This window comes from Acidobacteriota bacterium (genome assembly GCA_026707545.1).
In the GTDB taxonomy this organism is placed as follows: domain Bacteria; phylum Acidobacteriota; class Thermoanaerobaculia; order Multivoradales; family Multivoraceae; genus Multivorans.
Genome location: JAPOWR010000001.1, coordinates 402602 through 1325347 on the forward strand (window position 1 = coordinate 402602; position 922746 = coordinate 1325347).

A 922746-nucleotide genomic window follows, 5' to 3' on the forward strand; every position below is an offset into this window, starting at 1 on the left:
TGAGTCCGGATCGAGCAGGAGGTCCATCTCGACCGCAGAGTTCGGCTCGACGACATCTTCCGCCTCGTCATCGGCCCCGGACCCGTCCTCACGGAGGACGAGTTCGAGCCGGTAGCTCCCCGGGGCCGCGAGCATCGAGAAGCGGCCGCCGTCCGGAAGCGGCCGCCAGCCCTGTTCGGGCATTTCCCAGTCGGGCCGTTCGTCCGGCTTCGTCATCAGCCGGACCTGGGTGGTGGGCTCGTGGCGGAGGTCCCAGTCGGTGCGGTGAAGGCCCGGTTCCGCCGGCAGATCGTCCAGGGCGCGGATCAGGTTGCCACGGGCGTCGCGGATACGGATCGTCGCGCGCCTCTGACTCTCGGCGTCCACGTTGGAAGGCGTTTCGCCGGAGGCGGTTGCCGGAATCCAATAGTGAAGCAGCGCGCCGTACGGCGGATTCGTGCCGGTCGCGGGAACGTCGGGTTGGGCCATCGGCGCGCCGCGGGTGCGGAAGCGGTAGGTGACGCGTGGTGGCAGCAGCTCGGGGCCGTCGTTGGACAGGCCGCGGGTGATCGCGCGTAGCGGGGTCAGGTCGTCGAGGATCCAGATGCCGCGGCCATAGGTGGCGACGACCAGGTCGTCGAAGTGCTCCTGAACCCCGATCCAGTGCACCGGCGCCGGAGGCAGGTTCGCCTCGCCGTCGCCACGGCGGGAGAGACGCTGCCAGCCGGTGCCGTCATCGAAGGAAACCCAGAGGGCGTTCTCAGTGCCCAGGAAGAGCAGCCCCGGTTCCTCCGGGTCCTCGCGGATCGCGTGGACGTTCGCGAGCGGGCCGCGCGGCAGGCCCGCTGCGAGATCGGTCCAGGTTGCGCCGTAGTCGTTTGTCCGGAACACGTAGGGGGTCGTGTCGCCCTCCTGGTGACGGTCGATCGCGACATAAGCCGTGCCGGCGTCGACGTTCGAAGGATCGATGTTCCGAACCGTGCCGAGAGGCGGCAGGCCGGGGAGGTTGGCCGTCACGTTGGTCCAGGATGTGCCGCCGTCCCGGGTCAACTGGACCTGGCCGTCGTTCGTGCCGGCCCAGATCAGGCCGGGCTCGATCGGGCTCTCCGCGATCGCGAACACGACCGGCGCGATCGTCGGGCCGGCGTCGTCGAAGGTCAGACCGCCGGTGCGGCGCATCAGGGCGGGGTCGGCGGTCGTCAGATCCGGCGAGATCCGCTCCCAGCTCTGGCCCCGGTCGCGGCTCCTGTGGACGAACTGGCTGCCCGCGTAGACGGCCTCCGGATCGTGCGGCGAGGTGGCGAAGGGGGCGGTCCACTGGAATCGGTACTCGAGGTCCGACGCGGGCGAACCCTCGATCGCCAGCGGCCAGACGCTGACGTCGCGGGCCTGGCCTGAGCGCAGGTCGTAGAGTTCGAGCTGGCCGTCGTAGCAGCCGGTCCAGACCAGGTCCGGGTCGGCGCGGTGGACCATCGAGAAACCGACCTCGCAGCCGCCGACCGAGTGCCACTCGCCGACCGGAATGCCCGCCGTGCGGCCGCCGTAGAGCACCCGGCTCGGTCCGCGCATCGAGGGCCCGTCCTGGCGGTTGCCGTAGACGTAGTAGGGCACCCGGTCGTCGGTCGACACGTGGTACATCTGGGCGATCGGCAGTTGCGGGCGGTACCAGGAGTGGCCGCGGTCGTTCGTGATGCTGACGCCGCCGTCATGGCCGACGATCCTTCGGTCCGGATCGACCGGATCGATCCAGATGTCGTGATGATCCCAGCCGGGTTGGTCGAAGCCCTCGGTTGCGAGGGTGCGGCCGCCGTCGAGCGAGACCGACTGCCGGGTGGCGACGAACGTGATCTCGTCCGCGCGGTCGGGCGCGGCGGCCATTCGCGTGTAGTAGAGCGGCCGGGTGATCAGGTTGAGGTCGCGGCTGATCAACCGCCACGAGTCGCCCCGGTCGTCGGAGCGCCAGAGGACGCCGGCGAAGGGATCGGAGGGAGCGAAGTCGCGGTTCGAACTCGTCTCGATCAGGGCATAGACGCGGTCCGGATCGTGGGCCGACACGGCGAGTCCGATCTTGCCCAGTGGCGGCTCGGGCAGACCGGGGCTTTCGAGAGGCGCCCACGTGGCGCCGCCGTCCCTGGACCGGTAGAGGCCGCTGCCGGGGCCGCCGCTGGTGCGGCCGGAGGTTCTGATCTCGATCTGCCAGGCGGCGGCGTAGACCTGCCGCGGATTGTCCGGCGTGTACGCGAGATCGATGATGCCGGTGTCGGCGTCGACGAACAGGGCGTGCTCCCAGGTGGCGCCGCCGTCGGTCGTGCGGAAGACGCCGCGACCTGCTTCGTCACGCTCCTGGGGCCCGTAGGCGTGGCCGAGTGCCGCGACCAGTGCGGTGTCGGGGTCTTCGGGATGGACGATGATCCGCCCGATGCGGCCGGTGCGGTCAAGGCCGAGGTGTTCGAAGCTGTCGCCGGCGTCGGTTGATCGATAGACGCCGTTGCCGATCGAGATGTTGCTGCGGATGAAGCTCTCGCCGGTCCCGACCCAGATCACGTTCGGGTCGGAGGGAGCGACCGCGATCGAGCCGATCGAGGCGGCTTCCTGGCGGTCGAAGATCGGCTCCCATCCGACACCGCCATCGTTGCTGCGCCAGAGCCCGCCCGAAGCGGCGCCGGCGTAGTAGGTCCGCGGATCGCCGGGGACGCCGGCGACCGCTGAAACCCGGTTACCGATCGGTCCGATGTGACGGAACGTGAATGCGTCGAGAAGCTGGGGCGGCGTCTCCGCGGCCGGCTGGGCGGCCGCGGCGGCAGCACAGAGCAGTAGGACGAGGAACGCTCTGTGACGCAACCTCCTAGTAGCCGACCTGCTTGTTGACGACGTTGCGGAGCGGTCTGCCGGTCGCGAAGCGCGTGATGTTGTCGCGTAGCAGCTTCGTCCGCCGCTCCTCCAGGCGATCGGAGATCGTCGCCAGGTGGGGCGTGATCGTCACGTTCGACATGGTCCACAGCGGGTGGTCGGACGGCAGCGGTTCGGGATCCGTGACGTCGAGGCCGGCGGCCCGGACCCTGCCGCTCGTGAGGGCGGCGACCAGGGCGTCCGTGTCGACGATCTTGCCGCGCGAGATGTTGATGAAGTAGACGTCCTGCTTCATCAGTTCGAACTGGCGGGCGCCGATCATGCCCTCCGTGGCCGGCGTGTGCGGCACGGAGGAAAAGACGACGTCGGCCCGGGGCAGCAGGTCGTCGAGTCCGTCCGGCTTGCCGACGTAGGCCACGTCGCGGTGGATTGGAATGTCCTTCGGATCGACGGCGAGCACGGTCATGCCGAAGGCCGCGGCCCGCTGCGCGATCTGGGTGCCGATGCCGCCCAGGCCGATCACGACGGCCGTCTTCCCGCGGAGCTCGATCATCGGCAGTTCTCGCTCCGTGTTCCAGCCCTCGGACATCTGGGCGTTGAACGCCTTCAGGTTGCGGGTGAAGTTGAGCAGCAGGGCGAAGGCGTGGTCGGCGATCTCCGGGCCCTGAATGATCTTCGCGTTCGTCAGCACGATGTCGCTGTCGCGCAGGTCGGGGATCTCGAGGAAGCCCTCGACACCGGCGGAGTTGCTCTGGATCCAGCGCAGCTTGCTGTCGGCGACGAGGTAGTTCTCGATTCCGCGGTAGCCCGCGATCAGACCTTCGCACTCGCCGGGATCGACATCGTCGCCGGACAGGAAGCGGAGGCCGGCGTGCTCGTCCTTCAGGTCGGCCAGGGCGTCGGCGAAGAACTGGGGCATGCAGATCGTCTGGGCAAGTGCCGGCGTGGCGACGACCAACGAACAGAGAACGAGGCTGAACAGCACCCGTCCGCGAACCTGAGCGCGAGGATCGAACATCGGCGGTGTCTCCCTGAGCAGTCAGTTCCGTCTCGACGAAACCTGTGTTGCGAAGGGGTGGATCGTAGCACCGGTCCGACGGTCGGAGGGGTGCTACGATCCCGCGCGCTCGAAGGCTTGGTTCAGCTTCAGAATCGCCCACTCGCATCAGACCAGAGGAGCCGGAAGCAAGATGACCACCGACCTACTCAAGGAGCGTGGCGACTCGCTCGAGGATGCCTTCTTTCGCAACATGGACCGCGAACTCATCGAGGGGTTGCGGGCGAAGAAGGAGCGCGAGGAGCAGCTCGACGAGCTGGCCGCGGCGTCGGGAATCGTGCACCGCGAGGTCCTCGGCGGTCTGCTCGACGCCGGAGTGCACGGCGAGGCGCTAGTGGCGGTGGGCCTCGTGCCGCTGATCGAAGTGGCGTGGTCCGACCATGCGATGGATGCGGGCGAGCGGGAGGCCATCCTGCAGGCGGCGCGCGAGGCGGGAGTGACCAGGGGATCGACCGCCGCCGGGCTGCTCTTCGCGTGGCTCGAGCGCCGCCCGGGCGTCGAACTGCTCGAGGCCTGGAAAGGCTACGCCTCGGCGCTGGTCGCCGAACTCGACGAGGCGGATGCCTCCGCGGTTCGCGATGACATCATGGGCCGCGCGCAGAAGGTCGCCGAAGCCGCGGGCGGCTTCCTTGGCCTCGGCAGCGTGTCCCGGGAGGAGCGGCGGATGCTGAACGAGTTGTCCGCGGCCCTCGGAGGCTGAACCCCTACCAGCTCGCCTTGATGACGCCGGGGAGCTCGCCGCGGAGAGCCAGGTCCCGCAGGGCGATGCGCGACAGGCCGAACTTCCGGTAGTAGCCCCGCGGCCGTCCGGTGACGGCGCAGCGGTTGCGCACGCGGACCGGACTGGCGTCGCGCGGGAGCTTGTTCAGCAGAAGCTGTGCCTCGAAGCGCTGCTCGGGGGGAAGGCGCTCATCCCTGACCAGGGCGCGCAACTCTTCCCTCCGTTCCCGGTACCTCTCGACGATCTTCTTGCGGCGCTCGTTCTTGGCGACCGATGCCTTGGTGGCCATATCTCCGTCTTTCCTCGCGTTGCGGATGCTCGCTCTCTTGCGGTGCACGCCCCGCCTGCATGGGCAGCGCGCGCATGAGGCGCGTACCCTAGCAGCTTTGTGCTCTGCGCGTCTCGGCCGGGGCGCGAACGGGAGGTTGACAGCGATGTGCACAGGTTCTCCAAGGTTCGCTAAGGAAAGTCCCTTGACGCCGCGGGAGGCACTCGGACAACGTGTAGCGACCCCAGGACATCGGACGAGGAGGCACTGATCATGGGCAGAGCATCGAAGTCGGGACGTTTCGAGGCAAGGGACGGACGCCGGCCGATCGGAAAAGGAACGGCCACGCTGCTCGCCCTCGGAGCGATGACGTTCGGCTCTGCCGCGCAGGGCTCCGACTGGCCGCAGTGGCGGGGGCCGAATCGCGACGGGCAGGCGGTTGGTGGCCGACTCCCTGCCGAACTTCCCGTGGCCCTCGACCAGCTCTGGAAGGTTCCGGTCGGGGGCGGTCAGTCCTCGCCCATCGTGGTCGGCGACCGCGTCTTCATTCACGCGCGGCAGGGCGAAGACGAAGTCGTGCTCGCCCTTTCGGCTTCGACCGGCGAGGAACTCTGGCGCCACAGCTACGCGGTTTCCTATGCGCCCAGAACCGCGGCAATCCAGTACGGCCCGGGTCCGAAGTCCACGATGCTGGCGGAAGGCGACTCGGTCTACAGCTTCGGCATCAGGGAGCGCCTCTTGGCCCTGGACGCGGACTCAGGCGAAGTACGCTGGCAGAAGACCTTCGACGACCTCTACACCGAGCCCTACCCGATCTGGGGAACCGCGTCGTCGCCGCTGATTGAGGGCAATCTGCTGATCGTGCCGATCGGCACGACGGGCAACGAGCAGCAGGGAGACGAGGGCGCCCTGATCGCCTACGACAAGACGACCGGCAAGGAAGTGTGGCGCGCCGACGGGCCGCCCGCGTACGCCTCGCCCGTGGCGTTCGATCATGGCGGGGTGCGGCAGATCGTGACGCTGGACGACGTGTCCTTCTTCGGCGTCGGGGCGACGGACGGCGATCCGCTGTGGTCGCTCCCCTTCACGACGGCCTTCCAGCAGAACACGCCCACCACGCTCCGCTACGACGGCAACTTCATCCTCTCGGGCTACCAGTGGGGGACCGCCGCGATCAAGGTCGAACCGCCGGCCAAGCCCGGCGGCGCCTGGGCCGTGAGCGAGGTCTGGAAGACGACCGACGCGGAGCTCTACATGGACTCGCCGGTGCTGGTCGGCGACCATCTGTACTTCCGCTCGAACAAGAGGGCCGGCACCTTCGTCTGTCTCGACCCCGCCACCGGGGAACTCGTCTGGCAGGGACCGGGCCGGTGGGCGTCGTACGCGTCGGTGATCGCGGTCGACGACCGCCTGCTCGTGCTCACGGACGAGGCGGAACTCAAGGTGATCGCGGCGGATCCGTCCGGATACAGGGAACTGGCTTCCTGGGAAGTGGCCGACAGCACGACCTGGTCCCATGTGGCGCTCTCCGGGTCCCGGGTCTTCGTGAAGGACGAAGAGCACCTGGCGGCTTTCGATCTGGCTTCTACGCGGGTCACGGAGGCGGGGGACCAGCCGGCCCGGACGACCTCCGCTCCTGCTGACGTGGCCGCCGGGTCCAGGGAGGACACGGAAGCCGTCAAGGTCGCGGTGCGTGCGATGCTGAAGGCCATGGCGGAGGGCGACATGGACCTCATGTGGACCTACCTGGGCGAGGACTTCAGGTCCTACAGCGGCGCCGACAAGGATGTCTTCCGTGACTACCTCGGGTCGACTGCCGGTAGCAAGACGCCGAGCGACGAGATGGTGGTCGAGTGGGAGAATGGCACGGCGAAGGTCACCGGAACAAGGTGGATCACCACCACCGGGCTGGACTTCGGACTCGAGATGCTGGTGAACAGGCGCGACGGCAGGTGGCTCGTCACCTGGATGGACTTCGACTCCAGGCGCATCCATGGCCAGGAGTAGCGGCGCCAGGAGTCTGCGTCGCGGAACGCAGCGAAGCGAGGCCTGCGACGCAGGCTACTGGTGAGGTGGGGGCTGGGGCCAAACGTGGAGTCTGCGACAGGTTTGGCGGCTCTAGAGCCGGCGGCGCACGACCATTGCCACTTCGGCCAGCTCGTCGAGAGTGAACCCCTGATCGCAGAGGTCCCGCAACGCCGCTGCGACACCGTCGCCGTGCTCCCCGGCGAGGACGTTGGGGAGGCGGTCGCGCAGGTCGCGGTCGCACCAGCGCGCGACGGTTTCGAAGCCACTGTCCTCGTAGATCGACGCGGGGTGACCGCCCATGAAGACGCCCAGGGGACGGAAGGGAGGCACCGCCTTTGCGACGGTCGCCTCGACGCCGGCGGCGTCGGCCCAGCTCACGAACTCCTCGAGCAACGCCACGCCGATGCCGCGTCCGTGGTAACGGGAATCGCGGGCGTCGCCGGCTTCCAACTGGCCGACGTGGTAGCAGAACAGGTTGAGTGTGCCCGGCGGCAGGGACGGGACGCTCGCCTGGCCGAAGTCGCCCCAGTACAACGGATCCATGATGCCTGCGGGAGAGCGTAGTGCCGGGTCGTAGCGGCGGAACTGGAGCTGGCCCACGTGCTGCTCACCGTCGAAGGCGAGGATCGCGCTCGCTCCGAGAGCCGCGATCCGGGCCCGGACCTCGTCTTCAGTGCCCTGGCAGTCGATCGGGGCGCGGCCGACATCGGCCATCCTCATCGGTCGGTAGTGGATCACCGCTGCCGAAGCTATCGTGTTCACATCTACGTTGATGACAACCAGGGAAGGGAGCGCAGCGATGGAGATCATGCAGGCAACCGAGGCTCACGCCCAGAAGTGGGCGGACGAAGTCGCGGACCTCGTCTACGAGACCGGGCCGACGACCTACGAGTACCAGTTCGGAGGGCGGGAGTTCTACGACGAGATCGTCAAGGCCTCGTGGCCCTTGGCGGGCACGCTGTTCGGCTACGACTGCACGACGATCGCGGTCGAAGGCGAGGAACTGCTTGCGATCGAAATCGGCTTCCGCGGTCCGGAGTTCGCCACGCGCAAGAAGACGCTGGGCCCCCTCTGGGCGCCGCTGATCGAGTCGGGTCGGGTGACGAGGGAGCAGCTCGGCGAGATCGGACGGGCCGCCTATCTGGCCAGCTACCTGAATGTGGCGATTCCGTCGGCGGTCTACTACGTGCACGCGCTCGCCGTGGTGGAGTCGCGGCGCGGTGAGGGGATCGGCAAGCAGTTGATGCACAGGGCGATCGACGACTCGAAGAAGGAGGGTCTTCGCGGTCTGCACCTCGACGTGCTTTCGGACACGCCCGCGGTCCACTTCTACAACTCGCTGGGCATGGAGTGCCTAACCGAAACGGTGGCGCCCGTCCCCCACCAGCACGGCATCCCGATGGAGATGCGGATGTCGCTCGACTTCTAGCTGAGGAGGCCTCGCTACGGGTCGTTCGGCCTGCTGCCAGGCGGGAAGAAGAGGGTGCCCAGGCCCTTCTCCAGTTCGGCGCAGGCCGCGGCTTCGCCCATGTTGCAGGCGGTGGAGAGGAGGTCTTGGGCCCGGGGGATGTCCTCCGGCACGCCGTGGCCGTGCACGTGGGCGTAGCCGAGCAGGAAGCAGCTCATGCTCTCGCCGTCCTCGCAGCCGGCCGGGAGCTGTTCGATCGCGTCGGACACGCCGGCGGAAGTCATCGACACGTTGCCGTCGAACACGGCCTGGATGACGACGTTCTGGCAGCCTTTGTGGAAGCCGTTGCGACACGCCTGGTCGAAGTAGGAGACACCTTCCAGCGGGTCGAGAGGCACCACCTCTCCGCGATTGAACAGCACCCCCAGCATGTTGCACTCCTCGCCGCCGCCGTTGTTGCAGGTGAGTTCGAGTTTCGTGACCAGGTTCTCGCAGGCGAACCGCTTGCCTTCGTCGCAGGCGGTCTGCCAGTACTTGAAGTCGTCGCCCTCGTGCGCCTGGCCGACGAAGTTCGATGCCAGCATCCAGCCGAAGAGCCCGATCCAGACGGCCATGAAGGCGTAGTTCACGCGGCGCGGCTTCGTCGCCTGAAGCAGAACCGCGAGGCGGAAGCTCTCCACGCGGCGCGGTTTCCCGAGCCGGTCGAGGAGCGGCACGCACAGGTTGAGAACCGGTACGAACAGGAGCTTGTCGTAGAAGAGGGGGACATCGACCTGGCGGAGGAACTCGAACAGGCCGAAGACGCTCAAGCCGTAGAGGGCACCGAACACCGCGCTCCCCAGCCTGCTGCGCGGTGACGTCGACGGATCGGTGACGAGCAGGTGAAGGCCGAGAAAGACCGCGATCGGAATGCTGGCGTCGACGAAGAAGTGGACGCCGGTGACGCTCGAGTAGATGAGGTTGGCGACGACCAGGGCGGCCGCCGCGAACAGCGTCACGATCGTCACCGAGAAGAAGAACTGGACGACCAGTCCGGCCATGAAGATCGCGACGTACATGTGGGGTGCATTGGCCAGGGTCGTCGCGATCTCGGCGCCCCAGGTGAGGTCCGTCGTCCCGGAGAGGATCAGACCGAGCGAGAAGACGGAGAGAGCGAAGCCCGACGGATTGAAGATGTGGCGCTTGCGGCCGTCCCGGTTCCAGCGGAAGAACTCCTTGCCCAGGATGCCGACGGCGATCATCGCGAACTGGAGGTAGAACCACTCCTCCTTGAAGCAGAGGAAGAAATTCGTGCTCAGGATGATCGGAAACTGCCCGAAGCCAAGGTGCCAGGTCTTGCGCCTCGACCAGCCGACGAGCATGTCGAAGGCGTAGGCGAAGACGATCTGCGCGACGATCAGCGCCGCCTGGTGGCGCATCTGCTCCCAGTAGAAGGCCCAGTAGACGTAGATGCAGGTCTGGACGAAGGCCTGCACGTAGTGCGACGGGATGAGGGAGACCTTCAGTTCCAGCTCACGGCCGTCCTGGCCGGAGTTGGCCAGCAGACGACCATGCAGAACCGCGAGCACCGCGCAGGCGGCCCAGAGCGACCAGGTCAACTCCGTGCTCGCGCGAAACTGCGGGAGCAGTGAGAACGCAAGCAGCAGGAGGGTGAAGGACGCCGGCAGCCACCAGGCCGGCGGTAGCCGCTGGACTTCCCTGATGTTGGCCATTCGGGACCTCTTTCCCTTTGACACTATAGGGGAGGACGATGCGAGCAAAGGCGAGAAAGCGTCGGCGTCGCTCATGGGCCCTAAGCGTGGTCCTTGTGCTGGTGGCGCTTGGAGCCGGGGGAGTGTTGGCGAGCCGCGCTATCCGTGACAGCCGCGCCATAGCGGCTCTTGACGACGCCCTGGTGACGAGCCGGATTCAGGGTAGGACCCAGGAAACGAGGCGGCGCTTCGAACGCCTGATGGAGGACTACCGCGGCAGCCGGGCGGCATGGGCCGCGCATGGACACCTGGGCGAGCTGGAGGCGGCGAACGGTGGGTTCAAGGAGGCGCGCGCCCTCTGGCAGCGGTTGGCCGAGGGCGGACCGGCCGACCTGGCGGCGGACGCGGAGATGAGCCTGATCCTCCTGGACCGCGAGCAGGGCCGGTTCGAGGAACTGGCTGAGAGGTTGGAGAGCCTGGTCGAGAGTGGCGGGAGCCACCTGCCGGAGGACGTCCTCCTGTTCGAACTCGCTCAGACCCTCGAGCAGTTGGGGCGGTACGAGGAGGCCGGCAGAATCCTGCGCTTCCAGGAGATCGCGCCGGAGGCGCCTCGCGTGCGGAGGTAGCGGGCGGCCTTACTCCTCGGCCGGCGTGCCCTGGATCTCGGCGATGATCTGACGCCGCACTTCAGTTGGGTTGGTGACCGGTTGGCTACGCAGCCGTCCGACTTCAGCGGCCTCGTAGGGCTTCAGATCCTTCGCGTTCTCGGGATCGAAGCGCCTGACGATCCAGTTCATCAACCTGGCCAGGGCCTCGTCGTCGATCAGAGCCTGGGAGGCGCCGGGCACCTGGATGAGATAGTCCCGCCACTCGGGGCTGGCGATGAACTTGCCCACCTCGCCGGGCAGGGGAGGGACCGTGCCCTCCACGCCGGAGCCGTCGGCCATGTGGCAGCCCTGGCAGTGCAGCATGTAGTCGAGGTGAGCGAGTCGGTAGGTTTCCGCGTCGTCCGCCTCGGCCCCGGCCGCGGCCGCACTCGCGCACACGACGAGGATCGTGAACAGAAGGAGCGGGCGATGCACTTCGTGGAGTCCTACTCGGCGACGGAGAGAATACGGGACATCGTGCAGTGGTAGCCGAACGGAGCGCCGCCGTTACCGCACCAGAGGACGGAGTTCGAACGCTGCGGGTGGTAGCGCATCGTGTCGCCCTCGTTCGTGTTGCAGTAGCAACGCTGGCACGGGAAGGCGCCACAGCAGTCGTGGTAGGCGACGACGTAGCTCTTGCCGTCGGCCGGATTGAGGCATGTGCCGGTCCAGGTGATGGGTGCCGCCTTGGACCCCGGCGGGCAGGAGTTCGTCGAACCGCCGCAGCAGCCGCACAGCCAGCCGTCGACCGAGCAGTATGCCCAGTAGTCGCACTGCATGGGATCCTGCATGGGTTCGGCCGCGTCGTCCGCGGCTTCCTGCGCGAACGTCCGGTCCACCGGCAGCAGCGGCAGCAGAACGCCGCCGGCGATGGCGCTGCCGATGGAACCCAGCACCGATCGCCGGGAGGTCCTGTCGGCCAGACGGGTCGCCGCGCGAATCGAGATGTTGTCGAACCAGTTCATGGCAAACCTCACGATGGTTGTTGTGAACCCCCTGCGATGAGCACCCGGCCTTCTTCCTGGTGCTCGAGAAACTCCTGTATCGAACTGACGCCCAGCCTCTTCGCCTCGAACAGGCTCTCCACGTGCTCCCGGCTGTTCGTGAGCCCCTGCGCCGCGACGAACCCGTTCTCGTCGAGCAGCACGCCGTACGGGAGCTTGCCGATCTCGTAGGTCATGCCGAGTTCCGGCGAGAGCACGTAGGCGAAGTCGTCGAGCCGGCTCCTGTTGCGAAACTCAGCATGCTGCGCCGGATCGCCGTCGCTCGCGAAAACGAGTCGGAGCCAGTTCGACTCGTCCCGCGCGATGGATCGGAGCGCCGGAAGGAGCTGGGCGCACACCGGGCACTTGGGCGTAAGGAACGTGATCAGCGTACTTCTTCCATCCGGATCGGGAGCACCCAGGACGATCGCTTCTCCGTCCAGGGTGTCGAGTTGGAACTCCGGCGACTTCTCGCCGACCCGCACCGTCTTGCTCAGGGCGAGCGCGCCGACCGGGCCGATCCGCTGGTGGATCACGCCGACCTGGCGGGCGAGCGCGAACGTCACCACCGCCAGGCAGAGAATCGCGAAACCCATGATCGCGAGCAGGATGGCGACGGAGGTCGTCAAGACGTTCCCTCCCGGAGCAACCCGTGGTTCGCGATGAGCACGTCCGCCGTAGCGTACATGGCGATGGCGAACAGGCCGAGCGAGAAGGCGCCGACATGGTCGGCGAACTCGAGCGGCCGCGCGGCGGCCTCGGGCGCCAGCAGTAGGCCGACCGCGATTAGCACGAGATTCCTCAGCACCAGCGCCCATCCCGCCGGCTGTCCAACCGTTCCGGCCCACGAGCAGCCGCAGTCCTCGGGCGCGATGCCGCGGAGGACGCTCACAGCCATGCCGAGCGCGTAGAGGCCGAGCAGTCCCGCAACCAGCCCGGCGGCCGCAGGTCCCGAGGGGTAGACGGCGCAGAGCCCGGCGGCGACCAGTTCCGCTCCGATCAGGCCGGCTGTGACGACGGCGGCGAGCGCGGGCGAACGCGGCAGGCCGAAACTCCGCAGATAGCTTGACGCGATCGTCGCGGTCGTCCGCAGGTCGCGCATCTTGTGCACGGCGGTGCCGAGAAACAGCAGCGTGAGCAGAACTCGCGCGGCGATCTGGACGACCGGGTCGATGGCAAGGCTCATGGACGAGTCAGTCCCAGGGTTGCATCAGGACGAGGACGCCTCTGACTTCCACATCGGGGTTCAGTGTGCGCGTCAGCTCGCCTGTGTTCGCGTCGTAGATGTCGACGTGGCTGTAGGTCGAGACATAGAGGAGCGGCGCGTCGTCCTGGCTCACCGCAACCGCGGCGGCGGCCTTGTCCATCTTGTAGCGCGCCAGCCGTTCACGGCTCTCGATGTCGAACACCCAGGTCTCGAAACCGAAGCCGCGGTGGAAGTCGTAACCGCCGGGCTTACGCTCGAGATCGGGCACGGAGGACATCAGCAGGAAGAGACGGCCGGAGGCTTCGTGGATCGCCATGTGCTGGTTCGGCGCGGCGGGCACCCAGACCCCCGCGTCGTCCTCGTCGCGGAACGTCCAGGGCTCCTGGAAGCTGATCTCGCCGCCACTCGTGTCGACGGCGTGCATCACGCCGCGCACCGAGGCGAAGTACCACACGTCCCCCGACCTGGCGCCCGTGGGGTGGAGGGGGTCCCCCTCGGCGTCGAAGAAGCCCGGGTGGGTTTCTCTTCCGCTCTCGGCGCCGTTCTCATCCAGGTCGACGGTCAGCACGGATCCGTCGCCGCATAGCGACAGGAACCGGCGGGATCCGGCCGCCATCGTGTGCGCGCAGCCGCCGGTCTCGATCTCGCCGACGTACTTCCGTTCCTGGAGGTCGACGACGCCGAAGCTCAGGGCGGGCGTGAAGAACGACTGGATCAGGAAACGGTCGTTGTCCGTCAGGGTCGCCAGGTTGCTGCTCGCCAGCCCCCGCATCGCCTTCGGCGGGTCGATCGGGATCTCCCCCTTGATCTCGAGCGTCTTCGCATCGAAGATCTCGACCACCTCGACGAGATCGCCGTGGTAGCCGCGCGTCATGTAGACGGCGTGGTTGTAGATCTCGTCGCCCGAGCTGGGGATCTGGGGCAGGAGGCCCTGGTAGCCGAGTTCGATCGAGCCGAGAAGCGTACCTGAGTCGGCATCGATGAGGTCGGCGTGCGCGTAGTTCGCGAAGGACGCGATCCAGACCCAGTGCGCGCCGTCCGGCTTGTCCGGCAGGGTCGCGGTGAGCAGGGGCTCCGGCAGGGAAGCCGGATCGATCTGTGCCGAAGCGGGAACTCCGGCGAACCCCATCGAGGCGACGAGCGCCAGCGCGAAGAACGTCCTCTTCATACCTATTCCTTTCGGGTCCAGAACAGTTCGTACTCGGTTTCCCAGGTTTCCCCGCCGTCGGTTGAGAGCACGGAGAGTTCGCGCAGCCGGCCGTCGGGAAGCGTGAAGAAGCTGAAACGGCCGATCGTCTCCTCGTCGAGGTCGGCGGTCTCGAAGCGGAACTCGTTCTCCACCATGTTCCCGTTCTCGAATCGCATCCGCTGTCCGCCGGGCTTCCCCGAGCCGGCGAGATAGCTCCAGTTGTCCTGCGTGTCGCTGTAGACGAGCAGACAGAAGAAGTCCCGAATGCCGTCCATGCGGGTCATCCACTCTTCGACCAGGTAGCAGCCTTCGGGCCCCAGCTCCCACACGACCTCGGCCATCAGCGTGCCGTCGCCGGTGTGGACTTCCCATTCGCCGACCAGGTGATGAGCGGCCTTGCAGGCCGGGTTCGCCACCTCGTGGGAGTCGGCGGCCGCTGCCGAGGCGGCAAGGAGCGTGACCGTTGCGGATCCGCAGGCGAGCAGTCGCGCCAAACCCATGTCGTTCTCCTCCGGAAGGCGTGGCCCCGGTCATGCCGGGGCCGCCTTCTCAACCGTGTCCTGATCGAGTCACTGTGTCCGACACCGTAGGGGAAGTCAAGGCAGATCGGGGCATTTTCAGGTTCGCTCAGATTCGCTAAGAAAAGTTCCTTGACTACGGACAGGAACGCCGTAAACCTTACGGTGTTTGAAACTGTGCCCACGGAGGTTCGTAATGACGTCGTCTCCCCGTTTCGCCCCGAAGCTCGTCTTCCCCCTGGTTGTGCTGGCGCTCCTGGCGTCGACGGCGATGTACGCCCAGAACGTCGGCAGCGTGCGCGGCACGGTCCGTTCCGCGGACGGTGAGCCGCTGCCCGGAGTCCTGGTGCAGGCCACGGGCGACATCGTGCGCGGCGAACGCACATCCATGTCGGGTGTCAACGGTGATTGGCTGATCCCCGGGCTTCCGCCCGGCCTGGTGACCTTGACCGCGACGCTCGAGGGACTCGAAACCGAGACGGTCGAGGGTGTCCGCGTCTCGATCTCCGGCGTCGCCGTCGTCGACTTCTCGATGCGGGTCGCAGGTGTCGAGGAGGCGATCACGGTGACTTCGGAGGCACCGATCCTAGACGTGACGAGTTCCTCGGCCAGCAGCAGCTTCCAGGCCGACCTGATCGACGCCAAGCCGACGACCCAGCGCAACTTCCAGGAACTCGCCCTGATGGCTCCCGGCGTGTCGGCGAACGGCAACGTCGGGTCGGTCGGCGTCTACTCGGGGTTCGTTTCCGCCTACGGACGGGACGAGGGGTCGGTGGCCTGGAACGTAGACGGCCTGGACATCAGCTTCCCGGATACCGGCAACATCTGGGGCGCGTGGGCGGACCCGGACACGATCGCCGAGGTGCAGGTGCTCGGCGTCGGAGCGCCCGCCGAGTACGGGAACATGACCGGCGCCGCGGTGAATGTAGTCACCAAGTCCGGCACGAACACCTTCCAGGGACGCATCGCCTACACGGGCGAGTTCGACGGTCTGACCTCGGCGGGTCCGCAAGTGGAGGACGCGGTCGGGGTCGAGCGCGGCTTCGTCAGAGACACATACAACAGTTGGACCCTGTCCGCGGGCGGCCCGATCAAGAGAGACAAGCTGTACTTCTTCGCCGCGGTCGGGCTCAAGGAGGATCTGCTGATCGAGCCGGGAGCGACGCCCGGCATCGACATCCCGGTCAGCACCTTCGATCACTACAACCTGAAGCTCGACTGGTCGCTCAATCCGTCGCACACGCTGACGGGCGCCTTCCAGTTCGAGGACTACGCACGCTCCTACGGCGACAGCGGCCGCGTGATCACGAATCCGGGCGCGATAGGCACGGAGTACGTCGTGGTCCCCTACACCCGGTTGGGTTACCAGGGGATCCTCGGCAGCAACACGATCCTGGAACTGAACTGGAACGACATCCACAACAAGAACCGCAACGTCTCGGCGACCGGCAGCCTGGAGGCGCCCTTCATCGACTACGACACGAGTCCCGCGACGTCGAGCGGCGGCAAGAGGTACCCCTACATGTATCCCGTGTGGTGGAACCGCGGCCACGCCAAGGTGACGCACTTTGCCGAGGACCTCGCCGGAAGCCACGAGTTCAAGTTCGGATTCCAGTACAGCAGCAGCGGCGAGAAGGCGGCGGCCGTCTATCCCGGCTTCGGCGGCAAGTACTACTACAAGTTCTTCGGCACCTACTACGAGTACTCCCGCAAGGAGCACTACTACGGCGCGGAGACGGAGGCGTTCGGGCTGTACGTGGACGACTCGTGGCGGGTCAATGACCGCCTGACGCTGAATCTCGGTGTACGGACCGACTCGGATGGTGGCTACATTCCGCCCTATCCGCTCCTGGAGTCCTACCTCTGCGACGAGCTGAACTGCGGCGTCAAGACCGGTGAGTTCTCGCCGAAGTACCCGGACGTCGTCGACTACTCGAGCGTGGACCCGCGGTTGGGGCTGGCCTACCGGATCGGCGACGGCGACCGCCAGGCCGTGCTCCGGCTGTCCGCCGGCCGCTACCACGAGATGAACGTCGTCTCCAACTGGCAGCAGCCCCATCCCGACCGGCCGGTCGCGCAGTGGCGCACGAGCGCGAACCGGCATGGCCCGTTCACCTTTGCTTGGGAGGTCGGCAACGGCACGTTCCGACTGCCGAGGAAGGACCTGAAACGGCCCCAGACGGATCAGTACGCGGTTGGGTACGAGAAGCAGGTCGGGGAGTACGTCGTCGGTCTCCAGCTCATCACGCACGAAACGACGGACATGATCGGTTGGCAGATCGGGGACGACGGCGAGTACGAGGACAGGCCCTACGTCAACCCGCTGACGGGCGAGACGATCATGTTGAAGAACATGATCGTCCAGCCGACGCTGCAGAAGGGCAACCGCCCCGGGAACGCGGCGAACGCTCCGCCGGGGACGAAGTACCACCAGAAGTACAAGGGCGCCTTCCTCACCTTCGCCAAACGGCACACCGGCCGCTGGTCGCTGAACGCGTCGCTCGGCTGGGCGGAATCGAAGGGGTTCCAGCCCGACGCGCTTCAGGAGAGCCAGAACAACGCCTTCTACATCGGCAACCAGGGTTCCGACCCGAACCATCACCTCTTCGGAGGCGAACTGGGTCAGAGCGACCGGCCGTGGACGTTCCGGACCCAGGCGACCTTCGATCTGCCCTGGGACCTGCGGCTGGTGACGATCCTGAACTACGAGGACGGCCGACCGTACCGCTACATGACGCGCGTGCGTCTGAACCAGGGGAACGTCACGGTTCCGCTGGAGGCGATGACCGGCGACCGCCGGATGCCCGCGCGCAAGCAGATCGACATCGGTCTGTCGCGCCGGTTCACGCTGGGCGACCAGGTTGGCCTGAAGGTTGACCTGCAGGCGCTGAACCTCCTGGACGACGACGGCCACTACTACTGGGGCAGCTACGGTCGCTATCCGGCGGAACTCGTGCCGTCGAGGTACTTCCTGCCGCGGCGGATGGCGATACGCGTGGGCATCGACTTCTAGATTCAGAAAGGTGGTTCCGACATGAAGATGAAGGCTGAGACGCCGTTCCCGTTCGATCGCCGCACCCTGCTGGCCGCGGCTCCGCTCGGAATCCTCGCCTCGGCCTGCGCTCCGGCGGAGGAAGCCGGAGCCGCGGAGGAGGAAGCCGCTGCCGCGGCGGATCAGACCGCTTCAGCGGACGAGGATGCCGGTCTGACGGTGGAGGAAATCTCCCACCGGCAGACCGCGCGCGACTTCGTCAAGGCGCTCGAGACGAGTGACTGGGAGTGGTTCTCCAGCGTCATGGCCGACGACGCCCGGTTCATCACCCACGCGGCCGAAGGGCCGTGGGCGCGGTCGATGACGGAGGGCGGCGATGTAATCCTCGAGAACATGAAGCAGTTGATGGGCGGCCTGAAGGATCCCAACCTGATGATCACCAGGGAGCGGGTGCTCGGGCACCTCGTGATCCACGAGCGCGAGGAGAGCTTCACGACCGAGAACGGCCCGACGACCTCGAACATCACGGCCATGTACCTCGTCCACGACGGCAAGGTGCAGGTTTGGTTCGAGCTGGTGGGTGACCTGCCGGCGTAGTGCCGGCTTAGCCCCGGGCCTGCAGGCGCCGCCCGTTCTCGACCGCTTCCCTGGCCTCGGGCAGGCGTCCCTTCCGGTTGAGGATGTCGGCCAGCACGAAATAGCCGAAGGGCCCGAAGACGCCCTCCGGATCGCGGCGCAACCCCTCGCGGACCAGTAGCTCGGCGCGGTCCAGGTCGTCGCCGCGATCCATGTGCAGCTTGGCCAGGTGGTAGTAGCCGAGTACGAACTCCGGGTTCGAGCGGATCGCCGCGCGCCACATCTCCAGGTGATCCTCGGGCCGGCCGAGCCGGCCGTACAGGTGTCCCAGGTTGAACTGGGCGCGGAAGTGGTAGGGCGCGTGCCGGATCGCCTGCTCGTAAGCCGCCGCTGCCTCCTGGGCGCGGCCGGCCTCCTCGTGAGTCAGCGCCAGGTTGAAGTAGGGCTGGCCGATCTCCGGGTTCTTGGCGATCGCCTTCTCGAAGTGAACTGCCGATTCCCGGCTCCGGCCCAGGAGGGCCAGGAGCTCGCCGTGCTGATTGTGGATCCACGCCGGCGCCACCTCTTCGGCGGCTGCCGCTTCAACGACGCGTAGCGCGTCGGGGAGGCGGTCCAGATCGGCGTAGATGTCGCTCATCGCGATCGCCGCGTTCGATTCGTAGGGCGCGAGTTCCACCAGCCGGTGAAAACCCACCAGCGCCTCCTCGAGGCGGCCGAGCCGCCAGTAGCTCGTGGCGAGTCCGAGCAGGGAGGCCTGGTGTTCCGGGTTCAACGCGAGCGCCTGCTGGTAGAGCGCCAGCGCCTGACCGTGGAGTTCGGCTGATGCTGCTGCGTCTCCGCGCCGCGACGCCTCGTCGGCGCGCCGCCCGATGATCCCACCCAGCATCTGGTTCGCGTCGACGATGCTGGCGTCCAGATCCAGGGCGGCGCGCAGGTACTCCTCGGCTCCCTCTTCATCGCCCTGTCCGATGAAGCTCTGCGCTTCCATGATCGCCCGGTGGACCGCGATCCTCTCCTTCGGATCCGTGCGCTCGACTCCGTCGTCCTCATCGATCCCGCTGTTTGCGCGGCCCGCCAGGTAGCCCAGGGCGCGCAGTTGCGCGAGCGTCTCCGTATCGAGGTCGGGCCGCCCGCCGGGCCGGTCACCCGATGACTTGAGGTAGTCGGAGTAAGCGAGCAGGCGTTCGCGCAGGGACCGCGCCAGGTCCCGTTCCTGAAGCAGGACGTTGTTCGCTTCGCCGGCGTCCTCCCGGAGCAGGTAGAGCTCCGGGTTCGTCGTTTCGATGAACTTCTCTGACTCGGTGCGGATCGAGCGCAGGGGCGCCCAGTTGTAGTGGTAGAGGGAGTAGTACGACTCCGTGTAGACCTCCCGCGGCGATGCCGGTTGCCGGCCCAGGATCAGCGACCGCAGATCGACGCCCTGCACCTCCGGTGGCACGTCCTGGCCGACGATCGAGAGGACGGTCGGCAGGATGTCGACGTGGCTGACCGCTTCGTTGACGACCGGGCCTTCGAAGTCTCCGAAGGGCAGCCGCAGGATGAGCGGAACGTGGACGGTCGAGTCATAGATGAAGTAGCCATGGAATCCCTCGCCGTGCTGCCCCAGTCCCTCGCCGTGGTCGGAGGTGAGAATGAAGACCGAGTCGTCCAGCACGCCGCGGCTCTCCAGCCCTTCGCGCAGCAGGCCGACGAGCGAGTCGGTGTAGGCCACTTCCGCGTCGTAGGGGCGGTCGGGATACTGGGACCTGAAGGGCTCGGGCGGCGTGTAGGGGTCGTGCGGCTCGAACAGATGGACCCACAGGAAGAAGGGAGCGTCCCGGGGCTCGTCGAGCCAGGCCAGCGCGTGCTCTATCGTGTCCGGCCCCTCGTGCTGCACCTGGCCGACGTTGACGGAGGGCTCTCTCGGGTCGAGCTGGAAGTCGTCACGGTAGCGGTCGAAACCGCGGCCGATTCCCCACCGGGAATCGAGGACGAAGGCGCTGATGAACCCCGCCGTGTCCCAACCGGCCACAGAAAGCACCTCGGCGAGAGTGGGAAGCGTTTCGTCCAGGGAGTAGCCGACGTTCTCCCGGACGCCGTGGAACGGCGGGTAGGTGCCGGTCATGATCGAGCAGTGGGCCGGCAGGGTGAACGGCACCGTGGTCGCGGCGTTCGAAAAGCGCACGCCTTCCCGGGCGAGCCTGTCCATGTGGGGCGTGGAGACGAGTTCCGAGCCGTAGCTGGAGAGACGATCGGCACGCAGCGTGTCGATCGTCACCAGAATGACGTTCAGCCGGTCGGCGGCGACCTCTCCGGCCAGTTCCGTCCAGGTCGGCAGCGGTTCCCGTTCGGCTTCCGGGACGGGCTCCGGGGCATCCCCGGGATCGCCGCCGGGGCCGCAGCCGACCGCCAGACCCAAGGTGAGGACGAGGAAGCGCGCGCCGACCGCCCAGGGAAGTGAGCGCAAGTCCGGGAGCCTCCCGTTCGAGATGAACATCTGGGGATACCTGCCGGTCACCATCGTACTAAGCTGCCGTCGCTCAAGCCCGCGAGACGCCCCTTCCGGGGAAGGAGATGAAGCGATGAAGATCGTTCAGGCAACGGAGGAACATCTGGACCGATACGCGGATCAGTTCACCGACCTGGTCTGGGAAACCGGCCCCGCGTCCTACGGGTACCAGTTCGACGGCCGGGAGCTGTTCGACCTGATGATCAAGGCCGCGTGGCGGGTGCCGGGCACGCTGTACTCGTACGACCGCACCACGCTGGCGCTGGACGGCGACGAACTGCTGGGGCTCGAACTCGGCTACGCCGGCCCCGAGTTCTCGCCGCGCAAGAAGGCGCTAGGCGGCCTCTGGGGCCCGATGCTGGAGTCGGGTGAGGTCACGATGGAACGGTTGAACCTGCTCGCCGAGCGGGCCTACCAGTGCAAGTACCTGAACGCGGTGATCCCGTCGAGCGTTTACTACATCTGCGCACTGGCCGTGGAGGAGCCGCTACGGGGGAAGGGCATCGGCAAGAAGCTCGTCGACCATGCGATCGAGCGGAGCAAGCGCGCTGGCCTGCGAGGCCTCCATCTCGACGTCCTGTCGGACGCGGATGCGGTCGGCTTCTACCGATATCTGGGGATGCACTGCCTCGCCCAGGTCGTTGCGCCGATTCCACATGAGAACGGCGTACCGATGGAAATGCGGATGGCGCTGAACTTTAACTAGGCGGCCGCACGGCGGAATCGGCTACGGGCCGAGCAGGTCCTCCAGCTCGCGGACGCCGCTGTCGAAGCGTTCGAACGCGCGCTGGGCCCGCGCCCGGTCGGCGAGGTCGCCGCTACGGTCGAGTTCGGCGGCGCTCTGCATCACCCGGCCGATCGCCTGCCGGGCCTGGCCGCGTTGCCGGGCGCTCAGGCCGGCCAGGCGGTCGAGCAGCACTTCGGCGAGATCGCGGGCGTCGAAGGCGGGCACGTAGAGAGTCAGCCACTCGCCGTTCTCGATCTGGGTGCGGACCCGATCCCGCTTGTTCGCCATCAGCGCCATGATGGCGTTTCGGTCCTCCGGGATCGTCATCGGCGGCCGCTCGTGGCTGTGCGGCCCGGCGCGGATGACACCGCCGCCGCGGGAAGCACCGGCGGGCGGCTCCACCGTCGTCTCCTCGAAGTAGAAGTCGTACCGCTGCTGCTCACCGGCCAGCCAGACGTGGGCGAAGAACTCGCTCGGCAGCTCCTCAGGAATCTCGGAAACGAGGTACTGGCTGCCGATCAGAGGCGCCATCGGGTAGCGGGTCTCGTCCCAGCTCTCCGTCTCCTCGTTCCACGCTTCGAACACGACGTCGCCGCCGAAGTTCCGCGGATCGACCGGCTGCTTGAAGTCGTCGTAGACGTAGAGACGGAACTCGCCGGGCTGGGGCAGGGCGCCCTCCAGGTGGTGGTAGTTGTTCGCCGCCATGAAGAACTGGCCGCCGTGAAGCGGGTTGTGGTCCATGTGGGCGGCGGCGTTCGGGTCGGCCGGGTTGGGCGCGAAACCCGGCGTCGCGCCACCTTCGCCGCCGACCGGCAGGTCGGTGCCGCCGAGGCCGGCGGCCAGCATGCCGCCGCGGGACTGGGGCTCGTTGCGCGGCACGAAGATCTCCGGTAGGACGAGGTGGTCGTCGAGCTCGTAGTCGACGTGGAGCGCGAAGGGCTGGACGATGGGGTTCTTCGCCTTGCCGACGTCGAACGATCCGATCAGCTCGACCCGTGTGCCCGGCGGCGCATGGACCGCCTCCTCGAACAGGTAGGAGGCGGGGAACTCGGGGTCGTACTCGGGCACGTACAGGACCGTTTGCGTCCGGCCGTCGGGAAAGTGGATCTGCACCTCCATCGTGGCGATCAGGTCGCCGACGTGCGGATGCAGGCCGATCAGCCGGGCGCGTTCGGTGATCGTCAGGCTTGCGGTCTGGGGCCGGGCGGCACGCCGGCCCTTCAGGGTGAGTTGACCTCCCGCCTGCTGCCCTTCGACCCACAGTTCCACTTCGTCCTCGGTCTGGGCGAGGAACAGGCCCAGGCCCGAGCGGTCACGGATCTCGGTGCGCGAGTCGTCGTTCGGCCGTCTGCGGTACTCGACCACGAGTTCGATCGTCGAGCGGCGGCGCAGCCGCTTGCCGGCGCCGTCCGGCAGCAGCACCGGGTCGTCGCCGCGCAACCATTGGCCGAGGAAGTGGGGGCCAGGGCGACCGGTGCGCATTCGCGTGGGCTCCGGCTCGTCCTCGTCGCGGAAGGGGTCGTAGGGGACCTGGACCTCGACCTCGAGCAGTTCCGGCGGCGCGTCCTCAGGTTCGTGGACCCAGGCCGCCATTCGGTACACCACGCCGGGGTGCTGGGGCCGGAACTCGTAGCCGGTGACCCAGGTGTCCTCCTCGAGTTCGACGGCGAGCCGCTCTCGACCAAGAGCGGCGTGCTGCCCGGACGCGACGACCGTTTCGGCGGTGGGCTCGATCACCAGGTCGGGAACGCCGAGCACCCATTCTTCCCGGGTGAACTCCGGCGGGGGAGGCAGGTTGCGGCGCGGTCCCTGCGGTCCGCCGCCCTGCACCCAGGCGACCACGATGTCGATCTCCTGCTGGCTCATGCGACGCGAGTTCCGGAAGTGGTCGTAGCGCGCGTCAGCCGTCCACGGCGGCATGCTGCCGGTCAGCAACTCCTCCTCGATCGCCACCGCCCAGGCGCGGGCACCGGGTTTGGCGTCGTTGCCGTAGGTCGTCAGGTCGATGTAGTCCGGCGCCGACCCCTTCGGGTTGTGGCAGGGCATGCAGTAGCGGCGGAGGATCGGGCGGACATCGTCGGCGAAGTTGATGTCGGTCGTGATCCGCACGTGGGCGGGCGCGGGTTCGGTGGCGATCCCGGTCAGAGTCAGGGCGGCCAGCACGACGGTGGCCGCTACGGCGGCAACGCGCCGGCCGTGCCGGTTCGTTCGCTCTCGCCTCATCGTCCGTCTCCGGAGTAGAGCGTCAGGTTGCCCTCGTGGTCGGCGACAAACAGCGGCCGGAAGTCGTAGCCGCGGCTGCGCAGGCGCTCGCCCCCGCCCTCCTGCCGGTCGACGACCGCCGATACCGCGGCGACTTCGCAGCCCTCGGCCTCCACTGCCTCAATGGCGCGCAGGATCGAGCCGGCTGACGTGACGACGTCGTCGACCACTGCCACCCGGCGGCCGGCGACGATCAGTTTGCGTCCGTCCGGGTGGTACGAGGCGTCGATTCGGGCGCTCGTGCCGTGGCCCTTCGCCTTGTTGCGCACCAGGAAACCGAAGAGCGGCGGACCGTCCAGGTCGCTCGCGACGGACGCCGCCGTTGCCAGGTAGGCGCCGCCGACCTCGGGCCCGCCCACTGCGTCGACCTCGAAGGGCCGGAGCTGCTCGCACAGGGCTTCGCCGATCAGCCGCGAGCCTCGCGGCGACAACACGGTCGCCTTCGTGTCGCAGTAGTAGTGCGAGCGCGCGCCGGAGGTCAGGACGAAGTCTCCCTTGGCGATGCTCCGCTCCTGGAGCAGGGCCCGCAGTTCGTGCAATCGCGAGTCGTTCTTCGGGTCCGGCACGGCCGGAGAGGGTATCAACGCGACGCTGGCGACCGGCCCGTTCCCGGTTGTTATCGTGACGCCGTGCGCTCCGCACGCATCGGCATCGTCACGGTTTCGGACCGCGCCTCGCGCGGGGTCTACGAGGACCGTGGCGGGCCCGCGATCCGCGACTACCTGGCGGAGGTCCTGACCTCGGCGTGGGAGCCGTGCGCGCGGGTCGTAGAGGACGAGGTCGAACAGATCGCGGCGGCGTTGCGGGAACTCTGTGACGACGAGGCTTGCTGCCTTGTCGTGACCACGGGCGGCACTGGGCCGGCGCTCCGCGACGTGACGCCTGAGGCGACCCTCTCTGTCTGCGAGAAAGAGATGCCGGGCTTCGGCGAGCTGATGCGCCAGGTTTCGCTTCTGGCCGTACCGACCGCGATCCTGTCGCGGCAAACGGCGGGAATCCGCGGCTCGTCGTTGATCGTCAACCTGCCGGGGCAGCCGAAGGCGATCGGCGAGTGCCTGGACGCCGTGTTTCCGGCGATCCCGTACTGCGTCGACCTGATCGGCGGGCCGTACCTGACGACGAACGAGGAACGGATCAAGGCGTTCCGGCCGAAGTCGGCGAAGAAGCCGGCGGACTGAGGAGGATGGACATGGAGAAGCAAGGCACCTGGCCGGTGCTCTTGACGGCTCTGATGGTGCCGATCTTCGCACTCGTCGCGTCCTGCGCTCCACCTGGAGGAGGCCGCGAGGAGGCGACGGTCTACCGGGACACCTGGGGCGTTCCCCACATCTACGCCGAGTCCGCCGAGGCCGGTCTTTACGCTTCCGGCTGGGCGATGGCGGAGGACCGCCTGTCGCAACTGCTCGAGAACTACCTCTTCGGACTCGGCGAGTACGCCGCCGCCTTCGGCCCCGGCAACAACGACGCCTGGGTGCGGTCCGATCTCGAGTCGCGGATGTGGGACCACTACGGAACGGCCAAACGCCACTACGAGGCGAAGCTGAACCCGGAACTCCGCCGGCACCTGGCGGCGTTCATCGCCGGCATCAACGACTACCTCGACGCGCATCCCGACGAGGTGCCGCCCTGGTGGGGCGACCGCCCGGTCGACATCTACATGCCGGTCGCCTTCAGCCGCCAATTCATCTGGAGCTGGCCGGCGGGGCAGGCACGTTCCGACCTGCGGGCGATCGGCATCGAGCCGAGCTTTGACGTCGACCTGCGGGCGTCCAACGAGATCGCGCTGGCGCCGGATCAGACGACCTTCGGCGCCGCGGCGCTGATCATCGACCCGCACCTCTCCTGGCTGGGCCGTCACCGCTACTGGGAGCTGCGGCTCCACGCCGGCGACATCCACATCAGCGGTTTCGCCACTTCCGGCTTCCCCTACGTCAACCTGGGCCACAACGAGCACGTCGCCTGGGCCCACACGACCGGCGGCCCGGACACCGCCGACGTCTACGAACTGACCCTCGACCCGGAGGACCCGAGCCGCTACCTCTACGACGGCGAGTGGCGGCAGATGGAGAGCCGCACGGTCGAGGTGGCGGTTGCCGGCGAAGAAGCGCCGCGCGAGGCGACGTTCTGGTACGCCCACTACGGGCCGATCGTGGCCCGTCGCGATGACCGCGCGTACGCCGCGGCCCTGGCCTACGAGGACGAGATCGGCTACCTGGAGTCCAAGTACTGGTTCATGGTCGCGGAGGACTACGAGGGCGCGGCCGCGGCACTGGACGTACGCCAGATCATGCCGCAGAACGTGATGATCGCGGACACGGGCGGCAACATCTACTACCAGCGGACCGGTCGTGTGCCGATCCGGCGGGAGGGCTACGACTGGAGCCGTCCCGTCGACGGATCGACCTCCGAGACCGAATGGCTGGGCATCCACCCGGCGTCCGACCTGATGTCCCTGCTGAATCCCGAGCGTGGCTACATGCAGAACAACAACATCGGCCCGGACACGATGCTGGTCGGGTCGCCGCTGGTGCCCGAGCGCTACCCCGCCTACCTCTACAACCAGCCCGCCCTCTACACCCATCAGCGGGGCGCTGCCGCCGTGGCGCTGCTCGAGGCGAAACGGGAAGCCGGCGGCAAGTGGAGCGAGGAGGAGATCGTCGAGCTGGCGCTTGACCGCTCGGTCTACCAGTTCGAGCGCTGGGTCGCGGAGCTGCTGCGCGCGGAGGCGGCGGTTCCCGGCAAGCGCTCGAAGGAGCACGTCGAAGTCGTGCGCCGGATCGGGGAATGGGACGGCGTGGCCGAGCCCGCCTCCCAGGGCGCGCTCGCCTACTTCCGCTGGCGCGAGGCTCTCTGGGAGCTGGTCGGCCGCGACGGGATGAACCAGATGACGGCGCGGGTCAACGACTACCTGGAACTGATCCGCGAGGCGCCCAGGCCGTCAGGTCTCCGCGACGACGAGCTGCGTGCCCTGGTCGGCGCGATCGACGCCGCGGCGGAGTCGCTCCGCTCGGGCCCGGGCGGCTTCGATGCGGCGTTCGGCGACGTCTTCCGGGTCGGCCGCCAGGACTCGAACGACGAAGTGTCCTGGCCGGTCGGCGGCGGCTCGCTCGGCGAAGCCGGGATGGCGACGATGCGTTCGGTCGGCTTCAGCCCGCCGCGCGCCGACGGCCGGCGCTGGGGCAACCGCGGCCAGACCTCGACCGAGGTCGTCATCCTCAGCAACCCGATCCGCAGCTACACCCAGCCCCCGATCGGCCAGAGCGACCGCCCCGACTCGCCGCACTACCGCGACCAGGCCGAGAAGCTGTTCTCGGTCGGTGCGATGAAGCCGAGCTGGTTCGCCCGCGAGGAACTGCTCGCCGACGCCGGCAAGAACGTCGTCTCCGAGTTGCGATTGGTCTACGAGCCGGAGTAGAGGAGTCCCGATGCGTCATCTTCAAAGGACCTGGTGCGCAGCCGCGGTCGCGCTCGCCGCGATGCTGACGCCGGCAGCCTTGTCCGCCCAGTCAGGCCACAACCTGGAGCGTCCCGCGCACTGGAAGGTCCGCTACGACGGCTCCGAAGAATCGGCCGAGAGGAACTTCGTCGTCATGCGTCCCGGCTGGCACGTCTACGCCGGCCCCGGCGGCCTCCTGTGGGACCCGGGCCGCTTCGCTTCAGGCAACTATGCCGTCAAGAGCACGATCTACCTGTTCCCGAAAGGCGACCCCGACCGGTCCGGGTCAACCCGCGTCGACACGCCCTTTGGCCTCTTCCTCGGCGGCCGCGACCTCGAAGGGGACAAGCCAACCTACGTCTCCTTCCAGATCGACAACGCCGGCCGGTTCCGCGTAGCCCGACACACCGGCGACGAGATCCAGGAACTCGCGCCCTGGACAGCTCACGACGGCGTATCCGTCCTCGACGACTCGGCCACCTCGCCCGCGGAGAACGTCCTGGAAGTGGACGTCCGAGGCGAACAGACGATCTTCTACATCGGCGGCGAGGCCGTCGCCGACTTTCCGTCCGACGAACTCGATTTCAACGGCCTGATCGGCCTAAGTGCCGGCAAAGGCCTCAGCCTCCACATCACCGAGATCGCGATCGGCCCGAATCGGCGAGACGAATAGCCCGACCAAGTCCAGCCAGTTCGGACGTCTGCGGGGGAGGCTCCCAGCGGACTCGAAGCGAGCGACGCCCGGCGCCCTTGCATCAAACGACGACCTACCGGAGCGAGCGGAGTGGAGTGAGCCCTTATCGGGCAACATGGCATGAGGTCCAAAGAGCGCGATTGAGAGTCGAGGCATGGCGAGAAACTCCAGTAACTACCGTGCTTTGTGCGGGTTCGCGAAGCGTTATCAAAGGCCATGGGAGCGAGTGACAGCGGACGGCGGTTGAGGCAGGATTGGGGGACACAGTGAGGGAGTACGACACGGGCGTCTCTGCTACGATCCCGCCATGGCCCTTACCCAGCGACAAGTCGACGCCATCAGACCCACCGGAAAGCCCTTCAAGAGGTACGACCGCGACGGCCTGATGGTGAGAGTCACCGCCGCCGGCAAAGGCCGATGGGTCTGGAGAGGCGTCGTCAAGGGGAAGCGGATCGAGGTCGGCATGGGCTCGACAAGGTTCCGATCGCTGAAAGAGGCTCGGGAGGTCGCCTTCGAGCATACGAGAACCGCTCGACTGGGAGGCGATCCCAGGGCGCCCGTCGCCACCGATGCCCCGACCTTCAGGGAGGCCGCGACGCTGTACCTCGAGATCCAGTCTCCCGACTGGGGAGAGGAGCACGCTCGGCACGTCAGACGGCTGCTGGAGCGCCATGCGTTCCCTGCCCTCGGTGACCTGCCGGTCAACGAGATCCAGACCGCCGACCTGATGCGGGTCCTGGTGCCTCTGTGGCGCCGTCAGCGGCCGACCGGACAGAGGCTGAGGCAGAGGATCGCGGGCGTCATGGCGTGGAGCGTGGCGGCCGGCTATCGCTCTGACGATCCCACGAGCACCCTCTCGGCGGTGCTGCCGGCCGGCCGGAGGCAGAGAAAGCACCATCGGTACCTGCCGGCCGAGGAACTGCGGGAGGCGCTGGTCAAGGTACAGGCGTCCGGGGCATGGATCGGCACGCGGCTGGCGCTGCGCTTCCTGGCGCTGACGGCAGCGCGGAGCGGCGAGGTTCGCGGAGCCAGGTGGAGGGAGTTCGATCTGGAGTCGGCTACCTGGACCGTTCCCGCCTCGCGCATGAAGTCCCGCAAGGAGCACCGGGTTCCCCTCTCCAGCGCCGCCCTTGTGGTCCTTGAGCGGGCGGACCGGTTGCGCGGCCGGGGTCGAGGTCTCGTCTTTCCCGGCATCCAGGGGAAGATGGTCGGGGCGGCGGTGTTCGGCCGGCTGCTGAACGACCTCAAGATCGATTGCAGCCCGCACGGCTTCCGCAGTTCGTTCCGGTCGTGGTGCTCGGACGAGGGCATCGACCGAGAGCTGGCGGAACAGGCCCTCGCCCACGCGGTAGGGAGCCAGGTCGAGCAGTGCTACGCCCGCAGCGACGTGCTGGAGCGCCGGCGCGAGGTCATGGAGGCATGGGGAGCGTTCCTGGTCCGGTAGTGGACGGACACGCACGCCATGGGCATCCTCCTCACCTGCATTCAGGCCGACTAGGTCGCGGACTTCTGACAATGGCCCTCAAGCCCCCGGAGGTCCGGCACCTGGCTGGCCGCGACGCCGCCCTCCGCGAGTTCGGCTTTCGTCCTCACGAAGCGGCCTGGCTCACCCTCGTCTGCCTCCACTCCGGCGTCTTCACCCGGACCCAGTTCACCGGACACCACCGGTGTCACCGCAAGAAGACCTCACGCTTCCTCCGCGCTCTGACCGAACGCGGCTTCGCGCGCGAGCACCCCGTCCCCGGCGTCGGCACCAGGCTGCGATACACCCACGTGCACAGCCGTTCTCTCTACAGCGCTCTCGGCGTCGAAGACACCCGGCATCGCCGGAAACCGGAGGAGGACGTGGTCCTCTTCCGCCGCCTCCTCTCTCTCGATCACGTCGTCCGCCACCCTCGCCTCCCCTGGCTCGCCACCGAGGCGGAGAAGGTCGCCCACTTCGAAGCGCGCGGCATCCCCCGCAACCACTACCCCAGCCGCATCTACGGCGGCGCGGCCAAGCGCACCCGGCGCTACTTCCCGCTCAGGCTGCCGATCGCCGCCGACCTTCGGTCGGCTACCTTCGTCTACGCCGATCCCGGCCGCCACACGGACACGGAACTGCGCAGTTGGGCCGGCGGCCATCGCCACCTCTGGCCGTGGCTTCGCGTCTTCGGAACCAAGGTCCACGTCGCCGTCGTGACGCGCACCGTGCCGAAGCAGCACCAGCTCTCCCGCAGGGTCGCCGCCTGGGCCAGCCCTCCGGTCCGGCCGCTGACCCCGGAGGAGTGGCAAACGGTGGTCGCCGTCAGGGCGGCGCTCCTCTCGGCCGACCCCGCCGCGCTCGAGCAGTGGGGCGGCTTCCATGCCGCTCGCCGCGTCCTGATCCGGCTCCGCCAGCGAGGGGCTCCGGAGGCCGCCGGCGGTACGTCCGGCCCTGCGATCGACGGCTACTCGACGCATCATGCTCGCGGCCTCGCGCCGCAGGTTCTCGCGTAACTCCGGGTCGCTCCAGGATCCGCACCAGAACCGTAAAAGGCCTGCACTCCCTTTGTGCCGTTTTCGACTCTTCGAAAGTTACATCGTCCTCTTCTGAGGACGCCTCCCGAATGTCCTTGAAACACAAGACGTTTCTCGATCGCCGCTCCGGGCAAGAGCCCTCGCGGGCGCGGTGACCGGGTCGGTCCAGGCGATTCGGGTTGGGACGTGAGCGACCCCCCCTTTCGGCCGCCTGGAGCGGCACGAAAGGGTCTCCCATGTGCCGGCCTGTTCCGGGCCGCCGGGAGAGTCGCTCACGTCCAGAGTGATCCCTGCGGGAAGGCTGGGAGGCCGGACGACCCGCCGACGGTCCAAAGGGGGCTATAGAATGAGCGGTGACCTCGGCCGCGGCCGAGATGGTGGAGTTTGTCCCCGCTCGGGCGCTGCCAACTACTCTGACGGGATTCGCAGAGTCATCGGCTATTCCCGTCACTTCATCGCCCACTTTTCAGATTCTCTCTGTCAAGCTTCCTTGCGTCAGAAAGCCAGCCTGCGAATGCCACCCGCTCGTGCCCGCATCGGCCCGCGGCGGGCGCCGTTGAGTTCCGGACTCGATGCCCGGTCGAGGAGGCTGCCCACCCCAAAGCGCAACGCAGATTTGAGCGGACTGAGGTCATCTTGATTCAGCAGGCAGACTTCGACGACATCGTCGCCTGTTTCCAGAGGGCGGCGCTAGACGACGATCTGTGGCCTGCGGCGGCAAAGTTGGTCGACGAGTGCTCTGGGGCGATGTCCAGCCATGTGGCCGTGGTGCATGAAGGCGATTGGGTCGTCGATGAGGAATCGCAGTTCGGCCGCGTGTACTACCGGGGCGAGAGTTGGGAGGAGGCAGAACGGGACTTCCTGGAGTACTGGCCGATCGACCCAAGAAAGTCGCGCGCGCTTACCGTGCCCTATGGCCGTCAGATGAGGAATCGGGACTTCTTTGACGCCCAGGAGCGGAAGACGGCGCCCGTCATCAACGAGTTTCTTCCAAACTACGGTATCGGACGACAGCTGCTCACGAGGCTTGAGGCAGGTCCGGGCCTCGACGTCGTGTGGGTCCTTTCGCGCCACCGGACCAGAGGTGAATGGGAGACGGAGTCGCTTCGGTTGATCGAACGGGTCTCTGCGCACTTGATCCACGCGGTGGCGGTGAGGCAGGAGCTTCTCGCCGCCCGCCTGTTGGGCCACACGCTTGAGGAGATGCTCGCGGACGGGTCGCCGGGCGTCGTCTATCTTGACTACCGCGGCGCCATCGCCGGCAGCAACGCCACGGCAGAATGCATGCTGCGCTCCCGCGATGCGCTGGTTGATCGCTGCGGACAACTGCGTGCTCGCCACCCGGACGACGACGCGAGGCTCGGGGAACTCCTGAACTCCGCGCTCCGCCGGCATGTCGGGGGCGCCCCGAAGGGTGGTTCTGTCGCGATACGGCGACAGCCCTGTGAATCACCGTTCGCGGTTCACGTCATGCCCGTGAACCGGGTCCACGCGGCATTCGGAACCCGCCGGGTAGCGGTTCTGGTGTTGATCGTAGACCCCCGGATGAAGCTGCGGATCGACCCGCATCAGACGGCGCAGCTCCTGGGCCTGACGCCAGCCGAAGGCCGCGTGGTCGCCAGACTGGCGGAAGGCATGAGCGTCCGTGAGATCGTCGAGGCGTCCGGGCGGACCGAGAACACGGTCCGTTCGCACCTGAAGTCGGCACTGGCGAAAACCGGCTGCTCGCGCCAAGCCGACCTAGTGCTACTCGCGTTTCGTGCGCGGAGGCCATCGGTGCCCGGCGATGGGGCGCCTGGTTCTCGGTAGGGCGAAAGCCACGCAGAGCCGCCGAGGCGGCTGTCGTCTTCGCCGACCGACGCGGCCGGGGCCTTGATGCTGGCGAGGCCGCTCGACAAGTTGTCGAGCAGGCCACGGTTGCGCGACCACCCATTTGGGTGAAGACACACTCCGGGCGGCCACCTAGCATCAGTAGCCCAACCACTGATGCAGCCCCATTGTCGTTCTCTGAGGAGAACCCTAGTGAAGTCGCCATCCACACTTGTCGGAATCATGGCCGTGCTGCCGAGCCGATCGAAGCTAGCCGTGGCGCCGTTGCACCCTCCGAGATTGGAGGCTCAGATGATCCGAAGAATCCTTCTAGCTGCCTTGCCCCTGCTCGCCTCGCCAACGCAGGCGCAGCCCACGGACCGGGCGGTGCTGGTGGAGTTCTACAACGCGACGGGCGGCGCGAACTGGACGGACAACACCAACTGGACGAGCGACCAGCCGCTCGATTCCTGGTACGGCGTAAACACGAACGCGACAGGCCAGGTTACGGAGCTGTCCCTCCAGGACAACGGGTTGAGCGGTGAGATCCCGGCGGAGCTGGGGAACCTGACCAACCTCACGAGACTTGAGCTCGCTTTCAATGGGTTGACCGGGTCGATCCCTGCGGAGCTGGGGGACTTGGCCAGCCTCACGGAGCTGGCTCTCTACGGCAATGAGTTGAGCGGGGAGATTCCCGCTGAACTGGGGAACCTGACCAACCTCACGAGGTTGTCTCTCAGCATCAACAAGTTGAGCGGTGAGATCCCGGCCGAGCTGGGGGACTTGATGGGCCTCACGGATCTGGTGCTCAACAATAATGAGTTGACGGGCGCGATCCCCGTGGAGTTGGGGAACCTGACCGGCCTCACCAGGCTGACTCTGTCTACCAACCAGTTGACGGGCGCGATCCCGGTGGAGTTGGGGAACCTGACCAGCCTCACGCAGTTGTGGCTCAACACGAACCAGTTGACGGGCGCGATCCCGTTGGAGCTGGGGAACCTGACCAGCCTCACGGTGCTGTATCTCTTTGGCAACCAGTTGAGCGGGTCGATCCCGGTGGAGCTGGGGAAGCTGACCAGCCTCCAGTATCTGTATCTCTCTAACAACCAGTTGACGGGCGCGATCCCGGCGGAACTGGGAAACCTGGCCAGCCTCCAGTCTCTGTGGCTCTCTGCCAACCAGTTGAGCGGGTCGATCCCGGTGGAGCTGGGTAAGCTGACCAGCCTTACGAGGCTGATTCTCAGCCTCAATGAGTTGAGCGGGTCGATCCCGGTGGAGCTGGGGAACCTGACCAGCCTTACGAGGCTGATTCTCAGCCTCAATGAGTTGAGCGGGTCGATCCCGGTGGAGCTGGGGAACCTGACCAGCCTTACGGGGCTGTCTCTCGTTGGCAACCAGTTGAGCGGGTCGATCCCGGTGGAGTTGGGCAAGCTGATCAGCCTTACGGGGCTGTACCTCGGCGGCAACAAGTTGACCGGGGAGATCCCGGTGGAGTTGCGTAACCTGACCAGCCTCGATGGGCTGAATCTCTACGGCAATGAGTTGAGTGGGGAGATCCCGACGGAGTTGGGTGACCTGACCAGCCTCACGTTGCTGTCTCTCGGCAGCAACAAGTTGACCGGCTCGATCCCGGTGGAGCTGGGAAACCTGACTAGCCTCGGGTGGCTGTATCTCCAGGAGAACGAGTTGAGCGGCTCAATCCCGGCGGAGCTGGGGAACCTGACCGGCCTCCGCTGGCTGTGGCTCCACGACAACCAGTTGACCGGCGAGATCCCGGTGGAGCTGGCGAGCTTGACCAACCTCGCGGATCTGGCTCTCGCCACCAACCGACTGACCGGCGAGATCCCGGTGGAGCTGGGAACCCTGGCCAGCCTCAGCTGGCTGTCCGTGTATGGTAACCCGCAACTTTACAACTACCCCGCCAACCTGAACGCCAGGGGCGACCTGCACGTAGTAGCCCCCTCTGACGGTCGGGCGGCGTGTCTGCCGACCACGCAGGGCGGCAACGACTGCACAATCCCGACCCTGGTAGACAACCTGAGCCTGACGGCTGGCCCTGCGCAAATCGTCGTCCGGTGGGAGCCGAACCCTGCCAGCCCCGCCCCTACCGGCTATGAAGTTGAGTACCCGTCGCTAGGCGCCTGGACCGCTGACAACGTGTCGATCAGCGGCACGACCGCCACTATCACCGGACTCACCCCCGGACGGCGGTACAGCGTTCGGGTCAGGACGACCGACAGCCCCGACCCTTCCCAGCCCGACCTCCGCACCCCCTGGCTGTCCGCCGCGGTCACGCTGCCCCTGGAGCCGCCTATGGCGGCGATCACAACGGACGCCGAGTGCAGCGAGCCAGCCGGCGGGTTGCCCATCAGCAACCGTCACCACGACGCGCGGCTCTGCCGCGCCGTCACCGGCCAGGCGGTCCGCTTCGAGGACAGTAGCACCGGCGCGGGCACCTCCCGGCTGTGGGACTTCGGCGACGGCCAGACGAGCGAGCGCCGCACCGTAGAGCAGACCTGGTCCGCTCCGGGGTTCTACGAAGTGACGTTGCGCGTTGGCGACGGCACGGTGTCACACACTGCGTCCCTGACCTTCCTGGTGGAGGCCGCGAACCCTGCCGGCACGTGCGTGGCGGACGAGCAAACCCTCTGCCTGCGTGACTCCCGCTTCGCGGTTGAAATGGACTGGTCCGCCGGCGACGGCCGCAGTGGTCCGGGCCTCGTGGCTCGCGCCGGCACCAACGACTCAGGGTTGTTCTACTTCTTCGAGCCGGGCAACAACTGGGAGGTTCTGGTCAAGGTGCTAGACGGCTGCTCCGTCAACGGCCACGCCTGGGTGTATGCGGCCTCGGCCACGACCCTGGGCTACCGGATCCGCGTGACGGACACGGTGACAGACGCGGTCCGCGAGTACACCAACGAGCACGGAAGCCTGGCGGACGCGATCACCGACGGCCAGGCGTTCCCGGACGCCTGCGGCGTCGCCTCGCCGCCGACGTCGCGGTCCGCTGACGCGGCGCCGCTCCGATTCGGGCGGTTCGAGGTGTCGATGACTTGGGCCACCGACTCGGGCGCGACGGGGCCGGGGCGTCCCGCCGGACCGCGAACGGCGGACTCGGGGTTGTTCTGGTTCTTCGGACCGGACAATTGGGAGGCCCTAGTCAAGGTGCTGGACGGCTGCGAGGTGAACGGCCACGTGTGGGTGTTCATGGCGGCGGCGACGGACCTGGGCTTGGAGCTCACCGTGACGGACACGGAAACCGGCCGGCTCAAGCGGTACGTCAGGGATCCCGGCGCGGCGGCGCCAGCGATTGCGGACGTAGGCGCCTTCCTGGACGCCTGTGAAGCGCCAGCGATGTAGCGGCCACTACTAACGGGCTCGAAACCCGGCTACGCCCCCAACTCGACCTCGAACGGCCGGATGTAGCGCAGGATGCGAGGCGTCGAACCGTCGTCCGTGCCGGCGGCAAACCGGGCGTCCACTGCCAGGTCGCCGAGATGGTGACGAAGCAGTCCGTACTTGGCGAAGTCCCCGATGTCGCCGACGTGGGCATCTTGCATGAGGCGGGATCCCGAGGCGAAGCCCCGGCCGCCATCGTCGCGAGTCACTGTGGAAGATGCAGCGTTGCTTGCAAACCGGGACCTTCTAGGGGGACAGTTCCCGACCTTAGGTTCCCACAAATACCAGCGTTCTCAAGTACTTCTCCCGATTCAGAGCAGGAAGGAGTGAGCGCCGGCCTCTCATTCTCTTTTGAGCGCGCACCCATGTGGCGCGTTTCTGCGCCACATGCGTCGCAGTCCGTGCGTCCGCTGGCGGATGCACGGATGCCACGGCCGCTGGGAGCCTCCCCCGCAGACGTCCGGGCTGGCGGGTGCTCGCCAGCTACCGACGACTACTCGCCGCCGGTGCTGGTGGCCTTGCCGGCGCGCCAGTCGTCCTCGAGAATCCGCGCGCCGCGCAGCGTGTTGCCCATCGAGTAGTTGCCCTCGTGGCAGGCGTACTCGTAGACACGCTCCGGATCGCGCTTCCAGATGTACTCGCCGGACCAGGGGGCTTCCCAGGTGGCCGGATCGTTCATCGTGAAGTGGTAGAGGATGTTGCCGTCCGGTTGGAGGGTCAGCCTTTCCGTGACGTGGAGGTCCTTCGTCGCGCCGCGCAGGAACCCGTCGGACCGGAAGTGCACCGAGTCGATGACCAGGGTGTCGCCTTCCCACCAGCCGACCGAGTCGCCTAGCCAGCGCCGTTCCTCGGGGGTCGGGTGCTCGTCGTTCAGCCTAATGATCCGGGCGTCGTGGACCATCTCGATCAGGATCATGATGTGGTCCTCGGTCTGGACCACGCGCTTGTAGTTGTTGTAGCCGCTCGGGAAGGTCGGCGTGGCGCCGGTGAAACCGAGGATGCAGCGCTCGCTGATCGGCAGCGACTCGGGACCGTCGTAGGGGCCCGGACCGTCGAGTTCGAGCCACCAGGCAGTGCCGCTGTTCGGCCGGCGCAGCTTGGCGCGTTCCGCGAATCTCGCCTTGGCCGCCGCGGTCGTTTCCGGCATCCTGCCATTCGGCGGGTCGATGATGATCGACGTCCTGAACTTGCCGTCCACCGCGAAGGCGTCCGTGCCGCGGTCCAGCCAGAAACTGTTGTAGCCACCGACGTTGCCGGCAGCTCCGGGCGAGCCGTCGCCGCCCTCCGGCGGCGCTTCGCGGTCCGGGTCGCTGATCTGATGTCGATCGGCCCGGCGCTTGGCGGCATCGGCCGCGAGCTTCGCTGCTTCCTCCCGGGTCAGGAGCAGGTTCTCGCCGTACTCCTCGGGCCGCTGCAGCGGAGTCAGCGTGGCGGCGTCGTAGGTGCCGGTCAGGTCGGGCTTGCCGTTGGCCGCCCGCTTGATCTCGCTTTCGGCGCCCAGCACTGGCGCCGCGACTAGCAGCACGAGGATGGCGGCCAGGGCCGCGGGAACTCGGACTCTCATTCTGCGTCCTCCTCTGTTCGACTGATGCCGGGAGTGTAGCGGAGGACGCCCGCTGCGAGGCAGTCTCCTAATCGCTGCCGCCGCCGGTGCTCCCCGCCTTCGCGGCCGCCACGTCGGCCTCGAGAATCCGCGCGCCCCGCAGCGTGTTCCCCATCGCGTAGTTGCCCTCGTGGCAGGCGTACTCGTAGACGAGTTCCGGGCGGTTCCTCCAGACGTACTCGCCGGACCAGGGCGTCTCCCAGGTGGCCGGATCGTCCATCGTGAAGTGGTAGAGGATGTCGCCGTTCGGCTGCAGGGTCAGGCGCTCCGTGACGTGAAGCTCCTGGGTCGATCCGCGCAGGAACGTCCTGGGGTGGAAGTTCACCGAGTCGATGACCAGGGTGTCGCCCTCCCACCAGCCGACCGAGTCGCCGAGCCACTTGCGCTCCTCGGGACTGGGGTGCTCGTCGTTCAGGCGCACGATCCGGGCGTCGTGGTTCATCTCGATCAGGATCATGACGTGGTCTTCGGTCTGCACCACCCGCTTGTAGTTGTTGTAGGCGCTTGGAAGGGTCGGCGTTGCGCCGGTGAAGCCGACGATGCAGCGTTCGGTGATCGGCAGCGACTCGGGGCCGTCGTAGGGGCCGGGGCCGTCGATGTCGAGCCACCAGGCGGAGCCGTCGTTCGGTCTGCGCAGCTGGTTGCGCGCCGTCCTTCTCGCCTTCGCGGCCTCGGTCATCTCGGGCATGCGCCCGTTCGGGGGGTCGACGATGATCGATGTCCGGAACTTGCCGTCGACTGAGAACGCCTCGGTGCCGATGTCCAGCCAGAAGAAGTTGTAGCCACCGACGTTGCCGGCGCCGCCGCCTGAGCCGTCGCCGCCGACCGGCGGGGGCTCGCGGTCCGGGTCGCTGACCTGGTGGCGGTCGGCCCGGCGCTTGGCCGCGTCGGTCTCGATCTTCTCCGCCTCTTCCCTGCTCAGGAACAGGTTGTCGCCGTACTTCTCGGGCCGCTGCAGCGGAGTCAGCGTGGCGGCGTCATAGTTGCCGGCCAGGTCGGGCCGGCCGCTGGGGGTGCGCTTGATCTCGTCCTCGGCCGCCAGGGCAGGCGCGGCGACCAGCAGCAGAACGATGGCGGTCAGGGCCAGCGGGACTCGGGTCTTCATTCAGCGTCCTCCAGGGTTTCGGGCGGAGTCAGACAGGACGGGGGTTGCGCAAGCCGGGCGGCAACTTCGCGTTTCGCCGGCGAGGTCGCCAGATACTCACGAAGTGGCCCCGGAAAATCACGATTGTGTCGCATGAGATGTGTAGCGTCTGTGGGATCACAGGGGTCGCCCGTACTTAACCCGTCCGGGTACGAGAGGTGTTTGGTCGACTGCGGGCGACCCCTCAGTCGCCACTGCCGGCGCCGGTGCTGGCGGTCTTCCCCGACAGCACGTCGGCCTCGAGCACCCGGGCGCCGCGCAGTGTGCCGCCCATCGAGTAGTTGCCCTCGTGGCAGGCGTACTCGTAGACGTCCACGGGGCTGCGCTTCCAGATGTACTCGCCAGACCAGGGGACGTCCCAGGTCGCCGGATCCTCGATCGTGAACTGGTAGAGGATGTTCCCGTCCGGCTGCAGCGTGAGACGCTCCGTGACGTGGGACTCCTGGGTGGCGCCGCGCAGGATCGCCTTCGGATGGAAGTTCCGGGAATCGATCACGAGGGTGTCGCCTTCCCACCAGCCGACCGAGTCGCCGAGCCACTTGCGCTCTTCGGGGCTCACGTGCTCTGAGTTCAGGCGCACGACGCGGGCGTCGTGGTTCATCTCGATCAGGATCATGATGTGATCCTCGGTCTGGACCACGCGCTTGAAGTTGTTGTAGAGGCTCGGGAAGGTCGGCGTGGCGCCGGTGAAGCCGACGAGGCAGCGCTCGGTCACCGGAAGCGTCTCCGGACCGTCGTACGGGCCGTGGCCCTCGATGTCGAGCCACCAGGCGGAACCGTCGTTCGGCCGGCGTAGCCGGCGGCGTTCGGCGGATCTCGCCTTGCCGTCCTCGGTCATCTCCGGCATGCGACCGTTCGGAGGATCGAAGATGATCGAGGTGCGGAACTTGCCGTCGACCGCGAATGCCTCCGTCCCGGTCTCGACCCAGAACCTGTTGTAGCCGCCCACGTTGCCGGCGCCGCCCGTCGTTCCGTCGCCTCCGACCGGCGGCGGCTTGCGGTTTGGATCGGACACCCGGTGGCGGTCGGCGGCGTACTTGGCCGCGTCCGCCTCGATCTTCGCCGCGTCCTCGGGGCTCAGGAAGAGGTTGTCTCCGTACTTCTCGGGCCGCTGAAGCGGCGTCAGGGTCCCGGCGTCAAACGTGCCGGTCAGGTCGGGCTTGCCGTTGGCGGCGCGTTTGACGTCGCCCTGGGCGGTCAGCGCGGGGGCTGCGATCAACAGCGCGAGGACGGCGATCAGCGCCGCGGGGAGTCGGACTCTCATGTTGGGTCCTCCGGATGTCGGTGGGATGGGCGGAGTGTAGCGGAGCAGGAGCCTTCGACTCGTTGCCGCTGACGGTCCATCACAGGATGATGCTCACGGCACCGTGCCAGGAGAGGTCTTCCATATCCAGCACCGCGCGCCGGTAGGCTATTCGGAGATCCTCGCCATCTCTCCTCAGGATGTACTCGACGCTGCCGACGTAAGGCGCTCCCTCGCCGCTCCGGAACCGGTAGACCAGAACGTTTGCGGAGACCGACAGTTGCCTGTCTTCGGTTTCTTCAACCCGTACGTTGGAAACGAACCGGCGGGTCCGCGACCGCGGATTCTCGCGGTGGGAGTGGTGGCTGTTCAGTCGCGCCACCCGAGCGCGTAAACGCTTGATGTCGTCGTCGATGAACACCAGGTCGCGCCCGGGATCCCCTTCCGGCAAATCCGTGGAAGGAACCATGTACCGGGCGTCGTGCGTGAACAGATCGATCCATTCATCCAGCCTCCAGTCATCCAGAAGTGCCGCTTCCCTGAAGAGGAACTCCTCGACCATTCCTCGTAGCGCGGGGATGCTGGTGGCCGTCATTGTTCGCTGGCCCGGCGCCCAAGGTCGTCCGCTTCCGAATCAGCCGCTGCGGCCTGCGATTCCGTGGGCTGCCCGTCCTGTACGTTGGTTGTGTTTCGGCCCAGCATGTTCGCGTGCCACTGTCGCCAGAATCCCCGCATCTGGAGTTCATCCGACGTTCCGGGGCGGGACTTCAGCATGCCCCTTGAGATGTCGGACCACTCGTTCTCGCTAGCGCGGAAACCGGTCTGACACGATTCCAGGGCTTCGACGTCATCGGGTGTGGCAAAGCCGCCCGGTCCCAGAAAGGTCAGGTAACTGTCGAGTCGGGTGGCCAGCGCCGCGCCTGCCTCCTCCCTGGGCACGAGATGCCAGGCTGTGACATCCATTCTGTCCGGTGCGACGGGTTCGATATAGCGGATGCTGATCGCCACGAAGTCCATGATCAGCAGGTTCGGATAGATGAGGAGATTCCGGGAGGTGTCGGCCATCCGGAATGCGCGCTTCTCTCCGTACTCCCGTACCAGCCGGCGCCGGGTTCGCGCGATCCGCTCCTTGGCCTCCTCTCCGAATACCGGGTGCCAGCGGGCGATGGGACGGCCGTTCCGGGAGATGTTCTCGGACACGCAGTGACCGTTACCCAAAGCCCGCCCGGCGCCGGGCGGGCGGGAAGCCAGCGTGTCTCCGCTGTCGTCCGTCCCGAGACCAGCCATGTAGTCCACGTAGGTCCGATGGGTTGGGATCAGGTGGTATCCGTCAAGGCTGTTCTCGGCCAGCAGCTTCCAGTTGGCCTTGATGGCGTACTTGTTGGAACCGGGAACCACCCGCATCCCTTCCTGGGCCTGGTCGACGACCAGGTCCAGATAGTCTCTGGCTCCCGCCAGGTAGGTTCTCAAGTCTTCGGCATCCGGGTTGAAGCTCACAAAGAAAAAGCCCCGGTAGCTGTCGACTCGTGCCGGCTCTTTCAATCCGAGTTCGGCGGGGTCGAAGTTGGGGCCGTAGGCGTCCCTTCCGGGGACACCGATCAACTCGCCCTCGGTGTTGAAAGACCAGGCGTGGTAGAAACACCGCAGGATCTTGGCATTCCCCGCGTCGCGGCGGCAGATCATGGCGCCCCGGTGCGGGCAGGAATTGAGGAACACGCGCACCTGACCGTCCTGGCCACGCACGAAGAAGAGCGGGCGTCCGGCGACCGTGCGGCGACGGTAGTCCCCGGGGCGCTCCACTTCCGATTCGTGTCCCAGGTAGATCCAGCACCGGTCGAAGATCAGTCTCAGCTCCCGCTGGAACAGATCCGTGGAAGCCATGCACGACCGATGAACCCTGAAGACTCCGCGCTTCCGGTCGTCGACGACCAGGTCGCGGATGCTCGGACCGCTCATGTTGGGTCCTCCGGATGACGGTGGGATGGGCGGAGCGTAGCGGAGCCAGGACCTTCGATTCGCCGCCGCGGCAACGGCCGCTCCGGCACGTCCTCCAGCAGGCCGCCGTGGCCTAGCGACGTGATGTCGCGGCGGGTCAGGCGGTCGCCGACGAGCAGCCGCGGCAGCACCAGATCGACGATGTTCCGTTTCGGGCTGCGGGCGCAGCCGGGGGCGCCGAGGACCGGGGTGCCGGCGAGGTCGGCGAGCAGCAGCAGGTTGCCGGGGTCGACAGGGGCGCCGTAGCAGATCACCGAGCCGCCGGCGGTTTCGATGGCCGTCGGAGCGAGGTCGTGGCGGTCCTGGATCGCCGTTTCGCCGGCGAGGATCAGGAGATCGACGTCCGGGGCGAGTTCTGCCGCAGCCGCCGCGAGCTCTTCGGTCTCCTGCTCCCGGTCGATCGGCACGAAGCGAACTCGGGTGAGTTCGGCGCCGAGGGCGTCGAGCCGCTGCCGGAAGGCCTTCTCGAAGCCGGCGACGAGCCGTTCGCGGCCGGCGGAGCGGCCGGCGGGGACGGTCCCGGAGACGATCAATGCCGCCGTGCTCGCCCGCAGTGCGTCGAGCCGGATCAGGGGCCTTGCGGCCACGCCCTCGGCCGCGGCGACCGTCTCTTCCGACAGGGCGTAGGGGAGGATCTTCGTCGTCCCCACCATCTTGCCGGCGCGGGCCACGCTGTGGTTGGGCCGCGTGGCGAGCGTGACGCCGTCACAGTCGTTGATGCGGTCCAGGGCCGCGGCGTCGACGCGCAGCACGCCCAGCGTCTGCGCGTGCAGATTGACCCGCCCGGTCGTCGGCCCCCGCAGGTCGAGACCGGTCCCGGTGACAGCTTCGCTGACGCGGCGGGCAGCCTCGTTCTCGTCGACATCGCCGGGTTCCAGCCGTGCCGCGAAGACCCGGTCGCGACCGAGACCGGCCAGCAGCGTCAGTTCCTCGTCGCCGAGCGCGAGGCCCTTCCGCAGCACGCGACGGCCGTCGCCGTCGTAGACGTTGTGGCCGAGGATGGCGCCGTGAGCCTCGGTAAGCGGCGTCGCTTCGAACTTCATCGCTGGGCGTGAAACTACACCGTGACCACGGGGTGCCCCGGCGCTCCCACGGCGACGATAAACTCCAGCGCCCATGGCCTCCGAAAACTATGGCCGCATCGACGGGTGGCGCGACGAGCTGACCGAGTGGCGGCGCGACTTCCACCGGCATCCTGAGCTCGCCTTCGAGGAGGAACGGACGTCGCAGATCGTGACGGAACGGCTACGGTCGTTCGGCATCGAGGAGGTCCATCACGGCATCGCCAGGACCGGGGTCGTCGCGACGATCCGCGCCGGCAGTTCGGATCGCGCGGTGGCGCTGCGGGCCGACATGGACGCGCTGCCGATCCATGAACGGAACCAGTTCGGGCACTGCTCGACGTCGCCGGGGAAGATGCATGCCTGCGGGCACGACGGCCACACCGCGATGCTGCTGGGCGCTGCCCGCTACCTCGCGCAGACCCGGAACTTCGACGGCACGGTGCAGCTCATCTTCCAGCCGGCGGAGGAGAAGGACGGGGGCGCCGGCGTCATGGTGAGGGAAGGGCTATTCGAGCGCTTCCCGGCGGACAAGGTCTTCGGCCTGCACAACTTTCCGGGCGTGCCGACGGGCGCCTTCGCGACGAACAGCGGACCCTTCATGGCCGCGATCGACCAGTTCGAGATCGAGATCCGCGGCCGGGGAACGCACGGTGCCTGGCCGCACAGCGGCATCGACCCGATCGTCGCCGCGTCGCAGGTCGTGCTGGGACTTCAGACCCTGGTGTCCCGCAACGTGGATCCCCGCCGCCGGGCCGTCGTATCGGTGACGATGAGCCACGCGGGCGAAGCCTTCAATGTGATCCCCGAGACGGCGTATCTCGCCGGCGGCGTGCGCTCCTTCCTGCGCGAAGTGCAGGACACGCTCGAGCTGGGGCTGGAGCGCGTCGTCCACGGCATCTGCGCCGCGCACGGCGCCAGCGCCAAGGTCGACTACCAGCGCTACTACCCGGCGACGGTCAACGCGCTCCGGGAAACGGAGGAGATGGCAGCGGCCGCGCGCAGCATGGGCTGGGAGGTCGACGCGGAGATGGAGCCGCTGATGGGCTCCGACGACTTTGCGTTCCTGGCCGAGGAGCGGCCCGGCTCCTTCATGATGATCGGCAACGGCGACAGCGAGATGCTGCACACGCCGAGGTACGACTTCAACGACGAGTTGCTGACCATCGGCGCCAAGTACTGGGCGCGGCTGGCAGAAAGTCAGCTTTCCTAGCGCCGCTCGGAAACAAACCCGGCGGCTGGGGCGTATTCCCTGATGACGCGGGCGGTGGGCCGGGTGAACAGGCCCCGGTTTCTCAATACTCTCTCCAAGGAGCTGGTCGCCGCCCGCGCTGCCCCCCAAAAAGGACCTGAAAGAAAGCCATGAAACTCGCCCATACCCACAGGATCTCGGCCGCTCAGGCCCTCGCGGCGATGATCCTCCTGTTTCTCCCCATCGTGGCGGGCTGCGCGTTCGACAGCGGTGTGGCCGGTGAGCCGCCGACATCGGAGGCCGCGACCGCGGACGCCGACGACGCGGTGCCCGTCGCCGCGCTGCCGCTGTTCCGCGGCCGGATCGAGTCCGTGCTCCGGTTCTCGACGAATCTCGAGGCCGAGAGCCGGGTCGACGTCCTGGCCGAGGCCGAGCGGCACGTGACGGACCTTCTCGTCGAGGAGGGCGACACGGTCCGCTCCGGCCAGACCCTGCTGCTGCTCGAGGACGAGGCCCAGCGCACGGCCCTCAAACGGGTCGAGAGCCAGCTCGCGCGCTCGCGCCTGGAGTACGAGCGCCAGAATCGTCTCTTCGAGCAGGACCTGATCAGCGAGCAGGCGTACAACCAGGCGCGCTACGACATGGAGCAACTCGAGCTCGCCCTCGAGGACGCCGAGCGGGAGTTGGGCTATGCGACGGTTACAGCGCCGATCTCGGGCGTCGTCACGGAGCGGCTCATCAACGTGGGCGACCACGTCGAGACCCACGCCAAGCTGTTTGAGATCGTGGACTTCGACTCGATCGTTGCCCGGGTGTTCGTGCCGGAGCGGCAGTTGGCGGGTCTGTTCGTCGGCCAGCCGGCTCGCGTGATGGCCCAGTCTCTGGCGGGTTCGCGAGAGGCCGCGATCGAACGCGTCTCGCCCGTAGTCGATCCCCAGAGCGGCACGGTCAAGGTCACGCTCGGCATCCCTGGCAGCCAGGGCCTGCTTCCCGGCATGTACGTCGAGGTCGATCTGGTGGCCGCGGTCGAGGAGGACGCCCTGCTGGCGCCGAAGCGGGCGCTGGTCTACGACCAGGAACAGGTGTTCGTGTTCCGGGTAGTGGAGGGGGCCGACGGCCCGCGCGCCGAACGCCTGCTGGTGAGCATCCTGATCGAGAGCGAGGATGTCGTTCAACTGGCCGGCGACCTCGCCGACGGCGAGCGTCTGATCGTGGCCGGGCAGGCGGGACTGAAGGACGGCGCCCGGGTGCGGTTGCTCGATCCGGCCGAGGCGCTCGGCTCAGCGGCTGAACTGGGCGCGGCTTCGGTGCCGACGTACCAGCCCGTGAGCTGATCGGTCAACCCACAGAACGAGAGGAGCGGCGCATGAAAGGCGGCCGGCCAGCACGGGCTGCGAGGTCCTTCCTCACTCACCGCCCGGTCGCGGTGTCCATGGTCTTCCTGGCGGCGGTCGTGTTCGGCCTGCTGTCGTACCAGCGGCTCCCGGTGACCCTGATGCCGGAGCTCTCGTACCCGACGCTCACCGTGCGCACGGAGTATCCGGGCGCCGCCCCGGAGGAGGTCGAGAACGACATTTCGCGGCGCATCGAGGAGCAGCTCGGCGTGGTAGGCGGTCTGCGTCGCATGAGCAGCATCAGCCGCGCCGGCGTTTCCGACGTGGTGCTCGAGTTCTCCTGGGACACGCCAATGTCCGAAGCGGTCCAGGAGACCCTGGAGAAGCTCGACCTCGTCCTCCTGCCCGATGCCGCGGAACGCCCCCTGATCCTGCGCTTCGACCCCGGTCTCGACCCGGTGCTGGAACTCTCGCTCTCGGGCGAGGGTGAGCGGTTCGAGGGCGAGGAGGGACTGAGGCGGCTGCGCCGGTTGGCGGAACTCCAGGTCAAGCGGGCGCTCGAACCGATCGACGGTGTCGCGGCGGTGCGCGTGCGCGGCGGTCTCGAGGAGGAGATCCACGTCCTGTTGGACGCCCAGGATCTGCAGCGGTCGCGGCTCAGCGTGCAGCAGGTGATCGACCGGCTGGGCCAGGAGAACATCAACGTCGCCGGCGGCACCCTCAAGGAAGGACGCACCGAGTACATGGTGCGCACCGTGAACGAGTACGTGAACCTGGAGCAGATTCGGGACACGGTCGTCGCGTCGATGGACGGCCGGGAGGTCCGGGTCGGCGATCTGGGCGAAGTCCGGCGCTCGAACAAGGACCGCGAGATCCAGACGCGGACCGATGGCGGGGAGAGCGTCCAGCTCGACGTCTACAAGGAGGCGGACGCGAACATGGTCGCCTTGGCGGACCGGGTGCGGTCGCGGGTCGGCGAACTCGACCTGGAGCGGGAACGCGCCGCCGCCCGCGGCGAGACGGTCGAACGGCCGAGGACCCTCCTGCAGCGGCTCACGGGCGGATCGGCGAGTGCCGGCCGCGGCAGGCCGGCGCGGCTGGGCGATCCGGAACTCGCGGTCGAGCTCTACCGGTCCGAGGGCGCCGTGCTGACCGTCGTCTCCGACCGCTCCGAGTTCATCGAGGGGAGCATCTCGGAGGTCCGCAACACGGCGGTTCTGGGCGGGCTGCTCGCCGTGATCGTCCTCTACCTGTTTCTGCGCAACCTGCTGACCACGCTGATCGTCGCGGTCTCCATCCCGATCTCGCTCCTGATCACGTTCGCGCCGCTCTCGGTGGCTTCCGTGTCGCTCAACATCATGTCGCTGGGCGGTCTGGCCCTGGGCATCGGCATGCTGGTCGACTCCTCGATCGTCGTGCTGGAGTCCATCTTCAGGTGCCGCGAGGAGGGCGACGACCTGGTCGCGTCCGCGATCCGCGGCACGGCGGAGGTCCGCTCGGCCGTCGTCGCGTCGATCCTGACCTCGATCGCGGTGTTCCTGCCGATGGTCTTCGTGGAGGGGATCGCCGGACAGGCCTTCGGCGACCTCGGTCTGGCGGTCGTCATCTCGCTCCTGGCTTCGCTGGCGGTGGCCCTGGGGTTCATCCCGATGCTGGCCAGCCGCCGTGGCTGGAAGCTGCCCGAGCGTGGCGGGGTGGCTTCCCGGTTGCTCCGGTACGCGGCGCTGGGGGTGTTCCTGCGGGACGCGGCGTCGCTGCGCGAGTGGTCGCGATCGCGGTCCGCCGTGATCGCGTGGCCTGGCCTGGCGCTGGCGTTCGTGTTCGTCGCCCTCCGGCTGGTGGTGGGGACCGTGCTCGAACTCGTCGCCAAGCTGGTGTTGCTGGTTCTCGGGGGCGTGGTGACCGTTGTCGCCCGCTTCATCGCGCCGGTGCTGGTCGTCGCGTTCGGCTGGCTCAGCCGCGGACCGCTGGTCGTTGTGCGACGTTTCCTCGATTGGCTGAACCGGGTCTACCCGGTGGTTCTTCAGGGCGCGGTGCGCTTCCCGGTCGCGGTGGTGGCGCTGGTCGCGCTCACGCTGTGGAGTTCCTGGTGGTTGCTCGGCCGCCTGGACAGCGAGTTGCTGCCTGAGGTGCGCCAGGGCGAGTTCACGATCGAGGTCTCGCTTCCGGTGGGAACGCCCCTCGCCGAGACCGAGCGCACGCTGGCCGCCGTCGAGAGTGCAATCCTCGAGGAGGAGCGCTACATCCAGCGGCTTCTCGTCACCTACGGCTACGACGTGACGAACACGCAGCGCTCAGACGAGGGTGAGCACACCGTGCGCTTCAAGGTGCTGCTCGGCCCGGTGCCGGCGGCGGTTGAGGACCAGGTGGTGGAGAGGCTGCGACGTCGTTTCGCGGAAGTGCCGGACGCCGCCTCGCGCGTGACCCGGCCGGTCCTCTTCAGCTTCAAGACCCCGATCGAGGTGGAGGTCCACGGCGAGGACCTCGGACGCCTGCAGGAGTACGGCGACCGGGTGCGGGATCTGATGGCGGCGATGCCCGAACTCGCCGACGTCGAGACGACGTTGAAGCGGGGCGCTCCGGAGGTCCAGATCGTCTACGACCGCGCGCTGCTGAACCGCTACGAACTCCAGACCTCGGTGGTCGCGCAGATGGTGCGCAACCAGATCGAGGGCTTCGAGGCCACGCTCTACAACCTGAAGGACCGGCGGATCCCGATCATCGTGCGACTTGCCGAAGAAGACCGCCGCACGACGGACCAGTTGAACGGCCTGGTCGTCAATCCTGGCGGCGAGCGGCCGATCCCGCTCCATGCGGTGGCGTCCGTGGCCGTGGGCGAGGGGCCCTCGGAGGTGCGCCGGATCGACGGCAAGCGGGTGGCCGTGGTCCAGGCGAATCTGGGAGAGGCGTCGCTCGGCCGCGCGGTGGATCGGATCGAGGAAGAGCTTTCGAGCGAGATCGAGTGGCCCGCGGACATGAGCTTCCTGGTCGGCGGCCAGAGTCAGGAGTGGCAGCGGTCGAGCGCGAGCCTGTGGCTGGCGCTGGGGCTGTCGGTATTCCTGGTCTACGTGATCATGGCGGCCCAGTTCGAGTCCCTCTTGCACCCCCTGGTCATCATGTTCTCGATCCCGCTTGCGTTCTTCGGCACCCTGCTCACGCTGTACCTGCTGGACGTCAACCTGTCGATCGTCGTCTTCCTGGGGATGATCATGCTGGCCGGGATCGTGGTGAACAACGCGATCGTCCTCGTCGACTACATCAACCGGCTGCGCGGCCGCGGCTTGCCGCGCCAGCGGGCGATCGTTGGCGCCGGCGTCGTGCGGCTGCGGCCGATCCTGATGACGACCGCGACGACCACCCTGGGTCTCCTGCCGATGGCCCTGGGCCTCGGTCAGGGCGCCGAGATCCGCACGCCGATGGCGCTGGCTGTGATCGGCGGACTGGCCACGTCGACCGTGCTGACGCTGATCGTCGTGCCGACCATCTACGAACTGATCGAACGGCTGCGCGATGCGCTGTCGTTCTCGCGCAGGCGTGCCGGGCACAAGGTGCCGGCCAGCGGGGGAGCGCCGGCTCCGGCCGCGGCGGTTCCGGAGGGGACTGGACGGTGAACGATTCGCGGCACAGGGGCGGTGGAGATCAAGCGCCGGCCCGCGGCCCCACCTCGCTCGGCGTCTCCCTGCCCCGGCTGTCGCTCCGCCGTCCGATCGGCGTCGTCGTCCTGGTCGGGGCGCTCCTCGTCGTGGGCCTGGTTGCCGCCCTGTCCCTGCCGATCGAACTCATCCCCTCCGGCTACAGCTCGCCGTTCCTGCGCGTGACTGTGCCTTGGCGGGACGCGCCGCCGCAGGAGCTCCAGGACAAGATCACGATTCCGCTCGAGGAGGAGCTGGCCACCGTCCGCGGCCTGGAGAACCAGTACTCGTACTGCAGCGTCGGTTTCACCCAGGTCTTCCTGAGCTTCGCGCACGGCACGGACATGGATGTCGCCTACCGCGAGGTCCGCGACCGGATCGAACGCGCCCGGGCCCGGATGCCCGACGATGTCGAGCAGGTCTTCATCCGCAAGGACGACGACGCGATGATGCCGGTTGCCATGGTCGGTGTGATCGCCGAGGAGGACACGGCGGACGTCTACAACCTGATCCAGAACGAGATCATCCTGAAGCTGGAGCGCGTTCCGGGTGTGGCTTCGGTCGACGCCCAGGGACTGCTGGAGCGGGAGGTCCTGATCGAACTCGACCGGCAGCGGGTCGAGGCGGCGGGACTCAACATCTTCGAGATCGCCCAGGACCTGGCAAGCGACTACTTCACCCTGGCCTCGGGCAGTGTCAGGGCCGGCGACCGGAAACTGCTGCTCCGGTCGGTGGCGAGGTATCCGGCGCCGCAGAACGTCCGTGATCTGTGGATCACCGACACGGTACGTCTCGGAGACATCGCGTCGGTGCGGTACGACGTGCCGGACGACGAGTTCCGCGTGCGGGTGAACGGGTTGCCCGCCTACGCGATCCGGGTCCAGAAGGAGGGCGAGGCGAACGCGCTGGAGGTGGCCGCGGAGGTTGAACGCCTGATCGGTGAGTTGGCTCGGAATCCGCGGCTGGCCGCGATCGAAGTGGACGTGATCATGAGTTCGGGCGAGATCATCCGCGATTCGATGGGCGTTCTGCTCTCGAGCGGCCGGATCGGCGCCATGTTCGCGATGATCGTTCTCTTCTTCTTCCTCCGCCGGCTGCGGATGTCGCTGATCATCGCGTTCTCCATCCCGCTTTCGATGGTCGCGGCGGTCGTCGCGATGTACTTCTTCGGCGAGACGTTCAACGTCATCTCCCTCCTCGGCCTGATGATCTCGGTCGGGCTCCTGGTCGACAACTCGGTGGTCGTGGCTGAGAACATCCACCGCCTGCATCAGAACGGCATGGCCCGCCGCCAGGCGGCGCTCCAGGGCGCGGGGGAGATTGCGCTGGCAATCACGACGGCGACCCTGACCACGGTGATCGTCTTCCTTCCGGTATCCCTGGTCGACGGTCAGGGTCAGTTCATGCTCCTGCGGCTGGTCATCCCGATCACGGTCTCCCTGCTGGCGTCCCTGGTCGTGGCGCTGGTCGTCGTGCCGCTCATGGTCTACGTCACGCTGCCCTCACGGGGAGCATCGGCGAACGGCGCCGTGCGCCGAGTGCGCGACGCGTCCAACGCCGTCCTGCGCCGCGGCTACGAGGCGACCTTCGGCCTCCTGAACCGCGCCTACCGCGGCATGCTCGCCTACGGCCTGCGGCGCCGGCTGGACGTCGTGCTGGCGCTGGTGGCGGCGATGGCGCTGACCCAGATCGCTGCCCAGGGCCGCCTGGAGATCGTGCCCATGTCGGAGGACGACCAGGCATTCTTCAACATCGAGGTCCGGTTGCCGCGCAACCTGTCCTTCGACGAGACGATCGAGTACTTCGCGCGCGCCGAGGAGAAGATCGACGGCCTGCGCGACGAGCTCGGCCTCGAGTACCTCGTGTTCTTCCACGAGCGCACCTGGGGCCAGATCCAGGGGATCATGGCCACCGACGCCGACACCGGGCTGAAGCCGCGCGAAGTGACACAGCGGGTGATCGATCTGATGCCCGAGATGCCGGGGGTGCGCTTCCATACGGGCTTCGCCTCGGAGCAGGAGACGACGGACAAGGCGCTCGAAACGCTGACCCTGTTCGGAGAGGACGCCGACGTTCTGGAGGAGGTGGCGAGCGGGATCGAGGACCGCCTGGTGCGCCTTCCAGGCGTGCTCGCGGTGAAGAGAGGGGCCGATGAGGCGCCGAACGAACTCGCCCTGGTGCTCGACCGGGACCTCGCCATGCGCCAGCAGGTGAACCCGCGAACGCTGGCCGTGATGGTCGGCTACGCCCTGCGCGGCCAGGCCCTGCCGCGGATCTACTTCGGCGGCCGGGACATCCCGGTCCGCATCCGCTTCGAGGAACAGGACCGGCAGAGCCTCGCCGAGTTGCGCGACTTCTCGGTTCCGGCCGGGACCGGCGAGACGCTGGCCATCGGCACCCTGGTCGATGTTCGTCAACAGCCGGCGCCGACCCGGATCTCGCGCCGCGACAAGCAGACCGCGCGCCGGATCACGGTGGAACTCGAAGAGGGCCGGGAGAGCGAGGCGCGCCGGGCCGTGCGCGCGGCGGCGGCGCAGACGGAACTGCCTGAGGGTGTGGCCTGGGCGCGGCTGGTGCGCAACGTGGCCGCCGAGGAGATCCGGAACATGATGCTCGCCGCCCTCATGTCGATCGCCTTCGTCTACCTGTTGATGGGCTTCCTGTTCGAGAGCTTCCTCCGGCCGCTGGCGATCCTGGTCACGATCCCGCTGGCGAGCATGGGGGTGACCTGGATCCACCTCCTCGCCGGCCGCGAGCTGGACTTCCTGGGCCTGGTGGGCCTGATCATCCTGATCGGGGTGGTCGTGAACAACGGGATCGTGCTGCTTGACGCGGTGAACCGTCTCCGCGCGGAAGGCATGGAGAGGGCCGAGGCACTGCTCGAAGCAGCCGACCGGCGCTTCCGGCCGATCATGATGACCGCGCTGACCACGATCGGCGGCATGGTGCCGCTGCTGTTCGGGCAGCCGACCCAGATGGGCCTGAGCTACAAGAGCTTCGCCTTGACCCTGATCGGCGGCATGGCCGCCGCGACCCTGCTGACGCTGCTCGCGGTGCCGGTCTTCTACACCCTGATCGAGGACGGTCGTGCCTGGGTGGGCCGGACGCTTGCCGGCGCACTGGCGCCGCGCCGGCGAGCCCATCCGGTCTCGTGAAGATCCATTCGATTGGACGGTTTGACGAGAAATTGGCGAGAATTCCGTGAGGACTTCCGCCTAACTGCAACACTGTTATAGTCCGCGATCCAGTTAAGCGACAGGTAGCTGTCTCCGATCGTGGCGGCCGGGCTCGGATGGTCTGAAGGGTCATTCGCAGCCGTGAGTTCCCTCCGATTCCCCCGTCCTGCCCGACCCGGGGAATCGCATGAACTCTCACTCTTAGTGGCTGGCTAGCCAGAAACCAAAGGAGGATCGGCTCATGAAACGCACCCTGGCTCTCATCGGAACCCTGGTTCTCGTGGGACTCGCGCCGCCCGTTGCGGCAGATAGCCCCGAAACCGGGGTCGTCCTCGGAAGGGCCGTCGACTCGAATGGAGCCCCGATGCCCGGCGTCACCGTGACGATCGCGGGCGATCGCGGCGAGAGGGTCGCGATCACCGGCGAGGAGGGCGGTTACCGGTTCGCTCTGCTCCCTCCGGGACCGTACACGGTCAGGGGATCTCTGGAGAGCTACGCCTCCCCCGAGGCGAACGTGACGGTCGCCGCCGGCGGCCGCGCGCAGATCGAGTTGAGGATGGTGCTCGAAGCGGCCGGCGAGATCACGGTCACCGCCGAAACGCCCGTGATCAACAAGTTCGAGGTCACCTCGGCGGGCTCGGTCTCGTCGGACATCGCGTCGAACGTTATCGGAGTCAACTCGGACTACTTCTCGAATCTCCGGATGATGCCGGGCGTGACATCGGACGGCGATCTCGCCGACCAGTACCCCGGCGTCAACGGATCGCGTTGGCAGGAGGCCGCGGTCTTCGTGGACGGCGTGGACACGACGTACACCCGCCGGGGGGGATCGCGGATGTACCTTCCCAACCTCGCCGTGGCCGAGACCAATCTGCAATCGACGTCGGGCAGCGCCGAGTACGGACGCGCCACTGGCGGGGTGGTCAACGTGATCACGAAGTCGGGGACGAACATCTTCCACGGTCAGGCACTGGGCTTCCACCAGCGGGGAGACTGGGTTACCGAGTACCAGTCGCACCCGGAACTGGAGGAGCGCTGGGGCTGCAGGGCGAGGGAGATCTTCAACCCGCAGAACGTCCCGTTCGCTCCCTCCTGCGACGCGGACTTCTTCAAGCGCGAGGAGCTCGAGAAGCAGAACAAGGTGACGAACTATCAGGCGTTCCTCGGCGGACCGCTGTCTCGGAACAAGCTGTGGTTCGCCGTTTCGCTCGCGGAGACGAACAGCTTTCAGAGCCAGGAACTCTTCAGCGGCGACATCGTCGACAACAGCGCCTACGTCGAAGGACGGCTGGCGAAGCTCGACTACCAGCCCAACCCCTCGAACAGCCTGCAGTTGAACTACAACGCCTCGCCGCTCGACATCACCTTCCTCCTGGGCGATTTCCCCGCGGACAGGTACAGCGCGACGCCGCACGAGTTCGGTGGAGAACTGATCACCGGGAGCTGGAACTGGACGGCCAGCCAGGACCTGTTCATGGAGTTCAAGCTGTCCGCGCATGACTCGAGCGAGCACAAGCGCCTCAACGCCGGCAGCGGTTTCGACCTCGAGTCGGCGCTCCTGGAGAAGCAGCAGGATCCACGCTATCCGCCGAACAACTTCGGGCCTCACAGCCCGGGCAACAACTCCCACGGCTACATCGGCTACCGGGGCGGCGAGTGGCACCTGTTCAACGGTTGGTTGCTCGACAACGGCTTCGGCCTGAACGACTACCCGCGTGATCAGGCGAACGTGCGGGCGACCTGGTTCGCTAGCGAAAGCCACGAGGCCCTCTTCGGGGTCGACTGGCAGGCGGTCGGCTGGGAGCAGGACCTGCAGCGGAACAACGTCTACTTCGGGCAGGAGTTCAACGCATCGAGTCCCACCGGTTTCAACAACTGCGGACTGATCGACTGGCCGACGACGACGTACTACTGCCACTACGAGAACTACACGCCACCCGACCTGGTGGGAACCGAGCGGCTGCGAGGTACCAAGTCCTCCAACCTTGCCGGCTTCGTGCGGGACCGGTTCACGGTCGGCGACAACTGGGCCTTCAACCTCGGCCTGCGCTACGAGGACCAGGTGCACAAGAACGACGTGCGCCGAACGGTGGTCGACTCGCAGAGCGTCTCGCCGCGGCTTCTCGCCTCCTACGATGTGAAGCGGGACGGCTCGATGGTGTTCCACCTGAACCTGGCGCGGGCCTACCAGCATCTGAACCAGGAACTGGTGAACAACTACCTGCTCGAGGGCTGGAACGGTGTCAACGCGTACGACCGCATCGTGTACTGCGCCCCGATCGACGCGTTCTACATCGAGGTCTGCGACGGCCCGGGCTACACCGGTCTGCTCGGCAAGCTCCGGCCTGGCGAGATGTACCGGCAGATCGACGCCGGCACGATCCCGGCGGTGAACATCGAGCCCTACTACAAGGACGAGGTCGACCTCATCTATAGCTGGTCCTTCGGTTCGAGACGGCAGTGGTTCTTCCAGGGCAGTGCCATCTACTGGGAGTACCGGAACTCGATCGGCACCACCGAGCAGCGGCTGCCCAACGGCGACTACTTCAGGTTCACCGAGAACTACAAGGACTACGAGCGAGTGCTCGGCGCCCTCGGCGTGGTGGATCCCCAGGTCATGGCCAACTTCGAGGAGGGCAAGCGCACCTACGAATCCGTGCAACTGCAGCTCAACAGGTTGTTCAGGAACGACTGGGCGCTCTACAACAACTTCACGTACGCCGATGCCCAGGGGCACTACTGGGGCGGCCTGTTCGACAACACGAACTCCGACTACGGCCGCAATCTCGATGTCGTCCTGAATCAGGGGCATATCAACGGCTGCACGCGAGAACAGGTGCCGGTGACCGGGCCCGACGGCACCGTACTCGAACGAAAGTACCCGATGGACTGCCAGGCGCTGCTGGAGCCGTTCCTGGGCGTGCCGGTGTCGACGATCAACCGCTACGGCACTGTCCACGAGAACAACAAGTACGTGTGGAACACCTACGGGTTCAAGAACTTCCGGATCGGCAGCCGCGGTCACAGCGTGATCCTGGGAGGCGGCTTCCAGTGGCGGTCGGGCAAGCCCTGGCAGCGGACTGAGGGAGCGTCCCTCGGAGAACCTTGCGACACGCAGTTCTGGGAACCGGGCTTTGCACTCGAGTGCGACCCCAGCCAGTTCCTGGTCGACAGCGGCACGGGTCTCTACCTGGAGCCTCGGGGCACGCGTGACCCCTTCAACTCCCTATGGAGTGCGAACCTGAACGTGATGTACTTCTTCCCGCTCGGGTGGAGGGAGGACTTCAGGGGCTTCGTCCGCGTCGATGCCCAGAACATCACGGACAACCAGAAGCTGCAGCGGATCAACGGCGACGGCGAGGTCAGTGCCTCCCGCTACATCGGCTGGCAGTCGCCACGCCGTTTCAATGTGGTGCTCGGCTTGAGCTTCTAGGCCGGAAGACGGCGTTCGGCTGCGGTGTGTTCACCGCAGCCGGGCCGGCCTTGAGGGGAGCCCGGCTTCGGCCGGGCTCTTCTTCTATCTCGGTCCGACCGTGCCCCGGCGCGACAGGATCTCGCCTGTGACAGGGTCGTAGACTGCGGCCAGGTAGCGATGCTCGCGTTTGAGGATCGGCAGTTCCGTTCCGTAGATGAAGGTCTTTCCCGGAGGCGGCGCCTCCGAGTAGAGGATCGGGATCCTGCTGCCCAGGTTCTTCGAGTGGTCGCCGTACTTGTCGACGACCGAGATCCTGAACTCCACCTCGTTCCGCCACTGCCCGCCGATCGGGAGCAGGGTCAGATCGTCTACCGGAATCGTGACCCACATGGGCACGAGGATCTTCCTGAATCCGGCCCTGCGCGGCGTGCCGAAACGAACTTGCAGGGCGCCCTCGCCCGGCGTGCTGCCGAACATCAGCGAACCTTCGACCAGCATCGTGAACTCGGCGCTCCTCGACATGTCGAGGTAGTGCGTGCGGGTGCGGACGCGTAGGCCCTGGCGGTCGATGAGCCGGACCTCGATGTCGTGTCGCATGTCGTTCTCGTCGCGCGGCGGCTCGAAGCCGAGCCAATAGTACGAGCGCGTGTCGGCCACCGTCTCGGCGAGCGCGACCTTGCGGTAGGCGTTGATCATCGCCTTGCCGCCGGTCTCGTGGGCGAGGAACCACAGAGCCGCCTCCGGAACCTCCACCGAGGTGTTCATCAGGAGCGCGCCTGTGCCGGGGTCGAGACCGAAGGTGGGGCGAAGGCCGGCCATGTCCACCGGGTAGACGGTGTAGCCGACAAGATTGGCGGTGGTCACGAGAGGCTGGTAGACGTTGCCAACGCTTTCCCAACAGGTTCCTTCCTGCCAGAACGACGAGAACGCCCAGGAACGGGTCGGCGTGCAGTAGGTCTCGACCAGCAGGAGCATCACCTTGCGGCCCGGAACGTCGGCCAGGCTGCGGATGCTGGCGGTGGCGGCCATGACGGTCCGCCGGATCTGATCCTCGAGATTGCCCAGACCGAGGATCCGCGTCAGGCCGAGCGCCTTGCGTTCCCTCGCCTGCCCGATCGCCTCCTCCATCTTGTGGCGTGAGTTCGTCCAGTCGGTCAACCGGGTGACGTTGTAGCCGTCGAAGGCGACGATGGCTACCTGGTCGGACGGGTTGAGCAGAGCCAGATCCCTCTCGAGCCGATTCAGGAAACCGTCACGCTGGCGGCGGATGGCGAACAGCTCGTCGATGAAGATGAGGAAGTTCGTGCCCACCTGCTTATCCGGTGTGAGCGTCGGCACGCCTCCGATGCGGTCGTCGCGGGTGGCAACCGCCAGTCCCCCGTCGATCTCGGTGAAGTAGTCGATCGGCGCGGGCTTGCCGTCGACGAGGAGTTCGAAGTCGTTCGCCTCGAGCCCCCGAACCCGGTTTCCCTTCCTGTCGGTGACGACCGCTTCCACGTTCACGACGCGGACGTCCATCACGTCGGAGAACAGGTTCGGCAGGGGGGCTTCCTGGGCCGCGGCCGGGAGCGCGGCCAGGAGCATCGTGACGACGGGCACCATGGCGGCTTTCACGGCGACTTCCTTTCGTACCTTGGCCCTTCTTCTGCTTACCCTACCGGGCGCCCACCGTCCCGCTCGCCGAAAGCAGCTCGCCGGCGAGCGGGTCGTAGACCGCCGCGACGTAGCGGTGCTTGCGCTTCCGGATCCGGAGGTCGGTCTCGAAAACGAAACGGTCGCCCGGCGAGGGCTCGTTCGGAATGGCCACCGTGACCTTCGCCGCCGGCGGCACCGCCTGATCGCCGAACCTGTCCATCAGCCTGATCCTGAACTCGAGCTCGTTGATCCACTGGCCGTCCATCGGCAGCAGCTCCACCTCGTCGAGAGGAATCGTCACCTTCATCGGCACGAAGATCTTCCGGAACCCGGCCTTCCGGGGAGTGCCGAAGTCGACGTTCAGGGACCCGGCGCCTGGAGAACCGCCGAACAGGAGCGCGCCCTCGACCAGCATCGAGACTTCGGTCGCCTTCGACATGTCCACGTAGTTCTCCCGCGACCGGGCACGGAGGCCGCGGTGCCCGGGCAGGCGAACTTCCAGGTCGTGAACCCTGTCGTCCTCGTTCCGGGGGGGCTCGAAACCGAGCCAGTAGTAGGAACGCGTGTCCTCCGTCGCCTCGGCAAGGGCCTTGTTGCTGAAGGAGTTGATCATGGGAAGCCCGCCGGTCTCGTCGGCCAGGAACTGGAGGACGTCATGGAATCGCCGCTCGGGCGACTCCATCAGTGAGTACCCGCCAATAGCACCCGTGAAGGTTGAAGTGAGGCCTGTGGCTCCGAAGCCGCTGATCGGAAAGTTCGGGCCGCGCAGGCCCGGAAGGTCGATCGGGTAAAGGCTGTAGCCGACCAGGTTCGCCGCACTGACCAGAGGCCCATAGAGCCGGTTCAGCCTTGCGCCGGCGAACGCGGCCACGTACGGCGACCCGGAGTCCCAGAAGTCGGACACGGTGGCCCACCCCTCGATCAGCAGCAGCATGACCTTGCGGCCCGGTGCGTTGGCGAAGCTGCGCATGGTGCCGGCGGCGGCCATCACCGAGCGCCGGGTCTTGTCGCCCGGCTCCGAGCCCATGCCGTACCTGTACAGCAGTCCGTAGGGCGTCCGCTTCCTGGCCCGCCGCAGCGCGGCCTCGATCTCATCTCCCGAACTCGTCCAGTCCGTGAACCGCGTCAGGTCGTGCCCGTCGAAGGCGACGACCGCCACGCGGTCGGCCGGTCCCAGGTGGGCCAGGTCCTGCGCGAAGCGTTCCAGCACGCGGTTTCTTCGTTGCTGGATCGCGTGCAGGTCGTCGATGAAGATCAGGTAGTTCGTGCCGACCTGCTCGCCCGCGGCCAGCGTTGGCACTCCGTCGACGCGCTGGTCGGCCGTGGCCAGCGCTCTGCCGTCGTCGATCTCCGTGAAGTAGTCGATCGGTACCGGCTCACCGTCCACGCGGAGTTCGAAGTCGCTTGCCTCGAGACCCCGAATCCGGTTTCCCCTCCTGTCCGTGACGACGACCTCGACGTTGACGACGCGGACGTCGATCACGTCGGAGAACAGGTCCGGCAGGGGGCTCTCCTGGGCGGCGGCGGGGAGCGTGGCGAGGACCAGTGTCGCCACAAGGGGCCTGTGGAATCTCAACGGCGTACTCTCCTCTTGGGCTCTGGCCGTTGGCTGGAGCCGACCTCTCCGCTGCTCGACAGGATCGCGCCCGAAAGAGGGTCGTAGATTGCCGCGACGTAGCGGTGCTCGCGTCTTCGAATCACGATGCCTGTGTCGTAGGTGAAGGTCTGGCCCGGCAGCGGAGCCGCGGGACCGAGAATCGGAATCCTCCTGACCGGGATCTCGGAGCGGTCGCCCCGCTCGTTGATCACGGTGACCCGAAACTCCAACTCGTTCATCCACTGACCGCCGATCGGCAGCAGGGTCAGATCGTCGAGCGGGATCGTGACCTCCATCGGCACGGCGATCTTCCTGAATCCGGCGCGCTCGGGGGTGCCGAACCGCACGTCGAGCGAGTCGGTCCCCGGGGAGCCGCCGAACAGCAACGAACCTTCGACGAGCATGGTGACCTCGGTGCTCTTCGACATGTCCATGTAGCTCTCGCGCGCACGGACCCGGAGGTTACGGCGCCCCACCACGCGCACGTCGATGTCGTGCAGCACGTCGTTCTCGTCGCGTGGCGGCTCGAATCCGAGCCAGTAGTAGGAGCGGGTGTCGTCGGTGGCGATGGCGAGCGCTTCATCTCGCTGCGCATTGATCATGGCCAGACCTCCGGTCTCGCCGGCGAGGTGTCGGAGTGCCGCCTGCCGCGACCACTGGGAGCTTGCGCTGGGGAAGAGGGGGAAGGGGTTGATGAGCCACGAATCCACCAGGTCGTCGCCCACGTAGAACGGATTCCTGTGGGGATAGGAGAGGGGGTGGCTGCGTGGATGGCGGAACGCGGTGATGTCGTCACGGGACAGCCCCAGATCGACTGAGAATCGTAGACCTGGAAGGTTGACCGGATAGAGCGTGTAGCCGACCAGATTCGCCGCATCGACCAGGGGGCGGACAACGTCCCATGTGCTCGTGTAGAGGCTCACCGGCGAAGCGAGCGTCGAGCGACCGAACGAGTCGACCGACCCGCTCCAGCCATCGGCGAGCAGCAGCATCGCCTTGCGGCCCGGAGCGCCGGCGAAACTGCGAACAGTAGCCGTAGCGGCCAGGACGGCTCGTCGCGTCTGCTCCGTCTGGTCGCCGAGACCGGTCATCCTCATCAGGCCGAGACCCTTCCGCTCCCGCGCCTGCTGCAGCGCGTGCTCGATCTCGTCGCGGGAGTTCGTCCAGTCCGTCAGCCGCGCGAGGTTGTACCCGTCGAAGGCGACGACCGCAACGCGGTCGGCAGGGCTGAGCAATGCCAGGTCCTGCTCCAGCCCGTTCAGCACCCGGTCCCGATCGCGCCGGATTGCCGAGAGTTCATCGATGAAGACGAGGTAGTTCGTGCCTACCTGTTTGTCGGGCGTCAGCGAGGGCACGTTGCCGACGCCGTCGTCGAGCGAGGTCCTTGCGCGCCCGTCGTCGATCTCGGTGAAGTACTCGATGGGCACCGGCTCGCCGTCGACCCGGAGTTCGAAGTCGCTCGCCTCGAGCCCCCGGATCCGGTTCCCCTTCCTGTCCGTGACGACGACTTCGACGTTGACGACCCGGACGTCGATCACGTCGGCGAACAGGTCCGGCAGGGGCGTGTCCTGCGGGGCGGCGGGGAGGGCGGCCAGGAGCAGAGCGGCTGCCGCGATCGGATGGAACTTCACGATCTCATCCTTCTTCGCCTGCCTCCCGGCCCGACTTGGGCCCTACCGTTCCCTGGGCCGAGAGGACGGCGCCGGTGAGCGGGTCGTAGACCGAGGCGACGAACCGATGCTCATGGGAGCGAAGCAGGAGCGTCGTCTCGAAGACGAAGACGGCTCCCGGCGGCGGCGCCGACGCTCCGGAGATCTGGACCTTCTGGATCGGCGTGTCGGACCGCTCGCCGCCCTCGTTGATCAAGGTGACCCGGAACTCCAGCTCGTTCATCAAGCGATCGCCCATCGGCAGCAGCGCGATGTCGTCGAGCGGGATCGCGATCTCCATCGGCACGTGGATCTTCCGGCCCCTGGTGGGTTCCGGAACGCCGAATCGCACCCCCAGCGTTTCCTTGCCGGGGGCGCCGCCGAACAGCACCGCGCCCTCCGTCATCATCGTGACTTCGGCGCTCCTGGACAGGTCGAAGAAGCTCCGCCGCGACCTGACGCGGAGGTCGGGATGCCCGATCACGCGCACCTCGATCTCGTGGAGTTCGTCGGTCTGGTTGACACGCGGCTCGAAGCCGAGCCAATAGTAGGAACGCGTGTCGGCCGCGGCCTCGGCGAGGGCCACGTCTCTGAAGGCGTTGATCATCGGCAATCCGCCGGTCTCGTAGGCAAGGTACGCGAGCGCCCCCTCCTGGAACCACTCGGCGTTGATTCCCTCGGGGACACTGAAGGCACCTGCCGTCGTCGTGACCGTCGGGTCGGCAAAGTCGCCTTCGTTGTACCCGGTGGACGCGTCTCCGATACCGAGGGGACTGTTTCGGAAGGCGGGGTTCAAGCCGGGAAGGTCGACCGGATAGAGCGTGTAGCCGACCCGATTCGCGGCGTGCGCCAGCGGCCCGTAGAGGTCCTCCAGGCTTGGAGGAAGCGGTCCAATCGGGTTCACGCTTTCCCAGGACGGCACGCCCCAGCCGTCGGTGAGGATCAGCATCACCTTGCGGCCCGGAGGGTCCCCGAAGCTGCGCAGCGTCGTCGCGGCCGCCAGGACGGATCGGTGGATCTGGCGCTCACGCTTGTTCTGGAGCAGCGATGTCGAGGAGCGCCGCACGTCGAGGAGTCCGGGCTGGTCGCCAACGCCAGCTTGAGCGAGGGCTTCGCCCGCCTGGTCGGTGCCGGCCGAGGGCATCGCCACCGGGTCCAGGTCGGCTCTTCGCATGAGCCCGAGCGCCTTGCGCTTGCGCGCCTCGCGCAGGGCATCCCGGAGCTGGTCGTCCTCGTTCGTCCAGTCGGTCAGGCGTGCGACGTTGCCGCCGTCGAAGGCGACCACGGCGACGTGATCCTCCGGATGGAGTTCCGACAGGTCCTTCTCCAGCCGCTTGAGCACCCGGTCACGGTTCTTCTTGATCGCGAAGAACTCGTCGATGAACACGAGATAGTTCGTGCGCACCCGCTCGTCGGGAGGGACGGTAGGCGCCGCGCGCGGAGTTTTCCGCGGTGCACCGCTCTCGGGGGTCGCGCTGGTCTCCGACGTCGACCGGGCCATTCCGTCGTCGATCTCCGAGAAGTAGTCGATCGGCACCCGCCAGCCGTCCACCCAGAGTTCGAAGTCCGAGACCGGCAGTCCGCGGATCCGGTTTCCGTCCCTGTCGGTGACCACCGCTTCGACGTTCACGACCCGAACGTCGATCACCTCGGAGAACATCTCCGGCGCGGGGGTCTCCTGCCCGGCGGCCGGGAGCGCGGCGAGGACCAGGGCGACCAGGAGTACGGGTGGACATCTCATGGACTCTCCTCAGGCGTACCGTTCAGCGTCCGTTCACTCTATCTTTGGGGACGGTCCCCTCGGGTCGCGAGAAGAGTGCGCTGGTCCCACCTCGCCGCTCGCCGAGAAGATCGCCCCGGACAAGGGGTCGTAGACCGCCGCGACGTAGCGGTGACTGCGCCTGCGGAGGCGAAGGTCCGTTTCGTAGATGAACGTCTCGCCGGGCGCCGGCGCTTCTGGTTTCAGCACCGGGATTCTCCGAACCGGCAGCGGCGACAGGCGGCCGCGTTCGCTGAGAGTGCTGACCCGAAGTTCGACTTCGTTCATCCACCGGCCATCCATCGGCAGCAACTCCAGGTCGTCGAGAGGGATCTCGATCGTCATCGGCACGGCGACTCTCAGGAAGCCGGCCTTGCGCGGCGTACCGAAGCGCACTTCGAGGGTGTCCGCGCCGGGGGATCCGCCGAATAGCAGCGAGCCTTCCAGGAGCATCGAGAGTTCCGTGCCTCTGGACATGTCCAGGTAGTGCTTCCGCGCCCGGACACGGAGGCCGCGGTGGCCGGCGAGACGCACCATGATGCGGTGGAGCTCGTCATCGTCGGCCCGAGGGGGTTCGAACCCGAGCCAGTAGTACGAGCGGGTGTCGGCGGCGGTCTCAGCGAGGGCTCGATCGCGGAAGGAGTTGATCATCGGCTGCCCGCCCGTCTGCGCGGCGAGGAAGCGGAGGACATCGTGCTCTCGCGTTTCCGTGTACCACTGTCCGTAGGCGGTCTCGGTGAACGAACGGTCGAAGCGAGTTTGATCCGACCCGAACCTGGCCAGATAGGAACCAGGGTAGGAGACGATGTTGCTGCCACGCGAATCGCCGGTGGAGAGGTACTCGCCACTTGGTCTGGACCAGCTCGCGGCCGCGCCCATCCCGGACTCCCTGGTCCTGGGCCTTGGTCTGAGCCCGGGAAGGTCGATCGGGTAGAGGCTGTAGCCGACCCTGTTGGCGGCATGAACGAGAGGGCTGTACAGGCTTTGCATGCTCGGCTGGGTGGTCCGAAAGCTGTTCGGCGCACTCCAGTCCTGCGCCAGGAGCAGCATCACCTTGCGGCCCGGAGCATCGGCGAAACTGCGGATCGTTGCCGCCGCGGCCATCACGGTCCTCCGGGTGGGCCCTGACCCGCTGCCCACGTCGAGTTGTCTCGCGCGGCCGTGTGCCTTGCGCTGGCGCGCCTGAACCAGTGCCTGGATGATCCTCGGGCGAGAGTTCGTCCAGTCCGCGAGCAGGGACACGTCGCGGCCGTCGAAGGCGACGATCGCGACGCGATCCGCCGGATTCAGCGATGTCAGATCCCCTTCGAGACGGCTCAGCACCCGGTCGCGGTGGTGTCCCTGGGCGTGCAGATCGTCGATGAAGATGAGGTAGTTCGTGCCCACCGGCTCATCCGCGGACAGGGCCGTCGCGGCCGGGACCTGATCGTCGGTGGAACTTCGCGCGTAGCCGTCGTCCACCTCCGTGAAGTAGGCGATCGGTAGCGGTTTCCGGTCCACCAGGAGTTCGAAGTCGGAGGCCTCGAGACCCTGGATACGGTTGCCCTTCCTGTCGGTGACGACGACCTCGAGGTTGACGACGCGGACGTCCATGACGTCGGAAAACAGGTCGGGTAGAGACTCATCCTGCGCGGCGGCGGGAAGTGCCGTGACCAGCAACAGAGCGGAGATGGTCTGACGGAGACTCACCTGGCGCCCTCCGGCGAGGCGGTTGTTCCGGCGTCAGGTCCAACCTTCCCCGTCGCCGACAGGATTGCGCCGGAAACAGGGTCGTACACCGCCGCGACGTAGCGGTGCGGGCGCTTGCGCATCACGAGATCCGTTTCGTACACGAAGGTGTCTCCAGGCGACGGCGCTCTTGAGCCGTGGATCGGGATCTTGTCAATCGGCGTTTCGGAGCGGTCGCCGTGTTCGTCGATCAGCGTCACCCGGAACTCCAGTTCGTTCATCCAGAAGCCGCCCATCGGCAGAAGTTGAACGTCGTCGAGAGGAATCGACACCTCTACCGGTATCGAGATCTTCCTGAATCCGGCCTTGCGAGGTGTGCCGAAGCGTGCGTCAAGGACGTCCTGGCCCGGCGAGTCGTCGAACACCAGAGCACCTTCGACGAGCATCGTGACTTCGATGCTCCGGGACATGTCCAGGTAGTGCTTTCGGGCGCGAACGCGCAGGCCGCGGCGCCCGGGCAACCGCACCTTGATGTCGTGCAACTCGTCGTTCTTGTCACGAGGCGCTTCGAAACCGAGCCAGTAGTAGGTGCGCGTGTCCTCGGCGGTTTCCCCGAGGGCTCTGTCGCGGGACGCGTCGAGCATTGGCAGTCCGCCGGTCTGCGTGGCCAGGAACCGGAGGACCTCGTGCCCGTTCTCTCTCTTGCACCACCCTTGGAGCGACGGGGTCGGGATTCGGAGTGATCGGCTGGACGCGCCCAGGGTCCAGCCGCGGTCGTCGTTGTAGCGGGGGTCGCCGGTGGAGGAGGTGGTCCAGAGTGCACCCCACCAGGGAGCGCCGGAAGCGCCGAGTTCGTTGAACCTTGAGTCGCCGGTGGAGGAAGTCGTCCAGGGTGGGCCTGGCGAACAGGTGACCATGTCCCGGAATCCGGGGAGATCGATCGGATACAGGCTGAAGCCGACCTGATTGGCGGCGTGGACCAGGGGGTTGTACAGGCTTTCCGTGTCGCCCCAGGGCGGAGTGGACTCCATGATCGTCAGCCCGCGGGCCGGCCTGCTCCAGCCGTCGGCCAGGAGAAGCGCCACCTTGCGGCCGGTGGCGCCGGCAAAGGCGCGCACCGTGGCTGTAGCGGCCATCACGGCTTTCCGCACCTGATTCTCTCGGGCGCCCCGGTCGGGCAGCCTCGCGCCGCCACGGGTTCTGCGCTGCCGCGCCAGCGACAGGGCCTGGCTGATCTTCTGGCGGGAGTTGGTCCAGTCCGTCAGCCGGGAGACGTCCGTACCATCGAAGGCGACGACGGCGACGCGATCCGCCGGGTTCAGCAGAACAAGATCCTGCTCCAGCCGGCTCAGCACCCGATCACGGTGCTGCCGTACCGCGTGCAGGTCGTCGATGAAGATGAGGTAGCTCGTGCCCACCGGCTCGTCGTTGACGACCGACGGCACTCCAGGGATTCCGTCGTCGAATGAGCCTCGGGCGTGACCCTCGTCGACTTCTGTGAAGTGGTCGATCGGTACCGGCTCGCCATCCACCAGGAGTTGGAAGTCCGAGGCGTTCAGACCACGGATCCGGTTGCCCCTCCTGTCGGTGACGACGGCCTCCACATTGACGACGCGGACGTCGATCATGTCGGAGAACAGCTCGGGCAGCGCCTCTTCCTGTCCCCAAAGGGGGACGTTCGCGCTAAGCAGGGTGACGGCCGCGGTCCAACCGAGCCTCAAGACGACTCTCCTACCTTGTGTTCAGGATCAGGACAGCCAGATGACGTGCAACGTCTGTGCCGATTGGTCGACCTTCACGCAGGGGCCTCGACGCGAAGCTCGGCCGCGAACCCGAGCCGGCTCAGCGACCGAGTTGAGCGAGTCGCCGCCGGAGTCGGGCGACCTCGGGGCTCTCCGCTTCCTCGGCTAGGTCTAGCGCCTTTTCGAACTGGACGGCGGCAGCGTCCTGCAGTCCGCTGTTCGCCATCGCCTCGCCGACATTGGTGAGCAGCTGGATCAGGGCGTTTCGGGTCGGGGCGTCCTGGGGACGAGCCTGGTAGGCCCGGTCGAGGACCTCCACGGTGCGGACGACATCGCCCTGCTCGGCGCTGATGATCGCGATGAGCAGCATCATGTTCACGTCGCCGGGGTTCAGGTCGAGAGCCTCTTCAGCCATTGCGAGTGCGCCGCTCAGGTCGCCGCTCTGGAAGAGGGCGCGGGCCAGGAAGGCGGCCACGCCCTCGAGGCCGGGATGCAGCTCGTACGCGCTTCGGGCGGCCGCAAGAGAGCCGGGCTGATCGCCGGACGCCGCGAGCACTTCGGCGAGGGCGAAGTGGAGTTCCGGCCTGGAACCGTCGACGGCGATGCCGGCCCGCAGTTCACGCTGGGCCAGTTCGAGTTTGCCGTGGACGCGGTGGGCGTTCGCTCGCCGCAGGTAGCTGCGAACGTCGAGGGCGAGATCGTGGACGCTGGAGCGGATGGGGTCGTTGCGGTAGTTGATGCGTCCCAGCGAGCGGGCGGCGGCTGCGATCTCGCGGGCGAGCTTCTGCTCGCCGGCGCGGGCGTGGGCCTGGGCCAGAGTGACGGCGAACGATCGATTCTCGGGGGCGAGTTCGCGGGCCCGGGTCAGATGCCGGACGGCGGCGACGGGATCGCCGGCAGCGAGGGTGAGGCGGCCGAGGCCGGCGTGGGCGTGGGCGTTGGCCGGCAGGAGCCGCGCTGCCCGCTCGAACTCCGCAGCGGCTTCGTCGAACTGCCCGGTCCGTTCCAAAGCCTCGGCGTAGCGGACGCGGCCCGGTGCGTAGTCGGGATCGAGGGCGAGGGCGGCGCGGTAGAGCGGCAGGCTCTCGGCGGTGGAGCGCTCGTCGACGAGGGCGGCGAGGAGGTAGGGCCAGCGAAAGGTCTTCGGCGAAAGTGCGTGGGCCTGGCGGTAGACGGCGATCGCTTCGTTGGTGAAGGTGTGCGCCTCGAGCATCATGCCGTAGCGGCCCCAGGCCTCGCCGTTCTCGGGGTCGGCGCGGAGGTCGGCCTGGAGGGAGGCGAGACGTTGGCGGACCGCGGGTTCGGCCCCGTCGAGCGGGGGTTCGGGGATCTGCTGGGCGTGGAGGGTGACGGTTGCGAGGAGGAGAAGTGCTGCGGACCAGAGTCGCGGAGACCGACGCGCGTGCGCGCCGGATGCGGACCAGAAGGTCCGCGCACCCAGAGAACGGGCGTTGCCCTGCCGAAGGTCTCTACGCAACTGTCGGTTCATCGCTGCGCCTGTCCTCGGCCCCGGATGAGTTCCACGACCTGGTTGGCGGCGACGCCCTCGAAGCTCTCGATCAGGCCGTCGGGCCAGACGACGTCGAAGCCGTCAATGGCGTCGGCTGTGCCGAGCCCAAGGTGAACGGTTGCAGGCCCCGCGGAGAGGTAGCTGCCGGATGCCTGCGCGTGGAGGAGGCGCGGGCCGCTCGCGGTATGGACCCTGATCCTGGTGCCGATCGCTTCGCGGCCCTGTCGTGGATCGATGACCTGGATCTGGAGCCAGTTCGCGGCTGCGCGGTTGGCCGGGGGCTCCGGGTCGATCGTCAGGTTCCGCAGTATCTGCGGCGGTCCGTCCAGGTTCGCGATCACCAGGTCGAGGTCGCCGTCCCGGTCGAGGTCGGCGGGAACGAGTGCCCGGCTGAGACCGAGTTCCGCCCACGGCGACGCGGAGGAGGCATCAAGGAACCGGCCGTCCCGGTTGATCAGGAACAGGTTGGGTTCGACGTAGTCGGACCAGAATCCGGGCGGGCCGCCCGGGCTCCCGGGCGTGCAAAGGCCGGTCGCGTTCTCAGCCGGCGCCAGCGCGGACGGCCTTCGTTTGACCGCGCCGTTGGCGACCGCGAGGTCGAGATCGCCGTCGTTGTCGGCGTCGAAGAAGGCGGTGCCGAAGCCGGTCAGGTCGAGGCTCGACGCGCCGAGGTCGGTTTCGATCGTCGCGTCTTCGAAGCCGGGCAGGAGGAGGTTCCGGTAGTAGGTGTTCGTCTCGGTGATCAGGTGGGTGACGAACAGATCGAGGTCCAGGTCGAGGTCCGCGTCGCCTGTGGCGATGCCCATTCCCGCCTCGCTGTTGCCCCAGCGGTTGTAGGCCGAGCCCTGGAGTAAGCCGTCGTCCACGAAGCGGCCGCCGCCCTGGTGGATCCAGAGGTTGTTCGGGTCGGCGTCGTTGGCGACGTAGATATCGACCTCGCCATCGTGGTCGAAGTCGGCAGCGACGACGCCGAGTCCGGCGTCGGTCACGGCGGTGATTCCGGCGGCTGCGCTCACGTCCTCGAACCCCCGCCCGCCCAGGTTGTGCAGCAGCACGTCGCTGACGCCCTCGAACTCGGTCGGCCCGCAGAAGTCGCGGCGGCCGCCGTGCTGGGAGCAGACCCGCTCGGGATCGAAGGCAACGTAACGGGCGACGTAGACGTCGAGGTAGCCGTCTCGGTCGTAGTCCAGCAACGCGGCTGAGGACGACCAGCCCGGCGTGGCGGAGCCCCAGGCAGCGCTCCGGTCGGCGAAGACGCCGCTGCCCTCGTTCAGCAGCACACGATCGGGGCCGACGCGGGTGATGTAGAGGTCGACGTCGCCGTCGTTGTCCAGGTCGCCGGCGGCGGCGCCCATGCCGTCGCCTTCCAGACCGGAGGCCTTCGTGGCGTCAGTGAATCCGCCGTTGTCCTGTTGCAGGTAGAACCTGTTCCCGCCGGGTGCCGGCGCGATGAAGTAGAGATCGAGGTCCCCGTCACCGTCGGCATCGAAGACGGCGGCGCCGCCGCCCATGACGGCGGGCATCGGATACGTCGAGTCCGTGCCGCTCGGCAGGACGAAGTCGAGACCGATCTCGGCCGTTACGTCGACGAAGCGGACGCGCGGTGTGCCGGCCGCGTCCGTTTCGACGCTGGCGGTTGGTGGGCCCGGTTCGGCGTCGGGTGGCGGCGAGCAACCGGTCGCCAGGACGCCGAGAAATCCGAACCGCAGACAGCCGAAAGCGCGCCTGAAGCCGATTCCTACTGCCAGGCTCCCTGGATGGCGCCGACGATGGCGAAGCCGATCGTCAGGTGCGCGGCGTTGATCAGCCAGAGCTTGAGCGACCGCTGCTCGTGCAGGTAGTTGACGCCCATCATCACCGAGGCGATGCCGAGACCGAGGAGCAGTCCGACGTGGATCCCGACCATGTAGCCCCCGCCCATGTCCATCAGGAGCATGCCGACGACGATGGCGGCGATCAACTCGAGCACCAGGGTCCCGCCCATTGTCTGGACCATGTTCACCTCGGGCGGGTTCTCCATGTCGATCCCCTGCTCGGCGGCCCATGCCTTGCCGAAGAGGACGGAGTACCACAGCGCGCCAAAGGCGTAGAAGGCGACGGCGGACACGATCACGGCGAGCCAGTTCAGGTCGGCGAGATGCATGTGCACACTCCTTTCTGCAGTTAGCGGTAGCCAATCAGTGTAGCGCCTGGTTGGGGCGGAGGTGCGGCGTGCATGCCGTCATTCTTCCGGAGCCCCGAAGTGCTCGATCATGTAGGCGTCGTAGGGGCCCGCCAGGAAGTCGAGAAAGACCTCGTTGACCAGCTTGACTGCTCTCGTGGCGGTGTACTCCCAGTCGCCGTCCAGGCAGCGCACCTCGATCGAGACGGCGCCGGCCCGGTTGCGGCATCCGGCGCCGGCCTTCGCGGCGTCGACGCGCCTGTGCTCCGGCAGCTTCTCGCTCGAGCGGCCGGCGACGAATGCGCGAAGGGCCCGGTCCATGGCCGACGGATAGGGAACGCCGGGCAAGAGATCGACGAACACCAGAGTCTTGCGCCGTGGTTCGAACCGCAGTCGGTGGGGGAACGGCGCATGCCACAGGAAGCGGCACTCCAGGCCGCCTCCGCGTGTGGCCGTCGCCCCGAACCCTTTGAAGATCCCGCGGTCCGCGTATCGCTGCAGGCAGGCAAGCAGGGCCTGGCGCGAGGTCATCTGGAGACCCTGCTAATCGAGTTCTAGTGGTAGTACGCCATGCAGCCCGGTTCGACTTTGCGAGGCAGGCCGGGCGGGTACTCGTTGGTCCAGAACTCCTTGATCGCCTGGCAGTTGATCAGCGTCGAAACACCGTCGTTGGCGGCCATCTCGTAGCTTCTCGGCAGGGCCTCCCGGAGTTCCTCGGGGGAGGTGACGTACTCGCCGCGGGCGCCCAGACCTTCGGCGATCTTGTCGTAGCGGAGGTTCTCCTGGAACAGGTACATGTGCATCGAGCGGGTGGCGCGACGGGCCGATCCGTAGACGCCCCAGGCGTTGTTGTTGTAGACGAGCATGACCGCGGGGATCCGGTACTTGGCCAACGTCTCGAACTCCATGCCGGAGTAGGCGATGCCGCCATCGCCCGTGATCCCGAACACGGGTGCGCCACGGTAAGGCTCCTGGGGGCCGACTCCGTTCATCACCGCGGCGCCGGCGCCGACCGTGTAGCCGACGTCGGGTCCGATCGCGCCGTACTGGTAGGCGCCGTTCAGGATCTGGCCGGGCCGATGGGCGCGCAGCCAGCGGCGGGTGTAGCGGGCGATGCCGTAGCCGCCGGAGACCACGGTCGTCTGCTCCTTGGGCAGGTCGCCGGAGTAGAGGAAGGACGAGAGCTCCTGCGCGATGACGGCCGGATGGATCGTGTCGGTGGCGGCGCTGTGTTTCAGTCCGAGCTCGACCCACTCCGAGTTCTGCTTCTCGAACGCGTCGCGGGCGGCGGCGAGCTCGGCCCGCCAGGACGGACGGGACGCGGACGGCAGGGCCTCGGCGAGCGCCTCGAGCCCGCCGCGGGCACTCGCGACCAGGCCGAGGTCGACGGGCAGGTTGCGGCCGATGTCGGCGGCGTCCGGATCGATGCGGATGATCCTGGCGTCCGGGTCGAAGGCGACCTCGCCGACGCCCGGCATCGAGTACTGGCCGGCGAAGATGACGAGATCGGCCGAGAGGAGCGCGTCGGGACCGGTGCTCGCCGACAGCGGATGGCTGTCCGGGAAGTGGCCCCGCATCGGCCCCGACTCGACGACCGCGATGTCGGCGCGTTCTGCGACGGTGCGCAGCACGTCCCAGGCCCGGTCGTAGAAGACACCGGTCGAGGCGACGATCATCGGCCGTTCGGAACGCTGGATCATCTCCACCGCCTTCGCCGTGTCCGCCTTGGACGGGTAGGGGTGGGACTCGGTGCGGTAGGAACTCTTGTCGTGGTAGTAGAGCAGGTCGTCGGGGGCGTCGAACTGGGCTCGGGCGACCTCGCCGGTGAAGTCCAGGTGGACGGGCCGGGGCACGCCGGTCCGCAGGTGCCGGAAGGCGTAGGCGGCGTACTCGTAGACCCGGTTCGGGGTGATCAGCCGCTTGCCGTACTTCTTCATGCCGACCGTCGTCGGCTGCTGGTAGCCGCGCTGGATGCCGCGCTCCGTGTCGTCGCCGCCGACCGTCATGTTGCTGGCGAGAACGAGGAGCGGGGTTCGGGCGGCGTTGGCGGCGCCGATGTTCATGATCATGTTCGTGAAGCCCGGTCCCTCGGTGCCCGAGCAGGCCGCGGCCTCGCCGGTGACGCGGACGAAGCCGTCGGCGGCGGCGCACATGCTCCCCTCGGTGCGCCCGCCGTAGGTGGGGATGCCCTCGGCGGCGATCGCGTTGATCACCTGGTAGTTGCCGGGGGCGCAGAAGAGCGCCTTGAGGCCCTCGTTGGCGCACGCGCGGGCGAAGACCTGGGCGCCGTTCATCGGGAACTCGGCCGGGTCGGGCGCCTCGTTGCGGGTGCGCGGGATCTCGTCGGGGATGTTGATCGGTCGGGCATCGCGGTCGGCCGCGGCCGCCCGGGCCTGGTTCGCGAACAGGGCGGCGGCGCCGACGCCGGCGGCACTGGAGGCGACGAAGCGGCGCCGGGAGACTGACTTGCTCTTGGGCGCCCCGTCTTCGCGTGTCTCTCTGGCCTGAGGCTCGGGCGTTGGGTGCGATTCGCTCATCGTCGGTTCTCCTGAGTGTGCGGTGCGCCTTCGGCGGACGTCTTCGGTCGCAGCGCCTTCGGACCGATGCTCCGCAGGTAGTGGACGAGGTCCCAGATCTCCCCGTCGTCGAGTTCGGCCTCGAACGGCGGCATGTCGAGGCCGGCGCCGAACTTGGTGGAACGGAAGAGGTCGCCATCGGTTGTGCCGAACCGCCAGCGCTCTGGGTCGGTGAGGTCGGTGGCTTCGAAGTCGATGTTCTCGAGCGCGCGACCGTCGAAGCCGTGGCAGATCTGGCAGTGCCGCAGGTAATGGGTGCGGCCCCTCTTCTGGGCGGCGTCGGTGTACGGTGTCGGGTTGACGACGACGACCGCTTGGCCGCCTGCCTGGCTGGCGTCTCCGGGAGCCTCGGACTGGCCGGCCGCCGCGGCGGCCATGCCGAGCGAGAGGAACGTCGCGAAGCGGAGCGCTCTTGTGGCAACTGTCATCGGGATGGCCCAGACAGTGTAACCGCGCCGATTCGGCTAGCGCTGGTCCACCGGAGCGGGAACCAGGTCGATCCGGGCCTCCGCTGCTTCGAGGATCGCGCCTCGGGAGTAGAGAAGCGGAAACGCCTCGTCGTTGGCCCAGGGCTCGAACAGGTCCTTGTAGTGCGGACTCCGGGGATCGCCGGACTGGCCGGGATTGTTCATCGCCACCGAGGCGTCCCAGTTGCCGACGTCGATCACCATCCGGAAGGAGGCGCCGGATCTCTGGTGGAAACTCGAGTTGTAGCTGGTGTTGCCGACCGTGTTTCCCGAACCGCCTCGGGGCGCCGAATCGATTTCGGCCGCGGCGCGCAACTCGTCCGGAAACCGGTCGGACCAGAGGTGGCGGAGCCCGATCCGGTGCAGATCGCCCCAGCGCCAGTCGGCGGGATCGGGGCCGAGGCGTTGCGTCACGTCTGCCAGCGCGCTCTTCAGGCTGGTGCGCAGCACCTCGTCGCGCGCGTGCGCCGGCGATTCGCCGAGGCGCGGATCCGCCTGTTCGATGACCTGGAGCAGGTGCTCATCGGCGAGGGCGCCGATTCCCAGTGTCCTGGCGATCCTCCGCCCGACTTCCATCTCCAGGTGATCCCGCCACCAGACCTCGAAGAGGGCGGCGGCGGCGCTGTCCTTCCCGAGTTCTCCGTTCCAGGGCTTGAGCAGTTCGAGGGCCGGCTCGATCTCCGGTGTGGGTTCGAGGTCCTGGAGCACCGCGACCAGGCGGCGAGCCGGAATCGACACGTAGTCGGCCTGCAGACGCACGGAGTCGGCGACCGTCATCGCGTCGTCTTCGGCGAGCACTTCGCCAATCCGCTGGCGGCGGTAGGGAGGCGCCCACTGCCAGCCCAGCGGGACGTCGTAGCCGGGTGGCAGGTTCATCTCGTTGGCGGTTGCGACCCAGCCGCGCTCCGGGTTGAACTCGACCGGCAGCTCATCCATGTCGCGGAAACCCTGCCACTCGTAGCGGCCGTCGCCGGGAACCGGCAGCAGGCCGTCCCAGTTCGGCCGGATCGGCGCGAGACCTCCGGGTTTCCAGCCGATGTTGCCGTGGATGTCGGCGTAGACCTGGTTCTCGGAGGGGGCGCCCCAGCGGTTCATCGCGGCCAGGAACTGGTCCCAGTTGCGCGCCCGGATGTACTCGATCGAGCCGAGATAGGGCGCCATGCCGGGTTCGAGCCAGGCGGCTCTCAGCCCGATCGCGATGTTGCTGTCGGGATCCTGGTGGAGAACGGGACCGTGGCGCGTGAAGCGGAGTTCGACTGTTCGGGGCTGGTCGCCGAGGACCGGAATCGATTCCTCGATCACGTCCATCGGCAGCCAGTTTCCGCGGTACTCGTAGAAGTCCGGTTCGCCCGGCTTCGTCCGGTAGATGTAGATGTCCTCCTGGTCGATGCTGAAGATCGTCAGGCCAAAGGCGATCGTGCCGTTGTGGCCGATCGAGATGCCGGGCAGGGCGGGCTCGCCGGCGCCGATCACGTCCAGGTCGGGCGAACTGAGGTGGACGATGTAACGGAGCGAAGGTACTGCCTGGGTGCGGTGCGGATCGTTGGCGAGCAGGGGCCGGCCGGTGGCCGTGCGATGCGGCGAGATCGCCCAGTTGTTGCTGCCCTGCGTGGCCGGATCGGGGGTGGTCGCTGCCTCCTCTTCATCGGAGTCCGAGGCTGTCGAGCGGAACGGAAGGGTCTGCGTGCCGATGCTGTGGGTCCGTCTCGCTGGCCACGAGGGGTTCGGCCCGCCTCGAAACGGGCTGAGATCGAGGCCGTCCGGCACCACCAGACGATGAGCCGGCTCGTAGCGGTCGCGAAGCGCTACGGACTCGGGTCCATGCCTTGCGACCAGCGGCACGCGGTCCAGTTCACTACGTGCGTTCCGGATCAGACCGTGGCTGCGGATCCTGGGCACGGCCTCCGGTGTCCAGTGCGAGGGCTGGTAGCCCATCACGCCGAACTCCGGCGGCATCAACTCCGGCCTCTCGAGGACCAGGTCGACGTAGGCGTTCACACCACGCGTCCAGGCGGTGACGATGCGCTTCGTGTCCGAGGCGTAGGCGAGCCACTCCGCGTGCATGTCGCCCCGGTAGAGAAAGAGCCGGGCTGCCCGATCCTGCTCGACGTAGTCGGACCCGAACACTTCGGAAAGGGTGCCCTCGCCGCGCCGCCGCCAGAGGTCGATCTGCCACAGGCGGTCGCGGGCCGCGTTCCAGCCCTGGGCCAGAAACAGATCGTCCTGGCCGGCGGCGAAGATGTGGGCCACGCCCCAGCGGTCGACCAGGATCTCGACCGGCGCATCGAGACCGGCAACCTCGAAGCGGGCCGTCTCGATCTCCTGGGCGGCCGTCGCGGCGGCGACGAGCAGGGCGATCGCCGGGGCCGTCTGGCGGAGCTTGTTCATGCGCGAGAGGGCACGATACCAACGGGTCGCTCGGCTAAGCTCTCGGCCCGTGTCTGTACAGGTCTGTTTGGTTCCCATGTGCCGCGTCACGGCTCTCGCCGCGCTGCTGCTGGCGGCGCCGGCTCTCTTCGCACAGGACAGTGAGCAGGAGGCGGAGTTGGCGGCGAACGAGCAGGAAGCAGCTCCCGAAGCTGTCTTCTACGAGACGGCCACCGTGCGCGCCAGGGCCGTCGACGCGGCAACCGCTTCGGTACAGGTCGTCGAGGGCTCGGATCTCCGGCGCCTGGCGGTCCGCGACGCGGCGGAGGCCCTGCGCCTGGTGCCCGGCGCCTGGGTGCTCGGCAACGACTCGAGCGCCGCACTGGCCGGCGTCTCCCTGCGGGGCGGCGATGCGAACTTCTCTCTCGTCCTGATCGACGGCGTGCCGATGGCCGACAGCACGGACCAGTACGGCGGCGCCTTCCCGCTCGGCAGCGTGGGAGCGGCCGAGATCGAGCGTCTGGAAGTGGTGCGCGGGCCGCTGTCGTCGTTCTACGGATCGAGTTCCCTGGCCGGGGCGGTGCAACTGATCACCGCGGCGCCGCGCGACGCGGCGCCGTTCCTCGGCTGGAGCGCCGACCTGGGCGACCACGATCACCGCGGCAGCCGGCTTTCCTGGGGCCGGGCCGGCGAGTCGTCGCACGGATCGATCAGCGCCGGGTTCCGTGAGGAGCAGGGCCGGGTCGGCGACGATGCGCTCGAACAGCAGACGGTGAGCGGACGCTGGGGCCGGAACCTGGGTGTTGCCTCGGCACTCAGCCTGTCCGCGCGCTACGCCGACTGGCAGACCGACGACTACTCGGACGGCTCGGGCGGTCCGGTCTTCGGCAGCGGCGAGCTAAGGACGTCGGACCACGGCGACCTCGGTCTGGCCGCTACGGCGGAGATCGGCGCGGGCAGCGCTTGGAGTCACACCCTGCGCTCCACGTTCTACGAACACACACTCGACCGGGCCAGTCCGCCGATCGTGCCGCTCGTGCCCCCGATCACGGAGGCCACGGAGTTCAGCGACCTGCGGGTCGCGTGGAGCGCCGCGTTCTCGCCGGCCTCCGGCGCGCCATACGACGTGAGCCTGGGCGTCGAGGGATTGAGCGAGGAGGGCCGGAACCGGAGTCTCCTGTTGTTGCCTCCCTACTTCGGTGGCCCTCTGGCGGGCGACTACCTGATCGAGCGGGAACGCGTGGGCGCGTTCGCCGAGTGGCGCTGGACCAGCGGCGGGCTGGTGGCCGAGATCGGCGCCCGGGCCGACTTCTTCGAGGGCGAGGGGGAGGAGCTGAGCCCACGGGTCGGCGTGCGCTACGCGCCGGCAGGCGGTTCGTGGTCCGTTCGGGCCTCGGCGGGCGAGGCGTTCAAGCTGCCGAGCCTGTACGGATTGGCCACGCCGCGGGCGATCGGCGGCAATCCGGACCTCCAGCCGGAGACGAGCGTCGGCCTCGATCTGGGGTTCGAGGCCCAGTCGGCGACGGGTGCTGCCCGTGGTGGCGTCACCGTGTTCTCGAACCGCTTCGAGAACCTGGTCGACTTCGACTTCGACACGTTCCAGATCGTCAACCGGAGCAAGGTGGACGCCGAGGGCGTGGAGGCGTTTCTGGTCTGGAGCCCCTCCGCGCGGGTCGGCCTCGACGTGCGCGTGACGTCCCAGGACACCGAGGACCTGGCCACCGGTCGAAGCCTGCGGCGCCGGCCGGATCTCTTCGGCGGCGTCGCGCTGCGGGTCGACCTGAGCGCCGCGGTCCGGCTGGGCCTCGAAGCGCGGCACACCGGCTCCTACCTGGACGAACAGATTCCGGCCCCGTTCCGGACTTCCGTCGCCGGCCGCGACGTCGTCGGCTTCTCGCTGGCCTGGCAGGCGGCGGATCGGTGGCGGCTCACGCTGCGCGCGGACAATGCCCTGGACGAGGACTACGAGACGCAGGTCGGATTCCCCGGCCCCGAACGGTCGGTGAGGATCGGGATTCGTTATGGGCCGTAGCGCCACACTCGGGAGGATGAACGGATGAAGAAGATGTTGACAGTTGTCGTTGCCATGGTGCTGGCGATCGGAGCGGTCGCCTGCGTCGAAGTTCGGGTGGGCGCGGCGGACGGTGCCGAGACCGAAGAGGCCGCGATCGGCGCGGCCCCGGCCCGAGCCGAGCTCAGCGCCGAAGAGGCGGAGGCGGGATTCCAGTCGCTCTTCGACGGCGAGTCGCTGGAGCACTGGCGCGGCTTCAGGCTGGACCAGGTGCCGGCCGGCTGGGCGGTGGCGGACGGCGTGATTCACTTCGTGCCACCCACCGGCGACGACGCGGGGCCGCGGGCCGATCTGATGACCCGGGAGCAGTACAGGAACTTCGAGTTCCGCTTCGACTGGGCGGTGACGCCGGGCGGAAATAGCGGCGTGATGTTCCACGTTTCAGAAGACGCCGGCGCGTCCTACTCAACGGGCCCCGAGTTCCAGATCCTGGACGACGGCGGGCACCGGGACGGTCAGCGCATGGAAACCTCGGCAGCCTCCAACTACGCCCTCCACGCCCGGCAGGGCGGCGAACTCGTGCCGGTCGGCGAGTTCAACACGAGCGCGCTGCGCGTCGAGGGCGCCGCGGTCACCCATTGGCTGAACGGCGAGAAGGTCGTGGAGTACACGCTCTGGGACGACGAGTGGAAGGAGCTCGTCGCGGCCAGCAAGTTCGCCTCGATGCCCGGCTACGGGATGATGGAAACCGGCCACATCGCGCTCCAGGACCACGGCAACGAGATCTGGTTCCGCAACCTCCGGATTCTTGTGCTTCCCGACTGATGGACGACCCCCGCGCCGCGTCGGACCTTCGGTGGTTCAAGGTTGCGGAACGGGATGAGCTGCCCGAGAACCGCGTCAAGACGGTGGTCGCGGGTAGCCGCTCGGTCTGCCTGACCCACTACGACGGGCAGTACGGCGCTCTGGACAACCGCTGCCCGCACCAGGGCGGTCCGCTCGGCGAGGGGTCGATCGAGAACGGCTGGCTCCGCTGCCCGTGGCACGGCTGGGACTACTGCCCGCTCACGGGCAAGTCGCCGGAGGGCTACGACGAGCGGGTGACGAGCTACGCGGTCGACGTGCGGACCGACGGCATCTACGTGGGTGTCGAACCCGAGGTCGAACGGGAGCGGACGGTCAGCGACGCGATGGTGGAGACCTTCGTCAACTGGGGCGTGACCCACGTCTTCGGCATGGTCGGCCACTCGAACCTCGGTCTGGCGGACGCGATCCGCGCGCAGTGCGAGACGGGCTCGCTCCAGTACGTGGGCGTTCGCCACGAGGGCGCCGCGGCGTTCGCGGCTTCGGCCTACGGCAAGCTGACCGGGAGGCCGGCGGCCTGTCTGACGATCGCCGGCCCGGGTGCGACGAATCTGCTCACCGGGATGTGGGATGCGCGCATGGACCGGGCGCCGATCCTGGCGCTCACCGGACAGGTCGACACCCAGGTACTCGGGCCGGGTGCCTTTCAGGAGGTGGATCTCTCCGCCGCCTTTGCCGGTGTCGCCGCGATGAGTCACGCCGTCTACCGGGACAGCCGGCACGTGGAGCTCGCGAACCTGGCGTGCAAGAACGCGATCCTCAAGCGGGACGTGGCCCACCTCATCTTCCCGGACGAGGTCCAGACCCTGCCCTCGAGCACCGAGGCCGGTTCGCCCGAGGGCCGGGTCACGCCTTCGGGCATCACGCCGCCGCCCGAGTCGGTCGAGCGCGCCCTGGCGCTGATCCGGGGCGCCCGGCGGCCGGTGATCATCGTCGGTCACGGCGCCCGGTTCGAGATGGAGGACGTCACGGCCCTGGCCGAACGCCTGAACGCGCCGGTGGTGACGACATTCAAGGCGAAGGGGCTGATTCCGGACGATCATCCGCTCGGGTGCGGCGTCCTCGGCCGGAGCGGTACGCCGGTCGCGAGCTGGTTCATGAACGAGAGCGATCTGCTCATCGTGTTCGGCGCGTCGTTCTCGAATCACACCGGGATCACGACTTTCAAGCCGGTCATCCAGGTCGACTTCGAGGCGATGGCGCTCGGCAAGTTCCACGCCGTCGACGTGCCCGTGTGGGGCGAGATCGGGATGACGGCGCGGTTGTTCGCCGAGGCGCTGGACCAGGGTGGCGCCGACACGGTGGATCAGCGCCCCGAGGTCGCCGAGCGGTGGCGGATCTGGCGACTGGAGAAGGAGCGCCGGCTCGCGGACGTGGGCGATGCGGGAGTAAGTTCCGCCGCCGTGTTCGCGGCGCTCAACCGGCGGCTGCCGGAAGACGCGATCATCGCGGTCGACGTCGGCAATAACACGTACTCCTTCGGCCGCTACTTCGAGTGCCGCCGCCAGGCGGTGCTCATGTCGGGCTATCTCGGGTCGATCGGGTTCGGCTATCCGGCGGCCATGGGCGCCTGGGCGGCGACGCAGACGACCGACGAGCGGTTTGCCGGCCGTCCCGTGGTGGCGATCACCGGCGACGGTGGCTTCGGCCAGTACCTGGGGGAAGTGATGACCGCCGTCCACCACCGGATGAACATCACCCACGTGCTGCTCAACAACAGCGAACTCGGCAAGATCTCGAAGGAGCAGCGGGCGATCGAACTGCCGGTGTGGATGACCGACCTGACGAATCCGAACTTCGCCGACTTCGTGACGAGTTGCGGCGGGCTCGGTGTCCGCGTCGAGGACGCGACGGAACTGGACAGCGCGCTCGAGCGGGCGCTGGAGCACGAGGGCCCGGCAACGGTCGAGATCGTTGCCGACCCCCTGCTGGTTTGAGACGGAGACTGCAATGACGATCGGCGGCCGCGAGGATCTGGAGGCCCTTCGCCGGGCGGGCCGGGTGGCGGCCCGCTGCCTGGCCCGGATGGGCAAGGCGGTCGGGCCGGGCATCACGACCGGCGAACTGGACCAGATCGGCCGGGCGTACATGGAAGCCCACGGCGCCCGTTCGGCGCCCGAGTTCTGCTACGACTTTCCGGCCGCCACGTGCATCAGCGTCAACGAGGAAGTGGCGCACGGCATCGCCGGCGAGAGGCACGTCGAGGCCGGCGACCTCGTTCATATCGACGTGTCGCTGGAGCTCGACGGTTACTTCAGCGACACCGGTGCGGCCTACGCCGTACCGCCAGTGACCGAGGAGCGGCGGCGGATGATCTCTGCCACCCGGCGAGCGCTGCGCTCGGCGATGCAGCAGGCCCGCCACGGCCGCCGGCTGCGCAACATCGGCCGCGCGATCGAGGACACGGCGACCAGGGCCGGCTTCGGTCTGATTCGCAACCTGGGCTCGCATGGCATCGGCCGCTCGCTCCACGAGGAGCCGAAGTTCGTGCCCGGCTTCGACGACCCGAACGACGACCGCTTCCTGCACGACGGGATGGTGCTGACGATCGAGCCGTTCCTGACCAACGGCCGCGAGCAGGCGAAGACCGCGAAGGACGGCTGGACGCTGCTGAACAAGCCCGGAACGACGACGGTCCAGTTCGAGCACACGATCGTCGTTACGCGCAAGAAGCCCCTGGTGATGACGTTGCCGTAGGGCGCCTGCCGCGGGGGAACGAGAGTGTGATGACACGGTGTCGCTGGCAGATCGCGGTCCTCGGGCTCGCGAGTGGGCTGCTCGTCCCGTCGGCGTCGCCGGCGCAGGAGCCGTCGTCGGCCGAGTCGGGACCGGCGGAGGGAGTCGCGAAGGTCGTCCTGAAGGCGGTGGTCTACCGCGAGGATCCGGCGAAAGTGACTCTCGTGACCACGAACGCGCACGGCGTCGAGCAGGAAGTGCCCCTCACCAGCGATCAGGTCTACGAGGTGTACCTGTTCGAGCCGGGGCCGTGGCGCGTGCGCCCCGCTTCGGGCAGTGGGTTCTGGGGTCGCGCGACCCTGATCGACCTCGACTCGGTGGCCAGCGAGGGGATCGCGTCCGTCGAGGGCGAGGCGGAGGTCCAGCCGGAGGTTGTGCCCGTGTTCGAGGTGCCGGTCTACGCGGCGGTAGAGGTCAGCGGCCGCGTGGTCGGCGCCTCCCGTCCGGGTGGAGTGCTGCGGATCGGGCTCGGTGACGTCGATCCTGAGAACACGGATCCGCGGTTTCACCTTCGCGGCGAGGTGGTCCGGTGCCCGGTCGGGGGAGACGGGCGCTGGTCGTGCGATTTGCCGGCCGCGCTCGTTCACCTCGTGTTCTGGCGTCCCGGACACTCTCCCGAGTACCGGTGGAACGCCTCCCTGCGCGGTCGGCGGCAGCTCGCCCTGGGAGAGCAGAGGCTCATTCCCGGAGCGAGTCTTGCCGGCTTCGTCGCTCCGGGACCGGGCTTTCAGGGCTTCGTGGACCACTGCGTGGTGCATGTCTCCACTGGCGATCCGGCCCTGTGGAGGACCGGTCCCGAGTCGGTCCTCGCGACGGTCGAGGTGGCCGACGACGGTTTCTTCCAGGCCCGGGGTCTTGCGGCCGGCAGGCGCTGGATTCAGGTGGACTGCGGCGATCGGGTCGCGGCCCGGGCGGGACCGTACGAACTGACCGAAGACGCCGAGACGTTCTCGCGCAGGCGGGTGCGGCTGGCGAGGAGCCACGTCCTGGACGTCTTCGTCCAACCGGGCGATCCCCCCTACGGCAGCCACTGGCTCGCCCTGCTCCGGCAGATCAGGGAGAACGACTCGCCGGGGTTCCGCTCCCGCTTCGTCCGGAGGGAGTACCCGCAACAGACCGCGGTGGTCGAGAACGGCCACGCGCGGTTCCAGGTTCCGGGAGACGGTGCGTTCGCCGTTGAAGTCCAGGATGCGAACGGGGGGTTGTTCGGGGAGCTGGACTATCTCGAAGTCGTGGGCGACCAGTCCGCCGTGGTCGAACTCGAGCTGGTGCCGGTCGTCGGACAGTTGACGCTGGAAGGCATTCCGCTCGAGGGTTACGTGTTCTTCGGCGGCCGCGGCGCGTCGCCGGACCTGACCTTCAGGACCGGTGAGGACGGGTGGTTCCGGGGCGCGTTGCCCGGGCGCGAGGACTGGCGGGTCGACGTGGTTTCGGCGGAGCAACAGGTCTCGCACTCGTTCCACGATGTCGATGTGCCGCCGAACGAACCCCTGACCCTGGAGATCGCCGACACGGTGGTCGAGGGCCGCGTCGTCTTCGCGGAGACCGGCGAGCCGGCCGCCGGCGCGGTCGTTCGCTTCGAGACGGCGGACGAGCGGATCGTGCATCAGACCCGCGCCGGCGACGACGGCAGCTTCTCGGCGCGGGGCGTGCCGGTCGGCTGGATCCGCATCTCGGCCTATCCGCGCGGCATGGGCGGATGGTTGGCGAGGGCCTCGGTGGAGGGGGTCGTGAGTCCGACCGCTTCGCTGACCGTGACCCTGCGGTTGCCGAAGTTCGACCTGGACTCCCTGCGACCGGGTGGGGCACGCGTGCCCCAGGTCGTCGAGCAGTAGCGCGCCGGACAAAGGTCGCCGACCGTTGCCGCGCCCGGTGGTACCCTGCGCCGCCATGGGTCCGCTGGACGGCTTCCGGGTGATCGAACTGGCGACCATGGTGTCGGCTCCGATCGCGACGATGCTCCTCGCCGACCAGGGCGCCGAGGTGATCAAGGTCGAGGCGCCGCCCCATGGCGACATCATGCGCCGCCTGGGGCCGCAGAGAGGCGGCGTCACGGCCGGCTTCGCGACGATCAACCGCGGCAAGCGGTCGCTGGCGCTCGACCTCAAGGAGGAGCGGGGCATCCGTCTGCTCCTGGACCTGGTCCGGACGGCCGACGTCTTCGTCCAGAACTTCCGGCCCGGCGTGATCGATCGTCTCGGGCTCGGTGTCGACCGGCTGCGGAAGATCAACGACCGCCTCGTCTACGTGTCGATCAGCGGCTTCGGCCAGGAGGGGCCCTACGCGCAGAAACGGGTCTACGACCCGATCATCCAGGCGCTGTCCGGCTTCGCGGACATCCAGGCCGATCGGGTCACGGGCGAGCCGAAGATGGTCCGCACGATCATTCCCGACAAGGTCACCGGACTCACCGCCGCGCAGGCCATCACCGCGGCGCTGCTCGCGCGCGAACGCACGGGCGAAGGCCAGCACATCGAACTGGCGATGCTCGATGCCACGATCTCCTTCATCTGGCCGGAGGGCTTCGTGCGCCAGATCCTGGTTGGCGGCGAGGTCGCCCACGGCCGGCCCGGATCCACCAGCGATCTGATCTACCGCACCGCCGACGGCTACATCACGGCCTCCACGATCTCGGACGCGGAGTGGGAGGGCATGGCGCGCGCCACCGGCCACCTGGAATGGCTGGAGGACGAGCGCTACAAGACGGCGGCGGGTCGGATCTCGAACGCCGACCAGCGGCTCGACATGGTCGGCGACGTGCTGCCGACGCGCACCTCGGCCGAGTGGATCGAGGCGCTCGAAGCCGAAGACGTTCCCTGCGCGAAGATCCTGAGCCGCAACGAGGTGCTGACCGACCCCCAGGTGATCCGCAACGAGTTGCTACGGGAGTTGGACCATCCCCAGGTCGGCCGCATGCGGGTGCCGCGGGCGGCGGCGAGGTTCTCGGGCACGCCGCCCGAGCCGGTCCCGCCGTCGCCGGTGCTGGGCGAGGCCGCCGACGACGTGCTGGGCGGCCTCGGCATCAGTTCCGAGGAGATCGACGAACTGCGTCGTCAGAAGATCGTCGGCTGAGGGTTCCCCGGGGGATAGAAGGCGGCGGTCTGCCCGGATAGAGTCCGCCGGTCGTGCGCTGGCTGCACTACTACCTCCGGCTGCTGGCCGCGGCGTCCCTGCTGCTGATCGCGGCGGGTGGTCTGGTGACCAGCACCGACTCGGGACTCGCCGTTCCCGACTGGCCGAACACCTACGGTCACTTCATGTTCGCCTTTCCGTTCTCCAAGATGGTGGGCGGCATCCTCTACGAGCACGGCCACCGCCTGATCGCGAGCGTGGTCGGGTTGATGACCATCGGACTTGCCGTATGGGCCTGGCGCGTCGAGACCCGCGCCTGGGTGCGCCGGCTGGCTTGGATTGCGCTCGCCGCGGTCGTGGCGCAGGGACTGCTCGGCGGCATCACGGTGATCTACCTGCTGCCGAAACCGATCTCCATCAGCCATGCCGGTCTGGCCCAGCTCTTCTTCGCCCTCGTCGTGAGCCTGGGCGTGTTCACGTCGCCGGGCTGGCGAGCGGGCTTCGGGCGCCGGGAACCGCTGGACGACCCAATGCTGGCCCGGTTGGCGCTGGCGGTTCCGGCTCTCGTGTACATCCAGATCCTCGTCGGTGCGACGATGCGCCACAACGACGCCGGGCTTGCCATTCCGGACTTCCCGCTGGCCTTCGGCCGGCTGCTCCCGCCCGAGTGGAGTATGGGCATCTCACTTCACTTCGCACATCGACTGGGCGCCCTCGCTGTGACCGTCGGAGCGGTGGCCCTGATCGTGCGGGTTCTCAGGGTCCATCGTCACCGCCTGGAGCTCGCCCGTCCGGCGCTGCTCCTGGGTACCGTGGTGCTCGCTCAGATCGGCCTCGGCGCCTGGACCGTCTGGAGCGGCCTGCAGCCGCACATCAACACCGCGCACGTGGCGACCGGTGGCCTGCTGTGGGTCGTTTCGGTGGCTCTCGCGCTGCGCGTGCACCGCGCCTGGTTCGGCGACGCATCGGCGATCCGGGCGAGCCGCTTCGTGCCGAGTACCGGCGACGCTCCCGGGCGGGCACCGGCGTGACGCTCCTTACCGCGGAAGCCGCACGGCCGAACCGTGCCGCTCTGTGGCTGGCACTGGCCAAGCCGCGACTCAACGCCCTGGCCGTTGCCACGGTCGGCATCGGCTACTACCTCGGGGCGGACGTGCTCGATCTGTGCGTCCTCGTCTCCGTGCTGGTCGGCTCCGGTCTCGTAGCCGCGGGCGGCGCCGCCTTCAACCAGGTCGCCGAGCGTGACCTCGACGCCCTGATGACCCGCACCCGGTCCCGGCCGCTGCCCCTGGGCGGCATCTCGCCGCCGGCGGGCCAGCTCTTCGCCACCGTTCTGAGCATCGGGGGCCTCACCGTGCTTGCCCTCGGTACGAATCTGATCGCGGCCTGTGTCGCCCTCGTAACGCTGGTCAGCTACGCATGGATCTACACGCCGCTCAAGCGCCGCACGTCCTGGGCCGTCCTCGTCGGCGCGGTGCCCGGCGCCCTGCCGCCGGTCATCGGCTGGGCCGCCGCCACCGGTGCCCTGACGATCGAAGCATGGCATCTCTTCGGCATCGTCTTCGCCTGGCAACTCCCGCACTTCCACTCCCTGGCCTGGCTCCACCGAGACGACTACGCGAGAGCGGGTTTCAAGGTGTTGGCCGCAACCGATCCGGACGGTGGCCGGACGGCAACGCACTCTCTCCTCTGGGCCCTCCTGCTGGCAGCCCTCTGTCTTCTCGCGTCCGCCATTGGCCTCACGCCTGCGGCCTTCGCCGTCGCGGCCGCCGCCTTCAGCGGCGCCTTCGTCCTGCTCGCCGCCCGTTTCGTCCTCGACCGCAGCCCCGCCCGCGCTCGAGCCCTCTTCCTCGGCTCCCTTGTCGTTCTACCGCTGATCTGGATCGCCCTGGTAACTGGCCACGCAACCCTGTAGTGGCTGTCGTCGGCGCGACGGAGGCCTAGCCGGTCCCGAACTCGGCGCGGATCGCGGCGCCGTGCTCGTCGAGTTCGGGAACAGGCGCCAGGCGTCTTCCCGGCTCGTTGGGAGCGGCAGCGGGTGCGACCATCTCGATCTCGGTGCCGTCTGGGAGAGGTTGCCTGGCCCGGCGGAGTTGCGGATGCCGCGACAGGGCGGCCACGTCGTTCAGGAAGCCGTAGGCGATGCGGGCCTGGTTCAGAGCGGCCTGGATCGAGGCCCGGTCGTGTCGCAGGAAGACGGCGCGGATAGCGGCTTCGACGGTGTCGCGGGCATTGGCACGGTCCACGTTCCGCGGGTAGGCCTCGGCCAGCTCCGGCTGGTCGAGAACCTCGTTGCACAGTCGCGCGAACTCGCGGTCGTTCTGGACACCGATCAGGACCGAGTCGCCGTCACCGAGCTGGAACAGGCCGTAGGGCACGATCGTCGGATGGCCGAGGCCGATGCGCGGCCAGTCGAGCCCCTGTTGCTCGAAGCTCAGCAGGGGCACGGCCATCCAGTCCGCCATCGTGTGGAAAAGGGTGGCCTCGACGTTGCGGCCGGCGCCGGTGCTCTCGCGCTCGATCAAGGCTTCGAGGATGGCGGAGTAGGCGTAGATGCCGGTCGCGAAGTCGCAGATCGACACGCCGACCCGACCGGGCTCCGGCGGCGAACCGGTGATCGATGCGACGCCGCTCTCGGCCTGGACCAGGAGGTCGTAGGCGCGCATCGACCGGTACGGACCCTCCTCGCCGTAGCCCGAGATGTCGCAGGTGATCAGCCGCGGATGGCGCTTGCCGAGTTCCTTCGACCCGAAGCCGGCGCGCGCGGCGGCGCCCGGAGCGAGGTTCTGGATGAACACATCCGCGCGTCCGACGATCCGTTCGAGCACAGTCCGGTCCTCGGCGTCCTTGATGTCGAGAACGATGGACTCCTTGCCGCGGTTCAGCCAGGCGAAGTAGGCCGAGACACCAGCGCTGCCGTCGTAGCCGCGGGCGAAGTCGCCGCCTTCGCGCTCGACCTTGATCACCCGGGCTCCGGCGTCGGCGAGCCGGCAGGTCGCCAGCGGCGCGGCCACCGCCTGCTCGATGGCCACGACGAGGACGCCGTCGAGAGGCCCGCCCGCGGTCACCGACCTCAGCGCCAGGCGAAGACGGGTTGTTCGTAGTGGGCCACGCGGACATCGTTGCCGCGGAGCACGACCTCGAGCATCTGGTAGACGATCGCCGCGGTCGGTGAATGGACGAGGCCGCCGCGGATCGGCATCGAGAGCACGGGGTTCTCGCTCTCCGGTATCTCACGCAGCACCGGCACGTCCGGGCGGTCCAGGTCGATCAGCGGGATCCGGTAGGCCCTGTAGACCTCTGCCGGATTCGGCGCCAGTTCGCGGTAGTCGTCGCACCAGAAGACGACCGGCGTGATGACGAAGCCGGAGCGGGTGCCGAAGTCGTCCAGGCGCCCGAGGACGGCGGACGCGTCGAGGTCCAGACCGACCTCTTCGTGGAGTTCGCGGAGAGCCGCCTGCTCGGGTGTCTCCGCCTCGTCGATCCGGCCGCCCGGGAGAGCCCACTGGCCGCGGTGTCGCCGCAGCCGGAGCGACCGCCGCGTGAGCAGAAAGCAACCGCGGCCGCCCTTGTCGGGCAGCAGCGTGACGGCGACCGCGGCGTGCGCGTTGGCCGGCGCCGCTCCGGTGTGGCCGGAAGCCTCCGCGGCCCGCGCGGCCGCGGCTTCCGGGTCGAGCGCGCGCTGCTCGAAACGCCCCAGGTTCCGCTCGGCGTGGGCGAGGAGTTCCGTGCCGTGCCGTGCCGGGAAGCTCATCCCTCGGCGGGAGCCTCCTTGCGAACCAGCTCCAGGAACCGTCCCAGGGTGTCGAGCCGCTCGCGCACCGTGGCTCCGGCCGGGTTGAGGCGCAGCGTGGTGACGCCGGCGTTCCGGTAGGCACGAATGCGCTCCCGCACGCGGCCCTCGTCGCCGATCAGGGTGTTGCCGAGCACCATCTCGTCGGGAACCCGTGCCGCGGCCTCGTCGCGCTTGCCGGAGATCCAAAGGGCCTGCACCTCACGGGCCGCTTCCACGAAGCCTGCCCGCCGGTAGGCGTCGTTGTAGAAGTTCGTCTGCGCCGATCCCATCGCGCCGAGGGTGAAGGCCATGGCGGGCTTGCGGCGGGCGGCCATCCGCTCCAGGTCGTCGCCGAACTCGACGTCGCCGCCGACCTGGATGTCGATGTCGCCGAACGACCTGCCGGTGCGCTCGGCGCCGGCGCGCATCGCAGGAAAGAAGGCGTCGGTGTGCTCCGGGATGAAGGACGTGCCGAGCCAGCCATCGGCAACCTCGCCGGTGTACTCCAGGGATTTCGGACCGAGGGTCGCAAGATAGATCGGCATCTCGGGTCGCGCGGGCTGCGACATGCGGATCGCCTTGCCCTCGCCGCCCGGTCGGGGCAGGGTGTAGTGCCTGCCGTCGTAGGCGATCTTCTCGCCGGAGAGGGCGATCTTCAGGATGTCGACGTACTCGCGGAGGCGGCCCAGCGGCATGGCGAAAGGCACGCCGTGAAGACCCTCGACCACCTGGGGGCCGCTGACGCCGAGACCGAGCACGAAGCGGTCCTTCGAGATCGACGCCAGCGACATCGCGGTCATCGCGGTCATCGACGGCGCGCGCGCCGAGATCTGCATGATGCCGGTACCGAGGCGAACGCGCTCGGTTCGCCCGGCGAGGAAGGCGAGCGGAGTCACCGCGTCGGTGCCCCATGCCTCGGCCGACCAGACATCGTCGATGCCCATGCGGTCCGCCTCGACGACGTACTCCGCCAGGGCGTCCCAGTTCGTTCCGGAGGCGTAGGCGCTCCCTATGCCGATCGCAGTCCGCATCGTTGCTTGCTCCTCTGTTGGGGCGGCGCTATGGATCTTCGGTCGCCCGTACGTGGTAGTACTTGCGCACGTCAGGACGGGGACTGTTGGCCGTGCGGCCGAAGGTCGTCTGGATCAGGTCCTGGCCGTTCTTGGAGATCTCCCAGACCTCCTGCACATCGGCCTCTACCGGGCCGATTTTGACCGTGTAGGCGATGTTGAGCTTCTTCTTGCGCCACCTGGCGCGCACTTCCCGTTGCCCGCCGAAGAAGTCCGGCGCCTGCTGAGGCTTGTTGTCGGTGATGTAGTTCGCCGGGACCTGGACGGACGTGTCCCAGTCCGGCGGGCGCAGCGTGAAGACCATCATGACGTCCTCGCCCACCAGGCTGATGTCGATCTTGGTCTCGGTCCGTTTCGTCGGCGGACTGCCGGGCGGTCGCCAGGGAGCGTCGCTGCGAGTCTCGTCCCTTTCCCAGGATCCGGCGAACCGTTCGTCCTGGGCGGCGGCGGGTGCCGGGTTGAGTGCCGCGATCAGGACGGCGGCGCCCAGAGCGGCGACGATCGGAATCGAACGATGGGAGGCATTCCGGCTAGTGGACGGGCTCATGGACGTCTCCTCGCGGTCGGCGGTGTCCACTTCGGCTGCTTGTCTGATGGAATCCAGTCCATCTTAGCCCGAGCGCTACTCGCCCAGCAGCGCGGCGAAGTAGCGGATCGTCTTGTCCAGCCCGGTCTCCAGGTCGACCTGGGGTCGCCAGTCGAGCAGGGCGGTAGCGCGCGCGATATCCGGTTGGCGCGTCTTCGGATCGTCGACCGGCAAGGGCTGGAACTCGATCTCGCTGCGGCTGTCGGTCAGGCGCTGGATGACCTGCGCGAACTGCAGCACGGTCATCTCGTGAGGATTGCCGAGATTGACCGGGTCGGTCTCGGACGAGTTGAGCAGACGCCAGACACCTTCGACGAGGTCGTCGATGTAGCAGAAGGAACGGGTCTGCTTGCCGTCGCCGTACACGGTCAGGGCCTTGCCCGAGAGCGCCTGGCGGATGAAGTTGGGAACGACCCGCCCGTCCCGGAGCCGCATTCGCGGGCCGTAGGTGTTGAAGATGCGGACGATCCTGGTGTCGAGGCCGTGGATGCGGTGATAGGCCATGACCATGGCTTCGGCGAAGCGCTTCGCCTCGTCGTAGACGCCGCGCGGACCGACCGGGTTCACGTTGCCCCAGTAGGACTCCGGTTGCGGATGGACCAGGGGATCGCCGTAGACCTCGGAGGTCGAGGCGAGCAGGTAGCGGGCGCCGTGGTGCTTGGCCAGGCCCAGCGAGTTGTGCGTGCCGAGCGATCCGACTTTCAGGGTCTGGATCGGCAGCTCCAGGTAGTCGACTGGGCTTGCCGGCGAGGCGAAGTGGAGGACGTTGTCGACGTCGGGACCCACGTAGACCGGCTTGCTCACGTCGTGCTCGATCAGCGTGAAGCGGTCATTGCCCTGTAAGTGCTCGATGTTCGCGGGGCTGCCGGTGATGAAGTTGTCGACGCAGTAGACCCGGTGACCCTCGTCGAGCAGTCGGGAGCAGAGATGGGAGCCGATGAAGCCGGCGCCGCCGGTGACCACGGAGAGCGGCGCGCTCACGAGGCCTTCACCCCCGCGGCCTCGACTGCCGGAGTTGAGACGGTCGGAACGGCTACCGGCTCGCTCTGTGGAACCGCGTCCGCCCGCCCGAGCGAGGAGTACCAGAGGCCTTCGGCGGCAACCCGCTCGGGCTCGTAGAGATTGCGCAGGTCGACGACGCGAGGCTGGCGCAGCAGCTTCTTCAGCCGGCCGAACTCGAGCGCGCGGAACTGGTTCCACTCGGTGAGAATGGCGAGCAGGTCGGCGCCGTCGGCGGCCTCGTACTGGTCGCCGCAGTACACGGCTTCGGGGCGGATCCGGCGAGCCTTGTCCATCGCGGCCGGATCGTAGACGCGAACCTCGGCGCCTCGGGCCAGGAGCTGGTCGAGCACGAACAGGGCTGGCGATTCGCGGATGTCGTCGGTGTGGGGCTTGAAGGACAGCCCGAGCAGGGCGACGGTGCGGCCTCTCGGATCCCCGAGCACGGACTCGATCTTGCCGAGCATCCGCTCCTGGATCCGGCGGTTGACCGCGAGCGTCGCCTCGACGATCTCGGCCCTTGCACCCGCTTCCCGGGCCATCGACACCATGGCCCGGGTGTCCTTGGGAAAGCAGGAGCCGCCGAAGCCGGGCCCGGGACGAAGGAACAGCGGCCCGATGCGCCGGTCAAGCCCCATGCCGTGGGCCACGACCTGGACGTCGGCGCCCGTCCGTTCGCAAAGCTCCGCGACCTCGTTGATAAAGGAGATGCGGGTAGCGAGGAAGCTGTTCGAGGCGTACTTGATCATCTCCGCGGTCTCGACATCGGTGACAACGATCGGTACTCCGCGGGCCCTCAGCGGTGAGTAGATGTCGAGCATGATGTCGGTGGCACGCTGGTCCCGGCTGCCGATGACCAGGCGGTCCGGGCGCATGAAGTCCTCGATCGCCGATCCCTCGCGTAGAAACTCCGGATTGCTGACCACGGAAAAGGTGCGGCCGTGGCCGATGATCTCCTCGATCATGCGGCCGGTGCCCACTGGGACCGTGCTCTTGGTGACGATCGCCTTGTAGCTGTTGAGCCGTCCGCCGATCGCCTGGGCCACTTCGCGCACGTAGCGGAGATCCGAAGAGCCGTCCTCTCGGGGCGGCGTGCCGACGGCGATGAACACGGCGGAAGCCGCTTCAAGGGCCGGTCCCAGTTCGGTCGTGAAGCTCAGGCGCCCGGCTTCCTCGTTCTTGGCGACGAGGGTGCCCAGGCCGGGCTCGTAGATCGGAATCCGGCCCGCCTGCAACTGGGCGATCTTCGACTCGTCCTGGTCGACGCAGACGACGTCCATGCCGAAGTCGGCCAGGCAGGCCCCCGTGACCAGGCCGACGTAACCGGAACCGACGACGCAGATTCTCACGCGATTCTCCTCAGATCCGGCAGCGTCCCCTGCACGGTTGGGCTGTAACATAGCAGCAGGTCGAGTGGGTCGCTTCCCCCGCCACGGGCCGCGGCGCGCACGGAGGACATCTCAGGCAACCAGGACGAGTCGATGAAGGGTGGACGAAGGCTGAGCAACGCGATCGCGACGCGGAAGTCGGTGGTTACCGCGCCGCGCCGGTTCAGCAAGGTGCAGCGCAACGAACCATGCCCGTGCGGCAGCGGCCGGAAGTACAAGGACTGCTGCTACAACAAGGGCGAAGCGTTCCTGCGGAAGCTGGAACGCCAGCGCTTCAAGGAGCAGCAGAAGGCGGACGGTACGCCCTGGTACGTGCGCTGGCTGACCTGATCAGGCTACCGGCGTCGGCTCGGCCTTCGCGTCGACCGCCGCGTCGTGCTCCTGCCTGGCCTTCAGCAGTTGCGGCATGATCAGGTCGATCTCGCGGTTGTTCCACATCCCGTCCTTGCTGAACTTCCGGATGACCTTGGGCTGCTGCATGATGCCGATCCAGCCGCGCATGACGTCGATGATCTGAGCGGTCGTGTCCTGACCGGCTTCCGAGGCCAGCCAGGCGCACACGGGAGCGATCTGGTTGGGGCTCTGTTCGGGGGCGTCCTCATCGATCTGCATTCCGCGCGAGGCCCGCAGTTCGGCCGTCATGCGCGTCGTGGCGCCGGGGGAGATCGTGTTCACGGTGCAGCCGTACTTGGCGAGCTCGAGCGCCAGCACGCGGGAAAGGCCGGCGATACCGGCCTTGGCGGCGGCGTAGTTCGACTGGCCGAAGTTGCCGTAGAGGCCGGATACCGACGAGAAGTTGATGATCCGGCAGCCCGGCCGGTTCGTCTCGCGGATGTACCGCGCGAAGGGCCGGCTGCAGCAGTAGTGGCCCTTGAGGTGGACATCCAGCACTGCATCCCAGTCCTCCTCGACGAGGTTGAAGATCGTCCTGTCGCGAAGGATGCCGGCGTTGTTGACCAGGATGTCCAGGGCCCCGAAGGCGTCGATGGCGGTCTGGAAGATGCTCTGTCCGCCCTCGACCGTGGCCACACTGTCGTAGTTCGGAACCGCCGAGCCGCCGGCGCCCTGAATCTCCTGCACGACCTCGTCGGCGATGCGCGAGCCGCCGGTGCCGTCGGTGGCGCCGCCGAGGTCGTTGACGACGACGTTGGCGCCTTCTTCCGCGAACTTGATTGCGATGCCCTTGCCGATGCCGCGGCCGGCGCCGGTGACGATTGCCGTCCTGCCTTCGAGGATTCCCATCTCGTGCTCTCTCCGTCGTTGTTCCAGTCGGTGTCGGGGCCGCGTACTCTAGCGCCTTCCGCGCCCCTGGCCGAGGCTCAGTCGATCACGGCGACACCCTGGCTCACCGCTTCCGCGCCTTCCTCGTTCAACACCCGGAAGGCGACCTGCCTGCCGCCGCCGTTCGTCGTGCCGGCCGATGCGTGCTCCACGACGATCCGCGTGCCCGGAATGACCATCGCCGTGAACCGGCCGTACAGTCGTCTCAGACGGAGCGGGTCGCCATCGCCGTAGGCGCGCAGCACTTCGCGCCCGGCGAGGGCCCAGGTCGCGGTGCCGTGGAGGATGATGTCGGGCAGGCCGGCCCGGAGAGCCACCTCGCGCTCGGTGTGGATCGGGTTCCAGATTCGGGCGCACTCCGTGTAGACGTGGGGCATCTCACGGGGCACGAAGATCTCGGCGCGGTTCGAGCCGGCGCCGTTCAGACGGAGCCGGGGCACCTCGGGCGCCTGCTCGATCCTGGCGCTGCGGCCTTCCGTTGCCACGCCGCGAAAGATGGAACGCGACCAGGAGGTGACGACGGGCCGGCCGTCGCCGTCCACCGTCTCCAGGCAGGTCGTCAGAAGGGCTCCGGCGCGGGTGGCCCGGACGGCTGCGTAGCGGCCGCGCGTGGTGAGCGAGTCGCCGGGCCGCATCGGCCGGTGGAAGTGGGAGTCCTGGCTGGCGTGGACGCCGCGGACCAGTTCGTCCGCCTCGCCGCCGAGGAGTTGACTGCCCCGGCCGTTGCTGACCACGGGCCACTCGAGAGACACGCAGTAGGAGGGCGGCGCCGCGATGCCTCCACCCCGGGCGTCGTCGAACACGGACTCGCAGGTGTCGCCGATCCCCGCGGCATAGGCGAGCGCGTCGCGCACGGTGATCCTGCGTTCGGAAGGCGGCAGACTCCGGCCGGCAGCGGCGGTGGAGATGGGCATCGAGCAGGGTCCTGCTTCGTCGCGCCGCGTCAGTCGCCGGAGCCGGCTAGGCGACGTTCAAGATCGAAGAGCCGGTTCTTCAGTTCGTCGAGTTCGGCCCGGGCGGCGCCGTCGTCCTCTTGCTGCGTTGCGGCAGACGCTTCCGGGTCGGAAGCGGTCGTCGCAGCTTCCCCGGGCCCCGGGGCGCTGCCGGGGCTTCGGCCGGCGCCGAACAGACCTTCCACTTGGCGGGTCATCTGCGCGTGCATCTGCTCGGCGATGGCGCGCGGATCCCAGAGTCGCATCCAGGACGGGTCGGGCGTGAACGGGCTTTGAGCCATCGTCTCGCGCATGCGCTCGTAGACTTCGCCAGCGCTCCTCAGGTACCACTGGAAGAAGTCCCTGCCGGCCTGGTCCCGAGCCCGCACCAGGTCACGAAGGAACTCCAGCGGCGGGCCCCGCTCCGGGTCCCTGGCTCCGTCGACGATGATCTGGGTCAGCACGTGCCGGGTCACGTCCTCGCCCGTCTTCGAGTCGACGACCTGAATGTCCTCGCCGCTCCGCACCATCTGGGCCACGCCGTCGAGGTTCACGTATCGGCTGTTGCGGGTGTCGTAGAGCCGCCGGTTCTCGTACTTCTTGATGACGATGGTGTCGGTCATGGGGTGGGGGTTGACACGATGCAGCATAGTGTGCAGGATTCATGCTGCACTGCACAAGAAACGTGCGACCACACGGACGTTTCGGACCACGGATCTTACCATTCAGGAGATTCCAGATGACGACAAGCACAGCAGCCAGCACGACGAACAGCCCTCTGCGGGCCTGGCGGGGATCGATGATCGACGCCAACCGCCGTGTGCTCGATTTCCAGAAGCGTGCGTTCGACACCACCTTCGACATGGTGGCGCAGATGCAGGAACGCCGCGAAGAGGCGATCGTGAACTGGGTCGAGAAGTCCGAGCGGATTCCCGCCGAGGCCAAGAGCCTGGTGCAGGAGTGGACCCGGCTGTTCCAGGACGGCCGCAGTTCCTACCGCGCCGCGATGGACTCGAGCTTCGGACTTGCCAACAGCTACCTCGACTCGCTCGCCCCGGAGGCGACCGAGGAGTCTTAAGCGGCTATCGTTCCCCGTCATGGCCGATAGCAAGCCCCCAGCTCCGCCCCCCGATCCCTTCGCCATGTGGCGGGAGTGGGTCACGAAGTCCGAGCATCAGATGAACGCGATGCTCAACGAGATGATGGGGACGGAGGAGTTCGCCCGCGCCTCGGGCAACTGGGTCGAAGCGATGACGATGTTCCAGCAGACGATGAGCGAGGGCGCCCAGCGCTACTTCGAGATGGCGGGCGTGCCCACACGGGCCGATGTCGCCGAACTCTCCGAGCGCCTGACGGCCGTGGAGGAACGGCTGCAACGGATCGAGGCGCTGCTCGCGGCAGCCGTCGGACGCAGGGAACAGCAGAACGAGGCGGTTCGCCCGGCGCGGACCCGGCGCCCGCCGTCCGAACGATGAGCGCCACCGCCGCGGGAGCCCGGACCGGCCAATCGGTGAACCGGCCGGCCCTGGACATGGCCGGCGTCGAGCGGAGCGTGCGGCGCGAGATGGAGCGCGCCTTCCGGCGCAGCGTCAAGGGTCTGGAGTACATCAGGACCGGAGACCCCGGAGTCGGGTTGACGCCGAAGGACACCGTTCACAGCAGGGGCACGCTTCGCCTGTACCACTACCGGCCGCGTGTGGACGAGGTCTACCGGACGCCGATCCTGCTGGTCATGTCGCTGATCAGCAAGCCATACATTCTCGACCTGGCGCCCGGGCAGAGCCTGATCGAGTTCCTGCTGGACCGCGGCTTCGACGTCTACATGATCGACTGGGGCACGCCCAGGCCGGAGGACAAGAGGCTACGGCTCGAGGACTACGTCCTCGACTTCATTCCGGAGTGCGTCGAAACGGTCCATCAGCGAAGCGGCGAGCCCGACGTGTCAGTCGTCGGCTACTGCATGGGTGGCCTGTTGGCTGCGCTGTACGGCGCTCTTCACCCGGACGTCTCGTCGGGCGGCCGGCTTCGCAACCTGGCCTGCTTCACCACGCCGGTGAACTACGACGGCATGGGTCTGTTCAGGACCTGGACCGACCCGGCGCACTTCGATGTCGACCGGATCGTCGACCGGCTGGGGAACGTCCCGCCCCAGATGCTGTATGCCTCGTTCAATGCGTTGCGGCCGGCGTCCCAGGTCGCGGGCCGGGTGCGGCTCTGGGACAACATGTGGAACGATGAGTTCGTCACCTCGTACCGCCGCCTCCAGCGGTGGGCGGCGGATCAGATCCCCTTCCCGGGGGAGTGCTTCCGGCAGACGACGAAGGAGCTGCAGCAACAGAACCTGCTGATGAAGGGCGAGTTCCAGCTCGGTGGCCGGTTGGTCGACCTGTCGAACATCCGCGTTCCGTTCATCCATGTCGTGGCGGAGCATGACCACATCGTGCCCTACGAGGCGGCGCGGGACCTGATCGGTATGGTCGGTTCCGAGGACAAGCAGGAGATCATGCTCAAGGGCGGTCATGTCAGTCTGGTCGCGGGCCGTAACGCGGTTCGGCGGCTGTGGCCGCGGCTCGAGGAGTGGCTCGCCGAGCGATCTGTATGAGCAGCCTGGGACAGGTGGCGAGCCGGCTCGGCGCGATCGACCTGACGGTGCGACCGATGAGCGCGGGAGACCGGACCGCCGTGCTGTCGTTCGCCGACGGCCTGCCGGATCACGATCTCCTGTTCCTGCGGCGCGACATCCGGGACACCGAAGTCGTCGACGAGTGGATCGCTGAGATCGAGTCGGGGCAGATCGTCACCCTGCTGGCGACCGTTGAGGACGAGATGGTCGGCTATGCCTCGATCGACCGCAGCCAGCTGCGCTGGTCCTCCCACGTGGCCGAGATCCGCGTCGTCATCTCCGAGACGGCGCGTGGCAAGGGTCTTGGGAGGCTCCTGGTGGAGCAGGCGTTCCAGGCGGCAGTTGCCGCCGGGATCGAGAAGCTCATGGCCCGGATGACTCCCGATCAGAAGGGGGCGGTCGCCGCGTTCGAGGGGCTCGGTTTCCGCCCGGAGGGGCTGATGAGGAACCATGTGCGCGACCTTGCCGGCGAAAAGCACGATCTGCTGGTCATGGCGCTCGACGTGGTCGACTTCCACGGCACGCTCGAGAGCTATGGTGTCGGCGAGAACACCTGAGGAGATGGGTAGATGCAAGACAACGCCGGACTCATCCTGACCAAGCGCGCCTCCCTGTCGCCGGACATGGAGGGCTTCGTCGACGTCGAGAGCGATCGCCGCTTCACGTTCACCGAGTGGAACCTCCGCTCGAACCGGACCGCGAACGCGCTCAGGGACCTCGGCGTGGGCAAGGGCGACCGCGTCGCGCTGCTGCTGATGAACAGCGTCGAGTACATGGAGACCTTCTTCGCGATCGCCAAGATCGGTGCCGTCTGCGTTCCGCTGAACTGGCGGCTGACGCCCGAGGAACTCTCCTTCATCATCCGCGACGCCGGCGCCGGGACGCTGATCTTCGGCGACGAGTTCCAGGCCCAGGTGCTGGACCTGATCGCGCGCGGCGGCGGCGAGAACGGCACGAACGTCACGAGGTGGGTCCACGTCGGCCCGGACGAGCAGCGGCCCGACGGCTGCCTCTCGTACCTCGACGCGACGACGGCGGCGAGCGACGCGGAGCCCGAGATCGCGGCCGCGGACAGCGACCTGCTCTACATCATGTACACGTCGGGAACGACCGGCCTTCCCAAGGGCGCGGTCCACACCCACGCGTCGGCGCTGTGGGCGTCCCTGACGATCATGGCAACCACCGATTTTCGTTACGGCGACCGCTTCCTGGTCTCCTTGCCGCTCTTCCACGTCGGCGCCCTGACCCCAGCGACCTGCAACGTGCACGCCGGCTGCACCAGCGTCGTGATGCGCTCCTTCGATCCCGTCAGCGTCTGGCAGTTGGTCAGCGACGAGAAGATCGACATCATGCTGAAGGTCCCGGCGATGCTCAACTTCATGCTCCAGGTCTACGACCCGGAGCGCTGCAAGCACGAGCGGCTCCGCTGGTGCATGAGCGGCGCGGCGCCGGTGCCGGTCAGCCTGATCGAGGCCTACGAGAAGCTCGGCATCGAGGTCCACCAGGTCTACGGCCTGACCGAAACCTGCGGCCCGGCCTGCATGATCTCGCCCGAAGACGCGATCCGCAAGGCCGGCTCCACCGGCAAGGCGTTCTTCCACACGTCGGTGCGGCTCGTCGACAACGACGGCGCCGACTGCGCCCCCGGTGAGGCGGGTGAGGTCCTGGTCGCCGGCCGCCACCTGATGAAGGAGTACTGGAACCGGCCGGAGGCCACGGCCGAGAGTCTCGTGGACGGCTGGTTCTACACCGGCGACGGCGCGGTGATGGACGAGGACGGCTTCGTCTACATCCAGGACCGGCTGAAGGACATGATCATCTCCGGCGGCGAGAACGTCTATCCCGCGGAGCTCGAAGAGGTCATCGGCCGCCACCCGAAGGTGCTCGAAGTCGGCGTCATCGGCCGCGAGAGCGAGAAGTGGGGCGAGTCCCCGGTCGCCATCGTCGTCCGCTCCGACGAAAGTCTGGAAGGCGAGGAGATCCTCGACTTCTGCCAGGACAAGCTGGCCCGCTTCAAGCAACCGGTCGCGGTCCACTTCATCGACCAGTTGCCGCGCAACCCGTCGGGGAAGATCCTCAAGCGGTTGCTGCGCGAACAGTTCAACTGAGTCGGCGCCCCCAGCTCCGCGTCGGGCAGGACAACATCACCCCGTTCGGGCTCGACATTCACCACCCGGTGTTCGTCGTCTCGGGTGCCGTGATCGTCCTGTTCGTCCTCGGCACGCTGGTCTTCCAGAGCCAGGCTGCCCAGTTCTTCAGCTGGTTGCTCCCGGCGATCATCGGCGCTTTCGACTGGTTCTTCCTGTCGGCCGGCAACGTGTTCGTTCTCTTCGCCCTGCTGCTCGTGTTCCTGCCGGTCGGCGGGGTGCGGCTGGGTGGCCCGGACGCGAAGCCGGAGTTCTCGTACCTGGGCTGGTTCGGGATGCTGTTCGCCGCCGGCATGGGGATCGGCCTGATGTACTTCGGCGTTTCGGAGCCGCTGTCCCACTTCGGCGCCGCCTTCCACGGGCCGGTGATGGACGGCGACGGGCTGCGCAGCGACGCCGCGCCGTTGGGAGGCGCCGCCGGTCACGCGATGGCCGCGCGCGACCTCGCGATGGCGGCGACGATCTACCACTGGGGCCTGCACCCGTGGGCGATCTACGCTGTGGTCGCCCTGGCGCTGGCGTTCTTCGCCTACAACCACGGCTTGCCGCTGACCCTGCGCTCGGCCTTCTACCCGATTCTGGGCGACCGCGTGCGCGGCTGGTGGGGACACCTGATCGACGTCCTGGCGGTGTTCGCCACCCTGTTTGGCTTGGCGACCTCGCTTGGACTGGGAACCACCCAGGCCCTGGCCGGCTTCAACCTGCTCTACGGCTGGGGTACTGGCGGTGTGGCCGCCGTGGTGCTGATCGGCGGCATCACGGCACTCGCCGTCGTTTCGGTCGTACGCGGTCTTGACCGCGGCATCAAGGTGTTGTCGGGAGTCAACATGACCCTTGCCCTTGCCCTGTTGCTCGCGGTCATCGTGATTGGCCCGACTGGCGAGATCCTGGTTGCCGCTGCCAGGGGTGCGTTGGCCTATGGCGCGAACCTGGTGCCCCTGGCGATGCCGTTCGGCCGTGAGGACCTGAGCTTCTCCCATGACTGGACCTCGTTCTACTGGGCCTGGTGGGTGTCCTGGTCGCCGTTCGTCGGCATGTTCATCGCCCGAGTGTCCCGCGGCCGGACCGTGCGCGAGTTCGTCGTGTGCGTGATTCTCATCCCGACGCTGCTGTCGATCGTCTGGATGGCGGCCTTCGGCGGCACCGCGATCTCCCAAAGGATCGCGGACAGCACGGCGCCGGTGGCGTCCGCGGCGCAGGAGGTCATGCTCTTCCGGATGGTCGAGCAGTTCCCGTTCAGCGCGGTGCTGTCGCTCGCCGGCATCGTCCTGGTGCTCGTGTTCTTCGTCACCTCGTCCGACTCCGGCTCGCTCGTCGTCGACACGATCACCGCGGGCGGCAAGGAAGACGTGCCGACCAGCCAACGGGTCTTCTGGGCCACCCTTGAGGGCGTGGTCGCCGCGGTCCTGCTCCTGGTCGGTGGCACCGGCGCGCTGGACGCCCTGCGGGCGATGACCGTCTCGACCGGCCTGCCGTTCACACTGGTGTTGCTGGCGATGTGCTACAGCATCTGGGTCGGCCTGTGGGCCGCGGTGAGGGAGAAGAGCGGCGCCTGACGGCCGGCGTATCCGGAGCCGGTCGATCGGTCTTTCGCTACGAGCTTCGGTTCACTACCAGAGGACCGGTGCCGGGTAGTTGGCGATCGCCGGATCTGGCGTCACGATGACGAGGTCGTGAAGGATCGCCTGGCACACCAGCCCCCGGTCGAACGGGTCTCGGTGGTGTAGCGGCAACAGGCACTCGCGGGCGGCGCTGGCTTCGTCGAACGCCAGGGGTTCGAGCTCCATCGCCTGGCGCCGGCTGCTCACATAGCGGGACGGGCTCTCCGGCAGCGGCAGACGGCCGAGACGGTGCTTGATGCTGATCTCCCAGGCGGAGAGTGCGCTCAGGTAGACCCGGTTTGTGCGGTCGCGGCATGCGGCCCGTGCTGCCTGTGAGAGCTGCGGATCGTCGGCGGCCAACCAGAGAAACGTGCAGGTGTCGACGAGGAGGTTCACTCGGAGTTCTTGCCGCCTTCGAAGGCTGCAAGAACGTCGTCCGGCAGCGGATCGAAGAACTCGGGGGGCACCGTCAGCCCGCGGTCCATCCCGACTGGCCGCCGTGAGGAAGGGCGCCCGGGAAGGGGGCGTATCTCTGCGATCGGGAGGTTGCGACGGCAGAGGAGGATCGTCTCCCCCCGCTCTACGCGCTCCAGGTACCTTGAAAGGTGCGTCTTCGCGTCGGAGATGTTGAGGCGCATCATGGTCTAGTAGTAGACCAGAAAAGAAACCAGATCTGCAACCTGGGCTGGCGTGATGCCGAGGTCGGTGGGGTTGACGGGTTCAGTCGGCTACAGGAGCCGGGAACTCCTCCAGGAACCAGAACTCTCCCTCTAGCGCACCGGCTTCCTCTCCGACTGCGGCGGCTTCAGGCGTCGCCATGTACGCCTCCGCCTTCGCCCGATCCTCGACGCCGAGGATGAAGAACACCTCGTCCGCGTTGTCGGCTGAGCGCCACACGTGCTTGACCGACAGACCCGCGGCCAGTCCGGCCGCCTCCTGCTCGTCGAAGACCTTCTTCCAGTGGTCGATGTCCTTTACGCGGTTGCGAACGAGCAGCACCATCGTTCCGTTCTCCTCTTCCGAGTCGTCCCATTCGACGCGACGGAGAGTACGCTGCGCCGCCGCGGCGACGAACGGGTCCACGGTCTCCATGGGCGGCCGCTTACTCCTCCTTCTCAACCCACCACGCCCGCGTACCGGGGACGAACGCGGTGACGCCCGCCGGCCCGAGTTCGACGCCGCGCATCCGCTTGCTGAAGCCCCAGGTCGTGCTGTAGTTCCACAGGAACAGGGCCGGCTGGTCGGCCTGGACGTGGGCCTGCAGTTCGCGCAACAGCTCGGCGCGGCGGTCGCGGTCGAGTTCCATGCGGGAGCGGTCGAACAGTTCGTCGACCTTGGGGTTGCTGTAGCTGTCGTAGTTGCGGCCGTTGTCGATCGCTTCGGTGTGGAAGAAGTTCCGCCAGATGTCCGGGTCGGCGAAGACCTGGTAGGTGTCGACGTGGGCGATCATCTCGTGCTGGATGAGCAGCGGCGAGCGGCTCGCGTTCTCCTGGATCTCGGTGTCGAAGGAGACGCCGATGCGCCGCAGGTCGTCTCGGTAGATGTCGACCATACGGCGGGCGTCGACGAAGGACTGGGGCAGGTTCATCATGAAGTGGAAGCGGACCTGCTCGCCGTCGATCTCCTTGTAGCGCCAGCCGTCGTCGGGACTGGTCAGCCAGCCGGCCTCGTCGAGCAGGGCGGCGGCCTTCTCGAGGTCGTACGCCAGCGGCTCGACATCGGGGTTGTGGCTCCAGTGGCTGGGCGGGAACATCCCGTTGGAGCGGGTGTAGACGTTCCAGCTCACCTGCCGCAGCACGCGCTCGGCGTCGTAGGCGTGGGCCATCGCGCGGCGCACCCGGACGTCGCCGAAGAAGTGGTTGTTACCGCCCTGCTGCCAGCCGATGTAGGCCTGCATCCAGCGCGGCCCCCAGGCCTTGACGCCGGCGGCGTGGAACTCCTCGTCGTTGGTCTGGCTGCCGTGCTGCTGGACGGTCAGCCAGATGTCGTCGAGCTGTCCCTTGCGGAACTGGAGCAGGGCGGCGTTGCGATCGCTGTGGGTGGTGATCGCCTGGCGGCGAATGGGCGGCTTGTCGTGGTGGTAGTCCTCCCAGCGTTCGACGACCACGCGGTCGGCGTGGATCCACTCGACGAACCGGAACGGCCCGTTGCCGATGCCGAGTTCCCGCAGGTAGCGGTTGTAGTAGGCGCTCGTGCGCAGGGTCGGATCGGCCGCGCGCTCCTCGGGGTTGTTCAGGATGTGCGCCGGGACGACGGGGAAGTAGAGGTTGTCGATGCGGAGCGCGGAGACCTGCCGGTGGACGACATCGAAGGTGATGTCGTCGATGATGCGGATGTCCTCGATCTCGGCGGCCTTGTACTTGTAGTCGACCGCCGGCACGTTGTCGTCGGCGATCGCCTCCCAGGTGAAGCGGACGTCCTCGGAGGTGACCGGCGCGCCGTCGTGCCAGCGCATGCCGGCATGGAGCCTGATGCGGTGAACGAGGCCGCCCTCCAGTTCCTCGACCTCGTCCACCATCGCCGGGTTCCACTCCGCGGTGAGGTCCGGGGCGCGGTGAGCGATCGGGTCGAACAGCAGGCGATAGAGGAAGCCGTCGGTCCAGGCGCGGATGAAGAGTGGGTTGAGCGACGTCGGCTGGTCGAGCGAGTAGCGGTTGATCGTGGCCTCGGTATCGGCCCGCTCGGAGTCGAACGGCGCGAACAGCGAATCCGGGTTGGAGATCGGATCCGTGCCCGGGTCGTAGTCGAACATCGCGCTCCGGGCCGGTGCGGCGGGATGGCCCAGGCAGCCCGTCAGCAGCAGGGCGGCGAGGCCGGCGACGCTGAGCCGAGCGATCACCGGCACACGGCGCCGCCTGCTCCGTCGATCTGGACGGGTCGCCCGCAGAACTCCTGGGCGCACATGTCGCGCAGCGTGTCGCGATCTTCGACGTTGGCCCAGCTCCTCCGGCCGTCCGGCAGGCGGCAGGCCAGGTGAGCGACGGTGGGTTCGAAGCTCGGCGCCTCGCGCTCGCCGTAGGTCGAACGGTACGAGGTCGACTTCGCGCTGCCGCCGCCGAACATGACGGTGTAGGACTCGATCTCGGCTGGCCCCGTGTAGTCGGCTACGGCTTCGCGCTTGGGGAGCGCGTGGACTTCGGCCGTCAGGTCCTCGTGCCGGTGGGGTCGATCCGGTTCCTCGGCGCTGTAGACACCGAAGGAGTGCTTGGTCAGCATGCCGCCGTTCGCGGTGACGAGCGCGCGGCCTCCGTCCGTTTCGCGCAGGAGTTCGGCCGTGCGGGCGATCGAGTGCATCACGTAGCTGTTGAGCGGTCCGCCGCCGAACGTCAGGCCGCCGGTGACCGTGAGCGGGCGCTTTGGATCGAGACCGAGCTCTCTTGCCGCCACCTGTACGGAACTCGGGAAGCAACTGTAGACATCGACGAAGTCGAGATCGGTCGCTTCGACGCCGGCGAGTTCAAGCGCCCGCTTGCCGGCCAGCCGGATCGCCGGCGACGAGTGGAGATTGTCGCGCTCGGAGACGAAGTAGTGGTCGACGGCGTCGGCGCCGCTGACCGGAAAGACCATCTTCGACCGCGGTACGCCCAGCGCGAGCGCCACGTCGAGCGAGCAGAGCACGAGCGCCGCCGCCATGTCGACGCGCATGTTCGCGTTCATCAGCTTCGTGTAGGGGAAGGTCACGGCGCGGTTGGCCGGCGACACCGTGCCGATCTCGGCAGCGGTCAGAGGCGTCCGGATCCACGCGTTGGGATTGTCCTGCGCCACCCGGTTGAATCCCGCCCAGAGTTCGGCGATGCGGGCGAGGTGGCCCTCGACCGTTTCGCCGCCCTGCTTCCGCAGCGCGATGTCGAACAGGGAGTAGTACTGGACGGCCTGCTGGATGCCGCGGTTCATCTCCATCTCGTGCCGCGTCCAGCGGGTGTCGCCGTAGCTCGCGTCCGGGAGTTTGGGAGGGTCGTCGTCCTGCAGCCAGTCGAGGTCCATCCCCATCTTGCGCGCCCGGCCCATCGTGCGGCCGCACTCGGCCGCGCAGAGCACGATCGCCTCGCGGCGGCCGCTCTGGATGTCCAGGGCGCTCTGGTTGAACACCGTCTGCACCTGGTTGCCGCCCACCACGGAGAGCCCGGTCTCGACCCCCGCGAGGCCGAGGGCCTCGCTCACCATGAGCGCCGGGTTCCGGTATCCCCACACGCCCTTCATCGCACGCACCGAATCGATCCTGTCGCGCAGGCCGGGGGCCTCGGCGTCGTCGAGGCCGGCCTCGACCGCCTCGACCATCAGTTCGATCGGCGAGCGGGCCTCGGCCGGATCGTCGGCACGCTGAAGCACCTGTGCGATGCCGACCAGAACGGGAGTGCGTTTCGTCATCGTGTGCTTGCCCTTCAGGGCTGGTAGAACGCTGTCGAGTGGGGAACCGCGAGCGGCGAGTGTAGCTTGCCCGGTGCTCTCGGGAGGCCGCCGAACGCTGCGCTAACGTAGCCGGGTCTCCTCACCGGCCCGGCGCATGCTTACCAAGCTCACGATCCGTAACTTCAAGCGCTTCGAGGAGGTCGAGATCGAGCTGGGCAACCCGGTCGTCCTGATCGGCCCGAACAACTCGGGCAAGACCTCGGCCATGCAGGCCCTGGCGCTCTGGGACATCGGCCTCAGGCGTTGGCGCGAGCGACGCGGGGGCGGCAGCGCGCCGGAGAAACGGCCTGGTGTGACGGTGAACCGCCGCGACCTGGTGGCGATGCCGGTTCCGAACGCCAACCTGCTGTGGCGCGAACTCCACACCCGGCACGTCCGCCTGGTCGACGGCCGCCAGCGCACCGACAACATCTGCATCGATGTGATCGTCGAGGGGACGACGGGCGGCGAGACGTGGACGTGCGGTCTTGAGTTCGACTACGCGAACCAGGAGTCCTTCTACTGCCGGCCGTTACGGCTCAGCACGGGAGGCACGGCCGCGCGCATGCCGATCCCGGAGCAGGCAAGCAGCGTGGAGGTCGCCTACCTGCCGCCCATGTCGGGCCTGGCGTCGTCCGAAACGCGGCTCGATCCGGGCGCGGTGAACGTCCGGATCGGCGAGGGCCGCACCGCGGAGGTGCTGCGCAACCTGTGCTTCCGGATCCACCAGGACGATGCCGCGTCCTGGGGACAGATGGCGGAGCGCCTCGATCGCCTGTTCGGCGTCGAACTCGATGCGCCGGTGTACGTGGAGGAGCGGGGCGAGATCACGATGCGCTACCGCGAGCGGGGAATCTGGCTCGATCTCTCCTCCAGCGGGCGCGGCCTGCAGCAGACGCTGCTCATCCTCGCGTACATGTACTCGAAGCCCGGTGCCCTTCTCCTGCTCGACGAGCCGGACGCTCACCTGGAGATCCTCCGTCAACGGGAGATCTACTCCCTGATCCGGGAGGTGGCGCAGGAAAGCAACAGCCAGATCGTCGTCGCCAGCCACTCCGAGGTGCTGCTGGGCGAGGCCGCGGGGACGGACACCGTGATCGCCTTCGTCGGCAGGCCCCACCGGATCGACGACGGCGGCGGTCAGGTCGCCAAGGCCCTGACCCGGATCGGCTTCAACCAGTACCTGCAGGCGGAGCTGACCGGCTGGGTGCTCTATCTCGAGGGGTCGACGGACCTCGCGATCCTGCGCGCGTTCGCGCGTCGACTGGGCCATGAGGCCTCGCTCCGGGCGCTCGACCGGCCCTTCGTTCAGTACGTGGGCGACCGGCTCTCTTCCGCCGAGCGGCACTTCCACGGGTTGAGGGAGGCGTCTCCGCAGCTTAAGGGTCTCGCTCTCCTCGACGAGCTGCCGGACAAGGAGCCCGTCGCAGACGGTCTTGCGCGACTTGCCTGGCGCAGGCACGAGATCGAGAACTACCTCTGCTCCCGGCCCGCCCTCGAGGCCTGGGCCGCCGACTGGGCGCGCCAGGAGGCGTCGGGTCCTCTGTTCGAGGAGTCGGAGGCCGACCGCCATGTCGAAGCGATGCGCGAATCCGTGGCGGAGGTGGAGAAATCGCTGGCCGACCTCGGCCGGCCGTCACCGTGGAGCGGAGAGGCGAAGGCGAGCGTCGAGTTCCTGGCGCCGCTGTTCGAGAGCTACGCCGCCAGCCTGGGTCAGCCGAATCTGATGGCGAAGACGAACTTCCACCGTCTCGCGGAGTTCGTCCCCGAAGAGGAGATAGACCCCGAGGTCGTGGAGAAGCTCGACGCGATCGCGCACGTGGCCGCGGCCGCCGAGGCGGCCGGCGAAGAGTCGTGACGGAAGGGTTGCCTGCCTTGGAGCGGGTCATCGCGGCCGTCGCGATCGTTGGCTTGACGCTCCTGTCCTGTGTGGCGCCTGACACCGAAGGGCCCGCAGCCGGGGCCGAGCCCCAGGAAGCCGGACCGAACATCCTGTTCCTGTTTGCCGACGACCAGCGCGCAGACACGATCCGCGCCTGGGGGAACGAGTTGATCGACACGCCGAACCTGGATCGACTGGCGGGCGAGGGATGGAGCTTCCGGCGCAACTACGTGTTCGGCTCGAACAGCGGCGCCGTCTGCGTTCCGAGCCGGGCCATGGTGCTGACGGGCCGTAGCTGGATGCGCTCGCCGAACGACATGGAGGGTGTCCCCACGCTGCCGCGCCTGCTGGAGGCTGCGGGCTACCGAACCTTCATCACCGGTAAGTGGCACAACGGCGAGGACGCGTTGCTCCGCGCCTTCGACCGCGGCACGGCGATCTACCTCGGCGGCATGGCCGACCATACGCAGACGGAGGTCCAGGACATCGAGAACGGCGGCATGGTGCGCCGGCGGGTGGGGGAGACGTTCTCGAGCGAGATGTTCGCCGACGCGGTCATCGAGTTCCTCAACGAGCAGGCCAGGGCGGAGGCGAGCGGTGAGTCGGAGGTGCCGTTCTTCGCCTACGTCCCCTTCACGGCGCCGCACGATCCGCGACAACCGCCGCCCGAGTACCGCGAGCGCTACTACCAGCGCAACCTGCCGCTGCCTGCCAACTACATGCCCCAGCACCCCTTCGACAACGGCGCGCTGATCCTCCGCGACGAGAACCTGGCGGCGTGGCCGCGAACCGAGGAGGTGATTCGCGATCAGGTCGCCGAGTACTACGGCCTGATCACCCACCTCGACGAACAGGTTGGCCGGATCCTCAACACCCTGGACGAGAACGGCCAGGCGGAGGACACGATCGTCGTCTACGCCGCCGACCACGGACTGTCGGTGGGCAGCCACGGCCTGCTGGGCAAGCAGAACCTGTACGAGCACTCGATGCGCTGCCCGCTGATCATCCGCGGCCCGGGCATCCCGCACGGGAGGACCGAGGCCTTCACGTACCTCTACGACCTCTTCCCGACCCTGCTGACCGCCGGTGGCGTCGAGAAGCCGCCTGGCATCGACGGCCGGAACCTGGCGCCCCTCTGGTCCGGCGGCGATCCCACTTGGCGGCAGAGCGTGTTCCTGCCCTACCGAGACGTCATGCGCGCGGTGCGCGATGACCGTTACAAGCTGATCGTGTACCCCAAGGTCAACCACCGCCAGCTCTTCGATCTCGCCGAGGACCCCAACGAACTCAAGAACCTAGTCGCCGATCCCGACCACGCGGAAACAGCATCCCGCCTCGAAGCCTTGCTGGAGGGCTGGAAGACCGCCATGGGTGACACTGTGCCCCTATCCGTTTCCGACCCGGCACCCCTACACCGCGACCTCACGGGCACCGAACGCGAGCCCGACCGTTGGCAGCCGGACTGGATCGTCGAGAAGTACTTCGACTAGCGGGCGTCTTCGGCCTGCGCGCGACCGCGGGCGCGGATGCCGGCGAGTCGTTCGCCGACTTCTTCGGGCCGGGGACCACGGTACATGCGGTTGACTTCGACCTCGTAGTCCATCGCATCGCCGAGGGTCAGGTCGAAGCCGCGGTCGATCATCCGCTTGTACTGGAACATGACGTCGCGCTGGCAGGTCAGCATGTCGGTCGCCAGCTCGCGGCAGGTGGGCAGCAGGTCCTCACGCGGCACGATGCGGTTGACAAGGCCCCACTCGCAGGCGCGCTCGGCGGAGAGGTAGTTGCCGGTCAGCGAGAGTTCCTTGGCCCGGCCGGGGCCGATGGCCCGCGACAGCCGCGCGGAGAGACCCCAGCCGGAGAGCAGGCCGACGCGGGCGTGGGTGTCGGCGAAGCGCGCCTCGGGAGTTGCGATCAGGAGGTCGCAGGAGAGAGCGATCTCGAAGCCGCCTGTGACGGCGATGCCGTTGATCGCGCCGATGACGGGTTGATGGAGCGAGCGGAGCAGCTTCGGCGGATCGGCGATCGCCCTGCGCTTGCGGTCCGGATCGCTCATCTCCTTCAGGTCGAGGCCGGCGCAGAAGGCCCGGCCGGCGCCGGTCAGGATGACCACGCCGACGTCGTCGTCCCCTCGCAGGTCCTCGATCGCTCCGGCGAGGTCGTTGCGTAGCTCTTCCGAGAGGGCGTTCAGCACCCCGGGACGGTTCAGCGTGAGGGTGGCGATGCCTTCGGACTTCTCTACCAGCAGAACCGGCTCCGACATGCTCGAACTCTCCTTGTTTCGTGGAACGGGTGCGGCATCTTACGCGGTAACCTTTTCCCTTACCTGTGCGAGGGGAGGAAGCGATGGGAAGAGGACTCGTTGAGACGACGGACCTGACCCTGAATCGCCGGACCCTGCTGGCCGCGGCGGCCGGAGGCGCGGCCATGGCGATGGGGTGCGGACCGGGATCGGAACCCAGGACTTCCACGCCGGCCGCGGTCAACGGCTGGACGCCCCCGGACGATGAGCGGCGGCGGGATCTCGTGGCGACGGCGCGCTTCGGACCCAAGCAGGCCGTCCGGAGTACTTCCGGCCTCGCCATCTGCACACATCCCCTGGCGTCCGCCGCCGCGGCCGACATGCTCGCCCTGGGCGGCAACGCTTGCGACGGTGTGCTCGCCGCCAGCATTGCCCAGGCCGTCGTCGAGCCCCACATGACGACCCTCTCGGGCTGCCTGTCGATGCTCTACTACGACGCCGCCTCCGGCGAGTACACCTACGTCAACGGCATGATGGCGGCACCGCAGGCGGTGCCGGACGTGCGGAACATGAACGTGGCCGAGTTCGGGGCGCTGATGACGAAGACCGACGGCACACTCTGCTTCGTGCCGGGGTTCTGGGGCGGCTTCGAGGCCGGTCACGAGCGCCACGGGCTGCTGCCGCGGGCCACCGTGATGGCCCCGGCCATCCACTACGCCCGCGATGGCTTCGAGATCCATCCCTTCCTGTGGGGCGAGATGTTCGTCGAGTCGGCGGTGCTGGGCCGGGAGCTCTTCAGTCGGGAGATCTACTTCAACGGCAGCACACTGCGCGACATCGGCGACAAGCTGGTGCAGAGCGCTCTCGCCGACACGCTCGAGCGGCTCGCCGAAGATGGCGGCGATCACTTCTACCGGGGCGAGTTCGGCCGCCGGTACGCCGAGACCGTGCAGGCGAAGGGCGGCCTGATCACCGCCGATGACATGGCGGCCTATGAGGCGTTCTGGGACGAGCCGGTGAAGGGCACCTACCGCGACTACGGCGTCGTCGGTTCGCCGGCGCCGGACTTCGGCGGTCAGGCCCTGGTCGAGATCATGAACATGGTCGAGCGGCTCGACCTCCAGCAGGCGGGCCCCGCGTTCGAGTCCGGCGAGACGACGCTCAAGATGATGCAGATCATCGGTCGGGTGTACGCCGACGCGGTGGGCGGCCGCTTCGACGGCACCCTGCCCGACGTGGAGCGGGCGATCTCGAAGGAGTACGCGGCGGAGCGGTTCACGACGCTCGAGGGCAAACCGGCCAGCCCCAACGACCGGTACGAGGCATTGGGCGTGGTGCCGCCGCCTCCGCCGGGCTCGAACCACGTCACGGTGGTCGACGCCGCGGGGAACGTCGCCACGGTGCTGCACTCGGTTATGTCGATGCCGTTCAGGACCGGCATCTACGTCGACGGCGTCTATGCCTGCGCCTCTGGCGTCCACCTCGGCTCCGGTCCGGTCGAACCGGGCGGCCGGGCGCACGCGCGCATCTGCCCGAACATGTTCACGCGTGACGGCAAGCCCGTGCTCGCATCAGGGTCGCCGAGCGTGTCCCTGACCGAGAACATCGTCCAGAACACGGTCAACCTGCTCGACTTTGGCCTCGACCTCGAGAGCTCGGTCCACAAGCCACGGTTCGGCGGCTCGTCGATGAGCGTGCCCGGCGCCCTGATCGTGGAGGCCGACCTGGCCGGCGACCCGGTCGGGCGACTGGAGGATGCGGGCGCCACCGTCGAAGTGGTCAATCCCTGGAACTGGCTCTGCGGTTCCTTCGAAGGCGTCCTGATCGATGGGGACGGCGCTGTCGCCTGCGGCGATCCGAGGCGGACGGCGCAGGCGGTCGCCGTTTGAGGGCAGTTCTTCGGCTCGCGCCGGTGCTACTCCTGGCGGCAGCGGGGGCCTCTGCCGGAGAGGTCACCGTCGCCGTGGCGGCGAATGCCGCCGAAGCAGTCGAGGCGCTCGCAGCCGACTTCGAGCAGCGGACCGGCCATCGGGTCACGGTCACCGTCGGCTCGACGGGCAAGCTCTACGCCCAGATCCTCCATGGCGCGCCCTTCGACGTGTTCCTTGCCGCTGACCAGGAGCGTCCGCGGCTGCTGGTGGAACAGGGACTGGCTGTCGAGGAGTCTCGCCACACCTACGCGGTCGGGCGGCTGGCGCTTTGGAGTCCGGATCCGACGGTCGAAGCCTCCGTCGGGACGCTGCGCGCGGGCTCGTTCCGCCGACTTGCGATCGCCAACCCCGATCTCGCGCCGTACGGCGCCGCAGCTCGGGAGACTCTGCAAGAACTCGGTCTTTGGAAGAGCCTCCGTGGGAAGATCGCCTTCGGCGAGAATGTCGGGCAGGCCTTCGCCATGATCGCCTCGGGAAACGCGGAACTCGGATTCACTGCACTCTCGTCCGTGCTCAGTGCGCGTAACGTCCGTGCGGGGAGTCTCTGGGAGGTTCCGGCGAACCTGCACGCACCGGTCCGCCAGGACTCAGTCCTGCTGGAGCGCGGCCAAGGCAAGGCGGCTGCACGCGACTTCTACCTCTTTCTCGGCAGCCCGGAGGCCCGAAACGTCGTCGAGTCGTTCGGCTTCATCGTCGACGGAGCAGTTGGGCCGCTGGACGACAGTCAGCCCGGGGAGAGGCCGGGGGCGCCGGCCCAGGGGCCTGTCGGCAAGCGACGCCCGGGACAGTTCATCAACCGATGACTTACCGGAGCGCAGCCGACCGGAGCGAGCGCTTACGTTCCACTCTCCGAGAGAGCGCGAGCGTACCCAGGGCCGGCGCCCCCGGCCTCTCACCGGGCGGGTGCAAGCCACGCCGCCCCATCCACGCGCCCGCCGACTGAGGACGGCGCACCATGGACCTGCCCGAACTCGGCCCGCTGTGGCTCAGCCTGCAACTCGCGGCATCGGCGACAGCGGTACTGCTGGTGCTCGGAACGCCGCTTGCCTGGTGGCTGTCCGGTACCCGATCGCGGCTGAAGCCGGTGGTCGAGGCGGTGACTGCGCTTCCGCTGGTGCTGCCGCCGACCGTGCTTGGCTTCTACCTCCTGCTGTTGATGAGCCCCCGGTCCTGGCTGGGCGGACTCTGGGTCGCGGTCACGGACACGACGCTTACGTTCTCGTTCGCCGGGCTGCTCGTGGCCTCCGTCATCTACTCGCTGCCGTTCATGGTGCAGCCGCTCCAGGCCGCGTTCGAGTCGCTGGGCCGCGGTCCTCTGGAAGCGGCCGCTTCGCTCCGCGCGTCGCCGCTCGATGCCTTCCTGACGGTCGCCGCGCCGCTGTCGCTGCGCGGTTTCCTGACCGCGGCCGTGCTGACCTTCGCCCACACGATCGGCGAGTTCGGCGTCGTGCTGATGGTCGGCGGGAACATCCCGGGCAAGACACGGGTCATCTCGATCGCGATCTACGAGCACGTCGAGACGCTGCGCTACGCGGAGGCGCACACGCTCGCGGCCGGTCTGCTGGTGTTCGCGTTCGTCGTGCTCCTGTTCGTCTACGTCTTCAACCGGAGGCTGCCGGTTCATGTCGCCTGACCGTGAAGGCACGACCCTCGAGGTCGACGTTCAGGTCGCCTTCGACGGCTTCGATCTCCAGGTTGAGCAGGCGATCCCGGCGGCCGGCGTGACCGCTGTGTTCGGGCCTTCGGGGAGCGGCAAGACGACCCTCCTGAGATCGCTGCTCGGGTTCGAGACGGAGAGCCGCGGCCGCATCGCCCTGAACGGCGAGGTGTGGCTCGACAGCCGGGCCGGAGTCGCGGTGTCGCCGCACCGCCGCCCCGTCGGTTGCACGTTCCAGGATGGACGGTTGTTCCCCCACCTGGATGTCGCCGGCAATCTGCGCTACGCCGATCGACGAAGCGCCGAGGCGAGCGCGGTGTCGATCATCCACGACGACGTCGTGGATGCCCTGGATCTGGAGCCGCTTCTCGACCGGCGGCCCCACACGCTTTCCGGCGGTGAGCGCCAGCGGGCGGCCTTGGGCCGGGCGCTGCTCAGCCGGCCGCGCCTGCTGCTGCTCGACGAGCCCCTCTCGGCGCTCGACCGGCGCCGCAAGGCGGAGATCATGCCGTACCTCCTGGCTTTACATCCGCGTTTCGGCATCCCGACCCTCTACGTGAGTCACGCGGTGGATGAAGTGGCGCTCCTGGCGGACCGCATCCTGGTCCTTTCCGAAGGCCGCGTACAGGCCTTCGGCGGCACGGTCGAAGTCCTCGAACAACTAGACTTGGCACCGCTTACCGAGCGCTTCCAGGCCGCGGCCGTGCTGGAGGCGCGGGTCAGCTCCCATGACGACGAGTACCGCCTGACCTGGCTCGACGTGGACGGCCAGCGGATCAGCGTGCCCCGGATCGAGCACCTCGCGGTCGGCGAGTCGGCACGGCTGCTGGTGCGCTCCCGCGATGTCTCGCTCGCCACCGAACGGCCGTCGCCGACCAGCATCCGCAACGTGCTGTCCGGCGTTCTGGTCGCGTTGCACCAGGACGAAGCGACCGCCTTCGCCGAAGCGACGGTCGATCTCGGTTCGCACCGGCTACGGGCGCGCATCACCCGGGCGTCGGCGGCGGAACTCGGCCTCGCGGTCGGTTCGCCGGTTTTCGCGCTGCTCAAGAGCGTCAGCCTGGACACGCGGGCCGGACGCTCCTGAGCGGCGGGCCGGGTCCGCTTCGGACTCGCTTCCGGTTGTACTGTAGGCGGCTTGAGGCCCCTTGGAGGAACATCATGAAGTCGAAACGCGCCCTGACCCTGACCACCTGTCTGTTGCTCTGGTTGGCGGTCGCTCTGCCGGCTGCGGCCCAGGACTTGCCGGACGGCGCCACGAAGGTCGCCTCGGTGGAGGGAATCACCGAGTACCAGTTGGAGAACGGGCTTCGATTCCTCCTGTTCCCGGACCAGAGCAAGCAGCAGATCACGGTGAACATCACCTACCTGGTCGGCTCGCGCCACGAGGGCTACGGCGAGACGGGGATGGCGCACCTGCTGGAGCACCTGGTGTTCAAGGGAACGCCGAACCACCCGGACATTCCCGCCGAGCTGACGGAGCACGGCGCTTTTCCGAATGGGACGACCTGGTTCGACCGGACGAACTACTTCGAGACCTTCCCGGCGACGGACGAGAACCTGGAGTGGGCGCTCGACCTGGAGGCGGACCGGATGGTCAACTCCTTCATCTCGGCCGAGGACCTCGAGTCCGAGATGACGGTCGTGCGCAACGAGTGGGAGCGGGGCGAGAACCAGCCGATGGGCGTGCTCCGCAAGCGCGTCATGTCCGCCGCCTTCGATTGGCACAACTACGGAAACTCGACGATCGGCGCACGGGCGGACCTCGAGAACGTGCCGATCGAGCGGTTACAGGCCTTCTATCGGAAGTACTACCAGCCGGACAACGCGATCCTGGTCGTCGCCGGGCGGTTCGAGGTCGAGCGGGCGCTGGAACTCGTAGCGGAGAAGTTCGGCCGCATTCCGCGGCCGGACCGAACCGGCGCGAACCAGCTCTTCGACACGTACACCGCCGAGCCGGCCCAGGACGGCGAGCGGACGGTGACGCTGCGGCGCGTCGGCGACACACAGCTCGTGATGGCCGTCTACCACGTGCCGCCGGGCGCGCACGAACAGTACGCTGCGATCGAGGTGCTCAGCCACATCCTGGGCGTGGAGCCTGCGGGCCGCCTGTACAGGAACCTGGTCGAGCCGGGACTGGCGGCGGCGGTCTTCGCGTCCGCTCTTCAACTGAACGAGCCGGGCGTGCTGATGGCCAACGTGATGGTCCGGGAGCAGGACTCGCTGGAGGAGGCGGCCGAGGTGCTGTTCGCCACTCTGGACGAGGTCGCGGCCGAGCCGCCCAGCGAGGAAGAGGTCGAGCGCGCCAAGCGGGACTACCTCTCGCGCATCGAACTCGCGTTCAACGATCCCCAGCGGATCGCGCTCGACCTCAGCGAGTGGGCGTCGATGGGGGACTGGCGGCTGTTCTTCCTCCACCGCGACCGGTTGGAGAAGGTCACGGCGGAGGGAGTCCACGAGGTCGCGCAGACCTACCTGCGCGATTCGAACCGAACGGTCGGGTACTTCCATCCGACGGACGAGACGCCGGAGCGGGCCGAGATCCCCGAGCCGCCGGACGTCGCGGCGCTGGTCGCCGACTACGCCGGGCGCGAGGCGGTCGCCGAGGGCGAGGCGTTCGATCCGACGCCGGCGAACATCGACCGCCGCACGCGGCTGGTCGACCTCTCGAACGGCGTCAAGGTCGCCCTGCTCCCGAAGCAGACCCGCGGCGAGTCGGTGAGCGTCTACCTGGGCTTTCGCCACGGAACCGAGGAAGCGCTCATGGGGCGTTCCACGGCCGGCGACCTCGCCGGATCCATGCTGATGCGCGGTACGAGGCAGCGCTCGCGGCAGGAGATCAGCGACGAACTGGATCGTCTCAAGGCGCAGGGCGGCGTGGGCGGCAACGCGTTGATCGTGACCGGTACCTTTACGACCGTCCGGGAGCATCTGGTCGACGTCCTGCGCCTCGCGGGCGAGATCCTGCGTGAACCGGCTTTCGACGCGAAGGAGTTCGACCTCCTGCGCGAGGAGCGTCTGGCGGCGATCGAGAACCAACGGTCCGAGCCGATGGCCCAGGTGCCGATGGCGATGAACAGGCACTTCAACCGCTGGCCCGTCGATCATCCCCGGTACTCGCCGACGTTCGACGAGCAGACTGAGCGCCTGAATGGGGTCACGGTCGAGGAGACGAGGGAGTTCTGGTCTTCCTTCTACGGCGCCGAAGGCGGCACGATCGCCGTGGTCGGCGACTTCGACCCGGACGAGGTCGCGGGCGTGCTCGAGGAGTTGTTCGGAGACTGGCGGGCCGCGGAGCCTTACGAGCGTGTCGCCGATCCGCACCACGAAGTCGAGACGGTGAGCACCGACCTTGAGACTCCGGACAAGACGAACGCGATGATGATGGCGGCGACGAGCTTCTCCATGCGCGACGACGACGAGGACTATCCGGCACTGGTCATGGCGAACTACATGCTGGGCGGCGGCTTCCTGAGTTCGCGTCTTGCCACGAGGATCCGCCAGGAGGAAGGTCTGTCGTACGGCGTCGGGTCGCAGATTGCGGCGCCGCCGCTCGATGACAGCGCGCTGTTCATGACCTACGCCATCTTCGCTCCCGAGAACGCCGACAAGGTGGTCGCCGCTTTCCGCGCCGAAGTGGGGAAGGCGCTCGAAGGCGGCTTTACCGAGGAGGAGTTCGAGGTCGCCCGGCGGGGTTACCTGGACGCGCAGCAGAACGGTCGGTCTCGGGATGCGGCGCTCGCGACGACGCTCCACAACAACCTCTTCACCGGCCGTACGATGGCGTTCGTGGCGGCCCAGGAGCAGGCGATAGCCGAACTGACGCTGGACGAGGTGAACGAGGCGCTGCGGAAGTACATCTCGCTTGAGAAGGTCTCGATCTTCCGCGGCGGGGACTTCGCCAACAAGCTGAGTCAGTAGAGCGACTACAGCGTCGCGACCAGGGCGCCGATCGACTCCGGGTTCTTCAGTGTCCCGATGTTGACGGCGTTCTCCACGGGCTCGCCGGCAAGGATGCGCTTGATCGGCACCTCGAGTTTCTTGCCGGAGAGGGTCGTTGGCACCTCCGGGATCGCCCGGATCTCGTCCGGTCCGTGACGGGGCGAGAGCCGGGTGCGCAGATGCCGGCGGATGCGGCCGGCGAGCGCCGCGTCGAGGGCGATGCCCTCGGCCAGGACAACGAACAGCCACAGCTTGCCCTCGCGATCGAGGCTGCCCGTGTCGACGATCACGCAGTCCTCGACTTCCGGCAGCTCGGCGGCGGCGCGGTAGAACTCGGCCGTGCCCATCCGGACGCCGCCGCGGTTGAGCGTCGAGTCGGAGCGGCCCCAGATGACGGAGCTGCCGTCTTCGTCGAACTCGATCCAGTCGCCGTGGCGCCAGACGCCCGGCCAGTGATCGAAGTAGCTCTCGCGGTACCGCTCGCCGGAGTCATCGTTCCAGAAGAAGAGCGGCATGGACGGCAGCGGCTCGGTGATCACGAGTTCGCCGACCTGGCCGGTCACCGCGTGGCCGCTCTCGTCGAAGGCCTCGACCTTTGCGCCGAGGGAGCGGCACTGGATGCGGCCGCGGCGGACCGGTTGGTGGGGGTTCGGGCCCACGAAGCCGGTGCAGACATCCGTGCCGCCGGACAGCGAGCCGAGCCAGACGTCGGACTTGACGTGTTCGTAGACCCAGTCAAAGCCCTCGGCCGGCAGCGGCGCACCGGTCGAGCCGATGGCGCGCAGAGCGTCGAAGCCGAACTGCTTGCCGGGTTCGAGACCGGCCGCCCGGCAGGCCATCAGGAAGGGCGCGCTGACGCCGAAGCAGGTCACCGCTTCCTCGTCTGCCAGGCGGTAGAGCGTCAGGAGGTCGGGCCAGCCGGGCGACCCGTCGTAGAGCACGACGGTCGTGCCCAGGAGCAGCCCCGAGACGAGGTAGTTCCACATCATCCAACCGGTCGTCGTGTACCAGAAGAACCGGTCGCCGACGCCCAGATCGGTGTGCAGCGCGAGTTGCTTCAGGTGCTCGACGAGGATGCCGCCGTGGCCCTGGACGATCGCCTTCGGCAGCCCGGTAGTTCCGGACGAGTAGAGGATCCAGAGCGGGTGGTCGAAGGGCACGGGCTCGAAGACGAGTTCGTCGCGGTCGGCGGTGAGCTCCTGCCAGGACAGGCGTCGCGGGGAGCCGTTCGTGTCGGCGGATGTGCCGACGGCGGGCTGCACCACGACCGCCGCGCGGAGCGTCGGTAGCGAACCGACGATCCGGTCCAGGTCGGGGCCGCGGTCGTACGCGCGGCCGTTGTACGTGTAGCAATCGACACCGATCAGCACCTTCGGCTCGATCTGCCGGAAGCGGTCGAGCACGCTTTCGACCCCGAACTCGGGCGGACAGCTCGACCAGATCGCGCCCAGACTCGCGGTGGCGAGGAAGGCGATCACCGCTTCCGCGTCGTTCGGAAGGTAGGCGACCACACGGTCGCCGGCGCCGACGCCGAGGCGGCGGAGACCCGCCCTCACGGCACCGACTTCGCGACGCAGGTCGTCGCGGCTGAACTCGCGCCGCTCGCTCGTCTCGCCACGACAGATCAGCGCCGGCGCGCCCCCTTCGTGGGCGAGCGCATACTCGGCGTAGTTCAGTTCGGCGCCGGGAAACCAGCTTGCGCCGGGCATCGCACGATTGGGGATCACACGCTCGGGCGGTACACGAAACCTGACGTCGAAGTAGTCGGCGATCGAGCCCCAGAACGCCTCGAGATCGGTGACGGACCAGCGCCAGAGTTCGTCGTAGCCGGCGAAGCGCAGATTCCACTCGCTCTCCAGCCAGCGCAGATAGCCGGTCAGGTTGCAGGTCTCGACCTGCGCCGCATTCGGCCGCCAGAGCGTGTCGTCGCGGTTCACGTCAATCGGAGGTGTTCGTCTTCATTCGGGGGGGAGGATACGGGCTACCCTTGGCCCCTTGCGATCGACTTGTGCGGCGTCGTTGCTTATCCGCAGGCCGCACCTGCTACAGCTAAGCTGATCTCCCGCCTCATGGGGAAGCTGGGGAGTCATGGGAGGAACGGGATGAAGCATCTTCCGCTCATTGCGCGCATTCTGCTGGGGCTGATGTTCGTGTTCGGCGGCGTGACCGGCCTGCTCGAACTGGCGGAGCCCGAGATGGGAGAGGAGGCGACGGCCTTCATGGGCGCGATCATGGACACCGGCTACCTGTGGCCGGTCCTCAAGGTGACCGAGATCGTCTGCGGCGTCCTGCTGATCCTTGGGGTGTTCGTGCCGCTGGCCCTCGTCGTGCTGGCCCCGGTCGTGCTCAACATCCTGCTCTTCCACGTTTTCCTGGAGCCTTCCGGCGTGGCCATCGGCCTGTTCTTGCTGGTGCTGGGCCTCTACACGGCCCACCAGCATCGGGAGAGCTTCAGCGGCGTCCTGAAGCGCAAGGCCTGACCGAGCTGATCCGGCGCCCGGTGGGCGCTACGGACCCGCGCCGACGGCGACCAGGTGCCGGCGCGCCCTGAAGTAGATAACGCCGTCCGAGATGGCGGGCGTCGCCATCAGGGTTTCACCCAGCTCGTTGACCGCGATCTCGTTGAGTTCAGGACCTGGCTCGATCACGTAGACGTCTCCGACCTCGCTGTTGAAGTAGATGCGTCCACCGGCGGCGACCGCCGAAGCGCTGAAGCCGGAGGCGCCGCGTCCCAGGCGCTTCTGGGTCAGGCGTTCGCCGGTCGTCCAGTCGACGACGGTGACGACGCCGTTGTCGTAGCAGAAGTAGGCGAGATCGCCGACCACGATCGGCGTCTGCATGTAGTTCCCGAGCCGTTCGTGGAACCAGACCATCGCGTCGTGGTCGGGATCGAGCTTGCCCTCGGCATCCGGATCGATCGCATAGATCGGCTTCAGCCGGCCGTGGGCGTTGGTGATCAGGATCGGACCGTCGCCGGCCCGGATCGGCGTGGGTACCGGGATGTCGCCGCCGCCTTCCAGGCGCCACAGTTCTTCACCGGTGTCGACGTCGTAGCCGCCGATGTGGCGATAGCCGTTCAGCACGACCTGGTGTCGGCCGTCTTGGCGCGGGAAGACGGCGGGCGTGCTCCAGGTGGCGACCTCCTCGCGTGTCTTCCGCCAGACGTCCTCTCCGGTTGCCGCATCGAGAACGGCAACGAAGGACTGACTGAGGATGTCGACCTGGATGATCACCCGGTCGTCGTGGAGGATCGGCGAACTGGCGAACCCCCACTCGTAGGTGGGGAAGTCGTAGGGCCCCGAGTCGAGCACGCCGAACTGCCGGTTCCACAACGGCGTTCCGTCGAGGTCGTAGGCGTGAAGTCCTTCCGAGCCGAAGAAGGCCACGAGGACCTTGCCGTCGGTCGCGGGCGTGGAGTTCGTGTGCGACGCCTTCGTGTGCCGCTTGATCGCGGGCGTACCCTGGAATGCCGTGCGTTCCCACAGGAGTTCGCCGGTCTGCTTGTCGAAGGCCAGCACCTGGAAGCGCTGGGGCGGCTCACCTTCGACCGGTGTGCCGTCGCCGTAGAGCCCAACCTTGAGCGAGGCTTCGGCGCCGTCCGGAACCGCCGAGGTCAGGAAGAGGCGGTCCTCCCAGACGACGGGACTCGAGTGTCCGAGGCCGGGCACGGATACTCGAAACAGGATGTTCTCGCCGGTCTCGACGTTCCAGGTCGCGGGCGGCGATCCGGTGCCCGTGCCGTCCGCCCCGTTGCCGCGGAAGGAGGGCCAGTTGTCCGAGGCGGCCACGGCCAGAGTCGTCGCGAAAACTAGCGCGAACGACGCGGCCGTGACCACCCTTCCCTTGCAGTGAGCCACCATCGGGAGTTACGAGCCCGCGCCGACCGCGATCAGGTGGCGGCGGCCCCGGAAGTAGATGACGCCGTCCGAGATCGCCGGCGTCGCCATCAGGGTCTCACCGAGTTCGTTGATCGCGATCTCCTTCAGCTCTTCGCCCGTCTCGATGACGTAGACATCGCCGTCCTCGCTGTTCATGTAGATACGGCCGCCGGCGGCGACGGGCGAGGCGGTGAAGCCGGAGGCACCGCGTCCCAGGCGTTTCTGGCCGACGCGTTCGCCGCTCTTCCAGTCGACGACGGTGACGACGCCGTTGTCGAAACCGAAGTAGGCGAGATCGCCAACGACGATCGGCGTCTGCATGTAGTTCCCAAGCCGTTCGTGGAACCAGAGCATCGCTTCGTGTGTGGGGTCGATGCCGCCCGCGGCGTCGGGGTCGATCGCGTAGATCGGTCGCATGGGCCCGTGGGCGCTGGTGATGAGTATCGGACCGTCGCCCCCGGCCCTGATCGGCGTCGGCACCGGGATGTCGCCGCCGCCCTCGAGACGCCACAGCTCCTCTCCGGTGTCGAAGTCGTAGCCGCCGATGTGCCTGTACCCGTTGACGACGATCTGGCGGCCGCCGTCGCCACGGGGAAAGACCGCCGGGGTGCTCCAGGTCGGAATCTCGTCGCGCCCGGTGCGCCAAGTCTCCTCGCCCGTCCTGGCGTCGAGCGCCGCCAGGAAGGAGTCGCCCTGCACGTCGACCTGGATGATCACGCGGCCATCGTGGACCAGGGGCGAACTCGCGAAGCCCCATTGCGCGGTCTTGACCACGAAGTAGCCCGAGTCGAGCACGCCGAACTGCCGGTTCCACAGCGGCTTGCCGTCCAGGTCGTAGGCGTGGAGCCCCTCCGAACCGAAGAAGACGACCAGCAGCTCGCCGTCGGTCGCCGGCGTCGAGTTCGTGTGCGACGCCTTGGTGTGGCGCTTGATCGCCGGCGTGCCTTCGAAGGCCGTTTGCTGCCAGAGAAGTTCGCCGCTTCGCTTGTCGTACGCCAGCACGACGTAGCGCTGCGGCGGCTCGCCCACGACAGGTGCAATGTCGCCGTAGAGCCCGACCCTGAGCGACGCCTCCTCGCCTTCGGGCACGGATGAGGTCAGGAACAGGCGGTCGCCCCAGATTACGGGACTCGAGTGCCCGAGACCCGGTACGGCGACGCGGAAGAGGACGTTCTCGCCGCTCTCCACGTTCCATGTGGCGGGCGGCGTTCCGGTGCCGTTGCCGTCAGCGCCCTGGCCGCGGAATGACGGCCAGTTGTCCGAGGCGGCGATCGGGACCGCGGTTGCGGCAACGAGCGCGGCCGGGCCCAGCAGGCGTCGGATCCTCAGTGAGGTGGCTTGCGTCTTCATGACTGAAGTATGTGCGATCATCCTCAAGACTACGTCGACACTGGAACAGAGTTTGTGGGGGCAGTGAGATGAGTTCACCGATGAGCGTCTTCTGGGACCCGCGTTGTGACGTGCATACGGTGCCAAGGGGATTCCCGGAGCGGCCGGAGCGTCTGCAGCTTGCCCTGCCCTACCTGAGAGAACGCGGCTGGGACCTGGTGGAGGCAGATCAGGACGCAGGGGCCGGTGGAATGGCAGGGCAGGCCCGCCGGCTCGCGGCGCTCGTCCACGACCCGGCGTACATCGCGCGGATGGAGGAGGCGGTCGCCGCCGTGGCGGCTTCGGCGGAGCAGGGGAACTTCCCGCTGCGACCGACGCGGATGCTCGACACGAACGACAACCCGCTCTCGCCGGGGACGGCCGATGCCGCCTGGGCCGCGGTGGATGCCGCGCTCGCCGCGGGCGACCACGCGATGCTGGGCGCCGGTCACCGGGCGATGAGTGTCACCCGGCCGCCCGGGCACCATTGCGAGCGGGACCGGGCGATGGGCTTCTGCTACCTGAACCAGGTCGCGATCCTGGCGCAGGGTCTGATCGACGTCCATGGCGTCGAGCGCGTCGCGATCCTGGACTTCGACGTCCATCACGGCAACGGCACGCAGCACCTGTTCGACCATCGCGCGGACGTCGCCTACCTGAGCGTCCATCAGTATCCGTTCTATCCGGGCACGGGAGCGGCAAAGGAGCGGGGCATCGGCGAGGGCGAGGGCACGACGGTCAACGCACCGCTGCCGGCCGGCAGCGGCGACGATGTTTACAGTGAGGTCATGGACGACGTGCTGCTGCCGGCGGTGCGGTCGTTCGCTCCGGACGTGCTGCTGGTGTCGGCGGGTTTCGATCCCTGGCGGAACGATCCACTCGCGGGAATGGAGCTGACGGACGCCGCCTTTCTTCGGTTCGGCTCCCTGCTGGCCGAACTGGCCGAGGAGGTCTGCGAGGGCCGGCTCGTCTCGGTGCTCGAGGGCGGCTATGACCTGGCCGCCCTGCCCCGGTTGATCGACGTGTATCTCCGGGGCACCGTCGGCGAGACATTGAACTAAGGGCGGGTTGGCTCGGCCCGGTCGGCCGCCGCGGAGTCTGTCGTCCGCGGGCGCGTTGTACGATGATGAGGACAACCATGGAGGTGCATCCAAGTTGAACAGCAAGTTGAGCTTCCCGGTCCGCATCCGAACCCATGGCGTGCAGTTGAACGACGATCTGAAGCGCACGATCGAGTCCGAGGCGGCGGGTCTGGAACGGTTCAACTCCCGCATCGTGGACTGTGAGGTCGCGGTGACCGGCCCCGGCAAGCGCCGCCGTAGCGGCACCAGCTTCGACGTGGTCGTGAAGGTCGCGCTGCCCGGTCCGGACGTGGTCGTGCACCGCTCCGCCATCGCGTCCATACCGGTCGCCATCAACCAGTCGTTCGCCACCGCGCGCCGCCGGGTGAAGCGCCAGGCGCACCTGCGCCGTCGTCGCGTGCCGCTGCGCCGCACCTCCGGCGTGGGCCGGCGAGGACGGCCGCGGAGCCGGAACGGCAGGCGGCGGGGCGCCTAGTCCGCTTCGGCGTCGCCGAAGACGCCGTCGAGCACCGCCCGAACCCGCGGGAGGATGGGGTACGTGTTCGGATCGGAGTCGGCGGCCGTGTAGCCGACCCACACGGCGACGACGTCCCGGTCGGGGTTGACGAGCAACCCCTGTCCGGCCCAGCCGCCCTTGTAGATGTCGTGGTTCGTGAACACGAGGTCCCACTGGTAAACGTTGTGCTTGACCGTGGGGGAGCGGCCGCCGAACCGGGCGTTCTCGAGCAGTTCCGGCCGGCCCCCGTGGAGGAGCGTGTTGATGTGCTCTTCGGGCACGATGCGTTTCGAGGAGACCTTGCCGTAGCTCGGAGTGAACAGCAGTCCGAACCGGGCCATGTCGCGGGGCCGGGCCAGCAGGCCGCCTGAGGTCAATGGAATGCCGTAGCGCCCGGCGTAGATCGAGGCTCCCGCCTCGGCGCCGATCCGGGTCCAGACTTCGCGGCTCAACGCGTCCTGGAACGGCATGCCGGTGACTTCCTCGACGAGCCAGCCGGCCACGAAGGTGTTCGTGCCCGAGTAGTCGAAGCCCGTGCCCTGCTCGGCCCAGCGGCCGACCTTCAGATTGGCGAGCATCGTGTAGGGATCGTCGGGCGTGCGCTCGCTCCGCACGCCGTCGCCGAGCGACGCCTCGAACTGGTAGTAGCAGGTGCTGCGGTCCGTGTAGTCGCCGTCCGGGCAGTCGACGCCGGAGGCCATGTCGAGCACGTTACGCACCGTGACGCCCTCGAAGTCCGAACCCTTGAGCGCGGGCACGTAGCGGTCGACCGGCTGCGCCGTGTCGACCAGGCCACGGTGTTCGAGGATCGCCACCAGGGTCGCCGGGAAGACCTTGGTCACCGACCACCAGATCGGTTTCTCGTACGGCTGCATCCGGGGGTAGCGCTCGAACACGATGTCGCCCCGATGGAGGATGACGATGCCCATCGTCGTCGAGTGCTCGCCGTGCAGGTAGGCGTCGAACGCCACTTCGCCCGCCGGTGTCGTGACCGGGAATTCGGCGATCTCCGCCATGGGCCGCGCCGCCAGTTCGCTGACCTGTCCGGCCCGGTAGACATTGACGGAAGGCACGATCTGGTGGAGGTTGCGGTTGCGCCAGGCCATTGCCTCGCCGGTTTCGGTCCACCACACTTCGTCGGCCGGATCCGGCAGGCCATGGTGCTGGCGCAGGTTCTCCTCGACCGTCGAGGCCGGCTCGAAGGCCGGCGCGACCTCCTGTGCGGCGGCGCCGGTCGCAAGCGTCAGTGACAAACCGAGAGCTGGGAGAGTGCTTCGTCGCATATCGCCAGTCTAAGCTGCCGTCCGAGGGGTGGCAGACTGGGTGCGCCGGCGTCCCCGCCGGCTGCCGCCGCTGGCGGCCGGCAAACGCGTCGGCCGAGAGGCCGGCATCCGCTTCAGTCGAGCGTGCCCAGGTACTGCCAGATCGCTTCGAACTGACGCCCGGCCTCACCGTCGAACACGTCGTAGAGCGCCGTGTAGCCGTCCTCGTCCACGAACTGGGGCATCTTGCTACCCGGCATGATCCGCTGAGGATCGCGCAGGAAGCGGTCGAAGTAGGCGCGCCTCAGGCGAGGGCGGACGAGCGCGAAGTTGATCGTCTCCTCGGAGCCTTCGCCGCCGAGGGCCGGTTCTGCGCCCAGGCCGTGGCAGGAGTGGCAGCCCAGTCGGTCGCCGCGGATCAGGTCCCGACCGATGGCGGCCAGCTCCGCGTCGACCGGAGGGTTGGGAACCGGCGAGGCCGAGAGGCCGTGCTGGTGATGGAGTCCCGCGGCGAGAGTGTCCGCACCGGAGGGGAAGCCGGGCATCCGGACGCGCAGGTGCGGCCGCGGGCGGTCGCCGAGGCGGCCGGCCAGAAACGGAGCGAGCCAATCGCTGCGCAGCTTCTCGCCGGTCCAGGTCAGGTCGGGCGGCAGGAAGTCCGGGCCGGTTTCGTCCTCGGTTGAGACGGCGAAGTCGTCCGCGGCGGAATCTTCGGAGGCGGCGCTCGCCGTCGCCGAGAGAGAGGGTGACCAGGCGGCCGGCATGCCGTCGCGGGCGTGGCAGGCAAGACAGCCTCCGGATTGGATCCGGCGTTCCGCGTACTCCGCAGGCACGGCGCGGGCGAGGGAAGAGGCGTCTTCGCCGAGAAACCGTTCGATCTCCGCGGCCCGTGCGGGATCGAGTTCGTAGCGCGGGTGGCCGGAGTCCGTGTCGCCGCCGGCCCAGGTCGAGGTGCGGCCTGCCAACTCGCCGATCGGAGACGCGGAGGGCGGCGGTTCTCCATCGGAGAGCGAGTGGCAACTGCGACATCGGAGTTCGTCTGCCAGGCGCCGTCCGCGCTCGGGGTCGCCGGCTCGGCTGAAGGTTGCGGTCGTCGGAGAGGCCGCGATCTGCGCCGCGCCGCCTTCGGCGGCCGGAGCGAGCAGGTACGCGGCGAGCGAAGCGGCCTCGGCCGCTTCGAGTTCGAGCCTCGGCATTCGGCTCCAGGGATCGAACGCCGTCGGGTCGCGGAGATAGCGGATCAGGGCCGACGGTTCCCACTTGTCCCGAAGTCGAAGCGCCCGGTCATCCGTTTCTTCGTTGTCGGCAGGGTCTGGCGCGACCAGCCGGTGAGCGGCGTCGACCGGCGGCGGGGAAGTCGCGTCGCCGTGGCAGGCCGCACAGCCGATCTCGTCGTACAGGCGGCGGCCGTCCGCCAGCTCGCCGGCCGTCGGTGACGTGGCCGGAGGAGAAGCCTGGCCGTCGCCGTCGCGGTGGTCGGCGACCAGGTACGCGGCGAGATCGGCGGCCTGGCGCCGCGCCTCGGTCGGATCAGTCGACAGGAGCCGGGGCATGCGGGCGTACCGGCGAACGGACCGCGGATCGAGTAGCCACTGTTCGATCCAGCCTGGACGCAGGCGTGAGCCGACGCCGTCGAGATCGGGCGCGGCCGCGGCGAGTTCGGGCATCACGTGCGACGGTTCGCCCGGGGCTGCCGCCACGGGATGGCAACGCACGCACATCGCGTCGGCGACGAGGCGGCGAGCGGCCCGGCGCTCCAGAGCCCGGTCCAGTTCCGGGGAAGCGGTCCGGCGCAGGGCCGCTGGCGGCACCGGCTCCTCTGGCACGTAGTCGTTGCTCCAACTGAGCCGAACCGAGGCGTCACCGCCGCGGGGGCTCCGGTAGACGAGTTCGATCGGGTTGTAGCCCTTTCGCAGGCGCACCTCGCCGGCGGTGGAAGCCGGCTCGCCGCCCGCGCGTAGAGTCTCCCGCTCGAGCACGACCTCGCCGCCGATGCGCAGGCGGATGCCGCCGTTGCCGCGGATGGTGAAGTGAAAGGAGTCGTTCAGGTCGATCTCGACCGCGCCCCGGAAGGTCGCTTCGAACGGGCCGGGGTCCAGGAAGGGGCTCACGGGCTCGTTTCGGGGGACATGGAGGGCGGCCAGACGCGCGACGCGCGTGTCGACTGTTCCGGTCTCGAGCGAACGAAGGGAAAGTTCCAGACCCCGGTGCTCGAAGACGTCGTCCGGCGAACCAGGCTGGGCCGCGGCCGCGGCCGCCCAGACCGTCGCGACGAGCACTGCCGCGGCGCATGATGACTGCCCGCGGATGCCCAAGCCGACCCCTGCTCAGTCGGAGCCCGCGAGGATCTCGGCGCCGGCGCGGGTCCTCAGTTCGTGGATCGTGCCGTGGACGAATTCGCGGATCCGGTCTCCATCGGCGCTTCGGAGGTTCATCTCCAGGTGGTACTGCTGCACCGGAAGAATGTCCGGAATCTCGACGAAGACCGAGCGGCCGTCTTCGGAGACAGTCGCGGACGGGATCGCGAGGACGTCTTCACCGACTCCCTCACCCAGCACGCGGTAGTCCTCCGAGCCGTAGCTGGCTTGACGAACGTACTGCCAGATCCGCATCGAGTAGTTGCCCGGGTCGGCGGCAGCATCCCGGTCGAGCGCGGTGGTGAAACGGACGACGATGCCGTCGCGGGCGGTTTCGTAGGCCATGGGGATGCGCAGGGGTTCGTCCGTGCGCCGCACGCGGTAGAAGCCGCCCGGCTGGGTGCGGTCGCCCGCCCATGCGAAGAGGCCGCAGACGTAGAGATGGTCGTCGGCGGGGTTGAAGCGGCCACGGATCAGGCCGGTCGGCGCGGCCGTGACCGGCAATTCGGTGACGGCCGCCTGGCGTGGCGGCCCGTCGCCCGCGGCCAACGCGTGGTCGAAGAGCACGGAGAACATCTTGCCGTTGCCGTAGGAGAGGTAGATCAGGGAGTCGTCGAGTTCGCCCCAGCGCTGGCTCCGCACCCATACGGGTGCCGACGGGGAGCGGTCGACATCGTGGTGAATCCAGGTCACCGGCTGGACGAAGTCGTCGGGGTCGCGGTCGGGCTCGCGCCAGGCCCGCATGTAGCCATGGAACGTCCCCGGTTCGACCCAGTTGACCCGGTTCTCGGGGATCCAGTGGCCCTCCTGGTCGGTCACGATCACGCTGCCGTCCGGGTTGACCACGAGGCCGTTGGGCGCCCGAAAGCCGTTGGCGATGATCTCCGTCCCGGAGCCGTCGGCGGCGACCCTGAGGATCGTGCCGTGCTGCGGCACACGGGCGTCGAAGTCGTGTCCGGCGCCCTTGGCGTAGTAGAAGTTGCCGTCCTTGTCGGCCTCCAGGCCGACGGCGAACTCGTGGAAGTGGGCCGAGGCCTGGGCGTCGTGATTGAACGCCTCGTACCGGTCCGCCCCGCCGTCGCCGTTCAGGTCGTGAAGGCGGGTGATCTGGTCGCGCGACGTGACGAAGATCTCGCCGCCGCGCGTGTTCACGCCGAGCGGCTCGTACATCCCGGTGGCGAAGCGCTTCCAGGTGACGGCTCCGATGTCTTCGCCGCCCAGCCCGTCGACCAGCCAGACATCGCCCATCCAGGTCGCGACGACCGCCCGCATGCCGCCGTCGAGGAAGTCGAATCCGCCCAGGCGCATCCAGGAGCGGTAGGGATTCTCGAGGGGCGTCGTGATCGCCTCGAGTTCGAAGGGACCACCTCGGCGGCCCAGGACGCGGCTCTCGGTCGTGATCGTCTCGGTCCATTGCGCTGGCCCGCCTTGGGTCAGCGGTTCGAGATCGGCGGGCGGCTCGACGCCGGCCGCCCTGGCCAGGAATCCGGCGTTCGACCGGCCGCGCCGCCCGATCACGACCTTGAACCGGACCGGTTCGTCGCCGGCGTGAACTCTCAGGCGCAGGTCGTCGCCGACGTCGTCGACCCATTGGACGGCGTCCGGCGCGCCGACGAGGGCCGCAACGATGGGTCCGCTGTGCTCGCCTCGGTCTGCCGCGTTCGGGCGGGGTTCGCGGAAGCCGGCGGCCTCGCCGTCGCTCCAGGCCCGGCCGCCCTGCTGATGCGCCACTTGGACGACCAGGTCCGCGTCCCGGGGCCCCATGTTCAGTGTCCGACTGAACAGCCCGCCGCCTTCCGAGGCGCCGAGTTCCAGGACCTCCGTGTCGCCGACCCGGTAGTGCAATACCACCTTGGAGCCATGGACGTAGTGGCCTAGCCAGCGGGCGATGTCGGGATCCTGCGGCCCGAAACGGCGGCCTCCGCGGCCGGTGATGCGGGTGTCGCGGAAGTCATCGCCCGCCCGGGACCAGCCCGGTGCGTCCGGGTTCGTGAACAGCAGGTCGCCGACGATCGCCGGCTCCACCACGTGCCTGCCGTTGTAGTTGATGGAGTTCCAGTCCATGAAGCCGGCTCCGGTCCAGCCCGCCGCCCAGCGCAGGGTGTCCGTGTCGAAGAGCAGGAACTCGTTGCCCTTGGCAATGCCACCCGGACCCTCGTCGACCCTGATGGCGATGCCCTTGTTCGCGTTGTTGCCGGGTTCGACGATGTACGAGTGGACCTTGAACGGCCCGTAATCCATGTCGGACCAGGGGTTGCCGGTCAGCTCCTGAGCGCCGACAGCGCCGGCGAACAGAACGGTGGCTGCGACCGTCAGGCCGGCGGCGGTCAGTTGTCGCATCGGGCCGGAGGATTGTAACCGCGCTCCTAACGGTTGACGCGGGACCTGGTGACAGCTACCTTCACGCGCACCATGAAGAAGGCAACACTCTGGATTGTCGCCGTCGTCGCCGGCCTCGTGCTGCTCGGCGTTGGCTACGGCATCGGCTGGCTTACCGGCGTGACCGGTGTGGGGCGTACTGTTCCGCTGGAGGATCTCTCGGAGCGGGAGCGGGCGTTCGCTGAGCGGATGCAGGACGTCGACCTGGTGGGACACTTCACGATCCAGAACATCTCCGGGCTCGAAGAGGTCGATGGCGTCAGCCGCGACAAGAACCCGGAGCGTTACGAGATCGCGAGCGTCTCGAAGCTCGAGGGGGAGGGCGACCGCTGGCGCTTCGACGTCCGGGTCGTCTACATGACGGTCGACGTCACGTTGCCGGTCGTGGTGCCGATCGTGTGGGCCGGCGATACGCCGATGGTCAGCATCACCGACTTCGAGATCCCGGGCCTTGGCGACCAGTTCGGGGCGCGGGTTCTGTTCTACGACGAGCGGTACGCCGGAACCTGGGACCACGGTCCGTACGGCGGCCTGATGTACGGCGTGATCGAACCGGCGGGGGCCGGCGAGTAGGACTGCGTTTCGGGCTCGCCGCTTCGCTGCGAGTCTTCCGCGGGTCAGAACCCGGCTGGCGCGTCCCCGCGCCAGCCGCGTCACAGTCCGAGCGCCCGTCTTCGGGCGGTCGGATGTCAGACCCGCGGCCACAGCCGGCCGGAAGGCCGGCGCACCCAGTGTTCCCTACCAGGTGTCGATGTGACGGCGCTTCTTGCCGTCGCGGACCGGGGGCGGCGGCACGGAGTCGAGGGTGCGGGCGATCCAGCGCCGTGAGTCGGCGGGGTCGATCACGTCGTCGACCGCGAACGAGGCGCCGGCGGTGAGGGCGCTGCCGCGCTCGTAGGCCGCGGCGACCAGCTCCTCGTAGCGGGCGCGGCGCTCTTCGGGGTCCTCGATCGCCGCCAGCTCGTTGCGGAAGCCGAGTTTGACCTGGCCTTCCAGGCCCATGCCGCCAAACTCGGCCGTCGGCCAGGCGACGGTGAAGAACGGCTCTTTCAGGTCGCCGCCGGCCATGGCCTGGGCGCCGAGCCCGTAGGCCTTGCGCAGAACGATCGTCAGCGACGGCACCGTGATGTTGGCGCCGACGACGAACAACCGGCAGCAGTGGCGGACCAGGGCGGTGCGCTCGATCTCCGGGCCGACCATCATGCCGGGGGTGTCGCAGAGCACGAGCACCGGGATGTCGAAGGCGTCGCAGAGCTGCAGGAAGCGCGCGCCCTTGTCGGAGCCGTCGCTGTCGATGGCTCCCGACAGGAACTCGGGGTTGTTCGCGAGCACGCCGACCGGCCGCCCCTCGATGCGGATCAGGGAGGTCACCATGCCGAGGCCGAACGAGGGTCGGAGTTCCAGCACGCTGCCGGTGTCGGCGAGCGTCTCGATGACTTCCCGGACGTTGTAGACGCGGAGACGGTTCTCGGGGATGATCCGGCGCAGGAGTCGCTGATCGGGTGCCTCCCAGTCCCCGGTGCGGCCCTGGAAGTAGGACAGGTACTGCTTCGTTGCGGCGACCGCCTCGGCCTCGTCCTCGACGGCGATGTCGACGACGCCGTTCGGGACCTGGACGTCCATCGGGCCGACCTCCTCGGGCCGGAACACGCCCAGGCCGCCGCCTTCGATCAGGGCCGGACCGCCCATGCCGATGCTCGAGTCGGCGGTGGCGATGATCACGTCGCAGCAGCCGAGCAACGCCGCGTTGCCGGCGAAACAGAAGCGGGACGTGACGCCGACGATCGGGACCAGGCCGGAGAGGCGGGCGAACGAGGTGAAGGTCGGCGTGTCCAGGGGCCGATAGGTGTCGGCGCTGCGGCCCTGGCCGGCCTTGGAGGTCGAGGCGCCGCCCTTGCGCTTGCCCCCGGTGCCGGCGCGGCCGCCTCCGCCCTCCGCGAACAGGACAACGGGGCGCTTCCAGCGATGAGCCAGTTCGACCATGCGGTCCGTCTTCGGATGGTTGAGAGCGCCCTGGGTGCCGGCGAGCACGGTGTAGTCGTAGGCCATGACGACGCAGCGCGAACGCTCGTCCGGGAACAGGTGGCCGTTGATCGAGCCGACGCCGGTGACCATGCCGTCGGTCGGGAACTTGCGGATGACCTCTTCCTTCGGGAGGCCGGTGCCGGGGGTGAGGACGAGTTGGCCGTGTTCCACGAAGCTGCCGTCGTCGCACAGGTCGTCGATGTTCTCGCGCGCGGTGCGCTGGTTCGTGTTGCGGCGCTTCTTCACCGCGTCGGGCCGTGCGTCATCCAGGGTCACCCGGTGGCGCTCGAGGACCTCTCCGAGGTCGGGCCGGATCGCGTCGAGGTCGACCTGGGTTTCCTGTTCCACGCTCGCGACCCCGACATCCCCTTCCTCGACCAGGGCGAGGACATGGCCCTCCCACACCGCGTCGCCGACCGCCGCGCGCAGTTCCCGCAGCACGCCGCCAACTTCGGACCGGATCTCGTGCTCCATCTTCATCGCTTCCATGATGAAGAGGATCTGCCCGGGCGCGATGGCCTCGCCGGGTCCGGCCTCGTGGCTGAGGACGGTGCCCTGCATCGGGGCGCGGACCGCGGTGAGACCTTCTGGCACCGGCGTCTGGTCGACCGGAGCCGGTTCAGCGGCCTGCACGCTCACCGAGGGGGCACCGGACTTGCCATGATCCAGCACCGCCAGCGGGTCGACGGCGTCCACCTTGACGCCGGCAAGGCCCTGTCCGGTGTCGAGAGGCTTGCCGGCCTGGCAGGGGCGGTCGTCGAACCCCTTGGCGGCTTCGACCAGTTCGGACAGCCGCTCGTCGACGAAGCGGGTGTGGACGTTCCAGGCCACGACCTCGGGGTGGCCGAGAAGGGCGCGCAGGAAGGAAGCGTTCGTGTCGATGCCGTCGGTCCTGAAGTCGGCGAGCGCCCGCGCCGTCCGCGTAAGGGCTGCGGCATGGCCCGGTGACGGCGTCCGTCCCACGACCTTGGCGAGCAGCGAGTCGAAGCGGGGATTCGTCTGGTAGCCCGTGTAACCGAAGGTGTCCGTGCGCAAGCCGGGACCCGAGGCCGGCTCGAAAGCGGCCAGGACCCCGCCGCCGGGAAGCACCCGGCCGTCAGCCGCCATCGTCTCCATGTTGACGCGGGCCTGGACCGCGCAGCCGCGCGGCGTCACCTCCCCGCCGAAGCCCGACTCGGCCAACAGCCGTCCGCGGGCTAGTTCGAGCTGGAGCTGGACGAGGTCGACACCGAAGACCTCCTCGGTCACCGTGTGCTCGACCTGGAGGCGGGCGTTCGCCTCGATGAAGTAGAAGCGCGGCTCAGCGCCGGCCTCGACCAGAAACTCCACCGTGCCCAGGCTCCGGTAGCCGGCCGCCGAGGCGAGGGTGATCGCTGCCTCCCGCAGCGCCACCCGCAGGTCTTCCGGCAAAGCCGGAGCGGGCGCGATCTCGATCAGCTTCTGGTGACGTCGCTGGAGACTGCAGTCGCGGTCGCCGAAGTGGCGGACGGCGCCGCTGTCGTCGGCGGCGATCTGCACCTCCACATGGCGAACCGCGGAGAGCAGTTGTTCAACGAAGACGCCGTCGGTGTCGAAGGCGGCCCCGGCCTCGGACGTTGCGCGCCGGTAAGCGTCCTCGATCTCGTCCGCAGCGGCGACCACGCGCATGCCGCGGCCACCGCCGCCCCCGATCGCCTTGATGAGCATCGAGGCGCCAGTGGGCAGCTCGTCGAAGAACGTGTGGGCCTGTTCGATCGTCACCGGCTCGGAGATCCCGGGAACGACCGGCACGCCGTGCTTCTCAGCGAGGGCCCGGGCCCGCGCCTTGTCGCCGAACAACTCCAGCGCTTCCGGCGCCGGTCCGACGAACGTGATCCCGTTGTCCTGGCACGCGCGGGCGAAGCCGGCGTTCTCACTCAGGAAGCCGTAGCCGGGATGGACCGCATCGCATCCATGTTCGGCCGCGGCCCGCAGCAGTTGCTCGCCGTCGAGGTAGGCCGCCGGGCCGGAGCCGCCGAGCGCCGCCGCCTCGTCCGCTCTGCGTACGTGAAGCGACTGGTCGTCGTCCTCCGAGAACACGGCGACCGTGGGAATGTCGAGTTCCGCCGCGGCGCGAGCGATTCGGACCGCGATCTCGCCGCGGTTGGCGATCAGGAGCTTCATGGGACGCATGCCCTCGGTTCGGAAGGGCCGCTATCCTACGCGCCCATGAAGATCCTCCGCACGCCCGACGAGCGTTTCGCCAACCTGCCGGACTTCGACTACGAGCCGCACTACACCGTGGTGCCCAGCGGCGACGACGACGGCGATGGTCTTCGGATCCACCACGTGGAGGCCGGCCCAAGCGACGGTCCGCTGGTGCTCCTGATGCACGGGCAGCCGACCTGGAGCTTTCTCTACCGGCGCATGATCCCGGTGCTGGTCGAGCGCGGAATGCGGGTGATCGCGCCGGATCTCGTCGGCTACGGCCGGTCCGACAAACCGGCCGAGCGCGACGACTACACGTACCAGCGGCAGGTCGACTGGTTGAGCGCCTGGCTGCGAGCCAACGGCGTCGTTCAGGCGACGCTGGTCGGCCAGGACTGGGGAGGCCTCATCGGTCTGCGGATGGCGGCTGCCGACCCGGCGCGCTTCGACCGCATCGTCGCCGCGAACACCGGTCTGCCCCTGCCGATGAACGTGCCGCAAGAAACCGTGGAGAAGATCGCGAGATTCCGCGCCGAGGCGCCGACGCCGACCATCATGGAAATGCAGCAGCAGATCTCGCAGATGGGCGCCGAGACATCCGACCGCCCGAAGACGGGCGTTCGGACTGTGACGCGGCTGGCGCGGGGACGCGCCAGCCGGGTTCCGGCGATGAAGTTCGCGTACTGGCAGAAGTGGACCTGGGAGACCGAGGACATTCCGGTCGGGATGCTCCTCGCGGGCAGCGTCGACGGGGTGACCCTCACGCCCGAAGAGATCGCGGCCTACGACGCGCCCTTTCCCGATCCCTCCTACAAGGCGGGGATTCGCGCCATGCCCAGCCGGGTCCCGATGCTGCCGACCGACCCCTCGGTGCCGGCCCAGATCGAGGCTTGGAAGGTGTTCGCGGAGTGGACCAGGCCGTTCCTCTGCGCCTTCGCCGACAACGATCCGGTGACGGGCGCGGCCCGGCGGCCGTTCGAGGAGCGTGTTCCTGGCGCGAAGGGGCAGTCGCATCGAACGATTGAGGGTGGCGGGCACTTCCTCCAGGAAGGCCGGGGCGTGGAACTGGCCACGATCGTCGCCGACTTCATCGACTCGACGCCGGCCGAGGGGTAGCTGGGAGTGGCCATCAAGCGACGCACGGCGGTGCAAGGTGCGCAAGCAGGTGCCGCCCGGGTAGTGGCCAGGTTCCGCGTGGCGATCAAGCGACGCACGCTGGTACTGGGTGCACTGGTTCTCGTGGTACTGACGGCGTCGACGGCCGCGGGGGCTGGCGCCTACCTCCGGTTTGCGCCACGGCCGCCGGACACGACGGAAGCGAGACTGCTTGCCGGTGGCGGCGGCGAGGTCGACCACTGCGACCTGCCGGTCCTCGACGGCTCGGGCCTGACCGCGGACGAGATACCGGTCGCCTACACGCCCGGTTGTGAGGGCTACACGGAATGGCCGGTCCCGGTGCTGGCCGCCTGCACCGAGCCGCTTCCGGACGGCGCGCCCGACCTGCGCGGCCTGTGGCTGGACCCCAACAGCGGGCACCTTGAACGCGTCGAACAGTGCGGTGATCGCGTCGTCGTGACCGCCGCGGGTCTGCTTCACGACATGCGCGCCGACGGCACGCTGCGGAATGGCGCCAACGACGTAAACCCGAGTTGCTTGCGGATCCGCAACCGCACGCGCTATCGGGACGGCGTCCTCGAAATGGACGGCTACGGCATCTCCTGGATCCGGGTGGAACGGTGGATGGAGGGCGACGAACTGCGCTGGACCCATCCCCAGGCCGGCAGCCACCGGATGCGCCGCATCTGCCAGGTGCCGGCGGACCGCGTGATGCGGGAGCCGTACTGAAGGATCCGCCGGGGAGAAGGAACACGTATCGCCGGGGTACGATGCCGACATGCTCGGCACGACCCTCGATGCCTCGGCCTACATCGACCGGCTGAGAGCCGAGTTGGCGAGGATCGACGCGGCGGCGGTGGAACGCTGGGCCGCCGTTGTCTTCGATGTCTGGAACCGTGGCAGCACTCTCTACCTGATCGGGAACGGCGGTTCGGCGGCGGCGGCGAGCCACCTGAGTGTCGACCTGGGGAAGGGTACGGTCGGGGCGGACCGCCTGCGCGACGAGTCGCGCCGGCGCCTGCGGGTAGTCAGCCTGACCGACAACGTGCCGTGGATCACGGCGGTGGCGAACGACCTGGACTACGAGCAGGTCTTCGTCCAGCAGTTGATGAGCGCTGCCGTCCCGGGCGACGCCTTGATGGCGTTCAGCGGCTCGGGAAACAGCCCGAACGTGCTGGCCGCCGTGGACTGGGCGAACCGCCATGATGTCCGCACGTTCGGGCTCACGGGGTTCGACGGGGGCCGGCTGAAGCAACTCCAGCAGGACGGCGTTCACGTCGACCTGGACGACATGGGCATGGTCGAGAGCGTCCATGTGTGCCTGTTCCACTGGGTCGTCGACGACGTCTACGCCCGCACCCAGAGGACCGGGCGGCACGCCTGAGGACGGAGCCGTGGACACGGCATCGAAGGGGCGCCGGATCGGCCTGCCCGGCCGTGGAGCGACCTGGGCGTACGACATCGCCGGACCGCCCGGCGCCCCCACGCTGGTTCTGTTGCATGGCCTCGCGGCCACCGCGCTTCTGAATTGGTCGACCAGCTTGGCCGCGCTGGCGCGGGGCTTCCGGGTCATCGCGCTCGATCACCGTGGCCACGGCCGCGGGATCCGGCGGATCGGCGCCTTCAAGCTGGAGGACTGCGCGGACGACGCGGCGGCACTTGCCGATCGGCTGGGCGTGGAGCGGGTGATCCCGGTCGGCTACTCGATGGGCGGCGCGGTGGCGCAGTTGTTCTGGCGCCGGCACCGGGACCGCACCGCCGGTCTCGTTCTCTGTGCGACCAGTTCGCGTTTCGGCGGACCGCGGGCCAAGCGGGCCGCTTCGACACTTGCACCGCTGCTGTCGCTCGCGGCTCGCGTGGCGCCCCAGTCGATGTGGGACAGCATGGGTGAGCGGATGCTCGAGAACGTCCAGGATCCCGGCCGGCGTCTGGCTTTGAAGGAGCAACTCGCCCCGACGGAGCCGGCTTCGGTGATCGAGGCCGCCGCCGCGCTCGCGCGCTTCGACTCCAGCGACTGGCTGGGCGACATCGACGTGCCGGCTTCGGTCGTGCTCACGCTGCGTGACGAGCACATCCCGGCGCAGTACCAGGCGGCGATGGCGGAGGCGATTCCGGGCGCGGAGGTGCACCGGGTCGATGCCGATCACTACGCCTGCGTAGCGAAGCCGCACCTGTTCGTGCCAGCCCTCATTGCGGCCTGTCGCTCCGTGGCGCTGCGCGGCGTGCCAGTGCGGGCCGTGGCGCCCTGACGGCGGCTCTAGCGGCGCGGCTCCAGGCCGTGACCTCCTCGACCGACCGGTCCACGAGGTCGTAGACGACGGGGACGACCAGCAGCGTCAGCAGCGTCGAAGTCGCCATGCCGCCCATGATCAGCACCGCGATCGCGGCGCGGCCCTCGGAACCGGCGGCCTGGGAGAACGCGACCGGCAGCAGGCCGAAGATCAACGAGAAAGCGGTCATCAACACGGGTCGCAATCGGGCCGGGCCCGCTTCGAGAATCGCGTCCCTGCGGCTTTGTCCGTCCTGGCGCAGCTTGTTGATGTAGTCGATCAGGAGGATGCCGTTCTTCATCACCAGGCCCATCAGCACCAACAGGCCGATGCCGCTCATCATGTCGAGCGGTTGGCCGGAGAGTTTGAGCGCCAGGAAAGCACCAATGAAGGAAAGCGGCGCCGACATCATGATCGTGATCGGATGGACGAGCGAGTTGAAGAGCGACGCCAGGACCATGTAGATGGCGACGACGGCGAGCACGAACGCGAACATCAGGGATAGGCCGGTCTCCTGCATGATCACCGTCGTGCCGCTTGGCACGAGGGTGTTCGGAGGAGCGAGACCGATCTGGCGGCTGTACTCCTCGATGCGGGCCGCGAGTTCGGATTGGGCGACGCCCTCCGCGCCGTTCGTGGCGATCGTGATCTCGCGTGAACGGTTCTGCCGCCTGATCTGGACCGCGCCCTCGCCGAGCCGGATGTTGGCGACGTTCGTCATGGGCGTCAGTTGCCCGGAAGCCGTGCGGATCTGAATCAGATCGAGCTTCCCGGGTTCGTCCCGGTACTCCGGCAGCACCTGGACGCGCACGTCGTAACGTTCGCCGTCCTCCTCGAAGGCGCCCAGCTTCTCGCCGGCGAGCAGGGTGCGGATCGTGCGCCCGATGACCGTGGCCGGCACCCCGAGGTCGGCGGCGCGATCGCGGTCGACGTCGATCTCGATCTCGGGCTTGCCGGTCTCCCAGGACGTGCCAACGTCGACGAAGGAAGGGTCGGCTCGCATCTGCGCCACCAGCCGCTCGGAGTACAGCTCCAGGTCGGCGATACGGGGACCGCGGAGGCTGTAGGAAACGGAGCGCGTTCCCGTCTGATCCTCGCTGCCGGCGATCCAGCTGATCGGCGACACGACGATTTCCTCAGCTTCGGGGACCTCCCCGAGCAGCCGGTCACGGACCCGGTCCATGATCGCCGCCTGGCTGAGTTCGCGGTCCCGTTTGTTCGTCAACTGGACGTAGATCGAGGCTCGATGAGGCTCCTGGCGGCTGCCGCCGCCGATCGTGGCGAAGCGGTTGCGTACATCCGGGTCCTGTGCGATCAGTTCCTCCGTGCGCCGCGCGGTCAGGGACGTCACGGCCAGCGGAGTTCCGACCGGCATCTTGAGGTTGACGTTGAACTCGCTCCGGTCTTCGGTGCCGAACAGGTCGAAGGGAAGCGTGAACGCGACGAGGACGCCACCGACCATCGCCCCCACGGCGACGACGAGCGTCAGCGCCCTGTGCCCAAGCGCCCGCCGCAGGATGATCTTGTAGGAATGGTCGAGTGCGTCGAGGCCGCGGCCCAGGGTGCGGCTCACCGGATCGCGTCCCTGAGTCGCCTTGAGCACCCTGCTGCCGAGCATCGGTGTCAGCGTCAACGCGAACAGGCTGGAGACGCAGACGGCGATCGTCATCACCATCCCGAACTCGTAGAAGAACTGGCCAACCGTGCCGCTCAGGAAGGCGATCGGCACGAACACGGCGCACAGGGCGAGCGTGGTCGAGACGACCGCCAGCATGACCTGGCTGGCGCCCTCTTCGGCCGCCTCGCGGCGCTCCTGGCCCCGCTCGATTCGCCGATAGATGACCTCCAGCACGACGATCGCGTCGTCGATCACGACGCCGATCGAAAGAGACAGCGCCATCAGCGTCATCACGTTCAGGGTGAACCCGGCCAGATAGAAGAACGTGAACGAAGCGATGACGGAGGACGGAATGGCAAGCGCCGAAATGAGGGTGGAACGCGGGTTGCGCAGGAACAGCAGCACGACCAGGACCACCAGGGCGCCGCCCCAGATCATGTTGGAGAACACCGAGTAGATGGAGTCCTCGATGAACACCGCCATGTCGCGGGTGATCAGGACCTCCATGCCCGGCGGCAGGTCCTGCCCCAGCGCCTCGACCTCGGCGCGTACCGCTTCGGCGACGACGACCGTGTTCGCTCCGCTTCGTCTGCGCACCTCGAGGGAGACGCCGCGCTGGCCGTTGAAGCGCGCGATGGACCGCTCCTCGGCGAGACCGTCCTCGATCTTCGCCACGTCCCGCAGGTAGACCAGCCGGCCGCCGCGCTCGGCGGCGATCAGGGCGCCGAAGTCCTCGACCCGCTTGACCTTGCCGGACGTGGTGACCGTCCATTCCCGTTCACGCCCTTCGACCCGGCCGCCGGCAGTTTCGGCGTTCTCCAGCAGGAGCGTCGAGCGCACGTCGTCGATCGACAGGCCGTAGCCGGCCAGTCGAACCGGGTCGAGCCAGATCCGGACCTCCCGCCGGCGGGAACCGACGATCTCGATGCTGCCGACGCCCGGCAGTCTCTCGAGCCGGTCCTTGACGGTGGTTTCCGCAAGTTCGGACAGTTCACGGACCGAGACCGGGCCGCCAAGCATGACGGAGAGGATCGGAGTCGCGTCCGGATCGAGCTGGGTGACGACCGGGTCCTCGACATCGAGCGGCAGGTCGGCACGAACCGGCGCGATCTTCTCCCGTACGTGCTGCGCCTTCACGTCGACGTCGTAGTCCGTCTCGAACTCGACGAAGATCTGGGAGATGCCCTCGGACGAGACCGAACTCAGGTCGCGAATCCCCTCGATCGTGTTGATCTGCTCTTCGAGGACATCGGTGACCTCGGTCTCGACCGTCTCCGGGGAAGCCCCTTCGAGCACGGTGGTGACCGTGACGAAGGGGAACTCGACGTCCGGGTTCAGATCGACGTTCAGCCGGTTCAGGGACACGAGGCCGAGAACGACGAGCCCCACGTTCAGCATGAGGGCGAAGACGGGCCGCCGGATCGAGGTGAGCGGCAGGTTCAGCATGACGTCGGCGACGCCTATGGCGTCTCGCCGCCCGCTTCGAGCAGCGGCGGTTCGGTGACCTCGATCGGCGCGCCGTGGGCCAGTCGGTCGATGACCGGTCCGATGATCAGGGCGTCGCCGGCCTCGGCGCCGCGCCTGATCTCAACCCATCGCTGACCGGTGGCGCCGACGGAGACCTCGATCTGCTCGGCTCGGCCGCCCACGGCGCTGAACACGTAGGTGCGTCCGTCGCGGTTGAGCACCGCGGCGCGTTCGACGATCACCGCGCCGTCGCGGGTCCGCGGCCGGATCTCGGCGCGGACGAAGGCGCCCGCCTTGGCCTCCGGTGTCTCCCCGGGCACGGGGGCTCGCACGCGGTAGGTCCGCGTATCCGGGTCGATTCGAGCGTTCACCGCCGCGATCGTGGAGGGGAGGGGTTCGGCCGCGCCCTCGACGATCAGGACTGCCGGGTCGCCCACCTGGACCGGCGCCGCCGCCGCGGCCGGCACGTCGAGTTCCGCCGCGAAACCGTTCAGTTCCTGAATCGTGACGACGACCGAACCGGGGCCGACGATCGCTCCCTCGTGAAGCTGGCGTTCGACCACGTGGGCGTCGTAGGGGCTGATCACCGCGGTCCGCGTCAGGTCCTGCTCGGCGCTCTTCACGGCGGCGAGTTCCTGCTCGACCCGGGCCTTGGCGACCGCGAGCTGGGTCCGTTGCCGGTCGAGCTCCTGGGGTGGGGCCACTTCCTGCTCGGCAAGCCGCTCGACCCGCTCGAGTTCCTGCAGCGCCTGTGCGGCCTCGGCCTGGGCCAGGGCCAGACCGGCGCGCGCCCGCTGAAGGTCGATCCGGAAGGGAACGGGATCGAGTTGCAGGACGACGTCGCCCTCCGTGACCTGGTCGCCTACGTTGTAGTAGACGGCCGACAGTCGCCCCGAGACTTCGGGGCCGAGCTCGGTCAGGCGCGGCGCGACGACGGAACCGGAGGCCGTCACCAGGGCGTCTACCTGGCCGTACCGCACGCGGGTGGTCGGTGCGGTTTCGCTGCGGAACGCCGAAACGGCTCCGGACGCTTCCGTCTGGCCGGCGGCCCGCTTGGCGCCGACGCCGTTGCAGCCGAAACTCGCCAGACACAACAGAAACACGGCGCACGCTGCGAGCGTCGCGCCGGCCCTTCCGTTCGTGGTGTTCATGGCAGTTGTACCCCGTCGGACTGGTACGCTGCCGGTTGCCGCTCCAGGAATCATACAAGCGTCGGAGGACTCACATGCGCCCCGATTCTCCAAGAGTCACTGCTCCCGATCTCGTCGTCTCGCTGGCGGTTCTGGGCCTCGCTTTCGGCGCTACGCCGTCTGTGGTCGCCGAAGAGTTCGACCACGTTCACCTGGTGGCTCCGGACACGATGGCGGCGGCGAAGTGGTACCACGAGCTCTTCGGCGGCAGGCTCGGCAAGAGCGGTCCCTTCGACTCCGTGTTCTACGGCAACGACATCCTGAAGGTGCGGGAAGGCGAACCGACCAGCGGCAGCGGCGCCACCTCGCTCGATCACATCAGTTTCTCCGTCGCGGACGTGGCGGCGACCCTGGAAGAGTGCGAGGCCGCGGGCGGCAAGGTCGTCGGCGCCGCGCGATACGTGGAGGCAGCCGGATTCACCTTCGGTTTCTGCGAAGACCCGTGGGGAACGCGAATCGAAGTGATCGACGACATGGACCACGGCGGCGCCCCGGGTCTCCATCACGTTCACGTCTTCTCGAACGACGCGGTCTCGACGGCGGCCTGGTACGCGAAGCAGTTCGGCGGCGAAGTCGTGGCGTTCAAGGGACTTGCGCCGCTGCACTCGATCCTCTACGACAACGGCGGCGACGAGACCTGGCTGATCGTCAACCAGGTGCCGGGGGAGCGGACCGGCACCGACGGCACGGTGGTCGATCACATCGGTTGGCACACCACGGAGTACGACTCCTGGCTCGAACGGTTGCGTGGCGACGGCGTGAAGTTCGTCGTCGAGCCGATGGTGCTGGACGCCGGGCACCGGATCGCCTACGTCGAGGGCCCCGACGGCACGAAGATCGAGCTGGTGGAGAACCTCGCCGGGGGGGTTCCTTGAGTCGGGGGCCTGGTGGCCTGACCTGGCGGCGGTTCCCGGGCCGGGCGCTCGGCCTGGCCGTGGCGGCGGCCGCGTTCATGGTGGCGCCGCTCGCGGCCCAGGAAGCGACGACCGCAGTCGAGCGGGCGCGCTTTCACCACATTCACCTCAACGTCACCGACGTCGACCGTTCGGTCGACTTCTACCGCGCCACCTTCGGCGCCCTGCCGATCGAGTTTCGCGGGGTCGCGGACGCGGTGTTCACCGAGCGGTCCTTCATCCTGTTCAACGAAGTCGAGGAGCCGCCGGACGGCAGCCAGACTAGCGGCATCTGGCACTTCGGCTGGGGTGGTGTCGACCTGCCCAGCCAGTATCGCTGGCTGGTGTCCCGCGGCGTCGACATTCACACGCCGATCTACCGCCTGGGCCGCGGACATGTCATCTACGTCAACGGTCCGGACCGGGAGATGATCGAGGTGAACACGATGGGCCATCACCGTTTCGCTCACGTCCACCTGTTCGCGGCGGACGTGAACGAGACGGCCGCCTGGTACGAGCGGCACTTCGGGCTGCCGGCGCGGCGGTCCGCCAGGGGCAACCCCCGGCCGGTCGGCGAGGGCGCCGCGTTCGCGACCTGGGAGGAGTTTCACCACGAGCACCGTGCCTGGGCGAACGCGTTTCGCGCCGACAACGTGAACTTCATCGTCTACAACCTGCCGGACTACGAGCCGCTGGCACCGTGGTGGCCCGAGGACGCGGCGCCGCTGCTGGAGACCCAGCCGCAGCGGGGTAGGGCGATCGACCACTTCGCCTTCTCCTACCGCGACATCGAACCGGTGTTCGAACGGCTGCGGACGGCGGGCGTCGAGATCGTCGAACCGATCACCTACCGGCCGGAACTCGACATGCGGAGCTTCTTCGTGATGGGGCCGGACAAGGTCGCGGTGGAGATCGTCGAGGCGAAGCCGATCCCCGAGGGCGTCTGGGACTGAGTGAGCCGCCAGCAAGCTGCTAGAGTCCGCCTGCCACTCGGACAACAGGTTGGAAGCTGGAGGCGCGAATGAGCCGTACGACCGCAGCACTTCTCGTACTTGGGCCGCTTGGAGCGGCTTCCGCAGCGGTGGCGGCCGACAGCGGGGAAGCCGTCACCTTCCACGAGGACGTGCTGGCCATCTTCCAGCAGAACTGTCAGACCTGTCACCGCCCGGGCGGCGACAACGTGGCCGGCATGGTTGCGCCGATGTCGCTGATGACCTACGAGGAAGTGCGGCCGTGGGCGCGGTCGATCGCGCGCCTCGTGCAGAGCCGCGAAATGCCCCCCTGGGACGCGACGGACCACACCGCCGGCGTCTTTCTCAACGAGCGGACCCTGACCCAGCAGGAGATCGACACGGTTGTGGCCTGGGTCCAGGGCGGCGCTCCCAAGGGCGACCCGGGCAGGGGCCCGGCGCCGCGCGAGTGGGAGGACACCGGCGGCTTCCTGATCGGCAAGCCGGACCTGCTCGTGTACATGGAGGAGCCCTACTACGTGGGCGACGACGTGGAGGACGAGCAGCCGAGCTTCTACATCACGTTGACCGAGGAGATGCTCCCGGAGCCCCGCTGGCTCCAGGCGATCGAGTACCAGCCGGACGCGGAGTTCGTCCATCACATCACCGGCCGGGCGCTGATACCTAACGAGGACGGCGAGGTCGACGTGCTGAGCGAAAACACGTTCTCGCTCGGGTCGATTGCCGCCGGCGAGGACCCGACGATCTACCCGCCGGGCTTCGGCAACCTGCTACGGGCCGGCATGGTCGTGCGTCTCAACGTCCACTACCACAAGGAACCCGGTCCGGGCTCCGGCGGCTACGACCGTTCGGCGGTCGCCTTCAGGTTCCACCCGGTCGGCGCCGAGGTCAGGCACAAGGTGACCTGGAACACGATCGGCGCCGGCGCCTTCGAGATCCCGCCGGGTCACGGAAGCTGGCGCGTCGGGTCGTCCAAGGTGTTCGAGAAGGACACGGTGCTGCTGTCGCTCCATCCGCACATGCACTTCCGCGGCCAGAGCATGAAGTACACCGCGCACTACCCCGATGGCGGCACCGAGGTGCTGCTCGACGTGCCGGAGTACGACTACAGTTGGCAGACGAACTACATCTACCGGGAGCCCAAGGTGCTGCCGTCCGGTACTCGGGTCGAGATCGAAGCGATCTACGACAACTCGGAGACCAAGCTCGACGAGTACCCGTTCCTCAACATCGGCCGGGCAGTGGACTGGGGCGCCCAGAGCACCGACGAGATGATGGCGCCCTTCCTGGCCTGGACCTACGTCGAGCCGGAAGATGCGGCCGCGATCCTGGCCGGCGGCGCCGCGGGATCGACGGGCGGCGGCGGGTAGCGACGGCGAGCACACCCGCCTGCCGAGGGCACGGTGGGAGGGGGCCAAGGGACGTTCACGAGACGCGTCTGTGCAGTTCTTGCTGCGACTCTTGACCTGTGTGGCGTTTTGCGAAGCCGCGGCAGCTCAGGATGGCCCGGAGCCGGGAATCCATGAGACGGTCGCCGCGTATCTGGAACAGAACGCCTACGAGGTGACCCTGAGTGCTGAGGGAGGGCTCGAAGGGCCTGCGGCGGAGTGGTTTCGCGCCGAGGCGGCCGGATCCCAGTTCGTGTTCATCGGCGAAGAGCACGATGTCCGGGAGGTCCCGATTCTGGTGGGCGCTCTTTGGCGGGAACTCGTTCCCTTAGGCTACGAGCACGTAGCGATCGAAGCTGGTCCCTGGCTGGGTGAAAGGCTCGACCAGTTCGCAAGATTTGCCGATCAACAGGCCCTTTCTCACTTCCAGAGGGCAACCTGGCCTCGTCTGCCGAACAACAGCGTGCCGCCGATCTCGGAGGAGGACGTTGCCTTCTACGCGGAACTTGGCAGCGTCAGCGGCCCACACCGCAAGTCCGCAGCTCCCTTGATCTGGGGACTGGATGCCGAGTATCGAGCTGCTCCATTGCTGAAGAGGCTGGCGGAGCTGTCGCCGCGGCCCGCCAGGCGACAGGCGGTCCAGTCCCTTCTGGAGCGGGTAGGGGCAGCGGAGAGAAGCGGCGACTACAACACTCGTGCCTTCCGAGATGCCATCGAGCAGGTCGTCCAACAGACTCGAGCCAAGCCGGAGACCGAGCTGCGCTACATACTCGATGCGCTGCGTTGGCGAATCTCCGCGCCCCGGGAACACACGAGCGACAACCTCAAGAAGGAGCTCTTCCTGCGCCAGTACCGAGCTGCGAAGGAAGCAGGCGACTCGAGGCCGCGGGTGATGTTCCGGCTCGGCGCTTACCATGCCGCCCGTGGGCTGATGCACGACTTCGGCACCTCTACACTCGCGAACTTCGTAGCGGAATTGGCGGTCGCCGAGCGAACAGGGATGCTGAACCTCGCGATCGTCAACTGCCAGGATACGTCTCCCGGGGTCTTTCCGAGACCTTGCACCTGGGAGCAACAGAGAGCGCTACGGCCGTTTCGCTCCGCTGCCGTAGCAGACTGGACACTGTTCGACCTTCGAGGGCTGCGCGCACCGCTAAGGCAAGCGCGACTGAACGGACTCCAGTTCTATCCGGATGGGTGGGAGTACTGGGATCTCGTCATGTCGTTTGACGCCGTGATCCTCTTGGACCGTTCCGAGCCAAGCCGGCTTCCGGGCGAGTAGAGCGCGGCGGTGGTCCTGCTGACTCCCCGGGAAGCACGGGCCCTTGTTCATGCTGTCCGCCAAGCCGTGACGCCACCCTGAGCGTCGAGCGCGGCAAGCGCGCGTCCATCTGGTCGCCAGTACACCGCGCCGACAATGTCCGCGACAGGCGCTATTCCCACCGGATCGCCTTGTCCGTTGCGCCCAAGTGACCACACGACGACCGCGCCATCCCGAGCTCCGGAGGCGAGGCGCCTTCCCCCGCGAGCGAAGGCGAGCGTTGTAACGGCCCCAAAATGAAGTTCCAGAACGCCGGGCCGCGTGCCTTCGGGGCCTTTCCCCTGGAAGCTCCAGACCGTGATCGCGTCGCCTCCGCCTGTGGCCAGGAGGGTGCCGGTGTCATTGAAGGCCAGGGCCGACGGTTTGCCGGGATAGCCCGACATCATCGAGTCCTGCTCCGTGGAGCGACGCCAGAAGTGCACCGAGTTGTCCTGACTGCCGCACGCCACAATGTCGCCGTCCGGGCTCAGTACCATCGACACCAGGGAGCCCTTCCACTCCAGCTTCTGGCGAACCGTCCCGGTGGACGCGTCGAAGAACGTCACCCGACCGTAACAGGCGGTCGCCAGTTCGCCCGCGCGGGACCACGCGATCGCGCTGACGGTGCTCGGATGAGTGTTGAATCGCCGGATCTCCGTTCCATCGGCGCTGTACGCGTGAACCTCTCGGGAGCAGGATGCGGCCAGGGACTGGCCGTCCGGCGACCACGCGACATTCTCCACCCAGCCGCTCCCGAGGTCGATCGTCTGGATGATCCGGCCGTCGGCGGCACTCCAGACCAGGACTCGGCCATCCTGGCCGGCCGTTGCGAACGCGGCTCGGTTCGGCTGCATTGCCAGCGCGAGCACCCCGCCTTCATGGACTCCGCGCCGCGCCCAGATGATGGCGCCGGTCCTGCCGTCGAACGCGTAGACGCCACCCGCGGCATCTCCGACCACCAGCGCCTCACCGCGCGGGGTCCACCCACCGGCGATGGCGTAGTCGCCGACCACCGCGGACCAACCCGGGCGAAGGACACCCTTCGGACTGCCGCCATTCAGACCAGGCATGCCTCGAATCCCAGCCGCATCGAGCGCTCGTCGAGGTTGCGGCCGATGAAGATGAGCTGATTGCGGCGGGGCGCGTCCCCCCATGGACGATCCGGCTGTCCGTCGAAGAGCATGTGAACCCCCTGGAAGACGAAGCGACGCGACTCACCTGCGAGGCTGATGAACCCCTTCATGCGAAAGATGTCCACGCCGCGTTCACGGAGCAGTTCGCCAAGCCACGCGTTGAGCCTGCCGGGATCGACATCGCCCTCCGTCTCGATTGCGATCGAGCCGACTTCGTCGTCGTGCTCATGCTGTGCGACCCAGGTTCGCTCGACCTCGGCGGGAACCGCTCCGTTGACGTGTGGGACGCCGTTCGTCAGCTGCAGATCGAATTCCTCCGCGGTGTGCTGGGCGTAGAGGCCGATTCTCACCTGCGTCTCGACCTCCAGGAAGAACGACTTGCGCCCCGGGGAGTCAAGCACGAGGTTCACGTGCTTTCCGACAGCAATCTCGCCCCCCGGACGAATGACGTCCGCGGGTTCGGCGTACCGCCGCACACACCACTCCGCACCTTCACGAAGTGCGGAGTCATCGGTGCCCTGGTCCGGTACGACGACAAGAGACATCGCCGGATCAGGTCCCTCGGCCAGGCTGAGTTCGTAGCGGCCGGTGTCGAGCGAGTAGACGCCGGTCCATTCGAACGGGTACTCCGGCTCGAGGAAGGTGGGACGACGCTCGAGCGCCTGGTCCAGGTCGAAGGCGGCGAGGTTGAGTACCGTCTCGACGGAAACCTCCGCCATTTCGCTACGGATGACTCGTGCCATCCGGTTCATTTCCCGGAGCCGAGCCTCGATCCCGTCGAGCGCGTCGTCGTCGACCAGGTCCGTCTTGTTGAGAACGAGGACATCCGCTAACGCGACCTGTTCCGTGCTCTCGTCGCTTCGGCCGAGCTGCTGCTCGATGTGTGCAGCGTCGACGAGCGTGACGATCCCGTCCAGCTCGAACTCCGCGCGAATCTCGTCGTCCATGAAGAAGGTCTGGGCGACGGGACCGGGATCCGCGAGCCCCGTGGTCTCCACCAGCACGTAGTCGAACTTGTCCCTGCGCTTCATGAGGTTGCCAAGCACGCGAATCAGGTCTCCGCGCACCGTGCAGCAGATGCAGCCGTTCGACATCTCGAAGATCTCCTCGTCAGCGTTGATGACGAGCGCCTGGTCGATGCCGACCTCTCCGAACTCATTTTCGATCACGGCGATGCGTTTGCCGTGTTCCTCCCGCAGGATCCGGTTCAGCAGGGTCGTCTTGCCGGAGCCGAGGAAGCCGGTGAGGATCGTGACAGGGATCTTCTGGGGTGCGTTCATCTAGTCCTCCTGAAGCATCGGTGCGAGCACCGGAATCTCTACGTCGAATCCCCACGCCGTGCAGACCTCGATCAGGTCCTTGGCGTCAACGGAGTCCATGGGTTTGTGCAGCTTGTGCTGAAGCTGTGGCGCATCGGGCCGAAGCAGGCCAATTGCGGTTTCGAGGGGGGCGCAATCTTCTTCGAGACAAGCCAGCTCTGTGACCGTGACCGTCACGTCATCGGAGAGGCTCAGCGCTTCGCGCAATGCCTTCTTGATACGTCGAGCCTGTTCGAGGTTCGGGGAGCGTGGTGATGTCCTGATCAACATAGGCTCTGTTCTCCTTCCAGACGGCGAGACCAGCGCGGATGAGCCACGGCTTCGACAGCCCTTCTGCCGTCGACCCATCGAAGAGCACCCGCCGGTCTCGCAGCAGGATGACGCGCGTTGCCTGGGATGGCAGTGAGTGAAGGCAATGGGTTGCCCAGACGCACGTGGCGCTCGTTCGGCGAACAGCCTCGGCAACTAGCGTCCGCAGCTCAAGCGCCGCGACGGGATCGAGCCCGGCCGTGGGCTCGTCGAGGAGCAGCAGCTCGGGCTCGAGCACGAGGAGACCGGCAAGCGCAACGCGACGCTGCTCCCCGAAGCTGAGCTGATGACACGGACGCTGCAGCAGATGGTCTATGCGCAAGGCCTTCGCCACCTCGCGGGATCGACATCGCGCTTCGCCTGGCGGGACGCCACGGCGAAGCAGGCCCCAGGCAATGTCCTCGGCAACGGTGCTTGCGATGAAGTGGTGTTCCGGGTTCTGGCCGAGAAGGGCCACGCGTCCGTGGAGCCGGTCGCGGAGCGTCGTATCGGGCGACACGCGGTTTCCCAGGCGCGTCATCGTCCCCTGCGCGGGTCCGTCGAGCCCCGCGAGCAGACGCAACAGGCTCGACTTTCCGGCTCCACTTGGTCCAAGCACGAGCAGCCACTCCGCTCCTGCCAGGCGAAGTTCGAGCTGCTGGAGCACGAGGTGCCCACCGCGTTCGACGTTGATGGCGTCGAGGTGGACGCCGTCATGAGCCCGAGCGTCTTCGCTGGAGGCACTACGCAGCAGTGCGTTCTCCTCGGAACGTTCGAGGCGCGTGAAGGCGTGGAGGGCGCCTTCGCCAAGCAGCGGTCCCCAGGCGGCGAGAGGCAAACGCGGTGACCCCAGGCGGACACGGGCCGCGTCACGCCGCTGGACCCACTCACGCTGGGCGAGAACACCGTGCATGAGCGCGTGGTCGAGGCTGGCCACGACGCCCTCGGGAATCCGAAGCCGAAGCAGGAGTTGCCGCAGCGACGCCCAGTCGACCTGGGTGCCCAGCCAGAGGATCCAGATGGCGCCGCACAGGACCCTGGCGCCGGTTTGGACGATGACGTCCGTGGCGGCATCCAGGGCGACCCCACCGAGCAGTGCCAGCGCTACGACGGCCAGGGTCCACGCGAGGGCAGGCTTGATCCTGCGGCGTCCATGGGCATGTGCGAACAGCAGAAGCACCGCGCCGATCCCGGAGCCGGTCAGGGAGAGGGCGGTACTGTGCGCGCCTGCGTTGACGATCAGCACGCCGCCGGTCAGCGCCACACCCAAGGGCGCAACCCATGGGGGTTGGGCACGCTCAAAGAACAGGGAGTGCTCAGCGTGGAAGTGCATCTCGCCGCCTTCCGAGAACTCGTTCCCAGCTGCGCCCCGCGACGAATCCCAGCCCGAAGAGGATGAGGACGGACATCGCGAGCCCGACCTCCCCCTGGCTCAGGTCCACGATGCTCCCTGTGGGCGGTCGCCCCGCTCCCTCCGCGGTCGCACCGAACACGGTCCCGTCGATGCCTTCATAGCTGCACCCCGACAGGCCGAGCAGGAGCAGGAGGCCGACGGAAGCAACGGGCGCTGACAGGGTGCGCGAGCCTCTTCTCAGCGGGTTCGGCAGGAGGTCCGGCCGACGTGTGGCCAGCAGCCGTACGATGCCGACGGAGGCGATCGCTTCAAGAACCGCCAGGGGGATCTGGACCGGGGCCAAGCCGATCAGCACCGCGCCGAAGGTCGTTGTAGGCGCCGCCACATCGGACAACGCCGCGGCGAGCACCACGGCGTCCGCCACGTACACGCTCAGGCCACCGACGCCGCATGCGAGACCGAGGCTGAAAGCCCCGTCGACACCGAGCCGGCGGAGCAAGGCCCAGAGCCCAACGGTCGCCAGAGGCCCCAGCAGTCCGAGCGTGAGGAGGTTGACCCCCAGTGTCGTCAGCCCGCCGTGAGCGAAGAAGACCGCCTGCAGCAAGAGCACGAAGAACGTGGGCCACACGATGCGGGGAACGCCGACGATCAGGGCGAGCACCGGCGTCAGGCAGATGTGGCTGGTTACGCCTGCGACGGGAACCGGTAGCGGCAGCAGAGTGCCGGCGAAGAGCAGGCTCGTGGCGCCCGCCATGATGACCGTGGAGGACGGTTTCTCGCGTCGCGTTCGTTGCTCGTCACGAAGGCTCCAGACCACGGCGGGTGCGGCCAGGGCACTCCAGGCCACAGCATGGCTCAGCGGTAGCACGCCCTCCGCCAAGTGCATCAGCGCCCTCCCCGTCGTGGGCGACCGTCATGCCGCATTGCCACACGCGTCGCAGGTTCCGAGCAGTACCACCTCGTGTCTCATCATCTGAAACCCGTCGGGAACCAGGAACTCGAGGCCCTCGACGCAGCCGAAGAGGTCGAACGCGTGGTCGCAGATCGAGCAGAGGAAGAAGTGGTGATGCTCGCGGTCCTTGGGCTCGTACCGAAGGCCGCCGCCCAACACTTCAACCGCCTCTAGCGTGCCTTCGTCGACACCCCGTTGGAGGGCGCGGTACACCGTGGCGAGACCGACACCCGTTCCGCTCAGGCGGCTCCAGAGTTCCCTGGCGGATAGGGGGCCGTCCGCCTCGACAAGGGCTCGCAGGACGGTCAGTTGCTGCTTGGCTCTCTTCATGGAGAGATGATACTCGATTCTCAGTTATCTTCAAGGCTCCTGTCGGTACGGGAGCCGAGCCACGCTGAGCCAGGCCGTGGCAAGCCTCGGGCGGGTGCGGCTGGGCGCTTCGTACTTCTTCCACTAGCCCGGCACGAACCGTGCGGCCGGCTCCGCCGGATCCACCGGCGGCGGCGAGTAGAGGCGGTTAGCGCTCTAAGTCTCTCCCCGATCCTGGAACAGGCTGTCCAGCAATGCCCGTGCGCGAGAGAGCAAGCGCTCCCCAGGGAACACCTGCTCGTAGATCCGGATCGCCTCCTTCGGGCCTTCCAATTCCAGGTGCCTGCAGAGCAGCGCGACGTCCTCCCGGTCTCGCTCCCGCGCGCTTCTCAGCTTCATCGCCAGCAGGTGGCCGGCAGACGCGCCGGTGACCGTCAGGTAGGGACTCTCGTACAGCGTCTGCGCCCGCGCGTCGTCCGAAAGAGGCATCCACGCCGTCGCCTGCTCGTTCAACCATGTGTCGGGCAGCCCGTGCCTCAGCCCGACCGTACGCACCGCCAGCGAGAGCCGATGGTGCCCGGAGGCGATCCGTGCGTCCACGTCCCTTGTCGTTCTCTCCCGGTCGAAGGCCAAGCTCATCGCCGCCCCCCCGACCACGTAGACCTGTGCGCGCGTTCGGCTGAACCGCAGCTCCTCGGACAGCTCGTCGAAGAGCTCTAGGATTCGGTCACGGCCCAGGGGCCCACTCATCCCGTTCTCCGCCGCGGTCATCCAGGTCCCGCGGGTCCGGGATCGCCCCGTGCCGCAGGAACGCGGCTGGCGCGAACATCAGTGCCTCCATCCGGATCACGGGAACCGGTGACAGCACCCACGGACTGTCCAGGAAGCGTTCCGGCTCGTCCACCCAGGCCGGCTGCTCATGCCCGTGAAGTCTCGCCAGGTGCTCCACCATCGCGGCCAGGAGCGCATCCCATTTCGTGTGCGTCAGCGGCACGCGTTCCGCAAGTACCTTGCGCTGGTCGGCTGCGCTCAACGCGAGGAACTCCCGCGGCAGCCCGCACACGATCCACCGTTGGATATCGCCTTCCGGCCAGCCTTCTTCGATCCCGACAACGAAGTCCGCCAACGAGAACCGCCGCGGCCCGGTCGGGGCATCCCTGGTCCGGCCGGCGCGTCCTCCATCCACCCCGACATCCTCCGATTCGATCTGTGCCAATTCGCGCACCGAAATCGTAACACCTGCCCGTGCAGGGGCTAGTCAGGACGGTAGAGCTTGCCGCCGACTTCGAGTTCCCAGTCCAGCATGCGGTCGCCGTCGAAGATGTACCGGCCTTGCGGTTTCAGGCCGCTGAGGGAGTGGGGCAACCAGAGCCGGTCGTCTTCCCACATCTCGTCGTAGGGGATGGAGTCCAGGTCCGTCCACATGGGCGTGGCTTCCTCGGTCTCGCGGAGTTCACCGCGGTACCCGCACGCCGTGAACGCGTAGACATGGATGGAGTAGCCGTCGACGAACTGGAACAGGTTCTCGCCCCTGTACTCGAGGTCGAGTGGCGTGATGCCGACCTCTTCCTCGACTTCGCGGACCGCGCAGACGATCGGTTCTTCGCCCGGTTCGAGGCGGCCGCCGGGGCCGTTCACCTTGCCGGCGCCCAGGCCCCGCTTCTTGCGGATCAGGAGAACGCGTTCCTCGTCGAGGACGAAGGTCAGCGTTGCCTTGTCGACGGCCCGCCACGATCGCCAATCGATGTCGGCGACCTTCCTCTTGCCCGCGGCTTCGCGCACCGCCGGCATCGTAGCGGAGGAGCGGGCTACACTGCGTCGCCTATGAGATTCGGACTCAGGTACTGCAACACGGGTCGCTTCGTCGACCCCGGCCTGGCGGTGGAGTTGGCAGTTGCCGCGGACGAGGCGGGCTTCGAGTCGATCTGGACGGTGGAACACACAGTCGTGCCCGGCGGGTACGAATCGGCCTATCCCTACTCGCCGGATGGCAAGATGGCCGGAGGCCGCGACGACTTTCCGCTGCCCGATCCCTTGATCTGGATGGCCTACGTCAGTTCGCAGACGCGGCGGATCCGGCTCGCGACGGGCATCCTGATCGTGCCCCAGCACAATCCGGTGGTCGCGGCCAAACAGATCGCGACCCTCGATCACCTGACCGGAGGACGGCTCCTGCTGGGGATCGGCGTCGGCTGGCTGAAGGAGGAGTTCGACGCGATCGGCGCCTCCTTCGCCGATCGTGGACGGCGCACGGATGAGTACATCGAGGCGATGCGCGAGCTCTGGGGCGCCGAGCGGCCGACCTACCACGGTGACTTCGTCCACTTCGACGCCGCGTACTGCCGCCCGCAGCCGGTCAGCGGCAGCGTTCCGATCATCGTCGGCGGCCACTCGAAGCCGGCGGCGCGACGCGCGGGCCGGCTGGGAGACGGGTTCTTCCCCGCGCGGGGGGCCTCGGCCGAACTGATCGGCCTCGCCCGGGACGTGGCCGCCGAGCATGGCCGCGACCCGGACGCGCTCGAGATCACCACGGGCATCGGCGAGGACCTGTCGGGTCTGCGTTCGCTGGCCGAGCTGGGTGTCGCTCGCGTTCTCGTGCCGGTGGCGCCGATGCCGGGCATGGGACTGCACCTCGGGCGGCCGGAGAACGCGCAGGCCGTGATGGAGCAACTCCGTGAAGCCGCACCGTAGCTTCTTTCGCGCTAGTGTTCGACGTCTGCGACTCTCAACGCCATCGACCGTCCTTCTCGCGGCGCTCCTCGTTGCGGGATGCTCCGCCCCAGGCGGCGAGCCGCCCTGGCACTCGGTCCACCTGACCTGGCAGGGCGACACGTCGACGACGATGACCGTGAACCTGGTCGTCGAGGCGGACGGCTCGGACCAGAGACTGCCAGGGGCGGCAAGCGTCGAATGGCGTCCGTCGGGGACGGAGGGTCAGTCCTCCTCGGTTGCGGGGACAGCCGTCGAGATCGAAGGCGTCCCGGGCGTTCGCGTGTTCCACTTTGAGCTGCGCGACCTGGAACCCGGCGCCAGCTACGACTTCACGACAACGGCCGAGGGCCGGCCCCTGGGCAACGTGCGCAGCTTCCGTACCGTGCCGCGCGATGGCCCGGTCCGTATGGCGGCGGGCGGCGACGTTGGCACGGAACCGCTTTCGCTGGCGCTTCTGGCTGAGGCGTCGCGGCGGTCGCCGCACATGCTCGTCATCGGCGGTGACCTAGCGTACGCGAACGGGCTCGTTTCGAGGTGGCCGCGCTGGCGGACGTGGCTCGAGTACGTCACCGAAGCACTGATCACGCCGGAAGGCCACACGGTTCCGATGGTGCTGGCGATCGGCAACCACGAGGTCAACGTCGGCCGCGACGGCGGGGTTCCCGTGTCGGCGCCGGCGGAACGGAAGGCGCCGTTCTTCTTCGGGCTGTTCGCGCAAAACCAGGCGCCCGGGAACTCCGCCGACGCCGGCGGCGCGACGTACTTTCGCCGCGGCCTGGGCGCCGCTGGCGCGCTCTACGTCCTGGACACCGGCCACCTCGTGGCCCACGCAGACCAGGCTTCGTGGCTGGAGGCCCACCTGGCGGCCGACGCCGATCTGCCGAACAGGGTCGCGCTCTACCACGTCCCGCTCTATCCGGCCCATCGGTCTTATGAGGCTTCGGCCAAGGCGCGCGAAGCGTGGGAGGGGGTCTTCGATCGGGGCGGGTTGACGGTGGCGCTGGAGAACCACGACCACGTCCTCAAGCGCAGCCATCCGATCCGGCTCGGCGAGGTCGTCGGGCCGGACGAGGGCGTGCTCTACCTGGGCGACGGTACGATGGGCGTGGACGCTCGCACGGTCGATGCCGAGGAACGCTGGTACATCGCGCGCTCGGCGAGCGAGCCCCATTTCTGGATGGCCGACCTGTCCGGCGAGGGATCGGTCTTCCGCGCCTTCGACGAGGAGGGCCGGTTGCTCGACCTCGTGACGACGGGCGAAGTCGAGACGCCGCCCGACGCGGAGAGTGTCGAGCTGGAGCTCGACCGGGTCATCGAGGAATCCGCCGATGCGGCCCTGCTCCCCAGCCCTGATTCACTGCCCCTTACGCAGGTAGCGGTCGCACCAGTTCAGCATTTCGGCTACGACATGTAGCACCGACTCCCGCGCCGCGTAGCCGTGGGACTCGTGGGGCATCGTGACGTAGCGCACTGTGGCGCCGTGGCCCTTCAGGGCCTGGTAGAAGCGCTCGGACTGGATCGGGAAGGTGCCGGAGTTGTTGTCGATTTCGCCGTGGGTGAGCAGGATCGGCTCGTTCACCTTCTCGGCGTGGAAGAACGGCGACATGGCGGCGTAGATGTGCTGGGCTTCCCAGAAGGTGCGGCGTTCGTTCTGGAAGAAGTACTATGCCTATCCGTGGATGTCACATGCTGTCGTGGACTGGAAGAAAAGCCAGTGTTTATGGGGATTTAGTCGGTTCATAGGCCCTCCTGTGCTATCGTCCGCTTAGCTAGCCTGTCAGGGGATAGAAGGGGACAAAAGGGGACAGAAAAGGGGCTCAAAGTGGGGAGAAAGAACCGACGGTTGACGGTAGCCTACGTAAGGGCGGCGCGATCGGGACGGCACTACGACGGCGGTGGACATGGACTGATTCTCCGTGTGACACCGACCGGCGCCAAGCGATGGACGTGGCGGGGCACGGTTCGAGGTCGAGCTGTTGAACTGGGCCTCGGTAGCGTCAGGTATGTGACGCTCCGCGAGGCTAGGGAACGCGCGTTCGAGTATCGCCGCCTTTCTGTGTCGGGGATCGACCCGAGAGTGAAGAATCGGGCAGGGCTGTCGTTCGGGGAAGCCCTCGAGCGCGTGATCGAGATTCAGCGGCGATCCTGGAAGAAAGGGTCATCTACTGAGGCCGGTTGGCGGCAGACCGCCCGCGCCTACATGCCCGCACTCTTAGATCGGCCGGTGGCCGATGTGCAGGCTAGCGATGTGCTGGCGGTCGTCCTGCCAATCTGGCTGGAGAAGCACGCAACGGCTGACCGTGTGCTGCGCCGAGTATCGACGGTTCTGAAGTGGGCGGTGGCGGAGGGCTTGCGTGACGATGATCCCTGTCCTCCCGTTCGAGCGGCGCTCCCACGCAGAACGGGTCTCACGCGGCACCACAGAGCTATTCCGCATGCAGAGCTCGGCGATGCACTTGAACGTGTGCAGAGTTCCCGGGCCGCCGTTGGGACGAAGCTGGCAGTACGCTTCTTGACCTTGACGGCGGCCAGGACGGGAGAGGTACGGCTAGCGAGGTGGGGAGAGATAAGCACGGAGGCTGCCGTCTGGTGCATCCCTGGTCCGCGGACCAAGACGGGTCGGGATCATCGCATTCCGTTGAGCCGACAGGCTATCGAGGTACTAGAGAGGGCGGGCACCCTGACTGGCGGCGAGGGTCTCGTGTTCAACGGTCAGAGAGCAGGTCGCCCAGTGGCGGATAGAACGATCGGGAAGCTGTTTCGAGATCTCGATCTTTCCGGGACTCCCCATGGTCTCCGATCCAGCTTCCGGTCGTGGGCGGCGGAGACGGACGTTCGCCGCGAAGTGGCGGAGCAGGCGCTTGGTCATGTGGTTCGAAACCAGGTGGAGGCTGCGTATCAGCGCTCCGACCTACTCGAACAGCGACGCGAAGTCATGCAGGCTTGGGCGGATGCGGTCGATCCGCAATGAGACTCTACACAGCAGGTGCCTGTTCGCGGTGTTGCTAGAATCTCCCTCCTGACCGACCCGGCGAGGCAGATGCGGTTGACGATCGAAACAGAGTGCGAGGACGATGGCCGCTGGCTTGCGGAGGTCATTGAGCTCCCGGGCGCGATGGCGTACGGCGAGAGCCGCGAAGACGCAACGAGGCGAGTGAAGGCGTTGGCGCTTCGCGTTGTTGCCGAGCGGTTGGAACAAGGTGAACCCTCGCCGAGGCCGAACACCATCCAGTTCGCCGCCGCGTGAGCGCCTGGCCAGCCGTCAAGGCTCGACGCGTGCTGGCGGCCCTGTTGCGCATCGGTTGGCGCGTCGAGCGCTCCTCGGGATCTCACAAGACTCTCTCGCGCCGCGGTTGGGCGAAGTACGTGTTCGCGTTTCGGTCCGGTGAAGAGATCGGGCCGCGCATGTTGTCTCGGATCGCCAAGAGAACAGGTCTGAGCCCGGACGACCTCTGAGACCGGGGGCGTGGAGGCTTGCCGCGCGCCAGATCCAGTCTTCGTAGCTTGGATAGCTCTCGTTCCTCCCTTGTGGTCAGAAGGGCGAGAACCAGCGGCGGAGGACGCCGGGCGGCCCGCTCTTCGTAGTAGCGTAGGATCACTGCCGCCTTGGAACGTGCAGCCTAGCTGGGGCGGTCGGCGCAGCTGGCTGTCCCGGCCTTGCCCGGTGTCCGAGTCAGAAGCTAGCAGACCCCACGTGCTACGCTCGCTGCGCTCACTCCGCCCGAGGGGCTAGCGAGGGAGGGCCTGCGGCCCCCCCGTCGAACCCCCCGCCCAGACATGGCCACGCCCCACCGCACAGCGATCGCGCACTGCCGCGTCACCGCGGCCGAGCTGGCGGAGTGGCGGGCCAAGGCCGAGAGCGCCGGCACGACGCTCTCGGAGTTGATGCGGGCGGCGATGCGCCGGACCCGCACATGGACCGCGGAGGACTCCGCGGCGGTGCGCGAGCGCTCGCGGCAGGTTGCCCGCATCGGGAACAACCTGAACCAGATCGCCCGCTGGGCGAACCGCTACCGCGGCGCCGCCGACGCGGCCCAGGTGATCGCACACCTGGTCGCCCTCGATCGCGAGGTCCGCGAACTGACGCTGACCCGCGATCCCCACGTTCCGCCGCGCGAGGAGGAAGGCCCGTGCTGATCACGTTCGCCAAGCACGGCCAGGGCAGCGCGGCGGCCGCGGCGGACTATCTCCTCGCCGACCGGGATCACGCCGGCAAGGAGCGGGCCGAGGTCACGGTGCTGCGCGGCGATCCGCACCAGGTCGCCCAGGTCGCCGACTCCCTGGACTTCGAGCACCGCTACCGCAGCGCCGTGATCGCCTGGGCGCCCGAGGATGACCCGACGGACCGGGAGATCGAGGAGACGCTCGACCAGTTCGAGTACGTCTCCTGGTCCGGCCTCGAGCCGGACCGCTACGCCTGGTCGGCGGTGCTTCACCGGGACGATGACGGCGGCGCGCACGTGCATGTCCTGGCCGCCCGCGTGGAGCTTGAGACCGGCAAGAGCCACAACATCGCCCCTCCCGGCTGGGAGAGGACCTACGGCCTGCTCGAGCGTGCGCTGAACCACGAACACGGCTGGGCGCGGCCGGACGACCCGGCCCGCGCCCGGTCCACCCGGCCGGGCCGGTTCCCGGCCGACGCCGCCGACCGAGACGCCATCGACGACTACCTCCGCCAGCGGGTCGCCGCGGGTCTCGTCCACGACCGCGCCGGCGTGGTCGCCGCGTTCGAGGAGGCCGGCTACGAGGTGCCGCGCCAGGGCAAGAACTATCTGACCGTGGCCCACCCGGAGACCGGGCAGCGGTTGCGGCTGAAAGGAACCCTCTATGAGCAAGACTTCCAAGCCGCCGAGCTTCGCCGACAGGTTGAAAGAGCAGACGGCGACAGACCAGGAGGCGATCGAGACCTACGGCCGCCAGATGCAGGACGCAGCGAAAGAGCAGCTGCGCGAGCTTGGCGAGACCTTGAGGCGATATGCCGGGCACGAGCTGACGCAAACCACGAGCGCTATCCGCCAGCAGGCCCGCCGGTCGATCGCGGCGCAGTGGATCCGGAGCCTGGTGATCGGCCTCGGAGTCTGCATGGGCATCTGGTCGAGTCTCTGGGCGGTCGGGCAGTGGCAGCACCGCGAGATCAGGGAGAAGATCGAACTCCTCGACTACCTCGACCAGCAGATCGAAGATCGGAACCAGACGCTCGACGAACTGAGCCAGGAGGTGGAGTAGACGATGACCGAACTGGAGCGCTTGCTCGCCGCATCCTTGAAGAGGCTCGACGCCGAGCACGCCGCCTCCGTCAGGCAGCTGAACGCGTCCGTCTCGCAGTTGAACGGTCGGGTCGACGCTTTGCTGAGCGACTATCAGCAGCTCGTGGCCGAGTACGAGAGGCTGGCGAGCGCGTACAGTCGGCTCGAAGCCGACATGAACTCAATCGTCCAGGCGTCGAGAGGACGGTGAACAGGCTCCGCCAGATCGCCAGGGAGGACCGAGACCGCGACGGGTTCGATCGGGACCGGTGAACGCGTTGGCGGTCAGGCCTCGGCCCTCGCTACGCCTCCGGCCCACAAGCCCGTTCGTCGTCGGCTGACAACCGGTTCTGGAGGCGCTAGCTAGCTAGGCGCACTGTGCCGCGCCCACTACTCCTGCCGCGCTGAGTGCGGCAACTCCTTCGCGGCCGCGCCCCACGGCAGGGCATTCCGACTCCGGTGACCCGCTTGGACCGCCGCTTCTTACGGCGGGCCGCGGATCGGGCGTGCGCTCGCGGGTCTTGCTTCGTCGACACTTATCAAGTGCTATGTGTCGATCGGTACGCGGCTGGCCAGCACGGCGCTCGTGGAGCGGGTCGAGGGATTGTGGGGCCGCGTTTTGACCAGCCTGGACGGACATAGGCCCGCGGATGACCTGCATGTGGCCGGCCCTCCGCCAGGGCGAGTTCCACCGTGGGCAGAGGTCCGTCGGCTTGCCTGGATCGGCTGAAGCTATCTAACAAATGCGAGATGCAGGGAGATTCACTTCCTGTCAAGCTTTGCGGGACCGAAGACAACCCCACTTGAGCTTGAGCGCGAGGAGACGAATAGGCATGATTCTTGCCCAGCCAGCCAGCCAGCCAGCCAGCCAGCCAGCGTCTTGGTCGATGGCGCACGCTTCTCAAGGCCGCGCGCCCGTGTCCGCAGAGCGGGCGCATACACGCTCGCAGCCCTCGCCCTGACGCTGTCGCTGCCCGGGGCGGCGCAGGCGCAGACGGTGGTCCAACTGGTGGGCAACCTCGATCAGACGACGAGCGCCACCATTCCGCGCCTGAACGCTGACTATCGCCAGGCGTTCACGACTGGCGACTCCGCGGCCGGCTACAGGCTGACCAGGGTGGACCTGAGGATGCAGAGGGTTGGCGGCACGTTGCCGGCCTACAGCATGACCATCCAGTCGGACTCGTCCGGGAGTCCGGGAACGATCGTGGGCACACTGACGAACCCGGCCCTGCCCACTTCGTTCGGGACCGTCCAGTTCACATCCGCCTCCGGCATCGACCTGGCTGCCGGCACGACGTACCACATCGTGATCGACGTCAGCGGGAACCCGACCACCGACACAGCGTTCAGGACAACGGCGTCCACACTGGAGAACGGCGCGGCGGGCTGGAGCGCTGCGGACGCAGCGCTCGGCCGGAGCTGGAACAGCGTGGGTTCTTGGATCGTTCAGGCTTACGTGATCCAGTTCGCCATCTACGGCTACGAAGCAAGTGCGCCGCCTGAACCCCCCGCGGACCCACCGGCCGTTCCCGAGCGGCTCCAGGTGACACCCCGTCCCTCCGGACTCCACGTCAGTTGGAGGCCGCCGGTCACCGGCGAGCGTTCCCTGCCGGTCACGGGCTACAACCTGAACTGGCGCGAAGCCAGCGCCGAGGACTGGACCGTCGTGCACTTGGCTGCCGGCGACGACTATGCGATCGACAGCAGCGTCATTCGCCACACGATCGACGGGCTCGACAACGGCACGCTCTACGAGGTCCGCGTCCAGGCACTAAGCGACGCCGGCAAAGGCCCCTGGTCGCCCACCGCCAGCGGCACGCCCGTGGTGCCGTGGCTGGCGCCGTACTGGCAGGGCAACGGCGGCTTCGTCGTCCGCCCGTCCGACGGCCGGTCGGCGGTGGTCCGGATCCACTGCGGCGGACGTCGCCGCACGAGCCGGGAGTACGCCGGCGACGACGGCCTGATCGTGCGGGACATTCAACGGTGCCTCGGTAAGGACGGGCGACCGTACCCGGGGGACCTGATCTTCGAGGGGATCGAGGACGGCGGCTGGTACTGGCTCAACGGCGACCGGAACGTGGCGGTCGCCCCGCTGGTCGTCAAAGCGTCGCTCAACGGCGAGCTGAGGCCGCCGGTCCCCGGCGGCGTCACCGCGAGCCCGTCGGGCGACTCCCGCTTCGTCCGGGAGGTCACCGGGAGGCTCTACGGCACCCTGATGGTCCACGAGGGGAACGGGATGATGGGCATCGTTCCGCACCTGGTCGACATGGAAGGCGACGGCGCGCACGTAGCGCCGTACTGGAAGGGCCGCGGCGGGATCGTCGGCCGGCCGCTAGACGGCGAATCGGCGGAGGTCCGCCTGTCGTGCGGAGACGGCGAAGCGGAGACGTTCACGCTGGAACCCGGCGAGGACGGGATCATCGTCACCCTGCTGCCCCGGCGCTGCTTCGACAGCGACGGCGCCGCGATCGCGGGCCACCTGGAGGCGGACGGTTTCGAGGACGGTGTGTGGTACTGGATCAACGCTTCGGTGCCGTTCGCCGCGCCCCTGGTCGCCAGGGATCGGGGGGAGGACGAGTTGACCGTGCCGCTGATCCCGGCAGGCGTGGAAGCGGAGGAAGGACCGCTGGGGACGATGTTCTCCCGTGGCAACCTGACCGGCGTCGTTCCCAGGTTGCGGACGGCCCCGCCGTAACGCGCCGGGCGGAGCGGTCCTCGGAGCCGGCCGCGATCGAGTCCTGCGCGCGTTCGGCGTTTCGGCGTGCGGTGCCGACTCCGTCGAGGCTGTCGACTGGTCAGGCTAAGTTAGCTTGCATGACTTCGCGCCGATGGCCTTCTTGCCTCTCGCCCGCCGGTGCTACGCTCAGACGATGTTCTGGCTACTCCTAGTGATCGGCGTCGTTGCCGCGAGCCTGAGCCTGGAGTCCGACAAGCGCCGTTCGGGTCAACACGGTGAGTGCGGCTGCGTCCTTTGCAGTCTCGGTGAGATCGTTGGTATCAAGCGGGCGGACTGGTAGGGCGCAGAGCCATCACCGGACTTGCAAGAGCCCACCAGCGCGCTCCGCCTCGAAGAAGCTGCCAGAAATCCAGACCCGCGCCGGTTGCCGAGGGAAACTCGCTACAGACAGGTAGCTCTGGGGAAGCGACGAGCACGGGGACTAGGAAGGGGACACAACCGTTAGAGTGTCGCCTAAAGTCCTTTGTTTTCAAGACCTTAGTTGGTCTGTAGCGATGCCGTTCTGGAAGCCGAACGGGGTGAGTGACCGGTTGTAGGCGCCGCTGCGGGCGATGCCGGCCGCGAACAGGTCGGAGTGGGCGAGCAGGTTGGCGGTCATGAAGGCGCCGTAGCTGTGGCCGCCGATGGCGATCCGGTCGGGGTCGGCGACGCCGAGTTCGACGACCCTGTCGATCGCCGCCTTCGCGCTCGAGACGAGCTGCTCGACGTAGGTGTCGTTCGCCGTCTCGCCCTCGCCGACGATCGGCATCGCCGGTCCGTCCAGGATCGCGTAGCCCTGGGTCAGTAGCAGCAGATGCGAGGCGCCGCGCAGGGTGGTGAAACGGTGGGGCGAGCCGGTCACCTGGCTCGCCGCGTTGACGTTCGTGAACTCGCGCGGATAGGCCCAGAGCAGCATCGGCGGGCGGTCGCCCTCCTGGTAGCCGGGCGGCAGGTAGAGGGTCGCCGACAGGCCGACTCCGTCCTCGCGCTCGTAGGTCAGTAGCCGCTTTTCGACCTGCCGGAGGATCGGCGCCGGGTCGCTGAAGTCGGTCAGGGCGCGCCGGTCGCCTGTCGAGAGGTCCGTCGCGAAGTAGTTGGGCGGCTCCGTGGTGCTCTCGCGGCGGGTCAGGAGCGAGCCGCCGTCTGCCGAAAGCACGGCAACAGCCGTTTCATAGGTCCCGGACTCACTGCGGAAAAGGCGCTCCGTGGCCAGGGTGTCGAGATTCAGACGGTCGACGAAGGGCAGGTCGCCTTCGGGCGAGGCGCCGCGGCCGACGAGGTAGATGCTGTCGCCGTCCTGCAGGACCACGGAGCTCGCGGTGCCGCCCCCAGGCCGCTGCCACGGGAACCCCGGATCGCCGTAGCGATCCTCGGCGCTACGGTCGAACAGCGTCCGCGGCTCGTCGCCGCCGACATCGAGCAAGGAGGTACGGAACCAGCGGGTCTCGCGGTCGTACTCGTTGACCAGGGCGGTGCCGTCGGCTGTCCAGCCGATCCCCGTGAAGCGGTACTCCGTGCGGGTCAGCTCCCGCGGTTCGCCGTCGAACGGCGCGTCGACCGCGAACAGATGGTCGCGGTGCGGAACCTCGGCCTTCGGGTCGCCGCCGTCCTGCGCCTCGCTCCAGACGAGCGTGGCCGGCGCCGTGGGATTCCAGCGGTGACCTCGCGGCCCGGTGGGAACGCCGCCGATCGGCACGGCGTCGGCGAGCGGCAGGTTCGCCACGGTTGCGACCTTGCCGCCGTCCCGGGTCCACACTTCAACTGCACGCGGGAAGCGGCTCGCCGGATGTAGCCAGGAGAAGGGACGCTCGAGCCGCTCGACGAGCACCTGGCGGCTGTCCGGAGCGCCGGAGACACGCATGAAGAGGCCGGGCTCGCCGATCTGGGTCCGCTTCCCGGTGGCCAGGTCGACTGTCTCGATCCGGCTCGTGAAGTGGTACTCGAACAGCGCTTCGTCGTGGGCGTTCGCGAGCAGGTCCTGGTAGGTGCGTACCGGCGACAGGCGCCCATCGTGCTCCTGGATGTTCGGTCCGTCGGGCTGGCGCGGCGGCGACGGCGGCGCGCCCCTTCCGGGCACCCGGAAGCGGCAGAGCACGCCGCTCGAATCGAACAGCCATTCGCACGGGTTCCCCCACGTCGCATTGAGCGATGCCGAAGTAAGCGCTCTCGGCTTGCCGCTCCCGATGTCGACGACCCAGAGCTCGATCCCCGTGTCGCGGAGGACGGCGTAGGAGAGGTGAGCGCCGTCGGGTGAGAACCGCGGCCAGCCGAGCGTTGTGCCGCGGGGCGCCTCAATCCGGAGGCCGCCGTCGACCGGCTCGCCGTCGACGCGGCGAATCGTCAGCGCCGCGGTCTCGGGCGCCCGCCAGGGTCCGCTGTTGCGCGGGTCGATCCGGTAGCCCGCCAGACGCTCCAGCGGCCGCGCCTGCCAGGAGATCGGCGGCATGCTTCGTCCCTCCGTCAGCAGAATCACGTCCCGGTTCGGGCTCACGAGCACGCCGGGAGTCGGCGGCGCGTCGAGGATGTCGACGATCTCCTGCGGCGGGGTGAGATAGCCGCCGGCAGAACCGGGGTGCGACTGCGCCGCGGCCGCGTCGAGGAAGGCGAAAGTGAGTAGCGAGCAGGCGATGGCGATAGCTGATCTCATGGCGAACTCCTCCGTCAGGACTTCGTGAACCATACCGGCGATGTCGAAGCTAGCCGGTGCACCGTTCGCTAGCATCTTGCCTCCGCCGCTGCCGGCGGGTCAGCGACGAGGAGGATGCGGCGTGAACTCGCGCCTTGAGCAAGCGATCGAGGCCTTCGCGGCCATGGATGTCGAGGACGCCGAGGATCCGCGCGAGACGCTCGCACTCTCCCAGCGCGACATCCTGCGCGAGTACGCGCCGGCCTACGCCCGGTGGCTCGACGCGCATCAAGAAGCGGACGAGGGGCTCTTTCCCGTCGAGCAGGAGTCGGTGGACGAGCAGCGCGAGCGCATGGCGGCGCTACGGCCGGCGCCGGACGAGGACGTACGCCGCTGGCTCCGCATCCTTCGGTATCGGGAGCTGATCCGGGTCGCGGTAGCCGACTTCAGCGGCCTCGACGACTTCGCGGAGACGACGCAGAAGATCTCCCAGGTGGCGGATGTCTGCGTCCAGCGGGCGCTCGATGCGACCGGCCTGGACAGGGAACCGTTCGCGGTGATCGCAATGGGCAAGTGGGGCGGGTTGGAGGTCAACTACAGCTCGGATATCGACGCCCTGTTCGTGGCCTCGGACGACGTCGACCAGGAGGCCCTGCACCGGCTGCAGCGGCGGGCGCCGCAGTTCATTCGCCTGATCTCCGACAACACGGGCGACGGTTTCGTCTTCCGCGTGGACATGCGGCTGCGGCCCGAGGGGAAGATGGGCCCCCTGGTGCGGACGGTGGGGCAGTACCTCCGCTTCTACGAGCGCTACGGGATGAACTGGACGTTCCAGGCGCTGCTCAAGGCGCGCTTCGCCGGAGGCGACGCGGCGGCGGCCGAGGCGCTGATCGACGGTACGCGGGGGTTCGTCTTCGACCCGGATAGATCGCCGGAGACCCTGCTGCGGGAGGTCTTCGAGATGAAGCGGATGATCGAGAAGTCGCTCCGCTCCAAGGGCACCGAGATCGGCAACGTGAAGCTCGGCGCCGGCAGCATCCGCGACATCGAGTTCATCGTCCAGTTGCTGCAGCTCTACCACGGCGCCTCCAACAAGAGCCTGCGCTCGCCGAACACGCTGCGGGCCATGTCGCGGTTGCGGGCGCACCGCGTGATCACGCAGGACGAGTACGACCGGTTGCGCGAGGCCTACATCTTCCTGCGAGTGGTCGAGCACGTACTGCAGTTGGAGCGGGATCTTCCCGTGCGCCAGCTTCCGCGCGAGCCGAAACAGTGGGCGACGTTCCAGTGGCGGGTGGCGTTCGCACTGCGCCAGCCGCTCGACACCCTCGATCTGGGTGGCCGCTACGAGGAGACGGCGGCCGAAGTGCGCCGGATCTTCGGTGAGTTCTTCGACGAGACGATCGAACTCCTCGAGCACAAGCAGCAGGTACGGGATCGGTGTCCGGACCTGCCCGCGGAGGTCATCGATGAGCACTTCCGCCGGTTGGAGCGAGGCTACTTCCAGGCGCATCCGGTCGAAGACGTGGTGCGCCACCTGGAGATGATCCAGGAGCTCGACGCCGATCGGTTGTGCCGGGTCGATGTGCGCTATGTCGGCTCGACGCGGCGGGTGACGGTCGTGGCGAACGACTACCAGGGCGAGTTCGCCAAAATCTGCGGTCTGCTCGCGGCGTATGGCCAGTCCATCCTGAGCGGCAGCTCCTACACGTACCAGGATGTGGGCGACATCGAGTTCTATCGCCGGCCTCAGCGGGCGCGGCGCCGAGGTCCGGCGCCTCGGCGGGGCAGACGGCGCCGGCGCAGGCCTTCGAGTCCGCCGCGGCCGCAGCAGGGACCGACCCGCATCGTGTACTCGGCGGAGGTCCAGCCGGCTCCGGACCGGCCTGCGCACGTCTTCTCCTGGAACGAGTTCGAGCGGGATCTGAACGGCTTGCTGGCGCTGCTCGAGAAGGGCGAGGCGCGGCGCGCCAACGAGGAGCTCACGCTGCGGGTGATGGAAGCGGCGCGGCAGACGCAACCCGGAGCCGATGAGGACCGGGTTCTGCCGCCGATCTCCATCTCGGTCGACAACCGGTCGGACGAGCACTGCACCGTTCTCGAGATCCGAAGCCCTGACAGCTTCATGTTCCTGTTCGAGTTCGCGAACGTACTTTCGACCCGTGACTACTGGATCGACAAGGTCGTGTTCGACACGGTGGACGGTGAGGTACGTGACCGGCTGTTCGTGACGACCCGGCAGGGCGGGAAGATCGAGAATCGCGTCGACGTCGACAAGCTGCGGCTGACGGTCACGCTGATGAAGCAGTTCGCCCGACGGCTGGCCGTGGCGCCGAATCCACACCTGGCGCTCCGTCAGTTCGGCGCGTTGATCGACGCGGCGTGCGAGCAGGTTTCCGATCCGACCCAGGCGCTCACCTCGTCACTGGACGAACTGGCCCGCGTCCTGGGGGCCGGGACTTACCTGTGGGAGGAGTTCCTGCGCCGGCAGCACGAGAACCTGATGCCGCTGCTCGCCAACATGGCCGACCTGGACCGGGGCGTCGCCGCCGAGGACCTGAGGCGGCGGCTCGATACCGCGCTCGAGGGCCGGAAGACGCCGGACGAGGCCCTCAACCGGTTCAAGGACGACGAGATCGGTCGGATCGACATGCGGCACCTGACCCGCCGGATCGAACACTTCAGCGATTTCGGAGACGAACTCTCGACGCTCTCCGATGTCGTCCTCACGCGCGCGGCCGAGGAGGCGGTCACGGAGGTTCTCCGAGGCGCGGATGATCCCGGAACGTGGTGCCTGTGCGCGCTCGGCAAGTGGGGCGGACGCGACCTCGGCTATGCCTCGGACATCGAACTCATGTTCATCTGGGACGCGCCGCGGGCGGAGCAGGCGTGGGCAGGAGAGGCCTACGAACGCGCGGCGATGCGGCTGGCGCGACTGATCCGGGCCAAGCGCGACGGGATCTTCGAGCTGGACTGGCGCCTTCGCCCGGGCGGCGCCTCATCGCCGCTGGCCGCATCGTTCCAGCGCTTCGCTTCGTACTACAGCTCCGAGGGTGAGGCCGATCCCTACGAGCGCCAGGCCCTGGTACGGCTGCGCACGGTCGCCGGCGACCCGGAGCTGCGGGACCGGATCGAGGCGCACCGGGGGCAGTTCGTGTTCGATCGGCGTCCCCACGATCTGGCGCGGATCCGGCATCTGAGAAACCGCCAGCGCTCGGAACTCACAGCCCGCGGGACGACGAACGCGAAGTTCAGTGCCGGCGGTCTGCTGGACGCCGAGTACTTCGTCCAGGTGCGTCAGATCGCGGCCGGCGCGGACGATCCCGAAGTGCGGCAGACGAACACCCTGGAGGCGGTCACGGCGCTTCATGACCGCGGCTACATCACGCGGGACGTGTTCGACGAAGTGACCGCTGGCTATCGACTGCTGCGCGCGGTGATCAACTGCCTGCGCATCGTCCGCGGCCACAGTAAGGATCTGGTCATTCCTGAGCGGCAGACGAGCGGGTTTCGCTTTCTGGCGCGCCGGCTGCACAGCCTTGGCCAACTGCCGGACGAGGACGGCGCCTGGGACCGGATCGCGGAGCGGATGGCGGCTCTTCAGCGCCTGTTCGACGACCAGGTCGCCTGAGCATCCGCACGCTCTCGGCGCCCCAGAACGGAAACGCGCGCCGGAAGCCGCGAGGCTCCCGGCGCGCGCGTGCCGTGCGATGCGGTGGGCCTAGCCGATCGCGACGTTTCCGGTCTCGCCGGTTCGGATGCGGATCGTCTCTTCGAGCGGCAGGATGAAGATCTTGCCGTCGCCGACCCGGCCGGTCTGAGCGCCTTGGGTGATCGCGTCGACCACGACGTCGACGTAGTCGTCGTTCACCGCGATCTCCAGCTTCAGCTTGCGCAGCAGGGCGCCGGCCTCCTTGTGACCGCGGTAGACCTCGGCTACTCCCCGCTGGCGGCCTCGTCCCATCACGTTGGAGACGGTCAGCAGGTGAATCTCCTTCTCTTCCAGGAGGTCGAGAACCTCCTGCATCCGGTCGGGCTGAACGATTGCCACGATGTACTTCATGTCACTCCTCCTTCTGCCCTAGTCGACCAGGGTGTAGGCGTTTTCGCGGTGGTCGGTGAGGTCGAGCCCGATCCGCTCCTCGTCGTCGCTGACGCGCAGGCCGACGATCAGGTCGACGATCTTGAGCAGGATGAAGGACACGACCGCCGCCCAGACGATGGTGTAGGCGACCGCCTTGAGCTGAATCGCAACCTGTCCGGCGTTGCCGTAGAAGAGGCCGTTCGTGTCGTTGCCGGGCACCACGTCCGTGGCCCAGAGGCCGGCGGCGATCGCGCCCCACATGCCGGCGACGCCGTGGACGCCGAAGACGTCCAGCGAATCGTCGTAGCCGAGCTTCGACTTCAGCCAGGTGACGGCAAGGTAGGCGAACACGGAAGCGCCGGCGCCGACGCCGAGTGCGCCGATGGCGCTGACCGAGCCGCAGGCCGGGGTGATCGCGACGAGCCCGGCGACAGCGCCGGTGATGACACCCAGAAGCGTGGGCTTCGAGTCCTTGAACCAGTCGATCAGGCCCCAGGTGGCGGCCGCCGTTGCGGTAGCGACCTGGGTGACGACGAAGGCGTTGGAGGCCGAAGCGTTGGCGGCCACGGCGCTGCCGGCGTTGAACCCGAACCATCCGAACCAGAGGAGGCCCGTGCCGAGCACCGCGAAGGGCAGGTTGTGCGGCGGGGAAGCATGTTCGGGATAGTCACGTCGCCGGCCAAGCACGATCGCCGCCACCAGGGCCGAAACGCCAGCGTTGATGTGAACGACCGTACCGCCGGCGAAATCGAGCGCACCGTCGCCGCCGAGTCCGAAGAAGCCCTCCGAACCGCCCCAGACCCAGTGACAGATCGGCGCGTAAACAACCAGCAGCCAGGCGCCCATGAACAGGCAGATGGCGCTGAACTTCATCCGCTCCGCGAAGGCGCCGACCATCAGGGCGGGCGTGATGATCGCGAACATGCCCTGGAAGATCATGAAGAGCGGTCCGGGAATGCCCGTCCCGTCCCAGGCGTCGTGGCTCAGGCCGGCCAGCAGGAAGTAGTCGCCGCCGCCGATCACGCCGCCGAGAGCGTCCGAGCCGAAGGCGAGGCTGAAGCCGACGACGACCCAGAGCACCGTCATGAGTCCCATGCAGAGGAAGCACTGCATGAGGATCGAGAGGATGTTCTTGCGACGGACCAGTCCGCCGTAGAAGAACGCCAGTCCCGGCGTCATGAGCAACACCAAGGCACTGGCGGTCAGCATCCATGCCGTATCGCCGCTATCGACTCCTTCCTGCGCCGCGGCCGGGGCGGCTCCGAAGAGTGCAAGCAGCAACGTGAGTCCCAGGGCCGAACCCAGACCCAGGGTCCGGCCACGCGTTCTGAAGCTCATACGAGTCCCTCCAAGTCGTTGATCCGCCCGGCTGGTCGTCTTGCCCGTGCTTCCTCCCGGCGGCACGGGCGAGGTCAGGTCCCTGGAACTGACGCCCTGGCGTGCCCGTTCGCCGTATCGAGAATCGTGCCAACCGTGCGGGGGCCGCTGGCCTGCGGGAGCCGGAGCGGATGCGAGGTCGCGGCGCGGGGCGGAAACCGGTGCGGTTATGCGACTTAACGCCGGATTGGTTCGGCGGGCACGGGCCCCGGCGCTGCTTTGGGAGACGGGCCTGGACGGCCGCACGTCAATCTCAGCCAAACATTCCTGTTCGGCTGAGAGTGGTAGTGCGACAGAACTGTAGGCCGGGTCTTCGCGGCTCAGGGAAGGTCGAGCGCCGGATTGCGGTCGAAGAAGTCGAACGGACGGAGCTCGAAACCGTGCCACAGGACCGGCATTACCGGCCAGTCCTCCGCGCGCGGCAGGTGGTGCATGCCGACGGTGTGCCACAGGACGATGTCCGTGTCCTGGATCGGCCGGTCGGCCTCCGTCCATTCCGGCAGACCCATGCCGGGCTCGCTGAGCGTCGGGTGGTCACCGGCGGCGAACCGCTCCCCGTCGCGCTGCGGCGTCACCCAGAGGTGGTGGTCGATGAAGCCGGCGCGTCTCCGCGGATAGTCATCCGCGGATAGCAGCGTGTTCATGTTCCGTCCGGGCATCACCTGGAAGCTGGTGGGGTAGCCGACCGCGTTCCTGCGACTCGTGCTCTGCACCCGCCACAGCGTGGGCCGGTTCAGGTCGATGTTGAGCCGGGCCTCCTGTTCGCTCGAGGCGACCCGCGGTTCCTGCACCCACAGGCTGCGCCGGGGATGGCCGTCGGGAAGGCTGCGGGCGACCAGGCGGTCGGCGACGAAGCGGTTGTCCGTGCCGTCGACGTCGATGTCGAGTCGGAAGCTGAAGTAGTGATCGTGGTTGATGGCGACGACGTTCTCCTGCACGAAGCGTCCGTAGGCGTCGGCGGAGGCGTTCTCGAGCAGGGCGTCCGCAGCGCCGGCGTTCACCGGTCCGGCGGCAGGCGTGGGCCGGTCGGCGGAGGCCGCGGTGGTCGTCTCGTAGGCGAGAATGCCGGTGGCGCCGACCCGGACCTCGATCGAACCGTCCTGCCGGAAGATCCAGTCGAGCAGGTAGTCGTAGTTGCCGACGACGCCTCCGACCCGCACGACCAGGTCTCGGCTCCTGCGGCTCTCGGGCCGCTCGGAGGACCAGTGCCGCCAGGAAGGATCGCCCGTCTCGCGCTCGTAGACGCAGATCGTGCCGGGCACGGTGCGTGGATGACCGTTGGCGCCGGTCTTCGTCGTGTCGATGTAGACGGCGTGGTCCGGACAGTCGTCTCCGGGCATCAACGGTTTGCCGAGACCGCCCGCCACGAACTCGCCGGCATCGATGAAGTTCATGGTGTACCAGTTGAACCTGGGGTCCATGTAGGGGACGAAGATCTCGGACAGGTAGCCCTGGTAAAGGACGCGCCGCGGCGTGGCTTCGGAACCCTCGCGGTAGTCCACCAGGGAGACGACGAGCCCCGTACGCTGATCCGGACGGAGGTGGAAACTCCAGTTCTGCCAGGCGACCTCGTAGCCATCCATCTCGAAGCCGGGTCCGAGCGGCTGACGCACCTCGATCGGACCGGCCACCTCGCGCTCCTCGCCGAGCATCTCGCCGAAGTCTGTCGGAACCGCGCGAATCGGGCCGGGGCCCTCGTCGACGACGCGGAGCACTTCCTCGGATTCGAGGTCCACGACCGCGACCAGGCCTTCGATCGCATGCTGGCTGACACCGTCGGGCTCGCTGCAGCTCACGTGGGCGATTCGGCGGCCCCGCTCCTCGTCCGTCCCGAAGTAGCCGCGCGGTCCGGCGGCGCAATCGACGAAGGTGAGATCGGTGATGCCGCGCGCCTCGAGCCCGGCGAGGAAGTCGGGGTGCTCCAGCACCTTGTCGGTCAGCGATCCGAACTCGCCGCCGTGCCAGTTCGGCTCGACGCCTTCGAGCGATTGCCAGGAGACGACTTTCTCTTCGATCAGGTCGACGATCGCCTCGAAGGAGTCCTTGTCCCTGCGCACCAGTGCGTAGGCTCTGCGGGGCATCGGATCGCCCTGCTTCCAGGCCAGGACGTTCTGCTTGGCCGGCTCCTGGAGCGTCAACTGGGAGAACTTCGTGTCCCTGTCGAGATGGCCCGCGTCCCGCAGCAACACCAGGGTGCGCCAGATCTCCTTGTCGCTCAGGGGATCGAGCGGGTGCTCCGCTGCCGCGGCGGGAAGGCCGGCAGCGATCGCGACGGTCAACGTGACGAGGAGGGGCGACGTCTTCATGGATGCTCCTTGTTGCACGGATCCGGCGCCGCCGCACCGGCCGCACCGGGAAGTTCCGGCGTTCAGGGAATCACCCTATCGCGGCCTGTAGACTGGCAAACCGGTGAGCCTGAAGATCGTTCCACCGTCGCGGCGTTTGAATGCGGGCGCCGACGCCGCTTCGGTTCAGCCGGCGGGCCGCCGCTGGCCGTCCGCGCCCCAGGGCCGACAGTTGTTCCGCAGGCCCGCGGATCCGAACAGCCCGCGCCAGGTCAAGACGAGCTTCTCGCTCAAGTGCCTGCACCGGATCGTGGGGCTGGAGTACCTGAACTTCGGCATATGGAGCGCCGAAGACCCGCTGGATCTGGCCGGTTTGCGCCGTGCACAGGAGCGCCTGGTGGAGCGGCTGTTCGAACTGCTGCCCCCGGGTGTGTCGTCCGTGCTCGACGTCGGCTGCGGTACAGGTGCGATCACCGAACGCCTGGCCGCCCTCGGCTACGACGTGGAGGGTCTGTCGCCTGATCCCTACCACGGCGAGCTGTTCGCGGCGCGGCTTCCGGATCGACGCTTCCACCTCGGCCGCTTTCAGGAGTTCGAGCCGGACCGACGCTACGACCTCCTGTTCCTTTGCGAGTCGGCTCAGTACGTGTGGCTCGAAGAACTGTTCGAGGCGGTCGAGCGCTCCCTGGCGCCCGGTGGAACCGTGCTGCTGTGCGACTACTTCGTCGTTCGTCCGAACGACGGGGAGCAATCGAGGAGCGGTCACCCGCTGGGTGACTTCCTGGGACGGGCGGCGAAGGCCGGTCTCGTCCTCGAAGTCGACGAGGATGTGACCCCGGCCGTGCTGCCGACCTTGCGGTTGGGCCAAGCCATCCTGGACCGCTTCGGACGCGGAGCGGTGGAGCTCCTGCGGGAGACGACGATGCGCCGGTCGCCGCGGTTCGCCGGCTTCGGCTGGCGACTGGCCCGGCCGCTCACCGGCCGCCTGGATCGGCTCGACCGGCTGATCGATCCGGAGCGCTTCGCCCGCGTGAAGCAGTACCGCGTGATGCGCTTCAGGAGCGCTCGGTGATGCACCGCCGCCGGCTCGGGGCGGCGGTGCTTTCCGCGATCCTGGCTCTCGCGGCTGTGGGCGTGAGCGGGGCCCTGGGCGATGACGGCCCCGACAGGACAAGCGATCCGGCACGGGCGGTCACGCTCGCTGGGCGGCAAATCCTGGCGCCGGCCGACCTGGGCCGGCGGTCCCTGCTCGTTGCCAGCTTTCATCGCGCGGCGAACGGGAGCGCGCGGGCATGGCGAGCCGCTCTGGAAGACGATCCCCGCGCGGCGGAGTGGTCCGCCTACACGGTGATCGTCCTCGACGGGGCACCGGAGATGATCCGTCGTTTCGTCGTACGCGGCGTTCGGGGAGAGGTACCGGAGGATCGGCACGGCTCGTTCTTGATCGTCGAGGAGAACTCGGATGCGTGGCGGGCCCTGGTCGGCTCGAGCGGCGACGGCGAGAACCGCAAGGACGCGGTCTTCGTCGTCCGGCTGGAGAATGGCTCGGTCTGCGCCCGCGTCCGGGGTGTCGTGTCGGCGGAAGCACTCGACGAGCTGTTCAGCGCCGCCTGTAGCTGATCGGCGTCAACACTCCAGGCAGAAGCCGACGCCGGCCGTCACGGCCCGGGACTTGTTGCCGAACCAGGGCGGAATCACCGCCGCGAACCCGCCTGCGGGACCCCCGGCGGCGACGATCAGCAGGTCGTCCGGCGACTGCAGTGCCCGGTACTCGCGGTTCCGGTTCGCATCGCTGACCACGGCTGCCTTGCCGACCCGTTCCCAGTCGCCGCGCCGCACCCGCGCCTGCCGGTGCAGGTAGTCGCGGATGTCCGCCCGCGTCCACTTTGCGGCCGCGAAGCGCTCACGCAACTGCGGCGGCAGGACCAGGCAGTGATTCCCGGCCCAGATGGAGTAGTGGAGCATGTTGGCGCGAATCTCGGCGGCGACCGTATCCAGGATCGCCTCCGGTTCCGTCGTCCACTCGTTCATGAGTTGGCGCGGCGCGCCGGCCGCCAGGACGGTCACGGTCGAACTGCCAGGAGGCGCGCCGCGTTCCGTCGCGAGCGAGAGCCAGGGTGAGTTCTCCTCGTCTTCGGCGAGGCAGTAGCTGAGCTTGCCGGGATGCCCCAGGGTGGAGCGGTCGAGTTCTCCGGGCCGCACGCCGAGCAGGTTGCGGAGGATGAGCCGCACGGCCCGGCCAATGGCCAGCGAGGACCGGTCGGCGCCGCCGAGCGCGTTGAACCTCCCGGTCATGCCCAGTTCCCGGCGAATCGGTCCGTTCACGATGATCATCACGGCGCAACCGCCGGTGCTGGAGGTGGCGCCGTGAAGCAGGAAGGCCGGGTCGCACATCGCTTCCACGGCGGCGGCAACGACCGCGAAGTCGCGGGGGCGACAGCCGGCCATCACGGCGTTGATCGCCGCCTTCTGCGCCGTGATCGCCCGGCCGCGGACGGTCTCCACGCCCAGCACCTGGCCCGGCTCCAGGAACGCGGCCTGGAGAGCGGCCGCCACGCGTTCGGGCGTCGGCGGCGTGATGGGAAGCCCGTCCGTCCAGCCGCGGGCCTCGAACAGTTCGCGCACGCCATCGTCGCCGCCGGCGGAGTGAACCGAAGCGAGCGCGGCGGCCGCTGGTTCGGCGGTGGCTCGTTCGTCGTTCATGGCAATCGGAGGTCAGCCTACCGGCGCCGGCCTTACGAGGGCCAGTGGAGAGTACGATCAGACCTTCCGACCAAGAGGAGGATGAAATGTCTGGAAGGCGGGGAAAGCGGATCGTGAGTAGGCGAGGGTGGGGCGACCGGTGGTTGATCGCCGGAATCGCGATGATGCTGGCGTTCGCCGCCTGCGCCGGACCGGTCGCGGACACCGAGACGGCCGGCGCGGCCGAGCCGGTGAATCCCGATCTGGAGAACCTGGGGCCGCGGGAGGAAGTGCTGTTCTGGACGCCGGAGCAGCAGGTCGCGGGCTACCGGAATGCGGACCTCGTCGGCGACGCCCGCTGGTTCGAGGCCTCCGACGATCCGTACCCGCTGCCGCCGGTGCCGCGGGACCTGTCGGCGGTGACCTACGAGGTCGAGGGCGAGACGTTCACGGTCGAGGACTACGTCCAGGATCGCAGGATCGCCGGTCTCCTGGTCGTCAAGGATGACCACGTCGTGTTCGAGCGCTACGGCCTCGGCAACGACGAGAACAGCCGCTGGATCTCGTTCTCGATCGCCAAGTCCGTCGTCTCGATGCTCTACGGCGCCGCGATCGCCGACGGCTACATCGACAGCGTCGACGATCCGGTCACGAAGTACCTGCCGTTGCTTTCGGGCGGTGGCTACGACGAAGTGTCGATCAGGGACGTACTCCAGATGGCTTCAGGCGTGGGCTGGAACGAGGACTACGCGGATCCCGAGTCCGATGTCGCGACGTTGCCGGGGCCGATCGTTCAGCAGACGAAGTACATGGCGGGGCTTGAGGAACTCCATCCTCCGGGCGAGGTCTTCAACTACAACACCGGCGAGACGAACATGGCCGGCGCCGTGCTGAGGGCGGCGATCGGCAACAACCTCTCGACCTACCTCGAGCACAAGATCTGGGGCCCGTTCGGCATGGAGGCCGACGCGAACTGGCTGCTCCACGAGGAGGGTGGCGGCGAACTGGGCGGCTGCTGCATCAACGCGACGCTCCGCGACTACGGCCGGATCGGGATCTTCGCGATGAACGGCGGCGTCCTGCGCGACGGGACGCGGGTGCTGCCCGAAGGCTGGATGGAGGAGTCCACGACCCCCAGCGACGGCTATGACGGCTACGGCTACCTCTGGTGGCTGGCCGGCGACGGCGTCTTCGCCGGCATCGGCATCTTCGGCCAGTACCTGTGGATGGATCCGTCGTCCAACATCGTGATCGTGACCCACAGCGCCTGGCCATACGCGACGAACGCGGAGTACAGCCGCCACCGCGCGGCCCTGGTCGCGGCGCTCGCCGGCGCCGTGCGGTAGCGGCGCGTCGGCGGCGCCGCACTCGCCTGGGCTGGGTCTGAAGGGGACAATCGCCAGCGGCCGTTCCGCACCTGGCCCGGTGGTCACCACGACTCAGTGGTAGCGTCGCAAAGCAGATTCGATCCATGAACCGACACGCCACCTCCCGCCGCACCTTCCTCAGGACCGGCGCCGCAGCCTTCGCCGGCGCGGCACTCCGCCCGGAAGGGCTTCTCGCCGATCCCTACGCCCCGCTCGGTTCCCAGCCGACACCGACTCGGCCCGGCATGCCAGCCGCGCCGACCACCCGCTCCTCTCCCATCGTCGTTCAGGGCGTGGTGCGCTCCCGCGGCCGCGGCATCCCCCGGGTCCCGGTCTCGGACGGCGTTCAGGTCGTGGACACTGACGCAGATGGCACCTTCGAGATCCTCACCCGGTCCGAGCGCGGGTTCGTGTGGTTCACGCCGCCATCCGGCTACCGCATCCCCCTCAACCGCCCCGGGACCGCCCGCTTCTACCAGGCGCTGTCGGGCCGGCAGCAGCAAACAGCGACCTTCGACCTCGAACCCGACCCGGTGCCCCAGGACGACCACACCCTGCTCCTCCTCGGCGACATTCAGGCGCAGGACGAGCGGGAGACCGGCCTCTTCCTGGGCCAGTCGGTGCCCGATATCAGCGAAACGATCGCCGGGCTCGGCGGCGAGCACGTTTTCGGCATCTCGTGCGGCGACATCATGTACGACAACCTCTACCTCTATCCCGACTACGAGCGCGGGGTGCGCATGATGGAGGTTCCCTTCTTCCAGGTGGTCGGCAATCACGACCTCGATTTCCATAGCTTCACCGACCGCGCGTCGGCCGAGACCTTCAGCGACCACTTCGGGCCCACGTGGTACTCCTTCAACCGGGGCGCCGTCCACTACGTGGTGCTCGATGACGTCTTCTGGTACGGCGAGGGATATCTGGGATACCTCGGAGCCGACGTCCTGGCCTGGCTGGAGCAGGACCTGGCGAGGGTGGAACCAGGCTCGACCGTGATCGTCGCCACCCACATTCCCGTCCTGGGCAGCCGGCACACTCGCATGGGCGACGAGAAGCCGCGCACCAACGTTGCGGTCGTCAACCGCGACGCGCTCTACCGCCTCCTCGAGCCCTTCAACGCGCACATCCTGACGGGCCACACGCACGAGAGCGAGCACGTCTTCGAGCAGGGCACGCACGAGCACGTCACCGCGGCCGTCTGCGGCGCCTGGTGGAGCGGCCCGATCTGCTTCGACGGCACCCCCAACGGCTATTGCGTCTACTCGATCCGCGGCGAGGAGGTGCGTTGGCGTTACAAGGCCACCGGCTACCCCGCCGATCACCAGATGCGTCTCTACCGCACGGGGTCCAATCCGGCCGCCCCCGGCGAGCTGATCGCCAACATCTGGAACTGGGACCCCGAATGGACGGTCCGCTGGTTCGTCGACGGCGAGCCTCGAGGCGAGATGGAGCGCCACCGCGGACTCGATCCCCTGAGTGTGGAGCTGCACACCGGGCCTGACCTGCCGCCGCGGCGCGAGTGGGTCGAGCCGGTCCCCACGGATCATCTCTTCCGTGTCGCGTTGACGGGCCGTGAGCGAGTCGTCCTAGTCGAAGCCACAGATCGGTTCGGACGGGTGTACACCGAGGAATGGCGAAGGTAGACAGGCTCTGGCGACGGGCCGCCGCGAGGAGGCTGATGGGCTCGCCGTCGGACGTCGCGGTCACTGATCGCGGGTAGGCGAGCGGCAACGGGCAGCGCGTTCTCTGCGCCGCTTGGGGAGCGCGTTTCTCCATCGTCGCAGGTTGTTTGGGCAACGATGACCGTTTGAGGGTCGTCGGCGCAGCCACTGGCTTGTGGGAACCGCGGCCGCCGCAATCACCAGAATCCACGGCAGGACGCCCTGAGGCACGGTATCCAGCAGCGGCGCCAGGGGGCGGTATTGCAGGAGATCCGACCCCCGGTCGCCGGTCCAGTGCCAGGCAGTGTGGACGATCAGGGCGGAGATGAGGATGGTTCCGAGCCGCTCGTTGGGGAGGCGGCGGAACACGAAGTCCAGCAGGGGAATCAGGAGCAGCAGGACCAGGAGCTGGCCGAGTTCGACGCCGACGTTGAAGGCGAGCAGGGAGGTCACCAGGTGCGAGCCTGCGAACTGGAGCGATTCGTTGAGGGCGAACGAGAAACCGAAGCCGTGGACGAGGCCGAAGCCGAAGGCGGCGGTCCAGCGGCGCTCCTGGCCGACTCCGAGGATGTTCTCGAAGGCCATGTAGACGATGGAAAGCGCGATCAGGACTTCGACCAGAGTGGGGAACCACAGCGCGCGTGGCGCGAGTCCTGCGGCGGACGCGATCAGGGTAATCGAGTGGGCCACCGTGAACGAGGTCACGACGAGCACGAGCTGGCGCAGGCGGCGAAGCGGTGCCACCAGGCAGACCAGGAAGAGCAGGTGGTCGAGGCCGCTCAGGATGTGTTCGAAACCCATCGCGATGAAGTGGATCGAGGCCTGCGCCCAGTTCGGGTCGAGCCGGACCCGGCCCGGTTCGGCGGCGAGTTGAAGCGCTCGCGCATCGCCGTCGGACGACTCGTAGCGAATGACCGTGAGGACCCGCAGGCCCAGGCGGCCGAAGCGCGGGTCGATCGAGAATCGGGGTCGTTCGTTGGCGCCGTGAGCTCCGAGCGGCGTCTCCAGGTGGACATCGAGCAGTGCCTGCCGCCAGACGAGCTGGGTTGTCGCCGGCAGGGGGGGCTCGCGGATGTGGGCAAGGGCGCGGTCGAAATCGAGGAAGGAGCGGTCGGACGGGATCGACAGCCGGACCGCCTGAACCGTCGTCGTCGGCAGTTGGTCGCGACCGGCGTACAGGTCGAGGTTGGGCGTGATCCAGCGGTTGGCGGCTTCCACGAGCAGGTTGCTCGCTCGTAGCGCCTCCAGGTCCAGGATGCCCCGGTAGTCGACCGGGAACTGCATCTCCTGCATCGCTTCGAGCGGCGTCCGCACGAGCACTTGGAGCCGGTCGTCCTGCTGTTTGACTAGGACCTGGACCGTGACGCTGCCGGGCACCTCGTGGGCCGCGGCGGAATCAGCGGCGAAGAGCAGCGGCGCTGCGGCGAGGACGACGCAGCCGATCTGAAGTCGCGGAAACGCGTTGGAGCGGAGGCGGTACAGGGGGCGAATGCTAGCCGTCGCGCCGTCCAGAATGCCGGCGAGAACCCGGGTGACACGGTCCGCGTCACCCGTGAACCGGTCCGTGCGTCCGTCATCGGACGCACGGATGACACGCCGGCGCACCCAGTCTGGCCCGTTGTACACTGACCGCACCTCCCTGGTGTTGCAGCAACCGCCGGCAGCGCGGCAGACGACGGATTCCAACGACTGGATGGACCGACGATGACATCGAATCGTACGTACTCCGTACTCGGCTGCGTGGCAGCCCTTGCTTTCCTGCTCGCCGCCTGCGGTGGCGGCAGCTACGACGGCGGTGACGAGGCCGCTGGCGACGGGCCGATGGCGCCGCGTTTCGAGGTCGATCCGTTCTGGCCGCAGCCGCTGCCGAACCACTGGATCCTGGGCCCGGCGATCGGTGTCACCGTCGACTCTCGCGACCACGTCTGGATCGTTCATCGGAACACGCCGAACGCGTTCGGCGCGATCAACGAGATCGGCGCGGCGCAGGATCCGCCGCTCTCCGAGTGCTGCATTCCGGCGCCGCCGGTGCTGGAGTTCGACCCGGACGGCAACCTGGTCGGACACTGGGGCGGTCCGAGCGAGACCGGCGAGTTCGAGTGGCCGGCGTCGAACCACGGCATCCTGGTCGATCACATGGACAACGTGTGGATCGGCGGCAACGGCGGCGGCGATTCCCACACGCTGAAGTTCACCCGGGACGGTCAGTTCCTCATGCAGGTGGGGAAGGCCAACGCCCTGGTCAACGAGGGCGCCGGCGAGGACGAGCCGCGCTTCGTGCGCAACAGCCACGACATGGAGAACTTCGGCCGGGTGGCGAAGCTCTCGGTCGATCCGGAAGCGAACGAGATCTACGTCGCCGATGGCTACTTCAACCGCCGGGTCGTCGTGATCGACGCGGACACCGGTGAGTTCAAGCGCTACTGGGGCGCCTACGGCGAGGCCCCCGACGACGAGCTGGACCTCGGCCAGTACGTCCCCGGCGATCCGCCGGCGACCCAGTTCCGCGGTCCGATTCACTGCGCCGACATCTCGGCCGACGGCCTGCTCTACGTCTGTGACCGCGCCGCCGACCGGATCCAGGTGTTCCAGGCCGACGGCACCTTCGTGAACGAGGTCTTCATCGCGCCCGAGACCCTGTCTCAGGGCTCGACGTGGGACGTCGCGTTCTCGCCGGACGAGGAGCAGAAGTTCCTCTACCTCGCCGACGGCCAGAACATGAAGGTCTACGTGATCGAGCGCGCGAGCATGGAGGTGCTCTACGCCTTCGGCGACGGCGGCCGCCAGCCGGGCCAGTTCTTCGCCGTCCACTCCATCGCCACGGACTCGAAGGGCAACATCTACACGACCGAGACCTACGAGGGGAAGCGGCTGCAGAAGTTCGTCAACCTGGGGATGCGCGCGGTGCCGGAGGAGGACCTGGGCACCCCCTGGCCTTCGGACTAGCCCGGCAACCGGTACGCGATCAGCTCGAACGGCTCGCCGCGGCCGCCGATGGAGATCACGACGTACTGCACGCCGCGGTGCAGGTACGTGATCGGGCTGCCGTCGGAGTGGGCCGGCAGTTCGACCTCCGCGAGCAGCTCTCCGGTCGCCTTGTCGAAGGCGCGGAGCGCCGGCACGGTGTAGCGCCAGTCTTCGCGCGCCGCCGACCGCGGATTGGTCCAGGCGAGGCCGCCGGTGACGTCCTCGGGCTGTTCGTTCCACTCCCGCTCCGCCTTCGCCTCCTGGTACCGGAACGAGCGGGAATGGCCGGAACTCACGATGAGCAGCGTCTTGGTCACGAGGGCGTGGCCGCGGACGCCCGAGCCCAGAAGCGGCAGGTCGAGGCCGGCGAGCCGGGGGTGTCGGCGAGGGCCCTCGCCGAGCGGCATCTGCCAGACGATGTCGCCGCGGTTCATGTCGTAGGCGGTCACCCGCGAGTACGGCGGCTTCGAGATCGGCAGGTCGAAGGGGCCGTGGAAGCCCGACACCCTGGCCACGAAGTCGAAGGAGGAGCGGCTCGGGTCGGGCCTCCGCAGCGTGATCAGGATCGGCGCCGTGAAGGAAGGCACGTAGAGCTTGTCCGTCTCCGGATCGAATGCGCCGCCGGGCCAGCTCGCACCGCCCTCGAAGCCGGGCATGGCGACGGTGCCGCGCTCGCTCGGCGGCGTGTACATCGGCCCGTACTGGTGCGAGGTCAGGATGTGCTCCGCCTCGGCGCGGATCTCGGGCGTGAAGTCGATCACGTCGGCGAGCTGCATGCCCTGGCGGTCGAACGCCGGCGGTTTGGTGGGGAAGGGCTGGGTGGCCGAGGTCTGCTCGCCGGGGATGCCCGTCTGGGGAACCTGCCGTTCCTCGATGGGCCAGAGGGGTTCGCCGGTCTCCCGATCGAAGACGTAGAGGAACGCCTGCTTGCTGGGCAACATCGCCGCCTTGACGCTCCGACCGTCGACGACGACGTCGCCCAGCACGGCCGGCGCGGCGAAGTCGTAGTCCCAGAGGCCGTGATGGACGGCCTGGAAGTGCCAGCGGCGTTCGCCCGTCTCGCAGTCGACCGCGACCAGGCTCTCCGCGTAGAGGTTGTCGCCGCGGCGATGACCGCCGTACCAGTCGTTCGTCGGTGTGCTGGTCGGCAGGTAGGCGAGGCCGAGTTCCTCGTCGGCGCTCATCAGGCCCCAAACGTTCGCGCCGCCGGTGATCCGCCAGGATTCGTCCTCCCAGGTGTCCGTGCCGTGCTCACCCTCCTGGGGCACGGTGTGGAAGGTCCAGAGCTGTCGCCCCGTGCGCACGTCGAAGCCGCGTACGTCGCCCGGCGGTCCGTCGCCCGGTCCCAGCGGACCGTCCGAGATGGACGAGCCGACGATCGCGACGTCGCGGCAGATGGTCGCAGGCGAGCTAACGGTGTACTTGCGGCGTTCCACGGCCCGGTGCAGTCCGGTGGTCAGATCGACGCCGCCGTGGTTCCCGAAGGAGCGCACCGGCGTGCCTTCGTCGGCGTAGACGGCGCGCAGGATGGCGTCCGTGCTGGCGTAGATCAGGCGGCCAGGAGCGTCCGGGCGCTCGGGATCGTGCCAGAAGCTGGGACCCTTGTGGGTGAAGCCGTGGTTCGTGGGCCGGCCGTGGCCGTAGCTCTGTGGATCGTGCTGCCAGACCGTCGTGCCCGTTGCCGGATCCACCGCGGCGGCGACGCCGTAGCCCGTGACGACGTACAGCCGATCGCCGATCTTGATCGGCGTCGTGACGTGTGTCCGCTGCTTCATCGACGCGTCTTCGAACCGCGGATCGTTCGCCATCAGGTCGTTGTCCGGCAGCCGCCAGCGCCAGGCCGGTTCGAGGCGGGCGAAGTTCGAGGCATCGATCTGGTCGAGCGCGGCGTACCGGCCTGCGTCGTTGCCGCCGGTGATCGTCGGCCAGTCGGTGTCCTGTGCCTGAATCTGGGCAAGGCCCGGCAGTAGAAGTGCGGCGCCAAGGAGCGCCGCCACGGGTGCCGGCTGAGCCTCGCCGGACATCCGCCTCAGTCGAAGGCGGGAATGATCTCTTCCGCGACCATCTGGTAGTGGTCGAGACGGTGCGTCGGAATGCCGCCGATCATGATCTCGTGGGCGCCGGCGTCGATCATCTCGCCGATCCGGTCGATCACGTAGCTCTTCGAGCCGGCCGCAGTTCCTTCGCCGAGGCCGCGAGCGGCGATGAAGCGCCCGGCGGCGGCCTCGTCGTCCGTCACGAAGGTCGGCATCAGCACCGTGTGCCGGATCTCGCCCGGATCCCGGCCGGCGTCTTCGCAGTGCCTGTTGACGACGGAGACCTTGTGCCTGAAGTACTCGCGAGTCATCGGTCCGCGGGCCCAGCCGTCCAGGTTCATCACGTCACCGTGGCGCGCCAGGGTGCGCAGCGTCCGCTTCTCGCCGGTGCCGCCGATCAGGATGGGAATCGGGTCTCCGTAGCAACCGGGCGAGAGGGGCGCGGAGTCGAGATCGTAGTACTCGCCGCTGAAATCGACCGGCTCGTTCGAACGGAACAGGGCCCGGATCAGTTCGACCGCCTCCTCGAAGCGGTCCTGGCGCTCCTTCATCGAAGGGAATGTCCAGCCGTAGGCCTCGTGCTCGCGCTTGAACCAGGCCGCGCCGATCCCGAGCACGAAGCGGCCGTGGCAGATGTGGTCCAGGGTGCCTGCCATCTTGGCCACCAAGCCGGGATTCCGGTACGTGTTGCCGAGAACCAGGTGGCCGATCTTCAGGTTGTTCGTGATGCTCGCGGTCGCCGCGGCGACGGTGAAGGCCTCCTGTGCCGCGAGGTGCTCCTCTTCCTTGAGTCCCGGGGGCGGCAGGTAGTGGTCGGCGTACCAGATGCTGTCCCAGGGGCCCTGGTCGAGCAGCTCGGCCACGTCCCGGACGCTGTCCCAGGTGTTGCGGTAGACGGTGACCTGCGCGCCGAACTTCATGTTGTGCTCCTCTCCTGCTGCGACGCTAGGCGCCGCGCTGCATGACCATCTTGCCGATGACCTTGCGGTCCATCATGTCGCGAAGCGCCTGCGGCACCTCTTCCAGGGGATAGCGGCGCGAGATGTAGGGCTGGATCTTGCCGGCGGCGGCCAGCGCCTCGGTCTCCACCCTCGTCGCTTCGAAGATCTCGGGCTCGCGCATCCTGGAGGCGCCCCAGAACACGCCGACGATGTCGCAGCCCTTGAGCAGGGTGAGATTGAGCGGCATGCGCGGAATGCCCGCGGTGAACCCGATGACCAGGAACCGGCCGCGCCAGTTCGTGGCGCGGAGCGCCGCCTCGGCGTAGTCGCCGCCGACCGCGTCGTAGACGAGGTCGACGCCCTTACCGTCCGTCAACTCCTTGGCGCGGTTCTTCAGGTCCTCCGCGGCGTAGTTGATCGTCTCGTCGGCGCCGCGTTCGCGGCAGAGCGCCAGCTTCTCCTCGCTCGAAGCGGCTGCGATCACGCGCGCGCCCATCACCTTGCCGAGCTCCAGCGCGGCAAGGCCGACGCCGCCGGCGGCGCCCAGCACGAGGAGCGTCTCGCCCGGCTTGAGGTTGCCGCGGTACTTCAGCGCGTAGTGGCCGGTGCCGTAGGCGTAGCCGTATCCCGTAGCCTCCGCGTGGCCGAGCCCCGGCGGCAGTTTGCGGACCTGGGACGCCTTGAGCAGCACCTGCTCGGCGAAACCGCCGGTGCCGCCGCCGCCGACCACGTCGTCGCCGACTGCCAGGCCGTCCACATCCGGCCCGACGGCCGCGATCCTGCCGCCCACCTCACCGCCGAGCACGAAGGGTGGCTCTCCCCGGAACTGGTAACGGTTCTCGATGATCAGCGTGTCGGGCCAGGTGATTGCCGCCGCGTGGATGTCGACGACGACCTCGCCCGGCCCGGCAACCGGATCGGGGAGTTCCTCGATCGTCAGGTTCTCCGGGGGGCCGAACGCGCTGCATACAACTGCCTTCATGGTTGCCTCGGGATGTAGTTTGGGGAAGCTGTCAGATCTGCCGCTCGCGGCCCTTCCAGTACGGCGCCCGGACCAGGCCGCGCTGGATCTTGCCGGTGGGCATGCGCGGCAGGTCGGTCGCGAAGTCGATCGAGCGCGGGCGCTTGAAGTCGGGCAGGTTCTCGCGGCACCAGGCGAGGAGTTCCTCGGCGAGGTCCTCGCCCGCCTCGAAGCCCTCGTCGACTTCGACCACCGACTTGACGCTCTCGCCCCACTCCTCGTGGGGCACGCCGACGGTGCAGACCTCGTAGACCGCGGGATGCTGCTGGAGCACGTCGTCGATCTCCTGGGGGTAGATGTTGACGCCGCCGGCGATGATCGTCTCCGCCGACCGGCCGGTCAGGAACAGGTACCCGTGCTCGTCGACGTAGCCCATGTCGCCCATCGTGAAGTAATCGTCGCGATAGGCGGAGGCGGTCTTCTCGGGGGCCTTGAAGTAGACGAAGCTGTTCTCAGGGGCCTCGAAGTAGACCGTGCCGGTAGTTCCGCTCGGCACCGGCTCGCCCTCGTCGTCGAGCACCTTGTACTTCGTTCCTTCGACCGTGCGGCCGACGCTACCCGGCTTCTCCAGCCACTCCTTCGAGTCGACCCAGAACGTGCCGCCTTCGGTGGCGGCGTAGTACTCCCAGACCACGGGGCCGAACCAGTCGATGATCTTGTGCTTGACGTGGACCGGCGTCGGCGCCGCGCCGTGGCAGAGCCAGCGCATCGAGGAAACGTCGTAGCGCTCGCGGACCTCCGACGGCAGTGCGAGCATGCGGTGGAACATCGTCGCGACCATGTGGGTGTGGGTGACCCGGTGCCGGTCGATGAGCGCCAGGGTCTCTTCCGCGTCCCACTTGTCCATCAACACCGAACCGACGCCGGCGCCCATGGGCATCGCCAGGTTGAGGCCCAGTGGCGCGGCGTGGTACAGGGGCCCGGTGACGAGCGAGCAATCCGTGTCCGGCTCGAAGTCGCCCGACTCGCGAACCGCCAGCAGGAACGGCGTCGGCGTCGCGTTCGCCTTGCGGTAGACCCCCTTGGGGTGGCCCGTGGTGCCGGACGTGTAGAGCATCGGCGCGCCGAGGATCGGGTTGTCGATGTTCGAGCCGTCCTCCGCTGCGAGCGCTTCGTCATAGGACTCGGCGCCCTCGATCTCGCCGCCGACTGCGAGAGTCAGGCGCAAGTGGCCGGAAGCAGCTTGGGCGGCGGCGACGGCCGGCGCGAAGGCCTCGTCGGCGATCAACACGAGGGCCTCGCAGTTGTCGACGATGTAGGCAACCTCGGGTGGCGAGAGGTGCCAGTTGATCGGCGTCATGCGTCCGCCGGATCGCTGGCAGGCGACAACCGTTTCGATGAACTCGGGCCGGTTCCGGCACAGCAGGGCGACGCCAACGTCAGGACCGACGTCGTGCGCCCGCAGCACGCGGGCCAGGCGATTCGCATTGGCGTTCAGCTCGCCGAGCGACCGGCCGCCGAACTTCGATAGCACCGCCATTCGTTCGGGAGCCAGCTCGGCGTGCACCGCGAAGCCCATGCCGTAGGGCGCTGCCGCCATCAGTCGTTCCTGTAGTTCGAGGTCGATCGCCATGCGGCCCTCTCCGTCGGTGCCGGCTATGCCGGCGCCGCTTGTCGCTGGTTCCTTGAGTCGTCGGTTGCGGAGGTTCGGAGCGGGGAGTGTAGCCCCTAGTTACACTGACCGCCCATGCCCGCCGGAGCGCCGCCCGAAACCGTCGCGCTGACGGTCCGCGACCGTGCGATGCTTGCGGGCGACCATGGTGCAGCAACGGCGGTCGCCATGCGCATCCTGGTCACGATGGCGGGGGTCTACGGCGCCAAACGTCTCCTGGATATCGAGGGCGCCCACATCGACGGTTGCCTCTACCACGGCGATTCCGGAGTCGACTTCGCGGAGTTGCTGGTGGCGGGCGGCGCCCGGGTGTGCGTGCCGACGACGTTGAACGTGGGCGGTCTCGATCTGCTGCACCCTGACGAGTTCGCGGGAACGGCCGAGCGCCGGGCCAAGGCGTTGCGATTGATGGAGTGCTACGACGAAATGGGCTGCCGCACCATCTGGACCTGCGCCCCCTACCAGACGACGCCGCGACCGGCGTTCGGGCAGCAGGTCGCCTGGGCGGAGAGCAACGCGATCGTGTTCGCGAACTCGGTGCTCGGTGCGCGCACCCACCGCTACGGGGACTTCATCGACATCTGCGCGGCGATCACCGGGCGGGCGCCCGCGGTGGGATTGCACCTGGAGGAGAACCGGCGTGGCCAGATCGTCTTCGATCTGCGGTCGTTGCCGCGGGCTCTCCGGTCGGCGTCCTGGCTGCTGCCGGCGATCGGCTACCTGGTGGGCGAACGCTGCGGCAATCGGGTGCCCGTACTGCTCGGCCTGGAGGAGGTGGACGAAGACGGCCTGAAGGCGTTGGGCGCGGCGGCGGCCTCGTCGGGCGCGGTGGCGCTCTTTCACGCGGTCGGCATCACGCCGGAGGCACCGACTCTGGATGCGGCGCTCGGCGGTCACGAAGCCGAGGAGTGGATCGACGTCACGGTGGATGATTTGCAGGCCGGGCTGCGCAGTCTCTCGACGGTCCCCGCGGCTGCGGCTTCGCGTCCCGGGGCCGGCGGAGACCTGGCGATCGACGTCGTGGCCCTGGGCAGCCCTCACTTCTCTCCGCGCGAGTTCGCTGAACTGCTGCCGCTCGTCGAGCGTCATCCGCCCTCGGCCGGGGTCGAGTTCGTCGTCTGCACCAACCGGCTCTCGCTCGACTTCCTGGAACGGGAAGGGGCTCTGGAGCGGCTGCGCGCCTTCGGTGTCCGCGTGGTCGTCGATACCTGCGTCGTCGTGGCGCCGATCCTGCGCACGCCGGCCGGCGGCGTGCTGATGACGAACTCGGGCAAGTTCGCTCACTACGCGCCCGGCAACGTCGGCTTCGATGTCGTCTTTGGCAGCCTGGCCGAGTGCGTTCGTTCAGCCCAGGCCGGCCGGCTCTGGCGCGACCCGGATCTGTGGCCGTGAGCGGCGTGGAGCTGGAAGGGCGGGTCCTGGTGGCCGGGACCGGCGCCGGGCGGGTGCTCCGGCTGGAGGAGCCGCTTTCGTTCTGGGGTGGTGTCGATCCGGTCACCGGGACGATCATCGACCGGCGCCATCCGCGTTGCGGTGAGAGTGTCCGCGGCCGCATCCTGGTCGTGCCGTACGGGCGCGGGTCGAGCAGTTCGAGCTCGGTGCTGCTGGAGGGCGTTCGTCTGGGTACGGGGCCGGCCGCCGTCGTGCTTCGCGAGCTCGACGGTATTCTCGCGCTGGGCGCCGCGGTGGCCCGCGAGCTCTACGAGCGGTCGCCACCCGTGATCCTGCTCGATGCGGCCGACTGGGAGGCTCCGTCGGAAGGAGCCGAGGCCTCGGTCGACGTCAGCGGCCGCCTGCGGATCGCAGGTTGACGGTCCAGGACGTCCAGACCCAGATCTTGAACGTGTCCGTGCTCCACTCGTCCGCGTTGTACTGCGCCAGCTTGATGCCGAAGTCCTGCTTCCAGGGGGTGTTCCACACCGCCATCGCGTCGATTTCGGTGCCGTAGTCCATGCTCCCGACCGCGGAGCGGAACTGGTGCCAGCGGACCGTCCAGTTCCAGGTGTCCAGGTTGTGGTCCAGGCGCAGGTACAGGTCGACCAGGCCGTGGGCGGGAGTGCCGAGGAACTTGTCGGTCCAGCCGTTGAAGCCGTGCAGGGTGGCGAGCGGGGTGCGGAACCCGTAGGCGCCGTCGCCGTCCAGGGCCTCGCGCACGGCGCGCACGCTGACGTCTCCCCGGGTGAAGCCGATCCCGGTCTTCTGGTAGTCGAGGTCAACGCTGCCGGGGTGGTCCGCCCAGTCCGATTGGACCGCGTACTGGAGTTCCCACAGAACGGAGACCGCACCGGCCTCGCGCGAACCGTTGTAGCTGGCGCCCCAGTTGGAGGTCGAGTTCGCTGCGGCTCCGGGTCGGTCGTAGTCCAGCAGGTAGCCGAAGAGGGCCAGGTTGCCGGGACCCGCCGGGCCGGAAACGTAGATCACGTGGGAGCCCATCGGCTCCTCGGCGCCGGTGATCCGGTGGGCCCGGTTCAGGAAGGCGTAGCGCAGCGACCAGTCGGCGCCCATTTGCGCGTCGAGGGCGGCGGCGTCGAAGGCCTGGTGATGCTGGCGCCAGCCGACCGCGCCGACGAAGCGCTGGTCGCCGATCAGAAGCTCGGTCCGGCCGAGGGTGAAGGCCACCGGCCCCCGCTCCAGGCGAGCCGCCGCCTGGTTGATCGCGGTGAGAGCGGGATCGGCGATGATCGGCCGGTCGCGGACGCCGTTGTCGAGTCCGCCGTAGCCGAGGTTCCGGTACGTGCGGTCGTTGCCGACGGGGGTGACATCCTCCGCTTCGAGCAGGAAGGAGAAGCCGCGAAAGGCCTTGGTCTGCAGCTTGAGCGTGGTCCGCAGGGTCGAAGCGAGCGCAGTAGCGTCGAAGGCGTCGTCGTCGGATTGCTCGACCCGGTAGCGGAGACCGAGCGAAACGTCCGCGTCGCGGATGGCCTGTCCGAGCGTCGCCGGCTCCTGAGGAGCGTTCTCCTCGTCGCCTTGTGCAAGACCGGGCGAAGTGCCGACGGTCATGCTCAGCGCGAGCGGAATCAGACACTTGCGCATGATCGGGTACTGGTACTCGGGATGATGAAGCTGGAGTGACCGGCGGCCGGCGGAAGTATATAGGCCGGCTGTTGAGGGGTCCGCCGGCAGTACACGTCCTTTCACTCGGTCGGTGGGCCGCCGACCCAGATCGGCGACGACCAGGCGCGTTCCTGGATCGTCGCCTGGAGCCCCGGCCTCGGATCGACTCCGGCCTTGACAGCGTCCCAGGTCGACCAGCGGCAGGTGGGGTTCTCCAGCGCCCGGAGGTAGTAGAAGGCGTGCTGCCCGGCTTCGAAGGTCGGATCCTGCCAGAGCGTGACGAGCTCCGACGCCCCCCTGTCGGGCGTGAGGCTGCAGTCGCTGAGATTCACTTCGGCGCCGTTGTCGGGGCAGCGATGGGTTTCGGGATCGGGAGTCAGGCCGTCCGAGCAGGCGACGTCGAACACCTGTTCCATCCCGTGTCCGTCGTCACTCCAGCCCTTGATCACCTGAACCCGCTGCAGCGGCGTGCCGAGTGGATCCTGAAGAGCCCAGACGAGGAACCGCGGAGGCTCCGCGCTTTCGGACGCTGCTGGCAGTTCGCCGCCCATCGGCACGCCCTCGGCATAGGCCACTTCGACCGCGTCGTCGCGCTCAGCCAGGTCGTCCGGATAGTCGCCGGCGAAGAAGCGGACGACGATGCGGGGGCCGCTCGTCGCGAAGGTTTCCTTGCGGCGGAAGGCGTCGTAGATCGAGTCGCGGGTGTTCTCCTCGGCCCAGACGCCGGCCAGGCCGGAGGCGCTCCAGGTTTTGTAGTAGGTGTCGTTGTAGGCCGTGACGCCCTCCTCCGACGCGATCGGCACGGAGCCGCGGAGTTCGGCCGTCGCGTCCAGGATGCCGACCTTTGCGACGAAGTTCGATTCGTCGAGCGAGGCGCCGCCGTTGTGGGTGTCGCTGGCGCCCACCAGGCCGAAGCGATAAGGGTTGACGCGCCGCTCGGCCTGGAGCTTGAGTCCGCGCAGGTAGGCGTCGCGGGCGTAGGAGCCGCGCGGCTTCGACTTGTTCCACTGCGCGATCCGGTAGGGCATGATCTCGAAGTCCGCCCACTCGTCGTTCGGCGACAGGAAGGGGTGGGTGTCGGAGGTGCCCTTGACCTGGGTGACCTCGACCAGGGGCTCGTTCCGCATCCGGGTTTCGGCGTAGGCGGCGTCGATCGGCTCGCCGGCGAAGTTGACGAGCTGGAACATGTGGCCGTCGGAGCCGTTCGAGTTGTGGGGGATGGCGAGGGCCTCGATCCCGTGCGACCGGAGATCATCCATCCACGCCCAGAGGTCCTCCGGGTTGATCGAGTCGCTGCGGCCGTATGGGTAGTCCGGCACCGCGTCGCCGCGGAAGATCACGTTGCGGTGCAGGTTGCCGCCTTCTCGGCTCGACGTGTACTCGTAGGCAGGGAAGGTGGTGAAGGCCCCCGGGTCGTTGTGGCGCTCGGCGGCCTCGACTGTCCGCTTCCAGGCCGAGCGGATGACGTCCACGTCGCGGTGCTCCCGGACGTAGGCGCCGCTGCGGAAGGCATTCCGCTTCTCGCTGATCGTCCGTGCCTGCGTGAAGTCCGCGGCGCGGTCGAGCTTCGACAGCGGGTGGTCGGGCTGGGACATCGCTTCCAGCATGCCGAGGTAGTTCGCGTGGTCGGTCACCGCGAGGAAGTCGAGCGGTCGGTCGAGCTGGAGGTCGAAGCCGCCAGGGTGTTCGATCGCCTTGCCCCTGGCGAACTCGTAGGCGTCGTCGGGAGTCGTGCGGGTGCCGAAGATGAAGGCGTCGAACGAATAGCGCGTGTGGACGTGGAGGTCGCCGAACAATGCCCTTCGGTCGGCTTCCTGGGCTGTCGCGGCGAGCGTGCCGCAGAGCATCAGGAAGATCGTGGTACCCAGAGCTCCGGCTGAGTTGGCGAGCGACTTCCGCATAGTGGCCATCTCCGTTTCGCTTGACATCGTCGATTGATCTGCGGTGATCCACAATACGCCACTCCCGTTCGGGTACACTTACTGAGCACCGACCAAGGATCCGGGCCGGCAGGCGTTTCCTGGTCGTCGACAGCGGACGTAGCGGTCCGCGATACCGGGAGTACACGAAGATGAAGACCCAGACCTCTCGTCCGATCCTGCTCATGCTCGTTGCCGCCGTTGCCGTCCCCGGCCTTGGTCTGGCGGCCGAGGCCGACACGCCGACGTTCTACGCCGACGTCCTGCCGGTTCTGCAGGAGAATTGCCAGACCTGCCACCGGCCGGAAGGCGAGGGCGAGAACATCGGCGGCATGATCGCACCGATGCCGCTGATGACCTACCAGCAGACCCGGCCCTGGGCGCGCTCGATCGCTCGGGCGGTCGAGAACCGCTCGATGCCGCCCTGGTTCGCGACCGAGGCGACACGCGGGAAGTTCCACCATGAGCGGGTGATGTCGGACGACGAGATCGAGACGGTTCTGGCCTGGGCCCGTGGCGGTTCGCCGGCGGGCGACGCGGCCGATGCGCCGGCGCCGAAGAAGTTCGTCGAGGAGGGCTCGGGCGGCTGGTCGCTCGGGCGTCCGGACCTTGTCGTTCAGATGCCGGAGAACTACTGGGTGGCCGACGACATCGCCGACATCAACATCAACTTCGAGACCGAGCTCACCGAAGAAATGCTGCCGGAGACTGTCTGGGTGCGCGGCGTCGAGTTCAAGGTCGGCGGCAGCGACGTTCACCACATGTGCGCGAGTGTTCGGCCACCCGGCGGCGCCACCGCGCTTGGCAAGTTCAGCGACAGCTCGATTGGCTGCATCGCCCTCGGCGCCGAGAGCCACTTGATGGAACCCGGCTACGCGATGAAGCTCGAGCCGGGTTCGACGATCGAGTTCTCGATGCACTACAACAAGGAGGCCGGCGAGGGAAGCGGCTTCCATGACCGGTCCGAGATCGGCTTCGTGTTCGCCGACGCTCCGGAGAGCGAGCTGCGCGAGGTCAAGTTCGACTCGATCGGCAATCTGACCTTCGAGATTCCGCCCGGCCACGAGCGCTGGAAGGTCGGTGCCGCGCGGGTTTTCCCGGTCGAGACGGACATCCTGGCCCTGTGGCCCCACGCCCACCTGCGGTCGGTCGCGGTGCGCTACGACGCCTTCTACCCCGACGGCACGACCGAGGTTCTTCTCGACGTGCCGAACTACGACCAGGAGTGGCAGACGACGTACCAGTACAAGAAGCCGAAGACGATCCCTGCCGGCACCCGGGTCGAGGTTTCGATGTGGTTCGAGAACTCGCCCGAGCGCGGCGAGGAGCGCGGCTTCGACCCGGCGGACAACGTCGTCAACGGCACGGCCACGACCGACGAGATGATGCTCGGCTTCGTGGCCTGGGCGCCGGTCGAGCCGGTCGATCCGATCGCGCTGCGGCTTGGAGTCGCCTCGATTCAGAGCACCGGCGGCGGGGAGTAGGTAGGCGGGAATGACCGGTTCGCGCGGGTGGTGGCGGCTGCCTTCGGTCGCTGCCGTCCTGCTGCTCTCGGCAGCGGCGTTTGGGGCGCCTGCGGCGGGTCAGTTCGCCGAGACCGAGAAAGTCATCGAGAAACCCTCGAAGGAGGGAGAGGGTCGCAAGCTCGACGCCTCGGGTCTGACCAACGCATTCGCGGTGCTGGTCAACGCGACGCGTTCGATCGACAGAGCCGAGATCGGCGGCGGCATGGTCGAGGTGAACGCCGGCAGGCTGCCGCTCCTCGGCGTGGACTGGGAGGCGTTGCAGGAACACGAACAGGGCCTGTTCGAGTTCCAGACCGCGGCCGCGATCAAGCTGCGCACGGAGGCCGACATCGTGGTCGGCGACCTCGAGGTGCCGGCCGGCAACGTCTCACCCGGTTTCGCGGGCCTCTACAGCTTGTGGCTCCGCCTCGACGACGACGGGCAGTGGGTGCTGATCGTGAACAACGAGCCCGACGTCTGGGGCACGATGCACGATCCGGCGAAGGACCTGGGCGAGATCCGGCTTGAGCACTCGATCGTGGAGGGCGGGAAGCCGCGCCTGACGATCGAGATCGAGCCGCCCGAAGGCGACACCCCGGGGACGCTAACGCTGTCCTGGGGCGAGCATCGCTGGCAGACGACGGTCGCCGGCCTCAGGTCGTAAGTGCCAGGAAGCTAGCTCGACCGGACCCGCACGGGCCACGCGCAGGTTCTCGTGACGACTACGGATCCAGATGGTAGTCGATGTCCTCGAATCGGTCGCGTGGAAACGTGAAGATGAAGACCAGCGGTTCGGGGCCGATGCAGCGAAGGGCGTGTCTGGCGTTTGGTGGGATGTAGATGGCCGTGCCCGGGCCAATCTCTTCCCGCGTGTTCTCGATCTCGATGAGAGCGCGTCCGCTGAGCACGTAGTACGTCTCCTCCGGCTCGTGGTGGTGTCGCGAAAGCGCGGCACCGGGCTCGATCTTCGCCACGCCGGTGACGAGCCCACCGCTCGGACTGCGCTCGCGGCTGATCAGCAGCTTCCAGCGAATGGCGCTCGGGGAGGTATTGGCCGGATCGGCCCAACTCTCCCAGTCGACGTACGCCTGGTCGGCGATGACGGGCTCCAGTTTGCGCATTCCTAGCCTGTGGCCGGCGGCGTGATCGGCCTGGCTCCAAGGACCGGCGCGCGCAGGCCGAAGGCGACAAGGGATCCGACGAAGCAGAGGCCCGTCAGGATGGTGAGAGTCAGCACGTGGGAGTCTGACCAGTCCGAGAGCATTCCGGCCAGGGTCGGAGCCGCTGGGGAGATCATGCCGGTGATCGCGAAGCGGGTGCCGACCGTCGTGGCGAAGGCGCGGCGGCCGTAGAAGGCCGAGTAGACGACCGGGATACAGACGTAGGCCGCGCCGAAGCCGAGTCCGATCAGGATCATGGACAGGTAAGCGATCAACTCGGTGTTCGCGACGATGAACAGCGCGCAGCCGACACCCTCCAGGATCAGGACGATGCCGAGCAGCCGCTGCGGCGTCATGAAGTCGCCCGCGAAGGCGCTGAGACGGCCGAACAGGCTGACCAGCACCCGGGCGCCCAGGATCGAACCCGCCATCGCGGTGGTGAAGCCGAGAGCATCGAGATGGTGGCGGCCGAAGACGGCGATGATGCCCCAGGGCACGCCGTAGGCGATGGACAGACCGATCAGAACGTAGAACTGGGACGTGCGCAGGGCGAGCGGTGCGGTCCATTCGCCGCGGCCGGTTGGGCCGGATGGAGCGTCGCTCTCGGGTTCCTTGGCCTGGCCGCCTCCATCCGGCTGCTGCCCGATTCGCTCAGGCTCGCCGCGCATGAACACGGCGGCCAGGACGGCTACGAGGGCGGAGATGCCGGAGATGATCAGCCAGCCCGTGCGCCAGTCGGCGATCTCGAGGATCCCCGGGGCAAAGTACTTGAGCGTCACGTAACCGAAGACCGCTCCGCCGGCGAGAATCAGGGCCATGGCCCGTGAGCGAAAGCGGATGAACCAGTTCGAGGCCAGTGCCTGGGCCGCGAGGATCGTGCCGAAGCCGACCGAGATACCGCCGAGCACGGCGTACGCGAACATGGCGTCGGCGAACGACTCGACCCGGCTCATGAGCCAGAAAGCGACGACCCCGACCACGGCGCCGAGGCTCATCATGGACCGGATTCCCCAGCGTCCGATGGCGAAGCCGGCAACCGGGCCGAGCCCGTGGTAGATCCAGCTGAAGACGCTGAAGATGAGGCCGCCCTGCGTGTCGTTCATGCCGAGGTCGGCCTGCATCTCGGGCAGGAAGAAGCCCCAGCAGTAGTACATCGGCGAGATGGCGAGGCCGTAGCAGACGGAGCCGAGCCCGACCATCTTCCAACCGAGGAAGCTGCGAGGCGGGTTGCTCGTCATTCCCGGTCCCGCAGCTTCGTCTAGTTGGTTAGCTTGTCGCCTACTGACCGCGGATCGCTTCCAGCCGGTCGTTGATCTCCCGCTCTAACTCGGCGCCCGTCTTCACCTCGTCACCGAGTTCGAGATACGCCTGCCTGTCGCCATCGAACTCCGGCCAGGCCGGCCGGCCGCCGCCGTTCGGGTCGCCGGTGCGGGCGAACTGGACCCAGTAGTCGATCATGAGCGCCGCGAGCCGGTCATCCGTCTCGTCGTAGGTTTCGCCCTGCAGCGTGTTGAAGACGTAGCCGAGCTCGGCCGCGTGGTGCGCGCCCCAGGCCGGGTTCTCCGGGTTCACGCGGGTGAAGAAGTACTGGAACGCCGGGGAGGAGACCGAGTCCATCCCGAGGAGCATCCGGCGCGTGCCGCGCAGGAACCAGGTGTCGGTCAGGAAGCGGTCCTGCTGCACCTTGAGTTCCTCGGCGCTCTTCGAGGGGTAGAGCTTCGCCACTTCCTCGGCCTGGTCGCCGTAGACGCCCTTCAGCATCTCGAGGAACTCCGCCCGCTCGGTGAGCGGTTGGAAGGCCATGAACATCGTGCCCTCGTTGCGGTTCGTGCCTGCGATCAGGGGAATGTCGTTCTGCTTCCCTGCCGTGTACCGGTCTTCGCTCGACTCGGGCATGAAGTCGGTGCCGAAGGTGACGTGCGGTTCATAGCCGCCGAGCGCGCCGCCCTGGGCGGTCCTGGTGATGATCGTGCCGGCGTCCAGTGCGCGCAGCGCCCCGGCCGTCTGCTTGGTGCCGTCGCCGAGCATCGTCGTCGCCCAGGCGACGCCGACATCCTCGGCGCTCTTGTGCAGTCCGTTCTCTCCCCGGAGCGGGCGGATGTTCGTGTCCGTAACCCAGGGGCTCTCAGCGATCGCCCGGTGGATCAGGCCGGTAGCCAACGGGCTCGCCATCAGCGCGTGAACGCTGGTGCCGCCGGCGGACTCGCCGAAGATCGTCACGTTGTCCGGATCGCCGCCGAAACTGGCGATGTTCCGCTCGACCCACTGGAGCGCCGCGATCTGATCGAGGAAGCCGTAGTTGCCGGATTCACCGCCTGCCTCCCGAGACAAGGCGGGGTGCGCGAGGTAGCCGAGCGGGCCGAGCCGGTAGTTGATCGAGACTAGGACGACCCCCTTGGCGGCGAAGGCGGAGCCGTCATAGCCGACCTGGTTGCTCCAGCCCAGGCTCAGGCCACCCCCGTGGATCCAGACCATCACCGGCCGCGGATCGTCGCCTTCCCCAGCCGCCGTCCAGACGTTCAGGAACAGGCAATCCTCGGAACTCTCCGGCAGGGCCTCGCCGGTCATCATGGCCAGAACGGGGCTTTGCGGGCAGATCGCGCCGAACTCCGTCGCGCCGCGGACGCCGGTCCACTTCGTCATCGGCTGGGGGACCTTCCAGCGCTGGTCGCCGACAGGAGGCGCCGCGAACGGGATGCCGCGGAAGACCGTCAAACCGCTTGCCGCATCGAGGACCTCGCCCCGGAGCGAACCGGTGTCGATGTCGACGACGGCAGCGCTGCCAGCAGCGTTCGCACTTGAAGCGGTGAGGAAGCCGAGGGCGAGGACGCCCGTGGCGGCGAATAGCGCGAAGGCGCCCCGGAAGCGGTGAATGGTCATGATCTCTCCCCTTGGTGCCTGAGCTCGGGCTGTGGTCGAGCCGCGATATGCAATCGCGGCGGACTTGGTGGCGAAGACGGCATCCTAGCGGAGCGATGAACGCGGGTGACGCGCGTTGTCACTGACTGGATCAGCCATTAGGATGCTGGGTGTGAACGTCCCGATCGTTTCGTTCCTGTTGCTCGCGGTGCCGCTGCTGGCTGGCGAGGCGAACGTGCCGGCATCGGATCTCGAAGCCTCGAACAGCTCGCAGAGCGGCGGTTGCGTCGAAAGTGACACGGTGATGTGTCTGCAGGATGGGCGCTATGAAGCGACACTGGAGTGGACGACGCCCGACGGCGAGGCAGGCCAGGCCAGCGTCGCTAGACCCCGGACGAGGGATTCCGGCCTGTTCTACTTCTTCGACTACAACAACTGGGAAGTGCTGCTGAAGGTGCTGGACGGCTGCGGCGTCAACGGACACCACTGGGTCTACGCGGCCTCGGCCAGCGACCTCGGCATGACCTTGATGGTTCGGGATACGACCCTGCCGGACACGAAGGACGATGGCACGATGAACGTCAACTCGAGGACCTACACCTTTGAGCCGCATAACAGGCGGGCTCGGATGCCCGGCGAGTCGGAGGAGGACTATCAGGCGAATGTTCTCGCGAAGGGACACCCGGCGCTAACGGAATCCGGCGCGTTTCCCGACGCCTGCGAGTCCTAGCGACGGGGACGTTCACTCATAGAGCTGCGCCAGCAGCCGGATCGAGTCCTCGATCTCCCGGAGTGTGGCTTCGGGTACTCCGCAACGGGCGATGACATGGGTCATTCCGATCTGCTCCCTGTACCGCTCAAGGCCCGCGCGGACTTCGTCCTGGTTGCCGACGATGGCCCAGGTGTCGATCCGGGCCAGGTCCTCTTCCGGCACCAGGCGGCTGCCTGCGCGTGCCATGCGGATCGCCTGAGCCGTCAGGGCGGAGCTGACACGCGCGATGGTCCGGCGGTCGTCCGAGATGAACACGGTGCGCATGACCGGCACGATCGGGCGGGGGACGCCTTCGGGCAACGCGGCGCGGTGGAGTTCGTGGTTCCGGACGAGCCGCTCGATCGTCTCGAGCGGTGACGACAGGTACGGCAGGCCCAGCTCGCCGGCCTGCTTGAGTGCCAGGGGGCCGAAGGCCGCGACCCAGAGTTCCGGGTGCGGCTTCTGGACCGGTAGGGGCGCCAGCCGGATCGGACGACGTGCCTCTCCCTCGCCGACCTCGATCGCCTCGCCCGCCCAGGCGCGCTGCATCAGGTCAAGGGACCAGGCGAACTGCTGGCGCTTGGTGCGTGGATCGACGCCGAAAGCGGCGAAGAGGGCCGGTCGGAAACCGCGGCCGAGGCCGAGGATGACCCGGCCGTTCGAGAGGCGGTCGAGAACGGCGACCTCCTCGGCGGCCTGGAACGGGTTGCGGACCGGGAGCAGATAGGACGTCGTCCCCAGCCGCAGGTTCGTCGTTCTTGCGGCGGCTGCGGCGAGAACGACGATGGGCGATGGGCAGGCGGCGGCGCCGGTGAAGTGGCTTTCCGGCAGGAAGAGCGAGTGGAAGCCCAGCCGGTCGGCGAACTCCGCCTGGTCGGCGATCGCGGCCACCTGGTCTCCCAGGCGGTCCACCCAGGGCGTCAACCCGATCTCGACGCGCGTCTCCTTCAGCCGGCTCTCCAGTCGCTGAAGCTCTTACCTGCGTCGGCCAGCTCAGCGAGAAGTGCCGAAGGCTGCCAGAACTCGTCTCCGCTCTCGTCCGCGAACTCGCGCATCCGAGCCGCGATCTTCGAAAGACCGACGCTGTCGCCCCAGTGCATCGGGCCGCCGCGGTACACCGGCCAGCCGTAGCCGTTGACCCAGATCACGTCGATGTCGGAGGGCCGGATCGCGATCCCCTCCTCGAGGATCCTCGCGCCTTCGTTCACCATCGGGTAGAGGCAGCGTTCGAGGATCTCGTCCTCGCCGACCTCGCGCTGTTCGATGCCCTGGGCGGAGCCGAAGTCGCTGATGATCTGCTCGACCTCGGGGTCTGGCGCGGAGGCACGTGTCTCCGGGTCGTAGACGTAGTAACCGCGGCCGTTCTTCTGGCCGCGCCGTCCGGATTCGCAGAGGATCTCGCGGATGTCGCGGGATGCCGACTCCTTCTCGTTCCAGCCGATGTCGAGACCGGCCAGGTCACTCATCGCGAAGGGCCCCATCGGGAAGCCGAAGTCGTAGAGGACGCGGTCGACATCGTAGTACTTCGCGCCCTGAAGGATGATCGCCTGCGCCTGCTGCTGGCGCTGGAACAGGATCCGGTTGCCGACGAAGCCGCGGCAGACGCCGACCAGCACCGGCACCTTGCCGATCTGCTTGGAGATCGTCATCGCGGTGTGGATCACGTCCTTCGCCGTCTTCTCGCCGCGTACCACCTCGAGCAGGCGCATGATGTTGGCGGGCGAGAAGAAGTGCATGCCGATCACGTCCTCGGGCCGGCTGGTGGCGGCGGCGATCTCGTTCACGTCGAGCGCCGACGTGTTCGTGGCCAGTACCGCGCCCGGCTTCACGATCCGGTCGAGGCTGGCGAAGATGTCCTTCTTCAGATCCATGTTCTCGAACACGGCTTCGATCACGAGGTCGCAGTCGGCGAGCGCTTCGCGGTCGGTCACGCCGTCGAGCAGGCCCATGCACTGGTCGACCTGTTCCATCGTCATCCGGCCACGGCTCGCCGTGCGCTCGTAGTTCTTGCGGATGACGCCGAAACCGTGGTCGAGCCGGCTCTGCTCGGCCTCGACGATCGTCACGCCGATGCCGCGGTTGGCGAAGTTCATCGAGATGCCGCCGCCCATCGTGCCGCAGCCGAGTACGCCGACCTTCTCGATCTTGCGCATCTGTGTGTCCCGGGGCACGTCGGGCACCTTGGCCGCCTGGCGTTCGGCGAAGAAGTAGTAGCGCTGGGCGATCGACTGCTTGCCCGACATGAGTTCGGCGAACAGTTTCCGCTCGTAGTCGAGCGCTTCGTCGAAGGACATGTCGAGACCGGCCTCGATCGCCCGCACGTTCGCTTCCGGCGCCTCGAAGCCGCGGGTGCGGCGGGCGATCTTGCGCCGGAAACCGTCGAAGATCTCCTTGCGGTTGGCCCGCGCCTCGTTGACCTTCTCGTCCAGGTCGCGGATCTTCTTGAGCGGCCGGTCCTCGGCGATCACCTTCTCGGCGAAGACGACGCCGCCCTCGAACACGTCGTCGACGATCTCGTCGATCAAACCGCCTTCCAGGGCCTCCGCGGCGCCGATCGGGTTGCCCATGACGCACATCTCGAGCGCCTTCGGGTAGCCGACCAGCCGCGGCAGCCGCTGCGTGCCGCCCGCGCCCGGCAGGATCCCCAACTTGACCTCGGGCTGGCCGAACCGGGCCGACGCGACTCCCACCCGGTAGTGGCAGGCCATCGCCGTCTCCAGGCCGCCGCCGAGCGCGGTGCCGTGGATCGCCGCCACGACGGGCTTCGTCGCGTGCTCCATCGCCTCGATCGCCTCGTTGAGTCCGGGCTCCTTCATCGGCTTGCCGAACTCGGTGATGTCGGCGCCCGCGATGAACGTGCGGCCCTTGCAGACCAGGAGCACCGCGGCCACTTCGTCGTCGGCCGCGGCCTTCGCCAGTCCCTCGACCATGCCGGCGCGCACACCGTGGCTGAGCGCGTTGACGGGCGGATTGTCGATCACGATCAGGGCGATCTCGCCGCGGACTTCGTAGTCGACCATGTCGGTGAGTGGGGTCATGCTTCAGTTCTCTCCTGGCGCGGGCGCGCCGTTGTGTTGACCTTGGATCGTTGCGCGGAGGGGAGCGGTATCGTAGCCGCTCAGTGGGCGTGGCCGAGCCGGTCGAGAAAGCGTCGAATGCGATCCGCGTTCTCGCCCAGGTCGCCGCCTCCGACCTGGGACACGGAACGCACGTCGACGGCCGCGCCGGCCTCTTCTGCGCGGACCCGGACCGCGACGAAGTCGATGAAGTGGAACCACGGGGTCGCGTCGGCGAACTCGACCTCGCCGCTCTCGTCGTCGCCTCGGAGCAGTTCCCAGCCCATGTCTTCGGCAGTGTGCCGGACGCGCCAGAGTGCTTCCTGCCGTGAGATGTCCAGGTGCAGCGTGCCCAGGTCGGGATAGCCCTGCCGCTGGAGATCCGGGACCTGCGCGCCGCCGCTCGGGTAGGCGAAGCCCGCGCCGCGACTGTCCTCCGAAGCGGCCGCAAGGAAGGTCGGCGGATCGTCGATGTTCGTCGTGATGTCGTGGATCGGCGGCGCCTGGGTCGTGTCGTAGCCGAGCACGAAGACCCAGCCGATGATCACCATCGAGAGGAGCGTGCCGCCCCAGGCTTGCGAAGCGCCTCCGCGACGCTGCCGGGGCCGCGTCCGGAGCACGCCGATCAGGCCGAGAAGCAGGCCGATCGCGGCGCCCAGGGGCATCAGGAGGGCGAACAGGAGGAAGCCCGCAAGGGGATCGATCAGGTCGATGCGGGCACCGAGCACGCCGACCAGGCCGGTCACGAGCGCTAGGCCGGCCACCAGCGGGGAAGCAAGCGCGGTCGTTGAGTTCATGGCGGGCGGAGGGTAACAGGAGCGGAGTTGCTACGGTTCGGCTGCCTCGTGAGCGACGTTCGTTCCATGTTCCGCCTCCTGTGGGGACCGGCTCTGGCGGCGGCTCTGGCGGCCGTGCTGGCTGCCTGCGGCGGTGGGCTGTCGGACGGGACGGCCGAGCCGCGGCGGCCGAACATTGTCCTCTATGTCGTCGATACCGTCCGCGCGGACCGCCTCGGCGTCTACGGTTACGAGAAGCCGACGTCGCCTCGGCTCGACGACTTCGCGGCGGGCGCCGTTCTGTTCGAGAACGCCTACGCCCAGTCCTCGTGGACGCGGCCGGCCGTGGCCTCCCTGTTCACCGGCCTGCTGCCGCCGGCGCATCGCACCGTCGGCCGCCGCTCCGTGCTGCCCGAGGACGCGATGACCCTGGCCGAGATCCTGACCGCCAACGGCTACGAGGGGATGGGCCTGGTCCGCAATCCGAACGTCAGCCGCGCGTTCGGCTTCGCGCAAGGGTTCGCCCGCTTCCGCAGCGAGGACCGCGACCGGGACGAGACGATGCTGGACCGTGTTCGCCTGTGGCTGGATGAGCGCGAAGGGAGCGAACAGCCCTTCTTCCTCTTCCTGCACGCGATCGACCCCCACGGGCCCTACGATCCCGCGCCCGAGTTCGAGGAGATGTTCGAGGCCGGCGGCGCTCCTGTTCACTACCGTACCGTGCGCTATCTGCTCCAGCTGAACCGCGGCGAGGTCGAGCCGGATGCCGGTACAGCCGAGGCGCTGTCGCGGCTGTACGACGCCGAGGTGGCCCAGAACGACCGCGTCTTCGGCGACTTGCTCGACGTACTGGAGACGCGCGGTCTGGCCGAGGACACCGCCATCGTCTACGCCTCGGACCACGGCGAGGAGTTCCAGGAGCACGGCCGCTGGGAGCACGGGCTGTCGCTGTACGAGGAAGTGCTGCGGATACCCCTCGTCATGAGGCTCCCCGGTGTGTCGGCGCGGCGCGTCGAGGCGCCGGCTCAGCACGTCGACGTGTTGCCGACGCTGCTCGGCTACCTCGGCATCGAGGCGCCGGCCACCGACGGACGGGACCTGTTGGCGGCCCGCCGTCGCGGCGACGATCCGCCGGATGTCTACACCCACCTCGACGTCGACGGCCACCGCGCCGCCTCCGTGATCCGCGGTCGCTACAAGCTCGTGCTGCCGCAGTCGCCGTCCCAGGGAACGGAGCCGATGCTCTTCGACCTGGAGGTGGATCCGGGGGAGCTGGAGGACCTGGCTGCGGAACGGCCGGGGATCGTCGAGCGGATGCTCGACCTTCTGGCTGACCAGAACCTGGCCGGCGAGATCGTCTCCGCCCAGGAGATCGAGGACGACCAGATCGACGAGGACGTGCGCCGGAGGCTCAGGGCGCTCGGCTACGTGGACTGAGGAAAGCGCTCCGGCACGAGTTGACGCAGGCACCCGGCCAGCAACTCGACGCCTTCCTGGATCCCGGCGACGGAAGGGCAGGCGTACGCCAGGCGCAGGAACGGCACGTCTTCGCCGCCGGCGTGGTAGGCGGCGCCGTAGCCGTACTCGAGGCCGCGCTGTTCGCTCAGCGCGAACAGCGCTTCGCGGTCCACTTCTTGGGGCAGGCCGACCCACAGGAACATGGCGCCGGCGGGCTTTCGCCAGGTGCAGACGCCGCCGAGTTCTTGTTCCAGAGCGGCCAGCAGGGTGTCACGCTTCGGTAGCAGGGCGGCGTTGTTGCGCTCGATCTGCGCGGGCAGACGGCCCCGCAGCAGTTCCGCCACGATGCTGGACGACAGGGTGCTCTGTCCGGCGTCGAAGCGTTCGTCGAGGAAGCGCTGCTGGAGCGGCTGCCTGGCGACGAGGTAGCCGATCCGGACGCCGGCGCCGAGGATCTTGGACAGCGAGCCGATGTAGACGACGCCCTCGCCGTTCGCCAGCGTGTAGAGGCTCTGCGGCGGCCGCGGCGCGTCGTCGTAGTGGACGTCGGCGTAGCAGTTGTCCTCGACCAGGAGAACATCGAACTCGCGCGCGGCCTGGATCATCTCGAGTCGGCGCTGGCGGGGCATCACCGCGCCGGTCGGGTTGTGGTACGTGGGCAGCGTGTAGATGAAACGCGGCTTCTCACCGGCCGAGGTCAAGCTTTCCAGTGTCCGGCGGAGCGCGCCGATGTCCATCCCCTGCTCGTCGACCGGCACGCCGACCAGACGGTAGCCGAGGCCCCGATAAGCACCGAGGGTGCCCGAGTACGTCGTCTCCTCCGTGACCACGACGTCGCCCGGCTCTTCCATCAGCACCCTGCCCACGAGCGTCACCGCCTGCATGGAGCCGTTGGTCAGCGCGATCTCGTCGGGGTCGAAGTCGGCGCCTTCGCGGTCCGCTTCGCGCCGGGCCAGCACCTCGCGCAGACCGGGATGACCCAGGTCGCCGGGGTAGAAGGCGAAGTCCTTGCCGATGTCGAGGATGGCGCGGCCCGCCGCCTCGGCCATCTCGGCGGCCGGGAAGGCTTCGGGCGCGGTCATGCCGACCCGCATTGGGATCGGGTTGGCCGGAGTTGTTGTGGGAGTTTCCGGTTCGACCATGGCGGCGGCACTGTAGCAGCGCATGGCGGGCTGGTACCCTCTGCGACCCTCAACCCCCGTACAAGGAGAAGCCAACAATGAAGGACCTCTTCGACCTCACCGGCAAGGTGAGCGTAGTCACCGGCTCGACCAAGGGAATCGGCAAGGCGATCGCCGAAGCGCTCGCTGCCTTCGGGTCGAAGGTCGTCATCTCGAGCCGCAAGGCGGACGCCTGCGACGCGGTCGCGGGGGGAATCAACGAGAACGGCGGCGAGGCGATGGCGCATCCGTGCCACGTCGGTCACAAGGACCAGTTGGAGCGGCTGGTCGCGGCGACCCGGGAGCGCTGGGGGAAAATCGACAACCTGGTCGTCAACGCCGCGGTGAATCCGTACTACGGATCGAGCCTGGGCATTCCGGACTCGGCGTTCGACAAGGTGATGGAGGTCAACATCCGTAGCGTCCACTGGCTGTGCCAGATGGTGATTCCCGAGATGCAGGAACGAAGGGACGGGTCGATCGTCATCGTTTCCTCCGTCGGCGGCTTCCGTGGCAACGCGGTGCTCGGCGCCTACGCGATCTCCAAGGCCGCGGACATGCAACTCGCGCGGAACCTGGCGGCGGAGTTCGGTCCCGACAACATCCGCGTCAACAGCATCTGCCCCGGTCTGGTCAAGACGGATTTCGCCCGCGCCCTTTGGGCGGACCCGGAACGGGAGAAGGCGGTCGCCGCGAGAACTCCGCTCCGGCGCCTCGGCGAACCGGAGGACTGCGCCGGTATCGCGGTCTACCTCGCCTCACGTGCCGGCTCGTGGACCACGGGCCAGAGCTTCACCGTCGACGGCGGAGTAGTCGGCTGCGGTTGATTTCCTTCCCTGCCGCACTGCTGCTCGCCGCGGGTGCGCTGGTCGGGCAGACGGCTGGCGACCATCCGGGTGGCGTGTTCCTCGCCAGCGGCGCTCGGGTCGGAGAGGTAAGCGCGACCTCAGCGATCGTCTGGGCCAGGACGACGGCCGAGCCGCGGCGGCGGGCCGGGCGGGAAGTTTCGGGCCGTCCTGTGGTCACCCTTGCGGCTGGTGTGAACGTCTCGTCGCTCGAGGGCGCCGTTCCTGGTGCGGACGGGGAGATCCGGGTCACCCTGCGGGAGGGCGAGCCTACTGGCGACAACGGCGACAGGCATCCGGTGCGAGTCTCCGGCTGGTTGCCGACCTATTCCGACCGAGACTTCACTCGCCAGGTGGTTTTCGACGAGCTGAGGCCCGATACCGTCTACCTGGTCACTGTCGAAGCGCGCTCGGCCGTTGACGGGGCAACGAGCGCCATCGAGACTGCGAGCTTCCGAACCGCTCCGACACCTGACGAGCGGCGGCCGATTCGCTTCACTGCGATGACCTGCCAGTACTACGGGCGGCGTGACCGGCCCGACGGCTTCCAGATCTATCCGTCGATGGCCGCAGCCCGGCCGGACTTCTACCTGTCGATCGGCGACAACGTCTACTACGACAACGAGTCGCCTCGGGCGACCTCGGTCGAGCTGGCGCGCTATCACTGGCAGCGGATGTTCACCCTGCCGGCGATCGCGTCCTTCCTGCGCTCGGTGCCCGGTTACTGGCTCAAGGACGACCACGACCTGCTGCTGAACGACTCGTGGCCGGAGATCGAACCCGGTATCTCCGCGCCGCTGACCTTCGAGGAGGGTCTGGCGGTGTTCGCGGAGCAGAACCCGGCCCCGGAACGCCCTTACCGGACCGTTCGCTGGGGCAAGGGGCTGCAACTCTGGCTGGTCGAGGGCCGCGACTTCCGGTCGCCGAATGACATGCCGGACGGCCCCGGCAAGACGATCTGGGGAACCGAGCAGTGGCGGTGGCTGCGGGACTCACTGCTCGCGAGCGACGCGGACTGGAAGATCCTCGTCTCACCCACGCCGATCGTCGGTCCGGACCGGAGCAACAAGGCCGACAATCACGCCAACGCCGCGTTCAGCCACGAAGGCGACGCGGTCCGCGAGTGGTTCCGGGCGAACCTGAACGACCGCTTCCTGGTCGTCGTCGGCGACCGCCACTGGCAGTACCACTCGGTCCACCCGGAGACGGGGCTCGACGAGTTCTCAGTCGGTCCGGCCAGCGACGCCCACGCCGGCGGTACGCCGGGTGAAGACCCGGCGTATCACCGATTCCACCGTGTCGGCGGCGGGTTCCTCAGCGTCGACGTCGATTGGATCGACGACCGGCCACGGATCGTGCTCCGGCACCGGGATGTGTCCGGCCGGGTGGTCTACGAGGTCGAGCGCCTGGGTTCGTAGCTCGTCAGATCGTCGCCATCGGCACCGCCAGCCCGGCCACCGGCGAACGCGTCCGGAAGATTGAGCCGCTGCTTCCAGGCTCGTCCGGGTCGCCGGTCGTGACGACGTAGAGATCGCGCCGGTCGCTGCCGCCGAAGCAGACGCTGGTGATGTTCCTGGTCGGAACTTCCAGGTGACTGAGGATCCGGCCCGTGGGATCGAAGCGGGTGACGCAGCCGCCGGCGACGCAGGCGACCCAGAGGCAGCCCTCCTCGTCGACGGCGAGGCCGTCGGGGCGGCCGCGGTCGGGCTCGGCGATGGCGCGCCGGTTCACGCAGCGACCGTCGTCCGTCACGTCGTGGGCGACCACGTGACCGCGAGCGGTGTCGGCGTGGTACAGGGTTCGGCCGTCCGGTGAGAAGCCGATGCCGTTGGTCAGGCTGATCTCGCCGTAGAGTTCGGTCGCTTCGCCTTCCGCCTCGATCCGCCAGCACTCACCAGGTGTCCGTTCCTTCTCTCCGGTGAACGGGCTCGTGCGCATCGTGCCGGTGATCACGCGGCCCTCCGAGTCGACGAACAGGTCGTTGAAGCCGGGAGTCTCGGGCGGGTCGAACAGAATCCGCGTCACGCCGTCCCGGACGTGGCAGATGTTGCGGCCGGAGCACACGATGCCGCCGTCTGCGTGGAGCGCGATGCCGCCGACGCCGCGACGCTTGGGCACGACCGTTGCGATCTCGCCGTCCGGGCTGCGCCGGTAGACGCCGCCGTTCAGAACGTCGCTGAAGTAGAGACGGTCTTCCGCGTCGACGCGAGGTCCTTCGACGAGTGTGTAGCCGGACGCCAGGAGTTCCATGGCGCGGGCACTGTAACAACCTAGCGCCAGCGAACCCCCAACCAGGCGGCGGGGTGCAGGAAGATCAGGACGGTGATGATCTCGAGCCGACCGATCCACATGTTGAGGGCCAGATAGAGCTTGATCGGATCGGAAAAGTGGGCGTAGCTGCCGAATGGACCGACATCGCCCAGGCCGGGACCGATGTTGCCCAGCGTGGCGATGCTGGCGGTCACCGCGGTGGGCATGTCGGTGCCTGCCAGCCCGACGACGCCGACGCTCAGGGCGAACAGCACGAGGTAGAGAAGGAGGAAGGACACGACGGCGCGGACCACGTCACCGGGCACCCTGCGGCCGTCCAGGCGCAGCGGTCGCACGGCTCGCGGGAAGATCGTCTGGAACAGTTCGAGCAGGGTCGACTTGGCGATCAGCCAGACGCGCACGAGCTTGGGACCGCCTGCCGCCGATCCGCCGCAGCCGCCGCAGAACATGAGCAGCAGCAGGATCGTCTGACTCGCCTGAGCCCATAGCGCGAAGTCCTCGGTCGCGAATCCGGTCGTCGTGATGATCGTCAGTGCCTGGAAGCCGGCGCGCCGCAGGGTGTCCTCCGACAGGGCGTCCGTGGCGATCCAGTCCAGCAGGGAGACGTCGTCGCTCTTCAGGGTGCAGGCCAGAAGCAGGGTCGCGGCGGCGACGATCAGAAGGTAGAGCCGGAACTCTTCGCTGCGCAGCAACGTGAGCGGTCGGCCCCGGACGGCCTGGAACTGAAAGGCGTAGTTCGCTCCGGCCAGCAGCATGAACGCCATGACGGTCCACTCGATCAGGCTGCTGCTGTAGCCGCCGATGCTGCTCGGGTTGGGAGAGAAGCCGCCGGCCGACACGGTGGAGAGGGAGTTGCAGACGGCGTCGAAGGGCGGCATGCCGAACCGGATGAGGAGACCGACTTCCAGGGCGGTCAGGCCGACGTAGAGGGAGTACAGATAGAGCGCCGTGTTGCGGATACGAGGCGTCAGGCGCTCCTCGGTGGGCCCGGGCGCTTCGGCGAAGAACATCTGGCGACCCGCGATGCGCAGCGCCGGCAGCACGGCGATGAAGAGGGCGATGATGCCCATGCTGCCGACCCACTCGCTCAGGCTGCGCCACAGGAAGACGCCTTCACTCACGGCCTCGAAGTCGGTGAGGATCGTGGCGCCGGTGCCGGTCAGGCCCGACATCGACTCGAAGAGCGCGTCGGCTGGAGCGAAGCCGTTCACGGAGTAAGGGATGGCGCCGATCAGGACCAGGAACAGCCAGGCCACGGCCACGGTCGCCAGACCTTCCATCCTCCGCATCTCGAGCCCCCGCCCCGGAAGGAGCCTGGAAGCCAGCCCCAGCAGAATGGCGAGCAGGGCGGCGCCGAGAAAGGCGATCGCGCTGCGGCCGTGTCCGTAGGCCGCCTCGACCGCGGACGGCGCCAGAAGAACCGCCCCGAAGCAGCCGACCAGGGCCAGCGTCGTGCGGAGGACCAGGGAAACGCGCACTGGGGATGGCGCTAGCGATCGTCCGGCGTCAGGCCGAAGGCCGGACCGACGGTCTCCGCGCCCTCGGGCGTGGCGACGACCAGCAGGCGGTCGCCGGGCCGCACGTCGTCGTCGCCACCGGGCACGATCGTGTTGTACTGCCGCAGGACGGCGCCGACGATGACGCCGGTCGGCATGTCCATCTCGCGCAGCCGCGTCGTCTCGAAGTCCGGCGGGACGGCGACTTCGACCACCTCCGCCCTCCCGTCCTCAAGCGTGGCCCGGTACTCCAGGCGGGGCGCCTGGATCTGGTGCAGCACCTCGGCGATCGCGGCGGCCCGTGCGTTCAGGGTGACGTCGATGCCGACCCGTTCGAACAGAGCGCTGCTCGTGTCCTGGCTGACGCCGGTCACGACCTTCGGAATCCCGAGTTGCTTGGCGATCAGGGAGCAGAGCAGATTCGTCTGGTCGTCGCCGGCCATGGCGACCAGAGCGTCGCTGCGCGCGACGCCGACTTCCTCGAGGACCTTCAGGTCCGTGCCGTCGCCGCAGAAGACGATCGCGCGGCCCACCTGTCCGGCGATGTCCTCGCAACGGCGTCGCGAGACCTCGATGACCCGCACCTCGGGCCAGAGGCCCCGCGTCAGCTCCTGTGCCAGGAGCCTGCCCGTACGGCCGGCGCCGATGATTGTCACACTGCGCACGACGGTTTCGGGAGCGGCGAAGAACTGCTTCGCAACCTGCCGCAGTGCGGTGCGCCGACCCATGAACAGGACCTTGTCGCCGGCCTCCAGGCGGTCCTGCCCGCGCGGAATGATCAGCTCGCCGTTCCTCACCCGGCTGACGACCAGGGTGTTGCCGGGGAGGGGCGCCGCGGCAAGCGTCGGTCCGCACAGCGGGGAGTCCGCCGGCAAGCGGTACTCCATCAGCCAGATCCTGCCTCGGTGGAAGTTCTCCACATCGAGCGCCCGGGGCTCCAGCACGATCCGCGCGATCTCCCTGGCCAATGACCACTGGGGCCAGATCAGGTGGTCGATGACCTCTTCGAGGGTCGTCTGCTCCGGGTCGTTGAAGCTCTCGTGGTGCTCGTCCTGCGAGATGAAGCAGTAGGTCGTCGCCTTCGACCGGCCGCGGGCTGCCAGGCAAGCGATGATGTTGCGCTCGTCCGAGTCCGCGCAGGCGATGAACGTGTCCCCGTCGGATAGGCCGACATGGTTCAGCGTGGTGCGGCTTGCCGCCGGGCCGACCGTGATCTGCAGGTCCAGGTTCTCGAACCGGCCACGGTCCATCTCGCTGGGCACGACGACGAAGACATCCTCGTCGCGTGCCAGGGAGGACGCGAGCAGGTATGCGATGTCGCCGCCACCGGCGATGACGACCGTCATCCCGTGACGATAGCGGAGCGGTCCTTGCGTCTAGAAGATTCTCGAGAAGCCGCCGCTCTCGCTGCTCAACCTGGAGTTCACCACGTTGTTGTAGATCGAGCCGAAGGTGTAGCGGAGTTGAACGCCGCCTCGGAACGAGAGGTCCGTCTCCAATTGGCGCCTGGCGACTAGGACCTCTGCGTCGGTTGCTCCGCCCTTCGGCAGGTAGATCTGATCCCTGATTCTCGATACGCCGGCGTAGACGTCGAAGCTCAGACCGCGCACGATGTGGTACTCGACGTCCGTGTTGAACTCGATCCGGCTGCGGTCGAAGTCGTCGATGAAGTGGCTGTACTGGAGGTCGAGGTGGGCCTCGCCCCAAGGCCTCTCCATGCCAAAGGCGATGTAGGCGCCCTGGTCCGCAAAGGTCTCCTCCAGCTTGTCGAAGACGGTGATCTCTTCGTAGTCCAGGCGGGTGCCGCCGATGAAGTAGGCGAAGGTGAACTCGCGCTCGGACGACTCGCTGTAGGGAAAGTAGTTGTACTCGATGGCCGCCGCTGCACGGTAGGAGTTGTCGAGATTCAGGAAGGTCGACCTGCGGCTGCTGGCCCCGACGCCTACTCCCCAGTGCGGGGCCAGGGTGCGAATCACCTGGCCGAAGTAGCTCGTGCTGCGGGAGACGTTCTTGTAGGTGCTGCCGTCCTCGAACTCGAAGTTGCTCTCCCGGTAGGAATAGAAGACGCCCATTCCCATGCGCCACAAGTCCGTCGTGCGGCCCGCCGAAGCGCTCGTCTGGTAGGACTGCGAGTCTCTGCGATCCTCGCTTCGGAAGTCCGTGTTCAGGCGAAGGCGGTAGACCCAGTGGTTCCAGGGATCGTCTTCCGGGTCGGCCACCAGTGTGTTCGGCTCGGGATGGAAGTGACCGCGGTGCGGCTCGCCCTCGCCCTCGCCGTTCTCGAACTCGACGATGAGCCCTTCGGCCTGCGGCGTCTCGAGCACGTAGCGCACCAGACCCAACTCCAGCATGCGCTGCACGCCGCGGCGTCGTTCGTCGTCCGTGTCGGTGAACGACGACGTGTAGATCAACCTCTGATCGACACCTTCGAAGCGCTCGAGGCCGATGAAGTTGAACGTGTACTCGCGGGAGTTGCCGCCGGATTGGATCGTCACAAGCACGTGGACTTCCGCGTCCTGGCGATCGCGCATCCAGTTGACGTACGTGATCTGGCTGCGCTGGAAGGTTGTGTCGCAGCCCCAGTCGCAGTCAAGGAACAGGCGAAGCGCCTCGGTGCCTTCGGTCGTCTCGAGCGCCGGTGCCGGTGCTGGCCCGGTCAGGCTGGCGAGAGCGAACAGCGCCAGAGCCGGGAAGATCAGGCGCTTCGCACGGCGTTGTCCATGGCGGGCGGAACCTGCCGTTACGTTGTCCCCGAGCCTGGGAAGATCGCTATGATGCCGGGCCGACTCCCGTGAGTCTCGCGGTGTCATCGTTGGCTGGCCTCGGGCGGCTTGCGGTTGTGTCTTTCGGGCGGCGGGCGGGCGACGACGGAAAATAGCACACGGAAAACAGAGAGCTTCGAGCGTGAACAGTCGCTTGCCAGCCGAGCCCGCCGACCGGCGGAGAAGGTGCCTGTGAGCGTCTTCGACTCCGCCCCGTCAGGTGCAGTTCCGGCACAGGGAACACGTCCTGCAAGCGAACTCTGGCGGCGTGTCAAGGCCCTGATCAAGTGGCCGTTCTACGTCGTCTACCAGCGCCGGCTCGAGTCCAAGGTGCGGACCTGGCGGCTGCCCCAGCACATCGGTCTGATCATGGACGGTAACCGGCGCTTTGCGCGCCAGCAGGGGCTGGGCAACGTCAGTGCGGGACACTTCAGGGGCGCCGAGAAGCTGTGGGAAGTTCTCAACTGGTGCTACGAGGCGGACGTCTCGACGGTCACGGTGTGGAGCATGTCGCTCGATAACTTCAATCGCTCTGCCAAGGAAGTGCAGGCGCTGTTCGACCTGTTCGAGGAGAAGACCCGGGAACTCACGAATCACGACGATGTCCATCAGAAAGGCATCCGCGTGCGCTTTCTGGGACAGATCGGACTCCTGCCGGAGAGCCTCCAGACCGCGATTCGCGAAGCGGAGGCGGCCACCAGCGGCTACGACCGATACCGGCTGAACATCGCGATGGCCTACGGCGGTCGGGAGGAGATCGCGAGCGCCTTCCGCAACTACCTGCTGGACAACTCAGCGGTCGGCAAGTCCCTCGATGAGGTCGTCGACGAGTTCAGTGCCTCGTCGATCGAGCGGTACCTCTACACCTCCGGGCAACCCGAGCCCGACCTGATCCTCCGCACCAGCGGCGAGGTTCGCCTGAGCGGTTTCCTGCTCTGGCAGAGCACCTACTCCGAGTACTACTTCTGCGACACGCACTGGCCCGCGCTGCGTAAGATCGATCTTCTGCGAGCCTTGCGGTCCTATAGCAGCCGCCAGCGTCGCAGAGGACGTTGAAGCCCGAAGACACGAAACAAACAGGACAGCCGCGGTGGTCGCCTGATTGCTACCTGTGGTCGGGCGAAGTAGCGGCTGGGAGCAGCAAGTGAACAAGACAGCACGCAAGTTCTTCGTCGATCTGTTGGCCGCGCCGAGCCCCTCGGGACACGAGGAGCCGGTACAGGAAGTCGTGCGCGCCTACGCGGGCAAGTTCGCCGACGACGTTGCGACCGACATTCACGGCAACGTGATCGCGGCGGTGAACGTCGAGGCCGGCGAGAAGCCGGCGGGTCGGCGTGTGCTGTTCGCGGGTCACTGCGACCAGATCGGCCTGATCGTCAGCTACATCGACGACAAGGGCTTCCTGTGGGTCCAGCCCATCGGCGGCTGGGACCCGCAGCAGCTGATCGGCCAGCGGATGACCGTGTGGGCGAAGGACGGTCCGGTCCCGGCGGTCATCGCCCGCAAGCCGATCCACCTGCTCGACATGGAGGAGCGCAAGCGGGTGGTCAAGATGGAGAACCTCTGGCTCGACATCGGCGCGAAGGACGGCGACGACGCGAAGAGCGCGGTGCGGGTCGGCGATCCGGTGACGCTCGACCTCGGCTTCCAGGAGATGCGCAACGGCCTCGCCAACGCGCCGAAGATGGACAACACGACCGGCCTGTGGGTGGTCATCGAGGCATTGCGGCGCGTCGCCAGGAAGAACCCGAAGGTTGCGGTGTACGCGGTGTCGACTGTGTGCGAGGAGATCGGCCTGCGCGGCGCCCGCACGAGCACCCACGGCGTCGACCCCGACGTCGGCATCGCGGTCGACGTGACCCACGCGACGGATTGCCCGACGATCAGCAAGCGCCAGGAGGGCGATCTGAGCCTGGGCGGCGGGCCGGTCATCGTTCGTGGCCCGAACATGAATCCGAAGGTCAGCGACCGCCTGGAAGCCGTCGCGGAAGAAGAGAAGATCCCCTTCCAGTTGGCGGCCCTCGGACGGGCGGCGCCAAATGACGCGAACTCGATCCAGATCACCCGCGCGGGGGTCGCGACCGGGCTGATCAGCGTTCCGAACCGCTACATGCACAGCGCCGTCGAGACGATCTCCCTGGACGACATCGATCACTCGGCCGATCTGCTGGCCGGCTTCGCGGCGTCCCTTACGCCGGACGAGTCACTGATCCCCTGATCGGTAGTATTCGCCGCCACGAAACGGACACAACGGGCGATACAAGGGAGGCAACGCCATGCCGATGAAGAACCGTCTGCGCGACAAGATTGACAACGGAGAGCCGGTGCTCGGCGCCTGGCTCGCGTTCCCGGACACCCACAGCGCCGAGCTGATGTCGCGCCTCGGTTTCGACTGGGCGACGATCGACATGCAGCATGGCCTGGTCGACTACCAGCGGGCCACCGAGATGCTGCAGGCGATGACCGCATCCGACACGACCCCGATCGTCCGGGTGCCCTGGAACGAGCCAGGGATCATCGGCAAGATGCTGGACGCCGGCGCCCACGGGATCATCATCCCGATGGTGAACAGCCGCGCCGAGGCGGAAGCCGCGGCGGCCGCGTGCCGGTACCCGCCGCGCGGGAAGCGTAGCTTCGGTCCGTTCCGGGCCGGTCTGCTTTATGGCGGGAACTACCTCGAGGAGGCGAACGAGCAGATCTACTGCATCCCGATGATCGAGACCCAGCAGGCCCTCGACAACCTGGACGACATCCTCTCCGTGCCCGGACTCGACGGCGTCTATGTCGGCCCGAGCGATCTCAGCGTGTCGCTGGGGCTACGGCCGGCTGCCGACCAGGAGGACGAGAAGTTCACCGCCGCGATCGACAAGATCCTCGACGGTTGTAAGAGACACGGGCTGTTTGCTGGCGTCGCCGGCACCGTCAAGGAGGCTCCGAAGCGAATCCGGCAGGGGTTCCGGTTCGTGGAGGTGGCTCGCGACGGCGGATCGATGGCCAAGGCGGCGCTGAAGGACCTGCGGACGGTGCGCGCGTCGATGGAGGATTCCTGAACCGGTCGGCTCGCCGGTCTGGAACGAATCAGGCCGGCCGGCGTTATCCCTACAGAGGCGGCCCGGCGTTGTGGTCAGCCGACTAGAATCAGAGGGATCAGGAACTGGAGAAGGAAAGCGACATGTCACGAATCAAGGTCTGGTTGGCGTTCGGTCTGGCGCTGGCGGTGGTGGCGCCGGCCGTTGCCGCCGACGGGGAAGAGAAGAAGGTCCGCAAGATCCAGGTGAAGAAGCTCATCGAGTGCGCGGACGGCGAGGACTGCGACGAGCGTGTAAGCCGGATGCTCTTCGTCAGTGACGATGGCGACGTCCGGGTTCTCCACGAGGGCGACCACGAGTGGGTTACCGAGGAGAACGTCAAGATCCTCGAGACCGACGGCCACGGCGTGATCATGATCGGGGACCACGGGGGCGAGGGCGAAGCCGGCGAGTCGGTCCGGCGCCGTGTGCACCAGGTGCTGAAGGGGCTCGGCGAGCACGGTTCGCGTCTGCACCTGCGGCACGGTGGCGGCGGGTTTCTTGGCGTGCAGCTCTCCGACCTGACCCCGGAACTCCGCACCCACTTCGGCGTGCCGGAAGACGTGGGCGTCATGGTCGGCAAAGTCGTGGACGGCAGCCCGGCACTGCGTGCCGGTCTGGAGGTCGGCGATGTCGTCACCGCCGTCGACGGGGAGCCGGTCGCATCGTCATCGGCGCTGGCGCGGGCCGTTGGCGGCCACGAGGGCGGCGAGACGGTCGTGCTCGAGGTCTGGCGCGATGGCAAGATGGAGAAGATCAGCGCCACGCTGGAGGAGCGGGAGCGGCGGGTCGAGATGTCCAGTGCCGCACCGGAAACTCCGCGGCCACCGCGGCCTCCCGTGCCTGGGGCCGGAGAACATGCCGTTGGGGAAAACGAAACCCGCGTCATCGAGGTCAAGGTCGACTGCGGGGACGGCGAGGACTGCACGGTTGATGTGGCCAACGCGAACTCCTTCGAGTTCGCGGCCTCGGCCTGCGGCGACTCGGGCGAGTGCGAGGTCAACGTCAACTGCACGGATGGCGACTGCGCCTGCACGGTGAACGGCGAATCAGCCGACTGCTCCGAACTCGGTTTCTGATCACAGGCCGCTGCTACGATCCGCGCGATGCGCGCGGGCGTCTATCTCGGCCCCGGTGAAGTAGCGGTAGCCGCGCGGGCGCTGCCGGAACCCGGCCCGGGCGAGGTTCGGCTTCGGATCAGCGCGTGCGGCGTGTGCGGGACCGACCTGCATCTGGTTCACAGCCCGAAACCGATCATCGAACCGGGCTCGGTGATGGGCCACGAGATGGCCGGTATCGTGGATGACCTGGGAGCCGGTGTCTCGGGCTTTGAAGCGGGAGAGCCGGTCGTCGTGGAGCCGCTCGCATCCTGCGGTGACTGCGATCCGTGCCGCGAGGGCCGGGACTCGATCTGCCGGGAACTCGAACTCTACGGCCTGCGGCGGCCGGGCGGCTTCGCGGAGGCCGTTGTCGTGCCGGCCCATCGGTTGTACCGCGTTCCGCGTTCCATGCCGCCGTCTCTTGCCGCCCTCGCCGAACCGTTCGCGGTCGCCGTTCATGGACTTCGGCTAGCGGATGCGGGCCAGAAGGAACCGCCGGCGAAGCTGCTGATCCTGGGCGCGGGTTCCATCGGTCTCGCGACGGTCGCGGTGGCCCGGGCCTGGGACTTCGGCCACGTGGCGATCACGGCCCGCCACCCGCACCAGGCCGCGGCGGCGAAGCGGCTCGGCGCGCACGAGGTGCTGGACGCCGGTTCTCCCGACGACCTGACCGGCTACGACGCCGATCTCGTGGTCGAGACGGTGGGCGGCCTGGCGGATACGATGACGGCAGCGGGCATTGCCCTCGCACCGGGCGGCACGATCTGCGTACTCGGTGTGTTCATGGGGCCCTTGACCCTCGACCCCCTCGTGTTGCTCGGCAAGGAAGCGCGTCTGCAATGGTCGAACTGCTACTCGCGGCGCCCGGGCGAAGTCGACTTCGTCGAGGCGGTGGAACTACTGGTTGCCGGTGCGGACGGCTTCGACAGCCTGCTCACCCACCAGGTGCCGCTGAACGAGATCGAGCGCGCCTTCGAGATCGCGGGCGACAAGCGTTCCGGAGCGGTCAAGGTGACCGTCATCCCCTGAGCCCGCGCTCCGGCCGGGTTCAGACCTCCGGCCAGTTCGGGTGCCAGGGACGGGCACCCTCGAACAGCCGCGCGGCCCGCAGCACGAGGTCGTCCCGGTGTCGCGGCCCGACGATCTGCAGGCCGACCGGTAGACCGGCGTCGGAGAGGCCGGCTCGCACCGTCGCCGCCGGGTGGCCCGACATGTTGAAGGGAATCGTGAACGCCGCGACCCCCGCCGGCACCTGCTCCCGGCCCTCGGTGTGGGTAGGGAAGGGTCCGCGGGCAGGCGGTGGATCGTAGGGCACGGTCGGCGTCAGCAGCAGATCGAAGCGGCTGAAGACCTCGCCGCACCAGAGATTCAGCTGCGCCCGTTCGCGCGCCGCGGCGCCGAAGGTCTCGGGCGTCATCTCCCAGGAGCGCTCCAGCGCCGCCGCGAACGAGTGGGTCATGTCCTGGCGCTGGTTCCGAAGCGGTTCGTGGATCTGGCCGGCGATCAGGAAGTTGCCCAGCGTGCCCCAGGCGGCCGTGAGCATCGGCGGGCCGCCCGGTACGCGCTCCTCGAGCGGTTCGAGCGAGAGGCCAGCCTCATCGAACACGGCCGCCGCGTCCGCGGCCACCCGTGCGACGTCCGATTGCACGCTCGCGTACCCGAGGTCCGGCGACCAGGCGATGCGCATGGAGGAGGGAAGCCCCGATTCGAGTACTTCGCGGTAACTCAGACCCGGGTGGGGCAGCGAGCCGGGGTCGCAGGGCGACGGGCCGGCGACCAGATCGAGGAACAGAGCGCCATCCTCCACCGTGCGTGTGAGGGGACCGTAGACCGCCGTGCTGCCGTAGTCCCAGGCCTTCATCGGCCCGCGCGGTATCCGGCCCTGGCTCGGCTTCAGGCCGAAGGCGCCGGTGAAACTGGCCGGAATCCGGATCGAGCCGCCGCCGTCGGAGGAGGTGACGAGGGGCAGCACGCCCCCCGCCAGCACCGCGGATGAACCGCCGCTCGAGCCGCCGGGCGTGCGCTCCGGGTTCCAGGGCGAGCGGGTGACGCCGAACAGCGGGTTCTTGGTGATCGCGGTGAACCCGAACTCGGGCGTGTTCGTCTTGCCGACGACGATCGCTCCAGCGTCGCGCAGCCGCGCCACCTGGGTGGAGTCCGCATCGGCGACCGAGTCGCGGAACACCCGCGAGCCCATCGACGTCACCATGCCGGCAACGTCCTCAAGGTCCTTGACGCCGAGCGGCACACCCTCGAGCGGCCGGGCGTCGCCGCCGGCGCGGCGCGCGTCTGCCGCTTCGGCGTCGGCCAGCAGTTGTTCGCGCGGTCGCTGGCTGACGACCGCGTTGAGCTTCGGGTGGGTGGCCTCTATGCGCTCCAGGGTCGCGTCCATCAACTCGGTGCAGGAGACCTCTCGGCCCGACAGAAGGTCGAGGAGCTGGATCAGGCTGAGACGGTCGAGGTGCATGCCGAATCTCCGGGCTGGTCGTCTGGAGCGCGGAGAATAACCGGCAGGGCCAGCAGGAACAGCGTCCAGCGCTGAATCTCCGTGTCGCGCCAGTTCGCTTCGAACAGACCGGCCACGTTCAGTGCCAGGAGGGCGAACAGAACCCCCAGGTAGAGATCGGCTCGCGGCCCGGCCCGGCCGCCCTCGCGGCGATAGCCCTCGAACGCCATTGCTGCCGCCGCACCCATCAGCCACAGATAGGCGAGCAGAGACGCTATGCCGCGGCTGGCCGCCATGTGGACGAACGTGTTGTGCAGGTGTTTCACCCGCGCCCGGACGGACGTCGGATGACGGTAGACCGGGTACCACTCGCGGACCATGACCGGGCCGATTCCGGTCAAGGGGCGGTCGACGATCATCTGGCCGCCGGCCCACAGCATGCACAGCCGGTCGTAGTTCGAGGGATTGCGGACATCGACCATCGAGGTCGCTCGCTGCCAGTAGGTCGGCCACAGCGTCGGCGCCACGGCGGCGAACGAGGCGGCGGCCAGGACCAGCGCGGCGGCGAAACTCAGAAAGACGCGGCGGCGCTGAAGGGCCATCGCCGCAACCGCGAGGGCGAAGGCGCCCAGCCAGGCGCTACGGGTCAGCGTCAGGACGAGGGCGCCGCCGACCAGGGCCAGGCCGACCCAGTTCGCCCGCGAACGCCAACCGCCCGCGATGCTCAACCGGCCGGCGATCAGCGCGAGGCCGAGCAGCAGGACCCCGGAGAAGGTCATGTAGTGCGAGAACGGCCCGGGGATCCGCTGATGGAGCGGGCCGTAGTCGGTGAAGGCGAACTGAACGAGGCCGTAGAGGGCGAGTACGGCCGAGATCCCGACCACGGAGAGGATCGCGACCCGCGCCTGGTGCTCGCCACGGACGAGCAGGAGCGCCAGCGGCAGGGTCAGGACGGCGTAGAGGGTGGAGAGCTCCTGGAGGCTGGTCGCCGGATCGTAGGAGAAGATGGCCGAGAGCACGAAGCAGCCCGCGTATGCGGCGAGGGGGAGCAGGATCAGCCGCCGCCGTCGTCGGTCCTCGTCGCCGCCCGCGAAATGGAGCCGCTTGCGCCGAACGGCGGCCCAGATCAGGGTGAAGAAGAGGAGGAAGTTCGACAGCGCGATGCCGAACGTCGTGACGAGGTGGCTCACGAAGAGCCAGAACCCGGTGCTGCCCTCCGCTGTGCGGCAAGGCCGGATCAGGGCGCGCTCGATCGCCCCCGTCGCCGCCCGCCACCACCGCATGGGGGTCAGTCTATGCACGCCAGGGGGCTGCGACAGGTTCGGCGGCTCTACCGCGGCCGACTTCGCACCCCTGTCGCGGTCAGGCCCGGACGCAACACCTCGACCCGGATGTCCCTGAGTCCATCCGCACCGGTCACCGGGCCCACCCGGGGTTCGAAGGCAACGAGGTACTGCGATCGAAGCGCGCGCGCAATCTCGCGGTAGATGCGGTCCAGGTCGTTCACCGAATCCGCGGCATGGTAACGGCCGCCGGTGCGTTCGGCGAGCGTCTGGAGAGCCTCGATCGTCGCGGCATCCTGGACGCGGAGGGCGATCGGGTAGGTCGCGACGCCGGCGAGCTCGACCAGGGCGAGCACCTGCTCGAAGTCGAGATTGCTGTCGGTATCCGCGCCGTCGCTCAGGACGACGAGGGCGCGTCGATCGGGCCGACCGGCGAAGGAACCGACCGCGTAGGCGATGCCGTCATAGAGCCGCGTAGCGCCCCAGGCTCTTAGACCCTCGGCGGCGTAGCGGAGGTGGCGCGTATCGCCCGTGAACGGCGCGAGCCGCTCCAGGTCGTGGTTGAAGACGAGGAGGCTGGCCGCGTCCCGCTGGGTCAGGACGCCTTCGAAGAAGCGCTGCGCACTGGTGGCCGCCACGCGCACGCCGCGCCCCAGGGAACTCGAGATGTCCATGAGCAGAGCGACGTTCATCGGCCGGTCGGCGAGGCCCTGAACATCGCGGACCGCCGCCTCGACGCCCTGGTGAAGGATCCGGAAGTCGGCCGCGGCGAGGTCCGTGGCGCGGCCGCCTTGGGGGCCGTCCACCGAGACGAGGAGTTCGACCAGGCGCACATCGACCTGCTCAGGCGCCCCGGACCCCAGAAAGGCGAGGTCCTCGACCTGATCGCCGGTACGGAGCGTCGCGGTGGCGCGAACGAAGCTCAGCGGCGACCGCAGTCCGGCCGGGACCCGGCAACGGAAGGGCGGCGCCATCATCCGTTCGAGCCGCTCCGCGCCCAGGAAGCAGTCGACGTGCTCGAGTTCGTGTCCGGCCGGCACATCGACGCGGACCCGCAGGTCGAGCGCATCGTCGAGGCGGCTCGCGTCGGGAAGTTCCAGGGCGACCGCGAACGGTCGTTCCTCCCGTTCGACGTCGAGGGAGTGGGCCGCCACGAGCCGTCCTGAGTGATCCTGTCCGCGGACTTCGATCCGGTGAACCTGCTCGGGCAGGTCGACGGCGTGGACAAAGGGCGGTTCGTTGACCGTAGCCACCGTCTCGCCGTCGCGCAGGAAGACGAGCCGGGAGATTGCGGGGCTGACGACTGCGCGGGCGGTGAAGGTGGAGCCCAGCACCCGGCCATCGGGTGGCAGTAGTTCGACGCTGGGCAAGCGGTGGAGGACGATCGTCTCCCGGCGTGTCAGCAGGTGCAGATCGGGTACCTCGGGAGGCGTGGGAAGCGCTGGCACGTCGACCGTCTCGGCACCGCGCAGGAGACCGCGCCCCAGGCGGTCCTCGACGCGGACCTCGAAACGGTAGGCGCCGGGCGGCAGGCGACGGTAGAAGTCGAGGACGATGGCCTGAGTCCCGCCGCCGTTCGCCGGGTCGAGGGGAGCACCGCCGCCGACGTGATGGGTGACGACGAAGGCGTCGGCGAGCCGGTTGCCGAGGAAGACGTCACCCGTGATCGTCACCCGGTCGAGGACCTGCCCGGCGCCGAGTTCGCCGAGGTGTTCGGGAGGCAGGAGCAGCCGGCCTCGCATGGTCGACCGCCGGTTCTCGGTGCCGAGAGCTTCGAACTCGAGTGAAACGCCTTGCAGCGCCATGGCGGCTGGATCGAGGACGGCCTCGACGCGGAGGAAGTCGTCGACCCAGCTCGGGTCGTGCCCCGTCCAGCCCAGTTGGTCGATGAACGTCTGCCATGAAGCGGCGAGCCGGAGCCGGCGCTCCAGCCGCCCGCGCTCGGTCGCGCTCAGGCAGCGGCGTCGTTCCGCCTGGTCGAGTACCCGGAACGCGCTGGCCGGCGGCACGCCGGCGTCTCTGCCGGCGTCGCCTGTGTCCTCCGGTGTTTCACGGTCGAAGCTGATGCCTGTGCCGGAGCCTGCGGACCAGAGGCGCATCGACCGGGGGTCGAAGTTCACCTGCTGGACGAATGCCAGGACGACTTCGTCCTCGCCTGGCTGTGTTGGCCGGCCTAGCTGGTGTTCTAGCCGCCAGCGGTCGTAGGTCCAGATCTCGATCCGCCGCAGCGACGACTCACAGGGCTCGACGGTCTGACGGTGGCCGGGCTTGCCTGCCAGCAGCACGGCGCGTTCCATCGCCGGCGACCGTTCCCTCAACTGGTCTCGGGCTTCGCGATTCTCCTGCCAGCGTTCGAGCAGGCGTGCGGGTCGGGCGGCCCAGAAGGCGCGGAGGAAGCGCTCGCGGGCGCCCGGTCCTTCGAGCTGCTCGAGGGCCTGGTGCTCGCTGTCGTCGAGCAGCGGCCCGACTTCGACGAGCCACTGCTCGTAGAAGTCCGTCAGGCGCGCCTGTGGCCGGCGGCTGGCCTGTGCAGCGGCGGACGTCGCGGCGGAGACGAGCAACGCAGCCGCGACCAGCAACGCCGGTGCAGCCGCACGGTGGCGGCCGCACCGGGGAAAGAGCTGTTTCGACCGGGTCGAGCCCTACTCCAGCAGCGCCTTGATTGCGTCGGAGGGCTCGAGGGCGCTCGGGTCGTCGTCGTCGAAGGTCACGGACTCTACGGTCTGGGTGAACTCCATTCCGAAGGACGGGATGCTCGTGGTCGTGGACGTGGCGAGCAGCACGCCTCCAAACTCCTTGTAGTCGCCCACCGTAATGCTCGTCTCCATGGTGCCCATCTCGGTCGTGATTGTTGACTCCTCGCCGATGAACAGGCCTGTCTCTACAGCAAAATAGCGTGACGACTCGTTTCCGTCGGCGTCGACGAGATCGACTTGGTGGGCAGCCTGACCGTCCCACTCGGTCTCGCCGACCGCGGTCTGCTGGGGATAGAGGTCGTCGTACTCCAGGTCGGCGTAAATTCGGACTTGCCGCTTCAGCAGGCTCAACTCGGCGCCCTCGAGCAAGCGCGCGCCCTGCATCGCATCCTCGGACCAACCGATTTCGCCGTTGTAGGCCTGAACGTTTTCGCCGAGACCGGGGAAACTGACGTGGACGATGCCCTTGTCGGGTGCTTGAAGATAGACCGTCGCGTCGCCAGACATGCCCATCGCCGGTATCTCGAAGGTCCCCTTCATGGTCATCGAAGTGTGCGCGCGGATGGCGTCCTCGCCACCGATCGCTTCGGCGTGGCGGGCGAAGATCTTCTGCTCCTCCGTTAACTCCGGCGGCGGCGGCGGTGGCGGCGCTTCCGGCGTTGGAGGATCCGCCTCGTAGGCAGCGCAGGCGCCGAGAATCAGGCCGCAGCAGGCGAGTACGAGCAGGGTGCGGCGGGGAAGGGAGTGGAGGGACATTCGGTGTCTCCTTGGGAGTTGTGTTGGTTCGTCTTTCCTGACTACGCAGATCGGTCGGCTCGGTTGCGCTGGCTTCCTAGCTGGCCCACTTTCGGGCCGCGGCCAGGGCCTCCTCGGACGGCGGAATCGTGGGTCGCAGCCGCGATGTCGTGTTGAAGGGCTCGGTGTCGATCTCATCGAGCTTCTGTTCGCCGGCGAGGACCGCGCGTTTCCACTCCTGTTGCTGGTCGTCACGGGCCTGGAACTCGGGCATCACCTCGCGCGCGAAGAGTTCCAGGCTCGTCATGATGTCCTCGTGCGTGTTCTTGCCGGCCTGGTTGAGCAGGATGACCTGGTCGACGTGGCCCCTTTCGAGTTCGCGCAGGCGCTCGCGGATCGTCTCCGGCGAGCCGATCAGTTCGCTGTCCGAGCGCCTCCGGCCCTCGGGGGTCTGCTTCCATTCCTGGTAGCGCTCCCAGAAGTTGTTCGTGCCGGGCTCGAAGGGGCCTTCCTTGTTGTAGAGCTGGAGGGCGAACTGGAAGAAAGTCCAGCCGTCGGCCTTCCGCTGCGCTTCCTCGTCGGTCGGCGCGCACATGAAGCCGCTGACCGTGGCCAGGTTCGCGTTCGTCTGGTAGTCGCAGAGCTTGCGCTGGTCGCCCACGAAGGTGTTGTAGTAGGCGTTGACCCAGGCCCGGGCCGAGTCGAGATCGGCGAACTTGAAGCACAGCGCACCCATGCCGCGGTGCGCGGCGTAGCGGATCGTGTCGAGCTGGGAACAGGCAACCCAGAGCGGCGGGTGAGGCCGCTGCAGCGGCTTCGGGATCACGTTGCGGAGCGGAAAGTCGAAGTAGTGGCCGTGGTACTCCCAACCCTCGTTCCAGAACATCGGCAGGCAGGCTTGCACGGCCTCTTCCCAGACGATCCGCTTGTCGCGGAAGCTGCGCCCGAAGGGGTGGAGCTCGGTCACGCTCGAGCCCTCGCCCAGACCGAGTTCGACGCGGCCGTTGGAGACCAGGTCGAGGGTGGAGACGCGCTCGGCCACCCGTGCCGGGTGGTTCGTCGTCAACTGGACGATGCCGTGGCCGAGACGGATGTTCTTCGTTCGTTGCGACGCCGCCGCCAGAAAGACCTCGGGCGCCGAGCTGTGCGAGTACTCCTCCAGGAAGTGGTGTTCCACCTCCCAGGCGTAGTCGTAGCCGAGACGGTCGGCGAGTTCGATCTGTTCCAGCGAGTTCTGGACCAGCCGATGCTCCGAGTCGGGCCCCCAGGGCTTGGGTAGCTGATGCTCGTAGAAGATGCCGAATTTCATAGGCAGCCGACAGTAGCACTGCCGCACGGGCTGCTAGGGTCGCGCGGCGGAGGTACCGGGCAATGGCAGCGATGACAGCGGACGAGATCCGGGCGGCGTGTGGAGAACTGACGGGTTGGGAGGCGGATGTGGAAGCGCCTTCCATCGCGCGGGAGTACCAGTTCCCGACTTTCCCGGCGGCGGTGCGTTTCGTCGACTTCGTGGCTGAGCTGGCCGAAGCGGCGGACCACCATCCGGACATCGATGTTCGCTACAACCGGGTTCGCCTGACCCTCAGTACTCATTCCGCGGGTGGTGTGACGGAGAAGGACTTCGCGCTGGCCCGGGCGATCGACCACTGTTGAGCCCCGCAAGCGGCCGCCGATGACCCAGCCCCTCCAGGCGGCGAAGCCGCTGCCCGCGTCCGAGGCGCCGTACTACCTGCCGGTCGCCAACGAGGTCGAGCTGTTCCTCGCCGCGTACCGGGCGCGCATGCCGGTGCTGCTCAAGGGGCCGACGGGTTGCGGCAAGACGCGGTTTCTGGAGCACATGACGCATCGGCTGTATCGGGGAGGCGATGCGGGTGCGCGGACGGGGATCGAGACGCCTCTCGTCACGGTCGCCTGCCACGAGGATCTGACCGCGACCGACCTGGTCGGCCGCTACCTGCTCGAAGGCGATGACACGGTGTGGATGGACGGTCCGCTGACGCGGGCCGTGCGCGACGGGTCGATCTGCTATCTGGACGAGATCGTCGAAGCGCGCAAGGACACAACGGTGCTGATCCACGCGCTGACCGACCATCGCCGCATCCTTCCGATCGAGAAGCGGGGCGAGATCCTGCCGGCGCACCCGGACTTCCTGCTCGTCCTGTCGTACAACCCGGGCTACCAGAGCGTGGCCAAGGACCTGAAGCCGAGCACCCGCCAGCGCTTCGTGGCGCTCGAGTTCGACTATCCTCCGCCCGAGGTTGAAGCAGAGATCATCGCGCACGAAGCGGGCATCGACCTGACCCTTGGGCGGGACCTCGCCGAACTCGGCAAGCGCATCCGCAACCTCCACCACCGCGGTTTCGACGAAGGGGTTAGCACCCGCCTCCTCATCTACACGGCGCAGTTGATCGCCGGCGGCATCGGCGTTCGCGAGGCCTGCGTCGCCGCGATCTGTCGGGCGATCACCGACGACGACGAGGTCCAGCGCGCGGTGACCGAGGTCGCAACGACGCTGCTGCCTTGAGCCGTTCAGTCGTCGATGGCCCGCGTTGAGCAAGGTGGCGTCGACGCTGCTGCCTTGAGCGCGGTCGAACTCGACGACGTCGGGCGCGTCCTCGAGATCTACGTCGAGGCGATGCTGGCGCGGCCGGCCGACGTCCGGCCGCTGGCCGATCTGCAAGCCGGGGACAGGTCGCGTGCGGGGCATCTCGACCTCGAAGGCGCGGCGGCCGCGGGCCGGCCGACGACCGACGGCGCCGCCTTCTACCTGCCAGAGCGGATCGACCGGTTACCGGACAGCTACGGCAACTTCATGGTCTACCGGATGGCCGTGCTGCACCAGTTGGGCGGTGTGCTGTTCGGCACGTACCGGCGGGGTCCGATCCGGTTCGCCGACTTCTTCGCCGGGTTCGATGAGCCGGGCCTTGCCCGGGCGCTGTTTGCACGGCTCGAGGGTGCGCGCATCGACGCTGCTCTCGCGCGCGTCTTCCGGGGGGTGCGCCGCGATCTGCTGCGGCTGATCGACGACGCGCTCGATTCGTCGCTGAGCCCGGCATCAAGGCCAGCGGCGCGCCGGCAACCGCGGGAAGCGGCCCTGTTCGACCTGGCGCGGGCGCTCCTGCTGGCGCAGCGGTCCCAACTGCCGGTGAGCGCGCCTAGTGCCGATTCGGCAGGCCGGATGCCGGTGCGATTCGAAGAAGCAGCGGCGCTGTTGAACCCCGGCGCCACCGTCGATCACACGCTGCGCGCCATACGAGCGCTCTATCCCGAGTTCGTCGCCCTGCGCTCGGCTCTCAGTTCGAGCGGCTCCGGCCCGGCCACTGACGATGGCCGACGGCAGGATCACGCCGCCGATCCGGATCCCGAAGCCGAAGCCCAATCCCTCGACGTGCCGGCGCCCGCGCACCACGGCGACCCGGCACCGGAGCGAGTCGAGTTGCGCCGGGAGTGGCAGGAACTCGCATCCGAAGTCGAGCTGAGGGACGACGTGGAGCCGGGCCCGATCGCCGCGGGTCTGATGGAGCAGTTGCAGGTCGACGAACTGGGCGTGCTCAGCCTGCAGGACGGCGATCTCTCGGGCACCGCCGGCCTGCCGCTGACCGACCTGGACATCACGGGAGCGATCGAGGCCGAAGGGGCCGACGAGGAGCCGACCCCGATCGAACTGGAACCCGAGGAGCTGGCGGCCCGTCTCGAAGAACTCTCGAAGCGGCTGGAGCGTGAGCTGGCCGAGGCCGGGCTCGACCGGGAACACGTCTTCTACTACGACGAGTGGGATCATGAACTGACCGGCTACCGCCGCCGCTGGTGTCACCTGCGGGAGAAGGCGATCGAACCGCTGGACACGCCCTCGAACGGCTCCGCGGCTCCACCGGAACGGTTTGTCGACGAGACGCGGCGCCACCACGCCGACCTGCTGCGGCGCGTCCGGAAGCAGTTCGAGCTCCTCAAGCCGGAGGAGTTCCGGCGGATGCGGCGCCTGATCGAGGGCGAGGAACTCGACCTCGACCGGGTGGTCGAGACCCACGTCGACCGCCGCGCCGGCCGGCCGCCGGATGGCGCCGTGTACATGAGCCGCCGGCGCCAGCATCGGGACGTGGCGGCCGCCTTCCTGCTCGACATGAGCGCCTCGACCGACGCGGAGGCGCCGGTCGACGAGCCTGAACCGGCAGCGGGCCGCGAGCCGGAGCCGGAGTACGTCGGCGTGTTCGACGACTTCGACTGGCCGGACAACCCGCGGCCGATCCCCCCGGGCCGGCGGGTGATCGACATCGAGAAGGAATCCCTGGTCCTGATGGCCGACGCGCTCGAGACCCTGGGCGACGACTACGCGATCTACGGGTTCTCCGGCTTCGGCCGCAAGGAGGTCGAGTTCTTCGTCGCCAAGGAGTTCGACGACGACTTCGACCGGGAGGCCGAGGACCGAGTCGCAGCGATGGAGCCGAAGCGCAGCACCCGGATGGGGCCTGCCATCCGCCACGCCGCCGCCAGACTCGCCGAGCGCGAAGCGAAGGTCAAGGTTCTGCTCATCCTCTCCGACGGCTACCCCCAGGACTTCGACTACGGCAGCGACCGGGCATCCCGCGTCTACGGCATCCGCGACACGATGGTCGCTCTCCGCGAGACGGAACGCCAGGGCATCTCGACGTTCTGCATCACCGTCGATCCCGCGGGCCACGACTACCTGCGCGAGATGTGCCCTGAGCGCCGCTACCTCGTCATCGACGAGATCGCCGCGCTGCCCAGCCAGTTGCCGAAGGTGTACCGAGGACTGACGGCGTAGATCAGCGGGTCAGAATCCCCAGCGGCGGCGCCCCGTCGGGGCTCTCGAAGTCCACGTCGAGCAGCATCGCGATGAGGTCGGCGATGTCGGTCAGCCCCATGCGGTGAACGGTGCGGCCGGCTTCGAAGCCGGCGCCCCAGCCGACGAAGCCGGTCAGAATCTCTGGGAAGTCGGTAGGGAAGTGGCCGTGGGCGCCGCCGTCGGTGGGTCGGATGGCGTCGCCGGAGGCGTCAGACCCGAAACTGACGCCAAGGTTTCCGGCTAGGGCGAGGCGGGCCTCGGGGGCGGCGCCCGCCTGGTCGAGTGCGTTGCGTTCCACGACGCGGAACAGGCGGCGCACGGTCTCGGGCAGATCGGCCAGGATGCTCCGGACCGCGCTCATGGCTTCGGCGTCGGCCTCGTCGCGCAGGTGCAGGAAGGCCGCGCCGCCCGCCGGGTGGAAGGTGGCCCGCCACTCGCCGCGATCGGCCTCGGTACCGTGCAGGCCGGCTTCGGCGAGCCAGACGTTCGGCATGAGCTGGGTGTGGAGATCGACGAAGCCGTGGTCGCCGGTGACGACGAAGGCCGTGCGTTCGAGGATGCCGGCGCGTTCGGCGGCATCGCGGACGGCGCCGACGGCCCGGTCGGCCGCGGCGACCGCGCGCCGGGCGCGATCCGATTCACGGCCATGGGCGTGCTGGGCGGAATCTGTCGTGATCAGGTGGAGCGCGATGAGAGCCGGCCGGTGGGTTTCCAGGACGTACGCGGCCATGGCGCCCGTCGTGTCGTCACGGGTGATGTAGGCGGCGCCGTAGTTGCGCAGGTTGAGCCGGCCGGTGGCCTCGCGCTCGAGCTCCTGCCACAGGCCTGGAGTCGTGCCCTCGCGCATAGGGGCCAGGCGGTCGCTGTTCGGGTCGAGGGAGTAGGTCTCGGGCACGAAGCGGTCGATCGGAGCACCGACGGTGACCGGCCACGAGATCGCGGCGGTCTGCCTACCGGCAGCGCGCACAGCGTCCCAGAGCGTGTCGACCTGAATCGAGGACTCGAACCAGTACCACTCGCCGGTCTGTCCCTCCGGTTCGAACGGCCGGTTGTAGTAGACGCCGTGGCGTGCCGGCAACGCGCCAGTGACGATCGTCGTGTGCGACGGATAAGTGACCGTCGGGAACACTCCGCGCACGCCCTCGGCGTGCGCGCCGTCGCGTGCCATCTGCTGGATGTTCGGCGCCGGCCAGGGGGAGCCCGGGAGGTAGAAGTCCGGCCGGAAGCCGTCGACGGAGACGAGCACGACGTGATCCGCTCGCGGCTCCGCCTGCGCGGTCAGTGGACCGGAAGCCAGGAGGAGACCGCAGAGGACGGCGCCGGTGACGGCGGGAAGACTCGGCAGCCCGCGCCGGAGACTGCCGTTCGCGGATAGCGGCCTCATCTCAGAGGCCCTACACCGCGGCGGCGAGCCGGCCGTCGTAGATGCTCTGCCGCATCTCTTCGAGCTTGTCGAGGTAGAGCTGCCGGTACTCGTCGTAGTCGAGGTCGAACGGGGCCTGACCGCGCTCGAAGCCGGCGAAGGTCTGGTTCGGACCGTCCTCGGCGAACGGTCGCATCGCCTCGACCTGCGCCTCGAACTGGTCGACGAGGTGCGGATGCTCGGCGAGCAGCCCCTGCAGAACGTACACGCCGAACCCTATGTGGCGGGCCTCGTCGCGCTGGATCAGACGGATGCCGCGGTTGAGCGCGGGCAACTTGCCCGTGCGCTCGAAGATCTTGTAGTAGATCGGGTAGCTGGCTTCCGCGCCCACGCCCTCGACGTAGAAGTGGTACAGCATGATGGCGCGCAGCAGCGCCTCCGGGCTGTCGTCCTCGAACAGCGCACGCATCGTCGCCGGCAGCCGCGTCGAGAACATGTCGCCGTGAAGATCCGGGTAGGGGATGTCGACCCCGAAGCGGCCCGGCAGCGCCTCGATCAGCCAGGTCTCGAAGAACTGGACGTGACGGGCCTCCTCGTACATCTGTGCCGTGACGTACATCTCGTCTTCCAGCCGGCCGTCCTGCCGGAAGCGGAACTGGAGCGGCGCGAGTTCGTGGGTCACGCCGCGCTCGCCGACCCGGAAGCCGGAGATCAGGCGGATCAGCAGCTTCCGCTCGTCGTCCGAGAAGGACATCCAGTCGGACCGCTCCTTCGAGAAGTCGATGTCGACGGGGTTCCAGGAACGCTCGTGGGAAGCGGTGAAGAGTCGTATTGGCAGCGACGAGCTGTCGAACGGCATGGCGAACCTCCTTGAGGAGTCGATTCTAGCCGTACCGACAGCGCCGGAGGCGTCAGTGTCGACGGAACGCCCGGACCAGCAGCAGCATGGCGACCGCCATGAGCAGCGATCCGGCCAGAAGGGGCGCGCCGGGCAACTCGAACGGAGCGGCGTCGGAGGTGAAGTAGCCGAACACGCCGCTGGTGAAGACGAGCGGCGCCGCGATCGCCGACAGGCTCATCAGCGACGTCAGGGCACCCTGGATCTTCCCCTGCTCGGTGGGCTTCACCGTTCCCGCGATGATTGCCTGGACCGCCGGTCCGGCGATGCCCCCCAGCGATCCCGCGAAGATCACGGCGATGAGGACGGGGCCGTTCGGCGCGAGGCCGTAGCCGGCGAAGGCCAGCGTTCCGATGCCGAAGCCGACCAGCACCGCCCGGCGCTCGCCCAGCCAGGTGACCGCTGGCCGCACCAGGAAACCCTGGACCAGCGCCGCTGCGACGCCGACGGCAGCCAGGGCCAGACCGTTCTGGAACTCGTTCCAGCCGTAGCGATAGCTGGTGTAGAGCACCCACGACGTCTCCAGGCCGCGTTGCGCGAGCGCCAGCAGCAGAAAGGCGATCGCCAGGCTGGCGACCAGGGGGTAGGTGCGGAGGTGCACGATGCTCGACACCGGATTCGCCTTGCGGAGTGAGAAGGCGCTCCGGTTCTCCGGCGCCAGCGACTCCGGCAGCACGAGGAAGCCGTAGAGCGAGTTCAGGAGGCAGAGACCGGCCGCGGCGAAGAAGGGCAGCCGCAGGTCGATGCCGCCGAGCAGGCCGCCGAAGATCGGTCCGAGGATGAAACCGACGCCGAAGGCGACGTTGACCAGCCCGTAGTTCCGGGCCCGGGTCTCCGGCGTCGAGATGTCGGCGATGTAGGCGTTCGCCGTCGTGATGCTGGCGCCCATCACCCCGGCGACGATCCGGCCCGCGAACAGCCAGCCGAGCGATGGCGCGAAGCCCATGATCACGTAGTCCACGCCCAGGCCGAACATGGAGAGCAGCAGGATGCGCCGGCGGCCGAAGCGATCGGAAAGCGCGCCGAGGATCGGCGCGCAGACGAACTGCGCCACGGCGTAGCAGGCGGCGATCGCGCCCACGGCTACGGCGGCGGCTGACGTGTCGCCGCCCCTGAACTGCTCGACGAGTTCGGGGAAGACGGGAATGATGAGCCCGACGCCGAGCATGTCGAGCAGGATCACGGCGAAGATGAATCCGACGCCGGCCTGACGGCGGGAAGGCGCTTGAGGATTCGGGGTCGTCATCGTTCGGATGGGTGGCTGGCCGTGAAGCAGTTTCTTACGTCGTCGGAGGCGCTAGAGTTACACCGTGGCTAGCACGTCTGCATCGGACCGGGGGGGCGCCCTCTGCGTGCTCGTCGTGGCCGGCGTGTCTCTTGGGTGCGCCGAGCCGGTTCCCGAACCGAACGAGAAGAGTCTGCGGGCTTCCTTCATTGCGCAGATCGAATCGATCGACCTGGTGAAGGACCTCGAGGTTTACGGCAGCGAGATCCACTTCGCCCGCCCCGACGGCTCGGGTGCCGATGTCGACTGGAGGGTCCGCATCGACTCGCTGGAGGTCGGACCCTGGGCCGGCCCCGAGGCCGAGTTGGCCGGCCACGTCGTGTCGAGGTGGAGCGTCGCCGGACGCCCCGTGTCGGTCGAGATCGGCCCGGATGGCCTGGTCACCGACATGCCGTTCTTCGTGCTCGACGCCGGTCTGGCGCCGGAGTGCTGGGCGTTCTGGGACGAGGAGGCGAAGGCCTGGGGCTGGTGAACCCGGGTGCTGCAGTGCGGCGGCTATGATCGCGGTACGCCAATGACACGCCGGTAGGAGGGCTAGGCCCATGAGAAGGCATGAGCGCTTGAACGTCGGATCGACAGTGGCCGTGGCCGTTGCACTGCTGGCTTTTGCCGGAGCGGGTTCCACGGCCGCAGCGGGCAACAACACCAACAACACGGCCGCGGACGCCGACTGGACGATTCCGCGCACCTCCTACGGCCATCCCGACCTCCAGGGCGTGTGGGCCAACAACAACGGGACTCCGTTGCAGCGGCCGGCCGCCTGGGCGGGCAAGGAGCGCCTGACGGACGAGGAGTTCCAGGAACTGATGGCGGCCGTCGCCGAGGCGACGAACCCGGGCGCGGACGCCCTGTTCGGCGACCAGCTCGTTCTGGCGGCGATCGAACGGACGAAGGCGACGTCCTACGACCCGACGACCGGCAACTACAACCAGTTCTGGATCGCGGACCGGTACTTCACGAAGCGCACTTCGCTCGTCGTCGATCCGCCGGACGGGCTCATCCCGCCGTTCACGGAAGACGCGAAGAAGCGCCTCTGCAAGCGGGTGAAGCACCTGATGGAGCATCCGGCCGATTCCTGGCTCGACCGGCCGATTCCCGAGCGCTGCATCAGCTACGGCGCCCCCTTCATCTTCCCGGGCTACAACGGCTATCACCAGATCTTCCAGAGCCCGGACCACGTCGTCATTCACCAGGAGATGATCCACGACGCGCGCGTCATTCGCCTGGACGACGAGTCCCTTCTCGACGACGACGTGAGGCTCTGGAACGGTGACTCCCGCGGTCACTGGGACGGCGACACGCTGGTCGTCGAGACGACGAACTACTCGAAGAAGAACGACTTCATGGGCTCCTCGGAGCAGCTCACGATCACCGAGCGGTTCACCCTGACGGACGCGGAGACCCTGGAATGGGAGGTCACGGTGAACGACCCGGGGACGTGGACCAAGCCCTGGACGGCGTCGATTCCGCTCAAGCGGACAGAGGACGCGATCTACGAGTACGCATGCCACGAGGGCAACTACGGAATGGAGGGCATGCTCGCCGGCGCCCGCGCCCAGGAGGCCGCGAACAAGCCGAAGCAGCTCGATCCGGGCGTCGTGTTCCGCTATCCCGGTCTGGCCTGCGACTTCTGATCGGTCCTCGCGATTCGCGGTGATTCAACGGATCACCTGAACCTCGATTCCCTCCAGCTCGACTCGCAGCCACGACCAGTCGGTGGTGAGGACCTGCAACTTGAAGTACGCCGCGGTAGCGAGGGAATGGTAGACAGACTGCTGCCTACCAGATCACGCGAGGACTCCGGTCAGGCGCAGAGGTCGATGACGAAGAGGGGCAGAGGCGCCCCGCCGAATAGCGTGCCGAGCGAAACGTACTGCACGGCAGTGCACTCATCGAATAGCACCACGACGGCGCCGAGGCCGGCACTCAGTACCAGAGTAACGAGGGCTGTAGAGAGAGTCCGAGTCACGATCGTTGCTCCTTTCTTCTTGGGATCGGTAGAACCGGCTACACGCAGATGGTCAGGCTGTGCGTGGTAAGGACCATCCCGACGCGGATCAGTGTTGGGTTGCTAGTAGCGCTTCCGGCGGCAGTGAGGATCGCGCCGGCGACCGAGTTGACCCTGCAGCTGTGGCTGCGGGCTCCTCCAAGGGCGCTTGTCAGGTCGGTGACCGTGTGCTGGTTGGGGCGGTCGTGGCCGTTGATGGTCGTAGGGGCCGCCGTCGCCGCGTCGGGCGGTTCGGCGAGGGAAACACCGACGCTCAACACCATGGCGAGCAGTGCAACAGGCAGGGCTTTTCTCATGTCGATGGGGTCCTTTCGGTTGTCGACGATTGGGAAGTCGGGCGGTGCAGGCGGCTGTTGGGCCGTTCTCCGCCCATCTATGGACTAGGACGGAATTCGTGCAGCGGGCTTCGTCGGCTCAGGCGCCGAGCATCCGCTCTCGGCGTTCCGCGCGGGCGAAGGTGAGCGCGACGATGGCCGCGATGACGAGCGCGATGCCGATGCGGTTCTGGACGGCCATCGCGAGAAGCTGATCCTCGTCGGCGCCTTGGACGGTCAGAGGATTCCAGCACGGCAAGCTGCGGCGGCCAGTCGGTGCCATGTACCAGTTCAGAACGAGCAAAGCCATCGTTGCCATGCCACCGGCGGTTTCGCTGCGGAACAAGGTGGCGAAGCCCATCGCTGCAACCAGGTGGAAGGCAGCGCACTGACCCGCGCCGTAGAGGGTCGGGACGATTGGAAAGGGCGTGAAGAAAGTGAACGTAGCCGCCGCCATCAGGCCCAGACTGACCAGCAGCATGAGGCCGGCGGCGGTGAGCTTCCCCAGCCAGACCCGATGGGCGCCTCCAGGTACCGTATAGGCGATCTCGAGCGTGCGCTGGTCCATTTCGCCGGCGATGATCCGACCGCCGAGGAACGCGGCCAGGACTGCCAGGGGCAAGCCGATCAGAGTGTTCTGAGCGGCCGCCGGTTCGAAGCCGGGCCGGCTGCCGGTGATCAACAGCCCGGCCTGGATCGCCAGCCAGGCGAGCGGCGCCAGAGGCAGTAGCCAGTGTCGCGGTCCGGCCATCACGACCGCAGAAAGTCGGATCGGCGTGATCATGCCGGCTTGGTCACCGAGTTGCCGGGAAGGAGGACGATGAGCGGCCACCGCTTGCCGGAGTGGAGTTCACGGCAAGCGGTGGCCTCGTCGACTAGCCGGCGGCGGCTTCGTCTAGAGGGCGCAGACAAAGGGCGCGAGCCCGATCGTCACCTGGCCGGTAGCTATCAGAATGTGGTTCAGGCCTACCAGGCCGACAACCACGATGTCCCTACCAAGCGCCTGAACATGCTCGGTACAGGCCTCTCCTCGCCCGGTCACTGTCGCCATGTCCGTGTCCGTGAGCGGTTCAAGTCGACTGTCGTCGACGCCAGGCGCGTTGGACTCGGTGAACGCCATCGGCGGTTCTGCAAAGGCACCGCCAGCACTCAACGCAAGCGCTGCCACTGCGACGGGACAGATTCTCTTCAGCATGATTGACTCCTTTCGTTCCATAGGTTCACGTCACAGCCGATCCCGTTCCGGGGGGCTGGCGGGATTTGCCGGCGGGAAGGGGCCGCGGAAGAGGAGCGGCTCTCCTCCCGCCTATTGACTGAGACGGAAGAGGCGCGGCTGTTTTCGCCTCGGCCGCCTATAGACCTAGACGGAATTGGGGCTCGGCTTGCGGCGAATCGACCTGAGCGGGGCTAGGTGGAGGTGGCTGCGTGTGAGATCGAAGGTGGACTGCGGTTCAGCCGCTGAGCATCCTCTCCCGGCGCTCGGCGCGGACGAACGTCAGGGCGACGATCGCGGCGATCGCGAGGGCGGTGCCGATGCGGTTCTGCACGCTCAGCGCGAGCATCTGCGCGGCATCGGCTTCTTCCACCATGAGCGGGTTCCAGAACGGTGAGACGCGGAACGAGCTGAGCAGACTGTTGAGACCGAGGAGGCCGATCGTGGCGAGGGAACCGGCCACGTCGCTGCGGAACAGGGTCGCGAAGCCCATCGCGGCGACGAGGTAGAAGACGACTCCCTGCGTTGCGCCGTACAGGCTCTGCAGGACCGGGAAGTCGGTGAAGAAGGCATAGGTGATGGCGGCCAGGAGAACGAGGCTCGAGAGCAGCATCAGGATCGCGGCGGCGAGCTTGCCGAGCCAGACTCGATGGGCGCCGCCGGGCACGGTGTAGGCGATCTCCAGGCTGTGCTGGTCGAGCTCGCCGGTGATCGTGCGTCCACCCAGGAAGATGGCGAGAACCGCTACCGGCACGCCGATGAGGCTGTTCTGCGCCGCCGCTGGCTCCAGGCTGGGCCGCATTCCGGCTACGAGCATGAGTGCCTGTACCGCCAGCCATACCAGGGGCAAGAGCGGCAGCAGCCAGAACCTGCGTCCGGCAAGCAACACCGCGGAGGTGCGAAGCACGGTGATCATGCCGGCGCCTCACCGCGCGCGGCGCGAGCGAGCCACAGGTAGCCGTCCTCGAGGGTCGGCTCGACCGATTCAGCCCGGTCATCCGGGCGGTCGGCGGCGAGCACGCGGAGGCTGCTCGTGCCGTCCGGTTCGGGCTTGCGGTCGGCCAGCACGGCGCCTTCGGGCAACTCGGGCGCCTCTTCTTCGTCCGCCGTCCGCCACGACCACACCCGACCCTCCGCTTCCCGCGACAGCGCGGCCGGATGGCCGTCGAACACCATGCGGCCGCGAGTCAGCACGAGGACCCGGTCGCAGGCCACGGCGACATCCTCGACGACGTGGGTGGAGAAGAGCACGATCCGGTCTTTGGCCAGGCGCGAGAGGAGGTTGCGGAAGCGGACCCTCTCGCGGGGGTCGAGGCCGACGGTCGGCTCATCGACGACGATGATCGGAGGCAACCGGAGCAGCGTGCGCGCCACCGCCACGCGCTGGCGCATGCCGCCCGAGTAGCCGCCGATCTGCTCGTCGGCCCGCTCGTCGAGCCCGACTTCCCGCAACAGGGTCGAGATGCGTTCGGCTCGCTCCGACTTGTCGATCTGGTAGAGCGCGGCGTAGTACTCGAGGTACTGGCGGGCGGTCAGCCGTGGCGGCAGGCCGGCGTCCTGGGGCAGGTAGCCGACGTAGCGTGCCAGGCGCGTTCGGACGCTGAGCAACGGTACGCCGCCGAGCGTGATCCGGCCCCGGGTCGAGTCGAGAATGCCGGTCAGCTGCCGGAGCAGCGTCGTCTTGCCGGCGCCGTTCGGGCCGAGGACTCCGACCATGCCGCGTTCGACCTCGAAGCTCACCGCGGCCAGGGCCTTGACGGTGTCGATGGGCAGATCCAGACCGAACACCTTCGTGGCCGCGGCGCGCCAGAGGCGAAGTATCTGACCGCGCCAGCCGCGGGTCCGCCGGCGGCGCGCCGACCGCTGCTCCCGACGCATTGTTTCCAGCCGCGCCGTGCGGCGTCCGAGCTGAACCAGCAGGATGACCGCGGAGACGATGCCGAGCGCAACGAACCCTCCCACTTCAGGATCGGCGACCATCTCCGGGAAGACCAGCCAGGCGAGAAGCGCCCAGGGCAGCAGGGCCGTCAACACGCCCTCGATACCGCCCGATTCGACGCGACCGAGATCGTCGGCGCGGCCGCGGGCGCGACGCACCTCGCGCAGCAGCCGGGAGCCGATCAACAGGATCGCGATCAGGACACCGAGGACGATCAGGCCGCCGCGCATCCGGGCTGCCAGGGCGATGGCGCCGGCGAAGATGAGCAGGAGAGGGAGCAGCCGATCCCGTGCGTCGGAGGGATGGAAGGCCTGACCGCCACGAGCGGCGACGCGCCGGGCGAAGTCGGTGGAAGTCCGCATCGCCCGGCGCACCGGCCCGGGGAGGCCGTACGTCTTGCGCAGGTGACGGACCACGAGCCTGGGTGGGCCGGCTGCCGTGTCGGGTTCCGGTGACGCCGGTTTCGGGAGCAGCCATACGGTGACGCCGAGAAGCGCTCCTGCGATGAGTACCGTGGTGGTGACCTGCCAGAACATCGACTCGATCACGCCGAACGCGAACAGAGGCGCGGTGATCGCGATCACGGCACCGAGCCATGTCAGCACGACCCAGGGGCCGACGCGGCTGAACAGTTCGTCGAGGCGTCGTAGAAAGACGAAGCCGACCGGGATGACGAGCAACGTCAGCACGGTCGCAGTCAGAAGGCCGCCGATCACGAGCGTGGCGAAGGGTGGCCAGATCTCGTTCTCGCGCCCGGTGGCGATCGACAGAGGTGCGAGGGCGGCGACCGTCGTGGCGGAGGTCATCAGGACCGGGCGCGCGCGCTCGCGGACCGCGGCGAGGGCGGCCGCGCCGGCAGTCCAGCCGGCGCCAAGCGTGTGCTGCTGCATCCGGTCGACGAGCAGGACGGCCGGGTTGATCGCCAACCCCAGCAGGACGAGCGCACCGAGCAGAGCCATCGCCTCGAAGCCGATGCCGGTCAGCACCAGGGCCCACACCGAACCGAGCAGGGCGAGCGGAAGGGCGATCAGGACGAGTAGCGGCAACGTCAGCGACTCGAAGGTCACCGCCAGGACCAGGAAGACGAGTAGAACCACCGGCACCGCGATGCGCCGGAACCAGTTCGTGCTCTCCCCGGAACGGTCGAGCGCGATCGTCGTGCCCGCGGGCCGGTGGATGCTGGCGATCGCTTCGTCCAGGTTCCGGTCGAAGGCGTCGCGCGCCGGGCCTCGCCGCGGCACGTCCGGCGCTATGGTGTAGAAGACCTCCCGCTCGCGGACGCCGTTGTGGTGGGTGATGACCGGCGAAGGCGGCGCCTGCCGCACCTGCGCGAGGGCAACGACCGGTAGGACACCGGCTCCGGTCGAGACGCGGAGCTGCTGCAGCCCACTGAGCGACACGTCGCGGTTGAAGCTGCTGCCGTCTGAGGACTCGGCCTCGTCGCGCTGGTTTTCCAGCCGTTGGACGACGATCGGCAACTCCCGCCCGCTGTCCAGCGGATAGCCGGTGTTGATCCTGGTCCCCTCGCGGCCGGCCAGGTTCAGCATCGGCAGTACTTCGTCCAGGAGCACGCCGAAGGTGTCGAAGGCTCGCCGATTCGGACTCACGTGGAGTTCGTCCGGCCCCGGGCGTACCGCCGGGTAGGCGCTCGCTATGCCCTCGATCTCCCGCAACCGTTCGGTGACCTGGGACGCGAGGTCCGTCAACTGCTCGTTGTCGTTGCCGGAAAGGACGACCCGCGATGGGCCGCCGCCGAGCAGCTCCTGGGCGCCACCGCCTCTGCCGCCTCCGCCGCCTCCACGTCCCCCGGGGCCTTCCCCCTCACCCGGATTCAGCAGCTCTGCGCCGGCCCGTCGCGCTGGCGGCCGCAGCAGCTGGCGGACGCGCCTGGCCGTCAGATCCTCGGGCCGCTCATCTTCATCCACCAGGTGGACGGTGAGCGATCCTCCCTCTTCCCGGATCATGCTCTCCACGCGGTCGACGCCGTCGACCTCCCCGATCGTCTCAAGACGATCAAAGACGCGGACCGCCGACTCGAGACTCCCGCGGCCCTCCGGCAGCCGGACGGAGAGTTGAACCTGATCGGCGATCGGCGCCTGGCCCGTACCGCTCGAAGCAACGAGGAACAGGGCGGCGATGACACTCAGGACGACGGCGGCGACGACGCCGGTGATCCAGCTCGCCGGCCGGCGCAGCGCGGAGGCGAGCACGCCCGCGAACAGAATCCGGGTGGGGTCGGGCGACACCAGGCCGCCGAAGCGTTCGCGACGCTGGCGCAGCCTGGTCAACCGTCGAATCGCGGCCGGCGCGGCGAGGTGCCGTGCCAGAAGGGGCACCAGCCCGATCGCCACCAGGAGGGAACCGAACAGCGGCAACAGGATGGCCAGCGACAGGAGAGCGATCAGGTTCTGGACGAGGGACGACTCCAGGTCGACGATGACGGCGGGCAGGAAGACGATCGCCGTGGTGACGGAGGCCGCGACGATGGCGCGGCCGGTGCGGCGAATGCCCCCGGCAGCGGCGTCGTCGGGACTCCTGCCGCGTTCCAGGCGCCGCTGGACGGACTCGAACACGACCACGCTGTTGTCCACGATGAGTCCGACGCCGACGGCCAGCCCGAAGAGCGTGAACAGGTTGAGCGACAGGCCGGCCACGTAGAGAAAGGAAAGGGCCACGGCCAGACTGACCGGCACGGCGACCGCGACAACGGCCACCGCGCGCCACTGGCGCAGGAAGAGGAAGAGGACCAGTAGAGCGATCCCGAAACCCGAGAGACCGAGGTTCCGCAGCCGGTCGATCTGCGTTTCGACGAGTTCGGCTGCGTCGAAGCTGACGAGCAGGCGGATGCCGAGCGGAGTGAACTCCTCGTTGATCTCGTCAATCCGGCGGCGCAGATCGCGGCCGAGTCGCACCAGGTTGGCGCCTTCCTCCTGGAACACAATGACGCCCACCGACGGCTCGCCGTTGACCCGGTACAGCATCTGGCGCCGGCCGGAGCCGATCTCCACTTCGGCTACGTGGCGGACCAGGACGGGACGGTCGGGGATGATCCGGACTTCGCCCATCGACACCGGGCCGGCAGGCCGGCCGTCGAGCATCACCGCCGTCCGTCCAGCCTCGTCCTCCAGGCTGCCGAGGTAGCGGAGGCGTCCTGCCGCACCGCGCACCGCGGCGGTTACCTGCTCCGTCGTCACGCCGAGCGCGGCGCAGCGGTTCGGGTCGACCCACACGGTCAACTGGCGCGAGGCGCCGCCGCCCAACATCGCCTGGCTGACTCCCGGCACCGCGGCCAGGCGAGGGGTGATCATCTCGTCGACCAGGTCGTACAGCGCGTCCGCGTCGTCGGAACCGGTGACCTGCAGGATCATGGCGAAGCTCGAGAACACGCTCGTGTCGTCGGCCTGCACGTCCAGGAAGGTGTCGCGCGGTTGTGTCCGCGCGAGATCCGCAGCGATGCGGCGCATCTCGAGTTCGCGTACCTTCAGATCGACGCCGCGTTCGAAGCGGACGGTGAAGCTGCCGCTCGAACCGGTCACTTCGCCCCAGGTTTCGGCCACCCGGGGCAGCGTGCGGACCCGGGCTTCGAGCGGCATCAGGATTTCCCGCTCGACCGTCTCCGGCTCGCTGCCGGGGCGGAAGAAGCTGACGTAGAGCGAGTCGCCCGTCAGAGCGGGAAGTAGTTCGACCGGCAGTCGCTGCCAGGCGAACCCGCCGAGCATGACGAGCGCCACGAAGAACATCGACACCGCCACCGGGCGGCGGATGGCGAGCGTGTCGAGACCGGCCTTCACGGCACTTTCAGGTCAGGCGTCCGCGGTCGGCCGCCGGCGCCGGGTCACTCTCAGCGAGTCGAGAATCAGGTACAGGCAGGGCAGCACCAGCAGCGAGCCGACGGTTGAGGTGACGATGCCGCCGATGATCGTGAAGGCCATCGGGCTTCGCAGTTCGGCTGCCTCGCCGGCGCCGACGGCGAGCGGCAGCAGAACGAGCACCGTGGTGAGGGTCGTCATGAGGATCGGCCGCAGCCGGATCGCCGCGGCCCGGGCCAGGGCGGCTCGCCTCTCGATGCCCGCGGCCATCAACCGCCGCGCGGTGGCGATCAGGAGCACGGCGTCGTTCACCGCGACACCGGCGAGCACGATCAATCCGAGCAGCGCCATCACGCCGACCGGCCTGCCCATGGGGCCCAGCGTGCAGGCGACGCCGAGCAGCGCGAGCGGGATCGAGAACAGCACGGTGAGGGGTTGCAGGAGGGACTCGAACGTGCCCGCAAGCACCATGAGGACGAGCACGATCGCCAGGATGCCCGCGAGCCGCAGTTCGGACGTGGCGCGTTGGCGTTCCTCCTCCTCGCCGGCCAGCCGCACGATCAGGCCGGGAGGAAGGTCGGTCGTGGAAATCGCCTCGTTCGCCGCCGCGATGGCTCGCGGATAGTCGCTGCCTTCTGCGATCCGGGCGGTGACCTGCGCCACGCGCCGCTGGTCGCGGCGGAAGACCTCGCGCGCTCCCTCCGTCGGCACGAAGCGCGCGACCTGTCCGAGGACGAGATCGGCTCCGGCGCTGCTGGTGAAGCGGAGTCCGGCGAGTTCCTCGGGCCGCGGTTGGGGCAGGGAGAGGACGACGTGCCGCTCCTCGTCGCCGACCGACAGCAACGTGACCTTGCGGCCGTCGAGCGCCGATTGGAGTACGCGGGCGATCGTCTCGAGATCGACGCCCAGGCCGTCGGCCATCGCCCGGTCGAGTTCGATCCGCAGTTCGGGCGGGCCGCCCTCGAAGGAGGAACGAACGTTCCAGAGTTCCCCATGGGTGGCGAGAGCGTCACGGAGGCTCGTCGAAGCAGAGCGCAGATCGGGGAGCGACTGACCGGCGATCTCGACCACGATGGGGGGGCCGGACGATCCCAGGGCCTCGGCGAGCGCCGATGTTCCGACCTCCCATTCGATCTCGGTATCGGGGATCTCGGTGAAGTTCGGGGACAGGGCTGCCACGAGCTGACCGCCCGTGGGACCCTCGGCCGACAGACGCACGAGGAGCCGGGCGGTGTTCTCTTCGGTCAATTCGGTGGTCACCAGCCGGTCGTCCTCCGGCAGCCGCCCGACCTCGGCCTGGATCGCCTCGAGGTGGTCGCCGGCGGCCTGGCGCACCGCCTGCTCCAGCGTGGCGATGGCGGCCGCGGTTGCCTCGACTCGCTGACCGGGCGGTCCGACCATGCGCACCGAGAACTGCCTTGGATCGGCCGGCGGCAGCAGTTCGCTGCCCAGGCCGAGCAGGACGTTCACCGCGGCCGCGGCCGCCAGCACGGCGGCGCCGACGACGAGCCAGCGCAGACGGAGCAGGAACAGCACGAACCGCTCGACCGCGTCGAACGCCCAACCCAGAGGGCGGGCCTCGCCGCCATCCGGAACGTCTGTCGAGGCGTCCACGGCTGCGACCGCCGCTTCCTCGCTGTCGGACGCCGGTTTGCCGCGCGGAAGGAACCAGCGCGACAGGGCCGGAATCAGCAACATCGCCACCGCGAGCGAAGCGGCCAGCGAGGCGGTAACGGTGAAGGCGATGCCCTCGATCAGCCGCGCGGCCAGCCCCTGCACGAAGAGAACGGGCAGGAAGACGACGCAGGTCGTCAGCGTCGACGCCGCGATCGCTCCGGCGACTTCGCCGGTACCCCGGGCGGAGCTGTCGGCAGCGGAAGCTCCAGGGCGGTGGCGCCGGTGGATGCTCTCGACGACGACGATCGCATTGTCCACGAGCATGCCGGCGCCGAGCGCCAGCCCGGCCCGGGTGATGATGTTGAGCGAATGGTCCCAGAGGCGCATCGCGAACAGGGCGACGAAGAGGGAGACGGGCACGGCGGAAGCGACGACCACCGTCGGACCGAGCGAGCGCAGAAACAGGGCCAGGACGACGACGGCCAGCGCGATGCCGACCAGCGCTGCGTTCTGCAGGTCGGCCATCGCGTCCTCCACCAGGGCGGCGTCGTCGTTGACCATCGACACCTGCACCCGGGGCAGGTCGAGCTCGAGGTTCTCGAGCGCCGCTCGCACGGTGCGCGAGACCTCGACCGTGTTCGCGCCGGCCTCCTTGAACACCTGCAGACCGACACCCTCCTGGCCGTTGACGCGAACGAGGTGGTCGATCTCTCCGTGGGCGACTTCCACGTCGGCCACGTCGGAAACCCGGATCGGTTGCCGGACCTGCTCGCCACCTGTCGCGGCCTGGGTGCGGTAACGGATGACGACCCGCTCCACGTCCCGCGGGTTGCGGAAGCGGGAGATGCCACGGACCAGGAAAACCTGGCCGCGATCCTCCAGGGTGCCGGCGTCGATGTCGACGTTCTCGGCGACCAGGCGCTGCTCCAGTTGGCTCAGCGTGACGCCGAACGCCTGCAGACGGTAGCGGTCGACCCGTACGCGCACTTCCAGCTCGCGACCGCCCAGAACGCGCACCTCGGCGACGTCGGCGAGCTGCTCCATGGCGGGCGCCACCTGGCGTCGCGCCAGACGGCGGAGTTCAGCGAGATCCGGGCCGCCCGGCTCGGAGGCCAGTCCCAGGGTCATGACCGGCGACTGCCTGGGGTCGAGCTGGCGGACCAGGACCTCGTCGACTTCGGGGTCGGCCGCGACCGGGTTGATCGCCTTCTGGACCTCGATCAGCGCCAGGTCCATGTCGGCTTCCCAGTCGAAACGCACCGTGGCGATCAGCCGGCCGGTGCGCGCGACCTGCTGGACCTCGCGGATGCCGCGCACCGTGAACAGGCGCTGCTCGACCTGTTCGCCGTATAGCCGCTCCATCTCCGTCGGAGGCCGGTCACCGGAGCGCACCGCGACGACGATCGTCGGCGAGCGCAGGTCGGGGAGGAGGTCGATCGGCAGTTCGCGCCACGACATCCAGCCGACGAGGGCGAATGCCAGGGCGGTGACGGTGACCGCTACCGGACGGCGGGCGGCGAGGCGGGCCGGGCCGGAACCTCCACCGGGAGCAGCGATCACGGTTGCCCGACCTCCCGGCGGGCGGCGCTAGCCGGACACCCGGACGCGTGTGCCGTCGGTCAGGGTTTCGAGTCCGCGCACAACGATCCGCTCGCCGATCTCGAGCCCCTGGCGGACTTCCGCGATCTCGTCGTCGCCGAGACCGAGCACCACCTCGCGCCGCACGGCACGCTGACCGTCGAGCACGAACACGACCCGCCGGCCGCCGCGCTCGGTGACCGCTTCGCGGGGGATGACGGGCACGGCGTTGCGCTGTTCCACGACCAGGGTGACCTCGACGAACATGCCGGGCCGCAGCAGGCCGCCAGGGTTGTTGATCGCCACTTCAGCGCGGAAGGTATGAGTCGTCGGATCGACTTCGGGAGACAGGCGGACGACCGCGCCTTCGAAAGTGACGTCTTCCCAGGCGAAGTGGCGGAGGCGCCCCTTCTGACCCGGATGCACCCGCGCCAGCTCGGGGCCGACCAGGTCGATGTCGGCGACCAGGGAGTCGACGGGAGCGATCCGCGCGACCTGGAAGCCCTGGTACACGAGCTGCCCGTCCGCGATCGGCATGCCGCTCGTGTCGCGGGCCAATTCCATCAGCACGCCGCCAATGGGCGTGAGCATCCGCGCACGATCTTCCGTCAGCAGGCTCTGTTCCCAGGTTGCCTTGGCGTCCTCGAGCGCGGTCTCGGCCCGCCGCAACTCCTCGGCCGCGATCAGTTCCTGCTGGAACAGCCGGGCGCGCGCGTCGCGTTCGGCGAGCGCGCCCTGGTAGGCCTGGTGCGTCGCCTCCACGCGGGCCGCCAGGCGCGCGTCCTCGCCGGTGACTTCGGCGATCATCTGGTCGGGGACCACGCGATCTCCCTCGGCAAGCCGGCTGCCGTTCTTGTTCCGGCCGATCTGGAGCCGGCCTGGCGTCTCGACCTGGAGCACGATGCTCTCCGCGGCGCGCAGGGTGCCGGTGGCGATGATCAGGTCCTCGACGTTGCCCGTGCGGACCTCGGCTGCGCTCACCGGGACCAGGAAGTCGACGGTACTGGTCGTGCCAGCGGCGTCACAGCCCATGACCAGGACGCAGGCGGCGGCCGCGGCGCCCAGACGCAGCCGCCCGCTCACGGCGCCCCACCGCCGCCGGTCGCGTCGCCGCCGGCGCCGTCGAGGCGCACGAAGCGGAACGCGTCTGCGGCCACCACGTTGCCGCTCGTGTCGTCGCTCAGTTCGATTTCCACCATTCCCTGGGCGAGATCGAAGTCTCCCAGCACGGCCCAGCCGATGCCGGCCCCCTCGGCGTCGAAGTCGATCGGCCGGGAGCTGCCGGCATTGCGCAGTTCGAGATCGTAGCTGCCCAGGTTCAGCCCGAAGCTCACGTTGACCTGGGCGCCTCGGGCATCGTCGCGGGGCGGACCGTCGCCGCCGCCGATCCGAACCTCGCGGCGGATCTCGCCGCCGCCCGGGACGGGCGACAGGGAGGGTACGTGGATCTCGACCCGCCAGCGGCCTGGCGCGGGCAGTTCCGCCGCGTAGGTGACGCGGCGGTTGCCGTCACCCTTGGGGACGAGCGCGGTGGTCCGCCGGTAGCGTCCCCAGCTCAACGGCTGTTCGTACCTTGACCAAGTGCTTGGAATGCCGGAGAAGAGGTTGTAAACGGGCAGCCCCTGGTCGGTCTCTTCGGCTGGCGCGAAGAACCCGGCGATACCGCCCTGGAGCCGGATGCCGGACGCCTCCGTTTCGTCCGTCTCGACCGAGAAACCAGGATCCAGATCGTCGACGACGATCGTGTACGCGCCGTCGTCGAGGAAGGCCGGCAGCCAGTCCGCGGGCCGCGTGCCGCGCAGCGGTTGGGCGTCCGAGATCGTCTCGTTGTCGACGCGTGGCAGCTCGACGGGGAACTCGCGCCGGTTCAGGGACAGGTACGGCGATGCGAGCATCGTCCCGGGCGGCCGGGATGTGACGAGGCCGAATTCGACGCTGGTGTGCCCGGGGATCAGGACCGGCTCGCTCGAGTCCCAGCGCGCGCCGCCCTGTCCGCGCACGGCGTAGCGGAGCCGGAACAGACCGGGCGCTGCCTCGCCGTTCCGGACGAACAGCCGGGTCTGGTACTGGGGAGTTCCCTGGTCATCGTCGGGCAGGCGCTCGAGTTCGGCAGGTGAGACGATGAAACCCGGCAGATCGGTCTGGTGCAGGAAGTCGCCCACCAGGCCGGCCAGGTCCACGCCCGCCTCCTGAGCGGCGCGGTCGAGATCGGCCGCCGTGAAGGTCGCCCCTCGATGGTCGCGGAGGAGGTTGGCGATCATGGCGGCGGCTCGCTCCCGGCCGGCGCCGTCGAGAATCGCGGTCGCCAGGGCGGAGGTCTTCAGATAGAGCGCGTTCACGGCTCGCTTCGGATCCTCCTCGACGTCCATGTCGGTCAGGGAGCTGCCCAGCACCGCGTCCCACACGCCGGGCCGGTCCGTGATGCTCCTGACGATGCCGCTGGCCATCGAGCCGCCGCCGCCCGCGAACTGGCCCGAGAAGCCGTTCGACATCACGCGGGCAATCGTCCAGCCGAACTCGCGGTCGAACAGATGGGCCGAGAAGTACGTCTCGCCGCCGTTTATGAGCCGGTTGACGAGGTTGTGGCAGAGCGCTTCGATCGCCAGGGCCTCCGGACCGCGGGCGCCGGTCTGGTAGAGGAACAGATTGCGGATGCCGCCCGCCTCCACGTTGCCGCCGGAGTAGTCGTTGCGGAAGAACTGCTGCAACCCGTACGCCTTGGCCCGGGCGAGGCCGCCCTCCTGGTCTTCGTACCGTTCCGGGTTGCGGAACCGGAACTCGAAGCGGGAGGTCGGCAGACTCCCCTCGCTGACGAGCAGCATGCCGGGCGGCGCCCGCTCGGTGTCCATGCGCCAGCCGCCGCCGTAGGCGCGCAGCGTCCACGGGACTTCCACCAGGGTTAGTTGCCGGTAGGGATACGGCATGCCCAGTTCGCGGGCCGTGGTGAAGCGCTCGGCGGCTGCCGTTTCGATCTCCTCCCGGGCGTCGGCGAAGAAGTCCAGGTTCCGCAGGTGGGCGGGGTGGAAGAGGACTTCGACCTCGACGCCTTCCACTTCCGTCGTCCGGCGATCGAACCTGCCGGCGACCAGTACGACTTCGGGCACCGGACCTGTCGGCGCGAAGCGCTGCCCGTCGCCGGTCGGCGCCGCCTTTCCCGGCCCCGCGACCGTCCAGCCTGAGGGCGTTCGTACGCTCAGGTCGAGTTCGAAGAAGTCCCGGGGACGCTGACGCGGGTCTTCGGCGCCGACCGATGCCCCGGGGCGGGGAAGCCACGCGATAGAGGAGGGGAGGGCGACGTAGTTGCGCTCGACGAAGCCGTTCAGGTTGCCCAGAATGACGATCTGGGCGTCCTGCCACTCGACGGTGTTGAAGTCGACTGCCGAGTCGAGGTAGGCGAAGCGGAGATCGGGCCGGCCGTGGGCGCGCACCCGAACACCGGTTGCCTGACCCGACGGCGGCGTCGACCCGAGGTCGATGTCGAGGAGACCGTTGTCGTGGCTGAAGGGAAGCGCCGCGCCGGTCGCGTCCCAGACGCCGTCCACGTCGAGGCCCGGATTCAGGCTGAACGTAGCCGTGGAGCCGTCTTCGGCCAGGAAGTGGACTTCGAGGTCGAGGGTTGTACGGCCGCCACGCTCGAGGTCGAGCGAGCCGCGGATCGCCTGCAGATCGACTACCGGATCTCCTCGACGCTGCTCATGGGCGGCACGCCAGGTATCCCGTTCGGCGAGCTGATTCGAGCTCCACGTGATCGTCGCGACGATGAGCGCGGCTCCGGCCAGCAGGCCGGCGCCGCCGGTGAGGCCCCACACCTGCCGCTTCGTGTCGTCGAGACGAGGATGCACCGCGACGGCGACTCCCAGCAGGCCCACGGCCAGCAGGGCGAAGCTGCTCCGGTTCATCAGAGTGAGGCCGGTCCAGATCTGGGGCGCCACGTCCGAGATGCTGCTGACGAAGCCGCCGTTCAGAGCCACCGACGGCAGGATGTGGACCGGCACGCGGAAGCTCAGGTAGGTGCTTCCGGCCGCCAGGCCGATTCCCGCCAGGGCGGCGATCAGACGGTTGTTGCTGACCAGGGACACGACCTGGACGAAGGCGACGTAGACGGCGAGGGCGGGCAACGCCTCGAGCAGGAGATAGGCCCACACGGAACCCCAGACCGCCGGTTCGCCGAAGTACCACCCGAACGTGATCCCGGCGTGTCCGATCGACTGGATGATGACCATGGCGACGATCGCAACGCCCCAGACCATGAACAGGGCGCCGAGGAAGCGCCCCAGGACGAGTTCGGCGTTCGAGTAGGGGCGGCTGTCGAGCACTTCGATCACGCGGTCGCGGCGGTCGCGGGCACGCAGGTCGAAGGCGAGGAAGACGACACCCAGACCGAGAATCATCGTCTGCCACAGGGCCGTCTGACTGAGCAGGAACTTGGGGCTCATTGCGCCCATGGTTGCCGAGAAACCGGAGAACAGTCCGTGGAAGACCCAGAAGTAGCCGTACTGGAACAGGCACAGGACGAGGGCGACGGCGGCGAACAACCAGAAGCGGAACAGCCGGCGGATCGTCCGCATCTCCGCCCGGGCGAGCGACCAGACGTTGGAAAACGAGATCACGGGTGCGCCTCCTCTCCTGAACCCTCCGCGCTCAGGGCCGCTCCAGCGACTTCGGCTTCGTCGTGCTGTCCGAAGTGCTCGTCGCTCACGAGGGCCTCGGCGCGGCCGCGCGCGACCATGAACGCGAGGTAGCCCTCCTCGAGCGTCGGCGAGGCGGCGATCCGGGCGCCTGCCGGTACGCCGCCCGGCGCGGCGACCGCGCGGTAGGTCGTCTCGCTCGCACCGGATGTGCGCGAGACGATCTCGAAGTCGCCTTCCGGCTGCGGTGCGGACATCGGGAGGGTAAGTTCGAAGACCTGGCCCGCGGCGCGCTCCAGAAGTTGCGTCGGCGAACCGCGGAAGACGATCTTGCCGCCGTCGAGCAGCGCCAGGTCGTTGCAGCCGGTGCCCAGGTCGGCGACGATGTGGGTGGAGAGGATGATCGTCCGTTCGCGCCCGAGGGTCGCCATCAACTGGCGGAAGCGGAGCCGCTCTTCCGGATCCAGGCCGACCGTGGGTTCGTCGACGACGAGCAGGCGGGGCTGGTGGATCAGGGCCTGCGCGATGCCGAGGCGGCGCCTCATGCCGCCGGAGAGCTTCTTCACCTTGCGGTGGGCGACGTCGCCAAGGCCGACATTGTCGAGCACCGTGTCGACGCGATCGCGCCGCGCGGCGCGATCCTCGAGACCGGAGAGATCGGCCAGGGTGTCCAGGACCTCCTCGACGCGGTGCAGCCGCCAGGCGCCGAACTCCTGCGGCAGGTAGCCCAGGTGGGCGCGGACGGCACGACGCTCCTTGACCGCGTCATGGCCGAAGACGGTCACGGCGCCGGCGGACGGCTTGAGCAGGGTGCAGACGATCCTCATCAGCGTGCTCTTGCCGGCCCCGTTGGGGCCCAGCAGACCGAACAGTCCCGCGCCGATCGATAGATCGACCCCGTCGAGGGCGACCGTGCCGCCCTTGTAGACATGCCGAAGACCCTGCACGTCGACAGTCGTGCTCACGATGCTCTACCTCCTCGCTGTCTATACGGTTGTCGGCGGGGCTTGGTTTACGCCTGCGTATTGGTTGTCTCGTCGTTTCGTCGCGCCTACGCTACCCGTAGCCAGTTCAGCGAAACCCGATCGGGTTCTCCGGCGTAAACTGAGTAGTCGTATAGTATGTCGCGCAGAGCGGGAGCACTGCGCCCGTCAACCTTGTTGGACACCATCTCACGGAGACCTCGAATGACCCGTCCCCAGATCTCGTCCGTGACCCGGCTGATCGCCCTCGCCGCCCTTGCTTCGCTGGCGCTTTCCGGCGCCGCATCGGCGGCCGCGGTCGACCCAGAGCCGGCCACCTTCTACCGCGACGTAGTGCCCGTGCTGCAGCAGGAATGCCAGGTGTGCCACCGTCCGAACGGCGCCAACCTCGGCGGCATGGTCGCGCCGATGGCGCTGACGACCTACGAAGAGACGCGGCCCTGGGCCCGCTCGATTGCCCGCCAGGTCGCTTCGCGCGCGATGCCTCCGTGGGACGCCGCGCCGGAGCACAACGGCGTCTTCGCGAACGAGCGCACGTTGACCCAGGAACAGATCGACCTGCTGGTGAACTGGGCCGAGTCCGGCGCTCCCGCCGGGAATCCCGCGGACGCGCCGGAACCGGTCGAGTGGCCGAGCAGCGACGGCTGGCTGATCGGCGAGCCGGACCTGGTCCTCCAGTTCGACGAGCCCTACTTCGTCGAGGACGACGTCGAGGATCTCTACATCTACTTCCAGACGACCGTCACCGAGGAGATGATTCCCGAGGATCGGTACGTCAAGGCGATCGAGTTCCGGCCCGGCAGCCCGGCGGTTCACCACATCATCGTTCCCGGCCTGGGCGGCATCGCCCCGGGGAACGACCCGGTGATCCACGAGGACGGCATGGCGGACGTGCTGAAGGCGGGCCGCAACCTGCGGTGGCAGATGCACTACCACAAGGAGCCGGGCCCCGGCACCGGCTCCTGGGACCAGTCCTCGGTCGCGCTCAAGTTCTACGACAAGGACGAGGAAGTGAAGTACGAGGTCTTCAACGCGGACCTTGGCAAGTACGACTTCGTGGTTCCGCCCGGCGACTCGGACTATACGATCCAGACCGAGTGGACCTTCCCCTCGGACTCGGAGATCGTCGGTTACCTGCCGCACATGCACCTTCGCGGCAAGGCGGCGAAGTATGAGGCGTACTACCCGGACGGCAGCCACGAGGTCCTGCTCGACGTGCCGAACTACGACTTCAACTGGCAGACCACCTACAAGTACAAGGACCGCAAGAAGGTTGCCGCCGGCACCCGCGTGGTCCTGACCACGGTGTTCGACAACTCCGAGGACAACCCGGCGAACCCGGACCCGACCGCGGCCGTGCGTTGGGGCGAGCCGACGACGGATGAGATGAGCTTCGGCTTCATGTCCTACATCAACGAGGAGAACAAGGGCCGCGGCGCCTTCCAGGGTGGTGGCCAGGGCATCGATGTGACGGCCATCGTCGCGCTTTCCGATGACAGCCGCGACGGCAAGATGCAGCTCGAAGAGGCTCCCGGCGGGATCAAGCAGTACTTCGAGATGATGGACCAGAACAAGGACGGCGCCGTCGACATGGAGGAGGCGAAGGCCGCCAACGCCTTCCTCGAGCAGATGGCCGAGCAGCGGGAGAAGGCCGCGGCTGCCGGAGCCGCCGGCGGCGAGTAGCCCAAGGCAGTTCGCCTAGTTTGAACCGCCGGCGCGCCGCAAGGCCGCCGGCGGTTCAGCGTGTGGGGGCTCAGAGGTCGTATGCGTGCTCGATCGCGGCCGTTGCCAGCAGCGCCGCCGGATCGAGCAACGGCCTTCCCGCAACCTCCGTCCCCTCAAGCGCCAACGGAATCTCCGTACATCCCGCGATCAGCACATCGGCGCCGCCCTCCTCGACCAACCGCCCGGCCGCCTCCGCCAGAAGCGCCCGCGCTCCCCCCGACCCGCCGTCCGTCTTGATCCCGCCTCCCTGGTGCCGCCCGTCGACGAAGGGCCCGTAGATCGGCTCCATCACGTTTCTCCGCTGCAGCGTCTCACCGCCCTCCAGGTCGAACGGGCTCACGGGCCGCAGTCCCCTTGCCTCCAGCGGGTCGTGATAGAGCCGTGATCGCAACGTCCCGGATGTAGCGAGCAGCCCCACTGAACCGCCCGGCGCGATACGCGCCGCTTCGTCGGCCGTCACCTCGATGAGACTCACGATCGGCAGCGGGCTCTCCTCGCGCAATCGCTCGAGGAACAGGTGCGCCGTGTTGCAGGCGACGACCGCGAAGTCGGCACCGGCGCCCCGCAGCCGCTCCAGACTTTGACTCAGCGACGGCGTCGGGTCCTCCGCCTCACCGAAGAACGCCTCCGTCCGGTCCGGCGTCTGCGGGATGCTCGACAGCACCCACTGCGGAAAGTCCTGGTCGCGTCGAGCGCCGATCAGTTCGCTCGCCGCGTCCAGGAGCTTCCGCTCGAAGTCGACATGCGCGAACGGCCCCAGGCCGCCGACGATCCCGATCAGCCGCTCCTGCCGCATGCGGATTGCCGGCCAGGCCTCTGCTGACTCAGGGCTGATCTGCTGGCGGGGGCCGCAGCGCTCCCGGCCGTTGACGCGGCAGATTCGGGTGGCGCGGCGCTCCGCCGAGGTACGGATACTCGTCGAAGGCGTCGCCGCCGCCCGTGGCCCGTGGATCACCGGTCGCCCGCAGTCGCTCCATCAGCCGGTCGCCCAACTCGTCCCGGATCGCCTCGTAGTCCGGATCGCCGGCCACGTTGACCTGCTGGTCCGGGTCGCTCCGCAGGTCGTAGAGCTCGAGCGCCGGACGCTTGCCGAACGCCAGCTCGTACAGCCGGCGATGCTCGGCGTCGCGGTCCCGCTGCTCGATCATGTACGTCTTCGTGGGCCCGTTGTCCGTGTCGGCGTACCAGGCGCCGGGATAGGCAGCCAAGTCCTGATTTGGCGTGCCGTTGGGCCATCGGTCGGGCCGGAAGTTGCGGATGTAGAGGAAGTCGTGCGTACGGATGGCGCGGCCGGGATAGCCGCCCACGTCGGGCGCTTCCTGTGCCGGTACGTGCCGCTCCTTGCCGGTCAGCACGAAGTCGCGTCCGTCGGCCGCGACCACCGCCTCGACCGCGGCCTCGTCGTGGCCGGCTTCAATCAGTGCAAGCAGGCTGCGCCCGGTCATCGCCTCGGGCCGCGGCAGGCCCGCGGCTTCCAGGAACGTCGGCGCCAGGTCCGTCAGGCTGACGAACGCGTCGATCTCCACTCCAGCCGCGAGTCGTTCGGGCCAGCGGATCGCCAGCGGCACTCGCGACCCGCAGTCGTAGAGGTTGCTCTTGCAGCGCGGGAAGGGCATCCCGTGGTCGCTCGTCATGACGACGATCGTGGTCTCGGCGAGGCCCTGTTCGTCGAGCAGCCTCAGCGCGTCGCCGACCAGGGCGTCGAACCGCTGCACCTCCCAGTGGTAGTCCGCCACGTCGCCGCGGGTGTCCGGGTGATCGGGAAAGGCGGCGGGAAGCTGAATCGCGTCCAGGTCCATGCCGCTCTCTGCGCCTGACCCGGGCCGAAACGGTCGATGCGGATCGGACGTGCCGAGCCAGAACGCGAACGGCTGGGCTTCCCCCAGCCCGGCGAGGAACGACTCGAAGCTCTCGAACCGCCTCCCGGCGAGTTCCCGGCCCTCCGTTTCGGTGCGGCCCGGTCCCCATGCCTTGCCGGTCGAGCCCGTGCGGTAGCCGGCCGCCTTGAGCAGCTCCTGGTACGTCTCGAATCGGTCGGGGAAGACACTCCAGAGATTCGCGGCCCCTTCGAGCCGCCAGTGCCACTGCCCGGTGAGAATCGCTCCGCGCGACGGCGTGCAGGAGGGCGAGGAGACGTAGGCGTGGTGGGCCAGGGCGCCCTCGCTCGCAATGCGATCGAAGGTCGGCGTCTTGACGACGGGGTCGCCGTAGGCGGAAGCGTGCGGGAATCCCCAGTCGTCGGCGATCGCGAACAGGACGTTCGGGGCGTCGTGCTGAGCCGTGGCGGCGGTGCCGGTGGCGAGGAGGCAGGCGGCGAGCAGGTTGAACGGTCGAAGCACCGCCATCGATCCTAGCGGGCGCTACGGCGGGCTAGAGTCGTTCGACGATGCGACTGGCCGTTCGCAATCTGCTTGGACTGCTCTTGCTCCCCGTTCTCTGGCCGGCTCAGGCAACCGCCTTGAGCGACGAGGGAGCCAGGGAGGCTGTCCGCCGCTTCATCGAAGCCTGGAACACCCGCGAGCCGGCCGCCTTCGCCGCGACTCTCCGGTACCCGCACGTGCGGCCTACCGCGGACTTCGACGGTCGGGTCTTCGCCGACTCCGCGGCCTACGCGGCGACGATCGACTTCGACGAGGTACTGGCCACCGGCTGGCGCCGGAGCCGGCTCGACTCGGCGATCGTCGTTCAGGCCGGAGAAGGTCAGGCCCACGTCGCCGGGCGCTACACGCGGCTCAGGGCCGACGGCTCCGCCATCTTCAGCAACCAGGTCCTGTACGTGGTGGTGGAGAACGACGGATCGGCCGGCATCCGGGCACGGTTCGCCGCGGGCTTTGACGATCTTTCGGAGGCGGAGCACAAGGCGAACGCGGCGGCGGCCGTCGCGGCCGTCGAGCGCTACCTCGAGGCCTTCAACGATCGCGACGAGGCGGCAATGACTGCGGCTCTTGTCTTTCCTCATGTCCGGGTTGGGCGCGGCGGAGTCAGGGTGTGGAAGACCGCTGCGGAGTACATGGAGGGATTCGACTTCGACGGGTTCGCCGAGCGGTTGGGCTGGGAGCGCTCCGAGGCCGAATCGATGGAAGCGATTCAGGTCGGCGCTAGAGGCGTGAACGTCGCGGTCAGAATCACGCGCTACGGAGCCGGCGACGCCAGGATCCACAGCTTCGACACGGTCTATCTGGTCACCGAGAAGGACGGCCACTGGGGCATCAGGGCGGGTGCCAGCATCGCTCCATCACCCTGAGGCCACTTCGTCGTGCTGCTGGTTGCCCTCCTCGTTGCCGTCCTAGTCCTCGGCGTGATCTACGACATCTCCCTGGGGGCCTGCCTGCTGCTCAAGATGTTCTCGAAGGCACCGGACGGGCCGGAGTCGCCCCGCTACCGCGGGCGCTGAGGTCAGGGCTCCGTGACTTGGGGCGCCGCTCCGCTGGCACTGCTGATGAAGTCACGGTCGAATGTGAGCATGGTCTCGCAATGCGCTGCCGCGCCAAGGTGCAAGGCATCCGCGAAGTCCACGCCCTTCTCTGCTCGGTCGAGCGCTTCGACGAGCAGGTTCGGACGCTCCACCGTGACCCCCGGTAGTCCCGAGAAGGCACGCAGCGCTGCGGCGGCATCCTTGGCGGCAAGACCGTAGACGCTACGCAGGACCCACTCGCACTCGAGGAGGACGGTCGTGCTCACGAAGACGTTCCCCGTCTCGACCACGATTCTCGCCCTGGCGGCCTGTTCCGGATCGTCGCCGGTCAAGTAGCGAACGACGACGTTGGTGTCAATCGCCCGCATGTCGCCGCCTGGCCTCGGCCAGTACGCCTTCCCGCATCTCCTGAGGCGACTTCGGTGGGCCGTCGTAGGCCACGCTGCTGAACACGTCCTCGGGCCGGGTCTCGGGAAGCACGGGCTCGGGCTTGAGCAGGACGCCGTCGGGCGTGTTCTCCACGACGAGGCGCGTTCCGGCTGCCCAGCGCAGCGCCCGGCGAATCGCCTTGGGCAGGATCACCTGCCCCTTGGTCGATAGTGTCGTCGTCAGTGGTTCGGGCATGACATTGGTGGACTCCTCCATGCGGGTAAGTCGAAAGTAAGATACACCGTTCGGGTGCGTAGAGCCAAGTTCGGAAGTCCGTCGCCGGCGCGGTGCGGGCGCGCGGACGAACGGCTGCGGCGGTAGAGTCAGGTCAATGAGCCCGACGCCTTCTTCGCCCCGGCGTAGTGCTGTTGTCCGGCGCGCCGACGACGCGCCGGCGAACCGCGTCGAACTCGGCACCGCGACGACGACCCAGGTCCTGCTCGGCGCCGCCGACGACGCTCCGCACTTCGCCATGCGGCGGTTCCGCATGGAGGACGGCGGCGGGATGCCGCTGCACACGAACCAGGTGGAGCATGAGCAGTATGTGCTGCGCGGGCGAGCACGGATCGTGCTGGGCGACGAGACGGTCGAGGTGGGCGCCGACGACGTGCTGCTCATCCCCGCGGGCCTGCCGCACTCCTACGAAGTGATCGAGGCGCCGTTCGAGTTCCTGTGCCTGGTGCCGAACCGACCGGACCGGATCGACCTGGTCGGCTGAGAGTGAACCCGCGCCGTCCGCCGGCCGTGCTCCGCGCGGCGGGACTCTTGCTGGCGGTGGCCCTGGCGACGGAGCCCGCGGACCTGGCGGTGGCGGCCGACGGCGAGACGCTGCCGCCCGATCTCCGCACCCGCACCGACGGCATCGACTGGCCGGCCTTCCTCGGCCCCAACCGGGATTCGAAGTCGCCGGAGACAGGCATTCGGACCGACTGGGCCGGTGGTCTGCCTCTCCTGTGGCACCTGGAACTGGGCGAGGGCTACGCGGCGCCGTCGGTGGCCAGGGGCCGGCTCTTCTACTTCACGCGCTACCGCGACCGGGCGCGCCTGGTCGCGGTTCGCGCCGAGGACGGCAAGGAGCTCTGGCGCTCCGAGTACCCCACGGACTACGAGGACTACTACGGCTACGACGGCGGCCCGCGCACGGCGCCCCTGGTCGACGGGCCGCGGGTCTACTCGGTCGGCGCGGACGGCTTCCTGCGCTGCAACCGCGTCGTCGACGGGGCCGTCCTCTGGGAGCGCGACGTGCACGCGGATTACGGCGTCCAGCAGAACTTCTTCGGCGTCGCGAGTTCACCCTGGATCGAGGACGACCTGCTGATCGTGGCGGTCGGCGGCAGTCCGTCGGGCGCGCCGAACATCCACAGCGGCCGGGTGAAGCCGAACGGCACGGCCCTCGTCGCATTCGACAAGCGAACGGGCGAGGAGCGCTACCGCGTTGGCGACGACCTGGCCAGCTACGCGAGTCCGATCGTCCTCGACTTCGGCGGCAGGCGCCTCGGCTTCCACTTTGCCCGATCCGGCCTGATCGTCTTCGACCCGAAGGCGGGCCGGGAGCTGGACCGCTTCGACTGGCGGGCCCGCCGCTTGACCAGCGTGAACGCGGCGAACCCGGTGATCGTCGACAGCCAGATACTGCTCACGGAGTCCTACGAGAAGGGCGCGGTCCTGCTTGAGTACAACGCCGCCTCCAAGGGCGACTTGAGTGCCTTCCGATCGATCTGGCAGGACGGTCCGCGCAACCAGTCGATCGCGGCGCATTGGAACACGCCCGTCTACCACGAGGGGGTCGTCTACGTCTCGAGCGGCGAGAAGTCGCCGAACGCAGAGCTGCGGGCGGTCGACTGGGCGACCGGCGAGATCCACTGGAGCCAGCCCCGTCTCGCGCGCACCCAGTTGCTCTACGTCGATGGCCACTTCGTCGTGCACAGCGAAGTCGGCGATCTGCTCCTCATCCGGGCGACCCCCGAGAGCTACCAGCAGGTGGGCCACATCCGGCTGCGGGCCGAAGTCGACGGCCGGGCGGTCGACCTGCTGCGTTACCCGGCCTGGGCGGCGCCCGTGCTCTCCCACGGCGTGCTCTACGTGCGTGGTCGAAGCCGGCTGGCCGCTCTGGAACTCATCCCGCCGCCGGAGTAACGCCGGTGGCTCGCGCTTCGATCGTCGTTTCGTGCTCGGCATTCCGCCGGCTTGCGGCCGCCGGCGACTGGCTGCGAGACCGTGGCCGTGGTGACGAGGAGACGCTGCTGCTGGCGGCGTCCCGGGGTGCCGCCGACGATCTGGTTCGCGGCCTGTCTGTGAAAGGCCACGGGATCCTCGGGGTCCACCGCGCCTCGCTCGACCAGTGGGCGCTCCAGACCGCGGCGCTCGAACTGGCTGCCCGTGACCTCAATCCGGTCACAACGCTCGGAACCGAGGCAATGGCCGCCCGTGTCGCCCGCATGGCCCGGACGGCAGGAGAGCTGGAGCGACTTTCGCCGGTGGCTGGGATGCCCGGCTTTGCGCGTTCCCTCGCCGCGACGATCGGCGAGCTGCGAGCGGCCGGCGTTCCGCCCGCCGAACTGCGGCTCGACGACCGAACGCGCGACCTCGATCGACTGCTTCGTCGCTTCGAGGAGGAGATGGACCGCTTCGGCCTCGCGGATATGACAGCCGTGCTGCGGCTCGCCGGCATGGCGATCGCGAAGGCGGACATCGGGGTTCCGCCGGCATCGCTGTGGCTCGACCTGCCGCTCCGAAGCGCCAGCGAGGCCGAAGTGCTGCGGACGCTGGCGGGGCGAAGCAGGGAAGTGCTCGCGACCGTGGCCGCGGGAGACGACGAGGCCTTCGCGTGGCTCGACTCGGTGCTCGAGGAGCGGACGGTGATCGACCTCGACCGGGAAGAACTGGCCGGCGGCGGGGCTTCAGCCGGGCGGCGGCTGGATCGAGTGCAGCGTCGTGTCTTCGAGACGGCCGCCGACACGGCTCCGGCAACTGACGCGGACGTGCCGGCCAACGAGTCCGTCGAACTGTTTTCGGCCGCCGGCGAGGGGCAGGAATGCGTCGAGATTGCCCGGCGCATCCACCGTGCGGCCGCCGCGGGTCTCGCGTTCGACCGGATGGCGATTCTGGTGCGTCAGCCGGCCGGGTACCTCCCTCTGGTTGAGGATGCGCTCGGCCGCGCCGGCATTCCGGCCTACATCACCCGGGGAACGCTGCGTCCGAATCCCGCCGGGCGAGCGTTTCTTGCGCTCCTTGCGTGTGCGGGTGAGAGATTGTCCGCGACTCGCTTCGCCGAGTATCTCTCCCTGGGTCAGACTCCCGAGCCGGCTGCCGGCGGCGCGCCGCCGCGGCGCGAGGTGCCGTGGGTGGAGCCGGCCGGCGAGCAACTCGTGCTCAAGTCTCCCGGTGAGGATTCCGGCTCGGAAGATGGCGCGGACTCCGGCGATGGCGATGCACCGCTTGCAGAGGACGGCGTCGGTGCTGGGGAAGACGCCGCTCCGGCCGGTGCGCTCCGTGTTCCGGCCCAGTGGGAGCGTCTCCTGGTTGATGCGGCCGTGGTCGGCGGGGCCGAGCGCTGGCGAGAGCGCCTCGCGGGTCGGCGTGCGGAGTTCCGGTTGCAGTTGCGCGACGTGGGGGACGAGGACGACGGACGCCGGTCCTACCTGGAGCGCCAAATCGACCGCCTGGAGACGCTGCAGGCCTTCGCGCTGCCCCTGATCCAGTTCCTGGACGATCTGCCGGCGCGGGCCGACTGGGCTCTGTGGCTCGAACGTCTGGGCGAACTCGCCACGATGGCGCTACGGCGCCCGGAGAGCGTGCTCGAGGTGCTCGCCGAGCTGAGGCCCTTGGCGCAGGTCGACGAGGTGGGGCTGGCCGAAGTGGAGCGGATCCTCGGCGAGCGGCTGCGCTTCCGCCGCAGCCGACCGCCGAAGCGGCGATTCGGCCGCGTGTTCGTGGGCGGCGTTGAGGAAACGGCGGGGCGGAGCTTCGATCTCGTGTTCGTTCCGGGTCTGGCCGAAGGCGTGTTCCCGCGGCGGACCGGCGAGGACCCGCTGTTACTCGACGAGCGCCGCGAGGCGCTGCGGCAGGCCGGCTATCGCCTGGCCGGAAACGAGCGCCGCACGTGGAGGGAGCAACTGCTGCTCCGTCTCGCCATCGGGGCGGCGAATCGCCGGTTGGTGGTGTCCTACCCCCGGGTCGACCTGGTGCAGGGACGCGCCCGGGTGCCGTCGCTGTACGCCCTCGACGTGCTCCGCGGCGCCGAGGGAAGGCTGCCGGACCTGGAAGAGCTCGGCCGCCGGGCAGAGGCGGGCGGTGCGGCGGTCGTTGGTTGGCCAGCCCCCAAGAAGCCGGAGGACGCGGTCGACGAGTCCGAGTTCGACCTGGCCCTGTTGCGGCCGTACCTCGGCGCCGGAGCCCCGGTCGCCCAGCGTCGCGGCAGGGCACGCTTTCTCCTCGAGTCGAATGAGCACCTCAAGCGGGCGCTCGAGGCGCGCGGCCGTCGTTGGCGGCGCCCCTGGTTCCCGGTCGACGGTCTCGTGAACGCGAGTCCCGAGGCTCTCGAGGCGCTGGTCGCCCAGCGCACGGGCGCGCGGTCCTACTCGCCGACGGCGCTGCAGCACTATGCCGCCTGTCCCTACCGGTTCTTCCTGCAGGCGGTGCTGCGTCTGTACCCGCGAGACGAGTTCGTTCAACTCGAACGGTTGGACCCGATGACGCGCGGCAGCATCTTCCATGAGATCCAGTTCCGTCTGTTCGGCGTTCTGAAGGAGGCGGACCTCCTGCCGGTGACGGCGGACAACCTGGGGGCGGTCTTCGCGCGGCTCGACGACGTGCTCTACCGGAGCGAGCGCGACTTCCACGACGAACTCGCGCCGCCGATCGAACGGGTGTGGAAAGCGGAGTTCGACAGTTTGCGGGCCGACCTTCGCGGCTGGTTGCGACAGGTGGCGGACGAAGGCGGCCGATGGAAGGCGATCCATGCCGAGCTCTCCTTCGGCCTGAGGCGGTCGGGGGACCGGGATCCCCACAGCAGCCCGGAGCCGGCGGAGGTACTCGACATCGCGCGATTGCGCGGGTCGATCGACCTCGTCGAGGAGGACGCGGCCGGCCGGCTGCGGGTGACGGACCACAAGACGGGTCGCCCGGTCCACGCGCGCGAGGACCTCGTGATCGGCGGCGGCAAGGTTCTCCAGCCCGTTCTCTACAGCCTGGCCGCGGAGCGGGTTCTCGAGCGGGAAGTGGTTTCGGGCCGGCTCTCTTACTGCACTCAGCGCGGCGACTACAGCAACGTGTCCGTGCCGCTCGACGAACGGAGCCGCGGTGCCGCACGCCGGCTGCTGAAAAGGGTGGACGAAGCGCTGGAAACCGGCTTTCTGCCCGCGGCTCCGGGGAAGGACGAGTGTCGCTACTGCGACTACCGGCGCGTGTGCGGCCCATACGAGGAGCTGCGGGTGAAGCGCAAGGACCAGACCCGGCTCGAAGAGCTGAACGCGCTGCGGAGCGAACGATGAGTGCCGTGGAACTGGCGCGGACATCGCCGCCGCCCGACGAAGCCTCCCGCCGGCGGATCCGCGAAGCGCTCGACGAGAGCCAGTTGGTCGAGGCGGCTGCCGGTACGGGCAAGACGACCGTGCTGGTCGAGCGCCTGGTGGCGATCCTGGAGGAAGGCCGTGGCACGGTCGAGGGGCTGGCTGCGGTGACGTTTACCCGCAAGGCGGCGGGCGAACTCAAGCTGCGGCTGCGGCAGGCACTCGATGCGCGTTTGCTCCAGTTGCGAGGCATCGGCGCGGAGAGTGAGCGGCAGGAGAGGTTGGAGAAGGCGATCTCGCGGCTGGAACAGGCGGCGATCGGCACGATCCACTCCCTGTGCGCCGACATGCTGCGTGAGCGACCGGTGGAAGCGGGGGTCGATCCAGGGTTCGGCGAACTGGCGGAAGACGAAGCGCCTCGCCTCTTTGCCCGCAGCTTCGGGCGCTGGATCGAGGAGGAGCTGGAGGCGATGCGGCCGGGGCTGCGGCGGGAACTGGCGCGCTTGATGGTCGGACGCTGGTCGCCCAATCAGTCGGCCCTCGAGCGGCTGCGCGATGCCGCCTGGCGCCTCGTCGACTGGCGTGACTTCGGAGCCGGCTGGCAGCGCCCCGAGTTCGATCGGGAAGCCACGCTTCGGGAGCTTTCCGATCGGGTCGAGCGGCTGGCCGCGCTGGTTCTGCACGGCCGGAAGAGTGACCCGCTGCGAAGAGGCCTTTTGCCCGTCGTCGAGTTGTCCAACTGGATCGTCCGCACCGGGCAACTCGGCGCGGCGTCGCCGGGCCTGAATGGCGCGGGGCCGGCCGCTGGCCGCGAGGCGTTCCTGGACCAGTTGGAGGCGCGGCTCGTCGAGTTGCTGCGCGACCTGAGCGGTTTCCGAAGTCCGCGCAAGGGACGAGGCGGCTTCGCGGAGGGCGTGGGCCGCGACCAGGTCTTCGGACTCTGGCGCCGGCTGGCGGAGCGCCTGCGCGAGTTCGAGCGCCACGCGAACGCCGACCTGGCGGCGCTCCTGAAGGACGAACTGTCGGGTGCCGTCGAGCGCTACGAAGAGGCGAAGACACTGCTCGGCAAGCTCGACTTCCACGACCTGCTGATCAAGGCTCGCGACCTTCTGCGGCACGACCGGGGCGTGCGGCGTCACCTGCAGGCGCGCTACACCCACCTCTTCATCGACGAGTTTCAGGATACGGACCCGCTGCAGGCCGAGATACTGCTCCTGCTGGCGGCCGACGACCCTGATCAGGACGATTGGCGGCGGGTGACGCCGGCCCCTGGAAAGCTGTTCCTGGTCGGCGATCCGAAGCAGTCGATCTACCGTTTCCGCCGGGCGGATGTGGTGCTCTACCAGGAGGTCAAGGAGAGGCTCGCGGCGCGTGGCGTCCAAGTCCTCCATTTGACTACCAGCTTCCGTTCGGTGGCGCCCATCCAGCGGCTGGTCAACGCGGCTTTCGCACCGCTGATGACCGGCGACAAGACGGCCGGAAGCGCCGACTACATTCCCCTTGGAGAGCACCGCGAGGCCATCCCGGGCCAACCCCAGGTCGTCGTGCTGCCGCCCCCCAAGCCCTACGGTTACCGCAACGTCACCCAGAAGAACATCGAGGCATGCCAGCCATACGCGACGGTCGAGTTCGTGCGCTGGCTGATCGAGGAGAGCGGCTGGAAGGTGGAGGTCCCCGATCCGGCGAATCCGGGGCGGCTGCGGCGGATACCGGTCGAGGCCCGGCACGTATGCCTCCTGTTCCGGCGCTTCCTGAGTTGGAATCGGGACACGGCCCGCGACTATGTCCGCGGCCTGGAGGCCTTCGGCATTCCGCACCTCCTGATCGGCGCCCGGTCCTTCCACGAACGGGAGGAAGTGGAGGCGCTTCGATCGGCGCTGACGGCCGTCGAGTGGCCGGACGACCGGCTGTCCGTGTACGCGACGCTTCGCGGATCGCTGTTCGCCTTCGACGACGATCTGCTGCTGCGGTTCAAGACGCGCTACGGGAACTGGCATCCCCTCTACTCGCCGCGCAAGGTCCGGGAGGACGGGGAGCCACCACCGGAATTCGCTTCCCTGGTCGATGTGCTCGACTTTCTCGGAACGCTTCACCGCCGGCGGAACTACCGGCCGATCGTGAACACGGTGCAGGAGATTCTCGCCAAACCGCGCGCGCAGGCGGCCATGGCGCTCCGGCCCGCCGGCAACCAGGTGTTGGGCAACGCGCAGCGCGTCTGCGATCTGGCGCGCCGCTACGAGGTGGCGGGAGGCCGCTCGTTCCGCGGCTTCGTGGAGCAACTGGACGACGAGGCCGAACGGATCGGCAGCACGCAGGCGCCAGTGGTCGAGGAGGACGCGGACGGCGTCCGCGTGATGACGGTCCACACGGCGAAGGGCCTTGAGTTCCCGGTTGTCATCCTGGCGGACATGACCGCCAAGCTGTCGCGCGGGGCGGAGCGGACCATGCGGGCCGACGACGGCCTGTGCGCAACGAAGCTCCTTGGATTGGCTCCTCAGGAGCTGCTCGACGCGGCCGACGTCGAGGACAGGCGGGAGGAGGCCGAGGGTGTCCGTGTCGCGTACGTGGCGGCGACCCGGGCCCGCGATCTGCTCGTCGTGCCGGCGGTGGGCGACGAGAAGCGCCCGGGCTGGATCGAGTGCCTGAACGATGCGGTCTATCCGGGGTCGGAGAACTGGCGGCGTTCGAAACCGGCCGAAGGGTGTCCCGAGTTCGGCGAGCGGTCCGTGTCGGTGCGGCCTTCAGACTACGACCGCATGCCGGAGCAGTCGGTAAGGCCGGGTCGTTACCGCTTCCCGGCAGCGGCCGGACCGGCCGGGACCGCGGACGATGCATCGGGCTACGATGTCGTCTGGTGGGACGCGACCCGCGTGGACCAGCCGCCTCCCTCGAAGTACGGCCTGTTGGGGGAGGATCTCCTGGTCGCGGGCGGCGGCGCCGTCGCCGATGGGAGCCGCGAACGGTTCGAGCGCTGGCGCGACCGGACCGAGGAACTGCTCGAACGGGGAAGCCGTCCAACGGTGAGTCCTGAGGCAGTTACCGACCTGGACTCTAAACCGCCCGGTCCGCTAGCTGAGATAGCCGTCGAAGAACTGGAGCGTGTCCGCGATCGCCCAGGAGGCAGGCGCTTCGGCAGTTTGGTGCACACAGTGCTGCGTGATGCGCCTCTCGATGCCGAGTCGGACCGGATCCGGGAATTGGTGCGGCTCCACGGTGCGCTCTTGGCAGCGACCGAATCCGAGATCGAGGCCGCGATTGCCGCGATAGAGACCGCGCTCGCAAGCGATCCCGCGGTGGCCGCCCGCCGTTCGCGGCGCGTACTGCGCGAGACCCCGTTCTCGCTTCCTCTAGGCGAGCAGATCGTGGAGGGGACGGTCGACCTCGCCTTCCTCGACGACGAGGGTAGGTGGATTGTCGTCGACTGGAAGACCGACCTGGGCGATCTCAATGCGATGCTTCGCGATGACGATCCCGACGACGCCGATCGCATCACGCGTGGCGACGCCTACCGCCGGCAGGTCCGCTGGTACTGCTTCGCGCTGGAGCAGTTGACCGGCAGGCCGGCCTCGGGCCGCCTGGTGTTGCTCTAAGCACAGGCGGAACTTGCTACCGACTAGCTCGCTTGTTCCGATGGTACGTGAGCGCCGCTGCGATGCAGAAGCGAAGCGGGTCTTCCGGCAGTTCGTTACTCTCGTCGAACACGATGGCCCGATTGCCCTCGAATCGCAGCTCGTCCGGAAAAAGGGCGCGGAAGGTCTCGATCAGGCTGGTCCGGCAGTGGAGGTACATCGCGTACCGGGACGGTTGCGCTTTCTTCCAACCGATTCGCACGGTGGTTCCGCTCTTGCTCTGCGAAGTGACGTAGGCCGGCTCGCCCCACTTGAGGGTCTCTTCGATCGGCCCTACGCCGTCCGTGTTCTCGGCCGTCTCGAGGATGAGAGAGCGCAGAACCAGGAGCCTGCTGCGGATGGCGGGCGGGTACGCCTCGAACTTCTCGGCGACGTCCTCGTTTTCAAACGCCTTCATGCGCTTGGCTGATCACACGACCTCGCCGATGTACCGCTCCCGCGCCAGCCGCCAGAAGACGACGAGGAACGCGGTCAGCGGAATCGCCAGAATCATGCCGGCGATGCCATTGAGCGCCGAGCCCCAGAAGAAGACGGCGACGATGATCGCCATCGGGTGCAGCCCGGTGCGGTCGCCCATGATCCGCGGCGTGAGCAGGTAGGCCTCGATCAACTGGACGAGCGCGAAAACGACCAGCACCCAGATGACGAGGTTGAGTCCGCCGCCCTCCTGCCAGTAGCCGATCGGCAGGGCCACCGCCAGGCCGACGATGCTGCCGAGGTAAGGAATGATGTTCAGGAAGCCGAGCGCCAGGCCGAGAACGAGTCCGTAGCGCAGGCCGGCGATGGAGAAACCGATGGCGAACAGCGCCCCCTGGAGAAAGGCGACGACGAGTTGCCCGCGGAAGAAGGCGACCAGGATGTCGATGAACTCCTGAATCAGGTAAACCACGTCCTCCCGGGTCCTCGGCTTGAGGAAGGGGAAGAGGTGGTCCAGCTTGCGGAAGCGGTCGGGGTCGATGATCAGGAAGAAGCAGAGGTAGACCGGCAGGACGGCCCAGGCGAACAGGGACGCGAGGCCGGCGCCGATGCCTTGGAGTATCTCCAGTGCCCCGTCGCCGACGATGCCGAAACTCGCCAGCAGGTTCGAGTCGCCTCCCTCGAGCGCCTCCTGTAGTCGGATCGCGACCGGGTTCGTTTCCAGGAACTCGGTCACGACGGGCGAGATCTCCGCCGTCCATTCGACAAGACGATCCCAAGCGTCCGGCAGTGCCTCGTACAGCTCGTCGATTTGCGAGGCAGCCATGGCGCCGAAGAACCAGGCGAAGCCGCCGATCGGCAGGAGCAGCGACAGCAGCACGGCCGCTACCGCCAGGATCTTCGGGAAGCGCAGCCGCTCGTTCAGCAACTCGTAGTAGGGCCGCAGCACGAACGCCAGCACCGCCGCGACCGCCAGCGGCAGGAAGACGTTCGAGAAGGCGGCGAAGAAGGAGCCGATAGCCCAGAACAGTGCCACGACCGCGGCCAGGATGACGGCGGCCGCGGCGATCGTCGCGGCGGCGGCGACGGTGGCGCGTTGGCGTTCGGAGAGTTCGATCTGCACGGGCGGTTCGTCCCTGCCGGGACGCTACCACCGGGAATCGACTCCCGGGTGGATACGATCGCGCCATGACTGCGAAGCGGCGATTCCAGACCGTCAAGGGTATGCACGACCTGGTCGGGGAGGCCCCTGCCTTTGCGTTCGTGGAGGAGAAGGCGCGAGAGGTGTTTTCCCTCTACGGCTACGACGAGGTGCGTACACCGGTCGTGGAGGAAACGGAACTGTTCGTGCGCGGCGTGGGCGAGGGCAGCGAGATCGTCGGCAAGCAGATGTACACCTTCGACGACAAGAAGGGTCGCAGCCTGACGCTCCGCCCGGAAGGCACGGCGCCGATCGCGCGGGCCTACCTGCAGAACGACTGGGCGTCGGGACCGCAGCCGGTCAAGGTCTTCTACATGGGGCCGTACTTTCGCTACGAGCGCCCCCAGGAGGGCCGTTACCGTCAGTTCCACCAGATCGGCGCGGAGCTGATCGGGGATCCCGGGCCCTACAGCGACGTCGAACTGCTGGTCATGCTGCTGCGCTTCCTGGAGGAGCTCGGATTCGAGGACCTTGAGGTGGGCCTCAATTCGGTCGGCGATCCGGAGTGCAGGCAGCGCTACTCCCGGCGTCTGCGGGAGTTCCTCGAACCGTACCGTGACGAACTGGGCGCTGACAGCCGGCGGCGGCTGGAGACGAATCCCCTCCGCATCCTGGACACGAAGGCGCCCAGGGAGCGGGAACTGCTCGAAGGCGCACCACGACTTCGCGATGAGCTGGGCGACCCGGCTCGTGACCACTTCCAGGTCGTCTGCGGCGAACTCGACCGGTTCGGCGTCGACTTCGAGATCGACGATGGCCTGGTGCGCGGCCTCGACTACTACACGCGGACCGTGTTCGAGATCACGTCCACCGCCCTGGGCGCCCAGAACGCGATCCTGGGCGGCGGCCGCTACGACGGTCTGATCGCCGAACTCGGTGGACCGAGCGTGCCCGGCATCGGCTTCGCGATCGGTCAGGACCGGTTGGTCGACCTGGTCCTGAAGATCCCCGGAGCCCGTAAGCGTCTGGAGGTCGAGGACCATCGTCGAAGGCCCGTGTGCGTGATTCCGATCGGCGTTTCGTACCGTCGGCACGGCATGGAGCTGGCGCAGGAGCTGCGCGCTGCCGGTATCCCCGCGATCTGTGAGTTCGATTCTCTCCGGCCTCTCAAGGCTCGACTGAAACAGGCGGCCCGGCACGACTGCCAGTGGGTCGTGCTGTTCGGTGAGGACGAAGAGAAGAACGGACAGGTCGTGTTGAGGGACTTCTACAACCGTAGCCAGGAGACCATCCCGCGGGACGGTTTCGCAGCCGCCGTCGCAGCGAGGATTGCCGCCCACGAGCAGCCCTAGTTGTGCGAGGATCGGGGGCTTCGCGCGGCGGCTCTCCGGCGGAGACGGAGCGGCCGCGCGGCCAAGCACACAGCACATCGGACAAGCACGTGAAGAGAACGCAGGCAGGAACCCTGACCACCGAAGAGGTCGGCCGGCAGACGAAGGTCCAGGGATGGGTCCATCGCCGCCGCGATCACGGCGGCGTGATCTTCCTCGACGTGCGCGACCGGAGCGGCGTCGTGCAGGCGGTGGTACACCCCGAGACCACGCCCGCGGCGGCCGCGGCCCTGCAGCCAGCACGGCTCGAGTGGGTCGTCGAGGTCGAGGGCGAGGTCGTTCGCCGGGATCCGGACAAGGTGAACCCGAAGATGGCCACCGGCGAGATCGAGGTGCAGGTCGAGACCGGCCGCGTCCTGGGCCGTTCGGAGCCGATGCCGTTCGGCGTGGAGGGCGCTCAGGACGCGAGTGAGGAGACGCGCCTCAAGTACCGGTTCCTCGACCTTCGCCGGACCGGCCTGCAGCGCAACCTGAGGATGCGCTCCGACTTCACGATCGAGAGCCTGGCGTACTTCCGCGAGCACGGCTTCGTCAACGTGGAGACGCCGATGCTCACCCGGTCGACGCCGGAGGGAGCCCGCGACTACCTGGTGCCGAGCCGCCTGAATCACGGCAGCTTCTATGCCCTGCCGCAGTCGCCGCAGCTGTTCAAGCAGATCCTGATGGTCAGCGGCCTGGAGCGCTACGTCCAGTTCGCGCGCTGTTTCCGCGACGAGGATCTGCGCGCCGACCGGCAGCCCGAGTTCACCCAGATCGACGTCGAGATGTCGTTCGTCGACGAGGAGGACGTCTTCGCCCTCGTCGAGGGTCTCTTCTCGCGGGTGTTTCCGCTGGCCGGGATCGAGCCGCCGGTCTCCTACCCGCGTCTCTCCTACGACGACGCGATGCGGCGCTACGGCTCGGACCGTCCGGATCTGCGGGTGGATCTCGAGATCACGGACGTGACCGACTGCCTCCGGGAGACGGAGTTTCGGGCCTTCCAGGCGGCGATCGCGGCTGGCGGCGTCGTGCGGGGCGTCCACATTCCCGGCGCCTCCTCGTCCAGCCGCCGCCAGGTGGACGAGTACGCCGACATTGCCCGTCGCCACGGCTCCGCGGGCGTGCTCTGGGTCAAGCGGGAGAACGGCGTCCCCTCGTTCCTGGTGAAGAGCGCCCTGAGCCAGGGGCAGGTCGAAACGCTTGCGGATCGGCTCGGCGTCGAGGAGGGCGGCATGGCGCTCCTGGTGGCGGCGCCGGAACCGACGGCGGCCGCCGCCCTCGGCTCGCTGCGTGAAGAGGTCGGCCGCCGCTTCGGCCACATGCGCGAGAACGCGCACGAGTTCCTGTGGGTGCACGACTTCCCGCTTGTGACCTGGAACGGCGACGAGGGGCGATGGAACGCGACGCATCATCCGTTCACGTCGCCGCACATGTCCGACCTGGATCGCCTGGAGAGCGATCCGGGCTCGGTCCGCTCACGCGCCTACGACGTGGTGCTCAACGGCAACGAGATCGGCGGCGGCTCCATTCGTATTCACGACCGGGACGTGCAGAAGCGGGTGCTCGCCCTGCTGGGGATCGACGCCGAGGAGGCGGAACGTCGTTTCGGCTTCCTGTTCGAGGCGCTCAGCTACGGCGCGCCGCCTCACGGCGGCATCGCGCTCGGCGTCGACCGGATCGTCATGCTGATGGCCGGCGCCGACTCGCTGCGGGACGTGATCGCCTTCCCGAAGACGGCGTCGGCGGTGTGCCTGATGACCGAGGCGCCGTCGACGGTCGACCAGGAGCAGCTGCTCGATCTGGGGCTGCGCATCCGTCCCCAAGGCGGCGGCTGATTCCGCCATGGCGGAGCTCGCCTCGGACGGGCCGCGCCGCCTGACGCTCCGGCATCCGCGCGGGGTGAGCGAGATCCTGGTGGGACATGGACTCCTCGGCGCGGGTGGAGGCGGTGCGCTCGATGACGTCGCCAACTGGTGCCGGGGGCGGGTCGTGTTCCTGGTCACAAGCGAGGTGCCGGAGCGTCACTGCGGCGATGCCGCGCGCGACCTGCTCGAACCGGCCACGCGACTCGAGACGATCGAGGTTCCCGATGGTGAGGCGGCCAAGACCCTCGAGTGCGCCGGTTCCGTGTGGCGGCAGATGCTCGAGCGCGGCGGCAAGCGCGACAGTCGTCTGGTCACCCTCGGCGGCGGCGCGGTGGGCGATCTCGGAGGCTTCGCGGCGGCCGCCTTCCTGCGCGGCATCGACTACGTCCAGCTCCCGACCACGCTGCTGGCTCAGGTCGACGCTTCGGTCGGCGGCAAGACGGCCGTGGACCTGCCGGGCGGCAAGAACACGGTCGGCGCCTTCCACCATCCCCGCTTCGTGCTCGCCGACGTGGATTGCCTGCGCACGTTGCCGCGCGGCGAGCTGCGGGCCGGACTGTTCGAGGTGGTCAAGATGGCCGCGCTGCTCGATCTCGATCTTCTGGCCACGGTCGAGGAGTCGCTGGATCGCCTGCTCGCGGTGGACGCCGACGTCCTGACGCCGGTCGTCGCGGCTTCGATCGCAGCGAAGCTGGGCGTCGTCGAAGCCGACCTGGAAGAGGGGGACCGCCGGCGGCTGCTCAACTTCGGCCACACCCTGGGGCACGCGATCGAGTCCGAGTTCGGCTACCGGGAGCTCCGGCACGGCGACGCCGTGGGGCACGGCATGCGGTTCGCGCTTCGCCTCGCCCTGCGCCGCGGTTTAGACCCGGAGTTCGCGGCGCGCCTGGAGCGGATGATCGACCGGCTGGGACCGCCGCACCTCGGCGCGGTGGAGGAGCGGCGTGGCATTCGCCTCGATGTGGACCGCCTCATCGCGGCGATGGGCCGCGACAAGAAGGCGCGCGAGAGCGGACTCGTGTGGATCCTGCCCGCCGCGCCGGGCCGGGCTGAGATCGTTGCCGATCTCGATCCGGCGCTCGTGCGGCGCGAGCTCCGGGCCTTTCTCGATGACAGCCGCGGTCCGTCCCGCGGGAGCGCACGGTGAGCACCGAAACGGGGAGCCTGTGGAACCGGCTGCGACGGGGCCTGGGCCGCACCCGGAACGGGCTCGTCGGTCGGATCAACATCGCGCTTGGGGGCGCTGCCCGGATCGATGAGGAGGTGCTGGAGCGACTCGAAGAGTCCCTGATCGAGTCCGACCTGGGCGTCGAGACCTCGCTCGAGCTCGTCGAGCGGCTGCGCCAGGCACAGGATGCGGGTCCGATCGCTGCCGGAGACGAGTTCGCGCTGCGGCAGTTGCTGGTCGACGAGGTCGCGGTGCTCCTGCTCGACGCCCCGCCGGTGTCGCTACCGGCGGCACCGCGCATCACGCTGCTGGTGGGTGTCAACGGGTCCGGCAAGACGACATCGGCGGCGAAGCTGGCGCAGGCGTCCCTGGCCCGGGGCGAGAAGGTCCTGTTCGCGGCGGGCGACACGTTTCGGGCCGCGGCCGCGGAGCAGCTCGAGGTGTGGGGAGGGCGGCTGGGGATCGAGGTGATCCGGCGACCCAAGGGCGGAGACCCGGCCGCGCTCGTCTTCGACGCCGTGCAGGCGGCCACCGCGCGCGGGATCGACCACCTGATCGTGGACACGGCAGGACGCCTCCACACCCGCGGCCAACTGATGGAGGAACTCTCGAAGGTTCATCGTGTTGCGCGGCGGGCGGCCGGCGACGCCTGGAGTGTCTTCACCCTCCTCGTGGTCGACGCCGGCAACGGCCACAATGCGCTGGTGCAGGCGCGCGAGTTCGGAGCGGCGGTCCCGATCGACGCCGTCTTTCTGGCCAAGCTCGACGGAACGGCCAAGGGCGGCATGGCGGTCGCGATTGCCCGTGATCTGCGCCTGCCGGTCGCCTACCTGGGCGTGGGCGAAGCGGTCGAGGACATGGTCGAGTACAAGCCGCGGTCCTTTGCGGCCGCCCTGTTCGGATGAGCGCGGCCGCGCCTGGGGCGAACCGCCGTTTCGACGACGCGGACCGGCGGGCAATGGGTCGGGCGCTGACCCTGGCGCGACGCGGCCGCTCGACGACGGCACCGAACCCGATGGTCGGCTCGGTCGTCGTGCGGGCTGGCGAGGTGGTCGGCGAGGGCTGGCACCGGCGCGCGGGCGGCGAGCACGCGGAGGCGATGGCGCTCGGGCAGGCCGGCGGCCGCGCCCGCGGCGGCACGATCTACGTCACCCTCGAGCCCTGCAACCATGACGGCCGGACCCCGCCCTGTGCGGAGCGGATCCTGGAATCCGGGGTCCGGCGCGTCGTCTTCGCCCACCGGGATCCGAACCCGGAGGTGACCGGGGGCGGCGCCGCACGCTTGCGGGAGGCGGGCCTGCGGGTCGAGAGCGGGCTACTCGCCGATCAGGCGGTCGAGCTGAATGTGCCCTTCCTGACACGCGTTCTTCACGGCCGGCCGGCCGTGACCCTGAAGTGGGCGATGAGCCTGGACGGCCGCATCGCGACGGCGACCGGCGACAGCCAGTGGATCTCGTCGGAGCAGGGGCGCCGCTGGGCGCTCGAACTCCGGGAAGAGCACCAGGCGATCGTCGTCGGCAGCGGCACGGCGCTGGCCGACGATCCGCGCCTGGACCGGCGGCTGGGCCGGGCGGAGGGGCCGATCGTGCGCGTGGTGCTCGATCGACGGTTGCGGTTGCCGGCCGGGGCGCGCATGTTCGAGATCGAGGGACCCGTCGTCATCTATACGGAGGCTCCGCGGGAGATCGGCTCCTCGACGTCGGCGGACACTCGCGACTGGGCGACACGGCGCGACCAGTTGCGCAGCGCCGGCGCCGAGGTGGTGGGTCTTCCCGCCGTCGAGCCGGCCGGCGTGCTGGAGGACCTCTTCGACCGTGGAGTTTCCAACGTGCTGGTCGAGGGTGGCGGGCAGGTGCTCGCCGCCTTCTCCGGTTCCGGGCTGTGGGATCGAGCGGCGGTGTGCTGCGCGCCCGTTCTGATCGGCGGCGCGGCGGCGCCCGGTCCTCTGGGCGGCGAGGGACCGCTACGACTGGCCGATGCCTGGCGCCTGGACGAACTACGGGTCGGCAGGCGCGGACCGGACGTGATTCTCTTAGGCTACAGGCAGGGATGTTTACCGGAATTGTCACGGAACGTGGGCGGGTAGTCGAGGTCCCCGGGGCGTCCGACCGGGGCGGTGCGCGCCTGGTCGTCGGACACTCGCCGGTGCTGGCCGCGAAGCTCGATCTAGGTGCCAGCATCGCTGTGGCGGGCGTGTGCCTGACCGTGGTGGAGCAGGACGACGCGGATGGAACAGCACGATCCGCGTTCGACCTCTCTCCGGAGACGCTGAGCCGAACGACGCTCGGCGCGCTGCGGGCCGGCGACGAGGTGAACCTCGAGCCGCCGCTCTCGGCCGGCGACCCGCTGGGCGGCCACTGGGTCCAGGGGCATGTGGACACGACGACCCGGGTAACGCGGGTGGAGGAGCAGGGGGACCACCGTGTCGTCACGTTCAACGTCCCGGTCGGACTGGAGACGGGAGTCGTGCTCAAGGGCAGCATCACGATCGACGGCGTCAGTCTGACAATCGCGGCGCTCGACGATCGGACGTTCGACGTGGCGCTGATACCGCACACGCTCGAGGTGACGACCCTTGGTGGTCTGAAACCCGGCGACCGCGTGAACGTGGAGGGGGACGTTCTCGCCCGCTACGTCCAGAAGGCGGTGGAGGCCGCGGTTGCGGCCGCGCTCGGGTCGAAGTAGTCAAGTGACGTCCCTCACGCTTCGGGAACACGTCGCCGAACCCGCGAACCTCTGGATTCGTCACAGCTTCTCCCGCTGGCCGCTGGTCGGGGACGGCGGACGGCTGTACTGCGATTTCGCCACCTGCGGATTGCGGACCGCGGACGCCGGACCGGCGCCGGCCGCCTCCGATGTTTGGCGACTCGTCCGCAGGGCCGCCGACGTCGTCTACGTTCCCCCGCTCCCGGCCGACTGCGCTCCGCTCCGCGCGGCGATCGTCGAGGCCGCGGCCGCTGCCGGCGCGCCCCTGGTTCTGCACGTCGTGGCGGAAGGCGTTTCGGTCGCGCTGGCCTCCGGTTGGCAATGGCTGCGGCAGGACGCCCCTCATTCGCCGCAGCCCGCGTCCCGCGTCAGCCCCCTCAGCCCCGTTGTCGCCGCGGCCGCCGAGCTTCCCGAAAACGCCATCGTCGCTGTCGACCTGCTCGACTGCCTGATTGCGGAGGCGGCCCTGCTGCAGGAGAAGCTACTCGAGGGTCCCCAGCCCGACCTGCCGTTCGCGCCAGTCCCGGCCCGGCACGCCACTCTCGTCTGGCCCCTCGTCGGTGGCTGGACGGACCAGCCGGGGGTCTTGGAGACGGCCATGCCCCGGCTCGCGGCCGCCGGGGCGCGTCGCGTCGTGCCTCGCGTGATGACGTTCGATGCCCGCGAGCGCCACCTCCTCGCCGAACGTCTGGAACGGACGTGGCCCGAGGCCTTCGACGCCGTGTTTCACGGTGACGATTCGCCCCCGGACGAGTCGGCCTTCCGAACTGCCGCCGAAGCAGCCGGTCTCGAACATCGCCTTCCGCGGCCGCTGCCCGCGCCACCGCTGCCTGCAAGACTCCGCCTCGCCCGCGAACTCGCGGGCCACCTGATCGAGCTCGGCGATGTCGCCGTCACGGGCGGCGACGCCTACTATCGGGCCGCACGCTTCCTCGACCGGGACGAAGTCGACGTCGAAGCCGCCGCCCGCGAAGGCAACCTTGGCGTCCTGCCGTGGCTCGAGGATCCGGCCAGGCGGGCGGTGGAGCAGTGGCTTACCGCACGGCGCGCGGACTGATTGCCGATGCACCTGGTCGTCTTCGACGTGGACGGAACGCTGGTCGAGTCCGAGGACTTCGACGGTGTCCTCTATGCCCGGGCGATCAGGAACGCGCTGAAGATCGATGTCGACGAGGACTGGGCCGGGTATCGGCACCAAACGGACAGCGGCATCCTGAACGAGGTCCTGGATCGCAACGGAGCCGGAGGCGACCGCTCCCAGGCTCACGTTTCCGTCAAGCGGGAGTTCATCGCCCTCGTAGCCGGCTACCTCGCCGCCCGCGGTGACCGGCTGCCGGAAGTCCCCGGCGCCCGCGCCTTTGTCAACCGGCTCGCCGCCCGCCCGGACGTCGCTGTCGCGATCGCCACCGGCGGTTGGAAGGACAGCGCCGCGATGAAGCTCCGGGCCATCGGCCTCGATCCGGACACGCTGAACCTCGCCTCCGGTTCGGACGCCGTAAGCCGCGTCGGGATCATGCGGATCGCGGCCAGGCGCGCGCTCGGCGGCAGATCAGCCGAGCGCAGGACCTACTTCGGCAACCGCCCGTGGGACCGGGAAGCCAGCCGCAGGCTGAGCTGGCACTTCATCGGCATCGGCCCGGACGTGGAGCACAGTACCCGGTTCGACGACCTTCTGGACCAGGAGTCCCTCGACGGTGCCTTGGCTCTGACGGCTCCTACCGCGGTCGCAGCAACGGAAACAGGATCACATCCCGGATCGACTGGGCATCCGTCAACAGCATGACCAGTCGGTCGATGCCGAGGCCCAGGCCGCCGGCGGGGGGCATGCCGTACTGGAGAGCCTCGACGTAGTCGCGGTCGAAACGGTGGGCCTCGTCGTCGCCGCTTTCACGGGCGGCCAGTTGCTGGCGGAAGCGCTCCGCCTGGGCGTCCGGGTCGTTCAGCTCGGTGAAGGCGTTGGCGATCTCCATGCCGCCGATGAAGAGTTCGAACCGCTCGGTGAAGCGGGAGTCGCCGGCGGTCAGCTTGGCGAAGGGCGAGACTTCGATCGGGTAGTCATGGATGAAGGTGGGTTGAATGAGCTTCGGTTCGACCAGCCGGTCGAAGAGGGCCATCAGGAGGTTGCCGTAACCGGGGCTCCTGGGTTCCGCCTCGCCGTGCCTTGCCAGTTCGGCTGCGAGCGCGGACTCATCGTCCACGGTGGTGGCGTCGAGGCCTCCGATCTCGATCAGGGAATCCCGGACGCTGTAGCGGGGCCACGCCGGGGTGAAGTCGATCTCGTCGCGCCGGAAGGTGCAGGTCGCGGTGCCTCCGCCGGCGTCGCCGACGACGGCGGCGAGCAACTGTTCGGTGATATCCATCAGTTGTTCGTAGTCCGAGTAGGCCCAGTAGAACTCGAGCATTGTGAATTCGGGGTTGTGCTGGGTCGAGATGCCCTCGTTGCGGAAGTTGCGGTTGATCTCGAACACCCGGTGCAGACCGCCGACGAGCAATCGCTTGAGGTACAGCTCGGGGGCGATGCGCAGGTAGAGATCGAGGTCGAGGGCGTTGTGATGGGTAACGAACGGTCTCGCGGCGGCGCCGCCCGGTATGGCCTGCATCATCGGCGTCTCGACTTCCAGGAAGTCCAGGTCGAGCAGGAAACGGCGTATGGCGGTGATGGCCCGCGAACGGACGACGAAGCGGTGCCGGGACTCCGGCGAGTTCAGGAGATCGAGATACCGCCGGCGGTAGCGCTCTTCGCGGTCGGCCAGGCCGTGCCACTTCTCGGGCAGGGGCCTGGTGGCCTTGGCGAGAAGTTCCAGACGGTCGGCCATGACGGTCAGCTCGCCGGTGCGGGTGCGGATCAGTTGACCCTTGGCGAGCACGTAGTCGCCGATGTCGAGTTGCGAGAGCAGCCACCAGGCCTCTTCGCCCACCTGGTTGCGGCGGAGCAGAACCTGCACCTTGGCGCCGGCGGCGTCGGAGATGTCGAGAAAGGCCGCCTTGCCGTGGGTCCGGTGGGCGCGGACGCGGCCCGGCACCCGGAGACGGATCGCGGCCTCGTCGAGCTGCTCGGCGGAGAGGTCGCCGTAGCGTTCGGAGATCGCGCTCGGCTCGAGGTCGTAGGCGGCGCGGGTCGGATAGGGATCGACGCCGCGCTCACGGAGGCGGTCGCGCTTCGCGCGCCGGTTTCTGATCTGGGCTTCGAGTTCGGACATGGCTCAGCAGGATTCGGAGTGCCAGAAATCGTGATCGCCGAGGAGATCGGAGGTCAGCCGAGCGATGCCGGCCGCGGCGGCGCCGCCGACCTTGAGCACGTCCTCGTGGTCGACGGGTCCTTCCTCGATGCCGACGCCCATGTTCGTGACCAGGGAGAAGCCGAGCACGCGGAGGCCCATGTGGCGGGCGGCGATCACTTCCAGAACGGTCGACATGCCGACCAGGTCGACGCCGAGGGCCTGGTAGGCGCGGATCTCCGCCGGAGTCTCGTAGGAAGGCCCCAACAGGCCCAGGTAGACGCCTTCGCCTATCGGGATTCCGGCGGCGTCGCCGAGTTCGATGAAGCGGCGGCGCAGCGCCGGGTCATAGGCGTCGGCCAGGTCCGGGAACTGAGGCCCCCAGCTCGCGGGCAGGCGTCCGCGAAGCGGGTTCAGTCCGGTCAGGTTGACGTGATCGGAGAGCGCCGCGATTGAACCTGGCGGCAGCTCGCGCCGCAGGGAGCCGGCGGCGTTCGTGATGACAAGCAAGCGGGCTCCGAGAAGCGCCGCCAGCCGCACCAGGTAGACGACCTGGGCGGCGGTGTACCCCTGGTAGGCGTGGAGCCGGCCGCGGCAGTACAGCACGAACTTTCCGTTCGTCATACGGACCACTTCGGCCGTGGCGGCGTGACCCTCGATCGCTTCGACGTCGAAGGGAAGCAACTCGTCGAACGGCCAGCGTCCGGCAACCCGCTCGCCCAGGTCGAGATTCAGGCCGGAGCCGGTGACCAGGACGGCTTCGGGCCGCGGCCATCCAGCTTCGAGCCATCGTCCGCGGCTCCCCTCGAGTTCGGCGCCAAGACCCGTGTCCGGCCCTGTATCCTTGGCCTGATTCACTCCTCTGATCCCCGTCGTGGAGTGCGGGAGACCATACACGACCTGCCTGTCGCCTCCAGGCGGCGCGGAAGGACATCGATGCCTGTGAACGGAATGCCCCGGGAACTCATTTCCAGGGAGAGGCTGCAGCGTCGCGTCGACGAACTGGCGCTCGAGATCGAGCGCGATTTCGCGGACAGCGAGGACCTCCTCTGTGTCGGCGTGTTGAAGGGCTCCGTCTTCTTCCTGTCGGATCTTCTGCAGCGCCTCTCGCGGCCCCTCGTGGTCGACTTCTTCCAGACCTCGAGTTACCGGGGGGAGACGACCTCGCCGGGCGAGGTGCGGATCCGGCGCGACCTCGACCACTCCCTGGCCGGCCGCGATGTGCTACTGATCGAGGACATCGTGGACACCGGCTACACGATGCGCACGATCATGGCCCTGATGGGTTTCCGCGGCGCGCGTTCGGTTCGCCTCTGTGTGTTGCTGGACAAGGCATGCAAGCGGGAGACGGTGGTCCCCATCCACTATCGCGGTTTCGAGGTGGACGACGTCTTCGTGGTCGGCTACGGGCTCGACTACAACGACCGCTACCGCAACCTGCCCTATGTCGGAGTCCTCGACGAGGGAGACGTGGAAACGGAGTAGCCTCGCGTTGCCGTGGGGTTCGTCTGGCACGTTGCGCTGAGGTACTTCCGCTCGACTCGGGCGGACGCGCACATCCGGGTGCTGTCTTCGCTGACGGCCGGCGGCCTGGCGGTGGGCACGGCGGCGCTGGTCCTGGCGCTGGCGGCGCTCTCGGGCTTTCAGAACCACCTGCTCACCGATCTGGCGCGCCACACGCCGGCCCTGCAACTGGAACTGGCCGGCTCCGGCGCGGGCGTCGCTGGCGAGGCCGCGGAGGACTCGGCGGCGCTGGTCGCGTGGGCGGCGGCGACGAATGGCGTCTCGGCGGTCCAGGAGGTGCTGTATGCACGGGGCTGGCTGGCCGTTGGGGCGAGTGTCGAACAGGTAGAAGTCCTGGGCTTTGAGAAGGCGCCGCCCGTGTGGATCCCGGTCGGGGACCGGGCGGCGCGCGGACTGATTGTTCCGATAGCCGTCGCCCAGAAGCTGGGGCTTGCCGTCGGCGAGACGGTGCGCGTCTTCTCGCCGCGGCCCGGGTTGACGCCGCTTGGCCCCCGTCCGAGGACGCGCACCCTGCCGGTCGCCGGCATCTATCGCTCCGACCGTGCCGACTACGAGGAACTGCCGATCCTGTTGCCGCTCGAGGAGGCGTCCGCCCTCTTCGCCGGCGGGGACCGCCGGCTCGACCTCACTCTGGAGCCGGAGGCCGAGCCGGAACAGGTGGCCGGTTTCCTGCGCGAGACGGTCGACCCGGCCAAAGCGGCCGTCGTCGGTTGGCGCGAGGCGAACCGCGCGCTCCTGTTCGTGCTGCGGCTTGAGAAGAGCCTGGTGTTCTCGGCGGTCGTGCTGATCGTCGCGGTGGCGGCCTTCGCGCTGCTCGCGTCGCTGTCCCTGGTGTTGTCGAGCAAGCGCTCCGAGGTCGGTGCGCTGGCGGCGATGGGGGCGGCTCCGGCCCGGTTGCAGCGGATCTTCCTTGCGCTCGGCGCGTTGCTGTCGGTCGGAGGAGCCGGTCTCGGCGGCGCGTTGGGCGCGGGCGTGGCGGCCTTCCTGGACCGCTTTCGGGTCATCTCGCTGCCGGCCGACGTCTACATCGTCGAGTATGTGCCGTTTCTGGTCCGGGGCAGCGACGTGCTCATCGTGGTGGCCTCAACGGTGGTCTTCACCGGCGCTGCTTCGCTGCTGAGCGCGCGCAGGGCGAGCCGCCTGGATCCGGTCGAGGCGATGCGGAGCGCCCGGACATGATCTCCGTGTCCGGAGTCACCAAGGCCTACCGCGACGGCGAAGTCCGGCGTCAGGTGCTACGCGGCGTCGATCTCGAACTCGCCCCCGGCGGTACGGTCGCCATCGTCGGACCCTCGGGCTCGGGGAAGTCGACCCTGCTGAACATCCTCGGGGCGCTGGATACCGCCGACGCCGGGACGGTCCGTATCGACGGCGTGGACGTCTCCGCCTCCAGGCCGGCGGCGCTGGCCGGGTTCCGGAACCGCTCCCTCGGATTCGTGTTCCAGTTTCACCAGTTACTGCCCGATTTCACGGCGATCGAGAACGTGATCATGCCGGGACGGATCGCGGGCCGTTCCGCGGCGTCGCTTCTGGCCGACGGGCTGGAACTGCTCGATCAGGTCGGGCTCAAGGATCGTGCCGCCGACTTTCCCCAGCAGCTATCCGGCGGTGAGCGGCAGCGTGTGGCGATCTGCCGCGCGCTGGTGCTCGAGCCGCCGGTGCTGCTTGCCGACGAACCGACCGGCAACCTGGATGCGGCTAGCGGCGAGCAGGTACTGGAACTGCTCGCCGGCCTCAGGCGCCGTCGAGGAACGACCATGGTGCTGGTGACGCATAACCCGGAGGTGGCGCGTCGCTGCGGCAGCGTGCTGCGTCTGGATGGGGGAAGGTTGACACCCGCCTAGAGGACTGCGTCGATAGACTGCAGGTAGAGGCTGGCGCGCAGCGCCGGGAGTAATGTCCGTGTTCGAGAAGTACAACGAGAAAGCGCGCCGGGCGCTCTTCTTCGCTCGCTACGAGGCGAGCAAGCTGGGTAGCCGCGTCATCGAGTCGGAGCACATTCTCCTCGGCATTCTCCGGGAGGGCGAGGATTCGATCACCGAGTTGCTCCAGCGGCTCGAGATCAAGCCGGAAGATCTCCGGCGCGAGATCGAGGGAGAGCGCGTGTTCGTCGAGCGCATCTCGTCGACCGCGGAGCTGCCGCTCTCGGAGGAATCGAAGAAGATCCTCGCGTATGCATCGCACGAAGCCGAGAGCATGGTCCACTCTTCGGTCGGTTCCGAGCACCTGCTGATCGGCGTGCTGCGGGTCGAAGGTTGTCTGGCGCAGCGCATCCTGGTTCAGTACGGGTTCGACGTCGCGACGGTGCGCGAGGAGGTGGCGCAGGTGGCGCGGGAGCGCGCCAACCGGCGTGGGAAACAGGAGTTGCCCTTCCTCAGCGAGTTCGGCCGCGACCTGACCGCGTTAGCCCAGCAGGATCAGTTCGACCCCCTCATCGGCCGTGACGAGGAGGTCGGACGGATCGTCCAGATCCTCGCCCGGCGCACGAAGAACAACCCGATCCTCCTCGGCGAGCCGGGAGTGGGCAAGACGGCGATCGTCGAGGGTCTGGCTCAGCGCGTCGTGCTGGGGCGGGTGCCGAGGTTCCTGGCGACCAAGCGCATCGTCGCCCTCGACCTGTCGTTGATCGTGGCCGGCACGAAGTACCGGGGTCAGTTCGAGGAACGTCTGAAGGGCATCCTCAAGGAGCTGGAGGAAGGCGAGGACATCCTCGTCTTCATCGACGAGATTCACGCCCTGGTCGGGGCGGGCTCGGCCGAAGGATCGCTCGACGCGGCGAACATCCTCAAACCGGCGCTGTCCAGGGGCGACATCGCCTGCATCGGCGCCACGACGCAGCGCGAGTACCGCCGCTACATCGAGAAGGACCGCTCCTTGCTGCGACGCTTCCAGGCGATCCAGGTCCAGCCGCCGACGGCCGACGAGACGTACGACATCCTGGTGGGGCTCAAGGAGCGCTACCAGGGTTTCCACAAGGTGGCCTACGACGACGGCGCTCTGCGGGCCGCGGTGGCCGGGTCGAACCGCTACATCCCCGACCGCTACCAGCCGGACAAGTCGATCGATGTGATGGACGAGGCCGGCGCCCGGGTCAAGCTGCGCCGGGTGAGAGATACACGGCAGACGCGCCAGCTCGAAACGGAGATCCGGCAGGTCGTGGCCGAGATGAAGGCGGCGGTTTCCGACAAGGACTTCGACCGCGCGGTCCGCTACCGGGAGCGCGAGATCGAGCTTCGGGAAGATTTGGAGAGCATGCAGCGGTTGCATGACCAGGGCGCCCATGATCTCGTCGTCACAGCGCAGGATGTGGAGGAGGTGATCGCCTCCTGGACCGGCGTGCCGGTGGCGGCTCTGCGCAGCGACGAGGCCGAGCGTCTGATGAACATGGAGGAGGCGCTGCGCAAGCGGATCGTGGGCCAGGAGCGGGCGATCCGCGCGATCAGCCGCGCCATCCGCAGGTCGCGGCTCGGCGTCTCCGATCCCCGGCGTCCGGTCGGTTCCTTCATCTTCCTGGGGCCCAGCGGCGTCGGCAAGACCGAGGTGGCGCGCCGCCTGGCCGAGTTCCTGTTCGGCAGTCAGAACGCGCTGCTCCGATTCGACATGAGCGAGTACATGGAGAAGTACGCGGCGTCCAAGCTGATCGGCTCTCCGCCGGGCTATGTCGGTTACGAGGAGGGCGGCCAGTTGACCGAGCGGGTGCGGCGCCAGCCATACTCCCTGATCCTCTTCGACGAGATCGAGAAGGCGCACCCGGACATCGCGGGCCTGCTGCTGCAGATCCTCGAGGAGGGGACCCTGACGGACGCCTACGGCAACCATGTCGACTTCCGCCACTCGCTCGTGCTCCTGACGTCGAACCTCGGGAGCAAGCTGGTGCTCAAGGGAGGCCGGATGGGCTTCGGCGGCTCCTCGGACGACGACTTCGCCGGGGTGCGAGAGGAGACGCTTGCCGAGCTTCAGCGGTCCTTCAGCCCCGAGTTCATCAATCGAATCGACGAGACGATCGTGTTCAATCCGCTGGGGCGCGACGAGTTGCGTGCCATCGTCGATCTGCTGCTCTCGGACGTCAACGAGACGCTCGCCGAGCGTGGTCTGGCGGTCGATGTGACTCCCGCGGCGTGCGAATGGCTGCTGGAGCAGGCTGGAATCGACCCGTCGACCGGCGCCCGGCCGCTCCGCCGCACGATCCAGCGCCACGTCCAGGATGCCGTTTCCGACCTGCTGATCCAGCGTACGGGCGCCAGGATTCATCGGATCCGGGTCGATCTGGCACCGGACCAGGGTCCCGCCGCCAACGGGGAGGGCTCGCTGGCCGAGAGGGAGCTGGTCCTGGAAGAGGTAACCCCGCAGGTCGTCGGGGACGAAGTTCCCGCCGGCGCGACACATTCAGCAGCCCGCGAGGAGGAACCTGCTCTTGCCGAATCCTGATCGAAGCCGCTGCACCGTTCTTGCGGGGATGGGGACGCTTCTGGCCGTGCTTCTGGCGGTGTCGCCGGCCGCTGCTCAACTCCTCGTCGGTCGCCCGATCGTGTCGGTCGAGTACACCGGTGTCGAGACGCTGAGCGAAGAAAGCCTGAGCTATTACCTGGATCTTGAGCCGGGCAAGCCGTGGGATCCCGGCCGCCTGAATGATCGGATCAAGGAGCTCTGGGAACGGGAGCTGATCGACGACATCTCCGTCGCGGGCGAGGCGGAGGGCGACGGCGTTGGGGTAAGGGTGGCGATCACGGAGCGGCCTCTCCTGACCTCGCTCGACTACGAGGGGCTGAAGAAGCTGAAGCGCAGCGACATCGGCGACATGACGGATCGGGAGCGCATCTCGGTCTACGAGGATCTGCCGCTCGACCTCGGCGAATTGGCGCGCCTCGAGCAGGCGATCAAGAAGCTCTATGAGGAGCGGGGGTTCCGCTTCGCCGGGATCCACGTTGACGTACAGGACGCGGGCCTTGGCGAGAAGCGTGTTCTCATCACGGTTGACGAGGGTGGACGGGTCAAGATCGGCCAGGTCGACTTCGAGGGCAACGAGGTGTTCTCGGCGGGCAAGCTGCGCCGCCAGATGGAGAAGACGAAGAAGTCGAATCTGCTGACCCGGATTCGCAAGCGCGACGTCTTCAACTCCGCCACCGTCGAGGAGGATCTGGACAAGGTCAAGGACCTCTACCGCCGCTTCGGCTACAAGGATGTCGAGGTGGGCGAGCCCGAACTCGACGTAATCGAGCGCAAGCCGAACGCGGAGCGGCTCGAGGACCGCAAGAGGCAGCTCTCCCTGGTCGTGCCGGTCGAGGAGGGGCCGCGCTGGAAGCTCGGACAGGTCACTGTCGAAGGCGCCGACGTGCTGCCGGACGCGCTGCTGCTCAGGGCGTTCAAGGAACCGAAGGGCGGCTGGCTGCGTTCCGACCTGATCGACGAGGGCGTCGAGCAGATCGGAGAGCTCTACCGCAACAGCGGCTACATCTTCGCGGACGTGAAGATGGAGATCATCGAACAGGCCGATCTGGTGGCGGACGTGCTGGTCACGGTCGAGGAGAACGACCAGTTCAGGGTCGGACGGCTCGAGTTCACCGGCAACGACCGGACGCGTGACCGGGTTCTCCGGCGCCAGATGCTGCTGAAGGAAGGTGACGTCTTCAACTCGGGAATGCTCCAGACAAGCCTGCTGCGGCTCAGCCAGCTCGAGTACTACGTGGTCAATGAGGCCGACCCCGTGGAGGTGAGCTACAACAGCGACGACCAGGAGGTCGATCTCATCGTCAAGGGGACGGAAACGGGCCAGACCGAAGTCCAGTTCGGCGGCGGCTATAGCGAACTGGACGGTTTCTTCGTCCAGTCGGCTCTGCGTACCCGCAACTTCCTGGGCCGGGGCGAAACCGTCGGTGTGTCGATTCAGACCGGCCGCTACCGTGACATCTTCGATGTCTCGTACTACATGCCGTGGGTCAAGGACCGGCCGCAGAACTTCGGCATCCAGTTGTTCAACCGCGACACGGACTTCGATCTCCTGATCGACCAGCGTTACCGCAGCAAGGAGGCGGGCGGCGTCATCTCGTTCGGGCGGTCGTTCCGCCGGTGGGAACTCGTCCAGTTGGCGTACAGCAACATGGACATCGAGAGCTACCAGTCCCAGACCTTCTACTTCTTCCAGGATCCGGAGGAGCGGGACGAAACGACGAGCGACACGGTCGAACACCTGTTCGAGTTCAATCGCCGCTCGATCACCGCGACGTACCAGTTCGACAGCCACAACAACCGGCTGGAGCCGATCAGGGGCAAGCGCCTCATCGCGTCGCTTGAGTACGCCGGCGGGCCGCTGGGCGGCGAGTCCTTCTTCATCCGGCCCTCGTTGACGGCCGCGATCACGACACCCGTGACCATGGGGGCGTGGCGCACCGTGGCCAGGGCGAACGTCCAGCTCGGCTACATCCAGCCCTTCGGCAGTGACAACGAGGGCAATCTCCGTCAGTTGTTCTTCCTCGACCGCTACCTGCTCGGCGGGGAGAACAGCCTCAGGGGCTTCGCCTTCCGGTCGATCTGGGTGCGCGATCCGGAAACCGGGCGCACGCTGCTCGATGCGAACGGCTTCCCGCAGGGAGGCAACAAGAGCGTCGTGATCAACCTGGAGCACCACACCCTGGTCAACGGCCCGTTCCGGGTGGTCGCCTTCGTCGATGCGGGTAACGTATACGGCGACGATCAGGATGTGGACTTCAGCCACATGAGGATGTCGGCCGGCATCGAGCTGCGGGTCAATGTGCCTATTCTTGGCGCGCCGCTCCGGTTCATCTACGCTACGAACCTGAATCCTCTCCCCGACCTCGGCGGTTTCGACCGCGAGCGCTTCGACAGCTTCGACTTCAGCATCGGGACCAGCTTCTAGGGTTCCTGGCTGCCAACGGAGAACACCCCATGAAACTCGACACACTCAGAACCCGCGCGGTCCTTGTCGCTGGGGCTGTCGCCCTGATCTCCGGGCCGGCCCTGGCCCAGAGCAAGATCGCAGTGATCGAGGTCGAGCGGCTACTGCAGGAATCGGCTCGCGGCCAGGTCGCGGTGCAGGAACTCACCAGGCTCAGGGACCAGAAGCAGACGGAGCTCCAGGGTCGGCAGGAACAGTTGGCAGCACTGCAGAAGCAGTACAACGACGGCCGCCTGACCCTGGCGGAGGATCGTCTGGCGGAGATGGAAAAGCAGCTCGAGGACATGACGATCGGGCTGCAACGCTCCCAGGACGATGCGAACCGGGAGATGCAGAAGATGCAGGCCGAGAGGTTCGGCGAGATCGAGCAGGCAGTGCTGCCGATCATCGCCCAGGTCGGCCGGGAGTTCGGCTACACGGCGATCTTCAACAAGTTCCAGGGCGGTCTGCTGTACTCGGCAGATGCCGCCGATATCACGAGCCTGATCATCGAGCGCTACAACGCCGCCTATCCGGCGACGCCCGCTGAGCCCGGCGAGTAGCTACTTCCTGATGCTGTAGAGCTTCGACCGGGTGCGGATCAGCAGCCGGTCGCCCACGATCGCGGGCGACGCCATCGCCATCTCGTCGAGGCTGTTCATGTGCAGCACCTCGTACTCGGGTCCCGCTCTCATCACGTAGGTGTCGCCCTGCTCGCTGAGCGCGAACACCAGGTCGTTGTAGGCCCACGGCGATGACGTGAAACTGGCGCCGCCGCGGGGGGCGACGCGCTTGCGGCCGTACACCGGTGCGCCGGTCAGCGCGTCATACGCCTCGAAGAAGCCGCGGTCCAGCAGGCTGTAGTAGATGCCCTTGTAGACCAGGGGGGAGGTGTTGTAGTTGCCGGCCTTCGGCTGGTGCCAGGCGACGAACTCGCTCTCCGTCGCGTCCTCCTCGAGCGTGATGTCGCCGAGTGCCCCGGGGCGGATGGCGAAGACCGGCCGCCGCTGGTCCTGGAAGTAGCCGGAGTTGATGTACATCAGGTTGTCGACGGCGAAGGGCGTCGCGATCGCCGCCCAGGACATGCGGCCGTCCATCTCCCAGAGCAACTCGCCGTCGAGGCCGTAGGAACGGATGCGGTTCTTGCCGTTCGTCACGATCTCGTTGCGGACCTCGTTGGCCCACACGAGGGGCGTGGCCCAGCTCGAGACTTCGGCGCGGTCGGTGCGCCACCGCTGCTCGCCGGTGACCTTGTCGAGGCCGGCGATCCACGACTCCTCTTCGTTGTCGTAGAGGATGATCAGAAGGTCGTCGTGCAGCACGGGCGAAGAGGCGGAGCCGTAGTCCCACATCGTCGGCCGGTGGGGCGTGTCGAAGCTCCATACGGAGGCGCCGTCCATGGTGAACGCGTAGACACCGAGGTCGCCGAATCGCGCGTAGATCCGCTCGCCGTCGGTCGTGGGGGTTTCGGAGGCGTACGTCTGCTTCTGGTGACGGGCGAACTCCGGGATCCCGGTCTTGACGGAGCGGCTCCAGACGACCTCGCCGGTTTCGAGATCCAGACAGTAGACCCGCCAGTCATGGATGGCCTGGGGCGGTTCGCTGCGGCCGCGCGCGGCGTAGAGCCCGGCCTGCGGACGCTCGAAGTCGCCGTCGGCGACCGCGGTGGTGAGAAACACCCGGTCGCCCCAGACGATGGGACTCGACCAGCCGAGACCGGGGATCTCGGTCACCCAATCGACGTTCTCCGTCTGGCTCCAGCGGTCCGGCAGATCCGGATTGTCCTCGACCGCCGGGTTCATCCCGGGGCCGCGGAACTGGGGCCAGTTGTCCGACGCCCAGGCCGGCGGGGTGAGGGCGAAGGCGGCGCAGGTGAGGATTAGAAGCTGGCGACGGAGTCGCGACATCGTCGATGCATCCATCGAAGGAACCTCCAGGAGTCGTCGAAGGGGGTGCCGCATCGTATCGCCGACGCGGCCGGCGTCCACCGGGATAGGCTCGTCCGGTGACCCACCGCCTCGCCGATCTCGCCGCGATGGTCGGCGCCGAACTTGTGGGCGATCCGGATCGGCTCATCGACGGCGTCGCCACGCTGGAGGCCGCCGGCGACCGGGATCTCTCCTTCCTGACCAACCCGAAGTACCGGGAGCGGGCGCGCTCTTCGGGTGCCGGCGCGTTGCTGGTACCTAGGGATCTTTCGCCCGACACTCTTCACGGTCTCCGCGCCGACCTGCTGCTCTGCGAGGACGCCTATCGCGCCCTTGCCGACCTGATGACGGCACTCTTTCCGGCGCCCGAGGTCGAGCGGGGCGTTCACGAGACGGCGTACGTCGATGCGGCGGCCCGCGTGGACGCCGCCGCCCGGGTCGACGCCTTCGCCGTGGTTGGCGCCGGGTCGACCGTGGCCGCGGGCGCCGTTGTCGGTGCTCACAGCGTGGTCGGCCGGGGTTGTCGGATCGGAGAGGGCACGGTGCTTCACCCTCACGTCGTGGTCTACGACGGAAGCCGGATCGGCGATCGGGTGATCGTCCACTCGGGTGTCGTGCTCGGCGCGGACGGATTCGGTTTCGCCGAGGGAGCGGCGGCATCCCAGGTCAAGTTGCCCCAGATCGGCGTCGTCGTGATCGAGGACGACGTGGAGATCGGCGCCAACTCGGCGGTCGACCGCGCGACGTTCGACACAACCCGCGTCGGTAGCGGCACGAAGATCGACAACCTGGTGCAGGTGGGCCACAACGCCCAGATCGGCAGGGGCTGCATCCTCTGCGGCCAGGCGGGGGTTTCGGGCAGCAGCCGCATCGGTGACCGTGTTCTGCTCGCGGGTCAGGCAGGAGTCGCGGGTCACTTCGAGATCGGTGACGGGGTCCAGGTCGCTGCCAAGTCCGCCGTCTTCCAGGAAGTGCCGGCGGGGCAGCGGGTTGCCGGCATTCCCGCGACGCCGATCGCCGCCTGGCGCCGGCGGAACGCGTTACAGTCCCGCCTGCCGGCGATGCGTGCCGCGTTGCGCGGTCTCGAGCGACGCGTCCAGGAGTTGGAAGCGGCGGCGCACTCCGAGGCGGCTCCAGGGGCGGATCGAGACACGGACACGGGAGACGAGAAGTGAGCGGAGAAAAGGCCGGGAGCGGAGGGATCCTGGGCCCCTTCGACTCGAAGTGGATCGAGGGCGTGCTACCGCACCGGTATCCGCTGCTTCTGGTCGACCAGGTGCTGGAGCTGGAGCCGGGCCGGCGGGTCGTTGCGATGAAGAACGTGACGCGCAACGAGCCCTTCTTCGACGGCCACTTCCCGGGCAACCCGATCATGCCGGGAGTCCTGGTGATCGAGGCGATGGCGCAGACCGCCGCACTTCTGTTGCTGCACGAACTCGAGGACCGGGATCGGAAAGTGCTCTTCTTCTCGGGTATCGAGAAGGCTCGCTTCCGCCGACCCGTGGTCCCCGGCGATCAATTGCGGATGGAGGTGGAGTCGTTGCGCCTTCGCACCTTTCATTCACGTTTCCGCGGCCGGGCCACCGTGGACGGCGAGCTGGCGGTGGAGGCCGTCTGCACGTCCGCCATGGTGACGGCCTGAGGCGACCGGCGGTTACCGATGCCGCGGCACGCACGATGACGAAGGGAATCCACCCCACGGCGATCGTCGATCGTGGCGCCGAGTTGGGCCAGGACGTGGTCGTAGGCCCCTACGCCGTGATTGGCGGTGGCGTCCAGGTAGGCGACGGAACGAAGATCGGCGCCCATGCGACGATCTATGGCGATACGGTCCTCGGCCAGGCGAACAGGGTTTTTCCTCATGCGGCGATCGGCTTCGATCCGCAGGACCTCAAGTACAAGGGGGAGAGGAGCCGGCTTACCATTGGCGACCGAAACCAGTTTCGGGAGTTCTGCACGATCAACCGGGGCACCGAGTTCGGCGGCGGCGAGACCCGTATCGGCGATGACAACCTGTTCATGACCCAGACCCACGTCGGTCACGACAGTCAGGTGGGCAGCCGTACGGTGTTCACGAACGGCGGCACTCTTGCCGGGCACGTGGTCGTCGAGGACGACGCCACGATCGGGGCGTTCTCCGGCGTTCACCAGTTCTGCCGCGTCGGCAGGCACGCCTACATCGGCGGCTACTCCGTGATCACGATGGACGCTCTGCCGTTCTGCATCACGGTCGGGATCAAGCCGGCGTGCATGGGCGTCAACCGCATCGGCCTGGAGCGCAAGGGGAAGTCGTCGGAGGACATCCGGGCGGTGGAGCGCGCCGTGCGGGTCGTCACCCGCTCGCGCCGGAACAGGACGCAGGCTCTGGAAGAACTGGAAGCCGGGCACGCCGGACACGCCGACGTGGACGCGTTGATCGCCTTCATTCGCAGTTCCACCAGGGGCTTCATCCGTTCGGCGCGCCGCGGCTCGCGGGGCGCCTGAGGGGAGCTCGCACTGGGCACGGCACCCTCCGGGCGAGCTGGCGGTGACGGCGCCGCGGCGGGGCGCCGGGCCGGCGTGGTCGGCGCCGGCGCGATGGGCCGCCATCACGTCCGCCTCCTGACGGACCTGCTGGAACCCCGATCGGTCACCGTAGTCGACGCGGAGGCGGCCCGGGCCAGGAGCGTCGCGGGCGAACATGGCGCCACGGTGGGGGCCGGGCTCGAGGAACTTGCCGAAGCGGTCGACCTGGCGGTAGTGGCCGTGCCGACGGTCGATCACCTCCATGTGGCGGAGCGGCTGATCGAGGCGGGAGTCCACGTGCTGGTGGAGAAGCCGATCGCGGTCGACCTCGCCCAGGCGGACGCGATGATCGCGACCGCGGCGACGCGCGGCGTGATTCTGGCGGTGGGCCACGTCGAGTTCTACAATCCTGCCGTTCAGGAACTCCTGGTATCGGGTCGCGGGCCGCGCTTCGTCGAAGTGGAACGGATGTCGCCCTTCAGCCCTCGCAGCCTGGATGTGGACGTTGTGCTGGACCTGATGATTCACGACCTGCAGATCCTCCACGCCCTTGATCCGAGTCCGGTTCGCGAGGTGCGCGCGGTCGGGATCGACGTCCTGTCTGACCGTGTCGACATCGCCGACGCCCGGATCGAACTCGAGTCGGGATGTGTCGCGAACCTGACCGCGTCCCGGGTCTCCGCGGAGCGTGTGCGCCAGCTACGTGTCTTCTTCGCGGACCGGTACCACTCGCTCGACTACCAGGAACAGACGGTGAAGGGGTTTCGGCGAGTCCGGAGCGGCGGGGCCGGCGCGCCGGCGCCAGTGGCCGCCGCCGGCGGGCCGGCCGGGCTCATCGTGCCAGCCGACCTGGAGGTGGAGCAAGGCGAGCCGCTTCGCAGGGAACTGGAAGCGTTTCTTGACCGTTGCGCCGGCGGCGGGGCTCCGCTCGTCGATGGCGAAGCCGGCCGGCGCGCCCTGAAGACGGCGCTGCGGGTGAACTCGACGATCGCCGGAAGCGCTCCATGAGCGCCGACGCCAGGAGGGTAGGGATCATTGGGGGCTCCGGCCTCTACTCGATGGCGGAGCTCGAGGTCCACGAGGAACGTGCGATCGAGACACCGTTCGGCAGCCCCTCGGAGGTCTTCGTGCTAGGGGAGCTTCGCGGCCGGCGGGTCGCTTTCCTTGCCCGTCACGGACGTGGCCACCGCATTCTGCCGAGCGAGCTGAACTTCCGCGCCAACATCTACGCCTTCAAGACGCTGGGTGTGGAGCGCCTGGTCTCGCTGTCCGCTGTCGGTTCGCTGCGCCGGCGCTACCGGCCGACCCACATCGTGGTGCCCGACCAGTTCATCGACCGCACGCGACACCGGCCCGACACGTTCTTCGGTAACGGGCTGGCGGCGCACGTCGCCTTCGCCGACCCGATCTGTCCCGTTCTGATGAACGTGTGCGCGGAACAGTCCGCTATCGCCGGGGCCGTCGTTCACCGTGGCGGCACCTACGTGTGCATGGAGGGACCTCAGTTCTCGACCCGTGCCGAGTCCTTCATGCACCGCGGTTGGAACGCCGATGTGATCGGCATGACGAACCTGCAGGAGGCGAAGCTCGCGCGGGAGGCGGAGATCTGCTACGCGACTCTCGCCTTGATCACGGACTACGACTGCTGGCACGAGGAGGAAGAGGACGTCACCGTGGAGGCCGTCCTCGCCGTTCTGCAGCAGAACGCGCGCACCGCGCAGGCAGCGGTGGCCCGAATCGTCGCCGCATTGCCCGCGGAACGGCCGCCCGGATCCTGCCCCTGCGCCAGAGCGCTGGAGCATGCCCTGATCACCGACCCCGCGGTCATTCCGAAGTCCGTGCTGCGCGATCTGGCGCCGATCGTTGGCCGCCTGTTCGGTGGCGGCGGCAACAGTTGAACCGCGACGAGCGAGAACGGATGTGACGCGACTGCTGCTGACGAACGACGATGGCATCGAAGCCCCCGGTCTGCGTCGGCTCGCCGCGGCGCTCGACGGTCTCTCCACGTCGCAAGGGCCGATCGAGTACAAGGTCGTTGCGCCCCTGCACGAGCAGAGCGGTTGTGGCCAGGCGCTGACGCTGTTCCGGCCCCTGCGCGCCAGGGTGGTGCGGGAAGGCTGGTTCGCGGTCGACGGGACGCCGTCCGACTGCGTCAACCTGGGCGTTCACGCGCTACTGGACGAACGGCCCGATCTGCTCGTCTCGGGCATCAACTACGGCGTCAACCTGGGCGACGACGTGACGCACAGCGGTACGGTTGGAGCCGCGCTCGAAGGCCGGCTCCTCGGCGTTCCGGCGGTCGCCTTCTCCCAGGAGTACCGAAAGGCCCAGCCCGCCGACATGGAACGCGCCGCGAAGTTGGCCGTGCGTGCGATCGTCTCCCTGCTGGAGCAGGGGATTCCCGAGCGGATGCTCCTCAACGTGAACTTCCCGCTCGATCCGCCCCGCGGCGTTCGGGTCTCACGGCTCGGGCGCCGGCCCTACCGCAACGCGGTTGTGGAGCAGGCGGATCCGCGAGGCGGCTCGATGTACTGGCTGGTGGGGAAGCCCGAGCCGGAACTCCTGCACGACACGGACGCCGCGGCCGTTCGGGACGGCTACATCTCGATCACACCGCTCTCTGCCGACCTCACAGATCGGAAAGCGATCGCCGGCAACGACGGCGTGCTGCCCGGTCTCGTCGGAGCGCTGGGTTGATGGCGCTCGCGGTCGATCGGGCGGACGGCTACCGCCACGCCCGGCGCCGCATGGTGCGGAAGCTGGTCGATCAGTACGGCCTGAAGGACGAACGCGTCCTCGCGGCCATGGGACGGGTGCCTCGCCACCTCTTCGTGCCGGACCATCTCGTGAACGACGCGTACCGCGACAGCGCCCTGCCGATCGGTTGCGAGCAGACGATCTCCCAGCCGTACATCGTCGGCCGGATGACCGAAGACCTGGCTGTCGGCGACGAGGACTCGGTGCTTGAGATCGGTACGGGTTCGGGCTATCAGACGGCGGTGCTGGCGCTTCTGGCCCGCCGGATCTACAGCATCGAGCGGCTTGGTCCCCTGGCCCGAGAGGCGATGGCGCGGATGCGCGCGCTCGAGCTACCGAACGTCAAGGTGCAGGTGTTCGACGGCACGGTCGGCTGGAAGGACGCGGGACCCTTCAACCGCATCCTGGTCGCGGCCGCGGCGCCCCGCGTTCCTGACGCGCTCATCGAGCAACTGGCGCCGGACGGCCGGTTGGTGATTCCGGAAGGCGACCGGAACAAGCAGAACCTGGTGACCTACCGGAAGTACCCGAACGGCACCGTGACCCGCGACGTCGGCGAATCCGTGCGATTCGTGCCCCTGATCGGTCGCCAGGGTTGGAAGACCAGGGTTGGCTAGTTGGCGGCCTGACGAGGTGGAGAAGCAGCGATGGGATCGAAAGCGGCATTCCGGCTGAAGGACTGGATTCGGGAGGTGCCCGACTTTCCGAAGCCGGGGATCCTGTTCAAGGACATCACGACGTTGCTCAAGGAGCCGGCGGCGCTGCGGGAGGCCGCCGACCGGCTCGCGGAGCGTTTCGCGGACCACCGGATCGATCATGTGGTCGGGATCGAGGCCCGCGGCTTCATCTTCGCGCCGCTGGTGGCGGTTCGATTGAACGCGGGTTTCGTGCCGGTGCGCAAGCCCGGGAAGCTCCCCGCGAGGACCGCCGCGCGCACCTACGAACTCGAGTACGGCACGGACACGCTGGAAATGCATGTCGACGGCCTCGCTTCCGGGGACCGGGTGGCCCTGGTCGACGATCTTCTGGCCACCGGCGGCACCGCGAGGGCCGCCGCCGACCTGGTGGACTCGGTCGGGGCCAGGGTCGAGGCCATCGGATTCGTCGTGGAACTGACGTACCTTGAAGGTCGGCGGCGGCTTGAAGGGTACGACGTGGTTGAATCGCTGGTCCGATACTGAGATCCTTCACCGGCCCGGCATCGCCGGCCGGAAGGCCGCGGCAGACCGAAGCGAGATCGGGCGCCTGTAGCTCAGGTGGATAGAGCGGCGGATTCCTAATCCGCAGGTCGAAGGTTCGAGTCCTTCCAGGCGCACCACCTTTGCGAGCGCGCCACTACTCTTCGATCTTGCCCTTCGGCTTCTCCTCGTTCTCGTCCTCGGCGGGCTCGTTCAGGCCGCGCTTGAAGTTCCGGATACCGGCGCCGAGACCGCCCGCCAGCTTGGGAATCCGGCTGGCGCCGAAGACCAGGACGATGATCGCGAGAACGATCAACAGTTCAGGGAAGCCTAGAGACATCTTGAGAACTGGACTTGGTTCGTGGTGGCCCCGGTGGAGGGAAGGTGATCGACGTGCTCCTAGTCTGCCACAGTGTGCGTGGTGGCCGTTCCGCCAGACCCCGGCGGCATCGAGCAGTGGTAGGGTTTGCGCCGCTCCGGGAGGTCTTGCATGAGTCGTCTGACACGAGAAGAGATGCGGCGCGACGAGGTGCGCGAAGCGGTTTTTTCGGCTTCCACCTGGTTCGCGGAGCACATCCGGCAGATCCTGGTCGGGATCGCGGGCGTGATCGTCGTCGTCGTCGGCGTGGTCCTGTTCCTGAACTACCAGGAAGGCCGCGAAGCGGAGGCGAGCTTTGAACTCAGCAAGGCCCTCGAGGTCTTCCGGGCAGAGGTCAAGGCGCCGGAAGCGGACACCGCCCTGGACTTCCTCGACGCGCCGCCGGACAGTGCCCCGGGCGAAGGCGATGCCGGAGAGGAACCCGCCGCCCAGGAGGACGGCGAAGAGGAAGGCCTGACCTTCGCGTCCGAGGCGGAGCGCCGCGCGGAGGCGCGGTCAGCCCTCGAAGCGGTCCGTGAGAGCTACGGCTCAACCTCCTCGGGTCTTCTGGCTTCTGTGTATCTGGGCCAGATCGCCGCGGCCGAGGGCGATACAGCGACGGCGCGCGCGCTGTGGACGGAGTATCTCGAATCGAACGGCGGCGACAATGCGCTGGCCATCGGTTTGCAGATGAACCTCTACAGTCTCGACCGCGCCGAGGGCCGGGGAGAGCAGCTCGCGGCCGAACTCCGCGGCGCCGTGGCGACCGAGACCTCCGAGTTGCCGAAGGATGTGCTGCTGTTCGAACTAGCCGCCACCCTGGACCAGCTCGGTGACGAGGAGGGCGCCCGGGAGACCTACCAGCGCATCCTCGATGAGCACCCGGACAGCGGCTACGCGATCAGGGCCCGGCAGCAGCTTGGACCCGATCCCGCCGCCGCGAGCCCGTTCAGTTTCGGCGGCTAGGCCGTCTCGCGCAGCCCCCGGTGGTCACGCCCTACGCCATTCTGAACCGGATGCGTCAGGGGCGGACGCTGACCCGGGACGAGGTGTGGTCGGTCGTCGCCGGAGCGGCCGACGGGAGCTGGACGGACGTTCACCTTGCGGCTTTCCTGATGGCCGCCGCGATGCGGGGCTTAAGCGGCGACGAGACGCGGGAGTTGACCCTCGCGATGCTCGAGTCTGGTGACCAGTGGGGTCTGGCGAAGGACTTCGGAACCGTGGTCGACAAGCACTCGACGGGTGGTGTCGGGGACACGGTGAGCCTGATCGCGCTGCCCCTGCTCGCCTCCTGCGGCGTGCCGGCGGCCAAACTCACCGGCCGCTCGCTCGGCCACAGCGGCGGGACCGCGGACAAGCTGGAGAGCATTCCCGGCGTGCGGCTGGAGCTGGATCGGAGCAGGACGCTCGAGCTTCTTAACCGATTCGGCATGGCGATCGGGATCGCGACCGCCGGCATCGCGCCGGCCGACAGGCGCCTGTACGGCCTGAGGGACCGGACCTCGACCGTGGGTTCGATTCCGCTGGTGGTCGGCAGCATCCTGTCGAAGAAGCTCGCCCTGGGAGCGTCGGGAATCGTTTTCGACGTCAAGACCGGCAACGGTGGCTTCTTCCCCGACCCGCAGGACACCCGCACCCTCGCCTCGAGCCTCGCCTCGATCAGCGCCGCCTGCGGCACGCCGGCGGATTGCGTGCTGAGCGACATGAGTCAGCCTCTTGGCCGATGGGTCGGCCACGCGGCGGAAGTCCGGGAAGCCCTGGACTTTCTGGGCGGCGACGGCGACCCGCGACTGTTCGAGGTGGTGACGGCGATTTGCTCCAGGGCGGCCCGCCTGGTTGGCAGGGAGATGCGTTCGCGCGACCTCGAGGCCGTGATCGCCTCGGGCGCCGCCCGCCAGAAGCTGACCGACTGGGCCGATGCCCAGGGCGCCGAGCCCGGCTGGGCTGACGCCCTCGACCTGGCGCCGGTCGAGGCCGTGGTCACCGCCCGCGAGTCCGGGTATCTCGCCGCTGTCGATTGCCGCCGGATCGGCGACGCCTTCGCGGACGCCTGTCGCCCGGATCGAGACCCGACGAGGATCGACCACGCCGTCGCGCTGCGCTACGACGTGCGCCTGGGCCAGAAGGTGGAGCGCGGCCAGGAACTCGCCCGCCTCTACGTCCGCCGCGACCCGGAAACGCTCCGGCGGGAGGTCGCGGCGGCGCTCGTCATCGGGGAGGAGGCCGAACCGCCGCCAGCCGTAGTGGAATAGGGCGATGGAAGGATCGAAGCCTCGCTACACTGCGGCCGGTGAAGGCTTCGATTCTCGCGGTCGGCGATGAGTTGCTTGGAACGGACCGGCTCGACACGAACTCACTGGCGCTGACGGAGGTGCTGCGGCGGCGGGGCGTGGAACTGGTTTCGAAGGCGGTCGTCGGCGACGACGTCGTCCTGATCGCGGAAACCCTCGATGCGCTTCGGGAGCGGGCGGATCTGCTGCTCGTGACCGGCGGTCTGGGCCCGACGCGGGACGACCTGACGCGGGAGGGTCTGGCTCGGCTGCTGGGGCGGTCCGTCACGGTAGACGAAGCGTTGTGGGACCAGATCGAGCGCGGGTTCCGGAAGCTCGGGCGGCGCATTCCGCGGGTCAACCGGAAGCAGGCGGAGCGGGTCGACGGAGCGGAGATGCTGCCGAACCGCGCCGGTGTGGCGCCGGGCCAACGGATCGAGGACGCCGCGCCCTCGCCCCGGGGTACGACCTACTTCCTGTTCCCCGGCGTGCCGCGGGAGCTGCACGCCCTCGTCGAGGACGCACTCGATCCCTGGCTGGCGGCGCGGTCCGAGGACGGTGCGGGGTTCGATCAGGTCGAGGTGCGGGTCGCCTGCCTGCCGGAGTCGGTGGTCGAGGAGAGGATCTCACCGGTCTACGCGCGCTTCGGGGACGGGAACCTGTCGGTCCTGGCACGGCCGGGCGAGATCCGGCTGCGCCTGCGCGCCGGCGGTCCCACGGAGGGCCGGCCACCGCGTCTGGCCGAAATGGAGGAGGCGGTTCGGGACGCCCTGGGTGACGCGGTGTTCTACGTCGGACCGATCGAGGACGGTGTCGAGTTCGAGGCTTCGGTAGGTGGTTTGCTGGCGGCACGCGGCGAGACGGTCGCGGTCGCCGAGTCCTGCACCGGCGGCCTTCTCGGCCAGCGGTTGACGGCCACTGCCGGGAGCAGCGCCTGGTTCGTGGGCGGCTACCTCACCTACTCGAACAGGCTGAAGATGCGGTTGCTCGGCGTGCCCCGGGAGACCCTGGTGGAACACGGCGCGGTGTCGAAACCGACGGCGCTGGCGATGGCCGCGGGATCCCGGGAGCGTTGCGGCAGCGACTACGGCATCGGTATCACGGGCGTCGCGGGCCCGGGCGGCGGCAGCGAGTCGCGGCCGGTGGGCACGGTCCACATTGCCGTGGCCGGACCGGCCAACGCACGCTCGCACTTCGAGGCGCGGTTCCCGGGAGATCGGGCCCGTGTCAGGCAGCTCTCGACGCAGTTCGCGCTCGAGATGTTGCGTCGCATGCTGCTGTCCGGAGAAGGGCCGGCAGACACCCTGCCCTGGGCGGCGCCGTCGCGGATGGGTCCGCCGTGACGACAGCCGGCCCGGTCACGGTCGCCCTGTCGTATCTGCTGGGGTCCTTGCCCTGGAGCTACCTCATCGTGCGACTCCACCGGGGCATCGACGTCCGCACGATCGGCAGCCGCAGCGCCGGCGCGACGAACGTGCTGCGGGCTTCGGGCAAGTCGGCGGCTCTGCTCGCGCTGCTGCTGGACGCCGCCAAGGGCGCCGCGGCGGTGGTCCTCGCACGTTCCCTGGAAGTCGGCTCCTGGTGGCTGGCGGCGGCCGCGGTCGCGGCGGTCGCCGGGCATGTCTTCCCCGTGTTTCTCGGGTTCCGCGGTGGCAAGGGAGTGGCGACGGCTGCGGGCGTCCTGGCGCTGCTGGTGCCCGGGGCGGCGGTCGGAGCGCTGGCTGTGTTCATCGTCGTGGTGGCGTGGAGGCGCTACGTCTCCCTCGGCTCGATCTCGGCGGCGGTGGCACTGCCACTGCTCGTCGGCGTCTATTGGTGGAGCGGCGCCTTTCGGGGTGACCACGGAGTCGATTCGGGGCCGGCTCTGCTTGCGGGTACGGCGGCGATCGCCGTTCTCGTCATCCTCAAGCACCACGCCAACGTCCGGCGATTGCTGGCCGGCACCGAGTCCCGGCTCGGTCGAAAGCCGCCGGTGCACGAGGCGGCCGAATGACGACCACCGCTAAGGCCAGTGGAGTCGCCGTACTTGGCGCCGGCGCCTGGGGTACGGCCCTCGCGGTCCATGCAGCGCGGGCGGGTTCTCCGGTTCTTCTCTGGGCCCGGTCCGCCGACTTCGGCGCCGTTCTGGCGTCGGACCGGATCAACGAGCGATACCTGCCGGGCGTCGAGCTACCGGCAGAGGTGCGGGTCACCTGGGATCTCCGCCAGGCCGCGGCGTGCGACCCGGTGCTGGTCGTCGTGCCGTCCCACGGTTTCCGGGCCGTCGTGCGATCGTTTCTTTCGGCGAGAAACGACCTCGCCGGTGCCGCGCCGCTGCCGGAACGGGTCACCTTCGTTTCCGGCGCCAAGGGCATCGAGTCGGACCACCGGGGTGGTTTCCGGCGCATGAGCGACGTCTGCCGCGAGGAGGCGCTGGCGGCCGGTACCGATGTCGATTTCGCCACGATCAGCGGGCCCTCGTTCGCGGTCGAACTGGCTGCCGAGCTCCCGACCGCCTGCGTCGTCGCGGCGGAGTCGGCGGCGGTCGGGGAGCGGCTGCAGGCGCAGCTTTCGACCGGGTCGCTGCGTCTGTACACGTCGACCGACGTCGTCGGAGTCGAGATCGCCGCCGCGGCGAAGAACGTGATCGCGATCGCGGCCGGCGTCCTGGACGGCCTGGGCTACGGTTCGAACACCCGGGCTGCGCTGATCACGCGCGGTCTTCACGAGATGATGCGACTCGGTCTGGCCTGCGGCGGCCGCCCTGCGACCTTCGCGGGCCTTGGAGGGCTTGGCGACCTCGTGCTGACTTGCACGGGCGGACTGTCGCGCAACCGGAACACCGGCGTCGAACTGGCCCGGGGCCGCACCCTCGAAGAGATCGAAGCCGACCGCGCCGGAGTCGCCGAGGGGGTGCGCAACTCGGACGCGCTGCTGGAGCTCGCGGCGGAGAAGGAGATCGAGTTGCCGATCACGGAGCAGATGGTCGAGATCCTCTATCGGGGCAAGAAGCCGGCTGCCGCGATCCGGGATCTGATGCGGCGGCAACCCAAGGTAGAGTCCGCGCTGTGACGGCTGATCCGGCGAGCGCGGCGCCATCTCCCGTCCGGCCGGCGGCAGGCGAGCACGAGACCGTTCTGGTACTCGATTTCGGAGGCCAGTACACGCAGTTGATCGCCCGGCGAATCCGGGAGTTGCGGGTCTACTGCGAGATTCATCCCTTCGACCTGGATGTCGAGCGGATCAGGGCCCGGCGGCCGATCGGCATCGTGCTCTCCGGGGGGCCGGACAGCGTCTACGAACGGAACGCGCCGCAGGCCGACCCGGAGCTTCTGCGGCTAGGCATCCCGGTGCTGGGCATCTGTTACGGGATGCAGTGGATGGCGCAGGTCCTCGGCGGCCGGGTCGCGGCCTCGGGCCAACGGGAGTACGGTCGCACCCGGATCACGCTGCTGGCTGAGGGCGGTGGTCTGTTCTCGGGCCTCGGAGGGGAGCAGAACGTCTGGATGTCCCACGGTGACCGCGTCGAACAGCTGCCGGCCGGCTTCGAGGCGAGCGCTTCGACGTCGACCGTGCCGGTGGTGGCGGCCGAGGACCGGGAGCGGGCGCTGTTCGGCATCCAGTTCCATCCTGAGGTCACCCACACCGACAGCGGCCGTCAGATGCTCAGGAACTTCCTCTTCGACGCCTGCGGCGCCGCCGGCGAGTGGCGGATGGCGTCCTACGCCGACGAGGCGACGGCCGCGATCAAGGCCCAGGTGGGACCTTCGGATCGGGTGTTATGTGCGCTCTCGGGCGGCGTGGACTCCGCGGTGGCGGCCAGCCTCGTCCGGCGCGCCGTCGGGAAGCGGTTGACGGCGGTGTTCGTCGACAACGGGCTGCTGCGCAAGAACGAGAGGACCGAGGTGGAGCGGAGCCTCCGCCAGGGGCTGGACCTGCGGCTCGTCGTGGTCGACGCTGCCGAGGAGTTTCTCGGCGCGCTCGGCGGCGTGACCGACCCGGAACAGAAACGCCGGACGATAGGGAGGGTCTTCATCGAGGTGTTTCAGCGGGAGGCGCAGAGGCTGGAGGCGGCCGCCCTGGGCGGCGGACCGATCCGCTATCTGGTCCAGGGCACGCTCTACCCGGACGTGATCGAGTCGGTTTCCGCCTTCGGCCCGTCGGCGATGATCAAGAGCCACCACAACGTCGGCGGCCTGCCGGAACAGCTTGGTTTCGATCTGATCGAGCCGCTCCGCTATCTGTTCAAGGACGAGGTCCGCAAGCTGGGCCGGGAACTCGGTCTCGGTTCGGAGTTCGTGGGACGGCACCCCTTCCCGGGTCCCGGGCTCGGCGTCCGCATCCTGGGCGACGTCACCGCCGATCGGGTGGCTGTTCTGCAGGAGGCGGACGCCATCTTCATCGACGAGCTGCGGGCGGCCGGGCTCTACGACCGGGTGAGTCAGGCCTTGGCGGTGCTGCTGCCGGTGCAGAGCGTCGGCGTGATGGGCGACGGTCGCAGCTACGAAAACGTGGTCGCGCTGCGGTCGGTCGAGACCGAGGACTTCATGACGGCGGACTGGAGCCAGTTGCCCCATGAGTTCCTGGGCCGCGTCGCGGGTCGGATCGTGAACGAGGTCGCCGGTGTGAACCGCGTGGTCTACGACCTGACGAGCAAGCCGCCCGGCACGATCGAGTGGGAGTGAAGCCGACCGGCGGCTGAGGGGCCGCTCGGGTGCGGCGCCTGCTTCACTCGTCCACGATCGGCGCGATCCGGCGGGGGTTCTTGCGCAGAATCGTGGCGAGCCGCGCCTCCAGGCGGTCCTGCTGGAGCGAGACGCCCTCGCGGCCGCCCGGTGCGGCGGGAAGCCAGCCGCCCGCGATCATGCCGTGGCCGCCGCCCCGGCCCCGTCGCCCGACCAGCCGTCGCATGACCCGGGAGGCCTCGGCGCGGGGGTTCGTCGTGCGGATCGAACAGTAGATCCTGTCCTCGTAGAGGCCGCTGCACAGCGACCAGGTCCGCCCCTCCATGCGCAGCAGGAGATCGGCGATCTCGGGCACGATGTCGGGTTGGGCGACCGCCCCAAGCCGGCTCATGACCACGGTGTCCACGCCGCGAAGGTTGGCCAGGGCCTCGCGCAGCGTCTCGAAGTAGTTGAGCGGCAGCCTCGGATTCTGGATCCGTCCCAGCAGGCGTGGGAGGGCACGGGCATTGAAGTGATCGTGGATCAGCCGGTCCGCCTCGTCCGCCCCGCGGGAGAAGTCGAGGGTCTCGCTCCGTATCGCGTAGACGATCGCGGTCGCCTCGCGGCGGGTGGCCGGAATCCCGGCCGCCAACAGGTACTCGGCGACGATCGTGGCCGCGGCGGCATAGTTGCTTCTCAGGTCGTGGAACGGCGACGCCGAAGTTCGCTGGCGGCGCGGGTGGTGGTCGATGACCACCTCGGGCGCCAGGTCGTCCGGCAACGGGCTGTTGCCGGTCGCGGGCTGGCAGTCGACGAGAGCCACGTAACGGTAGCTCTCGGGATCGAGCCGCCTTGCCTGGCTGAACTGCATCCCCAGCGAGCGCACCATCTCCTGGTTCTCGGCCCGACCGATGATGCCCCGATAGGCCGCCGTGACGTGGCGCCCGAACCCGGAACGGAGGACTTTCGCGAGGATGGTCGCCGCGGTCAGAGCGTCCGGATCCGGGTTGTCGTGCGTCAGGATGAGCCAGCGCCCGCGTGGATCGGTGCGTTCAACGTGGCTCTGGAACGCGGCGAAGCGGTTGCGGGCCAGCTCGCTCAGCATCCCGTTCATGGTAACGGGCGTAGGATGCCCGTTGATGATCTCGGAACTGTTCCGTATCGGCCCGCTCTCGGTGTCGCCCTTCGGGGTGATGCTCGTCGCCGCGCTGTTCATCGGCAACCTGCAGTTGCGCTGGGGTCTCCGACGGACAGGTGTGGACGCCAGACGGGCGGCCGATGACGCGGCCGCGATTCTGCTTGCGGCCGCCCTCGGCGGCATCGTCGGCGGCAAGGCGTACTACGCGCTGCTCTACGGCGACTGGCATCTGCTCTACAGCCGAGCCGGTCTGGTCTGGTACGGCGGTTTCCTGGTGGGTGCGGCGGCGGTGCTGTTCGTCATTCGTCGTCGCCGGATGCCGGCCTGGCGGACGGCCGACGCCGCGGCGCCGGCGCTGGCCCTGGGCTACGGCATCGGCCGCATCGGCTGCCTTCTGGTCGGCGACGACTTCGGCGAGCCGACGGACCTTCCCTGGGGCATGACCTTTCCCGAGGGGCCGATCCCCACGACGGCAGGCGCCCTCGAACGGGAGTTCGGTGTCGATCTTCCCGCCGGCGTGGCGCCGGACGCCCTGGTCGCGGTGCATCCCACGCAGATCTACGAGACCCTGGCCGCCCTGCTCATCTTCTGGCTCGGTCGGACGCTTCTGGCGCGCGGCGTGCAGCCGGGAGGCGTCGTGCTGCCGGTGATCGGGCTGCTGTCGGTGGAACGCTTTCTGGTCGAGTTCGTGCGCGCCAAGGACGATCGGTTCGTCGGCACGCTGACCCTGGCGCAGTTGATCGCGGCCGCTCTCCTGCTTCTGGTCGCTCTCCTATGGCTACGCCGCCGCCGCGCGTCCTGACGATTGCCGGCTCCGACTCCGGGGGCTGCTCGGGAGTGCCGGCGGACCTGAGGACGTTTGCGGCCTACGGTGTTCATGGGCTGTGCGCTTTGACGGCGGTCACGGCGCAGACGGCGGGCGAGGTGCGGGCTGTCGAACCAGTGGGGGCCCGACTGTTGCTGCGGCAACTGGAAGCGGCTGCCGAGATCGGCCTCGAGGCGATCAAGATCGGCATGCTCGCCGATGCCGGTACGGTCGAGACGGTGGCGGATTGGTTGGAGACGCTGCCGCCGACGCCCGTCGTGTTCGACCCGGTGTTCCGTTCGACATCGGGCGCGGCGCTGCTCAGGGCGGACGCTCTCCCGTTGGTCACGGAGCGACTGTTGCCGCGAACGCTGCTGGTGACACCGAACCTGTTCGAGGCCGAGAGGCTGAGCGGCATGGCGATCGGGGGGCCCAAAGACGCCCGGGCCGCTGCCCGGCGTATCGAACGGATGGGGCCGGGCGTCCTGATCACCGGCGGGCACGGCTACTCGGCGAAGGCAGGGCCGCCCTCATGCGGCAACGGCAGCGACCTGACCGATCTCCTGTTCGACGGGAATCGATTCGAGGCGTTCGTCCACCCCAGGATCCGGACTCCGTGGCGGCGCGGCACGGGCTGCACGCTGTCGGCGGCCATCGCGGCCGGCCTCGGCTGGCACATGCCGCTCGACCGGGCCGTGCGGCGGGCGGTCGCCTTCGTCGAGAGGGCGCTTAGAGGGTCGTATCCCCTTGGGCGGAAGGGTCGCTACGGGACGCTCGACCCGATGGCGGGGCGTCGGGGCCGCGGCTGAAGCTGCGGTGTTCTTGCCGCGGTCCGGGCGGTTGATCGCCTATAATGGGCGGCCGATGGTTCGGTTGTTCCGTCAAGCGCCGGTTTCGCACGCCGCATACCTGATCGCCGGGTTGCTGCTGATCGGTGCGGTCGCGGCAGTTGCCCAGGAGGGGCCCTCCGAGACGCCTCGCGCCGTCTTCGAGGAGTCCGTTCACGTCAAGGTCGTCAACGTCCAGGTCTTCGTCCGGGACAAGGACGGGAATCCCGTGACCGGCCTGACCAGGGACGACTTCATCCTGAGGGAGGACAAGGATCCGGTCACGATCACGAACTTCTACGAGATCGAGGATCGCGTCAAGGTGAGCGACGTGCCGGGCCTGGTGCCGGAAGACCCCGAGATCCGTTTCGTGGATCGGCCGGGACTCGAGAGGCGGCGGCAGATCGTGCCTGAGGACGAACGACTCAATCTCGTGATCTACATCGATCACATGAACATCCGGCCCCAGAACCGGAACCGCGTGTTCCGGTACGTGCGCGAGTTCCTGCGCAAGGACGTGACGCGGGACGACCGGGTCATGCTCCTCAGTTACAACCGCTCGGTGAAGGTCGAGCGGGACTTCACGAGCGATCCGCAGTTGATCGCGAACGCGCTCTACGACCTCGAGAAGCACACCGGCGGCCGGACGCAGTGGGACTCGGACCGGGCGGACATCATTCGGGACATCGGCGAGGAGGACCGCTTCTACGAGTATGTCCAGGGTCGCGTCCGGATCTACTCGCAATCGATCTACAACGACATGCAGTTCACTCTGGACGGGCTGAAGGACACCGTCATCTCGCTGGCCGGGCTGCCCGGCCGCAAGGCCTTCATGTACGTCTCCGACGGTCTGCCGATGAGGGCCGGCGCGGACCTCTGGGAGGCACTCGATCAACGCGGCCGGGCGGTCGACTCCCTCAGCTACAACCAGAACTCGTACCTGGATTCACTCCAGTACGACTCGAGCCGGCGCTTCAGCGACCTGGTCGACACTGCGAACGCGAACGAAGTGTCCTTCTACACGATCGTCGCAGCCGGGCCGATGGGCATCAACTCGCGGGACGCGTCGATGCAGGGCATGGCGTTCACCTCGAATATCGACTCGGTGGCCCGCGACAATGTGCACTCGTCAGTCATGTACATGGCCGATGAGACCGGCGGCCAGTACATCGTGAACACGAACAACTTCCGGGACGGTCTGAACCGGATCGCCCTCGACTTCACGAGCTACTACTCGCTCGGCTTCCAGCCCGGTCACGCGGGTACCGGCCGGAAGTACAAGCTGCACGTGGAGTTGACGCCGGAGGCGAAGCGCCGGCTCGGGTTGAAGCGGGACCGGTACGTGAGGCATCGCCTGAGCTATCGCGACAAGTCGATCGATACCGAGATGACCGAGGGGACGCTGGCGGCGCTCAAGCTGGGTTACGAGAAGAACGACCTGGACATCTCCCTCGTCAAGCGGGAGGAGATCCGGCGCGAGGAGCAGGGGCTCTACACGGTCCACGTCGATGTACGGGTTCCGATCGGCGAGATGACGCTCGTCCCGGTGGGGACGGTTGGGGATCATCTGCTGCGGGCGCGGGTGTGGGTGCAGGCCCTGGCGTCGAACGGCGACATCTCGCCTCCCCAGGTCGAGCCGTTCGAGCTCACGATCCCGCCCGAGGATCTGGAGCGCGCGAAGGAGAGCTACTACACGTACACCCTGCCGTTGATCATGAAGGAGGGCGATCAGCGCCTGACGATCGCGGTGAGGGATGAAGTGGCCGGCCAGACTGCCTTCATCACCCGAACCCTGCGGGTCGGCGCCTGACCACCGCCTGACCGGAGCGTTGCAGGTAGGCTCGCCGAGCCGCCTGGAGGCCGAGTCCCTGGAGGTGGAGGCCCGGGAGGTCGAGTTACTGTGAAGACCACGAAGATCGTCGAGTCGTTGAGCACCCTGAGCGGGTTGGGGGGTGCGCTGGCGCGCTCGGGCGCGGCGCTACTCGAAGCCGAAGTCGACCAGCTGCGCTTCGACCTGGCGCAGAACTGGCGTCGTTTTCTGGTGGTCGTTCTGCTGGCGTCACTGGTGTTCGGCATCGTGTTCTGGTCGCTCGGCGCGCTTCTGTTCGCGGCCGGAGCCGGCCTGGCGAATGTGCTGCCGCTCTGGGCGGCCGCGCTGACGGTCGCGCTGGGCCTGCTGGCGCTGGCGCTGATCCTGTTCTGGCTCGTCCGTGTTCGGGCGCGTCGTCTGGAGTCGCCCATGGGTACGGTGAAGCGCCGCGTCGGCAGTCACCTGGCGTTCTGGCAGAGCGTTCTAAACGAGGCAGCGGAGCGTGCCGAAGCGGATTCGGATCGGACTCCTGACGAGCCGTCGGGAGGCGGATCGTGAGCCGCAGGTCGGAGGCCCGCAGGCGGGCCGCGGTGCTGGCCCGTCGGCGCGACGACACGAGGGAGGCCCTGGAACAGGTCCGCGGCGCCCTGGGCGATGTGGGCGGGACCGACTTGCGCGGAGCCCGCCCGGGGAAGGCCTGGGTGTTGCCCATCGCCGCCGGTGCGGTGGGGATCGCGATCGCGTGGTCGCTAAGGCGCTTCAGAAACAGGTGAGGACCCGGCGGCTGCTGCTTTTCGCGAAGGAGCCTGCGCCCGGTGACGTGAAGACCCGGTTGATCGCTGACGGTGGTCTTAGTGCCGGTCAGGCCGCTTCTCTCCACGCCGCCCTGGTTTCGGACCTGAGCGCGCGGCTCGCGGCAGGCCCCTGGGAGCTCGTCCTCATGTGGTCGCTCTCGCGGGGAGACGAACCGCCGAATGACCTGGCGCCCGACGGCGTACCCTGGCGGCGTCAGCGGGGTGTTGACCTGGGCGAGCGACTCTACCGAGGGCTCAAGTGGGCGGTTTCCGGCGCCGGATACGCGGCGGCGGTCGGCAGCGATCACCCGGACCTCGACAGCCAGCGCGTCGAGACGGCGTTCGATCTCCTTGCCCGCGGGCACGACGCGGTCCTCGGTCCGGCTCGGGACGGGGGCTACTACATGGTCGCTCTGCGGCGGGAGGCTTTGCATCGCCGGCTGTTCGATGGGCTGGCCTGGAGCACGTCGTCGGTGCTTGCCGACACCCTTTCGCGTTGCCGGGAGCTGGAGCTGGATGTGGCGCTCCTGCCGGAAGGACGTGATCTCGACACGGTGGACGATCTGGCCCGATTCCGTGAGGCTTTGAAGCGTCGGCCCGAGTTGCGGTCTCTCTGTCCGCGAACGACCGAGGTGGTCGCGTCCTGGTCCCGAAGGCCGCATGCCGCCGGGAGCGACGGATGAGGGTCGTCACCAACGACGAGATGCGGTCCGTCGAAGCCGCGGCGATCGACGATCTGGGCGTGCCGGCGCTGGTCCTGATGGAGAACGCGGCCCGCGCCACCGCCGACGCCATTGCGGAGTGCTATCCGGACGCGCGCCGTGTCGCCATCGCGTGTGGCCGGGGCAACAACGGCGGCGACGGTCTCGCCCTGCTGCGAGATCTGACGACCCGGGGATACGACGCGACCGCCTTCATCGCAGGCTCGCTCGACCGGCTCAGCCTCGAGGCGACGCAGCAGTTCGTGTCCTGCGAGCAGCTCGGGCTCTCGCCCGCGGCGGTTCCCGAACCCGCCGGTTGCGACGCGCTGGACGCCGAGTTCGACCTCTGGGTCGACGCGCTGCTCGGAACGGGGTTGAACCGTCCGGTTGAAGGACCGGTGGCCCTCTGGGTCGATTGGCTGTGCAACCGCCGGGGCGACGTTCCGCTGGTCTCGGTCGATCTGCCGACCGGGCTCGACGCTTCGACGGCGCTGCCGCCGGGCCCTCATCTGATCGCCGATCTGACCGTGGCTCTCGGCTTTCCCAAGGTGGCGAACGTGCTGGCACCCGCGTCGGACGCCGGCGGCCGCCTTCGGATCGGCGATCTCGGCGTGCCGCTCCCCGAACCACCGCCCGGGCCGGATGCGCTCTATCGGTCCCGGCGTCAGGACCTGGTGGGCCGTCTCAGAGCCCGCCCGAGGGAAGCGCACAAGGGGTCGTTCGGTCACGTCGTCGTTGCCGGGGGATCGAGCGGCTACAGCGGAGCCGTCGTCCTGGCGGCGCGGGCCGCTGTCCGGGGCGGCGCGGGCCTGGTGACGGCGGCCGTGCCCGAGCACCTGGTTGATGTAGTCGATGCCGGTTCGATCGAGTCGATGACCCTGGGCCTGCCCTCGGAAGGCGGAGGCTGGTCTCGAAACGCCGTGGAGCCGCTGCTGCGGGCCGTCATCGGGCGGGCTTCACCCGGCGCGCTGGCGCTGGGTCCGGGCCTCGGCCTGACGGACGATGCGCGGGTGCTCGCCCGCCAGGTGCTGGCCAGGAGTACTTCGCCCGTCGTGCTCGATGCGGACGGCATCTCCGCTTTCGCCGGCGACGCGCGGGCGTTGCGGGCGCGCGACGCCGATCTGGTGATCACGCCACATCCGGGCGAACTGGCGCGCCTGCTGGGCGTCGCGACCGATTCCGTCGTCAGTGATCGCTGGGGGCACGCTCGGCGGGCCGCGCGGGAGACCGGAGCGGTGGTCGTCCTCAAGGGCCGTCAGACGCTGATCTCGGACCCCGCCCTCGGTACGTGGGTGAACCCGACGGGCAATCCGGGGATGGCCTCGGGAGGAAGCGGCGACGTGCTGACCGGCGTGATCGCGGCGCTCCTGGCTCAGGGGCTGGAACCGCCGTCCGCGGCGAGGATGGGCGTCTACGTCCACGGCCTCGCGGGTGATCTGGCGGCCGCGACCTGGGGTGAGACGTCGATGGCCGCTTCCGACCTGGTCGACGAACTGGGTCCGGCGTTCAAGTCGCTGTCCGGCTCGGGATGATCGTTCGCACCGGAAGCGCCGGAGAAACCCGGAGATTCGGGATCGAGCTCGCCGAACGGCTGCGGCCGGACGGCACGGCCCTTCTCTTCGGCGACCTGGGTTCCGGCAAGACGGTTCTGACCCAGGGCATTGCCGAGGGTCTGGGCCTCGATGCGGGGTTCGTCCAGTCGCCGACCTTCACCCTGATTCACGAGTACGACCGCGGCCCGGTGCGGCTGGTCCACGTCGATCTCTACCGACTGCAGCCGGAAGAGGTCGAGGGGATCGGGTTGGACGAGGTCCTGGCCGGGGACGGCGTCAAGGTCGTCGAGTGGGCCGACCGCCTGCCGTACCGTGTAGCGGCGACGGAAGTGTGGCTGGAGGTGGGTCGGAAACCGGGAGAGCGAACCATCGAAGTCGCCTGGGACCGTTGTAGAGTGCCGCACCTGAACGAAGGCGGCTGATTCGGCCGCGCACCACCCACGAGGAGCGAGAAGAGAGTCGATGGAAGTTGAACGCGTTGGCGTCGTCGGCTGCGGTCTGATGGGCCGCGGCATCGCGGAGATCTGTTCCCGTGCCGGGATCCCGGTCACGGTCAGGGAGATCAACCAGGAAGTGCTGGATACGGGGCTCGGCGCGGTCCGCGCGTCGCTGGCCAAGAACCTCGAGCGGCGGCGCATCGACGTCGAGGAGCACGACCGGGCGCTCTCGAACCTGAGCGGCACGGTGGACCTTGGGGATCTCGGAGACTCGGACCTCGTCGTCGAGGCGATCGTCGAGGACCTGGAGACGAAGCGTGAGCTGTTCGTCGCGCTCGACGGCATCGTCGGGGACGACACGATCTTCGCGAGCAACACGTCGTCGTTGACGCTGACGCAACTCGCCGCTTCAACCGCGAGGCCGGACCGGTTCGTGGGGCTCCACTTCTTCAACCCGGTGCCGGTGATGCGGCTGGTCGAGGTCGTCCGGACCCTGATGACCTCGGACGAGGCGTACGACGCCTGCTGGGGTCTGGCCGAGCGGGTCGGCAAGACACCGGTCGCGTGCAAGGACAACTCCGGCTTCATCGTCAACCGGCTGCTCGTGCCTTACCTGCTCGATGCAGTCCGCGCTTACGAGAACGGCATCGGCAGCATGGAGGACATCGACACGGCGATGAAGCTCGGCTGCGGCTATCCCATGGGGCCGTTCACACTGTCCGACTTCATCGGGCTGGACACGATGTACTCCGTCGCAAACATCATGTTCGACGAGTACCGGGAGACGCGGTTCGCGCCGCCGACGCTGCTGAAGCAGTTGGTCCAGGCGGGACATCTGGGACGCAAGACCGGCAAGGGGTTCTTTGACTACCGCTGAACCAGCGGAAGCAAGAGCGCAGCTGGTCCTGCCCGAAGGGTCGGTGCAGGCAATCTGCGGCGCCCACGACGAGAACCTGCGGCGAGTCGAGAAGGCGCTCCAGGTCACGCTCGGCGTTCGGGGGTCGGCGGTTCAGATCCGGGGTCCGGCGAAGGCGGTCGGCAAGGCGGAACGCCTGCTCACTGATCTCGGCACGCTGGCCGCGAGCGGCCGGCGTCTGAGCGGTGGTGACCTGGCGACCGCTCTGCGCGTGGTAGCGGAGGAACCGGCGACGTCGCTGGTCGACTTCTTCAGGACCGGGGCGTTGATCCAGGCTTCGCGGCGCCTGGTCGCTCCGCGCAGCCTGAACCAGAAGCGCTACCTCCGCGCTATGCTGGACCACGATCTGGTCATCTCGACCGGGCCGGCGGGCACGGGCAAGACCTACCTGGCGGTGGCGGTGGCCGCTTCCGCGCTCAAGCAGGAGAAGGTGCGGCGCATCGTGCTGGCCCGGCCGGCGGTCGAAGCGGGCGAGAAGCTCGGATTCCTGCCCGGCGATCTGGCGGAAAAGGTAAACCCCTACCTGCGGCCGCTTTACGATGCTCTCTACGACATCATCGGCTTCGACAAGGTGGCGCGGATGATGGAGCGCGAAGTGATCGAAGTGGCTCCGCTCGCCTTCATGCGGGGTCGCTCACTCAACGACAGCTTCATCATCCTCGACGAGGCGCAGAACACGACGCCGGAGCAGATGAAGATGTTCTTGACACGCATCGGCTTCAACTCGAAGGCGGTGGTCAACGGCGACATCACACAGGTCGACCTGCCACCGGGCCAGCAGTCCGGGCTCAAGCACGCTCTCAAGGTGCTTCGGGGCGAGGAAGGTATGGCGTTCGTGCGCTTTGGGCGATCGGACGTGGTCCGCCATGAACTCGTCCAGCGGATCGTCGGCGCCTATGACCGTTGGGAGGCGCGTTACGGCTCCGGTTCGGACCCGCAGGTGGAGCGGTGAGCGCGTCGGCGAAGACGCCGCGGCGGCGTCGGACCGCACGGCGGCGGGAGGCACGCAGACGGCTGCGGCGCAGCATGATCCGGCGCCACGGCGAACGGCTGACCGTCGCCGGCCTGTGGCACTACGTGCTGGAGCTCGACATCGTGTGGGTCGTGTTCATGGTCCTCGCCGGTGCCTTGATCATGGCCCCGGCCGGCGTCTTCTTCGAGCCGGACCTGAGCGAGGGAGACATCGCGAACCGGGACTACCTCGCGACGCGCGACGTCCTGATTCTCGATGAGGCGACGTCGGAGGAGCTGAAGGAGCGGGCCCGTTCCGATGTCCGGCCGCTCTACGACTTCAACTACGCCCAGGACGAGGAGTTCGAGGGCCGGATCAGGCGGCTGTTCGAGATCGAGCGGGGGTTCGACGAGGTCGCCGACCTGCTGCCGGAGGAGGACATCGCCGCCGAGCGGCTGCTGCGGCTCCGCGAGGGCAGCAACCTGCGGGTCGACGAGAGCCACGCGGACCTCCTCGCCGTCCAGGTAGACGCCTCGGACGAAGGCGCCGAACTGGAGGAACGAATCGTTCGCCTGGTCGGCATCCTGCTTCGCGAGGGGATCGTGGAGAACAAGGAGACCCTGCTCCAGAACCGTCTCGAGGGCGTGACGCTGCGCAGCCTGCAGACCGGGGAGGAATCGGAGCAGTTCGACCTCTTCGGCTACCGCGGGTATCCGGACGAGGTGGAGAGCTACCTGGAAGCGGAAGTCGGCGGTTGGGGAGGCTGGTCCCGGGGCGATCGGGAACGGATCGTCGATTTCCTGATGGTCAACCTGACGCCGAACGTCTACCTCAACCTGAGCGAGACGCAGGAGCGCCGGGACGCTCAGGCGGAGGCGGTCGGACAGGTGTTCAACCAGATCCGCGCGGGCCAGGTCATCGTGCGCAAGGGCGACGAGGTCGACCTCGAGGCGATCAACCTGCTACGCGAGATGACGGGCAGCGAGGGCGCTCTGACCCAGCTCCTATCGCCCCTGGCGTCCGCCCTGCTGCTGGGGCTGGCGGTAGCGTTTCTGTGGGTCGCCTTCCGGCGCAAGCGGCTGGTTACCGTCGAGGCCCGCGCCTTCGGCAGCGTCGTTCTGCTGCTGATCCTGGGTCTCCTGGCGACCCGCTTCGGCTTCGTGGTCGCCGACGCGCTCGCCGCTTCGTTCGAGATCGAGGCGCTCAGTTCCGCGAAGAGCTACGGCTTCGCGATTCCGTTCGCCGCCCTCGCCCTGCTGGTGTCCGTGCTCTTCGGCCGGGGCGCCGGGTTGCTCGTGGGTTTCGTCTTCTCGGTGCTCGTGGGGCGCCTGGGGTGGGCGGAGGCGGCCACCTCGCAGCTCGGGCTGGCTGGCGGCACGATGCTCTATGCGCTGACCGGCAGCCTGGCCGCCGTGTTCGCGCTCGATCAGCTGAAGCAGCGTTCCGCCGTGATCCGCGCGGGACTGCTGGTTGGCCTCGTCAACATGGCTTCGGTGACCGTGTTGACTCTGCTGGATGGGAGCGGCGCGACGCTCACGGGCTGGGGCTTCGAACTGCTCTGCGGACTTCTCGGCGGCCTGCTGGTGGCAGCCGCGGTCGGCTTTGCAATCCCCGTGTTCGAGGCGGTGCTGTTCCTGACCACGGATATGAAGCTGATGGAGCTCTCCGACACGAATCTCCCGCTCCTGCAGCGCCTTGCCTTCGAAGCGCCGGGTACGTTCCAACACTCGCTGATGGTCGCCAATCTGGCCAAGGCCGGTTGCGAGGCCGTCGGCGGAAACCCCACGCTTGCCTACGTCGGGGGCCTCTACCATGACATCGGCAAGGTGCTGCGCCCGCAGTACTTCGTGGAGAACCAGCGCGACGACGACAACCCGCACGACAAGCTTGCGCCCTCGATGTCGGCGCTGATCCTCGTCGATCACGTGAAGGAAGGCGCGCGCATGGCGCGCGAGCATGGCCTGCCGCAGCCGATCGTCGACGCCATCGAACAACACCACGGTACGCGCACGCTTGCCTACTTCCTCGCCCGAGCCAGGAAGAGGGTGGAAACCGGCGAGAAGATCAACGAGCACCAGTACCGGTACACCGGCCCCATGCCCCAGAACAAGACGATGGGGGTGCTGATGGTCGCCGATACGGTGGAGGCGGCGAGCCGCACCCTCGAGGACTACTCCGAGGAGTCGATCAGGGCACTGGTGACACGTCTTCTCGACGACATCGTGGAGGACGGTCAGTTGGATCAGACCGACCTGACCCTGTCCGATCTGCGCCGGATGAGTCACACGCTGCAGAATGTCCTGAAGACGGTGCACCATCACCGGGTGGACTATCCGGGGTTCGAGTGGGGCGGCGAGAGCCGGGGTTCTCTGCGGGTCCTTCCCGGCGGCGCGGGCGGCGGCCAGGGCGCCGAGTAGGGTGGCGAACATCTTGGTGCAGGTGGCGGCCTCGGTAGAGGCCAGGTGCCGGAGCCTGCTTCCCGGTCTCCGCAGAGTCACGCGCGACATCGTCGCGGAACTGGCGCCGCAACCGTCCACGCTGACCCTGCGACTCGTTGACGACGAGGAGATCCGGGAACTGAATCGCCGCTACCGGTCGCTCGATGAGGCGACGGACGTCCTCTCGTTCCCCGGGGAGACGACCCCCGAGGGTCGACACCTGGGCGATGTGGTGATCTCGGTGGAGACGGCCCAGTCGCGCGGCGGCGGGGCCTTGGAGCGGGAACTTCAGATCCTCGCACTGCACGGGATCCTTCATTGCCTGGGCCATGACCACGAGACGGACGACGGTGAGATGGATGCCCTGGAGCAGCGGCTGCGCGCGCGCTTCCTTGGGCCGCACAAGGCCGGAACGGTGGCGTTCGTGGGGCGGCCGAACGCCGGGAAGTCGACGCTGATGAACCGGATGCTGGGGGAGAAACTGGCGATCGTCTCGGATAAGCCGCAGACTACCCGCCACCGGCTGATCGGCATCCTGACGACGGAGCGCGGGCAGATCGTGTTCCACGACACGCCCGGCCTGCACCGACCCTTGCACCGGCTGAACCGGCGCATGGTCCACGCGGCTTCCGCCGCGCTCAAGGAGGCCGATGTCGTGTGCCTGATCCGCGATGTGGCGGTCCCGTTCGGCCGGGGCGATGCCTACGCGCTCGATCTGGTCGGCTCCGCCGCGGCGGCCGAACCCGCGCGCCCCATGCTGTGTCTGCTGAACAAGATCGATCAGGTCTCGAAACCGCGGCTCCTGCCCGAGATCGAGCGCTATGCCGGACGCGGCGTGTTCGAGGAGATCGTGCCGATCTCGGCTCTTACGGGCGACGGCGTGGAGGAGGTCCTGGAGATCCTGTGGCGGCACCTGCCGGCGGGAGAGCCGGAGCACGATCCTAAGTTGCTGACCGTGCACACGGAGCGCTTCCTGGCGGCGGAGCTGATCCGGGAGAAGGTGCTCGAGCAGACCCGCGACGAACTGCCCTTCACGACCGCCGTCGTCATCGAAGCCTGGGAGGACGACGATGAGCGGACCGACCTGCTGGCGAACATCCTGGTCGACCGGAACAGCCACAAGGGCATCGTGATCGGTCGCGGTGGCAAGAGGATCAAGGCGATCGGGACGGCTGCCCGGCGGGATCTGGAGGACTTCCTGGAGCGGCGGGTGTACCTGGAGCTGCAGGTCAGGACCCATCCGGGATGGCGGGAGGACAGCGCCGTGCTCGGCCGCCTGGAGACGGGCTAGAGCCGCGGCGTCGGCGCCGCGGGTTGCCAGTTGATGGACTCGCTGATAAACAGGCCGCCACTGACGCTTTCAGGCACTCGCACGACCGTCGGGTCGGCTCGACCGTACCGGTCTGGCCCGGCTTCACCGCGGTAGGGACAACAAAGGAGAACTTCATGGCAGAGGCTAGCCCCAAGTCGATCGTCGACCGGATCCGGGAGGAGGGGTTCCAGATCGTCGATTTTCGTTTCACGGACTTTCCCGGCTTGTGGCAGCACTTCTCGGTGCCGGCCGGCGAGGTGGACGAGGACACGTTCGAGGACGGGCTCGGATTCGACGGCTCGAGTATCCGCGGCTGGCAGGTGATCAACGAGTCGGACATGCTCGTGGTGCCGGATCCCGGCACGGCGTTCGTCGATCCGTACTTCGAGCACAAGACGCTCGTTTTGACCTGCGACATCGTCGATCCGATCACGCGTGAGAGCTATGGCCGCGACCCGCGCGGCGTCGCCAAGGCTGCGGAGGCCTACGTGCAGTCGACCGGCCTTGCCGATACCGCCTACTTCGGTCCCGAGGCGGAGTTCTTCATCTTCGACGACGTGCGCTTCGACGGCGGTCCGAACTTCGGCTTCTACGAGGTCGACTCGATCGAGGGCCGCTGGAACAGCGGCGCCGACGAGGGGCCCAACCTCGGCTACAAGCCGCGCTACAAGGAGGGCTACTTCCCGGTGCCGCCGACCGACAAGCACCAGGACATGCGGAGCGAGATGATCCTCACGATGGAGGACGTAGGCCTCAACGTCGAGTGCCAGCACCACGAAGTCGGCACCGGCGGTCAGGCCGAGATCGATCTTCGCTTTGCGCCCCTGGTCGAAATGGCGGATGCGATGATGCTCTACAAGTACATCATCAAGAACACAGCCGCCAAGCACGGCAAGACCGTCACCTTCATGCCGAAGCCCCTGTTCGAGGACAACGGCAGCGGCATGCACACGCATCTCTCGCTCTGGAGGGACGGAGTGCCGCTGTTCGCGGGCGACGGCTACGCCGGTTTGTCGGACATGGCGATGCACGCGATCGGCGGTCTGCTCAAGCACGCGCCGGCTCTGCTTGCCTTCACCAACCCGACGACGAACAGCTACAAGCGGCTGGTGCCGGGCTTCGAGGCACCGGTGAACCTGGTCTACTCGCAGCGCAACCGTAGCGCCGCGGTGCGGATCCCGATGTACTCGCCGTCGCCGAAGGCGAAGAGGGTCGAGTTCCGCTGCCCCGACCCGAGCTGCAACCCGTATCTCGCCTTTGCCGCGCTGTTGATGGCCGCCATCGACGGCATTCAGAACGAGATCGATCCGGGCGGTTCGCTGGATGTGGACATCTACGACCTGTCTCCGGAGGAGAGCGAGGGCGTCCCGACCACCCCGGGCACTCTCGACGAGGCGCTCGACGCACTCGAGGACGACCACGACTTCCTCACAGCCGGCGGCGTGTTCGATGAGGATGTGATCGAGAACCACATCGCGTACAAGCGTGAGAACGAGTGCCAGGAGGTCGCGCTGCGGCCGCATCCGCACGAGTTCGCGCTGTACTACGACATCTAGGGCGAAGCGTGGTCGTGCGCGTCGTCGGTGTGGTGCTTGGGCTGACGCTGGCTGCGCCGGCCGCGGGCGACGACTGGCCGCAGTGGCGGGGCGCCGACCGTTCCGGGGTCTGGCACGAGGACGGGATCCTCGAGCGCTTCCCGGAGGATGGCCCGAAGGTCGTCTGGCGCACACCGATCCGCGGGGGCTACTCGGGGCCGGTGGTGGCGGAAGGCCGTGTCTTCGTCATGGACTGGGCGCGCACCGAGGGGTCGCGCGCCATTCTCGGCAAGGAGCGGCTGCTGGCACTCGACGAGGAGACCGGCGAGGTGCTCTGGAGCCACGAGTGGGACGTGAACTACTCGGCGCTGCAGCAGAGCTACGCGATCGGTCCCCGCTCGACGCCGAGCGTTGACAGCGACCGGATCTACGTGATGGGTGCGGTCGGCCATCTGATCGCGCTCGAGGCGGAGACCGGCGAGGTGGTCTGGAGCTACGACTCCGTGGAGGAGGGCGGCGCCAGCATCACGATCTGGGGCTTCTCCAGTTCGCCGCTCGTCCACGGCGACCTGCTGATCCAGATCGTGGGCGCCGAGCCGGACGGCAAGGTGATCGCCTTCAACAAGCACACCGGAGACGAAATCTGGCGGTCGCTTTCCTCCGACTGGGAGATGGGCTACGGCCAGCCGATGATCTTCGAGGCGGGCGGCGTCGAGCAGCTCATCATCTGGGAGCCGAAGGCGGTCAACTCACTCGATCCGGCGACCGGCGAGGTCTACTGGACCGTGCCCTGGGAAGTGGCCTCGGGGATGACGGTGACGACTCCGGTGATCGACGGCGACCGGCTGCTGTTCAGCCAGTTCTACCGCGGTTCCCTGCTGCTGGAACTGGATTCCGAGAAGCCGGAGGTGCGTGAACTCTGGCGCGGCCAGAGCCGCAGCGAGATGCCGGAGGAGACGGAAGGCCTGCACGCGCTGATCACGACGCCGATCCTCGAGGGCGACACGATCTACGGGGTCTGCAGCTACGGCCAGTTGCGGGGTCTCGACGCCGCCGATGGATCCAGGCTCTGGGAGAGCGACAGGATGACCCGACAGGGCCGCTGGGGAGCGGCCTTCATGGTCAAACACGGCGACCGCTGGTTCGTGAACAACGACGTCGGCGACCTGATCATCGCGCGTTTCTCGCGGGACGGCTACGAGGAGATCGATCGCGCCAAGCTGATCGAACCGACCGCCCGTTCCGGCTTCGGCCCCCGGCGGTTCTACGACGCACAGGTGAACTGGTCCCATCCGGCTTACGCCAACCGCCACATTGTCGCGAGAAACGACGAGGAGATCATCCGGGTGTCCCTCGCGGCGGAGTAGCGGAGGAACTGTGAGCGCCGCCGAAACGCCGCCGAGCCGGTCCCCAACGGGGCCCGGCCGCCCGTGCCGCTTCCTGGCGCTGGTCACGGTCCTGACTTCGGTCACGGCCCTCCCCGTTTCCGGCCGGGATCCCATTGGCGAGCTCATCTTCCCGCTTGAGCACTGGCACAACCACGGTTCCTCGGTCGTCGAACTTCCGAACGGCGACCTGCTGACGGCCTGGTTCCATGGATCGGGCGAGCGGCGGTCGGACGACGTGCGGATCCTGGGCGCCCGCCTGCAGGCCGGCGCGGAGGCGTGGAGCGAGCCGTTCCTGCTCGCCGACACTCCGGGCTTTCCCGACACGAACTGCACCCTGCTGCTCGAGCCGGTCAGTGCGGGCGGCCACCGGCTGTGGCTGTTCTGGCCCACGATCCAGGCGAATCTCTGGGAGAGCGCCCTGATGAAGGTCAAGGTCTCGACCGACTTCGACGGGCCGGGGCCGCCGGTGTGGCAGTGGCAGGACGTGCTCCACATGAAGCCCGGGGACGGCTTCCACGACCTGGTGGCGGAGAGGACCGACGAGTACTTCCGGAGCCTTGGCTTCACAGGCGCCTCGGATCCCGCCGCGCCGGAGTCGGCCCGGCAATGGGCGGCGCGCAACCTGGAGCAGGCCGCCGACAAGCTGACCCGCCGCATCGGCTGGTTCACCCGCGCCCATCCGGTCCTTCTGCCGCTGCCCGAGGGCGGTCAGCGGCTGCTCCTGGGGCTCTACTCGGACGGCTTCAGCTTCGCCTCCGCCACCTACAGCGACGACGGCGGCCACACCTGGACGATGAGCGAGCCGATCATCGGCGGCGGCAACATCCAGCCGACGTTCGCGCTCCGCGAAGACGGCACGCTGCTCGCCTTCATGCGCGACAACGGCCCGCCGCCGAAGCGGGCCCATGTCGCCGAGTCGCGTGATCTCGGCGCCACCTGGACGATCGCCCGCGACCATCCCGATCTGGTCGAGACCGGCGCCGGGCTCGAGGTCCTGAAACTGGATAGCGGCCGCTGGATCGTAGTTCACAACGACATCCCCGACGGCCGCTACCAGCTCGCCGTCTCGGTCTCCGAGGACGAGGGCAGGACCTTCAGGCGGCGGCGCTACATCGAGCGGGAGGAGAAGGGCGTCGGCCGTTACCACTACCCGTCCGTCATCCAGGCCCGGGACGGCCGCATCCACGTGACCTACAGCTACCACGTCGCCGGCGCGCTCGACGACGGCGGCCAGGGCAAGAGCATCAAGCACGTGAGCTTCGACGAAACCTGGCTGCTGGGTGACGACTGAGAGAGGAATCCGCCATGCGTCAACGACCCATCTTCACTGTCACCCTCGCCGCTCTACTCGCGGCCGTCCTGTTTGCGGCCTGCGCGCCCCAGGGATCTGGCAGCACGGCCGGTACCGGCGAGACCTTCGCCGGCCTTCCCCGCGTCACGCCGGAGAGCGCCGGCATGTCGAGCGAGCGGCTCGACCGGATCCGGCCGGCGTTCGAGAGCTATGTGACGGACGGCAAGCTGTCCGGCGTCGTCACCGCCGTCGCCCGCGATGGCAAGGTCGTGCACTTCGAGGCCAGCGGTTACCAGGACGTCGAAGCCGGCGAGCCGATGGCCGAGGACACGATCTTCCGCATGTACTCGATGACCAAGCCGATCGCCTCGGCGGCGCTGATGATCCTCTGGGAGGAGGGGCACTTCCTGCTGTCGACGCCGCTGTCCCGGGTTCTTCCCGAGTTCGCCGACACGCAGGTCTACGTCTCCGGCGACGGCGACGACTTGGAGACGGAGCCTGCGCGGCGGCCGATCGTCATCCGCGACCTGATGACCCACACCTCCGGGCTGACCTACACCTTCATCCCCAGTCCGGTCGCGGCCAGCTACGTGGCCGCGGGACTCGAGGGCTCGGCGGACGCCGTACCCCACGACGACCTGGCGCACTACGTCCGGGAGCTGGCGAAACAGCCCCTGCTGGCTCACCCCGGCACCGCCTGGAACTACAGCGTCGGCCTCGAGGTCGCGGGTCGGGTGGTCGAGGTCGTCTCCGGGCAGACCTTCCGCGACTTCCTGAAGGAGCGCATCTTCGACCCGCTGGCCATGGTCGACACGGACTTCTACGTCCCGGACGAGAAGCTCGACCGCCTCGCCGTGAACTACGCGCCGACGCCGGAGGGTGGCATCGTCGTCTTCGACGATCCCGAGAACAGCGCCTACCGCAAGCCGCCCAAGGTCGAGATGGGCGGTTCCGGCCTGGTCGCCACCGCCGGCGACTACCTGCGCTTCGCCCAGATGCTGGCGAACGGCGGCGAACTCGACGGCGTGCGGATCCTCGGGACGCAGACCGTGGCCCTGATGATGGACAACCACCTGGGATCGGCCTACGGGCCGTCTCCCATGTCGAGCCTCAACCTCGACATGGGGATGAGCGAAGGCATGGGTTACGGCCTGGGCGGGTACTCGATCACCGACACAGGGCTCACCGGCCTGCCGGCCTCGCCCGGCACCTACGGCTGGGGCGGCGCCGCCTCGACCGATTTCCTCGTCGATCCCGAGGAGGAAGTCGTCGCCATGGTGCTGACCCAGTTGCTGCCTACCGGCACCTATCCGCTGCGTCCAACGATGGAAGTGCTGACCTACCAGGCGATCGTGGAGTAGGCGTGAGGAGATGAGGATGAGCAAGCTCCGAAGACCGCCCCGGCGTCCACGGTATGTGCCGGTCAGGGCCGTAGCCCTCGGCGCCGCGTCGGTGCTGGTCCTGGCCGGAGCCTCTCTCGCCCAGGAGCGCGGCTTCTACGCCGGCTACACCGCGACGGGGGAACTGTTCGACGCCACCTTCTCGAAGAGCGTCGACAACACGGACCCGGACACTCTGGTGCCCGAGCCGCGCCGCGGCATGGTCTTTAGCGACCGGAACTCCGCCGACACCGTGGATCTCGCCGTCGGCTTCGTCGGCGGCTACCGCGCGCCCCTGGGCGACGGCGGCGCGTACCTCAGTACGGAAGTCGACGTCATGTTCCACAGCGGCGAGCCGGACGGCCGGTTGGTCGGCGTGGGCACGTCGCCCGAACGCAACCAACTGGGCGAGAGCTGGCCGGATGCGTGGTCCCTCGACAAGAAGCGCAGCTACGGCCTGACTCTGCGGCTCGGCTTCGGAGAGTCCCAGGACATGAACATCTACATGCTCGGCGGCGTTCGGCTGTTCAAGGCGCGCTTCAGCACGACCTTCGAAGGGTGCATGACCGCTGAGCCTTGCTCGCCGTCCGAGTTCGTCTCGGGGACAGACGGCCGCGATGTGGATCCGATCGCCACCACCTGGGGCCTCGGCCTGGAGAAGCGGTTCGGCAGCGGTGAGTACGCCCGCAGAATCGCGTTGCGCTTCGAGGCGGCCTACAGCGAGTACGGCAGCGAGTCGTGGGTCGCTGACTTCCCGGACGTCCGGGTCACCGTGCCGTCGGCGGTGGAGGCGGAGGGGATCGGCGTGACGGTCAGCATGGTGCGGCTGTTCGGCGCCGCGGACTGATCCCGGCTCGTCTCAGCCGTACATGACGGCCGCCGCCTGCTCCCGCAACGCCGTCGGGTTGCCCAGCATCTGCCGGTCGTAGCCGGCGCGCTTGTAGAAGATGTGCATGTCGCACTCGTGGGTGAAGCCCATGCCGCCGAAGACCTGGGTGGTCATCGTCACGGCGTTGCTGGCGACGTCCGTGGCGTGGGCCTTGAGCAGCGGGGCCAGATGGTCGATCTCGTCGGATCCCTGGTCCCAGGCGTCGGCGGTGTGCCAGAGCAGGGACTGGACCGGATCGACTTCGGCCAGAACCTCGGCGCAGATGTGCTTCACCGCCTGGAAGGAGCCGATGATGCGCTCGAACTGTTTCCGCTCCTTGGCGTACTCGACCGAGATGTGAAGGCCCTTCTGGGCGGCGCCGAGGGCGTCGGCGGCGAGGGCGATCTGGGCCGCCTGGACGGCGCGGCGGGTGTTCTCGGCGCTGCCGCCGAGGTTCTCGGCCGCTCCCAGGTCGATGCCGGAAAAGGTGATCTCGGCGACTCGACGGGTGTCGTCGACGGTCTCGAGCGGTGTGATGCCGATGCCTGAGACCGACGCGTCGAGCAGGTGGAGGCTGCCCCCCGTCTCGAGCAGGAAGGCGTCGGACCATGCCGCGTCGGGGACGTAGAGGACGGTGCCCTCAATCCGTCCGTCGTCGATCGGCGCATCGAGGATCGGCGTGATCAGCGAGCTGCCCTCGGCGATTCCTTCGAGCAGGGCGCTCTTCCGATCTCCGGCGTCGGCCCCGGCGAGCATCAGCGGCGCAAGCACGTAGGCCGAGTGGAAGTTGACGGGTGCTGCGGCCCGGCCGATCTCCTGCGCAGCGATCGCTGCCTCCTGCATTCCGAGTTCCGAACCGCCGAGGTCCATGTCGATCAGGAGCCCTGTGATCCCCTGGTCGCCGAGCTGGCCGTGGATCGCCTCGTCGCGGCCTGACTCGGAGTCCATCACGCGGCGGACCCGCTCGATCCCCACGTCCTGGGCGAGAAAGCGGGCGATCGAGTCTCGGAGCAGCTCCTGCGGCTGCGTCAGTCCAAAGTCCATGCTGGACTCCTTCTCTCTAAGGGGCCGTGCGGGGTCAGGCCGCTGCCGGCTTCGGCTCCCGCGGAAGGCCGAGGCCCCGCTCGCCGATGATGTTCTTCTGGATCTGGGCGGTGCCGCCGCCGATGATCAGGCCGAGCGCGTACATGTAGTTGCGCTGCCAGTTGCCGTAGTCGCGCACATGCTTGGAGCCGCGCTTCAGGACCCCGCGCTCGGCCATTCCGTCGATGGCGAGCGCGCAGATGTCGTAGTTCAACTGGCAGTTGTTCAGCTTGACGATCAGACCGCCGGCGCCAGAGTCGCGCTTCTGCAGCATGTCGGTCAGCAGGCGCAACTGGTGGTACTTCATCGCCTGCACCCTGCCTTCGAGCTTCAGCAGGCGGTCACGGTAAACGGGGGATTCGATGAGGCCGGTTTCGCGCAGGATGTCCACGCAGCCGTCGAAGTAGTTCTCCGTCGCGTTCGAGCGGCCGAGCATGTTCCGCTCGTAGCGCAGCGTGTAGGTGCCGACCTCCCAGCCCTGGCCGGGGCGACCGACGACGTTCGTCGCCGGCACGCGCACGTCGGTGAAGAAGACCTCGTTGAAGGAGGCGTCGCCGGTCATCGTCATCAGCGGCCGGATGTCGATGCCGGGCGTGTCCATCGACAGGACGATGTAGCTGATGCCTCCGTGCTTCCCGGCGTCGGCCTCGGTGCGGATCAGGGCGAACATCATGTCGGCTTCGCGGGCGCCGCTGGTCCAGATCTTCTGGCCGTTGATCACGTACTCGTCGCCGTCGAGCACCGCGGAAGTGCGCAGCGACGCCAGGTCCGAGCCGGATCCCGGCTCGCTGTACCCCTGGCACCAGATCAGTTCGCCGCGCATCGTGGGCCGGATCAGCTCCTGCTTCTGGTCCTCGCGACCGAAGTGCAGCAGCGTCGGGACGAACATGCCGGTACCCTGGCTTTCCATCCCGAGGGAGATCCCGGCGCTCTGGAACTCCTCCTCGATCACCAGGCTCGCGAGGGCGTCGGGCTCGTGGCCGGCGCCGCCGTAGCGCTTCGGGATCGTGCGGCCCGCGTAGCCGGCATCGAAGAGCCGCTTCTGCCACTCCAGGGTTCTGGCGCGGACTTGCGACGCGTCACCGCCGAAGCCGGGGCCGGCCGGGACGGCAACGTCCTCGTTAGCGGTGAGGAAGGCGCGGACCTCCTCTCGGAGCTCGTTGTACTCGGAACCGATCGATGTATCCATGATGGCGGGACTGTATCGCGCCCGGCGAGGTCGCTTGAAGAGCTTCGGCAGCACCTTGGAGCATTCGGAGTAAGCTGTTCGGCCCGATAGGCAGAGAACAGCGGCAGCGGGGACGGCATGAGCGACGAGACGGTTGGAGGAGAGTTGGCGGTTGAAGCCGACGGTGCCGGCGAAAAGGCGCAGTCCAGCCGGGACGCGGAACGCCTGGAGTTGCTGCGGCAGGCAGCCGCGGGTGCAGGCGTCGATGCGGTTGTCCTGACGCCGGCGGCCACGATGACGTGGCTTCTGGGCCACGACTTCGAGGCGCATGAGCGACTCTTTCTGCTGATCGTGCCAACTGCCGACGAGGCGGTAGCCGTGGTGCCCGCCCTGGAGGAAGCGAACTTCCGCGGAGCGGCGCCCGCGGTCGGGTCGGTCCACCTGTGGGACGACGCGGACGGCCCCGAGAACGCCGCGGCGGCGGCGCTTAAGTGCCTGGGCAAGACGTCGCGGGTGGCGGTGGAGCCGCTGAGCCTGCGCTACATGGAGTTCGAGCACCTGCGACGCGAGCTGCCGAGGGCGAAGATCGAGAGTGCCGAAGAGATCGTGAGCGAGCTCCGGCTCAGGAAGAGCGACGAGGAAGCGGCGCTGATGAAGCGGGCTTCGAAGATCGCCGAGGCGGCGCTCGAGTTCACGCTGCGCGACGTCAAGCCGGGGCGGAAGGAGATCGAGATTGCTTCCAAGCTCTCGAGCGAACTGCTGCGCCGGGGTGGAGGGGGCATCTCGTTCGGGCCGATCGTCCTCAGTGGCCCGAAGTCGGCACTGCCGCACGGCGTCCCGGACGAACGCGAGATGCAGGAAGGCGAGTTCCTGCTGATCGACTTCGGTACGTCGTTCGGCGGCTATCACTGCGACATCACCCGCACCTTCGTCGTCAGCGGTTCCCCGACCGACCGGATGCGGGAGGTCTACGAGTCGGTGCTACAGGCCAACATTCGCGGCGTGGCGGCGTCGCGGCCGGGAGTCACCTACGACTACGTCCACAAGAACTGCCAGGCGAATCTCCACGCAAGGCGCTTCAAGGAGTTCATGACCCACCGGACCGGCCACGGACTGGGCCTCGAGATCCACGAGCCGCCGTCCGTCATGGCGGGCAACGACGACGTCGTGGAGCAGGGCGCCGTATTCACGATCGAACCCGGCCTCTACCTCGACGGCTGGGGCGGCGTGCGGATCGAGGACAACATCCGGGTCACGGAGCAGGGCTGCGAACTCCTCACCTCGTCGCCGCGGGAGCTACGCATTCTCGGCGCGTAGGCGGCTCACTGTCAGGGCGCACGGGCGGTGGGCTCACCCGCCTGTTCGGCGGGGTATGAAGGGTCAGCCTCCAGGTGCCGTGCCATCCGTGCAACCGCTGACGGGCGCACGGACTGGTTCACGGGTCGCGCGGATCGCGCGACCCGGGTCCGCGCTTACTGAGTTCAGGAGGGGTTGGCGCTCACTGCACTCCACTCGCTCCGGTTCGGCGTCGGTCATTGTGATGGCGCGGGGAGTCGCTCGTTCCGAGCCACCTGGAGGCCGACCCTTCAGACCCCTTGCACAGGCTGGAGGTCGTCGGACTGCCGTTCAGGCCTAGAAGTGGAGGTGGAGGCCGATCTGGCCGCGGCGGCTGTCGCCTAGGCCGCTGCGGATGGTGCCGTCGAAGTTGAAGAGGAGGGAGCCCTGCGAGGCGTCGAGGCGGTTGTCGGCGTTCGTCACGTTGAAGATCTCGAGGACCGGCTCAAGGGTGACACCGCGGCCCAGGGTGAAGGGACGTGAGAGGCGGATGTCCCAGGTCAGGAAGTCGTTGTCGCGCCGGAGCGTGTTCCGCTGCAGGATGTTGCCGTCCGCGCAGATGCGGTCGGATGGCTGGGCGGCTCGCTGACCGGGGCTGGCGCAGGATTCCGACACGGGTGACGCCGACAGGTAGCGGAGTACGTTGCTGAACTGGATGTCGCGGGGCAGGGCGAAGAGCAGGTATCCGGCGACCTGGTGCCGGCGGTCGCGGTCGGACCAGCCGTATTCGGGTCCGAGGTTCGCGGGGTCGGCGTAGCGGAAGGTAAAGGGATCCCGTTCGTTGTCGTCGTCGGAGCGATCCTGGCTGAGCGTGTAGTTCAGCTCGAAGGTCAGCAGACCGTCGAAGGCGTCCCGGCCGCGCAGGGTCGCGGTCAGCCCGTGGTAACGCGACCGAACTCTCCGTGTTGTTCAGCGCGTTGATGCCGCCTCCGCCGGGATGGGTGCCGACGCCGAAGGGGGACCCGAAGGCCGGGTGGTTCCGATCGACGAAGCGGAAGAGCTCGTCTGTCCGTGCATGCTGGTAGGCGAGTTCCGCGGTCAGGCCGCGGCCCAGGCGGCGCTCGTAGCCAGCGCCGAAGGACCAGGTCTCGGGCAGTTCGAGATTCCGGTCGACGACGGTGATGTCGGGCAGGAAGGGCAACGTGTCCGAGCCGTCGATCTGCTCGTCGATCGGCGGCACGGGACCGAGCGCGGGCGAGGCAGCGCTGCTGCGGAAGAGGACCTGTTGGAAGGCGCCGTTCGTCGTGCGGGGCCCGGCCAGCACCAGGCTCGGAATGCGGGAGACGTAGGAACCGGCGTTCAGCCGCAGGACATTGGAGCCGTCGCCCGAGGCGTCCCAGACCAGGCCGAGGCGGGGCTGAAGGTTGTCGAGATCGTCGGGAATCCTGCCGTCCGACGGGAAACGGGGATCGTCGAGATAGGGCGCGAAGTACGTTCTCTCCGGTTCGATCAGCGGGTCCGGGTTCCAGGTTCCCTCCCAGCGGAGACCGAGGTTCAGCACCACCCGGTCGGTCGCCTGCCAGGTGTCCTGGAGGAAGAGAGCGACCTCGTCGACATCGAAGGCTTGCTTGCCCAGGTCCTCCGCGGGGACGCCGGGAACGGTGGCGGCCTGCAGGTAGAGGAGGACGGGTCCGGTGATCTCCGTCCCGGGCGGGCAGACGCCGGCGGCGCTGTTCGAGCCGTCGGAGCAAGTCACGTAGCGGTTGCCCTGCTCCATGAAGTTGATGAAGCCGTCCACCGAGTCGAAGATGTAGCGGCTGTTGCCGAAGCCGACGAACTGCTGGCTGACGCCGGTCTGGTTCACCTCGATTCCGGCCTTGACCAGGTGGTCGCCGGCGAGGGTGGAGACGTTGTCGACGAGTTGCTTCCGCTCGGCGGCAGCATCCGCGCCGATGGGCAGGAAGAACGGCAGGCCGATGCGGAAGCCGTCCGCGAAGTCCATGCCGATGTCGGGGAAGGGCCTGCCGCCGAGACGCTGATAGGGCGGCGGAGGAGGGGCCGCCACGCCCGGCTGCAGCGGCCCGCCGTAGGGTCGGGGGCGGTTCTCGCGCGCCCACTGCAGCCGCAGTTCGTTCGAGGTGCGATTGCTGAGCAGGGAACGGAGGCTGAAGTTCACGGCGTGCGAGTAGTCCTGCTCGATGCCGTTCGCGGACAGACCCCAGGAATCGACATCGAACGTGCCGTTCACCTGCTCCGACCACGTGTAGTTGTACTTGACCGAAACCTGGTGCCGTTCGCTCAGGTTGAAGTCCAGCTTGGCGATCAGGGCGCGGTTGTCGTCCGAGCGCTCGATGGGGCCGAACTCGTCGTCGAAGAGGCCGGGCCAGCGGTTCCTCAGGAAGCCGTCGAGCCGCGCGAGGTTGGATGGGCTGACGACTTCCCGGATAGCCTGTTTCGTTTCCGCCCCGTCCTGCTCGTCATAGGCGCCGAAGAAGAACACACGCTCCCGCCTGACCGGACCGCCGAGCGTGAAGCCGTACTGGAGGCGGCTGAAGTCCGGCTTCGCGGCCTCGCCGGAGGGATGCTCGGTGGAGATTCCGTCCCACTGGCTGAAGGTGTGCGCCGTGCCCTCGAACTCGTTCGTGCCGGACTTCGTGATCACGTTGACGAAGCCGCCGGCGGACCGGCCGAACTCGGCTGTCGCGCCCTGGTTGATGACGACCATCTCCTGGATCGCGTCCTGGTTGAAGGTGAAAGCCGGCCGCTGCCCGCCGCGTTGCTCGCCGAAGAACGAGTTGTTGAAGTCGGCGCCGTCGACGATGAAGTTGTTGAAGATGCCGCGCTGGCCGCTGATGTTCAGTTCGTCGCCGTCCGGCCCCTGGGAGATCGACGCGCCGGGCGTGAGCAGGGTCAGGTCGAAGAAGTTGCGGCCGTTCACTGGCAGGCCCTCGATCACTTCGTCGGAAAGCCGCTGGGAAGTCGTCACGTCTTCGGTCGCGGGCGTCCCACAGGCGTCCGTCGACACCGTGATCTCCTCGGCGACGACCTCCTTCAGTTCGATGTCGAGGTTCAGGCTCTCGCCGACTCGCAGCGTGAGGCCGGAGAGCCGCTCCATCTGTCCGCCTTCGTCCTTCGTCACGATCAGTTCGTAAGAACCGAGCGGCAGCAGGGTGCGCGCGAACGTGCCGGTAGCCGTCGTTTCGACGGACGTTGTGAACCCGGTTTCCGCGTGCTGGATCAGCACCTGGGCGCCGCCCACGGCCGCTCCGTCAGGACCGCGGACGGTGCCGCGGATGATCCCGGTCGTCGCCTCGGACTGGGCGGTTGCGGGGACGGCAGATGCGACAGTCGCGGCCGCGAGGCAGACAACAACGGCGAACCCCCTGCAGCGCGCGGGCGGCACTCTACACGCTGCGATAGGAGCTGCGCGGCTCTGCGAGGGCGCGCGTTGTGCCGTGGGACCCGGCTCGTTCTCCGTAGCCAGCCCCCCCTGTTTTGGGGGTGCTAGCGGCTGATTGATCCGTGTAAGCTGACCAAGATCGTTAGATGAAGCGTAGAGGAAAAGAAGTGGGCGCCATGGACGAAGTCGTTGGCCTCCTGCAGGAAGCGGTCTTCGACGAGAGTCGATGGACGAAGCTGGCGCTTTCGATCGACAGTGCGTGCGGACTGATCGGGAGCCAGCTTTGCGTCGTAGCTGCTGACGTGGACGACACTGTCCCGGACTTCCGTTTCAATCGGGGTCTGATTCGCGGCGAGCCGCAAGAGGATCTGGAGTCGGAGTACATCGAGTACTACCACTCCCTGGACGAGCGGATACCCCGCATGAGGGGAATGCGCCCTGGCAGGCTCTACCACAACACGGACCTCCTGACCGAGAGTGAACAGAAGAGCTCGCCCGTGTACGCGGGCTTCATCCCGCGGCATACCAGTAACGATCAGTTCAACATTCGTATGCCGGGACATGGCGGCACCAGTATGTTCTGGGTCGTCGCCCGAGAGATGGACCGCAGCGGTTGGTCATTCGAGAACCTGAAGCGCATCGAATTACTGGTCCCTCATGTGGCGCACTTCGTACGCGTCCGGCAGGCGCTGGCCGCCGCGGACGCGCGCGGTGATGCCTTGGCGGCCCTGCTGGACCGGACGGGCTTGGGTGTGCTCCATCTCGACCGCCATGGCCGGGTGCTGGAAGCGAACGAACGGGCGCGGCGCGTGCTGGCGGAAGGCGACTGCCTTACGCAGCGGAAGAACCAGCTCAGAGCCTGCGCGCGGCACGAGGACGCCCGGTTGGGTCGGCTGCTGACGGCCTGTTTCGACCGGGGTGTCGGCGGTTCGATGGCTCTCTGGCGTCCCGGCGATGCAAGAGCCGACTCCTTGATTCTGCACGTATGCCCGGTGCCCCTGGACTGGACCAGCTTCGACACCCGTGGCGTCGCCGTTCAGATCCTGTTGGTGGAACCGGGAAGGACGCCCGAAATGGACGGCCGTCAACTTGCCGACCTCTACGACTTGACTCCGGCCGAGAGTGGTCTCGCGCTCTTGCTCGCCCGCGGTCGGAGCGTCCGGGAAGTCGCGGTGTCCACGGGTCGCAAGGAGGCCACCGTGAGGTGGCACGTCAAGAACCTGCACTCGAAGCTCGGCGTCCATCGCCAGGCGGACCTGGTGCGCCTCGTGCTGTCAACGGCGGCGCCGGCGGAGTAGCAGGCCGGCCCGCCAACGTCGGACCGGCCTGCGGGTTCCAGCGGAGTCGCCGATCAGAAAGGGCCTGTGTCGATTTCGCCGCAGAGGCTGCCGGCCTCGTTGCGGTAGACCTTCGACTCGCCTGTCATCGTATCGGTCAACGTGAGTTCGTACTCGACATCCGACAGGCCGCCGTAGAGCAACCAGAACTTGCCGTTGATTGCGCGGCCGTCCAGCACCTTGACTGCCAGTTCGATGTTCTCCCGGTTGAAGAACCAGAAGAAACCCGTGTTGGCCGTCGTCAGGGACGGCAGCACGTTCGCGACTTGCATCGTCTCCGCTTCGGGAGCGTTCGGATCGATGAAGCGAACGTCGACCGAGAAGCGGTTCTGCACGAGGCACAGGCGATCGTTCGTTGGCTCGCACTCGCCGGCCTCGCTGGTGAACTCATGCACGCCGGTCAAGTCGGGCGGCATTGCCGCCAGGTGCAACGAATCCAGGTCGGCGAGCCCGGCGGACGCTTCGCTCGCCTGCGACCGTCCGAGGTCAGCCACGAGGTCTCCCGGGAACGCTCTCACGTCGCTCTGACCGCAGATCTCCTTCGGTGGGTTGTGGTACGTACGCTGGAGGCCACCCGCCGCCGTGTCGCGCAGGGTCAGCCAGTACTCCACGTCCGAGAGTGCGCCGAAGTACATCCAGAAGTAGCCGTTGAGCGGACTTCCGTCCAGTACTTTCGCGACCAGTTCGATGTTGTCCGGGTCGAAGAACCAGAACAGCCCCGATTCGTCGGAGACGTCCACCGTCGCCGCCGCGCCCGAACCGAAGTCGCCGGCCAGATCCGGATTACTCCAGTCCGCCCGCAGCTCGAAACGACCGTCGCGGAGGCACAGGTACTGGCCGCCAGGCCGGCATGGCCCCGTGTACGAACCGGTCGTGACGCTGAACTCCTCCGAGTACGATGACGTCGGCTGAGTCGACACGGATCTGCTCGAGGAGGGGGTTGGCGCCTCGAACCTCAAGCGGAACGTGTACGGTGTCTCCGGCTCCAGGCCGCGGACGATGTACTCCCCGCCTGACGGCTCCACCGCACCCATGGTGGTCCAGTCCATGCTTGGACTTCGGGCCTCGATCACTAGCCGGCCGCGGTTCGGGTCGAGCCACGGGCCGCGCCAGGTCACTCTCACAGCGTCGTCGCCCGTCGATACGCCGCTCGCCTCCGTGAGCGGCATGATCACGCTGGCCAGGAAGGTGAGGGTCACGCTCTCCGGGTCCTCAAGGTCGCCGTCGGTGGCCGTGTAGTCAAACGCCGTCAAGCTGGTGGGAGCCAGAGGGGTCCCGGAAACCAGGCGTGCATCAGAGTCGAACGCCATGCCGGGAGGCAACTTCGGCGACAGGCTGTAGGTCAGCTTGCCGGCACCGTCAGCCTCCGGCAGGACCAGACTGACCGGCTCGTTGACGATCCATTCCTGGCCCGCGACCGCGGTGCTGAAGGTCGGCGCCGTGTCGGGCGCGTCGACTAGCCGGCTCGCGTCCGGATTCACCGCCGCATGGGACAGATCCGCCGCGGTGCCGGGAGAGTCAGTCAGCGTGAGTGAGCCTCCGTTCAGGCTCAAGGCGTTTGCCGGGATGCTGATCCCGTCGGCATCCAGCTCGCCGGGCTGGAGAACGTACTCGAACGAGAGGCTGAAGAAGTTGCGCTTTGAGATGTTGGGCTCGGTGGTCGTCTCCTCTGTCGTGCTCCCTGTGTGAGCGGCGTGCCGCGTGTGGGCTCCCACGCTCAGGGCAAGCCGCGGCTCGCCGCTCACCGCCAGCGCCTTGTCGAAGGCGACGCGGACACTGATCACCTCGCCGGCCCGGTAGGTGTCCGCCGTGTCGGGTGCGTTCGCGAACGACACGCTCGTCACCACTGGCGCCAGGACGATGCTCCCGTCCACCTGATAGTCGGCGTCGTCCTCGACCGCTTCGTGGCTCAGCTCGGCCTCGATCCGGTCATCCACTGTGAGGGTGATTGCTCCGCCCTTGAGGTCGAGTGCGTTCGCCGGAATGCTGACGCCATCGCGGTCCAGGTCTTCCTCCTGCACCGTGTAGCGGAAGTAGACACACGTTCCGAGACTCGTGGCGAGGGCTGCATGGAACGGGGCTTGCCTCATGCGGCCGCCGATGTCCAGCGCCATCAGGGGCGTGCCGCTTACTTCGACGGGAAGGGCGAAACAGACCTGAGAGTTGACGGTGTCGCCGAGACCGTAGGCGCCTTCTCTGACGGGTGGCCAGAAGAGGCCAGGCGAATGGGTCATCTGGACGGGCTCACCAGTGCCGTCAACAGCATAGTCGCTCCAGTAGTAGTTGAACCCATCGTGGGCCAGGTCCGCTGCGATGGCGGCGGAGCCGGCGGAGACGATCGAGCCGCCGTTCAGCCGGAACGAGTTCGCGGGGCCGTCGAAACCGTCCGCGTCCAGATCGTCCTTCTGTACGAGGTACTCGAAGACCAGTATGTCTGTTCTCGTGGTGTATTCCGGCAGGTAGGAGGCCCGGCGCGTGTTCGACCCTACGTGCAGAAGCAGTTCCGGTTCGCCCCTGACGACGACATTACGATCCAGGAACACCCAAAGGAAGATCCTCTCACCGAAACCGAAGGTGTCTCCGTCTAACGGAGCCGTACCGACCACGGGTCCGCGATACATCACTCGTGGCGGCGACGCTGTGACGCCGTCGACCTTGTACTCGCTGACCACGGACTCGTGCGTTAGCACGGCTGCGGTGCTCGCGTCACCGAGAATCGTGAGCGTACCGCCGTTCAGGGTCAGAGAGTCCTCAGGAATGGTAACCCCATCGGTGTCCATATCGTCGGCCTGAACCGTGTAGGTGAAGTAGAGGATCGTGCCCCAGTTGCGGTGTGTCCGGGGAAGTCGAGCGGTTCTCAGTCGGTCGCCGATCATCAGCACCACTTCGGGTCTGGCGCCCGTGACATCCACGGGCTTGTCGAACTCGACCCGCGCGACGATCTCCTTGCCGACCAGGTAGGTGTCGCCGGAAACCGGGAAGCCGGTGCCTTCAGCGGCGTAGGAAGGTCGGGAGAGACTGACCGCCTCGATCTTCGGTGCGATCGCAATGCTCCCGTCCACCTTGTGGCGCGGGTTCGTCGCCACTGCAGCGTGGTCGAGGTTCGCAGCGACGGACGCGCCATTCAGAGTGAAGGCGTTGGCCGGGATGCTGATGCCGTCTGCGTCCAGGTCCGTGGGCTGAACGAAGCCCTGGAAGACGAAGGAAGTGCCGGTGCTGAAGCCGGTACGCGAAACCTGCCGGGTTCTCGATCCGACCGTGACCGCCAGCCGAACACGACTGTCCAGCGAGACGGATTCGTCGAACTCCACGGCAACGCGGACCGCTTCGCCGAGTGTGTAGGTGTCGCCGTTGTCGGGACCTTCAACCAGGGAGATGCTGACGATGCTCGCGGCCAGGCTGCCGTCCACCTTGCGCGCCGGGTCGTCGTCAACGCCGCCATGGCTTAGATCGGCGCTGAGGTCGTCGCGACCGCGTAAGGTAATCGAGCCTCCTTCGACGCTCAGCGCGTTGGCCGGGATGCTCACGCCGTCGGAGTCCATGTCGTCGGGTTGCACCGTGTAGCCGAAGGTTAGCTTGGCGCCGTGCGTGTCGTTTTGAATCCAGGATGTACTCACTCTCGTGTGCTCGCCGATCTGGATTCGGACTTGAGGTTCCCCGGTGACCGTCACGCTCGTTTCGAAGTGGAGGCCGATGGCGATGCTGTCGCCGGGTCCGTAGACATCACCGCGGGTCGGTTCGCCCTGGAAGAAGATCCCCTCCACCTGTGGCGCTTGCACGATGCTTCCGTCGACCTTCTGGTTCTGATCATCTGGGACGGCTTCGTGCGTCACGTCGGCGCGAAGGCTCCTGTCGCCCGCGGAGAAGATCGGACCGCCGCTGGCCAGAGCGTTCGCTGGGATGCTGATCCCGTCACTGTCGAGGTCCTCGGCTTCCACGACGTAGGCGAAGCTGATGTGCGTGGGGGAGTTCCACCAGAAGGAAGCATGCCGGGTGGTCGTGCCGACCTTCAGGGAGAGTCGAGGCAGGTCCTGGTAGTCGACGGCGATCGGTGAGTCGAAGTAGACGTCGAAGTCGACTCTCTCCTTGTAGCTGTATGCCTCGCCGTTCGACGGATGGCCGTTGATCTCCATGGAGGCTACGACGGGAGCGGTTTGAGCCGCTCCGGCCTTCCCCAGGTCTGGGTTCACGGCACGGAGGGTTGCGTGAACGTGTTCCTGCCGTTCTCCTTGCCGCGTGCCGAACAGGCCGAGATGCTCCCTCAACTCGTCGAGGAAGACGGGTTCCATCAGGAACGAGTCTCGTGGAGTCTGAAACTCCTGTGCCGCCGCTTCAGGCGCAATGGCAATTCCGCCAGTAGCGAGAACCGCAGTAATCCACATGGCCGCGCCTCGCGCCGCAAGGACCATCGCCATGCGGTGAACGGGATCTCTCGTGGTCTTTCGCACCATCAGCTTCTCCTCTTCTTCTCGCTCTTTGATTCACGAAGCCAGTTGTTGACAACACGCTCCGCGCGGGTTCGAACAGCCGTTTGAAGTTCTGCGGGAACAAGCTACGGGCGGAGCTGGGCCGCTGTCGCCCCCAAGATTGGGGGCGTGGATGCGCGACGTGTCTGTCACACTGTGCCCGCGGAGTAGAGCGACCGGCAGCGAACGCCGGAGCGAATGTCGCGGCGCTCGCGGCGGTGAGGATACGGGGGAGTTCGCGCAATCATCGCTCCGTTGGCTCGCTGCATCGCGATGGGGTCTCGAAGGCTTTGTAACGTGGCTCCAGTACGGATCGAGGCGAGGGCATGTCGTGCGAACCGGGGTGAGTAGAGCGGGCCGAATCGAGAGCATCGTTGCCACTCTGCAAGAAGCGGCGTTCGACGAGGATCGATGGGCGGTCGCGTCGGCGCTGATCGACGATGCGGCGCGCGTCCTGGGCAGTCACCTCAGTGTGCTAAGGCGCGAGTGGCCTTCCGAGTTCCTGTTCAGCCGGATCCTGTTCCACGGCGAGCCGCTCGACGAGGTGGAGCGGATGTACGTCCAGGACTATGGGTCTCGCGATGAGCGCGGGCCCCGCCTGCGTGCCCTGCCGTACGGATGCCTGGTCCATAACACGGCGCTCTTCACCGAACGCGAGATGAAGACGTCACCCTTGTATTGCGGTTTCCTGCCCCGTGTTGGTAGCAACAATCAAGCTCTCGTGCGTCTCGAGGGCGTGCATGACACGGACATCTACTGGTGCTTGACGGCACCGACGGGCAGTGATTGGGGTTCCGAAGAGATAGCCGTCATCGAGCGTCTCTTGCCTCACGTTCGGCATTTCGTTCGGGTTCGCCAGGCGCTGACGTCGGCCGACGCCCGTGAGGCTTCGCTGACCGGGCTGCTCGATCGGTCCGGTCTCGCGGTGCTCCACCTGGACCGGACAGGTCGCGTGTTGGAGGCGAACGCGCTCGCTCGGGAGCTGCTCGTGACCCGCGACCTCATCCTGCAGCGGGATCGTCAATTACGGGCGCGAGCGCCCAACTCGGACACGAGGCTGGGCCGGCTTCTGTCGATCTGCTGCCGCAAGGGCGTCGGCGGTTCGATGACGCTCCATCCTCACAGTGGGACGGCCGATAGCGAACCGCTGTTGCTGTGTGCTTGCCCCGTAGCGCCGGACCACACGACCTTCGATTCTCGCGGCGTTTCCGTGCAGGTCCTTCTGACGAGGCTGGGCAGTACGCGGAGTGTCGATACGCGGCACCTCACCGAGCTGTACGACCTGACCCCGGCCGAAAGCCGAGTGGCCGGCTTGCTGGCCGAGGGCCGGGCGGTCAGCGAGATCGCGGCGTCCACCGGCCGCAAGGAGAGCACGGTCCGGTGGCACGTCCGGAACCTCCACTCGAAGCTGGGCGTTCATCGCCAGATGGACCTGGTGCGCCTCGTGTTGTCGGCGGCGGCCGCTGCGCCGGCCGAGTAGCAGGCGGCAAACGGCGCTTTTCCGGCGCCGTGCCGATCTTTCGGGAGGCCGCTGGATCCTCCCGATATTGGGGGCGACAGCCCACGGAGGCTACAGCTACCGTGCGGCAGTTATGGCCCCTCCCGCCGGCAGAGCCGGAGACGATCCGGCCACGAGGGACAGCGGCTCCCGTGTGGACCCGCGGATCCTGGTGGAGAAGTATGGCCTCACACCTGCCGAGGGTGAGGTGGCCGCGGCGCTGGCGGAGGGCCGTACGGTAAGCGAGATCGCAGCGACCACCGGCCGCGAGGAGAGCACGGTGCGTTGGCACGTGAAGAACCTCCACTCCAAGCTCGGCGTCCATCGCCAGGCGGACGTCGTCCGTCTCGTGCTGCTGTCGGCGACGGCCGCGTCGCAGGCGAGTTGACGGATCCCCTCTCTTTTGGGGGCGACAGAGAGTCTCGCGACGCCCAGAATGACCTGTAAGGCGGCCCCATCCAGATGCGGCCGGCGTCGCGGCAGCCGGGAGGAAGACTCGAACAATGTCAGCAAAGGTCAAGGCAGACCGTGCAGAGAAGAGTTCACGGGCTACGGCGCAGCCGACAGGCGCGGGGTTCACCTCCCAGGCGGAACGACGACCGGTCGCTCCGCGACCTCCACGGAGTTCCCAGCGTCGCCGCGCCCAGTATCGACAGGCGTTGGTGGCTTTGATGGCCCTTTGCGCGCTGCTGTCAACGGCCGTGGACGCTGCCCCGGCACAAGAACTAGTGACGCCCTTTTACCAAGGGAACGAGGGTGGGGTAGTCGGAGTCGGTTCGACCGTCACGATCGAGACGTGCCAGAGCGTGAGGTTCGATCCGTGGCCAGGGGGCATTGCTCTCCAGGACCACGGCTTGGACTGCGGAGACGACCTGAGGGTCACCGGCCTGGAGGCGGGCGCCTTCCTCTACATCCGCATCCCTGGAACGCAGACCTATGCGTCGGCCCCCTTGATGCCAGAGGACCTCTTGCAGGGATCGCGGCTTTCTCTCGGCGGCAACGCTGAATTCACTGACGGTCGAAGAGGAACTCTCGTTCACTCAAGAGCGCTAGAGACGGCCCTCATTGTCCCATGGCTGTCGTTTGACCAGCCCCTAGTCCTGGCCGAGCCTTCTGGCGGCGTACTGGACACGGCGGTCACAAGTTTCACCCCGACGACCGCGGACTTCGACCTCGACCTGTTCGTAGTCGATTCCAATGCCAGTCTCGTCCCCCTCCACGTCTCGGACATGACCGTCGATGACATCAGATGGGAAGGCAGCCAGCTGCAGTTCTCGGTTACCGGCCTCACCACTGAGTTCCAGAGCCCTGCGGGATCCTACTCGGCGACCTTCCTGTTCGACCAGAGCGGGAGCATCGCAGGCAACGATCCGCAGGACCTTCGGATTCAGGCAGCCAAGGCCTTTCTCGGGAACCTGGGTGCGGGCGACGAGGTCGCTCTGCTTGCGTTTGCCACGAGCGGCAACCTCCCCAGCCACCCCGTCACTATCTATCGGGACGCCAACGGAAGCGCCTTTACGCGGGATCCGAACGGCTTCGACGCCCATCTCACCGATCTCGCCAACCTCGAATCCGGCGGGACGCCGCTTTACGACGCGATCATCGAGGCGGTCGACTTCACGGTAGCCAACGCGAACAACTCCAATCAAGCCATCGTCGTGTTCACGGATGGGGAGGACACCGCAAGCAGCTCGTCGATCGACGACGCTGTGGCGAAGGCCGTATCTCACGGCATCTCCCTGCACACGGTCGCGCTCGCCCAAGGAGTCGATAAGGACGTGCTTGCCCGCCTTGCGAGCGAAACCGACGGATCGTTCACTCAAGCACTCGAAGCGGCTCAGTTGATCTCCTACTATGGGGCCTTGGGTCCGTACCTTTCCGGGAGCGCGCGCTACTACCGCACGAATTGGCGAGCGGTTCTGCAAGGAGGATCAGCTACGTTCGACACCGGCGACACGATAAGCGCCAACGTGGTCGTGCGCGTTGCAGGCGGCGCCCCGGTCAACCTCCCCTTTCGCCTTGAACTTAGCACCGCCACAGGTCCATCCTTGACGGACGCCGTCAGTGTCTCGATTACTACCTGCACATCCAGCAGGACGAGCAGTCCGTTCAACGTCACCGTCGCGGGCAGCGTCACGGCCAACGAGGACGTGAGCAACGTCACGGTCACCGCCTTTGTCCAGCCTGGATCACGGCAGGTGGGAAGCAGTCAGGTCTTGGGGACCATCACAACGAACCAGAGCAAGGGCTATAGCATTAGCGGGTCAGTCTCAGGATCGACACCCACGCAGTGCGAGGTGGACGTTCAGGGGAACCGCACCGCTACTTCAGCACCCTTCATTCACTCGTCGTCACGGGAACGAGAGAAGGGCAGCTTGTCTCCGTACTAGTGGACTGTAACTTGGGTTTCGGCACTGAGTCTTCGTGACGGATCAGCGTACCTACACTTCGCGGGCTTGGCTTTCTTTGTTGTACTGGCGGATGTACCTCATGAGTGATCCCGGGGCCCGCTTCACAAGGTCGCTACCCGGTCGAGCCCGACCGGGCAAGGAGGCGCAGTGCGTTTTCGGAGGTAATCAGATCGACGTCATCCTGCTTTTCCAGGAACGGACTCACGTCAGCAATTGCCTGCTCCCAGTCCAACGCCTCCAGCCGTTCCACGACGGGCTCGGTCCACGAACGGGCCGTCAACTCGTCTCCCGTCCAACCGGTCTGGCGCAGCGCCGCGTTGAGCAGTGAGAGGTTGGGTGCGGGCCAGTCCGGATCGCTCAGGTACCAGATCAGGTCGTGCAGGTCCCGGCCCTTCGCGTAGCCGCGCTGGAGGACGGCATGGAGCTTCCCTGCCAGCAGGGAAGCGCGGTCGTGATGGAAGAGCCTGAGCGTCACGTGCCGGCGCACCAGGCTGATCTCGCAGTCCGCCCCATGCGGGGGTTTCGTGTCGACCTCGATCCTGATGGCCAGCGCCTCCGATGGGTGGGGAGAAAGGCCCAACTCGTGGAGCAGGCCGGGAAAGCGCGCCATCGCTCCATGCACGGCGCGGTGCTCGCGGATCCCCAACTCCACGTGGTAGTTCTCGGCGCCGAGGTCGGTGCGGACGGCTTTCAGGTACTTCGGCAGGGCGTAGGCCTCGCGGTTGCCTTCCAGCGCGAAGTCGAGGTCTTCGGAGTAACGGGGAAGCGAGTAGAGGAACCGCAGGCAGGTCCCGCCCTGGAACGCCAGGGCGGTCATGGCGCCGGCGCCCTGCATCGCCAGGAGAACCCGGGCCTGAAGGTACTCCCTGACCACGTTGCGGGCCCGCAACGGATCGTGCGGCCGGATCAGCGCCTCGAGGTGGTCCTTCACAGCACGTTGTACGCGGGCGCCTCGGCGGCGAGTTCGCGGATGCGGCCGGCCGCTCGAGTCGTCTTCGGCGCGCCGAATCGCACCGCCGCCTGATCGAGGGCGTCCAGATCGAGAGCGCCGAAGTCAAGTCGAAGCTCTCGCAGGAACTCCCTGTGGTCGCCGCCGGGTTGCAGGTAGACGGAGTCGAGCAACGCCTTCTCCGGGGTCGCCACGAATGCCCGTTGATCGCCGCCCAGGTCGAGCAGTCTGTAGCCGAAGAACCGGTCCGCCTTGAGGTGGCGGAAGGAGAAGCGGCCTGAACGGAGCCGCCGGATGTGCGGGCGGCCGGGTGTCACGCTGGTGACTTCCGGTGCGTACTCGGGGATTGCATGGGCGAAGGCCAACGCCGCCGGGCCGCTGACGTAGGACCCCGGCGCCAGGCGGTTGGCGAGCATGAACGGATGCGGGACGCGACGCTGCCAGGGCGGCGCCAGCGCATACAGGCCGCGCCGCATCTGCTGGACTCTGCCGCTGCGGACCCAGCGCGACAGTTGCCGCCTGACGTTGCCGGCGTCGCGAGGTCCGGCGAGCAGCAGGCCGGTCTCGAAGACGGGCTCGTCGGCGACCGCGGCCACGAGTTCCTCGAATTTCATGGAAAGAACTTATCAACTCTGGCAATCTAAGACGATGCTGAGAGCCTCGGGCTCCGCGATGTGGTCCAACTCAGCCGGGCAGAACCTCCCGCAACCGCCGCACCACTTCAGGCTGCTTCGCGGCCAGATTCTCCGTCTCCATCGGATCGGCCTCCAGGTCCCAGAGGATGTCCTCGCTGCCGAAGCCGGTCACCAGCTTGTAGCGGCCGTCGTAGGCGAGCCGCCAGTCGTTGAGGCCCGAGAGGACGACCTCCCGGTGGCTGTCGGTTCGGCCTTCCAGGAGTGACCTCAGGGATTGGCTGTCCATGTCGGCTGGAGTGGCGAGGCCGGCGTAGTCGAGGAAGGTGGCGGCAAGGTCGAGGACGGTCGTCGGCAGGCGGCAGTCGTAGCCCTCGCGGATGCCGGGACCGGCCGCCAGGAGGGGCACGCCGGCCGATGCCTGGTAGGGGACCGACTTTCCCCAGCGCGCGTGATCGCCGAGCATCTCGCCGTGGTCGCTCGAGTAGACGATGATCGTGTTGTCGAGCTGGCCGGTTTCTTCCAGCATGTCGATGTAGCGGCCCAGCCAGGCGTCGATGTTCTCGATCATCGCGGCGTAGTTCTGCCGGGTCGCCGTGTGGTCGTCCGGCGTCAGGGCGCCCTGGTAGGCATAGGGCTGGCCGAGGCCATCCCGGCCGCGGACCCACGCTTCCATCTCGGCGGTGATGTCGACCGGCGGATGAGGGCCGACGAAGTTGATCACCAGGTGCCACGGGTGGTCCTTCGGGGCGGCCTCGATCAGGTCCAGGCCGTTCTGGGCGATCCAGTTGTCGCAGTAGGCCTCGGGACCGAGCGGTGAGGTGATCACGTCGCCCCACCAGGTGTCCGGGAAGCCGGAGCGGCGGCGGCGGAAATCGGTGGCGCAGGCGCGGCCCTGTGGCGGCTCGAGCGAGTCGAGGTAGGCGTAGTACGGGTCCTTCGGCCCTTCCGGATCCTCCAGGTAGGACTCCATGCCGTCGCCCTTGCCGCAGTTGTTGATCTGCGCCGAGAAGCCCCAGTCGTCGGCGAAGTTCGTTCCGTCGATGCCCCAGTTGCCGCTGTTCTTCGACATGTCGAGCTTGCCGACCGCCATCGTGTGGTAGCCGGAGTCGCGGAGTCGTCCATAGAAAGTCGTCTGGTCGAGCGGATAATCGAATCGGTTGCTGCTCACGCCGCAGCGGTCGTACTCGCGGCCGGAGGCCAGGCAGGCGCGCGAAGGGGCGCACACGGGCGACGGCACCAGGGCGCGGGTGAAGTTGACGCCGTCGCGGGCAAGGCGGTCGATGTTCGGTGTCCGCAGTGCGGCGAGACCGCCGCTGTCTGGGCCGAGCCAGTCGGGCCGGTGCTGGTCGGGGAAGAAGAAGAGGAGGTTGGGTCGGTCGTCGGCCTCGACTTGCGGCTCGGATCCGCCGCAGCCGGAAAGCCCGGCCAGAGCCCCGCCCGCGATCAGGCGCGAGGACTGTTGGAGGAAGTCGCGGCGGGTAGGGCTGGTCATTGGGCCTCCTTCCCAGGTTCGGATTCAGAAGAGCGAACGAAGTTGCGAACGCCAACGGCGTTGGCTAGTTTAGGCCATTCACCAAGCAAGCGAGCGGCCGGACAGCCTCGAATCCTGTTTCGGGCGGTCGCGCGATCGACTGGAGGCATCAAGGATGAAGCGAAGTTTGATCTCGGGCTGGTGCACGGCCCTTATCGTCCTGGTCTGCGCTGGACCGCTGCTCGCGGACGGTCCGCAGACGGGCACGATCGACGGCCGCGTCCTGGACGCTCAGGGTGCGCCGCTGCCCGGCGTCACCGTCACCCTGGCCGGACCGCAGAACACGCGGACGGTCATCACCGACGCCGACGGCGTCTACCGCTTCGCGCTGCTGCTCGCCGGCCGCTTCACGGTACGCGCGGAGCTGGAAGGGCTCGGTTCGGCCGAACTCGCGACCGACCTCGATCCGGGCCAGCGGCGGGGCGTCGACCTGACGCTCGTGTCGGCGGCCGAGGAGGAGATTACGGTTACCGGTGAAGCACCCCTGATCAGCAAGTACGAAACCGCCCTTGCGGCGACGATCCCGGCTGAGATCACGGACAACGTCGCCTTCGGCACCCGCGCCTACAGCGCGGCCGTGCGGCAGTTGCCGTCCGTCGTCAACCGGAGTGACGCGGACGTCCGGCCGTCGGTGAACGGCGGCATCAGTACCGAGGTCGGCATCTACGTCGAGGGCGTGGACACCTCGATGCACCGCCGCGGCGGCGAGATGCGTCTGCTCATCCCCAGCACCGCGCTGACCGAGACGAAGCTCGAGTCGACCGGTTTCGGCGCCGAGTACGGCCGGGCGACGTCCGGCATCATCAACTCGACCGTCAAGACGGGGACCAACGAGTTTCACGGCGAGGCGCTCTATATCGGCCAGAATCCGAAGTGGCGGGCGCCGGACGCTCTGGAACTGGAGCGTCCGGACGATCAGATCAACAGCTACGAGACCAGCATCGGCGGTCCGCTCGCCCGCAATCGGGCGTGGTTCTTCATCTCATACGGCAGGATCTCGGACAACCGGATCGATCGGCTGTCGGACGGAAGCATCGTCAATCTCAGCCGTCAGGCGGATCCCCTGGTCGCCAAGGTGAACTTCCAGCCCAGGGACAACCAGCAGATCGCGATCACGGCGATCGATGCTCCGTCGGACGCAATCGGCCTGTCCGGCAACCCGGGCGACAAGTACGCGATCATGAACTTCCCGCTGAACGGACGGGTGCAGACGATGAACTGGAGCCTCGGCCTGGGCGCCTCGAACTTCCTCGAGTTCAAGGTCGCCAACCGCGAGGAGTTCGTCGGCCGCAACCCGGCGGAGCAGCACCCGATCGACCCGAACGCATCGCCGGACGACCCGCTGGGGAACAACTTCCGGTATCGGGATCTGGCGACGGGACTGCGCCACAACGGTCCGGCCGTGCGCCTGGCCGAGGGCTTCAACGACTTCCCGCGCGACCAGGCGAGCGTATCCCTGACCAGCTTCAGGGGTCAGCACGAGTGGAAGTTCGGCGTCGACGCCCAGGCGATCGAGTTCGGCAACCTGACCTCGATCATCACCGAGTTCCGGGGGCGGAACTTCGACCCCAACCTGCCCGGTGGTTACGTGACGCCGGTCAACAAGCGGGTGTTCGATCCGTCTGACGTGATCACGCAGTCCAGCGACTTCCTGGCCGTCTTCGCCCAGGACCGCTTCGAGGTCGGCGACAACTGGGTCTGGACCCTGGGCATCCGCGGCGATCAACAGACGATCGACAACGACATCGGCGAGCGGGTCAACGAGTACACCGAGTGGGTACCCCGGGTCAGCGGCGTCTACGACGTGAAGGCCGACGGCAGCATCCTGCTCCGCGGCACGCTCGGCCGCTACTACCACGCGATCGGCATGGGCATCGTGCTCCAGGAGTTCTCCCGCCAGAACAACGGCGAGAACATCTACGAGCAGTTCGCGTGGAACCGGGCCACGCAGCGCTACGACCGCTTCCAGCGGCGCGTCGAGCCGACGTTCGACCAGGCGATCCAGGATGTCGACCCGTACTACAAGGACGAGATCTCCTTCGGCGCGGACTTCCAGGTGTCCGAGAAGTGGGTCGTCAAGTCGCGCCTGGTGGCGAGCGAGGCGGACAACATCTTCCACGCCACGCTCCAGTACGACGATGCCGGCCGGGTGGTCCGTGATCTCCGCAACTGGTCCGACGCCCGCCGCGAGTACCGGGGGCTGCAGATCGAGGCGAACCGCCTGTTCCGCGACAACTGGACACTGCGCACGAACTACACCCTGAGTTCGACCAAGGGGAACATCAACTCGCTCAACGACAACTTCAACCTGAATGAGGCGTTGGGAGGCATCGAGGTGAGCACCGGGCTGACCAACGCGACCTCGAGTCCCTACTGGTTCGGGCGGCTGCTCGAGGACCGGGAGCACCTGGCGAACGTGATCGGGATGAAGCGATTCGTCTTCGGCAGGCACGACGTGGTGCTGGGGGGCTTCCTCCACTACGCATCCGGGGCGCCGTGGGCCAGCCACGTCTCGACCCAGGTGCGACATCCGGTATCGAATCAGCCGATCACGACGTCGACCTTCCGTGAGCCGGCGGGCTCCCACCGGCTCCCGGACACCTGGACCGTTGATCTGTCCCTGATGTACTCGGTCGCTATGGCGGGCAACGTGCGGGCGAAGATCGGCTTCGACCTCGCGAACGCGGCCGATAGCCAGGAGCCGATCGCGATCAACACCCAGACCGGACGGCCGACCCCACGAGTCGCCTCGTATCAGCGGCCGCGGGAGTTCCGGCTGAAGGTGGGCTTCAGCTTCTGATCCGGCTCGGGAGGTACGGCTGGGGCCGGGCGCCGCTCCTCGCGGGCGGCGCCTTGGCTCTTGCCCTTGCCGGCTGCGAGGCGTCCGGTCCGGGGGCCGTCTACGACGGGGATCTCGGCGCCGCGATCGACCAGCTCAAGGCCGACGTCGTGGCGGAGCCGACGGACGAGTCGACCGTCGCGGCGCGGGCGGCCGTGGTCGCCAACTGGGCCGACGCGCTCTCCCTGGCCGGTCATGAGATGGGACTGGAGGGGCCGCGGGTCCGGATCCAGTCGACCCTGCCGCCGACGGGTAACGCCGCGGCCAACGCGGGCGCCATCATCGACCGCCTGGTGCGGGAGTTCACCCTGCGCGAAGAGGCCGGCGCTCTCGGAACGCTCGAGGCCGAGTCGCTCGGTCCGTTCGAAGCACGGCGATACGCGACCGTGAGCCAGACCTGGACCGCCGGGTCGCGCGCGGTCGAAACCGGCGGCGGCTTCTGGGTGGCGCGCCACTTCAACGCGAACTACGGCGCCTTCCAGACCACCGACCCTGCGGGCGCGGGCTACGTCGCGATCGAGACGGACGCGGCGAGTGCGCGGTTCGAGACGGACGTCTACATGGCCTCCGGGCCTCACGGCGGCTTCCGGGCGCCTGAGCCGGCGCTCATGTTCCGGGTCGCCGAGGGCCGTGTCGAGCCGGGGGAGAGCGTCACGATCACCTACGGCAACACCTCCGGGGGCGGCCCGGGGATCATGATGGCGCAGACTTCGAGCGCCCGGCTGCCGTTCCCCCTGTACGTCGATCTCGACGGCTCCGGCGAGTGGCGGCCCCTGCCGATCCTGCCGTTCGCCGTCGTCGGCACGTCCGTCGCCGGCGTGCACGGCTTCGCGCCCAGCGTCGTGCGCCCAGGCGAGACCTTCGAGATGTCCGTGCGCGCCGAGGACCGCTTCTACAACCGGGCGACCGGCGACATTCCTGGCTTCGACGTATCGCTGAACGGCGAGCTGCACGCCTCGACCGAACCGGGAACCGAGGCGATCACGGTCATCGAACTGGCCCTCGACGAGCCCGGTGTCTACTGGACGGCGATCCGGTCGCAAGGCGCCGGGCCGGCGATCACCGGCGACGCGAACCCGATCCTGGTCGCCGAGAACCCGGAGTACGGCATCTACTGGGGCGACACCCACGGCCACTCGGGCTACGCCGAGGGCATCGGCACCCTGGACTTCTTCCTCCAGTTCGCGCGCGACGACGCCCGGCTCGACTTCGTGACCCACTCGGAGCACGACATCTGGCTGGACGCCGGCGAGTGGGAACTGATGCGGACCAAGAGCGCCGAGTACGACGAGCCGGGGCGCTTCATTCCCTACCTCGGTTGGGAATGGACGCGGCACACCCGCCAGGGCGGCGGCCATCACAACGTCCTCTACCGGGGGATTACATCGCAAACTAGCCAAGCGGCCCTAGCGCTTCTTGGCGGTCTTGGTCTGTAGCGCCGGGTTCGGCGGCTTCGCGTTGGCGAAGATGCGCTGCCACACGTCGCGCATCGTCGCTTCGGGGAGCTCCGGCATCACGCGCTTGGGACGACCGCGCTTCTTGGGCTTCTTCATGACCGAGTCTCCCGCAGGAAGAATCGAATCCAGTTCTCTACTTCAATTCCCCGCACCTTCTCCGTGAGCATCTTCTCGACGTACTCGTTCATCACCCCGTATCGGGCGATCCGACCGAAGTTGCCGCCCTGGTCGTGACGGGCTTTGTCCGCTACCTTCTTGCGCTTCTCAGGGTATGGGTGAGCGCCTAGCGGAACGTCGATTCTGACGTTGGACTGTGCGTCGCGCTCATGTTGCCAGTAGTACGTTCGCTGTTGGGCGCAGTACAGCGCCGACTTGACGAAGGGCGGAAAGAGGATCGGGGAACCCGAGAGGACGTTCGACAGTACCCACGGAACAACGACCAACAGGTCCCACGGGTTGATAGCGGCCTCGGTGGTATTGAACCGGAACGTCGGCTCCTTCTCCTTGGCGAGAAGGTACCACCCCTTCAACTCCACGCCCATGAGCGGCCTGGTGCCGTTGTCCACCGCTCGCAGTAGAACGTCTGGGAAGGTCTGAGCCTGCCGAGAGAATGCGAAGTCTTGGTAGCGAGATTCCGGGTCCCAGACAGGACGAAGGGAGTTGAGCGTCTGAACGAACGCCTCCTCGATTGTGGCCGCGAGAGGGGTGTTCAGCGTGAAGATGTCCGACGCCATCAAACCCTCGATGGTCGTCGGAGTTGTGAAGTGGTTTGGCACCGCGTACAACGCACGACGCACGTTTCGCCACAGCTCGAAGTGCTCCCATTCCAGCGGCTCGGTAGATACTGGACGAGGCGGACGCTCAGACTGCATCTAGACGCCTTGTAGCGGCTTCGTAGAACTCTGGCGCGATCTCTGCGCTTCGGGCGCTGCGTTCGAGGTTGAACGCACAGATAGCGGCGGGGCAGAGGCCACCGAACGGCTCCCACACCATGTCTCCCGGTTCGGTGCACAGTTCGATTGAGAGGCCCACGAGGTCGAGAGGCTTCTGGCTGCCGTGCAGGCTCTTGTACTTCCACTGCATCGCCGAGCGAACACCGTTGATCCGTTCCGCGCCACCCACCTGCGGATGACGCCAGACGTTTGTAACCCCCACCGGACACTTGAACTTGGCCCTGTATGCCTCCCATTCGGTAGCAGCTATTTGAACTTCACCGTCCACACTGAAGTACGGCCGGCCTGAGGGTTCGCCGTGCCGGTTCGCATAGTTGGCCAGTTGCTCAAACGCATCTGCCGGCGGAAAGTACCAGAGGTGGTCGGCCGTCAGATACTTCCGCGTTGCCGCGTTCGCAACACCACAAGCGCCGTTCGCTCGGTTGAGCGGCAGTCCAGATCGTACCCACTCGTGCCGTAGCCACTCCTGCATGGTCATGGAACCGAAGCGCGGGGCTTTGACGTACTGGACACAGACTTCTGTTGTGACCGGCAACTTGCGGAGCGTCTTCGTGTTGGCGTTGCCCGCAACGTGGCTCAGGCCCTTGTCCCAGACGTGGCAGCTTCGATACTCCCAACCGAACTCGGCAAGTACCGGATGAACCGTCGCCCATCCGAGCTCGGTGTTCCAGAACCAGAGAGTCGTTTGGGGAGTCGAGTGTTCGGACCATGCCGCAACGTGAGGCTGATACCACGCCGCCAGCCCATCCTCTGAGTGTAGGTCGCCAGGGAATCCGCTCACACCATAGGGGCCGTCAGAGACGATGCAGACGGGGGTAGGCCACTCGCCGTAAGCGTCTTCGGCGCGCCCTAGTTCGATTGTGACGTCGGCGCGCCGATGAACCGCTGTGGGATGAATTCGCACATCCGACTGGTCGAGTACAGTAACCGCGACGGTCACGCGACCAGATCCTTGAGGCGTAGCTGCTTGCCGTCGAAGCCGCGCACGAGTTCGACCATCTGGTCGTAGGTGTCGAGGTCACGCTGGTTCTTCCGGCCCGCAAACTCGTTGACGTAGCGGTGCAGGTGCTTGAACGACATCCGGTGGTAGGTGCCGACGAAGCCCCGCTTGAACATGGACCACAGGGACTCGACGGTGTTCGTGTGGACATCGACGCCCTTCACGTACTGACCGACCGAGTGATTGACGGAGCGATGGCGGAAGCTCCCCATCAGGTCCGTGTACGCGCCGTGTTCGTCGGTGACGACCCGCGAGCCGTGGCGGACGTTCGCTTCGACGAACCGCGTCATCGTGTTCGCGTCCTCGGCATCGACCGGCTGCGCCACGACCTTGCCGCCACGCTGGACGGCCGCTACGACCGGCTTCTTGCCGAAGTGGTCCTCGGCGCTGTAGCGCTTCTTCACCTTCGCGTGACGGTTCTCCTGCTTGCCGCCTACGAACGTCGTATCTACCTCGACCGTACCGGCCAGCTTCGGAGTCGTCGGCATGAAGAACCCCTCGCGGATGCGGTGCATCAGGTGCCACGCGCTCCGGTGGGTCATCTTCAACTCGCGGTGAACCTTCATAGCGGCGGTGCCCTTGAGGCCCGTCACGAGCAGGTAGGTCGCGAGCGCCCACTTGCGGTAGCCGATCTTCGTGGACTGCATGGTCGTTCCGATGCGGACGCTGAAGTGTTTGCGGCACGTCCGGCAGCGATACGGCATCGGCTTCCGGTCCTTGCACTCGCTGGTCTCGACTGAGCCGCAGCGCGGGCAGCACCGTCCGGTCTCGCTCCACCGGATGTCCTCGAACCACCTCTCGGCCGCTCGGTCGTTGGGGAACATGTCGAAGACCTCGATGATGCTCAGGCCCTCGCGGAAGGCTTTGCCGGGGGCTGTTCTTGTCTCGTCCATCATGGCTAGTATTCTTGCAGAAACTGCGCGGTGTGTCAAGTCCTGGGTACACGGATCCAGCCGCCGCAGAAGGGTCTGTGGACGCTGCGGATGCCGCGCCTCAACCGGCGCAACCGGAGTGACTTCGGTGCGCTCAGATGCTGCGGAAGAGCTGCGGACCAGGAGGAGATGCCATACAGCCTATAGCCAGTCAGCTATGGCTGGCTAGTTTCCGATGTAATCCCCCTCTACCGGACGGTCGGCGACCAGGACGTGATCTCGGTGCTCGAGTTCCCGACCCTGTCCGAGCTCTACCGGGAACTCGACACCCGCTACGACCGCCGCGACGTCGTCGTCATCCCGCACGCCCACAACCCGGGGGACTTCCGCCAGTCGCATCCGGGCCTGGAGCCACTGGTCGAGATGATGTCGATGCACGGGACCTTCGAGTGGTTCATGCAGGAGTACCTGTCACGCGGCCACCAGGTGGGCGTCGTCGCCGCCTCGGACGACCATCTCTCGCACCCCGGCTATTCGGCCCCGAACCGGACCTCGCTGGCGCAGCGGGGCGGCCTCGGTGCGGTGCTGGCGCCGGAGAGGTCGCGCGACGCGATCTTCGACGGGATGAAGGCGCGACGCACCTACGCCACGACCGGGGACCGGATCATCCTCGAGTTCGAGGTGAACGGGATCGGCATGGGGGCGCGGGCTCCGTTCTCGGACACCCGCGAGATCACGGGCCGGGTGATCGGCACCGCTCCGATCGGCTCCATCGCGCTGATCAAGAACGAGGAGGAACTCTGGAGCGAGGACTACTCGCTCGACACCGGCGGCGGCGCGCCGGCCGACCTGCTGCTCACGTTCTACTCCGAAGAAACCCCGGTTCATCTGGGCGACGCGCCGCGGGGTTGGCGGCACTGGCGGGGTCAACTGACCGTGGCCGGCGCCACGCTGGTCTCCATCGAGGGCACGGACTTCGCGAACCCGACGACCCAAAACGTCGAGCAGAACGGCAACGGCGCCGTCTTCCGGACGAACACCCGCGGCGAGACGAGTTCACTGAGACTCTCGGTCGCCGACGTGCAGCCGGGAGCGGCGATCGTCGTGGAGCTGGAGGAAGCGGCCGAGACCGGTTCGGCGCCCCCGTTCTATCGGCCGCGAGCCGTGATTCCGGGCGCCAGGGTGCGGCTGCCGCTCTTGGAAATGCAAGGTGGCCGGCTGGACAAGCCGTTGCCGATCGAGAACTACCACCGCGACTCGGTCACCCTGCGGCGCGTCCGCCCGGACGGCCCGCGGGATCTCACGTTCCGCTACACGGACACCGAGACGCCGCGTCAGGGAGACTACTACTTCGTCCGTGTGCGCCAGTTGAACGACGCGATGGCCTGGTCGAGTCCCGTGTGGGTCGGAGGGCATCCGTCCCAGTAGCTGAGTCGCCCCCGGCTGCTACAGGGGCTCCGCGATGAACACCGGGATCGTGCGGGAGGTCTTGTTCCGGTAGTCCTCGTACGGCGGGAACGCCTCGACGGCCAGTGCCCAGACGCGGGTCCGTTCGTCGGCATCCTCGACCTCCCGCACGCGCATCGCCTGAACTTCCGTGGCGTCCCTGATCTCGACATCGGGGTGGGCCCGGAGGTTCGAAACCCACTCGGGATTCGCGGGCGCACCGCCCTTCGAGGCGACCAGCACGTAGCTGTCGCCGTCCTTCACGCGCATCAGCGGCGTCTTGCGGATGGCGCCGGTCCGGTTGCCCGTGTGGGTGACGATGATGCACGGCAGGCCGGTGTCCCGCAGTCCGACGCCCTCGGTGCCGCCACTGCCCTCGTAGAGCTCCACCTGGTCGCGGACCCACTTGATCGGACTCGGGATGTACTCGGCCATGGATGCTCCTCGTGTGCTCGCTTGCGGGCGGAGCGGCGAATCTACACGAGCGGCAGCCGCCGTCCGCCGGGCGCCGGGCACACCCGCCTGGTGCGGTCCGGGGGAGGGGGTCCCAGCGAACGCTCGCCTTCTCTGAGTGGGGTGGAGGGTGGGGCTCGCTGCGTTCCGTTCGCTCCGGTTGGCTTCGGCCGATGATGGGGCTTGGGCAGTCGCTCACTCCAAGCTCGCTGGGACCCCCTCCCCCGGACCGCCCCGGGCTGGCGGTCGTTGCCGAGGGATGGAGCCGGCGACGTTTTATTGTCGGTGGATGGTGCGGTGGGGAAAGGGGCGGAGTAGATTGCGGTAATGGGGAGCCGGCCGATGGCGGTGACGATGGGGGATGCTTCGGGCGTTGGCCCGGAGATCGCGGTCCGGCGGTTTGCGGAGGGGCTGCTGGGCAGTGAGGTCGTGCTGTATGGCGACGCTGCGGTGCTGGCGAGCGCGGGGGCTGTGCTGGGGTTGGATGTGTCGATCCGCCTGGTAAGAGAACCGGACGAGGCTGCGGACGGTGCGCTGAACGTCCGCGACCTGGGGCTGCTGAGTGCTGACCGGGTGACGCCGGGAGTGCTCAATGCAGAGGCGGGCGCGGCAGCGTTGGCCTACGTGGACCGCGCCACGCGTGACGCGCTGGCGGGCAAGGTGGCGGGGGTCGTGACTTTGCCGATGAACAAGGAAGCGACCAGAGCCTCCCGGCCGGACTTCAAGGGGCACACAGAGTTCATCGCCGGACTGTGCGGTGCCCGTGACTTCGCGATGATGTTGACGGTGCCGGAGTTGGCGGTGACCCACGTCAGCGCGCATGTCAGCCTGCGCGAGGCGATCGAGCGGGTGGAACCCGTGCGGATCCGCAAGGTGATCGATCTGACCCACGAGGCGTTGTCGCGGTTCATCGAGAGTCCTCGGATCGCCGTCTGCGGGCTGAACCCGCATGCCGGGGAGCACGGCCTGTTCGGTGCCGAGGACGAGCAGATCATCCGGCCGACGATTGAGGCCGCGGTGGCGGACGGCCTCGACGTGTCGGGCCCGCATCCCGCGGACACGGTCTTCCGCCAGGCGATCCATCTCGACCGTTTCGATGCCGTCGTCTGCATGTACCACGACCAGGGCCATGCGCCGATGAAGCTCTATGGCTTCGAGCGGGGAGTCAACGTGACGGTCGGTCTGCCGATCATCCGCACTTCGGTCGACCACGGCACGGCGTTCGACATCGCCTGGCAGGGCAAGGCGTTCACCGACTCGCTAGGCCACGCGTTGGACTACGCCTGGAAGCTCGCCGGTGCTACACGGAGCGGACCGTGATCAGGTCGTCGAGGCCCTTCACGTCGGCGGCGTTCCGGGTGTAGAGAGGCAGGTCGTTGGCCAGCGCCGTGGCGGCGATCAGCAGATCGGCGAAACGTCGGCGTCCGACCCGGCCCCTTGCCACGAGCGCTGAGTAGATGCGACCGTACGCGCGGGCCGCCAGAGCGTCGAACGGCAGCGGATCCCAGGTCGCCGCTGCCCACTGCAGACGGTCCTGGCGACGAGCGCGTTCTTCTTCGTCCCTGCCGGCAGCCAGCGGGCCGACCGTGAGTTCGGCAAGCGTGATCGCCGAGACGGTGGACTGCTCGGGAAGACTGGCGTCCTCGATCAGGTCGAGGTCGATCACGACCGACGTGTCCAGAAGTCCGTGCCTACACATCGACCCACGGATCGACGACCGCGTCGATGTCGGCCCGGAACCGGCTCGCGTCGATCCTGGGAGCGGTTCGAGCCGCCTCCCTGAGTACGCTGCGGGATACGTAGCGGCGGGCAGCTACGGGTCGCAGTTCGGCCACCGGTGTGCCGTTCCGGGTCACGATCATGGACTGTCCCTCCTGAACTGCCCGGAGGATCTTGGCGGAGTCGTTGCGCAACTGCCTTTGGGTGATGGTGATCATGCGCGGCAGCGTAGCAACTGTAGCGTCTTGTAGCAACGTGGTCCCTTTCTGTACAGTCCAGCTACTGACCTAGACGCAGAAACCGACGGAGATCTCGGATGAGCGAACAAGTTCACGTCCCGATTGCAGTCGTGCTCCTCATGGCGGTGCTGGCGGTTGCCTGCTCCCCGGAAGGGGACGGCGGCGAGCAGGAAGCGTCCGCGGACGCTCCACCGCCGAACATCGTCGTCATCCTGGCCGACGACCTCGGATACGCCGACGTCTCGACCTACGGCGACCGGCTGCAGACCCCGAACATCGACCGGATCGGTCGCGAAGGGGCGATCTTCACTCAGGGCTACGTGACGACGCCGGTGTGTTCACCGTCGCGGGCGGCCTTGCTGACGGGTCGCTACCAGCAGCGTTACGGGTTTGAGTACAACGCGCGCCAGGCGCCGGAAGTGCCGGACGTCGGTCTGATCCCGGGCGAGTTGACGATCGCCGACCACCTGAAGGCGGCCGGATACGTGACCGGGATCGTCGGCAAGTGGCACCTGGGCTTCAAGGACGAGCACTACCCGACGAATCGCGGCTTCGACGAGTTCTACGGTCACCTCTCGGGCGCCACGCGGTTCATCAACCGCAGGACACAAGGCGCCGTATCGATGTCGGTCGACGAGGAGTTCAGGAGGCGGCCGCCGGACGATCCGCGCACCGATCTCGTCGTCCGGGGAACACAGCCGCCTGCGCCGCCGACGCGCCAGGCGGGCAACCTGATCGTCCGGGGGCCGGAGAAGACCGTAGTCGACGAGCCGGCCTACATCACGGACGTCTTCGGCGACGAGTCGGTCGACTTCATCCGACGGCACGCGGAGGGGCCGTTCTTCCTCTACTCGGCGTTCAACGCGCCCCACTCGCCGTTCCAGGTCACGGAGGAGTACTACGACCGGTTCCCAGACGAAGAGCACGAGCTGCGGCGGATCTACTTCGGCATGATCGCCGCCCTCGACGACGCCGTCGGCCGCATCCTGGACGCGCTGGACGAAGCCGGGATCGCCGACAACACGCTGGTTGTCTTCCTGTCCGACAACGGCTGTGCCGGCTACTTCCCCGGGCTGTGCTCCTGCGAGCCGCTCTCCGGCGGCAAGTTGACCTACTACGAGGGCGGTGTCCGCGTGCCCTACCTAGTGCGCTGGCCGGCGGCCGTGTCAGCCGGGACCACGGTCGACGCGCCGGTGTCGACGCTCGACATCCTGCCGACCGCCCTGGCGGCAGCCGGAGCAGAGGCGCCTGCCGATCTCGAACTGGACGGACACGACCTGATGCCGCTGCTCGACGGGTCGGCCGAAGCGACAGGCGACGGCCGCCTCGTGTGGCGGAACTATCCGACGGTCGCCGTCCGCAGCGGCGACATGAAGCTGATCAAGCCGAACCAGGACGCGCCCGGCGGCTTTCTCTACGACCTGTCCACCGATGTCCGGGAACAGACGGACCTCGCCGCAGAGCGGCCGGAAGAGGTCGCAAACCTCGAAGCGGTCATCGAGGACTGGCGTTCCATCACCGTGGAACCGGCCTGGACCCGCCGCCGTCCGGTCGCCTACTCGATCTGCAACATAGAACCCATCGGCTTCGAAAACTGACGGTCACTAGGATAGGGACATCCAGACGCCCCTGTCCCTTGGGAGGTCCCTGTTCTATGAACGCGTCCAATCGCACACTCGCGGCACTTGGCATGGTGCTCTTGCTGTTTCCGGCGGCCTACGGCGGGACGGTCGGCGAAGAGGGCTCGAATTCAGACGAGAAACTCGCTGCGCTGGTCGCTGAAGTCGGTCCCGACTGGGAGGTCGTGACGGACTACATGAGCCGTCAGCGCGAGTGGATGCAGCATCGTCTGAACAGTCTGGGGCCAGACGACGATGCCGAGACTTCAGAGGATGGCGAGGAGGCTTCCGGGCCACCTGATGCAGAACGAGCAGCCGCGGCCGCGATCGCGATTCTCGAGGAGGGCGGCACGCACGAGCGGTCGGTCGACGCGGCGCAGTTTCTGACCAACCAGGCCGCGATGACGGCCAGGGGCGATGAGTACGCCTACCGGGGAGCGAAAGCTCTTCTCGAGTACGTCCCGGACTTCGGGGCGTGGGGAATGACGCTTTCCCGGATGAACATGCTCCGGCGCTTCCGCAACGACGGCGAATCCTCGCGGCCCGCTACGGACAGGTTCTTCGAGGAGCTGGCGAGCGAGGCCGAGGATCGGGTGCTGCGTGCGGCCGGTCGCTACTACCTGGCATTGGGGCGGATGGCGGCCGTCAACGCGGAAGCGCTGTCCGAGGATGAGCGCACGGCCAGAAAGGAGGCCGCTCTCGACGCTGCGGAAGGACTGAGCGCGGGCGTCGAGGACGAGGCGCTCCTGTTCGGGATGAGGATGGGCGCAGGAACCTTCGCGGATGCCGAGGCGGACCTGATTCGCAGCATCCGGCATGCCACGGTCGGGAGTGTCGTGGCCGATCTGACCGGCAGCCGCATGGACGGCGTCGAGGAGGCATTGGCCGACTACCGGGGCCGGGTCGTGCTCCTCGACTTCTGGGCGACCTGGTGCAAGCCCTGCATCGCGGCGTTGCCGACGCTGAGGGAACTGGTCGCCGAGCTGCCCGCGGACCGCTTCGTCCTGCTGGCCGTCAGCGTCGACGCGGAGTTGGAGACGGCGGTCGAGTTCATGGAGAAGGAGCCGATGCCGTGGGTGAACTGGCACGTCGGCATGACGAGCGAGTTGACGAAGGTCCTGGACGTCAGCGCGTTTCCCACCTACCTGCTCCTCGATGAACAGGGTCGGATCCTGGCCAGGACGAGCAGCCTGCCTGACGACTTCCTGGCACTGATCGAAGAGACGGTGGGCTAGCGATGCGCCGGTACCGTTCCTTGCTATCCATAGTGCTTCTGTTGCCGACGCTCCTCGGAGGGCCCGCGGCGGCTGCCGCCGAGGACCTGTCCGACGCCATCGCCGAGGACTACAGGAACGAACTGAAATCGCTCTTCGAGCACTTCCACCGCAACCCTGAGCTCTCCTTCCTGGAGCACGAGACGGCCGCCCGCCTGGCGGATGAACTCCGCAAGTCGGGCGTTGAGGTGACGGAGGGGATCGGCCGCACGGGAATCGTCGGCATGATGGAGAACGGCGACGGCCCGCTGGTCCTCGTGAGGGCCGACATGGACGGCCTGCCGGTGGCGGAGAAGTCCGAGCTGCCCTACGCCTCGACGGTCACCCAGATCGACCTCTCGGGCGAGGAAGTCCCGGTCATGCACGCGTGCGGACACGACATGCACATCACGACCATGGTCGGCGTGGCGAGGCGGCTCGCCGCGATGCGCGACCGGTGGTCGGGCACGGTCATGTTCGTCGGCCAGCCGGCGGAAGAGCGGATCATGGGCGCCCGCGAGATGCTGGAGGACGGCCTGTACGAGCGCTTCGGCGTGCCGGACTACGCGTTGGCGCTCCACGTCTCGGCGGGCAGGCCGGCGGGGAAGATCGAGGTGCCGCCGGGCCTGCTCGCGTCGTCCTCGGACAGCGTCGACATCACGGTGTTCGGAGTCGGCGCGCACGGGGCGTCGCCGCACCGGGGCAAGGACCCGATCTACATCGCGGCGCAGCTCGTCGTCGCGCTCCAGGGCATCGTCAGCCGCGAGCTCAACCCGCTCGACCCCGGTGTCGTGACGGTTGGCGCGATCCACGGCGGCTTCAAGCACAACGTGATCCCGGACCGGGTGGAACTGCAGCTCACGGTGCGGGCGAACAACGAGGAGACGCGGGAGCAGTTGCTGTCGGCGATTGAGAGGATCGCGGAGGGTGTCGGCAGGGCGGCCGGCCTTCCGGCCCCGTTGCTGCCGAAGGTGGTGCGCACGAAGGAATCGACGCCGGTCACCATGAACGACCCGGAGCTTGCGGCGCGGGTGCGGGCCGCGATCGCCGCCGGCATGGGCGATGACGTGTTCTACAGCGCGCCTCCCTCGGGCATGGGCGCCGAGGACTTCGCGTACTTCGTCCGCACGGAGCACAAGGTGCCCGGCACCTACTTCAACGTCGGCGGCACGGACCCTGCCGACCTGGAAGCGGAGGAGGCCGGCGGACCGCCGGTGCCGGGACACCACTCGCCCTTCTTCCGGATCGAACCCGAGCCGTCGATCCGCGCCGGAGTCGAGGCGATGACGCTGGCGGTGCTCGACCTGCTGCGACCGTAGATGGTGGAAGCGGAGGGGGCTTTCGAACGGATCCCGGAGCCGGCGCTCCAGGAGGTGCTCGCCGAACTGGAGCGGCTGTACCCGGACGCGGACTGCGAACTCCGGCACGAGAACGCGCTTCAACTCCTGATCGCGACGATCCTCTCCGCCCAGTCGACCGATGTGAGGGTCAACCTCGTGACGGAAACGCTGTTCAGGCGCTATCGGACCGCCGAGGACTTCGCGAACGCGGACCCGATCGTTTTCGAGCAGGAGATTCGCAGCACCGGCTTCTTCCGCAACAAGACGAAGAGCGTTCTCGGTGCCGCGCGGAAGATCGTGGACGAGTTCGGCGGCGAGGTGCCGGACACGATGGAGGACCTGATCACCCTTCCCGGCGTGGCGCGCAAGACGGCGAACGTGGTGCTTGGCACCTGGTTCAGGAAGCCGGTCGGCGTCGTGGTCGACACGCATATCGGCCGCCTTGCCCGGCGCCTGGGCATCAGCCCCGAAAAGGATGCGGTCAAGGTCGAGCGGGACCTGATGAACCGGCTGCCGCAGGACACGTGGATCTTCATGGGCCACGCGATCATCTGGCATGGGCGTCGCGTCTGCTCAGCGCGACGGCCCGACTGCGCAAACTGCACGCTGGCCGATTGGTGTCCGCGCAACGGCTTGCCGGACTGCTAGGCTCCCGCGGTTCGCCATGGAGTTGATCGCCACGACCGGACGGGCGCTTCGGTTGGCAGCCGCAGGGGTGCTGGTCGCCCTGCCGCTCCTTGCCGGTCCTCCTCCGGAGCCGCCTCCCTTCTACGCCATCGAGGGCGTGCGGGTCGAGGTCGGCGACGGTACGGTCCTTGAAGAGGCAACCGTCGTCATCGAGAACGGCACGATCACAGCCGTTGCCGAGGACGTTGCGATCCCTGCTCACGCCTGGGTCATCGACGGCGAGGGACTCACGGTCTACCCGGGCCTGATCGACGCGATGGGAAGTCTCCCGCAGCCTCGGCGTCCTCCCGGCGGTCCGGGCGCCGGCGCGCCGACGCCCGGCGGCCAGCGGCGCCGGTCGGACCCCGACCGGGCCCTGCCTCGCGGCCCGGAGGATCGCCCGCTGACGACCCCCTGGAAGCGGGCGGCCGACGACCTCACGCTGGACGCGGAGGCGGTCGAGGACTGGCGGAAGGCCGGTGTCACCTCGATCGCGGCAAGGCCGGGCGACGGGCTGTTCCCGGGCCGGCTGTCCCTGGTTCGGCTGGGCGCGCCCGGTCGCGACGCGGAACATCAGGTGGTCGCCCCCGAACTGGCCCAGGTGGCCTCCCTTAGCAGTGGCGGCGGCTTCGGCTCCTATCCCGGCGCTCTGATGGGCCGGGTCGCCTACTTCCGGCAGTTGCTCCTGGACGCGGCCCACTACGCCGCCGCGACTGGCGCCTACGAGGCCGATCCCTCCGGCTGGCGGCGGCCGGAGTTCGATCGAACCCTGGCGCCGCTGGCGGCTGTCGCCTCGGGAGAGGAACGGATCCTCCTGCCGGGCTCGAGCGCGGTCGAGATCAACCGGGCGCTCCGGCTCGGAGAGGAACTCGGTCTCGACTTCGCGTTGTACGGCGGCCAGGAAGGCTATCGCCTCGCCGGCGAGCTCGCGGATGCCGGCGTGGCGGTGCTCGCCTTTGTCGACTGGCCCGAGCCTCTGCCGGAGCGTGACCGGGATCCGGACGCGGACCGGCCGCTTCGCGAGATCCTCCACGAGCGGCTGGCGCCGACGACGCCGGTCGAACTGGCCGAGGCCGGCGTGCAGTTCGCGCTCGGTTCCGGCGGCGCGAACAGCGCGGACGACTTCCTGGCCGGCGTGCGCCGGGCGATCGAGGGCGGCCTCGAACCGGCGCGGGCGCTTCAGGCACTTACCCGGGACGCGGCGGCGGTGCACGGTCTAGATGACCGAATCGGCACGGTGGCCGCCGGAATGGCGGCGGACCTCGTGCTGGCCGACGGCTACCCGTGGCAGGAGTCGAGCCGGGTCGAGGCGGTGTTCATCGACGGCGTCCGGTACGCCGTATCGGACGGTGAAGACGCCGAGGACGAAGGGGACCACGGCGGGAGCGAAGAGACCGCCGCGGAAAGCACATCCGAGGCGGAAACGGCCGAGGAGGCCGAAGAACCGGAGGAACCGCGACGGCGGGGACGCGGTCCTCGCGGTCCGGGTGGTCCACGCGGCGGGTCGAGCGAAGCGCCCGCACCGATGCGGCTGGCCGAAGTGGCGGAGAAGCACGCGGAACTCGCCGGCGACGCGATGGTGCCGATGACCGGTCCCTATCGCGAGGACGACGTGCTGGCGATCACGGGCGCCACCGTCCTGACGATGGCGGGCGAGACGATCGAGAACGGCACGGTGGTCGTTCGGGATGGCCGGATCGCCAGGGTCGGCAGCGGCCTCAGGCCGCCCCGTGGCGCGCACGTGATCGACGCCCGGGGACGCTACGTGATGCCGGGCATCTTCGATGCCCACTCGCACATCGCGACCGCGGGGGGTGTCAACGAGGGCAGCCTGGCGGTGACCGCGATGGTGCGGATCGAGGACGTCGTCGATCCGACCGACGTCGCGATCTACCGGGCGCTCGCAGGCGGCGTCACGACGATCAACGTGCTCCACGGCAGCGCGAATCCGATCGGCGGCCAGAACCAGGTGCTGAAGCTCCGCTGGGGCCAGGACGCCGACGGCATGCGTTTCGAGGGTGCAGCGCCGGGCATCAAGTTCGCGCTCGGCGAGAACCCGAAGCGGTCACGGTCCTTCGGGCCGGGGCCGCGCCGCTACCCGGCGACCCGGATGGGTGTCCTCGATGTCATCCGGGAAGCGTTCACCGAGGCCGCCGAGTACCGGGACGCATGGGCGCGTCATCGCGCGGCGGAAGCCGCCGGCGAACGCAGCCGGCCGCCCGCGCGCGACCTCGAGCTCGAGGCGCTGGTCGAGATCCTGGAGGGTGAACGCCTGGTGCACGCCCACAGCTACCGGGCCGATGAGATCCTCCAGTTGCTGCGGCTGGCCGAAGAACTCGGCTTCCGGATCGCCACGCTCCAGCACGTGCTGGAGGGCTACCGGGTGGCGGACGAGATCGCGGCCCACGGCGCCGGCGCGTCCACCTTCTCCGACTGGTGGGCCTACAAGGTAGAGGCCTACGAGGCGATTCCCCACAACGCGGCCCTGATGGCGGATCGCGGCGTTCTGGTCTCGGTCAACTCGGACGACGCGGAGGAGATGCGCCACCTGAACCACGAGGCGGCCAAGGCCGTCAGGTGGGGCGGTCTCTCCGACGACGCGGCGCTCGCCCTGGTCACGATCAACCCCGCCCGGCAGTTCGGCATCGACGGCCGCGTGGGTTCGATCGAGGTCGGCAAGGACGCCGATCTCGTGATCTACGACCGGCATCCGCTGAGTTCCTACGCCGTCGTGCAGACCACTCTCGTGGACGGCAAGGTCTACTTCGACCGCGAACTGGACCGGTTCCGGCGGGAGCAGTTGGCCGCGCTGGAGCAGTCGTTGACCGAGCCCGCGAGTGAGGACGGCGGAGACGAGCCATGACCCGTGCGTACGGCAGGAGCGCCGTGGCGGCGACGCTGGCGCTGGCCCTGGCGGCCTTCGGCGGGCCGGCGGCCGCCCAGACGCTGGCGATCGAGGGCGGCACGGTGCACCCCGTTTCGGGCGCTTCCTACACCGGCACGGTCGTCGTGCGGGACGGCGTGATCGAGGCGGCCGGTTCGGGTGTCGCGACGCCGAGGGGCGCCGAAGTGATCGACGCTCGCGGCCTGCACGTCTATCCCGGGCTGTTCAATGCCTGGACCGTTCTCGGCCTGGTGGAGATCGACTCGATCTCCGCCACGCTGGACCAGGAGGAGCTGGGCGACACGCCGCATCTGCTCGCGATCGAGGGGGTTCATCCCGCGAGCGAGATCATTCCGGTGACCAGGGAGAACGGCACCACGCACGCGTTGACGGCGCCCAGCGGCGGACCCTGGGCGGGCCAGGCGTCGGTCATCCTCCTCGACGGCTGGACGGTGGAGGAGATGGAAGTCGAGAAGAGTGTCGGCGTGGTGCTCGAGTGGCCGAGCCTCGCGACCCGGGAGTTCGACTTCTCGACCTTCAGCGTCCGGGAGAAGAAGTTCTCCGAGGCGAAGCGGGACTACGACCGGACGGTTGACGAGCTCGGCGACTGGATCGAGGCGGCACGCCAGTACGACCACACGCGCTCGAACGCCGGTTCCGCTGCGGCGGTGGAGCAGGATCACGCCCTCGAGGCCGTAGCAAGGGTGGCGCGTGGCGAACTGCCGCTCCTGGTCGTCGCCGATCGGGCCCGGGCGATTCGTGACGCCGTATCGTTCGCTGAAGAACACGGTCTGCAGCTCGTCGTGGCCTCGGGACGCGACGCGGCGAAGGAGGCGGATCTGCTCGCCGAGAAAAAGGTGCCGGTCATCCTCAACTCGGTGCAGGCGCTGCCGGTAGAGGAGGACGACCCGTACGACGGCCCCTTCGCCGCGCCGGGCGAACTCCATCGCGCCGGCGTTCCGATTGCCTTCGGCACCTTCGACGCGTCGAACGCTAGGGCCCTGCCGTACGAGGCGGCGACCGCAGTCGCTTTCGGCCTCGAAGCCGAGGCGGCGCTTCGGGCTCTGACACTGGGCGCGGCGGAGATCCTGGGCCTTGACGATCGTCTGGGCTCGATCGACCCGGGCAAGTGGGCGAACCTGATCGTCACCGACGGCGACCCGCTGGAGGTCCGGACCGGAGTCCGCCACGTGATCGTCCGCGGCCGCGACGTCGACCTGTCGAACCGGCACAGCCGGTCGTACGAGCTGTACCGCGGGCGCCCGGCGCCTCCGTAGCCGCGACGCGCGGCCGGGCTCTACTCTTCCGGGCTGGATTCGGCCTGCTGCTCCTGCGCCTGGAGCATCTCGATGACACGTGGGGTCAGGTCGACGCGGGCGCTGGCGTGGAGTACGCCACCGATGCTGGCGTTCAGGATCAGGTCGTAGCCGTTCTCGTCGATCAGGCGCTGAATGATCGGACGCAGCCGCTCGTTGATCTGCTGCAGCGTCTGTTCCTCCCTGCTCGACGCGCGACGTTGTGCATCGTCGGCCAGGCGTTGCGACTCGCGTTGCAGATCCTCGATCTGGTGCTGGATGTTGCGCAGTTCATCCGGTCCCTTGCCGGGAGCGCTCTGACGCAGCGTCTCGACCTGTCTGGCGTTCGTTTCGATGGCTGCCCGGGTTTGCGTCTCGACCTGCTGGAGGAATTCCCGAAGCTGCTTGCCCTCGGCGGATTCGGCGACCACGAGCTCGACGTTGACGATCGCGACGCGTACCGCGTCCTGGGCGAAAGCGGACGGAGCGGCCGCGATCAGCAGCAGGGCAGGTAGGAAGCGGGCGAGGTGACGACGGGTCATTGGGACTCTCCACCGGGCGTGTAGATCGGCATCGGAAACGGGGTGACCTTCCGGCTCTCCCGCCGTTCGAGATCGCGGATGCGGGCCGTGCCCTGCTTCGTGACCTGATCGATGCGCAGCACGGAGTGCATGGGCAGGTAGGTGCGGCGGACGCCGCTGAACTCGCGCTGCAGCCGTTCTTCCGAAGGATCGACAACGACCTGGGTCTTCTCGCCGAACACGAGTTCGCCGATCTCGACGAAACCGAGGAGGCCGCCCTGGGAAACCGAGCGGGCGTATACCTCGTAGACCTCGCCCTGGCTCAGGAACGTCACCCGGTAGATCAGGTCGTCGGACACGGGTTCACTTGGACTGCTGGAGTTTGGCGAAGGCTGAGGCCATCACGTTCAGGCCGGCGGGTTTCTTCTGACGCTTGCGGTAGTTCTTGTAGTCCGCCTTGGTGCCGACGAGCTGCGAACCGACCGGCGCCAGGCCCAGGCGGCGGCGCTTGCGGTCGATGCTCTCGATGAGGACCTTGATCTGGCGCCCGGGCGGGTAGGCGCGCTGCGCCTGGCTGCCCTCCGGGAGAGTGACCGCCGACATCGGCAGCAGACCGGTCAGGCCTGGTTCGAGCTGGATGAAGATGCCGAAGCGCGACACCTGCTCGACCCTTCCCTCGACCTCGGCACCCTCCACGTACTGCTTTCCGAGGTTCTTCCAGGGGTCGTCCGCCGGCACCTCGCGGAGGGATAGCGCGATTCGGCGCTTCCTTGGGGTCGCCTCGACCACCCATCCCTCGACCTCTTCGCCGGTCGCGAACTCTGGTGCGCTCATCTGCTTCCCGATCGGCAGTTGGGACGTATGCACGAGGCCGTCGAGGCCCGGGGCCAACTCGACGAAGAGGCCAAACTCGCTGTGACGCACCACCTTGCCCTTGAACTTCTCGCCGGCGGTGAAGTTCTTCGCCGTCTCCTTCCAGGGGTCGGCCTCCAGCGCCTTCATGGACAGCGAGATGCGGGCGCTGCGCTTGCCGTTCTTCTTCTCGACCTTCGTCACGACCGCTTCCACGCGCTGCCCGACCTTCAACAGGTCGCCGGGCTCTCCCGACCGGGTCCGGGAGATCTGGGTCCGGTGGACGAGGCCGCCGAGTCCGCCTCCCAGATCGACGAAGGCGCCGAAGTCGGTCACCGAGGTCACCTTGCCGCTGACCGGTTCGCGCGACTCCTGCTTGGCGCGAATCTCGTCGAGCGCGCGCTTCCGCTCGTTGCGGATGGCCGGTCGGCGGGTCAGCACGATCCGGCGGCCTGCCTCCTTGATCTCGAGGACGTGGAAGACGTACGTGTTGTTCACGTACTGGGCCGGTGGCTTGGGCCGGTTGCCGAGTTCCATCAGCGACCGCGGACAGAAGGTCGTGGCGCCTTCCGAGACGATGTGGAAGCCGCCCTTGTTCCAGCCGATGACCTTGCCCTCGACCGGGTTCTTCGCCTCGAGCGCGGCGGCGAAGGGGATGGCCGCGGCGGCCAGCTCGACCTGCGGCGCCGGCTCCTCGACCTGCGGCGCCGGCTCCTCGACCTGCGGCGCCGGCTCCTCGACCTGCGGTGCCGCCTCCTCGATCTGCGGTGCCGCCTCCTCGATCTGCGGTGCCGCCTCCTCGATCTGCTGCTCAGACTCCTCGACCTGCGCCGCCGGCTCAGGGGGCGCCTCGCCGGCCGCCGGTGCCTGAGCGAGCGGTGGATCGTTCGTCTCAGTCATGGTGTTGGCGGAGGAAACAGGGCCGCGGCTTCGGGGCGCGGGTACGGCGGGCGGGCCGGGCCACGGATTGTAGCAGTCCGCACCGGAACACACGGTGTGGGCAACAAGAAAGGGCTCCGCCGAAGCGGAGCCCTTCTCATCATCGAGACCTCGTTGCAGTCGGATCAGGCGATCTCGATCTTCCTCGCCTTGGCCTCCTCGGCCTTCGGGATGACGACGTTCAGCACGCCGTTCTCGAACTCGGCGGTGACGGCCGCGGCGTCGACATCGGCGGGCAGGTGGAAGCGCCGGGCGAAGCGACCGTGGACGCGCTCGATACGGTCCGCGCTCTTCGTGTCGCGCTGGATGTGACGCTCACCGGACAGGGTGAGGACGTGATCCTCGACCGTCAGTTCGATGTCCTTCCGGGACAGGCCGGGGAGATCGACGGTCAGGGTGTAGGCGTCCTCGGTCTGAGTGAGGTCCGCGGCGGGGGACCAGGTCGGGGCCGCGGCCTCGGCGCCGTCGTGGCCCGTGAAGCGGGTCAGGACGGGCGAGAAGAAGTCGTCGAGCATCGCCTTGTCGAAGAGAGGCTCGAAGGCCCCGATCAGGGGGCGGCGGAAGGGAGTGCGATGAATCAGGCTGCGAGTCATGGGTTCTTGTCCTCCGTTGGTTGATCTCTGAAGTTCGTCGGTTGGCTTGCTGGCCCCGACGACCACGGAGTATGAGTAAAGAACGCGCAGATGTCAAGTACCTGATGGTGAAACCATCAAATCCTAGTGTCGATCTACTAGTTTGGCAGGGTGGCGCCGGTGATCGCGCCCAGAGTCGGACCGATCTCGGCGTGGAGCACCAGGTCGGCGATGCCATCCAGGTCGGTGGCTTCGCGGTTCAGGATGACGAGCCGGGCGCCTACCTGCTTGGCCAGGGCGGGGAAGCCTGCGGCCGGGTAGACGACCAGGGAGCTGCCGATCGCCAGGAAGAGGTCGGCTGCCAGGGTCGCCTCGTGGGCGCGGCGCATGGCGACTTCGGGCATCGCCTGGCCGAACGAGATCGTGGCGGTCTTGATGATGCCGCCGCAGGGGGCGCCCGATGCGACCTGCCGGGTGCAGACCGGCAGTTCCTCGCGCTCGCGGAAGGCGGCGACGATGGGTTCGAGTTCGTAGCGCTGGCGGCAGTCGAGGCAGGCCGCGTAGGTCGCGTTGCCGTGCAGCTCGATCACCTCGTCGTCGGGGATGCCGGATTCCTGGTGCAGGCCGTCGACGTTCTGCGTGATCACGGCGTGGAGCTTGCCCAGGCGGCGGAGTTCGGCGAGGGCCAGGTGACCGCGGTTCGGCTTCGCCTTCGACATCGTCCGGTCGCTGCCGATCTTGCGCCGCCACGACTCGCGGCGCGCCTCCTCGGAGGCGACGAACTCTCCAAAATCGATCGGCTTGTACTTCGTCCAGATGCCCCCCGGACTGCGGAAGTCGGGGATGCCCGATTCGGTGCTGATGCCCGCGCCGGTGAACGCGACGATCCGGGTCGCTTCCTCGATCAGGCGTCCGAGTTCTTCAGTCTGACTCATCGCGATCTCCCATGGTTGGCGACGCTACGGGCTGTTCTCTACCGACCGGTCGGTCTGTTACACTGCTGACCGCCCGTTATTGCAACTGGATCGAACCCGCACAGCCGGAGGATAGGGAGTGAGTATGTCCTTTCACAGCTTCACAGGCACGGATACCTACCTCGCTGCGCCAGAACTCCGGGACTCGGTGAACGTCTCGGCGGCCCTCGAGAAGCCGCTCCTGGTTCGCGGCGAGCCCGGCACCGGCAAGACGGTGCTCGCCGAGGCGATCGCCGAGAACCTGGTGATGGAACTCCTGACCTGGAACATCAAGTCGACGAGCAAGGCGCAGGAGGGTCTCTACGTCTACGACACGGTGCAGCGGCTCAACGACGCCCGCTTCGGCGACAAGGACATCACGGACATTTCCCAGTACATCAAGTACGGCCCGCTCGGGCAGTCCTTCCTCGCCCAGCAGCGGGTCGTGCTGCTGATCGACGAGATCGACAAGGCCGACATGGAGTTTCCCAACGACCTCCTGCACGAGCTGGATCGGATGAGCTTCTTCGTGAACGAGACCGGCAGGCACCATGTCGCGAAGTTCCGGCCGATCGTGGTCATCACCTCGAACAACGAGAAGGAGTTGCCGGACGCGTTCCTGCGCCGGTGCGTGTTCCACTACATCGCGTTCCCGGACAAGGCCGAGATGGAGAACATCATCCGGGTCCACCACCCGGACGTCGAGGCCGAGTTGCTCCAGCAGGTCCTGCTGCGGTTCTACTGGCTGCGCGACCTGCCGGAGATTCGCAAGAAGCCATCCACCAGCGAGTTGATCGACTGGATCGCGGCGCTGCGACGGGGCGGTGTGAGCACGGAGTCGATCGAGAGTGAGCTACCCTTCCTGGGTGTGCTGATGAAGCGGGAGAACGACCTGGAGGCCGTGATGGCGGCTCACCGTCGCGGCCGGGTCAACTGATCTCCCCGTAGGCGCCGACCGGGCCGGACTCGATGTTCGTCGATTTCTTCTACCACTTGAGGGGCTACGGCCTGAAGGTGACGATCACGGAGTGGCTGTCACTGATGAAGGCCCTGGCGATCGGCTACAGCCGCGCGGATCTGCACGTCTTCTACAACCTGGCCCGGTGCCTGATGGTCAAGACGGAGGCGGACTTCGACAACTACGACCGTGCCTTCGCCTCGTTCTTCATGGGGGTCGAGAACCACTTCGACATCAGCGACGAACTGCTGGAGTGGCTGTCCAAGCCGGAGCTGCCACGCGAGCTGACCGAAGAGGAGCGGGCGAAGCTCGAGGCGCTCGACCTGGACGAACTCCGGGAGCGCTTCAAGGAACTGCTCGACGAGCAGAAGGAGCGCCACGACGGCGGCAATCGCTGGATCGGGACGGGCGGCATGTCCCCCTTCGGCCACGGCGGGGAGCACCCCACGGGGATACGGATCGGCGGCTCGGGCGGCGGCCGGTCCGCGGTGCAGGTGGCGACCGACCGCCGCTTTCGCAATCTGCGCTCGGACCGCATCCTCGACACCCGGCAGATCGGGTTGGCGCTTCGCCGGCTGCGCAAGCTGGACAAGGACGAGGGCCCCGAGGAACTGGACATCGACGAGACGATCGACAGCAGCGCCCGCAACGCCGGCGAGATCGATCTGGTGTTCCGTCCGCCGAAGCGCAACCGGATCAAGCTGTTGCTGCTGATCGACGTCGGCGGGTCGATGGATCCCCACACGCTGCTCTGCGAGCGGTTGTTCTCCGCGGCGCACAAGGCGAACCACTTCAAGAAGTTCGAGTTCAAGTTCTTCCACAACTGCGTGTACGAGAACCTGTACACGGACATCAGCCGCTGGAAGGGCGAGCCGACCTCGGAGATCCTGAAGCGTCTGGACCACACGTGGTCCGTCTGTCTGGTCGGCGATGCCTGGATGAGCCCCTACGAGTTGACCCATACCGGTGGCGCGATCGACTACTACCACAGCAACCAGGTCACGGGTCTCGACTGGCTCCGCAAGTTCCGTGACCGTTGCCCCAACTCGATCTGGCTCAATCCGGAACCGCGGCGCATCTGGAATGCTCCGACGATCCACCTGATCCGGCAGGTGTACCCGATGTTCGAGTTGACGATCGACGGCCTCACCGAGGGGATCGACGTTCTGCGGGGAATCCGGCCGAACCGCGCCCTGGCGGCCTGAGTCGGAACGCGGCGGGCGCCGCCGGTTCGAGGCGCCGGGGAATGGCCTGGCGGCCGTCAGGGTTAGACTGTCCAGATGGACGACAAACCGCCAGGAGGGGCGCCGTCGGACGACCTCGACTCGACGGGAAACGAGCCGGATCGCAGCGATCCGGTCTTCGACCTGCCAACGAGGCTGGGCCGGGAGCAGGCTCCCGACGAAACTGAGGGCGCGGACCCGTTCTTCGAAGACTCGCCCGGGGAGCCGCCGGAGCGTTCAGGGACGATCGCCGTCCTCGTCATCGCCGGCGTGATCCTGCTGGGCGGCGGCGCGGTGCTCTGGTGGTGGTTCAGCAGCCGCGCACAAGATCCGGTCGATCCGGACGCGGCGGCTGAGGTCGTCGAGCAACCGGCGGCCGCCGAACAGGATCCCACGCCCGCGCCCGCCGATCCCCCGGCTCCGGAAGCGCCGGCGCCTCCGGCTCTGTCCGAGAGCGACTCTCTGGTGCGGGACATCGTTGGCCGTCTGTCACAGCACGCACAGTGGCTCACATGGCTGGTTCCCGAGGAACTAGCGCTGAACTTCGTGCGTGCGGTCGGCGCGGTCGCCTACGACGAGCCGCCACAGTCGAGCCTGGAACCGCTCCGCCCGGAAGAGGGCTTCAGCGTCGTGCGGCGCGGCCAGCGCTTCTACCCGGCCGAGACGAGCTATCGCCGCTACGACCTGGCGGTCGAGGTCTTCGACTCGATCGACGTTGCCGGCGCCGCCGGCGCGTATGAGCGTCTGCAACCGCTGCTGGATCAGGCGCACAGCGAGCTCGGCCTACCGAACGAGTTCGGTGACACGCTGGAACTGGCGGTGACCAAGCTGCTTGCGACGCCGATTCCGGACGCGCCGCCTGAACTCCGGCTGCGGGTGATCAGCTTCGAGTACGTGGACCCCGGGCTCGAAGGCTTGAACCCGGCCCAGAAGCTCCTGTTGCGGCTTGGGCCGGACAACGGCGACCGCGTGCGGGCGAAGGTCCGGGAACTCTACGGCGCGCTGCCGTAGCTTGCGTTCCCGGAGGTCCTAGCGGCCGAGGGCCCGGCGTTGGGCTTCAGCGTACCGGGGCAGCATCCGGTCGTAGACGGCCACGGCTTCCGGGCGCGGTGATGCGGAGACGCCGGGTTTGCCTGCCGGCGGCAGCGGGTACGGTCTGCGGCCGGTAGCACGCAGGGCAGCGCCCAGGGCGGCGCCGTCGCTCACCTCGTACCCCTCGACGCGGCAGCCCAGGACATCGGCGGCGATCTGGAGGAGTTCCCGGTTCCGGGAGCCGCCGCCGGTCGCCAGGATCCGGCTGGGCCGCGTCGCCATCCACTCCGAGTTGAGCCGCATCGACAGGAACTGCCCCTCGACGACGGCGCGGCAGTTCCGGGCCGCCTGTTCCGGGGCGTCCGTGAGGCCGCCCAGCCGAACCACGCCCGGCGATGCCACGCGGGGGACGATCTCCGGTTCGAACCAGGGCAGCATCATCATGCCGTCGTTGCCGGGCGGCGTGTCGCGCAGCGCGTCTTCGAAGCCCGCCCAGTCGAGGCCGTAGCGGTCCCGTACTGCCTCGCGCGCGAGAGAACCGTTGCGGAAGCAGATCAGGCTCATTGGATGTCCGCTCGGCGCGATGAACACATGGCCATTGGCGTCGGGGTCGACGGCGACGTCGGCCAGCAGACAGAAGTAGGTGTCGCTCGTACCCAGGCTCAGCACGGCCTCGCCGGGTTCGCGGACGCCGACGCCCACCAGGGAGCAGGGGTTGTCGCCGGAGCCGATGATGACCTGGGCGTCCGGGGGCAGACTGTAGCGGGACACGAAGTAGGGAGCGATCGCTCCGACTGCGCTCCAGGGCGGCTGGGAGGGGAGGAGACGGCGCTCAAGTCCGGCTGTCGTGGCGGCCATCGCCTCGGTCGACCACTCCCGCCGCCGGATGTTGAGCAGGTTCATCCCGGAACCGTCCCCGTGGTCGATCGGCGTCAGCCGACCCGCCAGCACCGAAGTGACGAACGAACTGACCAGGCTGATGTGCTCGGTGTCGGCCCATGCCTCGGGCTCGGTGCGAGCAAAGCGCCGGATCTGGGGTCCGGTGAAACGCTCGAAGGCGTCGCTGCCGGTGAGTTCTGCGGTTACGCTTGCACCTCCGAGTGCCTGCCGGATCTCTTCGCACTCCCGGGCTGTGGAGGAATCGGTCCAGATCGGCGCCTCCGCTCGCGAGAGGAGAGGCTCGATCTGCTCGGCGAGGCTCCGGTCAGGTATCAGGGACCCAAGCACGGCGCCCGTTCCCGATCCAAGATAGACGGAGCCATGCTGCTGGCCCGACACCGAGACGCCGCGGATCTCGCGGCAAGCCTCGGGCCCAAGTTTCTCGAAGGCCAGGTCCAAGGCGTCGAGCCACATGCACGGTGGTACCCGTCCGATCGCCGGATCCTCGTTCGGAAGCTGGCCGTTGACGGTGCCGTACGCCGGAAGTTCCGAGTCGTAGTGCACGCCTACGCGAGAGACGATCCTGAGCGCTCGGTCCTCGACTCCACGTTCGGGTTGCGGCGCTTCAACCAGGATCGCGGTCAGGCTCTGGGTGCCGACGTCGATACCAAGGTACAGCGGAACACCGGAAGCACCGGCAGCGTGCGTCATCTCGGACGCCGGTGGAGCGTGGGGCCGTCAGGTGTGGAGCCGGCCGTTGGCCGGCGCGTGCCCTTGGCCGCCTTCGGCGGCAGCGGACCAGAGGGTCCGCGCACCCAGAGATACGGCTCGGCGTGTGGCTGTTCTCTACTGGAGATCACCTCGCGTCGCCGCGGACCTGATGCGTCTAGCCTGACGGGGGAGCGGAGGGGGCTGTCCCCCAGCGGACTCGAAGCGAGCGACGGCCGTGTCCGTGCGGCAACCGACGACTGACCGGAGCGAGCGGAGTGGAGCGAGCGCCGACCTTCCATTCTCCGACTGAGCGTGGACCCGGGTGGCGCGATCCGCGCCACCCGTGAACCAGTCCATGCGCCCGTCATCGGGCGCATGGATGGCGCCGCCGCTGGGGGACAGCCCCCTCCGCTCCCTCGTCAGGCGGGTGTGTCCGCATTCCCGCGGCCGTCACTCGATGCGCGTGCTGTACAGGTAGTCGTTCAGGATGCTCTCCAACTCCTCCTGGCGGCCGCTGATCCTGGGCGGTTCGCCGAGGCTGCCGGCCCAGTCCTCGAGTTCCTCGAGGGTGGTTTCGCCGGCCAGGAGCTTGCGGCCCATGCCGCGGCGGTAGCCGGCGTAGCGCTGCCGGATGCGCTTGCCGGCGAGGCCCAGGACGCCGTCCTTCCGGATGCGCTCGACGATCAGCAGGGCTTTCGCGAACACGTCCATCGACGCGATGTGGGCGTAGAACAGGTCGACCGTGTCGAAGGAGCCGCGCCGCACCTTGGCGTCGAAGTTCAGGCCGCCCCAGCGCAGGCCGCCCTGACCGCGGATGATGAGCAGGGCCAGGACGCACTCGCGGAGACTCATCGCGAAGTTGTCCGTGTCCCAGCCGACGCCCTCGAGGCCCCGGTTGATGTCGACGCTGCCGAGCATGCCGGCGGCGGCCGCGGTCGCGAGCTCGTGCTCGAAGGAGTGGGTGGCGAGCGTCGCGTGGTTCGCCTCGACGTTCAGCATGAAGTCATCCGTCAGGTCGAACTCGCGGAGGAAGTTCAGGCAGTGACCGCAGTCGAAGTCGTACTGGTGGACCGAAGGCTCCTTCGCCTTCGGTTCGAGGAAGAACTTGCCCTTGAATCCCTGCCGCCGGGCGTAGTCGACGGCGAGCCGGAGGAAGGCGGCCATCTGTTCCCGTTCACGGCCCATGTCCGTGTTGATCAGCGATGTGTAGCCTTCGCGGCCGCCCCAGAACACGTAGCCGGAGCCGCCGAGTTCGATCGTCGCGTCGATCGCCCGCCGGACCTGGGCCGCCGCGTGGGCGAAGACCCGGGGATCGGGGTTCGTCGCGGCGCCGTGGGTGTACCGCGGGTGGCCGAACAGGTTCGCCGTGCCCCAGAGCAGCTTGACGCCGGTTTCGCGCTGCCTGATCTTCGCCAGTTGGACGATCTCCCCCAGGTACTCGTTGCTCTGAGCGACGGAGTCGCCTTCGGGCGCGATGTCCCGGTCGTGGAAGCAGTAGTAGGGGACGCCGAGCTTGGTGAAGAACTCGAACGCGGCGTCGAGCGTTTGCCGCGCGACGTCCATGGGCGTCGCCGCGTCGTTCCACGGGCGGTCGTAGACGGGATCCGGGCCGAACGGGTCCTGGCCGCCCCCCTTGAAGGTGTGCCAGTAGGCGACCGCGAACTTGAGATGCCGCTCCATCGTGGACCGGCCGATCTTGCGCGTCCGGTCGTAGTACTTGAAGGCGAGCGGGTCGCGGCTGTCCGGTCCCTCGAAGGGGATGGGCTTGGCGACTTCGGGGAAGAAGGGGGTCATCGAACTGCTGGCGCCTCCCTGCGATGGCCTCAGTTGTCCTCGAAGGCGGCGTCGAACGCGATCTCCGAGGGCGCGAAGTCGAGCGCCTTGACGAACTCGGCGGCCTCGGCGGCGCCGTGCTCGCGGTCCATGCCGGAGTCCTCCCACTCGACCGACAGGGGACCCTGATAGCCGATGTCGTTCAGCGCGCGGATGATCTCCTCGAAGTCGACGGAGCCACGACCCGGCGAACGGAAGTCCCAGAAGCGGCGGTGGTCGCCGAAGTTCGTGTGGCCGCCGAAGACGCCGCACGGCTTTGACTGGTCGGACCACCAGGCGTCCTTGATGTGGACGTGGAAGATCCGGTCGCTGAAACGGCGGATGAAGTCGACGTAGTCGACGCCCTGGTAGCCTAGATGGCTCGGGTCGTAGTTGAAGCCGAACGCCGGATGGCCTCCCAGCGCCTCGATCGCGCGCTCGGCGCTTACCGTGTCGAAGGCGATCTCGGTCGGGTGGACCTCGAGGCCGAAGCGGACGCCGAGTTCCTGGTAGGCGTCGAGGATCGGCGTCCAGCGAGCTGCGAAGTCGGCGAATCCGTCGTCGATCATCGCCGGCGGCACCGGCGGGAAGGAGTAGAGCAGATGCCAGATCGAGCTGCCGGTGAAGCCGTTCACGACCGAGAGGCCCAGTGCCTTCGCGGCTTCGCCGGAGCGGATCATCTCGTCGGCGGCTCGCTTGCGGACGTCCTCCGGATTGCCGTCGCCCCAGACGTGGGGCGGCAGGATCGCCTCGTGGCGGGCGTCGATCCGGTCGCAGACGGCCTGGCCGACCAGGTGGTTGCTGATCGCGTGGAGCTCGAGATCGTTCGAGGCGAGCAACTCGCGTCGGGAGGAGGCGTAGGCTCGATCGCAGCGGTCGACCTCCACGTGGTCGCCCCAGCAGGCGAGCTCCACGCCGTCGTAGCCGAGGTCTCGGGCCAGGGGGCAGAGGTCGGCGACGGGCAGATCGGCCCACTGGCCGGTGAATAGCGTTACGGGTCGGGCCACGGTCTTTCTCCTTCGAGTTACTCGTTCCGCGAGGTTTGGGTCAGCGGCGTTTCCGGCTCAAGCCGGCATGCTGAGCCACTTCTGGTCGCTCTCGCTGCTTGCGACGACGGTCTCGATGAACTGCATACCGCGCAGGCCGTCGTTCACGGTGGGGAAGTCGAGCATCGTCGCGTCGGGCTCGACGCCGCGACGGCGGCAGTCCAGCGTCTGCGCGAAGTTCCGGTACAGGTTGGCGAAGGCTTCGAGGAAGCCTTCGGGGTGTCCGGCCGGTAGCCGCGTATGCGCCGCCGCGTCGTCGGAAAGCCCCTGGCTGGATGTGCGCAGGACCTCGCGCGGCCGGTCGAGCCACTTGAGGACCAGGGTGTTCGGCTCTTCCTGGTGCCACTCCAGGCCGCCTGACTCGCCGTAGACCCGGATCGCCAGGGCGTTTTCCTCGTCGATCGAGATCTGGGAAGCGTAGAGCACGCCGCGCGCTCCGTTGTCGAAGCGGAGCAGGACGTTGCCGTCGTCCTCGAGCGGTCGCCCTTCGACGAAGGTCGTCAGGTCGGCGCAGAGCGACTCGATCCGTAGCCCGGTGATCGCCTCGGCGAGGTTCTCGGCGTGGGTCCCGATGTCGCCGATGCAGCAGGAGATCCCCGCCCGTTCCGGGTCCGTCCGCCAGTCCGCCTGCTTCTGGCCCTCCGACTCGAGCCGGGTAGCGAGCCAGCCCTGCGGGTACTCGACGACGATCTTGCGGATCTTGCCGAGCTGGCCGCTGCGGACGCGGTGACGCGCCTCCTTGACCATCGGGTAGCCGGTGTAGTTGTGGGTCAGGCCGAAGACCAGGCCGGTCCGCTCGACGAGGTCCACCAGGGCCTCGGCCTCGGCCGCCGACTTCGTCATCGGCTTGTCGCTCATCACGTGGAAGCCGGCTTCGAGCGCGGCCCTGGCGACCGGGAAGTGCATGTGGTTGGGCGTGACGATGGAGACGAAGTCCATCCGCTCGGCCGGGTCGAGGGCTGCCTCGCCCGCCATCATCTCCTGGTACGTGCCGTAGCACCGTTCGGGCGGCAGGAACAGGTCAGCGCCGGAGGCCCGGGAGCGTTCGGGATTCGAGCTGAAGGCGCCGCAGACGAGTTCGATCAGGCCGTCGAGGCCGGCCGCCATCCGGTGAACGGCGCCGATGAAGGCGCCCTGGCCGCCGCCGACCATGCCCATGCGGATCTTCCGTTCCATCGCGCGCTCCCTCGTAGTGCGATCCGGGAGCGTACCGCAAAGGAATGAGCGTTTGGCGGCGTTACTCCGCTGACAACTGAGCCCCTTCTTCGATCGCGTAGAGCTCCGAGCGGGTCGCCACGTAGAGCACGCCGTCCTTGGCGAGCGGTGTCGTGTAGACCGCCCCCTCCATGAACACCTCGTTGATCAGGTTCTCTTCACGACCGGTCGCGAGGATCGCGACCTCGCCATCCTCGTCACCGATGTAGATCTTGCCGTCGACGACGAAGGTCGAACCCCAGATCGCGGCGTAGGTGTGGTGCATCCACTGGAGTTCGCCGGTTTCCTCGTCGAAGCAGTAGACGTGGCCCGAGAGATCGGCGATGTAGACCAGGCCGTCGTGGATGGCCGCGGTCGACATCGTGCGCTGGAAGTCCTCGCCGCCGACGTGCCAGATCTGGCCCGTCTCGGTGATGTCGCCGGTTCCGGAGGCGTCGATCTTGTAGAAGTGCCCGGGACCCTCGCCGTGCTCCGGATCCTGGCCGACGCCGATGTAGACCACGTCGTGGTGGAAGACCGGGGTGGAGATGATGTTGTTCCGGGTGCCCTTGCCGCCGAGTACCCACACCGAGTCCTTGGGGTTCGTGTCGAAGGTCCAGATGAGCTCACCTGTGTCCGGCGCGAAGGAGTAGACGACACCCTCGCCGCCCGGGATGACGATCTGCTCGCGGCCGCCGGCGACGCCGGCTGCAGGGTTGGACCAGGTCCCGTGGAGGATGCTCTCGCCCGGGTGGGCGCTCTCCCACACCAGTTCGCCGGTGTGCTTGTTGAGCGCCACGAAGCTCGGACCGAGCGGAGAGGGGATGTTGATGTGCCCCTCGTCGACGCCCTGGCCGGTGGTCGCGACGACGACGTCGCCGACGACCAGGGGCGACCCGGCGGCGAGATTGTGAGGGAAGACGTCGAGTTCGGCGATCGTGTCGTAGATCCAGAGGATGTCGGCGTCCATTTCGTGGCCGTACTGCTCGTCCTGCATCCCATCGTTGCCGTCCGCGAAGCCGTCGACGTCGACCGCCACGAATTCCCCCCGGTTGGACACGTAGTAGGCGACGCCGTCTTCGATGTAGGGGGTCGAGCAGATGCCCTGAAGCGGCCAGTCGTTGACCCGTCCGGCCGGCAGCTTGTCGTGCGTGGCCTGCCAGAGCAGTTCACCGTCGCTCTCGCGGAAGGCGATGAGAATCCCCTTGTCGCCGACGATGCCTGGACGGCGCTCGCCCTCGTTGTTCGTGCCGACGAAGACCTTGCCGTCGTAGATGATCGGCCCGGCGTAGGTTTGGGAGCCGAGCTTCTGCTTCCACTTGATGTTCTTGCCGGACAGGATGTCCCAGTCCGTCGGGACGCCGGTCTCGGTCGACACCATGTTGCGCGAAGGGGTGAGGCCGAACATGGCCGGCGGATCGTCCGCCAGCGCCGCAGCGGCTCCGGTCGAGATCAGGAACGCTGCTACAACGGTCCCCTTTTTCATGCTCTGCTCCTCGGGTTCAGTGGATTCGTCTTGCCCTCTCTGGCTGGCTCATCGGTTGCACTTCGCTCAGTTGCTGGTGATGCGAACGTTGTCGTAGGAAACCACGGACGGCGAGTAACCCAGGAGACCGGGCGAACCGTTCCGGATCGGGTGGGGATCCTCGGCCGTGATCGTCCACTCGGCCGGTTCCTCCTCGTCGCGCGGCCATACCTTGCCGCGGATCGCGGCGGTGTCGCCGGCTGCTTCCACCTGCAGCTTCATCGTGTACCAGCGGTCCATCTCGAACTCGAAGTCGGCCTTCTGCTCGACCCGTAGCTGGGCCGACCAGGAGCGGATCTGGAGGCGCTGGTGGATGCCCATCATGTCGAGGATGTAGCCGGAGTTGATCAGGCCCGAGTCGGAACGGCGCCGGCCCTTCTGCGAGTTGCGGACATCGGCCTGAATCGTGTAGTTCCCCAGGGAGGGCGGCCCGAGCAGGAGCGGCGAGCGCAGCAGGCCGCGCTCGGCGACGGGCTTGACCAGGATCGTCTCGCCGTCTTCCTCGGCGATGTCGTACCGGCCGCCGCCGATCCAGTACCCCTGCTTGCCGCCGGAGAAGTCCTCCGTCCAGGGCAGGGGCGGGAAGACGCGGATGCGCGCTTCTGCTTCGAGCCCGCCGCTGGTCGCGACCAGGGCGCCGGCCTGGAAGCCCGCGTCGTCGGCGAACCGAAGGGTGTTGCCCGCGACATCCGCCTCGATCCCCTTGAGCGACCAGTCGGCTTCTACCGCGCCCAGCGGCCGGCCGAGGGCGTCGAATGCCAACACCTCGAAGTCGTGGCTCTCGCCGGGGTTGGCCCTGACTTCGGCCGGCACCACGAGCAGTGTCGCCGGTGGTCCTTCAGCTTCTCCCTCGTCGCCTCGGCTCGGCAGTGGGGACGCAGTGACTTCGAACGGCGCGTCCCTGTCGCCCAGGCAGTAGACGCCTTCCTCGGTCGTGAAGTAGATGCGCCCGTAGGCGATGGCCGCCGAGCCGTACAGTTCCGCATACCGGCCGTCCGGCACCTTCAGTTGGTGCCGGGCGAGAATCTCGGCGCTCGTGTCTCCGGGCCGAATGATCGCGAAGTGGCCGTTCGTCTCGCCAGCGTAGATCTTGCCGTCGGCCCACACCGGCGATGCCTTGCCGACCGTGCCGATGCTGAGTTCCCAGAACACCTCGCCGGTTTCCGTGTCGACCGCGGCCAGATTGCCGGAGTTGTTCACCACATAGAGGCGGCCGTCGTGGATGGTCGGCGACGGGAACCCGGCCTTGTTCCGGTTCCAGCGCCACAGTTCGCCGGTGTTCGTGATGTCGCCGCTCAGCGTGCCGTCGATCGCGATCACGCGGCCGAGGGTGCCCTCGTCGATGTTCTCCTCGCTGTGGGAGATGAAGACCCTGCCCTGGTCGTCGACCACGGGCGAGGAGTTGATTCCCCGTTTCGAGAGGCTGAACCCCCAGACCTTCTTGCCGGTGCGGGCCTGCAGGGCGTAGATGTGCCCATCGGCGTTACCAGTGATCAGCAGACGCTGGTCGTTGATCACGGTCACGATCGGGATCGATTGCGTGTTCCGGTCGTAGATGGTGCCGCCCGGTGTCGACATCCACTGGACGTCGCCGGTTCGCTTGTCGAAGGCGTAGTAGCGATGCCGGGGGATGCCCTGGTTGCCCCAGCTTCCGTTGTTCATGTTGACGATGATCAGGTCCTCGTCGATCACGGGGGACGCGGTCCTGCCGCCGTAGCCTTCGAAGCGTCCGTGTTCTTCCTTCAGTGACCGGAACCAGACCACATTCCCGTCGCGGTCGTGGCAGATGAAGAGGCCGCTGACGAGCTGGGCGTAGGTGTAGCCGGTCTCGGGGTCGCCAGTGAGTGAGGCCCACCCGACCCGGTTCATCGCGACAGTGGTCAGGTAGAGGTTGTAGCGGTTCTCCCACAGCGGTTCGCCGGTGCCGGCGTCGAACGCGGCGATGACCGCCTGCTCGTGGATTCCGGTACCGGCGCGCCCGTTGACGAAGACGCGCCCTCCCATCACGACCGGCGTCGAGCGGGCGATGAAGTCCTGGCGCCAGATCAGGTTCTCGCCCTCCGGACTCCAGGTGTCGATCAGACCGGTCTGGGGCGAATAGCCGTTCTGGTAGGGGCCTCGCCAGGAGGTCCACTCTTCGGCGTGTAGCGAACCGGCCAGGAGCGCCAGGATCACCACGGCGCTGGCGAAGCGCCGCGCCTTCCTGTCGCCTGTCCCTTCGGGCACAGAGAATCGGGCCGCGGCCCTGTTCGGGTCGTTCATTCTGCAGAGTCTCCTTGCCGTCCGCAGTCCTGTCAGGTTCTCGCGGTTCGGCGGATGATGTCGCTACTCGGCTGCCTCAGCCTCCGCGGCTTCCTGGGCCATCTGCTCCTGCCAGTTGGCGGGATAGATCATCGCCATCAGTGTCGACTGTTCGGACTGATACTGCACCATCACACCCTTCGGCATCCAGATGGCGTCGCCGGGTCCGAGTTCGTGGGCGTCCTCGCCGGAGAGGATCGTCAGGCTTCCCTCGAGGACGTAGAGGTACTCGTCGAACATCATCGGGCGCTGTTCCTGGGTGTCGAAGTTGTCCAGGACCGTGACCGCGCAGTGCAGGATGTCGCTGACCGCGACGACGCCGGGCGCGCTGGCGGGACCGACATCGGACCCGGTGTAGATGCCCGGTCCGTACTCGACGATCTGACGGTCGGCGGCCGCGACGAAGACGACCGGATCCGGTTCGCCCTCCATCGACCAGTTCTCGTCCGCGGGCGCCCAGTCGAACGGGTAGACGGCGACGAGGTTCGGGGCCATCTCGCCAGCCTCGAGCCTCTTCGCCACGGTACCTTTGGGGATCCACAGACCGTCACCCGGACCGACCTCGAACACCTCGTCCTCCGTTTCGAGCGTCAGGACTCCGCCCTCGAGGCCGTAGATGTACTCGTCGTACGTGTAGACCCAGTCCTCGAGGAAGAAGTTCTCGTACTGCGCAATGACAGCAGTCATGGCCGTGGTTCCCGCCACCGTGCCGATCGCGTTGGGGTCTCCGACTTCCGTCGACACCATCAACGTCGGGTTGCCCGGAGTGAGTTCCTGGTACTCCCGGCTGTCGCCCCGGATGACGACGATCTCTCCGACCGGCGCCGGCACTTCCCGCACGGCGGGCGCCTCCTCCGGTGCTTCCGCCGCTTCCTCTTCGGCGGGAGCGCAGGCAAGGAAGCCGGCGCCGAGAGCGAGCGCGCAGAGCGCCACGATCGGGGTCGTCTTGAGAGAGTTACTGGTCATCGGGTTCTCCCTTCTGCGGAACCTCATCCCCCAACTAATTTAGGAATTTCTAAGAGGCCCCGGCGAACGTTCCGGAACCGGGTGGGAGCCTTCCTGTGTCTTGGGGGAGACGTGTCGATCGACCTTTTCTCGGTAACTCAGGAGGCTTCGTGCTGCCGTTAGGATGGCTTTTCATAGTACTGAGCGCCCTATCCGTGGTCAACAAGACACAGAAGCGAACCGTGTTCAGACGCAGGGGGTTGAGTGCCCTGGCCCTGGCGCTTCCGGTCGCTCTGTTCGCGGCCTGCCAGAGGGAAGCGGCCCCGGTTTCGGAGTCCACCGCAGCGTCGGCGCCCGCTGAATCGGCTGTGCGCCCTTCCGTTGCCGCGGCCTGGACCGAAGCGGTCAGCGATCTGTCCCCCGAGACGTGGAACGTCGTCCTGGTCACGATCGACACGCTGCGCGCCGACCGGTTGGGCTCCTACGGCTACGCGGAGATCGAGACGCCGCACCTGGACCGGCTCGCGAGTGAAGGCATCCTGTTCGAGAACGCGCTGACCACGGTTCCCTTCACCCTTCCCGCGCACACTTCGATCATGACCGGGGTCTACCCGCCGGTCCACGGTGTGCGCGAGAACGTCGGCTACGCGCTGGACGAGCGGCTGCCGACGCTGGCCGAGGATCTGTCGGCCGCCGGCAGGCGCACGGGAGGCTTCATCAGCGCCTTCGTTCTGGACGGGAGATGGGGGATCGACCGGGGCTTCGACCGCTACTACGACGAGTTCAAGGTCCAGGATACGGGCATGCTGAACATGGGATCCGTTCAGCGCGAGGGGACGGAGACGATCGGCCAGGCGGAGGCCTGGCTCGACGAGACGGCTGGCTCTCCCTTCTTCCTGTGGCTGCATCTGTTCGAGCCCCACGATCCGTACGAGGCGCCCGAGCCCTTCGCGTCGCGCTATCCGGAGCGGCCGTACGACGCGGAGGTCGCGTACACGGACAGCCTGGTCGGGCGAGTGCGCGAGATGCTGGAGGGAAGGGACCTGCTCGAGCGGACCCTGCTGGTCGTCACGGCCGACCACGGTGAAGGGCTCGGCGACCACGGCGAGTACTTCCACGGCTACTTCGTCTACGACAGCACCGCCCGGGTGCCCCTCATCGTCCGGCTGCCGGAGGCCCGTCTCGGAGGCCGCCGGGTGGATGCCGCGGTGAGCCACGTCGACCTCCGGCCCACGATTCTCGATGCGCTCGGTGTCGAGGCGCCCGCCGTCCCCTCGCACCAGGGCGGCCGCAGCCTGCTTCCTCTCCTGCTCGGGCTGGACGACGGTGCCCGCTCCGCCTACATCGAGTCGTACTACGCGCTCTATCACTACGACTGGGCGCCGCTACGCGCCATTCACACCGGCTCGCTCAAGTTCATCGATGCGCCGGAACCCGAGCTGTACTCCTTGGCCGACGATCCAGGTGAGACGGAGAACGTCGTGCGCGGCACGCGCGTGGAGGCACGCCAGCTTCGCGATCGTCTGCTCGGGATGATCCGCGGCTTCGAAGGGTCCGCGTCGGGCGAGAGCGCGCGGCCCGACCTGGACCAGGAGACGCTGGCGCAGCTCCAGGCGCTCGGCTATCTCGCCGGCAGCGGCAGCCGCGCCGAGGCGCCCGAGGACCTCTCCGGCCTGGCCGACCCGAAGGGCAAGATCGCGGTTCACCGGGCGATCATGCTCGCCCAGAGCGACATCGGAAAGGGCGAGACGGAGGCCGCCCGCGAGCGCCTCCTGGAGGCCATCGAGCTCGATCCCGGGGTAGTCGACGCCCAGCAGATGCTCGGCAACCTGCACCAGCGCGAAGGCGAGTACGAGGCGGCGATCGAGTACTTCCGGAATGCCCTGGCCCGCAACCCGGACCATCAGGCGTCGCTCATGGGCCTGGCCGATTCCTACCTCTGGCTCGACCGGCCGGAGGACGCCCTGGTCGGCTTCGAGCGGCTCCGGGGGTTGGCCCCGCACGACAGCAAGGCGGCGATCGCTTCCACCGACATCCTGGTCGATCTTGGCCGTCAGGCCGAAGCGCTGGAAGTTGCCGAGTCGGCGGCCCGCTACGAGCACGCCCCGGCGCTGGTCCACAACCAGCACGGCGAGTTGCTCGCGCTCGCCGGGCGGGTCGGCGAGGCGGAGAGGGCCTTCGAGCGGGCCATCCAGGCGAACGATCGCCCGGTGCAGCCGCACTTCAACCTGGCAGTGCTCTACGAGGAGCGCGGCGAGACGGCGAGGGCGATCGAGCGCTACAAGGAGGCGCTGGCCCGGATGCCGTGGCACTACAGGACGCTGTTCAACCTCGGCCGGCTGCTGGGCCGGGAGGGCGACGTGGTGGAGCAGGAGGAGCTGTGGCTGGCCTCGGTGAACGCGAATCCGGAGTTCATCGAGGGGCACTACCTGCTGGCGAAGCTGCTAATGGACCAGGGCGGCGATCTGCAGCGGGCGGAGGAACTCGTGCGGGCGGGTCTCGAGCAGGACGAAACGCACCAGGCGGGTGCTCTCGGCTACTTCGTGCTGGCCGACATACTCAGTCGCCTCGGCCGGACGGCGGAGGCGATGGAGGCGGTGCGGTCGGGCCGGGAGATCCAGGCTCGCTAGCGCGCCAGAAGGTCCGGAAGCCGGCGCTGCGCGCCGGATGCCGGCCGGAAGGCCGGCGCACCCAGTTTGTGGCGCGCTAGCGTTGGAAGAGATAGGTCGCCTTGAGGATGAGCTGCCGGCCCTCCGTGCGTCGCTCCCTCAGCGATGGCGCCGTCCAGTTCTCGTTGTAGACGAGGAAGATGTCGGCCCCGGGTCGGTAGATCCAGTGAAAGCGGATGTTGACGCCGAGGTCCTCGGCGGCGTCGTTGTACTGGGCGATCATGTTCAGACGCAGGTTGGGCGTGAACGACAGGTCGAGGCCCGGGCTCCACAGGTTGATCTCGAAGGCGCCCTGCGGCAGCTCGACGTTGTGGTGAGACCAGGTGGTGGAGGCGCGAACGAGGCGTGACAGGCGAAGACTGAGCTGCTGTCGCACGGAAACCCAGTCGCCCTGGTAGAACTCGCCCCAGAAGTTGAAACTCCGCAGGGACACGGATCGCGACGCGTCGGTGAGCAGCAGCAGCTCCCAGCCGTCGAACTCGAACATGCCCGACGGGATGACCACGCCGGGGAAGATCTCGAACGGCGCGAACAGTCGCTCCTTCGTCCGGACCGCGCCCAACTCAAGAAAGTCGTTCGTCTTGAAGACCATGCCGATGGGGTAGAAGACGGTCTCCTCACTCTCCAGGCGTCCGTCGCTCGAGCGCTCGAAACGGCGGTGCGTGCCTTCCGCGTACCAGGAGCGGATGCCGGCCCGTTCGATCCGGGGCTGCCAGATGAAGCGGGGGTTGAAGAGGCGGAAGTTCTCGCGCAGCAGGAACCCCACGCCCGGATCGAAGTTCTGCTGCGACTCGATGAAGTCCAGCGAGGTCGTCAGGGTGGAACCCTGGTAGCCGACGCCTGCGCCGAAGGAAGCATCGTCGCCGTCGACTCCCGGCCGCTCGCTGCGACTCCAGTAGCCGTTGAGCTGGAGGAGTTGGGTCGGCTTGAGCTCCAGGTCGAAGCCGTAGAGGTTCTGCGCTCCCGCGGCGGCGGGATCGCGCTGGGTGAAGATCGCGCCGACGCTGGAGCGCTGGCCGATGTTGCGCTTAACCCGCGCCACGGAGAAGGCGGTCTGCGGCACGCTCCGGCTCCCGACGTCGGCCTCTCCCGTGCCGACCCCGAGGACGCCGAAGTTCCATTCCCCGAGCCGTCCGGTCAGACGAGCCCCCAGATCCATCGGCACCGTCTCGCCGCCGTCGAGCCCGATGCGGCGGGAGAAGAAGGCCTTCATCAGGGCGGGCATCCACGGCACTCTCTGGGGAGGGCCGAACTCGAAGATGCCGGCGTTCTCCAGGAAGAAGTCCCGCTTCTCGGGAAAGAAGAGCGAGAAGCGCGTCAGGTTCACCTGCAGATCGTCGACCTCGACCTCGGCGAAGTCCGTGTTGTAGGTCAGATCGAGCGCCACGGACTTGCTCACTCCCCACTTGATGTCGAGTCCGCCGTCGAGGTCGGTCCCCGAGGTGCGGACCGGCGGCTCTTTGGAAGCGGAACCGATCAGGTAGGGCTTGACGTCGAGACTGCGCGAGCGCCGGAGCCCCGCGAGGCCGGTCAGGCTGCCGGCCAGGGAAACGCGATAGGCCGCGTAGTGGGATACGCCGGACGTGGTGATTGGCAGCGTGGAACGGGGCAGATACGCCCAGTTCACTTCTTCGCTCTTGCGGCGGATGAGCCGCTGCACGTGCAGCCCCCAGCGGTCGAGCGCCGGATCGAAGCGCAGGGTTGCGAAGGGAATCGCGATCTCCGCCGTCCAGCCGTCCGTCGTTCGCCGCGCCCTGACGGTCCACACACCGTCCCACTCCACATTCACGTCGCGCCCCTCGTCGGTGATCAGCGCATCGTGCCGGGCGCCGTTGGGGTTCGTGGCGAAGGCGAAGGCGTTCCGGCCGTCGAGAAACGTGTCGAAGACGAGAACGAAGGAGTCGTCGGAGGCGAGTTCCGCGTCGCGCTCCATCTCCTTGGCGATGATCCTCTCCGGCTCCCGGTCGAAGGCGCGCAGCGCCACGTAGAGCGTCGACTGGGTGTAGGCGATGGAGAACTCGGTCCGCTCCGAGGCCGGCGCTCCCTCGCGGGGTTCGCGCTGGCGGAAGCCGTTGCCGACCTCGGCCTGCCGCCAGGCCGGATCGTCGAGCAGGCCGTCCAAGACGATCGGCTCGTCGATGGCGAGCGCCGCGATCGAGGGACGCTCGCTGAGATCGGCGTCGACCTGACCGGCCGCCGGCGCGCAGACCGTCAGCGCGACGACGACAGGAGCCAGCGCCGGCCTGACGCGGGAACGGGCCGGGAGACGGGCCGAAAGCAATGGAGAACTCGAGGAACGCGGGAGAGTCAGGTCAGAGCCGAGACTATTCGAGCCAGGGAGGTTGCGCTGGCGCTTAGGAATCCTAAGGTTCTTTCAGGTTTTGCTCTAGATCCAACCTCGTTCGATCAGTCAAAGTAGGCTGGCTCCACGACAGAACCGGAGGTGACCATGTCGAAGATGCGTCCGTTGGTTTCAGTCCCGTTACTTCTTCTGTTCATCGCCGCGCCGGCCTTGGCCCAGAACGTCGGCACGGTCCGCGGCGAGGTGCGCGACGCGAACGGCGATCCGCTGCCGGGCGTGATGATCGAAGTCGACGGGCCGTTGGTGCGCGGCGACCGCTCGACGACGACGGGCGTCAACGGCGAGTTCCTCGTCACGGCGCTGCTACCGGGCACGGTTTCCGTCACCGGAACGCTCGACGGCTTCGAGGACGAGACGGTCGAGGACGTCCGCGTCTCGATCTCGCAGACCAGCACCGTGCACATGGTCCTGCAGCTCGCCGCGACCTCGGAGGAGATCACGGTGACCTCGGAGCGGCCGATCCTGGACGTGACGAGCAACGTGATCAGCACCCACCTGACCGAGGAGTTCATCGACGACCTGCCGACCAAGCGGAGCTTCCAGGACTACGCCGCCATGGCCAAGGGGGTGACGCTCCAGGGGCGGGACCAGACCTACGGCGACTGGAGGTACTCGGTCTACGGCAGTGGCGGCGTATCGAACTCGTGGAACCTCGACGGCCTCAACTCCTCGTTGCACGACTACGGCGGCGTGTGGTTCTGGATCAACCCGGACACGATTTCGGAGGTCCAGGTGCTCGGTGTGGGTGCCCCGGCGGAGTACGGCGGCATGTCCGGCGGCGCGATCAACATCGTCACGAAGTCCGGGACGAACGAGTTCGACGGCCGCCTGAACTACTACGGCCAGTTCGACTCGCTGACCGCCGAGGGCCCGAAAGTTGCCGGATTGACCGGCGAGGAGACCGGCTTCTATCGGGACAAGTTCAATAACTTCACCCTGGCGCTCGGCGGCGCGCTGGTCCAGGACGAACTGTGGTACTTCCTGTCGCTCGAGTACAAGGAGGACGCCCTCGGGGAGCCGGGCTCGATTCGGGAGTTCGTCCGGCCGGACCTCTGGGAGCGCTCCGCGCTGAAGCTCGACTGGACCTTCAACCCGTCGAACACCTTGACGCTCAGCGCCCAGTACGAGGACTACGACTGGCAGGCGGCGTCGGATCCGTTCCTCTCCCAGGACGCGCAGGCGCACGAGTTCGGCATCCGGCCATCCTTCCGCCTCGGGTGGCAGTCCGTGTTCTCGAACCGGACGTTCTTCGAGGTGAACGTCGCCGACTTCGACAACTACGACCGGGTGGCCTCGGTCACCGGCAGTGTGGAGCCGCCCTTCGTGGACTACACGCAGCCGGTGCCCACGACCGTCGGCGGACCGAGGTATCCGTACGACTACGGTCCCGGGATGGTCCGCACCAGCGCCAAGCTGACCCACTTCGCGGATGACCTCGCCGGCAGTCACGAGTTCAAGTTCGGCGTCCAGTTCACGGACGCGACCACGAAGACGCCGCAGCTCTACCCAGGCCCGGGCGGTCTCTACTACGCGAAGTTCGCCGAGAGCTTCTACTGGCGCTACACCCGGCAGCAGCACTACTACGGCAGCGACTCGACCTCTCTCGGGCTCTTCGTGGACGACTCGTGGAACCTTGGCGGCAAGACGACCCTGAACCTCGGTGTGCGCTACGACCACGACAACGGAGGCATCCCGCCCTACGAGGTGCTGCTGTCCCACGGGGGCGGCAAGGGGAATGCCGTCTTCAGCGGTGACTTCTACCCCGCCTACGACGATCTCGTCGACTGGAAGAACATCTCGCCGCGCCTCGGGATCGCCCACCAGGTCGGCGAAGGCGAGCGGCAGGGTGTGCTGCGCGTCTCCTACGGCAAGTACTTCGAGGCGAACAATACGGCCATGTGGAACGGTCCTCACCCCGACCGGCCGCCCTCGATGTACGCCTTCAGCTACTACCGGAACGGCCCCTGGTACGTCTACCGGACGGTCGCCGACGAGAATCTCATTCAGCCGGACCCGAACATGCAGGCGCCCGAGTACGACCAGTACGCCCTCGGCTACGAGCAGCAGCTCAGCGAGACGCTGACCCTCGGCGCCGAGCTCGTCGTCAAGCGCGGCACGAACCTGATCGGCTGGCACATCCTCGACGACGGTGTCTACGAGGAAGTGCCGTTCGAGAATCCGGAGACCGGTGAAACGATGACGCTCTTCGGCATCGTCGAGGAGCCGACCCGGCGCAAGGGGAACAGCCCGGGGCCGGGCGCGAACGCGCCCCCCGGTGCGAGGTACCACCAGGACTACGAGGCCATCTTCGTGAGCCTGACCAAGCGGAAGGTCGGCCGGTGGGGGATGAACGCATCGCTCGGCTGGTCGAACTCGGAGGGATTCACGGCACGGAACCTCGACCAGCGCCAGGCGGAACCGTTCTTCTCGTCCCAGTCGGGCGTGGATCCGAACCACCACATCAACGCTGAAGGGCTGTTGCAGGGAGACCGAACCTGGGTGTTCGCGGGCCAGGTCCAGGTCGACCTGCCCTGGAAGCTGCGCGGAGCAGCGGTGCTGAAGGTTCAGGATGGCCGGCCCTACGGACTCTTCCAGAGGGTCCAACTGCCTCAGGGCCAGATCGATGTCGCCCTGACCCCGCGTGAGGACCAGCGGAGAATGCCGGGCAGCGCGACGCTCGACCTGGGCATCGGGCGCAACTTCTCGCTCGGTGGCGACGTCTCGTTCGGCGTCGATCTGCAGGTCCTGAACGCCCTGAACGAAGACGCCTGGGACTGGTGGCAGGCCACTGCGTTCAGGGACGGTAACCTGGTGCCCTCGCTCTATCAGTATCCGCGCCGGCTGATGTTGCGGCTGAGCTTCGATTTCTAGCGGCGCCGTGGCCGTTCGTTCCCGGCTGACTACTGACCTCGACCAGAGGAGATCCTCGTGATGCGGAAAAGCGAAAGTCGTTCGGTCAACGGAGCGCTGAAGCTCCTTCTATGCGTGGCGCTGCTGGGGGCTGCGTGGTCCGCGCCGACCCTTGCCGCCGAAGGTGACTGGTCGCAGTGGCGGGGTCCGGCCAGGGACGGATACGCGCCCGTGGCCGGCAACGAGAGCCTGGCCGCGGCGCTTCACGGTCCGCTGCCGGCGTCGCTGCACCAGGTCTGGAAGCTGGAGGTCGGCCTCGGGCAGTCGGCGCCGATCATCCACCAGGGCAAGCTCTACATCCACGTCCGGCAGGGCGAGGAGGAGGTCGTCCTGGCGCTCGACCCGGAGACGGGTGAGGAGATCTGGCGCTACGCCTACCCGGTCGCGTACGTGCCGGTGAATCACGCCTGGGCCTGGGGCCCCGGCCCGAAGTCGACGCTGACCGCGGTCGGGGACACGCTCTATACCTTCGGCGTCACGGAGCGGCTGCACGCCATCGACGCGGAGCAGGGCGACGTACTCTGGGACAAGAGCTACGACGACATCTACGCGCAGCCGTTTCCCGAGTGCGGCACCAGCGCCTCGCCACTTGTCGAGGGCGATCTGGTCATCGTGCCGATCGGGCAGACCTGGCCGGATCCGTCGATCGAGAGCCTCGGCGAGATCGTGGCCTACAACCGGCACACCGGCGAGGAAGTCTGGCGCACGGAGTACCTGCCGCCGGGCTACGCCTCGCCGAGGGCGTTCACGCTCGACGGGGTCCGGCAGCTCGTCACGTCGACCCAGAACCACGTGGTCGGCATTCGCATCAGCGACGGCAAGACGCTATGGAAGAAGGAACTGCGGATCTTCATGGAGCAGAACATCCCGACGCCGCTCCTGTACGAGGACAACATCCTGATCGGCGGCTACCACTGGGGCAACGCGCTGCTCGATCCGGAGCCCACCGGCGGCGACGGGCTCTGGGACGTCAACAGCGTCTGGGCGACCAAGCGGCACGAGCTGTACATGGACTCGCCCGTGCTGGTCGGGGACCACGCCTACTTCCGTTCCCACAAGAGGCTCGGGACGCTCGTCTGCGTCGACATGCGCACCGGCCAGCAGTGCTGGCAGGGTCCGCCCCAGGTGGCGCGGTACGCGGCGTTCGTCGTCGTCGGCGGGGACCGGCTCCTGGTGCTGACGGACAACGGCGAGATCAAGGTGGTCGCCGCCGATCCCTCCGAGTACCAGGAACTCGCTTCCTGGGACGTCGCCGACACCCCCGTTTTCACGCACCTCACGGTCGCCGGATCGCGGATGTACGTGAAGGACGAGGCGCACCTTGCGGTGTTCGAGATCGCGTCCGACCAGGTGACGGACGCGGCGGCCGGCCCGGCCGGCGACGTGGCCGCTGACTGGACGCCGACCGCGGAAGACGAGGCCGCGGTGCTGGAGGTGGTCAACAAGGTGCTCGACACGCAGAGGGACGCGAGGACGTGGGAGCAGGTCGAGGAGCACCTGAGCTACTGGTCCGAGGACTTCAGCGACTACTCCGGCCAGACGAAGGCCGACTGGGTCGCGATGTACCGGAATATCTTCAACGCGGCCGGCGTGATCGGACCTCCGACGGGCTACGACAAGCAGTCGATGTACCTGGAGGGGTGGGTCGGCGATACGGCGGTCGTCCGCGGCGTCTTCATCGACTTCCGGCCGCGTCGCCAGGCGATCATGGAGCAGTTCTACACCGTCAGGAAGTACGACGACCGCTGGCTGGTCACCGGCACGGACAACCGGCCCATCTGGGAACGATGGGCTGAGGACGGGGAGTACAAGAGCACCGCCTTCGGCGAGGAGACGGAGGACCAGTAGGGATCAGGCTCCGCCTGCGGCGGCTCGCTGCCGGCACCTCCCAGGCTTACGTGGAAGCCCTGTCTCCTGTGCCTTAGCGCGGCGCGGACGCCGCGACTCGACTGGTAGGCTGTGGCGGCTCTGCCGAGGGGCCCGTTCCGCTTGCACCGAGGTCTACCGCCATGTCGATTTCCCCCGAACTTCAGTCCCGCATCCAGGGCATCGTCGATTCAGGTTCGACCGTCCTGTTCATGAAGGGCAACCCCGCCGCGCCCCAGTGCGGTTTCTCGGCCCAGGTCATCCAGGTGCTGAACCGGCTGCTTCCCGAGTACCAGACCTTCGACGTGCTGTCGGACTCCGAGGTCCGCGAAGGGGTCAAGGAGTTCTCCGACTGGCCGACGATCCCCCAGCTCTACATCGGCGGCGAGTTCATGGGCGGCTGCGACATCGTCAAGGAGATGTACGACAGCGGCGAGCTTCACGATGCTCTGGGCATGGAGCGTCCCGACCTCTCGGGCGACGACGTGGCGATCTCGATCAGTCCGGACGCGGAGCAGATCCTGCGGAACGCCCAGCAGCAGCAGCGGGCGGAACTGCACTTCGGCATCGATGCGAAGTTCCAGCCCTTCCTCGGCTTCGGCCCGGCGACGGGAGCGGAGGTCCGGGTGCCGGTGGGGGATCTCTTCTTCCTGCTCGATCGGGACTCGGCCGCTCGCGCCCAGGGCGCCTCCATCACGGTGGTCGACAGCGAGCACGGCCAGCGCCTCGACGTCGACATTCCGGCCGCCCGCGTGGCCGGCTGATCGACCGCGGTTCGGATCGACCAGCGCCGCGTATGGAGATTGCCGGCCAGCCAATGACCCACGAGACGGCCGAGCGCGTGCGGGAGGCGGTGGCCGAGGCGCTGCCAGACGCCCTGATCGAGGTGACGGGCGAAGGCAACCACTTCAGCCTGCGCGTGGAATCCGCCGCCTTCGCCGGCTGCAACCGGCTGGCGCGCCAACGGCTCGTGCTGCGAGCGATCGCCCCTTTGATGAAGGGCGAGAGCGCCCCCGTTCATGCGATCGACCGTTTGGAGACCGTGCTGCCGGCGGAGGGCGCGGGGCAATAGCTGAGTCGTCACTCAGTGTGGTAGGGTCCGACCAGTCATCCGCAACCAGATTCCTGGGAGGAAGCCCGTGATGTCACGCCGTTCCCGCCTCTGCGCTCTCGCCGCCATGCTCCTCGTTGCTGCGGCGCCGATTCTTGCCGCCGGCCCCGACGGGGTCGACAGCCCGGACGAGATCACGTTCCACGAGGACGTCGAGCCGATCCTGCAGCGCTCCTGCCAGGGATGCCACCGCCCCGAGGGCGTGGCCTACGGCGGCATGAAGGCGCCGATGGCCCTGACGACCTACGAGGAGAGCCGACCCTGGGCCCGCAGCATCGCGCGCCAGGTGGAAGCGAAGCGGATGCCGCCCTGGTTTGCCAGCGACGAGACGCACGGGCAGTTCACGAACGAGCGGATTCTGAGCGCGGACGAGATTGACACGATCCTGACCTGGGCGAAGACGGGCGCCCTTCGCGGCGACCCCGCGAACGCCCCCGAGCCCATCGAGTGGCCGACGGGCTGGCTGATCGGTGAGCCGGACCTCGTGCTCGACCTGGCCGAACCGTTCTGGGTCGACGACGACGTGAAGGACGTGAACATCAGCCTGAAGGCCGAACTGATCACCGAGAAGATGCTCCCCGAGCCGCGCTGGATCAAGGCGATCGAGTTCCGGCCCGGCAGCGACGTGGTCCACCACGTGGTCGGTTCGCGGATCGCCGCGGAGACCGAGACGCCTGGCGCCTCCGGCCTGCTCGGCGGCATCGCGCCCGGCACCGAGCCCTTCTACCTGCCCGAGGGCGCCGGCCGCCTGCTGGTGCCTGGCACCCAGCTCTACTTCTCGATGCACTACAACAAGGAGCCGGGCGAGGGCACTGGCGTCTGGGACAACTCCCAGATGGCCTTCAAGTTCCATCCCAAGGACGCGAAGATCGATCGGGTCGCGAAGTGGGAAGGCGTCGGCAACAGCGACTTCGAGATCCCGCCGGGCCACGAGAACTGGATCATCGGCGCCTCCAAGGTCTTCGAGTACCCGACCACGATCTACGGTTATCTGCCGCATTCCCACCTGCGCGGCCTGGACGCCAAGTACACCGCGTACTACCCGGACGGCACCGAGGAGGTCCTTCTCAACGTGCCGGCCTACGACTGGAACTGGCAGACGAACTACATCTACAAGGAGCCGAAGCAGCTTCCGCCCGGCACCCGCATCGACGTGCTGATGACCTACGTCAACACGGAAGAGCGGAACGAGGCCACGGTGCTCGAGCTCGACACGACCCGCGCCGTCCAGTTCGGCGGTCCGACGACCGACGAGATGATGATCGGCTTCATCGACTACTCGGAGGATCGGGGCGAGGACCTCGTGACCGAGGTCGAGGAGGCGACCGCGGCGGTGACGCCCGCGGCTGGCGGCGGTCAGTAACGGCTCTGTTGCAGCAGGCCTCTTCATGTGCGGCGCGTCCACTTCGTTGGGCGCGCCGTTTCTCTTTGTGAGACAGCCTCTCTTTGGGAGAATGCCGCGGTCGGACCATGACGACTGAGGCACTCTACGGCGCCGTCGACCTGGGCGGTTCTCACATCGGGCTCGCTCTGGGCTCTGTCGACATCGAAGCGGGCGAGTACCGCCTGGTCGCTCGTCGGAACCTCGGAGGCGGCGGCTACGACGGATGGGAGCCGATGCTTGACCGGATTGCCGAGGGCCTGCTCGAGCTGGAACGGGAGGTTGGCAGGCGCCCGGCCGCGGTCGGCGTCGGTTGTCCCGGATGGGTCGACCTCGAGGCCGGCGTCACGCGGTTCCTGCCCAACCTGCCGGGCCAGTGGCGGGATGTGCCGGTTGCTCGCCTGCTCGGCGCGCGCTTGGAGACGCCGGTCCGCCTTCTGAATGACGTTCGCGCGGCGACGCTGGGAGAGTTCCTCTTCGGCGCCGGTCGTGGAGTGTCGACGATGGCGCTGTTCGCGCTCGGCACCGGGATCGGCGGCGGCGTGGTGGTCGAGGGCAGACTGCGCTTGGGACCGCTCGGCTCAGCCGGCGAACTTGGCCACCAGATCGTCGATCCGACCGGTCCCCTCTGCGGCTGCGGGAACCGGGGCTGCCTGGAGGCGGTAGCGAGTGGCCCGGCGATCGGTGCGTCCGGCGTTCGGCTCCTGCGCTCGGGTCAGGCGCCCATCCTGCAGAAGATCGCCGGCGGAGACACCGAGAAGGTCAGCGCGGAGACGATGGGGGAGGCGGCGAGGGCCGGTGACGAGTCGGTGGCGCAGGAACTGGAGCGGATCTCGCGTCTCGTCGGCATCGCCGCGGCCAACGTCGTCGTCGCTTTGCACCCTGAGCTCATCGTGCTCGGCGGCGGCGTCGCCGGCCTCGGCGACCTGCTCTTCGACGGCGTCAGGCAGACGATCGCCGAACGTGTCCGCGTCTTCCCGACCGACGACGTTCGCGTTGAACCCGCCGCCCTTGGTACCGACGCCGGGCTGGCTGGCGTGCTGGTCTGGGCGGCGTCGCGGTCGAAGTAGCTCCCGCCGGCCGTTCGCGCTATGCGGCTGGCCGGTTCGCGGCCCGGGTCCCGGCGGCTGTAGCTGTCGCCACGTGCCGCCGCCGGCGCCGGAGCAGGAGTTCGGCCAGGAAGAGCAGGGTGGCCGCGGCGGCGAGGACGGGCCACAGCTCGAAGCGCCGGATCGCGGTGGAGGGGCCGGGCGCGGTGATCGCGGCCACGCCACCGCCAACGGTCTCGTGGAACAGGCCGCTGGTCGCGGCGGCGAGTTCGGCGAGAGCGGCGACGTCGGGGGCGCCGGGGCGCATTTCATCGCGGACGGGGAAGAAGATCGTGCGGCCGGGGCCCGTGCCGGCCTCGGCGTCGGGCGTGCCGGCATGGACCTCCACGCGGTAGGGCTCGAGGCTTGGCACGAGTTGCAGGCCCTCTTCGGGTGACAGCCGGTAGAGGCCGGGACCGGTACGCTGCATCGGTGCATCGAGTCGACGGTCGCCCCGCAGAACGACGAGCCGGGGTTCGAGGTCGCTGGCGAAGCGCCCGGCGTCCTCGATCACGCTGAGTTCCGCTTCGAGGACCTCGTCCCGGCGGTCGAGGCGCAGTTCCCACTCGGCGCTCGCCCGCCGGCCGGCGGCGTCGCGCACGACCTGGCCGACAAGGCGCGGCAACTCAGGCCAGCGTAGCCAATCGCTTGCCCAGCGGGGCTCGAGATCGGAGGTGAACATCCAGGTCTTGCCGAGGCCGACGTAGCGGCTGGCCAGGATCGGATCCGACTCGCCCGCAGCGAGAATGATCTCGGCGCTGTCCTTGGCCACCGCGGCAATGCGGCCATGGAGCTGGGGCGCCGCGGCGACGTCGATACCGGCGAGCGCCTCGGACTGGCCGTGCAGTTCGACCCGGATCTCCTCTTCGCGTGCCGAATCCGGGAGCTGGTTCATCGTCTCGTCGATCAGGATGCTCTGCACGGAGGAGGGATCCTCGATCGTGTAGGCGTTGCCGTCGCCCCAATCCGCGATGTCGGAAAGCAGCTCACGGTCCGACTCGACGCCGATGGCGACGGTGGAGACGGTGATCTCTTCCTGTCTCATGCGGAGCACCAGGCGCTCGTACTCGTCCGGGTAGGTCCGGCCGTCGGATACCAGGATCACGTGCTTGACCTCGGACTCGACTGCGGAGAGTTGATCCAGGCAGGCCTCCAGAGCCGGATAGAAGTTCGTCTGGGCGCTGGCCTCGATCCGATCGACGCGATCCGCGAGCCGTTCCTGCTCGCGCACGAACTGCAGGGGGACGATCTCGTGGGTATGCCAGTCGAAGGCCACCAGGCCGAAACGGTGCTGCTCGTTGAGCATCCCCAGGGCAGCCTTGGTGGCCTCCTTGGCCAGGTCCATCTTCGGACCCTTCATGCTGTAGGACTTGTCGAGCGCGATCATCAGCGCGACCTCGCTGCGTTCTTCCTCGATCTCGAAGTCGAGCGGCAGAACCCGTTCGAGCGCCGAATCCCCGTAGCCCTCCTCGCCGAACGTCGCCTCGCCGGCGACGAACAGCAGGCCGCCGCCCTCGTCCTCGACCCAGTCGGCGAGCGTCTGCTGTGCGGGTTCGGGAAGGCTGTCGGCGGAGACGTTGCTCAGGAGGATCGCGTCGTAGCGACGCAGCGCGACCGGATTGAACGAGGCGCGGTCCGGCGTCGTTCGGGTCACCTGCAGTCCCTGGGCCTGCAGTAGACGCTCGAGGTCGCCCGAATGATCGCCCGGGGCCAGCAGCAGGACGCGGTGCTTGGGCTTTACGCGGAGACTGCCGCGCCAGAGGGCCCCCTGGGTCGCCGCTTCGCCCTCACCGCCGCCGAGGACTGCCTCGAAGGTCTGGAGCCCCGGCTCGGAGAACGTCCACGGCAACTCGATCTCGGTGACTCCGGGGACGAGGGGCACGGTGTGCAGCTCTTCGGCGCCGCTCCCGCGCAGGGTCAGTGGCGCCTCGGGCAGCGACGCGCGGCTGCCGAGGCGGAAGATCCAGTTGTGGGGCTCGCCGGCGTGCAAGGGGCGTTCCCCGTCGTCGAGTTCGACCGATTCGATCCAGATGGGCGGCGCCACCCGGTCGAGCACCGCCGTGTCGATGCGGAGGTCCGGGTACGTTTCGGCGGTGCGGGCCGCGACTCCGTCCAGGTTCTGGCCGTCGGAGAGCAACAGCACGCGACGGACGCGATCGGGACGTAGCGTGGCGACGGCCTGGCGGAGCGCCGCACCGGGGTCTGTATTGCCGCGGTCAAGGGCCGCGGCGCCGGCCGACGCGGTACTGGAATCGGCGACTTGGAGGCGCCGCAAGTCTGCGGCACCGTCGGCGGCCGCGGCGCGGTCGGCGAACGCGAAAAGCCGCACGGGGCTTTCCGGTTCAAAGCCGCGTTCCACTGCCTGAAGCGCGCGATTCAGACTCGCCGGCTCGACGCTGGCGGAGACGTCGACCAGCACGGCGATATCGAGTTCGCGGCTCCTCCACGTCAGGACCGGCTCCACGAGCGCCAGCACGATCAGAGCCAACAGCGACCCGCGCATCCAGAGCAGCCGCCGGCGCTGACGGTCGGGCCAGTCGCTCCGCTGCGACCACAGCAGGACGGCGATCGGAAACGCCGCGAGCAGCCAGAGCGGCTCCTGCAGGGCGATCGGCATCACACCGTGATGCCGCGGAAGAAGGTGATCGCCTCGATGGAAGCGAGGAGGAGGCCGGCGAGGGCGAGGGTGCGCCAGGACCAGGGGCGGCGGGTCTCCCGGGTGAGCTCGGCGAGGCGGCCGTGAGGGACGGGGTCTAGGTCGGAGTTGTTGATCCGGGTGGCTCGTTCGTCCTGGAGGCCCGGGAGGATGGTGTCGTCACCGTCCGTGAGGGTACCGGTGAGCCACTCGGTGGCGTTCTGGAGCAGGGCGGCGAGGTCGGGACGTTGCGCGAGGGGTGAGGTATCGAGATCGAGGGCGATGACGACCAAGCGGGCGCTGAGGTCCGGCCCGGGTGGCTCGGAGCCGGCCGGCGTCGGGGCCGGGTCGGTCGGATCGCAGACAGCGATTGCGGTCAGGTTGCCGGCGGCGGCTACGGCCGTACAGCGAGGGTCGAGTTGGCGGGTGGGGATTCTCGCGGGCAGGCCGAGCAGGGAGACGCCGTCGAGGATCGGGTGCTCGGCAGCGATGCGGTCGATCCGGCGCTGGGCGGGGGGCGCGGCCTCTGCGGGCGAGAGCCCACCGGCTGGGGCGGCGTCCGGTGGGTCGAGGAACAGGCTGGGTAGCGGCGGTCCCGTGGTCTGGATGGTGCGATGGAAGACGGCGATGTCGGCTGCAGCCGTGGCGGCGGACGAGGATTCCGGTGGCTGCGTGCCAGCTTCGCGGAGCGTCCCGTCGGCTGCTGCGCGCACGGCGACGACTACGACCGATGGGTCCGCGGCGAACGCCCGGGCCGCGGCGGAGTCGGCGAACGAGGCTCGGCTGCGGGTATGAACGACCAGTCGCCGTTGACCGCGCAGCCGATTCAAGGGCTGCTCAGCACGCGCCGTGGCGGGAAGTCCGGTAGTCCGTGCGTCGACCAACGTGGCCCGGTCGTCCAGCGAGAAGACGTCGTTTGGCGTCCGAAGGCTTGCGGTCACCGGGCCGGGTGCGAAGCCGGCGATGTCGATCAGGGCGGTGAAGCGGTTGCCGGACGGCAGTTCGAGTTGCCGGCGGATGCGGATCGTCTCGACATCGGCGATCGTCAACTCGACGGGTACCAGGCCGGTGGCGCTGGCCGAATCGGTCGCCAGGACTTCGACCAGGGCTTCCGGCTTTGCTTCGTGGCTGGGCGCGGGACGGGTCACGAAGTGGACGATGCCCGCGTTCCTGGCTGGAGCGAGGACCGAGATCGTCTGGGTCGCGGTCGCCGGGTCGAGGATCGGCCGCCAGTCCGAGACGCCGTCAGTGAAGAGGTACGCCGTGTCGGCGGCGGGAATCGCGGGTTCTGGCTGCTCTTCCGTTTCCTCGGACTCGAACGAACCGGAAAGGGCGAGCAGTGCCTTCGCGGGCGTCAGCCGCGTCGGATCGGCGCCCAGAGTGAATCGGCTGCCGGTGTCTGCCTCGGCGACGATCCGGCGGGCCTCGGCGACGGCCAGGTCCATCCGGGTCCCCGTCCCATCCGGCAGGGCGGCGCTCATCGTCGGCGAGGAGTCGAATGCGAGGGCGATCCGGTCGCCGCCGCCGGGTTGCAGCCAGCTGGCCTGACCCGCGGCCAGGGCCAGACAGCCGGCCACCGTCATCGCGAGTAGCAGCGAGAGCAGCCACCGCAGGCGGTCATGCCGTTTCCGCCGGTGCGCCAGCAACCGCCGCCAGAGCAACGTGGAGGCGACCGACAACGACTGCGCGGTGGGCCGGATCAGATAGATCGCGAGCACCGCCAGGGCGGCAAGCAGAAGCGGTAGCCAGACGGGCATGGCGTCAGCGTCCCCGGCTCAGCAGGCCGCGGCGGAGGGCGCCGAGGGCCAGTTCCTCGAACCTCATCTCGACTGGCGCCTCGATGAAGGACCAGCCGCGGGCGGTGCAGCGGGCCCGGATCTCGTCTCGGTGGGCGTCCGCTTCGTCTTCCAGCTTGTGGAGGAGGGTGGGGGCGCCGTGGACGCGGAGGGTGTCGCCGGTTTCGCTGTCGACCAGGGTCGTGTCGCGGTCGAGCGGCGCCTCGAGGTCCCGGTGGTCGGTGACCTGGAGCACCGCGACGTCGTGCCGCAGGGGCAGGAGCAGGTCGAGACCGCCTTCCGTTGTGTCCGAGAGCAGGTCCGAGATCAGGATGACGAGACCACGCCGGCGGCCGGCGGCGAACACCTGGCGTACCGCGTGGTCGAGCCGCGTGTCGCCGCCGGTGTCGAGATTGGCGAGGAAGTCGAGTGCGCGCCACACCTGCCGCGAACCGTGGAGCGGCCCCAGAACCTGGTGTGCGTGGCTCGAGTAGGGCGCCAGCGTGACCCGGTCGAGGGTGGCCAGAGCGATGTAGGTCAGGGCGGCGGCGATCCGGCGCGCGGCGTCGAACTTGCGTCGCCCGGCGTCGCCCGGCGTCGGCGCCATGGAGCGGCTGCAGTCGAGCAGGATGTAGACGGCCAGGTCGCCGTGTTCCTCGAACATTCGCAGGAGCAGGCGGTCGAAGCGGAGGTAGGCGCGCCAGTCGAGGTGGCGCACGTCGTCGCCCTCGACATAGGGGCGGTAGTCCGCGAACTCGATGCCGGAACCCAGGTGGGTGGCGCGGTGCTCGCCCTTGAAGCCGCCCGCGGGTACGCGGCGCGTCAAGAGCCGCAGTCGCTCCAGCCGGGCGAGGAAGGCCGGCTCGAAGGCGAAGGCGGAGTGGTCGGCCACGGCTCGGAGCTGGAGCCCGCTCAGCCCTCGGGCACGCTGTCCACCACGTCCTGGAGCAGTTCGTCGAGGTCGATTCGTTCCGCCTCGCCCTCGAAGTTCAGCAGGACGCGGTGGCGTAGCGCGGGCAGGGCGACGGCGCGGAGGTCTTCCCGGGCGACATTGGCCCGGCCTCGGATGAGGGCGTGGACCTTGGCGCCGAGAACCATCGCCTGGACGCCGCGCGGGCTGGCCCCGACCCGAACGTAGCGGCGGACCGCCTCGGCGGGACGGTCTCCCTCAGGTCGGGTCGCGATGCCGATCCGGATCGCGTAGTCCTGGACCGGTCGCGCGATCGGAGTCAGCCGCGCCGCGCGCCGCATCGCGATCACGCGTTCGGCGGTCCAGAGCGCGGCCGCCGACGGCGTATGCCCCGAGGTCGTGCGGTCCATGATCGTGTGCAGTTCCTCGGTCGCCGGGTAGGTCATCCGCAGCTTGAAGAGGAACCGGTCGAGTTGTGCCTCCGGCAGCGGGTAGGTCCCTTCCATTTCGAGCGGGTTCTGGGTGGCGAGCACGAAGAAGGGCGGTCCCAGTTGGTTCGTCTCACCGCCGACGGTCACCGTCGTCTCCTGCATCGCCTCGAGCAGGGCCGACTGCGTCTTCGGAGTGGCGCGGTTGATCTCGTCCGCGAGCAGGAGATTGGCGAAGATCGGCCCGGGCTCGAAGACGAGCCGCCGGCCTCCCGCCTCGTCTTCGCGCAGCACGTGGGTGCCGACGATGTCGGCGGGCATCAGGTCCGGCGTGAACTGGATGCGGGAGAACTCGAGATGGAGGGCGTCGGACAGGGTCCGCACGAGCAGCGTCTTGCCGATGCCGGGGATACCCTCGAGCAGGACGTGCCCGTCGGCCAGCAGGCCGATGATCACGCCGTCGACCACGTCCTCCTGGCCGACGATCACCTTGCCGATCTCGGCCCGCAGCTCGCTGCAGCGCTCGGCGAAGTCGGTCAGTTGCAAGGCCAGATCGGCCGCGGTCCGGGGCGCGGCGGTGTCGTTCACTGGCGCTCCTCCCGAGACTCGTCCTCCGGCCGGGGGTGCTCCAGCGACTCGAGGTAGCGCCGCACGGAGGCGCGGTGGCGCCAGGCGATCGGGTGCCGGGGCGGCGGCAGATCGCCGGTCGCGGCCTCGGCGCCGCCGCCGACGTTGGCGCTGGAGCCGCGCATCGCCACCTCGGCGGCCCGGAACTGGGTCGCGCTGGTCGTCGTCAGGGGCCGGCGTTCGATCTCGTCCTGCGACTGGAGCAGGGCGGTCTCGAGCGCCTGTTCGAGGCTGAGGGCGGGGATCAGGAGATCGCCGAAGGGATCGACCATCTCCTCCTGCGGGCCGGTGCCGACTCCGGCGGCGCCGCCGTCGGCCTCGGCACCGGCGGCCCCGGGTTCCTCGCTGACCGCCGCCGCCGTGCCGGTCTCGCCGCCGGCGCCCTCGCCTTCCTCGGTCGGCTGACCGCCGGCGCCCTCGCCGGATGCCGATTCGGCCGCGGCCTCGGCGCCTTCGCCATCGCCCGGCATGCCGGGTGCGCCCGCTTCCTCCTCTCCGGCTCCGTCGCCGGTGTCGAGTTCACGCATGAGGTCGGCGCCGGTTTCGGCGTTCTGTTCGCCGGCAAAGTCGGCCGCGGCGGCTTCGCCGCCCTCCGGATTGCCCTCCATGGCCTCGGCGTCCGCGCCGTCGCCAAGGCTTCCTTCGACTGCGTCGGACGCGTCTCCGGCGTTCCGGCGCGCGTCCTCGGAGTCCGGTTCGCGGATGCGGAGAGTCAGGAAGGGAAGATCGCTGAGCCGCACATCGAACTCCGGAACGCCCGGCCTGCGACCGGGTTCTTCTTCCAGGAGGGCTGCCGCCTCCAGCCCTGGGGCCACGTTGTCCGCGCCGTCGGCGCTGATCGCCGCGGCCAGCGCCTCGCCGACGAAGGAGGTGGGCAGGACGACCGGCATCAGGAGGACCACACTCAGAAGGGCCGAGGCCGCGGCGCCGCGGGGGACGAGGCGGGGCGCCGCCCGCCGCGCGCCGGTCCGGTCCAGACCCGCGACCCCGCGTTCGAGGACGAGTGCGATCCAGGGTAGTGGCCAGACGGCTTCGGCTTCCGGCGTGGGGCGCCCGCTGTCGGTGTCGGCTCGCCCCTGCATCTCGAGGGCCGTGGCGACCGCGTCCCGCAGATCGCCCGCCTTGTCCACCGCTCGCGCGGCGGCTGGAAGATCGCGGCCCAGCGAGGCGGCCTCGCGCAGGACCAGCGCGACCAGGACGATGCCTCCGGCCCACGACGGCCACAGCGCAGCGGCGCTGCTTTCGGCGCCGGCCGCCATGCGCAGCAGCCAGGTCGAGAGCAGCCAGAGGCACGATGCGGGCACGAGCCAGACGAGCGCCGCGAGGGCGCGGCGCAGACGGAGCCGCCGGTCGACGGCGGAAAGACCGCGCAGGAGTTCGCGGCGCAGATCGGTCACGGCCTGGTCGGCCGGCGGGGAAACGGCGCGAGAAGGACTCAATTCGGTTCCCAGAGCGCGATGCCGCCGGCCTGCTTGCCGATGTCGATCTGCGCGACGCGCCGGTACGAGCTGTTGTCGTAGACCTCGACGACTCCCGGTTCGCCGCCGATGCCCTCGACCGTGACCAGGCTGAAGCGCCCGTCCGAAGTGATGGCCACTCCGTGGGGGATGCGGCGGGTGGTGTCCTCGCGGGCGACCTCGGTGCCCGTCTCCAGATCCCAGAAACCGATGGAGTCGCCCTTCTTGTAGGTCACGACCAGCAGGCGTTCGTCCGGTGCCACGGCCGCGTTGTAGGGACCTGCCGCCGGTGTTTCGAGGCGGCGCGAGACGTTCCACGCGGCGGTGTCGACCTCGTAGAGTGCGTTGCCCGAAAGAGCGGTGATGTAGACGAGGCCGCGGGATGTCGGCTGCGTGACCCAGGAGGGCTCGACCGCGGCGCCGGCGTGGGCGCTCTGGTGGCTTGCGTGGTCGCCGTGGGCGGCGTGAATGCCGGTCTGGGTCCCCAGCTTGAGGCGCCGGCCGACCTCGAAGCGGAGCGCGTCGACCTCGACGAGTTCGTCGTCCATCATGTTCACGCTGTAGAGCTTCCGGCCGTCGCGGCTGAGCCGCGCGCCGTGCGGCATGGTGCCGCTCTCGAACTGGGCGATCTCGGTCATCGTCGAGGTCTCGACGACGGAGACCGTGCTCGGCACGTGGTCGCCGTAGAAGTCCGAGTTGACGACGAACAGCAGCCCCGTGGTCGCGGCGATGTCGAGGGTGGCCGGGAACATGCCGACCGTCGTGTCGCCCAGCCATTCGTCGGTGCCGGTGGCGTACTTGTGGATCGAGCCGAAGGGATTGCCGTGGGCGATCGAGACGTACCAGTAGCGACCTCCCGCCGAGACGTTGATGCCGTGGGGACCCTCGATCTCGGCCGGAAAGCTGCCGACGGTGATCGTCTTCGTGACCTCGATTCCCGAGGGTCCGAAGCGGATCAGGGACACCTCGTCCTCCGATTCGGCGCAGACGTAGGCGTAGTAGTTGCGCGACGGTGGGACGGGATCGGACTCGGCGCGGACGGGGCCGGCGCTCACCGCACCGAGGGCCAGAACGAGGGCAGCCGGTGCTGCCCACGGCGGCAGCCAGGAGGTCGACATGCGCATCCGGCCGTTACCGCCGGGCCGCTAGTGCGGCTCTCCGATGATGCGGTTCGGGTCTTCCGGATCCTTCAGCTTGACGGCCCACAGTCCGGAGTGCCAGTCCGAGAAGAAGATGTGATCCTTGTAGGGCTGCGGACCCCAGACGAAGGGGGCGTTGGGCACCAGGGCCTCGGAATCGAAGGGCATGAACATGCCGATCTCCCGGCCCTGCCGGTAGAGATCACCACGCAGTTCGCCCGAAACGTCGACGACGCGCAGGCCGCCGTTGTAGTAGGCGACGTACATGATGTCGTCCTCGATCCAGAGGTTGTGGGTGCCGGCCTCGGGCACCTGGTAGCGGGCGACTTCGCGCGGGTTCTCCCAGTCGTCCCAAGAGATGACGTGGATCCAGCCGGCGGCGCGGGGCGGCGCTGAGCGCGGATCGCGCCCGAGCTCGCCGTAGGGGAAGGCCTCGTCGCCGGCGAAGACGTAGAACTTGCCCGTCGATTCGCTGCGGTAGGGGTAGGCGGCGTGGTTCCAGCCGCTGGGGTAGGCGTAGCTGCCGAGCTGCACCGGGTTGTTCGGCGCTCCGCCCATGCCGGCGCCGCCGACATCGATGGCGACCACGCCGTCCTCCCAGTTGGAGCTGAAGGCGACGCCGTCGACCACCCAGACGTCGTGAATCGAGTGCCCGGGTGTGTCCAGTTCGAAGCGGCCGACACGATAGGGCTGGGTCGGATCCTCGATGCTGATCACGTCGAACCGCCTGCCGTTCGAGAGAGCGTAGACGTGCTCTTCGTGGATGAAGACGTTGTGCACCCCGCCGCGCAACTGGTCGTCGAAGCGGGAGAGGATGCGGACGCCAACCTGGGGTTCGGAGACGTCGAGCACGACGAAGCCGTTCTTGCGGTTCGAGGCGCCCTCACGGCTGATCACCGCGATCCGGCCGTCCTCGGAAACCTTGACGTCGTTGACCGTTCGGGCGTCCACGCGAACCGCGTCGATCAGCACGATGCTCTCGGGGTTCGTGACGTCCCAGATGTAGGCGTGACCCTCGGCACCCCAGGTGCCGGTGATCGCGTAGTCGTTGCCGTCGGTGCCTTCCCACACCCAGAGGTCGGAGGTCCGTCTGTCGCTGACCTTGCCCTGGCCGATGAACTCGATCTCCTTGTTCACGCGACGGGGCTCGACCCGTAGCGGCAGGCTGGCCGAGTGGTTGCCGGAAAGCGCGGTGACCGTGTAGATGCCGGAGCGCTCCGCGACGAAGGCGCCGTCCTGTTCGATCTGCGCCGCGGCGCCGGGCGCGATGATCTGCGCCGCCGGCTGTCCAGCGACCAGGAAGCGGACGGGCAGATCGGCGACCTCGCCGCCGTTTCCGTTGCGGCCGACCGCCTCGAACCAGACGACGTCGCCGGTGCGGGCGTTGTCGGCGGAGGCGGTCAGTTCCAGGCGCTCGGTGGGGTTCGGGACGATGGTGATGTCGAGCGCGGAGGACGCGTCTTCGGCGGTGGCGGTGAGCGTCGCGGTTCCAGGCGCGAGGAGCGTGAGGCCGCCGAAGCCGTCCGGCTCCGCGACCGCCGGATTGGAACTCGAGTACCCGACCTCGACGTTGTCCCGTTCGACCGCCGTGATGTCGACGACGCGGGCCATCAGCGGAAGGTCGGTGCCGGCGTAGAGCGTTGCGGGGAGTCCGACGATCTCGACACTCTCGACGGGAGGATTCGGAATCGTCACTTCAACCTCGACCCGGAGCAGGGCTTCCGCCCGGCGCGGCTCGTCCTCGGCCTCCTTGGGCACAAGGGCGATCACGGTGACTTCCCCGGGACCGTGCGCTTCGACCTCGCCGGCAGGGTTGACCCCCAGTCGCCGCCGGTTGCGGGAGAAGAAGACGACGTCGACGCCTTCGATGGGTTCGCCGTCCTCGCCCACGACGGTGGCCGTAAGCGTCGCCTTGTCGCCGACTTCGAGCGTCAACTCGGTCGGTGACACGACGAGTTCCGCGCCGGGGGGAACCGGAGGCTTCTCCTCGCCTTCGCCGTCGCCTTCCTGGTCGGCGGTCTCTTCGGGCTGCTCCTCGGCAGCGTCAGGGTCGGCGGGTTCCTGGGCGGCCGCCGGCAGCGCGGCCAGCAGAACCACGGCGGCGAGAATCGTCAGCCAGATCGGCGGACTGGTACGGAGGAGGTTCACGGCGCTCGTTCTCCGGGAAGTGGGTCGGCGGGAGCGAAGAATCGGCGCAGTCTATCAGTGCAGCCTGAAGCTCTGGCGTTGCCGGACGTTACATGTGGACCGCCCGCCCGTGCACGGCGAGGGCGGCTTCCTTGATCGCCTCGGCCAGTGTCGGGTGAGCGTGGGAGGTTCGGAACAGATCCTCCGCCGAGGCGCCGAAGCTGATCGCCGCCACGGCTTCCGCGATCAGATCGCCGGCGTGGCTGCCCAGGATGTGGACGCCCAGGACTTCGTCCGTTTCGGCGTGGGCCAGGATCTTGACGAAGCCCTCCAGGCTGCCGGTAGCCCGGGCGCGGCCGATGGCGCGGAAGGGAAACGTGCCCTTGCGGTACGCGGTTCCTGCTTCCTGCAGGTCTTCTTCGGTCTTGCCCACGGAGGCGACTTCGGGCTCGGTGTACACGATGCCGGGAATCGCGTCGTAGTCGATGTGCACGTAGCCGCCGGCGATGCCCTCGACGCAGGCCATGCCCTCCTCCTCGGCCTTGTGGGCGAGTTGCGGACCGCCAATCACGTCACCGATCGCGAAGATGCCGGGCACCGAAGTGGCGAACCGCTCGTCGACCTGGATGGTTCCGCGCTCGTCCACAGCCACGCCGGCCTCCTCCAGCCCCAAACCGTCGCTGATCGGCTGGCGGCCGACCGCGACCAGGACACGGTCGCACTCGATCGGTTCGGTTCCGTCGACCTCGAGGAGGCAGGCCTTCCCGTCGCTCGTGACCTTCGCGCCGAGGACACGGCAGCCGAGTCGGATGTCGAGGCCCTGCCGGCGGAAGATCTTCTCGGCCGTGGCGGCGATCTCCGCATCGGCGCCCGGCAGGATGCGGTCGAGGTACTCGAGGACGATGACCTCCGAGCCGAGACGGTTCCAGACCGCCCCTAGTTCGAGGCCGATGTAGCCGGCTCCGATCACCACCAGACGCTCGGGTACCGCGTCGTAGGCCAGGGCCTCCGTGCTGGTCCCGATCCGGTCGCCGTCGAGTTCGATGCCCGGCAAGGTGGCGGGACGCGAACCCGTAGCGACGATCACGTTGCTCGCCTGGACAGGCTGCTCACCGTCATTGGTCGTCACGACGACCGTGCGCAGTTCGCCGTCGATCCCGCCGACGCGCGCCCGGCCCTGGATGTGCTCGATCCTGTTCTTCTTGAGCAGCGAAGAGACGCCGCGAGTGAGAGTGGTGACGACGCGGTCCTTGCGTTTCATCATCGCCTGAAGATCGAGGCCGATCTCGCCAGCGACGCCGCCGTGCGCGGCGAGTTCGCTGCGGGCGGCAACAAGCCGCTGACTCGACTCGAGCAAGGCCTTGCTCGGGATGCAGCCCACCCGCAGGCAGACGCCCCCGGCGGCCGGATGCTCGTCCACGACGGTGGTGCGGAAGCCGAGCTGGGCCGCGCGGATTGCGGCCACATAGCCGCCGGGACCGGCGCCGATGACGAGAACGTCGTAGCAGGAGCGAGTCATGATTTGATGCTGCGGGCTCGCGGTGTGGCTACGGCGCGGCCGTCCGGAGCCTGGGGACGACGCCCATCAGGTTGCCTTGGGTGAAGAGGGTTCCTAGCGGTCCTTCGTCCGCTTTCACGCCTCCGGGGACCAGCGGCACGGTCAACGTGGCCGGCGCCGAATGTCTGCCGAGCAGCGGCGCGGCGGCCGGGACGATGCCATTGATCCAGTACCAGGCGCCGTCTTCGAGCCCATCCGCTTCCAGTTCGCCCGAGATCGCCGTGCCGTCGCTGTCGAAGCAGCCGCCGGGAAGGAGCGTGACGATGATCCCGTCTTCGCCGGATTCAAAGGTGTACGTCTCCGGTTCGCCGTCTCCACAGGACAGGCGGACCTCGGCCGATTCGCCGTCGAGCGGCCGGCCCACGATCCCGCCGCCGCCCTTCCAGTACGGCGCGACGTGCTCCCCGCCGCCTTCCACGTCCGTCAGGTGCGAAATGATCCCCATGAACCCGTTGCCCTCGTGCATCACCAGGGTGCCGTACAGCCTCCGGGCGATGCTTCGAACGAAGCGCGAGTCGCCCGTGGGACTCGCCGTGACGCCGCCGGGAATCGGGGGCCTCAGTCCGCTGTTCAGGGACGCTTCGACAACCAGGGGAGCAACCGCTACGTTCCGGTCGCCGTTGATCCAGTACCAGCCGCCGTCTTCGATTCCCTCGAAGATCATCTCCCCCTGGAGCGGTCGTCCATCACGGCCGACGCACGTACCTTGTTGAATGGCCCGCACGATCAGGCCATCGGCGTCGGGGTACTCGATGCTCCGGCGTCGATCACCTCCGCACTCGAGGCGGACCACGGCTGACATCCCGTCGGCCGGCCGGACGACGAAACCCCCTGTGCCGTGCCAGTACGGCGCTATCCGCACCGGCGGCGACGGCGGTTCGGGATCGGGTGGCGGTTCGGGATCGGGCGGCGGTTCGGGATCGGGCGGCGGCGGCGGAGGCGGTTGGGCGGTCTGAAGAACGAACGTCAGCGTCGCCATCGGCTCGTTCGAGAACTTCCCTTGTCCCTTCAGACTGGCAATCGTTCCTCGAGGGCTGGTCGCCGGGTTGCTGAGCGAGAACTCCGTCCCGTCCTCTGTACCGGCGTCGTAGGGGAAGAGATCCTGGCTGAATTGGGACCGCCAACCCTGGCCGTCCCGGAGCGACAGACCCGAAACGCCGACGAACCAGTCGGGACTGGGGCCGATCATCGACAGGAGCGTCACCAACGGGTGGGTCTGGGTCGCTTCGATCGTGAAGGTCGACGTGCCGGTCGCGCCCGTCCCACTCTCGTTGATCAGCGCCTTCCGGTTGGCGGCCGCAACGGCGTTGTACTCGCTGATGAACCCCGACGTAGCGCCGAGTTCGGCGACCTGTTCGACGCCCGAGCTTGCCGTGCCGCCGGGTGCCCAGAACGTGACGCTGCTGTTGTGCACGGCACCGATCAGAGTCGTGAAGTGAGCGCCGCCCGCGACGCCGCCTGGCGTGCTCGAGGTGTTCCAGTTGCCCTGGAAAGTCACCTGGTAGGTCGCGGTGTCGGTGCCTTGAGCGTCGGTCGGGGCCGGCAGTCCGAACGCCAGCGGCAGAACCGCGGCGAACAGTGCAAGGCGGCTTGCTGCACACGGGCGCGTGAAAGCGCCCGGGAGGTAGTTCACGGGTTCTACACCTCGACCAGCATCCTCGCAGGATCCTGGACGGCTTCCTTGATCCGGACGAGGAAAGTAACGGCCTCCCGGCCGTCGACGATGCGATGGTCGTAGGTCAGGGCGACGTACATCATCGGGCGAACGACGATCTCGCCGTCAACGACCATCGGCCGCTCCTGGATCGCGTGCAGTCCCAGGACGCCGCTCTGTGGCGGGTTGATGATCGGCGTGGAGAGGAGGGAACCGAAGACGCCGCCGTTCGTGATCGTGAAGGTTCCGCCCTGGAGTTCGTCGATCCGGATGCGGCCGGCGCGGGCTCGCCCGGCGAAGTCGGCGATCTGTGCTTCGATCTCGGCGAAGGACAGGCGCTCCGCGCTGCGCAGGACGGGCACCATCAGGCCGCGGTCGGTGCTGACCGCGATGCCGATGTCGTAGTAGTTGCGGTAGATGATGTCCGGGCCATCGATCTCCGCGTTGAGGCGGGGGCACTGACGCAGGGCGTCCACAACGGCCTTGACGAAGAACGAGAGGAAGCCGAGGCGCACGTCGTGACGTTTCTCGAAGTCGTCGCGGTAGCGCCGCCGGAAGTCGATCACGGCCGACATGTCGATCTCGTTGAACGTGGTCAGGAGGGCCGCCTGCTGCTGCGACTCGACCAGCCGTTCGGCGATGCGCCTGCGGATCGGGGTCATCGTCACCCGTTCCTCGGCTCGGCCGGCTGCCGGTGCGGCTGGTGCCTCGCGAGCCGGCCGCGGTTGAGCGCGCAGGGCGGGCTTCGGTGTAGGCGGCGGCGCTGGCGTCGTCCCAACCGGGGGCGCCGGTGCTGGCTCCGCCGCTGGAGCGGCCGCCGACGCCGCCTCGGCGTCGCGGGCGGCGAGGTAGGCGATCACATCGCTCTTGAGCAGTCGGCCGCCCTTGCCGGTGGCCGGAATGACCGAGGCGTCCAGGCCCTGCTCGGCAATCAGACGCCGGGCGGCCGGCAGGATGCGCCGGGGTTCTTCGGTCGGTGCGCCCGCCGCGGGTGCGGTTGCGGGTGTCGCAGGGGCCGGGACGGGCTGGACGACCGGCACCGGAGCAGGCGGGGGTGCCGGCTCGGCCGTGGAGAGCAGATCCGTCTGCGTGCTGACCGTTGGGGTTGCGGCGGGTCCCGCTGCCGCCGCCGCGCCCTCCTCGATGCGGGCGATCACGGCGCCGATCGGAACGGTCTCGCCTTCCGCGCATACGAGTTCGGACACGACACCGGCTACGGGACACGGCATCTCGACGGTCACCTTGTCCGTCTCGAGTTCCACGAGCGGTTCGTCGCGGCCGATGGCGTCCCCGGGCTGCTTGATCCAGCGGACGATCAGCGCCTCGGTGATCGATTCGCCGATCTCGGGGATCGTGACTTCGTACGTCATCGTTGATGCTCTCAGGCCGACTCGACCGAGTCGGCGAACGCGGATTCGATCAGTTCCTGCTGCTCGAGCTTATGGCTGCTCGGAGAGCCGGTGGCCGGACTCGCCGACTGCGGACGGTAGATGCCCGAGAGGGGCCGGCCGCCCATCAGGAAGCCGAAGTTCAGCCGCAGGTAGGACCACGCGCCCATGTTGCGAGGCTCCTCCTGCACCCAGCGGACCTCGGCGTCGGCCGGGAACGGGGCCAGGACCTCGTCGAGGGCCCGCTTCGGAGCGGGGTAGAACTGCTCCATCCGCAGGATCGCGTGATCCTTGGTGCCTGTCTGCCGGCGGTGGGCGTCGAGGTCGTAGAAGACCTTGCCGGAGCAGATCAGGATGCGCCGGATCCGCGCCCGGTCCTCGTCAGTGGCCAGCGCGGGATCCGGCAGCACCGGCTGATAGCTGCCCCGCGCAAGTTCGGCCAGCTCCGATCCGACTTCCTTGCGGCGCAGCAGGCTCTTCGGCGTGAACACGATCAGCGGCTTGCGCAGGGCCCGCTCGACCTGCCGCCGGAGCAGGTGGAAGTACTGCGCCGGCGTCGAGGGATAGACGATGTGGACGTTCTCCTCGGCGGCGAGCAGCAGCCAGCGCTCGATCCGGGCGCTCGAGTGTTCGGGTCCCTGTCCTTCGAAGCCGTGGGGCAGCAGGATGACGAGACCGCTGAGCCGGTTCCACTTGTCCTCGGCGCTCGTGATGAACTGATCGATGATCACCTGCGCCGCGTTGACGAAGTCGCCGAACTGGGCTTCCCAGATGACCAGGCCGTCCGGGTAGTCCAGGCTGAAGCCGTACTCGAAGCCGAGCACGCCGGCCTCCGACAGCGGGCTGTTGAAGATCTCGATCGGCTCCTGGTTCTCGGCCACGTTCATGAGCGGCCGGAAGTTCTCGTCCGTGACGCGATCGTGCAGCACCGAGTGGCGCTGGCTGAACGTCCCGCGTTCGCAGTCCTGTCCGCTCATCCGCACGCGCTGGCCGGAATCGGCGGTCGCGGCGAAGGCCAGCGCCTCCGCCGCGGCCCAGTCGACGGGCCGCTTGCCTTCCGCCATCTCGGCCCGGGCGGCGAGGAAGCGCCGCAGGTTCCGGTGCAGGTTGAAGTCCTCGGGCAGCTCGACCATCCGTTTCAGGTAGCCGCGCAGCTTCGCTTCCGGTACGCCGGTGGGCGGTTCCGGGATGTCCTCGGCGCGGCCGCCGACGAACGCGTTCCAGACGCCGTCGTAGGCCTGCGGACTCGTCTTCTCGTTCATCCTGCGGGCGGTGGCGAGCGCTCCCTCCAGACGCTTCTCCTCGCGCTGGATGTGGATCTCGGCCTCCTCGGGCTTGATCTCGCCGAGTTCGAGCAGGTGCTCCAGGTAGTGGACGCGGACGGGATCGCGGGCACGGATGCCGTCGTAGAGGATGGGTTGGGTGAAGGCGGGTTCGTCGCCCTCGTTGTGGCCGCGGCGGCGGTAGCAGTAGAGGTCGATGATCACGTCGCGGCGGTAGCGCTGGCGGAAGTCGAGCGCGACGTTGACCACCTGGGCCACCGCCTCCGGGTACTCGCCGTTCACGTGGAAGATCGGCACCTGGAGCATCTTCGCGACATCGGTGCAGTAGGTGTTCGAGCGCGAACTCTCGGGCGGCGTCGTGAACCCGATCTGGTTGTTGACGACGACGTGCAGCGCGCCACCGATCGTGTAGGCGGGAAGCTGGGACAGGTTGAGCGACTCCTGCACGATCCCCTCGCCGGCGAAGGCGGCGTCGCCGTGGATGAGAAAGAGCGCCCCACGGTCGCGGAGTTCGTTACGGATGCGGTCCTGCTTGGCCCGTACCCTGCCCATCGCCACCGGGTTGATGAACTCCAGGTGGCTCGGGTTGAACGACAGCGAGAGATGAACCCGGCGTCCCTGGTCCGTGGTCCAGTCGCTCGAATGGCCCATGTGGTACTTCACGTCGCCGCCGCCGGTGTAGTGCTCGGCGTCGAGATCCTCGAACTCGCGGAAGATGTCCCTGGTCGGCTTGCCGATGATGTTCGCGAGGACGTTGAGACGGCCGCGGTGGGACATGCCGAAGACGATCTCCACCGCGCCCTGGGCGGCGACCTTCTCGATCGCCAGGTCGAGCAGCGGGATCAGGCTTTCGGCGCCTTCGAGCGAGAAGCTCTTCGCTCCCAGGTACTTCTTCTGGATGAACTCCTCGAACACCGTGGCGTCGATCAGTTTCTTGAGGATCCGGACCTGTTCGCTGCGGCTGAGGTGAACCCGGTTGCGGCTGATCTCCATCCGCTCCTGGAGCCAACTACGGACCTCGAGGTCGTCGATGTGCATGAACTCGGCGCTGATGTACTGGCAGTAGGTGTCGCGCATCCGCTCCCAGACTTCGCGCACGGTCGCCGTGTCGGCGCCGGGGATGCCCGCGGTGGATACCGTCCGATCGAGATCGCTCTCGGTGATGCCGAGGCCCTCGAGCTCCAGTTCCTCCGGCAGCGCCGGCGGATTCCGTAGCGGGTTGATATCGGCGAAGAGGTGGCCGCGAATCCGGTAGTTGCGGATCAAGTCGTCGACGCGGCGCTGAAGTTCGATGTCGGCCGTCAGCGGCGGCGCCGCGCTTCGCGAACTGTCGGCGGCAGGTGCCGGTTGGGGTGACGCCGGGGCGCTAGCGGTTGCCGGACGGACCGGGGTGGGCGTCGCCGCCGGCATCGACGCGCCGTTGCCGAACAGTGGCGGCGGCTCGATCGACGGCTCCATCGCGCCGGCGTCGAGTTCGCCGGCTGCCGCCAGGGAGTCGAAGTACCGGCGCCACTCGTCATCGAGCGACGCCGGATCGCGCCGGTACTGGGCCAGAAGAGCCTCGACGTAGTCGAGGGAGAGGCTGTGCAGTTGCGCTGGCTGGCTCATGGCTGCCTACCTCCTCCTGTGACAGCGGCCGTAACCCTATGCCCGCTCCGCCTGAAGCCGCGGGTCGATCACGTCCCTGAGCGTATCGCCTACGAGGTTGAAACTCAGAACCGCCACGAAGATGGCGACGCAGGCGGGCGGAATCATGTGGCCGGCGGTGAACAGGTTCTCGTAGCCGGAGCGCAGGATCGTGCCCCAGGACGGGTCAGGCGGCTGGACACCGAAACCGAGCCAGGAGAGGCCGGCCTCGATCAGGATCGAGACGGCGATGCCGAACGTGACGCTGACGAGAACCGGTGCCAGGGCGTTGGGCAGCAGGTGGCGGAGCACGAGCTGGGCCGGCCGGACGCCAAGGGAGCGCGCCGCGAGTGCGTAGTCGGTCTCCCTGATGCGCAGGATCTCGCCGCGGGCGAAGCGGGCGATGCCGACCCAGCGGGTCAACCCGATGACGATCATCACGTTCTCGATGCTGGGCGGGAACCAGGCCAGTACCGCGAGGATCAGGAAGAAGGGTGGGAAGCACATGACGATCTCGATGAAGCGCGAGATCACGAGGTCGGCGACGCCGCCGGCGTAGCCGGCGATGCAACCCAGGATCAGGCCCAGAATGACCGCGATGCCCATCGACAGGAAGCCGACCTTCATCGACACCACGGTGCCGTGGACCATGCGCGACAGCACGTCGCGCCCGGACTGGTCCGTGCCCAGCCAGTGACGGCTGGAAGGCCCGGCCAGCGGCTCGGCGGCGATCTCCCGCGGGCCGTAGCGCATCGGCGTCCACAGTGCCCAGTCACCCCGCTCGGGGTCGAACTCGCGCTTGAAGTCGAAGGTCGCCAGACGGTAGGGCCGCTTCTTCTGGATGATCAGCTTGCTGCCCGGCACCTGGTGGATCAGGTCGATCACCGCCGGGTAGTAGAAGCTGCCGTCGAAGCGGCAGAGGATCGGCTGTTCGTTGGCGAGCATCGGCGACAGGAACGAGACCAGGAACAGGACCGCGACCACGCACAGGCCGACCATGCCGAGCCGGTGGCTGCGGAAGCGCCGCCACGTGATGTGCCAGTAGGAGCGCGCCACGGGCGCCTGGTCCGTCGCTTCGGCCGCCATCGTCACTTCTCGTAGCTGATCCGGGGGTCGACCAGGCCGTAGGTCAGGTCGGCGATGAAGGTGATGCCGAGGACGAGCAGGGCGGTGATGAAGTTGAGCGCCATGATCGTCGGATAGTCGCGCTGCAGGACGGACTCGAAGTACAGGCGGCCCAGACCCGGCCAGTTGAACATGTACTCGAGGATCACGCTGCCGCTGAGCACGAAGGGGAAGGTGAGGCCGATCAGCGAGATGAGGGGAATCAGACTGTTCGTGAAGGCGTGCTTGAGCACCACGCTGCGCTCTCCGAGGCCCTTGGCGCGGGCGGTGCGGACGTAGTCCTGCCGCACCACCTCAAGCAGGTTCTGGCGGATGAAGCGGGAGTAGTAGGCCAGGTTGCCGAAGGTGAAGCAGAAGGTGATCAGGACGTAGTGCTGCGCCAGATCCCACATTTGTCCGAGTGTCGTCATCTCGTCGTAGCCGTCGGACCGCATGCCGCGGAACGGCAGCAGGTCCCACTTCACGCCGAGGTAGAGGATGAGCAGCATCCCGGCGACGTAGTTCGGCACCGAATAGAGCATGTAGAGCCCGGTGCTGACCGAGCGATCGAAGCCGCCGCCCTGCCGGAGCGCACTGTAGATCCCGATCGGCGTCGAGATGATCAGGGTCAGCATGAAGGAGAGCAGGGCCACCGACAGCGTCGGCCAGAGCGCCTCGCCGATCTTGGCGGACACCCTCCTGCCGTCGTGGAAGGACGAGCCGAGGTCGCCCACGACCAGCTTGCCGACCCAGTTGGCGTACTGCACGGGGATCGGCTTGTCGAGCCCGTAGAGCTCGCGCAACTGCTGGTAGACGCGCTCCGACACCGCGGCGTCGGCGATCTGGGAGGTCTGGATCTGGGCCGGGTCGCCCGGTACGAGCTGGATGATGAAGAACGAGATGACCGAGATGCCGAACAGGGTGACCAGTCCGGTGACGAGCCGGCGGAGGATGTAGCTGAGCAACGGCGATCTCGATATGGGTGAGGCTGCCTACAATACCGCCCCTTGAAGAGTGCGAGAACAGCGAGGGACCCCGGGCCGGTGCGAACGGAGTTGGGCGCCGTGGTGCGCCTGGCGGCGCCGGTGATCGTGGTCCAGGTCGGGATGGTGCTGATGGGGGCCGTCGACACGATGATGCTGGGCCGCGTGTCGGAGACGGACCTTGCGGCCGGGTCGATCGGCAACGCGCTCAGCATCGCCGTGATCTGGTCCTTCATCGGCATCCTGCTGGCGATCGATCCGATGGCGGCGCAGGCCTTCGGCGCCGGGGACCACCGGCAGATCAGCAGGGTGCTTTGCCGGGGTTTGGGAATGGCGGTCCTGCTCTCGGTGCCGGCGACTCTGATCGTGCTCGGACTGGATCGCGTACTTCCGGTCACGGGTCAACCGCAGGCCATCGTCGAGCCGGCCGCCGCGTACCTCCGGGGCATCGGTCCCGGAGTCATCGCGTTCCTCCTCTTCATGTGTCTGCGGCAGACGCTTCAGGCGATGAGCATCGTGCGGCCGGCCCTGATCGCGATCGGCGTCGCCAATGTGTTCAACGCGATCGCGAACTGGGCGCTGATCTTCGGCCATCTCGGATTCCCGGCGCTCGGTGTGCGCGGCTCCGCCTACGCGACATCCGGATCCCGCTGGGTGATGCTGATCGTCGTCGCCGCGTTCGGATGGCGTCACCTGCGCCGCTACGTCGGCGGCTGGCGGTGGTCGTGGTTACGCCCGGCGGCGCTCCGTCCCTTCCTGTTCGTGGGTGTGCCGATCGCGGTTCAGGTGTCGCTGGAGGTCACCGTGTTCAGTTTCGCGGCCGTGCTCATCGGTCGTTTGGGGGAGGCACAACTCAGCGGCCACCAGGTGGCGATCAGCCTCGCCTCGATCTCCTTCATGGTGCCTCTTGGTTTCGCCGGCGCGGCGACGACTCGTGTCGGCAATGCCATCGGGCGCAAGGATCCGGTGGGGGCCCGCCGCTCGGCCCTGGTCTGCCTCAGCCTCGGCGCGGGCGTGATGTTCGCCTTCGGCATCGTCTTCTTCTCGCTGCCGCAGCTTCTGGCGCGCGTCTTCAGCGACGTGCCGGCCGTGATCGCAGCCGCCGCCGCGCTGATTCCGATCGCCGGTCTGTTTCAGGTCGCCGACGGCTTGCAGGTGGCCGCCGCCGGTGTGCTGCGGGGAGCTGCCGACACGCGGTTCCCCGCCGTCGTCGCGCTCGTGGGGTACTGGGTCATCGGCATGCCGGCCGGCGCCTGGTTGACCTTCAAGGGAGGGCTCGGCCCAAGCGGCGTGTGGTGGGGCCTGACCTTCGGGCTGGTCTTCGTGGCGATCTTCCTGGCGTTTCGCGTTCGCTGGCGGCTCTGGTTGAGCGGCGCGGTGGGCCTGCTTCCGGCCGAAACCGCCGAGCACGACTGACGGGAGCTTCACCGCGGCCCGTTGCCCGGATAGTCTCCCGCCGGCCCGGAGCGGTCTCCGGTCCCGAGGGAGGTCCAGTCAGCCATGCCGAGCAAGAAAGCCGTACTCGCCTACAGCGGCGGTCTCGACACCTCCGTCATCCTGCGCACACTGCAGGAACGGGGGTTCGACGTCGTCGCCGTGATCGTCGATGTCGGGCAACGCGAGGACTTCGATCGCCAGGCTCGCCGTGCCGAAACGATCGGCGCTTCCAAGGTGTACGTCGAGGATGTCCGACGCGAGTTCGTGTCGGACTTCATCTACCCGGCAATCGCCGGCAACGCGGTCTACGAGAACCGCTACCTGCTCGGCACGGCATTGGCGCGGCCGCTGATCGCGCGCCGCCAGGCCGAGATCGCGATCCGCGAGGGCGCCGATGTCCTTTCCCACGGCGCCACCGGCAAGGGCAACGACCAGGTCCGGTTCGAGTTCGCCTATGCCGCCCTCGCGCCGCACATCGGGGTCTACGCGCCGTGGAAGGACGCGGAGTTCCTGAAGCGCTTCCAGGGCCGCACCGATCTCCTGAACTACGCCGAGGAACAGGGCATCCCGATCGAGGCGTCGTCCGAGAAGCCGTACAGCATGGACGAGAACCTGATGCACAAGAGCTACGAGGCCGGCCTGCTCGAGGACCCGATGCAGACGCCGACCGAGGACATGTTCTCGCTGACCGTTTCGCCGCTCGACGCCCCGGACGAGCCGACCGACATCGAGATCGAGTTCAGGGACGCGCGTCCGGTGAGGGTCGCCGACCGCACGAACGGCGTCGAGCAGTCGGATCCGCTGGGCCTGTTCGAGTACCTGAACGAACTCGGCGGCCGCAACGGCATCGGCCGCATCGACATCGTCGAGAACCGCTTCGTCGGCATCAAGTCGCGAGGGGTCTACGAGACGCCGGGCGGCACGATCCTCCACCACGCGCTGCGCGATCTCGAGGGCGTGGCGATGGACCGTGAAGTGCAGCGCCTGCGCGACGGCCTGTCGCCCAAGTTCGCCGAACTCATTTACAACGGCTTCTGGTTCTCGCCCGAGATGGAGTTCATCCGTGCCGCCTTCCTCCAGGCCGAGCGGATCATCGACGGCACGGTCCACCTCCGCCTCTACAAGGGCGGAGTGACCGTTCTCGGCCGCGAGTCACCCAGTTCGCTCTACGACCAGAACCTGTCGTCGATGGACGTCGAGGGCGGCTACGACCAGACCGACGCGCGGGGCTTCATCCGGATCAATGCGCTCCGGCTCAAGGCCCACCAGGTCATCGTCGGCGGGCGGTCGTGAGCGGCACGCGGACCTGACCGGCGACGCCGAGCCGGTACTCCGCGAGGTCGCTACTGAGCGCGACTTGCGGACGCTCGGCGGTGACTTCCAGGTTCACCCGGTGGGGAGAACCCTTACGCATCGAGTGGCGGACGCCCAGGCGCAGGTGCTCCCGCCCGGTCGCCGACTCGGCCACGGCCTGGGCGAACGGTGTCACCATGGATGTGCCGATTCCCACTCCCCATGCGACTTCGGCCCGGGTGTGCGACGCTCCAGGATCCCTGCGAGCCGAGGCGGCCGCTAGCGCCTCGGGCGACATGCCGATCCACCGAGGAGAGTCGGAGCGCCACAGGGCGCTCGCGCGCGCAGCCGCGCCGCCAAACTGCTGGGCGACCAGCAACGACAGTCCTTCGCCTTCCTTCGTCGCTGGACGAAGCTCGATCGTGGCGCCGACGCCCTCTTCCTCGTAGCGCGCCTTGCCCTGGGTGACCAGAGTCCTGCCGGTGGCGTGGACGCGAAGCCGGCCATCGGCGGAAACCACTTCCAGGCCGCCCACGAGTTCGGTCCCGGTTCCGCTCATCGAGGAGCCGTCGTCATAGCGCTGGGCCAGTTGGGTGAAGGGGCGAAGGACGAGCGCGCCTACCTTGCGAGTCAGGGAGCCTTCGAGACCGATTCGTCCCCGACCGGCGTCGCCGCCGAGGCTGGAGTTTCCGGCTGATCGGCCGAAGAAGTCGGCTCCCTCGATGACGGCGGTGCCGATATCGGCGCGCAGAGCGAACTCCAGCGATCCGGCCTTCGCCACGCGCTGGCGGAAGCCGGCGAGGCCGAGCCGCATGCGCGCGTCAGACGACGGAGCCGCGCTCGCCGTCGGGTCGGTGCCTCGAACGAGGTCGCCCTGGCCCATGGCGCCCACTGCCCAGAGTTCCGTCCGGCACGCCTTCCGGGAAGGCCCGCGGCAGCCCAACGCGTAGCGGGCGTAAGGGTAGACGCCGCTGAGATCGAGACGCACGGCGCCCCTTCCAGCGCCCGCGAGCCGGTATCGCCCGGTGGCGTCGAGCCAGGACACGGCGGTCCCGAGCACGAGACGACCGGCTGTGTAGTCCACACCGACGAAGGGCAGTTCGGGCTCGACCGCATACGCGCTCTCGCCCGTTCGTCCGCGGAACGACCGGCGCACCCCGGCCCCCCAGAGCGCCAGGGTACCGTTCGGGCGTTCCTCGTCGACCGGCTCTACTCGACGGACGAACTCGAAACTGTCCGTCGAGAAGTCGAAGGCCGTAGCGGCCGATCCGCATACCTCGTGGCTCGCTGCCGGGCTTTTCTCCAGACCGATGCGCTCGACGTCGACGCGGTTCCGGCGTCCGGCTTCGCAACGGTCGAGCGACTTCATCTTCACGCGGTTTCGACCCGGCCCTGTGGCGAACCGTCGGCTCAGCGTGTCCGTCGCGCCAAGCAGCATCCCGCGCGCGAAACCGCCAAGGACCGCTTCTTCCACCTCTCGTGCCGTTGCGCTGTCCTGCGGGAAGTCGCCTGCCCCTGCCGCCCGGGCTGGTCCGAAAGAGAGGGCGACCAGGGCCACGGCGCAGAAGGAGCAGGAGGTTCGATTCACGATCGTCTGATTCTATGCGTCTTTCTGCATATGGTCCGGGAAACCGCCTGGCTACCTGCGGCTCGCCTGCGTGCGCCGGACTACCCGGCCAACGCCTGGAGTTTCTCGGTCAGCAGCGGTACAACCTGCTTGTAGTCCTCGACGATTCCGAAACTGCAGTGCTTGAAGATCGGCGCGTCGGCGTCCGTGTTGATCGCCGCGACGACCTTGCTGTCACCCATGCCGAGCAGGTGCTGGCTGGCGCCGGATATCGCGATCGCGATGTAGAGCTCGGGGGCGACCTTCTTGCCGGTCTGGCCGACCTGCCAGTTGGGGGGCACCCAGCCGGCGTCGCAGGCGGCGCGTGAGGCGCCCTGCTCGGCGCCGATCGTGTTGGCGAGCCTCCTGAGTTCCTGGAAGGGCTCGGGGCCGCCGAGACCACGGCCGCCGGAGACGATGATCTGAGCGTCCTCGAGCCGTACGCCTTCCTGCTCGGCCACTTCGCGGCCGGTGATCCGGATCCGCGGGGCATCGAGAGCGAGGTCGATCGAGGTGACCTCGCCGGCCGACGCCTGTTCGGGCGCCGGCTCGAAGCCACGGGCGCGCAGCCACACGACGGAGGGCTGCTTCTTCAGGCGGTAGATCGAGATCGCCTTGCCGCCGTAAGCGGTGCGCTGGGCGAGCAGGTGGTCGCCGTCCATCCGGATCGCCGCCGCGTCGGCCATCGAGCTGCCGCCGAGACGGTAGGCGAGCCGGGGCGCGATCTCCTGGCTGTACGTGTCGTTGCTGAGCAGCACCGCGACGTAGTCGCCGCCTCCTGCCCCGTGGAGCTGTTCGGCTGCCTGGAGCACCTGCTCGGGCTGGACGTCACGGAGCTCCTCGTTCCCGCCGATGAGCACACGGTCGGCAACTGCCGAGAGCGCCGCGACCGCGCCGTCTTCGGCCGGCCCGACCACCAGGGCATGGAGTTCGCCGCCAAGGCTTTCGGCCAGGGCGCGGCCGGCGCCGGCCACGCCCTGCGCCGCGCGGTCGTAGCCGAAACTGCCCAGAACACAGACTGCAACGTTCGCCATCGTTTCCCTCCTTCTGCTCTTTTGCTGCCTGCGTACTGTCCGCGTCAGCCGATCGAGGCCACGACTTCGTGGATCTTCCGGGCGAGCTGATCGACCCGCTCGTCCAGGGTGTCGCCCTCGGCCAATTCGCACTCGACTTCGTCGGTCGGCACGAAGATCTCCTCGACCTCGAAGTTGGAGGAGCCGCTCCGGATCTCGTCGCTGTCCAGTCCGAGGTCGGCCAGGCTCAGTTTCTGGAGTGGCTTGCGGTAGGACATCATGACGTCCCGCGTCTTCGGGATGCGCGGCACGTTGTCCTCGTTGTTCGTGATCGTGACCACGAACGGCGGTTCGGCCTCCGCGACCTCGATGCCGACATCCGTCTGGCGGCGGAGCGTGACGCTGCCGTTGCCGGGAGCCAGGCTCTCTACGAACCCGAGCACCGGTCGGCCGAGTTCCTCAGCCAGTGCGCCACCGGTCTGACCCGTGCCCCAATCACCCGATTCCCGGCCCACCAGAACCGCGTCGAATGGTCCACCGTCCTGCTCGAGACGCTGGATTGCGGCGGCCAGCACGCGGCCCACGGCCGCGGCGTCGGGATTCGTGTTGCCGTCGCGCTGGACCAGGCATGCCTCGTCGACGGTCATGGCCATCGCCTTGCGGAGGCAGTCCTCGGCCGTGGACTCGCCATAGCAGAGGGCCGTGATCTTCGCGTCGGCGGCCGCCTCCCGGAACTGGAGCGCGGTTTCGATCGCGTTCTCGCAGAAGATGTTCGTGACCAGGTTCGCGCCGCCGCGTTTCGCCGCCTTGGCCGCCGGGTCGATCTCGAAGTCCCGGGCCGGAACGTCCGGGTCGAGAATCTGCTTCAGGCAGACAAGCACTCTCATTCTCGTTTCTCCTTCACGGGCGGTCTGGCTACGTTGCGCGTCGCCGCCTCCCTTACCGTTTGGAATCCTCCGTCTGGCCGGTGCTTTGATTCAGTACCGCGGCGACCGCCATGCGGGTCACTTCCGCGACCACCTCTTCCGCTTCGAGGCGGCCGTCGGCCCGATACCAGCGGGAGATCCAGAGCACCATGCCGACCAGGCTGAATGCCCCCACCGTGGGATCGAGGCCGATGACCTTGCCCTCGTCGCGGAGGGCGGCCAGAGTGTCGGCGATGAAGTCGACGTAGTCGCGCTGGCGACCGATGATGTCGGTGCGGTCGTCGGGCAGCAGCCCTTCGAGTTCGTTGACCAGGATGGTGAGGGCCGACGAGTCCTGGGTGATCAGGCGGGCATGGCAGGCAACGATCGTCTCCAGGCGGACCTGCGGATCCCGGACTCTCCGGGCCGGCTCGATGACCTGCTCGTCGAGCTGGTCCATCGCGAAGCTCATGATCGCGAACAGGAGGTCCTGCTTACCCTTGATGTAGTAGTAGAGGCCTGCCTTGGTCAATCCGACCGCGGCCGCGATGTCGTTGATCGAGGTGGCGTGGTAGCCCTTGCGGTGGAAGATCCGCGCGGCGTTTCGGTAGATCTCGGCGCGGCGATCCTGGTCGCGTTCGGCTGCGGGCTCCCGGGCGGCGTCGCGAAGAGCCGCGGTGTCCAGGGCGGTCATCGGACCGGCGTTCCGGAAGGGGTCACAGGAAGTAGTCTACCGACCGCCCGGTAGGTTGGCAACGGTCGGGTGCTACGGAGTTCCTACCTCGTCCCATAGCAGTTCCGCCACGTCCTTGACCCGGACGTCGCGGTCGCCGCGACGGGCGTTCACGCCGTCGTCGAGCATCGTGGCGCAGAACGGGCAGCCCACGGCGACGACATCGGCTCCGGTGTCGACCGCCTCCTGGGCGCGCTCCTGGTTGACCCGCTGGTCCGGTGGTTCGTCGACGAACGCCATGCCGCCGCCGCCGCCGCAGCAGAAGCTCTGGTTGCGGCTGCGCTGCATCTCGACCTGCCGGGTGCCGCCGAGGTGCGCCAGCAGGTTGCGGGGCGCGTCGTACTCGCCGTTGTGGCGGCCGAGGTAGCAGGGGTCGTGGAACGTGATCGTCCTTCCCCCGTTGACCGTCGCGCTCCGCGCCCCGTTCAGGCGGCCTTCGGCGAGCAGTTGATCCAGGAACTGCGTGTGGTGGTAGACCTCGTAGCTGCCTCCGAAGTGCGGGTACTCGTTCTTGAACGAGTTGAAGCAGTGCGGGCAGGAGGTGACGACCTTGCGCACGCCGTAGCGCGAGAGCGTCTCGACGTTGCCCTTGGCCAGCATCTCGAAGAGGAACTCGTTGCCGACGCGGCGGGCCGGGTCGCCGCTGCAGGATTCCTCGCGGCCGAGAATCGCGAACTTGACGCCCGCCTTCTTCAGGAGCTTCGCGGTGGCGCGGACCGTGTTGCGGTTGTGTTCGACGAGGGCGCCGCCGCAGCCGACCCACATCAGGACTTCGGCCTCGGCCGGATCGTCCATGTCGGCCAGCACGTCGATGTCGAGACCCTCCGTCCAGTCGACGCGGTTGAACTGGGTACCGGCGAACGGATGCTGGCGTGACTCCAGGGAGTTCATCATGTCCATCATCCCTTCCGGGAAGTCCGCCTCTTCCATCACGAGAAAGCGCCGGGCATCGACGATCTTCGGCATCTGCTCGATGTGGACCGGGCAGGCTTCCATGCACGCGGCGCAGGTCGTGCAGGAGAACAGGGCCTCCGGCGCCATGGCCGTCTTCTCGTCGATGACCGGCAGGGTTTCGCCGTTGCCGTCGCCGTTGCTGCCATTGCCGCCTGTCAGGAACTGATCGCCGCGCTCGTGCATCAGGGCCTGGAGGTCGAGGATGATGTCGCGCGGTGACAGCGACTTGCCGACCGTGTTCGCGGGGCAGACGTCGGTGCAGCGGCCGCACTCGGTGCAGGCGTCGAAGTCGAGCAGGTCCTTCCAGGTGAAGTCGCCGAGGTGGTTGATGCCGAAACGCTCCGCGGTCTCGAAGTCGATCGTCTTGAGTGAGCCGCCGTAGCCGTCCAGGTTCGCGGTGAAGATGTTGAGCGGCGCCGTGAAGATGTGGGACATCTTGCTGAACGGCACCCAGGCGATCCAGCCGAAAGCCACCACCAGGTGGAACCACCAGATGACCACGTGGCCCGTCTGCATCGCCGCGTCGCTCATGAAGGGATCGCTGGCGCCTGCGAACAGGTTGCCGATCGGCGACCAGGCGGCCCAGGGATCGTCGGTGACGGCGATTCGCCAGCCCTCGATCATGAAGCCTGTCAAGGCCATCACGAAGATGGTGACCAGAATCCAGCTCGCTTCGTCGGTGTAGACGAGCAGCTTCGGCTTCGAGATCCAGCGTCGTATCGCGGCCAGGGCGACGCCCACGAGGACGAACAGCCCGAAGATGTCGACGATGAGCGACTGGAAGATCAGGTAGAAGTGCCCCTTCATGATGTGCAGTGGCGTGTCGTGGTGGATCGCCACCACGGTGGTCGCCAGAAACAGAACGATGAAGCCGGTGTAGACGAGACTGTGGAAGACCCCGGCGTAGCGCCTCTTGATCGTGCGGCCCTGGCCGACCGCGTTGCGAAGGAAGAGGTTCAGTCGCTCACCCAGCCTGTCGAACCTGACGGCGGGCTGGCCGGCGCGCCAGCGGCGGATCTTGAGCCAGAACCCCCAGCCGAACACGGCCAGCGTGGGGACCATCAGGACGTACACCAACCACGTGTGCTGGATGTTCCAGAAGACCTCGCGGGTGGCCTCGGTTGGGTCCATTGGCGTCACTGTAGCGTCGAGTCGAAGTATCCGGCAATTCCGGTCAGCGCTTTCGTCGTCTTAACCTCTTGCTCCTGAACGACTTACGGCGAAGGTGCCGGGCGCACCGGATCCGGTGCGGACCGGACGTAAACTACTGACAACAAAGAGCTTACAAGGTCTGAGGATGGTGCTTCTCCGCAGGCTTTTCCGCAGATTCTGCGGACTCCGGCGGGCTTTGGGACGGGCGTGACCGGCGCGGGCCGCACTTCCGGGCGCTCCGGCGCTTAGCGTGCGTGCCTCGGGTAGCCGATCTGGCTCAGGGTCCGCTCGATTTCGTCCAGGATCGCCGGGTCGTCGATCGTCGCCGGCACGGTGTAGGGCACTCCGTCCGCGATCCGTCGCATCGTGCCCCGGAGGACCTTGCCGGAGCGGGTCTTCGGCAGGCGGTCGACGACCGCCGCGACCTTGAACGAGGCGACGGGGCCAAGCTGGTCGCGCACGATCTGGACGAGTTCCGGCACGATCTCGGCTTCGCTGCGGGCGGAACCCGCATAGAGGACGACGAGTCCCAGGGGCACCTGGCCCTTGAGGGAGTCGGCAACCCCGATCACGGCGCACTCGGCGACCTCCGGGTGAGACGCGAGGATCTCCTCCATGCCGCCGGTCGACAGACGATGGCCGGCGACGTTGATCAGGTCGTCGGTGCGGCTCATGATGTAGAGGTAGCCGTCCCGGTCGACGAACCCGGCGTCGCCGGTCTGGTAGTAGCCCTCGAACTCCGAGAGATAGGAGTCGACGTAGCCGTCGTCGTTCTTCCACAGGGTCGGCAGGCAGCCGGGCGGCAGGGGCAGACGTAGGGCGATGGCGCCGGTCTCGCCGGGCGGCAGTTCACGGCTGCTTCCGGCGGCGTCGCCTTCGTGTTCCAGGATGCGCACGTCGTAGCCGGGGACGACCTTGGTGGGGGAGCCGTGCTTGACCGGAAGAGCTCCCAGTCCGACGCAGTTGGCGGCGATCGGCCAGCCGGTTTCCGTCTGCCACCAGTGGTCGATCACCGGCACCTCGAGCTTCTCCTCGGCCCAGCCGACCGTGTCCGGATCGGCTCGCTCGCCGGCGAGGAACAGGGTCCGGAGGCTGCTCAGATCGAAGTGGTCGATCAGTCTGCCCTGGGGATCCTCCCGCTTGATCGCGCGGAACGCGGTCGGTGCGGTGAACAGGACGGAGACGCCGTGGTCGGCGATCACGCGCCAGAAGGCGCCGGCGTTCGGGGTACCTACCGGTTTGCCTTCGTAGAGCACCGTGGTGCAGCCATGAATCAGCGGCGCGTAGACGATGTAGGAATGGCCCACGACCCAGCCGATGTCCGACGCCGCCCAGTAGACCTCTCCGGGTGCCATGCCATAGACGTGGCGCATGCTCCAGTCGAGCGCGACGAGGTGCCCTCCGTTGTCGCGCACGACACCCTTGGGCACGCCCGTCGTGCCCGACGTGTACAGGATGTACAGAGGATCGGTCGCTTCGACCGGGACGCAGTCGGCCGGCTGCGCGGCGGCGACCGCGTTCAGCCAGTCGTGGTCGCCGGGGCCGAGCGCGGCGGCCTGTTGTGGCCGCTGAAGCAGCACCGTGGCGCTCGGCTTGTGCGCCGACATGGCGATCGCTTCGTCGAGCAGCGGCTTGTACTCGACGATCCGCGCGATCTCGATGCCGCATGAGGCCGTCAGCACGACGCGGGGTTTCGCGTCGTCGATCCGGGTCGCGAGTTCCTTTGCCGCGAAACCTCCGAACACTACGGAGTGGACGGCGCCGAGCCGGGCGCAGGCCAGCATCGCGACCGCGGCTTCGGGGATCATCGGCATGTAGACCAGCACCCGGTCGCCGCGCCGCACGCCCAGGCTCCTGAGAACGCCGGCCAGCCGCGCCGTCTGCTCCTGGAGATCGGCGTAGGTAAGTGCCGTCACCGTGCCGGTGACCGGACTGTCGTAGATCAGCGCCGGCTGCTCCCCACGTCCGGCCTCGACGTGACGGTCGACCGCGTTGTAGCAGGTGTTGACCCTGGCGCCCTCGAACCAGCGGTAGAACGGAGGGTTCGAGTCGTCCAGCACCCGGTCCCAGCGCCTCGCCCAGGAGATCGCTTCGGCGGCCTCGGCCCAGAAACCTTCGGGGTCGTCGCGGGCCCGCCGGAGCGTCTGGTCGTAGAGCGTGGTCACGGCCGGCGATGATAGCCGCGTCCGGCTGCCCGCAGTTCGGCTACGCGCTACTGCGGAACGCGGGCTTGCGGTTGGTCGGACGAGGGCCGCCGGCTCCGGACCTCGTCCCAGATTCCGACGTCGAATCGCCCGAGCGAATCGGCCGCGCCCCGGAACATGGCGTTCGTGTTGAACTCCATCGCAATCGTGCCGTCCGGGCCGACCGCGATCAGGCCGCCGTCGCCGGGCCTCAGCTTCTCCTGGATCACCTGCCGTGCGGCCTCCTGCAGTGTGAGGCCGCCGTACTCGATTCGCGCCGAGACGTCATAGGCCACCGTGTGGCGGATGAACTCCTCGCCCCGGCCGGTGCACGAGACGGCGGCGGTGGCGTTGTTCGCGTAGGTGCCGGCGCCGATGACCGGCACGTCGCCGATGCGGCCGATCCGCTTGAGCATCGTGCCTCCGGTCGACGTGGCGGCGGCCAGGTTCCCGTAGCGGTCCATCGCCACCGCACCGACGGTGGCCAGGTGAGAGGCCCCGCCGAGACCGGCGGTCGCTCCGGCGTTGCCGGTGTAGTCGCCGGCGGCGCTCGCCACCGCGTCGCCGCTGCCTTCCTGGCTGATGCCCCTCTGAGCCCGGAGTTCGCGGAACCTCTGCAACTGCCGGTCCGTGGTGAAGTACGCCTGCGGCTGCCGCCGCACGCCGGCGATCACGCCGTAGTTGTCGGCGCCGGGGCCTGCCATCAGGACGTGGCGGGTGTCCTCCATGACGCGGCGCGCCAGTCGGACCGGGTTGCGGACGTTCTTCACCCCGGCCACCGCGCCGCAGGCGAGGGTGCGGCCGTCCATGATGGCGGCATCCAGCTCATGGGTTCCGATGGAGGTGAACACGGAACCGCGGCCGGCGTTGAAGCGCTCGTCGTCCTCGAGCGCCGCGACGACGTTCTCGACGACCTGAAGGCTCGCTTCACCGGCGGTCAACTGCTCGGCGCCCAGGGACAGGGCCTCCTGCAGCGCTTCGTAGTAGTCATCGGCGTCGGTCGTGGCTCGATTCGCGCTGCCGGCGCCGCCGTGAATCGCCAGGGCCCAGGTCGGTTCCTCTACCGGCCCGGCGCCCTCGCCGATTGTCTGAGTCAAGTTCTGCTGTTCCTGATCGGTCTGTTCGCCGGTGCCGTCGGGCGCTGTGCATCCCGCGCAGCCGAAGGCCAGAACGGCGAAGGCGAGGGTGCGGAGGGTCGGTCCTGTCTCCTGAAGGACGCTCACGGCGTTCGCGCGCCCCGGTTCCGTGGACTGTCTTGTGCGAGAACCGAACCCGTCAGACACGCTACGAGGCGAGCGCCGGCAGGGTATCACGCGGCCCCGGCCCGCAGGCGGCGACACCGATCCGCCAGCGACCTAGGGGCTCTGGGACATAATCCGCCCTCGGTGCCTGACAACAGACCCTTTTCGGAGTATAGGGACGAGCGGGATCCGGACGTCTTCTGGGCGGCGATCCGTCCGGCTGACGAGCCCCTGCGTCACCGCTGGTTCCTGCCCGCGGTCGTGGCGATCCTCGTCGTCAGCGTGCCCTGGTACCTGCCATCCTCGATCGGCGATCGGCTTGCGCTCGGCCTTCCGGTCTGGACCTGGATCACGATCCTCTGCGGCCTGCTTCTGGCCGTGGTGACGGCGTTCGCGTCGATACGGCTCTGGCGCGACGGCGGCGCCGACGCCGACGGCGAGCAGGGGCAGGACGCGGAGCGGGGTGCCGGCGGGAAGGAAGAGGCGTGAACTCCTCCGTTCCCGAGGTCACGTTCGGACCGGGGGCGCTGGCGGTGCTGGGCGGCTACCTGGTCATCATGCTCGGCCTGGGCTTTCTTGGCCGCCTGCACCAGAAAGAGCGTTCGCTGCGCGACTTCTACCTCGGGGGTTCGACCTTCGGTTTCGCTGTCCTGTTCCTGACCCTGTTCGCGACCCAGTACAGCGGCAACACCCTGCTCGGCTTCGCCGGCCGCTCCTATGTGCAGGGAACGACCTACATCGTGAGCATCACGTTCATGATCCTGGTCATCACGGTGTTCATGATCTACGCGCCGCGCCTGTTCCACCTGGCGCGGCGGTTCGGCTACATCACGCCCACCGACTTCGTGTACCACCGCTTCGGGTCCCATCCGCTACGCGTCCTCTGCGTCGTGCTTCTCTGCTGGGGACTCGCGAACTACGTGCTCGAACAACTGGTAGCGATGGGCCATGGGGTCGAGGCGATCAGCGGCGGGCGGATGACCTTCATGCAAGGGGTGTTGCTCCTGGTCGGAGTGATGCTGATCTACGAGTCGCTCGGCGGCATGCGGGCGGTGGCCTGGACGGACGCGGTGCAGGGGTCCCTGCTGCTGTGTGGCTGCGCCGTGATCCTCTACACGCTGGTCACTGCCGACGGCGGACTGGCTGCCGCAGCCGACGGGATCCGCGCCACGGCTCCGGAGAAGCTGGAGGCGCCGGACGCTCGCGGTCTTCGGACGTGGGTCAGCACGCTCCTCATGCTCGGCCTGGGCGTCGCGCTGTACCCCCACGCGATCCAGCGCATCTTCGCGGCGAAGGGCGAGAAGAGTCTGCGTCGGTCGCTGGCGGCGATGGGTTTCATGCCGCTGGCCACGACCCTGCTCGCCTTCCTCATTGGCTTCATCGCCCTGAGTCGGTTCCCGGGGCTCTCGCAGCTCGAGAGCGACAAGGTCACGATCTACGTCCTGGGCGGTCTGATCGACCGTTCGCCGGTGATGTACTGGCTCATCGTGATGGTGTTCGCGGCCGTTGTCGCGGCGATCATGTCGACCGCCGACTCGGCGCTGCTCTCCATGGGCTCGATGTTCACCAAGGACATCTACAAGAACTACTTCCGCCGGGAGGCGTCGGCCCGTGAGATGCTGATCGTCGGCAAGACGTTCGCGTGGGGCGTGATGGCGATCCTGATCCTGATGGCCTGGGTGTCGCTGGAGACGGAGAGTTCGATCTGGGTGCTGATCGAGCTGAAGCTCGAGTTCATGGTCCAGCTCTCTCCGGTCTTCATGCTCGGCGTCTACTGGCGAAGGATGGCCGCTTCGGCCGTTCTGACCGGCATGGTGCTGGGCACCCTTCTCACCCTGGTCATCTGGTGCGGCGCTGCCTTCGACATTTGGACGACCCGCAGCCCCTGGGGAGTGGGGGCCGGTGTCTGGGGCCTGCTCCTGAACTACGGCGTCTGCGTCGGCTGGACGCTCCTTCGTCCGGCGCCGCGGTCGCCGACGGCCGCGGCATGAACGACACCCGTCGCCGGGTGTTCTCCGGCATCCAGCCCTCCGGGGCGCTGCACCTTGGGAACTACCTGGGCGCCGTCAAGCACTGGGCCGCACGCCAGGACGACCGGGAGAACTTCATCTGCGTCGTCGACCTGCATGCGATCACCGTGCGCCAGGACCCGGAGACCCTGCGCGCCGGCACCCGCGAGTTGACGGCGATGCTGTTCGCCTGCGGCATCGACCCGGAACGCACGACCCTGTTCGTTCAGAGCCACGTGCGTGCCCACGCGGAGGCCGCCTGGATCCTGGGATGCGCCACGCCGATCGGCTGGCTCGAGCGGATGACGCAGTTCAAGGCGAAGTCGGAACGCCGGGGCGGCCGTGAACGGATCGGCGTCGGGCTGTTCACCTACCCGGTGCTCCAGGCGGCCGACATCCTGCTCTACGACGCGGACGAGGTGCCGGTGGGAGAGGATCAGAAGCAGCACGTGGAGTTGGCCCGGGACATCGCGGGCCGCTTCAACCATCTCTACGGCGAGACGTTCGTTTTGCCCGAGGCGGTGATTCCGACCGCCGGAGCCCGCGTCATGGCCCTGGACGATCCGACGGTGAAGATGTCGAAGAGCGAGACCGCCGGGCGAGGGCATGCGGTCCGCCTCACCGATACGGACGACGAGATCAGGCGTTCGCTGAAGCGTGCGGTCACCGACTCGGGGCGCGAGATCGAGTTTAGCGACGACCCGGCCAGGGCGGGCGTCAACAACCTGCTCCTGATCTACCAGGCGGTCACGGATCGCAGCGAGGACCAGGTCCTGGTCGATTTCGCGGCGGCCCGCGGCTACGGCGACCTGAAGATGGGGGTTGCGGAAGCGGTGATCGAGGTGGTGGCGCCGATCCGGCGGCGCTACGAGGAGTTGATGGCCGCGCCGGAAGAGCTCGACCGGCTGCTCGCCATCGGCGCGGAGCGCGCGCGAAAGGTCGCGGAGCCGAAGGCGGCGGAGATTCGCCGGCTGGTTGGCTTCGCCTGAGCGGCGTCAGGAATGGGCGCGGATCAGCTTCTCGATCCGCTCCATGCCGCGCTCCAGGGTCTCCATCGACGGACCGAAGCTGAGCCGGCAGTAGCTGTGGTAGCGGGCGTTGCGGCGCCGCTGGCCGGGGTTCACGTCGAAGAAGACGCCCGGAACCGTGATGACCTGGACCTGGAGCAGCGCCTTGAAGAACTCGATGCCGTCGTTCAGCGGCGCCGGCAGGCCGGCCAGGTTGCCCCAGACGTAGAAGGCGCCGCTGGGCTCGTGTTCGACCTCGATGCCCAGGCCGCGCAGCCGGTCGACGAGGAACCTGCGCTTGCCGGCGAATTCGGTCTGGATCGCCTGCGTCTCCTGCAGCACGAGCTCGGGTTCGAGCAGCGGCACGGCGGCCTCCTGGAAGGGGTGGTTGCCGCCTCCGTCCAGGAAGGAGCCCGCGCTGGTCACGCGGTCGATCACGCTCACCGGCCCGACGATCCAGGACACACGCCAGCCCGGATAGCGCCAGTTCTTCGTCAGTCCGTCGACCAGGATCACGGGATCCCGGTTCACGTCGTCGACGTGCGCGGCCGCCGAGACCATTCGGGCGGTGTCGGCGACCTGCTCGGAGTTTTGGGGGGGCGCCGGCGTGTAGATGTAGTGCGAGTAGAACTCGTCGAGGATGAAGGTGCAGGCGTTGTCGCGGGCGACGCCGACCCACTCGGCCAGGAGATCGCCCTCGACCAGTTGACCCGTCGGATTGCAGGGATTGCTGCACCAGAGCGCGGAGAGGCCGCGGCCGACGATCTCCTTCTCGAGCAGCCGCCGCGAGGCGCGGTAGCCGTGGGCCGCGTCGAGCAGGATGGGGATCGGAATGAAGCCCTTGAAGGCGGTCAGGAGCTCCTCGTAGGCGGTGTAGTCGGGGATGAAGTGCCCGAGGTTCATCTCGCCCATCGCGGCGGCGATGCGGGTCATCGCCGGGCGGCCTCCGGGCGCGATGCTCACGTTCTCGCGCGAGTACTGGGAGCGTTTGTTGCGACGGTAGAGGAAGTTGTAGAGCTCGGCGACCCGGTCCCGCAGTTCGTCGATGCCGTCGACGGGCGCGTAGGTCTGGCGCCGCGGGTCGATGTGGAGTTCGTTGCGGCGGGGGGGCGCGCCAGGCAGATCGTCGACCTCGGGTGAACCCTGGCCCAGGTTGTACCAGGTCCGCCCGTCGCTGCCGTGGCCGGCGGCCGCGGCGCGGTGCATCACGTAGATCACGCCGGTCCTCGGCACACGGCGGAAACCGGGCGTTTCGGGTCCGGGATCGACCCCGGTCACGGTGGGCAGAACTTCCTCTATCATCCTTGGCCGATGGAGCTTATTCCAGTGGGTGACGTGCCGCGAGGGGTCGCTTCGGAGAGCGCTCCATGACTCTCGGACCCGTCCTGAGTCATCTGCTCTCCGCGGCGCCAGAGCCGCTTTCGGCCGGCGACGATCCTTCCGGCTGGTACCGGACGTTCCGGGATGCGGTGCTGGTGCCCCGGGAGGCGCGGGCGCCGGACGGCGCGGAGTCGGCCGGCCAGGCACACTTCGGCCACGGTCTGCTCGGCGGCTTCCTGGCCGATCGGCCCGCCTGGGCGATGGTGGCCGGACACCAGGGAGCCGTTCGCCGGCTGGCCTGGGAGTGCGGCGGGCTGCATCTGATGCCGGAGGGCGGCATCGTCGCCTTCTGCGCCAGCGAGGAGGGCGGGGCGCATCCGCGGGCGGTTCATTCGTCGCTCGTGGCGACGTCGGATGGCGACTACCGCCTCAACGGTCAGAAGCGGTGGGCGACCCTGGCGCCGTCTGCTACCGCGCTCCTTCTGATCGCCTCGGTCGGCCGTGAAGACGGTCGCAACCTGCTGCGGGCGTTGTGCGTACCGAGCGACCGGCCGGGGATCGGGATCTCCCCGATGGACCTCGGGAAGAGAGTGACGGCGAACCCCGAGGTGCGCCACGCCGTGATCGATCTGAACGAAGTGGCGGTGGCACCGGCGGAGTTACTGGGAGGCGACGGCTACGCCGATGCGATCAAGCCCTTCCGGACGATCGAGGATCTCTACATCGGCGCCGCGATGACGGCGTACAACCTGGCGCTTGCCCGCCGGTGGGGCTGGCCGGAGGAGGCGGTGGAGGATCTGCTCCTGCTGCTGGTCACCGCGGAAGCTCTGGCCTTCGGCCCGCTGGATGTCCCGGCCGCCCATCTGGGAGTGGCGGCGCTCGGCCGCGCCACCGCCCGGGTGCGCGACGCGCATGCCGGGTACTGGGACCTGGTGGATGGCGAGGCAGCGGCGGCGTGGCGGCGCGCCACGTCGGGCGGCGGCGTCGCGGCCCGGGCCAAGGAACTCCGCCGGCAGGCGGCGTGGCGGCGGTTGCATGCTTGATCGCATCCGCAGCTTCTTCGGGGAGCGGATCGACCCGGAACGGGCAGGTGATCCGGAGGCTCGCCTGCGGCTGGCCGCGGCGGCGCTGATGGTCGAGGTGATGCGCGCCGACTTCGACGCCGCCGAATCCGAGAAGGAGGAAGTGCTCGCCGCGGTCCGACGCCACCTGGGGCTCACCGAGCGGGAGACGGCGGAGCTCGTGGCGCTGGCCGAGGAGGAGACCGAAGGTTCGGTTTGCCTGTACGAGTTCACCCGTCTCATCCATGAGTCCTTCGACGCGGAGCGCAAGCGCCGGCTGCTCGAGGAGCTGTGGCGGGTGGCCTTTGCCGATCGGGTGCTGGAGGCTCAGGAGGAGTTCCTGATTCGCAAGATCGCCAATCTGCTGCACGTTCCGCACGCGGCCTTTGTCGCCGCCAGGCAGAGGGCGAAGAAGCACGCCCTGGGAGCATCCGGATGACCGAAGCTTCCTCGGCCCCGAAACAAGCGTCTCCGGATCTTCACCCGATCGAAGCTAGCGCGCTGCACGCGCGCCGGGAGCGGGTCTTTCTCATCCTTGCGGGCCTGTTCCTCGGCTCGATGACGATGCTCAACATCCTGGGCGTGACACGTTTCCTGGACCTGAGCTTCACCGTGTTCGGCCTGCGCATCCCGATGCCCCTGGCGGTCGGCGTGCTGCCCTATCCCCTGACCTTCCTGTGCACGGACTTCATCTCCGAGATCTACGGGCGAAGGCGGGCCAACTTCCTGGTCTGGGTCGGCTTCCTCGTCAACATCTGGTTGGCCATCGTGCTGTGGCTGGGCGGAGCACTGCCGGGTTTCGACTCGCCGGTGCCGGGCCCCGATGGCCGGCTGCCGATCTTCTTCGAGATCCGGACGATGACCCTGGGCGTGATCGCGGCGTCGATGATCGCCTACCTGAGCGCTCAGCTTTGCGACGTCTGGGTGTTCCACTTCTGGAAGCGGCTGACGAAGGGCCGGCACCTGTGGTTGCGCAACAACGGCTCGACGGTGGTCAGCCAGTTCGTCGACTCGTTCTCCGTGATCACGATCACCCACTTCGCGGCCGGCGCCATCCCGGTGGACAGCGGTGAGCCGATCTGGCCGCAGTTGTGGGTGTTCATCGGCACGGCATACGTGTTCAAGTTCCTGGCGGCGGCGGTGGACACGCTGCCGTTCTATCTCGGCACTCGCTGGTTGCGGCGCTATCTCCAGATCGAGGACGGCGAGCCGCGCTAGAGTCCGCCGTGAGCGACCCCATGGACAGCTGGAAACCTGACTCCTGGAAGGGCGCCGACGTGCGCCAGCAACCGACTTACGGCGACCCGGCCGCGGTCGACTCCGTCGCGGCCCGGCTCGCCATCCTGCCGCCGCTCGTGACCTCGTGGGAAGTCGAGACGTTGAGGAGCCAGTTGGCTTCCGCGGCGCGCGGCGAGCGCTTCGTCCTCCAGGGCGGCGACTGTGCCGAGAGCTTCGCCGAGTGCACCTCCGACTCGATCACCGCGAAACTCAAGATCCTGCTGCAGATGAGCCTGGTGCTGACGCACAGTCTGAAGAAGCGGGTGATTCGTATCGGCCGGTTTGCCGGCCAGTACGCGAAACCTCGTTCATCGGATACGGAGACCCGGAACGGCGAGACGCTCCCCTCGTACCGGGGCGACCTGGTCAACTCGCTCGAGTTCACCGCCGAGGCGCGGGAACCCGATCCGATCAACCTGCTGCGCGGATACCAGCGATCCGCCCTGACCCTGAACTTCATCCGCGGCCTGATCGACGGCGGATTCGCCGATCTCCACCATCCCGAGTACTGGAACCTCGACTTCGTCGATCATTCCCAGAACGCCGCGGAGTATCAGCGCCGGGTCGAGTCGATTGCCGACTCCCTCCGGTTCATGGAGACGCTGGCCGGTGTCGAGGTGGGACAGATCGACCGGGTCGATTTCTATACGAGTCACGAAGCGCTGCACCTGGTCTACGAGCAGGCGCAGACCCGGACGGTTCCGAGGCGGGAGGGCTGGTACAACCTCGCGACCCACCTCCCATGGATCGGCCTCCGCACGGCGTTCCAGGGCTCGGCGCACATCGAGTACGCGCGGGGCATCCGCAACCCCCTCGGCGTCAAGGTGGGGACCGGGATGAAGCCGGCCGACATCGCCCATCTGGTCGACGTGCTGAACCCGGACGGCGAGGAGGGCCGGCTCGCTCTCATCCACCGCTGCGGCACGGAGAAGGTCGCCGAAGAACTGCCGCCGATCCTGCAGGCGGTGTGCGCGACCGGCAAGCCGGTGCTCTGGATCTGCGATCCGATGCACGGCAACACGAAGAGCACCGGAGAGGGCATGAAGACGCGGGCCTTCAGCGCCATCCTGTCGGAGCTGGAGCAGGCCTTCGACATTCACGCCGCGAACGGCACGGTCCTCGGCGGTGTGCACTTTGAGCTGACGGGCGAAGATGTGACGGAGTGCGTCGGCGGTGCCCGGGGTCTCGACGAGCAGGGGCTGAGGCGGGCCTACCGTTCGCAGGTCGACCCGAGGCTCAACTACGAGCAGGCGCTCGAGATGGCCCTGCTCGTGGCGCGCAAGGGGGCGGCCACTTCCTGAGCGGTTAGTATTGCGGCCTCACGGCCCCGTGAGGTTTCGCGCTATGTCCCCGGCCAGTCAGAGTTTCCGCTTCCGCGAGTCGCGCCGTCTGCTACGTGAGGCGGACGTTCGTCTCGCTGTTCCCGGCGAGGACGGCGAAGTCTCCGCCACGACGCGGGACATCGCTACCGGGGGCATATTCGTGTCGACTCCGGAGCCGATGCCGGTCGGCACCACGGTGCACTTCGTGCTGCAGCTGGGGTCGGAGGACGAGCCGGCCGAGGTGGAGGGGGAGGCGACCGTCGTCTGGGTGCGCTCCGAGGCCGGCGGCGCCGACCAGCCGGCCGGGATGGGAATGCAGTTCAACCGCGTCGAACCGCCGGGAGAGGAGCGGCTGGCGCTGCTCTTCTCGGAGGAGCAGACGGACGGCGATGTGATTCCGGCCGCCCCCGTGCTCGAGGCGGAGGAGGACGAAGACCTGGACGACGAGGCCGAAGCGCCGCCGGAAGCGGTCGAGAGCGAGGTTCCGCCTCGCGACGCCCTGCCGGACATCGACCCGCCGCTGGCAGCGCGAGAGGGGGCCGGCGACGACGAGGTCGACGCCACGCTCTTCGGTGAGCTGACGCAGGACGGCGAAGACGACTGGATGAAGCCGGAGTCGAGGTCTCGCCCCTGGCTCTGGCCTGCTGTCGGTGCGGCCGTGCTCCTGGTTGCCCTGGTCGTCTTCCGCGGGCCATTGATGCGGCTGGTGGGAGTCGGCGGCAACCCCACGGAGGAGGCAACGCCGGCTGAAGCGCCTAGCTTCGAGGTTTCGACCCTTGGCGCGGCAGCGGAGGCCCCGCCGGGAGCTTTGGAGGCCCCACCGGAGGCATTGGAAGCCCCGCCGGAGGCGGAGGAGGCCCCACCGGAGGAAGTCGGGGATCCGTCGACGGCGAGCCGGCTGCTCGTGCCCCTGGAGGAAGAGACGCCGACCGTCACGGCCGAGGCGCGAGCGGAGCCTGTCGCCACTCCGCCGCCGGCGCGAGCTGAGCCTGCCGCGAGTCCGCCGCCGGCGCGAGCGGAGCCTGGCGCGAGTCCATCGCCGGCGCGACCGCCGACGGCTGCCCCGGCGGCGCCACCTGCCAGTGCGACCGCGCTGCGTTCGATCACCGCGAGGACGGCAGGTGAGCGGACGGTGATCGAGATCGTCGGCAACGCTCCCTTCGAACGCCACCACGTCATGCCGCTCGAAGCGCCTCCGAGGCTTCTCGTGCGGTTGATCGGCGTGGGCCAGGCCTATGACGCCACGGCGGTCAGCGCTCCCAGACTGCGCGGAGTGCGCACCGGCGTTCACGGCCGGGGCGCGACGCGGAACCTGCACGTCGTGCTCGATCTGGCCGCGGCCGACATCGCGGCGACCGTCGAGCGCCGGGGCGACCGGGTCGTCGTCAACCTCTCCGATTGACCCGGCCGGGATCCGCCGGAAGAGATGGCCCGCGGCGCGCCGCGGGTGGAGCGGCGCGGGTCGCCGCGGGCATGCTGGCCAGCCGGGTCCTCGGCTTGGTGCGAGAGGCCGTCGTTGCGAGTCTTGCCGGGGTCGGCGCCCTGATGGATGTCGTCTCGGCGGCGTTCAGGGCGCCCAACGTGCTGCAGAACCTGCTCGGGGACCAGGCACTGTCGGCATCCTTCATCCCGGTCTACAGCCGCATGGTCGCCGAGGGGAGGCGGCGAGAGGCCGGGGCCCTGGCTGGCGCGATGTTCGGTCTGCTGTTCGCGGCGATGGGACTGCTCAGTCTGCTCGGTTTCGTTCTGGCGCCGTTGCTCGTGCGGCTCCTCCTCCCTGGCTTCGTCGGCGATGCCGAAGCGGTGGCGGCAGGGATGTCGACCGTCGACCGCCTGGCGCTGACCACGACGGCGGTACGCATCTGCATCCCGATGGCGGCGGCGATCACCCTTTCGGCCTGGTGTCTGGGGATCCTGAACAGCCATCGCCGGTTCCTGCTGCCTTACCTGGCGCCGTGTTTCTGGAACGCGAGCGTGATCGGCGTCGTCTGGTTCGTTGCGGCCGGCGCCATGGGTGGCGAAGCCGAGAGGATCGAGTCGCTGGCGCTCGCCGTCTGCTGGGGCGGCCTGCTCGGCGGACTGCTGCAGTTCGCGGTGCAACTGCCGTCCGTGCTGAGGGTCACCGTCGGCCTGCGTCCTTCACTCAGCCTGCGGGCGCCGGGCGTGCGCAAGACGCTGACCAACCTGTGGCCGGCGATCGCGGGTCGCGGTGTGGGACAACTGGGCGCCTACGTCGACCTCCTGCTTGGCTCCCTCCTGGCGCAGGGCGCACTGGGCGCCCTGACGCTCGGCCAACGCCTGTACCTGCTTCCGATCGGCCTGTTCGGCGTCTCGGTGGCGGCTGCCGAGCTGCCCGAGCTGGCGCGGCTGCGGGGCGACGGCGAGGACCGGTCGCGAACGGCTGCGGCGCGCGCCCGGGCTTCCTTGGCCGCAATGTCCTTCCTGGTGTCGCCGACCCTGGTCGGCTACCTCGCTCTGGGGATCGGAATCGTCGGCGCCGTCTACCGACGTGGCGAGTTCGGAGTCGCCGACCAATGGCTCGTGTTCTTCGTGCTTGCCGCGTACTCGCTGGGCCTGCTCGCGTCCAGCGCTTCGCGCTTGCTGCAGAGCGTGTTCTTCTCGTTCGGAGACACCCGGAGTCCGGCCCGAATCGCGGCCATGCGGCTGGCCGTCGCGGCCGGCCTCGGCGCCGTGCTGATGATCTGGCTCGACCGGATCTCCGTGGTGGAGGTCGCGCCGGCGGGCTGGCTGGGACCCGTCGCACCGGAGGCCGCGCTTCGGCTTGGCGCGGTCGGCCTGGCCCTGGCCTCTGCGGCCGGCAGTTGGCTGGAGCTGGCGCTCCTGTTGCGCCGGCTGCGGCGGCGGGAGGTGCCGGTACGGGCGCCCTGGCGGGCGTGGGGCCGGCACTTGCCCCTCGCGATGCTGTGCCTTGCTCCGTGGGCGGCGACGCAGACCCTCGTGCCGGGTCCGCCCTGGATCGCCGGCGTCGTTCCGGTCGTCGGTTTCGCCGTCACGTATCTGGTCGCTGCGAACGCGCTCAAGGTGCCTGAGGCGCGGACCCTGCGGCGCTGGTTGCTCGAAACCCGGCGCCGGTCCTCGACGTAGTCAGAAGGAGGAAGAGGAGTCGCTAGATGGAGATTCTGCTCAGCGTCGGTCTCGGAGTTGGCCTCGCGGCGGCGTGCGGTTTCCGGGTGTTTCTGCCCTTCCTGGTCATGGGTGTGGCGGCCAGGGCCGGCGCACTCGACCTGTCCCAGGATTTTGAGTGGATGACGGGAACGCCAGCCCTGCTGGCCTTTGGTACGGCGGCGCTACTCGAGATCGGCGCCTATTACATCCCGTGGCTCGACAACCTGCTCGACGTAGCCGCGATGCCGGCGGCCGTCACTGCCGGCATCGCCGTGGCGGCCGCGAACATCGAGACCGCATCGCCCCTGCTCGACTGGGCGCTGGCCGCGGTGGCGGGCGGCGGCGCGGCAGCGGGGGTCCAGACCGGGACGACGCTGCTGCGGGGAGCCTCGACCATGATGACGGCCGGGATCGGCAATCCCGTGGTTTCGACCGGCGAGGCCGGAGCGGCCGCGGGTCTGTCGTTGCTGGCGGTCACGATGCCCGTGCTCGCTCTGGCCGCCGTGTTGCTGCTGGTGGCCGTCGTCAGCGCCCGGCTCCTGCGGCGGCGCGTGCTCAGGGCGCGACAAGCCGACTCCTGAACCGGCGGCGGGGCCTCGGGAACCGGCGTCGTCCGTTTGCGCCGCGGGCCGACGTCGACCTGGGAATCACACGGCGACAGGGCGTGTTGGGGTCGCAGGGGCGCTAAGATGGTCTGGGCGCCGATGGAGGGTGTGACCGCTGTGAGGACGGGAAACATCGAACCGCGGGTCGAGCGCCGCCGCTTGAGTCGTGCGGCTGTGGGGACGATCCTCGCCGGGCTGGCTTTCGGATGTGCTTCGACCGGCGTGCGGGAGGCCGGCGAGAGCGCGCTGCACCGAGAAATGGAGCGCCGCGGCGTCGCTCGGGTCGTCGTGCCGTTCGCCTTGAACGAGGACATGGCCGCGTGGACTCATCGATCCGTCGACGAGACGTCACGAGAGGCGCGCCTCGACGCTCTGGTGGAAGCCGTGATGGACACTTCGCTTCTCGGAGTGCAGTACGAAACCGGCCGTACGGGCTCCGCGATCGACGTGTTCAGGAGCCGGACGGCGAACTGCCTGGCTTTCACGCAGATGTTCGTCGGCATGGCGCGCGAACTGGATCTGGCGGCGTACTTCGTCGAGGTGACCCACGTGGAGAGCTTCGAGCGCTCCGGGGACCTGATCGTCGTGTCCGATCACGTCGCGGTCGGGTTCGGGCCGCGGCATGCGATGCGGGTGATCGACTTCGGTCGTCGCGAGGAGGAGAAGGGCTGGAGGGTGACCCCGATCAGTGACCTGACCGCCACCGCGCTCTTCTACTCGAACCGCGGCGCCGAGGCCCTCCGCGCGGAGCGGCTGGACGAGGCGGTGGCCTGGCTCGAGGACTCGGTGCGGATCGACCCCGAACTCGCCTCCGCCTGGGTCAACCTGGGAGTGGCCCAGCGGCGGAGCGGCGACGCCGGCGCAGCGGAGAAGAGCTACCGGCGGGCGCTCGAGATCGATCCGCGAGCCAGCTCGGCGCTCGCGAACCTGGCGGTGCTGCTGCGACTCGGCGGCCGCACGGCCGAGGCCGAGGAACTGCTCCGGTTGACGGCGACGACACGCAACCGAAACCCGTTCACGTACATCGCTCTGGGCGATCTGAGCCTGCGCTACGGCCGCCTGGACGAGGCGGAGCGCTTCTACACGAGGGCGCGACGGCTTGGGCCGGACGAGGCGGCGCCGGCGGCCGCATTGGGCGAGGTGCTGCTGCGCCGCGGCGAGCGCAGGGCGGCCGAGAAGCTCCTCCGCCGGGCGCAGCGGCTGCAGACCGAGGGCGACCGGCGCGTCGATCGGCTGGCCCGCCTGCTGTCGGGCGCCTGAGCGGCTGTCGCGCCGTTTGCTGCCGGACTCGGGCTCGGACGTGGCTTCTCTCTGGCAGCTCTGGATCGATACGGGCGGTACGTTTACCGACTGCGTGGCGATCGCCCCGGATGGGTCCGTTCAATGCATCAAGGTCCTGAGTTCCGGAGCCGTGCGGGCCAGGGTGGTGTCGGACGGCGGGGACGGCCTGCGGCTGGAGACGCCGTTCGACCTTCCCGGCGGCTTCTTCGACGGGTATGGGCTGGCGCCCCTTGCGGGCGGGACGCCCGTCAGCGTGGAGGCATGGTCGGCGGATGGTTCCTGCCGGCTCGCGGACGGTGCCGGGTACGGGAGGGGTCTTGAGCACGACCTGGTGGTGGAACTCGTCTCGCCCGAAAACGCGCCGATTCTCGCGGCGCGGATCGCCACCGGCAGGGCGCTGGGCGAGCAGTTGCCGGCCTGCGACCTGCGGCTCGCGACGACCCGCGGAACGAATGCGCTGCTCGAGAGGGCTGGGTCGCGGACCGTCCTGTTCGTTACCGAGGGGTTCGCCGATCTGCTGCTGATCGGGGATCAGGCGCGGCCCGACATCTTCGCGCTGAACATCGAACGTCCGGCGCCCCTGTACGAACGGACGGTCGAGGTGGGCGGCCGCCTCGACGCCACCGGGCGCGAACTCGCGCCGCTCGACGAGGACAGACTGCGCGTGGCGGCGAGGGCTCTGGTCGGCGAGGGTTTCGGGGCGGCGGCCGTGGCCCTGCTGCACAGCTACCGGAATCCGGCACACGAACAGCGTGCCGGGGACATCCTGCGGTCCGCCGGCTTCGAGACGGTCTCGTGTTCGGCCGAACTGGCGCCCCTGATCAAGATCGTGCCCCGGGCGCATACGGCGGTCGTGGACGCCTACCTCGGACGGGCCGTCGGCGGCTACCTCGAGACCACGGGAGCGGCGCTTGCCGGCGGCGCGGAGGCGGCCGACAACGGGGTCGCGCCGCGGGTGATGACGAGCGCCGGCGGTCTGGCGAGCTTCTCGAGCTACCGGCCCAAGGACAGCCTGCTGTCGGGACCGGCGGGAGGCGTCGTCGGCGCGGCGGCGGCGGGTCGCACGAGCGGCATGGAGCGGATCATCGGCTTCGACATGGGCGGCACAAGCACCGACGTGTCGCGCTACGACGGCGACTTCGAGTACAACTTCGAGTTCCGCGTCGGCGACGCGACCGTGGTGGCGCCGGCCCTGGCGATCGAGACAGTGGCGGCGGGAGGAGGTTCGATCTGCGGAGTCGATCACGGCCAGCTCAAGGTGGGGCCCGAGAGCGCCGGGGCGCGGCCGGGCCCGGCCTGTTACGGTGCCGGTGGGCCGCTGACGATCACCGACGTGAATCTGTTGCTAGGCCGGATCGATCCGGCGTCCTTCGGCCTTCCCATCGACGTCGGCGCCGCCGAGCGTCGGGCCGCCGAGGTGCTGGCCGGCCTCGCGGGCTCCGAGGAGGGCCTGCTCGGAGGCTTCCTACAGGTCGCCAACGAACGGATGGCGGACGCGATCCGGCGCATCTCGGTTTCGCGGGGCTACGATCCTGCCGACTACGCGCTCGTCAGTTTCGGCGGTGCCGGCGGCCAGCACGCCTGCGCCATCGCATCCGAACTGGCGATGCGTACGGTGGTCGTGCCGGTCGATACGTCCCTGCTGAGCGCGGTCGGTCTGGGTCACGCGGTGGTGGAGCGCTTCGCGCACCGGCAGGTTCTGGAACCGCTTGACGGTGGCCGGATCGGTGCCCTGATCGAGGAGCTCGAGCGGGAGGCGCTGGCGGCCCTCGTGAGCGAACGGGGAGCGAACCTCGAAGGTGCCGCCGTGCGGCGCCGGATCGTCCGCCTGCGGCTCCAGGGACAGGAGACGGCACTGGAAGTCGAACCGGCCTCGGCGACCGAGGCGGGCTCGACCGGGGCGGTCACGGCCCTTTTCGTGGACCGCTACCGGGCGGTCTACGGCTACCCGCCGCCCGAGCACCCGATCGAAGTCGAGTCGATCCGGGTCCTGGCCTCCACCGCGCCGGCGGCCGGTCGGCTGGACCGGGGCCCGCGCGCCCCGCAACGAGCGCGGGCGGAGCGCCGGCGGGCCTGGTTCGGGAACTGGAGGTCCGCCGAGTTGCTGCACCGCGAGAGTCTCCCTCCCGGTTTCGAGCAGGACGGTCCATGCCTGGCGCAGGAGCGCCACAGCATCACGGTCGTGGAGCCCGGCTGGAGCCTGCGGGTCGACGACGCGAAGGCACTGGTTCTGAGGCGGATGGCCGGCGCGTAACTTCGGCCGGCCGGCAACGTATCTGAGGCCGTGCGGCGCCGTTCGCGTCGGTCAGATTGGCTAGGATTGTCCGTTCTCGGCCTTGAGGCTCTATGCGTGGTTCATGCGATTCGCTTCGTAGCAGCCAGGATCCATCTTCCTGGCGCCGCGGACTTTCTGCGGTTCTGGCCTCCGCGGCGGCGGTTCTCGGTTGCGCCCATTCGAGCGTGCTCGAGCGCATTCCGGAGGTGGCGCACCCGCCGGCCGAGTTCGACCGGGGGATGGAGACGGAGGTCCTCGAGGCCCCTGGCGCTTGCGGCGCGCTGGGAGACCAGACTTTGCGGGAGCTCCAGCACCGTCTGGCCGGTCAGAGCTTCGATCTCCAGGCGGCCTGGCGCCGGGTGGAGGCGGCGGAGGCCCGCGCTCGGGAGAGCGGCGCCTACCTGATGCCGCGTCTCGATGCTTCGCTTTCCGGCAACGACCTCACGTTTCCGAGCAGCGGGATCGTGAACCAGTTCCTGCTGCAGGGCGCGGCCTGGGACTCCAGCCTGGCGGCGAGCTTCGAGATCGATCTCTGGGGCCGGTTGCGGAACCGCGAGGTGGCCGCCTTGCTGGATGCGGAGGCGAGCGTCCAGGATCTGCGCGCGCTGGCGATCAGCCTGTCGTCGGTGCTGGCCGAGGTCTGGTTCGGCATCGTCGCGGAGCGTGAATTGATCGACCTGCTGGAGACCCAGCAGCGCACCTCGGAGAGGTTCCTGGAGTTGACCCAGCTTCGCTTCGGCCAGGGTCTTGGACCGGCGCAGGACATCGGTCGCCAGCGGGAACAGTTGCTGAGCCTGCAGGGCCAGATCGAACTGGCTCGGGGCAGGCTGGAGTCGCTGGAGTTCCAGCTCGCCGTGCTCCTGGGCAGCGGGGAGCGGCAGACGCCGGCTGGTTCGGCGGGTCTCGGACCGCTTCTGCAGGCCGCCGACCGGCCTGGTCTGGGAGTGCCGGCCGAGCTACTGGAGCGGCGGCCGGATCTGCTGGCCGCACGCCGACGGGTCGAGGCCGCCGACCGGCGGGCGGCCGCGGCGGTGAAGGAATGGTTGCCTTCCCTGTCTCTGAACGCTCTCCTGACCGGTCGCGCACTGGAGGTGGTCGACGTACTGGACGACCTCGTTCGGCAGATCGGCGGGACGGCGGCGCAGTCGGTCTATGCCAGCGGCGGCCGCCGGGCGCGCATCGACCAGGCAGTTGCGGCGGCCGAGGAGAGCCTGTACGCCTACGCGCAGTCCCTGGTCAACGCGGTCGGGGAAGTGCAGACGGCGCTTGCGGTAGGCCGCAGCAGCCGTGAGCTGGTCGGCAACCTGGAGGAGCGGTTGGGGGAAGCCCGCCGGGTTCTCCTCTTGACCAGCGAGTCGTACCGTGAGGGAGCGACGGACTACCTGAACGTGCTGACCGCGCTGCTTTCGCAGCAGGGGCTCGAGCAGGCGCTGATCGACGCCAGGCGGCAGCAGCTTGCGAGCCGTCTGCAGCTCTGCCGGGCATTGGGTTTCGCACCGGGAACGTCGGTGGAGCGGCTGGCGGCAGGACTCGCCACGGCGCCCGAAACAACGGCTGCAGGCGGAGCGTCCTGACAGGCGGAAGGACATGAAGGGTACGCTGATCCGTGTCGGCATCGTGGTGCTGGTCCTGGCGTTCGGCCTGGTGGTTGCCAGGGCGATCATTCAGGCCAGACCCGAGGCGGTGCAGAGGCCGCCGGACGACTCCGGCGTGCTGGTGGAAGTGGCCGAGGTGAGGCGGCTCCCGCGGCGCATCGACATCGAGGCCCAGGGAACGGTGCTGCCGGCCCGGAGGGTCGTCGTCCAGCCCCAGGTAAGCGGCCGAATCGCGTTCGTCATGCCGCGGCTCGCTCCGGGCACGCTGCTGCGGGAGGGCGACGTCATCTTCGCGATCGAGGATGCCGACTTCAAGCTGGCGGTGGCCCGGGCGACCGCCGCGGTCGCCGAGGCCGCCGCCCAACTGGAACTCGAGCAGGGCCGTGGCCGGGTCGCCGAGCGGGAGTGGGAACTGTTCCAGGATGAGCTGGACGTTGAACAGATGGAGGCCTCCCTGGCGCTCCGCGAACCGCAGTTGCGCTCGCGGCTCTCGGCCGTTCAGACCGCCCGCGCCGCCCTGGCGCGCGCCAGGCTGGACCTCGAACGCACGGTTGTACGGAGTCCGTTCAACTCCGTCGTCCTCGCCGAGTCGATCGAGGTCGGGCAGACGGTGACGCCGCAGAGTCAGACCGTGACCCTCGCCGGAACCGATGCCTTCTGGGTGCGTGCCGCGGTGCGCACGGACGAACTCGAGCAGCTCCGCGTTCCCGCTCTCCACGGTGACGTTGAGGGTTCGCGCGCGCTGGTGCGACTCGATCCCGAGACGGACTACGTCCTGCCGGGCCGCATCGTCCGGTTGCTGGGAGATCTCGACACCGCGGGCCGGATGGCCCGGGTTCTCGTGGAGGTCGACGATCCGCTCGGGCTCGAGCGTGGGACGGGCGGCGCGGCGGGACGCGGCCTCCTGCTTCTGGACAGCTACGTCGACCTGCTGCTCGAAGGCGGCACGGTGCGCGACCTGTTCGAGGTGCCTCGCGACTGGCTTCAGGAGGGCGGACACCTCTGGCTGTACAGCGGCGAGCAGCTCGAGCGTCGGCCGGTCGACGTGGCGTGGCGTTTCGAGGACAGCGTGTGCATCGATAGCGGCCTGGCTGACGGGGAACTCGTTGTGACCAGCCGCATCGCCACGCCGATCGAGGGGATGAGGCTCCGCCTGGGAGCGGATGAACCCCGGTCGATCGCCGCCGAGTTCCTCTCCGCCGCCAGCCGTTGGGACGTGTCGGGCTGGGGCGCCGTGCCGACGGGAGTTGCGCCATGAGCCTGATGTCCCACGACCACGGCCCCGTCGACAGGAAGGGACCGATCGGCTGGATGGCGGCCCATCCGGTCGCGGCGAACCTGCTGATGGGGGTTCTGGTCATCGGCGGCATCCTGTTCGCCTTCGGAACCAAGCGGGAGGTGTTCCCGGAGATCGATATGGACATGGTGACCGTGGTGGTCGCCTATCCGGGGGCGTCGCCCCAGGAGGTCGAGGAGGGAGTCGTCCTCGCGATCGAGGACGAGATCAGTTCGCTCGACGGCATCAAGAAGATCAACTCGATCTCGGTCGAGGGGCTGGGCACGGTGATGGCCGAACTCCTCACCAGTGCGAACCCGGACCGGACGTACAACGACATCAAGAGCACGGTCGACCGGATCACGTCCTTCCCGCAGGACGCCGAACGCCCCGTCATCTCGCTGGTGACGAACCGCAGACAGGTGCTGTCGCTGCTGGTTCACGGCGATGTGGACCTGAAGTCGCTCGACCGGCTCGCCGAGGAGATCAGAAGCGAGCTGCTTTCGGACGAACGGATCACCCTGGTGGAGAAGGCGGGCATCCCGCCGCCCGAGATCAGCGTCGAAGTGCCCGCGGACAACCTGCGGCGCTACGGCCTGACGCTGCCGCAGATCTCGACGGCCGTGCGCGCGGCCTCGATCGACCTTCCTGGCGGTTCGGTCAAGACCGAGGGCGGCGAGGTGCTGGTCCGCACGACGGAGAGGCGGGACTACGGCGAGGAGTTCCGGGACATCACGCTGATCGCCCGGGCCGACGGCACCCGGGTCCGGCTGCGCGACGTGGCCACCGTGGTCGACGGCTTCCGGGAGACGGACGAGGAGCTGTACTACAACGGTCAACCGGCGATCGACCTGCAGGTCTACCGTGTCGGTGAGGAGGTGCCGCTTCAGGTCTCGTCCGCGGTCTACGACCTCGTCGAGCGCCGGCAGGGCACGTTGCCGGACTCGGTGGGACTCTCGATCGTGAACGACGAGTCGGAGGAGTACCGGGCCCGGCTGTCGATTCTCGGAAAGAACGGCCTGATCGGACTGCTGCTGGTGGTCACCGTGCTGGGCATCTTCCTGCGGCCGGCGGTCGCCTTCTGGGTCAGCCTGGGCATCTTCATCTCATTCTGCGGCTCGTTCTTTCTCATCCCGATCCTCGGCGTGTCGCTCAACATGATCTCGCTCTTCGCGTTCATCCTCGTACTGGGGATCGCGGTGGACGACGCGGTCGTCGTCGGCGAGGCGATCTTCTACCACCGCCGGGGGGACAACCGGCTCGAGGCCGCGATCGTCGGCACCCGCGAGGTGCTGACGCCGGTCACGTTCGCGGTGCTCACGACGATCATCGCCTTCATCCCGCTGGCCATCGTCCCCGGCATCACGGGCAAGTTCTTCCGCAACATCCCGTTCATCGTCATTCCGGTTCTGTTGCTGTCCCTGATCGAGTCCGTGTTCATCTTGCCTGCGCACCTGCGGCACGTTGGACGGACGAAGCTGCGCGGCCGGAAGGGCCGCAGGCGGTCGCTCAATCCGTTCAAGAAGCTGGGCGCGGTTCAGCTTCGTTTCTCGGAGTGGGTGGAGCGGGTGATCGCCGGACAGGTCCCGCCCATCATCCGGAGATTGGTCCGAGACCGCTACCTGACGGTGGCCGTCATGTTCTCGGCGCTGGTCGTCGCGGTCAGCTTCGTCGCCGGCGGGCACATCAAGTTCAACTTCTTCCCGCGGATCGAGGGCGAGTTCGCGAACGGCGTGATCGAACTGCCGTTCGGCGCACCGGTCGCGGACACCCGCGACGTTGCGCGACGAATGACCCGGGCCGCGGAGGAGGTCGGTGCCGAACTCCTGGCGGAGGGGCGGATGCGCCGGCGAGCCGACGGCTCGATGCCGGAGACCGTCCTGGAGGGACTCCGAGCGAGGATCGGCAGCGCCGACACGGGCGCTTTCGGCCCCGGCCAGGGTTTCCCCGCGACCGGTGGACACGTCGGCGTCGTCACGGCATACCTCGTTCCCGACGCGGAGCGCGAGTTCGGCTCGGCCGAGTTCACCGCGCGCTGGCGCGAGCGGGTCGGTGAGGTTTCGGGGGTCGACCGGTTGTCGTTCGACTTCAACACCGGTCCGTCAGCCGGCGCCAAGGTCTCGGTCCAGCTCGAGCACACCCAAACGCCGCCGCTCGAAGCGGCGGCGGCGCGCGTCGCCGCCTCGCTGGCGACCTACAACGGCGTGTTCGATGTCGACGACGGCTTCAAGGTCGGCAAGCCGCAGCTCGACCTGGTGCTCAAGCCGGCTGCCAAGGGTCTGGGACTCACCGAGCGGGCTCTGGCGGCCCAGGTCCGTGGCGCCTTCTTCGGCGCCGAGGCCAGCCGCCAGCAGCGGGGCCGCGACGAACTTCGCGTCTACGTCCGCCTGCCGCGGGAGGAGCGCGATTCGGTCCACGCGATCGAGAATCTCCTGATCCGCACCCCAGGCGGCGGCGAGATTCCGCTCCACCAGGCGGCGTACGTGCGGCCTGGGAGATCGTTTACCGAGATCCTCCGGGTCGACGGGCGCCGCACCGTCACGGTAACCGCCGACATCGATCCGACGGCCACCACCGGCAACGACATTCGGGCCGCCCTGGCCCGGACCATCCTGCCCGAAGTGGTGGCCGACACGCCCGGACTGACGTTCAATTTCAGCGGAGAGCAGGAAGCGCAGGCCGAAGCGGTCGGTTCCCTGATGGGGAGTCTGGTGGTCGCCATGCTCGCCATGTACGCTCTGATGGCGGTCGCCTTCCGCAGCTATCTGCAGCCCCTGGTCGTTCTGTCGGCGGTGCCCTTCGGCATGTTCGGGGCGGTCGTTGGCCACCTGATCATGGGCTACGACCTGAGTTTCCTCAGCATCTTCGGACTGGTCGCGCTTTCGGGCGTCGTGGTGAACGACTCGCTGGTCCTGATCGACGCGGTGAACCAGCTACGGAGCGAGGGCACGAACCTGCTCGATTCCGTGGTCGGCGGTGTGACCCGTCGTGTGAGGCCGGTCATCCTGACCTCACTGACCACCTTCTTCGGCCTGATGCCGATCATCCTGGAACGGTCGAACCAGGCCCAGTGGCTCGTCCCCATGGCGCTCAGCCTCGGCTTCGGCGTCCTGTTCGTCACCGGCATCGCCCTGGTTCTGGTGCCCTGTACCTACATGATGGTCGACGACCTGAAGAACGGTCTGCGCTGGCTCGTGGGGATGAGCCCGGAGCCGGGCGAAGCGCAGCCGGCGCCGCAGCCCGGAGGCAGGTAGCCGGCGAGGTCGCCCGCGTCATGGACGACCTGGTTCGGGCCTGCGAACGGCTGTGGCCGCAGGGGATCTCGATCTTCCTCTCGCACCAGGCCCGGTTCCGCAATCCGCTATCGCCGGTGGATCGGGAGGCTCTGGCCGACTCGGAGGCGGCGGAGGATCCGGCCGTCGTGGCGGTCGTTGCGGAGGAACTCCCCGCGCGGCTCGACCGGCTGGAGCGGGGCACCTACTTCCCGGTGCCGCTGGCGAGGGCGGTCGCCGGGGGACGCGCCTTCGACGACGCGCTGATGTCGTTTCACTACCCGCCGATCGTCGTCGATGCGGAGCGGCGCTGGTCGTGGAAGGGGCAGCCGGTGGCTGAGCGCATCCGGCGTTTCTTCGTCCAGCACATCGGGTTCGAACCAGCCCTCCGTGTCTGGTTCGTCGAGTACCGGGTCAACGACGGCTGGTGGGACAAGTGCTATCTCGACTGCGCGACCACACCGCTGGTCGCGGTTCAACTGCGGGAAGGAGCCGGGGACGAAGACGGCCAGGTCTTCACCGATTTGAGCAACGGACGCGACGACAGCCTCGACCCCGATTCACTGCGCCTGGACGAGCGGGAAAGGCTGTTCGCCTCGTCCGCGGACCACGGGCTGGTCGAGATCGCGGACGCGCCCCGCTTCGCGCTGCTGCGCACCGTGTCCGAGGACTGCCGGACGGTGGAGTTCGCCGGAGCCCGGCGCAGCCTGCGCTGGCCGGACGCCGGCTAGCTGAGGCCGCCGCTACGCGTCGGATGCCGGCCAGATGGCCGGCGCACCCAGTGTTTTACCCCTCCACCGGATTCCCGTCCGCGTCGAGGAAGCGCATCTCGCCGAGGTCCAAAGCCCGGATCTTCTCCTCGATTCTGACGCGATCGCCGACGACGATCCAGACCAGGTTGTCCGGCTGGAGCACCCGGTCAGCCTGGGTGCTGACGTCGGAGAGGCCGACTCCCCGTACGGCGTCCGCGAACGTGTCCCAGTAGTCGTCCGGCAGGTTGAAGCGGGTCATCTCGATGAGGCTCGCCATCACCGCGCCGTTCGTTTCCCAGCGCCCCGGCAGGGTCAGCGTGTTCTGGTCCGTCACCTTGGCCAGCTCGTCCGCCGTCGGGGCTCGGCTGCCTCCGCTCCGGATGCCCCGAACCTCCTTGTCGATCTCGGCCATCGACTCGGCTGTCCGGTCGGTCTGGACCGGCGCGAACGCGTAGTACGGTCGCTGGCCCGCGGCGTCGAGGAGGATCGCCCGGGCGCCATACGACCAGCCCTTGTCCTCGCGCAGGTTCAGGTTGATCCGCGAGGTGAAGCCGCCGCCGATGATGTCGTTCATCGCCTCGATCTGGAGGTTCCGGGGATCGCCCTTCGGCGGGGCGAGCTGGCCGGCGAAGATGATCGACTGCGCGGAGTCCGGCCGGTCGATCAGGTAGACGACGGTCTCGGGTTGGGGCGCGACGTCCGCCAGGTTCTTGGCGGGCACGTCGCCCGCTTCCCAGCTCGCAAAGCGGGACTCGATCGCCGGTAGCAGGTCATCCATCGTGATGTCGCCGACGACGATCAGGGTCGCGTTGTTCGGCTTGAACCAGGTGTCGTGGAACGCTTGCAGGGCGTCGACATCGAGCGCGCCTACCGACTCCTCGGTTCCCGAGCCGGTCAGCGGATTGCTGTACGCGTGCCCCTCGCCGTAGAGGATGCGGGGCAGGACGCGTTGGGCCATCGACACCGGCTGCACCTTCTCGCGGCCGATGCCAGCCAATTGCTGTTGTTGCTGGCGTTCGAACTCGTCCTCCGGGAAGGAGGGGTTCAGGATGACGTCGGCGAACAGGTCGAGGGACTCGTCGAGATTCTCGACGAGCGCGCTCATCGTCACGGTCGACACGTCGAGATTCGAACCCGCTGCGAGGTTGGCGCCGAGACCGTCGAGCGTGTCCGAGATCTCGAGCGCGTCGCGGGATGTCGTGCCCTCGTCGAGCATCCCCATCGCCATCCGCGCGGTGCCCGGCAGGGCGTACTGGTCGGAGGCGTAGCCGGCGTCGAACAGCATGTTCAGGTTGACCACCGGCACTGCGTCGCGCTGGGCAAGGATGAGGCTCAGTCCGTTGTCGAGTTCCGCGGTTTCGCGAGCCGGGAACGAAGCCGAGGGGAACTCGGCGACCTCGGGCGGGCCGGACGAGCGGTCGACCGTGCTTTCGCTCGTCGTGTAGGTGGCGAAGGGTCTCACCTCGACGGTCAGAACACCGTCGTCCAGCCACTCGAGGGCGGCGCCGTGGACGTCGGCGACGGTGGCGCTCAGGAGGTTCGCCTGGGTCGTCTTGTGGCCGTCGGGGCTGCCGAGGTAGACCTCGCTGGCCGCCAGCACGTCGGACTTGCCGCCGAAGCCGCCGATCCGTTCGACGCCGCGAATGAAGCTGGCCCGCGTACTGGCCTGTGCGCGCGCCAGTTCGGCCTCCGTCGGCCCCGAGGCGAGGAAGGCCTCGAGTTCCTCGTCGAGGACGGCCTCGACCTCGGCCAGGTCCTGGCCGGGTCTAGCGGTCGCGATGACGAGGAACAGACTGCCGAACTGGCGGGTCATGACGAAGGCGCTGACATCGGTGGCGATCTGATCGTCGTAGACCAGCCGCTTGTAGAGGCGGGAACTCTTGCCGGCGGCCAGGACGTCGCTGGCAAGGGAGAGGTGATCGACGGACTTGTCCCTGACCGTGGCGACGTTCCAGGCCTTGTAGACCCGGGCCTGGGGCACGCGGTCCTGGAGAACGATCCGGCTCGGTTCGCTCCGGCGGGCGAGTGAAACGTCGGGCTTGATCAGCGGCGGCCCGGAGGGGATGTGGCCGAAGTACTTCTCGACCCGGGCTTTCACGTCCTCGGCCTCGACGTCGCCGGCAACGACGAGAACCGCGTTGGCCGCGCCGTACCAGGTGTCGAACCACTCATGGACGTCGGCCAGCGAGGCGGCGTTCAGGTCCTCCATCGAGCCGATCGTCGAGTGGTCGTAGGGGTGGCCGTCGGGGTAGGTGTTCTCGAAGATCGTCAGAAAGACCTTGCCGTAGGGCTGGTTCTCGCCCTGGCGCTTCTCGTTCTGCACCACGCCCCGCTGCTCGTCGAGCCGGGCCTGGTCGACCGCCGCCCGCATGTGGCCCATGCGGTCCGACTCCATCCACAGCGCCATGTCGAGCGCCGTTGTCGGCACGACCTGGAAGTAGTTCGTCCGGTCCTGGTTCGTCGTCCCGTTCATGCCGGTCGCGCCGACCCGGTCGAAGGGCTTGAAGTAGTCGTCGTTGAAGTGCTCGCTGCCGTTGAACATCAGGTGCTCGAACAGGTGGGCGAAGCCGGTCTTGCCGATCTTCTCGTCGCCGGCGCCGACGTCGTACCAGACGTTGACGGCGACGATCGGCGCCTTGTGGTCCTCATGGACGATGAGCCGCAACCCGTTTTCCAGCACGTACTTCGTGTTGGGGATGTCGACGATGTCTGCCGACGGGGTCCCGGTGTCGGTGGACTCGCCGCAGGCCGTGGCGAAGATCAGGAGGCAGAGAGCAGAGGTGGCGCCGAGCAGTCGCTTCACGGGCGGTCTCCTTGAGTCAAGAGGGGCGGTTGATCCGTATCACCAGGCGATGCCGTAATCTTCGCCGAAGTCGCTTGCGCCACCCCACATCGTCCCGTTCTCGCGGTCGAACCAGATCGCGGTGATCGGCCCGGAGGTGCGGTCCAGAGTGCGGACTCGGTAGCCCATGTCCCGGAGCTTCTGCCGCACCCAGGGCGGCACGTCGCTACGGACGTCGAGGTCACCCGGTCGCGACTCGTGGGCGCCGAAGGAACTCTGCATCTGGTGGCTGGTGATGTTCGCCGCTTCCACGGCTTCTTGGACGTTCATCCCGAACTCGACGACGTTCAGGAGGAACTGGAGCAGGTTCTGGTCCTGCGTGTCGCCGCCCTGGACCGCGAACGACAGGTAGGGCGCTCCGTCCTTGAGCGCCATGCCGGGTGTCAGCGTTGCGCGGGGCCGCTTGCCCGGTTCGGGCAGGTTGTACGGGTTGAGCCCCGGGTCGAGCACGAAGCTCTGCATCCGTTGGCTCATGCCGATCCCGGTGCGGCCGGCGATCACGGCGGGGATCCAGGCGCCGCTGGGCGTCACGGACACGACCCAACCTTCGGCGTCGGCGGCCTGGATCGAGGTCGTCCCGGCGGTGAAGGCCTCCTCGTAGGTCATGCGCGGCAGCGGCTGTCGGCCGGCCGACGCCTGCTGGAAGCCCTGTTCGCCTTCGGCGTTCGCCGCCGGCGGGATCGGCGTCCACTGCTCGAGCAGGTCGAGGAAGGGGTTGTCGCCGTCCTGGAAGGCGTACGGATCGCCGGGGCGGGCTCCTTCGTCGTTTCGTTCCCAGTCGATCGACTCGTATCGCGCGCGGGCGTAGCTCTTCGACAGCAGGCCCTCGAGCGGCTCCTCGGGCGGGTAGTAGGGGTCGCCGTAGTAGAAGTCGCGATCGGCGAAGGCGAGGTTCATCGCCTGGTAGAGGGTGTGGATGTAGCGGGCCGAGTTGTAGCCCATCGCCTTCAGCTCGGCGTTCTCGAGGATGTTCAGCGCCTGGAGCATGACCGGCCCCTGGACCCAGGAAGTCAGCTTGTACACGTCGACGCCGCGGTAGTTCGTGTGCACCGGCTCCTCGATATGGACCCGCCACTGATCCAGATCGGCCATCGTGTGCAGACCACCCAGCTCCCCCGAGCCGCGGACGAACTCCTCGGCGATGTCGCCGCGATAGAAGCGGTCGTAGGCCGCCTCCAGAGCCTGCTCGCGGGTCTTGCCCTGCTTGAGCGCCGCGGCCTCGGCTTCGACCAGCTTGCGCAGCGTGTCCAGCAGATCCGGCTGGCGGAAGATCTCGCCGGCGCTCGGGGCCGCGCGTTCCTCGCCCAGGTGGGGCAGGAAGACCCGGGCCGAGTCCGGCCACTGCTGCAGCATCTCCTTACGCCGCTCCATGTTGTCGGCCTGGGCGCGCTCGATCGGGTAGCCGTCCGCCATCTGAATCGACGGTTCGAGCACCTCGGCCAGACTCATCGTTCCGTAGTGCGAGAGCATCACGATCAGACCGCCGGGGGTGCCCGGCGTCACAGCCGCGAGCGGGCCGTACTCTGGGGGATAGACGAAGCCCCGTTCGCGGAAGAAGTCGACCGTGGCGCCGGTAGGGGCCACTCCGAGGGCGTTGATTCCGATAACGTCGCGGGTGCGCGGATCGAAGATCAGCGCCTGCGTCTCGCCGCCCCAGCCCAGCGTGTCCCACATGGTCGAGGTCGCGGCGAGCATGGCGCACGTCGCGTCGACGGCGTTGCCGCCGCGGGCGAAGATCAGAGCACCGGCCGTCGCGGCCAGCGGTTTGCCGGTCACCGCCACCCAGTGACGTCCGTGCAGGACCGGCTTGACGGTGCGCTGGGCGAGAGCCGGAGCGGCGGCGCAGATGGCGGCGACGGCCAGCGCCAGGAAACGAACGCGGAAACCAGGGGCCGGCGTGGGGGTCATCGGGGCAGCTTATCGCCGCCGCATGGCGGCCGGAACGTCGTCGTCTCGCTGATAGCCTGCCCGTCGTTCACTCCGAGACGAACGAGGGCACCGGAACATGAAAGCAGCCGTATTCCACGAGGTCGGACAACCGCTCGAGATCACCGAGGTCGCGATCAGCAAGCCGGGACCGCACGAGATCCTGATCCGCAGCGCCGTGGTCGGGGTCTGTCACAGCGATCTGCACTTCGTGGACGGCCTGTGGCCTATCCGCACGCCGGCGATCCTCGGCCACGAGGCGTCTGGGATCGTCGAGCAGGTCGGTTCCGAGGTGCGCTACGTCCAGCCTGGCGACCACGTGATCACCTGCCTCTCCGTGTTCTGCGGCTACTGCGAGTACTGCATGAGCGGCGAGCCGACGCTCTGCGACAAGCGGGCCACGCGGCGACCGCGAACCGAGGAGCCGCGACTGGCGTTGCCCCCAAGCAACGGCGGAGGTCTCCGGCCCGTCTCACAGTTCGCGGACCTTGCCTCGTTCGCGGAGCAGATGCTCGTTCACGAGAACGCGGTGGTGAAGGTTCGCGAGGACATGCCGCTCGACCGGGCGGCGGTGATCGGCTGCGCGGTGACTACGGGCGTCGGCGCGGCGTTCCGGACGGCCCAGGTGGAACCGGGCTCGACCGTCGTGGTGATCGGCTGTGGCGGCATCGGCCTGTCGACGATCAACGGAGCCGAACTCGCCGGCGCGGGGCGCGTCATCGCGGTCGACCGGGTGGCCTCGAAGCTCGAACTGGCGAAGCAGTTCGGCGCGACGGACACGGTCGACGCTTCGACCGGCGACCCCGTGGAGCAGGTCCTGGAACTGACCGGAGGCGGCGTGCAGTACGCCTTCGAGGCGATCGGCCTCAAGGTGACCGCCGAGCAGGCCTGGGCGATGTTGCGTCCGGGCGGCACGGCGACGGTCATCGGCATGGTTCCCTTTGGCGAGAAGATCGAAATCCCCGGTCACGAAATGATGCAGGCGAAGTGCATCCAGGGCTGCGTCATGGGTTCGAACCGGTTCCGCATCGACATGCCCAGGCTGGTCGACTTCTACCTGGCCGGAAAGCTCAAGCTGGACGAGCTGATTTCGGACCGGGTCGGGTTCTCGCAGATCAACGATGCGCTCCAGAACTTGAAGGGCGGCGAGGTGGCGCGGCAGGTCATCGTGTTCGATGCGTAGGCAGGCTCGCGCCGCCGCTGTTGCCTGCGTACTCGCTCCGCTCTCGCTGGCGCCTGCAGTCGCGGACGGGGTGGCGGAGAAGGGTGACCTGGAGGCGGCCGTAGCCTCCCGGGCTGACCTGCTCTGGGACGCGGCCAGAAAGATCTGGGAGTGGGCCGAGCCCGGTTACCAGGAAACGAGGTCGTCGGCCCTGCTCGCCTCCCTCGTCGAGGAGGCAGGATTCGAGGTCACACGCGGGGTCGCCGGGATTCCGACGAGCTTCGTTGCCTCCTTCGGGGCCGGTCGCCCCGTGATCGCGATTCTCGCGGAGTTCGACGCTCTGCCGGGCTTGTCGCAGGATGCCGTTCCCACCCGTTCACCGCGCGAGGGACCGGACTGGGGCCACGCCTGCGGCCACCACCTGTTCGGCGCCGGCTCGCTCGGTGCCGCGCTGGCGGTTGCCGACGGCATCCGCAGCGGCGCCATCGGGGGTACGGTACGGCTCTACGGCACGCCCGCGGAGGAGGGAGGCGGCGCGAAGGCCTTCATGGCCCGGGCCGGTCTGTTCGACGATGTGGATGCGGTCCTCCACTGGCACCCGGGTGACGTGAACTCCGCCGGCGATCCGACGAACCTGGCCCGGGTAGCGGCGAAGTTCCGCTATCGCGGTCGCAGCGCCCATGCCGCGGCGTCTCCCGAGGCGGGTCGCTCTGCGCTCGACGCGGTGGCAATCCTGAACTACGGCGCCGAGCTGCTGCGCGAGCACACGCCGGACCGCAGCCGCATCCACCACGTGATCACCGCCGGCGGCGACGCGCCGAACGTGGTGCCCGCGTTCGCCGAGGCGTACTACTACGTGCGCCATCCCGACATCGACGTCGCCCGTTCGATCTACGACCGGCTGGTGCTGGTGGCCGAAGGCGCGGCCCACGCCACGGAGACGGAACTCGAGATCGAGTTCCTGGGTGGCATCCACAACCTGTTGCCGAACGACACCCTGTCCAGGGTCTCGCTCGCGAACTTCCAGGGCCTCATCGACATGGAGTACACGGAAGCGGAGAAGGCGTGGGCCCGGAAGCTCCAGGAGTCGTTGCTCAAGCCGCGGCCGCTGGCTTCCGTATCGGAACTCCGCGACGACACCGGCAACACGACCCTCGGCTCGACCGATGTCGGCGACGTCTCCTGGGTGGCCCCGACGACGGGCATCCGGACGGCCTGCTGGGTGCCCGGCACGCCGGCCCACTCCTGGCAGGCGGTCGCCGCAGGCGGCACGACGATTGGCCGCCAGGGCATGCTGATGGCGGCCCGAGTGCTCGCCGCGACGGCCTGGGACCTGCTCGAGGATCCGTCGATCGTCGCGGCGGCGCGGGAGGAGCTCGACCGACGGCTGGCCGACCGCCCCTACCGGGCGGCGCTGGAGGAAGGCCAGCAGCCCCCGCTGGACTACCGCAAGGCGCCCGAACGGTAGCGTCACGGCGCCGGCGGGACGGCGCCCGTCACGCGTTGCGCCGAAACCGGATGCCCGCGTGCAGGCTGATGTCGACGGCTGAGCCGTACTTGACCGTGTTGTTGGTGATGCTGAGGTAGGCGGAGCGGTGGAAGCCGCCGCGGGTTGGCTTGAGTTGGCGGGTCCAGCCAACGTCGATCAGCGTTGCCGTGACGCCGAGGATCGAGAGACTCAACTGGCGAAACGGGCTCTGCTGGTGGCGGAGTTGTAGAACGATCGAGGATCGTGGCCCGAGCGGACGCTCGCCTGCTACGGCGAAGGTGAAGATGTCCTGCGATGCGAGTGTGAGCAGTTCATGCTCCCCGAGGCGGGTGAAGCCGGCGTTGCCGTAGAGGGTCCAGCGGCGCCAGGGCCGGGTTGCCAGATACTGGACCGCTGCATCCACCGAACCGGTGCCGTAGAAGTCGTGCTCGCTGGCGGTGGGCAACTTGATTCGTACCTGGACGCCGTGATGCCAGACCTTCGACCGGCCGCCGAACCCCGATTTGAGCGAGACGATCGTCTCGCCCAGGCCCGGGCCGGGTTCGTCGAGGCGGATGAATCGCAGGCGGTCCCCGTAGCCGCCCGGTCCGTCACGCCGGAAGTACAGCCCGTACCCGTTCTGCAGCGACTGCGGCCGGCCGGACTGGCGGAAGCCGAAGAGGTCGTGGAAGCCTTCGATCACGGGGTCGAGGACGCCGCCGCCGGCGTCGACGATCGAGGTGCTGAGGCCGAGTTCGTGCCTGCTGCCCATGCGGCGCCGCACGTCGATCGTCAGCCGGTGAACTTCGGTGTCGGCGAAGTAGATCCCCTCGAAGCCGGGCCAGGGAGCGATGCCGTCGAGTTCCTCGAACGTCACCGGGCCGCGCTCCGTCCGCGCCTCGATGACTTCGGAGACGGACGGCGAACGCAGCCAGAAGCTGGAGAGTGCCAGGGATGCGGTGACCTGCCAGCGTCCGTTCCCGGGCCGCACTTCGGGTGGCGCCTCGACCGGCAGGCTTAAGAAACCCGAACCGCCGCCCAGCCAGGCCTCCGCCACCGGCAGAGGTCCGAACCGATGGTCATCGGCCCAGGCCGCGGCCGCCAGCGGCAGTGCCGCTGCGGCGAGAACGGTCCCGCGAAGCGACAGGTTACTGCGCCGCTCCGGCCGCCTGGATTGCCTGCCAGACTCGCTCCGGCTTGGCCGGCATGTCGATGTTCGTGATGCCGAGCGGCCGCAGCGCGTCGACGATCGCGTTGACCACGCAGGGCGTCGATCCGATGGTGCCCAGTTCGCCGATGCCCTTGGCGCCAAGCGGGTTCACATCCGTCGGCGTGACCGTGTTGTCCAGCACCATGCGCGGGAAGTGCTTGGCCCGCGGCACGGCGTAGTCCATCAGGGTCCCTGAAAGAAGCTGTCCGCCCTCGTCGTACTGGACCTCTTCCCACATCGCCTGGCCGATGCCCTGGACGACGCCGCCGATCCGCTGGCCGTCGGCCAGCATCGGATTGATCACGACGCCGAAGTCATCGACCGCCACGTAGCGCTGGATCTCGATCTGGCCACTCTCGGGATCGACCTCGACCTGGCACAGGTGGGCGCCGAAGGGGAAGGTCGTTCCCGGCGGTTCGAAGCGGGCGACCGCCTCGAGGCCGGGCTCCTCGCCCGGGACGGCGACGTTCCAGAGATGGGCCATCTCGGCGACCTGGCGGAAAGTCAGCTTCCGGTCGGAGCCTTTGACCGTGAACTCGCCGTCCTCGTAGTCGATCTGGTCGACGGGCGCGTCGAGATGGTGGGCCGCGATGCGTGTCGCCTTGGCGTGGACCTTGGTCAGGGCCATGTGGAGCGCCGCGCCGCCGACGGCGATGCCGCGGCTGCCGAAGGTGCCGACTCCGTGCTGGACCTGATCCGTGTCACCGTGGACCACGACGACGTCGTCGAGACCGACGCCGAAGGCGTCCGAGACCATCTGGGCGAAGGCCGTCTCCTGGCCCTGGCCGTGCGGCGACACGCCGGTGTAGACCGTCACGTTGCCGCTGGGCTCGACCCGAACGGTCGCGCTCTCCCAGGTACCCATCCGCTGGTGCGGCGCGGTGCCGCCCGAAGGACCGATGCCGCAGACCTCCGTGAAGGCGGCGACCCCGATGCCGACCAGTCGGCCGTCGTCGCGCGCCTGCCGTTGCGCTTCGCGCGCGTCGTCGTAGCCCACGAGTTCGATCATCCGGTCCAGCGTCTTGTCGTAGTCGCCGCTGTCGTAGACCGCGCCCGAGGCGGTGGTGTGGGGGAAGGCGTCCTTGTCGACGAAGTTCCGCCGCCGCACGGCGACTGGGTCGAGGCCGGTTGCCGCCGCCACCTCGTCCATCACCCGCTCGATGATGTAGGCGGCTTCGGGGCGCCCGGCGCCGCGGTAAGCCTCGGTCGCCATCGTGTTCGTGTAGACGGCGAAGGTCTCCCAGGCGACCGCCTTGATGTCGTAGCAGCCGCAGGACATCGTGTGCGTCGAGAGCGCGATGAACGGACCGTAGAAGGACCGCCAGGCGCCGAGCTCGGAAATCGTCTGGCCCTTGAGCGCCAGCACGCGGCCATCGTTCTGGAAGGCGACCTCGATCTTCTCGACGTGGCCTCGGCCGTGGGTCATGCCGAGAAGGTTCTCGGTCCGGGTCTCGGACCACTTGACCGGCCGGCGCAGCTCCCGGGACACCCAGCAGAGGAGAGGATCCTCGGGATAGGTCGGTATCTTCGCGCCGAATCCTCCGCCGACCTCCGGTGCGATCGCGCGGATGCGGATCTCGGGGATCCGCAGGCACATCGCGACCTGCTGCTTGACGAAGTGGGGTGCCTGGTTCGAGGTCCAGATCGTCAGCTTGCCGGGGCCCTCCTCCCAGTGCGCGCAGATCGCGCGGCCCTCCATCGGGAAGGGGGCGACACGCTGGTTGAGCAGGCGCATCGAGAGGGTCTGGTCGGCCTGCTCAAAGAGCTTGTCCGCTTCCGGGTTGGGAATCGGAACCTGGATGCAGATGTTGCTGTCGAGCTCCTCGTAGACCTTGGGCGCGTCCGGCGCCATCGCGGCTTCGACGTCGACCACGGCTTCTCGCGGCTCGATGTCGACCTCGACCAGGCTTGCGGCGTCCCGTGCCGCGTACGGCGTTTCGGCGACCACCACGGCGACCGGCTGGCCGACGTGGAGGACCCGGCCGTCCGCCAGCAGCGGGTGATCCGCCTTTCCCATTCCCGGCATCTCGGCTCCGACGGGACTCGGCCCGACCTGTCCGTCCATGTCGGCGTAGGTGTAAACGGCGACCACTCCGGGATGGTCGGCCGCGGCGGTCGTGTCGATGGAGTGGATGGCGCCGGCGGGGAAGTCGCTGCGCACGAAGGCGGCGTACGTCATGCCGGGCAGCTTGACGTCGTCCGTGTAGGTGCCGAGGCCGCGGATCAGGCGTGGGTCCTCGCGGCGCTTGATGGCCTTGCCGACGGAGTTCGGACGGAACGCGACCATCAGACCGCCCCCGCGACTTCGGCCGCGTGCTGAATCGCGTCGACGATCTGCTGATAGCCGGTACAGCGGCAGATGTTGCCGTCGATCGCTTCCCGGATCTCATCCTCGGTCGGATTCGGGTTGTCGTCCAGCAGTTGTTTCGCCGCCATGATCATCCCCGGCGTGCAGTACCCGCACTGAAGGCCGTGTTTCTCCCAGAACCCGAGCTGAAGCGGATGCAGGTTGTTCGCGTCCGCGGCGAGGCCCTCGATCGTCGTCACTTCCTGGCCGTCGGCCTGGACCGCCAGTAGGGTGCAGCTCTTCACGGCGCGGCCGTTCAGATGCACGGTGCAGGCGCCGCAGAGCGTGCTCTCGCAGCCGATGTGGACTCCGGTGAGATCGAGTTCCTCGCGCAGGAAGTGGACCAGCAGCGTGCGCGGCTCGACGGCGCACTCGTGTTTGCTGCCGTTGACGGTGATGGAAACGGGGACGGATCCTGGCATCGATGCTCCTGTCGGTTCGGGTGTTGTGGCGGCGGCATGGTATCGCAGCGTGGCCGGGATATGATGCCGTCACCCTCAGACGAAACGCCTCTTGGATCAGGGAGCCCGACATGAAGAAGTCGCTCATCGCTACCGCCGTGCTGGTTGGGTTCGTCGTCGCCGCATCCACGGTCGTCGCCGCCGAAGACGGCATCAAGCGGACCGCCGACGGCAAGCCGGACTTCACCGGCGTCTACGACATCTCCAGCATCACGCCGTTCGCCAGGCCCAAGCAGTTCGGCGACAAGCTGACCCTCACCGTCGAGGAGGCGCAGGCGAACGCGAAGTCGCGTGCCGACAGGAACGCCGCCCAGGACGCTCCGAGCGCTTCGGCTGGCGAGCGCGCGGCGCCCGAGAAGGGCGGCAACGTGGGCGCCTACAACAACTTCTGGTTCGAGTGGGGCAGCCAGAACTACATGATCGACGGCAAGTACCGGACATCGGTGCTCGTCGATCCCCCGAACGGCCAGATGCCGGCGATGACCGAGGAGGGCAAGGCCCGAGCGGCGGCCGCGCCCAAGTTCGCGTGGCCGAACAAGGGCTACGCCTGGTGGCTCGAGACTGGCGATATCCCGTACGACGGCCCGGAAACGAACATCGTCGGTGTGCGCTGCCTCTACCAGCCGACGGCCTCGGTCGCGATTCGCCCGCTGCCGTACAACAACGTGAAGACGATCGTCCAGACCGAAGACCACTTCATGATCATGATCGAGTGGATGCACTGGACCCGGGTCGTCCGGATCGGCGGCGAGCACATGCCGGCGGAGTACACGTCGCTGAGCGGCGACTCGATCGGCTGGTGGGAAGGCGACACGCTGGTCGTCGAGACGACGAACTTCCGCGACATGCCCGACCTTCGCGGCAAGGGCGTGCGGGTGGTCGAGCGGTTCAGCCCGAACGACGGCGACAGCCTGCTCTACAGCTTCACGGTCGAGAACCCCGAGTACGAGGCCCCGTACAGCGGCGAGTTGCCTTGGGCGAAGACGACGGGGAAGAGCTACGAGTACGCCTGCCACGAGGGCAACTACGCGGCGGGCAACACGCTGCGCGGCGCCCGTCTGCTCGAGGCGGAGTACGAGAAGGGGCAGTCGAGCTCCGGCCAGGAGTAGGTCCGGCTAGACCGCCTGGATCTGCCGGCTTACCCGTCCGATGATCCGGGGAAGCGCCTCGTGCGCCTCCGGCGGCACGCGGAAGGTCGTCATCCAGGACAGGGCGGCGAGATCCGCAAGGTCGACGGAATCCCGGCCTTCCAGCAGCGCCGTACCGCGAAGGATCTTGATCGCCTTGACCAGGAAGGTTCGGTCGGTGAGCAGCGAGTTCGTCTCGTTGCACTCGAACTCCAGAACGAGGGTGCGCAGCACGTCGAGCAGCGCCGCGCGTACCGCCGCTCCGACTTCGACCTCGACCATCCGCTGGTTCAGCGTGTCGAGGGTGGCGCGGTCGGTGACGGGTTCCGGATCGGGCTGTTCGACCACTGAACCGGCGGCGAAGCGGTCGATGAGCGTCTTCGCCTCGTCGACGCCGCTCTGAATGAGGCCGGAGACCCGCAACTGGAGGGCGAACCGGTCGAGGTTCGCAGGGTCGAGCGGTTCGTTGTAGTACTCGTCGTCCATCGGATTGCCGGTCGCGATGGCGGCCATCAGCGGAATCGGCTCGGCGCCGAAGCGGCGCTCGTTCAGAATCCGGAGAAGCACGTTCAGCGCCTCTCCGGGAGCGCGGGAGATGTCGTCGAGCACGGCCACCTCGGCGGTCAGGAGTCCGCCGGGCTCGATCCGCTGGTGGATCCGCTCCGCTTCGCCCCCGGTTCCCGCCGCGCCGCCGTCCGTCTTGACCTTGCGGCGCTCCAGCACGATGTCGCCGACGAGCTCGGCGAGCCGCGTGTCGCGGTGCAACTGGTAGAAGAAGAAGTCGAGTTCGGATCCCTTTGCCGCGACCTCGGCCAGCCGGGTCTTGGCGGTGCCCGGCGGCCCCTCGACGTAGATGTGCTCCCGCGTGATCAGCGCGAGAAGCAGGGCCGTCTTCACCTCGTCGTGGCCGACGACGTGGTGGTCGAGCAGGTCGCGGAGGGGGGTCAGGTCGCTCACGGAACGCGCGACTCTATCGCTCCTCCAGCCGGAGACCGCCGCCGGCCAGCGGACGTCCGCAGAAGCGTAGTCCGCCGGTTTCCAGCGAGATGTCGTCGAGCACCGGCGGACAGTCCCCGTTCCCCAGGAACACGGTGTGAAGGGCGACCCCGAGCCGGCGGGCCAACTGTCGCTCGCGGCGGACGCTCGTGTCTCCGATGATCGGCAGGCCGTCGGTCAGGAGGACGATGTGGCGGTTGCGGCCGGAGCCGCCGCGCAGGCCCTCGAGCGCGGTTCGAAGCGGCGCCTCGTAGTTCGTCTGCCCGACTGCCTTGGCCTGTCCGGCCTGCTCGGCGAGGCGCGAGTACGAGCGGTGCAGCAGACGGCCGCCGACCGGGTGGGGCAGGGCGCGGTGGTGGAACTCCACGTAGCCGACGCGCATCCGCCGCCGCGCCGCGACCCGCAGGATCCCGAGAACGACCTGGCTCGACCATACGGTCAGGCGGCCGGCCATTGAGGCGGAGATGTCGCGCAGCACAGCCACCGCGCCGCCCGCACTCTTGCGCTTGCGGTCGAACGTGCGCGGCGCGCCCGGCAGGCGGCCCTCGGCGAACAGCAGGGCTTCGATCAGATCGGCGTCGATCAGTTCGTCCAGGTCGCGCAGTGGCCGGTACCCGCGCGGCTGGCCGCCCGGATCGGTGTCCGGGTCGATGCGGCCGCGCTCGATGCGGCCGACCAGCGCCCGGAGCAGAGGATCGACCTGTGCCGGGGGCGGCGGTTGTCCGAACAGGGAGGGCGGCGCCGGCAGATCGGCCTGATCGTCGATCCAGGAGTCGGAGGCCGGCGAGGACGCCGCCGCCCCGTCGGAGTCGTCGCCCTGGGATTGCGCTCCGGGCATCTGGGCGCCGGTCTCGGTCATCGTCACATTCGGTGGGTCGCCGAGCAGTTCCTCCAGGATGTGGTCGAAGTCTTCCTGGACCTCCTCCGGCAGCCGGTGAGCCACCATGTAGCGGATGGCGCCGAGGTCTCGCGGCGCCGCGGCCGGGGCGCCGCGCAGGAAGGCGTGGGCGCGAACGAGTCGCAGGGCCGCCGAACTGAAGGAGCGGTCCGACATGAGACGGTCGCCCGAGGCCGATTCGTCGGCGGTGCGCTGGCGCAGCCGGTCGAGCAGCCGGTGGTAGGCATCGAGGGTCCGCGGTTCGACCTGAAGGGCGGCCGCCGCCCGCTGCGCGGCGTTTCGGATCGACGTGCTCATCACCGCCGGTTTCGCTGGGGCGACCGCCGTGGTGAACGTGCCCGACGGGAGTGCGCCCCGTGCCGGTCGGCGAGCCGCCTGCCGTTCCAGCAGGACGGCAGCCTCGTCGAAGAGCCCTCCGGTGAGCAGGCCGGCGAGACGGAGCTGGACGGCGAAACGGTCGAGCTGGCCCGGTTCGAGCGGATCGATGGGGGCTTCGACCTGCTCCAGCGGTCCGGTTGCAACCGCCGATTCGAGCGGCAGCGTCTGCCCCAGGGCGTGCCGTTCGGCGAGGATCCGGAGCAAGGGCCCGAGAGCCTCGCCAGGGGAACGCGGCAGATCCTCGAGCAGGGCGACCTGGGCCTGGAGCAGCGGTCCGGGAATCAGCTCCCGTCGCAAGCGCTCGTGGCCACGGTGACGGTGGCGGCTCAGCAGGACGTCGCCGAGCAGATCGGTTTCCCGAATGTCGCGATGGAACACCAGCGTGTGCGTGCGGGCGCCGGACAACGTAGCCAGCGCCGCCGCCAGCTCCGACTTGCCGCACCCGGGCGGCCCCTCCAGGTAGGCGTGCTGCTCCGCCAGCAGCGCCAGGGTTAATCCCGTCGCGGCGTCGTCCTGTCCTACCAGCACGCGACCGAGCGCCGTCCGCAGTTCGACGAAGGCGGCAGCCAGCTCTGTGTTGCGACGATCCGGGGCGGCTGGAGTCATGGCGGCGGAATGCTACTCGCGAGGACCCTCGGCATCGCCGCCGACTGGCACGGTCTGTGCTTAAACATGCGGGCGAGTCGAGGAGGCATCGTCTTCCGGGCGGGTCGACGACCGGAGTGAAGCCCCGATGACACGACGAAACATCTGCCTGGCTGAAGGAATCACGTGACGACGAGGGTTGGTAGGATGACGGCAGCGTCGATCCCAGGTCGTCGCCGTGGCTCGCGGCCAGGCGGTCAGGAACATAGGAGGTCCGAAGCATGAAGAGAATTGCGACGGTTGGACGACGATTGACGCTCGCTGCTGCGTTGGCGGGGGGTGCCGTCCTGTTGTCGACCGGCTACGGGTTGGCTGTAGCCGCGGAGGTCGCGGTTGGCGCCCCGGCGGCGGTCCAGGACGACGAGAAGAAGAAGCGAAAGGCGGAGAAGAAGGCGGCTGCTCGCGCGGCGAAGGAACAGAAGCGGCTGGAGAAGCAGCGACGGCAGCGAGGCAGGACCGTGCGGGCGGTCGTCGTGCCGTCAGAGCCGGCTGCGGCGTCGGAACCGGCCTCGGAACCGGCAGCAGAGCTTGCGGTGCCGTCCGTGCCGGAACCTGCTCCCGTGCCGAAGGTGGCTCCGGAGCCTGTGGCGAAGCCGAAGGCCGAGCCGGCAAGAGCGGCGACTGTGGAGCCGGTTCGGACCGTTCCGAGTCCGGTGAGGACGACAACACGATCGACCACGGCAGCTCCGGCGCGGGACATCAGCCTGAGCGAGCGCATCCGAGTGGCCGAAGTGTTGCTCGATGTCCTGGTGACGGACAGGAAGGGAAACGTCATCGAGGGCCTGGGGGCCGAGGACTTCATCGTCCTCCACGACGGCGAGGAGCAGGAAGTCACGAGCGCCTCCTTCTACGGCGGTCCGAGCGAGTTGTCGGCGACCGGCGAGGGCGGAACGGCGAGGACCGACCGCTACTTCATCCTCATGTTCCACGACCAGCGGATGCAGGCGCCGCAACTGGCCGCTCCCCAGATGGATAACGCGCGCTGGCTCAAGCGTTGGATCGAGGAGGAGCTTCAGCCGAACGACCAGGTGGCCGTGTTCGCGTACCAGGCGCGGCTCAAGGTCTACCTCGACTTCAGCCGTGACCGCGACGAGATCCTCGCTGCGGTCGATGCCGCCGCCCGTGGCAAGAAGGACGTTGAGCCCTGGCTGACGCGCTCGGAGCCGGAGTTCGACCCGAACTCGCCGTCGCTCGTGGTGAACCTGCCTAAGGGCAAGGAACTGTCGCGCCAGAGCCGCAAGCTCCAGGAGGCGCTGGAGCTGCTCGGAGAGGCGGCCTCGGGAATCGCCGGTCGCAAGAACCTGGTGATGTTCAGCCTCGGCTTTGGCGATATCGGGCAGTTCGGCAGCTACACACCGGACCCGCGCTACTACCCGCAAATGCGCGAGGCGCTGAACGCCGGCAACGTGGCGGTGTACACGATCGACACGATGGGCAGCAGCCGCCGCTCGATCGCCTCGGCGTCGCTCAATGACTCCCTGAGCCTGATCTCGAACGAAACCGGCGGCCACTACTACTCGAACTTCACGAACATCATGACGCCGATGCGCCAGGTCGCCGAGGAGAATCAGGGCTACTACCTGGTCAGCTTCCGTTCCGAGTACGAAGCCGGCACCCAGGGCTACCGCGGCATCAGGGTCAAGGTCCGCGAGGGCAACTACAAGGTCCGGTCCCGCACCGGCTTCCGCTACGGCGAGTCGTCGGGACCGTAGCGAGCGCACCGCCGACACCGGGTCCGGAGGGACGGCTCCCTGGTGCCGCTCGCGCTTGCTGCGGATGATGAGAAGTCGGCGCTCGCTGCACTCCGCTCGCTCCGGTACGGCGTCACTTGCTGAGAGGGTGCCGGGCGTCGCTCGCTCCGAGCCACCTGGGAGCCGTCCCTCCGATCCCGGTGTCGGCTACCGGCTTCGGTCAGCCTTCCTGGGTGATGGGTGGCAGTTGCGCAGGGCCTTTTCGTCTCGGGCGTGTGCCCGTGTAGGCTGCGCCAGCTACACCAGCCACATCACGAACAAGACCTTTGGGGGAGCCGGTAGATGATCTCCGCCGATGTGCGTTACGAGAAGAAGCGGATTGAGGTGCTCGGCCATGAGATGGCCTATGTCGATCATGGCGAGGGGGATCCGATCGTGTTCCTGCATGGGAATCCGACTTCGTCGTATCTGTGGCGCAACGTGATGCCGCATCTGGAGGGAAAGGGGCGTCTGGTGGCGCCTGATCTGATCGGGATGGGCGATTCGGCGAAGCTGCCGGACAGTGGGCCGGACCGGTACCGGTTCGTCGAGCACCGGCGGTACCTCGACGGTCTGCTGGAGGCGATTGGCGTGACGGAGAACGTGGTCTTCGTGATCCACGACTGGGGATCCGCGCTCGGTTTCGACTGGGCAAACCGGCACCGGGACGCGGTCCGCGGCCTCGCATATATGGAGGCGATCGTCAGTCCGATCCCGAACTGGGATACCTGGCCTGAGGCGGCGCGGGGGGTCTTCCAGGGCTTTCGGTCACCCGCGGGCGAGGGGATGGTGCTGGTGAAGAACGTGTTTGTCGAGCGGGTGCTGCCCGGGTCCGTGCTGCGGAAGATGACGGACGGGGAGATGGCCGTCTACCGGCGTCCGTACGAGGACGAGGGCGAGTCGCGGCGGCCGACGCTGACCTGGCCGCGCGAGATCCCGATCGCCGGCGAGCCGGAGGATGTCGTCGGAATCGTGCAGTCCTACGCCGACTGGCTTGCCGGGTCGGACGTGCCCAAGCTGTTCGTCAACGCGAAGCCCGGTGCGATCCTCACCGGCGCCATGAGGCAGCTCTGCCGCGCCTGGCCGAACCAGACGGAAGTGACCGTCAAGGGCTCCCACTTCATTCAGGAGGATTCCCCCGACGAGATCGGTCAGGCGATCTCGGAATGGTTGCCGTCCTAGGTGGCGTTGTCCCCCCTGACACCTTCATCAGACGTCGGAAGCCTGAGACACTCGGGCGAGGGGAGGAGGCTTGGATGTTGCGTCGGCTGTTCCGCGGATGTCGCTTCACGACTACCGTCACGGTGGCGGTCCTGGTTGCCGCGCTGAGCGCTGCGGCGGGATGGGCTTCGGCGCAGGAGGTGGAGAGCGGTCCGCGTCTCGAAGGTCTGAAGAGCCTCGATCTGCCGCCGGAGATCGTCCGGGCGGCCGATGTGCGCTGGAGCGAGGATGGTCAGGTCGTTCTCGGCGTGATCGGGCCGGGCATTCATGCCTGGCGGGTTGGCGAGAGCGGGGCTGAACTCAGGATCGCGCTTGAGGAGCCGGCCGACGAGGTTCGCGAGGAGGCCGGCAGGGTCGTCATCAATCGAAACACGTTCGAACGGGACTACGGCCGCCTGGCCGTTTCGCCTCTGGGAATTGCCTTCGCGGACCAGTTCGCGGGGATCCATGTGGCGAACGAAGACGGAATCAGAGGTCCGGTGGCGATCGAGTTCCTGGGCGACCTCGACCGTCGCGGATCGCTGACCGCTGCCGTGGGTCTCATGCGAGCGGACGAGGATGGCTGGGCGCCGTACGCGGCCTGGTTGGTCGAGGATGGTGGTGGCCTGCCGCGCGGCCTGTTGCCGACGCGGGACGGCGGGCGCGGCCTGGAACTCTGTCGTGACGCCGAGCTTTCGGTGATCCGCTTCATTTCGGAGGACCGCCTACTCGTGATTCCGGGGGCCGAGGCCGGAGTCTTCGTCTACGGCGTGGACGGTGTGATCCACGACAGTCTCGACGCGGCGACTCTCTTTGCGGAGAGTGGCTGCGATGTCGAACCGAACGAGTGGGGCAGGTCGCCTCTGTCTGACGCTTATGTACGGGCCGACTGGTTGGGCCCGCGCCGTCTGATCGACGAGGTCGTGGCCGACGGCGCCGGCAACGTGTACTTCTTCGTCCGCCACGGGGCGGATGGGCCCGCGCCGGAGGCCGCGGCGGGCATCGACTCGCTGCCCGAACTCGGCCGGCGGGCCGTCGCGACCGACATCGCGGCGACGTTGCCCAACACGGACGCTGCCTGCCCTACGCCGCACTGCTACGAGCCCGCTACACCGGGAGGATTCGTGCCCACCACGAGCGGCTACCACTGGCGACCGGCATTCCGGTGGCGCGCCGAGAACTCTCCGCGCTCGCCTTCGATCAACCATGTGGAGCTACGTTCCGGCCTCAAGGCGGAGGGGTTGACCGGTCAGCCGCCCGGAGTGCCGGGCTCGCGGCGGCAGCAGCCGCAGGGACGAGGCAACCAGCTCTCGCGCCAGGATGTTGATCGCATCCGGGCCGGGACGGGCGATCTTGTGGTCGCTTCGGTACCGCCTCCACGAGGCAGGATCTGCTGGGACCTGGTTCACGCCCATGTCGACGATCTTCGGACCGTTGCGAGACAACCGTGCGTTTTCGAGTCGGAGTTCGCCGATACCCGGCTGCGCGCCGACCTTCGCGGCGACCTGGCGGTCATACTCCTTCGCGGCGGGGCGCTGCGGGGAGCAGACGTTCGGGCTGCGGAGGCGTTCGAAGCCCGCCTACTCCCGCCGGCCGGGTCGGGAGACTAGGGCGGTGCGGTCCTCAGCTTTCCTTCTCCTGGTCGCGCTTGGAGCGATTGCAGTCCCGGCAGCGGGACAGGACGAAGCGGCTGCCGGCGACCAGTTCCAGTTCGTATGCCCCAGGCAGAGCGATCCGGCTTTCCTCGACGGGATTCCCGTGCCCGCCGACAGGACATGGGAACGACTGGACGAAATCCCGCCAGGCGGTGCGGCGCCGGCTGGCTGCTGGGCGTGGAGCGACTCCTGTCCACCCCGGCTTCTCGGGGCCGGACAGAGCCCGACCGCCGCTTGCCGCGCCGGTGCTGGTTCAACCAGTCCGCTGAGCGTCCGCATGCTCGTCCCCGAGGCCTCGAACGAGGCTTCCGCGGACGGGACCGCGACCGCGGCCGGGTTCGAGGTGGTGGCGGCGCCGGTGGCGATGTGGCGGCAGGTGCCCTGGAATCTGCTGCCGACGACTAGCGTCGCTTCGGGGTCGTTCTCCCTGCTCCGCGATGACGAAACCTGGCGAGTCCAGGCGCGAGCTGAAGGTCTCGCCTCGCTCTGGCACGATGTCACCCCTGAAGAGGGATCGGTAGAACTCCCTTTGCGGGAGGCGGTAGGCCTCACGGTCCAGGCAACCGCTGGCGGCGCGCCCCTTGCCGGTGCGCGAATGTACCTGGTGCGGTCAGGTTCAACCCGGCCCGCGCTACCCGAGCCTCTGGGCTTTGGGATCTCGGACGCTGGTGGCAAGGTGGACCTGACGGTGTCCGAGCGGGAACGCGCCGCGGTTCTCGTCTCGCACGTCACCCGGACCGCCTCGGCGTTCGAGCGATTCGACGAAGTGCCGCCGGTGGTCGAGCTGGGTCCGGGCCTCGCCGTCACGGGTCGAACCGTCGACGCGGAAGGACAACCCGTAGCCGGAGTGCGGCTGCTGGGTCTGTCGTGGGTGGGGGACGAGCTTGCCGTGATGCAGCGCCACCTGGGCCTTTCCGGCCCCGACGGCCGCTTCTCGCTCACCGGCTTCGCCAGGGGCACCGCGTCCCTGCGAACCGACGCCGAAGGCCTGGAGTACTCCGACGGGTTCGATCTGGAGGGTTCCCTGGATCTCGGGTCGATCGTGCTGAGGATGCCCGAGACCTACTGGATCCAGGTCGTCGATGCGAGCCGCGGAACGCCGATCCCCGGCGCCCGCGCCGTGTTCGGGGGTGGGGAGGGAACGACGACGGATTTGGAGGGAATGGCGCAGGTGTCGCCCCGTTTCAGCCGGGATCTCATGGTGGCCGCGAAGGGTTACCGAACTGCGCGATTCGCGTTTGGCGGTGGCGCTTCAACGCGCGAAGAACCCCCGATACCCGGTCTGGCGGCCCTCCCCGTCGATGTGGCCGGCGACATCGGCGCGACTTCCGAACAACCCCTGGTGCTTCGGCTGGCGCCGGCCTTCACGGTCGAGGGCGTCTTCGTCGCGGCTGACGGCGTGACTCCTGCAGCCGCCGGGCGTCTGGTTGCGACCCGGGAAATGGCGGGCGGGAGCCGGATGAGCCCCGGCACTCTCGCGGCGGACGGGTCCTTCTCCCTGGATCTCGAGCCGGGCGCCTACACCCTGGAACTGACGGCCGCGAATGCCGGACGGAGGGTGCTGGAGGTCTCCGGGTCGGCGGGTGAGACGCGCGACCTGGGGGTCATCGTCGCGCCCGTATCGGCCTGGGTTTCCGGGACCGTGGTGAGTCCCGAGTACGCACCGGTCCCCGAAGCCAGGATCTCCTACGTGCGTCCGTCCAGGTTCGGCGGCTTGATGGCCCGGGCGATAGGACGGGTAGCGGAGGTGACGACGGATGCCGAAGGCTACTTCGAGGTGCACGGTCTGGAACTCGGCTCGTCGAGCCTCCGGGTGGAGGCGGAGGGATTCGCTCCGCTTGAGTTCGAGGTCGAGGCCGTGGCGATCGAGTGGGTTGATGCCGGCTTCGTCGACCTCTCGCGCGGGCGACGGATCACGGTGCGTTCCGACGTCGATGGCGGGACGGTGCACCTCGATCCAGGCAGGGAGCACGATCCGCTGGGCCCGATGACGGGCAAGCTGGTTGGCGGGGAGGCCGTGTTCGAGGCCGTGCCTGAGGAGCCGCTACGGGTTCGGGTGATGGAGGACGGGGTGCCGGTCTGTGAGCGGCGCGAGGACGCCGGGACCGGCGACGAGGTGGTGACGTGCGATCGCAGCACGCTGATGGTGACCGGTGGCGTGACGCTGGCGGGGCAGCCGGGAAACGGGGAGCTGCTCTGGAGCCTGAAGGCGGAGAATCCGCAAGGCGGGGGAGCCATTCGGACCTTGCGCGGGCCGATGAGCCGCACCCAGGTCTTTGGCGGCACGCTGGAGCGAACGGCGCCGATCGACCTCGAGGGCCGGTACCGACTGGAGTCGATGATCCCGGGTGAGTGGGAAGTGCGCTTCTCGACGCTGGAGGGTGGATGGCAACAGGAGCGCGAGGTCATGGTGCCGGACGCCCCCGGTGAGGAAATCGTGCTGGATTTCCACTATGGCGGCGTGTCCATCGACGGGATCGTCGTCGATCCCGAAGGGCAACCCGTCACCCACGCGACAGTCGACATCTTCCCGGGCCGCCGGGCGGTCGTGACGGGCCGGAGCGGCCGTTACGAGATCATAGACTTGGCGCCCGGCGCCTATCAGCTACGGGCGCGGTTCCAGCACTCCCGTTCCGAGCTGGTCGATGTGGAACTCCGGGACTACAACGACCGCCAGTCGGTGCGTCTGGACTTGCGAGACGATCCCTCCGACGACGAGCTTGTCATCCGGCTCGCCGGTGGAGTCGGCGGCTTCTGCTTCGTCGAGATGGAGGGGGCAGGGCAGCGGACCGTCCGGATCGATGGCGGCGTGGCGACCACGAAGCTCACCCCGCCTCTCACCGACCGCGTCCGCGTCGCTTGCCAGGCGGAGGGCCGCTGGATTCTCACCGGCTGGCAGGACCTCGAACGCGCCCTGGAGCGCGGTGTCGACCTCGATCCCTTTGAGTCGGACTCCTCGATCGTCCTGGAAGGCGACCCGTCAACCGCCGCGGTGCAGGTCACCGGCCCAGGTGGCTGGGACCTCGGCAGGCTGCGACTCTGGTTCGGCGGCGCGACGACGTTCGAGGTCGGCGAGACGATCTCCAACCTGCCGGAGGGTGAGTACACCCTGCGTTGGGGGGATCAGGTACGGACCGTCTGGACGGAGCGGCGGCGTGCCGCGGAGGTCGAAATCGAGGACTGAATGGTCTACTTGCCGCCGGTGACCGGCCACTTGGCCGGATCGTGGTGCCGGAGGTAGTCCTTGCGATCGATCCAGCCGAGGATCATCGACCACGTCATCCAGCGCTTCTCGGGAAGGATGGCGAAGTAGACGTGGGCCACGGTCAGGGTGACGAGGACGACGCCGCCGACGCCGTGGAGGACGTAGACCCAGCCCCAGCCCGCGTCGCCGAAGAACTTGTAGTCGTCCTGGGCCCAGAGCGGCTGCTCGATCCGCCACATCATCAGGATGCCGGTGATGATCGCGGCCATGCCGGCCAGGGTCGCGGCGTGGTGGAACATCTTCTGCGCCGCCGGGTACTTGCCGGGCTTGTCGGGCGGCTCGCCGCCGGTGACGGCTTTGCGCATCTCGCGGATCATGTCGCCGAGGTCCTTCACTCCGACCCAGACGTTCTTCAGGCTCTGGAAGAACGTGGCGTGGATGATGTGAAAGACGATCGACGCGGTCAGGATCAGGCCGGTGATCCAGTGGATCTCGAGCCAGGCGAACTGCAGGCCGACCTTGGGCAGGAAACCGGTGATCAGCAGCAGGATCATCGAGATGCCCATCACGCCGTGGAACAGGCGGGACGCCAGGCTGTGACGCTGGATCTTCTGCGGCAGGCCCGGATCGTCAGGGGCGTTGGCCGCCGCCTTCTTCTCCTCGCCGATCCACCGGCGGCGGAGCGCCAGGTGCAGGATCAGGAAGACGCCGCCGGCGATCAGCGCGATCCAGAACAGACTCCAGTCGATCCCGATGAGGACGTCCTGCCCCCAAGGATTCGTGGCCCTCTGAAAGAGATTCATCTGAGCCCTAGACCGGCGCCTGTCCGCGGATGGCCCGGCGGATCAGGTTTCTCATCAGGGGCACCTTGTAGCCGTTGTGGCGGAGCGGCTCGGCGCCGATGACGCCGAGTTCGGCGATCCGCGTGGCGACGTCTTCGCTGATCGTCTGGCCCCGCAGCAGCTCTTCGCAGCGGTCCATGCGCAGCGGCACCGGCGAGACGGCGCCGACGGAAAGCCGGCAGTCCTGCACGACCCCATCCTCGACCCGCATGGCCGAGGCGACGTTGACGAGGGGGAAGTCCCAGGCGTTCCGGTCGCGGACCTTCTCGAAGTAGAAGTCGGCGCCGGCCCAGGTGTCCGGGATGCGAACGGACTGCAGAACCTCGTTCGGTTGCAGCACGGTCATTCGCGTGATGTCGATCGCCGGCCCGACGAAGAAGTCTTCGGCCGCGACCGTGCGCTCGCCCCGGCGCCCTCGGATCACCATCTCGGCGTCGAGGACGATCAGCGCCGGCGCGGTGTCCGACGGCGTCACCGCGACGCAGCGCGAGGCGTCGAAGATGCAGTGCTCGCGGTTCATCGACTCCGGAGTGTCCGCGTAGCAGATGTTCCCGCCCGCCCGGTAGCACGGCCACCCGGCCCGGTAGTACCAGCACCGGGTGTCCTGGACGAGGTTGCCGCCCAGGGTGCCCTGGTTGCGGATCTGTGGCGTGGCGACCGTCTCGGCCGCCTCGGCCAGGATGCTGTAACGCTCCCGGATCAGGTCGTTTTCGACGATCTCGGTGAGCGAGGTCATCGCGCCGATCTCGACGCCTCCGTCGGTCTCCGTGATCCCGGACAGTTCCGGGATGCCACCGAGGTCGACGACGGCGTCCGGACGCTTCACCCGGTCCTTGAACCAGTCGAAGGTGTCCATCCCGCCGGCCAGGACCCAGGCGTTCTCGCGGTGACGGTCGAGGACTTCGAGCGCACCCTGCACGCTGTCGGGCTGGTAGAGCTCGAAGTCGGGGATCATGTCGTGAATGACGGCCATGCTGTGGTTTCCTCCCTCTGAGCAGGTTCGTGCTGATCCGGTCTCTAGCGATCCGAGCCGATCAGGTGTGCGCGGCCAGGAACTCGCTGTCCTGCTCGCGGCCCTCGAGCTGGTTGATGATGTGGTCGGTCATGAGCGGCAGGTAGGCGACCGTGTCCTGCCCCAGCGCGTCCTGGATGGCGCACAGGAGCGAGGCGCAGCCAGCGCCCATCGGCGGCTCGCCGATGCCCTTGGAGCCCACCGGATTGTTGGGGTCCGGCAGGTTGACCGCGTCCCATTCCATTTCGAGCGGTACATCGAGGATCGTCGACGGCCGCGCGGTGTAGAAGCGGTTCGCGAAGGGAATGCCCCACTGCGGGTCGTACACCCACTTCTGACCGACCGCGCAGCCGAAGCCCTGGACGCCGCCGCCGTGGAGCTGGCCGCCCAGACTGCGGGGGTTGAGCACCGTGCCGCAGTCGGTGACTACCTTGTAGTCCTTCATCTCGATGACGCCGGTCTCCTTGTCGAGTTCGACTTCGGTGTAGGCGACGACCCAGGAGTAGACATCGCCTGCGCGGCCGTAGTTGTCCTTGGCCGCGGCGAGCAGGCCCCGGCCCTTGAGGATGGCGGCGCCGCCGAGAGTGATCGGGCTCAGGCCCTCGTTGAGCTCCGTGCCGTCGTAGCGGCCGCCCATCTCGAGCGCCTTGTTCGCGGCCTGGGCCAGGCTCATGCCGGCGGCCCGGTTGCCGCGGCGGTAGACGCGCTCACCGGCGACGACGTACTGGGAAGCCGAGCCGCCGTGAGTTGCCGCGGCGATCTCCTGGAGCTTCGTCTTCATGTCGGTGGCGGTGGCATGAATCGCGCGGCTGATCGCGTGCGTGGTCTGGCTACCGGCCTGGACGCAGGTGTGGGGAATGCCCTCGCCGGTCTGGCCCCAGACCATGTCCACCTTCTCCCACGGCACGTCGAGCAGGTCGGCCGCGACGCGCGCGGTGTCCGAGTAGGAATGGGTGCCGAGGTTGCCGACGCCCGTGTGGATTTCGAGCCGGCCTTCGGGAGTGATCAGCATCAGACCGTCGAAGCCGCTCGAGCCGGCAGTGTAGGCGGAACTGGCGATGCCGACGCCGGTGATCCTGGAACCGTTCATCTGGCCGCTACGCGCCTTGGCGTCCTCCCAGTCGACCATCTCGGCCAGCTTGTCCCAGGCCTCCGTGACATAGGCGGTAGTGACGTTACGGCCTTCCTGGGCCCCGAACTTCGCGCCGTTCCTGGCGATGTTGATCTTCCGGATCTCCAGCCGGTCGATGCCGAGGTGGTCGGCTGCGCGGTCGAGCAACGGCTCGACCATGGCCGACATCTGAACGCCGCCCGGCGCCCGCTGCGGAGCGCGCGGCGGTGTGTTCGTGACGATCGAAAGCCCGCGATGACGGACACTCTCCGGCTGATACATCAGCGACACCAGGTTGCCCGAGGTGCCCATGTCGCTCTGCCGGCCGTAGGGGCCGTTGTCCTGGATCACCGCCCAGTCGAAGGCGGAGATGCGGCCATTCTTCTTGAAGCCGATCCTGGCCCAGCCCTGGAAACCGGGGCGGGCGCGGCCGATGTAGTTCTCCTCGTAGCGGGTGACCCGGTGCAGGACCGGTTTGCCCGTCTTCTTGGCGAGGTAGACCGGCACCGCCATGTTGCTGGTGCCGACGATCTTGCTGCCGAAGCCGCCGCCGGTGTACTCGGCGTGGACGACGAGGTTCTGGGGCGGCACGCCGATCGTCCCCTGGGCCGCGAGCACCGTGAAGGCGACGCTCTGGGTCGAGGGGTAGAGGTGGCAGACGTCGCCGTCCCAGTGGGCCATGCAACTGCGCGGCTCCATCGGATGGTGGGTGACCGACTGGAAGAACAGGGGCTCCTCGATGATGTAGTCGGCGTCGGCGAAGCCCTTCTCCAGGTCGCCGTTCGTCCACTCGTCCTGGAAGACACCTTCGGGCATCTTGCCCTTCTCGTCGTTCGTGCCCTTCCCCGTGGCCAGGTCTTCGGCCGTCCACTCGACCCGCTCAGAGACCGTTTCGACGCCGGTGTCGGTGCGTTTGCGGACGATCGTGTTGCCGTCGGGCAGCGAGTTCGGGCCGCCGGGCGCGATCGAGTGCAGCGGGTCGAGCGCGAACGGTAGCGGCTCGAAGTCGACGTTGATCTTCTCGATCGCGTCGGCGGCGATCTTCTCGTTCACCGCGGCGACGGCGAGCACTGGCTCACCCTCGTACTTGGGGTGGTTGGTCAGCGCGCGCTCGTCCAGCGCCCCGGGCTCGCCCATGAACTCGGCGAGGTCGTCGGCGGTGAGGATCGCCTCCACACCCTCCATCTCGAGAGCCGCCGAGGCGTCGATGTTCCGTACCCGCGCGTGCGGCATCGGCGAGAGCAACTGCTTCGCGAAGAGCATGCCCTCTTCACGCCAGTCCTCGGCGTACTTGGCGCGTCCGGTGATCTTCTCGATCAGATCGGGTGGAGCGTAGTCGGTGCCGACAAGAGTCTTGGCCATGCTGTACTCCTCAGCTCAGGCGGACCGCGCGTTCTCGAGCGCGCGTTCGGCCGTGTTCAGGATCTTGTTGTAGTCGCCGCAGCGGCAGATGTGGCCGGCGAGCCACTTCTGGCAATCCGCGCGCGTGGCGTTCGGATTGGCCTTGACCAGGCCGGCCATGCTCATGATGAAGCCGGGGGCGCAGAAGGCGCACTGGAAGCCCATCTCGTCGAGCACCGCCTGCTGGACCGGGTGGAGCACGCCGTCCTGCTCGAGCCCCTCGACCGTCGTCACCTCACGGTCGCGAACCTGGTGAACCAGGATCGAGCAGCCGTAGTGGGGCACGTCGTCGATCAGCACGGTGCAGGCGCCGCATTCGGCCCGGTCGCAGCCGAGCTTGGTGCCGGTCAGATTCAGCTTGAACCGCAGCACCATGGCCAGCGTGTCCATCGGCTCGACCTCGAGCTCGTGGGCCTCGCCGTTCACGCTCAGGTTGATCGTCCGGGCCACCGGTTCGGTCGCGGCGCGCAGCACATCGGGCTGCAGCAGATTGCCGCCCGCCATCGACACGGCGGCGCCAGTGGCGACGGAACCCTGGATGAAGGTCCGCCTCGTGACGTCGGAGAGGCCCTCGCCCGAGCCTTGTTCGGCTTCCTCCGTTTCGAGTTCGAGGCCCTCTTCTCGCAGATCCTCCAGCAGGTCGTCCTGAAGGAAGACGTCTTCTCTCAGCTCATCCATGGTCTCCAACCTCCGTCAGGCGGGTGGTGGTCAAGGGTGCTGCCCTCTTGTTGTGGCTGGCTCGCGCCAGCGAGCATACAACATGATTCCGGCGGCCATGCGAACCCCGCGAAGCGGCCCCGCCGAGGTGTCCGTGAACCAGTTCGGGAGCTTCGAAACGGCTCAAACACGGCCGCCTATGATGACATCGAGCAGGTAGGGACCGCCGGTGGCGAAGGCCTCCCGGACCGCTCCCTCCACCTCGGCCGCGTCCTCGACCTTTCGTCCCGGGACGCCCATTCCCGCGGCCATCTCGACGAAGTCGAGTTCCGGCTCGGTCAGGTTCATGTGCGGGTAGGGACGCTCCGCCGGGATGCCGAAGCGCTCGCGGTAGATGTCCATGTTGATCTTCAGGATCTTGTACTCGCGGTTGTGCAGGATCAGGAACACGATCGGCATGTCGTAGTGGGCGGCGGTCCAGAGCGCCTGGATCGAGTACATCGCCGAGCCATCGCCGGAGAAGACGATGACTGGTCGCTCGGGGTGGGCCAGCGACGCGCCGATGCCGCCCACCAGCCCCTGGCCGATGCCGCCTCCGCGCGTGCCGCAGTAGCGGGCGGGATCGTCGACGGGCAGGAATCCGAGCAGGTCGCCACCCGCGGTGATCGACTCGTTGACGATCACGGCGTCGTCGGGCACGGCCTTGGCGACCTCGGACATGAGCCGGGCCGGCGACATGGGCGAGTCGTCGAAGTGGGCGGCCAGCCGCTTCTGGCGCGCGGCCCGCGCGCCCTCGCTGGCCGTCCGCAGCTTGTCCATCCGCTCCGCGGCGGCAGTCCGGAAGCCGGAGTCGGCGGACTCTTCGAGCGCTGCCAGCAGGGCCGCGAGCCCGGCACGCGGGTCGGCGAGCATTCCCACCTCGACCGCGAAGTTGAAGGCGAGGCGGCCCGGTGCGTCCTCGATCTGGAGCACCGTGGTTTCGGTGCCGAACGGCGAATCCGGGTCGAACCAGACCTCTTCGAAGAACGAGCCGCCGACCAGCAGGACGACGTCGGCGCCGCCGAGGGCATGCTGGATGCCGGCGTGGTTGAGTGGCATCCGAGGGCGGAAACAGGGGTGGCTCTGCGGAAAGTTCAGACGCTGCATCAGCCCTTCCGGGTAGACACCCGCGCCCACGAACTCGGCCAGGGCCACCAATTCCTGCTGGCCGTCGCTTCGGGCGACACCGTCTCCGACCACGATCGCCGGCTGGCGCGCCCGGCTCAGCACGTCGGCCATGTGGGCGACCGCGGCCGCTTCCGGCTGCGGCGCCCTGTAGAGGTCGCCGAGCGGCCGGACCGGCTCCGAAGTCTCTTCCTCCAGGACGTTCAGCGGCAGGGCGACGAACACCGGTCCGGCCGGCGGGTCGTGGGCGACCTTGAAGGCCCGGTGGAGGATCGGCGCGAACTCGTCGGCACGCTCGACCTGGACGCTCCACTTGACCAGGGGATCGGCCATCGCCACCAGGTCGTGTCCGAGCAGAGGTTCGCGGAGTCGGGAGCGGGTGTCCTGCTGACCGGCGGTGATGACCATCGGGGTGTTCGCTTCCCAGGCGTTGTAGAGCATGCCAATGGCGTTGCCGAGTCCTGGCGCCACGTGCAGGTTGACGACGCCGGTGACCCCGGTCGACTGGGCGTAGTAGTGGGCGGCGCCAAGCGCCACGGACTCGTGCAGGGCGAGGACGTAGCGCAGGTCCGGGTGGTCCCCAAGCCGGTCCATCAGCGGACTCTCGGTGGTGCCGGGATTGCCGAACAGGAACGGTATGCCGTACTCGGTCAGTGTCTCGAGCAGGACGTCTCCGCCGCGTTGGGGACTGTGCTTGGGACGGATCGCTGGCAGGCTCATGGGCGTGGAGGGTAGCAGGAGGAAAGGGTCGTTCCTGAGCGGCCGTGTTGACATCGCCGGAAGCGCCCTTCCGGTGTTACGGTTAGCTCCTTCCGGCCCTTCGGGGGCATCCACAACGAGCCGGATGGAGATGACGGCAATGGCTAGCGGCAAGACAGGCAACGGGACACTTGAACAGCAGACCGTGGCGGCAGCTGCATTCATGGGCGGTGATCGCTTTCACGGCATCAGGCGGCTCCACACCGCGCGCGAAGTGGCGGCGCAGCGAGGCACGATTCCGCAGGACCACACGGTGGCGCGGGAGGCCGCGGTGGCCTTCCACGCGCGGCTGCGGGAGCTGTTCGACCAGAGGAAATCGATCACGAGTTTCGGCCCCTACTCCCCGGGCCAGGCGGTGGCGATGAAGCGGCGGGGGATCGAGGGCATCTACATCGGTGGCTGGGCGACTTCGGCCAAGGGCTCGATCACTGAGGATCCAGGACCGGATCTCGCCAGCTATCCGTTGAGTCAGGTGCCCGACGAGGCCGCGGTGGTCGTGCGCGCCCTGCTCACCGCCGACAAGAACCAGGCCTTCGTCCGCTCGCGGATGAGTGAAAAGGAGCAGCGGGCGACTCCCGCGACCGACTTCCGGCCGTTCATCATCGCCGACGCGGACACGGGTCACGGCGGTGAACAGCACGTGCGCAATCTGATCCGCCGTTTCGTCGAAGTGGGCGTGCCCGGCTACCACATCGAGGACCAGAAGCCCGGAGTCAAGAAGTGCGGCCATCAGGCGGGCAAGGTCCTTGTGGCGCAGGACGAACAGAACAAGCGTCTCAACGCGGCCCGCTTCCAGTTGGATGTGATGGGAGTGCCGGGAATCATCGTTGGACGCACTGACTCCGAGGCCGCGACGTTCATCGACGGCAACGGCGACGAACGAGATCAGGCCTTCATTCTGGGGGCTACGAACTTCGATCTGCCGAGCTGCAAGACGGCGACCCTGGCAATTCTCCGGCGGTTGAACTCCCTGGGCGCGGAGGAGGTTCGCGGTCACAGGCTCTACGACATCTCGGAGGCCGCCTATCACCGCGCCGACGTCTGGCTGGACGGCGCCGGCGTCTATGAGCAGCTCGAGTCCTCCTACCGGAAGACGGGCCAGAGCGGCGGAACGGACATGGAGGCCGTGCTCGAGGAGACGATGGCCCGCTTTCTCGATGCCTGGCAGTTGGAGGCGAGGCTCAAGACCTACCCGCAGGCGGTGGCGGAGGTGATCGCGTTCCGCGAAGAAGAGGGCGCCGTCTTCGAGTTCACGGTGGAGGAGTGGTTGGAGTTCGCCCACTCCGTGTCGGTCGAAGAGGCGGCGGCCAGGGCGCGCAAGATGGGTATCAACCTGGTCTGGGACGCCGAGATGGCGCGGACCCCCGAGGGCTACTACCAGATACGGGGCGGCATCGAGTACGCGATTTCCCGTTCGTTGCACGCGGCACCGTACGCCGACCTGATCTGGATGGAGACGGCGACCGCGAATCTGGCCGATGCCAGGCGGTTCGCCGAGGCGATTCACGCCGTGTATCCGGATCAGTTACTGGCCTACAACCTGTCGCCGTCCTTCAACTGGGACACGACCGGCATGACCGACGAGGAGATGAAGAAGTTCCCCGAGGAACTGGGCAAGCTCGGCTTCGTGTTCAACTTCATCACCTACGGCGGCCATCAGGTCGACGGTCTGGCGGCCGAGGACTTCGCCACCGCCCTGCGCGAGGACGGCATGCTCGCCCTGGCCCGGCTGCAGCGCAAGCTGCGCCTGGTGGGGTCGCCGTATCGGACGCCGCAGGCCCTCGTCGGCGGCGCCCGGCTCGACGGCGGGCTCTCGGCCGCGACCGGCCATACGGCGACGACCAAGGCGATGGGCAAGGGGTCGACCCATGTCCAGCACCTGGCGCAGACCGAGGTGCCGCCGCGGTTGCTCGAGGAGTGGCTGGAACTCTGGCGTGGGAAGTACGACGTCGACGAGCTGCTGCGAGTGGAACTCCGGCCTCACGTCGCCGGCTCCGAGCTCCTGGAACTCAACGTCATGGCGCAGAACGGACGGGAGGAGTCGAAGGCGGCGAACGTCGTGTTCGCGCCTATCCGGGACCGCCGAGAGCGCATGATCCTGTCGGTGCGCGATCAGAACACCTTCGACCTCGACCTGAGGCGGCGGCGGCTCATGGCGCTGATCCACGTGTTCCTGATCCATCGCTACGGCGCGGTCTGGGTGCACTACGTCAGTCCAACCGACGACAACCAGCACCAGACCCGGCGCATGATCGAACTGGGGATCTTCGAAAGCGCGAACACCGAGGTCGGTGAGATCATCGTCGCGGCGGTGAACCGGGAACGGTTGAAGGAACTGGCGGAACCGGACCGCGAAGCGCTCACGGCGTTGATCGAGAAGACCGAGCCGGTACCGGTGCGGGCCGCTTCGTGATCCCGGCCGCCGCCCCCGGCTCGCCCGGTTCCGCGGCCGCGGCCCGGGCCCTGCCGGCGGTCGTGGGCCTGGCGGTCGCGTTCTGGGCTCAGGCGCTGGTGGGGCAGGAGCAGCAGAAGAAGGAGTCGCAGAAACCCCCGTCTGTCGCTGAGGCCACCGAGGGTCATGAGCATCTGGCCGGCTTCCTCGACCTGTTCTGGGACAGCCGGGCCGGCAGGCTCTTCCTGCGGGTCGAAGCGTTCGATGCCGATCTGCTCTACATCCAGTCGCTGTCGGCGGGCCTGGGATCGAACGACATCGGACTCGACCGGGGTCAGCTCGGGCGCACCCACCTGGCCCGTTTCGAACGGGTCGGGCCGAAGGTGCTTCTGGTTCACCAGAACACGCGCTACCGGGCGATCAGCGACAACGAGGACGAGCGCCGCGCGGTGGCGGATGCCTTCGCTCGTTCCGTGCTTTGGGGCTTCGAAGTCGAGGCCGAGGCCGAGGACGGTTCCGTGCTGGTCGATGCGACCGACTTCGTGCTCCGGGATGCGCACGGCGTGGTGGCGCGGCTCCACCAGCGTGGGCAGGGGAGCTACCAGTTGGACGCGTCGCGGTCGGCTATTCATCGCCCCGGCGTGGCCGCCTTTCCGCGCAACTCGGAACTCGAGGGCACGCAAACCTTCGTACTGCGCGGGTCCGACCGCGGTCCGGGAAGTTGGGTGAGCCAGGTCGCACCGTCGCCCGAGGCAGTGACGTTGCGAATCCGCCACTCCTTCGTCGCGCTGCCCGAACCCGGTTACGAACCCCGGCGCGCCGATCCCCGTGCCGGCTTCAATGTGACCAGCTACTTCGACTACGCGACCCCGATCGAACAGCCGCTCGAGGTCAGCTTCATCGACCGGCATCGGCTGGAGAAGCGTGATCCGAGCGCCGAGCGAAGCGAACCGGTCGAACCGATCGTCTACTACCTCGATCGCGGCGCGCCGGAGCCGATCCGCTCCGCGCTGCTCGACGGCGCCCGCTGGTGGAACGAGGCGTTCGAGGCCGCGGGCTACATCGACGCGTTCCGGGTCGAACTCCTGCCGGAGGGCGCCGACCTGCTCGACGTCCGCTACAACGTGATCCAGTGGGTTCACCGGTCGACCCGCGGATGGTCCTACGGCGGCGGGGTCACCGACCCGCGTACCGGCGAGATCCTCAAGGGTCACGTGACGCTCGGTTCCCTGCGGGTGCGGCAGGACTTCCTGATCGCCCAGGGGTTGGTCTCGCCGTACGAGGACGCGGACTCGTCCACCGAGGCGCTCACCGAGATGGCGCTTGCCCGACTGCGTCAGCTTTCGGCCCATGAAGTCGGCCACACGATCGGTCTGATGCACAACTTCGCCTCCAGCGTGGACGGACCGGATGGCCGCGAGTCGGTCATGGATTACCCGCATCCGCTGGCCCGCTTGCGCGAAGACGGGACGATCGACCTGAGCGCCGCCTACGACGTCGGCGTCGGCGAGTGGGACAAGCGGACGGTTCTGTACGGCTACGCCGACTTCCCCGACGGTGCGGACGAGGCAGCCGAGCTCGACGCGATCCTGCAGGGAACGATCGACGCCGGCCTCCACTACATCAGCGATGAGGACGCGCGGCCGGCGGGCGGCGCGCATCCCCTGGCCCACCTCTGGGACAACGGCCGTTCCGCGGCGGAGGAGCTGCGCCGACTCCTGTCGGTGCGGCGGGCCGCGCTCGGGCGTTTCTCCGAGCGCAGTATCCGGGTCGGCGCTCCGCTGTCGGAACTGGAGGACGTGTTGACGCCTCTCTACCTGCTGCACCGGTACCAGATCGAGGCGGCGGCGAAGACCGTCGGTGGCGTCGACTACAGCTACGCGGTGCGGGGCGACGGCAGGGCACCGGCGTCGCTGCTGCCGCCGGCGATTCAGCTCGACGCACTCGACGCGCTGCTACGGACGGTCGATCCAGCCGAACTCACGTTGCCGCAGCGGATACTCGACCTGATTCCGCCGCCCCCTCCGGGCCGCAGCCGGGGCCGGGAGCACCTGCCATCGCGCGCCGGTCTGACGTTCGACCCGGTTGGCGCGGCTGAGATGGCGGCCGATCTGACGTTCGCCATGGTCTTCGATGGCGAACGGGCGGCCCGGCTGGTCGACCACCACGCGCGGGCGGCGGAACAGCCGGCTCTTGGCGCCGTGATCGAGCGGGTGCTGGCCGTGACCTGGCGTGCCGATCCTTCGCCGGGCCTTACCGGAGAAGTCGGCCGGGCGGTCGACTTCGCCGCCCTGCGGCGCCTGATGGCGCTCGCGGCGGGCGTCCCCGTCGCCATGCCGCCGAACTTCGACTGGCCGGTCGTGCCGGCGCGGTCGGGATCGTTCCAGGTGCGCGCCGAGGCGCGGTCCGCTCTGTCAGCTCTAGGGCGATGGCTGGAGGAGAACCCGGGCGAGACGGACGAGCCCGCGGAGCGGGCGCATCGGACCTACGGGGGGTGGCTGATCGAGCGGTTTCTCAAGGATCCGGGCTCGGTGGAACTGCCCGCGCCGCTGCGGTCGCCGGACGGCTCGCCGATCGGCTGCGGTGTGGGTCACGGTGGGGAATCCCTTTCGGCCTTTGTGCTGCCGCAATGAGCGGCGATCCATCCGCAGCGCTGCGGTTGCCCGAGGTCGTGGCGAGGCTCTACACCGCCAGTGCGCAGGCCGAGCTCGTCGACCTCCGGCGCACGCTCCACGCCGACCCTGAACTCTCGCTCCAGGAAGAGCGCACCGCGGCCCGGCTCGAGCAGACGCTGGTGGAACTCGGCATCGACGAGGTCGTTCGGGTCGCCGGCACCGGCGTGGTCGGCCGCATCCGCGGCCGTGACCCCGAGGCGCCACCGGTCGCGGTTCGCGGCGACATCGACGCGCTGCCGATCACCGAGGCCACAGGGCTGCCGTTTACGTCCTGCAACGAGGGCGTGATGCACGCCTGCGGCCACGACGTTCATGCCTCGTGGACGGTGGCGGCGGCGAGACTGCTTCAGGCCGAGCCGGCGGCGGGGGACGTGCTGCTCGTGTTGCAGCCGGCGGAGGAGACGGGCGAGGGCGCCCTGGCGGTGCTGGCGTCCGGCGTCCTGGACGATGTGGAAGCGATCTTCGGCGCGCACGTCGACCTCACCTTCGAGATCGGGCAGGCGATGATCCAGCCGGGGGCGGTGGGCGCGGCCGCCGACCGGTTCGAGGTGGAATTGGTCGGCCGGGGCGCTCACGGAGCCAGGCCGCACCAGGGGTTGGATCCGATCGTCGGCGCGGCACAGGTGATCTCGGCTCTCCAGACCGTCGTGACCCGGCGGGTACCGCCCGACCAGCCGGCGGTGGTCACAGTCGGCGCCGTCGAGGCGGGAACGGCTCACAACGTGATTCCCGATCGGGCGGTACTCAAGGGCACCATGCGCTCGCTCGACCCGGCGATCCGCCAGTTGCTGGCGGACGAAGTGAGGCACGTGGCCGAATCGGTGGCTTCGGCCTGCCGGCTCGAGGCCAGGATCCGGATGCTCCAGGGAACGCCGGCGGTCCTGAACGACGAACGCGCCGCGGCCTGGGCGCATGAGGCCGCCGCTTCGGTGATCGGCGCCGAATCGGTCAAGCCGCTGCCGGCCGCCAACATGGGCGGTGAGGACTTCGCCTTCTACCAGGAGCGCATCCCCGGGTGCTTCATCCGGGTCGGCGCGCGGTTGCCCGACGATCCGGTCGTGGGCGCCCATACGCCCTACTTCGCGCCGGCCGAAGAGGCGATCTTCGTCGGCGGCGCGTTGCTCGCCGCGGCGTCGCGCCGGGCGTCGGCCGAGCTTGCGGGCGGCTAGGGCGCCTCCTGCGCCGCCGGCGGTTGTTCGTCAGAAGGCGAAGATGAGACCCACGCTCGCGACGGCCTGGATCAGGTCGTCTCGTTCTCCTTCGTAGCAGCAGTCGTAGCAGCAAAGGTCCTCGTCGCCCGTGCTCGTCACCAGCAGTCGGCCTTCGAGTCGCAGACCGAAGTGGTCCGTGAAGAAGATCTTCGCTCCACCGCCAAGACCGACGGAGAAGCGGTTCTCGGTCTCCGGCAGGAAGTCGCTATCCGGCGAGAGTCGGGTGATGCCGGCGGTGAGCGATGCGAAGGGGCGAACCAGGCCGAGGGGCGCGCTCCAGGCGACGCCGCCGTGGAGGTAGGTCACGTTCATCGTGCCGAGATCCGCGGCACCCAGGAACGGCCCCTCGTCGAGTCCGAAGCTCGTGTCCTGTTCGTTCCAATGGAGCTCGATGTGGAGGTTCCGCCGGACCGGGAAGCCCACGATCAGACCGTGAGCCTCGGCATCGCCGATCTCCAGGTCGAGGCGCCCGAACTCGAGGTCGTCGATCTCGAAGCCGCCTAGAAAACTGTGGCCGTAGGTTGGCGTGATCTCGAAGCGCGGCTTCTGAGCTTCGGCGGCAGAGGTCGCCGTGGCCAGAAGGGCGGCCAGTGCGGCGGTGACGGACAGTGTCCTGTGCAGGTGACGGCGTGCCTTGGTCATCGTTTCTCCTATGAGGGGCAGGAGAGACGAAACTGCAAGTTTCGGGCCGGCGCTCGCTGTGTGTTCGAGAGGAGTGGAGCGGCGTGCTGCTGTCCACTGGGGAGGTAGTCAGTCGACGGCGCACGAAGAGGAGCATGCCGCTCCACCCCTGCTCCGGTTTACGCACGCGGATCGGCAGAGTTTCCCGCGCCGCTAGTTCGTCTTCCGGTCCGGATGCCGCATCGCGGTGATGTTGAACCCGGCGTCGACGAAGTGGATGCCGCCGGTGGTTCCTGCGCTCAGGTCGGAGAGCAGGTAGGCAGCCGTGGCACCGACGTCGTCGACCGTGATGTTGCGGCCGAGTGGTGCCCGCTCCGGCATTGCCTTCAGCATGCCGCGCATCCCTGAGACGCCGGAAGCGGCGAGCGTCCTCACCGGGCCGGCGGAGATGCCGTGCACGCGGATGTTCTTCGGGCCGAGGTCGACGGCGAGGTAGCGGATCGAGGCCTCGAGGGCCGCCTTGGCGATGCCCATCACGTTGTAGTTGGGGGTCGCCTTGGTGGCCCCGTAGTAGGTCATCGCGATCACGCTTCCGCCGTCGGTCATCAGCGGTTCTGCCGCTCGGGCGAGCGCGATCAGGGAGTAGCAACTGATGTCCAGGGCGGTGGCGAAGCCGGAGCGGGAGGTGTCGACCGTGCGGCCGAGCAGGTCCTCCCGGTTGGCGAACGCCACGGAGTGGACGAGGAAGTCCAGTCGGCCCCAGCGTTCCGCGAGAGTGGCGAAGATGGCTTCGATCTGAGCGTCGTCCGTCACGTCGAGCGGCTCGACGATGGTCGACCCGATGCTCTCGGCCAGCGGCCGGACACGACGTTCGAGGGCGTCTCCCTGGAATGTGAACGCGAGCTCCGCGCCTTCGCGGTGGGCGCGCCCCGCGATGCCCCAGGCCAGCGATCGCTTGTTCGCGACCCCGACGATCAGGCCGCGACGACCGGCCAGCAGCCCACCCGGGGCAGGCGATCCCGGCGAGGAGTCGGCGGGAGGTGATTCGGGCGCGGTCACGGGCGGCGGGATTCTACACGCCGAATAGTCGGGATTGGCCCCGGGGCACGGTCAGGGGCTACAACGGCGTAGACTGAATCCCGCGCATGGTCTCGGTGCTCGGCATCGTCCTCGTCGTCGGCGCGACGCTCTGCTTCTCGTTGTTCGACCTGCTGCGCAAGAAGCTCACGGGAAGGCTGAGCGATGCCTTCCTGGTCATGGTTCTGGCGCTTGGAGCGGTGCCCCTGTACGGCGTCTGGGTAGCGGTCCAGCCGCCGGCGGTGGTGAGCCGCTCGTACCTCCTGCCAGGGCTTCTGTCGGTGGCCTGTAACCTCGGCGCGAACTACGGCTTCCTTCGTTCGGTGCGGTTGGCCGGATTGAGCGCCGTGATTCCGCTGCTGTCCCTGACGCCGGTGTTCACGGCCCTGCTCGGGATTCCGCTGCTCGGTGAGCTGCCGGGGGCGCGCGAGTGGCTCGGCATCGCCATGGTGGTCGGCGCCGCCCTCGCTCTGCAACTCGGTGAGCGCTCCGGCGAACGCGGCCGGCCCTGGACGTTGGGGGCGGGCGCCTGGTGGATGATCCTGGTCGCTTTCCTCTGGGCGTCGGCGCTGCCGCTGGACAAGCTCGCCACCGAGGCCTCGAACGCGGCGTTCCACGGACTGGTCATGCATCTGGGGGTCGGCCTCTCGGTGGTCGTGATCGTCGCTCGGGGTTTCAGGAGTTCGGCCGGACGGCGCGAGCGAGCCGGGACCAGCGTCGGAGCTCGCACCTGGCTCCTGCTGCTGACGGCGGTCGTCATCGGCGCGGCGGCGCAGGGTCTCCAGTTGCTCTCCCTCCAGCACGCCTGGGTCGGCTTCGTCGAGACGGTGAAGCGGGGTATCGGGTCGTCGCTGGCGCTGGTCCTCGGCCGCCTGTTCTTCGCGGAGCGGCTGACGGCCCGAAAGGTGTTGAGCGTGGCCGTGATCGCGGCCGGGGTCGCGGTGATGCTCTGGTAGGTTGACGGACCGTGCTTCGGCCGTTCAACGCCCTCCGCTTGTGCTTTCAGGTTGCGCTGGTGGTTTCGATCGGCGGGGTCGGCGAAGGTGCTGCGCAGGATTCGCGGCTTTCGCAGATCCAGTTGCCGGACGGGTTCTCGATCAGCATCTTTGCCGATGATGTCCCGGGGGCCCGGTCGCTTGCGCAGAGTCCGAACGGCACCGTGTTTGTCGGCAGCCGGCCCCAGGGCGTCGTCTATGCGGTGGTTGACACCGACGATGACGGCGAGGCGGACCGGACTCACCGGTTGGCATCCGGGCTGAACTCGCCGAACGGCGTGGCCTTCCGCAACGGAAGCCTCTACGTCGCCGAGATCAGCCGGATCCTCCGCTACGACGACATCGAGAACCGGCTGGATTCGCCGCCCTCGCCGGCCGTTGTCACCGCGAACCTTCCCAGGGACAGGTCACACGGTTGGAAGTTCATCCGCTTCGGCCCGGACGGGCGGCTCTACGTCCCGGTTGGTGCGCCGTGCAACATCTGCAACGAGGCCGACCCGTACAACTCGATCCTTCGGATGGTCGTCGACAGCGGTACATACGAAATCGTGGCGCGGGGAGTGCGAAACACCGTCGGCTTCGACTGGCATCCCCGGACGCGACGGCTGTGGTTCACGGACAACGGCCGCGACTGGCTGGGCGACGACACGCCGCCGGACGAGTTGAATGTGCTGACGTCGAACGGACAGCACTTCGGCTACCCCTTCTGCCATGGTCGAGATGTTCGCGATCCGGAGTTCGGTTCGCTTCGTTCCTGCGCCGAGTCCCGGCCCCCGGCCCAGGAACTTGGACCGCACGTGGCGGCGCTGGGCATGCGCTTCTACACCGGAACGATGTTCCCGGAGCGCTATCGCGGCCAGATCTTCATCGCCGAACACGGATCGTGGAATCGCAGCCGGAAGATCGGCTATCGCGTCATGCTGGTTCGACTTGGTGCCGGCGGGCAGCCGATCGCGTACGAGGAGTTCGCCACCGGGTGGCTCCAGGGCGAAGCCGAGTGGGGCCGGCCGGTCGATGTCATGGTGCGCGCGGATGGTTCCCTGCTCGTCTCGGACGATGAGCCCGGTACGATCTATCGGATCGTCTACGAGTCCGAAAGCGAGCCGGAGCCGGATCCCGATCCGGATCCCGATCCCGACCCGGATCCAGACCCCGAGCCCGACCCCGACCCGGATCCCGAGCCGCCTCCCCCGGGACCCGACGGTCCCTGCGAGCCGAACGCGGAGACTCTCTGCCTGCATGGCGATCGCTACGAGGTACGGGTCGAGTGGTGGACCGGCGATGGTGAGACGGGTTCGGCCCTGGTGGCTACCGAGGCGACGCAGGACTCCGGCCTGTTCCGGTTCTTCGACGCGGACAACTGGGAGATCCTCATCAAGGTGCTGAACGGTTGCGAAGTGAACGGCCACTACTGGGTGTACGGCGCCTCCACCACGGACCTGGGTTACGTGATTCGCGTTGCGGACACTGCGACGGGCGACGTGAAGGAGTACCGGAACGCGCCGGGGCACCCGGCGGCCGCGATCACGGACGCCAAGGCCTTCCCGGACAGTTGCCGCCGGTAGCGATACTCTCGCGCGGACTCACATCGCTTTCATGCTCCCGGCACCTTGTCCGGGAGGTGCAGCTCACCAGGATCATCAGGAGTTACAGCATGCTCCGTTCCCCGATTTCTACGCGCGGCCCGCTGTCTTCGCGCGACACAGTGCTTCGCTTCGGCGCCTTCCTGCTTGCCGTGGTTTTCGCGGCAGGAACCGTAGCGGCGGCCGACGACGAACTCCGTCTGGACGCGATCGAGTTGCCTGCCGGCTTCCAGGTAGGCGTCTTCGCCGCGGAGATCGACGCCGCCCGGTCGCTGGCCCAGAGCCCCTCCGGGACCGTCTTCGTCGGCACCGGACGCAGGGGCGGTGGAATCGTCCATGCCGTCGTCGATCGGGACGGCGACGGAAGGGCCGACGACCGCTATCCCATCGGCGCCGACCTGAACTGGCCGAACGGTGTCGCCTTCCACGAGGGCGACCTCTACGTTGCGGAGATCAGCCGCGTGCTCCGTTTCGAAGAGATCGAGAGTCGGCTCGACTCACCGCCCGCGCCGGTCGTGGTCACGGCCGACCTCCCGGACGAGACCCATCACGGCTGGAAGTTCATCCGCTTCGGTCCCGACGGGCGGCTCTACGTGCCGGTGGGCGCCCCGTGCAACATCTGCGACGAAGGGGATCCCTTCGCGACGATCCTCAGACTGGACCGGACCGGCGACTACGAAGTCGTCGCCCGTGGTGTGCGCAACACGGTCGGGTTCGACTGGCGCCCGGGCACGAGCGAACTGTGGTTCACCGACAACGGACGCGACATGATGGGCGACGATGTCCCGCCCGACGAGTTGAACGTGCTGACGGAGGACGGCCAGCACTTCGGTTATCCGTACTGCCACGGCCAGGACATCCCGGACCCGGAGTTCGGCGACCAGCGTCCCTGCAACGACCTCGTGCCGCCGGCTATCGACCTCGACCCTCACGTGGCAGCAGTGGGCATGCGCTTCTACCGGGGCACCGCGTTCCCTGAGCGTTACCGCGGGCAGATCTTCATCGCCGAGCACGGTTCCTGGAACCGCAGCAACAAGATCGGCTACCGGGTCATGGTGGTTCACGTCGACCGCGACGGCCGGGCCACGGAGTACGAGGAGTTCGCAACCGGTTGGCTCCAGGGCGAAGACTCGTGGGGGCGGCCGGTCGACGTGATGGAGCGCGCCGACGGGTCGCTCCTCGTTTCGGACGACATGCGCGGCGTGATCTACCGCATCGCCTACGACGCGACGTCCGGCGCGGGAGAGTAGGGGCGTTGGCGACGATCGACTCTGCCGCCCTCGACGCGGCGCGAGTCCGCTACGACGCGGCCCGCGCCGCCGGCCTTAGCCTCGACATGACCCGCGGCAAGCCGTCGCCGGAGCAGCTTGCCCGCTCCCACGGTCTGCTGCGGGCCGTCGACCGGGAGGACGATCCTGCCGCCGACGGCACGGACTGCCGCAACTACGGCGGCGATCCGCGCGGGCTGCCGGAGATGCGGGCCATCTTCGCTGAGATTCTGGGCGTCGATCCGAAGCTCGTCTTCGTCGGAGGCAATGCCAGCCTGCAGTGGATGCACGACCTCATCGTGCAGGCGATGCTGGTCGGCGTGCCGGGCGGCGATCCGTGGGGCGGACCCAGGCGCTCGACGCCGGTGAAGTTCCTTTGCCCCTGTCCGGGCTATGACCGTCACTTCTCCGTGCTCGAGCGCTTCGGCATCGAGATGCTGCTGATCTCGATGGGCGACGACGGTCCCGACGTGGATGAGGTCGCTCGACTCGCCGGTGAGGATCCGAACGTCAAGGGGATGTTCTGCGTGCCGCGTTACAGCAACCCCACGGGCGTCACCTACTCCGACGACGTGGTGGAGGCGATTGCCGCAATGAAGACCGCGGCGCCGGACTTTCGCGTGATCTGGGACGACGCCTACGCGCTGCACGCGTTCGCTGGCGAACCGGACCCTCTGGCCAATCTCTACGACCATTGCGCGGCCCACGGCCACGAGGATCGCGCGTTGCTCGTCACCTCGTTCTCCAAGGTCACGTTCGGCGGCGCCGGTCTGGCCGCGGTCGCCGCGAGCCCCAGGAACGGCGACTGGATCCGGAGCTTCCGCTCGATCCAGACGATCGGCCCGAACAAGCTGAACCAGCTTGCCCACGCGCGCTTCTTCGACGGCTCCCTCTCCGCGCTCCGGGATCACATGAAGGGACATGCGGATCTGATCCGGCCGAAGTTCGAGACCGTGCTGCGCGTACTCGACGAGCGCCTCGGCGGCCTGGACGTCGCGTCCTGGAGCCGTCCTCGTGGCGGCTACTTCGTCAGCCTGGACACTGAGCCCGGCTGCGCGAGGGCCGTCGTCGAGATGGCGGGTGATGCGGGGGTCAAGCTGACACCGGCCGGCGCCACCTTTCCCTACGGCCTCGACCCGCAGGACCGGAACATCCGCATCGCGCCGACGCTGCCGGCTCCTGACGAGATCGAAATCGCGACCGGCCTGCTGGCCGACTGCATCGTCCTGGTCAGCGCCGGCGCCGCACGCTAGTCGATGTAACCGAGGCTTTTGAGCTGCTTGATGTCGTCCTCGCTGAGGACGGTTCCGCTCTTCGCCTCGTACTTCTCCAGGTCCCGATACCAGTTCACCAGGCGGCGGCCGAGGGGCGGCACGAGGTCGACGGGCGGTTTGTCGAGCGGCCGCTCCTCACGGGGATCAGCGGTCAGGTCGAAGTAGGTCGTCCGCCGCTTCGAGAAGTCGTGGAGGACCTTCGCTCCGTTCACTTCCAGGCTGATCTGGAGCGGATCCTCGTAGGGCGCGTTGCGGCGTGACTTCGCGGTCAGCGCGCTGTGCTTGTCGCCGATGACGTAGCGTGGCGTATCGCCGCCATCGCCCCCGGTTCGGAACGGAGCCAGGCTCCTGCCCTCGACCTCTTCCGGCGTTTCGACTCCAAGCAGGTCGAGCAAAGTCGGCAGCACGTCGATCACGCCGACGCGCGCCTGAACTCTCCGGCCCTTGGGAACGCCGGGACCGGCGAGGATCATCGGGATCCGGGCGTTCGGCCAGTGCACGTTCTTGCCGTGTCCCCAGTAGCCGTGCTCGCCCAAGCTCTCGCCGTGGTCGCTGAGGAACAGGGTGAAGCGGGGACCGGGCAGCACCTCCTCGATCGTCCTGGACAACCTGCCCATCCAGTGATCGACGTAGTTCACTTCCGACTGGTAACGCCAGCGCTTCTGCCAGCCGGTGGTTCGCTGCTCCCTGGGCGGCCGGGCGGGTGTGAAGCCGGTTCGTTCCAGGTAGGGGCTGTGGGGGTCGGAGAAGTGGACCCATAGGAACAGGGGTTTCCCATTTCGTTCTTCGTCGCGAGCGCGGCGGCGGAGCCAGCGCTCGGCGGCCCTGGCGATACCGTCCGCGTTCCGTTCCATGACGCCAGCGGCGTTCCGCGACTGGTCGAACTCTTCGTCGTAGTGATCGAAACCGCGGTCGAGGCCGACCAGGTCAGCTCGGAGCGTCCAGTTCGAGATGAAGGCGGCTGCCTCGTAGCCGGCGTCGCCCAGGATCTGGGCCAGGACGGGGACGTCGCTCCGCATCCGCTGCGCGTTGCGGCGGGAACCGTGTGTCGGCGGGTAGAGTGACGTGAAGATCGAGGCGAAGGCGGGTCCGGTCTTGCCGATCGTTGTCTGGGCATCCTCGAACAGCACGCCCGCCGCGGCCAGCGCGTCGATCGTCGGCGTCGTTGCGTCCCCGGCGCCGTAGGCTCCCACCGCGTCGGCGCGCAGCGTGTCGACCGAGAGCAGGACGAGGTCGGGCTCCGCCGCCAGGGGCGCGGAGAGCAGTGTGGCGAGGATCGCCGGACGGATGGCGCGGGTGCCCGCGTTCACGCAGTGACGGCTCCGAAGGCGACTGCCTCTTCCTGGGTGTCGATGTCGCGGGCCAGCGACATCGCATCGACGACCGGCATGCGGACCTTGCGCTCGGGGTGCCTGCGGCGGTGGCGCCGCTTGATGAACATGCGGCGCAGCGCCAACTCGAGTTCGGACTGCTGGATGACTTTCTCCTTCAGGCGCCGGGCGGCCCGGGTGCCCGATAGCAGGGTGTCCCAGGTAAACGTCGGCAGCCGGAGATTGAGTAGGTGGATGAAGTCCTGAACGAGCATGATCCAGAGAAGGCGTCGCGCCATGTAGGCGTTGCGATAGAGGATCGGCCGGTTGCGTGTCCGGTAGCCGAGGTCCATCAACCGGTAGATGAACTTCCACCGGAGCGCCGCGGAGTCGAACATCGCCAGATGGCCCGGCAGGATGGGAACTGGTGAGGATCCCCCCTCCGGTTGGACGTGATACTGCGGCTTCCACTTGGAGGCGCCGAGCCGTTCGGGGTCGCGCGGCGCCTTGATCATGGGGAAGAAGAAGTCCAGCGGACTGTGACTCCAGAAGTCGTCGACCACCATCCGCAGTTCACCCGGTTCGGGGACGATGTCGCAGGTGGTCACCGCCAGTGGCCCGTCGCCGTGCAGTCGCCGCGCGGTTTCGACGCCGACCTGGATGTTGCGTCCGAAGCCGCCGTCCGTGTCGACCGCGACGCCGTCGGAAAGCGAACGATAGGCGTGACCGGGCCCGGCGACGTAGATCGGATCGAAGACGCCGGCCTGACGGATGCGGTCGATGAGGACCTCGATGAGCGGCCTGCCGCCGATCTTCACTTCGACGCCCTTGATGCCTGCCAGCGGGTGCTTGGAGCGGCCTCCGGGCGGCATGTAGGCCGGGCGGCGGTCGCTGCCCCCGAGTACGATCAGAGGTACGGACTTGGAGGTCATGGCGGAATCCGAGTTCTCCCGAGGGCTGACCCGATTCTATGACGAGACTTCCACCGCCGCCGCCTCCAGAGGTGGTCGACCGTGACGATCGCCTGGCCGAGCTCGCTCGGAGCTGGCTGCGTGAACCCGCGGTGGGCCTGGACACCGAGTTCGTGCGCGAACGGACCTTCTTTCCGCGCCTGGGGTTGATCCAGGTCGCCGACTCCGCTGGCTGCTACCTGGTCGACACGGTTGCGATCCGCGACCGCTCCGGACTCGCGGAGGTGATCCGGTCCAGGGCGGTGACCAAGGTCTTTCACTCGCCGAGCGAGGATCTCGAGATCCTTCATCACGTCTTCGGTTTGGCTCCGGAGCGCCTGTTCGACTGCCAGGTCGCGGCCACTCTGTGCGGCCTGGGCGGTTCGCTGGGCTATGTGCATCTCGTCTCCCGGCTATTCGATGTCGAACTGGCGAAGGGAGCGCAGCGGTCCAACTGGTTGCGTCGGCCCCTGAGCGAGGAACAGGTCCGGTACGCCGGTCTCGATGTGGCCTATCTGCTACCCGCGTACGAACTACTGCGGTCGCGGCTAGCGGAACTGGGGCGCGAGGCCTGGGCCGACGAGGAGTTCGACCGCCTGCTGAGGGCGGCTGAAGCACGTCTCGATCCGGAGTGGTCGTTCAAACGGCTGGGGAGACCGGGCATGTCCCGTCGTCAGCTGGCCGCGCTGCGAGTGGTCTGCGAGTGGCGGGAACGTCGGGCACGGAGACGTGATCTCCCGCGGGGCTTCGTGCTCAGGGACGAAACGGTCCTCGATCTGGCGAGACGAATGCCCCGGAGCGGTCAGGGCCTGACCTCGGTGAAGGGACTCGGCCCGAGACAGGCCCGCCGCTACGGTCCGGCTCTCCTGGACCTCGTGCGCGGCGCCGCGGCATTGCCGGAGAGCGACCTTCCCAACCGGTTGGAGCGTTCGGGAGGGCGATCGGCCAGCCGCCTCACGGAGCGGTTGCGCGAGCTGGTTGCGCGCGTTGCGGGCGAGCTCGATCTTCCTGCCGAAACGCTGGTGTCCCGGCGGACACTGGAAGCCTGGGCGGCCCGAAGTCTGGAGCGGGGCGCCTGGGTCTGGCCCGGCGAGATCGAGGGCTGGCGCCGGTTCGTGCTGGAGCCGCAGGTCGATGGTGCGGGCTTGCTGGAATACCGCAGCCGGAAACGGAGCCGGCGCGGCCGCGGCAGAGGGTCTCGCGCAGCCGCTCCGCGCGACCGCCAGGGGGGCAGTCAATGAAGTTGGTTGAAGCGCTACCCCACACGATCGGTGACCTTTACGGTCTGTTCGACAGGGAAGCGCCGCCGGCGACCGTCGTGCCGGCGAGCGCCGTGCCGCAGCCGCAACGGAGCCTTCTGGCTCATGAGAGCCATATGACGGTGACCCTCGAGGCCCACCACCGTGGTCCGGTCGAAGTCGTCGTCCTGGATCGGGTGCTCCACGATGACCACTACGCGCGTAGGATTCTCCTTCGGCGTGCCGTAGACGCCGGCGGGAAGTCCGGTCGGAACGGTTCCGCGGTGGTGCAGTTCGGCATCGTGCTCTTCAACCTGCGCTTCGCGACTGACGAAGCACGACGCGACATCCTGAGCGAGAGCGTGCCGATCGGTCACATCCTGATTCGGCACCGGCAATTACGGCGGATCAGCACGCACAGCCTGCTCGAGATCGAGCCGGACGACGAGATGCGCCGCCACTTCGGCATCGCGGAGTCGGCTGGCGAGGCCAAACGGGTGTATGGGCGTCTAGCGACGATCTTCTGCGACGAGCGGCCGGCGGTCGAACTTCTCGAAGTGCTGCCGCCCGGCCCGGCCGCCGCGGTGTCGGCGTCCCCGTCCCGGACGTAGCGGGCGGACGGTCAGGCCCGCTCGACCGGGAAGGCGATCAGATCGTCGATTCGGCGCGCGCCCAGGTCGAGTCCGAGCAGGCGATCGAAGCCCAGGGCGACGCCGGCGCAGCGGGGAAGGCCGCTCCCAAGCGCGGCGAGAAAGCGGGATGGCATCGGCGGCTCCGGGCGGCCCGATTCGCGCCGCTTGATCAGGTCGTGTTCGAGCCGCCGCCGCTGTTCGCGAGCGTCGGTGAGTTCGCCGTAGCCGTTGGCGAGTTCGATGGGACCGACATAGGCCTCGAAGCGCTCCGCCGTCCTTGGATCGCTGGTTCCGATCCGGGCCATCGCGGCCTGGGAAGCGGGGTAGTCGAAGACGATGGTGACCCGGTCGGGCGGGAACGTCGGCTCGACCGTCTCGACGAACAGGCGTGAAAGAAGGTCGTCGCGGTCGAGATCACCGGCGTCCCGGGCCGAGGAACTGCGCTCCACGGCGCGGCGGAGGTCCACGTTCGGCGTGTCGTGCGGATCGAGACCCGTGTGACGTTTCATCAGTTCGGTGTAACTGGCGTAGACCGCCTCTTCCAGAGGGTGGGAGCCGGCGAGAAGGGTCTCGATCAGGGCGACCACTTCGCGCATCAGCCGAATGTGGTCCCAGCCGACGCGATACCACTCCAGGATCGTGAACTCGGTGTTGTGCCAGCGGCCTCGCTCACCGCCCCGGAACGCCTTGCAGACCTGGTAGATCGATCCGGAACCCGCGGCCAGAAGCCGTTTCATCGCCAGCTCGGGCGAGGTCTGGAGGTACATCCGACGGCTCGGGAAACCAGGCGCCTCGACCTGACAGCCCAGGCTGTCCAGATGCAGGTCGAGCGTGGTCTCGGTGCAAAGAAGCGGCGTCTCGACCTCGAGGACGTCCCGCTCGGCAAAGAAGGCGCGCAGTTCGGCCAGCATCGACGCCCGCCGGCGCAGTGCCTCGGGCGTTGCGGTGGGGCGCCAGTCGGCGCCGTTGCCGGTCACCGTGCGGCCCTAGGTCTTGGCGCGGGAGACGTACTCCCCGGTGCGGGTGTCGACCCGGATCGACTCGCCCTGTTGGATGAAGAGCGGGACCTTGACGGTCGCGCCGGTTTCGAGCCTGGCGGGCTTGCTGCCGCCGCTCGACGTGTCGCCCTTGAGGCCCGGATCCGTCTCGGCGACCTCCCTGATGACGAAGTTCGGCGCCTTGACCTGGATGGGATGACCGTTCCAGAGCGTGACGTTGCAGATGTCCTCTTCCTTGATCCACTGCTCGGCGCCGGCGAGCGCCTGCACGTCCGCTTCGACCTGGTCGTAGGTGTCGGGATTCATGAAGAACCAGTGTTCGCCGTCGCTGTAGAGGTACTGCATCGACGTGTCGACGACGTCGGCGCCCGCGAGCAGATCGCCGGGCTTGAGCGTCTTCTCGTTGACCCTTCCACTCAGGAGGTTGCGCATCTTGACGCGGGTGAACGCCTGGCCCTTGCCGGGCTTGATGAAGTCGCAGGAGATGAGCACGTTCGGTTCACCGCCCTCGAGCACCTTGAGTCCGGTTCGGACCTGGTTCATGTTGTAGCTGGCCATGGCTGGAAACCGCCCTCCCGCGTCACTCGAAACCCTAGCAGCCTGTAGCCGGCGGTCTGGCTGTGAAACCCTGCCTTCTCGCCTGCGTTGTGTATCGGTGAAGGGCGCGTCTCGCGCCGCAACTCTCAGCACCGAAACCAGGAGAGAGCGATGACCATCCGACCCTCGAGTTCCGTACCCGATGTTCCGAACCGCAACGCCGCCCCCGTGTCTGGCAGGTCGTTTCGGGTCGTGGGCGTCGGCGCCCTGTGGGCGGCCGCGTTCCTGGCCGTCCCGGCTTTCGGCGAGTTCGACGAGAGTTACCAATTCGACGCGAACTCGCTCACCGTGTCCAGTCTGATCGGCAAGATGGAGATCGGGCCGGCAACAGGTAGCCAGTTCGAGGTCGAGGTGTCCGTCCGCGGCAGGGACGGTACGCGGGAGAACATCAGGCTCGACGAGGACACGCGCGGGTCGCGGGCACGGTTGGCTGTGGAGTTTCCAGTCGAGGAGGAGAGACGGTACGTCTACCCCGAGTTCAGCCGTCGCCGCGCCAACCTGTGGTCGCGCCGGCCGGGCAGTTCCGAGAGTCTGCTGGGCGAGATCCTCCGCTCCATGTCGGGCCGCCGCATCCGGATCGAGAGGTCGGGGAGCGGCCTGGAAGCATGGGCCGATGTGACGATTCGGGTTCCGGAGGGGCGGTCGCTCAAGGTCGAACTGGGAGCGGGCGACATCGATGTGTCGGATGTCGCCGCCGATCTGGAAATCAAGACCAGGGCCGGCATGGCCGAAGCCGCCAGTCTCGACGGCGACGTGAAGATCGGCGTCGGCAGCGGTGGACTGACGGTGCGGGACGCGCGCGGTCGGCTGGTCATGGACACCGGCAGCGGCGGCGCAAGTCTGGACCGCTTCGAGGGTTCGGCGCTCTCGATCGACACCGGCAGCGGCCCGGTAGCGGTCACCGAGGTTGCCGCCGAGGCGATCGACATCGACACGGGTAGCGGCGGGGTCACGGTGGACGGCCTTGAAGCCGAGCGGTTCTCGATCGACACCGGCAGTGGCAGCGTACGGGTCGAGTCCGCGGGCGCCGACTCCGCAGTGATCGATACTGGCAGCGGCAGGGTGCACCTGGCCCTCGAGCGGATGGGCGACGGCAGGTTCGAGATCGATACCGGCTCGGGCGGCATCGTCATGCTGGTTCCGGAGGATCTGTCGGCCCGCTTCGACATTGACATCGGCAGTGGCGGCATCGATGTCGATGTGCCGATCGCGAAGACGCTGCACAAGTCGCGGGGCGAGATGCGCTTCATTGCCGGCGACGGCGATGCGCGCGTGATCCTCGACACGGGTTCCGGCAGCGTCCGCGTGGCGAGCGTGGATTAGTCCGCCGAGACGTCCGCCATCGCGCAGACGATCCCCCATTCCCGGGCCGTGACCGGCTGAACGGAGAGCCGCTGCCCGCGCCGGAGTAGCGCCATCCCCTCGAGGTCGGGCCGTTGCCGCAGTTCGGCCAGCGTCACCGGCTCGGCGAACTTGAGCCTGAACTCGATGTCGACGAGGTACCAGCGAGGATTCTCCGGGTCCGACTTCGGGTCGTAGTGAGGGTCGTCCGGGTCGAACTGGGTGGGATCCGGGTAGGACTCGCTGCACACCCGGGCGAGGCCGACGACGGCGGTCGGCTTCGCGTTCGAGTGGTAGTAGAGAACGCCGTCGCCGATCCGCATCCGGTCGCGCATCAGGTTGCGGGCCTGATAGTTGCGCACGCCGTCCCAGTAGGTCGACCCGTCGCGGGCCAGGTCGTCGATGGAGTACTCGCCTGGTTCGCTCTTCATCAGCCAGTACTGGCGTTCGTCGCTGGACATCGGGTTCTCCTGGTCGTCGTGCGGACCGCTACAGGATGCTGCGGCCGAAGAGGGAGCTCAGCAGGCCGAGGGCCAGCTTCGCGGTCTGGTTGCGGGTGTCGAGAATCGGGTTGACCTCGACCACGTCGACGGAACCGATGCCTCCGTGCTCGGCGATCAGTTCCATCAGCAGGTGGCCCTCGCGGTAGCTCAGGCCGCCGGGAACCTGCGTGCCGACGCCCGGTGCTTCCCTGGGATCGATCGAGTCCATGTCCAGGCTCACATGGAGAAGGTCGACGTGGTCGAGTCGCTCCAGGGCTTCCGTGGCCAGTGGGGCCAGGCCGCGTTCGTCGATCTGGCGCATCGTGTAGGCGGTGATCCCAGTCTGCTGGATCAGCGCCTGCTCGCCCGGGTCCAGGTCGCGCACGCCGAAGAGGACGACATCCTCGATTCGCAGCTTGGCCCCGGGCCGCCCCACGTTGACGAGTTCCGGCACGCCGTGACCGCAGAGCGCGGCCAGGGGCATGCCGTGCAGGTTGCCGGTGGGCGACGTCTCGGGCGTGTTGAAGTCGCCGTGGGCGTCGATCCAGAAGACGCCCGTGCGGTGCCGGTGGGAGACGCCGCCGACCGTGCCGACGGCGATCGAGTGGTCGCCGCCCAGGACGAGCGGCACGGAGCCGTCGATCACTGCCTGGCTGGTCGCCTCGTAGATGCGTTCACAGGCGTCGACGACCGGCTCGAGGAAGTCGAGCCCCGGCCCGTTCGCCAGCGTGTCGCGTTCCACGGTCTCGATGTTGCCGCGGTCCTCGACCCGGTAGCCGAGTCCGGTCAGGGCCGACTTGAGGCCCGCGTACCGCAGGGCGGTCGGCCCCAGGTCGACTCCGCGGCGCGACTGACCCAGATCGAGGGGCGCACCGACGATGCGGATCGTCGTCTGGGCGGCGGAGGCCAGGCTCGACATGATGCGACGGTAGCAACTTCCCGGTAGAAGTCGTTCTTCCGGGTTCCGCCCGCGGCCCAAGCTCATAGGATGCGGAGTGTCCATGTCCGTCCGGAACTTCTGCATCATCGCCCACATCGACCACGGCAAGTCGACGCTCGCCGACCGGTTGATCCAGCACTGCGGCGCCGTGGAGGAGCGCAACTTCCGCGACCAGATCCTCGACTCGATGGACATCGAGCGGGAGCGGGGAATCACGATCAAGAGCAACACGGTGACCCTCCGGCACCAGGACGCGGAAGGCCGGCTGTGTCGCCTCAACCTGATCGACACGCCCGGCCACGTCGACTTCTCGCACGAAGTTCGCCGATCGCTGATGTCGTGCGAAGGAGCGTTGCTCCTGATCGACGCGTCGCAGGGCGTGGAGGCGCAGACCGTCGCCAACCTCTACCTGGCACTGGAGTACGACCTGACGATCATCCCGGTGATCAACAAGATCGATCTGCCGTCGGCCGACGTGGACCGGGTGCGAGAGGAAATCGACAGCGACCTGGGCCTCGACCCGTTCGAGGCGGTGCTCTGCTCGGCCAAGACAGGTGAAGGGGTGGAGGACGTCCTCGACGCGATCGTGGCCCGGCTGCCGCCGCCGGACGGCGACGCGGCCGCGCCGCTCAGGGCGTTGGTCTTCGATGCCCAGTACGACCCCTACCGAGGCGTCGTCATGGTGGTCCGGGTGCGCGAGGGCACCCTTCGGCCCAAGCAGAAGATCCGGCTGATGCACACCGGCAGCGAGCACGACGTGGAGGAGCTGGGAACCCTCCTGCTCAAGCGCCGCAAGAGCGACGAACTGATCGCGGGTGCCGTGGGCTACGTGATCGCCGGGATCCGCAACATCTCGGAGATCGACATCGGCGACACGATCACGACCGCCCAGGGCGGCGCCGCCGAACCGATTCCCGGCTACCGGGAAGCAAAACCGGTCGTGTTCTCGTCGATCTACCCGGTGTCGAGCAACGACTACGAGGATCTGACCCGGGCACTGGAGAAGCTCGCCCTGAACGACGCCTCGCTGACCTTCGAGAAGGACTCATCCTCGGCGCTCGGCTTCGGTTTCCGTTGCGGATTCCTCGGCCTGCTGCACCTGGACGTCGTCCAGGAGAGGCTGGAACGGGAGTACGGGCTTTCGCTCGTTCTGTCCGCGCCGTCGGTGCGGTACCGGGTGGAGATGTCGGACGGCTCCATGCGGCGGATCGACAACCCGGCCGCCTACCCGGACCCCTCCGAGATCGCCGCCGTCTCGGAGCCCTACATCAAGGCCTCGATCATGCTGCCGGAGCGTTACCTCGGGGCGGTCATGGAACTCTGCCTCGAGCGCCGCGGCGGGAAGACGAACATCCACTACCTGGCGGTGGGACGGATCGAGCTGACCTGCGAGCTGCCGCTCGCCGAAGTGCTCTTCGACTTCTACGACAAGCTGAAGACCGTGACCCAGGGCTACGGGTCGTTCGACTACGAGCTGATCGGTTCACGAGAGACGGACCTGGTCAAGGTCGACATCCTGGTCAACGGCGAGCGGGTGGACGCCCTGTCCCAGCTCGTGCACCGGGACGAGGCGCGGCGGCGGGCACTCCGCTACTGCGAGCGCCTCAAGGACACGATCCCGCGCCAGCAGTTCAAGATCGCGATCCAGGGCGCGATCGGCGGCCAGATCATCGCCCGCACGACGATCGGCGCTTTCCGCAAGGACGTCACCGCCAAGTGCTACGGCGGCGACATCACCCGCAAGCGCAAGCTCCTCGAGAAGCAGCGCGAAGGCAAGAAGCGGATGAAGCGCGTCGGCTCTGTCGACATCCCGCAGGAGGCGTTCGTGTCCGTGCTGCGCAGCGACGGCTAGTGCCTACTCCGGCGTGTACCAGATCGGCGAGGACCAGGCGCGTTCCTGGATTGTCGGTGACACGTCCTGACGCGGCTCGACGCCTTCGCGCAGGGCGTCCCAGGTCGACCAGCGGCAGGTCGGGTTCTCGAGGACGCGCACGTAGTAGAAGGCGCGCTTCGAGGCGTCGAAGTCGGGATCCGTCCAGACGGCGCTGAGGTCGTCGGCGCCGGCGTCGTCGCTGATCTGGCAGGTCGCGAGGTCGACCGTGGCGCCGTTGTCGGGGCAACGGTGCGTGGCCGGATCGACCTCCGCGCCGTCGGAGCAGGCCACGTCGTAGACCATCTCCGCGCCCTGCCCGTCGCTCGACCATCCCTTGATCACCTGCAGCCGGTCGAGCGGCGCGGCCAACGCGTCGCGCATCGCCATGACCGCGAAGGTCGGCGCCGCGCCGACATCGCCGGCCAGCAGGTCGCCTCCCATCGGCACGCCTTCCGCATAGGCCCTGGTCAGGAACTCGGCATCGTCGAGGTCGCCGTCTTCGAAGGCGCCGGCGAAGAAGCGGATCTTCATGCGCGGTCCGGACGTCGCGAAGGTCTCCTTGTTGCGCATCGCGTCGAAGAGCGCCTCGCGGGTGTTCTCCTCGGCCCAGACGCCGGCTAGGCCGGAGGCGCCCCAGGTGTAGTAGTAGGTGTCGCGAAAGGACCGGCCCGAGCCGTCGTCGGTGCGCAGCGCGGCATCCGACTCCTGCGTCGGGTCATCGCCCATGCTCTGGTTGGCGCCCTCACCGGGCACCGATCCGCGGAGTGTCGCCGTCGCGTCCAGAATCCCGACCTTGGACCAGTAGTTGTCTTCCTGGAACGCGCCGCCCGAGACGTGCGTGTCGCTGGCGCCGATCAGGCCGAACTTGTACGGATTGGTCAGGCCGCCGTCGGCGAGCCGGAGACCGCGAATCAGGGCGTCGCGGACGTAGCTGCCGGGCGGGTCGCTGATGATCGTCGTCGCGATCTTGTACGGCATGATCTCGAAGTCGGCCCACTCGTCGTTGGGCGACAGCGCCGGATGGGTGTCTGACGTGCCCTTGACCTGGGTCATCTCGACGATCGGCTCGTTGCGCATCCGGACGTCGACGTAGTCCTCGTCGAGCGGGTCGCCGTAGAACTTCTCCATCTCGAACATCCGGCCGCCGGAGCCGTTCGGGTTGTGGGGGATGGCGAGCGCGTCGATGCCCTGGTCTCGCCACTCGTCCATCGCGGCCCAGAGATCCTCGGGGTTCTGCGAGTCGATCCGGCTGAACGGCGCTTCCGGGGCTTCGGAGCCGCGGAAGACCACGTTGCGGTGCAGGTTGTCCCGCTCGTAGCCGGACGACGTGTACTCGTAGGCGATGAAGGCCGTGAAGTTCCCCGGATCGTTGTGTGCCTCGGCCGCCTCGATGATCCTGGACCAGGCGTTTCGAACGACATCCATGTCGAGGTGCTCGTCCTCGCCCTTCCGGGCGTTCAGGTAGGGGCGCATGCCGACGAAGATGCCGCGCCGTTCGTCGGCGTCCTCGGCCACGCGGAGGTCGGCCGCGACCGGATGTCCGTACGCTGCCGAGCCGTCCTCGGTCATCGCCGGCAGCATCCCGAGGTACATGCCGTGGTCGGTCACGCCCTGGAAGTCGAGCGGCCGGTCGAGCTTCATGTCGAAGCCGGCGGGGTGCTTGATCGTCCCGCCCTTGGCGAACTCGTAGGCGTCGTTCGGATCCGTCGTCGTGCCGAAGATGAAGGCGTCGAACGAGTATCTGGTGTGGACGTGGAGGTCGCCGAAGTACGCGTTCTTCGTCGGGTTCGGGCCTTCGGCCGTGCCCTCGGCCACTTCCCCGGCGTCGGCAGAGTCGTCGCTCGGCGCGCAACCGGCGATCAGCAAGGCGGAGAACGCGGTCGCCGCCGCGAGCATCGTCAGCTTCTTCATCGGCTTCTCCTCAAGAGGGGTATCGAGGCAGTCTACTATTGGGTAACCAATCGCTGTTTGAGTTTCTCTCTCGAGATCGAGAAGGAGGTTCGCTGTGCGGAAGCTGACGGGTGGATTCGTTCTCGTCCTGGCGGGCGCCTTGGTGGCTGGGTCTCCGGGCCAAAGTGCTGAGCTGGACCCGGATCTCAGGGAGCGCGTCGACGCGTTGATCGCGGACGTCGCCCGGTCCCCGACGACCGTTTCGAACGTCGCCGAGCGCACTTCGGTTCTGTGGGAATGGGCGAACGTCGTCTCGATGCAGGGCGGCTTCGTGCCCAAGAACCTGCCCCTCGTCGTGTTCTACGGGCCGTTCCCCCGGCCTGGGACGGAACCGGCTCCGTTCCAACTCGCGTCGCTGGACGACTATGTGCGGCAGCTCGCCTGGCTGGACGAGGACGAGGAAGCCCTCGGAACCGTAACGCGCACCGGATCCGAGGTGTTCGAGGCACGCAGTTGGGCGACGATCGAGGTCGTCTACATGGTCGGCTCGCTCGGCATGCAGGAGGGCGGCGGGATCGTGATCTCGACGCAGGGCGCCGGAGGCTACGGCCGGTTGCAGACGACGGATCCCGCCGGCGACCACTACGTCTCCGCCCGGGTGAGCCGGGAAGGCATCAGCCTGGAGCAGGATGCGCACCCGATCTGGGGCCCGTACGGCGGCTTCCGCGGTCCTGCCGGTTTCCCGACTCTTCGGGTTCGCGGCGGGGATCTCTCGCCGGGCGACGCGATCACGTTGACCTACGGAGACCGGAGCGGCGGCGGCCGCGGTCTCGGCGTCGGCGAGTTCAGCAACGACCGGATCTCGCTGCCGATTCACGTCGACCCGGGCGACGGCAGGGTCTACGAGATGCCGCCGGCGACGTACGAGGTCGTGGGCGGGGCGGCGGAACGGGTCCACGGCTTCGCCCCGTCGATCGTCGGCACAGGCGAACCGTTCGTCATCTCGGTGCGCGCCGAGGACCGGGTCTACAACCGGGCGACCCGGGACATCCCAGGCCTCCAGGTCCTGCTCGACGGCGAGCAGGTGGCCGAACTGCCGGCCGGGCAGGCGATCCACCTGGTCGAGCTGGTCGCCGACGCGGAGGGTGTCCATCGCTACACGTTCCGCAGCCCCGACGGCGAGGTGACGGGCGCCGCGAATCCGGTGTGGGTGCGAGCGGATCCCGAACACCGGCTCTACTGGGGCGAGACCCACGGTCACTCCGGCTTCGCCGAGGGCCAGGGCACGCCGGACGGCTACTTCGCCTTTGCCCGCGACGATGCCCGCCTCGACTTCATCACGATGAGCGAGCACGACATCTGGCTGACGGACGGGCTCTGGGAGGAGTTGAACGAGGCAGTCCGAAAGTTCCACCGGGAGGGCGAACTGCTGGTCTTCGCGGGTTACGAGTGGACGTCGCCCCGGCAGCGCGGCGGTCACCACAACGTGTTCTTCCGGAACGTCGGTATGCAGCGGGTGGGTGTGCAGGCCGCGCCGAACCTTTCCGAGCTCTATCGCGGCCTGCGTGCCGAGTACGACACGGACGACGTGCTGATCATCCCCCACGCCCACCAGAATGGCGACTGGCGGCAGAACGACTTCGAGATGGAGAACCTGATCGAGATCATGTCGGGCCACGGCACGTTCGAGTGGTTCGGCAGCCGCTACCTGGAGCAGGGCTTCCGGGTCGGTTTCGTATCCGCGTCGGACGACCACCGGGGTCATCCGGGATACTCGCCCGGTCATCAGGCCGGCGCCTCGGGGCGCAGGTCGAACATCTTCCAGTTCGGCGGTCTGGCAGCCGCCTGGGCGCCGGCGCGCACCACGGACGCCGTGTTTGGCGCACTCAAGGCGCGCCACGCCTACGCGACCACCGGAGCGCAGCGGATCGTGCTCGATGCCCGGCTGAACGGGGCGCGGATGGGCAGCGAACTGGACCAGACCGATCGCCGTGTACTCGAGGGGCGGGCGATCGGCACCGGGCCGATTCGCCGCGTCGACCTGATCCGCAACGGCGAAGTCGTGGCGACCTTCGACACCCGCGGCGCCGGCGGTTCGGCGCTGCCGGAGGGCCAGTTCGAGGCCCTGGTCAGCTTCTTCTCGGAGACCTGGGTCGACATCCGGGACAACCCGCGTGGCCAGCGGCCGTGGCAGGGAACCGTGACGGTCGAAGGCGCGGAGCTGGTCGGCGGTCGCCTGACCGGAACGCCGTTGCCAGCCGACCGCTTCGGCGTCGACGGGAACACGGCCAGCTTCGACTTCACGACTCGGGGCTCGCGCCGGTCCTTCGCGCTGGTGCTGGAGGGCGATCCGGCGGCGGTTCGGCTCAGCCTCGAGATCGCGGCCGCCGCCGAATACGGCACCGCGCCGACGCAGGTGCGCACGCCGCAGCGGTTCGCTGCGGCGGAGTTCACGCTGGCCCTGCCGGCGGCGCCGGGAACGTCGGCCGATGCCCGCGGCGGCAACGAGCACGTGTTTCACGAAGGCGACTACGAGGACAGCGTGCGGGTCGACTTCGTCGAGGGACTGCGCGACGACGTCACCTTCCGATTCACCGACTTCGGCGAGGAAGAGGACTGGTACTACCTCCGCGTCGAGCAGATCGACGGCCACCTGGCCTGGTCGAGCCCCTGGTGGGTCGGCGGGGAGAAGCCGCGCTGACCTTGGCGTTACGGTTCGAGTTGCCGTGAAGGAGGCGGCCGGGCTCTACGTCCATATCCCGTTCTGTTCGGCGATCTGTCCATACTGCGACTTCGCGGTGGCGCGTGGTGGCGGGCCGGATCGGGAGCAGTTCGTGGCCGCTCTGTGCAGGGAGATCGAGAATCGGTCGGGTCGGGACGAAGACGCCCTCGAGTCCGCCCGGTTCGACACGGTGTACTTCGGGGGCGGTACGCCGTCGGCGTTGAGCCTGGAGCAGCTCCGGGTGATTCGGCGGCGGCTGGTCCGGAGGTTCGCGATCGATCCGGAGGCCGAGTGGACGATCGAGGTGAATCCGGAGGATGCCTCGGCTGAGTCGTTGGCCGGTTGGCGTGAACTTGGTTTCGATCGGATCAGCCTGGGGCTGCAGGCGCTGGACGATCGGGCGTTGCGCTTTCTCGGCCGGCGGCATGACGCGGCGGCGGCGCGGACGAGCGTCGGACGGGCGCGGGAGGCGGGTTTCCGGTCGGTGTCGGTCGACCTGATCTACTCGCTGCCGGGGTTCGATGGCGGCTGGTGGCTCCGGACGCTGGACGAAGCGGCGGCGCTCGGGCCGGATCACGTCTCCTGCTACGAACTGACGATCCACGACGGCACGCCGTTCGGCCGGCGGCGCGACGCGGGCAGGTTGTGCGAAACCGGGGAGGACGAGAGGGCCGCGAACTTCGTCGCCACGCACCGTCGTCTCGCCGAGTTGGGCTACGAGGGGTACGAGGTCTCGAACTTCGCTCGCCGGGAGGCGGATCGGAGCCGCCACAACCGGAAGTACTGGCGGCATCAGCCCTATCTGGGTCTCGGACCCTCTTCGCACTCATTCGCCGGTCGCAGCCGGTGGTGGAATGTGGCTGGCTGGAAGGACTGGAGCGCCGCGGTGGCGGGCGGCGACTCGCCGGTGGCCGGTCGCGAGGAGCTGACCAGCGATCAACTGTTGCTGGAGGCTGTGATGATGGGACTTCGCCAGCGATCCGGCATCGACTGCGCCGCCCTGGAGCGGTGCTTCGGCATCGATCCGGCCGCTGGAGCCGCCGGGCAGATCGAAGCCTGGGAGAAGGCGGGCTGGCTCCGGGTGCGCGGTCGTCGCCTGGAGCCAACCCTCGAGGGCATGGCCCGGGCGGATCGTCTGGCGCGGGAGTGGAGACTGCCCTAGCGGAAGACCGACGCTTCGAGTTCCACGTCGGCGCTCTGCCACGCCCTCGCGAAGCGCTCTTCCACCTCGTCCGCTTCCTGCTTCCGGTCCTGCGCGCGCAGCGCCTCCGCGAGGCCGAACAGGGACCAGCCGTTGTGCGGGTTGTGCTCCAGGTCGCGGCGGTAGACGGCTTCGGCCTCGGTCGCGTGCCCGGCTTCGAGCAGCACGGCGCCCAGGGACTGGCGCACGGGGTAGTGGAAGGACGGTGGTTCGGCGTAGCGGAAGCTGTCCTGGAGGGCCACGGCTGAGCGCATCTTGTTGATCGCGCGGCCCATCCGGCCCCGGGCCGCCTGGATCTCGCCGGCGAGCAAGTGCTCGGTCAGGCGCACCAGGTCGGAACCGGTGGCGAAGGAAATGCTCAGGTCCGACAGTTCAGTGCTCCGCCGCAGCTTGCCGAGTGCCTTGAGGTGCCGTCTGGCGGCGCGCGGATCGCCGCCGGCGGCAAGGGCCAGACCCCGGGCGTAGTGCCACATCGCGGTCTGGAAGGTCTGGCCGGCGGCAGGTCGCGGCGTGTCGAGGACCTCCTGCCAGCGGCCGAACCGGACGCGCGCGAACAGAGGCGTCGCCAGGTAGTTCTGGAGGAAGGGGAGAGTCGGAGCGAGTTCGGCGGGGACCTCCTCGGCCAGGTTGTCGGCGCTCTCGATCGCGAGTTCGGCGCGGCCGCCGAAAGTGGCGGCAGCCCACAGGAAGTGGATGTTGTGGGGGTAGTAGCCGACCGCGTAGAGCCCCTGGGCGCTGCACTGGGCGATGTAGTCGAGGTCGGCGGCAATCGCGCGCTGGTTCGACGTCACGGCGTCGTCGTAGCGGCCGACGCGGATATAGATGTGAGCCGGCATGTGGACCAAATGACCGGCGGCCGGCATGAGCTTGCCGAGGGCGTCGGCGCTCGGCTCGGCGAGCTGCGGTTCCCGGGCTTCCATCAGGTGGATGTAGTAGTGGTGGGCGCCAGGGTGGTCGGGATGCGCCGCGATCACACGCTCGAGGAGTTCCTTCACCTCCAGGGTTCCCGGTTGCGGCTCGCCGCCGCGCCAGTAGTCCCAGGGCATCGTGTTCATGATCGCCGCGGCGTGCAGGGTGGCCGCTTCCGGATCGTCCGGGAACCGCTTCGCGACCGCCGCGATCGCGTCGACCCATGCCGCGTCGAACGCCTGACGGTCGGCGTCCCCGTCGGCGGAGTAGCGGCTCGCCAGAGCGTCGATCAGGGCCTGCTCCCGCTCACTTCCGCTGGCGCGCCGCTCTTGTGCCTGCTCGAGGCTCTCCAGCGCCCGGAGTTCGCGCTCACGCGGCATCGAGTCGTTCAAGTTGCGGCCCAGGGCCAGCGCCCTGCCCCAGTACGGCATCGGCGCTTCCGAGTCGAGCCGGGCCGCTTCCTCGAACGCCCGCACGGCCTCGGCGTGGTTGAACGCATAGACGAGGCGCAACCCCTGATCGAAGAAGCGCTGCGCTGCTTCCGACGAGGTAGTGATCGGGTAGTGCAGATCGCCCAGGCCCTCCAGCGTCGGCGCGAGCGGCTCGCCGGCGTCGCTGGCTGTGATCGCCCCGACGCCGATCACCGGAATCGTCAACGCGACGATGACGGTTCGCAGGATGCGTGTGCTGGTCCTCATGGCGGTCAGAGTAACAGCGGCAGCCGAACGGCAGTAGCATCCCCTCCCGGTGGCTAAGGCATGGCGCGAATCGCAGTTCTGACCGGAGGTTCGACGCCGGAGCGGACGGTCGCCCTGGCGGGCGCGGCCAAGGTCTCGGCCGCCCTGCGCGCCAGCGGCCACGAGGTCGCCGCGTTCGACACGATCGAAGCGGGCCCCCTGGACGCCGAACTGGAGCGGCAGCGTCTGGGGCGTGCCGTCGGCACCCGCCCGCCGTCGCTGGCCGAGCTGCGCGAGCTGGAAGCGCGCGAAGACCTGCCGGCCCTGGTCACGGGCGATCTCGGCAGCCACGACGCCGTCTTCCTCGTGCTCCACGGCCGCCAGGGCGAGGGCGGCGAAGTCCAGGAGCTGCTGGAGGCCGCCGGCATCGCCTTCACCGGCAGCGACGCCCAGAGCAGTCTTCTCGCGATGGACAAGGACGAGAGCAAGCGCCGCTTCCGCGATGCCGACATCCCGACTCCCGACTGGCTGACCTGGCCGGCCCGGCAATCGGACATCGAAGAACTCGGCCTGCCCCTGATCGTCAAGCCGTCACGGGTGGGCTCGACGGTCGGCTTGACCCTCATGCCGGACCCCTTCGACCTCGACTCGGCGGTTGGCAAGGCCCTCACGTTCGACGACCAGGTGATTCTGGAACGGTTCCTGCCGGGACGGGAGTACACCGTCGGCGTGCTGGACGGCCTGGCCCTGGGTGTCGGCGAGATCATCTCGCCGGACGCGATCTTCGACTACCACAGCAAGTACACGCCGGGCCGGGCCCAGGAGCTCTTCCCGGCCGACATCGGTTCGGACCTCGAAAGACGTCTTCGCGAACTCGCTCTCGCTGCGCACGAGGCTCTGGAACTCCGGGACTTCTCCCGCGTCGACTTCCGCCTCGATGCCGCGGGCTCCCCCTACTGTCTCGAAGTCAACACCTTGCCGGGCATGACCCCCACCAGCCTTCTCCCCCAGTCCGCCGCGGTCTTCGGGATCTCCTTCGAAGACCTCTGCGACCGAATGATCCGTCTGGCCCTCGCTCGCGCTCCGTAGCGGCCGGTCCTACGCCGTCGCCGACCGCGGCCGGTGCAGGACGCCGTCCAGCGCGCCGCGCAGGTCAGCCACCAGGTCGTCCGTGTTCTCGATTCCGATCGAGAGTCGCAGAAGCTGGTCGCTGATGCCGGCCGCGGCGCGGGCCTCAGGCGTCATCGAGGCGTGGCTCATCGTGGCTGGGTGGGAAACCAGACTCTCGACGCCGCCAAGGGACTCGGCGAAGGCAAAGCACGTCAGGTGCGAGACCAGGTGGGCCACGTCGCCGGTGTCGCCTCTGAGGTCGAAGCTCGCCATGGCGCCGAAGCCGTCCTGCTGGCGGCTCGCGATGTCGTGGCCGGGGTGGTCCGGCAGGCTCGGATGGTAGACCTGCTGGACGGCGGGATGCTCACGGAGCATCCCGACCACCGCAAGCGCGTTCTCCTCGTGGCAGCGCAGACGACTGTGCAGTGTGCGCAGGCCGCGAAGCGTCAGGTAGCTGTCGAAGGGGGCTCCGGCGACGCCCATCATGTTCGCCCACTCCTCGAAGAACTCGTGAAGTTCCGGAGTCGCCGCGATGACCGCGCCGCCGACCACGTCGCTGTGGCCGTTCAGGTACTTGGTCGTCGAGTGGATCACCACATCGGCGCCCCACTCGATGGGCCGCTGAAGCGCCGGCGACATGAACGTGTTGTCGGCCACGACCAGCGCGCCGGCCTGCTTCGCGTGCCGGCAGACGGCTTCCAGATCGGTGATCCGGAGCAACGGGTTGCTTGGCGTCTCGACCAGGACCAGCCTCGGACGGGTGGAGAGGGCCGCCGCCATGGCCTGCCGGTTCGTCAGGTCGACGAACTCGACTTCGAGCAGGCCGCGCTGCTGGTAGCGGTCGAGCAACCGGAAGGTGCCGCCGTAGCAGTCGTGGGCGGCGACGATCCGGTCTCGCGGGTCGAGCAGTTGGCAGACCAGGGTGACGGCCGCCATGCCGGAGGCGGTGACGACCGCACCGTGACCGCCTTCGGCCTCGGCGAGGGCCTCGGCGAGGGCAGTGCGCGTCGGATTGCCGGAGCGCGTGTAGTCGTAAGGACGTTTGCCGTCCAGGCCGGCGAACGTGAAGTTGGCCGACAGGTGCAGCGGTGGAACGACCGCTCCGTGGTGTTCGTCGGAGGCGAGCGCCGCGCGCACGGCGCGGGTTGCCGGGTCGTGGTTCGAGGTCATGTGAGTCTCCGGTCGAAAGGGAGTTGGGTGGGTTCCGCTTGCGCGGAACGGGTTCAACGCTCTCTCGAGAAGACTTCTACGGAGAGTGAACCGGAGGAGGCGCCGAAACCGCGTGGGCAGCTCGTTGACTCATCTCTCGGCAAGCCCCGCCCGAAGGCGGGACTCCCGTAGGAGTTGGCACCTTCCCGGGGTTGCGACGCCCCGGTGGTTGCCCCGGCGTCGACGGGCCTGTCCCTCAGCCGGTCTCGATGAGTTGCTCCTGCCGCGGAGAACCGGGCCGAAGCGGGTGCATGTTAGCAGACCGCACTGCCCGCTTGGTCGCTTTGCGTAGTTGGCACGGTGTTATGCTGCCGGTGCCCCCAACTGACTCGAATTCGGCGGTAGACGCCGTTTGGTTTTCTTGACTCGGTTGCCCCGCACCTCCGCGCCGGAGGGGCGCAGACGGAAGGAGACGCAGGATGAGGAACAAGGTTGGCTGGATTCGCCCCGTGGGGTTTGTCGCACTGGCTCTTGCACTGTGCGCCACGGGCGCCTGGGCGCAGGCGACCGGACAGTTGAGCGGATTCGTTACGGACGCGGAGGGCGGCGCTCTGCCGGGCGTGAGCGTTACGGTGACGAACGTCGATACGAATCAGTCCCGGCTCGTGATGACCGGGCAGGACGGGTACTTCGCGGCGCCGCTACTGGCGCCGGGTGACTACAACGTGACCGCCGCGCTCGAGGGCTTCGTCCAGTTGAGCCGCGAAGGCGTCCGGGTCACCGCGGCAGAGACCGCCAGAATCGCCATGGAGCTCTCGGTCGGCGAGTTCTCCGAGACGATGACCGTAACCGGCGAGACGCCTCTCATCGAAACCTCGAATGCGACGCTGGGCGTGGTCGTCGACGAGGCGAAGATCGTTCAGTTGCCGCTCAACGGGAGGAACTTCACCCAGTTGGGCACGCTCATCCCCGGCGTGGTCGAACCGCCCGCCCGCTTGGGCGGAGCGCGCGGCGACGCCGACGCCGCGATCCACGGATTCGGCGCGGTCACCGCCGGCTTCGCGGTCAACGGCGTGCGCAACCAGTCGAACAACTTCCTGCTCGACGGCGCCGCGAACAACGACACGTTCAACACCGGCTTCGTCGTGCGGCCGCCGCCGGACGCGATCGAGGAGTTCAAGATCCTGACCCACTCCTACACCGCGGAGTTCGGCCGGAACGCCGGCTCGATCGTCAACGTGGTGACGAAGTCGGGGGGCAACAGCCTGCAGGGGAGCATCTGGGAGTTCAACCGCGACGACTCGCTGGAATCCCGGAACTACTTCTCGCCACCCGACCAGGAAAAGCCGACCCTCGCGCAGGATCAGTTCGGCGGCACGATCGGCGGCCCGCTGGTCACCGATCGGCTGTTCGGCTTCGGCTACTACGAGGGTTTCCGGAACACCCGCGGCACGACCCAGAACATCGCGGTGATGAGCGCGGCCGAGCGGATGGGCGATTTCTCGGGCGGCGGCACGATCATCGACCCGATGACCGGCGAGCCCTTCCCGGGCAACGTGATCCCTGCCGACCGGCTGAGCCCGATCGCGACCAGGGTGATCAGCGAGTTCATGCCGTTGCCCAACGTGGGCAGCCGCTACATCGTCTCGCCCGACGTGACGGACGATCGCGACCAGTTCGGGCTGCGCCTGGACTTCCGGGTCGCCGACTCGCAGAACGTGCTTGTACGCGCTCTCAGGAGCACGTCCGATCGCTTCGAGCCGCCGACGGTCCGGCCGATCGGCAACACGGCGGCGTCCACGCTCGAGGACTACATGGTGTCCCACACGGCGACCGTCGGCTCGAATGTGTTCAACCAGGTGCGCGTGATGTCGAGCGCGATCGACGCGGAACCGGTCGTCACCAGCGGCCTGACGAACTCCGATTACGGCATCAACCTCCCCAACATCAACGAACTGGCCGTGGGCCTGCCGCAGTTCTCGATCTCGGGTTTCCCGAGCATGGGGGACCGGAATCAGCCGTTCGTCAAGCGGGAGAACGAGGTCGAGCAGTTCACGGAGGATCTCACGATCCTGCGCGGCCGCCACACGATCAAGGCGGGAATCGACTACCGGAACGAGAAGATGTTCATCGGCTTCATCAACCGGCCGAACGGTGACTTCGTGTTCCGCGGCACTCACACCGGCAGCGCGGCGGCCGACTTCCTGCTCGGGTTGCCTGCGCTCTTCCGGACGGCGGTCCCGGGTGCCGACTCGATCAACGAGGGCGACGGCTCGCTGTACGCCGCGTACATCCAGGACGAGTTCCGGTTGTCGCCGCGGTTGACGTTGAACCTCGGCCTTCGGTACGAGTTGGCCGAGCCCTTCGAGGACACGGGCGATGCGCTGAACAGCTTCCGGCCCGGCCAGCAGTCGACGCGCTTCCCCGACGCGCCGACCGGCCTCGTCTATCCGGGCGATGCGGGAGTGCCGGCGGGGACCTACGACACGGACTCGAACAACTTCGCGCCGCGGCTGGCGATGGTCTGGGATCCCGAGGGCAACGGCCGTTCGAGTCTCCGCCTCGGCTGGGGGCTGTTCCACGACAGTCTGCCGGGTCAGGGCGACTTCTTCCAGAACTCGGTCCTGGCGCCGCCGTTCAATCCGCTGGTCCAGCTCAACTCGCCGCCCACGGTGATGACGCTCGCCGATCCGCTCGCGAACCTCACGGGTGGCCCCACCAGATTCCCGCCGGGGATCATCTTCATCGGTTGGGGTAGCGAGTTCACGACGCCGAACTACCAGCACTACAACCTCACCTACCAGCGCCAGCTCGGCCAGAGCATCGGGCTCGAGGTCGGCTGGGTCGGCTCGCGTGGCCGGAACCTGCCGATCTTCATGGAGGTCAATCCGCGGGTCGTCGAGCCTGGCCAGACCACGCTCGGACCGCGCCAGTACCCGGCCTTCAGCCTGGTGCGGCCGACGTTCACGGTGGCCAAGTCCTGGTACGACGCGTTCCAGGCCAGCATCCGGATGCGGCCGACGCGAGGGCTGAACTTCCTCTTCTCGTACACCTACGGTGAGGCGGAGGACCACGTCTCCGGGCTCAACATCGGCGGCGAGGAGCGGCCGATCGTTCCGGTCGACCTGGAGCGGTTGAGCTCCATCGACAGGGCGCTCGAGCGTGAGCGCGGCCCGGCGCTCTTCGATGTGGAACACCGGCTCGTGCTCAGCTTCGGCTACGACCTGCCGTCGCTCGAGGGCCGGAACGGGTTCGTGCGCGGGGTGTTCGGCAACTGGCAGTTGAACGGCATTCTGCAGTACCAGACGGGCTATCCGTTCCCGATTCGCGTTCGCGGCGACGACATCCGGGGCCTGACCTCGCGGCCGGACCAGGTCTGCGACCCGAACAGCGGCGCGCCGAATACGGTCGACAAGTGGTTCAACACGGAGTGCTTCGTGTTTCGGACGCTGGCGGAGACCGCCGAGCGGCGTGGCAACGCCGGCCGCAACCCGATTCGCGGTCCGGACTTCGAACGAGTCGACCTGTCGCTGATCAAGCACATTCCGCTCGGCGGCGGCGACCGGTCGCTGCAGCTCCGGGTCGAGGCGTTCAACGTCTTCGACCGGGTCAACTTCGCCCAGCCGGGCAACCGGATCGGCGACCGCAGCTACGGAGTGATCACCGCGACGAACGGCGACGGCCGGATCGTTCAGCTCGGCATCAAGTACAGCTTCTGATCAGTCGGTGTTGTCGCCCGCATCCTGAGGCGGGATGCGGGCGACTCGCCGTTCCTCAGCGGGCTTCGTCCGCCTTGCCCCGGTGGACGAACCAGAGGTTCCGGGCATAGACGAGCACTCCGAAGCTCTGGCCGGTGATGAACACCGGGTCATTGATCGAGATGGCGTAGCTCAGCAGGGTCAGGCCGCCGAACAGGCTCAGGTACCAGAAGGCGGTCGGAACGACGCTTTGCCGGCGTCGCTCGGTGGCGATCCACTGGACCAGGAAGCGGGAGCCGAAGAGGGCCTGTCCTCCGAAACCTATTGCCTTCCAGATGAGGTCGGGTGTGACGGGTGGCATGGTGAGCGCTCCAGTGCTTTGACGGTGACGGAGACCGCACGCCGGCGGTACCAGGAGACGCCGAACAGATCCAGAACTCCGCGCAGGAAGCGGCCCCGGATGTTGTACTTGCTCGCACCTTCCGTGCGCGCACGGTGTCCGACCGGGATCTCAGCGTAGTTGCCGCCGTGCCGCAAGGCCAACAAGGGCAGAAAGCGGTGAAGCCCGTCGAAGAGGGGCAGGTCTTCGAGGGCGGCGGCGCGATAGCCCTTGAGTGCGCAGCCGATGTCGGTACATGGGTCGCTGAGGGCGACCCGCCGGACCCGGTTCGACACCCGGCTGGCGAGCCGCCTCAGGAGAGTGTCCTTGCGTTTCGTTCGTATGCCGGAGACGACGTCGTGGTCGTCTAGCAGGGCGACGATGGCCGGGATGTCGGCGGGGTCGTTCTGGAGATCGGCGTCCATCGTCACGATCAGGGGCGCTCGCGAGGCGCGGATTCCAGCGAGCAGGGCCGCCGACTGACCGGCGTGCCGCTCCAGTCCGAGAACCCGCAACCTGACGTCGTCCTCCGCCAGGGCAACGAGTTCCTCGCGACTGCCGTCCGTGCTCACGTCGTCGACCAGGATCAACTCGTAGTCCAGGCCGGCTCCGGCCATCGCGTTGCGCGTCTCCGCCGCCAGACGTTTCAGGTTGCCCGCTTCGTTGAAGACCGGGGCGACGATCGAAAGCTGCGGCGGCATGGCGGCTGCTCCGATCCTAGCTATCGGCGCGTTGATACCCTGCCGGCCGTGCTCCTGATCGTGCGCCACGGCGAGACCGCCGCGAACGCCGCCCGGATCGTCCAGGTACCGGAAACGCCGCTCAACGAGCGTGGGATGGCGCAGGCCGAGCGGCTGGCGGCCCGGTTGGCGAGGCACCATCGGGAGCGGCCGATCGGATCCGTCGTCGCCAGCGACCTTCGTCGGGCGGAGATGACCGCCGAGCCCGTGGCGGAGACACTCGGGCTGCCGCTCGTCATTGAGCCCCTGCTCGCGGAGCGCAACTTCGGCGACCTGCGAGGTCGCGCCTATGCGGACATCGGTTTCGACATCATGGAACCCGGCTACGAACCCCCGGCAGGGGAGGACTGGCCGTCGTTTCACCGGCGTGTCGCCCGCGCCTGGACCAGGATCCGCGAGTTGGCCCGGGAGACCGACGGTGACAGCGTCTTCGTGACTCATGGTCTCGTTTGCCACTCTCTGGCGCTCTTTCACCTGAGTCTTGGCGATGGTCTGGAGCAGCCTGATCGTTGGGGCAACACCTCGGTCACTCATGTCGAGAGTCGGGCGCCGTGGCGGGCGACCCGGATCAACTGCTGCGACCACCTGGACGCGTCGACGACGGACGGCGGTCAGATGTCCGGCATCTGACGACGCCGCGGAGGCCCCCCGACCGCGCCCGTCTGTCGTCCTGCGGCAGGCGGCTCGGATAGAGTTTTGGGGTCTGCGCCGCCTCGGGAAGAACCGAGGCGAGCGATGGGTTTGAATGACCGTTAGGGATCCGACCGAGATGACCGTGGATACCAGCGAGACCGTACCCTCCGACTCGCCTGCGGCGCCCCGGGTGGCGCCGCCCGTTGCCCCACCCGTAGTACCAGGCGTCAGCGAAGAGTTCCGGGTCGAGATCGCGAGTCAGGCCGACCTGTTGCAGCGGGTTCGCTCGGAGGTGGGCAAGGTCATCGTCGGCCAGACCTACATGATCGACCGCCTGCTGATGGCCCTGATCGCGGACGGACACGTCCTGATCGAGGGCATTCCGGGCCTGGCCAAGACGACCGCGATCAAGACGCTCTCCCAGGCGGTCGAGACGGGCTTCTCGCGCATTCAGTTCACGCCCGATCTGCTGCCGGCCGATCTCCTCGGCACGCAGATCTACCGTGTGGATCAGCACGACTTCCAGGTCAAGCAGGGACCGATCTTCACGAACCTCCTGCTCGCGGACGAGATCAACCGGGCGCCGGCCAAGGTCCAGAGCGCGCTGCTCGAGGCGATGCAGGAACGGCAAGTCACTCTCGGCGACGAGACCTTCGACCTGCCTGATCCGTTCCTGGTCCTTGCGACCCAGAATCCGATCGAACAGGAGGGCACCTACCCGCTGCCGGAAGCCCAGGTCGACCGGTTCATGCTGAAGTTGCGTGTGGACTACCCGAACCGGGAGGAAGAGCGCGAGATCATGCGCAGGATGGCCCGGCGCGAGCGGCCCACCGTCGAGGCGGTCGTGAGTCCGGACGACATCCGCCGCGCGCGCGGTGTGGCCGACTCGATCTACCTGGACCCCAAGGTCGAGGAGTACATCGTCGACCTCGTGTTCGCGACCAGGGAGCCGGCGGACGTGGGGCTGGAACGCCTGGAGCCGCTGATCGAGTACGGGGCGTCGCCTCGCGCCACGATCTTCCTCGCCGCCGCCGCCCGCGTGCAGGCGCTGATGTCCGGCCGGGCCTACGTGACGCCCCAGGACGTCAAGACGGTCGGTCCGGACGTTCTCCGGCACCGGGTGCTGGTTTCGTACGAGGCGGAGGCGCGGGACCTGAGCTCGGACGATTTGATCCAGGAGATCATGGGCACCGTCGACGTTCCCTGAGGTCGCTCTGGAGCGCGATCGATGTGGTTCTTCCGGCGTCACGAGACCGAGGAGCGGGAACGCAGGGAGGCGACCCTCTCGCCTGAGCTGCTGGCGCGGATCAAGACGATCCAGCTCCGTACCCAGCGCCTCGTGACGGACGCCCTGGCGGGCGAGTACCACAGCGCCTTCAAGGGCCGGGGCATGGAGTTCGAACAGGTAAGGGAGTACGCACCGGGGGACGACATCCGCCACATCGACTGGAACGTGACGGCCCGGATGTCGAGTCCGTTCGTCAAGGAACACCGCGAAGAGCGCGAACTGACCGTCATGCTGATCGTCGACGTCAGTTCTTCGGGCGCCTTCGGCACCGCCGAGAAGCAGAAGCGGGAGGTCGTCGCCGAGGTTGCCGCCGTGCTCGCCTACCTCGCGATCCAGAACAACGACCGGGTCGGCATGATCATCTTCTCGGACCGGATCGAGCACTTCATCCCGCCCAAGAAGGGGCGCTCCCACGTCTGGCGGGTGATCCGTGAAGTCCTGAGCTTTCGCCCCACCGGCCGCGGCACCGATCTCGACGGCGCCCTCGACTACCTGGGCCGCGTGGTGCCGCGACGGTCGGTGGGCTTCGTCATTTCGGACTTCCTGGATGAGGGTTTCTCGGAGCGCCTGCGCGTGGCGGCTCGCCGTCACGACCTGACCGCGATCCGCGTGCTCGACCAGCGGGAGGTCCGACTGCCACGGATGGGTCTGATCGAACTCGAGGACGCCGAGACCGGGGAGACGATCGTCGTCGACACGGCGAGCCGGCGGGTCGCGGAGAGCTTCGTGCGACTGGCGCGGGAGGATCTGGCGCGGCGCTCGGAGCAGTTTCGCCAGGCGGGCGTCGGCGAGATCCAGGTCTGGGCCGATCGGCCGTGGATCGAGCCGATCGTTCGTTACTTGCGGGCTCGTGAGCGAACGGTGCGGGTGTAGACGTGCGCTCCTGTTCCTTGGCCGTGCTCGTTCTGCCTCTCGCGCTCGCGTGCGGGGCGACCGATGATCGGGCGGAAGTGGCGACGTCGCCGAAGCCGCCCGCCGAGCTGCGGGCCGCGGTCGACCGGGCGACCGCGACGACGGGTGACCTGATCACGTACGAGGTGGAAGTCGAGCGCGAGCCGGCTGTGAGCGTCGAGCTGGCCGATCCCGGAACGGGAATCGCGGGTTTCCGCATCGTCGATCTCGGCCAGGATCCGCCGGAGACCCTCGCTTCGGGCCGGATCGTTGAGCGTCGCTGGTTCAGGCTCCGGGCCGACCTGGTCGGTTCCTATGTGCTGCCTGCGCTTTCCGCCACGTACAGCGGAGCCGCCGGTGACGCGGGCGAGCTCGCGACGCCGGAGATCCCGGTCGAAGTCGAATCCGTGTTGCCGGCGGACGGCACCGAAGTGACGGATATTCGGGACATCAAGCCGCTGCGCAGGGCCGAGCCCGGCCGGCCCTGGCTGTTGTGGCTGGGGATCGCCCTGGCGGTTCTCGCACTGGCGGCCGCGGCATGGTGGTGGCGCCGGCGCCGGGAGCGTGGCGACGCTGCGCCCGAAACGCCCGCGGTTCCACCCTACGAGTTGGCGATCCAGGAGTTGGAGCGGCTGCGGCGTACCGACTTCTCGAACCTGCGGGAACTGCGCCGCTACTACTTCGCCGTTTCGGCGGTCCTGCGTGCCTACATAGAAGGCCGCTTCGGCCTGAACGCGACCGATCTGACGACGGAGGAGATCCTGAGTCGATTGGGCGAGCCCGCTCCCCTCGCGATTCGGCTCGACCCCGTTCAGGCGCGGCGGCTGGAGCGGTTCCTCCTGGCGACCGATCAGGTCAAGTTCGCGGCCCATCTCCCCGGTCCCGGGGAGATCGACCGTACCTACGAGCAGGCTCTCGGCTTCGTGCGGGCCACCCGGCCGCCCATGGATGACGGGGACGAGGATCGCGGCAACGCCGGGGAGCACGCGGGGGCGGCTGACCACAGGGGAAAGGCGGCATGAACGAGCAACTGCTCCTGGCCGATGCCCGCTGGCTCTGGGTGCTCTTGCCCCTCTACGTGATCTGGGCGCTCCTCTGGTGGCTTCGTCCGCGCTGGCGTCACCTGGTGGTGCGCCGCGCCTTTTCCGTGCGAGGGAAGGCCCCGGGCAGAGCGGCCGTGTCCTACTCGTCTCTCGTTCATGCGCGTCAGTCGGCGCGTTCGAGTGCGCCGACTGCGCGGCGCCTGGTGTCGGCGCTGCGTCTGGTCGTCGTCGCCCTGGTCCTGCTCGCCGTGATGCGCCCCCAGACGGGCCGTGCGCTCACCGAGGTGAGCACGGAGGGGATCGACATCGTCCTGGTGATCGACACCTCGGGGTCGATGAGGGCGCTCGACCTCGACGCCCACGAGCGCTCGCTGAGTCGCCGAAGAGATCGCCTGGAGGTGGCGAAGGACGTCGTCGAGACGTTCATCGCGGCCAGACCGAACGACCGCATCGGCCTCGTCGTGTTCGGCGCGGAGGCCTTCACCCAGTGTCCCCTGACGCTGGATCACGGCATCGCCGCGACCTTTCTCGAACAGCTCGAGATCGGCATGGCGGGGGACGCGACGGCGATCGGATCGGCGGTCGGCGTGGCGACCAAGCGCCTCAGAAACTCCGAGGCCGAGTCGAAGGTCGCGGTCCTGTTGACGGACGGTCGCAGCAACGCGGGGGCCCTGACGCCGCTGCGAGCAGCGGAGGCCGCCGCCGCGCTTGGCGTGAAGCTCTACACGATCGGCGTTGGAACCCGCGGACAGGCGCCGATCGTGGTCGAGACGCGGTTCGGCCCGCGGGTTGTCTACGAGGATGTCGAGATCGACGAGGACACTCTCCGGCAGATGGCGACGGTTACCGGCGGCGCGTACTTCCGGGCCGAGGACGTCGCCGGCCTGGAAACGGTCTACGAGCGGATCGACGAGCTCGAGAAGACCGAGATCACCCAGGAGTCGTTCATGGAGTACGAGGAGCGCTTTGCCTGGCTGGTGACGCCGGCGGTGTTCCTGCTCCTGCTCGAAGTCGTGCTGCTCGATACCCGTCTGAGGAAGCTGCCGTGACGGGCGGTCGGACAGGACTGAATCCGGCCGGTCGCGGCGGTGGACGCAGTTGCCGGGCGCTCCTCGCGCTCTTGCCGGTCGCGTTCCTCTTGGTCGGTTGCGAGGTCCGCAGCGGCCGCCCGGATGCGCTCTGGCTGCTGTGGCTGGGGCCCGGACTGCTGCTCTTCTACATCTACGCATTCCGCACCCGGAGCCGCCTGCTCGGGCGCTTTGCGTCGCCCGAGATGTTGCCGGCCCTAGTCGCCGGAGTCAGCCGGCCGCGACGACGTCTGAAGGCTGTGCTCGTGCTCGTGGCGGTGCTCGCCCTGGTGGCGTCGCTCTCTCAGCCCCGTTGGGGCTTCGTCTGGGAAGAGGTCCACCGCGAGGGCGTCGACATCGTGGTCGCTCTCGACGTCTCGGATTCCATGCTGGTGCGTGACGCGGAGGCGGGCGGCGAACTCAGCCGTCTCGAGCGCGCCAAGCGCGAGATCGCCGACCTCCTCGGACGCCTGGAGGGCGACCGCATCGCGCTGGTCGCCTTTGCCGGTGCTGCCTTTTTGGAACTGCCGCTGACGCTCGACTACTCGGCGGCGGCTCTCTTCCTGGAGGCGATGGACCCGGACCTGATTCCGACCAAGGGCACCGCGATCGGTGAGGCGCTCCGGGTGTCGCTCGAGGCGTTCGAGCGGGTCGCCTCGGTCGGATCGCGGCAGTCGAGGGCGGTGATTCTCATCACCGATGGCGAAGATCATCTGGGCGAGGCGCAGGAAGTCGCCGAAACGGCCGCCGCGGCCGGCGTGCGGGTGTTCGCGATCGGCATCGGACGCGACGAGGGCGCGCCCATCCCCAGGGAGGGGGGCGGTTTCCGGACGGACCGCCGTGGCGAGATCATCCTCAGCCGGCTGGACGAGGCGGCGCTGCAGCGGATCGCACTGACCACCGGTGGCCGGTACGTCCGCTCGGTGACCGGCGATGTAGACCTGGAGCAGATCTACGCCCAGGGAATCAAGGCGCAACTGGAGGATCAGGAACTCGGTTCCAGCCGTCGGCAGCGTTGGCAGGAGCGCTTCCAGTGGCTGCTGGTTATCGCGCTGGCGGCTCTGATGCTGGAGCCTCTGATCAGTGATCGGTTGCGGCGCCGCAGAGTGACGGTCGCCTCGGCAGTTTGTCTCGCCTGGCTCCTCTCGCTGCCCGACGGGGCGCTCGCCCAGCCCCAAGCCACGGAGTCCTTCCCTGCGGCAGCGGAGACTTCGCCGGCGGTCGAGTACTCCTCGCCCTACGAGGCCTTCGACGCCGGCGCCTATGCCCAGGCCCTCGAGGGTTTCGTGGATCGCCAGACCAGACAGCCCGACGACCCGGAAGTGAGTCTCAACGTCGGCGCGGCGCACTACAAGCTGAACGACTTCGATTCCGCCGACGCCCAGTTCTTCCGCGCCGCGGCCACCGGCGACGACGCGCTCCGGGCCGAGGCGCTCTACAACCTCGGCAACAGCGCCTACCGTCAGGACAAGCTGGGAGAGGCGATCGACCTCTACATGGCTTCCCTGGAGGTGAATCCGGACGACCTGGACACGAAGTTCAACCTGGAGTTCGTGCGCGAGGAGTTGAAGAAGCGGCGGCAACAGCAGCAGGACCAGGACCAGAACGAACAGAACCAGGATCAGGAGGAGCAGAGCCAGGAGGGCGCCGAGCAGCAGTCGGAGGACCCGAGCCAGGACGGGGGTGAGCAGCCCGAAGACCAGCAGCAGGATCGTGGCGGCCAGGACCCGTCGCAGGACCCCGAGTCGGAGGATGGGCAGGATCCCGAGGACTCCGACCGCGACGACGACGGCGTCCCCGACGCGGCGGACTCGCCGCCCGAGGGCGAGGGCCCGGACCAGGGCGGCCAGGACGGACCGCGGGAACCGCCGCAGGGCATGACGCCGGAGGAGGCCGAGCGCTACCTCCAGGCGCTGGAAGAGGGACGTCTGGACCCGAGGCGCCGCGGTCAGCGCGGACGCCCCAGCCGGCAGGCGAAGGACTGGTAGGACGATGAAATCCCCGAGGGGGCACTTCAGGCTGTCGAGGCGCGCCGTGGCTGGCGGTTGGTCCGCCGTGCTGTGCTGCGCGGTCGCCGTCCTGCCCTGGGCGACCGCTGCGGGTGCGCAGAGTGACGGGGGAATCCGGGTCACGGTCGACCGCAATCAGGTCGCGCTGGGCACCCAGATCTACATGACGGTCAGGATCGATGGATCGCCGGACGAACCGCCGCGATTGCCCGAGTTGCCGGACTTCCGGGTCGTTTCGCGTGGCCAGCAGCGCAGTACCCAGATCGACAACCTCAGCGTCAGCCACAGCACGTCGTACAACTACCTGCTGATTCCGACCCGGGCCGGCACATTCGATGTCGGGGCCGCGACCGCGGTGATCGACGGCGCCGAAGTGAAGAGCCAGCCGTTCAGGATCGAGGTTGCGGCCGCCGAGGACCACAGCGATGAGCGGGACAGGGACCTCTTCGTCACCGCGAACGTGTCGACGGATCGGCCGTGGCAGGGCCAGCAGGTGATCTACACGTGGAGGTTCTACAGCCGCGTGCCGGTGGGCCAGGGATCGATCGAGTCGATGGAGTTCGGCAACGACGTCGTGGTCGAGGACCTCGGCGAAGTTCGTCAGTTCCAGGCGACGATCGAGGGTGTCGGGTACTCCGTGAATGAGGTGCGGAAGGCGCTCTTTCCCCAGCGCTCCGGCGAGCTGACTCTGCCGCAGACCCAGCTCCGGGTGGAGGTGCAGGTCGAGCAGGCGCGCCGGCCGAGCCGGAGACGCAGCATCTTCGACGACTTCGACGATCTGCTCGGAGGGGGCGGGCGCTGGGCGACGAAGTACCTCCTCACCGAGCCCCTGACTCTCAACGTACGGCCGCTGCCGCCGGCGCCCCAAGGCTGGAACGGCCTGGTGGGCGACTTCGACATCCGGGCACAGTTGAGCAGGCGCGAGCTGCAGGTGGGGCAGTCGGCCACCCTCGAGGTCCAGGTCGGGGGTACCGGCAACGTGCAGCTCCTGTCCGAGCCCGGCTTCCCGGAGCTGCCCACGTTCAAGATCTATCCGGACCAGCCGGACGCGAACATCGATCGAAGTGGACGCCGGCTCACCGGGCGCAAGGTGTTCCGGCGGGCCCTGGTCCCGCTGGTTGCAGGCCCCCTCGAGATCCCACCGATCGATCTCGTCTACTTCGATCCGGAGCTTGGCGAGTACGCGACCCGGTCGACGGACCGCATCGACCTGGACGTTGTGCCGGCCGAGGGTGAGGAGGAGTTGATGCTCACCGAGTCTCTGGCGCCGACCACGGGAAAGGTCGCGGTGCGGATCCTCGCTGACGACATCTTGCCGATTCGCCGGACGGCAGCCGGCATCGTTTCGGCCGCGCCGCAGGGGTGGCGACTCTGGGTGTGGTTCGTTTGCGGCGTGTTGCCTCCCTTCATGTACCTGGCACTGCTGACGCACCACCGGCGCGAACGACGCTACGCCGCCGACAGGACCCTGCGCCGGCGCCAGAGGGCGTTGCGTGACGCTCTGTCCGCCGCGAAGAAGGTCCGTTCCGGCGTGGGGCCCGGTTCGGCGGCGGAGGCCTCCGGGATCGTGCGCCGCTACGTCGGCGACAAGTTGGGTCTGGAGGGGTCCGCGCTGACTCCGTCGGAGGCCGAGAGCGCGCTGGTGCGGGCTGGCGTGGATGGCGCCGTGGCGTCGCGCTGCCGGACGCAGCTCGAGCGACTCGAGGCCGCCCAGTACGGATTGGCGGCGGTGGCCGGCGGCGGGGGGCTGGCGGCGGAGACCAGCACCGAAGGTCTGAGCGATCTGATCAGGACGATCGACAGGCAGGTCCGGGGACGGAGGCCATGAGAGGCCCGGCGCTGTTCGTCGTGATCGGCGCGGCCGTGGCGGTCCCGGGCTTCGCCCAGGATGAGGATCTGCCTGTAGTTACCGAGGCGCCGTCGGCGGACGAAGCGTCGGCGGCCCCGGAACCGGCCGAACTCTGGGTCAACGGCAATGCCGCATACGAGGCGGGCGACTTCGCGCAGGCGGTTGCCCTCTACCGCGAGATGCGGGAGATGGGGGTCGACAACGGTCATCTCCACTACAACCTCGGCAACGCCTACCTGCGCGCCGGCGAGCTGGGCCAGGCGATCACGTCCTACCGGCGTTCCCTGCGACTGTTGCCGCGCGATGAGGATGCTCTGGCCAACCTGGCGTTCGCTCGCCGCAGCGCCCGCGACGAGATCGCTCCGCCTGAACCACCGGCGCTGCTGCGGACACTGCTGTTCTGGCACTACGGCATGGCGCCGGTCGAGCTCCTACGCAGCGTCGTCGTGGTCGGCGCGGCGTTCTGGATCGTGCTTGCGTTGCGCCTCTACCGGCGGGCTTCGGAAGTGCTCCGGTGGTCCTCGGTGTGTCTGCTCCTTGTCGTGCTCGCTCTGGGCGGCTCGCTGGTCGCCCACGCGGCCTTTGCCTCCTCGATCGCCGTCGTCCTGCCGCAGGAGATCGACCTCCACGCCGCCGCCGGCGAGGGTTCGGTTGTCCGCTTCCGTCTCCATGCCGGCACCGAGGTGCGGGTCATCGAACAGCGCCCGGAGTGGATCCGCATCGAACTGCCCGACGGCCAGAGGGGCTGGTCGAAGCGCGAGTTCCTTGGAATCGTCGAGTGAACGGGCCCTAGGCGCCAGCAGGGAATCGCCGGTCGAGGATCTCGAAGAAGGCGGCCAGGAACCGGAAGGTCAGACCCCAGACGATGTGCCGTTCCGGGTCGCCGACGATGACGCCGGGGAAGCTGACCTCGGGATAGGGCGGATGGCGGTAGTCGATGACCCGGGCGGGATCCTCGAACCAGGTCAAGGGCACCCAGAGGGCCTCGGCGACCTCGTAGTTCAGGATCAGGTCGTTGCCGGTCCCGGCCGCGAGTTCATAGACGAAGGCCGCGATTCGTAGCTGCCGCCCCTGGCCGGCCCGCTGGCCGGTCTGATCGTCAAGCCGACCGACCAGGCGGGCGCCGTCGAGCGACAGGCCGACCTCTTCCTGGGTCTCCCGTTCGGCCGTGTGCCGCAGATCCCGGTCGTCGTCGTCGAGGCGCCCGCCGGGAAACGCCATCTGGCCCGACCACGGGTCCCGTGGCTTCTTCGACCGCTCGATGAACAGGGCTTCCGCGCCGTAGGCCGACGGGCGGAGCACCATCGCCACGCTGGCCTCGAACGCGGCCGGCGGGAGGATGCGCGGTTCGTGGGCCGTCAGCCGTCGACGAATCTCGGCGATGTCCATGGCGGGTCGAGGCGAGGCGGCCGTGCCGTCGTCGGCCGGAAGCCGGCTACGCGAACGTCGCCTTCAGCCAGTCGATCAGCACCCGGTTGAACTCCTCGGGCTTCTCCTGCTGGGTCCAGTGGCCGCAGTCCTTGATCGTGTGCTTGGCGATGTTCGGCACCAGCGCCTCGATGCCGTCGGCGGAGGAGGGCGGCAGGACGACGTCGTTCTCCGCGCCGATGTAGAGGCAGGGCTGGTCGATCTTCTGATCGATGTCCTTCATCAGTTCCCAGTTGCGGTCGATGTTCCGGTACCAGTTGACGCCGCCGGTGAAGCCGGTGCGCTCGTAGGTGGTCACGAAGTGGGCTAGTTCCTCGTCGGTGAGAAGCAGTTCACCCCGCAGGTCGTCGGTGGAGCCGTGCTTGATGTTCTCCAGTAACTGGAACTTCCGTTCCGGGGCGTCGGCGGGGAGCTTGTTGAACTCCTCGGCGTTCCACGTGCCGCGCCGCATAAAGGTGCGGAATGACTTTTCGGTGTCCGCCTCGAGCACCTCTTCCGCCTTGTACGGCTCCTGGAAGGCAACGACGTAGTTGTTTTCGCCACGTACGCGGCGAAGGATCTCGATCGGCGGTTGTGGCGGCTGGGGACCCGTGGGCGTGTTCACGCCGACCACGCCGAGCACACGGTCCGAGTGCAGCCTAGGCATGGCCCAGACCACGCCGCCGCCCCAGTCGTGGCCGACGAACACGGCCTTCTCGATGCTGCGGGCATCGAGCAGCCCGACCAGGTCCGCACAGAGTTCGCCCATGTTGTAGGCCTCGATCTGGAGCGGCCGCTGGGTGTTGCCGTAGCCGCGCTGGTCAGGCGCCAGCACGCGTAAGCCGGCTGCGGCAAGCGCCGGCAACTGGTGGCGCCAGGAGTAGGCGAGTTCCGGGAAGCCGTGGCTGAGGACGACCGGCACACCCTCGGCTCCGGCCTCGTAGACGGCCATTCTGAGGCCGCCGTTGGTGCGGACGTAGTTCGGCTCAGGCCAGGTCGGGCTGTCTTGTTCAGCCGCTGCGGCGGCGCCCGGGTTCGCGGCAAGCGCGGCCGCGCCGGCGGCCGAGCTGGCGATCAGCGTGCGGCGGGTCATCGGTGTGTCGGAGTCGCTGGAGTCGTCGTGTTTGGTCATGGCGCCATGGTAGCTGAGGGTCAGGAGGTCGGTACTGGCGGCCACGGCTTGGTTCGGATCACACGTCCGACGTCCTCGGGCCCGGCGATCCGGCGCTGCGTCTTGAGAACCTCCTCGAAGCGTTCGTGGATCTCGGGCGGGAAGAGCGTGCTGCGCCGGGTGTCCAGGTCGATGTGGATGCTCAGTAACTCGTGGGTGGCGGCTACGTAGCGCTCTTCGGCGTGGAGCATGCGCATGAAGGTGTGGTACTTCTTGTCATCGAAGGCGAGCAGCTCCGCTTCGATGACGATCGGCGCTCCCTCGGGCAGCTCCCTCAGCCAGGTGAGGTGGCTGTCGATCGAGAACGTGGAGCGCCGCTTCGACTTGCGGTAGGTCTGGTCGATCCCCAGAAACGCGGTCCATGGGCCGGTCGCGTCGTCGAAGGCGACCAGGTAGTAGCCCGCGTTCATGTGGCCGTTGTGGTCGATCCACTCCGGCAGGACGGTGGCCGTCCAGATCTGTTGCGGGTCGGTCATGGCGGTGTGAAGAACCTCGAGCGAGGGCTCGGCGGTGCCGGAGCATACCGGCGCGCCTTTCCCGGTTCAGCTACGATCGCGCGCCGTCCGCCTGAACCACAAGGGAGGATCCACGATGAGGGTCGGCATCTCACTACCCGTCCGTGAACTCAAGGACGACCTCGGGGCTGTCAAGGCGTTCGCGCAGGCGGCCGATGAGCTCGGTTACACGCACCTGCGGGTTCCGGACCTGATTGCGCGGCCGAAGAGCGGGCACCTGCACGAGCCCCTCGTCATGCTGTCCTACGTCGCGGCGGTCGTGAAGAAGATCGAACTCGTTCCTTCGGTCATCGTCACCCCGTCCCGGCAGACCGTGCTGCTCGCGAAGCAGTTAGCGAGCCTCGACCGACTCTCGGGGGGCGGCGTGCGCCTGGGCGTCGGCGTCGGTGGCAGCGAGGCGGAGTACCGTGCGCTGGGTCAGGACTTCCACACCCGCGGCGCTCGCTGCGAGGAGCAGATCGAGCTGCTGCGGAAGCTGTGGACGGAACCCGTGGTCGAGTTCGAGGGCCGTTGGGACAGCGTGTCGGGGACGGGCATCGATCCGCTGCCAGCGCGCCCGATTCCGATCTGGATCGGCGCGCGCGGGTTGCCGGTGCCTCGCATCCGCCGCCGCATCGGCCGGCAGGCGGACGGCTGGTTTGTTCTGTGCTCGCCCGAGGACTTCGACGATCTCTCGTCCGACATTCACGCCGCGGCGCGGGCCGCGGGCCGGGATCCGGCGGCCATCGGCACCGAGGCGGGGGTCGCGGTCGTTGGGCCGCGCGAGCACGAGTGGCAGGACCGTGTCCGGGGCTGGCGGGCGAAGGGGTTGACCGATCTGTGCCTCCGTACGCTGGGCGGCGGTCTCGGCGGGGACGCGGACGCGCACGTCGCGAAGGCAAGACAGGCCTTCGAGGAGCTGCAGGAGCTGTTCTGACGCCCGTCGCGTATCGCCCGGCTTCACTGTTCGCCTTGACACGCTGGCGCCCAGCGAGCAGAATCCGCGCTTCCATGACTCAATCGACGATCACTCCGTCTCTGGTCAAGCCGCTGCACAAGCGGGGCTCGAAGCCCCGACTTCAGAACTGGGTGCCCATCGCCTAGAGACCCGCAGCGACACTTCTCGGCCGGCCATCCAGTTCAGGATGAGCCGGCTTTCTTGTATCCGGAGGATCCCTCCATGCCTTCCCACCCAGCCATCATCGAGTCGACCCTGCGCGAGGGTGAGCAGTTCGCCAACGCCTTCTTCGACAGCGACCAGAAGGTGGAGATCGCGCGCCTGCTGGACGCGTTCGGGGTCGAGTACCTCGAGTTGACCTCGCCTGCCGCGAGCCGTGGCAGCCAGGACGACTGCGAACGGGTGGCGAACCTCGGGCTCCGCGCCAAGGTACTGACCCACACCCGCTGCCATCTGGACGACGCGAGGCTGGCGCTCGAAACCGGCGTCGACGGGATCGACGTCGTGTTCGGCACTTCCCGCTACCTGCGGGAGTACTCCCACGGCAAGAGCATGGAGCAGGTGATCGAAACGGCGGTCGAAGTGGTCGAGTACATCCGGTCGCACGATGTCGAGGTTCGCTTCAGCACGGAGGACTCCTTCCGCAGCGATCTCGACGATCTGATCCGGGCCTACCGCGCGGTCAACGCGGTGGGCGTGAACCGGGTCGGCGTCGCCGACACGGTGGGCGTGGCGAGTCCCAGGCAGGTCTACGATCTGGTGCGGCGGCTGCGGCGGGAAGTCGACTGCGACATCGAGTTCCACGGTCACAACGACACCGGCTGCGCTGTCGCCAACGCGTTCTGCGCGCTGGAGGCGGGCGCGACCCATGTCGACACGTCCGTGCTCGGCATCGGCGAGCGGAACGGCATCACGCCGCTCGGCGGCCTGGTCGCGCGGCTCTACGCCGAGGATCCCGAAGGCGTTCGGTCGCGCTACGACCTGACGCTTCTCCGCGAGATCGAGAACTACGTCGCTTCGCTGGTCGAGGTCGACGTGCCGTTCAACAACTACATCACCGGCTACACGGCGTTCACCCACAAGGCGGGCATCCACGCCAAGGCGATCCTCAACGACCCGTCGAGCTACGAGATCCTGGATCCGGCGGACTTCGGGCTCGACCGCTACGTCCACGTCGCGCATCGCCTCACTGGCTGGAACGCGATCAAGTCCCGCGTCGAGCAGTTGCGGCTTGAACTGAGCGATGCGCAGATCAAGGAGATCACGGCCCACATCAAGGCGCTGGCCGATGAGAAGCCGCTCAGCCTGTCGGACGTTGACGCCCTGCTGCGCGACTACCACACGGCGGAGCTGTTGCCTGCAGTGGCGGGAGCTGCCGGGTGACCGAGGTCGGTCGGCCGGCCGACATGGCCCGGACCTTCGCGCAGAAGGCCCTGGCGAGGGCCTCCGGTCAGGAGGCCCTCGCTGTCGGAGAGATCGTCGACGCGCGGCCGGACATCGCCTTGAGCCACGACAACACGGCGGCGATCGCCGAGATCTGGCGGCAGTTCGGACAGAAGCGGGTCGCCATCCCGGAGCGGATGGCGGTCACGCTCGACCACGCGGTACCGGCGCCGACCGTGCGGCACGCGCAGAACCATGTGGAGGTCCGCGCCTTCGTTGCCGAGCAGGGCGTGGCCCACTTCTTTGAGGTCGGGCGGGGCATCTGCCACCAGGTGCTGAGCGAGGAGGCGATCGTCCTGCCGGGAGACCTGACTCTCGGTTCCGACTCCCACACGCCGCACTTCGGCTGGCTGGGCGCTTTCGGCGCCGGCGTCGGCCGGAGCGAGATGGCGGTGCTTTGGGCCACCGGCGAACTGTGGCTTCGGGTGCCGGAGTCGATCCGGATCCGGCTCGAGGGCGCGCTCGGCGAGTGGGTGACGACCAAGGACGTGGCCCTGACCCTGATCGGCGACCTAGGCGCGGACGGCGCGCTCTACCGCGGCGTCGAGTTCGAGGGACCGGCCATCAGCGGGCTGAGCCTCGACTCCCGAGCGGCTCTGGTCAACATGATGGCCGAGATGGGGGCGAAGAACGCGTACATGCCGCCGGACGAGGACGTGTTCCGGTATCTGGCTGAACGGTTGCTGACACGACCGGGGCGTCGCCCGGGGCGCGGGGCGGAACCCGGCGAGACGTCCGGCGAAGTCGCTGTCCGGCTGAGAGAGCGCTCTCTCTATCCGGATGCCGGCGCCGAGTACGCGGCCGAACATCTCCTCGACCTCTCTTCCGTCCAGCCCCAGGTCGCTCGCCCCCATCAGGTCGACGACACGGTCGCGGTCGGCGAACTCGAATCGGTGCGGGTCGACCAGGCGTTCATCGGCACCTGCACGAACGGCCGGCTGGAGGATCTCGGCGCGGTCCATCGGGTGATGGCCGGCCGGCGTACGGCGCCGGGCACCCGGATGGTCATCGTGCCAGCATCGAGCGAGGTCTGGAGCGAGGCCCTCTCTCGTGGCTGGGTGGCCGACCTCGCCGCGTCCGGCGCCGTCTTCGGAACGCCGGGTTGCGGCCCCTGCATGGGGAATCACCTCGGTGTGCTGGCCCCGGGCGAGGTCTGCATCTCCAGCGCCAACCGGAACTTCCAGGGCCGGATGGGAGATCGGGGTTCCGAGATCTACGTTGCCTCGCCGGCGGTCGTCGCGGCGAGCGCTATTGCCGGGCGAATAGTCCACCCTCGGGAGGTGGTCGGGTGAACGGTCCGGTCGACGTCGCTCGACCTTTCCGAGGCCGGATCTTCCGGTATGGCGACCACGTGAACACGGACGTCATCTTTCCCGGCCGCTATACCTACACGAAGAGCCGGCCCGAGGAGGTTGCGCCCCATGCCCTGGAGGATCTCGATCCGACGTTCGTCGAGCGCGTGCGGCCCGGCGACGTGATCGTCGCCGGCTGGAACTGGGGCTGCGGGTCGAGCCGCGAGCAGGCCGCCGTCTGCCTGCGGTACGCCGGAGTCGGCGCGGTGATCGCGCGCAGCTTCGGGCGCATCTTCTACCGCAACGCGCTGAACAACGGCCTGCTCGCGATCGTCTGCCCGGAGGCGGTCGACGCGCTGGAGGAAGGGGCCGAAGTGGAGGTCGATCTCGAAGGATCGCTGATTCGTTGCGGCGAGAGTGTCTACGAGTTCTCGCCATTCAGTCCGGCCGTGCGGTCCATGATCGCGGCCGGCGGCCTGATCGAACAGACGAAGCGCCGGCTGGCGGCGGAGTAGGCGTGCCGTGAACCCGACCGGCGACGATTCGGCGGCGGCGCCGGTCCGCCTCGCCCGCATCGGCGGCGACGGCATCGGCCCGGAGGTGGTGGACGCCGCGGTACGGGTCGTCAACGCAGTCTGTGGTGACCGGATCGAATGGGTCGAGGCCGAGATGGGCTGGCGGACCTTTGAGCGCACGGGCAGTGCCCTTCCCGGGGCCACGGTCGAAGTTCTGCAGAACTGCACCGGCGCCCTGTTCGGCGCCGTCTCCTCGCCGAGTCAGGCCGTGGATGGGTACCGCAGCCCGATCGTCGAGCTGCGACGACGCCTGGACCTCTATGCGAACGTGCGGCCGCTCAAGAGCAGCGCCATCGACGCCGTCGTCGTGCGTGAGAACACGGAAGGCCTGTACGCAGGCCGCGAACGCTGGGAGAGGGAAGGCGAGGTGGCCATCACCGAGCGGGTGATCAGCCGCCGGGCGACGGAACGGATCGTCCGTTTCGCCTGTGAGCTGGCGCAGTGGCGCACCTCTCGGCGCGGAAGGGGTGCCCGGCTCACCATCGTCCACAAGGCGAACGTCCTCCGCGTCAGCGACGGCCTGTTCCGCGAAACCGCGCTCGACGTCGCGGCCGGCTTCCCGGAGATCGAGGTCGAGGAGCAACTCGTCGACTCGATGGTCTACCGGCTCATCCTGGAGCCGGAGCGCTACGACGTGATCGTCGCGCCGAATCTCTACGGCGACATCCTGAGCGACGCCGGCGCCGCCGTCGTCGGCGGCCTCGGCGTCGTCGGCTCGGCCAACTGCGGCGAGCACTTCTGCTTCGCGGAGCCGGTTCACGGCAGCGCTCCCGATATCGCTGGGCAGGGAACCGCGAATCCCATCGCCGCCGTGGCCGCTGCGACACTGCTCCTTGAGGGAGTCGGTCTCGGCGACGCCGCGGCGCGCGTCGAGGAGGTCCTGGCCGAGCACCGGGCGGCCGGCCCTCGAACCCCCGACCGCGGCGGCGACGCCACGACAGAGGACGTGGTTGTCGACTTGCTGGCTCGGGTCTGACTAGCGCTGGAACCAGAACGGCTTGCGCTGCACCTTCTCGCCGGCGACCTCGTTCATCGACAGGGCATCGAAGAGGCGGCCGCCGACCATGACGTAGCGGACGAGCTCCGAACTCCGCAGGTTCTCGAGCGGGTTCTGTTCGAGGACGATCAGGTCTGCCAGTTTGCCGGCTTCGAGCGAGCCGAGGTCGGCTTCCATGCCGAGGTAGCGGGCGCCGTTGATCGTCCCTGCGATCAGCGCCCGGTGCGGGCTCATCCCGCCCTGCTCGAACATCCACAGTTCCCAGTGGGCGGCGAGACCCTCGCGCTGGCCGTGGGCGCCGAGCATGATCGGTACGCCGGCCTGGTCCAGGTCGTTCACGACGCGGGCGGTGAGGATGTGGTTGTACTCGCCATCCGGCGCCTTCTGGCGTCTGCGGGCGCGGGCGTCGATCTGCTCCTGGGGCACGTAGTTCAGGAGCCGCTCGTTGGCCCATACGTCCGTGTGCTCATACCAGTAGTCCTCGCCCTGGATGCCGCCGTAGGCCACCCCCAGGGTGGGCGTGTTGCCGACCCGGCTGCTGCCCCAGAACTGGATCACGTCGTCGTAGATCGCGCCCACCGAGAGCGAGTGCTCGATGCCGGTGTGGCCGTCGGCGACCATCGTCATGTTGTGCTGGAACAGGGCGCCGCCCTCGTTGACGACCAGCATGCCGAGGTCCTGCGCCGCGGCGACGATCATCTGGCGCTGGTCGCGCCGCGGCTGGTTGTAGCTCTTGACGCTGATCGCGCCGACCTTCTGCAGGCGGCGCAGGTGCTGGACCGCGTCGTCCGGAGTCTCGACGATCGCGCGGAAGGAACCGAAGGCGCCGTAGAGGATCGTGCCGGTGGCGAAGAGCCGCGGCCCGACGATCTCGCCCGCCTGTTGCATCTCGCTGGCGGCGAAGAAGGTGCTCGTGTCGGTCGAGGGGTCGTGGGCCGTCGTCACGCCGAAGGTGAGGGTCGCGTAGAGCTCGGAGTTCTGCTGCGGGATGACCTCCTGGCTGCCCTGCGGCCCGTGCCAGTGGACGTCGATCAGGCCGGGCATGACGGTCAGCCCGGCGGCGTCGATGACCGTGGCGCCTGCCGGCACGTCGACCTGCCGGGCCGGGCCGACGGCCGCGATCCGATCGCCGTCGACGACGACCGTGCCGCGGCGGATGATCTCCATGTTGTCCTCGCCGGCCATCGTGATCAGGCGAGCGTTGGTGATCGCGATCACGTCGGCGGGGCGGTAGGCGTCCACGTCGAAACCGAGGTCGAGACCAACGGCGGGGTCTTTCGGCTCGTAGCCGTCTTCGCCGGCCGCGTCACCTTCACCGCTTGCGTCCTCGTCGTCTTCCGGTGCGAAGACGTCCTCGAGCCGCCGCTCGAACAGCTCCGGTCCCAGGGCCCAGTACAGCGTCGAGCCGTCGCCGGAGAAGTGGAGGTAGGCGCCGTCGTCGGTCGAGACGTTGCGAACCGGCAGGCCGGGCGTCGTCGGCCCGATCTCGATCGCCTTCGAGGCGGGGGTGAAGGGCACGACGTGGGCGTCGAAGCGCTCGGCGAAGGCCAGCCAGCGGCCGTCCGGCGACACTCGCATCTCGGTGGCCACCTTGCTGCCGGCATGATCGCGCGGCTCGGCCTCGCCGAGGCTTGAGAGCGGAAGGCTGCGGAGCAACTGCCGGTCCCATCGCTGGGGTGCGGTGAAGTACACGCGCTCGGAGTCGGCGCCGAAGTGCGGGTTGGAGCCGGATCGCGAGAAGCGCACCGGCGCGCCCTCGCCGCCGGCATCGATCCGGTAGAGGCCCGGATCCTTGGACCACAGCGGACTCAGGATGCCGCCGCTGCGGCTCTTCCGGTAGACGACCGTGGCGCCGTCCGGCGAGAAGGCCGGTTCGAGGTAGAAGCCCGGATCGGGCGTGATCCTCCGGCCCTCGCCGCCTGAGGCGGGTGCGATACGGACGGCGCCCAGGTCCTCGTCGTGCCAGCTCGTGTAGACGATCCACTCTCCGTCGCGCGACCAGGACGGGTAGAACTCGAAGTGATCGTCCTGGGTGGTCAGTCGCCGCGCTTCGCCGATCTCGCCGGTCGAGGGACTCCGGCTGCGTGTCCACAGCCGGCCCAGGCTCTGGAACACGATCTGGTCGCCGCCGGGGGAAACCTGGATCCAGCGCAGCATCTTCGTCCGGAACGTCTCCGGCGCCGCTTCGAAGTCGAACGCGAGCGCCCGCTTCATCCGGTGGATCGCCCGGACGCGGAACGGGATGGCCTCGACTTCGCGCGTTTCGATTTCGATCCGGTGGAGGCCACCCCGTGCCCAGAAGACGATCGAGCGGCTGTCCGGTGCCCAGGCCATCGTCGAGTAGACACCGTGGACGGCCCAGATCTCCTGCATGTCCCGGTCGAGCGCGTCGTAGATGGGGATGTTCTCGCCGCTTCGCAGATCGTGGAGGAAGAGGTGGCTCTGGAAGCGGATGCGGCGGACGAAGGCGAGGTACCTGCCGTCGGGCGAGGGCGTCGGCCGCACCGCGCCGCCGGGGCCGGCGATCACGGTCTCGATGTCGCCAGTCTCCCGATCGATGCGGCGGATCGAGTAGATGCCCTCGGCCGCGTTCTTGCCGTACTGGAACGTGCTGCCCGGGGTCGTGTCCTGGCTGAAGTAGACGTACCGTCCGTCCGGTGAGAAGGCCGGTTCGCCAAGGTCCTTCTGCTCGTTCGGCTTCTCGTTCAACTGCAGGCCGGAGCCCTCGCCGCTCGCGTGGTAGAGCCAGATCTCGCCGCTGCCCAGCGAACGGGTCGAGACGAAGTGCTTGCGGGCGGCGATGAAGCGCCCGTCCGGGCTCCAGACCGGGTTGTTGACGAGCCGGAAGTCTTCGCGGCTGACCTGCCGCGGCTTGCCGCCGTCCGCGGGAATCGTCCACACGTTGTCGCCGCCGCTCCGGTCGCTGATGAAGGCGATCTCGGAGCCGTCCGGGCTGAACCGCGGCATCATGTCCCACACCATGCCGTTCGTCAGCGCTTCGGCGTCGCCGCCGCCGATCGGCAGCATGTAGAGGTCGCCCAGCAGGTCGAAGACGATCCGCTCGCCGTCGGGTGAGACGTCGAGGTTCAGCCACGTGCCCTCGGTCACATCGAGCTCGAACTCGTACTCGTCCCCGGGCGGGTCGTTGACGTCCCATTTCTTCTCGTCGTCGGCGGGGGCCGGGACGGCGGCGAGGACCAGGAGCAGGCCGGTGGAGAGAGGGAACCGAAGGCTGGAGTGCAGGGATGGGCGTGTCATCCGGCGAGTCTACGACCTGAAGGCCGACAGAAACCGGAGCGGCTGCTACGGCTGCCAGAGGTAGTTGAACTTGACGATCAACTCGCGCCGCGCCGTCTCCCTCGCGCTGAAGGTCGGCGCCGCCCAGTTGTGGTTGTAGACGACGAAGAGGTTCGCGCCGGGCTTGTAGATCCAGTTGAAGCGCACGTTGACGCCGGCCAGTTGGGCCGCCTCGTTGTACTGGGCGAGCGTGTTGAGGCGCAGGTCCGGGCTGAAGGCGGCGTCGAGGCGGACTGTGTAGATCGTGGCGGTGAAGTCGCCCTGGGGCAGCGTGACGTCGTTGTAGTTCCACTGGAACTCGGTCAGCAGGTGGCGCGACAGGCGGACGAAACTGGACAGCATGTAGCTGCGACGGTCGCCGCTGAAGAACTCGCCGACGTTGATGTTGCCGCGCCATGCCAGACGCCGGCCCTGGTTGGAGAAGCCCCGCAGGAAGATTGAATCGAACTTGTAGAGGCCCGCTGGAATCACGATCCCGGGGCGGATCTCGAAGGGCTCGAAGAGCTGTTCGACGTCGTTGACGAACGCCAGGCGAAACCGGTCGTCGCCCGTGGTGCGCATGCCGATGGGCGCCAGGAGGAGCTTGCGGCTCTCGATCCGGCCCACGCTCTCCCGCTCGAAGTAGTCCAGTTCGGCCTCCAGTACCCAACTGCGGACGACGCCGCGGTTGACCCGTGGCTCCCAGCGCACCGTCGGGTGGTAGCGGCGGAAGTCCCGTCGCAGGAGGAAACCGGAGCCAGGGTTGAAGTCGCGCTGGGCCTCCGTCAGATCGACGTTGGCGCGCACGGTGCGCGTCGTGTAGGCCCAGCCAGTGCCGAGCGCGCCTGTGTCTCCGCTCCGACCTTCATCCTCACTGGCGGCGCCGAACAGGTAGAACTGGGACTGCCGGTTCGGCTTGTAGTCGAGATCGACGCCGTAGAGTTGGTTCGTCGCGCCGCCGCGCGGATCGAGTTCGGTGTAGATCATCCCGACACTGGAACGTTCGCCGAGGTTGCGCTTGAGGCGGAAGACGCTGTGTTGGGTGGCGGCCGTTGCTGGCCTGGTTCCGGCCGCGACGGCCTCGGTCCCCACCGTCAGCAGCCCCAGGTTCCAGTCCCCGGCCCGCCCGGTCAGGCGGGCGCCGACGTCGATGGGCACCTCCTCACCGCGGTCGAGGCCGATGCGCCTCGAGAAGAAGGTCTTCATCAAGGGCGGCCGATTGCCTCCCCCGGGACTCGGCGGACCGAACTCGAAGATGCCCGCGTTCTCCAGGAAGAACTCCCGCTTCTCGGGGAAGAAGAGGGAGAAGCGGGTCAGGTTGACCTGCTGCTGGTCCACCTCCACCTGAGCGAAGTCGGTGTTGTAGGTGAGATCGAGGGTCAGCGACTTCGTCAGTCCCCACTTCAGGTCGATGCCGCCGTCGATGTCGTCGATCGTTCCACTTGCCTCGTTTCGCGGCTCTTCCGCGGCGGAGGCGAGGACGAAGGGCTTGACGTCGAGGCGCCGTCCCGGCTTGACACCCGAGATCCCGGTGAGGTCGCCGGCCAGCGAGACCCAGTGCGCCGCGTACATTCGGCTGACGGCGCGCGGGCCGATCTCGCGTCCGATCGGCGCCCAGTTGCTCTCTTCGTTGGTTCGGCGGACCACCCTGCGGACGTTGAGCCCCCACACGCTTTGGGTCGGATCGAAGCGGAGGGTCGAGAAGGGGATCGCCACCTCGGCCTGCCAGCCGTCCGCCGTTTGCCGGGCCGTCGCGTTCCAGACCCCGTTCCACTCGACGTTCTGGTCCTTGCCCTCGTCGGTGACCAGGGAGTCCGTGCGGGCGCCGAGCGGGTTGACCTCGAAGCTGAAGCTGTTGCGCTGGTCGTGGAAGGTGTCGAGCACGATCGCCAGCGAGTCGTCGTTGCGGCCATGGTCCGAGTCGCGCTGCAGTTCCTTGGCGACGATGGCCTCCGGCTGTGAGTCGAAGGCGCGGATTCCGAAGTAGAGGATGTCCTCCGTGTAGACGACGGAGAACTCGGTCTGCTGCGTGGCCGGGCGGTCGTCTTCCGGCTCACGGGCGGTGAAGTCGGAGCCGACTGGCGCCTGGTCCCAGGCGGCCTCGTCGAGCACGCCGTCGACGCGGATCGGTGTGTCGATCCGGAGGGCCTCGATCGTGGGCCGCGGGCTGGTGCTCGTCTGTGCGGCCACCGGGGAATGCAGGAGGCCCAGGGCGAGCAGAAGCAGGGCCGCCTGCGGCGGTGGCCGGCCAGGGTCGAACACGTAGCCTGCGACCTGTCTGGGGCCCTAGACCGCCTTCGTCCGCTGGTCGGCCAGGCTGAACTCCTGGTGCCAGGTCGAGTCACCGCCGTCGCCCTTGCGGTCGACGACCACGTCGACGAGGAATGGCTCGCCGGCGCGGGTGACTTCGATGCCGCGTCGAATGGCGGGACGCAGGTCGGCGGCCGACTCGACGGTGACGCCGTCGACGCCCTGACTCCGGGCGAGGCCGGCGAAGTCGATGTCGGGGTCGCCGAGGTGCATGCCGGTGTACCGGTTGGCTGCCTTCATCCTGCCGTCGTAGCGGGCGTAGGCGAAGCGGACCGTCTGGTAGTTCCGGTTGTTCGTGACCACGGTCAGCACCGGCACGCCGTAACGGGCCTGGCTCCAGAAGCCGGCGGCGCTGTACATGACCGAGCCGTCGCCGATGTTGCAGACGACCTGCCGGTCCGGCTGGCCGAGCTTGGCGCCGGTCGCGGCGCCGATGCCCCAGCCGAGGCCGGCGCCGGAGGTGGCGAGCCAGGTCTTCTCGTCGTCGCGATGGCCGGTGGAGAAGAACTGGTTCGAGCCGCTCAGGTTCTCGCTGACGATGATCGCGTTGGGATCGAGCTCGGTCTCGAGCACGTGGCCCAGCTCGTCGGCGTGGATCGGGCTCTTGCCCACGTTGGCCGGGTCGAGCTGCGGCTGGCGGCGGGCGGATTCGGGTCTCGAGTCGCGGATCTTCTTCCGGCGTTCCCCGGTGGTGAGCGATTCGACGGCCTCGACGAGTGCTTCCGCGGCCAGCTTCGTGTTCGCGACGACGGCGCGGCCGAAGGGACGGTCGCCGCCGATGGCGCCGGTGTTCAGGCCGATCCAGGCACTCCGGGAGCCCTCGGCGTCGGGCCCGGCGGCGGCGGTGCCGCCGATGTCGCCGACGCCGATGCGCAGCACGAAGTCGCGGCCGCGGCTGTTGTAGCCGCCGGCGAACAGCGGGTGCATGCGCGGGAAGTTGTGGTAGGGCCAGTTCGCGTCGGCCACCGGCACCCGGAGCATCTCCGCGAGCTCCAGCACGGCCTGCTGGGCGCCGGCCTTGCGCACCTCGTCGCCGACGTGGAGGATGGGTGACTCGGCCTCGATCAGGGTCCGGGCCACCGCTTCGACGTCCTCGTCGCGAGCCGGGATGTCGTCCGGAATGATGAAGGAAGGACGATCGTGGATCGTGGCGGAGACGCCCTTGGCTTCCAGGGCGTGGTTGGCCAGGGCCAGGTAGGTCGGGCCTCCGGGCGCCGTGGTCGCGACCTTGAAGGCGCGCCGGAGCATGACCGGAATGGACTCCGGATCCCTGGTCTCCCACGACATCTTCGTGAACTGCCGGTTCACGTCCTTCTGGTCGAAGCCCGGACGCGCCGCCAGCAGCAGGTTGTCGTCCTGCATCTCGTTGTCGAGCAGGCCGGCGGTGACGATCAGGGCGGAGCCGTCGCGGCTCGAGTTGTAGAGCTGGCCGGCGGACTGAGCCGTGCCCGCGATGACGTGGACGTTGACGAAGGCCGGCTCGCCCGAGGCCTTGTGGTAGCCATCGGCCATCGAGATGACGATCCCCTCGTGGAGCCCCATGATGAGCTGCATCTTCGGCCGGTCGAGGAAGGCGTCGAACAGGCCGACTTCGAAGGACCCGGGGTTCGTGAACAGGAAGCGGACGCCGGCGGCCTCCATCTGCTCGACCATCAGTTCGCCGCCCGTGCCGCTGGCGGTGTGGCTGCCCGATTCGGGATCGGCGTTCGTCGCCGCTGCCGCCGCGTTGGCGGTCGACTCGGCGATCGTGCCGGTCAGCCCGAGCGCGGTCAGCGCCTGGATGAACCCGCGGCGGGAGAGATCGTTGCGGAGAAAGCGGTAGACCAGTTCGTTCACTGTGGGTCCTCCCTTGCCTTCAGCAGGATGTCGTTGCGCCAGCGTAGCAGCCGCATCGGAGGTTCCCGTTGCCGGCGAACCCGTCGCCAAGGCTGCTATGATCGCCGGCCGAACGAGACCGCCCCGACGCCCGCAGCCGGGTGTCGAGTAGATGGAGTCCTGAAATGCCCAGAGTCTGCCGGATCACCGGCAAGAAGCCGCTGAGCGGCCATAACATCTCCCACGCGCACAACGTCACGAACAAGTGGCAGCGTCCGAACATCCAGACGAAGCGGCTGTACGTGCCCGAGTTGAAGCGGACGCTGAAGCTGAAGGTGTCGACCCGGGCGCTGCGGACGATCGACAGGAAGGGCCTGTTGCCCTACCTGAAGAGCCGCGGTCTGACCGTGCGCGACGTCACCTAGGTTCCAGGCACACAGCAAGACCGAGCCGGCGGTACGCGCCGGCTCAGGGCTCGGGATCGGCTTGCGGTTCCGCAGGAGACGGCTCGGGTGAGTCCGTTTCGCCGCCCTCGCTGCTGCCCAAGTACTCCGGCAGCTTGATGCCGACGTTCTTCGTCAGTTCGTGCAGCGGCGGCAGTGAACCGACCAGGCCGGAGACGAAGTCCGCCGTGGCGGTCTTGCCGTTTTCGCCGCGGCCGGAGTCCCATACGGTCACGTTGTCGATCTGGAGACCGGCGATCGCCTTGACCTGCTCCTCGACCAGCTTCGGAAGTTGCTCGGTGGCCAGCAGCAACGCTGCGTTGTCGGCGCCGCCGATCGCTTCGACGATCTGGTCGAAGCCCTCGGCCTTCTTCTTGAGCACCGCCTCGATGCCGGCCGCCTCGGCTTCCTTGAGCCGCTGGATGCGGTCGGCGTCGGCCTCGGTCAGCGACCGGATGCCGTCGGCTTCGCCCCGCTTCAGGCGGCGGTTGCGTTCGGCCTCGGCCTCGGCCAGGGTGGCGATCTCCTCCTTCTTGATCTCGGCGGGGACGACGACATCCGCGCGCTGGGTGGCCTGCTCGCGGCTGGCGCGCGCGACCTCGGACTCCTCCTGGGCGGCGTAGGCTTCCTGCAGCGCCTGGGCGGCCTTGACCTTCTCGGCGGCGGATGCGTCGCGCTCCGCCTCGGCCTCTTCCTTTCTCCGCTGGGAGTCGGACTGCGCCACCCGCACTGCGGATTCGTTCTCGCCCTCCTGGGCCGTTGCCCTCGCCTCGGCGACCTGGATGCGCCGGTCGCGCTCGGCCGCCGCGGCGCCGACCTCGCCGTCGCGTTCCTGTTCGGCGACCTTGACCTTCGCCTCGTTGATCGCCCGCGCCGCGGCCTCCTTGCCGAGCGCGTCGATGTAGCCGGACTCGTCCGTGATGTCCTGGATGTTCACGTTGATCAGCCGCAGGCCGACCTTCTTCAGCTCGACCTCGACGCCGTTCGAGATGTTCTCGATCAGCTTGTCGCGGTCGGCGTTGATCTCTTCGATCGGCATTGTCGCCAGGACGACCCGCATCTGACCGAAGATGATGTCCCGGGCGAGCGCCGACACACGCTCCATCTGCATGCCCAGCAGGCGTTCGGCCGCGTTCTCCATCACGCCGGCCTCCGTCGAAATGCCGACCGTGAACGTCGAGGGGCAGTTGACGCGGATGTTCTGCTTCGAGAGCGCGCCGGTCAGGTTGATGTCCATCGTCATCGGTTCGAGATCGAGGAACTGGTGCGCCTGCAGGATCGGGATGATGAATGCCGCGCCGCCGTGGTAGCACTTCGCCGAGCCGGTGCCGCCGATCTTGCCGTAGACGACGAGGATGCGGTCCGACGGGCAGCGCCGGTAACGGCTCGAGAGCGAGAAGATGAGGATGAGGACCGCCGCCAGGGCGGACAGGATGAGGATGATCAGATCCACGGTTTGGTTCTCCCGGGTACTGGCTACTTCGTGTCTTGTGGTTCGCCCGCTTCCGCGTCGAGGGGAGCGACGAGCAGGGTGTTCGAATCGAGAGTGTCGACCACGCGGATGCGGGTCAGGGTGGGCAGATCCTGGTCGTGCCGCGTCATCGCGGCGACCGTCCGCAGCCGGCCCTGGACCAGGACTTCGACCTGGCCGGGCTTCTTGAGACTGCCTCCGACCGGCGCGTAGACCTTGCCGGCCACGCCGACCGCGTTCTTGTAGTCGATCGTGCCGCTGTGGCGCAGGCCCATCATCACACGGATGATCAGGAACAGGATGCCGGCGAACAGGAGACCGACCGTGGTGCCGCCGAGCGAGGCGGCCAGAGTGGAGTAGCCGGCTCGCATCATCACGACGCCGGTCCAGCCGAAGCCGGCCAAGAAACCGCTGACGGTGCGCATCGAGAGCAGCGACGTCCCTTCGCCGTCGACGGCGTCGATCAGGTCGTCGATCCCGAAGACCGTGAGAATGACCTGAATCAGCAGGGCCAGGGCGGAGACGATGCCGAGCGCGTAGAAGACGCGGTACGCGCCCTCCAGGGAACCCCACCAGTTACTGACTGCCTCCATCGCTCCTCCCTCTGTTCTACGTCGATCCGGGGTCCATTGTTGACGCTGCTACGCGCTGCGCGCCGCCCGTTCGATCCCGCGCGCCTCATCGACTCGCAGCAGCAGCAGACCACCGACCAGGAAGAACACCAGGACGACGGCGATACCGGCGCGCTGTCCGTAGCCGGCCGTTATGAGGCCGAGCAGCATGGGTCCGAGAAACGCCGTCGCCTTGCCGGAGAAGGCGAAGAAACCGAAGAACTCGGACTCGTAGCGCTTCGGTGCGAATCGGCCCATCAGCGACCGGCTCGCTGATTGGTTGGGACCCATGAACAGGCCCAGCACCAGCGCCGCGCCCCAGAACCAGGTCCTGTTCGGCGCAGCGACCGCGACAAGGGAGCAGACGAACAGTCCGACCAGGCTCCACAGCACGGTGGCGCGGCCGCCGACCCGGTCGTCCATCAGGCCGAACAGGAACGCGCCCAGCCCGGCCGCGACATTGAGGGCGATGCCGAAGACGATCACCTCCGCCGTGTCCATGCCGAACGTTCCGGCGGCGTAGACGCCGCCGAAGGCGAACACGGTGATCAGGCCGTCGTTGTAGATCAGACGGGCGATCAGGAAACGGACGATGTCCGGGAAGTCACGGATCCGGGTCAGGGTGCGACCGAGATCCTCGAAGGCGTGGCGAACGGTCGCAAGCGCGTTGCCGGTAGTCTCACCCGCTCGCGGTGCGGCCTCGTCACGCAGCAGGATGAGCGCCGGCAGGCTGAAGAGCAGGAACCAGAGCCCTACGAGCAGATTCGAGGCGCGGACGTTGAAGCCGTCCTCGGTGCTGAGCGGAAGCCAGGGCGCTCCCTCGCCGAGACCGATCAGCCCGAGCAGCGCGACCACGAGGCAGACCAGGCCTCCGGCGTAACCGAGGCCCCACGCGTAGCCGGAGATCCGTCCGATCGTTCGCGGCGTCGACAACTGGGGGAGGAAGGAGTTGTAGAACACCATCCCGACTTCGAAACCGACGTTCGCGATCACGAACAGCGTTAGTGCCGAGAGTACGGCGTTGCCGCTTCCCGGGACGATGAAGGCAAGCCAGCTGGTGGCGCCGACCGAAACCAGGGTCGCGGCGACCAGGAAGCGCCGGCGAAGGCCCGAACGGTCGGCCATCGCTCCGAGTACCGGTGAGATCAGGGCGATGATCAGCGAGCTGATCGTGATCCCGCGCGACCACAGGGCGGTGCCCCGATCCGCGGCCTCGGCGAAGGTCTGGGAGAAGTAAGTGGCGTAGACGAAGGTCACCACCAGAGTGGTGAAGGCGGAATTGGCCCAGTCGTAGAGACACCAGGACGCCACCGCCCCGCGGCGCGGGGTAGGCGCCGATCCGCTGTTCTGGCTCTTCAGAACCGCTCGTCCTCCCACCAGGGAAAGTACGGCGGCAGGTCGGAACTGACCTTCATCGGAAAGTCGGCCGGCCGCTTCTCAAGGAACGACGTCACGCCTTCCCGAGCGTCGTCGCTGTTGCCGCGCCAGTAGATGCCCTTCGATTCCACCCGGTGCGCGGCCATCGGCGACTCGGCGTCGAGACCCTTCCACAGCATGTGCCGGGTGATCGTGACCGACACCGGCGAGGTGTTCGCGGCGATCTCCCCTGCCAGCTCGCGTGCCGCCGGCAGCAGTTCGTCGGGCGGCAGGACGCGGTTCACCAGTCCGGCCTCGAACGCCTCCTCCGCTGGAAAGACGCGACCGGTGAGCGCCCATTCGGTGGCCCGTCCCATGCCGACCAGGCGCGGAAGGAAGTAGCTGCTGCAGGCTTCGGGAACCATGCCGCGGCGGACGAAGACGAAGCCCATCCGCGCCTCGGTCGAGGCCAGGCGGATGTCCATCGGCAGGGTCATCGTGATGCCGACGCCGACCGCGGGTCCGTTGATCGCCGCGATGATCGGCTTGCGGACGTTGTAGATCGCAAGCGACAGGATGCCGCCGCCGTCGCGGTAGGTGTCTCCGTCGGCTTCGGGGTGCGAAAACGTGTCGCCGCCGGACGAGAGGTCGGCGCCGGCGCAGAAGCCGCGCCCTTCGCCGGTGACGATGACGGCGCGCACGGAATCATCGCCGTCCGCGCGGTTCAGCGCCTCCATGATCTCCCGCATCATCTGGCCGTTGAACGCGTTCAGGCGCTCCGGCCGGTTCAGCGTCATCGTCAGGACGCCGTCATCTACGTCGTAGCGGATCGCCTCGTACGTCGGTTCCGTGGGCATCTGGTTCCTCGTCGGTCTTACAGCCTGTGCGTGATCGTTCCGCCCGCGTCCACCGCCACGCCTGGTACCGGGAAACGCAGACAGAATCGCTCGATGTCCTGGCGCATCGCGTCCAGGCGTTCGTCGTCGCCGTGGCGCCGCAGTGCGTCCGTGATCCACTCGGCGAGCAGCTTCATCTCCGCTTCTTCCATGCCGCGCGTGGTCGCCGCGGGGCTGCCGAGGCGGATACCGCTGGGTCGCAGCGGCGGCCGCGGATCGTCGGGAATCAACTGCTTGTTCACGGTGATCGACACCTTGTCGAGCGTCTCCTCCGCGACGCGGCCGTCGATGTCGAAGCTCTTCCGGGTGTCGAGAACCATCATGTGGTTCTCCGTGCCGCCCGTGACCAGTTCGGCGCCCCGGCCCATCAGTTCCTCCGCCAGAACCTTCGCGTTGGTCAGCACCTGCCGGGCGTAGACCGCGAATTCCGGCTCCAGCGCCTTGCCCAGGGTGATCGCGAGGGCGGCCACGGCGTTCATGTGCGGTCCGCCCTGGAGTCCCGGGAACACCGCCTTGTCGATCTTCCGGCGATGCTCGGCGCGGCTGAGAATCAGGCCGCTGCGGGGACCGCGCAGGGTCTTGTGGCCGGTCGTCGTCATCACGTCGAAGCCGTGGTCGAGCGGGTTGGCCATCGCGTTGCCGGCGATCAGCCCGCCGATGTGGGAAACGTCGGCCATCGTCAGTGCGCCGACGTCGTCGGCGACCTGCTTGAACTCCCGGTAGTCGTAGTCGCGGGGGTAGGAGGAGTAGCCGCAGAGGATCATCTTCGGCCGGTGCTCGCGTGCCTGGGCGAGCAGGGCGTCGAAGTCGATGGCGCCGGCGTTGTCCGGATCGGTCTTGTAGCGGATGAAGTTGAAGACCCGGCCCATGTGGGATACCGGGGCGCCGTGCGTCAGGTGGCCGCCGTGCGACAGATCCATCGCCAGCACGGTGTCGCCGGGATCGAGGAAGGCGAAGTAGACCGCCTGGTTCATCGGCGAGCCCGAGAGCGCCTGGACGTTCGCGTGTTCTGCCCGGAACAGCTTGCAGGCCCGTTCGATCGCGATCCGTTCGACCGCGTCCGTGAACTCCTGGCCGCCGTAGTAGCGGCGGCCGGGGTAGCCCTCGGCGTACTTGTTCGTCAGCACCGAGCCGTTGGCCGCGAAGACCTCGGGGTAGGTGTAGTTCTCCGAAGGGATCAGCTCGACGCCGCGCCGCTCGCGCTCCTCCTCGCCGGCGATCGCCGCCCACACCGCGGGATCGTTGCGCGCCAGCGCCTGTCGGTTCGAATCCACTACTCGGTCGGCCGCCGGCGAACTCGGCCGCCGGTAGCGCTGGCTACTTGAGCGCCGCCTTCGCGGCCTCGAGCAGAACCGTCTCCGGGAGACGGACCCTGAAGTCCGGGTTCACGTAGTGGAAGGCGATCCGCCCGTCCGTGTCGAGCACGAAGACGGCGGGCACGGGCAGCATGTGGTGATCGTCCCCGGCGTACTCTTCGAGGTCGAGCTGGTAGTCCTCCCGGTAGGTCCGCACCATCTCCTCGTTGCGAAAGGCGATGCCGAACGCCTGCGAGGCCGCCATGCCCCGATCCGAGAGGAGCCGGTACTTCAGCTCGTTCTTGTCGACGGTGGCGTGCAGTTGCGCGACGATGTCCGGTGAAACCGCGAACAACTGATAGCCGAGGTTGATCAGATCCTGCTCTATCTCCTGCAACTGACCCAGTTGCGTGTTGCAGTACGGTCACCAGCCGCCGCGGTAGAAGATCAGGATCGTGGGTTTGGCCCTGGCCGCGGCGGCCAGATCAACGACACCGCCGTCGGTGGCGGGGAGTTCGACTTCGGGGACGGCGCTGCCGACCAGAAGCGGCCGAACGTCCTCCGCGGATGCCGGAACTTCGGCAGCCGGGGCAGAAGAGGCGGTGGCGCAGACAAGGGCCGCGCCGGCGAGGATGGTCGCGGTTTTCATGGCGCGCAGGGTATCACGGGGGCAGGTGCGGGATGGCCTATCTGGCCTGCCGCGCGGCTCGCCGGCGCTCGATCAGTTCCGCCCAGGGCACGACGCCCGTACGGGCGGCCCACGCCTCCCACAACGCGGCGAAATGGGCGACTTTCTCCGGTTCGTCGGCGGCGAGATCGTCAACCTCCGTCCGGTCGGCCACCAGGTCGTAGAGTTCCCATTCCCCGGGGTGGCGGGAGACCAGTTTCCACTTGCCGGACCGTACGGCGCGGTTGCCCTCGTGTTCCCAGAACACGGCCTCGCGCTCGAGCGGCTGGTCCTGGAAGGCCGGCAGCAGGCTCGTCCCCTCGACCGGAATCGAGTCGCGACCGGCTCGACTGCCCGGGTGGGGTGCACCCGCGGCCTCGAGCGCGGTCGCCATCAGGTCCACGACATGGGCCGTTTCGCCGACGATGCCGCCGCCTTCCGTGATGCGGTCCGGCCAGTGAACGATCAGCGGCGAGGCGATGCCGCCTTCGTGGACCCAGTGCTTGTAGAGGCGAAAGGGCGTGTTGCTGACGTGCGCCCAGTGCGGGCCGTAACTCTGGTAGCTCGATTCGGGGCCCGGCAGTACCGTGGTGTCGTTACCGACCGCCACCGGGCTGCCGTCGAGGGCTTGACGCGGGATCGCGAGGCCGGTCCACCGATCCGTCAGGACCTCTGCGCAACCGCCGTTGTCCGCCAGGAACAGGATCAGCGTGTTGTCGAGCCGGCCGGTCTCCTCGAGTGCCGCCACCAGCGCCCCGATCCCCTGATCCATGCGGTCGATCTGGGCGGCGTAAACCTCCATCGCCCGCTCGAACCAGGGGCGTTCTTCCTCGGGGACATCGTCCCAGGCGGGTACTCGCTGATCGCGCTCGGCGAGCAGCCAGTCTTCGTCGATGAGACCCAGTTCGATCAGCCGTTCCTGGCGGTCTTCCCGGATCGCGTCCCAACCCGCCGCGTAGCGACCCCGGTATCGGTCGATGTCTCCCGGCAGTGCATGGAGAGGCCAGTGCGGCGCCGTGTGTGCGACATAGAGAAACAGTGGATCGCCGCTCCGATCGCCGGCCGCATGGTCGCGCACGAAACGCGCCGCGTACTCCGAGATCGCGTCGGTGTAGTAGTACGGCGCGTCGGATTCGTCGGGCGGTTCCAGCTCGACCGGCGTGTTGCCCTCGGTCAACGAAATCGGGTCGTAGAAGCTGCCGGCGCCGTGGATCGTGCCGTAGAAGCGGTCGAAACCGCGCTGCAGGGGCCAGTTGTGCGTCGAGGTCAGCTCGTCGTTGCCGCTCCAGTGGCCGACGTGGCGGGTGACGTGCCACTTGCCGGACATGTAGGTGCCGTAGCCGGCTTCGCCCAGCGCTTCGGCGATCGTCACCGCGTTTGCGGCAAGGTCTCCGCGGTAGCCCGGAAGGTCGTCGTCGCCCATCATGTGGCCGACGCCGGCCTGGTGCGCGTAGAGGCCGGTCAGGAGGGACGCCCTGGTCGGGCAGCAGCGGGCCGTGTTGTAGAAGTGGCTGAACCGCAAACCGTTCGCAGCCAGGCGGTCGAGGTTGGGTGTTTCGATCTCGCCACCGTAGCTGCCGAGGTCGGAGAAGCCCATGTCGTCGGCCATGATCAGGACGATGTCGGGCCGGGGCGGGGTCTCCTCGCCACCGCAGCCAGGAAGCGCGAAGAGGACAACCGCTACCAAGGTAAGGAGGGCGGCCGATACGCGAGAGCCAAGGGACTCACAGGCCGGTTTCTTGCGTGAGGACATGGCCGCAGTGTACTTTTCAAGAGGGTGAGGTGCGGTGGATCGTACGTTGGTGGCTTGCTGCTCACGGCGGTGCTCGTCTTCTCTGCGCCCGTCGAGGGTCAGCGACTGCTGACCCTGACGCCGCAGGCGACGGGGCGCGCAACCGTCGGCGATCCGGACTTCGCACCGGAGATAGCTGCTTTCGCCGCCCAGGTCGACCTGGAGTTGCTTCGCACGGAGTCGGGACGGCTGGAACTGCCGACGCCGGACGGCCGTGTGCTGATCGCGGACTTGAGCGTGTTCGAGGATCGTGGCGGCGGCGACCTGATGTGGTCCGGCGGTCTCCCGGGTGCGGGCTACGACAGCGTCGTTCTGACGCTCGAGGGTGGCCGCCTCGTGGGCTGGTTCGCTGAGCCCGCCGGTGTCCGCTACCGCATCAGCGCCCGGCCCGACGGCAGTGGCCGGATGGAGGCTGGCTTCAACCTGCCTGGCGCGCAGCCCGACGCCTTCTGCGCCGTGGGCTCCGATCGCGAACAGCTCCCACAGATCGCTCCGGTGCGCATTGCCGGGGCGACGGCGCACGATCCGCCCACACGAGTCGCAGCTCCGCAGAGTCACGACACGCTCGAGATCCTCGTCGTTTACACGCCCACGGCGGCCGGAAACTGGGCTGGCCGGGGCGGGGCGCAAGCGGCGATCCGGAACGCCGGCGACTACCTGAACATGGTCCTGCGGAACGGCCGTATCGACATTCGCGCGAACATCGTCCACACGGCCGAGGTAGCGGGACTCGATCGGGTCGGACGGGATGGAACCGGTCTCTACGGCTCCTCGATCATCAGTCAGCTCAGGTTCCACGGGGAGGCGCTCCGGCTGCGCCGGGAGCATGGAGCCGACCTGGTTCACCTGTTCACCGGCGAGTCGCCCTGGCTGTTCAACGCCTGCGGCCAGCACTACCTGCTCTCTCGCAATGAAACCGCGGAGGACTTCTCGGCGTTCGGGTACGGCTGGACCGCCAACTCCTGCTATGCGGACGGGCCGATCTTCGCCCACGAAGTGGGCCACGGCCTGGGCGCCCACCACGATCCGGACAACGGTGGTTCGCCCGAGTTGGCCGTCAGGCCGTACGCCTTCGGTCACGGCAATCTCGACCGGATTCCGAACGTCGGCACGATCATGAGCTACACGGGCCAGGAAGAGCCGTACCTGTCGAGTGTGCGGATCAAGCCCCAGGGCCGTGTAATCGGCATCGCGGGCGAGCGGGAGAACGAACGCGCCCTCCAGAGGACGATCCACATCGGTGTGAAGTACGGCGACTTCGTTTCCCCGCTGCCCCCCGACGCACCTGCGGCGCCGACCGATCTGCGGGTGACGATGGAGAGCGAGACGTCGGTGCGGCTCTCCTGGCAGGACAACGCGACGGACGAGGATGGCTATGAAGCGACTCTCTGGCGTCCCGGACAGGGATTCATGACGCGCCCACTCGACGGTCGTACAACGGGAGTGGTGGACCTGCCTGTCGCGGACGCCGGCACCCGCTACTTCTTCCGGGTCGAAGCGTACAGAGGCGAAACCCGGTCCGCGAGTAGCGGCACCGTCACGCTCGTGACTCCGGGCGCCGAGCCCGCGCCGCCGTCCGGACTCGCCTGGGAACCGGCCGCGGTCGAGGACCCGGCCCAGATGGGAACGAGCGCCGCCCGCCTGACCTGGGTCGACAACTCGGACGACGAGTACTACTTCGAGGTGGAACTCTCGATCGGCGGTCCCGTGCGGCGCAAGTACGTGTCTGCGAACTCGCGCTCGACCGTGCTGTCGCGCCTGGAGCCCGGACGAGCCTACGGTGTGCGCATGAGCGCCATCGGCCCCGGCGGCACGGCGACGGGCAGTGAGTTCATGGTGTTGAGACCGCGCCTGCCGCCGGGCCCGTCGGCCGTCACGAACCTGACCGCGCGTGCTACCGGTCCCACGTCGGTCCGCTTGACGTGGACCGACAACTCCACCAACGAACTCGGCTTCCGGGTCCTGGCTCTCGTGTCGGGTTGGTTCGGTCTGTTCGAGGCCGGGGCCGACAGCGAGTCCATCGAGATCGAGGGGCTGGCGCACGGCGGCAGCTACGTCTTCTATGTGCTGCCGTTCAACGATTCCGGTCTGGGGAGACGTACCGGGATCAGCTTGCCGCTGGGTTCCCCAGGGCGCGGCCCCGTGGCTCCGACCAAGCTCAGTTGGGCAGTGTCCGGAGAAGCAGCCCGCCTTGCCTGGGTGCACAACTCGAACGATGAGACGGGGTTCGAGATTCAGTCACGGCCCGACTACGGCAACGAGGACACCGTCGTCGTCGGGGGAGGCCGCTGGACCCGGGTGGCGCTGGCGCCGGCGGGAGCCAGACACTTTGAACTCGAGCGCAGCGAAGAAGTGGACTACCGGGTGTTCGCCTACAACGGGACTGGTTTCTCGAAGGCCAGCAACACGGTCAGGGGGATGCCGTTTGTCGGACCTGGCCCGACGGGAGGTGAGGGCGGCTTGACGGCAGTGCCCTCCGGCGAGACAGCGGCCGAACTGACCTGGACCGGGAGATGGGCACGGCCGGCTCGGGGCAGGCTCACCGTCGAGGCGCGGAACCCGGCGAACGGCTGGATCGAGGTGGCGACGGCCGAAGCGGCCGCCGGCGGGGCCATGGTCACCGGGCTGGAACCGGAGACCCCCTACACGTTCCGGCTTCGGGCCGGGGCCGCGGACTACTCTCCGGAGGCGAGCGTCACTACCGGCGCGTTCCAGGGGGCCTGCAGGGAGGAGTCGGCCTATCTCTGCCTTCGCGACGATCGCTTCGAAGTGCGTGCGCACTGGAGCAAGCCGGATGCTCCGGACGAGTACGGTTCCGGTGCGGCGGTTCCGGTCGACGTTTCGGACGAGTCGGGGCTTTTCTGGTTCTTCGACCCCGAGAACATCGAACTGGTCGTCAAGGTGCTCGACGGCCGGACGATCAACGGCAGCTATTGGGTCTTCTTCGGAGCGCTGTCGGACGTCGAGTACTGGATCACCGTGAGGGACGCGCAGACAGGTGAGCGGCGGACGTACCACAACCCGCCCAGGGAAGTCTGCGGCCAGAAGGACCTCGTGGCCTTCGGCGACCTGAGTCCGGCGGCCCTGTCGCCCGGTGCCGGCCCTATCGGAGGGGGCCGAGCGGGCTTCGACCTCCTGCGGATGAACGTCGCAGCCCTCGACCTGGCCGGTCTCGATCTTGCGAGCGAGGGCGGCGGTCACTGCGAGACAGGCGAGGGACGGCTCTGTCTCCTGGACGACCGATTCGCGGTGGAGGTCGACTTCGTCGATCCGAACGCCGATCCGGACGTGGAGCAGGCCGCGAAGGTGATTCCATCGCTGACGACGGCAAAGACGGGCTTCTTCTGGTTCTTCAGCCCTTCGAACATCGAACTGGCGGTGAAGATGCTGGACGGCCGGGCCCTGAACGGCCGCTTCTGGCTCCTGTACGGTGGGCTGTCGGATGTCGAGTACGAGATCACGGTCACGGACACGGTGACCGGCGAGGATTCGACCTACCGCAACGAGGCGGGCAGCATCTGTGGTCAGATCGACGTCGAGGCGTTCTGAACGGCGACTTGTCGCGCCTGCCAACTCTCCGTGGACCACGACATTTACCGAAGCCTGATCGGCCGCTTCGCCACCGGTGTCACCGTGGTGACGACGAACGTGGGTGGCCGCCTGCACGGCATGACCGCGAACGCGGTCTGTTCTCTTTCGCTCGACCCGCTCCAGCTGCTGGTCTGCGTCGACCGCGCGTCGAACTGCTACATGCAGATGCGGGACGCCGAGGTCTTTGGCATCAGCATCCTGGCGGCCGATCAGGAGGGAATCTCGAACGTGTTCGCCCAATCCAGGGAACCGACCGAGGGCTCCCTGCTTGGTGTGGAGTGCCGGCTCGGCCGCCTGGGAGCGCCGCTGATCGAGAACGCGCTAGGCCATCTCGAGTGCCGGATCGCGGAGCGTGTCCCTGGCGGCGACCACATCATCGTGATCGGGGACGTGGTGGCGGGGGAAGTGGTTCGGGACGCCGAGCCGCTGCTGTTCTACGGCGGCCGGTACGAGAGGCTCGCCGACTGAGCCCGCGTTCAGGCCACGAGCGGGCAACTCGGGTCGAACTCGCGGTCCAGGGCGGCGAGTTCGACGATCGCCTCCTGGATGACCTGTTGGGGAGTTGCCCCCTGCTCGATGCGCCGCAGCCACTGCATGGCCGGGTTGCCCTGTTCCAGAACAGAGCGGATGGGCTCGAGCAGACCGTCGAAGCCGTGGCGACCGGCTGTCGGGGCGACGCTCTCGAGCATCGATTCCGCCCAAGCCCGGAAGGTGAGAGTGTCTCCGTCGACCCAGTTCGTTCCTTCGGCATCGAGACTGGCGGTGCCGGCGGCGCGCTCGTTCGCCGCCGCCAGCTCTTCGAGTTCGGACGAGGTCCGGTCATGCAACGGATCGAGGTCCGGCTGCTCCAGCACCTGCCACACGCGCGCCTCGTAGAGCGCGGTGACCGCCTGCAGGATGTACGGATCGCTGATCCGATCGCAGATCCGAAGTTCCAGGCGGTCCAGATCCCTGGGTGTCGCCGGTCCGTTTGGCCGGATGCCGAGCCAGAGGTGGCGCCGGTTCTGCATCGCGCCGCTTGCGAGCTGCTCGTCCATCCAGATGGCGAAGGAGCCGGCGTCCGGGAAGAACGGCACCCTTCCCGGAGTCAGGGGGAAGCGCAGCCATCGCGTCGAGTGCTGGCCGGTGGTTTCGCCCGAGAGGAAGGGTGACGCGGCGGTGAGCGCCAGGAACACCGCGGCCTCCATTCGCAGCACCCGGTAGGCGCGCATCAGTTCCTCCGGGTCGTCTATCCCCAGGTTGATGTGGGTCGAGGCGGTGACGACACGGTTGCCGTAGGTGTCGCGGATGTAGCGGTAGTACGGGTTCTCCGGGTCGGAGAAGTAGAAGGAGTCGGGATCCGCCAGTGACAGCGCGCCCCCTGGCACCAGCGTGCAGCCGTGCGTGGCCTCCAGGTAGCGCCGGAGCGCGCAGCGCTTTGCCATCAGTCGGTCGATGAGGACCTGGTAGCTCCGGTACGGGGCGGTCGTGAACTCGACGTTGCGTCCATCCGGTTCGGTGGTGTAGCCGTCGAGCGCCTCCTTGACCTGTGAGGAGAGCGGCAGGACGTGGCCGCCGGGGGTTCCGGTGTAGACCTCCTCTTCGAGGCCCTTCAGCAGTTGACGGTGCAGCGGACGGTGGTCGACGGTCATTTGGGACTCAGGCGCGGCACAGGTAACCGCCTAGCAGTGAAGGGCTTAGGGACGGCAGAACAGCCGCCGCCGAGCCCACGATTCTACCAAGGGGACGGCGCCCACGACCGTTGCTACGATGAGCCGCATGAAGATACAGGGCAAGTCGTGCGTTGTCACTGGCGGCGCGAGTGGCATCGGCAGGGCGCTTTGCCGCCGGTTCGCGGCCGATGGCGCCAGAGGGGTCGTGGTCGCCGACCGCGACGGCGAGGGCGCCGCGGCGGTGGCGAGCGAGATCGGCGAGGGCGCGATCGCCGTGACCGTCGACGTGGCCGTGGAAGAGCAGGTTCAGGACATGGTCGCCCGCGCGGAGACGGCCTTCGGCGACATCGACCTGATCTTCTCCAATGCCGGCATCGGCACCGGCGGCGGGGTCGACGTGAGCGACGATGGCTGGCAGAGCATCTGGGAGATCAACGTGATGTCCCACATCTACGCCGCCCGCGCCGTCTTGCCGAAGATGATCGAGCGGGGCGAGGGATACATCGCCAGCACCTCTTCGGCCGCGGGTTTGCTGTCGCAGATCGGCTCGGCGCCCTACGCGGTGACCAAGCACGCTGCAGTGGCGCTCGCGGAGTGGATCGCGATCACGCACGGCAACGACGGCATCAAGGTGTCCGTGCTCTGCCCGCAGGCGGTGCGCACGGCGATGACCGCCGGGGGACCCGGTGTCGCCGGCGTCGACGGCATGATGGAGGCCGACGAGGTGGCCGAAATCGCCGTCCGCGCGATCGAACAGGAGCGCTTCCTGATCCTGCCGCACCCGCAGGTCCTGGAGTACATGCGCCGCAAGACCTCGGACTACGACCGCTGGTTGCACGGCATGAGGAGGCTGCGGGAGCGCTTCCTGGCCGGGGCCTGACGTTCACCGGCGATTGCCGGGCCCGGCAGCTACGGCTCTTCCGGACCGCCGAGAGTCTTCGCACCCAGATGTGCGCTGGGCAGGAACAGGAGGATCCCGACAACCCAGAACCAGAGCGGGGACGGGATCGTCGCCATGTTGTAGACGCCGGCGATCAGAAAGAAGGCGCCGACGATCAGGGCCAGTCGACGCTTCGCCCTTCGTGTGACGCGCGCGGCCGTGCCGCCGCCGGCGAACGCGCCCGCGGCCCAGGCGATGAGGACGAACGCCATGTTGACAGCCGGGATGTCCCCCGGTTCGATCGACGCCCGGTCGGTCGGCACTCCCTCGGGCAGGGGAAGCAGCGTGATGGCCGCGACCTGAACGAAGCTGATCACGATGCCGCCGACGACCAGGCCGGCGGGAATGGCGAGAACGGTTCGCAGCATGAACTCTCCTTCGTCCGGTTGCGGCGGCTTACAGCGAACAGCCGCAATGACGCCGGCCGCTTGCCGACTATACGGGGTCGCATGCCGGCGTCGCTGCGCCGCCGGTTCGTGGTAGAAACACCGACTTCCAACGAGGAGACGTGAAGAATGAAGCTCGCCGTCGAGTTCCCGAGTGTGGTCTACCGGGAGGGACCGGAGGCCGTCGCCCGCCTGGCCGGAGCAGTGGACGAGATCGGTTTCGATCAACTGGACATCTTCGACCACGTCGTCATGGGCTACGACACCGATGGCCGGGAAAAGAACCGCTACCCGGCCAAGATGCCGATCATGGAGGCCTTCGCCACCCTTGGATACATGGCGGCGTGCACGTCGCGGATCGGGCTTGGCACCGAGGTTCTGGTCCTGCCGCAGCGCGATCCGGTCCTGACCGCGAAGCAGGCATCGACCCTGGACACGCTCTCGGGCGGCCGACTGCGTCTGGGTCTCGGGGTCGGTTGGCAGGAATCGGAGTACGACGCTCTGGGGCACGACTTCCACAACCGCGGGCGGCGCATGGACGAGGCGATCGAAGTGCTTCGAGCTTGCTGGAGCCAGGACCCGATCGACTTCGAGGGCGAGTTCTACCGCCTGGAGGCGATGGCCATGGAGCCGAAGCCGCCGAGCGGCGCGGATCTGCCGATCTGGATCGGCGGCCACAGCGAAGCGGCTTTGCGCCGCGCAGGGCGCTTCGGCGACGGCTGGATGGGCGTTGCCTCGGAGGAGTTGTTCGAGAGCGGAGATCAGGCGATCGCCTCAGTGAGAAGCCACGCGGAGAACGCCGGTCGCGATCCGGAAACTCTGGAGTTTCAGGCTCAGGTGTCGCCGCCGCCCCGACCGGGGAACGAGAGCGACCGCACGTTCTACGTGGACCCGGAGCGCGTCGCCGCGGCCGCCGCCAGGCTGGGCGAGTTGGGGTTCGACGGCGTGGCGCTCAATCTGACCGGTCTCTTCCTGGCCGGCGCCCGCAGCGTCGACGCGATGATCGACGGCGTGGCCGCGCTGCACGACAAGCTGCGGGCCGAGCTCGGGTAGCGGTCTCAGTCGGAAGCCGCCGCCTCTGCATCGGTTCGGCTGCGCCGCCACTGCCGGTAGGCGCCGATCATGAGCCAGGCGCCGGCCGCGAGCAGGCCGAGCGGCCAGAACTCCCACACGCGGTCGATGTCGTAGCCGAGCGTGTAGTCGAGCAGAGCGAGGAATCCGATGACGAACAGGCCCGCGCCGGCCAGCAGGCCGAGCTGGCCGGAGGCGGGCGGTTGCGGCGCGTCGTGCAGGCCGAGGTCCGGGCCGTGGCCGCGTTCGATCAGGGTGGCCTGGCGGTAGGAGTCGATGATGTTGAAGAGCCACACGAAGGCCACGACCATGCCCATCAGGCCTTCCTCCGTGGCGAGGAAGATGGAGCCGACCGCCAGCAGGAACAGCACGATGCCGCGCTGATACAGACCGTTGTAGATGTGGCCCAGACCTGGGAAGAGGGCGAGGATCACGCTCACGGCGTGGCGTGCGGTGAGCCCTCCCTGGCCTGCAGCCTGAGGAGGCGGTGGCGTCGGCGGTGGTGCCTGTTCGTGTTCGGCGTTCATGCGGAACTCCTCTCCTGGTATGTGGGTGGTCCGTCTCGAGTCGTCGTTGGGTCATCGGCCCCGGAGTCGCCGGGTGTCAACAGGGCAGCCAGATCGCGGACGGCCTCGGACGATGAGTCGACGGCGGCTCGGAACCAGCCCCGGACGCGGTCGGTGGGCAGCCCCAGCGTTTGGTCGAAGAGCCCGGCCGGAGGCCGTAGCTCCTGGACGGCTTCGAGACGTCGGGTGACCTCCGCGTGCATCGAAGAGCCGGCTTCGGCAACGGGCTCAAGCAGGTGCTCGCCGGCCGCGGCGCCGAGGTTCGTGGCGGCCTCGCGGCCGGCGGCCACGGGGTCGCCGAGAAGGAGGGTCAGGGCGACCGCAAGCACGTAGCTGGCGGCGAGCGCCGTGGCGGTTCGGGGCGTGGCGCCGAAGCCCGCGGGCCGGTGAGCTCGGTGGCTTGCCGGGATCGCCCGCAGTCGTCGCATGAGCGCCGGAGGCGGTTCGAGTTCGGAACCGACCAGCGGTTCGAGTTCTTCGACGCGCGCCTCGCCATCGGGCTCGTAGGGTGCGCCGACGGCGATCTCGAGCAGCCCGGCGCGAAGCTCGGCGGAAACGGGCAAGTCGGCCCGAAGTTCTTCGATGCCCGGCATCCGTTCACGGTGGATCCCCTCCGGACCAGTTGCCCGGCGCTGACGCTCGTGACTCACCTGTAGGCCCCGCTGCGGGTCGGTGTGGGATCGCCGAGAGCCTGCCGCCTGCGGTCGATCCGACGGATCAGTTCCAGGCGAGCGCGCCGGAGCCGGGATTTCATCGTTCCCTCCGGCAGTTCGAGGAAGACGCAGATCTCGGCGTAGCTCAAGCCCTGCAGGTCCCGCAGCATGAGAATCTCGGCGAACGCCTCCGGCATCTCCTCGAGTGTCTGGTAGACCATTCGCAGTCGTTCTCGGCGCTCGGCGGTAGCGGCCGGGTCCATGCCGCCAGCCTGGTACTTCAGCAGTTCCTCCGAGACGACCACGGTCCGCCGTTCGGTGCGGGTGCGGCGGTAGTGGTCCACGCACAGATTGCGGGACAGCCGCAGCGTCCAGCCGGCGAGCGGCACGTCCCCCCGGTAGCGGCCGAGGTTGCGATAGAGCTTCAGGAAGATCTCCTGGGTCAGGTCCTCGGCCTCGGCGGTGTTGCCGGCGAACTGAAAGGCGATGTTGTAGATGCGGCGGCCGTAACGGTCGATCAGCTCGGACCAGGCATCGGCCTGGCCGGCGGCCGCGCGGCGGGCCAGGAACAGGTCCGGGTTCGGCCCGGAGGATGGGTGCGGAGTCGTCATCGCGCGTCTGAACAGGAAGACGTAGCGCGGTGTGAACAAGTTTCCTCGGGTGCCGCGCCCTGGCGGATACTGCATAATCCCGATCCGCCGGGCGCTGCGCGCTCGGGAGGATTGCCATGCCCGAACGACGACGCATTCTGGTGACGAACGCCCTGCCCTACGCCAACGGCCCGATTCACCTGGGTCACATGGTGGAGGCGGTGCAGACGGACATCTGGTGCCGGCTGCAGCGGATGCGGGGCTGCGAGTGCTACAACGTCTGCGCCGAGGATGCGCACGGAACGCCGATCATGCTGCGCGCCGAGCGCGAGGGAATCACGCCCGAGGAACTGATCGGCCGGCTGGGGGAAGAGCACCTGGAGGACTATCGGGCGTTCTCGATCCACTTCGACGACTACTACACGACGCACTCGCCCGAGAATCGGGAACTGGTCGAGGAGATCTACGGGCGGTTGCGTGAGCGCGGCTCGATCGACCGGCGAATGGTGCGCCAGTTCTATGACCCGGAGCGGGGGATGTTCCTGCCCGATCGTTTCATCAAGGGCACGTGCCCCCGTTGCGGCGCGAAGGACCAGAACGGCGACAGTTGCGACGAGTGCGGCTCGACCTACGCGCCGTCGGACCTGATCGATCCGCGCTCGATCGTCACCGGCGCACTGCCGGTCGAGAAGGAGTCCGAGCATCTGTTCCTCCGCCTCTCCGACTACGAGGAACTGCTGGAAGACTGGGTTGGCGATGGCCGCCTGCAGAGCGAGGTCGTCAACAAGCTGCAGGAGTGGTTCGACGACGGACTCCGCGACTGGGACATCTCCCGGGACGCGCCCTACTTCGGCTTCGAGATCCCGGACGCTCCGAACAAGTACTTCTACGTCTGGGTCGACGCGCCGATCGGCTACATGGCCGCCTTCCGCCGATTCTGCGACCAGACCGGTGTGGGATTCGAGGACTTCTGGGGGCCCGACAGCGATGCCGAGCTGTACCACTTCATCGGCAAGGACATCCTCTACTTCCACTGCCTGTTCTGGCCGGCGATGCTGCACGGCGGCGGCTATCGAACGCCGTCGTCGGTGTTCGTCCACGGCTTTCTGACCGTCGACGGCGCCAAGATGTCGAAGTCGCGCGGCACCTTCGTCATGGCGCGCACCTACCTGGACCACCTGGACCCGGAGGCCTTCCGCTACTACATCGCGGCCAAGTTGAGCAACGGGCTCGCCGACATCGACCTCAACCTCGAGGACTTCGTCCAGCGCGTCAACTCGGATCTCGTGGGCAAGGTGGTCAACATCGCCAGTCGCTGCGCCGGGTTCCTGCACCGGCAGTCGAACGGCCGGCTGGCGGCGTCGCTGGACGCGCCCGAATTCGCGGCGGCGGCCGCCTCGCAGGCGGAGGAGATCGCCGGACTCTACGAGGACCGCGACTACAACCGGGCCCTGCGGCGGGTCATCGCGCTGGCGGACCGGGCGAACCGCTACATCGACGACCGGCGGCCCTGGGAGCTGGCGCGCGATCCCGGTCGGGCCGCCGAGGTCCAGGCGGTTTGCACGACGGGCATCGAGCTGTTCCGGCAGTTGATCGTCTATCTCAAGCCGGTCGTGCCAACGATCGCGGCCAGGGCGGAGGCCTTTCTGGGCATCGATCCCCTGGTCTGGGACGACGTCCACACGCCCCTGGTGAACCACGAGATCCTGCCCTTCAAGCCCCTGGTTACCCGGGTCCAGCCGGATCAGGTAGCCGCGATGATCGCCGCCTCGGGCGAGGACGACACCGGGTGAGGCGTTGACGACCGCTGCTCCCGCGGTCGCTGCAGACCGTCTGACCAAGGTCTACCGGATCTACGATACGCCGTGGGGCCGGTTGCAGGAGGCGGTGCTGAGACGTTCGGCTCACCGGCCCTTCCGGGCGCTCAGCGACGTCAGCTTCCAGTTGCCCGCAGGCGAAGGGCTCGGCGTGGTGGGGGAGAATGGAGCCGGCAAGAGCACGTTGCTCAAGATCGTCGCCGGCGTGACGCAGCCGACGTCCGGTGAACTGGCGATTCGCGGTCGGGTCGCCTCGATCCTGGAACTCGGCGCGGGGTTTCATCACGAGTTCACCGGCCGCCAGAACATCCGGCTGAGCGCGGCGATCGTCGGTCTCGACGAGCGGGAGCTCCGGGAGCGAACCCGCGACATCATCGACTTCAGCGAACTCGGCCCCGCGATCGATCAGCCGGTGCGTTCCTACTCGACGGGTATGACGATGCGGCTCGGCTTCTCGATCGCGGTTCAGGTCGAACCCGACATCCTGGTCGTCGACGAGGCGCTGTCGGTCGGTGACGGCTACTTCCAGAAGAAATGCATGGATCGCCTGCAGCAGTACATGGCGGACGGCGGCACGCTGCTGTTCTGCTCTCACGCGATGTACTACGTCACCGCGTTCTGCCAGCAGGCGCTGTGGCTGCGCGGCGGGGAGGTGGCGGCGGCGGGGCGGGCGCTCGGCGTGGTCGGCGAGTACGAGCGGTTCCTGATGGCGAAGACCGGCGAGAGCGCGGAAACGGAAGAGCAGTCGAACGACGATCCGGCAGCGACGCCGGCGCGGATCGTTGCGATCAGGCCGGAGGGCGGAAAGGCGCACAAGCGCGGATCGGACTCCTGGGCCCTCGAAATCGAATGGGAGAGCCGGGACGACGATCTCGGATTTCATCTGGCGGTGGGCCTCGACACCGCGGACGGCGTGCAGGTGTGCGCGTTCACCACCCAGCGCGCGGGCCTCGCGGCGGTGACCGGCGCCGGCCATCACCGCGCCGTGGTCCGCGTCCCGCGGTTGCCGATGACGAAGGGCGACTACTCGGCCTGCGTCTTTCTGCTCGACGAAGAGTCCCTGCACGTCTACGACCGCAAGGTGCAGGCGAACGTGCTGGAGATCGAGGCGCGGCGCTTCGAACCGAGTCTGTTCGAGGTTGCCCACGAATGGGAGATCGACGGATGAAGCTGCTGGTGACGCGACCGATTCCCGAGCCGGCCATCGCCAGGCTGGTCACCGAGCCCGGCGTGGAGACGACGGTGCTCGAGGAGGACATAGCCCTGGACCGCGCGGTGCTGCTCGACGAGGCGGCGGGCGCCGAGGTGATCCTGGCGCTGCTCACGGAGCGGATGGACGCGGAGCTTTTCGACCGGGCGGCGAACCTGCGCATGGTGGCGAACATGGCGGTCGGTTTCGACAACGTCGACACCTCTGCTGCCGCGGCGCGCGGGATCTGGGTCACGAACACGCCGGGTGTGCTCGATGGCGCCACCGCGGATCTGGCGATGGCGCTGCTGCTGGCGGCCGCGCGCCGGCTCCCCGAGGCCGAGCGCTTTCTGCGCGCCGGCCGCTACCGGCGCTGGGGACCGATGCTCCTGACCGGTCAGGAGGTTCACGGCCGCACTCTCGGCATTCTCGGCATGGGCCGAATCGGCGAGGCGGTCGCGCGCCGCGCCCGGCTGGGGTTCGACATGGAGATCCTCTACTGGGACGAACGGGCCCGCCCGGACCTGGAGGAGGAACTCGGCGTCCGCCGGACCGATCTCGACGCGCTGCTGGGCGCCGCGGACTTCGTCTCCATCCACCTGCCGCTGACCGAGGACACGGCCGGGCTGATCGACGCCGCACGCCTGGCCCGGATGAAGCCGAGCGCGGTGCTCGTCAACACCGCCCGAGGTCCGATCGTCGACGAAGCGGCGCTGGCGGCAGCGCTCCGCTCAGGCGCGATCTGGGCCGCCGGCCTCGACGTGTTCGAGCGGGAACCCGAGGTCCACCCGGACCTGCTCGAACTCGACAACGCCGTGCTGCTGCCCCACATCGCGAGCGCTTCGATCCCGACCCGGCTGGCCATGGCCCAGCTCGCCGTGGACAATGTCCTGGCGCTTCACCGCGGCGAGGAGCCGCCGACGCCGGTCGTCCGCGGCACCCGGTGATGCGTCGCCGGTGGGGAGGCCGAGCCGCTAGTTCCTGAGACGGAAAGAGCGGGCGACACGGAAGCCGATGTCGTCGGCGAAGTCGGCTGACTCGCGCTTCTGCAGGTCGCAGTGGAGTTCAGAGGCTTTGAGCCGGAAGGAGCCGCCGCAGAGCGTTCTGCGGTCCTCGTCCCCTTCGTCGGCGGCGACCCACTCCCACAGGCTGCCCAACATGCCGTGGAGTCCGAAGTCGTTCGCCTCCCGCCGCTCCGGGTGCTGCACGCGACCGCCGGAGTTGCCGGCGTGCCAGCAGCGGCGCTCGATCAGCTCCGGCGTGGCGCTCCAGGGCGGAGCATCGTCCGGCGCGCTGCTTCCCAGGCAGGCGTAGAGCCACTCGGTCCTGGTCGGCAGCCGCATCGGCTTGCGGGAGACCTCGGCGTACCAGCGGCAGTAGGCATCGGCCTGCCGCCAGCTCACTCCCGTGGCGAGATCCCGGTCGCCCGGTGACCAGCCGGACCGCTCGTAGTCCGGATCGAAGGCCTCGAACTGTTCGTTCGTGATCGGCCACTTGCTGAGGTAGAAGGGCTCGACGCGCAGCGTGCGCCCCTTGAGCAGCAACTCGCCACCGGGGATCAACCAGAGGATCGTGCGCGGAACGTGGGCGTAGGAACTCGGCAGCGGTCGGCGCGCGCTGCTGGCCACTCGGCGACTCGAAGTCAGGACGGTCGGCCGAACACTTTCGGCGTCGGCATCCGGGCACGAATCGCTTCGAGTTCCTCGACCGTCACCGTGCCGATGCCGTTCTTGCGACAGTGCGATTCCACGGATCGGACGACCATGCCTCGGACGAAGGCGGGCACGCGCTTCATCCGCGCCTCGGCCTCGGGTTCCCAGGCAATGCTGGGCGAGGTGTCCTCGCCGTAACGGGAGAGCGACGCGAGCCCGGTGCGGTCTCCAAGGGCCGCGAGCTGCTCCTGCGAGAAGAACCCGGGATCGTGGGTGCAGAGCGGATCCTCCGCCATCAGGTCTCCGGTCATGCCATAGGCGCGGGCGCGGCAGCCGCCGCAGACCGATTGCAGTTCGCAGGAACCGCAGCGGCCGCCGAGCTCCTTGCGGCGCCGGATGTCCTGGAACAACTCGGAGTCGTTCCAGACCGCCGACAGCGTGGATCGTTTCAGGTTGCCGCCGAACACGGGCAGGTACGGGCAGGGCGTGACGTCACCGTTCGGGCGAATCCCCATGTAGTGCGTACCCGCGGGGCAACCGCCGGCGCCCCCGTCGAAAGCCTTGAGAAAGGGCGAGTCGGGATCGCCGGCCAGCAGTTGACGGACGTAGTGGGGCGCGCACTTCGCGTTGACCACCATGCGGCCGCGGTAGTCGCGCTGAATCTGCTCCAGGGAGGCGAGGACGCCGTCGTAGTCCGCTGGCGAGAGGTCGGACACGAACTGACCGCGGCCCGTCGGGACCAGGAAGTACAGGTTCCAGACCCGGGCCTGGAGCTCGGTGTAGGCGAAGTCGGCGATCTCCATCAGCTCACCCCGGTTGTGCGCGCCGGCGGTGGTCTGGATGATGAATGGAAGACCGGCGGCGGCCAGGTGCTTCGCGCCGTCGACCGTGTTCTGCCAGGCGCCCCGGACCCGGCGGAAGCCGTCGTGAACCTGCGGGTCCAGTGCGTCGAGGGAAAGGGCAAGACCGCGCACGCCCTCGCCGGCCAGGATCCGCGCCAGGTTCTCCGTGATGCGGACGCCGTTGCTGCCGACGACGACCCACAGCTCGCGCTTGGCGGCGTATCGAACGATGTCGAGGATGTCGCGCCGCAGCAGCGGCTCGCCGCCGGTGAGGATGACGAGGGCCTCCGGGGCGAACTCGCAGATGTCGTCGATCACCTTGCGGCACTGGTCGGTGGAGAGTTCCGACCGATCGGCGAAGTTGGGGGTTTCGACCAGAGGCTTGCCGCCGGCGTCGAGGTAGCAGTGCTCGCAGGCCAGGTTGCAGCGGTAGGTGAGGTTCCAGGAGATGACGTAGGGACGGGCGAACGCCGCCGGCACGGCATCCAGCGGCCGCTCAAGGGGTGAGAGGGTCATGGGAAGGGACTCGTGCGCGATGTTTCGCCGGAAGGCTCAGGCAATGCCGAAGAAGGTGCGGGCCCGTTCCAGCACCGCCGCATCGACCTCTTCGTAGCCGTGGTCGAGCGCGAACTTCTCGATCCCGGCGACCGCGGAGGTGCGGACGATGTCGGGGATGTTCGCCATCCGCTCGCGCGCCTCGGCGGTCCAGGGGATGCTCGCCGATTCGCCGTTGCCGGCGACGCCGTGGCCACCGCCGACCTGCCCGGTGCCGCCGGCCGGCACCCCCAGGTCGGTCAGCATGCCGGTGAAGGGACACTTCGAGGTCGCGGTCCCCACCTCGGCGCCGGCTTCGGGGCCGATCCGGACGCCAAGCGATCCGACGACCTGGGTCTCGTGGGGGTTCATCATCATCGCCATCTCCGAAGAGCAGCTGGGGCAGGCATAGACCACGGCCACGGACCCGCCGTTCGGGCCCAGGGCGTGCTTCAGCTTCATCTGCTCGTCGCAGGGTACGCAGAGGAACTTCATCCGTGGTCTCCGTCTCCGGGTGGAAAGTCAGGTCGTCCTGGCGAAGCTGCGCAGGACCTGTACCGCGGCCTCGTCGATGGCGCGGAGGACCGGTCCCCGGGGCGGGTCCGGTTCACCGGCGTCGGACGCCGATGCCAGCCGCGGGTCGAACGGTACCTTAGCCAGGCGTGGGAATCCAAGTTCGGGCGCCTCGGCGGCGACCTCGCCAAACAGGGGCCGGACCCCGTCACACGCCCCACAGTAGTAGCCGCTCATGTTCTCGATGTAGCCGATGACTTCGTTCGGCGTCCCTTTGAGCGCCGCGGCCGATCGGGCGACCACGCCGCGCGCCAGTGCCGAAGGAATCGTGACCAATACGAAGCGGGCGGCCGGCCCCAGTACTTCGGCGTACTGCAGCGTGCGCTCGGCGCCGGGCGGCAGATCGACCAGCAGGAAGTCGAGACGGCCCCAGTCCACCAGGCCCAGCAACTGCTGGAACAGGTTGAATTCCCGGGTTGCCCGCCAGACATGGCTGTCGCCCTCCGCAACGCTCTCGAACTCGAGGTGCTTCGCTTCGGGCACCATGGAGCCCACCGACACGACGCCCAGACCGTGAAGCGTGCGCGGCAGGGCCATGCCTCGATCACCCGGCAGCAACGGCACGTTCTCGAGCCCGGCCAGCCGGGCCTGGCAGGGACCGTTCAGATCCGCGTCGAGGATGGCGCATCGGCGACCCGCGCGCTTAAGCGCCAGGGCGAGTTGCATGGTCAAGGTGCTCTTGCCGACGCCTCCCTTGCCCGAACCGATGGCGACGACGTGATCGATGCCGGCCGTGGCGTGGGCGATGCGCTCCCGCTGCCGCAGGACCTGTCCGAGCACATCGGAGCCGCCATCGCCCTCCACGTCGAAGTAGGTCTTCATGGACGGCGGAGGCGTTCGAGAAGCCCGGTTCGTTTGGCCAGGGAGCGAGCCGCGGCGCGGAGGCGTCCGCCGACACCGAGTTCCGGGTAGGCGGCGCGCTGGAAGATGAGGCCGTCGTTCACGATCCAGGGACGACTGCGACCGAATGCGTGACGATGCCTCTTCATGTACACCAGTTCGAAACCGTTCCTTGCGAGCAGGCCGACCAGTTCCAGCGGCCGGATGCCGAACTGCCAGTACCAGTGGTTGTCGCGTTCCAGCCGCCCGTCCGTGTCGCGCTCGTTGTGCCTTTTGAACCAGGACTCGAGCCTGGCGCGGGTGTTCCAGTCGTCTTCCCAGACGTAGACATTCCGGTAGTACCAGTCCAGACCGCGGTCGACGAAGCGGATGGTCCGCGGGGTCTTCAACCAGTTCTGATTGAAGATGATCAGGGCGTTCGTGTGCGGAAGCCAGTTGAGCAGGAACTCGTCCCAGTCCGGTTTGACCTGGTGCAGCAGGATGTCGTACATGATGAGGGCGTCGACCTTGCCGACCGCATCGAGCGCCTGGTCCGAGCCGAGCAGGGCCTGGACGAGTTCGACTTCAGGAACCTCCTTCGCGCGCTCCAGGGTCAGAGGCGTCAGGTGCCCGTCGACGATGACCGCCCTCGTCAGCTCGCTTCCGCACAGTTCGGCAGCGTGAAACGTGTACGCCCCGTCGACGCCCCAGCATGCTCCAAGGTCGGCGAACGACCGGAACTCGGTCAGTTCATACGCCGTCTCGAGCAGGTCGAGCTTCTCCGCCTTGGGCTGGACCTCGGACCGCGCTCCGATCGCCGTTTCTCCAGCGCGGGGATGGACGGACATCGCTGGCAGCGTAGCAGTCACGACCGCGCCGCGTCGCTTTCGTAACGGAGGGTTGTTCCCGCCGCCTGGAAGCCGACCTGTTCGAGTCGTTCCGCAAACGGTTCACGTCGGTGCACGCGGGGCAGATAGAGCGGTCGTCCGGAGTCTCCGGCGGCGAACGCGAGGAGCGGACCGAGGAGTGCCGGAACGGGTCTCAGGCCGCCGATCGCGAGGATCTCGCAGGGTGCCGGGCCGGAACGGACACCGGGCGGGATGGACGGCCGCGCAGTGAAGGGAAGGGAGTCGTCGGCGTCGCGGGAGTCCCGGTAGAGGAGATAGGCCTCGAACCCGCGGTCCGTCGCGATGCCGATGCCCCGGGCGCTCTGGCGCAGGTTCCGGATCGTCCGCGGTGAGCGCTGCCAGCACCGATTGAGTTCCGAGGCGTCGGCGAACTCCGCGCTGGCGAGGATCTCCGTGGGCGAGACGGTTCCGACCAGGTCGAGCACGGGCGCGGCGGCCGCGCTCTCACCTGCGTGGAAGTAGTCGGTCAGAGGCTCCGCCCTGGCGAAGCCGCAAGCGCCGAGGAAGCCCTGCGCGGCCACGGCCTCCGCCGGAACCTCGGCCAGCAAGCGGGTCGGCTCGAGGATCGCCATCTTCTGGCTGAGCGAAGTCATCATGTGGCGGGCATGGCCCTGCCGGCGGTGGTCCGGGTGGACCGCCGCGTGGAGTATCAGGTTGGCCGTGGGCTCCCTTTTCGCCGCGATCAGGACGCCGATCGGATCGGCCCCCGCAAGGGCGACCATGCAACTGCTGGTCCAGAGGTCCATCTCCCGGGAGAGGCGCTTCATGTGATCGATCGTGAGCTGCCACGGGAGCGCGCCGGGCCCCACGTTGCAGCGGTCGTACGCCTCGACGATCAGGGGCACGTCGTCCGAGCGGCAGAAACGGTAGGCGGACATGGCTGGGGTTCGGCTATGGGTTGGCGGCCGTCTTCAGGCCGGCCGGTGCCGACGCCTCCGTGGGTTCCTGGGCGGGCGTGCGCAGCAGAAAGAGGACCAGCATGGCGGAGAGGTACATGCAGACGAACACTGCGAAGGCGAGGTCGTAGGTCCCCGATCGGTCGAAGACGTACCCGGCGAAGGGTACGCCGAGGATCTGGATCGGCAGCAGGATCGGGCTCATCAGACCCATCACGCGGCCGAAGGAACGGCGGCCGAAGCAGGCGCCGATCAGGGTGCCCCAGAGGGGCATCATGCCCCCCATGCCGAGACCGAACACGGCGGCGGCCGACAGCAGTGCCGGGTAGCTCTCGGCCTGAAGAAGGCCGGCGGAACCCGTTGCCTGGAGGCCGATCGCCAACCAGAGGGCGCCGCGCCCGCTGAGACGGTCGCCGATCCAGCCGAAGACGACCTTGCCGAGAACGCCCATCGCCGCGATGGTCGACAGCCCGTAGGAGGCCGGAAGGGGCTGGAAGCCGAGATCCCGGGCGTACGCGATGATGTGGGTCAGGATCGCCGAGTTGGCGCTGAAGTTCATCGACACGACGAGCGCGATGACCCAGAAGTTCCGGCTCCTGAGCGGCTCGGTCCAGTGCGGGTGGCGGGGAGGTGAGGACGCGATCGGTGCCGGCGCCCACCCGGCAACAGGGGACGTCACGTCGCCGTCCGGGTGGAGGCCGACGTCTTCCGGCCGGTCGACGACCCAGCGGCGAACGGCCGGGACGACGAAGAGGAGAGTCAGCGCGCCGTAGATCACGAAGGTGCCTCGCCAGCCGACCAGGGAGATCAGCCGGGTGGCGACGGGCGCCATGACGACTCCGGAGAGTGAGATGCCCATCGTGGCGATGCCGAGAGCCATTGCGCGCTTGCGGACATACCAGTTCGCCACCAGGGTCGAGGCGGTGACGCCGCCGATCAGAGCCGCCCCCAGCGACAGGAGGGTGCCGAGGACCAGGTAGAACTGAATCAGGTTCCGCACCGCGGCGGTCAGGAGGAGACCGAACGCGAGCAGCCAGGCGCCCCAGAGCATGATCCGCTTCGCGTGGCCCCGGTCGAGAGCGCTGCCCAGGAAGGGTGCGACGAGCCCGTTCGTGATCCCGAACAGGGCAAGGCCGACACCGATTCCGGTACGGCCGCCTCCGAACTCCTCGGTCAGCGCGACGAAGAAGGCCCCGAACGAGTAGAAGCCGAAGCCGACCGAGACGAAGAGCGCCAGAAAGCAAACGAGGACGATCTTCCAGCCGTGGAAGCTCGGGCTGCCCGGTTGCGTCGGCATGAGTTCAGGGCCTGACGGGACGAAGCGAGCCGATCCTCCGGTCCCGGCGACTCAACCGAGCAGGTCGTCCAGCTTGAAGACCGCCGTCGCGTTCTCGCGCAGGAACTTCGGCCAGACGTGTTCCCTTAGCGGCAGGTCGTCCAACTCCGTGAAGATGCGCTCGTAGGAGAGGCCGGGGAAGTAGCCCGCGTACATGAACTTGTCCGGTCCCCGCTTGTTCGCGAACTCAATCACGCTCTTGGGGTAGTGCTTGGGCGCCCAGGCCGAGGGAGAGTAGTAGAGGTTCGGCCACTTGAGCATCAGCTTGACGCAAAGGTCGGTCCAGGGATCACCGCCGTGGCGCATGACGACGCGGAGCTCCGGGAAGAACCAGGCGACTTCGTCCAGCAGACCCGGATACTGGCACTTGTAGGGGACGCGCGGCCCCGGCACGCCGACCAGCATGTTGATCGGGATGTCCAGCTCGATGCACTTGGCGTAGATCGGGTAGAAGCGCTTGTCGTCGATCGGCACCTGGGGATAGGCCAGGCACGGCGCGGCGGAAGCGGCCCGGATGGCAGGGTGGAGGTTGACGGTCGCTTCGAGCGCGCGGACGCCGTCCATGCCGGCGTTCGGATCAACGCCGACGGCGCCGAAGAAGCGCCCGGGGAACTCCTCGAACACCGCAAGCGCCGGTTCCGGGTTCTGGGCGCTGACGCCGATCTGGGCGATCCGGACGCCGAACGCGTCCATCATCGCGACGACGTCGGCCGCGGTCCAGGCCCTGTCCATGCGCCGTCCGGCATCCTTGAACAGGTACTGGGCCGGATGGTGTGAGAAGTCCTCCGTTCCGCGGTCGCGGCTGAGCCGGCGCACGGCCTCCATGCCCATGCCGGCGCCGCCGGCCGGGATGTCGAGAAACAGGTCGACGACGCCGATGTCCCTTGGTCTGCCCATGTTCACTCCTGGTTCGGTTCCGGGTTGGCGCCTGTGCTTCCCGCCGCGAGGACGACGACCTCGATGGCGGCCTCGCGCATCGTGACCGCGAGCGTGCGTCCGTCGGGGCTCACGCTCGGCTGGAGTGCTCCGATCGCGCCGGTCGTGACCTGTTCCGTGGCGCCGGTGGCGATAGCCACCCGCCACACCTGGAAGGGCCCGAAGCGGTCGTTGCGCGAGTAGAAGAGCGACGCGCCGTCGGCGCTCCACTCGGGCGCGCTGTAGGGCTCGCCGTTGGCGAAGGAGAGAACGGCCGTGGGGGTCCCACCCGCGGCCGGCACCGTGTAGACGGTGACGCGTCCGTCCTCGAACGAGCGTCCGTAGAAGGCCAGCCGCTCGCCGTCCGGCGAGAAGCGGGCGCCCATGGCATAGCCATCGAACCCGTCGAGCGGGACGCGGAAAGGGTCGGCGGCGGCGAGCCCCGTGGCGGGATCGACTGCGACCGTGTACACGGACCCCGGGTTTCCTTCTGACGGCGGGCCGTGGCTGCTGAAGGCGAGCGCCCGCCCGTCCGGGCGCCAGTCCGGCTCGCCGGTGTCCGCGCCCGGTCCGAACCGCGTGAGTCGTGTGGGTCGCTCGCTCCCGTCAACCGGGACGAGCCATATGTCGTCGCTCTGCTCCAGGTGTCCGTGGAAGGCGAGCCACCGGCCGTCGGGCGACCACGCGGCGCCGTAGTCCTCGTGTTCTTCCGAGAGGAGCGTCCGAACCGTGCCGGTCGGGGTGCCCTCCGCGTCGAGGTCGAGGACCCCCAGGTCGAAGTCGATGGGCATGCGGAGGCGTCGCCAGGAGAACGTGGTGAAACCGAGCGCCCCTCCGTCGGGACGCCAGGAAGGCAGGAAGGAGCTCGTGCCGCCTGCCGTCGTTACGTCGGCAGGTTCCCCTCCGGTCACCGGAACGAGGCCCACCGCGGTGCGCGTGTGGTACACGCTGAGAGCGACGCGACCATCGGCCAACGGCGTGACCGCGAGCACGTCGCGGCCGTCGTGCGTCAGTCTTTCGGCCGGGCCGCCGTCGAGCGGCACGCGCCAGCCGACCAGGAGCGAGTCGTCGGGCCCCGCCGCCGCGAGATAGAGCGCGTCTCCGGTGGGGGACCAGTCCACGCGGCTGTCCCATCCGAACCGGAAGTCGGTGGCGAGCGTGCGCGTCTCGCCTGTCGCGATCTCCGTCACGGCCAGGTCCGCGCGGTATCCGGCCGCGACCTGAAGGTGCGCGACCGAGCGTCCATCGGGAGATCGAACGGACGCGGCCCACCCCTCGGCGCTCTCGACGAGCACGGTCGCGTCGTCGAGTCCCGGGGCATACGCGACCCACGCGGTATCGGGGCCCGCGTGCCGAAGCGCGGTCACGGTCCCGTCGGGCAGCAAACGCGGATGGTCGACGCGGGCGTCCCCGGGATCCACGATGCGCGATTCCTGGCCGGTGTTCGGGTCCAGGGTCCAGACCCCGTGACTCTCGGGTCGGCGGTCGACGTACACGACGCGCGAACCCTCGGGCGACCAGGTCACACGGAACCGTTCCGCCGGCGTCGTCGTCAACACGCGGCCGACCCCGGTGGCGACGTCGTAGACCGTCAGCGATCTGGCGCCCGCGGCAAAGTCGGCGAACACGACCCGGTCTCCGGCAGGCGACGGGATGCCCGGGTAGGCGTCGTAGAGATCCGTGTGGACGTGTCGCGCGAGCACGACGTCCGCGACTTCTTCAACGTTGCTTCCGCACGCCGTCGCCGCGAGGAGCGCTACTGCAACCAGGCCGCGGGCCACGGCCCACCGACGCCATGACCGCCGCGGAGCCTGCACTCAGGCTTCCGGTTCGCCGGCCTTGCGCTTCTCGTCGAGGGCCGACATCAGTCCGACCTCGTTCAGGTAGGTGCCGGCCTTCGCGTCCTTCGCCGCCTCGACCTGCGCTTCGCTTGCGCCGGCTTCGGCGAGAGCGGAGAAGGGGCACCTGCCGGCCGCGGTTGCGGCTTGCGCTTCGGCCTCGGCGACGTCCTGGCCAGGCGACTCGTCCTTCTTGTCGAGCTCGTAGGCAGCGATCATCTGCTCCATCAGTTTGCGGCCGAGCTCGATGCCCTCTTCGACCGTCTTGATCCCGATCCGGGAAACGTGCTTCTCACGGGCCACCAGTTCGACGCGCTCCTGGGTGCGGTCCCGCATGAAGCCGGCCGGAACCCGGAGGATGCGCTCGACGGCTTCGGCCGTCCACTCGTGGTTCGAGAGCAGCGGGACGCGGTCCTCGTCGCGGGCGATCAGCTTCCGCTCGTCCGCCGGCGCTTCGGCGCCGCCGTTGCCGTCCGCCTCGGTCGCCCTCTCGCGGGCCTCGATCGTCACCGGCTCGCCGGTCTCCTCCTCGATCATCACGCGCGCGAACTCGAAGGTGACGGTGGGCAGCTTGCTCATCCGCGCCTTCTTCTCGATCCGCGCCTTGGCGCGGCGGCGGCGGTAGGCGTCTTCGATCGTCTTGAGCGCCAGGCGGGCGTCGGCGGTCCACTTCAGTTTCCGGCCGTCGTAGGTGGTCTCGACCTCGAGACCGCCCTCCATCTCGGCGATGCGGTCGAGCATCTCCTCGGTGATCTGCTCGAAGGAGTCACTGCCGCAGACGCCGCAGCGCACCGGATCCGGCTCGGCCGAGGTGACGCCGCACTTCCTGCAGATGAACGTGGGCCGGCTGCGGGCGAGCTGCAGGGCGACCTGCTCGGCCAGGGCTTCCGTCTCGCGGGCGGTGTACTTCGGCATGTAGCGGTCCATCGCCTCGTCGAGCACGTCGCTCGAGATCACGCTGTGGCCCTGCTCGACCGCCAGGCGGTAGAGGGCCGTGCGGGCGATGCCGCGCACCTGCTCCGGAACGCGCTTGAACCGCTCCTCGGCCTCGGGGGTCCAGCGGATGCTCTCCTCGGCCTTGACGTCGAGTTCCGGATACTCGAGGCGGGTGGTGAGCAGCAGGTCGCACGGGCAGGTTCGGAGGAGGTTCTCGGCGTTGCTGCCGAGGCCGGACTCGCCCTCGTCGCTGTGGACGCCGATGCGACCGATGACGAGCATCCAGGGATCGCTCTTCCGGGCGTGGTCGAGGACCTTCTGGAACGCCTTGCCGTCGAGAAGCGTCTTCGTCAGCTCGACGTCGACTTCCCTCGCCATCGTCTCGGCGACATCCAGGTGGGACTGGTAGATCTGCGCCAGGCCGGTGTCGATGATCTCCTCGTGGAGCTGGTTCTGCTCCTCGAAGCGGAAGATCTTCGCCGCGCGCTCGGTCAGCACGTTGACGACGCCCTTGAACACCGAGTAGTGCAGGTAGGGGTCGTAGACCGAGATCGCCTCGACCTTCTTGCCGAAGGTCTTCGCCAGGTCGATCGCGGTCATCAGCGCTCCGAAGGACTGGGGCGAGCCGTCGACGCCGACCAGGATCGTGTCGCGGCCGTCGGCCTCGGCCTCCGCCTGATGGCCGTGCCCGTTGCCGTTGCCGTTCGCGGCTCCGGCCTTCGCCGGCAGGCGCTTGATGACCAGCACGTCCCGGTCGGCGGTGCGGGCGACGCGCTCACAGACGGAGCCGATCTGGGTGTCCCGAACGCGACCGATGCCCATCACGCCGAGCACCGTCAGGTCGTAGCCCGACTCGCGGATGTCGCGGACGATCTCGACGTGGTGCTTGCCGTCCATCATCTTCGGCTCGAACTTGAGGCCGGCGTCGTCGCAGACCGCCTTCATCGGCTCGAGATAGCTCTCGGAGATGAGCTCCAGACCCATTGTGATCAGCGAGTCGTGGATCTTCCGCTGGCGGTCGAGCTCGGTCTCCTCGAGGTACTCGTCCGGCAGGGTGTACTCCATCTGCTTGAACCGGTAGTCGTGCATGCTGGCCGCGTAGACGTGGCAGCCGACCATCGTGGAGTCGAACTTCCGGCCCAGCTCGACCGCGGACGCGATCGCCTGGTTCGAGTAGTCCGAGTTGTCGACGGGGACGTAGATCGTCTTGTACATGGTGGTGTCTCTTGTGTTGACGGAGTGTCGGGTCAGAGATTCTGTCGGTGTCGAGAAGGCTCGGGTCAGACGGCGGGCGCCTCGGTGCCGGTCAGCCCGCCAGCGGTTTCCTCGCTAGCCGTGCCCTGGTTCGCCCGCCGCCGGACCAGGAACACGATGAGCAGTTCGATCGCGAGCACGATGAGCGCCGCGCGCAGCATCGGAATGGTGGCGGTCTGCTGCACGCTCGGCTCGGTGTAGACGTAGAACCAGGACGACAGGGCCCGCTTGTTTCCGCGTTCGCGGTTGAAGCCGTCCCAGACGCTGAAGGCGATCGGGGTGTACTGCTGCTCGGCGAAGCTGACGCCGGCGCGGGAGGCGCGGCGGCGCTTGTAGGTCACCGTCCACTCGCCCTGGTCGTAGGAAGTGACCGCCTCGACGATGTCGGCCTCGGTCGGCTCGATCGCCTCGCTGCCGCGGCCCCGGAAGGTGTCCGCGACGCCGTAGGTCAGGTTGACGAACCAAAGGTCGACGGGGTTCTGGGCGTCGCCGAAGAGGAAGTAGGGCTTGAGCTGGGGAGTGTCTTCCGGAGCGAGGGCTGCCGGGAACTGCAGAGCCACGGCGTCCGAGAACTCGGCGCCGTCACTTGCGGCCTCGCCGGCGCCGAAGAAGTCGTCACCCGTGCCGAAGAAGTCGTCGGCGCTGTCGTCCACCGTCTCGACGCCGAAGAAGCTGGCCTCGTCCTGGGGTTCCACTTCCTCGACGCCGAAGAAGCCGGCATCGTCCGCGGGCGCCTCCTCGACGCCGAAGAAGCCGCCGTCGTCGCCTTCGTCTCCCGTAGCCACGATGTCGTTGTCCTCGTCCCACATCGGCACTTCCAGGCTCGGGTTGTTCCTGCCCGTGTTGTCGGCGCGCAGGTCGTTCCAGCGCACGCGGAAGGCGATCTCGCCCCGGTTGTAGACGGCCTGAGCCTCGATGGACGTCGCGGAGGGATAGAAGTTCCGTCCCGGTTCCGTGATCTGGCCGATCAGGGGAAACCGGGTCGTCGGCGCGGTCTCGAACAGGGTGTCGAGCGCTTCGGCGTCCTGGAGATCGATCGCTTCCTCGCTCCAGGCGGCGGTGATCAGGGTGCCGTAGTTCGGATCGTCGCCGTCGCCCAGGGAGTAGACGTAGTTCACCAGGTGCTGGCGATCCTCGACTTCGAGCGAGTCCGCGTAGGAGGGCATCGGCGTGCCGTTGAGCCCGGTGGAGAAGGTGCGGTAGATGTCCTCCTTGGTCGGTCCGCCGCGGTAGGTCCAGCGCTGGGTCAGGTCGGCGGCCCGAATGTGGTCGCCCGCGTCGTCGACCAGGGTCGGAGCCGACGGACCGTCGCCGCGTCCGACTTCGCCGTGGCAGGCGGCGCAGCCCTGCTCTTCGTAGACGACCCGTCCACGGGCGATCGACTCCTCCGTCGACTCGAGCGGCCGGGGGATGTCGATCGGCTCGCCGTAGCGGTCCGGATTCTCGAAGTCGGGCGAGAAGGACTTGATGTAGTAGATGACGTTCTGAATCTCGGTGCTGGTCAGGTTCGGCCAGCCCGGCATCGAGGTGTAGGGGGCTCCGATCTCGATGATCCGGCGCAGGTCGTCGTCCGAGGGCAGCATGCCGTTCGGCGTCGTGCGGAACTTGTACTTGCCGGTCGTGAAGTCGCGTGGCTTCGGTTGGACCCGCGGCGTGGCGTAACCGTTGCCGTCGCCGGTGTCGCCGTGGCACTGTCCGCAGTACTTGTCGTAGACCACCTTGCCGGCGGCGCGCTGCTCTTCCGTGCCGAGGTCGACCTGGGCGGCGGCGGGCGCGACCAGGAGCGCGGCGAAGGTAGCGGCGATGGCCTTCCTGATGTACGCCGTCATCAGTGCTGCCCCAGGGCGCGCGGCTGGTAGCCGTTGAAGTCGTAGATGAACAGGTTGACGTCCCACATCTCCTCTGTGGTCAGGAACTTCTCCCATGCCGGCATCGCGCTGTCCCAGGGAGTGCCGCCGGCCGGGAGACCGGGTGCGCCCTTCGCGATCCGCCAGTGGACGTAGGAGGACTGCAGGATCGGTAGGGTGCCGACGTCGTTGAAGTTGCTGGGCACCGGGTTCAGGCCGTGGGCGAACATGCCGTCGCCGCCCATGCCGTCGCCGTGGCACCAGAAGCAGTTCTCGTAGTAGATGCGGCGGCCGTTCTCGAGGTGCTGCTCGTACGCCTCGGGATCGTCCTCGTGGTAGTGAAGGTAGGGGTTGTCGGCCGTCGCCATGTCGAGCGTCTCGTCATGGACCGTGAGTTCCGTCGGCGGCGGCGGGTGGATCTCCCGGCCGAAGCCGGGTGCCTCGAGCGGCGCGGTCAGGTCGGCGTAGACGTTGTAGGCGGCGAGCGCCGGCAAGGCGATGAGGAGTCCGGCCAGGGCGAGGCGGTACCGCGGCTCCACGATCAGGCGCACGATCGGTTGAACCGTCTCCGCCAACCGCTCGCGGCTGGAGGAGGCGTAGCAGACGAGGGCGAGGCCGGTGATCCCGAGGTAGATCGTGGCTACAGACTCAGGGATCGGCACGACGAAGCCGTAGTTGAAGAACGCCCACAGCCCGATCAGGCTGAACAGGAGCCAGGTCAAGGTGTTCGCCCGCCGCCAGACCAGCACGCCGGCGACGGCGACGAGGGGAAGGACGACGACGAGGTTGAGTCCGTACATGGATCAGTTCCGGGAGAGTGCGGGGGCAGGTTGTCCGCTGCCGCGGGTGCGGCTACTCGTTAGAACAGCGGTTGGCTGGCGGGTGTTCCTCATTGCTTCAGGAAGTTCCGAAGACGGGCGCTAGTAACCTAGCTCCGTTTCGAGGGTGACGGTCGGCGTACTGCCGAGACTCTGCAGCCAAGCGACCACGGCCCTGATCTCGTCGTCCGAGAGACTGATCGGCGGCTCGTTCATCGGCTGCATGCCGTCCTCGTAACCGGGAACGACATATGCCGAAGGCTCGTAAAGGGACTGGGCCAGATACTCGATGTCCGACAGTCCTTCGATTGTTGTCGCGGCACGCTCCCCGATGCCTCCGAGATCCGGATACCGGCTCGGCCCGCTGGAACCGATGTTGTGGCAGGCGGCCAGGCACTGCCCCTTGCCTTCGGCCAGCTCCCTGCCGATCTCCACCAGGTCCTCGGTCGTCATGTCATCGCTGATCAGTACGGGAGGCGGCGGGTGCTCCTCCTTCTGGGGCACGATCTGACCGAGATACATGTAGAAGGCCGTGGTGCCGAGCACCAGCAAGACCATCTTGACCGGCATCGGGACGGACAGCTTCATGCCGCGTGTCCCTCCCCGAGCCGGTCGGCCTGACCAGCCGATTTCGGTTCCCAGGCCTTCTTGCCGCCCAGGCTGCTGAGCCAGAAGACGACGCCGATCAAGCCGAAGAAGATGAGCACGGTGACCGAGACGATCTGGGTGGCGAAGCCGAGCGTCGGCGTGTAGGCGTCGGGGGAGGTGTCGAGCACCACGCCGTAGACGTGCCACTCCTGCCGCAGTCCGGAGCGGACGTAGCCCATCAAGCCCATCAGCCAGGTGAAGCTGAGCGCGATGAAGATCAGCGCGTACTGCGAGACCGCGGGCATCCTGCCCCACTGCGTTTCGCCTGTTTGTCGGGCGTTCCGATACAGAGGCAGGTCGATCACGGTGATCGCGACCATCGCCGCCAGCACCGAGTAGACCTGCGGTATGGCGAACCGGATCCGCGTCGCCGCGTCGACGCTCTGGTGGTAGCCGAAGACACCGAAGAAGATGACCAGAGCCGCGGCGGCCGCGAAGATGATCACCTGCGTTCGGGCGAGAAGCTGCCTCTGCGGGTGGATCGATGTCTTGCCGGTCCGCCGGTAGAGCAGGAAGCTCATGTAGGTGGAGAGGATCAGGATGTTGACCGCCGTGTTCTTGGCCGACATCTGCCCCAGGTAGGAGAGTTGCGGATGGCTGCTGCCGCCCATCGCGGCGATCTCGGACACGGACGCGATCGCGTAGCGGGGGGTCGCCCAGACCGCGAAGCAGAGCGCGATCGCGATGAGCAGCCACTTGATGAACCGATGGAAGTGGGCGGTGCCTTCGATCCGGCCCATGCCGAGCCACAGGTAGTAGTTCGCCCCAAGGAACAGGTTGCCGATCAGCGCGGCCTGGAGCACGAACAGCCAGGAGAAGGTGCCGCCCATCATCTGGACGCCCAGGGTCTGGCTGAAGGCGTAGATCTCGGCGGCGAGGTAGTAGCCGGCGAATGGCAGCGGCAGGAAGGCGATGATGGCGACGAAGTTGCCGACGTAGCCCATCCAGTCGAAGTGGGCCTTGTCCTCGTCGTTCCTGGCCTGGAGATAGCGGAAGGCCGCGTAGGCGGCGGCGATCGAACCGCCGAAGGCGACGTTGGCGATGATCCGGTGGATGTTGATCGGCATCCAGGTGAAGTTGAAGAACGCGTCCCGGAGACTCAGCAGGGCGCCGCTCTCCGAAACGGCCGAGACGAAGTCCGGGATCCCGTCGCCGTCGACGTCCTCCCGCTTGCCGGGCGACATCATGAAGGTGAGCCAGGCGTTGGCGATGAACATGATCGCCGTGCCGACCACGTTCAGCATGAAGCCGAGGAAGAGGTGCATCTTCGGCCCGAACTTGCCCCAGCCGTAGTAGTAGCTGTAGAGGAAGAGCGCTTCCAGGAAGAACAGCAGGACGTACGGCAGGAACGTCGGCGAGAAGATGTGCATCAGGTAGTTCGTGAACTTCGGGTAGAGGATGATCAACGCGAAGGTCAGGAACGCCCCGAAGGTGGCGGTCATCGAGAACGAAACGGAGAGCAGCTTGGTGAACTCGTAGGCCAGCCGGTCGTAGCGCTTTTCGCCGGTGACGTAGCCGATGAACTCGATGATGAAGGCGAAGATCGGCACCGCCAGCACGAAGGCCGCGAACAGCAGGTGGAGTTGCGCCAGCACCCAGACCGTCACTCGGCTGCCGACGAAGGGGACCGCGCGGTACTCCGCTTCCACGTACGGCCTGGCCCTCGCCTCCGCCTCGTCGGCGGCCTCCTCGTCGGCGATGCCCTGCAGCCGAGGTGTCTGTTCGGTGATTCCCTGCTCGCGCGCAAACTGCAGCGCGTCGGCCTCCCGTCTCGCGGTCGTTTCGGGATCGTCCGATTCTTCGACTTCCAGCGCCTCGACGATCCCCCTGTTCGCGGCTCCCTCCGTCGCCTGCGTCAGTTGGTCGGGTTGCTCGTACTCGCGCTCCACCAGGAAGCCACCCAGGCGCACCGTGACGATGACCGACACGAAGGCGAGCACGCCGATTCCGAAGAGGATCTTGTTTCTGCTCACTGGCTCTTCACTCCGGCGCCGCTACTGGCGGGCGTCACGCTCCGCCTGCAACGTCCGACGTTCTTCCTGCAACTCCCGGACGTAGGCGACAACCGCCCAGCGGTCCTCGACGGTCAGCGGATAGCGGTAGCCCGCCATCAGGCCGACACCGTTCGTGATCACGTCGTACATGCGGCCGTCGTTGTAGGCCGCGATCCGCTCGTCGTGAAGCGAGGCGGTCGGAGTGGCGGCCCGTTCGAACAGGATGCCCTGGCCGGTGCCGCGCTCGTCGTGGCAGGGCTGGCAGTAGATCGTGTAACGGTTCCTGCCTCTGGCCAGCACAGCGTCGCTTGCGGCGATGGGGGAGGAGTCCAGGAAGTAGCCCTCGTCGTCGCGGCCGAAGAGCAGGCGGTGATCGACGTTGAGCTGTCCCCGCGCCACGGTGCCCGCGACCGGCTGGCGCATCGCCATCCCGTCGTAGAAGAAGCTGCTCGCTTCCTGCGGGTCGTAGCGTTCCTGGTAGTCCATGTTCGGGTTCGGATGGATCGGCGGGAAGGGCGAGGACATGCCACGGCAGCCGAGCAGCATCAGGACGGCGGCCAGAGCGGCGGTTCCGGGCAGCCGGCGCATCAGTGGGCGTCCTCGCCGTGTCCGGGGCTGTCCTCGCCGCCGTGATCCTCAGCCGGCGGCGGCGCCGGAGTGATGTCCCGGTTGGGATGGCGGAGCTTCGCCAGGTAGGTGGTGCGCGGCTTCGTGTGCAGGTCGTCGAGCAGGTTGTAGTTGCGGGGGCTGGCCTTCGCCTCGCTGACCCGGCTTGCCGCGTCCGTGATGTCGCCGAAGCGGATCGCGTCGGCCGGACACGCCTGCTGGCAGGCGGTGACCACGTCGCCGTCGGCGAGGGGCCGACCGTCCTGCTTGGCGTCGACCTTCGCGCGGCTGATCCGCTGCACGCAGTAGGTGCACTTCTCCATGACGCCCCGCGAGCGGATCGTCACGTCCGGGTTCTTGCCCAGCTTCATCACCTCGGGTGTGTCCTTGGTGAAGTTGAAGTAGTTGAAGCGCCGGACCTTGTAGGGGCAGTTGTTCGAGCAGTAGCGGGTGCCGATGCAGCGGTTGTAGACCATCGCGTTGAGGCCTTCGCTGTCGTGCACCGTGGCGGCGACCGGGCAGACCTGTTCGCAGGGTGCGTTCTCGCACTGCATGCAGGGCACCGGCTGGAAGCTCGTCTGCGGTTCGGCGGGGAGGTCGCGGACGAGCTCCCGGAGCATGCCGGCGGATTCTCCCTCGTCGGAGAAGTAGCGGTCGATGCGCAGCCAGTGCATCTCCCGGCCTTCCATCACCTGCTCCTTGCCGACGATCGGCACGTTGTTCTCGCTCTGGCAGGCGACGACGCAGGCGTTGCAGCCGACGCAGGCGTTCAGGTCGATCGTCATGCCCCACTGGGGAGAATCCTCGTATGTCCACTCGTCCCACATCGAGTTCTCGTGCGGCTTCTCGCTGTGGGCGGTGGCGAAGTCAGGGTGCTCTTCGAAGTAGTCGAGATCCGCTTCCTTGACGATCGGCCGGCCCTCCAGCGAGTGGTGGTCCTGGGTCTGTGCCAGGGCGTAGCTGCCGCCGCTGGCCCGCAGCGCGCAGCGACCGAAGTGGAGCGCGCTCGAGGTGCGCAGCAGATACGCGTTCGCGCCGGGAGTGTGGTCTTCGTCGTTGGCTGTGCTGGCGATCCGGCCGCCGAAGTCCCGGCCGTAGCCGAGATCGATCGTCACGGTGTGGTCGGCCTGGCCGGGCACCTGCCACACCGGCAGTTCGAGCTCCCGCTCGCCGCAGGTGACCGTGACCAGGTCCTCGTTCTCCAGCCCGAGGGCGTCGGCGGTGGCCGGGCTGACGAGCGCGGCGTTGTCCCAGGTCAGCTTGGTGATCGGATCCGGGAGCTCCTGGAGCCACCCGTTGTTCGCGAAGCGCCCGTCGTAGAGAGCGGGCGAGCTACGGAAGACGACCTCCAGCTCCTCGCCGGCAGCGACCGGGCCGGCCGCGTCGCCGGCGGCCTGAACGGCTGCGGCGCAGTCCTCCGGCGCGACCGTGGCCAGCTCCGCGGCAGGTAGAGCGCTGCCCTCCTGCACACCATCGTGAAGCACCCGGCGCCACGCGACTTCGAACCCGGAGAGCGCGACGGGAAACGGCAGCGACATGGGATCGACGGGTGGGGCCTCGGCCTCCTCGCTGCCGTCCTCCGGCTCGGCCTCCGCGGCTTCTTCGGCGGGCGCCGGTGCTTCCGCTTCGGCACCATCATCGAGTGGCAGCCCGAGCAGCTCGGACCAGGTCTCGCGGACCAGATCGCGGCCGTCCCGTGCCTCGCCCAGTGCGGCGAGCCCGAGCACCTCAAGGGCGCTCCTGGCTCCCCAGAGGGGCTCGATCAGGGGCTGCACCACGCTGGCCGTGCCGTCGGTGGTGCGCGCGTCTCCCCAGCTCTCCAGGTAGTGGGCCAGAGGGATGTGCCAGCGGGCGAACCGGCTGGTTTCGTCGCGGTAGGCGCCGACGTGGATGACCGCGCCGCTGTTCCCGGTGTGTTCGAGGGCGGCGGCGAAACCGAGGTCGGCGGGCGCGCTGTAGGCCGGGTTCGCTCCCAGAACCAGCAGCCGGTCGACGGCGCCTTCGTTCATCGCCGCGACCAACGCGGCCAGGTCGGCGTCACTCGACGTGCCGCTGTCCGGCGTCTGGTGGTAGGTCACGGTCGCGCCCACATTGCCGAGCACCGAGTTCAGTGCGTAGACCGCCGCGTGGACCTCCGCCGGCTGGCGGTCGCCCGCGACGATCAGGCCCGAGCCGCGGTGATCGAGCAGGTCCCTGGCGACCGCCTCCACCCAATCGTCGTCGATGTCCGCGGCCGCTGCGCCGCCCTCGAGCGGCAGGTCGATGCCCTGCGCCGCGAGGGCGTGTCCCAACCGGCCCACGAAGGCCGCGACGCGACCGCTCTGCACCCGCAGCCGGTGGTCCGCGTTGGCCGCCGTGAGCGAGTGGACGCCGTCGACGGCGTAGTGCCGGAGCATCTTCCGCGAGCCGTTGCCGCCCGCCCGCCGGGACTTGGCGTAGCCCCGCAGGTTGCGGACGCTGTCGCCCTCGGTGCTCAGGAGGTCGGAATCCAGGGAGAGCAGGACCCGTGCCCGTTCCAGGTGGAAGAGGGCGTGGTAGTGCGCGCCGGCCTCCGACTCGATACCCCGGTCGGCGTTCTCGTCGCTGACCGGTTGCCAGGTCACCCAGCGCGCCTGGGGGTAGCGTTCGAGAAGCGCCGACTTGAGGCGCAGCAGGGTGGGCGACGAAGACGGTTCGGCCAGAACAGCCAATCCGGAACCGTCCGCGGCGGGGGCGAGGTCGCCCTCGGTCCAGGCGGCAACGAACTCTTCCCAGGAGGACGCCTGGTCACCGAATCGCACCGTCTTGGAGCGGTCCGGGTCATAGAGGTCGAGGATCGAGGACTGCGCCCAGACGCTCGAGGCGCCGCCCGAAGACGGGTGGAGTTCGTTGCCCTCGACCTTCGTCGGACGGCCATCGTGGCTCTCTGCGATGAGCCCGAGGGCGCGGTTGCCGAACGGCATCGTGGTGGCGTAGGCCAGCGGTATGCCGGGAACCATGCCTTCCGGCGCGTCGACGTAGGGAACGATGTGCTCCACCGGACGGCGGATGACTTCGCAGCCGGTCAGGCCGGCCAGAGAGGCGGTCGAGCCCAGCATTGCCAGCACGGTGCGTCGACTCATTCCGTCCTCGAGCAACTCCGCCGGCGCCTCGGAGGCGTCCGGTGGGAACTCGCGGTGGAGGAACTCGGCCGCCCGGGAATCGCCCCGGACCTGTTCGAGGCTCCGCCAGTAGGTCCTGGGCGGCCGGTGGCCGTTGCCCGCGCTCATCGGTGGCACCCCGTGCAGTCCTCGGGCGGTGCAAGACCACGTTGCGCGATCGCCTGCTCGGCGAAGGCAGCGTGATCGCCGGTCGGTATCCACTCCATGTCGGTGACGGCGTCGAGTGGTCGGAGATTGGGGCCCGGGTCGCGATGACAGTCGAGGCACCAGCTCATGCTCAGCGGTTCGGCCTGATACACGACCTCCATCTCATGGACCGGGCCGTGACAGGTCCGGCAGCCGACGCCGGCGCCGACGTGGACGCTGTGATCGAAGAAGGCGTAGTCCGGCAGGTTGTGGATCCGCACCCAACGCATCGGTCGGCCCTGCTCCGCGCTCTTGCGGATCGGTTCGAGGAGTTCGCTCTCGCGCGTTGCGACGTGGTGGCAGTTCATGCACACCTGGGTGGGGGGAATGTTCGACACCGCCGACTCTTCGACGGAGGCGTGGCAGTAGCGGCAGTCGAGGCCGAGTTCGCCGACATGGAGGGCGTGGCTGTAGGGGACCGGCTGCGCCGGCCGGTAGCCGACGTCGGTGTACTCGGGGGAACCGTAGTACCAGACGGCGCCCACCGCCGCTGCGCCGGCGACCGGCATCGCGGCCGCCAGATACAGGGGGACCTTTAGCGTCCACTTGGGGAAGATCTGTGCCAAAACTCCTGCGCCCCGAAGCAGGGTGTGAAGCCCTGCACGCTTCCGAGATCGCGCGGAGTGTACAGCGTGCCATCGAGGCGGTCAAAGGACGATGCCCCGATAGTGTCGGGACGTGTCCGAAGAGGGTTCCAGGGGGGCGGAAGGGGAGGCAGCACCGCCCCGTCGCCGGCTCCTGAATCCCTGGTTTCTGGCGGCCTTCGCCGGTGTCGTGCTGATTCCGGCGCTGCGGCCACTGCTCCGCTTCGAGCCGGATCCGCCGCCGGTTGCGGGTCAGTTGCCCGAGTGGCGGCTGGTGGACCAGAACGGCGAGGCCTTCGGCAGCGCCGACCTCGCCGGCGACGTTTACGTCGCCTCCTTCCTGTTCACCCGCTGTCCGAATGTCTGTCCCCGGATGACCGCGTCGCTGCGCCAGTTGGAGCTGCGGTATCGGGAGGAGGGCGTCCGGGGTGTCCGTCTCGTGAGCTTCTCGGTCGATCCCGCGTACGACTCTCCCGAGCGACTACGGGAGTACGGCCGGAGTCGCGGGTTCGACGACGAGCGGTGGAGTCTCGTGACCGGGAGTGAGCAGGAGGTGCGGTCGTTGGTCGAGGATGGATTTGGGCAACCGATGGGTGAAAACCTGATCCTGTGGGACGGCGCGGTCGACGTCGCACATTCGACGCGCCTGGTCCTGGTCGACCAGGGCGGCCGCATCCGTGGCGACTATGGTTCGGACCGGGTTGGCCTGGACGAGGTCTTCCACCGCGCCCGGCAGGTGCTGGCGGAGTAGCCAGGCGACCCGCCGCGCGGCGGTCAGGCTTCGGTTCCGGGTTCCATCTCTTCGATCCACCGGCGGATCAGCGCGACCGCTTCGGTATCGACGAGGCCGCGGCCGAGTTCCGGCATCATCACGCCGGGATGTACCGACTCGAGTCGGTAGACCAGGATCGATTCGTCCGGACGGCCGGGCACGACGCCGTAGAGCCGGTCACCGGTGCCCTGGCCGGCCGCGACCGGATGCTTGTAGACGCCGAGCCGGGTCCGGTCGTCGTGCACCGCGCGCAGGTCGAGTCCTGACGTGCGGCCGCTACCGGTGAGGTTGTGGCAGTGGGCGCAGTTGATGTCGAGCCAGGTGCGGGCGCGCTCGCCGAGGCTGCCGGTCGAGGAGTCGTTCCAGACCGGCGCCCGGGGTGCCTCGGCCGGCGGCGGGGCGTCCTCGAGCAGGCCGAGACGCCGCCAGCGGACGAGCTGATTCTCGGCGCGGCCGGTCCCGCCGCCGCTATCGGCGTAGACGAACTCGCGGTTCAGTTGGCTGGCGTGCGGACCGATGGGCAGCAGCCGTTCGCCGTCGGTGCGGTGACAGGTCTTGCACTGGTTCGTGTTCGGCACCCGGTAGGTGTGCTCAACCGTCCGGCCGCCGCCGTCGATCCACGAGACCTCGAGAGGACCGCCGACGATCACGAGTTCCGCGTCCGTCTGCTCCTCGTTCCAGATGTAGGGCAGTCCGACCCAGCCATCCTCTTCGTGGATGAGAAGTCTGGTTTCGAGCAGCCGCAGATGTGGGTTCGGGGACCGGAAGTCGTCCGGATAGGCGAAGGTCTTCGCGATCACCGTGCCGACCGGGAACTCGAACGGCTCCGGATCACGGTACGTCGCGGGCTGAAGGGCTCCGTCCGGCGCGGTGGGAAACCGGATGAAGCGGAGCTTCAGCGCGTAGTCGGAGAAGAGCGGCGTGTTCAGGTCGTATGGCTCGACGCCGGCGGCGGGGACATGGTCGGCCGGTTCGCCGACAAACAGCTCCCAGGCCGAGAGCGTCTCCGGGTAGCGCGCGAACGGTCCGTCGCCTGAACCGCCGTCGCCTGTCGCACAGGCCGAGAGCAACAGGGCGGCAACCGCCGAGCCTGCGAGGGGTTTCCGGGCGCTACGGACTGCCACCGGTCGCCGCTCCCAGGTCGACCGGCTGCGGCACCGCCGGCAGCGCGCCCTGGTGGGCCGCGAGATCGGTGCTGACGTCTGGCTGGCCACCGGCGAACACGGCCCCGAGGTCGAGGTTGACGAAGTCCGCGTCCCCGTTGTCTTCGATGTAGAGGCGTAGTTCATCCGGCACCGCGCCATCGACGAGCCGGCCCGGGTTGACCACGCCGTCCCACACGATGTCCGGGAAGGTGCCGCCGGCCAGTTCGACGAACGCGTCCGCGAAGGCGCCGTTCGGGCCGTCGCCGCCGCCGACGAACTCGTTGTCGTGAATGTAGATGCCTTCGGTGTACGGGTCGTAGCCGGGATCGTTGTAGGCGCGCCCGGTCGAGAGGTACGAGATCACCGCAAGGTTCGAGTTCTGGTTGTTCCGGATCCGGTTTCCGAACAGTTCGACGTTGTCGCTGGCCATGACGATGACCCCCGACCCGGCGGGAATCGTGGAGACGATCGCTCCCTCCTTGCCGAAGTTGGGCAGGTTGTTGTCCTCGATCTCGTTGTCGTACACGCGCGCGTCCCGGCCGTCCTTGACCGGAAGCTCCGGCAGGGAGAAGACGAGCAGGCCGCCGGTGTTGCCGTGGGCCCGGTTCTCGTAGACGTCCGCGCCGGTCGTGTTCTCGATCTCGATCCCGGCGACGTTCTCCCACACTTCATTCCGCCGCACGACCACGTTGGCGGACTGGCCGACGTAGATGCCGGCGTCCGAGGCGCCACGTACCCGGCTGTCCTCGATCAAAACGTTCGTCACCTGGACCGGATAGAGACCGTACGCTCCGTTGTTCGTGTCCGGACCGTTGGTCCATTCGACCCGTACGCTGCGAAACGCCGCGCCGGTCGTGCCTTCGACCTTGATGCCGTCGCCGCGCGTGTTCTCGACGGCGAGACGTTCGACCGTGAAGTCGTCGGCCGTGACCAGAACCCCCTCGCCACCGGTTCCCGGCGCCTGGCTGGCGAAGTCCAGGATCGTGTCGTCCATGCCCTGGCCGCGAAGCGTCACGCCCTCGACATCGAGGGAGAGCGTCGCGTCGAGTTCGAAGCGGCCTGTGCCGAGTTCGATGACGGCCCCAGGCTCGGCGACGAGCAGGGCCTCCTGCAGGGTCTTGTGGTCGTTGGCGCCGGGACGGAGAGGTCCGTCCTGTTCGGCGCAGGCGACCAGAGCGAGCAAGCAGGCGGCGGTACAGAGGGTGCTTTGCTTCATGACTGGGGTTCCATCTCCGGGTCGTTACCTGGCCGGCGGGATCATGCCATGATAGCCCCGAACCAAGGAGATCTGATGCAGGGGAAGATCGCAATCGCCGTGGTCCTTGCGGGCCTCGCTGGCGGGATCGCCGGAGCCGAAGACGAGGCGCCCGCGCCCGAGCCGATGCCGATCGGGACGATGAGCGAACTGATGATCAAGCTCATGTATCCCGCCTCGGACGCCATCCTCTACGTCGAGAGTCGGGCGCCGACCAACGAGGTCGAGTGGAACGAGTTGCAGGCGCAGGCACTGCTCCTGGCCGAGTCGGCCAACCTGATCATGATGCCAAGCCGTGTGGTGGGCGACCGCGATCAGTGGATGCGGGACGCCCGGTTGATGTTCGACGCGGGAGCGGCCGCCTACGAGGCGGCCCTCGACCAGGACCTGGAGGCGCTGATCGCCCTGAACGAACAGGTCTACATGTCCTGCGTCGTGTGCCACAAGCGAACCCGGCCCGACTACGGCAAGAACTACAAGCGCTTCGAGGATTCCCCCTCCGAGGCAAATCCCCCTGAAGAAGAGGGGCGGGTTCCCTAGGAAACCCGCTGCTACGATCGCCGATTCAACCTTGGGAGAGCGAAACGTGACTCTGATCGAAGTTCGAAACCGGTGCGCGGCGCTGCTGCTCGCGTTCGTTCTGGTGCCACTTCCGCTTGCCGCCGACGACACGAACGCCGATGTCTGGGACCGTGTCGAGCACCATACGGTGAAGAGCGGTGAGATCGACATCCACTACGTCACTCTGGGCGAGGGCAAGCCAGTCCTCTTCCTTCACGGCTTCCCGGACCTCTGGTACTCCTGGCGGCACCAGATGGCGGCCCTCGAGGGTGAGTTCCGGACGGCGGCGATGGACCTGCGCGGATACAACCGGAGCGGACAGCCGAAACAGGTCGAGGACTACCAGATGCCGTTGATCCTGGGTGACGTCGCGGCCGTGATCGAGGATCTCGGTGCGCCGATCACCCTGGTGGGCCACGACTGGGGCGGTGCCATCGCCTGGCGCTACGCGATGACGCACCCGGAGCAGATCGAGCGCCTCGTGATCCTCAACCTGACCCATCCCAAGGGCTACGCGAACGTGATCGCGAACGCCACCGAAGCGCAGCGGCAGAACACGCAGTACGCGCGGAACTTCGCGACGTCGAAGCCGGACGGTAGCCCGGTGCCGGAAGGCCTTCTGAACCGCTACGCCAGCGAGGGCGAGAAGGTGGCCGGCCACTATCGGGAGGCCTTCGCCCGCTCCTACTGGGACGGCATGCTGAACTACTACCGGGCGAACTACGGCCAGGTTGCCGGCGGCGGCGAGATGCCGAACCTGCAGATGCCGGTGCTCCAGTTCCACGGCCTGAAGGACACGGCGGTGGACAAGGACGGGCTGAAGAACACCTGGGACTGGATCGACCGCGACTACACCCTGGTCACGGTGCCGTCGGTGGGCCACTGGGTCCAGTTGGAGGCTGCGGATCTCGTCTCGAGCACGATGCGCGCCTGGCTGCTGGCCAGGGAGTGATGGAGGTACGTCGAACGATGCTCATCCAGCCAACCAATCGTTGCTGGCCCAGGCTCCTTGCGCCCGCCGTGGCTCTTGGCCTGATCGTCGCCTGCGCGCCGGCCGAAGCGCCGGAGGCGGCCGGCGAACAGGTCGCGGAGGAGAGCGGACCCGCCCGCGAGTACTACGAGATCCGCCGTTATCGGCTCTCCGACGAAGACAGCCGGCAGACCGTCCTCGACTATCTGGAGAACGCCCTGGTGCCAGCGCTGAACCGTGCAGGCATCGACCGGGTCGGCGTGTTTAGCGTCCAACCGCCCGCGGCGGACGAGGAGGCCCTCGATCCCGTGGACGCGATGTCCGTGTGGGCGATCATCGCGTTTCCCGGCGTTGACGACTTCACGGGCATGAAGTCCACGCTGGAAGCCGACGCGGCCTACCTGGAGGCCGCGGCGCCGATGTACGCCACGCCGACCCGGGAACCGATCTACGAACGGGTCGAGAGCTGGTTCCTGCACGCCTTCAAGGGCATGCCGATGATGGAGCTACCGCCGCAGACAGCGGCTGGCGAGGACCGGATCTTCGAACTCCGCCTGTACGAGAGCCACAACGAGGACACGGCGCGCCGCAAGGTCCACATGTTCGACAACGGCGAGATCGACATCATGCGGGATGTCGACATGGCGCCTCTCCTGTACGGCGAACTGCTGATCGGCGCGAACGTGCCGGCTCTCGTCTACATCCTGTCGGCGCCTGACATGGAGTCCCACCGCGAGCACTGGAGGGCCTTTGGCGACCACCCGGAGTGGAAGCGCATGCGCGAGATGGAGATGTACAGGGGCACGGTCTCGGGGATCGAGAACGTGTTCCTGCGGCCGACCGGCTTTTCCCAGATCTGATCGTCTGATCGCTGGCGGCTCCGGCCAGGAGCCGTCAGCCGCCCTGGTCCGCCCTAGTCGCCGCCTTCCTCGGCGGCCTCCGCCGCACTGCCCGGCCAGCGCACCCAGTAGCCGTCGGCCCACACGAGGTCCTGGTTGAAGTCGGTGCCCGGGAAGGCGCCGATCTCGTAGCTCGACTCAGGTTGGGCGGTGGCCGAGCCGTCGCGCCCGCCGCTCCAGATGCCGATGACCTGCGTGCCGAGCAGCTTGTCGGAGCCCGCGAAACCGAAACGGTAGGGGTTGTTCCAGCCGTCGCGTTCGGGCACGTCCTGCAGGTAGAAGAAGGTATTCGACGGCCTCAGCAGGGCCGACAGATCGGCGTGGGAGAAGTCGGCGTGGGTGAACTCGCTCCAGGCGAACGTCGGGGTCGTGCTCGACCCGGCGGCGGCGGCGCTGACCTGGTCGGTGAGCCACTGCATCCAGGCGGTGCCGACACTCTTCATGTCGGCCTGGGTCCGCGTCTGGTTCGCGTTCTGGAGTCCGGTCATCAGGTTCGGCACCAGCAGTGCGGAGATGATGCCGATGATCGCCACGACGATCAGCAGTTCGATCAGGGTGAATCCGCGTTCGCGGGTTTGGGAGCGCGCTCCAGTCATCTTCGTGTTCCTTGAGAGAAGTCGAGGTCCGGCCGTGGCGGAGTACGGGCGGGTCACCGGCGGCTTACAGGATCATACGGGGCAGACGCCGGGAGCGTCCAAGCGAACCGCTCCCTTGCGACGAATCCGAACCCCCCCGCCCAAGTAACATCGGGGAAGATGGAACCGCTCGGACGCGTCCCGGTGACGGGCGGCTGCGTGAACGACGCATCGGTCGGGGGTTAGTGCGTGGACTTCGGATTCTACGACTTCGATCTGGCGATCTACGACGAGATGTTCGTCGCGGACGGCGAACCGCGCGAACACTGCCAGGCGGTCTACGAGGCGCTGCGGAACACTCCCCGGGAAGAACTCGAGACGATCCAGGAGCGGGTGACCCGCTCCTTCTCGCAAGAGGGAATTACCTTCACCGTCTACGGCGAGGAGGAGGCCGAGGAGCGGATCATCCCGATCGACTGCGTCCCGCGCCTGCTCAGGCTCGCGGAGTGGCGCCAGCTCGAGGCCGGTCTGGTACAGCGCATCAGGGCGCTCAATCTCTTTCTCGGGGATGTCTACGGGGACTGCCGCATCGTCAAGGATGGCGTGATCCCGGCCGACGTGATTCTCGATTGTCCGCAGTATCGGCCGGAACTGCGCGGCGTCAGGGTGCCGAACAACGTCTGGGTGGCCGTCTGCGGGACGGACATCGTTCGTACCCACGGTGGCTTCATGGTGCTCGAGGACAACCTTCGGGTGCCGTCGGGCGTCTCCTACATGATCGCCAACCGCAAGGCGGTCAAGGCCGGGTTGCGTCGGCTCTACCGCACCTGCCGGGTGCAGGAGATCGAACACTACGGCAGTCAGCTACGGCGGACCCTGGGCGAGTTGGCGCCTGACGGCCGGAAGGATCCCAGTCTGGCGCTGCTCACTCCCGGTACCTATAACTCGGCGTTCTACGAACACATGTTCCTGGCCCAGGAGATCGGCGCGGAACTCGTGGAGGGGCAGGATCTGCTGGTCAATGACGGCTTTGTCTACATGCGCACCACCTCGGGCCTACGGCGGGTCGATGTGATCTATCGCCGGGTCGACGACGACTTTCTCGATCCGCTCACGTTTCGCGAGGACTCGCTGCTGGGCGTGCCGGGGCTGATCAACGCCTTCAGACGGGGCAACGTGACCCTGGCCAACGCACCGGGCACCGGCGTCGCCGACGACAAGAGCGTCTACGCCTACGTGCCCGACATGGTGCGGTACTACCTGAGCGAGGAACCGTTGCTTCTGAACGTCGAAACGCGCCTCTGCAGGCGTCCGGAAGACCTCGAGTACACGCTCGACAACCTGGAACATCTGGTCACAAAACGGGTCGGGGAGTCGGGCGGCTACGGCATGCTGGTGGGTCCCCACTCGACGGCGGAGGAGCGCGAGGTGTTCGCGGAGAAGCTCCGAGCCGATCCGGCCGACTACATCTCGCAGCCGACGCTGCCGCTGTCGCGGTCTCCATGTCTGGTAGAGGGCCGCGCGGAGCCGCGCCATGTCGACCTGCGTCCGTTCGTGCTGACGGGGGCCGAGACCCGGATCGTCCCGGGCGCTTTCTGCCGCGTGGCGTTGCGCCGCGGCAGCCTGGTCGTGAACTCGAGCCAGGGCGGCGGCGGCAAGGACCTTTGGGTCGTGGATCTCGAGGGCTCCTAGGCCGTGCTCTCCCGAAGTGCCCAGGGCGTCTACTGGATGGGGAGGTACCTGACCCGAGCGCAGTACCTGAGCCACCTCCTGGAACTGCACGTGCAGGCGCTCGTCGACCGGCCGGTGGGAGAGATCCACTTCGGCTGGAGGCGCATCTATCGCGCCATGAAGCGACTTCCGCCGCCGGGCGAGGAATGGCTGCCGGAAGCCGACGAATTCGCCCTCGCGGACTCCTTCACGCTGGCGGACGATCTGACCTTCGACCGGACGAATCCCGAGTCGGTCTGGAGCAGCCTGGAACGGGGCCGGGAGAACGCGCGCCAGATGCGCCACTGCATCAGCGCCGAGATGTGGACTCGTCTCAACCGGGCATATCTCTGGATGCGGGACCTGGAAGCCGTGGACATCTGGAGGACGCCGGAGGCCTTCTACTCCCGCACCTGCAATGAGATCCACAACTTCATCGGTGTTGCCGACGCGACGATGTATCGCGGCCCGGCATGGCGCTTCATGCGCCTCGGCCGCGCCATCGAACGCATCCAGCTTGTCGTGTCGCTGATCCTCGCTCAAACGGAACTCAGCCGGCGCACGCGGGTCCCCAATCTGGGTTGGCCGAGCATGCTGCGTGCGCATCGCGCGGCCGAGGCCTACAGCCGGATCCACGGAATCGAGATTCAGCCCGACCGCGTCCTCGATCTGCTGGTCGCCGACCCGTTGCTGCCTGCTTCGCTTCTCTCCTCGCTGCGGGCGGCGGCGGGGGAACTCGACGCCATCGAGACGGGTCCCGGCGTCGAGGCCGACGCGGCGGCACGGCGGCTGTCAGGCCGCGCCTGCGCCCTCATCCTCTATGACTGGCCGGAGGCGGAGGAGCGGGACGACCTGATAAGGCGGGTGGGCGAGTGCGCGCGTGATCTGCACGACGCGGTTCTGGGAGCCTTCGTCGACTACGCCATCGAGGACTCGCCGCTGCGTTGATGGGGCAGGATGCGCTACGAGATCGAGCACAGGACGCGCTACGTGTATCCGGAGCAGGTGCGCGGTTGCGTGCTGACGCTCTGCCTGGAGCCGGTCCCCACGGATGGGCAGCGGGTGCTGGAGTTCGAGATCGAGACCCGACCCGCCGCGTCACTGAGCCCCGAGCAGGACGGTTTCGGAAACCGTCGCCACGTCCTCAACGTTCACCGGCGGCACCCCGAGCTGACGATCATCTCGCGCCTCGAGGTCGAACGGGACCCCGGATCCTTGCCTGCGGCGGCCGGCGGTTGGGAGGAGATCCGGTCTCTGCGAGAGGCTCCGGAACACTGGCACCTGCTTCGACCGAGCCGGCTCGCGAGGCCGTCGCGAGCTCTCGAGGACTTCGCTGGGTGCCACAATCTCCACCCGGGAGACGATCCGATGGCGAGTCTGGTTGGACTATCGGATAGGCTCCACCGCAGTTTCGCCTACCAACCGGGCAGCACGTCGGCCGATTCTCCGATCGAGCACGTCCTGGAGTCCGGTCGGGGCGTCTGCCAAGACTACGCGCACGTCATGATTGCCATCGCCCGCTCCTGGGGAGTGCCGTCCCGATACGTATCCGGCTACCTGCACACGACCGGCGTCCCCGGCGAGCAGACGGTGGCGTCCGGCAGTCATGCCTGGGTGGAATGCCGGTTGCCGGGTGCCGGCTGGGTCGGCTTCGACCCCACCAATGCGACCTTCAGTGATGAGCGCCACATTCGTGTGGCGGCGGGACGGGACTACGCCGACGTCTCGCCGATCAGCGGCGTGTTCCAGGGTACCGGGGATGCCAAGATCGAGGTGGATGTGATAGTGAAAGCAGTCGATCCTCGGGAGTTAGAGGAAAAAGTGAGCGGAAGGAACAGGAGGCAGAGAGGATGAACGTCCAGGCTGAGCATCACGACGGAGTTCTCTTGGCGAAGGTCGAAGGCCGCGTCGACAGCTCGAACTCCCAGGACTTCGAGCGCCAGTTGCAGGCTGCCATCGGCGATGACGTCGGGGCCGTGGTGATGGACCTCGCTCAGCTCGCATACATCAGCAGTGCCGGCTTGAGGGTTGTCCTCCTGGTGGCCAAGACCCTGGGCCAGCGCAACGTGAGCATCTCCCTGTGCTCGCTCTCCGATCCTGTTCAGTCGGTCTTCGAGATCAGCGGCTTCAACCGCATCATCCAGATCTACGACAACCAGGCTGACGCCCTGGCCGCTGCCGGAAAGTAGGTCGCCCCGGCGCCGCTTGATGTCCGACAGAGCGAGTGCCCGAGCCGCGCGCAGGGCCAATCCCGACTACAGGATCCTGGTCGTGGACGACGAGCCGGATCTGGAACGGCTCGTGAGGCAGCGCATGCGCCGTCACATCCGCTCGGGTCGCTACGGCTTCGAGTTCGCCGGCAACGGCATCGAGGCGCTCGAGAAGCTCGCCCAGAACAGGGACATCGACATCGTCCTCTCGGACATCAACATGCCGAAGATGGACGGTCTGACCCTTTTGCAGCAGATCCCCGAGGTGAACGCGGACATCCGCTCCGTCATCGTTTCGGCGTACGGCGACATGGAGAACATCCGCACGGCGATGAACCGCGGTGCCTTCGACTTCGTCACGAAGCCGATCGACTTCGCGGATCTCCAGGTCACGATCGATCGCACGCTCAAGCACCTGGACGAGTGGCGCGCGGCGCTGGCGTCGAGGGACAAGCTGGTGGCGCTCCAGAACGAGCTGGATGTAGCGACCAAGATCCAGCAGTCGATCCTGCCGGACAAGTTCCCCCACGCCGAGGGCTGCGAGGTGTTCGGCTGCATGGAGGCCGCACGCAACGTCGGTGGAGACTTCTTCGACGTGATCCGCCTCGAAGAGGGCCGCCTCGGGCTTGCCGTCGCCGACGTCTCGGACAAGGGGGTTCCCGCGGCCCTGTTCATGATGTCGAGCCGCACCCTGCTCAAGGGCGCGGCCGTCGGAGTCGGCGATCCGGGATCGGTCCTGTCGGAAGTGAACGATCTGCTGAACGAGGCGAACGACGCTTCGATGTTCGTGACGGTCTTCTACGGCGTGTACGACCCCGCGACGAAGGTGCTGACGTTCTCCAACGGCGGCCACAACCCTCCGCTGGTGGTTCACGCCGACGGCAGTTCCGAGGAACTCGCACTGACTGGCGGCATCGCCCTGGGTGCGATCCCGGAGTTCGAGTTCGGCCAGGCCAGCGTTCAACTCAGGCCCGGGGACCTGGTCGTGTTCTTCACCGATGGCGTGACGGAGGCGATCAACGTCGAGGACGAGGAGTTCGGCCTGGAGGCAGTCCAGGCGCTGTTCGCGGACGGCGAGCCCCGGAGTGCCCGGGAGGCCGCCGAGATGATCCTGCAGGCGGTGCGCGACTTCGCCGGTGAGGCGCCGCAGTTCGATGACCTGACCTGCATGACCCTGCGTGTTGCTGACGAGTGAGCGCCACCCGCACACTGCGTGTCCCCAACCGGATCGAGGAGCTTCCGGAGGTCTCGGAGGCCGTGGAGGCGCTCGGTCAGGAGGAGGACTGGGCGCCGGATGTCTCCTACGCCGTCGTTCTGGCGCTCGAGGAAGTGGCGACGAACGTGGTTCGCCACGGCGGCGGCGAGGAAGGGACCAGCGAGATCGAAGTCGAGGTCATCTCGACGGACGAGGAGGTCCGGGTCGAGGTGCGCGACAGCGGCAAGCCGTTCGATCCCTTCCACGACGCGCCCGAGCCGGATATCGATGCCGCGCTCGAGGATCGACAGATCGGCGGCCTGGGCGTTCACTTTGTCAAGGTGCTGATGGACGAGGCGTCCTACCGGCGCGAGGACGGCCGGAACCACGTGACGATGGTCAAGCGCCGAAGTTGAGCTCGGATCGGGCTGCTTGAGGCGATGCGCTCACGTGCTGCACGGGTGGCCCTGACCGCGGCCGCCTGGGCCGCGACGATGGTTCTGGCGCCGGTCCGGATCGCCGCGCAACCGGAGGTTCCCGGCGTATCGGCCGAACGGGTGCTGTTCGGTCAGTCCGCCGCGTTCAGCGGCCCGGCAGCAGAACTCGGCAGGGGCATGCGGCTGGGCATCGAGGCGGCGTTCAAGGAGGCGAACGATGCCGGTGGCGTCCACGGCCGCCGGCTGGAGCTGCACTCGCTCGACGACGGCTATGAGCCTGAGGCGGCGATCGAGAACACGCGGCTGCTGATCGAGGAGGAGAACGTGTTCGCCCTGGTTGGCGGTGTCGGTACGCCGACGTCGCGCTCCGCGGTCCCTGTGGCGGACGAGGCGGGCGTGCCTTACATCGCTCCCTTCACCGGCGCGGGCTTTCTCCGTCAGGAGCCCCACGTGATCAACCTGAGAGCCTCCTACGCCCAGGAGACGGAGGAGATGGTGGAGCGCCTGACCAGGGATCTCGGCGTCGAGCGGATCGCGGTCGTCATCCAGAACGACTCCTTCGGACGCGCCGGCCTGGCGGGGGTTCGCGCGGCGTTCGACAAGCGTGGGATGGAGGCGGTCGCGATCGGCGTCTACCCGCGCAACACGACCGCCGTCAAGACTGCGATCGTCGACATCGAGGTTGGAGAGCCGGAGGCCGTGATCATCGTAGGCGCCTATCAGCCGGTCGCCAGCCTGATCGCCTGGACGCGGCACATTGGCCTCGATCCGGTGTTCATGACGCTCTCCTTCGTGGGCAGCAATGCCCTGGCGGAGGAACTGGGGCCACGAGGCGCCGGCGTCTACGTCACCCAGGTCGTCCCTTTTCCGACCGCCCGGAACTCGAGAGTCGCCGCCGCCTACCGTCGAGCGCTGCGCGCTCATACGGCCGGCGCCGAACCCGGCTTCGTCTCGTTCGAGGGATACCTGGCCGGACGCCTCGTGATCGAAGCGCTCGAGCGGTGCGGTCCGAACGTCGACCGCGACCTCTTCATCCAGACCTTGAAGGTCGCGGGCTCCATCGATCTGGACGGCTTCCGGCTCGTGTTCGGTGACGAGGACAACCAGGGTTCGGACGCCGTGTTCCTGACCGTGATCGACGAACGCGGCCGGTATCGGCCGGCGACCCGGCTTGAAGGTGCCGTGAAGCGGTGATCGACTGGTTCCGAAAACTGGCCGAGGCCCGGTTCAGAATCGCCACGCAGCTCTACGTTGGCATCGGCGGCGCGGCGGCGCTGACGCTCGCCGCCAGTCTGGTCGCATTGTTCGCGTTCGCGCAGGTCGGCGACTCCCAGAGCCGGGTCAACCAGGGAACGGTGCCCGAGCTCGCGGCCGCGTTCGGCGTGGCCCAGGGCAGCGGCACGCTGGTCGCTGCGGGCCCCAGGCTGACCGCGGCCGCCGACCAGGACGAGTTGGAGCGGGCGGTAGACGAGATTGAACCCGCCCAGCGCTCCTTCGAGTCCGCGCTCAAGGAACTGATGACGCGGGAAGCGGGCTCTGAGGAACCCATCGGCGGCGAAGCGGAGATCGGGAACATCCAGGCGCGAGGCGAAGAGCTGATCGGGAACATCACGGCGATCCAGGAATCGGTTTCCGAGGGATTCGAACTGAGCTCAGCGAGCGAGGCGCTCCGGTCGGAACTGGACGGACTCCAGAGTCAGATCGCGGCGCTCCTGCTGCCCGCTCTCGACGATCAGTTGTTCTACGCGATGACCGGCTTTCGCTCGTTCGACGAGCCGCCGGCGCCTCGCGACATCCACTTCTCCGAGCCGGAGATCGACCGCTACCGTGTGCTCGTCGGGCTCCAGCAGGACATCACGATCGTCGATCAGCTACTGAACAGCCTCGCGGTGCTGACCGACCGGCCCGACATCGAGCCGGTCGAAGAACGATACGAGTCGTCCGCAACGAGTATTGAGCGTGCTCTCAGTGCGATCGATGAGACTGCCACCTCCGGTCGGTTGAAAGCCCTGTTCGGAGAAACCCTCGCCAAGAGCCGCGACTCATTCGATCTGAGACGCCGCGAGGTGAACGCCCTCGACCGGCAGCAGGAACTGCTGGACCAGAACCGCGATCTGGCGGCGAGGTTGAGCGACGATGTAGAGAGTCTCGTCGCCGCGTCGCGGTCCCGGTCGGACGTGGCGACCGTGGCCGCGTCCCAGGCGATCCGCACCGGCCGCGCCCTGCTGATCGGTCTCAACGTCGTCAGCATTGCCGGCGCGGTGTTCATCGCCTGGCTCTTCGTGGGGCGTCTGCTGGTACGCCGCTTCGAGGCTCTCTCCAGCAGCATGCGGGAAATGGCTGGCGGCAACCTGGAGGCCGAGATCGGCATCGGGGGCGCGGATGAGGTCGCGGACATGGCGGCCGCGCTAGAGGTCTTCCGCCGGCACGCGCTGGAGGTGCAGCGCCTCAACCTGGTCGAGAAGCTCGCCGACGAACTCAAGGAGAAGAACGACGAGCTGGAGGTCGTGCTGGCGGATCTGCAGAAGGCGCAGGACCAGATCGTGATGCGCGAGAAGCTCGCGGCGCTCGGCGAGTTGACCGCCGGCGTCGCCCATGAGATCAAGAATCCCCTGAACTTCGTGAAGAATTTCTCCGAGGTCTCGGGCGAGCTCCTCGAGGAGGTCGAGGAGATCATGAAGGAGAACGAGGACGGCAGCCTCGACGAGGATCAGCGGGAGGAGATCGCGGAGATCTTCGAGGATCTGAGCGGCAACCTGAAGCTGATCCTGAGCCACGGCGAGCGAGCGAACCGGATCGTCAACGACATGCTGAAGATGGGGCGCGGCGCCGCCGGGCGGGAGCAGGCCGACATCAACCGCCTGGTCGACGAACACATCGGGCTGGCCTACCACAGCGCGCGCGCCACCGACCCGAACTTCAATCTGACGATCGAGAAGGACTTCGACCCGGAGCTCGGCACCCTGGAGGTCGTGTCGCAGGACGTGGGCCGCGTCTTCCTCAACCTGGTCAGCAACGCCTGCTACGCGACGAACGAGAGACGGCAGAACTCGGACGACGCGTCGTACGAGCCGACCCTGACGGTGACGACCCGCAAGATGGACGACGGCGTGGAGGTCCGGGTCCGCGACAACGGCAATGGCATACCGCGCGATGTGGTGGACAAGATCTTCAACCCCTTCTTCACCACGAAGCCGACGGATCAGGGCACGGGTCTGGGGCTCGCTCTCTCGGCCGACATCGTGCGCGAGCACGGCGGCATGATTCGCGTGGACACCGAACCGGGCGAGTACACGGAGATGATCGTCGAGTTATCGGCTGCTCCGCCCGACATCGACTATCCGACTCCGTAGCGTCGCACGCTCCGCATGCACGCCGCCATCGCGACAGGAGCAGCGGGCAAACCGGCGCGTCCCGCCCCGGTCTTCGCCATGAAGGGCGTGACCAAGGTCTACGTGATGGGCGAGGTCGAGGTCTATGCGCTACGCGGCGTCGACCTGGAGCTTCACGAAGGCGAGTTCACGGTCCTGCTCGGACCGTCGGGAAGCGGCAAGTCGACCCTCCTGAACATCCTCGGCGGGCTCGACCGGCCTACCGCCGGCCGGGTGACCTACCGTGAAGGGGATCTGAGCGAGGCCGGGGAACGGGCCCTGACCCGCTACCGGCGCCGCCACGTCGGCTTCGTGTTCCAGTTCTACAACCTGATTCCCTCGCTCACGGCGCGCGAGAACGTCGCCCTCGTGACCGAGATCGCCGGCGATCCGCTCGCGCCGGAGGACGCCCTGGCGCTGGTCGGCCTGAAGTACCGTCTCGACCACTTTCCGTCGCAGATGTCGGGCGGCGAGCAGCAGCGGGTGGCGATCGCCCGGGCCATCGCCAAGCGGCCGGACGTGCTGCTCTGCGACGAACCGACGGGAGCTCTCGACATCAGCACCGGTATCGCGGTCCTGGGGGCGCTCGAGAGGGTGAACTCCGAACTGGGCACGACGACCGCGGTGATCACCCACAACGCGGCGATCTCCGGGATGGCGGATCGGGTAATCTCGCTGGCAGACGGCCAGATCACGAGCGACGTCCGTAACGCGACGAAGCAGCCGGCTGCCACGATCGAGTGGTAGGACGATGAGAGCCCTCGACCGTAAACTCCTGCGCGACCTGTGGAACGTGCGGTCCCAGGTACTGGCGATCGCGCTGGTCGTCTCGTCGGGAATCGCGCTGCTGGTCATGGCGCAGGGCGTGTTCGGCTCGCTCGAGACGACCCGCGACGCCTACTACACCCGCTACGCCTTCGCCGACGTGTTCGCCGGAGCGAAGCGGGTCCCCAACTGGGTCGAGGAGCGCATCGCGGCGATCCCGGGAGTCAGGCAGGTTCAGACCCGGGTGGTCGTGAGCGTCTCGCTGGACGTGCCCGGAGTCACCGATCCGGTCAACGGACGCCTGATCTCCCTGCCGGATCGCGGCCGGCCGGCGCTCAACGACGTCGCTCTGCGCCGCGGGCGGTTCCTGGACCCGGACCGGGCGGAGGAGGCCCTGGTCGGCGAGCGCTTTGCCGAAGCTCACGGCCTCGACCTGGGCGATCGCCTGTTCGCGGTGATCAACGGTCGCCGCCAGCCCCTGGAAATTGTCGGTGTCGCGCTCAGCCCCGAGTTCGTCTACGGCATCGGTCCGGGAGAACTGGTCCCGGATCCGAAGCACTTCGGCTTCCTGTGGATGACCCGGCGGCACCTGGCCACCGCGTTCGAAATGGAGGGCGGGTTCAACGACGTCGCCCTGACGCTGGCCGACCGCTCGCCCAGCCTCGAGCGCGCGGCGATCGTCGAACTCGACGCGATTCTCGATCCCTACGGCGGTCTGGGCGCGATTCCGCGTGCGGACCAGACCTCGAACTGGTACCTCCAGAACGAGTTGACGCAGCTCGAGAACATGGGACTCCTGGTGCCGTTGATCTTCATCGCCGTGGCCACGTTCCTGCTCAACGTGGTTCTGCGGCGGACCGTCGCGGTGCAGCGCGAACAGATCGCGGCGCTCAAGGCTCTCGGCTACTCGAACCTCCGGCTCGGCGTCCACTACGTGCAGTGGGCCGTCGTCGTGGTGGCCCTCGGCGCCCTGCTCGGGATCGGCGCCGGCCTGTTGCTGGCCGAAGCGATGCTCGGCCTCTACATGGAGTACTTTCGCTTCCCGCTCCTGATCTACAACGTGTCGGCGTCGAGCATCCTGATCGCAGTCGGAGTGAGCCTCGTCGCCGCGACGGTGGGCGCGCTGGGGGCAGTGCGCAGCGTCGTCTCGCTGCCGCCCGCCGAAGCGATGCGCCCGGCGGCGCCCGAGACCTTCCGGGTCTCCCTGTTCGAACGGCTGGGCGCCCGGAGATGGTTGTCGCAGCCCGCGAGGATGGTGCTCCGCAACCTGTCGCGACGCCCGGTGCGCGCGGGCCTCTCGATCGTGGGCATCGCCTTCGCCGGCGCGATCATGGTCGTGGGCTCGGCGATGATGGACTCGATGGACGAACTGCTCGAAGTGCAGTTCAACATCATCCAGCGCCAGGACCTGTCGGTGAGCTTCTTCGAGCCGGTCGAACGAAGCGCGGTGCACGAACTCGCGGCCCTCTCCGGCGTTCTGCAGGTGGAGCCGACGAACGGCATCGCGGCGCGGCTGCGCAGCGGCCACCTGCAGAAGCAGACGGCGATCCAGGCGCTGGCGCCCGATGCCAGGTTGCAGCGCGTGGTGGATGTGGACTATCGCGCCATCCGCCTCGACCGGCCGGGTCTCGTCCTGTCCACGCTGCTGGCGGAGCAGTTGCGGGTCGAGCCAGGCGACACGCTGATGGTCGAGATCATGGAGGACGGCAGGCCGGTGCGCGAGGTCGTGCTGACCGACACCGTCGACGACCTGCTCGGCGTGACGGCGTACATGGAGCAGGAGTCGCTCCGGCGGCTGGTGCGGCGCGACGACACGATCAGCGGCGCGATGCTCAAGATCGACAGCCTGGCCGAGGAACGGCTGTTCGGCCTGCTGAAGGCGATGCCGGCGGTGGCGGGCGTCACGTTGCGGAGCGCCGCGCTCGAGAACATCCAGACCTACATGCTCGACAACATGTCGATGATGATGAGCGTCAACCTGCTCTTCGCGGTGATCATCGCCTTCGGCGTGATCTACAACACGGCGCGGATCTCCCTGTCCGAGACCAGCCGTGAACTCGCCAGCCTGCGGGTGATCGGTTTCACCCGCGGCGAGATCTCCTCGATCCTGCTGGGCGAGCTCGGGATCCTCACCGTGGCCTCGATTCCACTCGGTCTGCTCCTCGGCTACGGCATGATCGCCGCCGTGATGAGCGCTTTCGAGAGCGAGCTGTTCCGGTTGCCGGTGGTGGTCGACCCGAACACGTTCCTGGTTTCCGCGGCGACCGTTCTCGGGTCGATGGCCGTCTCGGCCTGGACGGTGCGTCGTAAGCTCCACGACCTCGATCTCGTCGCGGTGCTCAAGACCCGCGAGTAGCAGGGGAAGGAAACGATGAAGACGCGGCGCTGGGTGTTGTGGGGAGTGGGGCTGGTCGTGGTCGCGGCCGCCGCGTTTCTCGGCACGCGCCCGCAGCCGGTACCGGCGGAACTGGCGCAGGTGACGCGAGGACCGCTGGAGGTGACGATCGACGAGGAGGGCGAGACCCGCGTGCGGGACCGGTTCGTCATCTCGGCCCCGCTCGCCGGCCGCGTCCTGCGGATCGAACTCGAGCCCGGCGACGCCGTGGTGGCGGGTGAGACGGTGCTCGCGATCTTCCTGCCCTCGGCGCCGGTGTTGCTCGACGCCCGCAGTCGGGCCGAGGCGGCGGCGGCGGTGGAAACCGCGACCGCCGCCCTGGGCCAGGCCGAAGCGAACTACGAGCGGGCGGCGGCCGAACTCGTCTACTCGCGTTCCGAGGCGGGACGCTACCTGCGGCTGAGCCAGGAGGGAATCGTCTCGGTCGAGACGATGGAAAGCGCCCAGCTCGACCTCGACACCCGGCAGGAAGCCGTCGAGGCAGCCGACTACGCGGTGCGCACGGCCCGCAGCGAGTTGCAGGCGGCGCGGGTCCGACTGCTGCGGTTCAGCGCCGAGAGCGCCGAGGATGTGAACGGTACGGCGATCCGGATCGTGTCGCCCGTTTCAGGCGTCGTCCTCCGTCGCGTGCGCGAAAGCGAGTCCGTGGTGCCGGCCGGTGAAGCCTTGCTCGAAGTCGGCGATCCGTCCCGGATCGAGGTGGTCACGGACTATCTGTCGAAGGACGCCGTCCGCATGCGCTCGGGACAGCGTGTGCTGATCGATCGATGGGGTGGCGACCGCCCGTTGCAGGGCCGGCTGCGGCGGGTGGAACCGTCGGGATTCACGAAGATCTCGGCGCTCGGGGTGGAAGAGCAACGGGTGAACGTGGTCATCGACATCGTCGATCCGCCTGCGGTCTGGGCCGGCCTGGGCGATGGCTTCCGGGTCGAAACCCGGGTCGTCGTCTGGGAGAGCGGGGACGAACTGAAGGCGCCGACAGGGGCGTTGTTCCGGCGCGACGAGAACTGGGCGGTGTTCGCGGTCGCGGGAGGCCGCGCGGCCCTTCGGGAGATCGAGGTCGGCGAGCGGAACGCGCGGGAAGCCCAGGTTCTTGGCGGCCTTGAACCGGGTGAGCAGGTCGTGGTCTATCCGAGCGACAGCCTGAACGACGGTTCGCCGGTCGCGGCCGAACTCTGACCGTCGCGGCGGCTCAGGAGGAAAGGGGGCCGATGACCCCCTCCGCGAACTCGTGGAGCATCGCCATCTCCTCGTCCTGCTCGAACCAGCCGACGTGGTGCCACAGGAAGAACTCGTCGATACCGAAGGTCTCGCTGAGCCGCCCCACGTGGTCGAGCACCTGCTGGCGTGATCCCATCCACAGCCGGCCCATCGGTACGTGGTAGGGAGGGGCGTTGTAGGCGAAGTTGAACAGCCACTCGAAGCCGTCGAAGAGCTTCTTCGTCTCGGCCGGATTTCGTCCCATGATCAGGTGTCCGCCCAGCGCGAGCATGTCGTTGGGGCCGATGATCCGGCCGTGTTGCAGCGCTTCCTCGAGGCAGACGTCCAGGGTCAGGGGGATGAACTCCTCCTTCGACTCGTTGAACATGCCCATCATCTTGCCGCCCTCGCGGGCCCAGAACTTCGCGGTCCCCATGCTGTAGCTGAACGGCGCGTAGACCGGCGGATGCGGGTCGTTCTGCAGCGGGCGGGGAACGATCCCGATCTCCTTCAGCGTGCCGTCACTGGTGATCGACCCGGGCGACCATTCGCTCGTGGGTGCGAACGTCCAGTCCATCGCCGGCGGCGCTTGCCAGAACTCGCCCGAGATGCTCACCACCTCCTGCGTCCAGAGCGCCTTCACGAGGCGCCAGTTCTCCTCGAACGCGCGGCGGTTGCGTCGGTCCACTTCGGACTTGTCGGAGTGCGTCGCCGTGATCCCGATGTGCTGGCCGAACGTGCCGGTCCACCGTGGCGTGTTGCCCCTGGTGAAGCCGGCGAACATGCGCCCGCCGGTGAAGTGGTCGAGCATCGCGAGGTTCTCGGCCAATTGAATCGGGTTGACCGCGGTCAGGTTCATGCCGAGTTGGCCGACGCGCATCCGTTCCGTGTGCTGGGCGACGAAGTAGTCCCAGAACAGCGGATTCGTCGTCGTCTCGATCCCTTCCACCTGCAGATGCTGCTCGGTCATGCAGAAGCCGGTGTAGCCCACCGACTCGGCGAACGTCATCTGCGTCCGGAGGTTCGCCATCAGCGCCTGGAACCGGTTCGGGTCCGATCCTGCGCGGCCGACCTGTTCGCCCAGGCGCCGCATGTAGGGGATGGCGAGGATGACGAACTCCATCAGGCGCCGCTCCCGCCGGAGTCGCCGTTCAGGTAGTCGAGCACGCTCTGCTGGAAGTGCATGATCGGCGATTCGGCCCCGAAGCCGGCGGCCATGGGCCCGACCCTGAACTTCGGGGAGCGCAGGTTGCGCTGGATCATCTCGCAGATCCACATGTCCTCGAGCTGGAAGTTGCCGGACTCCATCGGGTGTCCTTCCTGGTTGGCCAGGCTGATCAGCGTGGGCGCCTTGCCCGCTTCGGCGCGTGAGGCCGATCCGTACGTCGTCCAGCTCTGCGTCCACATGGTCGTGAGGTCCGGGGTCTTCGGTTCCAGCACCGAGACGTGAAAGCCCCAGGGGCTCGGCGACAGGATGGTCAGCGGGAAGAGCATGACCACGCCCGGATAGAAGCTCTCCTCGTGACCCGGCAGGCGTGTGGCGCCGGCGGCGTCCGCCATCTCCGCCGACAACACCGTGGTCGACTGCGGATCGCCTTCCCGTTCGGTGGAGTACCAGACGGTGTGGCGGCCCACCGGATGCCAGACGTTCCGGTCAGGGTAGGCGGCGCCCAGGGTCTTGTTGTGCAGGTAGCCGAGGTGGTAGCCGTCGATCGCGTTCTCGTAGAAGACCTTCCAGTTGCAGTGCATCTCGTAGCGCACGTCGCCGGCGTAGCTCAAGGTGCCGTCGGCCAGGTCGTGGGGCCAGGCGTGGTCGTCGAGTCCGGCGATCCACCGGTCGAATGGCTCGGGCGGTTCCGGATCCGGATTCACGTAGACCATGCCGCGATGTGCGCCGACCGCGGCTCGATGGAGCGAGAGGTTCTCGCGAGGGACGGCGCCGAAACACTCCGCTTCGTTGGGCACGCCGTGCAGGGCGCCGTTCGTCTCGTAGGTCCAGCGGTGGTACGGGCAGCGGATCGTGCTGCCCAGGTTGCCGCTGCCTTCAACGATCTCGCAGCCGCGGTGGCGGCATACGTTGTGGAAGGCCTGCAGCTCCCCGGCCCCGTCCCGGAGCACGAACAGGGAGTGGTTCATCACGCGGCAGGTACGGAAGTCCCCGGGTTGCTTCAGGTCCTGCTCGGTGGCGGCCCAGACCCAGGAGCGGTCGAACAGATGGTCGACTTCGCGGTCGAGCCATGACGCCTCGAAGTAGGCCTCCGGCGGCAGGATCTGGCGGGGTTGGTCGAAGGGTGTACTCACGGCTGCTCCTCCTTTCCGAGTCCGTGCAGCAGGGTTCTGGCGGCCAGGTTCGCCGCGTCCGCCGCGGCAACGCGGCCCGAGGCGACTTCGTTCCAGGCGGTCCAGATGAGCTGGTCGATCTGCGCGACGACCCAGGCCGTCGGCACGTCGGCCGCCACGGCGCCCTCGGCCTTGAGTTCGCCGACCAGCGTTCCGACCCGGTCGAGCTGCCGACGGTACTCGGCGGTCGTGTGTTCGTCACCGATCTCCGCGCGATAGAGAAAGCTGTAGCGGTCCCCCAGGGGGATGACCGCCTCGAACATGCGTTGCAGTTGCCGGGTGGCGCTCGCGCTCTGGTCGACGGCCGCGGCCACCGCTGTGTTTGTCTCCTCGATGCAGATCTCGGCCAGCACCGTGAGCAAGTCGTCGCGGTTCCTGAAGTGCCGGTGGAGCGTTGCGCGCCCGACTCCGGCGTGGAGGGCGACCTCGCTGAAGGTCGCTCCCGGGTTGCGCGACCAGAGGCGGATTGCCGCGTCGATGATCGCGTCGCGGGCGGTTGGACGCGGACTCGGATTCAGTGCTGGTCTCATTCGGTCACCTCGATTCGGTCGGTTCGCAGGCATTGCCGACGCCGTTGCCGTCCGCGTCGGCCTGGCTACGGTTGGAAGCGGCGGGGCAGTTGTCCAGGCCGTCGACGATGGCGTCGCGATCCCGGTCGATCCCCATCCGTCTGCCCGAGCCGGGCGGTGCGCAGGTGTAGGTGACGGGACTGCCGCCCGTGGCGAGCGTCCGCAACCGGGACGGCGTCCACCTTTCGCCCAGGTCGTCGAGGAAGTTGCCGTTCGGGAGTCGAACCCATCCGCGCGGTTTCTCCGCCACAGTTCCCTTGGCGATCAGGTCGCACTCCGTGACCGAGCCGCCCAGGATGGCCGACTGGAAGGAGACCCTGGCGCGATGGGTCAGCAGGTCGACGCGCGGGTTGGCCACCGGGCCGTTCGCGGCACTCAGGGTGACCTGCTGTCCGACGATCGGCGCCAGGTCGGTGTCGAACTCCATCAGGTAGTCGACGAGGCCCTGGCGCACTTCGTCGTCCGGGATGCCGATGTCCATGCCGTCGCTGAAACCGCAGCCGAACACGTCGCGCCAGCCGCGGGCACCCGGCAGGCCGAGATCGTCGCAGGTGGTCGTGCCGTCGTCGAAGACGGCGCCCTGGAGGAAGTTGAAGAGCTTGTCGGTCGCCCCGTCGTGGAGAAAACCGAAGCCGCGGATCTGGTCGCCCTGGTGGGCGTCGGTCGTCGAGGGCAGGAAGTACTCCCGGCTCGGAAGGCCGAACATCCCGACCTTCTGGTAGAGGTTCCGCAAGTGCGGAACCTTGAGAATCAGCACCTCGCCGCCGTGCGACGCATCGCCCGCCGTGCCGAAGAAGCCCCTGGATGGATCGTGCCGGTGGCAGCCGGCGCAGTTCCGCCCGTCGACGGCCGCACCGTTCCGGTTGTTGGCCAGGTCGTAGGCGGCGTCGACGCCGTCGGCGCGGCGCGGCCCGTCGAAGAAGGCATCTCCGATCCGGGCGGACGGACTGTGGGCGTTGTTGAGCGACTTGATCGGATTCGGAGGTAACTGCACCGCCAGCATGAAGTCGGCGAACTCGTCCACATCCCGCTCGAGCTGGATGACGTCGGCTGGTTTGGCCGCCGCGGCAGAGTCGGTCAGCACGACGTCGAGTCCGAGCAGGCTCTCGAAGGCGACGATGAAGTTCTTGAACGAGAACTTCTCGTCCAGCGTCCGCTGATCGTCGCTGCCGAAGTAGCCGGTGGCCCGGTCGCCGCGCCAGTGCATGTGGCCATGGGTCGACATGCCCCGCATCGTCTGCGTGAACATGGGCCCCTTCATCGGCGAGAAGACGAGCTGGTCGCCGTTGCCGTTGACGTACGGCACCGCCTCGCAGCCCGGGTAGTGCCCGAAGATGTCGCAGGACAGCCAGAAGTCGGAGAAGGTCGGGAACGGCTGCGGGTTGGCCGTGTTGCCGTCGTCCGGATTGCTCAGGTTCCAGCTCAGGTGATCCGAATCGCCGAACACATGGCAGGTCGCGCAGGAGGATTCGCCGTTGGATGAGGTCCGGGTCGCGTCGTAGAGCACGCGGCGTCCGGTCACCACCTCGGCGGGTTCGGGGTTGTGGAAGGAGGAGGTCTGCCGGATGTCGCCGGTCACCGCGTCGACGACCTTGACGCTGCGCTCGAAGTGGGCGAAGACGTAGAGCTGTCCGTTCGGGCGGTTGTGCGCCTCGTCGAGCAGGAGTCCGGCGGGGCCGCCGGCTACCGCCAGGTAGTTCGCGCTCAGGGAGGTCGGGTCGAACTCCCTTCCGTTGCCGTCCCACAGGGAGTCGTCCTCGAGGTCGGCGGTGTCGAACACGCCGATCCTGTCCGAGCCCAGGGCGGCGACGTAGAGCGTCGTCCCGTCGGAGCTGACCTGGAGCTCCAGAGGAGTGGAGAGACTGTGCCGGCGGACCGCGGCCGTCGACTTCAGGACGGAGTAGTCGATGTGGCGGTTCAGGTGCCGCTTGCGGACGGTGCCGGTCACGGGGTCGATGACCGTGATCTGGGCGCGAGCGATCTTGCCCTGTACGGTCGAGCCGCCGCGGACTCCCGGCCCTTCGAAACGCACGTGGTTCCGGGCGTCCGTGTTGGCTACGTAGATGTGTCCGCTCTTCGGGTTCGTCGCCATGTTGAACAGGGTCGTGCCGACGTGGGCGAAGTGCTCCTTCTCGGCGAGGGTGGCGGCATCGATGGCGAAGACATCCTTGTCGGGCAGGAAAAACCGGATGCCGTTCGAGTAGTTCAGGCCGCGGGAGTCGCGCCACTCACCGGACTCCTCGTCCCACTTCACGATCATCGCGGTGAAGGGTGCGTGCTCGCCGTCCGCGCCCGTGCTGGGCAGGGGGCGTCCCATGGGCAGGGTCTTGTCCTCCGGACCGTTGGGGGAGGCCGTCGCGTGCAGGGCCGGCAGGTTGCCCGCAACGCAGGGCTGATCGCCGCGCCTGCGGTCCCAGGTGGCGCCGACGAAGAAGCCGCGTGGCGTGTCCTCGAAACCACGACACATCACTCCCTCGTGAATCACGGTCGTCTGGTTTCCCGAGTGGAAGACCGCCGCGTAGACCGTGGAGCCGTCCGGGCTCACCGCCAGCGCCCTGGGCGTATCGCCGAACAGCTCGACGATCCTGAGCGGCGACCCGCCGACACCGGCGCCGGGATCCTTCGCGTCAAAGACCCAGACGTCCGCCCGGCCGATCCCCGCGGTATGGAGTTGGGGGGTTCCGGCCCCGGGGACGGCCGCGATCGACGGATGGGTCCGGTGCTGGCCTCGATGCGCGGTCGTGACGAAGGCTCGGTCTCTGGCGAAGACGATGTCCCGGGGCTCGTCGCCGACCAGCAGCGTGCGTCTGACGAAGGCCGTACTATTGGTCGTGGAATCGGCGGCCAGCAGCGACCCGATGTCCACGATGCTGACGGAGTCCGAGAGGTGGTTCACCACCCAGACCTCCGAAGCGCTGCGCGCGGCGACCGCGACCGGCTCCATGCCCACGGGCACCGACGCGAGGTGGGCCAGCGTGCCGGAGCCGCTGATGTTGAAGATCTCGAGATGATTGTCCGGGGTGTTCGTGACGAAGAGCATCCTGCCGTCGGGGGACAGCGCCAGCGGCCGCACGGGGCCGGATTCGAAGGCGATGAAGTCCGCCGCCGGGGCTGCGGCCGCCGCGATCAGCAGCGCCGGGAGCGCCGGGAGTGCAAGCCAGGCGCGCGGCGGTCGTTGACCTCGGTCGTTGAATGATCTGGACGGCATGCTGTGCGTTTCTGCAGATGAGTACTGAACTGGAGAAAACGATACAAGACTGTCTCGTTCGATGCAAGTATAGTTTCATCTGGTTCTGTCCTCGCTCGATCAGTTGCGATCCTCACCCCCAGCAAGCATGGCGAGGTTCTCCTCGTGCCGGTGGCGACTCAGCCGGTAGTAGCGGAGAGCGTAGATGGCGGCGACGTAGAGAAAGGCAAGCACCGGGCCATAGAGCCATCCCAGGCGGTCGACCATGTCCCGGTCGATCGCGGAGACGTCCGCGTCGGTCGGGAAGTTGATCGCGGTGAGCAGGAGGCCGCCGATCCAGATTCCCAGGCCAGTCGCCACCTTGCCCGTGAAGGAGAGAACGGAGGACACGAGTCCCTCTTCCCGCCGGCCGGTGGCCACAGCCCGGGCGTCGACGATGTCCGCGACCATGGAGGCGCCTACCGTGCTTGTCACGACGATCAGAGCCACCTGGACGACGCCGATCACGACCATCAGTGGAAAGAGCGCCGAGTGGTCGACCGGAGGGAAGGCGCCGAGCAGGGCGAGAATGACCGGGCCGCTGCCGACCAGGAGCGACAGGATCGATAGCCGGATCAGCACCACCTTCTTGTCGCGCCCGCGACTGGCGGCCGGCAGGAGCAGAACGGCCAGGAGCGGCGACGCTAGTTGAGCCGCCAGGATGGTACTTGTCTGTGTACTGTCGAAGCCCCAGAACCAGGGTTGCATGTAGGCCCACATCGCCGTCGCCGTGCCGCTGGCCGCGGCGGTCAGCGCGGTCGAGGCGACAATCGCGGCCAGGCTGCCGTCTCGCAGGGTCGCCAGGCTTTCACCGAGGACTCGCCGGGCCGACGCTGCTCCGGGCGGTGGTGCGGCGAGGGTGGGAATGTGCCGATGGGTGGCGGCCGCGGCCAGCACGAGGCAGAGGCAGAGCGCGCAGGCGGTGACCAGGCCGGCCTGCTCGTAGCCGGCGCGTCGCAGGATGCCCGCACCGTCGGGATAGTCCGAGGTATCGGCCAGCCACCAGACGTACATCGAAACCGCCATCAGGGTGCCGAAGAACCAGCCGCCGGCATAGGAGTAGTTCATCAGGCGCGTACGATCCTCGTATCCCGGTGCGAGTTCCGGCAGCAGCGCGTTGAAGGGGACGGTGTGCATCGTCAGCGCCAGCCGCAGCGCGACGGTGAAGCCGGCGAGCCACAGGAACATGGCCGTTTGACCCAAGTCGGGAGGCGCCCAGAGCAGGTAGTAGCAGACCGGGATGGGGAGCACCGCGCCGTAAAGGAAGGGATGGCGCCGCCCCAGGCGGCTCCGCAGCCGGTCCGACCAGCGCCCCACCAGGGGATCGGACACCGCATCGACGACCAGCGCGAGCAGAAGGGCGGAACCCGCCAGCGCGGGGTCCAGGCCGATCACCTGGCTGTAGTAGATGAGGAGAAAGAAGGAGATGCCGTTGCTGACCAGACCGCCAGCCGTTCCTGAGGCGGTGAAGGCGGTGCGATTCAACGCGGGCGCTAACCGTCTTCAGAGAAACCGGGCGATGAGCACGCTGGGCGGTGGGTCACTCGGCGACCTGGAACGGCGCCGACCACTCCATCGTGCCCCAGCGGATCGTCAGCATGCCGGCAGCGCCGTCCACTTCCAGGACGCCTTCCGTGTGTTCCGCAGGCTCAGCAAGGGTGCGGAAGGCCAGTGGCGTTTCGCCGGCATCGTGTTCAGCCATATGCATCGTGCCCCAGACGTCGGCCAGGTGGTTGAAGACGAGCTTCCAGCCATCTCCCTCGCGCTTGAGCCAGAGACTGTAGACGCCGGGATAGGTCGGGCCGTGGTTGTGGGCGGCGATCCGTGCGTCCTCGAACGCGAGGTCGGCGTCCGTCCAGAACTTGAACGGCTTGCCGTAGATCGGTTCCAGGACTTCGCCGTCTGCCAGGGACTCGATCCTGTCGTAGTCGGGACCGGGAGCCTGCAGGCGATCGACGCGGAGCCGCATCGCCTGTCCGTCGACCTCGACCCGGGAGAGGGACAGGTCGTCGTCGTCTCCGACCGGCTGACGCTCGACGATGATCCCGGCCGCCTCGGCCGCTTCCTTCGTCATGCCCTTGATGTCGGCGTTGAAGAAGCCGGTCTCGAGTTTCCCGGCAAGGCCGTCCCCTTCGCGCGCGAGGTCCATCTCGACCGGCACGAGCTGGCCGCCGAAGTCCAGGTTCCACTTGAGCTGGACCCCCGTTTCCGTTCGGCTGATGTTCTCGATCACGACATCGGCCAGACGCGACAGGTAGAAGTCGGCGGTCGCCTTGCCGTCGTCGTCGGCAAAGGTGATCAGGCTGTTGAGCGAGCCTTGCTGGGTGAGGACCTCCAGCACCCACTCGCCAATGAAGGGTTCGATCTCGGATGTGTCCAGCCGGGGTGTCTCGGCGGGAGGCGATTCCTGGCCTGGGACCGCGGCCGCAACGCCGGTCATGGCGCAGGCGAGGGCCACAGAGAGGGCGATGCGGTTGTGCCGTGTTCGTTTCATCTTGACGAGACTCCGTTTTGGGGTTGAGTGGCGGGGAGAACCGTTGTCGCCGGTCCGGGTGCTTCAGAAATAGTCCGGCATCGACGGCGGCGGGCCGGCGAAGAGCCGTTCCGCCAGGTTCAGGGAGGTGGACGAGCCCTCGATCAGGTTGAGTTCGGCCAGGCGCCGGGCGCTAAGGTGGCCCGTGTACAGGGAGGCTAGCGCCCTGATGTCCAGGCGCAGGGTGTTGGTCCCGGCCTTCCGGGTCGTGCGGCTGACCTTCCCGGCCCGGCGATCGACTTCGAGAACCCAGCGACCCCGATTGCCGGCGACCACGTCGTCGGTGACCTCGAAGTCGAGACGAGCGCTCGTGCGGGGTGGGTAGCCCCGCTGACCGAGGGCCGCCTGCACGTCGACGATGCGTAGCATCCAGGTCTCGGCCACCGAGATCTCGGTGCCGATTTCGGGTACCTGGAGCAGCAGGTGGTCGTCCAGGGCGCTGTGCCAGGTCACGTCCCGGGCCAGCGTGCGGCAGGCCGAGAAGAACGCCAGGATTCTGCGCGCCGCGGCGCCGTCCCTGGTCTGCACGTCGCGGACCTTGAGGCGGTACGGGTAGCGCCCCGCGGCGCCCGGATAGTGTCCCACCGCGTCCTGGGTGTAGACGACGTAGCCGTCGACGCCGCCGTCGCTGCCGGGGACGACGTAGCCGTGGACGGCCGCGCCGCCCGGATCCTGGTAGACGCGCTCCCAGATGAAGTGGTTGCGGTCGAGCCAGCCGGGCCGGTCCCTCGCGATCCCGCGATACAGCCGTTCCACGACCTTCGCGTCGCGCTCGGGGTCGAGGCGACGAAGCGTCCCGTCGGCGCGGACGCGGCCCAGCTCGGCGAGCGGCAGCCGGAAGCGGTACCGGTAGCCGGCGGCGGCATAACCGGCACGCTGGTAGAGGGTGAACGTGGTGGGGTACAGGGTGGAGACGGCAACGCCTTCCCGATGGAGTTCGTTCAGGGTCGCTCCGATCAGTGCCCTGGCCGCGCCCTGGCCACGTGCGGTGGGGTCGACGGCGACACCGGCGATGCCGGTGTTCCGGACCGAGCGGCCGCCCAGGAACTGGCCCATCTCGTACTGGACCAGGCCGCCGACCACGCGGCCGCCGCTACGGACGAGGCGTGCGTGGTTCCGGTTCGTGTGCAGCCACGCCACGCAGGAGTCGTAGGGCGTGTTGAACGCCAGGGCTTCGTTGTAGGCCTGCGCCTCCAACTCGGCAGCGCTGCGGGCCGGTCCGAACGTGAGACGTTTCGTCACGGTGCGGGAGTGTACCGGCGGCGCCCCGGGACGCTTGCCCGCAGCTCCTCCGTGAGTCAAGATCCGTCTCCGTGCGCGCTCCTTCATGGGGTGAGTCGACAGGCTTCTGAAGTTGGTGGGAAACGTCCGTACAGAGCGACTGAGCAAGAGCTACGGCGCAGTGCCGGCCCTGTCGAACGTCGGATTCGAGTGTGGCGCCGGCGATGTCGTCGGCGTTCTGGGTTTGAACGGCGCCGGCAAGTCGACCCTGCTCCGCGTCCTGGCAGGCGAGCTGTTGCCCAGCGCTGGCAGCGTTCAGATTGGAGGCGTGGAGCTGGGCGTCGACTCCCGGGCGATGCGAAGCGTCGTCGGCTACCTTCCGGAGGAACCGCCGCTCTACCGGGAGATGCGTGTTCGCGACTACCTCCAGTTCGTGGGGGCTCTGAACGGCGTGCCGGGGCGGCTGCTTGCCGGACGAGTCGTCGCGGTTGCCGAACGGGTCCACGTCGAGCATCACCTGGACCGGGTGATCGGCGAGCTGTCGATGGGCTTCCGCAAGCGCGTCGGTATCGCGCAGGCGATTCTCCACGAACCGGAGGTCGTCCTGCTCGACGAGCCCGTGTCGTCGCTCGACCCGGCCGAGATCGTGGGCATGAGGGATCTCGTCCGTTCGCTCGGCGGCGAGCGGACGGTGTTCACCTCGTCGCATCACCTGCGCGAGATCCACGAGACCTGCGATTCGATCCTCGTTCTGCACGAGGGCACTCTGGTCGTGCACGGAACGCAGGCGGAGCTGGGTGTGCTGGCCGGCCGCGAACGGATCGAGGTCGAGCTGAGGGGCGCGCCGGATGACGCCGCGCGGAGCCTTCCCGCGGGCGCCACGCCGGTGGCCTCAGAGCACCTTGGCGGCGGTGTCTCGGTGATCACTGTCGAGCTGGCGGAGGCTCCCAGAGAAGCGGTCGTGGCCGCTCTGGTCGCTTCGGATCTCGGTGTGCGACGGGTCGAGCCGGTTCGCTCGGACCTCGAGCGGGTTTTCTTGGATCTGGTCGCGGGCGATGGCGTGCCGGAGGCCCCGGCCGAGGGGAGCGGATCGTGAGCACCGTCCTCCTGATCGCCCGGCGCGAGCTGCGGGCCGCGTTCGCGGGCCTTTACGGCTGGGCCATCCTGGCCCTGGTCCTCATGCTGGACGGTCTCTTCTTCAACGCCTACACCCTGGGCAGTCAGCGCCCCTCGAGCGAAGTTCTGAGCCTGTTCTTCTACACGAACTTCGGCGTCACCATGGCGGCGGCGGTGTTCGTGACGATGCGCTCCTTCGCCGCGGAGCGGGAGCAGCGCACGCTGGTGCTTCTGCTGACCTCGCCGGCCGGCGACTGGCAGGTCGTGTTCGGCAAGTACCTGGGCGCGCTCGGGTTCGTGCTCTGCACGGTGATCGCCGCGGCCTACATCCCGGCCATGGTCTATCTGAAGGGCAACCTGGAGTGGGGGCAGGCGGCCGCCGGTTATCTGGGCATCGGACTGGCCGCGGCGGTCTGCACCGCGATCGGCATCTTCTGCTCCGCAGCGTCGCCGAACCAGTTGGCCGCCGGCGTCGCCGCAGGCTTCCTGGTCACGCTGCAGGTCCTCTTCTGGCTCCTCTCCGGCATCAGCGATCCGCCTCTTGACGCCGTGTTCGCGGCGATGGACCTCTACCGCGAGCACTTCGAGCCGTTCCAGGACGGCGCGGTTCACCTGAAGACCCTGGTCTACGCGCCGACGGTCTCCTTCCTCTTCCTGCTCGGCAGTGTTCGCGTGCTCCAGGCACGGAGGTGGACGTGATCGGGCGGCCCTGGCGAGCGGCGCCGGTGCTGTGGCTCGTCGGTTCCACCCTGATCCTGGCAGGGGAGCGCTACGCGGCCTCGGACATTCTGGGCGGGCTCTTCCTGGGAATCGGGACCGCGCTCGCGATCACGGCCGTCGGTGCCTGCGCGGCTGAGTTCCTGAATGCGGACCGGGGGTCCGCGGCGTGGCCCCAGGCGCGGCGGTCGCTCGGGTTCTACGGTCTCGCGGCGCTGGGCCTCCTGCTCTATCCCCTGACGTGGAGGGGTGTCGTCGACCGGCTCGGGTTCGACGACGACGGCGCCGGAACCTGGCGGGCGGTGTGGACGGTCGCCTGGTTGCTCGCATGGTGGGTGGGGACGGTGGCCGCGGTCGGCGGCGACTGGACCCGCTATCGCGGCGGCGGCGACCTGGAACCGCGCCGGGTGCGGGCCGCGACCGCGGCGGCCGCCAGCCTGGCGCTCGCCGGCGCGTGGGTGTTCGCCCTGAACTACAGCGCCCGTGAAGGGGATCGGCTGTGGGAGTGGAGCGCCCGTAGCCGGGCGCGCGTGTCCGAGGCGACGCTGGAGCTCGTAGGCGGCCTGCGGGACCGGGTCGAGGTCGTCGCCTTCTTTCCGCCCGCCAACCAGGTCCTGCGCCGGATCGGGCCTTTCCTCGACGAGGTCGCGGCGGCCGGTCCCGTCGACGTCACCGTGCTCGACCAGGCGCTCGAGCCGACTCGGGCGGCCGAGCTCGGCGCCCGGGAGAACGGCGTGCTGTTCCTCTTGCGGGGCGGCGACCAGCGGCGGATCGACCTGGGCACAGACTACGACCGCGCGAAGTCCGGCATCGGTTCGCTCGACCGGGACTTCCAGGAAGCGCTGCTCGAGATCGGCCGGGAGCGCCGCACCCTGTACCTGACGGTCGGGCACGGCGAGCGGGGAGAGTACGCGGGCGATGCCGGCGTCCCCGGGATGAGGAACGCACGCGGGATCCTGCGGGCGCTTAACGTCACGACGAGGGATCTTTCGGTCACCGATCTGATTCAGGGTCTGCCGGCCGACACCGGTCTGGTGGCGGTCTTCGGCCCGACCGAGCGCTTCCTGCCCGAAGAGGTGGACAGCCTGCGGCGGTTCTGGAGCGACGGCAGTTCCCTGCTTCTGCTGCTCGAGCCCGGAGTCGAGCATGGGCTGGAGCCGCTCCTTGCCGAGCTGGGGGTCCGCCAGCTCGAGGGAACGGTGGCGAACGAGCGCTACCACCTGCGGCGGGACGGGGCGCTGAGCGATCGGCGCCTGCTCCTGACGAACCGCTTCGGCAGCCACGAGACGGTCCGTGACCTGTCGCGGGCCGCCAGCCGGATCGGCCTGGTGCTCGACGGTGCATCGGGGCTGGAAGGTGTGGTCGGTGGCCCGGCCCGCCCGAGCGTCCTGGTGCGGCCAATGACGGGAAGCTGGCTGGAACTCGACGGGAACTTCGAGCGCGACGCCGAGGCGGAGCCGGACCGGATCGAGGCTCTGGCGATGGCGTCGGAGAGGGAGGTCGAGGGCGCGGCGGCCGGTGATTCCGGGGAGGCGGGAGTTCCCGCCGAGAGCCGCGCCATCGTCATCGGCGACGCGGACACGATGAACGACGACTTCGTCTACGTCACCGGCCCGGGAACGATGTCGGCCAATGCCAAGCTGTTGCTCGACGCGTACGTGTGGCTGGCCCGGGAGGACGAAACGGCCGTATCGAGCGTGCCCGGCGACGACGACCCCGTGCTGCAACGGACGCGCGGGGAGTCGATCCGCTGGTTCCTGGGCACCGTGTTCGGCGTCCCGGTCCTCGTGTTGGCCGCCGGCTTCGTCTACGTCCGCGCCCGCCGGTCGGCCGGTGGCGCGTGGCGCCGCGGCTCCACGCCGGCAGGAGGTACGGCAGGTCCAGCCGGTGGAGGCGGCTCATGAGTCGGAGTCTCGCGCGTTCGTTCCGCCCGGGATCGGTCTGGCGGTCGACCTGGTTGCACCTCGCGGTGCTGATCCTCGCGTTGATCGGGGCCTGGCTGTCCTACCGCCGTCCGATGAGCGACGATCGCTCCACGGCGGCGGAGGGGGTGGTGGTGGTCCAGGCGGACGAAGGAGACGTCGAGCGCATCGTCTACGAAGGGACCGGCGACACGCTGGAAATCGAGGCCCGTGAGGACGGCATGGGGCGCTGGTTCGCCGGCCGCGAGGGTGAAGACACGGTCTTCGTGGGCGGCAACCGGGTGGAGCAGGTCTGGCGCGCCCTGGAACCGCTGCGCGCGGTGCGGGTACTCGACGGAGTCCGGGGAGAGAAACTCGAGGAACTCGAGCTGATCGGCGAGGGTGCCACCGGCGAGTCCCTGAGCCTCACGGTCCGTGGGCGGGAGGTCCGTTATCGCCTGGGCGGCAGACCGTTCGGCGGTTCCGATCGCTACGCCATGCGGGACGGAGGGACGGACGGCGACCGCGATCCACGAGGTCGCGTCCTGGTATTGCCGTCGGAAGTCGCGGATCTGGGCGGTGGCGCGGCGCTGTTGATGGAGCGGCGCCTCCTGGCCGCCTCTCGACCCATGGTGGAGGCGCTGACGCTGTCGCGGCCTGGCGCCGGGAGCGGGCCGCGGCGAGTGCTTCAGGCCCGAGTTCCTGGCCCCGCTGGCAGCGACGCCTACTGGACGGTTGACGGATCGGACGAGGCGGACGCCGATCTTGGCACCTGGGTCGACAAGTTCTTCCGCCTGTCCGTGACGGCGTATCGCAGCGACGAGCCGCGACCGGACTGGCGCCCGGAGGCGACGATCACGGTCGAGTCGCGCGAGGTTGGCGAATCCACGCTCGAGATCTGGTCCCTGCCGGCGGAAGAAGGCCGGGTCTGGCTCGCCCGTTCGCCGTTCACCCGTCTGGCGGTGGAGTTGAGCGCGTCGCTCGCCGAGGAAGTCTGCGCCGACCTGGACGGCCTGCTGTAGCCGCTAGTCGCAACCGCTAGACTGCGCCGCCTATGGACATCGGCATCTTCATGTTTCCCACCGGCGACGCGATGCGGCCCGACGAGCTCGGCGCCGAGGTCGAGGCGCGCGGCTTCGAGTCCCTCTGGTTCCCGGAGCACACTCACATCCCGACTTCCCGGCGGACGCCTTTCCCCGGCGGCGGCGAGCTGCCGCCCGAGTACTCCCGTTCCCACGACCCGTTCGTCGCGCTGACCGCGGCCGCGATGAGCACGAAGAAGATCAGGCTCGGCACCGGAATCTGCCTGATCATCGAGCGCGACACGATCACCACGGCCAAGACGGTGGCGAGTCTGGACGTGCTCTCGGGCGGCCGCTTCATCTTCGGGATCGGTGGCGGCTGGAACCGCGAAGAGATGGAGCATCACGGCACGGACTACCCGACCCGCTTCGCCAGACTCGAGGAGCAGGTTGAGGCGTTCAGGACGATCTGGACCGAGGACGAGGCGGAGTTCCACGGCCGCCACGTCGACTTCGAGCCGATCTGGTCCTGGCCGAAACCCGAGCAGAAGCCCCACCCGCCGATCTTGCTCGGGGGCGGCACCGGGTACACCCGCCAGCGGGTGGTCGATCGCTGCGACGGCTGGCTTCCCATCGGTCGCTCGACCGAGGCGGTTCTCGACGGCATCGAGGACCTGAAGCGACGCGCCGCGCAGGCCGGCCGCGCCATGGACACGATCTCCATCAGCGTCTTCGGCGCGCCGCCGCAGCAGGACGTGCTCGACGCCTACGCCGAGGCCGGTGTGGACCGCGTCATCCTGCCGCTGCCGCCGCAGGGCCGGGACGAGACCCTGCCGCGGCTCGACCGCTACGCCACGCTGCGGGCCTAGAGATCGGCGCCGGTCTCCGACACGAGCAGATCGACGACCTCGCGCAGGGCCTCGTCCTTGCTCGCCCCCTCGACGAGCCGCAGCCGGTAGAGGTCGAGCTGGCGGTCGGCGCTCGAGCCTTCGCGCACGATCGTCAGGCTGCGCCGGAGTTCCTGTTCGCAGCCGAGAGCGCGGGCATCGCCGGCGAGTTCCTCGACGACTTCCTCCAGTTCATCGGCGATGTCGATGCGGCCGCCGCGCCGGGTGTCGCCCAGGAACGCCAGCAGGCCGTAGCGCTGTGCCAGCCACTTGTTCTCGACGATGATCTCGGTCGGCGGCTCGGGAGGAAGGGTGCCCTCGCGGTCCCGCCGCGCGAGCATTCGGATCAGGGAGGCGTAGAGGGCGACGATGCACATCGCGTCCTCGATCGCCGGACAGGTGTCGCAGATCCGCAGCTCCACGGTGGGGAACTTGTGGGAGGGCCTGATGTCCCACCAGATCTCGCTGCCGTCGGTGACGAACGCCATGCGCTGGTACTCGCCGAGCAGGGCCTCATACTCCGCGCGGGAGTTGAGCGGCCCGGGGATGCTGGTCCGCGGCATCGCCTCGAAGAGATTCAGCCGGTTGCACTTGAACCCGGACTCGCGGCCCGCGCCGAACGGCGACGAGGCGGAGAGCCCGATGAAAAGGGGAAGGTAGCGCCGGAGCCCCGTCATGACCCGGACGCGGGTGTCGAAGTCGCCGAAGCCGGCGTGGACGTGCATGCCGCAGATGACCAGGCGCCGGACCGTCTCCTGGTAGGTGGAAGCGAACTGGTGGTAGCGGTCCTTCGGCGTCGGAAGCTGGGCCTCCCAGGCCGCGAACGGATGGGTCGAAGCGCCGATCACCGCCGCGCCGTGGGCTTGTGCCGCCTCGACGACGAGCCGGCGGGCCGCCTTGAGACCGTCGCGCACTCCGGCTACGGAGTCGTGGACGGCGGTGTTCGTTTCGATCTGGGAGCGAAGGAACTCGTGGACGATCTTCTGGCCTCCTGCCGCTTCGCCGCAGGCTTCGAAGATGCGCGGGTCCGGGTCGCTGAGGAGATCGCGCGAGTCGGGGTCGACGAGGAACAGCTCCTCCTCGACCCCCAGCGTGATCGTGACGTTGTCGCCGTTGGGGGAGGAACTCATGGCCGGCGAACTCTACGCCGGTTGACCCCTAGTAGTGCAACTCCTCACCTTCGGATTTGGCGATCACCGCCGCGCCGACGGAGTCGGAGGTGATGTTGACCATCGTTCGGAACATGTCGAGCGGGCGGTCGACGCTGAGCATCAGGCCGGCGAGGGCATAGGCCTCCGGCGTCGTCAGGTCGATCGCCTCGAGCACGATGAAGATCATGACCAGACCGGCCGACGGAATCGCGGCGGCGCCGACCGAGGCGAGCAGCGCGGTCAGCACGACGACCAGCTGGGTATACAGCGAGAGTTCGACCCCGAGGGCCTGGGCGATGAAGAGCGCGCCGACGATCTCCAGCAAGGCCGTGCCGTCCATGTTGACCGTTGCACCCATGGGCGCAACGAAGCTGGTCACCCGGTTCGAGGCCCCGACCTTCTCCCGCAGGCACTTCATCGTCATCGGCAGGGTGGCCGCCGAGGAACTGGTCGAGAACGCCATCGCCATGGCCGACGCCATCGCCCGGTAGTGGTGGATGGGGTTCTTCCGGGAGAGCAGGCTGAACAGCAGCGGCAGGACGATGAACACGTGCAGCGTCAGCCCCACCGCGATCGTCAGCACGTACTTGCCGACCTGCTGGAACACCTCGAGGCCCATCTGGCTGACCGCGCGGGCGAGCAGGGCGAAAACGCCGATCGGCAGCAGGCGGATGACCCAGGTCGTCACCTTCATCATCGCCTCGAAGCCGGCGCTGAAGCCCTCGCGGAGCAGGTCGCCCGTCTTGCCGGTCATCACCCCGATCGCGGCGCCGAGCACGATCGAGAAGAAGATGAGGCCCAGAATGTCGCCCCCGGCGGCAGCGCCCACCGGATTGTCGGGGACGAGCCGCTGGAGGATGTCGGCCATGGAGGTCGGCGTCTGCAGATCCTCCGGTGTGAGAGGCTCCACCCCTTCGGGCATGACGAGACCTCTGCCCGGTCGTATGCTGTTGGCCAGCGTCAGGCCGACCAGAATTGCCATGAAACTGCTTAGCGCGTACCAGAGGAGGGTCTTGCCGCCCAGGCGGCCGATCGACCTGCCGTCGCCGATGCCGGAGACGCCATGGACGATCGAGGTGAAGATCAGGGGCACGATGACCATCCTGAGCAGACGCATGAAGAGGTCGGCGATCCAACCGATCCAGCCCACCTCGCCGAACGCCAGGGCGAAGCAGAGCCCCGCCGCCATTCCGATCAGTACCTGCCAGTGAAGTGCGAGTTTCATGACCCGGCAGGGTAGCACGCGCAACCGGCGCGCCCGGCGCGTTCGCCGGCGAGTCCTGGCGGTCGCCGCGGCGCTGGTTCTGGCCGTTCTCGCGGCGAGTTGCGGCAGCATGAGCTACTACTCCCAGGCGGTGTGGGGCGGCGCCGGCGTGCTGGTCAAGCGCGAGCCGATCGCTCGGCTGCTCGAGCCCGGGCGAGCGGAGGTTCTCTCCGCCGCCACCCGCGAGCGCCTGGAGCTGACCGTCAGGATCCGCGAGTTCGCCAGCAGCGAGCTCGGGCTGCCGGACAACAGGAGTTACCGCAGCTACGCCGACCTGGGCCGGCCGTACGCGGTGTGGAACGTGGTCGCGGCGCCGCGCCTGAGCGTGGAGCCGAAGACGTGGTGCTATCCGATCGCCGGTTGCGCCGCCTACCGCGGCTACTTCAACGAGCGCGCGGCCCGGCGCTACGGCGACCGCCTGGCCGACCAGGGCTTCGACGTGCGCGTCGGCGGCGTGGCGGCGTACTCGACGCTCGGCTGGTTCGCCGATCCGGTCCTGAACACGTTTCTCGACTACGCCGACGCCGACCTGGCGGCCCTCATCTTCCACGAGCTCGCCCACCAGGTCGTCTACGTCAAGGACGACAGCGCTTTCAACGAATCGTTCGCGACCGCGGTAGAGGTTGCGGGCGTGCGCCGGTGGCTCCGGTCGCAGGGCCGGAACGAAGAGCTTGCGGTCTTCGAGCAGGGCCGGGAGCGCCGGCGGGACCTGAACCGCTTTCTTCTGGAGATCCGGGAGGAGCTGGAGGCGCTCTACGCGAGCGACGACAGTGACGAACGGAAGCTGACGCTCAAGGCCGAGGTCTTCCGGTCGCTCGCGGGGCGCTACCGGCGGGACCTGGTCCCGGCCTGGCGCGCGGCCGCAAGCGGTGGCGGTGGTGAGTCCGATCTGGGCGGATGGTTGTCGCGCCTGAACAACGCGGACCTGATCTCGATCGCTACCTACAGCGATCTCGTGCCGGCGTTCCTGAGTCTGCTGGAGGCGTCCGGCGGGAGCTTCCCGGCGTTCTACGCCGAGGTGGAGCGTCTGGCCGGCCTGGAACCGGTGGAGCGCCAGAACGCGCTGGATGCCCTCGGGCCCTAGGGCTGGTCCACCACCGCCCGCGCCCGGTCCGGGAAGTCGGTGAACACGCCGTCGACGCCGAGGTCGAAGAGGTAGCGGCGGAGTTCCGCCTCGTGGCTGTCGTCGCGGTCGGGCACCTGGTCGGCGCGGAAGGTGTACGGGTGGACGGTGAGCCCGGCATCGTGGGCCCAGCCGATCAGTTCCGGTTGCTGTTCGAGCATCGTCTTCGCCGGTCCGATCCCGGTGGCGAACCCGGCGACGCCGGCGATGCCTTCGGCGCTCAGGAACGAGCGGTACTGGGCGACCTCGGCCATCAGGAACACCTGGCGCAGCTCGGAACCGAGGGCGCGCAGGCGCTTCAGGCTCTCGGCTTCGAAGCTCTGGACGAAGATCGGCGCGCCCTGTTCGACGTAGCCGTAGCGACCGACGACTTCGAGCAGCGATTCCTCCATGGGCAGTCCCTGGGCGCGATGCCACTCGGGCGCCTTGAGTTCCGGGTAGATCCCGACCGTGCGGCCGGTCTGCTCGTTCAGGCCCTGGACCAGCTCGATCATCTCGGTGAAGGCAGGCACGACGAAGCGGCTCCTGCCCTTCGGGAAGCGGTTGCCGAGGCGTTCCTCGGCCTGGAGCTGCCGGACCTCATCGAGCGTGAAGTCGGCGGCGTACCAGCGGCCATCGTCGCGAGCACGGTCGGGGAAGACCTCCTCGACGTTGGTCGTCGCCTGCAGGTAGATGTCGTGCAGGCAGATGAAGTGGCCGTCGCGGGTCAGCACGAGATCCGGTTCGATGTAGTCGGCGCCCATGCCGTGGGCCAGGGCGTACGCCGGCAGCGTATGCTCGGGAAGGTAGCCGCTGGCGCCGCGGTGGGCGATGACCGTCTTGGAGGGCTGGGTCGCGGCGTCCACCGGTTCCTCGTCGTCGGCCTCGACCGTGGATGCCGCCAGGGCGCAGACGAGAGCGCAGGCTGCGAGCGGGACGCCTAAAGCCACGGTGCGGCTCAATCGGCCAAGGCCTCGACCTGGACCCGGGCGTCGTTGAAGCAGGCCCCGGCGCCGATGTCGCTCAGGGTGTCCGGCGCCAGCGAGCAGGCGTTGGTTCCCGACTCCGTGCTCTTGGCCCAGACCCCCTTGGGAAGCAGGACGACGCCTGGCTTGAGGTCCGGGTTGAGGCGCATGGGGCAACGGACCTCGCCGTACTCGTTGAACACCCGCACGCGGGGCTTGCCGGGGCCGAGGCCCCGCTCCGCGGCGTCGTCCGGGTGCATCTCGAGCGGCACCTGGCCGGGCCTTAGCTGGCCGAAGGTGGAACTCACGGTCTGGGGGACGGAGGGCGAGATGAGCGCGAGGGGATACCGTCCCTCGCCCGGCTGCGGGTGGAAGGCGTAGATCCCTTCGGCCGACTCGGCTTCCAGCGAGGGCGGGCAAAGGTGAACCTTGCCGTCCGCCGTGTGGGGGAACACATCGACGAACTGGATCGGACGGCGGCCGGTCGCCGGCGGCACCACGCCCTCCTCCGCAAGCCGCCGCTCCCGCTCGCCGCCGAGCACCGCCTGCCGCCACTCCGCCTCCGAGCGGGGGTCGTCGTCCCGGAGCAGCCCGAGGCGCGCCGCAAGCTCGCCGAACACTCGGAGGTTGGAACGGGCCTCTCCGACCGGTGTAGCCACCGGCTTCGTGTCGTGGAGCACCATGGCGCCGTAACCCATCGCCAGGTCGTCGTGCTCGAGGAAGGTGGTTGCCGGCAGCACGACGTCGGCGTAGCGGGCGGTGTCGGTCAACACCTGGTCGAAGACAACGGTGAACAGGTCCTCGCGCTCGAGGCCGCGCCGTACCAGCGCCTGGTTCGGCAGCGTTGCCAGCGGATTCGCGTTGTAGACGAACAGCACCTGGACCGGTGGTCCGGCAATCGCGTCCGCGTCGGTCAGCACGCGGCCGACGTGGTTCATGTTGACGATCCGGGTGCCCGGCGACGGCTCCCGCCGGCCGACGTCCCGAAACGCGTTGCTGTTGCTCATCGTGTAGCCGCCGGCGCGTACCCCGAACTTGCCGGCCACCGCGGGCAGGGCGAGGATCGCCGCCACGGCCGAGCCGCCGTTGCGGTTCCGTTCCACGCCCCAGCCGCAGCGGATCACGGCCGGCGAGGAGCCGCTGTACCACTCGTAGCAGCGGGCGATGTCGGCCTTTGGAACGCCGGTGATCTCGGCGGCGCGCTGGAGGGTCCAGGGTTCGGCCCGCCTGTGCAGTTCCTCGACCCCAGTGCCGTGTTCGGCCAGGAAGTCGAGGTCGGCGTCGCCTCGGCGGAACAGCTCGCGGTGCAGCGCCAGGGCGAGGCACAGGTCGGTGCCGGGCCGCGGCTGCAGGTGGAGGTCCGCCTGTTTCGCCAGCGGCGTACGCCGGGGATCGACGACGACGAGCTTGCCGCCGCGGGCCCGGGCCGCCCGCAGGATCGGCACCAGGTGGATGCCGGTGGAGGAGGGGTTGGCGCCCCAGACGATGGCGAGCGAGGCGTGCTCGTAGTCTTCCAGCGCGACGCCCGCCATCTTGCCGTAGAGGCCGAGTGCCGCCGCGGTGCTGGGCGCCGCGCAGACGGTGCGCGCGAGCTGGGACGCGCCGAAGCGCCGGAACAGGATCGCGTCCGCTGTGTCCTGCGTCAGGAGGCCGTTCGAGCCGCCGTAGCTCAGCGGCAGGATGGACTCGCCGCCGAAGGCCGTCTTCGCCTCGACCAACCGCTCGACGATCCGGTCGAGGGCTTCGCTCCAGGAAATGCGCCTGAAGTCGCTTTCGCCCTTGGTGCCCGTTCGCACCGCCGGATGGAGCAGGCGGTCCTCGCCGTAGAGGTGGCGCGAGATCCGGCCGACCTTGGAGCAGATGAAGCCGCTCGTCAGCGGATGGGCGATCTCGGGCGGCGCCGCCCGGACCTTGGTGACCCGGCCGTGCTCGACCTCGACCTCGAGCGAGCAGGAGTCGGGGCAGTCGAGCGTGCAGGCGGTGTGGTGGATCGCCGCGTCGCCGGTCGGCACGGGAGCCGGATCTGCGATCGTCATGCGGGGAAGCGTACACCGCGGGACCTGGCCGAAGCGGCGCGGTCGCGGTTGTCGGTGCGCCGGCCTTCTGGCCGGCATTCCGAACGGCTGCGCATCCTTGGTACAACCGGGTTACGATTCGCGCTCGCCGACCGGCCCCGGTTCGGCAGCCACGCCTGCCCGCCACGATGACCTCAATGCTCGATCGACAGACCTCGACGGAGCAGGCGCTGAGCCAGCGCGTCTTCAACTTCTCCCCGGGTCCGGCGGTGCTGCCGGTTCCCGTTCTCCAGGAGATCCAGCGCGACCTGCTGGCGCTTCCGGGCGCCGGCAGCTCGGTGCTCGAGATCAGCCACCGCTCGGAGGCCTTCGACGCGATCCTTGGCGAAGCGGAGGCCAACCTGCGGGAACTGCTGGACGTGCCGGAGGGCTACCGGGTGTTGTTCTTGCAGGGCGGCGCGCTGCTTCAGTTCTCGATGATCCCGATCAACCTGCTGCGCGGGCAGGGACTCCCGGCGAGCTACATCGTGACCGGAACCTGGGGCAGGAAGGCCGCGGTCGAGGCGCGCCGTGAGGGCCGTGTCCATGTGGCCTGGGACGATGCCGACGGCAACTACGTTCGCGTGCCGAACGCGGGGGAACTCGACTTGCCGGCGGCGTCGTCCTACGTCCACTACACCTCGAACGAAACGATCCAGGGCGTCCAGTTCCGCCGGCCGCCCGAGGTGGGCGACTCGCCGCTCGTGTGCGACGTGTCCTCCGACTTCCTGTCCGGACCGGTCGACGTCGGGAAGTTCGGCCTGCTCTACGCCTGCGCCCAGAAGAATGCCGGCCCCGCCGGGCTGACGGTGGTCATCGTCTCGGACCGGTTGCTCGAACGTTCCGGTTCCGACCTGCACTCGATGCTCAGCTTCCGGCTTCAGGCCGAGAAGGGCTCGCGTCTCAACACCCCGAACGTTTTCGGCGTCTACGTGTTCCTGCTGGTGACCCGCTGGTTGCGGGACGAGGTCGGCGGTCTGGCGGCGGCGGCGGCCCGGGCGGAGGCGAAGACGGGCTTGATCTACGACGTGCTGGACGCCGACGGCGGCGAGTTCTACCTCCCGCACGCGGATGCTGCGAGCCGTTCCCGCATGAACGTGACGTTCAGGCTGCGGCGCACCGAGCTCGAGCCGACGTTCGTTGCCGCCGCGGCCGACAGGGGTCTCGTGGCGCTCAAGGGTCACCGCAGCGTCGGCGGCTTCCGCGCGTCGCTCTACAACGCGATGCCCATGGAGGGAGCCGAGCGCCTGCGCGATTTCATGCTGGAGTTCCGCGCCGCCCACTGACGACACTTTCAGCGTCGGCTCGTCAGCAAGGCCGAGCCGACGATCACCAGCAGCAGCAGCGCTCCTCCGCCCCAGAGCAGGAGGGGAGAGGCCTCTTCTTCCGCGTCCGGAACCTCCTCGTAGCCGGGATCGTCGAAGAAGGACGCGAAGTCCTCAGCCGCGCCCGCCGCCGCGACTGACGCCTCGTCCTCCGGCAATCCCAGACCGTCGTCCTCGATGATCCGCTCGACCGTGTGAACGAGGTCCCAGATCTCGTCCTTGCTGTAGGCGTCGCGATATCCCGGCATCGCCGTTCCGTCCATGCCGAGGTATAGGCGGCTGTAGATCGCGTCGCTGCCGTTCCCGCCCTTGAAGATGCCGCCGACGATGTTGGTCGGCAGGGTGTGGTTGCCTTCGAAGTCGGGCATCGGGTCGTTGCGGAGCCGCCTGCCGCTCGGGCCGTGGCAGGAAGCGCAGGCTTCCAGGTAGAGCCGCTCGCCGCGGGCCCGTCGCTCGTCGTCGAACGGCGGCTCGGGCGGTATCTCGATGGTTGGACCCGGAGTCGTCCGGCGGGCGAAGTCGGCATCGGCCTCCGCGGCGCTCAGCTCACCGGCGGCTACGCGGCGGTCGAGTTCCTCCCTGATGGCGTCCAGACTGAAGCTGCGCGTGTACCGCGCCATCGCCGCGATCTCGGCGTCGGGAACCTGACCCCACGCCGACATTCCGGTACCCGGCATGCCGCGGCGGATCGTCTCCTCGAGGTCATGGTCCGAGGGGATCGCGTTCTCGGTCGTCGCCAGCTTGAAACGGCCCGACTGGAAGCTGCGGGGCCGTTCCCCGGTCGTGTAGCTGAACTTCCCCAGCCCGTCGCCAGCTTCGCCGTGGCATTCCCGGCAGTAGCGCAGAAAGGCCTGCCGCCCGAGGTCGTCGTCCGCCTCCGAACCCTGAGCCGTCATCGCGGCGGCGGAGATGAATTGCGCGGCCGCCCAGAGCAGGACGGTGGGACGCTGCACCCGCCCTATTCCCCGCCGACCCGCTCCAGGTACACGGCCTCCAGCAGGTCGAGTCTGTCCTTGATCACGCCCGGCGTTGCTTTGGGCTCCGGAGCGTCCAGGACCATCCAGGTGTCATTGTCCGCGTCGTACTCCGGCCACTCCGGGGCGCCATCGCCGTTCGGGTCGCCGGTGGCGGCAAAGCGGGTCCAGTAGCCGGCCATCGCATCGCCGAGGGCGGCGCCGTCCGCGCCCGGATAGCGCTCGGAGTCCGGGTCGCCCGGGTCGCCGAAGACGTAGGACACTTCGGAACCGTGGGGAGCGCCGGGGAACGTCTCCCGCTGCGCCTCGGGGACGAACTGGAAGTAGTAGGTGCGGGCCGGCGAGGAGACGGTCTTCATCTGTTCCGCGAGGTAGCGGGCGGAGATGACGTAGCGCTGGTCGCCGAACAGGGTGGCGGCGGCGATCCGTTCGGCGTCGGCTTCGGTCTCGCCGTCCGCGCCGTAGAGGGAGCGGGCCTGCCCTTCGCGCTCGCCGAAGGTGGCCAAGTAGTCGCCCGGGGTCATGGCGAAGGCGCGGAAGATCGTCCCCTCGAAGCTGTTGCCGCCGGTGATGTAGGGCACGTCGTGCTGCTCGCCCCTGGCGAACACGATGCCGGGCTCGTCCGGGAGTACGGTGCCCGTGATCGGCACCCAGAAGCCGGTGCCGAGGTTGATGAGTTCCTCGTACGGAAGCGCGCGAAGGTCGGCGGCCGAAGGCTCGTCTCCGAGATCGAAGGCGTCGGCGATCAGGGCTGCTCCCTGCTCGAGGGCGGAAGGCAGCCCCCAGCGCGCCTCGCTGAGGTGGGGCAGCCGCCAGGTGCCGTAGCCGCTCTGGGCGATCGCACGGTGGAACAGGCCGGCCGCCGCGGGCGTGCTCATCAGGGTGTTCACGGCCATCCCGCCGGCCGAGACGCCGAAGATCGTCACGCGGTCGGGATCGCCGCCGAAGGCGGCGGCGTTCCGCTGCACCCAGTCGAGGGCGGCCATCATGTCGAGCACCCCGTGGTCGCCTTCTGATTCGCCGGGGATCACGGCCACCCTGGCCAGGGCGGGGTGGGCGAAGAAGCCGAGGGCGCCCAGGCGGTACTGGATGCTGACGACGACGACGCCACGGCTTGCCAGGCCGGCGCCGCGGCCGGTCGCTGGAGCTTCGCCGAGCCGGCCGTTGCCGGCGCGGAAGCCACCGCCGTGGATCCAGACCATCACCGGGAGCGGTTCGTCGCCGGCCCGTTCGGTTGGTGTCCACACGTTCAGGTACAGGCAGTCCTCGCTCTGCGGGAGCTGGGCGCGGCTCTGCGGGCAGATGGAGCCATAGTCGCTTGCCTGGAGGGGGTCGGTCCAGGGCTCGACGGCCGCGGGTGGACGCCAGCGCATGTGGCCCTCGGGGGCCTGCGCGAAGGGGATGCCGAGACAGGCGGCGATGTCGTCGCTGCCTTCGGGGGCGAAGCCCTGGACGGGGCCGGCGTCGGTCTGGACCAGGAAGGGGTCGGACGGTTCGGCGGCGCAGGCGAGGAGGAGAGGGAAGACGAGGGGGAGGAAGGGGGTGGATCGGGTCTTCATGGTGGTTCAGTCCTGACCGCCGGCGGTCGGGGTTACGCCGGCCGAAGTGGGCCCGTGGCCTGGCTCGACGGCGATCGTCCGCAGCAGGTCGAGCATCGTCTGCCATCCGCGCTCGACGTTGTGCACGGAGATCCGCTCGTTGTTGCCGTGCACGCCGCCCTGATCCGACCCCGGAATGACGGCCGGCGAGAAGCCGTAGGCGACGATCCCGAGGTCGCGGAAGAAGTGGCTGTCGGTGAAGCCGGCGGTGACCGCCGGCAGGACGGTGGAGCCGGGGAAGCGGCGGGCGGTGACGGCTTCGATGGCGCGGTAGAGATCCGTGTCGGTCGAGGAGACGGCCGCCTTGAAGGACATCAGGACTTCGATCGAGATGGACGGCTGGTCGAGTCGCTTCCTGAGTTCGCGGATGAAGGCGCGCGGCTCCTGGTCGGGAAGCAGCCGGCAGTCCAGCTCCGCGGTCGCGGCGGGGGCGACGACGTTGATCTTGCTCGAGCCCTCGAGCCGGGTGACGGCGCAGGTGTTGCGGGTGAGAGCGTGGAGCATCGGGTTCGTCCGGTGCAGCGCGGCAAGGCGATCGGGTTCCGCGATCAGGCCCTCCGGATCGGCGAGTTCGGCTGCCGCGGACTCGAGTTCGGCCAGGTCCCGGAAGAAGTCGCCAACCGCGGGCACGATGCGGGGGGCGAACGGGTCCTGGCGGAGGCGTTCGAGCGCTTCGATCAGGTCGGTCACCGCGCTGCGGGTCGAGGGGCTCGATCCGTGGCCGGCGGGTCCGACCGCGTTCAGCCGCAGCCACATCGGCACCTTCTGCGTCACCTCGACGCTGAACACCACGCGGTTGCCCAGGAGCCGTCCGCTGCCGCCCTCGTTGAGCACGAGACCGACCCCTTCCAGCAGGTCCGGGCGGTTGCGCACGATCCAGCCGGCGCCGAGCCGCCCGCCCGCCTCCTCGTCCGCCGTGGCCAGGAAGATGACGTCGCGTCCGAGGGGCGCCCCCGAGCGGGCGAGGGCCAGAAACGCCTCCAGGTGCATGATGCCCAGGCCCTTCGTGTCCAGGGCGCCACGGCCGTTGAGGTAGCCGTTCTCGTAGGTTCCTGACAGCGGATCGTGCTTCCAGAACCGCGGGTCGGCGGGCACGACGTCGATGTGGTGGAGCAGGATGATGCCCGGGGCGGAGCCCCCTTCGAGCCGCGCCCAGATGCTGCCGCGGCCCGGCTCGGGCTCCACGGTCTCATAGGCGATCCCCTCGCGCTCGAAGATGTCCGCGAAGAACGCGACCGCTTCGCTTTCGTTGCCCGGCGGGTTCGTCGTGTCGATGCGGAGGTACTGCTGTAGCCGCCGCGAGGCCTCCGGCAGCCGCGGATCGCTGGAACCGTCCTGACCCACGACCGGCGCCGGCGCCAGAGCCAGGAGTGCAGCCATCGCCGGAACGATCACGGTGGCGGTGCGCATCGGGTTGGTGGTTGAAGCGTCCGAACGGTCGGTCGGTGAAGAGCAAGCATATGGCAAGCGGGGTGAACTCGCGGCGTCCGTCCCCGTACAGAAGGAAGAAGAGACGTGTCCGACGGGCGGCTTCTGTGTCTGGTCGCCGGTATGATCGCGCGGCTGCGTAACGACCGAAGACGGAAGGACCGAAGGAGAGGCCCTTGACCAGTTCACAACGAAGACTCGCGGCGTCCGTGCTGATGTCGGCGTGGCTGGCCCTCGCTTCGGCAGCGGCCTGGGGCCAGTACGGCGTCGGTGCCGGCGATTGGCCGTCCTACGGCGGCGACTTCGGCAGCACGAAGTACACCGCGCTCGACCAGATCGACCGGGACAACGTCGCCGATCTCGAGATGGTCTGGCGCTGGGAGTCGCCGGACAACGCCGAAGTGGCCGCGAACCCACGGGTGACGCCGTTTCAGTACAAGGTGACGCCCCTGATGGTTGGCGGCGTGCTCTACGTGTCGACCTCGCACGGCCAGGTAGCCGCGATCGACGGAGCCACCGGCGAGTCGAAGTGGGTCTTCGACACGGAGGACTGGCGAGTGGGGAGGCCCACGAACCTGGGCTACAACCACCGTGGCGTCGGCTACTGGACGGATGGAGAGCAGGCGCGGATTTTCATGCCGACGAACCAGGCCTGGCTGTGGGCGATCGACGCCCACACCGGCGAGCCGGTCGGCGACTTCGGCGTCGAAGGCAAGGTCGATCTCACTCAGGGTCTGGGCCGGCCGGTGCAGCGGCGCATCTACTCGGTCATCTCCGCGCCCATGATCATCGGCGACACGGTGATCGTCGGCTCTTCCATCTTCGATGGCCCAACGCGCAAGGAGATGCCGCCCGGCCACGTGCGCGGCTTCGATGTCCGCACCGGCGAGCAGAAGTGGATCTTCCACACGATTCCCCAGGGCGACGAGGTGGGTGTCGAGACGTGGGAAAACGATTCGTGGACCTACAGCGGCAACACGAATGTCTGGTCGCTGATGAGCGCCGACCCGGAACTGGGCACCGTCTACTTGCCGACCGGGACGCCGACGAACGATTGGTACGGTGGCCATCGCCTGGGCGACAACCTCTACGCCGAGAGCCTGATCTGCCTCGACGCGGACACCGGCGAGAAGGTGTGGCACTTCCAGTTCGTCCACCACGGCCTGTGGGACTACGACGTGCCGGCGGCGCCAAACCTTGTCGACATCACGGTTGATGGCAGGGAGATCAAGGCGGTCGCCCAGATCACGAAGCAGGGCTTCATCTACGTCTTCGACCGCAGGACCGGAGAAGCGGTCTGGCCGATCGAGGAACGGGAGGTCCCGCAGACCGATGTCCCGGGCGAGCGCACGTCGCCGACCCAGCCGTTCCCGACCAAGCCGGCGGCGTACGAGCACCAGGGGCTCGCGAGCGACGACATGCTGATCTCGTTCACGCCCGAGCTCCACGAAGCGGCGAAGAAGATCCGCGACAGGTGGGTGTACGGTCCGCTCTTCACACCGCCGTCGCTCCAGGGAACCATCCTGCTGCCGGGTTGGGGCGGCGGCGCGAACTGGTCCGGCGCGGCGGTCGATCCGGAAACGTCGATGATCTACATCCCGTCGTTCACCATGCCGATGGTGGCCAAACTGACGGAGCCGGACGGCGCCCGCTCGAACTTCCGGTACATCAATGGAATGAGTGGCCTCGAGAGCATCTTCCTGCCGGGACCGATGGGCCTCCCTCTGACCCGGCCTCCTTACGGACGGATGACGGCGATCGATCTCAACACCGGCGAGCACGCCTGGATGAAGCCGCTCGGCGACGGACCGCGGGCGCCGATCGAGAGGATCACCGGTGAGGATCCGGGGCCTCTGGGTGCCCCGCCGGCGGCAGGTCCTCTGCTGACCAAGACGCTCCTGTTTCAGGCCCAGGGTGGCGGCGGGATCATGGGCGGTCCGGGCGGCGAGGGCGGTTCCGTGCTGCGGGCGCACGACAAGAAGACGGGCGACGTGATCCAGGAGATCGAGCTCGACCTGGCGCCGGGTGGTACGCCGATGTCGTACGAGATCGCCGGGCGGCAGTACATCGCCCTGGCGGTCGGCGGCGGGGACCGGGCCGAGATCATCTCCCTGGCCTTGCCGAAGGCAAACCAGGAGGGCTGACCGATGAAGCTCCTGTCCCTGCTGCGGAACGGTCAGGCCGCGATCGGCGTGCTGGCTGACCAGGACACCGTTGTCGACCTTGGCGTCGCCGCGTCGGACCTGCCTCGCGGCATGTGTCGGTTTCTGGCCGCCGGCGAGCAGGCGCTGGAGGCGGCGCGACGCGCGGTCGACTCGGGGGCCGGCCGCGTGCCGCTGGCCGAACAGACGCTGCTCGCCCCGGTGCCGCGGCCCCGCAAGTTCTTCGCCATCGGCCTGAACTACGCCGACCACGCGGCGGAGACCGGACAGCAGCTTCCCGAGTTCCCGACGGTCTTCAACAAGCAGGTCACGTGTGTCAACCGGCCGGGAGGGGACATCCACAGTCCGCGGGCGTCCTCCGCGGTCGACTACGAGGGCGAGTTCGCCTTCGTCGTCGGCCGCCGTTGCCGCGGCGTGGCAGCGGCCGACGCCGGCTCCGTGATCGCTGGCTACACGATCGTCAACGACGTGTCGGTCCGCGACTGGCAGCGGCGCTCGCCGACGATGATCCTCGGCAAGGGCTGGGACACCCACGGTCCGATGGGTCCCTTTCTCGTGACGGCCGACGAGGTCGACGACCCTCACTCGCTCGGCATCCGCACCTGGGTCAACGGCGAGTTGAGGCAGGACTCGAACACCCGGGAGCTCGTCTTCGACTGTCCGAAGCTGGTCGAGACGATCTCCACGATGTGCACCCTTGAGCCTGGCGACGTGGTCAGCACCGGCACGCCCGCCGGCGTCGGCCTGGGCTACCGGCCGCCGAAGTTCCTGGTGCCGGGCGACGTCGTTCGGATCGAGATCGATGGTCTCGGAGCGCTGGAGAACCCGGTCGTCCCGGAGCCGTAGGTGCTCGGCTGCTGGCCTAGCTGCGCCCGCGGCCGACCGTCATCCGGATCTCGCGCTTCTTGCCCTTGCCGGCCCGTAGCTCGACCTTGAGCGACTGGACTTCCTTCTGCGTCAGGGGCGCGCCGGTGGAGTAGCCGAGCATGTACTGGCTCTGCAGTTCCCGGCTGATGTGGTCGTAGGCCTCGAGCAGGCTCTGCATGTTGGCGACGTAGTACACCCGACCGCCGCTCGCCTTGGCGATCCCCTCCAGGTCGGGCTTGCGCAGTCCGCGGCCGAGGGGGCCGGTGTTCGCCATCGAGAGGACGTAGATCGGGACGCCCGAGTTCTCCGCGGTGCGCAACGTCTTCCGGTAGCCGCTCTGGCTGCCGTAGTCGTCGCCGTCGGTGAGAATGACCAGAGCGCGGCGTCCCTGATCGCGGGCGAGTTCGACAAGGCCGAACTGCATCGCGTCGTACAGGGCCGTGAGGCCGTCCGCCTGGAGTTGGTCCAGGTTCTCGATGAGCTGGACGACATCGTGCGTCAGACTGGCGATCATGCGCGGCCGGCTGTCGAAGTCGACGACGAAGGCCTGGTCGATCCTGGTCAGGACGCTGCCCAGGAACTGCGCCGCGGCGCGGCGAACGTCGGGCATGATCGTCATCATGCTCCCCGACGTATCGACCGCCAGGCCGAGCACCAGGGGAACGTCTTCGGCGACCGCGAAGCGCTCGATCGGAATCTCGCGCCGCCCGGCTCGCAGCACGAAGTCCTCTTGCGAAAGGCTGGTGATGGGGTTGCCTTCCTCGTCGTTGATCACTGCGTAGACCTCTACGAGGTTGACTAGCGTTTCCGCCACCAGATCGTCGGCGGAGAGGAACCGGACCTCTTCGACGACGCTGCCGTCCTCGAGGTAGACGGCGAGGCGGGCGAAGTCTGCGCCGGGTTGGGCGGGGCCCGGCAGCCGGGTACGCCAGGGCGGCCGGTTGAGCGTCGCGGCGAGTCGTTCGTTCCGGTAGAACTCGATCCGGTCGAGTCGTTCGTCCTCGTCGAGCCGGACGTCGGCTTCGACATCGAAACTGTCGTCCGGCCCGGCGGTGACGGTCTTGAAGGCGATCCGGGTTTCGGCCCGCGAGCGGTTGATCGGCAGTTCGTCCCGGCCCAGCGGCGCATCGGATCGGCTGTAGGCGATGGCCTGGATGACGTGCTCGGTCAGTTCCTCGCCCAGGTCGATCGTCGCGGAGAACGGGCGGCGCTTGTCGTCGGAGACGAGTTCACCGTCGAGGTAGAACTCGACCCGGCGGACGGCGTCGCTCCTGGTCACGATGTCGAAGGTCCTGCGCCCGCTGAGGCCCGAGCGCTGGCCGCGGGGAGGCAGGAGGCGAATCAGGGTCCGCGCGGGCTCGGATTCCTCGCCATGGACGGAGCGCGTCGCGTCGGCGTCGTTCGTGCGCCCGAACACATGCTCGCCGGCTCGGGCGTCGGCGATGATCTCGGCCTCGGTCCGCTGGCGAGAACCGCCGGTGCCGTCCGAGGTCAGCAGCTCGGTGTCGCTGCGTGCGTCGAGGGGTTGAGAGGCCGCCTCGAGGAACGCGACGCGCCAACGGTCGGTCCTCAGATCCTCCACGATCAGGACGAGTTCGTCGATGGCGATCGGCAGGTCGATCAGGGTCCGGAACCTCCAGGCGCCACCGATCAGGTCGGCGCCTGCTCCCAGCCGATGCAGGAGCAGGGGCGGAGCGTCCAGCCCGCGTCCGTGCAGGGTGACGCGGAGCGCCTCGCTCGTCTTCGGCGCCCCGGCGGCGAAGGTCACGAGACCGTCCACCGTGACCAGCTCGGAGGGCGTGCCGGCCGCCAGCGTCTCGATGTCCTGTGGCAGGAGCACGCTGCGAACGGCGAGTTCGTCGCTGCCCGGGGGGACCGGGTTCTCGTTGTCGCTCGCCACGATGTCCAGGGCTTGCGCGGCGCGCAGCGCAACCAGGTCGGATGGCGCGGCGACGGTGGCCCAGCGGCGGGCCGCGACCTCGCTGGGGGGGCCGCGAACGCCCGAGGGCGAGATCCGGACGTCGACTGGGTGGGGCGCCCCGTCGGGCATGCCCGTCGACTCGTACCGCACCCGCCATGAAGGGGTGAGGCGTTCGATGGCCGCGGTCAGTCCGTCCCGATCGGTCACGACTTCGCCCGCACTCGCTTGAGCGAAGAGGGCCTGTTGCGCCTGACGGCCGGGCAGGAGGCCGTCGACGCGTTCGTCCGGTGGAGCGACCAGCAGCGGATAGACGCGCCAGCCCAGTGCCGCGATCGTCCGGGTCAGGCTGCGCTGCCGCCGCTGTTCGCCGCGGGACCTGGAATCGACGGTCGTGGTCGGCTCGTCCAGGACGCGGCGGGCGAAGGCGCCCAGGTCCAGGTCCACGGCATCCTGGACCAGGAAGAGAACTCGAGGCGAACGGGACGTGGATGTCCCGCCAAGGACGGCTTCGAGCAGACTTTCGCGTTGCCAGGCGAGTACATCCAGCTCCAGTTGGAAGCTCTCGAAGAGATCGGCCGCCAGTCTCGACGCCACGGCGGTGTCAGCCGAAGCCCTGACCGAGTCGGCTCGAGCCCGGAGTCTGAAGAGCCGTCCCGCCCGTCCGGCCTGCAGCGCCAGTTGGTCCGTGGTCTGCCGGATCACTTCCGGGTCGTCCGTGGGATCCAGCACGGTCTCGGGGAGCCGGTCGGCGGTGACGATCTCGACGTCGCCGAGAGCAACCAACTGGTCGGCGGCCTGGCCGATTGCCTCTGCGGCCGCCTCCACGCCTTCCGGCGTGGAGCCGGGCATGTCGAAGTACACGAGGATCCGCCAGCGGCCGGCTACGGGCTCGACGGCCAGCACCTTGCGGGGCGCTCCGTTTTCGACGACCTCGACGGCCCCGGCGCTCAGGCGAAGATCGGGCTGACTTGGAACCTGGAAGACGATCTGGGACTGCCGACTCAGGATCTGCGCCGCGGTCGGCGGCACCTGGATCAACCCGGCGACGGTCACCGCAGCGAGCGCGGCCCGCCAAGGCGTGATGCGCGACGAACGCGACCGCATACAGGCAGCCTACCGCACCTCGCGGCCCTCGATGGTTCTCGCCACCACGCCACCTCGGGCGAGTTCCACGCTGACCTGACGCCAGTTGGGTCCGCCCGGCTCTTCCTGCGGGTAGTAGGTGAGCAGGTAGTGGCTGCGCAGCTCGCGGCTGATGGAGTCGAAGATCGGCGCGAGGTCCTGGTCGTGACGCACGTAGTAGACGCGGCCACCGCCGGCCCTCGCCATCCGTTCCAGTTTGCTGACGAAGGTCCGGGTACTGAAGCTGCGGCCGTCGGTACGCGCGGCCTCGTCGTTCATCAGCACGAGGTAGACCGGTACCCGGGCGCGGCGCGCCTGCTCCAGGCTCTGTCTGAAGGCGGCGTCGGAGTCCTCGTCGTCGCCGTCGTAGAAAACGACCAGAGCCTTACGCCCTCGAAGTCCCTCCAACTGGTCCAGCGCGAGGGAGAGGGCGCCCCAGACAGCGGTGCGACCTCGCGGACGCAGTGATCCGATGCCGCCGCGCACCGCGTTCAGGTTGTACGTGGCGGCGCGGATCAGCCGCGGTTCGGTGCCGAAACCGACCAGGAACGCGCGGTCCCGGCTGGCCTCGAGCGAGTCGAGGAACGCGGTTGCGGCGCGCTTGACGTCGGGCATGCGCAGGAACAGGCTGCTCGACGTGTCGATTGCCAGGCCGAGCGTCAGGGGAAGGTCGAAGGCGACCCGGAACGACTCGAGTTCCTGGGCGCGGTCGTCCTCGAAGATCGAGAACTCGGCGGCTTCCAGATCCCGCACCGGTTGTCCGGAACGATCCGTTGCGACGACATAGAGCTGTACGAGCTCGACACCGATGCGAGCCGAGAGGCCGGGGCGGTTGAGGAAGACGACGTCCTCCGCGATGCGGCCGTCCACCAACTGGGCCTCGACCCGCAGGAAGGTCTCCGGATCCCCGACGGGCACCAGGACCTCCCGGCGGAACGGTTCCTCGGTGGCCGTTGCCGCCAGCCGGTCCTTGACAAAGAAGCGCATCTCGGCGAGGCGGCCGCCGCGCGGAACCTTGACTTCGGCGGCGACATCGACCGGACCGGCCTGGGGACCGCCCTCCGGTTCGGTGATGCTCACCCAGAACGCGTGCGGGGGCTGGTTGACGAGCAGTTCGTGCCGGTCGAGTTCGAGGTCCTCGGCATCGAAGGCCACGGCCTCGACCCGGCCGAGGCGGTCGCCACGCCCAAGGTCGATCCGCGCCCGGTACGGCGCCCTGTTGCGGGCCGCCACGCGCCGGCCGTTGTAGTAGAAGACGACGCGCTCCACGCGGTCGGCGAAGGCTTCCTGCACTTCGGCCACGAAGGCCACCCGACCGCGCCGGTCGTTCGGATCCTCGCGTCTGACGTTGATCGCTCGCGCGAGCGTGCGGGACTCGGCGTCGGTCCTCGGGTCCTCCAGGTCGACGAAGTCGACCAGGGTGTAGCCCCAGCGTCCCGTGGCGAGGTTCTCGGCCAGCACGATCGCGGAGTCGGTACCCGGCGGGAGTTGGAGCGGCCGCTCGAAGGACAGGTGTTCATCGCCGGGCTGTGCGAATGGCGGACCGTGACTCGTGACCACGCTTCCGTCTTCGCGGTGGAGTCCGGTGCTGACCCGCCACGATGCGGCTTCACCTCGTGGAGTGCCGACCGGTGGCACGATCGTGCTGGTCAGCCGTCCGACCGTCCGCCCGGGCGACGTGGACTCGATCTGGATCGAGGCGACGACTTCGACGCCGCTTCCGCCACCGCCCTCGAACTCGCTGTCGAGATCGCCCTCGAAGGCGCGCCGCAGCCGCACCTCGGCGACGTCTTCCGGCGAACCCGCGCCCGCCACCACGGTCGGCGCCCGGAGGTCCTGAACTTCATCTCCCGATAGCAGTTCGAGGGCACCGGCAGCGGTGGCGCGGTCCGGAAGCTGGAACGTCGCCTCGAAACGGCGAGGAAGCCGCTCGATCCAGTCGGCGATCTCCGCGCCGTTCGAGAGAACCTCGCCGCCGGTGGCATCAGCGACTGCGCTCCATTCCGACGGCTGGAGGAAGAGCCCGAGTTCCTCTTCCACGGTCTGTTGCCCCCCGGAGCGGGGCCGGTTGAAGCGGAGGGTGAAACCGACCGTCACCTCGTTCGAACGGATGTTGACTCCGTCGTCGCCCTCTCCGGGCGCGAAGGCGACCGGCGCCGCGGTCCAGCCGAAGGCGGCCGCGGTTCGGGCCAAGGGCCTGAGATTCGGCATGGTGGCCGCCTCCACCGCGAGCGAACCCGCCGTCGGCACAAGGTTCAAGTAGTAGCTCAGCGGATCGGTGGCCAGACCGTCTGCGAGCAGAACCAGGTGTCCTCGCGCGCCCTGCCCTTCGCCTGGTTCGATGTTGTCGTCCGGGTCCGACTCTTGGGCTTGCATCGTTGCGCGCCGGAGATCTTCACGCTCGGCCAGGAACGCGACCAGTTCGTCGATCTGAGCCGCCCGCATCGCCGCTTCCTCGCGCATCGCGTCGGTTGCCATCTGCCGGAGCAGGGCGTCCAGCTCGGCGACCCGTTCGTCCCCGGGGCCGGCCTGGCTACGCCGTGCCCTCGAGATCTCGATCTGCCGTTCGCTGTCGAAGAGGCGTCGCCTCTCCACCAGCGCGCTCGCGGCCTCCTCGCTGACCACCAGGCGGCTCAGCGCGGCCGCGGCCAGCTCGAGATCCCGCGTCGGCGGGAGAATCGTCCGGGCCGCCGGGTCGGCGACCACGATCTCCAGGCTGCCCAGTTCTAGCAGGACATCGAGGCGGTCGAGCAGTGCGTTCGCGAGTTGATGAACCGAGCCCGGCGTCGTCAGAGCGAAGTCGATGTAGACCAGGGTCCGCCAACCGTCTTCGGCCCTGGCGATCCGTTCGACTTCGACTTCCGTGCCGTCGATCCGGAGCTCGAGCTGCCCGTCCAGGTCGCTCGCCGAGGCCCCGTCCGCTTCGAACGTGACGACGGTTCGCTGGCCCAGGACAGCCCCCGCCGCCAATGCCAGCAGGAGCCCCGTCAGGACCGACCGGAGCGAGCGAAGTGACACGCCGCTCTAAGCGATGATCTGGTGGATCGGCTGCGCGCCCTCGACGCCGACCAGCTTCTGGTCGAGGCCGGCGTGGAAGTAGGACAGGGCGTTCGGGTCGAGGCCCAGTTGCTGGAGCACCGTGGCGTGGAGGTTCTTCACGTGGAACCGGTCGACCTCGGCCCGGTTGCCGAGTTCGTCCGTCTCGCCGACGCTCGTTCCGCCCTTGATCCCGCCGCCCGCCATCCACATCGTGAAGCCGTAGGCGTTGTGGTCACGGCCGGTGCCCTCCGCGTACTCCGCGGTGGGCTGACGGCCGAATTCCCCGCCCCAGATGACCAGAGTGCTGTCGAGAAGGCCCCGCTGCTTCAGGTCGCGCAGCAGACCGGCGATGGGCAGGTCCGTGCCGCCGGCGTGATACTCGTGATTCTTGACCAGATCGCCATGGGCGTCCCAGTTGTGGTCGTTGTGGTTGCCGCCGGAGTAGACCTGGATGAAGCGCACGCCGCGCTCGACCAGGCGGCGCGCCAGCAGGCACCGCCGGCCGAAGTCCTTCGTGCGATCCTGGTCCAGACCGTAGAGGCGGCGGATCTCCTCCGACTCATCAGACAGGTCGACCGCCTCCGGCGCATGCTGCTGCATCCGGTAGGCGAGTTCGTAGCTGGCGATGCGGGCCGCGAGTTCGCTGTTCTCGGCCCTCGTCGCGGCGTGCTCCTCGTTGTACTCGCGCAGGCGGTCGAGGAGTCTTCGCTGGGCCTGGCGCGACATGCCGGGCGGCGGGTCGAGCGCCAGGATCGGCGTCCCGCTCGAGCGGATCACGGTGCCCTGGTAGCTGGCGGGCATGTAGCCGCTCGACCAGTTCTTGGCGCCGCTGATCGGACCGCCGGTGGGGTCGAGCATGACGACGAATCCGGGCAGATTCTCATTCTCCGTCCCCAGGCCGTAGTTCACCCAGGAACCGAGCGCGGGGCTGCCGGAGAGAATGCGGCCGCTGTTCATCTGCAGCATTGCCGAGCCGTGAAGCGGCGCGTCCGCCGTCATCGAGTGGATGAAGGCGATGTCGTCGACGCAGCCGCCGAGGTTCGGGAAGAGGTCGGAGACCCACTTGCCGCACTCGCCGTACTGCTTGAACTTCCACTTTGGTCCGACCACCCGCCCCTGGTTCCGCGAGCCGCCTCGCCCCTTCGTCCTGATCTCGATCGTCTTGCCGTCCAGGGGGTAGAGGTCCGGCTTGTAGTCGAAGGTGTCGACCTGGCTGGGGCCGCCGTACATGAACAGGAAGATGACCGCCTTCGCCGGGCCGTCGAAGTGGGGCGGCCTGGCGGCGAGGGGGTTCTTCCACTCGGTCACGCCGTCGGCCGCGACGGTCTGCGCGGCGAGGAAGTCGTCCGTGCTGAGCATGCCGGCGAGGGCCACGGAGGTGAAAGCACCTCCTGCCTCCCAGAGGAACTCGCGCCGGGTCTGACCGCAGAAGGTATTGCGTGGGCGTTCATTGTCGTAGGTCATCGTTCCGCTCCTCAGTCGAGACGGGTCTCTCAATCCAGATAGGCGAACTCGTTCAGATTCAACAACAGAAGGGAGTAGCTGGCAAATGCCGCTTCGGGTTCGAAGCCTTCCTCCCGTTCCAGCTCCTCGATCAGGCCGACGCCTCGGGCGACTTCGACCCGTTCGGCCCGTCTCGCCAGCACGGCCTCGAGCGCCTCGGTCACGCGATCTTCGACCGTACCGTCGGCGCCCTCGATCCGCGCCGCGAGCGCCCTGGCCTGCTTGCTCATGAAGTCGCCGTTCAGCATCATCAGCGCCTGCGTCGGCTGGGTCGTGGTAAAGCGCACGGGGCAGGTCGAGTCGGTGTCGGCCAGGTCGAGACTCTCCAGCAGCGGGTGCAGCAGAGAGCGCTTGACGTGGATGTAGATGCTGCGCCGCGCCGCCTCGTCGGGCGTCGCCTCGCCCCAGGCCTTGTCGGGCTGGGACGCCGTGGCCAGCACCTCCGCCGGCATCGGCGGGTAGACGCTCGGGCCGCCGACTTCGAGGTTCAGCGTGCCGGTCGCGGCGAGGACCGAGTCCCGGATCTCCTCGGCCGCCAGACGCCTCATGTTGAAGCGGCTGAACAGGTCGTTGCCGGGATCGACTTCGAGGGACCCCTCCGGCGGCCGCGAGGACATCTGGTAGGCGCGGCTCGTCATGAGCAGCCGGTGCATCGACTTCAGGCTCCAGTCCCGCGCCGTGAACTCCGTGGCCAGCCAGTCTAGGAGTTCCGGGTGGGTCGCGGGCTCGCCGAAGCGGCCCAGATCGTTGGGCGTGGGCGACAGGCCGCGGCCGAAGTGGTATTGCCAGAGGCGGTTCGCCATCACCCGGGACGTGCGCAGGTTGCCGTCGGCGGCGATCCAGCGGGCCAGGGCCAGGCGCCTTCCGGTCGTGGGGGAGTCGGGAGACCGGGGCTCGAACCCCGGGTCCGCGTCGCCGAGGATGAGCGGGAAGCCGGGCTCGACCCGTTCGGCCGGCGCATGGGGGTTGCCGCGGATCAGGACGTGCGTCGGCGGCGCTTCCGGACCGAGCTCCTTCACGCGCAGGACATCGATCAGGTTCGCGGGCGGACCTTCCACGGGCGGACCGCCAGCTTCCGCCGTTCCCAGGTCGGCCGGGATCCAGTCCGTGTAGTTCTCGGGTGTGGGCTCGTTGCCGCCGCCGACCTTGTAGGGCGCGATGCCCCGGAAGAACGACAGCATCCGGTAGTAGTCCGTCTGCGGGATCGGGTCGCCGCGGTGGTTGTGGCAGCGGGCGCAGCCAATCGACATGCCGAGCATGACCCGGGACGTCGTGTCGAGAACCGAGTCGAGGTCGTCGTACTGCGCCAGTTCCGTGTCGGTGGGCTCGTCGTCCCAGATGCCCAGCCGCAGGTAGCCGGTGGCGATGACCGATGCCGCGGTCGGGTTGTCGAGTTCGTCGCCGGCGAGTTGATGGGTCAGGAACTCGTCGTACGGCATGTCCGCGTTCAGCGCGTCGATCACCCAGTCGCGGTAGCGCCAGGCGGAGGGCTTCTTGCGGTCGCGTTCGTAGCCGTCCGTCTCCGCGTAGCGGACGAGATCGAGCCAGTGCCGGCCCCAGCGCTCGCCGTAGTGAGGGGATGCGAGCAGGCGGTCGATCAGGCGTTCCCAGGCGTCCGGGCGCTGGTCCTGCTCGAATGCCTCGACCTCCTGGAGGGTCGGCGGCAGGCCCGTCAGGTCATAGCTCGCGCGCCGGATCAGGGCGCGGCGGTCGGCCGGCGGCGGCGGCTCGAGGCCGGCCGCCTCGAGTTTGGCAAGCAGGAAATGGTCGATGGGGCTGAGCGGCCAGTCCGAGTCCGCCACGGCCGGGACGTCCGGTCGCACGAGCGGTCGCACGGACCACCATTCCCGGTCGGCGTCGGTGATCTCGAACGCGTCCTCGGCCGGTGCGACCTCAGTGAGCTCGTCTTCGTCACCTCCGAACGGAGCGCCGAGCAGCACCCACTGCCGGATCACCTCGAGGTCCGCCTCGGCGAGTCGGCCCGGCGGCGGCATCTGCAACTGTTCGTCCTCGTACGCGATCGCGTGGAGGAGCAGGCTCAGGGCGGGCTCGGAGGTCGAGACCGCCGGTCCCCGTTCGCCCCCGCGCAGGAGTCCGGCCCTCGTCGTCAGGAGGAGACCGTTCTCGGCCCGTTCCGGGTCGGAGTGGCACATGAAGCAGTTCTGCTCCAGCACCGGCCAAACGTTCTCTTCGAACAGCTTGATGCCGTCCGCCGGCGTCTGGGCGGTCTGGGCGCCGCCAGAGGCCGCGAACAGCAGGGCAAGCAGGATCGCCGGACCGGCGACGACCGCAGATCCCGTCCGCTGCGAGCAGCCTGGCATGGTGCCGGCGATCATACCGCGTTGCGGCAAGCCGGCGTCAGCATGGAGAGCGGGTCCAGGCGGAGTCGGTGCGGCCTGTACACTCATCGGCGGTTTGAGCACGCACCGACACGGCGCCCTGCCGGCGCCGCACGACGTGACGGCGACCCTGCTGCTGAGTTGCGACGATGCGATCGGCATCATCGCGACCGTCACCGGATTCGTGAACGATCACGGCGGGATCATCTGCTCGTCCGAAACCCACCGCGACGAGGAGCAGGGCAAGTTCTTCCAGCGTCTGGAGTTCGAGATCGACCACTTCGATCTGGATCGGGAGACGATCCGGCCGCTGGTGGAGTGGGAGATCGGCGACCACTTTTCGGTCCGGAGCCGGATCGCGTTCTCGGACCAGGAGCAGCGGGTCGGGGTGTTGGCGTCGAAGCCGGCCCATTGCCTGCACGACATCCTGTCGCGCTGGAGATTGGGCGAGCTTCCGGGGCGGCCGGTGTGCATCATCAGCAACCATCCCGACCATGTGGCGGAAGCGGAGTACAACGGCCTCCCGTACCACCATCTGCCGGTGACTCGGGAGACGCGCAGCGAGCAGGAAGAACAGATGATCGGGATCCTCGAGGAGGCCCGGGTCGACCTCGTCGTGCTGGCGCGCTACATGCAGATCCTCACGCCGCGGTTCCTCGAGTGCTTCCCGAACCGGGTGATCAACATTCATCACTCGTTTCTGCCGGCCTTCCCGGGCGGCAGTCCGTACCGTCAGGCCTACCTGCGCGGCGTCAAGGTCGTCGGCGCCACTGCCCACTACGCGACGGCGGAACTCGACCAGGGACCGATCATCGAGCAGGACGTGACGCGGGTCAGCCACCGCGACTCGGTCACGACGCTGGTGCGCCGGGGCAGGGATCTGGAACGGGTGGTGCTGGCCCGCGCGGTTCAGGCCCACCTCGAGCACCGGGTCCTCGTGGTGGATAACCGGGCGATCGTCTTCGGCTGACCGCCGCGAAGCGGCGAATCCCTCTGCGGGAGCATCTACCGCTCGGCGCAGGCCGTACGCAACTGCCGCGATACCTGGGCGAACGCCGGGTCGTTTCCGGCGAAACGTCTGCCGTCTTCCACCAACGCGAGTGCTTCGTCGCAGCGGTCGGTCTGGGCCATGATGGCGGCCAGACGCAGGCGGGCCGGCGTGAGGTCGGGGCGAACGGCGAGGGCTGCGGCGAAGGCCCGCGCTGCCTCCTCGGGACGGCGCAGATCGAGGAGGACCATGCCGAGGACGAAGCTGGTTTGGGGTTCCGTCCGATCGAGCTGCTGCGCTGTCCGGAGTTCCCGGGCGGCGTCCTGCAGGCGGCCCTCGATGGCAAGGATGCCGCCGAGTTCGGTGCGCAACCGAGCCTCGTCAACGGCGACGAACTGTGCCGAGCGGAGACTCCGTTCGAGGGCGGCCCGAGCCTCTCCTACCCGATTCTGCTGTCGCAGCACGACGCTGAGCGCCTGCACGGCGGCTGCGTCCGAGGGGGCGTTGGCGACGCGTGTGCGCAGGATTTGGAGCGCTTCCTCCGGCCGTCCCGACGATGCGAGGGCGGTGGCGCGACGGGTCCCTGCTTCGGCATAGTCGGGGTCGAGCGCCAGTACACGGTCGTAGCGCTCCAGTGCTTCCGCGGGCCTGCCTGCTCGGTCGAGGAGGAGTGCGAGCTGGTAGTGGGCCTGCTTGTAATCGGGGGCCAGCTCGGTCGCCCGGGTCAGGTGCCTGATCGCCTCGGCCGCCTGGCCGCGGTTCGCCAGCAGTTGGGCGAATTCGAAGTGGGCCGACGTTTGGTCAGGGTCGAGCGCCAGGAGTTCTTCGTAGGCGGCCTCGGCCTGCTCGAACTGACCGGCGTCGACGTGGGCCAGTGCGAGGTGCTTGCGTGCCTCCAGGTTCGTCGGATCCGCTTCGATGGCGCGGCCGAAGACGGTCGCCGCGGCGGCGAACTCGCCGGCCTGCACCGCGATCAGGCCCTGCTGGACCAGGGCGGCGCTGCCGGCAGGCAGGTAGGCGAGTTCCCGGACCAGGGGGTCGTCGAACGGGAAGTCGGTGTGGCTTGCCTCCGCCAGGTGCTGCGCTGCGCGGTCTTCATCGCCCAGGCGGCGCCAGGCCATGGCGAGCGAATAGTGTCCGCGGCCGGCTCCTGGTTCAGCGGCTACGGCGCGCTCAAGGTAGTCAGTCGCGGTCTCCGTGTCGCCTCGGTCCAGAGCGAGTAACCCGAGTCCGTACAGGGCCGGCGGGAAACCGGGTCGCAGTTCCAGCGCTCTGTTCCAAAGCGCGGTCGCCTCGTCGGTGCGGCCACGCTCGACCTCCGATTGGGCGAGGCGCTGGATCGCCGGCACCAGCTCGGGTTCGACCGCCAGTGCCGCGCGGTAGGAGTCAGCCGCCGTGTCGTGGTCGCCGCGGGTCTCCTCGGCGAAACCGCGGAGGTAGGGCCAGCGATGGTCGGATGGGTCAAGTCGCTGCGCTTCCCGGTAGCAGTCCTCGGCCGCCTCGAGCGCCGTGAAGGCGTGGCTGTCGAGGAGTTGCGCGCCGTGGTAGAGCCGGCCGAGCTCGCCGACGGCGGCGGCCAACTCGGGGCCGGCTGCGCCGGCATCCTCGAGCGAGCGAATCCTGTGCTCCAGGCTGGCGACCTGGCTGCGGACCGCCGGATCGTGGGCTTCGTAGCTGGAGGGGAGCGGCAGGCGCTCGGCGCCGCCGCACCCGAGGATGGCTAGCAGAGCGCCCGCGAACCAGTGACGGTTCATCGTCGGCTCTCTCCCTGGCGGAGTTCGTGGTAGGTGAGCGGCGGGAGTGCTCCGAAGGACTCGTCGGCGCCGCCAAGCCAGGAGATCTGGACGTCCTCGACTTCCGCGGACCCGAGTCCGATCAGCACGCGTGGATCGCTTGACGAGGCGTAGCTCATCGCTGTGCGGACCCGGCGCGTGATCGTCCGACCGTCGTCCAGCACGACACGGACCAGGCTTCCGATGGCGTCTCGGTCGCCGTCCGCGGTGACCAGGCGGAGACCGATCCAGCCGTTGTCCTGGCCGACCAGGTTGAGCAGCAGCCGCGCCGGTCCGTTGTTGTTCGTGATGAGAACGTCCGTGTCTCCGTCGTTGTCGACGTCGCCGAAGGAGGCTCCACGGGAGACCTCATAGGCCGCGAAGGCCGGTCCCCCAAGCGACGACGCATCTTCGAAGCGACCGTCGCCCAGGTTGCGGAAGAGCTGGTTCGGTTGGCCGAAGCGCCGCTCGTGGTCACTGCCGGCGGCCGCGCGCGTGGCCGCGGCCTCGCCGGAGCGGGCGCGATCCAGGCGCCGCACGGCGCCGTTCACCGCCAGGAGGTCGAGGTCGCCGTCGTTGTCGAAGTCGATCCAGCCGGTGCCGAAGCCGGTCATCGGCAGACTGGGAGTGTCCAGGCCGGCGGGCATGCCGGCGTCGGTGAACAGGCCGTCGCCGTCGTTCAGGTAGAGGGTGCTCGTCTCTCCCGTGATGTGGGTCACGTAGAGATCCTCGTCGCCGTCCCCATCCAGGTCACCGGCATCGACGCCCATGCCCGCCTCGGCCTCGCCGCGGCGATTGACCGCCGAGCCGCCGAACAGGGCCCGGTTCTCGAAGCGGCCGCCACCACGGTTCATCCACATCTGGTTCGGCATGCCGTCGTTGGCGACGTAGAGATCGAGCCGGCCGTCGAGGTCGAGGTCGGCCGGCACCGCGCCGAGGCCGTTGCCGAACTCGCTGGCGAGGCCGGCGCGATCCGTCGTCTGTTCGAACTGCCCGTCGCCGAGGTTGTGTAAAAGACGGTCCGGCTCGGCGCGGTAGGTCTTCGGGCTGCAGTAGTCCGGCTCGCCGCTGCCGAAGGTGCAGAGCGTGTGGCTGCCGAGGTTGAAGTCGACGTAGTTGGCAATGAACAGGTCGAGCGTGCCGTTGCCGTCGTAGTCGAAGAAGGCGGCCGGAACGCTCCACCTGGGATCGTCGGCTCCTGCCACGGCTGTCACGTCCTCGAAGCGGCCATTGCCTACGTTCCGCCAGAGCCGGTTGGGGCCCAGGTTCGTCACGTAGAGATCGACCTGGCCGTCCCCGTCGAAGTCTCCGGCGGCGACGCCCATGCCGTAGCCCGCCTCTTCGATGCCGGAGTCCTCTGTTGCGTCGACGAAGCCCAGTTCGCCGGTTTCGGCCAGTTCGTTGCGAAACAGGCGGTCACGGGTGGGTGAGCCGGCCGCGTTGGCGGCCGGCCGCAGATCGGCTCCCTGAACCAGGTACGCGTCGAGGTCGCCGTCGCCGTCGACATCGAAGAGCGCCGCGCCCGAGCCCATGATCTCGGGCAGCAGGTAGCGGCCGCGGGCGCCGTTTTGGTGCCGGAAGATGAGGCCGACTTCGGCGGCCCGTTCGTGGAAGGCGGCAGGCTCCGCCGGGGTCGCTGGTGCGTGCGAAGTCACCGGTTCCCCGCCGCGGCCGATCCGTGGGTCTTCGGCGCAGCTAAGGAACCCGGCCATCGTGATCAGGAGGACCGTAGCGAGCGCGTGGGGTTTCAGCGGCATCGTACCGAGTGTATGGAGCGGGCAAGGGAAAGGGGAGAGAGCCGAAGCCCTCTCCCCCTCGAGTCGCTGGAACCGGGGCTTGCGACCTCGGTTCTGTGGATCCGTCCTAGAACCGGAACTTGATGTTGGCCCGGATCTGCCGCGGGCGCTGGAAGAACCGGCGCACGGGCAGCACCTCGCCGGCGCTGTTCCAGGAGCGGCGGCGCTGCTGGTTCGTCGCGTTCAGCACCTCGACCCGAAGTTCGCCCCGGACGTCCCCGAAGCCCATGGGGAAGCCCCAGGCGCCGCTCAGGTTGAGCGTGTACTCATCCGCGGTTCGCCGGCCCTCCGTGCCCGAGGGGTGGAGGGGGAAACCGACGCCCGTGTTCGAGGTCCCGGGCCGCTGGTTGGCGTTCGCGTCCGTCACGTCGACCGGCAGGCAGATCGGAATCGTCGGCGGGATGCCGGGCGGCCTGGGACCGCAGGGCCTCTCGTAGCCTGCGCCTGACGAGGTGTTCCAGGGCGTTCCGGTCTGGAACGTGAGGTGACCGCCGAGCGTCAGGTCCTGGTTGCCCAGTCGCCAGGTCTTGAAACCGAACGAGTTGTAGATCCACTCGCGGTCGTAGGAGCCGTTGGCGCCGCGCCGGTTGATCATGCTTGCCGGATAGCCGAGCCAGTCCGTCAGGCGGGCGACGCAGTCCTCCGGATAGAGCGGCGTCCGGCCGGTACGGCGGTCGGGTCTCGTCTGGGCCGCCTGGCAACTGTCGATGTTCTGCTGGTTCAGAACGACGTGAGCCGCCTCGAGGTAGGTGCTGTTCGTGTTGTTCCACCAGGCGCCGGCGCCGGTCGTGTCGGTGCTGGCCCAGGCGAGGTTGTTGTAGAGCGCCCAGCCGTCCGCGAAACGGCGGTTCAACTGGACCTGAACCCCCTTGTACGCGTTCTTGGCCGGGTCGGCCAACTCGAGTGCCTCGCGATTCAGTTGGGCCGGACGTGCGGCCGGATCGTAGCCCTGGGCGGCCCAGGTCGCGGCGCGCGCGTCGTCGAACGCGATCAGGATCTCCTGGAGGTCGTGGTAGTTCTCCGTCACGCCGATGTTCCGGCCCTTGTGGTCGAGCTGGTTGTTGGAGAACATCATGTCCTGCAACTGCCATTCGATGTACTTGACGTCGAGGGCCCAGTTCGGCCGGAACTGCCACTCGAGGCCGAGAATCGCCTCCTGCTTGTAGTAGGTCTGCACGTCGTAGTCGAAGACGCCAGCCTGCACGGCATCCCACATGAGACCCGGCGTCGTCAACTCCCACGAGAGGTTGTAGCCCGGCAGCGGTGCGCCGACCGTTCCGGCGTGAAGCGAGTCTCTCCGCTGGGGAACCCGGCAGCCGTAGTTCGTCAGGCCGAGGAACTGCAGGAAGTCGAACGTCGCGATGTCCGCCGGGTCGCAGAAGAGGAAGACTTCGTGCCCCTCGTAGCCGTTCCACAGGTCGTGCATGCTGGGAACGTTCGAGTCTCCACCCGAGATCCACGCCTGGTTCAGCATTGCGTGGTACTGGCCCCAGCTCGCGTTGAGCAGCAGGGCGCCGTCACCCTTCACGTCGTAGGAGAGGTTGATCCGCGGGTCGACGTAGGTGTCGTCGATCACCTGGCGCCGGACATCGTTCCAGGCCTCCTGGTTTTCTGCCCTGAGGCCGACGTTGACCACCCAATGGTCGCCGATCGTGAAGCGGTCGCGGACGTAGAAGCCGATGTCCCGAACCTCGGTGTCGCCGCTGCCGCGGCCGACGCAGGTGCCCGGCGTGCGGACGACCTCACCGTTGATGTGCTCGACCGTGGTCGGCCGGTGGGGCAAACCGTCGGGGGCGTTGCCTTCGCAGGTCAGGAACGTCGAGTTGTGGTCGGTGAAGTAGCAGGTCCGGCCGCGGATCGCCGAAGTCCCGGTTCGCGTGAACGGAGTGGCGCAGGTGTCGTCGGCGATCGTTCCGGCGCCGAGGAACCCGAACGGGTTCGTCGGGTCGAAGCCCCAGCCCTGTAGCAGGGGAACGCGGGCATTCTCGCCCTCCCACTTCGTGTCCTGGTAGTCGATGCCGTACTTCAACTCGTGGTTGGCGCCGACGAACTGGGTCAGGCCGACGTTCGCCTGCTCGCGTGGGAAGGCGTTGAAGCCGAAGCCGTCCGAGAGGATCCAGCCGTTGTGCCAGGAAGCGAGGTTCTCCGCATCCCGGTACACGTTGTAGTTGTTGCCGGGATAGAAGATGCCCAGGCTCGGGTCGAACGGGAAGCGCAGCGGATAGCTGGTGTCGCCGCCCGACGTGTTCGTCGCCGTGTGACCGGCGACCGGTCCGCGGTCGAGGGACTTCGCCTGCAGGCAGGTCTCCACCATGCGTGCCGGGGTCTCCGGATAGTTGTCCTGGGACAGCCACTCGAGGATCGGAATCCCGTCCACCGCCTGGGCGGCCGGGTTCTCCTGTTCCAGGAGGTCGTGGCAGGCCAGGAACTTGTTTTCCTGGGTCTCCTGGTCGGCGATCTTCGCCTCCAGGAACCAGTCGCCCGAGATCGCCCAGTTCCAACTGATCGTGGAGAGGACGCTGTCGTTCTCGTGCGGCGTCGGCGTCCAGTAGTCGTAGGACTGCCAGTTGAAGTAGTTCCTGAATGCAGGCGTGTCGATCCCCGAGGCGGCGAAGGAGTGGCTGGGCGACGGCTGCATGTTCAGCTTGAGGATGCGGGCGTCGGCGTACAGGCTGACGTCGTAGGGATCGCCTCCCAGCAACCGCTCGGAATACGCGTCGTCGAACTCGCTCACGCCCAGGAAGAACCACGCCTTGTCCCGCCGGAGTGGCCCGCCTGCCGAGAACTCATAGCCGTCGCTTGAGCCGGCCCACTCGTCGCTGCCGGGCAGGCAGGCGTCGCGGTTGATCGTGGAGACTTCTTCCACGATGCTGGGCGGAATCTGTCCGCGGCCCTGGTCCCGTTCGTCGCCGTGGCAGCGCCGGAACCAGTCCACGGGGTACGGCCTGTTGCGGCGTTCCGCAATCGAGGGCTGGTCCTTGTAGTCGGCGCTCCAGTCGACACGCTGGTGGTTCCAGAGGACGTCCGCGTGCCAGCGGTTCGTGCCCGACTTGACGATCACGTTGGTCGACGAGCCGATGTAGCGGCCGTACTCGGCGGACGAGCCGCCCGCCTCCATCGAGACCTCGGTAAGCGCCGTCGTCGGCAGGAAGACGCGGCTGCCGCCGAACTTGGCGAACGTCGTGTCGACGCCGTCGACATAGACGCCCTGGTCGGCGAAGTGGGTGCCGTTAACGGACGGCCTAGTCTGCTGGATGTCGTCGTTCTCCGCGTCGGCGGTGACGCCCGGAAGGGCGTTGATCACGCCGTAGTAGGTGCGCGTCGTGCCGGCGGTCTGCTCGCCGATCTCGGACGTCACCGTACTGCCGGCCGTCACGTTGAACTTGTCGACCATGGGCGTTTCGGCCGTGACGTCAACGACGCCGCCCTCGACCGCCGCCTGCAGCGTGAGGTCCACGGCCTTGCGGTCGCCGGCGGCGGCGTGGAAGGTCGCCTGGGCCGCGCCCAGGCCCTCCAGTTCCGCCGTCAGTTCGTAGGTGTCGGGCACGACGCCGACGAACCGGAACTGGCCGTTCTCGTCGGTAACCGCGAACTTGTCGCCGCGGGGACTTGACAATGTGACGCTGACACCAGGAAGGGTGGAGCCCCCCGGGTCAACGATCGTGCCGCTGACGGTCGCGGTCTCCGGTGCGTCGGCGAAGGCGCCCACGGGGACCAGCAGCAACAGGACTAAAGAGAGTCGCTTCATGAACTCCTCCTCGGAGTGCTAGCAATGGTGAAGCGACTATACGACCAACCTGAGTGGCGTCAAACCGGATCCAGAGGGTTGGATGATCGACATGAAGAAAGGGGAGAGAGCCGAAGCCCTCTCCCCCTTGATTCCGGTGAACCAGGGGCCGGCACCCCTGGTTCTGGAGTCCGGTTCTAGAACCGGAACTTGATGTTGGCGCGGATCTGCCGCGGGCGCTGGAAGAACCGGCGCACGGGGTAGACCTCGCCACGACCGTCCCAATCGCGACGACGCTGCTGGTTCGTCGCGTTCAGGACCTCCACCCGGACCTCGCCACGAACGTCCCGGTAGCCCATGGGGAAGCCCCAGGCGCCACTCAGGTTGACCGTGTACTCGTCCGAGGTTCGGTGTCCCTCGGCGCCCGACGGGAACAGGCGAACGCCGATACCGCCATTCGCCGTGCCCGGCCGCGCGTCGCTGGTCGGGTCGGAGGGAGTGATCGGCGGGCAGGTCCGCAGTCCCGAAGGCCTCGCGCCCGGGGCGCAGGTCTTCGCGGCGCCGACGCCGGCGCCTTCCGACCGGTACCAGGGGGTGCCGGTCTGGAAGGTCAGGTGACCACCCAGCGTCAGATCCTGGTTACCGATCCGCCAGGTCTTGAACCCGAAGGAGTTGTAGATCCAGGTGCGGTCGTACACGTGGTTTGGACCGCGCTGGTTGATCATGCTGCCCGGCATGCCGATGAACTGCGAGAGCCGCGCGTAGCAGTCCTCGGGAAATGTCCTCGTCCTGCCGGTGCGGCGATCAGGTTCCGTCTGGCTTTCCTGACAGTCCTCGATGTGGCCCTCGCCGAGGTTCACGTGAGCGAGTTCCAGGTAGCCGCTGTCCGTGTTGTTCCACCAGACGCCTCCGCCCGTGGTGTCCGTCTCGGACCAGGCGACGTTGTTGTAGAGCGCCCAACCGTCCGCGAACCGCCGGTTCAACTGGATCTGCAGACCCCGGTAGGAGTTCTTCGCAGGATCCGCGTTGGCCAGGGCCTCGCGGTTGACGGCACTCGTGCGGTCCGCCTCGTCGAAGCCGGCTTCCGCCCACCTCTGCGCTCTCGCATCGTCAAACGCGAGAACGATCTTCTCGAGGTCGTGATAGTTCTCGGTGATGCCGATGTTGCGGCCCCGGTAATCGAGCTGGAAGTTGGAGAACATCATGTCCTGCAACTGCCAGTCGATGTACTTGACATCCAGCGCCCAGTTCGGGCGGAACTGCCACTCGAGGCCGATGATCGCCTCCTGCTTGTAGTAGGTCTGGATATCGAAGTCGTAGTAGCCCTCCTGGACCGCGTCCCACATCAGACCCGGCTGCGCCAGTTCCCAGGAAACGTTGTAGCCGGGGATTCCCTGGCCCACCGTGTCGTTGCGGATCGTGTCCCGCCGCGACGGGTGGTTGCAGTCGTAGCTGATGTACCCGATCGACCTCAGCAGGTTCATGCCGAAGACGTCGAGCGGATCGCAGAACAGGAAGACCTCCCGTCCCTCGTAGCCGTTCCACAGATCGTGCATGCTGGGCCGGGCCACATCGCCGCCCGAGATCCACGCCTGGTTCAGCATCGCGTGATACTGGCCCCACGTGGCGTTGAGCAGCAGAGCGCCGTCACCCTTCACGTCGTAGGAGATGTTGATCCGCGGATCGACGTAGGTGTCGTCCACGACCTGCCGCCGGACATCGTTCCAGGCCTCTTGCTGTTCCGCCCGGAGGCCAACGTTGACCACCCAGTGGTCGCCGACGGTGAACCGGTCGCGGATGTAGAAGCCGATGTCGCGAACCTCGGTGTCACCGCTGCCACGCCCCACGCAGGTACCGATCGTGCGGACGATCTCGCCGTTCACGCGCTCGATCTGGGTCGGCCGGTGCGGCAAGCCGTCCGTGTGGTTGCCCTCGCAGGTCAGGAGCGGCGAGTTGTAATCGACGAAGTAGCAACCGCGGCCCCGCGTCGTGGCGCCGAGGAAGTTCGGGTTGTCGGGCGATGTGCCGTAACCCCGCAGGAGGGAACACGAATCGTCCTCGAGCGACCCGGCCTGGTAGTAGCCGAAGGGGTTCGTGGCGTCGAAGCCCCAGCCGTTGAATAGCGGCACGCGGGCGTTCTCACCCTCCCACTTCGTGTCCTGGTAGTCCAGGCCGTACTTCAACTCGTGGTTGGCGCCGACGAACTGGGTCAGGCCGACGTTCGCCTGCTCGCGCGGGAAGGCGTTGAAGCCGAAGCCGTCCGAGAGAATCCAGCCGTTGTGCCAGGCCTGCAGGTTCTCGTTGTCCCGGTACACGTTGTAGTTGTTGCCGGGATAGAAGATGCCCAGTTCGGGCCGGAACGGGAACCGCAACGGGTAGCTGGTGTCGCCGCCCGAGGTGTTCGTCGCCATGTGACCGGCGATCGGACCGCGGTCGAGCGACTTCGCCTGCAGGCAGGTTTCCACCATGTGGGCCGAGGCTGCGGGGAAGTTGTCCTGAGCCAGCCATTCGAGGATGGGGATCCCGTCGACGCTGAGAACTTCGGGGTTCTCCTGCTCCAGCTTGTTGTAGCAGGCGAGGTACTTGTTCTCCTGCGTCTCCTGCTGGGCGACCTTCGCTTCCAGGAACCAGTTGCCGGAGATGGCGTAGTTCCAGTTGACCGTCGACAGCACGCTGTCGTTCTCGTGCGGCGTCGGCGTCCAGTAGTCCGAGGACGGAATGTGGAAGTAGTTCCGGAAGGCGGGCGTGTCGATCGCCGAAGCGGCGAAGGAGTGCTCCGCGGTGGGCTGGAAGTTCAGCTTGAAGATGCGCGCGTCGTTGAACAGGCTGATGTCGTACGGGTCGCCGCCGATCAGCCGCTCGGAATACGCGTCGTCGAACTCGCTGACGCCCAGGAAGAACCACGCCTTGTCACGCCGGATCGGGCCGCCGGCCGAGAACTCGTAGCCGTCGGAGGCACCGGCCCACTCGTCGCTGCCGGGCAGGCAGGGCTCGCGGTTCGTCGTGAACAGCTCCGAACTGAGCTCGCCGGCGGGAATCAGCCCGCGCCCGGCATCGCGCTCGTCGCCGTGGCAGCGCTTGAACCAGTCCTTCGGGTAGGGCTTGTTCTGGCGTGCCGCGATCGACGGCTGGTCGATGTAGTCGGAGCCCCAGTCGATCGCCTGGCGCTGCCAGAGCGCATCGGCGTGCCACCGGTTGGTGCCCGACTTGACGATCACGTTGGTCGAGGAGCCGATGTAGCGGCCGTACTCCGCGGAGGAGCCGCCGGCTTCCATGGACACCTCGGTGACCGCCGTCGTGGGCAGGAAGACCCGGCTGCCGCCGAACTTGGCGAACGTCGTGTCGACACCGTCGATGTAGACGCCCTGGTCGGCGAAGTGGGTGCCGTTGACGGACGGCCGCGTCTGCTGGATGTCGTCGTTCTCCGCGTCGGCGGTGACGCCCGGCAGAGCGTTGATCACGCCGTAGTAGGTGCGCGTCGTGCCCGCCGTCTGTTCACCGATCTCGGAGGTCACCGTGCTGCCCGCGGTGACGTTGAACTTGTCGACCATGGGAGTTTCGCCCGTGACTTCCACGACGCCGCCCTCGACGGCGGCCTGAAGCGTCAGGTCGATGGACTTCCGGTCACCGGCCGCGGCGTGGAACTGGGCCCGGGCCGTGCCCAGTCCCTGCAGTTCCGCCAACAGGCTGTAGTCGTCCGGGACGACCCCAACGAAACGGAAGTTCCCGTTCTCGTCCGTGATCGTGAACTTGTCGCCACGCTCACTGGACAGGGTAATGCTGACGCCGGGAAGGATCGAGCCTCCGGGATCAACGATCGTGCCGCTGACGGTTGCCGTTTCCGGTGCATCGGCGAACAGGCCGACCGGAACGAGCAGCATCAGGGCCACTGCGAGTCGCTTCATAAGCTCCTCCTCGAATCAGTTGTACGAAAACGTGAGAGGGACTATATGACGGACCAACCGGATGTCAAGGAGCGGTCGATTCGGGCCGCTGAGGCATGGGCGGATCCGAGATTCTGGATCCAGCGCGGTCTCGGCGGCGTTGCCCGGGCGGCCGCCAAGGGAAAGGGGAGAGAGCCGAAGCCCTCTCCCCCTTTGATCCCGCGAACGGTCGGCCTGAGGCCCGCCGTCCTCCGTATCTCGGGCCCTAGAAGCGGAACCTCAGCGAGGCGCGCACCTGGCGCGGCCGCTGGAAGAAGCGCCGCACGGGGTACACCTGGCCGTCGCCGCCCCAGGAGCGTCGCCGCTGCTGGTTGGTGGCGTTCAGCACCTCGACCCGGACTTCGCCCCTCACGTCGCGGTAGCCCATGGGGAAGCCCCAGGCACCGCTGAGGTTGAGGGTGTACTCGTCCGACGTGAACCGGCCCTGCGTGCCAGGGGTGTGCAGATTCAGGCCCACGCTGTCATTCGGCGTGCCCGGTTTCGGGTCGTTCGGATTGCGCTGGACCCTTGCCGGGTCGGAGCCAACGACCTCATCGAAGTCGATGCTCGCGCTTTCCGAGCGTACCCAGGGAGTGCCGGTCTGGAACGAGAGGTGACCGCTCAGAGTCAGGTCGTGGCCGCCGAGGCGCCACGTCTTGAAGCCGAACGAATTGTAGATCCAGGTGCGGTCGTAGGCGCCATTGAGCCCACGCCGGTTGATCATCGAGACCGGAACACCGAGATACTGCGACAGAGCCTGGGTGCAATCCACCGGAATGAGTTCCGTGCGACCGGTACGACGATCGGGGATCGCCTGTCCGGCGTTGCATTCATCGATGTGCCGCTGATCCAGGACGACACTCAGGTTCTCCAGATAGCTGCTGTTCGTGTTGTTCCACCAGGCCCCGGCACCCGTGGTGTCGGTCTCCGACCACGCCACGTTGTTGTAGAGCGCCCAGCCGTCCGCAAATCGGCGGTTGAGCTGGACCTGCAGCCCCCGGTAGGAGTTCTTTGCGGGGTCTGCGGCGGCGAGGGCCTCGTCGTTCAGATTCCGTTCGATCCCCTTGGCTTCACGGGCGTCCGCCAAAGCGGTCACGATCTCCGCGAGGTCGTGGTAGTTGCCGGTGACGAAGATGTTGCGCGACTGGTGGTCGTACTGGGTGTTGGAGAACATCATGTCCTGCATCTGCCAGTCGATGTACTTCACGTCGAGCGCCCAGTTCGGTGCGAACTGCCACTCCAGCCCCAGGATGAGGTCTTCCCGGTAGTACGGGTCGATGTCGTGGTTCCAGAGTTCGCAGTCCACGCCCGCGACGTCGCCGTCCTGGCAGGGTCTGACCGCATCCCACATCAGGCCAGGCACCAGCGTGCTCCAGGCGAAGTTGTAGCCCGGCAACGGCAGACCGACCGTGCCGGCAAACCGCGTATCTTCACGATCCGGCACCCGGCAGAACACGGCCGCCTCGATCGGATCGCAGAAGAGCCAGACTTCGTAGCCCTCGTAGCCGTTCCACTGGTCGTGCATGCCCCCGGCGGTGTCTCCGCCGCCGGAGATCCAGGCCTGGTTCAGCATCGCGTGGTACTGACCCCAGTTCGCGGTGAACAGGAGCCGCCCGTCGCCTTTGACGTCGTACGTGATGTTCACGCGCGGATCCGCGTAGGTGGCGTCAACGACCTTACGGCGAATGTCGTTCCAGCCTTCCTGGATCTCGGCGCGCACGCCCAGGTTGAACGTCCAGTGATCCCCGACGGTGAACCGGTCCCTCATATAGAAGGCCGTGTCCGCCATCTCTGCATCGCCCGTTCCACGGCCGATGCAACTCGTTCGGTGGTTCCAGGGCGTCCGGTGGATCTGGCCGTTCGAGCGCGTGATCTCGACCGGTGTGAGCTCCGAACCGACCTCGCCTTCACAACTGAGCTTGGGCGAGTTGTAGTCGACGTAGGTGCAGATCCGTCCACGGGTCGGCAGGCCGGACCAGTGGGGATCGTCAGGATCGTAGAAGCCGATGTTGCGAGTCAGTGCGCAACTGTCGTCGCCCAGGCCGCCGGCTCCGCCGTACCCGAAGGGGTTGTAGGAGTCGTAGCCCCAGCCGTTCATGAAGGAGGTCCGGGCGTTCTCGCCCTCCCACTTCGTGTCTTGGTAGTCGATGCCGTACTTCAGCTCGTGGTTCGCGCCGACGAACTGCGTCAAGCCGATGTTCGCCTGCTCCCGCGGGAAGGCGTTGAAGCCGAAGCCATCGGACAGGATCCAGCCGTTGTGCCAGGCGCCGAGGTTCTCGCTGTCGACGTAGACCCTGTAGTTGTTGCCCGGCCAGAAGATGCCCCGGCTAGGATCGAAGGGGAACCGTAGCGGGAAGTTCGTGTCGCCGCCCGAGGTGTTCAACTCGGAGTGGCCCGCTTCCGGTCCGCGGTCAAACGCCTTCGCCTGCAGGCAGGTTGTGACCATCTCGGCTGGCACTTCCGGCAGGTGGCTGAGGCCGAGCCAGTCAAGGATCGGCATGCCGTCGACGTCCAGAACCGCGGGATTCTCTTCGGCCAGGGTGTTGTGGCAGCCGAGATACTTGTTCTCCTGCGTCTCCTGCTGGGCCAACTTGGCCTCCAGGAACCAGTTCGACGAGATCGCCCAGTTCCAGTTGGCGGTGATCAGGTCGCTGTCGTTCTCGTGGGGAGTCGGGGTCCAGTAGTCGAAGGACTGCGGGTTGAAGTAGTTCCTGAAGGTGGGTGTCTCGATCCACGAGGCGTTCATCGCGTGCGCGCTGCTTGCCTGCAGGTTCAACTTCATGATGCGGGTGTCGTCGAACAGGCTGATGTCGTACGGGTCGCCCCCGACCAGCCGCTCCGCGTAGGCGTCGTCGAACTCGCTGTAGCCGGTGTAGAACCAGAACCTGTCGCGCACGATCGGGCCGCCGAGCGAGACTTCGAAGCCGTCGCTGGCGCCGGCCCACTCGGAGCCACCGGGGCGGCAGGGCTCGAGTTCGCGCGAGCCGTCAGTACCGCCGGGAATCAGGCCGCGGCCCTCGTCCCGCTCGTCGCCGTGGCAGCGCCTGAACCAGTCAGCCGGATAGGGCTTGTTCGTCCGCTCGGTGAGTGAGGGCTGGTCCTTGTAGTCCGCGCCCCAGTCGACACGCTGGTGATTCCAGAGCGTGTCGGCGTGGAAGCGGTTCGTGCCCGACTTCACGATCACGTTGGTCGCGGAGCCGACATAGCGCCCGTACTCCGCCGACGAACCGCCGGCTTCCATCGAGACCTCGGTCAAGGCCGTGGTCGGCACCCGAACCCGGCTGCCGCCGAACTTGGCGAAGGTCGTGTCCACGCCGTCGATGAACACACCCTGGTCGGCGAAGTGCGCGCCGTTGACCGAGGGCCGGGTCTGCTGAATGTCGTCGTTCTCCGCATCGGCGGTGACGCCGGGCATGGCGTTGATGATGCCGTAGTAGGTCCGGGTGACGCCGCCGATCTGCTCGCCGATCTCGCCGGAGACCGTGGCGCCCGCGGAGACGTTGAACTTGTCGACCATGGGCGTCTCCCCGGTGACGGTGACCTCGCCCTCGATCGCGGCCTGCAAGGTGAGGTCAAGAGATGTGCGATCGCCGGCGACCGCGCGCACTCCAGCCGCGGCTTCGCCGAGGCCCTCCAGTGTGGCGGTCAGGGTGTAGTCGCCGGGAGTCACGCCGACGAATCGGTAAGCACCGTTGTCGTCGGTGATGCCGAACTTGTCCCCGCGCTCACCGCTCAGCGTGACGCTCACGCCGGGCAGCGGGGAGCCGCCGGGGTCTACTATCCGGCCGCTGATCGTTGCGGTTTCCGGTGCGTCCGCGAGCCCGCAGACGGGCACCAGAACCAGCAACGAGGCCAGCAAGAATCGCTTCATGGAGGTGTTTCTCCTTTGTCGGTTGATGAGCGAACGGTTCAAGAAAGCGGCGCATCGTGGCTGACTCCCGCCCGCGTGTCAAATCGGGCGGTTCCGGGGGTCGAAAACGACGCGATAATCCAACTTGTTGGGTCGCGATTCAGCATCCTGAAGATGCGTTGCGTACCCGTCGAGGATGTGTTAACCGACTCCGTCGAGTCATGGTCGCGCGGCGCGTCCTGAGGGCGTGCCCGCTCACAGCAGCGACCGGTTTCCGGAGTCGCTTGAGCGTCAGGGCCGGGGGGCGAGGGGGGAGAGGTCGTCCTGGCCCTCGACCAGGCGGTACAGGCGATCCGGCTGCACGGCGGCGAAGGTCTGCGAGACGTCCGTCGTCGGCCAGTACACCGTGATCCGCTCGATCGCCGCCGGCCTTCCTAGGCCGATCGTCTGGCGCAGCGGATTGCCGCCGAAGCTGCCGCCACCGTTCACCCGGCGGTGCACGGAACGCCCGGCGCCGGCCGGGTCCACCACGTCGACCCGGATGCGGGCGCCGATTGCGGAACGGTTGCTCTTCGTTCCCACCAGTCTCAGAGCCAGCCAGTGGTTGCCGAAACCCGGATTGCGGAAGAGGGCGTCGCCGAAACGGTCCCCGGGATAGGCGCCGCCCATCTGCTCGAACACGTCCAGGTCGCCGTCGCCGTCGAGGTCGGCGAAGGCGACGGCGTGGCCCTTCTGCAGGTGACCGAATCCGGCGGCGAGGCTGACGTCAACGAACCGGCGGCCTCCGAGGTTGCGGTACAGGACGTTCGGCATGATCGCCTCGTAGTCCGGGTAGCCGGTGCCGAGGTAGAAGTCGAGGTAGCCGTCGTGGTCGAGGTCGCCGAAGTTCGAGCCCATCGGAAGCTGCAGGCGGGTGAGCCCGCTCCTCGCGGCCACGTCCTCGAAGCCGCCCTCGCCGTCGCCCCGGTAGAGCCGCGCCGACTCCCACGGACCGGGGTAGCCCTGGTAGCTGGCTGCGACGAAAGCGAGGCCGCCGCGGTCTCCGGTGTAACTGGAGACGAAGAGGTCCAGGTTGCCGTCGTTGTCTATGTCCCAGAACCAGGCCGGGAAGCTCTGCCGTGGCCCGGTGACGCCGAGTCGGGGCGCGACGTCCTCGAAGCTGCCGTCGCCGCGGTTGCGGTACAGCCGGTTGGGCCCGCCCAGCACGGAGAGGTAGAGGTCGGGGAAGCGGTCGTCGTCGTAGTCGCCCCACACCGCCGCCTTGACGAAGGCACGGAGGGCTATGCCGGCTTCGGCGGCGACTTCCCGGAAGCGGACGACGCCGTCCTCGCCCGGCCCTTCGTTGCGGAAGAGCTGCGACGGCGCCTCGACCGCCGGACTGTGCTCGTTGCCGACGAAGAGGTCGAGGTCGCCGTCGTTGTCGTAGTCGGCCCAGGCGGCGGTCTGGGTGGGGTAGTGAGCCCCACCGAGGCCGGAGAGAAAGGTGATGTCCCGGAAGACTGGCGGACCGGACTCGCCGTCGTCGGCCGACTCGTTCAGCAGTAACGAGTTGGGGTGACGGCCGTGGGGCCCGAACCAGGCGCCGCGGAGCACGAAGAGGTCGAGGTCGCCGTCGTTGTCGACGTCGCCGTGGACCACGTTCAGTCCGCCGTAGAGCCCGTCGAGCCCCGCCGCGGCGGAGGCGTCGGTGAACTTGCCCTGCCCGTCGTTGAGGAAGAACCGGGGCGAGCCGGCCGGATCGAAGGTCGTCGTGAAGATATCCAGGTCGAAGTCGCCGTCGAAGTCGTCGACAACCGCGCCGCCCGAGAGGTTGAAGCTGTCGATTCCCAGTTCGGGTGCGACGTTGACGAAGCGGGGGAAGTCGGCCGCCGAACCGAAGGCGGTGAGCGGGAGCCGGTGTTCCGGCTCGACCGCCGCGGGGTGGTCGCCCAGGGTCATGTGGGCCAGGTTCAGTAGCCACTTGGCCTTGACCTGTTGCACGGAGTTCGTGGGCACGGCCGCCAGGTACTCGCGCAGGAAGCGAACCGCCTGCTCGGACCCTTCGCGCTCGCGGTGGATCGCTTCAGCGCCGATGGGGAGGATGCAGGCCTCGGCTTTGTGCAACCCGGCGCAGTTGCGGCTCTCGCCGAAGCGAAGCCAGGCGACGGCGATCCGGAACAGAACCTCGGTCTGGTTCCCGAGCGACGCTGGCGCCTCGGACATGAGCGCGCGGGCTTCGGCGAAGCGTTTCAGGGCGGCCGCTTCGTCCCCGAGCCGGAGTTCTTCCTCGGCCAGGTCGACGAGCAGCCGGAAACGGTCGGAGGCGGGGGCGTCGGTTGCCGCGGCGAGGGCTTCCCGGGCGGCTCGGGCTGGCGCTTCGCCCAGCCACGGGTTGCTGTCCAGGGCTTCCTTGCGGATCGTTTCCAGGGCGTCGAGCATGTGCTGGTGGCTCGCGTCGACCGTTGCGCTCGGGGTGGGGGATTGCTGGGCGGCGGTGGCTGGCGCGAGGAGGAGGGTGGCGACGAGCCACCACCGGTCCAGGTGCCGCCAGAGTGGGCTAGACATGGAGCTTGCGACAGGTTTGACGGCGCTAGCGACCGCCTCCGGGGGCACGGAGCGGTTGCCGTGCCTGGTAGAGGCGGAGACGGTCGAGGCGCTGTGGCGAGTTGCCGCCGCCGGCGTCCCGTTCGCGGTCCAGCGCCCGCTGTTGCCAGGAGACGGCCTCTGCGAAACGGCCGGCCTCGGCCATTGCCATCGCCATCGTTTCCAGGTGGTCGATCGCCGGTTGCTCGTCGACGACGGAGCGGGCGAGCTCCACCGCTCGCTCCCCGTCACGGACGGCGGCGTCGGGGCTGGTGGCGAGGAGTCGGGCGAGCAGGTGTCTCACCGCAAGGTCGCCGGGGAAGCGCTCGAGCGCGGCCTCCAGCGCCTCGCGTGCGGCGGCGAACTGTCCGGTCCCGAATCGCGTCAGACCGAGGTTGAAGTGAACCCGCAGGTCGTCCGGGGTCAGTGCGGCGAGGGCCTCCAGGTGGTCGGCGGCTCGGTCGGCTTCGCCCGCCTCGAGCAGCATGGCCGCCAGCAACCGGTGCGCTTCGATCGCTCCAGGGTCGAGCCGGACGATCTCCTCGAGTTCGGCACGGGCGCCGGAGGCGTTGCCGACGTCGGCCCGGGCCTGGGCGCGCATCATGCGCCACCGCAGGTTCTCCGGGTCGATGTCGGCGGCCTGCTCCAGGTGCCGTGCGCCCTCTTCGGTCCGCCCGGTCCGCCCCAGCAGGAGGGCGAGATTGAAGTGCGCCGCTCCGTGTGAAGGGTTCGCTTCGATCGCCCGTCGCAAGTGGTCTTCGGCAGCCGGCTGGTCGCCGGTCTCGATCAGGGAGCGGGCGAGGTTGAAGTGGGTGTCCGCGTCGGCGCTGCGCTCTGCGAGGAGCTCCCGGTACAGGGCGATCGCCTCGTTGTGCCGGCCGGAACGGGCGGCGCGCACCGCGCGGTCGAACCGGGCCTCGGTCTTGAGGCCGTAGATCTGGAGCCGGTCGCGGAGGGGATCGACGATCGCGATCGGGACCTGGCGGTTGCGCGCCAGCTCGGCTCGGGCCCGGGTCGTGTTGCCGCCCGCCCGCAAGGCCATTCCGAGGTGGTGATGGACGACGCTTCCTTCCGGCTGCGAGGCCAGCACCTCCTCGAAGGCCGCGATCGCCTGCCCGATCTCGCCCCGGTCCATCGCCACCCGACCGAGTCCGAACCGCGCCGCGGCGCTTTCGGGCCGAACCTCGAGCGCCCGTGCGTAGACCGCCGCAGCGGCATCGGGATCGCCGGCGTCGAGGTGGAGGTCGCCAGCGCGGATCAGCGTCGCCGTGTCGTCGGGGCGCAGTTCGAGGGCGGCTCGTGCCGTGAGCCGGGCGCGCTCCAGGTTGCCGGTCGCATCGTGGAGCAGCAACTCGTAGTAGGTCCACTGGAAGTCGTTCGGCGCCAGCAGGCGGAGCTGCGCCAGGCACACGGCGGCGGTGCCGTGCAGCTCGTGGTGGAGATACTGCAGGCAGAGATGACCGAAGGAGTTGGCCGCGAGCTGGGCTTGTTCGTCTGTCGCCGCTGCCTCCAGAGCGGCGCCGAGCGCTGCGCGACCGGCGGCTATCTGCTCCCGGATTTCGGCGTCGAGGTGGTCGAGCGAGGGCTCCGGCACGGCGTCGAGCGAGAGGAGGGCTCGCACCTTGCGCGCGTTCTCGCTCAGCGGCGGCTCCTGGGCGGCCGGAACCGCGCCGCCGGCCAGAGACACGCCGGCGATCGAGGCAGCTGCCAGCGCCCGGCGAACGTGCGGCCGGCTCAAGGTTGCTTGGCCGGGGCGGCGGCGCCCCGCCTCAGGACGTTGTAGCGGCCGGCTTCGACTTCCACGTCCTCCACCGCGCCGTCGGGCCAGCGAACCTGAACGAGCCGCCCGGCTTTCTCTTCAACCGGCAGGTCGGCATCCGGCAGCGGCAGCAGCAGCCGCGGATCCCGGGCCGCGACGTAACTGCCGTCGGTGCGGACCCTCCGCCAGCCGCCTCCTTCGGCGAGCCGGGCGCGGGCCCCGTAGACGTCGGCGAGTTCCCGCCCGTCGCCGCCGGCAGCCTCGACGAGTCTCAGGCCCACCCAGTCGCGTCCCGGCCGGCGCTGGTTCAGGAGCACGCGGGCGGGTCCGGCGTTGTTGGAGATGACGAGGTCCGGATCGCCGTCGTTGTCCAGGTCGCCGACCGCCAGGCCGCGGCTGACGTCGACGTGGGCCGGCCGCTCTCGGCCTTCGGCCGGCACCGTTTCGAAGCGGCCGCCGCCGAGGCCGCGGAAAAGCTGGTTCTCCATCCGCAGCGGGTGCGGGTCGCCGGCTTCGACCTGGCCCTCGATCCGCCGGACCGCCCCGTTGACGACGTAGAGGTCGAGCACGCCGTCGCCGTCCACGTCGAGGCTGGCGGCGCCGAAGCCGGTCATCGGCCAGCTCGCATCGACCAGGCCGGCCTCGCGCGACCGGTCGTCGAAGAGCCCGTCGCCGTCATTCAGGTAGAGCGTGTTGTGCTCGCGAACCAGGTGGGAGAGGAAGATGTCGGGGGCGCCGTTGCCGTCGAAGTCGGAGACGGCGACGCCCATGCTGGCCTGCGGGCGTCCGTCTCGGTCGAATGCGGCGCCCGCGAACACGGCGTCCTCGATGAACGTGCCGTCGCCCTGGTTGAGCCAGAGGTGGTTCGCCATCTGGTCGTTGGCGACGTAGAGGTCGACGAGCCCGTCGCCGTTGAAGTCGTCAGCGACCGCGCCCAGGGCCGTGCCGGCTTCCACCGGGTCGGCGCCCAGACCGGAACGGAGCGTGGCGTCGACGAAGGTGCCGTCGCCCAGGTTGCGGAGCAGCCGGTCGGCCTCGGCCGGATGGCTGAGGGGGCCGCAGTAGTCCGGTTTGCCGCCGGTCAGGAAGCAGCGCTTGCGGTTCGCCCGATGGAAGCGGTGGTAGTTGCCGACGTACAGGTCGAGCCAGCCGTCGGCGTCATAGTCGAAGAAGACGGCCGGGACGCTGAACCGGCGGTCGTCGACTCGCGCGGTGGCCGTTCGGTCCTCGAAGCCGCGGCCTTCGAGGTTGCGGAGGAGCTGGTTCGAGCCCAGGTTCGTCAGATACAGGTCGACCCACCCGTCGCGGTCGTAGTCGCCGGTGGCGATTCCGATGTTGTATCCCGGCGCGTGGAGGCCGATGTCGGCCGTGACGTCGGTGAAGCGGAGTTGCCCGGTCTCGGTGAGACCGTTCCGGAACAGGCGGTCGGTCGGTTCGACCGCTGGTGGCTGGAACACCGGCTCGCGAGCCTCGTCGCCGTCGAAGGACCTGCCCTGACCGAGATAGACGTCGAGGTCGCCGTCGTTGTCGTAGTCGAGGAGGGCGACCCCGGCGCCCACCACCTCGGCGGTGTAGAGCTGTCCGGTCATGCCGTTGTAGTGGACGAAGTCGATCCCCACTTCGGCCGCGACTTCCACGAATGCGGGCGAGGCGTCGCCGGGGTTTCCGGGCGCCGCGGCGAAGGTGGCGGCTAGCGCCAGTGCGACCAACATGGCTGGGCGGGATCATACGACCGGTTCCGTGCCGATCACCTGGTCGCGTTCCAGCGCGTCGAGCTCGGCCGCGCTCAGGTCGAGCAACGCGGCAAGCAGTTCCCGGTTGTGTTGACCGAGGGTGGGCGCCGGCCACTCGACGGCGTACGGTCGCCCGTCTCCACCCACCGGCCGGAAGGGCGCGGAGGGGTTCGGTTGCTGGCCGACGAAGGCGCGTTCGCGCCACTGCCAGTAGCCGCGAGCTTCGAGATGCGGGTCGTAGAGCACGTCCATCGTGTTGCGGAGGACCGCTGCCGGGACCCGGGCCGCGGCCAGGCGGCGCTCGAGCGCCATGCCGTCGTATAGCCTCGTTCTGGCGCCGAGCACCCGGTCGAGATCGTCTTCGTGCTCCTTGCGTCCGGCCTGGCCGGCGAAGCTTGGGTCGGACCCGTCCATGTCCAGCGCGCCGCAAAGCCGCCGCCACTGGTCGTTCGTCTCGACCGTGATGGCGATCCAGGGTTCCGCGCCGATGCACGGGTAGGCGCCCCAGGGGGCGTGCAGCGGATGGCGACCGCCGTCACGCGCAGGCGCTTCGCCTCGCATCGCCTGCGTGACAAGCCCGTGAGCGGCCAGCGGGAACATCGACTCGACGTGGGAGAGATCGACGTACTGGCCTTCGCCGGTCCGCCGGCGGTGGCGGAGGGCGGTCAGCAGCGCCGCGGCGGCGTTGATCCCGGCGATCGGATCGCCGAGCGCCACGTGCTGCATCGTGGGCGGGTCTCCGGCGCGGCCGTTCAGGTGGGGCAGGCCGGATGCCTGCTCGACCGTCGAACCGTAGCCACGGTGGAACATCCACTCGCCGCTGGCGCCGAAGGGAGGCATCGACACCATGACCAGTTCGGGGTTTGCCTCGAGGAGGCGCTCGTAGGCGAGCCCCAGCTTGGGCAGGACGCTCGCGGTGTAGTTCTCGATCACGGCGTCCGAGATCGCCAGCAGGCGCAGCAGCAGATCGACGCCGCGACGGCTGGTCAGGTCGAGGGTGATGCCGAACTTGTTGCGGCCGGTCGTGTTGAAGGCGGTGGATTGTTCGTAGAGCTTCTGCGCGATCGTCTCGGGCGTCGACTCCCAGCCGCGCCACCAGTCGAAGTACTGGCAGGACTCGACCTTGATCACCTCGGCGCCCATGTCGGCGAGTTGGCGGGTGGCGAGCGGACCGGCCCAGCCCATCGTCAGGTCGACGATGCGGATGTCGCCGAGCAGAGTGGGACGGCGGGCCTGGGGGGAGGCGCCCAGCGAACGCGGCATCCGCGCGTCCGCCAGCGGACGCACGGCCTGCGACCCATGTGGCGCGGGGACGCGCCACATGGGTGCACGCTTCCTCGGTGAATGGAGGGTGGGGCGTTCGCTCCGCGTGCCGGGCTCTCCCAGGCGCGGCGCCGAGCCGCCTGGCGTGGCGGGCGTGCGGTGCAGGCGAAACGGCGTGCCGGCGGCGAGAAAACGCCCCTGGTCGGGGTGTTCGGCTTCGACCCAGGCGCCGCGGTCGCGAAACTGATCGAGCTCGAAGAGTTCGGCCGGAGTGGGAGCGAGGGCCAGCGGGATGCGGGCCGCCTGGCCGGCCTCCACCCACTCCGGCCCGGTTCGCTCGAGAAAGCGGGGTCCGAGTAGGGCGTCGATCCGGTCCGCGTCTTCGAGACGGTTGATCGACACCTGGTAGCGGGGCTCGGAGGCCAGCTCGGGAAGGTCTAGGAGAGAGCACAGGCTTCGCCACTGCGACGGCGTCACCGTGGTCACGCCGAGCCAGCCATCCCGGCAGGGATAGATGCAGGCCGGGTAGGTGGGCCAGAAGCGGTTGATGCCGACCCGGGGGCGGATGACGCCGGTCGAGAGCGTCCCGGGCGGACCGGGCTCGGTGATGCACATCGCGGCCTCGAAGATGGAGACGTCGAGGTGGACCGCTCTTTCGAGACCGCCGGTCTCTCGCGCCAGCAGATGGCCGACGCCGGCGACGTAGGCGAGGGTGCCTGCGACCACCTGCGGTGTGTGCCCCGTGGTCAGGATCGGAGGCCCCTCGGCCGGGCCGACCGCCCGTGCCGCGGCCGTGTGTGCGCTGATGACCTGGTCCGTGGCGGCGCGCGCGGCGTAGGGCCCCGTGGCCCCGAACCAGGACAGGGACAGGCGGATCTGGCCGTTGTGAAGTTCCTGGACGGCTCCGGGGTCGTCATCCAGGATGATGTCGGTGGTTCGCAGAAGGTCGAGGGCGAGGTCGTCTTCCATTTGCGCGGCGACGCTTTGTTTGCCGAGCGACAGCCAGGTGGCGAGTCCGCTCGCCTCCGGCGCCGGGGCCTTCGGATGGAAGGGGGGCAGACCGCGGATCGGATGTCCCCTGCCCGGCGGTTCCAGGTTCGTGACCCGTGCTCCGAGGTCGCGGAGCAGCTTGCCGCAGTAGGCGGTCGCGACGGTGCCGGCCGAGTCGACGACCTGGATGCCGGCTAGGGCCCCGCCGTCGCCCGCTGTCTCTTCGTCGTTTCGCATCGAACCGGATGGACGCGGGATTGTAGATCTAGGATGCACCGGTGAACCGGAAGACATATCTACGGCTCTCCGTCATGATGCTCCTGCAGTACGGAGTGTGGGGAGTGTGGCTGCCGGTGCTTGCCCGCTACCTCCAGGCGGAGCCCTCGGAGGGTGGTCTCGGCTTCACACCCGGTCAGATCGGCTGGATCCTCGGTCTCGCGAGTTCGATCGGGGCGGTGACGGCGCCCTTCGTCGCGGGCCAGCTCGCCGACCGGTCGTTCTCGACCCAGCGGGTACTCGCCGTGCTCCTGGTGGCCGGTGGCGTCGTCAAGATCATCACCGCCTACCAGACCACCTTCAGCGCCTGGCTGTGGTTGTCCGTGCTGTACTCGGTGCTCTACACGCCGACGCTGGCCCTGTCGAACTCACTCGCCTTCGCCCACATGGACGACGGTGACCGGGAGTTCCCGCGGGTGCGGGTTTGGGGCACGATCGGCTGGATCGTGGCCAGTTGGGCCTTCCCGCTGTTCTGGTTGCTTTCCGACGTGAGGCTCTCCTGGCTGCCGCCGTTCTATGTCGGAGTCGAGGCGCCGGACGCGACCGCCCGCCTCGTCGATTCCCTCGTGTGGAGCGGAGTGGTCGCCTTCGGCTATGCGCTCTTCTGCCTCTTCCTGCCGCCGACGCCGCCGCGGCGGGACGCGAAGGACAAGCTCGCCTTCGCCAAGGCGTTCGGGCTCTTCCGGCAGCGGTCCTTCGCGGTCCTCGTGGCGGCGAGCCTGCCGGTGGCGGTGATCCACCAGATCTACTTCATGCAGACGGCGCCCTTCATGAGCCAGGAACTCGGGCTGCCGGACAGCCGGATCGGCCCGGCGATGAGCATCGGGCAGTTCGCCGAGATCGCGGTCATGGTGGCCACGGGCTGGCTGCTGTCGCGGTTCGGTTTCCGCCGCGTGATCACGATCGGCGTGCTTGCCTATGCGGCCCGTTACGCGATCTTCGGCAGCGTGTTCCTCCCCGTGCCCGTGATCGTCGCCAGCCAGGCGCTGCACGGCCTCTGCTACGCGTGCTTCTTTGCCGCCGCGTTCATCTACGTCGACCGCATCGCGGAGGAAGACGTCCGCCACTCGGCGCAGACCGTGTTCGGGATCGTGATTCTCGGTCTCGGGCCGGTCCTGGCGGCGCCGGTGCTTCAGGTCCTGTCCGAGGCCTTCACGAACGACGCCGGCGTGCTGGACTACTCGGCTCTGTGGTACTCGCTGTCGGCGCTCGCGCTGGTCACGATGCTGGGCTTCGCGGCGCTGTTCCGGGATCAGACGTCGCAGACCTGAACACCGTGCGCAAGAGCGGCGAGCTTGTCGCTGCTCTTGGGAATGAATTCCTGGCCGACGATCCCCGTGTAACCGGTCTCGAGGATCGCGCGCATGATCGCCGGGTAGTACAGCTCCTGGTCCTCGTCGAGCTCGTTGCGTCCGGGGTTGCCGGCGGTGTGGTAGTGGCCAATGTGATGGTGGTAGTCGCGGATCGTGCGGATCACGTCGCCTTCCATGACCTGGGCGTGGTAGATGTCGTAGAGGATCTTGAAGCGGTCGGATGCGACGCGGTCCACGAGTTCGACCAGCCAGGGCATGTTGTCGGCCATGTAGTCGGCGTGGTTGACCTTGGAGTTCAGCAGCTCCATGCAGATCGTGACGCCCTTCTGCTCGGCGTGGCCGACGATCTGCTTCAGGGCCGTCACGCAGTTCTCGAGGCCCTCGCTATCGGGCATGCCGTTGCGGTTGCCCGAGAAGGTGATCACGTTGGAGAAGCCGGCCTCGGCGGTGGCGTCGATCGCGGCCGTGATCGCCTCCAGGCAGGCCTCGTGGTTGGCGGGATCATTGATGCCCTCGGTGATGCCATGGCTGTTCGTCATCGCGCAGGAGAGGCCGTGTTCCTGGAGCGTTGGGAAGGCATCCGGGCCCAGGATTTCGATCGATTCGAGTCCCATCCCGCTGGCGGCGGCCGCGAGTTCCTCGAGCGGAATGCTGCCGTAGCACCACTTGCACACGGACTGCCGGATCCTCCCGTTCCTGATGACCCGCTCCTGCTGGGCTCCGAGTGCGGCGGGAGTGGCTGAGGCCGCCGCGACCGCCGCGGCACCGGCGATCAGGGTTCTTCGGGATAGAGGTTCGGCGTTCATCGGACGTCCTCCGGTGGGCGTTGAGGGTCTGAGAAGTGGTGCCGGCAATCCTAGCGCCCGGCACGCGCTACGATTGCACCATGGAGGTCACGGCCGGGGCAGGACGGGGATGGCGGCTGCCGGCGATCCTGGCCGTGTCGACCCTGCTCGTCTCCTCCCTCGTGACTGCCCAGTGGTGGCGCCCGGTTCCGGCCCGGTACCCGGAGGAGGGCCGCCAGTACCTCGAGGGTTTCGTCTTCTGCCGCGGACAGTACCGCCAGGTCGTCGACGAGTGGCTCGGGCAGGGCTGGTTCACGGACTACCCCGACTCCGAGTACAACTTCATGACGCGGCTGTCCCAGTTGACGACGGTCGAGATCCAGCGGACCGCCTACGGCGATCCGGAGCACCTCGTCCTGACGCTGGACGATCCGCGGCTGTTCGAGTTCCCGTTCCTGTTCATGTCGGATGTCGGCACGATCGGCATCAACGACGCCGAAGCGGACAACCTGAGGCGGTACCTGCTGGCGGGCGGCTTTCTCTACGTCGACGACTTCTGGGGTCCCGTGGCCTGGGACCGCTGGGCCAGCCAGATTGGCCGGGTGCTGCCTCCGGGCGACTACCCGATCGTCGACATCCCGCCGACGCACCCGATCTTCAGGACCTTCTTCACCGTCGACGAGGTGCCCCAGATCCCGTCGATCCAGTACTGGAACATGACCGGCCGGGCCGACACCTCGGAGCGCGGGATGCACTCCGCGGAACCGCACTTCCGCGGGATCTTCGACGAGCACGGCCGTCTCATGGTCGCGATGACCCACAACACGGACATCGCCGATGGCTGGGAGCGGGAAGGCGAGTCGCGGGAGTTCTTCGAGCGCTTCTCGCTGACGAAGTCCTACCCGTTCGGCGTGAACCTGGTTCTGTACGCCCTTTCGCACTGACAAGGAGACACACTCTGTGACCCCTTCTACATTTCATATCCGTTCGTTCGCTTTCGCCGCCGGGATGATCGTCACTCTCCTCGCCGCGCCGGTCGCCGCGCAGCAGGACTTCTCGGCCGTCGAGGTGACGGCCGAGCACGTTGCCGGCGCCGTCCACATGCTGACCGGCGCCGGTGGCAACATCGGCGTCTCGGCTGGCGAGGACGGCATCCTGATCGTCGACGACCAGTTCGCGCCGCTTGCCGACAAGATCCGGGCGGCGCTCGCCGGGATCTCGCCCGGCGACCTGGAGTTCGTCGTCAACACTCACTTCCACTTCGACCACACGGGCGGCAACGTGATCTTCGGCAAGGAGGCGCTGATCGTGGCGCATACGAACGTGCGCAAGCGTCTGGCGGAGGGCGCCGGCGTGCGCGGCCGGCCTGCCGAGCCGGCGCCGAAGGAGGCCCTCCCCGTCGTGACCTACGACGACGGGGTGTCGATCCACTTCAACGGCGAGGAGATCATGATTGGCCACCTGACCGGCGGTCACACGGACGGCGACAGCTACATCTACTTCACGGACTCGAACGTCATCCACCTGGGCGACCAGTTCTTCGCGGGACGCTTTCCGTTCGTCGATGTCGGCAACGGCGGCAACGCGGTCGGGCTCCGGGACAGCATCGGCGAGGTGCTGGAGCATCTGCCGGCCGATGCGAAGGTGATCCCCGGCCACGGCCCCCTGTCGTCGGTCGATGACCTGAAGACGTACCACCGAATGCTCGTGGAGTGCGTCGCCGCGGTCGAGGCGGGCAAGGACGCCGGCAAGTCGGTGGAGGAGATTCAGGCCGCCGGACTTCCCGAGGAATGGAGCGGCTGGGGCTCCGGCTTCATCAACGAGTCGGTTTTCATCACTTCGATTCACGAGAGTCTGTAGGAGGGTCGCCGTGCCGGTTGTGCGTCTGGATGGAGTCTTGCGCCCGGAGCGCGTCGCGCTGGCGGCCGTGCTGGCCCTGATCGCCGGGGTCGCTACCGCGGCACCGCCCGCGAGTTCGGATGTGGAAGGCGGCTGGCCGGCCTGGCGCGGCCCGAGCCGGACCGGATCGGCGCCGGGCGGCAATCCGCCGATCGAGTGGTCCGAAACGAAGAACGTGCGCTGGAAGAAGGCGGTGCCGGGTCTAGGTCTGTCGTCCCCCATCATCTGGGGCGACCGGCTGTACCTGACGACCGCGGTGCCGACCGGCGAGAAGGTCGAGGTCGAGAGCGCGCCGCGGGCCGGTAGGCGTGGCGGCATTCCGCCGGACCGGGTCCTGAGCTACGAGGTCCACGCGCTGGACCGCGCCACCGGATCGACGGTGTGGAAGCGGACCGTGCGCACGGAAGCGCCGTCCGGTGGGACGCATCCCGACGGCACCTGGGCCTCCGGGTCGCCGGTCACGGATGGCGAGGTGCTGATCGCGTTCTTCGGTTCGCAGGGCCTGTACGCCTTCGACCTGGACGGGACCGAACTCTGGCGCCGCGACTTCGGCGACATGAGGACCCGGCTGGGCTTCGGCGAGGGAAGCTCGCCGGCGCTTCACGGCGACCGCGTGTTCGTCATCTGGGATCACGAGGACGACTCCTTCATGGTCGCTCTCGACAAGAAGACGGGGCAGGAGATCTGGCGCCGCGACCGCGACGAGATGACGGCCTGGACGACGCCCCTGGTGGTCGAGCACGGCGGCCGGACGCAGGTCATCACCAGCGCGACGAACCGCGTCCGCGCCTATGACGCGGACACCGGCGAACCGATCTGGCAGGCGACGGGCATGACCCTCAATGCGATCCCGTCGCCGGTCTACTCCGAAGGCGTCGTCTACCTGACCAGCGGTTTCCGCGGCAGCAAGCTGCTGGCGGTGCGCCTCGACGGCGCCGAGGGCGATGTCACAGGCACGAAGCAGGTCGTCTGGTCGGTGGACCGGGACACGCCGTATGTGCCTTCGCCGCTGCTGCACGACGGCGTCATCTACTTCACGAAGTCGAACAACGGCATCCTCTCGGCGTTCGATGCCAGGACGGGTGAGGCGCTCTACGCGAACCAGCGGCTGGGGCCGGTCCGCAACGTGTACGCGTCGCCGGTGGCGGTCGGCGACCGCGTCTACTTCACGAGCCGCGACGGGGAGTTCCTGGTCGCGAAGGCCGGACCAACCTTCGAGGTCTTGGCCGAGAACGAACTCGACGACCGCTTCGACGCCTCCCCGGCCATCGTCGGCGACGAGATCTACCTGCGCGGCCGCCGCAACCTGTACTGCATCGCCGCGCCGTAACGGCGGCGGTTGCACCCGCCCGTCCGGGGGTCGGTAGAGAGGGTCCCGGACGGCCGTGCGCGCTTTCTCGGATGACGGGAAGGTTGCGCGCACTTCGCTTCACTCGCTTCGGTCAGGCGTCGGTTTCCGGGAGGGCGTCGGGCGTCGCTCGTTCAGAGCCCGCCGGGACCCTCTCTACCGACCCCCGGACAGGCTGGACCGCGTCGGGCGGCCCGGCGCCGGGTGAGTGCCGGAAGATCCGCACACCCAGAGGACCATTGCGGTGGAAGCGCCCTTGTTCTGCAGCCAGCGTGGCGTCGCTGTGATCAATGGGCTCGCAGTAGGGACTCTCCCTCCGGGCAGGGGCGTGCTCTGGGTGCGCGGACCTGACATCCGACCGCCCGCTGACGGGCGCTCGGACTGTGACACTGCCGGCGCGGAGACGCGCCGCCAGGGTGCTGGTCCGCTGCCGCCGGAGGCTGGAAGCGCGCGCCGGCCGTCAGGCCGGCTCCTTTTGGCCGCCAGTTCCACCAGGGGCGGCGAAGGGGACCTCCAGGATGACCGTCTCGGGAAGGAGACAGAGCTGGTCGTCGCAGGCCTGGAGGCGGAGCGAGATCGGGATCGACACGGGGGGCGGTTCGGTAGCCGGGGAGGGTTTGAGCCGGAAGGTGATCCGCTGCCGTCCTTCGTAGATCAGCACGTCGCCGGACTGAGTGCTGACCTTGGTGCGTCGAGGTTCCGGGTAGCGGACCCTGATGACGTCGAAGCCGCCGGCGCTCTGGATCGTCGTGCCGATCAGGTCTTCCTGGAGCGGCTCGGGGCCGTTCAGGTGCCAGCCGTCGGCGATGACCAGATCGAGGTCGACGTCGTACTCGCCGGCGTCGGTTGTGGGCCGTAGCGCGGCGGCGGTGACCACGGTGCCGTTGCCCGCGGTGGCTCGCGGACCGGCGTCGCCTTCGAGGGCCACGGCGAGTCCGGTCAGCATGTAGGTGTAGGCGGCCGGCATCCGTTCGATGTTCGTGGCGAACGCGGCGACAGTGGCGAGGGCGCGGTCCGTGGCGTTCCGGTCACCGGTGCGGCGGCCGAGTTCCGCCAGGGCGCGGACGGCCACCGAGTTGCCGGAGGGTACGGCGCCGTCGGTCGGGCTCTTCGGCTGCGCGATCAGCAGGTTGGCCTTCTCCCGCTCGGCGATGAAGAAGCCGCTGCCGAGGCTCGGTGGGGTGGGGGCGCCTTCCTCCGTCGGCGCAGGACTCGGATCCCAGAAGCGCTCGATCATCTCGGCCGCGACGGTCGCGGACCGCTCGAGCCATTTGCCGTTGGAGGTCACGTCGTGAAGAGCGACGAAGGCGTGAGCCAGGTGGGCGTAGTCCTGGACCAGGCCGGGAGTCGACCTCTCGCCGTCGAGCCAGACGCGCCACAGGCCGCCGTCGTCGCGGCGGTTGTTGCGCCACAGGAACTCGGCCGCCCGCGCGGCGGCCTCGCCGTAGGCCGGTTCGGCCAGCGCGCCGGCGGCCTCGGCCAGGGCGCGGATCATCATCCCGTTCCAGGAGGTGAGCACCTTGTCGTCACGCAGTGGATGCAGACGGCGCTCGCGGACCTGGTAGAGGCGTTCGCGGATGCCGTCGAGCCGGTCGAGCAAGTCGTCCAGCGGCAGCCCGAAGTCGGCGGCGCTCTCGTCCAGCGGCCGGTCGAGGAAGAGGATGTTCCGGTGCTCGAAGTTCCCCGCGTCGGTGACGCCGAAGAGCCGGATTGCCAGTTCGGCGTCGGCGGGTTCCAGGGCCTCCCGGAGCTGGTCCTTCGTCCAGACGAAGAACTCGCCCTCGACCGATTCGCCATCCTCGGCCTCGCTGTCCGCGTCCGTGGCGGAGTAGAAAGCGCCCTCCGGGGAAGTCATGTCGCGCAGCACGTAGTCCGCGGTCTCGCGGGCCACTCGCGCCAGCAGCGGATCGCCGGTTAGCCGGTAGGCCAGCGCGTAGGCGCGGAGCAGATGGGCCTGGTTGTAGAGCATCTTCTCGAAGTGCGGCACGAGCCAGTGCCCGTCCACCGAGTAGCGGTGGAAGCCGCCGCCGACCTGGTCGTGAATGCCGCCGCGGGCCATCGCGCGCAGGGTGAGCAGGGCGGCGTCGAGCGGCTCGCGATCGCCGGTGCGAAGCGCCTCCTCGAGCAGCAGCAGAAGGTTCGTCTCATTCGGGAACTTGGGGGCGCCGCCGAAGCCGCCGTGGACCCGGTCCGTGCTGGCGACGAGACCCTGCACCGCCTCGCCGATCACCGCGCGGCCCAGGTTCTTCGCGGCGCCGCGGGCCGCGGTGATCTGCCGAACGAGGTCCGTGATCTGGGCCGCGCTCGTTTCGAGGTCGGCCCTCCGTTCGCGCCAGGCCGCGTCGACCTGCCGCATCAGGTTGACGAACTGTTGGGGAGGAAAGTACGTGGCTCCAAAGAAGGGCCTGCGGTCGGGGAGCAGGAAGCTCGACATCGGCCAGCCGCCCCGCTGCTGGGTGACCTGGACCGCGGTCATGTAGATGTCGTCGATGTCGGGCCGCTGTTCCCGGTCGACCTTGATGCAGATGAACAGTTCGTTCATCAACGTCGCCACGTCGACGTTGTCGAAGCTCTCGCGCTCCATTACGTGGCACCAGTGGCAGGTGGAGTAGCCGATCGAGAGAAAGACCGGCTTGTCCTCCGCCCGCGCCCGCTCGAAGGCCTCCTCGCCCCAGGGGAACCAGTCGACCGGGTTGTGCGCGTGCTGCCGGAGATAGGGCGAGGTTTCGAGGACGAGGCGGTTCAGGAACAGCGGCCGGCCATGACGATCCAGGTGCTCGGTCCGGGGTTCGTAGTCGGCGGGCATCGCTGCCAGTGCCGCCTCCAGCCTGGCCTGGAGCTCCGGCGGGCGTGCTCCGGCGCCGGGAGGCGGGACGGCGAGGGCGGGGGCGTTCGACACGGACAGCCAGACGACGGTGAGGCCCCCTGCGATCCAGGCGGCGTTGGGCACGGCGTCGAGGATAGCCCGCCCCGCTGCTACATTCCCACGGATGCCTGAACTGCGGCCCCCGCCGGCGGGCCGGAAGCTGATTCTGGAACTGCGGCGCGAGTTGAGGGCCGCCGGAGACCCCGAGCGGGCGAAGGGGCAGCAGGCCTACATGAAGTCGGAGATGCCGTTCTGGGGTGTGAAGACGCCGGAACTGCGGAAGATCGGCCGCGCGGCTTTCCGGAATCATGCGCTGGACGGCTTCGAGGAGTGGCGCTCGACCGTTCTGATGCTCTGGCGGACCGCCGGCCGCCGCGAGGAACGGCACGCCGCGATCGACCTCAGCGGCTACCGCGCGTACCAGCCGCTGCGCACGATGAGGGCATTGCCAGTCTTCGAGGAGATGATCGTCTCCGGCGCCTGGTGGGACTACGTGGACGCCGTGGCGAGCCACCGGTTGCGGGAACTCGTCGAGCGGTATCCGAAGACGATGGCGAAGCGGATGAACGTGTGGAGCCGATGCCCCGACATGTGGAAGCGGCGCGCGTCGATCATCTGCCAGCTAGGCCGCAAGGGCGCGACCGATCTGGAGCTTCTGCACGACACGATCGGCGAGAACCTGCTGGGGTCGCGCTTCGGCGGCGAGTTCTTCATTCGCAAGGCGATCGGGTGGGCGCTGCGCGATTTGGCCTGGCACGATCCGGATGAAGTGCGGCGGTTCGTGCGGGAGCATGAGGAGCGGCTGAGTCCGCTGAGCCGCCGGGAGGCGCTGAGGAACTTGAGGAACGAGGCGTGACCTCGGCTTCAGTTCAGCGCCGGATCGCCCTCCTGCTCGCGGCGCTTCTGCTGCCGGCGGCGCTGGCATGCCGGGGCGCCGGCGACGAGCGGCTCCGTTGGGTCGACTGGGCGGGCGAGACCCATCGCCAGGTCGCCGTCGATCGGGAAGCGGGACAGTACCTCGGTCACCCGACGACGGTCCTGCTGTCTGACGAACGCTCGATCCTGACCGTCTACCCGAAGGGGATTATAAGGTAGGGTTGACAGCGGTAGCGGATTCCGGTAGTGTTTATGGACACTACCGGCGAGGACGACGATGACCTACAACGCACCTGGGAAGGCTCACCGAGAGGGGATCACCCTGCTCCAGCTTTCCGCGCTGTTCCCCGATGAGGACGCGGCGCGGAAGTGGTTCGAGGGTATCTTCTACGCGGAGGGCCGGTTCTGCCCGCGCTGCGGCACGGACAACAACTACTCCTGCAAGCACAAGAAGATGCCCTACCGCTGCCGCGACTGCAAGAGCTACTTCAGCGTCAAGACCGGCACCGCCATGGAAGGCTCGCCGATCCCGCTGCTCAAGTGGCTCTACGCGATCTACCTCGACCTGACGAGCCTCAAGGGCGTCTCGTCCATGAAGCTGCACCGCGACCTGGGCGTCAGTCAGCCTACGGCGTGGTTCATGCTCCAGCGCATCCGCGAGGGCTTCAAGGATCAGGGGCCGGAAGTCCGGTTCGAGGGTCCAGTTGAGGTAGACGAGACCTACGTAGGCGGGCTGCGGAAGAACATGAGCAAGGCGCAGCGGGCCACGCTCGAAGGGCGCGGGCCGGTCGGCAAGACCGCGATTGTCGGCGCGAAGGATCGGAAGACGGGCAAGGTCGCGGCGCGGGTCGTCCGGCAAACGGACGGCGAGACGCTGCAAGGCTTTGTGCACGAACACGCGGCGGAAGGCGCGGAGATCTACACGGACGACGCCACGGCATACAAGGGACTGCCGAACCACGAGACGGTGAAGCACTCCGTAGGCGAGTACGTCGCGGGCCGAGTCCACACGAACAGCATCGAGAGCTTCTGGTCGATGCTCAAGCGGGCGCACAAGGGAACGTTCCACAAGCTGTCCCCGAAGCACCTACAGCGCTACGTCAACGAGTTCGCCGGACGCGAGAACATCCGCGAGATGGACACCATCTCCCAGATGGCCGCGTTGACTGCCGGACTCGCTGCGAAGCGGCTCACTTACCGCGACCTGATCGCTCCAAACGGGCTGGCATCAGGTGCACGATCGGAGTAGGCCATGCGACTACTGGACCTGTTCTGCGGCGCGGGAGGCGCCGCAGTCGGTTATCAGCGGGCAGGGTTCGACGAGGTGGTCGGCGTCGATATCGACCCTCAGCCCAACTATCCCTTCGAGTTCGAGCAAGGCGACGCGCTTGCCTGTCTAGCCAAGTACATAGCGGCGGGCCGCGAGTTCGACGCGATCCACGCTTCCCCGCCGTGTCAGGCGTACAGCGACCTGAAAGCCCGTGCACCGGATCACACCTACCCGAAGCTGATCGAGCCGGTACGGAAGGCGCTCAAGGCGACCGGACTGCCCTACGTGATCGAGAACGTCTGCGGCGCACCGCTGCACAACCCCGCGGTCTTGTGCGGGACGATGTTCCCTGGGCTTCGGGTTCTGCGGCATCGGCTGTTCGAGACGAACTTCCCCGTTCTGACACCGCCACACGGCGCGCATCCTCTCGTCCACACGCTGGACAAGCGGAAGAAGCACTACGGGCACACGGACGAGTGGAAGGACTACGTTCAAGTCACGGGCGGCGGCAACTGTTCCGTCGCGTCGGCTCGAGACGCAATGGGCATCGACTGGATGACCAAGACCGAACTGAACGAGGCGATCCCTCCCGACTACACCGAGTTCATCGGTGAGCAGATGATCGCGGCCCTCAGCCAATGGCAGCGCGAGATCGCTTAGCCGACTACTTCCGGCTGCATCCTGGCCGCGTCCTTGACGCTACTGAGCTAGCGCCGATAGCGGGGATTCAGGCATGGCAGCGCCGCATCCGTGAACTGAGGGCGGCGGGCTGGCCGATAGACACCTCGACCACGGCGGCAAACCTGAAGCCAGGGGAGTACCGGCTGGCCGGTGAACCACCGGAGGACTACCTCTTCGCGAAGGGAATCTCAGCCCGTGTCCGCGCCGAAGTACTGGAACGGAACGGCTACACCTGCCAGATGTGCGGCGCTGCGGCAGGCGAGACCGGCGACGACGGGAAGCGGGTCCGTCTCCAGATGGGCCACATCGTGGACGAGAGCTACGGAGGCGAGGCGGAAGCTCGGAACCTCCGTGCGTTGTGCGCCCAGTGCAACCACGGGGCGAAGAACCTAGTACCTGAGCCGCCGCGCTGGGTCTGGCTGCTGAGCCAGATACGGCGGGCGCGGGTCGACGACCAGTTGAAGGCGCTGGAGTGGCTTCAACGCAAGTTCGAGGGGGAGCCATGAAGGCGCAAGTCAAGAAGCTGTTGGCGAGGTTCGGTCAGGCGAAGAAGCATCCGATCTACGGCAACGCGACGGCGGAACAGGTCGCGCTCAAGCTGCGGCGCACCATCGCCGAACCCGCCCGAACTGAGACGAAGAAGGCAGGCTAGGGGCGCGTTCCCGCTGCCCCGCTACCGGCCTGTCCTGTCAACCCTACTTGATAATCCCCTACCCGAAGGGCCACGGCGCCGGCCCGATCGTCATGAAGCGGAGCGGCGACGGCGGGCTCACGTGGAGCGAGCGGCTGCCGACGCCGGCGAGCTGGGCGACGTCGATGGAGACGCCGACCGTCTTCCCGGTCGATCTCGCGGACGGCCGGCGGCGCCTCATCATGTTCTCCGGGCTCTACCCTGTGCGGATGGCGCGCTCGGAGGACGAGGGCGGGACCTGGACCGAGCTCGAGCCGATCGGTCACTTCGGCGGCGTCGTCGCGATGTCGTCGGTGGAACGGCTGCGCAGCCTGGACGGAGAGCTGATGGCGCTGTTCCACGACGACGGACGCTTCTTCCGCCGGCCGACATCCCGCTACGAGCGGATTCCCGGCTTCGAACCCGAGTTCAAGGTCTACAAGACGATCTCGCTCGACGACGGTCTCACGTGGTCGGAACCCGAGGTCATCGCCGAACACACGGAGGCGCATCTCTGCGAGCCGGGTCTGATCCGCTCGCCGGATGGCCGCGAGATCGCCGTGCTGCTTCGGGAGAACAGCCGCCGGTTCAACTCCTTCGTCATCTTCTCGCCCGACGAGGGCCGCACCTGGAGCCGGCCGGTCGAACTGCCGTCCTCGCTGACCGGCGACCGTCACGTCGGCCGGTACACGCCGGACGGCCGCCTCTTCATCACCTTCCGCGACCAGGAACCGTCCAGCCCGTGGAGGGGCGACTGGGTGGGCTGGCTGGGTCGCTACGAGGACCTGCGACGCGGGGGCCGTGAGCCCTGGGCGGGCGAGACGCGGGTGCGCCTGATGGACAACAGGTACGCCGCGGACACGGCGTACCCGGGCCTCGAACTGCTCCCGGACGGCACCTTCGTGACCACCACGTACGGCCACTTCACTCCGGGCGAGGAGCCGTGGATCGCCTCCGTGCGTCTCACGGCGGCGGAACTGGATGAGGCTTCTTCGACGGCTCCGATCGGCGTGCCGTCCAAGCTGGTGCTCAGGGTGGGAACCAGCGGCGACTATCCCCCGTTCTCGACCACCGAGAGAGTTTCGAACGAAGAGGCGGTTCGCCTGGGCTTCGACATCGAGATCGCGGAACGACTTGCCTCCGACCTCGGCTTCGACCTGGACTTCCGCCCCTTCGACTGGCCGGAGTTGGCGGCATCGATGGCCGCGGACGACTTCGATCTCGCGATGAGTGGCGTCACCTGGCGGCCCGGGCGGGCTGCCGTCGGGTGGATGAGCCGGGCGGTCGCGGCGGGCGGCCCCTGCGTGGTCAGCTCGGCGGCCGCGCCCGAGCCGCCACGCCGCGTGGCCGTCAATCGGGGCGGGATCCTGGAGAGCTGGACGCGGGAGCGCTTTGGAGACGGCGTCACCGGGATCACCGCCGTCGACGACAACCTCTCTCTGCCCGGCCGCCTGGAACGGGACGAAGTGGACGCCTTCGTCACCGATTCGTTCGAGGTCGAGCATTTCGGCCGTGACGGATGGCGGCGTCTCTGCGAACCGCCGCTCGACCGCAAGGTGTTCTGGGTCGCCCCCGAACGGGCGGATGAACTGGGGCCCTCGGTCGACCGCTGGATTCAGCGCAACGAGCGCTGGCTCGAGGCCCGCCGCGAGGAGTGGTTCGGCCGCGGCCAGCACCGCGACGAGCTGGACCACCTGCTCGACCTGACGGCCCGCCGGCTCGCCTTCATGCAACCGGTCGCCTGGTGGAAGTCGGCGCGCGGTGTGCCGATCGAGGATCTGGAACGGGAGCGGGTCGTGCTGGAGGCAGCGGAACGGAACGCTGCCCGCTTCGGGCTCGATCCGCAGCCGGTACGCGACTGGTTCGCGCTTCAGATCGACCTGGCCAAGGCGGTCCAGCGCCGGACCCCGGCGGCGGCGCCGACGCTGGAACTGGAGGAGGTTCGCCCGGCTCTGATTCGCCTGGGCGAACGCCAGGTGCGCTCGCTCCGGGCGCTGGCGGCCGGAGCGGTCGATGAGCCCGACGGTGCGGACCTCGAGGGCCTCACGCCATATCTGAATCGTGCGGAGGTGGAGCGGGTGCGGGCCGGATTGACGCGGCTCCTGGCCGGGCTGAGGGCTACTTCATCGCGGCGATGATGGCTCGCGCCATCTGCCACGTGGACGACTGGCCGCCGAGGTCGGGGGTCAGGTTCCGGCCTTCCTCGAGGACGGCGGTCACCGCCTGATCGATCCTGCTCGCCTCCTCGTAGAGGTCGAAGTGTCGGAGGAGCGCGATCGCCGGCGTGAGTAATGGCAGCAGGTTCGCCTGGCCGGTGCCGATCAGGTGCGGAGCGTCGCCGTGGACGGCCTCGAAAACGTGGCAGTCGTCGCCGACGTTGATCGCGTGTCCGGTGGAGATGCCGCCGGCGAGGCCGGCGCCTAAGTTGCTCAGGATGTCGCCGTAGAGGTTCTCCATCAGCATGACGTCGAAGTCGTACGGATTCAGCACGAGGCGCATGCAGGCCGCGTCGACGATGCAGTCGTCCACCTCGATGTCGGGGTAGCCGGCGGCGACGTCCCGGACCGTGTCCAGGAACAGGCCGTCGCTCTGCTTCATGATGTTCGCCTTGTGGATGGCGGTGACCTTCCGGCGTCCGTGGCGCTGGGCGATGCGGAAGGCGTAGTCGGCAATGCGTTCACACGCCGCGCGGCTGACCACCTTCATGCTCTCGACCACGCCGTCCACGATCTCGTGCTCGATTCCGCGGTAGACGCTTTCGGTGATCTCGCGGATCAGGAGCACGTCGAGGTCCGGATAACGCGTCGGCAGTCCGGGAATCGAACGCACGGGACGCACGCTGGCCCAGAGCCCGAGCATCTGCCGCAGGGCGACGTTCGGGTTCTGCGGTCCCGGCCCCACCCGCACGGCGTCGCGACCCGGGCCGATGAGGCGGGTCTTCAGCGCCACCCGGCAGTCGCGGATCGTGTCGGCCGCTTCGCCCAGGACACTCTCCGTGTTGCGGCGCACCGCGGTCGGCACGTCGACGCGGACGAAGTCGAAGTCGGCGCCGACGGACTCCAGGATCTCGAGCACCGGCGGCGCGGTCTCGGCGCCGATGCCGATGCTGCCGACGATCAGGGCGACCCGGGGTCTGGTTGCGGTCTTGCCGTCCGCTGTCATCGAGCGCTGTCCGGTTGTCGGTGCGCCGGCCCTCTGGCCGGCCTCCGGGCGGCGCGGTCCGCATCCCCGGCGACGGCGTCGAGTTCGGCGAGGAGCGCGTCCGTGAGTTCGGACGTGTTCGCCGATCCGCCCAGGTCCCGGGTGAGCGACTTGCCGGCAACCAGCAGCCGCTCGACCCCGGCGCGCAGGTGGTCGGCCGCGTCGGCTTCGCCCACATAGCGGAGCATCAACTCGGCCGACAGGATGAGGGCGATCGGGTTGGCCAGGTCGCGGCCGGCGATGTCGGGCGCCGTGCCATGGACCGCCTCGAAGACGGCGCAGCCCTCACCGTAGTTCGCGCCCGGAACGACACCCAGGCCGCCGACCAGTCCGGCGCAGAGGTCGCTGATCAGGTCGCCGTCCAGGTTGCCCATCACGAGCATGTCGAAGCGAGTCGGGTCGGTGGCCAGGTCGAGCGCAAGATTGTCGAGCGGCAGGTACTCGACCTGAAAGAAGGGGTAGTTCCGCTCGCACTCGCGTGCGCAATCCAGAAACAGGTTGTCCGAGAGGGGTGTGATCGAGGCCTTGTGGACGATCGTGAGCTTCTTGCGGCCGTGGCTGCGGGCGTACTCGAAGGCGAACTGCATGATCCGCCGCGACGCGTCCCTCGTGACGATCTTGAGCGCCTCGACGACGCCGTCGACGACTTCGTGCTCGCGGCCGCTGTAGAGCCCTTCCGTGTTCTCGCGCACGATGATCTGGTCGACGCCCTGGTAGCGGGCCAGCGTGTTCCCCGGCATCGAGCGCACGGGTCTGACGCAGGCGAACAGTTCCAGCGACTGGCGAAGGAGGACGTTGACGCTGCGCCAGCCGCCGGCGACCGGCGTCTGCAGGGGCCCCTTGATCGCGATCCGGTTGCGTCGGATGGAGTCGATCGCTTCGTCAGGAAGCGGCGAGAGTCCCTGGTCGACCGCCGTGCTGCCGGCCACCACGGGCTCCCAGTCGATGCGGCCGCCGGTGACGAAGTCGACCGCGCGGACCATCGCCTTGCTGACCTCGGGGCCGATTCCGTCTCCCGGCAGGAGAGTGACCGAGTACTTCAAGCTGCTAGGAGGCTCTGTCGTCGACCATCGCCTCGATCAGGCAGGGACCCGGTTCCGCGAAGCCGCGCTCGAGCGCCTCCGTGAGCTCCTCGCCCGTCCGCACCTGGACCGCCGGCATGCCGAAGCCGCGGGCCAGATCGAGCCACTCGACGCGGGGGCCGGAGAGGTCGGTCAGGTTGACACTCTGCGGTCCGAGTTCCTCGACACCGGCGCGGTGGAGCTCCACCTGGAGGATGCGGTAGACGTCGTTCGCGAACACGAGGTTCACGACGTCGACGCCCTCGCGGACCTGGCTCCACAACGCCTGGATCGTGTAGAGGCCGCTGCCGTCGCCCTCGAGATTCAGAACCTTGCGGTCCGGACAGGCGATCGCGGCGCCGAGGGAAGCCGGCAGGCCCATGCCGATCGCCCCGCCGTTCTCCTGGAGATAGGTGTGGGCCGGTGCGTTCATCGTGGCGGGATAGAAGCCGGCGCCGGCGGTGATCCCTTCGTCCATCACGATCGCCTGCTCGGGCAGGGTGGCGGCGATCGCCTGGGCGGCGACGCGGACTCCGATCGGCCCGGTGGGCGCCGGCGGTCTCTCGACGCTCCGTGCCGGAGGTGCCCCCTTGGCGCCGAGCGCGCCGGCCAGCTCACGGAGGGCGTGACCGCTGTCCTCCGTCGGGTGGCTGAGGACGACGACCTCCGTCGACTCCGGAATCAACCGGCTGACTCCACCCTCGTAGCCGAAGAAGGCGACCGGATCGAGCGCGCCGGCCAGGACTACCGTGTCCACGCCGTGGAAGAACTCCACCGCCTGTTCGGGAAAGTAGGGCACTCGCGGAAGCAGCGGCAGGTGGGGACCGCGTTCCATGCGTCCACAGAACGTCTCGGCGGTGAGCCGGCAGCCGGTCTTCGCCTGCACTTTGGCGGCCTCGCGCTGGGCGGCTTCCGTAAAGCCGGAGCTGCCGAGCATCAGCATCGTCCGTTCGCCTTTCGATGTCGCAATACGGGCGCGCTCGACCGCCTCGGGGCCGACGAGCGCGGCGGGTGGGGGAGTCGGTTCCACGATCGGACCGTACGCCTCGTTCCACTGGCAGTCGGTGGGCACGATCAGCGTGGCGATCTGCCCGGGATGACGGCACGCCGCCGAGATCGCATCCGCCATGTCGCGGGAGATGTGCTCCGCGGAGGCCGAGGTGCGCTGCCAGTCGGACACGGCCCGGACCAGACTCTCAACCTCGGTGTTGAGCGGCGGGTCGTAGTTCCGGTGCCACGTCGGATGGTGACCGATCACGTTGACCAGCGGAGTGCGGCCGCGGCGGGCGTTGTGAAGGTTGGCGAATCCGTTCGCGAAACCGGGGCCGAGATGGACCAGGGTTAGCGCCGGCTTGCCGGCCATCCGGCCGTAGCCGTCGGCGGCGCCGGTGGCGACTCCCTCGAACTGCGCCAGCACACCGCGCACGCCAGGGATCTCGTCGAGCGCCGCCACCAGGTGGATCTCCGAGGTTCCGGGATTGGCGAAGCAGACCTCGACGCCGGCGTTGGCGGCGGTCCGGAGCATGGCCTGGGCGCCGTTCATGGAACGCGGAGGGTAGCAAGTCGGGACGGGACGGCGATGAGCCTGCACGGGAGGCCGCCGGGGGGCTGAGCCGCAGTCGCGAGATGCAGCTCGCTAGCCTTCAGCCTCGGCGGGAAGATCGAGCGGCAAGGCGGTCGTGCGCTTGATCTCGTTCAGCACGATGCTCGTCAGCAGCCGGTCGACACCGGGGATGCCCGCGAGGTGATCCGCGAGGATGTGCTCCAGGTGCCGGTAGTCGCGCGCCACGATCTTGAGCAGGTAGTCGTGTTCGCCGGTGAGGAAGTGACACTCGAGCACCTCCGGCAGCCTCAGGACCGCATCGCAGAAGTGCTCTCTGGCGTCCGCCTGATGGTGGGTCAGGTAGACCTGCACGAAGCAGAGTAGACCCAGGTCCACTGCGTTCCGGTCCAGCAGGGTGACCCGCTGCTGGATCACGCCCCGCCGCTCCAGCTTGCGCAGGCGCTTCTTCAGGCCGGAGGCGGAAAGGCGCACCTTGCGGGCGAGATCCACGTCGGTTCGATTCGAGTCTTCCTGCAGGAGCGCGAGGATGGCGTAGTCGGTGGCGTCGAGGGGCCGGGCAAGGGAGCGCTTCGACTCCGCTGCTCGCTGATCGTCGGTGTTTTCCATGGTGCCGGAGTGTACACGGGCGCGATCGGTCTAGTGTGGAATCATCACTTGTTCGGTGTTGTTGGCTCTGATAGCGTTCCAGTCATGCCCATACACGCCCATTCCTATACCGAGACGTCCGCACCGGTGCCACTGTTGGCATCACGGCCGACGCGGTGTCGGGCGTCGAAGGCACCGCTGGTCGCATCGTGGCTGCAGGGTCGGGACCGCTCTCTGCTGAGGCGACTGGTCGATCGAGTCGCGCAGCCCGGCGTCGTGTCGCTTGCCGGTGGGCTGCCGGCGGTTGAGCACTTTCCCTCGCAGGCCTATGGCGAGATCGTGAGCGAACTGCTGGGCGATCCGGAGTCGATGCAGTACGTCCCGTCGTGCGGGGAACTGAAGGAAGGCATCGTCGAGGTGATGCAGCGTCGCGGCGTCGAGTGCCGGGCGGACGAGATCCTGGTCACGACAGGGGCTCAGCAGGCCCTGGATGTCGCCGTCCAGGGACTGCTGAACCCTGGTGGGAGTGTCGCAGTCGAGCGCTTCGCGTACGCGGGCTTCCGGGAGGTCCTGGCGCCGCACTCGCCGCGGCTCGTGACCCTGCCGAGCGGCCTCGACGACGGGCTCGATGTCGAAGCCCTGGAACGCTTTCTGCTCGCCGGTGCCCGTCCGAGCCTCGTCTACGTGATTCCGGATGCGCACAACCCGCTCGGCGTCAGCCTGCCGCGAGAGGCCAGGGAGCGGCTGGTCGTCCTGGCTCACGACTACGACTTCGTGATCCTGGAGGACGATCCCTACGGCCTGCTCTGGTGCGACGGCGAGTTCGAGGCCCCGCTCGCGGCACTCGACTCGGAACGGGTCGTCTACGCGGGCACGTTCTCCAAGATCCTGGCGCCGGCGTTGCGCCTCGGCTGGCTACGCCTGCCGGCGTCGCTGGTCAGGACCTTCGCGGCGGTCAAGGAGATCGGCGATCTGGAGTGCTCCAGGCTGAGTGTGTTGGCCGTGGCCCGCCTGTTGCGAGACATTGACCTGGAAGGCCACCTGGAATTGCTGCGGGGAACCTACCGGCGTCGTCGCAACGCGATGCTCGAGGCCCTCGCCGCCCATCTCCCGGCCGGCTGCGTCTTCACGGAGCCCGGGGGCGGCATGTTCGTGTGGGTGGGACTGCCCGAGGGGGTGGACGGCGAGCGCCTGCTCCAGCGGACCCTGAGCGAACGACGGGTCGCCTTCCTTCCGGCGACTGCGTTCGCCGACGCGGCGGATCGCGCTGCGCCCAGAAACGCCGCCCGCTTGAGCTTCTCACGCCTGGAACCGGAGGCACTGCGGGCGGCGGTGGCGGACTTCGCCGCCTGCATCTGACTTTCGTCCGGACTCAGGACAAACGACAGGAAAGGAGGGACGGAGTGACTTTGGGAGCTACAGAACAGACACAGCCCGCGTTCGTCGGCCGAAGCGCGGAGGCCGCGGACGACTTCTGTCCGATTCTCGGCTTCGACCACCTGGAGCTCTACGTCGGCAACGCGAAGCAGTCGGCTGCGTACTACTGCCACGCGTTCGGATTCGAGTGCACCGCGGTACGCGGGCTCGAGACCGGCGAGCGGACGCGCGCGTCCTACCTGGTCGAGCAGGGCGACATACGCCTCGTACTGACCAGTGGGCTTCACTCCTCCCACGACGCCGCCCGGTCGGTCAGCAGGCACGGCGACTCGGTCGCGGTGATCGCGCTCTCGGTGCCAAGTGTCGACGAGGCGTTCTCCGCCGCGGTTTCGCGGGGTGCGAGGCCCGCGGCTTGGCCGGCAGTCGCCAGCGATGACCACGGCGAACTTCGTCACGCTTCGATCCGTCTCTACGGCGACTGCGTGATGCAGTTCATCGAGCGTGGGGAGTACGGGGGCGTCTTCGGGCCCGGCTTTGAAGCGGCGCCGGAAGTGCCGGGCGCCGCCCGGCGCCGGGGCTGCGGGCTGCACACGATCGACCACGTCGTGGCCAACGTCGAGTTGGGACGGATGAACGAGTGGGCGCGGTTCTTCTCGCGCGTCCTGGGTTTCAACCAGCTCATCCACTTCGATGACGAGGCGATCTCTACCGAGTACTCGGCGTTGATGTCGAAGGTGATGCAGGACGGTTCGGGGGTCATCAAGTTCCCGATCAACGAGCCCGCCGAGGGCCGCAGGAAGTCCCAGATCGAGGAGTTCCTCGACTTTCACGAAGGGCCCGGCGTGCAGCACATCGCCTGTCGAACCGACGACATTCTCGGCACCGTGTCCCGGCTGCGTGAGAACGGGGTCGAGTTCCTTCACGTCCCGCGGAACTACTACGACGACCTCGAGCAGCGGGTCGGAGAGATCGACGAGCCGATCGATCGCCTGGCCGAACTCGGTGTCCTCGCCGACCGCGACGAGGACGGCTACCTGCTGCAGATCTTCACCAAGCCGGTCGAGGACCGGCCGACGCTCTTCTACGAGATCATCGAGCGACACGGGGCGAGGGGATTCGGTGAAGGCAACTTCAAGAGCCTGTTCGTGGCGCTCGAACGGGAGCAGGCGGCAAGGGGCAACCTGTGAGCTACTACCTGCGCGCGGGCGAGATCCCGCACAAACGCCACACCCAGTTCCGCAAACCCGACGGCTCGCTTCACCATGAAGAGGTCATGGGAATTCATGGCTTCTCGGGAGTTCAGTCGATCCTCTACCACCTGCATCCTCCGACCGCGGTCGAGCGGATCGGGGAACGCGCGGGCAACGGTCTGAAGCTCGAGTACGCGGGTCCTTTGCGGCACCGGTTGATCCGCGCCGCCAAGGCGCCCGAACGGGGAGACGCGGTGAGTGGCCGCCTGCCCCTGCTCGCCAATCGTGACCTCGTGCTCTCCGTGGCCCGTTTCCGGGAACCGATGGACTACTGGTACCGGTACGCCCATGGCGACGAGCTGCTGTTCGTTCACGAAGGCCACGGCGTGCTGGAGACTCAGTTCGGGCGACTCGACTACCGGCCGGGGGACTACCTGGTGTTGCCGACCGGCGTGATCTGGCGCCTCCTCCCGCGAGCGGACGAGGCTCAGCGGATGCTCTCCGTGGAAGCCGCGGGTCACATCGAACCGCCGCGGCGCTACGTGAACCGGTACGGGCAGTTCCTCGAGAACTCGCCGTACTGCGAGCGGGACATCCGTCCGCCGGAGTGGGCCGAGCCGCGGGACGAGGAAGGCGAGTTCGAGGTCCGGCTGAAGGCCCGCGGTGGGACGACACGCTATCTCTACAGGCGCCATCCGATGGACGTGGTCGGGTGGGACGGCCACCTTTGGCCGTACGCCTTCAACATCGAGGACTTCGAGCCGATCACCGGCCGCGTCCATCAGCCGCCGCCAGTGCACCAGACCTTCGACGGGCCCGGGTTCGTCGTCTGTTCCTTCGTGCCGCGGCTGTTCGACTACCACCCACAGGCGATTCCCGCTCCCTACAACCACTCGAACGTCGATTCGGACGAGGTCATCTACTACGTCGAGGGCGACTTCATGTCGCGTCGTGGCGTGGAGCGCGGAGCCCTGACCGTGCATCCGAACGGCATTCCGCACGGTCCCCATCCCGGCGCCTACGAAGGGTCGATCGGCAAGGAGAGGACCGAGGAGCTGGCGGTCATGGTCGACACATTCCGGCCGCTGCAACTCACCGCCGCCGCTGCCGACCTGGAGGACGAGGGCTATGCCTACAGCTGGCGCACTTGATCTGGCGCCTCGCGAACGGGCGGCCGGGCGCGATCTGACGACCGGCCGGGCCGGTTTCATCGAGGGGGCCCAGAGCAGGGGCGAGCTGTTCATCGAGCAGCCCTACGAGCTGTATAGCGAGCCGAACCAGCGGACCTGGCGGCGTCTGTACCGGGCGCTCGCAGGGCGCTGGGAGCAGCACGCTCATCCGCGTTTCCTCGACGGCGTGAGCCGTCTGGCGCTCGACCCGGACCGGATTCCGCGCCTTGCCGACATCAACCGGTTTCTCGAGCCGCTGAGCGGCTTCGTGGCCCGGGCGGTCAGCGGCTACGTTCCGGCCTATCTGTTCTTCGACTGTCTTCGCCGGCGCGAGTTCCCGACCACGATCACGATCCGGGACGGCGAGAGGCTCGACTACCTCCCCGAGCCCGACATCTTCCACGATCTGGCGGGACACGTTCCGATGCACACGGACCCGGCGTTCGCCGATGTCCTCGTCCGTTTCGGCGAGGCGGCGCGGACGGCGGCGCTGGTCGCCCGGGACGGCGACTGCGGCCGGGTCGAGAGCGCTCTCAAGGCCCTGGCGCGGTTCTTCTGGTTCACGATCGAGTTCGGCCTCATGCGGCGTCCCGACGGCAGCGGCCTCTGCGCCTACGGCAGCGGCCTCCTGAGTTCGGCGGGTGAGATCGTCCACGCATTGGACTCTCCCCGTGTGCAGCGGGCGCCGTTCCAGCTCGAATGGGTCGTGAACCAGAGCTTCGAGATCGACTCCCTTCAGCCTCTGCTCTTCGTCGTCGACGGCTTCGACCATCTGGAGCAAGAGGTACGCCGTCTCGAGCGCTGGCTGCGCGCCGGACGGCTCGACAACGTCGCCCCGGGCGAACCGGCTGTCAGCCGGGAGGATCTGCGGTCCTTTCTACAACCGGGAAGCGCCGGCACCTAGTAGCCCGGCGGCCGCTCGAAGCCGCCGATCTCCCTGCTAAGGCGGCGGGCGAGATCGAGGGTCGTGCGATCCTCCAGGAACGGTCCTGCGATCTGAAGGCCGACCGGCAGGCCGTCACTTGCCGTGCCGGCCGGAATCACCGTCGCGGGCAGGTAGGCGACTCCGGTGAGTCCGACCCAGAGCGTCTGTTCGCCGTAGGCGCGCTGTTCGCCGTTGACGGTGATGCGGCGGGCGCCCATCGGTTCACTGTGGTCGTGGGGAATCGCGGTCGTCGGCAGGCAGGGCAGGAGCACGGCGTCCCATTCCTTGAAGAACTCGTGCCACTTGCGCCGCATCTGGAGTCGGCGCTCGTTGGATGACAACCAGGCGCGGTGGCGTTGCGAGGCCCAGCGTGCGGCGAGCGCGCCTTCCTCCTCTTCGCGCAGGCCTCGCACGGCCAGTTCCTCGATCTCCTGGTGGCTGAAGCCGCCACACATGGCGGCTCCGAGGAGTTGGCCAAAGACGCGCGTCGCGTAGTCGAAGGTGAAGTCGGGTCGGGCTTCGCGATCGACCGTGGCGCCGGCCGCCTCCAGGGCTTCCGCGGCGGTCTCGAGGCGTTCCCGCACGCGCTCGTCGATCGGGCAGGAGGCTTCCTCGAACCACACCGCGACCCGGTAGTCCGAGATGTTCTCGTGGCGAGGCGGCGGCAGTTCCAGCCGATAGCCGGGAGCGTGCCATTCGTCCGGCCCAGCCAGGAGGTCGAGGCCGAGTTCCAGGTCTTCGACGGTGCGCGCCATCGGCCCGGCCACGGCGATGTCGGCCTGGGTCAGGGTGCCTGGCGGCCCTGGGATCTGGCCAAGCGCCGGTACGATGCCGTAGCTCGGTTTGTGACCGAAGACGCCGCAGGTCGAGGCGGGGCCGCGGATCGAACCGCCGATGTCGCTGCCGAGTTCGAACGGAGTCAGGCCCGCGGCGAGCGCGGCGGCGGAACCGCCCGAGGAACCGCCGGGTGTCCGCTCGAGGTTCCAGGGGTTGTTCGTTTGCCCGAAGACCTCGTTGTAGCTCTGCGTGTCGCCCGCGTAGATCGGCAGGTTCGTCTTGCCGAAGACGACCGCGCCGGCGGCCCGGAGGCGGGCGACCGGTACCGCGTCTACCTGCGGGATGTGGCCGCTGAGTTCGGGCGCACCCGAGGTCGTGCGCATGCCGATCGTCTGGAAGGAGTCCTTGATCGTCATCGCGACGCCGTGGAGCGGTCCGACTTCGCTGCCGTCCGCGATGGCCCGGTCGGCGGCGTCCGCCTCGCGCCGGGCACGCTCGGCGTCGAGCGTGACGACGGTGTTGAGCGGCGGGTTCAGGCGGTCAACGCGGTCAAGCAGGTGCTCGAGATACTCGCGAGAAGAGATGCGGCGGGTCCGGATGGCGGTGGCCGCCGCGTTGGCGGACCAGTACGCCGCGTCCAGGGCTGGCGCCGGTTCGGTGGAGATGACGGGAGAGGGTTCGCTCATGGCGCGGAGGCTAGCAGCGCCAGACCCGGTGGCACTCCGCTTGCAGCGCATTGGCGTGATCGAATCAGGACGTGGACTATGGTGTCGCCTCGGAGGAGACAGGCATGACTATCCGGAACCTCTGTTCAAGGCCTTGCGGAAGGCGAGACTTCTGTCGGGGTCCACTGATCCTCCTGGTGGCCGCCTTGGCTTTCGGGCATCCGGCGGCGGCCCAGGAGCCGGACGCATTGTCCTCATCTGAGGTCGCTTTCGGCGAGGAGATCGATGTCCGCGTTGTCAACCTCCAGGTCGTCGTCGAAGACGGCGAGGGACACCGCGTGTCAGGGCTCACGGCAGACGATTTCCTGGTACTGGTCGACGGTGAGGAGGTCGAGGTCGAGTACTTCACCGAGATCTCCCGGGGACGTGCGCGACCGATGTCTGGCGCCGACGCGCCGCCGGCCGTGGGTGGTGGCGACGTCGTGGCCACGCACTACGTGCTCTTTGTGGACGATGAGCGTTCGCTGCGGGCCCTGAGACGGCCGGTGTTGCGAGGCTTTGCGGACAGGCTCGGCCTGTTGGATCCGGCCGACCGGGTGGCTGTGGTCGTCCAAACCGACGGACGCCTCGAGCTCCTGAGTCCGTTCACGACGGATCGCGGGGCCACGTCCGCTGCGCTCGAGGAGCTCGATCGGGGGCGACGCTTTCGAGGCCTCCTGGATTCCCGGCGAATCCTCAGGACATTCACCGGAGGAGGTGGTGGAACGGCCGCGTACTTTCGCGATGCCGGGCCGCAGAGCCATGCGTCCGAAGCCGCGGCCGACCTGGTGGCTCGAGGTGGTGGCGTCTCAGCACACGTGGACCGCAACGCGGGAGGGGAGGCGCTGCTCGACAGCCGTGCGGTCGTTTCCGAGGGCCTGGGGGCCGCGGGAGCGATCGTGGCGTCCGACCTGGTGTTCGCCAACATGAAGCCCGACAGTTTCGAGCAGGAAGCGAGGGCTTCGATCCTTGAACAGGATCTGAGCCTTTCGGTCGATGCCGTGGTCTCGGCGATGCGGGCGCTCGATCCACCCGAAGGACGTAAGGTGCTTCTACTCCTGCCCGGCTACTGGCCGACCGGGGAGTTCCGGCCGTCCGGCCGGAGTGCCGGGCTGCGGACCGACCTCGAGTTACTGGACGGACTGATCGACACCGCCAACCTGCTCGGTTACACGATCTACCCGATGGACCAGCAGACCGGTTCGCCGAACATGAGGTTGTGGCAGAACCTGCGCTACGTCGCGCGCGACACAGGTGGCATCGCGTTCATGGCGGGGAGCAACATCTCGGCTCTCGAGCTGGTCGCAAGCGACACGTCGAACTACTACTGGCTGGGTTTCGCGCCGGAGTATCGGCGCGACGATCGCGTGTACGACATCGAGGTCCAGGTCCAACACCCGGGTGTCCTGGTGCGGGCCCGCCGCGGCTATCTGGATCTGTCGCGGGCTACCGAGGCCGACATGGAGGCTCAGCGACATCTCCTCTTTCGGCAGCAGACGGAAGAAGACGTGGCCCCGCTGAGGGTGAGAACCGGCGCGACCAGGTCCCTGCGCGGGAAGAGAATGAACGTGCCGGTGGATGTCGCGATCCCCATCGGGACCTTCACGGCGGTGCCGTGGAACGGCCGGTACGTGCAGCGATTGGAAGTTCGCTTCGCCACGATCGATCACGACGGCTGGCGGGCGGAACAGCCGGCGATTCCCCTCCACCTGCGTCACGACACCGCGCCTTCCCCGGACAGCGTGCAGTGGTTCCGCGCCGACGTGGAGATGCGACACCTTCCGCATACCCTGGTGGTCACGGTTCATGATCCCGTGTCGCGCCAGACGGCGAGCGCCCGCATCGAGGTGAAGCCATGAAGGTCGATCCCTGACAGAATCGGCTTTACGTGGGGCACTTGAGCTTCAGTAGGTCTTCACTCGTACTTGCGGCTGCTCTGATTCTCGTCTGGACGCAGCCGGCAGGAGCGCAGCCTCCTTCCCGGGAGACGGACACTCCGCCCCCCGAACTCTTCTTCGGCGAGGAGATCGACGTCCGGGTGGTCAATCTGGAGGTCGTCGTTGAGGACCGGTCGGGCAACCGGGTGCATGGGCTCGAGGCGGACGACTTCCGGATCTTCGTGGACGGCGTCGAGGTCGATGTCGACTACTTCACGGAGATCCTGGAGAGCCGCGCCGTGGAGTCGCGTGGCGGCGAGGCGCCGCCGGCGATCGGCGACGGCGATTCCGTGCCGACGAACTACCTCCTGTTCGTGGACGACGATCACACCCACGTCGCGTTCAGGCGGCCGGTTGTCCGCGGGTTCGCGAACCAGTTGGCGAACCTCGGCCTGCGGGACCAGGTCGCGGTCGTCGTGCAGAGCCGCCGCCGGTTGCAGGTCCTCAGTCCGTTCACGACGGATCGTCGGCGGACCCGCGCTGCGCTGGCGGAACTCGAGCGCGGGCGCTCCTTCGGCGGTGCGCTCAGGTCGCCGCGCCTGATCGACCAGTCGCGCTTCGCCGAGAATCGGGAGAGCGGTGTGGTGGCGGGCGCCCGGGTTGACGAAGACCTGACGTCCGTCGCCGCGGACCTCCCGTTCGCGTCGATGGACCTGCCGAGCGCGGCGAGCGAGGCGCGGGCGGAGAGCCTGGCGCGGGATCTCGAGTTTTCGGTCACCGCGGTCAGTTCAACGATGCGGTCGCTCGACGTGCCGGACGGCCGCAAGGTGCTTCTGCTGCTGGCGGGCGACTGGCCGGTCGGCACGTTTCGGCTGGCGGGCCAGGGGATCGGCCTCCGCTCGGACTGGAGCATCCTCGACGCGCTGATCGACACCGCCAACGTCCTCGGTTACACCATCTATCCGGTGGATCAGCAGAAGCGGCCGAGTCTGATGCGCTGGCAGAACCTGCGGCAGATCGCGGAGCAGACGGGCGGCAGGGCCTACGTGGCCGGGGCGAACCTTGGAGCGCTCCGGAGAGTCAGCGAAGACACCTCGGACTACTACTGGCTCGGCTTCGTGCCGGAGTACCGCCGCGACGATCGGGCGCACGAGGTGCGGGTCGAACTCAGGCGGCCTGGCCTGCGGGTGCGTTCGCGCAGTGGCTACGTCGATCTCTCGCGCCGGGCCGAGGCTGACATGGAAACGCAGGGTCGGCTGCTGTTCCCCGACGAAACCCGCACCCACGGCGAGCCGGTGTTAAGGGTGGAGATCGGCGAGCCGGAACCGACCGGACCGTTTCGCCGCAAGATGCTCGTGCCGGTGACCGTCTATATCCCGGTGGGCTATTTCCCCGTGTTTCCCTTCGAGGGTCGGTTCCTGACCCGGCTGGAACTCCGCTTCGCCGTCGTCGACCGGAACGGACAGCAGGCGCGGATGCCGGTCATTCCGCTCAACCTGGCCGGCGGGACACAGCCGGCGCCGGATGCCGTCGTGCCCTACGAGGCCGTCCTGACCCTGCGCCGGAGGCCGCACGACCTCCTCGTCTCCGTCCACGACCCGGTGAGCCGCCAGACCGTCAGTGTGCGGACGCAGGTCAGGTCGCGGATGGACCCGATGACCACCGGAGGGTCTCCTTGAGCCTGATCGACGGCGTCGGCGGCGCCTTCATCTTCAGCGAGGATCCGAAGCGGCTCGCCGACTGGTACGCGGACCACCTCGGCATCGAGTTCGAGGGGAGCGAGGAGTTCGGCGCCTTCTACGTCCGCTACGTAGCGGCCGACCCGGACGACGCTGCCTGGGTCATGGACACGACCTTCGCGATCATGAAGGCGAAGCGGCCGGTACCGCGGATGTCTCCCAACGAGGGGACGGAGCAGGGGGACATGTACGGCGACCAGCCCTTCATGATCAATCTGCGGGTGCGCGATCTCGACGCGGTGCTGCAGCATCTCGCGGAACGGGGAGTCGAGCCGCTGCGCCGTGACGACGAGGGCTACGCGCTGTTCGCGTGGATCCGGGACGCGGAGGGGAACCGCGTCGAGTTGTACCAGCCGCGTCCCGACGCGGCGTAGGACACCCGGGTGGCGTGCGGGTGGGGACGATGCGCCGCTCTATTCGAGTCCCTGGCAGGCGGCCTTCGCACCGGCCGGGTCCATCGCGTCGCCGCCTTCGCCGATGTAGGCGATCCTGCCGTCCTTGCCGACCACGTAGGTCACACGCTTGGCGAGACCGGCGTATTGCTCCATCGTCCCGCCATACTGATTGATCACCTTGGCGTCGACATCGCTGAGAAGCGCGAAGTCGAGTCCCAGGTCGGCGGCGAACTTCTTGTTGTCCTCCAGCTTGTCGGCGCTGATGCCGAAGACGATGGAGTCACTGTCGGTGAAGTCGGAGATACCAGCCTGGTATCTGTTCATCTCCATCGTTCATCCGCCGGTGAAAGCTTTGGGGAAGAAGGCGAGCACAACGTTCTTCTGGCCAGCGAACGACGACAACGTCACCTCGGTGCCGTCGGTACTGGGCAGCGTGAAGTCGGGGGCCGCGTCGCCGACCGCCGGTGAGGCGCCGCTTGCGGGTGCGGAAGCGAAGGAGGCGGCGGCCAGAAGCATCGCCGAGGTTGCGCAACGAATCATGGACTCTCCTGGTACTCGGGTTCGTGCCGGCTCGCTCGTTTCGGGACCGGAAGACCGGCGCCATGAAGGCGGGAAGCGCGCGGGAGTGTAGCAGCCCTGGCCTGCTGTACACTGCGCCACCTGCGTGGCCGCCCTCATAGCCTTGCGTCCGTAGTCGCTGCTTCGGCTTTCGCTTGCGCGTCGCCAGCGCTCGAGGACGTACCGCCGGGCTTTGAACTCCACCCGGAGTTCGAACTCGAGCTCGTCGCCGCCGAGCCGGTCGTCATCGACCCGATCGACCTCGCCTTCGACGAACGGGCCAGGGCGTTCGTGCTGGAACTCCCCGGCTATCCGGACATGAAGCGGCCGGCGCGCATCGTGGCCGTCTCGGACACGGATGGGGACGGACGATGGGATCGACGACGACTCTTCGCCGACGATCTCGGCATGGCGGACGCGATCCTGCCGTGGCGCGACGGACTCCTCGTGGCGGCGCCTCCGGACATCCTCTACCTGGAAGACGCCGACGGCGACGGGAAGGCGGATCGTCGCGAGGTGATGCTCAGCGGATTCGCCGAGGGCAACCCCCAGCACAACGTGAACGCGCTCCGGTACGGTCTCGACAACTGGGTGTACGGCGTCAACGGAGGCAATGGCGCCAGGCCGTTCTGGCCGGAGGCTCCGGAGGAGGCCGTCGAACTCGGGCAGGACGACTTCCGGGTCGATCTCAGGACGCGGCGCTTCGAACCGACCGGCCGCGGCGCCGGTGGTTTCGGGATGACGTTCGGTGTCTGGGGCCGCTCCTTCGCCACCCACAACCTGGATCACCTGAGTCAGCTCGTCATCCCGCGCCGCTATCTCGGGCGGCTGCCGCCGTCTTGGCAGAGCGGTCGCCTCCGCCTGGCGCCCCATCCGGACGGGGGTCCCGCCGAGCTGTTTCCGATCGGTGTGCGCCAGACGCGGCCTAATCACCCGGAGCAGTCGGGCCGGTTCTCCGCCGCCTGTGCCGTGACGGCGTACGGCGGCGGCGCCTTCGAGAGCACCGGTCTGACTGGCGAGAGTTTGGCCGTCTTCGTGGCCGATCCGTCGGCGAACGTGGTCCACCACGCGGTCGTCGATACGAGCGGCGCGGCCGCCGAAGCCGGCCGTGGGCGTCCCGGAGTCGAGTTCCTCGCCTCGACCGATCCCCTGTTCCGCCCGGTCAACCTGCGCGTGGGCCCCGATGGCGCGCTCTACGTGCTGGACATGCACCGGGGCGTGATCGAGCACCCGGAGTGGATTCCCGATACGGTCGAGGCCGCGCTCGATCTCTACGAGGGGAAAGACCGCGGGCGCGTCTACCGGATCGTTCCGGCGCGCGGTCTGCCGGCCTGGTCGGCGGACTTCGAGGGCTTCGATCGATCGCGGACTGCCGATCTGGTCGACGCTCTCGGTCACCCGAACCGGTGGCGCCGCCTGACGGCACAGAGACTGCTCGTCCAGGAGCACGGTCCGGAACCTCCGACAGCCCTGGTGCGCAGCCTCCTGGAGCGCCTCCTGGAAACAGACGACTCCCTGGGGCGGCTCCATGCCCTTTGGTCGCTGGCCGGTCTCGGAGCGTTGGACCGGGGGACCCTGACGGCTCTGCTCGACGACCCTCATCCGGAACTTCGTCGAAACGCGTTGCTGGCGTTCGAGGAACTGCTTCACGGCGAGGCGCCGAAGAGCGGTTTCGCGGAAACCGTCGTGGGTCTGATCGGCGATCCGGAACCGGCCGTGCGTTTGCAGGCGATCCTCACCGCCGGCCTCCTGCTCGAATCGGAGGCGTACGTGGGGCCGGAGTTCGGACTGTCGGCCGCCTCAGCGGTCGTGGCCGGAACGGCACGCCCCGAGGCCGGGATGCCCGCGTCGGCCGGCGTGGAGAACCTCGAGCGGTCGGAGCTCGAGCGGGACGGGCCGTGGCTTCGTCTGGCGGCCGTCTCGGTCCTGGCTGACGATCCGGCCGCTGCGCTGAGGCTCCTGCTCGCGTCCGGTGGGTCGGTCGACCCGGGCGGAGCGGACATCGTCGAGCGGGTGGCTGCGCTTGTTCCGGCGGAACGCTTGGGCGAGGTGATCGGCGACTCCCTGGTCGTGCGCGCTCTGAGTGAGTCGGGAGCTGGGAGCGCCGGCACGAGTCGCGCGTTGCTGGCCGGGCTGACGACCGCCGCTTCAGGCGCCGACAGCGCCGAGTCCGTTGCCGCGGATCTCGGCGTGGCGTTGCGGCGCCTTCGCCGATCGAGCGACGATCCCCTGGCTGAGTCGGCCTGGAGTATGACCGCCGCTCTGAGGGTCGATGTGTCCCCGGAGGAGATCGCGCACCTCGACTGCGCCGGAGTTCGGGCAGCGGACGGGGACCGGGACGTGGCGGAGCGGCTAGAAGCTCTCGCACTCTTCGGTCTTCGTCGACTCTGGCCCGCTAGCGCGCAAGAAGCGGCCGCTCCGTGTCCTGGCGGTACAAGCCCCGGCGAAGCGTCCGCCGCCGGCTCCTGGCTGGAGCGGATGGGTTCGTTGCTGGATGCCGGCCATCCGGCGCCGGTGCAGCGGGCGGCCATGGCGGAGCTTGCGGCCGCGGAGGAGGCGGCGGTCACGGCGTACGTCGTCGATCGCTGGCCCTACCTGGGGCCGGCCGCGCGAAGGGATGCCGCGAGTTACCTGATCCGGGGCAGGGGGCGGCACCGCGCCCTTCTCGACGCGCTGGAGAGCGGCCGCATCCGACTCGGCGAGATGAACTTCATCCTGGAGCGGCGCCGCTTCCTGCTGCGTTCGCCGGACCAGGAGGTGCGGCGCCGCGCGGCGGCCCAGTTCGACGACGCCGGCGTCGCGACCCGGGCCGAGGCGATCGCGGCGATGCGGCCGGCGCTCGAACTCGACGGGGATCCGAAGCAGGGCGAGGCACTGTTCCTGGAACTCTGTGCACGTTGTCACCAGAGCGGTGGCATGGGCTTCGGTCCGGGCCCGGATCTCGCCGGCATCGGCCGCAAGAGCGGCGAGACCCTGCTGCACGACATCCTGGACCCGAACGCCGCGGTCGACGCCGTCTACGTGAACTACATCGTGGAAACGACAGAGGGAGAGGTCTTCTCCGGCATCCTCGCCGAGAGTTCCGGCGGCGGCGTGGTCCTGCGGGCGGCCGAGGACACGGTGATCGAGGTCCCCGCCGAACGGATTCGGGAGGTGCGCAGCGACGGGCTCTCGATGATGCCCGAGGAGCTCGAGGCGGGTCTCGAACCCGAGGACCTGGCCGATCTGCTCGCCTTTCTGAGCCGCCGTTAGCGCGAGGCTAACGTCGCCGGAGCGCTTCGATCTCCAGGAACCGCTCCTTGAGACGCACCGCCTGCTCGAGGTCTAGCACCAGGTAGATCTCGTTCGGGCGCGGCCCGCGCCGGAGGTAGTCGTAGAGATAACCGGGGAGCTTGTCGTGGCGGCCGAGAGCGCGCCAGAAGGCCTCTTCCGCGAGGTCGCGGGCGCGCTCGAGGAACGGAGTCGTCACCCGATGCTCGAACGGGCGCAGGTCGTGCATCGCCTCCAGGGCGAGGTAGTTCAGCCGGCGCGTCGTCTCGTCGACCGGGAACGACAGCACCGTGCCGAAGGGAAGCTCGTCGCCGAACCACGGCGGCAGGGACTCGAGCGCCGTGTTCGGACCCAGCGGATAGGGCTCGGCACGGGTCGCGTGATTGGTGTAGAGCAGCAGCGAGCCCTCGAAACCGCGTTCCTCCAGCGCCTCGATCAACGCCACCGTCGTGTACTGGTGGTCGGCGTGGCTGTCGAGCAGGGGGTTGGGCGCCGCGATCAGGTCGGGACCGGTCCAGTCGACCTCCCGTCGCAGGTCCGCGACGAGGGCCGGCCAGCTCGACTCGAACGGTCTGGTCGCAAGTTGCGGCTCCGTGTTGACCTGCCGGAACAGGCCCGGATCCTCGAGTTCCGTGAGGATCGGCGGCACGATTCCGGGCCGCCGCTCGTAGAGCGTGCGCAGAACGCCGTCGAAGTGCCCGAGGTTGCGGGAGCGGCTGATCGGCACGCCGCCCAGGAAGGGGACGGTCAGGCTGTCCCAGGTGCGGATCAGGCCCTTGATGCGATAGTGCTCGCCGTTGTCGGGGAACAGGCCTCCGTAGTTCTTGCCTCCGTAGTCGCCGGCGGTCACGGTGACCACGTCGGCGTGGGTCGTCGCGTAGAGGCCGAAGGCGGCGATCTCGGCATCGTCGGGATGGGGGGCAACGACGAGCACCCGGGTCGAGGCGTCGATCGGTTGGTTGGCGAAGGTGACCAGACGAGCCGACCCCGTGCGCCATCCGATCTGCCGCCCGACCATGTCAATGGGACCGCGGCCCGCCGCCGGCGACACGTTGAGGTAACGCCGGCCGGTCGAGCGTGGTGCGAAGGACTGGGTGAAGGTCTCGCCGCCCGCGCGAAACTCGATGTAGGGAGCCAGCGACGGAAAGAGGGGCCTGGTCTTGACGTGGAGTTCGAGGAATGCGGTGATGCCCGCGCCGGCCGCCTCCGCCGGCCACTCGAATCCCCCGCGGGTGAGGCGGACTTCGAACGTCTGTGCGTCGCGCCGCTCCAGGGTGTAGTCGTGCGCCTGACGCGGATCGTGCCGGAAGAAGTTCCGGTAGGAGCTACCGCGGCAGTGGCCCCAGAGTCCGACCGCCACCAGGGCGATCAACAGGGCGACCCAGTGCCTGGGGACCCAGCGCCGGGAAGTCACCGCGGACCGGGAGGCGGTGGACCGACGTACTCGCAGTGGCCCCGCGCCCCAAGCAGTTCGTCGATCTCGCTCTTGATCGCCTCGCCGATCGGGGCGCGGCTGCCGTTGGCGCCCGCGGTGACGATCGCGTCGTCGAGTTCGATCCTGAACTCCACGTCGACTCCTCCGTTCGGCCTGCCGTTCACGCCCTTGTGCCGGTGCCGGTCGAGCAGGTCGCGGAGACGCTCCAGCTCGTCGTCGAGGCTGTTGCCGCCGCTTCCTGTGCCCGTCGTGCCGTCGAGGTGGATGCGGAGGCGCCGCGAGAGCTTCGCCTCGGCCTCCGCGGTGCCGATCACCCTGCTGACGACCAGGTTCGGGTCCTCGCGGCGCCGGTCGACCCGACCGACGAAGAACAGGACCGCGCCGCGATCCAGAGCCGCCTCGTAGTCGGAGTAGGCATCCGCGAACAGGACGCCCTCGATCCGGTCGCTTCGATCCTCGAGCTGAACGATCGCCATCTTCTGGCCCGGATTGCGTCCCTTCCGCGTGCGCGTCGTCCGGATCCCGCCCAGCAATGCGCCGAGGACGACTTCGGTCTCCGCGGGCAGCTTCTTCAACTGCTCGACATTCACGTTGCCGAAGCGCTCAAGCAGCTCCCGGTGATCGTCCAGCGGATGACTGGTCGCGAAGAAACCGAGTGCTTCCTTCTCGTAACCCAGGAGTTCGCTGGCGCTCCAGGGCGGCACCGAGGGCAGGTCCTGGTCGGCTTCCTCCTCAGCCTGGGCGTCATCCGTGCCGGCAAAGAGCAGGCTCGCCTGTCCGCTCTCGCGATCGGCCGCGGCGCGCTGCCCCGCCTTGATGGCCGGCTCGAGCGCCTGGAGCATAGCCGCGCGCTTCTCCTGCCCGTGAATCCGGTCGAAGGCGCCCGACTTGATCAGGGCATCGATCGCGGTGCGGTTGACGACCGCCAGGGGAACCCGGCGGCAGAAGTCCCACAGACTGCGGAAGGGCCCGCCGTCGTCTCGCGCCTCGAGGATCGCGCGCACGGCCTTCTCGCCGACGCCCTTGACCGCGGACAGGCCGAAGCGGATGTGTCCGTTCGCGGTGCCGTGCTCCTCGCCGGGATCGAAGACGACGTGGAAGCGCACTCCGGAGCGGTCGATGTCGGGCGGGCCGACGTCGATTCCCGTACGGCCACCCGGGAGTGCGACCCGCGCGCATTCGTCCACGTAGTGGACCAGCTTGTCCGTGTTGTCGGCGGCGTAGGTGAGGACCGCGGCCATGTACTGGACCGGGAAGTAGGTCTTCAGATACGCCGTCTGGTAAGCGAGCAGGGTGTAGCCCACGGAGTGCGACTTGTTGAAGCCGTAGCCCGCGAACTCCTCGATCAGGCCAAACAACTGTGCTGCCTGGGCCCTGTCCAGACCCTTCTCCTGGGCGCCGGCAAGAAAGCGCTTCTGAGCGGCGTTGATCGTCTTGCGGCTCTTCTTGCTGATCGCCTTGATCAGGGTGTAGGCCTCTCGCAGCGGCACGTCTCCCAGCTCATGGACGATCTGCATGACCTGTTCCTGGTAGACCATGATGCCGTGCGTGTCGGCGGTGTGACGGTCGACGATCTCGTGCACCTGGGGAGCCTTCTCGCGGCCGTGCTTGCGGTCGCAGTAGGTGCCGATGAGCGCCATCGGACCCGGCCGGAAGAGCGCGTTGGCGGCGACGAGATCCTCGAACCGGTCGGGCCTCATCTGCAGCAGCAGATTGCGCATGCCCTCCGACTCGAACTGGAACGTGCCCGCCGTTTCAGCGCGGGCGAAGACGTCCAGCACGCGTCGATCGGCGAGGTCGATGCGGTCGAGATCGAGCGGGTCGCGACCTTCGGGAACGCCTGGAACCGCCGCCGCGATCGCCTCCGGCGGCAGCGTCTCGCGCACCAGTTGGCGGCAGCGCTCGATGATGGAGAGCGTGGTCAGCCCCAGGAAGTCCATCTTCAGCAGGCCCATCTTCTCGACCGTCGGACCGTCCCACTGGGTGACCAGAACCTCCCTGGAGCCCTGGCTGCGGTTGGTTGCCAGGGGTACGAGGTTCTCGAGCGGCTGGGTGGCGATGACGAGCCCGGCCGCGTGGACGCCGCTGTGCCGGGTGATGCCCTCGAGTTCCCTCGCCGTGTCGATGACTCCCCGGATCTGCTCGTCGCCGTCGTAGAGGTCTCTGAGTTCCTTCTCGCGCTCCAGCGCCTGGTCGATCGTGACGCCGAGTTCGGAGCCGATCAACCTGCAGATCCGGTCGACCTGGGCCAGCGGGAGTTCATGCACGCGCCCGACATCGCGGATCGCCGCCCGCGCCTTCATCGTGCCGAAGGTGATGATCTGGGCGACGTATCCGTACTTCTCGCGGACGTATTCGAGGATCTCGGCCCGGCCGTCCTGGCACAGGTCGATGTCGATGTCGGGGTATTCGCTGCGGTCGGGGTCGGTGAAGCGCTCGAACAGAAGGCCGTAGCGAACGGGGCAGGCATGGGAGAGGCCCAGGGTGTAGCCGACCATCGTGCCCACGCCTGAACCGCGGGCGGCTGCCGGGATGCCGCGCTTGCGGGCTTCGTTGACGAAATCCCAGACGATCAGGAAGTAGGCGCTGATCCTCTTGCCCGCGAGCACCGAGAGTTCATGGTCGAGACGGCGTCGGTGTGCGTCCTCCAGCCGGTCGCCGTAGCGCCAGGCCAGGCCGGCCTCGCTCAGTTCGCGCAGAGCGCGATCGCAGTCGGCGTGAAGCGCGGCCAGTTCCTCCTCGCCGGGCTGCTCGGCCAGAGGCGCCACCCGGTAGCCGGCGCAGAAGCGATCGAACCACGCCCCGCTGCCCGGCTCCGGCTCGGTCTCGCCGGCCGCAAGCTCCGGCGGATCGACGCGCTCCACCCGTACCAGCGGAGCATGGTTGGCGGAGAAGTCGAGTTCCACGTTGCAGCGGTCGGCGATGCGGCGGGTGTTTAGGACAGCCCCGGCTGTCTCCGGATCGTCGAAGAGATCCACCATCTGCTCGGGGCTCTTGACGTAGAGGTCCTTCGGGTAGTGCAGCCGGTCCTCTTCCTGCTTGGACTTGCCGGTCGAGACGCAGATCAGGGTGTCGTGGCTGTCCCAGTCCTCGGCGGTCAGGAAGTGGGAGTCGTTGTCGCACACCAGCGGCAGGTCGAGTTCGCCGGCGAGGCGCAGGATCGCCTCGTTCACCTGGTCCTGTTCGGTCGTGTCGTGCCGCTGCAGTTCCAGGTAGAAGCAGGGTTCGCCCTGCTCGTCTTTGGGGAACTTCCGCCGGTGCCACTCGGCTTCCTCGCGGGCGCGCTCCCAGTGGGTGTCGGCGCCGGTTTCGATGTGCCGTCTCAGGTGGTAGGCGAGCGAGGAGCCGAGATGGCCGTTGATCGCGATCAGCCCGTCGCTCCAGCGGCCGAGGGTCTCCTTGTCCATCCTCGGCCGGTAGTAGAAGCCCTCCAGAAAGCTGTCCGAGGAGAGCTTCACCAGGTTCCGCCAGCCCGTCTCGTTGCGGGCGAGCAGGACGAGGTGGAATCCACCGTCGGCGACGCCCTGAGACTCCTTGTATCGCCGGTCGGAGGTTTCCGTCTTGATGTCCGGTGCGACGTAGGCCTCGATGCCCAGGATGGGCTTGATGCCCTTCTTGCGGCACGCTTCGTAGAAGGCAACCGACCCGTACAAATTGCCGTGATCCGTGAGGGCGACCGCATCCATGCCGAGCGCCTCGATGCGGTCGACCAGGGGCCCGATCCGGTTGCCTCCGTCGAGCAGCGAGTACTCGGAGTGGAGGTGTAGGTGGACGAAGTCCGGGGCCATGCTCGGTAGGAGGAGTCTGCGCCGCGGACGAGGGGTCGGGACCCTGCCGCCCGCTGTGACGGCGCAAGCTTCTCACCGCCGGGTCAGCGGTGCAAGGGCCGGAATCGGGTTTCTCGCGCCTCTTTCCGTCTAAGTCTGTGTGGCCGCGGTCCCGAGGTCAGCCAAGAGGACCCCGGCGCTGGTTCGGGCGCCGCTCCTGCCCCTGGCCGCAGTGCTCGTGGTCGCGCTCGCCGTGGGTGGGCGCGGCCGCGAGCAACTTGGCGTTCTCGACCCGGTGCGGCCGGTCACCGCCGACGTCGCCGTGCCCCCACTCGGCGCGGCGGCCTGGCAGCGCGCCGGGGACGGCTGGACCGCGAGGGTGCGGATCGTCGCGGTCGAACAGGCGGGCCGCAAGGTTGGAGCTCCGGACCGTGCCTGGCTTCGGCTCCGCGGCCGTTTGCCGCCGCCTCCCGACCGGCGCCTGCGGGTTCGCGGATACCTGAGCCGGCGTCAGTCGTACCTGAATCTCCGCGTCTCCAGACCGGGAGACTGGGGACTCAACGTGAAGAGCCGCCGGCTTCTTGACGGCAGGGGAGAAGAGCCGGGACCGTTCCTGCGCACCGTCGTCGAACTGCGGCAAAGGCTCCTCGAGCCGGTGACGTCGAGCGCGCGGCCCGGAGCGATTCTGGCCCAGGCGCTGGTGTTTGGCGATGGACGCCGCGTGCCTCCCGACCTCAGGACGGGTTTGCGGCGCGCCGGTCTTTCGCACCTGTTCGCTGTGTCGGGTCTGCACGTGGGTCTGATCCTGGGCGGTTGCTGGTGGCTCCTGGGCGGAATCTCGAATCGGCTGACCGCGGTCTGCGGCGTCTCGGTTCTCCTCCTGTATGGCTGCCTTGTCGGCCCGAGACCATCGTTGCTACGGGCGGCGGTCATGGCTCTGCTCGTCATCCTGGCGGTGGCGATGGAAAGGCCGCCGCAGGCGCTCAACTCGCTTTGTGCCGCTCTGATCCTGATTCTGTCCTTCAACCCGGCCGCGATTGTTGATCTGGGCTTCCAGCTCAGCTTTCTGGCCACCGCGGGGATCCTCCTGCTGACGCCGCAACTGCTGGAGCTGTGGCGGCGCAAAGCCACCGGGGCGGTGGGCCATCTCGCGGCCGGCCTGGCCGTGACGGTCGCCGCCCAGCTCGCCACTCTCCCGGTCACCGCCGTGCAGATTGGCGTCCTGACACCACTGGCGCCGGTGCTCAACCTCCTGTTCGTGCCCTGGACCGCGTTGACGCTCGGAGTCTCGCTGATCTGGGTTGTCGTGGCGGCGGGGGCGTCGCTGCCCGTGTTGTCAGTGGTCGCCGAGCCGGGCGCCGCCGTGCTCCTGGGACTGCTCGACGCCCTCAGCGTGCCGTTCGCCTGGCTGGCGGAACTGCCTCCAGGGGCGTGGCTGGCGATTCCGGTGAGCGTCCGTTTCGAGCACGCCCTGACATTGGCAATCTGGCTGGGCATCTTTCTGTCCGGTTTCCGGCGGGCCGTCTACTCGCTCTCTCTCGTGCTCGTCTGTGTACCGACGCCGGGCGACCCGGATCCGAGGCTCGTGATGCTCGATGTGGGGCAGGGGGAATCCCTGCTGTTGCGGAGCGGAGACCGCGGGCCGGTCATCCTGGTCGACGGCGGAGGTTTCCGGCAGGGGAACTTCGCGGAGGCGGCGCTGCTGCAGGCCCTGGCCGCCGAGGGGGTACGCCGGATCGATCTGGCGGTCCTCTCGCATGGGGACGCGGACCACTGCCGCGGTCTGCTCGAACTCTCGCGCTACCTGCCGATCGAACGTCTCTGGGCGGCCGGGGCGGAAGTCCGGGATGGTTGCGGCCGGGAACTCGTCCAGCGGCTCTCCGGGCGCGTGCGACTGGTCGAGCGAGGTCACGCCGAATCGCTCGGCCTATGGCGGCTCGGAGTGGTTCATCCCGGGCCCGATCCGGGCGCCCACGGCAACGCGGCATCTCTCGTGGTCCGCGCCTGTGCCGGGCGTTCCTGCGCGTTGCTCACCGGCGATCTGGACATGGCCGGCGAGAGGGAGCTTCTGGCCTGGATCCGGAGCCGGGGCGGATCGCTTCGAAGCGATGTCCTCAAGGTTGCCCATCATGGCAGCCGCACGTCGACCGTCCCGGAGTTCCTGGATGCCGTCAGGCCGCGACTGGCTTTGATGTCGGCCGGCCGACGTAATCCATACGGCCATCCGGCCCCAGAGGTCGTCGAGCGGATTGAACGTCGAGGAGCCCGGGTGTTGCGCACGGATCGGCACGGACGGATCGAAGTCCGTTTCCGGCGCCATGAAACCGGTGTTCGGCGTCCCGTCTTCCAGGTTCGGGCGTGGCCCCCCTAAGGGGCTATCCTGCTTCCATGCCGGAACCCCCGTGGCAGGTGATCGCCGTCCTCGGCCCGACGGCGACCGGCAAGAGTGCCTTCGCGATGGAGTTGGCCGAGGTTCTCGGACAGAGGGGCTTCGGCGCCGAGTTGATCAGCGCCGACGCGCTGCAGGCTTATCGGGGCTTCGACATCGGCACCGCGAAGCCTGGGCCGCGTGCACGGACCCGGGTGCGGCATCACCTGGTTGATGTCCTCGAACCGCACCAGGCGTTCTCGGCGGGGGAGTTCGCGCGCCGGGCGCGTACGGCGGTCGACGAGATCGAGAGCCGGGGCCGTCTGCCGCTCCTGGTAGGCGGCGGCGGGTTCTACCTTCGCGCCCTCTTCGAGGGCCTGGCGCCGGTGCCTCCGGTGCCGCACGAAGTGCGGACCCGCTTGCGAAGCGAGCTCCAGGCAAGAGGCCTCGGCGAACTCCTCGATGAGCTGCGGAGCGTCGACCCGGAGAGCGTGCAAGGTCTTTCCGCCGGCGACACGCAGCGGATCCTCAGGGCCTTGGAGGTGGTTCGTTCCACGGGTCGCACGCTCCCTGACTGGCAACGGATGGGGTCGGAATCGGCGCTTCAGAGGCGGGCGCTCAAGGTTGGATTGACCCTGCCGAGGGCGCTTCTGTACGATGCCGTCGAGGTGCGGGCCAGACGCATGCTCGAGCGTGGCTGGCTGGCCGAAGTGAGGCGTCTGCGGGAACGCGTGACTCGTCGCGATGAGCGTTCGTGGGGTGAACTGCCGGCGTGTCAGGCGATCGGCTACCGGCAGTTCGCCGATCACCTGGATGGAAAGCTGACCCTGGAGCAGGCCTTGGAGGAGACGATCCGTGCCACACGTCGTTACGCCAAGCGGCAGGTGACCTGGTTCCGCCGCGAGAAGGACGTGTGCTGGGTCGACGCCTCATGTCGTGAAGGCGTCGAACGGGTGCTTGAACGGATCGCCCGGAGGGTGGCCGGCGAGCGGCCGGCCGAGGTGTGGCGGTGAGGTTCCGCCGGTACGAGCTGTTCGCATTGGTCGCCGCGCTGATGGGTGCCGGCGCCTGTATGACCACAACGAGCGTTCAGGCGCCGCCGCAGGTGGCCGTCCCGGAACTCGACGCCGTCGCCCGCGCCTTTCTGCGCGAGCCTGTGCTCGGCTACACGGGGAACATCCCGGAGCAGAGCGGCTACGAGATCCGGTCTGCCTCGCAGGCCCTGGCGCGTGGCGAGGTGCGGGTTGCGCGGAGCGCCGTGCAGGCGCTGCTTGCCATCGATCCGACCCTGCTGCCGGCCACCGTCCTCCTGGCCCAGACCCACTTCGCTGAAGGGGACCATTCGGCGGTAGTCGAGTTGCTGGCGAAGCCTCTGTCCGGCCGAACGGCCTACACTGCCGGCCAGCTCGTCTACGCGCGGTCGGCGGAACTCCTGGGCGATGCCGTGATCGCCTACGGCGCCTACCGCGGTATCGCCGGCTTGGACGAGGAAGCAGCCAGTCGGGCCGAGGACCTGAGCGCTCGGGCGAAGGCCGAACTCGGGGAGCGGATCGGAGCTGCGCTCCAGGCCGGCCAGTTGGGAGAGGCCGTTCCTGCGCTGCAGAAGCTGCGGACGTGGGCGCCCGACGAGACGGCCACGGTCGACCTGCGCCGGCGCTTGGCCCGGGCAAGGGGAGACGCGGAGGAAGAACTCCTGACGACAGGGATCCTGATTGCGCGTGGGGAGACGTCGCTGGACGTCCTGGAGCGGCAGGCCGCGCTCGAGGTCGGGAGCGGCGATGCCCGGGTTGGTCTGGAGCTCTACGAGCGGCTCGCGGAACGCCATCCGGACAACGTGGAGGTCGCGGCGGCCCTGACCGCGGCCCGCTTTCACTGGCGCACGACCCTGCTGCCCGACCGTGTGGCCAGACTGCTCGACGCCTCGAGTCTGCTACGGGGAGACTTCGCCGCACTGACCTTCTGGCTGGTGCCCGGCGTCAGGACCAGTACTGGCGGCAACAGGGTCATCGTCAGCGACATTGTGGAGCACCCTCAGCGGCGGGAGATCGCCCGGGTCCTGAACCTCGGGTTGATGACGCCGGTCGATGCGGCGGTGCGCCGGTTCGCTCCTAACGACTACATGCGCCGGGGCCCGGCGCTGGCGACCCTGCTCCGCATGCCGTCCCGGATCGGTAGCGGCGCGGCCTGCGTCGGCGGGAACAGTCCGGCAGCCAGCGACGTGGAGGCCGTGTGCGGAGCGGCGCTGCGTTGTCGCCTGATCTCGGAGCCCTCGGAATGTCGGCCTCAGGCGGCGATCTCGGGCCAAGAAGCAACTGAGGCGCTGCGCCGCACCCTGCACCTCATCCAGTAACCGCACCCCAACCGACCGACGCGATCCGGACGGCCAGCCGCTTCGGTCACACAGGAGCCCGACTCATGACCGCATCCGCCAGTTCATCCAGGCCCGCGCTCGACCGGGAGCGGGCCATCGTCGTGGTGATCGACCTCCAGGGCCGTCTCGTGGACCTGATGCACCGGCCGCGGATGGTGATTGACGGCACGGCGCGGCTGCTTCGGCTGGCCCAGTTGTTCGACCTGCCCGTGATCGTCACCGAGCAGTACCCGCGGGGGCTGGGGCCGACTCGGGAGGAGATCGAGGCGGTGATCAAGGAAACGGATCCCGAAGGCCGCCGCACGCGCAGGGTGGAGAAAGACTCCTTCGGCTGCTGCGGCGAGCCGGCGTTCGAGGAAGCTCTGGCGGCCGCGAGACCGGGGCTGGAGCCGGCCCGGCAGCAGGTGGTCGTGGCCGGGATCGAGGCTCACATCTGCGTCGTGCAGACGGTTCTCGACCTGCTGTCGCGCGGGACGGACGTCCACGTGTGCTGGGACTGCACAAGTTCCCGGGGCAAGGAGTATCGACGTCACGCACTGGAGCGCATGGGCGGGGCCGGTGCCCAGATCACGAACCACGAGTCGGTTGCCTTCGAGCTGGCGCGGGACAAGAACCACCCGCAGTTCAAGGGCGTCAACCGGCTGCTCCGGGAGGGCCAGATCGCTTGACCGGGCCGGTGCGGCGAACGGTCAGGGGGGCCGTGTTGATCCTGGCGGCGTCGCCCCTGGTCGCCCAGCAGCCGAGCCCGGGCTCGGGCGACGCGGAAGCCGAGGTACGGGCTACCTTCGAGGCCTACCGCCAGGCGCTGATCACCGGGGACGGCGAACGGGCGGCCGGCCTGGTCGATCGGGAGACCGGGGAGTACTACCGGCAACTGAAGCGGTTGGTGCTGGAGGGCGGCGAGGAGGAGGTGAGGCAGCGGACCTTCGTCGACCGGTTCCTGATCGTGGCCTTCCGGCACCAGTTCGACGCCGCCGAACTTCGGGGGATGGATCTCGCCGACGTGATCGTTCGCGCGATGGAGATCGGCTGGATCAACGGAGCGGCGATTGAGCAGCTCGCCGTCGGCGACGTCCGGATCGAGGGCGACGAAGCCGTTGCCGCCGCCCGCACGCGAGCGTCCCTGGAGGACCCTTCGCTCGGAGGCGGCATCGATGAACTGGAGTACCGCTTCGTGAACGAGAACGGAATCTGGAAGTTCCGGTTCAGCGGGCTCGTGGCCTCGATCGGCGAGGTGATGCGCGAGCTCGCCGCGCAACTTGGTGTCGAGGAGGACGACCTCATCTTCACTCTGATCGAGTCGCTGACCGGGGTGAAGGTGCTGCCGGAGGTTTGGGACGCGGTCGAGCCCTGACTCGGGCTCCGCCGCCGACGTCCGGTTCGGGTTTGCGGCCGGCTGAGTCACCTTGGGGGTGCGGTACGATCGCGCCGTGCCGATCCGGCGAACACCGCTGCTGGTCGTTGCCGCCGCTCTCGTGGCGGCCGCCGGCTCCGGCCTGCTCACCAGAGCCCCGGCGGTAGGCCCGAGCCCGCAGGTCGGAGTCCCCGACGACCGCCGTGATCCGCGCACGAGTTACCGGCGCTCGCTGCCGCCCCAGGCGATGAGGATGTTCGAGCGGTACTTCCCGCCGCCCGTCCATCCGGACGAGGTCCTGCGCGAGTTCTACTTCACCCGCCTCGCGTACAGCGGCCAGAGATACATGGGCGGCGCAAGCTGGTCGGTCGACTTCCCCAAGGCCGATCGCCAGTTCATGATCGGTCTGAAGAGGCTGCTCGACCAACTGGACGCCTACGACTACGACAACCCGGTGGTGGCCACGGACCCGAAACTGTTTCGCTATCCCTTCCTCTACTCGGTGGAGGTCGGCTACATGATGCTGAGTCCGGAGGAACGAGAGCACCTGCGGCGGTATCTGCTGGCCGGCGGCTTCTGGGTCATCGACGACTTCTGGGGCAGTTGGCAGTGGGCCAACCTGGAGCGCGAACTGTCCGAGATCCTGCCGGAGTATCCGATCGTCGAGATTCCTCTGGAACACCCGATCTTCCACTGCTTCTACGACGTGGAGGAGATCCTCCAGGTGCCGAACGTGGGGCAGGGTCGGTACGGGGGACCGACCTGGGAGCAGGACGGATTCACTCCGCACGTACGGGGCATCTTCGACGACCACGGCCGCCTGATGGTGGTGATCAACTGGAACACGGACCTCGGCGACGCCTGGGAGTGGGCGGAAGATGAGTGGTACCCGGTGCGGTTCTCCCACTACGCGTACCAGATGGGCGTCAACTTCGTCGTCTACGCCATGTCGCACTGAGGCGACGCCGCGACGTTCCCGTTTCGCCCGCTCTCGCTACCTGGTTCCCCATGGCAGGCCTTTTCGAGTTCCTCTTCAAGTACAGGCCTTCCCTGTTCGAGGAGGGCCGGCTCGCCCTGGCTGCTCCGGGCTGGATGCAGGTTGCGGCCCTGGTTGCCGGCGGCGCACTCGTGTTCGCGGCCTTCACCTACCGTCGAACCCGGGCGGGCAGCGGCTCCCGGCCCGAACGCTACCGCTGGCTGGCGCCGACGCTGCGGTCGCTGGCAATCGGCGTCCTGCTGCTGTGCCTGCTGCAGCCGGCCCTCGTGCTGTCCACCGTCGTGCCGCAGGAGTCCTTCGTCGGCGTCCTGATCGACGACTCGGGCAGCATGGCGATGCCGGACGAAGACACGGCCGGGGACGGTACCCGCGCCGGGGCGGTCCGGGAGGCGCTCTCCGGGCAACCGGGGTCGTTGCTGGAACTCCTCACCGAGCGCTTCCAGGTCCGACAACTCGCCTTCGGCCGCGGCGCGGAGCGGATCGAGTCCGTCGATCAGCTCCGGTTCGCCCGCTCCGACAGCCGCATCGGCGAGGCTCTGCTCGCCGCTTCGGACGAACTGGCGGGTCTGCCCCTGGCGGGTCTCGTCGTCTTCTCCGACGGCGCCGACTCCGAGCCGGCCGCACTCGGAGACGCCCTTCTGGCGCTCAAGGCAGCGGGGACGCCGGTGCATACGGTCGGTCTCGGCCGGCCGCGGCTGGCAAGGGACATCGAGGTGTCGCGGGTCGTGGCTCCGCGGCGCGTGCTCGAGGGCTCGACCGTCGAGGTCGAGGTCACGCTGAGTCAGACCGGATTCGGCGGCCGTAGCGTCAATCTCGAAGTCGAGGACGACGGACGCATCGTGAACGTGGAGCCGGTGACCTTTCCGCGGCGGAGTTCGGCGGTCACGGCCCGGGTGATGTTCGCGGCCACCGACGAGGGCGCGCGGGAGTTCCGGTTTCGGGTGACTGCCCAGCCCGGCGAAGAACTGACGCAGAACAACGAGCGGACGGCGCTGGTCGAGGTGAGGAAGAGGCAGGAGAAGATCTTCTTCTTCGAGGGCGAACCGCGCGACGAATCGAAGTTCCTGCGTCGGGCGGTCCAGTTCGACGAGAACCTCCACGTCGTGTCGATGACCCGGCAGGCGGCGAACAAGTTCTACGGCATCAACTTCGACGAGAACACGAAGCGCTTCGACGGCTTCCCGACCCGCCGGGAGGACCTGTTCGAGTACCAGGGCGTGATCCTCGGCAGCATGGAGGCGAGCTTCTTCACCCACGACCAGATGCGGATGCTGGTCGACTTCGCCGCCCAGCGCGGTGGAGGCGTGCTGCTGCTCGGCGCGCGCCGGTCCTTCTCCGAAGGCGGTTTCCTCGGGACGCCGATCGCCGAGCTCTCGCCCCTCGTCCTCTACGAGGTGGACGCGGCGCCGGGAGATGGCCGCCCTCCACTGATCCACGATTTGCAACTGGAGTTGACGCCCCAGGGACGCGCCCATCCCGCCATGCTGCTGCGCGACGACCGCTCGGAATCGAACGAGCTGTGGCCGACCCTGCCGCGGCTCTCCGCGTACCAGCGGGCCACTGAACTGAAGGCCGGCGCCACCGCGCTGCTTCTGGCGGAGACGCCGTTGCACAGGGAGCCGCTGGTGGCCCTGGCGTATCACCGGATCGGTCGCGGTCGCGCGATCGCCTTCACGCCGCACGACTCGTGGCACTGGCAGATGAGCGCCGAGATCGAACTCGAGGACCAGACGCACGAGCGACTCTGGCGGCAGATGCTCCGTTGGCTGGTGTCCTATGTCCCGGACCGGATCGAGGTCGAGACGGACCGGGACCGGTTCGAACCGGGCAGCACGGTCGCGTTGCGCGCCACGGTTCGGGATGCGGCGTTCAGGGAGGTCAATCGGGCGCAGGTGACCGCAGGGATCGAGATGCCCTCCGGAGAGGAGGTCGAGGTGCCCCTCGACTGGTCCGTGGAGCGCGACGGCGAGTTCGTGGGCTCGTTCGTGGCCGCCGAACGGGGTCACTACCGGGTCGAGGTCGACGCGCGGTCGGAGGGGGAACTGCTTGGTGTCGCGACCTCGCGCTTTGCCGTCGACAACCTGAACGAGGAGCTCTTCGGCGCCGCGCGCCGGGACTCGGTGCTCCAGAGGATCGCTCGCGAAACCGGGGGCCGGCAGTACGGGCTGGACGAGATGGACAGCCTCGTGGAGGACCTTTCCGTCAGCCGCGAGGGGACGACCGTTCGTGAGGCGCGGGATCTCTGGGACATGCCGGTCCTGTTCCTGCTGCTTGTCGTCTTCCTCGGCGGTGAATGGGCAGTTCGCCGCCGTCTGGGGATGTCGTGAGCCGTCGAGGACGCACCGTGCTGCTGCTGGCGGCGGCGTTGGCCTGCCCGCTTGCCGCGGGTCCTCTCGTCGCGGAAAGCCATCTCCTCGTGGTGACCGGAGTCGGGGGCGAGCAGGTCTACACCGAGCGCTTTCACGCCTGGGCGACGCGAGTGGTGGAGGCGGCCCTGGAGGCGGGTCTCAGCGAGGACAGGGTGGTCTATCTCGCGGAACGTCCGGACCTCGATCCGGAACGGATCCGGGGCCGGTCCACTGGCGAGAACCTCCTGGCGGAGATCGAGGCGCTGACGACTCGGTCGAGCGCTGGCGACACGGTGTGGATCCTGCTCTTCGGACACGGCAGCGGCTCCGCGGGCCCGCCGCGATTCAACCTTCCGGGGCGGGATCTCGTGGCCGAGCAGTACGCCGCCGCGCTCGAGCCGCTATCGGACCGGCGCGTCGTGTTCATCAATACAAGCTCCGCGTCGGGCGGCTTCATCGGGCCGCTGGCGAAGGAGGGACGCGTGGTGATCACGGCCACCAGGTCGGGCGCCCAGGGCAACGAGGCGCTGTTCGGCGGCTACATCGCCGAGGCCTTCGACGGTGGCGCGGGAGACCGGAACAAGGATGGGCGCACGTCCGCCCTCGAAGCCTTCGAGTTTGCTCAGCGCGAGGTCGAACGCTACTACCGGCAGGTCGGACAGATCCGCACCGAGCATGCGCTGCTCGAGGACAACGGTGACGGTACGGGAAGCCTGGAACCGGCGGGCCTCGATGCGGGCGGGACGGTCGACGGAAGACTCGCGAGTCTCGTGCTCCTCGGCGAGGAAGCGCTTCCGGCTGCGCTGACCGAGCGAAGTCGCGAACTTGCCGAGCGGCGCGGCGACGTCGAGCGCCGGATCGACGAACTCCGTCTACAGCGGGAGAGCCTCGACGAAGACCTCTACCTCGAGGAACTGCAGGAACTGATGGTCGAACTCGCCCTGGTGGACCGTGAGCTGGGAGAGACCGGGGCGAAGAGTGGAGAAGACGCCGGTTCCGACGGATCGAACGGGGAACCGGATCCGTGAGCGAGCGGCAGCTTTCCCCCGGGCTGCGAAGAGTCCTGGTCCTCGTTCTCGCGGCAGGCGTCTCGTGTCCGTTCGTGGCTGCGGCCCAGAACGAGGCGGTCTCGCTTCAGGACATCGAGTCCATGGTCCTGGCCGGCCGCCACGACGAGGCGCTGAAGCAGCTCGACGCACGCGCCGACCGGTCGGGCGACGCCGGGGCAGTCCGGTTGCGCGTGCAGGCGTTGACCTCGACCGGTCGATACGACGAGGCGGCTGCCGTCTTCGAGACGATCGACGCGGCGGGTCTCGGCCTTGGCCTGCCGCGGGGCAGGGTGGCGCTGCTTCGCGGGGACCGGGAAGAGGCCCGGCGGTCCTTCGAAGAGGCGCGGGCCGCGCGTGGTCCGGACGCCCTGGTCGCAGCGTTCGAGCTCGCGCGGCTGGCGTGGGACCGGGGCGACATCGAAGAGGCGACCAAGGGCTTCTACGGGATGATCGACGCCTACAACAGGGGCACGGCGGACACGGCGGCGGAGCTCCTTGCCGTGGCGGAGGCGTGCCGGTTACTGGGGCGCGACGATCCGGAACTCTTCAAGGACGCGCTGCGGGCATACGACGAGGCGGTGGCGCTCGCTCCTTCGTGGCCCCTGCCTCGTGTGCGGATCGGCGAACTGTTCCTCGAGAAGTACGACAGCGGTCAGGCGCGTTCGTCGCTGGCCGATGTGCTGCGGGCGAATCCGCGCCATCCGGAGGCACTGCTCGCGATGGCGCGGACGATGCGGTTCGACGGCGATCCGCGGGCCCAGGCCACGCTAGACGCCGCCCTCGACGTCAACCCCAACCTGACGCCGGCGCGCGTTTTCCAGGCCTGGCTCCATCTCGGGGCGGAGCGCTGGGGGGAGGCCCGGGACGAGGCCGAGCAGGCGCTTGACGTCGATCCCGGTTCGCTCACGGCGCGAACACTGCTGGCGGCGGTGGCGTTCCTCGAGGGGCGCGACGAGGACTTCGCGGGTCTCCGCGACGGCGTGCTGGCCGACAACCCCCGCTACGCGGATCTGTTCAACGATCTGGCCGATGCCAGCGCCGACAACCGGCTCTACCCGCAGGCGCGCGACTTCGCCGCCGAGGCGGTGCGGCTCGATGCGAGATCGTGGCGCGGCTACGGACTGCTGGGCATGAACCAACTCCGGCTGGGCGACATCGAGGCCGGCCGGGCGAACCTGGAAACCTCCTTTGCGGGCGATCCTTACAACGTCTGGACCAAGAACACGCTCGACCTGCTCGACACGTTCGGCGACTACCGGATGGTGGAAAGCGAGCACTTCGAGTTCCACATCCACGATCGCGAGGCCGATCTCCTGGCCCCGTACATGGTTGAGTTGGCCGAGGAGGCCTGGACCTCGCTCTCCGAGCGCTACCGCTTCGAGCCGCCGACGCCGATTCGAGTGGAGGTCTATCCGTCGCATGCCGACTTCTCCGTTCGGACCGTCGGACTGGCGGGGCTCGGCGCTCTCGGGGTGTGCTTCGGCCCGGTGGTCGCCCTGGATTCGCCTTCGGCGCGTCAGGTCGGCCACTTCAACTGGGGCGGCACGCTGTGGCACGAGATCGCCCACACGTTCACCCTGCTGGCCACCGACGCGAGGATCCCGCGCTGGTTGACGGAAGGCCTGTCCGTCCTCGAGGAACGCCGGGCGAGGCCCGGCTGGGGTGACGACGTGCAGGTGGGCTTCCTGACCGCGCTTCGCGACGGCGATCTGCTGGGCATCGCGGAGATCAACGACGGCTTCGTGCGGCCGAAGTTCCCGAACCAGATCGCGCTGTCCTACCTTCAGGCCTCCCTGATCAGCGAGTGGATCGAAGAGGAGTACGGCTTCGACGCGACTCTCTCGATGCTCGCGGGCTATCGCGACGGCAGGAGCACGGAGGAAGTGTTCGACGAGGCGATGTCCCTCTCGCTCGAGGCGTTCGACGAGCGCTTCTTCGGCCACCTGGGCACGCGCTTCGGCGGCGCCATGGCGGCGCTCGGCGATGCCCCGTCCGATTCCGGCGAGGAAGATCAGGACCCGGGCGAAGGCGGACCGTCGCGCGCGCCGACCCGGAATCCCTTCGAAGGCCGGGAGCTCAATCTCGAGCAGTTGGCGCTGGCAGCGAAGGAGAACCCGGACGACTTCAGAATCCAGATGACCTATGGCTACGCCCTCTTTCGGGAGGAGCGGTTCGCGGAAGCGGAAGAACCCCTCGTGCGGGGCCGCGACTTGTTCCCGGAGTACGTCGGTTCCGGAAACGCCTACACTCTGCTGTCGGAAATCTACCGGCAGCAGGAACGCGAGGAGGAGGCGATCGAGGCGCTGATGACGCTGGTGGCAAGCAACGAAACGGCCTGGGATGAGCACCTGGCCCTGGCCGAGTTGCTCGGCGCCGCGGGCCGCGAGGAGGAAGAGGCAGAGATCCTGGAACGGTCGCTCTACATCTCGCCATACGATCTGGACGTGCACCGCCGCCTCGCCGAGCTCGCCTTCGCTTCCGACCGCTTCGCCCTTGCCGTGCGCGAACGGGCCGCCCTGGTCGCGCTCGATCCGCCCGACCGGGCGGTTGCGCTCTACGAGCTGGCCCTGGCGCAGCACCGTGCCGGCCGGCCGGAGAGCGCGCGCCGGACGGTGCTGCGGGCGCTCGAGGTGGCGCCCGGCTACGACCCGGCGCAGGAACTCCTGCTCGACCTGGTGGGGAAGGGCTCGTGATGCGCGGCCGAAGCGGGTGCCGTGGGCTTCGGGTACTGGCGGGTGTTGTCGTGCTCGGCGTGCTTGCCGGTGCGCTGCTCGCTCGCGACGACTTCTGGCGGACGCCCAAGGTGGAGACGCCGTCGTATCCCTACTCGGGTGGCTTCACCTTCGCCCGGATCAAGTTCGAACCGACGGAGTGGGGCGGCGGCCCGTTCATGTGGGGTCTCGACCTCAAGTGGAACCACGACTATCCGTTGGCGGAGCAGAACTTCACCCGGATCGTCGAGGAGATGACCCACATCGACGTGTTCACGGGCGGCGGCAATGTGATCGAGCTGACCGATCCGCGGCTGTTCGAGCATCCCTGGGCCTACCTCTGCGAGGCGGGCTTCTGGAATCCCACCGAGGAGGAACTCGCCAACCTCCGCTCGTACCTGTTGAAGGGCGGCTTCCTGGTGGTCGACGACATCTTCGACCGGCCTGGCTATCCGCTCTACTGGGAGAACACCGAGCGGCAGATGGGCCGCCTCCTGCCCGGTTACGAGCTCGTGCCGATGACGATCGATCACCCGGTGTTCCGGGCCTTCTTTCCGCTCGAGGACCTCGACTTCGACCTCGACCTCCCCGGAATCTACCCCGTGCGGGGCAAGATCTACGGCGTCTTCGAGGACAACGACCCGACCCGGCGTCTGATGGTCGCCATCAACTACAACATGGACATCGGCGACTTCTGGGAATGGTCGGAGTACGCCCTCTACCCCGTCGACGTGACCCAGAAGGGCTTCAAGCTGGGCGTGAACTACCTGATCTACGGCATGACTCACTGAGGGGGCCCGCAACTCCCCAAACATTGGCCTGAACGATGGAGAACCAGATGAACGACACCCAGGAACCAGCGGCCGGCGACGTCGGGAGCGCCCAGGGCCTCACCAGCGAAAGCGACGTCGAACTGGCGGCGCGTCTGGCGGCGGGCAGGGAGCAGATCATGACCCAGCTCGCCAAACAGATCGTCGGCCAGGAGGAGGTGCTGGGACAGGTGCTGATGACCCTGTTCGTCGGCGGCAACAGCATCCTGACGGGTGTGCCTGGTCTGGCGAAGACCCTGATCGTGCAGACCGTGGCGGAGATTCTGGACCTCGAGTTCAGCCGTATCCAGTTCACACCCGACCTGATGCCGAGCGACATCACGGGCACAGACATCATCCAGGAGGATCACGACACGGGCCGGCGCGAGATGGTCTTCATGCCCGGGCCGATCTTCGCCCAGATCGTGCTCGCGGACGAGATCAACCGGACGCCGCCCAAGACCCAGGCGGCCCTGCTCGAGGCGATGCAGGAGCACCGGGTCACCGTACAGGGCCGAACCTACAGCCTGAAGCAGCCGTTCTTCGTCTTCGCGACCCAGAACCCGATCGAGCTGGAGGGGACGTACCCGCTGCCGGAGGCCCAGCTCGACCGCTTCATGTTCAACATCATCATCGACCATCTGCCTGAGGACGAGGAGATGGAGATCGTCGACGCGACGACCACGGTGCGCGAGTTCACCCTGGAGACCCACGTCACGGGTGCCGACCTGCGGGCCTTTCACCGGCTCGTGCGCCGGGTGCCGATCGCCGATCCGATTCTCCGCTACGCCGTTCACCTGGTGCGGATGACGCGGCCCGGCAACCCGGAGGCGCCGGACTTCGTGAACCAGTGGGTGCAGTACGGAGCCAGCGTCCGAGCCGCGCAGTTCATGGTTCTGGGCGCCAAGGCCAAGGCGTTGATGGAGGGCCGCTACCACGTGGCGCCCGAGGATGTCCGCGCTCTCGCCGCGCCGGTCATGCGCCACCGGATCCTGACCAACTTCCGCGCCGAGTCGGAGCGGATCACGACGGACGAGATCGTCTCCCGCCTGCTCGCGCTCGCCCCGGTCTCGGCGAGCGGCATGACCTGACGGCGCCCGCGTGAGCTACGGCAGGTTCGTCGACACGGAGACGCTGAGCCGGATCAGCAGTCTGGACCTGCTCGCCAAGACGGTCGTGGAGGGCTTCGTCAGCGGGCTGCACCGGTCGCCGTTCCTGGGCCGGTCGATGGACTTCGCGGAGTACCGCGCCTACCAGCCCGGGGACGACATCCGCCGCGTCGACTGGAAGCTCTTCTGCCGCACGGACCGCTTCTACGTGAAGGAGTTCGAGGCGGACACGAACACCAACCTGACGATCGCGCTCGACGTCTCCCGCTCGATGGACTTCGGCACCGGAGCGCTAACCAAGCTGGACTACGGGCGTTACCTCGCGGCATGCCTGGGCTACTTCGCGTCCAAGCAGAAGGACCGGATCGGACTGGTGACGTTCGACAGCGAGATCGTCGACTACGTTCCGCCGGCTGCGAAGCACCTCCAGGTCGTCCTCCATACGATCGACCGCATCGAGCCGGGCGGTGGCGGCAGCCTCCGCGAACCGCTGCTCGAAGTGGTCGACTCGGTGCGCCGCCGGAGCATGGTGGTCCTCATCTCGGACTTCTACGAAGATCCCGAGACGGTGATCAAGGCGGCGGCGGGGTTCCGGCACAAGGGCAACGACATCATCCTCTTCCACCTGCTCGATCCCCTGGAACTCCGCTTCGACCTGGAGGGCGAACTGGATCTGCGTGATCTGGAAACGGGAGCACGACAGGCGGTCATGCCGGACGTGCTCCGGGATCAGTACCTGGACCTGATTCGGGAACACACCCGGACGCTCGACCGCTCCCTGGTCGAGGCCGGTATCGACTATTCGCTGGTCGACACCTCGCAACCTCTCGACGCCGCGCTTTACAGCTACCTGTCGGCGCGTCTCTACGCGATGAAGGCGAGGTGAGGGTTGGGTCTGCTCGCACCCCTCTTCCTGCTCGGGCTGGCCGCGGTCGCGGTCCCGGTGATCATCCACCTGCGGCTGCGTCATCGGAGTCAGGTGGTCGCCTTCCCGTCCCTGATGTTCATCTCCAGGGCGCCGTATCGCTCCGTCCGGCGTCGGCGGCTGCGCGATCTTCTGCTCCTGGCCCTTCGCTGCCTGGCGCTGGCGCTCCTGGCGCTGGCGTTCGCGCGGCCGCTGTTTCAGGGCGACTCGGCGGCGAACGCGGCTGCCGCGAATCGGCTGAGCGTGGTGCTGTTGGACAACTCGTTCAGCATGGGGTTAGGCGGCAGGTGGCAGCGCGCCATGGATGCCGCGGCTTCAGCCTTCGAGGGAATGGGCGCACAGGATCGTGGCGCCCTGATCGTCTACTCGGACCAGGCGGAGATGGTGAGCACGCCGACATCGGACCGGTCGCTGCTTCTGACCCTGACGAGGGAGGTGGAGCTCGTTCCCCGGGCGACCTCCCTGCTGCCCGCGATTCAGGTAGCCCGGGGCGTGCTCGCGGATGCGGGAACGACCGCCGTCCGGGAACTGGTGATCGTCAGCGACTTCCAGCGCTCGTCCTGGGCGCCCGACAACGCGGCGCTGCTGCCCCAGGGCGTCGAACTGCGTCTGGTCGATGTCCGCTCGGATGAAGAAGCCGTTGGCAACGCGGCGATCACGGACGTCGTGCTCGACCACTCCCGTGTGTCGTCCAGTGAAGGCGGAGCGGATGATCGGGAGCAAGTGGGCATCGCGGCCCGGATCAGCTACCAGGGTCTTGGCGCGGTAGCCCCGGAGGACGGGGCAGCTTCCGCCCTGCGTGCGGAAGTCGATCTGCTGTTCGACGGCGAGGTCATCCAGACCCGGGCGGTAGATGTGCCTCTCGACTCCTCGACCATGGTCAGTTTCGCGCCCGAGGTCCTGGAACGCGAGCGGACGACCCGGGGCACGGTGCGTCTTCGCGAGGACGCTCTCGAACCGGACAACGAGTTCCACTTCGTGCTGTCACCCGCCCACGAGGTCGGCGTGCTGGTCATTGAGCCCGATGGCGACCGGCGGCGCAGCCGGTACCTCGAGGAGGCGCTGTCGCTCGGACGCCGCCCGTTCCTGCGGGTGAACAGGGTCCAGGCCTCCGGGTTTGAGCCGACGATGCTGGACGGCAAGTCCGTCGTTGTGATCAACGACGCGGCGCAGCAGCTTCCGTCGGGGGCCAGCGCGGCGGTTCTGCGCTTCGTCCGCGAAGGCGGCGGCCTCCTGCTCGGGGTGGAACGCGGCCTGACCTCGACCTCGGCCCTGCTGGGAGAGCTCGGCGTCGGAAGCCCGCAGCAGGTGGACCGGCTGTCCGGCACGCCCGGCTCCCTGGCCTGGTTCGACACGGGTCATCCGGTGTTCGACATCTTCGCGGCGGCCCGCAGCGGGGATTTCTCCTCGGCGTCGTTCTTTCGCTATCACCGGCTCGAGATTCCGGACGGGGCGGCAGCGGTCGCTCTCTTCGACGACGGCTCGCCGGCTCTGCTCGATCTGATGCCCCTGGTGACCGACGACTCCGCCGCCGATTCCGACATCCGGGAGCGCGGCCGCGTCCTCGTGCTTCCGACATCGCTCGATACGTTCTGGAACACTCTGCCCGTCCAGGCGGTGTTCCTTCCCTTCGTGCATCGGTCGATGGAGTACCTGGCCGGATACTCGCTCGCCCGCTCGTGGTACCGCGTGGGTGAAGTCGCCTCGGTCGAATTGCCGCGACAGGGCCTCGACGACACGGGTGACGGGTACGTTGCGGTCGCTCCTTCCGGCGGTGAGCGTCGGGTGGAGGGTGACGGCCGGGAACTGCTGCTCGACGTGGAGGAACCCGGCTTCTACGAGTTTCGCGAGGTGCGAGCGGACGTTGCCGCCGAGCGGCTGACCCTGGCAGCGAACGTGCCGGTGTCGGAGTCCGACCTGGCCGCTCTCGACGTCGACGAGTTCATGTCACGCATCAGGCCGGTTCAGCCCGACGAGGAAGCGGCGACCCTGGCGAGCGCGGCCACGCCGGAGGAGCGTGAGCGAAGGCAGCGCCTCTGGTGGTATCTGATCGCGGCGGCGGCCGCCGTTCTGGCGGCCGAGGGCCTGTTCGGCAACCGCCGGCCTGCCACCGCAGCGCCGATCGTGACAGCATGGGGCCCCACCGGCGAGGAGACCTGATGGCAGCCAGCTTCGATCCCATCTACGACCCGACGTACGGCGAACTGATGGCGGTGATCCGGCGCGTGCGCGCGCGCTGGCGCGTGAAGGTGGGCTTGCGCGGCCTCGTCATGCTGACGTTGGCCGGATTCGCCGCCTTCGCGATGTCCGTTTGGGGCATGGACTACTTCCTCTACAGCGAGCGGGCGGTCCAGATCTTCAGATGGCTTACGTACGTGGCCCTGGTCGCGCTGGCCGTCCGGCTGCTCGTGGTGCCCCTCGCTCAGCGGGTATCGAAGCGGCAGGTGGCTCTCTACGTCGAAGAGCACGAGCCGACGCTCAAGGCCTCGGTGCTGAGCGCGGTCGAACTCGGGCCGGTGCAGCAGGGCTCGCCCCGCGATACGGAGCGAGTGTCGCCGGAACTCCAGCGGCGGGTTCTGGAAGAGGCGATCGAACGCTGCCAGAGCAGCGGCTTCGCCACCGGGATCGAGCGCGGACCTCTGCGACGGTTCTCGGCAGCGCTCCTGGGAGTGGCCGGCGCGGGCATGGCCGCGGTCCTGATCAGCCCCGCCTTCCTGCAGCACGGCGCGATGCTGCTCTTCGCTCCCTGGCGCGCCGCGGCGGCGGACAATCCCTACCAGTTGCGCGTGGGGCCCGGGAACCTGACCGTGGCGCGCGGTTCGGACCAGCTGATCACGGCGGCCGTCCTGGGGTTCGATCCGGACCGCGTCGAGGTCGCCCTCCGTCCGCTGGATGCGAGCGGCAACGCGCAGGGTGATTGGCAGCAGTGGCCGATGAACCGCCTCGGCGTGGAAGGCGAAGCCTCCGACGAGCTGATGATCGGGGACGCCAGGGTCACCCACGACTTCATCGCCCTGAACCTGCGCTCGGACACGGACTACTACGTCGACGCGTCCGGCGTGCGCTCGCCGATCTACCGCATCCGGGTGAAGGACCTGCCCTACGTGGAGCAGATCGACCTGCAGTACCGGTTCCCCGAGTACAGCGGCCTGTCCGACCAGACCGTCGAGGACGGCGGAGACATCGCGGTACTCGAGGGCACGGAGGTTCTGTTCAGCGTCCTGCCGATCTTCGCGGTGCCGGAAGGACGGCTTCTGATCGAGGGTGAGGAGCCGATCGGCCTCAGTCCCGGGAGCGGACGGATGACGGCCGCCTTCACGGTCAGCGGCAACACGTACTACCGCGTCGAGTTGATGGACGAGGACGGCCGATGGCATCGGGCCTCAGCCGAGTACATGATCACCGCGCTCGAGGATCAGCCGCCGATCGTCCGCTTTGCGAGCCCCGGCCGGGACATCCAGGTGACGCTGGTCGATGAGGTGTTCGCCCAGGTGGAGGCGGAGGACGACTACGGTGTGAGTCGCCTGGGTATCCGCTACGCGATCAACGGCGGCGAGGAGACGGCGATCAACCTCCTGGACAGCCGATCCTCGATGAAGAAGGTCAACGCCGGGCATACGCTCTTCCTGGAGGAGATGGAACTGACGATCGGGGATTCGATCTCCTACTACGCCGAAGCGTGGGATCGAAGCCGCTCGAAGCCCGTCATCAGCGACATCTACTTTCTGGAGATCAGGCCCTTCGATCGAAACTACAGGCGGGCCGAGCAGGGCGGCGGCGGCGGCATGGGCGGCGGAGGCGGCTTCGACAACACGCTGTCGGTGCAGCAGAAGATGATCATCTCGGCCACGTTCCGCCTGGTCCGGGACGCGGAGGAGTACTCCGCCAGGGAGATGTCGGAGCACGTGACCACCGTCGCGCTGATGCAGGGGCGGCTGCGCGACCAGGTGGGCTCGCTGATCACGCGGATGGGCAACCGAGGCCAGTCGTTGCTCGGAGACGAGGAGTTCTCAAGGATCATCGAGTTCCTGCAGCAGGCCAGCACCGAGATGGCCGCTGCCAAGAGGGAGCTGGAGGCGGAACGGCTCGACGACGCGATGACGGTGGAGAAGCAGGCCCTGGCGTCCCTGCAGCGGGCGGAATCGGCGTTTCGCGACCTGACGGTTTCGTTCCAGCAGGGCGGCGGCGGCGGTGGCGGCGGCAACCAGCAGTTGTCCGAGGATCTTGCCGACCTGTTCGAGTTGGAGCTCGACAAGCTCCGCAATCAGTACGAGACGGTCCAGCGAGGCGCTGCCGAGCAGACGCAGGCCGAGATCGACGAGCTGATGCAGAAGCTGCGCGAGCTGGCGCGGCGCCAGCAGCGGGAGAACGAACGCCAGAACCGGCTGCGCGGTCGCCAGCAACAGGGTGGCGGTGGCGGTGGCGGTCAGCAGCAGTTGATCGACGAAACCGAGGAGTTGGCGAGGCGCCTGGAGAGGTTGGCGCGTGAGCAGCAGCGCTCGGAACTCCGGCAGACGACCCAGGCCCTACGCGAGGCGGTCGAGCAGATGAAGCGCTCACAGGCCGGTTCCTCGGGCTCCCAGTCGAGCGCCGGGGCGCAGGGGATCGCGGCGTTGGACAAGCTGCGCGACGCCCGCCGGCTGCTGGACCGCGACCGCCGCCAGCAGCTCGGCCGGGACATGGACGAACTGGAGCAACGGGCCCAGCGCGTCTCGGACATGCAGGGTCGGATCGAGGAGCAGGTCGAGGACCTGGCCGGCCAGGAAGGCGAGGATGGCCGGAGGCGCAGCGACCTCACGGCGCAGGAGCGCTCGGAGTTGATCGAGCGGATCATGGAGCGCAAGGATAGGTTGACCGACGAGGTCGCGGGTCTGGAGGCCCAGCTCAACCGGATGATGAGGAGCGCCCGCGATGAGCAGCCGGAGGCGGCCCGCAAGCTGCAGGCGTCGGCCGAAGTGATCCGGGACGAGCAGCTGAAGGAGAAGATCCGCTACTCCAAGGGTGTGCTGGCGGGGCGCGATGCGGAGTTCGCTCGCCTGTTCGAGGGCCAGATCCGCCGGGACATCGATGAGGTGATGGAGCGGATCGCCGAAGCGCAGGCCAGCGTCGGCGAAGGGGGTGGCGATCGTCAGGACCGGATGCTCGAGCAGGCCCGCGATCTGGTCGAGAACATGTCCTCACTCGAGGCCCGTCTGCGTGACCGGGCCGAGGCCGGCGCCAGGCTCGGTCAGCGTTCCGGTCAGGGCGGCGATCAGCAGAGCGGCGACCAGCAGGGCGGCGATCAGCAGGGCGGCGACCAGCAGGGCGGCGATCAGCAGGGCGGCGACCAGCAGGGTGGCAATCAGGAGGGCGGCAACCAGGAGGGCGGTGGCACGGACCGCGGCGGCGCTCGCAACCTGGAAGCTGGTGGCAGGGACTGGGGTCGGCCCAGCCAGTACGGATCGAGTTCGGGCGGCTGGTACCAGCCGGGCGTCTTCACCGCCGAAGACCTGCGCCAGTTCGAGCGCGAACTGGACCAGCGGCGCTCCGACCTGGAGGCCCTGAGGGCCGACCTCCGCCGCGAGCGGATGGACACCACGGATCTGGATCAGCTCCTGCGCCAGATGGGCGATCTGACTCTGCTTGGGCTCAACAAGGATCCGCTGGCCCTCGAGTCGCTGCGCCGCGACGTCGTGGAGGGACTCCGTCAGTTCGAGTACCGGCTGTGGCGCGAACTGCGGGGAGCCGACACCGAACGGGTCTACCTCGGCAACTCCGACCAGGTGCCGCCTGGCTATCGCGAACTGGTCGACGAGTACTTCCGCAAGCTGGCCAGCGAGAGCTGAAGCAGCCTCCTGGCCGTTTGCGCGGTCAACTCCCCGTCGGGATGTCGCTGTACGGAACGTCGCGGTCGACGCGGATCTCGCCCGGGAGGCCGAGGACGCGTTCGGCGATGATGTTGCGCAGGATCTCGTCCGTGCCGCCGGCGATGCGGAGGCCGGGGCTGTAGAGGAAGGACTGCTGGAACAGGGCGTCGGAGGGCATCAGGGACGGGTCCGTGATCACGCCGCCCATGTCCATCAGGTCCGCTCCGAACGAGGACACGTTCTGTAGCTTCGAGGCGGAGACGACCTTGCCGATCGAGTTCTCGGGTCCGGGCACCTTGCCCTGGGAGAGGGCCGTCATGGTGCGCGCCTTCGTGTGCTTCATGCCCATCGACTCGACGTACCAGTCGGCGATCTTCTCGCGGACCGACGAGTCCTCGAGGGCGGACCGGCCGTCGAGTTCGCAGGCGGCGGCGAGCTTCATCACCTCGCGGAAGTCCGGCGGCGGCGCGTCGCCGACGGCGAGGCGCTCGTTCATCAGGGTCGTGATCGCCACCTGCCAGCCTTCGCCGATCGCGCCGAGGCGCTGGCTGTCCGGTACCCGGACGTTCGTGAAGAAGACCTCGTTGAAGTTGGAACCACCGTTGATCTGCTTGATCGGCTTGATGTCGATCCCGGGCGACTTCATGTCGATGAAGAAGAAGGTCAGGCCCTTGTGCTTGGGAAGGGACGAATCGTGGCGGGCGACCAGGATGCCCCAGTCGGAGTAGTGGGCCCCTGAGGTCCAGACCTTCTGGCCGTTGACCACCCAGTCGTCGCCGTCGCGGTGGCAGCGGGTGCGCAGCCCGGCGACGTCGGACCCCGCCGCGGGCTCCGAGAACAACTGGCACCAGACCTCTTCGCCACGCATCAGCGGCGGAATGAAGCGGGCCTGTTGCTCCTGGGTCGCGTACTGCGCCATGACCGGACCGCACATGCCGAGACCGATGCTGAAGAAGCCGGTCGGGACGTCGAAGTCCGCCTCTTCCTGGTCGTAGATGATCGTCTCGATCATCGGCCGGCCCTGGCCGCCATGCGCGACGGGCCAGTGACGGCAGGCGTAGCCGGCGTCCGCCTTCCTGGCCTGCCACGCCTTGGCGAGGGCGAGGCCCTCCTCGGCGTCGAGCCGGCGGCTGACGCTGGGGCGGTCCTTGCGCGGTTCCGCGTTGGCGCCGAGCCAGGCGCGGACCTCCGCGCGGTACGCGGCCTGTTCGGGAGTGTCGTTGAAGTCCATCAGGCGGCCTCCTGCCGTTCCAGACCGGAGATCAGCCGGTCCTTCCACACCCTCTCGCTGCCGATGCTGAGCGCAAGCAGCTTGGAGCGGCGGTAGTAGAGGTGGCAATCGGACTCCCAGGTGAAGCCGATGCCGCCGTGGGTCTGGATGTTCTCTTTCGAGGCGAAGTGGAAGGCCTGCGTCGCCGCGACACGGGCCGCGGCCGCTGCGACCGGTAGCTCGGGCGCGTCGGTCGACAGCGCCCAAGCGCCGTAGTAGCAGTTCGCCCGGGCGAGTTCGTTCTTGATGTACATGTCGGCGAGCTTGTGCTTGATCGCCTGGAAGGAGCCGATCGGCCGGCCGAAGGCGTAGCGGCCCTTGGCGTAGCCGATCGCCATCTGGAGGCAGGCGTCGGCGCCGCCGAGCTGCTCCATGGCGAACAGCACCGCGGCGCGGTCGAAGACACGGTCCTTGAGGGTCCAACCCTGACCGGATTCTCCCAGGAGTTCGGCCTTCGCGCCGTCGAAGGTGATCCGTGCGTGGGAACGGGACGGATCGAGCGTATCGACCGGCTCGCGAGCCACTCCGTCGCCGTCAAGATCGACGAGGGCCAGGGAAGTGCCGCCGCCATCGCGGGCTACCACGATGCAGAAGTCAGCGATGTCGCCGTCAGGAACCGGCACCTTGGTCCCCGTTAGCCGACCGTCCTTGAGCGTCGTCTGGAGGTTCGCCCCGGTTGCCTGACCCGGCCCCTCGGAGAGGGCGAAGGTACCGACCTGTTCGCCGCCGGCCAGTCTGGGCAGCAGTTCCTGCTTCTGGTTCTCGGAGCCCGCCAGGAGCACGGCTTCGGTCGCCAGGTAGACGGAGGAGGAGAAGGGCACCGGCGCGATTGCCCGGCCAATCTCCTCGGCGACGACGCAGAGCTCGAGGTAGCCGAAGCCGATGCCGCCGTACTCCTCGGGGATCGCGATTCCGGGAGACTCGTTGGCACAGATTTGCTGCCACAGATCGCGGGCGAACGGTTCGTCCGTATCCTCCAGCACCCGCCGGGGCACGGTGGTGTCGCAGGCGGCGCGCAGGAAGTCGCGCGTCTGCTGTTTCAATGCCTTCTGGGCATCCGAGAAATCGAAGTTCATGGCTGCTCCGTGGTCAGTTTCGGACGCGGAGTGTAGCAAGGGAAAACGAGGCCGGTCGCCCTCTCGTCGAACCTCGTTCAGACCCGGTAAGTCCGGCCCTCCGCGGCGGCCTCGATCTCAAGGTCGGAGCGTTCGAGCATGTCGTCGCCGAGGTGTGTGAGCAGCATCCGGCCGCAGTCCAGACGACGCCTTTGAGCGAGCAGCTCGACGTAGTTCAGGTGGTTCGGCACCGGCCGGTCGTAGAAGTTGCACTCGCAGACGAAGAGGTCCGCGCCCGCGGCCGCGTCGATCAGAGCTTCGGTCCACTCGGTGTCGCCGGAGAACACGAGCGTTCGGCCGCCGTACTCGACACGGAGTGCATAGCTCGGCGCGCCGGACGGGTGGACGACCTCGAACGGGATCACCCGCAGCCCGTTGATCGAGACGGACTCGCGCTCGTGAAGTTCGACGATCTCGAGTTCGAACGCCAGCTCGCGCCTTGAGGATCCGGGGTAGAGAGCCTCCGCCGCCTGGCGGAGTCTCTCCCGCAGCCCCGGGGGCCCCGCCAGGGTCAGCGGCGTCGCGCGGCGGGCCCGGTAGTGGGCGTCGCTCAACAGGAAGGGCAGACCGCCGAAGTGGTCTCCGTGCAGGTGGGTGATGAGGATCGTGCGGATCGTCGCGGGTTCGATGCCTCGAGCCTTCATCGCGGCGAGAGACGTCGCGCCGCAGTCGAGCAGGGTCGGGGAGAGCGCGCCGTCGTTCGTTTCACCGCTCAGGAGGAAGCAGGTGTGCAGGCGGCCGCCGCTGCTGAAGGCGTCGCCGCAGCCGAGAACCTGGAGTTGAAACGTCATCCGGGTTGTGAAGCAGGATCCGAGCGTCGCGGACGCGGCCGTGTCCGTGACCGTGTCCGTCTGGCGGACGGCATGATAGAGCACCAGGCTACGTGGTACGCAGCGGCATCAAGGGGCCCGGCGAAGGCGTCGGCCCGTCGACCAGGAGGAGCCGGGCAATGGCGGAACAGACCAGTTTCGAGACGATTCGGGTTGAGAAGGACGGGAGCCTCGGTTTCCTGACGCTCGCGCGACCGGAGCGGCTGAATGCCGTCGACGGGACCATGCTGCGCGAACTGGCGGTTGCGGCGAGGTGGTTCGACCGACAGAGCGAGATCGATGTCGTCATCCTTCGCGGCGAAGGCCGTGCGTTCTGCGCCGGAGCCGACCTGAAGGCGATGGGCGGCGCTTCGAAGTTGAACTGGCGCCAGCGCCGCGAGGCAGGCCAGCTCGGTCGCCGGGCGATGGACGCCCTCGAGCAGATGCGAGCGCTGACCCTGTCGCAGGTCCAGGGCTACGCGGTCGGTGGCGGCTTCCTGCTCATGGTGGCCTGCGATCTGCGGGTCGCTGCCGAGGACGCCGTGTTCTTCATCCCCGAGGTCGAGTTAGGGCTTCCTCTGGCCTGGGGCGGCGTGCCGCGCATGGTGCGCGAGATCGGCCCGGCCCTGACCAAGGAACTGATCATCACCTGCCGCCGCTTCGGTCCGTCCGAGGTGGCGCCGATGGTCAACCGGATCGTGCCGCCGGACCGGCTCGAGCAGGAGACCATGGATCTCGCCCGTTCCCTGGCCGCGATGCCCACGGTGCCGGCGGCCGTCACGAAGGACCACGTGAACGCCGTCTGCCGTGCCATCGCGGGCGCCACCGACTTCGCCGACGGCGACACGCTGCAGTGGGTGAGGGGCGATGCCGAGTCGGAGGCGGCCCGTGTGCGCTACACGGAGCGCACGCTCGGCGGTAAGAGCGATTGAAGGTGTCCGCCGCCCGCTGTCGGTTCAGTCGGCCGGCGTCTTGTGGACCCGGCCCAGCCGCATGACGAAGCGGACGTCCTGAAGCCTCCTGACGTCCGCGATCGGGTCGCCCTCGACCGCGATCAGGTCGGCCGCCTTGCCGGCCGTGATCGAGCCGGTCCCTTCCCAGATGTCGAGCAGCTTCGCGGTGACGACCGTGGCCGACTGGATCGCCGTCATCGGCGCCATGCCGCCTTCGACCATGTAGAGGAACTCCTGGGCGTTGCTGCCATGGGGGCAGACGCCGCAGTCCGTGCCGAAGGCGATCGGCACGCCGGCTCGATGGGCCTTGGCGAACGTGTCCTGGATCACCGGTCCGATGGCGGCCGCCTTCGGCCGGATGATCTCGGGAAAGTAGCCGGGGACCGCCGCCTTCTCGGCGACGAAGTTGCCCGCCGAGATGGTGGGGACGAAGTACGTGCCGTGTTCCTTCATCAGCTCGAATGCTTCTTCGTCCATGTAGGTGCCGTGCTCGATCGTCGTCACGCCGGCCCGGATCGCCCGCTTCATCCCCTCGGCCCCGTGGGCGTGGGCGGCAACCATGAAGCCGTAGTCCCTGGCGGTGTCGACGATGGCCCGGATCTCCTCCTCCGTGAACTGCGGGTTCTGGCCGCTCTTGGCCAGACTGAGCACGCCGCCGGTGGCCGTGATCTTGATCAGGTCCGCGCCCTCCTTGTAGCGCTGCCGGACCGCCTTGCGGGCATCCTCGACGCCGTTGACGATGCCCTGCCTGGGGCCGGGGTCGCCCTGCAGGTCCGGCCTCATGCCGTTCGTCCGGTCGCCGTGACCGCCCGTGGTGGCCAGCGAAGCGGTAGCGGCGAAGATCCGTGGCCCGGGCATGTCGCCGCGGTTGATCGCGTTCCGCACCGCCAGGATCGCCGTCGTTTCGCCGCCCACGTCGCGGACGGTGGTGAAACCGGCGAGCAGCGTCCGCTTCGCGTAGATCAACCCCTTGACCGTCGCGTCCGCCGGGGTTTGCTGGAAGCGCTCGAGGTACGAGGCGGCGCCGGACTGCTCCGACGTCAGGTGGACGTGCATGTCCATCAGGCCGGGCAGGACGGTATGGCCGGACAGGTCGATCAAGGTGTCCCCGTCCGCCGGATCGGCGAATCCCTCCTCGACCGCCGTGATCGACTCGCCTTGGACGACGATCGTGTGCCGGCCGAGGACCTCGCCGGCTTCGACGTCGACCAGGGAGCCCGCGTGGATGACGGTGCGGCCGTCGGCGGCGAGAGTAGTCGCCGTAGTGAACAGGAGGAGCGCCGCTACGGTGAGGAAGGCGGCGATGGGGGATTGGGTGAAACGGTTCGTCATCGTCGGGTACTCCGTTGACTTGGAAGCGGGAAGGGGTCGCGAATGTAGCGCAGCACGGGATAGCAGCTACTGCTGGGCTAGTGCTGGCCGGACTGACCGGCGCGTGTCCTGCCGAACCGGCTGATGGTCCAGGTCAGGACGAAGCCGGCGACGGCGAGTGCCAGAGCCGTTGCGCCCTGTAGCGGTGCGGGGAAGGCGAGGTTCTCGAAGGGCCAGAGACCTACAACGGCTCCCAGCAGCAGTCCCATGAGCACTCCAAGCGTCGCCTGACGGAAGCGTCGCAGGGCGAACCGCACGGCATTGCTGATCAGCGTTGCGCCGACCGCGATGCCCACGAAAACGGGCAGCAGTACGTCTGCCGCTTCCATGACCGCTCGCGGGTCGAGACCGCTGAGTCCCGCCAGCACCTGGTCGATGGCGCCGAGAATCGGTTCGTACTGGCCGAGGACCAGGAGCAGGTAGGCGCCGCTCACACCCGGCAGAATCATCGCGGCAGCACCCGCCGCTCCGGCGACCGCGAGCAGGAACGGCCCGCTGCTGGTCGATTCCGCTGCAGTGGGGCCGCTTTGGAGCAGGGCGAGCCCGGTCATGGCGGCGAAGCCGCCGACCGCGCCGCCCCAGAACGCACGGACAGCCGGTTGAGCGAGACGCCAGACCAGCGGCAAGCCGCCCAGGGTCAAGCCGATGAAGGCGCTGTACGTGATCCAGCGGTGGTGCACCACGAGATCGCGCAGGGCACCCGCTAGAAGGAGGATCGCCAGACCTCCGGAGGCGGCGACCACTGCCAGCAGCAACAGCGGCTGAAGCCGCAACCGCAGCCGCGTCGTCAAGGCCACGGCCTCGATGAACCGGGGATAGATACCGACCGCGAGCAGCATGGTGCCGCCGCTGATTCCGGGCACCACGTTGGCGAGGCCCATCAGGACGCCGCCCGCGACCGCGCGCGGCGCCCAGGAAGCGGCGGAACTGCTCTGACTGCCGGCCATCCGGATGGAGTCTAAGGGCGCTTGGCGATCTCGTGCCGGATTGGACTAGCGTTGCGGCCATGACGGACTACGACTACGACCTGTTCGTGATCGGCGCGGGCTCCGGTGGCGTACGCGCCAGCCGGATGGCCGCCGGCTACGGCGCGCGGGTGGCGGTGGCCGAGGAACGCTACTTGGGCGGAACCTGCGTCAACGTGGGCTGCGTGCCGAAAAAGCTGCTGGTCTGTGCTTCGGCCTTCGCAGACCACTACCAGGAGGCCTCGGGATTCGGCTGGACGGCGGGGCAGCCGGCCTTCGACTGGGGCCAGCTCATCGCGAACAAGAACCGGGAGATCGAACGGCTCAACGGGATCTACCGCGGCCTGCTCGACGGTGCGGGCGTGGAGCTGTTCGAGGGCCGGGCGCGGCTGCTCGATCCGCACACGGTTCAGATCGATGCAGGTGGGGCGAGCGAGAGCCGGGTCACGGCGGATCAGATCCTCATCGCCGTCGGCAGTTGGCCGGACATGCCGTCGATTCCGGGCATCGAGCACGCGATCAGCTCGAACGAGGCCTTCTACCTGGAGCGCCTTCCGGAGCGCGTGGCGGTCGTCGGCGGCGGCTACATCGGCGTCGAGTTCGCGGGCATCTTCGCCGGCCTCGGTTGCGACGCGACGCTGATCTACCGCGGTCCGCTGTTCCTGCGCGGGTTCGACGAGGAGATCCGCAGTCATCTGGCCGAGGAGATGTGTGCCCGCGGCATCGAACTCCGTTTCGACCGCCAGGTGGAGTCGATCGAGGAGTTGTCGGGAAGTGGAGGCGACCGTCTGCGACTCAACCTCGACAACGGCGACCAGGTCTCATGCGGCGAGGTGCTCTACGCGACGGGACGCCGGCCCCTGGTCGCCGACCTTGGACTGGAGAACTGCGGCGTGGCGCTCGGCGAGCAGGGCGAGATCCTGGTTGACGAGTTCTCGCGCAGCAACGTGCCGAACATCTGGGCGATCGGCGACGTTACGGACCGCCTGAACCTGACTCCGGTCGCTATCCACGAGGCGATGTGCCTGGCCCGGACGCTGTTCGCCGGGGAGCCGACCCCGGTCGACCACGAAACCGTCGCCACGGCCGTCTTCAGCCAGCCGCCCCTGGCCGCGGTCGGTCTGACGGAGGAGGAGGCGGGGGCCCGCTACGACGAGGTCGACGTCTACCGGAGCCGGTTCCGTCCGCTCAAGCTGACTTTGACCGACAACCAGGAGCGCACCCTGGTCAAGCTGATCGTCGAGCGCTCCAGCGGCCGCGTGCTAGGCGCCCACATGCTGGGCGCGGACGCGCCGGAGATCATCCAGGGCCTCGCGGTGGCGGTAAAGATGGGCGCCACGAAGAACGACTTCGATGCCGCGATGGCGATCCACCCGACCTCGGCCGAGGAGTTTGTTACCTTGGCGTGAGGGCACGCATGAACATACGGAGATTCGTCCCGATTCTCGCGTTGGGAGTCTTCCTCGGTCTGGCCCCAATCCAGTCTACCGAGGTTTCCTTCTCGACAGACGAGCCGCGCCACAACCTGATCGTGCGCGTCGTACTTGTGACTCCAGACGGGCATGCGTACGACTTGCCGAACGGTGGGGGATGGCCGGCCGCCGTTCCCAGAAAAGAGAGCCAGGTTCTGAAGTTCTTCGAGGTCGCCATCTGGGAGGAGAGGAGGTCCATCCACTTCTACGAATTCGACGACGATTTCGACGATCGCGGGGGCACAGCCCACAGGGAGAGCTATGTCGTCATGAAGATGGACGGTATGCCCGGCCCCAACACGCCGGAAAGAAGCCGGTTCCTGCGGGATGCGTTCGCGACGTTCACTACCTACCTGACGGAGCGCTATCCCGATTCCGGCCATCACCTGATGTACAACGGACACGGTGGGCCCGGCGGTCGGCTCTTTGAGGTTCAGGTGACGTACTCCGATGCCTCGTCTCTCCTGGCGCACTGGGCCGGAGAGTTGGGCCGCCGCCTAGGCGTGGTCGACATGGGAGGTCCGTGCAACAAGGGCTCTTTCGCCGACCTGGAGAACTTCTGCCAGCACTCGCGGTACTACGTCGCATCGGACCTGCCCAATGGGGGTTACACGATGGATGACTGGACGATCGAGAAGTTCCGGGAGACAGATCCAGAGTCCCAGTACCACCGGCTGTTCGAAGAGAACGCGAGTCTGGAAGAGGTTCTGAGCGCACGCATCGACCTCCGGAGGCGTCTCTATGAGTACTCGCGAGCCAACATGACGACTTCGGAGATTCGGCAGGGCAACTACTTGTACTCCTGTTCTGCCTTCACCACCTTCGCCGTGGAGTTCTGGGAGTTCGTTCGGGAGAAGGGAGGGCGATACGCGGGGGGCGACGATCTGCATGACTACATGGTCGAGTACGGGGCGGACAGCTCGCTCTTCGCGGGTTTCGAGGATGTCTTCGTACGTCGCGCGGACAACCGGGACTTCTTCGACTGGGGGCCCGGAGCCAATGGCATGCTGATGCCCGGCCGCCTCCCGCTGGCGGCGCGGCTGGTGGCGCCGGCCATTGTCGAGGCGGGTGCCCCCGTGGCCTTCGACGGCAGTGGTTCGCTAAGCGCCCGGAGCTACAGTTGGGACTTCGGCGACGGCTACGGAATCGAGCATCCAAACGCCAATTCGACGCCGGTGCACAGCTACTTCAAACCGGGCTCGTACGAAGTTCGGCTCGAAGTAGCGCGCGGCGGAGACTGTGGTGAGCGGTTCTGCGAGTTCCACTCGGCAACAGCGGTGGTCGAGGTTGAAGCGGCTCCTTCGCCGCCGGTAGCCCGATTCGATCTGACCGGAGACTGTGATGAGGACCTGTGCGTTGTGAACAGCGGCGTCGCCGTGGCCTTGCGCGATCTGAGCAGCGGTACCGTGGAGACGAGGCACTGGGACTTCGGTGACGGAGTCACTTCGAGCGCGCCTGTTCCACGACATTCTTGGACGTCCCCCGGCTTCTATCGGGTCGAGCTTGTCGTGTCGGGTTTGGGCACGGAGTCGACGGCGAGCCGGGACATCCTGGTGCGGGCGAGCGATCCCGCAGGCACGTGCGAACCGAACCCTGAGACGCTCTGTCTACGGGACTCGCGCTACAGGGTCGAGGTGGATTGGCGGACCGGCGACGGCGGCCGTGGAAAGGGCACCGTGATCCATGCGGGAACGAACGATTCCGGTCTGTTCCGGTTCTTCGATCCCGAGAACTGGGAGATCCTGATCAAGGTGCTGGATGGCTGCGGCGTCAACGGCCACGTCTGGGTGTTTGGCGCCTCGACCACAGATCTGGGCTACGTGATTCGCGTGACGGACACGGTGAGCGGGGACGCGAAGGAGTACCGGAACCAGTCGGGAACGCCCGCGGCGGCGATCACGGATTCGAAGGCGTTTCCGGGTGGCTGCTGGAAGCACACTAGCTCACCGCGGTGAAGCTAGCCGTGGCGGCGGCTTGGTTCCGGCGGTTGGGGGCTCTCCGCAGCTCTGCTCAACCCGGACTTCGCCGGCGCTCGACCGCGTCGAGTACGTCGACTTCGAGGCGCGGTCCGCCCAGGTCGGCGATCTCGCGCAGGCCGGTGGGGCTGGTCACGTTGACCTCGGTCAGCCAGCCGCCGATCACGTCGATGCCGGCGAAGACGATCCCGAGCCGCACGAGTTCGGCGCCGATCGCCGCCGCGATCTCACGGTCACGATCGTCGACTTCCGTGGCGGCCGCCTGGCCGCCGACGTGGAAGTTGGCGCGCGATTCGCCTTCGGCTGGCACCCTGAGCACCGCGCCGAGCGCCTCGCCCTCGACCAGGATGACCCGCTTGTCGCCCTGCCGGATCTCCGGCAAGTAACGCTGCGCCATGATGTAGCGGCTTTCGTGTGCGGTGGCCGCCTCCAGAATGGCGCTGGTGTTCCGGTCGCCGGCCTTGAGGTGGAAGATGCCCTCGCCGCCAGCCCCGTCGAGGGGCTTGACGATCATCTCGCCGCCCATCTCCTCCTGGAAGGCGAGCAGCTCCGCGATGCGCCGGGAGACGCGCGCCGGCGGGCAAACGGCCGGGAACCGAAGCGCGAACAGCTTCTCGTTCGCGTCGCGAAGCGACAGCGGGTCGTTCACCACCAGGGTGCTCTTCGCCACCATGGAGAGCAGGTGGGTGGCGTAGAAGAACGCCATGTCGAAGGGCGGATCCTTCCGCATCCAGACGACGTCGAACTCGTCGAGAAAGGCGGCCCGGCCGGCCCCAATCTCGTACCAGGGTCCGCCGGAGACCGGGTCGACGGTGCGGGCGGGAATCACTTCCGCCCGCGGCCGGCCATCCGGGCCGAGTTCCAGGTTGTCGATCGTGCAGACGGCGAGTTCGTGACCCCGGCGATCCGCCTCGCGCAGGAACGCGATCGTCGTGTCCTTTTCCGGGTCGAGGCGCTCGATCGGATCGATGACGAAGAGGTGGCGCATCGCGCGGGAGGCAAGTCGAAGCGGGCCGCGCAAGCTATCACGCGGTCGTGCCGGCGGAATCGACGGCGCGGACCGTACAATTCGGCGCCGTGGCCCCGACCGATCCATGCTGGCTCTTCGGCTACGGCTCGCTGATCTTCCGCCCGGCGATCCCCTTCGTGGAGCGCCGGCCCGCTCGCGTCCGAGGCTGGACCCGGCGTTTCTGGCAGTGGTCGACGGACCACCGCGGCGAACCCTGGCGTCCTGGGCGGGTCGTTACTCTGGTGCCCGCGCTGGAGGACTGCTGCTGGGGCATGGCCTATCGTCTCGACGAATCGGACGCCGAGACCATCCTCGCCGACCTCGACATCCGCGAACGGGGCGGCTACGTCCGCATGGAGATCGAGCTTGAACTGCGGGACCCTGCCGAGCAGGCGTCGGACGTTTCGCCGGCGTCGCCACAAGTCGTGACGGGCCTCACGTACCAGGCCTGGCCTGGCAACCGGAACTACGCCGGCCCGGCGCCGCTCGCCGAGATCGCGGCTCAGGTCCTGGAAGCGACAGGTCCGAGCGGTACGAACGCCGACTACGTGCGGGCCCTCCACGCCGCACTCAATGCTCTCGGCCTCGAGGACCCGCACGTGGCGGCCGTGGCTGTCATGTGCCGTAAGTAGACCGCCGCAAACCGGCGCCGCCCTCCGGCCCCAGGCGGGCACGGTCCGCCGCAGCTCTAGCGTCAGTCGACGATCGCCTGCATCACGGCGTTCTGGAAGTCGGCGCGGAGCGGGCCGCCCGGTGTCTGCACCATCAGAACCGCTGTCAGATCCTCCCGCGGATCGACCCAGTAACTCGTGCCGAACGCGCCGACCCAGCCGAAGCTGCCGGTGGACCTGTGGTCGCCTCGCGCCGCGACGCCGTCGAGCACGACGTCCACGGTGAGTCCGAACCCCATCCCGACCGCCCCCGCCTTCTCGTACAGGTCGCCGACGTGGTTCGACCCCATCAGTTCGACGGTCCGGGAGCCCAGCAGCCGCGTGCCGTTCAGCTCCCCGCCATTGACCAGCATCTGGGCGAACTGAAGGTAGTCCTCAGCCGTCGACCAGAGTCCGCCGCCTCCCCCGTGCAGCGTCGTCGTGGCCAGCCATTCCGGCAGAGCCGGGCGGGGCTCGAGTCCGTCGGGGGTGCGAACGTAGAGGGTCACGACGCGCTGCCTCTTGTCCTCCGGCACGTTGAACGCGGTGTCTTTCATTCCCAGGGGCTCGAATACCCGTAGCCGCAGGAACTCGTCGAACGTGAGACCCGAGGCCACCTCCACGATACGCCCCAGCGTGTCGATCCCCGCCAGCCCGCTGTACGCCCAGCGGGTGCCCGGCTGGAAGTCGAGGGGGACCCCTCCCAGAGCAGCCGCCCAGTCCGCGACGGTGCCGGTCAGGTCGCGAGGAGCGATGCGTGCTGTCGCCTCGCCTGCCGCGCCGAAGCTGCCCAGGCCCGACGTATGGGTGATCAGATCGTGCACCGTGATCTCGCGCTTCGCCGGCACCGTGTAGATGTCGCCTTCCTCGGCCCCGGCGTCTGACCGCGGTATCGCGACCTTCGTGTGCTTGAACTCCGGAATGAAGCGGGACACTGGATCCGAGAGGCGGGCCTTCCCCTCCTCCACGAGCATCAGGACGGCGACGGCGGTCACCGGTTTCGTCATCGAGGCGATCGGGAAGATGGTGTCCTTGCGCATCGGTGCGTTTGCCTCGATGTCCTTCAGGCCTCGCGCCTCGAAGTGGGCGACGCGGCCGCGCCGCGCGACGACGGTGACAGCGCCTGAGATCTGCTTCGTGTCGATGGCGCGCTGGATCATCTCGCCGACTCGCTCGAGACGTTTCGCGGACAACCCCACGTCCTCCGGCACCCCGGCGGGCACCTGGGCTCCGGTCGTCGCGACCGCGAGCAGGAAGACGAGGACGAACGCCACCGGCCACCGCGGGCAGGCGCCGTCACGGGCACTGTTGGCGCGCACCGGTAACTCCTTCACTAGAGGATCAACCGACTCGAAGCCTATACGGCCGCGCTACGGTGCCATCGAGCCGGTGACGCCGACCGCGCGGCCGCGCGGATCGATCAGCACGCCGGGGTTCATCAGGCCGTCGGGGTCGACCGCCGCCTTGGCGCCGGCGAGTGCCCGGGCGAAGACGTCGGGGCGCTGGCGGTCGTAGCCGGCCGGCCGGTGGTCGCGGCCGACGGCGTGGTGGTGCGTCACCGTGCCGCCGGCGTCGACGACCGCCTCGTTCGCGGCGAGCTTGATCTCACGCCACTGGTCCGCGAGACGATCCCAGTCGCCCAGCGCCGAGAACGTGAAGTAGGGGGCGGGTCCGTCCGGGTAGACATGGGTGAAGCGGCAGGTGACGCGTCCCGGCCTGCCGGTCGCCTGCTCGAGGATCTCGGGGGTCCGGGCCATGATCCGGGCGTGGAAGTCGGCGAAGCGGTCCCAGGTGATCGCGGTCTCGAAGGTATCGCCGATCAGCCCCAGGGGCACGCCGACCTCCCGGAAGTAAGGCCCCTTGATGAAGGCGTCGCGCCAGGCCCCGGCGGCGCCCTCGCGATGGGACCGCCCGGCCGAGGCGCTGTGGTCGCCGCCGCAATCCGCCGTCAACTCAAGCGCCCGCTTCATCCACGCGTCGACCGGGTGATCGGCGGACTCGAAGCCGAGGACGAGCAGAGAGGTCGAGCCGTCGCCGGCGCCGGCGGTGGCGGTCTCCTGGGCGTCGATCAGGCGGCAGTTCGAGGGGTAGAGCCCGCTCTGGGCCAGCATTCGCACGGCCTCGGCCGCGCTCGCGTAGTCGGCGAAGTGGACTGCCGCCGAGCCGCGATACGTGGGCCGGTCCTGGAGCCGCATCCAGGCCTCCGTGATGACCCCCAGGATGCCCTCCGAGCCGATGACCATTCGGTCGGGCGAGGGCCCGGCGCCCGAACCTGGCAATCGCCGCGTTTCCATGGTGCCCTGTGGCGTGACCGTCGTCGTCGCCTCGACGAAGTCGTCGATGTGGGTGTAGAGGCTGGCGAAGTGGCCGCCCGAGCGGGTCGCGATCCAGCCGCCCAGGGTGGAGTGCTCGAAGCTCTGCGGGAAGTGACGCAGCGTCAGGCCGTGCTCACGGAGCTGCGCCTCGATGTGTGGGCCACGCGCGCCGCCCTGGATGCGCGCGGCCCGGCTCGCGCGGTCGACCTCGAGCACCCGGTTGAGCTTCATCAGATCGATCGTCACCGCGCCGGCATAGCTGTCGCCGACCGCCGGCTCGACACCGCCGACCACGCTCGAACCACCGCCGAAGGGGATCACCGCCGCGCCGGCATCGCCGGCCCAGTCGAGGATGCGGACGACGTCTTCCGTCGTCTCGGGGTAGGCAACGAGATCGGGAGGCTCCGGCACATCGCGCCGGAACATCCGCACCGCATCCGGGAAGGACTTGCCGTAGGCGTGGAGGAGGCGCTCGTACGGGTCGCTGCGGAACAGGGCCTCAAGCGATGCGGGCGGCGCCAGGCGGGGCGCGCGGAGGTCGAAGTCGCCGACCTGAGGAGTGCTTGCCCGAGGTTCAAGCGGGGTGCCGAAGCGCTCCGCAGTGCGGTCGCGGAAGGCGGCCGCCTCCGCCTGCGTGAGCCCCTGACCCTCGTACCCCCAACCGCAGAGCTTGCGTCTTGCTTCCGTCACCTCGTCCTCCTTGGGCGGTGCAGGATAGCGGAGGACTGAGGCCGACCATCTACCGCCCCGAAACTCCTCGCACGCTCGGTGTTTCGGCCCATCCCGTCCTCATCCTAGGGGCTGTGCCGTAAACTTGCTTCGCTGCGTTCTACGGCACAAGCCCCTAGAATCCCCGTCCGATGTCCTGGCAGCCCGAGGTCGACGAGATCGAACGCCGCCGGCGCCTGGCGCTGGATATGGGCGGCGAGGAGGCGGTGGAGCGCCAGCACGAGCGCGGACGCCTGACGGTGCGCGAGCGGATCGAGCGGATCGCCGATCCTGGCTCCTTCGTCGAGGAGGGCCGTCAGGCCGGGGCCGCCGAGGTGGACGAGGCGGGTCGCGTCGTCGCGTTCACGCCGGCGAACTACGTCGTCGGCTTTGCCGACGTCGACGGGGCTCGGGTGATCGTGGCCGGCGAGGATTTCACCCAGGCCGGTGGTTCGCCGTCGCCGGCCGGGCTGCGCAAGAGCATTTACTCCGAGGAACTCGCCCTCAAGTACCGGCTGCCCCTGGTGCGGTTCCTCGAGGGCGGCGGCGGCAGCGTGCGCGGCAGCGCGGGCCGTCAAAAGGGGGCGCCGAAGACGCCGCCGCGACCGATGGGAGAGCCGGTCTACTCACGGGCCCGCTTCTGGTCGATCGCCGAGATCCTGCGGACCGTGCCGGTGGCCTCGATCGGGGTCGGCGCGGTGGCCGGGTTTCCCGCGGCGCGCCTGGTCGCTTCCCACTTCTCGGTGATGACGCGCCACACCGCCCAGATCCTGATCGGCGGCCCGGCGCTGGTCGAGCGGGCGCTGGGCGAGAAGAAGACGAAGGACGAACTCGGCGGTTGGCAGGTTCACAGTCGCAGCGGCGTCGTCGACAACGTGGCCGAGGACGAGGACGACGCGATGGCGCAGGTGCGCCAGTTCCTGAGCTACTTGCCCTCGAACGTCGATTCGCTGCCACCGCGGCGCAAGGTGAGCGATCCGGCGGACCGCCGCGAAGAGCGCCTGCTCTCGATCGTGCCGCGTGACCGTCGCTTCCTCTACGACATGCGCGAGTTGGTTTCGCTCGTCGTCGACCGGGACAGCTTCTTCGAGATGACGGCGGGTTACGGGCCGTCGCAGATCACCGGCCTGGCGCGAGTGGACGGTCACACGGTCGGAGTCGTGGCCAACGACTGCAAGCACATCGGCGGGGCGATGGACGCCGCCGGGGCGCAGAAGTTCCGGCGCTTCGTCGAGTTCTGCGAGACGTTCCACCTGCCGATCCTCAGCCTGGTCGACGAACCGGGCTTCATGATCGGCTCGGAGTCGGAGGCGTCCGGCACGATCCGCTACGGCATGGAGGCGATCGCGGCGACCGTGCGGACGACCGTGCCCTGGTGCGCCGTGCAGATCCGCAAGTCCTACGGCGTCGCCGCGGCAGCGCACTACGGCCCGGGCGGTCGGGTGCTGATCTGGCCCTCGGCCGAAAGCGGCGCGCTGCCGATCGAGGGCGGCGTGGCGGTCGCCTTCCGGCGAGAGATCGCCGCGGCGCCCGACCCGGACAGGAAACGCGCCGAGCTGGAGGCCGAGTTCGCCAAGCGCCGCACTCCCTTTCCGCGGGCCGAGGGTTTCTCGGTCCATGATTTGATCGACCCCCGCGGCACTCGCGCCGAGGTGGTCAAGTGGCTGAAGCTGTCGGAACCGCTGCTCGCGTCGCGGGTGCGGTGAGGATCCTCAAGGAGGCCGGAGTGCCTGTGAACCGAAAGAAGAGAACGTCGGGTGCCACCCTAGCGGCGGGCCTGCTGCTCACCGCAACCGCGGCCGCCCAGCAACAGCCGATCGGCTACGAGGACACCCCGAAGCTGCCGGGATTGCCCTGGAAGGTGCACGACCCGAACCGGCCGGTGCCGCCGGTGGTCGCTCCGGGCGCCTCGTTCAGTGACATGGCGGCCGCTCCTGCCGACGCGGTCGTGCTGTTCGACGGCACGGACCTCTCGAAGTGGCAGAAGCCGAACGGCGACGAACCCGAGTGGAAGGTCGAGAACGGCTACATGGAGGTCACCTCGACCGGGTCGATCCGCACCCGGGACGAATTCGGCGACTTCCAGCTCCACCTGGAGTTCGCGACGCCGGCCAAGGTCGAGAGCAACAGCCAGGGCCGCGGCAACAGCGGGGTGATGCTCTACGGCGATTACGAGATCCAGATCCTCGACTCGTACGAGAACCGGACGTACGCCGACGGCCAGGCCGGGGCGATCTACGGCCAGACGCCGCCGATGGTCAACTCCTCGAGGGCACCGGGCGTCTGGCAGACCTACGACATCATCTTCGAGGCGCCGCGCTGGAAGGACGGCGAGCTCGTCAAGAAGGCGAACGTCACCGTGCTCCACAACGGCGTCGTCATCCATCACAAGAAGGAGTACATCGGCCGGACGGTCCACCGGCGGGTCGGCGTCTACGACCGGCCGCACGAGCCGCGCGGCTGGATCGGTCTCCAGGACCACCGGAACCCGACCCGCTTCCGCAACGTCTGGATCCGCGAGCTTCCGGGCTACGACAGCGGCGGCTGAGGCTGCGGTAGTCCTACTCTCTTGAAGATCTCCATCTTCTACCTGCCCTCGATCGGCTCCCGGGCCGACATCAAGCAGGGCATGGCCGGCCTGCGCGGCGATCTCTACGACCGCATGCTGGCCGAGGTCTCGGAGCAGGCCCGGCTCGCCGACGACCTCGGCTACGACTCGATCAGCTTCACCGAGCACCACTTCCACATCGAAGGCTTCGAACTCTCGAACAACCCGGTGCTGCTCGACCTCTTCGTCGGCATGCAGACGAAGAACATCCGGGTGGGGCAGCTGGGCATCGTGCTGCCGGCGAGGAACCCGATCCGCGTCGCCGAGGACATCGCGATGCTCGACCGGATGACCGGCGGACGGGCGAACGCGGGTTTCGCCCGCGGCTACCAGCGGCGCTGGGTCGATGTGATGGCGCAGCAGACGCACGGCATCTCCGGCGCCCTTCCGCACCGGCACGACGAGATCGACGCGACGAACCGGGCCGCCTTCGAGGAGTGTTTCCGGATCGTCAAGAAGGCCTGGACCGAACCGATGCTCGACTACGACGGCCGGTTCTGGAAGGTCCCCGTCGGCGGCCCGAAGGGCGGCACGCCGTGGACGCTCGAGGCGACGGAGCAGTGGGGCGCCGGAGTGGAGGACGGCGTGCTGCGCCAGGTGGGCGTGGTACCGAAACCGGTTCAGGAGCCGCATCCGCCGATCTTCCAGCCCTTCGCGTCGTCCGAGGCGAGCATCCGCTGGTGCGCGCGGGAGGGCGTGACGGCGATCCTGCCGCCGCTGCACCCGAAGCGGGAGCGGGCCCTGTTCGAACTGTTCGCGGAGGAATCCGGGCGGCCGCTGGGCGAGGGGATCGGCGTCCTGCGCGATGTCGTCATCGCCGAGTCGGACACCGAGGCGGAACGCCTGTGGAAGGCGAGCGGCGCCTTTTGCGGCTCCGCCTGGTTCGAGCCCTTCGGCTTCAGCCGGGGGATGATCGACCCGGACACGGGGGAGGAGTTCGACGACATGATGGGGTCAGGGATGGCCCTCGTCGGCACCGTCGACACGGTGACGCGGCAGCTCGAGACGCTGCGCGAGCGTCTGCCGGTGACCTGGCTCTACTTCTGGGCCTACAACGGCCTGCTACCGCACGCGCGGCTGATGTCGACGATCGAGCGTTTCGCCAACGAGGTGCTGCCCCGGGTGGAAGACGCGTAAGGCCGCCGCTTCGCGGCGCGTCCTCTGGCCGCCTGCGGCGGCAGCCGGCGGGGACGCCGGCGCACCCAGTGTGTTCAGTTAGGTTTCTTCTTCTTCGTCCTGCGTTTGCGCCGGGTCCTGAGCAGCAGGCCGTCCTCGAGCGACGCGCCGTCCTTCGCGTCGACGACGATCTTGCCGCCGTCGGCCAGCTTGCCGAAGAGGATCTCGTCGGCCAGCTTGCGCTTGATCTTCTCGTCGATCAGGCGGCGCATCGGCCGGGCGCCGAAGTCCGGCTCGTATCCGTGTTCGGCCAGCCAGCCGCGGGCGGCGTCCGTCAGTTCGATCTTGATGCTGCGGTCGTCGAGCTGGCCGCCGAGTTCGCCCACGAGCTTGTCGACGATCAGCCGCACCGAATCCATCTCGAGCGCCTTGAAGACGACCCAGGCGTCGATCCGATTGCGGAACTCGGGCGTGAACAGGCGCTCGACAGCCGGCTTCGAGGCGGCTTCGGCGGACAGCTTCGAGCGGTCGCCGAAACCCATCGGTTTCGTCGTGAGCTCCCGGCCGCCGGCGTTCGTCGTCATGATCAGGATGACGTGCCGGAAGTCCGCCTTGCGCCCGTTGTTGTCGGTCAGCGTAGCGTGATCCATGACCTGCAGGAGGATGTTGTAGACGTCCGGGTGGGCCTTCTCGATCTCGTCGAGCAGCAAAACGGTGTGCGGCGTTCGGCGGATCGCGTCGGTCAGCAGACCGCCCTGGTCGAAGCCGACATAGCCGGGCGGCGCGCCGATCAGCCGCGACACGGTGTGCTTCTCCATGTACTCGCTCATGTCGAAGCGGGTGAAGGCGATGCCGAGCACCTGGGCGAGCTGGCGGGCGAGTTCCGTCTTGCCGACCCCGGTGGGTCCCGAGAACAGGAAGCTGCCGATCGGCCGTTCCAGGGTGCCGAGGCCCGCGCGGCCCAGCTTCACGGCGGACGAGATCGAGCGGATGGCCTCGTCCTGGCCGAAGATGACCGCCTTCAGCTCCTCCTCCAGGTTGAGGAGAGCGTCGCGGTCGTCGCTGGAGACGGACTTCTCCGGGATCTTGGCCATCGAGGCGACGACGCGCTCCATGTCGACCGGGTCGAGGACGCTCTTGCGCTCCCTCGCGGCCACCAGGCGGTTCGCGGCGCCGGCCTGGTCCACCAGGTCGATGGCCTTGTCGGGCAGGCGGCGGTCGAGCAGGTAGCGGGCCGAGAGGTCGGCGGCGGCGTCCAGCGCGTCGTCCGCGTACTTGACCTCGTGGTGCTCCTCGTAGCGGTCGCGCAGGCCGCGCAGAATCTCCGCCGACTCCTCGATCGACGGCTCGTCGATCTCGATCATCTGGAAGCGACGGGCCAGGGCGCGGTCGCGGTCGAACGAGCCCTTGTACTCGGCATGCGTGGTGGAGCCGATGCAGCGCAGCTTGCCCGAGGCGAGGCCGGGCTTCAGGATGTTCGAGGCGTCGAGCGAGCCCGACGACACGGCGCCGGCGCCGACGATCGTGTGGATCTCGTCGATGAAGAGGATGTGTTCGGGCTCCGAGATGATCCGGTCGATCACCGCCTTCAGCCGTTGCTCGAAGTCGCCGCGATAGCGGGTTCCAGCGAGGAGCGCGCCCATGTCGAGCGCGTAGATCGTCACCCTGGAGATCAGCTCGGGCACGTTCCCCTCGTGGACGGCGAGCGCCAGCCCCTCGACGATCGCCGTCTTGCCGACGCCCGGATCGCCGACCAGGACCGGGTTGTTCTTGCGCCGGCGGGCCAGCGTCTCGCATAGCACGCGGACTTCGTCGAGCCGCCCGACCAGCGGATCGATGGAACCTTCGGCGGCACGCTCGTTCAGGTTCGATGCGAATTGCTCGAGCGGATCCTCGACTTCTTCTTCCTCGTCGCCTTCCGGGTCCGGCTCGACGCGCTGCGGGGCGGGAAGGCCGCTGCTCTGCTTGACCGTGCCGTGGGACAGGTAGCGGATGACGTCCAGACGGCTTACGTCCTGGCGCTGGAGCAGGTAGACCGCGTGGGATTCCTTCTCGCGCATCAGCGAAGCGATCACCGCGCCGGCGTCCAGTTCACTCTTGCCGGCGCCGTGTGCGTGCATGGCCGCCCGTTCGATGACCCGCCAGAACGCGATCGTCTGCTTGGGAGGCGGTTCGCCTTCGTCACCGGAGTGTGAGGCCTGCTCGGTGCTGTCGGTCTGCTCGCCCTCCGCCTCGACTGGCGCGGCGCCTGCCGACTCGTCCGCCGCATCGGCGGGGAGGACCGGCGGCAGGGTCTCCAGTTGCTGCTCCAGGAACTCCTCGAGTTCGCCGACCAGCCGGGGCAGACGGACGCCGACCGACTGCAGCGCCTTGGCGCCCACCGGGTCGGCGCACAGAGCGAGCAGCAGATGCTCGAGCGTGACGTACTCGTGCCGGCGTGACGACGCCTCGAGCATCGCCCGCCGCAGCGACTGCCGCAGGTCCTCGGTCATGTGCACGGAAGCGATGGCTGTACCTCCTTCGCCCGTCAGTTGACGTCGCCGCCGTCGTCTCCGCCGTCGCCGTCGCCACTGTCGCCGTCGCCGTCTCCCGTGTCGGGCTCGATCGTGCAGAGCAGGGGGACTTCGGCCTGCTGGGCCAGGCTACCGACCTCGGCCACCTTGGTTTCGGCCACGGAGAACGGGTAGAGGCCGACCACGCCGACGCCGTTCTTGTGGACGTAGAGCATGAGCCGCGAGGCGTCCGATTCGGTCATGTGGAAGACGTGCTGCAGCACGACGACGACGAACTCGCGCGGCGTGAAGTCGTCGTTGTGGAGCAGCACCTTGTACAGCCGGGGACGGGCCAGCTTGGTCCTGGTCTTCGTCTTCGTGAGGACCTTGCTGTCGCCCTGCTGGTCGTCTTCGAAGTGCGGCATGGCGTCTCGATTATAGGTTCCATGGGGAATTCCCGCGTTGGGTTTGGATGTCGTTCAGACCGCCTTCGTATACTGAGATGTGACGAACTGGCCGGTTGATGGACCGCAACCTCGTCGGGCCCGAGAAACCAGACTGGAGAACGACGATGCTCCGACTGCGCTTGAACCTGTCGATGGAACTCGAGCAGGAAGACGACGTTTGGGTCGCACTTTGCCCCGAACTGGACGTTGCGAGCCAGGGAGAGACGGTCGAGGAGGCGGCGGACATGCTGGACGAAGCCGTGCGTCTCTTCCTCGAAACCTGCCATGAGATGGGTACGCTGAGTGAAGTCCTCGCCGAGTCGGGGGTGACCATCGCGGTCGCCGGCGAAGCAGACGATGGGCCGGAGCCGGTAGACGTACCGATGGAACTCGTGATCGGTGCCCGGCAGGCAACGCAAGCTGACGCCCATTGAGCCGCGTCGCCTCGTTCGACTCTTTGAGAGAGACGGATGGCGCGAAACCGGGCGGGCCGGTAGACACATCACCCTGACGAAGCCCGGCTTCAAGCGGCCGGTCACCATCTCGTTCGGGCGAAAACCGATCAGCCCCGGCGTCATTCGCGCCAACATGCGCACCGCGGAGATGACCCGGAGGCGGTACTTCGAGTTGCTGGACGAGGTGTAGCCGGGAGCTTCCCCTTAGCCCAACTGACGTCGCTGTTCTCGCCACGCCTCGATTCCCTCGAGGTGTCGCTTCGCGTCGCGCTGCAGTGCCGCGCCGAGCAGCGAGTTCAGCTTCTCGTCCATGAACAGGTGCGAGCTGTAGACGGGTGCGGGCTCGAAGCCCCGGCTGATCTTGTGTTCTCCGCCGGCGCCGCCTTCGAACACCTGGACGCCGCGTTCGATGCACTCGTCGATCGAGTGGTAGAGGCAGACGTTGAAGTGGAGGAAACGGTGGTGCTCATGGCAGCCCCAGTAGCGGCCGTAGAGGTGGGTGTCCGAGCGCAGGTTGATGGCGCCGGCGACGACCCGGTCGTCGCGCTCGGCGACGACCAGCTCGACCTCGTTGCCGAGGTGGGTGAACAGGTCGGAGAAGAGCTCGCGATTCAGGTAGCGGCCGCCCCACATGTACCTGTCGCAGGTCGTGCAATAGAGACGGAACGCGGTCTCCGCCCAATGCTCGGGATCGGTTGCGATCTCCTGGCCGCGCACGGTGCGGATGGCGATGCCCTGGCGGGCCGGTTCGCGGCGCTCACGCCGGCACTGGGTGCGGCGCTTGGAGCGGAGCCTGGCCAGCCAGTCGTCGGGGCTCCCGTAGTCGTAGTTGTTCCAGTGGTACTGCACCATGACGCGCTGCGAGAGGCCGGCGGCGGCGAGGGCGGAGGCTTCCAGGGCGCTGTGGTACAGGACGTGGACGGAGGCCACGCCGACCTCCCGGGCGGTGTGGGCGGCAAGCTGGACGAGCAGCCTGGCCGCGACCGTCGGGTCGATGTCGGTGGCGACCAGGATGCGGCGGCCGGTAACCGGGGAGAAGGGCACGCCGACCACCAGTTTCGGGTAGAAGCGGCCTCCGACCGCCCGTACCGCGTCGCCGAAAGCCCAGTCCCGGGAAAAGTCGCCCATGCCGTCGTTCTTGATGTAGGCGGGGGCGGCCGCGATCAAGTCGTCGTCCGCGCCCCAGGCGGTGAGGTGAAAGGGCAGCCAGCCGCGATCGGGCGCCACGCAGCCGGTCCGTTCAAGCGCTTCGAGGAACGTCCAGGACAGGAAGGGGCGGTCGCCGGCACGGAGAAGACGGTCCCAGGCATTCCGCGGAATGTCCGTGATCGACTGGACGATCCTGAGTTCAATCTGCCGCTGTTCGCTGCGGTCTCCCGCCTGGGCCGCAGCATCGTCCATTCGGCGAGTCTTGCATGGCGGCCGCGACGCGCGGAGCGTCAGTAGCCGAGTGCCAAGCCGTCCTTGCGTGGATCGGAGGCACCGTAGAGCGTTCCGTGCCGGCCGACGCTGATCGCCTGGGCGCCGCCGAACTCGGCGCCGCCGGCGCTGCGAACGCGGTGCCCGAGCGCCGCGAGCCCCTCGACGGTTTCGGGCTCCATGCCGCGCTCGCACAGGAGGTCGAGGCCGGCCGTATGGCGCCACCGGGGACGGTCGATCGCCGCCTGGAGGGGAAGCCCGTGATCGTAGTGGTTGGTCAGGATCTGGACGTGTCCCTGGGGCTGGAACGGACCTCCCATCACGCCGTAGCAGAGCTCGAGTCGCCCCCGGTCCAGGACGATGCCGGGGATGATCGTGTGGAAGGGACGTTTGCCGGGGCGGTACGCGTTGGGGTGTCCGGGCTCCAGCGTGAAGCCGGCGCCGCGGCAGTGAAGCATGATCCCCGTGTCGCCGCCGGCGATCGCCGCTCCGAAGGGGGCGAACAGGGAGTTGATGAAGGAGGCGGCGTTGCCCTCGCCGTCGACGACGGCCAGGTACACCGTGTCGGAGCCCAACGCGGCGCCGGTCGGGATACCGCCGGGAGCGGCCCCGTCCGCCGCCCGACCGGGGTCGATCAGGCGGCTGCGCTCGCGGGCGTAGGCCTTGTCCAGCAACTCGGCGAGCGGAACGCCTCCGGAGCCCCGGAGCGGCTCGCTCTCCGGGTCGCCGACGTGGGCGTGGAGGTCGGCGTAGGCCAGCTTCTTCGCCTCGACCAGCAGGTGGGTGTGCTCGACTCCGGCCACGTCCATCGAGGCGAGGTCGAAATTCTCCAGCAGGTTCAGCATCAGGAGAACGCCAAGCCCCTGGCCGTTGGGGGGCAACTGGATGACCTCCCGACCGCGGTACATCGTGCCGATCGGATCGACCCAGGTCGATTCGTGGCGCCGCAAGTCCTCGAGCTCGAGAAAACCGCCGGTGCTGCGGGCATAGCGGACGATCTCTTCCGCGATCGGGCCTTCATAGAAGGCGTCGCGGCCGCCTTCCGCGATCCGCTGCAGCGATCGCGCCAGGGCCGGAGAGCGGAACACCGCGCCGAGTGCGGGCGCCTCCCCGTCGACCAGGTAGTGCTCGGAGGCCGCGCCGTCGCGGCGCAGCCGCTCAGCGCACGCCGTCCACATCGACTGGACCCGCTCGCTGACCGGGAAGCCCGTTTCGGCGGTTTCGATCGCGGGACCGAGCAGATCGGCGAAGCGAAGGCGTCCGAAGCGCTGGTGGGCCGTCTGCCAGAGATCGACCGCGCCGGGGACGGTCACTGCGGGCCACGAATCTGGATCGATCGCCGGTCCGGCGATGTCGGTTCGGTCCAGGGCCAGAGGTGAGCGGCCGCTGCCGTTGAGGCCCAGCAGCTCGCCGCGCCCGCCGTCGGGATCGGCCAGGTGGTAGAGCAGGAAGGCGTCGCCGCCGATGCCGGTCATCATCGGCTCGACGACCGCCAGCATCGCGGCCGCCGTGACGGCCCCGTCGATCGCCGAGCCGCCGGCCCGCAGCATGTCGAGCCCGGCCAGGGTGGCGGCGGGGTGGGAGGTGGCGACCATCCCCCGGCGCGCCATGACGACGCTTCGCCCAGCGCGATGGGGACTGGCCAGCCGGGGTCGGCCGGCGGCTCCCGTGGCCCTAGCGGAAGACGTCAAAGGTACGGTTGAACTTGACCGCGAGGCTACGGTCCGGCGTATCCAGGCCGAGCAGGCCGAACTCCGAGATCTCGTTGTAGACGACGAACAGCCCCCGGTTCGCCTCGTTCAGCCAACTGAAGCGGACGTTCGTGTTCACGCTGTGGGTCAGGTCGTTGTACTGGATCAGCGCCTGGAGGAGCAGGCTGGTGCTGAAGGCGTAGGTGACGCGGAGGCGCCCCAGGTGGGTCTTGAAGGCGCCCATGGGCAAGTCGATGTCGTTGTAGGACCAGCTCAGCTCGGAGGTCAGGTAGTCGCCGAGCCGGATGCTCAGGGACGGATCCAGAACGAGCTGGTTGCCGCCGAAGAAGCCGCCGCCCTGGATTCTGGTGAAGAGGCTCACGGCCCGGCCCCGGTTCGTGTTCATGAACAGGAAGAAGCCGTGGTCGTCGTACTCGCCGGCGGGTACGTGCACGATGCCGGCGAGCGTGAAGGGTTCGAGCAGTCCCTCGTAGCGGCCGCCGACGGAAAGGCTGATCTGCGCGCCGTTGCGAAACTCGACTTCGCCGCCGACGGAGTAGCGCTGGGTTTCCTTGTAGCCGTCGAAGTTCCAGAAGCCGTCGTAGAAGGCGCGCGGACCGAACTCCTTGACACGGCCCTCGCCGGCCGGGCGGAAGCGGCGCCGGATGTAGCCGTTGAACTGGCGGTAGCCGGAGCGGCTGAGGAAACCGACCTCGGGGTTGAAGTCCTCGCCGATCTCGGCATAGCCGAGACGCCAGCGCCAGAACGGGGAGCTGTATCCGCCGTCGAGGCCGAAACCATGGTCCCGGCCGGTGAGGCCGGGGGTCTCCGTCCGGGCCGCCCAGCCCGAGATGTCCGTGAATTGCCCTATTCCTATCTGGCCGTCGACGGCGTAGGTCCGGTTGTAGTCGCCGTCCGGCGCCAGCGAGCCGGTGCCCTGCCGGTTGACGACCAGCACGCCGGCCCTGCTCCGGTTGCGGTACTCGCGGCCGAGCCGCGCAACCGTGAAGTTGTTGCCGTGGACGTCCCCCAGGTCGTCTGTCTGCATGTTCAGGAAGCCGACGTTGAATCCGCCGGCCCTACCGGACAGGCGGGCGCCACCTAGGATCGGAACGGGCACACCGCCGCTCAGGCCGATCCGCCGGCTGAAGAAGAGCTCGGTGCCGCCCCGGAACGAGGACCGGCGGCCGACGCGGAAGAGGCCGGAGTTCTCGAGGAAGAACGGCCGTTTCTCGGGGAAGAAGAGGCTGAAGCGGTCCAGGTTGATCTGCTGATCGTCGACCTCGACCTGGGCGAAATCGGTGTTGACGGTGACGTCGAGCGTCAGGCTGGGGGTGACGCTGTACTTGAGGTCCATGCCGACCTCGCTGTCGTCGGCGCTGCCGTCCACGTTCTCGCGCCCCGAACTCAGGACGTAGGGAGTCAACTGCAGATTACGCTGGCGCGGCGGCTCCACGCCGACCAGGTGCCCGGCTTCCGACACCCGGAACAGGTCGTGCTGGCGGCCGAGGTGCGCCCAGAACGCGGTCTCGTTCTTGCGCCGGATGTTGCGTTCGAAGTTCAGGCCCCAGATCGCGCGGCCCGATCCGTACCGGAGACTGCGGAAGGGAATCGCCATCTCCGCGCTCCAGCCGAAGTCGCCGCTCAACGTCCGGACGGTCCAGGAGGTGTCCCAGTCCAGATTGGCGCCGCCGGAACTGAAGCTGCTGGAGGAACCGCCGCCGCGACCCTGGTTCGTGAACTGGCCGTCGTACTGGATGCCCGCGATGTTCGTGCCGAAGACGAAACCGTTCTGCCGATCACCGAAGGTGTCGAGAATGACCCGGAAGCTGTCCTCGTTCCGCAGCGAAGCATCGCGCCGGCTGTCGGAAATGGCCAGGGATGCCGCGTCCCGGTCGAAGCAGATGACAGCGACGTAGAGGTTGGCGTCGTCGAAGGCGATCCGCACTTCGGTCCGTTCGCTCGCCGGTTGGCCTTCAAACGGCTCCACCTGCTGGAAGCCGGTGCCGAAGTCGACATCGAGCCAGAGTTCTTCGCCGAGCACGTCGCCGTCGATCATGGGGGCCTCGGCTAGACGCTGGGCGCGCAGACGGGGACGATCGCTTTGCATCTCGACCTGGGCCGCCGCGACGCCGTCGCCGGCCGCAAGGAGGGCGATCAGCGCGAGAGCGCCGCCCGGAAGTGGGATTCGCGGCATCAGTTATGGCGGTGCTGGAGTCTCGTCTGCGGCGCGGTCGGTTGGCGGTTGGACGGCGGGAATCGCCAACTCCCGGGCTCGCCGGTTCAGTTCTGCAAGCTGCGGTCCGGTCAACTCGGAGACGGCCTCGAGGATCGGCAGGAGTTCGGCCTCGAGATCCTCGAAACGACGGCGCGCTCCGGCCGTCGGCCGGGCGGTGTTGCCGAAGACGTGAGTGTAGAGGTACGCGTACTGGTTGTCGATCCGGGGCTGGAAGTTCAGCGCGTCCTGGGAGACGCGGCTGCGCGACTGGATCAGCCGCTCGTCGAGTTCCGCGGCTCGTTCCAGGATCGCCTCGACGGCCGGTCTCAACTCCGAGGCGCCGGCCTCGTCGAGACGGCTCTCGAGGGCTCGGGCCTGTTCCCGGACGCTGCGCAGGCCGGCGATCGCGTCGTGGGTCGCGGTCAGCCGCGCCGACAACTGGTCGAGCATCGCGTACTGCTCCTCGAGATCGGCCTGGGAGATGTCTTCGAGCCGGGGGTCGGCGAGCACCTCGAAGGTCCGGCTGTCTACCCAGGCGTCCTCCTCAGGCTCCGCGTCGCCTTCTGTCCCCTCGTCGGCGCGGGCTACCGTGAGCGTTGCCCGGTAGATCCCCGGCGGCAGGTAGGGGCCGCCTGTGTACGACAGGGACATGATGGCGCCCTCGACCAGATGGGGCGCCTGGCCGCGCAGGTTCCAGACGACCCGGTTGAGGCCCTCCTTTGCCTCGAAGGACTCGATCCGTGGACGCTCGTCCTCGCCGGCTTCGATCTCCTCGCCTTCCGGCAACGACACGAAGCGCCGCAGAACCCGGTCGTTGCCGTCAGGCGAGATCGCCAGGTCGACCCGGCCCACCGGTTCGACGGGGAGGTCGAACCAGATCGAAGCGCCGTTGGCGAAGCCGCCGCCACCGCCGGGCCGGTCGATGCGGACCACGGGTTCGGGCGAGAAGAGCCGCGGCACATTGCGCACGGTGCCGGCAGCGACTTCCCGGGCGAGCTCGCGCACGGCGCCAAGATCGTCGAGCACCCAGAAGCTCCGGCCCTGGGTCGCCAGCACCAGGTCCGGGTTGCCCGCGTTGTGGTGAATCAGCAGGTCGGTGATCGGCGTGCGCGGCAGGTTCAACTGGAACGACTGCCAGGAATCCCCGCCGTCGAACGAGGCGTAGAGGCCGAACTCGGTGCCGGCGAAGAGCAGGCCGGAGGCTCCCGGGTCTTCGCGCACGACGCGCACGAAGTGGTCGGCCGGCAGACCGTCGGTCACGGTGGTCCAGCTCTCGCCGCCGTCGTCCGTGCGGAAGATGTACGGCGTGTAGTCGTTCATCCGGTAGCGGTACACGCCGACGTAGACGCGTCCCGGGTCGTGGTGCGAAACGTCGATCGAGTTGACCGTCCCGTCCGCCGGCATTCCCGTGGGCGTGACGTCGGTCCAGGTGGCTCCGTCGTCCCGGCTGACGTGGATGCGCCCGTCGTCGCTGCCGGCCCAGATCTCGCCCGCCGTCCGCGCCGACTCGGCGAGCGCGAAGATCGTGTTGTAGACCTCGACGCCGGTGTGGTCGTGCTGGACGGGTCCGCCCGGTACCCCCTGCTTCTCGTCGTCGTCGGTCGTCAGGTCGGGCGAGATCGTCTCCCAGGTCCAGCCGCCGTCTCGGGTGCGGTGGACGTAGTTCGAGGTGTGGTACACGACGTCCGGATCGTGCCGGGAGATGAGGATCGGCGCGTTCCACTGGAAGCGGTAGCGCAGGTCGCGGGGCGCCGTGCCGTCCTGCATCTGGGGGTAGAGAATCATGTTGCGGGCGGTGCCGCTCCGGTGGTCGTAGCGGTCGATGCGACCCAGGTAGTTGCCGGAGTAGACGAGGTGAGGCTGCTCGGGGTGGACGGCGATGTGGCCGCTCTCGGCGCCGGCCACTGAGTGCCAGTGCTGGGTCGGCGTCAGCTCGGGCATTGGCCGCGAGGGCACCGAGATCGTGCTGTTGTCCTGCTGGGCGCCGTAGATCCGGTAAGGGAACTGGTTGTCGACGGTGACCCGGTAGAACTCGGCGGTCGGCTGGTTGTTCTGGGTGGACCAGGAACGGCCGCCGTCCACGCTCACGTTCGCGCCGCCGTCGTTCGCCTGGACCATGATGTGCGGCTGCTCCGGGTTGATCCAGAGGTCGTGGTTGTCGGCGTGCGGCGTGCCCACCCGCTCCCAGGTGGCGCCGGCGTCCACCGACTTGAAGAAGCGGACGTTCGAGCCCCAGACCGTGTTCGGGTCCGCCGGATCGGCGTGGATGTGGCTGTAGTACCAGCCGCGGGTGAGCAGCTCCGGCTCGTCGCTCACCTTCTTCCAGGTGTCGCCGTGGTCCTCGGAGCGGAAGATGCCACCGCGGCCCTCCGCCGCGGTGATGATCGTCCACAGCCGGCCGCGGCGCGCCGGCGACGCGGAGACGCCGATGCGGCCGAGCACGCCGGTCGGTAGACCGCCCTCGAGGCGTTCCCAGGTGTCGCCGCCGTCCGTCGAGCGGAACAGGCCGCCCTCGTCGCTGCCGTCGATCAGCGTCCAGGGCTTGCGCTCGACCCGCCAGACCGCGGCGTAGAGGACGCGTGGATTGAAGGGGTCGAGTTCCAGGTCGGCGATGCCGGCATCGTCCGAGATGCTCAGCACGTGCTGCCAGGTCTCGCCGCCGTCCGTCGAACGGTAGACGCCCCGTTCCGGGTTGCTGCCGAAGATCTGGCCGAGTACGCCGACCCAGAGGACGTTCGGGTCCTCCGGATGGACGCGGACGCGGCTGATGGCGCCCGCCCGTTCCAGGCCGACGTGCTCCCAGGAAGCACCCGCGTCAGTCGAGCGGTACATGCCGTCTCCGATCGAGACGTTGCCGCGAGGACAGGCGGAGCCCATGCCAACGTAGATCACGTTCGGATCGCTCGGCGCCACGGTGACGGCGCCGACGGAGCCGGCCTTGAAGTCCCTATCGGTCAGGTTCTCCCAGGAGATGCCCGCGTTCGTCGTGCGCCAGACGCCGCCGCCGGTCGAGCCCATGTAGAACGTGTAGGGGTGTGACGGGTGCCCGGCGACCGCGGTGACCCGGCCGCCGCGGCTGGGGCCGACCAGCCGGAACTCGATTCCCTCGAAGGGGTCCGGTTGTTCCTGACTCCATGCCGTTCCGACGGCCAACACGATCGCCAGAAGCGCTGCTGCGTTCTTCAGGTCGATCATCGGCGCGTAGTCTACGCCTCCGCGACACAAGCCCCCATGCGGCTGGTACATTCGGGTCCGCCGTGAGCGCCGAGCCCGCCGCCCGCTTCGTCATCTACACCGACGGCGGCGCTAGCCCGAACCCCGGCCCGGGCGGCTGGGCCGCCGTCATCCTGCATCCGGCCGGAAGCACGGAGGAGATCTCCGGTGGAGCGCCGAGCACGACGAACAACCGGATGGAACTCATGGCCGCGATCTCGGCGCTCGCCCACCTGACGGCTCCGAGCGCCGTCGACGTCTACACGGACTCCCAGTACCTGCGGCAGGGCATCACCTCCTGGCTCGCGCGCTGGCGGGCTCAGGGCTGGCGGCGTCGCGATGGCGGCGCGGTCAAGAACGTCGACCTGTGGCGGCGACTGGAGGGTCTGGACCGGCGCCACCGCGTGAGCTGGCACTGGGTCAAAGGTCATGCCGGCAACGAGTGGAACGAGCGGGTGGACGCCCTGGCCAGCGCCGAGATCGCGGCTCGTGGAGGCGGCGCCGCGGCCGAGCCCGGTTCCGATGAAGCCGTTCCGTCGGACAGCGTGCGCATCTTTCTCAAGGTCCGTTGCGTCGGGACACGCGGCGCGTGGGTCGCCGAACTGGTGACGCCGGCCGGCACGGTCGAGCGGTCCGGCGGGGCGGAGGAGACGACGGCGAACCGGCTCGAGCTCGAGTGCGTCCTGGAGTTGCTCGGCGCTCTGCCGCCCGGTCAAGCCGCGGCTGTCTACACCGGCAACGACTACCTCAGGCGCGGCGCCGCGCTCTGGATCCATGCCTGGAAACGCAACCGGTGGCGGACCAAGAGCGGCGGGCCGGTCAAGAACGCCGAACTCTGGCACCGGCTCGACCGCCAGCTCGAAGAGCGGCGGGTGCAATGGCCGGCGCCGACGGGCGATGCGGGGGAGCGGCTCAAGGAGCTGAAGGAGCGGGTGCGCGGGCTGTTCTGAAGAGCAGGCTCCTTACACCGCCTGCTCCCGGGTTGCCAGGAATCGGACTTCCGGCGCGTTCTCGGCGGCGCGGTCGAGCCAGTAGCGGTTGGCGGCCAGGAACAGGGGCGCGCCGTTGTGGTCGTGCGCGATCTTCGCCTCGTTGCGGCGCACGAAGTCGCGCACGGTCCGGTCGTCGTCCGCCTCGATCCAGCGTGCCAGGGACATCGCCGTCGATTCGAAGCGGACCGGCACCTCGTACTCGGTGCGGATGCGGTCGGCGAGGACGTCGAACTGGAGGGTGCCGGCGACGCCGACGATCCAGTCGTTGCCGTTCCGGGTGCGGAACACCTGCGCCACGCCCTCTTCCGCGAGCTGGAGCAGCGCGCGGCCGAGATGCTTGGCGCGCAACGGATCATCGGGCCGGACCCGGCGCAGGAGGTCGGGGGCGAAGCTGGGAACGCCGACGAAGCGGATCGGCTCCCCGGCGGACAGGGCGTCGCCGATGCGCAGGTTGCCGTGGTTCGGGATGCCGATGATGTCGCCGGGCCAGGCTTCCTCGGCGAGCTCCCGGTCCTGGGCCAGGAACAGGACCGGGTTGTGGATGTTCAGGGTACGTCCGCTGCGTGGATGGAACAGGCGGATGCCGCGATGGAAGCGCCCCGAACACAGGCGCACGAACGCGATCCGGTCGCGGTGCTTCGGGTCCATGTTTGCCTGGATCTTGAACACGAAGCCGGTGACGGGACTCTCGCCGGGCGCGACGGTGCGCTCGGCCGCCTGCTGCGGCCGCGGCGCCGGCGCATGGCGGGCGAGGCCGTCGAGGAGAGCACCGACGCCGAAGCTGCGGAGCGCGCTGCCGAAGTAGACGGGAGTCCGGTTGCCCGCAAGAAAGGCGTCGGCGTCGAACGGCGGGCAGAGTTCGCGCACCATCTCGACTTCCTCGCGCAGTCTGGCCGCCGGTTCCCCGCCGATCGCCCTGTCGATGTCCGGGGAGTCGAGGCCGCGAACGACTCGTTCCGCGGCTCGTCGCTCCCTGTCTCCCGGCGCGAAGAGGATCAGCCGGTCGGCGATCAGGTCGTAGCTTCCCTGGAAGCTCCGTCCCATGCCGACAGGCCAGGTCATCGGAGCGACCTCGAGCTGCAGCGTGTCGGCGATCTCGTCGAGCAGATCGAACGGATCCCGCGCGTCGCGGTCCAGCTTGTTGATGAAGCTCGTGATCGGCATGTCGCGCAGGCGGCAGACCTCGAACAGCTTCCGCGTCTGCGCTTCGATGCCCTTGGCGGCGTCGAGGACCATGACCGCCGAGTCCACCGCCGTCAGCGTCCGGTAGGTGTCTTCGCTGAAGTCCTCGTGGCCGGGGGTGTCGAGCAGGTTGAACGTGTTGCCCTCGTACTCAAAGGTCATGACGGAGGCGCTGACGGAGATGCCTCGTTCTCGCTCCACCTTCATCCAGTCCGAGCGGGCCCGGCGGGCTTCACCGCGGGCCTTCACCGCGCCGGCGAGCTGGATCGCGCCGGCGTAGAGCAGGAGCTTCTCGGTCAGCGTGGTCTTGCCCGCGTCCGGGTGGGAGATGATGGCGAACGTGCGGCGGCGGGAAACCGCTTCGGCGAGGGTGGTCATGGCGGCGCGGGAGTCTATAGTCGGGCGCTCCGCCTGGGCCGTGCCAGAATGCCGGCCCGTCCCGCTTGGCCGGGGCAACAGCCGCCCGAGGTAACTGCATGAGTGATCTGTCCGCATTCCGTGAGGAAGCCCGCGCCTGGGTCGAGGGCAACGCGCCCGAATTCCTGCGCGGCAAGGCTGCCGACCCGAACGCCTGGGCTGCAGGCGGCCGCAAGGCGCCCTTCATCTATCCTGAGAGCCGCGACTGGCTGCTGGCGGCGGCCGATCGGGGACTCTCGGTGCCGACCTGGCCCGAGGAGTACGGCGGCGCCGGCCTCTCCCGCGACGAGGCGGCCGTCCTGCACGAGGAGATAGGGCGGCTGGCCCTGCCGCTGCCGCTGACCGGCTTCGGCTACAGCATGATCGGGCCGACGCTGCTCGATCACGGCACGGAGGCGCAGAAGGCGGAACACCTGCCGAAGATCGCGCGCGGCGAGATCCGCTGGTGCCAGGGGTACTCGGAACCGAACGCCGGATCCGACCTGGCCTCCCTGGCCACATCGGCGGTGCGGGACGGCGACTTCTACGTGATCAACGGGCAGAAGATCTGGACTTCCGGCGCCGACCAGGCGGACTGGATCTTCATGCTCGTGCGCACGAACCCGGACGTCAAGAAGCAGCGCGGCATCACCTTCATCCTGGTCGACATGGCGTCGCCGGGTGTCGAGGTGCGGCCGATCCGGCTGATCAGCGGCGCCTCGCCTTTCTGCGAGACGTTCTTCCACGACGTGCGAACGCCGGTCCACCAGGTCATCGGGGAGGTGAACGGCGGCTGGACGGTGGCGAAGGCGCTGCTCGGCCACGAGCGGACCTCGATCGGCGGCATGGGACGCGGCGGCGCGAGAGCTTCGCTGCCGGACATGGCGCGCGACTACGTCGGCGCCGCCGAGATGGGCCGGATCGCTGACCCGGCGATCCGTGAGCGGGTGACCCAGTGGGAGATGGACGCGATGTCCTACGGGCTCACGATCAGGCGTCACGGCGACGGGCTGGAGGCGGGGCACAAGCCCGGGCCGGAGAGCTCGATGTTCAAGTACTACGGGACGGAGCTCAACATGCGCCGCGAGGAGCTGATGCTCTCGATCCGGGGTCCCCAGGCGCTGGGCTGGGAGGGGGAGGGCTTCGAGCCGGCCGAACTGAACCAGACCCGCACCTGGCTGCGGTCGCGGGCGAACAGCATCGAGGGAGGTACTTCGGAGATCCAGTTGAACATCATCGCCAAGCGCGTGCTGGGGTTGCCGGACTGATGGCTCCGCTGGTCCTCACCGCTCCCCAGAACATGTTGGCCCGGACCGCGGCCGAGCTCGTTTCGAAGCACGGCGGGGTCGATCGCCAGCGGCGACTCCGTGACGAGGGAGCCGAACTCGGTTTCAGCCCCGAAGTCTGGGCCGAGATGGCGGACCTTGGCTGGCTGGGCATCCCTTTCGCGGAGGAGCACGGCGGCCTTGGAATGGGCATGGCCGAGACGGTGCTGATCACGGAGGCGATGGGCCGCGGCCTGGCGCCCGAACCCTTCGTTTCGGCGGTCGTCTTCGCCGGCGGGCTGCTTGCGGACGCCGGCAACGCCGAGCAGCAGGCCGACTGGCTGCCGGCGCTGATCGACGGGGAGAAGCGCCTGGCGCCGGCCCTGCTCGAGGCGGGAAGCAGGTACCGGCTCGACCGGGTCGAGACCAGGGCACGGGCGAACGGCGAAGGCTGGTCGCTTTCGGGTGAGAAGGTCCAGGTGGTCGGCGGCGTCGGCGCCGACGGCTTCCTGATCGCGGCCCGAACCGAGGGCGGTGACGATGGGCTGACGCTCTTCCTCGTTCCGGCGGCGGCGGACGGCCTGGAGGTCGTGGCTCAGCAGCGGGTCGACTCCCGCAACTCGGCAATCGTCCGGCTGAGCGATGTTCACGTGGCGGCCGGCAACGTCGTGGGCGACATCGGCGGCGGGCTGGAACCGCTCAGGAGGGCGGTGGACCGGGCAACGGTCGCCGTCTGCGGCGAGATGCTCGGGGTGATGACGGAGGCCTTCGAGCGCACGATCGAGTACCTGAAGTCGCGCAGCCAGTTCGGCGTTCTGATCGGCACCTTCCAGGCGCTCAAGCATCGGGCGGCAACGATGTTCATCGAGATCGAGCTGTCGCGTTCCTCCGTCATGGCGGCGGCCCGGGCGCTCGACGAGGGCAGCGACGACGCGGAACTCCAGGTCGCGAACGCCAAGGCGCGCTGCTCGGATGCCCTGATCCTGGTTACCAACGAGGCCCTGCAGATGCACGGCGGCATCGGCATGACGGACGAGCACGACATCGGCCTGTTCATGAAGCGGGCCAGGGCCCTCGAGTTCGCCTTCGGCGACGCCGCCTTCCACCGCCAGCGCTTCGCCCGCCTGCGCGGCTTCTAGGACGGAACCGGCCTACAGCTCGAACCGCAGGCCGATGCTGAGGATCCGGCCCAAGGGGTTGTGGGTTGAGGGGTCGTAGTTGAGCTGGCGGAAGACGCGGGGTGGATCCTGGTCGCCGAAGTTGAGGATGGACGCGAAGAGGGTCGCCTTGTCTCCGGGGATGGTCCACGAAACGTGGAGGTCGTGGGTGGCGTAGGCGTCGATCGGGTAGTTGTCGCCCCAGGGGGCGGGGGCGTCGTGGACGTAGGAGTCCGTGTAGTTCAGGTGCCAGCGGCCGGTGAACGAACCGACGGTGTAGCCGGCGAAGAGGCGGCCCTTGAACTCGGGCAGGGCGCGGGCGAGGGACGTGTCGTAGTTCAACCTGCCCTTCGCGTCGTACGGCTCGCCAAGGTCCCAACCGTCGATCCGCCAGGACAGGGTGGTCGTGCCTGAGGCGCCCAGGGTCAGGCGTCCCGGGCCCGCGTTCGTCTGGAGGTCGGCGCGGAAATCGATGCCGTCGGTCTGGATGTCCGGGCCGTTGACGATCCGCACGGCGAGCGTGTCGAGGTTCTCGAGGCTTGGAAGCCCGCCGCTGATGGTCAGCCCGTCGAACCAGGGCGAGGTCTCGTCGCACAGCGGGTGATTCGCGGGCGGGCAGGCGAGGCCGAGGATGGAGTTGAAAGGCTGGATGACGAGCGGGTCGGTGAAGTCATAGCGCCAGTAGTCGACGGTGGCAAAGACGCGGCCGCTGCCGCCGCCAAGGCCGCTGCGCTCGAAGACCAGGCCCGTGTTGAGCGTCGTGGCCGACTCTGGGTCGAGCGCCGGGTCGCCGTGGATGTGGATCGGTTTGAAGGTGCCGATGCGGCCGATGAAGAACCGCGACGTATCGGCGATTCCGACGATCGTCTGGTTCAGTGTCGGGCCGCGGAAGGTGGTGCCGAAGGAGCCGCGCAGGGCCAGTGCGTCGGTCGCCTGCCAGCGCAGCGCGATCTTGGGGTCGAGACTCGAGCCGACGTCCCCGCCGTAGTCCTCGAAGCGGAGCGAGACCTGGCTTTCGACCGAGGGAGCGAGCGGCAGCGAGAGTTCGCCGAACACGGAGCCGATCCCCCGATCGTCCTCGATGGGGAAGACGGGCGGCAGGTAGGCGAAGACGCCTTCGCGCTTCTTGCACGTCGTGATTTCCGGACCGCCCGGGCAGGGGTAGATCGCGATGTCGTGAAGGGCGCCGCCCCGCGGCGCCGGTTCGCCGACCGTGTACGGATCCAGCTCGTAGGTTTCATCTCGCCACTGCACGCCGGCCGCGTACTCCGTCGCGCCGCCGGGGAGATTCCAGTCCAGCAGGCCGCTCGCCACCGCCTCGACGACGAGCAGGGACGTCTCGCCCCGGCTGCCGAGGATCGTCGTCAGGTAATCGTGCAGGGGGCCGTTGTCGAACGCCGGATCGTAGTCCGGGTTCGAGGCGTTCGGCACCAGGGGATGGGGGCTGATCGAGTTGGAGAACGGGATCCAGTAGCGGCAGTCGCCCTGGCCCGCGTGCCGGCGCAGCGTGTCCAGGGAGAAGCTGAGGTTGCCGCCCGCGTCGTACTCGTTCGGCACCTGCGCCTCGCAGGCAAGGCCGCCGAGACCTGCCAGCGCGCGCCGGGCCCGGTACTGCAGGGCGTCGCCGTCCTCAAGGTTGCGAACGGCCCTCGACCAGGAGGCCCGGAACGCCCAGAGCGTCTCGCCGGTGACCCCCTCGAAGTCGAACGCGAATCGCTCCGTATCGGACTCCCGGATGTGGCTCCGGAGGGGACCCTCCTGGCCGAACATCCGGCCCCGGATCCACGCCACTTCCTGCCAGGCCGGGTCGATTCCCGCCGCGTCCTGGGTGCCGCCGTCTCCCCGCCAGCCGCACCAGGGGGCGTTGCAGAAGGCGTAGGCGCCGTACAGCTCCGGGTAGAGCCGGGCCATGTCGACGAGCCCCGGGTTGTTCGCCCGTACGGAGCGGGTGAGATCAACGACCTTGTTCGGCGGATAGCCCGGCGACGTCTGCCAGGACGGCACATCGCCCCTGGAGAACAGGTACTCGGCGCCGATATGCCAGCCGCCCTCCGTGTCCCAGGAGGCCTCCGTGAACCACTGACCGCGGCGCGTGTCCTGCACCAGGTTGTCGAACGGCGTGTACTGGACCCGGCAGAGCGGGCTGTCGGGGCTGCTGACCGCGCCCCCGACGCGTTCACAGTTCGGGTCGCGGATCGCCGGTGCGCCCGAGAGCGGGTAGAACACCGCCGGCCGCCCGGTCCCCGACCAGCCGCCCCGGGGATTGTCGGCGTAGGGCCGAATGGCCCAGTCCCGGTCGCGAAGCCGGATCGGGCTCCGCCGCGAGAGACCGAGGGAACTCACTACGTGACCACGCCCGTTTCCGAACGGTCGGCCTCCGATGAGGCCGACCTCGCCGTCGCCGTTCGAACCGTCGATCACGCTGTGCTTGCCCTCGAAAGACAGACCGTCGAAGTGGCTTCGGGTGATCACGTTCATCACGCCGGCGATGGCGTCGGAGCCGTAGGTGGCGGCACCGCCGTCACGGAGGAACTCGACCTGCTCGACCGCGACCATGGGCAGGACGCTGGTGTCGACGATGAGCTGCGCCTGGTCCGGGATGGCGCCCGGAGACCAGGTCAGGCGGTCGCCGTTGAGCAGGACGAGCGATCGGCTCGGTCCGAGGCCGCGCAGGTTGAGCGTCGAGCGGTCCTCGTTGGCGCGCGCGCCGAACTGGTCGGATTCGAGGTCCGCGCCAAGGCTGAACGAGAGGTTGCGGATGACGCCGAGCATCGTGGGCGAGCCTTCCGCTTCCAGGTCGTCGCGGGACAGGACCGAGACGGGCTGCGCGGCGTCCTCGGGGGTTCCCGGAATCCAGGAGCCGGTGACCGTGACCGTGTGACTGAAGGTCTCGACTTCGTGGGAGTGGCCGGAGTGGTCCGCCGAGTCGTGTTCGTGCTGCTCGGCTTCCTCAGCCTGGTCCGGTACAGCTTCCTGGGCCGCCCCGGAGGCTGCCCAGCAGACGGCAATCAGCGACAGCAGGAGAGCTTGCCGGGAGGTCGATGCCGGGGCCATGACTTCAGGCTCCCTTCGGATCGGCGGCTTGGAACTGAATCGCGGTGGCGAGTCAGCTCACGATCCGGTTCGGGTTCATGCCCGAGCAGCCGTCGTGCCTTGCCGCGGTGGAGCAGCGCCCCGTGTAGCAGGAGTCGCCCGCGAAACCCTGGGGGCGTACGTTCCGGATCCAGCGTTCGACGTTCGACTGGACCTCGGCCGCGCTCTGGCCGTGCTCCGTGATGAGCACCTTCGACAGGCCCCACCAGGCCCGGCCCAGGTTGCACTGGCAGCAGCAAGTGTAAGCCGAGCGGTCGCTGCAGCAGGGCGCCGGAATCGGGGTCAGCGCGGCGCGCTTGATCTCCTCCTGCTCGGCCGTCAGTTCGATCTCCGCGTCGTACGCGATCAGCCGCTCCATCGGCAGGGCGAGAAGCGTGGCGATGGGGTCGTCGCCGACCGCCGTCGCGGGTGCGGGCGAAGAGTCGCCACAGCCCCAGAGCGTCAACAAGGCAAGGAGGGGGATGGTTGTGGCGGCACGAAGATGAAGACGGTGGGCGCGGCGAGTCATGGCCGGGATTCTACGCTGGTCTCGAAGCACAGGTTTCTGCAGATGCCCGATAGATCCGGTAGCCCGCCCAGAAGTACGGATGGGAGGCGTCGAACTCCACGGGCTCCCGGCTCTCACCCTGTTCGAAACGAAGCGGCTCCGCCAGGAGCCCGAGTTGGGCTTGCCGGAGCGCCGCGGCAGGGCGTGCTCCCTGGGTGAGGTTGCTGTAGAAGGCGGCGAAGAGGTGCGTGGCGGATTCGTCAACGACCGGCCACAACGACGCGACGACGGAACCCGCGCCCGCGGCGCCGAAGGCCTGAACGAACGGGCCGGGGCCCACGCCGTGGTCTCCGGTGTCCAGGCCGGAGAGGACGACCAGCGATTCGCGTTCGAGGGCGAGTCTCGACGCCAGCTCGTCTGTGGCTACGGGAATGGCCTGCTCGTCGTACCTCACGGGGGAGAGCAGCAGAGCCGACCTTTCGAGGTCCCCCGGGTTGATCCGCGCTTCCACCGCCAGGTGCAGGAACCGGACGGCGTAGCTTTCGATCGACTCCCAGAAGAGGGCGGGCGAGGCGGCCTGGCCGGCGCGGGATACCACCGGCACGCCCAGCGCGCGGATCGTGCTCGCCTGATTGCGGCGCGCGGCGTGCTGGCGCCAGGAGATGCCACCGTCGCTCATCGAGGCGCCGAGAGGCCGTGCCGGCGGCCGGTAGACGGCGTCGGCGATCGCCAGCGCTACAGGCCTTTCGACCGCTGACGGGTCGTCGGCGGCACCGGCGCCCAGCGCCGGGTCGATCCAGCACAGAGTCCGCGTCTCGATCAGGTAACGGCCCTGAGGGTCGATCGACCGGGGGGCTCGGATCGCGCCGAAGGGCAGGTCGCTGAGTGGTCCGTCGGCCGACAGGGCGACGCGCGACACGGTCCTGAGCTGTTCGGCGATCGGGCCAAGCAGGACATCTCCCAACTCGTCTCCGAGGCGGACGATCCGACCAAGGGAAGCCGGTGGCCGAAGCAGCGAGAGTTCACGGACCTCCGCGACGAGAGGCCGCAGATCCTCGGCGCTCGCGTTCAGGTTCAGTTCGACTGGATCGTCGCCTGACCCTGGAACGAAGGTCAGGCCGATGGGACGGCCGGGAGAGGTATCGTACACCAGGGTCGCGACTCCGTCTGCGGTCAGCCGGAGATGGTCGGGGAGAGAACTCGCGTTTCCACCGGTCTGTGCTCGGGCCGTCGGCCCGTTTACGATCGACAGGCTCAGGATCACGGCGCCGGTCCAGGTGGCAGACGACGTCCGCCTCCCCGGTGTCTTGCCCGTCGTCATCAGAGTTCGAACCGTACGCCGATACTGAGGATCCGGCCCAGGGGATCGTGCGTCGAGGCGTCGTAGTTTGCCGGGCGGAAGATCAGCGGCGGATCCTCGTCGGCCAGGTTGAGGATCGAGGCGAAGAGCGTGGCGCGGTCGCCGGGCAGGGACCAGGAGACGTGGACGTCGTGGGTGGCGTGGGCGTCGACCGGGTAGTCGTCGCCCCACGGCGCCGGCGCGTCCTGGAGGAAGGAACCGGTGTAGTTCAGGTTCCAGCGGCCGGTGAACGAACCGCGCGAGTAGCCGGCAAAGGCGCGGCCCTTGAGTTCCGGGAGCGGGCGCGCGAGGGAGGTGTCGAAGTTCAGCCGGCCCTTTGCGTCGTATGCCTCGCCGAGTTCCCAACCGTCGATCCGCCAGGACAGCGCGTAGGTGGCCGACGCGCCCAGGCGAAGTCGTCCCCGGCCTGCGTCGGCCTCGAACTCTGCCCGGAAGTCGATGCCGTCGGTCTCGATGTCCGGCCCGTTGACGATCCGCACCGACACGGAGTCGAGATTCTCGATCGTCGGCGTGGCGCCGCTGATGGTCAGGGCGTCGAACCAGAGGGAGCCCGGATCGCACAGGGGATGGTCGGCGGGCGGGCAGGCGAGTCCGATCAGGGCGCTGAAGGGCTGGATGACGAGCGGATCGGTGAAGTCGTAGCGCCAGTAGTCGAGCGTGGCGAAGAGTCTGCTGCCGGCACCGGCCAGACCGCTCCGCTCGACCACCAGGCCGGTATTGAAGGTCGTCGCCGACTCCGGGTCGAGCGCGGGATCGCCGTGGATGTGGACCGGCTTCGCGGTACCGATGGGACCGATCGTCACGCGCGTGGTCTCGGCGATGCCGGAGACCGTCTGGTTGAGCGTCGGGCCACGGAACGTGGTCCCCAACGAACCGCGCAGCGCCAACGCTTCGGTCGCCTGCCAGCGCAGCGCGACCTTCGGATCGAGGCTCGAGCCGACGTCCCCGCCGTAGTCCTCGAAGCGCAGCGAGAGCTGGCTGTCGAGCGAGGAGGCCAGCGGCAACGAGAGTTCGCCGAACACGGACCCGATGCCGCGGTCGGCCTCGGTCGAGAAGCCGGCCGGCAGGTAGACGAACAGGCCCTCCGGGTTGTCGCAGGAGGTGATCTCCGGGCCGCCCGGGCAGGGATAGAACTCCATGTCGTGAAGGGCGCCGCCGCGAGGAGGTGCGGCGCCGACCGAGTAGGGCGTGAGTTCGTAGGTCTCGCCGCGCCACTGGGCGCCGACCGCGTACTCCGCCGCGCCTCCGGGGAGATTCCACCCCAGCAGGCCGCTGGCCACGGCTTCCAGCACGAACAGGGTCGTCTCGCCGCGAGTCCCGAGGACCGTGGTCAGGTAGTCGAACAGGTGGCCGTTGTCGAACGCCGGATCGTAGTCGGGGTTCGTGACGCCAGGCACGGCGGGGTGGGGCCTGATCGAGTTGGAGAAGGGGATCCAGTACCTGCAGTCGCCCTGGCCGGCGTGCCTTCGCAGCGTCTCGAGCGAGAAGCTCAGGTTGCCGTCGCCGTCGTGTTCGTTCGGCACCTGATTCTCGCAGGCAAGGCCGCCGAGCCCCGCCAGCGCGCGGCGCAGGCGGTAGTCCAGGACGTCGCCGTCCTCGAGTCTCCGATTCGCGGCCGACCAGGAGGCGCGGAACGCCCACAGGGTCTCCCCGGTCACTCCTTCGAAGTCGAAGGCGATCCGCTCGGTCTCAGACTCGCGGAAGTAGCTCCGCAGCGGTCCCTCCTGGCCGAACGTCCGGCCGCGAATCCAGGCCACCTCCTGCCAGGCGGCGTCGATGCCGGCGGCGTCCTGGGCGCCTCCGTCACCCCGCCACAGGCAGTAGGGCGCGTCGCAGGAGGCATAGGGGCCGTAGAGCTCCGGGTACAGCCTGGCCATGTCGATCAGTCCAGGATTGTTCGCCCGCATCGAACGGCTGGTGTCCATCACCTTGCTCGGCGGATAGGACGGCGAGGTGAACCACGACGGCACCTCGCTGCGGGCGAGCAGGACCTCGGCGCCCAGGTGCCAGCCGCCCTCCGTGTCCCAGGAGGCTTCGGTGAACCACTGCCCGCGGCGCGTGTCCTGCACCACGTTGTCGAATGCCGTGTACTGGTAGCGGCAGAGTGGACTGTCGGGGCTGCTGACCGCGCCGCCGACGCGCTCGCAGTTCGGGTCGCGGATCCCCGGGACGCCCGAGAGGGGATAGAACGTCGCCGGACGGCCGGTCCCCGACCAGCCGCCGCGCGGATTGTCGGCATAGGGCGTGAGCGCCCAGTGCCGGTCGAGGAAGCGGATGGGGCTGCGCCGCGCCAGGCCGAACGACCCGACGGCATGGCCCCTGCCGCCGGCGAAAGGCCGGCCGCCGATCAGGCCGATCTCGCCGTCGCCGTTCGAACCGTCGATCACACTGTGCTTGCCTTCGAACGAGAAGCCGTCGAAGTGGCTGCGGGTGATCACGTTCATCACGCCGGCGATCGCGTCCGAACCGTAGGTCGCCGCGCCGCCGTCGCGCAGGATCTCGACCCGCTCGACGGCGACCATCGGAAGAACGTTCGTGTCGACCATGAGTTGCGCCTGGTCGGGGATCGCGCCCGGCGACCAGGTCAGGCGATCCCCGTTCAGGAGGACCAGAGAGCGGCTGGCTCCGAGGCCACGCAGGTTCAGGCTCGAACGGTCCGCGCCGGCGCGCACGCCGAACTGCTCGGAGCCGAGGTCCGCTCCGAGACTGAACGGGAGATTGCGGATGAGGTCGAACACGCTGGGCGAACCCTCCGCTTCCAGGTCGTCGCGCGACAGGACGGAAACCGGCTGCGCCGCGTCCTCGGGAGTGCCGGGGATCCAGGAACCGGTGACCGTGACCGTATGGCTGAAGGTCTCGAACTCGTGGCTGTGGTGCTCGTGCGCGTGGTCGGCCCCGTCGGCCTCGGCGTGTTCGTGCTCGTCGACTGGCTCCGGGCTGGTCTTCTCCTGAGCCATCCCGGGTGCCGCGCAGAGGAAGATGAGCGCGGCCGCGAAGCGCAACGGGCGGGTGGCCGTCGACATGGCCGGCGAGCCTATCCGGCCGAACCGAGTACGATGCCCGACCGATGTCCAACGTTCGGCTCGAATCCGACGGCCAGATCGCCCGGATCACGTTGACGCGGCAGGTGAAGGCGAACGCTCTCAACTCCGCGACCACCGCGGCGCTGCGCGAAGCCGTCGTCGCGTCGGCCGAGGCGAGCCCACGCGTCGTGATCCTCGCCGGTGAGGGCGTCTTCTGCGGCGGCGCCGACATCCGCGAGATGGAGGATCTAGATGCAGTCGGTGCCGAGCGCTTCATCCGCGGGCTGCACCGGGCCTTCCTGGCCATCCGCGAGCATCCGGCGCCGGTGGTTGCCGAGGTGCGCGGAGCGGCCCTGGGCGCGGGCCTGGAACTCCTCGTCTCCTGCGACCTGTCGATCGCGGCGGACGACGCGATCTTCGGGATGCCGGAACCCCATGTCGGCCTGCCTTCGGTCATCGAGGCGGCCCTGCTGCCTCACGTCGTGGGCCTCGTCCGGGCCCGGGAGCTGCTGTTCCTGGGCGATCCCATCGACGCCGCCGAGGCTGCGCGGATCGGGCTGGTCGGTGAGGTCGTTCCGCCCGTGGATCTCGAGACGGCGGTGAACGCCAAGGTCGAGCGGTTACTGCGACTCAGCCCCGACGCCTTGTCGCTGCAGAAGCGCCTGATCGGCCGCTGGCTCAACCTGCCGCTGGATCAGGCAGTGGAGGCCGGTGTCTCGGCGTTCCGGGCCGCTTACGGCACGGACGGACCCAGGAGGGAGATGGAGAAGTTCTGGCGGCGCCGGGAGTAGCGCCGCCAAACCCGTCGCAGACTCCGTGTTTGGCCCCAGCCCCCACCTCACCAGGAGGCCGCGAGCCACCGCAGGCAGCCGGTCGATTCCAGCACCGCGTCGATCTCTTCGCGCTCCGGGAGCTCGCCGTACTTGCCGCGGAGTGCCGCCAGGGACCTGGCATGGTACTTCTGCGGCTTCTGGGTCCACTCGCCGCTGCCGAGGTCGATCGAGAACTCGTCCTGGCCGCCGGCGATGGCGGTCGCGTTGGCGACGCTCCATGGCAGGAAGATCGCGCCAACCTGCTGTTCGAGAAGCGGCGTCAGGGTCGGCGAGAGGGATGGCCAGTCCTCGAACTCGCCGTTCGCGGTCGGGTCGACCAGGCGGTTCACCCAGGCGACGGTGCGGGGCGCCCGCTCCTCGAGCAGCCGGCCAGGCGTCGGGTCCGTCCAGGCCTGGTGCATCTGGAAGCCCACGCCGAAGTCGCCGAACGCCGGACGGCCCCCGAACAGATAGTCGCGGCCGTCGAGGTGGGCCTCGATCAGGTCGACCGTGTCGAGAAACGACTGCTCGATCTGGGGCGCGGTCTGCTCGTTCGAGCCGACGAACCAGACGCGGGGAACCATCCGCTCCCGGACCTGGGCGGTCATCGCCGTGAGGGTCTCTTCGTCGGCGCCGGGGTTCATGCCCTGGGCGATGCGGCGGGCACCGGACTCCTGGTCCGCGGGCCGCGCCCAGCGGTAGTGGAACATCCACTTGTTGCCCCACTCATCGCCGAACTCCTCGAGCAGCACGGAGACGAAGGCCGCGGTCGGGTCCGGCGGGTGGATCGAGGGTTCGGGGAACTCGGCCTCCATCGCCTCGATGATCGGCGTCGAGTCCTGCATGCCGCGGTCGTCGGGTGTGACGACGAGCGGCACCAGGGGCAGCCTGGCGTAGCGCCGGAATTCGTCCTGGTTGGCCGGACTGCGGGGGATCCATTCGTGGGGGATTCCCTTGTAGCGGAAGTAGGAGCGGACCTTGATGGAGTACGGAGAGAGTTCTCCGCCGAAGATTCGGTAGGGTCGGGCCATTGGCAGGAGCCTCCTGGAGGGGAGTCGTTGTCAGACGAAGGAGGCTGATCCTAGGAGGATTCCCAGCGTGGAGGCAACGGCTCTCGATTTGAAACAGCGCCTGCGGAGCGTCTTCGGCCACACCGTCTTCCGTCCGCACCAGGAAGAGGTGTGCCGTCGCACGGCGGAGGGCGCCGACGGCCTGGTCGTCATGCCGACCGGCGCCGGCAAGTCGCTCTGCTACCAGCTTCCGGGCCTGTTGCGGGGCGGTCCGACCCTCGTCTTCTCGCCGCTGATCGCCCTGATGGAGGACCAGACGGCGAAGCTCCGCGAGCTGGGCCTGCGCGCCGAACGGATCCACTCCGGCCGCCCACGGAGCGAGTCGCGGCAGGCGTGCAGGCTCTACCGCGACGGCGAGCTGGACTTTCTGTTCATCGCTCCCGAGCGTCTCGGCGTGCCCGGCTTCATCGAGTTCCTCGAGCGTTGCCGGCCTGCCCTGATCGCGGTCGACGAAGCGCACTGCATCTCTCAGTGGGGACATGACTTCCGGCCCGACTACCGGCTCCTGGGGCAGCGCCTGCCTCGCCTGCGGCCGGCGCCGGTGCTGGCGTTGACCGCGACCGCGACGCCGCGCATCCAGGACGACATCACCGCTCAGCTCAACCTCGAAGGCGACCAGCGCTACATCTACGGATTCCGGCGCGAGAACCTGGCGGTTGAAGTGATCCAGAAGCGGACCGGGGCGCGGGCGGCGATCGTGGCGGAGGTGCTGGGGGAACCGGATCGACGGCCCGCAATCGCCTACGCGCCGACACGCAAGGAGACCGAGGCGCTCGCTGGTCGGCTGGCCGACGAGTTCCCCGCGGCCGCGTACCACGCCGGTCTGCCGACTGCCGAGCGGGACGAGGTGCAGGCAGCGTTCCTCGGCGACGAGATCGAGGTCGTGGTGGCGACCACCGCCTTCGGCATGGGGATCGACAAGCCGGACATCCGCACGGTGATCCACACCGCGATGCCGGCGACGGTGGAGGGCTACTACCAGGAGATCGGCCGGGCGGGGCGTGACGGCAAGCCGGCCCGGGCGTTGCTCCTGTATTCCTGGGCCGATCGGAGGACCCAGGAGTTCCTGCACGGCCTGACGTATCCGGAGCTCACGTACCTGAAGCGGCTGCACGAAGCCCTCGGTGAGGCACCGGTCGAAGTGGACGAACTCGCGAGGCGTCTGAGCTTCCCGGATCGCGTCTTCGAGGCGGCGCTGGATCAGTTGCGGATCCACGGCGCCGCGCGGATCGTGGGCGGCGACCGCGTCCGCCGGGCCGCGCCCGCGGCCAGCCGGACGGCGACGCGCGCAGGCGCCCGTGCTGGCGAGGTCGTTGCCGGTGGCGTCGGGAAGCCGTTCGGCGGACGCAGACGGGATGCCCGCGTTCCCGGGAGCGGCAGATCGTGGCAGCGGGCCTACTCCGCTCAGCGCCGGCACCGGCTGGACCAGATCGACGAGATGACCCGCTTCGCCGATCACCGGGGTTGCCGCATGCTGCGCCTGGTCCGGTACTTCGGGGACCGCGCGGACAGCGGCGAATCCTGCGGATTGTGCGATGTCTGCGCATCGGAAGCGTGCCTGGTACGACGCTTTCGCAAGGCTCTGCCGGAGGAGGTGCAGGCGATGGAGACAGTCGTGTCGCTGCTCCGCCGGCGCGACGGCCAGGGCACGGGACGGCTGTTCAAGGAGTTCCGGGCCGTTCACGGTTCGTATGACCGGGACGCGTTCGAGGACCTGCTTGGCGCGTTGGGCCAGGCCCGGGTCTTGTTCGTCGAAGACGACTCATTCCAGAAGGAGGGCGAGACGATTCGCTACCAGCGTGCCGGCCTGACGCCGAGCGGCCGGCGCCGCGGGGTCGACCTGGCGGGGCAGGTGATGCTTCCGGACGATCCGCCCGACGAGCCCGCGAAACGCCAGCGTCGGCGAGCCGCTCCGGCGCCCGAGATCAACGGGGCCGACGCGGATCCGGAACTCGTGGAGACGCTCCGGGCGTGGCGTCTGGAGGAGGCGCGGAAGCGGCGATGGCCCGCGTACACCGTGCTCTCGAACAGGGCGCTTGCTGCCGTCGCAGCGGTGAAACCGGGCAGTGGCGACGACCTGCTTGCGATTCCTGGCATCGGTCCGAAGACCGTGAAGCGATTCGGCGGCGCCTTGCTGCGAATCGTGGCGGCGGCGGGGAAGCCGGACCCGAGGTGACACAATCTCCGGTCATGACGACATCGACGGCGCAGTGGTTCGGCCATCCGCGGGGACTCTCGACCCTGTTCTTCACGGAGCTCTGGGAACGCTTCAGCTACTACGGCATGCGGGCGCTGCTGCTCCTGTACATGACCGACGTTGCCACCGGCGGCCTCGACCTGGGCACCGAGAGGAGTTCGGCGATCTACGGGCTCTACACCTTCGGGGTGTACGCCCTGGCGTTGCCGGGCGGCTGGGTCGCCGACCGCATCCTGGGCCAGAAGAAGGCGGTGCTCTGGGGCGGGGTCATCATCGCGCTCGGGCACTACGCCCTCGCCGTGCCGAGCCTCGTCACGTTCTTCCTCGGCCTGTTCCTGGTCGTGGTCGGCACCGGGCTGCTCAAGCCGAACGTCTCGGCGGTGGTCGGCGACCTCTACGTCAAGGACTCCGCGGCCCGGCGCGATGCCGGCTTCTCGATCTTCTACTCGGGGATCAACATCGGGGCCCTTGCCGGGCCGCTCGTCTGCTCCTACCTGGGCGAGAACATCGACTGGCACCTGGGTTTCGGTGCCGCCGGCGTCGGCATGACCGCCGCGATTGTCGCGTACGTCCGCGGACAGAAGCACCTGGAAGGCGCCGGTGATCCACGCGGACCCGCTGCCGACCCCGTTCAGCTCGCGAACGCCAAGCGCAGCCTGATCGCGGGTACCGCCTGCATCGTCGTGCTGGCGGGCATCCTGTGGTGGCTCGGAGCCAGCGAAATCGCGCCGATCACGCTGGTCGGTTTCGCCGACGCGACCGGCCTCATCGTCGTCGTGCTGGCGGCTGTCTACTTCGCCTACGTGATCGGCTTCGTCTGCAACGACGCCACGGAGAGGCGAAGAGTCGGCGCATGCGCGGTGCTGTTCGTCGGCGCGGCCCTGTTCTGGTCGGGCTTCGAACAGGCCGGCTCGTCCCTGAACCTGTTCACGCGGGACTACGTGAACCGGGACCTTTGGGGCCTCATGGAGGTTCCCATCGGCTCGCTGCAGTCCGTGAACCCCTTCTTCATCATCGTCCTGGCGCCGGTCATGGGCGCTATCTGGGTCAAGCTCGGGGACCGGAACCCGTCGATCCCGGTCAAGTTCGGCCTTGGCCTGGTGCTGCTCGGCGTCGGCTTCGGCGTGCTCTCCTGGGGCGCGTCGATGGCCGAAGCGGGCGGCGAGCAGGCGGCGATGGCCTGGCTGGTCGTGACCTACTTCTTCCACACGGTCGGCGAGCTCTGCCTGAGTCCGGTGGGACTCTCGAGCATGACCAAGCTGGCGCCGGACCGCCTGGTGTCCCAGATGATGGGCACCTGGTTCATGGGCGCCGCCCTTGGCAACCTGATCGCGGGCCGGGTGGCCGGCTACATCGAGGCGCTGCCGCCGGCCGAGTTGTTCCGGACGGTGGCGTTGATCGTTGCTGTCGGCGGCGCCGTGTTCCTGGCGCTGTTCAAGCCGATCAAGTGGCTGTGTGCCGGGGTGAAGTAGGGCGGCTCAGTTGATGCCACGCTCCTTGCCTTCCCAGTAGGGTGCTCGCAGCTCGCGTTTCAGGACCTTCATCGCGCCGGAGAGCGGCAGCGGTTCGACCCGGAACTCGACGGACTTGGGCACCTTGTAGCCGGCGATCGACTCACGGGCGTGGCTGATGATCGAGGCTTCGGTCCCCTCGTCGACGTCGGCGCCCTCCTTCGGCACGACGATCGCGTGGACCTGCTCGCCCCAGACCTCGTGGGGGATGCCGATCACGGCCACCTGGCCGACGACCGGGTGAGTCGAGATCGCGCTCTCGACCTCGGCCGAGTAGACGTTCTCGCCGCCCGAGACGATCATGTCCTTTACCCGGTCGACCAGGAACAGGTAGCCCTCTTCGTCCAGATAGCCGGCGTCGCCGGTGTGATACCAGCCGCCCTGGAACGCTTCCTCCGTGGCCTCCGGCTTGTTCCAGTACTCGGTCATGTAGTTGCCGCCCTTGGCGCAGACCTCACCGACCTCGCCGGAAGGCAGAATGTTGCCGTCCTCATCCTGGATCGACAGCACGACGCCAGGCACGGCCCGCCCGACCGAACGCAGGCGGTCGCCGCCGACCTTGTGGTCCTCAGCGTCGAGAACGGTCAGCAACGACGAACTCTCGGTCATGCCGTAGCCCTGGCCGATCTCCATCTCCGGGAAGAGGGTTAGCAGCCGGTCGAGCAGGGCCGCAGGCATCGGCGACGCGCCATAACCGAGGTTGCGCAGCGAGGCAAGCTTCTCCGGAGCGAAGTCCGGGTGACTCATCAGCATGTGGATCATCGTCGGCACCATGGTGGTCGTCGTCACCTGGTACTTCTCGATCAGCGCGATGGCGGCGCCCGGGTCGAACATCGGCATCAGGACGAACTTGCCGCCGAATGTCTGTGTCGCGATGACCCCGACCATGGACGCGGCGTGGAAGATCGGTGTCTGCAGCAGCGCGACGCCGTCGGAGAGTTGCGGGAAGCGCATGACCCCGTGGTAGGTGTTCAGGATCTCGGCGCGCTGGTTGCAGAGGACGCCCTTGGGCAGGCCGGTTGTGCCGCCGGTGTACATGAGAACGACCGAGTCGGTTTCTTCCGGCTCGTCCGGCAGGACGGGATCGCTGCCGGCGATCAGGTCCTCGTAGCGGAGGTCGTATGGGGCGTCCGTGTCGTCGTCGGGGCCGCCGATCAGAACCGTGCGCCGCACCGTGCACTCGTCGCCGGCGAGCGCCATCGCCTGCGCGAACAGGGGAGCGAAGGTCTTGTCGACGAAGGCGACCTCCGTGCCCGAGTCGCGCACGATGTAGTCGAGTTCCTTGCCGGCCAGACGCAGGTTCAGCGGGTTGATCACGCCGGCGCCGAGGTAGGCGGCGTGGTACAGCTCGACGTATTCATGGCTGGTGAGCGCCATGACGGCGAAGCGATCGGTGCGGCCGATGCCCAACTCGCCACTCAGGGCCGTGCACAGGCGCATCGTGCGGTCGGCATGCTCCCCGAAGGTCGCGCTGTAGGCGCCGTCGATGATCGATTCCTTGTTCGCCAGGTAGTTCATGGCCGGAACGAACAGCCGGTGGAAGATCAACTCCTTCATCGCGTGGAACTCCTGTTGAGCGCGGTTGGGTGGCTCAGTTCGCGGACAGGGAGGCGATCACGTCGCGCTGCGTCGCCTCGTCGAGGAAGCGTAGGTTGGGGCTCATCCGGTCGACGACCTCGCCGTAGCGGTCGAGGACGCCCCGGGCCAGATCGCCCGGCTCGCCGACGACCGCGAAGGCGTCGAGCATCTCGTCGGTGATGAGAAGGCCCATCTCGTCCCACTGGCCCTGCTTGGACATCCGGTTCAGCTCGAGCTGCAGCTCGCCCCAGCCCTCCGACTCGAGAACCGGCCGGTAGGCGGGCGTCGAACCGTAGAAGGAGATCTGCTTCTTGACGGCACGCTTCGTCGCCTCGAACGTCTTCTCGTCCTGACCGGAGACGATGAAGCCGGGGTACGCGATCTCGAAGTCCGAGCGGTCGCGGCCGGCGGCGGCCAGACCGCGCTCGATGGCCGGCAGGGTGGTGTCGCGCATGTAGGACCGGGTCGTGAAGGGGTGAACGATCAGGCCGTCCGCGACTTCGCCGGCGACCTCGGTCATCAGCGGTCCTACCGCGGCCAGGAACACCCTCGGCGGGCCGTGGTCCGTGTTCGTCGGCGTGAACATGGGCGTCATCAGGGTGTGCGAGTAGAACTCACCCTGGAAGCGGAGCCGCTCGCCCTCATACCAGTTCGACCAGATCGCGCGCATCGCCAGAATGAACTCCCGCATGCGCCGGGCGGGGTGCGACCAGGGCATGCTGAAGCGCTTCGTGATGTGCGGCCGGATCTGGGAGCCGAGACCAAGAATCAGGCGGCCCCGCGAGTAGGCGTTCAGGTCGTGGCCGACGTTCGCCAGGTTCATCGGAGTACGAGCGAAGGCGACCGCGATTGAAGTCATCAGTTCGATCCGCTCGCTGTGCTCGGCGGCGAGGAGCAGCGGGAAGAACGGGTCGTGCGCCGTTTCGGCGGTCATCGCGGCCGCGAAGCCGGCGTCTTCGAGTTCCCGAATGCGGGCCGGGACCTCGCGCAGATCGGTGGGGAGTCCGCCGTCAACCTTCATGTCGTTCTCCTGGCCTGGTGCTTCTGAAGTCCGGGGTTGGCGGGCGAGTATAGAGGAGCATTCGCCTTGCTACGATCCCCGCTTTCGCCCTCGGAACAACTTCGGTTTCGTCCCAGGGAGCTTCCATGCATCAGGTGCTCGCCGGTGTCCGTGTCCTGGACTTCGGCCGCTACATCGCCGGACCGTTCTGCGCCGCCCTGCTCGGCGATCTCGGCGCCGAAGTGATCCGGGTCGAGAAGGTCCGAGGCAGCGAGGACCGGTTCATCGCGCCGGTGGCGCCGAGTGGCGAGGGCGGAATGTTCCTGCAGATGAACCGGAACAAGCGCTCGCTGACCCTGAATCCGACGAAGCCGGCCGGCCGGGAGATCGTGAAGCGCCTGGTCGCGACCGCCGACGTCGTCGTGGCGAATCTGCCGCCGAAGACCCTTGAGGCGATGGGGCTCGACCTGGACAGCCTGCGCCAGGTCAGGGAGGACATCATCCTGACCACGGTGTCGGCCTATGGGCGCGGCGGCCGCTACAGCGATCGGGTCGGCTTCGACGGCATCGGCCAGGTCATGTCCGGCATCGCATACATGACCGGCGACGCCGACAAGCCGCGTCGCGCGGCCGCGCCGTTCGTGGACTACGGCACCGCGCTTTCCTGTGCCTACGGCACGCTGGCTGCTCTGATGGCGCGCCAGCAGACCGGCAAGGGGCAGATGGTTGAAGGTGCGTTGCTCAGGACGGCGTTGATGATGGGCAACGCGAACCTGATCGAGCAGGCGGTGATCGAGCGCAACCGGCTGCCGACGGGAAACATGTCGCAGACCTCCGGTCCGGGCGACATCTTCCGCACCGCCGACGGCTGGGTGCTGTGCTCGGTGATCGGCGAGCCATTGTTCAGGCGCTGGGTGGACCTGATGGCTGCGGACAACGGCACCGGAGGCGATGGCGAAGAGATCGACTGGTTGAACGATCCGCGCTTCGCCGACGATCTCTCGCGGGGCGACCACGGCGACGTGATCGGTGAGCGGATGGCTGCCTGGTGTGCCTCCCGGTCGACCGGGGAAGCGGTGGAGACCCTGAACGCGGCGATGATCCCCTCCGGGCCGGTGTACTCGATGCAGCAGACGCTGGACGATCCACACATCGCGGAGGTCGGTTCCTTCGTCGAGCTCGACTATCCGGACATGCCGCGGCCGGCGCCGGTGGCGCAGCCTTCCGTGCGCCTGACCGAAACTCCCGCCACGATCCGTCACCGTGCGCCGACGCTGGGCGAGCACACCGACGAGATCCTGGGCGATCTCGGCTACAGCAGCGACGAGATCGCCGCGTTCAGGGCTGAACGGGTGGTGTAGAGAGTTGAGCCGTCTCCAGCGCCGTATCTCTGGGTGCGCGGACCTTCTGGTCCGCATCCGGGCCGATGCCGCGAAGCGGCGAGGCCATGGGTTCGGCGCCTGCTTCCTCGGCCTCGCGCTGTTGGCAGTGCCCGTCGCCGGTCAACAACCGCCCGCCGACCTGCCGCCGCCGAACATCCTCTGGATCTCGAGCGAGGACAACGGTCCGCAACTCGGCGCCTACGGCGACGACTACGCCACTACGCCGAACCTCGACCGCCTCGCCGCCCGCGGGCTCGTCTACCGCAACACCTGGTCGACGGTGCCGGTCTGCGCGCCGGCACGCACGACGATCATCAGCGGCCTCTACCCGGCATCCACCGGCGCCCAGCACATGCGCAGCCGATCCACGCTCCCGGACGGCTTCCGCTTCTTCCCGCAATACCTGCGCGAGGCGGGCTACTACGTGACGAACAACGCCAAGGAGGACTACAACCTCGCGAAGCCCGGCGGGCAGGGAGCCGTCTGGCACGAGTCGTCCCGCGAGGCGCACTGGCGGAACCGCCCGGAAGGGGCGCCCTTCTTCGCCGTCTTCAACTTCACCGTGACCCACGAGAGCCAGATCCGGCGCCGGCCGCACACGAAGGTCCACGACCCGGCCGGCGTTCGGGTGCCGGCCTACCACCCCGACACGCCGGAGGTGCGGCAGGACTGGGCCCAGTACTACGACAAGTTGACCGAGATGGACGTGCTCGTCGGGGAGCGCCTGGCCGAACTCGAGGCGGCCGGCCTCGCGGACGACACGATCGTCTTCTACTGGGCCGATCACGGACCGGGCCTGCCGCGCGGCAAGCGCACGGCGCTGCAGACCGGCCTACATGTGCCGCTCATCGTCTCGGTGCCTGAGAAGTACAGGCACCTGGCGCCGGCCGACTACGAGCCGGGCGGCAGCACGGACCGGCTGGTCGGCTTCATCGACTTCGCGCCGACCATGCTGAGCCTCGCCGGGATCGAGCCGCCTGCGCAATTCCAGGGGCGTGCCTTCCTCGGGGCCCACGAGGCGGCGCCAAACGAGTTCCTGTTCGGTTTTTCCGACCGCATGGACGAACGCTACGACCTGGTCCGGAGCGTCCGCGACCAGCGCTATCTCTACGCGCGCAACTTCCTGGTCGACCGGCCCTACGGTCAGCGTCTCTCCTACCAGATGGAGACGCCGACCACCCGGGTCTGGCTGCGGCTGTTCCAGGAGGGTGAACTGAACGACGCGCAGGCGGCCTTCTGGGGGGAGAAGCCGAGCGAGGAGCTCTACGACCTGGAGAACGATCCGGATCTGGTCAACAACCTCGCGGCGTCACCTGACCATGCGGCCGAGAGAGAGCGGCTGGCCGCGGCGTTGCGGCGGCAGCTCCTGACGATTCGCGATCTCAGTTTCCTACCTGAAGGCGAGATGCACCGCCGGGCGGCGGACATGGGCGGTGTGCCGTGGACCTACGGCCAGGGCGGCTACCAGATCGAGCGGGTACTGCCCGCGGCCGAACTGGCCACCGATCGGTCGAGGTGGGGGAGCGGGGACATCGAGCGGTTGACCCGCATGCTCGGAGACCCGGACTCTGCAGTACGCGCCTGGGCCGCAATCGGGCTGCGCACTCGTGGCGCGGACGCGGTACGTTCGGCCGCCGGCGCGCTGCGGGCCGCGCTTGGCGACCCCTCGCCACCGGTGCGTATCTTCGCGGCCGAGGCTCTGGGTCGGTTCGGCGATGAACAGGACCGTGCTCCCGCGGTCGAACTCCTGCTGGCCTCGGCTTCAACCGACGACAGCGACTTCTTCGACGCGCTGCTCGCGCTCAATGCGCTCGACTACCTCGAACCGGAGGTGCTCGGCGGTGCGAACGGTCAGGCCGATGCCTGGCGGAAGGGGCTCCGTGCCTTGCCGAGTGAACTCGAAGGCCTCGACCGCCGATTCAGGAACTATGTACCTCGGCTGCTCGAGGCCATCTGGCTCGACCTGGACGAGGCGCCCTGATCAGCCCTCGCTCGCCGCCGCCTCCGGCGGCCAGCCGAACGGCAGATCCTCCGGCACCACCTTGATCTCGGTCGAGAACTGGAACGGTGCCTCGCCGGGGCCGGGGAACTCGAACTCGAGGTAGAAGCCGGTCCAGCCGCGTTCCGGCGCGGGGACGGCGCCGACCCACCTGCCGTCGTCACCCGGTTCGACGGCGGTGCTGGTCCACGACCGGCCGATCGTGTCGACCCGGAGGTCGCGCGTTTCCGGGTTCGAGGCCTGCCACAGGAGAACCCGACTCGGCTCCATGTCGTTCGCCACCCAGGCGGTGATCGCGGCTCCGCCGGCGTCGTCGGTTTCGATCGACCAGTCGACATCGGGGCGCTCCGCGCCATCCAGGATGGCCTGGTAGAAGGCGAGGAAGCCGACTGCCGCGTCGCTGCCGCCCAGGGAATGCTCGGTGTTCGGCACGTAGCGCAGGTGCTTCTCGCCGAGCAGGTCGTCGAAGTAGAACTGGGCCGAGTCGGGCAGGAAGAACTGGTCGCCGGTCGCGTTGATCAGGTACTTCGGCATCGTCAGCTTGTCGAGGTGGTTGTACGGCTCGACGATCTGCTGGAGTTCCAGGTACTCGGGCGTTCCGAACCAGTCCGTGATCCCCTCGTACACGTAGTCGCCGATGGCCGGCGCCCAGAAGCCGTAGGCCTTCCAGTGGTGTTCGAAGGAGGCTTCGAGGTTCAGGAGATCGATCACGATCGGCGCGATCGCGACCACCCGGTCGTCGACCATCGCCGTGGTCCAGGTGGTCCAGCCGCGCTTCGAGCCGCCGGCGACGACGAACTGGCTCACGTCGTTCCCGCCGCCGTCCTCGGAGGCCGCGAAGGCGGTCATCGTGTCCATTGCGCGCACCGCGGCCTTCGTCATGGGCAGCCGGGCGAGCCAGATTGCATCCTCGCCTCGCAGGAACTTGTCCCAGCCGTAGGCGATCAGCTCGTCCTCGACCCGCTCTCCGTAGTCGTCGCCAACGAAGTTCAGAGGCTGGTTCGGCACCATTCTCAGTTCAGCGGTGAAGGAGCCTGTGGCCAGGGCCGGCTGGAGGGTCAGCGGATTCGCCTGTTCCGGCGGGTCGCCGCCGTTCCGACCGCTCGAGATGTAGAGGAAGCCGTGGTCACTTGTGACCTCGTCTGGTTCGACCACCATCAACCAGTGGGTCCATAGCGGCCGGTCGACCTCCGCCTCGGTGAGCCAGGTCTGGCTCGTCATCTCGATCGTGTGCAGGGTGTAGCCGTCGCCGGGCTCGCTGCTCACCAGGGTCCAGCCGTAGGCCGGGTCGGGGGTGTCGACATACTCCTTGAGGATGCCGTGCGAATCCGGTTCGGTGGCGGTTTCGGGCTCGCTGGCCGTGGAATCGACGCCGCCCGCGCAACCCAGAAGCAGTAACGCGATGACGATCAGGGTGAAGCTGTCGCGAGCGACTCTCATGGTTCCATTCCTCCTCTGAATCGATGTTGGCCAGCCGACTCGGCGCCGGCCGGGTGCGGCAGGATCAGATCGCGCCGGCGGCCCGCATCGCGTCGATCCGTTCACCGCTGAACCCCCAGTCCGCCAGCACGGCGTCGCTGTGCTCGCCGGCCTTCGGCGGCGGCCCCTGGACTGCGACGGGCGTGCGGCTGAAGCGTGGCGCCGGCGCCGGCTGGGCCACGCCGTCGACCTCCACGAAGGTGTCTCGCGAGCGGTTGTGCGGGTGCTCGATCGCCTCGCCGATCGTGAGAACCGGTGCGAAGCAGACGTCGCTGCCCTCCATCATCTCGCACCACTCGTCGCGAGTCTTCGTGCGGAAGACCTCGGCCAGCTTGCTCTTGAGTTCGGGCCACCGGTCCCGGTCCGTCAGATGACCTTCCCATTCGCGGCCGTCGAGTCCGGTCTTCTCGAGCAGCAGGGCGTAGAACTGCGGCTCGATCGATCCCACGGATACGTACTCGCCGTCCGCGCACTCGTAGGTGTCGTAGAAGTGGGAGCCGCTGTCCAGCATGTTCGAACCCCGCGTGTCCCTCCACACGCCCGCCGAGTGCATTCCGACGACGGCGGCCAGCAGGAGGGCGGAGCCGTCCGTCATCGCAGCGTCGACCACCTGCCCCTTGCCGGACTTCTGCGCCTCGAGCAGACCGGCCACCACCCCCAGGGCAAGCAGCATGCCGCCGCCGCCGAAGTCGCCGACCAGGTTGAGCGGCGGAACCGGCTTGCCGCCGTTGTTGCCGATCGAGTGCAGGACGCCGGAGAGCGCGATGTAGTTGATGTCGTGGCCGGCCGCGTGCGCGATCGTGCCGTTCTGCCCCCAGCCCGTCATGCGGCCGAAGACGAGCCTGGGATTGCGCTCGAGGCACACGTCGGGACCGAGTCCGAGCCGCTCCATGACCCCGGGCCGGAACCCCTCGATCAGGCCGTCCGCCCGTTCCACCATGTCGAGCACCGCCTCGACCGCTTCCGGTCGCTTGAGGTCCATCCCCAGGGAGCGTCTCCCGCGGTTCAGCACGTCGAACTTCGAGCCGCGTCCCGCATACGCCTTACGGTCGATACGGACGACCTCGGCGCCCAGATCGGAGAGCACCATGGCGCAGAAGGGGCCCGGGCCGATGCCGGCGATTTCGAGAATGCGGTAGCCGTCGAGTGGTCCCATGATCCGTCGCTCCAGGGGAGGTTTTGTGCGGGGGGAGGCGCGCCAGTATAGGAGACGGACCGGCGCCCGCCGTGCCGTACAATCCGGCGACCCGACGACCATTCGATCACCGGCCCACGGCATCCCTGCCGTGGAGGGGAGAGTTCAGACGATGCAGCGCTACGGCATGACGATTCCGTTCAACCTGCCCCTGGCGGAGCAGGAGGACCTGATCAAGGAGATGGTCGACCTCGGCTACACGGACTTCTGGTCCTCCGAGTCGAACGGCTCCGACGGTTTCATCCCGCTGGTGCAGGCGGCGATCTGGGCTCCGACGGCGCGGCTCGGGATCGCGATCATCCCCGCCTACACCCGGGGACCGGCGCTGATGGCGATGACCGTGGGCGCGATGGCGGAGGCGGCGCCGGGCCGGTTCGTCATGGGCCTCGGCACGTCGTCCAACGTGATCGTCGAGCAGTGGAACGACATCCCGTTCGAGCGGCCCTACTACAAGACCCGCGACATGGTGCGGTTCCTCAAGAAGGCGCTCGGTGGCGACCGGATCGACGAGGACTTCGGCAGCTTCAAGGTCCGCGGCTTCCGCATGGGCCGGCCGCTCAAGGAGAATCCACCGATCCTGGTCGCGGCGCTACGCGAGGGCATGCTGCGGATGGCCGGCCGCGAGGGCGACGGAGCGATCCTCAACTGGCTGTCTCCCGAGGACGTGAAGACGGTCGTCCCCTATGTCCACCAGGCCGGCCCCGGCAAGGAAATCGCAGCGCGCATCTTCGTCATCCCTACGGAGGACAAGGGCGTGGTGGACTTCGTCGGCCGGCGCGCCATGGCGGCCTACCTGAACGTGCCGGTCTACGCCGCGTTTCACGACTGGCTGGGCCGGCGGGACGATCTTGGCCCGATGTGGGACGCCTGGGGCGCCGGCGACCGCAAGAAAGCGGTCGAAGTGATCCCGGAAGAGACGCTGCGCGACATCCTGATCATCGGCTCGCCCGGGAAGTGCCGGGAACGGATCCAGGAGTACATCGAGGCGGGAGTGCACACGCCGGCGCTCCAGATCATGCATCCGGGGGACGATCTGCGGGAAACGATCCGGGCGCTGGCGCCGGGCTAGGCGCGCTCCCTCGTCGGGTTCTCTCGGCCTTGACGTAAGCTCGCCGCCGCCCCGCGGCCGGACGAGTGCACGTCATTCCCCTGCCGATTTGACTCAAGGAGAACATCCATGGCACTCAGCACCTATTTGACCTTCGACGGCAACTGCCGCGAGGCGTTCGAGTACTACCGGTCTGTCTTCGGCGGCGAGTTCTCGGACTTCAATACCTTCGGCGAAGGCCCGGAGGGACTGCCGCTCGCCGAGGGCCAGGAGGACCAGATCATGCATGTGGCCCTTCCGGTCGGCGACAGCGTGCTGTTGGGGAGCGACAGCACGACGTTCGGCCCGCCGCTCGAGGTCGGCAACAACTTCTCGATCTCGGTCGAGGCCGAGAGCCGGGAACACGCGGACGAACTGCAGGCGAAGCTGTCGGATGGCGGTGCGGTGACGCTGCCGATGGAGGACCAGTTCTGGGGCGCGTACTTCGGCATGTGCGTCGACCGCTACGGCATCAACTGGATGCTGGTCTACGCACCGCCGCAGGAGTAGCAGGGAAGCAGGGCTTCGCCTGCCAGTGAGCCACAAGGAGCCATCAGGATGACTGCCATCTCTCCCAACGACGGTCCGGTTGCCGTCACTGGCGTTTCCGGCTTCACCGGCGGCCACATGGTGCGTGAACTGGTGCTTCACGGGTACGACGTACGAGCATGCCTGCGCGACGCGACGTCCTGGCGGGGCCGGGACTGCGTCTCGTATCTGGACCGGCTGCCGAACGTGGAGATCGTGGACGGCTGCGACCTGTTCGTGCCGGCCTCGTACGACGAGGCGTTTACGGGTTGCTCGGGCGTATTCCACGTCGCCGCGGTGCTCGGCAACTCGGCCGACGGCAAGTCCCAACCGCGGGGTTCGGGGAACGTCGCGACGGACGTCTACGAGGGCGGCATGGCCGGGACGCGGAACGTGATCGACGCGGTGAACCGAAGCGGAAGCGTGAAGCGCGTCGTCTACACGAGTTCCCTGGCGGCGGTCGCGGGCCTGGGCGCGCCGGCGATGCCTCCGGGCTACGCGTGGACGGAGACGGACTGGGCTTCCAGCAACTTCCCGGAGGACGTCTGGAATCACCCGCGGATGTCCTATGCCCGCAGCAAGGTGGACACGGAGCATCTGCTGAACCAGACCGCGGACTCAAGCGGCGGCCGCTGGGACGTGGTCACGATGAACCCGGCGATGATCTGCGGCCCGATCCTGTTCAAGGCCCAGGTCGGCCAGTGGATCGAGCAGATCGGACGGTTGGCCGCGGGACGGGCAACGTCGTGGCCGACGCCCTACGACATGTACTACAACATCATCGACGTGCGTGACCTGGTGAAGGCGGAGCGCCTGGCGGCGGAGTCGGACGTCGATCACAGGGCGACCCACGGCGGCAGCCGCTACCTCCTCCACGGCAGCGGCGGGCGTTCCGCTCTCCGGCTCGGCACGGAAGTTCGCCGGATCATCCAGGAGCTCTTCCCGGCGTTCACCGTCGGCGAGCCGGAAGTCCCTGAAGGTGGTCCGGCGCCTCCGGCGGCGATCAACCACAGCAAGAAGGCGAAGGCGGTGCTGGGGGCCACCCTCCGGCCGGTGGAGGACACGATCGAGGCCGTGGTCGAGACGTCGGTCGAGCTGGGAGTGATCGAGCCACGGTTGAGGGACACCTGAGTCGCCTCTGCCGACGCGGTCCATGAGGACGGTCCTCGCCGTTTCACTGCTCGCCTCGCTGGCCGGGGTGCTGCAGGCACACGATGCGAGTCCGGGGCGCAACCGCGTAGCGACGGCGGATAACCTGCCGGCGACCTGGGATGTCGCGTCGGGCGAGGGCGTCCTGTGGTCGGCCGACCTCGGCACGGTGACCTACGGCGGGCCGACGATCGCGGGCGACCTGATCGTCGTCGGGACGAACAATGAGCGGCCCCGGGATCCGGAGGTGATCGGCGACCGCGGGGTCGTCATGGCCTTCGACCGCCGGGACGGCAGCTTCCGGTGGCAGATCACCCACGAGAAGCTCGCGACGGGGGAGGCGAACGACTGGCCGCTGCAGGGGGTCTGCTCGACTCCTTCGTTCGACGGCGAACGGCTCTACTACGTCTCCAACCGCGCCGAACTCTTGGCGGTCGATCTCGAGGGAAACACGGTCTGGTCCCTCGACATGCTGGCCGAGTGGGGCGTGTTTCCGAAGCACATGGCAGCGTCGACGCCTCTCGTCGTGGACGACCTCGTATTCGTCTCCACGAGCAACGGCGTGACGGACGATGGCCGCGTGCCCGCCCCCGAAGCGTCCAGCTTCGCGGCGGTCGACCGCGTGAGCGGGCTCCCCAGGTGGAGCGCCGCGAGCCCGGGAGCGGGCCTGATCGACGGTCAGTGGGGAAGCCCGTCCCACGGCCACGTGGGCGAGCGGAAGCAGGTCGTCTTCCCGGGCGGGGACGGTTGGCTCTACGCTTTCCATGCGGCGACCGGCCGGGAGCTTTGGCGCTTCGACGGGAACTCGGCTCTCGTTGGTGGCGACGTCCGGGATTCCGCGAATCGCCACGCGATCGTGGCGACGCCCGTCTTCCACGACGGCACGGTCTACGTGGCGATGGGCCGCGATCCGGAGGTGTCCCTCAGACCCGGCGCGCTGTGGGCGGTCGACGCCGCCGGCAACGCCGACGTCACCGCGGGCGGCGCTCGGTGGCGGTTCGAGGATCCGGACTTCGGGCGCGCGATCGCCACCGTCGCGGTTGCCGGCGGCGTCGTCTACGCGGCGGACCTGAACGGCTTCCTCTTCGCGCTCGATGCGGACACCGGCGAGAAGCTGTGGGTCTACGACGCCCTGGCCCCGTTCTGGAGTTCGCCCCTGGTCGCGGACGGGAGGGTCTACGCCGCCGACACGGAGGGCGACGTCGCAGTGCTCGGGAGCGGCCGGACCCTGGACGTGCTTGCCGAGAACGTGATGCCCGGGGCGGTCTACGCCTCGCCGGTGGCGGCCGGCTCCGTGCTGTACCTGGCCACCAGTGAGACGCTCTACGCGCTGGGCGTCCGTTAGAGCGGCAGCAGCTCGGTGCCCTTTGATACCGTTGCCGCCCTTCGGCGGCGGGGCCGCGGCGACGAGGTCGTCGTGAACGGGTCCTCTCGCTCGCCGGCAGCAGCGACACGCTCATTCGACCAACGGACTGGAACACCATGAAGTCTCGACTTTCTCTACCTGCGGCGCTCCTTCTGGCCGGCGCTGTGACGGCGCCGATCGCGGCGGCGGAACCCGAGCCGCCGGCGATGTTCGGCAACACGCCGGCGCGGAACATGGTCTCCGATGCGAAGGGCCTGCCGACCCACTGGGACGTCAGGAGCGGCGAGAACATCATCTGGAGAGCCAAGGTCGGCTCCCAGACCTATGCGGGCCCGGTCTTCCGCGACGGGCGGGTGTTCGTGGGTACGAACAACGAGGGTCTTCGCCGTCCCGGCATCGAGGGTGACAAGGGGGTCGTCATTGCCCTGGACAAGGACACCGGCGGCCTCCTCTGGCAGGCCACGCACGACAAGCTGGGCGCCGGCCGCGTCAACGACTGGCCCCTTCAGGGCGTGTGTTCCACGCCCTATGTCGACGGCGACCGCGTCTACTACGTGTCGAACCGCGCGACGATCGTGGCCGTGGACGTCGACGGTTTTCGGGACGGTGTGAACGACGGCATGACGGACGAGCAGTACAGGGAGGAACTCGACGCCGACATCGTGTGGGAGTACGACATGATCGCCGAACTCGACGTGTTTCCCCACAATCTGGCCGCCGGATCGCCCCTGGTCGTCGGCGACCTGCTGTTCACGGTGACCGGCGCCGGGGTCGACGAGGGCCACATCAACCTGCCCTCGCCAGCGTCGCCGGCATTCGTCGCGATGGACAAGAACACCGGTGAATTGGTCTGGGAGAGCATCGACAGCAGCGATGCGGTCCTGCACGGCTCGTGGTCGAACCCGGCCTACGGAGTGGTCGACGGCCAGCCGCAGATCGCGTTTCCGGGCGGCGACGGCTGGCTCTACACCTATGAGCCGGCGACCGGGAAGCTCCTTTGGAAGTTCGATCTGAACCCCAAGGACTCGGTCTGGGAGCTTGGAGGCGCGGGCACCCGCAACAACGTCATCTCGACGCCGGTCTTCTACAACAACCGCTTCTACCTGGGCGTCGGCCAGGATCCGGAACACGGCGAGGGGCCCGGCCACCTCTATGCGCTGGACGCGGGTGTCGAGGGCGACGCGACCGACAGTGCTTCCTTCTGGCACTTCGGCGGCGAGGACTTCAACCGCACGATCTCCACGGCGGCCATCGCCGATGGCCTGCTCTACATCCCGGACCTGAGCGGCTTCCTCTACGTGCTGGACGTCGAGACGGGCGAGCACCTCTGGACCCACGACACCTTCGCGGCGGTCTGGGGTTCGGCGTTCGTGGCGGACGGCAAGGTCTACCTGGGCGACGAGGACGGGGACGTCGTCGTGCTCGAGGCGGGTCGTGAGGAGAAGGTGATCGCGGAGCACAACATGGGCTCGGCGGTCTACACGACACCGGTCGCCGAGGACGGCCGCATCTACGTGGCCACTCGCTCCGACGTGTTCGCGATCGGATCCGACTGAGGGGGCCGCTCCAGACCACTCGTGGGACTCAAGCGAGGGCAGCGACCGCTCGAGACGGAGGACTCCTGGAGCGTCGACACGGCGCCGGGCCGGGTGCTCTTCGGCGCGGGCGTGATCGACCTCGTTGGCGACCTCGTTCAGGAACTCGGCGGCGGCCGCGTGCTCGTGGTCACGGATCCGGGGGTAGCCGCGGCCGGCCATCTCGACCGCGCATCTGCTTCACTCCGGAGTGCCGGCCTTGAGGTCGCGGTCTTCTCCGAGGTCAGGGAGAACCCCGGGGAACGCGACGTGGCCGAGGCGGCCGCTGCCGCGAGGTCCCACCGCGCCACGTTCCTCGTCGGTCTGGGGGGCGGTTCAGCGATGGACTGCGCCAAGGGCGCTAACTTCGTGTTCACGAACGGCGGCCGGATGGAGGACTACTGGGGGTTCGGCAAGGCCAGCCGGCCGATGCTGCCTTCGATCGGGGTTCCATGCACCGCGGGGACCGGCAGCGAGGCGCAGTCGTTCGCCGTCATCTCACGCGAGGACGACCACCGGAAGATGGCCTGTGGCGACCCGAAAGCACGGTTTCTGGCCACCCTCCTCGATCCGGAACTCGCGCGCACGGCCCCGCCCTACGTCATGGCCGCGACGGGCCTGGACGCGTTCTCCCATGCGATGGAGAGCTTCGTTGCGACCGCTGCCAACCCGTACTCCCGGATGTTCGCGTCCGAGGGCTTTCGACGTCTTCTCCGTGGGTTCGAGGTTGTCGTCGAGGCTCAGAGTGCCGACTCGCAGGCGCACTCGAATGCCAGGTCCGAGGTGGAGATCAACGAGTTGTGGGGCGACATGCTGCTGGGAGCCCACCTCGCGGGGGCCGCGATCGAGGCGTCGATGCTGGGCGCGGCGCACGGCCTGGCGAATCCGCTCACCGCTCGCTACGACATCACGCATGGCGTGGCCGTCGCGGTCATGCTGGATCACGTCGTCCGCTACAACGGCGAGACCGGCGACACCGGCTACACGGGCCTCGTCCGCCTGCTCGGCGGATCCGGAGCCGGCAACCCGCCCGCGAGCACGCGGCTTGCCGAGTCCTGGACCGGTCTTCGCCGCAGCGCCGGGGTGGCCGGGCGTTTGAGGGATCTGGGCGTTCGGGAGGCCGATCTGGAGGTGTTGGCCACCCAGGCATCCAAGCAGTGGACGGCTCAGTTCAACCCGCGCGCCGTGACCGCCTCCGATATGCTGAGCCTCTACCAGGCGGCGTTCTGACAGGTGCGGGACCGCGTCGCCTCGAGCCGCCGATCACTGTCCCGGTAACTGCCATGTCGAAGTTCGTTCAGCCTCGAAGCCACCGGCGCCGCAACCCGGCGAAACGGGCGTTTCCACGTCCGTTGAGGAACCTGGCGGCCGTCGCGGTCCTGCTGCTCGGTGGACTCGTCGCCGCGGGAACCGTGGCGACGGCGGGAGACGGCGGGAATCCCGATCCGGCGGCGAAGAACGATCTGTTCCGCCCGGCCGCGGACGCCTGGCCGGTGTTTCGCGGCAACTTGCTGGGCACCGGTGTGGCGGGTACGACCCTGCCCGCGGAGCCGAAGCTGCTCTGGACCTTCGATACGGAGAGCGAGATCGAGAGTACGGCCGCCATCGTGGGAGGCGTTGTCTTCTTCGGCGATTACGAGGGCCGGGTCTACGCCCTTACCCTCGAGAGCGGCAGGGAACTCTGGCGGTTCGACGCGGAAACGCCGATCAAGGCGCCCCTGTCGGTCTTCGAAGGCGTCGTCTACGTCGGTGACGAGTACGGCCTGATCCACGCGCTGGACGCGGAGACCGGGGAAGAGGAGTGGCAGTTCGAGACGCTGGGCGAGATCTACGCCGGCGTCTCCCGCTACGGAGACCGGCTGCTCGTCGGTTCCTACGACAACTCGCTCTACTGCCTGGACCGCGAGAGCGGCAAGAAGCTCTGGCAGGTCGAGACCGAAGGCTACGTCCACGGCACGCCGGCGGTCGCCGACGGGCTGACGACGGTTTCGGGATGCGACGGCTACATGTGGCTGATCGACATCGAGACCGGGGACACCGTTCACAAGATCGACCTGCGTGGACAGGCGGCCTCGAGCCCCGCGGTCGTCGACGGGCTGGCCTACGTCGCCACCTACGAGAACGAGGTGCTGGGCATCGATCTCGAGCAACGCCAGGTCGCCTGGGCCTACGAGCACGAGATTCGGAAATTCCCCTACTACGCCTCCGCCGCGGCCGACGACGAGATCGTCGTCATCGGGGGACGGGACAAGATCGTCCATGCCCTCGATCCCCGGACCGGCGAGCGGAAGTGGCAGTGGAACAGCGGCGCGCGACTCGATTCGTCGCCGGTGATCGTGGGCGATCGGATCTTCCTGGGCTCGAAACGCGGGCCCCTGCTCGCGCTCGACAAGGCGACGGGGGAGCCGGTATGGGAGTTCGATACCGGTTCGGCGATCATGGCCTCGCCGGCTGTCGCATCGAAGCGGCTCGTGATCGGCAGTCTGGACGGCATCCTCTACTGCTTCGGGTGAGGGGTCCGAAGCGTGGCAGGCATGACTGAGGGCGGTGCGGTGATCGCGGAGCCGGCGACCGGCCTGCTCGATCTTGAGGCGACCGACATCGGCTCGGTCTTCGTGTCGAACTACCCGCCGTACTCGGCCTGGAACGAGGCTGCCGTCGGGGAGGCGATGGCGGCCCTTGATCGGGAGCCCGCGCCCGGTGCCTCCCTGGGTCTCTACATCCACATCCCGTTCTGCCGCAAGCGCTGCAAGTTCTGCTACTTCCGCGTCTACATCGACAAGAACCACGAGCAGATCGGGAGCTACCTCGATGCTCTGGGATCGGAGCTGGAGCGCTACGCGGAGCGGGCCGCAATCCAGGGACGCCAGCTCGACTTCGTCTACTTCGGCGGCGGCACGCCGTCCTACATCGCCGCCAAGCAGTTGACTCCGCTGGCCGAGCGACTCCAGGGCGTGATGCCGTGGGACGGCGCGGAGGAAGTGGCCTTCGAGTGCGAGCCGGGGACGCTGACGCAGTCCAAGCTGGAAGCGATCCGCGGCATCGGCGTCACCCGGCTGAGCCTCGGTGTGGAGAACTTCGACGACGCGATCCTTCAGGAGAACGGCCGCGCCCATGTGTCGAAGGAGATCTACCGGGTGCGGGACTGGATCCGCGCCCAGGGCTTCCGCCAGTTGAACGTCGACCTGATCGCCGGGATGGTCGGCGAGACCTGGGAGAGCTGGAAGCGGACGGTCGACCTGACGATCGAGTATGACCCGGACTCGATCACGCTCTACCAGATGGAACTGCCCTTCAACACGGTGTACTCGAAGGCCAGGCTCCGTGGCGACGAGGACGTGCCGGCCTTCGCCGACTGGCGCACGAAGCGGGAATGGCACGCCTACGCCTTCGAGCAGTTCGAGCGCGCCGGATTCGAGCGCTGGAGCGCCTACACGATGATGAGGCGGGACCGGGGCTGCAAGTTCGTCTACGCCCGGGAAGTCTGGAGCGGCGCCGACATGATCCCGATCGGCGTCTCGTCGTTCGGCCACATGGGTGGCGTCCACCTGCAGAACCACGACCGCTGGGATGATTACCTCGCCGCGATCGCAGGCGGGGGTCTGGCCACGCGCCGGGCCCTGGCAACGACCGCTCGCGAGCGGCTGACCCGGGAGGTCATCCTGCAGTTGAAGCGGGGCTGGCTCGAAAGAGGCGCCTTCGAGCGCAAGTTCGGTGTCGACGTGGTGGAGGACTATGCCGACGCCTTCGGCAGTCTGACCGAGCAGGGGCTTGCCACGGTCGGTCCGGAGCGGGTCGAACTCAGCGAGGGCGGCCTTCTCCGGGTCGACCAGCTACTGCCGCGGTTCTACGACGAGCAGTACCGCGGCGCCCGCTACACGTAGCAACGGGCGCTGGCGTCCCAGTCCGCTAGAAGTCGATACCGAACTGCAGGCCGACCTCCGCCGGCGGCGCCCAGACCGCCAGCGACCCGGTGTAGTTCACGAAGAACTGGCTGAGCCGGTATTCCTCGTCGCCGAGGTTCCGGCCGTAGGCCGCGAGGAACATCCGGCCCTGCGCCGAAGTCCAGCGCAACTGGGCGTGGAACAGGCCGTAGGAAGGCTGGATGAAGCGCTCGAAGGCGTCGAAGGCCACATCGTCCGTGTACTGGTACTCGCCGCGCGCGGTCAGCGAACCGCTCCCGCCGAGGTCGAACGTGTAGCGCAGCGCGGCGGTGGCGGCGAAGTCGGGCGCGCGGGGCAAACCGTTGCCCGACAGGTCGCTGGGTTCGATCGGAAGCGCGCCGCCGCCGCCCAGAAGCACTTGGGTCGGGTCGATCAGGCCCGCGGCCAACAACTGCTCCACGAACTGGGCCTGGAGAAAGGGATCGAGCGTCGTGAACCGGGTGAACTCGTCGTCGAGGACCTCGAGCGAGAGATCGAAGGAGAAGCGCGGGTTCGGCCGTGCCGAAAGTTCAAAGTCGAGGCCCCGGATCCGTGCCTTGGCCGCGTTCTCGACCACCGAGCGATCCGGGTAGAGCACCGCCACCTGCAGATCGTCGTAGTCGTAGTTGAAGGCGGCGGCGTTGATCCTCACCTTGCGGTCGGCGACGGAGGACTTGATGCCGATTTCGAAACTCGTGACCGTCTCCTCGTCGAAGGCCGGTTGCAGCGAGATCGAGTTGTAGCCGCCGCTCTTGTAGCCGGCGGTCACCGCGCCGTAGAGCATCACGTGCTCCCGGGGGCGGATCTCGAGGCCCAGCTTGGGAGTCAGCGCGCTCCAACTGTCGTTCAGGACCTGCAGTTCCGGCATGAAGGTCTGGAAGTTCAGCGCCGCCTGGTCATGCGTCTTCTCGTCCGCCGTGTAGCGCGCACCCGTGGTCAGGCTGACGCGGTCGCTAAGGTGCCAGTCGACCTGACCGTAGGCGGCGTAGAGGGAAGCGTCGAGGTTGCTCTCGAACGGCAGCGGCGTCGGCGCTCCCGGCAGGGGAAGACCCAGGAACGGCGCCACGGCGTTGTAGTAGGCCGGCCCGCACAGGAAGGGCGGCGCCAGGATGCCGAGCGAGCAGTAGTTCGTCGGGTCGAAGAGGAAGAGTTGGGGACTGTTCGCGAACAGCCAGACACCGAGCAGCGCAGTGTCGGTGATGTTGGCGACCTGCGTCCCGCTCTCCTCGTTGAAGGCGTAGGCCCCGGCGACCCAGTTGGCGCGTTCGCTGGCACCGTGGAGTTGGAACTCCTGTGACCACCACTGGGAGTTGAGGCTTGCGGCGTTGGTGACGAAGACGTGGGGCGAGCCGTCGATGTCCGCGTCTCGCCGCGAGTCGAACTCGCGCCAACTGCTGATCGAGGTCAGGCTCGTGCCACCCGCCATCGCCTTGTTCACCGTCAGCGAGAAGCCGGACTCCTCGTAGAGAGACAGCGCCGGAGTTTCGGTCGAGATGCGATGGACGTCGGCGGGTTCGGAGTAGCCGTAGAACCGGTTCAGCGTCCCCACCGTGCTGTAGGGGGAGACCTCGAACGGCTTGAAGGGGAAGTTCGCGTGTGCGTCGTCGTCCGTGCCGTCGGCCCGGATCGTGAAAGTCAGCGAGTCGGAGGGCAGGAAGGTGAGCGAGCCCCGAAGCGTGACGCCGTCGAAGTTGTCGGCGCCTGCGCCCAGGAAGTCGTTGTAGGTCGGATCCTCGATCTGGGCCGTGGCGCCCGTGAAGCGCCCCCAGACCTTGCCCGATACAGGGCCGGTGAGCGACATGCCGTAGCGCCGCCCTTCAGCCGACTGACTCGAGTCGTACTGGGAAAACGAAGTGAAGAGGCGCCCATGGAACTGTCCCTCCGGCGCGCGTGTGACGACGTTCACCGCGCCGGCAGTCGAGTTCCGTCCCCACAGTGTGCCTTGGGGGCCGCGGAGGATCTCGATTCGCTCCAGGTCGAGGAAGGGGTTCACCGCGGCTTGCGGCCGCGGCATGTAGACGCCGTCCACGTAGTAGCCGACGGTCGGTTCGGTACCGATGCCGAGTGTGCTCGAGCCAATGCCGCGGATGTAGATGGCGACTTCGCCCGTCGTCGGGCTCTGCCCCGAGATCACGACTCCAGGCGAGGCCTCGGCCAGCGCCTGCACGTCGCCGATCGCCTGCTGCTCGAGTTCTTCGCCCGACCGGGTGATGATCGAGATCGGCACGTCCTGCACGGCCTCCTCGACCCGCTGCGCGGTGACGGTGATCTCGTCCGTGACGGTGGATTCCGGATCGTCGGGATCCTGGGCCACCGCGGCGCCGGCAAAGAGTGCCAGTGGGAGGCTGACGGTCAGAAACGGGGCAGAAGTGAAGCGCATCGGCAAGTACCTCTTGAGGCTACGGACGGTCGGACGCGAACGACTCGGGCCCGACGGGAGTCAGTATTCGGCGCAGGCTACAACATAGGCACTACGCGTCGGAGGCCTTTCAGGTTGCCGGTGGTCGGCGTCGATTCCCTGCCGTAGACTCGCTGCGATGTTCGCCGCATCCTCCTTTGACGCGATCGTTGTCGGCGCCGGCCCGGGCGGCTCCGCGGCGGCGGCGATCGCCGCGCGTGGCGGGCTGCGCACGCTGCTGCTCGAGCGGGAGGCCGCACCGGTGTTCAAGATCGGCGAATCGCTGATGCCGGACACCCATGGCGTGTTCGAGAAGATGGGAGCGCTCCGCGCGATGCAGGAGAGCCACTTCGTCGAGAAGCACTCCGTCCAGTTCTTCACCAGGACCGGAAAGGCGTCCATGCCGTTCTACTTCGACAAGGAACGGCCGGGGGACGACAGCGCCCGCACCTGGCAGGTGCGCCGTTCCGAGTTCGATGAGCTCTTGATGGAGACGGCGGCCGGGCAGGGCGCGGAAGTCCATCGCGGCGTCAACGTCCGCGACGTGCTGTTCGAGGACGATCGCGCGGTCGGGGTGCGTGCGGTTGCGGCGAACGACGGCGGGTCCGTGGAACTCAAGAGCCGGGTCGTGATCGACGCCACCGGCCAGAGCGCCCTGCTCGCGAGACGGCTCGACCTCGGCCGGGTCGACTACGGCCTGCGCCATGCCTCGATCTACACCCACTTCCGGGGAGCGATCCGGGACGAGGGGAAGGACGAGGGCGCGACCCTGATCCTGCACACGAAGTCCGGAGAGTGCTGGTTCTGGTACATCCCGCTGGCCGGGGACGTGGTGAGCGTCGGCGTGGTCGGGCCGATGGACACGCTGATCAGGAAGCGCGACGGCAGACCGCACGAGATCTTCTTCGAGGAGGTCAGGAACTGCGCCGAGATCGAGCGGCGCATTGCACCGGCCCATCAGTGCCGGCCGGTGTCCGTGATGAAGGATTTCTCCTACCGCATTGAGAAGATGGCGGGCGACGGCTGGATCGCGATCGGCGACGCGTTCTCGTTCATCGATCCGGTCTACTCGTCGGGAGTCTTCCTGGCGCTCAAGTCGGGGGAGATGGCGGCCGAGACCGCGATCGGGGCGATCGCGGCGGACGACCTCTCGGGCCAACGCCTGGGCGCGTTCCAGCCTCTCCTGATGCGCGGCGTCGAGGCCGTGCGGCAACTGGTCAACGTCTTCTACGACCGGAACTTCAGCGTCGGCGCGTTCCTGCGGCTCTACCCGCAACACCAGAGCAAGGTCACCCGCATTCTGATCGGCGACGTGTTCGAACTGGACTTCACGTCCATGTTCGAGGACATGGCGACCTTCGCCGCCGCCGGCGGCGGCAGGGCGATGAGTGCGCCCGAGGCGGCCACAGCGGCGACTCCGCAGCCGCTCCAGGCCACCTGAGCCGGAAGTCGTCGGGCAGTTTCCATGGCGGCTCGAGCAGCCCGGGTCACGGCCTACGCGGCGCTGCCGGTGCTGTACCTGCTGCACAACGACCTGTGGTTCTGGGACGATCCGGGCCGGTTTCTGGGTTTGCCGGTCGGCTTGACGTACCACATCCTGTTCTCGGCGGCGGTCGTACTCGCGATGTGGGGGCTGGTGCGGGTCGCCTGGCCCGGCGGCGTGCTCGACAAACTGGCCGGGGAGGCTGGTGACGACGAGGTGGGCCGGAGGTGACTCTCACCGTCATCTTCGCGTACCTTGCGGCGGTCCTGCTGATCGGGGTCTGGAGCAACCGGCGGCTGGCCGCGACCGGCGAGGACTTCTTCGTCGCCGGCCGGACGATCGGGCCGTTCGTGCTGCTGATGACCCTGTTCGGCACGCACATGACCTCGTTCGCCCTGCTCGGCGCTTCGGCGGAGTCCTACCGGATCGGCATCGGCGTCTTCTCCCTGATGGCGTCGTCGTCGGCCCTGATGGTGCCGATCGTCTTCTTCTTCGTCGGCACACGGGTCTGGGCCGTGGGGAGGCGTCTCGGACTCCTGACCCAGGTGCAGTTCGTCCGCGCCCGCTGGGGCTCGGACGGCATCGGCCTCCTGCTCTTCGTCGTTCTCGTCCTGCTGCTCCTGCCCTACCTGCTGATCGGCGTGATGGGAGGCGGCGTGGTGCTGGGACAGATCACGGACGGGGCGGCGCCGGCGTGGCTTGGCAGTCTGCTCGTCTCGGGGGTCGTGATCGGCTACGTGACCAGCGGAGGACTTCGCGGCACGGCCTGGGTGAACACGTTCCAGACCGCGATGTTCATGCTGCTCGGGGCGGTGACGGCGGTACTGATCGTCACCAGGCTCGGGGGGGTGGGCCCGGCCCTCGACCGGGTCGCGGAGAGTCGGCCGGAGCTGCTGATCCGGGGCGAGGCGATCCACCCGTTGCGGCTGCTCAGCTACACCCTGATCCCCCTGTCCGTGGGGACCTTTCCGCACATCTTCGCGCACTGGCTGTCGGCCAAGCGAGCGGCGACCTTCAAGGCGCCGGTCGTCCTCTACCCGGTCTGCATCGCCGTGGTGTGGATCCCCAGCGTGCTGCTCGGGCTGTTCGGGAACATCGACTTTCCGGGGCTCGACGGTGCGGCCTCGAACTCGGTCCTGGTCCGGATGATCGCGCTCTACACTCCCGAGCTGCTCGCTGGCCTGCTGGGCGCGGGCGTCTTTGCCGCCATCATGTCGTCGCTCGACTCCCAGTCGCTCTCGCTGGGCACGATGTTCACGCAGGACGTCGTTCGGCACTATCGCTGGGGCGGCGACCTGGACGAGGCGCGCCAGGTGCGGCTGGGCCGGATGTTCGTCGTCGGGGTCGTGGCGACCGTGTTCCTGCTGTCCCTGGTGGCCGAGCGCAGCATCTTCGCGCTCTCTGTGTGGTCGTTCACGGGCTTCGCCTCCCTGCTGCCGGTCGTGGTCGCGGCGCTCTACTGGCGCCGGAGCACGGCGGCGGGCGCGGGCGCGTCGATCCTCACGGTGATCGCGCTCTGGACCTGGTTCTTCGTTCGCGGCATCGGCGATGCGGACTACAGCGTCGGCGGCACCGGCGTCATGCCGGTCGCCGTCGTCTTCGCGGGTTCCACCCTGGCCATGATCGTCGGCTCCCTTTTGAGCAGCCCGCCCACGCCCGAGCGGGTAGCCCGGTTTATCCCGTGAACAGTACGGACCAGCCGCTGCGCATCGCCTATCTGGCCGCCGGCGCCGGCGGCATGCTCTGCGGCAGTTGCATCCACGACAACACCCTGGTCCGCGAACTCCAGCACCGAGGGCACAACGCGCTGTTGCTGCCGATCTACACGCCGCTCCGGACCGACGAGGAGAACGTGAGTTACGGCCGCGTCTTCTATGGCGCGGTGAACATCTATCTGGAGCAGAAGCTGCCGCTTTGGAGCCGGGCGCCCGCGGCGCTCCGCAGGTTGCTGGACAACCCCGGGCTGCTTTCGCGGGTCACCCGGTCGGCGTCGGCGACCGACGCCCACCAGCTCGGTGAACTCGCCCTGTCCATGGTGCGGGGCGAGGAGGGGCGTCAACTGGCGGAGCTCCAGAGCCTGGCGCGATGGCTCGCCGACGAGTTCCGGCCCGACGTCGTCCACCTGACGAACTCGATGCTCGTGGGGATGGTGCACCGGCTTCGTGAGGCGCTTCCGGAGGCGCTGATCGTCTGCGGTCTCCAGGGCGAGGACATCTTCCTCCAGGACCTGGACGAGCCCCACAAGTCCCTGGTGGTCGAGGAGATGCGGAAGCGCGTGCGCGAGGTCGACGTCCTGGTGGCGCCGAACGACTACTACGCGGCGACGATGGCGGAGCTGCTCGAGTTGCCCCCGGCCGACATCGACGTGGCGCGCCTGGGAATCGAGCTCGAGGGACACGGTCACCGCGAGGCGGAGCCTCCGGAGTCGACCCTGGTCATCGGCTACCTGGCGCGGATGTGCCCGGAGAAGGGGTTTCACCTCGCCGCCGAGGCGTTCAAGGCGTTGAGCGACCGGCTGGGGACGGGCAGCGTCCGTTTCCGCGCCGCCGGCTACCTGGGCGGCCGCGACCGCGCGTACTTCGAGGAGCAGCGGCGCCGGATCGCCGACTGGGGGCTCGAGCCGCACTTCGACTGGCTGGGAGAGGTAACCCGCGAGGAGAAGATCGAGCTGCTGTGCAGCCTGCATGCGCTCGTGCTGCCGACGGTCTACCGAGAGGCCAAGGGACTGCCGGCGCTCGAGGCGATGGCGAACGGTGTTCCGGCCGTGCTGCCCGACCACGGCGCGTTTCCGGAGATGCTCGAGCGGACAGGCGGCGGCACGCTGGTGCCCGCCGGCGATCCGTCGGCATTGGCGGACGCCGTCGAACAGTTGGCCGGCGACGCGGAACGCCGGCGCCACCTGGGCCGGTCCGGCATTTCCGGCGTGCGCCGCCACTACGCGGCGGAGCTGATGGCCGCGGAAACGCTCGCCTCCTACCGGCGCGGGCTGTCCCGTCGCGAAAGCGACGCCGGCGGGCCGGCGCTAGCATCGGCCGGTCATGGCTGAGGCCCTCCGCTTCGAGCACGTCACGAAGTCCTACGGCACCGAGGCGGGCGCCGTCGAGGTACTGCGGGGCATCTCGTTCTCTCTCGATACGGGGGAAGCGATGGCGGTCACCGGTCCGTCCGGCAGCGGCAAGAGCACCCTGCTGCATCTTGCCGCGACGCTCGAGACGCCGACCTCGGGCAGCGTCCGGATTGGCGGCGAGGTTGCCCACGATCTGCCGGAACGGGAGTTGGCGGCGTTCAGAAGCCGCCGCGTCGGCCTGGTGTTCCAGGATCACTACCTGCTGCCTCAGTACACGATGCTGCAGAACGTCCTGCTGCCGACGGTGGCCGCCGGGAACGGAGAGAACGACACGGAAGGGCGTGCGCTGGCCCTGCTGGATCGGGTTGGTCTCGGCGCCCGCGTCGATCACCGGCCGGCCCAGTTGTCGGGTGGCGAGCGGCAGCGGGCCGCGATCGTGCGCGCGGTGATCAATGGCCCTAGCTTGCTCCTGTGTGACGAGCCGACCGGCAACCTGGACGGGGAGACGGCGGGTTCGGTAGCCGACCTGCTGCTTGAACTCCACCGCGACGAGGAGAGCGCCCTGATCGTCGTGACCCACAGCCTGGAGCTCGCCGCGAGGTTGCCGCGCCGCGTCGAGCTGCGCGCCGGCCTGATCGAGGAAGTGGCGCCGGAGCGGGCGGCCGGAGGCTGACGCGGTGGCTGTTGCTCGCCCGTCCGGCCCCCTGCCTAGTCTCCGTCACTACTGGCGCTCGAACGTCGCCGTGGTGCTCACCGCGGCGGTCGCGACCTCCGTGCTGACCGGCGCGCTGATGGTCGGCGACTCGGTTCGGGGAAGTCTGCGCCAGCTCACGCTCGAGCGCCTGGGCGGCATCGATCACGCCCTTCTCGGCGCCGGTTTCTTCCGCGAGCAACTGCGGAACGAACTGGCCGGCGACGCCGCCTTCACGGCGCGTTACGGTCCGGTGTCGGCCGCGATCCTGATGCAGGGAAGCGTCGTGGAACCCGAGAGCGGCAGGCGCGCCGCCCGGGTCAACGTCCAGGGGATCGACGACGGGTTCGGCTCCTTCTTCCCTGACGCGACGGAGCAGCTCGACCTGTCCCGGCGCGACGGCCAGCTCTTCGCGTCGCTGGCGGTCAACCGCTCGCTGGCGGAGGCGCTGGCGGTCGAGACCGGCGACTCCGTCGTGCTCTACCTGGAGCGCCCTAGCGAGGCGCCGCGGGCCAGCCTGATGGGGGAGAAGGATCCTGAGGACCAGTTGGAGAGCATGCGGCTGAGCGTGGTCTCCGTGCTCGAGGACGATGGCCCCGGCCGCTTCCAACTGGCGCCCCACCAGAGCCAGCCCCTGGTCGGCTACGTGCGGCTTCGCGACCTTCAGCGGGAGCTCGATCGGCGCGGTCTGGCGAACGCGTTGCTCGTGGGCGAGCTCGGGGAGGCCGGCGAACCCGAAGCCGCGGCGCTGGATCTCGAGCGCCGGATTCGCTCCCATGCTCAGGCGGCCGACTTCAGCCTGGCGTTCGCCGAGGCGGAAGATCACCTGCGCATCACCAGTTCCCAGATCGTCTTCGGCGAGGAGCTCGCCGGAGCGGTGGAGGTCCTGGCGCGGGACCAGGGTGTTGAGGCGATCGGCGTCTCGACCTATCTCGCCAACCGGACCGGCGCGGAGAACGGCGCCGCGGCTCCCTACTCGACGATCGCCGCGCTCGATACGGGGAGGGCCGGCGAGCTCGGCGTGCTGCGGCTGGCCGACGGTCGGCCGGCGCCGGCGCTCGCGCCTGGCGAGGTGCTCGTCAACACCTTCCTGGCGGAGGACCTTGGGGTCGGTGAGGGCGACCGGCTGACGCTCGACTACTTCGTCATCGGCGATCGCGAGCAACTGGTCGAGCGGCCGGTTCAGGCCACCGTCGCGGGCGTGGTCGAGATGACGGGCTGGGCTGCGGACCGCAACCTGACTCCCGACTTTCCGGGAGTCGCCGACGCCGACAACATGAGCGACTGGGACCCGACCTTCCCGGTCGATCTCAGCCGGATCAGGGACCAGGACGAGGCCTACTGGGATGAACATCGGGCAACCCCGAAGTTGTTCGTCTCCCTTGAGTACGGCGCCGAGCTCTGGTCCAGCCGCTTCGGTCTTCTCACCTCGTTCCGGCTGCTGCCCGCGGACGGAGACTCGCCGGGTCAACTCCGGGCCGCTCTCGAGGGAGAGGCGCCGGAACGCGTCGAGCTGCACGCGGCGGGTCTGGCGGTCGAGGCGGTCAAGGCCGCGGGCCTGCGGGGCGCCACCGGCGCCACCGACTTCGGGGGTCTGTTCATTGGTTTCAGCCTGTTTCTGATCGTCTCCGCAGCGTTGCTGGTGGGCCTGTTCTTCCGTCTGGGAACCGAGAGCCGCGCCAACGAGATGGGCCTGCTGCTGGCGCTCGGCCACGGCATCAAGCGGGTCCGGCGGCGTTTCCTGGTCGAAGGCGCCCTGCTCGGCGGGGCGGGTGTCCTGCTCGGCCTGGGCGGAGCGGTGCTCTATGCCGGCGCGATGATGGCCGCGCTCCGGACCCTGTGGCGCTCCGCCGTCGGTTCGAGTCATCTCTACCTCCACGTCGAGCCTCTGACGCTGGCCCTGGGCGGCGCCGGTTCGCTCCTCGTCGTGTTCTTCGCGATCCGGGGCGCTGTCGGCCGGCTGGCGGCCGTGTCGCCCATCCGGTTGCTGCGGGGAGAGACCACCGAGCGACCGGCGGCGGTGTCAGCGCCGGGACGCAGGGCGCGCTGGACCAGGGGGATCGCCGGCGGTCTCGCTGTCGCCCTGCTCGGCGGGTCGGCTGCCGCCCCGGCGTCGTCGGCCGCCTATCTGTTCTTCTCCGGCGGCGCCTGCCTCCTGATCGCCGGACTTGCCGGCTTTACCCTTTGGCTGCGCCGGCGGCCGGAAGCCCCGCTCCGGAGCTGGTCCTGGCGCGCCGGCTCCAGCATGGCGGCGGCCAACGCCTCGCTCAATCCGGGGCGGAGCCTGCTCTGCGCCGCCCTGGTGGCGAGCGCGTCGTTCGTCATCGTGGCCGTCGGCGCCTACGGACTGCGTTTCGGCGAGGAGACGAGGAGTCTGGATTCGGGGGCCGGAGGTTTCGATCTGGTCGCGGAGTCCGATGTCTCCGTTCTCGCGGACATGACAAGCGTGGAGGGACGCTACGAACTGGGCTTCGGCGAGGAGGCTTCCGATCTCGTCGGACGCGCCGAGATCGTTGCCTTCCGGACGGTGCCCGGCGACGACATCAGTTGCCTCAACCTGTTCCAGCCGGAGAGGCCGCGGCTGCTCGGCGCGCCGCCGGAGTTCATAGAGCGCGGGGGCTTTCGCTTCCAGTCGCTCATCTCCGAGGCGGGCGAGGCGCCCTGGGTACTGCTGGAGCAGGACCTCGGCCCCGGCATCGTTCCGGCGATCGGCGATTTCAACTCCGTCATGTGGATTCTCCATTCGGGGCTCGGCCAGGGCATCGAGGTCGAGACGGAGCGTGGGGAGACGATCGAACTGCGGCTGGTCGGGCTCCTGCGCAAGAGCGTGTTCCAGAGCGAACTCGTGATCTCCGAGGCGAACCTGGCGAGGCACTTCCCGAGCCGGACGGGCGCTTCCTACTTCCTGCTGCGAACCGAACCGGACGAGCAGGACCGGACGATGCAGGAGCTCGAGCGGACGCTGGCCGGCTTCGGTTTCGACGCCGTCCCCACCGCCCAGCGACTACAGGCGTTCCAGGCGGTCGAGAACACCTACCTCGGCACCTTCCAGACCCTGGGCGGACTCGGCCTGCTGCTCGGTACGCTGGGCCTCTCGGTGGTGCTGCTGCGCAACCTGCTGGAGCGGCGGGGCGAGCTGGCAACGATGCAGGCGATCGGCTTCTGGCGGCGCGCCCTGGCCTGGCTGGTGGTGGCTGAGAACAGCCTGCTCCTGGCGGCCGGCGTCACGGTGGGCGCCGCCTCGGCGCTCGTCGCGGTGAGCCCGCACCTGCTCGGCGGTCACGCGCTGGTGCCGTGGCTGTCGCTCGGACTCACCCTCCTGCTGGTGCTGGCGGCCGGCACGCTGGCGAGCCTCGCGGCGGTAAGACGGGTTACCCGGGAAGACCTGCTGCCGGCGCTACGCGGTAGCTAGTCGGCCGGCGGGGCCGCCGGCGCACCCAGCGCGGGACCTAGGGTTTGAGGTGGGTCTCGAAGAGCTTCAGGATGCGGCGGTACTCGTCGAGCCAGCTTGACGGCTCGACGAAGCCGTGGGCTTCGGCCGGATAGACCGCTAGCTCCCAGTCTTCCTTGCCCAGCTCGATGAGGCGCTGGACGAGCCGAACGGAGTCCTGGAACAGGACGTTGTCGTCCAGCATGCCCGTGCAGATCAGGAGCGGTTTCTGCAGACCCTCGGCGAACTCGATCGGCGAGCTGCGCTCGTAGGCCTCCGGGTCGAGTTCCGGCGTGTTCAGGATGTTCGACGTGTAGCCGTGGTTGTAGTGAGCCCAGTCGGTCACCGGGCGCAGGGCCGCTCCCGCCGCGAACAGTTCGGGGCGGCGGAACATCGCCATGAACGTCACGAAGCCTCCGTAGGACCCGCCGTAGACGCCGATCCGTTCGCGATCGACGCCGTGTCTGGCGACCAGGTAGTCGATGCCGTCGGCCATGTCTTCGACTTCGGGCGTGCCCATCTGCCGGTAGATCGCGGTGCGCCAGTCCCGGCCGTAGCCGGCGGAGGCGCGGAAGTCCATGTCGAGAACCACGTAGCCGCGGCGGGCGAGCAGGGTGTGGAACATGAACTCGCGGAAGTAGGAGGACCAGCCCTGGTGGGCGTTCTGGAGGTAGCCGGCGCCGTGGACGAAGACGACGGCCGGCCTCGGCCCCGCGGCCGCTTCAGAGGGCAGGTAGAGCCGGGCGTGGATGGGACGATCCACGTGGGACGACGGAACTTCGACGAATCGCGGCGCCGTCCACTCGATCGCCCGAAACTCGGGTGAAACCGTGTCGGTCAGCCGGACGGGATCGGTTCCCGGAGCGGTCGCCTGGAGCCAGAGCTCCGGAGGCCGCGTGGCGATCGAGTGCACGATCAGGACGTGCCGGTCGTTCGGCGAGAGGCGGAAGGAGTTCACGCCGCCCAGGTTCGTGACCTGCTCGATCCCGGCGGCATCGGCTCCGGAGGTGGGCACCCGGTACACCTCGAAGACGCCGGGGTGGCCGCGGTTCGCCTCGAAGTAGACGAATTCTCCATCCGAGGACACCTGGGGCGAACGGACGACGAATGGGCCCCGGGTCACCTGCACGCGCTGGCCGGTTCGGCCGTCCATGAGCGTCAGATGGGAGTAGCCGGTCTCCTCGGACAGAAAGAAGAGGGTCTCCTCGTCCGGCAGCCAGCCCTGGTCCCGGAAGGCGTAGTTGATCCATGCCGGATCCGTGATCCGGTGCAACGGAGTCAGCGAGCCCTCCTGCAGGTCGATCGCCGCGATCCAGCGATCCTTGTTGTCGGTGGAGTAGATCTGCACGGCGGCCCGGGAGCCGTCACGGTTGAAGGACACGGGTCCGAAGCGCACGTTCCGCGGTTTCGGCTCGGCTTCCTTCTCGCTGTCCCCGGAGCCGGCTTCGTCCTCCGGTTCGCCGTCCTTCTCGGTTTCCAGGTCGCCGTCTGCCTGCCTGTTCGCGGCGGCCTCGCGCTGTCGTTTCCGTTCCCGGGCCGCCTCGCGCAGTGCCGCCAGCGGATCGTCGGCGATGCCCGGCAGGACGGACGCGTCCAGGAGGATCGGCTCAGGGGTGCCGCGGCGCAGCAGCACCAGGGATTCGGCGATCGGCTCGGCGGTACCGACCTTCATCCGCACTTCTTCCACCTCGACCATGCCGCTCCGGGTCACGTAGTTCGGCATCGTGTCCCTCTGCCCCTGGTCGCGCTGGCTGGGTCGTTGCCGCAGAACGAGGTGTTCCAGCGTCGGCGAGAGATAGGAAGCCGCGACCTCGACGTCCTTTCCGAGGTAGTGGGGTAGAGCCGTCCGGCTCGTGTCGGCGGCCTGGCGCTCCTGGGACACCTCTCTTCGCCGCTCCTCACGTTGGCGCCGCAGCCGGACGATCTCCAGCAGGCGAGGCTGCTGCCGCTCCAGGTACCCCGCTTCGGAGTCCTTTGCGGAGCGCACCGCTTCGGGCTCCTGTTCGGCCCGCACGTCGAAGGGTTGCCAGACCAGGCCCGTGTTTCCGTCCCGTACCAGCCAGGCACCGTCCCGCCTGAACGCGACGTCGCCCGCAACCGTGAAGAAGGGGGCGCTTTCGAAGGCGGCCGTACGGGTGAGCTGCGTCAGAGCGCCGTCCGCCCCGAGAGTGCGTACGAAGATGTCTCCCTCCTTGACGAAGGCGCGGCGCTCCCTGACGCGGTCCCAACTGCCGCCGGGCGCGTCCGTAGCGGCCCGATCGCCGTCGCCGACGAGGCTCGTCTGACGGTCGTTCAGATCGACCCGATAGAGATCGCGGGTCTCCTCGCCCTCCCGCTTGCGCAGGAAGTACACACTGTCGCTGTCACTGCTCCAGTACGGCCGTTCGGGCTGGCGTCCGAGCCAGTCCGGGTGGGCCATGATCCTCTCCAGGCTCAGGTCGTCCTGGGCCTGGGCGGGGACGGCGAGCAGGAACCCGACCGCCAGAATCGTGCTGGCGGCCGACCGGGCGGCTACTCGAGGTATTGGAGCATCTCCCGGGCGGTCGGAGCGTCCGCATGGTCAGGGGCCAGGCTCAGGAACTTCTCGAACTGGGCCTTCGCCTTGGCGGGGTCGCTTCCGGCATAGCAGATGCCGAGCATGTAGTTCGCCTCGGGGTGGTTCGGATCCGCGGCCAGGAGCTTCTCCAACTCGACCTGGGCTTCGGGGATCTGGCCGGAGTTGAAGAGGTCCGCGGCCTTGTTGAACATGTTCTTGCCGGCCTTGTCCATGTCGGTGGCCTGGAGAGCCTTCAGCGCGGCCTCCGCCTTGTCCTCCATGCCGAGGGCGTCGTAGCCCGCGTAGAGAATCTGGTTCATGTTCTCGAGGTCCTCACCGGCCGCGACGACCTTCTCGGCGTACTCGACGGCCCGGATGTGGTCACCGCGGTAGGAGAGGACACGCGCCAGCCCACCCATGGCGGGTACGAGATCCGCCTTCTTGTCCAGCGCGTTCGTGAAGAGGAGTTCGGCGGTGTCGTAGTCACCCGAGTTCAGGGCGTTGCTGCCCTGGTTGTAGAGCTTGATCGCACTGCCGCGCGCCTGCGCCTCGAGATCGATCTCCGGCGCGGGCCCGGGACTGGCGCCCTGCTGCAGGGCGGCCTGGGCTTCCAGGGCGTCCTCGACCGACGTGAGGTTCCAGTCGCCGCCTCCCGAAAGCTGGCTGAGCCTCGTCTCCGAGCGGGCGGGGATCCGCACGTTGCCGACGCGCCGGGTGACGTAGCCTTCCTTCTTCAGCTCGACGGCGAAGCCCGAACGTTCGTGCTTGACGACGTTCTTGAGCATGATGCGGAAGCGGCCGTTCCTGCCGGAGTAGTGCACCTCACGGAACGAGGGAGCTTCGGGATCGGTGAAGATGATCTCGACGCCCTCGATCGTCTCGCCGGTCTTGGCGTCGAAGATCTGGCCGTACACGGTGCCCGGGAGCTGCGCAGCCGCCGGCGCCGCCAGACTCAGGCAGAGAACCACGACGATCGCCGGGAGCGCGAAGGCGCGCCCGGCCGTAAGCCCCATGGTCCACGATTCGCGAATCGACTTCATGGTTTCCTCCTCTGGCCGCTCAGATAGCCGGCGGATTCCCGGTCGCTCAAAGCAAACCGTAGAATAACAGAGCGTGGTTCGGGATCCTGGCTCAGGCTTCGAGCGACACCCGGCCTGGCCGAGGGTGCTGGACATCTGCCGGGCTGCGTCCGCGGTAGGCGGATCCGTGCGAGTGGTCGGAGGCTGCGTTCGAGACGCGTTGCTCGGCCTGGAGTGCCGCGAGTTCGACCTGGAGGCGTTCCGACTCACGTCCGACCGCCTGGAGAATGTCCTTAGAGGCCTCGAGCTGCCGGTCGACCAGGTGGGCCGCGCGTTTTCCGTCGCCAGGTTGCGGGGTTTCCCGATCGACATCGCCCTGCCGCGCCGGGAACGGAAGGTGGGGAAGCGGCACCGGGACTTCGTCGTCGACGCGGATCCCCAGATGAGCGTGGAGGCTGCCGCGGAGCGGAGGGATTTCACGATCAACGCCATCTCGTACGACCCCCTGACGGACCGGTTGGACGACCCCCTGAACGGACGGGCCGATCTCGAACGCCGGCGGCTCCGCCACGCTTCGCACCGTTTCGGGGAAGACCCGCTGCGGGTGCTGCGCGGCATGCAGTTCATCGCCCGGCTGGCCCTAGAGCCGGACCGGGAGACGGAGGTCCTCTGCTCCCGGATCGACTGGAGCGATCTGAGCGCGGAGCGAGTCTTCGACGAGTGGCGCAAGATGCTTCTGTACGGCGTCGAGATCGGACGCGGTCTGCGATTCCTCGAGACGGTCGGGTGGCTACGGGCCTATCCCGAGCTGGAGGCTCTGATCGGCTGCGAGCAGGACCCGGAGTGGCACCCCGAGGGAGATGTCTGGGTGCATACCGGACATGTCCTCGACGCGTTTGCCAGGGAACGGCTCGAAGACGAGGACGAAGACCTGGTCGTCGGACTTGCCTGCCTTTGCCATGACCTGGGCAAGCCGGCGACGACGCGGTTCGTCGACGGGCGGCTGCGCTCCCGGGGGCACGAGGCGGCCGGCGAGCGGCCCACGCGAACCCTCCTCGCCCGGCTGACGAGTCGCCGGGGCCTTGTCGACGACGTTGTCCGCCTGGTGGTCGATCACCTGAAGCCGCGCCAGCTCCACCGGGGCCGCGCCGGCGACGCGGCCGTCCGGCGGTTGGCCAACCGGGTACGGCGGATCGACCGACTGGTGCGGGTGGCACGCGCCGATGCCCAGGGACGCCCCCCGCTCGGGCCCGTCGACTGTCCCGAGTGCGACTGGCTGCTGGCGCGCGCCGAGGCGCTACGAATCAGGGATCGGGCGCCGGAGCCGGTGGTGCGAGGCAGGGACCTCATCGCTCGGGGCTTCGCTCCGGGTCCGGCGATCGGCGAGTTCGTGGACCGCTGCTATCAGGCCCAACTGGACGGCGCCTTCGAGGGGAGGACCGGTGGCCTTCGTTTCCTCGACTCGTTGCTCCGGCGCCGGGCTGGGCCTGAGCGAGCGCCGGGCAGCTCCGGCCGGGCGGAACCGTGACGGACCCCTCGAGCGGCCGGACGGGCGAAACAAGGGCCGCCAGCGGGTCGTCCCTGCACCAAGAGGATGATGACTTGCCAGCTCAGAAAGCCTCCGACCGGGACTCGACCCGCGGGTCGACCGGCGTTTCCGAGGACGTCGAACTCGTTCGACGAGCGTCGGCGGGTGACGGCGCAGCCTTCGAAGCCCTTGTGCTTCGCTACGAGACGCCGTTGCGCAAGCTGGTCTACGGCTACGTACTCAACTGGGAGGTCGCCGAGGACGTGGCCCAGGACGCTTTCCTGCTGGCCTACCGGAAGCTCGACCATCTGGGAGAGTCAGCCGCGTTCAAGAGCTGGCTCTACCGGATCGCGATCAACCGGGCGCACGACGAGCTCCGGCGCGCGGCCCGCTGGCGGCTGCGGCTGGACCGCAACGTGGGGGACGAGGCACTGGCCGAACTGCCGGCGGCCGGCGCGGAGTCGGCCGTCGAGTCGCGGCTGCTACGGCGCGCCCTCGTGCGCGAGCTGGCACGGTTGCCGAAGAGCCAGCGAACGGCGGTCGTGCTGAAGGATGTGGCGGGAATGAAGTACGTGGAGATCGCGGAGTTCCTGGGCTGTCCGATCGGTACAGCGCAGATCCGCGTTCATCGGGGCCGGCAGAAGCTCCGGCGCCGGCTCGGCGAGCCGGGCTCCAGGGCAGGAGGAGGTACATGATGAGGGAGGAAAAGAGGTCGAGCCGACCGGAAGAGGCCGGAGGAAGGCTCGACTCGCTGTTTGACGCGCTGCGTGAGGAGTGCGCGGCGCCGCCGCCGGCACCGGGCTTCGTGGCGGGTTTCAGGGCCCGCCGCGACGCCTGGCTGGAGCGTACGGACCACGCCGCTGCGTGGCGTCTGCTCGCCCTGCGCCTGTCGCCGGTCGGCGCGCTTGCGGCCGGGGCCGCGCTGGTCATGACCCTCAGCTCCGGCAGCCAGCCCATGGCTCCGGAGACTGGTTTGGAAGCTCCGGTGACTGCGGAGTACCCGGATCCGTTCGTGGCCGGGCTGGAAGAGGCCGGCGTGGCGACCGTGGCAGTGAGCGACGATGACGCCGGCTACGAACTGCTGGCCGTCCTCTACGAACCGATGGGGACACGATGATGTCGAACGGTCCCACGAAGTTGTGGATGGGTGTCGCGCTGGGTTCCGTGCTGGTCGTCGGCCTGTCGGCTGGCCTGGTGGCGGACCGGCTTCTGCCGGAACGTCGTGCCGCCGTGAAGGAGCAGGAGACCCGGACGGAGGCGCACCCTCCCCGGTCGTCGATGTTCCATTTCGACTGCCCGGAACAGGACCCGGGTGAAACGACGGCGAGTCCGGCGCCGGAACCACCGGCCGATGCGGCGCGTTCCGAGACCTTCGACGAGCACAGGTCGAAGATGACCCGGCGGATGGCGCGACGCCTGGAGCTCGATCCGGAGCAGATCGCGGCGCTCGAGCCGATCGTCGGCGAGGCGATGATGCGAGGACGCCACTACTGGACCGGTGCCCGCGACGAGTTCTGCGCCATGCAGCGGGACTTCCACCGGCAGGTGGGGGAGCTGCTCCGTCCGGACCAGGCGGTGCGCTTCGACGAGATGCGTCGTGACCTGTGGGAACGGAGCCGGCGCCATGGAGATCGCGACCACGATGGCCGTGGGCGCGGTCGCCGCGGTGACGACGACTCGCCGGGTGACTGCCGGTGAGCGCCGACGAGAAGGAGGTCGGGATGGAAGGGCAGGGAACCGGCTTGCGCGGTGGGCCGGAGGAGCAGGAAGCGGCACTGCAGGAGGCGGCGGCACACGTCCCGGTCCACCCGCTGATCCGCTTCGCCGTCGAGCGGCGCGTGACCATGTTCATGGCGACGCTGGGGGTGCTGGTGCTCGGCTGGTTGTCGCTCACGCGGCTGCCGCTGGAGTTCCTGCCCCTGTTCCAGTCGTCCAACATCTCGGTTCGGGTGCCGTACCAGTCCTCGTCGCCAGAGGAGATCGCGCGGTCGATCATCTGGCCGCTGGAGGACAGCCTGGGAACGATCAACGGCGTCCGGCTGCTCCGCTCGCGGGCCAGCGGCAGCTCCGCTTCGGTGGACATCGAGTTCCAGGACGGGACCGACATGGAGCTGGCGGCCGTCGACGTGCGCGACCGGATCGACCGGGTGCGCAATGAACTTCCGAGCGATGTGGAGCAGATCTACGTCCGTCGCTTCGAGAGCACGGACATTCCGGTTCTCCGCAGCAGTCTCAGCGCGCCGTGGGACCAGGACGAGCTGAACGACTTCGTCGAGGACGTGCTCCTGCCCCGGATCGAGCGACTGGAGGGCGTGGCGCAGGCGGAAGTCTGGGGCATGCTGAGCCGGGAGCTGCGGATCGAGCTGTTGCCCGATCGCATGGCCGCCCACGGCGTGGATGTCCGCGAGTTGCGGCAGATCCTGCAGAACAACCACGTGAACGTCTCGGGCGGCTATCTGCGCGAAGGCAGCCGCCGTCTGCTGGTTCGCACCGTCGGTGAGTTCCGGGCGCCGGACGAGATTCGCGACCTGCCGATCCGCGGCGACGGCCTGCGGGTCGGCGACGTCGCCGACGTGAAGTTCGGCTATCCGGACAAGTACGAGCACAACTTTCTCAACGGGGTCGAGGCGATCAACCTGAGCGTCAACAAGGCCTCGGACGCGAACCTCCTGGAGGTCGTGAACCGGGTTAAGGCCGAGCTCGAAGCGATTCGGCAGACGCCCGAGGGCGAGGGCCTCGAGTTCCGCCATTTCCACGACACCTCGATCGACGTCCGCCAGGGGCTGACCGAGCTGGGCCGCAGCGGTCTGATCGGCGGTGGCCTGGCGATCGTCTTCATGTTCCTGTTCCTGCGCAAGTTCCGGACCACGCTCCTGGTGGCCCTGGCAGTGCCGCTGTCCCTGGTCATGACCTTCGTCATGATGTACCTCGGCCGCCAGGCGGGCGTCACCGAGATCACCTTGAACGTGATGAGCCTGATGGGGCTGATGCTCGCGATCGGGATGCTGCTCGACAACTCGATCGTGGTGATCGAGTCGATCTTCCGGCACCGCCAGGAACTCGGCGCCAACGCGAAGTACGCCGCCCTGGGTGGCGCCAGCGACGTGGCGATGCCGATCATCTGCTCGACGATGACGACAATGTGCGTGTTCGTGCCGCTCATCTTCTTCGGCAGCGGCGGCGGAGGACCGGGCAGTTTCTCGCGCTTCATGGGCGACATCGGCACGACGGTCTGCGTCGTCATGCTCGGTTCCCTGGTCATCTCCCTGACCGTGGTACCGATGATCGCGGCGATCCTGCTCAGGTCGGAGAGCAAGCGCCGGTTCAGGCTGCTCGACCGGATGAACGACCTCTACGGCAGAACATTGGGCTTCACCCTCCGCCACCGCTTCGTTTTCACGATGGTCATCGGCACGCTGCTCTACGGTTCCTGGGTGCTCTACAACAGCATCGAGCGGAGCTACAACCAGCCATCCCAGGGCAGGGCACTGACGGTGTTCGTCGAGACGCCGCGGCAGATGGGAATGGACGAGCGCCTGGCTCTCTACGACGAGGTCTACGCGATGCTCGATGCCAGGCGCGACGAGTGGGAGATCGCCGACATCGCCCACCAGGTCCGGCGGGGCGGCGGCCGCAGCCGGGGATACGGCGGCAGCAACCGCTTCGAGATCTACCTCAAGCCGGAGGAGGTCTCGGAGCTGTCCACGGACGAGGTCACGGAGCTCATCCGGGAGGCGATGCCGCAGCGGGTCGGTGTGCTGTTCAAGCTCGCTCGCACCGAGTTCGGGCCTCCGGGCTCCGGGAGATCCGGGATGGACGTGGAACTGATCGGCGACGACGTCGGCACTCTCGAACTCCTGGTGCCGCGGATCACCGAACGGCTGCGCCAGATTCCCATCGTCGGCGACATCGACAACTCGTTCGAGAGCGGCGACGACGAGATCCGGGTGTCGGTGAACCGTGAGCGCGCCCTCCAGGGCGGCCTGTCGAGTCAGGCGGTGGCAATGACCGTCAGTGGCGCGCTGTCGAGTCGTTCGCTGGCGTACTTCAAGACCGCGGAGCGCGAGATCGGCATGGTCATGCAGTACCGGGAGGAGGATCGCGAGACGCTCGATCAATTGAAGAAGATGCCGGTCCTCGTGTCGGACCCCAACGGCGAGGGCGCGGGCGTGACCCTGCCGATCTCCAGCCTCGCGTCGTTCAACGTCCAGAGCGGTCCGTCCGAGGTCGAGCGGGAGAATCGCCGAGCCAAGGTGGAGATCGACGTGACGGCCGCGGGCGGCACGCCGGGCTTCATGCTCCGACGGCCGGTCCAGATGGCGCTTGCGGACGTGCCGTTGCCGCCAGGCTACGAGTGGTCTCTCGGCAGGAGGTTCATGGAGGCCGAGGAGGACGCATCGCGGGCGGTGCTGGCGATGATCCTGGCCGTGGTGCTGATCTACATGATCATGGCGGCGCTGTTCGAGGACTTTCTCCAGCCCTTCACGATCATGCTCTCGATTCCGTTCGCCTTCATCGGCGTCGGGCTGATCATGTTCCTGGCGGGCCAGCCGCGGTCCGACTCGTCGAACATGGGACTCCTCATCCTGGCCGGGATCGTGGTCAACAACGCGATCGTCCTGATCGATCACATCAACCGGTTGCGGCGCGAAGGCATCGCCCGCGACAAAGCGATCGTTCTCGGCGGCAAGAATCGCCTGCGGCCCATCCTGATGACGGCGGTGACGACGATTCTGGGCCTGTCGCCGATGGTGGCGCCGTTCTTCCTGCCTCAGGTGTTCGGGCAGCCCGAAGGCCGGGCTGCCTTCTGGGCGCCGGTGGGTCTCGTCATCCTGGGCGGACTGACCACTTCGACGTTCCTGACCCTGCTCGTGATTCCGACGGTTTACTCCCTGGTCGATGACTTCAAGCTCTTCATCCAGCGGGTTGTGCGGGCGGCAGTCGCCGTTCCGCGGAGAAAGATGGCATGAAACTCAAGAGATGCATGGGCAAGGCGCGGTCGGCCGGCGCCCTTCTGTTGATCGCGGCGGTGGCCGCCGCAGGCATCGGCTGCGGCCAGTCCAGCGCCGAAGCGGGCGGCGAGAACCCCCGCGCGGGCCAGGGCGGTCCTGGCGGCGGCCCTCCGGGCGGCGGCCAGCGCAGCGGGCGGCCTGGGGGGCGTGGCGGCGGTCCTCCGGGTGGCTTCCCGGGCGGCATGCCGCCAGGCTTCGGCGCTCCCGCCAGCGCGATTCCGGTCAGGGTGACGAGCGTCATTCGCCGCGACATCGCGGACTACCTGGAGACGAACGGTTCGCTCGAGGCCGAGAACGAGGTCGACATCGTGGCCCGGACGACCGGCCCGATCGTCGAACTGAACGTCGAGGAGGGCGACTTCGTCCGGGCGGGTCAGGTGCTGGCCCGGATCGACGCCGCTGAGATCGAGGCCCAGCTCGGCATTGCCCGGGTCAACCTGGCCGAGGCGGAACTGGCCTGGAACCGCGCCCAGGATTCGTTCCAGGCCGAGGTCGTCAGCCAGGAGGCCTACGACCTGGCGAAGTCCAACTTCGACGCCGCCGCCGCCCAGATCGTCGGCACCGAGATCCTGCTGGACTACACCGTGATCCGGGCGCCCTTCGACGGCCTGATCATCGAGCGGGTGATCAAGAACGCCGAGCACGTCGCGAACAACGCGCGGCTGTTCCGGATCTCCGACTTCGACCCGCTGCTCTGTCCGATTCAGCTTCCCGAGAAGGACCTGCCGCGGCTCAAGCTGGATCAACCCGCCTACCTGACGGTCGAGGCGTATCCCGGCGTGCGCTTCCCCGCCCGGGTGCTGCGGATCAGCCCGGTGGTCGACCCGGCGACCGGTACGGTCAAGGTCACTCTCGAAGTCCAGGCCCAGGGCCGCCTGCGGCCCGGCATGTTCGCCAGCGTGTTCGTCGAGACGGATGTTCACGAGAACGCGATCGTCGTGCCGAAGCAGGCCCTGGTCCTGGAGAGCACTTCCGACACCGTCTACGTGGCGATGGACGACGGAGGGGGCGGCACGGTCGCCCAGCGCCGCGAGCTGGAACTCGGCTACGAGGAGAGCGACAGCCTGGAGGTCCTTTCCGGTTTGCGCGAGGGTGAGGACGTCGTGATCGTCGGTCAGGACGGCCTCTCCGACCGGACACCGATCTCGATCGATGAGCGTGAGGGGCCGGCCGCGGCGCCGGCGATGTTCACGGCGGTCCCGGCCACGGCCGCCGGGCGGGCGACCCAGGTCGCGGCCGGTCAAGTGGCGCCGGTTGCCGGCGGGGCGCCAGCGGCCGAGCAGGCCGCGCCGCGGCCGCGCCGGCCGGGCGGACCCGGGTCCGGTCCGCCGGGGCAGGGAGGTCCCGGAGGCTTCCGCGGTGCTCAGCCGGGAGGGTTCGATCCGAGTCAAATGACCCCCGAACGGCTCGAGATGATGCGGGCCCGCATGAAGGAACGTGGCATGAGCGACGAGCAGATCGACCAGATGATGGAGCGCATCCGCAGCGGCCAGCGGCCGCCAGGAAGACCGCCCGGTGGACCGCCGGGCCGGCAACAGGGTGGACCTCCGGGTTGATCCGCGGCCGCGACTCCTGACCAGGTAATCACGAGATGCGGGTTGTTTCCTTCGCCACCCGGCGACCGGTCACGGTGTTCATCTTCGCCCTGGCGGCGGTGGTCTTCGGCGGCGTCGCCTTCCGCGACCTGGCGGTCGACTTGCTGCCGGACATCACGTACCCGTCACTCACCGTTCAGACGGGGTACGAGGGCGCGGCGCCGGTAGAGATGGAGACCCTGATCACGCGACCGGTCGAGGATGCGGTCGGCGTGGTCAACGGCGTCAACCGGGTCGTGTCCAGCTCCCGGGCGGACATCAGCGAGGTCACCCTGGAGTTCTCCTGGGGCACGAACATGGACTTCGCGTCGCTCGACGTGCGCGAGCGGCTGGATCAGGTGCGCCTGCCGATCGCGGCCGACCGGCCGGTCTTGCTGCGCTACGACCCTTCCCTTGATCCGATCCTGCGGATGGGGCTCGCCGGCGGCGGCAGCGACCTGATCGCGTTGCGCCTGCTGGCCGAGGAGGACCTGAAACGGAAGCTCGAGCGCCTGGAGGGAGTGGCGGCGGTGGTCGTCAGCGGCGGCCTGGAGGAGGAGATCCAGGTCGAGATCGACGAGCGTCGCCTGAGCAGTCTCGGGTTGACGATGAACCAGGTGATGAACCGCCTGGGGCAGGAGAACGTGAACCTGACCGGCGGCCGGCTGCGCGACGGTCAGACCGATTACCTGGTGCGAACGATCAACGAGCTGCTGCGTCCGGAAGAGATACGGGAGATCGTGATCGACCGGGCCCAGGGAGCGATCGTCCGCCTCGAGGACATCGCCCGCGTCTACCAGGGTGCCAGGGAGCGCGAGGTGATCACCCGGATCGACGGCCAGGAGGCGGTGGAGATCGCGGTCTACAAGGAGGGCGGCACGAACACGGTGACCGTCGCTTCCGCCGTGCTCGAGCGGGTGGAGGAGCTGGAGGAGGAGCTCAGGGCGATCGATCCCCAGCTCGAGCTGAGCGTGCTGACCGACCAGTCGCGCTACATCCGGGACTCCGTGTCGGCCGTGATCGAGACGGCCCTCATCGGCGGTTCGCTGGCGATCGTCGTCCTCTTCCTGTTCCTGCGGAGCGCGCCGAAGACACTGATCATCGGAATCTCGATCCCGGTCTCGGTCGTGGCGACCTTCTTCCTGATGTACGTCGCCGGAGTGTCGCTCAACATCATGTCGCTCGGCGGCATCACGCTCGGCATCGGTCTCCTGCTGGACAACTCGATCGTCGTCCTGGAAGCGATCCAGCGCCGCCGCGACGATGGGCTAGGCGTCGTCGAGGCTGCCCGGGCCGGCGCCTCCGAGGTCGGCCGGGCGGTGATCGCGAGCACGATCACGACCGTCTGCGTGTTCGTGCCGATCGTGTTCGTCGAGGGCGTCGCCGGCCAGATGTTCGGCGACCAGGCCCTGACCGTGACGTTCTCCCTGCTGGTGTCGCTGGGGGTCGCGCTGACCGTGATCCCGATGCTCGCCTCCCGGAGGTTCTTCGCTGCCGGCGAACCGGTCGAGGCGGTCCAGAGCGTCGGGCGTTCCAACCCCGTGACCCGCGGCCTTTCGGCTTTCTTCAACGCGATCGGCGTCGGCATCGCGCTGGCTGTCAGGACCGTCTTCCGCGGCGTAGCGGCCGTGATGTCGGTGTTGTTGCGCCCCGTGCTTGCGGCGTTCGACGCGTTGCTTCGGGGCGTTACCGCCGTCTACGCCCGGATTCTCCGGGGAGCCCTTCGACATCCCGTGCTGGTCGTCCTGGTGGCCGTCGTACTCCTTGCGGGGAGCGTCCAGCTCATTGGCTCCCTGGGCAGCGAACTCGTCCCGGAGTTGATTCAGGGCGAGTTCTACGTCGACGCCGAACTGGCGCCGGGCAGCCGTCTGGAGGTGACGGACCGACGCCTGGCGGCGGTTGACAGGTTCGTGGGGGAACAACTGAAGGACGACGTGCAGTCGGTGTACACGGTGGTGGGCACGTCGAACGAACAGGGCGGCGCCGCCGGCGAGCGACGAGAGAACATCGGTCAGGTCAACGTGCGATTGCATCCGCCGATCGACGCCGAGCGCGAGGAATCGGTGATGAGCCGGATCAGGGACAAGATCGACGCGGAGAACGCGTCCTTCGCGGGCCAGGGGCCGGCGATCGGGGGGGGCGCCTCAGTTCCGGCCGGCGCCGGAGTCGGGCCTGGGTCGCTGGTCATGGACGATACGATGAAGTACCGGTTCGGCCGTCCGACCTACTTCAGTTTCCGGAGCCCGGTCGAGGTGCAGATCCGTGGCCATAACCTGGCGTTGCTGAAGAGGCTGGCGGACCAGGTGGTCTCCCGAATGCGCGGGGTCGAGGGTCTGGTGGACGTGAAGTCCTCGACCGAAGGCGGCAACCCGGAGCTGCAGATCATCTTCGACCGGGAACGGCTGTCGATGCTGAACTACACGGTCGCCGAGCTTGGCGCCGTCATCCGCTCCAAGGTGCAGGGCGACATCGCGACGGACATCGTGCGCGAGGACCGCAACATCGAGGTGAGACTGCGGACCGATGAGGGCTACCGCGACTCGGTGCGCGATCTGCGCAACCTGAACATTCGTCAGAGCGGTGCTGTGCCGCTGCCGCTGTCGGCGGTCGCCGACGTCATCGAGACGGAGGGACCCGCGGAGATCCGCCGCAGCGACGGCACGCGGGTGGCGCAGATCGAGGCGAACATCGTCGGCCGCGACCTGGGCAGCGTTTCCGACGACATCCAGGCGATCCTCGACACGACGCGGTTCCCGGTGGGCTTCGACGTTCTCGTAGGAGGCCAGCGCCAGGAGATGGAACGCTCGTTCGACAGCATGAGACTGGCGATACTGCTCGCGGTGTTCATGGTCTACCTGGTCATGGCGTCGCAGTTCGAGTCGCTGCTGCACCCCTTCGTCATCCTGTTCGCGGTGCCGTTTTCGATCATCGGCGCGATCGGCATCCTCTACCTGACGCGCACACCGGTCAGCATCGTCGTCCTGATCGGCGGCATCCTCCTGGCCGGAATTGTCGTCAACAACGCGATCATCCTGATCGACTACACGAATCGCCTGCGGCGTGCCGGCAAGGCCAAGGTCGAGGCGCTGCGCGAGGCCTGCCTGGTGCGTCTGCGGCCGATCCTGATGACGACATCGACCACCGTGCTGGGCCTGCTGCCGATGGCGCTGGGACTGGGGGAGGGGGCGGAGCTCAGAACGCCGATGGCCCTGACCGTGGTCGGCGGGCTGTTGACCTCCACGCTACTGACGCTGATCGTGATCCCCGCGCTCTATCTCCTGCTGGACTTCCGCAAGCGTGACGCCGACCCTGAGGCCGTCGCCGAAGCCGCTACGTAGGCAGCACGCAGCGCCGTCAGATCGCGGAGCGCGCTACGGGAAGGCCTCTGCGAGTTCGGAGGCAGTCCAGGGGTCTAAACGCTCGCCTGTGCGTTGGCGAACCGCCGTGACGAGTTCGGGCGAAACGGGACCGGCGGTGTTGCCCCAGCTTCGGCGAATGTAGGTGAGGAGGGCGGCGATCGCGGTGTCGGGGAGGCGGGGGTCGGTGGCGAAGCCGGGCATCAGGTCGTCCCAGGTTTCGCCGTGGACTTCGATCGGCCCCTCGATTCCCTGGAGGACGAGGGCGACCAGGCGCTCGGACGAGCCGAGTACCCATGGGGAGCGGACCAGGCTCGGGCCCAGACCGTCCTGGCCCCGGCCGTCCTCGTTGTGGCAGGAGCGGCAGGCGCGGTAGTGGCGGCGGCCGCGGTTGAGCTGGGCGGTTTCCGCGGCGGTCAGCGCGGGAGCGGCCGCCGAGGCATCGGGGACAACGTCGGTCGAAGTGCCGTCCGGATTCGCGGCGAGGGCGACCTGGCGGTGGAAGGGGTCGTCCGGCTGGGCCGCAACTCGTTCCGCCAGGACCGTTCTCGCCCAGGTCGACTCCCCGGCGAGGGCGCCGAGGGTCAGGAGCGCCTGGGTGCGGACATGGGGCGACGAGGAGTCGAGCAGGTCGGTGACCGCGGTCCCACCAGTGGCGCTTCGGGCCAGCGTTTCGTCGCCGGCGCGCAAGGCGTGGACGACGAGCCAGGGATCACGGGCTCGCAGGGCTTTCTGCACGATGGTGTCATCCAGCTCGCCGCGACCGTGGAGGGTCCACATGGCGTGGATCCGGGCGAGCGGATCTTCGCCGGAGCCGGCGAGTTCGCGCAGAGCGCCCGTGCCCGCGTCGTCGAGTTCGTTCTCGACCAGTAGCCGCTGGGCCGTGTCGCGCTGCCAGCCGTTCGGGTGGGACAGCGCGGCGATACGGTCCGCCGTGGTTCCGAGACGCGGCGCTTCGCGACGGACGGAGGCGGGGTTCTCGACATCCTCTTCCCAGACCACACGGTAGACGCGGCCCATGCCGAGCGGGCGGTCGAGCCCGTGCTCCAGGATGTACTCGCGGAGGTAGGTCGTTACGTACCGCACGTGCTGCAGGATGCCGCGGTACATGTCGATCACGTAGAGCGCGCCATCCGGCCCGACCTTCGCATCGACCGGGCGGAAACGCTCGTCGGTCGAGGCCAGGAACTCGCGTTCGACCCAGTCCGGATCGCCGTAGCGACGGTGCTCGGCGACCAGGGTCGGGATGCTGTTCTTCACCGGACCGGGCGCGAGATCGAAGTGGGCGACCACGTTGCCGGCGGGCTCCGGCACGAAGACATCGCCGCGGAAGGTGGCCGGAAACTGGTCGCCCCTGTAGACCGTCAGACCGCTGACCGAGGTGGTCACGGCCAGCCGGCCGTCCCCGCGCAGCATGCCGTTCACGTAGCCGCGGTTGATGCCCGGATTCACGCGGATCGAGTAGACCGTCTCGTCGTGGACAAGCCTTTCACTGGCGCCGATGCCGCCGCCCCGCGGCTGATGCTCCGGGTTGGCGAGGGCGTACTCGGCCGGGACCAGGTCGGCGAACAGAAAGCGGGAGTTCGTGTTGTAGTACAGGCGGCCGACGTCGTCCTGGGCGATGCCCCACTGGCCGCGGAACAGGGTTGGATCGACCTCGAGCGACACGCCCTCCGGTCCCCGACGCAACCGGAAACGCCGGTCCGACTTCGAGTTGTAGATCCAGTTGTCGAGGCCCCAGAGGAGTCCATTTTCCGTGTGCTCTAGCAGGTCGGGGTCCGGATCGCCGTAGTCGAGCAGCCGCTCGCGGCTGCCGCAGCGAGGTAGTCCGCCGTCGCTCGTCTCGCTGCGGCACAGCCACAGGTTCGGCGGCTCACCGATCAGGACGCCTCCGGATACCGCCGCGATCGCCCGCGGGCTGACCAGACCGTCCAGGTAGACCCCGCTCCGATCCATCGCGCCGTCGTGGTCGGTGTCCTCGAGCACAACGACGCTTCCCACCGGCTCCTGCTCGCCGATCCCGTCGACGTTTGGCATGAAGCCCCGCATCTCGACGACGTAGAGCAACCCCCGTTCGTCCCAGGCCATCGCCACCGGGTCTTCGACCAGGGGTTCCGCGGCGACCAGCTCGATGCGAAAACCCGGAGCCACGCGCAGCGTTGCCATCGCTTCCGCAGGTGCCAGGGGCGGCGCCTCCGGTACTTCGAGCCGGCGCCAGATCTGATCCATCACGTGGCCTTCGCGGTCGCCTCGCTGGGCCGCCAGGGGCGCCGTGCAGAGGGCGAGTACGACGAAGGAAAAGACTCGCCAGCGCATCGCGGTGAAGTAGCCTAGCCGACATGCCGGAGCAGCTCTCCGCGGCCGAGCGGGACGACCTTCGGGTCGGCCTGCGGATGGCCCACCCGCCCGACCCGGCGGTGCTGGCCGCGGAGCGGCGGCAACTGGCCGGACTCGAACAGGCGCCCCGGACCTCCCGCTGGCGCGCCTTTGCTGGCCTGATCGGCCCGGGCTACATGCAGAGCGCGATGACGCTCGGCAGCGGCACGGCGGCCTCCGCCCTGTTCGCCGGGGCGGTCTTCGGGTATCAGCTCCTGTGGGTCGCGCCGCTCGCCATGCTGCTGGGGCTGGTCATGCTCTCTGCCGTCGCCCACCAGACGCTGTCGACGGGTCTGCGGCCGTTCGATGCGATGCGCCGCTTCGCGGGGGCGCCTCTGGCGTGGAGCTGGGCCCTGGGCGCGCTGATCGCGTCGATCGTCTGGCACTTCCCGCAGTACTCGCTGGCTTCCGCGGTTCTGGTGGACCTCGGCGAAGCGGCGGGGATCGAGGGGTTGCCGGCGCCGGCGCTGGGCTTCATCGTCCTCGTCTGGGCCGTGCTCATATCGTCGCTCTACGGCCGCCGGCCGGAGATGGTCCGGCTCTACGAGCGGCTCCTGCGGTACATGGTGTGGGGAATCGTCGTCTGCTTCGCCTGGGTCGTCTTCCGCACCGGAATCTCGGACTGGGGAGGCCTGGTCCGCGGCTTTACGGGCTTCACAATCCCGGGGGAGCGGAACGGCGTACTCGGCGTGACGGTGATTCTGAGCGGCCTGTCTGCCGCGGTAGGCATCAACATGGTGTTCCTCTACCCGTACTCGCTGCTCGCCCGCGGCTGGTCGCGCGAGCACAGGTCGCTGGCCCGGTTCGACCTCTGGACCGGAACCTTCGTGCCCTACGTCCTGGCCGCGAGTCTGATGGTGATCGCCGCGGCGAACACGATCCACCTCGATCCGTCCTATGACGGCGTGCGGCTGAGCCCGGTCGAGGCCGCGCAGTCCCTTGCGGCCGTCGCGGGTCCGGCAGTGGGGCGCGTGGTGTTCGATCTGGGCGTGCTCGGCATGGCCCTGTCGACGATCACCCTGCACATGCTGGCAACCGGGTTCGTGGCCTGCGAGTTGTTCGGCTGGGAGTTCGGCGGTACGAAGCACCGGTTCGCCATGCTGCTTCCCGCGCCCGGCGTGCTCGGGCCGGTGTTCTGGGGCGACATCGCGGTGTGGCTGGCGGTTCCCACGAACATCATCTGCGGTCTGTTCCTGCCGGCTGCCTACATCGGCTTCGTCATCCTGCAGCGCAAGCGCGGCTATCTGGGGCCGGACCGACCGGAAGGTCCGCGAGGCTGGCTGTGGTGGGCCCTGATGGTCGGCGTCACCCTGTTCCTGACCGGTTTCATGGCCTGGTACGTCTGGACCCAGGGCCCGGGCTACTTCGGACGCCTGACCGGCTGACGACCGGTTTCGTCCCATGCTCGAACTCCGGTCGGTCGGCATGCGCTTCGGAGCCGTCGAGGCGCTTCAGGCCGTCGATCTGGCGCTTGCCCCGGGTGAGGTCGTCGGACTGATGGGCGACAACGGAGCCGGGAAGTCGACTCTGCTCAAGATCGTCGCGGGGAACTTCGCTCCGACATCGGGCGAGATCCGCTGGGACCGGCAGGCGGTCGAACTCACGCCACTCTCGGCCCGCGAGCACGGCATCGAGGCCGTGTACCAGGACCTCGCCCTGTGCGACAACCTCTCGGCGACGGCAAACGTGTTCCTGGGCCGCGAGTTGCACCGCAGGCTGTTCGGGATCCTGCCGGTGCTGGACCACGCCGCGATGCGGAAGAGGTCGGCCGAGTTGTTCGACGAACTCGGGTCCGATACCCGACCGGACGACCTCGTACGGAGGATGTCGGGAGGGCAGCGTCAGGCTACGGCGCTGGCTCGTGCCCGTCTCAGTGCGCCCCGCCTCATGCTGCTCGACGAGCCGACCGCCGCGATCAGCGTGCGCCAGATCGCCGAGGTGCTGGAGCTCATTCGGAGCCTGCGCGGCCAAGGGGTTTCCGTGCTCCTGATTTCCCACCGGATGTCGGACGTCTTCGCGGTCGCGGACCGCGTCGTCGTGCTGAGACGAGGGCGGAAGGTGGCTGACAAGGGGATCGCCGAGTCGTCGCCGGAGGAGGTCACCGCGCTGATCACCGGTGCGATCGAAGCCGCGTGAAGAGCCTCCGTCGAGCGCCGCAGTCGCTGTGGGTGACCCTGACCGTCGCGGCTCTGGCCGGTGTGATGAGCCTGGTCTCCGAGCCGTTCGCGAGCGCCGACAACATCTTCAACATCAGCCGCAACTTCGCGTTCATCGGCCTGATCGCCCTCGGACAGACGGCGGTCATCGCGACCGGCGGTATCGACCTTTCGGTCGGTTCGGTGATGGGGCTTGTGGGAATCGTCACTGGCCTGGTTCTGGCGTCGGGTCAGCCGTTGATCGTGGCAGCGGCGGCCGGACTCGGCTGCGCTCTGCTGTGCGGACTGGCCAACGGTGCGTTGGTGGCGTACTTCCGCCTGTCGCCCTTCGTCGTCACCCTCGGGATGTTGAGCATCGCGCGGTCGTTGGCCCTCGTGATCTCGAACAACAAGATGATCCACGACTTCGGTCCCGATGAGGAGCTGCTGCTCACCCTTGGCGGCGGGCGCTTCCTCGGAGTCGCGAACCCCGTCTGGCTGCTGATCGTCGCGGCGCTCTGCGCGTCCGGCTGGTTCCGGTACAGCCGTCTGGCGCGGCACGTTCTCGCGGTCGGAGGCAACGAGGACTCGACCCGGCTGGCAGGCGTGCCGGTCGCCCGAGTGAAGCTCACGGTCTACGTCCTCAGCTCCCTCCTCGCCGGCGTGTCGGCGATCCTGATGATCGGCTGGCTGGGGGCAGTGACGAACGCCCTGGGCCAGAACTACGAACTGCGCGTCATCGCCTCGGCGGTGATTGGCGGCGCCAACTTGATGGGCGGGGAAGGCGGCGCTTTCGGCGCCGTAGCGGGCGCGGCGCTGATCGAACTGATCCGCAACAGCCTGCTGCTTCTGGGTGTGGACCCGTACTGGCAGGGAGCCTTCATCGGGGGATCGATCATCGCGGCTATGCTGGTCGAGCGGATCCGGCGTACGGGTCGCACTGGAGACCATTGACCGGTTCGGGGGCTGTGTCGCCGCCGGTTTCTCCACCTGGAACAGAGGAGTGGGTGAGTGTGACGACGGGACGATGGAGCGGTCGCCATGTGCCCCCTTCATGCGCGGCCTCGGTCGCCGCCGCGGTTCTGACGATTTCTCTCGCGGGCTGCGCGCAGGAGGAGACGGGCTACACGTTCGCCCTGGTCCCCAAGGCGATGAACAATCCGTTCTTCGACTTCGCTCGCGACGGCTGCATGCAGGCCGCCGCCGAGCTCGAGGGCGTCGACTGCCTGTACATCGGTCCCAGCGAACACACCGAAGCCGACCAGATCCAGGTGGTCGAGGACCTGATCACGCGGCGGGTGGACGGTCTGGCGGTTTCGCCGTCGAACGCGACGGCGATGGCGCGTGCGCTCGTGCGGGCACACGAGGCCGGCATACCCGTGATCACCTGGGACTCCGATCTGCTGGCAGAGGACGCGGGCCTGCGGTCGACCTACGTCGGCACCGAAAACCGAGCCATGGGTGTCGAGCAGGCCAGGCTGCTGCGGGAACTGAAGCCGGAAGGAGGCAGCCTCTGCATCCAGTCCGGCGGCGCCGCGGCGATGAACCACAACGAAAGGATGCAGGGGCTCCGGGACACGCTGGCCGGAGTCGAGTCCGACGCTCCCCCCGGTGTTCGGCTCGAGGGGGACAACGGGTGGACCGAAGTCGAGGCCTGCCCGCTGTACACGAACGACGACTTCCCTCTGGCGGTGCAGCAGATGGCCGACGTGCTGGCCTCCGAGCCGGACCTGGACGTCTTCTCGATCACGGGCGGTTTCCCGCAGTTCGTCGACCAGGCCTACCGGCAGGCGGTGGAGCCGCACCGGGACCGGATCGAAGCGAAGGACCTCGTGATCATCGGCGCCGACGTTCTGCCGATGCAGTTGGATCTCCTGGCCGAGGGTCTGAGCCACGGACAAGTGGGGCAGAGGCCCTACGCGATGGGGTACCGGTCGATGAAGGTCCTGCTGGAACTCGTGAACGGCGGTTCCGTGGAGGATCCGATCTACACGGGTCTGGACGTCCTGACCAGTTCCGAGGACGTCGAGGCGTTCAGGGCCCGCTAGCGCCCCTCAGGTCGACATCTCGGACCAGATAGCTGCCGCGGCCCGAGGCCTCGTCTCGAATACCGACCGCGACCGCGAATTGGCCCGGCGGCAGGTCCATGTTCACGACGACGGCAGCAGTGGCCGGCTCTGCCTGAAGCTCCGCCTCGGTCAGAGTCAACGTCTTCTGTCGCATCGGCGTTCGGTGGCCGTCTTCGTCCTCCGCCACCAGCAGAATGCGCAACGCTCCGGATGTACCCTCCGGTCCAGGAAGGAAGGTGAGCGCCGAAGCCGGAACCCGGACCTTCACCTGCAGCGTGGTCTGTCCCCCGTCCGCCGTTGGCGACGGCTCGCCGAATGCCACCTCGGCAGCGAGGGGGTTGGTCTGCTCGTCGAGCTTCAGGGCGGCAAAGAGCCGATCCGCGAGCCGCTGGTCCGCCGACTTCAGAACGTAGGAGCGCCGGTAGCGTACGCGCCAGGTCTTTCTCGGCTTCGTCAGCCGGACTTCGATCTGGCGGATAGGATGGCGGCGGTCCGGCGGCGCGCGGTAGCCGAGCGAGTAGTAGGAGCCAAAGTCCGAAGCGATCTCCTCCAGGGCTTCGGCGGGATGAGCCTGATTGAAGACCGCGCGGCCACCCGTCTCGTCCGCCAGCAGGCTGAGCGTTGCCTGGAGGTTGTCGACCCGGAGACGGTCGTTCTCGGTGCTGGGGAGCAGGACGTTGGAGAGTCGGGAGTCGCGGGTGCCGCCGAATCCCTCGATTTCGGCGAGCGGGCCGGCTAAGGTCGGGTCGGTCGAGGAGGAAGCTCGAACCCCGCCGGCGTCCACCGGGTAGATCGTCACGCGGTTGGCGTTGCTGAAGGCGCTGAAGCGGTTGAAGAGTGACGTGTCGTCCCACTCGCGCTCCAGGGCGTCTGTTTCGGACTGCCGGTCGGCGCAGATCTGACCCAGGTAGTGGAAGAGTTCGGCCCCCGGGCGCTGGGGCAGTCCGTCACTGACGTAGACGATGGCCTTGGGACCGGGCAGGCCGCCCAGTGCGGTCGTCAGTTCGGCGAGCGAGGAGACCGACGTCGCGACCCGGGTTTGCATCGCGGCGGCGTACTGGTTGGCGGCGCCCAGGAACGCCCCCCAGGTGTCGACGCAGGGAACGCAGCCGGGATTGAAGGCGCTGGCTGGCGGCTGCACGCACGCTTCATAGGCGGTCCGGATCTCACCCAGTGTGCGGCGGCGGAGCAGCTCGTCGTCGTGGAGGCCGGAACGAGGCTCTTCGCGCAGTTGCTCCAGTGCGCCGAGGAGCCTCCGCGGCTCCTCAGTGAAGGGGACCCGAACGTTCAACTCCGGATCGCCGGTGGCGAGCAGAAAGCGGATTCCTCGTCCCTGATCGCGCCGGGCGCTCAGGAAGGAGGCGAGGTCTTCTTCGATACGAAGCAGGTTGGCGTGGCTCGTACGGTAGCGGTCGACGTAGAGCGCCACCATCAGCGGGGCGTCGGTGTCCGAGACCGATTCCAGTTCACCTCCGTCCGTCCACAGCAAGTCCTCCCGGGCCGCGGCGCTCAGGAAGTTGGTGATCTCGACCGGCACGCCGTCCTCGTAGACCTCAAAGTCGGCCGCGGCCAGGTCGGCAACGGGCTGGCCCCGACGGTTCGTGACGTGCACGTCAATGTTCACGATGTTGACGGTGACCTGCTCCGCGACGGTCGCGGCCGGCACTTCCGGTTCCCCCTGCTCCTGGGCGGGGCACGGAACGGAGAAGGCGCACACTCCGGCGGCGAACGAGGCGGCGGAGATCCGCGCGCACTGTGTGATCAGCGGCACCGATTCACTATACTGCCGCGGTGGTCGATTCTGCCGGGAACGCTTGGTTCCGGGCGTTCCTGGCCGGAGGTGTCCTCGCGACGGGTCTGGTTGTCCTTGCCGCGGCCGCGGAACCCGTAATGGCTCAGGTTTCACGCCCCGAACCCGAGTACGCAGGATCGGACCGGATCGAGGAGTGGTCCGGGCGGCGGATCCTGGTCGTCACCCCCCACCCCGACGACGAGACGTTCACTTCGGGCGGCACGCTGGCGTTGCTGGCGGCCAACGGCAACGACATCCAGGTCGTCGTCTACACGACGGACAACGCCGGCTCCCGGGATCCGGAGATGACGAAGGACCGGCTGAAGGCGATCCGGCGGGCCGAGGAGGAGGAAGCCTGCCGTATTCTGGGTATCCCGAAGAAGAACATCCACTGGCTCGGGCACGACGACGGCATGCTGGAGTACGTCGACCGACGCGCGCTGACGAAGCAGGTCGCGCGCGAGATCAGGCGTTTCAAGCCCCATGCCCTGTTCTCGGTCGACCCCGGATCGCCCTACGAGCAGTACCACAAGTCGGATCACCGCTCGGGCGCGATCATCACCGTCGACGCGATCCGGGCCGCGCGCTGGCGGCTTTACTTCCCGGAACTGGAAGCGGAGGGCTTCGAGGCGTGGAGCGTGCCGCTTGTCTTCTTCTACTACAGCGCGAACCCGAACTACACGGTCGACATCACGGATGTGGCGGAGCAGAAGGCGCGCGCATCGGCGGCCCACATCAGCCAGTTCGGCTCCCTCGTCGATCGTTACGACCCCAGCACCATCGCCGAGCAGAAGAAGGAGGTGGCGGCCCGCCTGCTGGAGCGGGCCGAGCGCGAGAACGGCAGGGTGGTGGAGCGTTTCCGCCGCTCCGAGGCCTATTGAGTGCCGGCGACCGGAACGGATTCGAGCCGCAACCCGGACGCCCCGCAGTCTCCGCCGGCCCTGACGCTGAGCGTGCTGGACCAGTGCCCGATACGGACTGGCGCCACCGCGGGCGATGCCGTCCTGGAGGCGGTGAAGCTGGCGCAGGCCGCGGATCGGCTCGGTTACCGGCGCTACTGGCTGGCTGAGCACCACAATTCGGAGTCCCTTGCCTGCGCCGCACCCGAGGCCCTGATCGGGCAGGTGGCTGCGGCGACGAAACGGATGCGGGTCGGTTCAGGCGGCGTGATGCTGAGCCACTACAGCGCCCTCAAGGTGGCCGAGGTGTTCCGAATGCTCGAGACCCTGTACCCGGGACGCATCGACTTAGGGATCGGTCGCGCCCCGGGCTCGGATCGTCTGACCGCCCGCGTTCTTGCACACGGTCCGGGACGACTGGGAGTCCAGCACTACCCCGAGCAGGTGGCTCACCTGCTCGGCTATCTGGGCCGTGGCCACGAGGACGAGCGCCTGAACGGGATTCGCGCCATGCCCCAGGGCGATACCCAGCCGGAGGTCTGGTTACTCGGCTCCAGCCTCGGTTCCGCCCGGTTCGCTGCCTGGTTCGGCTGCCCCTACAGTTTCGCCCACTTCATTCAACCCCGGGAGGCCGAAGCCGCGCTCGATCTGTATCGCAGCGAGTACCGGCCCTCTGAGCGACACCCTGAGCCACAGGCGAGTGTCGGCATCAGCGCGATCGTCGCGGCAACGGACGAGGAGGCGCGGCGCCAGTCCCTCAGCCGCTTCCTGTGGTGGATCCGGCTGACCCAGGGACGCCCGGGGCCCTTCCCCAGCCTCGAGGAGGCGGAAGAGTACGAGTTCACCGAGCGCGACCTCGTGGTCAAGGAGAAGATGCAGGCCCGCAGCCTGATCGGATCGCCCGATGCGGTGCGGGAGCGGGCGGAGGACCTGGCGGGGCGGCTGGGAGTGGATGAACTGGTCGTGCTGACGATCTGTCCCAGCTTCGATGCCCGGGTCCGTTCATACGAGTTGCTGGCCGGGGCGATCGGGATCGCGTCTTCATCGGTTGACAGCCGCGCCCCTGAAGCCTGAGGATCCACCCGGACAAGCGCTGTTCGAGTCCCTGGAGGTATAGGACGATGACGGTTGTGGATAGACGGATCGAAACGGACGCGGCGGCCGGGGAACGCGGAGGACCGAGGGCGTCGGAGTTGTTTCCGGCTTCGAGCGGCATGGACTTCGCGGTTGCCGATCTGTCTCTGGCCGACGCCGGCCGGCGGCAGATCGAGCTGGCCGAACACGAGATGCCGGGGCTGATGGAGCTTCGCCGACGCTACCGGTCCGAGCAGCCACTCGCCGGTGCCCGAATCACCGGCAGCTTGCACATGACGGTGCAGACGGCGGTATTGATCGAGACCCTGGTCGACCTGGGCGCCGAAGTGCGCTGGGCGTCGTGCAACATCTTCTCGACCCAGGACGAGGCGGCCGCGGCGGTGGTTGTCGGCCGGCCGGAGACGGGCGGCACGGTGGAGGATCCGAAGGGCGTTTCCGTGTTCGCGTGGAAGGGCGAGAGCCTGCCCGAGTACTGGTGGTGCACGCTCCGCGCATTGGACTGGCCGAACGAGAGCGGTCCGACTCTGATCGTCGACGACGGGGGCGATGCCACGCTTCTCATCCATCGAGGCGTGGAGTACGAGCAGCAGAACGCGGTACCCGACTTCGATCCCGACGCGGAACCCGAGGAATGGGGCGTCATTCTCGAGTTGATCCGGCGCGTTCGGACCTGGGACGCGAATTACTTCACCCGCATGGCCGGCGGTCTTCAGGGCATCAGCGAGGAGACGACCACGGGCGTTCACCGTCTGTACGAGCTGGAGGAAGACGGGACGCTCCTGTGCCCGGCGGTCAATGTGAACGACTCGGTCACCAAGTCGAAGTTCGACAACATCTACGGCTGCCGGCACTCCCTGATCGACGGCATCAACCGGGCGACGGACCTGATGATCGGCGGCAAGTCGGCGGTCGTCTGCGGCTACGGCGAGGTCGGCAAGGGGTGCGCCCAGTCGCTTCGCGGCCAGGGCTGCCGGGTGATCGTCACGGAGATCGACCCGATCTGCGCGCTGCAGGCGGCAATGGAAGGCTACGAGGTGGCCCGTCTTGAAGATGTGGTCGAGACGGCCGACATCTTCGTCACCTGTACCGGCAACCGGTCCGTGATCACGGCGGAACTCATGGCCCGGATGAAGGACAAGGCCGTCGTCGGGAACATCGGCCACTTCGACAACGAGATCGACATCGCCGGCCTGAAACGGATCCCGGGCATCCGCGGCCGGAACATCAAGGAGCAGGTGGACGAGTGGATTCTCCCTGATGGTCGCAGCCTGCTGATCCTGGCCGAAGGGCGGCTGCTGAACCTCGGTTGCGCGACCGGGCACCCGAGCTTCGTCATGTCGACGTCGTTCGCCAACCAGGTGCTCGCCCAGATCGACCTGCACCGCGGAGGACCGGAGAGGGAGCGGAAGGTGACCCTGCTGCCGCGACGGCTCGACGAGGAGGTCGCACGCCTGCATCTCGATCACTTGGGCGTTCGCCTGACCGAGTTGACCGAGGAGCAGGCGGAGTACATCGGCGTCGAGAAAGGCGGTCCCTACAAGCGGGACGACTACCGCTACTGAACGTCCGTTGCTCTCGGCCGAGCCGGTCCCAGGTATCGGAGTGCTGCACAAGTCCTTGTTTCTCAGTAAGATACGGCTCCTATGATCAAAACCTGTAGTCGTGCGGACTGGATTCCCGCGCTGCTCTGCGGCGCTCTCATCACACTTGCGGCGCCGGGGCTTCAGGCGGAGGAGCGTTACCACGCCGCGATCGATCCGGACCTGTTTCCGGTGCCGAAGAGCCTCGAAGCGGCCGTGGAGTTCTGGCAGAAGGTCTTCACGACCTACACCAGCGACCAGGTCATCCTTCACGACGAGCGGCACCTCGACGTCATCTACAGCGTGGTCGACATGAGCGACCTGCGCACAGTGGGAGCCTCGGAGCTGGAGATCGACCGCGCCCGGATCAAACGGGTCCGTGGCGAGGTGAGCCGTGTCTCCAAGGCTCTTCGGGATCTCGCGGCGGGACGGCCGGTGACGAACCTCCCGGCCGATCTGCGGTCCATACCGACACAGATGGAGCACGTGGGGGGCGGCAGGTCGAAGTACCGGCGGGCAGCGGGAATGGTCCGCGGCCAGCGGGGCCTGCGGAATCGGTTCGAGGAGGCCATCGAGATCTCGGGCATGTTCATGCCGGGCATCGAGCGGACGCTCGCGGAGTACGGCCTGCCGGCGGAGATCCGCTGTCTCCCGTTCGTCGAGTCGATGTTCAACTACCGGGCCCGGTCGAAGGTCGGAGCCTCCGGAGCCTGGCAGTTCACCGCCTCGACCGGCCGGGCGTTTCTGCAGATGGACGAAGCGGTCGACGCGCGTTCCGACGTGCTGCTGGCTGCCGCAGGGGCAGCTCGGAAGTTGCGGCGGGACTACGAATCGCTGGAGGCCTGGCCGCTCGCCCTGACCGCCTACAACCACGGTGCCGGCGGTATGGCGCGGGCGGTGCGTCGGCTGGGGACGCGAGATATCGGGGTGGTCGTGGAGAAGTACAGGTCGCGGACCTTCGGTTTCGCTTCCCGCAACTTCTACGCCGAGTTCATCGCGGCGGTCATCGCCTTCGTCGAACGCGAGCGTCACTTCCCGAATGTCGAGCCCTTTCCCGAGATCCGGTTCGACGTTGCCCAGCGCGATCGCTACGTCTCGCTGACCGACCTGGCGACGGCGACCGGCGTGGAGATCAATCGCCTGGCGGAACTCAATCCGGCCCTGGACCGCACGGTCCTGGCGGGTTCTCTCCTGGTGCCGCCGCGCTATCCGCTTCGGGTGCCTCATGGCATGGGCGGGGAGTTCGAACGTGCGTACGCGGAGCTGCCCCCGGATCGCAAGCCCGACCGGCAGGCCGCCTTCGGCTACCGGGTCCGGAGTGGCGACACGCTGGGCGGTATCGCGCGCCGATTCGGCTCCAGCGTGGCGGAGCTCCAGCGCGCGAACCGCTTGCCGAGAGCGGACCGTATCTACGTCGGCCAGCGCCTCCGAATTCCGCAGCGCGGCACGGGTCGCTCCGCGCCGCCGCCGGCTCGCCGCGCCGCGCTCGAGCGGTCCGGGGCGCCCGAACCCGAGGCGCCGACGCCACAGGTGACGGACAACGGCGAACAGGCGCCAGCGACCACGGTCCACGTCGTCAGGAGGGGCGAATCGCTGGACCGGATCGCCCGGAAGTACGGCACGACCGTCAAGGTCCTGGCCGCCGCGAACAATCTGCGCCGGCCGGACCTCATTCATGCCGGTCAGCGCCTCGCGATTCCGAGGGAAGGTGGGGAGGTGCTCTACACGGTCCGCCGGGGCGACACCCTGAGTCAGTTGGCGCGCACCTACCGGACTTCGGCCGCCAGGATTCGGCAGGTCAACGGGCTGCGCGGCAGCCTGATCGTCGTCGGGCAGACGCTCCGCATTCCGGCGGGATGATGCCTTCGTCGGCCCGTACCGGATGCGCCGCATCGTCGGCGGCGCTGGCGGTACTTCTTCTCGTCGGGTGCGGTGACGAGCCGCCAGGGCCGGCGGACCTGGTGCTTCTGAGCGGCCGTCTGGTTACCCTGAGCGAGGATTTGGAGCGCGCGCCGGCCGAAGCCGAAGCCCTGGCCGCCACGGATGGCCGCATCGTGTTCGTCGGCGGAAACGACGCGGCCAGCAACTGGATCGGACCGGATACGGAGGTGCTCGACCTGGAAGGCCGTCTGGCGGTACCGGGTCTGATCGAGGGACACGGGCACTTCTGGAGTCTCGGCGAGTCGAAGCTCCAGCTGGCGCTCGAGTCAGCGGCATCCTGGGGCGAGATCGTCGGCCAGGTGGCGGCGGCAGTCGAGGAAAGTCCGCCGGGGACCTGGATTCTTGGACGCGGCTGGCACCAGTCGAAGTGGACGCAGATCCCGGATCCGTCAGTGCAGGGCCTGCCCGTTCACCACGGCCTGAGCGCGGTCTCGCCGGACCATCCGGTCCTGCTGACGCACGCCAGCGGGCACATGGCCTTCGTCAATGCTCGCGCGATGGCACTCGCCGGCATCGACGGAACCACCCCGGACCCGGAGGGAGGCGAGATCGTGCGCGATGCGGCGGGACAGCCGACCGGCGCGCTCCGAGAGACGGCGGAGAACCTGGTGGCGGTCCTGCGCGACCAGACGCTGGAGTGGAACCACGCCCGTCGTGTCGTCAGCATCGCGGCGGAGGAGTGTCTGGCGAAGGGCATCACGAGCTTTCAGGATGCCGGGTCGAGTTTCGGGCTGATCGATGTGTATCGACAGATGGCGGATCAGGGGTTCCTCCGCTTGCGGCTGTGGGTCATGGTCGGGGAGGGCAACGAAGCTCTGGCCGAGTCGCTGAGCCGGTATCGGATGATCGATCGCGGCGACGGTTTCCTGACCGTGCGGGCGATCAAGCGGTCCATCGACGGCGCCCTGGGTTCCCACGGGGCATGGTTGCTGGAGCCCTACGAGGATCTCCCGCAGTCCATCGGCCTGAACACGACGAGCCTCGACGTCATGGAAGAGACTGCCCGGCTGGCCCGGGAGCACGACTTCCAGCTCTGCGTCCACGCGATCGGCGACCGGGCGAACCGCGAGACGCTCGACCTGTTCGAACGGGCCCTTGACGGCGACCGGGGCCAGCGCTGGCGCATCGAGCACGCCCAGCATCTGCACCCCGACGACGTCCCGCGCTTTGCCGAGCTGGGCGTCATCGCCTCGATGCAGGCGGTCCACTGCACGTCGGACGGGCCGTGGGTGCCGGACCGCCTCGGCGATGAGCGCTCCGCGGAGGGCGCCTACGTGTGGCGCAAGCTGATCGACTCCGGAGCCGTCGTGACGAACGGCACGGACGCCCCGGTAGAGGATGTCGATCCGATCGCCTCGTTTCATGCCGCGGTGAGCCGCCGGATGGAGAACGGCGAGGTCTTCCAGGAGCACCAGCGGATGACCCGGGAGGAGGCGCTCCGCTCCTACACGCTCGACGCGGCGTACTCTGCCTTCGAAGAGGACCGGAAGGGAAGCCTGGAAGTCGGGAAGCTCGCGGACGTGACGGTTCTGTCGCGCGATGTGATGACCGTGCCCGAGGAGGAGATTCCCGGTACGGAGGTGCTCTACACGATCGTGGGTGGGCGGGTCGCCTACCGGCATCCTTCGGCACCGACGGCAGGCGACGGATGAGGGCTCGCCCCGGTCGCCCGGCGATTCGCTCCGGGGGAGTGAAGCTGCTGGGTGGCCGCTGGCGCGGTCGCCGCCTCCGAACTCCGCCGGACACCCGTCCGACTCAGGCCCGTGTTCGCGAAGCCCTGTTCTCCCACTGGGGCGATCGCATTCTTCGCTGCCGCTTCCTCGAGCTCTACGCCGGTTCCGGCTGCGTATCGCTCGAGGCACTATCCCGGGGGGCGGCGGAGGCCGTGGCCATCGACTGCGATCGGCGCGCCCTGGAGTGCATGGCGGCGAACCGGGAGCGTCTCGGAGCGGAGGGTCTTTCCATTCGGCGAGCCCGGCTCCCGGAGGGGTTGGACGGCGCCACCGCCAGTGAAGCCGGCTTCGATCTGGCGTTCGTCGACCCGCCGTACGATGCGCGACGGCTCGAGGACCTGCTGGTCGCGGTCGCCGGCTTGATGGCGGGCGGTGGAGAAGTGGTACTGGAGCACTCGAGCCGACGGCACTCGCCGGGCATTGCTGGCTCCCTCCGCCCTACCGGGAGCAGGCGCTACGGCGACAGTGCCTTGACGTTCTACGGATGAGAACCGGGTAACCGGCTGTGGTGCGAAAGGGGGGACTCGAACCCCCACGGTATTGCTACCACAAGATCCTGAATCTTGCGCGTCTACCAATTCCGCCACTTTCGCGGTGGCCGCCGGCCGCAGCGGATTTTAACCGCATCTCGGACTGTTACGCTTACTGCATGAGTAGTTCACTACATTGTCGAGTGCATGCCGGCGGTGGCTCCGCACGGTTCGCGTTCGGCCTGCTGCTCGCTGTGGCGTGCCTGGGCCTTGCCGCCTGCGGCGAGACCGGACCGGACGGGGCGAGCGACGAGGACCGGCAGGCGATCGAGGCCGTTCTCACGGACTACCTGCCGAAGCTCGGCGAGGCTTACGCGAAGGGGGACTTCGATTCACTCGCGTCCGGGGCGGTGCCCAAGGAGATCGAGACGATCAAAAGGCGGGTCTACGAACTGGAAATGGGTGAGAGCCGCACCTTGCGGCCCACGCTCAAGAGCTTCGAGATCGAACGGATCGATGTCTGGCGCTACTCGAACGCGGCCGTGACGACCCTGGAGGTCTGGGACATCCAGTCGCTGGCCAGCGGCACTGAACAGCTCCTTGCCACGGCCACGGATCGCTACCGGGTCCGATACCAGTTCAAGCGCCGGGACGAGGGCTGGATGGTGATCGACCGCCGCATCGAGTACCAGTTCGAGTCCTGACGCGGGTCTCTCGTGCCAGCCGCGATCGCGATCGTCGGTCGCCCCAATGTCGGCAAGTCGACGCTCTTCAACCGGCTGATCGGCCGCCGGCAGGCGATCGTCCACGGAAGCCCCGGCGTGACCCGGGACCGGCTGGTTGGACGCTTCGAGCTCGAGAGCCGCGGCATCGTCGAGTTGATCGACACCGGTGGCCTGGTGCCGGGCGACGACCCGTTCGGCCTGAACGCCCAGGTCGAGTTCGCAATCGAGGAGAGCGACGTGCTGCTGCTGGTCGTCGACGGCAGGGACGGACTGGCCGCGGCCGACGAGCAGGTCATGGAACGCCTGCGCTGCCACGACCGACCCATCATCGTCGTGGTCAACAAGTCGGATACGCGGGCTGCCCAGGAGGGCTACCAGGAGTTCTACGCCCTGGGTGCCGACGGACTCGTTCTGGTCTCCGCGGAACATGGCGCGGGTTTCGGATCGCTGCACGAGGAGGTCGCCGGGCATCTCCCCGATGCGGTTCCAGCGGCGGAACCAGAGGCCCCCGGCGTCGCGGTCGTGGGTCGTCCGAACGTTGGCAAGTCGTCCCTGATCAACCGGCTGCTGGGTACCGAGCGGACGCTCGTATCGCCGACCGCCGGAACGACGAGAGATCCGATCGACAGCTTGCTGCGGCGCACCGAGGGCCCGGACTACCTGCTGGTCGATACCGCCGGAATCCGGCGCCGTTCCCGGATCCAGGACGCCCCGGAGGAACTGGCGGTGATGCTTGCCCAGAGACAGATCCAGCGGGCCGAACTCGTGGTCCTCGTGGTGGACGCAAGCCATGGGATTACCACGGGCGATCTGGCAATCGGCGATGCGGCGTGGCAGGCCGGGCGCTCAACCGTCGTCGCATGCAACAAGTGGGATCTCCTGGACGAAAAGAGCAGGGAACGGCTCGAGGCGGGCTGGGAGCGCGTGGTGGAGGTCTTCGCGAAGCCGGCCCGGGTCAACGTCTCCGCCCTGACCGGACGCGGGGTTGGCGGCATCCTTCCCGCTCTCGACCGGGTCCGGGCACGTCACCGATTTCGCGTGCCCACTTCGGAACTGAACCGCGTGACGCGCCGCATCGTGGACCGTCATCAGCCGCCCGCCGAGCGGGGTAGACCGTGGCGTTTCTTCTACGCTGCTCAGGTGCACGCGACGCCCCCGACGTTCCTGCTCTTCGCCAACCGGCGCCTGAAGCGGGGGGACACCTACCGCAAGTACCTCGAGAACCAGCTTCGGCGAGCATTTGATCTCGAGGGCGTTCCGCTTCGCATCGTGGTCAGGGAACGCCGCGGTGAAGCAGAGCCGGTTCCCGGTTGACCGGTGCGGGGATCTCGACTCAGCCGACCTCCAGCTTTCGTATAGGCTCCAACCGGTCCTTCTGAGTCCAGGGAGCCGGGCGCCGCTCTTCCAGCGGCACCTGTGTGCGTTCGCCGATCAGCCGGGAGGCCGGTCATTCCCCCCAAACAGCAGTACAAGCTCGCCGACGTATGCCGGGTGCTGGATATCCAGCCCTATGTGCTGCGCTACTGGCAGACCGAGTTTCCGGTTCTCTCCTCGAAGAAGGGCGCGGGGGGCCGGCGGGACTATGACGCCGAGGACGTCGAAACGATTCGGCGGATCAAGGAGCTTCTTTACGACGAGGGCTACACGATCGCCAGCGCCAAGAAGAAGCTCGCCTCCGAACTCGAGGAGGGCGGCCTTCGTGGGCGCCCACTGATCGTGACCGAGGCGCCGGCCGAAAACGGCGAAGCGCCTGCCGAACCGGCGCCGGGAGGCGACCCGGAAGCCGAAGAAGCTGAAGAGGTCGCGGGAGAGGGAGCGGAGGCGGCGACAGTGTCCTCTTCGGCCGACATGGAAGTCTCCGACATCGGTGAGATAGGGAACCTCACGCGGCGGGTCGAGAGGCTCGAGGGCGGGGTGGCGGCGCTCGTTGCGCAGGCTCGTCAGCTTGCCGCCGAACTCAAGCCCGAAGTGGGAGTCGAGGACGACTGACCGCCTCGCAAACCCGGGCTGGCGCACGACACCTGTTGCAAGGGGCCGGGAATGGATAGAGAATGCCCCTCGGTCGGGACGTGGCGCAGTCTGGTAGCGTACCTGAATGGGGTTCAGGGGGTCGCGAGTTCGAATCTCGCCGTCCCGACCATCTGACGTATCCCTCGTCGCAGCCGGCCCGCCACCAGTTCCGACATGAAGACCGCTTCCGACGCGGCTGGTGTCCGGTTCGGCCTGGTGGCGGCGCGCTTCAATGGCCTCATCGTCGAGCGCCTGGTCGAGGGCGCCCGCGAGTTCCTGCTTTCGCGTGGGGCCGAGGTTGACGACCTTCTGCTGGTCCGCGTTCCTGGTGCCTGGGAGATACCGGCTGCACTCGACGCCCTCGCCGGCAGCGGAAGGGTGGATGCGCTCGTGGCGCTGGGCGCGGTAATCCGCGGTGAGACGCCGCACTTCGACTACATCTGCAACGAGTGTGCGGCGGGATGCGCCCGAGTCACTGCGCGGACGGGAATCCCGGTCGGGTTCGGCGTCCTCACGTGCGATGATGCCACGCAGGCCGCCGAACGCGCCGGTGGCAAGGTGGGCAACAAGGGTCAGGAGGCCGCCGAAGCGGCGCTCGCGATGGCCAACCTGCTGCGGTCGCTCAAGTCGTGACCAAGGCCGGCACAGCTCCCTCGGCCGAAGCCGAGTTCTCAACCGTCGGTGGCCGCCGGTCCCGACGGACCGGTGGCAAACGCCGCCAGGCCCGGGAGATGGCCCTGCAGATGCTCTATCAACGGGAACTGGGGGATGCGGGGCCAACCCAACTGCTCAGGGCATTCGACCTCCACGCGTTCCGTGCCGAGACCGCGGACGCCGGCTCCAGCCCGCGGGCCTCGGAGCTGGCGCTCGACTATGCCCGCACGCTCGTCGAGGGCAGTCTCGCACACCAGGAGTCGATCGATCGGCTGGTCGCGGACCAGGCGGACAACTGGCGGCTGGAGAGGATGCCGGTGGTTGACCGGAACGTCCTTCGTCTGGCCGTCTACGAGATGCGCTTCCAGCCCGACGTGCCCGCTGTCGTCGTGATCGACGAAGCAATCGAACTGGCCAAGAAGTTCGGCTCCGAGGAGTCCGGGCGCTTCGTCAACGGGATCCTCGACGCATTGCGGACGACTCTGGCCGCGGATTCGAAGCGATAGGGGGCCCTTCTCGGTCCCGAGGCGGAGGGCGAGGCGAACCGGCCGTCGACTGCTACGCTGACAACCATGCCGAGCGCGCGTCCGAGACGGCTCCGGGGGATGTGGGTCCTGGTGGCGGCTCTGCTGCTGGCTGGCTGCGGCTACACGCTCGTCGGGCGAGCTTCCAACATTCCGGAAGACGTGCAACAGGTGTTCCTGCAGCCGTTCGAGAACGAGACAGATCGTGTCGAGGTAGAGCAGTTCCTGACCCAGGCGATCGCGGACGAACTGGTCACCCGGCGCCGGTTCGAGCTCGTTTCCACGGAGGCGGAATCGGACGCCGTCATTCGGGGCGCCGTCACGGCCCTGCGGGTTGCGCCCATCACATTCACCAACGACGGCCGCGCCCAGGAGTACGAACTCACGATCGTCGTCGACGTGTCCTTCAGCCGCAGCGGCACGCCACCGGACGGGGAAGAGGCGGAAGTGATCTGGGCGAACGACCGCTACCAGTTCAAGGAGAGCTACCCGGTCGAGAGCGCCGACAGCGACTTCTTCGACCGCGAGAACATCGCCATCGAGGAGAGCGCCGAGCGGTTCGCCGACACGATGGTCACCGACCTGCTCGAGGGTTTCTGAGAAGGGCTGTTCCGAGAAGCGCTGAACGCGGGCACGAACCCGCTCGGATCACTCCGCGGCCGCTTCCGTCGCGGCGGCTGCCTCGGCGCGGCGATTCACGAGTCGGGTGAGTCTCGACTTCCGGCGGGCCGCCGCGTTCGCGTGGATCACGCCCTTCTGCGCCGTGGCGTCGATCAGGCTCAATGTGCCGGGAAGCAGTTCCCGTGCCTGCTCCACGTCGGTGTCGGCGGCCGTCCGCAGTGCCTTGACCGACGTACGGAGCTTCGACATTGCGGCGCGGTTGCGGTCCCTTCGGACACGGGACTGCCGGATGCGCTTCTCTGCCTGCTTGCTGTTCGCCATATCGTCTTCTCTCGCCTCGACCTGTTCGTGTTCCCGGACGGCTCGCGACCCGGCGCCGCAGTTTACTGCTCGTCGCCCTGGTTGTCGAGTTGCTGGAGCGCCAGGATCGCCTCGTCGGTGTCGGGATACGTGCTCCGAACCCGGTCGAACATCTCGACCGCGAGATCGCGTTCACCCAACTCGTTCAGGGCGACGCCGATCCGGAGCATGGAACTCGCGACCTTGTCGCTTTCCGGGTAGCGCTCCCGGACCAGCCTCAGCTCTTCGATGGCAGCGCGGTACTGCCCCTGGCCCAGGTGAGATTCGCCTAGCCAGTATTGTGCGCTGCCCGCGTCGTCGCCGTCCGGGAACGTGTCGAGGTAGCGCCGGAAGCCCGAAATGGCGCCTTCGTACCTGCCCTCGGAGTAGTCCCGGTACGCGGCGTTGTAGAGCGTCTTCGGCTCGACCGTCTCTGGCGCCGACGCCGCGCGGATGTCCGCCCGCAACTCATCGAGGGCAACAAGGTACTCCTCCTGGCGCTCGAGGCGGCCCTGGATGAGCGCCACGTCGGTACCCGTCTGCTCGAGGCGCTCCATCGAACCGTTGAGGAGCTCGCGTTGCTCCCGGACGAGGGTTCGCAGCGCTTCGAGCTCGGAGATGATCTGCCGCAGGTCCTCCTTCAGATTGGCGTTCGCCGTCAGCTCACGGTCGGCCTGGTCTTCCAGTGCCTGAACGACCGTCGCCAGATCGTCGCGCGTGGGGGTTTGCGATCGGAGATCGTCCAACCGCCGTTCCACCGCTGCGAGGCCCGTCTCCAGTTCCTCCAACTGCGTCGACGAGGAGGCGCAGGCCAGGGTCAGCAAGACCAGGACAGGAAGCGCCGCCACCGGCAGGGTCCGCCACCAACCGGCCGGCTGGCGGCCGGAGCCGGTGGTTCCTTGCCGCCGCATCCTCACAACCGCGGCTACCGGCGAGGCGTCTCGCGGCTTGCGTAGTGCAGCGACCGGGCCTGCGCGTCAGGCGCCGTCCAGGGTCAACTGAAGTCGGTGACCCGGAAGTAGGCGCGACGGTTCAACTGCCAGCAGTCCTCGTTCGACTCCTCGCACTGCGGGCGCTCCTCGCCGTAGCTGATCGTCTTGAGACGATCGCCGGCGATGCCCAGCGACAGGAGGTAGTCCCGCGCGGCGTTGGATCTGCGATCGCCCAAGGCGAGGTTGTAGTCGTTCGTGCCACGCTCGTCGCAGTGGCCCTCGATCGTGATCACGAGGTACTCGCCGTCCTCGCTCTTGAGGAAGTCGGCGTTCTTGCCGAGTTGGCTGCGCGTCTCGTCGGTCAGCGTCGACTTGTCGAACTCGAAGTAGACGTCACCGAGGAGGCCCTTCTCATGCACCTGCCTGTTGGCCTCGACGATGTCTTCCGACCAGGGCGACACGTACTCGGGGACGACAGGCGGCTCCGGCGGCGGCGGGACCGGCTCCGGCGGTGGAGGTTCCTCGACCGGCGGCGGCGGTGGCGGTGGTGCTGGGGGCTCCGGCTCCGCCTTCTTGCAGGCGCCGACAGCCAGCAACACGAGAGCCGAGAGAATGAATGCGGGGAACCTTGTGGCCGACATACCGGGACTTCTCCTCGAACCTGAAACCTGGGTTTGCTGAGAGTGTTGAAACAGTACCAAAGCGAGGCGGTAGCGGCAACCGCTTCCCGGAGTTGGACTTGGTCGGATCAGTCGAAGTAGTCCGACCAGGAGGGGTGGGAGTTGTTGCCGCGCGTGGTCACCCGGCGGCTGTACCTGCCGTCCTGGCTCATGATGTAGATGTGCCGGCGACCGCCAGGGCGGCGGGAATCGAAGGCGATCCACTCTCCGTTGGGCGAGAATGACGGGTTCTCGTGACTTCCGGGACCTGTTGTCAGGAGTTGATCCTGGCCGGTCACCAGGTCGACGACCGCGATGTCGTGACGGTCCCCGCGCTCGGTGCGGCGGGAGTAGACGAGCCGGCTGCCGTCCGGGTGCCAGGACGCGCCCTCGTTGTAGCGGCCCTCGTACGTCACCCTGTCCAGGTTCGTGCCATCGATGTCCATCACGTAGATCTGGGGAGTGCCGGAGCGCCCCGATGTGAACGCGATCCGCGTGCCGTCAGGCGAGCATTCCGGGTTCGTGTCGATGCGGCTCGACCTGGTGAGCTGGCGGGGAGTTCCGCCTCTTCGTGAGAGGACGAAGAGTTCCATGTTCTGGCGGTTCGTGCGGAGCGGGCGGGCGAAGAGGACGGTGTCGCCGTCCGGGCAGAGGCTGGGCGAGTAGGCGGGCTGCTCTTCGGCGACGATCGGCGTCTTCCTGCCGGTCACGAGGTCGGCCCAGTAGACGCCCGGTCGGCCCTCGAAGAACGAGAGGTAGACCAGCCCGCTGCTGTCCCGCGCCCAGACCGGCGAGAGGCTCGTCGAGACATGTCCGGTGATCCGCCGCTGGGCATGACCGTCGTAGTCCATCAGGAAGATCTCCTTGCTTCCATCGGACTCCCGGTCCGAAACGAACGCGATTGCCGTCAGAGCGATGCCGCGGCGGCCGGTGAAGTAGAGGACGATCTCGTCGGACATCGCGTGGGCGAAGCGCCGGGCGAGGTCGATTCCCCCATTGAAGCGTTTGCCCAGAATGAACTGACCGTTCGCGAGGTCGTACACCCGCCCCTCGAGGATCAGTTCCTCGCCGTTCAGCTTGAACTCGGTGATCAGCGCCACCTCGTTGCCGTAGGCGCGGTACTGCTCGAGGTCCCTGGCCCTGTCGCCGCTGGGACGAACCGCCGCCAGGACTTCCGGGCCCTGGACGTCGAAGAGTTGGGTGAATGCCAGATCCTCCCGGAGGGTCCGTTCCACCTCGCTCATCGCATCGAAGAACTCCGGACCGGCCTCTGGAGGCCGCACGGAGCGGGGTAGCGCCAGATTGAGGCGCAGGGCACCCTCACGGTCGAGGACCACTTCCACGTCGGAAGGCAGTTGCTCGGCCGGAGGCGGGGTCTCCGCCTCCTCCTGCGCGGCGAAGGACAGAGCCGCGAAGAGGATGGCCGCCGCAACGCCAACCCAGGCAGCCTGGGCCGGCCGAACCGGCTCGCTGAGGTGTGGCTTCGTCATCTGATCCTCATCGTCACGCCGAGACTCGGCTTATGGAAGCTGACCGGCAGCGGCGGTACTGGCGAGGCCAGTTCGATCGCCCTCAGGCCGGCGTTGTCGAAACGGGCAACGCCCGAGGACTCGATCAGCTCGAGCTCCGTCACGGTGCCGTCGCTCGCGATGCGGAACCGGACGAGGGCTTCGACGCCCTCGATGGGAGGCCTTGTCCAGCGGGCCCTGATCGCGGCGACGAGCCGGGTCGTGTAGTAGGCGTAGGTGAAGTCCTCGCTGTCGTAGCCGACCACGGGCGTCTCGGCATCGTCGCTTCCGGTCAGCGAGTCGTCCACCGTGCGCGTGCGCTGGAAGGGGCGCTCCAGCTTCGGCCGCGGTTCCGGCTCCGGCTCGGGTGGCGGAGGCGGTGGTTCCGGCTCGGGCTCGGGTTCTTCCGGTTTCTCTTCCGCGAGCACGGGTATGTCCGGCGGCGGCTCCTCGGGCGGTGGTTCCGGTTCGGGTTCCGGCTCCGGCGCGGGCGGCGGCTCCTCCTCCGGTGGCGGCGTCACCGGGATCGGCTTCGGCCGGATCGTCGCCAGTTGCACCAGTTCAACGGTCCTCGGCTCCAGGTAGGTCCGCTCGGCGAACAGGCCGGGCCCGAAGAGGATGGCTCCAAGGACAACGAGATGCAGGGTCAGGGACAGGGCGAGGCAGGGCCGGTTCAGGCCCGCTTCGCGGCGCTCCCGGCGCTCGAGTGCCCGTTCGACTGAAGGCGTGGGGACGTCCTGACTCCGCACCTGGCTGGGGCTCCGTGACGGCGGCCGCTAGGGGCCTTGATCCTCTGGTTGCACGACAAGGGCCACGCGATGAATGTCCGCACGTTCAAGAACGTCAAGAACATGGATGATTCTTCCGTACGGCACTTCGGCATCGCCCTTGACGAACACCGCCTCGTAGTCGCGCAGGTCCAGTTGAGGCAGCAGGCGCTCAACGAGCAGCGGGGTGGCCACCGGTTCGTCCTTGATGTAGACGAGATCGTTCTGCGCCACGGTCAGGATCATCGGGTCCTCGTCGCGAACGGCCAGGGTGGAAGGCGATTCCATCTCCGGCAGGGTCACCTCGACGCCCTGGTGCAGCATGGGCGTCGCGATCATGAAGATGATCAGGAGCACCAGCATGACGTCCACGAGCGGTGTCACGTTGATGTCCGCGAGGACCGAGTCATCGCTGTCGGCGTCCTGGAAAAAGGCCATCTCCGACTCCGGTCAGCCGGTCAACCGAAGTTGCGCTCGGCGAGATTCAGAAACTCGAGCGTGAAGTCGTCCATTTCCGCGCGGAGCTGGCGAAGCCTCGTGGCGAGGTAGTTGTACCCGACCAGCGCTGGGATCGCGGCCACCAGGCCAGCGGCCGTGTTGACCAGCGCTTCGGCGATGCCCGGGGCCACCGCCGTGATGGTCGCCGTACCGGAGGCTCCGATGTCGTTGAAGGCGATCATGATTCCCCAGACCGTGCCGAACAGGCCGATGAAGGGCGCCGCGGCGGCGGTGGTCGCCAACCAGGACGTGTTCCGGGCGAGGACGCGAAGTTCGACGTTGGCGGCCCTGCGGAGGGTCCGCTCGAGCCCCATGAGGGACTGGAGCCTGAAGGTCTCTTCGTCTCCGCGCGGCTCCTTCAGGGCCTTGATCTGGGTATCGATCTCGAGGTAGCCGGCCTGAAACAGTCCGACCAGGGACGATGCGCGGTGGTTGGACGCCGCCTTGCCGATGTCACTGAAGCGTGCGGCCTTGCGGAAGACGCCGAGAAAGCCCTGATTCTGGCGGGAGGTGCGCCGGAAGAGCATCAGGCGTTGCAGCAGCACGTACCAGGAAGACAGCGACATCAGGACCAGGATCCCGAGCACGATCTTTGCCACGGGTCCCGACCGGAGGAAGAAGTGGACAACCGCCGAGTCACCGGTGGCCATCAGGGTAGCGATCGGAATGGCGAACGCAGGCACCGCCTTGAGAAACTATCAGACAGATAGCAAAGGGTCTATGCCTTCGGTTCTTCGGGCGGGTGTCGGACGGTATGCTGCCGCGCCTGCAAACGGGGTACGGGAATTGAGAATCGGCGTCTGCATCAAACAGGTACCGGACACCGATGCCCAACTGCGTGTCGCCGATTCCGGCCTCCACATCGACGACCGCGATGTGAACTGGGTCATCTCGAGCTGCGATCTCTGCGCGCTCGAAGAGGCCCTGCTGCTGATCGAAGCCGCCGAGCAGGCAGGTGGCCAGCGACCTGAACTCGTCGCGTTCAGTCTCGGACCCGCCCGAGTCGAGGAAGCGCTGCGCAAGGCGCTCGCGCTGGGTGCCGACCGGGCCTTGCATCTCGTGGACGACGAGTTCCGGGGTGGCGACGCGCTGGCCGACGGTCGTGCTCTGGCAGCGGCCGTCCGCCGGGAGGAATGCGACCTGGTGATTACCGGCGCGCAGTCGGACGATCTGGGGCAGGCCGCGACCCCGGCCGTTCTCGCACAGGTGCTGGGTCGCCCCTACGCCTGGTTGGTGATGGCCGTCGATCTGGAGAGGGAGAACCGCTCGGTACGGGTCGTCCGGGAACTGGAAGGCGGGATGAACGAAGTCCTCCGCCTCCGGTTGCCGGCAGTGGTCGCCGTGCAGGCGGGGATCAACAAGCCTCGCTTCGCCTCGCTGCGCGGTACGCTGCAGGCCCGCAGGAAGCCGCTGGAACGGCTGAACTGTTCGAACCTCGGCCTCGATCCGGAGCTGGTGGGGAAGGCGGGCGCTGGAATCGAGACGATGGCGATCCGTTTTCCCCCGACGGGTGGCGGCGGACTGCTGATCGACAAGACCTCTCCGGAGGCGGCCGCGGCAGAGCTCCTCGCGCACCTGGAGCGGGACGCGCTGCTGTGAGTGGCCCGGACACGGTGGTCTGGATGGTGAAGAACGCGGGCTCGGAGTCCGGCTCTTGCGACGTTCGCGTCTGTGGACCGGCTCTTGGATCGGACCTGCGGCTCGCCAGGCTGGACGAGGAACTGCTGGGGCCCTATTCGCCGGGGATCTACGCCGAGGCCCTGGGCGCTCTGATCGCGGAGGAGCGGGGCGAGGAACGGAACAGGACGCTCGTCCTCCTGCCGCATACCTACCAGGTCGCCGAGTTCGCACCGCTCCTCGCCATGAGGCTGGACGCCGCCTATGTCCCCTCGATCTGCGGAGCGACACGGGAAGACGAGGACGGTGGCCCGCGTTTTCGCCGCTCGATCCTGCAGGCCAAGCTGCAGGCCGAGGTTCGGCCGAGAGCGCGTACCGTTGTAGCGACCCTGCAGAGTGGCGCCTTCAGCAGCGACGAGCCGCCGGCGCCGCCCCGAAAGGTCGTCGACGTCGGTCCGCCGGCCGACATCGAACGCACGCACGAACGGGAGATTCTGGGCCGCGAGGCGGCGAGCGCCGGAGGCGTCGACCTCGCCGGCGCCGAACGGATCGTGACGGCCGGTCGAGGCGTGGGCGGGGCCGACCAGGTTTCGGTAGCGGCGGACCTGGCCTCTGCGCTCGGCGCTGAGCTCGGCGCCAGCAGACCGGTGGTCGACAACGGCTGGCTGCCGCGCGAACATCAGGTCGGCTCGAGCGGGCACACCGTCACCCCGAACCTCTACGTGGCGCTTGGAGTGTCGGGCTCGATCCAGCACCTGATGGGCATGAGCGGATCAAGGGTCATCGTCGCGGTCAACAAGGATCCCGAGGCGCCGATCTTCAGCGTCGCCCACTACGGCATCGTCGGCGACCTGCACGAAGTCGCGCCGGCGCTGACCCGCCTGCTGAACGAGCGTGCCGCCGCCGGCACGACGTCCTGAATCACCCGCCGGGCCGGGACGATGCCGTCCTACCAGGACTACTTTGTATGGCGCAGCCGCTGCAGTTCGAACAGAGCCAGGGATGCAGCCACCGCTGCGTTGAGAGACTCGACGGCGGGAGCGGTCGGGATCGATAGCAGTGCTTCCGCGCGGTCGAGAACCAGACCGGAGAGACCTTTGCTTTCGCTTCCCACGGCCAGGATCGCATCGGTGGAGATGAGTTCGGCAAGCAGCCGGTGTTCGGAATCGTCGATGCTGAAGAGTAACTTGGTCGGTGGAGGAGTGCCCTTGCTGGTGCGTTGCACTGTCAGGGCAAGCAACGGAACTCCTGGCGGGATCCGGTTGATTGAGACGTCAGTCCACAGGGGCAATCGGAGCAGGCTGCCCGCGGAGGCGCGGAGGGCGCGGGGCTGGCTGGGGCGGGCGGTACCCGGGGCCAGGAGGAGGGAAGCCGCGCCGGCGGCTTCGGTGGAGCGGGCGATGGCCCCCAGGTTGCCGGGGTCCTGGATGCCGTCGAGGTAGAGGTGAAGGCCAGGGGTGAGGACGAGGGTCTCGTCTTCTGCCGAGTGCCAGTTGGGGGGCGGGTCGACGAGTGCGGCGATGCCCTGGGGGGCATCGGTGTCGGCCTGTTCGAGTAACCGGTCGGGATCGATCGGGGTGGCCGCGGTTCCCGAACGGTCTTCGAGCCGGCGGATCAGCTCGACATGGGCCGTACCAAACTCGGGCGTCACCAGAAGGTGGTGGAACTCGAGCCCCGCTTCGGCACCTGCCTCCACGAGGTGCGGGCCCTCGAGCAGGAGCAGGTCGATGCGCCGGCGCGCGTGGGCGTTGCGCAGGCGCCGGATGGTGCGTACCTGGGGATTGTTCCGGCTGCGGATCATCACCGCGATGTTACGCAGTGATTCGAAACAGAGAGTTGACGACACCTGATGCCGATGAGTTGGTATGGTTCGCTGCCGATGCGCACTGGTGCGAGTGGAATACGCCGTCTGTTCACGTCCGAGTCGGTGACCGAGGGTCATCCCGACAAGGTCGCGGATCAGATCTCGGATGCCGTGCTCGATGCGGCGCTCCGGCGCGATCCTGAGGCCCGGGTAGCGTGCGAGACGCTGGTGAGTACGGATCTGGTGCTGCTCGCGGGCGAGATCACGGTTCGTTCCGGCGGCTCCGACATCGACTTCGAGGCGGTGGCCCGGAAGACCATCCGGGACATCGGCTACACGGACGCCGGGGTTGGATTCGCCGCCGACGACTGCGAGGTGCAGGTCCGGCTCGATCCGCAGTCCGAGGACATCGCGCTGGGGGTCAACACCGGCGGCGCGGGCGATCAGGGTCTGATGTTCGGCTATGCGTGCCGGGAGACGCAGGAACTCATGCCCCTGCCCATCGATCTCGCCCATAGCCTGACCCGGCGGTTGGCCGAACTGCGACGCTCGGGCGAGCACGAGTGGCTGAGACCGGACGGAAAATCCCAGGTCACTGTGCAGTACGACCAGAACGGACAGGCCTCCCGCGCGCACACGATCGTCGTATCGACGCAGCATGCGCGAGAGGTTGGGCAGGAGGAGATCAGGCAGGTCGTGCTCGAGCAGGTCGTACGGGTGTGCGTCCCTGACCGCCTGTTGGACGAGGAGACGATCCTCCACGTGAATCCCACAGGTCAGTTCATCGTCGGCGGTCCGCAGGGGGACTGCGGGCTCACGGGCCGCAAGATCATCGTCGACACCTACGGAGGAGTCGGCCACCACGGCGGTGGGGCCTTCTCTGGCAAGGATCCGACGAAGGTGGACCGCTCAGCGAGCTATATGGCGCGCTACATCGCGAAGAACCTCGTTGCCGCCGGCATGGCGGATCGTCTCGAGGTCCAGTTGGCCTACGCGATCGGAGTGGCCGAACCCGTTTCGGTGCATGTCGACTCGTTCGGCACGGCACGGGACGGGCTCTCGGACCGATTCCTCGAGGAACTCGTACGCAGCGAATTCCCACTCCAGCCTCAGGCGATCATCGAGGCGCTCGACCTGCGGAAGCCGCGTTATCTCAAGACGGCGGCCTACGGCCACTTTGGTCGAGCCGAGTTCCCCTGGGAGCGCACCGACCGCGCCGCGACCCTGCGTCGGGCCGTTGCCTAGCAGCTAGGTCCTCACGCCCAGGAACAGGTAGAGCGCGAGCGTCCCGAACAGCGCGTTCGGGCTCCACGCAGCGATCACGGGAGGCAGTGCCTCCGACTGGCCAAGGGTCACGAACACGCTGATCACGGTGTAGTACACGATGCCGAGCATGATCGAGATGCCGATTCCGTAGAGCGCCCCCTGGCGGCCGAGTCGGAAGGCGAAGGGCAACGCGACCAGTCCCATCACCAGGCACACCACGGGCAGCGCGGTCTTGTTGTGGAGTTGCATCTGAAGCTCCGGGACGGAGTTGCCGGCGGCCATCAGATCCTCCACGTACAGTTTGAGTTCGCGGCGGTTCATCTGGTCGGCGTACTTGATCTCGGTGTCGAAGAACTCCGGTTCCTCGGGCAGATCGACCGGTTGAGGGCCTGCGAAGCGGTTGCTGTTGGTGATCGCGAGACCGTCAAAGTCCCGCACCCAGGCATCGACCAGGTGCCAGCCGCCGGGCTCGTCCTGGCCTGGCTGCACGTAGCGGGCCGTCGCGGCGTACAGGCGACCTATCAGGCGGTGCTCGGGGTCGAAGCGGAACACCTGCAGGCGTTGCAGAGTGCGCCTGGCCGCGTCGTAGTGGCGGTAGTTGTAGATGTAGCCGCCACCGGTGTCGTCCTGGGCGTAGCGCCACTGGCGGTCGGCACCGTGGTAGGTCTTGATCGGTCCCGCATGTCCACGAATCCGGTCGTACAATTCGGCGACCTTGGCGTTGGAAGCCGGCAACACCGAGTTCTCGAGGGTCGCGCTGAGCAACGCGATCCCCGCCGCGGCGACCAGGGCCGGCATGGCCAGCCGGAACAGGCTGAAGCCGAGGGCCTTGGCGGCCACGACCTCGTTGCGCTGCGAAAGGAGGCCGAAGGTGACCAGCGTCGTCACGAGGACCAGGATGGGCGCCACGTCGTAGAAGATCTGCAGCGAGAAGTAGGTGTAGTAGACGGCGAAGACGCTCGACGGGACGTCGTGCTCGAACATCTCGTCGATGTGCTGGGTGAAGTCCGACACGATGTAGATGGCGAGGGCCGCGATGACCGCAATCAGGAAGACGCGCAGGAAGACGCCGAAGATGTACCGGTCCATGACGCCCGGGAAGCGCAGGCTCAGGGGCTCGATCCGCAACCGGAGCCGGGGTCGGGTGGGGGAGCTGCCCGCCGCCAGGGACTGGGTCTGGGCCCGTGCGAGACGATCCTCCAGCGCCCGCTTCCGGCGGCCCCTGACCTGTCTCCGCCGACCGAGGTGCAGGATACGCCGCCATAGGTGCTCGCGGAGGTAGCGATCGACCGCGCCGATCATGAGGCTCTTGTCGCGGTTTCTACGCCAGAGGAGAAACGTGCCCAGAACGACCAGGAGGATGTTCGGCGCCCACATCGCCAGCCAGGGAGGGATCTGCCCGTTGACGGCGGCTTCTTCTCCGTTGCCGAGCATGACGTAGTAGAAGAGGAACATCGTCACCGAGATCAGAAAGCCGGAGGACCGCCCGGTGCGGCGGTTCCGGAAGCCGAGGGGTATCCCGTAGAGGCCGAACACGAGGCAGGCCCCCGGAATCGCGAACTTCTTGTGGATCTCGACCAGGGCCTTGTTGCGTTCTTCTTCCGGAAGTCCCGGTTCCGCGGCGCGCTCGACCAACTCCGGGAGGGTGATCGAACGCACGTCCTTCGCAAGCACCAGTCCCTCGCTATGCCGGAACTGGCTGTCCTCGATCGCGATGTTCGCATCGCGCAGACGCTGCAGCCGGTAGGTGCTGGGGTCGTTCGTGTCCACTTCATGCACGTCCGCAACACCGAACATGAGGACCGGTGGTCGACCGTTCCCCGGAGTCACGTCGATGCTCCCCGTCTCGCCAACGATGACCTGCTGCTCGGGGCCTGGAACCGCGTCGGCCAGGAAGACGCCCCGCCAGCCGTCCCCGTTCTGGTGCGACTCAAAGACGTACAGGACACGCCCTTGCAGGCCGTCGTAGAACACGCGGGGCTTGACCTGCTGGTTCACGCTCCGTTGCAGAATCGCCAGCTGCAGTTCGAGCGTGGCCTTGTTGCCCGCCGGCAGAGTTACGGTCATCAGGTAGGTGGTCACCGCTGCCAGTAGCAGACTCATGACCAGGATCGGCCGGTAGATTGAGAACAGGCTGATCCCCGAGGCTCGCATCGCGACTAGTTCGCTGTCCGCGGCCATCCGGCCCACGGCCAGAAGGATCGCGAAGAGGAACGCCATCGGGATCGTCAGGACGATTATCTGCGGCAGGGCGTAGCCGAGGAGCCGCAGCACGACACCGACGTCGACGTCCCTCTCGATGATCAGTTCCGCGAACTGGAAGAGCTTCTGCAGCAGAGCCAGAAAGGTGAAGACGAGGAGGCCCAGGCTGAGGGGCCCGATTGTCTCGCGCAGGATGTAGCGGTCGAGGAGGCGGAACATCGCGGAACTTGCTCCCGCTCTGATTCTGACCGATCGACGGCTCCCGTTCCCGTCAAGCGGGGCGATTGGGCCTCCACAGCAGTTCTCGGTGCGTGCTCACGGGGATCATGGAGTTGACATAATGGACATTATCAGACGCCCGATACCACAAGCGCCAGCGCACCGTCCGTCCAGCTGGGCAATCTCCCCTAGAGAATCGGCGTCCGGTCCCGCTCGCGCCGTAGCGCCGCGAGAACCTGTTCGAGGGCGGCGATCAGATCAGTCTCCTCGACAACGCGCTGGCGGAAGGTCAGGGACACGCTGTAGCGCTCGTCAGGGGCCTGGAAACGGAACACGTGCGGCTTCGGGCCGCGTGCGTCCTCATCCATCGGCTCCGGCGATTCCGTCGGGCGCTCGTCGGGCGGTCCCGCGGTTCGACGCTCGCGCACCTCGTCTCGCACCTGGGCTCGTTTGAGGTCGAACTCGGCGATGCGTTCGAGCATCTCGAGCATCTCGCTTTCGGAGGACAGTCTGAGCACTTCCAGGAGAATCGACTTCCTTGCCGATACGCCCAGCGCGACGGCCCGTTCGCGAACGGTTCGTGGCAGTCGCAGCAAGGCCAGCGACTCGGTCACGCTGACCCGGGAACGGCCGACCGCGGCGGCGATCTGCTCGTGCGTGTAACCGTGCCGCTCAACCAGCGCGTTCAGGCCTTCAGCCTCTTCGAATGGGGTCAAGTCGACTCGCTGGAGATTCTCGACCAGTGCGATTTCGAGGGCCTCGCTGCGCGAGACGTCCATCTCGATCAAGGGGATCTCGCGGATCCCGGCCCGCTGGGCGGCGCGGAAGCGCCTCTCGCCGGAGATGATCCGGTACCTTTGCCGTCCGAAGTCATCGGGGCCTGCCTGCGGAAGCGGCCGCGCCAGGATCGGCTCCAGAACGCCCTTCGTCCGGATCGAGGCAGTCAGCTCCTCCAGACCTTCGAGGCGCCGTCTGGGTTGGTCCGGGTCCGGCTCGATCCGGGATAGAGGAACGATCTTCACGAGGCGCCCCCGGCTACATCAGCTACATCTCGTACTTGCCGAGGGTCTTCGGATCGAGCTCCTCGAGCCATTCCTTCATCTTCTCCTCGTCCATGCCGGCCGTCGGGGCCTCGCTCGCGTCCCCCTTCTTCTTCACCCGCTGCCTGACGCGGGCGAGATCGGCGACCGACTGGCGCACGAAGAGCGGCGCTCCGGCGCGGAGGGCGAGCGCGATGGCGTCACTGGGCCGGGCATCGAGAAGGCGGTGCTCGCCGCTGCGTTCGACGAGCTCGACGACCGCCAGGAACGTGTTGCCCTCGATCGCCCGGACGACGACCTCGATCACTTCCGCGCCGACCAGATCCAGAGCGTTCTTCAACAGGTCGTGGGTCATGGGTCGGCCCGGATCCTTGCCCTCGATGGCGAGTTGAATCGCTCCGGCCTCGAAGATGCCGATCCAGATCGGGACGACGGAACTCTCCTTCGCGTCCTTTTCCTGCAGCCGCAGAATGACGATCGGCTGGTTGGAGTTCGGTTCCATCATCAGGCCGTGAACCTCCGCCGGAATCTTGCGATCCACCGTGTTCTCGCCTGCCCCAGGGTTCCGGCCGCCTCCCGTCGTCATGCCGGGCATCCTACGCCAGACCCATCCACCAACTCGCCGAGCAGCGAGTGGTCGTAGGCCTCGAGAGTCCGAATCCGCGTCAATGCACCGGCCCTGACCGGCTCGCCTTCGACCGGGAAATGGACGATCCGGTGACAGTCGGTTCGTCCGGCCTGATGACCCGGACGCCTGCTCCAGCCGGTGACCAGAAGATCGAACTTCCTTCCGACGAGCTCCTCGTTCAGCTCGCGCTGGATGGCCGACTGGACCGCGAAAACGCGCTGGAGCCGCTCGTCGGCGACTTCCCGGGGAACCTCGTCCGCCGCGGGCAACCGGATGGCGGCGGTATGCGGTCTGGGGCTGTACTTGAAGGCGAACACGGAGGCGAAGCGCACGCTCTCAACCAGGTCCAGGGTACGCCGAAAGTCCTCGTCGGTCTCTCCCGGAAAACCGACGATGAGATCCGTGGACAGCGCCAACCCGTCGCGGGCGGCACGAAGCCGCGCGACCAGACCGAGATACTCCTCCACCCTGTAGCCGCGCCCCATGCGCTTCAAAACGCGGTTCGAGCCTGACTGCACCGGAAGATGCAGGTAAGGCGAAATGTTGGTGTGGCTGGCGACGGCGGCGACCATCTCGTCGGTGAAGTCGCGCGGGTAGGAGGTCACGAACCGCAATCGCTTCAGGCCCGGCAGCACCGCGACCTCGTTCAGCAGGTCGGCGAAGTCCAGACTTCGGCCGCTTCCGAGGGGCCGCGCCGGCTCGCGCCAGTGGTTCACCGTCTGGCCAAGCAGCTCCACCTCGACGAAACCGTAGTCGATCAGGTGCTCGATCTCGCGCAGAATCTCGGCCATCGGCCGACACCTCTCGGGGCCACGAGTGTTCGGCACCACGCAGAACGTGCAGCGCTTGTTGCAACCCTCGATGATCGTGACCATCCCCTTGTGGACCGTGTCCCGGCTGACGGCCTCGAAGTCATACGGCCGCTCCTCGGGAAACCCGACCGCAAGGACGCGCTCACCACGCCGGCTGCGCTCGATCACGGATCCGATCTCGCCGACCCGGCCGGTACCGACAACGAAGTCGATGTCGGGGTTGCGCCTCAGGGCTTCTTCGCCCTCCTGCTGCGCGACGCAACCGCAGAAACCAATCCGGAGCTTCGACCGTTCCCGCTTCAGCAACCGGTACTCCCCCAGCCGGGAGTAGGACTTCTGAGCGGCCTTCTCGCGCACTGAGCAGGAGTTCAGCAGAATCAGATCCGCCTGCTGCAGCTCGCGCGTCGGCAGCAGGCCCTGCTGCATCAACTGGCCCGCCATGCGCTGGCTGTCCAGCTCGTTCATCTGGCAGCCCCAAGTCTCGATGTAGAAGCGCTCCACGGAGCGGAGACTACTACCCGATCCGCACCGGTACGCGGTGGTGCGCAACCGCCGCGCCTGACTCGCCGAGCAGGTCCCCGACCTCTTCGGCCGTCGACGCGGCGACGCAACGGCGCGCGAGTTCCTCCGCGTCGCAGATGTCGAGCGAACGCACGACCTCCTTGACCCTGGGAATGCCCCGGGGACTCATCGAGAGCTGCCTCAGGCCCAGCCCGAGCAGGAGCGGCACGCACTCCGGGCTGGCCGCGATTTCGCCGCACAGCGCCACCGGCACCTGTTGCCTCCGGCCCGCCTCGACGACGAGCTGGATCATTCTCAAGACCGCAGGGTGCAGCGGTTGATAGAGGTCCGCCACATGCTCGTTCGTGCGATCGACGGCCAGCGTGTATTGGATCAGGTCGTTCGTGCCGATGGACAGGAAGTCGACCTCCGCGGCTAGCTGGCGGGCAATCAGCACGGCGGCCGGTACCTCCACCATGGCGCCGAGTTGAACGTGCCGCCGGTGCTGGGCGCCCTCGGCCTCGAGTTCTGCGCAGACGTCGTCGCAGAGACGGCGCAACTCCCGGATCTCCTCGACCGCGGTCACCATCGGTGCCAGGATGCGCAGGTTGCCGAAGGACGCCGCTCGGAACAGTGCGCGCAACTGGGTGCGGAAGACGTCCGCGCGGGCGAGGGTCAACCGAATGCCCCGCTGACCCAGCACCGGGTTCTCCTCGTCCTGGGGTACGAGGCCGCGCGCGACCTTGCCGCCGCCGAGGTCCAGGGTCCGCACCACCACCGGCTGCGGCGCCAGCGCCTTGAGGAGCTGGCGTACAACTCCAACGTGCTCCTCTTCGGAAGGCAACTCGGCGGGAGTCTTGTCGAGGACCAGAAACTCGCTGCGGTAGAGACCGATGCCAGATGCGCCGAAGCGCCGCACGTCGTCCAGCTCCTCCGGTAACTCGACGTTCGCGAGCAGTTCGACCTCCGCTCCGTCGACGGTTCGGGCCGGGAGATCCCGGGCCGCGCTCGACAACGCCTCTTCGCTCTGTCGCCGCCGGCGCTGGAGGTTGCGGTAGCGGTCGAGCGTCTCCGGCGTCGGGTGCAGGGTGAGACGTCCGTCCTCCCCGTCCACGATCACGGGATCATCGTCGGCGACGCGGTTCGTGATGTCGACGATGCCGGTGACCAGGGGCACGTCCAGCGCGCGCGAAACGATGGCGGTGTGCGAGTTTGCGCCTCCGACCTCGATCGCGAATCCAACCGCCCCGCGGCGTCCCAGGCGCAACACTTCGTCTGGAGTCAGCTCGTGGCTGACGACGACGACGCTGTGGTCGAAGTCCTTGCCGATGCCGGGCGAGGACCTCTTCCCCGCCAGCGCCCGCAACAGATAGCGGGTCACGTCGCGAAGATCCTCGCCCCGCTCGCGCAGGTGCTGGCTCTTGACCTGGGCGAACTTCTCTCCCAGGTCGTCAGCCACCGCCTGCACGGCCCACTCCGCATTGACCCGATCGCTGTAAATCGTCTGGTCGATGCGCCGAGCGAACGACGAGTCCCGAAGGATCACGGAGTGGGCATGAAAGATGGACGCCAGATCGGTGCCGAAGGTCTCGGCGATCCGGTTCTCGGTGGCCTCGAGTTCGGCCTCCACGGTGCGGACCGAGGCGCGGAAGCGCTCCACCTCGCGGTCCAGGTCGCTCGTCTGGATCGGTACCCGCAGGACCTCTACACCGTGGCCGCGAAGGCAGACCGCGGGGCCGATAGCCACTCCCGGAGCGGCGGCGGCGCCCTGGAGCGTCTCCTGCGTTTTCGGGCTGTTCGTCTGGCTCATGACTCCTCGCCGAACCGGGACTCGATCAGGTTGCAAACCGCCGCCAGCGCGTCCTGCGCGTCCTCGCCTACGCAGCGAACGGTCAGCCTGGAACCCCGTCCGGCTCCCAGCAGCAGGACGCCCAGGATGCTGCGCGCCTCGGTCTCGCGCCCGGCCACACGCAGCACGACGTCGGATCGGAACTGCTTGGCCGTCTGGACCAGTCTGGCGGCCGCGCGTGCGTGCAGCCCGAGCTCGTTGACCACCTCGACCACTCGCTCCATCACTTTGACTTCCGAACGGTGCCGCTCGCGGCGAGCTGGATGCTCCGACGTCCGTTGCTCCAGATCCAGTCCGCCAGGTCCGGCAGGTCGAGATCCGGCGCTTCGCAGCAGAGGCTCAGCACCATCGGCAGATTGACGCCGGTCACCACGGCGGCGTTGGCCGTTACCGACGCCCGCAACGCGCTGTTGCAAGGTGTGTTTCCGAACATCTCGGTCAGGATCAGAACGCCTGCTCCGTGCTGCTCCTCCAGGAGGCGAATCCTGGCCTCGATGAGGTCGGCCGCCTCCTCCGCGTCGGCGTGCCAGTCCACGCAGAGCACCGAGACCGGCACCGGACAGTTGTCCCGATCCTGGCCGGAGATGGCGCGTGCGGAGTCGAGCAGCCGCTGGGCGAGTTCGCCGTGCGAAACGATGAGCACGGGGACGGCCATCAGGTGCCCGACACCCTCGAACGGTTGCGCTCCACGTCCCGGTGCTGCAAACGGATCTGCCAGGCATCCGCGGCCAGCCGGTCCGCCATGGCCTCCGAGACCGCGACCGATCGGTGCCGCCCGCCAGTACACCCGATGCCGACCGTGAGGTAGCTGCGGTTCTCGTCACGGAATCTCGGCAAGAGATACGAGAGCAGGCTCTCCAGTCGGTCGACCAGTTCGGCGAACGCCTCATGGCCATGCAGAAAACCCTGGACCGCAGGGTCGGTTCCCGGCTTCTCGCGCAGTTCGGAGACGAAGTAGGGGTTCGGCAGGAACCGCACGTCGAACATCAGATCGACGCCCGCGGGAACGCCGAACTTGAACCCGAAACTCACGATGTTCACGGTGAGTCCGCCAGCATCGCTCGAGGCGAACTGGTCGTAGATCGCGGCGCGGAGCTCATGGATCGTCGAGTCGGTCGTGTCGAACACGCGGGCGGCACGCCCCCGCAGTTCGAGCAGCATCTGCCGCTCCCGCCGAATACCGTCGATCACACGCTCCCCTTCGCCGGTCAAAGGATGCCGACGGCGGGTTTCGGAGTACCGCCGGACCAGTACGTCGTCGGAACTGTCGAGGAAGATCAGCACCGGCTCGACCAGGTCCGGATCCGCCTCGTCGAGGAGGCGCGGCAGTTCCTCAGCCAGGCCGGGTGTGCGCAGGTCGGTGACCAGGACGATCGGATCCAGTCCCGGCGCGGCGAGGGCCGGCTCGCGCACGAGGTGCCTCAGCAGGGGCAGCGGCAGATTGTCGATGCAGTGATGGCCGAGGTCCTCGAAGCATCGGGCGACCGTACTCTTGCCCGAACCCGAAAGGCCGGTGATCACGAACAGGCGGACTGGTGACTCAGACACGCCCGTTGGCGCAAAGCAGCTCGTAGATCTCCTGCGGTCTGGACACCCTGCGCAGGCGCTCGCGGCCGCCGTTGCTCACCCATTCGGAAATCGCGGCCAGCGCCTTCAGGTGCCGGCCGGCGCTCTCGCGGGGCGAGAGCAGCACGAAGAAGAACCGGACCGGAAGGCCATCGTCGGCGCCGTAGTCGACGCCGCGCTTCGACACCGCGACCGCCAGCACGATGTCCCGCAGACCAGGGATTCGTCCGTGCGGAATCGCCATGCCGCCACCGACCGCCGTCGACCCCAACTCCTCCCGCTCCCGAAGGGCGGACAGGATCACATCCTGGTCCGAGAGACCGAGAACACGGCAGATCCGCTCGGTGAGGGTCCGCAAGGCGCCGTCGCGGCTTTTCGCCTCGACGTCGGAGAAGATGAGTTGCGGCTTCGCCAGACTTGCCAGATCCATCTCAGGCCCGTTTCAGAAGATCCGTCGACGATCGGTCGAAGACGGAATACCGAGTTCATCCCGGTACTTGGCGACCGTTCGCCGGGCGATGTTAATGCCGTCCTGCTGCAGTTCGCGCGTGAGCGCCGAGTCCGACAAGGGCTTGCGGCTGTCCTCCTCACCGATCAGGTCGCTCAGCATTCGCTTCACGGTCAGCGAGGAGATCTCGCCGCCGCGAAATCGATCGATGCCGCTGTGGAAGAAGAACTTCATCGGGAACAGGCCGCGCGGCGTATGGATGTACTTGTTGGACACCACGCGGCTCACCGTCGACTCGTGCATGCCGATGTCGTCGGCCACGTCGCGCAGCACCATGGGCCGCAACTCGTCGAGACCGTGATCAAAGAACTTCCGCTGCTGCCTCAGAATCGACTCGGCGACCTTGTAGATCGTTCTCTGCCGCTGGTCCAGGCTCTTGATGAGCCACATCGCAGACCGCATCTTGTCCTTGAGGAAGTCCCGGGCCTCCGTCTGGTCGCCGTCCCGCTGCATACGCTGCAACATCCTCCGGTAGGCGCGGCTGATCCGCAGCTTCGGCAGGCCGTCGTCGTTCAACTGGATGGCCCACTCGCCGCCGGTCTTGAGCGCAACGACGTCGGGCTCGACGTACTCGGTACGGTCGTTCGAGAACTGCCGTCCCGGGCGGGTCTCAAGGGCCTTGATCTCCTCCACCGGTGCCTCGAGGTCCGCCAGGGGGACGCGCAAGCGCCTCGCGACGAGCCGGAACTGTCGCCTGGTGAACGGCCCCCAGCATTCGCGGACGATGCGGTACGCCAGGCCGTCCGTGGCCTCCCTTGCCTCGAGTTGCGCCAGAAGACACTCCTGGAGCGTGTGCCAACCAACGCCCGGCGGGTCGAAACCGCGGACCAGTTCCAGGGCCCGCTCCACCCCCTCGAGGCGGTAACCGGGGACCGGGACCAAACGGGGCTCCAGCTCCAGGCGGTAGGCCTCCGCCTCCCCTTCCTTCGCTCCCAGGAGGCGAATCTCCTCGACCGACGCCCGCAGGAATCCGTCCGCGTCCAGATTGCCGATGATCAGCTCGGCGACCTCCCGTAAAGCCGGTGACGTATCGGACATGCGCAACTGCCAGAGCAGATGGTCGTACAGGTCGGGTTCCCGGCTGAGACTGTTCTCGAACGGGGAGATCTCCCGGCTCTCGAAGGTGTTCGCAACCGTCGAATCGGGCCCGAGGTAGTCGTTGAAGTACGCATCGAGGTCGATGTCGTCCATGGCGGGCTCGTCTTCGTCCGCCGGCTCGGGATGGTCGGCCGCCGCCTGTTCCTCGGCACCGTTCATCTTCGCCGCTTCCTCGGCCGTGTCGGCGGGAGCATCGCCATCCGCCCCGGCAGCAGCCTGGACACTGGCTCCCTCCTCGGTGTCCTCCTCCTCTCCCTCATCCTCGAGCACCGGGTTCTCAACGATCTCCTGGTTGAGCACGCCCTCCAACTCCAGGCGGGTCATCTGCAACAGCTTGATCGCCTGCTGCAGCGCCGGCGTCATGACCAGCCGTTGAGCCAGCTTGAGTGAGAGCCTCTGTTGCAGCACCATCGACGGTCCCCCAGCAAGACCAATGCCAAGTTGACGCTATCACCTGGCGACCGCTTCTCTAAAGCGTGAACTCGGCGCCAAGATAGATCTTGCGGACCGTCGGATCGGCCGAGAGTTCGGCCGGCGTCCCCGTACGGAGGATTCTGCCATCGTTGATGATGTACGCGCGGTCCGTGATCTTGAGCGTCTCCCGCACGTTGTGATCCGTGATCAGAACACCGATGCCCATGTCACGAAGCTGCCGGATGATCGCCTGGATGTCGAGTACCGCGATGGGATCGATGCCGGCGAACGGCTCATCGAGGAGGATGAAGCTGGGACTGATCGCAAGCGCGCGGGCAATCTCGAGCCGCCGCCGCTCGCCCCCGGAGAGCTGGTTCCCCCTGGAGCGCCGGACGGCTACAAGGTCGAAATCTCCGATCAACTGGTTGATCCGGCGGCGCTGTTCGGCGCGGCCCAGGCCGATGGTCTCGAACACCGCCCGCAGGTTGCCCTCGACCGACAGCCGCCGAAACACCGACGGTTCCTGAGGTAGATAGCTGATCCCCTGCTGCGCCCGCAGATACATGGGAAGGTCCGTGATGTCCACGTCGTCGAAGAACACGCGGCCGCCATCCGGTCGGGTCAGGCCGACCACCATGTAGAAGGTCGTCGTCTTGCCGGCGCCGTTCGGACCCAGCAGACCGACGACTTCGCCCTGACCAACCTCGATCGACACATCCTGGACGACTGACCGTCCCCGATAGACCTTCCGCACATCCTGCGTCCGGATGCGATGGCTGGAAGCCGGCCGTTCGGTCACGGGTCGCCGGCTCCGGCAGCCGCACTGCCGGACGGCCCCATCTCGTAGCGGCCATCGTCTAGCCAGTAGATCAGGCGCGTTCCTGTCCAGCGGTCCTCGCCCTTGCGGACGACGACGTCGCCGCTGAGCCGGATCACTCGTTCCGCCAGAACGTAGACGACCCGGTCGGCGCCGGCCGAGAGATCCTCGGCGACATCCTCGAGTCGAGCATCCCCCAGGCAGTACAGCGCCCGCGCCTCCACTTCCCCCGAGTCGGCATCCACGGCCGCCGTCTCCACCGTCAACTCGTCGCAACCCAGACGCTGATCTCCCACGGCCGCCGAAGCACCGCCGGTGTAGCGCAACTCGCCGTCGTCCTCCGAGAAACTCAACCGCTCCGAGGCCACACGCCACTCTTCGGCGTCGACGTCGACCTCCGGACGGCCGGCCTCCGTTGGCACGACCACCGGCGCCGCGCGCCAACGCGTCTGAACGCCACCGCTCGCCAGAAGACGTTTGCGGTCCGCGCTGACCCGGAGTTGCGCGGCGACCAGGTGGTACTCCCCGACGAACGCCTCGACATCCCCGCGAAACAGACTCCCGTCCTCCTCGCAAAGAACGGCTTCCTTCGACTTGATCGTGGACGGGCCGTCCGCCGGATCCCCGCCGGCCAGCGGCAACGCGCCTCTTCCGTCTTCGTCGGTCCCACGAAGGGTGATCGTGACGCCCCCACTCGCCTCAGAGCAGGCCGCGGCCTGATCGAACACCACGTGCGGCGCCTCGAGCTCTCCCTCGGCCAGCAGCAGCTTCCCCGGTTGCCCGGAGAACTCGACTCGCCTGGTGGACGGATCGATCGCGGCCCGATCCGCGAGCGCGCGGACGGCCTCCCGACTCGTATCCGTCAGTTCCACGTTGCCTTCGAGATCCAGCGCGATCAGAGCGCCGCCGCTGTCGAAGCGGCCGCTGGCGACGCCGCTCGAGGCCCGCCGCAGCGGCTGGCTTCGCCCTGGAATGTGCTCGTCGAGCACGACCCTCCCTCTTGACTCGAACTCCGCCGGTATCCCGTCGACAAACGTGAAGGCAAGGACCTGGGCGCGAAGACGTTGCCTGGAGCCATCTCCGTAGTCGATGCGCAGCACGCCCGGTCCTCCCCGGTTCGAACCGCTCAGAAGAAGCTGGCTCGGGCGCTGGGCGGGGTCGAAGCCCACATCCAGCGCGTCGCCGATCAGAACCAGCATCGAACTCTCGACGTTCAGCTCGCCGTCGGCCGTCCCTGGTCCACCATTCCCGCCCGGCGCCTGTAGCACGATGTCGCCACGGGCCTCCAGCGCCGCTAACGCATCTCCGGACTCCCCGTCCATGGCGAGCTTCAGAGAGCGCGCGACAAGGTGCAGGTCGCCGAGCCGCGTCGTCGTTCCGCCCCTTGCGGTCAGGATGCCCTCCTCCCACTGATACTCCAGGGAAGGAGCTGCCAACCTCAGGGGCTCTCCCGACTCGCCGAACTCCATCACCGCGTCGCCGGCGGCCCTCATCCGCCCTTCACGCCACCGGTACTCCAGCGTCTCCGCGCTCAGGGACAGCGGCCGCGGCGCCTCGTCGGTCTCGCTGGCCACCGCGGTTCCCGTCACCGTGGCGCCGCCCCTGAAGTTCGCCACCTCCTGACGGAAGTCGAGCCGCAGGCCGTCGCCAACGGCGGTGAGGCCTTCGAACGTGATCCTGCTGCCGTCCGCACCCGTAAGGACCATGCCGCCCTCAGCCAGGTCCATCCAGTCCGTAGAGACCCCGAGGCCATCCGTTCCCTCGAGCGACACATCACCCTCCAGATGCGTCGCGTTCGTGACCTCGTTGTACGTCGCTCCATCCGCGTGCAGGCGGTAGTGGTCGTCGCCCCGGGGATAGTCGACGGCTACCTCCTTCAGCACCACATTGCCCTGATCGTCGGAACTCGTCCGGGCACCCCGAATCCGGAACACCTCCACGCCTTCACGCTCAAGCGTCGACTCGAACTGCTCCGCGCTGAGCTGGACCGTCTCGGGGTCCTCCACCGCGACCGCGTCCGGCCCCGTCTCTTCCTCGCCTTCTTCCTCGGCCACGAGAGAAACGCGCTCCTGGCGTTCGCTCAGGAAGATCGTGGCGAGACCGGCGACGCCGGCAATCAGGAGGGTCAGCAGAAGCGTCCTCAAGACCCGCGTGCGGCGTTGCCGACGCCGCCCGAACTGCACGTCCCTCCGGCCGCCGGGACGGTAGACGGACTCCTGACCCGGCGCCTCGTCGCGCCCGGAGGGCGTCTCGGTGCTCACGCGGGGAGTCTACTTGGCTCCACTAGTTCCGTTCCCCTCAAGACGTCTCGCGTCCTCGATCCTGATCACCGGATGACCCGCGTAGGCGTCCCATTCCAGCGCCCCGAGCACTTCGAACTGCCCGTCCAGGTCGGCCAGCCGGTCGCGCCAACTCCAGCCGAGCAAATGCACGGCCCGGCTCGCTTTGTGACTCCCGCTACCCGCTTCCCTGACCCGCAACTTGACGTGGTTCGTGCCGAACTCCCGTACCCGACCGCTGCGCTCGAGCGGGCGGAGCCGGATCAGCGGCCGGCGATTCCCCTCGCCGTGCGGCTCCAACCGTGCGAGCTCGCGGAACAGCCCCGACCCCACCTGTTCCGGTCGGAGATCCAATTCGTATTCACGGCGCCTGACCAGCAGTTCGGATGACCAGTCCGCCGCCCGCTCCATCTCGGCTTTGAGAGCGGGCAGTTCGGACACCTCGACCGACAGGCCGATGGCCTGGGGATGTCCCCCGAACCGCACCATCCGCGCCTGGAACTCACTCATGAAGGAGTGCAGATCGACGCCGGGAATGCTCCGACCGGAGCCCGTGCCCGTTTCCGCCTCGACACCCAGCAGGACGACGGGACGATGGAACTCGCGTGCAAGGCGCCCGGCGGCGATTCCGACCACGCCTCGATGCCAGTTCTCACTCCAGGCCATGAGGATCCCGGGCCTCGCTCCGTCGGTCGAGAACGCCTCGCCGGCCTCCTCCACGACGCGCCGTTCTTCCACCTGCCGCTCCCGGTTCAGAGAATCGAGTTCCCCCGCGAGGCGGTCCGCCTGGGCCGTGTCCCGGGTCAGGAGCAGACGGAGCGCAAGGTCGGCGCTGGCCAGCCGGCCGGCGGCGTTCAGCCGCGGGCCCAGCCGAAACGCGACTTCCGTCGACGACACCGGGCCTTCGATTCGGGCGACCCGCATCAGTGCGCGCAGCCCGGGCGATCGGGACTTCGCCAACGCCTGCAGGCCGAGCGCCGCGATGACCCGATTCTCGCCCACCAGCGGCACCACGTCCGCGATCGTTCCCAGGCACGCGACCCGCAGCAGAGCGGCCAGCGGTTCCTCACGGCCGCTCCGCCGCAGCACAGCCTGCGCCAGTTTGAAGGCCAGGCCAGCGCCGCAGAGATGGCGGAACGGGTAGCTGCACCCGTCCTGGTGCGGGTTGACCTGGATTGCGCCTGACGGAAAGTCGCTCCCCGCGACGTGATGATCGGTCACGACAACGTCCATTCCGTTCCCGATGGCCTCCCGCACCGCCTCGGTCGAGGTTGTGCCGCAGTCCACCGTGACGATCAGGGACGCACCCGCGCGCCGCGCCTTCTCGACCTGAGCGACCTGAAAGCCGTAGCCCTCGGTCAGCCGGTTCGGGAGAATCGGAACGACCTCGGCGTTCAGGGCGCGCAGCACCGCGGTGAGCATCGCGCAGGCGGCCACCCCGTCGACGTCGTAGTCCCCCACAACGGCCACGGTGCCGCCCTCCCGGCACACCGTTACCACCCGTTCCACCGCCTGCTCCATCCCCCGAAGCAGGAAGGGGTCGTGGAAGCCGCGGCGGTGCGGTCGGAGGAAGGTCTCGGCATCCACAGCGGTCTCCACGCCTCTGCGGGCGAGGGGTGCGGCAAGGACCCCGTAGCCTGCTGCCAGCAGCGTTGCAGTGGTGTCGGGCACGGACTTCTCGATCCACTCCGCCGGCGGGTCGCGCTGGCCCCTGCCCTGCTCCGCCATCGTCACATGAGGTCCTGCGGGTCAACGTCGACGCTCACATCCACGGACGGTGCCGGCACCAGCTCACGGGCCAGCTGCCTGACGTCGGCGCCGCTTCTGGAGCGCATCAGCAGTTGGAAACGCCATCTGCCCTTGAGGCGCTCGAGCGGTGCCGGCGCGGGACCGGAGAAACGCACGCCTGCGGCCGCTCTGTTCGTCCGCGCGGCCTTCGCCAGTTCACTGATTCGCCGCCAGCCGCGTTCACGATCCCGGTCCCGGACCACGATCTGGATCATGCGAGTGAACGGGGGGTAGTGGAACACCCGACGGAACCGCATTTCCTGGCTTGCGAAGGCCTCGTCATCCCCCTTCAGCAACGCCTGGATCGCGTAGTGGTCCGGATAGTACGTCTGGATGACGAATCGCCCGGGCCGATCGCCTCGGCCAGCCCGCCCGGCGAGTTGGGTCAAGAGCGCATAGCCGCGTTCGGCGGCCCGGAAGTCCGGGAATCCGAGATAGGAGTCCGCCGCGAGCACCGCCGCCAGGGCGACGTCGGGGAAGTGGTGGCCCTTCGACACCATCTGGGTGCCGATCAGGATCTGTGTCTTGCCACGGCGAAACCTCTCCAGAACCGCCGCAGGGCCACCGACGCGGCGGGTCGCGTCCCGGTCCAGTACGTCCACTGCGGCGCCCGGAAAGCGCGCCCGCACCTCCTCCTCCACCCTCTCCGTTCCGGCGCCGATCGGCTGCAGTGCGTCCTCTCCGCATGCCGGACACCGCGGCGGCGCTTCCTCACGGGCCCCGCAGTAGTGGCAGATCAGTCTTGCTTCCCGACGGTGGAAGCTCTTGGGCAGTCCGCAATCCTCGCAGGGCATGTTCTCTCCGCAGGCCCGGCACAGCAACTGGGGGGAGTAACCTCGCCGGTTTCGCAGCAGGATCACCTGCTCTCGCCGTCTCAGGCTACGCGTGATCTCGTCGATCAGGGAAGCGGAGAAGGTCACGTCTCCCGGCCTTCGGAGGCCCGGGGCCTCCTCGCGAAGGTCGACCAGGATCGGTTCGGGAAGCGAGCCGGATCCCACCCTGGTCGTAAGCCGGACCTGGCGATAGCGACCGCGTTGGACGTTCAGCCGCGTTTCCAGACTTGGCGTGGCCGAGACCAGTACAGCCGTTGCCGAGTTCGAGTGGGCCCGTACCAGCGCCAGATCCCGTCCGCTGTAGCGCGGACGCGTGTCCTGTTTGTAGGCCGCGTCCTGCTCCTCGTCGACGACGATCAGGCCCAGATCCTGGACGGGAGCGAAGACGGCCGAGCGAGGTCCTACAACGACCCGGCACGCGCCGTTCCGGATCCGCTCCCACTCCTGGCGCCTCTCCGACGTACCCAGATTCGAGTGCAAGAGGGCGACCAGGTCGCCGAACCGCTGCCGGAGTGTTCGCGCCAGCGCCGGAACCAGGGCGATCTCCGGGACCAGAACGATGACGGAGCGGTTCTCCTCCACTGCCGCCCCGGCCGCCCTAAGGTAGACCTCGGTCTTTCCCGACCCGGTCAGTCCACCCAGGAAGCATGGCCGGAACTGCCCACTCCGAACCGCTGCCACGAGTTGCCCAGCGGCTGAAGTCTGGTCCGCACGCAGTTCGATCCGCGGCGCCGCGCTCTCGCCGGCGAGACGATGGCGCGCCAGGTCCATCGTCTCGATCTGCGTGAAGGAGCGGAGAACGCCAAGTCGTACCAGGCGGCGCACGACCGCAGCCGATGCCCCGGTCCGGGTCCGCAACTCCTCCACCGTGGCCGGCCGGCCCAACTCGGCCAGATACTCCACGACGAGCCGCCCGACCGGCGACCTCCCGCACGCCTGAACCTGGGCCTTGACGTCACCGGCGGGTAGCTCGACGGCCGATCGGTAGCGGGCGCTCCGGCTGCCCGGTTCGACCAGCCGGATCCGGCCGCTCTGCCGCCAGCTCTCGATCCGGTCAAACAGCGCCGCCTCCCCCAGTTCCTCCCAGATCGCGGCGAGGGAAAGCCGGCCCCGATCCAGAAGCAGCCGTTGCAGTGCCTTGCTCATCGGATCGCGGCAATCGTGGAGCGCGCCACGGTTCGTCAGTTCCGCGCGCGCATCGCCCCAGCCAGGGAGCCGGGCAGGGACCATGTTCTTCAGGACTTCGCCGATCGGCGCGGCGTAGTACGAGGAAGCGAAGCGGGCGATTTCCATCAGGTCTTCGGGCAGAAGCGGTTCGAGGTCCAGAACGGATTCGATCGGGCGCAGCTGGCTCTCGATATCCGTCGGCGGGCTCCCGGGAAGGCCAACGACCCAGCCCGTCAGGCGGCGACGACCTACCGGGACCCGTGCCCGGACGCCAAGGCGGATCAGGCTGCTCCAGCGCCTGGGTACCCTGTAAGTCAGTGGATCCGGCAGCGGCAGCGGAACCGCGACTTCGGCGTACTCGCCCGCGGCGACTCCACTAGCCAGCCTGGCCCCCCGCGGCACAGTTGCCGCAGACGCCGGCGGTCAACTGAGCTTCGGGCACGTGAACGCCGCATCGCCGGCACCGAAGAAGCGCACCCGCACGTTCCGGCCCGCCTGCCCCCCCGGCGCCCCGTCCCGCGGCTCCGGCAGAGGCGCTACCTGGCCCGCCACCCGGACTCCACGCGCTTCCAGTTCTGCTCCGGCGTGGACCACCCGTAGCGGAACGTTGCAGTACCTGGAGCAGCCGCAGAAACGAGCGAGCTTCAGCGGCTCGCGGCGATCGCAACACACCGCGCACCATTCGTGAGATCCAGATCCATGCCAGCAACAGGGCGATCAGGATGACGAGGAGCCGTGTCACGACGACGGCAGCCTATCCCGCCCCGGCTCCGCGGCTCGCCCCGGGCTGACGTGGGCCGCTGTCAGCTGCGGTCGCGGCCGCGCGGCCTCAACTGGCCTTCGCCTTGGAGATCTTCTCGAGACTGCCGGTGAGCGCCTTCTCGACCAGCACTTCCGCTTCCTCTTCGCCGATCTCCCGGACGTGCAGAACCTCGCTGACGATGAAGTACTTCGCCTTCTCGTACATCTTCTTCTCGCGGAACGACAGACTCTTCTTCTGACTCACGAGGCGCAGGTTCTTGAGAACCTGGGCAGCGTCGGTCAGGGAACCGGTCCGCATCTTGTCGAGGTTCTGCTTGTACCGGCCCTTCCAGTCCTTGTAGACGTCGATGTTGCCGTCCTCGATCAACCGCAGCAAGTCCTTGATCTCCCGCACCTTGGCCAGACGCCGCAGGCCCACGCGATCGAGGTTCTCCTCGGGCACCATGACCTTGGAGTCGTTCCCCAGCACCCTCAGGTGGTAGTACGTCTGCTTCTCGCCGCCGTCCGGGGCGCTCAGAGCGATGCGCTCCACCACACTCACGCCATGGTTCGGATACACGACCTTCTCACCGACTCGGAACACTCTGCACCCCCTACAAACCCGCGACAGTCGCCTGCCCCGGTAAACGTCGCCGGAACCCTGAATGCAGTTCCGAGATCGGCCGCCGATGGCTCTTCTGGATGTGTTCTAACTTACGGATAGCCACGCACTTAACGGGCGCGGATTGTAGCCGACAGGACCTTGATCGTCAAGGCTGTTTCCGCCCCATTTGTGCCTCGTGCGACCGGATCCACTCTAAGTCATTGAAAGCGCGGGCTTTGCGGCTCCGCCACTGGAACATGCTCGGTGGCAGTGCTACTCTGCCGCCCCGTCGCCCGAGCACGCCCGAGGCGTGCGATTCTTGTGCCGGAGTGGCGGAATGGCAGACGCAGGGGACTCAAAATCCCCCGCCCTCACTGGGCGTGTGGGTTCGACTCCCACCTCCGGCACCACGTTGGCCACCTGAAGGGTCCCCTGCGGGGACTCCAGCAACCCTGCGCCCTGACTGGGCGTGTGGGTTCGACTCCCACCTCCGGCACCACGTTGGCCACCTGAAGGGTCCCCTGCGGGGACTCCAGCAACCCTGCGCCCTGACTGGGCGTGTGGGTTCGACTCCCACCTCCGGCACCACGTTGGCCACCTGAAGGGTCCCCTGCGGGGACTCCAGCAACCCTGCGCCCTGACTGGGCGTGTGGGTTCGACTCCCACCTCCGGCACCACCCTCCGGCGGCGCCGCCCGGCAACTGTCGGCTTCGGCGTCGTCGACGAGTTCGATGCCCTTCTGGTCCAGCAGCATGCCGATGGCCCTGAAGTAGGCCAGCAGGGCCCGCCTGTAGCCGGTGATTGCTTCGACCTCACGACTTCGCGCCGCGGTCAGGTCCTCCTGGATCTCGAGCACCTGGAAGCTCGTCCAGAGTCCGTTCTCGTATCGCTTCTGGGCCGCGTCGAGGTTCTTCTCGGCGAGTTCCCGCGATACCCGGGCGGAGTCGATCTGCTTGCCCGCGGTCTCCACGCCGCGGGCGGCCGTGCGAACCTCGGTGCGGATCGTGAGCATCAGGTCCTGGAGTTCGAGGCGCCCCTGGTCCAGCGCGAGTTCCGCGATCCGGCTCTGGGCCTTGGCCGACCGGTTCTGCAGCGGCTTCGTCAGGTTCAGGCCGACGTTCCAGCCCTCGAAGACCTGTCCCAGGATGCCGTCGTAGAACTGACCCAGGGTCGAAAGGTAGTCGAGCGAGTCGACCCTGACGTACTCCTCCGGGCATGGCTCGAACAGATCCGCGATGCTGGGAGGACCCGGCCGATCGCAGGTCACCCGTTCACCGCCGAGCGCGTTCCGGCCGTAGCTCACGCTCAGGTTGAGATCGGGCCGGCGCTGGTTTCTCAGGAAGTCCGAGTCGATCACCAGGGACGCGATCTGAAGCTCCTGCCGCTCGATCTCGGCACGCCGCTCGAGAGCCCAGTTCAGGGAAGCCTCCAGGTCGATGACGACCCGAGAAATCTCCGGCGAGGTCGTCGGCACGATCTCCAGATTCCAGAACGATGTCTCGTCCAGATTCAGAAGCCGCCTGAGCTCGTCCGCGGCATCTTCGATCTGCGCCTGCACCCGGATGATCTCCTCCTCCCGGGTGGCGATCCCGGCTTCGCTCTGCACGAGTTCGAGCGGCGCCAGGGTTCCCACCTCGATCTGGATCCGGTTCATCTCGTGGAGCTCCTCGGCCAGGGCCAGACTCTCCTCGGCCACCTTGAGCTGCTCCAGGCCCTCGACCAGAGCCCAGTAGCCGTTGGCCACCGTCTGCACCGTGTCGACCACCTGCACCTCCAGATCCTCCAGGCTGATGTCGCTGTTCAGCCGCGCCACCGCGAGATTGCGCTCCGTGATCCTCTTGCCCCGGTTCCGGAGCAGAGGCTGGTTGAAGGCGACCGTCAGGCTGGACCGCAGGCTCGGGTTGATGTCGGAAAAGCGGGAGTTCGACGTGGAGCGGCTGTTGTCGAAGTTGATCGAGAAGTCGCCACCGGACGAGATCGGCTGGCGCAGTTCCACGTTTGCAACGATCGTCTCGTTCTCCGTGACCGCCGCGCCGTCGAGCTGGGAGACCGACGGCCTGCTGTCGCTGTTCACGCTCGTGTTGACCCCGAGCACCAGGTCGTAGATGCCGAACTCCTGGTCGATCCGGAACAGGGACTGGGACCGCTGATACCGCTGCACCAGCAGACCGAGGTTGTTCCTGAGTGCGATCGCGATCGCCTCGTCCAGGTCCAGGAGGAGCTGCTCGTCCGCGATGTCGAAGTCGGGCACGACCGGCTCGGTGATCCATGTCGAGCCCACCCGCACCTGTGCCTTCGCCGGGGAGGTCGAGACCGCCGGCAGGAGGAGCACGGCGCAGACTGCGGCGATCATCGCCGCCGGCTTTCGGACTCTCGGAGCTGGGAGCAGTTTCATCGACTACGTTCCTTCCTTCGACCGCGCCCGGCCGGGATGGCCGCTACGCCTCGTGTCTTCCTCTTTGACGCGAGAGGCGCGAGGTTGTTTCACCTGACCCCATGCACCAAACACCTCAGGCCACCGCAGTTCAAGCCGCGCGATCCCGGCCTGTCGGGTCGGAATCGGCCCCACCCTATCCCGTGCCGGAAGGACCATTGAGCAGATCGTGGGCAACGGCTCGCGCCTCCTCCAGGCCCGGTGTCAGACGGTCCTCCGGGATGCCTCGAAGGATGTCGAGCGTGTGGAGTGTCCTGGCGACCGAGCCGGACAAACCGGCGACCACTACTTCCGTTCGCTCCGCCGAGGCCACTTCGAACAGGCGCCGGATCAGCATGGCCGCGCTGTCGTCGAGATGCACGGCTTCCGAAAAGTCGAAGATGACGACTTCGTGGTCCTTGATGTCTCCACCGATCACACCCACCAGCTTGTTCGAGGAGGCCACGGTGAGCGTTCCCTTGAGCGCGACGAGGCCGACGCGTGCCGAGTACCGATCCGCCGCTGGTGGTCCGTGCTCCTCGGCGAAGAATGTGCGGTCGAGCAGCGGAACGGAAACGACGCTGTCCAGTTCGAGACGCTCCAGCCGCCGGGCATGCGCCATACCGGCCGCGATCAGGCCGACCGCAACCGCCGTCACCAGATCGACCAGCACCGTCAGTCCCAACGTCAGGAGCATGACGAACAGGTGTTCGCGGCGAATCCGGTGGACGCGGGCGACGAGCGGCCAGTCGATGATGTCCCAGCCAACCTTCATCATGATGGCGGCCAGCACCGCGTGTGGAACCGGTTCCACGACCGGTCCGAGGCCCACCGCGAGCAGCAGCAGGAACGTCGCACGCAACGCCCCGGACACCGGCGTCGATCCGCCTGCCCGGATGTTGACCACCGTACCCATCGTGGCGCCGGCGCCCGGCAGGCCGCCCAGCATTCCCGAGACCATGTTGCCGATGCCCTGCCCCACCAACTCGCGATTCGGATTGTGACGGGTGCCGGTCAGCGAGTCCGCCACGAGCGACGTCAGCAGACTGTCGACGGAGCCCAGGAGCGCGAGAATCAGCGCGGGCTGCAGCGCCTGGACCAGGAAACCCGCGGCCGGAATCCCGATCTTCAGGGATGGAAGCCCCGCCGGCACATCGCCAAGGACCGGCGCGCCACCCAGCCAGAACACACCCAGGAGCGTGCCCACGATCAGCGCGAGCAACGGTCCGGGCAGGTACTTCGCCAGCCGCTTCGGCCAGAGCACGCCGACGGCCAGGGTAAGTAGTCCCACCGCCAGCGCGTTCAGGTTCACCGCCCCCACCGCTTCCGGGATGGCCCGGATCGCACCCGTCGGCCCCCCGGGCGCCGGTGACGAGCCGAGGATCGGCAGAATCTGGATCAGGATGACGATGATCCCGATGCCCGACATGAAGCCGGACACGACGACATAGGGCGTGTAGATCACGTAGCGACCGATCTTCGCCAGTCCGAGGAGCAACTGGAGCAGGCCCCCGAGGACGACGACGGTCAACGCCTCGGTCAGATTCGACGCGTGGGTCGTGATGATCACCGTCATCGCGACGGTCATCGGCGCCGTCGGGCCGGAGATCTGGGACCGCGTTCCGCCAAACACCGCGGCAAAGAAGCCGACGGCGATCGCCCCGTGCAGACCCGCCACCGCTCCCATCCCCGACGCGACCCCCAGGGCCAGTGCCACAGGCAGCGCGACGACCGTCGAGGTCAGCGCGCCGAACAGATCTCCGCGGAAGGTCTGGATGTCGTAACGCACGTACTGCCGCTAGGAGCTTGCGCCGCAGAACGCAGCGTAGCAAGCGCTGCGGCGCGAGGTCGTTGTGAGGTGGGGGCTGGGGCCAAACACGGAGTCTGCCATGAGGCTCGGCGGCGCCAAGCCGCAAGGACGCTTTCAGACTGGAGTCACATGGCCCCTGGGGCGCAGTGACCCTTGGACGGAGTCTGCGACGGGTTTGGCGGCTCTAGCGACTGCCTTGCCGGGACGACCTGTCTTCCACGATCGGCTCCTCTTCTTGCCCTCGCGGGCGCGGAATTCCGGGGCGCTCTGCGCGTCGAAACGCCATGCTACATTCCCGGCTCGATGAACGCTCTCGAAGGGCTTCCGGCTCCCCGCCGCGGCAAGGTCCGCGACATCTACGACCTGGGCGACCTGTTGCTGCTCGTGGCCAGCGACCGCGTGTCCGCCTACGACTTCGTGCTCTCGCCGGAGATTCCGGACAAGGGCAAGGTGCTCAACCAGTTGACGAACTTCTGGTTCGATCGGCTGGGCGACACGATTCCCAATCATCTGGTCGAGGTCGACGTAGGCCGCTATCCGGCCGATCTGCGGCGGTACGCGGACCGCCTTGAAGGGCGCTCCGTGCTCGTACGCAAGGCGGAAGTGGTTCCCTACGAGTGCGTAGCGCGCGGCTATCTTGCGGGGAGCGCCTTCAAGGAGTACCAGGAGACCGGCCGGGCCTGTGGCCACGACCTGCCGGCGGGCATGCGACGGGCGGAGGAGCTGGACCAGCCGATCTTCACGCCGGCCACCAAGGCGGAAGAAGGGCACGACGAGAACATCGACTACGACACCCTGGTCGACGGCGTAGGCGCCGAGATGGCGGCGACGCTCCGCCGGATCACCCTCGAGCTGTTCAGCCGCGGCCGCGAACTTGCAGCGCAGCGCGGCATCATCCTGGCGGACACGAAGTTCGAGTTCGGACTCGTCGACGGGCAACTGCTGCTGATCGACGAGGTTCTGACGCCGGACTCGTCGCGCTACTGGGACGCCGCGGCCTGGTCGCCGGGCACCGAGCCGGTGTCCTACGACAAGCAGCCGGTCCGCGACTGGGTCGCCGGAACGGGCTGGGACAAGGCCTCCCCGCCGCCGGAACTGACTCCCGAGGTCGTCCGGGAGACCCGGGAGCGCTATCTCGACGCGTTCCGGCGGATCACCGGCCGCGACCCCCTTCTCTAGGGCGCCCAGGGTCGAGGACCTTCCGCGGCAGCCGGCGCTCGAAGCCGCACCAGACTTCGTACGCCGCGACACCAGCGCGAGCGGCGAGTTCGGCGACCTCGATCCGCTCGTCTCCCTGGGAGCCGAGCAGGACGCACTCGTCTCCCACCATGACTCCTGGAACGCCGGTGACGTCGACGGTCAGAGAGTCCATGCTGACCTGACCCGCGAGCGGGCAGCGAACACCGCTCACGAGCACGTCGCCAGCGCCGAGCGCGGTGCTGAATCCGTCGCCGTAGCCAACCGGCACCAGGCCGATCGTCGCGTCACGCGGCGCTTTCCAGGTGCGGCGATAGCCGACGCCGGTACCGGCCGGGACCTGGCGAAGATCGAGGATGGGCGCCACGACACGCATCACCGGGCGCAGCCCGGACGCCGGCGAGGGATCGGCGGCCGAGGCCAGATCGAGGCCGTAGAGCGCCCCACCCACACGCACCGCGTCCCAGCGCGCGGAAACCCGTCTGAGTGCGCCGGCAGAGTTCGAGAGATGAAGGGATACGTTCTCGCGCTCCTCCGGGCCCAAAGCCTCGACAGCCGCTGCAAACCGCTGCTCCTGGAGAGCCGTGAAGCCGCTTTTCGGCAGCTCCGATTCCGCCAGGTGGGACATCAAGCCGGCCAGTCGCAGTTCTGGCGCCGACCGAACCTCCTGGAGCACGAGCGGCCACTCATCGAGCGGCACGCCATAGCGGCTCATGCCCGTGTCCAACTCGACGACGACACCGAGTGGCGTGGCGCTGCCGGACGACCGCCGGCGCCAGGCCGACCAGTCGGCGATCTGCTCTCGACGCGTGAGTACCGGCGTCGCGTTCCACTCGACGGCGCGGGCGAGTTCCTCGATCGACGCTGGTCCACCCAGGAGCAGCAGCGGACTCCTTACGCCGGATCGCCTCAGTTCCCCGACCTCGCTGACGCGAGAAACGGCCAACCCATCGATGCCCAACCGCTCCAACTCGAAGCTCACAGCCACCGCTCCGTGACCGTAGGCGTCCGCCTTGACCACACCGAAGACTCCGGTCCCGCCAACGGCCCGCCGAATCAGTCGCAGATTGCCGGCCAGCGCGCCGAGGTCGATTTCGACCCGGGCGCGAGCGTCCGCGGTCAGGGCGGCCCCTCGGGCGGCGTGTGATGGCTGTCGTAGTTGCGAAACGTCGTCGTGTCGCCGATGAAGACCAGATCTATGCTCCCCGTTTCCCCGTTCCGGTGCTTGGCGATGATCAACTGCGCCATGCCCTGCACATCGGGATCGTCCCGCTCGTACATCTCTTCCCGGTAGACGAAGACGACGATGTCGGCGTCCTGCTCGATGTTGCCCGACTCCCGGAGATCCGCGAGCTGGGGCCGGTGGTCCTTGCCCCGGCGCTCCGGAAGCCGCGAGAGCTGGGACAGCGCCACGACCGGCACATCCAGCTCCTTGGCCAGTTGTTTCAGGCCGCGTGTGATCGCTCCGATCTCCAGGTTCCGGTTCTCGTACCTGCCCCCGGCGTTCATCAACTGGAGGTAGTCCACGACCAGCAGTGCGAGGCCGTGCTGCGCCTTCAGCCTGCGCGCCTTGGAGGCGACCTCGAGTAGCGATGGATTGGCGGAATCGTCGATGAACAGACTCGAGTCCCGGCCGGCCTCCACCGCCTCGTGCAGGCGGCTCCAGTCGCGCGCGCCGAGCCGACCGCCGCGCAACCTGTGGAAGGGGATGTCGGTCGTGGAGCACAGCACCCGCATGGCGATCTCCTGCTCGTTCATCTCGAGCGAGAAGAAGCCGGCTCCCTTCTTTTCCTCGTGCGCAACGTGTGTGGCGATGTTGAGGGCCAGGCTCGTCTTCCCCATCCCCGGCCGGCCGGCGATGATGATCAGGTTGCCCGGCTGGAGACCGTGCGTCAGCCGGTCGAAGTCGACGAATCCCGTACGCAACCCGGGAAAGTCGTTCGACGAGCGCTGTTCAAGCCGCTCCACCGTCTCGCGGACCACCTGGTCGAATGGCGCGAAGGTGCGCGATACCGCCTCCTCGCTCAGCTCCATCACGGCCTGCTCTGCACGGCCGAGGGCATCCTTCGCCTCGAGACCGCCGTCGAGCGCCGTTCGGTAGATCGTCGTACAGGCGTCGATCAGTCGCCTGCGCAGCGCCCGTTCCTTGATGATCTCGACGTAGGAGTCGACACGGCCGAGGTCCGGCAGATCCACTTCCAGCGTGGCCAGGTACGCGACGCCGCCGGCGGCGTCGAACTGGTCCCGCTGTTCCAGCCGCGCCTGCACGGTCCGCAGGTCGATCGGGCGATCCGATTCCTGGAGCGCGAGCATCGCCTCGTACAGGAGCCGATGTCTCTCGAAGTAGTAGTCGTCCGGCTTCAGGCGCGTCGCGGTAGCCGCCAGATGCCGGTCGGCGTCGAGCAGGATCGCGGCCAGCACAGCGCGCTCCGACTCTTCGCTGTGCGGCAGGCTGTGAGTCTCCTCGACCGGGCCGCGCACGATGCGCCTAGCCTAGCCGCGAAGGCAGTCCCGTCTGCGGATTTCCGACCCGGCGTGCGAAGATGGACGGGCGCCGCCGAGCCGGGCGGAGTGCCGGTCGCGCTGCCCCTGAGACCATGCTGACAAGAGAAACGCGGCACCCCCTGCGCGGTTGGCCGGAGATGGCCTGCGTAGTCCTCTGTGCCGGCGTTCTCGCCGTCGATCCCGTCCCGGGCCAGGAACCGAAACCCGAACCCGACGCGGGCCGCGCTCCGCGGCCCGCTGTGGAGGCGGAGGCCGAAACCCGGGCGGCTGCGGAAGGAGCTGCGGAAGAAGCCGAGGACGAGCCGGTCGACCCGTGCGCCTCCGAGTACCTCGAGGGACGTTCCTGGCTCGACTGGCTCAACCTGCGCCTGCACCGGACGGCCTGCGAAACGGCATTGTGGTTCGATCACCTGTTCGGCGACTACCGGCTCGACGAGGAACTCGAGGCGACCTACGGCCGCGCCCTGGTGGGCGTGATCTGGGATGAGCAGTACGGCTTCGAGGACGACCTCCGCTTTCGCGCCCGCCTCCACTTCCCGAACATGGAGAGGCGCCTGAACGCTTTCATCGGTCGCGACGACCGCGAAGACGTGCTGGAAGACGCTCAACGCCGGGGCGCCACCTCCTTGCCGCAGATGTTCGACGCCGCCGACGACGAGTGGCTGCTCGGACTCGGTTATCGGCCAATCTCCGGCGGCAACGGGGACCTCGATTTCGATGTCGGCATGAACTTCGATTTTCCGGTCGAGCCCTTCGCACGCGCCCGCTACAAGCACCGGACCTTCCTGTCGGACACGGATCTTGTGCGCTTTCGGCACAGCCTGTTCTGGGAGCGCGAGGACGGCTGGGGGCTGTCCACCCGAATCGACTACGAGCACGCCTTCGCGGGGGGGGCGATGATGCGCTGGCGCGGTGCCGGGAAGATCACCGACATCACAGAGGGCGCGGACTGGTTCACCGAGTTGAGCTACTACCACCGCCTGGGCCGTCGCCGCGCCATTGCCCACCAGATCGGCGCCAACGGAGAGACGGGCATGCCGGTCCCGATAGAGAACTACTTCGTCCGGCTGATCTACCGGCAGCAGATCCTCCGTGAGTGGTTCTTTCTCGAGATCGGTCCCGGCATGGCCTGGCGCCGTGAGACTCAGGGCGAACCCAGGGACTCGGTTCCCATCCTGCGTTTCGGCGTCGAAATGCTGTTCGGCGACTATCGCGGCCGGGGAACGGCCGCGCCGGTGCCGGGGAGATAGAGTCTCCGCCGGCAAGGACCACCAAGGAAGCGAGGAGACGGATGAGCGGCAGCGCCGCCGGAAACGGCGAAGTCACGGTTGCGGTCGGCGACGACCTGGTCGCGGAGGTGGAAATCCACCGTCCCCCCAACAACTTCTTCGACCAGGACCTGATCGCCACCCTGGCGGCGACGATCGAGGATCTCGACGAGCGCGACGACTGCCGCGCCGTCGTGCTCTGCTCGGAGGGCAAGCACTTCTGTGCCGGAGCGAACCTGAACGCGTCGCGCCCTGCCACCGGGACACCGCAGCGACACCTATACGACGAGGCAGTGCGGCTGTTCGAGACCCGCACCCCGGTCGTTGCAGCGATCCAGGGCGCGGCCGTCGGCGGCGGTCTCGGACTGGCCCTGATGCCGGACTTTCGCGTCGCCTGCGCGGAGGCACGGTTCGCCGCGAACTTCGCGCGCCTCGGCTTCATTCAGGGCTTCGGGTTGACCGTCACCCTCCCCCGCCTGGTCGGTCGCCAGCGGGCAATGGAGCTGCTTTACACCGGCCGCCGGGTCAAGGGCGAAGAGGCGTTTCGGATCGGCCTCTGCGACGAGTTCGTCGCCCGCGAGGAAGTGCGCACACGGGCCCGGGCGCTGGCGCGTGAGATCGCGGCCTCGGCGCCGCTCGCGGTGCGATCGATCCGCCAGACGCTCCGCGGACAGCTCGCTTCGGAGATCCGCGCCGCCACCGACCACGAGAAGGTCGAGCAGGACCGCCTGCGGCAAACCGCGGACTTCGCGGAGGGCGTGCGGGCGATGACACAGCGCCGTCAGCCGCGGTTCACCGGCGCCTGACTAGGCGCCGGCTGCCGTGGCGACGACGAAGGTCAGCCAGGCGCTCAGCCAGGCCAGGCCGTTCATGTAGGCGAACGTGAAGACGGGCCATCGCCAGCCCCCGGTCTCGCGCCGGATCACGGCCAGCGTCGACATGCACTGCATCGCGAAGGCGAAGTAGACGAGGAGGGCGAGCGCCGAAGCCCGGGACAGGAGCGGCGCGCTGCCGGCCTCTCCGCTGCCGGCGAGCAGGACGCCGAGGCCCTCCCCGTCCTGGTCTTCCTGGGCGTAGATCTGGGCGAGGGTGGCAACCATCACCTCGCGGGCGGCCTGGGAAGCGACCAGGCCGACATTGATCCGCCAGTCGAAATCCATGGGCGCGAAGACGGGTTCCAGCAGCCGGCCGGCGGAGGCCGCGTAGCTGCCTTCGAGAACCATCCGCTGGTTCTCGACGACGGAGAGGTCAGGGTCAGCCGGACGCCGCGGCAGGTTGAGCAGAAACCAGAGAACGACGCTGACGGCGAGGATGATCGTGCCCGCGCGGCGCAGGAACAGCTTCGCCCGGTCCCAGACGCCGAGGGCGATGTCGCTGGGTCGCGGTAACCGGTACGGCGGCAGTTCCAGGTAGAACGGCAGAGAGGTGCCGCGCAGGAGACCGCGCTTGAACACGGCCGCCGAGAGCAACGCGGCGCCGGTCCCCAGGAAGTAGAGGCCCATCAGCGTCAGTCCCTGCCAGGTAAAGGGACCAAGGACCGGATCGGCAGGAATGAACGCGGCGATCAGCAGAAGGTAAACGGGCAGCCGGGCCGAGCAGGTCGCGAACGGAGCAACGAGGATCGTGGTCAGTCGATCGCGTGGCGACGGGATCGTTCGGGTCGCCATGATGCCGGGCACGGCACAAGCGTAGGAGGAAAGCAGAGCGATGAAGCAGCGGCCCTCCAGCCCGACCCAGCCCATCACGCGGTCCACGACGAACGCGGCCCGGGCCATGTAGCCGCAAGCCTCCAGGAACAGGATGACCGTGAAGAGGAGCACGATCTGAGGCAGGAAGACGATCACCGCGCCGACTCCGCGGATCACGCCGTCGGCCACGAGGCGGGTGACCGCGGTGTCCGGCAACGCCACCAGGACCTGGTCGGCGAGGCCATCCATGAGCCCGGACAGGAAGTCCATGGCAGGCGTGGCCCAAGTGAAGATGGCCTGGAAGAAGAACGCCACGAAGGTCAGAAAGACGGCGGAACCGATGACCGGATGAAGCAGGAAGCGGTCCAGCCGCCGAGTCCAGCGATTCGGCTCCGGAGCCTGCCGGCGGCAGGCGCCCAGGATCGTGCGCGCCCAGGCGAACCGGTCCTCCGGCGTTTTCGCCTCCGCGCCCTGGGACAGGCTGGGGCTCCCGGTCCAGTCCCAGGGTGCGCTGACCAGCGCGCCGAGATCGTCGATACCGAGGCCGCGGTTGCCGACCACTCCAAGCACCGGCACGCCGAGTTCCTGTTCGAGTTCCGCCGGATCGATCTCGCCGTGCCGCGCCTTCAGTTCGTCGATCATCGTCAGGGCGACACAGACCGGCAGGCCCAGGGCGGCTGCTTCGGCCAGCAGCGGCAAACCCCGTTCGATCGTCGTGGCGTCCACGACGACCACGACGCCGTCCGGGGCCGGCTCGCCGAAGCCACCCTCGAGCACCCGGACCGCGACCGTCTCGTCTTCCGATTGAGGCTGGAGGCTATAGACGCCGGGCAGGTCGACCAGCCGGACATCGTCGGCGCCGAACCTCCGCTGAAGATCGCCCTCGCGACGGTCGACCGTAACGCCCGGGTAGTTCCCCGCCTTGGCCCGATGCCCGGTGAGGGCGTTGAACAGGGTCGTCTTGCCCGAGTTCGGCGCTCCCAGGATCGCGACACGCCCGGGCCGCTTCGGCGGCGCGGTCGGCCGCAAACGGACCAGCGTCGTCACGCGCCTGCCCGATGGACCCGGATCCGCCGCGCCTCGCTGCGGCGTAGACTGAGGAGCGCGCCGCGAAGCTCGTACATCGCGGGGTCGCCGAGCGGTGCCCGGCGAATGAACCGTACCGGTGCTCCGGTGCAGAAGCCGATCTCCCGGAGGCGTCGGCTGTCGGCGCCGGTGCCGGTTACCTCAGCGATCTCCAACAACCGCCCGTCGCTGGCGTCGGCCACGTCGGCCAGGGTTCGGTCCATTTCGGACCGGGAGAGTACCAGTGACGCCGTGCCGGAGGTGGGATTCGAACCCACACGCCCTTAGAGGGCGGGGGATTTTAAGTCCCCTGCGTCTGCCGTTCCGCCACTCCGGCGTGTAGGGGAAGTCTGGAGGCGACGGCCGGATTCGAACCGGCGAATAAGGGTTTTGCAGACCCTCGCCTTACCACTTGGCCACGTCGCCCCGGGGGACTTCGCCGCCGGTTTCGACCCGCGCGGCTCGCGTGGAGCGGGAAACGGGATTCGAACCCGCGACCCCAACCTTGGCAAGGTTGTGCTCTACCACTGAGCTATTCCCGCGCCGGAGCGAACCCGCCGGCTAACCGGCAGGCCCTGAATCGCGGAGGATACGGCTCCCTCTTCCGGACTGTCAACTCGCGGGCGAGCTACAGCCAGCTTCGCCGGCCCGTGTCGTCGACGGTGAACGCATCGCGATAGTGCGTGAACCGCCACTCTCCGAGCTCCGGCTGCCAGGTCGCCGCCACGACGTCGAAACGGCACGGACCGAGCCGCAACGGCGTCCGTTCCGGGGCGCTCAGGAAGGCCTCGGCCGCGCGCACGAGGCGGCGCCGCTTTCGCCGGTCAACCGCCGCCGCCGCACCGCCGAAGCGCGGGTCGAACCGGGCCTTGACCTCGACGAAGCAGAGCGTGTCTCCGTCCATCGTAACCAGGTCCAGTTCGCCAGCCGCGGTGGCGACGTTTCGCGCCAGGATCCGGTGCCCGTTCCGCCGGAGCAGGTCCGCCGCGGCCTGCTCCGCCTCCGCACCGCTCAGGCGCGGCTCGCGCTCCTCTCCGGCGTCGCTCATGCGGTCGCGATCAGGACCGCTTCCAGCGACTACCGTCCGGCGTGTCCTCCACCACCACCCCGGCGGCCGCCAGTCCCTCGCGGAGCTGGTCGGCAGCCGCGAAGTCCCGCGCCGCCCTCGCGTCGCTCCTGGCCCGCACCAGCTTCTCCACTTCCTCATCGCTCAGGCCGCGGTCCCCGTCTCCCGACGCCGAACCGGACTCCCCCGCCCAGGCCGCTGCGTCCAGCACCCCAAGCACGTCGTCGGCTCGCTGCAACGCGCTCTCCACCCGAGGCCTGGCACCGGCCGGCAGCCCCCGGTCGATCATCCCGTTCACTTCGTGCACGAACCGGAACACCGCACCGAGGGCGGCGGATGTGTTCAGGTCGTCGGCGAGGGCGGAAGCGAAGGCCTCCTCGAACGCCGCCGCGCGGGCCTCGATGGGCGCTGTATCAGCGGCCTGTTCCGCCTCGTGGGCGAGCCGGAACCGCATGTCGTCGATCCGTTTCAGTGCTCGCTCCGCCTCCGCCACCTTGGCGAACGTGAAGTCGAGCTGTTGGCGGTAGTGCACCGAGATCAGCAGGTAGCGGATGGAACGGAACCGTAGCCCCCTGCCCTGAAGATCGCCAAGGGTGTGGCAGTTGCCGAGAGACTTGGACATCTTCTCGCCGTCGACGGTCAGGTGCTCGGAGTGGAGCCAGTACCGCGCCAGCGGGTTGCCGTTCGCCGATTCGCTCTGGGCGATCTCGTTCTCGTGATGCGGAAACAGGTTGTCGACACCTCCGCAGTGGATGTCGAAGGTGGTGCCCAGGTACTTCTGGCTCATCGCCGAGCACTCGATGTGCCATCCTGGCCGACCGGGGCCCCACGGCGACGCCCACTCCGGCTCACCTTCCTTGGCGCCCTTCCACAGAACGAAGTCGCGCGCGTCCTCCTTGCCGTACTCGTCGCTCTGCACGCGCTCGCCTCGCCGCACCTGTTCGACGTCGATTCCGGACAACTTGCCGTAGTCGTCGTCGGCGGCGATGCGGAAGAACACCGAATCGTCGGCCCGATACGCGTATCCCGCCTCCAGGAGCTGCTCGATCATCGCGATCATCTCGTCGACGTGGGCCGTGGCCCGCGGGTAGTGCTCCACCGGCTCGATCCGAAGCGCGGACAGGTCCTCGAAGAACGATTCCACATGGGGTCGGGTGAAGTCGCCGATGTCGACGCCGGCAGAAATCGCCGCGGCGATGATCTTGTCCTCGACGTCGGTCAGGTTCATCGCCTGGGTGACGCGGTAGCCGAAGAACCTGAGGGTTCTTCGCAGCACGTCCTCGAAGACGAACGTGCGCAGGTTGCCGATGTGGACGCGGTCGTAGACGGTCGGACCGCAGGTGTAGAGGCGAACGTGACCGGGTTCGAGCGGCTCGAATTCTTCCAGCCTTCGCCCGAGAGAGTTGTAGAGCTTCACCGGTACCATCGAGCGACTCTCCAAGCCACCTTGAACCCGGGCCGCGCCATTCGCACCACCCACGCTACGCATTCCGAACGCCCGCCACCGGGCGCGCGGACGGCATCGGCGACAGTAGCAACGGCCACCGGAGCGGTCCAGCCACCGCCCGCCCCGGAGCGAGCCGACCACCTCAGAGGTCGACTTCGACCGAGCCCCCCACCCAGCTCAGGGCGAGGCGATCGCCGAACCTGTCGAAGGCCTCCTGGGAACTGAAGTCCAGACTTCCGCTGCCATTGGCGAACGCCGTGAAGCGGACGACAGCGACCGTGCCGCCGCCGTTCAGACCCGCCACCGACCCGAGATGGGTGGCGCCGACGACAAGCTGGCCTGACGCGGATTCCTGGGCCTCAAGGCTTGGGAACACGCCGTCGTCCACCCCCTCGTAGCGCAGCAGGTTGGCGGGGAACAGGAGTTCAAAGCCCAGGCCGTACAGATCCTGGACACCGGCGGCGTAGATTTCGACCTCGAGCGTCGGCCCCAGCACGGTGCCCCGCAGGCCGATCGACTCGTCCCCGGCCTGGCCCGCCAGGAAGCTGACACTCCGCGGCACCCGGGGAGCCGGCGCCGTCGGGCTTCCGCTCCCACCATCGCAAGCCACAAGGCCAAGCGCCACCAGAACGGCCGCCCGCGGTAGCGGCAAGCGCGTGGGCGCCTCTCCCGCCCGAGCGCTCAGAGGCCACCGCCGGCGTGGACGGCCTCTTCCGCGCGCAGCCGGCGGAGAAAGCTCCTGGCCCGCTGTCGTCGCAGCCCACGCAGCCGATCGACGAACAACACGCCGTCCAGGTGGTCCAACTCGTGCTGAATGACCCGCGCCTCGAGCTCCTCGGCGTTCAACTCGAAGGGAACGCCCTCCAGGTCGACGGCTGCGACCCGAACCGTGGCTGGCCGAGTGACCTTCTCCGTGAAGTCGGGGATCGACAGACAACCTTCCGTGTCCGTGTCCACGCCGGCCGAATCGACGACTCGCGGATTCACCAGGACCCGTACCGCGTCAGGGTCCATTCCGGCCGTCGCATCGACCACCGCTACCCGCAGTGCGACACCGACCTGGGGCGCGGCAAGGCCGACGCCGGGCGCCTCGTGCATCGTCTCGATCATGTCCGCAGCCAGACGCCTGAGATCGGAGCCGAAGTCCTCGACGGGCGCGCACTGCACCCGCAGCACGGGGTCCGGGTAGAGACGGATCGGAAGAACGGACATGTAATCCCTACGCGGCGTGGAGCCGCGCCGATCATACGGGAAGGCAGGTGCCCGATGACGCCACCGTCCCCGCGAGTAGACACCACTGTGACGTTCCCGCTACGGTTTCCCCGAGGTCGGTACGCTGCGGCGCCTGCGCGGTTCTGGCACGCGGATTGCTCGACCTCCGGTGGTAGCGTGCAGACTCCGAGCCCGTTGGAGGTAAAGAGATGAAGTGTACCCTCCCGCAAGCCCTACTGATCGTCCTCGTGGCAGGCGCGGCGACCGCCACGCACGCACAGACGCGGCCACAGGAACGGGGAGAACTCGACGGCGTCTATAGCCTGGTCGGAGCGTTGGACGGAGATGCGACCTTGTTCGCGGCGCGTTCCGGTGCCCAGAGCGAGCTGGAGATTCACCTTCCGGTCCTGCGCGGAGACCGGATCTGGACCAATCCGTATGGCCGCCTGGCCGTGCTGATGTCCGACCGCTCGATTCTCGCCCTCGACCACGACAGCGAGGTCACGTTCGCCCAGATCGCCGGCTCACCGGACGCGGACGACACGGACTCCCTCTACGTTCTGCACCGGGGCCGGTTGAGCCTCGAGGTCGCGAACAACCTCCTGGACTGGGAGCTACCGGCCATCGACACGACGAACTCCCGGATCTACGCCAAACAGCGGGGGAGCTACCAGGTACACAGCGACGGCGACCGCTGGACGGAAATCGTCGTATTGGACGGCTTCGCGGAAGTCGTCACCCAGCGTGGTTCGGTGATCGTCCGCGATGGCGAAGCGCTTCGAGTGCAAGGTCTCGACGATCCGTGGATCGAGCTCCAGAGCGGCGCCGGCGCCGCCGCGCTGGCCCTGGATGAATGGGTGGGAACTCACCGCGCCCGGCTTGCGGCGTACGCGGCCGTCGATGTCGACGGCTACGGGTCCAACCTGTCCGACCACGGCCAGTGGGTGGAGGTCGAGGATGGTCGGGCCTGGAAGCCCGCGGTCGAGGACGATTGGCAGCCCTACAGTCGGGGCCGTTGGACACACACTCCCGCCGGACTGTACTGGGTCGCCCGCGACCCCTGGGGTCCCCTCACCTACCACTACGGCAGCTGGAACCTGTATGCCGGCTACGGCTGGCTCTGGTTCCCGAGCGCCATCTACGCTCCGAGCCACGTGTACTGGTACTGGGGCCCCTCCTATGTGGGCTGGATCCCCCGCGGTTACTACAATCGCTACTACCTCGGCCGGGGCTTCGGCCTTCGCTGGGGACTCTACGGGTGGGCAGGGGGCTTCTGGGATCCGTTCAACACCTGGATTTTCTGCCCCTCGGGCTACCTCGGCTACGGCCGGGGCTACACCTACGGCCGGTCCCTGCGCCAGCGGCATCCGAAGCTCGCACGCGGCATCATCACGACGGACACGAACGGCATCGACTATCGGAACTGGCGGGATCCCGAGGCGGTACAGCAGGTCCTCCTCGGCAAACGCCGCGGCTTCTCCGAAAGCGAGTTGCCCGACGTCACGGACTTCGTCGCCCGAAGGGCGGACCTGAGCGAGTCGCTCAAGGTCAGGTTGACGCGAGCACCGGACCAGCAAGGAACGGTGCGAGTCGGCGGCGGCCCCTCGGTGGGGAACCGATCCGGTCTGCTCGGCGTGACCGCCGGCGGCGTCCGGACACGCTCCAACTCGCCGACAGCGGCTGCCGACAGGGAGTCCCGCACGGGCGTCACGCTTCGGCGGGGATCCCTCGATGACGTTCGGCGAGCCGAAGCCCCGAAACCCGTACGCGTCCGTTCCGGAGGTCTGACGGCGACTCCCACGTCGACGACGACCATTGAAGAGTCCGAGGGCGCCGAAGACAGTGCACCGGTTCGAGTCGCGGCACCACGGGCGAACGGAGACGCGCTCGACCGCACCCGGAGACCGACGCCCGCCCGCCGCGTCCTCGACGCCATCCGCGGCCGGGACGCGGTGCCGGTTGCCCCGCGCACGGCGAATCCTCCATCAAGACGGCCTGAGCGCGTCACCGCTCCGCGGACGGCAACCCCGACCCGGACCCGTTCCACGCCAACGCGGACATCCGCGCCCAAGTCCACACCCACGCGGACCCGCTCTACGCCACCGAGGGTGTCCACGCCGAAGTCGACCCCCACGCGGACCCGCGCCACGCCACCGAGGGCGTCCACACCGAGGTCGACCCCCACGCGGACCCGCTCCACGCCACCGAGGGCGTCCACACCGAGGTCGACCCCCACGCGGACCCGCTCCACGCCACCGAGGGCGTCCACACCGAGGTCGACCCCCACCCGGACCCGTTCCACGCCACCGAGGGCGTCCACGCCGAGGTCGACCCCCACCCGCACCCGCTCCACGCCCCGCGCTTCCTCGCCACGCCCGTCGCCCCCGTCGCGCAGCTACGCGCCGCCCTCGAGGCCGTCGGGCAACTCCGCGCCCAGGTCGTCTCCGCCGCCATCGTCCGCGCCCAGCAACCCAGGCCGCACACCTCCCTAGGTCCCGGCGCGGCGACCTCGCGCCGGCAAACGCCTCGCAGGCTCGGCGTCTGGACCCAGTCCCCACCCCCTAGAATGCGACTCATGCGCTGGGGTGTAGCCTGGTCCAGCCTGCTCCGCGTTCTCTTCGTGATCTACTGCGTGGAGGCCGGACTCTTCCTGGTCATCGCTCCATGGCGGGAGTTCTGGAGCCTGCTGGTGACCAGGTCGCCGCTTTCGCAGGCGCATCTCGGCACCTTCCTCATGCTGCCGTGGGTCCGCGGCGCGGTGACCGGGTTCGGGTTCGTTCATCTCATCTGGGGCATTCACGACCTCGAACGCATCCTCCTCAGCAGGCGTCGAGCGGAAGCGAAAGCTCCGATTCCAGAACCCGATCGAGCTGGATGAGTCGAAGGCCCGAAGTCCCTACGCTGCTGGCCATCAGCGACCGGCGCCTGTGCGGCGGAGCATCCGGATTGGAACGCTGGGCCCGCTCGCTGCCAGACGGGGCCGCGGTCCAGCTGCGCGAGAAGGACCTCGACCCCACCGCACGGACGGAGATCGGCTACACCCTGCGCGAGGCGGTTTCCGGTCTTCTCATCATCAACGGCAGTCTCGATGTGGCAGTCGACTGCCGGGCCGACGGCGTCCACCTGCGGTCGGATCAGCCGTGGGCTGAAATCGCCCCGTCGATCCAGGCGCGCGGCCTGCTGCTCGGCGTCTCGACGCACAGCCGCCGGGAGCTGGAAGCGGCCGCCGTTGCCGGCGCCGACTACGCTCTTTTCGGCCCTGTCTTTGCCTCGCCCGAGAAGCTCCGGTTCGGCGCGCCTCAGGGCGTCGAACGCCTGAAGCGGGCCGCGCAGGGTCGCGTCCCGATCCTCGCCGTCGGCGGTGTCGATCCCTCGAACGCACCCGACCTGGTGCGCGTCGGAGCGCATGGCGTGGCTGCGATCCGCGCCTTCTCCGAGCCCGACACGGCGGCCGCTCTTGCCAGGGCGTGGGCGCTAGCGACTGGTACGCTCCCCCCCCCGTGAAAGCGAGACTCCTCGTCGTGTCTGCCTTCGTGCTGGCACTCGATCAATGGACCAAGCTGTGGATCGAAGCCAGCCTCGAAGTCCACGGACGATCGCCCGTCGTGCCAGGCTTCTTCGATCTGGTTCACGTGCAGAACACGGGCATCGCCTTCGGACTGTTTCCCGCCGACCGTGAGCTCGCGGGCACGCTGCTGCTCATTGCCCTGGGGTGCGCCGCGCTGATCGTCGTCTCTCTGTACTTCCGTAGTACGTCCGAGCGCGAGCCCCTCCTCCTGCTCTCCCTCGCATTGGTACTCGGCGGGGCCGTCGGCAACCTGGCGGACCGAGTTCTCCTGCGGGCCGTAACTGACTTCATCGACGTGTACGTCGGCGCTCACCACTGGCCAGCCTTCAATGTCGCGGACAGCGCGGTCACGGTTGGCATCGTGCTGATGCTGGCGCACAGTTTCTGGCCGCAAGTGCGGCGGCGATCGAGCGCGGGGCGCGCGCGACGCCGCGGGTTGGTACAGGCTCGTACACCGAAGTGAACTCGATGCGGGTGCCGGCGTCCGCGACGGGCGAACGGATCGACCGCTACCTCGCGAAAGCGCTGGATCTGACCCGCAGCCAGGTTCAGCGGCTTCTGCGCAACGGCCTCGCGACCGTAAACGGAACTGCGGCGAAGCCCTCCTACCTTCTGCGCGGCGAGGAGCGGATCGACTACCAGGTTCCGACGCCTCCGCCTACGGTTCTCGAACCCGAGGCGGAGCCGATCCGATTGCTTCACCAGGACGAACACCTGTTGGTGGTCGATAAGCCGGCGGGGCTGATCGTTCACCCCGGCTCCGGCGTCAGGAGCGGCACGCTCGTGAACCGCCTTCTCCACCACCACCCCGAGATCGGGACCGTCGGATCGCCGGCGCGGCCCGGCATCGTCCACCGCCTGGATCGAGGCACGAGCGGCGTCCTCGCCATCGCCCGAACCGATGCGGCGTACCGGAGGTTGAGCCAGGCGTTCGCCGAGCGAGAGGTGGACAAGGTGTACCTGGCGGTCGTCTATGGCCGACCGGATCCACCAAACGGAACGGTCGAGCTACCGATCGGCCGCCACCCAACCGTCCGCACTCGCATGGCCGTTACGTCCGAAGCCCGGGGCGGCCGCCCCGCGACGACCCGCTACCGCGTACTCGGGACGGGCACCGGCGCCTCGCTGCTGGAAGTCGAGCTCCTGACCGGGAGAACTCACCAGATCCGCGTTCACTGCAAGGCGATCGGGCACCCTCTAGTCGGGGATCCGGCGTACGGCGAACAACGCTGGCGCAGCCTGCCGCCGTCCGTTCGACGGCCCCTGCGGGACTTCCCCCGCCCGGCGCTGCATGCCAGGAAGCTGACGCTTCCCTCCATCGCCGGCCTGCCTCCGGCCAGCTCCACCGCGCCGGTACCGGGCGATCTGCAGGTGCTCTGTGCCGCCTGCGGCCTGGCATCGAGCCTCCCCGCCGAGGAAACCCGGCGCTAGCAGCCTGTGATGGGTCTGGCGGCGCTAGGACCCGCCCGACTCGGCGACCTCGCCGCCGAAGCGCGAACCGGAAGGGGAACCGATCGCGAGCGTTCCGCTCATCTCGATCCTGCCGTTGCAGACCCCTCCTTCGGCGATCGAGACGAGGGGGGCCGTCAGATCGCCCTCGATCGATCCCGAAGTCGCCACCTCGATCTTCTCCGTGGCCCGGACATTGCCCTTCACCTTGCCGGCGACCTGAACCGAGTGAGCCGCGACGTCACCCTGGATCCGGCCTCGACGACCGAGAACGAAGCGCCCCTCGAGTTTCACGGACCCGTCCAGTGAACCGTCGACCAGAACCTCCGTTTCGCCCGAGATCGTGCCTTCGATGTGGGAGCCGGCGGCCACGTACGTACGGGCCGGCGCGGCTGATGTCGACCTCACGTTCCCCGGAGGCGTCAGTGCGGCCTCGGCCGCCGAGTCGTCGAGATCCTTCTTGAAGAACGCCATCTACCTTTCTCCGGTTCCGAACTCAGCAGGACGGGGTCGTCCGGACGGCACTGGAGCGGGCAACGGGACTCGAACCCGCGACATCCAGCTTGGGAAGCTGGCACTCTACCAACTGAGTTATGCCCGCACGACCGCGCGGATGGCCAAGGTAACCCAGCCACTCGCAGGCGGTCAAGGGGATGCGCTACACCTCTGAGGAGAGTTCGCTTCGGCCCCGGTACATTCCCAGCCCGATGATGACGAAGCAGAGCGAACCCAACGCCTGCATGGCGTTGTCGTTCGTGAGGAGAACCGCGGGATCGATCCCCGGGACGTGCTGCAGGACCAGGAAATTGATGACTGCCAGGCCCCCGATGAGGACAAGTCCGTAGGAAGCCAGCTTGAAGAGGCTCATTGAACCAAAGCGGGAGGAAAGGCCGATGCCGACCAAAATGGATGCGAGTGGATACACACCAACCAGCGCGATGACGATGCCGGCCATCGGTGTGTAGACGCTGAGAGCCAGGGACTCGAACATTTCCGGGTCGGCACCGGGCTGCATGCCGCGCTGCATCAGGTGGATGCTGAAGTGCCTCATCCCCATCGCGATGACGTAGAGGCTCCATCCGAACAGGCTCGCGAACACGCCCAGCCGCAGCATGGAACCGCCGAGCTCCGTCTGTTGGGGCAGGCGGAGCCACGTGAGGCCAGCGTACATGTAGAGGAACATCCCGATGATCGACAGCATGGACGCCAGATGTGCAAGGCGGGCATTCTCAGCCATTGCCTCAAGGACCAGCACGAAGTCGGTCTGGTCCACCGTGTCCAGCAGTACGCCTCCGGGAAGGAGGAGTGATGCGAGCACCAGCAGGATGACTCCGGCGATCAGAGCCAACCCTCCTGACCTCGTAGCGGGGTTCGCGGCGGTCGATTCAGCCATTTTCATTTCCCTTTCGGCGCGCATTGCGGCGCGGGAGATTTCCGGGAAAATTGGGTGAGAATTGCGTGACAGTAGCACTCCCTGTTCACGCCGGTCAACGTGCTGCGGTGGCTCAGTACATACGAGGCTCAGAGATCTCAGGCCGCTGTTTACGGCGGAGACGCTATGATGCTTCGCCTTCCCCTTCCGCGCTTCCGTCCCCTTCCTAGATGACCACCAGCTCCCCGAACCGAGACCAGCCGCTCTATTTCTTTCCGGAACGGCGCGTGACCGCCCAGGAGCTGGACGCGATGCTTCACGGCCAGAACCGCGAGGAACGTTGCTACGCCGTCTCCTGCATGCTCCGGTACGCACAGTGGGAAGACATCTGGGACTACGTTTCACGGGACGAGGTCCGTGATCTGTTCGACGATCTGGACCTGCCCGACAGCCTGCGGGCCGCCTGGGCGCGGATGCTGAAGATCGAGACCGTGGCGACCTGAGCGCTTCCGGCTCTAACGCCGGTCGCCCATCACCAGGCCTCCCAGGCCACCGAGCACCGAGCCTTCGCCCTTGCTCGCTCCGCCGCCCTGAGGGGCGGCCGCGAACACCCGGCTCGCGAGGCGGCTGAACGGAAGCGACTGAATCCACACCTTTCCCGGTCCGGTCAGGCTAGCGAAGAAGAGCCCCTCGCCACCGAACAGCGCCGTCTTGATTCCGCTCACCATCTGGATGTCGTAGTCGACCTGCTGTTCGAACGCGACCAGACAGCCGGTGTCGAGCCGCAACGTCTCGCCGGCTGCGAGGTCGCGTTCGACGACCGTACCGCCCGCATGAACGAAGGCCAGGCCGTCTCCCTCGAGCTTCTGCAGGATGAAGCCCTCGCCGCCGAACAGGCCGGCCCCCAGCTTGCGCTGGAACGCGATGCCCACCGAAACACCCTTGGCGGCGCACAGGAACGCGTCCTTCTGACACAGGATGCGGTTGTTGTGGGAGGTCAGATCCAGGGGGATGATCCGCCCCGGATACGGCGACGCGAAGGCGACGTTGCGGCGGGCCCCGGCACTGTTTCCGAACACCGTCATGAACAGGGATTCGCCGGTCAGGACCCGCTTGCCGGCCGAGAGCAACTTGTCCATGAAGCCGCCGCCGCCTCGCTCGGAGCCGTCGCCGAAGATCGTGTTCATCTCGATGCCGGGATCCATGTACATGAACGACCCGGCCTCCGCGACGCACGCCTCACCTGGATCCAGGGTGATCTCGACGAACTGCATCTCCTCGCCGACGATGACGTAGTCGATCTCGTCCGCGATCCCTCCCGGCGGTCGCGGTATGGAACTGCCGAAGGCCGACGCGAACTGCGGCTCACTGACCACAGGCGCCCAGTTGCCCAGGCCCTCACGGTAGACGTGCGCACTTCGGGGAACGCTGCCGGCGCGGATCTTCTCCACGATCTCGCCGGCGAGAAAGGGCCCTTCCTGCTTGCCGGAGGTGGCCAGGTACCAGATGCGGTCGCTCATCGTCTCAACTCCCGGGGCGAGGCGCATCGTAGCCGAGGATCCGCACCTCGAACACCCATGGCCAGTACTTGCCCGTCAGCAGAAAGGTCCCCGTGTCCGGCCGGAAGGCGATCCCGTTCAGGACGTCGGCGGCTGCCGCCTCCTGGTCCGTCAGCAGTCCCGACGCGTCGACCACGGCAATCACCGCGCCGGAGTCGAGGTCGATCGCCGCGATCTCGTCGCTCCCGTAAAGGTTCGCGAACAGAACGTCGTCGACCAGCTCCAGTTCGTTCAGGTTGGCGAGCGGCATGCCCTGCCGCGTCACCCGCAGCCGGCGACGAACATCAAGGGTGCGGGGATCCCGGAAGCTCAGCGACGGCGTGCCGTCGCTCATGATCAGGTCCGAACCGTCGTAGGCCAGGCCCCAGCCTTCGCCCTCGTACCGGATCCGGCTCAGCTCCCGCAGCGGATCGAGCGACCAGACGAGCGCCTCGCCACGCCTCCAGGTGAGCTGCAGGACACGCTGCTCGGCTTCCACGCGATCGGCCAGCAAAGCGATCCCCTCGCCGAACAGTCTCGGGTCCAGGTCCACGCGCGCCAGCTCTTCGCCGTCACTCCAGCGCCACGCCCGAAGACTGGACGACCCGTACGAGCCGGTGCTCTCATAGACCACGCCGCCGCGCCAGAGAAGGCCCTGGGTGTAGGCCTCGAGGTCGTGCGGCCGGCGGTCCAGCACCTCGACCCGCCAATGTTCCGGGGGCTCCCCGGACTGCGAAACGGCTCCCTCCGCCAGCGAACCGCTCGACCCGGCGGGCGCGCACCCGGTGGCCGGGAGCAGGAGAAAGGCGAGAACCACGCAGCAGCCACGCATCGGGCGACGCTACCAGCCGTTCCCGGCCGCAGGACGATTCCCGCTTGACCGTTCGCTACGGGATTGGAAGAGTGGCGCCCGCCATGAATGCCGCCTTCCTGCGCAGGATCTCCCTGGTCGCCGCCGGCGCCCTGCTGGCTCTGGCCTGGTTCGCCTTCGCGCAGCCGTCCGGGGACGAGCCGCTGGTCAGTCCGCGGGACACGATGCGCGTCTTCCTCGAGGCGTTCGTGAGCGAAGATGGCCGTCCGGATCTGGATGCCGCGGCGGCCTGCCTGGACCTCGGCGATCTTCCGTTTCCCGTCCGTGCGCGCCAGGGCCGGAACCTCGCGAACGAGTTGAAACACGTGATCGACCGGCTCGAGTTCGTGGAGCTTCAGGCCATCCCCGACGATGGCGAACTCGAGCGGTGGGTGTTCAGCGACGAGTTGTCAGTGCCGCTCGTGCTGGCGCCCGACGGCGACGGTCGCTGGCTGTTCAACCGGGCCACGGTGGCGGCAATCCCGGCGCTGTACGAGGAAGTACGCGACCGGACCGTGGTCGAAGGCGTCGAGGAGGCGCCCGTCACTGCCACGATGTGGCTTCGGGACCGGATCCCGGAAACCCTTCGGAGCGGCGGCTTCATCCTTTATCCGTGGCAATGGCTCGCGCTGCCGGTACTGCTCCTGCTCGGCTTCCTGATCGACCGGCTCGTCGTCTGGACCGCCTACGGCCTCCTGGCGAAGCCTCTGAGCCGGCGCTACGAGAACCTCGACCTTCCGGGAGCCCGCCGCATTCTCCGCCCCACCGGGTTGCTGGGAATGGCGGCGGCGTGGTGGCTGGGAATCCAGTGGCTGGGCCTGCCGGCGCGGGTCGACGCCTGGCTCGACACGATCCTGCTCGTGCTCCTGCTGCTGGCGTTGGGGCGCGCCGCCTTCGCCCAGGTCGACCTTCTGGGGACGGCGCTCAAGGCACGCGCCAGCAGAAGCGAGAACCGCTTCCAGGACCAGTTGGTGCCGGTTGTCACGAAGACCCTGAAACTGGCCGTCAGCGTCTTCGGCGCTGTCTTCCTGATTGCCCGGCTGGGTGGAGACGTCACGGCCCTGCTCGCCGGCCTGGGCCTCAGCGGACTGGCGGTTGCGCTCGCGGCCCAGGACCTGCTGAAGAACCTCTTCGGCTCGATCACGGTGCTGCTCGACCGCCCGTTCCGCGTCGGCGACTGGATCAAGGTCGGCGACGTCGAAGGGGTCGTCGAGGAAGTCGGTTTCCGGAGCACACGCGTCCGGACGTTCTACGCCTCCCTGATCACGCTGCCCAACGCCCGCCTGATCGACGCTTCGGTCGACAACTACGGAGCGAGGCAGTTCCGCCGCTGGAGCACGCGGATCCAGATCACGTACGACACGCCGCCCACCAGTGTCGACGCGTTCTGCGAGGGCATCCGGCAGCTCGTTCGGGAGAACGAATCGATGCGCCAGGACGCCTTCGAGATTCACCTGAACGAGTTTGGCGTCGACGGGCTCGAGATCATGCTCTACGTCTTCTTCCTCGCCCCGGACTGGAGCACCGAACTCCGACTCCGCCACGATCTGGCCCTGGACATCCTGAGCCTTGCCGAGCGGCTGGGCGTGCGGATCGCCTTCCCCACGCGGACGATTCAGTTGGAGCCGCCGTCCAGCGACGATTCGGACGCCTGATCGGCAGGCAGGACGATCCGGACCGAGAGCCCCCCCTTCGGCCTTCTTGCAGCGGTGATCGTTCCGCCGTGCTCCTCCACGATCCGGCGAGCGATCGGGAGACCCAGGCCGGTACCCCCGCTCGAGGTCGAGAAGTAGGGCTCGAAGATGCGTTCCAAGTCCGGGTCCGAGACACCGGGCCCCCGGTCGTCGACGGTGACGCCCAGCGCGCTGCCGCCGTCGACCGGCGCCACGGTGACCCGTACCTCGCCGCCGCCGTCACTGGCGCCGAGGGCGTTCTCCAGCAGGTTGCGGACCGCCCGCTGCATCAGTCGCCGGTCGAACGGAAGCCGCGCCGTCTCCCGGTCCACTTCCGAGTCGAAGGCAACCGTCACGCCCGCCGGCGGCGGGCGGCGATAGCCGTCCACCACCTCCCGCACCGCGGCCGCCAGATCCCCGGGCTCCGGCCGGGCCAGGGGAATCCGGCTGTACGCCCCGAACTCCCCGGCCGTGTGCGCCAGCTCGTCGACCTGGTAGAGGATGTTGTCGGTGCAGCGCTCGAAGACCTCGTCCAACCGATCCGGTGCGTCCCGCCACACCCGCCGCAGATGCTCGGTCGAGAGACGGATGGGGGTCAGCGGGTTCTTCACCTCGTGCGCGATCAGCCGCGCCATCTCGGCCCACGCCTCCAGACGCTGCGCCTCCTCCTCGCGCGCACGCGTCGATGCAATCCGGGCGGCCATGCCGTCGATGGCGGCACCGAGGGTCCTGAGTTCCGTCTCCTGCGGCTTGAAGCCGAGGGAGGCCGCGCCGCCGGCGATTCGGTCCGCACCGTCGATCATCCGCATCAGCGGGCGAGTGAAACCACGCGCGAGCCGTGCGCCGACGATGACCAGCAGCAGCACGAGGGCCGTCGTGATGACCAGCGCCTGCCGCCTCAGGGCGGCGAGTTCCCTCGTACCCGCCTCCTGTTGCGCCAGCAGCGGCACGGACACGAACAACCCCGACTCGCCCGGGCGCTCCTCACCCAGTGACACGGGCTGGTACAACTCCAGGTAGGACACGCCCTGGCCCGCCGTCTGAATACGCGAGGCGGTCGGGTGGCCGAGCAACGCCAGTCTGCTGTAGACGTTGCCCGGGATGCGCTTTGGCATCAGGCCCGCGGTGAACAGGTCCGGCTTGCTCGATGCGTAGACGCTGCCGCGCCAGTACAGGTTCACCTCATGTCCGACGACTTCCGCCAGCCAGGCCAGGAGTTCGTCGTCCAACTGCGCGTCCATCGAGAATCCCGGCGGCAGGCCGAGCAGGAAGTCGGTCAGGACGTGCTCGAGCGACACGAGGGCGGCTCGACCGGCGACCTCCTGCTCGGCCTGGATGCGCGCTCCCAGATTCCGGACGAGCAACCCGTTGAGCAGCGCCAGCGGCACGATCGCGATCAGAGCCAGCACTGCCGTCAACCGGACCGAGTACCGCCGGAAGTCCGGAAGGAAGCCGCCGCGCCGTTTCGCTCGCGGCAGGCTGATCAGCAACACGGCGAACGCCACCGCCGACAATGCCAGCACGAGTCGGGCGGCGACCGTAGCGATCCGCCAGAGCCGCTCCGCCATCGTCTCCTCGAGAAGTAGAGCGACGATCCAGAGGCCCTCGAGGCTGCTTGGGCTGAACCAGGCCAGAGCGGGTCCGGCCGGCGTCTCGACCCGCATCGTTCGGCGTGGATCGACCGCTTCCGACGGCGGCGGCAGCAGCCAGTCCTCATCCCAGCGTGAAACGAGCGGGCGGCCCGCGCCATCGATGTACGCGAGAACCGCCTCTCCCGGAGGATTGGAGCGGCTCGGACTGGCCGGCCCTCCACGCAGCAGGCGCAACTCGAGTTCGCCGCCGGTCCCCGAGGTGACGGTGCCCCAGACGTCGAGCCGTGGCAACGCCGCCGTCCAGAAGCGAACCGCCCCCCACTCCTGACCGGCGGAGGCCACCGTAGCTTCACCCGATGCACTGCGCCGTTCCTGCCATAACGGCAGATTGCCGCTCGGCCAACGCGCGCTGCCAACGGCGAGTTCGCCCGTCTCCGCGTCCACCGGCAACCCGTAGGAGAAGGTCGACACCTCGTTCCCCCGGATCGCCGCCAGAGCCGAAAAGGTCTCGGAAACGGCCAGGGGCGACCGGCGCCAGAGTTCCAGAGCCAGATCCTGGTGATCGTCGAGTTCGTTCGGATCGCCCAGTGCCAGTTCCCTCAGGTCGCTCGTCGTGACGAAGGAGCCGGTTTGCTCCGCAAGCGCCGCGACTTCTCCCGGTTCCGGACCCTCGAGACCGCCTCGAACATGCTCGAGCAGCAGCGCCCGCAGGGCAGGTCGGTGCGTCACTTCGACGAGTAGACCGACACCGAGAGCCGCCGCCGTGGCCGTCAGCAGAAGGTGCATCCAATCCCGACCGTCCCCCCAGCCGGCCGCCCAGAGCACGGTTCCGGTCAGCAGAACCCAACCCGCCAACAGGACGACCCAATGCTCGATCGGGCCTCCGAACGAGCCTCCCGGATCGATCGGCGCTCCGGTGGCGTCGGTTGCCCAGATTTGCCACCGGTAGAGGCCGTAGCCCACGGCCGCGCCCACCCCGCCCAGACCAAGTGCCCCCACCGCGGGCCGGGGCCTCCCCGGTGCCCGACCCCTCCAGCGGCGGAAGACCCAGGACAGCAACAGGCCTGCGCCGATCATCGCCGCGGCCACCGCGAGCGAGCCGGCGGCTCCCGGCTGCCGTTCGGAGGACGGCCCGAATCGCAGCCGCAGCCAGGGCCCCGGGATCCCGTCCGGCGGAGCGAGCTCGCGAATGCCGGTCGCCTCCAGGCCAGGCGTCAGGGGTTCCGCGGAGTGGTCCCGTACGGACCATCTGACGCCGTAGCGCCGAAGTCCGAACGGTGTGGCAATCGGCAGCGTGTCCGTCGGGAAGCTGCTGCCAACGATCAACCGCCAGCCTCCCTCCCCCGTGCTCATGTCGATGGCCGCGTACAGCGAGACCGCCGTGAAGCCGGCGGTCTGGTTGATGCCGCCGGGCAGCAGACGGTCGAGGGGAAGATCGTGCCTCAGCCCCGGTCCACCCCAAGCCTGGGCCAGGCCATCCGAATCGACCAGAACCAGGGTGCGGCCGCCGACGCGGCTCGCCCGATCCAACTCCTCGAACACGCGCTGTCGGGCCTCCGCAGACGCGAGCGGAATCGCCCCCGTCCGACGAACGTTCTCGGCCGCGCGCTCGGCGTCCTCCTGCAGAGCCAGCAGCATCTCCTGGTACGCCGACTCCATCTCGGCCAGCTGCCCGGGCGTCGGAAGCGGCGGTTCCTCGTCCCGCGGCCATCGTTCGACCGCCAGCAGGATCGCCGTCAGTACGAACAGTCCGAAGATGATCACCCGCGCGGCAGCGCCCCCGCCGCGCTCGCCCGTGTGGTTCGTCATCGGTCCGTCGCAGTCTCTGCCGCACGAACCGAGCGGAGAATCCGGGCCGCGATCTGATCGGCGGCGCCGGTCGACGTATCGATCGTCTCGTAGCTGGCATCGTGCCGTAGCGGCGAGGCGCGGCGCCGGCGGTCCCGCTCGTCCCGGGCCTGCATCTCCTGCATGAGCCGCTTGCGGCCACCGTCGTTCCCGCGCCCTGGCTGGCGAAGCCGCCGCTCCGCCCTCACCTCGAGCGGTGCGTCGAGAAAGAACTTGTGCTTCGCCTGAGGGAAGACGACCGTGCCGATGTCGCGACCCTCGACCACCGCGCCCTCCCTGGCCGCGAAATCGCGCTGCCGAGCCACTAGCCACGCACGCACTCGGGGATGCACGGCAACCCGCGATGTGGCCGTGTCGACCCGGGGTGTACGGAGCAGCGGCCCCGGCGCGAATCCATCGATGAAGACCTCCGCCTCGGCGGCCCGGGTTCGGAGTTCGAAGGCGATCCGCCCGATCAGTTTCTCCATCGCCGACTCTTCGGCCGGGTCCAGCCCCTCCTCCAGCGCCTTCCAGGCGACCGCACGGTACATGGCGCCCGTGTCGAGATAGGGAACACCGAGTTCTGCCGCGACCGTCCGGGCCACGGTGCTCTTGCCGACACCGGCCGGCCCGTCGATGGCGACGACCGTCACCGGCGTCGGCGTCCCCGTTTCCGTCCGCCGCCGGAGCGCCCTGCTGAACCTCGGCCGGAACCGGCCTTCAAGCTCGCTACTTCCCTCACCGAGAGTTCCCGCCAATCACCGGTCGGTAAGTGGGCATCCTCGAGACGGCCGATCGCCACGCGGCGCAGTCGTTGTACCGGATGTCCGACGCGGAAGAACATCTCCCGGATCTGCCGGGTCCGGCCTTCCCTCAGTTCCATCTCCCACCAGCTCGACGAGCGCGCGGTCCTGCCTCCCCTGCGCGTTCGCACCAGACGCGGAGTCACCGGTGCCGTTCGCCGGCCCGCGATAAACATCCCCCGGCCGAGCCGCTCGATGGCCGCCCGGCCCGGGAACCCCCGGACCTTGACCAGATACCGCTTCGTGCAGCCGAAGCGCGGATGCGTAAGGCGGTTGGCGAGATCGCCGTCGTCCGTGAAGAGGAGCAGGCCCTCGGTCCGGTAGTCGAGCCGACCGACCGGCTTGAGCCGTCCGCGCCATCTCTCCGGGAGCAGGTCCATGACCGTAGGGCGGCCTTCGGGGTCGCTGCGGGTCGTTACGTGACCGGCCGGCTTGTTCAGAAGGACGTAGAGCGTCGCATCCATCCGCGCGATGGGTTCGCCGTCGACCCGGACCGTCTCCCTTCCCTTGCCCCACTGCCGGGCGCGGTCTCCGAGGACCGCGACGCGGTCGTCGATCGTGACCCGGCCGGCCCGAATCAGGTCTTCCGCGGCCCGGCGCGACGCGACGCCTGCGCGCGAGAGGATCTTCTGCAGCCGCTCGCCCTTCGGTTCCTCAGCCATCGATCGGGTCCGCCGGCGCGAGGGCGATCGGTGTCTGCATGGGCTCCTCCTCGGCCCCACTGAGGAAGGTCTCTTCGAATTCTTCCAGCGGCGGCAGCTCGGAGAGAGCGCGCAGGCCGAAGTGAAGCAGAAACTCGCGCGTCGTCGTATAGAGGAAGGGACTGCCGACGACTTCCTTGCGCCCGGAAATCCGGATGAGCCGGCGCTCAAGAAGCGTTTTCAACACACCGGCGGAGTTCCTGCCCCTCAGCTCCTGGATCTCCGGACTCGTCACCGGCTGGCGGTAGGCCACGATCGCCAGCGTCTCCACCGCGGCCATGGACAACCTGCTGCGACCGGCCACCTCGAAGAACCTGCGCAGGTAGGGATGCAGGTCGGAACGCGTGACGAGTCGGTATCCACCGCCGGCCCGGTCCAGGACGACGCCGCGGTTCGGCGGGCCGCCGGTTCCGTCAACCCGGTAACGGTCGAGAACCGCCTGGAGAGCCTCGGCCGCGCGTTCTGGGTCATCTTCGGGAAACACCTCGAGGAGCTTCGCCTCGGGTTGAGGATCGGGGCTGGCGAAGAGCAGAGCCTCGAACACCGCCTCCATCTCGGCCGTGTCCGTCATCCGGTCAGGTCCTCCAGCAGAACCGGATCGAGCGCGCGCGTGGTGCGGAACAGAAAGACGGAGCCGGCGTCAGAGGGGTGGAGCCGCACCAGATTGAGGCGAGCCATCTCCAGCACGGCGAGGAAGCACGCGATCGCTTCCGCACGACTCGACAGCGCGAACAGGTCGTCCTTCAGATCGAGTGAGCGGCCGCCCTCGAAGCGGCTCAGCAACCGCTCGATCTGGCCCCGCACACTGAAGGTCTCTCCCGAGTAAACGAGGGGACTGGGATGCTCCTCGTCGTAGCGCTTCAGCACGCCTCGCAACACCTGAAGCAGGTCGAAGAGCGACAGGTCGCCCAGGTCGAACTCCTCCTCGTCGGCGGCTGCGACAGTCTCCGTCCGGCCGCGCGTCCACAGCCCGTGGCGGAGGCTGTCGACCTCGGCCAGGGTCTGCGCAGCCTCCTTGAGCCGCTGGTACTCGAGCAACCGTTCGATCAACTCCCGGCGCGGATCTTCCGGTTCCTCGCCGGGCGCCGGCTCGGGTTGTGGCAGCAGTACCCTGGCTTTCAGCTGAATCAGCAGGGCCGCCTCGTAGATGTAGTCGGCGGCGATATCGAGATCCAGCTCGTCCATCAGGTCCAGGTACGCGTGAAACTGATCACAGATCAGGGCGACCGGGATGTCCGTGATCTCGATCTCGTTGATTCTCACGAGGTGAAGCAACAGATCGAGGGGGCCCTCGAACTCCGGCAACTCGACCCGCCAGGAGGCCGGCAGCAGGCTGCTTGAAGCCTGGGCGCTGGCGCGTCCTACGTTGACGGTCGAGTTCATCAGTACTGCCCACCGGAGCAACTGCAGCCCGAGATGGAACTCATCTGTCCGGATTCTTCCACACAGGCGGCAGCGATCGACGGACCCGTTCCAGCGCTTCCAGCCACCGCTCCGCCGCGTGGCGCGGCCGGTACCGTTGATCGAGCCGGCGGCCTCCCGCCTCCCCCCGCCGGCGGGATTCGTCGGGATCGAGCGTCGCGGCGATCAAGGCCTCGGCCAAAGCGCCCGAACGCTCGGGCGCCACGAGCCAGCCGGTCTCCCCGTCGACGACGACCTCGGGAATGCCGCTGACCGCGGAGGCGATGACGGGAACCCCGTCCCCCATGGACTCGAGCACGACCAGCGGCATGCCCTCGTACGTGGACGGTACGACGAGGGCGGCAGCGTGGCGCCGCAACCGGGCCACTTCCGACCGGGAGCACCGGCCGGCAAAACGCACGCTCGCTCCCAGCCCGAGATCCCGGGCCAGCGCTGAAAGCGAATCACGCCGCTCCCCGTCGCCCGCGATGATCAGCCGCGGACGATGACCGCGTCCGCGAGCGGTCGCCACGGCTCGCAACAGGATCTCGAAGCCCTTGCGAATCCGCAACCGTCCCACTGCGAGCAGGAAGGGCTTCTCCCGAAGGAGCCCGTCGACCCGGCTCCCTCGGGCCTCATCGTCGTCCGGCAGATCCAGGGGTGCGCCGGTGACATTCGGAATCACCTCGACCCCAACGACACCGTAGTCACGTTCGATCTCGGCGGCGGTGACCCGGCTCGGCGCCAGGCGGAGGTCCGCACCCCTGGCCGTGATCCGGCCCAGGGCGATGTGCACGGGCGTGCGCAGTGAGCGGAAGACGCGTTCGCTCCTTGCCGGACGGGCGACGACCCCGGCGCGACCATCGCGGTCGAACAGCGGACGGACCGCCAGGCGCTCCTGGACATAGCTCACCTGCTGGAGCGCCGTGAGCAGAGGTCGGCGACCGGCCGGCCGGCCGGCCAGGTCCCGGATGACCAGACCGCCGTCGCTTTCGTGGACCTGCACCACGTCCGGCCGCCACTCGTCGACCCGGCGCGCGACGGCACGCCGCGCGGACCAGGGAAACGAGGTCTTCGAGACCCTCGGGCCACACTGGTCACGGCCAAGGATCTCGACCTCGCAGCCGGCCTGCCGCAGGCCCCAGGCGAGCTGAAGCACCTGTTCACCCGCACCGGAGAGATCGCGCGGGGGCAGGACGTTGGCCACCAGAAGGACCTTCACGGCTCGGCGTCCCCTTCCACCGAAGCGGCAAGCGCCGGAATCCGCCGCTCCAACTGACGCCGCAGCGGTTCGTTGCCAGGCTCCGCCAGCCGGTCCAGCAGCCTCGCGGCGTCGGCGCGCGCCGCCACGAGCCACTTCCAGTCACGGGCCAGGTCGCCGAAGCGGAACTGCGGCAACCCCGCCTGACGCGTGCCGAGCACCTCGCCGGGTCCGCGCTGCCGCAGATCCTCCTCCGCGATCCGGAAGCCGTCGGTCGATGCTTCGAACACGGCCAGCCGACGCTCCGCTTCGGCCGACGACCCGCCCGAGATGGCGATGCAGATCGGCTCCCCGAGCGTTTGATCCGTACCCCGTCCGATGCGTCCCCGAAGCTGGTGCAGCTGGGCCAGTCCGAACCGCTCCGCCCCGAGGATCACCATCGCGGTCGCCTCAGGAACGTCGACGCCCACCTCGATCACGGTCGTCGCGAGCAGAACGCGGATCGAGCCGGCCGAAAAGCGGCTCATCGTCGCGTCGCGCTCCTCGCGGCCCAGACGACCGTGGACGACGCCATGGGGCGCCGCGAGCGCTTCGGCCCACCAGGCGCCCGACTCCTCGAGCGACGGCAGGCCGGCCGCACTTCCTTCGCCGGAGTCGATCAGGGGGAAGACGACGAATGCCCTGCCACCGCGCCGAAGGCTCTGCCTTACAAGAGCCACTGCCTCGTCCCTGTGCTTCTCGGTCAGGACGCGGGTCGCGACCGGGCGGCGACCCGGCGGCATCTCGTCCACCAGCGACACGTCCAGGTCGCCGTACACGGTCAGCGCCAGGGATCTGGGAATCGGCGTTGCGGTCATGACCAGGAGATCCGGGCGCTGCCCTTTCTGCGCCAGGGCCTGGCGCTGGACGACACCGAACCGGTGCTGCTCGTCGACGACGGCGAGTCCAAGGCGGGCGAACCGCGTGCGCTCCTGGATCAACGCGTGGGTGCCGATCGTGAGGTCGATCCCGCCGGCCGCGACCCGCTCGAGCACCGCGCCGCGCCCGTCGCTGGCGACGCGCTGGCTGGAGGTCACGAGCGCGAGGTCGAGGTACGGCCCCAACAACCGCCGCAGGGAGTCGAAGTGCTGTTCGGCGAGCAGCTCCGTTGGCGCCATCAGGGCGGACTGGAGGCCGCTCCTCGTCGCGAGCAGGCAGGCCAGGGCGGCAAGGACCGTCTTGCCACAGCCGACATCGCCCTGCACCAGGCGAAGCATGGGCCGCCGCCCGAGGAGGTCCGCTTCGATCTCCTCGAGCACCCGTTCCTGGGCACCGGTCAGCCGGAACGGCAGCAGTTCCCGAGCTACTGCCTCCGCCGCGTCGGAGGTCTCGTACCGGTGAGGCTTCCCGTGCCGGCTGCGCCGCCTGCGAACGGCGGCGAGCTGCAACTGCTGGAGCAGGAACTCCCCGTAGGCAAGGCGCGCATGGGCGCGACTTCGTCTCTCGTTCAGTGCTTCGACCGAGGCCTCGGCGGAGGGGCGATGGACCGCGGTCAGTGCCTCGGCCAGACTTGGCAGGCCGTGCCGGGCCCGTTCTTCGCCCGGCAGCCACTCCTCGATCCAGTCGGAGCCGCGGGTTTCCGTCAGGCGGGACACGGCGCCGCGGACCAGGCGCTCCACCCGCGACGGCGGAACGTCGCCGATGCGGCCGTACACCGGCCGTAGGCCGCCCCCGCGGGCCGGCTCCTCCTCGACTCGTTCGATCGTCGGATTCGCTAGCTGCCAGTGCCCGTCCCCGCCCCGGCGTCTGGGCACTCCGTGGAGGAGGTAGGAAGCCTCCTCGTCCAGCTGGTTCAACAGGTAGGGCCGATTGAACCAGACCACGCCGATCCGGTTCTCGCCGTCGTGCGCGACCGCCTCCACACGCGAGAAGCGGCGGCCGCCGAACACCCGGCGCGGCTTCTGGAGGCGCACGACCACGGTCAAGGGTCCTGGCGCGTCTCCGCACGCATCGCCGCCCGGTGCGGGCAGGCGGCCGAGCGCGCGCCGGTCCTCGTACCGGATGGGAAGGTGCGCGAGCAGGTCGGCGATGCGGCGGCAACCTGCCTCGGCCAGCTTGCGTCCCAGCACGGGGCCCACACCGCGCGCACGGGTGATCGGGTCGAACGGCTCCATCGGCGGAGTCAGTCCGTGACTTCCAGCGTGCCGGCATTCGGATCGAGCCGGACCGACGCCCCCAGCGGCAGCGTGTGGTTGGGCGCCTGGTGACCGGCGGGAAGACCGACCAGCAGCGGCACGCCGAGTGCCTCGGCGAAGTCGATCAACCCGTCGCGCGCGTCGCAGTTCGTGAAATGGCCGGCGACCACCGCGCGCACACCACCGACGCGTCGGGCGGACCGAAGCTGCGTCAGCAGCCGGTCGATCCGGTACTCGGGCTCATCGATGTCCTCGAGAAACAGGATGGACTCGCGGAAGTCCGGCAGGAAACCGGTCCCGATCGTCGCCGCCAGCATCGTCAGGCAACCGCCGAGAAGACGGCCTTCGATGGCTTCCGGTCGGCCGGCCGACCTTGGCCTGCCGACCGGCTCGAGCTGCCAGCCCTCCCCTCGCCTGCCATCCAGTGCGGCGAGCAGGGAGCGTCGCTCCTCCGCCAGCAGCCCGCGGGCGAAGTCGACCAGCATCGGGCCATGGAAAGCCACCGTCCGGGTTCTGGCGACCAGGCCGAGCAGGAACGGCGTCAGGTCCGAGTAGCCGATGTAGGGCCGCGGTCTTCCGGCGAGCAGCCGCCAGTCGATGTGCTCCAGGAGCCGCGTCACGCCATAGCCGCCACGGGCGAAGACGATCGCGGCGATCTCCTCGTCCGCCGCCAGATCGTGGAACGCCTGCAGCCGCTGGCGGTCCGATCCCACGAACAGATCGCGCCCTTCCCGTTTCGCCCCGGGACGCAGGTTGGAGGCGAGCACGACCTCGAACCCGAGCTCTTCAAGCGCGGCCGCGCCAGCCTGGAGACGTTCGTCGTCGATCGGTCCGGACAGTGCCCCGATGCCGATCCGGTCACCCGGCGCGACGGACGGCGGCCATCCGAAGGGCCTGTCGAAGAAGGTCAAGTGCCGGAGGACCTCGTAAGCCGGATTCTGTTCGTCCCGTCACCTTCAGGCGATGGGAGGCGGCCATTCATCTTTGCGACCTACCCGGAGGGCGTCCCCGGTTGCGAACAACCCGGAATCGGGACGGACAGCCCGATCCGCACTCCCTATTTGGTCTTGCTCCACATGGGGTTTGCCATCGCCTCGAACCGTCGCCGGCCGAGCGGTGCGCTCTTACCGCACCCTTTCACCCTTGCCTTCCCCGTGGTCCCAAGGGCCTCGTCGGCACCGGAACCATCTGGTCGGCGGTCTGCTCTCTGTTGCACTTTCCGTCGCGTTGCCGCGCCTTGCCGTTAGCAAGCATGCCGTCCGTTGGAGTCCGGACTTTCCTCCCCCGGCGGCAGCACCGCCGGGAGCGACCGCATCCGGTCCTCCGGCAAGGCGAATCCTACCACCGCTCAACCGGTCCGATCCCGCCGGACCGAGGCATAGACCGATCGGGCGAGCTTGGCGCCCAGGACCTCCTGGAGCTGCTCTTCCGACGCCCGGGTCACGCCAGCGTAGCTGCCGAAGCGCCGCACCAGCAACTTGCGCCGCTTCGGCCCGATGCCCCGGAGGTCGTCGAACCGGCTGCGCAGCGTTCGCCGGGAACGGCGACGGCGGTGACGCGACACGGCAAAGCGGTGCGCCTCGTCACGCACCTGCTGGAGCACGCGGAGGCCGGCGTGGTTCCGCCGCAGCCTGAGCGGCGCCGGCCGCGCCGGGACGTAGACCTCCTCCTCCCGCTTTGCGAGGCCCACCACCGGTGTCTCGTCGACGCCGAGTTCCGACAGCGCCTCAAGCGCCGCGTTCAACTGGCCGCGTCCTCCGTCGATCAGGATCAGGTCGGGCATCTCGCCGACCTCCTCGAGGGTCCTCCGGTAGCGGCGCTCCACCGCCTGGCGAATCGAGGCAAAGTCATCGGCCTGCTCCAGGCCCCGGATGTTGAAGCTGCGGTACTGGTTCTTGACCATCCGGCCGTCGTTCCAGACCACCAGGGAGGCGACCGTCTCGCTGCCGCCGAAGGTCGAAATGTCGAACCCCTCGATCCGCCGCGGCGAGTCTTCGAGGTCGAGCGCCCGCCGCAGCGCCTCGCCGGCCTCTCCGGCAGCGCCCGCACCCCGGAACCGGCGGCGGAAGGCCATTGCCGCGTTCCGGTTCGCCAGGGCCACCCGGTGCGCCTTCGGTCCGCGCGAGGGCATGCGGAGGTAGACCTTCGATTCGCGCCGTTCGCTCAGCCACGAAGTCAGCGCGTCTTCGCCGTCGATCGGCGCCGGCAGGTGGATCTCCTTCGGAATCAGCGTGGTCCGGTCGTAGAGCTGCGGCAGCAGTTCCGACAGCAGACGTTCGGCGGTGATCCTCGAGACCCCCTCCCAGAACAGCTCGCGACGATCGAGAACCTGGCCGCCGCGCATGACCAGCACGACGACCGCCGCGTTGTCGCCGCTGGTATGGACACCGAAGATGTCGACATCCTCGCCCCGATCCGAGAACAGCTTCCGCCGCTGAGTGACCTGTCCAATCTCCTGCATGGTGTCCCGAAGACGGGCCGCGGCCTCGAATTCCAGGTTGGCGGCATGCGTCCGCATGCCGCTGCGCAGGTCGCGCAGCAACTCGTCGTTCCTGCCGGAGAGAAAGAGGCGCGCCTTCTCCACCGCCTCCGCATAGGCTTCGTCGGTGGTCAGGCCGTCGACGCAGGGACCGAGACAGCGCTTCATGTCGTAGTAGAGGCAGGGGCGCGGCAGGCTGCCGTCGATCTCGATCCGGCATACCCGGATCCCGAACAGCTTCTGCGTCAGCTTGATCGCCTTGCGCGCCAGTCCGGCAGGGAGGTAGGGCCCGTAGTACTCCGCGCCGTCACGGCGAATGCGCCGCGTGAAAGCCAGACGTGGGTGGCCGTCGGCAAGGGTGAGCTTGAGGTACGGATAGGTCTTGTCGTCGCGCAGGCGGATGTTGAAGCGCGGTTGCCGGCGCTTGATCCAGTTGTTCTCGAGCAGCAGGGCCTCGGCCTCCGAGTCGGTGACCACGAACTCGACGTCGGCCGCGTCCTGCAGCATCAGGGCGATCCGTGGATCCTCGGCCGGCTTGCGGTAGGCCACCGCGCGCCGGCGCAGGGACTTCGCCTTGCCGACGTAGAGCGCCGCGCCGTCCTCCGACTTGAAGATGTAGATCCCCGGCTGATCCGGAAGCTCGCCGAGCCGGCGCGCGAGGCGCGGGTGCATCAACCCATCACCTTGACTTCCCGAAGTTCCTTCAGGCGGTCGCGCAACACCGCTGCCTGTTCGAACTCGAGCCGTCGGGAGGCCTGCTTCATCGCCTTTTCCAGGCGCGCGATGCGGCGCTCCAGGGGCATCTCCGGTGCGTCCTCGCGCAGGAGGTCTTCCACCGCCTTCTCTGCTGCCGCACCGGCCTTGTGCAGGTAGTCCAGGTTGCTCATCTGCACCAGCGGACTGTGTACGTCCTTGAGGATGGAGGCCGGCTCGATCCCGTGCTCCCGGTTGTAGCGCGCCTGCAGGCGCCGGCGCCGCGCGGTCTCCCGGACCGAGCGGTCGATCGACTCGGTTCGCTGGTCGGCGTAGAAGATGACTCGTCCGTTCAGGTTGCGCGCCGCGCGGCCGGCAGTCTGGATCAGTGACACCTCGCTGCGCAGGAACCCCTCCCTGTCGGCGTCCAGAATCGCGACCACCGAGACCTCGGGGAGGTCGAGTCCCTCCCGCAGGAGGTTGATGCCGACCAGAATGTCGAACTCGCCGCGCCGAAGCGCGGTCGTGATCTCGACCCGCTCCAGGGTGTCGATGTCGCTGTGCAGATAGCGCACCCGGAGATCCAGCTCGGTCAGGTACTGCGTCAGCTCCTCGGCCATCCGCTTGGTCAGCGTTGTTACCAGCACCCGCTCGCGGCGTTCGATCGCCGCCCGCGCCTCTTCCACCAGGTCGTCGATCTGGTTCGCGGAAGGTCGCAGTTCGATCCGGGGATCGAGCAGGCCGGTCGGCCTGATGACCTGTTCGACGACCACGCCGGCGGTCCGTTCCAGTTCGAACGGCCCCGGCGTGGCCGAGACGTAGATCCTCTGTCCGCAACGCTCTTCGAACTCGTCGAACCGGAGCGGCCGGTTGTCCAGGGCGCTCGGCAGGCGGAAGCCGAACTCCACCAGCGTCTCCTTGCGCGCGCGGTCGCCGTGGTACATCCCATGCACCTGCGGAATCGACTGGTGGCTTTCGTCGACCACCAGCAGGAAGTCCTCGGGCAGATAGTCCAGGAAGGTCGGCGGAGCCTGACCCGGCGCCCTGCCGGAGAGGTGGCGCGAGTAGTTCTCGATGCCGGCGCAGGAGCCGAGTTCGCGCAGCATCTCCAGGTCGTAGCGGGTCCGCTGCTCCAGGCGCTGCATCTCGAGCAGACGGTTCTCGCGCTCGAGGGCGACCAGGTGCTCGCCCAGTTCCTCCTCGATCGAGCGGATGGCCCTCCGCATCCGTTCCTCCGGAGTCACGTAGTGGTTGCGCGGAAAGACCGGCAGCCGGTCGATTTCCTCCAGCACGCGTCCCGTGATCACGTCGAAGCGGCAGACCCGGTCGATCTCGTCTCCGAAGTACTCGACCCGGATGCCCCGGTCATCGTAGGCCGGGAGGATCTCGAGCACGTCCCCGCGTACCCGGAAGCTGCCGTGAAACAGATCGAGCCGGGTACGCTCGTACTGCATCTCGGCCAGGCTTCGCTGTGCCCGCTCGAGCGGCAGCTCGGTGCCGCGCTCGAAGAACTGGAGCATCGAGAAGAAGACGTCGGGCGCGCCCAGACCGTAGATGCAGGACACGGAGGCCACGACGAGCACGTCCCGTCGCTCGAAAAGGGAGATCGTCGCCCGCAGCCGCAGGCGGTCGATCTCGTCGTTGATGCTCGTTTCCTTCTCGATGTAGGTATCGGATTGCGGGACGTAGGCCTCGGGCTGGTAGTAGTCGTAGTAGGAGACGAAGTACTCCACCGCGTTGTTCGGAAAGAAGCTCTTGAACTCCTGGTAGAGCTGGGCCGCCAGCGTCTTGTTGTGCGACAGGACCAGCGTGGGCCGGTTCACCGCCTCGATCACCTTGGCGATCGTGTACGTCTTGCCGGAACCGGTGACCCCGAGCAGCACCTGCTCGGGAACGTCGTCCTCGAGACCGGCCACGAGTTCTGCGATCGCCGCGGGTTGATCACCCTGCGGCCGGAACGGAGAGATGAGCTCGAAGCGTCCTCCGGCCCCACTCCTCGGATCGAGGCGCCGGTACAGGTCACACCTCCGGTCCGGAAGCCGCGATCCGTTCGAGACGCTCGGTCAGGCGACGCACGTCGTCGCGGTCGAGGAGTCCGCGCTCGGCCCGGCGCAGCGCGTCGGTGAGGGCCATCTGCAGCCGACGGTTGTCGGCCGGCGTCGCGGGACGGGACCGGTAGCGTTCGAGGACGGAATCAAAGGCCCGGTCGAGACGGTTGCGTTCTTCCGACGTGGTGTCCTCAGGCAATGTCTCCATGATGCGACCGCGACCGAAGTCCAGCACGAACTCGAGCAGTTCATCGGCCTGGGTCAAGGCCACCACCAGGCCGATCACCAGCAGCAGCACGAGCAACCCGCATCCGGCGAACCCTGCGATCAGACAACCTCGCCGCGTGTTCTCCGGATCCCGCGGCCGAGTCGCCGACGGCTCGGGAAAGGGCTCCGGCAACGGCGGCAGGTCGCGCGGCTGCTCGGCTTCGGGCGTCATGAGTCGGGCCGTATGATACGCGCGTGATGGAGGCGCTGCGGAACGCCCTGCGACCCGTTGCCGACTGGGCCTTGCGGCACTGGCGCTGGCTCACGCCCATTGCCGTGACACCCATCGCCGGCGTCCTGCTGGGCATCTCGGTGGCCGCGGCGATCGATCTGCCGCAGGTCGAGACGGTCGCCGAGTTGAACCCGAGCCAGATCACCCGGCTACTCGATCGCCGCGGCGAGGTGTTCCGGAGCTACTCCGTGCAGAAGCGGATCATGCTTGCCGGGGGCGAGGTGCCGGAGGTCTTCGAGCGCGTGCTGCTGAGCGCGGAGGACCGGAACTTCTACAGGCACAGCGGCTTCGACATCATCGGGGTGCTGCGCGCGACGGTGCAGAACTGGCGCCGGGGCGAGCGCTTCTCGGGCGCCTCCACGATCACCATGCAGGTGGCGCGAACGTTGTTCCTGGGCCGCGAGAAGGTCTGGAGCCGGAAGATCCGGGAAACGCTGCTCGCAGTCCATCTCGAGAAGCGCCTGAGCAAGCAGCAGATCCTCACGCTGTACTGCAACCTGACCTACTTCGGCCACGGCAACTACGGCCTGGAAGCCGCCTCGCGCTACTACTTCGGCAAACCGGCCGCCGAGCTCGACCACGTGGAAGCGGCCACCCTCGTCGCGGTGCTGCCAGCTCCAAGCGTGTGGACGCCGTATCTGCGCCCCGAGCTCGTCCGCGGCCGGCGCAACGCGATCCTCGAGGTCATCGCCGAGCGGGACGTGATCACGAGACGGCAGGCCGAAGAGGCAACGACCAGACCGCTGGGCGTCGTCAAGCAGCGCGAGACGAAGCCGGTGGCCCCGTACTTCGCTGAACGGGTCCGCGTCGATCTCTACCGCAAATACGGCCAGAAAGGCCTCTACGAGCGTGGCCTGCAGGTCAGGACGACCCTGGATCCCCGGATGCAGCACGCCGCGAAGCGCGCCCTGCGTCAGGGTCTGGTTCGGATCGACCGGCTGCGCGGCTATCGAGGCCCGGCGTCACGGCTCGACCGGGACGATCTCGAGACGGAGGCTCTCGCCGACTCGGCCGGGGGGCTCCTCGTTCGCTGGCACGACTTCGAACCGGAGGCCGGCGCCTGGGCGCCCGGCGTGGTTCTCCGGCGCGGCCGGCGCGAAGCGGAAATCCGCATCGGAGAGCACCGTTTCGTGCTCCATCCCGAGGGATACGCCTGGACCCGCCGGGACGCGCCGCCGCTCGAGCGGGGCGACATCGCGTGGTTTGAACTCCGGCCCGCCCTGGAGACCGACGCGGAGGGCGGAGCCGATCCCGGACAGCCCTGGACCCTTGAGCTCGTCCAGGAGCCGATCGTCGAGGGAGCCGTGCTGCTGCTCGAGTCGTCGACCGGCGCCGTTCGCGCCATGGTCGGCGGCTGGGACTACGAACGGAGCGAGTTCAACCGCGCGGTCCAGGCGCGGCGCCAGGTCGGTTCGCTCTTCAAACCGCTCGTGTTCGGCGCCGCGTTCGAGCACGGGTTCACGCCCGCCGACACGCTCTTCGATGCACCGGCCGTGTTCGTCGGCGTCGACAACCTGCCCAACTACAGCCCCCGCAACTACTACCGCAAGTACCTCGGCATCCTGACGCTGCGCAAGGCGCTCGAGAAGTCGATCAACGTCACATCGGTCAAGCTGCACGACATCGTCGGCGCCGACCGGGTGGTCGACTTCGCTTACCGGGCCGGTGTTCGTTCACCGCTGCCGCCGTATCCGAGCCTGGCCCTGGGCGCCGCCGACCTGACCGTGCTCGAGGTGGCCACCGCCTACGCCACGATCGCCAACCTGGGGGTCCACGTCGAACCGTACATGATCGAGGGCGTCACGACCCCGGACGGCCGCGAACTCGAGGCCCACGTGCCGCAGGCGGCCACCGTGTTGACGCCGGAGGTCGCCTACCTGTTGACCCATGTGCTCGCGGGTGTGGTCCAGCGGGGTACCGCCCAGTCCGCGAGGACTTTGGGACTTGCGGCCGTCGCAGGCAAGACCGGTACCACGGACGGCTTCACCGACGCCTGGTTCGCAGGATTCACTCCCAGGTACACGCTCGTCGTCTGGGTCGGCTACGACCAGCAGCGGCGGATTGGACGCAACATGACCGGAGCGGCGGCCGCCCTGCCGATCTGGAAGGAAGTGCTGCGCCTGGGCATCGAGGAAGGCTGGATCGACCGCCGCGCCACCTTCACCCGTCCCAACCGGGTACATCTCGCCCCGATCGAGTACAACTCCGGTCTCCGCCCGTCACGCCGGCCGGTGGGACAGCAACTGATCGAGGAAGCCTTCATCGTCGGCACCGAGCCGGTGCTGACCTTCGACCCCGACACCCGGCCCGTCTACGACCTGCCCTGGTACCAGCAACGGGCCCTGTACGGCGAGCCGAAGGCCGGCGAGAACATGCCCGAGGACGTCGTCGACTGGTTCCTGGTACGGGAGGCCTGGAGAGAAGACGAGGAGGAAGACTCCTAAGGGCTCCCTAGGGCCGCTTGCCGATCAGCGCGTAGTCGCGATGGCCGTAGAGAACGTCGTCGATTTCGTCGCGCAGGCGGTTCAGTCGATCCGCCAGCTCCAGGGTCTGGCCGTCCAACCCGTCCAACGGAATCTCCGGCAGACGCTCCTCTTCGGGATAGGGACGCAGGTCGAGCCGTTCGACGCTGGAGAACCCGGAGCTCTCGAAGCTGGCCCGGAGCGTTTCCGGGTGTACCGGGCGCAGGTGCGTCGGGTCGAGCCAGAAGCTGCGCGCGGTCACACAGACGGAGAGGGGATTCGGCGTTTCGAGCAACAGGATCCCACCGGGCCGGAGGGCCACGAATGCTAGCCGCACGAGGCGGTCGACCGCTTCCGGAGGCAGGTGCTCGATCACATGAAAGGACACGATCCCGCCCAGCGATCCAGGCTCGAGGCCGGCCAGCGCCTCCGGCAGTTCCCCCCGCTCGACGCGAAGGCCCCGCCGCGAACAGCGGCGCACCATGGCCGCGGAGGAATCGATACCGCGGCACTCGATTCCTTCCTCCTCGAGGAGCGTCAGTGCCTCGCCCCGGCCGCAACCCAGGTCCAGTACCGGCACCGCTTCGCGTAGCCGCGGCAGGTAGACCTCCATGCGCTCCCGGATCTCCTCCTCGCCGCCGCGGAACCGGTCCTCGAACGCCAGGTAGGCGGCATCGTCGACGATGGATCGAACGGTCCCCGCCGCTTCCTCGCCGCCCCGGTCCAGAGCCGAGCGCAAGAGACCGAGGAGTTCATCCGCTTCGCGCCGGTACCGGTCCAGCTTGCGGTCGACCCGGCCGAACAGCGCATCATCGTGCCGCATGACCTCGTCGAGGCCCTGGCGCAGGAAGTTCTCCAGGTGCCGGGTGCGCCGATCCAGTTCCCCGATGCGCTCCTCGAGCGCCCGGTCGACCTCCTCCTGGTGCCTCCGCCAATCCCGAAAGCGCTCGGCCTGATCCAGGACGTGGCCGAGCAGGATCAGGTTGAAGACCCGTTGGCGCTCCCAGAGATCCGTCTGCGGCAGCCGAACGAAGGGGCGCAGCAACCGCTTGAAGGCCACCAGCAGGCTCCCGGCAGCGCCGCGGTGGCTGCGAATCGGGAAGGGAACGTCCCGTTCCCATAGATCGCGCCAGTCCTCGAGACGACGGGTAGGCCGATCGCCCAGGAAGTTCTCCACGTCCGGCGGTCCGCTGTCGCCGCCGGAGTTCGCGGTCTGTTCGGACGCCCCCGCGGGAACGTCCGCCTCGCTGGAGGCTCTACGTCTCAGGCACGACCTCGAGTGCGACTTCGGCAATCACTTCCGTGTGCAGGTCGACCCGCACCACATGATCGCCAAGGGCCTTGATGCCGCCCGACAGGTCCACCATCCGTCGATGCACCTGGACGCCCTTGGCCGCCAGCGCCTCGACCACTTCTGCCGGCGTCACGGACCCGTAGAGAGTTCCCGTCTCGCTCGCCCGCTTGGCGATCTCGATCTTCAGGGCCGCGAGTTCGGCCGCGACCTCCGCTGCAGCCGAGCGCTCCGCCGCGTGCCTGGCGTCGAACTTCGCCCGCTGGGACTCGAACCAGTGCCGGTTCGCCACAGTGGACGGGGCGGCAAGCTCCCTCGGGTACAAGTAGTTGCGTGCGTAGCCGGGCTTCACGTCGACGACTTCGCCGCGCGTACCGAGCCCCCTCATGTCCTGAAGCAGGATGACTTCCATCTCTTGTTCCTCGTCCGCCCCCGGCTCTGGACCGTTCAGTCGGTCGTGTACGGAATCAGGGCCAGGAATCGGGCCCGCCGGATGGCCCGGGCCAGCATTCTCTGATGCCGGGCCGAGTTGCCCGAGATCCTGCGCGGGAGGATCTTCGCCCTCTCCGGCACGAACGGCCGCAGAGTCGCGACGTCCTTGTAGTCGATGTACTCGATCCCGTCCGCGGTGAACTTGCACACCTTGCGGCGACGGAAGAAGGTTCTGCGTTTCGGCATCTCTCTCGACTCCCCTAGCTGGCCGTCTCGGCGAGTACCGTCGACCGGACCGGAGCCTTGCCCTTGCTTGCCGCGCGCTTCAGATCGAGGTCCGTGCGCACGACGAGGTGACGCAGGATGCGCTCGTTCTGGAGCATCCGCTGCCCGACCTCGGCAAGGTTGTTGTCGCCTCCGTCCGACTCCAGGTAGTAGACGTGGTAGCGCCCCTCGGTGAACTTCCGGATGGGATAGGCGAGCCGGCGCTTACCCCAGGATTCCTCCTGGGTAATCCGGGTCTTGCCGCCCGCCGTCAGCAGCTCGGCAAACCCATCGCTCAACCGCACCGTCTCCTCGTCCGAGAGGCGCGGGTCCGCTATGAAGACCAGTTCGTATGTCCGTGTCAATCGTTCGTCCTCGTCGTGTTCGTTGGCATCAGGGCCGCAACGAATCGGCGGCGGAATCTATCATGGCCTCCCGTCACAGGACGAGCAGGGGCGCGATGACCAGGGAAACCACGGACATCAGCTTGATCAGGATGTTCAGGCTCGGACCGGCGGTGTCCTTGAACGGATCGCCCACCGTGTCCCCGACCACCGCGGCCTTGTGCGCGTCCGAGCCCTTGCCGCCGTGGGCGCCGGCCTCGATGTACTTCTTCGCGTTGTCCCAGGCCCCGCCGGCATTGGCCATGAAGATCGCCAGCAGGACGCCGCCGGCCGTCACGCCCGCGAGCACGCCGGCAAGTGCCTCGACATCGTAGAAGCCGACGGCGACCGGGACCAGGACCGCCAGCAAGCCGGGAGCAACCATCTTGCGAAGCGCCGCCGCGGTCGAGATGTCGACGCAGCGGGCGTACTCGGCCTTGGCCTTCCCCTCCATCAGGCCGGGGATCGTCCGGAACTGCCGCCTCACCTCCTCGATCATCTCGAAGGCCGCCTTGCCTACCGCCTTCATCGCCATCGACGAGAACAGGAACGGCAGCATGGCGCCGATGAACAGCCCGCACATGACCCGCGGATTCACCAGGTCCATGCTCTCGAGGCCGACCGTCGTGCGGAAGGCCGCGAACAGCACCAGGGCGGTGAGCGCCGCCGAACCGATCGCGAAACCCTTGCCGATCGCAGCCGTCGTGTTGCCGACCGCGTCCAGCTTGTCGGTCCGGGCGCGCACGTCGGGGCCCAGATGGCTCATCTCGGCGATGCCGCCAGCGTTGTCGGCAACCGGGCCGTAGGCGTCGACCGCGAGCTGGATCCCGGTCGTCGAGAGCATGCCGAGAGCCGCGATCGCGATGCCGTAGAGACCGGCCTGCCCGTGCGCCACGAGGACCGCGGCGGTCAGCACGATGATCGGCAGCGCGGTCGACTGCATGCCGACCGCCAGACCGCCGATGATGTTCGTGGCGGAGCCCGTCTGGCTGTCCTTGGCGATGCTCTGCGCAGGCCCCTTCGACTCCGCCGTGTAGTACTGCGTAATCAACCCGATCAGCAGACCGGCGGCGAGACCCGCGACAGTGGCCAGGAAGACGCCCATGTAGCCGAACTCCCGCCCTTCGACGACGTAGCGGCTCTCACCCAGCAGGCCGCGCGCGGTGAAGTAGGTCACCACCAGCATCACGGCGGCGGCGGCGAACGTCCCCATGTCCAGCGCGTGCTGCGGATTCCCTCCCTCCCGGGTTCGCACCAGGAGAGTCGAGACCAGGGACACGAGGATGCCGAGCCCGGCCAGGAGCATCGGCAGGAGGATCAGGTTCGGCGTGAACTCCGCGCCCGCCAGCGTCGTCGTGCTGACGCCGAGGACGAGCGTGCCGACGATCGCCCCGACGTAGGACTCGAACAGGTCGGCCCCCATGCCGGCCACGTCGCCGACGTTGTCGCCCACGGCGTCGGCGATCACCGCCGGGTTGCGCGGATCGTCCTCGGGTATCCCGGCCTCGACCTTCCCGACCAGGTCGGCGCCGACATCCGCCGCCTTCGTGTAGATGCCGCCGCCGACGCGCGCGAAGAGCGCGATCGAGGAGGCGCCGAACGAGAAGCCGGTCATCACGGTCACGATGAGCCCGAGGGAGTCGTTGTCGCCACTGCCGAACATCGAGGCGTAGAGCAGGTAGAGCAGGGACAGGCCGAGAATCCCGAGTCCAACCACCGCGAAGCCCATCACCGCGCCGCCCGAGAAGGCGACGGCGAGGGCCCGGTTCAGGCTGGTCCGGGCGGCCGCGGCGGTACGGACGTTCGCCGAGGTCGCGACCCGCATGCCGAAGAAGCCGGCCAGACCGGAACAGAGCGCGCCGCCGAGCACGGAGAGTCCGATCCAGGCCGAGCTGCCCGCGCGATCGGAGTTGGCAAGCGCCAGCAGGGCCGCGGCCAGCAGGACGAAGATCCCCAGGATGCGGTACTCGCGTCCCAGAAACGCCATCGCGCCATCGCGAATGTGGCCGGCGATCTCGGGCATCACGCCGTCGCCGGCGTCCTGGCGGTTGATCCAGCGACTTCGCAACAAGGCGTAGATCAGAGCTGCCGCTCCGCATGCCGGCAGCAGGTAGTACATCGTGTCCACTATCCGTTTCCCCTCATCCGTAGTAAGAGTTCATCCGTTGTATTCGTTCATCGTGATGTCGACACCGCGGTTGGCCCAGCTCAGGACGCAGTCGGCCGCCCGGCACACCATGCGCGCCGCCGCTTCGACTTCCCCGCCTGCGAAGGGAGCGAGCACGAAGTCCGTGAGGTCCCCCTTCCTGCCGCCCGCACTTCCATCCGCTTCTTCTGCTCCCTCCGCCGCGATGCCCAACCGGAGCCGGGGCACCTCAGTGGTGCGCAGGTTCTCGATGATCGACTCCATTCCCCGGTGACCGCCCGGACTGCCCCTGCCGCGAAGGCGCAGCCTTCCCAAGGGAAGATGGACTTCGTCGTAGACGACCAGGATGTTCTCCGGAGCATAGCCATTTCGTTCACTGAGACAGCGCGCACTGTAGCCGCTACGGTTCATGTAGGTCTGGGGAATAGCCAGATCGACCGGGGTCGCCGCGCTCCAGAGCGCTCCGCAGACCTTCAGGCCGAGACGGACGTCCAGTCGCCGGGCCAGTTCCTCGACCACGCGAAAGCCGAGGTTGTGACGCGTGTCGGAGTACCGCTCGCCCGGATTGCCCAGACCGAGGACCAGCCGCGGCGGCTCGTCGGCGCCACCCCTAGAGCCGCCAAACCCGTCGCGGACTCCGTGTTTGGCCCCAGCCCCCACCTCCCTTGCGCCTTGCGCCTGAGAACTCACTCCGTTTGCGTTCCACGGCGCAAGCCGCTAGGCGTCTTCGTCCTCCGACTCCGTCTTCGCGCCGACCATCTCGGGCTCCTCGGCCACGGCCTCCAGCAGCTCGTCCTCCTCTGCGACCTCTTCCTCCTCTTCGATGACCTTCTTCGCGGCCACCGACACGATGACGCGGCTCTCGTCGTCCTCCAGCCGCACCGCCGAGGGGAGAACGAGTTCGCCGGCCTCCACGTGCTGGCCGATGTGAAGCGGCTCGACATCGAGTTCGATCGAAGCCGGAATGTCGCCGGGCAGGCAGACGACTCCCACCTCGCGGGTGATGAACTCCAGCAGGCCGCCTTCGTTCCTGACTCCCTCGGGGCTTCCGACCAGTGCGATCGGCACCGAGACCTGCACTTCCTGGTCCATCTTCACGCGCAGAAAGTCGATGTGAACCAGGGACCCGGTCAGGGGGTTCCACTGCAGATCGCGGATCATCGTGTGGCGCGTGCGATCCGTACCCTCCAGTTGGAGCAGGAAGACGGCATTCTCGCCGCCTTCCCGGATCAGCGTCTGCACGCTCTTGCCGTCGACCCGGATGGCCGCCGAATCGCCCTCGCCGCCGTACACGACGGCCGGGATCTCACCCGCCGCGCGGAGGCGGCGGTTCGCGTTCTTGCCGGTCTGCTCACGCAGCCGGACGGTGACGGTCGGTTCGCTCACGTCGAACTCCTTGGTGTCCTGAACAGCTCAGACGAAGAGGGATGTCACGGAGCTGTTGTCGTGGATTCTGCGGATTGCCTCGCCGAGCAGAGCCGCAACGCTGTGGGGACGCAGCCGCGTGCTCCTGGCGAGCTTGTCCTCGAGCGGCGTCGTGTTCGTCACCAGCACACCCTCGAGTTTCGAGTCTTCGATTCGTTCGATCGCGGAAGCCGAGAGAACGCCGTGTATCCCCGCGGCGAAGATCCTCCGCGCCCCCTGGGCTGCCAGCGACTCGACGGAGTTCAGCAACGTGCCACCGGTGTCGATGATGTCGTCGAGGATCAGAAGGTCGCGTCCCTTCACGTCGCCGATCACGTTCATCACCTCGGCCTCGTTCGCGGCCACCCGGCGCTTGTCGATGATGGCGAGTTCCGTGTGCAGGCGCTTGGCGATGGCTCTCGCCCTCGCAACTCCCCCGGCGTCCGGGGCCACGATCATCAGATCGTCGATGCCTAGCGCCCTGATCGCGTCCAGGAGAACCGGCGCAGCGAACAGGTGGTCAACGGGGATGTCGAAGTAGCCGGAGATCTGGGCCGCGTGAACATCCATCGTCAGCAGCCGGTCGGCGCCGGCGGCTGTGATCAGGTCCGCCACCAGTTTGGCCGTGATCGGAACTCGCGGTTTGTCCTTCTTGTCCTGCCGGGCGTAGCCGTAGTACGGCAGGACGGCAGTGACACGCGCCGCCGATGCCCGCTTCACCGCGTCCAGCATGATCAGCAGTTCGACGAAGTTGTCGTTCACCGGCGTGCAGGTCGGCTGGACGATGAACACGTCGGTGCCGCGAACGTTCTCCTGAATCTGGCAGAAGATCTCTCCGTCGGCGAAGTTGTACGCGGTGACCTGGCCCGGCACCATGCCCAGGTAGTTGCAGATCTCGTTCGTCAAGGCGGGGTGCGCCCGCCCCCCGAAGATCTTCAACTCCGTGTACATGGCTCGCTCGACGTTGTTGGCGTGAACGCTCATGTGTTGCAAGGGGGAGAAGGCTGGCGCGGCTACGTGGTTGGGGCGGGAGGATTCGAACCCCCGAATGCGAGATCCAAAGTCTCGTGCCTTACCACTTGGCGACGCCCCAGACGGGCCGGCGGATTGTACATGAAGCGGCAGCAAAGGAGACGCTTTCCGCCAACCCGGGGGAAGGTCCTCACGGACCTCACGGCCTTGAATGCCCGGCCCGAGTAGAGGTTCGGAACAGGCGCACGTTCTGGCCCGCCACGGCGTCCTCCGCGTCCTTCCAGTCTCCGACACCGAACACGGCGCCGCCGGCACCGGAGAGCTGTGGCCCCCGGTCCGACTCGTCGAGTGCCAGCGCACAGAGCGCAACCACCAGACAGTCCACCTCCGGGTGAAGCCGCCGGACGACCGGTTCCAGGTCGTTTCCGCGGAGCCACCGGACCGTCTCGCGCCGCATCGACTGCGGCGGCAGCAGTTCGTCGTCCCTTAACTCCGCCTCACGTCCCCCAAGCCCACTCCAGTGGTTGTAAACGGCGGCGGTCGACACCTCCATCGCCGGCACCGCGACGATCACCGGCGCCGCGGCGACGTCCTCCAGAATCCGCAGCTGTTCTCCCCGACCGGTCGCCAGCACCGTCCCGCCGACCAGAAAGAAGGGCACATCGGAGCCGACCGTTGCGGCCGCGGCGTGAAGGCCGTCGGGGCTGAGCGGCTCGCCCCAGAGTTCCTGCAGCGCCAACAGCGTGCCCGCCGCATCACTGCTGCCGCCGCCGAGTCCGCTCCCCGCCGGAATGCGCTTCCTCAACTCGAAGCGCACGCCCCGCGCCGGCTCGCCAATCGCACCGAAGAACGTCCGCGCAGCCGCCAAGACGAGGTTCGAGTCATCGGCCGGTGCACCACCGCCGGGCACGTCGAGGTGCAAGGGGGCCTCGGGTTCGATCCGGGTTGCCGTCAGCCGGTCGCAGAGGGCGATCGTCTGCAGCACGGTCGAGATCGCGTGGTAACCGTCCGCCCGGCGGCCGTGAACCCGCAAACTCAGGTTGACCTTGGCGGGACACTCCAGGCTGACCTGCGTTCTCATCCGGCGCCGGACTCGCAGACTCCCGGCACGAACCCGTCCGGCACTTCCGGCGCCCGCAGCACACTCCTGAGCGGCTTCGCCGGCCTGTTCTGACGCCAACGTAGCTCAAGTCCCGCCTCGGGTTCCACCAGGCGGGCCATGCCGTCGGCGTCGATCCGCCAGGTGGCCCTCGTCCGAGCGCCGCGGTACAGCGTCCAGCTCCGCGGAGCGCTCGGGGTCGTCACCGCCGTCCACCGCCGGTCCCAGCGATCTTCAAAGTCGAGTTCGACGACACCGGAACCCTCCGCGGTGCTCTCCGCGACGGCCTGGTCGACCGGCGGCGCCGGCAGGCGCAGCAGCAGCAGCGCGGCGACGGCCCCGGCCGGAACCGGTCCGAGCGAGAGGGCGGGGATCTCGAGGTCACCCCGGTACCGGCAGAACGTCCGCTCACGCACCCACAGCACCAGGGCGCGGCCATCCAGGACGTTGAGGTCCCACCATCGGCGGCCCAGGCGGTCCGAAGCCTCCACGTGAAAGCGGTCGGGCGACTCGAAACGCAACGCGAGATTGAGCGTTCCGTCCCCCTCCGGACCGTCGTACCGCATCTTGAGGATGCGCTGGGTACCCCACTCCGCCCGGGGAATCTCCCACGGCAGCGCGGCTCCCGTGCCGCCTGTGTCCGCGACAGGCAGGACCTCCCGGGTCGGGCCGGCACTGGCGCAGCCGATCAGCCAGGACAGGCCGGCCAGCACCGCCAGGAGCGCCGCGAACCGGCCGGCAGACGTCAGCCAGCTCTCAACGCCGAGACAGTTTGCCCAGTTTGCGGCGCACCGCCTCGACGTTCTCGTCATCGTTGATCGCCAGTGCGTGCTCGTAGGCCTCGCGAGCTCGCCGCTCGTCGCCGAGGGCGACGTAGACGTCCCCGAGATGCTCCAGGATGACGGAGTCCTCAGGCACCAACTGGTTCGCTCGCTCCAGGTGGCGCCGCGCCTCTTCGAGCTTACCCAGCCGGAAGAGCGCCCAGCCCAGGGAGTCCACGTAGGCACCGTTGTTCGGTTCGAGAGCCACGGCCCGGCGCACGAGCTCCAGCGCCTGCTCCAGGTTCTCGTTGTTGTCCGCCCACATGTAGCCCAGGTAGTTCATCGCGGTGCTGTGTTCGGGCTGGATCTCGAGCACCGCCTGGAACTGCTCGGCCGCCTCCTCGTAGCGGCGCGTGCGTTCGTAGGAAGCCCCAAGCTGGAACAGGAGGCCGACACGCGTCTCCGGGTCGGCTTCTTCCACTCCAGCATCGATCCTCGCGAGGGCCCGCTCGAGAAACGGGACGGATTCCGCGAACCGTTCCTGTCCGTAACACAGGGACGCCACGGTCCCCAGCCGCTCGACGTCTCCGCCCGCAGCGAGGTCCTCGAAGACCCGGACTGCCTGCCGGTCGGCACCGAGATCGAAGAAGAGCCGCGCCTTCCGGTCCAGCGCCTGGTAGTCGGGAGTGCCGTCCGCGCTGGCCGACAGCAGACGCCGGTTGGCGACCGCGTCACGACGCAATATGGCTATCGCGCGCCGCTTCCTGCCCGCTTCCACCAGCAGTTCCGCCTGGCTCAACAGGAGCTCGACCGATTCGCCCTGGCGTTCTACCTCCGCCTCCAGTTCGGCCAGGGCCCGGTCCGTCTCGCCTGATCGCCGGAGCGCCTCGACCAACAGACCGAGACCGTAGTTGGCCAGATCCCGGCCCGGTTCCGTACCGCGGTCGGCCCGGTCGACCAGTCTCCGGCCGATCTGACCGATTCGCTCCCACTCGTCCGCTTCGAGCAGCCGCCGCACGAGCTCGGACAGGACTTGCAGGTCCTCCGGCCGTTCCCTCCGCAGACTCTCGAGCAGGTCGATCGACTCGCTCGTCCGGCCCGAGGCGCCGAGAATGCCCGCCTCCAGGAGGCGGACGCCCCAGTTGCGCCGGTCGGCGCGCGGGAGTTCCCGCAACCGGCGCAGGGCCACGGCGAGATCCTCGGTTCGTTGATCGGGCGTCCGACCGCGAGTCGTGGCGCGCCGGTAGTACTGCTCCGCCAGCGTGGCTCGAACGAACGGCACGTCGGCGAACTCCTCAGCCAGGCGCTCCAGCATTTCGATCGCCCTCGTGTGGTTTCCCCGGCGACCCTCTCTCCTGGCCAGCTCCAATCGCTCCTCGAGCGAGAGATCCCCGAACCGCCGCATGTCGGCCTGAACCTCCCGTGCCCGATCCTCCTCGCCCGCCGCCCTCAGGGCGTCGACGAGCATCTGCTGCAGTTGGCGGTTGCCGTTGTGGTAGCTGACCAGTTCCTCGAGAACCGCAGCCGCCTCCTTATGCTGCCCCAGCCCGACACGAAGCTGGTACAACGCCAGCATGCCGTCCATGTCACTCGGCGCCACCCCGCGCAGGGCCTCGAGCGCCTCGAGCGCGCGGTCAACCGCCGCGCGGTCGCGACCGCGGTCGGAGAGTTCCATCTGTATTCGTCCGTACCTGCGTAGCACGTCGACATCGTCGGGTGCATTCCGGTAGGCCACTGCCAGGTGGTCGGCCGCTTCCTCGAACCGCCCGAGCCGAACCAGGAAGTCCGCGAGACCGACCCTCAGAAAGGGCGCCTCCGGATCGATGGCCACCGCCCGCTCGAAGAGCCCAAGCGCCTCGTCCGTGCGACCGGCCTCGCCGGCCAGCATGCGGGCGGCTGCGAACAGAAACGGACCGCTCTCGCCTGCCGCTTCCTCGGCCTCTTGTGCGATCGCACCCGACCCGCCCAGGCAGATCAGCACGAGCGGCGCGGCGAGTCGCCGACGCCAGGTAGCTGACGCTCCGGGCGCCGGGAGCTTTCCTGCGGGGTCCATGCGGGCGGCAAGGTTAGCAGTCCCGACGATCCCCGCGGCGTTCGCACGGGGCATCCCGCACCTTTACGGAAGGGGTCCCGGCAGGCTAGAATGCCCGGTTCACGGCCGTTCGCCAGACGGCGTCCGGCACCACCGCCGGAAGGCGGCCGACGGCTCTGAGGAGGCGCTCCCATGATCAAGGCGGACATCGTGAATCGGGTCGCTGAGAACTCGGATCTCCCCCGCGTCAAGGCCGCGCGGGCGGTCGACACGATCCTCGGCGCCATGAAGGACGCCCTCGGCGACGGCAAGCGAATCGAACTCCGCGGCTTCGGTGTGTTCCAGGTCCGCAATCGCAAGCGCGGCGTGGGGCGCAATCCCAAGACGGGAGTCGAAGTGACGATCGCCCCAGGCAAGACCGTCCGCTTCAAACCCGGCAAGGAACTGAAGAACCTCTAAGATTCCAGCACGAAGGTCACCGGCCCCTCGTTCGCGAGTTCCACGCGCATCCGGGCTCCGAAGCGGCCTTCTTCGACGGCAAGCCCCGCCTCTTCCAGCCGCCTGCGCAGACTAGCGAGCAACGGCTGTGCTACCTCCGGACGCGCCGCCCGGTCGAAGGACGGCCGTCTTCCCTTGCGTGTCGAGGCGGCGAGCGTGAACTGCGATACGAGCAGGACCGCACCTCCCGCCTGACGCACATCCAGGTTCATCCTTCCCTGCTCGTCGTCGAACAGCCGGAGGCGGCTCAACTTGGAAGCGGCAGCCGCCACCTGGTCCTCGCCGTCGCCTGTTTCCGCTCCCGCCAAGACGAGCAGGCCATGGTCGATTCGACCCACGGTCCGGCCGTCGACCGTGACCGACGCCGAACTGACCCGCTGCACGACCAGGCGCACGACCGAACGATAACGCCGGTGCCCACCCCGAGCACCGCTCCAGCCGCTACGATCAACCGGCGCGACGGCCGGGCGACATCCCCGGCCCGAGTTCCGTACAAGAAGGCGAGGGGCGTGATGCCGCTCGCGCCGCCCTTCGCTCCCCGCCGTGACGAAACCGAAGCTCCTACC

General features: G+C 68.1%; 704 protein-coding genes, 9 tRNA genes, 1 other RNA gene, 6 pseudogenes and 1 riboswitch (1 of these 721 running past the window's edge). Of the genes and pseudogenes, 356 read left to right on the forward strand and 364 right to left on the reverse strand.

What is annotated here, in order from left to right; translation table 11 throughout:
- Window positions 1-2820: the 5' portion of a sialidase gene (locus tag OXG83_01610; protein MCY3963707.1), read on the reverse strand. The gene continues 480 nt to the left of window position 1, outside the view; only the first 2820 of its 3300 coding nucleotides appear in the window; it begins with the start codon at window positions 2818-2820; its stop codon lies off the left edge, out of view.
- A 4-nt stretch (window positions 2821-2824) separates the two neighbouring features.
- Entirely contained in the window at window positions 2825-3847 is a 1023-nt protein-coding gene (locus OXG83_01615; protein ID MCY3963708.1) for a D-2-hydroxyacid dehydrogenase, read from the reverse strand.
- 172 nt (window positions 3848-4019) lie between these two features.
- Between OXG83_01615 and OXG83_01620 the strand changes: the two genes are divergently transcribed.
- Window positions 4020-4586, forward strand: a complete 567-nt coding sequence (locus OXG83_01620) for a hypothetical protein (GenBank protein MCY3963709.1) — start codon at window positions 4020-4022, stop codon at window positions 4584-4586.
- Between the two features lie 4 nt (window positions 4587-4590).
- Here the strand turns inward: OXG83_01620 and rpsN are convergent, their stop codons facing one another.
- A complete protein-coding gene (rpsN, locus tag OXG83_01625) occupies window positions 4591-4896 on the reverse strand; it encodes a 30S ribosomal protein S14 (protein MCY3963710.1) in 306 nt (101 codons plus the stop codon).
- A gap of 252 nt (window positions 4897-5148) precedes the next feature.
- Here rpsN and OXG83_01630 point away from each other — a divergent pair, with 252 nt between their 5' ends.
- Window positions 5149-6882, forward strand: coding sequence for a PQQ-binding-like beta-propeller repeat protein (locus OXG83_01630; protein ID MCY3963711.1), 1734 nt, complete (start codon window positions 5149-5151; stop codon window positions 6880-6882).
- A gap of 111 nt (window positions 6883-6993) precedes the next feature.
- Here the strand turns inward: OXG83_01630 and OXG83_01635 are convergent, their stop codons facing one another.
- Window positions 6994-7713: a hypothetical protein gene (locus OXG83_01635; GenBank protein MCY3963712.1), complete on the reverse strand. Its 720-nt coding sequence runs from the start codon at window positions 7711-7713 to the stop codon at window positions 6994-6996.
- Here OXG83_01635 and OXG83_01640 point away from each other — a divergent pair.
- Window positions 7703-8332, forward strand: coding sequence for a GNAT family N-acetyltransferase (locus OXG83_01640; protein ID MCY3963713.1), 630 nt, complete (start codon window positions 7703-7705; stop codon window positions 8330-8332). The genes OXG83_01635 and OXG83_01640 overlap by 11 nt on opposite strands.
- 14 nt (window positions 8333-8346) lie before the next feature.
- Here OXG83_01640 and OXG83_01645 read toward each other — a convergent pair whose 3' ends face one another.
- Window positions 8347-10023 carry a hypothetical protein gene (locus tag OXG83_01645; protein MCY3963714.1) on the reverse strand — a complete coding sequence of 559 codons (1677 nt, stop codon included), beginning with the start codon at window positions 10021-10023 and terminating at the stop codon, window positions 8347-8349.
- Between the two features lie 125 nt (window positions 10024-10148).
- On the opposite strand from OXG83_01645, the gene OXG83_01650 reads away from it, so the two are divergent.
- On the forward strand, window positions 10149-10628 hold the full coding sequence (locus OXG83_01650) for a hypothetical protein (protein MCY3963715.1): 480 nt from the start codon (window positions 10149-10151) through the stop codon (window positions 10626-10628).
- A gap of 9 nt (window positions 10629-10637) precedes the next feature.
- Here OXG83_01650 and OXG83_01655 read toward each other — a convergent pair whose 3' ends face one another.
- From OXG83_01655 to OXG83_01680, 6 genes are read right to left on the reverse strand one after another with little or no spacing between them, the layout of a single operon-like run.
- The gene (locus tag OXG83_01655; GenBank protein MCY3963716.1) at window positions 10638-11084 is read right to left on the reverse strand and encodes a hypothetical protein; all 447 of its coding nucleotides are present in this window, start codon (window positions 11082-11084) and stop codon (window positions 10638-10640) included.
- A gap of 11 nt (window positions 11085-11095) precedes the next feature.
- The gene (locus OXG83_01660; GenBank protein ID MCY3963717.1) at window positions 11096-11614 is read right to left on the reverse strand and encodes a hypothetical protein; all 519 of its coding nucleotides are present in this window, start codon (window positions 11612-11614) and stop codon (window positions 11096-11098) included.
- A gap of 8 nt (window positions 11615-11622) precedes the next feature.
- Window positions 11623-12261: a methylamine dehydrogenase accessory protein MauD gene (gene mauD / locus OXG83_01665; GenBank protein MCY3963718.1), complete on the reverse strand. Its 639-nt coding sequence runs from the start codon at window positions 12259-12261 to the stop codon at window positions 11623-11625.
- Complete coding sequence (locus OXG83_01670; GenBank protein ID MCY3963719.1) at window positions 12258-12818, reverse strand: hypothetical protein; 561 nt, start codon at window positions 12816-12818, stop codon at window positions 12258-12260. Before OXG83_01670 ends, mauD begins: the two co-directional genes overlap by 4 nt.
- Before the next feature lie 7 nt (window positions 12819-12825).
- Window positions 12826-14007, reverse strand: coding sequence for an amine dehydrogenase large subunit (locus OXG83_01675; GenBank protein MCY3963720.1), 1182 nt, complete (start codon window positions 14005-14007; stop codon window positions 12826-12828).
- A gap of 2 nt (window positions 14008-14009) precedes the next feature.
- Window positions 14010-14528, reverse strand: coding sequence for a hypothetical protein (locus OXG83_01680; protein ID MCY3963721.1), 519 nt, complete (start codon window positions 14526-14528; stop codon window positions 14010-14012).
- A 214-nt stretch (window positions 14529-14742) separates the two neighbouring features.
- Between OXG83_01680 and OXG83_01685 the strand changes: the two genes are divergently transcribed.
- Window positions 14743-17559: a TonB-dependent receptor gene (locus OXG83_01685; GenBank protein ID MCY3963722.1), complete on the forward strand. Its 2817-nt coding sequence runs from the start codon at window positions 14743-14745 to the stop codon at window positions 17557-17559.
- A gap of 21 nt (window positions 17560-17580) precedes the next feature.
- Window positions 17581-18135, forward strand: coding sequence for a hypothetical protein (locus tag OXG83_01690; protein MCY3963723.1), 555 nt, complete (start codon window positions 17581-17583; stop codon window positions 18133-18135).
- A gap of 7 nt (window positions 18136-18142) precedes the next feature.
- Here OXG83_01690 and OXG83_01695 read toward each other — a convergent pair whose 3' ends face one another.
- Window positions 18143-20614, reverse strand: a complete 2472-nt coding sequence (locus OXG83_01695) for a sulfatase-like hydrolase/transferase (protein MCY3963724.1) — start codon at window positions 20612-20614, stop codon at window positions 18143-18145.
- A gap of 61 nt (window positions 20615-20675) precedes the next feature.
- Between OXG83_01695 and OXG83_01700 the strand changes: the two genes are divergently transcribed.
- Window positions 20676-21308 carry a GNAT family N-acetyltransferase gene (locus OXG83_01700; protein ID MCY3963725.1) on the forward strand — a complete coding sequence of 211 codons (633 nt, stop codon included), beginning with the start codon at window positions 20676-20678 and terminating at the stop codon, window positions 21306-21308.
- A gap of 21 nt (window positions 21309-21329) precedes the next feature.
- On the opposite strand, the gene OXG83_01705 is transcribed toward OXG83_01700, so the two are convergent.
- The gene (locus OXG83_01705) at window positions 21330-23552 is read right to left on the reverse strand and encodes a hypothetical protein (GenBank protein MCY3963726.1); all 2223 of its coding nucleotides are present in this window, start codon (window positions 23550-23552) and stop codon (window positions 21330-21332) included.
- Complete coding sequence (pyrE, locus tag OXG83_01710; GenBank protein ID MCY3963727.1) at window positions 23549-24157, reverse strand: orotate phosphoribosyltransferase; 609 nt, start codon at window positions 24155-24157, stop codon at window positions 23549-23551. Before pyrE ends, OXG83_01705 begins: the two co-directional genes overlap by 4 nt.
- Before the next feature lie 63 nt (window positions 24158-24220).
- On the opposite strand from pyrE, the gene mog reads away from it, so the two are divergent.
- The 7 genes from mog to OXG83_01745 all read left to right on the forward strand — a co-directional run bounded on the left by mog (window position 24221) and on the right by OXG83_01745 (window position 35389).
- A complete protein-coding gene (gene mog / locus OXG83_01715) occupies window positions 24221-24769 on the forward strand; it encodes a molybdopterin adenylyltransferase (protein MCY3963728.1) in 549 nt (182 codons plus the stop codon).
- An 11-nt stretch (window positions 24770-24780) separates the two neighbouring features.
- Entirely contained in the window at window positions 24781-27006 is a 2226-nt protein-coding gene (locus OXG83_01720) for a penicillin acylase family protein (protein ID MCY3963729.1), read from the forward strand.
- Window positions 27007-27016: 10 nt separating this feature from the next.
- On the forward strand, window positions 27017-27700 hold the full coding sequence (locus OXG83_01725) for a hypothetical protein (GenBank protein MCY3963730.1): 684 nt from the start codon (window positions 27017-27019) through the stop codon (window positions 27698-27700).
- Between the two features lie 328 nt (window positions 27701-28028).
- Window positions 28029-29165: a tyrosine-type recombinase/integrase gene (locus OXG83_01730; GenBank protein MCY3963731.1), complete on the forward strand. Its 1137-nt coding sequence runs from the start codon at window positions 28029-28031 to the stop codon at window positions 29163-29165.
- 71 nt (window positions 29166-29236) lie between these two features.
- On the forward strand, window positions 29237-30199 hold the full coding sequence (locus tag OXG83_01735) for a hypothetical protein (GenBank protein ID MCY3963732.1): 963 nt from the start codon (window positions 29237-29239) through the stop codon (window positions 30197-30199).
- A 657-nt stretch (window positions 30200-30856) separates the two neighbouring features.
- Window positions 30857-32029: a helix-turn-helix transcriptional regulator gene (locus OXG83_01740; protein ID MCY3963733.1), complete on the forward strand. Its 1173-nt coding sequence runs from the start codon at window positions 30857-30859 to the stop codon at window positions 32027-32029.
- A 312-nt stretch (window positions 32030-32341) separates the two neighbouring features.
- Window positions 32342-35389 carry a leucine-rich repeat domain-containing protein gene (locus tag OXG83_01745; GenBank protein MCY3963734.1) on the forward strand — a complete coding sequence of 1016 codons (3048 nt, stop codon included), beginning with the start codon at window positions 32342-32344 and terminating at the stop codon, window positions 35387-35389.
- Window positions 35390-35418: 29 nt separating this feature from the next.
- Here OXG83_01745 and OXG83_01750 read toward each other — a convergent pair whose 3' ends face one another.
- The 7 genes from OXG83_01750 to OXG83_01780 form a co-directional block, all read right to left on the reverse strand.
- Window positions 35419-35589, reverse strand: coding sequence for a hypothetical protein (locus tag OXG83_01750; protein ID MCY3963735.1), 171 nt, complete (start codon window positions 35587-35589; stop codon window positions 35419-35421).
- 332 nt (window positions 35590-35921) lie between these two features.
- Window positions 35922-36992: a hypothetical protein gene (locus OXG83_01755; protein ID MCY3963736.1), complete on the reverse strand. Its 1071-nt coding sequence runs from the start codon at window positions 36990-36992 to the stop codon at window positions 35922-35924.
- 67 nt (window positions 36993-37059) lie between these two features.
- Window positions 37060-38136, reverse strand: a complete 1077-nt coding sequence (locus OXG83_01760; protein ID MCY3963737.1) for a hypothetical protein — start codon at window positions 38134-38136, stop codon at window positions 37060-37062.
- Between the two features lie 223 nt (window positions 38137-38359).
- Complete coding sequence (locus OXG83_01765; protein MCY3963738.1) at window positions 38360-39439, reverse strand: hypothetical protein; 1080 nt, start codon at window positions 39437-39439, stop codon at window positions 38360-38362.
- Window positions 39440-39518: 79 nt separating this feature from the next.
- Window positions 39519-40013: an aromatic-ring-hydroxylating dioxygenase subunit beta gene (locus tag OXG83_01770; protein MCY3963739.1), complete on the reverse strand. Its 495-nt coding sequence runs from the start codon at window positions 40011-40013 to the stop codon at window positions 39519-39521.
- On the reverse strand, window positions 40010-41374 hold the full coding sequence (locus OXG83_01775; GenBank protein MCY3963740.1) for an aromatic ring-hydroxylating dioxygenase subunit alpha: 1365 nt from the start codon (window positions 41372-41374) through the stop codon (window positions 40010-40012). Before OXG83_01775 ends, OXG83_01770 begins: the two co-directional genes overlap by 4 nt.
- Entirely contained in the window at window positions 41371-42456 is a 1086-nt protein-coding gene (locus OXG83_01780; GenBank protein MCY3963741.1) for a molybdopterin-binding protein, read from the reverse strand. Before OXG83_01780 ends, OXG83_01775 begins: the two co-directional genes overlap by 4 nt.
- Before the next feature lie 73 nt (window positions 42457-42529).
- On the opposite strand from OXG83_01780, the gene OXG83_01785 reads away from it, so the two are divergent.
- The 5 genes from OXG83_01785 (at window position 42530) to OXG83_01805 (ending at window position 55241) form a co-directional block, all read left to right on the forward strand.
- On the forward strand, window positions 42530-43687 hold the full coding sequence (locus OXG83_01785; protein MCY3963742.1) for a M20 family metallopeptidase: 1158 nt from the start codon (window positions 42530-42532) through the stop codon (window positions 43685-43687).
- Between the two features lie 149 nt (window positions 43688-43836).
- Window positions 43837-45000, forward strand: coding sequence for an efflux RND transporter periplasmic adaptor subunit (locus tag OXG83_01790; protein ID MCY3963743.1), 1164 nt, complete (start codon window positions 43837-43839; stop codon window positions 44998-45000).
- A gap of 32 nt (window positions 45001-45032) precedes the next feature.
- Window positions 45033-48611, forward strand: coding sequence for an efflux RND transporter permease subunit (locus tag OXG83_01795; GenBank protein ID MCY3963744.1), 3579 nt, complete (start codon window positions 45033-45035; stop codon window positions 48609-48611).
- The gene (locus tag OXG83_01800; protein MCY3963745.1) at window positions 48608-51787 is read left to right on the forward strand and encodes an efflux RND transporter permease subunit; all 3180 of its coding nucleotides are present in this window, start codon (window positions 48608-48610) and stop codon (window positions 51785-51787) included. The genes OXG83_01795 and OXG83_01800 overlap by 4 nt, the downstream gene beginning before the upstream one ends.
- 262 nt (window positions 51788-52049) lie before the next feature.
- Window positions 52050-55241 (forward strand): TonB-dependent receptor, encoded by a 3192-nt coding sequence (locus OXG83_01805; protein ID MCY3963746.1) that lies wholly within the window; start codon window positions 52050-52052, stop codon window positions 55239-55241.
- 84 nt (window positions 55242-55325) lie between these two features.
- Here the strand turns inward: OXG83_01805 and OXG83_01810 are convergent, their stop codons facing one another.
- From OXG83_01810 to OXG83_01870, 13 genes are all read right to left on the reverse strand, one after another.
- Entirely contained in the window at window positions 55326-56837 is a 1512-nt protein-coding gene (locus OXG83_01810; GenBank protein MCY3963747.1) for a VWA domain-containing protein, read from the reverse strand.
- A gap of 40 nt (window positions 56838-56877) precedes the next feature.
- Window positions 56878-58434 carry a VWA domain-containing protein gene (locus tag OXG83_01815; protein MCY3963748.1) on the reverse strand — a complete coding sequence of 519 codons (1557 nt, stop codon included), beginning with the start codon at window positions 58432-58434 and terminating at the stop codon, window positions 56878-56880.
- Window positions 58431-60086: a VWA domain-containing protein gene (locus OXG83_01820; GenBank protein ID MCY3963749.1), complete on the reverse strand. Its 1656-nt coding sequence runs from the start codon at window positions 60084-60086 to the stop codon at window positions 58431-58433. Before OXG83_01820 ends, OXG83_01815 begins: the two co-directional genes overlap by 4 nt.
- Window positions 60087-60090: 4 nt before the next feature.
- A complete protein-coding gene (locus tag OXG83_01825; GenBank protein ID MCY3963750.1) occupies window positions 60091-61845 on the reverse strand; it encodes a VWA domain-containing protein in 1755 nt (584 codons plus the stop codon).
- Between the two features lie 33 nt (window positions 61846-61878).
- Window positions 61879-63552 (reverse strand): VWA domain-containing protein, encoded by a 1674-nt coding sequence (locus OXG83_01830; protein MCY3963751.1) that lies wholly within the window; start codon window positions 63550-63552, stop codon window positions 61879-61881.
- Window positions 63549-65252 (reverse strand): VWA domain-containing protein, encoded by a 1704-nt coding sequence (locus OXG83_01835; protein ID MCY3963752.1) that lies wholly within the window; start codon window positions 65250-65252, stop codon window positions 63549-63551. Before OXG83_01835 ends, OXG83_01830 begins: the two co-directional genes overlap by 4 nt.
- Window positions 65253-65373: 121 nt before the next feature.
- On the reverse strand, window positions 65374-66762 hold the full coding sequence (locus tag OXG83_01840) for a tetratricopeptide repeat protein (protein ID MCY3963753.1): 1389 nt from the start codon (window positions 66760-66762) through the stop codon (window positions 65374-65376).
- Window positions 66759-68306: a CRTAC1 family protein gene (locus tag OXG83_01845; GenBank protein MCY3963754.1), complete on the reverse strand. Its 1548-nt coding sequence runs from the start codon at window positions 68304-68306 to the stop codon at window positions 66759-66761. The genes OXG83_01840 and OXG83_01845 overlap by 4 nt, the downstream gene beginning before the upstream one ends.
- A gap of 215 nt (window positions 68307-68521) precedes the next feature.
- Window positions 68522-68926 carry a DUF1761 domain-containing protein gene (locus tag OXG83_01850; GenBank protein MCY3963755.1) on the reverse strand — a complete coding sequence of 135 codons (405 nt, stop codon included), beginning with the start codon at window positions 68924-68926 and terminating at the stop codon, window positions 68522-68524.
- 78 nt (window positions 68927-69004) lie between these two features.
- Window positions 69005-69475 carry a hypothetical protein gene (locus tag OXG83_01855; GenBank protein ID MCY3963756.1) on the reverse strand — a complete coding sequence of 157 codons (471 nt, stop codon included), beginning with the start codon at window positions 69473-69475 and terminating at the stop codon, window positions 69005-69007.
- A gap of 23 nt (window positions 69476-69498) precedes the next feature.
- Window positions 69499-71481: a thiamine pyrophosphate-binding protein gene (locus OXG83_01860; protein ID MCY3963757.1), complete on the reverse strand. Its 1983-nt coding sequence runs from the start codon at window positions 71479-71481 to the stop codon at window positions 69499-69501.
- Window positions 71478-71948: a c-type cytochrome gene (locus OXG83_01865; GenBank protein MCY3963758.1), complete on the reverse strand. Its 471-nt coding sequence runs from the start codon at window positions 71946-71948 to the stop codon at window positions 71478-71480. The genes OXG83_01860 and OXG83_01865 overlap by 4 nt, the downstream gene beginning before the upstream one ends.
- Window positions 71949-71984: 36 nt before the next feature.
- Window positions 71985-74375, reverse strand: coding sequence for a penicillin acylase family protein (locus OXG83_01870; GenBank protein MCY3963759.1), 2391 nt, complete (start codon window positions 74373-74375; stop codon window positions 71985-71987).
- Between the two features lie 76 nt (window positions 74376-74451).
- Between OXG83_01870 and OXG83_01875 the strand changes: the two genes are divergently transcribed.
- Genes OXG83_01875 through cyoE form a run of 8 tightly spaced genes read left to right on the forward strand, consistent with a single transcriptional unit; the run spans window position 74452 to window position 84952 of the window.
- Window positions 74452-76386, forward strand: coding sequence for a TonB-dependent receptor (locus tag OXG83_01875; protein MCY3963760.1), 1935 nt, complete (start codon window positions 74452-74454; stop codon window positions 76384-76386).
- Window positions 76387-76410: 24 nt separating this feature from the next.
- Window positions 76411-77190: a DUF1080 domain-containing protein gene (locus OXG83_01880; GenBank protein ID MCY3963761.1), complete on the forward strand. Its 780-nt coding sequence runs from the start codon at window positions 76411-76413 to the stop codon at window positions 77188-77190.
- Window positions 77190-79166, forward strand: a complete 1977-nt coding sequence (locus OXG83_01885; GenBank protein MCY3963762.1) for a thiamine pyrophosphate-binding protein — start codon at window positions 77190-77192, stop codon at window positions 79164-79166. The genes OXG83_01880 and OXG83_01885 overlap by 1 nt, the downstream gene beginning before the upstream one ends.
- Window positions 79167-79179: 13 nt before the next feature.
- Window positions 79180-79926, forward strand: coding sequence for a type I methionyl aminopeptidase (map, locus tag OXG83_01890; GenBank protein MCY3963763.1), 747 nt, complete (start codon window positions 79180-79182; stop codon window positions 79924-79926).
- 29 nt (window positions 79927-79955) lie between these two features.
- Window positions 79956-81800, forward strand: coding sequence for a carboxypeptidase-like regulatory domain-containing protein (locus OXG83_01895; GenBank protein ID MCY3963764.1), 1845 nt, complete (start codon window positions 79956-79958; stop codon window positions 81798-81800).
- A gap of 55 nt (window positions 81801-81855) precedes the next feature.
- The gene (locus OXG83_01900; protein ID MCY3963765.1) at window positions 81856-83037 is read left to right on the forward strand and encodes a CoA transferase; all 1182 of its coding nucleotides are present in this window, start codon (window positions 81856-81858) and stop codon (window positions 83035-83037) included.
- Window positions 83038-83090: 53 nt separating this feature from the next.
- Window positions 83091-84068, forward strand: coding sequence for a COX15/CtaA family protein (locus OXG83_01905; GenBank protein MCY3963766.1), 978 nt, complete (start codon window positions 83091-83093; stop codon window positions 84066-84068).
- Window positions 84065-84952: a heme o synthase gene (gene cyoE / locus OXG83_01910; protein MCY3963767.1), complete on the forward strand. Its 888-nt coding sequence runs from the start codon at window positions 84065-84067 to the stop codon at window positions 84950-84952. The genes OXG83_01905 and cyoE overlap by 4 nt, the downstream gene beginning before the upstream one ends.
- A 25-nt stretch (window positions 84953-84977) precedes the next feature.
- Here cyoE and OXG83_01915 read toward each other — a convergent pair whose 3' ends face one another.
- From OXG83_01915 to OXG83_01940, 6 genes are all read right to left on the reverse strand, one after another.
- Window positions 84978-86105: a CaiB/BaiF CoA-transferase family protein gene (locus tag OXG83_01915; protein MCY3963768.1), complete on the reverse strand. Its 1128-nt coding sequence runs from the start codon at window positions 86103-86105 to the stop codon at window positions 84978-84980.
- A 5-nt stretch (window positions 86106-86110) separates the two neighbouring features.
- Window positions 86111-86791 (reverse strand): CoA pyrophosphatase, encoded by a 681-nt coding sequence (locus OXG83_01920; GenBank protein MCY3963769.1) that lies wholly within the window; start codon window positions 86789-86791, stop codon window positions 86111-86113.
- Window positions 86788-87843: an LLM class F420-dependent oxidoreductase gene (locus tag OXG83_01925; protein MCY3963770.1), complete on the reverse strand. Its 1056-nt coding sequence runs from the start codon at window positions 87841-87843 to the stop codon at window positions 86788-86790. The genes OXG83_01920 and OXG83_01925 overlap by 4 nt, the downstream gene beginning before the upstream one ends.
- 28 nt (window positions 87844-87871) lie before the next feature.
- Window positions 87872-88429: a hypothetical protein gene (locus OXG83_01930; protein ID MCY3963771.1), complete on the reverse strand. Its 558-nt coding sequence runs from the start codon at window positions 88427-88429 to the stop codon at window positions 87872-87874.
- Between the two features lie 75 nt (window positions 88430-88504).
- Window positions 88505-89449: an SDR family oxidoreductase gene (locus OXG83_01935; protein MCY3963772.1), complete on the reverse strand. Its 945-nt coding sequence runs from the start codon at window positions 89447-89449 to the stop codon at window positions 88505-88507.
- On the reverse strand, window positions 89446-90816 hold the full coding sequence (locus tag OXG83_01940; GenBank protein ID MCY3963773.1) for a UDP-glucose/GDP-mannose dehydrogenase family protein: 1371 nt from the start codon (window positions 90814-90816) through the stop codon (window positions 89446-89448). The genes OXG83_01935 and OXG83_01940 overlap by 4 nt, the downstream gene beginning before the upstream one ends.
- Window positions 90817-90948: 132 nt before the next feature.
- Between OXG83_01940 and OXG83_01945 the strand changes: the two genes are divergently transcribed.
- Window positions 90949-91185 (forward strand): SEC-C metal-binding domain-containing protein, encoded by a 237-nt coding sequence (locus OXG83_01945; protein ID MCY3963774.1) that lies wholly within the window; start codon window positions 90949-90951, stop codon window positions 91183-91185.
- Here the strand turns inward: OXG83_01945 and OXG83_01950 are convergent, their stop codons facing one another.
- The 3 genes from OXG83_01950 to OXG83_01960 all read right to left on the reverse strand — a co-directional run bounded on the left by OXG83_01950 (window position 91186) and on the right by OXG83_01960 (window position 93691).
- Window positions 91186-92097 carry an SDR family NAD(P)-dependent oxidoreductase gene (locus OXG83_01950; GenBank protein MCY3963775.1) on the reverse strand — a complete coding sequence of 304 codons (912 nt, stop codon included), beginning with the start codon at window positions 92095-92097 and terminating at the stop codon, window positions 91186-91188.
- Between the two features lie 77 nt (window positions 92098-92174).
- On the reverse strand, window positions 92175-93050 hold the full coding sequence (locus tag OXG83_01955; GenBank protein MCY3963776.1) for a MaoC/PaaZ C-terminal domain-containing protein: 876 nt from the start codon (window positions 93048-93050) through the stop codon (window positions 92175-92177).
- A gap of 29 nt (window positions 93051-93079) precedes the next feature.
- Window positions 93080-93691 carry a hypothetical protein gene (locus OXG83_01960; GenBank protein MCY3963777.1) on the reverse strand — a complete coding sequence of 204 codons (612 nt, stop codon included), beginning with the start codon at window positions 93689-93691 and terminating at the stop codon, window positions 93080-93082.
- A gap of 116 nt (window positions 93692-93807) precedes the next feature.
- Here OXG83_01960 and OXG83_01965 point away from each other — a divergent pair, with 116 nt between their 5' ends.
- The 6 genes from OXG83_01965 to OXG83_01990 are packed head-to-tail and all read left to right on the forward strand — an operon-like array spanning window position 93808 to window position 99394.
- On the forward strand, window positions 93808-94146 hold the full coding sequence (locus OXG83_01965) for a hypothetical protein (protein MCY3963778.1): 339 nt from the start codon (window positions 93808-93810) through the stop codon (window positions 94144-94146).
- 19 nt (window positions 94147-94165) lie between these two features.
- Entirely contained in the window at window positions 94166-94543 is a 378-nt protein-coding gene (locus OXG83_01970; protein MCY3963779.1) for a hypothetical protein, read from the forward strand.
- A gap of 35 nt (window positions 94544-94578) precedes the next feature.
- Entirely contained in the window at window positions 94579-95670 is a 1092-nt protein-coding gene (locus OXG83_01975) for an alpha/beta fold hydrolase (protein MCY3963780.1), read from the forward strand.
- Window positions 95667-96248, forward strand: a complete 582-nt coding sequence (locus OXG83_01980) for a GNAT family N-acetyltransferase (protein MCY3963781.1) — start codon at window positions 95667-95669, stop codon at window positions 96246-96248. The genes OXG83_01975 and OXG83_01980 overlap by 4 nt, the downstream gene beginning before the upstream one ends.
- A 12-nt stretch (window positions 96249-96260) precedes the next feature.
- Window positions 96261-97799, forward strand: coding sequence for a long-chain fatty acid--CoA ligase (locus tag OXG83_01985; protein MCY3963782.1), 1539 nt, complete (start codon window positions 96261-96263; stop codon window positions 97797-97799).
- Complete coding sequence (locus OXG83_01990) at window positions 97796-99394, forward strand: BCCT family transporter (GenBank protein ID MCY3963783.1); 1599 nt, start codon at window positions 97796-97798, stop codon at window positions 99392-99394. Before OXG83_01985 ends, OXG83_01990 begins: the two co-directional genes overlap by 4 nt.
- 54 nt (window positions 99395-99448) lie before the next feature.
- Here OXG83_01990 and OXG83_01995 read toward each other — a convergent pair whose 3' ends face one another.
- From OXG83_01995 to OXG83_02015, 5 genes are all read right to left on the reverse strand, one after another.
- The gene (locus OXG83_01995; protein MCY3963784.1) at window positions 99449-99835 is read right to left on the reverse strand and encodes a type II toxin-antitoxin system VapC family toxin; all 387 of its coding nucleotides are present in this window, start codon (window positions 99833-99835) and stop codon (window positions 99449-99451) included.
- Window positions 99832-100080 carry a type II toxin-antitoxin system prevent-host-death family antitoxin gene (locus tag OXG83_02000; GenBank protein ID MCY3963785.1) on the reverse strand — a complete coding sequence of 83 codons (249 nt, stop codon included), beginning with the start codon at window positions 100078-100080 and terminating at the stop codon, window positions 99832-99834. Before OXG83_02000 ends, OXG83_01995 begins: the two co-directional genes overlap by 4 nt.
- Window positions 100081-100159: 79 nt before the next feature.
- Window positions 100160-100531: a hypothetical protein gene (locus OXG83_02005; GenBank protein ID MCY3963786.1), complete on the reverse strand. Its 372-nt coding sequence runs from the start codon at window positions 100529-100531 to the stop codon at window positions 100160-100162.
- Window positions 100532-100541: 10 nt separating this feature from the next.
- A complete protein-coding gene (locus OXG83_02010; GenBank protein MCY3963787.1) occupies window positions 100542-102284 on the reverse strand; it encodes an ABC transporter substrate-binding protein in 1743 nt (580 codons plus the stop codon).
- Window positions 102275-103807 carry an acetyl-CoA acetyltransferase gene (locus tag OXG83_02015; GenBank protein ID MCY3963788.1) on the reverse strand — a complete coding sequence of 511 codons (1533 nt, stop codon included), beginning with the start codon at window positions 103805-103807 and terminating at the stop codon, window positions 102275-102277. Before OXG83_02015 ends, OXG83_02010 begins: the two co-directional genes overlap by 10 nt.
- A gap of 136 nt (window positions 103808-103943) precedes the next feature.
- Between OXG83_02015 and OXG83_02020 the strand changes: the two genes are divergently transcribed.
- Complete coding sequence (locus OXG83_02020; GenBank protein ID MCY3963789.1) at window positions 103944-105686, forward strand: AAA family ATPase; 1743 nt, start codon at window positions 103944-103946, stop codon at window positions 105684-105686.
- Entirely contained in the window at window positions 105683-107200 is a 1518-nt protein-coding gene (locus OXG83_02025; protein ID MCY3963790.1) for a sulfatase-like hydrolase/transferase, read from the forward strand. The genes OXG83_02020 and OXG83_02025 overlap by 4 nt, the downstream gene beginning before the upstream one ends.
- Here OXG83_02025 and OXG83_02030 read toward each other — a convergent pair.
- Window positions 107197-107970 carry an enoyl-CoA hydratase gene (locus OXG83_02030; protein ID MCY3963791.1) on the reverse strand — a complete coding sequence of 258 codons (774 nt, stop codon included), beginning with the start codon at window positions 107968-107970 and terminating at the stop codon, window positions 107197-107199. The genes OXG83_02025 and OXG83_02030 overlap by 4 nt on opposite strands.
- A gap of 83 nt (window positions 107971-108053) precedes the next feature.
- Between OXG83_02030 and OXG83_02035 the strand changes: the two genes are divergently transcribed.
- From OXG83_02035 to OXG83_02055, 5 genes are all read left to right on the forward strand, one after another.
- Window positions 108054-109838, forward strand: a complete 1785-nt coding sequence (locus OXG83_02035) for a gamma-glutamyltransferase (GenBank protein ID MCY3963792.1) — start codon at window positions 108054-108056, stop codon at window positions 109836-109838.
- Entirely contained in the window at window positions 109835-110683 is an 849-nt protein-coding gene (gene modA, locus OXG83_02040) for a molybdate ABC transporter substrate-binding protein (protein ID MCY3963793.1), read from the forward strand. Before OXG83_02035 ends, modA begins: the two co-directional genes overlap by 4 nt.
- A gap of 152 nt (window positions 110684-110835) precedes the next feature.
- Complete coding sequence (modB, locus tag OXG83_02045; GenBank protein ID MCY3963794.1) at window positions 110836-111513, forward strand: molybdate ABC transporter permease subunit; 678 nt, start codon at window positions 110836-110838, stop codon at window positions 111511-111513.
- On the forward strand, window positions 111503-112624 hold the full coding sequence (gene modC, locus OXG83_02050) for a molybdenum ABC transporter ATP-binding protein (protein MCY3963795.1): 1122 nt from the start codon (window positions 111503-111505) through the stop codon (window positions 112622-112624). The genes modB and modC overlap by 11 nt, the downstream gene beginning before the upstream one ends.
- A 74-nt stretch (window positions 112625-112698) precedes the next feature.
- A complete protein-coding gene (locus OXG83_02055; GenBank protein MCY3963796.1) occupies window positions 112699-115458 on the forward strand; it encodes a pitrilysin family protein in 2760 nt (919 codons plus the stop codon).
- Window positions 115459-115463: 5 nt separating this feature from the next.
- Here OXG83_02055 and OXG83_02060 read toward each other — a convergent pair whose 3' ends face one another.
- A complete protein-coding gene (locus tag OXG83_02060) occupies window positions 115464-117416 on the reverse strand; it encodes an acetoacetate--CoA ligase (GenBank protein MCY3963797.1) in 1953 nt (650 codons plus the stop codon).
- 165 nt (window positions 117417-117581) lie between these two features.
- Between OXG83_02060 and OXG83_02065 the strand changes: the two genes are divergently transcribed.
- Window positions 117582-117959: a DoxX family protein gene (locus OXG83_02065; protein ID MCY3963798.1), complete on the forward strand. Its 378-nt coding sequence runs from the start codon at window positions 117582-117584 to the stop codon at window positions 117957-117959.
- Between the two features lie 27 nt (window positions 117960-117986).
- On the opposite strand, the gene OXG83_02070 is transcribed toward OXG83_02065, so the two are convergent.
- Both OXG83_02070 and OXG83_02075 read right to left on the reverse strand, forming a co-directional pair.
- Window positions 117987-119339, reverse strand: coding sequence for a PQQ-binding-like beta-propeller repeat protein (locus tag OXG83_02070; GenBank protein MCY3963799.1), 1353 nt, complete (start codon window positions 119337-119339; stop codon window positions 117987-117989).
- Window positions 119340-119345: 6 nt separating this feature from the next.
- On the reverse strand, window positions 119346-120707 hold the full coding sequence (locus OXG83_02075) for a PQQ-binding-like beta-propeller repeat protein (GenBank protein ID MCY3963800.1): 1362 nt from the start codon (window positions 120705-120707) through the stop codon (window positions 119346-119348).
- A gap of 80 nt (window positions 120708-120787) precedes the next feature.
- Here OXG83_02075 and OXG83_02080 point away from each other — a divergent pair, with 80 nt between their 5' ends.
- Both OXG83_02080 and OXG83_02085 read left to right on the forward strand, forming a co-directional pair.
- The gene (locus OXG83_02080) at window positions 120788-121786 is read left to right on the forward strand and encodes a histone deacetylase (GenBank protein MCY3963801.1); all 999 of its coding nucleotides are present in this window, start codon (window positions 120788-120790) and stop codon (window positions 121784-121786) included.
- Window positions 121787-121880: 94 nt separating this feature from the next.
- Window positions 121881-122282 carry an HPF/RaiA family ribosome-associated protein gene (locus tag OXG83_02085; protein ID MCY3963802.1) on the forward strand — a complete coding sequence of 134 codons (402 nt, stop codon included), beginning with the start codon at window positions 121881-121883 and terminating at the stop codon, window positions 122280-122282.
- Here the strand turns inward: OXG83_02085 and OXG83_02090 are convergent.
- The 3 genes from OXG83_02090 to OXG83_02100 form a co-directional block, all read right to left on the reverse strand.
- Window positions 122279-123586: a serine hydrolase gene (locus OXG83_02090; GenBank protein ID MCY3963803.1), complete on the reverse strand. Its 1308-nt coding sequence runs from the start codon at window positions 123584-123586 to the stop codon at window positions 122279-122281. The two genes, OXG83_02085 and OXG83_02090, sit on opposite strands and share 4 nt — an antisense overlap.
- Before the next feature lie 113 nt (window positions 123587-123699).
- Complete coding sequence (locus OXG83_02095) at window positions 123700-125844, reverse strand: c-type cytochrome (protein ID MCY3963804.1); 2145 nt, start codon at window positions 125842-125844, stop codon at window positions 123700-123702.
- A 48-nt stretch (window positions 125845-125892) separates the two neighbouring features.
- Entirely contained in the window at window positions 125893-128262 is a 2370-nt protein-coding gene (locus OXG83_02100; GenBank protein MCY3963805.1) for a cytochrome C oxidase Cbb3, read from the reverse strand.
- A gap of 72 nt (window positions 128263-128334) precedes the next feature.
- Here OXG83_02100 and OXG83_02105 point away from each other — a divergent pair, with 72 nt between their 5' ends.
- Window positions 128335-128874: a hypothetical protein gene (locus tag OXG83_02105; GenBank protein MCY3963806.1), complete on the forward strand. Its 540-nt coding sequence runs from the start codon at window positions 128335-128337 to the stop codon at window positions 128872-128874.
- 165 nt (window positions 128875-129039) lie between these two features.
- On the opposite strand, the gene OXG83_02110 is transcribed toward OXG83_02105, so the two are convergent.
- Complete coding sequence (locus OXG83_02110) at window positions 129040-132477, reverse strand: carbamoyl-phosphate synthase large subunit (protein ID MCY3963807.1); 3438 nt, start codon at window positions 132475-132477, stop codon at window positions 129040-129042.
- A gap of 36 nt (window positions 132478-132513) precedes the next feature.
- Here OXG83_02110 and OXG83_02115 point away from each other — a divergent pair, with 36 nt between their 5' ends.
- The 4 genes from OXG83_02115 (at window position 132514) to OXG83_02130 (ending at window position 135857) form a co-directional block, all read left to right on the forward strand.
- Window positions 132514-133608, forward strand: coding sequence for a haloalkane dehalogenase (locus OXG83_02115; protein ID MCY3963808.1), 1095 nt, complete (start codon window positions 132514-132516; stop codon window positions 133606-133608).
- A 63-nt stretch (window positions 133609-133671) separates the two neighbouring features.
- Window positions 133672-134337 carry a hypothetical protein gene (locus OXG83_02120; protein ID MCY3963809.1) on the forward strand — a complete coding sequence of 222 codons (666 nt, stop codon included), beginning with the start codon at window positions 133672-133674 and terminating at the stop codon, window positions 134335-134337.
- Window positions 134338-134386: 49 nt separating this feature from the next.
- A complete protein-coding gene (locus OXG83_02125; protein MCY3963810.1) occupies window positions 134387-134992 on the forward strand; it encodes an SIS domain-containing protein in 606 nt (201 codons plus the stop codon).
- A gap of 10 nt (window positions 134993-135002) precedes the next feature.
- Window positions 135003-135857, forward strand: coding sequence for an alpha/beta fold hydrolase (locus OXG83_02130; GenBank protein MCY3963811.1), 855 nt, complete (start codon window positions 135003-135005; stop codon window positions 135855-135857).
- On the opposite strand, the gene OXG83_02135 is transcribed toward OXG83_02130, so the two are convergent.
- Both OXG83_02135 and OXG83_02140 read right to left on the reverse strand, forming a co-directional pair.
- Complete coding sequence (locus tag OXG83_02135) at window positions 135796-138942, reverse strand: efflux RND transporter permease subunit (protein ID MCY3963812.1); 3147 nt, start codon at window positions 138940-138942, stop codon at window positions 135796-135798. The genes OXG83_02130 and OXG83_02135 overlap by 62 nt on opposite strands.
- A gap of 14 nt (window positions 138943-138956) precedes the next feature.
- On the reverse strand, window positions 138957-140114 hold the full coding sequence (locus OXG83_02140) for an efflux RND transporter periplasmic adaptor subunit (GenBank protein MCY3963813.1): 1158 nt from the start codon (window positions 140112-140114) through the stop codon (window positions 138957-138959).
- A gap of 74 nt (window positions 140115-140188) precedes the next feature.
- On the opposite strand from OXG83_02140, the gene OXG83_02145 reads away from it, so the two are divergent.
- The 4 genes from OXG83_02145 (at window position 140189) to OXG83_02160 (ending at window position 144687) form a co-directional block, all read left to right on the forward strand.
- Window positions 140189-141028 (forward strand): VOC family protein, encoded by an 840-nt coding sequence (locus OXG83_02145; GenBank protein ID MCY3963814.1) that lies wholly within the window; start codon window positions 140189-140191, stop codon window positions 141026-141028.
- Complete coding sequence (locus tag OXG83_02150; GenBank protein ID MCY3963815.1) at window positions 141025-141999, forward strand: VOC family protein; 975 nt, start codon at window positions 141025-141027, stop codon at window positions 141997-141999. The genes OXG83_02145 and OXG83_02150 overlap by 4 nt, the downstream gene beginning before the upstream one ends.
- Window positions 142000-142067: 68 nt before the next feature.
- Window positions 142068-143387 carry a cytochrome c gene (locus OXG83_02155; GenBank protein ID MCY3963816.1) on the forward strand — a complete coding sequence of 440 codons (1320 nt, stop codon included), beginning with the start codon at window positions 142068-142070 and terminating at the stop codon, window positions 143385-143387.
- A 100-nt stretch (window positions 143388-143487) separates the two neighbouring features.
- The gene (locus tag OXG83_02160) at window positions 143488-144687 is read left to right on the forward strand and encodes a hypothetical protein (protein ID MCY3963817.1); all 1200 of its coding nucleotides are present in this window, start codon (window positions 143488-143490) and stop codon (window positions 144685-144687) included.
- A 47-nt stretch (window positions 144688-144734) separates the two neighbouring features.
- On the opposite strand, the gene OXG83_02165 is transcribed toward OXG83_02160, so the two are convergent.
- The 8 genes from OXG83_02165 to OXG83_02200 form a co-directional block, all read right to left on the reverse strand.
- Window positions 144735-145775, reverse strand: coding sequence for a hypothetical protein (locus tag OXG83_02165; protein ID MCY3963818.1), 1041 nt, complete (start codon window positions 145773-145775; stop codon window positions 144735-144737).
- A complete protein-coding gene (locus OXG83_02170; protein ID MCY3963819.1) occupies window positions 145763-147118 on the reverse strand; it encodes a GTP-binding protein in 1356 nt (451 codons plus the stop codon). The genes OXG83_02165 and OXG83_02170 overlap by 13 nt, the downstream gene beginning before the upstream one ends.
- Window positions 147119-147335: 217 nt before the next feature.
- Window positions 147336-148778 carry an ABC transporter ATP-binding protein gene (locus OXG83_02175; protein MCY3963820.1) on the reverse strand — a complete coding sequence of 481 codons (1443 nt, stop codon included), beginning with the start codon at window positions 148776-148778 and terminating at the stop codon, window positions 147336-147338.
- The gene (locus OXG83_02180; protein ID MCY3963821.1) at window positions 148762-149685 is read right to left on the reverse strand and encodes an energy-coupling factor ABC transporter permease; all 924 of its coding nucleotides are present in this window, start codon (window positions 149683-149685) and stop codon (window positions 148762-148764) included. The genes OXG83_02175 and OXG83_02180 overlap by 17 nt, the downstream gene beginning before the upstream one ends.
- 27 nt (window positions 149686-149712) lie before the next feature.
- Complete coding sequence (locus OXG83_02185) at window positions 149713-150081, reverse strand: transcriptional repressor (protein MCY3963822.1); 369 nt, start codon at window positions 150079-150081, stop codon at window positions 149713-149715.
- 195 nt (window positions 150082-150276) lie between these two features.
- Window positions 150277-150810 carry a DUF6036 family nucleotidyltransferase gene (locus tag OXG83_02190; GenBank protein MCY3963823.1) on the reverse strand — a complete coding sequence of 178 codons (534 nt, stop codon included), beginning with the start codon at window positions 150808-150810 and terminating at the stop codon, window positions 150277-150279.
- The gene (locus OXG83_02195) at window positions 150788-151285 is read right to left on the reverse strand and encodes a hypothetical protein (GenBank protein ID MCY3963824.1); all 498 of its coding nucleotides are present in this window, start codon (window positions 151283-151285) and stop codon (window positions 150788-150790) included. Before OXG83_02195 ends, OXG83_02190 begins: the two co-directional genes overlap by 23 nt.
- 29 nt (window positions 151286-151314) lie before the next feature.
- Complete coding sequence (locus OXG83_02200; GenBank protein ID MCY3963825.1) at window positions 151315-151842, reverse strand: 8-oxo-dGTP diphosphatase; 528 nt, start codon at window positions 151840-151842, stop codon at window positions 151315-151317.
- 42 nt (window positions 151843-151884) lie between these two features.
- Between OXG83_02200 and OXG83_02205 the strand changes: the two genes are divergently transcribed.
- The gene (locus OXG83_02205; protein ID MCY3963826.1) at window positions 151885-152751 is read left to right on the forward strand and encodes an LLM class F420-dependent oxidoreductase; all 867 of its coding nucleotides are present in this window, start codon (window positions 151885-151887) and stop codon (window positions 152749-152751) included.
- Window positions 152735-154186: a metallophosphoesterase family protein gene (locus OXG83_02210; GenBank protein MCY3963827.1), complete on the forward strand. Its 1452-nt coding sequence runs from the start codon at window positions 152735-152737 to the stop codon at window positions 154184-154186. The genes OXG83_02205 and OXG83_02210 overlap by 17 nt, the downstream gene beginning before the upstream one ends.
- On the opposite strand, the pseudogene OXG83_02215 reads toward OXG83_02210, so the two are convergent.
- Window positions 154127-154435, reverse strand: a pseudogene (locus OXG83_02215) (prolyl oligopeptidase family serine peptidase). The gene OXG83_02210 and the pseudogene OXG83_02215 sit on opposite strands and share 60 nt — an antisense overlap.
- 180 nt (window positions 154436-154615) lie before the next feature.
- On the opposite strand from OXG83_02215, the gene OXG83_02220 reads away from it, so the two are divergent.
- From OXG83_02220 to OXG83_02250, 7 genes are all read left to right on the forward strand, one after another.
- On the forward strand, window positions 154616-155743 hold the full coding sequence (locus OXG83_02220; GenBank protein ID MCY3963828.1) for a tyrosine-type recombinase/integrase: 1128 nt from the start codon (window positions 154616-154618) through the stop codon (window positions 155741-155743).
- A gap of 69 nt (window positions 155744-155812) precedes the next feature.
- Entirely contained in the window at window positions 155813-156019 is a 207-nt protein-coding gene (locus tag OXG83_02225) for a type II toxin-antitoxin system HicB family antitoxin (GenBank protein ID MCY3963829.1), read from the forward strand.
- Window positions 156016-156228 carry a type II toxin-antitoxin system HicA family toxin gene (locus OXG83_02230; protein ID MCY3963830.1) on the forward strand — a complete coding sequence of 71 codons (213 nt, stop codon included), beginning with the start codon at window positions 156016-156018 and terminating at the stop codon, window positions 156226-156228. Before OXG83_02225 ends, OXG83_02230 begins: the two co-directional genes overlap by 4 nt.
- 321 nt (window positions 156229-156549) lie before the next feature.
- The gene (locus OXG83_02235) at window positions 156550-156909 is read left to right on the forward strand and encodes a MobC family plasmid mobilization relaxosome protein (protein MCY3963831.1); all 360 of its coding nucleotides are present in this window, start codon (window positions 156550-156552) and stop codon (window positions 156907-156909) included.
- 690 nt (window positions 156910-157599) lie between these two features.
- On the forward strand, window positions 157600-157998 hold the full coding sequence (locus OXG83_02240) for a hypothetical protein (protein ID MCY3963832.1): 399 nt from the start codon (window positions 157600-157602) through the stop codon (window positions 157996-157998).
- Window positions 157999-158001: 3 nt separating this feature from the next.
- The gene (locus OXG83_02245) at window positions 158002-158229 is read left to right on the forward strand and encodes a hypothetical protein (protein MCY3963833.1); all 228 of its coding nucleotides are present in this window, start codon (window positions 158002-158004) and stop codon (window positions 158227-158229) included.
- A gap of 669 nt (window positions 158230-158898) precedes the next feature.
- Window positions 158899-160716: a fibronectin type III domain-containing protein gene (locus OXG83_02250; protein ID MCY3963834.1), complete on the forward strand. Its 1818-nt coding sequence runs from the start codon at window positions 158899-158901 to the stop codon at window positions 160714-160716.
- A gap of 511 nt (window positions 160717-161227) precedes the next feature.
- Here OXG83_02250 and OXG83_02255 read toward each other — a convergent pair.
- Window positions 161228-163384, reverse strand: coding sequence for a prolyl oligopeptidase family serine peptidase (locus OXG83_02255; GenBank protein MCY3963835.1), 2157 nt, complete (start codon window positions 163382-163384; stop codon window positions 161228-161230).
- A 121-nt stretch (window positions 163385-163505) separates the two neighbouring features.
- Here OXG83_02255 and OXG83_02260 point away from each other — a divergent pair, with 121 nt between their 5' ends.
- Window positions 163506-166994 (forward strand): hypothetical protein, encoded by a 3489-nt coding sequence (locus OXG83_02260; GenBank protein ID MCY3963836.1) that lies wholly within the window; start codon window positions 163506-163508, stop codon window positions 166992-166994.
- A gap of 90 nt (window positions 166995-167084) precedes the next feature.
- Here OXG83_02260 and OXG83_02265 read toward each other — a convergent pair whose 3' ends face one another.
- The 3 genes from OXG83_02265 to OXG83_02275 all read right to left on the reverse strand — a co-directional run bounded on the left by OXG83_02265 (window position 167085) and on the right by OXG83_02275 (window position 171130).
- Entirely contained in the window at window positions 167085-167426 is a 342-nt protein-coding gene (locus OXG83_02265) for a P-II family nitrogen regulator (GenBank protein ID MCY3963837.1), read from the reverse strand.
- 18 nt (window positions 167427-167444) lie between these two features.
- The gene (locus OXG83_02270; protein ID MCY3963838.1) at window positions 167445-168785 is read right to left on the reverse strand and encodes an ammonium transporter; all 1341 of its coding nucleotides are present in this window, start codon (window positions 168783-168785) and stop codon (window positions 167445-167447) included.
- Window positions 168786-169144: 359 nt separating this feature from the next.
- Window positions 169145-171130 carry a hypothetical protein gene (locus OXG83_02275; protein MCY3963839.1) on the reverse strand — a complete coding sequence of 662 codons (1986 nt, stop codon included), beginning with the start codon at window positions 171128-171130 and terminating at the stop codon, window positions 169145-169147.
- A gap of 103 nt (window positions 171131-171233) precedes the next feature.
- Between OXG83_02275 and OXG83_02280 the strand changes: the two genes are divergently transcribed.
- A complete protein-coding gene (locus OXG83_02280; GenBank protein MCY3963840.1) occupies window positions 171234-172181 on the forward strand; it encodes a class I SAM-dependent methyltransferase in 948 nt (315 codons plus the stop codon).
- Entirely contained in the window at window positions 172181-172729 is a 549-nt protein-coding gene (locus OXG83_02285; protein MCY3963841.1) for a hypothetical protein, read from the forward strand. The genes OXG83_02280 and OXG83_02285 overlap by 1 nt, the downstream gene beginning before the upstream one ends.
- Window positions 172730-172735: 6 nt before the next feature.
- Here OXG83_02285 and OXG83_02290 read toward each other — a convergent pair whose 3' ends face one another.
- Window positions 172736-173812: a hypothetical protein gene (locus OXG83_02290; GenBank protein ID MCY3963842.1), complete on the reverse strand. Its 1077-nt coding sequence runs from the start codon at window positions 173810-173812 to the stop codon at window positions 172736-172738.
- A 113-nt stretch (window positions 173813-173925) separates the two neighbouring features.
- Between OXG83_02290 and OXG83_02295 the strand changes: the two genes are divergently transcribed.
- The gene (locus OXG83_02295; GenBank protein MCY3963843.1) at window positions 173926-175137 is read left to right on the forward strand and encodes a serine hydrolase; all 1212 of its coding nucleotides are present in this window, start codon (window positions 173926-173928) and stop codon (window positions 175135-175137) included.
- Between the two features lie 125 nt (window positions 175138-175262).
- The gene (locus OXG83_02300; GenBank protein ID MCY3963844.1) at window positions 175263-176801 is read left to right on the forward strand and encodes a calcineurin-like phosphoesterase family protein; all 1539 of its coding nucleotides are present in this window, start codon (window positions 175263-175265) and stop codon (window positions 176799-176801) included.
- 60 nt (window positions 176802-176861) lie between these two features.
- On the opposite strand, the gene OXG83_02305 is transcribed toward OXG83_02300, so the two are convergent.
- A complete protein-coding gene (locus OXG83_02305) occupies window positions 176862-178445 on the reverse strand; it encodes a HupE/UreJ family protein (GenBank protein MCY3963845.1) in 1584 nt (527 codons plus the stop codon).
- A gap of 78 nt (window positions 178446-178523) precedes the next feature.
- Between OXG83_02305 and OXG83_02310 the strand changes: the two genes are divergently transcribed.
- A complete protein-coding gene (locus OXG83_02310; GenBank protein ID MCY3963846.1) occupies window positions 178524-179765 on the forward strand; it encodes a hypothetical protein in 1242 nt (413 codons plus the stop codon).
- Here OXG83_02310 and OXG83_02315 read toward each other — a convergent pair.
- The 4 genes from OXG83_02315 to OXG83_02330 are packed head-to-tail and all read right to left on the reverse strand — an operon-like array spanning window position 179762 to window position 185357.
- A complete protein-coding gene (locus tag OXG83_02315) occupies window positions 179762-181810 on the reverse strand; it encodes a PQQ-binding-like beta-propeller repeat protein (GenBank protein ID MCY3963847.1) in 2049 nt (682 codons plus the stop codon). The two genes, OXG83_02310 and OXG83_02315, sit on opposite strands and share 4 nt — an antisense overlap.
- 5 nt (window positions 181811-181815) lie before the next feature.
- The gene (locus tag OXG83_02320; GenBank protein ID MCY3963848.1) at window positions 181816-182742 is read right to left on the reverse strand and encodes an LLM class flavin-dependent oxidoreductase; all 927 of its coding nucleotides are present in this window, start codon (window positions 182740-182742) and stop codon (window positions 181816-181818) included.
- Window positions 182743-182767: 25 nt separating this feature from the next.
- A complete protein-coding gene (locus OXG83_02325; GenBank protein MCY3963849.1) occupies window positions 182768-183745 on the reverse strand; it encodes an NADPH:quinone oxidoreductase family protein in 978 nt (325 codons plus the stop codon).
- A 31-nt stretch (window positions 183746-183776) separates the two neighbouring features.
- On the reverse strand, window positions 183777-185357 hold the full coding sequence (locus OXG83_02330; GenBank protein MCY3963850.1) for an AMP-binding protein: 1581 nt from the start codon (window positions 185355-185357) through the stop codon (window positions 183777-183779).
- Between the two features lie 114 nt (window positions 185358-185471).
- Here OXG83_02330 and OXG83_02335 point away from each other — a divergent pair, with 114 nt between their 5' ends.
- Window positions 185472-186788, forward strand: coding sequence for an aconitase X catalytic domain-containing protein (locus OXG83_02335; protein MCY3963851.1), 1317 nt, complete (start codon window positions 185472-185474; stop codon window positions 186786-186788).
- Entirely contained in the window at window positions 186785-187207 is a 423-nt protein-coding gene (locus tag OXG83_02340) for a DUF126 domain-containing protein (GenBank protein MCY3963852.1), read from the forward strand. The genes OXG83_02335 and OXG83_02340 overlap by 4 nt, the downstream gene beginning before the upstream one ends.
- Here the strand turns inward: OXG83_02340 and OXG83_02345 are convergent.
- On the reverse strand, window positions 187179-188429 hold the full coding sequence (locus OXG83_02345) for an alginate export family protein (protein ID MCY3963853.1): 1251 nt from the start codon (window positions 188427-188429) through the stop codon (window positions 187179-187181). The genes OXG83_02340 and OXG83_02345 overlap by 29 nt on opposite strands.
- 101 nt (window positions 188430-188530) lie before the next feature.
- Window positions 188531-190351, reverse strand: a complete 1821-nt coding sequence (locus OXG83_02350) for a DUF3604 domain-containing protein (GenBank protein MCY3963854.1) — start codon at window positions 190349-190351, stop codon at window positions 188531-188533.
- A gap of 170 nt (window positions 190352-190521) precedes the next feature.
- Between OXG83_02350 and OXG83_02355 the strand changes: the two genes are divergently transcribed.
- Window positions 190522-191853, forward strand: coding sequence for a c-type cytochrome (locus tag OXG83_02355; GenBank protein ID MCY3963855.1), 1332 nt, complete (start codon window positions 190522-190524; stop codon window positions 191851-191853).
- A 10-nt stretch (window positions 191854-191863) separates the two neighbouring features.
- The gene (locus tag OXG83_02360; GenBank protein ID MCY3963856.1) at window positions 191864-192538 is read left to right on the forward strand and encodes a DUF2911 domain-containing protein; all 675 of its coding nucleotides are present in this window, start codon (window positions 191864-191866) and stop codon (window positions 192536-192538) included.
- 58 nt (window positions 192539-192596) lie between these two features.
- Here the strand turns inward: OXG83_02360 and OXG83_02365 are convergent, their stop codons facing one another.
- The 3 genes from OXG83_02365 to OXG83_02375 are packed head-to-tail and all read right to left on the reverse strand — an operon-like array spanning window position 192597 to window position 195914.
- Window positions 192597-192995, reverse strand: a complete 399-nt coding sequence (locus tag OXG83_02365) for a dimethylsulfonioproprionate lyase family protein (GenBank protein MCY3963857.1) — start codon at window positions 192993-192995, stop codon at window positions 192597-192599.
- 2 nt (window positions 192996-192997) lie between these two features.
- Window positions 192998-194272: an MFS transporter gene (locus OXG83_02370; GenBank protein MCY3963858.1), complete on the reverse strand. Its 1275-nt coding sequence runs from the start codon at window positions 194270-194272 to the stop codon at window positions 192998-193000.
- A 40-nt stretch (window positions 194273-194312) separates the two neighbouring features.
- On the reverse strand, window positions 194313-195914 hold the full coding sequence (locus tag OXG83_02375) for a carboxylesterase family protein (protein MCY3963859.1): 1602 nt from the start codon (window positions 195912-195914) through the stop codon (window positions 194313-194315).
- Between the two features lie 151 nt (window positions 195915-196065).
- Between OXG83_02375 and OXG83_02380 the strand changes: the two genes are divergently transcribed.
- Window positions 196066-196623, forward strand: a complete 558-nt coding sequence (locus OXG83_02380; protein ID MCY3963860.1) for a hypothetical protein — start codon at window positions 196066-196068, stop codon at window positions 196621-196623.
- A 12-nt stretch (window positions 196624-196635) separates the two neighbouring features.
- Here the strand turns inward: OXG83_02380 and OXG83_02385 are convergent, their stop codons facing one another.
- The 3 genes from OXG83_02385 to OXG83_02395 form a co-directional block, all read right to left on the reverse strand.
- Window positions 196636-197568 carry an LLM class flavin-dependent oxidoreductase gene (locus tag OXG83_02385; GenBank protein MCY3963861.1) on the reverse strand — a complete coding sequence of 311 codons (933 nt, stop codon included), beginning with the start codon at window positions 197566-197568 and terminating at the stop codon, window positions 196636-196638.
- A 23-nt stretch (window positions 197569-197591) separates the two neighbouring features.
- Window positions 197592-199682: a 3-hydroxyacyl-CoA dehydrogenase NAD-binding domain-containing protein gene (locus OXG83_02390; protein MCY3963862.1), complete on the reverse strand. Its 2091-nt coding sequence runs from the start codon at window positions 199680-199682 to the stop codon at window positions 197592-197594.
- Between the two features lie 80 nt (window positions 199683-199762).
- On the reverse strand, window positions 199763-200497 hold the full coding sequence (locus tag OXG83_02395; protein ID MCY3963863.1) for a DUF1499 domain-containing protein: 735 nt from the start codon (window positions 200495-200497) through the stop codon (window positions 199763-199765).
- A gap of 48 nt (window positions 200498-200545) precedes the next feature.
- Here OXG83_02395 and OXG83_02400 point away from each other — a divergent pair, with 48 nt between their 5' ends.
- Window positions 200546-201913, forward strand: coding sequence for a sulfatase (locus OXG83_02400; GenBank protein MCY3963864.1), 1368 nt, complete (start codon window positions 200546-200548; stop codon window positions 201911-201913).
- Here OXG83_02400 and OXG83_02405 read toward each other — a convergent pair.
- Window positions 201901-203100, reverse strand: coding sequence for a PLP-dependent aminotransferase family protein (locus OXG83_02405; GenBank protein MCY3963865.1), 1200 nt, complete (start codon window positions 203098-203100; stop codon window positions 201901-201903). The genes OXG83_02400 and OXG83_02405 overlap by 13 nt on opposite strands.
- 53 nt (window positions 203101-203153) lie before the next feature.
- Here OXG83_02405 and OXG83_02410 point away from each other — a divergent pair, with 53 nt between their 5' ends.
- Together OXG83_02410 and OXG83_02415 are read left to right on the forward strand one after the other, a co-directional pair.
- Window positions 203154-203921, forward strand: a complete 768-nt coding sequence (locus OXG83_02410; protein ID MCY3963866.1) for an SDR family oxidoreductase — start codon at window positions 203154-203156, stop codon at window positions 203919-203921.
- Window positions 203918-205357, forward strand: coding sequence for an alkaline phosphatase D family protein (locus OXG83_02415; protein ID MCY3963867.1), 1440 nt, complete (start codon window positions 203918-203920; stop codon window positions 205355-205357). Before OXG83_02410 ends, OXG83_02415 begins: the two co-directional genes overlap by 4 nt.
- A 4-nt stretch (window positions 205358-205361) precedes the next feature.
- Here OXG83_02415 and OXG83_02420 read toward each other — a convergent pair whose 3' ends face one another.
- Genes OXG83_02420 through OXG83_02435 form a run of 4 tightly spaced genes read right to left on the reverse strand, consistent with a single transcriptional unit; the run spans window position 205362 to window position 210516 of the window.
- A complete protein-coding gene (locus OXG83_02420) occupies window positions 205362-206189 on the reverse strand; it encodes an SMP-30/gluconolactonase/LRE family protein (GenBank protein MCY3963868.1) in 828 nt (275 codons plus the stop codon).
- A gap of 20 nt (window positions 206190-206209) precedes the next feature.
- The gene (locus OXG83_02425; GenBank protein MCY3963869.1) at window positions 206210-207688 is read right to left on the reverse strand and encodes a TrkH family potassium uptake protein; all 1479 of its coding nucleotides are present in this window, start codon (window positions 207686-207688) and stop codon (window positions 206210-206212) included.
- 11 nt (window positions 207689-207699) lie between these two features.
- Window positions 207700-209052, reverse strand: a complete 1353-nt coding sequence (trkA, locus tag OXG83_02430) for a Trk system potassium transporter TrkA (GenBank protein MCY3963870.1) — start codon at window positions 209050-209052, stop codon at window positions 207700-207702.
- A gap of 30 nt (window positions 209053-209082) precedes the next feature.
- Complete coding sequence (locus OXG83_02435) at window positions 209083-210516, reverse strand: hypothetical protein (protein ID MCY3963871.1); 1434 nt, start codon at window positions 210514-210516, stop codon at window positions 209083-209085.
- 144 nt (window positions 210517-210660) lie between these two features.
- Here OXG83_02435 and uppS point away from each other — a divergent pair, with 144 nt between their 5' ends.
- The 5 genes from uppS to OXG83_02460 all read left to right on the forward strand — a co-directional run bounded on the left by uppS (window position 210661) and on the right by OXG83_02460 (window position 215665).
- The gene (uppS, locus tag OXG83_02440) at window positions 210661-211524 is read left to right on the forward strand and encodes a polyprenyl diphosphate synthase (protein ID MCY3963872.1); all 864 of its coding nucleotides are present in this window, start codon (window positions 210661-210663) and stop codon (window positions 211522-211524) included.
- A gap of 88 nt (window positions 211525-211612) precedes the next feature.
- Window positions 211613-212686, forward strand: coding sequence for a M42 family metallopeptidase (locus OXG83_02445; protein ID MCY3963873.1), 1074 nt, complete (start codon window positions 211613-211615; stop codon window positions 212684-212686).
- A 58-nt stretch (window positions 212687-212744) separates the two neighbouring features.
- The gene (locus tag OXG83_02450; GenBank protein ID MCY3963874.1) at window positions 212745-213518 is read left to right on the forward strand and encodes an aldolase/citrate lyase family protein; all 774 of its coding nucleotides are present in this window, start codon (window positions 212745-212747) and stop codon (window positions 213516-213518) included.
- Window positions 213519-213640: 122 nt separating this feature from the next.
- Entirely contained in the window at window positions 213641-214615 is a 975-nt protein-coding gene (locus OXG83_02455) for a PDZ domain-containing protein (GenBank protein ID MCY3963875.1), read from the forward strand.
- A 27-nt stretch (window positions 214616-214642) separates the two neighbouring features.
- Window positions 214643-215665 (forward strand): alcohol dehydrogenase catalytic domain-containing protein, encoded by a 1023-nt coding sequence (locus tag OXG83_02460; GenBank protein MCY3963876.1) that lies wholly within the window; start codon window positions 214643-214645, stop codon window positions 215663-215665.
- Window positions 215666-215684: 19 nt separating this feature from the next.
- Here OXG83_02460 and OXG83_02465 read toward each other — a convergent pair whose 3' ends face one another.
- The 5 genes from OXG83_02465 to OXG83_02485 form a co-directional block, all read right to left on the reverse strand.
- A complete protein-coding gene (locus tag OXG83_02465; protein MCY3963877.1) occupies window positions 215685-217103 on the reverse strand; it encodes an amidase family protein in 1419 nt (472 codons plus the stop codon).
- On the reverse strand, window positions 217079-218365 hold the full coding sequence (locus tag OXG83_02470) for an O-antigen ligase family protein (protein ID MCY3963878.1): 1287 nt from the start codon (window positions 218363-218365) through the stop codon (window positions 217079-217081). The genes OXG83_02465 and OXG83_02470 overlap by 25 nt, the downstream gene beginning before the upstream one ends.
- A 47-nt stretch (window positions 218366-218412) precedes the next feature.
- On the reverse strand, window positions 218413-220944 hold the full coding sequence (locus tag OXG83_02475) for a VWA domain-containing protein (protein MCY3963879.1): 2532 nt from the start codon (window positions 220942-220944) through the stop codon (window positions 218413-218415).
- A 63-nt stretch (window positions 220945-221007) separates the two neighbouring features.
- Window positions 221008-221817 (reverse strand): hypothetical protein, encoded by an 810-nt coding sequence (locus tag OXG83_02480; protein ID MCY3963880.1) that lies wholly within the window; start codon window positions 221815-221817, stop codon window positions 221008-221010.
- 76 nt (window positions 221818-221893) lie between these two features.
- Entirely contained in the window at window positions 221894-223105 is a 1212-nt protein-coding gene (locus OXG83_02485) for an LLM class flavin-dependent oxidoreductase (GenBank protein ID MCY3963881.1), read from the reverse strand.
- Window positions 223106-223167: 62 nt separating this feature from the next.
- On the opposite strand from OXG83_02485, the gene OXG83_02490 reads away from it, so the two are divergent.
- From OXG83_02490 to OXG83_02500, 3 genes are read left to right on the forward strand one after another with little or no spacing between them, the layout of a single operon-like run.
- Window positions 223168-223449: a 4a-hydroxytetrahydrobiopterin dehydratase gene (locus OXG83_02490; GenBank protein ID MCY3963882.1), complete on the forward strand. Its 282-nt coding sequence runs from the start codon at window positions 223168-223170 to the stop codon at window positions 223447-223449.
- Window positions 223450-223468: 19 nt separating this feature from the next.
- Window positions 223469-224320 carry a CbbQ/NirQ/NorQ/GpvN family protein gene (locus OXG83_02495; GenBank protein ID MCY3963883.1) on the forward strand — a complete coding sequence of 284 codons (852 nt, stop codon included), beginning with the start codon at window positions 223469-223471 and terminating at the stop codon, window positions 224318-224320.
- Between the two features lie 15 nt (window positions 224321-224335).
- Window positions 224336-226579, forward strand: a complete 2244-nt coding sequence (locus OXG83_02500) for a hypothetical protein (GenBank protein ID MCY3963884.1) — start codon at window positions 224336-224338, stop codon at window positions 226577-226579.
- Between the two features lies 1 nt (window position 226580).
- Here the strand turns inward: OXG83_02500 and OXG83_02505 are convergent, their stop codons facing one another.
- From OXG83_02505 to OXG83_02515, 3 genes are read right to left on the reverse strand one after another with little or no spacing between them, the layout of a single operon-like run.
- Window positions 226581-227984 carry an ectonucleotide pyrophosphatase/phosphodiesterase gene (locus OXG83_02505; GenBank protein MCY3963885.1) on the reverse strand — a complete coding sequence of 468 codons (1404 nt, stop codon included), beginning with the start codon at window positions 227982-227984 and terminating at the stop codon, window positions 226581-226583.
- 10 nt (window positions 227985-227994) lie between these two features.
- On the reverse strand, window positions 227995-228822 hold the full coding sequence (locus OXG83_02510) for a ribonucleotide-diphosphate reductase subunit beta (GenBank protein ID MCY3963886.1): 828 nt from the start codon (window positions 228820-228822) through the stop codon (window positions 227995-227997).
- A 52-nt stretch (window positions 228823-228874) separates the two neighbouring features.
- Complete coding sequence (locus tag OXG83_02515; protein MCY3963887.1) at window positions 228875-230107, reverse strand: TCR/Tet family MFS transporter; 1233 nt, start codon at window positions 230105-230107, stop codon at window positions 228875-228877.
- Window positions 230108-230171: 64 nt separating this feature from the next.
- Here OXG83_02515 and OXG83_02520 point away from each other — a divergent pair, with 64 nt between their 5' ends.
- Together OXG83_02520 and OXG83_02525 are read left to right on the forward strand one after the other, a co-directional pair.
- The gene (locus OXG83_02520; protein ID MCY3963888.1) at window positions 230172-230618 is read left to right on the forward strand and encodes a hypothetical protein; all 447 of its coding nucleotides are present in this window, start codon (window positions 230172-230174) and stop codon (window positions 230616-230618) included.
- A gap of 70 nt (window positions 230619-230688) precedes the next feature.
- Window positions 230689-231780, forward strand: coding sequence for a hypothetical protein (locus OXG83_02525; protein ID MCY3963889.1), 1092 nt, complete (start codon window positions 230689-230691; stop codon window positions 231778-231780).
- 170 nt (window positions 231781-231950) lie between these two features.
- On the opposite strand, the gene OXG83_02530 is transcribed toward OXG83_02525, so the two are convergent.
- From OXG83_02530 to OXG83_02575, 10 genes are all read right to left on the reverse strand, one after another.
- The gene (locus OXG83_02530; GenBank protein MCY3963890.1) at window positions 231951-232115 is read right to left on the reverse strand and encodes a hypothetical protein; all 165 of its coding nucleotides are present in this window, start codon (window positions 232113-232115) and stop codon (window positions 231951-231953) included.
- Between the two features lie 38 nt (window positions 232116-232153).
- Window positions 232154-232450 (reverse strand): hypothetical protein, encoded by a 297-nt coding sequence (locus tag OXG83_02535; protein MCY3963891.1) that lies wholly within the window; start codon window positions 232448-232450, stop codon window positions 232154-232156.
- Window positions 232451-232568: 118 nt separating this feature from the next.
- A complete protein-coding gene (locus OXG83_02540; GenBank protein ID MCY3963892.1) occupies window positions 232569-233252 on the reverse strand; it encodes a hypothetical protein in 684 nt (227 codons plus the stop codon).
- 111 nt (window positions 233253-233363) lie between these two features.
- Window positions 233364-233663 carry a hypothetical protein gene (locus tag OXG83_02545; GenBank protein MCY3963893.1) on the reverse strand — a complete coding sequence of 100 codons (300 nt, stop codon included), beginning with the start codon at window positions 233661-233663 and terminating at the stop codon, window positions 233364-233366.
- A gap of 256 nt (window positions 233664-233919) precedes the next feature.
- Window positions 233920-234597: a hypothetical protein gene (locus tag OXG83_02550; GenBank protein ID MCY3963894.1), complete on the reverse strand. Its 678-nt coding sequence runs from the start codon at window positions 234595-234597 to the stop codon at window positions 233920-233922.
- Entirely contained in the window at window positions 234594-239411 is a 4818-nt protein-coding gene (locus OXG83_02555; GenBank protein ID MCY3963895.1) for an efflux RND transporter permease subunit, read from the reverse strand. The genes OXG83_02550 and OXG83_02555 overlap by 4 nt, the downstream gene beginning before the upstream one ends.
- Before the next feature lie 12 nt (window positions 239412-239423).
- Complete coding sequence (locus OXG83_02560) at window positions 239424-242606, reverse strand: efflux RND transporter permease subunit (GenBank protein MCY3963896.1); 3183 nt, start codon at window positions 242604-242606, stop codon at window positions 239424-239426.
- 27 nt (window positions 242607-242633) lie between these two features.
- Window positions 242634-243707 (reverse strand): efflux RND transporter periplasmic adaptor subunit, encoded by a 1074-nt coding sequence (locus OXG83_02565; protein ID MCY3963897.1) that lies wholly within the window; start codon window positions 243705-243707, stop codon window positions 242634-242636.
- The gene (locus OXG83_02570; GenBank protein ID MCY3963898.1) at window positions 243704-247234 is read right to left on the reverse strand and encodes a hypothetical protein; all 3531 of its coding nucleotides are present in this window, start codon (window positions 247232-247234) and stop codon (window positions 243704-243706) included. The genes OXG83_02565 and OXG83_02570 overlap by 4 nt, the downstream gene beginning before the upstream one ends.
- Complete coding sequence (locus tag OXG83_02575; protein ID MCY3963899.1) at window positions 247231-248217, reverse strand: ATP-binding cassette domain-containing protein; 987 nt, start codon at window positions 248215-248217, stop codon at window positions 247231-247233. The genes OXG83_02570 and OXG83_02575 overlap by 4 nt, the downstream gene beginning before the upstream one ends.
- A 222-nt stretch (window positions 248218-248439) precedes the next feature.
- Between OXG83_02575 and OXG83_02580 the strand changes: the two genes are divergently transcribed.
- Window positions 248440-249918, forward strand: coding sequence for an alkyl hydroperoxide reductase (locus OXG83_02580; GenBank protein MCY3963900.1), 1479 nt, complete (start codon window positions 248440-248442; stop codon window positions 249916-249918).
- A gap of 70 nt (window positions 249919-249988) precedes the next feature.
- Here the strand turns inward: OXG83_02580 and OXG83_02585 are convergent, their stop codons facing one another.
- Both OXG83_02585 and OXG83_02590 read right to left on the reverse strand, forming a co-directional pair.
- Entirely contained in the window at window positions 249989-250756 is a 768-nt protein-coding gene (locus OXG83_02585; GenBank protein ID MCY3963901.1) for an amino acid racemase, read from the reverse strand.
- Between the two features lie 28 nt (window positions 250757-250784).
- On the reverse strand, window positions 250785-252299 hold the full coding sequence (locus OXG83_02590; protein MCY3963902.1) for a sulfatase: 1515 nt from the start codon (window positions 252297-252299) through the stop codon (window positions 250785-250787).
- Window positions 252300-252346: 47 nt separating this feature from the next.
- On the opposite strand from OXG83_02590, the gene OXG83_02595 reads away from it, so the two are divergent.
- Complete coding sequence (locus OXG83_02595) at window positions 252347-253204, forward strand: hypothetical protein (protein MCY3963903.1); 858 nt, start codon at window positions 252347-252349, stop codon at window positions 253202-253204.
- 12 nt (window positions 253205-253216) lie between these two features.
- Entirely contained in the window at window positions 253217-253354 is a 138-nt protein-coding gene (locus OXG83_02600) for a hypothetical protein (GenBank protein MCY3963904.1), read from the forward strand.
- 2 nt (window positions 253355-253356) lie between these two features.
- Here OXG83_02600 and OXG83_02605 read toward each other — a convergent pair whose 3' ends face one another.
- Window positions 253357-253743: a type II toxin-antitoxin system VapC family toxin gene (locus tag OXG83_02605; protein ID MCY3963905.1), complete on the reverse strand. Its 387-nt coding sequence runs from the start codon at window positions 253741-253743 to the stop codon at window positions 253357-253359.
- A complete protein-coding gene (locus OXG83_02610) occupies window positions 253730-253999 on the reverse strand; it encodes an AbrB/MazE/SpoVT family DNA-binding domain-containing protein (GenBank protein ID MCY3963906.1) in 270 nt (89 codons plus the stop codon). Before OXG83_02610 ends, OXG83_02605 begins: the two co-directional genes overlap by 14 nt.
- Window positions 254000-254135: 136 nt before the next feature.
- Between OXG83_02610 and OXG83_02615 the strand changes: the two genes are divergently transcribed.
- Genes OXG83_02615 through OXG83_02630 form a run of 4 tightly spaced genes read left to right on the forward strand, consistent with a single transcriptional unit; the run spans window position 254136 to window position 262904 of the window.
- Entirely contained in the window at window positions 254136-254522 is a 387-nt protein-coding gene (locus OXG83_02615; protein MCY3963907.1) for a cupin domain-containing protein, read from the forward strand.
- Between the two features lie 2 nt (window positions 254523-254524).
- Window positions 254525-255940 carry a PQQ-binding-like beta-propeller repeat protein gene (locus OXG83_02620; GenBank protein ID MCY3963908.1) on the forward strand — a complete coding sequence of 472 codons (1416 nt, stop codon included), beginning with the start codon at window positions 254525-254527 and terminating at the stop codon, window positions 255938-255940.
- Between the two features lie 5 nt (window positions 255941-255945).
- Window positions 255946-259296, forward strand: coding sequence for a PD-(D/E)XK nuclease family protein (locus OXG83_02625; GenBank protein ID MCY3963909.1), 3351 nt, complete (start codon window positions 255946-255948; stop codon window positions 259294-259296).
- Entirely contained in the window at window positions 259293-262904 is a 3612-nt protein-coding gene (locus OXG83_02630; protein MCY3963910.1) for a UvrD-helicase domain-containing protein, read from the forward strand. The genes OXG83_02625 and OXG83_02630 overlap by 4 nt, the downstream gene beginning before the upstream one ends.
- A gap of 16 nt (window positions 262905-262920) precedes the next feature.
- Here the strand turns inward: OXG83_02630 and OXG83_02635 are convergent, their stop codons facing one another.
- Together OXG83_02635 and OXG83_02640 are read right to left on the reverse strand one after the other, a co-directional pair.
- On the reverse strand, window positions 262921-263340 hold the full coding sequence (locus OXG83_02635) for a DUF1801 domain-containing protein (protein ID MCY3963911.1): 420 nt from the start codon (window positions 263338-263340) through the stop codon (window positions 262921-262923).
- Window positions 263341-263352: 12 nt separating this feature from the next.
- Window positions 263353-264483: an AI-2E family transporter gene (locus OXG83_02640; protein ID MCY3963912.1), complete on the reverse strand. Its 1131-nt coding sequence runs from the start codon at window positions 264481-264483 to the stop codon at window positions 263353-263355.
- Window positions 264484-264548: 65 nt separating this feature from the next.
- On the opposite strand from OXG83_02640, the gene hisS reads away from it, so the two are divergent.
- The 8 genes from hisS to OXG83_02680 all read left to right on the forward strand — a co-directional run bounded on the left by hisS (window position 264549) and on the right by OXG83_02680 (window position 273393).
- Window positions 264549-265853, forward strand: a complete 1305-nt coding sequence (hisS, locus tag OXG83_02645) for a histidine--tRNA ligase (GenBank protein MCY3963913.1) — start codon at window positions 264549-264551, stop codon at window positions 265851-265853.
- An 89-nt stretch (window positions 265854-265942) separates the two neighbouring features.
- A complete protein-coding gene (gene aspS, locus OXG83_02650) occupies window positions 265943-267706 on the forward strand; it encodes an aspartate--tRNA ligase (protein MCY3963914.1) in 1764 nt (587 codons plus the stop codon).
- 7 nt (window positions 267707-267713) lie between these two features.
- Window positions 267714-268883, forward strand: coding sequence for a 3-dehydroquinate synthase (gene aroB / locus OXG83_02655; protein ID MCY3963915.1), 1170 nt, complete (start codon window positions 267714-267716; stop codon window positions 268881-268883).
- The gene (gene ftsY / locus OXG83_02660) at window positions 268880-269809 is read left to right on the forward strand and encodes a signal recognition particle-docking protein FtsY (protein MCY3963916.1); all 930 of its coding nucleotides are present in this window, start codon (window positions 268880-268882) and stop codon (window positions 269807-269809) included. The genes aroB and ftsY overlap by 4 nt, the downstream gene beginning before the upstream one ends.
- On the forward strand, window positions 269806-270990 hold the full coding sequence (gene ribD, locus OXG83_02665) for a bifunctional diaminohydroxyphosphoribosylaminopyrimidine deaminase/5-amino-6-(5-phosphoribosylamino)uracil reductase RibD (GenBank protein MCY3963917.1): 1185 nt from the start codon (window positions 269806-269808) through the stop codon (window positions 270988-270990). The genes ftsY and ribD overlap by 4 nt, the downstream gene beginning before the upstream one ends.
- The gene (locus tag OXG83_02670) at window positions 270954-271589 is read left to right on the forward strand and encodes a riboflavin synthase (protein MCY3963918.1); all 636 of its coding nucleotides are present in this window, start codon (window positions 270954-270956) and stop codon (window positions 271587-271589) included. Before ribD ends, OXG83_02670 begins: the two co-directional genes overlap by 37 nt.
- 4 nt (window positions 271590-271593) lie before the next feature.
- Window positions 271594-272667 carry a hypothetical protein gene (locus OXG83_02675; protein MCY3963919.1) on the forward strand — a complete coding sequence of 358 codons (1074 nt, stop codon included), beginning with the start codon at window positions 271594-271596 and terminating at the stop codon, window positions 272665-272667.
- A 6-nt stretch (window positions 272668-272673) separates the two neighbouring features.
- Window positions 272674-273393 carry a haloacid dehalogenase-like hydrolase gene (locus OXG83_02680; GenBank protein ID MCY3963920.1) on the forward strand — a complete coding sequence of 240 codons (720 nt, stop codon included), beginning with the start codon at window positions 272674-272676 and terminating at the stop codon, window positions 273391-273393.
- On the opposite strand, the gene lysS (OXG83_02685) is transcribed toward OXG83_02680, so the two are convergent.
- Complete coding sequence (gene lysS / locus OXG83_02685; GenBank protein MCY3963921.1) at window positions 273326-274810, reverse strand: lysine--tRNA ligase; 1485 nt, start codon at window positions 274808-274810, stop codon at window positions 273326-273328. The two genes, OXG83_02680 and lysS (OXG83_02685), sit on opposite strands and share 68 nt — an antisense overlap.
- A gap of 3 nt (window positions 274811-274813) precedes the next feature.
- Window positions 274814-275686 carry a purine-nucleoside phosphorylase gene (locus OXG83_02690; protein MCY3963922.1) on the reverse strand — a complete coding sequence of 291 codons (873 nt, stop codon included), beginning with the start codon at window positions 275684-275686 and terminating at the stop codon, window positions 274814-274816.
- Window positions 275687-275764: 78 nt separating this feature from the next.
- On the opposite strand from OXG83_02690, the gene hpt reads away from it, so the two are divergent.
- From hpt to OXG83_02720, 6 genes are read left to right on the forward strand one after another with little or no spacing between them, the layout of a single operon-like run.
- Window positions 275765-276313, forward strand: coding sequence for a hypoxanthine phosphoribosyltransferase (gene hpt / locus OXG83_02695; protein ID MCY3963923.1), 549 nt, complete (start codon window positions 275765-275767; stop codon window positions 276311-276313).
- A gap of 12 nt (window positions 276314-276325) precedes the next feature.
- Complete coding sequence (locus OXG83_02700; protein ID MCY3963924.1) at window positions 276326-277531, forward strand: ABC transporter permease; 1206 nt, start codon at window positions 276326-276328, stop codon at window positions 277529-277531.
- Window positions 277528-278196, forward strand: coding sequence for an ABC transporter ATP-binding protein (locus OXG83_02705; protein ID MCY3963925.1), 669 nt, complete (start codon window positions 277528-277530; stop codon window positions 278194-278196). Before OXG83_02700 ends, OXG83_02705 begins: the two co-directional genes overlap by 4 nt.
- Window positions 278197-278254: 58 nt before the next feature.
- On the forward strand, window positions 278255-280780 hold the full coding sequence (locus OXG83_02710; protein ID MCY3963926.1) for an ATP-dependent Clp protease ATP-binding subunit: 2526 nt from the start codon (window positions 278255-278257) through the stop codon (window positions 280778-280780).
- On the forward strand, window positions 280767-283226 hold the full coding sequence (gene bamA / locus OXG83_02715) for an outer membrane protein assembly factor BamA (GenBank protein MCY3963927.1): 2460 nt from the start codon (window positions 280767-280769) through the stop codon (window positions 283224-283226). The genes OXG83_02710 and bamA overlap by 14 nt, the downstream gene beginning before the upstream one ends.
- 29 nt (window positions 283227-283255) lie before the next feature.
- Window positions 283256-283807, forward strand: coding sequence for an OmpH family outer membrane protein (locus OXG83_02720; protein ID MCY3963928.1), 552 nt, complete (start codon window positions 283256-283258; stop codon window positions 283805-283807).
- Here the strand turns inward: OXG83_02720 and OXG83_02725 are convergent, their stop codons facing one another.
- Window positions 283808-285151, reverse strand: a complete 1344-nt coding sequence (locus tag OXG83_02725; protein MCY3963929.1) for a PQQ-binding-like beta-propeller repeat protein — start codon at window positions 285149-285151, stop codon at window positions 283808-283810.
- Between the two features lie 98 nt (window positions 285152-285249).
- On the opposite strand from OXG83_02725, the gene lpxD reads away from it, so the two are divergent.
- The 9 genes from lpxD to OXG83_02770 all read left to right on the forward strand — a co-directional run bounded on the left by lpxD (window position 285250) and on the right by OXG83_02770 (window position 291752).
- On the forward strand, window positions 285250-286347 hold the full coding sequence (lpxD, locus tag OXG83_02730; GenBank protein MCY3963930.1) for a UDP-3-O-(3-hydroxymyristoyl)glucosamine N-acyltransferase: 1098 nt from the start codon (window positions 285250-285252) through the stop codon (window positions 286345-286347).
- Complete coding sequence (gene fabZ / locus OXG83_02735) at window positions 286344-286814, forward strand: 3-hydroxyacyl-ACP dehydratase FabZ (protein ID MCY3963931.1); 471 nt, start codon at window positions 286344-286346, stop codon at window positions 286812-286814. The genes lpxD and fabZ overlap by 4 nt, the downstream gene beginning before the upstream one ends.
- A 35-nt stretch (window positions 286815-286849) precedes the next feature.
- Window positions 286850-287656, forward strand: coding sequence for an acyl-ACP--UDP-N-acetylglucosamine O-acyltransferase (gene lpxA, locus OXG83_02740; GenBank protein ID MCY3963932.1), 807 nt, complete (start codon window positions 286850-286852; stop codon window positions 287654-287656).
- A gap of 75 nt (window positions 287657-287731) precedes the next feature.
- The gene (locus OXG83_02745) at window positions 287732-288685 is read left to right on the forward strand and encodes a Gfo/Idh/MocA family oxidoreductase (GenBank protein ID MCY3963933.1); all 954 of its coding nucleotides are present in this window, start codon (window positions 287732-287734) and stop codon (window positions 288683-288685) included.
- The gene (gene mtnP, locus OXG83_02750; protein ID MCY3963934.1) at window positions 288682-289575 is read left to right on the forward strand and encodes an S-methyl-5'-thioadenosine phosphorylase; all 894 of its coding nucleotides are present in this window, start codon (window positions 288682-288684) and stop codon (window positions 289573-289575) included. The genes OXG83_02745 and mtnP overlap by 4 nt, the downstream gene beginning before the upstream one ends.
- A gap of 22 nt (window positions 289576-289597) precedes the next feature.
- Entirely contained in the window at window positions 289598-290374 is a 777-nt protein-coding gene (surE, locus tag OXG83_02755) for a 5'/3'-nucleotidase SurE (protein ID MCY3963935.1), read from the forward strand.
- Window positions 290374-291051, forward strand: a complete 678-nt coding sequence (locus tag OXG83_02760) for a protein-L-isoaspartate(D-aspartate) O-methyltransferase (protein ID MCY3963936.1) — start codon at window positions 290374-290376, stop codon at window positions 291049-291051. The genes surE and OXG83_02760 overlap by 1 nt, the downstream gene beginning before the upstream one ends.
- Before the next feature lie 30 nt (window positions 291052-291081).
- Complete coding sequence (locus tag OXG83_02765; GenBank protein ID MCY3963937.1) at window positions 291082-291615, forward strand: adenine phosphoribosyltransferase; 534 nt, start codon at window positions 291082-291084, stop codon at window positions 291613-291615.
- Between the two features lie 60 nt (window positions 291616-291675).
- Window positions 291676-291752 (forward strand) — tRNA-Arg (locus OXG83_02770).
- A gap of 17 nt (window positions 291753-291769) precedes the next feature.
- On the opposite strand, the gene OXG83_02775 is transcribed toward OXG83_02770, so the two are convergent.
- Window positions 291770-291952, reverse strand: a complete 183-nt coding sequence (locus OXG83_02775; protein ID MCY3963938.1) for a twin-arginine translocase TatA/TatE family subunit — start codon at window positions 291950-291952, stop codon at window positions 291770-291772.
- A gap of 150 nt (window positions 291953-292102) precedes the next feature.
- On the opposite strand from OXG83_02775, the gene OXG83_02780 reads away from it, so the two are divergent.
- From OXG83_02780 to guaA, 6 genes are read left to right on the forward strand one after another with little or no spacing between them, the layout of a single operon-like run.
- The gene (locus OXG83_02780) at window positions 292103-292936 is read left to right on the forward strand and encodes a tetratricopeptide repeat protein (GenBank protein MCY3963939.1); all 834 of its coding nucleotides are present in this window, start codon (window positions 292103-292105) and stop codon (window positions 292934-292936) included.
- Window positions 292937-292956: 20 nt separating this feature from the next.
- Window positions 292957-294222: a thymidine phosphorylase gene (locus tag OXG83_02785; protein MCY3963940.1), complete on the forward strand. Its 1266-nt coding sequence runs from the start codon at window positions 292957-292959 to the stop codon at window positions 294220-294222.
- A 38-nt stretch (window positions 294223-294260) separates the two neighbouring features.
- The gene (locus OXG83_02790; protein MCY3963941.1) at window positions 294261-295583 is read left to right on the forward strand and encodes a CinA family nicotinamide mononucleotide deamidase-related protein; all 1323 of its coding nucleotides are present in this window, start codon (window positions 294261-294263) and stop codon (window positions 295581-295583) included.
- Window positions 295580-296233, forward strand: coding sequence for a glycerol-3-phosphate 1-O-acyltransferase PlsY (gene plsY / locus OXG83_02795; protein MCY3963942.1), 654 nt, complete (start codon window positions 295580-295582; stop codon window positions 296231-296233). Before OXG83_02790 ends, plsY begins: the two co-directional genes overlap by 4 nt.
- On the forward strand, window positions 296230-297291 hold the full coding sequence (locus tag OXG83_02800) for an NAD(P)-dependent glycerol-3-phosphate dehydrogenase (protein ID MCY3963943.1): 1062 nt from the start codon (window positions 296230-296232) through the stop codon (window positions 297289-297291). Before plsY ends, OXG83_02800 begins: the two co-directional genes overlap by 4 nt.
- The gene (gene guaA / locus OXG83_02805) at window positions 297288-298904 is read left to right on the forward strand and encodes a glutamine-hydrolyzing GMP synthase (protein MCY3963944.1); all 1617 of its coding nucleotides are present in this window, start codon (window positions 297288-297290) and stop codon (window positions 298902-298904) included. The genes OXG83_02800 and guaA overlap by 4 nt, the downstream gene beginning before the upstream one ends.
- A gap of 43 nt (window positions 298905-298947) precedes the next feature.
- On the opposite strand, the gene OXG83_02810 is transcribed toward guaA, so the two are convergent.
- Window positions 298948-299997, reverse strand: a complete 1050-nt coding sequence (locus OXG83_02810) for a DHH family phosphoesterase (GenBank protein ID MCY3963945.1) — start codon at window positions 299995-299997, stop codon at window positions 298948-298950.
- Window positions 299998-300022: 25 nt separating this feature from the next.
- Here OXG83_02810 and OXG83_02815 point away from each other — a divergent pair, with 25 nt between their 5' ends.
- The 17 genes from OXG83_02815 (at window position 300023) to OXG83_02895 (ending at window position 319006) form a co-directional block, all read left to right on the forward strand.
- On the forward strand, window positions 300023-300823 hold the full coding sequence (locus OXG83_02815; GenBank protein ID MCY3963946.1) for a prolipoprotein diacylglyceryl transferase: 801 nt from the start codon (window positions 300023-300025) through the stop codon (window positions 300821-300823).
- Complete coding sequence (thiD, locus tag OXG83_02820) at window positions 300796-301635, forward strand: bifunctional hydroxymethylpyrimidine kinase/phosphomethylpyrimidine kinase (protein ID MCY3963947.1); 840 nt, start codon at window positions 300796-300798, stop codon at window positions 301633-301635. The genes OXG83_02815 and thiD overlap by 28 nt, the downstream gene beginning before the upstream one ends.
- Window positions 301636-301690: 55 nt before the next feature.
- Window positions 301691-303463, forward strand: coding sequence for a VWA domain-containing protein (locus tag OXG83_02825; protein MCY3963948.1), 1773 nt, complete (start codon window positions 301691-301693; stop codon window positions 303461-303463).
- Between the two features lie 90 nt (window positions 303464-303553).
- Entirely contained in the window at window positions 303554-304021 is a 468-nt protein-coding gene (locus OXG83_02830) for a phage holin family protein (protein MCY3963949.1), read from the forward strand.
- Window positions 304018-304236, forward strand: coding sequence for a hypothetical protein (locus OXG83_02835; protein ID MCY3963950.1), 219 nt, complete (start codon window positions 304018-304020; stop codon window positions 304234-304236). The genes OXG83_02830 and OXG83_02835 overlap by 4 nt, the downstream gene beginning before the upstream one ends.
- The gene (locus OXG83_02840) at window positions 304233-304940 is read left to right on the forward strand and encodes a TIGR04282 family arsenosugar biosynthesis glycosyltransferase (protein MCY3963951.1); all 708 of its coding nucleotides are present in this window, start codon (window positions 304233-304235) and stop codon (window positions 304938-304940) included. Before OXG83_02835 ends, OXG83_02840 begins: the two co-directional genes overlap by 4 nt.
- A complete protein-coding gene (locus OXG83_02845; protein MCY3963952.1) occupies window positions 304937-306490 on the forward strand; it encodes an NAD(P)H-hydrate dehydratase in 1554 nt (517 codons plus the stop codon). The genes OXG83_02840 and OXG83_02845 overlap by 4 nt, the downstream gene beginning before the upstream one ends.
- Window positions 306487-306933, forward strand: coding sequence for a tRNA (adenosine(37)-N6)-threonylcarbamoyltransferase complex ATPase subunit type 1 TsaE (gene tsaE, locus OXG83_02850; GenBank protein ID MCY3963953.1), 447 nt, complete (start codon window positions 306487-306489; stop codon window positions 306931-306933). The genes OXG83_02845 and tsaE overlap by 4 nt, the downstream gene beginning before the upstream one ends.
- 40 nt (window positions 306934-306973) lie before the next feature.
- Window positions 306974-307825 carry a 3-hydroxybutyryl-CoA dehydrogenase gene (locus OXG83_02855; GenBank protein MCY3963954.1) on the forward strand — a complete coding sequence of 284 codons (852 nt, stop codon included), beginning with the start codon at window positions 306974-306976 and terminating at the stop codon, window positions 307823-307825.
- A 43-nt stretch (window positions 307826-307868) separates the two neighbouring features.
- Window positions 307869-308816, forward strand: a complete 948-nt coding sequence (locus OXG83_02860) for a PhoH family protein (GenBank protein MCY3963955.1) — start codon at window positions 307869-307871, stop codon at window positions 308814-308816.
- A gap of 74 nt (window positions 308817-308890) precedes the next feature.
- On the forward strand, window positions 308891-311233 hold the full coding sequence (locus OXG83_02865) for an HDIG domain-containing protein (GenBank protein ID MCY3963956.1): 2343 nt from the start codon (window positions 308891-308893) through the stop codon (window positions 311231-311233).
- Between the two features lies 1 nt (window position 311234).
- Window positions 311235-312545, forward strand: a complete 1311-nt coding sequence (gene era, locus OXG83_02870; protein MCY3963957.1) for a GTPase Era — start codon at window positions 311235-311237, stop codon at window positions 312543-312545.
- A 155-nt stretch (window positions 312546-312700) separates the two neighbouring features.
- On the forward strand, window positions 312701-314122 hold the full coding sequence (gene glnA / locus OXG83_02875) for a type I glutamate--ammonia ligase (protein MCY3963958.1): 1422 nt from the start codon (window positions 312701-312703) through the stop codon (window positions 314120-314122).
- Window positions 314123-314130: 8 nt separating this feature from the next.
- Entirely contained in the window at window positions 314131-315468 is a 1338-nt protein-coding gene (locus OXG83_02880; GenBank protein ID MCY3963959.1) for a PQQ-like beta-propeller repeat protein, read from the forward strand.
- A 10-nt stretch (window positions 315469-315478) separates the two neighbouring features.
- A complete protein-coding gene (locus OXG83_02885) occupies window positions 315479-316780 on the forward strand; it encodes a sialidase family protein (GenBank protein ID MCY3963960.1) in 1302 nt (433 codons plus the stop codon).
- 14 nt (window positions 316781-316794) lie between these two features.
- Window positions 316795-318141 (forward strand): serine hydrolase, encoded by a 1347-nt coding sequence (locus tag OXG83_02890; protein MCY3963961.1) that lies wholly within the window; start codon window positions 316795-316797, stop codon window positions 318139-318141.
- A gap of 16 nt (window positions 318142-318157) precedes the next feature.
- Window positions 318158-319006, forward strand: coding sequence for a hypothetical protein (locus tag OXG83_02895; protein ID MCY3963962.1), 849 nt, complete (start codon window positions 318158-318160; stop codon window positions 319004-319006).
- Between the two features lie 12 nt (window positions 319007-319018).
- Here OXG83_02895 and OXG83_02900 read toward each other — a convergent pair whose 3' ends face one another.
- Window positions 319019-320071: an acyl-CoA/acyl-ACP dehydrogenase gene (locus OXG83_02900; GenBank protein MCY3963963.1), complete on the reverse strand. Its 1053-nt coding sequence runs from the start codon at window positions 320069-320071 to the stop codon at window positions 319019-319021.
- 34 nt (window positions 320072-320105) lie between these two features.
- Window positions 320106-321299, reverse strand: coding sequence for an acyl-CoA dehydrogenase family protein (locus OXG83_02905; GenBank protein MCY3963964.1), 1194 nt, complete (start codon window positions 321297-321299; stop codon window positions 320106-320108).
- Between the two features lie 117 nt (window positions 321300-321416).
- On the opposite strand from OXG83_02905, the gene OXG83_02910 reads away from it, so the two are divergent.
- Window positions 321417-322595, forward strand: a complete 1179-nt coding sequence (locus OXG83_02910) for a Xaa-Pro peptidase family protein (protein MCY3963965.1) — start codon at window positions 321417-321419, stop codon at window positions 322593-322595.
- A 315-nt stretch (window positions 322596-322910) separates the two neighbouring features.
- Here the strand turns inward: OXG83_02910 and OXG83_02915 are convergent, their stop codons facing one another.
- Together OXG83_02915 and OXG83_02920 are read right to left on the reverse strand one after the other, a co-directional pair.
- Window positions 322911-323036, reverse strand: coding sequence for a hypothetical protein (locus OXG83_02915; GenBank protein MCY3963966.1), 126 nt, complete (start codon window positions 323034-323036; stop codon window positions 322911-322913).
- A 22-nt stretch (window positions 323037-323058) separates the two neighbouring features.
- Entirely contained in the window at window positions 323059-325956 is a 2898-nt protein-coding gene (locus tag OXG83_02920; GenBank protein ID MCY3963967.1) for a TonB-dependent receptor, read from the reverse strand.
- Window positions 325957-326129: 173 nt separating this feature from the next.
- On the opposite strand from OXG83_02920, the gene OXG83_02925 reads away from it, so the two are divergent.
- Window positions 326130-327251, forward strand: coding sequence for a helix-turn-helix transcriptional regulator (locus OXG83_02925; protein MCY3963968.1), 1122 nt, complete (start codon window positions 326130-326132; stop codon window positions 327249-327251).
- 53 nt (window positions 327252-327304) lie between these two features.
- Here OXG83_02925 and OXG83_02930 read toward each other — a convergent pair whose 3' ends face one another.
- The gene (locus OXG83_02930; GenBank protein MCY3963969.1) at window positions 327305-331741 is read right to left on the reverse strand and encodes a fibronectin type III domain-containing protein; all 4437 of its coding nucleotides are present in this window, start codon (window positions 331739-331741) and stop codon (window positions 327305-327307) included.
- A 358-nt stretch (window positions 331742-332099) separates the two neighbouring features.
- Here OXG83_02930 and OXG83_02935 point away from each other — a divergent pair, with 358 nt between their 5' ends.
- The 3 genes from OXG83_02935 to OXG83_02945 all read left to right on the forward strand — a co-directional run bounded on the left by OXG83_02935 (window position 332100) and on the right by OXG83_02945 (window position 335644).
- Window positions 332100-333236, forward strand: a complete 1137-nt coding sequence (locus tag OXG83_02935) for a helix-turn-helix transcriptional regulator (GenBank protein MCY3963970.1) — start codon at window positions 332100-332102, stop codon at window positions 333234-333236.
- 112 nt (window positions 333237-333348) lie between these two features.
- Window positions 333349-333642, forward strand: coding sequence for a helix-turn-helix transcriptional regulator (locus OXG83_02940; protein MCY3963971.1), 294 nt, complete (start codon window positions 333349-333351; stop codon window positions 333640-333642).
- A 418-nt stretch (window positions 333643-334060) separates the two neighbouring features.
- Window positions 334061-335644, forward strand: coding sequence for a VWA domain-containing protein (locus OXG83_02945; GenBank protein ID MCY3963972.1), 1584 nt, complete (start codon window positions 334061-334063; stop codon window positions 335642-335644).
- 133 nt (window positions 335645-335777) lie between these two features.
- Here OXG83_02945 and OXG83_02950 read toward each other — a convergent pair whose 3' ends face one another.
- From OXG83_02950 to OXG83_02960, 3 genes are all read right to left on the reverse strand, one after another.
- Complete coding sequence (locus tag OXG83_02950; GenBank protein MCY3963973.1) at window positions 335778-336596, reverse strand: nucleotidyl transferase AbiEii/AbiGii toxin family protein; 819 nt, start codon at window positions 336594-336596, stop codon at window positions 335778-335780.
- Complete coding sequence (locus OXG83_02955; protein MCY3963974.1) at window positions 336593-337228, reverse strand: hypothetical protein; 636 nt, start codon at window positions 337226-337228, stop codon at window positions 336593-336595. Before OXG83_02955 ends, OXG83_02950 begins: the two co-directional genes overlap by 4 nt.
- Before the next feature lie 70 nt (window positions 337229-337298).
- The gene (locus tag OXG83_02960; GenBank protein ID MCY3963975.1) at window positions 337299-338741 is read right to left on the reverse strand and encodes a sulfatase-like hydrolase/transferase; all 1443 of its coding nucleotides are present in this window, start codon (window positions 338739-338741) and stop codon (window positions 337299-337301) included.
- A gap of 154 nt (window positions 338742-338895) precedes the next feature.
- On the opposite strand from OXG83_02960, the gene OXG83_02965 reads away from it, so the two are divergent.
- The gene (locus OXG83_02965; GenBank protein ID MCY3963976.1) at window positions 338896-341580 is read left to right on the forward strand and encodes a TonB-dependent receptor; all 2685 of its coding nucleotides are present in this window, start codon (window positions 338896-338898) and stop codon (window positions 341578-341580) included.
- A gap of 53 nt (window positions 341581-341633) precedes the next feature.
- A complete protein-coding gene (locus tag OXG83_02970) occupies window positions 341634-343055 on the forward strand; it encodes a DUF3604 domain-containing protein (GenBank protein MCY3963977.1) in 1422 nt (473 codons plus the stop codon).
- Here the strand turns inward: OXG83_02970 and OXG83_02975 are convergent.
- The 4 genes from OXG83_02975 to OXG83_02990 all read right to left on the reverse strand — a co-directional run bounded on the left by OXG83_02975 (window position 343026) and on the right by OXG83_02990 (window position 345922).
- Window positions 343026-343172 carry a hypothetical protein gene (locus tag OXG83_02975; GenBank protein MCY3963978.1) on the reverse strand — a complete coding sequence of 49 codons (147 nt, stop codon included), beginning with the start codon at window positions 343170-343172 and terminating at the stop codon, window positions 343026-343028. The genes OXG83_02970 and OXG83_02975 overlap by 30 nt on opposite strands.
- Entirely contained in the window at window positions 343169-343810 is a 642-nt protein-coding gene (locus tag OXG83_02980; protein MCY3963979.1) for a hypothetical protein, read from the reverse strand. Before OXG83_02980 ends, OXG83_02975 begins: the two co-directional genes overlap by 4 nt.
- A gap of 127 nt (window positions 343811-343937) precedes the next feature.
- Window positions 343938-344969 carry a DNA methyltransferase gene (locus OXG83_02985; protein ID MCY3963980.1) on the reverse strand — a complete coding sequence of 344 codons (1032 nt, stop codon included), beginning with the start codon at window positions 344967-344969 and terminating at the stop codon, window positions 343938-343940.
- Entirely contained in the window at window positions 344966-345922 is a 957-nt protein-coding gene (locus OXG83_02990; GenBank protein MCY3963981.1) for an IS1595 family transposase, read from the reverse strand. Before OXG83_02990 ends, OXG83_02985 begins: the two co-directional genes overlap by 4 nt.
- 252 nt (window positions 345923-346174) lie before the next feature.
- On the opposite strand from OXG83_02990, the gene OXG83_02995 reads away from it, so the two are divergent.
- A complete protein-coding gene (locus tag OXG83_02995) occupies window positions 346175-347329 on the forward strand; it encodes a DUF3604 domain-containing protein (protein ID MCY3963982.1) in 1155 nt (384 codons plus the stop codon).
- Between the two features lie 18 nt (window positions 347330-347347).
- Here OXG83_02995 and OXG83_03000 read toward each other — a convergent pair whose 3' ends face one another.
- A complete protein-coding gene (locus OXG83_03000) occupies window positions 347348-347782 on the reverse strand; it encodes a nitroreductase family deazaflavin-dependent oxidoreductase (protein MCY3963983.1) in 435 nt (144 codons plus the stop codon).
- Between the two features lie 345 nt (window positions 347783-348127).
- On the opposite strand from OXG83_03000, the gene pdxA reads away from it, so the two are divergent.
- Entirely contained in the window at window positions 348128-349120 is a 993-nt protein-coding gene (gene pdxA, locus OXG83_03005) for a 4-hydroxythreonine-4-phosphate dehydrogenase PdxA (protein ID MCY3963984.1), read from the forward strand.
- Here pdxA and OXG83_03010 read toward each other — a convergent pair.
- Entirely contained in the window at window positions 349101-349499 is a 399-nt protein-coding gene (locus tag OXG83_03010; protein MCY3963985.1) for a type II toxin-antitoxin system VapC family toxin, read from the reverse strand. The genes pdxA and OXG83_03010 overlap by 20 nt on opposite strands.
- Window positions 349492-349737, reverse strand: coding sequence for a type II toxin-antitoxin system prevent-host-death family antitoxin (locus OXG83_03015; GenBank protein ID MCY3963986.1), 246 nt, complete (start codon window positions 349735-349737; stop codon window positions 349492-349494). The genes OXG83_03010 and OXG83_03015 overlap by 8 nt, the downstream gene beginning before the upstream one ends.
- 98 nt (window positions 349738-349835) lie before the next feature.
- Between OXG83_03015 and OXG83_03020 the strand changes: the two genes are divergently transcribed.
- Genes OXG83_03020 through OXG83_03045 form a run of 6 tightly spaced genes read left to right on the forward strand, consistent with a single transcriptional unit; the run spans window position 349836 to window position 358797 of the window.
- The gene (locus OXG83_03020; protein MCY3963987.1) at window positions 349836-351356 is read left to right on the forward strand and encodes a sulfatase-like hydrolase/transferase; all 1521 of its coding nucleotides are present in this window, start codon (window positions 349836-349838) and stop codon (window positions 351354-351356) included.
- Between the two features lie 56 nt (window positions 351357-351412).
- Window positions 351413-352612 (forward strand): TlpA disulfide reductase family protein, encoded by a 1200-nt coding sequence (locus tag OXG83_03025; protein ID MCY3963988.1) that lies wholly within the window; start codon window positions 351413-351415, stop codon window positions 352610-352612.
- Between the two features lie 41 nt (window positions 352613-352653).
- Window positions 352654-353949, forward strand: coding sequence for an amidohydrolase (locus OXG83_03030; GenBank protein ID MCY3963989.1), 1296 nt, complete (start codon window positions 352654-352656; stop codon window positions 353947-353949).
- Complete coding sequence (nth, locus tag OXG83_03035; protein ID MCY3963990.1) at window positions 353950-354618, forward strand: endonuclease III; 669 nt, start codon at window positions 353950-353952, stop codon at window positions 354616-354618. It abuts the gene before it with no gap.
- Between the two features lie 16 nt (window positions 354619-354634).
- Entirely contained in the window at window positions 354635-357499 is a 2865-nt protein-coding gene (locus tag OXG83_03040) for an amidohydrolase family protein (protein MCY3963991.1), read from the forward strand.
- Window positions 357496-358797, forward strand: coding sequence for an amidohydrolase family protein (locus OXG83_03045; GenBank protein ID MCY3963992.1), 1302 nt, complete (start codon window positions 357496-357498; stop codon window positions 358795-358797). The genes OXG83_03040 and OXG83_03045 overlap by 4 nt, the downstream gene beginning before the upstream one ends.
- Window positions 358798-358817: 20 nt before the next feature.
- Here OXG83_03045 and OXG83_03050 read toward each other — a convergent pair whose 3' ends face one another.
- From OXG83_03050 to OXG83_03070, 5 genes are all read right to left on the reverse strand, one after another.
- Window positions 358818-359357 carry an OmpH family outer membrane protein gene (locus OXG83_03050; GenBank protein MCY3963993.1) on the reverse strand — a complete coding sequence of 180 codons (540 nt, stop codon included), beginning with the start codon at window positions 359355-359357 and terminating at the stop codon, window positions 358818-358820.
- Complete coding sequence (locus OXG83_03055; GenBank protein ID MCY3963994.1) at window positions 359354-359695, reverse strand: DUF1820 family protein; 342 nt, start codon at window positions 359693-359695, stop codon at window positions 359354-359356. Before OXG83_03055 ends, OXG83_03050 begins: the two co-directional genes overlap by 4 nt.
- Before the next feature lie 4 nt (window positions 359696-359699).
- Window positions 359700-361088, reverse strand: coding sequence for a S1 RNA-binding domain-containing protein (locus tag OXG83_03060; protein ID MCY3963995.1), 1389 nt, complete (start codon window positions 361086-361088; stop codon window positions 359700-359702).
- Window positions 361089-361252: 164 nt separating this feature from the next.
- The gene (locus tag OXG83_03065) at window positions 361253-361720 is read right to left on the reverse strand and encodes an Hsp20/alpha crystallin family protein (GenBank protein MCY3963996.1); all 468 of its coding nucleotides are present in this window, start codon (window positions 361718-361720) and stop codon (window positions 361253-361255) included.
- A gap of 137 nt (window positions 361721-361857) precedes the next feature.
- Window positions 361858-362634: a Sir2 family NAD-dependent protein deacetylase gene (locus OXG83_03070; protein MCY3963997.1), complete on the reverse strand. Its 777-nt coding sequence runs from the start codon at window positions 362632-362634 to the stop codon at window positions 361858-361860.
- A gap of 124 nt (window positions 362635-362758) precedes the next feature.
- Between OXG83_03070 and OXG83_03075 the strand changes: the two genes are divergently transcribed.
- From OXG83_03075 to OXG83_03085, 3 genes are all read left to right on the forward strand, one after another.
- Window positions 362759-363589, forward strand: a complete 831-nt coding sequence (locus OXG83_03075) for a MoxR family ATPase (GenBank protein ID MCY3963998.1) — start codon at window positions 362759-362761, stop codon at window positions 363587-363589.
- Between the two features lie 32 nt (window positions 363590-363621).
- Complete coding sequence (locus OXG83_03080; protein ID MCY3963999.1) at window positions 363622-364815, forward strand: VWA domain-containing protein; 1194 nt, start codon at window positions 363622-363624, stop codon at window positions 364813-364815.
- A gap of 75 nt (window positions 364816-364890) precedes the next feature.
- Window positions 364891-365844: a DUF3014 domain-containing protein gene (locus OXG83_03085; protein MCY3964000.1), complete on the forward strand. Its 954-nt coding sequence runs from the start codon at window positions 364891-364893 to the stop codon at window positions 365842-365844.
- A gap of 18 nt (window positions 365845-365862) precedes the next feature.
- On the opposite strand, the gene OXG83_03090 is transcribed toward OXG83_03085, so the two are convergent.
- From OXG83_03090 to OXG83_03120, 7 genes are all read right to left on the reverse strand, one after another.
- Window positions 365863-367455, reverse strand: coding sequence for an FGGY-family carbohydrate kinase (locus OXG83_03090; GenBank protein ID MCY3964001.1), 1593 nt, complete (start codon window positions 367453-367455; stop codon window positions 365863-365865).
- A gap of 450 nt (window positions 367456-367905) precedes the next feature.
- Entirely contained in the window at window positions 367906-369249 is a 1344-nt protein-coding gene (gene xylA, locus OXG83_03095) for a xylose isomerase (GenBank protein ID MCY3964002.1), read from the reverse strand.
- Between the two features lie 29 nt (window positions 369250-369278).
- Window positions 369279-370274: a sugar phosphate isomerase/epimerase gene (locus tag OXG83_03100; GenBank protein MCY3964003.1), complete on the reverse strand. Its 996-nt coding sequence runs from the start codon at window positions 370272-370274 to the stop codon at window positions 369279-369281.
- Window positions 370275-370331: 57 nt separating this feature from the next.
- Window positions 370332-371489, reverse strand: coding sequence for a Gfo/Idh/MocA family oxidoreductase (locus OXG83_03105; protein ID MCY3964004.1), 1158 nt, complete (start codon window positions 371487-371489; stop codon window positions 370332-370334).
- 61 nt (window positions 371490-371550) lie between these two features.
- Window positions 371551-372993, reverse strand: a complete 1443-nt coding sequence (locus OXG83_03110) for a PQQ-binding-like beta-propeller repeat protein (GenBank protein ID MCY3964005.1) — start codon at window positions 372991-372993, stop codon at window positions 371551-371553.
- Window positions 372994-373059: 66 nt separating this feature from the next.
- Window positions 373060-375294, reverse strand: coding sequence for a PQQ-binding-like beta-propeller repeat protein (locus OXG83_03115; protein MCY3964006.1), 2235 nt, complete (start codon window positions 375292-375294; stop codon window positions 373060-373062).
- Between the two features lie 63 nt (window positions 375295-375357).
- Complete coding sequence (locus tag OXG83_03120; protein ID MCY3964007.1) at window positions 375358-376299, reverse strand: AraC family ligand binding domain-containing protein; 942 nt, start codon at window positions 376297-376299, stop codon at window positions 375358-375360.
- 221 nt (window positions 376300-376520) lie between these two features.
- Between OXG83_03120 and OXG83_03125 the strand changes: the two genes are divergently transcribed.
- Entirely contained in the window at window positions 376521-378908 is a 2388-nt protein-coding gene (locus OXG83_03125; GenBank protein ID MCY3964008.1) for a sulfatase-like hydrolase/transferase, read from the forward strand.
- Window positions 378909-378984: 76 nt separating this feature from the next.
- On the opposite strand, the gene OXG83_03130 is transcribed toward OXG83_03125, so the two are convergent.
- Window positions 378985-381228: a DUF5916 domain-containing protein gene (locus tag OXG83_03130; protein ID MCY3964009.1), complete on the reverse strand. Its 2244-nt coding sequence runs from the start codon at window positions 381226-381228 to the stop codon at window positions 378985-378987.
- Between the two features lie 168 nt (window positions 381229-381396).
- Here OXG83_03130 and OXG83_03135 point away from each other — a divergent pair, with 168 nt between their 5' ends.
- The 6 genes from OXG83_03135 (at window position 381397) to OXG83_03160 (ending at window position 389647) form a co-directional block, all read left to right on the forward strand.
- Window positions 381397-384180, forward strand: coding sequence for a TonB-dependent receptor (locus OXG83_03135; GenBank protein MCY3964010.1), 2784 nt, complete (start codon window positions 381397-381399; stop codon window positions 384178-384180).
- Between the two features lie 60 nt (window positions 384181-384240).
- Window positions 384241-386067 (forward strand): PQQ-like beta-propeller repeat protein, encoded by a 1827-nt coding sequence (locus tag OXG83_03140; GenBank protein ID MCY3964011.1) that lies wholly within the window; start codon window positions 384241-384243, stop codon window positions 386065-386067.
- A 161-nt stretch (window positions 386068-386228) separates the two neighbouring features.
- Window positions 386229-386849, forward strand: a complete 621-nt coding sequence (grxD, locus tag OXG83_03145) for a Grx4 family monothiol glutaredoxin (protein ID MCY3964012.1) — start codon at window positions 386229-386231, stop codon at window positions 386847-386849.
- A 32-nt stretch (window positions 386850-386881) separates the two neighbouring features.
- On the forward strand, window positions 386882-387157 hold the full coding sequence (locus OXG83_03150) for a BolA/IbaG family iron-sulfur metabolism protein (GenBank protein ID MCY3964013.1): 276 nt from the start codon (window positions 386882-386884) through the stop codon (window positions 387155-387157).
- Between the two features lie 70 nt (window positions 387158-387227).
- Entirely contained in the window at window positions 387228-388559 is a 1332-nt protein-coding gene (locus OXG83_03155) for a hypothetical protein (protein MCY3964014.1), read from the forward strand.
- 107 nt (window positions 388560-388666) lie between these two features.
- A complete protein-coding gene (locus tag OXG83_03160; protein ID MCY3964015.1) occupies window positions 388667-389647 on the forward strand; it encodes an ROK family protein in 981 nt (326 codons plus the stop codon).
- A 19-nt stretch (window positions 389648-389666) separates the two neighbouring features.
- Here the strand turns inward: OXG83_03160 and OXG83_03165 are convergent, their stop codons facing one another.
- The 13 genes from OXG83_03165 to OXG83_03225 all read right to left on the reverse strand — a co-directional run bounded on the left by OXG83_03165 (window position 389667) and on the right by OXG83_03225 (window position 410341).
- Window positions 389667-392282, reverse strand: a complete 2616-nt coding sequence (locus tag OXG83_03165) for a VWA domain-containing protein (GenBank protein ID MCY3964016.1) — start codon at window positions 392280-392282, stop codon at window positions 389667-389669.
- Window positions 392282-394057 (reverse strand): hypothetical protein, encoded by a 1776-nt coding sequence (locus tag OXG83_03170; GenBank protein MCY3964017.1) that lies wholly within the window; start codon window positions 394055-394057, stop codon window positions 392282-392284. The genes OXG83_03165 and OXG83_03170 overlap by 1 nt, the downstream gene beginning before the upstream one ends.
- A 4-nt stretch (window positions 394058-394061) precedes the next feature.
- Entirely contained in the window at window positions 394062-394967 is a 906-nt protein-coding gene (locus tag OXG83_03175) for a DUF58 domain-containing protein (GenBank protein MCY3964018.1), read from the reverse strand.
- Window positions 394968-394987: 20 nt separating this feature from the next.
- The gene (locus OXG83_03180) at window positions 394988-395965 is read right to left on the reverse strand and encodes a MoxR family ATPase (GenBank protein ID MCY3964019.1); all 978 of its coding nucleotides are present in this window, start codon (window positions 395963-395965) and stop codon (window positions 394988-394990) included.
- A gap of 32 nt (window positions 395966-395997) precedes the next feature.
- A complete protein-coding gene (locus OXG83_03185) occupies window positions 395998-397437 on the reverse strand; it encodes a hypothetical protein (protein MCY3964020.1) in 1440 nt (479 codons plus the stop codon).
- Between the two features lie 38 nt (window positions 397438-397475).
- Entirely contained in the window at window positions 397476-398615 is a 1140-nt protein-coding gene (locus OXG83_03190; protein ID MCY3964021.1) for a YncE family protein, read from the reverse strand.
- A gap of 27 nt (window positions 398616-398642) precedes the next feature.
- On the reverse strand, window positions 398643-400784 hold the full coding sequence (locus tag OXG83_03195; GenBank protein MCY3964022.1) for a hypothetical protein: 2142 nt from the start codon (window positions 400782-400784) through the stop codon (window positions 398643-398645).
- 88 nt (window positions 400785-400872) lie between these two features.
- A complete protein-coding gene (lpdA, locus tag OXG83_03200) occupies window positions 400873-402282 on the reverse strand; it encodes a dihydrolipoyl dehydrogenase (GenBank protein MCY3964023.1) in 1410 nt (469 codons plus the stop codon).
- Window positions 402283-402310: 28 nt separating this feature from the next.
- Window positions 402311-403954 carry a spondin domain-containing protein gene (locus tag OXG83_03205; protein ID MCY3964024.1) on the reverse strand — a complete coding sequence of 548 codons (1644 nt, stop codon included), beginning with the start codon at window positions 403952-403954 and terminating at the stop codon, window positions 402311-402313.
- 5 nt (window positions 403955-403959) lie between these two features.
- Entirely contained in the window at window positions 403960-405345 is a 1386-nt protein-coding gene (odhB, locus tag OXG83_03210) for a 2-oxoglutarate dehydrogenase complex dihydrolipoyllysine-residue succinyltransferase (GenBank protein ID MCY3964025.1), read from the reverse strand.
- Window positions 405346-405356: 11 nt separating this feature from the next.
- Window positions 405357-408254 carry a 2-oxoglutarate dehydrogenase E1 component gene (locus tag OXG83_03215; protein MCY3964026.1) on the reverse strand — a complete coding sequence of 966 codons (2898 nt, stop codon included), beginning with the start codon at window positions 408252-408254 and terminating at the stop codon, window positions 405357-405359.
- A gap of 36 nt (window positions 408255-408290) precedes the next feature.
- Complete coding sequence (locus tag OXG83_03220) at window positions 408291-409358, reverse strand: ABC transporter permease (protein ID MCY3964027.1); 1068 nt, start codon at window positions 409356-409358, stop codon at window positions 408291-408293.
- 2 nt (window positions 409359-409360) lie between these two features.
- Window positions 409361-410341, reverse strand: coding sequence for an ABC transporter permease (locus tag OXG83_03225; protein MCY3964028.1), 981 nt, complete (start codon window positions 410339-410341; stop codon window positions 409361-409363).
- Between the two features lie 78 nt (window positions 410342-410419).
- On the opposite strand from OXG83_03225, the gene OXG83_03230 reads away from it, so the two are divergent.
- Together OXG83_03230 and OXG83_03235 are read left to right on the forward strand one after the other, a co-directional pair.
- Window positions 410420-411775, forward strand: coding sequence for an MATE family efflux transporter (locus OXG83_03230; GenBank protein ID MCY3964029.1), 1356 nt, complete (start codon window positions 410420-410422; stop codon window positions 411773-411775).
- Between the two features lie 84 nt (window positions 411776-411859).
- Window positions 411860-413089: an argininosuccinate synthase gene (locus tag OXG83_03235; GenBank protein ID MCY3964030.1), complete on the forward strand. Its 1230-nt coding sequence runs from the start codon at window positions 411860-411862 to the stop codon at window positions 413087-413089.
- Here the strand turns inward: OXG83_03235 and OXG83_03240 are convergent.
- The 7 genes from OXG83_03240 to OXG83_03270 form a co-directional block, all read right to left on the reverse strand.
- Entirely contained in the window at window positions 413067-414677 is a 1611-nt protein-coding gene (locus OXG83_03240; GenBank protein ID MCY3964031.1) for a hypothetical protein, read from the reverse strand. The genes OXG83_03235 and OXG83_03240 overlap by 23 nt on opposite strands.
- An 80-nt stretch (window positions 414678-414757) precedes the next feature.
- Window positions 414758-415729, reverse strand: a complete 972-nt coding sequence (locus tag OXG83_03245) for an electron transfer flavoprotein subunit alpha/FixB family protein (protein ID MCY3964032.1) — start codon at window positions 415727-415729, stop codon at window positions 414758-414760.
- A gap of 44 nt (window positions 415730-415773) precedes the next feature.
- Window positions 415774-416595: an electron transfer flavoprotein subunit beta/FixA family protein gene (locus tag OXG83_03250; protein MCY3964033.1), complete on the reverse strand. Its 822-nt coding sequence runs from the start codon at window positions 416593-416595 to the stop codon at window positions 415774-415776.
- A 52-nt stretch (window positions 416596-416647) separates the two neighbouring features.
- On the reverse strand, window positions 416648-417307 hold the full coding sequence (locus OXG83_03255) for a TetR/AcrR family transcriptional regulator (GenBank protein MCY3964034.1): 660 nt from the start codon (window positions 417305-417307) through the stop codon (window positions 416648-416650).
- Window positions 417308-417379: 72 nt separating this feature from the next.
- Window positions 417380-419431, reverse strand: coding sequence for a heterodisulfide reductase-related iron-sulfur binding cluster (locus OXG83_03260; GenBank protein MCY3964035.1), 2052 nt, complete (start codon window positions 419429-419431; stop codon window positions 417380-417382).
- A gap of 266 nt (window positions 419432-419697) precedes the next feature.
- A complete protein-coding gene (locus OXG83_03265; protein ID MCY3964036.1) occupies window positions 419698-421617 on the reverse strand; it encodes a propionyl-CoA synthetase in 1920 nt (639 codons plus the stop codon).
- 47 nt (window positions 421618-421664) lie between these two features.
- On the reverse strand, window positions 421665-422858 hold the full coding sequence (locus OXG83_03270) for an isoaspartyl peptidase/L-asparaginase (GenBank protein MCY3964037.1): 1194 nt from the start codon (window positions 422856-422858) through the stop codon (window positions 421665-421667).
- A gap of 162 nt (window positions 422859-423020) precedes the next feature.
- Between OXG83_03270 and OXG83_03275 the strand changes: the two genes are divergently transcribed.
- Genes OXG83_03275 through trpS form a run of 3 tightly spaced genes read left to right on the forward strand, consistent with a single transcriptional unit; the run spans window position 423021 to window position 425874 of the window.
- Window positions 423021-423365, forward strand: coding sequence for a hypothetical protein (locus OXG83_03275; protein MCY3964038.1), 345 nt, complete (start codon window positions 423021-423023; stop codon window positions 423363-423365).
- The gene (locus OXG83_03280; protein ID MCY3964039.1) at window positions 423362-424867 is read left to right on the forward strand and encodes a sodium:solute symporter family protein; all 1506 of its coding nucleotides are present in this window, start codon (window positions 423362-423364) and stop codon (window positions 424865-424867) included. The genes OXG83_03275 and OXG83_03280 overlap by 4 nt, the downstream gene beginning before the upstream one ends.
- The gene (gene trpS, locus OXG83_03285) at window positions 424864-425874 is read left to right on the forward strand and encodes a tryptophan--tRNA ligase (GenBank protein ID MCY3964040.1); all 1011 of its coding nucleotides are present in this window, start codon (window positions 424864-424866) and stop codon (window positions 425872-425874) included. Before OXG83_03280 ends, trpS begins: the two co-directional genes overlap by 4 nt.
- A gap of 6 nt (window positions 425875-425880) precedes the next feature.
- Here trpS and OXG83_03290 read toward each other — a convergent pair whose 3' ends face one another.
- On the reverse strand, window positions 425881-427194 hold the full coding sequence (locus OXG83_03290; GenBank protein MCY3964041.1) for a pyridoxal phosphate-dependent aminotransferase: 1314 nt from the start codon (window positions 427192-427194) through the stop codon (window positions 425881-425883).
- A 65-nt stretch (window positions 427195-427259) separates the two neighbouring features.
- Between OXG83_03290 and OXG83_03295 the strand changes: the two genes are divergently transcribed.
- The 13 genes from OXG83_03295 to OXG83_03355 all read left to right on the forward strand — a co-directional run bounded on the left by OXG83_03295 (window position 427260) and on the right by OXG83_03355 (window position 445034).
- Window positions 427260-428255: an acyl-CoA dehydrogenase family protein gene (locus OXG83_03295; protein ID MCY3964042.1), complete on the forward strand. Its 996-nt coding sequence runs from the start codon at window positions 427260-427262 to the stop codon at window positions 428253-428255.
- On the forward strand, window positions 428248-428712 hold the full coding sequence (locus OXG83_03300; protein ID MCY3964043.1) for a TerB family tellurite resistance protein: 465 nt from the start codon (window positions 428248-428250) through the stop codon (window positions 428710-428712). The genes OXG83_03295 and OXG83_03300 overlap by 8 nt, the downstream gene beginning before the upstream one ends.
- A complete protein-coding gene (locus OXG83_03305; protein MCY3964044.1) occupies window positions 428709-429491 on the forward strand; it encodes a queuosine precursor transporter in 783 nt (260 codons plus the stop codon). The genes OXG83_03300 and OXG83_03305 overlap by 4 nt, the downstream gene beginning before the upstream one ends.
- Window positions 429492-429511: 20 nt before the next feature.
- Window positions 429512-430852: a 3-deoxy-7-phosphoheptulonate synthase class II gene (locus tag OXG83_03310; GenBank protein ID MCY3964045.1), complete on the forward strand. Its 1341-nt coding sequence runs from the start codon at window positions 429512-429514 to the stop codon at window positions 430850-430852.
- A gap of 43 nt (window positions 430853-430895) precedes the next feature.
- Window positions 430896-432275 (forward strand): PilZ domain-containing protein, encoded by a 1380-nt coding sequence (locus OXG83_03315; protein ID MCY3964046.1) that lies wholly within the window; start codon window positions 430896-430898, stop codon window positions 432273-432275.
- Window positions 432272-433978 (forward strand): murein biosynthesis integral membrane protein MurJ, encoded by a 1707-nt coding sequence (gene murJ / locus OXG83_03320; protein MCY3964047.1) that lies wholly within the window; start codon window positions 432272-432274, stop codon window positions 433976-433978. Before OXG83_03315 ends, murJ begins: the two co-directional genes overlap by 4 nt.
- A gap of 26 nt (window positions 433979-434004) precedes the next feature.
- Complete coding sequence (locus OXG83_03325) at window positions 434005-434580, forward strand: DUF4126 domain-containing protein (GenBank protein MCY3964048.1); 576 nt, start codon at window positions 434005-434007, stop codon at window positions 434578-434580.
- Window positions 434581-434721: 141 nt separating this feature from the next.
- Window positions 434722-435864 (forward strand): tetratricopeptide repeat protein, encoded by a 1143-nt coding sequence (locus OXG83_03330; protein ID MCY3964049.1) that lies wholly within the window; start codon window positions 434722-434724, stop codon window positions 435862-435864.
- Window positions 435865-435904: 40 nt separating this feature from the next.
- Window positions 435905-438139, forward strand: coding sequence for a hydantoinase/oxoprolinase family protein (locus OXG83_03335; GenBank protein ID MCY3964050.1), 2235 nt, complete (start codon window positions 435905-435907; stop codon window positions 438137-438139).
- A 206-nt stretch (window positions 438140-438345) separates the two neighbouring features.
- The gene (locus tag OXG83_03340) at window positions 438346-439734 is read left to right on the forward strand and encodes a TolC family protein (GenBank protein ID MCY3964051.1); all 1389 of its coding nucleotides are present in this window, start codon (window positions 438346-438348) and stop codon (window positions 439732-439734) included.
- Window positions 439735-439747: 13 nt separating this feature from the next.
- On the forward strand, window positions 439748-441013 hold the full coding sequence (locus OXG83_03345) for an efflux RND transporter periplasmic adaptor subunit (GenBank protein MCY3964052.1): 1266 nt from the start codon (window positions 439748-439750) through the stop codon (window positions 441011-441013).
- Complete coding sequence (locus OXG83_03350) at window positions 441010-444285, forward strand: efflux RND transporter permease subunit (protein MCY3964053.1); 3276 nt, start codon at window positions 441010-441012, stop codon at window positions 444283-444285. The genes OXG83_03345 and OXG83_03350 overlap by 4 nt, the downstream gene beginning before the upstream one ends.
- Window positions 444286-444305: 20 nt before the next feature.
- Window positions 444306-445034, forward strand: coding sequence for a hypothetical protein (locus tag OXG83_03355; protein MCY3964054.1), 729 nt, complete (start codon window positions 444306-444308; stop codon window positions 445032-445034).
- A gap of 55 nt (window positions 445035-445089) precedes the next feature.
- Here OXG83_03355 and OXG83_03360 read toward each other — a convergent pair whose 3' ends face one another.
- The gene (locus OXG83_03360; GenBank protein MCY3964055.1) at window positions 445090-447858 is read right to left on the reverse strand and encodes a pitrilysin family protein; all 2769 of its coding nucleotides are present in this window, start codon (window positions 447856-447858) and stop codon (window positions 445090-445092) included.
- Window positions 447859-447897: 39 nt separating this feature from the next.
- The gene (locus OXG83_03365) at window positions 447898-449805 is read right to left on the reverse strand and encodes a gamma-glutamyltransferase (protein MCY3964056.1); all 1908 of its coding nucleotides are present in this window, start codon (window positions 449803-449805) and stop codon (window positions 447898-447900) included.
- Between the two features lie 97 nt (window positions 449806-449902).
- Between OXG83_03365 and OXG83_03370 the strand changes: the two genes are divergently transcribed.
- Complete coding sequence (locus OXG83_03370) at window positions 449903-451006, forward strand: Zn-dependent alcohol dehydrogenase (GenBank protein MCY3964057.1); 1104 nt, start codon at window positions 449903-449905, stop codon at window positions 451004-451006.
- Window positions 450999-452453, forward strand: a complete 1455-nt coding sequence (locus OXG83_03375) for an amidohydrolase (GenBank protein ID MCY3964058.1) — start codon at window positions 450999-451001, stop codon at window positions 452451-452453. The genes OXG83_03370 and OXG83_03375 overlap by 8 nt, the downstream gene beginning before the upstream one ends.
- A gap of 28 nt (window positions 452454-452481) precedes the next feature.
- Here OXG83_03375 and OXG83_03380 read toward each other — a convergent pair whose 3' ends face one another.
- From OXG83_03380 to OXG83_03390, 3 genes are all read right to left on the reverse strand, one after another.
- Window positions 452482-453510 carry a DUF3187 family protein gene (locus tag OXG83_03380; protein MCY3964059.1) on the reverse strand — a complete coding sequence of 343 codons (1029 nt, stop codon included), beginning with the start codon at window positions 453508-453510 and terminating at the stop codon, window positions 452482-452484.
- Between the two features lie 91 nt (window positions 453511-453601).
- Window positions 453602-455950: a xanthine dehydrogenase family protein molybdopterin-binding subunit gene (locus OXG83_03385; GenBank protein ID MCY3964060.1), complete on the reverse strand. Its 2349-nt coding sequence runs from the start codon at window positions 455948-455950 to the stop codon at window positions 453602-453604.
- On the reverse strand, window positions 455950-456432 hold the full coding sequence (locus OXG83_03390) for a (2Fe-2S)-binding protein (protein MCY3964061.1): 483 nt from the start codon (window positions 456430-456432) through the stop codon (window positions 455950-455952). Before OXG83_03390 ends, OXG83_03385 begins: the two co-directional genes overlap by 1 nt.
- Window positions 456433-456542: 110 nt before the next feature.
- Between OXG83_03390 and OXG83_03395 the strand changes: the two genes are divergently transcribed.
- Window positions 456543-457580 carry a hypothetical protein gene (locus tag OXG83_03395; protein ID MCY3964062.1) on the forward strand — a complete coding sequence of 346 codons (1038 nt, stop codon included), beginning with the start codon at window positions 456543-456545 and terminating at the stop codon, window positions 457578-457580.
- A gap of 6 nt (window positions 457581-457586) precedes the next feature.
- Here the strand turns inward: OXG83_03395 and OXG83_03400 are convergent, their stop codons facing one another.
- On the reverse strand, window positions 457587-458555 hold the full coding sequence (locus tag OXG83_03400; GenBank protein MCY3964063.1) for a MoxR family ATPase: 969 nt from the start codon (window positions 458553-458555) through the stop codon (window positions 457587-457589).
- Window positions 458556-458568: 13 nt separating this feature from the next.
- Complete coding sequence (locus OXG83_03405; GenBank protein MCY3964064.1) at window positions 458569-460476, reverse strand: AAA family ATPase; 1908 nt, start codon at window positions 460474-460476, stop codon at window positions 458569-458571.
- A gap of 260 nt (window positions 460477-460736) precedes the next feature.
- Between OXG83_03405 and OXG83_03410 the strand changes: the two genes are divergently transcribed.
- The 4 genes from OXG83_03410 to OXG83_03425 all read left to right on the forward strand — a co-directional run bounded on the left by OXG83_03410 (window position 460737) and on the right by OXG83_03425 (window position 468284).
- Window positions 460737-462227: a VWA domain-containing protein gene (locus OXG83_03410; protein MCY3964065.1), complete on the forward strand. Its 1491-nt coding sequence runs from the start codon at window positions 460737-460739 to the stop codon at window positions 462225-462227.
- A 321-nt stretch (window positions 462228-462548) separates the two neighbouring features.
- Window positions 462549-463427 (forward strand): haloalkane dehalogenase, encoded by an 879-nt coding sequence (locus OXG83_03415; protein MCY3964066.1) that lies wholly within the window; start codon window positions 462549-462551, stop codon window positions 463425-463427.
- 74 nt (window positions 463428-463501) lie between these two features.
- Complete coding sequence (locus OXG83_03420; GenBank protein ID MCY3964067.1) at window positions 463502-465055, forward strand: hypothetical protein; 1554 nt, start codon at window positions 463502-463504, stop codon at window positions 465053-465055.
- 322 nt (window positions 465056-465377) lie between these two features.
- Window positions 465378-468284, forward strand: a complete 2907-nt coding sequence (locus OXG83_03425; protein MCY3964068.1) for a carboxypeptidase-like regulatory domain-containing protein — start codon at window positions 465378-465380, stop codon at window positions 468282-468284.
- A 5-nt stretch (window positions 468285-468289) separates the two neighbouring features.
- On the opposite strand, the gene OXG83_03430 is transcribed toward OXG83_03425, so the two are convergent.
- From OXG83_03430 to OXG83_03450, 5 genes are all read right to left on the reverse strand, one after another.
- Complete coding sequence (locus tag OXG83_03430; GenBank protein ID MCY3964069.1) at window positions 468290-469108, reverse strand: cytochrome b/b6 domain-containing protein; 819 nt, start codon at window positions 469106-469108, stop codon at window positions 468290-468292.
- Between the two features lie 7 nt (window positions 469109-469115).
- Window positions 469116-470120: a xanthine dehydrogenase family protein subunit M gene (locus tag OXG83_03435; GenBank protein MCY3964070.1), complete on the reverse strand. Its 1005-nt coding sequence runs from the start codon at window positions 470118-470120 to the stop codon at window positions 469116-469118.
- 61 nt (window positions 470121-470181) lie between these two features.
- A complete protein-coding gene (locus OXG83_03440) occupies window positions 470182-472632 on the reverse strand; it encodes a xanthine dehydrogenase family protein molybdopterin-binding subunit (protein ID MCY3964071.1) in 2451 nt (816 codons plus the stop codon).
- Window positions 472633-472647: 15 nt separating this feature from the next.
- Window positions 472648-473349, reverse strand: coding sequence for a (2Fe-2S)-binding protein (locus tag OXG83_03445; protein MCY3964072.1), 702 nt, complete (start codon window positions 473347-473349; stop codon window positions 472648-472650).
- Window positions 473350-473511: 162 nt separating this feature from the next.
- Complete coding sequence (locus OXG83_03450; GenBank protein ID MCY3964073.1) at window positions 473512-475212, reverse strand: thiamine pyrophosphate-binding protein; 1701 nt, start codon at window positions 475210-475212, stop codon at window positions 473512-473514.
- Between the two features lie 202 nt (window positions 475213-475414).
- Here OXG83_03450 and aceA point away from each other — a divergent pair, with 202 nt between their 5' ends.
- From aceA to OXG83_03465, 3 genes are read left to right on the forward strand one after another with little or no spacing between them, the layout of a single operon-like run.
- Window positions 475415-477664 carry an isocitrate lyase ICL2 gene (gene aceA, locus OXG83_03455; protein MCY3964074.1) on the forward strand — a complete coding sequence of 750 codons (2250 nt, stop codon included), beginning with the start codon at window positions 475415-475417 and terminating at the stop codon, window positions 477662-477664.
- Window positions 477661-480276 carry a zinc-dependent metalloprotease gene (locus OXG83_03460; GenBank protein ID MCY3964075.1) on the forward strand — a complete coding sequence of 872 codons (2616 nt, stop codon included), beginning with the start codon at window positions 477661-477663 and terminating at the stop codon, window positions 480274-480276. Before aceA ends, OXG83_03460 begins: the two co-directional genes overlap by 4 nt.
- Window positions 480273-481487 (forward strand): M20 family metallopeptidase, encoded by a 1215-nt coding sequence (locus OXG83_03465; protein MCY3964076.1) that lies wholly within the window; start codon window positions 480273-480275, stop codon window positions 481485-481487. The genes OXG83_03460 and OXG83_03465 overlap by 4 nt, the downstream gene beginning before the upstream one ends.
- 30 nt (window positions 481488-481517) lie before the next feature.
- Here the strand turns inward: OXG83_03465 and OXG83_03470 are convergent, their stop codons facing one another.
- Entirely contained in the window at window positions 481518-482171 is a 654-nt protein-coding gene (locus OXG83_03470) for an outer membrane beta-barrel protein (GenBank protein MCY3964077.1), read from the reverse strand.
- 192 nt (window positions 482172-482363) lie between these two features.
- Window positions 482364-483209 (reverse strand): enoyl-ACP reductase FabI, encoded by an 846-nt coding sequence (gene fabI, locus OXG83_03475; GenBank protein MCY3964078.1) that lies wholly within the window; start codon window positions 483207-483209, stop codon window positions 482364-482366.
- 86 nt (window positions 483210-483295) lie between these two features.
- On the opposite strand from fabI, the gene OXG83_03480 reads away from it, so the two are divergent.
- The 4 genes and pseudogenes from OXG83_03480 (at window position 483296) to OXG83_03495 (ending at window position 488326) form a co-directional block, all read left to right on the forward strand.
- Window positions 483296-484183 carry a DMT family transporter gene (locus OXG83_03480; GenBank protein MCY3964079.1) on the forward strand — a complete coding sequence of 296 codons (888 nt, stop codon included), beginning with the start codon at window positions 483296-483298 and terminating at the stop codon, window positions 484181-484183.
- Between the two features lie 110 nt (window positions 484184-484293).
- A pseudogene (locus tag OXG83_03485) lies at window positions 484294-485310 on the forward strand (PQQ-dependent sugar dehydrogenase).
- A 566-nt stretch (window positions 485311-485876) separates the two neighbouring features.
- Window positions 485877-487055 carry a PQQ-dependent sugar dehydrogenase gene (locus OXG83_03490; GenBank protein ID MCY3964080.1) on the forward strand — a complete coding sequence of 393 codons (1179 nt, stop codon included), beginning with the start codon at window positions 485877-485879 and terminating at the stop codon, window positions 487053-487055.
- A 5-nt stretch (window positions 487056-487060) separates the two neighbouring features.
- Complete coding sequence (locus tag OXG83_03495; GenBank protein ID MCY3964081.1) at window positions 487061-488326, forward strand: aminotransferase class I/II-fold pyridoxal phosphate-dependent enzyme; 1266 nt, start codon at window positions 487061-487063, stop codon at window positions 488324-488326.
- On the opposite strand, the gene OXG83_03500 is transcribed toward OXG83_03495, so the two are convergent.
- A complete protein-coding gene (locus tag OXG83_03500; GenBank protein MCY3964082.1) occupies window positions 488323-489657 on the reverse strand; it encodes a sulfatase in 1335 nt (444 codons plus the stop codon). The two genes, OXG83_03495 and OXG83_03500, sit on opposite strands and share 4 nt — an antisense overlap.
- Window positions 489654-490589: an NTP transferase domain-containing protein gene (locus tag OXG83_03505; protein ID MCY3964083.1), complete on the reverse strand. Its 936-nt coding sequence runs from the start codon at window positions 490587-490589 to the stop codon at window positions 489654-489656. Before OXG83_03505 ends, OXG83_03500 begins: the two co-directional genes overlap by 4 nt.
- Before the next feature lie 38 nt (window positions 490590-490627).
- On the opposite strand from OXG83_03505, the gene rnd reads away from it, so the two are divergent.
- Both rnd and OXG83_03515 read left to right on the forward strand, forming a co-directional pair.
- The gene (gene rnd / locus OXG83_03510) at window positions 490628-491848 is read left to right on the forward strand and encodes a ribonuclease D (GenBank protein MCY3964084.1); all 1221 of its coding nucleotides are present in this window, start codon (window positions 490628-490630) and stop codon (window positions 491846-491848) included.
- Window positions 491845-492456, forward strand: a complete 612-nt coding sequence (locus OXG83_03515) for a hypothetical protein (protein MCY3964085.1) — start codon at window positions 491845-491847, stop codon at window positions 492454-492456. The genes rnd and OXG83_03515 overlap by 4 nt, the downstream gene beginning before the upstream one ends.
- 11 nt (window positions 492457-492467) lie before the next feature.
- Here the strand turns inward: OXG83_03515 and epmA are convergent, their stop codons facing one another.
- Together epmA and efp are read right to left on the reverse strand one after the other, a co-directional pair.
- Window positions 492468-493454, reverse strand: coding sequence for an EF-P lysine aminoacylase EpmA (epmA, locus tag OXG83_03520; protein ID MCY3964086.1), 987 nt, complete (start codon window positions 493452-493454; stop codon window positions 492468-492470).
- Window positions 493455-493463: 9 nt separating this feature from the next.
- A complete protein-coding gene (gene efp, locus OXG83_03525; protein ID MCY3964087.1) occupies window positions 493464-494033 on the reverse strand; it encodes an elongation factor P in 570 nt (189 codons plus the stop codon).
- A gap of 150 nt (window positions 494034-494183) precedes the next feature.
- Between efp and OXG83_03530 the strand changes: the two genes are divergently transcribed.
- Entirely contained in the window at window positions 494184-495395 is a 1212-nt protein-coding gene (locus OXG83_03530) for a DUF4097 family beta strand repeat-containing protein (GenBank protein ID MCY3964088.1), read from the forward strand.
- On the opposite strand, the gene OXG83_03535 is transcribed toward OXG83_03530, so the two are convergent.
- Window positions 495392-495874, reverse strand: a complete 483-nt coding sequence (locus OXG83_03535) for an EVE domain-containing protein (GenBank protein MCY3964089.1) — start codon at window positions 495872-495874, stop codon at window positions 495392-495394. The genes OXG83_03530 and OXG83_03535 overlap by 4 nt on opposite strands.
- A gap of 28 nt (window positions 495875-495902) precedes the next feature.
- Window positions 495903-496814 (reverse strand): arginase, encoded by a 912-nt coding sequence (rocF, locus tag OXG83_03540; protein ID MCY3964090.1) that lies wholly within the window; start codon window positions 496812-496814, stop codon window positions 495903-495905.
- 82 nt (window positions 496815-496896) lie between these two features.
- Here rocF and lepA point away from each other — a divergent pair, with 82 nt between their 5' ends.
- On the forward strand, window positions 496897-498687 hold the full coding sequence (gene lepA, locus OXG83_03545; protein ID MCY3964091.1) for a translation elongation factor 4: 1791 nt from the start codon (window positions 496897-496899) through the stop codon (window positions 498685-498687).
- A gap of 3 nt (window positions 498688-498690) precedes the next feature.
- Here the strand turns inward: lepA and OXG83_03550 are convergent, their stop codons facing one another.
- Window positions 498691-500619, reverse strand: a complete 1929-nt coding sequence (locus OXG83_03550; protein MCY3964092.1) for a DUF3604 domain-containing protein — start codon at window positions 500617-500619, stop codon at window positions 498691-498693.
- A 94-nt stretch (window positions 500620-500713) separates the two neighbouring features.
- Between OXG83_03550 and OXG83_03555 the strand changes: the two genes are divergently transcribed.
- Together OXG83_03555 and hemW are read left to right on the forward strand one after the other, a co-directional pair.
- On the forward strand, window positions 500714-503299 hold the full coding sequence (locus OXG83_03555; protein MCY3964093.1) for a DUF3604 domain-containing protein: 2586 nt from the start codon (window positions 500714-500716) through the stop codon (window positions 503297-503299).
- Between the two features lie 25 nt (window positions 503300-503324).
- Complete coding sequence (gene hemW / locus OXG83_03560) at window positions 503325-504482, forward strand: radical SAM family heme chaperone HemW (protein MCY3964094.1); 1158 nt, start codon at window positions 503325-503327, stop codon at window positions 504480-504482.
- Here hemW and OXG83_03565 read toward each other — a convergent pair.
- Window positions 504479-506128: a hypothetical protein gene (locus OXG83_03565; GenBank protein ID MCY3964095.1), complete on the reverse strand. Its 1650-nt coding sequence runs from the start codon at window positions 506126-506128 to the stop codon at window positions 504479-504481. The genes hemW and OXG83_03565 overlap by 4 nt on opposite strands.
- A 60-nt stretch (window positions 506129-506188) precedes the next feature.
- Here OXG83_03565 and OXG83_03570 point away from each other — a divergent pair, with 60 nt between their 5' ends.
- A complete protein-coding gene (locus OXG83_03570) occupies window positions 506189-507196 on the forward strand; it encodes a D-alanine--D-alanine ligase (protein ID MCY3964096.1) in 1008 nt (335 codons plus the stop codon).
- Between the two features lie 9 nt (window positions 507197-507205).
- On the opposite strand, the gene metB is transcribed toward OXG83_03570, so the two are convergent.
- On the reverse strand, window positions 507206-508387 hold the full coding sequence (gene metB, locus OXG83_03575; protein ID MCY3964097.1) for a cystathionine gamma-synthase: 1182 nt from the start codon (window positions 508385-508387) through the stop codon (window positions 507206-507208).
- A 126-nt stretch (window positions 508388-508513) separates the two neighbouring features.
- Window positions 508514-508642, reverse strand: a riboswitch (SAM riboswitch).
- A gap of 203 nt (window positions 508643-508845) precedes the next feature.
- On the opposite strand from metB, the gene OXG83_03580 reads away from it, so the two are divergent.
- Window positions 508846-512085: a TonB-dependent receptor gene (locus tag OXG83_03580; protein MCY3964098.1), complete on the forward strand. Its 3240-nt coding sequence runs from the start codon at window positions 508846-508848 to the stop codon at window positions 512083-512085.
- A 55-nt stretch (window positions 512086-512140) separates the two neighbouring features.
- Here OXG83_03580 and OXG83_03585 read toward each other — a convergent pair whose 3' ends face one another.
- Together OXG83_03585 and OXG83_03590 are read right to left on the reverse strand one after the other, a co-directional pair.
- Window positions 512141-512425, reverse strand: coding sequence for a lipid-A-disaccharide synthase N-terminal domain-containing protein (locus OXG83_03585; GenBank protein MCY3964099.1), 285 nt, complete (start codon window positions 512423-512425; stop codon window positions 512141-512143).
- The gene (locus OXG83_03590; GenBank protein MCY3964100.1) at window positions 512386-513144 is read right to left on the reverse strand and encodes a glycosyltransferase family 2 protein; all 759 of its coding nucleotides are present in this window, start codon (window positions 513142-513144) and stop codon (window positions 512386-512388) included. Before OXG83_03590 ends, OXG83_03585 begins: the two co-directional genes overlap by 40 nt.
- Window positions 513145-513192: 48 nt before the next feature.
- Here OXG83_03590 and OXG83_03595 point away from each other — a divergent pair, with 48 nt between their 5' ends.
- From OXG83_03595 to OXG83_03630, 8 genes are all read left to right on the forward strand, one after another.
- On the forward strand, window positions 513193-513813 hold the full coding sequence (locus OXG83_03595) for a histidine phosphatase family protein (GenBank protein ID MCY3964101.1): 621 nt from the start codon (window positions 513193-513195) through the stop codon (window positions 513811-513813).
- Between the two features lie 115 nt (window positions 513814-513928).
- Window positions 513929-515023 (forward strand): AAA family ATPase, encoded by a 1095-nt coding sequence (locus tag OXG83_03600; GenBank protein ID MCY3964102.1) that lies wholly within the window; start codon window positions 513929-513931, stop codon window positions 515021-515023.
- 21 nt (window positions 515024-515044) lie between these two features.
- The gene (locus OXG83_03605; GenBank protein ID MCY3964103.1) at window positions 515045-515977 is read left to right on the forward strand and encodes a DUF58 domain-containing protein; all 933 of its coding nucleotides are present in this window, start codon (window positions 515045-515047) and stop codon (window positions 515975-515977) included.
- A 23-nt stretch (window positions 515978-516000) separates the two neighbouring features.
- Entirely contained in the window at window positions 516001-517017 is a 1017-nt protein-coding gene (locus OXG83_03610; GenBank protein ID MCY3964104.1) for a hypothetical protein, read from the forward strand.
- Window positions 517014-518087: a VWA domain-containing protein gene (locus tag OXG83_03615; protein MCY3964105.1), complete on the forward strand. Its 1074-nt coding sequence runs from the start codon at window positions 517014-517016 to the stop codon at window positions 518085-518087. The genes OXG83_03610 and OXG83_03615 overlap by 4 nt, the downstream gene beginning before the upstream one ends.
- Window positions 518084-520093 (forward strand): VWA domain-containing protein, encoded by a 2010-nt coding sequence (locus OXG83_03620; protein ID MCY3964106.1) that lies wholly within the window; start codon window positions 518084-518086, stop codon window positions 520091-520093. Before OXG83_03615 ends, OXG83_03620 begins: the two co-directional genes overlap by 4 nt.
- Before the next feature lie 4 nt (window positions 520094-520097).
- Entirely contained in the window at window positions 520098-521942 is a 1845-nt protein-coding gene (locus OXG83_03625; GenBank protein ID MCY3964107.1) for a BatD family protein, read from the forward strand.
- Window positions 521939-522745, forward strand: a complete 807-nt coding sequence (locus OXG83_03630) for a tetratricopeptide repeat protein (GenBank protein MCY3964108.1) — start codon at window positions 521939-521941, stop codon at window positions 522743-522745. Before OXG83_03625 ends, OXG83_03630 begins: the two co-directional genes overlap by 4 nt.
- A 7-nt stretch (window positions 522746-522752) precedes the next feature.
- Here the strand turns inward: OXG83_03630 and OXG83_03635 are convergent, their stop codons facing one another.
- From OXG83_03635 to OXG83_03645, 3 genes are all read right to left on the reverse strand, one after another.
- Window positions 522753-523352, reverse strand: a complete 600-nt coding sequence (locus OXG83_03635; GenBank protein MCY3964109.1) for a CoA pyrophosphatase — start codon at window positions 523350-523352, stop codon at window positions 522753-522755.
- Window positions 523353-523398: 46 nt separating this feature from the next.
- A complete protein-coding gene (locus tag OXG83_03640; GenBank protein MCY3964110.1) occupies window positions 523399-524322 on the reverse strand; it encodes an alpha/beta hydrolase in 924 nt (307 codons plus the stop codon).
- 200 nt (window positions 524323-524522) lie between these two features.
- A complete protein-coding gene (locus OXG83_03645) occupies window positions 524523-525017 on the reverse strand; it encodes a thioesterase family protein (GenBank protein ID MCY3964111.1) in 495 nt (164 codons plus the stop codon).
- A gap of 115 nt (window positions 525018-525132) precedes the next feature.
- Here OXG83_03645 and OXG83_03650 point away from each other — a divergent pair, with 115 nt between their 5' ends.
- The 5 genes from OXG83_03650 (at window position 525133) to OXG83_03670 (ending at window position 530279) form a co-directional block, all read left to right on the forward strand.
- Window positions 525133-525972, forward strand: a complete 840-nt coding sequence (locus tag OXG83_03650; GenBank protein MCY3964112.1) for a TIGR03619 family F420-dependent LLM class oxidoreductase — start codon at window positions 525133-525135, stop codon at window positions 525970-525972.
- A gap of 243 nt (window positions 525973-526215) precedes the next feature.
- Window positions 526216-527376 carry a homocitrate synthase gene (gene lysS, locus OXG83_03655; GenBank protein ID MCY3964113.1) on the forward strand — a complete coding sequence of 387 codons (1161 nt, stop codon included), beginning with the start codon at window positions 526216-526218 and terminating at the stop codon, window positions 527374-527376.
- Window positions 527373-528728, forward strand: coding sequence for an aconitase/3-isopropylmalate dehydratase large subunit family protein (locus OXG83_03660; GenBank protein MCY3964114.1), 1356 nt, complete (start codon window positions 527373-527375; stop codon window positions 528726-528728). Before lysS (OXG83_03655) ends, OXG83_03660 begins: the two co-directional genes overlap by 4 nt.
- Window positions 528725-529243 carry a 3-isopropylmalate dehydratase small subunit gene (locus OXG83_03665; GenBank protein ID MCY3964115.1) on the forward strand — a complete coding sequence of 173 codons (519 nt, stop codon included), beginning with the start codon at window positions 528725-528727 and terminating at the stop codon, window positions 529241-529243. The genes OXG83_03660 and OXG83_03665 overlap by 4 nt, the downstream gene beginning before the upstream one ends.
- A gap of 7 nt (window positions 529244-529250) precedes the next feature.
- Window positions 529251-530279 carry an isocitrate/isopropylmalate family dehydrogenase gene (locus OXG83_03670; GenBank protein MCY3964116.1) on the forward strand — a complete coding sequence of 343 codons (1029 nt, stop codon included), beginning with the start codon at window positions 529251-529253 and terminating at the stop codon, window positions 530277-530279.
- Here OXG83_03670 and OXG83_03675 read toward each other — a convergent pair whose 3' ends face one another.
- From OXG83_03675 to OXG83_03685, 3 genes are read right to left on the reverse strand one after another with little or no spacing between them, the layout of a single operon-like run.
- Window positions 530280-533558 carry an amidohydrolase family protein gene (locus OXG83_03675; GenBank protein ID MCY3964117.1) on the reverse strand — a complete coding sequence of 1093 codons (3279 nt, stop codon included), beginning with the start codon at window positions 533556-533558 and terminating at the stop codon, window positions 530280-530282. It abuts the gene before it with no gap.
- A gap of 45 nt (window positions 533559-533603) precedes the next feature.
- Entirely contained in the window at window positions 533604-535838 is a 2235-nt protein-coding gene (locus tag OXG83_03680; GenBank protein MCY3964118.1) for a DUF5916 domain-containing protein, read from the reverse strand.
- A 24-nt stretch (window positions 535839-535862) separates the two neighbouring features.
- Window positions 535863-537722 carry a thiamine pyrophosphate-binding protein gene (locus OXG83_03685; GenBank protein MCY3964119.1) on the reverse strand — a complete coding sequence of 620 codons (1860 nt, stop codon included), beginning with the start codon at window positions 537720-537722 and terminating at the stop codon, window positions 535863-535865.
- A gap of 164 nt (window positions 537723-537886) precedes the next feature.
- Here OXG83_03685 and rpmB point away from each other — a divergent pair, with 164 nt between their 5' ends.
- A complete protein-coding gene (rpmB, locus tag OXG83_03690; GenBank protein MCY3964120.1) occupies window positions 537887-538126 on the forward strand; it encodes a 50S ribosomal protein L28 in 240 nt (79 codons plus the stop codon).
- 43 nt (window positions 538127-538169) lie between these two features.
- Here rpmB and OXG83_03695 read toward each other — a convergent pair whose 3' ends face one another.
- Genes OXG83_03695 through OXG83_03730 form a run of 8 tightly spaced genes read right to left on the reverse strand, consistent with a single transcriptional unit; the run spans window position 538170 to window position 546127 of the window.
- Window positions 538170-539597 carry an SPFH domain-containing protein gene (locus OXG83_03695; protein ID MCY3964121.1) on the reverse strand — a complete coding sequence of 476 codons (1428 nt, stop codon included), beginning with the start codon at window positions 539595-539597 and terminating at the stop codon, window positions 538170-538172.
- 23 nt (window positions 539598-539620) lie between these two features.
- Window positions 539621-540208, reverse strand: a complete 588-nt coding sequence (locus OXG83_03700) for a hypothetical protein (protein ID MCY3964122.1) — start codon at window positions 540206-540208, stop codon at window positions 539621-539623.
- 48 nt (window positions 540209-540256) lie between these two features.
- Window positions 540257-541603 (reverse strand): MFS transporter, encoded by a 1347-nt coding sequence (locus OXG83_03705; GenBank protein MCY3964123.1) that lies wholly within the window; start codon window positions 541601-541603, stop codon window positions 540257-540259.
- Window positions 541582-542439 carry a crotonase/enoyl-CoA hydratase family protein gene (locus OXG83_03710; protein MCY3964124.1) on the reverse strand — a complete coding sequence of 286 codons (858 nt, stop codon included), beginning with the start codon at window positions 542437-542439 and terminating at the stop codon, window positions 541582-541584. The genes OXG83_03705 and OXG83_03710 overlap by 22 nt, the downstream gene beginning before the upstream one ends.
- Before the next feature lie 17 nt (window positions 542440-542456).
- Window positions 542457-543752, reverse strand: coding sequence for a serine hydroxymethyltransferase (locus OXG83_03715; GenBank protein ID MCY3964125.1), 1296 nt, complete (start codon window positions 543750-543752; stop codon window positions 542457-542459).
- Between the two features lie 43 nt (window positions 543753-543795).
- Window positions 543796-544170, reverse strand: coding sequence for a redoxin domain-containing protein (locus OXG83_03720; protein ID MCY3964126.1), 375 nt, complete (start codon window positions 544168-544170; stop codon window positions 543796-543798).
- Between the two features lie 27 nt (window positions 544171-544197).
- Window positions 544198-544422, reverse strand: a complete 225-nt coding sequence (locus OXG83_03725; protein ID MCY3964127.1) for a hypothetical protein — start codon at window positions 544420-544422, stop codon at window positions 544198-544200.
- Window positions 544423-544459: 37 nt separating this feature from the next.
- On the reverse strand, window positions 544460-546127 hold the full coding sequence (locus tag OXG83_03730; GenBank protein MCY3964128.1) for an arylsulfatase: 1668 nt from the start codon (window positions 546125-546127) through the stop codon (window positions 544460-544462).
- Between the two features lie 120 nt (window positions 546128-546247).
- On the opposite strand from OXG83_03730, the gene OXG83_03735 reads away from it, so the two are divergent.
- Window positions 546248-549781, forward strand: a complete 3534-nt coding sequence (locus OXG83_03735) for a fibronectin type III domain-containing protein (protein MCY3964129.1) — start codon at window positions 546248-546250, stop codon at window positions 549779-549781.
- A 30-nt stretch (window positions 549782-549811) separates the two neighbouring features.
- On the forward strand, window positions 549812-550291 hold the full coding sequence (locus OXG83_03740; GenBank protein ID MCY3964130.1) for a flavin reductase family protein: 480 nt from the start codon (window positions 549812-549814) through the stop codon (window positions 550289-550291).
- Window positions 550292-550299: 8 nt separating this feature from the next.
- On the opposite strand, the gene gshA is transcribed toward OXG83_03740, so the two are convergent.
- Entirely contained in the window at window positions 550300-551454 is a 1155-nt protein-coding gene (gshA, locus tag OXG83_03745) for a glutamate--cysteine ligase (protein ID MCY3964131.1), read from the reverse strand.
- A 127-nt stretch (window positions 551455-551581) separates the two neighbouring features.
- Here gshA and OXG83_03750 point away from each other — a divergent pair, with 127 nt between their 5' ends.
- Window positions 551582-552355, forward strand: a complete 774-nt coding sequence (locus OXG83_03750) for an SDR family NAD(P)-dependent oxidoreductase (protein ID MCY3964132.1) — start codon at window positions 551582-551584, stop codon at window positions 552353-552355.
- Window positions 552356-552384: 29 nt separating this feature from the next.
- Here the strand turns inward: OXG83_03750 and OXG83_03755 are convergent, their stop codons facing one another.
- The gene (locus tag OXG83_03755) at window positions 552385-552783 is read right to left on the reverse strand and encodes a hypothetical protein (protein ID MCY3964133.1); all 399 of its coding nucleotides are present in this window, start codon (window positions 552781-552783) and stop codon (window positions 552385-552387) included.
- A 147-nt stretch (window positions 552784-552930) separates the two neighbouring features.
- On the opposite strand from OXG83_03755, the gene OXG83_03760 reads away from it, so the two are divergent.
- Window positions 552931-553854: an LLM class F420-dependent oxidoreductase gene (locus tag OXG83_03760; GenBank protein MCY3964134.1), complete on the forward strand. Its 924-nt coding sequence runs from the start codon at window positions 552931-552933 to the stop codon at window positions 553852-553854.
- Window positions 553855-553859: 5 nt separating this feature from the next.
- On the opposite strand, the gene OXG83_03765 is transcribed toward OXG83_03760, so the two are convergent.
- From OXG83_03765 to OXG83_03775, 3 genes are read right to left on the reverse strand one after another with little or no spacing between them, the layout of a single operon-like run.
- Window positions 553860-554399, reverse strand: a complete 540-nt coding sequence (locus OXG83_03765) for a hypothetical protein (GenBank protein ID MCY3964135.1) — start codon at window positions 554397-554399, stop codon at window positions 553860-553862.
- Entirely contained in the window at window positions 554396-555088 is a 693-nt protein-coding gene (locus OXG83_03770) for a hypothetical protein (GenBank protein MCY3964136.1), read from the reverse strand. Before OXG83_03770 ends, OXG83_03765 begins: the two co-directional genes overlap by 4 nt.
- A complete protein-coding gene (locus tag OXG83_03775; protein ID MCY3964137.1) occupies window positions 555085-555702 on the reverse strand; it encodes an RNA polymerase sigma factor in 618 nt (205 codons plus the stop codon). The genes OXG83_03770 and OXG83_03775 overlap by 4 nt, the downstream gene beginning before the upstream one ends.
- Window positions 555703-555818: 116 nt before the next feature.
- On the opposite strand from OXG83_03775, the pseudogene metG reads away from it, so the two are divergent.
- The 3 genes and pseudogenes from metG to OXG83_03790 all read left to right on the forward strand — a co-directional run bounded on the left by metG (window position 555819) and on the right by OXG83_03790 (window position 559634).
- Window positions 555819-557453: pseudogene (gene metG, locus OXG83_03780) on the forward strand (methionine--tRNA ligase).
- A 25-nt stretch (window positions 557454-557478) separates the two neighbouring features.
- On the forward strand, window positions 557479-558666 hold the full coding sequence (locus tag OXG83_03785; protein MCY3964138.1) for an ABC transporter ATP-binding protein: 1188 nt from the start codon (window positions 557479-557481) through the stop codon (window positions 558664-558666).
- Complete coding sequence (locus tag OXG83_03790; GenBank protein MCY3964139.1) at window positions 558663-559634, forward strand: D-glycerate dehydrogenase; 972 nt, start codon at window positions 558663-558665, stop codon at window positions 559632-559634. Before OXG83_03785 ends, OXG83_03790 begins: the two co-directional genes overlap by 4 nt.
- A gap of 27 nt (window positions 559635-559661) precedes the next feature.
- Here OXG83_03790 and OXG83_03795 read toward each other — a convergent pair whose 3' ends face one another.
- The 17 genes from OXG83_03795 to OXG83_03875 all read right to left on the reverse strand — a co-directional run bounded on the left by OXG83_03795 (window position 559662) and on the right by OXG83_03875 (window position 580995).
- Window positions 559662-560315, reverse strand: a complete 654-nt coding sequence (locus OXG83_03795; protein MCY3964140.1) for an SUMF1/EgtB/PvdO family nonheme iron enzyme — start codon at window positions 560313-560315, stop codon at window positions 559662-559664.
- Window positions 560316-560329: 14 nt separating this feature from the next.
- Window positions 560330-561697: a radical SAM protein gene (locus OXG83_03800; protein ID MCY3964141.1), complete on the reverse strand. Its 1368-nt coding sequence runs from the start codon at window positions 561695-561697 to the stop codon at window positions 560330-560332.
- 36 nt (window positions 561698-561733) lie between these two features.
- The gene (locus OXG83_03805; protein MCY3964142.1) at window positions 561734-562210 is read right to left on the reverse strand and encodes a PCP reductase family protein; all 477 of its coding nucleotides are present in this window, start codon (window positions 562208-562210) and stop codon (window positions 561734-561736) included.
- Between the two features lie 27 nt (window positions 562211-562237).
- Entirely contained in the window at window positions 562238-563110 is an 873-nt protein-coding gene (locus OXG83_03810; GenBank protein ID MCY3964143.1) for a P-loop NTPase, read from the reverse strand.
- Entirely contained in the window at window positions 563107-563955 is an 849-nt protein-coding gene (locus OXG83_03815) for a hypothetical protein (protein ID MCY3964144.1), read from the reverse strand. The genes OXG83_03810 and OXG83_03815 overlap by 4 nt, the downstream gene beginning before the upstream one ends.
- 17 nt (window positions 563956-563972) lie before the next feature.
- On the reverse strand, window positions 563973-564893 hold the full coding sequence (locus tag OXG83_03820; protein MCY3964145.1) for a GNAT family N-acetyltransferase: 921 nt from the start codon (window positions 564891-564893) through the stop codon (window positions 563973-563975).
- 13 nt (window positions 564894-564906) lie between these two features.
- Window positions 564907-566208, reverse strand: a complete 1302-nt coding sequence (locus OXG83_03825) for an MFS transporter (GenBank protein MCY3964146.1) — start codon at window positions 566206-566208, stop codon at window positions 564907-564909.
- Between the two features lie 51 nt (window positions 566209-566259).
- Window positions 566260-567144 (reverse strand): amidohydrolase family protein, encoded by an 885-nt coding sequence (locus tag OXG83_03830; GenBank protein ID MCY3964147.1) that lies wholly within the window; start codon window positions 567142-567144, stop codon window positions 566260-566262.
- 2 nt (window positions 567145-567146) lie between these two features.
- Window positions 567147-568865, reverse strand: a complete 1719-nt coding sequence (locus OXG83_03835; protein MCY3964148.1) for a hypothetical protein — start codon at window positions 568863-568865, stop codon at window positions 567147-567149.
- A 114-nt stretch (window positions 568866-568979) separates the two neighbouring features.
- Complete coding sequence (locus OXG83_03840; GenBank protein ID MCY3964149.1) at window positions 568980-571151, reverse strand: universal stress protein; 2172 nt, start codon at window positions 571149-571151, stop codon at window positions 568980-568982.
- Window positions 571152-571216: 65 nt separating this feature from the next.
- Window positions 571217-573019, reverse strand: a complete 1803-nt coding sequence (locus OXG83_03845; GenBank protein ID MCY3964150.1) for a c-type cytochrome — start codon at window positions 573017-573019, stop codon at window positions 571217-571219.
- The gene (locus OXG83_03850) at window positions 573019-573837 is read right to left on the reverse strand and encodes a c-type cytochrome (protein ID MCY3964151.1); all 819 of its coding nucleotides are present in this window, start codon (window positions 573835-573837) and stop codon (window positions 573019-573021) included. The genes OXG83_03845 and OXG83_03850 overlap by 1 nt, the downstream gene beginning before the upstream one ends.
- Window positions 573838-573957: 120 nt before the next feature.
- A complete protein-coding gene (locus tag OXG83_03855; GenBank protein MCY3964152.1) occupies window positions 573958-574443 on the reverse strand; it encodes a cytochrome c in 486 nt (161 codons plus the stop codon).
- Entirely contained in the window at window positions 574440-576476 is a 2037-nt protein-coding gene (locus OXG83_03860) for a cytochrome ubiquinol oxidase subunit I (protein MCY3964153.1), read from the reverse strand. The genes OXG83_03855 and OXG83_03860 overlap by 4 nt, the downstream gene beginning before the upstream one ends.
- 21 nt (window positions 576477-576497) lie before the next feature.
- Window positions 576498-577085, reverse strand: a complete 588-nt coding sequence (locus OXG83_03865) for a cytochrome c (protein ID MCY3964154.1) — start codon at window positions 577083-577085, stop codon at window positions 576498-576500.
- On the reverse strand, window positions 577085-580351 hold the full coding sequence (locus OXG83_03870; protein ID MCY3964155.1) for a TAT-variant-translocated molybdopterin oxidoreductase: 3267 nt from the start codon (window positions 580349-580351) through the stop codon (window positions 577085-577087). The genes OXG83_03865 and OXG83_03870 overlap by 1 nt, the downstream gene beginning before the upstream one ends.
- On the reverse strand, window positions 580348-580995 hold the full coding sequence (locus tag OXG83_03875) for a cytochrome c3 family protein (GenBank protein ID MCY3964156.1): 648 nt from the start codon (window positions 580993-580995) through the stop codon (window positions 580348-580350). The genes OXG83_03870 and OXG83_03875 overlap by 4 nt, the downstream gene beginning before the upstream one ends.
- Window positions 580996-581107: 112 nt before the next feature.
- Between OXG83_03875 and OXG83_03880 the strand changes: the two genes are divergently transcribed.
- Entirely contained in the window at window positions 581108-581764 is a 657-nt protein-coding gene (locus OXG83_03880; GenBank protein MCY3964157.1) for an SCO family protein, read from the forward strand.
- A 23-nt stretch (window positions 581765-581787) separates the two neighbouring features.
- Here the strand turns inward: OXG83_03880 and OXG83_03885 are convergent, their stop codons facing one another.
- Together OXG83_03885 and OXG83_03890 are read right to left on the reverse strand one after the other, a co-directional pair.
- Window positions 581788-582909 (reverse strand): hypothetical protein, encoded by a 1122-nt coding sequence (locus OXG83_03885; GenBank protein MCY3964158.1) that lies wholly within the window; start codon window positions 582907-582909, stop codon window positions 581788-581790.
- Window positions 582896-584146: a right-handed parallel beta-helix repeat-containing protein gene (locus tag OXG83_03890; protein MCY3964159.1), complete on the reverse strand. Its 1251-nt coding sequence runs from the start codon at window positions 584144-584146 to the stop codon at window positions 582896-582898. Before OXG83_03890 ends, OXG83_03885 begins: the two co-directional genes overlap by 14 nt.
- A gap of 75 nt (window positions 584147-584221) precedes the next feature.
- Between OXG83_03890 and OXG83_03895 the strand changes: the two genes are divergently transcribed.
- The 3 genes from OXG83_03895 (at window position 584222) to OXG83_03905 (ending at window position 586576) form a co-directional block, all read left to right on the forward strand.
- On the forward strand, window positions 584222-584725 hold the full coding sequence (locus tag OXG83_03895) for a hypothetical protein (protein ID MCY3964160.1): 504 nt from the start codon (window positions 584222-584224) through the stop codon (window positions 584723-584725).
- Window positions 584726-584771: 46 nt separating this feature from the next.
- Window positions 584772-585698 (forward strand): alpha/beta hydrolase, encoded by a 927-nt coding sequence (locus OXG83_03900; protein MCY3964161.1) that lies wholly within the window; start codon window positions 584772-584774, stop codon window positions 585696-585698.
- 68 nt (window positions 585699-585766) lie between these two features.
- Entirely contained in the window at window positions 585767-586576 is an 810-nt protein-coding gene (locus OXG83_03905; protein MCY3964162.1) for an NIPSNAP family protein, read from the forward strand.
- Window positions 586577-586629: 53 nt separating this feature from the next.
- On the opposite strand, the gene OXG83_03910 is transcribed toward OXG83_03905, so the two are convergent.
- Window positions 586630-587211 carry a prepilin-type N-terminal cleavage/methylation domain-containing protein gene (locus OXG83_03910; GenBank protein MCY3964163.1) on the reverse strand — a complete coding sequence of 194 codons (582 nt, stop codon included), beginning with the start codon at window positions 587209-587211 and terminating at the stop codon, window positions 586630-586632.
- 228 nt (window positions 587212-587439) lie between these two features.
- Between OXG83_03910 and OXG83_03915 the strand changes: the two genes are divergently transcribed.
- From OXG83_03915 to OXG83_03965, 11 genes are all read left to right on the forward strand, one after another.
- Window positions 587440-588882 carry a circularly permuted type 2 ATP-grasp protein gene (locus OXG83_03915; protein ID MCY3964164.1) on the forward strand — a complete coding sequence of 481 codons (1443 nt, stop codon included), beginning with the start codon at window positions 587440-587442 and terminating at the stop codon, window positions 588880-588882.
- A gap of 3 nt (window positions 588883-588885) precedes the next feature.
- Window positions 588886-589848 carry an alpha-E domain-containing protein gene (locus OXG83_03920; protein ID MCY3964165.1) on the forward strand — a complete coding sequence of 321 codons (963 nt, stop codon included), beginning with the start codon at window positions 588886-588888 and terminating at the stop codon, window positions 589846-589848.
- Between the two features lie 9 nt (window positions 589849-589857).
- On the forward strand, window positions 589858-590754 hold the full coding sequence (locus OXG83_03925; GenBank protein MCY3964166.1) for a transglutaminase family protein: 897 nt from the start codon (window positions 589858-589860) through the stop codon (window positions 590752-590754).
- Window positions 590751-591089, forward strand: coding sequence for an STAS domain-containing protein (locus tag OXG83_03930; protein ID MCY3964167.1), 339 nt, complete (start codon window positions 590751-590753; stop codon window positions 591087-591089). Before OXG83_03925 ends, OXG83_03930 begins: the two co-directional genes overlap by 4 nt.
- A gap of 19 nt (window positions 591090-591108) precedes the next feature.
- Window positions 591109-592305: a SpoIIE family protein phosphatase gene (locus OXG83_03935; GenBank protein ID MCY3964168.1), complete on the forward strand. Its 1197-nt coding sequence runs from the start codon at window positions 591109-591111 to the stop codon at window positions 592303-592305.
- Window positions 592302-592721 carry an ATP-binding protein gene (locus OXG83_03940; GenBank protein MCY3964169.1) on the forward strand — a complete coding sequence of 140 codons (420 nt, stop codon included), beginning with the start codon at window positions 592302-592304 and terminating at the stop codon, window positions 592719-592721. Before OXG83_03935 ends, OXG83_03940 begins: the two co-directional genes overlap by 4 nt.
- Before the next feature lie 45 nt (window positions 592722-592766).
- The gene (locus OXG83_03945; protein ID MCY3964170.1) at window positions 592767-593936 is read left to right on the forward strand and encodes an ABC transporter substrate-binding protein; all 1170 of its coding nucleotides are present in this window, start codon (window positions 592767-592769) and stop codon (window positions 593934-593936) included.
- The gene (locus tag OXG83_03950; protein MCY3964171.1) at window positions 593933-596095 is read left to right on the forward strand and encodes an ATP-binding protein; all 2163 of its coding nucleotides are present in this window, start codon (window positions 593933-593935) and stop codon (window positions 596093-596095) included. Before OXG83_03945 ends, OXG83_03950 begins: the two co-directional genes overlap by 4 nt.
- A 78-nt stretch (window positions 596096-596173) precedes the next feature.
- A complete protein-coding gene (locus OXG83_03955) occupies window positions 596174-596860 on the forward strand; it encodes an ABC transporter ATP-binding protein (GenBank protein ID MCY3964172.1) in 687 nt (228 codons plus the stop codon).
- A 4-nt stretch (window positions 596861-596864) separates the two neighbouring features.
- Window positions 596865-599234 carry an ABC transporter permease gene (locus OXG83_03960; GenBank protein MCY3964173.1) on the forward strand — a complete coding sequence of 790 codons (2370 nt, stop codon included), beginning with the start codon at window positions 596865-596867 and terminating at the stop codon, window positions 599232-599234.
- Between the two features lie 15 nt (window positions 599235-599249).
- Window positions 599250-600452 carry an HlyD family efflux transporter periplasmic adaptor subunit gene (locus tag OXG83_03965; GenBank protein ID MCY3964174.1) on the forward strand — a complete coding sequence of 401 codons (1203 nt, stop codon included), beginning with the start codon at window positions 599250-599252 and terminating at the stop codon, window positions 600450-600452.
- A 13-nt stretch (window positions 600453-600465) separates the two neighbouring features.
- Here the strand turns inward: OXG83_03965 and OXG83_03970 are convergent, their stop codons facing one another.
- From OXG83_03970 to OXG83_04000, 7 genes are all read right to left on the reverse strand, one after another.
- Complete coding sequence (locus OXG83_03970) at window positions 600466-601596, reverse strand: LLM class flavin-dependent oxidoreductase (protein MCY3964175.1); 1131 nt, start codon at window positions 601594-601596, stop codon at window positions 600466-600468.
- Window positions 601596-602774 (reverse strand): Rieske 2Fe-2S domain-containing protein, encoded by a 1179-nt coding sequence (locus OXG83_03975; GenBank protein ID MCY3964176.1) that lies wholly within the window; start codon window positions 602772-602774, stop codon window positions 601596-601598. The genes OXG83_03970 and OXG83_03975 overlap by 1 nt, the downstream gene beginning before the upstream one ends.
- Window positions 602771-603343 (reverse strand): helix-turn-helix domain containing protein, encoded by a 573-nt coding sequence (locus OXG83_03980; GenBank protein ID MCY3964177.1) that lies wholly within the window; start codon window positions 603341-603343, stop codon window positions 602771-602773. The genes OXG83_03975 and OXG83_03980 overlap by 4 nt, the downstream gene beginning before the upstream one ends.
- Before the next feature lie 4 nt (window positions 603344-603347).
- Window positions 603348-606590, reverse strand: a complete 3243-nt coding sequence (locus tag OXG83_03985; GenBank protein ID MCY3964178.1) for a hypothetical protein — start codon at window positions 606588-606590, stop codon at window positions 603348-603350.
- A gap of 99 nt (window positions 606591-606689) precedes the next feature.
- Complete coding sequence (locus OXG83_03990) at window positions 606690-608093, reverse strand: MFS transporter (protein ID MCY3964179.1); 1404 nt, start codon at window positions 608091-608093, stop codon at window positions 606690-606692.
- Window positions 608094-608148: 55 nt separating this feature from the next.
- Window positions 608149-609102 (reverse strand): DUF2911 domain-containing protein, encoded by a 954-nt coding sequence (locus OXG83_03995; protein ID MCY3964180.1) that lies wholly within the window; start codon window positions 609100-609102, stop codon window positions 608149-608151.
- Window positions 609103-609165: 63 nt separating this feature from the next.
- Window positions 609166-610383, reverse strand: a complete 1218-nt coding sequence (locus OXG83_04000; protein ID MCY3964181.1) for a GNAT family N-acetyltransferase — start codon at window positions 610381-610383, stop codon at window positions 609166-609168.
- A gap of 115 nt (window positions 610384-610498) precedes the next feature.
- Between OXG83_04000 and OXG83_04005 the strand changes: the two genes are divergently transcribed.
- Genes OXG83_04005 through OXG83_04025 form a run of 5 tightly spaced genes read left to right on the forward strand, consistent with a single transcriptional unit; the run spans window position 610499 to window position 615987 of the window.
- Window positions 610499-611458 (forward strand): ABC transporter ATP-binding protein, encoded by a 960-nt coding sequence (locus tag OXG83_04005; protein MCY3964182.1) that lies wholly within the window; start codon window positions 610499-610501, stop codon window positions 611456-611458.
- The gene (locus OXG83_04010; protein MCY3964183.1) at window positions 611455-612177 is read left to right on the forward strand and encodes an ABC transporter permease subunit; all 723 of its coding nucleotides are present in this window, start codon (window positions 611455-611457) and stop codon (window positions 612175-612177) included. The genes OXG83_04005 and OXG83_04010 overlap by 4 nt, the downstream gene beginning before the upstream one ends.
- Window positions 612174-614099 (forward strand): hypothetical protein, encoded by a 1926-nt coding sequence (locus OXG83_04015; GenBank protein MCY3964184.1) that lies wholly within the window; start codon window positions 612174-612176, stop codon window positions 614097-614099. Before OXG83_04010 ends, OXG83_04015 begins: the two co-directional genes overlap by 4 nt.
- Window positions 614096-615118 carry a hypothetical protein gene (locus tag OXG83_04020; protein MCY3964185.1) on the forward strand — a complete coding sequence of 341 codons (1023 nt, stop codon included), beginning with the start codon at window positions 614096-614098 and terminating at the stop codon, window positions 615116-615118. The genes OXG83_04015 and OXG83_04020 overlap by 4 nt, the downstream gene beginning before the upstream one ends.
- A 32-nt stretch (window positions 615119-615150) precedes the next feature.
- Window positions 615151-615987 carry an LLM class F420-dependent oxidoreductase gene (locus OXG83_04025; GenBank protein ID MCY3964186.1) on the forward strand — a complete coding sequence of 279 codons (837 nt, stop codon included), beginning with the start codon at window positions 615151-615153 and terminating at the stop codon, window positions 615985-615987.
- Here OXG83_04025 and OXG83_04030 read toward each other — a convergent pair.
- Complete coding sequence (locus OXG83_04030; protein ID MCY3964187.1) at window positions 615984-617135, reverse strand: carboxylate-amine ligase; 1152 nt, start codon at window positions 617133-617135, stop codon at window positions 615984-615986. The two genes, OXG83_04025 and OXG83_04030, sit on opposite strands and share 4 nt — an antisense overlap.
- Window positions 617136-617163: 28 nt before the next feature.
- Window positions 617164-618381 (reverse strand): dicarboxylate/amino acid:cation symporter, encoded by a 1218-nt coding sequence (locus OXG83_04035; GenBank protein MCY3964188.1) that lies wholly within the window; start codon window positions 618379-618381, stop codon window positions 617164-617166.
- Here OXG83_04035 and OXG83_04040 point away from each other — a divergent pair.
- Entirely contained in the window at window positions 618380-619504 is a 1125-nt protein-coding gene (locus tag OXG83_04040; protein MCY3964189.1) for an aminopeptidase, read from the forward strand. The genes OXG83_04035 and OXG83_04040 overlap by 2 nt on opposite strands.
- Here OXG83_04040 and glpQ read toward each other — a convergent pair.
- Entirely contained in the window at window positions 619501-620472 is a 972-nt protein-coding gene (gene glpQ / locus OXG83_04045) for a glycerophosphodiester phosphodiesterase (GenBank protein ID MCY3964190.1), read from the reverse strand. The genes OXG83_04040 and glpQ overlap by 4 nt on opposite strands.
- 8 nt (window positions 620473-620480) lie before the next feature.
- Window positions 620481-622523, reverse strand: a complete 2043-nt coding sequence (locus OXG83_04050) for a molybdopterin-dependent oxidoreductase (GenBank protein ID MCY3964191.1) — start codon at window positions 622521-622523, stop codon at window positions 620481-620483.
- A gap of 176 nt (window positions 622524-622699) precedes the next feature.
- Here OXG83_04050 and serC point away from each other — a divergent pair, with 176 nt between their 5' ends.
- Entirely contained in the window at window positions 622700-623827 is a 1128-nt protein-coding gene (gene serC, locus OXG83_04055; protein MCY3964192.1) for a 3-phosphoserine/phosphohydroxythreonine transaminase, read from the forward strand.
- Window positions 623828-623835: 8 nt separating this feature from the next.
- On the opposite strand, the gene OXG83_04060 is transcribed toward serC, so the two are convergent.
- The 3 genes from OXG83_04060 to OXG83_04070 are packed head-to-tail and all read right to left on the reverse strand — an operon-like array spanning window position 623836 to window position 627848.
- Complete coding sequence (locus OXG83_04060; GenBank protein MCY3964193.1) at window positions 623836-624819, reverse strand: cytochrome c; 984 nt, start codon at window positions 624817-624819, stop codon at window positions 623836-623838.
- A 5-nt stretch (window positions 624820-624824) separates the two neighbouring features.
- The gene (locus OXG83_04065) at window positions 624825-626399 is read right to left on the reverse strand and encodes a carboxylesterase family protein (GenBank protein MCY3964194.1); all 1575 of its coding nucleotides are present in this window, start codon (window positions 626397-626399) and stop codon (window positions 624825-624827) included.
- Window positions 626400-626405: 6 nt separating this feature from the next.
- On the reverse strand, window positions 626406-627848 hold the full coding sequence (locus OXG83_04070) for a M20/M25/M40 family metallo-hydrolase (protein ID MCY3964195.1): 1443 nt from the start codon (window positions 627846-627848) through the stop codon (window positions 626406-626408).
- 194 nt (window positions 627849-628042) lie between these two features.
- On the opposite strand from OXG83_04070, the gene OXG83_04075 reads away from it, so the two are divergent.
- Entirely contained in the window at window positions 628043-630010 is a 1968-nt protein-coding gene (locus OXG83_04075) for a pyrroloquinoline quinone-dependent dehydrogenase (GenBank protein MCY3964196.1), read from the forward strand.
- 3 nt (window positions 630011-630013) lie between these two features.
- Window positions 630014-630874, forward strand: coding sequence for a fumarylacetoacetate hydrolase family protein (locus OXG83_04080; protein ID MCY3964197.1), 861 nt, complete (start codon window positions 630014-630016; stop codon window positions 630872-630874).
- A 16-nt stretch (window positions 630875-630890) separates the two neighbouring features.
- Here OXG83_04080 and OXG83_04085 read toward each other — a convergent pair whose 3' ends face one another.
- The 4 genes from OXG83_04085 to OXG83_04100 are packed head-to-tail and all read right to left on the reverse strand — an operon-like array spanning window position 630891 to window position 640816.
- A complete protein-coding gene (locus tag OXG83_04085) occupies window positions 630891-633920 on the reverse strand; it encodes a VWA domain-containing protein (GenBank protein MCY3964198.1) in 3030 nt (1009 codons plus the stop codon).
- Window positions 633921-633929: 9 nt separating this feature from the next.
- Window positions 633930-636956 carry a VWA domain-containing protein gene (locus OXG83_04090; protein ID MCY3964199.1) on the reverse strand — a complete coding sequence of 1009 codons (3027 nt, stop codon included), beginning with the start codon at window positions 636954-636956 and terminating at the stop codon, window positions 633930-633932.
- Window positions 636957-636962: 6 nt separating this feature from the next.
- Window positions 636963-638441, reverse strand: coding sequence for a DUF1501 domain-containing protein (locus tag OXG83_04095; GenBank protein ID MCY3964200.1), 1479 nt, complete (start codon window positions 638439-638441; stop codon window positions 636963-636965).
- Window positions 638442-638470: 29 nt separating this feature from the next.
- Window positions 638471-640816, reverse strand: a complete 2346-nt coding sequence (locus OXG83_04100; GenBank protein MCY3964201.1) for a PSD1 and planctomycete cytochrome C domain-containing protein — start codon at window positions 640814-640816, stop codon at window positions 638471-638473.
- A 79-nt stretch (window positions 640817-640895) separates the two neighbouring features.
- Here OXG83_04100 and purU point away from each other — a divergent pair, with 79 nt between their 5' ends.
- A complete protein-coding gene (gene purU, locus OXG83_04105) occupies window positions 640896-641789 on the forward strand; it encodes a formyltetrahydrofolate deformylase (protein ID MCY3964202.1) in 894 nt (297 codons plus the stop codon).
- A 35-nt stretch (window positions 641790-641824) separates the two neighbouring features.
- Here purU and OXG83_04110 read toward each other — a convergent pair whose 3' ends face one another.
- The 9 genes from OXG83_04110 to OXG83_04150 all read right to left on the reverse strand — a co-directional run bounded on the left by OXG83_04110 (window position 641825) and on the right by OXG83_04150 (window position 665419).
- Complete coding sequence (locus OXG83_04110) at window positions 641825-643561, reverse strand: tetratricopeptide repeat protein (GenBank protein ID MCY3964203.1); 1737 nt, start codon at window positions 643559-643561, stop codon at window positions 641825-641827.
- On the reverse strand, window positions 643558-645336 hold the full coding sequence (locus OXG83_04115) for a CRTAC1 family protein (GenBank protein MCY3964204.1): 1779 nt from the start codon (window positions 645334-645336) through the stop codon (window positions 643558-643560). Before OXG83_04115 ends, OXG83_04110 begins: the two co-directional genes overlap by 4 nt.
- Window positions 645337-645442: 106 nt before the next feature.
- Window positions 645443-649123, reverse strand: a complete 3681-nt coding sequence (locus OXG83_04120; protein ID MCY3964205.1) for a TonB-dependent receptor — start codon at window positions 649121-649123, stop codon at window positions 645443-645445.
- 176 nt (window positions 649124-649299) lie between these two features.
- On the reverse strand, window positions 649300-653007 hold the full coding sequence (locus OXG83_04125; GenBank protein MCY3964206.1) for a carboxypeptidase regulatory-like domain-containing protein: 3708 nt from the start codon (window positions 653005-653007) through the stop codon (window positions 649300-649302).
- 244 nt (window positions 653008-653251) lie between these two features.
- Window positions 653252-656896, reverse strand: a complete 3645-nt coding sequence (locus tag OXG83_04130) for a carboxypeptidase-like regulatory domain-containing protein (protein ID MCY3964207.1) — start codon at window positions 656894-656896, stop codon at window positions 653252-653254.
- A 270-nt stretch (window positions 656897-657166) separates the two neighbouring features.
- A complete protein-coding gene (locus OXG83_04135; GenBank protein MCY3964208.1) occupies window positions 657167-659419 on the reverse strand; it encodes a CRTAC1 family protein in 2253 nt (750 codons plus the stop codon).
- A gap of 25 nt (window positions 659420-659444) precedes the next feature.
- Window positions 659445-661175 (reverse strand): tetratricopeptide repeat protein, encoded by a 1731-nt coding sequence (locus OXG83_04140; GenBank protein ID MCY3964209.1) that lies wholly within the window; start codon window positions 661173-661175, stop codon window positions 659445-659447.
- A complete protein-coding gene (locus OXG83_04145) occupies window positions 661172-662908 on the reverse strand; it encodes a VCBS repeat-containing protein (protein ID MCY3964210.1) in 1737 nt (578 codons plus the stop codon). Before OXG83_04145 ends, OXG83_04140 begins: the two co-directional genes overlap by 4 nt.
- Window positions 662909-662920: 12 nt before the next feature.
- Complete coding sequence (locus OXG83_04150) at window positions 662921-665419, reverse strand: CoA transferase (GenBank protein ID MCY3964211.1); 2499 nt, start codon at window positions 665417-665419, stop codon at window positions 662921-662923.
- Window positions 665420-665460: 41 nt separating this feature from the next.
- Here OXG83_04150 and OXG83_04155 point away from each other — a divergent pair, with 41 nt between their 5' ends.
- Window positions 665461-666729, forward strand: coding sequence for an MFS transporter (locus tag OXG83_04155; protein ID MCY3964212.1), 1269 nt, complete (start codon window positions 665461-665463; stop codon window positions 666727-666729).
- Here the strand turns inward: OXG83_04155 and OXG83_04160 are convergent.
- Window positions 666711-667577: a TIM barrel protein gene (locus OXG83_04160; GenBank protein ID MCY3964213.1), complete on the reverse strand. Its 867-nt coding sequence runs from the start codon at window positions 667575-667577 to the stop codon at window positions 666711-666713. The two genes, OXG83_04155 and OXG83_04160, sit on opposite strands and share 19 nt — an antisense overlap.
- 38 nt (window positions 667578-667615) lie before the next feature.
- Here OXG83_04160 and OXG83_04165 point away from each other — a divergent pair, with 38 nt between their 5' ends.
- From OXG83_04165 to OXG83_04175, 3 genes are read left to right on the forward strand one after another with little or no spacing between them, the layout of a single operon-like run.
- On the forward strand, window positions 667616-668500 hold the full coding sequence (locus tag OXG83_04165) for a DUF4159 domain-containing protein (protein MCY3964214.1): 885 nt from the start codon (window positions 667616-667618) through the stop codon (window positions 668498-668500).
- A 16-nt stretch (window positions 668501-668516) separates the two neighbouring features.
- On the forward strand, window positions 668517-669416 hold the full coding sequence (locus OXG83_04170) for an MBL fold metallo-hydrolase (GenBank protein ID MCY3964215.1): 900 nt from the start codon (window positions 668517-668519) through the stop codon (window positions 669414-669416).
- Between the two features lie 10 nt (window positions 669417-669426).
- A complete protein-coding gene (locus OXG83_04175; GenBank protein MCY3964216.1) occupies window positions 669427-670785 on the forward strand; it encodes a PQQ-binding-like beta-propeller repeat protein in 1359 nt (452 codons plus the stop codon).
- A 478-nt stretch (window positions 670786-671263) separates the two neighbouring features.
- On the opposite strand, the gene OXG83_04180 is transcribed toward OXG83_04175, so the two are convergent.
- Window positions 671264-673753, reverse strand: coding sequence for a DUF255 domain-containing protein (locus OXG83_04180; GenBank protein ID MCY3964217.1), 2490 nt, complete (start codon window positions 673751-673753; stop codon window positions 671264-671266).
- 40 nt (window positions 673754-673793) lie between these two features.
- Here OXG83_04180 and OXG83_04185 point away from each other — a divergent pair, with 40 nt between their 5' ends.
- Genes OXG83_04185 through OXG83_04215 form a run of 7 tightly spaced genes read left to right on the forward strand, consistent with a single transcriptional unit; the run spans window position 673794 to window position 679304 of the window.
- Window positions 673794-674525, forward strand: a complete 732-nt coding sequence (locus OXG83_04185) for a DNA alkylation repair protein (protein ID MCY3964218.1) — start codon at window positions 673794-673796, stop codon at window positions 674523-674525.
- On the forward strand, window positions 674522-674764 hold the full coding sequence (locus tag OXG83_04190) for a hypothetical protein (GenBank protein MCY3964219.1): 243 nt from the start codon (window positions 674522-674524) through the stop codon (window positions 674762-674764). Before OXG83_04185 ends, OXG83_04190 begins: the two co-directional genes overlap by 4 nt.
- Before the next feature lie 58 nt (window positions 674765-674822).
- A complete protein-coding gene (locus OXG83_04195) occupies window positions 674823-675794 on the forward strand; it encodes an IS1595 family transposase (GenBank protein ID MCY3964220.1) in 972 nt (323 codons plus the stop codon).
- A 3-nt stretch (window positions 675795-675797) separates the two neighbouring features.
- On the forward strand, window positions 675798-676475 hold the full coding sequence (locus tag OXG83_04200) for a DNA cytosine methyltransferase (GenBank protein MCY3964221.1): 678 nt from the start codon (window positions 675798-675800) through the stop codon (window positions 676473-676475).
- Window positions 676454-677002, forward strand: coding sequence for an HNH endonuclease (locus tag OXG83_04205; GenBank protein ID MCY3964222.1), 549 nt, complete (start codon window positions 676454-676456; stop codon window positions 677000-677002). Before OXG83_04200 ends, OXG83_04205 begins: the two co-directional genes overlap by 22 nt.
- Entirely contained in the window at window positions 676999-677148 is a 150-nt protein-coding gene (locus OXG83_04210; GenBank protein ID MCY3964223.1) for a hypothetical protein, read from the forward strand. Before OXG83_04205 ends, OXG83_04210 begins: the two co-directional genes overlap by 4 nt.
- Before the next feature lie 47 nt (window positions 677149-677195).
- Window positions 677196-679304, forward strand: coding sequence for a transporter substrate-binding domain-containing protein (locus tag OXG83_04215; GenBank protein ID MCY3964224.1), 2109 nt, complete (start codon window positions 677196-677198; stop codon window positions 679302-679304).
- Here the strand turns inward: OXG83_04215 and OXG83_04220 are convergent.
- The 4 genes from OXG83_04220 to OXG83_04235 form a co-directional block, all read right to left on the reverse strand.
- A complete protein-coding gene (locus OXG83_04220) occupies window positions 679285-680328 on the reverse strand; it encodes an isocitrate/isopropylmalate family dehydrogenase (GenBank protein MCY3964225.1) in 1044 nt (347 codons plus the stop codon). The two genes, OXG83_04215 and OXG83_04220, sit on opposite strands and share 20 nt — an antisense overlap.
- On the reverse strand, window positions 680325-681410 hold the full coding sequence (locus OXG83_04225) for an isocitrate/isopropylmalate family dehydrogenase (GenBank protein MCY3964226.1): 1086 nt from the start codon (window positions 681408-681410) through the stop codon (window positions 680325-680327). The genes OXG83_04220 and OXG83_04225 overlap by 4 nt, the downstream gene beginning before the upstream one ends.
- A 4-nt stretch (window positions 681411-681414) precedes the next feature.
- On the reverse strand, window positions 681415-682971 hold the full coding sequence (locus tag OXG83_04230) for an acetolactate synthase large subunit (GenBank protein ID MCY3964227.1): 1557 nt from the start codon (window positions 682969-682971) through the stop codon (window positions 681415-681417).
- A gap of 93 nt (window positions 682972-683064) precedes the next feature.
- Complete coding sequence (locus OXG83_04235) at window positions 683065-683598, reverse strand: Lrp/AsnC family transcriptional regulator (GenBank protein MCY3964228.1); 534 nt, start codon at window positions 683596-683598, stop codon at window positions 683065-683067.
- 318 nt (window positions 683599-683916) lie between these two features.
- Here OXG83_04235 and OXG83_04240 point away from each other — a divergent pair, with 318 nt between their 5' ends.
- The 4 genes from OXG83_04240 to OXG83_04255 are packed head-to-tail and all read left to right on the forward strand — an operon-like array spanning window position 683917 to window position 688217.
- The gene (locus OXG83_04240; protein MCY3964229.1) at window positions 683917-684936 is read left to right on the forward strand and encodes a PLP-dependent aminotransferase family protein; all 1020 of its coding nucleotides are present in this window, start codon (window positions 683917-683919) and stop codon (window positions 684934-684936) included.
- Between the two features lie 50 nt (window positions 684937-684986).
- Complete coding sequence (gene hppD / locus OXG83_04245; protein MCY3964230.1) at window positions 684987-686141, forward strand: 4-hydroxyphenylpyruvate dioxygenase; 1155 nt, start codon at window positions 684987-684989, stop codon at window positions 686139-686141.
- Entirely contained in the window at window positions 686138-687295 is a 1158-nt protein-coding gene (locus tag OXG83_04250; protein MCY3964231.1) for a homogentisate 1,2-dioxygenase, read from the forward strand. Before hppD ends, OXG83_04250 begins: the two co-directional genes overlap by 4 nt.
- Window positions 687273-688217, forward strand: a complete 945-nt coding sequence (locus OXG83_04255; GenBank protein ID MCY3964232.1) for a phenylalanine 4-monooxygenase — start codon at window positions 687273-687275, stop codon at window positions 688215-688217. The genes OXG83_04250 and OXG83_04255 overlap by 23 nt, the downstream gene beginning before the upstream one ends.
- Here OXG83_04255 and OXG83_04260 read toward each other — a convergent pair.
- Window positions 688214-689701: an amidase gene (locus OXG83_04260; protein ID MCY3964233.1), complete on the reverse strand. Its 1488-nt coding sequence runs from the start codon at window positions 689699-689701 to the stop codon at window positions 688214-688216. The genes OXG83_04255 and OXG83_04260 overlap by 4 nt on opposite strands.
- Window positions 689702-689877: 176 nt before the next feature.
- Between OXG83_04260 and OXG83_04265 the strand changes: the two genes are divergently transcribed.
- The 3 genes from OXG83_04265 to OXG83_04275 are packed head-to-tail and all read left to right on the forward strand — an operon-like array spanning window position 689878 to window position 693709.
- On the forward strand, window positions 689878-691578 hold the full coding sequence (locus OXG83_04265; GenBank protein MCY3964234.1) for a VWA domain-containing protein: 1701 nt from the start codon (window positions 689878-689880) through the stop codon (window positions 691576-691578).
- A 38-nt stretch (window positions 691579-691616) separates the two neighbouring features.
- A complete protein-coding gene (locus tag OXG83_04270) occupies window positions 691617-693275 on the forward strand; it encodes a VWA domain-containing protein (GenBank protein MCY3964235.1) in 1659 nt (552 codons plus the stop codon).
- A complete protein-coding gene (locus OXG83_04275; GenBank protein ID MCY3964236.1) occupies window positions 693272-693709 on the forward strand; it encodes a VOC family protein in 438 nt (145 codons plus the stop codon). Before OXG83_04270 ends, OXG83_04275 begins: the two co-directional genes overlap by 4 nt.
- A gap of 39 nt (window positions 693710-693748) precedes the next feature.
- Here OXG83_04275 and OXG83_04280 read toward each other — a convergent pair whose 3' ends face one another.
- A complete protein-coding gene (locus OXG83_04280) occupies window positions 693749-694246 on the reverse strand; it encodes a peroxiredoxin (GenBank protein MCY3964237.1) in 498 nt (165 codons plus the stop codon).
- 144 nt (window positions 694247-694390) lie between these two features.
- On the opposite strand from OXG83_04280, the gene OXG83_04285 reads away from it, so the two are divergent.
- Window positions 694391-697540: a c-type cytochrome gene (locus OXG83_04285; GenBank protein ID MCY3964238.1), complete on the forward strand. Its 3150-nt coding sequence runs from the start codon at window positions 694391-694393 to the stop codon at window positions 697538-697540.
- A gap of 7 nt (window positions 697541-697547) precedes the next feature.
- Here the strand turns inward: OXG83_04285 and OXG83_04290 are convergent, their stop codons facing one another.
- Together OXG83_04290 and dnaE are read right to left on the reverse strand one after the other, a co-directional pair.
- Complete coding sequence (locus OXG83_04290; protein ID MCY3964239.1) at window positions 697548-698972, reverse strand: PIG-L family deacetylase; 1425 nt, start codon at window positions 698970-698972, stop codon at window positions 697548-697550.
- Complete coding sequence (gene dnaE / locus OXG83_04295) at window positions 698969-702781, reverse strand: DNA polymerase III subunit alpha (protein ID MCY3964240.1); 3813 nt, start codon at window positions 702779-702781, stop codon at window positions 698969-698971. Before dnaE ends, OXG83_04290 begins: the two co-directional genes overlap by 4 nt.
- Before the next feature lie 139 nt (window positions 702782-702920).
- Between dnaE and OXG83_04300 the strand changes: the two genes are divergently transcribed.
- The 14 genes from OXG83_04300 (at window position 702921) to OXG83_04365 (ending at window position 724626) form a co-directional block, all read left to right on the forward strand.
- Window positions 702921-705131, forward strand: a complete 2211-nt coding sequence (locus OXG83_04300) for a DNA internalization-related competence protein ComEC/Rec2 (protein ID MCY3964241.1) — start codon at window positions 702921-702923, stop codon at window positions 705129-705131.
- A gap of 17 nt (window positions 705132-705148) precedes the next feature.
- Complete coding sequence (gene miaA / locus OXG83_04305; GenBank protein ID MCY3964242.1) at window positions 705149-706141, forward strand: tRNA (adenosine(37)-N6)-dimethylallyltransferase MiaA; 993 nt, start codon at window positions 705149-705151, stop codon at window positions 706139-706141.
- Window positions 706138-707478 carry a hypothetical protein gene (locus OXG83_04310; protein ID MCY3964243.1) on the forward strand — a complete coding sequence of 447 codons (1341 nt, stop codon included), beginning with the start codon at window positions 706138-706140 and terminating at the stop codon, window positions 707476-707478. Before miaA ends, OXG83_04310 begins: the two co-directional genes overlap by 4 nt.
- Before the next feature lie 65 nt (window positions 707479-707543).
- Window positions 707544-708167: an isochorismatase family protein gene (locus OXG83_04315; protein ID MCY3964244.1), complete on the forward strand. Its 624-nt coding sequence runs from the start codon at window positions 707544-707546 to the stop codon at window positions 708165-708167.
- A gap of 32 nt (window positions 708168-708199) precedes the next feature.
- Window positions 708200-708853 carry a hypothetical protein gene (locus OXG83_04320; protein ID MCY3964245.1) on the forward strand — a complete coding sequence of 218 codons (654 nt, stop codon included), beginning with the start codon at window positions 708200-708202 and terminating at the stop codon, window positions 708851-708853.
- Between the two features lie 58 nt (window positions 708854-708911).
- The gene (locus OXG83_04325) at window positions 708912-709811 is read left to right on the forward strand and encodes a DUF4159 domain-containing protein (protein ID MCY3964246.1); all 900 of its coding nucleotides are present in this window, start codon (window positions 708912-708914) and stop codon (window positions 709809-709811) included.
- A gap of 50 nt (window positions 709812-709861) precedes the next feature.
- Window positions 709862-712177 carry a hypothetical protein gene (locus OXG83_04330; protein MCY3964247.1) on the forward strand — a complete coding sequence of 772 codons (2316 nt, stop codon included), beginning with the start codon at window positions 709862-709864 and terminating at the stop codon, window positions 712175-712177.
- Window positions 712174-713226 (forward strand): hypothetical protein, encoded by a 1053-nt coding sequence (locus OXG83_04335; GenBank protein ID MCY3964248.1) that lies wholly within the window; start codon window positions 712174-712176, stop codon window positions 713224-713226. The genes OXG83_04330 and OXG83_04335 overlap by 4 nt, the downstream gene beginning before the upstream one ends.
- Window positions 713223-715940 (forward strand): tetratricopeptide repeat protein, encoded by a 2718-nt coding sequence (locus OXG83_04340; GenBank protein ID MCY3964249.1) that lies wholly within the window; start codon window positions 713223-713225, stop codon window positions 715938-715940. The genes OXG83_04335 and OXG83_04340 overlap by 4 nt, the downstream gene beginning before the upstream one ends.
- Complete coding sequence (locus OXG83_04345; protein MCY3964250.1) at window positions 715940-716749, forward strand: DUF4159 domain-containing protein; 810 nt, start codon at window positions 715940-715942, stop codon at window positions 716747-716749. Before OXG83_04340 ends, OXG83_04345 begins: the two co-directional genes overlap by 1 nt.
- Before the next feature lie 158 nt (window positions 716750-716907).
- Complete coding sequence (locus tag OXG83_04350) at window positions 716908-717858, forward strand: MoxR family ATPase (protein MCY3964251.1); 951 nt, start codon at window positions 716908-716910, stop codon at window positions 717856-717858.
- A gap of 10 nt (window positions 717859-717868) precedes the next feature.
- Window positions 717869-718762, forward strand: coding sequence for a DUF58 domain-containing protein (locus OXG83_04355; GenBank protein MCY3964252.1), 894 nt, complete (start codon window positions 717869-717871; stop codon window positions 718760-718762).
- Window positions 718763-718765: 3 nt separating this feature from the next.
- Window positions 718766-720961 (forward strand): VWA domain-containing protein, encoded by a 2196-nt coding sequence (locus tag OXG83_04360; GenBank protein ID MCY3964253.1) that lies wholly within the window; start codon window positions 718766-718768, stop codon window positions 720959-720961.
- Window positions 720961-724626: a hypothetical protein gene (locus OXG83_04365; GenBank protein MCY3964254.1), complete on the forward strand. Its 3666-nt coding sequence runs from the start codon at window positions 720961-720963 to the stop codon at window positions 724624-724626. Before OXG83_04360 ends, OXG83_04365 begins: the two co-directional genes overlap by 1 nt.
- A gap of 25 nt (window positions 724627-724651) precedes the next feature.
- On the opposite strand, the gene OXG83_04370 is transcribed toward OXG83_04365, so the two are convergent.
- The 3 genes from OXG83_04370 to OXG83_04380 all read right to left on the reverse strand — a co-directional run bounded on the left by OXG83_04370 (window position 724652) and on the right by OXG83_04380 (window position 727907).
- Window positions 724652-725878 (reverse strand): acyl-CoA dehydrogenase family protein, encoded by a 1227-nt coding sequence (locus OXG83_04370; protein MCY3964255.1) that lies wholly within the window; start codon window positions 725876-725878, stop codon window positions 724652-724654.
- The gene (locus OXG83_04375; protein MCY3964256.1) at window positions 725878-726993 is read right to left on the reverse strand and encodes an acyl-CoA/acyl-ACP dehydrogenase; all 1116 of its coding nucleotides are present in this window, start codon (window positions 726991-726993) and stop codon (window positions 725878-725880) included. The genes OXG83_04370 and OXG83_04375 overlap by 1 nt, the downstream gene beginning before the upstream one ends.
- 77 nt (window positions 726994-727070) lie before the next feature.
- Window positions 727071-727907 (reverse strand): MBL fold metallo-hydrolase, encoded by an 837-nt coding sequence (locus OXG83_04380; GenBank protein ID MCY3964257.1) that lies wholly within the window; start codon window positions 727905-727907, stop codon window positions 727071-727073.
- A 74-nt stretch (window positions 727908-727981) separates the two neighbouring features.
- Between OXG83_04380 and OXG83_04385 the strand changes: the two genes are divergently transcribed.
- On the forward strand, window positions 727982-728773 hold the full coding sequence (locus OXG83_04385) for an enoyl-CoA hydratase/isomerase family protein (GenBank protein MCY3964258.1): 792 nt from the start codon (window positions 727982-727984) through the stop codon (window positions 728771-728773).
- Window positions 728774-728797: 24 nt separating this feature from the next.
- Here OXG83_04385 and OXG83_04390 read toward each other — a convergent pair whose 3' ends face one another.
- Together OXG83_04390 and OXG83_04395 are read right to left on the reverse strand one after the other, a co-directional pair.
- A complete protein-coding gene (locus OXG83_04390; protein ID MCY3964259.1) occupies window positions 728798-730126 on the reverse strand; it encodes an amidohydrolase family protein in 1329 nt (442 codons plus the stop codon).
- Between the two features lie 77 nt (window positions 730127-730203).
- Window positions 730204-731112 (reverse strand): DUF368 domain-containing protein, encoded by a 909-nt coding sequence (locus tag OXG83_04395; GenBank protein MCY3964260.1) that lies wholly within the window; start codon window positions 731110-731112, stop codon window positions 730204-730206.
- Window positions 731113-731171: 59 nt separating this feature from the next.
- On the opposite strand from OXG83_04395, the gene gor reads away from it, so the two are divergent.
- Together gor and OXG83_04405 are read left to right on the forward strand one after the other, a co-directional pair.
- Entirely contained in the window at window positions 731172-732539 is a 1368-nt protein-coding gene (gene gor / locus OXG83_04400) for a glutathione-disulfide reductase (GenBank protein ID MCY3964261.1), read from the forward strand.
- A gap of 8 nt (window positions 732540-732547) precedes the next feature.
- Window positions 732548-734557: a PKD domain-containing protein gene (locus OXG83_04405; GenBank protein MCY3964262.1), complete on the forward strand. Its 2010-nt coding sequence runs from the start codon at window positions 732548-732550 to the stop codon at window positions 734555-734557.
- 55 nt (window positions 734558-734612) lie between these two features.
- On the opposite strand, the gene gshB is transcribed toward OXG83_04405, so the two are convergent.
- A complete protein-coding gene (gene gshB / locus OXG83_04410) occupies window positions 734613-735566 on the reverse strand; it encodes a glutathione synthase (protein MCY3964263.1) in 954 nt (317 codons plus the stop codon).
- A gap of 89 nt (window positions 735567-735655) precedes the next feature.
- Between gshB and OXG83_04415 the strand changes: the two genes are divergently transcribed.
- Window positions 735656-736219 (forward strand): gamma-glutamylcyclotransferase, encoded by a 564-nt coding sequence (locus tag OXG83_04415; protein ID MCY3964264.1) that lies wholly within the window; start codon window positions 735656-735658, stop codon window positions 736217-736219.
- Between the two features lie 62 nt (window positions 736220-736281).
- Here OXG83_04415 and OXG83_04420 read toward each other — a convergent pair whose 3' ends face one another.
- Window positions 736282-737556 carry a serine hydrolase gene (locus OXG83_04420; GenBank protein ID MCY3964265.1) on the reverse strand — a complete coding sequence of 425 codons (1275 nt, stop codon included), beginning with the start codon at window positions 737554-737556 and terminating at the stop codon, window positions 736282-736284.
- Between the two features lie 51 nt (window positions 737557-737607).
- Window positions 737608-739242, reverse strand: coding sequence for an FAD-binding oxidoreductase (locus OXG83_04425; GenBank protein MCY3964266.1), 1635 nt, complete (start codon window positions 739240-739242; stop codon window positions 737608-737610).
- A gap of 170 nt (window positions 739243-739412) precedes the next feature.
- On the opposite strand from OXG83_04425, the gene OXG83_04430 reads away from it, so the two are divergent.
- The 3 genes from OXG83_04430 to OXG83_04440 are packed head-to-tail and all read left to right on the forward strand — an operon-like array spanning window position 739413 to window position 743005.
- Window positions 739413-740966, forward strand: coding sequence for a propionyl-CoA carboxylase (locus OXG83_04430; GenBank protein MCY3964267.1), 1554 nt, complete (start codon window positions 739413-739415; stop codon window positions 740964-740966).
- A 26-nt stretch (window positions 740967-740992) separates the two neighbouring features.
- A complete protein-coding gene (locus OXG83_04435; GenBank protein MCY3964268.1) occupies window positions 740993-741808 on the forward strand; it encodes a DUF1080 domain-containing protein in 816 nt (271 codons plus the stop codon).
- Between the two features lie 21 nt (window positions 741809-741829).
- Complete coding sequence (locus tag OXG83_04440; GenBank protein MCY3964269.1) at window positions 741830-743005, forward strand: LLM class flavin-dependent oxidoreductase; 1176 nt, start codon at window positions 741830-741832, stop codon at window positions 743003-743005.
- A gap of 74 nt (window positions 743006-743079) precedes the next feature.
- On the opposite strand, the gene clpA is transcribed toward OXG83_04440, so the two are convergent.
- Window positions 743080-745476: an ATP-dependent Clp protease ATP-binding subunit ClpA gene (gene clpA, locus OXG83_04445; protein ID MCY3964270.1), complete on the reverse strand. Its 2397-nt coding sequence runs from the start codon at window positions 745474-745476 to the stop codon at window positions 743080-743082.
- 95 nt (window positions 745477-745571) lie between these two features.
- A pseudogene (locus tag OXG83_04450) lies at window positions 745572-745901 on the reverse strand (ATP-dependent Clp protease adaptor ClpS).
- Between the two features lie 146 nt (window positions 745902-746047).
- Here OXG83_04450 and OXG83_04455 point away from each other — a divergent pair.
- Window positions 746048-746356 (forward strand): type II toxin-antitoxin system HicB family antitoxin, encoded by a 309-nt coding sequence (locus tag OXG83_04455; GenBank protein ID MCY3964271.1) that lies wholly within the window; start codon window positions 746048-746050, stop codon window positions 746354-746356.
- A gap of 225 nt (window positions 746357-746581) precedes the next feature.
- Here the strand turns inward: OXG83_04455 and OXG83_04460 are convergent, their stop codons facing one another.
- From OXG83_04460 to OXG83_04475, 4 genes are all read right to left on the reverse strand, one after another.
- Entirely contained in the window at window positions 746582-747778 is a 1197-nt protein-coding gene (locus tag OXG83_04460) for a GNAT family N-acetyltransferase (GenBank protein MCY3964272.1), read from the reverse strand.
- A 38-nt stretch (window positions 747779-747816) separates the two neighbouring features.
- Window positions 747817-749406 carry a gamma-glutamyltransferase gene (gene ggt, locus OXG83_04465; protein ID MCY3964273.1) on the reverse strand — a complete coding sequence of 530 codons (1590 nt, stop codon included), beginning with the start codon at window positions 749404-749406 and terminating at the stop codon, window positions 747817-747819.
- A 64-nt stretch (window positions 749407-749470) separates the two neighbouring features.
- On the reverse strand, window positions 749471-751684 hold the full coding sequence (locus tag OXG83_04470; GenBank protein ID MCY3964274.1) for a DUF5916 domain-containing protein: 2214 nt from the start codon (window positions 751682-751684) through the stop codon (window positions 749471-749473).
- 3 nt (window positions 751685-751687) lie between these two features.
- Window positions 751688-754900, reverse strand: coding sequence for a glycosyl hydrolase (locus tag OXG83_04475; GenBank protein MCY3964275.1), 3213 nt, complete (start codon window positions 754898-754900; stop codon window positions 751688-751690).
- Between the two features lie 62 nt (window positions 754901-754962).
- On the opposite strand from OXG83_04475, the pseudogene rnhA reads away from it, so the two are divergent.
- Both rnhA and OXG83_04485 read left to right on the forward strand, forming a co-directional pair.
- Window positions 754963-755403 (forward strand): annotated as a pseudogene (gene rnhA, locus OXG83_04480) (ribonuclease HI).
- 120 nt (window positions 755404-755523) lie between these two features.
- Entirely contained in the window at window positions 755524-755868 is a 345-nt protein-coding gene (locus tag OXG83_04485) for a ribonuclease HI (GenBank protein MCY3964276.1), read from the forward strand.
- A 12-nt stretch (window positions 755869-755880) separates the two neighbouring features.
- On the opposite strand, the gene OXG83_04490 is transcribed toward OXG83_04485, so the two are convergent.
- Window positions 755881-757470 carry a peptide chain release factor 3 gene (locus OXG83_04490; protein ID MCY3964277.1) on the reverse strand — a complete coding sequence of 530 codons (1590 nt, stop codon included), beginning with the start codon at window positions 757468-757470 and terminating at the stop codon, window positions 755881-755883.
- Between the two features lie 98 nt (window positions 757471-757568).
- Between OXG83_04490 and OXG83_04495 the strand changes: the two genes are divergently transcribed.
- Together OXG83_04495 and OXG83_04500 are read left to right on the forward strand one after the other, a co-directional pair.
- Complete coding sequence (locus OXG83_04495; protein ID MCY3964278.1) at window positions 757569-758756, forward strand: acyl-CoA dehydrogenase family protein; 1188 nt, start codon at window positions 757569-757571, stop codon at window positions 758754-758756.
- The gene (locus OXG83_04500; GenBank protein ID MCY3964279.1) at window positions 758756-759892 is read left to right on the forward strand and encodes an acyl-CoA dehydrogenase family protein; all 1137 of its coding nucleotides are present in this window, start codon (window positions 758756-758758) and stop codon (window positions 759890-759892) included. The genes OXG83_04495 and OXG83_04500 overlap by 1 nt, the downstream gene beginning before the upstream one ends.
- Window positions 759893-759904: 12 nt before the next feature.
- On the opposite strand, the gene OXG83_04505 is transcribed toward OXG83_04500, so the two are convergent.
- The 4 genes from OXG83_04505 to OXG83_04520 are packed head-to-tail and all read right to left on the reverse strand — an operon-like array spanning window position 759905 to window position 767873.
- On the reverse strand, window positions 759905-762964 hold the full coding sequence (locus OXG83_04505; protein ID MCY3964280.1) for a TonB-dependent receptor: 3060 nt from the start codon (window positions 762962-762964) through the stop codon (window positions 759905-759907).
- Window positions 762965-763016: 52 nt separating this feature from the next.
- Window positions 763017-763511: a hypothetical protein gene (locus OXG83_04510; GenBank protein MCY3964281.1), complete on the reverse strand. Its 495-nt coding sequence runs from the start codon at window positions 763509-763511 to the stop codon at window positions 763017-763019.
- Between the two features lie 10 nt (window positions 763512-763521).
- On the reverse strand, window positions 763522-764811 hold the full coding sequence (locus OXG83_04515; protein ID MCY3964282.1) for a CHAT domain-containing protein: 1290 nt from the start codon (window positions 764809-764811) through the stop codon (window positions 763522-763524).
- The gene (locus tag OXG83_04520) at window positions 764811-767873 is read right to left on the reverse strand and encodes a TonB-dependent receptor (GenBank protein MCY3964283.1); all 3063 of its coding nucleotides are present in this window, start codon (window positions 767871-767873) and stop codon (window positions 764811-764813) included. The genes OXG83_04515 and OXG83_04520 overlap by 1 nt, the downstream gene beginning before the upstream one ends.
- Window positions 767874-767917: 44 nt before the next feature.
- On the opposite strand from OXG83_04520, the gene OXG83_04525 reads away from it, so the two are divergent.
- Complete coding sequence (locus tag OXG83_04525) at window positions 767918-768664, forward strand: enoyl-CoA hydratase-related protein (protein MCY3964284.1); 747 nt, start codon at window positions 767918-767920, stop codon at window positions 768662-768664.
- 47 nt (window positions 768665-768711) lie between these two features.
- Here OXG83_04525 and OXG83_04530 read toward each other — a convergent pair whose 3' ends face one another.
- On the reverse strand, window positions 768712-769716 hold the full coding sequence (locus OXG83_04530) for a glutathione S-transferase (GenBank protein ID MCY3964285.1): 1005 nt from the start codon (window positions 769714-769716) through the stop codon (window positions 768712-768714).
- Between the two features lie 88 nt (window positions 769717-769804).
- On the opposite strand from OXG83_04530, the pseudogene OXG83_04535 reads away from it, so the two are divergent.
- The 3 genes and pseudogenes from OXG83_04535 (at window position 769805) to OXG83_04545 (ending at window position 773424) form a co-directional block, all read left to right on the forward strand.
- Window positions 769805-770875, forward strand: a pseudogene (locus OXG83_04535) (ATP-dependent DNA helicase).
- 111 nt (window positions 770876-770986) lie between these two features.
- Window positions 770987-771931 (forward strand): HRDC domain-containing protein, encoded by a 945-nt coding sequence (locus tag OXG83_04540; protein ID MCY3964286.1) that lies wholly within the window; start codon window positions 770987-770989, stop codon window positions 771929-771931.
- Window positions 771932-771945: 14 nt separating this feature from the next.
- On the forward strand, window positions 771946-773424 hold the full coding sequence (locus OXG83_04545; GenBank protein ID MCY3964287.1) for an oligopeptide:H+ symporter: 1479 nt from the start codon (window positions 771946-771948) through the stop codon (window positions 773422-773424).
- A 6-nt stretch (window positions 773425-773430) separates the two neighbouring features.
- On the opposite strand, the gene OXG83_04550 is transcribed toward OXG83_04545, so the two are convergent.
- Window positions 773431-775020 (reverse strand): AMP-binding protein, encoded by a 1590-nt coding sequence (locus OXG83_04550; protein MCY3964288.1) that lies wholly within the window; start codon window positions 775018-775020, stop codon window positions 773431-773433.
- A 34-nt stretch (window positions 775021-775054) separates the two neighbouring features.
- On the reverse strand, window positions 775055-776062 hold the full coding sequence (locus OXG83_04555) for a TIGR03617 family F420-dependent LLM class oxidoreductase (protein ID MCY3964289.1): 1008 nt from the start codon (window positions 776060-776062) through the stop codon (window positions 775055-775057).
- A gap of 125 nt (window positions 776063-776187) precedes the next feature.
- Here OXG83_04555 and OXG83_04560 point away from each other — a divergent pair, with 125 nt between their 5' ends.
- The gene (locus OXG83_04560) at window positions 776188-777402 is read left to right on the forward strand and encodes a CoA transferase (GenBank protein MCY3964290.1); all 1215 of its coding nucleotides are present in this window, start codon (window positions 776188-776190) and stop codon (window positions 777400-777402) included.
- Between the two features lie 127 nt (window positions 777403-777529).
- Complete coding sequence (locus OXG83_04565) at window positions 777530-779404, forward strand: sulfatase-like hydrolase/transferase (GenBank protein ID MCY3964291.1); 1875 nt, start codon at window positions 777530-777532, stop codon at window positions 779402-779404.
- Here the strand turns inward: OXG83_04565 and OXG83_04570 are convergent, their stop codons facing one another.
- Together OXG83_04570 and OXG83_04575 are read right to left on the reverse strand one after the other, a co-directional pair.
- Window positions 779405-780862, reverse strand: a complete 1458-nt coding sequence (locus OXG83_04570) for a PhoPQ-activated pathogenicity-related family protein (protein MCY3964292.1) — start codon at window positions 780860-780862, stop codon at window positions 779405-779407.
- Between the two features lie 64 nt (window positions 780863-780926).
- On the reverse strand, window positions 780927-782060 hold the full coding sequence (locus tag OXG83_04575) for a CaiB/BaiF CoA-transferase family protein (protein MCY3964293.1): 1134 nt from the start codon (window positions 782058-782060) through the stop codon (window positions 780927-780929).
- 148 nt (window positions 782061-782208) lie between these two features.
- Here OXG83_04575 and OXG83_04580 point away from each other — a divergent pair, with 148 nt between their 5' ends.
- The 8 genes from OXG83_04580 (at window position 782209) to OXG83_04615 (ending at window position 791684) form a co-directional block, all read left to right on the forward strand.
- Window positions 782209-783165, forward strand: a complete 957-nt coding sequence (locus OXG83_04580; protein MCY3964294.1) for an LLM class F420-dependent oxidoreductase — start codon at window positions 782209-782211, stop codon at window positions 783163-783165.
- 108 nt (window positions 783166-783273) lie between these two features.
- Window positions 783274-783693 (forward strand): VOC family protein, encoded by a 420-nt coding sequence (locus OXG83_04585; GenBank protein ID MCY3964295.1) that lies wholly within the window; start codon window positions 783274-783276, stop codon window positions 783691-783693.
- Between the two features lie 48 nt (window positions 783694-783741).
- Window positions 783742-784842, forward strand: coding sequence for an NAD-dependent epimerase/dehydratase family protein (locus tag OXG83_04590; protein ID MCY3964296.1), 1101 nt, complete (start codon window positions 783742-783744; stop codon window positions 784840-784842).
- A gap of 22 nt (window positions 784843-784864) precedes the next feature.
- A complete protein-coding gene (locus tag OXG83_04595) occupies window positions 784865-786205 on the forward strand; it encodes a PQQ-binding-like beta-propeller repeat protein (GenBank protein ID MCY3964297.1) in 1341 nt (446 codons plus the stop codon).
- A 137-nt stretch (window positions 786206-786342) separates the two neighbouring features.
- On the forward strand, window positions 786343-787782 hold the full coding sequence (locus OXG83_04600) for a PQQ-binding-like beta-propeller repeat protein (protein ID MCY3964298.1): 1440 nt from the start codon (window positions 786343-786345) through the stop codon (window positions 787780-787782).
- 21 nt (window positions 787783-787803) lie between these two features.
- Window positions 787804-789030, forward strand: coding sequence for an iron-containing alcohol dehydrogenase (locus tag OXG83_04605; GenBank protein ID MCY3964299.1), 1227 nt, complete (start codon window positions 787804-787806; stop codon window positions 789028-789030).
- Window positions 789031-789083: 53 nt separating this feature from the next.
- Window positions 789084-790313: a PQQ-binding-like beta-propeller repeat protein gene (locus tag OXG83_04610; protein MCY3964300.1), complete on the forward strand. Its 1230-nt coding sequence runs from the start codon at window positions 789084-789086 to the stop codon at window positions 790311-790313.
- A gap of 21 nt (window positions 790314-790334) precedes the next feature.
- Complete coding sequence (locus OXG83_04615) at window positions 790335-791684, forward strand: coproporphyrinogen-III oxidase family protein (GenBank protein ID MCY3964301.1); 1350 nt, start codon at window positions 790335-790337, stop codon at window positions 791682-791684.
- 25 nt (window positions 791685-791709) lie between these two features.
- Here the strand turns inward: OXG83_04615 and OXG83_04620 are convergent, their stop codons facing one another.
- Window positions 791710-794103 (reverse strand): TonB-dependent receptor, encoded by a 2394-nt coding sequence (locus tag OXG83_04620; GenBank protein ID MCY3964302.1) that lies wholly within the window; start codon window positions 794101-794103, stop codon window positions 791710-791712.
- Between the two features lie 157 nt (window positions 794104-794260).
- Between OXG83_04620 and OXG83_04625 the strand changes: the two genes are divergently transcribed.
- From OXG83_04625 to OXG83_04650, 6 genes are read left to right on the forward strand one after another with little or no spacing between them, the layout of a single operon-like run.
- Window positions 794261-795562, forward strand: a complete 1302-nt coding sequence (locus OXG83_04625) for a tryptophan 7-halogenase (protein MCY3964303.1) — start codon at window positions 794261-794263, stop codon at window positions 795560-795562.
- 24 nt (window positions 795563-795586) lie between these two features.
- Window positions 795587-795835: a hypothetical protein gene (locus OXG83_04630; GenBank protein MCY3964304.1), complete on the forward strand. Its 249-nt coding sequence runs from the start codon at window positions 795587-795589 to the stop codon at window positions 795833-795835.
- A complete protein-coding gene (locus OXG83_04635; protein ID MCY3964305.1) occupies window positions 795832-797289 on the forward strand; it encodes a sodium:solute symporter family protein in 1458 nt (485 codons plus the stop codon). The genes OXG83_04630 and OXG83_04635 overlap by 4 nt, the downstream gene beginning before the upstream one ends.
- Complete coding sequence (locus tag OXG83_04640) at window positions 797286-798650, forward strand: glycosyltransferase family 4 protein (GenBank protein ID MCY3964306.1); 1365 nt, start codon at window positions 797286-797288, stop codon at window positions 798648-798650. The genes OXG83_04635 and OXG83_04640 overlap by 4 nt, the downstream gene beginning before the upstream one ends.
- Window positions 798643-799344: an ABC transporter ATP-binding protein gene (locus OXG83_04645; protein MCY3964307.1), complete on the forward strand. Its 702-nt coding sequence runs from the start codon at window positions 798643-798645 to the stop codon at window positions 799342-799344. The genes OXG83_04640 and OXG83_04645 overlap by 8 nt, the downstream gene beginning before the upstream one ends.
- A 4-nt stretch (window positions 799345-799348) precedes the next feature.
- Window positions 799349-802774, forward strand: a complete 3426-nt coding sequence (locus tag OXG83_04650) for an FtsX-like permease family protein (protein MCY3964308.1) — start codon at window positions 799349-799351, stop codon at window positions 802772-802774.
- Window positions 802775-802811: 37 nt separating this feature from the next.
- Here the strand turns inward: OXG83_04650 and OXG83_04655 are convergent, their stop codons facing one another.
- Window positions 802812-805211 carry a prolyl oligopeptidase family serine peptidase gene (locus tag OXG83_04655; GenBank protein MCY3964309.1) on the reverse strand — a complete coding sequence of 800 codons (2400 nt, stop codon included), beginning with the start codon at window positions 805209-805211 and terminating at the stop codon, window positions 802812-802814.
- 92 nt (window positions 805212-805303) lie between these two features.
- Complete coding sequence (locus tag OXG83_04660; GenBank protein MCY3964310.1) at window positions 805304-806368, reverse strand: tetratricopeptide repeat protein; 1065 nt, start codon at window positions 806366-806368, stop codon at window positions 805304-805306.
- Between the two features lie 172 nt (window positions 806369-806540).
- Between OXG83_04660 and OXG83_04665 the strand changes: the two genes are divergently transcribed.
- The 7 genes from OXG83_04665 to OXG83_04695 all read left to right on the forward strand — a co-directional run bounded on the left by OXG83_04665 (window position 806541) and on the right by OXG83_04695 (window position 817799).
- Window positions 806541-807875, forward strand: coding sequence for an HD domain-containing protein (locus OXG83_04665; GenBank protein ID MCY3964311.1), 1335 nt, complete (start codon window positions 806541-806543; stop codon window positions 807873-807875).
- Window positions 807876-807949: 74 nt separating this feature from the next.
- Window positions 807950-808570: a sigma-70 family RNA polymerase sigma factor gene (locus OXG83_04670; GenBank protein MCY3964312.1), complete on the forward strand. Its 621-nt coding sequence runs from the start codon at window positions 807950-807952 to the stop codon at window positions 808568-808570.
- Window positions 808570-808992 carry a hypothetical protein gene (locus OXG83_04675; GenBank protein ID MCY3964313.1) on the forward strand — a complete coding sequence of 141 codons (423 nt, stop codon included), beginning with the start codon at window positions 808570-808572 and terminating at the stop codon, window positions 808990-808992. The genes OXG83_04670 and OXG83_04675 overlap by 1 nt, the downstream gene beginning before the upstream one ends.
- A complete protein-coding gene (locus tag OXG83_04680) occupies window positions 808992-809573 on the forward strand; it encodes a hypothetical protein (protein ID MCY3964314.1) in 582 nt (193 codons plus the stop codon). Before OXG83_04675 ends, OXG83_04680 begins: the two co-directional genes overlap by 1 nt.
- The gene (locus OXG83_04685; GenBank protein MCY3964315.1) at window positions 809570-812845 is read left to right on the forward strand and encodes an efflux RND transporter permease subunit; all 3276 of its coding nucleotides are present in this window, start codon (window positions 809570-809572) and stop codon (window positions 812843-812845) included. The genes OXG83_04680 and OXG83_04685 overlap by 4 nt, the downstream gene beginning before the upstream one ends.
- On the forward strand, window positions 812842-814443 hold the full coding sequence (locus OXG83_04690; protein MCY3964316.1) for an efflux RND transporter periplasmic adaptor subunit: 1602 nt from the start codon (window positions 812842-812844) through the stop codon (window positions 814441-814443). Before OXG83_04685 ends, OXG83_04690 begins: the two co-directional genes overlap by 4 nt.
- Before the next feature lie 35 nt (window positions 814444-814478).
- Window positions 814479-817799, forward strand: coding sequence for an efflux RND transporter permease subunit (locus OXG83_04695; GenBank protein ID MCY3964317.1), 3321 nt, complete (start codon window positions 814479-814481; stop codon window positions 817797-817799).
- A gap of 33 nt (window positions 817800-817832) precedes the next feature.
- Here OXG83_04695 and OXG83_04700 read toward each other — a convergent pair whose 3' ends face one another.
- Window positions 817833-820133 carry a hypothetical protein gene (locus OXG83_04700; protein ID MCY3964318.1) on the reverse strand — a complete coding sequence of 767 codons (2301 nt, stop codon included), beginning with the start codon at window positions 820131-820133 and terminating at the stop codon, window positions 817833-817835.
- 23 nt (window positions 820134-820156) lie between these two features.
- Here OXG83_04700 and OXG83_04705 point away from each other — a divergent pair, with 23 nt between their 5' ends.
- From OXG83_04705 to OXG83_04720, 4 genes are read left to right on the forward strand one after another with little or no spacing between them, the layout of a single operon-like run.
- Window positions 820157-821578 carry a divalent metal cation transporter gene (locus OXG83_04705; protein ID MCY3964319.1) on the forward strand — a complete coding sequence of 474 codons (1422 nt, stop codon included), beginning with the start codon at window positions 820157-820159 and terminating at the stop codon, window positions 821576-821578.
- A 16-nt stretch (window positions 821579-821594) separates the two neighbouring features.
- Window positions 821595-822329 carry an ATP-binding cassette domain-containing protein gene (locus OXG83_04710; GenBank protein ID MCY3964320.1) on the forward strand — a complete coding sequence of 245 codons (735 nt, stop codon included), beginning with the start codon at window positions 821595-821597 and terminating at the stop codon, window positions 822327-822329.
- Window positions 822326-823282 (forward strand): ABC transporter permease, encoded by a 957-nt coding sequence (locus tag OXG83_04715; GenBank protein MCY3964321.1) that lies wholly within the window; start codon window positions 822326-822328, stop codon window positions 823280-823282. Before OXG83_04710 ends, OXG83_04715 begins: the two co-directional genes overlap by 4 nt.
- A gap of 59 nt (window positions 823283-823341) precedes the next feature.
- Entirely contained in the window at window positions 823342-824376 is a 1035-nt protein-coding gene (locus OXG83_04720; protein ID MCY3964322.1) for a sugar-binding protein, read from the forward strand.
- On the opposite strand, the gene OXG83_04725 is transcribed toward OXG83_04720, so the two are convergent.
- Entirely contained in the window at window positions 824363-826168 is a 1806-nt protein-coding gene (locus tag OXG83_04725; protein ID MCY3964323.1) for a VWA domain-containing protein, read from the reverse strand. The two genes, OXG83_04720 and OXG83_04725, sit on opposite strands and share 14 nt — an antisense overlap.
- Before the next feature lie 119 nt (window positions 826169-826287).
- Between OXG83_04725 and OXG83_04730 the strand changes: the two genes are divergently transcribed.
- The 6 genes from OXG83_04730 (at window position 826288) to rsmD (ending at window position 833925) form a co-directional block, all read left to right on the forward strand.
- Window positions 826288-827070 carry a PIG-L family deacetylase gene (locus OXG83_04730; GenBank protein MCY3964324.1) on the forward strand — a complete coding sequence of 261 codons (783 nt, stop codon included), beginning with the start codon at window positions 826288-826290 and terminating at the stop codon, window positions 827068-827070.
- The gene (locus OXG83_04735; protein ID MCY3964325.1) at window positions 827071-828162 is read left to right on the forward strand and encodes an LLM class flavin-dependent oxidoreductase; all 1092 of its coding nucleotides are present in this window, start codon (window positions 827071-827073) and stop codon (window positions 828160-828162) included.
- A gap of 140 nt (window positions 828163-828302) precedes the next feature.
- A complete protein-coding gene (gene ahcY, locus OXG83_04740) occupies window positions 828303-829745 on the forward strand; it encodes an adenosylhomocysteinase (protein MCY3964326.1) in 1443 nt (480 codons plus the stop codon).
- 81 nt (window positions 829746-829826) lie between these two features.
- On the forward strand, window positions 829827-831623 hold the full coding sequence (locus tag OXG83_04745; protein ID MCY3964327.1) for a LysM peptidoglycan-binding domain-containing protein: 1797 nt from the start codon (window positions 829827-829829) through the stop codon (window positions 831621-831623).
- Between the two features lie 101 nt (window positions 831624-831724).
- On the forward strand, window positions 831725-833356 hold the full coding sequence (locus OXG83_04750; protein MCY3964328.1) for an amidohydrolase: 1632 nt from the start codon (window positions 831725-831727) through the stop codon (window positions 833354-833356).
- Window positions 833353-833925, forward strand: coding sequence for a 16S rRNA (guanine(966)-N(2))-methyltransferase RsmD (rsmD, locus tag OXG83_04755; protein ID MCY3964329.1), 573 nt, complete (start codon window positions 833353-833355; stop codon window positions 833923-833925). The genes OXG83_04750 and rsmD overlap by 4 nt, the downstream gene beginning before the upstream one ends.
- Before the next feature lie 18 nt (window positions 833926-833943).
- Here the strand turns inward: rsmD and OXG83_04760 are convergent.
- A tRNA-Leu gene (locus tag OXG83_04760) sits at window positions 833944-834030 on the reverse strand.
- 56 nt (window positions 834031-834086) lie between these two features.
- Here OXG83_04760 and OXG83_04765 point away from each other — a divergent pair.
- The 7 genes from OXG83_04765 (at window position 834087) to OXG83_04795 (ending at window position 838420) form a co-directional block, all read left to right on the forward strand.
- Window positions 834087-834611, forward strand: coding sequence for a hypothetical protein (locus tag OXG83_04765; GenBank protein ID MCY3964330.1), 525 nt, complete (start codon window positions 834087-834089; stop codon window positions 834609-834611).
- 12 nt (window positions 834612-834623) lie between these two features.
- Window positions 834624-835946, forward strand: a complete 1323-nt coding sequence (gene der, locus OXG83_04770) for a ribosome biogenesis GTPase Der (GenBank protein ID MCY3964331.1) — start codon at window positions 834624-834626, stop codon at window positions 835944-835946.
- Between the two features lie 102 nt (window positions 835947-836048).
- A complete protein-coding gene (locus OXG83_04775; GenBank protein MCY3964332.1) occupies window positions 836049-836621 on the forward strand; it encodes a MerR family transcriptional regulator in 573 nt (190 codons plus the stop codon).
- Between the two features lie 74 nt (window positions 836622-836695).
- Window positions 836696-836772, forward strand: a tRNA-Pro gene (locus tag OXG83_04780).
- Between the two features lie 44 nt (window positions 836773-836816).
- Window positions 836817-837275, forward strand: a complete 459-nt coding sequence (gene ribH / locus OXG83_04785) for a 6,7-dimethyl-8-ribityllumazine synthase (protein ID MCY3964333.1) — start codon at window positions 836817-836819, stop codon at window positions 837273-837275.
- Window positions 837272-837802 (forward strand): transcription antitermination factor NusB, encoded by a 531-nt coding sequence (gene nusB, locus OXG83_04790; protein MCY3964334.1) that lies wholly within the window; start codon window positions 837272-837274, stop codon window positions 837800-837802. The genes ribH and nusB overlap by 4 nt, the downstream gene beginning before the upstream one ends.
- A 66-nt stretch (window positions 837803-837868) precedes the next feature.
- Window positions 837869-838420, forward strand: coding sequence for an LptE family protein (locus OXG83_04795; GenBank protein ID MCY3964335.1), 552 nt, complete (start codon window positions 837869-837871; stop codon window positions 838418-838420).
- Window positions 838421-838468: 48 nt separating this feature from the next.
- Here the strand turns inward: OXG83_04795 and rpsT are convergent, their stop codons facing one another.
- From rpsT to OXG83_04830, 7 genes are all read right to left on the reverse strand, one after another.
- Window positions 838469-838762: a 30S ribosomal protein S20 gene (gene rpsT / locus OXG83_04800; protein ID MCY3964336.1), complete on the reverse strand. Its 294-nt coding sequence runs from the start codon at window positions 838760-838762 to the stop codon at window positions 838469-838471.
- A gap of 62 nt (window positions 838763-838824) precedes the next feature.
- A complete protein-coding gene (gene ybgF, locus OXG83_04805) occupies window positions 838825-839691 on the reverse strand; it encodes a tol-pal system protein YbgF (GenBank protein MCY3964337.1) in 867 nt (288 codons plus the stop codon).
- 83 nt (window positions 839692-839774) lie between these two features.
- On the reverse strand, window positions 839775-840353 hold the full coding sequence (locus OXG83_04810) for an OmpA family protein (GenBank protein ID MCY3964338.1): 579 nt from the start codon (window positions 840351-840353) through the stop codon (window positions 839775-839777).
- 107 nt (window positions 840354-840460) lie between these two features.
- Window positions 840461-841861 (reverse strand): hypothetical protein, encoded by a 1401-nt coding sequence (locus OXG83_04815; protein MCY3964339.1) that lies wholly within the window; start codon window positions 841859-841861, stop codon window positions 840461-840463.
- Window positions 841858-842628 (reverse strand): energy transducer TonB, encoded by a 771-nt coding sequence (locus tag OXG83_04820; GenBank protein ID MCY3964340.1) that lies wholly within the window; start codon window positions 842626-842628, stop codon window positions 841858-841860. Before OXG83_04820 ends, OXG83_04815 begins: the two co-directional genes overlap by 4 nt.
- Before the next feature lie 27 nt (window positions 842629-842655).
- Window positions 842656-843084 carry a biopolymer transporter ExbD gene (locus OXG83_04825; protein MCY3964341.1) on the reverse strand — a complete coding sequence of 143 codons (429 nt, stop codon included), beginning with the start codon at window positions 843082-843084 and terminating at the stop codon, window positions 842656-842658.
- A gap of 20 nt (window positions 843085-843104) precedes the next feature.
- Window positions 843105-843458: a MotA/TolQ/ExbB proton channel family protein gene (locus OXG83_04830; protein MCY3964342.1), complete on the reverse strand. Its 354-nt coding sequence runs from the start codon at window positions 843456-843458 to the stop codon at window positions 843105-843107.
- A 472-nt stretch (window positions 843459-843930) separates the two neighbouring features.
- Between OXG83_04830 and OXG83_04835 the strand changes: the two genes are divergently transcribed.
- On the forward strand, window positions 843931-844743 hold the full coding sequence (locus OXG83_04835; GenBank protein MCY3964343.1) for an electron transfer flavoprotein subunit beta/FixA family protein: 813 nt from the start codon (window positions 843931-843933) through the stop codon (window positions 844741-844743).
- The gene (locus OXG83_04840) at window positions 844740-845681 is read left to right on the forward strand and encodes an electron transfer flavoprotein subunit alpha/FixB family protein (protein MCY3964344.1); all 942 of its coding nucleotides are present in this window, start codon (window positions 844740-844742) and stop codon (window positions 845679-845681) included. Before OXG83_04835 ends, OXG83_04840 begins: the two co-directional genes overlap by 4 nt.
- A gap of 38 nt (window positions 845682-845719) precedes the next feature.
- Here the strand turns inward: OXG83_04840 and OXG83_04845 are convergent, their stop codons facing one another.
- A complete protein-coding gene (locus tag OXG83_04845; GenBank protein ID MCY3964345.1) occupies window positions 845720-846562 on the reverse strand; it encodes an RNA methyltransferase in 843 nt (280 codons plus the stop codon).
- Between the two features lie 78 nt (window positions 846563-846640).
- Here OXG83_04845 and metK point away from each other — a divergent pair, with 78 nt between their 5' ends.
- The gene (gene metK, locus OXG83_04850) at window positions 846641-847810 is read left to right on the forward strand and encodes a methionine adenosyltransferase (GenBank protein MCY3964346.1); all 1170 of its coding nucleotides are present in this window, start codon (window positions 846641-846643) and stop codon (window positions 847808-847810) included.
- 3 nt (window positions 847811-847813) lie between these two features.
- Here metK and lptF read toward each other — a convergent pair whose 3' ends face one another.
- From lptF to OXG83_04925, 15 genes are all read right to left on the reverse strand, one after another.
- The gene (gene lptF / locus OXG83_04855; protein ID MCY3964347.1) at window positions 847814-850252 is read right to left on the reverse strand and encodes an LPS export ABC transporter permease LptF; all 2439 of its coding nucleotides are present in this window, start codon (window positions 850250-850252) and stop codon (window positions 847814-847816) included.
- Between the two features lie 188 nt (window positions 850253-850440).
- The gene (locus tag OXG83_04860) at window positions 850441-851274 is read right to left on the reverse strand and encodes a ParB/RepB/Spo0J family partition protein (protein ID MCY3964348.1); all 834 of its coding nucleotides are present in this window, start codon (window positions 851272-851274) and stop codon (window positions 850441-850443) included.
- A gap of 22 nt (window positions 851275-851296) precedes the next feature.
- Window positions 851297-851878, reverse strand: a complete 582-nt coding sequence (locus OXG83_04865) for a bifunctional nuclease family protein (protein MCY3964349.1) — start codon at window positions 851876-851878, stop codon at window positions 851297-851299.
- On the reverse strand, window positions 851875-853233 hold the full coding sequence (gene miaB / locus OXG83_04870; GenBank protein ID MCY3964350.1) for a tRNA (N6-isopentenyl adenosine(37)-C2)-methylthiotransferase MiaB: 1359 nt from the start codon (window positions 853231-853233) through the stop codon (window positions 851875-851877). Before miaB ends, OXG83_04865 begins: the two co-directional genes overlap by 4 nt.
- A gap of 13 nt (window positions 853234-853246) precedes the next feature.
- The gene (gene ptsP / locus OXG83_04875; GenBank protein ID MCY3964351.1) at window positions 853247-855043 is read right to left on the reverse strand and encodes a phosphoenolpyruvate--protein phosphotransferase; all 1797 of its coding nucleotides are present in this window, start codon (window positions 855041-855043) and stop codon (window positions 853247-853249) included.
- Complete coding sequence (locus tag OXG83_04880) at window positions 855040-855309, reverse strand: HPr family phosphocarrier protein (protein MCY3964352.1); 270 nt, start codon at window positions 855307-855309, stop codon at window positions 855040-855042. Before OXG83_04880 ends, ptsP begins: the two co-directional genes overlap by 4 nt.
- Window positions 855306-855737 (reverse strand): hypothetical protein, encoded by a 432-nt coding sequence (locus tag OXG83_04885; protein ID MCY3964353.1) that lies wholly within the window; start codon window positions 855735-855737, stop codon window positions 855306-855308. Before OXG83_04885 ends, OXG83_04880 begins: the two co-directional genes overlap by 4 nt.
- Window positions 855737-856630, reverse strand: coding sequence for an RNase adapter RapZ (gene rapZ, locus OXG83_04890; protein ID MCY3964354.1), 894 nt, complete (start codon window positions 856628-856630; stop codon window positions 855737-855739). The genes OXG83_04885 and rapZ overlap by 1 nt, the downstream gene beginning before the upstream one ends.
- The gene (locus OXG83_04895) at window positions 856623-857078 is read right to left on the reverse strand and encodes a PTS sugar transporter subunit IIA (GenBank protein MCY3964355.1); all 456 of its coding nucleotides are present in this window, start codon (window positions 857076-857078) and stop codon (window positions 856623-856625) included. Before OXG83_04895 ends, rapZ begins: the two co-directional genes overlap by 8 nt.
- Before the next feature lie 12 nt (window positions 857079-857090).
- Complete coding sequence (gene rpoN, locus OXG83_04900) at window positions 857091-858665, reverse strand: RNA polymerase factor sigma-54 (GenBank protein MCY3964356.1); 1575 nt, start codon at window positions 858663-858665, stop codon at window positions 857091-857093.
- A gap of 58 nt (window positions 858666-858723) precedes the next feature.
- The gene (lptB, locus tag OXG83_04905) at window positions 858724-859467 is read right to left on the reverse strand and encodes an LPS export ABC transporter ATP-binding protein (protein ID MCY3964357.1); all 744 of its coding nucleotides are present in this window, start codon (window positions 859465-859467) and stop codon (window positions 858724-858726) included.
- The gene (locus OXG83_04910; GenBank protein MCY3964358.1) at window positions 859464-861746 is read right to left on the reverse strand and encodes a hypothetical protein; all 2283 of its coding nucleotides are present in this window, start codon (window positions 861744-861746) and stop codon (window positions 859464-859466) included. Before OXG83_04910 ends, lptB begins: the two co-directional genes overlap by 4 nt.
- A 9-nt stretch (window positions 861747-861755) precedes the next feature.
- Window positions 861756-863492, reverse strand: a complete 1737-nt coding sequence (gene recJ / locus OXG83_04915) for a single-stranded-DNA-specific exonuclease RecJ (protein MCY3964359.1) — start codon at window positions 863490-863492, stop codon at window positions 861756-861758.
- Between the two features lie 2 nt (window positions 863493-863494).
- Window positions 863495-865954, reverse strand: a complete 2460-nt coding sequence (priA, locus tag OXG83_04920; GenBank protein ID MCY3964360.1) for a primosomal protein N' — start codon at window positions 865952-865954, stop codon at window positions 863495-863497.
- Between the two features lie 427 nt (window positions 865955-866381).
- On the reverse strand, window positions 866382-866897 hold the full coding sequence (locus OXG83_04925; protein MCY3964361.1) for a CarD family transcriptional regulator: 516 nt from the start codon (window positions 866895-866897) through the stop codon (window positions 866382-866384).
- A gap of 323 nt (window positions 866898-867220) precedes the next feature.
- Here OXG83_04925 and OXG83_04930 point away from each other — a divergent pair.
- A tRNA-Leu gene (locus tag OXG83_04930) sits at window positions 867221-867307 on the forward strand.
- Window positions 867308-868762: 1455 nt separating this feature from the next.
- Window positions 868763-869002, forward strand: a complete 240-nt coding sequence (locus tag OXG83_04935) for a hypothetical protein (protein ID MCY3964362.1) — start codon at window positions 868763-868765, stop codon at window positions 869000-869002.
- Between the two features lie 465 nt (window positions 869003-869467).
- Here OXG83_04935 and OXG83_04940 read toward each other — a convergent pair whose 3' ends face one another.
- A complete protein-coding gene (locus tag OXG83_04940) occupies window positions 869468-871099 on the reverse strand; it encodes a SulP family inorganic anion transporter (protein ID MCY3964363.1) in 1632 nt (543 codons plus the stop codon).
- Window positions 871100-871423: 324 nt separating this feature from the next.
- On the opposite strand from OXG83_04940, the gene OXG83_04945 reads away from it, so the two are divergent.
- Entirely contained in the window at window positions 871424-872299 is an 876-nt protein-coding gene (locus tag OXG83_04945) for a phosphoribosylaminoimidazolesuccinocarboxamide synthase (protein ID MCY3964364.1), read from the forward strand.
- On the opposite strand, the gene alr is transcribed toward OXG83_04945, so the two are convergent.
- A complete protein-coding gene (gene alr / locus OXG83_04950) occupies window positions 872274-873440 on the reverse strand; it encodes an alanine racemase (protein ID MCY3964365.1) in 1167 nt (388 codons plus the stop codon). The two genes, OXG83_04945 and alr, sit on opposite strands and share 26 nt — an antisense overlap.
- Complete coding sequence (gene dnaB / locus OXG83_04955; GenBank protein MCY3964366.1) at window positions 873437-874798, reverse strand: replicative DNA helicase; 1362 nt, start codon at window positions 874796-874798, stop codon at window positions 873437-873439. Before dnaB ends, alr begins: the two co-directional genes overlap by 4 nt.
- 116 nt (window positions 874799-874914) lie before the next feature.
- Between dnaB and OXG83_04960 the strand changes: the two genes are divergently transcribed.
- A complete protein-coding gene (locus OXG83_04960; GenBank protein ID MCY3964367.1) occupies window positions 874915-876072 on the forward strand; it encodes a hypothetical protein in 1158 nt (385 codons plus the stop codon).
- Window positions 876073-876113: 41 nt separating this feature from the next.
- Window positions 876114-876896, forward strand: a complete 783-nt coding sequence (locus OXG83_04965; GenBank protein MCY3964368.1) for an enoyl-CoA hydratase/isomerase family protein — start codon at window positions 876114-876116, stop codon at window positions 876894-876896.
- Here the strand turns inward: OXG83_04965 and OXG83_04970 are convergent, their stop codons facing one another.
- From OXG83_04970 to def, 9 genes are all read right to left on the reverse strand, one after another.
- Window positions 876897-878825 (reverse strand): ferrous iron transporter B, encoded by a 1929-nt coding sequence (locus OXG83_04970; protein MCY3964369.1) that lies wholly within the window; start codon window positions 878823-878825, stop codon window positions 876897-876899.
- Window positions 878822-879067, reverse strand: a complete 246-nt coding sequence (locus OXG83_04975; GenBank protein ID MCY3964370.1) for a FeoA family protein — start codon at window positions 879065-879067, stop codon at window positions 878822-878824. The genes OXG83_04970 and OXG83_04975 overlap by 4 nt, the downstream gene beginning before the upstream one ends.
- Before the next feature lie 29 nt (window positions 879068-879096).
- Window positions 879097-879180 (reverse strand) — tRNA-Leu (locus OXG83_04980).
- A 14-nt stretch (window positions 879181-879194) separates the two neighbouring features.
- Window positions 879195-879269, reverse strand: a tRNA-Cys gene (locus OXG83_04985).
- 41 nt (window positions 879270-879310) lie between these two features.
- Window positions 879311-879385, reverse strand: a tRNA-Gly gene (locus OXG83_04990).
- Window positions 879386-879471: 86 nt separating this feature from the next.
- Complete coding sequence (locus OXG83_04995) at window positions 879472-879891, reverse strand: YraN family protein (protein MCY3964371.1); 420 nt, start codon at window positions 879889-879891, stop codon at window positions 879472-879474.
- Between the two features lie 10 nt (window positions 879892-879901).
- The gene (gene cysS, locus OXG83_05000) at window positions 879902-881335 is read right to left on the reverse strand and encodes a cysteine--tRNA ligase (protein MCY3964372.1); all 1434 of its coding nucleotides are present in this window, start codon (window positions 881333-881335) and stop codon (window positions 879902-879904) included.
- Between the two features lie 163 nt (window positions 881336-881498).
- Window positions 881499-881918: a cohesin domain-containing protein gene (locus tag OXG83_05005; protein MCY3964373.1), complete on the reverse strand. Its 420-nt coding sequence runs from the start codon at window positions 881916-881918 to the stop codon at window positions 881499-881501.
- A gap of 119 nt (window positions 881919-882037) precedes the next feature.
- Window positions 882038-882568, reverse strand: coding sequence for a peptide deformylase (gene def / locus OXG83_05010; GenBank protein ID MCY3964374.1), 531 nt, complete (start codon window positions 882566-882568; stop codon window positions 882038-882040).
- 209 nt (window positions 882569-882777) lie between these two features.
- Between def and OXG83_05015 the strand changes: the two genes are divergently transcribed.
- The 5 genes from OXG83_05015 (at window position 882778) to OXG83_05035 (ending at window position 887567) form a co-directional block, all read left to right on the forward strand.
- Window positions 882778-885060 (forward strand): hypothetical protein, encoded by a 2283-nt coding sequence (locus OXG83_05015; protein MCY3964375.1) that lies wholly within the window; start codon window positions 882778-882780, stop codon window positions 885058-885060.
- An 83-nt stretch (window positions 885061-885143) separates the two neighbouring features.
- Complete coding sequence (locus OXG83_05020) at window positions 885144-885446, forward strand: hypothetical protein (GenBank protein MCY3964376.1); 303 nt, start codon at window positions 885144-885146, stop codon at window positions 885444-885446.
- A complete protein-coding gene (locus OXG83_05025) occupies window positions 885443-886072 on the forward strand; it encodes a thiamine phosphate synthase (protein MCY3964377.1) in 630 nt (209 codons plus the stop codon). Before OXG83_05020 ends, OXG83_05025 begins: the two co-directional genes overlap by 4 nt.
- Window positions 886069-886599, forward strand: coding sequence for a signal peptidase II (lspA, locus tag OXG83_05030; protein ID MCY3964378.1), 531 nt, complete (start codon window positions 886069-886071; stop codon window positions 886597-886599). The genes OXG83_05025 and lspA overlap by 4 nt, the downstream gene beginning before the upstream one ends.
- A 5-nt stretch (window positions 886600-886604) precedes the next feature.
- Entirely contained in the window at window positions 886605-887567 is a 963-nt protein-coding gene (locus OXG83_05035) for an RluA family pseudouridine synthase (GenBank protein ID MCY3964379.1), read from the forward strand.
- 24 nt (window positions 887568-887591) lie between these two features.
- Here the strand turns inward: OXG83_05035 and OXG83_05040 are convergent, their stop codons facing one another.
- From OXG83_05040 to OXG83_05050, 3 genes are all read right to left on the reverse strand, one after another.
- Window positions 887592-888059, reverse strand: coding sequence for a polymer-forming cytoskeletal protein (locus OXG83_05040; GenBank protein ID MCY3964380.1), 468 nt, complete (start codon window positions 888057-888059; stop codon window positions 887592-887594).
- A 51-nt stretch (window positions 888060-888110) separates the two neighbouring features.
- Window positions 888111-888186 (reverse strand) — tRNA-Gly (locus tag OXG83_05045).
- Window positions 888187-888243: 57 nt separating this feature from the next.
- Window positions 888244-888978 (reverse strand): hypothetical protein, encoded by a 735-nt coding sequence (locus OXG83_05050; GenBank protein MCY3964381.1) that lies wholly within the window; start codon window positions 888976-888978, stop codon window positions 888244-888246.
- 209 nt (window positions 888979-889187) lie between these two features.
- On the opposite strand from OXG83_05050, the gene OXG83_05055 reads away from it, so the two are divergent.
- Window positions 889188-889460, forward strand: a complete 273-nt coding sequence (locus OXG83_05055) for a hypothetical protein (GenBank protein MCY3964382.1) — start codon at window positions 889188-889190, stop codon at window positions 889458-889460.
- A 12-nt stretch (window positions 889461-889472) separates the two neighbouring features.
- Here OXG83_05055 and OXG83_05060 read toward each other — a convergent pair whose 3' ends face one another.
- Complete coding sequence (locus tag OXG83_05060) at window positions 889473-890477, reverse strand: TIGR00266 family protein (protein ID MCY3964383.1); 1005 nt, start codon at window positions 890475-890477, stop codon at window positions 889473-889475.
- Window positions 890478-890481: 4 nt separating this feature from the next.
- Window positions 890482-891327 (reverse strand): glutaminyl-peptide cyclotransferase, encoded by an 846-nt coding sequence (locus OXG83_05065; protein ID MCY3964384.1) that lies wholly within the window; start codon window positions 891325-891327, stop codon window positions 890482-890484.
- Window positions 891328-891410: 83 nt separating this feature from the next.
- Here OXG83_05065 and OXG83_05070 point away from each other — a divergent pair, with 83 nt between their 5' ends.
- Entirely contained in the window at window positions 891411-893000 is a 1590-nt protein-coding gene (locus tag OXG83_05070) for a mechanosensitive ion channel family protein (GenBank protein ID MCY3964385.1), read from the forward strand.
- Here OXG83_05070 and OXG83_05075 read toward each other — a convergent pair.
- From OXG83_05075 to OXG83_05130, 12 genes are all read right to left on the reverse strand, one after another.
- Window positions 892961-896419, reverse strand: coding sequence for an ATP-binding protein (locus tag OXG83_05075; protein MCY3964386.1), 3459 nt, complete (start codon window positions 896417-896419; stop codon window positions 892961-892963). The two genes, OXG83_05070 and OXG83_05075, sit on opposite strands and share 40 nt — an antisense overlap.
- The gene (gene cmk / locus OXG83_05080; protein ID MCY3964387.1) at window positions 896416-897090 is read right to left on the reverse strand and encodes a (d)CMP kinase; all 675 of its coding nucleotides are present in this window, start codon (window positions 897088-897090) and stop codon (window positions 896416-896418) included. The genes OXG83_05075 and cmk overlap by 4 nt, the downstream gene beginning before the upstream one ends.
- On the reverse strand, window positions 897087-897902 hold the full coding sequence (locus OXG83_05085) for a pseudouridine synthase (protein MCY3964388.1): 816 nt from the start codon (window positions 897900-897902) through the stop codon (window positions 897087-897089). The genes cmk and OXG83_05085 overlap by 4 nt, the downstream gene beginning before the upstream one ends.
- Entirely contained in the window at window positions 897895-898512 is a 618-nt protein-coding gene (gene scpB / locus OXG83_05090; protein MCY3964389.1) for an SMC-Scp complex subunit ScpB, read from the reverse strand. Before scpB ends, OXG83_05085 begins: the two co-directional genes overlap by 8 nt.
- A complete protein-coding gene (locus OXG83_05095; protein ID MCY3964390.1) occupies window positions 898509-899324 on the reverse strand; it encodes a segregation/condensation protein A in 816 nt (271 codons plus the stop codon). The genes scpB and OXG83_05095 overlap by 4 nt, the downstream gene beginning before the upstream one ends.
- A gap of 40 nt (window positions 899325-899364) precedes the next feature.
- Complete coding sequence (locus tag OXG83_05100) at window positions 899365-900564, reverse strand: glycosyltransferase family 4 protein (GenBank protein MCY3964391.1); 1200 nt, start codon at window positions 900562-900564, stop codon at window positions 899365-899367.
- Window positions 900561-902696, reverse strand: a complete 2136-nt coding sequence (locus tag OXG83_05105) for an ATP-dependent DNA helicase RecG (protein ID MCY3964392.1) — start codon at window positions 902694-902696, stop codon at window positions 900561-900563. Before OXG83_05105 ends, OXG83_05100 begins: the two co-directional genes overlap by 4 nt.
- Window positions 902697-902704: 8 nt before the next feature.
- Window positions 902705-903628, reverse strand: coding sequence for an LD-carboxypeptidase (locus tag OXG83_05110; protein MCY3964393.1), 924 nt, complete (start codon window positions 903626-903628; stop codon window positions 902705-902707).
- An RNA gene (rnpB, locus tag OXG83_05115) (RNase P RNA component class A) lies at window positions 903629-904043 on the reverse strand.
- 22 nt (window positions 904044-904065) lie between these two features.
- Window positions 904066-905868 carry an excinuclease ABC subunit UvrC gene (uvrC, locus tag OXG83_05120; GenBank protein ID MCY3964394.1) on the reverse strand — a complete coding sequence of 601 codons (1803 nt, stop codon included), beginning with the start codon at window positions 905866-905868 and terminating at the stop codon, window positions 904066-904068.
- Window positions 905868-907907, reverse strand: a complete 2040-nt coding sequence (uvrB, locus tag OXG83_05125; protein ID MCY3964395.1) for an excinuclease ABC subunit UvrB — start codon at window positions 907905-907907, stop codon at window positions 905868-905870. Before uvrB ends, uvrC begins: the two co-directional genes overlap by 1 nt.
- A gap of 1 nt (window position 907908) precedes the next feature.
- Entirely contained in the window at window positions 907909-908376 is a 468-nt protein-coding gene (locus OXG83_05130) for a hypothetical protein (protein MCY3964396.1), read from the reverse strand.
- A 26-nt stretch (window positions 908377-908402) separates the two neighbouring features.
- Here OXG83_05130 and OXG83_05135 point away from each other — a divergent pair, with 26 nt between their 5' ends.
- Window positions 908403-910880 carry a PBP1A family penicillin-binding protein gene (locus OXG83_05135; GenBank protein MCY3964397.1) on the forward strand — a complete coding sequence of 826 codons (2478 nt, stop codon included), beginning with the start codon at window positions 908403-908405 and terminating at the stop codon, window positions 910878-910880.
- A 7-nt stretch (window positions 910881-910887) separates the two neighbouring features.
- Here OXG83_05135 and OXG83_05140 read toward each other — a convergent pair whose 3' ends face one another.
- From OXG83_05140 to OXG83_05195, 12 genes are all read right to left on the reverse strand, one after another.
- Window positions 910888-912075 (reverse strand): class I SAM-dependent methyltransferase, encoded by a 1188-nt coding sequence (locus OXG83_05140; GenBank protein MCY3964398.1) that lies wholly within the window; start codon window positions 912073-912075, stop codon window positions 910888-910890.
- Window positions 912076-912154: 79 nt separating this feature from the next.
- Window positions 912155-912601: a 50S ribosomal protein L9 gene (rplI, locus tag OXG83_05145; protein ID MCY3964399.1), complete on the reverse strand. Its 447-nt coding sequence runs from the start codon at window positions 912599-912601 to the stop codon at window positions 912155-912157.
- A gap of 35 nt (window positions 912602-912636) precedes the next feature.
- Window positions 912637-912867 carry a 30S ribosomal protein S18 gene (gene rpsR, locus OXG83_05150; GenBank protein MCY3964400.1) on the reverse strand — a complete coding sequence of 77 codons (231 nt, stop codon included), beginning with the start codon at window positions 912865-912867 and terminating at the stop codon, window positions 912637-912639.
- Between the two features lie 14 nt (window positions 912868-912881).
- The gene (gene rpsF / locus OXG83_05155) at window positions 912882-913250 is read right to left on the reverse strand and encodes a 30S ribosomal protein S6 (GenBank protein ID MCY3964401.1); all 369 of its coding nucleotides are present in this window, start codon (window positions 913248-913250) and stop codon (window positions 912882-912884) included.
- A gap of 73 nt (window positions 913251-913323) precedes the next feature.
- Window positions 913324-915387 carry a sodium-translocating pyrophosphatase gene (locus OXG83_05160; protein ID MCY3964402.1) on the reverse strand — a complete coding sequence of 688 codons (2064 nt, stop codon included), beginning with the start codon at window positions 915385-915387 and terminating at the stop codon, window positions 913324-913326.
- A 39-nt stretch (window positions 915388-915426) separates the two neighbouring features.
- On the reverse strand, window positions 915427-916074 hold the full coding sequence (pth, locus tag OXG83_05165) for an aminoacyl-tRNA hydrolase (protein ID MCY3964403.1): 648 nt from the start codon (window positions 916072-916074) through the stop codon (window positions 915427-915429).
- A gap of 57 nt (window positions 916075-916131) precedes the next feature.
- Window positions 916132-916800, reverse strand: a complete 669-nt coding sequence (locus OXG83_05170) for a 50S ribosomal protein L25 (GenBank protein ID MCY3964404.1) — start codon at window positions 916798-916800, stop codon at window positions 916132-916134.
- A 27-nt stretch (window positions 916801-916827) separates the two neighbouring features.
- Window positions 916828-917802 carry a ribose-phosphate pyrophosphokinase gene (locus OXG83_05175; protein MCY3964405.1) on the reverse strand — a complete coding sequence of 325 codons (975 nt, stop codon included), beginning with the start codon at window positions 917800-917802 and terminating at the stop codon, window positions 916828-916830.
- 34 nt (window positions 917803-917836) lie between these two features.
- A tRNA-Gln gene (locus tag OXG83_05180) sits at window positions 917837-917911 on the reverse strand.
- A gap of 78 nt (window positions 917912-917989) precedes the next feature.
- Entirely contained in the window at window positions 917990-918871 is an 882-nt protein-coding gene (ispE, locus tag OXG83_05185; GenBank protein MCY3964406.1) for a 4-(cytidine 5'-diphospho)-2-C-methyl-D-erythritol kinase, read from the reverse strand.
- A complete protein-coding gene (locus tag OXG83_05190) occupies window positions 918868-919701 on the reverse strand; it encodes a hypothetical protein (GenBank protein ID MCY3964407.1) in 834 nt (277 codons plus the stop codon). The genes ispE and OXG83_05190 overlap by 4 nt, the downstream gene beginning before the upstream one ends.
- Window positions 919646-921703 (reverse strand): tetratricopeptide repeat protein, encoded by a 2058-nt coding sequence (locus tag OXG83_05195; protein ID MCY3964408.1) that lies wholly within the window; start codon window positions 921701-921703, stop codon window positions 919646-919648. Before OXG83_05195 ends, OXG83_05190 begins: the two co-directional genes overlap by 56 nt.
- Before the next feature lie 171 nt (window positions 921704-921874).
- On the opposite strand from OXG83_05195, the gene OXG83_05200 reads away from it, so the two are divergent.
- Window positions 921875-922141 carry an integration host factor subunit beta gene (locus OXG83_05200; GenBank protein ID MCY3964409.1) on the forward strand — a complete coding sequence of 89 codons (267 nt, stop codon included), beginning with the start codon at window positions 921875-921877 and terminating at the stop codon, window positions 922139-922141.
- Here OXG83_05200 and dtd read toward each other — a convergent pair.
- A complete protein-coding gene (gene dtd / locus OXG83_05205; GenBank protein MCY3964410.1) occupies window positions 922138-922575 on the reverse strand; it encodes a D-aminoacyl-tRNA deacylase in 438 nt (145 codons plus the stop codon). The two genes, OXG83_05200 and dtd, sit on opposite strands and share 4 nt — an antisense overlap.
- Window positions 922576-922746: the final 171 nt, after the last annotated feature.

Excerpts from the sequence above, each read along its gene's own strand:
- OXG83_01615 (MCY3963708.1), bottom strand. The coding sequence starts at position 3,847 with ATGTTCGATCCTCGCGCTCAGGTTCGCGGACGGGTGCTGTTCAGCCTC.
- OXG83_01620 (MCY3963709.1), top strand. The coding sequence starts at position 4,020 with ATGACCACCGACCTACTCAAGGAGCGTGGCGACTCGCTCGAGGATGCC.
- rpsN (MCY3963710.1), bottom strand. The coding sequence starts at position 4,896 with ATGGCCACCAAGGCATCGGTCGCCAAGAACGAGCGCCGCAAGAAGATC.
- OXG83_01630 (MCY3963711.1), top strand. The coding sequence starts at position 5,149 with ATGGGCAGAGCATCGAAGTCGGGACGTTTCGAGGCAAGGGACGGACGC.
- OXG83_01640 (MCY3963713.1), top strand. The coding sequence starts at position 7,703 with ATGGAGATCATGCAGGCAACCGAGGCTCACGCCCAGAAGTGGGCGGAC.
- OXG83_01635 (MCY3963712.1), bottom strand. The coding sequence starts at position 7,713 with ATGATCTCCATCGCTGCGCTCCCTTCCCTGGTTGTCATCAACGTAGAT.
- OXG83_01645 (MCY3963714.1), bottom strand. The coding sequence starts at position 10,023 with ATGGCCAACATCAGGGAAGTCCAGCGGCTACCGCCGGCCTGGTGGCTG.
- OXG83_01660 (MCY3963717.1), bottom strand. The coding sequence starts at position 11,614 with ATGAACTGGTTCGACAACATCTCGATTCGCGCGGCGACCCGTCTGGCC.
- OXG83_01670 (MCY3963719.1), bottom strand. The coding sequence starts at position 12,818 with ATGAGCCTTGCCATCGACCCGGTCGTCCAGATCGCCGCGCGAGTTCTG.
- OXG83_01675 (MCY3963720.1), bottom strand. The coding sequence starts at position 14,007 with ATGAAGAGGACGTTCTTCGCGCTGGCGCTCGTCGCCTCGATGGGGTTC.
- OXG83_01680 (MCY3963721.1), bottom strand. The coding sequence starts at position 14,528 with ATGGGTTTGGCGCGACTGCTCGCCTGCGGATCCGCAACGGTCACGCTC.
- OXG83_01685 (MCY3963722.1), top strand. The coding sequence starts at position 14,743 with ATGACGTCGTCTCCCCGTTTCGCCCCGAAGCTCGTCTTCCCCCTGGTT.
- OXG83_01690 (MCY3963723.1), top strand. The coding sequence starts at position 17,581 with ATGAAGATGAAGGCTGAGACGCCGTTCCCGTTCGATCGCCGCACCCTG.
- OXG83_01695 (MCY3963724.1), bottom strand. The coding sequence starts at position 20,614 with ATGGTGACCGGCAGGTATCCCCAGATGTTCATCTCGAACGGGAGGCTC.
- OXG83_01700 (MCY3963725.1), top strand. The coding sequence starts at position 20,676 with ATGAAGATCGTTCAGGCAACGGAGGAACATCTGGACCGATACGCGGAT.
- OXG83_01705 (MCY3963726.1), bottom strand. The coding sequence starts at position 23,552 with ATGAGGCGAGAGCGAACGAACCGGCACGGCCGGCGCGTTGCCGCCGTA.
- OXG83_01720 (MCY3963729.1), top strand. The coding sequence starts at position 24,781 with ATGGAGAAGCAAGGCACCTGGCCGGTGCTCTTGACGGCTCTGATGGTG.
- OXG83_01725 (MCY3963730.1), top strand. The coding sequence starts at position 27,017 with ATGCGTCATCTTCAAAGGACCTGGTGCGCAGCCGCGGTCGCGCTCGCC.
- OXG83_01730 (MCY3963731.1), top strand. The coding sequence starts at position 28,029 with ATGGCCCTTACCCAGCGACAAGTCGACGCCATCAGACCCACCGGAAAG.
- OXG83_01735 (MCY3963732.1), top strand. The coding sequence starts at position 29,237 with ATGGCCCTCAAGCCCCCGGAGGTCCGGCACCTGGCTGGCCGCGACGCC.
- OXG83_01745 (MCY3963734.1), top strand. The coding sequence starts at position 32,342 with ATGATCCGAAGAATCCTTCTAGCTGCCTTGCCCCTGCTCGCCTCGCCA.
- OXG83_01750 (MCY3963735.1), bottom strand. The coding sequence starts at position 35,589 with ATGCAAGATGCCCACGTCGGCGACATCGGGGACTTCGCCAAGTACGGA.
- OXG83_01755 (MCY3963736.1), bottom strand. The coding sequence starts at position 36,992 with ATGAGAGTCCGAGTTCCCGCGGCCCTGGCCGCCATCCTCGTGCTGCTA.
- OXG83_01760 (MCY3963737.1), bottom strand. The coding sequence starts at position 38,136 with ATGAAGACCCGAGTCCCGCTGGCCCTGACCGCCATCGTTCTGCTGCTG.
- OXG83_01765 (MCY3963738.1), bottom strand. The coding sequence starts at position 39,439 with ATGAGAGTCCGACTCCCCGCGGCGCTGATCGCCGTCCTCGCGCTGTTG.
- OXG83_01770 (MCY3963739.1), bottom strand. The coding sequence starts at position 40,013 with ATGACGGCCACCAGCATCCCCGCGCTACGAGGAATGGTCGAGGAGTTC.
- OXG83_01775 (MCY3963740.1), bottom strand. The coding sequence starts at position 41,374 with ATGAGCGGTCCGAGCATCCGCGACCTGGTCGTCGACGACCGGAAGCGC.
- OXG83_01780 (MCY3963741.1), bottom strand. The coding sequence starts at position 42,456 with ATGAAGTTCGAAGCGACGCCGCTTACCGAGGCTCACGGCGCCATCCTC.
- OXG83_01785 (MCY3963742.1), top strand. The coding sequence starts at position 42,530 with ATGGCCTCCGAAAACTATGGCCGCATCGACGGGTGGCGCGACGAGCTG.
- OXG83_01790 (MCY3963743.1), top strand. The coding sequence starts at position 43,837 with ATGAAACTCGCCCATACCCACAGGATCTCGGCCGCTCAGGCCCTCGCG.
- OXG83_01795 (MCY3963744.1), top strand. The coding sequence starts at position 45,033 with ATGAAAGGCGGCCGGCCAGCACGGGCTGCGAGGTCCTTCCTCACTCAC.
- OXG83_01805 (MCY3963746.1), top strand. The coding sequence starts at position 52,050 with ATGAAACGCACCCTGGCTCTCATCGGAACCCTGGTTCTCGTGGGACTC.
- OXG83_01825 (MCY3963750.1), bottom strand. The coding sequence starts at position 61,845 with ATGAGATGTCCACCCGTACTCCTGGTCGCCCTGGTCCTCGCCGCGCTC.
- OXG83_01840 (MCY3963753.1), bottom strand. The coding sequence starts at position 66,762 with ATGAACCGACAGTTGCGTAGAGACCTTCGGCAGGGCAACGCCCGTTCT.
- OXG83_01845 (MCY3963754.1), bottom strand. The coding sequence starts at position 68,306 with ATGCCCGCCGTCATGGGCGGCGGCGCCGCCGTCTTCGATGCCGACGGT.
- OXG83_01850 (MCY3963755.1), bottom strand. The coding sequence starts at position 68,926 with ATGCATCTCGCCGACCTGAACTGGCTCGCCGTGATCGTGTCCGCCGTC.
- OXG83_01855 (MCY3963756.1), bottom strand. The coding sequence starts at position 69,475 with ATGACCTCGCGCCAGGCCCTGCTTGCCTGCCTGCAGCGATACGCGGAC.
- OXG83_01860 (MCY3963757.1), bottom strand. The coding sequence starts at position 71,481 with ATGAGCGAATCGCACCCAACGCCCGAGCCTCAGGCCAGAGAGACACGC.
- OXG83_01865 (MCY3963758.1), bottom strand. The coding sequence starts at position 71,948 with ATGACAGTTGCCACAAGAGCGCTCCGCTTCGCGACGTTCCTCTCGCTC.
- OXG83_01870 (MCY3963759.1), bottom strand. The coding sequence starts at position 74,375 with ATGAACAAGCTCCGCCAGACGGCCCCGGCGATCGCCCTGCTCGTCGCC.
- OXG83_01875 (MCY3963760.1), top strand. The coding sequence starts at position 74,452 with ATGTGCCGCGTCACGGCTCTCGCCGCGCTGCTGCTGGCGGCGCCGGCT.
- OXG83_01880 (MCY3963761.1), top strand. The coding sequence starts at position 76,411 with ATGAAGAAGATGTTGACAGTTGTCGTTGCCATGGTGCTGGCGATCGGA.
- OXG83_01885 (MCY3963762.1), top strand. The coding sequence starts at position 77,190 with ATGGACGACCCCCGCGCCGCGTCGGACCTTCGGTGGTTCAAGGTTGCG.
- map (MCY3963763.1), top strand. The coding sequence starts at position 79,180 with ATGACGATCGGCGGCCGCGAGGATCTGGAGGCCCTTCGCCGGGCGGGC.
- OXG83_01895 (MCY3963764.1), top strand. The coding sequence starts at position 79,956 with ATGACACGGTGTCGCTGGCAGATCGCGGTCCTCGGGCTCGCGAGTGGG.
- OXG83_01900 (MCY3963765.1), top strand. The coding sequence starts at position 81,856 with ATGGGTCCGCTGGACGGCTTCCGGGTGATCGAACTGGCGACCATGGTG.
- OXG83_01920 (MCY3963769.1), bottom strand. The coding sequence starts at position 86,791 with ATGAGCTTCCCGGCACGGCACGGCACGGAACTCCTCGCCCACGCCGAG.
- OXG83_01925 (MCY3963770.1), bottom strand. The coding sequence starts at position 87,843 with ATGCGGACTGCGATCGGCATAGGGAGCGCCTACGCCTCCGGAACGAAC.
- OXG83_01930 (MCY3963771.1), bottom strand. The coding sequence starts at position 88,429 with ATGAGCCCGTCCACTAGCCGGAATGCCTCCCATCGTTCGATTCCGATC.
- OXG83_01945 (MCY3963774.1), top strand. The coding sequence starts at position 90,949 with ATGAAGGGTGGACGAAGGCTGAGCAACGCGATCGCGACGCGGAAGTCG.
- OXG83_01950 (MCY3963775.1), bottom strand. The coding sequence starts at position 92,097 with ATGGGAATCCTCGAAGGCAGGACGGCAATCGTCACCGGCGCCGGCCGC.
- OXG83_01955 (MCY3963776.1), bottom strand. The coding sequence starts at position 93,050 with ATGCCCATCTCCACCGCCGCTGCCGGCCGGAGTCTGCCGCCTTCCGAA.
- OXG83_01960 (MCY3963777.1), bottom strand. The coding sequence starts at position 93,691 with ATGACCGACACCATCGTCATCAAGAAGTACGAGAACCGGCGGCTCTAC.
- OXG83_01965 (MCY3963778.1), top strand. The coding sequence starts at position 93,808 with ATGACGACAAGCACAGCAGCCAGCACGACGAACAGCCCTCTGCGGGCC.
- OXG83_01970 (MCY3963779.1), top strand. The coding sequence starts at position 94,166 with ATGGCCGATAGCAAGCCCCCAGCTCCGCCCCCCGATCCCTTCGCCATG.
- OXG83_01980 (MCY3963781.1), top strand. The coding sequence starts at position 95,667 with ATGAGCAGCCTGGGACAGGTGGCGAGCCGGCTCGGCGCGATCGACCTG.
- OXG83_01985 (MCY3963782.1), top strand. The coding sequence starts at position 96,261 with ATGCAAGACAACGCCGGACTCATCCTGACCAAGCGCGCCTCCCTGTCG.
- OXG83_02000 (MCY3963785.1), bottom strand. The coding sequence starts at position 100,080 with ATGATGCGCCTCAACATCTCCGACGCGAAGACGCACCTTTCAAGGTAC.
- OXG83_02005 (MCY3963786.1), bottom strand. The coding sequence starts at position 100,531 with ATGGAGACCGTGGACCCGTTCGTCGCCGCGGCGGCGCAGCGTACTCTC.
- OXG83_02015 (MCY3963788.1), bottom strand. The coding sequence starts at position 103,807 with ATGACGAAACGCACTCCCGTTCTGGTCGGCATCGCACAGGTGCTTCAG.
- OXG83_02020 (MCY3963789.1), top strand. The coding sequence starts at position 103,944 with ATGCTTACCAAGCTCACGATCCGTAACTTCAAGCGCTTCGAGGAGGTC.
- OXG83_02030 (MCY3963791.1), bottom strand. The coding sequence starts at position 107,970 with ATGTCGGAGCCGGTTCTGCTGGTAGAGAAGTCCGAAGGCATCGCCACC.
- OXG83_02035 (MCY3963792.1), top strand. The coding sequence starts at position 108,054 with ATGGGAAGAGGACTCGTTGAGACGACGGACCTGACCCTGAATCGCCGG.
- modB (MCY3963794.1), top strand. The coding sequence starts at position 110,836 with ATGGACCTGCCCGAACTCGGCCCGCTGTGGCTCAGCCTGCAACTCGCG.
- modC (MCY3963795.1), top strand. The coding sequence starts at position 111,503 with ATGTCGCCTGACCGTGAAGGCACGACCCTCGAGGTCGACGTTCAGGTC.
- OXG83_02055 (MCY3963796.1), top strand. The coding sequence starts at position 112,699 with ATGAAGTCGAAACGCGCCCTGACCCTGACCACCTGTCTGTTGCTCTGG.
- OXG83_02065 (MCY3963798.1), top strand. The coding sequence starts at position 117,582 with ATGAAGCATCTTCCGCTCATTGCGCGCATTCTGCTGGGGCTGATGTTC.
- OXG83_02070 (MCY3963799.1), bottom strand. The coding sequence starts at position 119,339 with ATGGTGGCTCACTGCAAGGGAAGGGTGGTCACGGCCGCGTCGTTCGCG.
- OXG83_02075 (MCY3963800.1), bottom strand. The coding sequence starts at position 120,707 with ATGAAGACGCAAGCCACCTCACTGAGGATCCGACGCCTGCTGGGCCCG.
- OXG83_02080 (MCY3963801.1), top strand. The coding sequence starts at position 120,788 with ATGAGCGTCTTCTGGGACCCGCGTTGTGACGTGCATACGGTGCCAAGG.
- OXG83_02090 (MCY3963803.1), bottom strand. The coding sequence starts at position 123,586 with ATGCGACGAAGCACTCTCCCAGCTCTCGGTTTGTCACTGACGCTTGCG.
- OXG83_02100 (MCY3963805.1), bottom strand. The coding sequence starts at position 128,262 with ATGCGACAACTGACCGCCGCCGGCCTGACGGTCGCAGCCACCGTTCTG.
- OXG83_02105 (MCY3963806.1), top strand. The coding sequence starts at position 128,335 with ATGAAGAAGGCAACACTCTGGATTGTCGCCGTCGTCGCCGGCCTCGTG.
- OXG83_02110 (MCY3963807.1), bottom strand. The coding sequence starts at position 132,477 with ATGCGTCCCATGAAGCTCCTGATCGCCAACCGCGGCGAGATCGCGGTC.
- OXG83_02115 (MCY3963808.1), top strand. The coding sequence starts at position 132,514 with ATGAAGATCCTCCGCACGCCCGACGAGCGTTTCGCCAACCTGCCGGAC.
- OXG83_02125 (MCY3963810.1), top strand. The coding sequence starts at position 134,387 with ATGCTCGGCACGACCCTCGATGCCTCGGCCTACATCGACCGGCTGAGA.
- OXG83_02135 (MCY3963812.1), bottom strand. The coding sequence starts at position 138,942 with ATGCTGAACCTGCCGCTCACCTCGATCCGGCGGCCCGTCTTCGCCCTC.
- OXG83_02140 (MCY3963813.1), bottom strand. The coding sequence starts at position 140,114 with ATGAACACCACGAACGGAAGGGCCGGCGCGACGCTCGCAGCGTGCGCC.
- OXG83_02145 (MCY3963814.1), top strand. The coding sequence starts at position 140,189 with ATGCGCCCCGATTCTCCAAGAGTCACTGCTCCCGATCTCGTCGTCTCG.
- OXG83_02155 (MCY3963816.1), top strand. The coding sequence starts at position 142,068 with ATGAGCCGTACGACCGCAGCACTTCTCGTACTTGGGCCGCTTGGAGCG.
- OXG83_02165 (MCY3963818.1), bottom strand. The coding sequence starts at position 145,775 with ATGCCTGGTCTGAATGGCGGCAGTCCGAAGGGTGTCCTTCGCCCGGGT.
- OXG83_02170 (MCY3963819.1), bottom strand. The coding sequence starts at position 147,118 with ATGAACGCACCCCAGAAGATCCCTGTCACGATCCTCACCGGCTTCCTC.
- OXG83_02175 (MCY3963820.1), bottom strand. The coding sequence starts at position 148,778 with ATGCACTTCCACGCTGAGCACTCCCTGTTCTTTGAGCGTGCCCAACCC.
- OXG83_02180 (MCY3963821.1), bottom strand. The coding sequence starts at position 149,685 with ATGCACTTGGCGGAGGGCGTGCTACCGCTGAGCCATGCTGTGGCCTGG.
- OXG83_02185 (MCY3963822.1), bottom strand. The coding sequence starts at position 150,081 with ATGAAGAGAGCCAAGCAGCAACTGACCGTCCTGCGAGCCCTTGTCGAG.
- OXG83_02190 (MCY3963823.1), bottom strand. The coding sequence starts at position 150,810 with ATGAGTGGGCCCCTGGGCCGTGACCGAATCCTAGAGCTCTTCGACGAG.
- OXG83_02205 (MCY3963826.1), top strand. The coding sequence starts at position 151,885 with ATGAGATTCGGACTCAGGTACTGCAACACGGGTCGCTTCGTCGACCCC.
- OXG83_02225 (MCY3963829.1), top strand. The coding sequence starts at position 155,813 with ATGCGGTTGACGATCGAAACAGAGTGCGAGGACGATGGCCGCTGGCTT.
- OXG83_02235 (MCY3963831.1), top strand. The coding sequence starts at position 156,550 with ATGGCCACGCCCCACCGCACAGCGATCGCGCACTGCCGCGTCACCGCG.
- OXG83_02240 (MCY3963832.1), top strand. The coding sequence starts at position 157,600 with ATGAGCAAGACTTCCAAGCCGCCGAGCTTCGCCGACAGGTTGAAAGAG.
- OXG83_02245 (MCY3963833.1), top strand. The coding sequence starts at position 158,002 with ATGACCGAACTGGAGCGCTTGCTCGCCGCATCCTTGAAGAGGCTCGAC.
- OXG83_02255 (MCY3963835.1), bottom strand. The coding sequence starts at position 163,384 with ATGAGATCAGCTATCGCCATCGCCTGCTCGCTACTCACTTTCGCCTTC.
- OXG83_02265 (MCY3963837.1), bottom strand. The coding sequence starts at position 167,426 with ATGAAGTACATCGTGGCAATCGTTCAGCCCGACCGGATGCAGGAGGTT.
- OXG83_02270 (MCY3963838.1), bottom strand. The coding sequence starts at position 168,785 with ATGAGCTTCAGAACGCGTGGCCGGACCCTGGGTCTGGGTTCGGCCCTG.
- OXG83_02275 (MCY3963839.1), bottom strand. The coding sequence starts at position 171,130 with ATGAAGACGTCGCCCCTCCTCGTCACGTTGACCGTCGCGATCGCTGCC.
- OXG83_02285 (MCY3963841.1), top strand. The coding sequence starts at position 172,181 with ATGCACCGCCGCCGGCTCGGGGCGGCGGTGCTTTCCGCGATCCTGGCT.
- OXG83_02290 (MCY3963842.1), bottom strand. The coding sequence starts at position 173,812 with ATGAACGACGAACGAGCCACCGCCGAACCAGCGGCCGCCGCGCTCGCT.
- OXG83_02300 (MCY3963844.1), top strand. The coding sequence starts at position 175,263 with ATGAACCGACACGCCACCTCCCGCCGCACCTTCCTCAGGACCGGCGCC.
- OXG83_02310 (MCY3963846.1), top strand. The coding sequence starts at position 178,524 with ATGACATCGAATCGTACGTACTCCGTACTCGGCTGCGTGGCAGCCCTT.
- OXG83_02315 (MCY3963847.1), bottom strand. The coding sequence starts at position 181,810 with ATGTCCGGCGAGGCTCAGCCGGCACCCGTGGCGGCGCTCCTTGGCGCC.
- OXG83_02320 (MCY3963848.1), bottom strand. The coding sequence starts at position 182,742 with ATGAAGTTCGGCGCGCAGGTCACCGTCTACCGCAACACCTGGGACAGC.
- OXG83_02325 (MCY3963849.1), bottom strand. The coding sequence starts at position 183,745 with ATGAAGGCAGTTGTATGCAGCGCGTTCGGCCCCCCGGAGAACCTGACG.
- OXG83_02330 (MCY3963850.1), bottom strand. The coding sequence starts at position 185,357 with ATGGCGATCGACCTCGAACTACAGGAACGACTGATGGCGGCAGCGCCC.
- OXG83_02335 (MCY3963851.1), top strand. The coding sequence starts at position 185,472 with ATGCCCGCCGGAGCGCCGCCCGAAACCGTCGCGCTGACGGTCCGCGAC.
- OXG83_02345 (MCY3963853.1), bottom strand. The coding sequence starts at position 188,429 with ATGCGCAAGTGTCTGATTCCGCTCGCGCTGAGCATGACCGTCGGCACT.
- OXG83_02350 (MCY3963854.1), bottom strand. The coding sequence starts at position 190,351 with ATGCGGAAGTCGCTCGCCAACTCAGCCGGAGCTCTGGGTACCACGATC.
- OXG83_02355 (MCY3963855.1), top strand. The coding sequence starts at position 190,522 with ATGAAGACCCAGACCTCTCGTCCGATCCTGCTCATGCTCGTTGCCGCC.
- OXG83_02360 (MCY3963856.1), top strand. The coding sequence starts at position 191,864 with ATGACCGGTTCGCGCGGGTGGTGGCGGCTGCCTTCGGTCGCTGCCGTC.
- OXG83_02365 (MCY3963857.1), bottom strand. The coding sequence starts at position 192,995 with ATGCGCAAACTGGAGCCCGTCATCGCCGACCAGGCGTACGTCGACTGG.
- OXG83_02370 (MCY3963858.1), bottom strand. The coding sequence starts at position 194,272 with ATGACGAGCAACCCGCCTCGCAGCTTCCTCGGTTGGAAGATGGTCGGG.
- OXG83_02375 (MCY3963859.1), bottom strand. The coding sequence starts at position 195,914 with ATGACCATTCACCGCTTCCGGGGCGCCTTCGCGCTATTCGCCGCCACG.
- OXG83_02390 (MCY3963862.1), bottom strand. The coding sequence starts at position 199,682 with ATGACCCCACTCACCGACATGGTCGACTACGAAGTCCGCGGCGAGATC.
- OXG83_02395 (MCY3963863.1), bottom strand. The coding sequence starts at position 200,497 with ATGAACTCAACGACCGCGCTTGCTTCCCCGCTGGTGGCCGGCCTAGCG.
- OXG83_02405 (MCY3963865.1), bottom strand. The coding sequence starts at position 203,100 with ATGCGCTGCTACAGTGCCGCCGCCATGGTCGAACCGGAAACTCCCACA.
- OXG83_02410 (MCY3963866.1), top strand. The coding sequence starts at position 203,154 with ATGAAGGACCTCTTCGACCTCACCGGCAAGGTGAGCGTAGTCACCGGC.
- OXG83_02420 (MCY3963868.1), bottom strand. The coding sequence starts at position 206,189 with ATGGAACTCCTGGCGTCCGGCTACACACTCGTCGAAGGACCTCGCGTC.
- trkA (MCY3963870.1), bottom strand. The coding sequence starts at position 209,052 with ATGACGGTCGTCATCGCCGGTGGCGGCGACATCGCATACCTGCTCGCG.
- OXG83_02435 (MCY3963871.1), bottom strand. The coding sequence starts at position 210,516 with ATGACACCGCGAGACTCACGGGAGTCGGCCCGGCATCATAGCGATCTT.
- OXG83_02450 (MCY3963874.1), top strand. The coding sequence starts at position 212,745 with ATGCCGATGAAGAACCGTCTGCGCGACAAGATTGACAACGGAGAGCCG.
- OXG83_02455 (MCY3963875.1), top strand. The coding sequence starts at position 213,641 with ATGTCACGAATCAAGGTCTGGTTGGCGTTCGGTCTGGCGCTGGCGGTG.
- OXG83_02460 (MCY3963876.1), top strand. The coding sequence starts at position 214,643 with ATGCGCGCGGGCGTCTATCTCGGCCCCGGTGAAGTAGCGGTAGCCGCG.
- OXG83_02465 (MCY3963877.1), bottom strand. The coding sequence starts at position 217,103 with ATGCACCTCGACCGTCTCAGCCTGATCCAGCTCCTCGACCTTCTGTCG.
- OXG83_02470 (MCY3963878.1), bottom strand. The coding sequence starts at position 218,365 with ATGCGGTGGTGGCGGGCGGCGACGGGGGCGATCGAGCGCGCCCTGATC.
- OXG83_02480 (MCY3963880.1), bottom strand. The coding sequence starts at position 221,817 with ATGTCCCTCCACTCCCTTCCCCGCCGCACCCTGCTCGTACTCGCCTGC.
- OXG83_02485 (MCY3963881.1), bottom strand. The coding sequence starts at position 223,105 with ATGAAATTCGGCATCTTCTACGAGCATCAGCTACCCAAGCCCTGGGGG.
- OXG83_02490 (MCY3963882.1), top strand. The coding sequence starts at position 223,168 with ATGGCAGCGATGACAGCGGACGAGATCCGGGCGGCGTGTGGAGAACTG.
- OXG83_02495 (MCY3963883.1), top strand. The coding sequence starts at position 223,469 with ATGACCCAGCCCCTCCAGGCGGCGAAGCCGCTGCCCGCGTCCGAGGCG.
- OXG83_02500 (MCY3963884.1), top strand. The coding sequence starts at position 224,336 with ATGGCCCGCGTTGAGCAAGGTGGCGTCGACGCTGCTGCCTTGAGCGCG.
- OXG83_02505 (MCY3963885.1), bottom strand. The coding sequence starts at position 227,984 with ATGAGGCCGCTATCCGCGAACGGCAGTCTCCGGCGCGGGCTGCCGAGT.
- OXG83_02510 (MCY3963886.1), bottom strand. The coding sequence starts at position 228,822 with ATGCCGTTCGACAGCTCGTCGCTGCCAATACGACTCTTCACCGCTTCC.
- OXG83_02515 (MCY3963887.1), bottom strand. The coding sequence starts at position 230,107 with ATGACGACCCCGAATCCTCAAGCGCCTTCCCGCCGTCAGGCCGGCGTC.
- OXG83_02525 (MCY3963889.1), top strand. The coding sequence starts at position 230,689 with ATGAGAAGGCATGAGCGCTTGAACGTCGGATCGACAGTGGCCGTGGCC.
- OXG83_02535 (MCY3963891.1), bottom strand. The coding sequence starts at position 232,450 with ATGAGAAAAGCCCTGCCTGTTGCACTGCTCGCCATGGTGTTGAGCGTC.
- OXG83_02540 (MCY3963892.1), bottom strand. The coding sequence starts at position 233,252 with ATGATCACGCCGATCCGACTTTCTGCGGTCGTGATGGCCGGACCGCGA.
- OXG83_02545 (MCY3963893.1), bottom strand. The coding sequence starts at position 233,663 with ATGCTGAAGAGAATCTGTCCCGTCGCAGTGGCAGCGCTTGCGTTGAGT.
- OXG83_02550 (MCY3963894.1), bottom strand. The coding sequence starts at position 234,597 with ATGATCACCGTGCTTCGCACCTCCGCGGTGTTGCTTGCCGGACGCAGG.
- OXG83_02580 (MCY3963900.1), top strand. The coding sequence starts at position 248,440 with ATGACCCGTCCCCAGATCTCGTCCGTGACCCGGCTGATCGCCCTCGCC.
- OXG83_02585 (MCY3963901.1), bottom strand. The coding sequence starts at position 250,756 with ATGCGGCAGGAGCGGCTGATCGGGATCGTCGGCGGCCTGGGGCCGTTC.
- OXG83_02595 (MCY3963903.1), top strand. The coding sequence starts at position 252,347 with ATGCGACTGGCCGTTCGCAATCTGCTTGGACTGCTCTTGCTCCCCGTT.
- OXG83_02605 (MCY3963905.1), bottom strand. The coding sequence starts at position 253,743 with ATGCGGGCGATTGACACCAACGTCGTCGTTCGCTACTTGACCGGCGAC.
- OXG83_02610 (MCY3963906.1), bottom strand. The coding sequence starts at position 253,999 with ATGCCCGAACCACTGACGACGACACTATCGACCAAGGGGCAGGTGATC.
- OXG83_02615 (MCY3963907.1), top strand. The coding sequence starts at position 254,136 with ATGAGCCCGACGCCTTCTTCGCCCCGGCGTAGTGCTGTTGTCCGGCGC.
- OXG83_02630 (MCY3963910.1), top strand. The coding sequence starts at position 259,293 with ATGAGTGCCGTGGAACTGGCGCGGACATCGCCGCCGCCCGACGAAGCC.
- OXG83_02635 (MCY3963911.1), bottom strand. The coding sequence starts at position 263,340 with ATGAAGGCGTTTGAAAACGAGGACGTCGCCGAGAAGTTCGAGGCGTAC.
- hisS (MCY3963913.1), top strand. The coding sequence starts at position 264,549 with ATGACTGCGAAGCGGCGATTCCAGACCGTCAAGGGTATGCACGACCTG.
- aroB (MCY3963915.1), top strand. The coding sequence starts at position 267,714 with ATGGCGGAGCTCGCCTCGGACGGGCCGCGCCGCCTGACGCTCCGGCAT.
- ribD (MCY3963917.1), top strand. The coding sequence starts at position 269,806 with ATGAGCGCGGCCGCGCCTGGGGCGAACCGCCGTTTCGACGACGCGGAC.
- OXG83_02670 (MCY3963918.1), top strand. The coding sequence starts at position 270,954 with ATGTTTACCGGAATTGTCACGGAACGTGGGCGGGTAGTCGAGGTCCCC.
- OXG83_02680 (MCY3963920.1), top strand. The coding sequence starts at position 272,674 with ATGCACCTGGTCGTCTTCGACGTGGACGGAACGCTGGTCGAGTCCGAG.
- lysS (MCY3963921.1), bottom strand. The coding sequence starts at position 274,810 with ATGTCCGAACTCGAAGCCCAGATCAGAAACCGGCGCGCGAAGCGCGAC.
- hpt (MCY3963923.1), top strand. The coding sequence starts at position 275,765 with ATGCCTGTGAACGGAATGCCCCGGGAACTCATTTCCAGGGAGAGGCTG.
- OXG83_02705 (MCY3963925.1), top strand. The coding sequence starts at position 277,528 with ATGATCTCCGTGTCCGGAGTCACCAAGGCCTACCGCGACGGCGAAGTC.
- OXG83_02720 (MCY3963928.1), top strand. The coding sequence starts at position 283,256 with ATGAAACTCGACACACTCAGAACCCGCGCGGTCCTTGTCGCTGGGGCT.
- OXG83_02725 (MCY3963929.1), bottom strand. The coding sequence starts at position 285,151 with ATGTCGCGACTCCGTCGCCAGCTTCTAATCCTCACCTGCGCCGCCTTC.
- lpxA (MCY3963932.1), top strand. The coding sequence starts at position 286,850 with ATGACGAAGGGAATCCACCCCACGGCGATCGTCGATCGTGGCGCCGAG.
- mtnP (MCY3963934.1), top strand. The coding sequence starts at position 288,682 with ATGAGCGCCGACGCCAGGAGGGTAGGGATCATTGGGGGCTCCGGCCTC.
- OXG83_02760 (MCY3963936.1), top strand. The coding sequence starts at position 290,374 with ATGGCGCTCGCGGTCGATCGGGCGGACGGCTACCGCCACGCCCGGCGC.
- OXG83_02765 (MCY3963937.1), top strand. The coding sequence starts at position 291,082 with ATGGGATCGAAAGCGGCATTCCGGCTGAAGGACTGGATTCGGGAGGTG.
- OXG83_02775 (MCY3963938.1), bottom strand. The coding sequence starts at position 291,952 with ATGTCTCTAGGCTTCCCTGAACTGTTGATCGTTCTCGCGATCATCGTC.
- OXG83_02780 (MCY3963939.1), top strand. The coding sequence starts at position 292,103 with ATGAGTCGTCTGACACGAGAAGAGATGCGGCGCGACGAGGTGCGCGAA.
- OXG83_02800 (MCY3963943.1), top strand. The coding sequence starts at position 296,230 with ATGACGACCACCGCTAAGGCCAGTGGAGTCGCCGTACTTGGCGCCGGC.
- OXG83_02810 (MCY3963945.1), bottom strand. The coding sequence starts at position 299,997 with ATGAACGGGATGCTGAGCGAGCTGGCCCGCAACCGCTTCGCCGCGTTC.
- OXG83_02815 (MCY3963946.1), top strand. The coding sequence starts at position 300,023 with ATGATCTCGGAACTGTTCCGTATCGGCCCGCTCTCGGTGTCGCCCTTC.
- thiD (MCY3963947.1), top strand. The coding sequence starts at position 300,796 with ATGGCTACGCCGCCGCCGCGCGTCCTGACGATTGCCGGCTCCGACTCC.
- OXG83_02825 (MCY3963948.1), top strand. The coding sequence starts at position 301,691 with ATGGTTCGGTTGTTCCGTCAAGCGCCGGTTTCGCACGCCGCATACCTG.
- OXG83_02845 (MCY3963952.1), top strand. The coding sequence starts at position 304,937 with ATGAGGGTCGTCACCAACGACGAGATGCGGTCCGTCGAAGCCGCGGCG.
- tsaE (MCY3963953.1), top strand. The coding sequence starts at position 306,487 with ATGATCGTTCGCACCGGAAGCGCCGGAGAAACCCGGAGATTCGGGATC.
- OXG83_02855 (MCY3963954.1), top strand. The coding sequence starts at position 306,974 with ATGGAAGTTGAACGCGTTGGCGTCGTCGGCTGCGGTCTGATGGGCCGC.
- OXG83_02865 (MCY3963956.1), top strand. The coding sequence starts at position 308,891 with ATGATCCGGCGCCACGGCGAACGGCTGACCGTCGCCGGCCTGTGGCAC.
- glnA (MCY3963958.1), top strand. The coding sequence starts at position 312,701 with ATGGCAGAGGCTAGCCCCAAGTCGATCGTCGACCGGATCCGGGAGGAG.
- OXG83_02890 (MCY3963961.1), top strand. The coding sequence starts at position 316,795 with ATGCGTCAACGACCCATCTTCACTGTCACCCTCGCCGCTCTACTCGCG.
- OXG83_02895 (MCY3963962.1), top strand. The coding sequence starts at position 318,158 with ATGAGCAAGCTCCGAAGACCGCCCCGGCGTCCACGGTATGTGCCGGTC.
- OXG83_02900 (MCY3963963.1), bottom strand. The coding sequence starts at position 320,071 with ATGGACTTTGGACTGACGCAGCCGCAGGAGCTGCTCCGAGACTCGATC.
- OXG83_02905 (MCY3963964.1), bottom strand. The coding sequence starts at position 321,299 with ATGGATACATCGATCGGTTCCGAGTACAACGAGCTCCGAGAGGAGGTC.
- OXG83_02910 (MCY3963965.1), top strand. The coding sequence starts at position 321,417 with ATGAGCGACGAGACGGTTGGAGGAGAGTTGGCGGTTGAAGCCGACGGT.
- OXG83_02925 (MCY3963968.1), top strand. The coding sequence starts at position 326,130 with ATGGACGAAGTCGTTGGCCTCCTGCAGGAAGCGGTCTTCGACGAGAGT.
- OXG83_02930 (MCY3963969.1), bottom strand. The coding sequence starts at position 331,741 with ATGGTGCGAAAGACCACGAGAGATCCCGTTCACCGCATGGCGATGGTC.
- OXG83_02940 (MCY3963971.1), top strand. The coding sequence starts at position 333,349 with ATGGCCCCTCCCGCCGGCAGAGCCGGAGACGATCCGGCCACGAGGGAC.
- OXG83_02955 (MCY3963974.1), bottom strand. The coding sequence starts at position 337,228 with ATGAAATTCGAGGAACTCGTGGCCGCGGTCGCCGACGAGCCCGTCTTC.
- OXG83_02960 (MCY3963975.1), bottom strand. The coding sequence starts at position 338,741 with ATGACCAGCCCTACCCGCCGCGACTTCCTCCAACAGTCCTCGCGCCTG.
- OXG83_02965 (MCY3963976.1), top strand. The coding sequence starts at position 338,896 with ATGAAGCGAAGTTTGATCTCGGGCTGGTGCACGGCCCTTATCGTCCTG.
- OXG83_02975 (MCY3963978.1), bottom strand. The coding sequence starts at position 343,172 with ATGAAGAAGCCCAAGAAGCGCGGTCGTCCCAAGCGCGTGATGCCGGAG.
- OXG83_02980 (MCY3963979.1), bottom strand. The coding sequence starts at position 343,810 with ATGGCGTCGGACATCTTCACGCTGAACACCCCTCTCGCGGCCACAATC.
- OXG83_02990 (MCY3963981.1), bottom strand. The coding sequence starts at position 345,922 with ATGGACGAGACAAGAACAGCCCCCGGCAAAGCCTTCCGCGAGGGCCTG.
- OXG83_03000 (MCY3963983.1), bottom strand. The coding sequence starts at position 347,782 with ATGGCCGAGTACATCCCGAGTCCGATCAAGTGGGTCCGCGACCAGGTG.
- pdxA (MCY3963984.1), top strand. The coding sequence starts at position 348,128 with ATGGGGAGCCGGCCGATGGCGGTGACGATGGGGGATGCTTCGGGCGTT.
- OXG83_03010 (MCY3963985.1), bottom strand. The coding sequence starts at position 349,499 with ATGTGTAGGCACGGACTTCTGGACACGTCGGTCGTGATCGACCTCGAC.
- OXG83_03015 (MCY3963986.1), bottom strand. The coding sequence starts at position 349,737 with ATGATCACCATCACCCAAAGGCAGTTGCGCAACGACTCCGCCAAGATC.
- OXG83_03020 (MCY3963987.1), top strand. The coding sequence starts at position 349,836 with ATGAGCGAACAAGTTCACGTCCCGATTGCAGTCGTGCTCCTCATGGCG.
- OXG83_03025 (MCY3963988.1), top strand. The coding sequence starts at position 351,413 with ATGAACGCGTCCAATCGCACACTCGCGGCACTTGGCATGGTGCTCTTG.
- nth (MCY3963990.1), top strand. The coding sequence starts at position 353,950 with ATGGTGGAAGCGGAGGGGGCTTTCGAACGGATCCCGGAGCCGGCGCTC.
- OXG83_03040 (MCY3963991.1), top strand. The coding sequence starts at position 354,635 with ATGGAGTTGATCGCCACGACCGGACGGGCGCTTCGGTTGGCAGCCGCA.
- OXG83_03045 (MCY3963992.1), top strand. The coding sequence starts at position 357,496 with ATGACCCGTGCGTACGGCAGGAGCGCCGTGGCGGCGACGCTGGCGCTG.
- OXG83_03050 (MCY3963993.1), bottom strand. The coding sequence starts at position 359,357 with ATGACCCGTCGTCACCTCGCCCGCTTCCTACCTGCCCTGCTGCTGATC.
- OXG83_03060 (MCY3963995.1), bottom strand. The coding sequence starts at position 361,088 with ATGACTGAGACGAACGATCCACCGCTCGCTCAGGCACCGGCGGCCGGC.
- OXG83_03065 (MCY3963996.1), bottom strand. The coding sequence starts at position 361,720 with ATGACTCGCAGCCTGATTCATCGCACTCCCTTCCGCCGCCCCCTGATC.
- OXG83_03070 (MCY3963997.1), bottom strand. The coding sequence starts at position 362,634 with ATGAGTCAGACTGAAGAACTCGGACGCCTGATCGAGGAAGCGACCCGG.
- OXG83_03075 (MCY3963998.1), top strand. The coding sequence starts at position 362,759 with ATGTCCTTTCACAGCTTCACAGGCACGGATACCTACCTCGCTGCGCCA.
- OXG83_03080 (MCY3963999.1), top strand. The coding sequence starts at position 363,622 with ATGTTCGTCGATTTCTTCTACCACTTGAGGGGCTACGGCCTGAAGGTG.
- OXG83_03085 (MCY3964000.1), top strand. The coding sequence starts at position 364,891 with ATGGACGACAAACCGCCAGGAGGGGCGCCGTCGGACGACCTCGACTCG.
- OXG83_03090 (MCY3964001.1), bottom strand. The coding sequence starts at position 367,455 with ATGACGCACGCTGCCGGTGCTTCCGGTGTTCCGCTGTACCTTGGTATC.
- xylA (MCY3964002.1), bottom strand. The coding sequence starts at position 369,249 with ATGACCCCCTTCTTCCCCGAAGTCGCCAAGCCCATCCCCTTCGAGGGA.
- OXG83_03105 (MCY3964004.1), bottom strand. The coding sequence starts at position 371,489 with ATGGAACGGAAGATCCGCATGGGCATGGTCGGCGGCGGCCAGGGCGCC.
- OXG83_03110 (MCY3964005.1), bottom strand. The coding sequence starts at position 372,993 with ATGAAAAAGGGGACCGTTGTAGCAGCGTTCCTGATCTCGACCGGAGCC.
- OXG83_03115 (MCY3964006.1), bottom strand. The coding sequence starts at position 375,294 with ATGAACGACCCGAACAGGGCCGCGGCCCGATTCTCTGTGCCCGAAGGG.
- OXG83_03120 (MCY3964007.1), bottom strand. The coding sequence starts at position 376,299 with ATGACCAGTAACTCTCTCAAGACGACCCCGATCGTGGCGCTCTGCGCG.
- OXG83_03135 (MCY3964010.1), top strand. The coding sequence starts at position 381,397 with ATGTCGAAGATGCGTCCGTTGGTTTCAGTCCCGTTACTTCTTCTGTTC.
- OXG83_03140 (MCY3964011.1), top strand. The coding sequence starts at position 384,241 with ATGCGGAAAAGCGAAAGTCGTTCGGTCAACGGAGCGCTGAAGCTCCTT.
- grxD (MCY3964012.1), top strand. The coding sequence starts at position 386,229 with ATGTCGATTTCCCCCGAACTTCAGTCCCGCATCCAGGGCATCGTCGAT.
- OXG83_03150 (MCY3964013.1), top strand. The coding sequence starts at position 386,882 with ATGGAGATTGCCGGCCAGCCAATGACCCACGAGACGGCCGAGCGCGTG.
- OXG83_03155 (MCY3964014.1), top strand. The coding sequence starts at position 387,228 with ATGTCACGCCGTTCCCGCCTCTGCGCTCTCGCCGCCATGCTCCTCGTT.
- OXG83_03160 (MCY3964015.1), top strand. The coding sequence starts at position 388,667 with ATGACGACTGAGGCACTCTACGGCGCCGTCGACCTGGGCGGTTCTCAC.
- OXG83_03165 (MCY3964016.1), bottom strand. The coding sequence starts at position 392,282 with ATGCCGATCGCCCTGCAGGAGCCGCTCTGGCTGCTCGCGGCGTTTCCG.
- OXG83_03170 (MCY3964017.1), bottom strand. The coding sequence starts at position 394,057 with ATGCCCGTCTGGCTACCGCTTCTGCTTGCCGCCCTGGCGGTGCTCGCG.
- OXG83_03190 (MCY3964021.1), bottom strand. The coding sequence starts at position 398,615 with ATGTCGACCTCCTGGCTGCCGCCGTGGGCAGCACCGGCTGCCCTCGTT.
- lpdA (MCY3964023.1), bottom strand. The coding sequence starts at position 402,282 with ATGACTCGCTCCTGCTACGACGTTCTCGTCATCGGCGCCGGTCCCGGC.
- odhB (MCY3964025.1), bottom strand. The coding sequence starts at position 405,345 with ATGACGTACGAAGTCACGATCCCCGAGATCGGCGAATCGATCACCGAG.
- OXG83_03215 (MCY3964026.1), bottom strand. The coding sequence starts at position 408,254 with ATGAGCCAGCCAGCGCAACTGCACAGCCTCTCCCTCGACTACGTCGAG.
- OXG83_03220 (MCY3964027.1), bottom strand. The coding sequence starts at position 409,358 with ATGGCGGCCGAAGCGACGGACCAGGCGCCCGTGGCGCGCTCCTACTGG.
- OXG83_03235 (MCY3964030.1), top strand. The coding sequence starts at position 411,860 with ATGCCGAGCAAGAAAGCCGTACTCGCCTACAGCGGCGGTCTCGACACC.
- OXG83_03245 (MCY3964032.1), bottom strand. The coding sequence starts at position 415,729 with ATGGCGAACGTTGCAGTCTGTGTTCTGGGCAGTTTCGGCTACGACCGC.
- OXG83_03250 (MCY3964033.1), bottom strand. The coding sequence starts at position 416,595 with ATGAGAGTGCTTGTCTGCCTGAAGCAGATTCTCGACCCGGACGTTCCG.
- OXG83_03255 (MCY3964034.1), bottom strand. The coding sequence starts at position 417,307 with ATGACCGCCCTGGACACCGCGGCTCTTCGCGACGCCGCCCGGGAGCCC.
- OXG83_03260 (MCY3964035.1), bottom strand. The coding sequence starts at position 419,431 with ATGGACCCAACCGAGGCCACCCGCGAGGTCTTCTGGAACATCCAGCAC.
- trpS (MCY3964040.1), top strand. The coding sequence starts at position 424,864 with ATGAACGACACCCGTCGCCGGGTGTTCTCCGGCATCCAGCCCTCCGGG.
- OXG83_03290 (MCY3964041.1), bottom strand. The coding sequence starts at position 427,194 with ATGATAGAGGAAGTTCTGCCCACCGTGACCGGGGTCGATCCCGGACCC.
- OXG83_03295 (MCY3964042.1), top strand. The coding sequence starts at position 427,260 with ATGACTCTCGGACCCGTCCTGAGTCATCTGCTCTCCGCGGCGCCAGAG.
- OXG83_03300 (MCY3964043.1), top strand. The coding sequence starts at position 428,248 with ATGCTTGATCGCATCCGCAGCTTCTTCGGGGAGCGGATCGACCCGGAA.
- OXG83_03305 (MCY3964044.1), top strand. The coding sequence starts at position 428,709 with ATGACCGAAGCTTCCTCGGCCCCGAAACAAGCGTCTCCGGATCTTCAC.
- OXG83_03310 (MCY3964045.1), top strand. The coding sequence starts at position 429,512 with ATGGACAGCTGGAAACCTGACTCCTGGAAGGGCGCCGACGTGCGCCAG.
- OXG83_03315 (MCY3964046.1), top strand. The coding sequence starts at position 430,896 with ATGTCCCCGGCCAGTCAGAGTTTCCGCTTCCGCGAGTCGCGCCGTCTG.
- OXG83_03325 (MCY3964048.1), top strand. The coding sequence starts at position 434,005 with ATGGAGATTCTGCTCAGCGTCGGTCTCGGAGTTGGCCTCGCGGCGGCG.
- OXG83_03345 (MCY3964052.1), top strand. The coding sequence starts at position 439,748 with ATGAAGGGTACGCTGATCCGTGTCGGCATCGTGGTGCTGGTCCTGGCG.
- OXG83_03350 (MCY3964053.1), top strand. The coding sequence starts at position 441,010 with ATGAGCCTGATGTCCCACGACCACGGCCCCGTCGACAGGAAGGGACCG.
- OXG83_03355 (MCY3964054.1), top strand. The coding sequence starts at position 444,306 with ATGGACGACCTGGTTCGGGCCTGCGAACGGCTGTGGCCGCAGGGGATC.
- OXG83_03365 (MCY3964056.1), bottom strand. The coding sequence starts at position 449,805 with ATGACCCCCACGCCGGCCCCTGGTTTCCGCGTTCGTTTCCTGGCGCTG.
- OXG83_03370 (MCY3964057.1), top strand. The coding sequence starts at position 449,903 with ATGAAAGCAGCCGTATTCCACGAGGTCGGACAACCGCTCGAGATCACC.
- OXG83_03375 (MCY3964058.1), top strand. The coding sequence starts at position 450,999 with ATGCGTAGGCAGGCTCGCGCCGCCGCTGTTGCCTGCGTACTCGCTCCG.
- OXG83_03385 (MCY3964060.1), bottom strand. The coding sequence starts at position 455,950 with ATGGTCGCGTTCCGTCCGAACTCCGTCGGCAAGGCCATCAAGCGCCGC.
- OXG83_03390 (MCY3964061.1), bottom strand. The coding sequence starts at position 456,432 with ATGCCAGGATCCGTCCCCGTTTCCATCACCGTCAACGGCAGCAAACAC.
- OXG83_03395 (MCY3964062.1), top strand. The coding sequence starts at position 456,543 with ATGAAGAAGTCGCTCATCGCTACCGCCGTGCTGGTTGGGTTCGTCGTC.
- OXG83_03405 (MCY3964064.1), bottom strand. The coding sequence starts at position 460,476 with ATGACTCCAGCCGCCCCGGATCGTCGCAACACAGAGCTGGCTGCCGCC.
- OXG83_03410 (MCY3964065.1), top strand. The coding sequence starts at position 460,737 with ATGAAGAGAATTGCGACGGTTGGACGACGATTGACGCTCGCTGCTGCG.
- OXG83_03415 (MCY3964066.1), top strand. The coding sequence starts at position 462,549 with ATGATCTCCGCCGATGTGCGTTACGAGAAGAAGCGGATTGAGGTGCTC.
- OXG83_03420 (MCY3964067.1), top strand. The coding sequence starts at position 463,502 with ATGTTGCGTCGGCTGTTCCGCGGATGTCGCTTCACGACTACCGTCACG.
- OXG83_03425 (MCY3964068.1), top strand. The coding sequence starts at position 465,378 with ATGCTCGTCCCCGAGGCCTCGAACGAGGCTTCCGCGGACGGGACCGCG.
- OXG83_03430 (MCY3964069.1), bottom strand. The coding sequence starts at position 469,108 with ATGAATCTCTTTCAGAGGGCCACGAATCCTTGGGGGCAGGACGTCCTC.
- OXG83_03435 (MCY3964070.1), bottom strand. The coding sequence starts at position 470,120 with ATGGCCGTCATTCACGACATGATCCCCGACTTCGAGCTCTACCAGCCC.
- OXG83_03440 (MCY3964071.1), bottom strand. The coding sequence starts at position 472,632 with ATGGCCAAGACTCTTGTCGGCACCGACTACGCTCCACCCGATCTGATC.
- OXG83_03445 (MCY3964072.1), bottom strand. The coding sequence starts at position 473,349 with ATGGATGAGCTGAGAGAAGACGTCTTCCTTCAGGACGACCTGCTGGAG.
- OXG83_03450 (MCY3964073.1), bottom strand. The coding sequence starts at position 475,212 with ATGAGCCTGCCAGCGATCCGTCCCAAGCACAGTCCCCAACGCGGCGGA.
- aceA (MCY3964074.1), top strand. The coding sequence starts at position 475,415 with ATGGGCGGTGATCGCTTTCACGGCATCAGGCGGCTCCACACCGCGCGC.
- OXG83_03465 (MCY3964076.1), top strand. The coding sequence starts at position 480,273 with ATGAGCGGCGATCCATCCGCAGCGCTGCGGTTGCCCGAGGTCGTGGCG.
- OXG83_03470 (MCY3964077.1), bottom strand. The coding sequence starts at position 482,171 with ATGACCAAGGCACGCCGTCACCTGCACAGGACACTGTCCGTCACCGCC.
- OXG83_03480 (MCY3964079.1), top strand. The coding sequence starts at position 483,296 with ATGGTCTCGGTGCTCGGCATCGTCCTCGTCGTCGGCGCGACGCTCTGC.
- OXG83_03490 (MCY3964080.1), top strand. The coding sequence starts at position 485,877 with ATGCTCCGTTCCCCGATTTCTACGCGCGGCCCGCTGTCTTCGCGCGAC.
- OXG83_03505 (MCY3964083.1), bottom strand. The coding sequence starts at position 490,589 with ATGACCTCCAAGTCCGTACCTCTGATCGTACTCGGGGGCAGCGACCGC.
- rnd (MCY3964084.1), top strand. The coding sequence starts at position 490,628 with ATGACGAGACTTCCACCGCCGCCGCCTCCAGAGGTGGTCGACCGTGAC.
- OXG83_03515 (MCY3964085.1), top strand. The coding sequence starts at position 491,845 with ATGAAGTTGGTTGAAGCGCTACCCCACACGATCGGTGACCTTTACGGT.
- efp (MCY3964087.1), bottom strand. The coding sequence starts at position 494,033 with ATGGCCAGCTACAACATGAACCAGGTCCGAACCGGACTCAAGGTGCTC.
- OXG83_03530 (MCY3964088.1), top strand. The coding sequence starts at position 494,184 with ATGACCATCCGACCCTCGAGTTCCGTACCCGATGTTCCGAACCGCAAC.
- OXG83_03535 (MCY3964089.1), bottom strand. The coding sequence starts at position 495,874 with ATGTCCAGCGACGAACGCCAGTACTGGCTGATGAAGAGCGAACCAGGC.
- rocF (MCY3964090.1), bottom strand. The coding sequence starts at position 496,814 with ATGTCGAGCCTGGCCTCCGCCGCCCAGACGACGATCCGCATCGTCGGT.
- lepA (MCY3964091.1), top strand. The coding sequence starts at position 496,897 with ATGTCCGTCCGGAACTTCTGCATCATCGCCCACATCGACCACGGCAAG.
- OXG83_03550 (MCY3964092.1), bottom strand. The coding sequence starts at position 500,619 with ATGAAGAAGCTGACGATGCTCGCGGCGGCGACCGCGTTCTCCGCCTTG.
- OXG83_03565 (MCY3964095.1), bottom strand. The coding sequence starts at position 506,128 with ATGAGGACCAGCACACGCATCCTGCGAACCGTCATCGTCGCGTTGACG.
- OXG83_03570 (MCY3964096.1), top strand. The coding sequence starts at position 506,189 with ATGGCGCGAATCGCAGTTCTGACCGGAGGTTCGACGCCGGAGCGGACG.
- metB (MCY3964097.1), bottom strand. The coding sequence starts at position 508,387 with ATGACCTCGAACCACGACCCGGCAACCCGCGCCGTGCGCGCGGCGCTC.
- OXG83_03580 (MCY3964098.1), top strand. The coding sequence starts at position 508,846 with ATGAGGAACAAGGTTGGCTGGATTCGCCCCGTGGGGTTTGTCGCACTG.
- OXG83_03585 (MCY3964099.1), bottom strand. The coding sequence starts at position 512,425 with ATGCCACCCGTCACACCCGACCTCATCTGGAAGGCAATAGGTTTCGGA.
- OXG83_03590 (MCY3964100.1), bottom strand. The coding sequence starts at position 513,144 with ATGCCGCCGCAGCTTTCGATCGTCGCCCCGGTCTTCAACGAAGCGGGC.
- OXG83_03600 (MCY3964102.1), top strand. The coding sequence starts at position 513,929 with ATGACCGTTAGGGATCCGACCGAGATGACCGTGGATACCAGCGAGACC.
- OXG83_03605 (MCY3964103.1), top strand. The coding sequence starts at position 515,045 with ATGTGGTTCTTCCGGCGTCACGAGACCGAGGAGCGGGAACGCAGGGAG.
- OXG83_03615 (MCY3964105.1), top strand. The coding sequence starts at position 517,014 with ATGAACGAGCAACTGCTCCTGGCCGATGCCCGCTGGCTCTGGGTGCTC.
- OXG83_03625 (MCY3964107.1), top strand. The coding sequence starts at position 520,098 with ATGAAATCCCCGAGGGGGCACTTCAGGCTGTCGAGGCGCGCCGTGGCT.
- OXG83_03630 (MCY3964108.1), top strand. The coding sequence starts at position 521,939 with ATGAGAGGCCCGGCGCTGTTCGTCGTGATCGGCGCGGCCGTGGCGGTC.
- OXG83_03635 (MCY3964109.1), bottom strand. The coding sequence starts at position 523,352 with ATGGACATCGCCGAGATTCGTCGACGGCTGACGGCCCACGAACCGCGC.
- OXG83_03640 (MCY3964110.1), bottom strand. The coding sequence starts at position 524,322 with ATGGCCGTCTACGAGGCCGGAGCCGAGGGTGTGCCGGTCGTCCTCAGC.
- OXG83_03645 (MCY3964111.1), bottom strand. The coding sequence starts at position 525,017 with ATGACCGACCCGCAACAGATCTGGACGGCCACCGTCCTGCCGGAGTGG.
- OXG83_03650 (MCY3964112.1), top strand. The coding sequence starts at position 525,133 with ATGAGGGTCGGCATCTCACTACCCGTCCGTGAACTCAAGGACGACCTC.
- lysS (MCY3964113.1), top strand. The coding sequence starts at position 526,216 with ATGCCTTCCCACCCAGCCATCATCGAGTCGACCCTGCGCGAGGGTGAG.
- OXG83_03675 (MCY3964117.1), bottom strand. The coding sequence starts at position 533,558 with ATGACACGCCCATCCCTGCACTCCAGCCTTCGGTTCCCTCTCTCCACC.
- rpmB (MCY3964120.1), top strand. The coding sequence starts at position 537,887 with ATGCCCAGAGTCTGCCGGATCACCGGCAAGAAGCCGCTGAGCGGCCAT.
- OXG83_03700 (MCY3964122.1), bottom strand. The coding sequence starts at position 540,208 with ATGGAGGCAGTCAGTAACTGGTGGGGTTCCCTGGAGGGCGCGTACCGC.
- OXG83_03710 (MCY3964124.1), bottom strand. The coding sequence starts at position 542,439 with ATGCCCACGGAACCGACGTACGAGGCGATCCGCTACGACGTAGATGAC.
- OXG83_03725 (MCY3964127.1), bottom strand. The coding sequence starts at position 544,422 with ATGAAAACCGCGACCATCCTCGCCGGCGCGGCCCTTGTCTGCGCCACC.
- gshA (MCY3964131.1), bottom strand. The coding sequence starts at position 551,454 with ATGACCGTCGACCACCGTCCGCTGCACCGTCAACTGCTGAAGGGCCTC.
- OXG83_03750 (MCY3964132.1), top strand. The coding sequence starts at position 551,582 with ATGAAGATACAGGGCAAGTCGTGCGTTGTCACTGGCGGCGCGAGTGGC.
- OXG83_03755 (MCY3964133.1), bottom strand. The coding sequence starts at position 552,783 with ATGCTGCGAACCGTTCTCGCCATTCCCGCCGGCCTGGTCGTCGGCGGC.
- OXG83_03760 (MCY3964134.1), top strand. The coding sequence starts at position 552,931 with ATGAAGCTCGCCGTCGAGTTCCCGAGTGTGGTCTACCGGGAGGGACCG.
- OXG83_03765 (MCY3964135.1), bottom strand. The coding sequence starts at position 554,399 with ATGAACGCCGAACACGAACAGGCACCACCGCCGACGCCACCGCCTCCT.
- OXG83_03775 (MCY3964137.1), bottom strand. The coding sequence starts at position 555,702 with ATGACGACTCCGCACCCATCCTCCGGGCCGAACCCGGACCTGTTCCTG.
- OXG83_03790 (MCY3964139.1), top strand. The coding sequence starts at position 558,663 with ATGAAGCTGCTGGTGACGCGACCGATTCCCGAGCCGGCCATCGCCAGG.
- OXG83_03800 (MCY3964141.1), bottom strand. The coding sequence starts at position 561,697 with ATGACCCTCTCACCCCTTGAGCGGCCGCTGGATGCCGTGCCGGCGGCG.
- OXG83_03805 (MCY3964142.1), bottom strand. The coding sequence starts at position 562,210 with ATGAAGTTCCTCTGCGTACCCTGCGACGAGCAGATGAAGCTGAAGCAC.
- OXG83_03810 (MCY3964143.1), bottom strand. The coding sequence starts at position 563,110 with ATGAAGACCTACTTCGACGTGGAGGGCGATGGCGGCTCCGATGTGCTC.
- OXG83_03815 (MCY3964144.1), bottom strand. The coding sequence starts at position 563,955 with ATGTCCGTCCATCCCCGCGCTGGAGAAACGGCGATCGGAGCGCGGTCC.
- OXG83_03820 (MCY3964145.1), bottom strand. The coding sequence starts at position 564,893 with ATGTCCGCCTACCGTTTCTGCCGCTCGGACGACGTGCCCCTGATCGTC.
- OXG83_03825 (MCY3964146.1), bottom strand. The coding sequence starts at position 566,208 with ATGCCGACGCAACCGGGCAGCCCGAGCTTCCACGGCTGGAAGATCGTC.
- OXG83_03830 (MCY3964147.1), bottom strand. The coding sequence starts at position 567,144 with ATGGGCAGACCAAGGGACATCGGCGTCGTCGACCTGTTTCTCGACATC.
- OXG83_03840 (MCY3964149.1), bottom strand. The coding sequence starts at position 571,151 with ATGTACAAGACGATCTACGTCCCCGTCGACAACTCGGACTACTCGAAC.
- OXG83_03845 (MCY3964150.1), bottom strand. The coding sequence starts at position 573,019 with ATGACGGCGTACATCAGGAAGGCCATCGCCGCTACCTTCGCCGCGCTC.
- OXG83_03850 (MCY3964151.1), bottom strand. The coding sequence starts at position 573,837 with ATGTACGGACTCAACCTCGTCGTCGTCCTTCCCCTCGTCGCCGTCGCC.
- OXG83_03855 (MCY3964152.1), bottom strand. The coding sequence starts at position 574,443 with ATGAAGCTGTCCGTCCCGATGCCGGTCAAGATGGTCTTGCTGGTGCTC.
- OXG83_03865 (MCY3964154.1), bottom strand. The coding sequence starts at position 577,085 with ATGCGCCGGCTGCCCGGAACCGCCGCTCTGGCCGCCGTCCTGATGCTG.
- OXG83_03870 (MCY3964155.1), bottom strand. The coding sequence starts at position 580,351 with ATGAGCGCGGGCAACGGCCACCGGCCGCCCAGGACCTACTGGCGGAGC.
- OXG83_03890 (MCY3964159.1), bottom strand. The coding sequence starts at position 584,146 with ATGAAGCAAAGCACCCTCTGTACCGCCGCCTGCTTGCTCGCTCTGGTC.
- OXG83_03895 (MCY3964160.1), top strand. The coding sequence starts at position 584,222 with ATGCAGGGGAAGATCGCAATCGCCGTGGTCCTTGCGGGCCTCGCTGGC.
- OXG83_03910 (MCY3964163.1), bottom strand. The coding sequence starts at position 587,211 with ATGACTGGAGCGCGCTCCCAAACCCGCGAACGCGGATTCACCCTGATC.
- OXG83_03925 (MCY3964166.1), top strand. The coding sequence starts at position 589,858 with ATGCGCTACGAGATCGAGCACAGGACGCGCTACGTGTATCCGGAGCAG.
- OXG83_03930 (MCY3964167.1), top strand. The coding sequence starts at position 590,751 with ATGAACGTCCAGGCTGAGCATCACGACGGAGTTCTCTTGGCGAAGGTC.
- OXG83_03935 (MCY3964168.1), top strand. The coding sequence starts at position 591,109 with ATGTCCGACAGAGCGAGTGCCCGAGCCGCGCGCAGGGCCAATCCCGAC.
- OXG83_03955 (MCY3964172.1), top strand. The coding sequence starts at position 596,174 with ATGAAGGGCGTGACCAAGGTCTACGTGATGGGCGAGGTCGAGGTCTAT.
- OXG83_03960 (MCY3964173.1), top strand. The coding sequence starts at position 596,865 with ATGAGAGCCCTCGACCGTAAACTCCTGCGCGACCTGTGGAACGTGCGG.
- OXG83_03965 (MCY3964174.1), top strand. The coding sequence starts at position 599,250 with ATGAAGACGCGGCGCTGGGTGTTGTGGGGAGTGGGGCTGGTCGTGGTC.
- OXG83_03970 (MCY3964175.1), bottom strand. The coding sequence starts at position 601,596 with ATGGAGTTCGTCATCCTCGCCATCCCCTACATGCGGCGCCTGGGCGAA.
- OXG83_03980 (MCY3964177.1), bottom strand. The coding sequence starts at position 603,343 with ATGAGACCAGCACTGAATCCGAGTCCGCGTCCAACCGCCCGCGACGCG.
- OXG83_03985 (MCY3964178.1), bottom strand. The coding sequence starts at position 606,590 with ATGCCGTCCAGATCATTCAACGACCGAGGTCAACGACCGCCGCGCGCC.
- OXG83_03995 (MCY3964180.1), bottom strand. The coding sequence starts at position 609,102 with ATGAAACGAACACGGCACAACCGCATCGCCCTCTCTGTGGCCCTCGCC.
- OXG83_04020 (MCY3964185.1), top strand. The coding sequence starts at position 614,096 with ATGAGTCGGAGTCTCGCGCGTTCGTTCCGCCCGGGATCGGTCTGGCGG.
- OXG83_04025 (MCY3964186.1), top strand. The coding sequence starts at position 615,151 with ATGGACATCGGCATCTTCATGTTTCCCACCGGCGACGCGATGCGGCCC.
- OXG83_04030 (MCY3964187.1), bottom strand. The coding sequence starts at position 617,135 with ATGAGTTCCTCCCCCAACGGCGACAACGTCACGATCACGCTGGGGGTC.
- OXG83_04040 (MCY3964189.1), top strand. The coding sequence starts at position 618,380 with ATGACCCGGCAGGGTAGCACGCGCAACCGGCGCGCCCGGCGCGTTCGC.
- OXG83_04035 (MCY3964188.1), bottom strand. The coding sequence starts at position 618,381 with ATGAAACTCGCACTTCACTGGCAGGTACTGATCGGAATGGCGGCGGGG.
- OXG83_04050 (MCY3964191.1), bottom strand. The coding sequence starts at position 622,523 with ATGACGATCGCAGATCCGGCTCCCGTGCCGACCGGCGACGCGGCGATC.
- serC (MCY3964192.1), top strand. The coding sequence starts at position 622,700 with ATGCTCGATCGACAGACCTCGACGGAGCAGGCGCTGAGCCAGCGCGTC.
- OXG83_04065 (MCY3964194.1), bottom strand. The coding sequence starts at position 626,399 with ATGAAGACCCGATCCACCCCCTTCCTCCCCCTCGTCTTCCCTCTCCTC.
- OXG83_04070 (MCY3964195.1), bottom strand. The coding sequence starts at position 627,848 with ATGCGCACCGCCACCGTGATCGTTCCGGCGATGGCTGCACTCCTGGCT.
- OXG83_04080 (MCY3964197.1), top strand. The coding sequence starts at position 630,014 with ATGAAGCTCCTGTCCCTGCTGCGGAACGGTCAGGCCGCGATCGGCGTG.
- OXG83_04085 (MCY3964198.1), bottom strand. The coding sequence starts at position 633,920 with ATGCGGTCGCGTTCGTCGCGCATCACGCCTTGGCGGGCCGCGCTCGCT.
- OXG83_04095 (MCY3964200.1), bottom strand. The coding sequence starts at position 638,441 with ATGACCTACGACAATGAACGCCCACGCAATACCTTCTGCGGTCAGACC.
- OXG83_04100 (MCY3964201.1), bottom strand. The coding sequence starts at position 640,816 with ATGATCGCCGGCACCATGCCAGGCTGCTCGCAGCGGACGGGATCTGCG.
- OXG83_04110 (MCY3964203.1), bottom strand. The coding sequence starts at position 643,561 with ATGAACCGTCACTGGTTCGCGGGCGCTCTGCTAGCCATCCTCGGGTGC.
- OXG83_04115 (MCY3964204.1), bottom strand. The coding sequence starts at position 645,336 with ATGCCGCTGAAACCCCACGCGCTCGCTACGGTCCTCCTGATCACGATG.
- OXG83_04120 (MCY3964205.1), bottom strand. The coding sequence starts at position 649,123 with ATGAAGCGACTCTCTTTAGTCCTGTTGCTGCTGGTCCCCGTGGGCGCC.
- OXG83_04125 (MCY3964206.1), bottom strand. The coding sequence starts at position 653,007 with ATGAAGCGACTCGCAGTGGCCCTGATGCTGCTCGTTCCGGTCGGCCTG.
- OXG83_04130 (MCY3964207.1), bottom strand. The coding sequence starts at position 656,896 with ATGAAGCGATTCTTGCTGGCCTCGTTGCTGGTTCTGGTGCCCGTCTGC.
- OXG83_04135 (MCY3964208.1), bottom strand. The coding sequence starts at position 659,419 with ATGTCTAGCCCACTCTGGCGGCACCTGGACCGGTGGTGGCTCGTCGCC.
- OXG83_04145 (MCY3964210.1), bottom strand. The coding sequence starts at position 662,908 with ATGTTGGTCGCACTGGCGCTAGCCGCCACCTTCGCCGCGGCGCCCGGA.
- OXG83_04150 (MCY3964211.1), bottom strand. The coding sequence starts at position 665,419 with ATGCGAAACGACGAAGAGACAGCGGGCGACGGCGGGGCCCTAGCCGGC.
- OXG83_04160 (MCY3964213.1), bottom strand. The coding sequence starts at position 667,577 with ATGAACGCCGAACCTCTATCCCGAAGAACCCTGATCGCCGGTGCCGCG.
- OXG83_04185 (MCY3964218.1), top strand. The coding sequence starts at position 673,794 with ATGCCTGAACTGCGGCCCCCGCCGGCGGGCCGGAAGCTGATTCTGGAA.
- OXG83_04195 (MCY3964220.1), top strand. The coding sequence starts at position 674,823 with ATGACCTACAACGCACCTGGGAAGGCTCACCGAGAGGGGATCACCCTG.
- OXG83_04200 (MCY3964221.1), top strand. The coding sequence starts at position 675,798 with ATGCGACTACTGGACCTGTTCTGCGGCGCGGGAGGCGCCGCAGTCGGT.
- OXG83_04205 (MCY3964222.1), top strand. The coding sequence starts at position 676,454 with ATGGCAGCGCGAGATCGCTTAGCCGACTACTTCCGGCTGCATCCTGGC.
- OXG83_04210 (MCY3964223.1), top strand. The coding sequence starts at position 676,999 with ATGAAGGCGCAAGTCAAGAAGCTGTTGGCGAGGTTCGGTCAGGCGAAG.
- OXG83_04220 (MCY3964225.1), bottom strand. The coding sequence starts at position 680,328 with ATGACAGCGGACGGCAAGACCGCAACCAGACCCCGGGTCGCCCTGATC.
- OXG83_04230 (MCY3964227.1), bottom strand. The coding sequence starts at position 682,971 with ATGAACGGCGCCCAGGCCATGCTCCGGACCGCCGCCAACGCCGGCGTC.
- OXG83_04235 (MCY3964228.1), bottom strand. The coding sequence starts at position 683,598 with ATGGAAAACACCGACGATCAGCGAGCAGCGGAGTCGAAGCGCTCCCTT.
- OXG83_04255 (MCY3964232.1), top strand. The coding sequence starts at position 687,273 with ATGCCTACAGCTGGCGCACTTGATCTGGCGCCTCGCGAACGGGCGGCC.
- OXG83_04260 (MCY3964233.1), bottom strand. The coding sequence starts at position 689,701 with ATGAGCGAACCCTCTCCCGTCATCTCCACCGAACCGGCGCCAGCCCTG.
- dnaE (MCY3964240.1), bottom strand. The coding sequence starts at position 702,781 with ATGGCCCCGGACTTCGTCCACCTACACCTCCACTCCGAGTACTCGCTG.
- miaA (MCY3964242.1), top strand. The coding sequence starts at position 705,149 with ATGCCGGAACCCCCGTGGCAGGTGATCGCCGTCCTCGGCCCGACGGCG.
- OXG83_04315 (MCY3964244.1), top strand. The coding sequence starts at position 707,544 with ATGACCGCATCCGCCAGTTCATCCAGGCCCGCGCTCGACCGGGAGCGG.
- OXG83_04330 (MCY3964247.1), top strand. The coding sequence starts at position 709,862 with ATGGCAGGCCTTTTCGAGTTCCTCTTCAAGTACAGGCCTTCCCTGTTC.
- OXG83_04345 (MCY3964250.1), top strand. The coding sequence starts at position 715,940 with ATGCGCGGCCGAAGCGGGTGCCGTGGGCTTCGGGTACTGGCGGGTGTT.
- OXG83_04350 (MCY3964251.1), top strand. The coding sequence starts at position 716,908 with ATGACCCAGCTCGCCAAACAGATCGTCGGCCAGGAGGAGGTGCTGGGA.
- OXG83_04365 (MCY3964254.1), top strand. The coding sequence starts at position 720,961 with ATGGCAGCCAGCTTCGATCCCATCTACGACCCGACGTACGGCGAACTG.
- OXG83_04370 (MCY3964255.1), bottom strand. The coding sequence starts at position 725,878 with ATGGACTTCAACGACACTCCCGAACAGGCCGCGTACCGCGCGGAGGTC.
- OXG83_04375 (MCY3964256.1), bottom strand. The coding sequence starts at position 726,993 with ATGAACTTCGATTTCTCGGATGCCCAGAAGGCATTGAAACAGCAGACG.
- OXG83_04385 (MCY3964258.1), top strand. The coding sequence starts at position 727,982 with ATGGCGGAACAGACCAGTTTCGAGACGATTCGGGTTGAGAAGGACGGG.
- OXG83_04390 (MCY3964259.1), bottom strand. The coding sequence starts at position 730,126 with ATGACGAACCGTTTCACCCAATCCCCCATCGCCGCCTTCCTCACCGTA.
- OXG83_04395 (MCY3964260.1), bottom strand. The coding sequence starts at position 731,112 with ATGGCCGGCAGTCAGAGCAGTTCCGCCGCTTCCTGGGCGCCGCGCGCG.
- gor (MCY3964261.1), top strand. The coding sequence starts at position 731,172 with ATGACGGACTACGACTACGACCTGTTCGTGATCGGCGCGGGCTCCGGT.
- OXG83_04405 (MCY3964262.1), top strand. The coding sequence starts at position 732,548 with ATGAACATACGGAGATTCGTCCCGATTCTCGCGTTGGGAGTCTTCCTC.
- gshB (MCY3964263.1), bottom strand. The coding sequence starts at position 735,566 with ATGCGCCACCTCTTCGTCATCGATCCGATCGAGCGCCTCGACCCGGAA.
- OXG83_04430 (MCY3964267.1), top strand. The coding sequence starts at position 739,413 with ATGTCCTGGCAGCCCGAGGTCGACGAGATCGAACGCCGCCGGCGCCTG.
- clpA (MCY3964270.1), bottom strand. The coding sequence starts at position 745,476 with ATGACCGAGGACCTGCGGCAGTCGCTGCGGCGGGCGATGCTCGAGGCG.
- OXG83_04455 (MCY3964271.1), top strand. The coding sequence starts at position 746,048 with ATGCTCCGACTGCGCTTGAACCTGTCGATGGAACTCGAGCAGGAAGAC.
- OXG83_04460 (MCY3964272.1), bottom strand. The coding sequence starts at position 747,778 with ATGGACGATGCTGCGGCCCAGGCGGGAGACCGCAGCGAACAGCGGCAG.
- ggt (MCY3964273.1), bottom strand. The coding sequence starts at position 749,406 with ATGGCGCGCCGGGGGATGGTCGCCACCTCCCACCCCGCCGCCACCCTG.
- OXG83_04470 (MCY3964274.1), bottom strand. The coding sequence starts at position 751,684 with ATGCCGCGAATCCCACTTCCGGGCGGCGCTCTCGCGCTGATCGCCCTC.
- OXG83_04475 (MCY3964275.1), bottom strand. The coding sequence starts at position 754,900 with ATGATCGACCTGAAGAACGCAGCAGCGCTTCTGGCGATCGTGTTGGCC.
- OXG83_04490 (MCY3964277.1), bottom strand. The coding sequence starts at position 757,470 with ATGACCACCCTCGCCGAAGCGGTTTCCCGCCGCCGCACGTTCGCCATC.
- OXG83_04495 (MCY3964278.1), top strand. The coding sequence starts at position 757,569 with ATGAGTGATCTGTCCGCATTCCGTGAGGAAGCCCGCGCCTGGGTCGAG.
- OXG83_04500 (MCY3964279.1), top strand. The coding sequence starts at position 758,756 with ATGGCTCCGCTGGTCCTCACCGCTCCCCAGAACATGTTGGCCCGGACC.
- OXG83_04505 (MCY3964280.1), bottom strand. The coding sequence starts at position 762,964 with ATGGCCCCGGCATCGACCTCCCGGCAAGCTCTCCTGCTGTCGCTGATT.
- OXG83_04510 (MCY3964281.1), bottom strand. The coding sequence starts at position 763,511 with ATGACTCGCCGCGCCCACCGTCTTCATCTTCGTGCCGCCACAACCATC.
- OXG83_04515 (MCY3964282.1), bottom strand. The coding sequence starts at position 764,811 with ATGACGACGGGCAAGACACCGGGGAGGCGGACGTCGTCTGCCACCTGG.
- OXG83_04520 (MCY3964283.1), bottom strand. The coding sequence starts at position 767,873 with ATGTCGACGGCCACCCGCCCGTTGCGCTTCGCGGCCGCGCTCATCTTC.
- OXG83_04525 (MCY3964284.1), top strand. The coding sequence starts at position 767,918 with ATGTCCAACGTTCGGCTCGAATCCGACGGCCAGATCGCCCGGATCACG.
- OXG83_04530 (MCY3964285.1), bottom strand. The coding sequence starts at position 769,716 with ATGGCCCGACCCTACCGAATCTTCGGCGGAGAACTCTCTCCGTACTCC.
- OXG83_04545 (MCY3964287.1), top strand. The coding sequence starts at position 771,946 with ATGACGACATCGACGGCGCAGTGGTTCGGCCATCCGCGGGGACTCTCG.
- OXG83_04550 (MCY3964288.1), bottom strand. The coding sequence starts at position 775,020 with ATGAAGGAGTTGATCTTCCACCGGCTGTTCGTTCCGGCCATGAACTAC.
- OXG83_04555 (MCY3964289.1), bottom strand. The coding sequence starts at position 776,062 with ATGAAGGTTGACGGCGGACTCCCCACCGATCTGCGCGAGGTCCCGGCC.
- OXG83_04560 (MCY3964290.1), top strand. The coding sequence starts at position 776,188 with ATGCATCAGGTGCTCGCCGGTGTCCGTGTCCTGGACTTCGGCCGCTAC.
- OXG83_04570 (MCY3964292.1), bottom strand. The coding sequence starts at position 780,862 with ATGAGAGTCGCTCGCGACAGCTTCACCCTGATCGTCATCGCGTTACTG.
- OXG83_04580 (MCY3964294.1), top strand. The coding sequence starts at position 782,209 with ATGCAGCGCTACGGCATGACGATTCCGTTCAACCTGCCCCTGGCGGAG.
- OXG83_04585 (MCY3964295.1), top strand. The coding sequence starts at position 783,274 with ATGGCACTCAGCACCTATTTGACCTTCGACGGCAACTGCCGCGAGGCG.
- OXG83_04590 (MCY3964296.1), top strand. The coding sequence starts at position 783,742 with ATGACTGCCATCTCTCCCAACGACGGTCCGGTTGCCGTCACTGGCGTT.
- OXG83_04595 (MCY3964297.1), top strand. The coding sequence starts at position 784,865 with ATGAGGACGGTCCTCGCCGTTTCACTGCTCGCCTCGCTGGCCGGGGTG.
- OXG83_04600 (MCY3964298.1), top strand. The coding sequence starts at position 786,343 with ATGAAGTCTCGACTTTCTCTACCTGCGGCGCTCCTTCTGGCCGGCGCT.
- OXG83_04610 (MCY3964300.1), top strand. The coding sequence starts at position 789,084 with ATGTCGAAGTTCGTTCAGCCTCGAAGCCACCGGCGCCGCAACCCGGCG.
- OXG83_04615 (MCY3964301.1), top strand. The coding sequence starts at position 790,335 with ATGACTGAGGGCGGTGCGGTGATCGCGGAGCCGGCGACCGGCCTGCTC.
- OXG83_04620 (MCY3964302.1), bottom strand. The coding sequence starts at position 794,103 with ATGCGCTTCACTTCTGCCCCGTTTCTGACCGTCAGCCTCCCACTGGCA.
- OXG83_04625 (MCY3964303.1), top strand. The coding sequence starts at position 794,261 with ATGTTCGCCGCATCCTCCTTTGACGCGATCGTTGTCGGCGCCGGCCCG.
- OXG83_04630 (MCY3964304.1), top strand. The coding sequence starts at position 795,587 with ATGGCGGCTCGAGCAGCCCGGGTCACGGCCTACGCGGCGCTGCCGGTG.
- OXG83_04645 (MCY3964307.1), top strand. The coding sequence starts at position 798,643 with ATGGCTGAGGCCCTCCGCTTCGAGCACGTCACGAAGTCCTACGGCACC.
- OXG83_04655 (MCY3964309.1), bottom strand. The coding sequence starts at position 805,211 with ATGGCCCACCCGGACTGGCTCGGACGCCAGCCCGAACGGCCGTACTGG.
- OXG83_04660 (MCY3964310.1), bottom strand. The coding sequence starts at position 806,368 with ATGAAGTCGATTCGCGAATCGTGGACCATGGGGCTTACGGCCGGGCGC.
- OXG83_04675 (MCY3964313.1), top strand. The coding sequence starts at position 808,570 with ATGAGGGAGGAAAAGAGGTCGAGCCGACCGGAAGAGGCCGGAGGAAGG.
- OXG83_04680 (MCY3964314.1), top strand. The coding sequence starts at position 808,992 with ATGTCGAACGGTCCCACGAAGTTGTGGATGGGTGTCGCGCTGGGTTCC.
- OXG83_04690 (MCY3964316.1), top strand. The coding sequence starts at position 812,842 with ATGAAACTCAAGAGATGCATGGGCAAGGCGCGGTCGGCCGGCGCCCTT.
- OXG83_04695 (MCY3964317.1), top strand. The coding sequence starts at position 814,479 with ATGCGGGTTGTTTCCTTCGCCACCCGGCGACCGGTCACGGTGTTCATC.
- OXG83_04700 (MCY3964318.1), bottom strand. The coding sequence starts at position 820,133 with ATGCGCTGGCGAGTCTTTTCCTTCGTCGTACTCGCCCTCTGCACGGCG.
- OXG83_04705 (MCY3964319.1), top strand. The coding sequence starts at position 820,157 with ATGCCGGAGCAGCTCTCCGCGGCCGAGCGGGACGACCTTCGGGTCGGC.
- OXG83_04710 (MCY3964320.1), top strand. The coding sequence starts at position 821,595 with ATGCTCGAACTCCGGTCGGTCGGCATGCGCTTCGGAGCCGTCGAGGCG.
- OXG83_04730 (MCY3964324.1), top strand. The coding sequence starts at position 826,288 with ATGGCTCAGGTTTCACGCCCCGAACCCGAGTACGCAGGATCGGACCGG.
- ahcY (MCY3964326.1), top strand. The coding sequence starts at position 828,303 with ATGGACTTCGCGGTTGCCGATCTGTCTCTGGCCGACGCCGGCCGGCGG.
- OXG83_04745 (MCY3964327.1), top strand. The coding sequence starts at position 829,827 with ATGATCAAAACCTGTAGTCGTGCGGACTGGATTCCCGCGCTGCTCTGC.
- rsmD (MCY3964329.1), top strand. The coding sequence starts at position 833,353 with ATGAGGGCTCGCCCCGGTCGCCCGGCGATTCGCTCCGGGGGAGTGAAG.
- OXG83_04765 (MCY3964330.1), top strand. The coding sequence starts at position 834,087 with ATGAGTAGTTCACTACATTGTCGAGTGCATGCCGGCGGTGGCTCCGCA.
- ribH (MCY3964333.1), top strand. The coding sequence starts at position 836,817 with ATGAAGACCGCTTCCGACGCGGCTGGTGTCCGGTTCGGCCTGGTGGCG.
- OXG83_04795 (MCY3964335.1), top strand. The coding sequence starts at position 837,869 with ATGCCGAGCGCGCGTCCGAGACGGCTCCGGGGGATGTGGGTCCTGGTG.
- rpsT (MCY3964336.1), bottom strand. The coding sequence starts at position 838,762 with ATGGCGAACAGCAAGCAGGCAGAGAAGCGCATCCGGCAGTCCCGTGTC.
- ybgF (MCY3964337.1), bottom strand. The coding sequence starts at position 839,691 with ATGCGGCGGCAAGGAACCACCGGCTCCGGCCGCCAGCCGGCCGGTTGG.
- OXG83_04810 (MCY3964338.1), bottom strand. The coding sequence starts at position 840,353 with ATGTCGGCCACAAGGTTCCCCGCATTCATTCTCTCGGCTCTCGTGTTG.
- OXG83_04815 (MCY3964339.1), bottom strand. The coding sequence starts at position 841,861 with ATGACGAAGCCACACCTCAGCGAGCCGGTTCGGCCGGCCCAGGCTGCC.
- OXG83_04825 (MCY3964341.1), bottom strand. The coding sequence starts at position 843,084 with ATGGCCTTTTTCCAGGACGCCGACAGCGATGACTCGGTCCTCGCGGAC.
- OXG83_04830 (MCY3964342.1), bottom strand. The coding sequence starts at position 843,458 with ATGGGGCTCGAGCGGACCCTCCGCAGGGCCGCCAACGTCGAACTTCGC.
- OXG83_04845 (MCY3964345.1), bottom strand. The coding sequence starts at position 846,562 with ATGATCCGCAGCCGGAACAATCCCCAGGTACGCACCATCCGGCGCCTG.
- metK (MCY3964346.1), top strand. The coding sequence starts at position 846,641 with ATGCGCACTGGTGCGAGTGGAATACGCCGTCTGTTCACGTCCGAGTCG.
- lptF (MCY3964347.1), bottom strand. The coding sequence starts at position 850,252 with ATGTTCCGCCTCCTCGACCGCTACATCCTGCGCGAGACAATCGGGCCC.
- OXG83_04865 (MCY3964349.1), bottom strand. The coding sequence starts at position 851,878 with ATGACGACGGGAGGCGGCCGGAACCCTGGGGCAGGCGAGAACACGGTG.
- ptsP (MCY3964351.1), bottom strand. The coding sequence starts at position 855,043 with ATGAGCCAGACGAACAGCCCGAAAACGCAGGAGACGCTCCAGGGCGCC.
- OXG83_04885 (MCY3964353.1), bottom strand. The coding sequence starts at position 855,737 with ATGGCCGTCCCCGTGCTCATCGTTTCGCACGGCGAACTCGCCCAGCGG.
- OXG83_04895 (MCY3964355.1), bottom strand. The coding sequence starts at position 857,078 with ATGGATCTGGCAAGTCTGGCGAAGCCGCAACTCATCTTCTCCGACGTC.
- rpoN (MCY3964356.1), bottom strand. The coding sequence starts at position 858,665 with ATGGTGCTGCAACAGAGGCTCTCACTCAAGCTGGCTCAACGGCTGGTC.
- recJ (MCY3964359.1), bottom strand. The coding sequence starts at position 863,492 with ATGGCGGAGCAGGGCAGGGGCCAGCGCGACCCGCCGGCGGAGTGGATC.
- OXG83_04945 (MCY3964364.1), top strand. The coding sequence starts at position 871,424 with ATGAACGCTCTCGAAGGGCTTCCGGCTCCCCGCCGCGGCAAGGTCCGC.
- OXG83_04960 (MCY3964367.1), top strand. The coding sequence starts at position 874,915 with ATGCTGACAAGAGAAACGCGGCACCCCCTGCGCGGTTGGCCGGAGATG.
- OXG83_04965 (MCY3964368.1), top strand. The coding sequence starts at position 876,114 with ATGAGCGGCAGCGCCGCCGGAAACGGCGAAGTCACGGTTGCGGTCGGC.
- OXG83_04975 (MCY3964370.1), bottom strand. The coding sequence starts at position 879,067 with ATGGACCGAACCCTGGCCGACGTGGCCGACGCCAGCGACGGGCGGTTG.
- OXG83_04995 (MCY3964371.1), bottom strand. The coding sequence starts at position 879,891 with ATGAGCGACGCCGGAGAGGAGCGCGAGCCGCGCCTGAGCGGTGCGGAG.
- cysS (MCY3964372.1), bottom strand. The coding sequence starts at position 881,335 with ATGGTACCGGTGAAGCTCTACAACTCTCTCGGGCGAAGGCTGGAAGAA.
- def (MCY3964374.1), bottom strand. The coding sequence starts at position 882,568 with ATGTCCGTTCTTCCGATCCGTCTCTACCCGGACCCCGTGCTGCGGGTG.
- OXG83_05015 (MCY3964375.1), top strand. The coding sequence starts at position 882,778 with ATGAAGTGTACCCTCCCGCAAGCCCTACTGATCGTCCTCGTGGCAGGC.
- OXG83_05020 (MCY3964376.1), top strand. The coding sequence starts at position 885,144 with ATGCGCTGGGGTGTAGCCTGGTCCAGCCTGCTCCGCGTTCTCTTCGTG.
- OXG83_05025 (MCY3964377.1), top strand. The coding sequence starts at position 885,443 with ATGAGTCGAAGGCCCGAAGTCCCTACGCTGCTGGCCATCAGCGACCGG.
- OXG83_05035 (MCY3964379.1), top strand. The coding sequence starts at position 886,605 with ATGCGGGTGCCGGCGTCCGCGACGGGCGAACGGATCGACCGCTACCTC.
- OXG83_05040 (MCY3964380.1), bottom strand. The coding sequence starts at position 888,059 with ATGGCGTTCTTCAAGAAGGATCTCGACGACTCGGCGGCCGAGGCCGCA.
- OXG83_05050 (MCY3964381.1), bottom strand. The coding sequence starts at position 888,978 with ATGGCTGAATCGACCGCCGCGAACCCCGCTACGAGGTCAGGAGGGTTG.
- OXG83_05055 (MCY3964382.1), top strand. The coding sequence starts at position 889,188 with ATGACCACCAGCTCCCCGAACCGAGACCAGCCGCTCTATTTCTTTCCG.
- OXG83_05060 (MCY3964383.1), bottom strand. The coding sequence starts at position 890,477 with ATGAGCGACCGCATCTGGTACCTGGCCACCTCCGGCAAGCAGGAAGGG.
- OXG83_05065 (MCY3964384.1), bottom strand. The coding sequence starts at position 891,327 with ATGCGTGGCTGCTGCGTGGTTCTCGCCTTTCTCCTGCTCCCGGCCACC.
- OXG83_05070 (MCY3964385.1), top strand. The coding sequence starts at position 891,411 with ATGAATGCCGCCTTCCTGCGCAGGATCTCCCTGGTCGCCGCCGGCGCC.
- OXG83_05075 (MCY3964386.1), bottom strand. The coding sequence starts at position 896,419 with ATGACGAACCACACGGGCGAGCGCGGCGGGGGCGCTGCCGCGCGGGTG.
- OXG83_05085 (MCY3964388.1), bottom strand. The coding sequence starts at position 897,902 with ATGGCTGAGGAACCGAAGGGCGAGCGGCTGCAGAAGATCCTCTCGCGC.
- scpB (MCY3964389.1), bottom strand. The coding sequence starts at position 898,512 with ATGACGGACACGGCCGAGATGGAGGCGGTGTTCGAGGCTCTGCTCTTC.
- OXG83_05095 (MCY3964390.1), bottom strand. The coding sequence starts at position 899,324 with ATGAACTCGACCGTCAACGTAGGACGCGCCAGCGCCCAGGCTTCAAGC.
- OXG83_05105 (MCY3964392.1), bottom strand. The coding sequence starts at position 902,696 with ATGGAGCCGTTCGACCCGATCACCCGTGCGCGCGGTGTGGGCCCCGTG.
- uvrC (MCY3964394.1), bottom strand. The coding sequence starts at position 905,868 with ATGCACCCGCGCCTCGCGCGCCGGCTCGGCGAGCTTCCGGATCAGCCG.
- OXG83_05130 (MCY3964396.1), bottom strand. The coding sequence starts at position 908,376 with ATGACGCCCGAAGCCGAGCAGCCGCGCGACCTGCCGCCGTTGCCGGAG.
- OXG83_05135 (MCY3964397.1), top strand. The coding sequence starts at position 908,403 with ATGGAGGCGCTGCGGAACGCCCTGCGACCCGTTGCCGACTGGGCCTTG.
- rplI (MCY3964399.1), bottom strand. The coding sequence starts at position 912,601 with ATGGAAGTCATCCTGCTTCAGGACATGAGGGGGCTCGGTACGCGCGGC.
- rpsR (MCY3964400.1), bottom strand. The coding sequence starts at position 912,867 with ATGCCGAAACGCAGAACCTTCTTCCGTCGCCGCAAGGTGTGCAAGTTC.
- OXG83_05160 (MCY3964402.1), bottom strand. The coding sequence starts at position 915,387 with ATGTACTACCTGCTGCCGGCATGCGGAGCGGCAGCTCTGATCTACGCC.
- OXG83_05175 (MCY3964405.1), bottom strand. The coding sequence starts at position 917,802 with ATGAGCGTTCACGCCAACAACGTCGAGCGAGCCATGTACACGGAGTTG.
- ispE (MCY3964406.1), bottom strand. The coding sequence starts at position 918,871 with ATGAGAACGCAGGTCAGCCTGGAGTGTCCCGCCAAGGTCAACCTGAGT.
- OXG83_05190 (MCY3964407.1), bottom strand. The coding sequence starts at position 919,701 with ATGACGAGAACGTCGAGGCGGTGCGCCGCAAACTGGGCAAACTGTCTC.
- OXG83_05195 (MCY3964408.1), bottom strand. The coding sequence starts at position 921,703 with ATGGACCCCGCAGGAAAGCTCCCGGCGCCCGGAGCGTCAGCTACCTGG.
- OXG83_05200 (MCY3964409.1), top strand. The coding sequence starts at position 921,875 with ATGATCAAGGCGGACATCGTGAATCGGGTCGCTGAGAACTCGGATCTC.